Annotated in this window: 821 protein-coding genes, 15 tRNA genes, 1 other RNA gene, 5 pseudogenes and 3 riboswitches (2 of these 845 only partly in view); of the genes and pseudogenes, 313 read left to right on the top strand and 529 right to left on the bottom strand. The window is 74.6% G+C overall.

What is annotated here, in order from left to right; all coding sequences use genetic code 11:
- The 5 genes from HKK73_RS07255 to HKK73_RS07235 all read right to left on the bottom strand — a co-directional run.
- Positions 1-520, bottom strand: partial view of a phosphotransferase family protein gene (locus tag HKK73_RS07255; RefSeq protein WP_034650493.1) — the 5' portion only. Its footprint begins 434 nt before the window's first position; the window shows 520 of its 954 coding nt (coding positions 1-520); it begins with the start codon at positions 518-520; its stop codon lies off the left edge, out of view.
- A gap of 267 nt (positions 521-787) precedes the next feature.
- Complete coding sequence (gene ettA, locus HKK73_RS07250) at positions 788-2470, bottom strand: energy-dependent translational throttle protein EttA (protein WP_076406694.1); 1683 nt, start codon at positions 2468-2470, stop codon at positions 788-790.
- 135 nt (positions 2471-2605) lie between these two features.
- The gene (locus HKK73_RS07245) at positions 2606-3286 is read right to left on the bottom strand and encodes a single-stranded DNA-binding protein (RefSeq protein ID WP_171467727.1); all 681 of its coding nucleotides are present in this window, start codon (positions 3284-3286) and stop codon (positions 2606-2608) included.
- A 44-nt stretch (positions 3287-3330) separates the two neighbouring features.
- Complete coding sequence (locus tag HKK73_RS07240) at positions 3331-4917, bottom strand: ABC transporter (RefSeq protein ID WP_194522433.1); 1587 nt, start codon at positions 4915-4917, stop codon at positions 3331-3333.
- On the bottom strand, positions 4914-6596 hold the full coding sequence (locus HKK73_RS07235; protein ID WP_085388167.1) for a GTPase: 1683 nt from the start codon (positions 6594-6596) through the stop codon (positions 4914-4916). The genes HKK73_RS07240 and HKK73_RS07235 overlap by 4 nt, the downstream gene beginning before the upstream one ends.
- Before the next feature lie 132 nt (positions 6597-6728).
- Between HKK73_RS07235 and HKK73_RS07230 the strand changes: the two genes are divergently transcribed.
- From HKK73_RS07230 to HKK73_RS07170, 13 genes are all read left to right on the top strand, one after another.
- Positions 6729-6804 (top strand) — tRNA-Arg (locus HKK73_RS07230).
- A gap of 227 nt (positions 6805-7031) precedes the next feature.
- A complete protein-coding gene (locus HKK73_RS07225; protein WP_043659524.1) occupies positions 7032-7421 on the top strand; it encodes a hypothetical protein in 390 nt (129 codons plus the stop codon).
- A gap of 752 nt (positions 7422-8173) precedes the next feature.
- Positions 8174-8656: a hypothetical protein gene (locus HKK73_RS07220; protein WP_144680216.1), complete on the top strand. Its 483-nt coding sequence runs from the start codon at positions 8174-8176 to the stop codon at positions 8654-8656.
- A 275-nt stretch (positions 8657-8931) separates the two neighbouring features.
- Positions 8932-10149 carry a toxic anion resistance protein gene (locus tag HKK73_RS07215; RefSeq protein WP_021482025.1) on the top strand — a complete coding sequence of 406 codons (1218 nt, stop codon included), beginning with the start codon at positions 8932-8934 and terminating at the stop codon, positions 10147-10149.
- Positions 10150-10202: 53 nt separating this feature from the next.
- Positions 10203-10769, top strand: a complete 567-nt coding sequence (locus HKK73_RS07210) for a hypothetical protein (RefSeq protein ID WP_171467726.1) — start codon at positions 10203-10205, stop codon at positions 10767-10769.
- Positions 10766-12454 carry an AAA family ATPase gene (locus HKK73_RS07205; RefSeq protein WP_171467725.1) on the top strand — a complete coding sequence of 563 codons (1689 nt, stop codon included), beginning with the start codon at positions 10766-10768 and terminating at the stop codon, positions 12452-12454. Before HKK73_RS07210 ends, HKK73_RS07205 begins: the two co-directional genes overlap by 4 nt.
- The gene (locus HKK73_RS07200; RefSeq protein ID WP_171467724.1) at positions 12451-13809 is read left to right on the top strand and encodes a hypothetical protein; all 1359 of its coding nucleotides are present in this window, start codon (positions 12451-12453) and stop codon (positions 13807-13809) included. The genes HKK73_RS07205 and HKK73_RS07200 overlap by 4 nt, the downstream gene beginning before the upstream one ends.
- Positions 13806-14846, top strand: coding sequence for a glutamate ABC transporter substrate-binding protein (locus tag HKK73_RS07195; RefSeq protein ID WP_232423049.1), 1041 nt, complete (start codon positions 13806-13808; stop codon positions 14844-14846). The genes HKK73_RS07200 and HKK73_RS07195 overlap by 4 nt, the downstream gene beginning before the upstream one ends.
- Entirely contained in the window at positions 14843-15949 is a 1107-nt protein-coding gene (locus HKK73_RS07190) for a hypothetical protein (protein WP_144680220.1), read from the top strand. Before HKK73_RS07195 ends, HKK73_RS07190 begins: the two co-directional genes overlap by 4 nt.
- Positions 15946-18297 (top strand): serine/threonine-protein kinase, encoded by a 2352-nt coding sequence (locus HKK73_RS07185; protein WP_171467723.1) that lies wholly within the window; start codon positions 15946-15948, stop codon positions 18295-18297. Before HKK73_RS07190 ends, HKK73_RS07185 begins: the two co-directional genes overlap by 4 nt.
- Entirely contained in the window at positions 18294-19592 is a 1299-nt protein-coding gene (locus HKK73_RS07180; protein WP_171467722.1) for a PP2C family serine/threonine-protein phosphatase, read from the top strand. Before HKK73_RS07185 ends, HKK73_RS07180 begins: the two co-directional genes overlap by 4 nt.
- Before the next feature lie 70 nt (positions 19593-19662).
- Entirely contained in the window at positions 19663-20946 is a 1284-nt protein-coding gene (locus HKK73_RS07175) for a VWA domain-containing protein (protein WP_085388175.1), read from the top strand.
- On the top strand, positions 20943-21902 hold the full coding sequence (locus HKK73_RS07170; protein ID WP_171467721.1) for an FHA domain-containing protein: 960 nt from the start codon (positions 20943-20945) through the stop codon (positions 21900-21902). The genes HKK73_RS07175 and HKK73_RS07170 overlap by 4 nt, the downstream gene beginning before the upstream one ends.
- A 7-nt stretch (positions 21903-21909) precedes the next feature.
- Here the strand turns inward: HKK73_RS07170 and HKK73_RS07165 are convergent, their stop codons facing one another.
- Entirely contained in the window at positions 21910-22395 is a 486-nt protein-coding gene (locus tag HKK73_RS07165) for an Hsp20/alpha crystallin family protein (RefSeq protein ID WP_371810594.1), read from the bottom strand.
- A 338-nt stretch (positions 22396-22733) separates the two neighbouring features.
- Between HKK73_RS07165 and HKK73_RS07160 the strand changes: the two genes are divergently transcribed.
- The 5 genes from HKK73_RS07160 to HKK73_RS07140 all read left to right on the top strand — a co-directional run bounded on the left by HKK73_RS07160 (position 22734) and on the right by HKK73_RS07140 (position 27454).
- Entirely contained in the window at positions 22734-23447 is a 714-nt protein-coding gene (locus tag HKK73_RS07160) for a biotin transporter BioY (RefSeq protein WP_137280255.1), read from the top strand.
- Between the two features lie 20 nt (positions 23448-23467).
- Entirely contained in the window at positions 23468-24865 is a 1398-nt protein-coding gene (locus HKK73_RS07155; RefSeq protein ID WP_171467720.1) for a class I adenylate-forming enzyme family protein, read from the top strand.
- Entirely contained in the window at positions 24862-26073 is a 1212-nt protein-coding gene (locus HKK73_RS07150; RefSeq protein ID WP_171467719.1) for a thiolase family protein, read from the top strand. Before HKK73_RS07155 ends, HKK73_RS07150 begins: the two co-directional genes overlap by 4 nt.
- Before the next feature lie 104 nt (positions 26074-26177).
- Positions 26178-26858: an energy-coupling factor ABC transporter ATP-binding protein gene (locus HKK73_RS07145; RefSeq protein WP_061268581.1), complete on the top strand. Its 681-nt coding sequence runs from the start codon at positions 26178-26180 to the stop codon at positions 26856-26858.
- Positions 26859-26887: 29 nt separating this feature from the next.
- A complete protein-coding gene (locus tag HKK73_RS07140; protein WP_253705836.1) occupies positions 26888-27454 on the top strand; it encodes an energy-coupling factor transporter transmembrane protein EcfT in 567 nt (188 codons plus the stop codon).
- Positions 27455-27551: 97 nt separating this feature from the next.
- On the opposite strand, the gene HKK73_RS07135 is transcribed toward HKK73_RS07140, so the two are convergent.
- Genes HKK73_RS07135 through HKK73_RS07125 form a run of 3 tightly spaced genes read right to left on the bottom strand, consistent with a single transcriptional unit; the run spans position 27552 to position 30297 of the window.
- Positions 27552-28892: an MFS transporter gene (locus HKK73_RS07135; protein ID WP_171467717.1), complete on the bottom strand. Its 1341-nt coding sequence runs from the start codon at positions 28890-28892 to the stop codon at positions 27552-27554.
- On the bottom strand, positions 28889-29512 hold the full coding sequence (locus HKK73_RS07130; RefSeq protein ID WP_171467716.1) for a helix-turn-helix transcriptional regulator: 624 nt from the start codon (positions 29510-29512) through the stop codon (positions 28889-28891). Before HKK73_RS07130 ends, HKK73_RS07135 begins: the two co-directional genes overlap by 4 nt.
- Positions 29513-29559: 47 nt before the next feature.
- Entirely contained in the window at positions 29560-30297 is a 738-nt protein-coding gene (locus HKK73_RS07125; protein ID WP_051028090.1) for a phosphatase PAP2 family protein, read from the bottom strand.
- 226 nt (positions 30298-30523) lie between these two features.
- Here HKK73_RS07125 and HKK73_RS07120 point away from each other — a divergent pair, with 226 nt between their 5' ends.
- The 3 genes from HKK73_RS07120 (at position 30524) to HKK73_RS07110 (ending at position 31689) form a co-directional block, all read left to right on the top strand.
- Entirely contained in the window at positions 30524-30673 is a 150-nt protein-coding gene (locus HKK73_RS07120) for a hypothetical protein (protein WP_157837954.1), read from the top strand.
- Between the two features lie 134 nt (positions 30674-30807).
- Positions 30808-31521: an oligoribonuclease gene (orn, locus tag HKK73_RS07115; RefSeq protein WP_171467715.1), complete on the top strand. Its 714-nt coding sequence runs from the start codon at positions 30808-30810 to the stop codon at positions 31519-31521.
- 92 nt (positions 31522-31613) lie between these two features.
- Positions 31614-31689, top strand: a tRNA-His gene (locus HKK73_RS07110).
- An 86-nt stretch (positions 31690-31775) separates the two neighbouring features.
- Here HKK73_RS07110 and HKK73_RS07105 read toward each other — a convergent pair.
- Positions 31776-32417 (bottom strand): LysE family translocator, encoded by a 642-nt coding sequence (locus HKK73_RS07105; RefSeq protein WP_171467714.1) that lies wholly within the window; start codon positions 32415-32417, stop codon positions 31776-31778.
- Between the two features lie 230 nt (positions 32418-32647).
- On the opposite strand from HKK73_RS07105, the gene HKK73_RS07100 reads away from it, so the two are divergent.
- The 4 genes from HKK73_RS07100 (at position 32648) to HKK73_RS07085 (ending at position 35849) form a co-directional block, all read left to right on the top strand.
- Positions 32648-33481 (top strand): ABC transporter ATP-binding protein, encoded by an 834-nt coding sequence (locus tag HKK73_RS07100; RefSeq protein ID WP_086151437.1) that lies wholly within the window; start codon positions 32648-32650, stop codon positions 33479-33481.
- Complete coding sequence (locus HKK73_RS07095) at positions 33478-34119, top strand: ABC transporter permease (protein ID WP_021482821.1); 642 nt, start codon at positions 33478-33480, stop codon at positions 34117-34119. The genes HKK73_RS07100 and HKK73_RS07095 overlap by 4 nt, the downstream gene beginning before the upstream one ends.
- Positions 34116-34847 (top strand): ABC transporter permease, encoded by a 732-nt coding sequence (locus HKK73_RS07090; protein ID WP_114552913.1) that lies wholly within the window; start codon positions 34116-34118, stop codon positions 34845-34847. Before HKK73_RS07095 ends, HKK73_RS07090 begins: the two co-directional genes overlap by 4 nt.
- A gap of 78 nt (positions 34848-34925) precedes the next feature.
- The gene (locus tag HKK73_RS07085; protein WP_061268544.1) at positions 34926-35849 is read left to right on the top strand and encodes an ABC transporter substrate-binding protein; all 924 of its coding nucleotides are present in this window, start codon (positions 34926-34928) and stop codon (positions 35847-35849) included.
- 63 nt (positions 35850-35912) lie between these two features.
- Here the strand turns inward: HKK73_RS07085 and HKK73_RS07080 are convergent, their stop codons facing one another.
- The 7 genes from HKK73_RS07080 to HKK73_RS07050 all read right to left on the bottom strand — a co-directional run bounded on the left by HKK73_RS07080 (position 35913) and on the right by HKK73_RS07050 (position 43563).
- Positions 35913-36839 (bottom strand): RimK family alpha-L-glutamate ligase, encoded by a 927-nt coding sequence (locus HKK73_RS07080; RefSeq protein ID WP_171467713.1) that lies wholly within the window; start codon positions 36837-36839, stop codon positions 35913-35915.
- 59 nt (positions 36840-36898) lie between these two features.
- Positions 36899-38458 carry an NAD(P)/FAD-dependent oxidoreductase gene (locus HKK73_RS07075; RefSeq protein WP_171467712.1) on the bottom strand — a complete coding sequence of 520 codons (1560 nt, stop codon included), beginning with the start codon at positions 38456-38458 and terminating at the stop codon, positions 36899-36901.
- Positions 38459-38510: 52 nt separating this feature from the next.
- Positions 38511-39071 (bottom strand): AAA family ATPase, encoded by a 561-nt coding sequence (locus HKK73_RS07070; RefSeq protein ID WP_253705834.1) that lies wholly within the window; start codon positions 39069-39071, stop codon positions 38511-38513.
- Positions 39072-39183: 112 nt separating this feature from the next.
- Positions 39184-40830, bottom strand: coding sequence for a cation acetate symporter (locus tag HKK73_RS07065; protein WP_021482756.1), 1647 nt, complete (start codon positions 40828-40830; stop codon positions 39184-39186).
- Complete coding sequence (locus HKK73_RS07060; protein WP_171467711.1) at positions 40827-41177, bottom strand: DUF485 domain-containing protein; 351 nt, start codon at positions 41175-41177, stop codon at positions 40827-40829. Before HKK73_RS07060 ends, HKK73_RS07065 begins: the two co-directional genes overlap by 4 nt.
- 195 nt (positions 41178-41372) lie before the next feature.
- Positions 41373-42188 carry a tRNA (guanosine(46)-N7)-methyltransferase TrmB gene (trmB, locus tag HKK73_RS07055; RefSeq protein ID WP_076406646.1) on the bottom strand — a complete coding sequence of 272 codons (816 nt, stop codon included), beginning with the start codon at positions 42186-42188 and terminating at the stop codon, positions 41373-41375.
- A gap of 55 nt (positions 42189-42243) precedes the next feature.
- A complete protein-coding gene (locus HKK73_RS07050) occupies positions 42244-43563 on the bottom strand; it encodes a TrpB-like pyridoxal phosphate-dependent enzyme (RefSeq protein ID WP_085388190.1) in 1320 nt (439 codons plus the stop codon).
- 294 nt (positions 43564-43857) lie between these two features.
- Between HKK73_RS07050 and HKK73_RS07045 the strand changes: the two genes are divergently transcribed.
- Positions 43858-44619, top strand: coding sequence for an SDR family NAD(P)-dependent oxidoreductase (locus HKK73_RS07045; protein ID WP_171467710.1), 762 nt, complete (start codon positions 43858-43860; stop codon positions 44617-44619).
- Between the two features lie 118 nt (positions 44620-44737).
- On the opposite strand, the gene HKK73_RS07040 is transcribed toward HKK73_RS07045, so the two are convergent.
- The 4 genes from HKK73_RS07040 to HKK73_RS07025 form a co-directional block, all read right to left on the bottom strand.
- The gene (locus tag HKK73_RS07040; protein ID WP_171467709.1) at positions 44738-48478 is read right to left on the bottom strand and encodes a metallophosphoesterase; all 3741 of its coding nucleotides are present in this window, start codon (positions 48476-48478) and stop codon (positions 44738-44740) included.
- Between the two features lie 351 nt (positions 48479-48829).
- Positions 48830-48902: transfer RNA gene (locus tag HKK73_RS07035), tRNA-Lys, on the bottom strand.
- 124 nt (positions 48903-49026) lie between these two features.
- Positions 49027-49102: transfer RNA gene (locus HKK73_RS07030), tRNA-Lys, on the bottom strand.
- A gap of 105 nt (positions 49103-49207) precedes the next feature.
- A complete protein-coding gene (locus HKK73_RS07025; protein ID WP_043652550.1) occupies positions 49208-49588 on the bottom strand; it encodes a co-chaperone GroES in 381 nt (126 codons plus the stop codon).
- 73 nt (positions 49589-49661) lie between these two features.
- Between HKK73_RS07025 and bcp the strand changes: the two genes are divergently transcribed.
- Together bcp and HKK73_RS07015 are read left to right on the top strand one after the other, a co-directional pair.
- Positions 49662-50138, top strand: a complete 477-nt coding sequence (bcp, locus tag HKK73_RS07020; protein WP_021482400.1) for a thioredoxin-dependent thiol peroxidase — start codon at positions 49662-49664, stop codon at positions 50136-50138.
- A gap of 95 nt (positions 50139-50233) precedes the next feature.
- Positions 50234-50315 (top strand) — tRNA-Leu (locus tag HKK73_RS07015).
- A gap of 261 nt (positions 50316-50576) precedes the next feature.
- Here the strand turns inward: HKK73_RS07015 and trxA are convergent.
- Positions 50577-50960, bottom strand: coding sequence for a thioredoxin (gene trxA / locus HKK73_RS07010; protein WP_043652553.1), 384 nt, complete (start codon positions 50958-50960; stop codon positions 50577-50579).
- A 112-nt stretch (positions 50961-51072) separates the two neighbouring features.
- Here trxA and HKK73_RS07005 point away from each other — a divergent pair, with 112 nt between their 5' ends.
- The 5 genes from HKK73_RS07005 to HKK73_RS06985 all read left to right on the top strand — a co-directional run bounded on the left by HKK73_RS07005 (position 51073) and on the right by HKK73_RS06985 (position 56139).
- Complete coding sequence (locus HKK73_RS07005; RefSeq protein WP_171467708.1) at positions 51073-52557, top strand: MFS transporter; 1485 nt, start codon at positions 51073-51075, stop codon at positions 52555-52557.
- Positions 52523-54151 (top strand): aspartate aminotransferase family protein, encoded by a 1629-nt coding sequence (locus tag HKK73_RS07000; protein WP_371810593.1) that lies wholly within the window; start codon positions 52523-52525, stop codon positions 54149-54151. The genes HKK73_RS07005 and HKK73_RS07000 overlap by 35 nt, the downstream gene beginning before the upstream one ends.
- 71 nt (positions 54152-54222) lie before the next feature.
- A complete protein-coding gene (locus HKK73_RS06995) occupies positions 54223-54792 on the top strand; it encodes an NUDIX hydrolase family protein (RefSeq protein ID WP_009863909.1) in 570 nt (189 codons plus the stop codon).
- The gene (locus HKK73_RS06990; RefSeq protein ID WP_253705833.1) at positions 54789-55451 is read left to right on the top strand and encodes a Pr6Pr family membrane protein; all 663 of its coding nucleotides are present in this window, start codon (positions 54789-54791) and stop codon (positions 55449-55451) included. Before HKK73_RS06995 ends, HKK73_RS06990 begins: the two co-directional genes overlap by 4 nt.
- 145 nt (positions 55452-55596) lie before the next feature.
- Positions 55597-56139 (top strand): flavodoxin domain-containing protein, encoded by a 543-nt coding sequence (locus tag HKK73_RS06985; protein ID WP_034655787.1) that lies wholly within the window; start codon positions 55597-55599, stop codon positions 56137-56139.
- Positions 56140-56205: 66 nt separating this feature from the next.
- Here the strand turns inward: HKK73_RS06985 and HKK73_RS06980 are convergent, their stop codons facing one another.
- A complete protein-coding gene (locus HKK73_RS06980; protein ID WP_171467707.1) occupies positions 56206-57837 on the bottom strand; it encodes an ABC-F family ATP-binding cassette domain-containing protein in 1632 nt (543 codons plus the stop codon).
- Between the two features lie 111 nt (positions 57838-57948).
- On the opposite strand from HKK73_RS06980, the gene HKK73_RS06975 reads away from it, so the two are divergent.
- Positions 57949-58398 carry a DUF3054 domain-containing protein gene (locus HKK73_RS06975; RefSeq protein WP_171467706.1) on the top strand — a complete coding sequence of 150 codons (450 nt, stop codon included), beginning with the start codon at positions 57949-57951 and terminating at the stop codon, positions 58396-58398.
- Here the strand turns inward: HKK73_RS06975 and rdgB are convergent.
- From rdgB to clpS, 6 genes are all read right to left on the bottom strand, one after another.
- Complete coding sequence (gene rdgB, locus HKK73_RS06970; protein WP_171467705.1) at positions 58387-59073, bottom strand: RdgB/HAM1 family non-canonical purine NTP pyrophosphatase; 687 nt, start codon at positions 59071-59073, stop codon at positions 58387-58389. The two genes, HKK73_RS06975 and rdgB, sit on opposite strands and share 12 nt — an antisense overlap.
- On the bottom strand, positions 59070-59840 hold the full coding sequence (rph, locus tag HKK73_RS06965) for a ribonuclease PH (protein WP_043652567.1): 771 nt from the start codon (positions 59838-59840) through the stop codon (positions 59070-59072). Before rph ends, rdgB begins: the two co-directional genes overlap by 4 nt.
- 92 nt (positions 59841-59932) lie before the next feature.
- On the bottom strand, positions 59933-60763 hold the full coding sequence (locus HKK73_RS06960) for an MBL fold metallo-hydrolase (RefSeq protein ID WP_034655785.1): 831 nt from the start codon (positions 60761-60763) through the stop codon (positions 59933-59935).
- Positions 60763-61566 carry a glutamate racemase gene (murI, locus tag HKK73_RS06955; RefSeq protein WP_031316087.1) on the bottom strand — a complete coding sequence of 268 codons (804 nt, stop codon included), beginning with the start codon at positions 61564-61566 and terminating at the stop codon, positions 60763-60765. Before murI ends, HKK73_RS06960 begins: the two co-directional genes overlap by 1 nt.
- Before the next feature lie 88 nt (positions 61567-61654).
- Positions 61655-62338: a DUF2017 family protein gene (locus HKK73_RS06950; RefSeq protein WP_171467704.1), complete on the bottom strand. Its 684-nt coding sequence runs from the start codon at positions 62336-62338 to the stop codon at positions 61655-61657.
- Positions 62335-62622 carry an ATP-dependent Clp protease adapter ClpS gene (gene clpS / locus HKK73_RS18920; protein ID WP_051027713.1) on the bottom strand — a complete coding sequence of 96 codons (288 nt, stop codon included), beginning with the start codon at positions 62620-62622 and terminating at the stop codon, positions 62335-62337. The genes HKK73_RS06950 and clpS overlap by 4 nt, the downstream gene beginning before the upstream one ends.
- A 113-nt stretch (positions 62623-62735) precedes the next feature.
- On the opposite strand from clpS, the gene HKK73_RS06940 reads away from it, so the two are divergent.
- Positions 62736-64166 carry a nicotinate phosphoribosyltransferase gene (locus HKK73_RS06940; RefSeq protein WP_171467703.1) on the top strand — a complete coding sequence of 477 codons (1431 nt, stop codon included), beginning with the start codon at positions 62736-62738 and terminating at the stop codon, positions 64164-64166.
- Positions 64167-64229: 63 nt separating this feature from the next.
- On the opposite strand, the gene HKK73_RS06935 is transcribed toward HKK73_RS06940, so the two are convergent.
- The 9 genes from HKK73_RS06935 to HKK73_RS06895 form a co-directional block, all read right to left on the bottom strand.
- Entirely contained in the window at positions 64230-66083 is a 1854-nt protein-coding gene (locus HKK73_RS06935; protein ID WP_043652576.1) for a DEAD/DEAH box helicase, read from the bottom strand.
- Positions 66080-66415: a DUF3039 domain-containing protein gene (locus HKK73_RS06930; protein ID WP_021482851.1), complete on the bottom strand. Its 336-nt coding sequence runs from the start codon at positions 66413-66415 to the stop codon at positions 66080-66082. The genes HKK73_RS06935 and HKK73_RS06930 overlap by 4 nt, the downstream gene beginning before the upstream one ends.
- A 209-nt stretch (positions 66416-66624) precedes the next feature.
- On the bottom strand, positions 66625-67407 hold the full coding sequence (gene nagB, locus HKK73_RS06925; protein WP_144681217.1) for a glucosamine-6-phosphate deaminase: 783 nt from the start codon (positions 67405-67407) through the stop codon (positions 66625-66627).
- Positions 67407-68435, bottom strand: coding sequence for an ROK family protein (locus tag HKK73_RS06920; RefSeq protein WP_232322591.1), 1029 nt, complete (start codon positions 68433-68435; stop codon positions 67407-67409). Before HKK73_RS06920 ends, nagB begins: the two co-directional genes overlap by 1 nt.
- A gap of 1 nt (position 68436) precedes the next feature.
- Positions 68437-69369 carry a carbohydrate ABC transporter permease gene (locus tag HKK73_RS06915; RefSeq protein ID WP_034652152.1) on the bottom strand — a complete coding sequence of 311 codons (933 nt, stop codon included), beginning with the start codon at positions 69367-69369 and terminating at the stop codon, positions 68437-68439.
- The gene (locus tag HKK73_RS06910; protein WP_171467702.1) at positions 69366-70322 is read right to left on the bottom strand and encodes a carbohydrate ABC transporter permease; all 957 of its coding nucleotides are present in this window, start codon (positions 70320-70322) and stop codon (positions 69366-69368) included. The genes HKK73_RS06915 and HKK73_RS06910 overlap by 4 nt, the downstream gene beginning before the upstream one ends.
- A 147-nt stretch (positions 70323-70469) precedes the next feature.
- On the bottom strand, positions 70470-71762 hold the full coding sequence (locus HKK73_RS06905; protein ID WP_085388198.1) for an extracellular solute-binding protein: 1293 nt from the start codon (positions 71760-71762) through the stop codon (positions 70470-70472).
- Positions 71763-71972: 210 nt separating this feature from the next.
- Positions 71973-73133, bottom strand: a complete 1161-nt coding sequence (locus HKK73_RS06900) for an ROK family transcriptional regulator (RefSeq protein ID WP_171467701.1) — start codon at positions 73131-73133, stop codon at positions 71973-71975.
- Positions 73134-73246: 113 nt separating this feature from the next.
- The gene (locus HKK73_RS06895; protein ID WP_256380372.1) at positions 73247-74131 is read right to left on the bottom strand and encodes a PfkB family carbohydrate kinase; all 885 of its coding nucleotides are present in this window, start codon (positions 74129-74131) and stop codon (positions 73247-73249) included.
- A gap of 139 nt (positions 74132-74270) precedes the next feature.
- Here HKK73_RS06895 and HKK73_RS06890 point away from each other — a divergent pair, with 139 nt between their 5' ends.
- Both HKK73_RS06890 and HKK73_RS06885 read left to right on the top strand, forming a co-directional pair.
- A complete protein-coding gene (locus tag HKK73_RS06890) occupies positions 74271-75248 on the top strand; it encodes a DUF4349 domain-containing protein (RefSeq protein WP_137280241.1) in 978 nt (325 codons plus the stop codon).
- The gene (locus HKK73_RS06885) at positions 75241-75588 is read left to right on the top strand and encodes a hypothetical protein (RefSeq protein WP_171467699.1); all 348 of its coding nucleotides are present in this window, start codon (positions 75241-75243) and stop codon (positions 75586-75588) included. The genes HKK73_RS06890 and HKK73_RS06885 overlap by 8 nt, the downstream gene beginning before the upstream one ends.
- Positions 75589-75651: 63 nt before the next feature.
- Here the strand turns inward: HKK73_RS06885 and ssrA are convergent.
- The 16 genes and pseudogenes from ssrA to HKK73_RS06805 all read right to left on the bottom strand — a co-directional run.
- Positions 75652-76018, bottom strand: a transfer-messenger RNA (tmRNA) gene (gene ssrA / locus HKK73_RS06880).
- 147 nt (positions 76019-76165) lie between these two features.
- Positions 76166-76579: a hypothetical protein gene (locus HKK73_RS06875; protein ID WP_021482408.1), complete on the bottom strand. Its 414-nt coding sequence runs from the start codon at positions 76577-76579 to the stop codon at positions 76166-76168.
- 119 nt (positions 76580-76698) lie between these two features.
- On the bottom strand, positions 76699-77169 hold the full coding sequence (smpB, locus tag HKK73_RS06870) for an SsrA-binding protein SmpB (protein ID WP_021482407.1): 471 nt from the start codon (positions 77167-77169) through the stop codon (positions 76699-76701).
- A gap of 202 nt (positions 77170-77371) precedes the next feature.
- A complete protein-coding gene (locus HKK73_RS06865; RefSeq protein WP_171467698.1) occupies positions 77372-78775 on the bottom strand; it encodes a M23 family metallopeptidase in 1404 nt (467 codons plus the stop codon).
- A gap of 1 nt (position 78776) precedes the next feature.
- A complete protein-coding gene (gene ftsX / locus HKK73_RS06860) occupies positions 78777-79688 on the bottom strand; it encodes a permease-like cell division protein FtsX (RefSeq protein WP_021483124.1) in 912 nt (303 codons plus the stop codon).
- 5 nt (positions 79689-79693) lie between these two features.
- Positions 79694-80623, bottom strand: coding sequence for a cell division ATP-binding protein FtsE (ftsE, locus tag HKK73_RS06855; RefSeq protein ID WP_081599836.1), 930 nt, complete (start codon positions 80621-80623; stop codon positions 79694-79696).
- A 162-nt stretch (positions 80624-80785) separates the two neighbouring features.
- Positions 80786-81898 carry a peptide chain release factor 2 gene (prfB, locus tag HKK73_RS06850; protein ID WP_031316541.1) on the bottom strand — a complete coding sequence of 371 codons (1113 nt, stop codon included), beginning with the start codon at positions 81896-81898 and terminating at the stop codon, positions 80786-80788.
- 177 nt (positions 81899-82075) lie between these two features.
- Positions 82076-83299: a WxL protein peptidoglycan domain-containing protein gene (locus tag HKK73_RS06845; RefSeq protein WP_212715457.1), complete on the bottom strand. Its 1224-nt coding sequence runs from the start codon at positions 83297-83299 to the stop codon at positions 82076-82078.
- 132 nt (positions 83300-83431) lie between these two features.
- On the bottom strand, positions 83432-84043 hold the full coding sequence (locus HKK73_RS06840; RefSeq protein ID WP_034653958.1) for a hypothetical protein: 612 nt from the start codon (positions 84041-84043) through the stop codon (positions 83432-83434).
- 189 nt (positions 84044-84232) lie between these two features.
- Positions 84233-84727 (bottom strand): hypothetical protein, encoded by a 495-nt coding sequence (locus tag HKK73_RS06835; RefSeq protein ID WP_171467697.1) that lies wholly within the window; start codon positions 84725-84727, stop codon positions 84233-84235.
- Positions 84728-84966: 239 nt separating this feature from the next.
- Complete coding sequence (locus HKK73_RS06830; RefSeq protein ID WP_253705830.1) at positions 84967-85440, bottom strand: TadE/TadG family type IV pilus assembly protein; 474 nt, start codon at positions 85438-85440, stop codon at positions 84967-84969.
- Positions 85437-85841: a TadE/TadG family type IV pilus assembly protein gene (locus tag HKK73_RS06825; RefSeq protein WP_034653964.1), complete on the bottom strand. Its 405-nt coding sequence runs from the start codon at positions 85839-85841 to the stop codon at positions 85437-85439. Before HKK73_RS06825 ends, HKK73_RS06830 begins: the two co-directional genes overlap by 4 nt.
- Before the next feature lie 4 nt (positions 85842-85845).
- Positions 85846-86061 (bottom strand): hypothetical protein, encoded by a 216-nt coding sequence (locus tag HKK73_RS06820; protein ID WP_021483743.1) that lies wholly within the window; start codon positions 86059-86061, stop codon positions 85846-85848.
- 68 nt (positions 86062-86129) lie between these two features.
- Positions 86130-87071, bottom strand: coding sequence for a type II secretion system F family protein (locus tag HKK73_RS06815; RefSeq protein WP_043651332.1), 942 nt, complete (start codon positions 87069-87071; stop codon positions 86130-86132).
- Positions 87068-87928, bottom strand: coding sequence for a type II secretion system F family protein (locus tag HKK73_RS06810; RefSeq protein WP_043651331.1), 861 nt, complete (start codon positions 87926-87928; stop codon positions 87068-87070). Before HKK73_RS06810 ends, HKK73_RS06815 begins: the two co-directional genes overlap by 4 nt.
- 2 nt (positions 87929-87930) lie before the next feature.
- Positions 87931-88505 (bottom strand): annotated as a pseudogene (locus HKK73_RS06805) (ATPase, T2SS/T4P/T4SS family); the annotation flags it as partial.
- A 451-nt stretch (positions 88506-88956) separates the two neighbouring features.
- On the opposite strand from HKK73_RS06805, the gene HKK73_RS06800 reads away from it, so the two are divergent.
- Positions 88957-89268 carry a hypothetical protein gene (locus tag HKK73_RS06800; protein ID WP_171467696.1) on the top strand — a complete coding sequence of 104 codons (312 nt, stop codon included), beginning with the start codon at positions 88957-88959 and terminating at the stop codon, positions 89266-89268.
- On the top strand, positions 89265-89720 hold the full coding sequence (locus tag HKK73_RS06795; protein ID WP_171467695.1) for a hypothetical protein: 456 nt from the start codon (positions 89265-89267) through the stop codon (positions 89718-89720). Before HKK73_RS06800 ends, HKK73_RS06795 begins: the two co-directional genes overlap by 4 nt.
- Before the next feature lie 412 nt (positions 89721-90132).
- On the opposite strand, the gene HKK73_RS06790 is transcribed toward HKK73_RS06795, so the two are convergent.
- The 3 genes from HKK73_RS06790 to HKK73_RS06780 all read right to left on the bottom strand — a co-directional run bounded on the left by HKK73_RS06790 (position 90133) and on the right by HKK73_RS06780 (position 91906).
- Positions 90133-90612 carry a hypothetical protein gene (locus HKK73_RS06790; RefSeq protein WP_171467694.1) on the bottom strand — a complete coding sequence of 160 codons (480 nt, stop codon included), beginning with the start codon at positions 90610-90612 and terminating at the stop codon, positions 90133-90135.
- Between the two features lie 190 nt (positions 90613-90802).
- On the bottom strand, positions 90803-91528 hold the full coding sequence (locus HKK73_RS06785; RefSeq protein ID WP_171467693.1) for a DUF3800 domain-containing protein: 726 nt from the start codon (positions 91526-91528) through the stop codon (positions 90803-90805).
- Positions 91529-91552: 24 nt separating this feature from the next.
- Positions 91553-91906 carry a hypothetical protein gene (locus HKK73_RS06780; protein ID WP_253705828.1) on the bottom strand — a complete coding sequence of 118 codons (354 nt, stop codon included), beginning with the start codon at positions 91904-91906 and terminating at the stop codon, positions 91553-91555.
- 53 nt (positions 91907-91959) lie between these two features.
- Here HKK73_RS06780 and HKK73_RS06775 point away from each other — a divergent pair, with 53 nt between their 5' ends.
- Entirely contained in the window at positions 91960-92358 is a 399-nt protein-coding gene (locus HKK73_RS06775) for a RusA family crossover junction endodeoxyribonuclease (RefSeq protein ID WP_171467692.1), read from the top strand.
- Here the strand turns inward: HKK73_RS06775 and HKK73_RS06770 are convergent.
- From HKK73_RS06770 to HKK73_RS19415, 14 genes and pseudogenes are all read right to left on the bottom strand, one after another.
- Entirely contained in the window at positions 92333-92761 is a 429-nt protein-coding gene (locus HKK73_RS06770; RefSeq protein ID WP_171467691.1) for a hypothetical protein, read from the bottom strand. The two genes, HKK73_RS06775 and HKK73_RS06770, sit on opposite strands and share 26 nt — an antisense overlap.
- Positions 92762-92782: 21 nt before the next feature.
- Complete coding sequence (locus tag HKK73_RS06765) at positions 92783-93325, bottom strand: hypothetical protein (protein WP_171467690.1); 543 nt, start codon at positions 93323-93325, stop codon at positions 92783-92785.
- Positions 93326-93366: 41 nt separating this feature from the next.
- A complete protein-coding gene (locus tag HKK73_RS06760) occupies positions 93367-93801 on the bottom strand; it encodes a hypothetical protein (RefSeq protein WP_171467689.1) in 435 nt (144 codons plus the stop codon).
- Positions 93802-94418: 617 nt separating this feature from the next.
- Positions 94419-95516, bottom strand: coding sequence for a hypothetical protein (locus HKK73_RS06755; RefSeq protein WP_171467688.1), 1098 nt, complete (start codon positions 95514-95516; stop codon positions 94419-94421).
- A gap of 48 nt (positions 95517-95564) precedes the next feature.
- Positions 95565-96745, bottom strand: a protein-coding gene (locus tag HKK73_RS06750; RefSeq protein WP_253705691.1) for an IS3 family transposase whose coding sequence is annotated in 2 segments (ribosomal slippage) — positions 95565-96458 and positions 96461-96745 — 1179 coding nt in all. Because the reading frame shifts where the segments join, the coding sequence is not laid out codon by codon here.
- Positions 96673-98502, bottom strand: a complete 1830-nt coding sequence (locus HKK73_RS06745) for a tape measure protein (RefSeq protein ID WP_171467687.1) — start codon at positions 98500-98502, stop codon at positions 96673-96675. Before HKK73_RS06745 ends, HKK73_RS06750 begins: the two co-directional genes overlap by 73 nt.
- Before the next feature lie 51 nt (positions 98503-98553).
- Positions 98554-98784, bottom strand: coding sequence for a hypothetical protein (locus tag HKK73_RS06740; RefSeq protein WP_171467686.1), 231 nt, complete (start codon positions 98782-98784; stop codon positions 98554-98556).
- 114 nt (positions 98785-98898) lie between these two features.
- Complete coding sequence (locus tag HKK73_RS06735) at positions 98899-99480, bottom strand: hypothetical protein (protein WP_171467685.1); 582 nt, start codon at positions 99478-99480, stop codon at positions 98899-98901.
- 10 nt (positions 99481-99490) lie between these two features.
- Positions 99491-99898, bottom strand: a complete 408-nt coding sequence (locus HKK73_RS06730) for a helix-turn-helix domain-containing protein (RefSeq protein ID WP_171467684.1) — start codon at positions 99896-99898, stop codon at positions 99491-99493.
- A gap of 422 nt (positions 99899-100320) precedes the next feature.
- Positions 100321-101259: an AAA family ATPase gene (locus HKK73_RS06725; protein WP_171467683.1), complete on the bottom strand. Its 939-nt coding sequence runs from the start codon at positions 101257-101259 to the stop codon at positions 100321-100323.
- Entirely contained in the window at positions 101256-101600 is a 345-nt protein-coding gene (locus HKK73_RS06720) for a hypothetical protein (RefSeq protein WP_171467682.1), read from the bottom strand. Before HKK73_RS06720 ends, HKK73_RS06725 begins: the two co-directional genes overlap by 4 nt.
- Before the next feature lie 308 nt (positions 101601-101908).
- Positions 101909-102475, bottom strand: a complete 567-nt coding sequence (locus HKK73_RS06715) for a hypothetical protein (protein WP_171467681.1) — start codon at positions 102473-102475, stop codon at positions 101909-101911.
- Positions 102472-103845, bottom strand: coding sequence for a recombinase family protein (locus HKK73_RS19420; RefSeq protein WP_171467680.1), 1374 nt, complete (start codon positions 103843-103845; stop codon positions 102472-102474). Before HKK73_RS19420 ends, HKK73_RS06715 begins: the two co-directional genes overlap by 4 nt.
- A gap of 8 nt (positions 103846-103853) precedes the next feature.
- A pseudogene (locus tag HKK73_RS19415) lies at positions 103854-104579 on the bottom strand (CpaF family protein); the annotation flags it as partial.
- 199 nt (positions 104580-104778) lie between these two features.
- On the opposite strand from HKK73_RS19415, the gene HKK73_RS06705 reads away from it, so the two are divergent.
- Positions 104779-106002: a pyridoxal phosphate-dependent aminotransferase gene (locus tag HKK73_RS06705; RefSeq protein ID WP_114553392.1), complete on the top strand. Its 1224-nt coding sequence runs from the start codon at positions 104779-104781 to the stop codon at positions 106000-106002.
- A 6-nt stretch (positions 106003-106008) separates the two neighbouring features.
- On the opposite strand, the gene HKK73_RS06700 is transcribed toward HKK73_RS06705, so the two are convergent.
- Together HKK73_RS06700 and HKK73_RS06695 are read right to left on the bottom strand one after the other, a co-directional pair.
- Complete coding sequence (locus HKK73_RS06700) at positions 106009-107376, bottom strand: LCP family protein (RefSeq protein WP_253705826.1); 1368 nt, start codon at positions 107374-107376, stop codon at positions 106009-106011.
- Between the two features lie 79 nt (positions 107377-107455).
- Positions 107456-108691 (bottom strand): multidrug effflux MFS transporter, encoded by a 1236-nt coding sequence (locus tag HKK73_RS06695; protein WP_171467679.1) that lies wholly within the window; start codon positions 108689-108691, stop codon positions 107456-107458.
- 164 nt (positions 108692-108855) lie between these two features.
- Between HKK73_RS06695 and HKK73_RS06690 the strand changes: the two genes are divergently transcribed.
- Positions 108856-109623 (top strand): SOS response-associated peptidase, encoded by a 768-nt coding sequence (locus tag HKK73_RS06690; RefSeq protein WP_043651325.1) that lies wholly within the window; start codon positions 108856-108858, stop codon positions 109621-109623.
- Positions 109624-109677: 54 nt separating this feature from the next.
- On the opposite strand, the gene HKK73_RS06685 is transcribed toward HKK73_RS06690, so the two are convergent.
- Together HKK73_RS06685 and HKK73_RS06680 are read right to left on the bottom strand one after the other, a co-directional pair.
- Positions 109678-110760, bottom strand: a complete 1083-nt coding sequence (locus HKK73_RS06685; RefSeq protein WP_369824877.1) for an adenylate/guanylate cyclase domain-containing protein — start codon at positions 110758-110760, stop codon at positions 109678-109680.
- 133 nt (positions 110761-110893) lie between these two features.
- A complete protein-coding gene (locus tag HKK73_RS06680) occupies positions 110894-111769 on the bottom strand; it encodes a biotin--[acetyl-CoA-carboxylase] ligase (protein WP_051027487.1) in 876 nt (291 codons plus the stop codon).
- A 154-nt stretch (positions 111770-111923) separates the two neighbouring features.
- Between HKK73_RS06680 and HKK73_RS06675 the strand changes: the two genes are divergently transcribed.
- From HKK73_RS06675 to HKK73_RS06640, 8 genes are all read left to right on the top strand, one after another.
- Positions 111924-113555, top strand: coding sequence for an acyl-CoA carboxylase subunit beta (locus HKK73_RS06675; protein ID WP_043651320.1), 1632 nt, complete (start codon positions 111924-111926; stop codon positions 113553-113555).
- 61 nt (positions 113556-113616) lie between these two features.
- Positions 113617-114126 (top strand): hypothetical protein, encoded by a 510-nt coding sequence (locus tag HKK73_RS06670; RefSeq protein ID WP_085388243.1) that lies wholly within the window; start codon positions 113617-113619, stop codon positions 114124-114126.
- Positions 114123-114389 (top strand): acyl-CoA carboxylase epsilon subunit, encoded by a 267-nt coding sequence (locus HKK73_RS06665; RefSeq protein WP_232322594.1) that lies wholly within the window; start codon positions 114123-114125, stop codon positions 114387-114389. Before HKK73_RS06670 ends, HKK73_RS06665 begins: the two co-directional genes overlap by 4 nt.
- Positions 114386-115099, top strand: a complete 714-nt coding sequence (locus HKK73_RS06660; protein ID WP_085388244.1) for a hypothetical protein — start codon at positions 114386-114388, stop codon at positions 115097-115099. Before HKK73_RS06665 ends, HKK73_RS06660 begins: the two co-directional genes overlap by 4 nt.
- Positions 115100-115109: 10 nt before the next feature.
- Positions 115110-116852 carry a DUF885 domain-containing protein gene (locus HKK73_RS06655; protein WP_171467678.1) on the top strand — a complete coding sequence of 581 codons (1743 nt, stop codon included), beginning with the start codon at positions 115110-115112 and terminating at the stop codon, positions 116850-116852.
- A gap of 71 nt (positions 116853-116923) precedes the next feature.
- A complete protein-coding gene (locus HKK73_RS06650) occupies positions 116924-117844 on the top strand; it encodes an AEC family transporter (RefSeq protein WP_171467677.1) in 921 nt (306 codons plus the stop codon).
- A gap of 35 nt (positions 117845-117879) precedes the next feature.
- Positions 117880-118539 carry a nucleoside triphosphate pyrophosphatase gene (locus HKK73_RS06645; RefSeq protein ID WP_043651310.1) on the top strand — a complete coding sequence of 220 codons (660 nt, stop codon included), beginning with the start codon at positions 117880-117882 and terminating at the stop codon, positions 118537-118539.
- Between the two features lie 181 nt (positions 118540-118720).
- Entirely contained in the window at positions 118721-120520 is a 1800-nt protein-coding gene (locus tag HKK73_RS06640) for a biotin carboxylase N-terminal domain-containing protein (RefSeq protein WP_232322595.1), read from the top strand.
- Positions 120521-120668: 148 nt separating this feature from the next.
- Here the strand turns inward: HKK73_RS06640 and HKK73_RS06635 are convergent, their stop codons facing one another.
- On the bottom strand, positions 120669-121967 hold the full coding sequence (locus HKK73_RS06635; RefSeq protein WP_043651307.1) for an MFS transporter: 1299 nt from the start codon (positions 121965-121967) through the stop codon (positions 120669-120671).
- 108 nt (positions 121968-122075) lie between these two features.
- On the opposite strand from HKK73_RS06635, the gene HKK73_RS06630 reads away from it, so the two are divergent.
- From HKK73_RS06630 to HKK73_RS06615, 4 genes are all read left to right on the top strand, one after another.
- Entirely contained in the window at positions 122076-122612 is a 537-nt protein-coding gene (locus tag HKK73_RS06630; RefSeq protein WP_371810621.1) for an NUDIX domain-containing protein, read from the top strand.
- A gap of 91 nt (positions 122613-122703) precedes the next feature.
- Positions 122704-124719: an endonuclease/exonuclease/phosphatase family protein gene (locus tag HKK73_RS06625; RefSeq protein WP_171467675.1), complete on the top strand. Its 2016-nt coding sequence runs from the start codon at positions 122704-122706 to the stop codon at positions 124717-124719.
- Between the two features lie 81 nt (positions 124720-124800).
- Positions 124801-125274 carry a hypothetical protein gene (locus tag HKK73_RS06620; RefSeq protein ID WP_171467674.1) on the top strand — a complete coding sequence of 158 codons (474 nt, stop codon included), beginning with the start codon at positions 124801-124803 and terminating at the stop codon, positions 125272-125274.
- Between the two features lies 1 nt (position 125275).
- Positions 125276-125857, top strand: a complete 582-nt coding sequence (locus HKK73_RS06615) for a shikimate kinase (RefSeq protein ID WP_171467673.1) — start codon at positions 125276-125278, stop codon at positions 125855-125857.
- A gap of 33 nt (positions 125858-125890) precedes the next feature.
- On the opposite strand, the gene HKK73_RS06610 is transcribed toward HKK73_RS06615, so the two are convergent.
- Positions 125891-127354: an NAD(P)H-quinone dehydrogenase gene (locus HKK73_RS06610; RefSeq protein ID WP_061267658.1), complete on the bottom strand. Its 1464-nt coding sequence runs from the start codon at positions 127352-127354 to the stop codon at positions 125891-125893.
- Positions 127355-127475: 121 nt separating this feature from the next.
- Between HKK73_RS06610 and HKK73_RS06605 the strand changes: the two genes are divergently transcribed.
- Together HKK73_RS06605 and HKK73_RS06600 are read left to right on the top strand one after the other, a co-directional pair.
- Positions 127476-128327, top strand: coding sequence for a purine-nucleoside phosphorylase (locus HKK73_RS06605; protein WP_043651298.1), 852 nt, complete (start codon positions 127476-127478; stop codon positions 128325-128327).
- A gap of 1 nt (position 128328) precedes the next feature.
- Positions 128329-130173: a phospho-sugar mutase gene (locus HKK73_RS06600; protein WP_171467672.1), complete on the top strand. Its 1845-nt coding sequence runs from the start codon at positions 128329-128331 to the stop codon at positions 130171-130173.
- 102 nt (positions 130174-130275) lie between these two features.
- Here the strand turns inward: HKK73_RS06600 and deoC are convergent, their stop codons facing one another.
- The 14 genes from deoC to HKK73_RS06530 all read right to left on the bottom strand — a co-directional run bounded on the left by deoC (position 130276) and on the right by HKK73_RS06530 (position 144154).
- On the bottom strand, positions 130276-130992 hold the full coding sequence (deoC, locus tag HKK73_RS06595) for a deoxyribose-phosphate aldolase (protein ID WP_371810619.1): 717 nt from the start codon (positions 130990-130992) through the stop codon (positions 130276-130278).
- A 5-nt stretch (positions 130993-130997) separates the two neighbouring features.
- A complete protein-coding gene (locus HKK73_RS06590; protein WP_137280229.1) occupies positions 130998-132128 on the bottom strand; it encodes an adenosine deaminase in 1131 nt (376 codons plus the stop codon).
- 63 nt (positions 132129-132191) lie between these two features.
- The gene (locus tag HKK73_RS06585) at positions 132192-132431 is read right to left on the bottom strand and encodes a hypothetical protein (RefSeq protein ID WP_009863298.1); all 240 of its coding nucleotides are present in this window, start codon (positions 132429-132431) and stop codon (positions 132192-132194) included.
- Between the two features lie 28 nt (positions 132432-132459).
- Complete coding sequence (locus HKK73_RS06580; protein ID WP_171467670.1) at positions 132460-133419, bottom strand: hypothetical protein; 960 nt, start codon at positions 133417-133419, stop codon at positions 132460-132462.
- Complete coding sequence (locus HKK73_RS06575; protein ID WP_253705824.1) at positions 133416-133766, bottom strand: DUF202 domain-containing protein; 351 nt, start codon at positions 133764-133766, stop codon at positions 133416-133418. Before HKK73_RS06575 ends, HKK73_RS06580 begins: the two co-directional genes overlap by 4 nt.
- A complete protein-coding gene (locus HKK73_RS06570) occupies positions 133763-134170 on the bottom strand; it encodes a YidH family protein (protein ID WP_034651145.1) in 408 nt (135 codons plus the stop codon). Before HKK73_RS06570 ends, HKK73_RS06575 begins: the two co-directional genes overlap by 4 nt.
- A gap of 2 nt (positions 134171-134172) precedes the next feature.
- Positions 134173-135507, bottom strand: coding sequence for a thymidine phosphorylase (locus tag HKK73_RS06565; RefSeq protein WP_085388819.1), 1335 nt, complete (start codon positions 135505-135507; stop codon positions 134173-134175).
- Between the two features lie 29 nt (positions 135508-135536).
- The gene (locus tag HKK73_RS06560) at positions 135537-136001 is read right to left on the bottom strand and encodes a cytidine deaminase (protein WP_021482587.1); all 465 of its coding nucleotides are present in this window, start codon (positions 135999-136001) and stop codon (positions 135537-135539) included.
- A gap of 7 nt (positions 136002-136008) precedes the next feature.
- Positions 136009-137304, bottom strand: coding sequence for an ABC transporter permease (locus tag HKK73_RS06555; protein WP_034651148.1), 1296 nt, complete (start codon positions 137302-137304; stop codon positions 136009-136011).
- Positions 137301-138617 (bottom strand): ABC transporter permease, encoded by a 1317-nt coding sequence (locus HKK73_RS06550; RefSeq protein WP_371810589.1) that lies wholly within the window; start codon positions 138615-138617, stop codon positions 137301-137303. The genes HKK73_RS06555 and HKK73_RS06550 overlap by 4 nt, the downstream gene beginning before the upstream one ends.
- Positions 138614-140236 (bottom strand): ABC transporter ATP-binding protein, encoded by a 1623-nt coding sequence (locus HKK73_RS06545; protein WP_051027470.1) that lies wholly within the window; start codon positions 140234-140236, stop codon positions 138614-138616. The genes HKK73_RS06550 and HKK73_RS06545 overlap by 4 nt, the downstream gene beginning before the upstream one ends.
- A gap of 204 nt (positions 140237-140440) precedes the next feature.
- Entirely contained in the window at positions 140441-141553 is a 1113-nt protein-coding gene (locus tag HKK73_RS06540; RefSeq protein WP_171467667.1) for a BMP family protein, read from the bottom strand.
- Between the two features lie 226 nt (positions 141554-141779).
- The gene (locus HKK73_RS06535) at positions 141780-143009 is read right to left on the bottom strand and encodes an amidohydrolase (RefSeq protein WP_114552697.1); all 1230 of its coding nucleotides are present in this window, start codon (positions 143007-143009) and stop codon (positions 141780-141782) included.
- The gene (locus HKK73_RS06530; RefSeq protein WP_061267646.1) at positions 143006-144154 is read right to left on the bottom strand and encodes a mannose-1-phosphate guanylyltransferase; all 1149 of its coding nucleotides are present in this window, start codon (positions 144152-144154) and stop codon (positions 143006-143008) included. The genes HKK73_RS06535 and HKK73_RS06530 overlap by 4 nt, the downstream gene beginning before the upstream one ends.
- A gap of 234 nt (positions 144155-144388) precedes the next feature.
- Between HKK73_RS06530 and sdhC the strand changes: the two genes are divergently transcribed.
- From sdhC to HKK73_RS06510, 4 genes are all read left to right on the top strand, one after another.
- Positions 144389-144772, top strand: coding sequence for a succinate dehydrogenase, cytochrome b556 subunit (gene sdhC, locus HKK73_RS06525; RefSeq protein WP_021481379.1), 384 nt, complete (start codon positions 144389-144391; stop codon positions 144770-144772).
- Positions 144772-145230, top strand: a complete 459-nt coding sequence (locus HKK73_RS06520) for a succinate dehydrogenase hydrophobic membrane anchor subunit (RefSeq protein ID WP_021481378.1) — start codon at positions 144772-144774, stop codon at positions 145228-145230. Before sdhC ends, HKK73_RS06520 begins: the two co-directional genes overlap by 1 nt.
- Positions 145231-145301: 71 nt before the next feature.
- Positions 145302-147134 (top strand): succinate dehydrogenase flavoprotein subunit, encoded by a 1833-nt coding sequence (gene sdhA, locus HKK73_RS06515; RefSeq protein ID WP_021481377.1) that lies wholly within the window; start codon positions 145302-145304, stop codon positions 147132-147134.
- Entirely contained in the window at positions 147134-147901 is a 768-nt protein-coding gene (locus HKK73_RS06510) for a succinate dehydrogenase iron-sulfur subunit (protein ID WP_021481376.1), read from the top strand. The genes sdhA and HKK73_RS06510 overlap by 1 nt, the downstream gene beginning before the upstream one ends.
- 251 nt (positions 147902-148152) lie before the next feature.
- On the opposite strand, the gene HKK73_RS06505 is transcribed toward HKK73_RS06510, so the two are convergent.
- From HKK73_RS06505 to sigE, 7 genes are all read right to left on the bottom strand, one after another.
- The gene (locus HKK73_RS06505) at positions 148153-149298 is read right to left on the bottom strand and encodes a YihY/virulence factor BrkB family protein (RefSeq protein WP_171467666.1); all 1146 of its coding nucleotides are present in this window, start codon (positions 149296-149298) and stop codon (positions 148153-148155) included.
- Positions 149299-149308: 10 nt separating this feature from the next.
- Positions 149309-149872 carry a 2'-5' RNA ligase family protein gene (locus HKK73_RS06500; RefSeq protein WP_034651171.1) on the bottom strand — a complete coding sequence of 188 codons (564 nt, stop codon included), beginning with the start codon at positions 149870-149872 and terminating at the stop codon, positions 149309-149311.
- Entirely contained in the window at positions 149869-150960 is a 1092-nt protein-coding gene (trpS, locus tag HKK73_RS06495; protein WP_171467665.1) for a tryptophan--tRNA ligase, read from the bottom strand. Before trpS (HKK73_RS06495) ends, HKK73_RS06500 begins: the two co-directional genes overlap by 4 nt.
- 67 nt (positions 150961-151027) lie before the next feature.
- Positions 151028-151369: a twin-arginine translocase TatA/TatE family subunit gene (locus tag HKK73_RS06490; protein WP_034651176.1), complete on the bottom strand. Its 342-nt coding sequence runs from the start codon at positions 151367-151369 to the stop codon at positions 151028-151030.
- Positions 151370-151378: 9 nt separating this feature from the next.
- Positions 151379-152818 (bottom strand): S1C family serine protease, encoded by a 1440-nt coding sequence (locus HKK73_RS06485; protein ID WP_171467664.1) that lies wholly within the window; start codon positions 152816-152818, stop codon positions 151379-151381.
- The gene (locus HKK73_RS06480; RefSeq protein WP_171467663.1) at positions 152815-153783 is read right to left on the bottom strand and encodes a zf-HC2 domain-containing protein; all 969 of its coding nucleotides are present in this window, start codon (positions 153781-153783) and stop codon (positions 152815-152817) included. Before HKK73_RS06480 ends, HKK73_RS06485 begins: the two co-directional genes overlap by 4 nt.
- The gene (sigE, locus tag HKK73_RS06475) at positions 153780-154397 is read right to left on the bottom strand and encodes an RNA polymerase sigma factor SigE (protein ID WP_241005622.1); all 618 of its coding nucleotides are present in this window, start codon (positions 154395-154397) and stop codon (positions 153780-153782) included. The genes HKK73_RS06480 and sigE overlap by 4 nt, the downstream gene beginning before the upstream one ends.
- A 195-nt stretch (positions 154398-154592) precedes the next feature.
- Between sigE and HKK73_RS06470 the strand changes: the two genes are divergently transcribed.
- Positions 154593-155246: an O-methyltransferase gene (locus HKK73_RS06470; RefSeq protein ID WP_061267694.1), complete on the top strand. Its 654-nt coding sequence runs from the start codon at positions 154593-154595 to the stop codon at positions 155244-155246.
- Positions 155247-155255: 9 nt separating this feature from the next.
- Here the strand turns inward: HKK73_RS06470 and HKK73_RS06465 are convergent, their stop codons facing one another.
- The 6 genes from HKK73_RS06465 to dapE all read right to left on the bottom strand — a co-directional run bounded on the left by HKK73_RS06465 (position 155256) and on the right by dapE (position 161324).
- Positions 155256-156803 (bottom strand): M17 family metallopeptidase, encoded by a 1548-nt coding sequence (locus HKK73_RS06465; protein ID WP_232322598.1) that lies wholly within the window; start codon positions 156801-156803, stop codon positions 155256-155258.
- A gap of 78 nt (positions 156804-156881) precedes the next feature.
- Positions 156882-157049, bottom strand: coding sequence for a DUF3117 domain-containing protein (locus HKK73_RS06460; protein ID WP_064506638.1), 168 nt, complete (start codon positions 157047-157049; stop codon positions 156882-156884).
- Between the two features lie 122 nt (positions 157050-157171).
- A complete protein-coding gene (locus HKK73_RS06455; RefSeq protein ID WP_171467662.1) occupies positions 157172-158389 on the bottom strand; it encodes a hypothetical protein in 1218 nt (405 codons plus the stop codon).
- On the bottom strand, positions 158386-159333 hold the full coding sequence (gene folP / locus HKK73_RS06450) for a dihydropteroate synthase (protein WP_171467661.1): 948 nt from the start codon (positions 159331-159333) through the stop codon (positions 158386-158388). Before folP ends, HKK73_RS06455 begins: the two co-directional genes overlap by 4 nt.
- Before the next feature lie 13 nt (positions 159334-159346).
- Positions 159347-160186, bottom strand: coding sequence for a TIGR00730 family Rossman fold protein (locus HKK73_RS06445; protein ID WP_061267638.1), 840 nt, complete (start codon positions 160184-160186; stop codon positions 159347-159349).
- A 10-nt stretch (positions 160187-160196) separates the two neighbouring features.
- Positions 160197-161324 (bottom strand): succinyl-diaminopimelate desuccinylase, encoded by a 1128-nt coding sequence (gene dapE, locus HKK73_RS06440; RefSeq protein ID WP_253705822.1) that lies wholly within the window; start codon positions 161322-161324, stop codon positions 160197-160199.
- Positions 161325-161359: 35 nt separating this feature from the next.
- Here dapE and dapD point away from each other — a divergent pair, with 35 nt between their 5' ends.
- Together dapD and HKK73_RS06430 are read left to right on the top strand one after the other, a co-directional pair.
- Positions 161360-162352, top strand: coding sequence for a 2,3,4,5-tetrahydropyridine-2,6-dicarboxylate N-succinyltransferase (gene dapD / locus HKK73_RS06435; protein WP_051876515.1), 993 nt, complete (start codon positions 161360-161362; stop codon positions 162350-162352).
- A 32-nt stretch (positions 162353-162384) separates the two neighbouring features.
- Positions 162385-163362 carry a hypothetical protein gene (locus HKK73_RS06430; RefSeq protein WP_185981320.1) on the top strand — a complete coding sequence of 326 codons (978 nt, stop codon included), beginning with the start codon at positions 162385-162387 and terminating at the stop codon, positions 163360-163362.
- A 191-nt stretch (positions 163363-163553) separates the two neighbouring features.
- Here the strand turns inward: HKK73_RS06430 and HKK73_RS06425 are convergent, their stop codons facing one another.
- From HKK73_RS06425 to fdxA, 3 genes are all read right to left on the bottom strand, one after another.
- Entirely contained in the window at positions 163554-164852 is a 1299-nt protein-coding gene (locus HKK73_RS06425; RefSeq protein WP_021482791.1) for a citrate synthase, read from the bottom strand.
- A 115-nt stretch (positions 164853-164967) separates the two neighbouring features.
- Entirely contained in the window at positions 164968-166110 is a 1143-nt protein-coding gene (gene dapC / locus HKK73_RS06420; RefSeq protein ID WP_171467660.1) for a succinyldiaminopimelate transaminase, read from the bottom strand.
- Between the two features lie 19 nt (positions 166111-166129).
- On the bottom strand, positions 166130-166447 hold the full coding sequence (gene fdxA, locus HKK73_RS06415; protein ID WP_024841122.1) for a ferredoxin: 318 nt from the start codon (positions 166445-166447) through the stop codon (positions 166130-166132).
- A gap of 154 nt (positions 166448-166601) precedes the next feature.
- Between fdxA and HKK73_RS06410 the strand changes: the two genes are divergently transcribed.
- The gene (locus HKK73_RS06410; RefSeq protein WP_034651460.1) at positions 166602-166904 is read left to right on the top strand and encodes a hypothetical protein; all 303 of its coding nucleotides are present in this window, start codon (positions 166602-166604) and stop codon (positions 166902-166904) included.
- 97 nt (positions 166905-167001) lie between these two features.
- Here the strand turns inward: HKK73_RS06410 and HKK73_RS06405 are convergent, their stop codons facing one another.
- The 9 genes from HKK73_RS06405 to HKK73_RS06365 all read right to left on the bottom strand — a co-directional run bounded on the left by HKK73_RS06405 (position 167002) and on the right by HKK73_RS06365 (position 180749).
- On the bottom strand, positions 167002-168003 hold the full coding sequence (locus tag HKK73_RS06405; RefSeq protein ID WP_171468696.1) for a prephenate dehydrogenase/arogenate dehydrogenase family protein: 1002 nt from the start codon (positions 168001-168003) through the stop codon (positions 167002-167004).
- Positions 168000-168947, bottom strand: coding sequence for a prephenate dehydratase domain-containing protein (locus tag HKK73_RS06400; RefSeq protein ID WP_253705820.1), 948 nt, complete (start codon positions 168945-168947; stop codon positions 168000-168002). Before HKK73_RS06400 ends, HKK73_RS06405 begins: the two co-directional genes overlap by 4 nt.
- Positions 168944-169843 carry a hypothetical protein gene (locus HKK73_RS06395; RefSeq protein ID WP_171467659.1) on the bottom strand — a complete coding sequence of 300 codons (900 nt, stop codon included), beginning with the start codon at positions 169841-169843 and terminating at the stop codon, positions 168944-168946. Before HKK73_RS06395 ends, HKK73_RS06400 begins: the two co-directional genes overlap by 4 nt.
- A gap of 31 nt (positions 169844-169874) precedes the next feature.
- A complete protein-coding gene (locus HKK73_RS19090) occupies positions 169875-173213 on the bottom strand; it encodes a VanW family protein (RefSeq protein WP_253705818.1) in 3339 nt (1112 codons plus the stop codon).
- 76 nt (positions 173214-173289) lie between these two features.
- Entirely contained in the window at positions 173290-173739 is a 450-nt protein-coding gene (locus HKK73_RS06385; protein ID WP_185981318.1) for a hypothetical protein, read from the bottom strand.
- A gap of 10 nt (positions 173740-173749) precedes the next feature.
- Positions 173750-174760, bottom strand: a complete 1011-nt coding sequence (locus tag HKK73_RS06380) for a PIG-L family deacetylase (RefSeq protein WP_253705816.1) — start codon at positions 174758-174760, stop codon at positions 173750-173752.
- A 13-nt stretch (positions 174761-174773) separates the two neighbouring features.
- Positions 174774-176684, bottom strand: coding sequence for a translational GTPase TypA (typA, locus tag HKK73_RS06375; protein WP_021479795.1), 1911 nt, complete (start codon positions 176682-176684; stop codon positions 174774-174776).
- A gap of 182 nt (positions 176685-176866) precedes the next feature.
- Positions 176867-178759, bottom strand: coding sequence for a BCCT family transporter (locus tag HKK73_RS06370; RefSeq protein WP_114552833.1), 1893 nt, complete (start codon positions 178757-178759; stop codon positions 176867-176869).
- A gap of 157 nt (positions 178760-178916) precedes the next feature.
- The gene (locus HKK73_RS06365; protein ID WP_228485270.1) at positions 178917-180749 is read right to left on the bottom strand and encodes an ABC transporter ATP-binding protein; all 1833 of its coding nucleotides are present in this window, start codon (positions 180747-180749) and stop codon (positions 178917-178919) included.
- Between the two features lie 65 nt (positions 180750-180814).
- On the opposite strand from HKK73_RS06365, the gene HKK73_RS06360 reads away from it, so the two are divergent.
- Entirely contained in the window at positions 180815-181393 is a 579-nt protein-coding gene (locus tag HKK73_RS06360; protein WP_081599989.1) for a PH domain-containing protein, read from the top strand.
- A 65-nt stretch (positions 181394-181458) separates the two neighbouring features.
- Here HKK73_RS06360 and HKK73_RS06355 read toward each other — a convergent pair whose 3' ends face one another.
- From HKK73_RS06355 to HKK73_RS06330, 6 genes are all read right to left on the bottom strand, one after another.
- On the bottom strand, positions 181459-182496 hold the full coding sequence (locus HKK73_RS06355; RefSeq protein ID WP_085388268.1) for an ABC transporter permease: 1038 nt from the start codon (positions 182494-182496) through the stop codon (positions 181459-181461).
- Entirely contained in the window at positions 182493-184022 is a 1530-nt protein-coding gene (locus HKK73_RS06350) for an ABC transporter permease (protein ID WP_021482266.1), read from the bottom strand. The genes HKK73_RS06355 and HKK73_RS06350 overlap by 4 nt, the downstream gene beginning before the upstream one ends.
- Positions 184023-184260: 238 nt before the next feature.
- Entirely contained in the window at positions 184261-186117 is a 1857-nt protein-coding gene (locus tag HKK73_RS06345; RefSeq protein WP_085388269.1) for an ABC transporter family substrate-binding protein, read from the bottom strand.
- Positions 186118-186443: 326 nt separating this feature from the next.
- Positions 186444-187529 (bottom strand): redox-regulated ATPase YchF, encoded by a 1086-nt coding sequence (ychF, locus tag HKK73_RS06340; RefSeq protein ID WP_034651448.1) that lies wholly within the window; start codon positions 187527-187529, stop codon positions 186444-186446.
- A 51-nt stretch (positions 187530-187580) separates the two neighbouring features.
- A complete protein-coding gene (locus HKK73_RS06335) occupies positions 187581-189131 on the bottom strand; it encodes a hypothetical protein (protein ID WP_253705814.1) in 1551 nt (516 codons plus the stop codon).
- A gap of 17 nt (positions 189132-189148) precedes the next feature.
- Positions 189149-190027 carry an ABC transporter ATP-binding protein gene (locus HKK73_RS06330; RefSeq protein WP_137280212.1) on the bottom strand — a complete coding sequence of 293 codons (879 nt, stop codon included), beginning with the start codon at positions 190025-190027 and terminating at the stop codon, positions 189149-189151.
- 119 nt (positions 190028-190146) lie between these two features.
- Here HKK73_RS06330 and rmuC point away from each other — a divergent pair, with 119 nt between their 5' ends.
- A complete protein-coding gene (rmuC, locus tag HKK73_RS06325) occupies positions 190147-191655 on the top strand; it encodes a DNA recombination protein RmuC (protein ID WP_081600197.1) in 1509 nt (502 codons plus the stop codon).
- A gap of 45 nt (positions 191656-191700) precedes the next feature.
- Here the strand turns inward: rmuC and HKK73_RS06320 are convergent, their stop codons facing one another.
- A complete protein-coding gene (locus tag HKK73_RS06320) occupies positions 191701-192780 on the bottom strand; it encodes a 4-hydroxy-3-methylbut-2-enyl diphosphate reductase (RefSeq protein WP_051028399.1) in 1080 nt (359 codons plus the stop codon).
- 197 nt (positions 192781-192977) lie between these two features.
- Between HKK73_RS06320 and HKK73_RS06315 the strand changes: the two genes are divergently transcribed.
- The 4 genes from HKK73_RS06315 to HKK73_RS06300 all read left to right on the top strand — a co-directional run bounded on the left by HKK73_RS06315 (position 192978) and on the right by HKK73_RS06300 (position 197106).
- A complete protein-coding gene (locus HKK73_RS06315) occupies positions 192978-194384 on the top strand; it encodes a polysaccharide deacetylase family protein (RefSeq protein ID WP_157446661.1) in 1407 nt (468 codons plus the stop codon).
- An 82-nt stretch (positions 194385-194466) separates the two neighbouring features.
- On the top strand, positions 194467-195795 hold the full coding sequence (gene xseA, locus HKK73_RS06310; RefSeq protein WP_144722445.1) for an exodeoxyribonuclease VII large subunit: 1329 nt from the start codon (positions 194467-194469) through the stop codon (positions 195793-195795).
- A gap of 58 nt (positions 195796-195853) precedes the next feature.
- Positions 195854-196147: an exodeoxyribonuclease VII small subunit gene (locus tag HKK73_RS06305; RefSeq protein ID WP_051028398.1), complete on the top strand. Its 294-nt coding sequence runs from the start codon at positions 195854-195856 to the stop codon at positions 196145-196147.
- Positions 196144-197106 carry a carbohydrate kinase gene (locus tag HKK73_RS06300; RefSeq protein ID WP_171467658.1) on the top strand — a complete coding sequence of 321 codons (963 nt, stop codon included), beginning with the start codon at positions 196144-196146 and terminating at the stop codon, positions 197104-197106. The genes HKK73_RS06305 and HKK73_RS06300 overlap by 4 nt, the downstream gene beginning before the upstream one ends.
- A 108-nt stretch (positions 197107-197214) precedes the next feature.
- On the opposite strand, the gene HKK73_RS06295 is transcribed toward HKK73_RS06300, so the two are convergent.
- The 4 genes from HKK73_RS06295 to HKK73_RS06280 all read right to left on the bottom strand — a co-directional run bounded on the left by HKK73_RS06295 (position 197215) and on the right by HKK73_RS06280 (position 201746).
- Positions 197215-198468, bottom strand: coding sequence for an ABC transporter ATP-binding protein (locus tag HKK73_RS06295; RefSeq protein WP_021482413.1), 1254 nt, complete (start codon positions 198466-198468; stop codon positions 197215-197217).
- Positions 198469-198559: 91 nt separating this feature from the next.
- Positions 198560-199411 (bottom strand): carbohydrate ABC transporter permease, encoded by an 852-nt coding sequence (locus HKK73_RS06290; RefSeq protein ID WP_034651432.1) that lies wholly within the window; start codon positions 199409-199411, stop codon positions 198560-198562.
- Positions 199411-200457: a carbohydrate ABC transporter permease gene (locus HKK73_RS06285; RefSeq protein WP_085388276.1), complete on the bottom strand. Its 1047-nt coding sequence runs from the start codon at positions 200455-200457 to the stop codon at positions 199411-199413. The genes HKK73_RS06290 and HKK73_RS06285 overlap by 1 nt, the downstream gene beginning before the upstream one ends.
- Entirely contained in the window at positions 200454-201746 is a 1293-nt protein-coding gene (locus tag HKK73_RS06280) for an extracellular solute-binding protein (RefSeq protein WP_043659768.1), read from the bottom strand. Before HKK73_RS06280 ends, HKK73_RS06285 begins: the two co-directional genes overlap by 4 nt.
- Before the next feature lie 129 nt (positions 201747-201875).
- Between HKK73_RS06280 and HKK73_RS06275 the strand changes: the two genes are divergently transcribed.
- Together HKK73_RS06275 and HKK73_RS06270 are read left to right on the top strand one after the other, a co-directional pair.
- Entirely contained in the window at positions 201876-202553 is a 678-nt protein-coding gene (locus HKK73_RS06275) for a carbonic anhydrase (protein WP_043659766.1), read from the top strand.
- Positions 202554-202698: 145 nt separating this feature from the next.
- Positions 202699-204144, top strand: coding sequence for a class II fumarate hydratase (locus HKK73_RS06270; protein WP_171467657.1), 1446 nt, complete (start codon positions 202699-202701; stop codon positions 204142-204144).
- A gap of 90 nt (positions 204145-204234) precedes the next feature.
- On the opposite strand, the gene HKK73_RS06265 is transcribed toward HKK73_RS06270, so the two are convergent.
- On the bottom strand, positions 204235-204723 hold the full coding sequence (locus HKK73_RS06265; protein WP_061267618.1) for a MarR family winged helix-turn-helix transcriptional regulator: 489 nt from the start codon (positions 204721-204723) through the stop codon (positions 204235-204237).
- A gap of 75 nt (positions 204724-204798) precedes the next feature.
- Between HKK73_RS06265 and HKK73_RS06260 the strand changes: the two genes are divergently transcribed.
- Positions 204799-206142 (top strand): FUSC family protein, encoded by a 1344-nt coding sequence (locus tag HKK73_RS06260; protein ID WP_171467656.1) that lies wholly within the window; start codon positions 204799-204801, stop codon positions 206140-206142.
- Positions 206143-206201: 59 nt separating this feature from the next.
- On the opposite strand, the gene HKK73_RS06255 is transcribed toward HKK73_RS06260, so the two are convergent.
- The 3 genes from HKK73_RS06255 to HKK73_RS06245 all read right to left on the bottom strand — a co-directional run bounded on the left by HKK73_RS06255 (position 206202) and on the right by HKK73_RS06245 (position 210178).
- Positions 206202-207578 carry a PhoH family protein gene (locus HKK73_RS06255; RefSeq protein ID WP_085388281.1) on the bottom strand — a complete coding sequence of 459 codons (1377 nt, stop codon included), beginning with the start codon at positions 207576-207578 and terminating at the stop codon, positions 206202-206204.
- Between the two features lie 342 nt (positions 207579-207920).
- Positions 207921-209561, bottom strand: a complete 1641-nt coding sequence (locus HKK73_RS06250; protein ID WP_171467655.1) for a DHA2 family efflux MFS transporter permease subunit — start codon at positions 209559-209561, stop codon at positions 207921-207923.
- Positions 209558-210178, bottom strand: a complete 621-nt coding sequence (locus HKK73_RS06245; RefSeq protein WP_051028208.1) for a PadR family transcriptional regulator — start codon at positions 210176-210178, stop codon at positions 209558-209560. Before HKK73_RS06245 ends, HKK73_RS06250 begins: the two co-directional genes overlap by 4 nt.
- A 227-nt stretch (positions 210179-210405) precedes the next feature.
- Between HKK73_RS06245 and HKK73_RS06240 the strand changes: the two genes are divergently transcribed.
- From HKK73_RS06240 to nhaA (HKK73_RS06230), 3 genes are all read left to right on the top strand, one after another.
- Positions 210406-211860 (top strand): amidase, encoded by a 1455-nt coding sequence (locus HKK73_RS06240; RefSeq protein WP_171467654.1) that lies wholly within the window; start codon positions 210406-210408, stop codon positions 211858-211860.
- Positions 211857-212411 (top strand): DUF1697 domain-containing protein, encoded by a 555-nt coding sequence (locus tag HKK73_RS06235; RefSeq protein ID WP_043655497.1) that lies wholly within the window; start codon positions 211857-211859, stop codon positions 212409-212411. The genes HKK73_RS06240 and HKK73_RS06235 overlap by 4 nt, the downstream gene beginning before the upstream one ends.
- Positions 212412-212572: 161 nt before the next feature.
- Positions 212573-213889, top strand: coding sequence for a Na+/H+ antiporter NhaA (gene nhaA / locus HKK73_RS06230; RefSeq protein ID WP_137280203.1), 1317 nt, complete (start codon positions 212573-212575; stop codon positions 213887-213889).
- 20 nt (positions 213890-213909) lie between these two features.
- On the opposite strand, the gene HKK73_RS06225 is transcribed toward nhaA (HKK73_RS06230), so the two are convergent.
- Entirely contained in the window at positions 213910-215397 is a 1488-nt protein-coding gene (locus tag HKK73_RS06225; RefSeq protein ID WP_171467653.1) for a PHB depolymerase family esterase, read from the bottom strand.
- Between the two features lie 277 nt (positions 215398-215674).
- Here HKK73_RS06225 and HKK73_RS06220 point away from each other — a divergent pair, with 277 nt between their 5' ends.
- The 14 genes from HKK73_RS06220 (at position 215675) to HKK73_RS06155 (ending at position 230364) form a co-directional block, all read left to right on the top strand.
- Positions 215675-216889, top strand: a complete 1215-nt coding sequence (locus HKK73_RS06220; RefSeq protein WP_144722439.1) for a substrate-binding domain-containing protein — start codon at positions 215675-215677, stop codon at positions 216887-216889.
- Position 216890: 1 nt separating this feature from the next.
- Positions 216891-217667: an ABC transporter ATP-binding protein gene (locus HKK73_RS06215; protein ID WP_074809191.1), complete on the top strand. Its 777-nt coding sequence runs from the start codon at positions 216891-216893 to the stop codon at positions 217665-217667.
- Positions 217664-218443: an ABC transporter ATP-binding protein gene (locus tag HKK73_RS06210; RefSeq protein WP_076405208.1), complete on the top strand. Its 780-nt coding sequence runs from the start codon at positions 217664-217666 to the stop codon at positions 218441-218443. The genes HKK73_RS06215 and HKK73_RS06210 overlap by 4 nt, the downstream gene beginning before the upstream one ends.
- Positions 218440-219315 (top strand): branched-chain amino acid ABC transporter permease, encoded by an 876-nt coding sequence (locus tag HKK73_RS06205; RefSeq protein ID WP_144722437.1) that lies wholly within the window; start codon positions 218440-218442, stop codon positions 219313-219315. The genes HKK73_RS06210 and HKK73_RS06205 overlap by 4 nt, the downstream gene beginning before the upstream one ends.
- Complete coding sequence (locus HKK73_RS06200) at positions 219312-220469, top strand: branched-chain amino acid ABC transporter permease (protein ID WP_144722436.1); 1158 nt, start codon at positions 219312-219314, stop codon at positions 220467-220469. The genes HKK73_RS06205 and HKK73_RS06200 overlap by 4 nt, the downstream gene beginning before the upstream one ends.
- Entirely contained in the window at positions 220466-222055 is a 1590-nt protein-coding gene (locus HKK73_RS06195; protein WP_171467652.1) for a class I adenylate-forming enzyme family protein, read from the top strand. The genes HKK73_RS06200 and HKK73_RS06195 overlap by 4 nt, the downstream gene beginning before the upstream one ends.
- Positions 222052-222747: a TetR/AcrR family transcriptional regulator gene (locus HKK73_RS06190; RefSeq protein WP_051028213.1), complete on the top strand. Its 696-nt coding sequence runs from the start codon at positions 222052-222054 to the stop codon at positions 222745-222747. The genes HKK73_RS06195 and HKK73_RS06190 overlap by 4 nt, the downstream gene beginning before the upstream one ends.
- Positions 222744-223520: a 3-hydroxybutyrate dehydrogenase gene (locus tag HKK73_RS06185; protein ID WP_144722434.1), complete on the top strand. Its 777-nt coding sequence runs from the start codon at positions 222744-222746 to the stop codon at positions 223518-223520. Before HKK73_RS06190 ends, HKK73_RS06185 begins: the two co-directional genes overlap by 4 nt.
- Complete coding sequence (locus tag HKK73_RS06180; protein WP_171467651.1) at positions 223517-224578, top strand: alpha/beta hydrolase; 1062 nt, start codon at positions 223517-223519, stop codon at positions 224576-224578. Before HKK73_RS06185 ends, HKK73_RS06180 begins: the two co-directional genes overlap by 4 nt.
- The gene (locus HKK73_RS06175) at positions 224575-225459 is read left to right on the top strand and encodes a CoA transferase subunit A (protein WP_171467650.1); all 885 of its coding nucleotides are present in this window, start codon (positions 224575-224577) and stop codon (positions 225457-225459) included. The genes HKK73_RS06180 and HKK73_RS06175 overlap by 4 nt, the downstream gene beginning before the upstream one ends.
- 3 nt (positions 225460-225462) lie before the next feature.
- On the top strand, positions 225463-226167 hold the full coding sequence (locus HKK73_RS06170; protein ID WP_051028158.1) for a CoA transferase subunit B: 705 nt from the start codon (positions 225463-225465) through the stop codon (positions 226165-226167).
- Complete coding sequence (locus tag HKK73_RS06165; RefSeq protein ID WP_144722432.1) at positions 226164-227321, top strand: alpha/beta fold hydrolase; 1158 nt, start codon at positions 226164-226166, stop codon at positions 227319-227321. Before HKK73_RS06170 ends, HKK73_RS06165 begins: the two co-directional genes overlap by 4 nt.
- Complete coding sequence (locus HKK73_RS06160) at positions 227318-228523, top strand: acetyl-CoA C-acetyltransferase (protein WP_171467649.1); 1206 nt, start codon at positions 227318-227320, stop codon at positions 228521-228523. The genes HKK73_RS06165 and HKK73_RS06160 overlap by 4 nt, the downstream gene beginning before the upstream one ends.
- An 80-nt stretch (positions 228524-228603) precedes the next feature.
- A complete protein-coding gene (locus HKK73_RS06155; protein ID WP_216608056.1) occupies positions 228604-230364 on the top strand; it encodes an alpha/beta-hydrolase family protein in 1761 nt (586 codons plus the stop codon).
- Positions 230365-230439: 75 nt separating this feature from the next.
- On the opposite strand, the gene HKK73_RS06150 is transcribed toward HKK73_RS06155, so the two are convergent.
- The gene (locus HKK73_RS06150; protein ID WP_051028156.1) at positions 230440-231933 is read right to left on the bottom strand and encodes a helix-turn-helix transcriptional regulator; all 1494 of its coding nucleotides are present in this window, start codon (positions 231931-231933) and stop codon (positions 230440-230442) included.
- 180 nt (positions 231934-232113) lie between these two features.
- Here HKK73_RS06150 and aceA point away from each other — a divergent pair, with 180 nt between their 5' ends.
- The 3 genes from aceA (at position 232114) to HKK73_RS06135 (ending at position 236446) form a co-directional block, all read left to right on the top strand.
- Entirely contained in the window at positions 232114-233556 is a 1443-nt protein-coding gene (aceA, locus tag HKK73_RS06145; protein ID WP_232322602.1) for an isocitrate lyase, read from the top strand.
- 133 nt (positions 233557-233689) lie between these two features.
- On the top strand, positions 233690-235405 hold the full coding sequence (gene aceB, locus HKK73_RS06140; RefSeq protein ID WP_034653672.1) for a malate synthase A: 1716 nt from the start codon (positions 233690-233692) through the stop codon (positions 235403-235405).
- 177 nt (positions 235406-235582) lie between these two features.
- Positions 235583-236446: a hypothetical protein gene (locus tag HKK73_RS06135; protein ID WP_137280196.1), complete on the top strand. Its 864-nt coding sequence runs from the start codon at positions 235583-235585 to the stop codon at positions 236444-236446.
- 48 nt (positions 236447-236494) lie between these two features.
- Here HKK73_RS06135 and HKK73_RS06130 read toward each other — a convergent pair whose 3' ends face one another.
- Positions 236495-236932: a helix-turn-helix domain-containing protein gene (locus HKK73_RS06130; RefSeq protein WP_171467648.1), complete on the bottom strand. Its 438-nt coding sequence runs from the start codon at positions 236930-236932 to the stop codon at positions 236495-236497.
- 154 nt (positions 236933-237086) lie between these two features.
- Here HKK73_RS06130 and HKK73_RS06125 point away from each other — a divergent pair, with 154 nt between their 5' ends.
- Positions 237087-237452 carry a DoxX family protein gene (locus HKK73_RS06125; RefSeq protein WP_043654820.1) on the top strand — a complete coding sequence of 122 codons (366 nt, stop codon included), beginning with the start codon at positions 237087-237089 and terminating at the stop codon, positions 237450-237452.
- Positions 237453-237595: 143 nt separating this feature from the next.
- Here the strand turns inward: HKK73_RS06125 and HKK73_RS06120 are convergent, their stop codons facing one another.
- The 6 genes from HKK73_RS06120 to HKK73_RS06095 form a co-directional block, all read right to left on the bottom strand.
- Positions 237596-238387 (bottom strand): membrane protein insertase YidC, encoded by a 792-nt coding sequence (locus HKK73_RS06120; RefSeq protein WP_043654817.1) that lies wholly within the window; start codon positions 238385-238387, stop codon positions 237596-237598.
- 114 nt (positions 238388-238501) lie between these two features.
- Complete coding sequence (locus HKK73_RS06115; RefSeq protein ID WP_034653680.1) at positions 238502-238786, bottom strand: DUF6412 domain-containing protein; 285 nt, start codon at positions 238784-238786, stop codon at positions 238502-238504.
- A gap of 81 nt (positions 238787-238867) precedes the next feature.
- Positions 238868-239341, bottom strand: coding sequence for a DUF779 domain-containing protein (locus tag HKK73_RS06110; protein WP_137280195.1), 474 nt, complete (start codon positions 239339-239341; stop codon positions 238868-238870).
- A gap of 158 nt (positions 239342-239499) precedes the next feature.
- Entirely contained in the window at positions 239500-241023 is a 1524-nt protein-coding gene (locus tag HKK73_RS06105; protein ID WP_034653685.1) for an aldehyde dehydrogenase family protein, read from the bottom strand.
- 180 nt (positions 241024-241203) lie between these two features.
- On the bottom strand, positions 241204-242517 hold the full coding sequence (locus HKK73_RS06100) for a GAF domain-containing protein (RefSeq protein WP_171467647.1): 1314 nt from the start codon (positions 242515-242517) through the stop codon (positions 241204-241206).
- Positions 242518-242585: 68 nt separating this feature from the next.
- Positions 242586-243506 carry a LysR family transcriptional regulator gene (locus HKK73_RS06095; protein WP_171467646.1) on the bottom strand — a complete coding sequence of 307 codons (921 nt, stop codon included), beginning with the start codon at positions 243504-243506 and terminating at the stop codon, positions 242586-242588.
- Positions 243507-243596: 90 nt separating this feature from the next.
- Between HKK73_RS06095 and HKK73_RS06090 the strand changes: the two genes are divergently transcribed.
- Positions 243597-244991 (top strand): aspartate aminotransferase family protein, encoded by a 1395-nt coding sequence (locus tag HKK73_RS06090; RefSeq protein ID WP_171467645.1) that lies wholly within the window; start codon positions 243597-243599, stop codon positions 244989-244991.
- 7 nt (positions 244992-244998) lie between these two features.
- Here the strand turns inward: HKK73_RS06090 and HKK73_RS06085 are convergent, their stop codons facing one another.
- Positions 244999-245529, bottom strand: a complete 531-nt coding sequence (locus HKK73_RS06085) for a cyclopropane-fatty-acyl-phospholipid synthase family protein (protein ID WP_171467644.1) — start codon at positions 245527-245529, stop codon at positions 244999-245001.
- Positions 245530-245665: 136 nt separating this feature from the next.
- On the opposite strand from HKK73_RS06085, the gene HKK73_RS06080 reads away from it, so the two are divergent.
- Positions 245666-246577, top strand: coding sequence for a sulfurtransferase (locus HKK73_RS06080; RefSeq protein ID WP_021483735.1), 912 nt, complete (start codon positions 245666-245668; stop codon positions 246575-246577).
- Positions 246578-246735: 158 nt separating this feature from the next.
- Positions 246736-247197: a SufE family protein gene (locus HKK73_RS06075; protein ID WP_021482841.1), complete on the top strand. Its 462-nt coding sequence runs from the start codon at positions 246736-246738 to the stop codon at positions 247195-247197.
- 99 nt (positions 247198-247296) lie between these two features.
- Here the strand turns inward: HKK73_RS06075 and HKK73_RS06070 are convergent, their stop codons facing one another.
- From HKK73_RS06070 to eda, 6 genes are all read right to left on the bottom strand, one after another.
- A complete protein-coding gene (locus HKK73_RS06070) occupies positions 247297-248274 on the bottom strand; it encodes a bile acid:sodium symporter family protein (RefSeq protein ID WP_085388303.1) in 978 nt (325 codons plus the stop codon).
- A 48-nt stretch (positions 248275-248322) separates the two neighbouring features.
- Positions 248323-249093 (bottom strand): SDR family NAD(P)-dependent oxidoreductase, encoded by a 771-nt coding sequence (locus HKK73_RS06065; protein ID WP_085388304.1) that lies wholly within the window; start codon positions 249091-249093, stop codon positions 248323-248325.
- Between the two features lie 25 nt (positions 249094-249118).
- Entirely contained in the window at positions 249119-249583 is a 465-nt protein-coding gene (locus HKK73_RS06060; RefSeq protein WP_171467643.1) for a zf-TFIIB domain-containing protein, read from the bottom strand.
- A 112-nt stretch (positions 249584-249695) separates the two neighbouring features.
- The gene (locus HKK73_RS06055) at positions 249696-250091 is read right to left on the bottom strand and encodes a hypothetical protein (protein ID WP_143031191.1); all 396 of its coding nucleotides are present in this window, start codon (positions 250089-250091) and stop codon (positions 249696-249698) included.
- An 88-nt stretch (positions 250092-250179) separates the two neighbouring features.
- The gene (locus tag HKK73_RS06050) at positions 250180-251301 is read right to left on the bottom strand and encodes a sugar kinase (RefSeq protein WP_021483692.1); all 1122 of its coding nucleotides are present in this window, start codon (positions 251299-251301) and stop codon (positions 250180-250182) included.
- A gap of 3 nt (positions 251302-251304) precedes the next feature.
- Positions 251305-251964 carry a bifunctional 4-hydroxy-2-oxoglutarate aldolase/2-dehydro-3-deoxy-phosphogluconate aldolase gene (eda, locus tag HKK73_RS06045; RefSeq protein WP_043658443.1) on the bottom strand — a complete coding sequence of 220 codons (660 nt, stop codon included), beginning with the start codon at positions 251962-251964 and terminating at the stop codon, positions 251305-251307.
- Between the two features lie 70 nt (positions 251965-252034).
- Here eda and HKK73_RS06040 point away from each other — a divergent pair, with 70 nt between their 5' ends.
- Both HKK73_RS06040 and HKK73_RS06035 read left to right on the top strand, forming a co-directional pair.
- A complete protein-coding gene (locus HKK73_RS06040; protein WP_171467642.1) occupies positions 252035-252892 on the top strand; it encodes an IclR family transcriptional regulator in 858 nt (285 codons plus the stop codon).
- Between the two features lie 45 nt (positions 252893-252937).
- Positions 252938-253321: a universal stress protein gene (locus HKK73_RS06035; RefSeq protein WP_034653722.1), complete on the top strand. Its 384-nt coding sequence runs from the start codon at positions 252938-252940 to the stop codon at positions 253319-253321.
- Between the two features lie 51 nt (positions 253322-253372).
- On the opposite strand, the gene HKK73_RS06030 is transcribed toward HKK73_RS06035, so the two are convergent.
- On the bottom strand, positions 253373-254251 hold the full coding sequence (locus tag HKK73_RS06030; RefSeq protein ID WP_171467641.1) for an NAD(P)H-binding protein: 879 nt from the start codon (positions 254249-254251) through the stop codon (positions 253373-253375).
- Between the two features lie 143 nt (positions 254252-254394).
- Here HKK73_RS06030 and HKK73_RS06025 point away from each other — a divergent pair, with 143 nt between their 5' ends.
- Positions 254395-254802, top strand: a complete 408-nt coding sequence (locus HKK73_RS06025; protein ID WP_031316645.1) for a helix-turn-helix domain-containing protein — start codon at positions 254395-254397, stop codon at positions 254800-254802.
- A 5-nt stretch (positions 254803-254807) separates the two neighbouring features.
- On the opposite strand, the gene HKK73_RS06020 is transcribed toward HKK73_RS06025, so the two are convergent.
- A complete protein-coding gene (locus HKK73_RS06020; protein WP_171467640.1) occupies positions 254808-255884 on the bottom strand; it encodes a hypothetical protein in 1077 nt (358 codons plus the stop codon).
- Between the two features lie 2 nt (positions 255885-255886).
- Entirely contained in the window at positions 255887-257038 is a 1152-nt protein-coding gene (locus HKK73_RS06015) for an SPFH domain-containing protein (RefSeq protein WP_171467639.1), read from the bottom strand.
- A 246-nt stretch (positions 257039-257284) separates the two neighbouring features.
- Between HKK73_RS06015 and HKK73_RS06010 the strand changes: the two genes are divergently transcribed.
- The gene (locus HKK73_RS06010) at positions 257285-257950 is read left to right on the top strand and encodes an NTP transferase domain-containing protein (protein WP_171467638.1); all 666 of its coding nucleotides are present in this window, start codon (positions 257285-257287) and stop codon (positions 257948-257950) included.
- Positions 257951-258001: 51 nt separating this feature from the next.
- Here HKK73_RS06010 and HKK73_RS06005 read toward each other — a convergent pair whose 3' ends face one another.
- The 3 genes from HKK73_RS06005 to HKK73_RS05995 are packed head-to-tail and all read right to left on the bottom strand — an operon-like array spanning position 258002 to position 263192.
- Complete coding sequence (locus HKK73_RS06005) at positions 258002-261061, bottom strand: molybdopterin-dependent oxidoreductase (RefSeq protein WP_171467637.1); 3060 nt, start codon at positions 261059-261061, stop codon at positions 258002-258004.
- Positions 261058-261927, bottom strand: coding sequence for a xanthine dehydrogenase family protein subunit M (locus HKK73_RS06000; RefSeq protein WP_171467636.1), 870 nt, complete (start codon positions 261925-261927; stop codon positions 261058-261060). The genes HKK73_RS06005 and HKK73_RS06000 overlap by 4 nt, the downstream gene beginning before the upstream one ends.
- On the bottom strand, positions 261927-263192 hold the full coding sequence (locus tag HKK73_RS05995; RefSeq protein ID WP_171467635.1) for an XdhC family protein: 1266 nt from the start codon (positions 263190-263192) through the stop codon (positions 261927-261929). The genes HKK73_RS06000 and HKK73_RS05995 overlap by 1 nt, the downstream gene beginning before the upstream one ends.
- A gap of 256 nt (positions 263193-263448) precedes the next feature.
- Between HKK73_RS05995 and moaA the strand changes: the two genes are divergently transcribed.
- Both moaA and HKK73_RS05985 read left to right on the top strand, forming a co-directional pair.
- Entirely contained in the window at positions 263449-264555 is a 1107-nt protein-coding gene (moaA, locus tag HKK73_RS05990; RefSeq protein WP_144722415.1) for a GTP 3',8-cyclase MoaA, read from the top strand.
- A gap of 98 nt (positions 264556-264653) precedes the next feature.
- Positions 264654-264926, top strand: coding sequence for a hypothetical protein (locus tag HKK73_RS05985; protein WP_043660040.1), 273 nt, complete (start codon positions 264654-264656; stop codon positions 264924-264926).
- A gap of 167 nt (positions 264927-265093) precedes the next feature.
- Here HKK73_RS05985 and HKK73_RS05980 read toward each other — a convergent pair whose 3' ends face one another.
- The 4 genes from HKK73_RS05980 to HKK73_RS05965 form a co-directional block, all read right to left on the bottom strand.
- Entirely contained in the window at positions 265094-265543 is a 450-nt protein-coding gene (locus HKK73_RS05980; protein WP_171467634.1) for a molybdenum cofactor biosynthesis protein MoaE, read from the bottom strand.
- Entirely contained in the window at positions 265540-266841 is a 1302-nt protein-coding gene (gene glp / locus HKK73_RS05975; protein WP_253705812.1) for a gephyrin-like molybdotransferase Glp, read from the bottom strand. The genes HKK73_RS05980 and glp overlap by 4 nt, the downstream gene beginning before the upstream one ends.
- A 101-nt stretch (positions 266842-266942) precedes the next feature.
- The gene (locus tag HKK73_RS05970) at positions 266943-268418 is read right to left on the bottom strand and encodes an NCS2 family permease (RefSeq protein ID WP_171467632.1); all 1476 of its coding nucleotides are present in this window, start codon (positions 268416-268418) and stop codon (positions 266943-266945) included.
- A gap of 59 nt (positions 268419-268477) precedes the next feature.
- Positions 268478-268957, bottom strand: a complete 480-nt coding sequence (locus HKK73_RS05965; RefSeq protein WP_021482997.1) for a nucleoside deaminase — start codon at positions 268955-268957, stop codon at positions 268478-268480.
- 395 nt (positions 268958-269352) lie between these two features.
- On the opposite strand from HKK73_RS05965, the gene nhaA (HKK73_RS05960) reads away from it, so the two are divergent.
- Positions 269353-270768: a Na+/H+ antiporter NhaA gene (gene nhaA / locus HKK73_RS05960; protein WP_051876943.1), complete on the top strand. Its 1416-nt coding sequence runs from the start codon at positions 269353-269355 to the stop codon at positions 270766-270768.
- Between the two features lie 79 nt (positions 270769-270847).
- On the opposite strand, the gene HKK73_RS05955 is transcribed toward nhaA (HKK73_RS05960), so the two are convergent.
- On the bottom strand, positions 270848-271393 hold the full coding sequence (locus tag HKK73_RS05955) for a DsbA family protein (RefSeq protein WP_228485261.1): 546 nt from the start codon (positions 271391-271393) through the stop codon (positions 270848-270850).
- A gap of 34 nt (positions 271394-271427) precedes the next feature.
- On the bottom strand, positions 271428-272558 hold the full coding sequence (locus tag HKK73_RS05950; protein WP_163184545.1) for a DUF2235 domain-containing protein: 1131 nt from the start codon (positions 272556-272558) through the stop codon (positions 271428-271430).
- A 193-nt stretch (positions 272559-272751) separates the two neighbouring features.
- Between HKK73_RS05950 and HKK73_RS05945 the strand changes: the two genes are divergently transcribed.
- Positions 272752-273873, top strand: a complete 1122-nt coding sequence (locus HKK73_RS05945; protein WP_171467630.1) for a M15 family metallopeptidase — start codon at positions 272752-272754, stop codon at positions 273871-273873.
- Between the two features lie 48 nt (positions 273874-273921).
- Here HKK73_RS05945 and HKK73_RS05940 read toward each other — a convergent pair whose 3' ends face one another.
- The 3 genes from HKK73_RS05940 to HKK73_RS05930 form a co-directional block, all read right to left on the bottom strand.
- The gene (locus HKK73_RS05940; protein ID WP_144680514.1) at positions 273922-274203 is read right to left on the bottom strand and encodes an acylphosphatase; all 282 of its coding nucleotides are present in this window, start codon (positions 274201-274203) and stop codon (positions 273922-273924) included.
- Positions 274200-274676, bottom strand: a complete 477-nt coding sequence (locus tag HKK73_RS05935; RefSeq protein WP_171467629.1) for a dsRBD fold-containing protein — start codon at positions 274674-274676, stop codon at positions 274200-274202. The genes HKK73_RS05940 and HKK73_RS05935 overlap by 4 nt, the downstream gene beginning before the upstream one ends.
- A 66-nt stretch (positions 274677-274742) precedes the next feature.
- A complete protein-coding gene (locus HKK73_RS05930) occupies positions 274743-276746 on the bottom strand; it encodes a thioredoxin domain-containing protein (protein WP_171467628.1) in 2004 nt (667 codons plus the stop codon).
- 95 nt (positions 276747-276841) lie between these two features.
- On the opposite strand from HKK73_RS05930, the gene HKK73_RS05925 reads away from it, so the two are divergent.
- A complete protein-coding gene (locus HKK73_RS05925; protein ID WP_171467627.1) occupies positions 276842-279055 on the top strand; it encodes a serine/threonine-protein kinase in 2214 nt (737 codons plus the stop codon).
- A 52-nt stretch (positions 279056-279107) separates the two neighbouring features.
- Here the strand turns inward: HKK73_RS05925 and HKK73_RS05920 are convergent, their stop codons facing one another.
- The 6 genes from HKK73_RS05920 to HKK73_RS05895 form a co-directional block, all read right to left on the bottom strand.
- Complete coding sequence (locus HKK73_RS05920; protein WP_171467626.1) at positions 279108-279902, bottom strand: amino acid ABC transporter ATP-binding protein; 795 nt, start codon at positions 279900-279902, stop codon at positions 279108-279110.
- A complete protein-coding gene (locus tag HKK73_RS05915; protein ID WP_085388326.1) occupies positions 279899-280828 on the bottom strand; it encodes an amino acid ABC transporter permease in 930 nt (309 codons plus the stop codon). The genes HKK73_RS05920 and HKK73_RS05915 overlap by 4 nt, the downstream gene beginning before the upstream one ends.
- Before the next feature lie 7 nt (positions 280829-280835).
- Positions 280836-281711, bottom strand: a complete 876-nt coding sequence (locus HKK73_RS05910) for an ABC transporter substrate-binding protein (RefSeq protein ID WP_171467625.1) — start codon at positions 281709-281711, stop codon at positions 280836-280838.
- A 199-nt stretch (positions 281712-281910) separates the two neighbouring features.
- A tRNA-Met gene (locus HKK73_RS05905) sits at positions 281911-281984 on the bottom strand.
- A gap of 62 nt (positions 281985-282046) precedes the next feature.
- Entirely contained in the window at positions 282047-283099 is a 1053-nt protein-coding gene (locus tag HKK73_RS05900) for an aldose 1-epimerase (protein ID WP_171467624.1), read from the bottom strand.
- A 132-nt stretch (positions 283100-283231) separates the two neighbouring features.
- Positions 283232-286291, bottom strand: a complete 3060-nt coding sequence (locus HKK73_RS05895; protein ID WP_034652842.1) for a UPF0182 family protein — start codon at positions 286289-286291, stop codon at positions 283232-283234.
- 162 nt (positions 286292-286453) lie between these two features.
- Between HKK73_RS05895 and HKK73_RS05890 the strand changes: the two genes are divergently transcribed.
- Positions 286454-287083 carry a PPA1309 family protein gene (locus HKK73_RS05890; RefSeq protein WP_253705810.1) on the top strand — a complete coding sequence of 210 codons (630 nt, stop codon included), beginning with the start codon at positions 286454-286456 and terminating at the stop codon, positions 287081-287083.
- Between the two features lie 15 nt (positions 287084-287098).
- Here HKK73_RS05890 and HKK73_RS05885 read toward each other — a convergent pair whose 3' ends face one another.
- On the bottom strand, positions 287099-288208 hold the full coding sequence (locus HKK73_RS05885) for a PDZ domain-containing protein (protein WP_171467623.1): 1110 nt from the start codon (positions 288206-288208) through the stop codon (positions 287099-287101).
- Positions 288209-288276: 68 nt separating this feature from the next.
- On the bottom strand, positions 288277-289293 hold the full coding sequence (locus HKK73_RS05880) for an NAD-dependent epimerase/dehydratase family protein (RefSeq protein ID WP_171467622.1): 1017 nt from the start codon (positions 289291-289293) through the stop codon (positions 288277-288279).
- Between the two features lie 165 nt (positions 289294-289458).
- On the opposite strand from HKK73_RS05880, the gene HKK73_RS05875 reads away from it, so the two are divergent.
- Positions 289459-291051 (top strand): zinc-dependent metalloprotease, encoded by a 1593-nt coding sequence (locus HKK73_RS05875; protein ID WP_171467621.1) that lies wholly within the window; start codon positions 289459-289461, stop codon positions 291049-291051.
- Between the two features lie 10 nt (positions 291052-291061).
- Here the strand turns inward: HKK73_RS05875 and HKK73_RS05870 are convergent, their stop codons facing one another.
- A complete protein-coding gene (locus HKK73_RS05870; protein WP_253705808.1) occupies positions 291062-291661 on the bottom strand; it encodes a YgjP-like metallopeptidase domain-containing protein in 600 nt (199 codons plus the stop codon).
- A gap of 236 nt (positions 291662-291897) precedes the next feature.
- Here HKK73_RS05870 and HKK73_RS05865 point away from each other — a divergent pair, with 236 nt between their 5' ends.
- Positions 291898-292998: a ThiF family adenylyltransferase gene (locus HKK73_RS05865; protein ID WP_171467620.1), complete on the top strand. Its 1101-nt coding sequence runs from the start codon at positions 291898-291900 to the stop codon at positions 292996-292998.
- A gap of 45 nt (positions 292999-293043) precedes the next feature.
- Here HKK73_RS05865 and HKK73_RS05860 read toward each other — a convergent pair.
- The 3 genes and pseudogenes from HKK73_RS05860 to HKK73_RS05850 form a co-directional block, all read right to left on the bottom strand.
- Positions 293044-293331: pseudogene (locus HKK73_RS05860) on the bottom strand (WhiB family transcriptional regulator); the annotation flags it as partial.
- Positions 293332-293581: 250 nt separating this feature from the next.
- Positions 293582-293737, bottom strand: coding sequence for a hypothetical protein (locus HKK73_RS05855; protein ID WP_157446666.1), 156 nt, complete (start codon positions 293735-293737; stop codon positions 293582-293584).
- A 166-nt stretch (positions 293738-293903) separates the two neighbouring features.
- Entirely contained in the window at positions 293904-295958 is a 2055-nt protein-coding gene (locus HKK73_RS05850) for an ATP-dependent helicase (RefSeq protein WP_085388332.1), read from the bottom strand.
- 126 nt (positions 295959-296084) lie between these two features.
- On the opposite strand from HKK73_RS05850, the gene HKK73_RS05845 reads away from it, so the two are divergent.
- Entirely contained in the window at positions 296085-296351 is a 267-nt protein-coding gene (locus tag HKK73_RS05845) for a mycoredoxin (protein WP_085388333.1), read from the top strand.
- Positions 296352-296481: 130 nt separating this feature from the next.
- On the opposite strand, the gene nudC is transcribed toward HKK73_RS05845, so the two are convergent.
- Positions 296482-297609: an NAD(+) diphosphatase gene (nudC, locus tag HKK73_RS05840; RefSeq protein WP_232322608.1), complete on the bottom strand. Its 1128-nt coding sequence runs from the start codon at positions 297607-297609 to the stop codon at positions 296482-296484.
- A 120-nt stretch (positions 297610-297729) separates the two neighbouring features.
- Between nudC and HKK73_RS05835 the strand changes: the two genes are divergently transcribed.
- Positions 297730-298650, top strand: coding sequence for a phosphotransferase (locus HKK73_RS05835; protein WP_085388334.1), 921 nt, complete (start codon positions 297730-297732; stop codon positions 298648-298650).
- 12 nt (positions 298651-298662) lie between these two features.
- Here the strand turns inward: HKK73_RS05835 and HKK73_RS05830 are convergent, their stop codons facing one another.
- The 3 genes from HKK73_RS05830 to HKK73_RS05820 all read right to left on the bottom strand — a co-directional run bounded on the left by HKK73_RS05830 (position 298663) and on the right by HKK73_RS05820 (position 306745).
- Entirely contained in the window at positions 298663-302265 is a 3603-nt protein-coding gene (locus tag HKK73_RS05830) for a UvrD-helicase domain-containing protein (RefSeq protein ID WP_371810587.1), read from the bottom strand.
- Entirely contained in the window at positions 302262-305708 is a 3447-nt protein-coding gene (locus HKK73_RS05825; RefSeq protein WP_171467619.1) for a UrvD/REP family ATP-dependent DNA helicase, read from the bottom strand. Before HKK73_RS05825 ends, HKK73_RS05830 begins: the two co-directional genes overlap by 4 nt.
- A 62-nt stretch (positions 305709-305770) precedes the next feature.
- Positions 305771-306745: a DUF3152 domain-containing protein gene (locus HKK73_RS05820; protein ID WP_085388336.1), complete on the bottom strand. Its 975-nt coding sequence runs from the start codon at positions 306743-306745 to the stop codon at positions 305771-305773.
- Between the two features lie 66 nt (positions 306746-306811).
- On the opposite strand from HKK73_RS05820, the gene HKK73_RS05815 reads away from it, so the two are divergent.
- Positions 306812-307549, top strand: coding sequence for a TetR/AcrR family transcriptional regulator (locus tag HKK73_RS05815; RefSeq protein ID WP_085388337.1), 738 nt, complete (start codon positions 306812-306814; stop codon positions 307547-307549).
- Positions 307550-307643: 94 nt separating this feature from the next.
- On the top strand, positions 307644-307868 hold the full coding sequence (locus tag HKK73_RS05810; RefSeq protein WP_034654117.1) for a DUF3107 domain-containing protein: 225 nt from the start codon (positions 307644-307646) through the stop codon (positions 307866-307868).
- Positions 307869-307955: 87 nt separating this feature from the next.
- On the opposite strand, the gene HKK73_RS05805 is transcribed toward HKK73_RS05810, so the two are convergent.
- A complete protein-coding gene (locus tag HKK73_RS05805; protein WP_171467618.1) occupies positions 307956-308669 on the bottom strand; it encodes a ferritin-like fold-containing protein in 714 nt (237 codons plus the stop codon).
- Between the two features lie 242 nt (positions 308670-308911).
- Between HKK73_RS05805 and HKK73_RS05800 the strand changes: the two genes are divergently transcribed.
- On the top strand, positions 308912-310579 hold the full coding sequence (locus HKK73_RS05800) for a DEAD/DEAH box helicase (RefSeq protein WP_085388338.1): 1668 nt from the start codon (positions 308912-308914) through the stop codon (positions 310577-310579).
- 97 nt (positions 310580-310676) lie between these two features.
- On the opposite strand, the gene HKK73_RS05795 is transcribed toward HKK73_RS05800, so the two are convergent.
- Entirely contained in the window at positions 310677-311867 is a 1191-nt protein-coding gene (locus tag HKK73_RS05795; protein WP_171467617.1) for an MFS transporter, read from the bottom strand.
- Positions 311864-312589 carry a FadR/GntR family transcriptional regulator gene (locus HKK73_RS05790; protein ID WP_085388340.1) on the bottom strand — a complete coding sequence of 242 codons (726 nt, stop codon included), beginning with the start codon at positions 312587-312589 and terminating at the stop codon, positions 311864-311866. The genes HKK73_RS05795 and HKK73_RS05790 overlap by 4 nt, the downstream gene beginning before the upstream one ends.
- Before the next feature lie 138 nt (positions 312590-312727).
- Between HKK73_RS05790 and HKK73_RS05785 the strand changes: the two genes are divergently transcribed.
- Positions 312728-314557 (top strand): chitinase, encoded by a 1830-nt coding sequence (locus HKK73_RS05785; RefSeq protein WP_085388341.1) that lies wholly within the window; start codon positions 312728-312730, stop codon positions 314555-314557.
- 81 nt (positions 314558-314638) lie between these two features.
- Here HKK73_RS05785 and HKK73_RS05780 read toward each other — a convergent pair whose 3' ends face one another.
- Together HKK73_RS05780 and HKK73_RS05775 are read right to left on the bottom strand one after the other, a co-directional pair.
- Positions 314639-315271: a MarC family protein gene (locus HKK73_RS05780; protein WP_021482981.1), complete on the bottom strand. Its 633-nt coding sequence runs from the start codon at positions 315269-315271 to the stop codon at positions 314639-314641.
- Between the two features lie 7 nt (positions 315272-315278).
- Positions 315279-316118 (bottom strand): PHP domain-containing protein, encoded by an 840-nt coding sequence (locus tag HKK73_RS05775; RefSeq protein ID WP_085388342.1) that lies wholly within the window; start codon positions 316116-316118, stop codon positions 315279-315281.
- 117 nt (positions 316119-316235) lie between these two features.
- Between HKK73_RS05775 and HKK73_RS05770 the strand changes: the two genes are divergently transcribed.
- Entirely contained in the window at positions 316236-317132 is an 897-nt protein-coding gene (locus tag HKK73_RS05770; protein WP_085388343.1) for an alpha/beta fold hydrolase, read from the top strand.
- The gene (locus HKK73_RS05765) at positions 317129-318775 is read left to right on the top strand and encodes an aminopeptidase P family protein (protein WP_171467616.1); all 1647 of its coding nucleotides are present in this window, start codon (positions 317129-317131) and stop codon (positions 318773-318775) included. The genes HKK73_RS05770 and HKK73_RS05765 overlap by 4 nt, the downstream gene beginning before the upstream one ends.
- 315 nt (positions 318776-319090) lie before the next feature.
- Here the strand turns inward: HKK73_RS05765 and HKK73_RS05760 are convergent, their stop codons facing one another.
- Positions 319091-319873, bottom strand: a complete 783-nt coding sequence (locus HKK73_RS05760; protein ID WP_171467615.1) for a general stress protein — start codon at positions 319871-319873, stop codon at positions 319091-319093.
- Positions 319874-320028: 155 nt separating this feature from the next.
- Here HKK73_RS05760 and HKK73_RS05755 point away from each other — a divergent pair, with 155 nt between their 5' ends.
- Together HKK73_RS05755 and HKK73_RS05750 are read left to right on the top strand one after the other, a co-directional pair.
- Complete coding sequence (locus HKK73_RS05755; RefSeq protein ID WP_108048568.1) at positions 320029-321369, top strand: magnesium transporter MgtE N-terminal domain-containing protein; 1341 nt, start codon at positions 320029-320031, stop codon at positions 321367-321369.
- Entirely contained in the window at positions 321362-321871 is a 510-nt protein-coding gene (locus tag HKK73_RS05750; protein ID WP_171467614.1) for a DUF1003 domain-containing protein, read from the top strand. Before HKK73_RS05755 ends, HKK73_RS05750 begins: the two co-directional genes overlap by 8 nt.
- Before the next feature lie 10 nt (positions 321872-321881).
- Here the strand turns inward: HKK73_RS05750 and HKK73_RS05745 are convergent, their stop codons facing one another.
- On the bottom strand, positions 321882-322679 hold the full coding sequence (locus HKK73_RS05745; RefSeq protein ID WP_171467613.1) for a maleylpyruvate isomerase N-terminal domain-containing protein: 798 nt from the start codon (positions 322677-322679) through the stop codon (positions 321882-321884).
- 109 nt (positions 322680-322788) lie between these two features.
- On the opposite strand from HKK73_RS05745, the gene HKK73_RS05740 reads away from it, so the two are divergent.
- From HKK73_RS05740 to galK, 7 genes and pseudogenes are all read left to right on the top strand, one after another.
- Positions 322789-323937 carry an Mrp/NBP35 family ATP-binding protein gene (locus tag HKK73_RS05740; protein WP_171467612.1) on the top strand — a complete coding sequence of 383 codons (1149 nt, stop codon included), beginning with the start codon at positions 322789-322791 and terminating at the stop codon, positions 323935-323937.
- A 433-nt stretch (positions 323938-324370) separates the two neighbouring features.
- On the top strand, positions 324371-325399 hold the full coding sequence (locus HKK73_RS05735; RefSeq protein WP_144722393.1) for an efflux RND transporter periplasmic adaptor subunit: 1029 nt from the start codon (positions 324371-324373) through the stop codon (positions 325397-325399).
- Entirely contained in the window at positions 325399-326292 is an 894-nt protein-coding gene (locus tag HKK73_RS05730; RefSeq protein WP_171467611.1) for an ABC transporter ATP-binding protein, read from the top strand. Before HKK73_RS05735 ends, HKK73_RS05730 begins: the two co-directional genes overlap by 1 nt.
- On the top strand, positions 326289-327500 hold the full coding sequence (locus tag HKK73_RS05725) for an ABC transporter permease (RefSeq protein ID WP_171467610.1): 1212 nt from the start codon (positions 326289-326291) through the stop codon (positions 327498-327500). Before HKK73_RS05730 ends, HKK73_RS05725 begins: the two co-directional genes overlap by 4 nt.
- 92 nt (positions 327501-327592) lie before the next feature.
- Positions 327593-328366 carry a DeoR/GlpR family DNA-binding transcription regulator gene (locus HKK73_RS05720; RefSeq protein WP_171467609.1) on the top strand — a complete coding sequence of 258 codons (774 nt, stop codon included), beginning with the start codon at positions 327593-327595 and terminating at the stop codon, positions 328364-328366.
- Positions 328367-328428: 62 nt separating this feature from the next.
- A pseudogene (gene galT / locus HKK73_RS19085) lies at positions 328429-329631 on the top strand (galactose-1-phosphate uridylyltransferase); the annotation flags it as partial.
- Positions 329632-329655: 24 nt separating this feature from the next.
- A complete protein-coding gene (gene galK / locus HKK73_RS18910; RefSeq protein ID WP_371810618.1) occupies positions 329656-330918 on the top strand; it encodes a galactokinase in 1263 nt (420 codons plus the stop codon).
- A gap of 10 nt (positions 330919-330928) precedes the next feature.
- Here the strand turns inward: galK and HKK73_RS05710 are convergent, their stop codons facing one another.
- The 5 genes from HKK73_RS05710 to HKK73_RS05690 form a co-directional block, all read right to left on the bottom strand.
- Positions 330929-331732, bottom strand: coding sequence for an exodeoxyribonuclease III (locus HKK73_RS05710; RefSeq protein WP_253705806.1), 804 nt, complete (start codon positions 331730-331732; stop codon positions 330929-330931).
- 45 nt (positions 331733-331777) lie between these two features.
- Positions 331778-333106 carry an MFS transporter gene (locus HKK73_RS05705; RefSeq protein ID WP_171467606.1) on the bottom strand — a complete coding sequence of 443 codons (1329 nt, stop codon included), beginning with the start codon at positions 333104-333106 and terminating at the stop codon, positions 331778-331780.
- An 85-nt stretch (positions 333107-333191) separates the two neighbouring features.
- On the bottom strand, positions 333192-334073 hold the full coding sequence (locus HKK73_RS05700; protein WP_043652770.1) for a bifunctional methylenetetrahydrofolate dehydrogenase/methenyltetrahydrofolate cyclohydrolase: 882 nt from the start codon (positions 334071-334073) through the stop codon (positions 333192-333194).
- Positions 334070-335359 carry a serine hydroxymethyltransferase gene (gene glyA, locus HKK73_RS05695; protein ID WP_043652773.1) on the bottom strand — a complete coding sequence of 430 codons (1290 nt, stop codon included), beginning with the start codon at positions 335357-335359 and terminating at the stop codon, positions 334070-334072. Before glyA ends, HKK73_RS05700 begins: the two co-directional genes overlap by 4 nt.
- Before the next feature lie 81 nt (positions 335360-335440).
- A riboswitch (ZMP/ZTP riboswitch) is annotated at positions 335441-335551 on the bottom strand.
- Positions 335552-335582: 31 nt separating this feature from the next.
- Positions 335583-336101 (bottom strand): GNAT family N-acetyltransferase, encoded by a 519-nt coding sequence (locus tag HKK73_RS05690; RefSeq protein ID WP_043652776.1) that lies wholly within the window; start codon positions 336099-336101, stop codon positions 335583-335585.
- A gap of 231 nt (positions 336102-336332) precedes the next feature.
- On the opposite strand from HKK73_RS05690, the gene purU reads away from it, so the two are divergent.
- On the top strand, positions 336333-337130 hold the full coding sequence (purU, locus tag HKK73_RS05685; protein ID WP_241770101.1) for a formyltetrahydrofolate deformylase: 798 nt from the start codon (positions 336333-336335) through the stop codon (positions 337128-337130).
- Between the two features lie 151 nt (positions 337131-337281).
- Here the strand turns inward: purU and HKK73_RS05680 are convergent, their stop codons facing one another.
- The 8 genes from HKK73_RS05680 to HKK73_RS05645 all read right to left on the bottom strand — a co-directional run bounded on the left by HKK73_RS05680 (position 337282) and on the right by HKK73_RS05645 (position 355003).
- The gene (locus HKK73_RS05680; protein ID WP_043652781.1) at positions 337282-338394 is read right to left on the bottom strand and encodes a sugar-binding protein; all 1113 of its coding nucleotides are present in this window, start codon (positions 338392-338394) and stop codon (positions 337282-337284) included.
- Between the two features lie 71 nt (positions 338395-338465).
- Positions 338466-339755 (bottom strand): multiple monosaccharide ABC transporter permease, encoded by a 1290-nt coding sequence (gene mmsB, locus HKK73_RS05675; RefSeq protein ID WP_051027756.1) that lies wholly within the window; start codon positions 339753-339755, stop codon positions 338466-338468.
- Between the two features lie 54 nt (positions 339756-339809).
- Entirely contained in the window at positions 339810-341366 is a 1557-nt protein-coding gene (mmsA, locus tag HKK73_RS05670) for a multiple monosaccharide ABC transporter ATP-binding protein (RefSeq protein ID WP_043652783.1), read from the bottom strand.
- Between the two features lie 348 nt (positions 341367-341714).
- Positions 341715-342206, bottom strand: coding sequence for a GNAT family N-acetyltransferase (locus tag HKK73_RS05665; protein WP_051027759.1), 492 nt, complete (start codon positions 342204-342206; stop codon positions 341715-341717).
- 142 nt (positions 342207-342348) lie between these two features.
- Positions 342349-348540 (bottom strand): pullulanase-type alpha-1,6-glucosidase, encoded by a 6192-nt coding sequence (pulA, locus tag HKK73_RS05660; protein WP_171467605.1) that lies wholly within the window; start codon positions 348538-348540, stop codon positions 342349-342351.
- Positions 348541-348818: 278 nt separating this feature from the next.
- A complete protein-coding gene (locus HKK73_RS05655) occupies positions 348819-352475 on the bottom strand; it encodes an ABC transporter ATP-binding protein (protein WP_171467604.1) in 3657 nt (1218 codons plus the stop codon).
- A 174-nt stretch (positions 352476-352649) separates the two neighbouring features.
- Positions 352650-353636, bottom strand: a complete 987-nt coding sequence (locus HKK73_RS05650; protein ID WP_171467603.1) for a malate dehydrogenase — start codon at positions 353634-353636, stop codon at positions 352650-352652.
- Positions 353637-353785: 149 nt separating this feature from the next.
- Positions 353786-355003, bottom strand: a complete 1218-nt coding sequence (locus HKK73_RS05645; protein WP_021482263.1) for an NADP-dependent isocitrate dehydrogenase — start codon at positions 355001-355003, stop codon at positions 353786-353788.
- A gap of 373 nt (positions 355004-355376) precedes the next feature.
- Between HKK73_RS05645 and HKK73_RS05640 the strand changes: the two genes are divergently transcribed.
- Complete coding sequence (locus HKK73_RS05640) at positions 355377-356435, top strand: MIP/aquaporin family protein (protein WP_253705804.1); 1059 nt, start codon at positions 355377-355379, stop codon at positions 356433-356435.
- A gap of 142 nt (positions 356436-356577) precedes the next feature.
- Here the strand turns inward: HKK73_RS05640 and HKK73_RS05635 are convergent, their stop codons facing one another.
- Positions 356578-357009, bottom strand: a complete 432-nt coding sequence (locus tag HKK73_RS05635; RefSeq protein ID WP_171467601.1) for a DUF3017 domain-containing protein — start codon at positions 357007-357009, stop codon at positions 356578-356580.
- A 54-nt stretch (positions 357010-357063) separates the two neighbouring features.
- On the opposite strand from HKK73_RS05635, the gene HKK73_RS05630 reads away from it, so the two are divergent.
- Complete coding sequence (locus HKK73_RS05630) at positions 357064-358467, top strand: FAD-dependent oxidoreductase (RefSeq protein ID WP_171467600.1); 1404 nt, start codon at positions 357064-357066, stop codon at positions 358465-358467.
- A gap of 81 nt (positions 358468-358548) precedes the next feature.
- Here HKK73_RS05630 and purH read toward each other — a convergent pair whose 3' ends face one another.
- Together purH and HKK73_RS05620 are read right to left on the bottom strand one after the other, a co-directional pair.
- A complete protein-coding gene (gene purH, locus HKK73_RS05625; protein WP_171467599.1) occupies positions 358549-360243 on the bottom strand; it encodes a bifunctional phosphoribosylaminoimidazolecarboxamide formyltransferase/IMP cyclohydrolase in 1695 nt (564 codons plus the stop codon).
- Positions 360244-360303: 60 nt separating this feature from the next.
- Positions 360304-360392: riboswitch (ZMP/ZTP riboswitch) on the bottom strand.
- Between the two features lie 4 nt (positions 360393-360396).
- Positions 360397-361779: an MFS transporter gene (locus HKK73_RS05620; protein ID WP_171467598.1), complete on the bottom strand. Its 1383-nt coding sequence runs from the start codon at positions 361777-361779 to the stop codon at positions 360397-360399.
- A gap of 104 nt (positions 361780-361883) precedes the next feature.
- On the opposite strand from HKK73_RS05620, the gene HKK73_RS05615 reads away from it, so the two are divergent.
- On the top strand, positions 361884-362504 hold the full coding sequence (locus HKK73_RS05615; protein ID WP_249355843.1) for a helix-turn-helix transcriptional regulator: 621 nt from the start codon (positions 361884-361886) through the stop codon (positions 362502-362504).
- Here HKK73_RS05615 and purN read toward each other — a convergent pair.
- Positions 362501-363142 carry a phosphoribosylglycinamide formyltransferase gene (gene purN, locus HKK73_RS05610; protein ID WP_043659503.1) on the bottom strand — a complete coding sequence of 214 codons (642 nt, stop codon included), beginning with the start codon at positions 363140-363142 and terminating at the stop codon, positions 362501-362503. The genes HKK73_RS05615 and purN overlap by 4 nt on opposite strands.
- Before the next feature lie 138 nt (positions 363143-363280).
- Between purN and HKK73_RS19355 the strand changes: the two genes are divergently transcribed.
- Positions 363281-363892 carry a hypothetical protein gene (locus HKK73_RS19355; RefSeq protein WP_061266880.1) on the top strand — a complete coding sequence of 204 codons (612 nt, stop codon included), beginning with the start codon at positions 363281-363283 and terminating at the stop codon, positions 363890-363892.
- A gap of 52 nt (positions 363893-363944) precedes the next feature.
- Entirely contained in the window at positions 363945-364538 is a 594-nt protein-coding gene (locus tag HKK73_RS05600) for a hypothetical protein (RefSeq protein WP_171467597.1), read from the top strand.
- 65 nt (positions 364539-364603) lie between these two features.
- On the opposite strand, the gene HKK73_RS05595 is transcribed toward HKK73_RS05600, so the two are convergent.
- The 3 genes from HKK73_RS05595 to sucC all read right to left on the bottom strand — a co-directional run bounded on the left by HKK73_RS05595 (position 364604) and on the right by sucC (position 368118).
- Positions 364604-365854: a DUF6350 family protein gene (locus HKK73_RS05595; RefSeq protein ID WP_171467596.1), complete on the bottom strand. Its 1251-nt coding sequence runs from the start codon at positions 365852-365854 to the stop codon at positions 364604-364606.
- A gap of 166 nt (positions 365855-366020) precedes the next feature.
- On the bottom strand, positions 366021-366911 hold the full coding sequence (gene sucD / locus HKK73_RS05590) for a succinate--CoA ligase subunit alpha (protein ID WP_171467595.1): 891 nt from the start codon (positions 366909-366911) through the stop codon (positions 366021-366023).
- A 37-nt stretch (positions 366912-366948) separates the two neighbouring features.
- Positions 366949-368118, bottom strand: coding sequence for an ADP-forming succinate--CoA ligase subunit beta (gene sucC / locus HKK73_RS05585; protein ID WP_021482339.1), 1170 nt, complete (start codon positions 368116-368118; stop codon positions 366949-366951).
- Between the two features lie 209 nt (positions 368119-368327).
- Here sucC and HKK73_RS05580 point away from each other — a divergent pair, with 209 nt between their 5' ends.
- From HKK73_RS05580 to HKK73_RS05570, 3 genes are all read left to right on the top strand, one after another.
- A complete protein-coding gene (locus HKK73_RS05580) occupies positions 368328-368549 on the top strand; it encodes a helix-turn-helix domain-containing protein (RefSeq protein WP_031316040.1) in 222 nt (73 codons plus the stop codon).
- A gap of 1 nt (position 368550) precedes the next feature.
- Positions 368551-369126: a Clp protease N-terminal domain-containing protein gene (locus HKK73_RS05575; RefSeq protein ID WP_171467594.1), complete on the top strand. Its 576-nt coding sequence runs from the start codon at positions 368551-368553 to the stop codon at positions 369124-369126.
- Between the two features lie 172 nt (positions 369127-369298).
- The gene (locus tag HKK73_RS05570; protein WP_253705801.1) at positions 369299-370012 is read left to right on the top strand and encodes a DUF6518 family protein; all 714 of its coding nucleotides are present in this window, start codon (positions 369299-369301) and stop codon (positions 370010-370012) included.
- 90 nt (positions 370013-370102) lie between these two features.
- On the opposite strand, the gene pcrA is transcribed toward HKK73_RS05570, so the two are convergent.
- The 5 genes from pcrA to HKK73_RS05545 form a co-directional block, all read right to left on the bottom strand.
- Positions 370103-372856, bottom strand: a complete 2754-nt coding sequence (gene pcrA, locus HKK73_RS05565; RefSeq protein WP_171467593.1) for a DNA helicase PcrA — start codon at positions 372854-372856, stop codon at positions 370103-370105.
- 68 nt (positions 372857-372924) lie between these two features.
- Entirely contained in the window at positions 372925-373407 is a 483-nt protein-coding gene (locus HKK73_RS05560; RefSeq protein ID WP_034653344.1) for a DUF456 domain-containing protein, read from the bottom strand.
- A gap of 27 nt (positions 373408-373434) precedes the next feature.
- On the bottom strand, positions 373435-374193 hold the full coding sequence (locus tag HKK73_RS05555; RefSeq protein ID WP_085388365.1) for an alpha/beta fold hydrolase: 759 nt from the start codon (positions 374191-374193) through the stop codon (positions 373435-373437).
- Positions 374190-374750, bottom strand: coding sequence for a PadR family transcriptional regulator (locus HKK73_RS05550; protein ID WP_034653349.1), 561 nt, complete (start codon positions 374748-374750; stop codon positions 374190-374192). Before HKK73_RS05550 ends, HKK73_RS05555 begins: the two co-directional genes overlap by 4 nt.
- Before the next feature lie 100 nt (positions 374751-374850).
- Positions 374851-375216 (bottom strand): hypothetical protein, encoded by a 366-nt coding sequence (locus HKK73_RS05545; protein ID WP_034653351.1) that lies wholly within the window; start codon positions 375214-375216, stop codon positions 374851-374853.
- Between the two features lie 411 nt (positions 375217-375627).
- Between HKK73_RS05545 and HKK73_RS05540 the strand changes: the two genes are divergently transcribed.
- Genes HKK73_RS05540 through cobA form a run of 5 tightly spaced genes read left to right on the top strand, consistent with a single transcriptional unit; the run spans position 375628 to position 382091 of the window.
- Complete coding sequence (locus HKK73_RS05540; protein WP_171467592.1) at positions 375628-377397, top strand: nitrite/sulfite reductase; 1770 nt, start codon at positions 375628-375630, stop codon at positions 377395-377397.
- Positions 377394-378281, top strand: a complete 888-nt coding sequence (locus HKK73_RS05535) for a phosphoadenylyl-sulfate reductase (RefSeq protein WP_051028205.1) — start codon at positions 377394-377396, stop codon at positions 378279-378281. The genes HKK73_RS05540 and HKK73_RS05535 overlap by 4 nt, the downstream gene beginning before the upstream one ends.
- A gap of 8 nt (positions 378282-378289) precedes the next feature.
- The gene (gene cysD / locus HKK73_RS05530; protein ID WP_043655371.1) at positions 378290-379285 is read left to right on the top strand and encodes a sulfate adenylyltransferase subunit CysD; all 996 of its coding nucleotides are present in this window, start codon (positions 378290-378292) and stop codon (positions 379283-379285) included.
- Positions 379285-380673, top strand: coding sequence for a sulfate adenylyltransferase subunit 1 (locus HKK73_RS05525; RefSeq protein ID WP_081600048.1), 1389 nt, complete (start codon positions 379285-379287; stop codon positions 380671-380673). The genes cysD and HKK73_RS05525 overlap by 1 nt, the downstream gene beginning before the upstream one ends.
- A 20-nt stretch (positions 380674-380693) precedes the next feature.
- A complete protein-coding gene (gene cobA, locus HKK73_RS05520; RefSeq protein WP_171467591.1) occupies positions 380694-382091 on the top strand; it encodes a uroporphyrinogen-III C-methyltransferase in 1398 nt (465 codons plus the stop codon).
- Between the two features lie 17 nt (positions 382092-382108).
- Here cobA and HKK73_RS05515 read toward each other — a convergent pair whose 3' ends face one another.
- Positions 382109-382807: a response regulator transcription factor gene (locus tag HKK73_RS05515; protein ID WP_021483838.1), complete on the bottom strand. Its 699-nt coding sequence runs from the start codon at positions 382805-382807 to the stop codon at positions 382109-382111.
- The gene (locus HKK73_RS05510) at positions 382804-384165 is read right to left on the bottom strand and encodes an ATP-binding protein (RefSeq protein WP_085388371.1); all 1362 of its coding nucleotides are present in this window, start codon (positions 384163-384165) and stop codon (positions 382804-382806) included. The genes HKK73_RS05515 and HKK73_RS05510 overlap by 4 nt, the downstream gene beginning before the upstream one ends.
- A gap of 136 nt (positions 384166-384301) precedes the next feature.
- On the opposite strand from HKK73_RS05510, the gene HKK73_RS19350 reads away from it, so the two are divergent.
- Positions 384302-386041 carry a PspC domain-containing protein gene (locus HKK73_RS19350; RefSeq protein WP_171467590.1) on the top strand — a complete coding sequence of 580 codons (1740 nt, stop codon included), beginning with the start codon at positions 384302-384304 and terminating at the stop codon, positions 386039-386041.
- A complete protein-coding gene (locus tag HKK73_RS05500) occupies positions 386041-386643 on the top strand; it encodes a hypothetical protein (protein ID WP_171467589.1) in 603 nt (200 codons plus the stop codon). The genes HKK73_RS19350 and HKK73_RS05500 overlap by 1 nt, the downstream gene beginning before the upstream one ends.
- A gap of 147 nt (positions 386644-386790) precedes the next feature.
- Here the strand turns inward: HKK73_RS05500 and HKK73_RS19410 are convergent, their stop codons facing one another.
- Positions 386791-387597, bottom strand: a complete 807-nt coding sequence (locus HKK73_RS19410) for a hypothetical protein (RefSeq protein WP_338074490.1) — start codon at positions 387595-387597, stop codon at positions 386791-386793.
- A 207-nt stretch (positions 387598-387804) separates the two neighbouring features.
- Here HKK73_RS19410 and HKK73_RS05490 point away from each other — a divergent pair, with 207 nt between their 5' ends.
- Positions 387805-388965 (top strand): glycosyltransferase family 4 protein, encoded by a 1161-nt coding sequence (locus HKK73_RS05490; RefSeq protein WP_171467588.1) that lies wholly within the window; start codon positions 387805-387807, stop codon positions 388963-388965.
- Between the two features lie 4 nt (positions 388966-388969).
- On the opposite strand, the gene guaA is transcribed toward HKK73_RS05490, so the two are convergent.
- The gene (gene guaA, locus HKK73_RS05485; RefSeq protein WP_061268633.1) at positions 388970-390583 is read right to left on the bottom strand and encodes a glutamine-hydrolyzing GMP synthase; all 1614 of its coding nucleotides are present in this window, start codon (positions 390581-390583) and stop codon (positions 388970-388972) included.
- Between the two features lie 42 nt (positions 390584-390625).
- Positions 390626-391339: a thiamine phosphate synthase gene (thiE, locus tag HKK73_RS05480; protein WP_137280128.1), complete on the bottom strand. Its 714-nt coding sequence runs from the start codon at positions 391337-391339 to the stop codon at positions 390626-390628.
- Between the two features lie 44 nt (positions 391340-391383).
- A riboswitch (TPP riboswitch) is annotated at positions 391384-391486 on the top strand.
- Between thiE and thiO the strand changes: the two genes are divergently transcribed.
- The 3 genes from thiO to HKK73_RS05465 all read left to right on the top strand — a co-directional run bounded on the left by thiO (position 391476) and on the right by HKK73_RS05465 (position 393841).
- Entirely contained in the window at positions 391476-392750 is a 1275-nt protein-coding gene (gene thiO, locus HKK73_RS05475; RefSeq protein WP_171467587.1) for a glycine oxidase ThiO, read from the top strand. (Overlaps the previous riboswitch by 11 nt.)
- 5 nt (positions 392751-392755) lie before the next feature.
- Positions 392756-392989, top strand: coding sequence for a sulfur carrier protein ThiS (gene thiS, locus HKK73_RS05470; RefSeq protein WP_076405108.1), 234 nt, complete (start codon positions 392756-392758; stop codon positions 392987-392989).
- Between the two features lie 9 nt (positions 392990-392998).
- Entirely contained in the window at positions 392999-393841 is an 843-nt protein-coding gene (locus HKK73_RS05465; RefSeq protein WP_171467586.1) for a thiazole synthase, read from the top strand.
- Between the two features lie 97 nt (positions 393842-393938).
- Here HKK73_RS05465 and HKK73_RS05460 read toward each other — a convergent pair whose 3' ends face one another.
- Both HKK73_RS05460 and HKK73_RS05455 read right to left on the bottom strand, forming a co-directional pair.
- Entirely contained in the window at positions 393939-395255 is a 1317-nt protein-coding gene (locus tag HKK73_RS05460; protein WP_171467585.1) for a ThiF family adenylyltransferase, read from the bottom strand.
- The gene (locus tag HKK73_RS05455) at positions 395252-395698 is read right to left on the bottom strand and encodes a DUF3817 domain-containing protein (protein ID WP_081600117.1); all 447 of its coding nucleotides are present in this window, start codon (positions 395696-395698) and stop codon (positions 395252-395254) included. The genes HKK73_RS05460 and HKK73_RS05455 overlap by 4 nt, the downstream gene beginning before the upstream one ends.
- 121 nt (positions 395699-395819) lie before the next feature.
- On the opposite strand from HKK73_RS05455, the gene HKK73_RS05450 reads away from it, so the two are divergent.
- Genes HKK73_RS05450 through HKK73_RS05440 form a run of 3 tightly spaced genes read left to right on the top strand, consistent with a single transcriptional unit; the run spans position 395820 to position 400410 of the window.
- A complete protein-coding gene (locus tag HKK73_RS05450) occupies positions 395820-397616 on the top strand; it encodes an ABC transporter ATP-binding protein (protein WP_043656321.1) in 1797 nt (598 codons plus the stop codon).
- Entirely contained in the window at positions 397613-399346 is a 1734-nt protein-coding gene (locus HKK73_RS05445) for an ABC transporter ATP-binding protein (protein WP_144722367.1), read from the top strand. Before HKK73_RS05450 ends, HKK73_RS05445 begins: the two co-directional genes overlap by 4 nt.
- 26 nt (positions 399347-399372) lie before the next feature.
- The gene (locus tag HKK73_RS05440) at positions 399373-400410 is read left to right on the top strand and encodes a GNAT family N-acetyltransferase (protein ID WP_216608055.1); all 1038 of its coding nucleotides are present in this window, start codon (positions 399373-399375) and stop codon (positions 400408-400410) included.
- Positions 400411-400547: 137 nt separating this feature from the next.
- On the opposite strand, the gene HKK73_RS05435 is transcribed toward HKK73_RS05440, so the two are convergent.
- Complete coding sequence (locus HKK73_RS05435; RefSeq protein ID WP_034654148.1) at positions 400548-400841, bottom strand: hypothetical protein; 294 nt, start codon at positions 400839-400841, stop codon at positions 400548-400550.
- Between the two features lie 207 nt (positions 400842-401048).
- Positions 401049-401942 carry an SURF1 family protein gene (locus tag HKK73_RS05430; RefSeq protein ID WP_051028280.1) on the bottom strand — a complete coding sequence of 298 codons (894 nt, stop codon included), beginning with the start codon at positions 401940-401942 and terminating at the stop codon, positions 401049-401051.
- Positions 401943-402202: 260 nt separating this feature from the next.
- Between HKK73_RS05430 and HKK73_RS05425 the strand changes: the two genes are divergently transcribed.
- The 5 genes from HKK73_RS05425 (at position 402203) to HKK73_RS05405 (ending at position 410135) form a co-directional block, all read left to right on the top strand.
- The gene (locus tag HKK73_RS05425; RefSeq protein WP_021482342.1) at positions 402203-404704 is read left to right on the top strand and encodes a phosphoketolase; all 2502 of its coding nucleotides are present in this window, start codon (positions 402203-402205) and stop codon (positions 404702-404704) included.
- Positions 404701-406890 (top strand): phosphate acetyltransferase, encoded by a 2190-nt coding sequence (gene pta / locus HKK73_RS05420; protein WP_043656331.1) that lies wholly within the window; start codon positions 404701-404703, stop codon positions 406888-406890. Before HKK73_RS05425 ends, pta begins: the two co-directional genes overlap by 4 nt.
- Entirely contained in the window at positions 406887-408146 is a 1260-nt protein-coding gene (locus tag HKK73_RS05415) for an acetate/propionate family kinase (protein WP_043656335.1), read from the top strand. Before pta ends, HKK73_RS05415 begins: the two co-directional genes overlap by 4 nt.
- A 110-nt stretch (positions 408147-408256) precedes the next feature.
- Positions 408257-409312, top strand: coding sequence for a DUF4031 domain-containing protein (locus HKK73_RS05410; RefSeq protein ID WP_171467583.1), 1056 nt, complete (start codon positions 408257-408259; stop codon positions 409310-409312).
- A 277-nt stretch (positions 409313-409589) separates the two neighbouring features.
- The gene (locus HKK73_RS05405) at positions 409590-410135 is read left to right on the top strand and encodes a vancomycin high temperature exclusion protein (RefSeq protein WP_253705799.1); all 546 of its coding nucleotides are present in this window, start codon (positions 409590-409592) and stop codon (positions 410133-410135) included.
- A gap of 11 nt (positions 410136-410146) precedes the next feature.
- On the opposite strand, the gene HKK73_RS05400 is transcribed toward HKK73_RS05405, so the two are convergent.
- The 4 genes from HKK73_RS05400 to HKK73_RS05385 are packed head-to-tail and all read right to left on the bottom strand — an operon-like array spanning position 410147 to position 414609.
- A complete protein-coding gene (locus HKK73_RS05400; RefSeq protein WP_082774668.1) occupies positions 410147-411790 on the bottom strand; it encodes a succinic semialdehyde dehydrogenase in 1644 nt (547 codons plus the stop codon).
- Complete coding sequence (locus HKK73_RS05395; protein WP_144722365.1) at positions 411787-412842, bottom strand: GNAT family N-acetyltransferase; 1056 nt, start codon at positions 412840-412842, stop codon at positions 411787-411789. The genes HKK73_RS05400 and HKK73_RS05395 overlap by 4 nt, the downstream gene beginning before the upstream one ends.
- On the bottom strand, positions 412839-413477 hold the full coding sequence (locus HKK73_RS05390; RefSeq protein WP_370512489.1) for a GNAT family N-acetyltransferase: 639 nt from the start codon (positions 413475-413477) through the stop codon (positions 412839-412841). Before HKK73_RS05390 ends, HKK73_RS05395 begins: the two co-directional genes overlap by 4 nt.
- A gap of 7 nt (positions 413478-413484) precedes the next feature.
- Positions 413485-414609 carry a GuaB3 family IMP dehydrogenase-related protein gene (locus HKK73_RS05385; RefSeq protein WP_043655795.1) on the bottom strand — a complete coding sequence of 375 codons (1125 nt, stop codon included), beginning with the start codon at positions 414607-414609 and terminating at the stop codon, positions 413485-413487.
- A 148-nt stretch (positions 414610-414757) separates the two neighbouring features.
- On the opposite strand from HKK73_RS05385, the gene HKK73_RS05380 reads away from it, so the two are divergent.
- Complete coding sequence (locus HKK73_RS05380; RefSeq protein WP_114553188.1) at positions 414758-415459, top strand: exonuclease domain-containing protein; 702 nt, start codon at positions 414758-414760, stop codon at positions 415457-415459.
- A gap of 137 nt (positions 415460-415596) precedes the next feature.
- The gene (locus tag HKK73_RS05375; RefSeq protein ID WP_171467582.1) at positions 415597-417132 is read left to right on the top strand and encodes a UDP-N-acetylglucosamine 1-carboxyvinyltransferase; all 1536 of its coding nucleotides are present in this window, start codon (positions 415597-415599) and stop codon (positions 417130-417132) included.
- A 92-nt stretch (positions 417133-417224) separates the two neighbouring features.
- Here the strand turns inward: HKK73_RS05375 and HKK73_RS05370 are convergent, their stop codons facing one another.
- Positions 417225-417863 (bottom strand): Rid family hydrolase, encoded by a 639-nt coding sequence (locus HKK73_RS05370; protein ID WP_171467581.1) that lies wholly within the window; start codon positions 417861-417863, stop codon positions 417225-417227.
- A 358-nt stretch (positions 417864-418221) separates the two neighbouring features.
- On the opposite strand from HKK73_RS05370, the gene HKK73_RS05365 reads away from it, so the two are divergent.
- The gene (locus HKK73_RS05365; RefSeq protein ID WP_085388386.1) at positions 418222-419835 is read left to right on the top strand and encodes an FAD-dependent oxidoreductase; all 1614 of its coding nucleotides are present in this window, start codon (positions 418222-418224) and stop codon (positions 419833-419835) included.
- Positions 419836-419925: 90 nt separating this feature from the next.
- On the opposite strand, the gene guaB is transcribed toward HKK73_RS05365, so the two are convergent.
- Both guaB and HKK73_RS05355 read right to left on the bottom strand, forming a co-directional pair.
- Complete coding sequence (gene guaB / locus HKK73_RS05360; RefSeq protein WP_021479849.1) at positions 419926-421455, bottom strand: IMP dehydrogenase; 1530 nt, start codon at positions 421453-421455, stop codon at positions 419926-419928.
- A 138-nt stretch (positions 421456-421593) separates the two neighbouring features.
- Positions 421594-422679 carry a MerR family transcriptional regulator gene (locus HKK73_RS05355; protein ID WP_253705797.1) on the bottom strand — a complete coding sequence of 362 codons (1086 nt, stop codon included), beginning with the start codon at positions 422677-422679 and terminating at the stop codon, positions 421594-421596.
- 305 nt (positions 422680-422984) lie between these two features.
- Between HKK73_RS05355 and HKK73_RS05350 the strand changes: the two genes are divergently transcribed.
- Positions 422985-423275 carry a WhiB family transcriptional regulator gene (locus HKK73_RS05350; protein WP_031316449.1) on the top strand — a complete coding sequence of 97 codons (291 nt, stop codon included), beginning with the start codon at positions 422985-422987 and terminating at the stop codon, positions 423273-423275.
- A gap of 189 nt (positions 423276-423464) precedes the next feature.
- Here HKK73_RS05350 and groES read toward each other — a convergent pair whose 3' ends face one another.
- Positions 423465-423761, bottom strand: coding sequence for a co-chaperone GroES (groES, locus tag HKK73_RS05345; protein WP_021482870.1), 297 nt, complete (start codon positions 423759-423761; stop codon positions 423465-423467).
- Between the two features lie 239 nt (positions 423762-424000).
- Between groES and HKK73_RS05340 the strand changes: the two genes are divergently transcribed.
- Both HKK73_RS05340 and HKK73_RS05335 read left to right on the top strand, forming a co-directional pair.
- Complete coding sequence (locus HKK73_RS05340; protein WP_043655812.1) at positions 424001-425278, top strand: hypothetical protein; 1278 nt, start codon at positions 424001-424003, stop codon at positions 425276-425278.
- Positions 425275-426432 carry a glutamate--cysteine ligase gene (locus HKK73_RS05335; protein WP_253705794.1) on the top strand — a complete coding sequence of 386 codons (1158 nt, stop codon included), beginning with the start codon at positions 425275-425277 and terminating at the stop codon, positions 426430-426432. The genes HKK73_RS05340 and HKK73_RS05335 overlap by 4 nt, the downstream gene beginning before the upstream one ends.
- A gap of 13 nt (positions 426433-426445) precedes the next feature.
- Here the strand turns inward: HKK73_RS05335 and tsaD are convergent, their stop codons facing one another.
- Positions 426446-427513 (bottom strand): tRNA (adenosine(37)-N6)-threonylcarbamoyltransferase complex transferase subunit TsaD, encoded by a 1068-nt coding sequence (gene tsaD, locus HKK73_RS05330; RefSeq protein ID WP_043655819.1) that lies wholly within the window; start codon positions 427511-427513, stop codon positions 426446-426448.
- A 101-nt stretch (positions 427514-427614) separates the two neighbouring features.
- Between tsaD and HKK73_RS05325 the strand changes: the two genes are divergently transcribed.
- Positions 427615-428262, top strand: coding sequence for a malonic semialdehyde reductase (locus HKK73_RS05325; RefSeq protein ID WP_021482305.1), 648 nt, complete (start codon positions 427615-427617; stop codon positions 428260-428262).
- Between the two features lie 102 nt (positions 428263-428364).
- On the opposite strand, the gene HKK73_RS05320 is transcribed toward HKK73_RS05325, so the two are convergent.
- The 7 genes from HKK73_RS05320 to HKK73_RS05290 all read right to left on the bottom strand — a co-directional run bounded on the left by HKK73_RS05320 (position 428365) and on the right by HKK73_RS05290 (position 435529).
- On the bottom strand, positions 428365-429258 hold the full coding sequence (locus HKK73_RS05320) for a sulfurtransferase (protein WP_171467580.1): 894 nt from the start codon (positions 429256-429258) through the stop codon (positions 428365-428367).
- Positions 429255-429794 (bottom strand): ribosomal protein S18-alanine N-acetyltransferase, encoded by a 540-nt coding sequence (gene rimI, locus HKK73_RS05315; protein ID WP_171467579.1) that lies wholly within the window; start codon positions 429792-429794, stop codon positions 429255-429257. Before rimI ends, HKK73_RS05320 begins: the two co-directional genes overlap by 4 nt.
- Positions 429791-430510, bottom strand: coding sequence for a tRNA (adenosine(37)-N6)-threonylcarbamoyltransferase complex dimerization subunit type 1 TsaB (tsaB, locus tag HKK73_RS05310; protein ID WP_171467578.1), 720 nt, complete (start codon positions 430508-430510; stop codon positions 429791-429793). Before tsaB ends, rimI begins: the two co-directional genes overlap by 4 nt.
- Positions 430511-430556: 46 nt before the next feature.
- Positions 430557-431054 carry a tRNA (adenosine(37)-N6)-threonylcarbamoyltransferase complex ATPase subunit type 1 TsaE gene (gene tsaE, locus HKK73_RS05305; RefSeq protein WP_171468685.1) on the bottom strand — a complete coding sequence of 166 codons (498 nt, stop codon included), beginning with the start codon at positions 431052-431054 and terminating at the stop codon, positions 430557-430559.
- Positions 431055-431131: 77 nt separating this feature from the next.
- On the bottom strand, positions 431132-432376 hold the full coding sequence (gene alr, locus HKK73_RS05300; RefSeq protein WP_216608072.1) for an alanine racemase: 1245 nt from the start codon (positions 432374-432376) through the stop codon (positions 431132-431134).
- A gap of 205 nt (positions 432377-432581) precedes the next feature.
- The gene (locus HKK73_RS05295; protein WP_031315756.1) at positions 432582-433490 is read right to left on the bottom strand and encodes a pseudouridine synthase; all 909 of its coding nucleotides are present in this window, start codon (positions 433488-433490) and stop codon (positions 432582-432584) included.
- Positions 433491-433675: 185 nt separating this feature from the next.
- Entirely contained in the window at positions 433676-435529 is a 1854-nt protein-coding gene (locus HKK73_RS05290; protein WP_171467576.1) for a bifunctional ADP-dependent NAD(P)H-hydrate dehydratase/NAD(P)H-hydrate epimerase, read from the bottom strand.
- Between the two features lie 146 nt (positions 435530-435675).
- Between HKK73_RS05290 and HKK73_RS05285 the strand changes: the two genes are divergently transcribed.
- The gene (locus HKK73_RS05285; RefSeq protein WP_144722360.1) at positions 435676-436725 is read left to right on the top strand and encodes a TIGR03560 family F420-dependent LLM class oxidoreductase; all 1050 of its coding nucleotides are present in this window, start codon (positions 435676-435678) and stop codon (positions 436723-436725) included.
- A 207-nt stretch (positions 436726-436932) separates the two neighbouring features.
- Positions 436933-437859, top strand: a complete 927-nt coding sequence (locus tag HKK73_RS05280; RefSeq protein WP_171467575.1) for a type IV toxin-antitoxin system AbiEi family antitoxin domain-containing protein — start codon at positions 436933-436935, stop codon at positions 437857-437859.
- A gap of 211 nt (positions 437860-438070) precedes the next feature.
- On the opposite strand, the gene HKK73_RS05275 is transcribed toward HKK73_RS05280, so the two are convergent.
- Positions 438071-438421 carry a holo-ACP synthase gene (locus tag HKK73_RS05275; protein ID WP_021482029.1) on the bottom strand — a complete coding sequence of 117 codons (351 nt, stop codon included), beginning with the start codon at positions 438419-438421 and terminating at the stop codon, positions 438071-438073.
- A gap of 125 nt (positions 438422-438546) precedes the next feature.
- A complete protein-coding gene (gene glmS, locus HKK73_RS05270) occupies positions 438547-440424 on the bottom strand; it encodes a glutamine--fructose-6-phosphate transaminase (isomerizing) (protein WP_061268657.1) in 1878 nt (625 codons plus the stop codon).
- A gap of 188 nt (positions 440425-440612) precedes the next feature.
- Here glmS and HKK73_RS05265 point away from each other — a divergent pair, with 188 nt between their 5' ends.
- Together HKK73_RS05265 and coaA are read left to right on the top strand one after the other, a co-directional pair.
- The gene (locus HKK73_RS05265; RefSeq protein WP_171467574.1) at positions 440613-441509 is read left to right on the top strand and encodes a DUF72 domain-containing protein; all 897 of its coding nucleotides are present in this window, start codon (positions 440613-440615) and stop codon (positions 441507-441509) included.
- 94 nt (positions 441510-441603) lie between these two features.
- On the top strand, positions 441604-442593 hold the full coding sequence (gene coaA / locus HKK73_RS05260) for a type I pantothenate kinase (RefSeq protein WP_044144243.1): 990 nt from the start codon (positions 441604-441606) through the stop codon (positions 442591-442593).
- A 29-nt stretch (positions 442594-442622) separates the two neighbouring features.
- Here coaA and HKK73_RS05255 read toward each other — a convergent pair whose 3' ends face one another.
- The 8 genes from HKK73_RS05255 to HKK73_RS05220 all read right to left on the bottom strand — a co-directional run bounded on the left by HKK73_RS05255 (position 442623) and on the right by HKK73_RS05220 (position 450472).
- A complete protein-coding gene (locus HKK73_RS05255) occupies positions 442623-443492 on the bottom strand; it encodes a DedA family protein (protein WP_171467573.1) in 870 nt (289 codons plus the stop codon).
- Positions 443493-443757: 265 nt separating this feature from the next.
- Positions 443758-444402: a peptide deformylase gene (locus HKK73_RS05250; RefSeq protein ID WP_371810585.1), complete on the bottom strand. Its 645-nt coding sequence runs from the start codon at positions 444400-444402 to the stop codon at positions 443758-443760.
- Positions 444399-445760 carry a phosphoglucosamine mutase gene (glmM, locus tag HKK73_RS05245; protein WP_043658749.1) on the bottom strand — a complete coding sequence of 454 codons (1362 nt, stop codon included), beginning with the start codon at positions 445758-445760 and terminating at the stop codon, positions 444399-444401. The genes HKK73_RS05250 and glmM overlap by 4 nt, the downstream gene beginning before the upstream one ends.
- A 149-nt stretch (positions 445761-445909) precedes the next feature.
- Positions 445910-446398: a 30S ribosomal protein S9 gene (gene rpsI / locus HKK73_RS05240; protein WP_021479846.1), complete on the bottom strand. Its 489-nt coding sequence runs from the start codon at positions 446396-446398 to the stop codon at positions 445910-445912.
- Between the two features lie 45 nt (positions 446399-446443).
- The gene (rplM, locus tag HKK73_RS05235; RefSeq protein ID WP_021479847.1) at positions 446444-446887 is read right to left on the bottom strand and encodes a 50S ribosomal protein L13; all 444 of its coding nucleotides are present in this window, start codon (positions 446885-446887) and stop codon (positions 446444-446446) included.
- Between the two features lie 170 nt (positions 446888-447057).
- Positions 447058-447978 (bottom strand): rhodanese-related sulfurtransferase, encoded by a 921-nt coding sequence (locus tag HKK73_RS05230; RefSeq protein ID WP_137280105.1) that lies wholly within the window; start codon positions 447976-447978, stop codon positions 447058-447060.
- 20 nt (positions 447979-447998) lie between these two features.
- A complete protein-coding gene (locus tag HKK73_RS05225) occupies positions 447999-449693 on the bottom strand; it encodes an ABC-F family ATP-binding cassette domain-containing protein (RefSeq protein ID WP_043658747.1) in 1695 nt (564 codons plus the stop codon).
- Positions 449694-449842: 149 nt separating this feature from the next.
- Positions 449843-450472 (bottom strand): DUF937 domain-containing protein, encoded by a 630-nt coding sequence (locus HKK73_RS05220; protein WP_171467572.1) that lies wholly within the window; start codon positions 450470-450472, stop codon positions 449843-449845.
- 142 nt (positions 450473-450614) lie between these two features.
- Between HKK73_RS05220 and HKK73_RS05215 the strand changes: the two genes are divergently transcribed.
- Positions 450615-451016 (top strand): DUF5709 domain-containing protein, encoded by a 402-nt coding sequence (locus HKK73_RS05215; protein WP_034654904.1) that lies wholly within the window; start codon positions 450615-450617, stop codon positions 451014-451016.
- A gap of 46 nt (positions 451017-451062) precedes the next feature.
- Here HKK73_RS05215 and truA read toward each other — a convergent pair whose 3' ends face one another.
- A complete protein-coding gene (truA, locus tag HKK73_RS05210; RefSeq protein WP_144722488.1) occupies positions 451063-451956 on the bottom strand; it encodes a tRNA pseudouridine(38-40) synthase TruA in 894 nt (297 codons plus the stop codon).
- A gap of 116 nt (positions 451957-452072) precedes the next feature.
- Here truA and HKK73_RS05205 point away from each other — a divergent pair, with 116 nt between their 5' ends.
- Positions 452073-452843 (top strand): ROK family protein, encoded by a 771-nt coding sequence (locus tag HKK73_RS05205; protein WP_171467571.1) that lies wholly within the window; start codon positions 452073-452075, stop codon positions 452841-452843.
- Positions 452844-452847: 4 nt separating this feature from the next.
- Here HKK73_RS05205 and HKK73_RS05200 read toward each other — a convergent pair whose 3' ends face one another.
- The 43 genes from HKK73_RS05200 to HKK73_RS04990 all read right to left on the bottom strand — a co-directional run bounded on the left by HKK73_RS05200 (position 452848) and on the right by HKK73_RS04990 (position 490953).
- Entirely contained in the window at positions 452848-453735 is an 888-nt protein-coding gene (locus HKK73_RS05200) for an alpha/beta fold hydrolase (RefSeq protein WP_253705791.1), read from the bottom strand.
- 154 nt (positions 453736-453889) lie between these two features.
- Positions 453890-454447 carry a 50S ribosomal protein L17 gene (gene rplQ / locus HKK73_RS05195; RefSeq protein ID WP_021479761.1) on the bottom strand — a complete coding sequence of 186 codons (558 nt, stop codon included), beginning with the start codon at positions 454445-454447 and terminating at the stop codon, positions 453890-453892.
- A 74-nt stretch (positions 454448-454521) separates the two neighbouring features.
- A complete protein-coding gene (locus HKK73_RS05190) occupies positions 454522-455541 on the bottom strand; it encodes a DNA-directed RNA polymerase subunit alpha (protein WP_171467570.1) in 1020 nt (339 codons plus the stop codon).
- Between the two features lie 217 nt (positions 455542-455758).
- The gene (gene rpsK, locus HKK73_RS05185) at positions 455759-456163 is read right to left on the bottom strand and encodes a 30S ribosomal protein S11 (protein ID WP_171467569.1); all 405 of its coding nucleotides are present in this window, start codon (positions 456161-456163) and stop codon (positions 455759-455761) included.
- A gap of 113 nt (positions 456164-456276) precedes the next feature.
- Positions 456277-456651, bottom strand: coding sequence for a 30S ribosomal protein S13 (gene rpsM, locus HKK73_RS05180; RefSeq protein ID WP_021479758.1), 375 nt, complete (start codon positions 456649-456651; stop codon positions 456277-456279).
- A gap of 237 nt (positions 456652-456888) precedes the next feature.
- The gene (rpmJ, locus tag HKK73_RS05175; RefSeq protein ID WP_009740505.1) at positions 456889-457002 is read right to left on the bottom strand and encodes a 50S ribosomal protein L36; all 114 of its coding nucleotides are present in this window, start codon (positions 457000-457002) and stop codon (positions 456889-456891) included.
- A 96-nt stretch (positions 457003-457098) separates the two neighbouring features.
- Positions 457099-457320: a translation initiation factor IF-1 gene (gene infA, locus HKK73_RS05170; RefSeq protein ID WP_012867920.1), complete on the bottom strand. Its 222-nt coding sequence runs from the start codon at positions 457318-457320 to the stop codon at positions 457099-457101.
- 302 nt (positions 457321-457622) lie between these two features.
- Positions 457623-458459 carry a type I methionyl aminopeptidase gene (gene map / locus HKK73_RS05165; RefSeq protein WP_043651996.1) on the bottom strand — a complete coding sequence of 279 codons (837 nt, stop codon included), beginning with the start codon at positions 458457-458459 and terminating at the stop codon, positions 457623-457625.
- Positions 458460-458499: 40 nt separating this feature from the next.
- On the bottom strand, positions 458500-459057 hold the full coding sequence (locus HKK73_RS05160) for an adenylate kinase (protein WP_031315308.1): 558 nt from the start codon (positions 459055-459057) through the stop codon (positions 458500-458502).
- Positions 459058-459107: 50 nt separating this feature from the next.
- Positions 459108-460406, bottom strand: a complete 1299-nt coding sequence (secY, locus tag HKK73_RS05155) for a preprotein translocase subunit SecY (RefSeq protein ID WP_171467568.1) — start codon at positions 460404-460406, stop codon at positions 459108-459110.
- A 310-nt stretch (positions 460407-460716) separates the two neighbouring features.
- Entirely contained in the window at positions 460717-461271 is a 555-nt protein-coding gene (gene rplO / locus HKK73_RS05150; RefSeq protein WP_074808895.1) for a 50S ribosomal protein L15, read from the bottom strand.
- Between the two features lie 2 nt (positions 461272-461273).
- Positions 461274-461456, bottom strand: coding sequence for a 50S ribosomal protein L30 (rpmD, locus tag HKK73_RS05145; protein WP_021480439.1), 183 nt, complete (start codon positions 461454-461456; stop codon positions 461274-461276).
- Entirely contained in the window at positions 461456-462112 is a 657-nt protein-coding gene (rpsE, locus tag HKK73_RS05140) for a 30S ribosomal protein S5 (protein ID WP_021480438.1), read from the bottom strand. The genes rpmD and rpsE overlap by 1 nt, the downstream gene beginning before the upstream one ends.
- A 40-nt stretch (positions 462113-462152) precedes the next feature.
- The gene (rplR, locus tag HKK73_RS05135; RefSeq protein ID WP_021480437.1) at positions 462153-462524 is read right to left on the bottom strand and encodes a 50S ribosomal protein L18; all 372 of its coding nucleotides are present in this window, start codon (positions 462522-462524) and stop codon (positions 462153-462155) included.
- Between the two features lie 2 nt (positions 462525-462526).
- Entirely contained in the window at positions 462527-463063 is a 537-nt protein-coding gene (gene rplF / locus HKK73_RS05130) for a 50S ribosomal protein L6 (RefSeq protein ID WP_021480436.1), read from the bottom strand.
- 19 nt (positions 463064-463082) lie between these two features.
- Positions 463083-463481, bottom strand: coding sequence for a 30S ribosomal protein S8 (gene rpsH / locus HKK73_RS05125; RefSeq protein WP_021480435.1), 399 nt, complete (start codon positions 463479-463481; stop codon positions 463083-463085).
- Positions 463482-463562: 81 nt separating this feature from the next.
- The gene (locus HKK73_RS05120) at positions 463563-463748 is read right to left on the bottom strand and encodes a type Z 30S ribosomal protein S14 (protein ID WP_021480434.1); all 186 of its coding nucleotides are present in this window, start codon (positions 463746-463748) and stop codon (positions 463563-463565) included.
- Position 463749: 1 nt separating this feature from the next.
- Positions 463750-464319, bottom strand: coding sequence for a 50S ribosomal protein L5 (gene rplE, locus HKK73_RS05115; protein ID WP_021480433.1), 570 nt, complete (start codon positions 464317-464319; stop codon positions 463750-463752).
- Complete coding sequence (rplX, locus tag HKK73_RS05110) at positions 464319-464660, bottom strand: 50S ribosomal protein L24 (RefSeq protein ID WP_021480432.1); 342 nt, start codon at positions 464658-464660, stop codon at positions 464319-464321. The genes rplE and rplX overlap by 1 nt, the downstream gene beginning before the upstream one ends.
- A gap of 2 nt (positions 464661-464662) precedes the next feature.
- Complete coding sequence (gene rplN / locus HKK73_RS05105; protein WP_021480431.1) at positions 464663-465031, bottom strand: 50S ribosomal protein L14; 369 nt, start codon at positions 465029-465031, stop codon at positions 464663-464665.
- Positions 465032-465237: 206 nt separating this feature from the next.
- Positions 465238-465528: a 30S ribosomal protein S17 gene (gene rpsQ, locus HKK73_RS05100; RefSeq protein ID WP_021480430.1), complete on the bottom strand. Its 291-nt coding sequence runs from the start codon at positions 465526-465528 to the stop codon at positions 465238-465240.
- A gap of 11 nt (positions 465529-465539) precedes the next feature.
- Positions 465540-465776, bottom strand: a complete 237-nt coding sequence (gene rpmC / locus HKK73_RS05095; RefSeq protein WP_021480429.1) for a 50S ribosomal protein L29 — start codon at positions 465774-465776, stop codon at positions 465540-465542.
- Positions 465776-466195 (bottom strand): 50S ribosomal protein L16, encoded by a 420-nt coding sequence (gene rplP, locus HKK73_RS05090; RefSeq protein WP_021480428.1) that lies wholly within the window; start codon positions 466193-466195, stop codon positions 465776-465778. The genes rpmC and rplP overlap by 1 nt, the downstream gene beginning before the upstream one ends.
- A gap of 3 nt (positions 466196-466198) precedes the next feature.
- A complete protein-coding gene (rpsC, locus tag HKK73_RS05085; protein ID WP_034654910.1) occupies positions 466199-467044 on the bottom strand; it encodes a 30S ribosomal protein S3 in 846 nt (281 codons plus the stop codon).
- A complete protein-coding gene (gene rplV, locus HKK73_RS05080) occupies positions 467044-467415 on the bottom strand; it encodes a 50S ribosomal protein L22 (RefSeq protein WP_021479879.1) in 372 nt (123 codons plus the stop codon). The genes rpsC and rplV overlap by 1 nt, the downstream gene beginning before the upstream one ends.
- A 58-nt stretch (positions 467416-467473) precedes the next feature.
- Positions 467474-467755, bottom strand: coding sequence for a 30S ribosomal protein S19 (gene rpsS, locus HKK73_RS05075; protein WP_021479878.1), 282 nt, complete (start codon positions 467753-467755; stop codon positions 467474-467476).
- A 15-nt stretch (positions 467756-467770) separates the two neighbouring features.
- Positions 467771-468607 (bottom strand): 50S ribosomal protein L2, encoded by an 837-nt coding sequence (gene rplB, locus HKK73_RS05070; RefSeq protein WP_021479877.1) that lies wholly within the window; start codon positions 468605-468607, stop codon positions 467771-467773.
- Positions 468608-468638: 31 nt separating this feature from the next.
- Positions 468639-468929: a 50S ribosomal protein L23 gene (gene rplW, locus HKK73_RS05065; RefSeq protein WP_021479876.1), complete on the bottom strand. Its 291-nt coding sequence runs from the start codon at positions 468927-468929 to the stop codon at positions 468639-468641.
- Positions 468926-469630, bottom strand: coding sequence for a 50S ribosomal protein L4 (rplD, locus tag HKK73_RS05060; RefSeq protein ID WP_034654917.1), 705 nt, complete (start codon positions 469628-469630; stop codon positions 468926-468928). Before rplD ends, rplW begins: the two co-directional genes overlap by 4 nt.
- Before the next feature lie 5 nt (positions 469631-469635).
- On the bottom strand, positions 469636-470298 hold the full coding sequence (rplC, locus tag HKK73_RS05055) for a 50S ribosomal protein L3 (RefSeq protein ID WP_034654911.1): 663 nt from the start codon (positions 470296-470298) through the stop codon (positions 469636-469638).
- A gap of 14 nt (positions 470299-470312) precedes the next feature.
- On the bottom strand, positions 470313-470621 hold the full coding sequence (gene rpsJ / locus HKK73_RS05050; RefSeq protein WP_012867945.1) for a 30S ribosomal protein S10: 309 nt from the start codon (positions 470619-470621) through the stop codon (positions 470313-470315).
- A gap of 479 nt (positions 470622-471100) precedes the next feature.
- Positions 471101-472297 (bottom strand): elongation factor Tu, encoded by a 1197-nt coding sequence (gene tuf / locus HKK73_RS05045; protein WP_021479872.1) that lies wholly within the window; start codon positions 472295-472297, stop codon positions 471101-471103.
- A gap of 127 nt (positions 472298-472424) precedes the next feature.
- A complete protein-coding gene (gene fusA, locus HKK73_RS05040; protein WP_021479871.1) occupies positions 472425-474527 on the bottom strand; it encodes an elongation factor G in 2103 nt (700 codons plus the stop codon).
- 117 nt (positions 474528-474644) lie between these two features.
- Complete coding sequence (rpsG, locus tag HKK73_RS05035; protein ID WP_021479870.1) at positions 474645-475115, bottom strand: 30S ribosomal protein S7; 471 nt, start codon at positions 475113-475115, stop codon at positions 474645-474647.
- A complete protein-coding gene (rpsL, locus tag HKK73_RS05030; protein WP_021479869.1) occupies positions 475115-475489 on the bottom strand; it encodes a 30S ribosomal protein S12 in 375 nt (124 codons plus the stop codon). The genes rpsG and rpsL overlap by 1 nt, the downstream gene beginning before the upstream one ends.
- Positions 475490-475945: 456 nt before the next feature.
- Entirely contained in the window at positions 475946-479827 is a 3882-nt protein-coding gene (locus tag HKK73_RS05025; protein WP_021479868.1) for a DNA-directed RNA polymerase subunit beta', read from the bottom strand.
- A gap of 116 nt (positions 479828-479943) precedes the next feature.
- Positions 479944-483456, bottom strand: a complete 3513-nt coding sequence (gene rpoB / locus HKK73_RS05020) for a DNA-directed RNA polymerase subunit beta (protein ID WP_021479867.1) — start codon at positions 483454-483456, stop codon at positions 479944-479946.
- Between the two features lie 547 nt (positions 483457-484003).
- Positions 484004-484396: a 50S ribosomal protein L7/L12 gene (gene rplL, locus HKK73_RS05015; protein ID WP_024840305.1), complete on the bottom strand. Its 393-nt coding sequence runs from the start codon at positions 484394-484396 to the stop codon at positions 484004-484006.
- Between the two features lie 113 nt (positions 484397-484509).
- Positions 484510-485040, bottom strand: coding sequence for a 50S ribosomal protein L10 (gene rplJ, locus HKK73_RS05010; RefSeq protein ID WP_024840304.1), 531 nt, complete (start codon positions 485038-485040; stop codon positions 484510-484512).
- Between the two features lie 268 nt (positions 485041-485308).
- Complete coding sequence (locus HKK73_RS05005) at positions 485309-487879, bottom strand: CHAT domain-containing protein (protein ID WP_085388397.1); 2571 nt, start codon at positions 487877-487879, stop codon at positions 485309-485311.
- 11 nt (positions 487880-487890) lie between these two features.
- Positions 487891-489678, bottom strand: a complete 1788-nt coding sequence (locus HKK73_RS05000; protein WP_157446670.1) for a S8 family serine peptidase — start codon at positions 489676-489678, stop codon at positions 487891-487893.
- Between the two features lie 145 nt (positions 489679-489823).
- Positions 489824-490321, bottom strand: coding sequence for a hypothetical protein (locus HKK73_RS04995; protein WP_034653625.1), 498 nt, complete (start codon positions 490319-490321; stop codon positions 489824-489826).
- Complete coding sequence (locus HKK73_RS04990) at positions 490318-490953, bottom strand: RNA polymerase sigma factor (protein ID WP_085388399.1); 636 nt, start codon at positions 490951-490953, stop codon at positions 490318-490320. The genes HKK73_RS04995 and HKK73_RS04990 overlap by 4 nt, the downstream gene beginning before the upstream one ends.
- Positions 490954-491307: 354 nt before the next feature.
- Here HKK73_RS04990 and HKK73_RS04985 point away from each other — a divergent pair, with 354 nt between their 5' ends.
- The 3 genes from HKK73_RS04985 (at position 491308) to HKK73_RS04975 (ending at position 493772) form a co-directional block, all read left to right on the top strand.
- On the top strand, positions 491308-491715 hold the full coding sequence (locus tag HKK73_RS04985) for a DUF4383 domain-containing protein (RefSeq protein ID WP_021483202.1): 408 nt from the start codon (positions 491308-491310) through the stop codon (positions 491713-491715).
- The gene (locus HKK73_RS04980; RefSeq protein ID WP_085388400.1) at positions 491712-492266 is read left to right on the top strand and encodes a hypothetical protein; all 555 of its coding nucleotides are present in this window, start codon (positions 491712-491714) and stop codon (positions 492264-492266) included. The genes HKK73_RS04985 and HKK73_RS04980 overlap by 4 nt, the downstream gene beginning before the upstream one ends.
- A 210-nt stretch (positions 492267-492476) precedes the next feature.
- The gene (locus tag HKK73_RS04975) at positions 492477-493772 is read left to right on the top strand and encodes a glycosyl hydrolase family 18 protein (RefSeq protein WP_085388401.1); all 1296 of its coding nucleotides are present in this window, start codon (positions 492477-492479) and stop codon (positions 493770-493772) included.
- Between the two features lie 116 nt (positions 493773-493888).
- Here the strand turns inward: HKK73_RS04975 and rplA are convergent, their stop codons facing one another.
- The 5 genes from rplA to HKK73_RS04950 form a co-directional block, all read right to left on the bottom strand.
- A complete protein-coding gene (rplA, locus tag HKK73_RS04970) occupies positions 493889-494605 on the bottom strand; it encodes a 50S ribosomal protein L1 (protein ID WP_034653773.1) in 717 nt (238 codons plus the stop codon).
- Between the two features lie 184 nt (positions 494606-494789).
- Positions 494790-495221 carry a 50S ribosomal protein L11 gene (gene rplK, locus HKK73_RS04965; RefSeq protein WP_021482529.1) on the bottom strand — a complete coding sequence of 144 codons (432 nt, stop codon included), beginning with the start codon at positions 495219-495221 and terminating at the stop codon, positions 494790-494792.
- A 96-nt stretch (positions 495222-495317) separates the two neighbouring features.
- On the bottom strand, positions 495318-496175 hold the full coding sequence (nusG, locus tag HKK73_RS04960; protein ID WP_085388402.1) for a transcription termination/antitermination protein NusG: 858 nt from the start codon (positions 496173-496175) through the stop codon (positions 495318-495320).
- Positions 496176-496289: 114 nt separating this feature from the next.
- The gene (gene secE, locus HKK73_RS04955) at positions 496290-496571 is read right to left on the bottom strand and encodes a preprotein translocase subunit SecE (RefSeq protein ID WP_031316181.1); all 282 of its coding nucleotides are present in this window, start codon (positions 496569-496571) and stop codon (positions 496290-496292) included.
- Between the two features lie 106 nt (positions 496572-496677).
- Positions 496678-496750: transfer RNA gene (locus HKK73_RS04950), tRNA-Trp, on the bottom strand.
- A 205-nt stretch (positions 496751-496955) separates the two neighbouring features.
- Between HKK73_RS04950 and HKK73_RS04945 the strand changes: the two genes are divergently transcribed.
- The 5 genes from HKK73_RS04945 to HKK73_RS04925 all read left to right on the top strand — a co-directional run bounded on the left by HKK73_RS04945 (position 496956) and on the right by HKK73_RS04925 (position 501918).
- On the top strand, positions 496956-497972 hold the full coding sequence (locus HKK73_RS04945) for an ABC transporter ATP-binding protein (protein WP_085388403.1): 1017 nt from the start codon (positions 496956-496958) through the stop codon (positions 497970-497972).
- Positions 497969-498826, top strand: coding sequence for an ABC transporter permease (locus tag HKK73_RS04940; protein ID WP_043656145.1), 858 nt, complete (start codon positions 497969-497971; stop codon positions 498824-498826). Before HKK73_RS04945 ends, HKK73_RS04940 begins: the two co-directional genes overlap by 4 nt.
- Positions 498813-500135 carry a sensor histidine kinase gene (locus tag HKK73_RS04935; protein WP_085388404.1) on the top strand — a complete coding sequence of 441 codons (1323 nt, stop codon included), beginning with the start codon at positions 498813-498815 and terminating at the stop codon, positions 500133-500135. The genes HKK73_RS04940 and HKK73_RS04935 overlap by 14 nt, the downstream gene beginning before the upstream one ends.
- Positions 500132-500797 carry a response regulator transcription factor gene (locus HKK73_RS04930; RefSeq protein ID WP_256380366.1) on the top strand — a complete coding sequence of 222 codons (666 nt, stop codon included), beginning with the start codon at positions 500132-500134 and terminating at the stop codon, positions 500795-500797. Before HKK73_RS04935 ends, HKK73_RS04930 begins: the two co-directional genes overlap by 4 nt.
- A 101-nt stretch (positions 500798-500898) precedes the next feature.
- Complete coding sequence (locus HKK73_RS04925; protein WP_171467567.1) at positions 500899-501918, top strand: adenosine deaminase; 1020 nt, start codon at positions 500899-500901, stop codon at positions 501916-501918.
- 49 nt (positions 501919-501967) lie between these two features.
- Here the strand turns inward: HKK73_RS04925 and HKK73_RS04920 are convergent, their stop codons facing one another.
- Entirely contained in the window at positions 501968-502738 is a 771-nt protein-coding gene (locus tag HKK73_RS04920; RefSeq protein WP_171467566.1) for a methyltransferase domain-containing protein, read from the bottom strand.
- A 122-nt stretch (positions 502739-502860) separates the two neighbouring features.
- Here HKK73_RS04920 and HKK73_RS04915 point away from each other — a divergent pair, with 122 nt between their 5' ends.
- The 3 genes from HKK73_RS04915 to HKK73_RS04905 are packed head-to-tail and all read left to right on the top strand — an operon-like array spanning position 502861 to position 505531.
- Entirely contained in the window at positions 502861-503214 is a 354-nt protein-coding gene (locus HKK73_RS04915; protein ID WP_171467565.1) for a hypothetical protein, read from the top strand.
- Positions 503215-503255: 41 nt separating this feature from the next.
- A complete protein-coding gene (locus tag HKK73_RS04910) occupies positions 503256-504860 on the top strand; it encodes a cell wall metabolism sensor histidine kinase WalK (protein WP_171468682.1) in 1605 nt (534 codons plus the stop codon).
- Positions 504857-505531, top strand: a complete 675-nt coding sequence (locus HKK73_RS04905; RefSeq protein WP_034654727.1) for a response regulator transcription factor — start codon at positions 504857-504859, stop codon at positions 505529-505531. Before HKK73_RS04910 ends, HKK73_RS04905 begins: the two co-directional genes overlap by 4 nt.
- 72 nt (positions 505532-505603) lie before the next feature.
- On the opposite strand, the gene HKK73_RS04900 is transcribed toward HKK73_RS04905, so the two are convergent.
- Together HKK73_RS04900 and HKK73_RS04895 are read right to left on the bottom strand one after the other, a co-directional pair.
- Positions 505604-506005 (bottom strand): hypothetical protein, encoded by a 402-nt coding sequence (locus tag HKK73_RS04900; protein WP_171467564.1) that lies wholly within the window; start codon positions 506003-506005, stop codon positions 505604-505606.
- Between the two features lie 64 nt (positions 506006-506069).
- Positions 506070-507398 (bottom strand): hypothetical protein, encoded by a 1329-nt coding sequence (locus HKK73_RS04895; RefSeq protein ID WP_085388408.1) that lies wholly within the window; start codon positions 507396-507398, stop codon positions 506070-506072.
- Between the two features lie 124 nt (positions 507399-507522).
- Between HKK73_RS04895 and HKK73_RS04890 the strand changes: the two genes are divergently transcribed.
- The 3 genes from HKK73_RS04890 (at position 507523) to HKK73_RS04880 (ending at position 509985) form a co-directional block, all read left to right on the top strand.
- Positions 507523-508491, top strand: coding sequence for a hypothetical protein (locus tag HKK73_RS04890; RefSeq protein ID WP_171467563.1), 969 nt, complete (start codon positions 507523-507525; stop codon positions 508489-508491).
- On the top strand, positions 508484-508879 hold the full coding sequence (locus tag HKK73_RS04885) for a GntR family transcriptional regulator (protein ID WP_114554408.1): 396 nt from the start codon (positions 508484-508486) through the stop codon (positions 508877-508879). The genes HKK73_RS04890 and HKK73_RS04885 overlap by 8 nt, the downstream gene beginning before the upstream one ends.
- A 131-nt stretch (positions 508880-509010) precedes the next feature.
- Complete coding sequence (locus tag HKK73_RS04880) at positions 509011-509985, top strand: L,D-transpeptidase family protein (RefSeq protein WP_253705789.1); 975 nt, start codon at positions 509011-509013, stop codon at positions 509983-509985.
- 19 nt (positions 509986-510004) lie between these two features.
- Here the strand turns inward: HKK73_RS04880 and HKK73_RS04875 are convergent, their stop codons facing one another.
- From HKK73_RS04875 to HKK73_RS04865, 3 genes are all read right to left on the bottom strand, one after another.
- Positions 510005-511222, bottom strand: coding sequence for a UDP-N-acetylmuramate dehydrogenase (locus tag HKK73_RS04875; protein WP_051028616.1), 1218 nt, complete (start codon positions 511220-511222; stop codon positions 510005-510007).
- Between the two features lie 62 nt (positions 511223-511284).
- Positions 511285-512598, bottom strand: a complete 1314-nt coding sequence (locus HKK73_RS04870; RefSeq protein ID WP_171467562.1) for an MFS transporter — start codon at positions 512596-512598, stop codon at positions 511285-511287.
- On the bottom strand, positions 512595-514199 hold the full coding sequence (locus HKK73_RS04865) for an MFS transporter (RefSeq protein ID WP_171467561.1): 1605 nt from the start codon (positions 514197-514199) through the stop codon (positions 512595-512597). Before HKK73_RS04865 ends, HKK73_RS04870 begins: the two co-directional genes overlap by 4 nt.
- A 72-nt stretch (positions 514200-514271) precedes the next feature.
- On the opposite strand from HKK73_RS04865, the gene HKK73_RS04860 reads away from it, so the two are divergent.
- Positions 514272-515414 carry a LacI family DNA-binding transcriptional regulator gene (locus HKK73_RS04860; protein WP_171467560.1) on the top strand — a complete coding sequence of 381 codons (1143 nt, stop codon included), beginning with the start codon at positions 514272-514274 and terminating at the stop codon, positions 515412-515414.
- 9 nt (positions 515415-515423) lie between these two features.
- Here the strand turns inward: HKK73_RS04860 and HKK73_RS04855 are convergent, their stop codons facing one another.
- From HKK73_RS04855 to HKK73_RS04825, 7 genes are all read right to left on the bottom strand, one after another.
- The gene (locus tag HKK73_RS04855) at positions 515424-516953 is read right to left on the bottom strand and encodes a Tat pathway signal sequence domain protein (protein WP_171467559.1); all 1530 of its coding nucleotides are present in this window, start codon (positions 516951-516953) and stop codon (positions 515424-515426) included.
- A 256-nt stretch (positions 516954-517209) separates the two neighbouring features.
- Positions 517210-517644, bottom strand: a complete 435-nt coding sequence (locus HKK73_RS04850) for a MaoC family dehydratase (RefSeq protein WP_171467558.1) — start codon at positions 517642-517644, stop codon at positions 517210-517212.
- Positions 517641-518099, bottom strand: coding sequence for a MaoC family dehydratase N-terminal domain-containing protein (locus tag HKK73_RS04845; RefSeq protein WP_076405063.1), 459 nt, complete (start codon positions 518097-518099; stop codon positions 517641-517643). Before HKK73_RS04845 ends, HKK73_RS04850 begins: the two co-directional genes overlap by 4 nt.
- 28 nt (positions 518100-518127) lie before the next feature.
- A complete protein-coding gene (gene rpmG, locus HKK73_RS04840) occupies positions 518128-518298 on the bottom strand; it encodes a 50S ribosomal protein L33 (protein ID WP_021482899.1) in 171 nt (56 codons plus the stop codon).
- Between the two features lie 86 nt (positions 518299-518384).
- Positions 518385-518461 (bottom strand) — tRNA-Met (locus tag HKK73_RS04835).
- 61 nt (positions 518462-518522) lie between these two features.
- Positions 518523-518595: transfer RNA gene (locus tag HKK73_RS04830), tRNA-Thr, on the bottom strand.
- Positions 518596-518760: 165 nt separating this feature from the next.
- A tRNA-Tyr gene (locus HKK73_RS04825) sits at positions 518761-518842 on the bottom strand.
- Between the two features lie 130 nt (positions 518843-518972).
- On the opposite strand from HKK73_RS04825, the gene rarD reads away from it, so the two are divergent.
- From rarD to HKK73_RS04810, 3 genes are read left to right on the top strand one after another with little or no spacing between them, the layout of a single operon-like run.
- Positions 518973-520010, top strand: a complete 1038-nt coding sequence (gene rarD / locus HKK73_RS04820) for an EamA family transporter RarD (protein WP_081599951.1) — start codon at positions 518973-518975, stop codon at positions 520008-520010.
- Positions 520011-520066: 56 nt separating this feature from the next.
- The gene (locus HKK73_RS04815) at positions 520067-520561 is read left to right on the top strand and encodes a YajQ family cyclic di-GMP-binding protein (protein WP_144680650.1); all 495 of its coding nucleotides are present in this window, start codon (positions 520067-520069) and stop codon (positions 520559-520561) included.
- A 6-nt stretch (positions 520562-520567) separates the two neighbouring features.
- Complete coding sequence (locus HKK73_RS04810) at positions 520568-521563, top strand: HAD family hydrolase (RefSeq protein ID WP_171467557.1); 996 nt, start codon at positions 520568-520570, stop codon at positions 521561-521563.
- A gap of 44 nt (positions 521564-521607) precedes the next feature.
- On the opposite strand, the gene htpX is transcribed toward HKK73_RS04810, so the two are convergent.
- The 31 genes from htpX to HKK73_RS04655 all read right to left on the bottom strand — a co-directional run bounded on the left by htpX (position 521608) and on the right by HKK73_RS04655 (position 568446).
- Positions 521608-522492: a zinc metalloprotease HtpX gene (gene htpX, locus HKK73_RS04805; protein WP_021483666.1), complete on the bottom strand. Its 885-nt coding sequence runs from the start codon at positions 522490-522492 to the stop codon at positions 521608-521610.
- A 232-nt stretch (positions 522493-522724) separates the two neighbouring features.
- Positions 522725-524137: an FAD-dependent oxidoreductase gene (locus HKK73_RS04800; protein ID WP_085388419.1), complete on the bottom strand. Its 1413-nt coding sequence runs from the start codon at positions 524135-524137 to the stop codon at positions 522725-522727.
- 217 nt (positions 524138-524354) lie between these two features.
- Positions 524355-524828: an LpqN/LpqT family lipoprotein gene (locus HKK73_RS04795; protein WP_085388420.1), complete on the bottom strand. Its 474-nt coding sequence runs from the start codon at positions 524826-524828 to the stop codon at positions 524355-524357.
- 131 nt (positions 524829-524959) lie between these two features.
- Positions 524960-525232 carry a WXG100 family type VII secretion target gene (locus HKK73_RS04790; protein WP_021482523.1) on the bottom strand — a complete coding sequence of 91 codons (273 nt, stop codon included), beginning with the start codon at positions 525230-525232 and terminating at the stop codon, positions 524960-524962.
- A 135-nt stretch (positions 525233-525367) separates the two neighbouring features.
- On the bottom strand, positions 525368-529846 hold the full coding sequence (locus HKK73_RS04785; protein ID WP_085388421.1) for an FtsK/SpoIIIE domain-containing protein: 4479 nt from the start codon (positions 529844-529846) through the stop codon (positions 525368-525370).
- A gap of 103 nt (positions 529847-529949) precedes the next feature.
- Entirely contained in the window at positions 529950-530651 is a 702-nt protein-coding gene (locus HKK73_RS04780) for a hypothetical protein (protein ID WP_043654136.1), read from the bottom strand.
- Positions 530648-532441 carry a serine/threonine-protein kinase gene (locus HKK73_RS04775; protein WP_171467556.1) on the bottom strand — a complete coding sequence of 598 codons (1794 nt, stop codon included), beginning with the start codon at positions 532439-532441 and terminating at the stop codon, positions 530648-530650. Before HKK73_RS04775 ends, HKK73_RS04780 begins: the two co-directional genes overlap by 4 nt.
- Entirely contained in the window at positions 532438-534144 is a 1707-nt protein-coding gene (locus HKK73_RS04770) for an FHA domain-containing protein (protein ID WP_171467555.1), read from the bottom strand. The genes HKK73_RS04775 and HKK73_RS04770 overlap by 4 nt, the downstream gene beginning before the upstream one ends.
- Positions 534141-534998, bottom strand: coding sequence for a PP2C family serine/threonine-protein phosphatase (locus HKK73_RS04765; protein ID WP_043660484.1), 858 nt, complete (start codon positions 534996-534998; stop codon positions 534141-534143). The genes HKK73_RS04770 and HKK73_RS04765 overlap by 4 nt, the downstream gene beginning before the upstream one ends.
- Complete coding sequence (locus HKK73_RS04760) at positions 534995-536635, bottom strand: RDD family protein (protein ID WP_171467554.1); 1641 nt, start codon at positions 536633-536635, stop codon at positions 534995-534997. The genes HKK73_RS04765 and HKK73_RS04760 overlap by 4 nt, the downstream gene beginning before the upstream one ends.
- Complete coding sequence (locus tag HKK73_RS04755; RefSeq protein WP_171467553.1) at positions 536632-539133, bottom strand: transglutaminase family protein; 2502 nt, start codon at positions 539131-539133, stop codon at positions 536632-536634. The genes HKK73_RS04760 and HKK73_RS04755 overlap by 4 nt, the downstream gene beginning before the upstream one ends.
- Positions 539133-540476: a DUF58 domain-containing protein gene (locus HKK73_RS04750; RefSeq protein ID WP_253705787.1), complete on the bottom strand. Its 1344-nt coding sequence runs from the start codon at positions 540474-540476 to the stop codon at positions 539133-539135. The genes HKK73_RS04755 and HKK73_RS04750 overlap by 1 nt, the downstream gene beginning before the upstream one ends.
- 82 nt (positions 540477-540558) lie before the next feature.
- Positions 540559-541533 carry a MoxR family ATPase gene (locus HKK73_RS04745; RefSeq protein ID WP_171467552.1) on the bottom strand — a complete coding sequence of 325 codons (975 nt, stop codon included), beginning with the start codon at positions 541531-541533 and terminating at the stop codon, positions 540559-540561.
- Between the two features lie 47 nt (positions 541534-541580).
- Complete coding sequence (locus HKK73_RS04740; RefSeq protein WP_253705785.1) at positions 541581-547595, bottom strand: Ig-like domain-containing protein; 6015 nt, start codon at positions 547593-547595, stop codon at positions 541581-541583.
- 354 nt (positions 547596-547949) lie between these two features.
- The gene (locus HKK73_RS04735) at positions 547950-548954 is read right to left on the bottom strand and encodes a polyprenyl synthetase family protein (protein ID WP_034652106.1); all 1005 of its coding nucleotides are present in this window, start codon (positions 548952-548954) and stop codon (positions 547950-547952) included.
- Positions 548955-549019: 65 nt separating this feature from the next.
- Positions 549020-550801: an NADH-quinone oxidoreductase subunit NuoN gene (nuoN, locus tag HKK73_RS04730; RefSeq protein WP_171467551.1), complete on the bottom strand. Its 1782-nt coding sequence runs from the start codon at positions 550799-550801 to the stop codon at positions 549020-549022.
- Positions 550798-552468: an NADH-quinone oxidoreductase subunit M gene (locus tag HKK73_RS04725; RefSeq protein ID WP_171467550.1), complete on the bottom strand. Its 1671-nt coding sequence runs from the start codon at positions 552466-552468 to the stop codon at positions 550798-550800. The genes nuoN and HKK73_RS04725 overlap by 4 nt, the downstream gene beginning before the upstream one ends.
- Positions 552469-552481: 13 nt before the next feature.
- On the bottom strand, positions 552482-554512 hold the full coding sequence (gene nuoL / locus HKK73_RS04720) for an NADH-quinone oxidoreductase subunit L (RefSeq protein ID WP_228485244.1): 2031 nt from the start codon (positions 554510-554512) through the stop codon (positions 552482-552484).
- A 13-nt stretch (positions 554513-554525) separates the two neighbouring features.
- Complete coding sequence (nuoK, locus tag HKK73_RS04715; protein WP_021482715.1) at positions 554526-554825, bottom strand: NADH-quinone oxidoreductase subunit NuoK; 300 nt, start codon at positions 554823-554825, stop codon at positions 554526-554528.
- Positions 554825-555703, bottom strand: coding sequence for an NADH-quinone oxidoreductase subunit J (locus HKK73_RS04710; protein ID WP_081895801.1), 879 nt, complete (start codon positions 555701-555703; stop codon positions 554825-554827). The genes nuoK and HKK73_RS04710 overlap by 1 nt, the downstream gene beginning before the upstream one ends.
- Positions 555704-555750: 47 nt before the next feature.
- A complete protein-coding gene (gene nuoI / locus HKK73_RS04705) occupies positions 555751-556482 on the bottom strand; it encodes an NADH-quinone oxidoreductase subunit NuoI (RefSeq protein WP_216608054.1) in 732 nt (243 codons plus the stop codon).
- A complete protein-coding gene (gene nuoH, locus HKK73_RS04700; RefSeq protein WP_085388429.1) occupies positions 556475-557887 on the bottom strand; it encodes an NADH-quinone oxidoreductase subunit NuoH in 1413 nt (470 codons plus the stop codon). Before nuoH ends, nuoI begins: the two co-directional genes overlap by 8 nt.
- Positions 557884-560568 (bottom strand): NADH-quinone oxidoreductase subunit G, encoded by a 2685-nt coding sequence (locus HKK73_RS04695; protein ID WP_171467548.1) that lies wholly within the window; start codon positions 560566-560568, stop codon positions 557884-557886. Before HKK73_RS04695 ends, nuoH begins: the two co-directional genes overlap by 4 nt.
- A complete protein-coding gene (nuoF, locus tag HKK73_RS04690) occupies positions 560568-561935 on the bottom strand; it encodes an NADH-quinone oxidoreductase subunit NuoF (RefSeq protein ID WP_171467547.1) in 1368 nt (455 codons plus the stop codon). The genes HKK73_RS04695 and nuoF overlap by 1 nt, the downstream gene beginning before the upstream one ends.
- Entirely contained in the window at positions 561932-562816 is an 885-nt protein-coding gene (nuoE, locus tag HKK73_RS04685) for an NADH-quinone oxidoreductase subunit NuoE (RefSeq protein ID WP_171467546.1), read from the bottom strand. Before nuoE ends, nuoF begins: the two co-directional genes overlap by 4 nt.
- Positions 562813-564192 (bottom strand): NADH-quinone oxidoreductase subunit D, encoded by a 1380-nt coding sequence (locus HKK73_RS04680; RefSeq protein ID WP_021481792.1) that lies wholly within the window; start codon positions 564190-564192, stop codon positions 562813-562815. The genes nuoE and HKK73_RS04680 overlap by 4 nt, the downstream gene beginning before the upstream one ends.
- Complete coding sequence (locus HKK73_RS04675; protein WP_114553223.1) at positions 564189-564965, bottom strand: NADH-quinone oxidoreductase subunit C; 777 nt, start codon at positions 564963-564965, stop codon at positions 564189-564191. Before HKK73_RS04675 ends, HKK73_RS04680 begins: the two co-directional genes overlap by 4 nt.
- Positions 564962-565513 (bottom strand): NADH-quinone oxidoreductase subunit B family protein, encoded by a 552-nt coding sequence (locus HKK73_RS04670; protein WP_021481794.1) that lies wholly within the window; start codon positions 565511-565513, stop codon positions 564962-564964. Before HKK73_RS04670 ends, HKK73_RS04675 begins: the two co-directional genes overlap by 4 nt.
- 57 nt (positions 565514-565570) lie before the next feature.
- The gene (locus HKK73_RS04665) at positions 565571-565933 is read right to left on the bottom strand and encodes an NADH-quinone oxidoreductase subunit A (protein ID WP_021481795.1); all 363 of its coding nucleotides are present in this window, start codon (positions 565931-565933) and stop codon (positions 565571-565573) included.
- A 121-nt stretch (positions 565934-566054) separates the two neighbouring features.
- On the bottom strand, positions 566055-567356 hold the full coding sequence (locus tag HKK73_RS04660) for a geranylgeranyl reductase family protein (protein WP_253705783.1): 1302 nt from the start codon (positions 567354-567356) through the stop codon (positions 566055-566057).
- Between the two features lie 394 nt (positions 567357-567750).
- A complete protein-coding gene (locus HKK73_RS04655) occupies positions 567751-568446 on the bottom strand; it encodes a demethylmenaquinone methyltransferase (RefSeq protein WP_171467545.1) in 696 nt (231 codons plus the stop codon).
- A gap of 63 nt (positions 568447-568509) precedes the next feature.
- Here HKK73_RS04655 and HKK73_RS04650 point away from each other — a divergent pair, with 63 nt between their 5' ends.
- Positions 568510-569871, top strand: coding sequence for an isochorismate synthase MenF (locus HKK73_RS04650; protein WP_171467544.1), 1362 nt, complete (start codon positions 568510-568512; stop codon positions 569869-569871).
- A 177-nt stretch (positions 569872-570048) separates the two neighbouring features.
- Here the strand turns inward: HKK73_RS04650 and HKK73_RS04645 are convergent, their stop codons facing one another.
- From HKK73_RS04645 to HKK73_RS04620, 6 genes are all read right to left on the bottom strand, one after another.
- On the bottom strand, positions 570049-571689 hold the full coding sequence (locus tag HKK73_RS04645; protein ID WP_171467543.1) for a trypsin-like peptidase domain-containing protein: 1641 nt from the start codon (positions 571687-571689) through the stop codon (positions 570049-570051).
- Positions 571690-571784: 95 nt separating this feature from the next.
- Positions 571785-573671, bottom strand: a complete 1887-nt coding sequence (gene menD, locus HKK73_RS04640; protein ID WP_171467542.1) for a 2-succinyl-5-enolpyruvyl-6-hydroxy-3-cyclohexene-1-carboxylic-acid synthase — start codon at positions 573669-573671, stop codon at positions 571785-571787.
- Positions 573668-574666: an o-succinylbenzoate synthase gene (locus tag HKK73_RS04635; RefSeq protein ID WP_043659790.1), complete on the bottom strand. Its 999-nt coding sequence runs from the start codon at positions 574664-574666 to the stop codon at positions 573668-573670. Before HKK73_RS04635 ends, menD begins: the two co-directional genes overlap by 4 nt.
- Positions 574667-574737: 71 nt before the next feature.
- Positions 574738-575457: a DUF1345 domain-containing protein gene (locus HKK73_RS04630; protein WP_171467541.1), complete on the bottom strand. Its 720-nt coding sequence runs from the start codon at positions 575455-575457 to the stop codon at positions 574738-574740.
- A 34-nt stretch (positions 575458-575491) separates the two neighbouring features.
- The gene (locus tag HKK73_RS04625; RefSeq protein WP_171467540.1) at positions 575492-576103 is read right to left on the bottom strand and encodes a TetR/AcrR family transcriptional regulator; all 612 of its coding nucleotides are present in this window, start codon (positions 576101-576103) and stop codon (positions 575492-575494) included.
- Between the two features lie 32 nt (positions 576104-576135).
- Entirely contained in the window at positions 576136-577611 is a 1476-nt protein-coding gene (locus tag HKK73_RS04620) for a PLP-dependent aminotransferase family protein (protein WP_171467539.1), read from the bottom strand.
- Between the two features lie 66 nt (positions 577612-577677).
- Between HKK73_RS04620 and HKK73_RS04615 the strand changes: the two genes are divergently transcribed.
- Together HKK73_RS04615 and HKK73_RS04610 are read left to right on the top strand one after the other, a co-directional pair.
- Positions 577678-578607: a DMT family transporter gene (locus HKK73_RS04615; protein ID WP_171467538.1), complete on the top strand. Its 930-nt coding sequence runs from the start codon at positions 577678-577680 to the stop codon at positions 578605-578607.
- Positions 578608-578630: 23 nt separating this feature from the next.
- The gene (locus HKK73_RS04610) at positions 578631-579638 is read left to right on the top strand and encodes a 1,4-dihydroxy-2-naphthoyl-CoA synthase (RefSeq protein WP_171468677.1); all 1008 of its coding nucleotides are present in this window, start codon (positions 578631-578633) and stop codon (positions 579636-579638) included.
- A gap of 10 nt (positions 579639-579648) precedes the next feature.
- Here the strand turns inward: HKK73_RS04610 and HKK73_RS04605 are convergent, their stop codons facing one another.
- The gene (locus tag HKK73_RS04605; RefSeq protein ID WP_043659595.1) at positions 579649-579906 is read right to left on the bottom strand and encodes a hypothetical protein; all 258 of its coding nucleotides are present in this window, start codon (positions 579904-579906) and stop codon (positions 579649-579651) included.
- Between the two features lie 131 nt (positions 579907-580037).
- A complete protein-coding gene (locus HKK73_RS04600) occupies positions 580038-581108 on the bottom strand; it encodes a DUF3048 domain-containing protein (protein WP_253705781.1) in 1071 nt (356 codons plus the stop codon).
- 95 nt (positions 581109-581203) lie between these two features.
- On the opposite strand from HKK73_RS04600, the gene HKK73_RS04595 reads away from it, so the two are divergent.
- Entirely contained in the window at positions 581204-582517 is a 1314-nt protein-coding gene (locus HKK73_RS04595; protein ID WP_171467537.1) for an AMP-binding protein, read from the top strand.
- Between the two features lie 82 nt (positions 582518-582599).
- Complete coding sequence (locus HKK73_RS04590; RefSeq protein WP_043660717.1) at positions 582600-583469, top strand: 1,4-dihydroxy-2-naphthoate polyprenyltransferase; 870 nt, start codon at positions 582600-582602, stop codon at positions 583467-583469.
- Positions 583470-583554: 85 nt separating this feature from the next.
- Here HKK73_RS04590 and HKK73_RS04585 read toward each other — a convergent pair whose 3' ends face one another.
- Positions 583555-583935 carry a DUF4229 domain-containing protein gene (locus tag HKK73_RS04585; RefSeq protein WP_085388440.1) on the bottom strand — a complete coding sequence of 127 codons (381 nt, stop codon included), beginning with the start codon at positions 583933-583935 and terminating at the stop codon, positions 583555-583557.
- Positions 583936-583966: 31 nt separating this feature from the next.
- On the opposite strand from HKK73_RS04585, the gene HKK73_RS04580 reads away from it, so the two are divergent.
- Entirely contained in the window at positions 583967-584431 is a 465-nt protein-coding gene (locus tag HKK73_RS04580; RefSeq protein WP_085388441.1) for a PLD nuclease N-terminal domain-containing protein, read from the top strand.
- Between the two features lie 235 nt (positions 584432-584666).
- Here HKK73_RS04580 and ccsB read toward each other — a convergent pair whose 3' ends face one another.
- From ccsB to HKK73_RS04550, 6 genes are all read right to left on the bottom strand, one after another.
- Positions 584667-585698, bottom strand: a complete 1032-nt coding sequence (ccsB, locus tag HKK73_RS04575; RefSeq protein WP_171467536.1) for a c-type cytochrome biogenesis protein CcsB — start codon at positions 585696-585698, stop codon at positions 584667-584669.
- A complete protein-coding gene (locus tag HKK73_RS04570; protein WP_171467535.1) occupies positions 585695-587626 on the bottom strand; it encodes a cytochrome c biogenesis protein ResB in 1932 nt (643 codons plus the stop codon). The genes ccsB and HKK73_RS04570 overlap by 4 nt, the downstream gene beginning before the upstream one ends.
- A gap of 1 nt (position 587627) precedes the next feature.
- Positions 587628-588422 (bottom strand): cytochrome c biogenesis CcdA family protein, encoded by a 795-nt coding sequence (locus HKK73_RS04565; protein WP_061269149.1) that lies wholly within the window; start codon positions 588420-588422, stop codon positions 587628-587630.
- A 56-nt stretch (positions 588423-588478) separates the two neighbouring features.
- On the bottom strand, positions 588479-589054 hold the full coding sequence (locus HKK73_RS04560; protein ID WP_171468675.1) for a TlpA disulfide reductase family protein: 576 nt from the start codon (positions 589052-589054) through the stop codon (positions 588479-588481).
- Between the two features lie 211 nt (positions 589055-589265).
- On the bottom strand, positions 589266-589937 hold the full coding sequence (locus HKK73_RS04555) for a histidine phosphatase family protein (protein WP_043655743.1): 672 nt from the start codon (positions 589935-589937) through the stop codon (positions 589266-589268).
- Between the two features lie 71 nt (positions 589938-590008).
- Positions 590009-590536 (bottom strand): MarR family winged helix-turn-helix transcriptional regulator, encoded by a 528-nt coding sequence (locus HKK73_RS04550; RefSeq protein ID WP_171467534.1) that lies wholly within the window; start codon positions 590534-590536, stop codon positions 590009-590011.
- A 163-nt stretch (positions 590537-590699) separates the two neighbouring features.
- Here HKK73_RS04550 and HKK73_RS04545 point away from each other — a divergent pair, with 163 nt between their 5' ends.
- On the top strand, positions 590700-591251 hold the full coding sequence (locus HKK73_RS04545; RefSeq protein ID WP_009862579.1) for a YceI family protein: 552 nt from the start codon (positions 590700-590702) through the stop codon (positions 591249-591251).
- A gap of 120 nt (positions 591252-591371) precedes the next feature.
- On the opposite strand, the gene HKK73_RS04540 is transcribed toward HKK73_RS04545, so the two are convergent.
- Together HKK73_RS04540 and HKK73_RS04535 are read right to left on the bottom strand one after the other, a co-directional pair.
- The gene (locus HKK73_RS04540; RefSeq protein ID WP_021482510.1) at positions 591372-592046 is read right to left on the bottom strand and encodes a redox-sensing transcriptional repressor Rex; all 675 of its coding nucleotides are present in this window, start codon (positions 592044-592046) and stop codon (positions 591372-591374) included.
- Between the two features lie 56 nt (positions 592047-592102).
- Entirely contained in the window at positions 592103-592393 is a 291-nt protein-coding gene (locus HKK73_RS04535) for a glutaredoxin family protein (RefSeq protein WP_043655753.1), read from the bottom strand.
- Positions 592394-592442: 49 nt separating this feature from the next.
- On the opposite strand from HKK73_RS04535, the gene HKK73_RS04530 reads away from it, so the two are divergent.
- Positions 592443-593315 (top strand): HAD family phosphatase, encoded by an 873-nt coding sequence (locus HKK73_RS04530; protein WP_081600076.1) that lies wholly within the window; start codon positions 592443-592445, stop codon positions 593313-593315.
- Positions 593316-593409: 94 nt separating this feature from the next.
- On the opposite strand, the gene HKK73_RS04525 is transcribed toward HKK73_RS04530, so the two are convergent.
- Both HKK73_RS04525 and HKK73_RS04520 read right to left on the bottom strand, forming a co-directional pair.
- Positions 593410-593508: a 30S ribosomal protein bS22 gene (locus HKK73_RS04525; protein ID WP_003792170.1), complete on the bottom strand. Its 99-nt coding sequence runs from the start codon at positions 593506-593508 to the stop codon at positions 593410-593412.
- 185 nt (positions 593509-593693) lie between these two features.
- A complete protein-coding gene (locus tag HKK73_RS04520; protein ID WP_171467533.1) occupies positions 593694-594920 on the bottom strand; it encodes an acetoin utilization protein AcuC in 1227 nt (408 codons plus the stop codon).
- A gap of 211 nt (positions 594921-595131) precedes the next feature.
- Between HKK73_RS04520 and HKK73_RS04515 the strand changes: the two genes are divergently transcribed.
- Entirely contained in the window at positions 595132-596508 is a 1377-nt protein-coding gene (locus HKK73_RS04515) for a TrkH family potassium uptake protein (protein WP_021483424.1), read from the top strand.
- 168 nt (positions 596509-596676) lie between these two features.
- Positions 596677-597381 carry a TrkA family potassium uptake protein gene (locus HKK73_RS04510; protein WP_061269154.1) on the top strand — a complete coding sequence of 235 codons (705 nt, stop codon included), beginning with the start codon at positions 596677-596679 and terminating at the stop codon, positions 597379-597381.
- 427 nt (positions 597382-597808) lie between these two features.
- Here HKK73_RS04510 and HKK73_RS04505 read toward each other — a convergent pair whose 3' ends face one another.
- Positions 597809-598411, bottom strand: a complete 603-nt coding sequence (locus HKK73_RS04505; protein WP_171467532.1) for a transcriptional regulator — start codon at positions 598409-598411, stop codon at positions 597809-597811.
- A 77-nt stretch (positions 598412-598488) separates the two neighbouring features.
- On the opposite strand from HKK73_RS04505, the gene HKK73_RS04500 reads away from it, so the two are divergent.
- Positions 598489-599814: an MFS transporter gene (locus HKK73_RS04500; RefSeq protein ID WP_171467531.1), complete on the top strand. Its 1326-nt coding sequence runs from the start codon at positions 598489-598491 to the stop codon at positions 599812-599814.
- A gap of 45 nt (positions 599815-599859) precedes the next feature.
- Here HKK73_RS04500 and HKK73_RS04495 read toward each other — a convergent pair whose 3' ends face one another.
- From HKK73_RS04495 to HKK73_RS04410, 18 genes are all read right to left on the bottom strand, one after another.
- Positions 599860-600555, bottom strand: a complete 696-nt coding sequence (locus HKK73_RS04495; RefSeq protein ID WP_171467530.1) for a hypothetical protein — start codon at positions 600553-600555, stop codon at positions 599860-599862.
- A 281-nt stretch (positions 600556-600836) separates the two neighbouring features.
- Positions 600837-603413, bottom strand: a complete 2577-nt coding sequence (locus HKK73_RS04490; protein WP_171467529.1) for an immunoglobulin-like domain-containing protein — start codon at positions 603411-603413, stop codon at positions 600837-600839.
- A 122-nt stretch (positions 603414-603535) separates the two neighbouring features.
- Positions 603536-608473, bottom strand: coding sequence for a family 43 glycosylhydrolase (locus tag HKK73_RS19060; RefSeq protein ID WP_171467528.1), 4938 nt, complete (start codon positions 608471-608473; stop codon positions 603536-603538).
- Positions 608474-608702: 229 nt separating this feature from the next.
- On the bottom strand, positions 608703-611117 hold the full coding sequence (locus HKK73_RS04480) for a family 43 glycosylhydrolase (RefSeq protein WP_171467527.1): 2415 nt from the start codon (positions 611115-611117) through the stop codon (positions 608703-608705).
- A gap of 151 nt (positions 611118-611268) precedes the next feature.
- Positions 611269-614166, bottom strand: coding sequence for a family 43 glycosylhydrolase (locus tag HKK73_RS04475; RefSeq protein ID WP_171467526.1), 2898 nt, complete (start codon positions 614164-614166; stop codon positions 611269-611271).
- 155 nt (positions 614167-614321) lie between these two features.
- Positions 614322-618455, bottom strand: coding sequence for a beta-L-arabinofuranosidase domain-containing protein (locus HKK73_RS04470; protein WP_171467525.1), 4134 nt, complete (start codon positions 618453-618455; stop codon positions 614322-614324).
- 268 nt (positions 618456-618723) lie between these two features.
- The gene (locus tag HKK73_RS04465; protein ID WP_171467524.1) at positions 618724-622605 is read right to left on the bottom strand and encodes an alpha-L-arabinofuranosidase C-terminal domain-containing protein; all 3882 of its coding nucleotides are present in this window, start codon (positions 622603-622605) and stop codon (positions 618724-618726) included.
- A 264-nt stretch (positions 622606-622869) separates the two neighbouring features.
- Positions 622870-623847 carry a galactofuranose ABC transporter, permease protein YjfF gene (gene yjfF / locus HKK73_RS04460; RefSeq protein ID WP_021482614.1) on the bottom strand — a complete coding sequence of 326 codons (978 nt, stop codon included), beginning with the start codon at positions 623845-623847 and terminating at the stop codon, positions 622870-622872.
- Positions 623848-623930: 83 nt separating this feature from the next.
- Positions 623931-624989, bottom strand: coding sequence for an ABC transporter permease (locus HKK73_RS04455; protein WP_043655183.1), 1059 nt, complete (start codon positions 624987-624989; stop codon positions 623931-623933).
- Positions 624986-626524 (bottom strand): sugar ABC transporter ATP-binding protein, encoded by a 1539-nt coding sequence (locus HKK73_RS04450; RefSeq protein ID WP_085388451.1) that lies wholly within the window; start codon positions 626522-626524, stop codon positions 624986-624988. Before HKK73_RS04450 ends, HKK73_RS04455 begins: the two co-directional genes overlap by 4 nt.
- Positions 626525-626759: 235 nt before the next feature.
- Positions 626760-627779, bottom strand: coding sequence for an ABC transporter substrate-binding protein (locus tag HKK73_RS04445; protein WP_031315144.1), 1020 nt, complete (start codon positions 627777-627779; stop codon positions 626760-626762).
- A 381-nt stretch (positions 627780-628160) separates the two neighbouring features.
- Positions 628161-629669, bottom strand: coding sequence for an L-arabinose isomerase (gene araA, locus HKK73_RS04440; RefSeq protein WP_144721701.1), 1509 nt, complete (start codon positions 629667-629669; stop codon positions 628161-628163).
- Positions 629670-629794: 125 nt separating this feature from the next.
- The gene (locus tag HKK73_RS04435; protein ID WP_085388453.1) at positions 629795-630553 is read right to left on the bottom strand and encodes an L-ribulose-5-phosphate 4-epimerase; all 759 of its coding nucleotides are present in this window, start codon (positions 630551-630553) and stop codon (positions 629795-629797) included.
- Entirely contained in the window at positions 630550-632211 is a 1662-nt protein-coding gene (locus HKK73_RS04430) for a xylulokinase (protein WP_171467523.1), read from the bottom strand. Before HKK73_RS04430 ends, HKK73_RS04435 begins: the two co-directional genes overlap by 4 nt.
- Positions 632212-632324: 113 nt before the next feature.
- Positions 632325-633377: a LacI family DNA-binding transcriptional regulator gene (locus HKK73_RS04425; RefSeq protein WP_034655503.1), complete on the bottom strand. Its 1053-nt coding sequence runs from the start codon at positions 633375-633377 to the stop codon at positions 632325-632327.
- A gap of 35 nt (positions 633378-633412) precedes the next feature.
- A complete protein-coding gene (proC, locus tag HKK73_RS04420) occupies positions 633413-634288 on the bottom strand; it encodes a pyrroline-5-carboxylate reductase (protein WP_171467522.1) in 876 nt (291 codons plus the stop codon).
- A 79-nt stretch (positions 634289-634367) separates the two neighbouring features.
- The gene (locus HKK73_RS04415; protein WP_171467521.1) at positions 634368-635099 is read right to left on the bottom strand and encodes a hypothetical protein; all 732 of its coding nucleotides are present in this window, start codon (positions 635097-635099) and stop codon (positions 634368-634370) included.
- Positions 635100-635328: 229 nt separating this feature from the next.
- On the bottom strand, positions 635329-635865 hold the full coding sequence (locus HKK73_RS04410; protein ID WP_085388456.1) for a potassium channel family protein: 537 nt from the start codon (positions 635863-635865) through the stop codon (positions 635329-635331).
- Between the two features lie 84 nt (positions 635866-635949).
- Here HKK73_RS04410 and HKK73_RS04405 point away from each other — a divergent pair, with 84 nt between their 5' ends.
- The 3 genes from HKK73_RS04405 to HKK73_RS04395 all read left to right on the top strand — a co-directional run bounded on the left by HKK73_RS04405 (position 635950) and on the right by HKK73_RS04395 (position 639433).
- Positions 635950-637413: a DNA repair protein RadA gene (locus HKK73_RS04405; RefSeq protein ID WP_171467520.1), complete on the top strand. Its 1464-nt coding sequence runs from the start codon at positions 635950-635952 to the stop codon at positions 637411-637413.
- A gap of 174 nt (positions 637414-637587) precedes the next feature.
- A complete protein-coding gene (gene disA, locus HKK73_RS04400) occupies positions 637588-638673 on the top strand; it encodes a DNA integrity scanning diadenylate cyclase DisA (RefSeq protein ID WP_034654928.1) in 1086 nt (361 codons plus the stop codon).
- Positions 638674-638710: 37 nt separating this feature from the next.
- Positions 638711-639433, top strand: coding sequence for a class I SAM-dependent methyltransferase (locus HKK73_RS04395; RefSeq protein WP_171467519.1), 723 nt, complete (start codon positions 638711-638713; stop codon positions 639431-639433).
- Positions 639434-639509: 76 nt separating this feature from the next.
- On the opposite strand, the gene HKK73_RS04390 is transcribed toward HKK73_RS04395, so the two are convergent.
- The gene (locus tag HKK73_RS04390; protein ID WP_171467518.1) at positions 639510-640352 is read right to left on the bottom strand and encodes a hypothetical protein; all 843 of its coding nucleotides are present in this window, start codon (positions 640350-640352) and stop codon (positions 639510-639512) included.
- 141 nt (positions 640353-640493) lie between these two features.
- Here HKK73_RS04390 and HKK73_RS04385 point away from each other — a divergent pair, with 141 nt between their 5' ends.
- Positions 640494-641465, top strand: a complete 972-nt coding sequence (locus HKK73_RS04385; protein ID WP_371810584.1) for an A/G-specific adenine glycosylase — start codon at positions 640494-640496, stop codon at positions 641463-641465.
- 16 nt (positions 641466-641481) lie between these two features.
- On the opposite strand, the gene HKK73_RS04380 is transcribed toward HKK73_RS04385, so the two are convergent.
- Together HKK73_RS04380 and HKK73_RS04375 are read right to left on the bottom strand one after the other, a co-directional pair.
- Positions 641482-642135 (bottom strand): amino-acid N-acetyltransferase, encoded by a 654-nt coding sequence (locus tag HKK73_RS04380; RefSeq protein ID WP_051876880.1) that lies wholly within the window; start codon positions 642133-642135, stop codon positions 641482-641484.
- A gap of 25 nt (positions 642136-642160) precedes the next feature.
- The gene (locus tag HKK73_RS04375; protein ID WP_034655252.1) at positions 642161-643111 is read right to left on the bottom strand and encodes a sugar-binding transcriptional regulator; all 951 of its coding nucleotides are present in this window, start codon (positions 643109-643111) and stop codon (positions 642161-642163) included.
- Positions 643112-643341: 230 nt separating this feature from the next.
- Here HKK73_RS04375 and HKK73_RS04370 point away from each other — a divergent pair, with 230 nt between their 5' ends.
- The 5 genes from HKK73_RS04370 (at position 643342) to HKK73_RS04350 (ending at position 649702) form a co-directional block, all read left to right on the top strand.
- Positions 643342-645090 (top strand): glycerol-3-phosphate dehydrogenase/oxidase, encoded by a 1749-nt coding sequence (locus HKK73_RS04370; protein WP_137281564.1) that lies wholly within the window; start codon positions 643342-643344, stop codon positions 645088-645090.
- A gap of 174 nt (positions 645091-645264) precedes the next feature.
- Positions 645265-646026 carry an MIP/aquaporin family protein gene (locus HKK73_RS04365; RefSeq protein WP_085388461.1) on the top strand — a complete coding sequence of 254 codons (762 nt, stop codon included), beginning with the start codon at positions 645265-645267 and terminating at the stop codon, positions 646024-646026.
- A gap of 136 nt (positions 646027-646162) precedes the next feature.
- Positions 646163-647680 (top strand): glycerol kinase GlpK, encoded by a 1518-nt coding sequence (glpK, locus tag HKK73_RS04360; protein ID WP_171467517.1) that lies wholly within the window; start codon positions 646163-646165, stop codon positions 647678-647680.
- Between the two features lie 151 nt (positions 647681-647831).
- Complete coding sequence (locus HKK73_RS04355; protein ID WP_086149037.1) at positions 647832-648341, top strand: pyridoxamine 5'-phosphate oxidase family protein; 510 nt, start codon at positions 647832-647834, stop codon at positions 648339-648341.
- Positions 648342-648394: 53 nt separating this feature from the next.
- A complete protein-coding gene (locus HKK73_RS04350; RefSeq protein WP_216608052.1) occupies positions 648395-649702 on the top strand; it encodes an alpha/beta fold hydrolase in 1308 nt (435 codons plus the stop codon).
- Between the two features lie 65 nt (positions 649703-649767).
- On the opposite strand, the gene HKK73_RS04345 is transcribed toward HKK73_RS04350, so the two are convergent.
- Positions 649768-651321: a hypothetical protein gene (locus HKK73_RS04345; protein WP_171467516.1), complete on the bottom strand. Its 1554-nt coding sequence runs from the start codon at positions 651319-651321 to the stop codon at positions 649768-649770.
- A 298-nt stretch (positions 651322-651619) separates the two neighbouring features.
- On the opposite strand from HKK73_RS04345, the gene HKK73_RS04340 reads away from it, so the two are divergent.
- Positions 651620-654247 (top strand): LuxR C-terminal-related transcriptional regulator, encoded by a 2628-nt coding sequence (locus HKK73_RS04340; RefSeq protein WP_171467515.1) that lies wholly within the window; start codon positions 651620-651622, stop codon positions 654245-654247.
- Between the two features lie 12 nt (positions 654248-654259).
- On the opposite strand, the gene HKK73_RS04335 is transcribed toward HKK73_RS04340, so the two are convergent.
- Positions 654260-654874 carry a hypothetical protein gene (locus tag HKK73_RS04335; protein WP_021483189.1) on the bottom strand — a complete coding sequence of 205 codons (615 nt, stop codon included), beginning with the start codon at positions 654872-654874 and terminating at the stop codon, positions 654260-654262.
- A 283-nt stretch (positions 654875-655157) separates the two neighbouring features.
- Between HKK73_RS04335 and HKK73_RS04330 the strand changes: the two genes are divergently transcribed.
- On the top strand, positions 655158-656108 hold the full coding sequence (locus tag HKK73_RS04330; protein ID WP_171467514.1) for a hypothetical protein: 951 nt from the start codon (positions 655158-655160) through the stop codon (positions 656106-656108).
- 138 nt (positions 656109-656246) lie between these two features.
- The gene (locus tag HKK73_RS04325) at positions 656247-657629 is read left to right on the top strand and encodes a hypothetical protein (protein ID WP_171467513.1); all 1383 of its coding nucleotides are present in this window, start codon (positions 656247-656249) and stop codon (positions 657627-657629) included.
- A gap of 83 nt (positions 657630-657712) precedes the next feature.
- Here HKK73_RS04325 and csrA read toward each other — a convergent pair whose 3' ends face one another.
- The 32 genes from csrA to HKK73_RS04165 form a co-directional block, all read right to left on the bottom strand.
- Positions 657713-657952 (bottom strand): carbon storage regulator CsrA, encoded by a 240-nt coding sequence (gene csrA, locus HKK73_RS04320; RefSeq protein WP_144721664.1) that lies wholly within the window; start codon positions 657950-657952, stop codon positions 657713-657715.
- Between the two features lie 69 nt (positions 657953-658021).
- Positions 658022-658873 (bottom strand): hypothetical protein, encoded by an 852-nt coding sequence (locus HKK73_RS04315; protein WP_171467512.1) that lies wholly within the window; start codon positions 658871-658873, stop codon positions 658022-658024.
- A complete protein-coding gene (locus tag HKK73_RS04310) occupies positions 658845-660890 on the bottom strand; it encodes a flagellar biosynthesis protein FlhA (protein WP_253705897.1) in 2046 nt (681 codons plus the stop codon). Before HKK73_RS04310 ends, HKK73_RS04315 begins: the two co-directional genes overlap by 29 nt.
- Positions 660891-661017: 127 nt before the next feature.
- Positions 661018-662151: a flagellar biosynthesis protein FlhB gene (locus HKK73_RS04305; RefSeq protein ID WP_171467510.1), complete on the bottom strand. Its 1134-nt coding sequence runs from the start codon at positions 662149-662151 to the stop codon at positions 661018-661020.
- The gene (locus HKK73_RS04300; RefSeq protein WP_171467509.1) at positions 662151-662903 is read right to left on the bottom strand and encodes a flagellar biosynthetic protein FliR; all 753 of its coding nucleotides are present in this window, start codon (positions 662901-662903) and stop codon (positions 662151-662153) included. Before HKK73_RS04300 ends, HKK73_RS04305 begins: the two co-directional genes overlap by 1 nt.
- Before the next feature lie 6 nt (positions 662904-662909).
- On the bottom strand, positions 662910-663185 hold the full coding sequence (gene fliQ / locus HKK73_RS04295; protein ID WP_021482560.1) for a flagellar biosynthesis protein FliQ: 276 nt from the start codon (positions 663183-663185) through the stop codon (positions 662910-662912).
- Between the two features lie 2 nt (positions 663186-663187).
- A complete protein-coding gene (gene fliP, locus HKK73_RS04290) occupies positions 663188-664030 on the bottom strand; it encodes a flagellar type III secretion system pore protein FliP (protein ID WP_076403290.1) in 843 nt (280 codons plus the stop codon).
- The gene (locus HKK73_RS04285; RefSeq protein ID WP_171467508.1) at positions 664027-664629 is read right to left on the bottom strand and encodes a flagellar biosynthetic protein FliO; all 603 of its coding nucleotides are present in this window, start codon (positions 664627-664629) and stop codon (positions 664027-664029) included. Before HKK73_RS04285 ends, fliP begins: the two co-directional genes overlap by 4 nt.
- 5 nt (positions 664630-664634) lie before the next feature.
- Positions 664635-665339 carry a flagellar motor switch protein FliN gene (gene fliN, locus HKK73_RS04280; RefSeq protein ID WP_034652790.1) on the bottom strand — a complete coding sequence of 235 codons (705 nt, stop codon included), beginning with the start codon at positions 665337-665339 and terminating at the stop codon, positions 664635-664637.
- 3 nt (positions 665340-665342) lie between these two features.
- On the bottom strand, positions 665343-666242 hold the full coding sequence (locus HKK73_RS04275) for a flagellar motor switch protein FliM (RefSeq protein ID WP_034652792.1): 900 nt from the start codon (positions 666240-666242) through the stop codon (positions 665343-665345).
- 66 nt (positions 666243-666308) lie between these two features.
- Positions 666309-667202: a flagellar motor protein MotB gene (locus HKK73_RS04270; RefSeq protein ID WP_144680708.1), complete on the bottom strand. Its 894-nt coding sequence runs from the start codon at positions 667200-667202 to the stop codon at positions 666309-666311.
- Positions 667202-667975: a motility protein A gene (locus tag HKK73_RS04265; RefSeq protein ID WP_021483317.1), complete on the bottom strand. Its 774-nt coding sequence runs from the start codon at positions 667973-667975 to the stop codon at positions 667202-667204. The genes HKK73_RS04270 and HKK73_RS04265 overlap by 1 nt, the downstream gene beginning before the upstream one ends.
- Positions 667976-667978: 3 nt before the next feature.
- Positions 667979-668290: a flagellar FlbD family protein gene (locus HKK73_RS04260; protein ID WP_034652796.1), complete on the bottom strand. Its 312-nt coding sequence runs from the start codon at positions 668288-668290 to the stop codon at positions 667979-667981.
- A gap of 145 nt (positions 668291-668435) precedes the next feature.
- Positions 668436-669617, bottom strand: a complete 1182-nt coding sequence (locus tag HKK73_RS04255; protein ID WP_086149048.1) for a flagellar hook protein FlgE — start codon at positions 669615-669617, stop codon at positions 668436-668438.
- Positions 669618-669632: 15 nt separating this feature from the next.
- Positions 669633-670121 carry a flagellar hook capping FlgD N-terminal domain-containing protein gene (locus HKK73_RS04250; protein ID WP_233139604.1) on the bottom strand — a complete coding sequence of 163 codons (489 nt, stop codon included), beginning with the start codon at positions 670119-670121 and terminating at the stop codon, positions 669633-669635.
- Positions 670122-670134: 13 nt separating this feature from the next.
- Positions 670135-671700, bottom strand: a complete 1566-nt coding sequence (locus tag HKK73_RS04245; RefSeq protein WP_171467507.1) for a flagellar hook-length control protein FliK — start codon at positions 671698-671700, stop codon at positions 670135-670137.
- A gap of 11 nt (positions 671701-671711) precedes the next feature.
- Positions 671712-672440, bottom strand: coding sequence for a C40 family peptidase (locus HKK73_RS04240; protein WP_171467506.1), 729 nt, complete (start codon positions 672438-672440; stop codon positions 671712-671714).
- A gap of 2 nt (positions 672441-672442) precedes the next feature.
- Entirely contained in the window at positions 672443-672877 is a 435-nt protein-coding gene (locus HKK73_RS04235) for a flagellar FliJ family protein (protein ID WP_043660553.1), read from the bottom strand.
- A complete protein-coding gene (locus HKK73_RS04230; RefSeq protein ID WP_253705895.1) occupies positions 672877-674160 on the bottom strand; it encodes a FliI/YscN family ATPase in 1284 nt (427 codons plus the stop codon). The genes HKK73_RS04235 and HKK73_RS04230 overlap by 1 nt, the downstream gene beginning before the upstream one ends.
- A 95-nt stretch (positions 674161-674255) precedes the next feature.
- Complete coding sequence (locus HKK73_RS04225) at positions 674256-674906, bottom strand: FliH/SctL family protein (protein ID WP_144680714.1); 651 nt, start codon at positions 674904-674906, stop codon at positions 674256-674258.
- Positions 674896-676017, bottom strand: coding sequence for a flagellar motor switch protein FliG (gene fliG, locus HKK73_RS04220; protein ID WP_081600280.1), 1122 nt, complete (start codon positions 676015-676017; stop codon positions 674896-674898). The genes HKK73_RS04225 and fliG overlap by 11 nt, the downstream gene beginning before the upstream one ends.
- Entirely contained in the window at positions 676014-677642 is a 1629-nt protein-coding gene (fliF, locus tag HKK73_RS04215; protein ID WP_144721647.1) for a flagellar basal-body MS-ring/collar protein FliF, read from the bottom strand. Before fliF ends, fliG begins: the two co-directional genes overlap by 4 nt.
- Positions 677643-677644: 2 nt before the next feature.
- A complete protein-coding gene (gene fliE / locus HKK73_RS04210; protein WP_043658833.1) occupies positions 677645-677974 on the bottom strand; it encodes a flagellar hook-basal body complex protein FliE in 330 nt (109 codons plus the stop codon).
- A gap of 5 nt (positions 677975-677979) precedes the next feature.
- Positions 677980-678372, bottom strand: a complete 393-nt coding sequence (locus HKK73_RS04205) for a flagellar basal body rod protein FlgC (protein ID WP_021482578.1) — start codon at positions 678370-678372, stop codon at positions 677980-677982.
- A gap of 1 nt (position 678373) precedes the next feature.
- Complete coding sequence (locus tag HKK73_RS04200; protein ID WP_021482579.1) at positions 678374-678718, bottom strand: flagellar basal body protein; 345 nt, start codon at positions 678716-678718, stop codon at positions 678374-678376.
- A gap of 232 nt (positions 678719-678950) precedes the next feature.
- Positions 678951-679268, bottom strand: a complete 318-nt coding sequence (locus tag HKK73_RS04195; protein WP_171467504.1) for a hypothetical protein — start codon at positions 679266-679268, stop codon at positions 678951-678953.
- The gene (gene fliS, locus HKK73_RS04190; protein WP_021483132.1) at positions 679258-679680 is read right to left on the bottom strand and encodes a flagellar export chaperone FliS; all 423 of its coding nucleotides are present in this window, start codon (positions 679678-679680) and stop codon (positions 679258-679260) included. The genes HKK73_RS04195 and fliS overlap by 11 nt, the downstream gene beginning before the upstream one ends.
- Positions 679681-679706: 26 nt before the next feature.
- Positions 679707-681083 (bottom strand): flagellar filament capping protein FliD, encoded by a 1377-nt coding sequence (gene fliD / locus HKK73_RS04185; RefSeq protein WP_043658829.1) that lies wholly within the window; start codon positions 681081-681083, stop codon positions 679707-679709.
- A gap of 111 nt (positions 681084-681194) precedes the next feature.
- Complete coding sequence (locus HKK73_RS04180; RefSeq protein WP_086149055.1) at positions 681195-682049, bottom strand: flagellin; 855 nt, start codon at positions 682047-682049, stop codon at positions 681195-681197.
- A 230-nt stretch (positions 682050-682279) separates the two neighbouring features.
- Positions 682280-683137 carry a flagellin gene (locus tag HKK73_RS04175; protein WP_171467503.1) on the bottom strand — a complete coding sequence of 286 codons (858 nt, stop codon included), beginning with the start codon at positions 683135-683137 and terminating at the stop codon, positions 682280-682282.
- A 131-nt stretch (positions 683138-683268) separates the two neighbouring features.
- Positions 683269-684132, bottom strand: a complete 864-nt coding sequence (locus HKK73_RS04170) for a flagellin (protein ID WP_085388480.1) — start codon at positions 684130-684132, stop codon at positions 683269-683271.
- A 152-nt stretch (positions 684133-684284) separates the two neighbouring features.
- Positions 684285-685085, bottom strand: coding sequence for a sigma-70 family RNA polymerase sigma factor (locus HKK73_RS04165; RefSeq protein WP_043658103.1), 801 nt, complete (start codon positions 685083-685085; stop codon positions 684285-684287).
- Between the two features lie 205 nt (positions 685086-685290).
- Here HKK73_RS04165 and HKK73_RS04160 point away from each other — a divergent pair, with 205 nt between their 5' ends.
- The 4 genes from HKK73_RS04160 to fliW are packed head-to-tail and all read left to right on the top strand — an operon-like array spanning position 685291 to position 688480.
- Positions 685291-685779 (top strand): flagellar protein FlgN, encoded by a 489-nt coding sequence (locus HKK73_RS04160; protein WP_021483253.1) that lies wholly within the window; start codon positions 685291-685293, stop codon positions 685777-685779.
- Positions 685780-685791: 12 nt separating this feature from the next.
- Positions 685792-687213 carry a flagellar hook-associated protein FlgK gene (gene flgK, locus HKK73_RS04155; protein WP_043658108.1) on the top strand — a complete coding sequence of 474 codons (1422 nt, stop codon included), beginning with the start codon at positions 685792-685794 and terminating at the stop codon, positions 687211-687213.
- Between the two features lie 29 nt (positions 687214-687242).
- On the top strand, positions 687243-688115 hold the full coding sequence (flgL, locus tag HKK73_RS04150) for a flagellar hook-associated protein FlgL (RefSeq protein WP_021483277.1): 873 nt from the start codon (positions 687243-687245) through the stop codon (positions 688113-688115).
- Complete coding sequence (gene fliW / locus HKK73_RS04145) at positions 688115-688480, top strand: flagellar assembly protein FliW (RefSeq protein WP_021483278.1); 366 nt, start codon at positions 688115-688117, stop codon at positions 688478-688480. Before flgL ends, fliW begins: the two co-directional genes overlap by 1 nt.
- Before the next feature lie 188 nt (positions 688481-688668).
- On the opposite strand, the gene HKK73_RS04140 is transcribed toward fliW, so the two are convergent.
- The 12 genes from HKK73_RS04140 to HKK73_RS04085 form a co-directional block, all read right to left on the bottom strand.
- A complete protein-coding gene (locus HKK73_RS04140; RefSeq protein WP_021482434.1) occupies positions 688669-689157 on the bottom strand; it encodes a hypothetical protein in 489 nt (162 codons plus the stop codon).
- Between the two features lie 31 nt (positions 689158-689188).
- Positions 689189-689551 (bottom strand): response regulator, encoded by a 363-nt coding sequence (locus HKK73_RS04135; RefSeq protein WP_043658110.1) that lies wholly within the window; start codon positions 689549-689551, stop codon positions 689189-689191.
- Entirely contained in the window at positions 689548-690018 is a 471-nt protein-coding gene (locus HKK73_RS04130; RefSeq protein ID WP_085388482.1) for a chemotaxis protein CheX, read from the bottom strand. Before HKK73_RS04130 ends, HKK73_RS04135 begins: the two co-directional genes overlap by 4 nt.
- Positions 690015-690398 carry a response regulator gene (locus HKK73_RS04125; RefSeq protein ID WP_021482437.1) on the bottom strand — a complete coding sequence of 128 codons (384 nt, stop codon included), beginning with the start codon at positions 690396-690398 and terminating at the stop codon, positions 690015-690017. Before HKK73_RS04125 ends, HKK73_RS04130 begins: the two co-directional genes overlap by 4 nt.
- On the bottom strand, positions 690395-691207 hold the full coding sequence (locus tag HKK73_RS04120; RefSeq protein WP_043658116.1) for a protein-glutamate O-methyltransferase CheR: 813 nt from the start codon (positions 691205-691207) through the stop codon (positions 690395-690397). The genes HKK73_RS04125 and HKK73_RS04120 overlap by 4 nt, the downstream gene beginning before the upstream one ends.
- Complete coding sequence (locus HKK73_RS04115; protein WP_085388483.1) at positions 691204-692256, bottom strand: chemotaxis response regulator protein-glutamate methylesterase; 1053 nt, start codon at positions 692254-692256, stop codon at positions 691204-691206. The genes HKK73_RS04120 and HKK73_RS04115 overlap by 4 nt, the downstream gene beginning before the upstream one ends.
- A 63-nt stretch (positions 692257-692319) precedes the next feature.
- The gene (locus HKK73_RS04110; protein WP_171467502.1) at positions 692320-693927 is read right to left on the bottom strand and encodes a methyl-accepting chemotaxis protein; all 1608 of its coding nucleotides are present in this window, start codon (positions 693925-693927) and stop codon (positions 692320-692322) included.
- A 56-nt stretch (positions 693928-693983) separates the two neighbouring features.
- Positions 693984-695597, bottom strand: a complete 1614-nt coding sequence (locus HKK73_RS04105) for a methyl-accepting chemotaxis protein (RefSeq protein ID WP_171467501.1) — start codon at positions 695595-695597, stop codon at positions 693984-693986.
- A gap of 55 nt (positions 695598-695652) precedes the next feature.
- Complete coding sequence (locus HKK73_RS04100) at positions 695653-696066, bottom strand: chemotaxis protein CheW (RefSeq protein WP_137279636.1); 414 nt, start codon at positions 696064-696066, stop codon at positions 695653-695655.
- Positions 696063-698408, bottom strand: coding sequence for a chemotaxis protein CheA (locus HKK73_RS04095; protein ID WP_171468672.1), 2346 nt, complete (start codon positions 698406-698408; stop codon positions 696063-696065). Before HKK73_RS04095 ends, HKK73_RS04100 begins: the two co-directional genes overlap by 4 nt.
- A 181-nt stretch (positions 698409-698589) precedes the next feature.
- Entirely contained in the window at positions 698590-698805 is a 216-nt protein-coding gene (locus HKK73_RS04090) for a hypothetical protein (RefSeq protein ID WP_043653789.1), read from the bottom strand.
- A gap of 52 nt (positions 698806-698857) precedes the next feature.
- Positions 698858-700114, bottom strand: coding sequence for a hypothetical protein (locus HKK73_RS04085; RefSeq protein ID WP_171467500.1), 1257 nt, complete (start codon positions 700112-700114; stop codon positions 698858-698860).
- 162 nt (positions 700115-700276) lie between these two features.
- Between HKK73_RS04085 and HKK73_RS04080 the strand changes: the two genes are divergently transcribed.
- Positions 700277-701347 (top strand): hypothetical protein, encoded by a 1071-nt coding sequence (locus tag HKK73_RS04080; RefSeq protein WP_043653783.1) that lies wholly within the window; start codon positions 700277-700279, stop codon positions 701345-701347.
- 22 nt (positions 701348-701369) lie between these two features.
- On the opposite strand, the gene HKK73_RS04075 is transcribed toward HKK73_RS04080, so the two are convergent.
- Positions 701370-702866 carry an XRE family transcriptional regulator gene (locus HKK73_RS04075; RefSeq protein ID WP_085388488.1) on the bottom strand — a complete coding sequence of 499 codons (1497 nt, stop codon included), beginning with the start codon at positions 702864-702866 and terminating at the stop codon, positions 701370-701372.
- A gap of 116 nt (positions 702867-702982) precedes the next feature.
- Between HKK73_RS04075 and HKK73_RS04070 the strand changes: the two genes are divergently transcribed.
- The 3 genes from HKK73_RS04070 (at position 702983) to HKK73_RS04060 (ending at position 706362) form a co-directional block, all read left to right on the top strand.
- On the top strand, positions 702983-704923 hold the full coding sequence (locus HKK73_RS04070) for a phosphoenolpyruvate carboxykinase (GTP) (RefSeq protein ID WP_171467499.1): 1941 nt from the start codon (positions 702983-702985) through the stop codon (positions 704921-704923).
- Between the two features lie 126 nt (positions 704924-705049).
- Complete coding sequence (locus HKK73_RS04065) at positions 705050-705694, top strand: PRC-barrel domain-containing protein (RefSeq protein WP_171467498.1); 645 nt, start codon at positions 705050-705052, stop codon at positions 705692-705694.
- Positions 705691-706362 (top strand): hypothetical protein, encoded by a 672-nt coding sequence (locus HKK73_RS04060; RefSeq protein WP_021481605.1) that lies wholly within the window; start codon positions 705691-705693, stop codon positions 706360-706362. Before HKK73_RS04065 ends, HKK73_RS04060 begins: the two co-directional genes overlap by 4 nt.
- Before the next feature lie 4 nt (positions 706363-706366).
- Here HKK73_RS04060 and trpS (HKK73_RS04055) read toward each other — a convergent pair whose 3' ends face one another.
- Positions 706367-707482 (bottom strand): tryptophan--tRNA ligase, encoded by a 1116-nt coding sequence (trpS, locus tag HKK73_RS04055; RefSeq protein ID WP_171467497.1) that lies wholly within the window; start codon positions 707480-707482, stop codon positions 706367-706369.
- A gap of 208 nt (positions 707483-707690) precedes the next feature.
- Here trpS (HKK73_RS04055) and HKK73_RS04050 point away from each other — a divergent pair, with 208 nt between their 5' ends.
- Positions 707691-708563: an SMP-30/gluconolactonase/LRE family protein gene (locus HKK73_RS04050; protein WP_170982039.1), complete on the top strand. Its 873-nt coding sequence runs from the start codon at positions 707691-707693 to the stop codon at positions 708561-708563.
- Positions 708564-708579: 16 nt separating this feature from the next.
- Here the strand turns inward: HKK73_RS04050 and HKK73_RS04045 are convergent, their stop codons facing one another.
- Both HKK73_RS04045 and HKK73_RS04040 read right to left on the bottom strand, forming a co-directional pair.
- Positions 708580-709434 (bottom strand): fumarylacetoacetate hydrolase family protein, encoded by an 855-nt coding sequence (locus tag HKK73_RS04045; protein ID WP_137279643.1) that lies wholly within the window; start codon positions 709432-709434, stop codon positions 708580-708582.
- A 38-nt stretch (positions 709435-709472) separates the two neighbouring features.
- On the bottom strand, positions 709473-710477 hold the full coding sequence (locus HKK73_RS04040) for a C-terminal binding protein (RefSeq protein ID WP_137279644.1): 1005 nt from the start codon (positions 710475-710477) through the stop codon (positions 709473-709475).
- Between the two features lie 70 nt (positions 710478-710547).
- On the opposite strand from HKK73_RS04040, the gene HKK73_RS04035 reads away from it, so the two are divergent.
- Both HKK73_RS04035 and HKK73_RS04030 read left to right on the top strand, forming a co-directional pair.
- Entirely contained in the window at positions 710548-711360 is an 813-nt protein-coding gene (locus tag HKK73_RS04035; protein ID WP_171467496.1) for an SDR family NAD(P)-dependent oxidoreductase, read from the top strand.
- A 48-nt stretch (positions 711361-711408) separates the two neighbouring features.
- Positions 711409-711741 carry a nuclear transport factor 2 family protein gene (locus HKK73_RS04030; RefSeq protein ID WP_171467495.1) on the top strand — a complete coding sequence of 111 codons (333 nt, stop codon included), beginning with the start codon at positions 711409-711411 and terminating at the stop codon, positions 711739-711741.
- Between the two features lie 9 nt (positions 711742-711750).
- On the opposite strand, the gene HKK73_RS04025 is transcribed toward HKK73_RS04030, so the two are convergent.
- The 7 genes from HKK73_RS04025 to HKK73_RS03995 all read right to left on the bottom strand — a co-directional run bounded on the left by HKK73_RS04025 (position 711751) and on the right by HKK73_RS03995 (position 718469).
- Entirely contained in the window at positions 711751-712257 is a 507-nt protein-coding gene (locus tag HKK73_RS04025; protein ID WP_043653773.1) for a hypothetical protein, read from the bottom strand.
- Positions 712254-712814: a signal peptidase I gene (locus HKK73_RS04020; protein WP_198163096.1), complete on the bottom strand. Its 561-nt coding sequence runs from the start codon at positions 712812-712814 to the stop codon at positions 712254-712256. The genes HKK73_RS04025 and HKK73_RS04020 overlap by 4 nt, the downstream gene beginning before the upstream one ends.
- Positions 712815-712901: 87 nt before the next feature.
- Entirely contained in the window at positions 712902-713444 is a 543-nt protein-coding gene (locus HKK73_RS04015) for a DUF4232 domain-containing protein (protein WP_051028004.1), read from the bottom strand.
- 435 nt (positions 713445-713879) lie between these two features.
- A complete protein-coding gene (locus HKK73_RS04010) occupies positions 713880-714719 on the bottom strand; it encodes an SDR family NAD(P)-dependent oxidoreductase (protein ID WP_171467494.1) in 840 nt (279 codons plus the stop codon).
- Complete coding sequence (locus HKK73_RS04005) at positions 714716-716029, bottom strand: enolase C-terminal domain-like protein (protein WP_253705777.1); 1314 nt, start codon at positions 716027-716029, stop codon at positions 714716-714718. The genes HKK73_RS04010 and HKK73_RS04005 overlap by 4 nt, the downstream gene beginning before the upstream one ends.
- A complete protein-coding gene (locus tag HKK73_RS04000; RefSeq protein WP_171467493.1) occupies positions 716026-716823 on the bottom strand; it encodes an SDR family NAD(P)-dependent oxidoreductase in 798 nt (265 codons plus the stop codon). The genes HKK73_RS04005 and HKK73_RS04000 overlap by 4 nt, the downstream gene beginning before the upstream one ends.
- On the bottom strand, positions 716820-718469 hold the full coding sequence (locus HKK73_RS03995) for a hypothetical protein (protein WP_171467492.1): 1650 nt from the start codon (positions 718467-718469) through the stop codon (positions 716820-716822). Before HKK73_RS03995 ends, HKK73_RS04000 begins: the two co-directional genes overlap by 4 nt.
- 148 nt (positions 718470-718617) lie before the next feature.
- On the opposite strand from HKK73_RS03995, the gene HKK73_RS03990 reads away from it, so the two are divergent.
- The 13 genes from HKK73_RS03990 (at position 718618) to HKK73_RS03930 (ending at position 735313) form a co-directional block, all read left to right on the top strand.
- Positions 718618-719304, top strand: a complete 687-nt coding sequence (locus tag HKK73_RS03990) for a GntR family transcriptional regulator (protein ID WP_085388497.1) — start codon at positions 718618-718620, stop codon at positions 719302-719304.
- A 71-nt stretch (positions 719305-719375) separates the two neighbouring features.
- Positions 719376-719978, top strand: a complete 603-nt coding sequence (locus tag HKK73_RS03985) for a HEAT repeat domain-containing protein (protein ID WP_034656415.1) — start codon at positions 719376-719378, stop codon at positions 719976-719978.
- 166 nt (positions 719979-720144) lie between these two features.
- Complete coding sequence (locus tag HKK73_RS03980; RefSeq protein ID WP_171467491.1) at positions 720145-721209, top strand: GNAT family N-acetyltransferase; 1065 nt, start codon at positions 720145-720147, stop codon at positions 721207-721209.
- A gap of 470 nt (positions 721210-721679) precedes the next feature.
- Positions 721680-723950 carry a peptidase C14 gene (locus HKK73_RS03975; RefSeq protein WP_216608050.1) on the top strand — a complete coding sequence of 757 codons (2271 nt, stop codon included), beginning with the start codon at positions 721680-721682 and terminating at the stop codon, positions 723948-723950.
- An 86-nt stretch (positions 723951-724036) separates the two neighbouring features.
- Positions 724037-726256, top strand: coding sequence for a peptidase C14 (locus tag HKK73_RS03970; protein ID WP_216608049.1), 2220 nt, complete (start codon positions 724037-724039; stop codon positions 726254-726256).
- Positions 726257-726638: 382 nt separating this feature from the next.
- The gene (locus HKK73_RS03965) at positions 726639-728060 is read left to right on the top strand and encodes a Gfo/Idh/MocA family protein (protein ID WP_137279651.1); all 1422 of its coding nucleotides are present in this window, start codon (positions 726639-726641) and stop codon (positions 728058-728060) included.
- 103 nt (positions 728061-728163) lie between these two features.
- A complete protein-coding gene (locus HKK73_RS03960; protein WP_171467490.1) occupies positions 728164-729438 on the top strand; it encodes a sugar ABC transporter substrate-binding protein in 1275 nt (424 codons plus the stop codon).
- A gap of 73 nt (positions 729439-729511) precedes the next feature.
- Positions 729512-730465, top strand: coding sequence for a carbohydrate ABC transporter permease (locus tag HKK73_RS03955; RefSeq protein ID WP_171467489.1), 954 nt, complete (start codon positions 729512-729514; stop codon positions 730463-730465).
- The gene (locus HKK73_RS03950) at positions 730462-731382 is read left to right on the top strand and encodes a carbohydrate ABC transporter permease (protein WP_232422954.1); all 921 of its coding nucleotides are present in this window, start codon (positions 730462-730464) and stop codon (positions 731380-731382) included. The genes HKK73_RS03955 and HKK73_RS03950 overlap by 4 nt, the downstream gene beginning before the upstream one ends.
- A gap of 8 nt (positions 731383-731390) precedes the next feature.
- Positions 731391-732449: an NAD(P)-dependent oxidoreductase gene (locus tag HKK73_RS03945; protein ID WP_043654290.1), complete on the top strand. Its 1059-nt coding sequence runs from the start codon at positions 731391-731393 to the stop codon at positions 732447-732449.
- Positions 732449-733636: a dihydrodipicolinate synthase family protein gene (locus HKK73_RS03940; RefSeq protein WP_043654292.1), complete on the top strand. Its 1188-nt coding sequence runs from the start codon at positions 732449-732451 to the stop codon at positions 733634-733636. The genes HKK73_RS03945 and HKK73_RS03940 overlap by 1 nt, the downstream gene beginning before the upstream one ends.
- Positions 733633-734697, top strand: coding sequence for a hydroxyacid dehydrogenase (locus HKK73_RS03935; protein ID WP_051028114.1), 1065 nt, complete (start codon positions 733633-733635; stop codon positions 734695-734697). The genes HKK73_RS03940 and HKK73_RS03935 overlap by 4 nt, the downstream gene beginning before the upstream one ends.
- Positions 734698-734851: 154 nt before the next feature.
- Positions 734852-735313, top strand: a complete 462-nt coding sequence (locus tag HKK73_RS03930; RefSeq protein ID WP_085388869.1) for a tRNA (cytidine(34)-2'-O)-methyltransferase — start codon at positions 734852-734854, stop codon at positions 735311-735313.
- A 104-nt stretch (positions 735314-735417) separates the two neighbouring features.
- On the opposite strand, the gene HKK73_RS03925 is transcribed toward HKK73_RS03930, so the two are convergent.
- Complete coding sequence (locus HKK73_RS03925; RefSeq protein ID WP_253705775.1) at positions 735418-737013, bottom strand: xylulokinase; 1596 nt, start codon at positions 737011-737013, stop codon at positions 735418-735420.
- Between the two features lies 1 nt (position 737014).
- Entirely contained in the window at positions 737015-738196 is a 1182-nt protein-coding gene (gene xylA / locus HKK73_RS03920) for a xylose isomerase (protein ID WP_171467488.1), read from the bottom strand.
- Positions 738197-738297: 101 nt separating this feature from the next.
- Here xylA and HKK73_RS03915 point away from each other — a divergent pair, with 101 nt between their 5' ends.
- Entirely contained in the window at positions 738298-739527 is a 1230-nt protein-coding gene (locus HKK73_RS03915) for an ROK family transcriptional regulator (RefSeq protein WP_171467487.1), read from the top strand.
- Positions 739528-739568: 41 nt separating this feature from the next.
- On the opposite strand, the gene HKK73_RS03910 is transcribed toward HKK73_RS03915, so the two are convergent.
- Entirely contained in the window at positions 739569-741092 is a 1524-nt protein-coding gene (locus tag HKK73_RS03910) for an alpha-N-arabinofuranosidase (RefSeq protein WP_171467486.1), read from the bottom strand.
- Positions 741093-741157: 65 nt separating this feature from the next.
- A complete protein-coding gene (locus HKK73_RS03905; RefSeq protein WP_043654319.1) occupies positions 741158-742159 on the bottom strand; it encodes a LacI family DNA-binding transcriptional regulator in 1002 nt (333 codons plus the stop codon).
- Between the two features lie 308 nt (positions 742160-742467).
- Here HKK73_RS03905 and HKK73_RS03900 point away from each other — a divergent pair, with 308 nt between their 5' ends.
- From HKK73_RS03900 to HKK73_RS03870, 7 genes are all read left to right on the top strand, one after another.
- Positions 742468-743409, top strand: a complete 942-nt coding sequence (locus HKK73_RS03900; RefSeq protein ID WP_043654297.1) for a carbohydrate ABC transporter permease — start codon at positions 742468-742470, stop codon at positions 743407-743409.
- Between the two features lie 4 nt (positions 743410-743413).
- Positions 743414-744352: a carbohydrate ABC transporter permease gene (locus HKK73_RS03895; RefSeq protein WP_043654299.1), complete on the top strand. Its 939-nt coding sequence runs from the start codon at positions 743414-743416 to the stop codon at positions 744350-744352.
- A gap of 110 nt (positions 744353-744462) precedes the next feature.
- Positions 744463-745794: an ABC transporter substrate-binding protein gene (locus HKK73_RS03890; protein WP_043654300.1), complete on the top strand. Its 1332-nt coding sequence runs from the start codon at positions 744463-744465 to the stop codon at positions 745792-745794.
- Between the two features lie 138 nt (positions 745795-745932).
- A complete protein-coding gene (locus tag HKK73_RS03885) occupies positions 745933-748116 on the top strand; it encodes a beta-galactosidase (RefSeq protein WP_171467485.1) in 2184 nt (727 codons plus the stop codon).
- A gap of 194 nt (positions 748117-748310) precedes the next feature.
- Entirely contained in the window at positions 748311-751910 is a 3600-nt protein-coding gene (locus tag HKK73_RS03880; protein ID WP_171467484.1) for an Ig-like domain-containing protein, read from the top strand.
- A gap of 227 nt (positions 751911-752137) precedes the next feature.
- Complete coding sequence (locus HKK73_RS03875; protein WP_228485224.1) at positions 752138-752473, top strand: STAS domain-containing protein; 336 nt, start codon at positions 752138-752140, stop codon at positions 752471-752473.
- Positions 752470-752943, top strand: a complete 474-nt coding sequence (locus HKK73_RS03870; RefSeq protein WP_051027734.1) for an ATP-binding protein — start codon at positions 752470-752472, stop codon at positions 752941-752943. Before HKK73_RS03875 ends, HKK73_RS03870 begins: the two co-directional genes overlap by 4 nt.
- Positions 752944-753012: 69 nt before the next feature.
- Here the strand turns inward: HKK73_RS03870 and HKK73_RS03865 are convergent, their stop codons facing one another.
- On the bottom strand, positions 753013-755289 hold the full coding sequence (locus tag HKK73_RS03865; protein ID WP_171467483.1) for a SpoIIE family protein phosphatase: 2277 nt from the start codon (positions 755287-755289) through the stop codon (positions 753013-753015).
- 258 nt (positions 755290-755547) lie between these two features.
- Between HKK73_RS03865 and HKK73_RS03860 the strand changes: the two genes are divergently transcribed.
- From HKK73_RS03860 to HKK73_RS03850, 3 genes are all read left to right on the top strand, one after another.
- Positions 755548-756345: an ABC transporter ATP-binding protein gene (locus HKK73_RS03860; RefSeq protein ID WP_171467482.1), complete on the top strand. Its 798-nt coding sequence runs from the start codon at positions 755548-755550 to the stop codon at positions 756343-756345.
- Between the two features lie 118 nt (positions 756346-756463).
- A complete protein-coding gene (locus HKK73_RS03855) occupies positions 756464-756901 on the top strand; it encodes a YciI family protein (protein ID WP_171467481.1) in 438 nt (145 codons plus the stop codon).
- Between the two features lie 25 nt (positions 756902-756926).
- Positions 756927-758276 carry an RNA polymerase sigma factor gene (locus HKK73_RS03850; protein WP_171467480.1) on the top strand — a complete coding sequence of 450 codons (1350 nt, stop codon included), beginning with the start codon at positions 756927-756929 and terminating at the stop codon, positions 758274-758276.
- A gap of 63 nt (positions 758277-758339) precedes the next feature.
- On the opposite strand, the gene mgrA is transcribed toward HKK73_RS03850, so the two are convergent.
- Positions 758340-759389 carry an L-glyceraldehyde 3-phosphate reductase gene (gene mgrA / locus HKK73_RS03845; RefSeq protein WP_171467479.1) on the bottom strand — a complete coding sequence of 350 codons (1050 nt, stop codon included), beginning with the start codon at positions 759387-759389 and terminating at the stop codon, positions 758340-758342.
- 107 nt (positions 759390-759496) lie between these two features.
- On the opposite strand from mgrA, the gene HKK73_RS03840 reads away from it, so the two are divergent.
- On the top strand, positions 759497-760033 hold the full coding sequence (locus HKK73_RS03840; protein WP_034656293.1) for a DUF488 family protein: 537 nt from the start codon (positions 759497-759499) through the stop codon (positions 760031-760033).
- Positions 760034-760056: 23 nt separating this feature from the next.
- Here the strand turns inward: HKK73_RS03840 and HKK73_RS03835 are convergent, their stop codons facing one another.
- A complete protein-coding gene (locus tag HKK73_RS03835) occupies positions 760057-761082 on the bottom strand; it encodes a beta-ketoacyl-ACP synthase III (RefSeq protein WP_034656309.1) in 1026 nt (341 codons plus the stop codon).
- Positions 761083-761206: 124 nt separating this feature from the next.
- Here HKK73_RS03835 and HKK73_RS03830 point away from each other — a divergent pair, with 124 nt between their 5' ends.
- The 4 genes from HKK73_RS03830 (at position 761207) to HKK73_RS03815 (ending at position 763566) form a co-directional block, all read left to right on the top strand.
- Complete coding sequence (locus HKK73_RS03830; protein ID WP_171467478.1) at positions 761207-761620, top strand: TIGR03618 family F420-dependent PPOX class oxidoreductase; 414 nt, start codon at positions 761207-761209, stop codon at positions 761618-761620.
- An 83-nt stretch (positions 761621-761703) separates the two neighbouring features.
- Positions 761704-761877 carry a hypothetical protein gene (locus tag HKK73_RS03825; RefSeq protein WP_157838011.1) on the top strand — a complete coding sequence of 58 codons (174 nt, stop codon included), beginning with the start codon at positions 761704-761706 and terminating at the stop codon, positions 761875-761877.
- Positions 761877-762233, top strand: coding sequence for a YciI family protein (locus tag HKK73_RS03820; RefSeq protein ID WP_009862891.1), 357 nt, complete (start codon positions 761877-761879; stop codon positions 762231-762233). The genes HKK73_RS03825 and HKK73_RS03820 overlap by 1 nt, the downstream gene beginning before the upstream one ends.
- A 1-nt stretch (position 762234) precedes the next feature.
- Entirely contained in the window at positions 762235-763566 is a 1332-nt protein-coding gene (locus HKK73_RS03815) for an RNA polymerase sigma factor (RefSeq protein WP_171468666.1), read from the top strand.
- A gap of 40 nt (positions 763567-763606) precedes the next feature.
- Here HKK73_RS03815 and HKK73_RS03810 read toward each other — a convergent pair whose 3' ends face one another.
- Positions 763607-764311, bottom strand: a complete 705-nt coding sequence (locus tag HKK73_RS03810; protein WP_171467477.1) for a FadR/GntR family transcriptional regulator — start codon at positions 764309-764311, stop codon at positions 763607-763609.
- Positions 764312-764485: 174 nt separating this feature from the next.
- Here HKK73_RS03810 and HKK73_RS03805 point away from each other — a divergent pair, with 174 nt between their 5' ends.
- The 3 genes from HKK73_RS03805 to HKK73_RS03795 are packed head-to-tail and all read left to right on the top strand — an operon-like array spanning position 764486 to position 767549.
- Positions 764486-765280, top strand: coding sequence for a (Fe-S)-binding protein (locus HKK73_RS03805; protein ID WP_137279663.1), 795 nt, complete (start codon positions 764486-764488; stop codon positions 765278-765280).
- Complete coding sequence (locus HKK73_RS03800; RefSeq protein WP_171467476.1) at positions 765277-766887, top strand: LutB/LldF family L-lactate oxidation iron-sulfur protein; 1611 nt, start codon at positions 765277-765279, stop codon at positions 766885-766887. Before HKK73_RS03805 ends, HKK73_RS03800 begins: the two co-directional genes overlap by 4 nt.
- A complete protein-coding gene (locus tag HKK73_RS03795; protein WP_085388518.1) occupies positions 766884-767549 on the top strand; it encodes an LUD domain-containing protein in 666 nt (221 codons plus the stop codon). Before HKK73_RS03800 ends, HKK73_RS03795 begins: the two co-directional genes overlap by 4 nt.
- 85 nt (positions 767550-767634) lie before the next feature.
- On the opposite strand, the gene HKK73_RS03790 is transcribed toward HKK73_RS03795, so the two are convergent.
- Complete coding sequence (locus HKK73_RS03790; RefSeq protein WP_171467475.1) at positions 767635-768324, bottom strand: NUDIX hydrolase; 690 nt, start codon at positions 768322-768324, stop codon at positions 767635-767637.
- A gap of 72 nt (positions 768325-768396) precedes the next feature.
- Between HKK73_RS03790 and HKK73_RS03785 the strand changes: the two genes are divergently transcribed.
- Complete coding sequence (locus tag HKK73_RS03785) at positions 768397-769113, top strand: uridine kinase (RefSeq protein ID WP_338074485.1); 717 nt, start codon at positions 768397-768399, stop codon at positions 769111-769113.
- A gap of 3 nt (positions 769114-769116) precedes the next feature.
- Here the strand turns inward: HKK73_RS03785 and HKK73_RS03780 are convergent, their stop codons facing one another.
- The 8 genes and pseudogenes from HKK73_RS03780 to HKK73_RS03745 all read right to left on the bottom strand — a co-directional run bounded on the left by HKK73_RS03780 (position 769117) and on the right by HKK73_RS03745 (position 779132).
- Positions 769117-769659 (bottom strand): hypothetical protein, encoded by a 543-nt coding sequence (locus tag HKK73_RS03780; RefSeq protein WP_171467474.1) that lies wholly within the window; start codon positions 769657-769659, stop codon positions 769117-769119.
- A gap of 155 nt (positions 769660-769814) precedes the next feature.
- Positions 769815-770687 carry a methyltransferase gene (locus HKK73_RS03775; RefSeq protein WP_043652692.1) on the bottom strand — a complete coding sequence of 291 codons (873 nt, stop codon included), beginning with the start codon at positions 770685-770687 and terminating at the stop codon, positions 769815-769817.
- A 104-nt stretch (positions 770688-770791) separates the two neighbouring features.
- Positions 770792-771868, bottom strand: coding sequence for an LLM class flavin-dependent oxidoreductase (locus HKK73_RS03770; protein WP_171467473.1), 1077 nt, complete (start codon positions 771866-771868; stop codon positions 770792-770794).
- Positions 771865-773274 (bottom strand): annotated as a pseudogene (locus tag HKK73_RS03765) (LLM class flavin-dependent oxidoreductase). The gene HKK73_RS03770 and the pseudogene HKK73_RS03765 overlap by 4 nt, the downstream one beginning before the upstream one ends.
- A complete protein-coding gene (locus tag HKK73_RS03760; RefSeq protein WP_163185776.1) occupies positions 773271-774089 on the bottom strand; it encodes an ABC transporter ATP-binding protein in 819 nt (272 codons plus the stop codon). The pseudogene HKK73_RS03765 and the gene HKK73_RS03760 overlap by 4 nt, the downstream one beginning before the upstream one ends.
- A complete protein-coding gene (locus HKK73_RS03755; RefSeq protein WP_171467472.1) occupies positions 774065-774928 on the bottom strand; it encodes an ABC transporter permease in 864 nt (287 codons plus the stop codon). Before HKK73_RS03755 ends, HKK73_RS03760 begins: the two co-directional genes overlap by 25 nt.
- Positions 774925-776043, bottom strand: coding sequence for an ABC transporter substrate-binding protein (locus HKK73_RS03750; RefSeq protein WP_171467471.1), 1119 nt, complete (start codon positions 776041-776043; stop codon positions 774925-774927). The genes HKK73_RS03755 and HKK73_RS03750 overlap by 4 nt, the downstream gene beginning before the upstream one ends.
- 521 nt (positions 776044-776564) lie before the next feature.
- On the bottom strand, positions 776565-779132 hold the full coding sequence (locus HKK73_RS03745; protein WP_031315080.1) for an ATP-dependent Clp protease ATP-binding subunit: 2568 nt from the start codon (positions 779130-779132) through the stop codon (positions 776565-776567).
- A 280-nt stretch (positions 779133-779412) separates the two neighbouring features.
- Here HKK73_RS03745 and HKK73_RS03740 point away from each other — a divergent pair, with 280 nt between their 5' ends.
- The 4 genes from HKK73_RS03740 to HKK73_RS03725 all read left to right on the top strand — a co-directional run bounded on the left by HKK73_RS03740 (position 779413) and on the right by HKK73_RS03725 (position 782292).
- Entirely contained in the window at positions 779413-780060 is a 648-nt protein-coding gene (locus HKK73_RS03740) for a hypothetical protein (RefSeq protein WP_021479757.1), read from the top strand.
- A 170-nt stretch (positions 780061-780230) separates the two neighbouring features.
- Positions 780231-781184, top strand: a complete 954-nt coding sequence (locus HKK73_RS03735; RefSeq protein ID WP_171467470.1) for a universal stress protein — start codon at positions 780231-780233, stop codon at positions 781182-781184.
- A 76-nt stretch (positions 781185-781260) separates the two neighbouring features.
- Positions 781261-781593, top strand: coding sequence for a cupin (locus tag HKK73_RS03730; protein WP_043652704.1), 333 nt, complete (start codon positions 781261-781263; stop codon positions 781591-781593).
- A gap of 183 nt (positions 781594-781776) precedes the next feature.
- Positions 781777-782292 (top strand): hypothetical protein, encoded by a 516-nt coding sequence (locus HKK73_RS03725; RefSeq protein ID WP_171467469.1) that lies wholly within the window; start codon positions 781777-781779, stop codon positions 782290-782292.
- A 261-nt stretch (positions 782293-782553) separates the two neighbouring features.
- On the opposite strand, the gene HKK73_RS03720 is transcribed toward HKK73_RS03725, so the two are convergent.
- On the bottom strand, positions 782554-783048 hold the full coding sequence (locus HKK73_RS03720) for a hypothetical protein (protein WP_171467468.1): 495 nt from the start codon (positions 783046-783048) through the stop codon (positions 782554-782556).
- 357 nt (positions 783049-783405) lie between these two features.
- On the opposite strand from HKK73_RS03720, the gene HKK73_RS03715 reads away from it, so the two are divergent.
- The 3 genes from HKK73_RS03715 to HKK73_RS03705 all read left to right on the top strand — a co-directional run bounded on the left by HKK73_RS03715 (position 783406) and on the right by HKK73_RS03705 (position 787365).
- Entirely contained in the window at positions 783406-785754 is a 2349-nt protein-coding gene (locus HKK73_RS03715; protein ID WP_253705774.1) for a heavy metal translocating P-type ATPase, read from the top strand.
- A gap of 151 nt (positions 785755-785905) precedes the next feature.
- Positions 785906-786505, top strand: coding sequence for an alpha/beta family hydrolase (locus tag HKK73_RS03710; RefSeq protein ID WP_171467467.1), 600 nt, complete (start codon positions 785906-785908; stop codon positions 786503-786505).
- Between the two features lie 92 nt (positions 786506-786597).
- Entirely contained in the window at positions 786598-787365 is a 768-nt protein-coding gene (locus HKK73_RS03705; protein WP_171467466.1) for a hypothetical protein, read from the top strand.
- A gap of 4 nt (positions 787366-787369) precedes the next feature.
- On the opposite strand, the gene HKK73_RS03700 is transcribed toward HKK73_RS03705, so the two are convergent.
- The 4 genes from HKK73_RS03700 to HKK73_RS03685 all read right to left on the bottom strand — a co-directional run bounded on the left by HKK73_RS03700 (position 787370) and on the right by HKK73_RS03685 (position 790210).
- Complete coding sequence (locus HKK73_RS03700; RefSeq protein ID WP_171467465.1) at positions 787370-787579, bottom strand: hypothetical protein; 210 nt, start codon at positions 787577-787579, stop codon at positions 787370-787372.
- Positions 787580-787771: 192 nt separating this feature from the next.
- Positions 787772-787847 (bottom strand) — tRNA-Thr (locus tag HKK73_RS03695).
- Between the two features lie 112 nt (positions 787848-787959).
- Positions 787960-789513, bottom strand: coding sequence for an alpha/beta hydrolase (locus HKK73_RS03690; RefSeq protein ID WP_171467464.1), 1554 nt, complete (start codon positions 789511-789513; stop codon positions 787960-787962).
- Between the two features lie 88 nt (positions 789514-789601).
- The gene (locus tag HKK73_RS03685) at positions 789602-790210 is read right to left on the bottom strand and encodes a hypothetical protein (RefSeq protein ID WP_171467463.1); all 609 of its coding nucleotides are present in this window, start codon (positions 790208-790210) and stop codon (positions 789602-789604) included.
- Between the two features lie 126 nt (positions 790211-790336).
- Between HKK73_RS03685 and HKK73_RS03680 the strand changes: the two genes are divergently transcribed.
- The 3 genes from HKK73_RS03680 to HKK73_RS03670 all read left to right on the top strand — a co-directional run bounded on the left by HKK73_RS03680 (position 790337) and on the right by HKK73_RS03670 (position 793211).
- A complete protein-coding gene (locus HKK73_RS03680; RefSeq protein ID WP_216608048.1) occupies positions 790337-791662 on the top strand; it encodes a low temperature requirement protein A in 1326 nt (441 codons plus the stop codon).
- A gap of 108 nt (positions 791663-791770) precedes the next feature.
- On the top strand, positions 791771-792151 hold the full coding sequence (locus tag HKK73_RS03675; RefSeq protein WP_108051002.1) for an SHOCT domain-containing protein: 381 nt from the start codon (positions 791771-791773) through the stop codon (positions 792149-792151).
- A 70-nt stretch (positions 792152-792221) separates the two neighbouring features.
- On the top strand, positions 792222-793211 hold the full coding sequence (locus HKK73_RS03670) for a TIGR03557 family F420-dependent LLM class oxidoreductase (RefSeq protein ID WP_171467462.1): 990 nt from the start codon (positions 792222-792224) through the stop codon (positions 793209-793211).
- Positions 793212-793217: 6 nt separating this feature from the next.
- On the opposite strand, the gene HKK73_RS03665 is transcribed toward HKK73_RS03670, so the two are convergent.
- Entirely contained in the window at positions 793218-794354 is a 1137-nt protein-coding gene (locus tag HKK73_RS03665; protein ID WP_085386527.1) for a DNA polymerase III subunit delta', read from the bottom strand.
- On the bottom strand, positions 794351-795115 hold the full coding sequence (tmk, locus tag HKK73_RS03660; RefSeq protein WP_371810580.1) for a dTMP kinase: 765 nt from the start codon (positions 795113-795115) through the stop codon (positions 794351-794353). The genes HKK73_RS03665 and tmk overlap by 4 nt, the downstream gene beginning before the upstream one ends.
- A gap of 100 nt (positions 795116-795215) precedes the next feature.
- Here tmk and HKK73_RS03655 point away from each other — a divergent pair, with 100 nt between their 5' ends.
- Entirely contained in the window at positions 795216-795944 is a 729-nt protein-coding gene (locus HKK73_RS03655) for an HAD-IA family hydrolase (protein ID WP_114553234.1), read from the top strand.
- 87 nt (positions 795945-796031) lie between these two features.
- On the opposite strand, the gene HKK73_RS03650 is transcribed toward HKK73_RS03655, so the two are convergent.
- The gene (locus HKK73_RS03650; protein WP_171467460.1) at positions 796032-796535 is read right to left on the bottom strand and encodes a MarR family winged helix-turn-helix transcriptional regulator; all 504 of its coding nucleotides are present in this window, start codon (positions 796533-796535) and stop codon (positions 796032-796034) included.
- 122 nt (positions 796536-796657) lie between these two features.
- On the opposite strand from HKK73_RS03650, the gene HKK73_RS03645 reads away from it, so the two are divergent.
- The gene (locus HKK73_RS03645) at positions 796658-796867 is read left to right on the top strand and encodes a hypothetical protein (RefSeq protein WP_021482922.1); all 210 of its coding nucleotides are present in this window, start codon (positions 796658-796660) and stop codon (positions 796865-796867) included.
- 21 nt (positions 796868-796888) lie between these two features.
- Here the strand turns inward: HKK73_RS03645 and HKK73_RS03640 are convergent, their stop codons facing one another.
- On the bottom strand, positions 796889-797983 hold the full coding sequence (locus HKK73_RS03640) for a Gfo/Idh/MocA family protein (protein ID WP_171467459.1): 1095 nt from the start codon (positions 797981-797983) through the stop codon (positions 796889-796891).
- A gap of 127 nt (positions 797984-798110) precedes the next feature.
- On the opposite strand from HKK73_RS03640, the gene HKK73_RS03635 reads away from it, so the two are divergent.
- Both HKK73_RS03635 and HKK73_RS03630 read left to right on the top strand, forming a co-directional pair.
- The gene (locus tag HKK73_RS03635; protein ID WP_061266601.1) at positions 798111-798896 is read left to right on the top strand and encodes an ABC transporter ATP-binding protein; all 786 of its coding nucleotides are present in this window, start codon (positions 798111-798113) and stop codon (positions 798894-798896) included.
- Entirely contained in the window at positions 798893-801547 is a 2655-nt protein-coding gene (locus HKK73_RS03630) for an ABC transporter permease (RefSeq protein WP_171467458.1), read from the top strand. The genes HKK73_RS03635 and HKK73_RS03630 overlap by 4 nt, the downstream gene beginning before the upstream one ends.
- A 66-nt stretch (positions 801548-801613) precedes the next feature.
- On the opposite strand, the gene HKK73_RS03625 is transcribed toward HKK73_RS03630, so the two are convergent.
- Complete coding sequence (locus tag HKK73_RS03625; RefSeq protein ID WP_171467457.1) at positions 801614-802897, bottom strand: MFS transporter; 1284 nt, start codon at positions 802895-802897, stop codon at positions 801614-801616.
- A gap of 1 nt (position 802898) precedes the next feature.
- The gene (locus HKK73_RS03620; RefSeq protein ID WP_171467456.1) at positions 802899-803405 is read right to left on the bottom strand and encodes a MarR family winged helix-turn-helix transcriptional regulator; all 507 of its coding nucleotides are present in this window, start codon (positions 803403-803405) and stop codon (positions 802899-802901) included.
- 93 nt (positions 803406-803498) lie between these two features.
- On the opposite strand from HKK73_RS03620, the gene HKK73_RS03615 reads away from it, so the two are divergent.
- The 3 genes from HKK73_RS03615 to HKK73_RS03605 all read left to right on the top strand — a co-directional run bounded on the left by HKK73_RS03615 (position 803499) and on the right by HKK73_RS03605 (position 805941).
- Positions 803499-803915, top strand: coding sequence for a PadR family transcriptional regulator (locus tag HKK73_RS03615; RefSeq protein ID WP_171467455.1), 417 nt, complete (start codon positions 803499-803501; stop codon positions 803913-803915).
- Positions 803912-804649, top strand: a complete 738-nt coding sequence (locus tag HKK73_RS03610) for a hypothetical protein (RefSeq protein WP_034654862.1) — start codon at positions 803912-803914, stop codon at positions 804647-804649. The genes HKK73_RS03615 and HKK73_RS03610 overlap by 4 nt, the downstream gene beginning before the upstream one ends.
- Positions 804650-804795: 146 nt before the next feature.
- Positions 804796-805941 carry a glycerol dehydrogenase gene (locus tag HKK73_RS03605; protein WP_043658558.1) on the top strand — a complete coding sequence of 382 codons (1146 nt, stop codon included), beginning with the start codon at positions 804796-804798 and terminating at the stop codon, positions 805939-805941.
- A 187-nt stretch (positions 805942-806128) separates the two neighbouring features.
- Here HKK73_RS03605 and topA read toward each other — a convergent pair whose 3' ends face one another.
- Together topA and HKK73_RS03595 are read right to left on the bottom strand one after the other, a co-directional pair.
- Positions 806129-808906 (bottom strand): type I DNA topoisomerase, encoded by a 2778-nt coding sequence (topA, locus tag HKK73_RS03600; RefSeq protein WP_171467454.1) that lies wholly within the window; start codon positions 808904-808906, stop codon positions 806129-806131.
- A gap of 155 nt (positions 808907-809061) precedes the next feature.
- A complete protein-coding gene (locus HKK73_RS03595) occupies positions 809062-810195 on the bottom strand; it encodes a phosphatase PAP2 family protein (RefSeq protein ID WP_253705772.1) in 1134 nt (377 codons plus the stop codon).
- Positions 810196-810307: 112 nt separating this feature from the next.
- On the opposite strand from HKK73_RS03595, the gene HKK73_RS03590 reads away from it, so the two are divergent.
- On the top strand, positions 810308-811045 hold the full coding sequence (locus HKK73_RS03590; RefSeq protein ID WP_171467453.1) for a TetR/AcrR family transcriptional regulator: 738 nt from the start codon (positions 810308-810310) through the stop codon (positions 811043-811045).
- A gap of 4 nt (positions 811046-811049) precedes the next feature.
- On the opposite strand, the gene HKK73_RS03585 is transcribed toward HKK73_RS03590, so the two are convergent.
- The 3 genes from HKK73_RS03585 to HKK73_RS03575 are packed head-to-tail and all read right to left on the bottom strand — an operon-like array spanning position 811050 to position 817140.
- On the bottom strand, positions 811050-814715 hold the full coding sequence (locus HKK73_RS03585) for an ATP-binding protein (protein WP_171467452.1): 3666 nt from the start codon (positions 814713-814715) through the stop codon (positions 811050-811052).
- Positions 814715-815467, bottom strand: coding sequence for a DUF4194 domain-containing protein (locus HKK73_RS03580; RefSeq protein WP_216608047.1), 753 nt, complete (start codon positions 815465-815467; stop codon positions 814715-814717). The genes HKK73_RS03585 and HKK73_RS03580 overlap by 1 nt, the downstream gene beginning before the upstream one ends.
- Entirely contained in the window at positions 815464-817140 is a 1677-nt protein-coding gene (locus HKK73_RS03575) for a DUF3375 domain-containing protein (RefSeq protein ID WP_085386538.1), read from the bottom strand. The genes HKK73_RS03580 and HKK73_RS03575 overlap by 4 nt, the downstream gene beginning before the upstream one ends.
- A gap of 342 nt (positions 817141-817482) precedes the next feature.
- Between HKK73_RS03575 and HKK73_RS03570 the strand changes: the two genes are divergently transcribed.
- Entirely contained in the window at positions 817483-818181 is a 699-nt protein-coding gene (locus HKK73_RS03570; protein WP_232322624.1) for a vitamin K epoxide reductase family protein, read from the top strand.
- Between the two features lie 84 nt (positions 818182-818265).
- Here the strand turns inward: HKK73_RS03570 and HKK73_RS03565 are convergent, their stop codons facing one another.
- The 6 genes from HKK73_RS03565 to HKK73_RS03540 form a co-directional block, all read right to left on the bottom strand.
- Positions 818266-819762, bottom strand: a complete 1497-nt coding sequence (locus HKK73_RS03565) for a S1 family peptidase (protein WP_034652773.1) — start codon at positions 819760-819762, stop codon at positions 818266-818268.
- A gap of 117 nt (positions 819763-819879) precedes the next feature.
- Complete coding sequence (locus HKK73_RS03560) at positions 819880-820851, bottom strand: LysR family transcriptional regulator (RefSeq protein ID WP_171467451.1); 972 nt, start codon at positions 820849-820851, stop codon at positions 819880-819882.
- A gap of 42 nt (positions 820852-820893) precedes the next feature.
- Positions 820894-822585 (bottom strand): methyltransferase, encoded by a 1692-nt coding sequence (locus tag HKK73_RS03555; protein WP_171467450.1) that lies wholly within the window; start codon positions 822583-822585, stop codon positions 820894-820896.
- A gap of 110 nt (positions 822586-822695) precedes the next feature.
- Positions 822696-823226 (bottom strand): hypothetical protein, encoded by a 531-nt coding sequence (locus HKK73_RS03550; RefSeq protein WP_170963638.1) that lies wholly within the window; start codon positions 823224-823226, stop codon positions 822696-822698.
- 108 nt (positions 823227-823334) lie between these two features.
- Positions 823335-823952, bottom strand: a complete 618-nt coding sequence (locus tag HKK73_RS03545) for a hypothetical protein (RefSeq protein ID WP_171467449.1) — start codon at positions 823950-823952, stop codon at positions 823335-823337.
- An 83-nt stretch (positions 823953-824035) separates the two neighbouring features.
- Entirely contained in the window at positions 824036-824746 is a 711-nt protein-coding gene (locus HKK73_RS03540) for a DUF981 family protein (protein WP_021482095.1), read from the bottom strand.
- Positions 824747-824841: 95 nt separating this feature from the next.
- Here HKK73_RS03540 and HKK73_RS03535 point away from each other — a divergent pair, with 95 nt between their 5' ends.
- Together HKK73_RS03535 and HKK73_RS03530 are read left to right on the top strand one after the other, a co-directional pair.
- Positions 824842-825477 carry a TetR/AcrR family transcriptional regulator gene (locus HKK73_RS03535; protein ID WP_137279695.1) on the top strand — a complete coding sequence of 212 codons (636 nt, stop codon included), beginning with the start codon at positions 824842-824844 and terminating at the stop codon, positions 825475-825477.
- Between the two features lie 120 nt (positions 825478-825597).
- Positions 825598-827895 carry a glycoside hydrolase family 3 N-terminal domain-containing protein gene (locus tag HKK73_RS03530; RefSeq protein WP_253705770.1) on the top strand — a complete coding sequence of 766 codons (2298 nt, stop codon included), beginning with the start codon at positions 825598-825600 and terminating at the stop codon, positions 827893-827895.
- Positions 827896-827961: 66 nt separating this feature from the next.
- Here the strand turns inward: HKK73_RS03530 and HKK73_RS03525 are convergent, their stop codons facing one another.
- Together HKK73_RS03525 and HKK73_RS18885 are read right to left on the bottom strand one after the other, a co-directional pair.
- A complete protein-coding gene (locus HKK73_RS03525; RefSeq protein WP_171467448.1) occupies positions 827962-830277 on the bottom strand; it encodes a sodium-translocating pyrophosphatase in 2316 nt (771 codons plus the stop codon).
- Between the two features lie 142 nt (positions 830278-830419).
- The gene (locus HKK73_RS18885; protein ID WP_216608046.1) at positions 830420-831217 is read right to left on the bottom strand and encodes an alpha/beta fold hydrolase; all 798 of its coding nucleotides are present in this window, start codon (positions 831215-831217) and stop codon (positions 830420-830422) included.
- Positions 831218-831286: 69 nt separating this feature from the next.
- On the opposite strand from HKK73_RS18885, the gene HKK73_RS03515 reads away from it, so the two are divergent.
- On the top strand, positions 831287-832684 hold the full coding sequence (locus HKK73_RS03515) for a M18 family aminopeptidase (protein WP_253705769.1): 1398 nt from the start codon (positions 831287-831289) through the stop codon (positions 832682-832684).
- 124 nt (positions 832685-832808) lie between these two features.
- Here HKK73_RS03515 and HKK73_RS03510 read toward each other — a convergent pair whose 3' ends face one another.
- Positions 832809-833456, bottom strand: coding sequence for a hypothetical protein (locus tag HKK73_RS03510; protein WP_144721553.1), 648 nt, complete (start codon positions 833454-833456; stop codon positions 832809-832811).
- A gap of 103 nt (positions 833457-833559) precedes the next feature.
- Here HKK73_RS03510 and HKK73_RS03505 point away from each other — a divergent pair, with 103 nt between their 5' ends.
- Positions 833560-836139, top strand: a complete 2580-nt coding sequence (locus tag HKK73_RS03505) for a DEAD/DEAH box helicase (RefSeq protein ID WP_253705767.1) — start codon at positions 833560-833562, stop codon at positions 836137-836139.
- 134 nt (positions 836140-836273) lie between these two features.
- On the opposite strand, the gene HKK73_RS03500 is transcribed toward HKK73_RS03505, so the two are convergent.
- The 8 genes from HKK73_RS03500 to ssd all read right to left on the bottom strand — a co-directional run bounded on the left by HKK73_RS03500 (position 836274) and on the right by ssd (position 842002).
- On the bottom strand, positions 836274-836642 hold the full coding sequence (locus tag HKK73_RS03500) for an Rv3654c family TadE-like protein (protein WP_137279700.1): 369 nt from the start codon (positions 836640-836642) through the stop codon (positions 836274-836276).
- A 149-nt stretch (positions 836643-836791) separates the two neighbouring features.
- Positions 836792-837181 carry a TadE family type IV pilus minor pilin gene (locus HKK73_RS03495; RefSeq protein ID WP_043655698.1) on the bottom strand — a complete coding sequence of 130 codons (390 nt, stop codon included), beginning with the start codon at positions 837179-837181 and terminating at the stop codon, positions 836792-836794.
- A gap of 4 nt (positions 837182-837185) precedes the next feature.
- Positions 837186-837392, bottom strand: coding sequence for a DUF4244 domain-containing protein (locus HKK73_RS03490; RefSeq protein ID WP_043655695.1), 207 nt, complete (start codon positions 837390-837392; stop codon positions 837186-837188).
- A gap of 236 nt (positions 837393-837628) precedes the next feature.
- On the bottom strand, positions 837629-838432 hold the full coding sequence (locus HKK73_RS03485) for an aminoglycoside 3'-phosphotransferase (RefSeq protein ID WP_171467446.1): 804 nt from the start codon (positions 838430-838432) through the stop codon (positions 837629-837631).
- 92 nt (positions 838433-838524) lie between these two features.
- Positions 838525-839124: a type II secretion system F family protein gene (locus HKK73_RS03480; RefSeq protein ID WP_171467445.1), complete on the bottom strand. Its 600-nt coding sequence runs from the start codon at positions 839122-839124 to the stop codon at positions 838525-838527.
- 43 nt (positions 839125-839167) lie between these two features.
- The gene (locus tag HKK73_RS03475) at positions 839168-839818 is read right to left on the bottom strand and encodes a hypothetical protein (RefSeq protein ID WP_171467444.1); all 651 of its coding nucleotides are present in this window, start codon (positions 839816-839818) and stop codon (positions 839168-839170) included.
- A 67-nt stretch (positions 839819-839885) separates the two neighbouring features.
- Positions 839886-841145, bottom strand: coding sequence for a TadA family conjugal transfer-associated ATPase (locus HKK73_RS03470; RefSeq protein ID WP_249355827.1), 1260 nt, complete (start codon positions 841143-841145; stop codon positions 839886-839888).
- 140 nt (positions 841146-841285) lie between these two features.
- The gene (gene ssd, locus HKK73_RS03465) at positions 841286-842002 is read right to left on the bottom strand and encodes a septum site-determining protein Ssd (RefSeq protein WP_086149155.1); all 717 of its coding nucleotides are present in this window, start codon (positions 842000-842002) and stop codon (positions 841286-841288) included.
- A 141-nt stretch (positions 842003-842143) separates the two neighbouring features.
- On the opposite strand from ssd, the gene HKK73_RS03460 reads away from it, so the two are divergent.
- The 3 genes from HKK73_RS03460 (at position 842144) to HKK73_RS03450 (ending at position 845675) form a co-directional block, all read left to right on the top strand.
- The gene (locus tag HKK73_RS03460) at positions 842144-842965 is read left to right on the top strand and encodes an HAD family phosphatase (protein ID WP_171467443.1); all 822 of its coding nucleotides are present in this window, start codon (positions 842144-842146) and stop codon (positions 842963-842965) included.
- A 413-nt stretch (positions 842966-843378) separates the two neighbouring features.
- Positions 843379-844851 carry an NAD-dependent malic enzyme gene (locus HKK73_RS03455; protein ID WP_171467442.1) on the top strand — a complete coding sequence of 491 codons (1473 nt, stop codon included), beginning with the start codon at positions 843379-843381 and terminating at the stop codon, positions 844849-844851.
- A 2-nt stretch (positions 844852-844853) separates the two neighbouring features.
- Positions 844854-845675 (top strand): TrmH family RNA methyltransferase, encoded by an 822-nt coding sequence (locus tag HKK73_RS03450; protein WP_319946708.1) that lies wholly within the window; start codon positions 844854-844856, stop codon positions 845673-845675.
- Positions 845676-845756: 81 nt separating this feature from the next.
- Here HKK73_RS03450 and HKK73_RS03445 read toward each other — a convergent pair whose 3' ends face one another.
- The 3 genes from HKK73_RS03445 to HKK73_RS19345 form a co-directional block, all read right to left on the bottom strand.
- On the bottom strand, positions 845757-846473 hold the full coding sequence (locus tag HKK73_RS03445) for a hypothetical protein (RefSeq protein ID WP_021483279.1): 717 nt from the start codon (positions 846471-846473) through the stop codon (positions 845757-845759).
- A gap of 67 nt (positions 846474-846540) precedes the next feature.
- On the bottom strand, positions 846541-847014 hold the full coding sequence (locus tag HKK73_RS03440; RefSeq protein ID WP_137279705.1) for a hypothetical protein: 474 nt from the start codon (positions 847012-847014) through the stop codon (positions 846541-846543).
- A gap of 125 nt (positions 847015-847139) precedes the next feature.
- Entirely contained in the window at positions 847140-847814 is a 675-nt protein-coding gene (locus HKK73_RS19345; RefSeq protein ID WP_171467441.1) for a response regulator transcription factor, read from the bottom strand.
- A gap of 344 nt (positions 847815-848158) precedes the next feature.
- Between HKK73_RS19345 and acs the strand changes: the two genes are divergently transcribed.
- Complete coding sequence (gene acs / locus HKK73_RS03430) at positions 848159-850189, top strand: acetate--CoA ligase (RefSeq protein ID WP_171467440.1); 2031 nt, start codon at positions 848159-848161, stop codon at positions 850187-850189.
- A gap of 142 nt (positions 850190-850331) precedes the next feature.
- Entirely contained in the window at positions 850332-851303 is a 972-nt protein-coding gene (locus HKK73_RS03425) for a pentapeptide repeat-containing protein (RefSeq protein ID WP_085386552.1), read from the top strand.
- Positions 851304-851405: 102 nt separating this feature from the next.
- On the opposite strand, the gene HKK73_RS03420 is transcribed toward HKK73_RS03425, so the two are convergent.
- The 4 genes from HKK73_RS03420 to HKK73_RS18875 all read right to left on the bottom strand — a co-directional run bounded on the left by HKK73_RS03420 (position 851406) and on the right by HKK73_RS18875 (position 855563).
- Entirely contained in the window at positions 851406-852857 is a 1452-nt protein-coding gene (locus tag HKK73_RS03420; RefSeq protein ID WP_171467439.1) for an MFS transporter, read from the bottom strand.
- A 40-nt stretch (positions 852858-852897) separates the two neighbouring features.
- Positions 852898-854106 carry an FAD-dependent oxidoreductase gene (locus HKK73_RS03415; protein WP_371810579.1) on the bottom strand — a complete coding sequence of 403 codons (1209 nt, stop codon included), beginning with the start codon at positions 854104-854106 and terminating at the stop codon, positions 852898-852900.
- 162 nt (positions 854107-854268) lie between these two features.
- On the bottom strand, positions 854269-854970 hold the full coding sequence (locus HKK73_RS18880; protein WP_216608045.1) for a hypothetical protein: 702 nt from the start codon (positions 854968-854970) through the stop codon (positions 854269-854271).
- Positions 854970-855563: an MFS transporter gene (locus HKK73_RS18875; protein WP_216608044.1), complete on the bottom strand. Its 594-nt coding sequence runs from the start codon at positions 855561-855563 to the stop codon at positions 854970-854972. The genes HKK73_RS18880 and HKK73_RS18875 overlap by 1 nt, the downstream gene beginning before the upstream one ends.
- Positions 855564-855782: 219 nt before the next feature.
- Here HKK73_RS18875 and mshD point away from each other — a divergent pair, with 219 nt between their 5' ends.
- The 3 genes from mshD to HKK73_RS03395 all read left to right on the top strand — a co-directional run bounded on the left by mshD (position 855783) and on the right by HKK73_RS03395 (position 860189).
- Entirely contained in the window at positions 855783-856817 is a 1035-nt protein-coding gene (mshD, locus tag HKK73_RS03405; protein ID WP_194522001.1) for a mycothiol synthase, read from the top strand.
- 66 nt (positions 856818-856883) lie between these two features.
- Positions 856884-859148 (top strand): RNA degradosome polyphosphate kinase, encoded by a 2265-nt coding sequence (locus tag HKK73_RS03400; RefSeq protein ID WP_137279710.1) that lies wholly within the window; start codon positions 856884-856886, stop codon positions 859146-859148.
- A 3-nt stretch (positions 859149-859151) separates the two neighbouring features.
- Positions 859152-860189, top strand: a complete 1038-nt coding sequence (locus HKK73_RS03395; RefSeq protein ID WP_081600034.1) for an NUDIX domain-containing protein — start codon at positions 859152-859154, stop codon at positions 860187-860189.
- Between the two features lie 124 nt (positions 860190-860313).
- Here the strand turns inward: HKK73_RS03395 and HKK73_RS03390 are convergent, their stop codons facing one another.
- From HKK73_RS03390 to HKK73_RS03380, 3 genes are all read right to left on the bottom strand, one after another.
- Positions 860314-861315 (bottom strand): inorganic phosphate transporter, encoded by a 1002-nt coding sequence (locus HKK73_RS03390; RefSeq protein WP_021482998.1) that lies wholly within the window; start codon positions 861313-861315, stop codon positions 860314-860316.
- Positions 861316-861320: 5 nt separating this feature from the next.
- Positions 861321-861941, bottom strand: coding sequence for a DUF47 domain-containing protein (locus tag HKK73_RS03385; RefSeq protein ID WP_021482999.1), 621 nt, complete (start codon positions 861939-861941; stop codon positions 861321-861323).
- A gap of 630 nt (positions 861942-862571) precedes the next feature.
- Positions 862572-863171 (bottom strand): hypothetical protein, encoded by a 600-nt coding sequence (locus HKK73_RS03380; RefSeq protein WP_043655142.1) that lies wholly within the window; start codon positions 863169-863171, stop codon positions 862572-862574.
- Positions 863172-863410: 239 nt separating this feature from the next.
- Here HKK73_RS03380 and HKK73_RS03375 point away from each other — a divergent pair, with 239 nt between their 5' ends.
- Entirely contained in the window at positions 863411-864865 is a 1455-nt protein-coding gene (locus tag HKK73_RS03375) for a sugar porter family MFS transporter (RefSeq protein WP_144721533.1), read from the top strand.
- 82 nt (positions 864866-864947) lie between these two features.
- Here HKK73_RS03375 and HKK73_RS03370 read toward each other — a convergent pair whose 3' ends face one another.
- Entirely contained in the window at positions 864948-865289 is a 342-nt protein-coding gene (locus tag HKK73_RS03370; RefSeq protein WP_144721531.1) for a hypothetical protein, read from the bottom strand.
- Positions 865290-865455: 166 nt separating this feature from the next.
- Between HKK73_RS03370 and HKK73_RS03365 the strand changes: the two genes are divergently transcribed.
- The 4 genes from HKK73_RS03365 to HKK73_RS03350 all read left to right on the top strand — a co-directional run bounded on the left by HKK73_RS03365 (position 865456) and on the right by HKK73_RS03350 (position 868962).
- Positions 865456-865956 (top strand): MarR family winged helix-turn-helix transcriptional regulator, encoded by a 501-nt coding sequence (locus HKK73_RS03365; protein WP_051028182.1) that lies wholly within the window; start codon positions 865456-865458, stop codon positions 865954-865956.
- A 141-nt stretch (positions 865957-866097) separates the two neighbouring features.
- Positions 866098-867813, top strand: a complete 1716-nt coding sequence (locus HKK73_RS03360) for an MDR family MFS transporter (protein ID WP_171467437.1) — start codon at positions 866098-866100, stop codon at positions 867811-867813.
- A 170-nt stretch (positions 867814-867983) separates the two neighbouring features.
- A complete protein-coding gene (locus HKK73_RS03355) occupies positions 867984-868481 on the top strand; it encodes a MarR family winged helix-turn-helix transcriptional regulator (protein ID WP_034652516.1) in 498 nt (165 codons plus the stop codon).
- Positions 868482-868554: 73 nt separating this feature from the next.
- A complete protein-coding gene (locus HKK73_RS03350; RefSeq protein WP_114553452.1) occupies positions 868555-868962 on the top strand; it encodes a DUF2809 domain-containing protein in 408 nt (135 codons plus the stop codon).
- Here the strand turns inward: HKK73_RS03350 and msrB are convergent.
- Both msrB and HKK73_RS03340 read right to left on the bottom strand, forming a co-directional pair.
- Positions 868931-869359, bottom strand: coding sequence for a peptide-methionine (R)-S-oxide reductase MsrB (msrB, locus tag HKK73_RS03345; protein ID WP_034652513.1), 429 nt, complete (start codon positions 869357-869359; stop codon positions 868931-868933). The two genes, HKK73_RS03350 and msrB, sit on opposite strands and share 32 nt — an antisense overlap.
- 132 nt (positions 869360-869491) lie before the next feature.
- Complete coding sequence (locus HKK73_RS03340) at positions 869492-871012, bottom strand: DEAD/DEAH box helicase (protein WP_137279713.1); 1521 nt, start codon at positions 871010-871012, stop codon at positions 869492-869494.
- A gap of 294 nt (positions 871013-871306) precedes the next feature.
- Between HKK73_RS03340 and HKK73_RS03335 the strand changes: the two genes are divergently transcribed.
- Entirely contained in the window at positions 871307-872023 is a 717-nt protein-coding gene (locus HKK73_RS03335; RefSeq protein WP_253705889.1) for a M50 family metallopeptidase, read from the top strand.
- Between the two features lie 166 nt (positions 872024-872189).
- On the opposite strand, the gene HKK73_RS03330 is transcribed toward HKK73_RS03335, so the two are convergent.
- The gene (locus HKK73_RS03330; RefSeq protein WP_061266560.1) at positions 872190-872471 is read right to left on the bottom strand and encodes an iron-sulfur cluster assembly accessory protein; all 282 of its coding nucleotides are present in this window, start codon (positions 872469-872471) and stop codon (positions 872190-872192) included.
- Positions 872472-872857: 386 nt separating this feature from the next.
- Between HKK73_RS03330 and HKK73_RS03325 the strand changes: the two genes are divergently transcribed.
- Positions 872858-872930: transfer RNA gene (locus HKK73_RS03325), tRNA-Lys, on the top strand.
- Between the two features lie 29 nt (positions 872931-872959).
- On the opposite strand, the gene HKK73_RS03320 is transcribed toward HKK73_RS03325, so the two are convergent.
- Both HKK73_RS03320 and HKK73_RS03315 read right to left on the bottom strand, forming a co-directional pair.
- Positions 872960-873145: a hypothetical protein gene (locus HKK73_RS03320; RefSeq protein ID WP_137279715.1), complete on the bottom strand. Its 186-nt coding sequence runs from the start codon at positions 873143-873145 to the stop codon at positions 872960-872962.
- A 96-nt stretch (positions 873146-873241) separates the two neighbouring features.
- The gene (locus HKK73_RS03315; RefSeq protein WP_171467435.1) at positions 873242-873703 is read right to left on the bottom strand and encodes an ATP-binding protein; all 462 of its coding nucleotides are present in this window, start codon (positions 873701-873703) and stop codon (positions 873242-873244) included.
- A 196-nt stretch (positions 873704-873899) separates the two neighbouring features.
- Here HKK73_RS03315 and HKK73_RS03310 point away from each other — a divergent pair, with 196 nt between their 5' ends.
- On the top strand, positions 873900-874139 hold the full coding sequence (locus HKK73_RS03310; RefSeq protein ID WP_114553135.1) for a three-helix bundle dimerization domain-containing protein: 240 nt from the start codon (positions 873900-873902) through the stop codon (positions 874137-874139).
- 71 nt (positions 874140-874210) lie between these two features.
- Complete coding sequence (locus tag HKK73_RS03305; RefSeq protein ID WP_114553136.1) at positions 874211-874498, top strand: DUF4287 domain-containing protein; 288 nt, start codon at positions 874211-874213, stop codon at positions 874496-874498.
- Positions 874499-874604: 106 nt separating this feature from the next.
- On the opposite strand, the gene HKK73_RS03300 is transcribed toward HKK73_RS03305, so the two are convergent.
- Positions 874605-876251 (bottom strand): glucan endo-1,3-beta-glucosidase, encoded by a 1647-nt coding sequence (locus HKK73_RS03300; RefSeq protein ID WP_114553137.1) that lies wholly within the window; start codon positions 876249-876251, stop codon positions 874605-874607.
- Between the two features lie 235 nt (positions 876252-876486).
- Between HKK73_RS03300 and rlmC the strand changes: the two genes are divergently transcribed.
- Entirely contained in the window at positions 876487-877611 is a 1125-nt protein-coding gene (gene rlmC / locus HKK73_RS03295; RefSeq protein ID WP_034651278.1) for a 23S rRNA (uracil(747)-C(5))-methyltransferase RlmC, read from the top strand.
- A gap of 31 nt (positions 877612-877642) precedes the next feature.
- Here the strand turns inward: rlmC and HKK73_RS03290 are convergent, their stop codons facing one another.
- Positions 877643-878257, bottom strand: a complete 615-nt coding sequence (locus HKK73_RS03290) for a DinB family protein (protein WP_043655055.1) — start codon at positions 878255-878257, stop codon at positions 877643-877645.
- A 48-nt stretch (positions 878258-878305) separates the two neighbouring features.
- On the opposite strand from HKK73_RS03290, the gene HKK73_RS03285 reads away from it, so the two are divergent.
- A complete protein-coding gene (locus tag HKK73_RS03285; protein WP_137279718.1) occupies positions 878306-878908 on the top strand; it encodes a pyridoxamine 5'-phosphate oxidase family protein in 603 nt (200 codons plus the stop codon).
- Between the two features lie 310 nt (positions 878909-879218).
- On the opposite strand, the gene HKK73_RS03280 is transcribed toward HKK73_RS03285, so the two are convergent.
- Positions 879219-879824, bottom strand: a complete 606-nt coding sequence (locus tag HKK73_RS03280; RefSeq protein ID WP_085386564.1) for a hypothetical protein — start codon at positions 879822-879824, stop codon at positions 879219-879221.
- 217 nt (positions 879825-880041) lie between these two features.
- Positions 880042-881676, bottom strand: a complete 1635-nt coding sequence (locus HKK73_RS03275; protein WP_216608043.1) for a class I SAM-dependent methyltransferase — start codon at positions 881674-881676, stop codon at positions 880042-880044.
- 264 nt (positions 881677-881940) lie between these two features.
- Between HKK73_RS03275 and HKK73_RS03270 the strand changes: the two genes are divergently transcribed.
- Positions 881941-882123, top strand: coding sequence for a hypothetical protein (locus HKK73_RS03270; protein ID WP_043655062.1), 183 nt, complete (start codon positions 881941-881943; stop codon positions 882121-882123).
- Here the strand turns inward: HKK73_RS03270 and HKK73_RS03265 are convergent.
- Complete coding sequence (locus HKK73_RS03265) at positions 882110-883255, bottom strand: VanZ family protein (protein WP_043655066.1); 1146 nt, start codon at positions 883253-883255, stop codon at positions 882110-882112. The genes HKK73_RS03270 and HKK73_RS03265 overlap by 14 nt on opposite strands.
- Positions 883256-883523: 268 nt before the next feature.
- Here HKK73_RS03265 and HKK73_RS03260 point away from each other — a divergent pair, with 268 nt between their 5' ends.
- From HKK73_RS03260 to surE, 5 genes are all read left to right on the top strand, one after another.
- Positions 883524-884582: a 2,3-butanediol dehydrogenase gene (locus HKK73_RS03260; RefSeq protein ID WP_171468660.1), complete on the top strand. Its 1059-nt coding sequence runs from the start codon at positions 883524-883526 to the stop codon at positions 884580-884582.
- Between the two features lie 121 nt (positions 884583-884703).
- Positions 884704-885267: a TIGR03086 family metal-binding protein gene (locus tag HKK73_RS03255; RefSeq protein ID WP_034651293.1), complete on the top strand. Its 564-nt coding sequence runs from the start codon at positions 884704-884706 to the stop codon at positions 885265-885267.
- Positions 885268-885364: 97 nt separating this feature from the next.
- A complete protein-coding gene (locus HKK73_RS03250; RefSeq protein ID WP_081895755.1) occupies positions 885365-886252 on the top strand; it encodes a glycerophosphodiester phosphodiesterase family protein in 888 nt (295 codons plus the stop codon).
- Positions 886253-886261: 9 nt separating this feature from the next.
- Positions 886262-887272: a 1-phosphofructokinase family hexose kinase gene (locus HKK73_RS03245; RefSeq protein ID WP_085386567.1), complete on the top strand. Its 1011-nt coding sequence runs from the start codon at positions 886262-886264 to the stop codon at positions 887270-887272.
- Between the two features lie 61 nt (positions 887273-887333).
- Positions 887334-888116 (top strand): 5'/3'-nucleotidase SurE, encoded by a 783-nt coding sequence (surE, locus tag HKK73_RS03240; RefSeq protein WP_171467434.1) that lies wholly within the window; start codon positions 887334-887336, stop codon positions 888114-888116.
- 54 nt (positions 888117-888170) lie between these two features.
- On the opposite strand, the gene HKK73_RS03235 is transcribed toward surE, so the two are convergent.
- Together HKK73_RS03235 and HKK73_RS03230 are read right to left on the bottom strand one after the other, a co-directional pair.
- Complete coding sequence (locus tag HKK73_RS03235) at positions 888171-889778, bottom strand: mechanosensitive ion channel domain-containing protein (protein ID WP_085386569.1); 1608 nt, start codon at positions 889776-889778, stop codon at positions 888171-888173.
- A 29-nt stretch (positions 889779-889807) separates the two neighbouring features.
- Positions 889808-890530 carry an antibiotic biosynthesis monooxygenase gene (locus HKK73_RS03230; RefSeq protein WP_171467433.1) on the bottom strand — a complete coding sequence of 241 codons (723 nt, stop codon included), beginning with the start codon at positions 890528-890530 and terminating at the stop codon, positions 889808-889810.
- A gap of 124 nt (positions 890531-890654) precedes the next feature.
- Between HKK73_RS03230 and HKK73_RS03225 the strand changes: the two genes are divergently transcribed.
- The 3 genes from HKK73_RS03225 to HKK73_RS03215 all read left to right on the top strand — a co-directional run bounded on the left by HKK73_RS03225 (position 890655) and on the right by HKK73_RS03215 (position 894210).
- The gene (locus tag HKK73_RS03225; protein ID WP_171467432.1) at positions 890655-891071 is read left to right on the top strand and encodes a hypothetical protein; all 417 of its coding nucleotides are present in this window, start codon (positions 890655-890657) and stop codon (positions 891069-891071) included.
- Between the two features lie 62 nt (positions 891072-891133).
- The gene (locus HKK73_RS03220) at positions 891134-892405 is read left to right on the top strand and encodes a threonine/serine exporter ThrE family protein (RefSeq protein ID WP_171467431.1); all 1272 of its coding nucleotides are present in this window, start codon (positions 891134-891136) and stop codon (positions 892403-892405) included.
- A gap of 347 nt (positions 892406-892752) precedes the next feature.
- Positions 892753-894210 (top strand): D-alanyl-D-alanine carboxypeptidase family protein, encoded by a 1458-nt coding sequence (locus tag HKK73_RS03215; RefSeq protein WP_137279725.1) that lies wholly within the window; start codon positions 892753-892755, stop codon positions 894208-894210.
- Positions 894211-894301: 91 nt separating this feature from the next.
- On the opposite strand, the gene HKK73_RS03210 is transcribed toward HKK73_RS03215, so the two are convergent.
- The 9 genes from HKK73_RS03210 to HKK73_RS03170 form a co-directional block, all read right to left on the bottom strand.
- Positions 894302-895171, bottom strand: a complete 870-nt coding sequence (locus HKK73_RS03210; RefSeq protein WP_114552788.1) for a prenyltransferase — start codon at positions 895169-895171, stop codon at positions 894302-894304.
- Complete coding sequence (locus HKK73_RS03205; RefSeq protein ID WP_081895887.1) at positions 895168-895530, bottom strand: lycopene cyclase domain-containing protein; 363 nt, start codon at positions 895528-895530, stop codon at positions 895168-895170. The genes HKK73_RS03210 and HKK73_RS03205 overlap by 4 nt, the downstream gene beginning before the upstream one ends.
- Entirely contained in the window at positions 895527-895865 is a 339-nt protein-coding gene (locus tag HKK73_RS03200) for a lycopene cyclase domain-containing protein (RefSeq protein ID WP_031317163.1), read from the bottom strand. The genes HKK73_RS03205 and HKK73_RS03200 overlap by 4 nt, the downstream gene beginning before the upstream one ends.
- Positions 895862-897532 (bottom strand): phytoene desaturase family protein, encoded by a 1671-nt coding sequence (gene crtI / locus HKK73_RS03195; protein ID WP_144681908.1) that lies wholly within the window; start codon positions 897530-897532, stop codon positions 895862-895864. The genes HKK73_RS03200 and crtI overlap by 4 nt, the downstream gene beginning before the upstream one ends.
- Entirely contained in the window at positions 897529-898443 is a 915-nt protein-coding gene (locus tag HKK73_RS03190) for a squalene/phytoene synthase family protein (protein WP_085386576.1), read from the bottom strand. The genes crtI and HKK73_RS03190 overlap by 4 nt, the downstream gene beginning before the upstream one ends.
- Positions 898444-898531: 88 nt before the next feature.
- Positions 898532-899539 (bottom strand): UDP-glucose 4-epimerase GalE, encoded by a 1008-nt coding sequence (gene galE / locus HKK73_RS03185; RefSeq protein ID WP_085386577.1) that lies wholly within the window; start codon positions 899537-899539, stop codon positions 898532-898534.
- A gap of 88 nt (positions 899540-899627) precedes the next feature.
- Positions 899628-900554 carry a cation diffusion facilitator family transporter gene (locus tag HKK73_RS03180; protein WP_171467430.1) on the bottom strand — a complete coding sequence of 309 codons (927 nt, stop codon included), beginning with the start codon at positions 900552-900554 and terminating at the stop codon, positions 899628-899630.
- A gap of 92 nt (positions 900555-900646) precedes the next feature.
- Positions 900647-900964: a metalloregulator ArsR/SmtB family transcription factor gene (locus HKK73_RS03175; RefSeq protein WP_021481595.1), complete on the bottom strand. Its 318-nt coding sequence runs from the start codon at positions 900962-900964 to the stop codon at positions 900647-900649.
- Positions 900965-901004: 40 nt separating this feature from the next.
- A complete protein-coding gene (locus HKK73_RS03170) occupies positions 901005-901349 on the bottom strand; it encodes a metallopeptidase family protein (RefSeq protein ID WP_081895889.1) in 345 nt (114 codons plus the stop codon).
- A 90-nt stretch (positions 901350-901439) separates the two neighbouring features.
- Between HKK73_RS03170 and HKK73_RS03165 the strand changes: the two genes are divergently transcribed.
- The 5 genes from HKK73_RS03165 (at position 901440) to HKK73_RS03145 (ending at position 902773) form a co-directional block, all read left to right on the top strand.
- Positions 901440-901512 (top strand) — tRNA-Glu (locus HKK73_RS03165).
- A 163-nt stretch (positions 901513-901675) separates the two neighbouring features.
- Positions 901676-901749: transfer RNA gene (locus HKK73_RS03160), tRNA-Asp, on the top strand.
- A gap of 50 nt (positions 901750-901799) precedes the next feature.
- Positions 901800-901872, top strand: a tRNA-Phe gene (locus HKK73_RS03155).
- A 173-nt stretch (positions 901873-902045) separates the two neighbouring features.
- A complete protein-coding gene (locus HKK73_RS03150) occupies positions 902046-902468 on the top strand; it encodes a phage holin family protein (protein WP_021481597.1) in 423 nt (140 codons plus the stop codon).
- A complete protein-coding gene (locus tag HKK73_RS03145) occupies positions 902465-902773 on the top strand; it encodes a DUF3618 domain-containing protein (protein WP_021481598.1) in 309 nt (102 codons plus the stop codon). The genes HKK73_RS03150 and HKK73_RS03145 overlap by 4 nt, the downstream gene beginning before the upstream one ends.
- Positions 902774-903060: 287 nt before the next feature.
- Here the strand turns inward: HKK73_RS03145 and HKK73_RS03140 are convergent, their stop codons facing one another.
- Positions 903061-903273, bottom strand: coding sequence for a BldC family transcriptional regulator (locus tag HKK73_RS03140; protein WP_021482113.1), 213 nt, complete (start codon positions 903271-903273; stop codon positions 903061-903063).
- A gap of 409 nt (positions 903274-903682) precedes the next feature.
- Here HKK73_RS03140 and HKK73_RS03135 point away from each other — a divergent pair, with 409 nt between their 5' ends.
- Positions 903683-903889, top strand: coding sequence for a DUF3073 domain-containing protein (locus HKK73_RS03135; RefSeq protein WP_021482112.1), 207 nt, complete (start codon positions 903683-903685; stop codon positions 903887-903889).
- A 222-nt stretch (positions 903890-904111) separates the two neighbouring features.
- Here the strand turns inward: HKK73_RS03135 and purM are convergent, their stop codons facing one another.
- The gene (gene purM, locus HKK73_RS03130) at positions 904112-905245 is read right to left on the bottom strand and encodes a phosphoribosylformylglycinamidine cyclo-ligase (protein ID WP_171467429.1); all 1134 of its coding nucleotides are present in this window, start codon (positions 905243-905245) and stop codon (positions 904112-904114) included.
- A gap of 57 nt (positions 905246-905302) precedes the next feature.
- Positions 905303-906850 carry an amidophosphoribosyltransferase gene (gene purF, locus HKK73_RS03125; protein ID WP_171467428.1) on the bottom strand — a complete coding sequence of 516 codons (1548 nt, stop codon included), beginning with the start codon at positions 906848-906850 and terminating at the stop codon, positions 905303-905305.
- 238 nt (positions 906851-907088) lie between these two features.
- Between purF and HKK73_RS03120 the strand changes: the two genes are divergently transcribed.
- Genes HKK73_RS03120 through HKK73_RS03105 form a run of 4 tightly spaced genes read left to right on the top strand, consistent with a single transcriptional unit; the run spans position 907089 to position 910964 of the window.
- A complete protein-coding gene (locus tag HKK73_RS03120; protein ID WP_114552785.1) occupies positions 907089-908147 on the top strand; it encodes a sulfate ABC transporter substrate-binding protein in 1059 nt (352 codons plus the stop codon).
- Positions 908148-908150: 3 nt separating this feature from the next.
- Complete coding sequence (cysT, locus tag HKK73_RS03115; protein ID WP_171467427.1) at positions 908151-909041, top strand: sulfate ABC transporter permease subunit CysT; 891 nt, start codon at positions 908151-908153, stop codon at positions 909039-909041.
- Positions 909034-909909, top strand: a complete 876-nt coding sequence (locus tag HKK73_RS03110; RefSeq protein ID WP_171467426.1) for a sulfate ABC transporter permease — start codon at positions 909034-909036, stop codon at positions 909907-909909. Before cysT ends, HKK73_RS03110 begins: the two co-directional genes overlap by 8 nt.
- Positions 909906-910964, top strand: a complete 1059-nt coding sequence (locus HKK73_RS03105) for a sulfate/molybdate ABC transporter ATP-binding protein (protein ID WP_171467425.1) — start codon at positions 909906-909908, stop codon at positions 910962-910964. The genes HKK73_RS03110 and HKK73_RS03105 overlap by 4 nt, the downstream gene beginning before the upstream one ends.
- A 4-nt stretch (positions 910965-910968) precedes the next feature.
- On the opposite strand, the gene HKK73_RS03100 is transcribed toward HKK73_RS03105, so the two are convergent.
- The 8 genes from HKK73_RS03100 to HKK73_RS03065 form a co-directional block, all read right to left on the bottom strand.
- Positions 910969-911448, bottom strand: a complete 480-nt coding sequence (locus HKK73_RS03100; RefSeq protein WP_171467424.1) for a hypothetical protein — start codon at positions 911446-911448, stop codon at positions 910969-910971.
- 143 nt (positions 911449-911591) lie between these two features.
- Positions 911592-916352 carry an ExeM/NucH family extracellular endonuclease gene (locus HKK73_RS03095; protein ID WP_253705765.1) on the bottom strand — a complete coding sequence of 1587 codons (4761 nt, stop codon included), beginning with the start codon at positions 916350-916352 and terminating at the stop codon, positions 911592-911594.
- A 321-nt stretch (positions 916353-916673) separates the two neighbouring features.
- On the bottom strand, positions 916674-917045 hold the full coding sequence (locus HKK73_RS03090) for a sterol carrier family protein (RefSeq protein WP_171467423.1): 372 nt from the start codon (positions 917043-917045) through the stop codon (positions 916674-916676).
- A gap of 30 nt (positions 917046-917075) precedes the next feature.
- Entirely contained in the window at positions 917076-918638 is a 1563-nt protein-coding gene (locus tag HKK73_RS03085; protein WP_371810578.1) for an RNB domain-containing ribonuclease, read from the bottom strand.
- A gap of 188 nt (positions 918639-918826) precedes the next feature.
- Complete coding sequence (locus HKK73_RS03080) at positions 918827-919711, bottom strand: ABC transporter ATP-binding protein (RefSeq protein ID WP_171467422.1); 885 nt, start codon at positions 919709-919711, stop codon at positions 918827-918829.
- Entirely contained in the window at positions 919711-920628 is a 918-nt protein-coding gene (locus tag HKK73_RS03075; RefSeq protein WP_171467421.1) for an ABC transporter ATP-binding protein, read from the bottom strand. The genes HKK73_RS03080 and HKK73_RS03075 overlap by 1 nt, the downstream gene beginning before the upstream one ends.
- Complete coding sequence (locus HKK73_RS03070) at positions 920625-921788, bottom strand: ABC transporter permease (RefSeq protein ID WP_114553520.1); 1164 nt, start codon at positions 921786-921788, stop codon at positions 920625-920627. Before HKK73_RS03070 ends, HKK73_RS03075 begins: the two co-directional genes overlap by 4 nt.
- Positions 921781-922746: the 3' portion of an ABC transporter permease gene (locus HKK73_RS03065; protein ID WP_085386588.1), read on the bottom strand. The gene runs 30 nt beyond the window's last position; only the last 966 of its 996 coding nucleotides appear in the window; its start codon lies beyond the right edge, outside the window — the gene reads right to left on this strand; the stop codon is at positions 921781-921783. The genes HKK73_RS03070 and HKK73_RS03065 overlap by 8 nt, the downstream gene beginning before the upstream one ends.

The following is a 922746-nucleotide window of genomic DNA, read 5'->3' as shown; positions in this document are numbered from 1 at the left end:
CCAGGCCCGCCGGACGACGGTCCGCGAGGTCCTCCCACTCGCGCCACTCCACCGTGTCCGCGAAGCGCGGGAGCGGGGAGTCGGCGGGCACCTCGACCTCGCCGATGCGGCGGGCGAGGTCCGCGACCGCCGCGAGCTCGTCGTCGCGCCACGGCGTGGCGACGGCCCGGCCGGGTACGGCGTCGAACGCCAGCGCGACCCAGGTCCCCGCACCGTCGAGGTCGTCGTCGAGCACCCAGCGGAGCGCGGGCGCCGGCGTCCCGGCGGGCAGGGCCCGCGCGGTCCGCGCCTCGAGCCGGTACAGGTCGGCGGTGAAGGGGTGCTCGGGCCCGACCGCCTTGACGAACACGTCGCCCGCGTCGGTCCGGAGCGTCGACGCGAGCCCCTGCGAGTAGCCGCCGTCGTGGCTCGTGCAGCCCGAGACGCCGGCACCCAGCCGGGTCTCGACGGCGGCGCGGACCGCCGCCGGGAGGTCGGGCCAGGAGGGGCGCACGCGCGAGGGGGCGAGGTCGAGGGTCATGCCGAGGGATCCTCGCGACCTCCGACGGGCGGCGTCAACGCCTTTCCGCGTCGCCGATCCGCCACGGACGGCGGGGACGGTCCGTCCCGCTGAACCGCCGAGGCCTGACGGCGGGGCGCCTGGAGGTCTGGACGGGCCGACGGCTCGCGAGCCCGACGGCACAACCTTCCCGCCGGCTCGGCCGGCCAGGACGGGCCCGGACGCGCCGACGCCGGGCGGGAACGGGTCCCGCCCGGCGTCGTGGCCGATCCGTGCGACGACGGTCGCTCAGTCGCGCGTGAGCTTGCGGTACGTCACGCGGTGCGGGCGGGCCGCCTCCGCGCCGAGACGCTCCACCTTGTTCTCCTCGTAGGAGGCGAAGTTGCCCTCGAACCAGTACCAGCTCGCCGGGTTCTCCTCGGTGCCCTCGTACGCGAGGATGTGGGTCGCCACGCGGTCGAGGAACCACCGGTCGTGGGACACCACGACGGCGCAGCCGGGGAACTCCAGCAGCGCGTTCTCGAGCGAGCCCAGGGTCTCGACGTCGAGGTCGTTCGTCGGCTCGTCGAGCAGCAGGAGGTTGCCGCCCTGCTTGAGCGTCAGCGCGAGGTTGAGACGGTTGCGCTCACCACCCGACAGGACGCCCGCGGGCTTCTGCTGGTCCGGGCCCTTGAACCCGAACGACGCGACGTACGCGCGCGACGGGATCTCGACGTTGCCGACCTTGATGAAGTCGAGGCCGTCGGACACGACCTCCCACAGCGTCTTCTTGGGGTCGATGCCGCCGCGCGACTGGTCGACGTAGGAGATCGACACCGTCTCGCCGACCTTGAGCTCGCCGCCGTCCAGGGGCTCGAGCCCGACGATCGTCTTGAACAGCGTCGTCTTGCCGACGCCGTTCGGGCCGATGACGCCGACGATGCCGTTGCGCGGCAGGGTGAAGCTCAGGCCGTCGATGAGCTGGCGGCCGTCGAAACCCTTCTGGAGGTTCGTCGCCTCGAGGACCAGGTTGCCCAGGCGCGGGCCCGGCGGGATCTGGATCTCCTCGAAGTCCAGCTTCCTCGTGCGCTCGGCCTCGGCAGCCATCTCCTCGTAGCGGGCGAGACGCGCCTTCGACTTGGTCTGGCGGCCCTTCGCGTTCGAGCGGACCCACTCGAGCTCGTCCTTCAGGCGCTTGGCGAGCTTGGCGTCCTTCTTGCCCTGGACCTGCAGACGCTCCTGCTTCTTCTCCAGGTACGTCGAGTAGTTGCCCTCGTACGGGTAGAGGCGCCCGCGGTCGACCTCGCAGATCCACTCCGCGACGTGGTCGAGGAAGTAGCGGTCGTGCGTGACGGCGAGGATCGCGCCCGGGTACGTCGCGAGGTGCTGCTCGAGCCAGAGCACGGACTCGGCGTCCAGGTGGTTCGTGGGCTCGTCGAGCAGCAGCAGGTCGGGCTTCTCGAGCAGGAGCTTGCACAGCGCGACGCGGCGTCGCTCACCACCGGAGAGCACCGACACGTCGGCGTCCGGCGGCGGGCAGCGCAGCGCGTCCATGGCCTGCTCGAGCTGCGAGTCGAGGTCCCACGCGTCGGCGGCGTCGATCGCCTCCTGGAGCGTGCCCATCTCGGCGAGGAGCGCGTCGAAGTCCGCGTCGGGCTCCGCCATGAGCGCGGAGATCTCGTCGAAGCGCTGCTTCTTGGCGAGGATGTCGGCCACGGCCTCCTGGACGTTGCCGAGCACCGTCTTCTCCTCGTTGAGCGGCGGCTCCTGGAGCAGGATGCCGACGCTGTACCCCGGGGAGAGGCGCGCCTCACCGTTCGAGGGCGTGTCCAGGCCGGCCATGATCTTGAGGATCGTGGACTTCCCGGCGCCGTTGGGGCCCACGACGCCGATCTTGGCGCCGGGCAGGAAGTTCAGGGAGACGTCGTCGAGGATGACCTTGTCTCCGTGCGCCTTGCGCGCCTTGTACATGGAGTAGATGAACTCAGCCACAGCCTGTCGTTCCACCGTTTCGGTCGGGAGAGGTACGGGATTCGTCGACCACTCAGCCTACGCGGTCGGGCCGCCGGGACGCGCCCGACGGCGCCGCGACCGGTCGAAGGTCACGACGCCGCCCCGTCCCACGGCTCAGGCAGCCGCCGTCGCGCTCCCCTTCCGGGCGGTGCGAGCACGCGGCGCGCGAGCACCCGACGCGTCGGGCTCCCCGCCCAGCGCCGCGGCGACGTCCGCCGCCGCCCACGGGTCGTCGGCGGGAGGCTCGTCGAGCGCGGGCTCGCCGGGGACGGGCTCACCGCGGCCGTCGCCCGGGCCCCCGCCCGCGTCGCCCCCGCCTGCGGCGTCAGGCCCGCCGGTCGGGTCGAGCGTGCCGGCCGGGGCGGGCGGGTCGCCGTCGGCCACGTCGGAGGGGCCGCTCTCGGTGCGGCGCGTGGCGTCGTCGTCGCGGCGGTGCACCGTGCGCGTGAACCGCGCCTCGCCGAGCGTGAGGTCCGGGCCGAGCGCCGTCGCCTCGACGACGAGGCTCGTGCGCGGGCCGTCCGGGCCGTCCCACTCGTCGAGCGAGAGCCGGCCCGTGACGACGACCGGGTCGCCCTTGTGGAGCGAGAGCGCGACGTTGCGCGCGGTGTTCTTCCACGCCTTGACCGTGAACCACAGCGTGCGGCCGTCGACCCACTCGCCGCGCTCGCGGTCGAGGTAGCGCCGGGTCTGGGCGATCCGGAAGCTCGTGAAGTCGTTGCCCGACTGCGAGCGGAACAGCGTGGGCGTGGTCGCGACGAAGCCGGACAGCGTGACCGTGACGTCACCGGGCATGGTTCCTCCTGAGGTCGACGGCCGGGCTGGTCCCGGCCACCGCCTCAGGGTGCGGTGGGAGCGGCGGGGGCGTCCGGCGTCGGGCCCTCGCCTGTGGACGAGCCTGCGCCGTCCATGCCTGGGGGTAGCCGTAGCGCCCCGGTGAGCGGCGCGGCGGGCGTCTTGTCCCGCGCGGACTGCGCCAGCTCGCGCACCTGCCGGTGCAGGTCGAGGAGCTCCTGGGTGGGCCGGCCCATCGCGTCCTGCACGACGCGCTCGATCGCACCGCGCCCCGAGGCGAGGACCTGCTGCTCCCGGCGTCGGGCGAGCGTGCGCCGCACCTGGAGCGCGACGAGGAACGCGACCACGGCGCCCAGGACGGCGACCGCCGCCACGACCGCGCACACCGTGACGAGCGTGCGCCCGAGGTCGAGCACGCGCAGCGACCCGAGCACCGCCAGGACCCCCGCCACGACCCCGACCGCGAGCGCCGACCAGGCCGCGCGCCGCGTGGGGCGCGAGGACGACGGCCCGCGCGTGTCGAGGGGGATCTTCGCGAGCGCGGACCGCGTCGCCTCGGCGACGCGCGGAGACGGCGCGACGGCCTCGTCGAGGGCCTTCTGCCAGCCGGACCGCAGCGAGCGCCCCGCGCGCGCGAGCCAGCGCGAGCGCGACAGGGCGACGGCGTCGGGCTGCGGCGGCGAGAACTCGGGCCGCCCGTACCCGTTGCGCACGGCCGCGCCGACCTGGCCCGCGACCGCGGCGAGGCCCGTCGCGTCGGCGAGCGCGTCGACCTCCTCCTCGACGGCCGTGCTCATCGTCCACGGGACGTCGCCCGGGAGCTGCTCCAGCAGGAGCGCCCCGGCGCGGTCGAGCTCGCCCGCGACGCGGCTCGCGGCGACGCTGCGTCGCGCGACCGCCTGCTCGAGCAGCGACCGCAGCTCGTCCAGACCCTCGCCGGTGCGCGCGGAGACGGTGGTGACGTAGACGCCGTCGAGCCCGTCCTCCTGCAGGAGGCGGTCCATGTCCTCGACGAGCGACGCGCGGCGCGCCTCGGGGACGGTGTCGATCTGGTTGAGCGCGACGACCATGGAGCCCTCGAGCCCCGTCGACTTCTGCAGGTAGCCCGAGTGCAGCGCGTCGTCGGCGTACTTCTGCGGGTCGACGACCCACACGAGCAGGTCGACGAGCGGCAGCACCCGGTCGACGACCGCGCGGTGGGCGGGCTCGATCGAGTCGTGGTCCGGGAGGTCGAGCAGGACGAGGCCGCCGAGCGCCGACTCGTCCTCGGCGTCGAGCTCGCCGTCGCGCGTGATGCGACGCTCGGGGTCGACGTCGAGCCAGTCGAGCAGCGCTGTCGCGGCGTCGCTCCACGAGCACGCCGTGACCCGGGCCGTCGTGGGCCGCTTGACGCCGACGTCCGCGAAGTCGAGGCGCGACACCCGGTTGAAGAGGCTCGACTTGCCCGACCCGGTGCCGCCCGCGAGCGCGACGACGGTGTGGTCGACGCCGAGCGCGAGGCGTTCGCGCACGCCGCCGATCGCGTCGCGCACCTGGGCCGCGACGGCGGGGTCGAGGCGGTCGCCCGCGAGGTCCACCGCGCGCGCGAGGTCGTCGACCCGGGCGCGCAGCTGGGCGTCGTGGGACGTCACATGAGCCTCCTCAGCTCGGCGAGTCGTAGGCGCAGGCCGACGGCGGCGTCCGCGGCGAGCGCGGGGTCGGCGAGCGTCGTGAGGACGGGCTCCGCCTCCCGCTCGACCATGGTCGCGGCCCGGTCGGCAATGTCGTCGCGCAGCGCGGCGACCGCCTCGTCGCCCTCGTCGGCGAGCACGGTCCGCACGAGCCGGGCGGCGTCGTCGTTCCCTGCCGCGCCGGCGAGGAGCAGCGCCGCGACGCCCGTCTCCCCGAACGCCTTCACCGCGGCACGGCCCGCCTCCGACGCCGACGGCGCCCCGAGCGCGGCCACCACGTGCTCGGCGCGCGTCGCCCACTGCTGCACCTGGGTCGTCGCGGACGCCTCACGGCGCGCGGCGGCGGCGTCCTCGGCGGGCAGGACGTCGGCCCCGCCGGGCAGCGGGCGGTCGCCGTCGAGCGCCGCCCGCAGCGCCTCGTACGCGAGGACGCCGTCCGCGGCGAGCGTGCGCCGCGCCGCGTCGCGCGTCTCGTCGAGCAGCGGGGCGAGCACCAGGTCGCGCGCGCGGCCCCGGCGGCGCGACGACCGCACGACGCCGCCCCGCACCTTGACGCGGTCGACGCGCCCGGCGCCCGTCACCTGGGCCCAGCGCGCCTCGAGCGACCCGTGCGCGACGGCGCCGTCCAGCGCGGTGCGGCGCACGGCGTCCTGCACCGGCGGCAGCGCCCGCTCGACGGCGGAACGCAGGTCCGCCGCGGCCTCGACCTGCTCCTCCACCGCGTCCGAGACGCCGGTGACCCAGTCGGGCAGGGCCGCGAGCGACCCCTTGAGCGTCCGCACGATCACCGCGCGGGAGCGGTCCGGGCCCGCGAGCATCGTCAGCCAGCGCGCGACCGGCGCGACGACCGAGCGGTCGAGCAGACCCTCGTGCGGGCCGACGTCGGGCACGACGAACAGCGGCACGCCGTCCATGCCGTGGTCGCGCAGCCGCTGGAGCAGGTCGCCGCGGATCGTCGTGAGCGTCTCGCGCGGGACGCGGTTGAGGACCATCGCGACGCTCGCCCCGCGCTCCTTCGCGCGCGACAGCGCCTGCCACGGCAGCGCGTCGCCGTAGCGCGACGCCGTCGTGACGAACAGCCACAGGTCCGCCGCCTCGAGGAGCAGGCTGGCCGTGTCGCGGTTCTCCGACAGCAGCGAGTCGAGGTCCGGGGCGTCGAGCAGGCCCGTGCCGCGCGGCACGCCGTCGTGGTCGATCACGCGCGCCACGCGGGTTACCGGACCCTCGACGATGACGTCCGCGTCGAGCGGGTTGAACGCGAGCACCGGCTCGCGCGTGGTGGGCCGCAGCACGCCGGCCTGCGACACCTCCTCGCCGAGCAGCGAGTTGTACAGCGTCGACTTGCCCGCCCCCGTCGACCCCGCGATGACCACGATCGCGGGCGACGACAGCTCCCGCAGCCGCGGCAGCAGGTGCTCGTCGAGCTGGGTGAGGAGACGGCGGCGCGAGGCGTCGGCCTCGGTCGCGCCGTCGATCGCGAGCGGGAGGCGCACGTCCGCCACGTCGCGGCGCAGGTCGCGCGCGACGTCGAAGACCGTGACACCGAGCTCCTCGGTCGCCTGAGCGGGACGCCACGAGCCCGGCGACCGGCCGGCCGAGGTGGCGCTCGCGTCGCTCGTGGCGGCGTCTGGGGTTCTCACTGGTTCATAGTGACCGCTGTCGAGGGCCCCGCCAAACGCACGCGCCGGACGACGCACGACCACCCGACCTGCGGCTCCACCACCGCGGCCCCACCTCCCGAGCACGCCCGGCTCCCACTACGATGGGCGCGCGCCTCGATAGCTCAATGGATAGAGCAACGGCCTTCTAATCCGTAGGTTGCAGGTTCGAGTCCTGCTCGGGGCACCACGCGGAACCGTCGGAATCCCAGCAGTTCGAGGGCTCGAGCACCGAACCACTGAGGCACGCAGGAGTGCCCGCTGCTGGCGATCTGCTACGTCGAACGGCGAGGAGTGCACCGAGGTCTAGCCGTGCTCGTGCGGACGGACGGACGGACGGACGGACCACGATCGTGTTCGGCAGACCCGCTAGGACCTTCTGCAACGTGCGAGTTTGATGTGGTGAGGAGGTCGTCGGTGGTCGTCGTCCAGGCCGTTGCCGTGACAGGGCTGACGCTCTGCGGACTCGGCTTCTTCGGGGTGGGAAGCTACTGGGTCAAGTCGCTTCGCGGGCCACGTTCCGTCGCTGCCATGTACGTGGTCGGGGCGCTCTTCATCCTCGTAGGCCTTGGAGGATGGCTCGTCGGCTTCGCCGTCCTGCTGGGATCCCCACTCGGGCGCGGCTTCGCCTGGGCCTCTTGCGGCGCGTTCGCCGTGCTTGTGCTCGTCACTGAGCTCCTCGAGAGAAGGAGCAGATCGGGTCGGCGAAACGTGGCGTCGGCGACCGGAGAGGCCTTCGAGCGATGGGCCGTTCTCGGGGCCGGCACATGCGGTGCGGTGTGTGCGGCACTCATCGCACTCATCTAGCCGCCCTTGGACGGACGGACCAATGCCGCGAAGGGGCCGCCGATCGGGGTCGTGTGGGACTGCTATCGGCCGATGTCGGCGCACCCCGCCGCGGCGGTCGCCCCGCACCCGGGACACTCCCAGAGCCTGCGCCAGCTCGTCCTGGCTGTCCCGGCCACGACCGTCGGCTCGACCGCGAGCGCCGATCTGCCCGCGACCGTCCCGTCCCCCGCTTCGCCGCCTACTCCCCCGTGACGCCCGGGACGTCGTGCGTGCCCGACGACGTCGCGGGAGTCGTCAACGCGATCGCGTGGGAGGAGATCGAGCGGCTCTGGACACGCGGGCTGCCGGTGTGCGACACGCGGTGGCGGTTCGTCCCGCACGGCGTCGGGTGGTGGGGCTCTCCGACGCGACCGTGCGGCCCGGGGAGGCGCTGCGGGTCTGGATCGTCGAGGACGTCGCCGCCTACGGACGACGGCGACACCGTCGACGGAGAGATGCTCGAGCAGCACGTTCGCACCACGGTGCGGCACTAGCTCGGCCACGTGCTCGACGGGGAAGGCCGCACCTGGTTCTACGACGGGCACGTGCCCCAGGAGAACGTGCGCGCGGCGGAGCTCGTGATCGGGGCCTTCACGAGCCCGCAGCGACAGGACTCACCCTCGGCCGGCGAGGCGGAGAATGCGGTCACCGACGCCGAACGGACGACGGGACACGGGACACGGGACCCGGTCATGGTCGGCGACGGCGCGAGGCGCAGGACGGAGAGGGACGTGAGCACGCTCGGGGATCTGATCGCCGCGGTCGGCCGGATCGAGGCGGGCCAGCCTGGCCCCGACCCGGTCACGCTCGCGCTCGAGCCGTTCCCGGGCGGCGTGCGCGTCCGGACCGTGCAGGGCGGGAGCGTGGACCTGCTCGTGGCGCAGGACTCGCGGGCCGTCCGGGCCGCGCTCGCGGCCGGCGTCCCCGGGCTACGCCCGACCGCCCCGGGAGTGGGGGCGAGCGGTTTCACGCCCTGGTCGCGGCGCCTCGGATGGGCCGCCTACCTGGTCGATCTGGGGACCTGGGAGGACCTGCTCCGCGACTTCGGGCAGCCGCTGGCCTACGCGCGGATCCGCTGGCACGAGGACACGCTCCACGTGACGATCACCGACGGCGCCCGCGCCCAGGAGCTCACGCGACCGCTGGACGGCACCGGGTTCACCGGCGCCACCCCCGCAGAGCTCGCCGCGGACTTCCTTCGGCCGCCCGGCTGAGGACGTGCGCACGCTCTCGCCGAGCACCCCGACGCACCGACGCACGAGCCGAGGGGCGGAACTCGCGGACGGCCCGAACGTTGGTCTGACATGGGGAGTTCTCACCCTCCCGATCCCCGGAAAGGGTAAAGATCCGGCCACCGGTCGTAGATATACTCGCCCGACCGGCGCAGGCCGGTTCCACCCGGTTCGCCCGGGTCGAGGGGGGAGCCCGCGAGGGCGTCCTCCACCCGCCACCGACGGCGTCCGACGGCACGCACGAGCGAAGGACCGACATGACCGAGGCAGCACCGCTCCAGCCCCCCGCCCCGACGGAGACGCTCACGCTCAGCGCCCCGGAGCCCGTCAAGCCCGTCGCGGCGACCCAGGCACCGGCGCTCGCGCCGCGCATCGACGAGGCGGCCATCCCGGGTCTCGAGTCGAAGGTGTCGTCCTACCTCGACCAGCTCCTGACCACGGACACCCGCTCCCCCGAGTTCGGCGCGAAGGCGGACGACGTCCGCAAGATGGGCGACAAGGACATCCGCGCCGCGGCCGACGTCTCCAACCGCATGCTGGAGATGCCGGTCAAGGAGCTGCGCGAGGGCGGTGTGTCCGACAGCTCGAAGGTGAGCAAGTCGCTGCTCGAGCTGCGCCGCACCGTGGAGGACCTCGACCCGAGCGAGGCGAGCGTCGGCAAGAAGTTCCTGGGCCTCATCCCGTTCGGCGGGAAGCTCCAGGACTACTTCCGCCGCTACGAGAGCTCGCAGAAGCAGCTCAACGCGATCGTCCAGTCGCTGTACAACGGCCAGGACGAGCTCCGCAAGGACAACGCGGCGCTCAACCTGGAGAAGCAGAACCTCTGGGACACGATGGCGCGGCTCAACCAGTACATCTTCATCGCCGAGCGCCTCGACACCGAGCTGTCCACGAAGATCGCGGAGATCGAGGCGAGCGACCCGGAGCGGGCCCAGGCGCTGCGCGAGGACGTGCTGTTCTACGTGCGCCAGAAGCACCAGGACCTGCTCACGCAGCTCGCGGTGTCCATCCAGGGCTACCTCGCGATGGACATTATCATGAAGAACAACCTCGAGCTCATCAAGGGCGTCGACCGCGCGACGACCACGACGATCTCGGCGCTGCGCACCGCCGTCATCGTGGCGCAGGCACTCGCGAACCAGAAGCTCGTGCTCGACCAGATCACGGCGCTCAACACGACGACGTCGAACATGATCGCGTCGACCTCGAAGATGCTGGCGGACCAGTCGGCGAGCATCCAGCAGCAGGCCGCGAGCGCGACCGTCGGGCTCCCGCAGCTCCAGCAGGCGTTCGCGAACATCTACGCCACGCTCGACTCGATCTCGACGTTCAAGACGCAGGCGCTCGACTCCATGGCCCAGACCATCGGCGTCCTGGAGACCGAGACGACCAAGGCGAACGAGTACCTGGACCGCGCGCGCCGTTCCGACCAGTCGCAGGCGGGCAGCGGCTCGCTCGACATCGGCCGGCTGTGACGCGCCGTCCCCCGACCACCCCTCCCCGCACCACAGATCGGACCCCGAGCTAGATGGGCTGGTTCTCCGACGTGATCGGCCGCCTCGGCGGCCGGTCCTCCGCGCCCGAGCCCGAGCACGAGCTGCCGGCCCCGCCCACGTCGACCGACATCATCGCGTCGGTCGAGCGGGTCGAGCAGCAGATCGAGGGGCGCGTGCCGCCCGCCGTGACGGCGCGCGTGCACCGCATCACCGGCACGGTCGAGGAGATGGTCCCGCGCCTCGACCGCCTCGGTGGCGGGTCGCAGCAGGCGCACACGGTCGTCGCGACGGCGACGAGCTACCTGCCCGAGGCCGTCGGCGCCTACCTGCGCCTGCCGCGCGACTTCGCCGACCGGCGGGTCGTCGCGCAGGGCAAGACGTCGCTCATGCTGCTGTGCGACCAGCTCGACCTGCTCGGCGTGACGCTCGACAAGATCTCCGACGCCGTCTCCCGGGCCGACGCCGCGGCCCTCGTCGCGCACGGCGCGTTCCTCGCGGAGAAGTTCCGCGACTCGTCGATCGCGCTCGACCCCGGCGCGGGCCGGGGCACGCCGCAGCCGGGTCCGCCGTCGGAGCCCGGACGACTGGAGGCACCGTGACCACCCCGGACACCCCGACCCTCGCGGCAGCGCTCGACGCGCTGGACGCCGCCGCGCGCGCCGCGGGCGTCGACGAGGAGGCCGCCCGCGACGAGGGCGCGCGCCTCGCCGCGGCCGTCGCCGAGTCCTCCCCCGGCGCCCCGGCGGCGTGGCTCGCCGCGCTCGGCCACGACCCGGCGGCCACGGGCGCGTTCTTCACCGCGGCGTCGAGCGCCCGGCGCTGGCGCACGTCCCCGACCGACGTCCTCGCCGCCCTCGGGGCGGCGCGCTCGAAGCACGCGACCGCGTACGGGCAGGCGCTCGCCGACGTCGCCCGCGCGGCCGCGCGCCTCGGCTCCCCCGGCCCGCACGTCGCCGGGGCCGCCGCCGCGACGGCCGCCGTCCAGCAGGCCGGAGCCGGCCCGGTGGCCGCCCCCGCTGCGACCCACGCGCCATCAGGCCCGACGCCCGCCGCGGGCGGCCCGCTCGCCGCGCCCCGCACGACGGGCGGGGCAGATCCGTTCGACCTCGGCGACCTGCTCGCCGCGCAGGGCTCGCTCGACGCGCTGCGCCGCCCGGCCCCCGAAGTGCCGTCCGTCGCGTCGATCCTCGACGCGCTCGGGGCGCGCGGGAGCGGGCCCGGGAGCGCGCCGTCCGGCACGACGCACGCCCCGGCGTCGGGCACGACGGCGGACGCGACCGCCGGGAGCGCGGAGACGGCCACCGAGACCGCCGGCGAGGCGGCGGTCGCGGAGGAGCCCGCGCGCTCGATCGAGGAGCTGCTCTCCGAGCTCGACGCGCTCACGGGCCTCACGCGCGTCAAGGACGAGATCCACCGCCAGACCGAGCTGCTGCGCGTCGAGAAGCTGCGCACCGAGGCGGGCCTGACCCGCCCGACGCTCACGCGCCATCTCGTGTTCCTCGGCAACCCGGGCACGGGCAAGACGACGGTCGCGCGGCTCGTCGCGGGCATCTACCGCGCGCTCGGGCTGCTCGAGAAGGGCCACCTCGTCGAGGTGGACCGCTCGGAGCTCGTCGCGGGCTACCTCGGGCAGACGGCCGTGAAGACGTCGGAGGTGGTCGCGACCGCGCTCGGCGGCGTCCTGTTCGTCGACGAGGCGTACGGGCTCGCGGAGGACCAGTACGGCGCCGAGGCGATCAACACCCTCGTCAAGGACATGGAGGACCACCGCGACGAGCTCGTGGTCATCGTCGCCGGCTACCCCGGCCCGATGGCCGACTTCCTCGCGACGAACCCCGGCCTCGAGTCGCGGTTCTCCACGACCATCACGTTCGAGGACTACGCCGACGCCGAGCTGCGCGACATCTTCGCGAGCATGGCCTCCCGGGCGGACTTCGAGCCGACCCCCGAGGCGCTCGACGTCTTCGCCCGGCTCGCCGCGGCGCAGCCGCGCACCGAGGGGTTCGGCAACGCGCGCTGGGCCCGCAACGTGCTCGACGCCGCGATCGCGCGCCACGCGTGGCGGCTCAAGGACGTCGACGCCCCGACGATCGACGAGCTGCGCCTGCTCCTGCCCGTCGACCTCGTGGACGGCGAGGGCGCTCCCGCGCTCCTCGCGACGCTCGAGCCGCCCGCACCCGAGGACGCGCCGGCCGAGCCCTCTGCCACCGAGACCATCGACGGCACCGACGGCACCGACGACGCACCAGACACCGCACCCTCCAGCGCCGAGGAGAACGCATGACGACCACCCCGGTCCGCCCGGCGGGCCAGCAGATCGTCCCGGCCGGCGGACCCGCGCCGGGCGGTGCCCTGACCGCCCCGGGCGGGGGCGCCGTCGTCCCGCAGGGGTCGCAGAGCGCCGCCGTGTCCCGCGCGCGCGGCGCGCTGCGACGGACGCCCGGCAAGCTGCGCCTCGTCATGGCGCTGTGCGTGGTCGCCGCGCTCGCGCTCGGCGTCCTCGGGTTCCAGGCCGGCAACCTCCAGTCGCGCGCGCTCGCCGCGGCGAGCGAGGACGCGGCCCAGCTCGTCGGGGTCCAGGAGGTCCGCAACGCGCTCGTCGCCGCGGACGCGACCGCGACCGGGGCGTTCCTCGTCGGGGGCCTCGAGCCCGCCGACCAGCGCGCGCGGTACGACGAGCTCGTCGACCAGGCCGCGAACCGCCTCGCCACGCTCTCGGGCAGCAACGAGGCGGACGCGGCGCTGCTGGGCCAGGTGGCCGCCGACCTCACGGTCTACACGGGCCTCGTCGAGCAGGCGCGCGCCACCAACCGGCAGGGCTTCCCCGTCGGGTCCGCGTACCTCGACCAGGCCTCGACGATCCTGCGCGAGCAGATGCTCCCCGCGCTCGACGAGGTCGTGCTCGACGACGCCGACCGCGTCGCCGCGGACTTCTCGGGCGTGCGCAACGCGCTGTGGGTGCTCGCGGCCGGCCTGCTGGCCCTCGTCGTCCTTCTCGCGAGCCAGGTCTGGCTCGCGCGGCGCACGCACCGCGTGCTCAACGTGGGGCTCGCCGTCGCCACGGCCGTGCTGCTCGTCGTGGGCGTCGTCTCGACGGTCCTGCTCTCCCAGGCGAGCGCCCGCGCGCACGACGTGCGGACCGGCCCGTACGCCGCGACGCTCGCCGCGTCGCAGGCGTACTCGCTCGCGAACGACGCGAAGTCCATGGAGGCGTTCACGCTCATCAAGCGCGGCTCGGGCCAGACGTACGAGGAGTCGTTCGTCGCGGCCACGGACGACGCGGCGGCACGCCTCGACACCGCGGCGGCCGAGGGCAACCTCGACGGGACGACGGCGCAGGCGCTGGACGCCTGGGTCGCGCGGCACGCCGAGATCCGCGCGCTCGACGACGCGGGCCAGTGGGACGACGCGGTCGCCCTCGCGACCGCGACCGACCCCGAGAGCCCCAACGCCGCGTTCGACGCGTTCTCGGCCGCGGCGCGCGACGACATCGAGACCCACGCCGCCGCCACGAGCGACCGCCTCGACGGCGCGGCGACGACGGCCACCGTCGCGGGCTGGCTGCTGCTCGCGGCAGGGCTCGTCGCGGCGCTGCTCGCGTGGCGCGGCGTGACGGCACGACTGGAGGAGTACCGGTGACCACGACGCCCGCCCCCCACGCCCGGCCCGCCGGGACCCGCCGCACCGGCACGCGCGCGCGCCGCGCCGGCGTCGTCACGACCGGGCTGGCCTCGGCGCTCGTCGCGCTGCTGACGCTCGGCGCGTGCTCCGGGCCGTCCGGCGCGGAGGACCTGCGCCTGACGACCACCCCGCAGGACGAGTCGGCCGCGGAGTCCCCCGCGGCGCCCGCCGCACCCGCCGAGTGCACCGACCCGCTCGCCTCGTACGCGCCCGAGGGCGCGCTGCCCGGCCCGGACGCCCTGCCCGGCGGCAGCACCATGGCCGCGATCCGCGACCGCGGCACGCTCGTCGTCGGCGTCTCGGCGGACACGCTGCTCATGGGCGCGCGGAACCCGCTGTCCGGCCAGATCGAGGGCTTCGACATCGACGTGCTGCACGAGGTGTCGCGCGCGATCTTCGGCGACCCCGACCGGCTGCAGTTCCGCGTCATCACGTCGGGGCAGCGGCTCGAGGTGCTCGAGAACGGCGAGGTCGACCTCGTCGCGCGCGCGTTCACCATCAACTGCGAGCGCTGGGAGTCCATCGCGTTCTCCGCGGAGTACTACCACGCGGGGCAGAAGGTGCTCGTCACGCGCGACTCGACCGCGAACGGGATCGCGGACCTCGAGGGACAGCGCGTGTGCGCGCCCGAGGGCACGACGACGCTCACGCGCCTCGAGCAGTTCTCCGGCATCGAGCCCGTCCCGGCGACCACGCACACGCAGTGCCTCGTGCTGTTCCAGCAGGGCAAGGTCGACGCGATCACGGGTGACGACACGATCCTCGCGGGCTTCGCGGCCCAGGACCCGTACGCGAAGGTCGTCGGCGAGGCGATCAGCGACGAGCCCTACGGCATCGGCATCCCGGCGCAGAACGTCGACATGGTGCGGTTCGTCAACGGCGTGCTGGAGCAGATGAAGGCCGACGGGCGCTGGGCCGCGATCTACGGCGAGTGGCTCGGCGGCCTCGGCCCGGCCCCGACCCCGCCGGCCGCGGTGTACGGCCGCACGCCGTGACGCGCTCCCCCGCACCCGAGGCGCCGGGACGGCTCGGCGAGGCGATCCCCGCCGCCGACCTCCTGGCGTACCTCGGCGCGCTCGAGACCTGGCTCGACGAGCGCCGCACCGAGCTCGACCGGCTCGACGCCGCCGCGCAGGCCGCCGCGACGCCCGACGCCTACACCGCCGACCTCGTGCTCGCGCTGTCGCTGTGGCAGGCGATCCGCTCGCGCGCCGACGAGATCCGGCCCGTGTGGGACTCGGGCCGGGCCGACGCCGTCGCGCGCGAGAAGATCTCCCAGCTCCTGTGGGGCCGGCTCGACTCGGGCTCGGGCGCCGCGCTCGTCTCGCTCGTCGAGGCGGTCAAGCTGTGCGACGCGCTCGTCGTGCAGCTGCGCACGCGTCTGTCCTTCGACCCGCACACGGCCGACCAGGTGGCGCGGCTGCGCGGCGTGCGCGCCGAGCTCGTGCGCTGCGAGGACCTCGCCGGCGCGGACGCCGACGCGCGCGGGCGCGTCGAGACCCTCCGCGGGCGCCTCGACCATCTCGTCGCGCAGGCCGCGCGCGGCGCCGACGTGTCGGGCCCGCTGGCGGAGCTCGAGACCGAGGTCGCGCGCGCCGAGCGCGACCTCATCGTCGCGTCCGCGCAGCGTCGCGAGCTGCGCCGCGACCGCGCCCGCACCGAGGAGCAGCGCGCCGCGCTCGAGGCGCGCGAGCCCGCGCTGCGCGAGCTCGTCGCGCGCTGCCGCCGCGAGATCGCGCACCCGCCGCGGCTCGCCGTCCCCGACGTCTCGCGCCTCGGCCCCGTGCCCGACTCGCGGTTCGAGCTCGACGCCTACGCGGCCCGGCTCGCGACCGTGGCCCGCGCCGTCGAGACCGTCGAGGACGCCTACACCCGTCCCCTGCGTGCCCGCGCCGAGCTGCGGTACAGCCTGGAGCGGCTCGCCGCGCGGGCCGACGCGAACGGCCGCTCGGCGTCCCCCACGGTGCGCTCGGGCCTCGCCGAGGCGCGCGAGGCCGTCGAGACGACGCCGTGCGACGTGACGCTCGCGCGGTTCCTCGTCGAGCAGTACCAGTTCCTCACCCGCGACCTGCCCACCCCGGAAGGAGCGTCGTCGTGACGACCACCGCGACCGTCCCGTGCTCGGAGCCCGGCTGCCCGGGCACCATCGAGGACGGCTACTGCAACGTCTGCGGCGCGCCCGCGGGCGGCTCCGGCACCACGCCGACGCCCGCCGCGAGCGGCACCACCGGCGTGCCCGCGCCCGGGAGCGCGGCCGCCGCCTCGCCGTCCGCCATGCTCGGCACCGGGTTCGTGCAGGGCCGCCCGGGCACCGCCGGGGCGGGCGACCCCGACGCCGAGCGCTCCACGCGCACCGGCCGCACGAGCTCGAGCCGCCTCGCGTCGACCGCGCTCGGCTCCGCGCGCACCGCCGCGACCGGCTCCAAGGCGACCCGCCGCGTCGGGACGTCCTCGACGCGCCTGCGCGGCCGTGGCCTCGGCGCGGGCCTCACGACGGTCCCGTCGGTGCCCGTCCGGGACCCGCTGCAGTCCGTCATGGCCGTGCCCGAGGTCGCCGAGCGCAAGCGCTTCTGCCCCGCGTGCGGCGAGAAGGTGGGCCGCGGGCGCGACGGGCAGCCCGGCCGCACCTCCGGGTTCTGCCCCCACTGCGGCAACCGCTTCGACTTCACGCCGCAGCTGAAGCCGGGCGACCTCGTGGGCGGGCAGTACGAGGTCGTGGGCTGCCTCGCTCACGGAGGCCTCGGCTGGATCTACCTCGCGCGCGACCAGAACGTGTCCGGCCGGTGGGTCGTGCTCAAGGGCCTGCTCAACTCCGGCGACCCCGACGCCTACGCGGCGGCGATCTCGGAGCGCCAGTTCCTCGCGGAGGTCGAGCACCCGCTCATCGTCGAGATCTACAACTTCGCGATGCACGACGGCGCCGGCTACACCGTCATGGAGTACGTCGGCGGCGAGTCGCTCAAGGAGATCCTCCAGCAGCGCCGGGAGGACAACAACGGCGTCATCGACCCGATGCCCGTGGACCAGGCCCTCGCCTACGTACTAGCGATCCTGCCCGCGTTCGCGTACCTGCACGACCACAACCTGCTGTTCTGCGACTTCAAGCCGGAGAACGTCATCCAGCAGGGCGACGGCGTGAAGCTCATCGACCTCGGCGGCGTGCGCCGCACCGACGACCTCACGTCCGCGATCTTCGGCACCGTCGGCTACCAGGCGCCCGAGGTCGCGGAGGTCGGGCCGTCGGTCGCGTCCGACATCTACACGATCGGCCGCACCCTCGCGACGCTCGTCCTCGACTTCCGCGGGAACACGACGACGTACGTCGCGTCGCTCCCGCCCGTCGCGGACACCCCGGTGTTCCAGCAGTACGACTCGTTCTACCGCCTCCTCGCCAAGGCGTGCGCGCTCGACCCGGCCGACCGGTTCGCGACCGCGGACGAGATGCGCACCCAGCTCCTCGGCGTCCTGCGCGAGGTCGTGGCGGCGGACGCCGGCCCGGGCAACCCGGCGCTGCACTCCGCGGCCTCGGTCCTGTTCGAGGCGCCGGTCGCGGACGTCGCGTCCCGCCCGCTCGCCTGGGACGAGCTGCCGACGCTGCGGCGCGACGACCACGACCCCATGGCGAGCTGGCTCGCCGGGGTCAACGTCGTGGACCCGGACGCGCGCCTCGCCGCGCTCGCCGACGCGCCCGAGGACACGGTCGAGGTGCGCCTCGCCCGGGCGCGCGCCGCGATCGAGGCGGAGCGGTTCGACGTGCTGCGCGACACGATCGCGACCATCCTCGCGGACGACCCGTGGGAGTGGCGCGCCGCGTGGATCGGCGGCCTCGGCGAGCTCGCGCAGGGCGACCCGGTCGCGGCGCGCGCGTCGTTCAACGCCGTGTACGGGCAGGTGCCGGGCGAGCTCGCGCCCAAGCTCGCGCTCGCCGCGGCCTGCGAGCTGAGCGGCGAGCCCGACATCGCCGAGTCGCTCTACGTGATCTGCGCGCGCACCGACGCGAACTACACCGCGCCGGCCGCGTTCGGGCTCATGCGCGTGCGCGAGGCGCGCGGCGACCTCGACGGCGCGCTGCACGCGCTCGACCTCGTCGGCCCGACGCGCGGGTCGTACGTCGAGTCCCGCACGCTCCGAGCGCACCTGCTCGCCGCCTCGGGCCGCGGGCTGCCCGCGCTCGCCGACGCCATGGCGAGCGTCTCGACCGTCGCGATCGCGCCGCGCGAGCGGGCCGAGCTCGCGGTGGGCGTCCTGCGCTCCGCGCTCGACACCGTGACCACCTCCGGCCCGGAGCCGACCACGCGCATCGCGGGCGTGCCCGCCGACGAGCCCGCGCTGCGCGACGCGCTCGAGGGCGCGTACCGCGAGCTCGCGTCGCTCACCGACTCGCGGGACGAGCGCATCACGCTCGTGGACCACGCGAACGAGGTGCGCCGGTGGACGATCCGATGAGCGACTCCCCGGCGCCCGCGCCCGCACCGGTGCCCGGCGGCACGGTCGCGGAGCCGAGCGGCGTGCTCGCGTGCCCGGCGTGCGGGGAGCCGTCGCCCGAGGGCGCCCGGTTCTGCGAGGCGTGCGGCACCCCGCTCGCCCCGCTCCCGACGGCGACGGGCCCGGACGCCGGGACCGGAGCTGCCGCGGACCTCGCGACCGACGCCGCGACGGACCCCGCAGCAGCCGGGACCGGGGACGGCGGGCCCGGGTCCGACGACGGGACCGCCGCCGGGACCACCGAGCCGACCGGCGGAGCCTTCGCCGAGACCGACGGCGACGGCACCGAGAGCGGCGCGCGCCCCTGCGTGCGCTGCGGCGGCCGGGTCGCCGAGGACGGGTACTGCACCGAGTGCGGCGAGCCCGCGGCGTCGGAGCGCGACCACTGGGCCGAGCGGCCCGCGAGCTGGGTCGCGGGCGTGTGCGACCGCGGCGTGCGGCACTCGCGCAACGAGGACGCGATGGCCCTGGCGGCGAGTCCGTCCGCGACCGCCGAGCGGGCGTTCGCGGCGCTCGTCGTGTGCGACGGCGTGTCCTCCGCCCCCGACTCGGACGTCGCGAGCCTCGCCGCGGCGCGCGCCGCGCGCGACGTGCTCGCGGCGGGCGCGCCCGACGGGCCCGACCCCGTGACCGGCGAGGCCTCGGCGCGCATGGGCGCGTGGTCCGCGCTCCTCGGCGACGCGTCGCGCGCGGCGCAGGACGCGATCCTCGCGACCGTGGGCACGATGGCCGACCGCGAGAACCCGCCGTCGTGCACGTTCGTCGCGGCCGTCGTCGACGGGCCGCTCGTCGTGGCGGGCTGGGTCGGCGACTCGCGCGCCTACTGGATCCCGGACGACGGCGACGCGCACCAGCTCAGCGTGGACGACTCGTGGGCGCAGGAGATGATCGCGCAGGGCGTGCCGCGCGCCCAGGCGGAGACGTCGCCGCAGGCGCACGCGATCACGCGCTGGCTCGGCCCCGACGCCCCCGACCCGGTGGCCCGCACGGCCGCGACCCTGCCCGACCGCGACGGCTGGCTGCTCGTGTGCTCGGACGGCCTGTGGAACTACTGCTCCCCCGCGGCCGACCTGGCGGCCCTCGTGCGCAGCACGCAGGACCGCGTCGGCGACGACCCGCAGGTGCTCGCGGGCGCGCTCGTCGACTGGGCGAACGCCCAGGGCGGCCGGGACAACATCACGGCGACGCTCGCCCGGTTCTCCCGGGCGTCGTCCGCGACCCCGCCGCCGCCCCCGGCGGACCCCGCCACGGCCTGACGCGCACCGCGCGTCGGGCCCCGACGACCCGATAGCCTGCACGAACACCCGCACCACCGAAGGAGCCCCCATGGCCGAGTTCGCCGCCGAGGTCTACCAGAACGAGTTCCTGTCCGAGGGCGCGACGGACGTCCACGCGATCGTCACCGTGACGTGCCGCGGCGCCGGGAGCGCGGGGAGCGCCGGCGGCGCGGGCGGGGTGGCCGAGATCATCATGGTCGACACGTCGGGGTCGATGTCGGGGCGCAACATCGAGGCCGCGAAGCACGCGGCCCAGGTCGCGGTCGACCAGATCCTCGACGGCACGTGGTTCGCGATCGTCGGCGGCAGCCACGTCGCGAACCGTGCGTTCCCCTACCCGAACGCCCGCATGGCCATGGTGCAGATGGAGCCGGGCGCGCGCGCCGAGGCGAAGCGCGCGATCTCGATGCTCACGCCCGGCGGCGGCACGGCGATGAGCACGTGGCTGCGTCTCGCGGACCAGCTCTTCGCGACGGTGCCGCAGGCGACGCAGCGGCACGCGATCCTGCTCACCGACGGCAAGAACGAGTCCGAGCCCCGCGCCAACCTCTCAGCCGCGGTGCGGGACGTCACGGGCCACTTCCAGTGCGACGCGCGCGGCGTCGGCTCGCGCTGGCAGGTCGACGAACTGCGCGAGATCTCGACCGCGCTGCTCGGCACGGTGGACCTCATCGCGGACCCGAACGAGATCGCCGCCGACTTCGAGAAGCTCATGCAGACGTCGATGGCGCGCGGCGTCGCCGCGGCCGACCTGCGCGTGTGGGCCCCGCAGGGCTCGCAGGTGCTGTTCGTGCGCCAGGTCGCCCCGACCGTCGAGGACCTCACGCACCGCCGGGCCGAGGTCAACCCGCTCACGGGCGCCTACCCCACCGGGTCGTGGGGCGACGAGTCGCGCGACTACCACGTCGCGGTGCGCGTGGCCTCGAAGCCCGTCGGCTCCGAGCAGCTCGCGGCGCGCGTCCAGCTCGCCGTGAACGGCGAGGTCGTGTCCTCGGGCCTGGTCAAGGCGAAGTGGTCCGACGACGAGTCGCTCACCACGCGCATCAACCCCGAGGTCGCGCACTACACCGGCCAGACCGAGCTCGCCGCGGCGATCCAGGAGGGCCTCGCGGCCAAGGCGTCGGGCGACGAGGCGACGGCGACCGTCAAGCTCGGCCGCGCCGTCCAGCTCGCGCAGCAGACCGGGAACGAGGAGGCGACGTCGCGGCTGCGCAAGGTCGTCGAGATCGACGACGAGGAGCACGGCACCGTGCGGCTCAAGCGCAACACCTCGACGCTCGACGAGATGGCGCTCGACACCGCCTCGACGAAGACGACGCGGGTGCGTCGGTGAGCGCCGTCGTCTGCCCCAACGGGCACCCCTCGGAGTCGACCGACTACTGCGACGTGTGCGGCGAGCCCATCGCCGCGGCGTCGGCACCCGCGACGCTCGCGACGGGCGCGTCGTCCCCTGCTCCGGGCGCGGCCTCCGCACCGGCGCAGGCGCTCGAGTGCCCGAACTGCGGCTCGCCGGCTCCGGCCGGTGCGCTGTTCTGCGAGAACTGCGGCTACGACTTCACCACCGGCGCCCTGCCCGACCCGGTGGAGCCTGCGTCGGCGCTCTCGCTCGACCCGCCGTCGCGCCCCACGCCGGCCACCCCGGCCGCACCCGCCGCTGCCCCGGCCGCACCGCAGGCGGGCCTCGCGTCGGGCGCGACGCCGCCCCCGCTCCCCGCTCCGGCCGCGTCGCCGGCGTCCGCGGCCACCCCGCCGCCGGGCGCCTCCGCACCGCTCGAGGCTCCGGCGTCGACGCCGGCCGCCGGGACCGCCGCGGGTGCGCAGCCCGACGATCCGGCCGGCCCCGCGCCGTCGGGCGCGCACCTGCCGACGCCGCCCGTGCCCGGGCCGGACCAGTGGGTCGTCGAGATCTGGATCGACCCGGACTGGTACGCGGCCCAGCAGCCCGAGGACCCCATGCCGTCGGCGGGCCTGCCGGGGCTCGTCGTGCTGCGCGAGCGCAGCGTGCTCGTGGGGCGCCCCTCGGTCTCGCGCGGCATCCACCCGCAGGTCGACTGCGGCGCGGACACCGGCGTCTCGCGACGGCACTGCCAGCTCAGCGCGGACGGCCAGCGCTGGTGGGTCGAGGACCTGCAGTCCTCGAACGGCACCTACGTGAGCCCCGCGGGCGAACCGCTCCCGACGGACCCGATCCCCGCCGGCCAGCGACGCGAGCTGGCCGACGGGGACCGCGTGTACCTCGGGGCGTGGACGCGCCTCGTCGTCCGCAAGGCGCTCCCGGGCGAGGCGTGAGCCCGGCTCAGCCCTCCGACGTCTGAGGCTCGGCCTCGGCCGTGATCTGGGTCGCCGCGCCGCCCGCGCGGTGCGCAACCTCGATCCGGCGGGGCCGGGCCTCCTCGGCCACCGGGATCGTCAGCGTCAGCACGCCGTCCTCGTACGACGCCGTGATCTTGTCGAGCGCCAGGCCGCGCCCCACCGTGAGCTGGCGCGCGTACGTGCCGGACGGCCGCTCGCGGGCGAGCCACTGGACGTCCGGGTCGGTCCGCGGGCTGCGCTCGGCGCGGATGGTCAGCGTGCGGTCCTCGACGGACACGTCGATCGTGCCCGGGTCGACGCCCGGGAGGTCCATCGTCAGCACGTAGTGGTCCCCGGCGCGGAACAGGTCGAGCGGCATGCCGCCCGAGGCCGCCGAGGCCGCGGTCGCGCGGGCGCCGGACGCGAGCTGGCCGACCAGACGGTCCATCGCGTCGAAGGTGCTCGTGAAGGGGTCGATCATCGCAGCCACACCTCTCACCTCCTCGTCGCTCGGTCCCGGACGGTCCGGGACCGGTCGGTGCTCCCGCGAGGCAGGCACCCCGCGGGCGGCTACAGCTCCTGTTTTAGCACTCTCCCCCCGCGAGTGCCAAGAGGTGCGACGCGCCGTGTCGCCCGGCCGGACAGGCCGGGTTGTGCGGCTCCCACACCGACCCCGCGCCCGCGCCCCGGCGCGGTTGGAGGATCCCTCCAACGCCTTGTGCGATCCGTGCACGGCGGGCCGCGGAGGTGGTCGCGAGCGCCGTCGCCCGACGACCGCCGTCCCGGCCAGAGTGGACACGCCCGACCACCGACAGCAGGGAGCCCGCGATGACCGACGCCCGCACGGAGACGCCCGCCGCCACCCCGCCCGCCACGGCGCCCACCGCCCCGGAGGTGCTGCGCGCCGCACCGCGGGACGTGCCCGACCGTCGCCGCGGCCGGTTCGCGCTCGACGCCGGCGACGCCGCGCGGGTCGCGACGTTCGCCGCGCTCCTGGCCGCGCTCGGTCTGCCCGGCTCGATCGCGCTGTTCGGCAACGCGGTGCCCGTGACGCTCCAGACGCTCGGCGTCATGCTCGCGGGGGCGATCCTCGGCGCGTGGAGCGGCTCGCTCGCCGTGGCGACGTTCCTCGCGCTCGCCGCGGCCGGGCTCCCCGTCCTCGCGGGCGGGCGCGGCGGGCTCGGGGCGTTCGTCGGGCCGTCCGCGGGCTACCTCGTCGGGTTCCTCGCCGGCGCGGCCGTCGTCGGCCTGCTCGTCGACCGGCTCCGGCGCGTCACGTTCGCGCCCGTGCTCGTCGCGTGCGTCGTCGGCGGGATCGCGGTCGTCTACGCCGTCGGCATCCCGGTGCAGGCGCTCGTCACGGGCGTGCCGCTGCCCACGACCGCGCAGCTCTCGCTCGCGTTCCTGCCCGGCGACCTGCTCAAGGCGCTCGCCGCCGCCGCGATCACGGTGGGCGTCGTGCGGGCCTACCCCGCGGCCCGTCCGGTCGGGCGCACCGGCCGCGGCGACCGTGCCGCGGCCGACGGCCGCCCCGTCTCCTGAACACCTGCGAGAGTGTCCGCGTGCCCGTCGCCCACCAGGTCCTGACGCACGCCGCCGACCCGGCGGCGCGCGACCGTCCCGCCCTGCGCACGCCCGAGCGGTCGCGCACCTACGCCGCGCTCGCCGCGGACGTGCGCGTGGGCGCGACGCACCTGCGCGCGTCGGGCACGCGACCGGGCGACCTCGTCGCCGTGTCGCTGCCGGACCCGCTCGACCTGCTCACGGCGGTGCTGGCCGTCGACCACCTGGGCGCGACGCCGCTCGTGTGCGACGCCGCCTGGCCGCGCGCCCACCGCGCCGAGGTGCTGCGCACGCTCGCGCCGCGCACGTTCGTCGAGGTGCCGCTGCCGCGCGGGACCGGCACCGCCGACGGCGCGGAGCCGACGCCACCGCACGTCCCCGGTCCCGACGACCTCGCGTGGGCCGGGTTCTCGTCCGGGAGCACCGGCCGCCCGCGCGCGGTCGTGCGCACGCGCGCGTCGTGGGCGGGGTCGTTCGACGCGGTCACGCGGCTCCTCGGGCTGCGAGCCACGGACACCGTCCTCGTCCCCGGCCCGCTCGCGTCGTCGCTGTACTGCTTCGCCGCCGTGCACGCACTCGCCGTCGGGGCGTGCGCCGTCCTCACGCGCACCCCGGCCGCGACGACGGCGGCGCTCGCGACGAGCGACGTCGTGCACCTCGTGCCGCAGGTCCTCGACGACGTGCTCGACGCCGTCGCCGCGGGCGCGCCGTCCCGACTGCGGCACGCGGTCGTCGGCGGGGCGTCGCTCGCGCCCGGGGCGCGGGAGCGGGCGCGGGGCCTCGGCGTCGACGTGCTCGCGTACTACGGCGCCGTCGAGCTGTCGTTCGTCGCCTACGACCCCGACGGGTCGGGGCTGCGCGCGTTCCCCGGCGTGGACCTGGCGGTGCGCCCCCTGCCGTCGGCGAGCGTCGGCGAGGTGTGGGTCCGCTCGCCGTGGGTGTCGCGCGGCTACCTCGCGCGCGCCACGGGGCCGCTGCGGCGCGACGGCGCGTGGCACACCGTCGGGGACCTCGCCGACCCGGGCCCGGAGCCGCTCGTGCTGCGCGGCCGGGGCGACGGCGCGATCCTCTCGGGCGGCTCGACGGTCGTGCCCGAGGACGTCGAGGTCGTGCTGCGGGCCGTGCCCGGGGTGCGCGACGTCGTCGTGCTCGGCACGGCGCACCGGCGCCTCGGGGCCGTCGTGACCGCCGTCGTGGAGTGCGACGACCGGTCGGGGCTGCGTGCGCACCTCGAGCGGGTCGCCCGCGCGGCGCTCGCGCCGGCCCAGCGACCGCGGCGCTGGTACGGCACGCGCGCGCTGCCACGGACGCCGTCGGGCAAGCCCGCGCGCGGCGCGGTGAGCGAGGCCCTCGGCGGGACGGACCTCGCGCGGTCGGGCCTGGAGCCGCTGCGGTGACCCGGCACCCGAGCACGTCGACGCACGGCACGACGGACGCGACACCCGTCCTGGTCGCCGCGCGCCGCACGTGGATCGGCACCGCGGGCCACGGGCACCGGGAGCTCACCGAGGTGGACCTCGCGGCCGCGGCGCTGCGCGCGACCCTCGACGACGCGCGGGCGCACGGCGTCGACGGCGGCGTCGCGGACGTCGTGCTCGGGTGCTGCACGGGCCCCGGCGGGGACGTCGCGCGCGTCGCGGCGCTCGCCGCGGGAGCGGGCGTCGGCGTGCCGGGGCTCACCGTCGACCGGCAGTGCGCGTCGGGCCTCGCGGCCGTGCTCGTCGCGGCGCAGCAGGTCCGCGCGGGCGAGGCGGCGCTCGTCCTCGCGGGCGGCACCGAGAGCGCGACGCGCTCCCCCGCGCGGGCCCACCGCACGCCGTGGGGCGACGTCCCTTACGCGCGCGCGGCGTTCGCGCCCGTGCCGTGGGCGGACCCGGGGATGGGCGCCGCCGCCGACGAGCTCGCGCGGCGCCGCGGCGTGACCCGCGAGCGCCAGGAGGCGTACGCGGTGCGCAGCCACGCGCGCGCCCGTGCAGCGCACGACGTCGGCCGGTTCGCCGCCGAGACCGTGCGCGTCGGCCCGCTGGGCCGTGCCCTGGAGCGCGACGAGCGCGCGCGCCGCCTCGACCCGGCCGTCGTCGCGCGCCTCTCCCCCGCGTTCACCCCCGGCGGGACGGTCACGGCGGCGACGTCGAGCCCGGTGAGCGACGGCGCCGCGGTCGTGGCGGTCGTCCCCGAGGCGGTGCGCCGCGACCGGGGGCTCGCGGGGCTGCGGGTCGTCGCGTCGGCCACCGTGGGCTGCGACCCGGCGCTGCCCGGGTGGGGCCCGGTGCCCGCGGTGCGCGCGGTGCTCGACCGCGCCGGCGCGCGGCTCGACGACGTCGCGGCGGTCGAGGTCGTCGAGGCGTTCGCGGCCCAGGTGCTCGCGGTCACCGACGCGCTCGGCCTCGACCCGCTGGGCGACCCGGCGGACGACGCGCGCGTGTGCGCCGACGGCGGCGCGCTCGCGCTGGGCCACCCCTGGGGCGCGAGCGGCGCGGTGTCCGTGGTCCGGCTGTTCTCCCGGCTCGTGCGCGGGGGCGCGCGGGCCGGGACGCTCGGGCTCGCGACGGCGGCCGTCGGCGGCGGCCAGGGCGTCGCGGTGCTCGTGGAGGTGGCGCGGTGATCGCGTGGGCGGCGCGCGCCGTGCGGGGGCGACGCCGGGACCGCCCGGCCGAGGCCGCGGCACCCGCGCCCGAGCTCCCGCCGCAGGACGGTGCGGCGGGCTGCGTGGTGCGGCTCGAGGACGTGCACGTGCGGCTCGGCGAGCGCGACGTCCTGCGCGGCGTGAGCCTCGAGCTGCGCGAGCGCCGGGTCGGCGTGGTCGGGGCGAACGGCTCGGGCAAGAGCACCCTGGCCCGCCTGCTCAACGGGCTCGTCGTGCCCACCGCAGGGCGCGTGCTCGTCGACGGTCTCGACACGCGCCGCCAGGGCGCGGCGGTGCGGCGGCGGGTGGGGTTCGTCTTCACCGACCCGGACGCGCAGATCGTCATGCCGACCGTGGCGGAGGACGTCGCGTACTCGTTGCGCGGCGTCCCCGCGGACGAGCGCGCCGCGGTCGTGCGGCGCGCCCTCGCCGCACGCGGCCTGGCCGAGCACGCGGACCATCCCGCGCACCTGCTCTCGGGCGGCCAGAAGCAGCTCCTCGCGCTCACCTCCGTGCTCGCGGCGGGACCGCGCCTCGTCGTGGCCGACGAGCCAACCACGCTCCTCGACCTGCGCAACACGCGCCGCGTCGCCGCCGAGCTCGCGTCCCTCCCCCAGCAGGTCGTGCTCGTCTCGCACGACCTCGCGCTCATGGACGCGATGGACCGCGTGCTCGTGGTCGACGGCGGGCGGGTCGTCGCGGACGACGCGCCGGGCCCGGCCGTCGCGCACTACCGCCGCCTGGTCGACGCGGGGCCGGGGTGACGGCGGGCGGCTACCGGCCGGGGACCTCGGTGCTGCACCGCCTCCCGGCCGGGGCGAAGCTCGTCGGTCTCGCGGCGGCGTCGGGCGCGGTGCTGCTCGTGTCGTCGCCGGTCGCGGTGGGGGTCGTGGTCGTCGTGGTCGCGGCGCTCTACGCGGTAGCGGGCGTGGGCGCCCGCGCGGCGTGGGAGCAGGTCCGGCCGCTGCGGCTCGTCGTGCCGGTGCTCCTGGCGGTGCAGTGGTTCGCGCTCGGTCCCGCCGCCGCGGCGGTCCTCACGACCCGCCTCGTGGCGCTCGTCGCGCTCGCGGGCCTCGTGCTGCTCACGACCCGCACGGCCGCGGTGCTCGCGGCGATCGAGCGCGGGCTGCGCCCGCTCGGTCGGGTAGGGGTCGACGTCGGCCGGGTCGCACTCGTCCTCTCGCTCGCCGTGCGCTCCGTCCCGGTGGTCGCGGCGCTCGCGCAGCGCGTGCGGGACGCGTGCCGCGCGCGCGGGCGGGAGCACGACGTCCGGGCCTTCGCCGTCCCGCTCGTCGTGGGCGCCCTGCGCCAGGCGGACGCGCTCGGCGACGCGCTGCGCGCCCGCGGCCTCGACGACTGAGGCCGTCCGCCTGTCATCTCGCCGGTAGGACCGGTGCCGTGCCCTGCCGACGTGCCCCGCCGCTGTGCCCCGCCGCTGTGCCCGCCGGTCCGCAGCGCTAGCGTGCGCCGACGACGGCGCGGGGCCCGCGCAGGGCGAGCGCCGCGGCGACAGCGATGCCCGCGACGGTCACGACGAGCAGCGCCCGGTAGTCCACGACCCCGACGAGCGCGGCCCCCACCACGGTGAGCAGGAGCTGGGGCACGTTGAGCAGCATGGTGCTCGCCGCGGCCACCCGGCCCTGGAGCGCGGGCGGCGTGCGGAGCTGGCGCTCGGTGACGAACCCGACGATCGCCCACGTGACGCCGAGGCCGACGCCGCCGAGCCCGACGACGACCGCCACCACGCTCGTGCCGGTCGCCGGGACGATGCCGAGCGCGAGCACGACCAGGCCCAGCGCGACGAGGCGCTGCGCCCCCCACCGGGCCACGAGCCGGGCGGCGGTGAGGCCGGCCACGATCGCGGTCACGGCCTGGACGGACGACACCGGCCCGAGGAGCGCGGCCGGGAGCCCGAGGCCGTCCTCGACGATCGCGAGGCTCACCGCGTTGAGCAGCCCCACCGCGCCGAACGCGACGACGAGCGCGACCGTGAGCACGCCGAGCGGCGCCGTCCCCGCGAGGTGCCGGAAGCCCGCGGTCACCTCGGCGAGGTACGGCTCGCGCTCGTCGGCCGGCGGGGTCTCGCGCACCCGCACGCGCGCGACCACCCCGGCCGCGACGACGAACGCACCCGACGCGGTCAGGACGAGCGGCCACACGCCCGCGAGGGAGTACGCACCCGCGCCCACGACGGGCATGAGCAGCCGGAACACCTGGTCGATCGTCGTGAGGCGGCCGTTCGCGGCGGCGAGCGCGTCGTCGGGCAGCATGTCGCGCACGAGCCCGGACTGCGCCGCGGACGTCGCGAACCCGACCCCCGAGTACACGACGGTGACGAGGAGCACGAGCCACACCTGCCCCGGCCCGCGGACGAGGAGGAGGGCGAGGAGGACGACCGCGCCGACGAGGTACGTCGCGACGAGCATCCGGCGGCGGGACACCCGGTCGGCGAGCTGGCCGAGGAACGGCGACGCGAGGGCGGGCAGGCCCAGCGCGGCGAACACGAGCCCGGCCGCATCGTTCGATCCCGTGAGGTCCTTGACCCACACGGCGAGGATGATCGCGAGCACCGAGTCCGCGAAGTTGGTGAAGCCCCACGCGACGGAGAGCAGGCGGAAGGGGCGCCCGCGGAGCGCCGCGCGTGCGTCGGCTCCCGGCGTCGTGCTCTCGCGCCGCGGCGCGGACGCCGCGGTAGCCGCCCCCGCGGTCGCCGTCGGCGCGGCGGTCGACGTCGGCGCTGCGGTCGACATCGGTGCCGCGGCCTGGTCCGTGGCCGCCGGCTCGGACGGCGCAGTCACCGGGGGTCCGGGGGCGGGTCGGCGTTGACGACGGCGAACAGCCGCGCCGGTCGCGCGCCCTCGGGGCGCAGCGCCGGGTCCTCCCAGCGCCCGGCGAAGCGGTCGGTGAGCGCCTCGACCTCGCGCGCGAGCGCGTCGAGCTCCTCGCGCGTCGCGTAGAACGACGACGAGCTGAGCGTGGAGGCGAGCAGCCACCGCGGGTCCTCCGCCGCGGCACCGGCGAGCCACGCCCGCACGCGCGCCGCCTCCTGGCCGAGCACGAGGTCCGCCACGGCGCTCGCCGCGGGCAGCGACTCGGGCACGTCGGGGTCGAACCGGGTCTGGCGGCCGCGCCCGACCGTCCGCCAGGGGCGCTCCTTGCCGCGCCGCTCGGCGGCCTCGACGTAGCCGTACTTCGCGAGCATGCGCAGGTGGAACGAGCAGCTCGCGACGGACTCGCCCGTGACCTCGGCGCAGCGCGTCGCCGTGACCTCGCCCTCGTCGTCGAGCAGCGAGAGGATCCGCAGGCGCAGAGGGTGCGCGAGGGCGCGGATGCTCGCCGGGTCGGTCGCGACGACCGGCTCCGGCGGGGTCGTGCTCTCGGAGGCACCCGGTCCAGGGCGGTCGGCAGCGGTCGTCATGGCGACGACGCTACGTCACGAAAGCTATCTTGCGCAAGAGTTCTTTTCTAAGCATCGTCGGGTGCCGCCTCGACGGGTCGCGGCGGTGTCTCCGGCCGTGCCCAGAGGTCGTGCACCCGGCTGACCGCGACCACGACGCCGAGCACGGCCACGGCCAGGCAGAGCCCGGCGAGGACGTCCGTGAGGAAGTGGTACCCGAGGTAGAGGCGGCTCAGCGCCACGGTCCCGACGACGAGCACCGACGCCACGACCCAGACCGTGAGCACGCGCGCGTCGCGGTGGCGGTGCCACACGAGGTAGCCCCCGACGAGCACGAGCGTCGCCGCGCCGATCGTGTGGCCCGACGGGAACGAGAACGACCGCTCCACCCCGGCCACGACCATCGAGACGTCCGGGGGGCGCGGGCGCGCGATCACGGCCTTGAGCACGCTCGAGACGAGGGTCGCGAGCACCATCGCCCCGGCGAGCAGACCGGGCTCCCACCACGTCCCCGAGCGCCGGGCCCACACGATGCACCCCACCGCCACGAGGACGGGCAGCACGAACGGGCCGAACACGTTCGTCACGACCGTCAGCACCCCCGTCGCGACGGGAGTCCGGTGCGCGACCATCCAGGCCAGCAGCGGCTCGTCGAACCGCCAGAGGTCGTCCCGCTCCCGGACCGAGTCCAGCAGTCCGGCGAAGCCCAGGACGCCGACCAGGACCAGGAGCACCCCCGGCCAGACGCTCACGAGCACCGCCCGCGGCGACGTGCCCTCCTTCGACCCGCTCGTCGTCGCTCCCATCCCCGGAGGCTACGGAACGCGGGCCGACGACGCAGGGCGGCGCGGTCCCGGAGGACCCCGACGGACCCCCGGGTGGTCCCCCCGGCGGTCCCCGACGAAAAACCCGTGCATCTCCGGAGGCCTCCGTGGTCGTATGAGCACACACCGCGGTGGCGTCCGTCCGGTCCGTACCGGGCGGTGGAGGGTCCGGCCAGACCCACGAACCCAGCGTCACGAGGACAGCACCATGCATCCCTTGATCACGTACGACGTGGCGGCCCTCAGCCGTCGCGAGCAGCTGCAGGAGCAGACCCTGCGCCGGTCGCAGCTGCGCCGCACCACGACCCGCGTCCCGGCGCACACCCGGCAGGCCCGCCTGTCGCGCCGCACCGCATGACGCGCACCGAGCGCTCGTCACGCCGGGGGCACACCCCGCCGGGCGAGAGCGCGACCCGTCGAAGGCCTCGGCCGTCCGGACCCTCCGTGGACCGGACCGCCGGGGCCTTCGTCGTGCGCGACTAGGCTGTGGGCGTGAGCCCTGTGAACGCGAACGAACGCATCGTCTGGATCGACTGCGAGATGACCGGGCTCGACCTGGGCGCCGACGCCCTCGTCGAGGTCGCCGCGGTCGTCACCGACTCCGAGCTCAACGTGCTCGGTGACGGCGTCGACGTCCTGGTCCGCCCGCCGGCCGAGGCGCTCGAGCAGATGGGCGACTTCGTGCGCCAGATGCACACGACCTCCGGTCTCCTCGACGAGCTCGACGAGGGCCTGACGCTGGCCGAGGCCGAGCAGCGCGTCCTGGACTACGTCCGCACCTGGGTGCCGGAGCCCGGGAAGGCGCCCCTCGCCGGGAACTCCGTCGGGACCGACAAGGCGTTCCTCGACCGCGACATGCCGGCCCTCATGAGCCACCTGCACTACCGGATCGTCGACGTCTCCTCCGTCAAGGAGCTCTCCCGCCGCTGGTACCCGCGCGCGTACTTCTCCTCGCCCGAGAAGCACGGCGGGCACCGCGCGCTCGCCGACATCCTCGAGAGCATCGACGAGCTGCGCTACTACCGCGCCGCCGTCTTCGTCCCTGCGCCGGGCCCGGACTCGGCGACCGCCCGCAAGATCGCGGAGCAGGTCGTCGCGACGAGCGTGACCCGGGGACGCACGCGGCCGCACGAGCCCGGCGAGAGCGCCGCCACGACCGCCGACGACGCCGCCGTGGCGACCGTCACAGGGGCCACGGAGGCCTGACGCGAGAAAGGCGTCCGGGAGCACCCCGCAGACCGGGTACACTTTTCGACGGCCGGTGCTCCAGGCGCCGGTCCGTGAGCACGGCTCACATGGTGGGTATAGCTCAGCTGGTAGAGCACCTGGTTGTGGTCCAGGGGGTCGCGGGTTCAAGTCCCGTTACTCACCCCAGACGGCGAGGGCCGGCCTCCTGACGGAGACCGGCCCTCGTCGCGTCCCGGGCCCGACGAGCCCTCCGTCGGCGCGCTCCGGGCCGCTCAGGGCGCGCGGTGCGACGCGACGGCGAGGACGCCGCCGAGGCCGACCATCATCCCGCCGCCCGCGGCCCGCACCGCGCCGAGCTGTCGGGGCGACGACGCGAACCACGAGCGGGCCGCGCCCGCCGCCAGCGCCCAGACGCTGTCGCACACGAACGCGATGACGGTGAAGACGAGTCCGAGCACCATCATCTGCGCGGGCACGCGGCCCGCGTGGAAGTCGGTGAACTGCGGCAGCACCGCGACGAAGAACACGATCGTCTTGGGGTTGGTCACCCCGACGACGTAGCCCTGCCGCACCACGCGCCACCAGGGCTCGCGGACGGGGGCGGCGCCGACGGTGACGGCCCCGTCGCGCCGGTGACGGATCGCCTGGACGCCGAGCCACACGAGGTAGGCGGCCCCGACGAGCTTGACGACCGTGAAGATCGCGACCGACGTCGCGACGACCGTCCCGACCCCGAGCGCCACCGCGACCACGAGCGTGAGCGCGCCCAGCTCGTTGCCGAGCACGCTGAGCACGCCGCCGCGGTGGCCCAGCGTGAGCGAGCGGCCGACGACGAAGAGCACGCTCGGGCCCGGGATCGCGACGAGCACGAGGGAGGCGAGCGCGAAGGCGAGGAGGGCGTCGAGGTGCGGCACACCGCCACGATAGGACGCGGCGTGACGCACGTCACGGACGAATCCGCGCGGCCCGCCGGACGCACCGCGGCGGCCGCCGCACCCGTGCGGAGGCCGCCCGCGCGGTCCGGGTGCGGCGTGTCGGTGGTTCGTCGTACGGTCTGGGAGACGCGCGGCATCGCGCTTGACGAGCCGAACCGCGGTCGTGGTTGGGTGGAGGCCGTTCACCGACTGTCGGGAGGCAGCGCCCCATGATCGAGTTCCGATCGGTCACGAAGACGTACCCCGACGGCACGGCGGCGGTCGCCGACTTCGACCTCGTCATCCCGCCGCACCGCACGACGGTGCTCGTCGGCTCGTCCGGGAGCGGCAAGACGACGCTCCTGCGCATGATCAACCGGATGGTCGAGCCCACGTCGGGCACGATCGAGATCGACGGCAGCTCCGTCCTCGACCGCGACCCGGTGAAGCTGCGGCGCAGCATCGGGTACGTCCTGCAGAACGGCGGGCTGCTCCCCCACTACAAGGTCGTCGACAACGTGACGACGGTCCTGCGCCTGGAGGGCACTCCCCGGAGGCAGGCGCGCGAGCGCGCCCTCGAGCTCCTCGACACGGTCGGCCTCGACCGGGGGCTTGCGGACCGCTACCCGAGCCAGCTCTCGGGGGGCCAGCAGCAGCGCGTGGGCGTCGCTCGCGCGCTCGCCGCGGACCCGAACATCCTGCTCATGGACGAGCCGTTCGGCGCGGTGGACCCGATCGTGCGGGCCGAGCTCCAGACGGAGACCATCCGGCTGCAGCGGGAGCTGGAGAAGACGGTCGTCTTCGTCACGCACGACGTCGACGAGGCCTTCCTGCTCGGCGACCAGGTCGTGATCCTCGAGAAGGGGGCGCAGATCGCGCAGATCGGGTCCCCGAGCGAGATCCTCGAGAACCCCGCGAGCGAGTTCGTCGCGAGCTTCATCGGTGCCGAGCGCGGCCGTCGTGCGCTGCGCACGAAGCGGACGGACCACGGCACGGTCCTCGTCGACGGCGCGGGACGGACCCAGGGCGTGCTCGTCGGCGACGCCCCCGAGGACGGCGCATGACCTGGGTCCTGGACAACCTCGACCTCATCGGCCGACTGACCGTCGAGCACCTGCGCCAGTGCGTCGTGCCGATCGTGCTGGGGTTCGTCGTCTCGATCCCGCTGGGCTGGCTCGCGTTCCGGTTCCGCCTCACGCGGGGCCTCGTGCTCACGCTCGTCGGCCTGCTCTACACGATCCCGTCGCTCGCGCTCTTCGCGCTGCTCCCGCCGCTCCTCGGCATCAGCTTCCTGTCCGAGGTCAACCTGGTCGTCGCGCTGACGATCTACGCGGTGGCGATCATGACGCGGTTCGTCGCCGACGCCCTGGCGTCGGTCGACCCGACGGTCCGGCAGGCGGCCCTCGCGGTCGGGTACGGGCCGTGGCGGCGCTTCTGGCAGGTGGACCTCCCGCTCGCCGGCCCGGTCGTGCTCGCCGGGCTGCGCGTCACGGCCGTCTCGACCATCTCGCTCGCGACGGTCGGCATCCTCATCGGGATCGACAACCTCGGCTATCTCTTCACCAACGGCTACCAGCGACAGATCGTCCCCGAGATCCTTGCCGGCGTCGTCGCGGTCGTCGTCATCGCCCTGCTCGTCGACCTGCTGCTCGTGCTCGCCGGACGAGCGGTCATGCCCTGGTCCCGGAAGGTGCGCGCATGAACGTCTTCTCCGACGCGGTCGCCTGGATCTTCTCCCCCGACCGGCTCACGGGCGCGCTCCCGCTGCCCGAGGCGATCTGGACCCACCTCGCGTTCACGTTCGTGGCGGTCCTGATCGCCGCGGCGATCGCGATCCCCGCGGGCTGGGCGATCGGCCACACCGGGCGCGGGCGGGAGGTCGCGGTCGCCCTCTCGGGCGCGGCGCGCGCCGTGCCCTCGTTCGGGCTCGTCCTGCTGCTCGTGCTCGTGCTCGGGGTGACGCACAAGGTCGCCGCGTCGGTCACGGCGTTCGTGCTCCTCGCGATCCCGCCCATCCTCGCGGGGGCGTACGCCGGTATCGAGGCCGTCGAGCGGCGCGTGGTCGACGGCGCCCGGTCCGTCGGTATGACCGGTCGCCAGGTGCTGTTCCAGGCCGAGGTGCCGCTCGGGCTCCCGCTGCTCATCGGCGGGCTGCGGTCCGCGACGCTCCAGGTCGTCGCCACCGTGACGCTCGCCGGCTACGTCGGCAACTGGGGACTCGGCTTCTACATCGTGCAGGGCATCCAGATCCGCGACTTCTCCCAGATCCTCGGTGCGGCCCTCGTCATCGTGGTGCTGGCCGTCGTGCTCGACGCGCTGTTCGCGATCCTCCAACGGCTCGTCGTGCCGCGCGGCGTCACGGCGGGCCGGTCCGCGGAGGACTCCCCGTCCCGGCGGCGCCGCCGCGCCCCCGAACCCACCACCGCCTGACGCGGACGGCGCTCCCCCGCCGCACGCGTCGAACCGATCCCTCCCGGTCCTCGGGACGGCCCTCAGAAAGGCAGACACATGCGCACCACCCGACGCACCGCCGCCCTCGTCGCCACCGCGGCGACTGCCGTCCTCGCCCTCACCGCCTGCGGCGGCGGGTCCGACCCGCTCGCCGAGGACACCACGAGCTCCGACGGCGGCGGCAGCGCCTCGTCCGACACGATCGTCGTCGGCTCGCAGGCCTACTACTCGAACGAGATCATCGCGGAGATCTACGCGCAGGCGCTCGAAGCGGAGGGCTTCACGGTCGAGCGCAACTTCTCGATCGGCCAGCGCGACGCGTACATGCCGGCGCTGGAGAGCGGCGAGGTGCAGCTCTTCCCGGAGTACACGGGCAACCTGCTGCAGTTCTTCGACCCGGAGACCACGGCGACGTCGCCCGACGACGTGTACGCGGCGCTCCAGGAGGCCCTGCCCGACGGCCTCACGGTCCTCGACCAGTCGACCGCCACGGACCAGGACTCCTACAACGTCACCGAGGCGTTCGCCACGGAGAACGACCTCACGAGCCTGTCCGACCTCGCCGGCCTCGACGTGCCGCTCACGCTCGGCGGCCCTGCGGAGCTCGAGCAGCGCCCCTACGGCCCGCAGGGGCTCAAGGACGTCTACGGGGTCGACGTGTCGTTCGTCGCGACGGGCGACACGACCGTCCAGGACCTCGTCGCCGGGACCGTGAACATCGCCAACGTGTTCAGCGCGGACCCGCGCATCCAGACGGAGAAGCTCGTCACGCTCGAGGACCCGGAGGGCCTGTTCCTCGCCTCGAACGTCGTGCCGCTGGTCAACGCGGACATCGCCGACGAGATCGCGGACGTCATCAACCCGGTGAGCGAGGCGCTCACCCCCGAGGGCCTCGTCGCCCTCAACGTGGAGTCCACGGTCGACCAGCGTTCGCCCGAGGACATCGCCGCGGACTGGCTGTCGGAGAACGGCCTCGCCTGACCGCACGACAACGGCGGCCCGTCCCGGGATCGCGCGCCGTCGTCGTGGGCGAGCCCGCTCGGGTCAGCGCGCGACGCGCGCCGCGATCGCGTCCGCGAACCGGTCGAGCGACCCCGGGGCGAGCGCGAGGAACAGCGACGGCTCGGTGAGCTCGAGCTCGATGACGACGACGCCGCCGTCGTCGTTGCCCGTCACGACGTCCACGCGCGCGTAGAGGAAGCTCGCCGGGTCCCCGCCGCCGACGGCGTCGGCCGCCACGGCCAGGGCGCGGCGTGCGACGTCGAGCTGCTCGTCCGACGCGGTGAACGGGCTCATCTCCTCCTGCTGGTAGAGGCCGCGCGTCGGGCGGTGCGGGCCGGTGAGCAGGGCGTTCTTGCGCACGGCGTGCGAGAACTCGCCGTCGACGAAGACGAGGCCCGTCTCCCCCGCGGTGTCGACGCTCGTCACGTAGGGCTGCACCATGACCTCGCGCCCGGAGACGAGCAGGTTCTTGGCGTGCTGGATCGCGAGCCCGCGCGAGTGCGCCTCGCCCGCCTGGTACCGGCCCGTGTCCTTCGCGCCCGCGCTGACCACGGGCTTGATGACGAAGTCGCCCTGGGCGGGCAGGCGCGTGTGGATCGCGCGCGAGGAGAGGTTGCGCGCCGGGTCGAGCCACAGCGTCGGGATGACGGGGATGCCCGCGCCCTCGAGCTCGCGCAGGTAGCCCTTGTCGGTGTTCCAGCGCAGCACCTGCTCCGCGTTGAGGATGCGGGGGACCCGGTTCGCCCACGCGACAAACTCGTCGCGCCGGGCCGAGTAGTCCCACGTGGAGCGCACGACGACGGCGTCGAACGCGGCCCAGTCCACGTCGGGGTCGTCCCAGACGGCGGGCTGCGCCGCGACGCCCCGGGCGTCGAGCGCCCGCACGAGCGGCGCGTCGTCGGGGTCGAGCTGCGGGAGGACGGAGCACGTCGCGAGGGCGACGCGCGGGGCGGTGGTCTCGGTCGTCACGTCCCCGAGCCTAGGCGACCGGGCCGCGGCGCGGGCGCCGGGCCCGCGCCGGACGGTCCCTACAGCCCGTACTCCTCGAGCAGGCGCAGCCAGACCTCGCTCACGGTCGGGTACGACGGCACGGCGTGCCACAGCCTGCGCATCGGGACCTCCCCCACGACGGCGATCGTCGCGGCGTGCAGCATCTCCGCCGCGTCGGGGCCCACGAACGTGGCGCCGACGACGACCTCGCGCGCGGCGTCGACCACGAGCTGCGCGCTGCCCGCGTAGTCGGTGGAACGCACCGAGGAGCCGGCGACGTTCGCGAGGTCGTAGCGCACGACGCGCACGTCGAGGCCCGCGTCGCGAGCGGACGCCTCGGTGTGCCCGACGGCCGCCACCTCGGGACGGGTGAACACCACCTGGGGGGAGGCCACGGCGTCGGCCGTCGCGGCGAACCGCGACCACGGCTCGGGGTCGGCGCCGACGGCGGGCGGTCGCTCGCCCGCGGTCGGGGCGTCCTCAGCGTCGGGGTCGCCGAAGCGCGCGGCGACGACGTCGCCCGCGACGCGGCCCTGGTACTTGCCCTGGTGGGTGGTCGCGACGCGACCGGTGACGTCGCCCGCCGCGTACAGCCACCCGGTGCCGGCCTGCGACCCGAGCCCTTGGACGAGCATCGTGTCGTCGACCTCCAGCGCGCGGCCGGGCGCGAGCCCGACGGAGTCGACCCCGAGGTCCTGGGTGCGCGGCACGCGGCCCGTCGCGACGAGCACGCGCTCGGCCGTGACGGGCGCCAGCTCGGGCGCGTCCCCGCCGTCCGCGGGACCGGCGGCCGCGAGGACGAGCCGCACGCCGCCGTCGGGCAGGGGCTCGACGGCCTCCGTCGACACGCCGAGCCGCACGTCGACCCCCAGCTCCCGCAGCGACGCGGCGACCGCCTGGCCCGCCCAGGGCTCGGTGCGCCCGAGCAGGCCGCCGCGCGACAGCACGGTCACGCGTGCCCCGAGGTCGGCGAACGCGACCGCCATCTCGGTGGCGACCACTCCCCCGCCGACGATCGCGAGCGATTCGGGCACGTCCTCGACCGCGGTCGCCTCGCGGCTCGTCCACGGGTTCGCGTCCGCGAGCCCGGGGACGTCGGGCAGGACGGGCACGCTGCCGGTCGCCACGATCACCGCGTGGCGGGCCGCGAGCCGGCGGGTGCGCGGGAGGTCGTCCGGGTCGGCGTCGGGCTCCTCGGCGACGACCTCCACGAGGCGCGGGCCGACGATCCGCCCGAGCCCGCGCACGAGCGTGAGGCCCGCACCCTCGACCCAGGAGACCTGACCGGAGTCGTCCCAGTCGGAGACCATCTGGTCGCGGCGCGCGAGGACGGCGGCGACGTCGAGGTCGTCCCCGACGGCGACGCCCGGGACACCTCGGGCTTCCGCCCGCACGGCCCCCGGTCGGAGGAGCGTCTTGGACGGCATGCACGCCCAGTACGAGCACTCGCCGCCCACGAGCTCGGCCTCGACGAGCGCCACGCTCAGGCCGGTGCGCGACGCGCGGTCGGCGGCGTTCTCGCCGACGGGCCCGCCGCCGATCACGATCACGTCGTACGTCTCGTCAGGGGTGGTCTCGGGCTGCGCGTCGGACGTCATGGGCCCATCCTCGCGCGACGGCCCGGTCGCCGCCCGGCGGTGCGGCGGCGGGTCAGGCGACGCGGGCCTCGTCGAGCCGGTCGAGCACGCGCCGGACGGTCTGCGCGACCGTCCACCCGGTCGTGTCGACGTGCAGGCCGCCGGGCGTCGCGCGGGCCGCGGCGGCGAACTCCTCCGGGGTCCAGGCGCCGTACGCCTGCTTGTGGCGGCCGGCGTCGCGCGCGGCGAGCGTGGCGGCGTCCGGCGTCAGCACGACGGCGTAGCAGGGCCGGGTGCGCACGCGCGCCGTGAACCGCGCGAGGTCGGGGCCGAGCAGGATGTCCTGGACCACGGCCGTGACGCCTGCGGCCGCGTACGTGTCGGCCGCCTGCGCCGCGAGCGCCTGCCGCAGGTCGAGCTGGGCCCGGGCCGCGGCGGACAGGGGCGGCGCCGTCGACGCCTGGCCGCTGACCACGAACCGCCGGAACTGGTCCCCGCGCACGTGCGCGGCGAGCGGGAACGTGCGGGCGAGCGCGTCGGCGACCGTGGACTTCCCCGAGGCCATCGCCCCGGTGACGACGAGGACCGGCGTCTCCTCGCCCGGGACGACGGGGGCCGGGGTAGCGGAGGTCACGGCGCGACCGTACGGCGTCGTCGGCGTGCCGCGCGACGGAATTGCCGCGCGCGCGGACGCCCCCGGTCGGGACCGGGGGCGTCCTGCACGGGCCGCGGGGGTCGCCGTCGGGCTAGTGCACCGTCGCCTTCTCGGCGCCCGCCCCCGTGAGCGAGCGCACCTCCATCTCGGCGAACTTCTCGGGGTGCGGCTTCTCCCTGCTGAGGAGCGTCCCGACGATCCCGAGGAGGAACGCGAGCGGGATCGACACGATCCCGGGGTTGCTCAGGGGGAAGATCGCGAAGTCGATGTCCGTGTTCTTGATCATCGACAGGCTCGCGCCCGTCACCGGGTCGACCTTCCCGGACACGACGGGAGAGAACGCGATGAGCACGACGCACGAGATCAGGCCGCCGTACATGCTCCACAGCGCGCCCGCGGTGTTGAACCGCTTCCAGAACAGCGAGTAGAGGATCGTCGGGAGATTCGCGCTCGCCGCGACGGCGAACGCGAGCGCCACGAGGAACGCGACGTTCTGGCCCTGCGCGAAGATGCCGCCGAGGATCGCGAGGATCCCGATGACGACGACGGTGATGCGCGCGACCTTGACCTCGCCGTCGGGCTTGACCTCGCCGCGCTTGATGACGTTGGCGTAGATGTCGTGCGCGAAGCTCGCCGCCGCGGTGATGGTGAGACCGGCGACGACGGCGAGGATGGTCGCGAACGCGACGGCGGAGATGAAGCCGAGGAGGATCTCGCCGCCGAGCGCGAACGCGAGCAGGGGTGCCGCGGAGTTCACGCCCCCTGGAGCGGAGCTGATCGTCTCCGGCCCCACGAGCGCGCCCGCCCCGTACCCGAGCACGAGGGTGAACAGGTAGAAGATGCCGATGAGCCAGATCGCCCACACGACCGACCGGCGGGCCTCCTTGGCGGAGGGCACGGTGTAGAAGCGCATGAGGACGTGTGGCAGGCCGGCGGTGCCGAGCACGAGCGCGAGGGCGAGCGACAGGAAGTCGAGCTTCGTGGTGCCGGTGGCGCCGTACTGCTTGCCGGGCTCGATGAGCGCCTCGCCGCCCGGGCCCGCCTTGTCGATCGCGCCCTGGAGCAGGTCGGACAGGTTGAAGCCGAACTTCGCGAGGACCCACACGGTCATGACGGCGGCGCCCGCGATGAGCAGCACGGCCTTGATGATCTGGACCCAGGTGGTGCCCTTCATCCCACCGACCAGCACGTAGAGGATCATCAGCGCGCCGACGACCGCGACGACGACGCTCTGGCCCGCCGTGGAGTCCACGCCGAGCAGCAGCGCCACGAGCCCGCCGGCCCCGGCCATCTGCGCGAGCAGGTAGAAGAACACGACGGCGAGGGTCGCGAGCGCGGCCGCCATGCGCACGGGCCGCTGCTTGAGCCGGAAGGACAGCACGTCGGCCATCGTGAACTTGCCGGTGTTGCGCAGGAGCTCGGCGACGAGCAGCAGCGCGACCAGCCACGCGACGAGGAAGCCGATCGAGTAGAGGAACCCGTCGTAGCCGTTGATCGCGATGGCGCCGCAGATCCCGAGGAAGCTCGCGGCGGACAGGTAGTCGCCCGCGATGGCGGTCCCGTTCTGCGGCCCGGTGAACGACCGTCCGCCCGCGTAGTAGTCCGCGGCGGACTTGTTCTGCCGGGACGCGCGCAGCACGATGACGAGGGTCACCGCGACGAACACGGCGAAGATCGCGACGTTGACGACGGGGTTCCCGACGTCCGTGGCCTCGGCGGCCAGGAGGTGCGCGCTCACAGCTCGTCCTCCTCGATCTCCCGGCGGAGCTCGTCCGCCTGGGCGTCGAAGCGCTTGTTGGCCCAGTGCGCGTAGATCATGGTGATCGCGAACGTGGACACGAACTGGCCGAGCCCGAGGAGCAGCCCGACGGTGACGTTCCCCCACACCCGGACGCTCATGAGGTCGTGCGCGTAGTTCGCCAGCAGCACGTAGACGAAGTACCACACGAGGAACAGCGCGGTCATCGGGAACACGAAGCTCCGGAAGCGTCGGCGCAGGTCCTGGAACTCGGGCGAGCGTTGCACCCGCTGGTAGTCGGTCTCTTCGGCGGGCCCCGGTCCGGGGGCGGCCGTCACGTCGGTCATGACGCCTCCGTTGGCTCATTCCGTGGACAGACAGAGAGCCCGCACCCCGCGGACGGTCGCCTGTCGACGCGACCGCACGCGACGCTGCGTGCCCGGGGCGACCTTCCACCCCCGGCACAATGTGCCGTAGATCACTGTTGTCCGCAAGGACCGCGCGCGGCCGGTCGCGAGGCCGGTCGCGAGCCGTGCCGCGGGTCAGACGCGCACGTACTCCAGGTCCGTGATGACGCGCCCCGCGGCCTCGCCCTTGCGCTCGAACCCCGTGAGCACCCGGCCCTCGAAGCGCGGCGCGGCGTTCCCCGGGCCGTGCACGTTGCGCAGCCCCGGCGCGGCGTCCAGCACCTCGAGCATCTGCTCCGCGTACTCGGCCCAGTCGGTCGCGAGCCGCAGCGTCCCGCCGGGGCGGCCGTCGTCGCCCTCCCCCGGCGCGCGCAGGACGCGCTCGGCGAGCGCCGCGAACGACGGCGTCACGAGGCGGCGCTTGTGGTGGCGGGACTTGTGCCAGGGGTCGGGGAAGAACACCCAGAGCTCGTCGACGCTCCCCGCGGGCAGCGTGGTGGCGAGGACCTCGGCCGCGTTCGCCTGGACGAGCCGCACGTTCGTCAGGTCGCGCTGCGACGCGCGCAGCACGGTCTGCGCCAGGCCGGGCGCGTACACCTCGACGGCGAGGAAGTCCGTGCCCGGCTCGCGCTCGGCGGCGGCGACGACGGCCTCGCCCTGGCCCGAGCCGATCTCGACGACGAGGCGCGCGTCGCGCCCGAAGGTGGCCGCGACGTCGAGCACGTGGTCCGGGTCCACGGACGTCCGCGCGACGTCGCGCGGCACGTCGACCAGGTAGCGGTCGCGGTACGCGTCCCACGCGCGCTGCTGGCGCGGCGCGAGGCGGCCGCTGCGCCGCACGAACGACACGGGCTGGGTGCGGTAGCGCGGTCGGGCGTCGCCGGTCCCCGGGGTCGCGGAGGGGGCGCCGGTCACGGGCTCGTCGAGGGTCTCGGGGGTCGGTTCGGGCACCGCACCAGGGTACGGGCGCCTCGCGGGGGTCGTGCCGCGCGAGGCGCCCGGCCCGTCAGACGTACGCCGCGTACGCGGGCAGGTCGAGCACCCCGTTGCCCGACAGCCCGAGGACGATCACCTCGGGCTCCGTCGCCGCGCGCGCGTGCGCGACCGCCGCCGCCACGGCGTGCGTCGACTCCGGCGCGGGGATGATGCCCTCGCTGCGCGCGAACAGCGTCCCGGCCGTGAACGCCTCGTCCTGGTCGACGGCGACGGCGTCCATGAGCCCGAGGTGCACCGCGTGCGACACCATCGGCGACATGCCGTGGTACCGCAGGCCGCCCGCGTGGATCGCCGGCGGGACGAAGTCCTTGCCGAGGGTGTGCATCTTGAGCAGCGGCGTGAGGCCCGCGACGTCGCCGAAGTCGTAGCGGTACTCGCCCTGCGTGAGCGACGGGCACGCGGCCGGCTCGCACGCGACGAGCCGCGTCGTCGTGCCCTCGCGCAGGTTGCGGCCGAGGAACGGGAACGTCAGGCCCGCGAGGTTCGACCCGCCGCCCGCGCAGCCGAACACGACGTCCGGCGCGCCCTCGCCCGCCTCGTCGAGCTGGACGAGCGCCTCCTGGCCGATGACGCTCTGGTGCAGCATCACGTGGTTGAGCACGCTGCCCAGCGCGTAGTGCGCCGCGGGGTCCTTCGCGGCCGTCTCGACCGCCTCGCTGATCGCCATGCCCAGCGAGCCGGTCGTCTCGGGGTCCGCGGCGAGCATCGCGCGCCCCGCCTCCGTGAGGTCCGACGGCGACGGGTGGCAGATCCCGCCGTAGACCTCCATCTGCGCGCGCCGGTACGGCTTGGCGTCGTACGACGCGCGCACCTGCCACACCTCGACGTCGAGCCCGAGCAGCGCGCCCGCGAACGACAGCGAGGCGCCCCACTGGCCCGCGCCGGTCTCGGTCGTCAGCCTTGTGGTGCCCTCGAGCGCGTTGTAGTACGCCTGCGCGACGGCGGTGTTCGGCTTGTGCGAGCCGACCGGGCTCACGCCCTCGTACTTGTAGTAGATGCGGGCCGGCGTGCCCAGGGCCCGCTCGAGGCGTCGCGCGCGCACGAGCGGCGACGGCCGCCACAGCGCGTAGATCTCGCGGATCGTCTGCGGGATCTCGACGTAGCGCTCCGTCGTCACCTCCTGCTGGACGAGCGCGAGCGGGAACAACGGCGCGAGGTCGTCGGGCGTGAGGGGCTCGCGCGTGCCCGGGTGCAGGTGCGGGGGCACCGGCTCGGGGAGGTCGGCCGCGAGGTTGTACCAGTGCGTCGGGACGGTCGAGGGCACCTCGGCGCCCGTCGGCTCGAGGGACCGGACGGGCAGGGCCGTCGGCGGGGTCTGCGGTGTCGTCATGCTCGGCTCCAGCTCAGGGGGACGGCCGCTGGGCCGACGACGCGCGCACCGGGTTCACCGAGGCCGCCCACGTCGTCGGGGCACGGCCGGATGAGGTCACCGGCCGTCAGGCGGCCGGCCACCAGGGGGTCACGGACGGGTGCGTCACGAGGGCGACCCTACCCCCGCCCGCACGCTCGGGACCACCGGCGCCCGGGCGAGGACGATGGGCTCTCGCGCGCGCGGGCGCGCGGGCGCTGGGATGGGAGCAGACGCCGGTCGACGGCAGTGCCGGCGCGGACGGAAGGAGCCGTCATGGTCAGCAACCACGTCCCGGGCAGGTTCGAGGGCCGCACGGCGATCGTCACCGGCGCGGGCGCCGGCATCGGCCGCGCGACGGTCGAGCGGCTGCTCGCGGAGGGCGCGCGCGTCGTCGCCACCGACGTGCGGGAGGACCGCCTCGACAAGCTCGTCGCCGACGTCGGCACGGACGCTCTCGTCACCGTGGCGGGCGACGTGAGCGCGCAGACCACGGTCGACGCGGTGGTCGCCGCCGCGGGCGGCCGGGTGGACGCCCTCGCCAACGTCGCCGGGATCATGGACGGCTTCCTGCCGACCGCCGAGATCGACGACGTGACGTGGGACCTCGTCATGACCGTCAACGTCACCGCGGTCATGCGCCTCACGCGTGCGGTCCTGCCCCTCATGCTCGAGGCGGGGAAGGGCTCGATCGTCAACGTCGGCTCGGAGGCGGGCTCGCGCGCGTCGGCGTCGGGCACCGCGTACGCGACGTCGAAGCACGCGATCGTCGGTTTCACGAAGAGCACGGCGTTCTTCTACACGCCCCGGGGCGTGCGGGCGAACGTCGTCGCCCCCGGGGCCGTCGCGACGAGCATCGAGGCGCCCTTCCGCTCGCCGTACGCGGGCGAGCGGCTCGGCCCGGTCATGGCGACGACGGTCCCGCCGGCCGCGAGCGCCGAGGAGCTGGCCGCGGCGATCACGTGGCTCCTGTCGGACGACTCGGCCAACGTCTCGGGCGCCGTCCTGCACAGCGACGGCGGGTGGGCCGCCGTCTGACCGTCCCGCTCCCCGACCGGGCGGGCGACGCAGCGGCCCCCGGACCGTCCGGTCCGGGGGCCGCCGTCGTGCCGTCGGCGCCGCGTCAGCGGCGCGACGCCGGCGGATCAGCGCGGTGTCAGCCGCACGCGAGCGCGTCGTACGGGACGTCGGCGGCGGACGACCGGCCGTCCCCGCTCGCGGCGACGTGCGCGGCGCCCGCCGCGACGTCTGCCGCCCGGACGGAGAACGCCTGGTACGCCGACGCGCCGGGTCGCACGCCCGTGACGGTGCGCTCGCCGAACGGCGTGCTGAGCGTGACGTCGACCGGGACGGTGTCCGCGTTGCGGGCCCGGACGGCGACGTAGGCCGTGCCGCCGAGGCACTGCGTGCGCGCCGTCGTCTCGACGACGAGGCCGTCCTCGGCGGGCGCGGTGGTGAACGTGCTCACCGGCGAGACGGCGGTGCCGCCGCCCGCGCTGGTGGCCGTGACGGTCCACGCGTGCGCGGCGCCCGGCTCGAGCTCGTCCCACGTGACGGTCGCGACCTCGCCCGACGGGACGGTCACGCTGCCGACCTCCTCGCCCGAGGCGTAGAGCGACACGGCGTCGGTCGACAGGCTCGTGACGCGCGAGGTGAGGTCGACGGGGACGGTGAAGTCGTCCTCGCGGCCGTCGTAGCGCTGCTCGTCGTCATACTCGGTGGCGCCGAAGTTCTCGAGCCACGGCGAGTAGGTGTCGACGATCATCTCGGAGCGGTCGACGTCGAACTGGAGCAGGCGCAGGAAGCTCGCGCCGAGCCGCAGGCCCTCGTCGGGCGCGTAGCCGCCGATCTCGGTGAGGCCCGCCTCCTCGGCCGTGACCTCGTAGAACTGGTAGTCGGCCAGCAGCTCGACGACGCCGCTGCCCGGCGTGCCGACGTCCTGGCGCACGTTGATGCCCACGCCGTGCCGGTGCCCCGCGAGGACGAGGAAGACGTTCGGGTTGGGCTCGACGACCTTGGCGTGGACGAGGCGGCCGTCGGGCGTCGAGATCTCGGAGTCCCGACCGTCGGGGTTCGAGCTCGGGACGAGGTAGTCGTGCGTGAGCACGACCGCGTTGCGGTCGGGGAACTGCTTGAGGACGCCGTCCGCCCACGCGGCCTCCTCGTCCGTCACCCCGTACGACAGGTAGACAGCGACGAAGTCGAGCCCGCCCGCGCTGAACAGGTCGTAGTGGTTCTGGTTGTCGCCCTCGCGCCACGGGCCACCGTAGGAGGCGTTCTCCCACCCCGCGGACAGGGCCTCGTAGCGCTCGGGGCCGTAGAACTCGTTGAACAGCGCCCCGGGCCCGTTGTCCTGGCCCGTGAGGTTGTCGTGGTTGCCGGCGAGGACTCCGTTCGGGATGTTCGCGTCGTCGAGGATCTGCTGCGCGGACGAGGAGAACGCGTACTCGCCCCGGATCTGGGCGGCCATCGCGTCGTCGGCGGGCAGGCGCGTGTAGTTCTCGTTCACGTCGCCCGTGTGGCCGACGTACGCGATCCCGCGCTCCTCGGCGTTGTCCACGACCCACTGCGTGAGGTCCGTGTAGGCCTGCGCCCACACCGCGCGCTCCTCGGCAGTCTCCTGCTCGACCGCGCCCTCGGTGAGGTACTGCGTGTCGGTCAGGTGGACCAGGGAGAAGTCGTAGTCCTCGCGGGGCGCGAAGTCGGTCTCGTCGCGCGACCCGCCCGCGGCGATGTCGTCGGCGAAGGGGTCGGTGCCCGTCACGAGGACGTGCACGGTCCCGTCGGTGGCGGCGCCGTCGCGGAGCACGGTGCTCAGGGACGTCGTGCCCTCGACCGCGCCGCGCGCGGACGCGAGCGGCTCCCACCGCTCCCCGTCCCACACGTGCAGCGTCGCGAGCCGCTGCGGGTCGACGACGCCCTCCCAGCGCACGACCTGGTCGGCGGTCGAGCCCTCGGCGGGCAGCTCGAAGCGCTGGTAGGTGACGTCGCGGCTCTGGGGCGAGTCGAGCGTCAGGTCGTCGCCCGGTGCGAGTGCGTCCGCCGCGGCGGGCTGCTCGCCCTCGACCGGGAGCGTCGTCGGGACCTCGGCCGACTCGCCCTGCGCGACGAGCGCCGGGGCGGTGACGTCGGCGCGGGAGAACGTCGCGGTGACGTCGCCGCCGCCGGGCGCCGCGACGCGCGCGGACAGGTCGACGCTCCCCGCGACGTCGCGCGTGCCGTGCGCGGGCGCGAGGTCGGTCGGGACGTCGGGCACGCCGAGGCTCGTGAACGCGATCTCGTGCGTGCTCGCGTTCCCGAGCACGTCGGTCGCGGTGACGACGAGCGTGTGCGCACCCGGGGCGAGCCCAGGGCCGACGGGCGCGCCGAGCTCGAGCGGCTCGCCGTCGAGCGTGACGTCGGGGCCGGACAGGACGCCGGACGCGTCCGCGAGCTCGACCGCGAGGCTCGTCGCGCTCGCGAGCTCCGCGCCCGCCGCCGGCGTGCTGGACACGATCGCGGGACCGGTGTTGTCGGTGGTCACCGTCCGGCGCGCGGCCGCACCCGCGGCGGTCGCCGCCGTGATCGTGTGCTCGCCGTCGGCGAGCGTCGTCGTGTCGACGTCGGCCCGCAGGCCGGTCGCGGGCGCGTCGGCGTCGCGCGTCACGTCGAACGCGAGGTCGACCTCGCGCGGCTTCGTCGTGCTCGTGCCGCAGTCGCCGTCGCCCATCGAGTACGACGGCGCGATGCCCACGCCGGTCGCCGTGCCGTCGGTCACGTCGAGCGCGATCCCGGAGATCGCGAAGTCGTCGCGGTTGTCGCCGCACGCCGTCGGGTACGTGCCCGTGACGAAGCGCACGACGTTGCGGCCCGGGGACAGGAAGGCGTTCGGGACGTCGATCCGCACCGTCTCGCTCACGTAGTCGCGGTCCACGAGGTCGATGCGCTGCCCGTTGACGAGCAGGTGGTTGGTGTAGCGGGCCTCGATCGAGTTCGAGCCCACGGTGAAGACGAACCGGGACGAGCCGGTGCCGAGCGTCGCGACGGTGGTCAGCGGGGCGCCGTCCAGCTCGATGCCGACGGGCGCCTCGCCCCCGGCGGGCGGCGTGGCGAGCACGGTCTGCGGGCCGTGCAGCAGCGCGCCGTCCGCAGGGAGGATCACGGGCGCCCCCGGGGCGCCGTTGTTCACGGTGACCGCGCTCGTCGCGGTCGCGCCCGACGCGGTCGTCGCGGTGAGCGTGTGGGCGCCGTTCTCGAGCGTCGTGGTGTCGAGCTCCGCGGCGAGGCCGGTCGTGGCGGCCGGGTCCTGGTCGAGGTCGAACGTGAGGTCCGCCGAGAGGACGCGCGACGTGTTGGTGCCGCACGAGCCGTCGCCGAACGCGTAGGAGAAGCTGTTGGCGGAGCCGTCGGCCGTCTCGCCCAGGAGCTCGAGCGAGACGTCCGTGAGGTCGTAGTCGTCGTAGTTCGTGCCGCACGACGTCGTGACCGCGCCGACGACGAACCGCACCCGGTTCTCGCCCGGCACGAGCCACTGCGCAGGCACGTCGAGCGCGACGCGCTCGGACACCATGTCCCGGTCGAGCTCGAGGCGCTCGCCGTTGACGAGCACGTGGCTGCCGTACCGCTTCTCGATCGAGTTGCTGCCGACGTCGAACAGCAGGCGCGCCGTCGCGGGCGTCGCGGAGGCGTCGAGGGCGGTGCCGTCGACCGCGAGCGCCGTGACGGCGTCGCCCGCGCGGACGGGGTCGGCCGCGACGCGCACCGTGCCGTCGAGGAACGTGCCGGTCGTCGGGCTCAGCACCGGCCGCGTCTCCGGGGCGGCCCCGGTGAACCGGGCGGCCGTCCGGTCGAGGGTCGGGGAGGCTCCCGGGGCGGTCGCGGCGGCGGCGGCGGGCGCGAGCAGGCCGGCGACCAGCACCGCTCCGAGCGCCCCGGCGACCGCGGCGCGGCGCCGCGCCCCGCCGTCGGTCCGTCTCTGGGTGCGTCTCTCGGTGCGTCCCGAAGTCCTGTGCGTGGGCACGGACGTGTCCATCGTGGTTCCCTTCCGTGGCGAACGGGTCGACGGGCGACGCTGCCGAGCGGCGACGACGCCCGCACCGGACCCTTCCCGGCGGGGGTGAACGCGAGGTCGGTGCCGGGCGAACTCCGGCGAAACGGACGGCGACGGTTGCGGCGGGCGACCGGCACGGGTGGAGCGGGAGCGCGGATCGCCCGGGTGGCGGACGACGAAGGCCGCCCACCCGGAGGTGGACGGCCTGGTCAGGAAGGGTGCGCCATCAGGGACTCGAACCCCGAACCCGCTGATTAAGAGTCAGCTGCTCTGCCAATTGAGCTAATGGCGCGCGAGAGGGAACACTACCAGCGGCCGGGACCGTCGAGCTCCGCGAGGAGACCGGGCCAGCCCGCCGCGCCGGCTCTCGACCGGCACGGCTCGGGCCGCCCGCATGCGGACGGCCCGATCGGTGGTGGTGCGCCATCAGGGACTCGAACCCCGAACCCGCTGATTAAGAGTCAGCTGCTCTGCCAATTGAGCTAATGGCGCGCGAGAGAAAACACTAGCAGCCGCGGGCGCGCCGGGAAAATCCGTTCCGCCCGCCCTCGTGTGACGTCGGCGACACGGCCCGGCGAGCCCGCGCGGCGGCCTCGGCTAGAGGTACAGCCCCGTCGGGCCGTCCTCCTCGACCTCCTGCGACACGGCGTGCACGTCACGCTCGCGCAGCAGCACGAGGTCCTTGCCGCCGAGCTCGACCTCGGCGCGCTCGTCCGGGTCGAACAGCACGCGGTCCCCCACCGCGACCTGTCGCACGTGCTCACCGGCCGCGACGACGACGGCCCACGCGAGCCGCTTCGGGCCCACGGCCGTCGCGGGGATGACGAGCCCCGCCGAGCTCTGCCGCTCGCTCGCGTCGACCTCCGGGTCCACGAGCAGGCGGTCGTGCAGCATCCGGATCGGGAGGTCGCGGGCGGCAGGCCGGGACGGCGACGGGCGGGACGAGGCGGTGGCGGGGGCGGACGTCGTCTTGCTCACAGCGACAACGCTACCGGTGCCGCCCACCCTCACCTACGCTCGAACCACACCTTGGCCGGACCGAAGGAGATCCATGTCCACGCGCCTCACCGTCGGCGACACCGCTCCCGACTTCTCCCTGCCCGCCGCCGACGGCAGCACCGTCACGCTCTCCGACCTGCGCGGCAAGCACGTCGTCGTCTACTTCTACCCCGCCGCCGGCACGCCCGGCTGCACGACGGAGGCCTGCGACTTCCGCGACAACCTGGCCTCGCTCCAGGGCGCGGGATACTCGGTCGTCGGCGTCTCCCCCGACCCGGTCGACAAGATCGCCGCGTTCGTCGAGGCCGAGCACCTGACCTTCCCGCTCGTGTCGGACGAGGACAGGTCCGTCCTCGAGGCGTACGGCGCGTGGGGCGAGAAGAAGCTCTACGGCAAGACCGTCGTGGGCGTCATCCGCTCGACGGTCGTCGTCGACCCGGAGGGCAAGGTCGAGCTCGCGCAGTACAACGTCAAGGCCACGGGCCACGTCGCGAAGCTCCGTCGCGACCTCGGCATCGACCCGAAGTAGCGCACCCGGGCGGCGCGGTCCTGGCCCGGTGCGCGTCGAGCGACGCGCACCCGGCCGCCGGGGCCGCGCCGCCCGCGCCGTAGACTGACCACCGCGCGCGAGTGGCGTAACTGGCAGCCGCGCCAGGTTTAGGTCCTGGTGTCCTCGGACGTGCGGGTTCGAGTCCCGCCTCGCGCACCCTCCCCGGCCCTGCCGGAGTCCCCCCGTCGTGACGGCGCGGCAGCGTGCGCCGGATTCACCCGCACCCCATCTGGACGACCGTCCAGTTCGGTGTCTACCGTGGTGGCAGAGCCGGTGCCCGCACCACTTGCCCCCTGCCGGTACGGGCACCGGCTCCACACCCGCCACGCAGCGCCCGCGCGCGTGACGGCCTGCGACAGCGACGACGACGGCCCGGCACCCTCGGAGGGTGCCGGGCCGTCGTGGTGTCGTGCGGGCTCAGGCGTCCTGCGCCGGGGAGCCGTCGCTCGCCTCGGCGATCTGACGACGCACGTCCTCCATGTCGAGGCCCTTCACGGCGTCGACGACCTGCTTGAGCGCCGGGGCCGGGAGCGCGCCGGGCTGGGAGAACACGAGGATGCCCTCGCGGAACGCCATGAGCGTCGGGATCGACGTGATGTTGGCGGCGGCGGCCAGGCCGCGCTCGGCCTCGGTGTCGATCTTGCCGTGCACGACGTCCGGGTTCTCCTCCGAGGACGCCTCGAAGACGGGCGCGAACATCTTGCACGGTCCGCACCAGTCGGCCCAGAAGTCGACCAGGACGATGTCGTTCTCCTTGATCGTCTGCTCGAACGTGGACTCGGTGAGCGTCTGCGTGGCCATGGATGTTCCTCCTGGGGGCTTGGGGTCTGCTAGGTAGAGCACACACCCTGCCCGGAGTATTCCCCGCGCACGACCGCGCAGGCCCGACCCGCGCACCCTCTACGCTGCCCCTGTGACGCACGACACCTCCGCGCACCGGCTCTCGCGCACCACGATCGCGGGCTACGCCGCCGGGTCCGTCGGCACCGGCGGGTTCGGCACCCTCCCCGGCCTGGTCCTGCTCGTGTACCTCACCGACGCGCTCGCGGTGCCGGCGGCGGTCGCCGGGCTCATCGTCACGGGCGCCAAGGTGTGGGACGTCGTCGTCGACCCGTTCATCGGCTACGGGTCGGACCGCGACCTGGCCCGCACCGGGTCGCGCCGTCGCTTCATGTCCGTGGGCGCCCTCACCCTGCCCGTGCTCTTCGCGCTGACGTTCGCCGTCCCGGCGGCCGCGGGGCCGACCGCCGCCGCGATCTGGGTGCTCGTCGCGTTCCTGCTCGCCGCGACGGCGTTCTCGCTCTTCCAGGTGCCGTACATCGCGCTGCCCGCGGAGCTCGATCCCACGTACGACGGCCGCACCCGGCTGCTCGCGTGGCGCGTCGCGACGCTCGCGTTCGCGATCCTCCTGTTCGGCGCGGGCGGACCGGCGCTGCGCGGGGGCGGGGACTCGACGTCGGGGTACCTCGTCATGGGCATCGTGTCGGGCGTCGTCATCGGCGCCGGGATGCTCGTCGCCGCGCGGGTCGCCCCTCGCGCACCCAGCGGCGCCGGCACGCCCGCTCCCCCGGCCGGCGCGGCCACCGCCTCGGCCGGAGCGACCACCGCCGCGGCCGATCCCGCCACGGGCTCGGCGTCACCCGCGTCGGCGTCGCGCGCCTGGACCCTCGCCGTGCGCGAGGCGGTCGACGCCCTGCGCCGCTCGCGCCCGTTCCGCACCCTGCTCGCCGCGTTCGTGCTCCAGGCCGTCGCGACGGGGCTCATGCTCGCCGGGGCGGCGTACGTCGCGCGGTACGTGCTGCGCGACGAGGCGGCCGTCAGCTACCTCTTCGCGGCGCTCGTCGCGCCCGCGCTGCTCTGCATGCCGCTGTGGACCCGGCTCGCGCGCCGCGACGGCAAGGAGCGCGGGTTCGTCGTCGCGACGGTGCTCTTCGCGGTCGCCGCGCTCGGGATGGTCCCGCTCGTGTGGGCACCCGGTGCGTGGGTCTACGTCCCCACCGCGCTCGCCGGCATCGCGTACGCGGGCATGCAGGCGCTGCCGCTCGCGATGCTCCCCGACGCCATCGCGCACGACGCGCGGACGCACGGCGAGGGCCGCGGCGGCGCCTTCGGCGGCGTGTGGACGGCGGGCGAGACGACGGGCATGGCGCTCGGCGCCGCGGTGCTCTCGCTCGTCCTCGGGATCACCGGGTACGTGTCCACGCGGGCGGGCGAGACGGTCGCCCAGCCGGCCGCCGCGGTGGACGGGATCGCGCTCTCCTTCTCGGTCGTGCCCGCCGCGCTCGTCCTGCTGAGCCTCGTCCCGCTCGTGCGATACGGTCTGCGCAGGGGGGACATCGACGACACAGCACCGGAGCTGCCGCGTGACCACGCCCCGACCGACCGAGCCCGTGACTGACGCGGGATCGACCGCCCCCGGCGCCCTGCCGCGGCCCGCCGACGAGGTGCCGCTGCGCACCGACGGGATCCTCGACCGGCTCGCCGCGCTCCGCGCGGCCGACGCCCCGACGCACGGCGGACGCGTCCTGTCCTACGTCTACGACCCCGGTCTCGCCGAGCTCGACGAGCTCGCCGCCGCCGCCGCGCGGGCCGTCCAGCCGGTCAACGGGCTCGACCCCACGACGTTCACGTCGGTCGCCGTCATGGAGGGCGAGCTCCTCGGGTTCGCGCGCACGATGCTGCACGGAGCGGCCGACGGGCCCGACGCCGTCGTGGGCTCGGTGACGTCCGGCGGGACGGAGAGCTGCCTGCTCGCGGTGAAGATCGCGCGCGAGGCGTTCCGCGCCGAGCACCCGGACGTGCGCCCCCGCGTCGTGGCCCCCGTGAGCGTGCACGCCGCGTTCCGCAAGGCCGCTCAGCACCTCGACGTGGACCTCACGCTCGTCCCCGTCGACCCGGCGACGGGGACGCCCGCCGCCGCCGACCTCGTCGCGGCGCTCGACGCCGACGACGTCGCGCTCGTCGTCGTGTCCGCGCCGTCGTACCCGCACGGCGTCGTCGACCCGGTCGCCGAGGTCGCCGAGGCCGCCGCGGCGCGCGGCGTGCCCGTGCACGTGGACGCGTGCGTCGGCGGCTGGGTGCTGCCGTTCTGGGCCGCGGCCGGGGGCGAGGAGGTGCCGCCGTTCGACTTCTCCGTGCCGGGCGTGACGAGCATCTCCGCGGACGTGCACAAGTACGGCTACGCGCCCAAGGGCGCGTCCGTCCTGCTCGTGCGCGGGCGCGACCGCCAGCGCCGGCAGTTCTTCGCGACGACGGGCTGGCCGGGGTACCCGGTCGTCAACCCGACGCTGTCCGGGTCGCGATCCGCCGCGCCGCTCGCCGCGGCGTGGGCCGTGAGCCAGGCCCTCGGCACCGCGGGGTACACGGCCCTCACCGCGCGGTGCGTGCGCGCGACCTACGCCCTGCGCGCGGCGGTGGACGCGATCGACGGGCTCCGCGTCGTCGGCCGCCCCACCGGCCCGCTCGTCGCCGTGGCGACCGACGAGTCCGTGCCGCCCGAGCGGCGCGTCGACCCGCACCTGTGGGCCGACGCCGTCCGGTCCCTCGGGTGGGTGCTCCAGCCGCAGCCGGGGCTCGTGCAGGACGACGGCACGCGCCTGCCGCACACGACCCACCTCACCATCACGCCCGTCACCGAGGCCGGTCTCGACGGCCTCGTCGCCGCGCTCGGCGCGGGCGCCGACGACGTCCGCGGCGCCGGGCGCCCCGACGTGAGCGGGGTGCTCGCCGCGCTCGCCGGTGAGTTCGCACCGAGGGCCGACGCCCCCACCGCCGACGAGATGTGGGGCGCACTCGTCGGGGTGCTCGCCGCGGACGACGGCGGGCCCGAGGGCGACGACGACCGGGGGCCGCGCGCGTCGGTCCTGCCCGACCGCCTCGCCCCGCTCATGGCCCTCATGGAGGTGCTGCCCGCACCGGTCGCGGAGCAGGCGCTCGTCGAGATCGTGGCGCGCGTCTCCGAGCCGCACGCCGAGGCGCCCGGCACGGCGTGACGGCCGCACGACCGGGCAGTGGCGCCCGGGGCGGACTCGCCCCGCCGCACCGCTCGGGGTAGAACAGTCGCGTGACCGACACCGCCGACTTCCCGCCCGACGACTTCTCCCACGACAACCCGCGCCCCGCGGGCTGGCTCAGCGCCGAGGAGATCGCGGTCGCGCGCGCCCAGCTCCCGCTCGTCTACGTCGACGCCGTCCCCGTCCGGGTCGACGACTCGGGCGACGTGGTCGCGGTCGGGCTCCTGCTGCGCGTGACGCCCGAGGGCATGATGACGCGGGCCCTCGTCTCCGGGCGGGTCATGTTCCACGAGCGCATCCGCGACGCGCTGCTGCGCCACATCGAGAAGGACCTCGGCCCGGTCGCGCTGCCGCAGGTGCCCGCGTCCCCGCAGCCCTTCACGGTCGCCGAGTACTTCCCGACGCCGGGCATCACGTCCTATCACGACCCCCGCCAGCACGCGGTCTCGCTCGCGTACGTCGTGCCGGTGACGGGCGACTGCCGGCCGCAGCAGAACGCCCTCGAGCTCGCGTGGCTCACGCCCGAGCAGGCGTGCAGCGACGAGGTCCAGCTCGAGATGCGCGGCGGCCAGGGGGTGCTGCTGCGCCAGGCGATGGCGTACGTCGGCCGCCTGCCGTGACCGACGCGCCAGGCGTCCGGGTCGACGCGGGCCGGCACGTCGTGGCCCGCACCCTGCACACGCTCGTCGCCGTCGCGGCGCTCACGGGCGTCGTCCTGGAGGTCGCGATCGCGCTCGTCGACGGTCCCGGCACGGCCCCGAGCCAGGCCGAGCGCCTCGTGCGCCTGTTCTCCTACTTCACGATCCAGTCGAACCTGCTCGTCGGGGTCGTCTCCGTCCTGCTCGCGGCGCGACCCGCGCGCGACGGGACCGTCTTCCGCGTCGCGCGCCTCGACGCGCTGCTGTGCATCGCGGTGACCGGGATCGTCTACAACACCGTGCTGCGCGGTCTGCAGGACCTGACGAGCGCCGGCCAGGTCTCGAACCTCCTGCTGCACCTCGTCGCGCCGCTGCTCGCGGTGGCCGCGTGGGGACTCGTGGGCCCGCGCCCGCGGGTCGACGCCGCGACGGTCTGGTGGTCCGTCGCGTACCCGCTCGCGTGGATCGCGTACACGTTCGTCCGGGGCGCCGTCGTCGGCTGGTACCCCTACCCGTTCCTCGACGTGGGCGAGCTCGGCCTCGGCCGGGCGCTCGTCAACACCGCCGTCGTGGCGGTCGTCTTCCTCGCCCTCGCGTGGGTCGTGCGTCTCGTCGACTCCCGCCTGCGCCCCGCGCCCTGACCCTCTCGCGCCCCGGCAGTGCGCCCGGGACCAAGGGCCCGCACGCTCGTTCCCGTCGGCCCTGGGCCTCGCGCCCTCGGAGCCGGACGCTGGAGGGAGGGGACCCGTCCGGTCCGGACGGGCGGTCGACGAAGGGGTGAGCGCGATGGACGCCGCAGTGGTCTACGAGTCGATGTACGGCAACAGCGAACGCGTCGCGCAGGCCATCGCGGAGGGGCTGTGCGAGACGGTGCGCGTCGAGGTCGTCGACGTGACCGACCCGGCCGCCCACCCGGACGCCCTGCGCCACGTGCAGCTGGTGGTCGCCGGCGGCCCGACGCACGCCCTGGGCATGACGCGCCCCGCGACCCGCGCCGAGGCGGTGCAGCGCGCGACGGGCCCGGTCTCCGACCGGGCCACCGGGCTGCGCGAATGGGTGGAGTCCCTCCCGCCACAGGAGGAGGGGCGGCTCGCCGCGACGTTCGACACGCGCGCGACGAAGGTCCGCTCGCTCCCGGGCTCGGCAGCCCGCGGCGCCGCCAGGGCGATGCGCCGCGCGGGGTTCCGGCTCGTCGTCCCGTCCGCGTCGTTCTACGTCGGCGACGTCGAGGGACCCCTGGACGACGGCGAGCTCGACCGGGCGCGCGCGTGGGGTCGCGCGCTGGGCAAGGTGCTCGTCCCGGCGGAGAGCCCGGCCGAGGGCCGCTGACCAGCCGGGCCCGCCCGCCCCCTGGCCACGACGCTCCGGCCGGTGCGGCGCTGAGGGCGCTGCGGGTCAGCCGAGCTCGAGCCGGGGCCAGTCGTCGAGGTCCTCGCGCATGCGGCGGTCGTGCGTCGCCACGACGACCGCCGCGGGCGTGACGCGCAGCGCCTGGGTGAGCTCGTCGACGAGGTCGATCGACAGGTGGTTGGTCGGCTCGTCGAGCACCAGCACGTGCGGCGCCGCGAGGAGCGCGCGGGCGAGGTCGAACCGCCGGCGCTGCCCCGCGGACAGCTCGCGCAGCGGCCGCTCCAGGTCCTCCTCCGTGAGCAGGCCCAGGAACGCGACGGGGACGAGGTGCTCGGGGTCGAGGCGGCCCGCGTCGAGCAGGTCGAGCGCCTCGCGCGCGTACTCGTCGAACCCGGTGCGGTCCTCCGCCTCCGGGGGCAGCGCCGGGCCCTCCTGCGCGACGACGCCCAGCCGCGCGCCGTCGACGACGGACCGGGTGCCGCGGTCGAGCGGCACCAGGCCCGCGAGCGCGGCGAGGAACGTCGACTTGCCGCTGCCGTTCGGCCCGGTCACGAGCAGACGCCCCGAGGGAGGGAGCGCGACCCGGGTCCCGGGCAGGTCGAGGCGCGCGCCGCCGTCGGGCCCGACGCGCGGGCTGCGCAGCTCGAGCACCGGGTCGCCCGGCTCCCAGCCCGGCGACATCGCGGGGAGCTCGGGGAACACGAGCTGGAGCGGCGGCACGGGCACCTCGACGGCCTCCGCCTCGAACTGCTGGAGGCGCCGGTCCGCGGCCTTGACGTGGATCCGGGCGCGCGTCGCGCGGCGGTGCTTCTGGCTGCCCTTGGGCGGGCGCCACTCGTCGGACAACCCTTCGTACGACGCGTCGAGGACCGCCGCGAGCTTCTCCGCGCGCTTCTGCTCCGCCCGGAACCGCTGCCGCCAGCGGTGCAGCGCCTGGTTCTTCGCGAACCGGTAGGAGAGGTACCCCGGCTGCCCGTAGAGCACCGGCTTCCCGTCCATCGCCGGGTCGAGGTCGAGGATCTCGGTCGCGACGTCGTCGAGCAGCTGGCGGTCGTGCGTGACCATCACCACGCCGCCGCGCCACGCGACGAGCTCGCCGGTGAGAAAGTCGATCCCGCCGGTGTCGAGGTGGTTGGTCGGCTCGTCGAGGAGGAGCAGGTCGGCGCGCTCGGCCAGCCGGCACGCGAGCCGCACGCGGTAGCGCTCGCCGACGGACAGGGTCGCGAGCTCGCGGTCCCGGTCGCGGCATGCGCCGAGGCGCGAGAGCGCGACGTCGACCCGGCGGTCCGCGTCCCACACGGCGAGGTGCTCGGCGCGGGCGAGGATCTCCGTGAGCTCGGCGAGGTCGCCCGCCTCGTGGTCGAAGTCCCGGGCCGCCGCATCGAGCTCGGCGGCGACCGCCCGCAGCCCGCTCAGCGTCGCGGCGACGAGCGTGCCGACCGTCTGGCCCGGCGCGATGGCGAGCTCCTGCTCGACGAGCGCGAGCGAGCCCGCGCGGCGCACCTCCCCACGGGCGGGTGCGAGGTCGCCGGAGAGCACGTGCAGGAGCGTCGACTTGCCCGTGCCGTTCTCCCCCACGACCCCGAGCCGCGTCCCCGCGGCGACGCGCAGCCCGACCCCGTCGAGGACGGGGCGTCCGGGGTAGGCGAAGGCGAGGTCGTCGGCGGCGAGGTGCACGGGGACCACCCTATGTTCCAGGGGATCGACCCTCTGCGTCCCGGGATCGACCCGCCAGGGCCGGTCCGGGCCGTGCGGGGACGGTCCCGCGGGCGGGGTACCGTCGGGAGCATGACCGACCTCGCGCCCACCGGACCGCGCCCTCGTCGCCCCGGGCTCGTCGTGCTCGCCGTGCTGGCCGACGTCGCGTGCGTCCTCGCGCTCGCGACCGGCGGCCTCGCGACGCACTCCGCCGACGAGGGTCTGACCCGGCTGCTCGTCGTGGCGTGGCCGTTCGCCGCGGGCGCCGCGCTGGGCTGGCTCGTCACGCGCGCGTGGCGCCGCCCGTGGGCCCTGTGGCCGACGGGCGTCGTGGTCTGGGGCTGCACGTGGGCGCTGGGCGTCCTGCTGCGCGTGCTCACCAACCAGGGCGTGGCCCCGGCGTTCCAGCTCGTGTCGTTCGGGTTCCTCGCGATGACGATGCTCGGCTGGCGCGGCGTGGTCGCGCTCGTCGGCGTGCTGCGGCCGGGCGACCGCCGACGCCGCGAGCGCGAGCTCGCCGGCCGCCCCCTACCGCGCTGAGAGCGCCGCGACGACGTCCGGCGCCAGAGCGCGGAACGCCTTGCCGCGGTGGCTGATCGCGTTCTTCTCCGCCGGGCTCAGCTCGGCCGCGGAGCGGGCCGTCCCCGCACCGGGCTGCTCGTCCGGGAGGAGGATCGGGTCGTAGCCGAACCCGTTCGCGCCGCGCGGCGCGGTGAGCAGGGTCCCGCGCATCTCCCCCGTCCGCACGACCTCGGTGCCGTCGGGCGTGACGAGCGCCGCCGCGCACACGAAACCGGCCGCGCGGTGCTCGGCACGCACGTCGCCGAGCTGCGCGAGCAGGAGCTCGAGGTTCGCGACGTCGTCGCCGTGCCGCCCCGCCCAGCGCGCCGAGAAGATGCCCGGCGCGCCGCCCAGCACGTCGACGGCGAGGCCGGAGTCGTCCGCGACGGCCGGCAGCCCGGTGGCCGCGACGAGGGCGCGCGCCTTGATGAGCGCGTTCTCGGCGAACGTCACGCCGTCCTCGACCGGCTCGGGCGCGCCGACGTCGCCCGCGCCGACGATCGCCTCGGGCGCGAGCTCGAGCCCCGGGTGCGCGTCGAGCTCGGCCGCGAGGATGGCGCGCAGCTCGGCGATCTTGCCCGGGTTGTGCGTCGCGAGGACGAGTCGCGCGCCGTCGGGCACGACGACGCCTGCCGTCTCGGGCGTGCCGCTCATCGAGGGTCCGCCGCGAGCGCCGCGCGCTGGATCGCCGTGAGGTCGGCGGTGCCGGCCACCGCGAGGTCGAGCAGCGCGTCGAGCTCGGCGCGGTCGAACGGGGCGTGCTCCGCGGTGCCCTGCACCTCGACGAACGTCCCGGAGCCCGTGACGACGACGTTCATGTCCGTCTCGGCGCGGACGTCCTCGACGTACGGGAGGTCGAGCATGGGCGTGCCGTCGATGATCCCGACGCTCACGGCCGCGACGGAGTCGGTCAGCACGGGCTTGCCGCCCTTGATGTGGCCGTGCCGCTGGCCCCACGCGACGGCGTCGGCGAGCGCGACGTAGGCGCCGGTGATCGCGGCGGTGCGCGTGCCGCCGTCGGCCTGGAGGACGTCGCAGTCGAGCACGATCGTGTTCTCGCCGAGCGCGGAGACGTCGATGATCGCGCGCAGGGACCGGCCGATGAGGCGCGAGATCTCGTGCGTGCGCCCCCCGATCTTGCCCTTGACCGACTCGCGCTGGCTGCGCTCGTTCGTCGCGCGCGGCAGCATCGCGTACTCGGCGGTGACCCAGCCCTCGCCCGACCCCTTGCGCCAGCGCGGCACGCCCTCGGTGAACGACGCCGCGCACAGCACGCGCGTGCGGCCGAACTCGACGAGCACGCTGCCCTCGGCCTGGTCGAGCCAGTGGCGGGTGATGGTCACGGGGCGGAGCTGGTCGGGCGTGCGGCCGTCGGCGCGGAGGGGCGCGGCCGTGCCCGGAGACGAGGAGGGGATGGTCATGCCGCCACCCTACCGACCCCCGGCCCACCGCTGAGCGCGGTGGATGGTCACGTCTTCCGGAGCCGACGGCGGCTCGTCCCCGCGCTCAGCGGTCAGAGGTCGAAGACCGCGCCCGTCGTGGCGACGTCGACCGGGCCGGTGTACGTCTCGCGCGCCTCGGCGCGCGAGCGCTCGGGGTCGTTCCACGCGGGCAGGTGCGTGAGCACGAGCCGGCGCGCGCGGGCCGCGGTGGCAACCTCGCCCGCGCGTCGCCCCGTGAGGTGGATGCCCCGCTCGACGCCGTCGTCGCGGCCCTCGTGGAACGCCGCCTCCGAAAGGAGCAGGTCGGCGTCGCGCGCGAGCTCGACCACGCCGTCGCACGCGTCCGTGTCCCCCGTGTACGCGAGGACGGCGCTCTCCCCCGGGCGCAGCGTCGACGGCCCGGTGACGCGCACCCCGTACGCCTCGACGGGGTGGAACACGCGGTACGGCTCGAGGACGAGCGGGCCGACCCGGACCGGCGCGCCCGGCTCCCACGCGCGCACGTCGAGCTCCTCCGTCACGCCGTCGCCCGGCTCCGCGCCGTACGCCGCCTCGATGCGGGCGGCCGTGCCCGCCGGGCCCAGCACGGTGAGCCGGCTCGGCACGCCCGTGCGGGTCGAGCCGCGGACCGGGTGGTAGCGCAGGTACACGTACAGGCCGCACACGTCGACGAAGTGGTCGGGGTGGAGGTGGGACAGGCCCACCGCGTCGACGTCGAGCGGGTCGACGAACCGCTGCAGCGCGCCCAGCGACCCGTTGCCCAGGTCCAGCACGACGTTCCAGTCGCGCGCCTCGAGCCCCGCGGCCGCGGCCTCCGCGGCCGGCACCTGGACGAGGTACGACGACGCGGGCGACGCCGGGCCGGCGAACGACCCCGAGCACCCGACCGTGACGAGACGCATCAGGCCGCCTCCACGCTCAGCACCTCGGGACCGAGGAACCGGCGCGCGAGGTGCTCGAACGGCTCCGCGCTCCCCGTCGCGAGGAACCGGTGCCGCGGCGGCCCGGCGTCGCGCGAGCGCTCGAGGTCGTGCGCGACGAGCGTGCGGTACACGTCCTTCGCGGTCTCCTCCGCGCTAGACACGAGCGTGACCTCGTCGCCCATCACGTACGAGATCGCGCCCGTCAGCAGCGGGTAGTGCGTGCACCCGAGCACGAGCGTGTCCACGCCCGCGGCCTTCACCGGGTCCAGGTAGCGGTGCGCGACCTCCAGCACCTCGGGGCCCGACGTCACGCCCTGCTCGACCAGCGGCACGAACTCGGGGCACGCCTGCGTCGTCAGGGTCAGGCCCGGGGTCACGGCGAACGCGTCCTCGTACGAGCGCGACGTGATCGTGGCCCGCGTCCCGATGACGCCGATGCGGCCCGACCGCGTCGCGGCCACGGCCCGACGTGCCGCCGGGAGGATCACCTCGACGACCGGGAGCCCGTGGCGCTGCGTGTACCGCTCGCGCGCGTCGCGCAGCACCGCGGACGACGCGGAGTTGCACGCGATGACGAGCATCTTCACGCCGTCGTCGACGAGCTGGTCCATGATCGCCAGCGCCATCGCCCGGACCGCCGCGAGCGGCTTCGGCCCGTACGGGCTGTTCGCGGTGTCCCCGATGTAGAGGAGGGCCTCGTTCGGGAGCTGGTCGAGGATCGAGCGTGCCACGGTCAGGCCACCCACGCCCGAGTCGAAGATCCCGATGGGAGCGTCGTTCACCCGGCCGAGCCTACTGTCGCCGCCCCGCGCGAGGCGCCTCGAACCACGCGCACGCCGCTGTGGCAGCGCCCACAGGTCCGCGGCACGCTCAGCCCTGCGGCTCGGGGCGCGGACCGCCCCGCCCCGCCCGCAGGTCCGCGAGCATGCCGTCGACGAGCGACTCCTGGAGCAGCCCCGTGAGGAGGAACACGCTCACGAGGAAGCGGCGCGGCGCACCTCCCACCTCGCCGTCGTCCGGGCCGTCGTCGCCCTCCCGGTCCAGCTCGTCGTACAGGCCCTCGACCTGCTCGTCGGTGCGCAGGTCCAGGCGCTCGGCCAGGACGAGGCGCACGTCGGTCAGGGCGCCCGCGACGTCCTGCGCTTCCTGGCGCCCGACGACGAACGGCGCCGCCTCGGCCGGCTCGGAGTCCACGAGCATCCGGCCGAGCAGCACCAGCCGGCCCACCTTGCGCGCCGCGAGGTCGTCCTGCGTGAAGCGCCGGAACTCGCGCGCCACCTCGACGTCGTCCGACGCGTCCGGGAGCAGACGGCGCACGGCCGGGTCCGGGGGCGGCGTCGCGTCCGACCCGCCGCCACCGGGCGTCGGGCCCGTCCATCCCGGGGGCGACCACGCGTCGTCGGGCCCGGACCGGCCCGGCGCGTCCGACGCCCGCCCGGGGACGCCCTCCTGGAGCATCTGCGCGACGTCGCCCGCGAGCTGCGCCAGCACGATCCGCTCCGACGGCTCGAGCTCGGCGACGTACCCGTGCGCCTCCGCGCGGAACGGCCTCACTGCTCGCCGTCCTTCTGGAGCGTCGCCCACAGCCCGAACGAGTGCATCGCCTGCACGTCGACCTCCATCCGCTCGCGGTCGCCCGTCGACACGACGGCCCGGCCCTCCTGGTGCACCTGCATCATCAGCTCGTGGGCGCGCGCGGTGGAGTACCCGAAGTACGACTCGAACACGTACGCGACGTAGCTCATGAGGTTGACCGGGTCGTTCCACACGAGGGTGACCCACGGGCTGTCGAGCCGGGTCCCCTCCTCGGTGCGGACCGCCTCCTCGGGCACGGTCAGGGACGCCTGCGCGGCAGCGGGGCGGGTGAAGATCGGGTGGGGTCTCACGTCACCACTCTATTCGCGGGCCTGTCGGCGCCCACTGCGGCGGTCGCTGCCCTACGGTATTCCGCATGAGCCTCGCCGACCCGGGCAGCGTCGCCCTCCCCGCGACCGACAGCGCTGCCCCCTCCGCCTCGCCGACGCAGCGGGTGTCGGACCAGCCGACGTACCAGCCCGGCGCGTCGACCGCGCTCCTCACCGACCGCTACGAGCTGACGATGCTCCAGGCGGCGCTCGCCGACGGCACCGCGGGCCGGCACTGCCTGTTCGAGGTCTTCACGCGCCGCCTCCCGCCGGGTCGGCGGTACGGCGTCCTCGCCGGGACCGGGCGGGTCCTGGAGGCGCTGTCGTCGTTCCGCTTCTCCGCGGCCGAGCTCGACTGGCTGCACGCGCAGTCGGTCGTCGACGACCGCACCCTCGAGTTCCTCGCCGGCTACCGCTTCACCGGCACGATCACCGGGTACCCCGAGGGCGAGGTCTTCTTCCCCCAGTCGCCGGTGATGACGGTCGAGGGCACGTTCGCCGAGGCGGTGCTGCTCGAGACCCTCGTCCTGTCGATCCTCAACTACGACTCGGCCGTCGCGTCCGCCGCGTCCCGCATGACGAGCGCCGCCGTCGAGCGCCCGTGCCTCGAGATGGGCGCGCGGCGCGCGCACGAGCAAGCGGCCGTCGCCGCGGCGCGGGCCGCCGTCGTCGGCGGCTTCGCCGGGACGTCGAACCTCGAGGCGGGCCGCCGGTACGGCCTCGAGACCATCGGCACCGCCGCGCACGCGTTCACGCTCCTGCACGACGACGAGAGGTCCGCCTTCGCGTCGCAGGTCGCGTCCCTCGGCCCCGGCACCACGCTGCTCGTCGACACCTACGACGTGCGCCGCGGCGTCGAGAACGCCGTCGAGGCGGCCGGCGGCCACCTCGGTGCCGTGCGCCTCGACTCCGGCGACCTCGGCGTCCTCGCCGTCGAGGTGCGCCGCCAACTCGACGCCCTCGGCGCGCACGACACGAAGATCACCGTGACCTCCGACCTCGACGAGTACGCCATCGCGTCGCTCGCCGCCGCGCCCGTCGACTCCTACGGCGTCGGCACGTCCCTGGTCACCGGCTCCGGCGCCCCCACGTGCGGCATGGTCTACAAGCTCGTCGCCCGCGCCGACTCCAGCGGCGTGCTCCAGCCCGTCGCCAAGGCGTCGACCGCCAAGACGAGCACGGGCGGACGCAAGTGCGCCGCCCGCCGCTACGACGCCGACGGGCGCGCGGTCGAGGAGGTCGTCGTCACGGGTGCCGACCTCGCCGTGCAGGAGTGGGAGCCCGACGACGTCGACCTGCGCCGGCTCCAGGTGCCCCTCGTCGTCGACGGCGCCGTCGACTCGCGCTGGGTCGGGTCGTACGGCGTCGAGAACGCCGCGCACCGCCACCGCGAGGCCCGCGCCGAGCTGCCCCGCGGCGCGCGCCGCCTCTCCGCCGGCGACCCGGCGATCCCGACGGTCGTGCACACGCTGTCCTGACTCTCCCCGGGCCGCGACCCGGTCGCGGCCGGGCGTGCGCGCCCGGCCGCCGGGGCGCGCGGGCTACCGCTTCCCGACGAACCAGCCGCGCACCGTCGCGACCCGGGCGTCGAGCTGCTCGACCGTCGCGAGCGGGACCTCGGGCCCGCCGCAACGGCGCCGGAGCTCGGTGTGCACCGACCCGTGCGGCTGCCCGCTGCGTCGCGACCACGCCGAGACGAGCTGCTGGAGCTCCTTGCGAAGCTCCGCGGCGCGCCGGTGGTCCATCTCGGCCCGCTCGCGCTCCGCGGACTGCGTGGTGCGCGAGCGCGCGCTCATCTGGTCGGCCTGCCGCTGACGCAGGAGGGTCGTGACCTGGTCCGCGTCGAGCAGACCGGGCAGCCCGAGGAAGTCGAGCTCCTCGTCGGAGCCGACGTCCGCGCCCGTGCCGAACTCGCCGCCGTCGAACAGCACGCGGTCGAACGACGCCTGGGCCTCGAGCGCCTCGAACGAGCCCTGGACGAGCTCGCCCGACGCCTTGTCCTCGCGGTTCGCCTCGGCGAGCAGCGCGTCCTCGGGGTTGAACCCCTCCCCCTGCTCCTCCGCCGTGAGCGGCCGGTCCAGCGCGTGGTCGCGCTCGATCTCGAGCCCGTTCGCGAGCTCGAGCAGGTGCGGCACGCTGGGCAGGAACACCGACGCCGTCTCGCCGCGCTTGCGGGCACGCACGAACCGTCCGACGGCCTGCGCGAAGAACAGCGGCGTCGCGGTCGAGGTCGCGTACACGCCCACCGCGAGCCGCGGGACGTCGACGCCCTCCGACACCATGCGGACGGCGACCATCCAGCGCGCGTCGCCGTCGGAGAACTCCTCGATGCGGCTGCTCGCGCCGTCGTCGTCCGAGAGGACGACCGTCGGCGACTTCCCGGTGATGCGCGCGAGGTGGCCCGCGTACGCGCGCGCGTCCGTCTGGTCGGTCGCGATGACGAGGCCGCCCGCGTCGGGGATCGCCCGCCGGACCTCGGTCAGCCGCTTGTCCGCGGCCGCGAGGACCGACGGGATCCACTCGCCGTTCGGGTCCAGCGCGGTGCGCCACGCCTGGCCCGTCATGTCCTTGGTGAGCGCCTCGCCGAGACGCGCGCTCACCTCGTCGCCGGCCTTCGTGCGCCAGCGCATGTTGCCCGAGTAGGACAGGAACAGCACCGGACGCACGACGTGGTCGCGCAGCGCGTCGCCGTACCCGTAGGTGTAGTCGGCGCGCGATCGTCGGATGCCGTCGGGACCGCGCTCGTACTCGACGAACGGGATGGCCGCGGTGTCCGAGCGGAAGGGCGTGCCCGTGAGCGCGAGGCGCCGGGTCGCGTCCTCGAACGCCTCGCGCACCGCGTCGCCCCACGACAGCGCGTCGCCGCCGTGGTGCACCTCGTCGAGGATGACGAGCGTGCGGTCGGCCGTCGTGCGCGCCGCGTGCAGCGCCGGCTTCGCGGCGATCTGCGCGTACGTGAGCGCGACGCCGTCGTAGTGCGCGCCGTGCCGGCCCTGGCTGTTGCGGAAGTTCGGGTCGATCCGGATGCCGACGCGCGCCGCCGCGTCGGCCCACTGGTGCTTGAGGTGCTCGGTCGGGGCGACGACCGTCACGCGCCGCACCACGCCCTGCTCCAGGAGCTCGGTCGCGACACGCAGCGCGAACGTCGTCTTGCCCGCGCCGGGCGTCGCGACGGCGAGGAAGTCGCGCGGCGCGCGCGTGCGGTACAGCTCGAGCGCCTCGGCCTGCCAGGCGCGCAGCTTGGACGCCGAGCCCCACGGGGCGCGCCGCGGGAACGCGGGCGAGAGGTGCGACGCCGCCGCGGAGGACGGGCTCTGGGGTGCCGGCGGCGAGGTCCTGCTACGGGAGTCGGGGGCGGAGTGACCGGTGGACGTCGTGTGGTGCTCCGCGCTCACTTGCCGGAGTCACCCTCGCCGTCCTGCGGGTCTCGCAGTCCCTCGTAGATCTCCTTGCACGTGGGGCACACGGGGAACTTGTTCGGGTCGCGGCCGGGCACCCAGACCTTGCCGCACAGCGCGATCACCGGCTTGCCGGAGAGCGCCGACTGCATGATCTTCTCCTTGCGCACGTAGTGCGCGAAGCGTTCGTGGTCGCCGGGCTCGGTCTGCTCGCGCGTCTCCTCGCGCTCGAGCACCCCGGTCGACGTGCCGGTCGTCGGCTCGGTCGCAGGAGTCCGGAACGGGTCCTCGGGACCCCCGGGTGGCGTGCTCGCGCGGAGTTCGATCATGGAGTGAAGTCTACGTCGCGACGCCCACACGTCGGGCGGCCGTCGCCGCGGCAGGTCCGCGCGCCGTGCGACACCCGCCGCGCGGACCACGGGCCGCGGGGACGGGAGACGACGAAGCCCGCCGACACACGGTCCAGGGGCGTGGACCGCGCGCCGACGGGCGGCTCGGTGTCGCGGGAGCTCCCGCGAGGTGTCGTCGACCCGTCGGGTCAGAGGCCCTGCCAGTCGGGCTTGGACGCGTACGTCTGGCGGTAGTAGTCGCCCAGCTGCAGGCGCGAGGCCGCCGCGTCGTCGACCAGGACCGTGGCGTGCGGGTGCATCTGCATGATCGTCGCGGGCCACATCGCGCTCACCGGGCCCTCCACCAGCTGGTGCACCGCCTCCGCCTTGCCCTTGCCCGTGGCCAGCAGCACCAGGTGCCGCGCCGACATGATCGTCGCCAGACCCTGCGTCAGACAGTGCCGCGGCACCCGCTCCACGTCGTCACCGAAGAACCGCGCGTTGTCCTCGCGCGTCTGCGCCGTCAACGTCTTGATCCGCGTCCGCGACGCCAGGCTCGACCCCGGCTCGTTGAACGCGATGTGCCCGTCCGTCCCGATCCCCAGGATCTGCAGGTCCACACCCCCCGCCCCCGCGATCGACTCCTCGTACGCCGCGCACGCCGCCACCAGGTCCTGCGCGTTGCCGTCCGGACCCTGCACCGCACCCGGAGCGAAGTCCACCCGCGAGGCGATCTCCGTCTCGATCACGTTGCGGTACCGCTGCGGATGATCGACCGGCAACCCCACGTACTCGTCCAGCATGAACGCCCGCACCCCCGCGAACGACAACCCCTCCTGCACATGACGCCGCACCAGCTCGTCGTACACCTTCAACGGCGACGACCCCGTCGCCAACCCCAGCACCGCCCCCGGCCCCGACCGCACCACCGCCTCCACGGCATCCGCAGCCAGCACCGCCAACCGCTCCGCCGGAGCGATCACGACCTCCATCACAACACCTTTCGACGGCCGACGAGAGCAGCGCCCACGGCGGCGACCGGGACGTCCGGCGGCGCGAGGGAGACCCGCTCCGACAGACGCAACGAGGACAGGAAGGGGGACGTGCTCGACTGCGCGTCGAGCGCGTCGCGGACCGCGTCCAGCAGCGGCTGGCCCAGCGCGGACACGCCGCCGCCGAGCACCACGTGGCGCACGTCCACCGTCAGCTCGAGGATCCGCACGGCGGAGGCGACGGCGGACGCGAACTCGTCCTTGATCCGGATCGCGTCCGGGTCGCCCGCGGCCGCGGCCTCGAAGAGCTCGGCAGGGGCCGGCCGACCGTGGCGCGACGGCCAGCGCGCCGACACGGCGGAGCCCGACGCGTAGACCTCCACGCACCCGCGCTGCCCGCACGCGCACTCGGGCCCGCGCGGGTCGATCGGGATGTGCCCGATCTCCCCCGCCGCGCCGCTCACGCCCCGGCGGAGCTCGCCGCCGAGCACGATGCCGGCCGCGAGCCCGGTGCCGAGCGCGAGGAACGCGAGGTCCTCCCCCTCCGCGCCCCGCAGGTGCGAGGCACCGAGGGCGGCCACGTTGAGGTCGTTGTCGACCTGGACCGGGACGCCGCCGAGCTCCGCGGACAGCGCCTCGGCGAGGGCGAAGCGTCCGCCCTCGATGCCGAGGTTCACCGCGTGCACGACGGAACCGTCGGCGGGGTCCACCAGCCCGGGGACCCCGACGCCGACGCCGTCGACGTCCGCGAGGTCACCGCAGGCGCGCCGGACCACCTCGCGGACCGCGCGCGCCGCGCTGGACACGACGCCCTCCGGTCCGCGCACCGTCGGCAGGCGCAGGGTCTCGCGCGCGACCCCGTCGGAGCCGAGGAAGGCCGCGAGCACCTTGGTGCCGCCGATGTCGAGGCCCACCGCGCTGCCCGGGCCCCCGGGACCGCGTCGTGACGCGGTCCCGGGGCCGGGGCGTCCGGCCAGGGCTGCGGCCGCCTCGCCGTCGAGCGAGGCAGCCGTGCTCAGGTCGCTCACGTCAGCCCTTCACCGCACCCGAGACGAGGCCACCGGTCATCCTGCCCTGGACGATGACGAAGAAGATGACCACCGGGATCGCCACGATGACCGAGCCGGCCATCAGCGCTCCCCAGTTCGTCGCCATCGTCGCCTGCTGGAACGTGCGCAACCAGACCGGCAGCGTCATGGACTCCGGCCGGGACATGATGATCAGCGCCATGAGGAACTCGTTCCACGCCTGGATGAACGCGAAGACACCGGTGGCGACGAGGCCGGGCGCGAGCAGCGGGAACGTCACCTTCCAGAACGCCTTCGGTCGCGAGCACCCGTCGATCATGGCCGCTTCCTCCAGCTCCGCGGGCACGCCTTGGACGAAGCCTCGCAGGGTCCAGATCGTGAACGGCAGCACCGCGGAGATGTAGACGAACGCCAGCCCGGTGATCGTGTTGAGCATCTGCCAGCCGTCGATGATCCGGAAGATCGAGATCATCATGGCCTCGCCCGGGATCATCTGGATCACGAGGAGCGCGACGATGAACGACTTGCGGCCCTTGAACGAGAAGCGCGTGATCGCGAGCGAGGCGAGGAAGCCCAGGATCATCGAGACGACCAGCGTGATGAGCGTGACGGTGATCGAGTTGACCATCGCGGGCGGCAGCGGCGCACGACGGTCGTCGGTCCACACGTTCACGTAGTTGTTCAGCGTGAAGACGTCGGGGGTCGGGAAGAAGTGCAGGTCCGTCCCACGGATGAGGTTCGTCGGCAGGAACGACGTGTTGATCATCCAGTAGACGGGGAACGCCGACGCGACGAAGACGACGATCGCGATGATCGAGTAGACGACGTTCGCCGCGCGCTTCTTGCTCTGTCCCTCGCGCCGCGTCTTCCGGCCACCGCGGTCGGGGACCGCGGCGCGGGAGACGGGGATCGTCGGGGTGGAGATGGTGCTCACAGTTCTTCCTCCCGGACGGTCCGGCGCACGTAGTAGAACGAGATGCCGAGCATGATGAAGACGAAGATGACGGCGATCGCGCCGGCGACACCGTAGTGCCCCTGGGCCATGCCCATCTGGTAGATGTACACGCCGATCGTGTTCGTCTTCTCACGGTCGCCGCCGATGCCCTGCAGGGCGTAGACCTGCGTGAAGACGCGCAGGTCCCAGATGATCGACAGCACGATCAGCACCGTGTAGATGCTCCGCACGTAGGGGACCATGATGAGCCGGAACCGCTGGAACGGCGTCGCGCCGTCGAGCTGCGCGGCCTCGAGGACCTCGCCCGGCACCTGGGTCAGGCCCGCGTAGAGCGTGAACGCCACGAACGGGATCGCGCCCCACACGATGATGAGCGTCAGGATGAGGAAGAACTGCATCGGGTCGAGGAGCCACGAGTGGCCCATCCAGTTGTCCCCGGTGATCTTCGTGAGGAAGTTGTTGACGACGCCGTACTCGGTGTCGAAGAGCCAGCCCCAGACGATGGTGCCGGCGAGGGGCGGCATCGCCCACGCGAGCAGCAGCCCGATGGACACGAGGAGGCGGAAGCCCTTGTTGAGACGCATCATGAGCAGCGCCACGAGCGTGCCGAACAGTATCGTCAGCGCGACCCAGACGACCATCAGGACGAAGCTGCGGAGCAGGACCGTCCAGAACCCGTCGACGTCGGTGAGGACCTGTACGTAGTTGTCGAAGCCCACCCACTCGGCCGGCACGCCCATGAGCTGGGCGCGCTCGTACTCCTGGAAGGACATGACGAACAGCTGGACCAGCGGGTAGCCGACCATGATGCCCAGCAGGATGAGCGTGGGGACCAGCAGCGACCACGGCAGGACCGGTGGACGCCGCTTCTTGGGGGGCCGCACGGACGCGCGCGGGGGCGCTGTCCGGGGCTCGAGAGTGGTAGAGCTCATTTCCTCACTCCGTCGGATGGTGCGCGGTGGTGCGCAGTGATGACGTGCGGGACGCGTCGTGCGAAGGGTGGGGACCCCGGAGAGATCCCCACCCCTGACGAGCGTCCGGTGCCGTCCCGGGCGGACCCGGGGCGGCACCGGGCCGGCTCAGCTGTTGAGGATCTGCTCGATCTTCGCGTCGAGCTCCTCGGCGACGGTCTTCACGTCGTCGCCGTTGGCGATGCGCGTGAAGGCCGTCTGGAGGACGTTCTGCGCCTCGACGTCAGCCCACTTCGGCGACACCGGCGTGACCTGCGTGTTCATCGCGGCATCCACACCGGCCTGGGCGATCGGGTTGTCCGTCGGCACCTTCTCGGCGAGCGAGGTCTTGGCCGGGATCAGGCCGTTCTCGGCGAGGATCGTCTGGTACTCGTCGCTCATCATGATGGCGTAGGCCTTCACGGCGAGCTCGGGGTTGTTCGACTTCGACGCGACCGCGAGGTTCGAGCCACCGCCGAAGACCGTCGCGGTGCCGCCGTCCTTGCCGGGCAGCGGGAGCGCGGTGAGGTCGGAGCCGTAGGTCGACTCGCAGCCCGGCGTCTCCGCGTCCTCCGGAGCCTTGATGGACCACTGGATCCACGTCGGGGCGGAGAGGTACGCGACCTTGCCCTCGCAGAACGGCACCTGGAGGTCGGTCTCCTGGCCGTCCTTCGGGGCGTGCGAGGCGTTGGCCATCAGGTCGGCGACCTGCTCCATGCCCTTGAGGCCACCCTCCGAGGAGAAGCCCGCCTCCCAGGTGCCGTCCTCGCCCTGCTCGGCGATGAAGCCGCCGTTCTCCCAGATGAAGGGGAGAGCGTTGTACCAGTCCTGGCCAGGCCAGTAGAGGCCGGACACGTCCGGGGTCGTGAGGGCCTTGGCGCTCGCGACGTACTCGTCGAGCGTGGTCGGCACCGCGGCGCCGCCCGTGACCTGGGGCGAGTAGAACACCACGCGGGAGCCCGCGTAGTACGGCAGCGCGTAGTGCTTGTCCTCCCACGTGCCGGCCTCGACGAAGGCGGGCAGGAGGTCGTCGCCACCGTAGGACTCGAACTCGTCGGCGGTGATCTCGCGGAAGTAGCCCGCGGAGGTGAACGCGGCGGACTGCGTGTTGCCGACCTCGACGACGTCAGGGCTGTCGGAGCCCGAGAGCGAGGTCGTCAGCTTGTCGACGAGGCCCGTCCAGGACTGCTCCTCGATCGTGAGAGTGCTGCCCGGGTTCTCCTCCTCGAACGTCGTCTTGAGGTAGTCGCGGGCCGCGTCGGGGGTGTCGGAGCCCACGAGCCAGACGCGGATGTCGCCGGAGGCGGCCTCGCCGTCGCCGGAGCCGTTGTTCTCGTTCCCGCCGGTGCTGCAGGCGGTCAGCGCGAGCGCCAGGGTGATCGTCGACGCCACGGAGGCGGCGACGAGACGGTTCCTCTTCACTGGGTGCTTCCTCTCGGTGATTCTTGGTGGTGGCGGCGATGCCCCCACCGGAGGTGTGGCAGGAGTCCTGCGTAATCGAGCGTGTGCAGGGGTGCTGCTGTGTTACTGCGTTCCTGGGGGTGCTGCACTGGGGGTCCCAGGAGGTCGTGAGGGGCGGGTCGTGGCCCGCGCCCCGGTCGGGCAGAGCGGGTCAGGCGGAGCGTCGTCGGCTCACGAGACCCCCAGCTGTCCGGAGAGGACGAGGACGGCGGCCCCAGCGAGGACGACGTCTTCGTCGAGCGTGGCCATCCGCACCTGCAGCCCGCTGCCGATGACCGGCATGGTGCGGGAGCGGATGGTCTCGAACGCCGACTCGCGCAGGGGGCCGTCGAGCAGGTCCGCAGGACCGCTCACGAGCACCTCCGCGAGGTTGAGCGCACTGACGACAGGGGCCAGGGCGATGCCCAGCGTCCTGCCCACCGACGCCAGCACGGCGTCGGAAGCCTCGGTGTCGAGCCCGTCCACCGCGCGGCGCAGCGCCGGCACGGACAGGACGGTCTCGAGGCAGCCGCGGCGCCCGCAGGCGCACGGCTCGCCGTCCTCGACCACGGTCACGTGGCCGAGCTCGCCGGCGGCGTCGGCGTGCCCGTGCACGCGCGCGCCGTCGACCATGATGCCGGCGCCCACGCCCTCGCCCACCGTGAGGACGAGCAGGCCGTCCCCGGCCGCTCCCCCGAACGTGAACTCGCCGAGCGCGGCGATGTTGGCGTCGTTGGCGACGTGGACCGCGAGCCCGAGCCGCTCCGTGAGCTGGGCGGCGAGCGGGACGTCGTACCAGCGGCGGTTCGGCGCCTCGATGACGCGGCCCTCGGCGTCGACGACGCCGGGCGACCCGATCCCGACGCCGATGACCGGCTGGGTCGCGGACGCGATGAGGCCGCGGCAGAAGCGCATGAGCAGGTCGACGAGCTCGGTGCCGGTGCGGCCGTCCACCGCGAGGCTCTGCCGGACGACGAAGTCGCCCGTGAGCGTGACGACGGCGCCGCGCAGGACCTCGTCGTCGGTGAGGTCGACGGAGACGATCTGGTAAGCGCTCGTGCGCATGCCGACGAGGATCGCGGGCTTGCCCACGCGCTGCCCCGGGCGGACGCCGAGCTCCTCGACCAGGCCCTCGGCGATGAGCACGGAGACGAGGTCGGAGATGGTCACGCGGGTGAGGGACGTGGCGCGCGCGAGGTCGGCGCGCGACGTGGGGCCCTCGTGGAACAGGTGCTGCAGCACGAGCGACCGGTTGTGGGCCCGAGCGTGCTCGGGGAGCACCTTGGAGGTCGGCCTGAGCCCTGTGCTCAGTCGCCTCCTCGGTGCGCCGGCGCCGGTGACTGCCGTTGTCATGTTTGTTAGTAGACTGCCTTTACTAAGTGGCTGTCAACTCTCTCCCGGCTTCGTGACCGAAATGTAGCCGAGGAGGCCGCGACCCGGGACCTTGGTCCCACGGCCCGCGCGCGTCACGGCGTCGCGGCGATCCAGCCCCGCGCGCCGGCGTGCTCGACGGAGCGGGACGCGACCAGCACGGCGTCCTCCAGCGCCGCGCGCCACGACGACCCACGCGCCGCCGCCGCGGCGAACGCGCCGTGGACCACGTCGCCCGCACCCAGGGTGTCGACCACGCGGCCCGGCCGCGGGACCGCGACCTCGTACCTCTCCCCCTTGTCGAGCACCTCGACGGGCCGCGGACCGCGGGTCCGCGCGACGAACCGCGGTCCGAGCGCGGCGACGGCGTCGAGCACGTCGCCCGTCGCGACGCCGGGCGGCCGGAAGTCCGCCGACACGACGACGGCGTCGCACAGCCCGATCATCGCGGGCGCGTCGCGCTTCCAGGAGCCCCCGTCCAGCACGACGGCGCACCCGCGCTCCCGCGCGCGGCGCGCGACCCGGAGCGCGAGCCCCGGGTGGTGACCGTCGAGCAGCAGCACGTCCCCGGGGCCGAGCTCGTCCAGCAGGTCCGCCGTGCGACCCGGCGCGACGAGCCGCGCATCGGTGAGGTCGCCGAAGCCGGACGCGTTGGTGCTCACGACCGCACGCTCGCCGGTCGCGCGCGTGACCAGCACCGTCGAGACCGCGGGCTGCACCGCCCCGGCGACGCCGTCCGCCGCGTCGACGAGCGCGACGCCGGAGGACTCGAGCTCGGACCGCACGACCGCGGCGAGGGGCCCGTGGCCCACGGCGGTCACGAGGGTCGGCGGGACGCCGAGCGCGACGGCGGTGGCCGCGGCGTTCGCGGCCGGGCCTCCGAACGTCGCGGCGAGGGACCGCGCGACGACCTTCTCGTCGGGTCCGGGCAGGGCGTCGACGACCTGGACGACGTCGAGGGTCACGAGTCCGCAGCACACGAGCACGCACCCATCCTCGCGCGGGGACCGGCGCGCCCGCACGGCGCCGGGCGACGGTCGGATCACGGACAGTTCACAAGACGGTCACGATGTGGGTGCGACTGTCCGGTTCGCGCGGTTGGCCCCCTACCCTCGCAGCATGCGGACCACTCGCCCTCTCGCCGTCGTCGCCGCGCTGGTGCTCGGCGGCGCGCTCCTGGCCGGCTGCTCCGCGACGCCGGGCGCCGGCGACGCCGCCCTCGACTCCGGCGCGGGGTCCGAGGCGGCGGTGGTCGACGGCACCGACACCTCGTCCGGCGCCCCGGCCGGGATCACGACGGGCGACGAGGACGCCGTGGTCGAGGCGGACCGCGAGATCGTCACGACCGGCTCGGTGACCGTCGTCGCGAAGGACCCGTCGGCTGCCGCCGAGCAGGTCGCCGAGCTCGCGGAGAGCGCGGGCGGGCGGGTCGAGAGCCGGCGGCAGTCCGAGCCCGAGGGCGACGCGCGGCCCACGGCCGAGCTGACGGTGCGCGTGCCGGCGGCCCAGACGACCGCGACCGTGGACGCGCTCGGTCAGGTCGGCGAGGTGCGCGACCTCGCGATCGAGGCGGTCGACGTGACCGGCACCGCGCGCGACCTCGACGCCCGCGTCGCGGCGCTCACCACGTCGGTCGAGCGCCTGCGGACACTCATGGGCGACGCGGCGACGACCGCGGACCTGCTCGCCGCCGAGCAGGAGCTCACGACGCGCCAGGCGGAGCTCGAGTCGCTCCAGTCGCAGCGCGCCGCGCTCACGGACCAGGTCTCGATGTCCACGCTGCACGTCACCGTCGTGCAGGTGGTGCCGACGGAGCAGCTCGCCCCCGGCGGATTTCTCGGCGGGCTGCAGAACGGCTGGAACGCTCTGCTGACCACGCTCAACGGCCTGGTCGTCGTCCTCGGCGCGCTGCTCCCGTGGCTCGTCGTGGTCGGCCTCGTCCTGCTCGTCGTGCGCTGGGTGCTGCGCCGGGTGCGCCGTCGCGCGCAGGACGGCGGTGCTCCCCCGGCCGACGACGGCGGCACGGGGCCGGACGACGACCCGCAGGCGCCGTCGTCGGGACGGGCTCCGCTCGTCGGGGCGTCCGCCCGTGACTGAGCCCGTCACCCCCGAGGGCACCGGTCGCGTCGCGCGCCTGTGGGCCGACGACGAGGGCACGGCCCGGCTCGCCGGCCACCTCGTGACGCGCGTGTGCACGCACTGGGACACGGTCGGGCCGCAGACGTTCCCCCGGCACGTCAACCCGGAGCCGCGCGTGCAGTGGCGGGCTCACCTCGACGGCACGGCCGGCGACGAGGACCTGTACAGCGACGATCCCGGCGCGCCCCCGCTTCCCCGTGACGACGACGCCCGGCTCGAGGTGCGGGGGCGGCGGCTGCGGCTCGAGTGGCTCGAGGGCGACGAGGCGGCGACGGCCTGGGAGCGCCACGGCTGGTGACGCGAACGAGCGCCGGGACGACGACGGCCCGCACCCCGAGAGGGGTGCGGGCCGTCGCCGCAGGGGTGGAGGTGCGGGGAATCGAACCCCGGTCCGGTGACGCCGATCGAGGACTTCTCCGGGCGCAGTCTGCTGTCGTTTTTCTCGGCCCCCGCACTCACGCAGACAAGATGCGGACGGGCTCAGTCACCTGAAAGTCCCCGCAGCCCCGGTGACGAGGACTGCGAGCAGTGGCTCTCTAGATGACGCCAGGATCCGAGTCGAGAGCTAGCTCGGGCTGACGGACTTCGGGGCTCGCTCAGGCGGCGAGGGCGAAGTCGGTGCGCTTGTTATCGGCACCTGTGTTTTGCAGACATCGTTTACGAGATAAGCCTGCATCCTCGGCCCGCTTCTCCTCGAAGCACGACCACCGTCGAAACCGATCACCCCCTGTGTAGTTGTCAAGCACTGCGCGGCGCCCGGGCGGACCCGGACCTCGTGCAGCAGGTCCAGCCTACGCGATCAACGCCGTGCCCCGCACGGATATTTCCGCGGGCCGGGTACCGGCGGTCGCGCACCGCCGGTACCCGCGTCGCGGCTACTTCTTCCGGCTCAGCGAGTCGACGAGCAGCCCGCCGGCGATCCCGAGGAGGAACACGTCCTTCGCGAGCCCGGTCCCCTGCTCGGTGGGTCGCACCCCGTCCTCGCGCGTCATGCCCGGCGTCTTGAGGTACATGCCGACGAGGCCGGCCGAGAAGACGCCGAGCCCGACGGCGACGAGCCCGGTCGGGACGAAGGGCGCCACGAGGGCCGCGCCGAGCGCGATCTCGGCGGTCGACAGGGTCTTGGTGAACTGCTTCGGCTCGACGTCCCCGAGGAACGAGTACGTGCCGGCGGCCATCCCGTGCAGTCCCTGCGCGGTCTCCTCGTCGGCACCGCGCTTGCTCAGGCCGGAGTTGAGGATGTACGCCCCCGCCGCGAGGCGCGGGATGTACTGGCGGAGCTTGACCATGGGGCCTCCTGGTTCGCGGTCGTCGTCTCGCCCTCGACCGTACGTCGAGGGCGACGGCGTCACCAGCGGGTGGGGCCGGCGTCGGGCATAGGACCGCGTGCGGGACGCCCCGCGCGGCGTCAGCGCAGCTCGCGCTGCCGCATGGCGCGCTGCGCCTCGCGGTTGTCCTGCTTCTCGCGGAGCGCCTGGCGCTTGTCGTACTCCTTCTTGCCGCGCGCGAGCGCGATCTCGACCTTGGCGCGGCCGTCGAGGAAGTACAGCGCGAGGGGCACGATCGTGTGCCCCTTCTCGCGCGTCTTGGACTCCAGGCGCAGGATCTCCTCCTTGTGCAGGAGCAGCTTGCGCTTGCGGCGCGGGGCGTGGTTGTTCCACGTGCCCTCGGTGTACTCGGGGATGTGGACGTTCTCGAGCCAGGCCTCGCCGCGGTCGACCGCGACGTAGCCGTCGACGAGCGACGCCCTGCCCATCCGCAGCGCCTTGACCTCGGTCCCGGACAGGACGATCCCCGCCTCGTACACGTCCTCGATCACGTAGTCGTGGCGTGCCTTGCGGTTGCTGGCGACGACCTTGCGGCCGCTGTCCTTCGCCATCCGTGTCCTACCGTCCTTCTCTGCTGTCGGTGCTGTCGCCCGGGTGCTCGTCCGGGGCACCGTCCGTGCGCCGGCCCCGAGCCGTGCGGGCGCCCCAGCGTACGGGTGCCCGACGGCGCCCGGTACCGATTATCCCCCGGGTGCGGTCGCGCGGGGGCCGGGGGCGGGTGGGGCGCGACTCCCGGAGCGCGACCCGGCTCGGTCAGCGCAGCACGGACATCGGGTCGATCGTCGACCCGTTGACGTACACCTCGAAGTGCAGGTGGCACGCCCCCGAGAGGCCGGTGTTGCCCGAGTAGCCGATGACGTCGCCCTTGTTGACGGTCCGGCCGGACGACACCGCGAAGCGCGTGAGGTGGTTGTAGCTCGTCATGAGGTTCTTGCCGCCCACCGTGCCGTGGTTGACGAGCACCTGGTTGCCGAAGCCGTTGCGCCACTGGGCGTGGACGACCGTCCCGGGCCCGGCCGCCATGATCGGCGTGCCGCAGTAGGCGCGCAGGTCCGTCCCCGCGTGCAGGCGGTAATAGCCGAGGATGGGGTGCAGGCGCATCCCGTAGCTCGAGGTCACGTAGGGCACCGCCGTCGGGTACGACAGGAAGCTCGAGATGCTGCCGCGGTCGCCGCCGGAGGACGAACCGCCACCTCCGCCGCCGCCCCCGCCGGAGGACGACCCGCCACCGCCACCGCCTGCACCGCCGCCGCCACCACCGGACTGCTGGCTCTGCTGCTGGCGGCGCGCCTCCTCCTCGGCGGCCTTGCGGTCGCGCTCGGCCTGCTCCGCGATGATGCCCTTGATCTCGCTCTGCAGGGACTGCTGCGCGGCCTCGTTCTCGGCGACCTTGGCCTCGGCCGCGGACTTGCGCTCCTCGATCGTCGCCTTCTTGGCCTGCTGGTCGACGATCAGCTGCTCGACCTCGGCCTTGCGGTCGGCCGCGGCCGTGCGCGCCGCCTCGGCGGCGACGAGGTTCTCGTCCGCCTGCTGCTTGAGGTCCGTGACCGTCTCGCGCACCGCCTGGAGGCGCGCCTCGCGGTTGCGCGACACCGACTCGGCCTCGAGCAGCTCCTGGAGCGAGCGGGACTGGCTGCGCGCCGCCGTCGAGGAGACCGCGTACTCCGCGATGAACTCCTCGGTGCTCTGCGCACCCGTGACGATGCCGAGGCTCGAGACGTCGCCCTGGCCGCGGTACGCCTGGCGCGCCATCTCGGCGATGCTCGACTTGGCGTCGGCCACCTCGGTCGCGCCGCGCTCGATCTCGGCGCTGATCGCGGCCTCCTGGCCCAGCGCGTCCTCGAGCCGCTGCGCGAGCAGCTCCGCCTCGCGCTGCGTCCGCTCGACCTCGGCCTGGGCCGCGTCGAGCTCGGCCTGCGCGACGGGCAGCCGTGCCTCGATGGCCTGGAGGTCGACGACGGCCTGCGCGAGCGCCGCGTCCGTGTCCTCGAGCTCGGACTGGAGCTGCTCGCGGTTGCCGAGGATCTCGGACTGGCGACGCTCCGCCGCGGCACGGCGGTCGTCGATGTCGTCGGCGGACGCCGAGGCGACACCGCCCACGAGGAGCAGGGTCGTGGCGATCAGAGCCGCTGTCGCGCGGCGGAGGTCCCGGGTCATCTCACACCCTCGTGTGGCGGTTGAGCGTGACGACCGAGGACACGGCCGCCAGCAGGAAAGCGATCCCGACGAGCACGGGTGCGATGCGCAGCACGTCCGCCTCGTCGACGTAGGCCACCCACGTCACGGACTGGGACAGCCAGTCCGTGACGAGGTACTTCACGCCGACCCAGAGCCCGCCGACCGCCAGGACCGCGCCGAGCACGGCGGCGATCGCGCCCTCGAGGAGGAACGGGAGCTGGATGAACAGGTTCGACGCCCCGACGAGCCGCATGATGCCCGTCTCGCGCCGTCGGCTCAGCGCGGAGAGGCGGATCGTCGTGGTGATGAGCAATACGGCCGCGAGCAGCATGACCGCCGCGAGACCGGCCGCGAGCAGGGACGCGCGGTTGAGCGCGAGGAACAGCGAGTCGAAGATGCGGCGCTGGTCCTCGACCACCTCGACGCCCGGCCGCCCCGTCACGACGTCGTTGACGACCTCGTAGTTCTCCGGGTTGGTGAGCTTGAGGCGGAAGGACGCCTGCATGTCGTCCACCGTGAGCTGCGTGCCCAGGTACCCGTCGGGGTAGCGCTCGGTGAACGCCGCGAACGCGTCGTCCTTGGACTCGAAGTAGACCGTCTGGATCTCGTCGCCGAGCTCGGTGTCGAACAGGTCCTCGATCGCCGCGATCTGGTCGGGCGTGGCCTCGCCGGCCGCGCACGTGGGCGACGGCGACCCGGCCGGGCAGAGGAAGACGGACACCTCGACCTTGTCGTACCAGTCGTCCTTGAGCTTGCCGATCTGCGCCTGGAGCAGCAGCGACGACCCGACGAACGTGAGCGAGACGAAGGTGACCAGCACGACGGAGACGGCCATGGAGACGTTGCGCCGCAGGCCCTGGCCGAGCTCCGCGAGGATGAACTGGAGTCGCACGCCGCTCACTCCCCCGCCGTCGCGTCGACGTGGCGACGCGTCGAGCGTCGCCGGGGCAGCGGGGGCCGGCTCGACGCGTCGACCGCGGGCGTCGCGCCGGTCGCCGTCGTCCGGTCCGGCGCCTCGGCCGGGTCCTGCGTCGAGGACGGCGCCGGGTCGGGCGCCGCGGACGGGCGCGCGGTCCGGCGCACGACGGCGGTCGGCGCCGACTCGGGCGCCGGGCCGGTCGTCGGGTCGGGGATGACCTGGCCGCGCGCGCCGTACGAGCCGTGCGCCTGGTCGCGCACGAGCGTGCCGGTGTCGAGCTCGACGACGCGGCGGCGCATCTGGTTGACGATCTCCTCGTCGTGCGTCGCCATGACGACGGTCGTGCCGGTGCGGTTGATGCGGTCGAGCAGGCGCATGATCCCGAGGGACGTCGTGGGGTCGAGGTTCCCGGTCGGCTCGTCGGCGAGCAGGATCGGCGGGCGGTTGACCATGGCGCGCGCGATGGCGACGCGCTGCTGCTCACCGCCGGAGAGCTCGTGCGGGCGACGCTTCTCCTTGCCCGCGAGGCCCACCATCTCGAGCGTCTCGGGCACGGTGATCGCGATGGTGTGACGCGGCTTGCCGATCACCTGGAGCGCGAACGCGACGTTCTCGAACACGGTCTTGTTGGGCAGCAGGCGGAAGTCCTGGAAGACCACCCCGATCTGGCGGCGCAGCTTGGGGACGTTCCAGCTCGACATCGACCCGAGGTCGCGGCCCGCGACGAAGACCTTGCCCTTCGTCGGGCGCTCCTCGCGCAGGACGAGGTGCAGGCACGTCGACTTGCCGGAGCCGGACGCGCCGACGAGGAAGACGAACTCGCCGCGCCGGACCTCCAACGACACGTCGTCGACGGCCGGCCTCGCGCCGCGCGCGTAGACCTTGGTGACGTTCTCGAAGCGGATCACAGCGGCACGTTCCTCGGGTCGGGGGTCGATCCGTGGACGAACAGGGTTCGTCGCACGATCCCGAGGGTAGGCATGCGTCTGCGGCCCGGCGGGGCGGACACGCCGCGCCCGGGTGCATCGATCCGTTGCTCGGATCAATCGGCCCGGGGCGGCCGCGGAGGGTCAGGCCTCCTTCTGCACCCCGCGGCGCCAGCGGATCCCGGCCTCGATGAAGTCGTCGATGTCGCCGTCGAACACCGCCGAGGGGTTGCCCACCTCGTGCTCGGTGCGCAGGTCCTTGACCATCTGGTACGGCTGCAGCACGTAGGAGCGCATCTGGTCGCCCCAGCTCGCCTTGATGTCGCCCGCGAGCTCCTTCTTCTTCGCGTTCTCCTCCTCCTGGCGCACGAGCAGCAGGCGGGACTGGAGCACGCGGAGAGCGGCGGCGCGGTTCTGGATCTGCGACTTCTCGTTCTGCATCGAGACGACGATGCCCGTCGGGATGTGCGTCATGCGCACCGCGGAGTCCGTCGTGTTGACCGACTGCCCGCCCGGGCCCGAGGACCGGAACACGTCGACCTTGATCTCCGACTCCGGGATCTCGATCGAGTCCGTCTGCTCGATGAGCGGGATCACCTCGACCGCCGCGAACGACGTCTGGCGGCGGCCCTGGTTGTCGAACGGTGAGATTCGCACGAGGCGGTGGGTGCCCGCCTCGACCGACAGGTGGCCGAACGCGTACGGCGCCTTCACCTCGAACGTCGCGGACTTGAGCCCCGCCTCCTCGGCGTACGACGTGTCGAGGACCGTCGTCGGGTAGCCGTGGCGCTCCGCCCAGCGCAGGTACATGCGCAGCAGCATCTCGGCGAAGTCGGCCGCGTCCACGCCACCGGCGCCCGCGCGGATCGTCACGACGGCCTCGCGCGCGTCGTACTCGCCTGCGAGGAGGGTGCGAACCTCGAGCTGGTCGAGGTCCTTGCGGATGGCGGCGACCTCGTTCTCGGCCTCGACGAGGGTGTCCTCGTCCTCCATCTCCTGGCCCATCTCGACCAGGGTCTCGACGTCGGCGATGCGCTGCCCGAGCTTCTTCACCCGGTCCAGCTCCGACTGCGCGGCGGAGAGCGCCGACGTCACCTTCTGCGCCGCGTCGGGGTCGTCCCACAGGTCGGGCGCCGACGCCTTCTCCGAGAGGTTCGCGATCGTCGCGCGCAGCTCCTCCGGGTCGCTCACGCTCTCGATGGACTCGAGCGTGCTCCGCAGCGCCTTGATCTCGGACGGGAAGTCGATGGTGGCCACGAGGTTCAAGGTTACGCGACCCCGCGCGCGGTCGGCGCCGTCGCGCGAGGTCACCGCGAGGGATCAGCGCGGGGTCTCCTCGCGGGGTCCGCGCGCGGGCCGCCGCGGGCGACGGCGCGGGGGTCGGCGCGGGGGTTCGGCGCCGCCGGGCGAGGGCCGCCCGACGGCGCGTCGCCGTCAGTCCTTCGTGCCGCCCTGCGGGGCGGAGCCGCCCGCGGTCGACGGCGCCGGCTCGGCGGTCGTCGCCTGCTGGCGGCCCTCGTCGCGCGCCTTCGCGAGCATCGCCTCGAGGCGCTGGCGCCGGCGTCGGCGGTCGTCCCGGACGCCCACGATCACGACCACGACGATCGCGAGGAGCAGGAGCTGCGGCCACGGGACCGCCCACGTGGTGACGGTGACCGTGACCGGCTCGAGCGGCGCGTCCACCTGGTCGTCGCCGACGACGGTCGGCGTCACGGTGATCGTCGTGCTGACCGGCCCGAGCGGCCAGACGTCGGCGAACGCGACCTTGCTCCGCAGGGATCCGCCCGGCAGGACCTCCCCGAGCGGCTCCGCCGTCGCCTCGTCCGTCACGGCGCCGAAGAGGGCGGACGTCGCGACCTGGCCCTCGGCGCCGAGGCGCACGTTGCCGTCGTTGGCGACGTCGTAGGAGACGCTGAGGTCGCCCGCGGCGAACGGGTTCCACGACGGCGCGTAGGAGGCCTTGACGTCCTCGATGGCGAGCGCGGGCTGGATCTCGCCGGTGACGCGCGTCGTGACGCGGAACCCGACACGGCTCTCGACGCCGACGCTCGTACCGCCCTCGCCGCCGCCCGTGCTCGTGACCGACGCGGCGATGCCCGCCGGGTGGTCGCCCGGGGTCGCGTTCTCGGGGACCGTGATCGTGTACGGGACGACCACGGTCTCCTTCGGGCCCACCTCGACGCTCTCCTGGACGGTGAACCACGTCCCCGCGTCGGTGGACTCCTGGTCCGAGGAGAGCATGTTGAAGCGCCCGTTGGCGGTGAGATAGCCGTCCGCGGCCTTGAGCGCGAACGTGGCCGGCACGTCGCTGAAGTTCGAAACGGCGATGTGCTCCTCGACCGTCGTGCCCGGGTCGGCGACGAGGTCGACGCCGCGACGCCCGTCGGGACCGTTCGCGTCCGCGGGCTTGGCGCCCCACGTGATGCGTTCCTCGGTGTCGAGGGGCATCACCGTCGGCAGAGCGCTCACGACGTCGGCCTGCGCGCTCGCGGCGCCGGCGTGCGCGCTCGTGGCGGCGGTCGTCGCGGACGCGGCGACGGCGAGCGGGGTCGCGGGCAGGAGGCCGACGGCGAGGGCGGTCGCGGCGAGGACGAGACGACGCCCGCGACCGCGGGACGGGGACCCGGTGCGGGCGGGGTGCGTTGGTGCGGGGATCACGCAGGGGCTTCTCTCCGTACGACGACGGGTCGCCCGCCCGGCACGACCGTGGTCGTGCGGGACGGTGCGACCCGTCGTGTGACTACTCGGTCGGTGCCCGGCCGGAACCGGTCACCGGGACGTCGGGACGGCTCAGTCCTCGAACAGGGACAGCGTGATGGTCGAGTTGTACGCGCCCGGCGCGACGTCCTCGCCCGTGCGCAGCGTGAGGTTGGCGCCGGCGGTCCAGGAACCGGGGTTGACCTCGGTCGAGTCGAACGTCGAGACCAGGAGCTCCTGGTCGACGAGACCCGGGCCGTCCTCGAGGGAGGGCTCGACCGGCTCGCCCTCGGAGACCAGCCCGGTGTCGCCACCGTCGACGAGGGTCGGGGCCCAGCCGAGGTTGTCGGCACCGATCTCGCCCGCGTCGCCCGTGAAGGCCGACGCGCTGCCCAGCACGTACCAGTAGGCGCCCTCGGGCACCTCGGTCCGCGTGTCGGTGACGGTGACCTCCGGCAGCGCACCGTTGAACTCGCGCGTGCCCTCGACCGACGACTCGTCGGCCTCGGTCAGCTCGGTCGAGTTCGAGGCGACGCTGAGAGCGAGGTTGCCCGGCTCCACGTTGGACTCGATCTCCACGGAGACGTCGACGTCGGTGCCGTCCACCGGGTCGGCGGAGGCGGCGGACGCGAGGGCGACCGTGCCGATGAGCATCGCACCGAGGGCACCCCCGGCGACGAGCTTCTTCGTTGCTCGTGCGTTCATGTTGTAGCTCTCCATCGTTGGAGTTGTTGTCGGACCGGATCACCATAGCGGCGAACCTGGGGTTTTGACAGGGCCGAACCAGAAGTGGCCATCCAAAGTTAAGAAAGTGAACAAAGGCGCGCGAGCGCGCTCACGCGACGTTGCGGTATTCCTTTCCCTGGACGTTCTTCGTCGAACAGCAACAGGTGCTCACCACGCTCTGGCACGTGACTCTGCACGCACGATGATGCCATCACTCCACGCCCCGGTCACCCAGCTGATCATCGCGGGTCGCGCCCGCGCGGCAAGGCCGACCGACGCCGTGCGCCCGTCGCCGGTCGACGCGTCGGTCACCACGACCTCGCTCAGACCGGCGAGCGCCGCGGGGTTCCGGGCGAGATAGTCGTCGACGTCCGCGCGGATCCCGGCGTCGGTCAGCGTGAGGACGGCGCCCTCGACCGGCGGCGCGGCGCCGCCGGAGTAGAACGTCTCAGGGGTCGTCGAGTCGGCCGCCGTGAGAGCGAGCGCATCCGCGAGCGCGTAGAGCCGCTTGCGTTCGAGGTGCACCTCCGTGGCGCTCACCACGACCGTCACGAGGAGCAGCGCGAACGCGACGAACGCGCTCGTGAGCAGCAGGATGCGGCCGTCCTCCTCCCGCTCGTCCGAGCCCCGGAGCCGCGCGACGAGCGCCGTCGACCCGCGCACGACCGCGCCGGACCGCCGCTCGGGAGCGCGTCCGGGTGCGCCCCCGGATGTCGGGGTGCCCCGAGGTGCCGCCGTGCTCGGAGGTGTCGAGGTGCCCGCGGGGGTCAGGGCGCCTACGGGTGCCGGCGTGCCGACGGGTACCGGCGTGCCTCCGCGTGTCGTTGCGCCCAGGGGCGACGGGGTGCTCATGGGTGTCGGGGCGCTCATGGGCGACGCGGCGCTCGCGGGCGACGGGGCGCTCACGGCCGCCGCGCCGCGTACGCGTCGACGGACGCGACGTGCCGCGCCTCCACGGGGACCGCGAGAGGGACGACCCCCCGCACGAACTCGGGCACGAGCGGGAGCGGCACGTCGAGCCGGACGTGCGCCGTCACCTCGCCGCCCGGCTCCAGGCAGACCTGTGACGAGCAGGCGATCGTCAGACCACCCGCGCCCGGGGCGAACCCCTGGTCGCCGAGCGCCAGGGCCACGGCCGCCGAGGCGAGCCGGGCGCCGTCGTCGCTCGACGGTGCCGTGACGAACGCGCGCGCCGCCTCGCGGGAGGCGCCCTCCACGGCGAACGTCGCGGCCTGCACCCGACCCACCGTGAGCACGAGGTAGAGGACCGGCAGGAGGAGGACGAGCGCGACGCCGAGGAACTCGACGACCGCGCTCCCCCGGTCCGAGCGCTGCCCCGTCAGCCTCGCGCAGAGCCGAGCGAGCAGGCGCGTCACGGGGCCTCCTCCAGCGCGTGACCGCGGACGGTGAGTGCTCCGGCCGGGCCGAGCAGCCCGACGACCGGGAGCGGCGCGGTCACCGTGACCTCGACGACGGGCAGACCGTCCACGACGGTCTGGCGCGCGACGACGTCCTGCGCGTACCGCGCCGAGAGCGCGGACACGACGAGGTCGCGCGTGCGGGCCACGCCGTCGTGGGGGCCGCGGTCGGCACGACCTGCGACGCGGGCGCCCTCCGCCGCGCAGTCCACCAGCGTCGCGCGCACGTGGACGGCGAGCGCGACCTGGACGACCCCGAGGAACAGCACGAGGACGAGGACGGAGACGAGGGTGAACTCGACGACGGCGGAGCCCCGCTCCGGGTCCTCGACGCCGACTTCCGCGCCACCGCGACGCACCACCTCAGGGGGCGCCGACGCTCGAGATGGCGTTGCTGAAGGCCTGCGTCAGCGCCGGCCCGGCGACGGCCCACAGGGCGATCACCAGCCCCGCCGTCATCAAGGTGATGAGCACCCATCCCGGTACGTCACCGCGTTCCGGGTCCTGACCGGTCAGCCGCCCGAGCGCGCCACGCGCTGCGGCGCGCACGGCCTGGTTCCCTCGACTCCACCCCTGCATGCTTCTCCTTCGTCGTCGTTTCGATCGGTCGTGCCGGACGGTCGTGCCGGACGTCTTGTGGCTGCTGCTCAGAAGCCGAGCCGCAGGGTCGCGAGCGACGGGAAGACGGCGTAGACCACCGTCACGGGAAGGATGAGGAAGACGACGGGGACCATCATCACGACCTCTTTCCTCCCGCCCGCCTCCATGAGCGCGCGGCGTCCCGACTCGCGCACGTCCTGCGCCTGCGCCCGCAGCACGTCGGCGAGCGGGGTCCCCCGTTCGACGGCCACCGCGACCCCCTCCGCGAATCGGGTGAGGCTCGGCAGCCCGGTGCGGTCGGCGAGCTGCTCGAGCGCCCGGGCGAGCGGGGTCCCGGCACGCACGGTCGCGAGGGTCGTGCGCAGCTCGCCGGAGAGCTCGCCGTGCGCGGTGGTCGCGACGCGCTCGAGCGCGGCGACCGGCCCCTCGCCCGCGTTCACCGCGAGCGCAAGCAGCTCGGCGACCGTGGGGAACTCGGCGAGCATGCGCTCCTCCCGACGTCGCACGGCGCGGGTCAGCGCGTGGTCGCACGCGAGCACCCCGCCGACGCCGCACAGCAGCACGAGGATCACCAGGGCGGCGACGGACGACCCCCGCGTCGCCGCGAGCAGCACGGCGAGCGCCGTCCCGCCGCCGAGCCCGACGACGCCCCACACGAGCTGCCGTGCGCGGAACTGCTCGACGCTGCGTCCGCGGCCGGCACGGTCGAGGCGGCGCCGGACGTCGGACGCCGTCGAGCCGAACCGTTCCAGCGCACGGCCGGCGTCGGCGAGCAGCGGCGCGAGGAGTCGTTCGAGGGTCGGGAAGGGCGATCGCACGGGGTGGTCGCGCAGCAGGACGGACGTGCGGTCGTGGGTGCGCAGGTAGGGCGCGAGCCGCTCGTCGAGGCGGATCGACCGCCCCCGGAGCCCGGCGACCACGAGGAGGACACCGAGCCCGCCGAGCGCGCCGAGCGCGGCACCGGTCCAGGACACGTCGACGGCGCTCATCGCAGCACCCGCTCTTCCTCGGGCAGCCGCCCGATCCGCAGCATGAGCTGGTACGCCGCCGCGGAGCAGGCCGCGCCGGCGGCCAGGACGACCGCCCCCGTCATCGAGTTGTACGCGGCCGCCGTCTCCGGGCGCGTCGCGAGGAAGCCGAGCACGACCCACGGGCCGGCGACCGCGAGCCGTGCCCCGTTCACGGTCCACGACTGGCGGGCCTCGAGCTCACCGCGCGTGCGGGCGTCCTCGCGCAGGAAGGTCGACAGGGTGCGCAGGAGGCGCCCCAGGTCGGTGCCGCCGACGTCCCGCGTGATCCGGAGCGCCTCGACGATGCGGTCGGCGACCGGGTCCGCGAGCCGGTCCTTGAGCAGGTCGAGGCACTCCCCGAACCGGCCGGACGCGCGGTGGTCCCGCGCGAACTGGGTGAAAGGCTCGCGCAGCTCGACCGGACCGCGCTCGCCGAGCTGGCCGACGGCCTCGGGCAGCGACAGCCCCGCGCGCACGCCCGAGGACAGGTGGTCCAGCACCTCGGGCCAGACCTCCCGCAGCCGTGCACGCCGCCGCCGGGCGCGGGACCGCACGAGGAGGGAGGGCGCACCCGCGGCGATCACGGCGAAGCAGGCCGCGATGGTCCACGAGCGCGCGAGGACCGTCCCGACCACGAGGACGACGAGCCCGACGCCGACGCTCGCGACCACCAGGGCACCGGGCGTCACCGCCGGTGCACCGGCCTGGACGAGCAGGTCCTGCGTACGCGCCGCCCACCCGTCGGCACGGCGCACGCGCGGCGGCCCGGGCGCCCAGAACGACCACCAGACGCAGAACAGCCCCGCGCCGAGGAGGAGGCCCACCGCCACGCCCACGGTCAGCCCACCCTCGTCGGCGCGGCGCCGTCGAGCACGTCGGCACTGGCCGGGCCCGGCCGCAGGACCGCTGCCAGGTCGATGCCCGCGTGTGCGAAGCGCTCGGCACGCGGCGGGAAGCCCCCGCCCGCACCAGCCGGTCGCCCGAACGCACGAAGATCTCCGCGGCCTCCACGACGCCCTGCTCGACGCGCCCCGTCACACCGAGGATCTCGCGCACGCCGCGGCGCCCGTCGGCGTCGACGCCCAGGTGCACGACGAGGTCGATCGCGGACGCGACCGTCGGCACCACGAAGCGGTCCGAGACGTTCTCGCCCGCGAGCAGGGGCAGCGTGCACATCTTGGTGATCGCCTCCCGGGCGGAGTTCGCGTGGATCGTGCACATCCCCGGAACTCCGGCGTTCAGCGCGACGAGCAGGTCGAGGCTCTCCGCCTCGCGGACCTCGCCGATGACGATGCGGTCCGGGCGCATGCGCAGCGCCTCCTTCACCAGGCGCCGCAGGGGGATCTCCCCCGTGCCCTCGAGGCTCGGCTGCCGGCACTGAAGCGACACGACGTCGCGCACGGCGAAGCGCAGCAAGCGCCACACTGGCAGACACACAAGAGGCCCGCCCGGTGCTGGAACACCGAACGGGCCAGGCCGTCACCTGTAGGGAGGATCAGGCCATGCCGAACTCTACCGATCCCCGGTGCTCGTGTGGAGCGCCCGCGGACGGGACGCTCATCCTCAGTTCGCCGGCGCTCGGTCTCGTGATCGAGCCGTCGTGCATGTCGTGCGGCACTGACGCTCTCGGCACTGCCCGGTGCGACGTGCGGTGGACGCCCGGGATCACGCCCGTCGTGACGACGCGCCTGACGTACCCGGAGCGAGTCCAGTGAGCGCGGCGAACAGTCAGGATCCTGACTGTTCGCTACCGATCGCCACACCTAGTACGGGATCCCGTACTAGCCCCATCCCGATGACGTCCGCAGAACGGACGTCACCGATGACCTCAGCAGTACTGAGCCCGTCTGAGAGGAGCATCATCATGCCTGACAGGACGAACACCATTCCGAAGCCTCCCGCCGAGTGCACCGTTGGCTGGTGTGCGGAAGGCGAGAGCTGCACCTGGGAGCCGGACGGCCCGCATGGCTGGACACGTCACCACGAGGCGCGGATCGACGACGTCGTCTCAATCTTCACCGTCGAGTACCGCTATGGCAGGGAGGACGACGGGCTGCAGGACATCCGCGTCGACGTCCTCGACGACGACCTGACCACCCTCGCGGAAATCCGCACGCTGTCGGACGCGCTCGAGGTGGCCGCCGGGATCGTCAGCGGCCACAGAGGCGAGCGATGAGCGTCGTCTGGAACTTTGTGGCGACCAAGCCATCGCTTTCAACGCAGGAGGCCTACGCTCTCGCCGCTCGCACCGGGCTCCGCATGGTCGATCACGACGTCCCCTGCCGCTCGTTCGGCGACAAGTTCGGAGAGGGAGAGTTTCGCGTGATCGGGTCGATGACCTGGAACGTCGCGAGGCAGCGGCTCTCGCTCTTCCTACGGAGCGACGCGACTCGGGATGAGCTCGTGACAGCGATCGCCTACGCCGCCAACTACCGGCTGCGCATGGCAGACACACCAGACCTCGCGCATCGTGCCTGGCGCTTCCGCCCGAACATGGCAGCGGGCCAGCCGTATTACTCCGCACGGATCTGTCGTCCGCTCGCCGACTACGGCGAGGACCTGCAGCTCATCGCACGCATCCCAGATGTCGTCCCTACGGAGCTCTCGTCAGGAGTTCCGTCCGTCTGACGGATCGATCTCGACCTCTGAGCCTCGCCAAGGGTGTGCACACTCTGCACCCCCTTGGCGGGCCTGAGCGGTCGATGGGGTGAGCACTACTCACCCCACAGGGGTACGCCGAACGCGCGTACCCCTGACGGGTACCCGCTGAGCGGGCACCCCTTCTGCTCGACGCAACGGCGCTCCTGCCCCTCAGCCGTGAACCGATGGGGTCCGGTGGCACAGTCCGCGGAACCGGCCGCGGCACCCTCGCCTCGTAGTGCACGACGTCGCCAGGGTCCACGCGAAGCTCGCTCCCGACACCGGGGCGGGCTACTGGTCGTGGCCGGTTCCGAGTCCGGGCGTTGGATCGGGGGTTGCTTGGGGAGGGGTTCCGCTCCGGGGAGAGAACCGCCCGCAGGGGCGCCCGACGTCGGCGAGGTCACCCGTCCTCATCCCTCGTCAACTCCTGCACGGCGTGAATGAACGCGATGGACGCGTTGTCTCGACGTTGCGAGAACTCCCGTGCCTTCTCGAACTCGAACCGCGCCGAAGCGTCGCGCAGGTCGGTAGCAAGGTCCACGACCGAAGGCGCGACGATCCGGAATGTCATCAGCGCGAGACGCGAGCGGCGCTCCGGCTCCCGGCGCTCTTCTAGCGCGGCGAGACGCTCGTCGTGGTGATGCTGACGGACGTCGTTGGGCGTGTGCTCGTTCTCGCGCACCATCCCGAGTGTCGCCATGTCTAGACGCGAGGCGGCGGCCCACATCGCGTCGACGTCGCTGAGGAACTCGGCCGTCAGATCCAATAGCTCCCTGCGCCGCCGCTCACGCCGTTCAGCTCGTCGGCCAGAACGTGCGACGAGCCAGTTCAAAAGGACGCCGAGCGCGACACCGAGCAAGGCGAAGAGGCCTTCGGTCATGGCGCGAGACTAGCCGTCGAGAAGTCCCTCTACTCGCTGGCCGTAGCAACCTCCTGCCACCGAAGCTCCGGCGCGTGTCCCTGACCGGACAGCGCCGGGGACCTCTGATACGGTGCAGTTGCCGGTCGCGCCTCGGCGCCGCCCGCAACCGCCGACAACCCCCCTCGAGGGGGTTGTTGTGCTTCTGCCCTCAGGGTGTCCACACGCCGCAGTTGTACGCCACGCCCTGGGCGCGCACGTTCTGCGCGATGCGTTGCGCGACGGCCTCGGCGCGTGCATCATTCTCGCTCGGCACCTCCAGACGTCGCCGATAGAAGTACGCGAAGTGGTCCGCCGCCTGCAGCATCCGGGAGTGATGACTGGGCGCGAAGTGCAACGTGTCGAGAATGTGGTTGAAGTTCGTCCGCCAGTAGTCACCCGGGGTTCCGGTCACCCGGTGCAGTGCGAGGTTTGCTCTGTGGCTCTCACGGTCGTCCCGTTCGTCTGCGATCACAAGTGCGTGGGACCGGTTTGCCGAGGCGAACGCGTCGATCCGTTGCAGGAGGTGCTTGAAGGACTCCTGCTCGACGGTGAAGTTCACGGGGTAGTGCTCTCGCGCTTGACGGCGCTTGAGAGCGGGGCCGTCGACGCCACGAGCGCAGAGTCTCACGCCGCTCTTGGCGATCCGTTCGATCACCTGCTCGCTGATCCAGGCACGCACGCCCGGCGGAACGTTCTTCCAGGGACCCTTGCCGCCGCAGATTTCCTTCGAGTGCAGCTCCGTTCGCCAGGAGACTCGGTGATCGGTCCACACTTGCCACATCAGGTCGTCGAGGCTCTCCGTCAGAGCTGCTGACTGTTCCGCGGTCGCGATGACGGCTCCGAACACGTAGACGCCACGGCGCGTCTCCGATTCGTCGATGTAGGCGAGATACACGATATGGATCGTGCCATGTTCGGCCTAGCGCCGCGGGATCGTTCGGAACACGTCCTCGACGCGGAGCCAGACGATGAGTTCGTGCTGGTTGTATGGCGGCGTGAGCGCCTTGATGACGACCATGACGTGAGTGTCGGTCCAGCGGATCGCGCGCGCCGGCAGGAGCTCCTCGTGCGTCTCCCAGAGCAGGCGCACGATCACGGGCAAGTCGCCAGACGGCCGGACAGGTGAGCGCGGCGGGTGCTCGTAGTTCAGGGGCTTCCGCGCCGACCAGGGGCGGTCCTCGAGCTGGTCCGGACGCGGAGCTGACGCAGCGATGCCGGGCCGGTCGTCGCGCTTGCGACGGATCAGCCGCCGTCCCTCGTCCTGCTCGCCCACGGCACGAGGGTACGCCGCGTTCGAACACCTGTACGAACCGCTACGCTGGCTTGATGGCACGAAGGTCGTGGACTCCGCTGGTGACGGTCGACATCGAGGGGTTCCCGGCGACGTTCGCGACCGCGCGCGAGCGTGACTGGAAGACGGCGGTCTCCGCGGTGCTCGCTGCCTGGCGGGCCGAGCACCCTGAGCACGAGCCGGCCGCGCACCGCTACAGCGTTGAGCTCGAGTTCCGCCTCGGGCCCGCCCGACACCGCGGCGAGGTGTGGGACATCGACAACCTCGCCAAGCCGACGCTCGACGCGATGGCGGCCGTGCTCGGTCAGCGGGACTGGGCCGGGCGTCCGCAGCCTGCCGACGATCGCGTCGACCGGCTCCTCGCGACGAAGCGCCAGCCCCTCACCGGCGAGCAGCCCGGGGTGAGGATCACCGTGGAGACGTCGCCGGCATAGCCCCACGTCGGCACGTGCGGCAGCGACGCCGGCCGTCGTACACGATCGTGTTCTCCTCGTCGTAGGGGTGCCCGTTCGGGCAGTGCGTCTTCGCCCGCTGGTGGTCCGCGCCATCGCGCCGCTCGGTCGAGCCGTGCCGGTCCCACCGGTTGTAGTGCATGACGCACAGGCCGCGACCCTTGAGCGTCCGGTCGCAGCCGTCGACCGTGCAGACGGTGGGACGTGCGGCGCGCGCCTCAGCGGTCGCGGTGAAGTGCGCGCGCACCCGGGCTGCGAGGTCGTCGTCGATTAACCACGGACCTGTCTCGCCGCCCCGGTCGACCTCGTCGCGCAGCCACTGCCGAACGGCCGACGCGGAGACGCCGAGCTCGGCGGCGAGGGCTTTGGGAGTCCACAAGGGCACGCTCGAGATGGTAGCGACGACTCAGTCGTCGATGTCGTCCAGCGTGAACGCTGGGATGCCATCAAGCGTCGACGGCGTCGTCTCCTCAAGCGCACCACCAGAGTGTCGGACCCACCACACCCCTGCATCGTCGACAAACACCAGACGGTAGGGCCAGTTTCGCGTGTTGTGCCAGAGGAGGATCGCGTCGTGCTCGCCTGATCCCGATACGCCCCAGTTCGCGGTCACACGCTCGACGGCCTCACCGCCCGACTTGAGGGTAGAGACGAGCGCGGCCTTCTGGACTGGGAGATCTGAGACGTTGCTGAGCACCGCGTAGTGATGGACGAAGTGCCTGGCCATAAGACCGCTGCCACCATCGCTCTCCCACTTGAAGGAGACGCTGACTCGTTGCGCCTGTTCCTTGCGCGCCCGCTCGGCTTCGTGGGCTCGGAGAGCCTTCGCCTCGGCCTGCGCGGCGATCCGTTCCCGTCGCTCGATCAGGTAGAGCATGAGCGGAACGCCCGCACCGATGATGGCGCCTACGCCGCCGACCCACTCGCCGACAGTTCCCCACTGGATCACGGGCAGGACTGTCTCATGTGCCTCTGACAGGGCCCGTACGGCTACTTGACCGCCGTGAAGATCATCGAGAACTCCGAGCCGGCACCGGACTCCTCTTCAAAGTGCCAGCCGTCCCACTCCTCGCCGTCCGTGAGCTGATCACTGGACCCCGGGTAGCCAGTCTCCTCAACGAGGCAGTCGGACGCCATGATCACAGCGAATGAGACACCGAGCCCCGATACGCTTTCGGAGTCGATCTCTTCGCCGGCCAGCATTGCGTCGGTCTCGTCCTCCGTGCCGGCGAACGCTCTGGCGTTCTCGCCAGCAACGGAGATCACCACCTGGTTCCCGTCCTGCTCAAGAACCTGGATCTTCGCGTCCGGGTCGGCACAGGCCTCGTATGCCGCAGCCGCGGCATCCTCTCCCGCCGATGAGCCGCAACCCGCTAGGACAAGAGCGAGTGCCGCAGCGGACGCGAGTGCCAGGGTGCGCTTCATGGCGCGATCGTCCCGCAGCCCGATCAGGAAGCGCCACTTTCGCCCGGGTGAAGTCGCACATCTATCGATCACTTCACCCGCGCCCCCTCCTGACTGTCATCCGCTCGAGCCCTAGCCTCGCCTCAAGCCCCCTGGGGGATCGTTCGCGGCAAAGGAGCCGACGATGGCGAAGGTGTACCCGTACTACTCGACGAACCCGTCCGACCCGGACGTCCACCACGACCACGACGACTGCCCGCCGGGGAGCCAAATCCCGGCGCACAACCGTGCGTCGGGTACCGGTGGGTACCCGCGGTGTCAGAAGTGTGTGGGCATGGACTGACGCAATTGAGCGCACGCCGACGGCTGCGGTGCCGACAGGCGACACCGCAGCCGTTGTCGTCAGGCGTTGAAGATATCCCGCACAGTCCGCGGCCACGTCGGGAGCTCTCCCGCGTCCGACCTTTCGCGCAGCAGCCTGACGGCCGGAGCCGCCTTGCTTCCACCGTCGACGAGTTGTCTCACGAGTTCGCGAGGTGCACCTGCGTCGATGAGGGCTTCGACGTCTCTGGCCCACGCCTCGGCCTGGTCCGCACCACGCTCGAGCTTGGCAAGCCAGGCCTCCAGCGAGAAGGACATCAGCGGGCCGCCCTTCGCGCCTGAGACGTCCGGATCGCCGACGCCGCTTGCGACCGTGCGACTGTCGACATCTCAGCCAGCAGGTACTCGCCCGTGAAGGGGTTCTGCACGTAGATCAGAGGCTGCACGGGCTGCTGCGTGGAGGCCGCGGAGGCCGGAGCGTTCAGCACCGGCATCGGGACGCCACCGCCCGCGTAGCCGGACAGCACTTCACGAGGGACCCGGCGAGAGTTGATCGCCGACATGATCCGGTCGCCGTAATAGTCCGACGCCTCCTCGGTGTGGATCCACTCGCGAGACCGGACCAGCAGCGGCCTGCCCCGCTCGGTGACCGCGAGCACGTTGTCCCGCGTCGGATCCGCAGGCGGCGTACCAGGCACGCGCCCACCAGAAGGAGAACCGCCACCCGCGAACCCCGCGATCGCGCCGATCTTGCCGCCGGTGTAGCCGCCGTTCAGGCCCGCGATCACACGCTGAGCCGACCCGATCGCCGCATCCACACCAACCGTGATGCGCGTGTACGACAGCGACGCGATCGCAGCCTGCGCAGGGTTGGTGTTCGCGAACACGTTCACGCTCGTCGAGCGCTTCGTGTTCACGAACGCGTTGGCAGTCCCACGCGCAGACCGGTCGTCCGCCCGCAGGTTGAACGGGTCCGGCTGCTGCGCCTCGATCCACGACTGCAGAGCCGACGTCTGGCCCTCAGCTGGCTTCTTGTTGATGTGCGCAGCCCACGGGCTCAGGTCGGCACCCGTCTGGGTGTAGAAGCCCGCGAACTCAAGAACGTTGGTCGTGGCGGGCGACGCGTCGACCTCGAGCAGGTACTTCTCCGCGAGCTGCGCCTGCAACTCCTCCAGGGACTGCGTGGGGCCGGCGAATGCAGCCTCAGCACGCACCATGTCCGCCTCGGTCCCGCTCGCGAGCGCACTAACCGCCTGGGCCGCCGCCGGACCTTCCTCGATGAGCGCTTGCAGAAGTTGCCGAGACGCACCGCGCGCCGCGATTGCAGCGATGTTGTCTGACCATGCCGAGACGGCCGCCGCGTTCTCCTCCAACTTGGTCAGCCACCCGTCGAGCGAGAACTCCGCGTCGCCCAAGTCGTCGGAGAAGTCCAGGGGGCTGCTGCATGATTCCGTGACAGTTGGTTAGGCAGCTTGGTCGGCGGCCTGGCTCATGATGATCTCGAACTCGATCGGGGTCAATCGTGCGAGTCTGGCCTGGCGTCGGCGACGGTGGTAGGTCCGTTCGATCCAGGTCACGATCGCGATCCGCAGCTCCTCTCGGGTGGTCCATCTCTGCCGGTCCAGGACGTTGCGCTGAAGCAGGCTGAAGAAGCTCTCCATGGCGGCGTTGTCACCGGCTGATCCGACCTGGCCCATGGATCCGCGCATCTGGTGGCGCCAGAGGGAGTGCTGCAGCTTTCGGCTTCGAAACTGGCCGCCGCGGTCCGAGTGCAGGGTGCAGTCGGCCACGCGCACCCCGCGGCGCGAGACCGCCGATTCCAGGGCGTCGACGGCCAGCTGGGACGTCATGCGGTCGGCGATGGAGTACCCCACGATCCGGTTCGACCACACGTCCTTGACCGCACACAGGTAGACCTTGCCTTCGCCGGTGGGATGCTCGGTGATGTCCGTCAACCACAGCCGGTTCGGGCCAGGAGCGGTGAATTCGCGACGCACCAGGTCATCGTGCGCGGGCGCGCCGGGCCGCCCATTCTTCCCGCGGCGCTTCTTGCCGAACACGCACCACCACTGGTTCGCCGAGCAGATCTTCCACACCGTGCGCTCACTGACCTTGTGCCCGGCCGCGTTCACCTCGTCGAACAGCAGCCGGTAGCCGAACTCGGGGTCCTCACGGTGGGCATCGAAGACCGCGTTCGCGAGATACGCCTCCTCGAGCTCGCCGCCGGTGACCGGCTGGGCGAGCCAGGCGTAGTAGTGCTGGCGGTGGAGCTTGAGCACCCGGCACGCCACCGCGACCGGCACCCTGATCGGGGCACCGGCCGCGGCGAGCTCTCTCACGAGCGGGTAGAGCCTTTTCCCGGCAGCTGAGCCTGGGACAGGTACGCCGCCGCCCGCCGCAGGACCTCGTTCTCCTGCTCCAGCAACCGAATCCGACGTCGAGCCTCACGCAACTCCCGTGCGTGCTCCGAGGCGACGCCGAGCTTCACGCCGTCCTCGACATCGGCGGCACGCAACCACTTCGTGATCGTCATCTCATGGACCCCGAAGTCCTGGGCGATCTGTGCCAGCGTCACACCGGGACCACGGTTCCGGGCGACCCGCACGACGTCCTCACGAAACTCACGGGGATAGGGCCTGGGCACAGCAACATCCTTCCAGCCTGCTCGGCGAGCAAGCGATCTGAGATGTCACAGATCCGTGCAGCAGCCCCCAGGAACGCGCTGCCAGCGTTGCTCGTGGAGTCCACCAGGGCCGCGAACGCATCGGCGTTCGCCTTCGCTGCCGGATCCATGGACGCCATCTGCTCCGCGAGGCGCTGCTGCCAACCGGCGAGGGTCGAGGTCGACGCGGCGGTCTTCTCCGTCTCGGCCGTGACGCCAACGAGGGCGTCAGTCGTCTGGGGGAGAAGCGTCGCCAGATCTTCCGCCGAGTAGCCAGCCTCGCGGAACATGTCCATGAGCGCCTGGACCGTGTCAGCATCGCCGGCGTCTGCCATCGCCGAGAGAGCGGCATCGACCCCAGAGACGCGCTCTTCCAGCTTCTCCATGTAGCCCGTGACGCCTGGGATCCCGTCAAAGAACCCTGAGATCCGGTCCGTTACAGACGGGTTGAGCATCTGGTCGAACGCTTCGGTTAGGGAGCCGGCTTCGACACGAGCCATGCCGAGGAACGTGCCCGTGTTGCTGAGGGCGACGTCCAACCCGGACAGTCCCTTCCCGGCATCCACTGTCTCCCGGATGGCCTTCTGCAGGCTGTTGTTCCCCACAGCTTGCTCGCCGCGCGTGAACGCATCCACGAGCGCGCCAGTCGACGCCGCCACCGCGTAAATCGCGGTCGCGACACCAGCGGCCTTGCCCAGCCCCGAAAGAACGTCCCGTGCGCGACTACCAGCGGGCGCGAACTTTTGGAAGCCCTCCACCGTGTCGGCGACACGCGGGACCAGGAGCAGAAGACCGCCAGCCGCGAGGGCAGAGACGCCAGCGATCCCCGACATGGCGGTGATCGCACCCTTCACCGGCTCGGGCAGCTTCGAGAAGTTCCGCATCGCATCGGCGACGCCGTTGAGGAAGTCGACCAGAGCGCCGCCACCCTGAGGATCGACGAGCGGGGTCGCGAGCTCAGCCGCGAAGTCGCGCCAGGCAGCCTTCACGCGGTCGGTCGCGCCGGCGAACGTGTTCTTGACGTTGTCGGCCGCGCCTGCGAACTTCTGCGACATCCCCGCGGCGAGCGCGTCGAGCGCCTCCTCGGCGCCGAGCGACCCGTTTGTGATCGACTCACGGATCTGCGCGCCGGTGTAGCCCATCTGCTCGCCGATCAGCGTCGCGGCGTCGACACCACGGCCACCGAACTCGTTCAGGTCCTCAGCCGTGATCTTCGCTGACGACTGGATCTTCGACATCGTCGCGACGATCTCCGCGATGTCCTGGTTCGAACCGCCCGCCGCAGCCACCGCGTTCTGCACTGCGTCGAGGTACGGGATGACCTTCTGCGTCTCGATGCCGAACGCCAGCATCTGCTGCTGCGCCTGGATGAACGTCGCCTTCGAGAACGGAGACGTCTTCGCGAACGCGTCGAGCTTGTCCATCTGCTCGTTCGCCGCGCGCGCCGAACCTAGGAGCGACGTCAGCGCTGCACGCGACGTCTGCTGCAGGGTGTTGTACTCGATGCCCGTCTTGAGTGCGGCAACACCGAACGCCGTCACCGCACCACCAGCCGCAACCAGCGTCGTACCGACCGTCGACCACGCCTCACGGTTCTGCTGCGCCGACTGCATCATGCGCGACAGGGCACCGTCAGCCTTCTTCGACGTGCCCTCAGCAGACGTGCCGACCTTCTCGGTGGCCTTCGCCGCGTCGTCCATCGACCGCTTGTACTGGTCGACCTCGGCACGGAGCTTCACGCTGATAGACCGGTCAGCCATCGCTGGCCCCCCTCTTGTAAGGGTTCACGTTCAGATCGTCGTGGCGTCGAACCGCCGTTCCACGACTCGAAGCGACCGCGGCTGCTCTTCGACCTCGACCATCGAACGCACCTCGGCGTCCAGATCCCGCACCCGCTTCGACAGCGCCACGAGGGCGTACGGCGGCGTCTCCGGAGCGTCCATCACGGTGGCCAGGCGATACCTCAGGGAGCGCAGCAGATCGAGCCGAGAGCCCGACTCGGCTGCTTCGGTGATGTCCACGGTTCCTCCCTGAGACCCCGTTTTTTCGCGGAGAGAGATCGGCGCTATGCCCCGGCGGTCGCCTTCGCACCCCCTGGTGGGGGACCTCCCCCTGGCCGGTCGTTGTGGGCGCGTTCATCGGATCGTCGGGGGCTTGAGCGCGCTGAGCTGCACCGTCCACTGAAGGCGGTTGACGCCCCGTCGCTGGGCATTCCAGATGTCCTCGACGATCGAGTCCAGCGCTGGCCGCGTCTCGACGAACTCGTGCAGTGGCTTGTCGTATCGAAGCTCCATCGCCCGTTGGGCGGCAGCCCGGGCGAGCACCTCGTCCCCGTTGCGTGTTGCCCGGCGGACGAGGTCGACGAGTCCGTCGCTCGACTCTTCCTTCGCCGCCCGGTCCTGCGCGTCACGCATCGAGATGGCCAGCGAGGCCGGATCTCCGGCGAGTCCAGCAATACCGAAGGCGCGCGCCACGTCCGCCCGGTCGTCGTACCCGACCCGGGAGGCGAGGGACGTGAGCTCCTGGTCCAGGGCCTGCCGGCGCCCCTGGTACACCTCCTCCATGCGCCGACGTCGGGCGTCGGGGGTGTAGTCGGTGTCGCTCTTGATGCGGTCGTAGGAAGCCTTGGCGGCGCGGCCTGCCCGCTCGATGAGCTCGCGCGCTTCCTGCCCCTTGCCTGCCCTGACGATCGCGGTGATCGCGTCGAGGGTTTCCATCTGTCCTCCTTCACGCCGCCCGTGCGGCCCGGTAGTGCTCGAAGTTCGGGCGGCTGATCCGGTACCGGCCGGCGACCTGTTCGGCGTCGAGTCGTCCCTCGCGGATCGCGAGTCGGACGGCCCGGTCAGTGATGCCCAGCAGTTCGGCGGCTTGTCCTGTGCTCAACCACTGACTCGACTCTCGTGGCACTTCCGGTTCGGGCTCGACCTCGCTTCCGGTGGCGGAAGTCCGCCACGCCAAGCCCGCCATCCGGAGTGCAAAGAGAACCGCGTCGACTTCGGGATCCGTGCCCCGCGCTTTCGCCCGAACGGAGGACAGGCCTGCTCGCACCTCGAGCCAGGCGGCTACTCTCGCCGGGACCATGACGGCGGGGCCTTGAGTGCCGACGAGGTAGCCCTTGACCGCGTTACCGTCCATCCGAGCCCCCAGCCCGCGCGAGGCGCACCGCACCACACTCGGAGCAACGGCAGATGTGCCACCCACGCAGCGGCGAGGGCTCGCTGGTCCAGCCTGGGATGCGGCAGCCGTACCGGTGGCGGGTGCCGTGCTGGTCGACGGTCTCGGGTCGGTTCGTCGTCATGCTCATGAGGCCGTCTCCTCGCTGAAGTCGGTGCAGTGGCACTGCCCGTCGGTGGGGTTCCACGCGCGGCAGTTGTCGTCGGGGATCCATGAGCGGCCGTGGATGCGGAGCACGTGGCCGCAGGTACATGGGCTGTTCGGGGTGACGGTGTCGGTCTCGTTATCGGTCCTGTCGGACTTCCCATTTCCCCGCCTACAGGCGGGGGGAATGGTGGGAAGTTCCCGGACGGGCTGGGGCTGAGTGGGAACGTGGGAAGTTCTCATGCCGCCGCCTTCTGGTACGCGGGCCGCTGCTCAGTCCCGATGTTGACGATCTCGCCGCATCGCACCAGGTCAGACACGACGCGGTAGACCGTGGACTTGGGCACTCCGGACGTGTCGACGAGCTGCTGACGGGTGAACGCCACGCCCTCGTAGTGGGAAGAGATGTGGGAAAGGAGGCCCTCCGCGGCTTGGGAAATTCCCACGGGTGCTCGACGCTCCACGATGCCCGATCCCGTGCCCTCGACGGACGAGAACCGCAGCTCGAGGACGTCGTCGAGCGGGCCATCCTTGCGCTTCGTCCGCTTCAACGTCATGGCCTCTGCGGACCCCTCGGTCGCGTACACGGTGTCGACGCCGGCCTCGAGTGCGGACGAGCCGCGGACTGTGGACCGGTCCTTGCCCGTGTGGTGGGCCGCGAGGACGGTGCCGGTCCTGGTCGAGTCCTGGATGCGGTAGAGCGCCTGGACGGCTGCGGACATGTCCTTGGCGCTGTTCTCGTCGGCGCCGGCGATCGCCTTGCTCAGCGTGTCGACGATCACGAGGTCGTACTCGTCGAGCTCCACGACGCCGCAGAGTTCGAGGAGGTCCGTCGGGTTGAGTAGGGCAACGGGAGACGGGAGCAGGGAGAACATGTCCGCCGGGATCTTGGTGCGCCAGCCGGTCTGCCAGGCACGCAGCCGCTTGTTGATGCCGTGCGCGCCCTCTCCAGCGATGTACAGCACCCGCCGCTGTTCGACCTTGCGAGACTGCCACGGCTTGCCGGTCGCGACGCATGCAGCCCAGTCGAGCAGGACGAACGACTTGAGCGTCTGGGGTGCGCCAGCGAGTACGCCCACGGTGCCGAGGTCGAGGGTGTCAGCAATGAGCGGTGTCGGGTCCGGGAGGTGATCGAGATCGGCGACCGACAGGATCCTGTCGCGCAGGGGTGAGTTCATCCGAGCACCCCCCGCGCTTGCAGGATGCGACGCTGGTGCTCGGCTCGGCGTTCCTCGCCGCGGCGTCGGCACAGCTCCTCAAACGGAACTGTCTCCGCGACCATCCGTGCGACGCGAGCCGCGGTCTCGTGGGACTCGCGGTTCTCCTGCTCGACTTGGCGACGGCCGAGCTCGATGCCGGCTTCGACGCCGCTCTGGTAGAGCGCGAGTTCGGACGGGGTCAGCACCACGCCGTCCAGGACCGCGACCGAGTGGGAGGCCGTCGCTAGAATGGGTGCAGACCCGCCGCCACGCAGGTTCTCGGGAGCCGCCTCTGCCAGGCGGCTTTCGTTTGCGCTCACGCGGCCGACCCCCCACCGACGGAGGGGCGAAGCAGCGCCGCGATGCGGTCTCGCTGCTCGACCGTCAGCTGCGGGGCCTCTGCGACGACCCGAGCGACGTAGTCCTCTAGCTTGGCGGCCTTGAGGTCTCGCCGAGCGGCAACAACGTCAGGGTCGTCTGGCTGACGAGAGCGGGAGAGGGCGGCAACACGGCCGCGGTGATGCAGTGCCTGAGACACTTCGACCTCCGAGCATGGCTGTCAAGCCTCTGCTGGGAGGTCGTCTGTCAGGGCCCGATACGGTGCCCGACGCAAGAGACGTTAGCAGCATCAACGCGTAGCACGCCGGTCGACACGCCGCGCCAGCGTCTCAAGAGAGATCTCGCGAACGCCTGCCCGCCAAAAGATCGACATCACCGTCTGAACACTCTCGGAGCGGAAGGTGCGAGCAAGCGAGCAATGCCCGCACCGCAACTGGATCCGCGCCCGAAGCTCCGAGTCGCCCCGTGCCATCTCTGCCGATGCTCGCTTGAATTGCTCACTCTCGATTCCGTGCTGCTCGAGCGCGCGCATCGCGCGCGCCGTTGTGGCCTTCTTGTCGAAGGGGGCGTCATCGAGAATGCTCTGCGTCGGGGTGACGCCGGACTGGCGGCCGAGCGGAATCAAGTAGCCGTCACCTGTCGCGTAGTCGCGACGCCACCCCCAGTGGATCTCGTCACGCTCCTCGAGTACCGCGTCACTCACATGGAAGGATCCGAGCAACCAGGGCTGGGGCGTATGCGGGCAGTAGACACCCACGGTGGGCCAATCCAAGTCGGTGGATACGAGCGGGCTCGCGTACTGCTCCCACGGCGACCCGCGCAAGGCGGGCACGACGTAGTCCCAGGTACCGCTCATGCGGTCCTCCACTCAAACCGGATGCTCTCTGGCCGGAACCTCTTCGCACCCTGCGGCACGGGGTCGAGCACGATGCGGGAGAAGAGAACCTTCACGATCGCGCGCTGCTGCATGATGTCGATCCCCGCCCATGCCGCTGCGACATCTTCGGCGCCGATCACGCTGGCGAGGGCGTTCCCCTGACCGGCCGCCGCGAGCTCCTGCTCGACGGACTCGAGCCGCGCCTCGACGTCGCGCGTGATGGTGGCGAGCTGCGTTGCGCGGATCTGCCCGGACGCGAACAACGCCGCGGCCTCGTCGAGCTGCACGCGCAGAACCTGCGCCTGGGCCCTCAGCGCGTCGATGTCCTGCTCCGGGTCCGGATGGATGAGGTCGATCGCGTCAGGGCGTGAGAGGCGCGCCTGGACGATCTGCTCGACGTACGACTCGATGGGCGCAGCCTCGCGCGCAAGGTTCCCCTTCTCGCGGCACTTGTAGGTCCGCTTCCCGCGGCTCGTGCGCGCGGTCGAGACCTTCGTCCCGTCGTCGCACCGTCCGCATTCGGCGATGTTCGTGAGGAGGAACTTGATGGAACGGTCCTTGACGGTGGAGCGGCTCGGGTCGTCGAAGACGTGCATCGCTGCTCGGTACGTCTCCTCGTCGACGATCGGCTCCCACTCCCCCGCGCCGATGGTCTCGCCGCGGTGGGCGCGCAGCCCCGCGTTCCGCGGGTTCTGCAGCACGCGCCGCACGTTGGTGGAGTCCCAAGTATTGCCCTTGGAGGTGGTGATGCCGCTCGTGTTCCAGTCGCGAGCCACGGATCGCAGGGAGCCACCCGCGAGGACGGTCTGGTAGCCGCTGCGGACGAGGTCGGCCTCGGCGGTACGGACGGTCATACCGCCGTCGTCGAAGCCGAACGGGCGCGGCCCGATGGCAGGCTTGCCCGCCTGCGCGCGCTGGTCGTTGGCGCGACGCTGCCTGTCACCTTTGGTCTCGATCTCGGCGCGGGCGACGGATGCGAGGACGTCAGCGACGAGCCTGCCGGACGGGGTGGTCATGTCGATGTCGGATCCACGGACGAGAGCGACGACGGCCTTGGCGTCCTGGCAGGTTTCGATGAGCCGGACGGTGTCACGTCGGTTGCGGGTCAGGCGGTCGAGCGCCCAGGCGATGACGCCGTCTGCGGTGCCGGTGCGGACGTCCTCGAGCACCTGCTCGAACCCGGGCCGCTTTTTCGAGCCGGCCGCGGAGGTGTCGTTGTCGGACCTCTCCGCGACGATGGTCCAACCGCGGCGGGCCGCGAGCTCCCGGGCGTCCTCGAGTTGGCGTGACACTGCCAGGCCTTCTCCGGACCGATCGAGGGACGCTCGGGTGTAGACAACGGCTCGCATGTGTGTAGTCTACTGACTACCGCCAGCTCGAACACCTCCTCGCACGTGACGACGCGCTGCGCGGGCGGGACCGACCCGGCGAGGGCGTTGAGCATCGTCGTCTTGCCCGCCTGCGTGGCTCCCGCGACGAGGATGTTCAGCCCGGCCCGCACGGACGCGTCGAGGAACGCGGCGGCCTGGGGCGGGAGTGCGCCGAGCCGGACCAGGTCGTCCAGGTGCGACGCCCGGACGACGTGCTTGCGGATGTTCACCGCCCACTCGCTGCGCGTGACGTCGGGGATGACGACGTGCAGCCGCTCCCCGCCCGGGAGGCACGCGTCGACGAACGGGCTCGACAGGTCGAGCCGCCGCCCGGACGACCGCAGCATCTGCTCCACGAGGTCGCGCACCTGCTGCGCCGTGAGGATCGTCGTCGTCAGCTCCGACGAGCCGCCGCGCGCCACGAACACCTGGGAGGGCGCGTTGATCCAGATCTCCTCGATCTCGGGGTCGTCGAGGTACGGCTGGAGCGGCCCGAGCCCGGCGACGGCGTCGACGACCGCGCGGCCGGCGGCGGCCGGGTCGGCGAGCGGCGCGACGACCCCGAGCGCGCTGCGCGTCTCGTAGTCCGCGACGACGTCGCGCACGAGCTGGTCGACGGCCGCGCGGTCGCGCGCGGGGTCCACCCCGCGCCGTCGGACGAGCTCGCGCACCTCGCCCTCGAGCACGCCGACGGCGTGCGTGTCCGTAGACATGTCGAGCATTCCCCCTGCTCCGTCGGCCGGCTGCCCCGCCGGTCGTCAACGATCTGCGCCAGAGAGTAGGGCATGGACGCGCCCCCGTGAACCGCCCCTGTGGACAAGGTCGCGGGCGCCCCGGAATCCCGCGCCGTCGAGGGGGGACCTCCCTCCCGGCGTCCCACATCGTGGTCGTCGCGACGGCTAGGGTCGGGCCATGACGGACCTCCCGCCCGGCCGCTGGCAGGCCGCCGCGCGCGCCACGGGCCTCCTGGGCGCCGACGGCGCGGTCGCGGCGACGATCTTCGCCGAGATGACGGCGCTCGCGCAGCGCACCGGGGCGATCAACCTCGGGCAGGGCTTCCCGGACGTCGACGGCCCGGCCGCGGTGAAGCACGCCGCGGTGCGCGCGATCGAGGACGGCCACAACCAGTACCCGCCGGGCCCGGGCATCCTCGAGCTGCGCAACGCCGTCGCGAGCCACCAGCTCCGCCACTACGGCCTCGACCCGGACCCGGAGACCGAGGTGCTCGTGACGACGGGCGCCACCGAGGCGCTCGCGGCGACGATCCTCGCGCTCGCCGGGCCGGGCGACGACGTCGTGACGCTGGAGCCGTTCTACGACTCCCACGCCGCGTGCATCGCGCTCGCCGGCGCGCGGCACGTCACGGTCCCCCTGCTCCCCGGCCCCGACCGCTTCCGGCTCGACGTGGACGCGCTGCGCGCCGCCGTCACCGACCGGACGCGCCTGATCGTCGTGAACTCGCCGCACAACCCGACGGGCACGGTCCTCGACCTCGACGAGCTCGACGCGATCGCCGCCGTCGCGCGCCGGCACGACGTCGTGGTCGTCACGGACGAGGTGTACGAGCACCTGACGTTCGACGACGCCCGGCACGTGCCGATCGCGACGCTGCCGGGGATGCGGCAGCGGACGATCACGATCTCCTCGGCGGGCAAGACGTTCTCGTTCACGGGGTGGAAGGTGGGGTGGCTGCACGGCCCCGAGCCGCTCGTGACGGCGGTCCGCACGGTGAAGCAGTTCCTCACCTACACGTCGGGCGCGCCGTTCCAGCCCGCGATCGCCGACGCGCTCGCGGACGACGAGACCCCGCGCGCGCTCGCCGACTCGCTCGCCGCGCGCCGGAACCTGCTGTGCGAGGGCTTGGTCCGCGCGGGCTTCGACGTCGTCGTGCCACAGGGCACGTACTTCGTCATCGCCGACGGCGCCGCGCTCGGATTCGAGGACGGCACCGCGCTGTGCCGCGAGCTGCCCGCCCTCGCGGGCGTCGTGGCCGTCCCCGTGAGCGCGTTCTGCACCCCGGGGTCGACGACGGCGCGCGCGCTCGCATCGCGCGTCCGGTTCACGTTCGTCAAGCGCGAGGACGTCCTGCACGAGGCCGTGCGACGCCTGGCCGCGCTCGGCGCGTCGCGGCCCTGAGCGAGGTCAGGCGCACACGCCGTCGCGTGGCGCTTCCGTCGCGCCAGCTCCCGGGTCGGTCCCGGCACCGGGGTCCGTCGCGCCCGTGCCGGGGTCGACGGCTCCGGTCCCGGGGTCGGTGGTGCCCGGGTCCGTCCCCGCTCCGGGGTCGGTCGCGCCGTCCGCGGGGGCCGTGGCGTCGTCGCGCGGGTCCGTGACGGGCTCGTGGCCGGGCGGGGGCGTGTCGTCGATCAGCCGCTGCCAGATCGCGTCGGCCTCCGCCGTCCACTCGACGCGGTTGCGGTCGCTCGCCGCGTCCACGACGGGGACCTGGGTGAAGACGACCTCGGAGGGCTTGATGGCCCGCAGGCTGAACGCGAGCCCGGCGAGCGCCGTCGGGTCCGCGATCGTCGGGTCCGCGCTGATGGAGCCGAGCACGGCCTCGATGACCCCGTAGAGCTGGGGCGAGTTGGTGATGATGTTCTGCGAGAGCAGCTCGCGCACCGCCGAGTCGATGAACGCCTGCTGCCGGGCGATGCGCGTGAGGTCGGAGCCCATCTCAAGGCCCATCCCCGTGCCGTGACGCGCACGCAGGAAGCCGATCGCCTCGTGGCCGTCGAGCGTGTGCTCGCCGGCGGGCAGGTCGAGGGTGCCGTACCGGGGATTCTCCTTGATCGGCTCCGGGAAGCACATCGTCACGCCGTCGATCGCGTCGACCACGCCGATGACCCCGGTCATCTTGACCACGACGTGGTTGGTGACGGGCACGCCCGTGAGGCTGTAGACCGACGAGATCGTGCAGCCGGCGGCCGCCTCCATGTCGTCGACGCCGCCCGACCCGATCTGGAACGCCTCGTTGAACATGGTGTTGCGCCGCGGCGAGGACATCGACCCGTCGGGCAGCTTGCACGCGGGCAGGTCGACGAGCGAGTCGCGCGGGATCGACACGACCTCCATGCGCGTGCGGTCGCCGGACACGTGCACGATGAACGTGGTGTCGGACCGCATGCCCTCCTCCTCGCCCGCGAGCGCGGCGTTCTCGGCGTCGCGGTAGTCCGTGCCCATGACGAGGATGTTGAGCGCCTTGCCCGCGAACGGGTCGGAGGGGTCCTTGGGCGGCGCCTCGGTCGGCATGCCGACCACGTACTCGGACACGTCGCTCACGGTGATCTTCGACTTGAGGTCGAGGTACACGGCTCCCGCGCCGACGGCGACGAAGACGAGCGCGCCGGTGAGGACGAGCCCGATCGCCCTCGCGACGCGGTGCGAACGCAGCGCGCGGGCGTGGTGCGGGCCCCCTGTGGGCTTGTCCGTCCCGCCCTCCCGAGAACGCGTCTCCTGCGTCGCGCGGGACCTCGCGCGTGCGGGCGGCGAGGCGGGGGCGGTCTTCGGCACGGTCCGAGAGTAGAGGGTCGCGCGCGGAAACGTGCGCCGGACCGGCAGGAGGACGTGTGAAAGGGCGGCGAAGAACGGGTCAGACGGGCGTGTGCCAGCCCCCGCGGCGGAACGCGGGCGTGGCGAGCGCGAGCACGAGGATCGACGCGACGACCGCCCCGAGCATGACGGTGGACATCGCGACGGCGTCGCCGCCGAGGACGCCGACGAGCGGGCTCACGAGCCCGGCGACGCCGGCCTGGAACGCGCCGATGACCGCGGCGGCGGTGCCGGCGATCTCGCCGTGCCGCGTGAGCGCGAGCGCGGAGGCGTTCGCCGGGATGAGGCCCTGCATCGACAGGACGAGGAACAGCGCGGCGACGATCCCGACGATGCCGCCCGCCCCCGTCAGGGCGACCACGAGGAGGCCGACGGCGAACACGCCCTGCACCACGAGCGCCGTCCGGAGCAGCCGCACGGGCGCGACGCGGCGGACGAGCGCGGCGTTCGCCTGCGCCGACAGCACGAGCCCGATGCCGTTCACGGCGAACAGGAGCGCGAACTGCCCGTGGCTGAGCCCGTACCCCTCCTGCAGGACGAAGGGTGAGCCGACGACGTAGCTCATGAGCACGGCCTGCCCGAGACCGGGGAGCACGGCGAGCGCGACGAAGTGCCGGTCGCGCAGGAGGCCCGCGTACCCGCGCAGGACGGTGCGCGCCCCGGCGGGGCGACGACGCTCGAGCGGCAGGGACTCGGGCATGAAGAACAGGACGATCGCGCCGAGCACGACGCCGCCGAGCGCGAGGACCCAGAAGACCGCCCGCCAGGTGGCGTGCGCACCGATGAACGAGCCGATGGAGGGCGCGAGGAGCGGCGCGAGCCCGATGACGAGCATGAGCCGCGACAGGACGCGCGCGGCCTCGGACCCGGTGAACCGGTCGCGGATGGCGGCGATCGCGACGACGGACGCGGACGCGTTGAAGAACCCCTGGAGCACGCGCAGGCCGACGAGGATGCCGATGTTGGGCGCGAACGCGCACAGGAGCGACGTGACGACGTGCAGCGAGAGCCCGACGAGCACGGGCAGACGACGGCCGTAGCGGTCGGAGAGCGGCCCGATGACGAGCTGCCCGACGGCGCCGCCGAGGAGCATGCCGGACAGCGTGAGCTGCGCGAGGGAGTCGGGCGCACCGAGCTCGGCGCCCACCTCGGGCAGGAGCGGGAGGTACATGTCCACCGTGAGCGCGGGCAGCGTGGCGAGCGCGCCGAGGAGCAGGACCCAGCGGGCGGACGATCTCGGTCGGGGCACGGCGGGGTCGACCGAGGAGGGTGGCATGACTCCCATCGTAACGATTCGATCGCGTGCGGACCGGGCTCACGGGCGTGACCCTGCTCTCCCCCGGCGCAGGCCCGGCGTCACGCGCACAGCCCGGCGGCCCTCCCCGGGCGCCCGCCTACCGGCCCGACGCGAGCGTGGGTGGCGTGCGACACCCTGGAGGCATGTGCGGACGCTATGCCTCCTTCCGGGACGCCCAGGACCTCGCGGACGAGTTCGCGATCGCCGACGTGGCCGACGACGCGCGCCTCCTCCCGCCGTCGTGGAACCTCGCGCCGACGGACCCGGTGCGGATCGTCGTCGAGCGCGCCGCGAAGGACACAGGCGAGGTGCGCCGCTCGCTGCGGCTCGCACGCTGGGGCCTCGTCCCGTCGTGGTCGAAGGACCCGAAGGGCGGCGCGCGCATGATCAACGCGCGCGCGGAGTCGATCCTCGACAAGCCGGCGTTCGCCAAGCCATTCGGCGTGCGCCGGTGCCTCGTGCCCGCCGACGGCTACTACGAGTGGCGCGTCCTGCCCGACGGCGCGTCCCCCGCCGGGTCGGCGGGCGCGCCGGCGCGCCGGGGCAAGGTCCTCAAGCAGCCGTACTGGATCGCGCCCGGCGACGGGCGCAGCGCCGCGTTCGCGGGGCTCTACGAGTTCTGGCGCGACCGCACCAAGGCGGACGACGACCCGGACCGCTGGCTCGTCTCGACGACCATCATCACGACCGACGCGGCGCCCTACCTCGCCGAGATCCACGACCGCATGCCGCTCGCCCTGCCGTCCGACGCCTGGGACGCGTGGCTCGACCCGGCGGTCGACGCGCGGGGCGCCGCCGACCTCCTCGGGCTCGGCGGCCCGCACGACGACGTCCCCATGGTCGCGCGCGAGATCTCGACCCTGGTCAACTCGGTGACGAACGACGGCCCGGGGCTCCTCGAGGCCGTCTGACCGGCACGGGTCCTGCCGCGCGGACGTCGGCGGCCGCGCGCCCGGCGCAGCCGGTCAGCCGCGGTAGGCCCACTGGAGGCGCACGGGCTCGATCGTCCCGAGGCCCTGCACCTCCGTCTCGGGCTGCGCCGTGAGCGCGAACCGCTGGTCGCCGGCGAGCAGGCCCGCGGTCTCGCGGTCGACGAGCACCGTCGTCGGGTCGGCGATGTCGACGAGGCGCGCCGCGAGGTTGACGCTCGGGCCGAACACGTCGCCGAACCGGGACAGCACGCGGCCCCACACGAGGCTCACGCGCACGGGCGGCACGTCGACGTCCTCCTCGCGGCCGCCCGCCGCGGCCAGGCCGAGCGCGACGCGCGCACCGGTCGCGACGTCGTCGGCCACGTAGAGCACCGCGTCGCCGATCGTCTTGACGACGCGACCGCCCGCCGCGGTGATGACGTCTCGCGCGCTCGTCTCGAAGAGCTGCACGAACTCGGCGAGCTCGCTCGAGCCGAGGCCGCGCGTGCGCTGCGTGAAGGACACGATGTCCGCGAACCCGACCGCGCGCGGCAGCGGGAGCTCGTGCTCGTCGACCGCCGTCGCGCGGGCGTCGGAGAACTCGACCGCGAACCTGCCGGCGACGGCCGCGAGCTGGCGCCGCCACGCGTGCAGGAGCTGTTCCTCGAGGACGGGCGCGAGCTCGGGCAGCCGGTCGAGCACGAGCAGGCGCGCGCTCGTGTCGTCGAGGTCGAACCGCCGCGTGAGGTGCTCGACGAGCGCTTCGACCTGCCACAGCACGAGGCGCTCGGTCGTGTGCCCCGTCGAGCGGATGAGCGTCGTGAGCGCGCGCTGGTCGAGCTGCTCCTGCTCGGCGAACGCGAACACGTCCGCGAGCGCCTGCGCGTCGCGCTCGGTGAAGGCGTGCTCCTCGCCCTCGGTGAGCGGGAGGCCGAGCGCCTGCCAGTAGGCGCGGACGCGGTCCTCGTCGACGCCGGCCCGCTCGGCGAGCCGTTCGACGGTCAGGGTGCGGGGTCCGCCGAGGAGCGCCTCGTCGAGCACCGCCTCGGTCGCCTCGGCCTCGGTGGTCGGCGCGCCATCCTCCGCGGTCGTCGCGGACGGTGCGGGGGCGAGCTCGTTCTCCGGGTCCACTGGCACCCGGCGATCCTATTCCTCGGCCGGGCTCGTCGACGTCGGCGGGCGCACGCGAGATCGGCACGCACGACCGCCGATCCGGCCGCGGACCGCCGATCTCGAGGGGCCGCCCGGGGGCGGGTCAGGCGTGGGCCGGTCAGTCGTGGGGGCGCAGGTGGTGCACGTCGCCGCTGTGGTGGACGGTCGTCGTGCCGTCGTCGAGGCGGACCTCGAGGCCGCCGTCGGGGGCGAGCCCGATCGCGAGCCCGACGACGTCCCCGCCCGCGACGCGCTCGACGCGCACGCGCGTGCCGAGCGTGGCGCTGACCTCGGCGCAGTCGGCGTCGAGCCCGGCGGCGTGCGCGTCGCCCCCGGCGTCCTGCCAGCGCGCGAGAACCTCGCCGAAGGCCTCGTGCAGCGCGACGAGCACGACCTCCCGGTCGGTGGTCGCGGCTCCGGCGAGGGCGAGCGACGTGGCGGTCGGGACGGGCAGCTCGTCGCGCCGCTGTGCGACGTTGAGGCCGACGCCGACGACGACCCCGCCGTCGGGCAGCACCTCGGCGAGGATGCCGGCGACCTTGCGCAGCGGTGCGGGCTCGCCCGCGCCGGGGTCGGGGACGAGGACGTCGTTGGGCCACTTGACGACGGCCTCGACGCCGGCGGTGGCGCGCAGCGCGCGGGCGGTCGCGAGCCCGGCGAGCAGCGGGAGCCAGCTGAGGGCCTCGCGCGGCACGTCGGGCCGCAGCAGGAGGGAGCCGAGCAGGGCGGTGCGGGGCGGCGTCGTCCACGAGCGGCCGAGCCGGCCGCGGCCCCCGGGCTGGTGCTCGGCGACGAGGAGCGCGGGAGCGGGCCACGCCGCCGGGTCGCGGACGACGGCGGCCGCGAGCTCCGCGTTGGTGGACGCCGACTCGGGGACGACCTCGAGCCGGGCGAGCGGACCGGCGGGCGCCACGAGCAGCTCGCGCAGGAAGTCGGCCCGCAGCGGGGGTCGCTCGTCGCCGGACGGGGTCTCGGGGTCGTGCGCGGTCGCCATGCCCGCCATCCTCGCGCACGGCGCGGGCGCCGCACGAGGCGGGGACCGGCCGACCTGCGAGCGGCCGAGTTGTGGGGACCCACCAACCCGGGCCCCCGCGGTGCTGGCGGCGGCCGCATCGAGTGGGTGCGATCCTCCAACTAGGCTCGGGTGCGTGACGGACTCTGCGACGACCTCGCCCGCGACGACCGAGAGCGCCGACGCGCCCCGCCTCACCGGGACCGCGGCGAAGCTCGCCGACCTCGACCGCCGTCGCGCGGAGGCGGTCGCGCTGCCCGAGGAGGCGGCGCGGACCAAGCAGCACGCGCGCGGCAAGAAGACGGCCCGCGAGCGCATCGACGCGCTCCTCGACGAGGGGAGCTTCGTCGAGCTCGACGCGTTCGCGAAGCACCGCTCCCACAACTTCGGCCTGGAGAAGAAGCGGCTGGCGGGCGACGGCGTCGTCGTCGGGCACGGCACGATCGACGGCCGCCAGGTGTGCGTGTACTCGCAGGACTTCACGGTGTTCGGCGGCAGCCTCGGCGAGGTCCACGGGCAGAAGATCACCAAGGTGCAGGACCTCGCGCTGCGCACCGGGGTGCCGCTCATCGGCATCTCCGACGGCGGCGGGGCGCGCATCCAGGAGGGCGTCGCTGCGCTCACGCAGTTCGCGGAGATCTTCCGCCGCAACGTCGCGTCGTCGGGCGTGATCCCGCAGATCTCGCTCATCCTCGGTCCGAGCGCGGGCGGCGCGGTGTACTCCCCCGCCCTCACGGACTTCATCGTCATGGCCGACAAGACGTCGAACATGTTCATCACCGGGCCCGACGTGATCCGCGCCGTGACGGGCGAGGACGTGGGCTTCGAGGAGCTCGGCGGCGGCCTGACGCACAACGAGAAGTCCGGGGTCGCGCACTACCTGGGCAGCGACGAGGACGACGCGATCGACTACGTCCGCCACCTCGTGTCGTACCTGCCGCAGAACAACCTGTCGGACGCGCCGTCGTTCCTGCCCGACGACGTCGAGCTCGCGGTCACGGAGGAGGACGAGGAGCTGGACGCGCTCGTCCCGGACTCGGACTCGCAGCCGTACGACATGCGCACGGTGATCGAGCACGTGCTCGACGAGGGCGCGTTCCTCGAGGTGCAGCCGCTGTTCGCGAAGAACGTGCTGGTCGGGTTCGGGCACGTGGAGGGCCAGTCGGTCGGCGTCGTCGCGAACCAGCCGCTCGCGATGGCGGGCACGCTCGACATCGACGCGGCCGAGAAGGCGGCGCGGTTCGTGCGCACGTGCGACGCGTTCAACATCCCCGTGCTCACGCTCGTGGACGTCCCGGGCTTCCTGCCGGGCGTCGACCAGGAGCACCAGGGCATCATCCGCCGCGGCGCGAAGCTCATCTACGCCTACGCGGAGGCCACGGTCCCGCTCGTCACGGTGATCACGCGCAAGGCGTACGGCGGCGCCTACATCGTCATGGGATCGAAGCAGCTCGGCGCGGACGTCAACCTCGCGTGGCCGACGGCGCAGGTCGCGGTCATGGGCGCGGGCGGCGCGGTGAACATCCTGCAGCGCGCGGCGCTCAAGCGGACGGCCGACGCGGGCGACGACGTCGAGGCGGAGCGCGCTCGCCTCGTCGCCGAGTACGAGGACGCGATCGTCAACCCGTGGGACGCCGCGGAGCGCGGCTACGTGGACGCGGTGATCCGCCCGTCCGAGACGCGCGTGCAGGTGGTGCGCGCGCTGCGGGCCCTGCGGACCAAGCGCGCGAGCCTGCCGCCCAAGAAGCACGGCAACATCCCCCTGTGAGCGCCGCGGACCGCACGCACCCGACGACCCGCCGCACGAGCGGCCCGAGAGAAGGACGGTCATGAGCCACGAGGACGCCACGCACGGCCCTGCGCCGCTCGGCGCGGTCGACCCGGCACCGATGCACGCCGCGGTCGACGCGCTCGCCGCGGCGCTGCACGAGTACGTCGGCACCGCCGTGGGGGTGCGCGCCGAGTTCGGGGCGTCGGAGGCGGACGAGGACCCGCGCGTCCTCGCGCTCGAGGCGCGCGTCGGCGCGCTCAACGCCCAGCTCTTCGACGTGCTGCACGAGGCGCTCGGCATCCACCCCGACCTCACGTCGTCCGTGTGGGAGCCGACCGAGGGCGAGGAGGCCGACGACGCGGACGCCTCCCCCGCGGACCTGGAGGACGACACGTTCACCCTGGAGTACGTCGTCGTCTCGCGCCCCGGCGGGCCGGACCTGGACGACGTCGTCGGGCTGCTGGACTCGTGGGGCCACGAGGCGCAGGCGCGCCTCACCGAGGCGGGCTACGACGTCCCGGAGTGGGGCGTGGGCCGCGGCACGGACGAGCACGAGGACGACGCGTGAGCGAGCAGCAGCAGGTGGGCACCACCCCGAGCGTGCGCGTCGTGCGCGGCGCCCCGGACGAGCTCGAGGTCGCCGCGCTCGTGGCCGGGCTCGCGGCGGCGGCCGCGGCCGGTGACGAGCCCGACGACGTCGCGCCCGTGGACGAGTGGACCAACCGCGCGCGCGTGCTGCGCGGGACGGGCGACGGCGCGACGGCGAAGAGCTTCGGCGGGCGCGCGGGCCGGCACAACGCCGACTCCTGGCGCTGGAGCCTGCGCTCGTGACGACGGCCGGCCCCTCCCCGCGCGTGCGGCGGCTGCCCGAGCGGGCGGTGCTCGTGGAGCAGGCTCCGACGGCCGACGCCGTCGAGGCCGACCCGACGGCGCTGCCGCCGGTCGCGCCCGTCGCCGCGTGGCGACGCTGGGCCTGGGCGGTCGCCTTCGTGCCGACGGTCGCGCTCCTCGTCTACCAGCGCGCGGGCGCGGCGCGCGGCTGGCCCGTGCCGGAGGCGCTCGTCGTCGTCGCCACCCTCGGCCTGCTGCTGACGGCCGTGCTCGCGCTCGTGCGCTACCTGGACGACCGCGCCGCCGCGCGCCTCGCGCGCGGTCGCGACGCGCTGCTCGCCGCCCCCGTCCGGGCCACGGGCACGCTCACCGTGCCTGCGCCGGCCACCGACGCCCCGCAGCCCGGTGCGCACGACGTGCGCGGGACGCTCGTCGTCACGACGGGATCGGGCGTGGCGACGGCACGGCCGGTGCGCGTCGTCGTGCCCGCGGGCACGGCGGCCCCGCGCCCGGGTGACCCGGTCGCCGTCTGGCACGCGGCCGACGACGAGGACGCGACCGGCGTGCTGCTCGTCCGCTACCAGCGCGACTGGGCCGACGACCTGCTCGCCGCGCTGCGCGGGGGCGTCCCGGCCGCGGACGACGGGGCACACCCGGGCTGGCCGGACGAGCCGGAAGATCGCACGGAGCCCCCGCCCCGCGCCGAGTAGTCTCGTCCGGGTGAGCGACACCACCACTACCCCCGCCGGCGCCTCCGCCGGGACCCCCGACCGCACCCCCACGCCGATCGACGCCGTCGCCGAGGCGTACGTCACGCGGGTCGCCGAGCTCGACCCGCTGGCCGCCACCTCGATGGGCCTGTCCGGCTACGACCACCTCGTCACCGACCTGTCCCCCGCCGGGCACGAGGCGCGCGCCGAGGCCGACCGCGCGGTGCTGCGCGAGCTCGACGGCCTCGAGCCGGTCGACGACGTCGACCGCGTCACCCTCGCGGCGATGCGCGAGCGCATCGGCCTGCAGCTCGAGCTGCACGAGGCGGGCGAGCCGCTCGCGAGCCTCAACAACATCGCGTCGCCCGTGCAGGAGCTGCGCGACGTCTTCGACATCATGCCAACGGGCACCGTCGAGGCGTGGGAGAACATCGCGGCCCGCCTCGACGGCCTTCCCGGCGCGATCGACGGCTACATGGCGTCGCTCGCGGAGGCGGCCTCGCGCGGCAACGTCGCCGCGATCCGCCAGGTGCGGATCGGCGTGGCGCAGTCGCGCGAGCTCGCCGACCCGCAGGGCTCCTTCTTCACGACCTTCGTCTCGGGCCCCGAGGCCGACGCCGTCCTCGACGACTCCTCGGCGTGCTCGCTCGTGCGCAAGGAGCTCGAGCACGGCGCCGCCGCCGCGCGCGAGGCGTACGGCCGGCTCGCGGACTTCCTCGAGACGACCCTCGCCCCGCAGGCCCGCGCCGAGGACGCCGTCGGCCGCGAGCGGTACGCCCTCTTCTCGCGCACGTTCCTCGGTGCCGAGGTCGACCTCGACGAGACGTACGCGTGGGGTCTGGAGGAGCTCGCGCGCGTCGTCGCGGAGCAGGAGGAGATCGCGCGCCGCATCGCCGGTCCCGGCGCGAGCGTCGAGGACGCGGTCGCGGCGCTGGACGCCGACCCGAGCCGCAAGCTGCTCGGCAAGGACGCCCTCAAGGCCTGGATGCAGGAGACGTCGGACGCCGCGGTCACCGCGCTGAACGGCGTCCACTTCGACATCCCCGCACCGGTGCTCGACCTCGAGTGCATGATCGCGCCGACGCAGACCGGCGGGATCTACTACACCCCGCCGAGCGACGACTTCTCCCGCCCGGGCCGCATGTGGTGGTCCGTCCCCGCGGACGTCACCGAGTTCAACACGTGGCGCGAGAAGACGACCGTCTACCACGAGGGCGTCCCCGGCCACCACCTGCAGTGCGGCCAGGCCGTCTACGCGCGCGCGACGCTCAACACGTGGCGCCGCCTCGCGTGCTGGGTCTCGGGCCACGGCGAGGGCTGGGCCCTGTACGCGGAGCGCCTCATGGCGGACCTCGGGTTCCTCGACGACGACGGCGACCGCCTCGGCATGCTCGACGCGCAGCGCATGCGTGCCGCGCGCGTCGTGCTCGACATCGGCGTGCACCTCGGGCTCCCCGCGCCGCAGGAGTGGGGCGGCGGCACGTGGGACGCCGACAAGGCGCTCGCGTTCCTGCGCGCCAACGTCAACATGCCCGACTCGTTCGTGCGGTTCGAGCTCGACCGCTACCTCGGCTGGCCGGGGCAGGCGCCGTCGTACAAGGTCGGGCAGCGTCTGTGGGAGGCCACGCGCGACGACGCGCGCGCCGCGGCGCAGTCGCGCGGCGAGCAGTTCGACGCGAAGGCGTTCCACGAGCGTGCGCTCAACCTCGGCTCGGTGGGCCTCGACGTGCTGCGCGCCGCGCTCTCGTCGTGACCCCCGCGCACGACCGGCCCGGGACGGCGGCGCGCCGTCCCGGGCCGGCCGGCGTCCGGGCGTCCTGACCCGTGGGCGCCGTCCTCACCGGCTTCGCCGTCATCGCCGTCGTCGTGGCCGCCGGGTACGTCACCGCGCGCCTGGGCATCGGGGGCCCCGACGCGCGGACGGCGCTCAACCGTGTCGGGTTCTTCGTCGCGAGCCCGGCGCTGCTGTTCACCGTCCTCGCCCGGGCCGACGTCGGCGCGCTGTTCCAGGCGCCCCTCGCGGTGGCCGCGACGTCCGCCGTCGTCACGGCCGGCGTGTTCGTCGTCGTCGACCGGCTCTGGCTGCGGCTGCCCGCCCCCGAGGCGACGGTCGGCGCCGTCGGCTCCGGCTACGTGAACGCGAACAACATCGGCCTGCCCGTCGCGGTCTACGTGCTGGGCGACGCGACGGCCGTCGTGCCGGTGATCCTGCTCCAGCTCCTCGTGCTCGCGCCCGTCACGCTGCTCGTGCTCGACGTGACGACGAGCGGACGGGCGTCGTGGCGGCTCGTCCTCGCCCAGCCCGTGCGCAACCCGATCATCCTCGGGTCGCTCGCGGGCGCCGTCGTCTCCGTGAGCGGCTGGACGCCGCCGGTCGCGGTCATGGCCCCGCTCGACATCCTCGGCGGGGCCGCGATCCCCATGATCCTGCTCGCGTTCGGCATGTCGCTGCACGGCACGCGCCCGCTGCGGCGCGGAGAGCCGCGCGCGACCGTGGGCGTCGCGAGCGCCGCCAAGCTCGTCGTCATGCCGGTGGTCGCGTTCGTCGTCGCCCGGCTCGTGCTCGGGCTCGACGACGCGGCCGTCGCCTCGGCGGTGACGCTCGCCGCGCTGCCCACCGCGCAGAACGTCTACAACTACGCGGCGCGGTTCGGGCGCGGCGAGATCCTCGCGCGCGACACGATCCTCGTCACGACGGTCGGCTCGCCCGTCGTGCTCCTCGTCGCCGCGCTGCTCCTCGCGTAGCCGGGGCAGCGAGGCGCGCCGGGTAGTCTGCGCGGGTGCTCCGACTGCTCCTCGCCTCCCGCTCCCCCGCCCGCCTCGCGACGCTCCGCGCGGCCGGCGTCGACCCGCTCGTGCGCGTGTCCGGGGTCGACGAGGACGCCGTGCTGCGCGACGCCGCCGCGGAGCGCGGCGGGCTCGCGCCCGTCGAGGCCGTGCTGGTGCTCGCGCGCGCCAAGGCGGAGGAGGTCGTGCGCACGCTCGACCCGGCCGCCGCAGGGACGCCGGAGGACGACGCCGCGCTGCTCGTCGGGTGCGACTCGATGCTCGAGCTCGACGGCGAGGTGCTCGGCAAGCCCGCCGACGCGGACGACGCGCGCGCCCGCTGGCGCGCCATGCGCGGCCGCGCCGGCGTCCTGCACACCGGGCACTGGCTCGTGGACCTGCGCCCGGCCGACGCCGGGGGGACGGGCGCCGCCGTCGGCGCGACGAGCTCGACCGTCGTGCACTTCGCCGACCTCGCCGACGACGAGATCGACGCGTACGTCGCCACCGGCGAGCCGCTCCACGTGGCCGGCGCCTTCACGGTCGACGGCCTCGGCGGCCCGTACGTCGAGCGGATCGAGGGCGACCACCACGGCGTCGTCGGGATCAGCCTGCCGCTCGTGCGGTCGCTCCTGCGCGAGGTCGGCGTGGCCTGGCACGCGCTGCGCGCCTGACGCGCTGCGCGGCGCCCGTTGTCGAGGCCGGACAACGCCGCGCACCTCTCGGAGCCCAGGGACGGGCCGCTATGGAGGTTTCCGACAACCGCCCTCGGCGCGGCTTGGTTTGTTCTCCAATCTTGTCCGGTACCGCGCGCAGGAGCGTGAACCGCGCCGTGCGCACGCGTTACCGTGAGCCGTGCCCGCGAACCCCACCCGCCCCCTGAGCAAGGTCCTCGTCGCCAACCGTGGCGAGATCGCCGTCCGGATCGTGCGCGCGTGCGCCGACGCCGGCATCGCGTCCGTCGCGGTCTACGCCGACCCCGACCGCCAGGCCCTGCACGTGCACCTCGCCGACGAGGCGTTCGCGCTCGGCGGCACGCGCGCGGCCGAGACCTACCTCGACATCGCGAAGCTCCTCGACGTCGCGCGCCGCTCCGGCGCCGACGCCGTGCACCCCGGGTACGGCTTCCTCGCCGAGAACGCCGAGTTCGCGCAGGCCGTGCTCGACGCCGGGCTCGTCTGGATCGGCCCGCCGCCCGCCGCGATCGACGCGCTCGGCGACAAGGTCAGCGCCCGCCACATCGCGCACCGTGCGGGCGCCCCCCTCGTGCCCGGCACGCCCGACCCGGTCGCCGACGCGAGCGAGGTCCACGCGTTCGCGGCCGAGCACGGGCTGCCCATCGCGATCAAGGCGGCGTTCGGCGGCGGCGGCCGCGGCCTCAAGGTCGCACGCACCACCGACGAGATCGACGAGCTCTACGAGTCCGCCGTCCGCGAGGCGACCGCGGCGTTCGGGCGCGGCGAGTGCTTCGTCGAGCGGTACCTCGACACCCCCCGGCACGTCGAGACCCAGTGCCTGGCCGACGAGCACGGCACGGTCGTCGTCGTGTCCACGCGCGACTGCTCGCTCCAGCGTCGCCACCAGAAGCTCGTCGAGGAGGCGCCCGCGCCGTTCCTCAGCGCCGCGCAGGAGGCCGAGCTGTACAAGGCGTCCGAGTCCATCCTCCGGGAGGCCGGGTACGTGGGCGCCGGGACGTGCGAGTTCCTCGTCGGCGCCGACGGCACCATCTCCTTCCTCGAGGTCAACACCCGCCTGCAGGTCGAGCACCCCGTCTCCGAGGAGGTCACCGGCATCGACCTCGTGCGCGAGCAGCTGCGCATCGCCGCCGGGGAGCCGCTCGGGTACACCTCCACGCAGGTGCGCGGCCACTCGATCGAGTTCCGCATCAACGGCGAGGACCCGGCGGCCAACTTCCTCCCCGCCCCGGGGCGCATCACGCGCCTGCGCTTCCCGTCCGGACCGGGCGTGCGCGTCGACTCCGGCGTCGTCGAGGGCGACACCATCTCCGGCGCGTTCGACTCGATGATCGCCAAGCTCGTCGTCACCGGCGCCACGCGCGAGCAGGCCGTCCAGCGCGCCCGCCGCGCCCTGCGCGAGCTCGAGGTCGAGGGCATCCCGACCGTCGTCCCGTTCCACCGGGCCGTGCTCGACGCCGAGGCGTTCGTCCCCACCGACGACGAGCCGTTCCGCGTGCACACCCGGTGGATCGAGACCGAGTTCGCCGACCGGCTCGCCACGCTCGCGCCCGCTCCCGCGGCGCCCGCGGACGAGGACGACGAGCCGCTCGCGACCGAGCGCGTCGTCGTCGAGGTCGGCGGCAAGCGGCTCGAGGTCGTGCTGCCCGCCGGGCTCGGCATGGCCGCCGGGCGTGCCCGCACCGCCAACGCCGCCCGACGCCCCGCGCGTCGCAGCGCCGCGAAGTCCAACGGCGGCGGCTCGGGCACGACGCTCGCCTCGCCCATGCAGGGCACCATCGTCAAGGTCGCCGTGGCCGACGGCACCCAGGTCGCCGAGGGCGACCTCGTCGTCGTGCTCGAGGCGATGAAGATGGAGCAGCCCCTCCTCGCCCACCGCGCCGGCACCGTCCGTTCGCTCTCGGCGACCGCGGGCGCGAGCGTCAGCTCGGGCACCGCCATCTGCGAGATCGTCGACTGACCTGCGCGTCCCACCCCGGCGACCGGCCGGGGTCGGCACGAGCGTCCCGAGATCGGCACCTCCGACCGAGCTCGGCACCCGAGGTCGAGATCGGTAGCACCGACTGCCGTTCCCGACCGCGGGTGCCGAGCTCGCCGTCTGCCTGCCGTCAGCCGGGCTGGGCGGCGGCGCGCATCGCCCGCCGTCCCGAGGGCAGCGCGACGGCGACGGTCACGACGACGAACATGAGGACGCCGGAGACCACGAGCAGCGACTCGACGGAGAAGCGGTCCGCGAGCGGGCCGAACACGACCATGCCGAGCGGCATCGAGACGGCCATGACGATGCCGACGAACCCGAACACCCGGCCCTGGCGCTCCGGCTCGACGGTCTCCTGGAGCACGGTCATCGACGTCGTGGAGAAGGGCGGCACGGAGAGCCCGAGCAGGAACATGAAGGCGAAGAACACCCACATGTTCGTCGAGACGCCCATCGCGACCGACAGCAGGCCGAAGACGAACGTCGAGCCGACGATCATCGCGATCCGGTTCTTGAGGCCGCCCCACGTCGCGAGCAGCACGCCCCCGAGGAGCATCCCGACGGAGAACGCGACCTCGTTGACAGTGAGCTTCCAGACCTCCTCGCCGAAGGTGCGCGCGACCATGAGCGGCGTGAGGTACGACGGCGCGACGATGAGCAGGAACACGACGGCGTAGAGGCCCAGCACCCACCGGACGAACGGGTGCGACCCGAGGTAGCGGAACCCTTCGACGAGGTCGTCGAAGTACCCCGCACGCTCGCCCGCGGCGGCGCGCGCGAGGGTCGGGACGGGCACGAGCAGGAGGAGCCCGATCCCGACCACGGCGGTGACGACGTCGACGAAGAACACGGCGACCAGGGACAGGCTCGCGTACAGGGCGGCGGCGACCGCGGGCGCGAGGAGCATCATCGCGGATTGGATCGACTGGTTGATGCCGTTGACCCGCAGGAGCCTGCTCGTGGGCACGATCTGCGGGAGCAGCGCCGCGACGGCCGGGGTCTGGACGCCGGCGCCCGTCGAGCGGACCGCGAGCGCGGCGTAGATGAGCCAGAGGTCGTCGGCCCCGCCGAGCATGAGGAGCGCGAGCGCCAGCGTCGTCACGGCGATCGTGGCGTCGGCGGCGATGACGAGCACCTTGCGGTTCACCCGGTCCGCCCACACGCCTCCGAAGATCGAGACGACGGCCTGCGGCAGGAACCCGAACAGCGTGCTCAGCGCGAGCACCGAGCCGGACTTGGTCTCGATCGTCAGGTGCCACATGACGGCGTACTGGACGAGCATCGAGCCGAACAGGGACACCGTCTGCCCCGACAGGAACACCGCCGTGTCCCGGCGCCACCGGGGCCGGGCGAGCGCGTCGTCCTCGACGGGACGGTCGACAGCGTCCGCGGGCGCGGCGTCGGTGTTCTCGTACGGCGTATGGCTCACCCGGACATCGTGCCGGGCGCCACCCACACGGTCCACGGAATTCGCCGACGGCGCACCGCCGCGCGCGGCGGGGCACGGCACCGGGCTGGCAGCATGGGGCTCGTGACGATCCCGACCGCCCCCCGCGACCCCGACGAGCCGCCGACCCGGCTCCCCCGCCACCTCCAGCCCGGCGACGGCTGGGTCGAGTGCGCGTGCGGACGCCGGCACTGGGGGCTGTTCGGGGCGGCCGGGCTGCTGCTCGCCCGGCGCGACGGCGCCGGGCGGCCGACCGACGTCGTGCTCCAGCACCGGGCCCCGTGGTCCGACCAGGGCGGGACGTGGGGCGTGCCGGGGGGCGCCGTCGGGCCGGACGAGACCGCCGCGCAGGGAGCCCTGCGCGAGGCGGAGGAGGAGGCCGGGATCGACCCCGCGGCCGTGCGCGTCGTGGGCGAGCGCGTGCTCGACCACGGCCCGTGGCGGTACACGACGGTCCTCGCCGAGGTCGTGGACGGCACGCCGGTCGAGCCGCACGCGACCGACGCCGAGAGCATCGAGGTCCGGTGGGTCCCCGTCGACGACGTCGCGGGCCTCGACCTCCTCCCGGCCTTCGCGGACGCCTGGCCGGGGCTGCGCGCCCTGCTGGAGGGCCCGCCCGAGGATTGAGGGCCCGGGCGCCGTCCCGAGCACCGACCCCGCCCGCCCGGACGCCGGCCGCCCTGTGCCGCGCGCGCCCGGGGCGGTAGCGTCACACCTCGTGAACCCCGCGCCGGCCCCCGTCGTCCCGCGCGACCGCGCCGACCTCGCCCTCCTGCTCCTCGTCGTCACCGTCACGGCGACGGTGGTCGAGCTCGTGCGGTCGAGCGGCCCGCTGCTCGACCACGCGTTCTCCGCGGGGGTCGTCACCGTGGCCCTGACGGCCCTCGCGACGTACGCGGCGCCGGGGCTGCTCGTCGCGATGATCGCCGCGCGGCTCGAGCTCACCGGCCGCGTCGTGCTGCTCGCCGTCTCCGCGCTCGTCGTGGCGCGGCTCGTGCTCCAGGGGCTCGGCACGGCGATCGCCTCGGGCGTGGACCTCGGGCTCGTCCGGTACGGCGTGGGCCTGGCGACCGTCGCGCTCGGGATCGGCGTGCTCGTCCTCGTGGCGGGGTTCGCGAGCGGCACCCGCGCGGGTGCGGCCGACGGCCTCGCGCGGGGCCGCCTCGTGGCCCTGGGCGTCGTGCTCGGCGCGCTCCTCGCCGCGGCGCTGAGCGCGCTCCTGGGGACGTGGGACGCCTACTGGCGGGTCGACGTCGGCGCGTGGGTCGTGACGGTCGGCGTCACGGGGGCGGCGCTCGCCTGCGCGTGGGTGCTGCGCAGGCGCGACGCCCTGCCGGGGTCGCGCGGGCTGTGGGTGCTCGGCCCGTTCGTCGCGCTCGCCGTGCAGGTGCTGGTCAACCCGGCGTTCGCGGCGGCGCAGACGGGGGTCGCGCTCCCGTTCGCGGTCGCCGAGCTCGCCGTCGCCGCGCTGCTCACGGCCTGGGCCGTCCCGCACCCCGCGCGGTCCGGTCCCGGTGCGGTGTGGCTCCCGCCCGCGGTGCTCGTGGTGGGCGTCGCCGTCGTCCTGCTCGCGGTCCCCCGCCTCGACGGGCCGGGCGCGTGGGGCTGGGTGCTGCTCGCCCTGCTCGTGCTGCTGGTCCCGGTCGCGGCGCGCACGCTCGCCCTCGCGCTGACCCGCCCGGCCCTGCCGCTCACGTGGCTCCGGCTCACCGGCGCCGCGAGCGCCGCGGGTCTCGGCGTCGCCGTCCCGCTGCTGGGCTACCAGCTCGAGTACGACGTGCCGCTGCCGTTCCCCCACACCCTGCTGCCCGTCGCGGCCGCGCTCGCGGTGGCCGTCCCCGCCGTGGTCGAGGGAGGGCGTGCGCACCGCGCCGCGCCGACCCGGGACGACGAGCGGCCCGCCCGTCGGGAGCGCGGGCCGTTCGCGCTCGCCCTCGGGGGCGCGGTCGCGCTGCTCGCGCTCGTCGGCGTCACCCAGGTCCACGTGCCGACGACGGCGGCCGCCGTCGCGGACTACCCGGTGGGCGACCTGCGGCTGCTGGACTGGAACCTGCACTACGGCGTGAGCGCCGACCCGTCGGTCCGGCTCGACGAGATGGCGGCGACGATCGCGGAGTCCGGGGCCGACGTCGTGACCCTCCAGGAGGTGTCCCGCGGCTGGGTGCTCGGCGGCGGCGCCGACATGGCGACGTACCTCGCGCGCGCCACGGGCATGCGGGTCGTCTTCGCGCCCGCGGCCGACCGCCAGTTCGGCAACGCGATCCTCTGGGACCCGCTGCGGGGCGAGCTCACCGACGTCGTGCGCCACTCACTCCCCTACGGCGCCGGTCCCCAGGAGCGCTCGGCCGTCTCCGCCACGGTCGACGCCGCGGGCGTCCCGGTGCGCGTCACGTCGGTGCACGTGCAGCACCGGGAGGAGAACACCCCGACCCGCCTCGACCAGCTCGACGCTCTCCTCGCCGCCGAGCCGGTCGAGGACGCGTACGTCCTGGCGGGCGACCTCAACGCGGAGCCCGGCTGGGACGAGATCGCCCTCCTCGAGGACGCCGGTCTCGAGAGCGGGCAGGACGTCGCGGGCGATCCCGCGGCGCTCACGTCGCCCGCCGAGGCTCCGGCGCACCGCATCGACTGGGTCCTCGGCTCCCCCGCGGTGACGTTCCGGTCGGTCGAGGTCCTCGACGTCACGACGTCCGACCACCGCCCGCTGCTCGCCGAGCTCCGCGCGCAGGACTGAGACCCGTCCCGGCCACCTCGGCCCGGGATCCCGGCGCCCGCGGCCCGACCCGAGCGCGGGGCGGCGGGTTAGGGTCGACGGGTGCGCATCGAGCTGACCGTGACCGAAGCCGTCGAGATCGCCCGTGCGACGAGCGGCCTGCCGCCGTACGTGCGGTCGGTCGCGAGCGAGGGCGACGACGTGCGGGTCGTCGTCGACCTGCGCGAGGTGCCCGACCCGCCGTCGGCCCTCCGGCTCGCGGCCCGGCTCGTCCCGGTCGTCCGCGCGACGCTGCGCGTGGAGTCCGTCGTCGCGGGCACCGCGGTGCTCGCGGTCGAGGCGAGCGCGGCCGGCCTGCCCGCCCACAAGCTTCTCGGCTTCGTCGAGGCGCCGCTGCAGGGCGCGCTGCGCTCGCACGGACGGCCGCCGGAGGCCGTGCGCGTGCTGCCCGAGGCGCGCGTCGCGGTCGACGTGCAGGCGCTCCTGGGCGGCGTGCTCGAGCACACGTTCCCCGGCTTCCAGCTCACCGAGCTCGCCTGGTCGGACGGGAGCCTGCGTCTCGACGGACGGCTCTGACGTGCCAGGTGCTCGTCCCCCGGCGCCCGTCCTCGTCCTGCTCGGTCCCGCGGCGACCGGCAAGTCGACGCTCGGCGCGCTCGGCGCGCAGCGGCTCGGGGTGCCGTTCGTCGACCTCGACGCCGTGGCCGACCGGTACTACCCCGAGGTCGGCTGGAGCGTCGAGCGCCTCGTCGAGCGCGTCGGCGTCGTGGGCCGCGTGGCGGCCGAGCGCGAGTGGGAGCCGGCCCGCGCGCACGCGACGGAGCGCGCGGTCGCGGAGCACCCGGGCTCGGTGCTGGCGCTCGGCGCGGGGCACGCGTCGTACACCGACCCCGCGCAGCTCGCCCGCGTCCGCGCCGCGCTCGCGTCCGTCCCGCACGTCGTCCTCGTGCTGCCGAGCACCGACCGCGAGCACGCGCTCGGCGTGCTGCGCGCCCGTTCCCTCGCCGCCAAGGGCACCGACTGGCGACCCGCGGGGCACGACTTCCTCGCCGAGTGGTTCGACGACCCGGGGACGCGGAGCCTCGCGCACCGCACGCTCGTCACGGGCACCGAGGACCCCGCCGCGAGCGCCCGCCGGCTGGCCGCCGCGCTCGGCTGAGGCGCCGCGCCCGCCGGGACCGCCTGCGGGTGCTCAGTCCTCCCGGTGGTGCAGCATGCGCGCCACCTCGGCGATCGAGCCGCTGAGCGACGGGTAGACGGTGAAGGCCGACGCGACGTCGTCGACCGTGAGGCGGTGCGAGACCGCGAGGGTGATGGGGAACACGAGCTCGCTCGCGCGCGGCGCGACGACCACGCCGCCCAGCACGACCCCCGCCTCCGGGTGGGCGAACAGCTTGACGAAGCCGTCGCGCATGCCGAGCATCTTGGCGCGCGGGTTGCGCGCGAGCGGCAGGACGGTCGTGACGTACTTGCTGCTCTGCGCCTTGAGCTGCTCCTCGCTGTACCCCACGGTCGCGATCTCGGGCGCGGTGAAGATGTTCGCCGCGACGGTGCGCAGCTTGATCGGCACGACGGCGTCGCCGAGCGCGTGCGACATGGCGACGCGGCCCTGCATCGCCGCGACGGATGCGAGGGGCAGCACGCCGGTGCAGTCGCCCGCGGCGTAGATCCCCCGCACCGACGTGCGCGACACCTTGTCGACCTCGACGTGCCCGCTGGGCGTGAGCCGGACCCCGGCCTCCTCGAGGCCGATGCCGCTCGTCGAGGGGATCGCGCCGACGGCGATGAGCACGTGCGAGCCCTCGACGACGCGGCCGTCGGAGAGCGTGACGCGCACGCCGTCCTCGGTGCGCTCGGCGGACTCGGCGCGCGAGCGGGACATGACCGTCATGCCGCGCGAGCGGAACACGCCCTCGAGCAGCTCGGCGGCGTCGGCGTCCTCGCCGGGGAGCACGCGGTCGCGGCTCGACACGAGCACGACGTCCGAGCCCAGCGCGTTGTACGCGCCCGCGAACTCGGCGCCGGTGACGCCCGACCCCACGACGACGAGCCGCTCCGGGAGCTCGGAGAGGTTGTAGAGCTGCGTCCACGTGAGGATGCGCTCGCCGTCGGGCTGCGCGGTCGGGAGCACGCGCGGCGTCGCGCCGAGCGCGAGCAGGATGACGTCCGCGTCGAGCACGAGCGGGCCGTCGGTGCCGTCGGGCGCGTCGACCACGACGCGCTCGGGGCCGTCGAGCCGGCCCTCGCCGATGACGACGCGCACACCCTCGCGCTCGAGCCGCGCGTGGATGTCGGCGGACTGCGCCGCCGCGAGCGCCATGACGCGCGTGTTGACGGCCTCGAGGTCGACGATGTGCCGCCGCATCGCGGGGTGCTGCGCCTTGGCCGTGTCGACGGGGAGGCGGATGCCGAGCTCGGCGGCGCGCTCGGCGATCGTCATCCAGTCGGCGGTGGCGATGAGCGTCTTCGAGGGGACGACGTCCGTCAGGACGGCCGCGCCGCCGAGCCCGTGGCGCTCGACGACGGTGACGTCGGCGCCGAGGCGACGGGCGACGAGGGCGGCCTCGTAGCCGCCGGGCCCACCCCCCACGACGACGATGCGGGTGCTGTCCGGGGCGGTCGAGGAGTCCATGCTCACGTGCGTCACGCCGGACATTCTGTCAGGCCGTCGCGTCCCTCGGTGTCAGCATGCGAGACGTCGCGGCAGGTCCGGCGCGCCGCACGGGACGGCGGTGCTCGTCAGGTCGCGGGCCCGGGGACGGACTAGCCTTGCGACCATGACGACGACGCCTCCGAGCACACCCCCGCTCGACGATCCCGCGACCGACCCCTTCCTCGTGGCCCGGGCCGCGGCCGACCACATCGCGCAGGCCACCGGGGTCGAGGGCCACGACATGGCCCTCGTGCTCGGGTCGGGCTGGGGCGGCGCCGCGGAGCTGCTCGGCGAGGTCGTCGCCGAGGTCCCGACGCACGAGATCCCCGGCTTCTCCGCACCCGCGGTCGCGGGGCACCTCTCGGTGACACGGTCCATCCGGGTCGAGCGCGCCGACGGCTCCGTGCGGCACGCCCTCGTGCTCGGCTCGCGCACGCACCTGTACGAGGGCAAGGGAGTGCGCGCCGTCGTGCACGGCGTGCGCACGGCCGCCGCGACCGGCGCGGAGACGCTCATCCTCACGAACGGCTGCGGCGGGCTCAACCAGGAGTGGGGCGCGGGCACGCCCGTCCTCCTCTCCGACCACATCAACCTCACGGCCCGCAGCCCGCTGGAGGGGCCGACGTTCGTCGACCTCACCGACGTGTACTCGCCGCGCCTGCGCGAGCTCGCGCACCGCGTCGACCCGACGCTGCCCGAGGGCGTGTACGCCCAGTTCCCCGGGCCGCACTACGAGACGCCCGCCGAGGTGCGGATGGCCGGGGTCCTCGGTGCCGACCTCGTCGGCATGTCCACGACGCTCGAGGCCATCGCGGCCCGGCACTGCGGCCTGGAGGTGCTCGGCGTCTCGCTCGTGACGAACCTCGCCGCCGGGATCAGCCCGACGCCGCTCTCCCACGCCGAGGTCATCGAGGCCGGCCAGGCCGCGGGACCCCGGATCAGCGCCCTCCTGGCCGACATCGCGAAGCTGGTGTGACATGACGGACCGCACTGCGGGGCACCGGGCCGACCCGGCCGACGACCCGACCTTCGACCCGGGGACCGACCACGCGGCGTTCCTCGCGCGCGTCACGGCGTGGATCGACGACGACGTCGACGCGAGCGACCAGGACGAGCTGCGCCGTCTGCTCGAGCTCGTCGACTCCCCCGACCCGCGCAAGCACGACGTGCGCGCGCGGGCGCTCGCCGACCTGCAGGACCGGTTCTCCGGCCCGCTCGAGTTCGGCACGGCGGGCCTGCGCGGGCGCATGGAGGCGGGGCCGCACCGCATGAACCGCGCGGTCGTGATCCGGGCGGCCGCGGGCCTGGGCGCCTACCTGCTCGACACCCTGGGCCCGGCGGGCGCGGGCGGCGCGGCGCGACCGCGCGTCGTCGTCGGGTTCGACGCGCGGCACCGCTCCCGCACGTTCGCGGTGGACAGCGCGGCCGTGCTCACCGCGGCGGGCCTCGACGTGCTCGTCCTGCCGTCGGCCCTGCCGACGCCCGTCCTCGCCTTCGCGGTGCGCCACCTCGGCGCCGACGCGGGTGTCATGGTGACCGCGAGCCACAACCCGCCTGCCGACAACGGGTACAAGGTCTACCTCGGCGGCCGCGTCGTCACCGACTCGGGCCAGGGCGCCCAGATCGTCCCGCCCTACGACGCGCGCATCGCCGCCGCGATAGCGGCCGTCGGGCCGGCGCGGTCCGTCCCGCGCGCGTCGTCCGGGTGGACCGTGCTGGACCGCGAGGTCGTCGTCGCCTACGAGCGGTCGGTCCTCGCGCTGTCCGACGGCGCACGGCGCGAGCTCAAGGTCGTCACCACGGCGCTGCACGGCGTGGGCGGCGAGACGGTCGCGCACGTCCTGCGCGACGCGGGCTTCACGACGGTCGTGCCGGTCGAGGAGCAGCTCGACCCGAACCCCGACTTCCCGTCCGTCGCGTTCCCCAACCCGGAGGAGCCGGGCGCGATGGACCTCGCGCTCGCCGTCGCGCAGGACGCGGCGGCCGACGTCGTGCTCGCCAATGACCCCGACGCCGACCGGTGCGCCGTCGCGGTGCTCGACCCGCGCGTCGGGACCTACCAGGGCGCGGAGACGGCCCGGTCGAACGGCTGGCGCATGCTGCACGGCGACGAGGTCGGCGCGCTCCTGGGCGACGACGTCGCGCGCCGCGTCGCCGCGTCGGGCGCCCCGGGAGGCGTGCTCGCCTGCTCGATCGTGTCGTCGCGGCTGCTGGGCAAGATCGCGGCCGCGCACGGGCTCGGCTTCGCGACGACGCTCACCGGGTTCAAGTGGATCTCGCGCGTCGACGGCCTCGTGTTCGGCTACGAGGAGGCGCTCGGCTACTGCGTCGACCCGGCCCACGTGCGGGACAAGGACGGCATCAGCGCGGCGCTGCTCGTCGCGCAGCTCGCGAACCGCCTCAAGGCCGAGGGGCGCTCGATCGTCGACGCGCTCGACGACCTGGCGCGCGCCCACGGCCTGCACGTGAGCGACCAGCTCTCCGCCCGGTTCGAGGACCTGGACCGCATCGGCGAGACGATGGCCCACCTGCGGGCAGCTCCCCCGCGCACCCTCGCGGGGGCCGGCGTCTCCGACGTCACCGACCTCTCCGCGGGCCTGGACGGGCTCCCGCCGACGGACGGCGTGCGGATCCTCACCGCGGACGGCACGCGCGTCATCGTGCGCCCGAGCGGCACCGAGCCGAAGGTCAAGTGCTACCTGGAGGTCGTGGTCCCGGTCGCCCCGGACGCCTCGCACGACGACCTCACCGCGGCCCGCGCCTTCGCCCGCGACCGCATCGACCGCGTCAAGGCCGACATGACGCGCGCGCTCGGCCTCTGAGCCACCACGAGCCGGGGTCCCCGGTCGCCGGAACGTTCCGGTGACCGGGGACCCCGGCTCGTCACACCTGCGCGACGACGGTCACCGCCGCCGTCACGACGCTCAGTAGCCCGCGTCCCCGGCGGAGGGGGCGTCCGCGCCGTCGAACCCCGCGAGGACGGCGGCGGTGCCGGACAGCCCGAGGCGCGTGGCGCCGTGCTCGATCATCGCAAGGGCGTCGGCGAGCGTGCGGACGCCGCCGGATGCCTTGACGCCCAGGCGACCGCCGACGGTCTCGGCCATGATCGAGACGGCGTGCGTCGACGCACCGCCCGCGGGGTGGAACCCGGTCGAGGTCTTGACGAAGTCCGCGCCCGCCGCCTCGGACGCGCGGCACGCCTCGACGATCTCGTGGTCCGTGAGCGCGGCGGACTCGATGATGACCTTGAGGACCCTGTCGGCAGGGACGGCGGCGCGGACGGCCGCGACGTCGTCGCGCACCGCGTCCCACGCGCCGGCCTTGGCCGCGCCGACATCGATGACCATGTCGACCTCGTCGGCGCCGTCGCGGACGGACCGGGCCGCCTCGAACGCCTTGACGTCGCTGTGGTGCTTGCCCGACGGGAAGCCGCACACCGTCGCGACGAGCAGCCCGCGCTCGCGCGTGGTCGCCGGGTCCAGGGGCAGCATCGACGGGGAGACGCACACGGAGTAGACGCCCAGGCGGACGCCCTCCTCGACGAGCGCCGCGACGTCCGCGGGGGTGGCCTCGGGCTTGAGCAGCGTGTGGTCGACGAAGCGGGCCAGGCCCGCCGCGTCCAGGGGCTGCGTACCGGTCACGTCGCTCACAGCTGCGCTCCTTCGATCTGCTGGTAGCCGGGGAGGATCACGTCGTCGACGAGCGCACGACGCTCGTCGTGGTGCACGAACGCGCTCCACGCGGCGGTCATCGTGACGTCCGCGAGGTCGTCGATGGTCCAGCCGGCGTGCTCGACGAGGAGCGCCATCTCCTGGGTCATCGTCGTGCGCGACATGAGCCGGTTGTCGGTGTTGAGCGTGACCGCGAAGTCGAGCTCCTTGAGGCGGGTGATCGGGTGGTCGGCGATCGACGTCGCCGCCCCGGTCTGCACGTTCGACGACGGGCACAGCTCGAGCGGGATCTGGTGGTCGCGCACCCAGTGCGCGAGGAGGCCGAGCGCGGCCGTCCCGGGCTCGCCCTCGGCGCTGTGCGGGAACTCCGGGTCGAACGCGATGTCCTCGACGATGCGGACGCCGTGGCCGATGCGGCTCGCCTGGCCGAGGTGCACGGCCTCGGCGATCGACTGCGGGCCCGCCGCCTCGCCCGCGTGGATCGTCACGGGGAAGTTCTGCTCGGCCAGGTAGCGCCAGATCTCGCCGTGGCGCGAGGGCGGGAAGCCGTCCTCCGCGCCCGCGATGTCGAACCCGACGACGCCGTTCCCGCGGTTCGCGACCGCGAGCTCCGCGATCTCCGACCAGCGGTCGGCGTGCCGCATCGCGGTGACGAGCTGCCCGACGCGGATGGTCCGCCCCTCCGCGGCCGCCTCGGCGACGCCCTGCTCGATGCCGGACTGGACGGCGTCGACCGTCTCCTGGAGGGTGAGGCCGCGCTGGAGGTGCTGCTCGGGCGCCCAGCGCTGCTCGGCGTACACGACGCCGTCGCGCGCGAGGTCGAGCACCGCCTCGCGGGCCACGCGGGCGAGGGCGTCGCGCGTCTGCATGACGGCGATCGTGTGGTCGAACGTCTCGAGGTAGCGCACGAGCGACCCGGAGTCCGCGGACTCCGCGAACCAGGCGCCGAGCGCCTCGGCGTCGTCCGCGGGGAGCTGGTGCCCCACGTCGGCGGCGAGCTCGAGGATCGTGGCGGGGCGGAGCCCGCCGTCGAGGTGGTCGTGCAGCACGACCTTGGGCAGCGCGCGGATGACGTCGACCGTCAGCGGGGCGTTCTCGGTGGTCATGCGCTCACGGTACCGGCCGGTACGCCCCGCCTCGCGCCGAGCGCACCGGCCGGGTGCGGACGGTCAGGCGTAGTCGTCGTCGCTGCCGGGCACGGCGGACGCCTGCTCGACGACGTCGGCCTCGGCGGCCTCGCCCTCCAGGTCGGGGCGCGGGGTCCGCGGCTGGTACTCGTCGACCTCGTGCACGGGGTCCTCGACCCCGGGGTCGTCGTCCTCGACCTCTTCCACCAGGCTGACGGCGTCCTCGCCCTGCTCGTCCAGACCGGCGTCCCGCCATGCGTCGTTCCCGGGCACGGTGCTCATCGCGACTCCTCCTCGACGATCGGCGTGCTCACCACGGTCGTGGCGGCTGCGCCCATCCTGCCGCCGGGCGCACGGCCTCGCCAGCGCGGCCGTCGGGCAGGAGCGCCCAGCACACGTGCGGCCAGCCCCCGAGCGCGTGGCGCACGGCGGGCACCCGGGCACCGTCGAGGAGCGCACCCGCCGCGACGGTGCGGAGCGTGCCCGACGACGGCTCGTAGACCCGGCACCACCTCGCCCCGGCGTCGGCGTCGGTGAGGAGCACGACGTGGCGCGGGACGGCGGTCGCGAGCCCGAGCGCGAGGTCTCCGCCGGTGAAGAGCGGCACGGGCACGCCGCGCGCCGCCGCGGCGAGCGCGGCGCGCACGACGCGCTCCGCGCCCGGCCCCGCGACGACCCGGTCCACGAACCGCACGTCCGCGTGGCGTGCGGTCCGGGCGGCGCCCCAGGGCGGCGTCCCGAGCGCCGCGGGCCACGGCAGCGGTCCCAGCGCGCGCCGGTTCGTGCGGCGCTTGAGCGCCTGCTGGAGCGTCCGGAACCGCTCGACGCCGCCCCGTGCGCGAGCGTCCTCCGGGTCGTGGCGCGCGGCGTCCCCCGGACGCAGCCCGGTGGCGAGCCACAGGGCGAGCACCGGGTCGCCCGCCGCGGCGAGGAGGCCCAGCACGGCCGAGCCGCACGTCGTGCCGTCGGTCTGGCGCGCGGGCGCGCCCGCGATCTCGAGCGGCCGGACCGCGGGCCCCTCGTCGGGCCGGTCGAGCCGGCGCAGCGGGTCGACGACGGCACGCCGGTCCGCGGGCCGCAGCCCGTCGAGGGTCGTCGCGAGCGCGCGTACGCGGTGCTCGGGGTGCCCCGCGCGGCGCGCGAGGTCGAGCACGTGGGAGGTCGCGGCGTCGGGCGCGCAGGCGCCGGGCGGCGGGGACGGCGGCAGGGTGCGCGCCGGGAGGAGGCGCGCGACGTCGGTCGCCCGCAGCGCCCCCGGACCGCGCCTCACGCGGCACCGCCGAGGACCCGGCCGAACGCCCAGGCCGCGCCCACGAGGGCGAGCACGACGACGAGGCCGCCGACGCGCACGAGGAACGACCACGAGTGCAGCCGCCCGTCGCGCGGGAGCCCGCCGATCGGCGGGCGCAGCACCGCGGGGACGAGCGCGAGCACCGCCACCGCGACCGCCGCGCACACCGTGACCACGGAGCCGGAGCGCAGCCCGGCGGCGGCGAGCACGAGCGCCCCCACCACGACGCCGAGCACCGTGCGCTGCCACGCGAGCGCCGTGCGCTCGGGCTGCAGGCCCTCGTCCCGCGGCGGCACGGCGCCGGGCTCCCCCGACGGCACGCTCACCCTCCGGTCGCCGCCCCGACGGCGTAGCCCGCGAGCAGCAGGGCCAGCACGACGACGCCGACCACGAGCACCGGCAGGCCGCTCGGCGCCGGGAGGCGCCACCGCAGCCGCAGCGCCCGCTCGTTGCGGCGCCACGACACGAGCGCGTAGCCCGCGAACCCGGCGCCGGCGAGGCACGCGACCCCCGCGACGACGTCGAGCAGGCCCGCCATGCCCGCGAACGTCGCGAACGACGTCAGCGCGACGCCGCCCGCGACCAGGCCCAGCCCGGTGCGCACCCACGCGAGGGCGGTGCGCTCGTTGGCGAGGCTGAACCGCGCGTCGGGCTCGGTCCCCACGCCGTAGACCGACCGCGGCCGACGCGTGTCGGCCGGCTCGGGCGGGGCCTGCTCGTCGCCCGTCACGCTCAGTCGACGCGGTCCAGGACGACCGAGCCGCGCTCGACCACGGTGCCGGGCTCCGCGACGGACCACGCGCCGTCGAGGGCCTGCACCGCGCGCTCGAAGCGCTCCGGGGTGTCGGTGTGCAGGGTCATGAGGTGCTGGCCCTTGCGGACGGTGTCGCCGGGCTTGGCGAAGAGCTCGACGCCCGCGCCCGCCTGCACCGGGTCCTCCTTGCGGGCCCGGCCCGCCCCGAGACGCCACGCGGCGACCCCGACGGCGTACGCGTCGAGCCGTTCGAGCACCCCGTCGCGGTCGGCCACGACGTGCTCGCGCTCGCGCGCGACGGGCAGCGGGGCGCGCGAGTCGCCGCCCTGCTCCGCGATCATCTCGCGCCACTTGTCGAGCGCGCGCCCGCCCAGGAGCGCGTGGCGCACGTCGTCCTCGTCCTGCGGGCGGCCCGCCCCGGCGAGCATCTCGAGCGCGAGCGCGACCGTGAGGTCGACGACGTCCTGCGGCCCCTCGCCCTTCATCACCTCGACGGACTCGCGCACCTCGAGCGCGTTGCCCGCCGTGAGGCCGAGCGGGGTCGACATGTCGGTGAGCAGCGCGACCGTGCGCACGCCGGCGTCGGTCCCGAGGTCGACCATCGTGCGCGCGAGCTCGCGCGCCGAGCCGAGCTCCTTCATGAACGCGCCCGAGCCGACCTTCACGTCGAGCACGAGCGCGCCCGTGCCCTCCGCGATCTTCTTGCTCATGATCGAGCTCGCGATGAGCGGGATCGACTCGACCGTGCCCGTGACGTCGCGCAGCGCGTACAGGAGGCGGTCGGCGGGCGCGAGGCCCGAGCCCGCCTGGCAGATCACGGCGCCGACGTGCTCGAGCGCGTTCATCATCTGCGCGTTGGTCAGCGCCGCTCGCCACCCCGGGATCGCCTCGAGCTTGTCGAGCGTGCCGCCCGTGTGGCCCAGGCCGCGGCCGGAGAGCTGCGGCACCGCGACGCCGTACACCGCGACGAGCGGCGCGAGGGGCAGCGTGATCTTGTCGCCGACTCCCCCGGTCGAGTGCTTGTCCGCCGTCGGGCGCGAGAGCCCCGAGAAGTCCATGCGCTCGCCCGACGCGATCATCGCCTGCGTCCAGCGGCCGATCTCGGCGCGGTCCATGCCGTTGAGGTAGATCGCCATCGCGAGGGCGGCCATCTGCTCCTCGGCCACGACGCCGCGCGTGTACGCGTCGATCACCCAGTCGATCTGCTCGGGCGCGAGCCGCGCCCCGTCGCGCTTGGTCCGGATGACGTCGACCGCGTCGAACGCCTCCGGGGCCGGCCCCTCGGTGGCGCGGTCCTCGCCGTCGTCCTCGATGCCGTCCTGCGTGGCCACGTCGTCGCTGGTCACGAGCGCTCCTCCAGATCCTCGGGCCCGAAGGCGTCGGGCAGCACGTCCCTCATCGTCTTGATACCACGCACCGTCTCGACCAGCAGGTCGGGCCCTCCGTGCTCCCACAGGAGCTGGCGGCACCGGCCGCACGGCATGAGCGGCGCGCCGTGCCGGTCGACGCACGCGAACGCCACGAGGCGGCCGCCGCCCGAGCCGACGAGCGAGCTCACGAGCGAGCACTCCGCGCACAGCGTCACGCCGTACGCGGCGTTCTCCACGTTGCAGCCGACGACGACGCGGCCGTCGTCCACGAGCGCGGCCGCACCCACGGGGAAGCCCGAGTACGGCGCGTAGGCGCGGGTCATGATGTCGCGCGCCGCGGTGCGCAGCGCGTCCCAGTCGACGGCCGGCCCGGCGGCGGACCCGTCCGGGTCCGTCCCCCCGCCCGGCCGGGTACCGCCGTCGTGCACGTCCGTCATGCCGTCCTCACTTGACGTAGGGGATGCCCTCGGCGGCCGGCGGGCGCACGCGCCCGACGAGGCCGGCGACGGCGAAGATCGTCACGACGTACGGCGTCATGAGCATGATCTGGCTCGGGATCGGCGTCCCGACGATGCCGAGCACCGTCTGGAGGTTGTCCGAGAACCCGAACAGGAGCGCCGCGACGAGCGCGCCGACGGGGTTCCAGCGCCCGAGGATCATCGCGGCGAGCGCGATGAAGCCCTTGCCGCCCGTCATCTCCTTGCCGAAGGCGAGCCCCGCGGCGACGGTGAAGAACGCGCCGCCGAGGCCGGCGACCGCGCCGCCGAGGATCGTGTTGCGCACGCGCGTCGCGTTGACCTTGATGCCGACGGTGTCGGCGGCCTTCGGGTGCTCGCCGACCGCGCGCAGGCGCAGGCCCCAGCGGCTGCGGAACAGGAAGACCTGCAGCAGGATCACGACCACGTACATGAGGTACACGAGGAGGGTCTGGCGGAACAGCACCGGCCCGACGACCGGGATCTGCGACAGCACCGGGATCTCGATGACGGGCAGCGGGTTGCGCGAGTTCCACGTCGCCGGGTCCGCGCTGAGGACCGTCGAGTAGAGGTAGCTCGTCACGCCGACGACCAGCACGTTGAGCACGACGCCGACGATGATCTGGTTCACCCAGTACTTCACCGAGAAGATCACGAGCAGCACGCCCACGAGCGCGCCCGCGATCGGCGCGGCGATGAGGCCGGCGTACGCCGACGACGTGAGCGAGGCGACGACCGCGGCGAGGAAGGCCCCCGCGAGGAGCTGGCCCTCGATCGCGATGTTGATGATGCCGACGCGCTCGCACAGCACGCCGGAGAGCGCGCCGAACACGAGCGGGACCGCGAGGAAGAGCGAGCCCTGGAGCAGGCCCGTCAGCGGGATCGCCGACTTCCCGGCCCCGGCCCAGGAGAGGAACGCGAAGACGACCGCGACGCCGTACACGATCGGCAGCCACACGCCGACCTTGCGCCGGTCGCGCGCGGCCCAGAACGACAGGCCGGCGAGCAGCAGCGCGAGGATCGACAGGAACAGCGCAGCCCCGGTGGAGCTCACCGTGATCGGCTCGATCTGGAAGAAGTCCTTCGCCGTCGAGAGGCGGAACGTCGTCTGCTGGCCGCCCGCGGGGAGGAGCGCGAAGAAGACGAGGGCCAGCAGCCCGATGACCCCGTACGCGACCGGGGCCTTCCAGCTGATGGGCGGCAGCGGCTTGGCCGCGCGCTCCGGCGCGGCGGCCGGTGCCGGGGTGGTGGTCGCGGTGCTCATGCTCCGGCCTCCTGGGTGGTCGTCGTGGTCGGGACGGCCTTCGCGCGGCGGCGGGCTGCCTGCCGTTCGGCGCGCGTCGGGCCGCCCGGGGTCGGGAGGCGGAAGATCGCCCGCACGAGCGGCGGCGCGGCGATGAAGAGCACGATCAGCGACTGCACGACGAGGACGATGTCGATCGGCGTGCCCGTGCGGGCCTGCATGACGAACCCGCCCGCGCGCAGCGCGCCGAACAGCAGGCCGGCGAGCACCGTCCCGAGCGGACGGGACCGCCCGAGCAGCGCCACCGTGATCGCGTCGAATCCGAAGCTCGCCGCGACGCCGGCCGTGAGGACGTGCTCCGTGCCGAGCACCTGCGCGCTGCCCGCGAGACCCGCGAGCGCGCCCGCGATGGCCATGACCCACACCGTCGTCCACGGGACCGACATGCCTGCCGTCCGGGCCGCGTGCGGGTTCTCGCCGACGGCGCGGAAGCGGAAGCCGAGCGTCGAGCGCTCCATGAGCCACCACACGCCGACCGCGACGAGCAGCGCGAGGACGAACCCCGCGTGGAGGCGGAAGCCCTCGCCCAGCAGCAGCGGGAACTGCGCGTTCCCCGGGATGCGCGGGCTGATCGGGTTGGAGCTGCCCGGCGCCTGGAACGGCTTCGTCGTGAGCAGGTACGCGACGAGGTAGATCGCGATGTTGTTGAGCATGATCGTGACGATCACCTCGTGGGCGCCCGTGCGGGCCTTGAGCACGCCCGCGATGCTCGCCCACAGGGCCCCGCCGAGCGCGGCGCCCAGCACGGCGAGCAGGAGGTGCAGCCCCGGCGGGAGCGCGAACGTCCAGCCGACGAACCCGGCGAAGATGCCGCCGAGGATGATCTGGCCCTGCGCACCGATGTTGAACAGACCCGCGCGGAAGCCGATGCCGAGCCCGAGGCCCGCGAGGATGAGCGGCGTCGCGACCGTCATGGTCTCGGTGAGGGGGCGCAGCGCCCGCGAGACGTCGGGCGCGTCGACGTTGAGGACCGCCCCCTGGAAGAGCGCGGCGTACGCGCCGAACACCGCGTCCCAGACGGCCTGGAAGAAGTCCGACGGGCGCGCGAAGAAGTAGGACGCCGCCTCCTGGACCGCGGGGTCGGCGGCCGCGATGAGGACGCCGCCCAGGATCAGCGCGGCGACGATCGCGAGCAGCGAGACGAGCCAGCTGCTCTCGAGCATCTCGCGCAGGACGCCCTGCCCGGCCGGCGTCTCCGGCTTCTGGGGGTCGCTCGGGGGTGCCGCCGTCGGCGGGAGCGCCGACGCGTCGTCGGGCGTGGCCTGCTGGGTCACTGGATCTCCTCCTCGCGGGCGGCGGCCGCGTCCTGCGCGGCGCCCGACGGCGCGTCCTCGGCGACGGCGTCCGCCTCGCCGAGGGTCGTGTGGTGCTCGGCGGCCTGCACGACGGCCTCCTCGAGCGGGACCCCGGCCATCATGAGGCCGAGGACGTCGCGGTCGGTGTCGCCGGGCACGACCCCGACGACGCGGCCGCGGTACATCACAGCGATCCGGTCGGCGAGCGCGAGCACCTCGTCGAGCTCGGTCGAGACGATGATCACGGGCGTGCCGTTGTCGCGCTCCTGCACGATGCGCCGGTGCACGAACTCGATCGAGCCGACGTCGAGGCCGCGCGTCGGCTGCGACGCGATGAACAGGCGCAGCGGGCGCGACATCTCGCGCGCGAGGACGACCTTCTGCTGGTTGCCGCCGGAGAGCGTGCCCGCCGGGGTCTCGACCGACTGGGTGCGCACGTCGAACTCACCGATGCGCTGCTCGGCGTTCGCGCGGATCGTGCCGCGCGCGAGCGCGCCGCCGCGCGAGTAGGGCGCGGACGTCACGAGGTCGAGCACGAGGTTCTCCTCGACGGAGAACGTCCCGATGATCCCGTCGGTGCTGCGGTCCTCGGGCACGTAGCCCACGCCCGCCTCGAGCACCTGGGACACGCTGCGCCCCACGAGCTCCTTGCCGTCGAGCAGGATCGAGCCCGCGACCGGCTTGCGCAGCCCGACGATCGTCTCCGTGAGCTCGGTCTGGCCGTTGCCCTGGACCCCGGCGACGACGAGGATCTCGCCGCGCGCGACCTCCAGGCTCACGCGGTCGACGACGGCCGTGCCGGCGTCGTCCATGACCGTCAGCTCGTCGACGTGGAACGTGGTGTCACCGTTCTCCGCAGGCGCCTTGTCGACCCCGAGGGAGACGGAGCGCCCGACCATGAGGGACGCGAGCTCGGTCTCGCTCGCGCTCGGGTCGGCGGTGCCGACGACCTTGCCGCGGCGGATGACCGTGATGCGGTCGGCGACGGCGCGCACCTCGCGCAGCTTGTGCGTGATGAAGACGATCGACGTCCCCGCCGCCTTGAGCTCGCGCATGATCGCGATGAGCTCGTCCGTCTCCTGCGGCGTGAGGACGGCGGTCGGCTCGTCGAGGATGAGCACGCGCGCGTCGCGCGACAGGGCCTTGATGATCTCGACGCGCTGCTGCACGCCGACGGGGATGTCCTCGACCATCGCGTCCGGGTTCACCTCGAACCCGAACCGGTCCGAGATCTCCTGGACGAGGCGGCGCGCGCGCCGCGCGTCGATGAGACCCGCGCCCTTCACGGGCTCGTGCCCCAGCGCGACGTTCTCGGCGACCGTGAACACCGGGACCAGCATGAAGTGCTGGTGCACCATGCCGATGCCGGCGGCCATCGCGTCGCCCGGGCCCGCGAACTGCACGGGCACGTCGTCGACGAGGATCTGCCCGTCGTCCGGGTCGTACAGCCCGTACAGCACGTTCATGAGCGTGCTCTTGCCCGCCCCGTTCTCCCCGAGCAGGGCATGGATCTCGCCGGGCTCGATGACCAGGTCGATGTGGTCGTTGGCGACCAGGGACCCGAAGACCTTCGTGATCCCTCGCAGCTCCAGCTTCACCGGTCTGCCTCTCCTCGTGCTTCGCAGTCGTACCGCGGTGTCGACCTCGATCCCGTCGAGGTACTCCATCGAACCGCACCCGCGGGAGCGCGGCGCGTCGTCGCGGCCCCGACGACACCGTCGTCGTCATGACGGTGGCCCGGGCGCTGGGCCCGGGCCACCGGTGCCGGTCGCCCGTGGGCGGCCGGCGGGTTCAGCGTCGCGTCACGGCGCGTTCGGCGACTCGACGACGAGGTCGCCCGCGATGATCTGCTCCTGGTACTGGGCGAGCTGGTCCTGCAGCTCGGCCGGGACCGCGTCCTCGAAGTCGTGGAACGGCGCCAGGCCGACGCCCTCGTTCTCGAGCGTGCCGACGTACGGCTCGCTCGTGAAGTTGCCGTCCGCCGACTCGCTCACGGTGTCGAAGACCGCCGGGCCGATCTGCTTCATCACGGACGTGAGGATGATGCTCCCGTAGTCCGTCGTGAGGAAGCCGTCCGAGTCGACCCAGATGATCTTCGCGCCGCCGCTCTCGGCCGCCGCGGCGGCACCGAGGCCGACCGGGCCGGCGACGGGCATGATGATGTCCGCGCCCTGGTCGATGAAGCCCTGCGTGACGTTCTGGCCGTTCGCCTGGTTGTCGAAGTCGCCCGTGAACGTGCCGGTCTGCGCTTCCTTGTCCCAGCCGAGGACCTTGACGTCGGTGCCGTTGTCCTCGTTGTACTTCGCGACGCCGTCGACGTAGCCGTCCATGAAGATGGCGACCGACGGGATCTGGATGCCGCCGAACGTGGCGACCGTGCCCGTCTCGGTCATGCCCGCCGCGAGGTAGCCGGCGAGGAACGCCGCCTCCGCGGTGTTGAACAGGATCGGCTTCGCGTTGTCGATCTCGACCGACTCCGGCGGGTCGTCCGCCGTGGCGCCCGGGTTGCTGAACGCCGAGTCGATGAGGGCGAAGTGCACGTCCGTGTTGGCCTCGGCCGCCGACTGGATCGGGTCCTCGAGGAGGAAGCCGACGCCGATGATGAGGTTGCAGCCCTGCTGGACGAGGCTGTCGATGTTCGGGCCGTAGTCGGTGTCCGCCTGGGACTCGACCTCGTGCGTCGTGATGCCGAGCTCCGTCTTGGCCTTTTCGAGGCCCTCGTAGCCCGACTGGTTGAAGGACTGGTCGTCGAACCCGCCGGCGTCGGAGACCATGCACGCGGAGAAGTCGGAGTTGCCGCCCGCGGTGCTGTCGCCGCCGCCGCTCGTCTCGTCGTCCTCGGGCGCGGCGCCGCACGCGGCCAGCGCGAGCGCGGCGACCGCCGCGAGGGCGGTGACCTGAGTCGCTCTCTTCACCTGATAGCTCCTGTCGTTCTCGTAGCAGTGCCGCGCAGGGAAGGACCCCTGGGCCCTCCCGAGCACCGTTGCACGGGAGGACCGGTCCGTCGGCCTCTATAGGACCGAAGACTAATCAGCCCGAGGGGTCCAGCACGTTACTTGCCGGTAACGCGGGCGCTTCGTTATGCAAGCGTCACTTTGCGTCTGAGGCGTGACACACCCCTGTCCACGGGTCGGGACCGGTTCACCCGTCCTGGCCCGCGGCGACGCGCGCGAGGAGCCGCATGCCCAGGCCGATCGCGCGCTCGTCCACCTGGAGGTCGCCCTGGTGGATGTCGTAGCTGCGCCCGCCCGGCGTCCGCGTGCCGAGGCGGGCCATCGCCCCGGGCACCTTCGTCAGGTACCAGGCGAAGTCCTCGCCCCCGAGCGACTGCTCGGTGAGCACCACGCTGTCCGGGCCCAGGACGTCGCGCGCGGCGGCCTCGAGCAGGCCGGTGCAGCGCTCGTCGTTCTCGACGGGCGGGACGCCCCGCGTGTGGTGCACGGTCACCTCGACCTCGTACGGCGCGACGACCTGCTCCACCGCGTCGTGCAGCACCTGCCCCGCGAACTCCCACGCGCGCACGTCGAGGCAGCGCAGGGTGCCGCGGACCGTGCCGGTGCTCGGGATGGCGTTGTGCGCGGAGCCCGCGTGGACGGCGCCCCACGTGAGGTTGACGCCCGAGCGCGGGTCCAGCCGACGGCCGAGCACCGCGGGGACCTGCGTGATGACCTGGCCCAGCGCGTACACCACGTCGCCGGTCAGGTGCGGTCGCGACGTGTGGCCGCCCGGGGAGGCGATCGTCACGGAGACCTCGTCGGACGCCGACGTGATCGGGCCGATCCGCGTGCCGATGCGACCCACGTCGACCTTCGGGTCGCAGTGCACGGCGTAGATCTCGTCGACCCCGTCCATCGCCCCGGCCGCGAGGACGTCGAGCGACCCGCCCGGCTGGACCTCCTCGGCGGGCTGGAGCACGAGCCGCACGCCGCGGCGCAGCTCGCCCTGCGCGTGCAGGTCCGCGAGCACGAGCCCGGCACCGAGCACGACGGCCGTGTGCACGTCGTGGCCGCAGGCGTGCGCGACGCCCGGCACGGTCGACGCCCACGGGAGGTCGCAGCGGTCCTGCAGCGGCAGCGCGTCGATGTCCGCGCGCAGTGCGACGCGGCCCTCCGGGACGGCCGCGCCGTCGGGCACGCCCGCGGCGGTCGTGCCCGGCTCCGGGCCGACGTCGCACACGAGCCCCGTGCCCGGCAGGAGCCGTGGCTCGAGGCCCGCCGCGCGCAGGCGGTCGGCGAGCAGCGCCGTGGTGCGCGTCTCGGCGCGCGAGACCTCGGGGTGGGCGTGGATGTCGCGGCGGATCGCCACGACCTCGTCCACGTGGCGCGCGACGGCGGCCCCGATGCGGGCGGCGAGGGTCACGTCGGCGCTCACAGGAGCTCGTCCATCCCGAGCTCGCGCACCGTGTCGACCATCGACTTCACCTGCTGCGCGCGCGCCCGCGTCGTGACGAGGAGCGCGTCGGGGGTGTCGACCACGACGACGTCGTCGAGACCGAGGACCGTCACGACCCGGTCGCTCGCGGGCACGACGACCGAGCCCGCGCTCTCGCGGCGCACGACGCGCCCCGTGTCGCCGAGCACCTTGGAGCCGGCACCGTCGACGGACGGGAGGAGCGCGGCGAGGGAGTTGAAGTCGCCCACGTCGTCCCACCCGAACGTGCCGGGGACGACGGCGACGCCCCCGACCGCGGCGACCGGCTCGGCCACCGCGTGGTCGATCGCGATCCGCTCGAGCGCGGGCCACCGCTCCGCGAGCACGCGGTCGCGGTCGGGGCCGTCCCACGCGGCCGCGATCGCGCGCAGGCCGTCGTGGAGCTCGGGACGCTGGTCCGCGAGGTGCCCGAGGAGCACGGACGAGCGCACGATGAACATGCCGGCGTTCCACCGGTACTCCCCGGACGCGAGGTAGCGCTGCGCGGTCGCGGCGTCCGGCTTCTCCGTGAAGCCGCGCACGTGCTGCGCGCTCGGCGCGCCCGCGACGCCGAGCGGGGCGCCGCTGTGCACGTACCCGAACGCCGTCGACGGCCGCGACGCCGCGATGCCGATCGTCACGACGTACCCGGCGCGCGCCGCCTCCACCGCCTCGCGCACCGAGGACTCGAAGGCGGCACGACCCGTGATCACCTGGTCCGCGGCGAACGACCCGACGACGACGTCGCCGTGCCGCTCCTCGAGCACCGCCGCGGCGAGCCCGATGGCCGCCATCGAGTCCCGGGGCGACGGCTCCGCGAGCACGTTCTCGGCCGGCAGGCCCGGGAGCTGCGTGCGCGCCGACGCGACGTGCCGGTCGCCCGTGACGAGCACGACGCCCTCCTCCCCCGCGAGCGGGACGAGCCGGTCGACCGTCGCCTGGAGCAGGGAGCGCCCCGAGCCGGTGAGGTCGAGCAGGAACTTCGGGGAGCCCGCCCGCGAGAGCGGCCACAGCCGGGTGCCGGCGCCTCCCGCGGGGACGACGGCGAAGAAGCCGGGGATCGGCGACCCGGACGGGCCGGAGGAGTCGTGCGGCGAAGAGGCCATGAGGGCCAGCATAGTGAGGGCCGCAGTTCCCCCGCGGGCTGTGGGATCAGTCACAAACCCACGGCACGGGGCCGTTCCGCCGCACCCGGCGGTCCGCATCATGACGTCGATGTCACTATGGTGGAAGCCCTGAGACCGATGCCGACGACGGTCCCGGGGTCCGGACTGAGGGAGTTCCGGACCACGGCCGGAACGTGACATCTCCCCCTGATCTCGCCACAGGAGGCCCCCAAAGTGCCCAGTGCACCAGCCGGCACGCTCTACCGCGGCCGCGAAGGCATGTGGTCGTGGGTCGCGCACCGCGTGACCGGCGTGCTCATCTTCTTCTTCCTGCTCGTGCACGTGCTCGACACGGCGCTCGTGCGGGTCTCGCCCGAGGCGTACAACGCCGTCATCGGGACGTACCAGACGCCGATCATGGGCATCGGTGAGGCGGGCCTGGTCGCGGCCATCGTCTTCCACGCCTTCAACGGCATCCGCATCATCCTGGTCGACTTCTGGTCCAAGGGCCCGCGGTACCAGCGCACGATGCTCTGGGTCGTCGTCGGCCTCTTCGTCGTGACGATGGCCGGGTTCCTGCCGCGCCACCTGATGAACGTCTTCGGAGGGGGGCACTGATGGCCGCCGCACCCACGGTCGAGGTCGCGAGCCCGCGCGACCCGTACAAGCGCCGCAAGGCCACGCGCAGCAACTACGAGCTGTACAGCTGGATCTTCATGCGCGCCTCCGGCGTCGTGCTGATCGTCCTCATCTTCGGGCACCTCTTCGTCAACCTCATGGTCGGCGAGGGCGTGCACGCGATCGACTTCGGCTTCGTCGCCGGCAAGTGGGCCTCGCCGTTCTGGCAGATCTGGGACCTGCTCATGCTGTGGCTCGCCATGTTCCACGGCACCAACGGCGTCCGCACGATCATCAACGACTACGCCGAGCGTGACGGCACTCGCCTCGTCCTCAAGCTCGCGCTGTACCTCGCCTTCACGATCGTCACGGTCCTGGGCACGCTCGTGATCTTCACGTTCGAGCCCTGCCCCGCGAACGCCCCGGCCGAGCTCCTCGCGTCGTTCTGCACGGCCTGAGCACCGCACCACCGCACGCCCCCGTCTTCCTCTCGCTCCACCCGGCTCTCTCCCAGGAGGCATCGACCCCGATGCAAACCCATCAGTACGACGTCGTCATCGTCGGCGCAGGCGGCGCCGGGATGCGCGCGGCGCTGGAGTCGTCCGGCAAGGTCCGGACGGCCGTCATCTCCAAGCTCTACCCCACGCGCTCGCACACGGGCGCCGCGCAGGGCGGCATGTGCGCCGCGCTCGCGAACGTGGAGGAGGACAACTGGGAGTGGCACACGTTCGACACGGTCAAGGGCGGCGACTACCTCGTCGACCAGGACGCCGCGGAGATCATGGCCAAGGAGGCCATCGACGCCGTCCTCGACCTCGAGCGCATGGGCCTGCCGTTCAACCGCACGCCCGAGGGCCGCATCGACCAGCGCCGGTTCGGCGGGCACACCCGCAACCACGGCGAGGCCGCGGTGCGCCGCTCGTGCTACGCCGCGGACCGCACCGGTCACATGATCCTCCAGACGCTCTACCAGCAGTGCGTCAAGCAGGACGTCGAGTTCTTCAACGAGTTCTACGTCCTCGACCTCATCACCGACCACGACCTCTCCGCGGGCGAGATCCCCGACGACGAGACGGTCACCGCGACCGGCGTCGTCGCCTACGACCTCGCGTCCGGCGAGATCCACGTCTTCCAGGCGAAGGCGATCATCTTCGCCACCGGTGGCGCGGGCAAGATCTTCAAGACGACGTCCAACGCGCACACGCTCACGGGCGACGGCATGGCCCTGGCCTACCGCCGCGGCCTGCCGCTCGAGGACATGGAGTTCTTCCAGTTCCACCCGACCGGCCTCGCGGGCCTCGGCATCCTCCTGTCGGAGGCCGCCCGCGGCGAGGGCGGCATCCTGCGCAACGCGGACGGCGAGCGCTTCATGGAGCGCTACGCCCCCACCATCAAGGACCTCGCGCCGCGCGACATCGTCGCCCGGTCCATGGCGAACGAGGTCCGCGAGGGCCGCGGCGCCGGGCCGAACAAGGACTACGTCCTGCTCGACCTCACGCACCTCGAGCCGGCGCACATCGACGCCAAGCTCCCCGACATCACCGAGTTCGCCCGGACCTACCTCGGGATCGAGCCGTACACCGAGCCCGTGCCCGTGTACCCCACGGCGCACTACGCGATGGGCGGCATCCCGACGAACGTCGACGCCGAGGTGCTGCGCGACAGCCACAACGTCGTCAAGGGTCTCTACGCCGCCGGCGAGGTCGCGTGCGTCAGCGTGCACGGCTCCAACCGTCTCGGCACCAACTCGCTGCTCGACATCAACGTCTTCGGCAAGCGCGCCGGCCGCACGGCCGCCGCCTACGCCGCGACCGCGTCGTACAGCGAGCTCCCGGAGAACCCCGCCGCGGCCGTCGTCGCGCAGCTCGAGGAGATGCGCAACCGTCCCGACGGCGAGCGCGTCGCCGACGTCCGCAAGGCGCTCCAGGAGACCATGGACGCCAACGCCCAGGTGTTCCGCACGGGCGAGTCGCTCAACCAGGCCCTCGCGGACATCCGCGACCTGCAGAAGCGCTACAAGAACGTGTCCGTGCAGGACAAGGGCCGCCTGTTCAACACCGACCTCCTCGAGGCGATCGAGCTCGGTTTCCTCCTCGACATCGCCGAGGTCACCGTGGTCGCGGCGATCAACCGCAAGGAGTCCCGCGGTGGCCACTACCGCGAGGACTTCCCGGACCGCGACGACGCCAACTACATGCTGCACACGATGGCCTACCGCCGTCCGACGTCCGCCAGCGACGTCGCCGACGGACACGTCGCGGGCTACTTCGACCACGTCGAGCAGTTCGACGGCTACAAGGTCGCCCTGGGCTCCAAGCCCGTCACCCAGACCCGGTACGAGCCCATGGAGCGGAAGTACTGATGACTGCCACACTCGAGAGCCCGGCCACCGAGCCCAAGGCCGGGGAGATCCCCTCGTTCGAGGTCACGCTCCGCGTCCGCCGCTACTCCCCCGAGTCGGAGCACGGCGAGGAGGCGTACTGGGACGAGTTCACCGTCCAGGCGCACGGCACCGACCGCGTGCTCGACGCCCTGCACAAGATCAAGTGGGAGCACGACGGCTCCCTGACGTTCCGCCGCTCGTGCGCGCACGGCGTGTGCGGCTCGGACGCGATGCGCATCAACGGCCGCAACCGGCTCGCGTGCAAGACGCTCCTCAAGGACGTCAACCCCGACAAGCCGATCACGGTCGAGCCCATCAAGGGCCTGCCCGTGGTCAAGGACCTCGTCGTGGACATGGAGCCGTTCTTCGCGTCCTACCGCGAGATCATGCCGTTCCTCATCACGTCCGGTAACGAGCCGAGCAAGGAGCGCCTCCAGTCCGCCGCGCAGCGCGAGCGCTTCGACGACACCACCAAGTGCATCCTGTGCGCCGCGTGCACGTCGTCCTGCCCGGTGTTCTGGACCGACGGCCAGTACTTCGGCCCCGCCGCCATCGTCAACGCGCACCGGTTCATCTTCGACAGCCGCGACGAGGGCGCCACGCAGCGCCTGGAGATCCTCAACGACAAGGAGGGCGTGTGGCGCTGCCGCACGACCTTCAACTGCACCGAGGCCTGCCCGCGCGGCATCGAGGTCACGAAGGCGATCCAGGAGGTCAAGCGCGCGATGATCACCCGCGCGTTCTGACACCCCCCGCACCGCCCCGAAGGGCGCCGACCGGACGGTCGGCGCCCTTCGTCGTCCCCCGGTCACGCCGCGGCCTCCTCGACGAACGCCTCCGTGACCGACCACCACGACCGCGATCGGCGTTCGCGACCGAGATCGGCGTCTGGGGCTGAGATCGGTAGCCGCCCGTGCCGATCTCGGCAGCGCGTGCCGATCTCGGCAGCGGTCTCGACAGCGCGTGCCGATCTCGCCCCGCCGCCCGAGCGCTGCGGTCACGTCCCCCGCGGCAGACGGGCCCGGCGGACACCGCGGACCACGGGGCTCCACGGGCGGTGCGATCCGTGGCCGGCGCGGACGTGCTCCTCGGTGGACGGCTCGACGTCGTCGCGCGGGCTCTCGACGGAGTGGCGGGGCGCCCGGAGGTGGCGGCCGTCGGCCGGGGGGTCGCCGTCGAGCACGGGCAGCTCGGGACGGCCGTCGCGCGCGTGCCGGGCGCCGTCGGGCACCGGGTCGGGCGGGCGCGGCGGGTTCGCCATCCACGCGCACACGGCCAGGAGGATGCGCGCGGTGAAGTTGACGAGGAGCAGCAGCGTCACGAGGACGGCGAACGACGCCAGGAGGGCGTTCCGCGTGGCGCTGCTCTCGACGAACGACGACCCGAGGTAGCGGAGCACGCCGAACCCGACGGCGGCGGTGAGCGAGCCGACGAGGAGGTCGCGGCGTCGGACCCGCACCCCCGCGAGGAGCCGCACGACGACGACCACGACGAGCGCGTCCAGCAGGACGCTCACGACGAGGCCCGCACCGGTGACGAGGACGGCGGGCCCGCCGGAGAGCCCGATCGCTTCGAGGATCTGGTTGCCGAGGGACGTGACGGCGATGCCGGCGACGGCGGAGACGAGGAGGAACAGCGCGAGGAGGAAGAACCCGAGCAGGGCGCGCGCCCGGGCGAGCACGGGGCTCTGGCCGACGTCGCTCACGCCGAACATGGTCCGCACGGCGCCACGCAGGTGGTACATGAACGACACGACGGAGAAGAGCAGCACCACGCCCGCGACGACGCTCGTGACGCTGAGCCCGGAGTCCAGCAGGAGCTGGTCGGGCCGGATGGCACCCGGTTGGCCGTCGAGGGCGATGAGGCCGGGCACGAGCTCGTTGATCTCGCCGAAGACGACGTCCATGAGCTCCTGGCGGCCGCCCAGGACCCGCATGAAGACGGTGTAGCCGATCGTCAGCGCGGCGAACAGCGAGAACAGCGCGGAGTACGCGATGCCGCCGCACAGGAGCGCGCCGCGCGCGTACAGGTAGCGGTAGGTCGCGCGGCCGGGCCGGCTGTCCTTCCAGCGCTCGACGAGGGCGTCCACCCGCGCGCGCGTGCGGGTGACGGCGCGCGGGGCGGCAGGGCGAGGCGACGTCACGCCCCGAACCCTACGAGGCGGTCGCTCCCGCGGCATCCGCGCCGAGGGGGAACACCTGCTCCGGGCGCCAGACGCCGTCGTCCCCGTGCTCGTAGAGCGAGAAGCCGGCGACGTCGAACTGCGCGTCGTAGGTCGCCATCTGGTCGAACGCCGCGTCGAGCGCGGCCTCGGGCACCTCGTGCGCGACGGTCACGTGCGGGTGGTAGTTGAACCGCAGGTCCTGGGCGAGCGGGCCGGTGCGGATCGCGCTCTCGAGGTGCTCGCACTCCGCGATGCCCTCGACCACCTGGACGAACACCACGGGCGAGACGGGACGGAACGTCGCGCTCCCCCGCAGGTGGAGGCGGAACGGCGCCGCCGTCGACGCGACCTCGGTCAGGTGCGCGCGCGCTGTGTCGAGCGCGGTGCGGTCCAGGACCGTCGGGCCGAGGAGCGTCACGTGCGGCGGGATCGACCGCGCGAGCGGGTCGCCGAACCGTGCGCGCGCGTCCTGGAGCTGCGTCGCGAACGGCTCGGGCACCTCGATCGCGATGCCGATCCGCACCTGGTGGGGCTCGCGCTCCGGGAGGTTCACGCGGTCGTCCCGCCCACGGGCAGCAGGCCGACGCGGTCGTAGATGCGGGCGAGCGTGCCGGCCGCGATCTCGCGGGCCTTCTGCGCGCCGCGCGCGAGCACCGCGTCGAGCTCGGCCGGGTCGGCCAGGTAGGTGTTCGCGCGCTCCTGGAACGGCACGAGGAAGTCGACGACGACGTCCGCCAGGTCCACCTTGAGGCGCCCGTAGCCCTGGCCGTCGTACTCGACGGCGATGGCCTCGACGTCCCGCCCCGTGAGCGCCGAGTAGATGGTCAGCAGGTTCGACACGCCGGGCTTGGCGACCGGGTCGTAGCGGATCTCCGTGCCGGAGTCGGTCGCAGCCGACCGGATCCGCTTGGCGGCGACCTTCGGGTCGTCGAGCAGCCAGATGACGCCCTTGCCGTTGGACGAGGACTTGCTCATCTTCGCCGTCGGCTCCTGGAGGTCGTAGATCTTCGCGACCGACCGGACGATGTGGGCCTCCGGCACGACGGCGGTCCCGTCGCCGAAGCGGGCGTTGAGCCGCTCCGCGAGGTCGCGGGTGAGCTCGAGGTGCTGACGCTGGTCCTCGCCGACCGGCACGAGCGCCGCGTCGTAGAGCAGGATGTCGGCCGCCATGAGCACGGGGTACGTGAACAGCCCCACGGTCGTGCCGTCGGCGCCCTGCTTCGCGGACTTGTCCTTGAACTGGGTCATGCGGCCCGCCTCGCCGAAGCCCGTCTGGCACGACAGCACCCACGACAGCTCGGCGTGCTGCGGCACGTGCGACTGGACGAACAGCGCCGAGCGGTCCGGGTCCACGCCGCCGGCGAGGTACTGGGCGGCCGTGCGGCGGGTGCGCTCGCGGAGCCGCTCCGGGTCCGGGTTGACCGTCAGCGCGTGGAGGTCGACGACGCAGTACAGGGCGTCGTACGCGTCCTGGAGGGAGACCCACTGGCGCAGCGCACCGATGTAGTTCCCGAGCTGCAGCGAGTCCTCGGTGGGCTGCATGCCCGAGAGGATCCGTGGCCGGGTGCCCGTCGGGCTCCCGGGCTCCTGCGTGGTCTCCGGGACCGGTGCCGGACCGATGTGCGTCGCCTCGATGGACATTGCCCCATTCTGACAGGTGCTCGGGCGCCGGAACGAATCGCCGTCGTACCGCGGTCGGACGACGGGGTCAGGTGGCCTCGTCGTCGAACGGGGCGGGCCCCGTCGGCGCGACGGGAGCGGCCGGGCGGGGCGGGGAGACGCGCTCGGGCAGGGGGTCGTCGTCCAGGAGTGCCTCGCGGACGATCCGGCGCGGGTCGTACTGGCGCGGGTCGAGCTTGGCCCAGTCGACGTCCGACAGCTCCTCGCCGAGCTCCGCGTCCACGCGCGACTTCGCGTCGCGCAGGTAGCCCCGCGCCGACCGCACGAACGCCCCGAGCTGCTCCGCGTAGCGCGGCAGGCGCTCGGGACCGATGACGACGACCGCCACGATGAGGAGCACGACGAACTCGGCTCCGTTGATCCCGAACACGCCGACAGACTACTCGCTCGTGGCCTCGTCGAGGACGACGCGCACGTCGCGCTCCTGGTCGCCGGTCCGCACGCGCAGGGTCACCGCGTCCCCCGGCGCCTTCGCCCGGATCGCGACGATGAGCTCGTCCGACTCCGTGACGGGCCGGCCGTCGATGGACAGGATCACGTCTCCCGGCCGGATCCCGGCGGCGTCCGCCGGGCCGTCGGGCGTCACCGCGGGCGTCCCGGACTGCGCGTCGGTCGAGACCTGGACGCCCTCGCCCTGGTAGCGCTGGTCGAGGAGCACGCCGATCACGGGGTACGTCGCGACGCCGTCGGCGATGAGCTGCTCGGCGGTGCGGCGGGCCTGGTTCGACGGGATGGCGAACCCGAGCCCGATGCTGCCCGTGGCCTCGCCGCTCCCCGGCGGCTGCGCGATGGCCGAGTTGATGCCGACCACCTGGCCGCGGCCGTCGACGAGCGGGCCGCCGGAGTTGCCGGGGTTGATCGCGGCGTCCGTCTGGATCGCGTTGATGAACGCCGTCTCCGCCGCGGCGCCCGCCTGGACCGGGCGGTTGAGCGCGCTGATGATCCCCGTGGTCACGGTCCCGTTGAGCCCGAGCGGCGCACCGATGGCCACCACCGGGTCCCCGACGACCACCTCGTCGGAGTCACCGAGCGCGAGCGGCGTGAGGCCGGAGTCCTCCACCTTGACGACCGCGAGGTCGTAGTCGACCGTCCGCCCGACGAGCTCGGCCGGGCTCTCGTGCCCGTCGGAGAAGAGCACGACGATGTCGCCACCGTCGGCGGCCGACGCGACGACGTGGTTGTTCGTGAGGATGAAGCCGTCCTCCCGCAGCACGAAGCCCGAGCCGGTCGCGACGCCGTCGGCCCCGCGGACCTGGAGCGAGACGACGCTGGGCAGCACGGTCGCCGCGATGTCCGCCACCGAGCCGTCGGGGCGGTCCGCGCCGGGCTCGACGCTCGCGGGCGGCAGCGCCGAGACGGACGAGCCGGAGGGCTGCGGGTCGGCGAGGCGGTCGGCCGCGACGCCGCCGACGGCGCCCGCGACGAGCGCGAGCACCGCGACGCCCGCGACGGCGGCCGGGCGCAGGCCGCGTCGCGGGGCGGTGCCGACCGCTCCGCGGGGCACGCCCACGAGGGTCGGGTCGACGGACCCGCCCGGGCGCGTCGGCGCCTCGGGCTGGCCGAACGCGCTCAGCCGCTCCCAGGGGTCCGTGGGCCCCGCGCTCGAGGGTTGCGCAGGCGCGGGCACCGCGGGCGGCGGCGGGACCGGTCCCGGACCGTACGCGGGCACGGCGTGGCCCGACGCAGCTCCCTCGGCGGGCCGTGGCGCCTCGGCGGACGGCGGGACGGGCACGCTGCGGTAGGCCGACGGCGGCGCGAACGGGTTCGGCGCGGCGTCGCGCGGACCGGGCTGCTCCGGTCCGGTCTGGGGGTCGGTCATGAGGTGCCGAGCGCTCCTGTCATGGTCGTCCAGCCCCGGGAGATGCGCGCCGGGACCCCGGCATCGTAGTCACGGGCCGGGAACGCCGCCACGAGGGCGGCGACCGTCTCCTGCTCGGTGTCGGCGACGACGTCGATCACCGTGTCGCCCGACTGCCACACGACGTGCCACGGCTCCTGCGACAGCACGTGCACGCGGCGACCGTCGACGTCCCACGTCTCGCCGCCCGCGAGCGCCGACGTGTCCAGCAGGCCGGTCTGCTCGCGCACGACCGCCTCCCCGCCCGGCGCCTCGAGGTCGATCTCCAGCACGCCGCGCCGCGCGTCGTCCCGCACGTCGGCCACGCGGAAGCCCTCGGGGAGCGGCGTCGGGCAGGTCCAGCCCTGCGCGGCGAGCGCCGCGAGGGCGGACGCGCCGCCGTCGGCGACCGTCCCCCCGCCCGACCCGCCGTCCAGGCCGTCGGTCCGTGCGCCGCCGACGACGAGCGCTCCCGTGGCCCGGGGGGCGGCCTGCGCGAGCACGGTGAGCGGGTCGCTGCGGTGCAGGTCCGGCGTGACGAGCGGGCTCTCCCCCAGCGCGAAGAGGCCGACCGCCGCGACGCCGAACCCGCCGACGACGAGGCCCACCACGCGCCGCCGGAGCGAGCCGCGGCGCACCTCGCCGCTCCACGCGCCGCGCGGGAGCGTCGCGGGAACGGCCCAGGGGTCGCTCGGCGCGGGCGCCGCGCGCAGCGGGTCACCGTCCGTCGGCGGGATCTGGGCGGACAGCGCGAGCAGGCGCGCGGCGAGGTCCGGCGCCGGCTCCACCGGTCCGGCCGCGCTCAGGGCGCGCCGGGCCGCCCGGGCCGCGGAGAGCTCCGCCGCACACCGCGGGCAGCAGGCCACGTGCTCCAGGGCGCGCTCCGCCTCCGCGGGCGACAGCTGCCCGTCGACGAGCGCGGAGAGCCGCGAGCCGAGATGGGTCACGCCGCCCCCCGGGCGCCCACGGCGGTCGGAGCGTCGTCCGACGCCGGACGCTCGGCGGGGTCGCGGTGCGGCAGGGCGGCGCGGAGCTGAGAGCGCGCGCGGTGGATCCGCGAGCGGACCGTGCCGAGCTTGATGCCGAGCGTGACGGCGATCTCCTCGTAGGAGAGGCCCTCGATGTCGCACAGCACGACGGCGGCCCGGTACTCGGGCGAGAGCGCGTCGAGCGCGCGCTGCACGTCGTGGTCAAGGTTCGCGTGCTCGAACCCGCGCTCCGGCTGGGCCTCGGCGCGCGCCGGGTAGTGCCCGTCGTCGTCGCCCATGGCCTCCATCCGGATGCGCTGCTTGCGCCGGACCTGGTCGAGGAACAGGTTCGTCGTGATCCGGTGGAGCCAGCCCTCGAACGTGCCCGGGGTGTAGCTCGACAGCGAGCGGAACACCCGGACGAACGTCTCCTGCGTGAGGTCCTCCGCGTCCTGGCGGTTGCCCGTCAGGCGGTAGGCGAGCCGGTAGACCCGCGCCGAGTGCTCGCGCACGATCGAGTCCCACGACGGCGGCACCCACGTGCCCGCGTCCTGCTGGCCGTGCGTGCTGGTCCTCGGTCGTGCGTCGTCCACGTGGTCCATCGTCCCAGAAGAACGTCCCGCCCTCGGCGCGTGTTCCCCGGCTCGCGCGGGACGTGCGCGCGACGTCCACGGCCCGTGCACACGCACGCGGCGCGGGAACGGGCCGGCGTGGGAGGGGGCGGGTACGATCCGAGACAGTGCCGGCCCGGCCCCAAGGGCCGGACGACGGACCACCAGGAGGACCTGATCACCAGCGACGTCGGCACCCACCGCAGCGCCAAGGCGGCGAGCTGGGTGTACAGCGAGGAGTTCGTCCCCGAGGACGAGGTCCTCCTGCGGGCGCGCGACCGCGCGGCCGAGCTCGGCTGCCCCGCGGTCCTCCCGGGCGTCGGGGCGGTGCTCCAGGTCCTCGCCGCGTCCCTCGCGGCCCGCGCGGTCGTCGAGATCGGCACCGGCACGGGCGTCGCCTCGATCTGGCTCCTGCGCGGCATGCCCGCCGACGGCGTGCTGACGACCATCGACGTCGAGGTCGAGCACCAGCGCGCGGCGAAGGCGGCGTTCGCGGAGGAGGGCGTGCCCGCGTCCCGCACGCGCACGATCCCGGGCCGCGCGAGCGACGTGCTCCCCCGCCTCACCGACGGCGCGTACGACCTCGTCCTCGTCGGGGCCGACAAGCACAGCTACCCCGAGTACGTGGAGCAGGGGCTGCGCCTCCTACGTCCGGGCGGCGTGCTGGCGGTCGACGGCGCGCTCTCGCACGACCGCGTCGCCGACCCCGCGCGGCGCGACGAGGTCACGACGATCGTGCGCGAGGTCGGCCGGTCGCTCCGGTCCGACGAGCGCGTGCTGCCGGCGCTGCTGCCCAGCGGCGACGGCCTCCTGCTCGCCGTCCGCCGCTGACCGGCCAGGTCAGAGCCGGTCGAGCGCCTCGAGCAGCAGCCGGGCACCGAAGCCCGTCGCCCCGGCCACGACCTCGTGCCGGTCGGCCGTCGCGCGCGCCGGTCCCGCGACGTCGAGGTGGGCCCAGGGCACGTCGCCCACGAACTCCCGGAGGAACAGCGCGGCCGTGATGGCCCCGCCACCGGGGCTCTCGACCGGGACGTGCCGCAGGTCGGCGACGTCGGAGCGGAGGGCACCCGCGTAGTCCTCGACGAGCGGCATGCGCCACACCCGCTCGCCCGTCGTGCGGGCGGCGTCCTCGAGCGCGTCGGCGACAGCGTCGTCGGTCGCGAACAACGCGCCGTGACCACGACCCAGGCCCATGCTGGCCGCGCCGGTGAGCGTCGCGACGTCGACGAGCACGTCCGGGGCGAGCTCCTGCACGGCGTACCCGACGGCGTCGGCGAGGACGAGGCGGCCCTCGGCGTCCGTGTTCGCAACCTCGACCGTGCGCCCCGACCACGTGCGCAGCACGTCACCGGGACGGTAGGACGCCGCGCCGACGTGGTTCTCCGCGAGCGGCAGCACGGCGGTGACGCGCCGGTCCGAGCGCGCGCGGGCGGCCCCGAGCACGACGGCGAGCGCGACGGCGGCACCCGCCATGTCGGTCTTCATGGGCACCATCGCCTCGCGCGGCTTGATGGACAGGCCGCCCGTGTCGTAGGTGATGCCCTTGCCGACGACGACCACGTGCCGCGGCGCGGAGCGGTCCGTCGCCGGGGTCACGCCGTGGTCCGCGGGGTCGTACGTGACGGTGACGAGCCGGGGCCCGCGCGCCGAGCCGGCGCCCACGGCGAGGAGGGCGCCGAAGCCCTCCTCGGCGAGCTCGGCGGGGCCGCGGACGGTGGTGTCGAGGCCGAGCGCGTCGGCCAGCCTGAGAGCGCGGTCGGCGAACCAGGCCGGGTCCTTGACGTCGGACGGCGTGTTCGCGAGGTCGCGCACGAGCCACGTCGCGGCGGCCGCGCGGGTCGCCGCCTCGATCGGTGCCGCCACATCGGGACGGTCGGGCGGCGTGAGCAGCACGAGCTGCGCGGCGGCGTCCTGCGCGCCGGCGGGCGCGTCGCCGCGGCGCGGCTGGGCGTACGCGGCGAGCAGGTAGCCCTCGACGTAGGCGCGGACCTCGGCCGCCCCGGCGTCCGCGGTCACGGCGCTCACGACCCGCTCGAGGCCGCGGGACGCACGAGCCAGCGCGGCCCCGGCGCGGCGCAGGTCCGTCGCGGTGCCGGCGCCCACGCCGAGCAGCAGGAGGCGGGGCGGCAGGCCCGCCCACGGCAGCCGGGTCGTGGACCCGACGTGCGCGCGCGGCAGGTCCACGCGCACGACCTCGCCGGCCGCGCCGCGGAAGCCCGGGCCACCCGCGCGCTCGGCCAGCTCGGCGAGGTCGACCCCGTACCGCAGGGTCGCGTCGACCGTGCCGGCGCGCGGCTGCAGCCCGTCCTCCGCCTCGCGCGGCGGCGCGACGGCGACCACGACCGCGTCGGCCTGTGCCTCGTCGACGAGCGGGGCGTCGCTGAGCACGCCCCGTGCACCGACCACCTCCGGCAGCGCGCGCGGGATCTCCGAGGTTCCGGAGACCCGGCGCTCACGTGCGGGCAATCAGCCCACCACGGCCTGGAGCGCCTCACCCAGCTCGCTGGCCTCGGTCGCGTTGAGCTCGACCACCAGACGCCCGCCACCCTCGAGCGGGACCCGCATGACGATGCCTCGCCCTTCCTTGGTGACCTCCAGCGGTCCGTCACCCGTCCGCGGCTTCATCGCAGCCATCGATGGCACTCCATTTCCGTTTGTCCCGAGTCCACCCCGCACGCGCGAGGAGGGGCGTCCGACCTCGGACGACGCCCGGGGGACAGTCTAGTTCACGCGTGCCGACATCCCGGGCGTCCCGGTCACGGCGGCCAGCCCGACGGCGGGACCAGCCGCCACAGCGACCAGACCCACCACACCTGACCCACGACGCACGCGACGGTCACCGCCGCGAGCCACGCGCGCGACCGCGTCCACCCGACCGTCACCGCGCCGAGCGGGAACGCGAGCAGGAGGAAGCGCACGAGCGACGTGCCCGGCTGGACGGTCGCCACGAGGTACGCCAGGTACGCCCCGGACCACGCGTGCATCTCCGGGCCGAGACGCGCCGCCACCGGGTTGAGCACGAGCGCGGCGGCCACCACGAGCACGAGCGCGAGGAGCCACGGGCCGGCGTCGCCCGCGAGCCACCGCGAGACGTCCACCCACGGCACGAACGGCACGACCTCCGCGCCGCCGCGCCAGGCCTCCTGGGTGCGGAAGTACGCCTGGTGCACGCCCGTGACCGCGCCGCACAGCCAGGGCCACACGAGCCCGCTCGCGAGGGCGACGACGAGCAGCCCGCCCAGCCGGGCGGCGTCGGGCCCGCGCAGGTCACCGCGGCGCCACCGCACGAAGCCGTGCCACAGCACGACCGCCGCCATCGGCAGCGCGACCGCGCGGCAGAAGCCGAGGAGCGCGACGAGGAGCGCCGCCCCGGCGTAGCGGCGCCGCGCGAGCAGGAGCAGCGCACCGGCCACGAGGAGCAGGGCGAGCGACTCGGTGTACGCGACCTGGAGGACCGGGCTGGAGGGGAAGACGCTGACGAGCAGCACCGTCGCGAGCGGCAGGCCCGGGCGCCGCTCGACGGCGGCCGCCCCGGCCGTCGCGACGAGCCGATGGACGACGAGCGCCGCGCCCGCCCCGCACGCGAGCGCGAGCGTCGGTGCGAGCACCTCCCAGCCGAGCCCCGTGACGGCGTCGAGCGCGCGGACGAGCGCGGGGAAGAGCGGGAAGAAGGCCCACACGTTCTGCTGCACGGCGCCGTCGGGGCCCACGGGGAGCGTGTCCGGGTAGCCGGAGGAGTAGATCTGCTCGTACCAGCTCGCGTCCCACATCCGACCGACGTAGGCGAGGTACGAGGGCGCGGCGTCGGTCCACAGGTTCTGCTCCTGGGACCGCGCGGCGACGAGCAGCACGACGGCGCTCACCGCCCGAGCCAGGGCGTAGACCACGAGCACCTGCACCCACCACCGCCAGGTGGCGGGCCGCAGCAGCCGCGCCCGCGCCGCGGGAAGGGCGGCCGTGCGCGGCGTCGTCACGCCAGGCCCCGCAGGGCCGCTGCCGGGGCCGTCTCGTCGCGGACGGCGGAGACCAGGTCGAGGACGCGGCGCGTCGCCGCCACGTCGTGCGCGCGGAAGACGCGCGCGCCGAGCCACGCGGCGACCGCCGTCGCCGCGAGCGTGCCCTCGAGGCGCTCGTCGGCCGGGAGGTCGAGCGTCTCCCCCACGAAGTCCTTGCGCGACAGGGCCATGAGGAGCGGGAAGCCGAGCCCCGCGAGCACCTCGGTGCGGCGGAGCAGGTGCAGCGAGTGCCACGTGTTCTTGCCGAAGTCGTGGGTCGGGTCGACGAGCACCGACGCGCGCGGGACGCCGCACGACACCGCCCGCTCGGCCGCGGCCCGCAGCGTCGTCACGACGTCCTGCACGACGCCGTCGCGCGGGTCGGCCGCTCCGGGGCGGGCCGGGTAGGCGACGCGGACGGGGTCCGTGCGCGGCCGCGCTCCCCCGGTGTGGGAGCACACCACCCCGATCCCGTGCTGCCCGGCCACCTCGACGAGCCGCGGGTCGTGCCCGGCCCACGTGTCGTTGACGAGGTCCGCGCCCGCGAGCGCCGCCTCGTGCGCGACGTCCGCCCGCCACGTGTCCACGCTGACGAGGAGGTCCGGGAACTCCGACCGCACGCGGGCGACGAACGGGACGACGCGGCGGATCTCCTCCGCCGGGGTGACCTCCGGGCCGACCCCGGCGCGCACGCCGCCCACGTCGAGGATCTCGGCGCCCTCGCGGACCGCGCGCTCGACGGCGGCGAGCGCCTGGCGGTCGTCGAGCTGGCGCGCCCCGGCGTAGAAGGAGTCGTCGGTGCGGTTGACGATTGCCATCACGGCGGGCCGGTCGAGCTCGCGCCCGCGCAGCACGAGCGACGTGCCGCGCGGCGGCACCCCGAGCGGCGGCAGCGGGACGGGCGCGCCGGGACCTGCGGTCATCGCGCCGCGCCCGTCAGCTCGCGTCGCCGGCCTGCGCCCGGACGAGCTCCTCCGTCGCCTCGCGCTCCTCCGCGCGCAGCTCGGCGCCGCGGTCGCACACGTACTCGACGGCCTCGGCCGGGTCGTCGCACAGGTGGACCAGGTCGAGGTCGTGCTCGCTGATCATCCCGCGCCCCACGACGGCGGTCCGCGCCCAGTCGAGCAGGCCGGTCCAGTAGTCCGTCCCGACGAGCGCGACGGGGAACTCGGTGATCTTGTGAGTCTGGACGAGCGTGAGCGCCTCGAACAGCTCGTCGAACGTGCCGAACCCGCCCGGCAGCACCACGAAGCCCTGCGCGTACTTGACGAACATCGTCTTGCGGGCGAAGAAGTAGCGGAAGTTCACGCCGAGGTTGACGTAGCGGTTCATGCCCTGCTCGAACGGCAGCTCGATCCCGAGCCCGATCGACAGGCCGCCCGCCTCCGACGCCCCCTTGTTGGCCGCCTCCATGATGCCGGGGCCGCCGCCCGTGATGACCGCGAAGCCCTCGTCGACCAGGAGGCGACCGACGTCCTCGGCGAGCGCGTAGTCGGCGTGGTCCGGCTTGGTCCGCGCCGAGCCGAACACGGAGACGGCCGGGCCGACCTCCGCGAGCGCGCCGAAACCCTCGACGAACTCGCTCTGGATGCGCATCACGCGCCACGGGTCGGAGTGCACCCAATCCGCGTTGCCGCGCGAGTCGAGGAGGCGCTGGTCCGTCGTCTGGCCGGGGATCTGGTCGCCGCGGAGCAGCACCGGCCCCTTGCGGTACCCGGTGCCCGTCTGGGGCACGCCGTCGTCGGAACCCTGCTGGTCACGCACCGTGTCGCTCATGGTCACGAGCCTATGCCGCAGGGGTGGCCGTCAGCCACGCACGGAGCGCGTCGCGGCACAGCGCGAGCTGCCCGACGGGGCACCGCTCGTCGTCCTTGTGCGCGAGCAGCGGGTCCCCGGGGCCGAAGTTCACCGCCGGGACGCCGAGCTCGGCGAAGCGCGCGACGTCGGTCCAGCCGTACTTCGGGGCCGGTGCCCCGCCGGTCACGCCGAGGACGGCCGCCGCGAAGTCCGCCGCGAGCGGGTCGTCGAGACCGGGCCGCGCACCGGGCGCGGCGTCGGTGAGGGTGACCGCGAACCCGGTGAAGAGGTCGCGGACGTGCTGCTCGGCCTCGGCCACGCTGCGGGAGGGGGCGAACCGGAAGTTCACCGTGACGACGCACTCGTCGGGCACGACGTTGCCCGCGATGCCCCCCGTGATGCCGACAGCGTTCATCCCCTCCCGGTACACGAGGCCGTCGACCTCGATCTCCTGGGGGACGTACGCGGCCAGGCGGTCCAGCACCTCGTGCGCGGCGTGGATCGCGTTGGTCCCCGTCCAGGAGCGCGCGGAGTGGGCCGCGACGCCCGGCACGCGCACCTCGGCGCGCAGCGTCCCGTTGCACCCGCCCTCGAGGCCGGCCGACGTGGGCTCCCCGAGCACCGCGAAGTCCGCCTCCAGCAGGTCCGGGCGGTTGCGCGCGAGGCGCCCGAGCCCGTTGAGGTCCGCGGCGACCTCCTCGTTGTCGTAGAAGACCCACGTGACGTCCTGCGCCGGGGCGTCGAGCTCCGCCGCGAGCGCGAGCGCGACGGCGACGCCGCCCTTCATGTCGACCGTGCCGCGGCCCCAGACCTCGGCGTGCGCGCCCTCGCCGACGACGCGCGTCGGCAGGTTCGGCGGGACCGTGAGCGGCACCGTGTCGAGGTGGCCCGCGACGACGACGCGCCGCTCCCGGCCGAGCGCCGTGCGCGCGACGACCGTGTCGCCGTCGCGGACGACCTCCAGGTGCGCGACCGTGCTCAGCGCGGCCTCGACCGCGTCCGCGAGCGCGCGCTCGTCCCCGCTCACGGACGGCACGTCGCACACCGCGCGGAACAGGGCGACGAGGTCGCCGCGGAGGTCGAGCACGGGTCCGGTACCAGGGGTGGGAGACGTCACGCCAGCACCCTACCGGTGCCGGATAGGGTGGGCGCATGACTTCTGCGACCCCCGCGCCCGCCCCCTCGGCGGGCGCGTCCGAGCCGCGTACGGCGTGGGGCTACGGCCTGGCGACCGTCACCGACGACGGCACGACCCTCGACGTCTGGTACCCCGCGCCGGAGCTCGGCGCCGCCCCGGCGGACGCCGCCGTCCCCGCGTCCCTCGACGCGCTCGCCGAGCGCGACGAGCTGCGCGGCGTGGACGTCGTCGTGGTGCGGACCGAGATCGACCTCGACGCCGCCCCCGCCGACACCGCCGACGCCTACCTGCGCCTGCACCTGCTCTCCCACCGTCTCGTCGTGCCGCACGGCCTGAACCTCGACGGCCTCTTCGGCGTGCTGACGAACGTCGTGTGGACGAACCACGGCCCGTGCGCCGTCGACGGCTTCGAGGAGACGCGCCTGCGCCTGCGCGCGACCGGCCAGCCCGTGACCGTGCTCGGCGTCGACAAGTTCCCCCGCATGGTGGACTACGTCGTCCCGTCGGGCGTCCGCATCGCCGACGCGGACCGCGTGCGCCTCGGGGCCCACCTCGCGGCCGGCACGACCGTGATGCACGAGGGCTTCGTGAACTTCAACGCGGGCACGCTCGGCACGTCGATGGTCGAGGGTCGCATCTCGGCGGGCGTCGTCGTGGGCGACGGCTCCGACGTGGGCGGCGGCGCGTCGATCATGGGCACGCTGTCCGGCGGCGGCCGCGAGGTCATCTCGGTCGGGCAGCGTTCCCTGCTCGGCGCGAACGCGGGCCTCGGCATCCCGCTCGGCGACGACTGCGTCGTGGAGTCCGGCCTGTACGTCACCGCCGGGACCAAGGTGACGGTCGTCGGGCAGCAGGACGCCTCGGGCGAGCCGCTCGTCGTCAAGGCGCGCGACCTCGCCGGCCGGTCCGGCATCCTCTTCCGGCGCAACTCGCTGACCGGCGGGGTCGAGGCGGTCTCGCGGACCGGCGCGGGCGTCGAGCTCAACGCCGCGCTGCACGCGAACTGACCGGCCCCTGCCGAGCACGCCCCGCCTCGACGATGACGACGACGCAGCCCCCGCGCTCCCCGAACGCCCCGGCGCCGGGGCGCGTCCGGTCGCGCCGACGCCCCCTGCGCACCGCGGTCACCCTCGTCACGGTGGCCGCGGTGGGGGTCGGCGCGGTCGTGGTCGCGCTCAACCGGCTCGACGACGCGACGCCCGTCGCGGAGCGCTGCGCCGCGACCGCCGACGGCCGCACGTGGTACCTCTCCGTGACGCAGGCCGACAACGCGGCACTGATCACCGGGGCCACCGTGCGGCGCGGGCTGCCCGCCCGCGCCGCCACCATCGGGCTCGCGACCGCGCTGCAGGAGTCGCGGCTCGTCAACATCGACTACGGCGACCGCGACTCCGTCGGCCTCTTCCAGCAGCGCCCCTCGCAGGGGTGGGGCACCGTCGCGGAGATCATGGACCCGGTCTACTCGACCAACACGTTCTACGACGCGCTCGAGACGGTCGAGGGCTACGAGGGCATGGAGGTCACCGTCGCCGCGCAGACCGTCCAGCGGTCCGCGTTCCCCGACGCGTACGCGCAGCACGAGCCCCGCTCGCGCGCGTGGGCCTCCGCGCTGACCGGCTGGTCGCCCGCGTCGCTCACGTGCGACCTCGCGGCGGTCCCGGCGGAGGAGGTCCCGGCCGACGGCGACCCGGCCGAGCCGTTCCGGGAGCGCGTCACGCGCGACCTCGGGGACGCCGTCCGCGTCGCCCCGTCGGACGGCGGGGACGGGGGCCTGGTCGTGGTCGACGCGTCCGCGCTCCCCGGCGCCGCGGACGACGGCGGCGTCGAGCGGTCGGCGTGGGCCGTCGCCCAGTGGGCCGTGGCGACGGCGGACGCCACGAACGTCGTCGCGGTCGAGGTCGGCGACCGCCGCTGGTCGCGCGACGGCGCGACGTGGACGACCCCCGACCCGGCCGACCTCGCCCCGCTCGACCCGGGCGTCCTGCGCGTCCACGTCGCCGTCCCCGACGCGTCCTGACCGACCGCCGTCGGCCCGCGCCGGCGCGGTGTCGCGGACGGTGCCTCGCCGAGACGGGAGAAGTGGCCCCTCACGCACCCCGCGTCGGGGCCACGTCTCGCGTCTCGTCCCGGGGGTAGCCGCCGGGCGGACGACGAGACGCCGCGTCGCTCACCGTGGGGTGAGCGGCGCGGCGTCTCGGTGGACGGGCGTCAGCGGTCGGAGACGGCGACGTAGTCGCGCTCGGTCTCGCCGACGTAGACCTGGCGCGGGCGGCCGATCTTGGTCTGCGGGTCCTTCATCATCTCGCGCCACTGCGCGATCCAGCCGGGCATGCGGCCCAGCGCGAAGAGCGGCGTGAACATGGCGGGCGAGAAGCCCATGGCCTTGTAGATGAGGCCCGTGTAGAAGTCCACGTTGGGGTAGAGCTTGCGCTCGATGAAGTAGTCGTCGTTGAGCGCGATCTCCTCGAGGCCCATGGCGATGTCGAGGAGCTGGTCCTTCTTGCCGAGGGTGGAGAGCACGGCGTCGGCCGACTTCTTGACGATCGCCGCGCGCGGGTCGTAGTTCTTGTAGACCCGGTGGCCGAAGCCCATGAGGCGGACGCCGTCCTCCTTGTTCTTCACCTTCTTCATGAAGGTGTCGACGTCGTACTCCGCGCCCGCGATCTTGTCGAGCATGGTGAGCACCGACTCGTTCGCGCCGCCGTGCAGCGGGCCCGAGAGCGCGTTGACCCCGGCCGCGACGGACGCGTAGAGGTTCGCGTGCGAGGACCCGACGACGCGGACCGTCGAGGTCGAGCAGTTCTGCTCGTGGTCGGCGTGCAGGATGAGCAGCTTGTCGAGCGCGTCGACCACGACCGGGTCGGCCTCGTACTGCTGGTACGGCGTCGCGAACGTCATGCGCAGGAAGTCGTCGACGTACCCGCGCGAGTAGTCCGGGTAGAGCAGCGGCTCGCCGACGCGGCGGCGGTGCAGGTACGACGTGATGGTGCGCGACTTCGCGAGGAGCAGGACCGTCGCGAGCTCGACCGTCTCGTCGTCGAACGGGTCGAGCGACTCGGGGTAGAACGTGGACAGCGCGTTGATCGCGGACGACAGCACCGCCATGGGGTGCGCGTTGCGCGGGAACGTGCCCATGAACGTGCGGAAGTCCTCGTGCACGAGCGTGTGCCGGTTGACGCGCTCGACGAAGGCGTCGAGCGTCGCGGCGTCGGGGAGCTCGCCGTGGATGAGGAGGTAGGCGACCTCGAGGAAGCTCGACCGCTCGGCGAGCTGCTCGATCGGGTAGCCGCGGTACCGGAGGATGCCGGCCTCGCCGTCGATGTACGTGATGCTCGACTCGCACGACGCGGTGTTCATGAAGCCGGGGTCGACGGTCACGAGGCCGGTCGACTTGAGCAAGGAGGACACGACGATGCCGTCGTTGCCCTCGGTCGCCGCGACCACGGGCAGGTCCTGCGCCTGGTCGTCGACGAGGAGGCGGACCTTCGCCTGCTGAGTGGTGGTCATGGTTCCCTTCCTGCTGCTGCTCGCGCCGTTGCCGCGCGGTCGACCGTACCCCGCCCCACCCGCACGTGACCAATCAGGAACCGTCACGAGAACACCACACCCGCTGTGATCCAGGTCACGCCAGCGGGAGGCCTCCGGAGAGTCGAGCCGCGGCCTCGTGGACCCGCTCGTCGGTCGCGGTGAGGGCGACGCGCACGTGCCCCGCACCCTCGGTCCCGTAGAACGCCCCGGGCCCGACGAGGATGCCCCGGTCTGCGAGGGCGGAGACCGTCCGCCAGCAGTCGCCGGCCGCCTCGTCGACGGGCCGCGTCCACAGGTAGAGGCCCGCCTCGGAGTGGTCGATCGCGAGGCCCGCGCCGGTGAGGGCGTCGACGAGCACCTCGCGGCGGCGCGCGTAGACGTCCCGCTGCGCGGCGACGTGCGCGTCGTCGGACAGGGCCGCGACCATCGCGGCCTGGACCGGTGCGGGGACGATCATGCCGAGGTGCTTGCGCGTCGCGAGCAGGTCCGCGACGAGCGCCGCGTCCCCGGCCACGAACGCCGCGCGGTAGCCCGCCATGCTCGACTGCTTGGAGAGCGAGTAGGTGACGAGCAGGCCGTCGTGCGACCCGCCGCACACCGCCGGGTCGAGCAGGCTCGGGACACCGGTCGTCGTGAAGGGCTCGGTCCACGCGAGCTCCGCGTAGCACTCGTCGCTCGCGACGACCGCGCCGATCTCGCGGGCCGCGGCGACGACGCGCGCGAGGTGCGCGGCATCGAGCACGCGGCCCGTCGGGTTGCTCGGCGAGTTGACCCAGACCAGGCGCACGTCGTCGCGCCCGGCCCACGCGTCGACGTCGTCCGTCGCAAGGGGCGTCGCGCCCGCGAGGCGCGCGCCGACGTCGTAGGTGGGGTACGCCGTCCGCGGGTGCACGACGACGTCGCCCGGCCCGAGCCGCAGGAGCGAGGGCAGCAGCCCGACGAGCTCCTTGCTCCCGACGGTGGGGAGCACGGCGTCGGGGTCGAGGCCGGGGACGCCGCGACGGCGGGCGAACCACGCGGAGACCGCCTCGCGGAGGGCGGGCGTCCCGTGCGTCGTCGGGTAGCCGTGCGCGTCGGACGCGGCGGCGAGCGCGTCGCGCACCACGGCGGGGGTCGGGTCCACCGGCGTGCCGATGGAGAGGTCGACCACGCCGCGGGGGTGCGCTCGCGCGCGCTCCGCGTACGGGGTCAGCGTGTCCCAGGGATAGGCGAGACCGGAGAGGTCGGCGAGTCCCACGAGCGCCGGCGCCGGAGGCTCAGGCCTGCGGCGGCAGGGCGGCGATCATCGGGTCGTCCTTCTCGATGAGACCCATCTTCGCGGCGCCGCCGGGCGAGCCGAGGTCGTCGAAGAACTCGACGTTGGCGCGGTAGTAGTCGCTCCACTCCGTCGGCACGTCGTCCTCGTAGTAGATCGCCTCGACGGGGCAGACCGGCTCGCACGCGCCGCAGTCGACGCACTCGTCCGGGTGGATGTAGAGCGACCGCTTGCCCTCGTAGATGCAGTCGACAGGACATTCCTCGATGCACGCCTTGTCCTTGACGTCCACGCACGGCTGGGCGATCACGTAAGTCACGACCGAGTACCTTTCTGGGTTCGTCCGGACCCGGCCCGGCGAGGGGCGAGGTCATGACAGGGACATGCACGACTAGTATCGCTCAGGTCGGGCGGTGCCCGACCCTCTCTGACCAGCCCGTGGACGAACGTCACACGACCCGAGGAGCCGCCGCGTGCCCGACTCGCCCTGGACGACGTGGGCGCCGGGGACGCGGGTCGTCGTCCGCCGCAGGCTCTCGCCCGACGACGCGGCCGCCGCGGGCAAGCCCCTCACCGACGTGATCGGGGTGGTCGTGGAGACCACCGCGACCACGCTCGTGCTGCGCGAGGACGCGGGCGGCAGCGCCCCGCCGCACCGCGGCCACGGCCCGCGCGACGACGCCCCTCCCCTGGTCTCCGTGCCGCTCGACGCGATCGTGGCCGGCAAGCCGGTCCCGCCGCGGCCACCGCGACGGCCCGCGTCGCGCCCGGACTGACGACCGGGCCCGACGGACGACCGGTCGACGGGGCCTCGCGACGGGGCCCGGCGACGACGTGACCCGCCCCGGGCGACGCCGGGACCGCGGTCGCACCTCAGGCGACGACGACCGCCCGGTCCTCGACGTCCACGACGACGGCGCCGCGGGCCCCCGCGGCGGTGAGCGTCTCGCGCCAGGTGCCCCCGTCGTCGAGGTCGACGCGCACGGGCTCGCCGGTGCCGCCCGTGGCGGCGCGCACCGGGTCGGGCCGGTCGAAGAACTCGCCCACGGGCGCATTGGTCTCCAGCGCGCGCACGAGCTGCTCGAGGTCGCGCACGACGACGCGCAGCGCGGACGCGACCCATGCGGCGTTGTCCGTGACCATGGCCTCGGTCCGGCGCGGGTCGGTGCGCCCCACGCGCGTCGCGTCGCGGAAGCTGCCCGCGGCGAGGCCCAGCGCGACGTCGCGCACGGGCGCGTCGGCGACGACGCCCAGGAGCTCGGTGGCCAGGACGTGCGGGACGTGGCTGACCAGCGCGGTGGACTCGTCGTGGACGTCGTCGGTGAGCACGTGCACCGTGCCGCCGAGCGGACCCGTGACGAGCCGCAGCACGGTCGTGAACGCGTCCGGTCGCGTGGTCGCGTCCACCGTCAGGGCCCAGCGCGCGCCCGCGAGCATCGCGGGGTCCGACGCCTCGAAGCCCGAGTGCTCGGTCCCGGCCATGGGGTGCGCCCCGACGTACCGGGCGTCGAGCCCGGCGGACCGGACGGCGTCGCGCACCGCGCCCTTGACGCTCCCGACGTCCGTCACGACCGTCGCGCCCCGCACGTGCCGGGCGACGTCGGCCGCCACCGCCCGCATGGCTCGCAGCGGCACGGCGAGCACGAGGACGTCCGGCTCGTCGGCGCAGACCTCCGCGACGTCGCCGACCACGCGCAGGCCGGCGGCGCGCGCCGCCGCGCGCGTGGTCGCCGTGGCGTCGTAGCCGGTCACCTCGACGCCGCGGTCGTGCAGGAGCCGGGCGACCGAGCCCCCGACGAGACCGAGGCCGACGACGCCGACCCGGACCGCCGCGCGGGGCGCGCCCGGCTCCGGCGCGGCGCCCGCGGCGGTCACCACAGCAGCCCCGTCGCGAGGCCCGCCGCGCCGGTCGACGCGTCGACGCTCCCGACCGGCACGTGCGCGGCGTCGACGTCGGCCCGCGCCGACTCGTCGAGCTCGCCGCGCGCCGGGACGACCCCGAGCGTCTTGAGCGCGTCCCCGGCCCGGACGAGGTCCTCCAGGACCGCACGCACCGGCGCGTCCCAGGGCGCGCCGTCGACCACGAGGACGAACGCGTAGGTGCCCGCGACGGCCTTGAGCGGTCGGGTGATGAGGCTCGACAGGTTGACGCGCCGTGCGCCGAAGGATTGCGTGATGCGGGCGAGCACCCCGGGGCCCGTGACGACGGGCGTGACCGCGAGCATCGTGCGCCACGTCGTCTCGCCGCTGCTGCGCGCGCGGCCGAGCGCCGCGGCGGCCTCCGCACGCGGTGCCAGCACGAGGAACCGCGTGCGCGCGCCCGCGAAGTCCTCGACCGCGCGCTCGACCGTCTCCAGGCCGTAGAGCTCACCGCAGATCGTCGGGCCGAGGGCGACCTGGTGCGGCCCGGCGTCGCGGCACGCCGCGGCGTTCGACGACGCCGCGACCGGGACGAGGCCCGTCCGGCGCACGAAGCCCTGGCACTGCGCGAGGCCGTGCGGGTGCGCCGTGACCTCGGTGAGGTCGCCGTGGCCCGGGCGCGCGAACGCGTCGAACGAGATGTCGAGCACGACCTCGTCGACCGCGACGACGCTCGCGCTCCCGACGATCGCGTCGAGCGAGGGCACGACGTACCCCTCGACCGTGTTCTCGATCGCGACGACGCCCCGCTCGTGCTCGCCCGCAGCCACGCCCGCGAAGACGTCCGCGACGGTCTCGCGGGCCGCGAGCCCGGCACCCACCGGGCCGTGCTCGGCCGACCACGCGGCCGCCGCCTGGTGCGTGAACGACCCCTCGGGGCCGAGGTACCCGACGCTCACGCGTGGACGGGGTCGGGGGCGGTCGCCCAGCGCGGCTCGAGCGCGTCCGGGCCGGGCACGAACTCCTGCCCGGGCAGGACCGCGAGCACCCGGTGCGCGACGCCCCGCTCCCCGAACCCCGTGACGAGGGCGTCGAGCGTCGTCGCGTCGGGGCACGAGAACGCGCAGAAGAAGATGTGCGGGCCCGCCTGCGAGCGGTGGCTGCGCAGGTGCTGGAGGTCGATCCCGGCGGCGGCGACGAGCGCGAGCGTCTCCTGGAGCGAGCCGCGGTGGTCGTCCCGGGGCCCGAACGCGAGCCACACCTGGGCGACGCCCTCCGCCCGCGGCGCCGCGTCGCGGCTCTCCAGCAGCCCGTACCAGACGGGCGCGCCCTCGCCGAGGAGCTCGCTCCCCGGGAGCTCGGCGTAGCCGAGCAAGGCGAGCGGCCCGTGGGCCACCGAGCGCTCCACGACGAGGCTGCCGTCGGCGCCGGCGAGCGCGACCCGCTCCTCCAGCGTGGTGCGGGTCGGGACGAGCGACGGGCTGACGCCCATCGTGCGCAGCACGTGGCGCCGGTCGCGCATGCCCGCCTCGTCGACCACCACGTGCCCCGTCAGGTCGCGGGCCGCCGTCGACCGGCCGACCCAGACCCATTGCGACGGCACCGCCGACGCGCCGGTCAGCACGAGCGACGGCGGCGCCGCGAGCAGCGCGCGCTCGAGCTCGTGCGACGGCTGTGCCGGGTGGCCCAGGTGCACGACGGCGGCCAGCGCGTCGATGCTCGCGACGGTCGACAGCGTCGCCGTCGTCGACCCGAGGTCGAGCAGCGCCTCCGTCGGGTCGCCGTCGACCCATCCCGCCGCCGTGGCCGCGAGCAGCGCCTGCGCTCCCGACTCCCGTTCGCTGCGTCCGAGCATGGGACCTCCGTGGTGTGTGGGTGGACCGGGTCTACTCGCAGACGACCGCGTTGTCCGGCTTGTAGGTCCACCGGTAGGACTCGTCCTTGACGAGCTCGCCCTCGCGGTAGACCTTGCGGTAGTTCGTGATGGAGAAGCCGGGGCTGCCCGCGGGCGTCGGGGCGCAGTCGGCGCCCGAGTGCGTGACGGTCGTCGGCTGGACCACGTTCGACTTGCCGCTCGACGACGTCTCGACGTCGTAGTACTTGGTGCTCCAGACCGCGACGTGCAGCTGTCCGCCGCCGACCCAGGACTGCATGAGGACGCCGTACGGGGTGTCGTTCTTGAACTTCATGTCGATCGAGCCCACGAAGATCGTCGCCTCGCGGCCCGCGGGGTAGCGCTCGAACCAGTAGCTGTGCGGGCGGTGCTCGACGTCCTCGAGCCCTGCGAAGAAGCCCGCGTTGTACGTGGTCGTGGCCATCTGCGACAGGCCGCCGCCGACGCCCTCGGTGTGGCGCCCGCTCTCGACGATGCCGGCCGCGTAGTAGCCGCCCTCGAGCGTGATGGGCGAGAGCGTGTCGACGAGCGAGAAGGTCTCCCCCGGCTTGACGAGCGTCCCGTTCACCTTCTCCGCCCCGCGCTTCAGGTTCGCGGTGCGGACGGGGACGTTGGGGACGGGCGTCGAGAACTCCGACACCTTCTCCTTGATCCCCAGCGCCTCGAGCGCCGCGACCGACTGCTCCGGGTCCGACTCGACGAGCTCGACCGTCGCCGTGCGCTCGTCGCCCGAGGCGGCCGTCGTGACGGCCGTCGCGATGGCCGCCGGGTCGATCGTCGTGCCGGGCTGGCCGCCCTCGATCACCGGCGCGCCGTCCCGGAACACGAAGTGCGCGTCGTCGGCCGCGGTGAGCAGGTCGTTCGTCCGGTCGACCACGGACTGCACGAGCGCCGGGCCGTCGAAGGTCAGCGTGAGGACGCCGTCCGTCGCCGCGAAGGAGGCGGCAGCGGCGAGCGCCTCGGGGGGCAGCTCCGGCGACTGGCCGCCGACGGAGACGACGACGGGCGCGGACACGACCTTCTCCGCCAGGGCGAGCGCGGCGTCCGTCTCGTCCTGCGTGATCGTGGGCTCGACGGGCTCGGTGGGCAGCTCGACCGGCCCGTCGGTGACGAGCCAGCTCTCCGTGATGGTCGCGGGCACCTCGTCCGTGACGAGCGCCGAGCCGTCCGCGGCCGGCGTGCTCGTGGGCGCGCCGTCGACGAACTGCACGGCCCCGTCTACGGGCTCGATCTCGAGGCTGCCGCGCAGCGCCTCGACCTGCGCGTCGAGGGCCGCGTCGTCGACCGTGACCAGCGGCTCCGCGTCCTTGCCGCCGAACAGGTGCTGCCACAGCCGCGCCGGGTTCATCGAGAACGACGTGAGCTCCTCGGCCGTCCCCGCGGCGTCGAAGGTCAGGCCCGCCGTCGCCGGGTCGAGCGTCGTGCTCGCCTCACCCGCGGCGAGCGTGATCGGCTCGGCCGCGCGCGGCCCGAGCTCCGACTCGAGCCGGTCCTCGGCCGCCGTCCGGGACAGGCCACCGACGTCGACGCCGGCGACGCTCGTCCCGCTCGGGACCTTGTCGGAGTAGAACCACTGGGCGCCGGTGTACAGGCCGCCCAGGACCAGGACGGCGATCCCCGTCCACAGCAGCCCGCGGGCCCAGCCGCGCCGCGGCTCGTCCTCGTCGAAGCCCTCGAAGGGCGAGGCCTCGCGCGAGTCGTCCGGCGGGACCGGCGTGAACGCGCTGGGTGCGGCGGTCCCCGCGGCAGTCGCCGACGCCGTCGCACCGGAGCCCTCGGCCGGGGCCCCTGCGGTGGCCTCCGCCGGAGCGGTCGCGCCGACGGCGTCCGGCGCCGGGCTCGCCGGCTCGCCGGGGGACGCGGGCGACAGGATCGACGTGCGCACGACGGGCGCGGGCCGCGACCACGGGTCGACGGGCGGGATCACCTGCGTCGCGTCGGGCGCGGCGTCGCTCCCCTCGCCCGCGGGACGAGCCGGGCCGTCCGCCGGCGTCGGCACCACGGGCACGACGGCGGTCCGCTCGGCCGCGCGCTCGTCGGCCGGGTCTCCCCCGGCCGCGTCGGCGGACCGGTCGGCCGACGTCGCGTCGTCCGGTGTCGCGCTGCTCGCGGACGAGGCGTCCGCGGCCGTCGCGACGGAGGCCGTGTCGTCCGAGGCCGTGTCGTCCGAGGCCGTGTCGTCCGAGGGCGTGGTGTCCGGGGCGACCGAGGTGTGGGCGACGGGTGCCGGGGCCTCCCGGTCGGCGGTGCCCGCGGCCGGGGCGGCCGGGGAGTCGGCCTGTGCGCCCGGTGCGGGGACGAGAACCGCGGGGACGTCCGGGTCGAACGCGAACACGCGCGGGACGTACGGCTCCTCGTCGGCCTCGTCCGCACCGCTGCCGCCGGGAGCGCCCACCGTCCGCGGGCTGCTCTCGGCCGTGGTGCCGCCGTCCGCGTGGCCGACAGTGGCCGGGCTCTCGGCAGCGCCGGCGACCGGCGCGTGGGGGGTGGTCGACGTCGGCTCGCCGCTCGCCTCGGTCGGGTCGGCCGTCGACCCGCCCGGCGCGGACGCGTCCGCGCCGGGCGACTCCGCGACGGACGCGTCGGGACCGCGCTCGACCCGGGTGCCCTGGGCGTCGGGCTCCACGGCGGCGCTCACCGGAGCGCCGGCGTGCGCGTCCGTGCCGGTCGTCACCTGGGTCTCGGTGGGCGCCTCGTCCGCCGCGGCTGCGGGCGCCGCGTGGGTGGCCGGGCTCGCATCCACAGCGTCTGACGACGCGGCGGGTGCCGGGCTCGCGTCGTCCGGCACCGCGGAGCCCTGCTCCGAGACGGCGGTGGGCTGCGCGGCCGTCCGCTCGGGGGCCGCGGCCGTCTGCTCGGGGACCGCGACCGGCTCCGCAGCGGCGACCGGCTCCGAGGAGGCGACCTCCGGGCGGCTCTCCGCGGCGGGAGAGCCAGCCGCGGACGCGTCGGCGGTGGCTGCGCCGGTGGCCGGCGCGTCGACCGCCGACGGCTCCACGGACGTCGGCGCGTCGTCCGCCGGGGTCGCTCCGGGTGCGGAGCCAGGCTCGGCCGGGCCGGCACCCGCGGGACCGGGGTCCGCAGGCGCGGCGGGGGCGGGACCGTCCGGGGCGGTGTCCGTCGGCGCGCTCGTCGGCTCGTCCGTCGGCGCGCTCGTGGGCTCGTCCGTCGGCGTGGGAGCGCCCGGGGCGACGTCGCCGGTAGCGTCGGTACGCTGCGCGTCGAGGCCGGACGCCGTCTCGGGAGCCGCGGGCTCGACCGTCTCGGCGGGCTCCGGCACGGCGTCCTGAGGGGAGTCGAGATCGGCGTCTCGGTCGGTCGGCTGACCCATCCACTGTCTCCGTGACGAAAGGCGCGCGGCGGTCCGCGCGACGACGAGGGGTGTGCGGGGATCCGCACGGCGAATACTAGCGGGACGCGAGGGGGTTCTCGGGTCCGTCGTGCCTGGTGGGACGCCCGTGCTGGGCCGTGCGGACCGGGCGGTCGCTGAACCACGACCGGGGCAGGAAGGCCGCCGCGGCGACCACGAGCATGCCGCCGTAGATCCAGACGTACCCGACGGGCTCGCTCGGGACGAGCACGTCGCCTCCCGGCCCCTCGAGCGAGAGGAGCTGCACGACGACGACCCACCCGATGCCGAAGCCCAGGAGACCCGCCATCCCGCCCCAGGCGCGGGCCAGGGTGGCCGCCGCGAGGACGGTGAGCAGGGCGAGCACGATGCCGAGCCCGGCCCCGCCCGGGAGGTCGACGCCCAGGAGGTGCGCCCGGTGCGCGACCGTGCCGACGAGCCCGACGAGCGCGCCCACGAGCGCGCACGCCACCCCGCGGCCCACGAGCCGCCCCGTACCGGTCTCCACGGGCCCCAGGCTAACGCGTGGGTCCGGGCGGGACCTGGTCGCCCGGGAGAGCAGGGCCGGAGGGAGCGTAGAACTCGTGTGAAGGGACGGGCGCCAGCACGTCGTTGCTCAGGGCGTACCACCCGAGCAGCACCGGCTCGCCCCCCGCGGCGGCCGTCACGTGCTGGACCTGCGTCGCGTGCGCGCGCATCGCGCCGAGCACGTCGTCGAGCACGGGCCCCACCGGCACGCTCACGAGCGCGGGCAGCGACGCGTCCGGACGCGCGAGCGGGGGCAGCGCCTCGTCCGGGTCCGGGAGCGTGAGCCGCGCGTCGGCCGCGAGCAGCTCGCGCGCGCCGGGGTGCTCGGCGAGGGCGCGGCGTGCCGCGCGCACCGTGGTCTCGGGGGCGACGACCTGCCACAGCGCGGGCAGCGGCTCGCCGTCCGCGGCGAGGAGCTCGAGCGCGCGGACCGTGACGTCGTGGGCCCGGACGTGGTCGGGGTGGCCGTAGCCGCCGCCCGCCTCGTACGTCGCCACGACGGCGGGACGCCGGTCCCGGACCACCGCCGCCAGGCGGGCGGCGGCCTCGTCGAGCGGGACGCCGACGAACGCGCGCGGCGGGAGCTGCTCGGTCGCGACCCCGCCGGCCACGCCCGGCGCGACCCAGGCCATGCCCGAGTCCTCGAACCGCACGGTCGCGCTGCCGTCCGACGGCTCGACCGGGCTCGTGGCGGTGTCGAGGAAGACGTGGTCCCGCACACCCAGCGCGGCGAGCGCGCGGGCGAGCTCGGTCTCGCGGAACGCCGCGAGCGCGGGCCCGTCGCCCTCGAGGTGCCCGACGCCCGTCGGGTGCGCGGGCGTGTCGATCACCTCGCCCCGCTCTCCCCGCGTGCACGTCACGACGGTGACCGGCTCCCCCGCGCGAGCCCAGGTCGCGAGCAGCGCGCCCGTCGCCAGGGTCTCGTCGTCGGGGTGGGCGTGGACGGCCAGCAGGCCGCCGTCGGGCACGACGGCGGCCTGCTGCCTCTGCGGGACGGTCACCCCGGGGGTGGCGTCAGGCGCGCTTCGCGCGCGAGACCGCGCGGGCGCGCTCGGTCTGGTCGAGGACGACCTTGCGGATGCGGACGACCTCGGGCGTGACCTCGACGCACTCGTCCTCGCGCGCGAACTCCAGCGACTCCTCGAGCGTGAGGTGGCGCGGCGGCACGAGGTTCTCGAAGTTGTCGGCCGTCGAGGACCGCATGTTCGTGAGCTTCTTCTCCTTGGTGATGTTCACGTCCATGTCCTCGTTGCGCGAGTTCTCGCCGACGATCATGCCCTCGTAGACCTCCTGCGTGGGGTCGACGAAGAACGAGCCGCGCTCCTGGAGGTTGATCATCGCGAACGGCGTCACCTTGCCCGCACGGTCGGCGACGAGCGAGCCCGTGGTGCGGGTCTCGATCGCGCCGGCCCACGGCTCGTAGCCCTCGGAGATCGACGACGCGATGCCGGTGCCGCGCGTCTCGGTGAGGAACCGCGTGCGGAACCCGATGAGGCCGCGCGCCGGGACCATGAACTCCATGCGGATCCAGCCCGTGCCGTGGTTCGACATGGTCTCCATGCGGCCCTTGCGCTGGGCGAGGAGCTGGGTGACCGCGCCGAGGTACTCCTCGGGGACGTCGATCGTCATGCGCTCCATCGGCTCGTGCGTCTTGCCGTCGATCGTGCGCGTGACGACCTGCGGCTTGCCGACCGTGAGCTCGAAGCCCTCGCGGCGCATCTGCTCGACGAGGATCGCCAGCGCGAGCTCGCCGCGACCCTGGACCTCCCACGCGTCGGGGCGGTCGGTCGGGAGCACGCGCAGCGACACGTTGCCGACGAGCTCGGCGTCGAGGCGGTCCTTGACCTGGCGGGCCGTGACCTTGTGGCCCTTGCCGCCCTTGCCCGCGAGCGGCGAGGTGTTGATGCCGATGGTCATCGAGATGGCCGGGTCGTCGACCGTGATGAGCGGCAGCGGGCGCGGGTCGTCGGGGTCGGTGAGCGTCTCGCCGATCGTGATGTCCGCGATGCCCGCGACGGCGACGATGTCGCCGGGCCGGGCCTTGTCCGTGGGGACGCGGTCGAGCGCCTTCGTCTCCAGCAGCTCGGTGATCTTCACGCTCTGGAGCGTGCCGTCGTGGCGCGCCCACGCGACGACCTGGCCCTTGCGGAGCTCGCCGTTGAAGATGCGCAGCAGCGCGAGGCGCCCGAGGAACGGCGAGGCGTCGAGGTTGGTCACGTGCGCCTGGAGCGGCGCGCCCTCGTCGTACGTCGGCGCGGGGATCTTCTCGAGGATCGTCGTGAACAGGGGCTCGAGGTCCTCGTTCGAGGGGAGCTGGCCGTCCAGCGGCTGGTCGAGCGACGCGCGGCCGGCCTTCGCGGACGCGTAGACGACCGGGACGTCGAGGATCGCGTCGAGGTCGAGGTCCGGCACGTCGTCCGCGAGGTCGGACGCGAGGCCCAGCAGCAGGTCGGTCGCCTCGGCGACGACCTCGGTGATGCGGGAGTCGGGCCGGTCGACCTTGTTGACGACGATGATCACCGGGAGCTTCGCCGCGAGCGCCTTGCGGAGCACGAACCGGGTCTGCGGGAGCGGGCCCTCGCTCGCGTCCACGAGCAGCACGACGCCGTCGACCATGGACAGGCCGCGCTCGACCTCGCCGCCGAAGTCGGCGTGGCCCGGGGTGTCGATGACGTTGATCGTGATGCCGTCGGGCTCGCCCACCGCGGCGGCCGCCGGGCCGGCGTACCGCACCGCGGTGTTCTTCGCGAGGATGGTGATGCCCTTCTCGCGCTCGAGGTCACCGGAGTCCATGACGCGCTCGTCCACGTGCTGGTGCGCGGAGAAGGCGCCGGACTGGCGCAGCATCGCGTCGACGAGCGTGGTCTTGCCGTGGTCGACGTGGGCGACGATCGCCACGTTGCGCAGGTCGGAGCGCACAGACATCTACGGTTCTCATTTCGTGGGGTACGAGGGGCGACGACGGCCGGCCACCTCAGCGCGCACGACGGCGGGCTCGGCCCGCCGCAGCATCACGGAGCACGGGCCGTCACCCGGGCCCGGCTATCCTACCGGGTCCGCGCTCGGGACACCATGCCCGCCGTCGTGCACCGTTCGGAGGTGCCTCCTCAGGAGGTGCCTCCTCCGGAGGGCGTCTTGCGCCGCGGCCGACGCACGAGCGCGCGCCACCGGTCCGGGCGGTCGGGGTAGAGCTCCTCCCACTGCTCGGAGATCGACTCCGAGACGCGCGTCGTCACGTGCTCGGTGAGGGCGGCGCGCGCCGCGCGCCGCTCGGCGCGCAGGATCGCGGCGTGCTCGACCCGGAGCGCACGCACCGTGGACACCGCCATCCCGATCATCACCACGGAGAACGGCAGCGCGATGAGGATCGCCGCCGTCTGCAGCGCCTGGAGACCGCCCGCGAGCAGGAGCGCGATGGCCAGCAGGCCGGAAGTACCCGCCCAGAAGATGCGGCTCCAGGTGGGCGGGTTCGGGTTACCCCCGCTCGCGAGCATGTCGACGACGAGCGAGCCGGAGTCCGACGACGTCACGAAGAAGACGACGATGAGCACGATCCCCACCACGGCGAGGACGTTCCCGAGAGGCAGGCCGTCGAACAGCTGGAAGAGCGCGGTGTCCGTGTCGACCTCGCCGTCGACGAGCATGCTGCCGGGCTCCATGAGCTCGCGGTACAGCGCCGACCCGCCGAACACGGAGAACCAGAGCGTCGTGACGATCGTCGGGACGAGGAGGGTGCCGAGGACGAACTCGCGGACCGTGCGACCGCGCGAGATCCGGGCGATGAACACCCCGACGAAGGGGGCCCAGGAGATCCACCAGCCCCAGTAGAAGATCGTCCACTGCGACTGCCACTCGAGGCCGGCCTGGCCCTGGAAGGCGGTGGTGTCGAACGTGAGGCGCACGACGTTCTGCAGGTAGTAGCCGAGCGACTGGACCCACTCGCGCAGGAGGAACAGCGTCGGGCCGAGAACCAGCACGAGCGCCAGCACGACGCCGGCGAGGACCATGTTGCCGTTCGACAGCCACTTGATGCCCTTGCCCAGGCCCGAGACGACGGAGAGCGTGGCGAGGGCCGTGATCGCGGCGATGAGCCCGATCTCGAGCGCGGTGCTCGGTTCGACGACGTCGAGGTACCCGAGTCCGGCCGCGATCTGGAGGACCCCGAAACCGAGCGACGTCGCGACGCCGAAGACGGTCCCGATGATCGCGACGACGTCGATGACGTCGCCGAGGCGCCCCTTCACGCGGTCGCCGAACAACGGCTCGAGGGCCCAGCGGATCGAGACGGGGCGGCCCTTGCGGTGGATCGCGTACGCGAGCGCGAGGCCCGCGACGACGTAGATCGCCCACGCGTGGATGCCCCAGTGCAGGTAGCTCTGCCCCATCGCGGCCTGCGCGAGCGACGCGTCGCTCCCCTCGACGCCGGGCTTCGGGTTCACGTAGTGCGAGAGCGGCTCGGCGACGCCCCAGTAGACGAGGCCGATACCCATCCCGGTGGCGAACAGCATCGCGAACCACACGGGCAGGCGGAAGAGCGGGGTCTCCTCGTCCTTGCCGAGCACGATGTCGCCGAACCGGCTCAGACCCATCCACAGCGAGAAGACCACGAAGCCGGCGACGACGATGACGTAGTACCACCCGAAGGCGCCGATCACGTCCGACTGCAGGGTCTCCATGACGGACGTGACGGTGTCCGTGAACAGCACCGTGAGCAGGACGAAGACCAGGATGATGCCCGCCGCCGGGTAGAAGACGCGCGGGTCCGGCCGACCCGTCCGCGGGGCGTCGGGATCGTGCGAGGACACGACCGGCGCGGAGCCGGTGCCCGGCCCGACGGCGTCCGTCGCCACGGCATCGGCCGTCGCGGCGTCGGTCGTCGCGGCGCCGGTCGTCGCGGCGCCCTCGTCGCGGGGCGCGTCGGCCCCTCCCCCGTCGGGCGCCGGCGCGGCCTCCTCGTCACGTGCTGGCTCGCGGGGCGTCTCGTGGTGCGGGGCGTTCATGGTCTCAAGGCTTGTCGGACGCGCGGGCCCCGGCAACCGGAACGCCCGCCGCGGCAGCGGCAGCGCCGGTCCTGGCAGCGGGAACGCCCCGGGGGCGGCCGCGTGCGCGGCCGCCCCCGGGGCGTCGTGACGGCTCAGCGAGCCGTGGAGCGTGCGGTCAGAAGCCGGCGCCCGCGGTGGGCGGGGCGCTGCGCTCGTGGTCCACGTCCTCGCGCGCCGCTGCGAGCGCGCGCTCCTCGTCCGCCAGCGAGGACACCTCGTCGTTCGCGATGTCGCGGGCGGCGGCCTCGAGGAGGGCGTCGCGCGCGGCACGGCGCTCGCGCTGCGCGGCCGGGTCCGGGACGGGGACGGCGGCGAGCAGGCGCTGCGTGTACGCGTGCTTCGGCTCGTGCACGATCTGCGACGTGTCGCCCACCTCGACGAGCTTGCCCTTGTGCATCACGGCGATGCGGTCGGACAGCAGCTCCACGACCGCGAGGTCGTGCGAGATGAACAGGCACGCGAACCCGTGCTCGCGCTGCAGGTCGGTGAACAGGTCGAGGACCCTCGCCTGGACCGACACGTCGAGGGCCGACGTCGGCTCGTCCGCGACGAGCAGCTTCGGCTCGAGCGAGAGCGCCCGCGCGATGCCGACGCGCTGGCGCTGACCGCCCGAGAGCTCGTGCGGGTAGCGGTTGCGCATCGCCCGGGGAAGCTCGACCTGGTCGAGCAGGCGCTCGACCTCACGACTGAGCTCCTTGCCCTTGACGCCCTTGTGCAGCATGAGCGGCTCACCGATCGACTCGCCGATGGGCAGGCGCGGGTTGAGCGACGACCCCGGGTCCTGGAACACGATGCCGACCTCGGTGCGCAGCGGCCTGAGGTCCTTGGGCCGGGCGCCCACCATGTCCGTCCCGACGATCTTCAGCGAGCCGCCCGTGACGGGCAGCAGACCCACGGCCGCGCGGCCGATCGTCGTCTTGCCGGAGCCGGACTCGCCGACCAGGCCGACGACCTCGCCCTGGTGGATCTGGAGCGAGACCTCGTCGACCGCCCGGAACGCCGCCTGCCGGCCGCGGCCCGGGTACTCGATGACCATGTCCTGCGCGTCGAGCACGAGCGGCCGCTCCGGGACCGGGGCGCCCGCGGGCACGCGGTCCGTGGCGGTCGTCGTGCCGCGCTTGGAGCCGAGGTGCGGCACGGCCTCGAGGAGGCGCACCGTGTACGGGTGCTGCGGGTTGCCGAAGATCTCGGCCGACGTGCCGCGCTCGACGACCTGGCCGTCCTTCATGACCATGATCGAGTCCGCCATGTCGGCGACCACGCCCATGTCGTGCGTGATGAGGATGATCGCCGCGTCGACGCGGTAGCGCAGGTCGCGCAGGAGCTTGAGGATCTCCGCCTGGACCGTGACGTCGAGCGCCGTGGTGGGCTCGTCGGCGACGAGGAGCTTCGGGTCGCACGCGAGGGCCTGCGCGATCATCGCGCGCTGGCGCTGACCGCCGGAGAGCTGGTGCGGGTACGCGTCGAACCGGCGCTCGGGCTCGGGGATCTCGACGAGCCGCAGGAGCTCGATCGCGCGCTTCTTCGCGTCCGCGGGACCGACGTTGAAGTGCGTCCGGATGGTCTCGACGATCTGGAAGCCCACCGTGTAGACGGGGTTCAGCGCCGTCATCGGCTCCTGGAAGATCATGGAGATCTCCTTGCCGCGGACGTGCCGCAGCGAGCCGTGCGACATGCCGATGAGCTCGCGGTCGCCGAGCTTGGCCGAGCCGCTGGCGCGGCCGTTCGGCGGGAGCAGGCCCAGCAGCGCGAGCGACGACTGGGACTTGCCCGAGCCGGACTCGCCGACGATCGCGAGGACCTCACCGGAGTGGAGGTCGTAGCTCACGTCCGCGGCCGCGGGGTACCAGGCCTTGTCGACGTAGAAGTCCACGCCGAGGTTGCGCACGGTCAGCACGGGGCTGCCCTGGCGCGCGGCCGGGGCCGCGGGAGACGTCTCGATGGCCACGCTGATCAGTGTCCTTCCTGCTGGAGCCGGCGCTCGTGGCGCCGCGACTCTGCGAGCATGGGCGCATGGGTCCCACGCTGGTCTTCCGTTCGACGTACGGCCGAGTTCTCACGGTGGCGACGGGCGTCGTCGCCGTCGCCCTGGGCGTGAGCACGGCCCTGACGGGGGACGTCGGCGCGGTCGTCGGCGCACTGGTGCCCGCCGCGCTCGTGACGTACCTCGTCTGGATGCTGTTCTGGCGTCCCGCCGTCGAGGTGTCCGACGGCGGGGTCGAGGTCCGCAACGTCACGCGCACCGTGCACGTGCCGTGGACGGCGTACGAGGGCGTCGACACCCGCTACTCGCTCGAGGTGCGCTACGCCGGCGGACGCGTGACCGCGTGGTCCGCGCCCCGCTCGAGCGGCACGGCCCGCTGGCTGCGCAGCTCGCGACGGCGCGCCGTCGGCCAGGAGCAGGTGGTCACCGGCGCGAGCGCCGAGGCCGTGGCCGACGCCGTGACGCAGCGCCACGCGATGCTCACGGCGGCCGGCCACCTCGACCGGGCGGTCCAGGGCGCCCCCGGCGCCCGCACGACGTGGCACGTCGTGCAGCTCGCCGTGCTGGGCGCGCTCGCGGTGGGGACGGTCGTGGCGCTCACCGCCTGACCGCGGCGCGCCGCGCCGCCCGAGAGGTCCACGACCTCCCGGGCGGGCGGCGACGACGGCGGTCATCAGCTGGCCCCGGCCTCGCCGGTCGCGCTCGGCGCCGTGGCGGCCGTCGGGCGGGCGACGCGCTTCGCACGGGCCATCTTGCGCTCCGAGGGGATGCGCTTCTGACGGGGGTCGAACGCGTCGCGCAGGCCGTCACCGATGAAGTTGACGCACAGCGCGATGGCGACGATGAACAGACCCGGCCACCAGAACAGCCACGGACGCGTCGCGAACGCCTCCTGGTAGTCGCTGATGAGCTTGCCGAGCGAGGTCGCCGGCGCCTGGATGCCGACGCCGAGGTAGCTCAGCGCGGTCTCCAGCAGGATCGCCGAGCTCATGAGCAGCGTGACGTTGACGATGATCACGCCGACCGCGTTCGGCAGCATGTGCTTGAAGATGATCCGCCGGTCGCTCGCGCCCGCGACCCGGGCGGCGTCGACGAACTCGCGCTCGCGCAGCGAGAGGAACTCGCCGCGCACGAGGCGCGCGAGCGGCGGCCACAGCACGAGCCCGAGGAACGCCCCGAGGATGAGCGCGTTGCTGCCGCCCGAGAGCAGGGCCAGCACCGCACCGATGACGATGACCGGCATCGTGATGATGAGGTCCGTGAACCGCATCAGCCACGAGTCGGTACGACCGCGGTAGTACCCGGAGAGCGCCCCGACGAGGACGCCCGCGATCGTCGCGATGACGCCGACGGAGAGCACGACGAGCAACGAGGTCTGGGTGCCCTGCATGACGCGGGCGAACACGTCACGACCTGCCTCGTCCTGGCCGAAGATGTGCGCCTCGGACGGTGCACCGCCGTTGACCAGGGGGTACGTGGACCCCTGCCCGGAGGGCTTGTAGGCGTACCAGCCCTGCCAGCCGCCGATGCCGATCGAGGTGATCGCGAGCGCGACGATGCCGATCAGCACGACGAGCGCGACCACGGCGCCCTTGTGGTGGAAGAAGCGACGGCGGACGATCTGGCCCTGGGACAGGCCCTCGACCTCGCGCAGCTCGATCTGGTTCTCGACCGCGCCGCTCTGCGACGCGTCGTTCGGTGTGTTGGTCATGCGTTCACCCGGATCCGCGGGTCGAGGGCTGCGTAGATGAGGTCAGCCACGATGTTGGCGATGATGGCGAGGGCCGCGACGATGACGAGGTACGCCATGACGGGGTCGATCTCGCCGCGTTGCAGCGCGTTGAGGAAGAGCAGGCCCATGCCGGGCCGGGCGAACACCTTCTCGGTGATGATCGCGCCGCCCAGGAGCGTGATGACGTCGATCGGGACGATCGTCGCGAGCGGGATCAGCGTGTTGCGGAACCCGTGGCGCATGACGACGGTCCGCTCCGGCAGACCCTTCGCCCGCGCCGTGCGGATGTAATCCTGGCTCATCACCTCGAGCATGCTCGCGCGCGAGTAGCGGGTGTACCCGGCGAACTGGATGAGCACGAGCGCGATCGTCGGGAGCAGCAGGTGGGTGTACTGGTCGAGGACCTGCACCCAGAAGTTGCCGCCGAGGTTCGGCGTGCTGTTGCCGATCGTCGGGATGGGCCGGCCGTTGATCGCCGGTGCGCCGAAGTACGCGGGCCAGACCGACATCACCTTGTCGACGAAGACCATGGACCCGACGAGGAACGCGGTGATGGCCGCAGCACGCGCGGACACGCCCTTGTCGGGACCGCCCCACGCGTACCCGACCCCGATGCCGACGCCGACGGTGACCACGGCGAGCACCAGCACGATCCACCAGTTGTCGACCTGCTTGAGGACCGACTGGATCGGGAAGTAGACGACGACCCCGATCAGGACCGTGGTGAGCGACGCGTACAGGGCGCGGCGGTTCTTCAGGCCCGAGACGAGCGCGGTGATGGCGAAGGCCAGCGCGGCGCCCGTGACGACGATGATGACCGGCCCGAGGTTCGGCTTCTCCCACCAGCCGGAGAGCTGCAGGTAGAGCAGCGCGAGCGCGCTCGCCGCGAAGCCCAGGCCGAAGACCGTGAGCCGCCGCCGCGCGGTCCCGCCGAAGGCGAGGGACCACAGCAGGCCGGAGATCGCGCCGATGCCCACGATCACGAGGATCGAGAGGTTCGGGTCGCGGAGGAAGTCGTTGAAGCCGATCGCGCCCCACTGCTTGAGCAGGACGGCGACCCAGAAGGCCGGGAGCGAGTAGAGCACGAACGAGACGAAGATCGTCAGGTAGTCGAAGGTGCTGTACTGCCGCAGCGCGCTGACGATGCCGACCATGACGCCGAAGACCACGGCAAGGACGGTCGCGGCGGCGACGAGCTGGATCGTCGAGATGACCGCGCCCTGGAGCAGGGTCGAGACGGACTGGCCACTCTGCCAGGCCGTGCCGAGGTCACCGGTCACGAAGTCGCCGAGCCACTTGAAGTAGCGGATCACCGACGGGGTGTCGAGATCGAGGTCGGCGGTGCGCTGGGCGATCAGCTGGGCCTTGTTGGGCTTCGTGCTCGACTCGAGATCCGCGAAGATGTACGGCCGGATCGCGGCGTCGACGAGCAGGTACATCGCGAACGTGGACACGAGGAGGGTCGCCAACCCTGCCAGCACACGCCGCGAGATGAAGGAGAACATCGGAGGTCTTACCTCGCTGGTCGGTAGGGACCCCGGGTCAGGGGCCGGTCGATTCTACGCGCGGGTCTCGCGTGGTCGTGAACCGAGGGCCCGGGACGCCGCGGGTCTGGGCGTCGGGGCGGGTGCACGCGAGGACCGGGGGCCCCGGGCGGAAAGCCGCCGGGACCCCCGGTCTCACACCTGGACGACCCTGCCGCCGCACGGGGCGGCGGCAGGGCGCGTCACGGACTCAGGGCACTCAGCCCTCGAACGTCCAGTTCCAGAACCCGTGGAAGATCGTCGGGCTGATCGTGATCGACTCGACGCCCTTCAGGTTCTCGTCCCAGCCCTGGATGGCGGGGAACTGGAAGATCGTCACGCCGAAGCCGTCGGCCCAGAGGTTCTTCTCGACCTCGAGCTGGAGCTGGAACTGCTCCTCCGGGTCCGTCGAGACCTGGAGCTTGTCGAGCGCGGCGTCCACGGCGGGGTTGTCGTACTTGCCGTAGTTGTTGACGCCCGGGTTCGGCGCCCAGCGGAAGTTCGCGTCCGACTCGGTGACCGCGGTCGAGGTCGACTGCCAGCCGAAGAGCGACGCGTCGTACTGGTCCTGGCCGGTGGCGAGGAGCGTGCCCCACTCGGCGGCCGGGCGGCCCGTGTCGACGATCTCGAAGCCGGCCTGCGCCGCGGTGTCGGTGATGAGCGCGAGCTCGTTCACGCGACGCGTGTTCTCGTTGTTGTACGCGAAGCGCACCTTGACCGGGGTGGCGACGCCGGCGTCGGCGAGCAGCTGCTTCGCCTTCTCGATGTCACCCGCCGGCGGGTAGAAGTCGGAGCCGTTCTCGGCGACCATCTGGTCGTAGTTCGGCGACCCCGGGAGCAGGATGTTCGAGTTGCGCACCTCGGCGTCCGGGTTCAGCGGCTTGATGAGGTTGTCGACGATCGTCTGGCGCGGGATCGTCAGCAGGAACGCCTGGCGCACGGCCTTGGCCTTCTCGGCGTCGCCACCGTAGGTGTTGGCGTCGAACGGACCACCGTTCTGGAAGACCAGGTCGACGTGCTCGTACGTGCCCTCGATGCCCGAGTGGGTCTCGACGCCGTCGAGGCCCTCGAGCGCCGTGCGGACGTCCGCGGAGGCCTGCGGGCCGATCAGGTCGACCTCACCGTTCTCGAGCGCCTGGACCTGGGCCATCGGGTCGTCGATGTACCGGACCGTGATCGTCTCGACCGAGCCCTTGTTCTTGCCCTTGAAGTCCGGGTTCGCCTTGAGCGTGAGGTACTGGTTCTCCTTGTACTCCTCCAGCGTGTAGGCGCCGTTGGAGACGTAGAGCGACGGGTCGTCCGGCAGCGAGGTGAACTCGAAGCCCTCGTTCCAGAACTTCGAGATCTTCGCCAGCGCCGCGGTGTCGTTGTTGAGGATCGCGTCGCGGACGGCGGCCTTGGCCTCCTCCGGGTCCTCGATCTCGAGCGCCTTCTGGCCCACGACGTGCGCCGGGACGAACTCGTTCGTCCAGCTGAGCTCCCAGTCACCGAACGGCTTGTCGTACACGACGGTGATCGACTTGTTGTCGTCCGAGATCTCGGGGTTCTGCGAGATGAGCGCGACGCCCGGGTCCGAGCCGTCGAAGTAGACACCGGCGTCCACCTCGGCCTGGTTCGTGACGTTGCCCTCTTCGTCCGTCTGGGCCTCGACCGTGTTGAACTTGCCGGACTGACCGGCCCAGTCCAGCAGGATCTCCGTCGCGTCGACCGGCGTGCCGTCCGACCACTTGGTGTCGTCACCGAACGTGTACTTCACCGTCAGCGGGTCGTCCGAGAGCTTCTCGTACGTGCCGAACGACTCGTCCTTGACGATGTTCAGGTCGGCGTCGTAGTAGCTGAAGCCCGAGTTGAGCATGTAGTTGATGACGGCGTTCTGCGTCGCGTTGCCGTTCTGGGAGCTCAGGTTGAGCTCGTTGAGCGGAGCCTCCCACGCGACGGTGACGGCGGTCGCGGTGTTGATGCCCGCGTCGTCGCCGCCGTCGGTCTCGCCCTCACCCGACGTGCCGCTGCACGCCGAGAACAGCAGCGCCCCCGTGACCGTCACGGCCAGGGCGGCACTCGTGCGCCTGATCTTCAATGTTCCTCCTCCAAGGGATGGTGGGCGCGGACGAGCGGGCGTCGATCGCCCCTCGGCCGCCCCGTCGCTCGCGCGCTCGCCCGGGGGTCGGCGCGCGTGGACGGGCATGCCCACCACGGTTTGAGGCCACGCTACCTAGCAAGTTGCGAAGGATCTCCCCCTTGCCCGGTTGCGGCAGGTGATCGTTACCGAGTTGATACTGGCCGGTACGGGCGCGTTTCCGGGCCGCGACGGCGGGGAAACACGCGCGAAACGTCCGGGCCCGGACGCACGGGCGCCCGCCGCGTCTCACGATGCGGCGGGCGCCCAGGGCTGTGACCTGCGTCTCAGACGTTGAAGCGGAACTCCACCACGTCGCCGTCGGCCATGACGTAGTCCTTGCCCTCGACGCGCGCCTTGCCCGCGGCACGCGCCGCAGCGACGGAGCCGGTCTCGACGAGGTCCTCGAACGAGACGACCTCCGCCTTGATGAAGCCGCGCTCGAAGTCGGTGTGGATGACCCCGGCCGCCTGGGGCGCCGTCCACCCCTTGCGGATGGTCCACGCGCGGGCCTCCTTGGGCCCGGCGGTGAGGTACGTCTGCAGACCGAGCGTGTCGAAGCCGACGCGCGCGAGCTGGTCGAGGCCGGCCTCGGTCTGGCCCGACTCCGCGAGCATCTCCTTCGCCTCGTCGGGCTCGAGCTCGACGAGCTCGGACTCGAACTTGGCGTCGAGGAAGATCGCCTGGGCGGGCGCGACGAGCGCGCGCAGGCGCGCCTGGAGGTCCTCGTCGGCGAGGCCCGCGTCGTCGGTGTTGAAGACGTAGATGAACGGCTTCGCCGTGAGGAGCTGCAGGCTCGCGACATCCGCGAGGTCGAGACCCGCGGCGGCCGCGCCCTGGAAGAGGGTCGTGCCGGCCTCGAGGACCGCCTGGGCCTTCTGGGCCGCGTCGAGGAGGGCGGCGTCGCCCTTCTTGATCCGGACCTCCTTCTCGAGGCGCGGGACCGTCTTCTCGAGCGTCTGGAGGTCGGCGAGGATCAGCTCGGTGCTGATGGTCTCGATGTCGCCCTCGGCGTCCGTCGAGCCCTCGACGCGGACGACGTCGGGGTCGGAGAACGCGCGCGTCACCTGGCAGATGGCGTCGGCCTCGCGGATGTTCGCGAGGAACTTGTTGCCGAGCCCCTCCCCCTCGCTCGCGCCCTTGACGATGCCCGCGATGTCGACGAACGACACCGTGGCGGGCAGGACGCGCTGGCTGCCGAAGATCTCGGCGAGCTTGTCGAGGCGCGGGTCCGGGAGGGACACGACGCCGACGTTCGGGTCGATCGTCGCGAACGGGTAGTTCGCGGCGAGGACCTGGTTGCGCGTCAGGGCGTTGAAGAGGGTGGACTTGCCGACGTTGGGCAGGCCGACGATGCCGATAGTGAGTGCCACGTCGGCCGAGTCTACGGGCCGGGACCGCGGCGCGCGGTCCCGGCCCGCGCGTCAGGCGTACGACAGCACGCGCTGGAGCAGCTCGGGTGCCCGGCGGTCGTACGTGCGGGCACCCCACCGCACCCCGAGCACGAGCACCACGGCACCCACGACCACGCCCACCGCGAGGGTGACCCACCCGAGCACGGGCAGGTCGGCGACGATCGCGATGACGCCCGGGACGAGGAACGGGAGGGACAGCGCCAGGACGAGGAGCATCGCGACCGTCTGGGCGACGAGGGTCGCCATCGCGGCGCCCTGCGGCTGCTTGAACGGGCTGTCGCCCGGCTTGGGCACCGGGTAGAGCAGGCGCGCCGACGTCGCGCTGGAGATGCCGGTCGAGGTGAGCAGCACGCCCGCGGTGAGGCCGAGCAGCGCGGGCAGCGCGTCCCAGCGCCCGGCCACCGCGACGGAGACCACCGCGAACAGCAAGGACACGGCGCCGCCGGCGACGAGCACGGGGAGCGCCCGGCCCCAGCGGTCCGCCCGTCCCGGGACGCCCGACGACACGTGGAGCGCGAACGCGGTGTGGTCGTAGGCGATGTCCGCCGAGATGGAGAACCCGAGGATCCACGCCGTGAAGGGCGCGAGCGCGAGGAAGATCTCCGAGCCGGTGCCGCCGCCGACGACGAGCAGCACGACGGGGATGAGCGGCACGACCGCGATCGACCCGGAGTAGCGCGGGTCGCGCAGCCAGTAGGTGGCCGTGCGTGCGGCGACGGCGCCCGTGGGCGTCGCCGGGAAGCGCGAGAAGAAGCCGAGACCCTTCGCGCGGCCGCCCCCGCCGGAGGTGGGCGGCGTGACGAGGGCGCGCGCGAGCGCCTTGTCCCACACGACCCACGCGACCGCGAGGGTCGCCAGCGCGACGACGAGCCGCGCGAGCGCGAGGCCCCACGCGCCGTCGTGCACCGCGGCGCCGAGGCCCCACGGCGCGCCGAACGGCGTCCAGGCCGCGACGTCGGCGAGGCGCGTCACCATGCCGCGCACCGCGTCGCCGTCGACGGGGCCCCCGCCCAGCTGGGACCCCAGCCACGCGAACGCGGGCCCGATGAGGACGAGCGGCACGAACGCGGCGATCGTCACGACCTCGCGGTAGCGCCGCGACTCGAGCAGGGGCGCGAGCGCCGTCGTCGTCGCGCGCGAGCCGACGACGCACAGCGCGACCGCGACGACGGCGCCCACGAGCGCGGCGAGGACCGCGAGGGGCGTGCGCCACCACGCGAACGACGCGCCGAGCGCCGCGAGGGCCGTGACGATGCCCGGGATCGAGACGACGCCCGCCACGGCGAGGCCGGCGAGCAGCCGGCGCTGCGGGATGCCGAACAGCACGAAGCGCTGCGGGTCGAGGGTCGCGTCCACACCGAACGCGAAGAGCGGGATCACCCACCACCCGAGGACGGCGAGCGCCCCGGCGAGGATCGTGATCGAGCCCGCGAGCGCGGCGTCCTCGGTGCCGAGGACGACCATCCCGACGACGAGCATCCCGACGACGAACAGCCCGTAGAGGACCCCGACGACGAAGCCGATGGTCTGCCACACGCTCCGGCGGAACGAGTTCCCCATGAGCGTGAGCTTGAGCCTTACGAACTGCGCAACCACGCGAGGCCCTCCGTGCTCTGCCGACCGCCCACGAGCTCGACGAACCGGTCCTCGAGGCTCTGGTCGCCGCGCACCGCGTCCACGGTGCCGGCCGCGAGGACGTGCCCGCCCGCGACCACCGCCACGTGGTCGCACATGCGCTGGACGAGGTCCATGACGTGCGACGACACCACGACCGTCCCGCCGCTGGCGACGTAGCCGGCGAGGATGTCGCGGATGTTGGCCGCGGAGACCGGGTCGACGGCCTCGAACGGCTCGTCGAGCACGAGCGTGCGCGGCGCGTGGATGAGCGCGGTCGCGAGCGCGATCTTCTTCGTCATGCCCGCGGAGTAGTCGACGACGAACGTGTTGGCGTCCTTCGCGAGGTCGAGGGCCGCGAGCAGCTCCGTGGTGCGCTCCGCCACCGTGTCGCGGTCCATGCCGCGCAGCAGGCCCGCGTAGGTCACGAGCTGGGCGCCGGTGAGGCGGTCGAAGAGGCGGACGCCGTCGGGCAGGACGCCGAGCTGGCGCTTGCCCGCGACCGGGTCGGCCCACAGGTCCGTCCCGTGGACGTGCGCGGAGCCGGCGTCGGGCCGCAGGAGGCCCGTCGCCATGGAGAGCGTCGTCGTCTTGCCCGCGCCGTTGGGGCCCACGAGCCCGTAGAACGAGCCCGCCGGCACGTCCAGGTCGATGCCGGCGACCGCGATCTTCTCCCCGAAGCGCTTCCACAGGGCGCGCAGGGACAGCGCGGCGGTGGGGTCCGGGGGCGCGGGCTGTCCCGGCGGAGCCGTGGGCCGGGGGTCGGGCGCGGCGCCCGGCACGCTGCCGGGGGCGGGCGCGCCGGCGGGCGCGACAGGTGGGGCGGGGTGGGGATCGACCATGGCGCCAAGGTAGCCGAGCCCTCAGCCGCGGGGCGGTGCCTTTTGTCACGACCTGCGCGACGACGCCCGCCCGCGCGCCGACCGGCCGTGCTGTCGGTGCCCCGTGGGAGGGTGCGGCCATGGACTCCTCGGGATGGTTGCTCTTCGCCGTCGGACTCGTGCTGGGGCTGGTGGTCGGCGCCGCGCTCGTGCTCGCGGTGCGGCGCGCCTCGCCCGACGCCGCGGGCGCGGAGGTCCGCCGTCTCACCCAGCTCCTGGGCCAGGCGCAGCAGGACGCCGCGCGCGGCGCGGGCCTCGCCGAACGGCTCGAGGCGGAGCGCGAGGGCTTCGCGCGCCAGCTCGGCGCGGCCCAGCGCAGCGCGGACGAGCGGCTCGACCTCGCCCGGGCCACCCACGAGCAGCAGCTCGCGGAGCTGCGGGCCGCGGCCGAGCGCCGCGTCGCGGAGATCCAGGGCGACCACCGGCGGCTCGAGGCCCAGTTCGAGGCGCTCTCGCGCAAGGTGCTCGCCGCGGGCACGGAGCAGTTCCTCGTGCAGGCGGAGGAGCGCATGCGGCGCAGCCAGGAGCAGGGGGCGGCCGAGCTCGCGCGCCGCGAGGAGGCCGTGCGCCACCTGGTCGAGCCGCTCGCCGGGGCGCTGGAGAAGGTGCGCGCGGAGGTCGCCGAGGCCGAGCGGGCCCGCCTCGCCGCGCACGGGAGCCTCGCGGAGCAGGTGCGCGGGGTGCGCGACGCGTCCGAGCTGCTGCGCGCCGAGACGTCGCAGCTCGTGACGGCCCTGCGCTCGTCGCAGGTGCGGGGCGCGTGGGGCGAGCTCCAGCTCCGCCGCGTCGTCGAGGCGGCGGGCATGCTCCCCCACGTCGACTTCGTCGAGCAGGACCAGGTCGCGACCGACGACGGCGCGCTGCGCCCGGACATGGTCGTGCGGCTCGCGGGCGGCAAGCAGGTCGTGGTCGACGCGAAGGTCGCGTTCCTCGGCTACCTCGACGCGCAGGGCGCCACCGATCCGGCCGTGCGCGCGGACCGCCTGGCCGCCCACGCCCGCCACATGCGCAAGCACGTCGACGACCTCGGCGCCAAGCGCTACTGGGACCAGTTCGGCCCGGCACCGGAGTTCGTCGTCATGTTCGTCCCGGCGGAGTCGTTCCTCTCGGCCGCGGTCGAGCAGGACCCGTCGCTCCTCGAGCACGCGGTGTCCAAGAACGTCGTCATCGCGACGCCCATGACGATGGTCGCGATGCTGCGGACGATCGCCTACGCGTGGCGGCAGGACGCCCTGGCCACGAACGCGCAGCAGGTCCTCACGCTCGGCAAGGAGCTCCACGGGCGGCTCGCGGTCATGGGGTCGCACCTGGCGAAGCTCGGGCGCCAGCTCCAGAGCGCCGCGGACTCCTACAACCGGACGGTCGGCTCGCTCGAGACGCGCGTGCTCGTCAGCGCGCGCCGGTTCGCGGACCTGCACGTGGTCGACGACGAGCTGACGACGCCCCCGACGGTGAACCCGCAGCTCAGCGCGGTGAGTGCGCCCGAGCTGCTCGCGTCCGTCAACGAGTCCGTGGTCGCGATCGACGAGCGCCCCGACGACCGCGACGAGCCTCGGCGGGAGCCGTCGGCCGGCGGGGCGAGCGCCTGAACGCTCCCCCGGGGCCGACGGCCGCGGAAGGCTCCGGCGCGGGCGTCAGACGGGCTGGACGGAGAGCGAGGTGCGGCCGCCGCGGGTGGGGCGCCCGCCGTCGGCCGTCGAGCCCTTGAGGTCGGCGCGCAGCTCGCGCGGCAGCGAGAACATGAGGTCCTCCGTCGCCGTGCGGACCTCCTCGACCGCGCCGAACCCGCGCTCCGCGAGGTAGGCGAGCACGTCGTCCACGAGGATCTCCGGCACGGACGCGCCCGAGGTCACGCCCACGGTCGTCGCGCCGTCGAGCCAGGCCGGGTCGATCTCCTTCGCGTGGTCGACGCGGTACGACGCCCCGGCCCCCGCCTGGAGCGCGACCTCGACGAGGCGCACGGAGTTGGACGAGTTCGCCGAGCCGACCACGATGACCACGTCCGCGTCGGGAGCAAGCTTCTTGACCGCGACCTGGCGGTTCTGCGTCGCGTAGCAGATGTCGTCGCTCGGCGGGTCCTGGAGGGTCGGGAACTTCTCCCGCAGCCTGCGGACCGTCTCCATCGTCTCGTCGACGGAGAGCGTCGTCTGGGAGATCCACACGACCTTGTCCGGGTCGCGGACCACGACGTCGTCCACGTGGTCGGGCGAGTCGACGACCTGCACGTGGTCGGGGGCCTCCCCCGCGGTGCCCTCGACCTCCTCGTGGCCCGTGTGGCCGATGAGCAGGATGTCGTAGTCGTCCTTCGCGAAGCGCACGGCCTCCTTGTGCACCTTCGTCACGAGCGGGCACGTGGCGTCGATCGTGTCGAGGTTGCGCGCGGCCGCGGCCGCCTTCACGGCGGGTGACACGCCGTGGGCGGAGAACACGACGCGCGCGCCCTCGGGCACCTCGTCGGTCTCGTCGACGAAGATCGCGCCGCGCTCGCTGAGCGTCTCGACGACGAACTTGTTGTGCACGATCTCCTTGCGCACGTAGACCGGCGCGCCGTAGTGCTCGAGCGCCTTCTCGACCGCGACGACGGCGCGGTCGACGCCCGCGCAGTAGCCGCGCGGCGCCGCCAGCAGGACGCGCTTGCGGGTCCCGTCGACGGCAGGGGTCGCGACGGGGCGGTCGGTCGGGGACGCGGACGAGCCGGCGGGGAGGACGCTCACGCTCCCGAGTCTAGGCGAGCGGCGGTCGCCCGACCCCGGTGAGCCCGCTCACCCACGGCCCGGCCCCGACGTCGTCACGTCCCGCGCGCGAGGCGCACACAGACCCTCCGCAGGCGCGGCGTGCGGCACGCGTGTCGCACCCGCCCGCCGGGCGCGCCGGGTCGACGTCCGTCCCGCCGCCCCCCAAGATCGAGGGCATGAGCGACGACCCGGGCGGCACGACGTCACCCGTGCCCGACGCGCACCGACGACGCCGCCGCGTGTGGTGGTGGCTCGTCCCGCTGCTGCTCGTCGTCGTCGCGGCGGCGGTCGTGGTCGTCGGGACGCTGGAGCACCGCGCGTGGGTCGCCGCCGTCGAGCGCTACGACGCCGAGGTCGCGCGCGTGACGCAGGACGCGACGGACGGGCGCGCGCGGGCCGAGGCGGCGTACCTCACGCGGCTCGTCCCGACGACCGCGGCGGAGGTCGCGAGCGCGGCGCTGCTCGCCGCGAGCGAGGGCCAGGTGGACGACCCGGCGGTCCGCGAGCCCCTGGCCGCCGCGCTCCAGGAGGCCACCACGCTCCGCACGACCCCGGTGACCTACCCGGAGGAGGACCGCACCGTGGACGCCCTGTCCCGCCCGAACCCGCTGCACCCGGGCTCGCGCCCCGCCGTCCACGTCGAGGTCGTGACCGGCTCCGAGCCCGCGGCGGACGCCCTGGACGAGGCCGCCACCGCCGTCGTCGAGGCGGCGGAGCCCGTCGCGACCGCGCAGCGGCAGTGGGCGTACGACGGTCTCGAGGCGGCGGCGACCGAGGGCCGGCCCGTCCTCACGGAGTCGGCCGGCCTCGTCACGGACGAGGGCACGCGCACGACGCTCGACGGGCTGCTGACGCAGGCGACGACGACGCTGGACGCCGGCCCGGGCGGCGCCCCGGTCGCCGAGACCGTGGCGCTGCGCGACGCGGTGCTCGCGGCGACGGAGGCCGTCTGGTCGGACCGGCTGGCGCTCCAGCTCGCCCAGCGGCGCGACCAGGCGCGGGCGACGGGCGTGGACTGCGCGGTCGAGCGGTGCGTGGCGCTCACGTTCGACGACGGGCCCGGGCCCGACACCGAGCGGCTCCTGCAGGTGCTCGCGGAGAAGCACGTCTCGGCCACGTTCTTCCTCGTCGGGAGCAACGTGGAGAAGCGGCCCGACGTCGTGCGCGACACGGCGGCCGCCGGCCACCTGCTCGCGAACCACACCTGGGACCACCCGCAGCTCACGACGCTCGACGACGACGCCGTCCGCGACGAGCTCGCGCGCACCCAGGCGGCGATCGAGAGCGCCGCGGGGGTCACCCCGACGCTCCTGCGGCCCCCGTACGGGGACGTCGACGACCGCGTGCGGTCGGTCGCGCTCCGCTCCGGGCTCCAGGTGGTGCTGTGGAACCTCGACACGCTCGACTGGAAGACGCGCGACGCCGCGGAGACGCGACGCCGCGCGGTGGAGGGCGCGCAACCGGGCAGCGTGGTGCTCATGCACGACATCCACGCCTCGACCGTCGACGCCGTGCCCGGGATCGTCGACGACCTGCGCGCGCAGGGCTACCGCCTCGTCACCGTCGACCTGCTCGCGCCCTGAGCGCTCGACCGGCGCGCCGGCCGGCGCGCTCGGTACCGCGGTGCGTTGGGTGGGCGTGGGTGGGGTGCGGCAGGCTGGTCCCGTGACCGCCTCCCTCCCGCTGCCCGACGACGCCCCGCGTCCGGGTGCCGCGCCCGCCGGTCCGGCGGCCCGCGGCCCCCTGCCGGCGCGCGCGCTCGAGACGAGCGCGGAGCACCCGTGGCCGGTCCGGCTCCTGTCGCGCAAGATCGAGCAGTACGTCGAGCGGATGGCGCCGGTCTGGGTCGAGGGCCAGGTCGTCCAGCTCAACCGGCGCCCGGGCACGTCGACGGCGTTCCTCACGCTGCGCGACACGGACCTCGACATGTCGCTCCCGGTGTCGGCCGCGTCCCGCGTGCTCCAGGGCACGCCGGTGGAGGAGGGCGCGCACGTCGTCGTGCACGCGAAGCCGGTGTTCTGGACGCGGCGCGGCACGCTCCAGCTCCAGGCGCGCGAGATCCGTCCCGTCGGCGTGGGCGAGCTGCTCGCGCGGATCGAGCACCTCAAGCGCGTGCTCGCGGCGGAGGGCCTGTTCGACGCCGACCGCAAGCGGCCGCTGCCGTTCCTCCCGGCCGTCGTCGGGCTGGTGTGCGGGCGCGAGTCCAAGGCGGAGCACGACGTCGTGGTCAACGCGCGCGCCCGCTGGCCCCAGGTCCGGTTCGAGATCCGCGAGGTGGCCGTCCAGGGCGCCCACGCGGTGCAGCAGGTGGGTGACGCGATCCGTGCGCTCGACGCCGACCCGGAGGTGGAGGTCATCGTCGTCGCGCGCGGCGGGGGCGCCGTCGAGGACCTCCTGCCCTTCTCGAACGAGGCGCTGGTGCGCGTCGCGGCGGCATGCCGCACGCCGCTCGTGAGCGCGATCGGCCACGAGACCGACTGCCCGCTGCTCGACCTGGTCGCGGACTACCGCGCCTCGACCCCGACGGCGGCGGCCAAGCGGGTGGTGCCCGACGTGACGGAGGAGCGCGCCCGCGTCGCGCAGGGCCGTCAGCGCCTGCGCAGCGCGATCGCGGGGCGCGTGTCCCGCGAGCAGGCAGGGCTCGACGCGCTGCGGTCCCGGCCCGTGCTCGCCGACCCCGGGCGGATGCTCACCGACCGGCAGGAGCGGGTCGGGGCGCTGCGGGACCGGGCACGCCGGGCGCTCGACGCGCGGCTCGTGCGCGCGGCGGGCGAGGTCGGCCGGCTCGAGGCTCAGGTGCGGGCCCTGTCCCCGGCCTCGACGCTCGAGCGGGGGTACGCCGTCGTGCAGCGGGCCGACGGGCACGTGGTCCGCTCCCCCGCCGACGTCGCGACGGGCGACGCGGTGCGCGTGCGTCTCGCGCGCGGCGCGCTGGACGTGGCGGTCACCGGCACGCACGACGACGGACCCGCTCCCGGCCGGGAGGCGTCGTGACGCGCCCGCGCCGGTTCTGGACCGCCCGCCGGACGACCGGTCGGGCCACGACGCACAGATGGGGTTGAATACTGCCGTGACTTCCTTTGACAACGCTGTCACGTCCGACGTGTCGACGCTCTCCTACGAGCAGGCGCGCGACGAGCTCGTGCAGGTCGTCGCCCGGCTGGAGGCCGGGGGCGAGCCGCTCGAGGACTCGCTCGCGCTCTGGGAGCGCGGCGAGGCGCTCGCCGCGCGCTGCCAGGAGTGGCTCGACGGCGCGCGCGCCCGCCTCGACGCCGCGCGCTCGCAGGACGACGCGACGGCACGCGGCACGACCGACCCCGACGACCCGACCGGAGACGACGCATGAGCACGAGCACGGACCCCGCCCAGCCCGCCGCCGCGGCGCCCACCGAGCACGTCCTCGTCGTCGGCGAGGCGCTCGTCGACGTCGTGCACCGCGCGGACGGCAGCGTCGCGGAGCACCCCGGGGGCAGCCTCGCGAACGTCGCGCTCACGCTCGGGCGGCTCGGGCGGGACGCCCGGCTCGCCACGTGGCTCGGGCAGGACGCGCACGGCGAGGCGGTGCGGGCATGGCTCGACGACTCCGCCGTGACCCTCACGCCCGGCAGCACCGACGCCCCCACGACGAGCGTCGCCACCGCGCACCTCGACGCGCACGGGGCGGCCACGTACGAGTTCGACCTGGAGTGGTGCGTCCCCGCGGGCACGGCTCCCGACGCCGGCACGCTCGCCGTGCACACGGGCTCCATCGCCGCCGTGCTGGAGCCCGGCGCGTCCGACGTCCGCGCGCTCGTCGCCGCGGCGCGCGACACCGCGACGATCACCTACGACCCCAACGCCCGGCCCGCCCTCATGGGCGACCCCGCCGACGCGCGCACCCGCATCGAGGCGCTCGTCGCGCTCGCCGACGTGGTCAAGGTGAGCGACGAGGACGTGGCGTGGCTCGTGCCGGGCGCGAACCCGGTCGCCGTCGCGCGCAAGTGGCTCGCGCTCGGGCCGGCGCTCGTCGTCGTGACGTTCGGCGGCGAGGGCGCGGTCGCCGTCACCGCGACGGGCGAGCAGCGCGTCACGGCCCCACGCGTCGAGGTCGTCGACACCGTCGGCGCGGGCGACTCGTTCATGGGCGCGCTCCTCGACGGGCTGTGGGAGGCCGGCCTGCTCGGCGCGGACCGGCGCGAGGCGCTGCGTGCGATCGACGCCACCGTGCTCGGCGACGTGCTGCGCCGCTGCGTCGCGGTCGCCGCCGTCACCGTCTCGCGCGCCGGGGCCAACCCGCCGCGACGCGCGGAGCTCGCCCTCGGCTGAGCCCGACCACGGCTCCGAGGCCGCGCCCACGAGCCCGCCCAGAGCCCGGCCACGGGCCTGAGCACAAGTCGGCCGCCCGGGCACGAGCCCGGGCGGCCGAGACCTGCGTCAGACCTGCGCGTCCTGCTTCTGCGCCCGCTCCAGGGAGCGCTTGCGGTCCTCGACGTTCTCCTGCTCGATGCGCTCGGCCTCCGCGGTGTCGCGCGTGAGGTTCTCGCTCGTCTCCGGGTCGAAGATCATCATCTTCGTCGGGTCGAACCACAGGTCGGTCACGTCGCCGTCGCGCGCACGCGACGCCGAGTCGAGCGCCACGACGAACTGCGTGCGCACGCCCTCGCCGTCGAGCTCGCGGTCCAGCTCGTCGAGCTGCCCCTTCACGGACTCGTGCATCTCGAACGGGACGTAGGCGTAGAGCTCCGCGCCGAGCCACTCGGTGACGTCGATCTGCGCCTCGAACGTGTGGCCCCGGTCCTTCTTCGCCGGGTCGACGAGCCGCGCGTCCTCGAAGTGCTCGGGCCGCAGGCCGACGATCACCAGGCCCCGGTCGCCGACGGCCGTCGCGATGCTCTCCGGCATGTCGAACTCGCCGAACGGCAGCGTGATCTTCCCGCCCGAGACCTCGCCGGGCAGGAAGTTCATGGGCGGCGTGCCGATGAAGCCCGCGACGAACAGGTTGACCGGCTGCTCGTAGAGGCCGCGCGGGCTCGCGACCTGCTGGAGCACGCCGCGGCGCAGGACGGCGACGCGGTCACCGAGCGTCATGGCCTCGGTCTGGTCGTGGGTGACGTAGACGGTCGTCGTGCCGAGCCGGCGCTGCAGGCGCGCGATCTCGGTGCGGGTCTGCCCGCGCAGCTTGGCGTCGAGGTTCGACAGCGGCTCGTCGAACAGGAACGCCTTCGCGTCGCGCACGATCGCCCGGCCCATCGCGACGCGCTGCCGCTGACCGCCCGAGAGGTTCGCGGGCTTGCGGTCGAGGTGCTCGCGCAGGTCGAGCATGTCGGCCGCGCGCTCGACCTTCTCCCGGATCTCCTCCTCGCTGTGCTTGCCCTTCGCGAGGCGCAGCGGGAACGCGATGTTCTCCGCGACCGTGAGGTGCGGGTAGAGCGCGTAGTTCTGGAACACCATCGCGAGGTCGCGCTCGCGCGGCGCCTTCTCGTTGACGCGCACGCCGTCGATCTCGAGCTCGCCCGCCGTGATGTCCTCGAGCCCCACGATCATGCGCAGGACCGTCGACTTCCCCGAGCCGGACGGCCCGACGAGGATGACGAACTCGCCGTCCGCGATGTCGAGGTTGACGTTGTCCACGGCGAGGAAGCCGTCGCCGTAGCGCTTGACGATGTCCTTGAGGGTGATCGACGCCATCAGCTCTCTCCTCGGGTTCGGCGTGCGGCACGGTGCCCGGCGGACCGGGAGGGCGTGCGGTGGTGGACGGGGCGGGCCGGGGACGCGGTGCTCATCCCTTCACCGCCCCCTGGGTCAGGCCCGAGACGATCTGGCGCTGGAACAGCACGACGAGGATGACCACGGGGATGGTCACGACGACCGCGGCCGCGGAGATCGCGCCCGTCGGCTCCTCGAAGTACGACGCCCCGGTGAAGAACGCGAGCGCCGCCGGGACCGGTCGGGCCGCGCTCGTCGACGTGAGCGAGATGCCGTAGACGAAGTCGTTCCACGCGATGAAGAACGCGATGAGCGCGGTGGTGAACACGCCCGGCGCGGCGAGCGGGACGATCGCCTTGCGGAACGCCTGCCACGGCGTCGCGCCGTCGACCTGCGCGGCCTGCTCGAGCTCCCACGGGATCTGGCGGAAGAACGCCGCGAGCGTCCAGATGGAGATCGGGAGGGTGAGCGACAGGTACGGGATGATCAGGCCGAGCCAGGTGTCGTAGAGGCCGATGTTGCGCCAGAGGTTGAACAGCGGCGTGACGATCGACACGACGGGGAAGATCGACACGCCGAGCGCCGTGGTGAGGATGAGGCGCTTGCCCGGGAAGTCGAGGCGCGCGATCGCGTAGGCGCAGAGCGTGGCGAGCACGACGGCGATGACCGTCGCGATGAGCGAGATGCCGATCGAGTTGCGCAGCGCGGACAGGAACAGCTCCTGCGCGGACCCGCCGGACGCGAGGATCTGCTCGTAGTTGGCGGTGCTCCACTGCGGCGGCAGGAACGTCCCGGAGTTGATGTCGCTAGGCCCCTTGAAGCTCGTCATGAAGATCGACAGCACGGGGAACAGCGCCCCGACGAGCACGACGACCGTGATGACGGCCCACCAGATCTTGGCCTTGGTGCTGAGGACGCTGCCCATCACTTCTCCCCCCTCGCGCCGGCGAGATCCACCTTGAAGAGCTTGATCGCGATGAAGCAGATGAGCACGACGCACAGGAAGAGCAGCACCGAGATCGCCGAGCCCATGCCGATCTGGAGCTGGCCGATCGACGTGCGGTAGGCCAGCAGCGACAGCACCTCGGTGCCGTTCGCGCCGTTCGTCATGATGAAGACGTTGTCGAAGATGCGGAACGCGTCGAGCGCGCGGAACAGGACGGCCACCATGATCGCGGCCTTCATGTTCGGCACGATGACGCGGGTGAACCGCTGCCACGCGGTCGCGCCGTCGACCTTCGCGGCCTCCTCCAGGTCGCCCGGCACCTGCGCGAGGCCGGCGAGGAGCAGGAGCGAGATGAACGGGGTCGTCTTCCAGACCTCGGACGCGATGATGACGAACAGGCTCGTGCCCTGCTGCGCGAACCAGTTGAGGTCGGGCCCGACGCCCGGCACCCAGTCGAACCAGTGGTTGACGTACCCGGACGTGATGTCGAACGCGTAGAACCACGCGAACGCCGAGACGACCGTGATGATGCCGTAGGGCACGAGGATCGCGGTGCGCAGGAGCCCGCGCAGGCGCTTGATCGCGCGGTGCATGACGAGCGCGAGGGCGAAGCCCAGGATCAGCTCGATCACGACCGTGACGACCGTGATGAAGAGCGTGACCCCGAGGTCCCGCCACCACACGGAGTCCGTGAGGATCACGACGTAGTTGTTGAGCCCGACGAACGACCGGTCGTCCGGCGCGGTGAGCTTGTAGTTGAAGAGCGAGTCGTAGACGGCCTGGAGGATCGGGTACAGCGTCACGGCGAGCATGACGACGAACGCCGGCCCGGCGAGGTACCAGCCGAGGCGGGCCTCGGCCCGCGAGCGGTCGCTGCGTGCGGCCTTGGCGGCGGCGTCCGGCGCGCCGCGCGACCCCGACCGGGGAGCGGCCGCGCCGCGCGGCGGGGCGTCGTCGGTCGCCGTCGACGGCGTGGTGGCGTGCCGGCCGCGGGGTGCGGGCTCGGTCGGGGGTCCGGCGTTCACAGGAGTCGCTCCCCTCGCAGGACGGCGGTGATGAACTCGGTGGACTCCTGCGGCGTCGTGTCGGGGTCGACCGACGCGGGCGGGTACCACGTCTGCTGGAGGCCCGTGGAGACCTCGTTGTAGAACGGCGTCTGGGGCCGCGGCGCCGCCTGGTCGAGCGAGTCGCGGATGACGTCGTACATCGGGAACGCCTTCTGGACGTCCGGGTCGTCGTAGGCCTTGATGCTCGCGGCCGGGTTGCCGTTGGTGACGAAGTACTCGGCCTGGTTCTCGGGGCTCACGATGCACTGGGCCGCCTCGTAGGCGAGGTCGGTGTGCTTGCCGAACGCGCCGATGCCGAGCGAGATGCCGCCGTAGGGCGGACGGGCGTCCTCGCCCTCCGTCGTGCGCGGGTACAGCGCCCAGCCGATGTCGTCGAGGAGCGCCTGGTCGAGCGACCCGGCCTCGACGGCGCTCTGGGTGGACGACCAGACGAACGGCCAGTTCACCATGAACGACCCGCGGTCCCCCTGGAACTTGGTGAGCGACGCCGGCTCGTCCTCGCTCGGCAGGCCCGGCCCACCGACGCCCGAGGTGCCGATGCCCCCGATGATCTCTGCGGCGGCCTTGCCCGCGTCCGTGTCGAGGCCGAGCTTCACCTCGTCGGCCGGGGCCTCGGGGTTGTCGATGATGTGGCCGCCCGCGCCCTCGACGAGCGCGTTGATCCACACCGTGAGCGACTCGGCCTTGGCGCCCTGGACGGCCAGGAGCTTGTCCTGGTCCTGGGCCGCCTGCATGATCTGCTCCCACGTGACGGGCTGCGACATGTCGAGCCCGGCGGCCTCGGCCACGGACTTGCGGTACCAGAGGAGCTGCGTGTTCGCCCAGAACGGGATGGCGACCAGCTCGTCCTTCCACGTCGAGGCGTCGATCGCGCCCTGCACCACGTCCTGCGTCGTCGCCTGCGCGACGTCGTCGGGCACGGGCGCCAGGAAGTCCGCCTCGGCGAACTCGGCGATGAACACCGGGTCGAGGCTCATGATGTCGATCGACGAGTCCTTCGCCGCGAGGCGGCGGGCGAGCTGCTCGCGCTGCGACGCGGCGTCGCGCGGCAGCAGCTCGGTCGTGATGCGGTACGCGCCCCCGGCGGCCTCGGTGCAGGCCGCCGCGATGTCGGCCTGGCCCCCGTTGTCCGGGTTGATGTACCACGTGAGCTCCGGCGTCCCGTCGTCGCCCGGGCCGCACGCGGCGAGCGGCGCCACGAGCCCCGCGGCGACCAGGACGGCGAGCGCTCGGGTGCGTCGGCGCACGTCAGCTCCCCTCGGTCGCGCTTCCCCGAGTACCGGGGGTGTCACCCTCCATGGATACCGCCCCCCGGCGCGGCCCGCCATGCGAACGGGCACGCGGAGCACGCCCCGACCTGCGCGATGATGGGAGCCATGACCTCTCCCGCCCCCGCACAGCCGGTCCGTTCGCTCACCCCCGCCGAGGCGTGGGCGACGCTGCGGACCGGGAACGACCGCTTCGTCGCCGACGCCCCGCTGCACCCGTCGCAGGGCGCGGACCGACGACGCGAGACGTCGGCCGCGCAGCACCCGCACACGGTCCTGTTCGGCTGCTCCGACTCCCGCGTCGCGGCGGAGATCATCTTCGACCAGGGCCTGGGCGACATGTTCGTCGTCCGCACGGCGGGGCACGTGGTGGACACCACGGTGCTCGGCTCGATCGAGTACGGCGTCGAGGTGCTGTCCGCGCCGCTCGTCGTGGTGCTCGGGCACGACTCGTGCGGTGCCGTGGGCGCGGCGGTCGAGACCCTGCGGACGGGCGCGCAGGCGAACGGGTTCGTCCGGGCCGTCGTCGACCGCGTCATCCCCTCCGTGGCGAAGATCACGGGCGCCGGGAACGGCACGCTGGAGAACCTCGACCCCGCCGTGCTGCGCCGCGAGCACGTGCGCAACACGGTCGACATGCTGCACTCCTACTCGGCCGGCCTCGCCGCGGCCGTCGCCGAGGGCCGCTGCGCGATCGTCGGCGTCGAGTACGACTTCGCCGAGGGCCGCGCGCACCTGGTCGACGTCGTGGGCGACGTCGGCGAGCAGCCCCGCGCCGACGCCTGACCCCACGGCCCGGGCTGCGCGGCTGCCCCGGCGCGCTCGTCGCCGGGGCAGCGCCCGCCGACCCGTGCACGACCCTCCCCGCAGCCCGCGTGACCTCGCTCACGCGGGTTGCGGGGGCCGGCGCGCGGTGCGGCAGGATGGCCCCATGACTGCATCTCCCGAGGCTCCCGGCGCCGCCGCCGGGACGGCCGCACCGACGACCGAGTACCGCATCGAGCACGACACCATGGGCGAGGTGCGCGTGCCCGCGCAGGCCCTCTACCGCGCGCAGACGCAGCGCGCGGTGGAGAACTTCCCCATCTCCGGCACCCCCCTCGAGCGCGGCCACATCGAGGCGCTCGCCCGCGTGAAGAAGGCCGCGGCCCGCGCGAACGCGGAGCTCGGCGTGCTCGACGAGGACGTCGCCGCCGCCATCGTCGCCGCGGCCGACGAGGTCGCGTCGGGCGCGCACGACGCGCACTTCCCGGTGGACGTCTACCAGACGGGGTCCGGGACGTCGTCGAACATGAACACGAACGAGGTCCTCGCGACGCTCGCGACGCGCTCGCTCGGGCGCGACGTGCACCCGAACGACCACGTCAACGCGTCGCAGTCCTCGAACGACGTGTTCCCCACGTCGGTCCACGTCGCCGCGACGGCCGGGGTCGTGCGCGACCTGGTCCCCGCGCTGGGCCACCTCGCCGAGGCACTCGAGGCGAAGTCCGCCGCGTTCGCGACGGTCGTGAAGTCGGGCCGCACGCACCTCATGGACGCCACGCCCGTGACGCTCGGCCAGGAGTTCGGCGGGTACGCCGCCGCGATCCGCTACGGCGTCGAGCGCCTGGAGTCGGCGCTCCCCCGCGCCGCCGAGGTCCCGCTCGGCGGCACCGCCGTCGGCACCGGCATCAACACGCCCGCCGGGTTCCCCCAGCGCGTCATCGCGCTGCTGGTCGAGGACACGGGCCTGCCCCTCACGGAGGCGCGCGACCACTTCGAGGCGCAGTCCTCGCGCGACGGCCTCGTCGAGCTCTCGGGCGCGCTGCGCACGATCGCCGTCTCGCTCACCAAGATCTGCAACGACCTGCGCTGGATGGGCTCGGGCCCGAACACGGGTCTCGGCGAGATCTTCATCCCGGACCTGCAGCCGGGCAGCTCGATCATGCCGGGCAAGGTCAACCCCGTCGTGCCCGAGGCCGTGCTCATGGTCGCCGCGCGCGTGATCGGCAACGACGCGACCGTCGCGTGGGCCGGCGCGTCGGGCTCGTTCGAGCTCAACGTGCAGATCCCCGTGATCGCGCAGGGCGTCCTCGAGTCGATCCGCCTCCTCGCGAACGCGTCGCGCGTCCTCGCGGACAAGACCGTCGCGGGCATCACGGCGAACGTCGAGCGCGCCCTCGCGCTGGCCGAGTCGTCGCCGTCGATCGTCACGCCGCTCAACCGCGTCATCGGCTACGAGGCGGCGGCGAAGGTCGCGAAGCACTCCGTCAAGGAAGGCCTCACGGTCCGCCAGGCCGTGATCGACCTGGGCTTCGTCGAGCGCGGCGAGGTCACCGAGGCGCAGCTCGACGAGGCGCTCGACGTCCTGTCGATGACGCGCCCGCCGCAGGCCTGAGCGTCCGCGACCCGGGTCCACGGAGGCCGGGCGGAGCGGGACGACCCGCTCCGCCCGGCCTTCGTCGTCCCCGGGTCGTGTGGGAGGACGTCAGTAGTCGACGGGGTCGAGGCGGCGCAGCACGACGGCGAGCAGGCGCGCGAGCTCGGCGCGCTCGGCCTCGTCGAGGTCGACGAGCGCCGCGCGCTCGCGGTCGAGCTGCTGCGGGAAGACCTCGTCGACGAGCGCCGTCCCGGCGTCGGTGAGCGCGACGAGGACGCCGCGCCGGTCGCGCTCCGCGACGGTGCGCTCGACGAGTCCGGCGCGCTCGAGCCGGTCGAGGCGCTTGGTGATCGACGCGCCGGGGGCGCCGGTCATCGTCGTGACCTCGCCCGCCCGCAGCGGCCGCCCGGCGCGGCGCAGCGCCGCGAGCACGTCGAACTCCGCGCGCGAGACGTCGTGCCGTGCCGCGGAGCGCTCCAGCGCCGCCTCGAGCAGCGCCGCGACGCGACGCAGCCGCGCCCCGACCGCCGACGTCGCGGTGTCGAGGTCCGGCCGCTGCTCAGCCCACTCCGCGCGCACGCGGTCGACGTAGTCCACGGACCCAGGATAGGGCGGGCCTCACACTCTTTCACTGGTGAAACACCGAGGAATCACCGCTAGGCTGGTTCGTCGATGCCCCTCTCCTCCCCCGCCCGCCCGGCACTCGCGCCCGTGCGCGCCGCCGCCCAGGACGTCCTCGACCCCGCCCACCTCCGCGACGCCCTGCGCGTGAGCCCCGCCGACGCGACGGTCGCCGCCGCGCTGCGCTGCGGCGCCGCGGTCGCGCTCGCGATCGCCGTCCCGGGCCTGCTCGGGCGCCCCGACCTCACGGCGTTCGCGTCGCTCGGCGCGCTCACGTCGCTCTACGGGCGGTACGACCCGTACCGGCGTCGGGCCACGCTCCTCGCGACCGTCGGCACGCTCATGACCGGTACGATCGCGGCCTTCACGCTCCTCGCCGCGACGGGCACGCCCGCGCTCGTCACGACCGCCGCCGTCGCGCTCCTCGCCGCCGGGGCCACGGCCTTCTGCCTCCTCGTCCGCACGGGCCCGCCCGGCGCGACGATCGTCGTCTTCGCCGCGGGCGCGGGCCTCGCGGGCGCGCCGACGCTCGCCGACGTCGCCCCGCGCGCGCTCGCGGCCGCGTTCGGCGCGCTCCTCGCGGGGCTCGTGTGCACGGCCGGCGTGCTCGTCCGCCCGACGGCGCCCGCGCGCCTCGCCGTCCGCCGCGCCGCCGACGCCGTGCGCGCCACCGAACGACCCGGGGCCCCGCAGAGCGCCGCGCTGGCCGCCCGGGGCGCCGTCGCCCGGGCGCGCGACGTCCTCGCGGACGACGCGTCCTGGTGGCGGACGCGGCCCGCCGTCCCCGCGCTCGCCGCGGAGCTCGACGCCGTCGAGGAGGCGCTCGACGCGACCGGCGTGCCGCGCGGCGACAACGGCCCGGCGGTCCGCACGACCCTGCGCGCCCAGGCACGGTCCCGGGCCGCAGGACCCTGGCGGCTCCCGACCGTGCGCGTCGGCGTCGCCGGGCTCGTCGCCGGTGCGGTCGCCGCCGTCGCCGGCCTCGGGCACGCGGCGTGGGCGACCATGGGCTCGACCGCGGTGCTCCAGGGCGAGTCGACGCGCCACGCCGTCGTGCGGGCGCTGCAGCGCGGGGCCGGCACGGTCGCGGGCGCGCTCCTCGCCTGGCCGCTGCTCGCCGCGCCGCTCGGGTTCTGGGGGACGGCCGCCGTCGTCGTCGTGCTCCAGACCGTCACCGAGACGATCGTGGGGCGCCACTACGGGCTCGCGATGCTCACCATCACGCCCATGGCGCTGCTCATGACCTCGCTCGCGCACCCCGCCGACCCGTCGGCGCTCGCGCTCGACCGCGCGCTCGACACGGTCCTGGGCGCCGTCGTCGGCGTCCTCGCGGTGGTCCTCGTCCACCCGCGGACCCGCCTCCGCGCGAGCGAGACCCCCGGTCCGCCGAGGTAGAGGCCTGGCACCGCGAGGTAGAGGCCTGGTCATGACCAGACCTCTACCTCGGCGGCGGGTCAGACCTCGATCGACTCCAGCATCTCCGTGACGAGCGCCGCCACGGGCGACCGCTCGGAGCGCGTGAGCGTGACGTGCGCGAACAGCGGGTGGCCCTTGAGCGCCTCGATGACCGCGGCGACGCCGTCGTGCCGGCCCACGCGCAGGTTGTCGCGCTGCGCGACGTCGTGTGTGAGGACGACACGCGACGACTGCCCGATGCGGGACAGCACCGTGAGCAGGACGTTGCGCTCGAGCGACTGCGCCTCGTCGACGATGACGAACGCGTCGTGCAGCGAGCGCCCGCGGATGTGCGTGAGCGGGAGCACCTCGAGCATCTCGCGGTCGATGACCTCGTCGAGCACCTGCGGCGAGACGAGCGCCCCGAGGGTGTCGTAGACGGCCTGCGCCCACGGGTTCATCTTCTCGGCCTCGGAGCCGGGCAGGTAGCCGAGCTCCTGGCCCCCGACGGCGTAGAGCGGCCGGAACACCATGACCTTGCGGTGCTGCCGGCGCTCCATAACGGCCTCCAGCCCCGCGCACAGCGCGAGCGCCGACTTGCCCGTCCCGGCCCGCCCGCCGAGCGAGACGATCCCGACGCTCTCGTCGAGCAGCAGGTCGATCGCGACGCGCTGCTCCGCGGAGCGCCCGTGCAGCCCGAACACCTCCCGGTCGCCCCGCACGAGCTGGACGTGCTTGTCCGCGGTGACGCGCCCGAGGGCGGACCCTCGCGGCGAGTGCACGACGAGACCGGTGTGGCAGTGCAGGGGGCCGGCCGCCTCCACGACCTCCGGGTCCAGGCTCGTGAGCTCGACCGACTCGTGCTCCCAGAGCGCCGCCGCCTCCGCGTCGGTGAACGAGATCTCGCCCATCCCCGTCCAGCCCGAGTCCACGGCGAGCTCGTGCCGGTACTCCTCGGCGCGCAGGCCCACGGCCGACGCCTTGACCCGCATCGGCAGGTCCTTGGACACCACCGTGACGTCGTGGCCCTCCGCCGCGAGGTTCGCGGCGACGGAGAGGATCCGGGTGTCGTTGTCCCCCAGCCGGAACCCGGCCGGCAGCACGCCCGGGTCGGTGTGGTTGAGCTCCACGCGCAGCGTCCCGCCGCCGTCGCCGACCGGGATCGGGGCGTCGAGCCGGCCGTGCTTGACCCGCAGGTCGTCGAGCATGCGCAGCGCGCTGCGCGCGAAGTACCCGAGCTCGGCGTGGTGGCGCTTGGCCTCCAGCTCGGTGATGACGACGACCGGGAGGACCACGTCGTGCTCGGCGAACCGCCCGATGGCGCGCGGGTCGCTCAGCAGGACCGACGTGTCGACGACGAACGTGCGGCGCGCGCCGTCCGGTGCGTCGTCCTGCGGTGTGGGTGAGGTACCGGGGGTGGGTGAGGAATGGACCACGAGGGCTCCCCTCCGGCGCACGCGCGCCGTTCTCTCTCTGGGCGAGGCGGGCGACCGGCCGTCGGGCCGTGGGTGCCACGGCTCAGCAGCGCCGGTGCCGGCCCTCCTGAGCGGAGCGTGAACCCCATCGGCTGGCCTCCCGGAGGACGGCGAAGGTGCCGTCCGTCTCCTCGAAACTACGCCCGTGTGATTCGGGTCACCACCCCCGACACGCCTCCGCGCGAGGTTTAACCCACCGTTCACGCGGAGGCCGCACCCGCGGGCCGCGCGAGATCGACCCGAGCGTCCGAGACCGGCCCTCCGGGGGCCGGCGTCGTGACGGTCGGGTCGATCCCGGACAGGTCAGTGCTCGACGTGCTTCGGCGCCATCGCGATCGCGGCGACGAACCCGAGCACGAGCACCACGGCCGTGACCGCGAGCGTCTGCCCGACGGCGGTCGCGAAGCCCTGGTGGAACGCGGTGGTCGCGGCGTCCGTGACCTGGCGCGCGACGTCGTCGGGCACGCCCGGCGGGAGGTCGAACGACCCGCCCTGGCCCCCCTGGAGCGACCCCGCGTTCGCGAACCCGTCGACGAACTGCTGGCGGAACTGCTCGGGGAGCGAGGCCGCCGCGTCCCGCGCGGCCGCCGGGAGGGTCACCGCGAGGCGCGCGGTGAGCGTCGCGACGATCGCGGCCGACCCGATCACGCCGCCCACCTGGCGCGTCGTGTTGAAGGCGCCCGCGCCCGCCCCGGCGGTGCGGTGGTCGAGGCCCGACGTCGCGAGGTTCGCGAGCGGCGAGAAGACGCACCCGGTGCCGATGCCGAACAGCGTCATGGGGAGCACGATCGTCACCACCGACACGCCCGGCCCGACGACCGCCGCGAGCCAGCCGATCGCGACCGCGAGGACGCCGAACCCCGTCGCGACGACCCACTTCGCGGGCACGCGGTCGGACAGGCGGCCGGCGAGCGGCGCGACGATCCCCGACACGAGCGAGCCCGGCAGGTTCACGAGCGCGGCGTGCAGGGGCGACAGCCCGAGGATCGACTGGAGGAAGATCGTCAGCGGGAAGAAGATGCCGATCATCGCGAACGACACGGACATGCCCGCGACGTTCGCGAGCGAGAAGTTGCGCGAGCGGAAGAGCCGCAGCGGCAGCAGCGCGTCGTCGCCGAGCCGGCGCTGCCACAGCACGAACGCGGCCAGCACGAGCAGGCCGACGCCGATCACGCCCCACACCGTGACCGGCCCGGTGATCGTGCCCCAGTCGTACGTCTGGCCCTCCTGGAGCCCGAAGACGACCGCGAAGAGCCCGACGACGGACAGCACGATGCCGACCACGTCGAACGAGCGCTTGTTCGTCGCGAGCCGCGGGAGCCGCACCAGGGCGAGCCAGAGCGCGACGACCCCGACCGGGACGTTGACGAAGAAGATCCACTCCCAGCCCCACGACTCGACGAACAGCCCGCCGAGCAGCGGGCCGGCGATCGTCGCGACGCCCGCCGTCGCGCCCCACAGGCCCATGGCCGCTCCGCGCTGCCGCGGCGGGAACACGCGCGTGATCATGGCCATCGTCTGCGGGGTCATGAGCGCCGCGCCGACGCCCTGGACCACGCGAGCGGCGATGAGCATCCCGATCGAGCCCGAGAGCCCGCACCACGCGGACGCGAGCGTGAACACCGCCAGGCCGACGACGAACACCGGCTTGGGCCCGTACCGGTCGCCCAGGCGACCCGCGAGCAGGAGCAGCACCGCGTACGAGAGCAGGTAGGCGCTGTTGACCCAGCCGACCGCGACCAGCGACGCGTCGAGCTCACGCTGGAGCGTGGGGACCGCGATGTTCACGATCGTGGTGTCGACCATGATCATGAAGAAGCCGAGGATGAGCGGCGGCAGGATGCTCCAGGCGCTGCGGCCGTGGAGGTCGACGAGGGGCACGACGCGCGCGCCGGCCTCGGCGGGTGCCGGGGCCGGGCCGGTGCCCGGGGCGGGAGTGGTCACGAGGACTCCTGAGGTGAGGTCGTGCGGGAGTGGCGGAACGCGGGTCCGGGCTCCTCGGTCCAGCTCAGCGCGCCGGACGTGACGTCCGCGACGGTCGCGTCGAGCCAGGCGATCTCGGCCCGGGTCTGGTGGAGCTCGAAGTGGGCGTCGAGCAGGTAGCGGCGGGGCAGGCCGCGGGCGACCACGTCGTCGAGGCGCTCGCGCACCCCGTCGATCGCGGCCGCGAGCGCCGCGCGACGCTCGCGGAGCAGCGCGAGGGCGTCCTCGCGCGGGAGGTCGTGCACGAGCGCGAGCCCGACCGGGAAGGCGGGGTACTCGCGCGGCGTCTCGCGGACGAGGTCGCGCGTGCGGGCGTCGTGCGCGGCGACGCCGGCCGGGGTGATGGCATAGAGCGTCCGCTCGGGCCGGTTGCCGTCCCGGTCGACGCCCGCGCGCTCGACGAGGCCGTCCCGCTCGAGGCGGTCCACCGCGTGGTAGACGGCGCCGGGGTTGAGCCGCACGAGGCGGTCGTCGCGCCGCTTGCGCAGGCGCACGAGCATCTCGTACGGGTGCATGGGCTGCTCGAGCAGCACGGCGAGCACGAGGGTCGCCGTGGGGCTGAGGCGCGGGGAGGTCACGGTGGTCTCCGGGACGGGGTGGCGGGGTAGCAGGCCGGCGGGTGGGGAGCTCGCCCCCGGCTGGAATATTCCGGTTGGAATATACGCCTCCCGCTCGACCGGTGTCGACCGCCGGGCTCCATGCGGGCGGAGGTCACGCGCGCGGAGATCGCGCGCGCGGAGATCGCGCGCGCGGGTCGCGGGCGCGCGGTCGCGCGGGTGCGACGGCGCGCGTAGGTTCACGAGCCATGAGCGCCCCCGAGCTCCTCGATCTCGACGCCACCGCGCTCGCCGGTGCCCTGCGCGCCGGCGACGTCTCTCCCGTCGAGGTCCTCGACGCGACGCTCGACGCCGCCGCCGGGGTCGGTGCCGCCGTCGGCGCCTTCACCGTGCTGACCCCGGACCTGGCGCGCACGCAGGCCCTCGCCGCGCAGGACGCGCTCGTGGCGGCGCGGCGCGACGGCCGGGCCGGTCCCCACGACGGCCTCCCGCCGTTCCTCGGCGTCCCCTGCCCCGTCAAGGACCTCACGATGGTCGAGGGCGTGCCGATGCGCGCAGGCTCGGCCGCGATCGACCCGTTCCCCGCCCCGTACGACGACGGCGTCGTGACGCTCCTGCGGCGCACCGGCACGGTGATGGTCGGCAAGACCTCGACCCCGGAGCTCGGCCTCCCCTGCTACACGGAGCCCGACGTCGGCCCGACAGCCCGCACCCCGTGGGACCTCGCGCGGTCGGCGGGCGGGTCGAGCGGGGGCGCGGCCGCTGCGGTCGCGGCGCGCGTCGTCCCCGTCGCGCACGGGAGCGACGGCGGCGGCTCGCTGCGCATCCCCGCGAGCGCGTGCGGGCTCGTCGGGCTCAAGCCGTCGCGCGGGCTCGTGAGCCCGGGCCCGTACGGGGTCGACGGCGCGGGGCTCGCGACGCACGGCGTCCTCACCCGGTCGGTCCGCGACACCGCCGCGTTCCTCGACGTGCTCGCGCGCCCCTGGCCCGGCGACACCTTCACCGCGCGGCTCGGCGCCCCGCCGGACGGGCGGCGGCTCCGCGTCGGGCTGCTGCTGGAGCCCGTGATCGCCGCCGGCGCCCCCGTGCACCCTGCGTGCGCCGACGCCGCCCGCGCGGCGGCGGAGCTCCTCGTCCGGCTCGGGCACGACGTCGTCGAGATCCCGCCCCCGTTCGGGGCCGAGCGCTGGGACGCGTTCGCGGCGCTGTGGTCCGTCGGGGCGCTCCAGGCACCCGTCCCGCCGGAGCGCGAGCACCTGCTCGTGCCGCTCACGCGGTGGCTGCGCGAGCGCGGGCGCGCGGTGAGCGGGCTCGCGTACGCGACGGCGCTCGCGGGGGTGCAGCAGCTCACGCGCGAGGTCGCCGCCGCGTGGTCGGGCGTCGACGTCGTGCTCTCCCCCACGCTCGCGCAGCCGCCCGCGCTCGTCGGCAGCCAGCGCGTCGACGACGACCCGGCCGCCGACTTCGCGGCGCAGACGGCGTTCACGCCCTGGACGAGCCTCTGGAACCTCACGGGGCGGCCCGCGGTCTCCCTCCCGCTCGGCGAGGCGCGCGTCACCGACCCCGACGGGTCTGCGGCGACCGTCCCCGTCGGGGTCATGCTCGGCGCGGACCACGGGGACGACGCCCTGCTGCTGGCCCTCGCGGCGCGCCTCGAGGAGGCCGCGCCGTGGTCCCACCGTCGCCCGGGGACGTCGTCGTGACGGCGTACGCCTGCCTGCTCTTCGCCGTGAACGTGGGCGGGCGGAAGGTCCCGTCGACCGCGCTGCGGGACCTCGCGGGCGAGCTCGGCCTCGCGCACGCCCGCACGGTCGTGAACAGCGGGAACCTCGTCGTCGGGCCGGGGTCGTCCGGTGCGTCGTCGCCCGCGGACGTCGCGCGCCTCCTGCACGACGGCGTCGCCGAGCGGTTCGGCGTCGACGCCGCCGTGGCCGTGCTCACGACCGAGCGCCTCCGGAAGATCGTGCGCGGGAACCCGCTGCCCGACGACGCCGCCGACCGCCCGGCCGGGCTGCTGGTCCACGTGGGCGAGGAGCCGGTCGACCCGGACGCCGCCGCCGCGCTCGGGCCGCGCCTGACGACCGAGCGCGCCGTCGTCGCGAACGGCGTCCTCTACGTCGCCTACCCCGACGGCGTCGGTCGGTCGAGGCTGACGGCGGCCGTCCTCGCGAAGGCGGCCGGGACCCCGGTGACGGGCCGGAACTGGAGAACGACGACGCGTCTCCTCGCGCTCGCCGAGGACACCCCGCCCTGACGCGCGCGGCGGGACGAGCGCCAGGAGACTGGACCGCGAGCCGGACACGTCGACCGCGAGGGGTGCGCCGCCCCGTAGAATCGTGGGCGGTGTGCCGGGAAGTCTGGTCGGCCACGGTCCGCGACGCGGCCGTGCGACACGACAGCGACCCCGGGAGCACGATGACCCACCCCGCCCTGCCCTCCGGCCCCTCGGCCACCCCGCCGACCGACCGCCCCTCCCCCGGTGCACGCCTGCGCCGCTGGGTCGGGCGCGAGACGACGGGCGGCGCCCTGCTCATCGGCGCGGCGCTGCTCGCGCTGGTCTGGGCCAACTCGCCCTGGCGCGAGTCCTACCTCACGCTGTCGAGCACCGTCGTCGGCCCGTCCTCCCCGCTGCACCTCGACCTGACGCTGTCGACGTGGGCGGCCGACGGCCTGCTCGCGATCTTCTTCTTCGTGGTCGGCGTCGAGCTCAAGCAGGAGTTCGTCGCGGGCAGCCTGCGCAACCCGAGGCAAGCGGGCGTCCCGGTGCTCGCGGCGATGGGCGGCATGGCGGTGCCGGCCCTGATCTTCGTCGCCGTCCTGCTGACCACGGGCGACCCGGGCGCGCTGCACGGGTGGGCGATCCCCACGGCGACGGACATCGCGTTCGCGCTCGGCGTGCTCGCCGTCTTCGGCCGCGGGCTCCCCGTCGCGATCCGCACGTTCCTGCTCACGCTCGCGGTCGTCGACGACCTGCTCGCGATCGTCGTCATCGCGATCTTCTACACGGCGGAGCTGCAGTGGGGCTACCTCGGCCTCGCGCTGCTCGCCGTCGCGCTCTACGCCGTCCTCGTGCGCGCTCGCCGCACCCGCTGGTGGCTCCTGCTGCCCGTCGCGGTGGTCGCCTGGGCGTTCATGCACGAGTCGGGCGTCCACGCCACGATCGCCGGCGTCCTGCTCGGCTTCACCGTCCCCGCGCTCGCGGTGCACGGGGAGCGGGAGCCGCGCACGCAGCGCTTCGAGCACACGGTGCGCCCGCTCTCGCAGGGCGTCGCGCTGCCGGTGTTCGCGTTCTTCGCGGCCGGCGTCTCGATCGTGGGCGGCGAGACGCCCGTCGGGGAGGTGCTGACGCAGCCCGTCGTGCTCGCCATCGTCCTCGGGCTCGTCGTCGGCAAGCTCGTGGGCGTGCTCGGGGTCACGGCGCTCGTCACGCGCTTCACGCCGCTGCGGCTCGCGGCCGGCATCGGGGTGCGCGACCTCCTGCCCGTCGGGTTCCTCGCGGGCATCGGCTTCACCGTCTCGCTCCTCATCGCGGAGCTGTCGTTCCCCGACGCCGAGCACACCGACGGCGCGAAGATCGCGATCCTCGCGGCGTCCACGATCGCGGCGGTGCTGGCCGCGCTCGCGCTGCGCTGGGACGCCCGCCGGGCCCGCTCGAACGACATGAACCGCGACGACCTCCCGGACGACGTCACCGACTTCATCGGTGACCCGAAGGACCGCCTGGAGCACTAGCCCGAGCGGGCCCGCCCTGCTCAGCAGGCGGCGGCGACCTCGAACCGGCCGGGCGCGGCCTCGCGCAGCGTCGTGACCGTCGCGTCGCCCTGGCCGAGGTACGCGAGCGAGCCGACCGCGTAGTACGGGTTGTAGGGGTTCACGCCGTAGGAGATCGCGCGCCCCGCGGTCCGGTGCTGCGCGTTCGTCGCGGTGCCGCACCACGGCCCGGTCGGCGCCTGCACCGTCACCGCGACCTGCGCGGTCGACGCGTTCCCCGCCGCGTCGACCGCGCGGGCCGTGAGCACGTGCGAGCCGGGCGCGAGCGCCGTCGTGTCCCAGTCGAACCCGTACGGGGCGGTGCGCAGCGTCACGAGCATCGCGCCGTCGACGCTCAGCTCGACGCGGTCGACCGCGCGGTCGTCGGACGCCGCGACCTCCACGCGGACCGTCCCCGAGACGGCGGCGCCCGCGGCGGGCGCGGTGATCGCGACCGTCGGCGCCGTGACGTCCGGGTCGGGGCCCGGGTCGCGGTCGACGCGCCGGTTGTTCGCGAACAGGAAGTCGGTGAGGTAGGCCGGGTAGTCGATGCTGTTCGTCGACACGTAGGACCCTCCGGGGCCGCCGCCCGCGGGCCACGCGTGCGCGAGCCCGGTGTTCTGGACCAGCGAGACGCGCGGGCCGGCGGCGTCGGACCACAGCGACCCGGTGCCCGCGCGGTTCGTGCCCGCGAGCCCGGCGAGCGAGAACGACGACGTGGTCCCGGCTCCGTAGAGGTCGGCCATGACCTGGGCGTTGAGCGTCCCGTACCCGGTCGCGACCGTCGTGTCGGCGCTGCCGAAGACGACGGACGTCACCTGCGAGCCGAAGCCCGCCGCGTGCGTCCCCGCGAAGGTCCGGCACGTCGAGCGCGCCTGCGCGAGCGTCGTCGCGACGCTCCCGATCTGGCCCGACGTCGTCCCGACCGTCGGCCCCGCCGCGATCCCCACGCCCGCGAACACGTCGGGCGCGAGGCAGCCCATGACCATCGCCTGGCCGCCGCCGGACGACAGGCCGCTGGCGTAGACCTGGTCCGGGTCGATGCCGAGCGAGGCGTCTGCCAGCAGGGTCGAGACGAGGTCGAGCAGGTCGTCGTCGTGCCGCGCGGGGTTCGTGCGGCTGTGGTTCGTGTCGTAGTAGTCCCAGCAGCCGAGCAGGACACCGCCGTTCGGCGCGGCGGGGACCGCGACGACCATGCCGTGCTCGTCGGCGGTCGCGGTCCAGTTGCCGCCGTTCTTGAGCACCTGCGACGTCTGGACGCACCCGTGCAGGGAGACCATGAGCGCCCGACCGCCGGGGAGCGCGGGCGCCGTCGACGGCCGGTAGAGCTCGACCGTCATCCCGCCGGCGGTGCGCTGGGACCACGACCCGGCGGCCGTGGCCGGTGCGGTGACGAGCGGGGCGAGCACGACCGCGAGCGCCGCGCCGAGGGCGAGCGCGACGGCGCTCCGGCGGGCGCGGGCGCGCTGTCTGAGGGAGTGCCTGACCATCTGAACCTCCACGTCGAGGTCGGGTCGTCGTCGGCGCTTCGCGCACCGTGGCGCGCACCGTCGCGCGCCGGACCCGGGCGAGCCGGACGTTACGTGTGACCTGAATCACCTGTCAATATCAGAGCACCCCCGACGGGCTCGCAGCACCGCGCGCGACTGTCCCGCCCGACGCGGGTTGACACCGCGCCGCCCGGGGATCCATGATTCCCGCAACCTGAATCGCCTCTCATGTTCGAGCGGCGCTCCCCCTCAGGACCACCCAACGAAGGGCGAAGTCATGCGGACGAAGAAGTCCCAGCGGTCGGCGCTCGCCGTCGCCGCGCTCGCGGCCGCGAGCCTCGCGCTCGCCGCCTGCGCGCCGACCGACGCGAGCGGCGGCGGCAGCACCGGAGGCGAGAGCAGCACGAGCGCCGACCCGGTCGACGTCGGCATCATCTACTCCAAGACCGGGCCGCTCGCGGCCTACGGCGAGGCCTACTACGAGGGCTTCCAGGCCGGTCTCGACTACGCGACCGACGGCACGGGCGAGGTCGACGGCCGCCCGGTGAACGTGACGTTCCACGACGACGGCGGCGACCCGGACAAGGCGGTCGGGCAGGCCAAGGACCTCATCGGCAAGGGCTACCAGATCCTCGGCGGCACGGTCGTGTCCGGCGTGGCGCTCAAGCTCGCCGAGCAGGCCGAGCAGAACAAGGTGCTCTACATCTCCGGGCCCGCCGCGGTCGACGCGCTCACGGGCATCAACGACTACACGTTCCGCTCGGGGCGCCAGTCGCTCCAGGACGTGGCGACCGCCGGCACGTTCGTGGACCCGGACGGTGCGAAGGTCGTCGTGTTCGCCCAGGACAACGCGTTCGGCCAGGGCAACCTCGCCGCGGTCGAGGCCGTCCTCGGCGCGCAGGGCGCCGAGGTGACGAGCGTGCTCGTGCCGGAGGACGCGACGGAGTTCACGCCGTTCGCGCACCAGATCGTCGACGCCGCGCCCGACCTCGTGTTCGTCGCGTGGGCCGGGGCGACGTCGGGCGCGATGTGGCAGGGCCTCGACCAGCAGGGCGTCCTCGACGCGACCACGGTCGTCACCGGGCTCGGCGACGTCGCGACCTACGGCGCGTACGGCGCCGCGGCGAGCAAGGTCGACTTCCTCAACCACTACTTCCCCGGCGCCGCGGGCACCGAGGTCGAGGCCGCGATGCTCGCGTCCGTCGAGGAGGCCGGGAAGCAGGCCGACCTCTTCACGCCCGACGGCTTCGTCGCCGCGCAGATGATCGTCCACGCGATCGCCGAGGGCGGCGACGACGTCGACGCCATGGTCGACGCGCTCGAGGGCTGGAGCTTCGACGGCCCCAAGGGCACGACGACGGTCCGCGCGTCCGACCACGCGCTCGTCCAGCCGATGTACCAGGTGAAGCTCGTGGCCGAGGGCGACGGCTGGGCTCCCGAGCTCGTCGCCGAGGTGCCGGGCGACGACGTCGCGCCGGCCGAGGCGGGCTGACGTGGGCGAGCCGCACACCCTCCCCGCGCTCGAGGTCCGCGACCTCGGGCTCCAGATCGGCGGCGCGCGGATCCTGCGGGGCGTGAGCCTCGCCGTCGGGCAGGGCGAGATGCTCGGCGTGATCGGGCCGAACGGCGCGGGCAAGACGACGCTCTTCAACCTGGTCTCCGGGATCCACCGCCCGACGAGCGGGTCGGTGCTCCTCGAGGGCGCGGACGTGACGACCACCTCGGTGGCCGCGCGCGCCCGCGCGGGCCTGGGCCGCACGTTCCAGACGTCGAGCCTGTTCCCGCGCCTGAGCGTCCGGGAGAACGTGCGGCTCGCCGCGCAGGGGCGCCTCGGCGGCGCCCTGTCGGTGCTGCGCTTCCCGCGTCGCGGCGACGCCGCGACGCGGGAGGCGGACCGGCACCTGGAGACCGTCGGGCTCGTGCGCCGCGCCGAGGTCGCCGCGGGCGACCTGTCGCACGGCGACAAGCGCAAGCTCGAGATCGCGGTGCTCCTCGCGACCGAGCCGCGCGTCGTGCTGCTCGACGAGCCCATGGCGGGCGTGTCGTCGGCCGACGTGCCCGGCCTCGTCGAGGTCATCCGCGACCTGCACGCGACCGGCTGCACGGTGCTCATGGTCGAGCACCACATGGACGTCGTGCTGGGGCTCGTGGACCGCGTCGCCGTCATGCACCACGGCGAGCTGCTCGCGTGCGACACCCCCGACGCCGTCATGGCGGACCCGACGGTGCAGAGCGCCTACCTCGGCGTCACGGCAGGAGAGGCAGCATGAGCGGCAGCAGCAGGAGCACCGCCCAGCCCGCGGTCAGGAGCGACGTGCCCGTCCTCGAGGTGCGCGGGCTCTCCGCGCGCATCGCGGGCCAGCAGGTCGTCGAGGACGTGACGTTCTCCGTCCCGGCCACGGGCGTCACCGCGGTGCTGGGCCGCAACGGCGTCGGCAAGACGTCGACCCTCAAGGCCGTGCTCGGCCTGATCGAGCGCCGGGGCGAGGTGCTGCTCGCGGGCGAGCGCGTCGACGGCGAGCGCACGGACCGGATCGTGCGGCGCGGCGTCGGGTACGTGCCCGAGGACCGGGAGGTGTTCGCCGGGCTCACGGTCGCGGAGAACCTGCGGCTCGCGGAGCGCGACGCCCACCCGCGACGCGAGCTCGTCGCGGAGCTGTTCCCGGACCTGGTGCAGCGCGCCGCCCAGCGCGCGGGCACCCTCTCGGGCGGGCAGCAGCAGATGGTGTCGCTCGCGCGCGCCCTGCTCAACGCCAACCGCCTGCTCCTCGTCGACGAGCCCACCAAGGGCCTCGCGCCCCGGATCGTCGGCGAGGTGTCGGACGCGCTCGCGGAGGCGGCCCGCACGGTCCCGATCCTGCTCGTCGAGCAGAACCTCGAGGTCATCGAGCGGCTCGCCGAGCGCGTCGTCGTGATCGACGCGGGCCGCGTCGTGCACACCGGTCCCGCGCGCGAGCTCCTCGACGACCCCGACCGCGTCCAGCAGCTCCTCGGCGTGCACGCCGAGGTCGACCACCACGGAACCGAAGGGGCGGTGGCCCGGTGAGCACGATCGTCCTCCTCCTCGTCACGGGGCTCGGCCTCGGGGCGCTGTACTTCCTCGTCGCGTCGGGCCTGTCGCTCATCTACGGGCTCATGGGCGTCCTCAACTTCGCGCACGGGTCGTTCCTCACGCTCGGCGCGTTCGGCGGCTGGTTCGTCGCACGCTCCCTCGGCGCGGACTCGTGGGGCGTCTTCGCGCTCTCGCTGCTCGCCGGGGCCGTCGTCGGGGCGGGGGCCGCGGCGCTCACCGAGCTCCTGCTCATCCGCCCCCTCTACGAGCGGCACATCGAGCAGGTGCTCGTCACCGTCGGGCTCTCGCTCGCGTCCGTCGCGCTGTTCGAGGGCATGTGGGGATCGGACCCCGAGTTCATCTCCGGCCCGGCGTGGCTCAAGGGCACGACCGACCTGGCCGGCGCGCCGGTGCCCAACGACCGGTTCGTCGCGATCGGCGCCGCGGCGCTCGTGCTCGGCGCGATCGTGCTGTTCCTCCAGCGCACCCGCTACGGGCTCATCATCCGCGCGGGCGTCGAGAACCGGTCCATGGTCACCGCGCTCGGCATCGACGTGCGCAAGGCGTTCACGCTCGTCTTCGCGGTCGGCGGCGCCGCCGCGGGGCTCGGCGGGGTCCTCGCCTCGCAGTACTTCGGGTACGTCTCCCCGCACCTCGGCGGGTCGCTGCTCATCTTCGCGTTCATCGTCACCGTCATCGGGGGGCTCGGCTCCCTGACCGGCGCGGCAGTCGCGTCCGTGCTCGTCGCGGTCCTGCAGCAGTTCGCGAACTACTACCTCGGCTACGGCGACCTCCTCGTCGTGCTCCTCCTCGCGCTCGTGCTCCTCGTCCGTCCCACCGGCCTCCTCGGGAGGACAGCCGCATGACCACCCAGACCGCTCCCCCGGCCCCGGCCGCCCCCGCCGACGACGCGCCGCGCGCCGACCGACGCGCCCGCCGGGCGCCGTCGGGCACGCTGGTCCGCACGCTCGCGGGCGTCGCGCTCGTCTCGGTGCTCGCGTGCCTCCCGCTGCTCGCGCTTCACGTGCCGGGCGTCCTGCCCGGCCCGACGTACACGCCCGGCGCGCTCCAGATGATGGCGATGTGCTGGCTCATCGGCGCCCTCGCGCTGAGCTACCACCTGCTTTTCGGGGTCGCGGGGCTGCTGAGCTTCGGCCACGCGCTGTACTTCGCAGCGGGGCTGTACGGGCTCGCGATCGTGCTCGACACGACCGAGATCCCGCTCCTGCCCGCCGCGGCGCTCGTGCTCGTCGGCGGGATCGTCCTCGCGCACGTCGTCGGGGCCGTCTCGCTGCGGGTCACGGGCATCTCGTTCGCCATGGTCACCCTCGCGTTCGCCCAGGCGGGCAACGTGCTCGTGCGCCGCAACCCCGGCGGCACGACCGGCGGCGAGGAGGGCCTCGCGCTCGCGACCCGGAACGTCCCCGACGCGTTCGTGGGGGTGCTCAACACGCGCAACCTCTACTGGCTCGCCCTCGCCGTGCTCGTCGTCGTCTACCTCGTGGTGCTGTGGGTCGAGCGGTCGCGCGCGGGGCACGTCGCGGCGGCGACGCGCGAGAACGAGATGCGCGTGCGCGTCATCGGCGGGCGCCCCTACCTCGTCAAGCTCCTCGTGTTCGTCCTCGCGGCGACGCTCGCGACCGTCGTCGGCATGGCGTACCTGCTGCTCCAGTCCGGGGCCGTGCCGCGGGCGACGTCCGCCGACTTCACGCTCACGCTGCTCGTCATGGTCGTGCTCGGCGGCGTCGGGTCCCGGTGGGGAGCGATCGTCGGCGGCGTGCTCTACACGATCCTCGACCAGCGGCTCGGGACGCTCGCGGGCTCCGCGGCCGTCGCGGACCTCCCGGCCGTGCTGCGCGTGCCGCTCAGCGAGCCGCTGTTCCTGCTCGGCACCCTCTTCATCCTCGTCGTGATGTTCCTGCCAGGCGGCATCGCGGGCGCCGCGTCGCGCCTCGCCGCGCGCCGCCGCCCGCGGGAGGATCGGGAGGAGGCCCGCGAGCGCCTGGAGGAGGTGGCATGACGACGCAGCACCAGGACGCCCAGGACGGCCTGCACACCCTCGGGCGCTGGACGCGCGACCGCGCGCTCGCGACGCCCGACCGCGTCGCCGTCGACGACCGCGGCGTGACCCTGCGCTACCGCGACCTGCACGAGCGCGCGAGCGCCCTGGCGGCCGAGTTCCGGGAGGCGGGCTACGGCGTCGGGGACCGCGTCGCGACCGTCACGGGCAACAGCGCCGACCAGGTCGTGCTGTTCTTCGCGTGCGCGCAGGCCGGGCTCGTCCTCGCGCCGCTGTCGTGGCGGCTGTCGCCCGGCGAGCTCGCCGCCCAGGTCGAGCAGGCCGACCCCGCGCTGGTGCTCGTGGAGCAGGAGTTCTCCGGCCTCGCGGACTCGGCGTTCGACCGGCTCGACCCGCTGCGCCGGCTCGACGGGGAGCGGCCCGGCCGCCCGCCCCGGCGGGCGGAGCTCGGGCGCAGCGGTGTCGAGGCGCACGTCCCGCCGCCGTCACGGCGGGGTCCCGCGCCGGAGCGCCGGCCCGTGCGCGACGACGACCCGCTCCTCCTCGTGTTCACGTCCGGCACGCAGGGCACGCCCAAGGGCGCGCTGCTCACGCACGCGAACTGCTTCTGGACGAACCTGTCGCTCTCGCGCACGGTCGAGCTGACGAGCCACGACGTCGTGCTGAGCGTGCTGCCGCAGTTCCACGCGGGCGGGTGGAACATCCAGCCGCTGCTCGCGTGGTGGACCGGCGCGACCGTCGTCCTGGAGCGCACGTTCGAGCCCGAGCGCGTGCTCCAGCTCGTCGCCGAGCGGCGCGTCACGACGATGATGGGCGTCCCGACGAACTACCTGCTCCTCGCGGAGCACCCCGGCTTCGCGGACGCCGACCTGTCGTCGCTGCGGCACGCCGTCGTGGGCGGCGCGCCCATGCCGGAGCCGCTGCTGCGCACGTGGCACCGCCGCGGCGTCGCCCTCTCGCAGGGCTACGGGCTCACGGAGGCGGGCCCCAACGTGCTGTGCCTGCCCGACGACCAGGCCCGCGAGCGCAGCGGCTCGGCCGGCACGCCGTACCCGCACGTCGAGGTCGCCGTCGCCGACCCGGTGACCGGCCGTCACCTCGACGGGCCCGCGGCGGGCGAGCTGCTGGTCCGCGGGCCGGGGGTGTTCGCCGGGTACTTCCGCGACGAGGCCGCCACGGCCGCGGTCCTGCGCGACGGCTGGCTGCGCACCGGCGACCTCGTCGAGCGCGACGCCGACGGGTGCTACCGCGTGGTCGACCGCCTCAAGGACGTCTTCATCGTCGGCGGCGAGAACGTCACGCCGTCCGAGGTGGAGGCCGTGCTCCGCCGCCACCCCGCGGTGGCGGACGTCGCGGTGGTGGGCGTTCCCGACGACCGGTGGGGCGAGGTCGGGGCCGCGTTCGTCGTCCCGCGCGCAGGCCACCCCACCGACGCCGAGGAGCTGGAGGCGTTCTGCCGCCGCGAGCTCGCGCACTTCAAGGTCCCGCGCCACTTCGACCTCGTCCCGTCCCTGCCCCGCACGTCGTTGCACAAGGTGTCGCGCCGCTCGCTCGCCGAGCGCGTGACCGTCCCGGAGGACTCATGAGCACCCAGCCCCGCACCGCCCGCGGCAACCGCACCCGGGCGAAGATCCTCGCCGCGGCCGAGCAGGTGTTCGCCGAGGTCGGGTACCACGACGCGTCGATCGTGAAGATCACCGAGTCCGCGGGCGTCGGGCAGGGCACGTTCTACCTGTACTTCGAGTCGAAGATCGACGTGTTCGACGAGCTCGTCGACGACCTCAACCGCCGCGTGCGGCACGCGATGATCGAGGCGAGCTCGCAGGCGACGACGCGCCTGGCCGCCGAGCGCGCGGGCTTCGAGGCGTTCTTCCGCTTCACCGCCGAGCACCCGGCGCTCTACCGGATCGTGCGGCAGGCCGAGTTCGTCTCGCCCGGGGCGCTGCGCCGCCACTACGCGCGCATCGTCGAGGGCTACATGACCGGGCTCGACAAGGCGCGCGCCAACGGCGAGGTCGGCCACGACGTCGACCCGGAGGTCGCCGCGTGGGCGCTCATGGGCATCGGCGAGATCGTCGGGATGCGCTGGGTCCTGTGGGGCGGGCGCTGGGACGAGGGCGCAGAGCCGCCGTCGTACGACACCGCGGCCGCCGAGGTCCCCCCGCACGTGTTCGAGCAGACCATGCAGTTCATCGAGCGCGCGCTCGCCGCGCCGCGGACCGCACCGACCGCGACCGGGCCCGCCACCTCGACCGACACCGAAGGAGACGCGCGATGACCGTCCCCGCCACCGTCCCCGGCACCGCCCCGACCCTCGCCGGGCGGCGCGCGCTCGTCACGGGCGGCGCGAGCGGCATCGGCGCCGCGTGCGCGCGCGAGCTCGCCGCGCGCGGCGCGCACGTGACCGTCGCCGACGTCAACCCCGACGGCGCCAAGCGCCTCGCGGACGAGCTCGGCGGCGAGGCGTGGGTCGTCGACCTCGCCGACACGCGCGCGCTCGACGACCTCACGCTCGACGTCGACGTCCTCGTCAACAACGCGGGCGTCCAGCGCGTGAGCCCCATCGAGGACTTCCGCCCCGACGACTTCCGCCTGCTGCACGCGATCATGCTCGAGGCGCCGTTCCTGCTGGTCCGGGCCGCGCTCCCCGGGATGTACGCGCGTGGGTTCGGGCGCGTCGTCAACGTGTCGTCCGTGCACGGCCTCGTGGCGTCGCCGTTCAAGTCGGCGTACGTGTCCGCGAAGCACGGTCTGGAGGGCCTGTCCAAGGTGACCGCGCTCGAGGGCGGTCCGCACGGCGTGACGAGCGTGTGCGTCAACCCCGGGTACGTCCGCACGCCGCTCGTCGAGAAGCAGATCGCGGACCAGGCGCGCGTGCACGGTGTCCCCGAGTCCGAGGTGCTCGCGACCGTGCTCCTCGCGGAGTCCGCGGTGAAGCGGCTCGTGGAGCCGGAGGAGGTCGCGTCGCTCGTCGGCTGGCTGACCGGCCCGGACGCGTCGATGGTCTCGGGCGCGTCGTGGACGATCGACGGCGGCTGGAGCGCCCGGTGACCGCGGCGACGACCGCGCCGGACGACGTCACCGCCGCGACCCACACCTACGCGACGCTCGACGTCCCCGTCGCGGGCGGGCGCCTGCGCGTCGGCGTGTGGGACCCGGTCGGCCCGCCCGCACCCGAGCCGGGCGCCCGGCCCGACGGCGGCGCGCCCCCCGCGCACGACGCCGTCCCGACCGTCCTCGCCGTGCACGGCATCACGGCGTCGCACCGCGCGTGGCCGGCCGTCGTCGCGGCGCTGCCGGGCGTGCGCGTCGTCGCGCCCGACCTGCGGGGGCGCGGACGCAGCAACGGCCTGCCGGGCCCGTACGGCATGGGGGCGCACGCGGACGACCTTGCGACGGTCCTCGACGCGCTGGGGATCGACCGCGTCGTCGCGCTCGGGCACTCCATGGGCGCGTTCGTGTCCGTCGTGCTCGCGCACCGCCACCCCGGCCGCGTCTCCCGGCTCGTGCTCGTCGACGGCGGCATCCCGCTCCCGCCGCCGACCGGGCTCGCGCCCGACGCGACGCACGACGAGGTCCTGCGCGCCCTGCTCGGCCCGGCCGTCGAGCGCCTCGAGCGCACGTTCGCCGACCACGAGGAGTACCGCGGCTTCTGGCGCGCGCACCCCGCCTTCGCGAGCGCGTGGGACGAGCCGTGGGCCGACGTCGTCGCGGGGTACGTCGACTACGACCTCGTCGGCGAGGCGCCCGCGCTGCGTCCGGCGTCGTCGGGCGCGGCGGTCTCCGCCGACTCGCTCGAGCTCTACGAGGGCGGGCCGCTCGCGGACGCGCTCGCGGGCGACCACCCGCTCGACGTGCCCCTCGTGCTGCTGCGCGCGCCCCGCGGCCTGCTCGACGAGCCCGAGGCCCTCTACTCCCCTGAGCACCTCTCCGCGTGGCGCGCGCGGCTGCCGGGGCTGCGCACCCGCGACGTAGCGGGTATCAATCACTACACGATCATCATGAGCCCGCCCGGCGTCGAGGCCGTCGCGGGCGAGACCCTGCGGGCCCTGGCCGCCGTCACGAGCGACGGACCCGGACCGGCGAGTGACGAGGAGGTCACGGCATGAGCCCCACGATCGCGTCCCCACGAGGGACCGGGCTGGACAAGGTGGTCGCGTCCGCGGCCGAGGCCGTCGCGGACGTGCCCGACGGCGCGTCGCTCGCCGTCGGCGGGTTCGGCCTGTGCGGCAACCCCATCGCGCTCATCGAGGCGCTGCTCGCCCAGGGCACGCGCGACCTGTGGGTCGTGAGCAACAACTGCGGCGTCGACGACTGGGGCCTCGGGGTCCTGCTCGGCGCCGGCCGCATCCGGAAGATGACGAGCTCGTACGTCGGGGAGAACAAGGAGTTCGAGCGCCAGTTCCTCTCGGGCGAGCTCGAGCTCGAGCTCACCCCGCAGGGCACGCTCGCCGAGAAGCTGCGCGCCGGCGGCGCGGGCATCGCCGGGTTCTGGACGCGCACGGGCGTCGGCACGCAGGTCGCCGAGGGCGGCCTCCCCCAGCGGTACGACGGCGCGGGCGGCGTCGCGCAGGCCAGCGCGCCCAAGGAGGTGCGCCCGTTCGGCGTCGGGCCGCGCGGTCGCGACGGTGCGTTCGCCGACGAGGCAGAGTTCGTGCTCGAGGACGCGATCACCACGGACTTCGCGCTCGTGCACGCGCTGCGCGGCGACCGGCACGGCAACCTCGTGTTCCACCGGTCGGCCCGCAACTTCTCCCCGCTGGCCGCGATGGCGGGCCGCGTGTGCGTCGCGCAGGTCGAGGAGCTCGTCGAGCCCGGCGAGATCGACCCCGACGCCGTGCACCTGCCCGGCGTGTTCGTGCACCGCGTCGTCGAGGTGGGCCCGGACGTGCCCAAGCGCATCGAGCGCCGCACCGTGCGCTCGGCCGCCCCGACCGACCAGCCCGCGCCCGCGCCGTCGGGCACCGCGACCACCGTGAAGGAGGGCTGAGCCGTGCCGCTCACCCGCGACGAGATGGCCGCGCGCGCCGCGCGCGAGCTCCAGGACGGCTGGTACGTCAACCTCGGCATCGGCCTGCCGACGCTCGTGCCCAACTACGTGCCCGCGGACAAGCACCTCGTGCTCCAGTCGGAGAACGGGATCCTCGGCGTCGGGCCGTACCCGACCGAGGACGCCGTCGACCCCGACCTCATCAACGCCGGCAAGGAGACCGTCACCGTCCTGCCGGGCGCCGCGTTCTTCGACTCCGCGCTGAGCTTCGGCATGATCCGCGGCGGCAAGATCGACGCCGCGATCCTCGGCGGCATGCAGGTCTCCGAGACGGGCGACCTCGCCAACTGGATGATCCCCGGCAAGATGGTCAAGGGCCCCGGCGGCGCGATGGACCTCGTGCACGGGGCGGGCCGCGTGATCGTGCTCATGGAGCACGTGGCGCGCGACGGGTCGCCCAAGATCCTGCGCTCGTGCTCGCTGCCCCTCACGGGACGCGGGGTCGTGCACCGGGTCATCACCGACCTCGCGGTGATCGACGTGACGCCCGACGGGCTCGTGCTGCGCGAGACCGCGCCCGGCGTGAGCGTCGACGACGTGCGGGCCGCGACCGAGCCCGACCTCGCCGTCGCGCTCGACGACGCCCCGCTCGACGTCGCCGACGCCGGCCCGGGACCGTCCACGCAGGCCGCGGGGACGCCGTCGTGACGCGCGACGTGCTGCGTCGCGACGTCCCGACCCCGCGCGGGCGCGAGCACGTGCGCGAGGTCGTGGCCGACGGCGACGCGCGGGCCACGGTCCTGCTCGTGCACGGCAACTGCTCGTCGTCGGCGTTCTTCGACCCGCTGCTGCGCGCGCTCCCCGCCGACGTGCGCGGCGTCGCCGTCGACCTGCGGGGGTACGGCGACGCCGAGCCCCGGCCCGTCGACGCGACCCGGGGCGTGCGGGACTTCGCCGACGACGTCGCGGGCGTCCTCGACGCGCTCGACCTCACGCGCCCGCTCGTCGCCGTCGCGCACTCCGCGGGGGCGGGCGTCGTGCTGCAGCTCGCAACCGACCGGCCCGACCTGTTCGACGGCATCCTGCTCGAGGCGCCCATGTCGCCGTACGGGTTCGGCGGCACGCGCGACGTCGACGGGACGCCGCTCTCCCCCGACTTCGCGGGATCGGGCGGCGGGACGGCGAACCCCGCGTTCGTCGCGGCGCTCGCCGCCGGCGACCGCAGCGAGGACGCCGGGTCGCCCCGCGACGTGCTGCGCCGGTTCTACGTCGCCGACCCGGCGGCGCTCGGCGAGCCGCTCGGCGCGCTCGAGGAGCTCCTGCTCGACTCCGTGCTCTCCACGCGCACGGGCGACGACAGCTACCCGGGCGACCGGACGGCGTCGCGCACGTGGCCCGGCGTGGCGCCCGGGACGCGCGGCATGAACAACGCGATCAGCGCGAAGTACTGCGACCTGTCCGGCTTCGCGACGTCCGGCGCCACCGCGCCCGTCCTGTGGGTGCGCGGCGACGCCGACGCGATCGTCTCGGACACGTCGCTGTTCGACCTCGCGCAGCTCGGCGCGCTCGGCGCCGTCCCCGGCTGGCCCGGGGCCGAGACGCACCCGCCGCAGCCGATGGTCGCCCAGACCCGGGCCGTCCTCGACGCCTACGCGGCCGCGGGCGGGCGGTACCGTGAGGAGGTGCGGCCCGGCGTCGGGCACAGCCCCCACCTCGAGGAGCCGGACGTGTTCCTCGGGCTCCTGCTCGGGCTGGTCGACACTGCCGTTGCCGACGTCGACGCCGCCGCCGCACGAGCGGACGCCACACCCCCGGCGCCCGCGCAGACACCGCCGTCCGCACCCCTGGAGGTCCAGCCGTGAGCACCACCACCCCGCACTCCCCCGACGACGTCGTGGTCGTCGCCGCCGCCCGCACGCCCCAGGGCCGTCTCAAGGGCTCGCTCGCCGCGCTGACGGCGGTCGAGCTCGGCGCCGTCGCCGCGCGCGCCGCCATCGAGCGCTCGGGCCTCGGCGCGGACGCCGTCGACGCCGTCGTGCTCGGCCAGGTGCTCCAGGCCGGGGCGGGCCAGAACCCCGCGCGCCAGACGGCCGCCGCCGCGGGCGTGGGCTGGGACGTGCCCGCCGTGACGGTGAACAAGGTGTGCCTCTCGGGGCTCACCGCCGTCATCGACGGCACGCGGATGATCCGCTCCGGCGAGGCGGAGGTCGTGCTCGTCGGCGGCCAGGAGTCCATGACCAACGCGCCGCACCTGCTCCCCGGGTCGCGCGCCGGGTTCGCGTTCGGGGACGCGACGCTCGTCGACGCCGTCGCGCGCGACGGGCTCACCGACGCGTTCGACCACGCCTCCATGGGCGTCTCGACCGAGCGCACCAACGTGGGCGACGTGTTCGTCTCCCGCGAGGAGCAGGACGCCGTCGCGGCGGCCTCGCACCAGCGCGCCGCGGCCGCGGCGAAGGACGGCCTGTTCGACGCCGAGCTCGCCCCCGTGAGCGTCCCGCAGCGCCGGGGCGAGCCGGTCGACGTGCGCGACGACGAGGGGGTGCGCCCCGACACGACCGTCGAAGGCCTCGCGCGCCTGCGGCCCGCGTTCGACCCCGAGGGCACCATCACCGCGGGCAACGCGTCGCAGATCTCCGACGGCGCCGCCGCGCTCGTGCTCACGACCCGCGCCCGGGCCGAGTCCGCGGGCACGCCGGTGCTCGCGACCGTGCGGACGTGGGGCCAGGTCGCCGGTCCCGACACGTCGCTGCACTCCCAGCCCGCCCGCGCGATCCGGCAGGCCCTCGACCGGGCCGGGTGGACGGTCGACGACCTCGACCTCGTCGAGATCAACGAGGCCTTCGCGACCGTCGTCGCGGTGTCCACGCGCGTGCTCGGCGTCTCGCCCGACGTCGTCAACGTGCACGGCGGCGGCATCTCGCTCGGGCACCCGATCGGCGCGTCCGGCGCCCGCCTCGCCGTGCACGCGGCGCACGAGCTCGCGCGCCGCGGGGGCGGGCGCGTCGCCGTCGGGCTGTGCGGCGGCGGAGGCCAGGGCGAGGCGCTGCTGCTCGAGGCGTAGGGCTCGCCCGGGTCCGGTGGACCGACGGCGCCCCGGCCGTTCGAGGGGACGGCTCGGGGCGCCGCGCCTACGATCGCGGGGTGCAGCCCACCGCGACGGAGACCCGCGCCCCCGAGCCCGTCGACGAGGAGCGCCCCCGGCACGGCGCGTGGGGGCGGTGGCTCCGGCGGTTCTCCGCGACCGGGCTCGTGGTTGCGCTCGCCTGGTTCTGCCTGTCGTTCACGCCGTCGCTCATCCCGCGCGCCTGGTACTACCAGGCCGTGATCTCGGGCGTGAGCGCCGTCGGCGGGTACGCCGTCGGCGCGCTCGTCGAGTGGTTCGCTGTGAAGGTCGGGCTGCGGATCCGGTGGACCGCGCGCGCGAGCCGGATCGCGTGGTGGGTGCTCGCCGGGGCGACCGTCGTGCTCGTGCCGCTGGCGCTGATCCTCGGGGCGCGGCGCCAGATCGAGCTGCGGCACCTGTTCGGCATGTCGGAGGATGTCCCCGGACGCGAGGTCGTCACGCTGCTCGCGGCGCTCGCCGTCGCGCTGCTCGTGCTCCAGGCGGGCCGCGGCCTGCGCCGCGTCGCCCGATGGCTGAGCGTCCTCGTCGGCAAGGTCGTGCCTGCCCCCGTGGCGCGGTTCGTCAGCGGCGTCGCGGTCGCCGTCGTCGTGGTCCTGCTGTTCAACGGCGTCATCTGGTCAGGCACGCTCAGCGCGCTGAACTCGGTCTACGCGGCGGCGAACGCCGAGATCAGCCCTCGGCTCACGCCCCCGACGCTCCCCGAACGGTCCGGCTCCCCCGACTCCCTCGAGCCCTGGGACTCGCTCGGCGCGGAGGGGCGCAAGTTCGTCGTCTCCGGCCCGACCCTCGACGAGCTGCGCGCGTTCGCCGCGGCGGGCGACGTCGTCGACCCCGCGGACGTGCGCGAGCCGATCCACGCGTACGCGGGCCTCGACCCCGAGGGCGACCTCGACGCCACGGCGGCCCGCGTCGTCGACGAGCTCGACCGGACGGACGCGTGGGACCGGTCCGTCCTCGTCGTCGCGACCACGACCGGGACCGGCTGGGTGGACCCCGCCATGGTCGAGGCGCTCGAGCTCATGCACGGCGGCGACACCGCGATCGCCAGCATGCAGTACTCCTACCTGCCGAGCTGGATCAGCTTCGTCGGCGACCGCTCGACCCCGCCCGCCGCGGGCAAGGCGCTGTTCGAGGCGGTGTGGGCGCGGTGGTCGGACCTGCCCGAGGGCGACCGCCCGCGCCTGCTCGCGTTCGGCATCTCGCTCGGGTCGTTCGGGATGCAGGGCGCGTTCAGCGGCGTGCAGGACGTCGAGGCTCGCTCCGACGGCGCGATGTTCACCGGGACGCCCGGGTTCACGCCGATGTGGCGCGAGCTCACCGACGCGCGGGACCCCGGGTCGCTCGAGTACGCACCCGTGGTGGACGACGGCCGCCAGGTCCGCTGGGGCGACCCGGTCGCGACCGGCGTCGCCGACCTCTGGGGCCCCGGCCCGCGCTGGGACGAGCCGCGCGTCGTGTACCTCCAGCACGCGTCCGACGGCGTCACCTGGTGGGGCCCGGAGACCCTGTGGTCCGAGCCCGACTGGCTCCGCGAGCCACGCGGGCCCGACGTGCTCGGCGACGTGCGCTGGTACCCGTTCGTCACGTTCTGGCAGCTCACGGGCGACCTCTTCGTCGCGGCCGCGTCCGACATCCCGCCCGGCCACGGGCACGTCTACCAGCTCGAGTACGCCGACGGCTTCGCCGCGCTGCACGCACCCGACGGCTGGACCGACGCCGACACCGCGCGCCTCAAGGACGCGATGGTCGCTCCCGTCGAGGGCGGCTCGATCGGCTGACGGCCGACCGGCGTCCGCCGACCCGGCTCGCACGGACGGCGCGCACCGGGCGGAGCGCGCGCAGGCACGGGCCGGCTAACCCGGCGCGTGGGCCTCGAGGAACGAGAAGACCTCGGTCTGGTCGACGCCGGGGAACGCGCCGGTCGGCATCGCCGCGAGCATCGACGCGTGCGGGCGGGCGCTCGGCCAGGCGTGGCCGGCCCAGCGGTCGGCGAGGTCGTCGGGCGGGCGGCGGCAGCACGCGCCGTCGGGGCAGCGGGACACGAGCCGCTCGGTCGTGTCGCGCCCGAGGAACCACTTGACGTGCGCGAACGGGACGCCGACGCTCACGGAGAACTCGCCGTCGGCCGACGCCTGCACGCGCGACGTGCACCAGTAGGTGCCGCTCGGGGTGTCCGTGTACTGGCTGAACGGGCTGAGCCGGTCCTCGACGGCGAACACGGTGCGCGCGGTCCAGCTCCGGCACACGTACTGCCCCTCGACCGCGCCGAGCGGGTCGGCAGGGAAGCGCACGCCGTCGTTCTCGTAGGCCTTGTGGATCACCCCGGACTCGTGCACCTTCATGAAGTGCACCGGGATGCCGAGGTGCTTCGTCGCGAGGTTGGTGAACCGGTGCGCGGCGGTCTCGTACGACACCGCGAACGCGTCCCGGAGGTCCTCGATGGAGATCTCGCGCGCGTCCTTCGCGGCGCGCAGTGCCTTGACCGCGTGCCGCTCCGGAAGCAGGAGCGCCGCGGCGAGGTAGTTGGCCTCGACGCGCTGGCGGAGGAACTCGCGGTAGTCGCGCGGCTCCGCGTGCCCGAGCACGTGCGGCGCGAGCGCCTGGAGCAGCGCCGACGTCGCGTTGGACCGCCCGCGCATCCCGTTGCTCGGCAGGTACACGCGGCGGTGGCGCAGGTCGAGCACGGACCGGGTGGAGTGCGGCAGGTCGCCGACGTAGTGCAGCGTGAAGCCGAGGTGGGCGGCGAGGTCGGCCGCGACGCGCTGGGGCATCGGCCCGCCCGCGTGCCCGACGCCGTCGAGCAGCCCGGCCGCCGCGTCCTCGAGCTCGGGGAAGTAGTTGTCCTGCGCGCGCATGGTCGCGCGGAGCTCCGCGTTCGCGCGGCGCGCCTCCTCGGGCGTCGCAGCGCGCTCGGTGTGCAGGCGCTGGAGCTCGCGCTCGAGCGCGACGATGGTCTCGAGCGCGTCGGTGGGCAGCGACTTGCCCACCCGCACGGGCCGCAGCCCGAGCGCGTCGAAGAGCGGGCCGCGCTGGGCGCGCTCCAGCTCGATCTCGAGCGCGTCCCGGCGCGACGGCGGCTCCGGCGAGAGCAGGTCGTCGAGGCTCGCGCCGAGCGCGCGCGCCACCGCCTGGAGCTGGCCGAACTTCGGCTCGCGCTTGCCGTTCTCGAGGAGCGACACCTGCGACGGCGCGCGGCCGATCGCGGCGCCGAGCTCGTCGAGGGTCATGCCGCGCGCGGTGCGCAGGTGCCGGATCCTGCGGCCGATCGTCAGGGCGTCGGGCTCGCTCTCGAGCGGGATTTCCGCATGTTCCGCGATTCCGGCCGGTCGCGTCGTCGGGATAGCCATGACTGAGAGTGACACGCGCCACTCCTTGCGCACAAGAGAAGAACCGCGTTTCTTTCGTCCGATCTGGCTTGAGAAGGGCTTGCAGGCGGGAGGAAGGTCGAAGCACGGACCTCGCCGAGGTCCACCGACCGGCCCGGCCGGCCCGCACCACGCGGGCCGGCGCACCACCAGGAGGCACCCGTGAACAGGCCCACCATCGTCAGCCGCCGCTCCCCGTCCGAGTACGCGGGCGGCGCCCGCCCGCTCGGCGCCGTCGCGACGACGGCGACGGTCACCGGCCCCGGCTCCGCCCCGACCCCGGGCGACGCCTCGCGCCCGTCCGCCCGTCCGGGCGACCAGACGCAGAGCGCCGCCGAGCTCGCCGAGCAGTGGGCGACCGACCCGCGCTGGGCCGGCCTGCAGCGCGACTACACCGCCGAGGACGTGGTCGCGCTGCGTGGCTCCGTGCGCGAGGAGCACACGCTCGCCCGCCGCGGCGCCGAGACGCTGTGGGACCTCATCCACACCGAGGAGTGGGTCGCCGCGCTCGGCGCGTTCACCGGCAACCAGGCCGTGCAGCAGGTGCGGGCGGGCCTCAAGGCGATCTACCTGTCCGGGTGGCAGGTCGCGGCCGACGCCAACCTGTCCGGACAGACGTACCCCGACCAGTCGCTCTACCCCGCCAACTCCGTGCCCGCCGTCGTGCGCCGCATCAACAACGCGCTCCTGCGCGCCGACCAGATCGAGACGGCGGAGCGCGCGGCGTCGGACGGGCAGGCGCCCGACCGCGACTGGCTCGCCCCGATCGTCGCCGACGCCGAGGCCGGGTTCGGCGGCCCGCTCAACGCCTACGAGCTCATGCACTCGATGATCGCCGCGGGCGCGGCGGGCGTGCACTGGGAGGACCAGCTCGCGTCCGAGAAGAAGTGCGGCCACCTCGGCGGCAAGGTGCTCGTGCCCACGAGCCAGCACATCCGCACGCTCAACGCCGCGCGTCTCGCGGCCGACGTCGCGGGCGTGCCGTCGATCGTCATCGCCCGCACGGACGCGCTCGCCGCGGACCTCCTCACGTCCGACGTCGACGAGCGCGACCAGCCGTTCCTCACCGGCGAGCGCACGTCCGAGGGCTTCTACCGGGTGCGCCCCGGCTTCGACGCGGTCGTCGCGCGCGGCCTCGCGTACGCGCCGTACTCCGACCTCATCTGGGTCGAGACGGGCGAGCCCGACCTCGAGCTCGCGCGGACGTTCGCCGAGGCGGTCCACGCGCAGCACCCGGGCAAGAAGCTCGCCTACAACTGCTCGCCGTCGTTCAACTGGAAGAAGCACCTCGACGACGCCCAGATCGCGAGCTTCCAGAAGGAGCTCGCCGCGATGGGCTACGCGTTCCAGTTCATCACGCTGGCCGGCTTCCACGCCGTCTCGCACTCCATGTTCGAGCTCGCGCGCGGCTACAACGAGCGCGCGATGTCCGCCTACGTCGAGCTGCAGGAGGCCGAGTTCGCCTCCGAGGCCGACGGCTACACCGCCACCCGCCACCAGCGGGAGGTCGGCACCGGCTACTTCGACCGGGTCGCCACGGCTCTCAACCCCGACGCCGCCACCCTCGCGCTCGCCGGGTCCACCGAGACCGCCCAGTTCCACTAAGCCCTTCGCGAGGTAGAGGAGCGGTCCCGCGAGGTAGAGGCCTGGTCATGACCACGCCTCTACCTCGCGGGACCCAGGCCCTACCTCGGCCTGCCAGAGCTCTACCTCGCGACATCGACCTTCGGAGCACGCCATGACCACGCTGACCACGACCACCTCTCCCCCGTCGTCCCCTGCCCCCGCGAGCAGCCCGCGGGTCACCGGGACCCTGCGCGTCACCGGCACGCTGGGCGAGCGCTACCGCGAGATCCTCACGCCCGAGGCGCTCGACTTCCTCACGCTGCTGCACGACCGGTTCGTGGCGCGCCGCCACGAGCTGCTCATGGACCGCCAGCAGCGCCGCCAGGACGTCGCGGACGGCATCGACCCCGACTTCCGCGCCTCGACGCGGCCCGTGCGCGACGACCCGTCGTGGCGCGTCGCGGGCTCGGCCGGCGCGCCGGGACTCGAGGACCGCCGCGTCGAGATCACCGGCCCGACCGACCCCAAGATGACGATCAACGCCCTCAACTCCGGCGCCAAGGTCTGGCTCGCAGACGCCGAGGACGCGTCGAGCCCCACGTGGCGCAACGTGATCGAGGGCCAGCTCGCGCTGCACGACGCGATCCGCGGGACGCTGACGCACACGACCGGCTCGGGCGAGCACCGCAAGGAGTACCGCCTGCGCTCGACGACGCTCACCGACCTCCCGACGATCGTGTTCCGCCCGCGCGGGTGGCACCTCATCGAGAAGCACATGCGGTACGTCGACCGGGCGGGCGTGAGCGTCTCGGCGTCGGCGTCGCTCGTCGACTTCGGGCTGTACCTGTTCCACAACGCGCACGAGCTCGTGGCGCGCGGGCGAGGCCCGTACTTCTACCTGCCCAAGCTCGAGGGGCACCGCGAGGCCCGGCTGTGGAACGACGTGTTCGTGCTCGCCCAGGACTACCTCGGCCTGCCGCAGGGCACGATCCGCGCCACGGTGCTCATCGAGACGCTGCCCGCGGCGTTCGAGATGGAGGAGATCCTCCACGAGCTGCGCGACCACTGCGCCGGGCTGAACGCCGGGCGCTGGGACTACCTGTTCTCCGTGATCAAGGCGTTCCGCACGCGCGGCGACTCGTACGTGCTGCCCGACCGCGCGCAGGTCACCATGACCGCGCCCTTCATGCGCGCGTACACCGAGCTGCTCGTGCAGACGTGCCACCGGCGCGGCGCGCACGCGATCGGCGGCATGAGCGCGTTCATCCCGGACCGCCGTCGGCCGGACGTCACCGAGCGCGCGTTCGAGCAGGTGCGCGCGGACAAGCGCCGGGAGGCGACGGACGGGTTCGACGGCACGTGGGTCGCGCACCCCGACCTCATCGAGGTCGCGCGCACCGAGTTCGATGCGGTGCTGGGGGACGCGCCGAACCAGGTCTCGCGGCAGCGCGACGACGTCCGGGTGGGCCAGCACGAGCTGCTCGACATCGGGTCGGCCCGCCGGGCCGGGGCCACCGTCACCGCTGCGGGGCTGCGCTCGAACGTCTCCGTCGGGGTGCGGTACCTCGAGTCGTGGCTGCGCGGCGTCGGGGCCGCCGCGATCGACCACCTCATGGAGGACGCCGCGACGGCCGAGATCTCGCGGTCGCAGGTGTGGCAGTGGATCGCGTCCGGCACGCGCACCGAGAACGGCGTGCCGATCACGCGCGAGCGCGTCGAGGCGCTGCTCGCGGAGATCGTCGACGACCTGCCGCGCACCCCGGGGAACCGGATCGACGACGCCGCGCACGTGTTCCGCGCCGTCGCGCTCGCCGAGGACTTCCCGACGTTCCTCACCATCGGGGCGTACTCGCAGTTCCTCGTGGGTTCCGAGGTGGACCAGCCGTAGCGCGGTCTCCCGCCCTCCACGGCCCCGGTGCCGTCGCCCCACCCGGCGGCGGCACCGAGGCCGTGCTCACGGGCGCGTGCCATCGCCCTCGACGGCGGAGACCGCAGTGTGGGAGCATCCGGCCACGCACGGTGGCACCTGTCGTCCGGGCGCCCGCCCGCACGACACCGGAGCACCATGAGCACCCCTGTGACGCCGCCGTCCTCGCCGACGCCCCCTCCCGGCCCGCCGCCCTCCTCCCCCGGCCCGGCCGCGCACCCGAACCCGTACGCGGCGCCGCCGTCCGCAGCGCACCCCGGCCCTCCGTACGCGGGCGCCCCGCAGCCCCTCGCACCGCACCCGGGACCGCCGCACCCCCACGTCCCGCAGCCGGCCCCGCCGCGCGCGGCACCGGGGCGTGGCGGTCTGTCTCGGACGGCCGTCGGGCTGCTCGTCGGGGTCGTGTGCCTCGTGGTCGGGGGCGGGACGGGGTACGCCGCGGGCGTCGCGACCGACGCCGGCGCCCGGATCGCCGCGTGGGTCACGGCCCCGACCGACGACGCGTACGGCGACGAGTGGCCGGGCGACGGCTGGTCGGACGAGGACTGGCCCGAGGGCGACTGGGAGGGCACGGGCACCCGCGACGACCCGTGGCTGTTCGACGGGTACACGATCGGCGGCGAGGAGTGGGAGGTCCTCCTCGAGGAGCCGTACGAGGCGACCGCGGACGTGCTCGCGCACGACGACGTCAACGCCCCGCCGCCCGACGGCGTCGAGTACTGGATCGTGCCCGTCACCGCCACCTACACCGGGTCCAGCTCGCAGGTGACCGCGTGGGGCGCGGTCGACGTCGGGTTCGTCGGCGACGACGGCGTCCACGCCGAGAGCGGGTGCGGCGCGGTGCCGCACGCGCTCGTGAGCACGGGCCTCATCGGCTCGGGCGACACCGTGACCGGCAACGTGTGCCTCGCGGTGCCGGCGGGCGCCCCCGGCCTCTGGACGCTCTCGCTGGAGCGGTACGAGCCCTGGTACCTGCGCGCGGCCGACCCGCTCGCGGGCTGACCGCCCTGCGTCCGACCCGCTCGGTCCCCCGCGGGTAGGACGGCCCCGTCAGCCCGCGGGGCGCCGCGCGTCGAACACGTCTCGGTTCTCGCGGATGGTGCGCGTGTGGGCGAGCGCCCATTCGACCAGCGCGAGCACGGGCGGCAGCAGCGTCTCGCCGAGCCCTGTGAGCGCGTAGTCGACGCGCGGCGGCACGACGGCGTGCACGGTGCGGCTCACGAGGCCGTCCCGCTCGAGCTGGCGCAGGTTGAGGGTGAGCATGCGCTGGGAGATCCCGTCGATCCCGTGGAGCAGCTCGGTGAAGCGCTGCGGGCCGGCGCAGAGCATCCCCAGGATGAGGACGCTCCACTTGTCGCCCACCCGGTCGAGGACCGAGCGCACCTCGCTCGTCGCCTCCGCCGCGGCGCAGCCGCGGTCGACCGGGATGCCGTGGCGCTCGGCGAGCTCGCGCACCACCGGCACGTCCGTGCTGGGCGTCGTCGTCATGGGTGTCTCCGTCTTCTCCGGGTGCTGCTCCGTGTGCCTCACGCACACCGGTGTGCCTTGTGTACCGGTGCTCATGGTTACCCATCATGTGCCCAGGCACAAAGAGTGACCGGCCATCCTGGGCCGTCGCCGCCTCCTCTCGAAGGACTCACGCATGAACGTCGCCCTGTGGATCGCCTCCGGTCTGCTCGCCGCCGCCTTCCTCGGCGCCGGGCTCATGAAGGCGCTGCGCCCGATCCCCGTGCTCCAGGAGCAGATGCGGTGGGTCACGCCCGAGCGCGCGGCGGGCGTGCGCGCCATCGGGTGGCTCGAGGTGGCCGGCGCCGTCGGAGTGATCCTGCCCTGGGCGCTCGGCGTCGCGCCGGTGCTCACCCCCGTCGCCGCGGTCGGGCTCGCGCTCACGCAGGTCGGCGCGATCCCCCTGCACCTGCGCCTCGGCGAGGCGAAGGCCGTCCCGGCGAACGTGGTGCTGCTCGCCCTCGCGGTGTTCGTCGCCGTCGGCCGGTTCGCGGCGCTGTGACCCGCGGGCGGGCCGCGGCCCGCCCCCAGGCCGCCCCGGGGCTGCGGGGAGCGCGCTGACGGCCTCGCGCAAGGGCGACAGGTCGGCCCTACCCCGACACTCTCGCGCGGCCGACGGTCCGCTGGACAGCCCCGCGGCCTCCGCTACGCCGTCGCGACGAGCGGGTACCGGCGGCGCAGGACGAGGCGCTGCCCGAGGGTCCACGTCACCGTCACCAGCAGGTACAGGCCCGCGGCGAGGGGCACGAAGCAGGCGATCACGGCGGTGACGAACTGCAGGGCACCGAGCGCGTTCTGCAGGCCCGGGCCGGAGAGCACCGCCGCACCGGACATGCTCGGCCCGGTGTCGGCACCGGGCGTCGTCCGGGGCAGCGCGAGCCGACCGCCGGGCAGGGAGGCGCGGCGCGTGAGCTCGCCGACGAGGGCGATCGCGAGCACGACCACGCCGGCCACGACCACGGTCGGCACACCACCCGCCCCGAGCCCGCCGACGAGGCTCGAGCCCAGGGGCGCGCCGAACAGGGTGTGGCCGAGCAGCGCGTTGCTGTGGCCGGCGATCTCCGCGTGCAGGAACAGCGCGTAGACCACCCCGACCACGGGCGCCTGGGCCAGCATCGGGAGGCACCCCGCGAGCGGCGTCGTGCCCTCGCGGGTGTAGAGCTCCACGGTTGCGCGCCGCAGCCGCTCGGGGTCGTTCCGGTGCCGACGCTGGAGCTCGGCGAGCCGCGGTGCGAGGCGCGCACGGTCGCGCTCCGCCTTCGCCTGCGACACGCCGACGGGGACGAGCAGGGCGCGAACGGCGAGCGTCAGCAGGACGACGGCCGCTGCGGCCGCGGCGCCGCCCGCGAGGGGTTCGAGCAGGTCGGACAGGCCCATCAGCGCGCGGTACGCGGCGTCGAGCACGGTGGAGACGAGCGGGAGGTCGAGCAGGTTCATGGTGGTGTCCTCGGTCGAACGTGCGGGGTACGCGTTCGCCGATCACCCTGCGGTGGGCAGGCAGCAGCACGCCGCGCAGCGACGCGGGTGCGGTGGGGTCCCTCGGCCGGGTGATCAGCCGAGGAGTCGGCCGGGAGCACGGGGCCGGGCACGACCCGGGGCGTCCGGGTCGCTCTGCGTCACGGCGGGACCGACGTCGACCGTGTCGCGCAGGCGGCCCGCGGGGCGAGCCGCCACACCGAGCGCGAGGGGTGCGCCCCAGCGCGCGGCCACGGCGGCCACGGCCGCGACGAGGGCGGTGGCGCCGAGGAGGAAGAGCGTGGCCGTGAGGGTCGACGTGCCGAGCAGGAGCGTGAGCGCGGAGGCGAGGTCGCGCGCCACGACGAGCAGGTCGTTCATCGCGCTGCCTCCTCTCCGGGCCGTCGGGGCCCCGTGGGGCCCGCCGTCGGGCCCGTCGTGGAGCCCGTCGGTGAGGTCAGCCTAGGCTATGTCGAGCGCCGCCCACTCGTCGTCGGTGAGCAGGCGCGACCGGATGATGAAACGCACGCACTCGGGCGCCTCGACGCTGAACCCCGCGCCGCGACCGGGCACGACGTCGATCGTCAGGTGGGTGTGCTTCCAGTACTCGAACTGCGCGCGGCTCATCCACACGGGCACGACGAACCGGCCCGCCGCGCCGTCCGCCCCGGCGGGGCCGTCCGCGCCGGGACCGTCCGTGCGACCGGGCGCGTCGACGACGAGGTCACCGAGGTGCACGTCGGCGTCGCCGAGCAGGAATTCGCCCTGCGGGTAGCACATGGGCGACGACCCGTCGCAGCACCCGCCGGACTGGTGGAACATGAGCTCGCCGTGGACCGTCCGCAGCCGCGCGAGCAGCGCCGCGGCGTCGTCGGTGAGCGCGACGCGCGCGGGTGTCGCGCCAACCGGGCGGACCGAGGAAACGTCGTCGACCACGAAACTCTCCAGGTGTCGGCCGACCAGGCGATCCCGGCGCCGCGAGCAGGTGGTCGTGGTCCGTCCGGACGGCCGGACGAGCCAAGACCACCTGCTCGGCGGCCCCGGGGGGAGCCGAGCCCGTGGTCGGTAGGGCGGGCAGGGCGGGTGGGGTTGGGCTAGAAGAAGCCGAGCTTCTGGGCCGAGTAGGAGACGAGGAGGTTCTTCGTCTGCTGGTAGTGGTCGAGCATCATCTTGTGGTTCTCGCGGCCGACGCCGGAGCCCTTGTAGCCGCCGAACGCGGCGGCGGCGGGGTACGCGTGGTAGCAGTTCGTCCACACGCGCCCGGCCTCGATGGTGCGGCCCGCGCGGTAGGCGGTGTTGCCCGACCGCGACCAGACGCCGGCCCCGAGCCCGTACAGGGTGTCGTTGGCGATCGTCATGGCGTCGTCGAAGTCGGAGAAGTCGGTCACCGCGACGACGGGCCCGAAGATCTCCTCCTGGAAGATCCGCATCGAGTTCTTGCCCTCGAAGATCGTGGGCGTCACGTAGTACCCGCCCGCGAGGTCGCCGCCGAGCTCGGCGCGCGACCCGCCCGTGAGCACCTTCGCGCCCTCGGCCTTGCCGATCTCGATGTACGACAGGATCTTCTCGAGCTGGTCGTTCGACGCCTGCGCGCCGATCATCGTCTCGGTGTCGAGCGGGTTGCCCTGCCGCACCGCCTTCGTGCGCTCGATCGCGTCGCCGAGGAACGTGTCGTAGATGGACGACTGGATGAGGGCGCGCGACGGGCACGTGCACACCTCGCCCTGGTTGAGGGCGAACATCGTGAACCCCTCGAGGGCCTTGTCGTAGAAGTCGTCGCGCGCGTCGGCGACGTCGGAGAAGAAGATGTTCGGCGACTTGCCGCCGAGCTCGAGCGTGACCGGGATGATGTTCTGGCTCGCGTACTGCATGATCAGGCGGCCGGTCGTCGTCTCGCCGGTGAACGCGATCTTGCGGATGCGCGGGCTGGACGCGAGCGGCTTGCCCGCCTCGACGCCGAACCCGTTGACGACGTTCACCACCCCGGGCGGCAGCAGGTCCCCGATGATGTCCATGAGGAAGAGGATCGACGCGGGGGTCTGCTCGGCGGGCTTGAGCACGACGCAGTTGCCCGCCGCGAGCGCCGGGGCGAGCTTCCACACGGCCATGAGGATCGGGAAGTTCCACGGGATGATCTGGCCGACGACGCCGAGCGGCTCGTGGAAGTGGTACGCGATGGTGTCCTCGTCGATCTCGGAGATCGACCCCTCCTGCGCACGGATCGCGCCCGCGAAGTAGCGGAAGTGGTCGATCGCGAGCGGGATGTCGGCGGCGAGCGTCTCGCGGACGGGCTTGCCGTTCTCCCACGACTCGGCGACGGCGATCCGCTCGAGGTTCTCCTCCATGCGGTCGGCGATCTTGTTGAGGACGTTGGCGCGCTCGGTCGCGCTCGTGCGGCCCCACGACCGGGCGGCGCCGTGCGCGGCGTCGAGCGCGCGCTCGATGTCGTCGGCGGTGCCGCGCGCGACCTCGGTGAAGGTCCGGCCCGTCACGGGGCTCGGGTTCTCGAAGTACTGCCCGCCGGCCGGCGCGACGTACTCGCCGCCGATCCAGTGGTCGTACCGGGCCTTGTACTCGGCGATCGCCCCGTCCGTGCCGGGGGCTGCGTAGACCGTCATCGTCTGCCTCCTCGCAGTGCTGACTCGCAGTGCTGGTCCTCGCCGCGCCCTGGGGGAGGTCGCCGTCGGGCGGGGAGCGTCCGACGGCGGTGCGCGGCCCGGCGCCTCGTCGCGCCGTGCGGCCGACGCTAGGCGGCGCAGGGTTGCAGGACCGTTGCAGCGGGCGGCTCCCGCCGGACCTCAGGCGAGCTCGTCGTCGAGCAGGTCGAGGTGGGCGCGGGCGCGCAGCCACAGCGGGCTGCCGTGGTCCGCGACGCGCTGCAGCCGCGTCCACGCGGCGTGGTCCTCGGCGCCGTCGTCGGTGCGCGTCCACGCGTCGAGCACGTCGGCGCCGCCCGCGGCCACGACGGCGGTGCGCAGCTCGGCCCCGAGCTCGGCCCGCAGGTGCTCGACGGCGGGCGCACCCGAGCGCGGCAGGAGCGGCGCGCGGTAGGCGGCGACGGCGCTGCGGACGTCGCCCACCGCGAGGTGGTCGCGCACGACGTCGGCGTCGGTCCGCAGGGGTCGCGCGAGCCGGTAGGGGCGCGACCCCGCGAGGAGCGCGCCCGCGACGCGCCGCAGGCGCGACACCTCGGCGCGGACGGTCACGTCGGAGAGCTCGCCGGGGTGCAGCAGGACGGCGAGCTCGTCGGCGGACAGCCCGCGGGGGTGCGTCGCGAGGAGCACGAGGATCTCGGCGTGCCGCAGCGAGAGGCGGTGGTCGAGACCGTCCGGCGAGCGCAGCACGGGCGCCGTGCCGAGCACGAGCAGCTCGGGCGCGCCGTCGCGGGGAGGTCCCGGGAGCCGGCCCGGGCCGTCGTCGGGACCCGTCGCCGCAGCGCGCTGGGCGAGCTCGCGCTCGAGGCTCAGCACCGTCGCGCGCACGAGCGACAGCACGACGCCCGACGCGGCGGACTGGCGCCCGGTGACGTCGAGGACCCCGAGGACGCGCCCGCTCGCGGGATCGTGGACGGGCACGGCCGTGCAGCTGAACGCCTGCACGGGCCGGGAGAAGTGCTCGGCGCCGAGGACCTGGACGGGGCTGCGCGTCGCGAGCGCGGTGCCGGGCGCGTTCGTCCCGACCCGTTCCTCGCGCCAGACCGACCCCTCGACGAACCCGACGCGGTCGACGGCGTCGCGCAGCGCCCGGTCGCCCTCGACCCACAGGAGGCGGCCCGCGTCGTCGGACACGGCGACGACGAGGCCGTCGTCGGCGGCGGCGTCCACGACGAGCTCGCGCACGACCGGCATGACGCCCGCGAGCGGGTGCGCCTCGCGGTAGGCGACGAGGTCGTCGTGGGCGAGGCCCGAGTCGGTGCGGGGCGCCTCCGGGTCGACGCCGCTGTGCACGGACCGGCGCCACGAGTCGGCGACGAGCGGGTGGACGCCGCGCGGGAGGACGCCGTGGTCGAGGAACGAGCGGTAGGCGGCGCGGACGGAGCGCGGGTCGCGGCGCGCGTCGGGGCGGCGCGGGTGCTCCTCGGAGCGGGGCGGCGGTGCGGGAGTGCGCGGCACGGGACCTCCACGTCGTCGTGCGGTGCTGGGGCCAGTGTAGGTCGGGCGGGGTCCGGCGCGAGCGCGCGTCAGCCGGTGCCGGGCGGCGCGGGACCGGCGACCTCGCGCGCGACGCGGCGCAGGGCGCCGAGCACGACGGTCGTCGCGGCGGTCGGCGGGGCCCCGCGGCGCACGGCCGCGTACACCGGGCGGGTCCGGGGCGCGCGGAGCGGGCGCGCGTCGACGGCGTACCGCGGGTCGACGGCGAGGCCCGGCAGCAGCGCGACGGACAGCCCGGCCTCGACGTGCGCGAGCAACAGCTCGTAGCTGGGCAGCCGGGCGACGACGCGCGGCTCGAAGCCGGCCTCGCGGCACGCGCTCTCGACGAGCGTGGACAGGTAGCGCCCGGGAAGGTCGGCCGCCCACGGCGCGTCGGCGAGGCGCGCGAGGTCGGCCGGTTCACCCCGTGCCTGGTCGCCGCGCGCCGTGACGAGCACGACCGGGTCCTCGAGCAGCGGGACGGTCGCGACGTCGGGCCCGGCGAGCAGCGCGCCGTCGAGCAGGTCGGCGGTCACCGCGACGTCGACGTCCGCGCGCCGGAGCGCGGGCCCGCTCTCGCGCGGGTCCAGCTCGTCGACCTCCACCTCGACGCGCGGGTGCTCGACGGCGAGCCGCGTCGCGAGCGGGATGACGAGCGCGCGCACCGCGCTCGAGAACGCGGCGACGCGCACGACGCCGGCCGGCTCGCCGTCGGGATGGGCGAGCTCGGCCTCGGCGAGCGCCATCTGGTCGAGGATGACGCGCGCGTGCCGGGCGAGCGTGCGGCCCGCGGGCGTGAGGCGGACACGTCGGCCCGTGCGCTCCAGGAGGCGCGCGCCGGTCTCGGCCTCGAGCGCGGCGAGCTGCGCGGAGACGGCGGACGGGCTCAGGTGGAGCGAGGCCCCGACGGCGCGCACGGTCCCGAGGCTCTCGAGCCGCGCGAGGATCTGCAGCCGGGCCGCATTGAGCACGTGCAGGCTCCTGTCTGTGCGGGTTCTCCGCACAGACTGTACGCAGACTCGCGCTGTACGCGCACAGCGGCGCGTCCCTACGCTCCGAGGATGACGTTCCCGCCCTCCCCCGCGCCCACCTCGCCGTCCGCCCCGTCCCCCGGTGGGGGCCGGGCCGCCGCGGACGACGCCGCGCGGTTCTGGGCCGACGCCGACCGCCACCTCGTGCGGTACGGCGGGCCGTTCACGCCGGAGATCGTCGAGAGTGCGGCGGGCAGCTTCGTCACGACGGCGGACGGGCCCCGGGTCCTCGACTTCACGTCCGGGCAGATGAGCGCGATCCTCGGGCACAGTCACCCGGCGATCGTCGAGACGGTGCGCCGCCAGGTCGGGACGCTCGACCACCTGTTCTCCGGGATGCTGTCGCGCCCGGTCGTCGACCTCGCGCGCCGGCTCGCGGACACGCTGCCCGACCCGCTCGAGAAGGTGCTACTGCTGACCACCGGGGCCGAGTCGAACGAGGCCGCGATCCGGATGGCGAAGCTCGTCACGGGGCGGCACGAGGTCGTCTCGCTCGCCGGGTCGTGGCACGGCATGACGCACGCCGCGGCCGCCGCGACGTACAGCGCGGGCCGCCGCGGCTACGGCCCGACGGCGCCCGGCAACCTCGTCATCCCCGTCCCCAACGCCTACCGGCCCGACCACCTCGCGCCCGACGGCACGCACGACTGGCGCCGCCAGCTCGACCTCGCGTTCGACCTCGTCGACGTGCAGTCGACGGGCAGCCTCGCGGCGTGCCTCGTCGAGCCGATCCTCAGCTCGGGCGGGATCGTCGAGCTCCCACCGGGCTACCTCGCGGCGCTGCGCGACAAGTGCCACGAGCGCGGGATGCTCCTGATCCTCGACGAGGCGCAGACGGCGCTGTGCCGCACGGGTTCCTGGTACGCGTTCGAAGGGCGCGACGGCGAGGAGCCCGTGGTGCCGGACATCCTCACCCTCTCCAAGACCCTCGGCGCCGGGCTCCCGCTCGCCGCCGTCGTCACGAGCGCCGAGATCGAGGCGCGCGCGCACGAGCGCGGCTTCCTCTTCTTCACGACGCACGTCTCGGACCCGCTCGTCGCGGCGGTCGGCACCACCGTGCTCGACGTGCTCCAGGCCGAGCGGATGGACGCGCGCGTCCGGGTGCTCGGCGACCGCCTGCGCGCCGGGCTGCTCGACCTCCAGGACCGCCACGCGACGATCGGCGACGTCCGCGGGCGCGGGCTGCTCCAGGGCATCGAGCTCGTCCTCGACCGCGAGACGAAGGAGGGCGCCGACGCCCTCGGCGCGCTCGTCACCCGGCGGGCGCTCGAGCTCGGGCTCCACATAAACGTCGTGCAGCTCCGCGGCATGGGCGGCGTGTTCCGCATCGCGCCCCCGCTCACGGTGAGCGAGGACGAGCTCGACCTCGGTCTCGGGCTGCTCGACCAGGCGCTCGGCGACGCGACGCGCGAGCTCTTGGGCTGACCGCCCGTCATCCGGGCGGATCGGCCACCCGGCGCGCGCCGACGGCGAGCACCCCGTCACGCACGACCGTCACCGGGCCCAGCGCGGGGACGTCGAGCGACGCGCGGACGCCGTCGCGGACCCGGTCGTCGGCGCCGTCGGGCGTCTGATGGACAAGCCAGAGCGCTCCGCCCGGGACGAGCAGCGCGGCGAGGGCGCTCGCCTCGGCGTGGGCCACCCGCGTCCAGAAGACGTTGACGTCCACCGCGAACGCGACGTCGAACGGGCCGCCGGGGACGTCCGGACCGCCGGTCGCCGCGAGCTCCCCGCGCCGCACGACGAGGCGGCCGTCGTCGACAGCGACCCGGTTGCGCGCCGTCGTGCGGGCGACCGCCGTGGCGGACCGGTCGAGCGCGACGTACCGCACGCCGGAGTGGGTGGCGAGCACGAGCTCGGCGGCCGCCCCGGGACCAGGGCCGATCTCGAGCACGGCCTCGTCGCCGCGGAGGTCGAGCAGCGCCACGGCCCGCCGCACGCGCTCCGGGACGGTGGCGGTCACGCGTCCAGTGTGGCCACCGGAGCGAGCGTCCGCAGCGTGCGTTTACACCGTCTCAGCATGCGTCGTCCGCCTTCCGTGATGCGGACGGCCGACCTAGCCTGACGAGCGAACGCCCACCACGCGCCCGGAGGACACCATGCCCGCACCGCTCGACACCAGCGAGAAGATCACGCAGTACGCCCACCCCGACCGCCTCGTGAGCACCGACTGGCTCGCCGAGCACCTGGGCGAGCCGGGCGTCGTCGTCGTCGAGTCCGACGAGGACGTGCTGCTCTACGAGACCGGGCACATCCCCGGCGCGGTGAAGATCGACTGGCACACCGACCTCAACGACCCGGACACGCGCGACTACATCGACGGCAAGGGCTTCGCCCAGCTCCTCGGCAGCAAGGGCATCGCGCGCGACACGACGATCGTCGTCTACGGCGACAAGAACAACTGGTGGGCGGCCTACGCGGCGTGGGTCTTCACGCTGTTCGGCCACGAGGACGTGCGCCTGCTCGACGGCGGCCGCGGCAAGTGGATCGCCGAGGGCCGCGAGGTCACGACGGACGTCCCCGAGCCGGTCGCGGTCGAGTACCCGGTCGTCGAGCGCGACGACGTGACGATCCGCGCGTTCAAGGAGGACGTCCTCGCCCACATCGGCAACGGGCCGCTCGTCGACATCCGCTCCCCGCAGGAGTACACGGGCGAGCGCCTGCACATCCCGGACTACCCGGAGGAGGGCGTGCTGCGCGGCGGCCACATCCCGACGGCGCGCAACGTGCCGTGGGCGACGGCGGTCGCGGAGGACGGCACCTACAAGTCGCGCGAGCAGCTCGAGGCGATCTACCAGGAGGGCGGCCTCGGCCTCGCGACGGACGACGAGGTCGTCACGTACTGCCGCATCGGCGAGCGGTCGAGCCACACGTGGTTCGCGCTCACGTACCTGCTCGGCTTCGACAAGGTCCGCAACTACGACGGCTCGTGGACCGAGTGGGGCAACGCCGTGCGCGTGCCGATCGTCAAGGGCGAGGAGCCCGGCGAGGCCCCGGCGTCGCTCAACTGACCCGCGTCCCGCGCGAGCGTGCCCGACGGCGCGTGGCCCGTCCTCCACGACGGGCCGCGCGCCGTCGGCGTGCCGCGGGCATACGACGCGTCCGCGGAGCGTTCCGCACGGTGGGACTGCCGTCCCGCCGCCCCGGCCCCGATGCGAGGATCGCCCCCATGAGCTCCCCCTCCGACGCTTCGCCCGACCTGCCCGCGACGCTCGCGGAGATCCGCGAGGACTTCCTCGCGATGCCGGAGCGCGAGCGCCTCCAGCTGCTGCTCGAGTTCGCGAACGAGCTGCCCGACCTCCCCGAGCGCTACGCGAGCGCGCCCGGTCTGCTGGAGCGGATCGAGGAGTGCCAGTCGCCGGTGCGGGCCTTCGCGGAGGTCGACGACGCGGGCGTCGTGCACTTCTACGCGACCGCCCCGGCCGAGGCCCCGACGACGCGCGGCTTCGCGTCGATCCTCGCGCAGGGTCTCTCGGGCCTGACGGTGCAGGAGGTGCTCGACGTGCCCGACGACTTCCCGATGTCGATCGGCCTGACGCGCGCGGTGAGCCCGCTGCGCATCGGCGGGATGAACGGCATGCTCACGCGCGCCAAGCGCCAGGTCCGCGAGCAGGTCGCGGCCCGCGGCTGACGGGAGACCCGCCCAAACCCGCCGAGCATGCGGTCGTCGCCCGCCCGGCCGCCACGACGGGACGCCTCCGCATGGTCGGCGTCAGTCGGTTCGGGCGCGTCAGTCTCGGAGGGCCAGGCGTCGCGCCAGGACGGCGCAGATGACGAGCTGGAGCTGGTGGAAGACGATCACCGGCACGGCGACGACGCCGGCGACCGCGACGGGGAACAGGACGCTCGCCATGGGCAGGCCCGTCGCGAGCGACTTCTTCGACCCGCACATGAGCAGGGCGACCCGGTCCTCGGTCGAGAGCCCCAGCGCCGCGCCGCCCCACCACGTGGCCGCGAGCATCACGGCGAGGACGATCGCGCTCACGACGAGCAGCGCGACGATCGACCACCCGGACACGCTCGACCACACGCCCGCCGACGACGCCGCCGCGACCGCGCCGAACACCACGACGAGGATCGTGCCGCGGTCGACGCCGAGCGTCAGCCAGCGCCGCGCCCGGACCCAGTCCCCCGCCCACGGCTGGAGGAGCTGCCCGACGACGAACGGCAGCAGCAGCTGGAGCAGCACGGTGCGCAGGCCGCCGAGCCCGCCCGTGGGCCCGTCGGCTCCCCCGCCGGTCCCCGTCATGAGCCACAGCACGAGCAGCGGGGTGATCACCATGCCCGCGACGTTCGACACCGTCGCGCCGCAGATCGCCCCGGCGACGTTGCCGCGCGCGACGGACGTGAACGCCACGGACGACTGCACGGTCGACGGGAGCAGCGACAGGTAGAGCATGCCGGCCGCGAGCGGCGCCCCGACGAGCGGCTCGATCGCCCACGCGGTAACGAGCCCCAGCACCGGGAAGACGACGTACGTCGCGGCGAGGATCCCGCCCTGCAGGCGCCAGTTGCGCAGCCCGGCCCAGACCTCCCGCGTGGACAGGCGCATGCCGTAGACGAGGAAGAGGACGGTGACCGCGACGTCCGCGGCGGCGTCGACCACGCGCTGCGCGCCCGGCCCCACGGGCACGACGAGCCCGAGCACGAGCACCACGAGCAGCGTCACGACGAAGGGGTCGACCCACCTGCTCAGGACTGCACGCACGGGGACCGAGCCTAGCCCGGCGCACGACCCGGGACGGCACCCGCCCGGTCAGAAGAGCGTGTAGCCGCCGTCGACCGTGACGACGGCGCCCGTCATGAAGCTCGACGCCGCGCTCGCGAGGAAGACGACGGGCGGCCCGATCTCCTCCGGCTCCGCCCAGCGCTGCATCGCGGCGGGCGCGACGCAGTCGTCGTGGTACTCCGGCCGGTCCACCGGCGACGCCTCGGTGCGCACGTACCCGGGCGCCACCGCGTTCACGCGGATGCCGTGCGGCGCCCACTCGGCGGCGAGGCCCTTGGTGAGCTGGTGCACCGCCGCCTTGGACGCGAGGTACGCGGGCTGCCAGCGGGGCCGGTTGACGATCGACGCGGACATGGAGCCGACGTTGACGATCGTCCCTGGCCGACCCTGCGCGACGAGCTCCCGGGCGACGGCGCGCGAGCAGTACCAGACGCCGTCGAGGTTGGTGGCGAGCGTGCGATGCCACACGTCGTCGCCGATCTCGAGGGCCGCGCCGCCGATCGACACGCCCGCGTTGTTGACGAGCAGGTCGACCGTGCCGAGGTCGGCGGCGGCACGCGCGACGACGTCGTCCACCTGCTCGCGGTCGGTGACGTCGAGCACGTAGCCGCGGGCGTCGGTCCCGGCGTCCCGGAGCGCGGCGGCGGCCTCGTCGGCCGCCGCCGCGGTGGTCGCCGTGACCGCGACGCGGGCCCCCGCCTCGCCGAGCGCGCGGGCGACGGCGCGCCCGATGCCGCGGCTGCCGCCGGTGAGCAGGGCCGTGCGGCCGACGAGCGAGAACGAGTCGAGGACGGTCACGCGGGACAGTCGACCACGGGGCGTGTCAGAAGTCGAAGAGGTCCTCGAGCCAGGACTCCTTCTTCTTGCGCTTGCGGAAGCGGGGGTCGTAGCCGTCGCGGCCGTCGTACCGGCGGTCCCGGTCGTCGCGGTACCGGTCGTCGCGGGAGCGCTCGTCGTAGCGGTCGTCGCGGTACCGGTCGTCGCGGTAGCGGTCGCGGTCGTCGTCGCGGCGGTCGCCGTACCGCTCCCCGGAGCGCGGGGCGGGGCTGCCGTAGTCCACGGCGGCGGCCGGCGGGTACGACGTCGGGGCGGGCGCGGCAGGGGCGGGCGGCGCGGCGGCGGCCGGGCCCGCGGCCTCGGCGGCGATCTCGCTCTCCACCGAGCGGTCGATGATCTTGTCCAGCTCGCCGCGGTCGAGCCACACGCCGCGGCACGTGGGGCAGTAGTCGATCTCCACGCCCTTGCGCTCGGTCATGACGAGCACGGTCTGGTCGGTGGGGCACAGCATGTCTGCCTCCTCGCGGGATGGGCCGGGCGCGGTCGGCGCCCGCACCGGTACTGCGCAGTCCAACGCGGCTCCCACGCGAGCGGTTCCCGGCCGGGCACGCTGCCGGTGCGGCTCAGCCCGTGCGGCGCTCGCTCGCGAGGCGGTCGCGCAGCTCGTCGGCGAGGTGCACCTCGTCGTCGAGGGCGGCGAGCGCATCGGCCACGCGCGGGAGGAAGTCGGCCCCGGCGCGGAACCACTCCACGCCCTCGAGGAACCGTGCGGCGGCCGCGTCGTCGTGCAGGGCGAGCGCGAGGTCGGCACGGAGCACCAGGGCGCGGAACCGGACGCGCTCGGCGACGGTGCGCGTCCGCACGCCCTCGGCGGCGAAGGCCCGGTCCAGGACCTGGGCGGCACCGGCCGGGTCTCCCGCCGCGCGGAGGATGCGCGCGTGCTCCAGGGCTCGGCCCAGGTCCGGCGGTTCCTCGGCGCCGCGGCGGGGCAGCCCGGGCACGAAGGCCCCACCAGCCACGCCGTACCTCCCGCCTCCCGCCGACAGCGCGCCCACACTAACCCTGGACGTGCGGCCCGGCACGGCGGGAGACGGGGAGGTCGACGGTTCAGCGCTGCACGCGCGCGCTGCCGCCCGACGCGAGCTTGCGGACCTCGGCGAGCGACGCCGTCGACGTGTCGCCGGGGGTCGTCATCGCGAGCGCCCCGTGCGCCGCGCCGTACTCGACGGCCTCCTGGATCGACCCGAGCTCCATGAGCCCGTACGCGAGGCCCGACGCGAACGAGTCGCCGCCGCCCACGCGGTCGAGGATCTCCAGGCCGGGGCGGTGCGTCGCCTCCGCGAAGCCCTGCACGCGCGACCACGCGATCGCGCCCCAGTCGTTGACCGTCGCGGTCCGCACCCCGCGCAGCGTCGTCGCGACGACCTGGAAGTTGGGGTACTCCTCGGCCGCGCGCGTGATCATCGCGCGGAACGCGGACGTGTCGAGGTCGGTGAGGTTCTCGTCGACGCCCTCGACCTCGAACCCGAGCGACGCGGTGAAGTCCTCCTCGTTGCCGATCATCACGTCGACGTACCGCGCCAGGCGGCGGTTCACCTCCTGCGCGCGCTCGACGCCGCCGATGCCCTTCCACAGCGAGGGGCGGTAGTTGAGGTCGTAGGAGACGACCGTGCCGTGACGGCGGGCGGCTGCCATCGCCGCCTCCGCGACGTCGGCGGACGACTCCGACAGCGCGGCGAAGATCCCGCCGGTGTGGAACCACCGGACGCCGCTGCCGAACACGGCGTCCCAGTCGACGTCGTCGGGCCGGAGCTGGGCGATCGCGGTGTTGCCGCGGTCGGAGACGCCGACCGCGCCGCGCACCCCGAAGCCGCGCTCGGTGAAGTTGAGCCCGTTGCGCACCGTGCGGCCGATGCCGTCGTCCTCGCGCCACCGGACCCAGCGCGTGTCGAGGCCGCCCGTGAGCATGAGGTCCTCGACGAGGCGCCCGACCTCGTTGTCCGCGAGCGCGGTGACGATCGCGCCGCGCAGTCCGAACGCACGACGCAGGCCGCGCGCGACGTTGTACTCGCCGCCGCCCTCCCACACGTCGAAGCTGCGCGCCGTCTTGATGCGGCGCTCCCCCGGGTCGAGGCGCAGCATGACCTCGCCGAGCGCGACGACGTCGTAGGCACAGTCGGCCGCGGGGCGGACGGCGAGCGGGGCGCGGGCGGTGGTCGTGTCGGTCATGGGTCAGGCTCCTTCGGCGGGGTGGGGGGCGGTCGCGGCGAGCGCGACGGCCTCGCGCGTGCGTCGGGTGATCTCGGCGGTGTCGCCCGCGCGCACGAGCGCGGCGTCGACCATCCAGGAGCCGCCGCCGGCGAGCACGGCGGGCAGGGCGAGGTAGTCGAGCAGGTTGGCGGCGCTCACGCCGCCGGTCGGCACGAACCGCAGGCCGGGGAACGGCGCGGAGAACGCCTTGACCGCGGCCGGCCCGCCGACGACGTTCGCGGGGAACAGCTTGACGACGTCGAGACCGAGGTCGAGCGCGGCGATGACGTCCGACGGCGTCGCGACGCCCGGGACGACGGGCACGCCGAGCTCCTGGGCGCGACGCACGACCGCGGCGGAGAGGCCGGGCGAGACGAGGAACCGCGCCCCGGCGTCGACGGCCTCGTCGACCTGGGCGGCCGTGACGACGGTGCCCGCCCCGACCAGCACGTCGGGCACCTCGCGCGCGATCGCCTCGATCGCCGCGCGCGCCCCGGCGGTCCGGAACGTGACCTCGGCGACGGGCAGGCCGCCGTCGCGCAGCGCGCTCGCGACGAGGACGCCCTGCGCCGCGTCGTCGACCACGACGACCGGCACGACACGGGCACGGGCGATCCCCTCCAGGGGTCCCAGGGGTGACATCCAGGCTCCGTTTCGCTATGGTGAACACCTGTTGTTCACTACGGAACGCACTCTAGGCGAAGGAGTCACCATGGCGGAAGCCGGCCGTGCGCCGTCGGGCACCCCGGGGTCGGCCGAGAGCCCGCTCGGCAGCGTCGACAAGGCCCTCGTCGCGCTCGAGGCGCTCGCCGCGGCCGGCCCCGAGGGCGTCGCGCTCGGGGACCTCGCGCGCTCGCTCGGGCTGCACAAGGCGTCGCTGCACCGCACGCTCGCGGCCCTGCGGTTCCGCGGGTACGCCGAGCAGGACGCGACGACCGGCGACTACCGCCTCGGCCCCGCGGCGACGGCGCTCGCGACGGTCTACCTCGGCGAGGAGAACCTCCCCGCGCTCCTGCACCCGGTGCTCGTCGCGGTGTGCCGCGCCACCGACGAGCTCGTGCACCTCGGCACCCTCGCCGGGACCGAGATCGTCTACCTCGACAAGGTCGAGCCTGCGCGCGCCGTCCGCGTCTGGTCGGCCGTCGGGCGGCGCCGCCCGGCGGCGACCACCGCGCTCGGGCGCGCGCTGCTCTCCCAGCGGACCCTCGACGACGGCGCGCTCGCCTGGTACGCCGCCGCTGCGCCCGAGGACCACCCCGTCACGCCCGCCGCGCTGCGCGCGACGTGCGAGGCCACGCGCGCGACGGGGTTCGCCACGGAGACGGAGGAGAACGAGCCGGGCATCAGCTGCGTCGCCGTCCCGGTCCTGCGCGCCGGGCAGCCGGTCGCCGCCGTGAGCGTCACGGCGCCCGCCGAGCGGCTCGGCCCGCGACGACAGCGGGAGATCGAGGCGGTCCTGCGGGAGGTCGTGCCGCCCCTCCTGCCCCCGACCCTGGCGGTGCCCGACGCCGCGCTCCGCGGCTCCGCCGACGGGGCGGCCCGCCGACCGGCGACGGACGCCGCGCTGTGAGAGAGTTCAACCGCAGCACGACGGAATGACGGAAGGGCCCGCGCGATGACCGTCCTCGTGGCGTACAACGACTCCCCGCAGGGCGAGACCGCATTCCGGGCGGCCGTCGCCGAGGCGGTCCACCGCTCGACCGCGCTCGCGGTCCTCGTGCTCACACCGCAGGACGCCGACGCGGGCGTCCCCGCGAGCCTCGCGCACCTGCTCGACACGCTCCCCGCCCAGGTCGCGCGCCCCGAGGTGTCGTACCGCCCCGAGCACCGCGACCCGGCCGAGGCGATCATCGACGAGGCCGAGCGCACGACCCCCGACCTCGTCGTCGTGGGGGCGCGCAAGCGCTCACCCGTCGGCAAGTTCCTGCTCGGCAGCACCACGCAGCGCGTCCTGCTGGACTCGCCCGTCCCCGTGCTCGTCGTCAAGGCGTCCCACTGACGGACGCCGTCGCGCGGCCGCCCGGTCGCCCGGACGACCGCGCCGCCCGGCTCAGCCCTGCGCGACGGCGGCCCGCAGGCCGTCGACGAGCGGCGTCGTCGAGCGGCCCAGGAGCCGGCGCAGGTCCTCGGTGACCTCGGCGAGGAGGCCGTCGCGGGTGTTGCCGTCCAGCGCGACGACGAACCCCGCCGTCCCCTCGTCCAGGCCTGCGCCCAGCAGGAGCGCGCGGTGCTCGTCGGGCGACACGCGCCGGTAGACGACGGGGCGCCCGAGCACCTCGGCCGCCGCGGCAGCCAGGTCGTCGTACGTCCACGCGACGTCGCCGCTCAGCTCGTACACGGCGCCCGCGTGCGCGGACGCGTCCTCGTGCGCGGCGAGCGCGACGACGGCCGCCGCCTCGGCGAAGTCCGCGCGGCTCGCGCTCGCGACGCGGCCGTCGCCCACGCTCGCGACGATCTCGCCGGACTCGCGCGCGCCGAGCACGTCGCCGACGTAGTTCTCGGTGTACCAGTTGTTGCGCAGGACCGTCGTGGCGAGGCCCGAGGCGGCGAGGAGCTCCTCGGTCGCCTTGTGCTCGGGCGCGAGCACGAGCGCGGACGTCGTCGCGTGCGGCGCGCTCGTGTAGACGACGCGCGCGACCCCGGCGGCCCGCGCGGCGTCGACGACGTTGCGGTGCTGCTCGACGCGCTGCCCCACCTCGGAGCCGGAGACGAGCACGAGGACGTCCACCCCGGCGAGCGCCGGGCCGAGCGTCTCGGGCCGTGCGTAGTCGGCCTCGCGGACCTCGACGCCGCGGTCGGCGAGGTCCGCGACCTTGGCGGCCGTGCGCGCGAGCGCGACGACCTGGGACGCGTCGGCCCCGCGGGCGAGGAGGGACTCGACGACGAGGCGGCCGAGGTGGCCGCTGGCTCCGGTGACGGCGATGGACATGCGCGGGCTCCTTCGAGTGCGGGGTACGCGGCCGGTCGGCCGCACGACCACCAGCATGCGCTTACTTTTCGTAAGTGCATACCAGTAGAGAGTGCGTTCTATCTCACAGCGCTTTCCGCGCGAGCGCGCCGTATCCTGGGGCGATGACGACCGACGCCCGCCCCGCGGAGGACACCGGACCCACCGACGCGATGGTGGCCGACGTCTTCCAGCGCGGCTGCACCTCGCGCCACGTGCTCGAGGCGGTGACCGGGCGCTGGGGCGTGCTCACGGTCGCCGGCCTGCGCGACGGCGCGGTGCGCTTCAACGCGCTCCGCCGCCGCATCGACGGGGTCAGCGAGAAGATGCTCGCGCAGACCCTCCAGTCCCTCGAGCGCGACGGCATCGTCGTGCGCGAGGTGCGGGCGAGCATCCCGCCCCACGTCGAGTACTCCCTCACCGACCTCGGGCGCCGCGTCGCGGACAGCCTCTCGGGTCTCATCGACGTCCTCGAGGGCGCGGTCGACGAGGTGTCGGCGTCCCAGCGCGCGTACGACGCGCGCCGGGACTGACCAGCTCACGTCTGCGAGCGCAGGTACCACCAGACGAGCGCGGCGACCACGAGCAGGCCCGCGACCACCGCGAGCACGATCTTGCCGACGCTGTAGGGGCGCCGCCCGACCACCTGTCCCGTGTTCGCGTTGACCATCACCTGCCACTGCCTGCCCGCGTAGACGTACGTCGCGACCCACAACGGCAGGAGCACGAGCTTGAACATCACGTCGGCGTACGCGGTGCGGACCGACGCCACCCGCTGCTCGTCGCCACCGATGTCGCGCTCGACGTCCCGCCGGATCACCGGCGCCATCTGCTGCTGCGCCCGCTCGAGCCCGACGGGCGGCTCGACCTCGTAGCGGGCCGCCGCGAAGCCCGCGAGGTACTCGGCGCGGAAGGGCACGGCCTGCGCGAGCGGCCACGGCCCGAGCCGCGCGAGGTCGCGCTCGGCAACCTGGGACGACGCGGGCACGAGCACGTCGTCGAAGTCGCGCTCGACGTGCCCCGCGACGTGCGTCCAGCTCACGCGCCGCTCCTGGCGCTCCTCGTCCCCCTGCTTCACGGTGACGTAGTACGCGTCGCCGCGCTGGCCCGTGTACGCGGACGACGTGCGCGCGTCGAACGTCCAGTGCGGCACGTACGAGCCGTGCAGGGACTCGGTGTCGCCCACCTTCTTCAGCTCGCCCGGCGCGAACCAGCGCGAGCGCACCCACCGCCGGAACGCCTCGCGCGCCTGCGCCTGCTCGACGCCGAACGGCACGACCGCCTCCGGCTGCACGAGCCCGTCGGCCTCCGCCGCGACGACGAGGTGGCCCCCGCAGAAGCGGCACGCGACGGACAGGTCCGTGCCCTGCGTCGTCGCGCCGCAGCCGTCGCACACGAGCGTGCGCGCGTCGAGGAGACCGGCGCGCACGCCGCCCTGGGCCGCGGCCCACGCGTCGAACGAGTGCTCGTCGACGGCGTCGCCCGCGGCGTGCACGATGTCGACCGTGCCTCCGCACGCGACGCAGCGCAGGTGCTGCGTGCCCGGCGCGTACGCGAGCTGCGACCCGCATGCGTCGCAGCGCGTGCGGACCAGCTCGCCGGGGATGTCGCTCACCGTCAGCCCGCCGCCGGGTCGCCGGAGGTGCCCGTCGGGGGCAGCGGCGGCGGGGTCGCGGCGAACAGCGGCGCGAGCGCCGGGACCTGCCCGGCGGGCGTCCACGCGTCCATGCCCTGCTGCCAGACGAGCGAACCGCGCGTCAGGGCCCCGGACCGGACGTGGCCCGCGAGGTCCGCCGTCGTGCCGGGACCGGCCTGCGCGCCGTCCACGGCCCAGTACCAGGGCGACTCCGCGGCGGGCAGCGGCGGCGGGCCGGCGGGCGCCGCCGGGGTCTGCGGGGCCGACGGCGTCCCGAGGGACTGCGCGAGCTGCTGCCCCATGGCAGCCCCGAGGCCCATGCCCGCACCGAGGCCCAGGCCGTCGCCCGCTCCGCCGGGGTTCCCCGCCGCGGTCTCGATCGCGTTCGCCGCCTGGAACCTCGTGTACTGGTCGAGGTTCCCGACGACCGCCATCTGGGTGCGCTTGTCGAGCGCCGCCTCGACCTCGGGCGGGAAAGAGACGTTCTCGAGGACGAAGCGCCGGACGGCGATGCCGTACTCCGACAGGTCCTCCGAGAGCTGGCCCGCGAGGCGCGTGGCGATCTGGCCCTGGTTCGCGGCGAGGTCGACCGCCGCGACGCCGGCCTCCGCGAGCGCCGGCCCGAGCTGGCCGACCACGAGGCGGCGGAAGTAGTCGCCGATCTCGTCGGTGCGGAACTGCGGGTCGGTGCCCACGAGCTGGCGCAGCAGCGCCGCCGGGTCGACGACCTGCAGGGCGTACGTGCCGAACGCGCGCAGCCGGACCGCGCCGAGCTCCGGGTCGCGCAGGATCACCGGGTTCTGCGTGCCCCACGTGAGGTCGGTGAGCTGGCGCGTCGTGACGAAGTAGACCTCCGCCTTGAACGGCGAATTGAACCCGTGCTTCCAGCCCTGCAGCGTCGACAGGATCGGCAGGTTCTTGGTCTCGAGCGTGTACGTGCCCGGCCCGAACACGTCGGCGAGCCGGCCCTCGCTGACGAAGACGGCGCTCTGCCCCTCGCGCACGACGAGCTTCGCCTGGTTCTTGATCTCGTTGCCCTGGCGCGGGAAGCGCCAGACGATCGTGTCCCGGCTCTCGTCGAGGAACTCGACGATGTCGATCAGCTGGCCGCGCAGCTTCTCCATGAAGCTCATCCGGACTCCTTCGCTCGTCGTGCGGGACGGCCGCGGGCGGCCTGGTCGACGGGCGCGCGGCCCGCCGCGGTCGCCCCCGGCGCGCCGAGCATAGCGGCATCCCAGCCTGCCGATGAAACCGCCAAGGGTTGGTAAAACCGACTGGTCGCCGCGCGGTCGCGTGCGGCCCGACGGACCGCGGTGGCTCCCCACGCACGAGGCCGCCCGAGGAGCGACCCCGGGCTCGGCGGCACCTATCCTGGCCGGGTGCCGACCCCGCCGACGAACGCGCCCGCGACGCCCACCGTCGCCGTCCTCCTCGCGGCCGGGGCCGGGACGCGCCTCGGCCACGGGCCCAAGGCGCTGCTCCCCCACCGTGGCGGCACGCTCGTCGAGCACGCGACGGCGACCCTGCTCGCGGGCGGGTGCGACGCCGTCGTCGTGGTGCTCGGTGCCGAGGCCGCGCGCGTGCGGGCCGGGTCGTCGCTCGACGGGCCCGGGGTGCGCGTCGTCGACAACCCCGACTGGGCCACCGGGATGGCGTCGTCCCTGCGCGTCGGCGTCGCCGCCGCTCTCGGCCGCGCCCCCGCCCGGGTCGTCGTCGCGCACGTGGACCAGCCCGGCGTCGGGCCCGACGACGTCGCGCGCCTCCTCGCCGCGCACCGCCCCGGGCGCGTGACCGCGTCGCGGTGGCTCGCCGGGGGCGCCGCGGAGGACGCTGCGGGGGCGGACCGCCCTCGGTGGGCGCACCCGCTCGTCCTCGACGCCACGCTCGCGGCGCCCGCCGCCGCGAGCGCCCGCGGCGACCACGGAGCACGTGACTTCCTGCGCACCCACGCCGACCTGGTCGACGTCGTCGACCACCCCGGCGACGGCCGCGACCTCGACACCGCGGCCGACCTCGACCTCCTGGACGACCCCACGCCCCGCTGAGTGCGGGAAGCAGTCGCGCCGACCGGCGTCGGACGGGACTGCTTCCCGCACTCAGCGGGTGGAGGCGGCGGCCTTGATGCCCAGGTAGACGCGGTCGCGCGCGAGCGGGAGCTCGGTGAACCGCACGCCCGTCGCGGCGCGGATCGCGTTGGCGAGCGCGGGTGCGACGGGGTTGAACGGGCTCTCGCTCATCGACTTCGCGCCCATCGGGCCGACCGTGTCCGACGTCCGCGCGAAGTAGACCTCGCTGCGCGGGGTGTCCGCGAACGTGGGCAGGTGGTACTGGCGGAAAATGTCCGTCGTCACGCGGCCCGTCTCGTCGACCACCACGTTCTCGTAGAGCGCCGCGCCGAGGGCCTGGGCGATGCCGCCCTCGACCTGGCCGCGGCACTGGCGGGGGTTGACGACCTCCCCGGCGTCGGCGGCCTGGACGGACTGGAGGATGCGGATCTCCCCCGTCCCGCGGTGCACCGCGACGCGGAAGCCGTGGACGTTGAACGCGACCGAGCGCGGGGTGCCGCCCCAGCGGCCCTCGGCGACGAGCGCGATCCCGGCGTCGTCGGCGGCGCGCGCGACGTCGGCCAGCGGCAGCACCGTCCCGGCGCAGTCGACGCCGCCGGGCACGAGCCGGCAGTCGCCGGGCGCGGCGCCCGCGACCCCGGCCGCGACCTTGAGCACCGCCTCGGCCAGGTCCTGCGCGGCGGCGAGCGACGCCTTGCCCGCGACGACCGTGCCGGTGGACCCGAACGCCCCGGTGTCGTGCTCGACGAGGTCGGTGTCGGACTGCCGCACGACGACGTCGGCGGCGTCCTGCCCGAGCGCGCTCGCGACGAGCTGGGCGTGGACGGTCGTCGTGCCGTTGCCGAACTCGGCGGTCCCGACCTCGGCCTCGACGACCCCGTCCGGCCGCAGCCGCACGCGCGCGTGCGAGTAGTGCCCGCGGGGCGGGACGGTGTCGATCATGGACAGCGCCGTCCCCTCCCCGACGCCCCACTCCGGGCCGAGGTCCGGGAGCACGTCCGGACCCGACCCGGCGCCCGCGCCGTACGCGGCGACGTCGCGCGCCCGGCCGCGCGCGAGCGCGTCGGCGGCCAGGTCGAGGCACTGGTCGAGCCCGTAGCTGCCGTAGAGCACGTCCTCCTCGGGCGTCGGGTGCGTGGAGAGCATGGGGTCGCCGTCGCGCACGACGTTGCGGCGCCGCAGCTCGACCGGGTCCATCCCGAGCTGCCGCGCGAGCTCGTCGACCGCGGACTCGATCGCGAAGATCATCTGCGACAGCCCGTACCCGCGGAACGCGCCCGCGGGCATGGTGTTCGTGTAGACGCAGTGGGCGTCGACCTTCTTGTTGTCGCACCGGTAGACGGCGAGGGACTCGCCGCACCCGTGGAACATGACGCCCGGGCCGTGGTTCCCGTACGCCCCGGTGTTGCTGAGGACGTCGAGGTGCAGCGCCGTGAGGGTGCCGTCGCGGCGTGCGCCCGCGCGCACGCGGATGCGGAACGGGTGGCGCGTCGTCGTGCCGACGAACTGCTCGCGGCGCGTGAGCTCGAGCTGCACGGGCCGGCCGAGCCGCAGGGTCGCGAGCGCGACGACGTCCTCCGTGAGCACCTCCTGCTTGCCGCCGAACCCGCCGCCCACGCGCTCGCAGTGCACGCGCACGCGCTCCGGGTCGAGGTCGAGGACGCGCGCCAGGTGGCGGCGCGCGAGGAACGGGACCTGCGTGGACGACCGCACGACGAGCCGCCCGTCGTCGTCGAGCGACGCGACGGCGCAGTGCGTCTCGAGCGCGGCGTGCTGCACGCGGTGGGTGCGGTACGTGGCCTCGTGCACGACGTCGGCCTCCGCGAGCCCGCGCTCGACGTCGCCGAGCTCGCTGTGCACCTCGGCGACGACGTTCGCCTCCGGCCGCGAGACGCGCGCGGCGGCGGCGTCGAGCTCGGGGTGCACGAGCGGCGCCCCCGCGGCCATGGCCTCCTCCGGGTCGACGACGGCGGGCAGCGGCGCGTACTCGACGCGGACCCGACGCACCCCCTCCTCGGCGGCGGCGACGGTCTCGGCGACGACGGCCGCGACCCGCTGGCCGACGTGCCGCACGACGTCGTCGAGGATCCGCGTGTCGTCGGGGTCGTCGGTGAACAGCTCGTGCTGCGCGGTCGAGAACCGCGTCGCGGGCGCGTCCTCGTGCGTGAGGACGGCGTGCACGCCGGGCACCGCGAGCGCGTCCGTCGTGTCGATCGCGACGACGCGCGCGTGCGCGTGCGGCGACCGCACGAGCTTGAGGTGGAGCAGGCCCGGGTAGTCGGCCGGGTCCACGTCGAGCGTGTACCGCACCGTCCCGGTGACGATCCCCCGGCCCGCGGGCGCGGGCACGTCGCGCCCGAACGCCCGGCCCGCCGAGGTAGAGCCCTGGTCCCCCGAGGTAGAGCCGTGGTCCGGCGAGGTAGAGGCCCGGTCCGGCGAGGTAGAGGCCCGGTCCGCCGAGGTAGAGCCCCGGTCCGCCGAGGTAGAGCCGTGGTCCGGCGAGGTAGAGGCCCGGTCGCCGCCCGACGGCGCACGCTCGCCCGTGCCCGGCGCGGTCCCGGTCGTGTCGCCGCGCCCCAGGACCGCGTCCTCGATCGCGCGGTACCCCGTGCAGCGGCACAGGTTGCCCTTGAGGTTGCGCGGCAGGTTCTCGCGCTGCGCGTCGTCGAACGTCGCGGCGGTCATGATCATCCCGGCGGTGCAGAACCCGCACTGGAAGCCCTGCGCGTCGAGGAACTGCTGCTGCACCGGGTGCAGCGCGTCCTGCGGGCCGTGGGGGTCGTGGTCGCACGCGCCCGCCGCCTCGTCCCCGGCACCGCCCGGGCACGACGTCGCCGCGAGCCCCTCGATCGTCGTCACCTCGTGGCCCGCCGCGCGCCGCGCGGGGTAGACGCACGAGTGCACCGGGACGCCGTCGACGTGCACGGTGCACGCGCCGCAGTCGCCGCCGTCGCACCCCTTCTTCACGCCGAGCGCGCCCTGCTCGCGCAGGTACGTGCGCAGGCACTGGCCCGCGCGGGGCTCGTTGCGGGCGGTGCGGCCGTCGATCGTCACCGGCGGGGCCGGGAGCGGGGCGGGCGTCGTCGTCATCGGAGGCCTCCGTCCGAGGTCGTGCCGTCGACGAGCTCCGCGCGGATCTGCTCGCCGAGGCGGTAGGTCATGTCCCGGCGCCACTCGGGCAGCCCGTGGATGTCGTCGTGGTAGAGGTCGGCGGGGATCGCGGCGTCGAGCGTGGCGACGAGGTCGGCGGCGGTGGGCAGCGCGTCCGCCGCGAAGCGGAGCTGCACGGGCCGGCGCGTCGAGGCGGTGACCGTGAGGACGAAGGCGCCCCCGGCGTCGGGCGGGTCGACCCGCCCCACGAGCAGCACGCCGGAGCGCCCGAGGTTCGACAGGGACAGGCGGCGGAACGCCGTGCGCGAGCGCAGCGCGTGGTCCGGCAGACGGATCGCGCGCAGGAGCTCCCCGGGCCCGAGCGTGTTGCGCAGCTCGCCCGTGACGAGGTCGACGACGGGCTGCTCCCGCCGGGTCCCGCCCGGCCCCCAGACCTCCGCGACGCCGTCGAGCGCCGCGGTGAGCGAGATCATCGGCCCGGCCGGCAGGGAGGTGCAGACGTTGCCCCCGACGGTCGACGTGTTCCAGATCTTGAACGACGCGACGAAGCTGTCGCAGCACGGCCGCACGAGGTCCAGCGCGCGCCACCGGTCGCGCACGGGCTCGGCCTGCGCGCTCTCCTCGAACGCCCACAGCTCGGCGACGGTGCACGTCGCGGCGATCTCGAGACCCTCGTCGGTGACGGTCAGCGCGGGCCACCCCGCGCTCGTCAGGTCGAGCAGGCGCCGGAGCGTCTCGCTGCCGTAGGAGAACAGGACGGTCCCGCCCGCGAGCCACGCGTCGCCCTCGCGCCAGTCGGCGGGGTCGGCGGTCGGGACGAGGTCGGTGACGGTGCCCAGGTCCATCAGGGGGCCTCCTCGGGGTGGGGGCGGTGCGTCGGTGCACCGTCCGGTCGTGCTGCGGGCTCCGCGTGGAGCGGGCCCGAGCTGCTGCTGAGCGGGACGACGGCGGAGCGCCCGTGCCGGGTGGCGACGAGCTCCGCGGTGATGGAGACGGCGACCTCCTCCGGCGTGACGGCGCCGAGGTCGAGCCCGATGGGCGACCGCAGGCGCGCGAGAGCGGCCACGCCCACGCCCTCGGCCCGCAGCGCGGCGACGCGCTGGGCGTGCGAGCGGCGCGAGCCCATCGCGCCGACGTACGCGAGCGGCAGGTCCAGCGCGAGCCGCAGGAGCGGCACGTCGAACTTCGCGTCGTGGGTGAGGACGGCGACGGCGGTCCGTGCGTCGAGCCGGCCCGCGGCGGCCTCGGCGGCGAGGTAGCGGTCGGGCCACTCGACGACGACCTCCGCCTCGGGGAAGCGGCGCGGGTCGGCGAACACCTCGCGCGCGTCGACGAGCGTCACGCGGTAGCCGAGGAGCCGGACGTGCCGCACGAGCGCGCCCGCGAAGTCGTTGGCCCCGCACACGAGGAAGCGCGGCGCGGGCAGCCGCGTCTCGACGAGCAGCGTGACGGGCTCGGCCGCGTCGCACGCGTCGCCGGCGGCTCCTCCTGCCGGGGCCGGTGCGGCGGCGCGCCCCGCCGACGGCGACGCGCCCGGGCCGCCGTGCGCCGCGTGCACGGTCGCCGTGCCGCCCGCGCGCAGCACCGCCACGACCTGCGCCGCGGCGGCGGCCAGGCTGTCGGGCCCGACGAGACCGCGCAGCGCCCGGGCGACCGCTGCCTCGTCGGCGGCGCCCGGGTCGTCCACGACGACGGCCGTGCGCGCGCCGCCGTCGATGCGGCGGACGAGCGCCACGGGCGGGGCGGGCTCGGCTCGCGCCGCGAGCGCGTGCAGGGCGCGCGTCGCGTCGTCGTCGGGGAGCACGGGCTGGACGTGGACGTCGAGCGTCCCGCCGCAGCTCAGCCCGACGGCGAACGCGTCGTCGTCGCTGTACCCGAACGTCTCGCGGTGGCTCGTGCCGGACGCGATCGCGTCGAGCGCTGCGGCGTGGACAGCGCCCTCGACGCACCCGCCGGACAGGCTGCCGAGCACGGCGCCGTCGGCGCGGACCGCCATCGCGGTGCCGACCGGGCGCGGCACGGACCCCGACGCGGCGACCACCGTCGCCACGGCGAAGGGCGGCTGCCCCGGACCGAGCCAGGGGGCGAGCCGGTCGACGATGTGGAGCATCGTGGCCTCGCTTCCGCAGGGTGCCGGCGTACCGGCGTCCTTCCAGTGAACCCTTGCGGTGAGTCCCCTGCGTGTCCTGGCCCGCGTCCGCTGTGACGCGCCCGAAACACAGGGCTTGAATCCGCCGTGGACCCCCTCCGACTCACGGAGAGAAGTTCCGTCTGATGGAATTGCAGTTCCATTCAACGGACTCCACGCTAGCACGCGGTGAGGCGCAGGTCACCGTCCTGGCGGGAGGGACGACTACGATCGGCCCATGACCGCCGTCTCGCTCGGGATGCCCAGGGTGCGGCCCGCCGTGCCCTCCGGCGCCCCGGACGACCTGGACCCGGCCCGCCCGGCGACCGACGCGCTCGTCGACCGGTACGGCCGCGTGGCGCGCGACCTGCGCATCTCCATCACCGAGAAGTGCTCGCTGCGGTGCACGTACTGCATGCCCGCCGAAGGGCTGCCCGCGATCCCCCGCGAGGACCTGCTCACGCCCGACGAGATCGGCCGGGTCGTGCGGGTCGCGGTGGAGCGGCTCGGCATCACCGACGTCCGGTTCACCGGCGGCGAGCCGCTCCTGCGGAACGACCTCGCCGACATCCTGCGCGCCGCGCGCGCCGCCGCGCCGGACGTGTCCCTCTCGCTGACGACCAACGCGATCGGCCTCGACAAGCGCGTCCGCGGGCTCGTCGACGCCGGGCTCGACCGCGTGAACATCTCCCTCGACTCGGTCGACCGCGCGCACTTCGCGCGCCTCACGCGGCGCGACCGCCTCCCCGACGTGCTCGCCGGGATCCGCGCCGCGCTCGACGCCGGCCTCGCCCCGGTGAAGCTCAACGCGGTCCTCATGCCCGAGACGCTGGCGGGCGCGGCCGACCTCCTCGCGTGGGCCGTCGAGCACGGCTGCCACCTGCGGTTCATCGAGCAGATGCCGCTCGACGCCGACGGGCGCTGGACGCGCGACGACCTCGTGTCGGCGACGGACCTCCTGGCCGTGCTGGGCACCCGCTTCGACCTGCACGAGGTCGGGCGCGACGACCCGTCGGCGCCCGCCGAGGAGTGGCTCGTGGACGGCGGGCCCCAGACGGTCGGCGTCATCGCCTCCGTCACGCGCTCGTTCTGCGGCGCGTGCGACCGTACCCGGCTCACCGCCGAGGGCACCGTGCGCTCGTGCCTGTTCGGCGACGACGAGACCGACCTGCGCGCGATCCTGCGCTCGGCGGACCTCGCCGAGGACGAGCGCGACGACGCCCTCGCCCGCGCGTGGCAGGGCGCGATGTGGCGCAAGCCGCTCGCGCACGGCAGCGACGCCCCGACCCTCGCCGCCGACGCCTTCGCGGCGACGACCCGCAGCATGGGCGCGATCGGCGGCTGAGGCGGGCGCCCGGCGGTGGCGCAGATCATAGGGTGAAGCCGGTCACCTCGGGGCATCAGCCCAGGTCAGAGCCGCCGTCTCTTCCTACCATGGATGTCGTGACGACGATCTCTCCTGCACCCACCAACCGCCCCTCCTCCTCGATCTCCGGCGCGTCCTCGACGACCCCGGACAACAGCGCGTCCGCGCTCCCGATCTACCGCACCGACGAGCGGTCCGCCGCCTGGAAGGCCGGCACCAAGAGCGTCCTGGGCGCGGCCGTCGGCGCCGTCGTCGGGGTCGTCGTGCTCAGCTGGTTCGGCCTCGTCCTCGGCACCGCCGTCGGCCTCGGCATCGGCATGCTGCTCGACAACCGCCCCGCCGAGCGCTGACCCGACCCACTCCCCTCCCGGCCAGCACGGCCGGCTCCCCGCCCGACATCGTCGTCGCCCGGCGGATCAGAAGGAACTCACGAGAGGCGAGAAGTGGCCCCTCCCCGGCTCCGGCCGGGGGCCACTTCTCGCCTCTCGTCGTCTCGCGGGCGGTCCACGGACGCGTCCTACAGCCCGACCCACTCCGAGACGCCGTCGTCGAAGTGCTGGCGCTTCCAGATCGGCACCTCGGCCTTGATGCGCTCGACGAGCAGCGAGCAGGCCTCGAACGCCTCCCGGCGGTGGCCCGCGGCGGCCGCCGCGACGAGCGCGACGTCGCCGATCCCCAGGCTGCCGTACCGGTGGACCGCGGCGACCCGCAGCCCCGTCTCGGCCGCCACGTCCGCGACGCAGCGCCGGATCACGGCCGTGGCGTCGGGGTGCGCCTCGTAGTCGAGCCGCGTCACGCCCCGGCCGCCGTCGACGTCGCGGACCACGCCGCGGAACGTCACGACGGCCCCGCACTCGGGGCCCCCGACGGCGTCCTCGACCGCGCGCGACACGGCGTCGTCGAGCACGTCCGTCGTCACGCGGCTGGGGTCCGTGGGCGGCGCGCCGTCGTCCGTCGTCTGCGTCACAGCTCCCGCACCTCCACCTCGGTCCCGGCGGCCCACTCTGTCACGTCTGCCGGGACGTCCACGAGCACGTCCGCGCGCGCCATCGACGCGACCAGGTGGGAGCCCGCTCCCCCGACGACGCGCACCGTGCCCCCGGGGCCGGTCGCGCCTCGCAGGAGCTGCCGCTTGCCCGCGGGCGACGTCAGCGGCTCGGCGAGCACCGCCGTGCGCACGCGCTCGACGCCGGGCAGCCCCGCGGCCCGCTCGAGCGGCTCGCGCAGGAACATCGCGAACGACACCTGCGCGCTCACCGGGTTGCCCGGGAACGTGAGCACGGGCGTCCCGTGCACGGTGCCGAACCCCTGCGGCCCGCCCGGCTGCATCGCGACGGAGCGGAACGTCACGTCCGACGACGCACCGCCGCCGAGGACGTCCTTGACCACCTCGTACGCGCCCTGCGACACGCCTCCCGACGTCACGACGAGGTCCGCGACCGCAGCGGCCTCGGCGAGCACGGCGGCGAACCGCTCGGCGTCGTCGCCGCACCGGGCCGTGAGCACCACGTCGCCGCCCGCGCGCCGCACGGCGGCGCCGAGCGCGTCGGCGTTGGCGTCGAAGACCTGGCCGGCCCCCGGGGTCTCCCCCGGGCCGACGAGCTCCGACCCCGTCGACAGGACCGCGACCCGCGGCCGCGCGACGACCCGGACGCGCCCGACCCCGCACGCCGCGGCGGCCGCGAGGTGGTGCGGCGCGAGGACGGTCCCGTCGGTCAGCAGGACGTCGCCCGGGCGGACGTCGGAGCCCGCCTCGCGCACGAAGTCGCCCGCCGCCCGCGGCACCCGGACCTCGACGGCCCCCGGGTCGGCCGGCGCCGTGGAGGCCTGTCCGGCCGCCGGGTCGTTGGCGCCCTCCTGCGCAGGGCCCGCGGGCGGGCGGGCGAACGTCCCGGTCGCGGTGTCCTCGACGGGCACGACGGCGTCCGCCCCCTCGGGCACGGGCGCGCCCGTCATGATGCGGGCCGCCGTACCCGGCGCGAGCCGGGGCGGGGCGCCCGGCGCCGCCGCGATCTCGGCGACCACGGCCAGCCGGACGGGGGCCTCCGTCCGCGCGCCGGCGACGTCCGCGGCGCGGACGGCGTACCCGTCCATCTGCGCGTTGCGGAACAGCGGGACGGCGACGGGCGCGACGAGGTCCCCCGCGAGAACCCGGCCGAGCGCGTCGGCGAGGTCGACGTCCTGGGTGCGGGCGCGGCGTCGGGCCGCGTCCACGAGGGGGGCGAGGAGGGCCGCGACGTCCGCGCGGTGCTCGTCGACGCTCACCCGTGCTGTTCTTGCCATGCCTCGCCCTTCCCGCTCCCCGCACGCCGACGGGCCACCCCCAGGAGCGGGCGACCCGTCGGCCGTGCGGTCGATGTCGAGGCTCAGCCTCCCACGGCCGCGGTGAGCGGACCGCGCACGAAGTACACGACGAACCCGGCCGCGACCACCCACAGCAGCGGGTGGACGTCGCGCGCCCTCCCGCACGCGGTCCGCAGCAGGACCCACGTGACGAACCCGATGCCGATGCCGTTCGCGATCGAGTACGTGAGCGGCATCGTCACGATCGTGAGGAACACCGGCAGCGTCACCGTGAAGTCGGTGAGGTCGATCTCCTTGATCTGGCCCATCATCATCGCGCCCACGACGACGAGCACCGCGCTCGCGACCTCGATCGGCACCACCGCCGTGAGCGGCGTGAGGAACATCGCGACGAGGAAGAGCCCGCCCGTGACGACCGAGGCGAGGCCCGTCCGCGCCCCCTCGCCCACGCCCGCCGCCGAGTCGACGAACACCGTGTTCGACGACGACGACGTGGCGCCGCCCACGACCGCCCCCACGCCCTCGACGACGAGCGCCGACTTGATGCGCGGGAAGTTGCCGTCCGCGTCGGCGAGGCCGCCCTGCTTGGCGAGCCCCGTCATCGTGCCCATCGCGTCGAAGAAGTTCGTGAAGAACAGCGTGAACACGAGCATCGTCGCCGCGAGCGCCCCGATCCGGTCGAACGCGCCGAACGAGAGCTGCCCGAACAGGCTGAGGTCGGGCACCGAGACGAGCGAGCTCGGCAGGGCGGGCACGGTGAGGTGCCAGCCGCCGGGGTTCGTCTCCGACGCCCGGCCGAGGTGCAGCACGGACTCGGCGACGATCGCGACGACGGTCGTCGCGACGAGCCCGATGAGCAGCCCGCCCTTGACCTTGCGCGCCACGAGGACGCCCATGGTGAGCAGCCCGACGACGAACACGAGCGTCGGGACCGAGGTGATCGACCCGCCGTCGCCGAGCTGGACCGGCGGCCCGCCCGGGGTGCGCGTGACGAACCCGGCGTCGACGAACCCGATGAACGCGATGAACAGGCCGATGCCGACCGTGATCGCGGCCTTGAGCTGGCGCGGGACGGCGTTGAAGATCGCCGACCGCGCGCCCGTCACGGCGAGCAGCACGATGAGCAGGCCGTTGACGAGCACGAGCCCCATCGCCTCGGGCCACGTCACGTCGCCGATGACGGCGACGGCGAGGAACGAGTTGATGCCCAGCCCGGCCGCGAGCGCGAACGGGAGGTTCGCGACGAGCCCGAACAGGATGGTCAGACCACCGGCGGCGAGGCCGGTCATCGCGCCGACCTGCGCCGTCTGGAGCCACCCGCCCGCGACGTCGACGGGCGCGTTCTCGGCGCTCGTCCCGCCGAGGATGAGGGGGTTGAGGATGACGATGTACGCCATCGCGAAGAAGGTCACCAGCCCGCCGCGGAGCTCGCGCCCGGTGGTCGAGCCGCGCTCGGTGATCCGGAAGAAGCGGTCGAGCCGGCCGGGGGCCCGTCCGGTGCCGCGTGCGTCGTCGTTCCCGGCGGTCTCCCGCCGCATGCCGAGGAGAGTCACGTCCTTGTGCCCTTTCCTGAGGTACCGACCTGCCGCGCGGCCGGTCAGTACTCGACCCGGGACTCGAGGGCGCGCCAGGCGTCGAACGGCGCGGTGGCGGTGGCCGTGCGCTCGTGCACGACCTGCATGACCCGGTCGGCCGGGTCCGCGTCGAAGAAGTCGTAGAAGGCGGCGTCGTCGAAGCCGGCGCGCGCGGCGTCGTACCGGTCGGCGGCGTAGTGGACGGCGTGCACGCGCGCCCAGAGGGCGGACGCGAGGCACATGGGGCACGGCTCGCAGCTCGAGTAGAGCGTCGCGCCCGTGAGGTCGAAGGTGCCGAGCGCGGCGCACGCGCGCCGGATCGCGGTGACCTCGGCGTGCGCGGTCGGGTCGTTGTCCTGCGTGACCCGGTTGTTGCCCTCGAACACCTGCCCGTCGGCGGTGACGACGACGGCGCCGAAGGGTCCTCCGGCGTGCGCGACGCTGTCGACCGCGAGGGCGACGGCTCGGTCCAGGTGTGCGGTGTCCACGACAAGAGTGTCCATGGTGAGTCTCCACGGTTCGGGCAGCGACGCCGGGTGCTCCGCCTCCGGCGTCCGGGCTCGTCGGTGAGCCGGGAGGAGGCGGCCGGCGGGCCGCTGCAGGCGAGTTGTCACGTCCGCCTGGTAGGTAGCTGCCGGTGTCGGATCGAACGTGTCGACCACCGAGCGTGTCGCTCGGCCCGGGCCCGCCGTTGGCACGCTCGACGCTAGCAGCGCGTGACGGACGCCACAAGAGTTTCGGAAGAACTTTTCCACCATGTGGACGGGGATGCTCGCGGCTTCGCGCCCACGGCGCTCCTGCGAGGCCTGTTGCGGAAGGATCTGCCGCCCGGAAGAGTTGTCCCAGCGCAGGTCCGACGCCCGGGGCGTCGCCCCGTCCCGACCCACCCGGAGGCCCAGTGACCGAGCCCGCTCCGCCGTCGTCCCTCCCCGTCGTCCGCGTCCCCGCCCGGCCGGGCCCGCCGCTGCGCTTCCAGCTCCGCCCCGTGGCGCCGTCGCTGCGCTCGTTCCTCGCGACGGAGGCGGGCGGCGCCGTCCTGCTCCTCGCCGCGACGGTCGTCGCGCTCGTGTGGGCGAACTCCGCGTGGTCGGGCGCCTACGACGCGCTCTGGTCCACGGAGGCGGGCTGGCGCGTCGGGCCGTGGGCGTTCGAGATGGACCTGCACCACTGGGTCAACGACGCCGCGATGGCCGTGTTCTTCCTCGTCATCGGCCTGGAGATCAACCGCGAGGTCACGAGCGGCGAGCTCCGCAACCGCCGCACCGTCGCCGTCCCGGCGCTGGGCGCGCTGGGCGGCCTCGCGGTCCCCGCGCTCATCTACGTCGCGTTCAACGCCGGGTCTCCCGCGGAGCACGGGTGGGGCATCGTCATGTCGACGGACACCGCGTTCCTCGTGGGCATCCTCGCCCTGTTCGGGCCGCGCTGCCCCGACCAGCTCCGGCTCTTCCTCCTCACGCTCGCCGTCGTCGACGACATCGGCGCCATCACCGTCATGGCGCTCTTCTACACCGACGACCTCTGGCTCCCGGGCCTCCTCGTCGCCGCCGTGCTCGTCGTCGTGATCCTCGTGCTGCGCTGGCTCGGCGTCTGGCGCCTCGCGCCGTACGCGCTCGCCGGGATCGCGCTGTGGGGCGCGGTCTACGCGTCGGGCGTGCACGCGACGCTCGCGGGGGTGCTCGTGGGCCTGCTCGTGCCGTCGCGCTCGTCGCGGCCCGTGGACGTCGCCGTCGTGCCGAAGTACGCCAAGCGGCTCGCGCAGGAGACGACGGCGGAGCGCGAGCACCTCACCGAGCTCGCGGCGCGCGCGGCCGTGCCCACGAGCGAGCGCCTCCAGCGCGTGCTGCACCCGTGGAGCGCGTACGTCGTCGTGCCCGTCTTCGGCCTCGCGAACGCGGGCGTGCAGCTCGACGGCGAGTCGCTGCGCGCGGCGGCCACGTCGCCCGTGACGATCGGCGTCGCCGTCGCGCTCGTCGTGGGCAACGCCGTCGGCATCTTCGGGGCCGCGACCTTAGCCCTGCGCCTCGGCCTCGGCGACCTCCCGGGGCGGGTGCGGTACTCCCACCTGCTCGGCGGGGCGATCCTCGCCGGCATCGGGTTCACCATCTCGCTCTTCATCGCCGAGCTCGCGTTCGATGACGAGGCGCTCGTCGAGCAGGCCAAGATCGGCATCCTCGCGGGCTCGCTCGTCGCCGCCGTGCTCGGCTCCGTGGCGCTCCGGCTGTTCGGCGAGCGCTGGCCTCTGTGCTCGCCTGGCGCGGACGGCCCGCCGCCCGAGCTCCCGCCGCTCCCCTGGCACCCGCCCGCGACCACGTGACCGCGCGCCCGAGCGCACGACACGGCACCCCACGGGTACGAGTGTGGGCGACGCCCGGGCGCCCCGACCCGCGAGCGCCCTACGGCCGCGCGGCGGCGGCGACGGCGGCCCGCAGGCCCTCCGCGGTGACGCGCCCGCGGTAGCGGACGCCGTCGACGAAGAGCGTCGGCGTGCCCTGCACGCCGACCGCGAGCGCGTCGGCGTAGTCGCGCTGCACCGGCGCGGCGTACCGCTGGGCCGCGTCCCCGACGACCGACGCGCCGTCGAGGCCGAGCTCCTCGGCCCGCTCGGCGAGCCCGGCCTCGCCGAGCTGGTCCTGGTGCGCGAACAGCGCGGCCTGCATCTCCCAGAACCGACCCTGCGCGGCGGCCGCCTCGACGGCGAGCGCGGCCGACAGCGCGTGCGGGTGGATCTCGAACAGCGGGAAGTGGCGGAACACGAGACGCACCCGGCCGCCGGAGGACTCGACGACCTGCCGCAGCACCGGGGCGGCGGCGGCGCAGTACGGGCACTCGAGGTCGCCGAACTCGACGATGGTGACGGGCGCGGCCGGGTCCCCGAGGACGTGCGCGTCGGCGGGGACGAGCTGCTCGGCCGGGACGCGGTCGGGGGTCTGCTCGCTCACGCTGCCCAGCATGGCACGCGGCCGGCACCCGTGGTCAGGCGAGGGCGAGCGGCCGGGTCTCCTGGGCCGCGCCCGGCACCGGCTCGACGAGGCGTGCGAGGTCCGGGCCCGCGCTGTCGCGCCACCAGGCAAGGTTCCGCGCGTGGCGCGCGTAGACCGACGCGGGGTCGGCGCTGAGCGTCACCGCCGTCTCGGCGAGGTAGACGGCGTCGACGGTCTCGGGCGGGGTGGGCACGCCCGCGAGGACGCGCAGCGCGCCGCGGAAGCGCGGGCGGTGGTGCAGGCGCTTGACGAGGTTGAGCGCGCCGAACAGCAGCCCGGGGCGGACGCGGCAGACGAGCTCGTCGTCCCGGTGGAGCTGCGCGCGCAGGCGCTCCTCGTCGACGACGAGACCGCGCCCGACGGCCTCGCCGAGCATCCACAGCAGCGCGGTGTCCGACAGGGCGCGTGCCCGTGCGCCGCCGCCGACGTCGCTGTGCCCGCCGGGGAACCAGACCTGCTTCACCCGGGGCGCCATGGCCACGGGCACGTCCCACAGGCACGGCTCGAAGGTGATGCGGCGGTCGTCGATGGCGAGCGCCTGGCGGGCGCACCGGACGTCGGTCGACAGGCGCAGGTCGTGGAACCGGCTCCGGCGGCGCGACAGGCCGGGCACGCCGAGCGCGCCGACCGTGTCGAACACCCCGAGGAACGCGACCGGCACGTGGTCGTGGCAGTACGCGGCGCGGAACGTGCGAGCACGCTCGGCGCGGCGGGCGGGGTCGCGGTCGCGGTAGACCTCCTCCGCCTCGCACAGGTGGTCGCGCGCGAGCGCGTCCTGGGTGAGCAGGCCGACGGTCGCGACCATGCCGACCACGCTGCGCGCGGTGTACGCCCCGCGGCTGAACCCGAAAACGTAGATCTCGTCGCCGGGCTCGTAGTTGAGCGCGAGGTGGCGGTACCCCGCGACGACGTTGCGCGTCAGGCCGTAGCCGAACGCCCCGCCGAGGAGCCGGTCGACGAGGTAGCCCTGCGCCCCGACGCCCTCGACGGAGAACACCATCTGCTGGACGCCGTCCGGTCCGATCCCGGTGCGGACGGAGCGCGCGATCTTCTCGATGTTCGACACGCTCGCGTTCACCGGCGAGTTCCACGTGCCGTCGCAGCACAGCACCAGCCGCTTCATGGTCCCTCCCCGATCCGCCCCCGGCGGCGCGTCGGGGACACCATCTGGGGAGGGTCGTCCCGCCCCGGCTGATGCACGACGGCGCCCGCCGACGCACGGACCGGTCGGGGTTCGTGAGCAAGCCGTGAGCGTGTCCGTGCGCACCCCCGGATCCGTCCGGGAGGGCCGCCGTCGTGCCGTAGGTTCTGGCGGTGTGACCGCCACGAGCACCGCCCCGCCCGCCGGCCCCGCGGACCACCCGCCGGGCGGCCGGGAGCGTCGGCACGCGCGCGAGCCGCGCCGGCACCGGGCCGCGTGGATCGCGGCCGTCGTGGCGCTCGTGCTCGTGCTGGGCGGGGGCGGCGGGGCGTTCGCCTGGTACCGGGACACCGAGTACGACGCGCTGGCCGACCGCGCCGCGACCGCCGAGGACCTGCTCGCGGCGTCGGACGGGAAGGTCGCGGACCCGGCGGTGCGGACCGCGCTGACGAGCGAGGTGGACGACGCCCGCGCCCTGCTCACGGCGCCGTTCCTCGACCGGATGACGACCGGGACCGAGGCGGCGGACCGTTCGCTCGTGTCGGCCTCGGACGCCGTGCACGCCTCGATGCTCGACCACGCGCGGAACGAGGTGACGACGGCGCGCGCGAGCCTCGCGACCGCCAGCGAGCTGGGCGAGAAGATCTACGCCGCGACGGAAGGGCTCGGCGCCGACGAGGCGGTCCGCGCCCGGCTGCGCGACGCGCTGGACACCGCGGCCGCGGCCGACGCCGCCGCCGACGCGGGGCTCGCGGGCGACGACCTCGTGACGCTCGAGCAGGCGGTGCTCGACCTGGGCGCGGGCCTCGGGGTCGTGAGCACGTCGACCGAGGAGACGTCGGTCGCGCAGGACGCCGTCTCGTGCCCGGCGCCGGACCAGGTGTGGGACCCCGACAGCGGCCGCGTGCCCGACTCCGCCCTCGCGCCGATCCCGTGGTCCCCCACCGACCGGGTGCGCGCCGACGTGCTGGACGGGCTCGTCGCCCTCGACGCCGCGTACGTCGAGCGGTTCGGCGTGCACCTGACGATCAACTCCTCCTACCGGACGTTCGAGGAGCAGCAGGGCCTGTACGACCCGTCGTCGCCCATCGCGGCGCCGCCCGGGTGCTCGAACCACGGGCTGGGGTTCGCCGTCGACCTGGGCGGCGGCGTCCAGGCGTTCGGCACCCCGCAGTACGAGTGGCTCAAGCAGCACGCCGAGACCTACGGCTGGACCCACCCCGACTTCGCCGAGCCCGACGGGCGCGTGCCCGAGCCCTGGCACTGGGAGTCCGTGCTGGCACGCGCGGACGGCTGAGCCCGCCGCCGGTCGCGCCGGGGACCCCGGGAGCGCCGGGGCGCGTCCTCAGGAGGCGTGCGCCCGCTCGACGTCGACGTGCGTGACGTCGCCCGGGGTCGGGCCGTCGCGCAGCCAGGCGACGAGGCGGTCGACGGCGTCCGGCGCCCCGGACGCGACGACCTCGACGGTGCCGTCGGGCCGGTTGGTCGCGGTGCCGTCGAGGCCGAGCGCGGCGAGCCGCTCGCGCGTCGCCCAGCGGAAGCCGACGCCCTGCACGCGCCCGTGCACGAGCGCCCGCACGGCGGCGTCCGCGGCACCGCGCGCCACGCCCTCGCCCGGCCGCGTCACTGGTGCACGTGCGCCGGGGCGCCCGTCGACGACGCGATGTCCGACTCGGCGTCGTCCAGCAGCCGGTCCGCGAGCCGGCGCAGCGCCCGCCCGACGGCGATCTCGTCGCCGATGAGCGGGACGTCGCGGTCGTGCGGGTCGCGCCGCGCCCGCCCGACGGTCCGCACGTGATCGGGCGTCTCCGCGACGAGGACCGCCTCCGCCGTCGTCCGGCCCTCCGACTCGACGACGCTCACCTGCACGCGCCACACCTTCGTGGTGTCCGTGCCGTCGCCCGTCTCCGCTCCCGGGACGTGCTCGACGTAGCTGTCCGACCCCGGGTAGACGAGCGTCCGCTCGCCCGTGTCCGTCCACTCGACGAGGTACGGCGGCGAGCCGTCCTCGTGCCGCAGCTCGACCACGACCCCGTCGCGCACCGCCCCGCCGACGACGCCCGAGGCGGTCACGATCCTGTCCCCGACCGATGCCCTCATGGCTCCTCCTCGTGCCGCACCGTCCTTCCATCATGCGACCGCCGGGAGTGCGCTGCACCCCCGGTCTCAGGGTGTCCGGGCGCCGAGCTGGTCCCGCAGCGCCGCGGGGTCGTGCACCGGGAGCCGGCACACGAAGTCCGTGCAGAGGTAGGCGCCCGGGCCGCGGTCGGCGAGCAGGGCGACGCCGTCGGCGGCAAGGGTCGCGGCGTCGTCGGGCGTCGCCGCGAGCAGCAGCGCGCCCGGGTGGTACCAGTCGCGCGCGGCGGCGAGGAACCCCTCGCGCCGGTCGGCGTCGGCGACGACCACGAGCTGGTGGGGCGGCTCCGCGAGCCCGACGGCGACGCGCAGCACCCCCGCCGCGCCCAGCGGGTGCTCGCTCGCAGCGGCGGCAGCGGCGGCGTGCGCGAGCGCCGCGTCCCGGTACTGCGGCTCGCCCGTCGCGAGGTGGGCGAGCAGCGCGGCCCGGGCGGCCGCCGTCGTGCCCGAGGGCACCGCGCCCTCCGAGGGGTCGGCCGCCGCCCCGGCCGCCAGCCCGAGGTCGGTGAGCACCGGGTCCGTGCCCTGCGGGGGCGTGAGGTCGCCGTCCGGGCCGACCGTCGCGTCGACGAGGCGCAGGCCCTCGCGCACGTACCGCGCCTCGCCGGTGAGGCCCCCGAGCACGAGGAGCGCCGTCGCGAGCGCGCCGTGGTCCTCCAGCGTCGCGACGGCGTCCGAGGCGACGCCGCCCTCCGACGCGCGCACGAGCGACCCGTCGGCCCGGACGTGGGTCGCGAGCAGCCGGTCGGCGGCCGCGCGCGCGGCGTCCGTGAGGTCGGGCAGGCCGAGGTGGTGCCCGGCGCGGGCGAGCGCCTCGATCGCGAGCCCGTTCCACCCTGTGAGCACCTTCGTGTCCAGCGGCGGCGGCTCGTGGTGCGCGCGCTCGCCCGGCGGGAGCAGGTAGTACCCGCCCTCGACCCGCTCGCCGTCCACGACGGACTCCGAGTCCTGCGCGCTCGCGAACGCGCCGTCGGCCAGACGCAGCACGCGCAGGAGGAAGCGCCCGACGTCGCCCGCCACCTCGGCGGTGTCCTCGCCCGGGTCGGGCGTGCCGGGCGCCTCGGCGGGCGTGCGCAGGGGTCCGTCCAGGGGCCCCGTCCGGCGCAGCACCGCGAGCGTCGTCGCGGCCGAGAGCAGCTGCGCGTTGTCGTAGAGCATCCGCTCGTAGTGCGGCTCCGTCCAGTCCGGCCGGGTCGCGTACCGGAAGAAGCCGCCGTCGACGTCGCGCAGCGGGCTCGCCGCCATCGCGTCGACCGTGCGTCCCGCCAGGACGAGCGCGCGCCGCGCGACCTCCGGGTCGACGACGGACGACGCCGCGACGTCGAGCAGGAGCTCGAGCGTCGGGGCGACGGGGAACTTGGGGGCGCCCCCGAAGCCGCCGTGCACGCGATCCTCCGCCGCCTCCAGCCGCTCGACGACCCGGCGGGCGTGCTCGGCCGGGTCGGCGACCGGCCCGGCGTCCGCGCCGCCCGACGCCCCCGAGCCGTCGACCGCCGTCGCCGCCGCGCGCGGCACGCCCGTCCGGCGGCCCGCCGCCGCGTCGCGCAGCGCCGCGCGGATCGCGTCCCCCGTCTCGACCGCCTGGTCGCGCCGCTGCTCCCAGGCCTGCGCGACGGCGTCGAGCACGTCCCGGAACGCGGGGCGTCCGGCCACGGGGACGGGCGGCCAGTACGTGCCCGCGTAGAACGGGGCGCCGTCGGGCGTCGTGAACACCGTGAGCGGCCACCCCAGGTCCGGGGTGAACGCGCTCGCCGCGGCGAGGAGGCTCGCGTCGACGTCGGGGTGCTCCTCGCGGTCGACCTTCACCGCGACGAACCCGCGCGCGAGGAGCGCGCCGATGTCCGGGTCCGAGAAGCTCTCGCGCGCCATGACGTGGCACCAGTGGCACGTGGCGTACCCGACCGAGATCATGACCGGCACGTCCCGGCGGCGCGCCTCCGCGAACGCCTCGGCGCCCCACGGGTACCAGTCGACCGGGTTGCCGGCGTGCTGGCGCAGGTACGGGCTCACGGCGGCGGCGAGGCGGTTGACCATGACGTCCAGCCTCCCAGGTCGACGCGCCGCTCGCGGCCCGGGCCGTCGGAGTTGTCTGCTCCGTCCCGGAGCGGCGCGCTTGTAACGTTGCGCCCATGCCCGGCCCCGAGCAGCCCGCCCTCGCGGTGGCGACCGACGTCTCCGTCCGACCTGCTGTCGCTCCGGACGCCTCCCCGGACGCCGGGCGGGGCCCCACGCCGCTGCCCCGCCGGCCCGTCCGCCAGGTGCCGGCGAGCGGTGACCGCAAGGGCCCGTTCACCCTCGGCGACGTGCTCGGGCACGGCGGGTTCGCGCACGTCTACCGCGCGACGGACGCGGACGGCGCGGAGGTCGCCGTGAAGGTGCTCACGGGTCTCCAGGAGGGTTCCCGCGAGCGCTTCGCGCAGGAGGCGAGGCTGCTGGAGGCCGTGGGCGGGCGCGGCTTCCCCGCGTTCGTGCGCTCGGGCCTGGACGACGACCAGCCGTGGTTCGCCATGGAGCTGGTCCCCGGCACCACGCTGCGCGAGCAGGTCCGCGCATCGGGCCCGCTGGACGGACGGCAGGCGCTGCGGCTGGCGTCGCACGTCGCGGAGGCCCTGCTCGTGCTGCAGGAGCAGCACTGCGTGCACCGCGACCTGAAGCCCGCCAACATCATGGTCGACGGCGACCGGGCGGTCCTCATCGACCTCGGCATCGCCAAGCTGTTCGACACGGCGACGTCCACCCAGCCCGTCGGGACGCTCGCGTACATGGCGCCGGAGCTGTTCGCCCGCCGCGTGCACCCCCGCTCGGACGTGTACGCGCTCGGCCTGCTCCTGATCTTCGCCACCACGGGGGTCGTGCCGGCGGACCTCAACTTCCTCGGCCGCGACCTCGAGGCCGACGACCTCGTGCGGGAGGTCCCGGACGACCTGGTCGGGGTGCCGGCCGGGACGGAGCCGGCCCCGTCCCCGGCCGAGCCGCCCGAGATCGACCCCCACCTGCAGGACCTCATCCTGTCGACGACCCGCTACCAGCCGAACCACCGGCCCGCGCTCGAGAGCGTCGTCGGGGTGCTGCGCGCCCGGCTCGCCGGGGAGGCCCCCGACGACACCCTGCTCCTCACGTCACGGATCGTGGCCGACGGCGCCACCGCGGCCGAGCGCGCGCTGGGTCCCGTCGCCGGGCTGGCCGCCGCCACCGGCGCACCCGTCCGGGCCGAACGGGCGGAGGAGGTCACGCCGGTCGGCAGGGCGGCCGACGCGGCCCGTGTCCGGGAGCCGTGGCACGCCCTGGTCTACGACGCGACGCTGATGAGCGTGCTGGCCGAGGTGCACGGCGACGGGTTCGACGGCGCGGCCGCCGAGGTCATCGCGGACCACGTCGCGAGCATCGGCGCGCACGTGGCCGACGGCCGGACCCCGGCGGAGCTCAAGGACTGGCTCTGGCAGGCGATGCGGTGGCAGGCCGCGGCACCGCCCGCCGGCCACCCCGACACCCTGCGCGGGTGGCGCGAGTATCGTCGCCCGACGCACCCGATGCTCCCCGTGCCGGGCTCCGGCGCCGAGCCCGTGGCCCGGGCCGCGCGGTCGCGGACGGCCGGCCCCGTCCCGGTGCCGGAGTCCGGCTCCCCGGACCCGCGTCCCTGGCCGGTGCCTGTGCAGCGGGTCTCCACGCTGGGTCGTGGTCCGTCGGGGCGGCCCCGGCCGGAGCCGGTCCCGCCTGCGGTCGGACGGACCCGCGTCATGGACTCCCCCGACCTCGTCGCCACGCAGGTCGGCCGGCCGGTCCCGCCGTCGGTCCCGCCGCGCCGGAGCCCCGTCCGGCACCTCGGCCCGACGCCGTCGTCGCCCGCCGTGCGTCCGGAGTCCGTCCGGCCGCGGATCACCGGTGCGGCGGTCGCGAGCGCCCCGGCCCCGCGCGCCGCCGGCACGTCCGCGGCCACGCCGGGGCCGCGCCAGGAGGCGGCCCCGGCGTCCGCCGCACGGTCCGCACGTCCCGTCCGACCCGCCGCGTCGTCGTCCTGGGACCGTTCTCGGGTCGGAGGCGCGCTCCTGCGCGCCCTGCCGCGCGTCCTCGCGGTCCTGGCGGTGCTGCGCACGCTGTGGCTCGTGCCCGACGGCGCGGCCCGCCAGAGCCAGCCGTTCGTCCCCCTGCCGCCACCGCTCCTGGAGACCCTGCGCGTCTCGGTCGACCTGGCCCCGCTCGTCGACGGTCCCGTGCTCGCCCTGGCCGCGCTCGCGGTGGCCGTGGTGCTGCGTGTCGCCGGGCAGCGCACGTGGACGTGGCCGTACGTCCTCGGCACCTGCGCGTCGGTCGCTGCGACGGTCGTGCTCGTGCTGCGAGGCTGATCGAGGTTCGGGCCGGGTCGGGCGGTGCTCGGCGCGGTCCCGAGGGGCGGGGTCAGGCGTGGAGGCGGCGGAGGAACGCGCGGGTCCGCTCGCGCTGCGGGTCACCGAGCACCTGCTCGGGAGCGCCGCGCTCGTGGACGCGGCCCTCGTGCAGGAAGCACACCTCGTCGGCGACGCGGCGCGCGAACCCCATCTCGTGCGTCGCGACGAGCATCGTGCGGCCCTCCGCGCGCAGCTCGGCGAGCAGGTCGAGCACCTCGCCCACGAGCTCGGGGTCGAGCGCGGACGTCACCTCGTCGAGCAGGAGCAGCTCGGGGCCGTTGACGAGGGCGCGCGCGATCGCCGCGCGCTGCTGCTCGCCGCCCGAGAGCTGGTCGGGATAGGACGTCACCTTGTGCCCGAGCCCGACGCGACCCAGCATCTCGACCGCCGCCGCCTCGGCCTCGTCGCGCGAGCGCCGGTGCACGAGCCGGGGTGCGAGGGTCACGTTGTCGAGCACCGTGAGGTGCGGGAAGAGGTTGTACGCCTGGAAGACCATGCCCATGCGCGCCCGCACGCGGTTCGCGTCGAGGCGCGGGTCGGCGACGTCCTCGCCGTCGAGCAGGATCTGGCCGTCGTCGACCTCGTCGAGCAGGTTGACGACGCGCAGCAGCGTCGACTTGCCCGATCCGGACGACCCGACGAGCACGACGCACCGGTGGGCGTCGACGTCGAGGTCGATGCCGTCGAGAACGACCCGTCGCCCGCCCGGGGCGCCCGCAGCCGGGTACGTCTTGCGCACGCCGCGCAGGGACAGCAGGTGACGCGCGTCCTGGGGGATCGCGCCGGACGTCGCAGACGCGCTCATCGGATGTCCCCCGCCCCGCTCACCGTCGCGAGCGACCGGCCCCAGCCGCGGCGCGCCTGGTACGCGTCGACCGCGCGCGTCAGCGGGAACGACACGAGGAAGAACAGGATCCCCGCGACGACGTAGGGCGTGAAGTTGTAGCTGCCCGTCGTCGCGATCTGCGCGGCACGGATCGCGTCGACGGCGCCGAGGACGGAGATGAGGCCCGAGTCCTTCTGCAGCGAGACGAGGTTGTTCGCGAGCGGCGCGGTGACGTTGCGCACCGCCTGCGGCAGCACGACGCGCCGCGTCGTCTGCGCGCGCGTGAGGCCGAGCGAGCGCGCCGCCGCGACCTGCGACGGGTGCACCGACTCGATGCCCGCGCGGAACACCTCCGCGAGGTACGCGGTGTACGTGAGGACGATCGCGAGCGCGCCGAGGAACGCGCCCGACGTCGGCAGCCACTCCAGCCGCAACGCCGGCAGCCCGAACCCGACGAGCAGCAGCACGAGCAGGAGCGGCACGCCGCGGAACAGGTCGACGTACACCGTCGCGAACGCGCGCAGCGGGAACAGCGCCGGGATACGGCTCGTGCGCGCGACCGCGAGGCCGAGCCCGAGCACCGTGCCGACGACGCCCGCGACGACCCACACGCGCAGGTTGAGCCACAGGCCCTCGAGGATCGCGGGCAGCGACTCCCACGCCATCGCCGGGTCGAAGAACGCGGTCCGCGCGCGCTCCCAGCCCGGTGCGTTCACGACGACGAGCACGACCGCCGCGACGACGAGCACCGTGCTCACGAGCGCGACCAGGAGCGAGCGCCGCCGCTGCGCACGCCGGAACGCAGCCCGGTCGAGCGCGAGCGGCGACGGCGACCACGCGGCGGCCGGAACGGCGTCGGGCGACCCGACGCCTCCGGGCGGGCGCGCGTCGTCGGGCACGGTCATGGCCGGGTCACTGGAGGACGGGGATGTCGTCCGACTTGAGCCACGTCGTGCGCAGCTCGGCGAGCGTGCCGTCCGCCTCCAGGTCGTCGACGGCCTGCGACACGCAGTCCGTGAGCTCCGAGCCGAGGTCCAGCACGAGGCCGTACTGCTCGACGACGCCCTCGTCCGGCAGGGTGCCGATGACGACGGAGTCCGGGAAGTACTCGGTCGAGGCGGCGACCCCCTGGTCGACGTCCATGACCATCGCGTCGATCGTTCCGGACTGCAGCGCCTGCATGCCGTCGCCCGCAGCGCTGTACGGCGAGATGTCGGCGTCCTCGCCCCACGCGGCCTCCGCGAGCGTGAGGCTGGTCTGGGCGGCGGTGACCCCGATGCGCGCGCCGTCGAGCTCGGCCAGCGTCGTCGCGCCCGCGTACGGGCCGTCCTCCATGACGATGACGCCCTGGCGCGTCGTGAGGTACGGGCTCGAGAAGTCGACGGCCTGCTTGCGCTCGTCCGTGATCGACGTCTGGTACGCCGCCACGTCGAACGGCTTCACGGCCGGGCTGATGATCTGCTCGAACGTCACCGTCTCCCACACCACGTCGTCGGCCGCGTAGCCCAGGCGGTCCGCGACGGCGTAGATCAGGGCCGACTCGAAGCCCTCGCCCGAGTCCTGCTCCCCCACGTACCACGGGGAGTACGGCTCGCCCGCACCGACGGTCAGCACGCCGTCGGTGAGCGTCGGGAGCGCACCGGGCTCGCACTGCGCGTCTCCCGACGCGCTCTCGCTCGGGCTCGCGGCGTCGCCGCCGTCGCCTCCCGACGAGCAGGCCGCCAGCGTGAGCGCGGCGACCGCCGTGACGGCGGTCAGGACGGCGGGACGGGGACGCAGACGGCGCATGGTGACCTTCCGGGTGTCGGGCGCCCGCGGGAGTGGTGGGCACCGGCCACTGACGATAACGCCGGGCCGTGGGCCGTGGCTTCCCCCGCCCGCGCCTCGGCCGGGTGGGGCGCGTCACAGCACGAGGACACCGCCCGCGCACGGGACAAAGCGAAAGGCCCTCGGTCAGCATTTCTGCTGACCGAGGGCCTCTCAGGAGTAGCGGGGGCAGGATTTGAACCTGCGACCTCTGGGTTATGAGCCCAGCGAGCTACCGAGCTGCTCCACCCCGCGTCGGTGATCACTACTCTACGTGAGGTTCCGGACCAGGCCAAATCGGGTGGACGAGACGTGGGTCACGCCAGGACCTCGACCCCGAAGCCGAACTCGCGGACAGCCCCCGGCTCGAGCCGCACGTCGGCGGCGCAGTCGGGACGGTTGAACGCGTCGGTCAGGGTCTCCACCGGCTCGACCGCGATGGCGGCGCGGCCCCGCCGCGCCAGACCGTCGCCCGTGTAGACGTGCACGAGGCCACGCTCCTGCCAGACGGCGAGCCCCTGCCCCGTGGCGGGGTCGCGCACGACCGTGCGCGCGCGGCCGTCGGCGTCGGCCCGGAGGTCGGCGAACGCGTGGTCGAGGCTCGTGCCCGCGAGCGGGAGCGGACCGACGCCGTCGATCGCCCCGAACGCGGCCTCCCCCGCGAGCGGGAGCATCCCGCCGTCGGTCACGACGGCGCGACGGGCCGGCACCGTGAGCTCCAACGCGTCGACCGTGCCGTGCCCGGGGACCCGGAGGTAGGGGTGCCAGCCGAGCGAGACGGGGGCCGCCGTCGTCCCGACGTTGCGGGCGCACAGCGTGACGTCGAGGGAGCCGGCGCCGAGGACGTACCGGACCTCCAGCACGAGCGCGAACGGGTAGCCCGCGTGCGCGTCGGCGTGGACGACCGTCCGGAGCGTCACGGACTCCCGCTCCGCCCCGTCGGCGGCCGCCGTGTCGCGCGCGGCGACCCCGCCCTCCCCCGCGTCCTCGACGACCGTCCAGTCGAGCGTGCGCGCGAACCCGTGCATGGTGAGCGGCTCCCAGGGGAGCACCGGGGGCACGTGGTGCCGGACGCCGTCGAACACGTACTCCCCGCCCGCGAGGCGGTTGACGAACGGCGCCATGAGCGCCGACCGCGCGGCGTCGTGCGCGGCGACCTCCGCCTCGTCGGCGTACCCGTCGACGAGGTCCTCGACGCGCTCGACGCCGTCGGCGCCGCGCCAGGGGGCGCGCCACGCGAGGACGGCGGCGCCACGCAGCGTGACCACGAGCTCGGCGCCGGAGGTGTGGTGCAGCCGCACCGCCGGCACGGTCGTGGTCTCGTCGCCCGCCGCGCTGAAAGCGTTGCTGCAAACCGTTGCAGAAGTCACGAGGAGCGATCCTCCCGCCCGGCGCGGGAAATGACAACTCCGTCCCGGTCGGCCGCAGACGACGGACGGGCGGGGACACTCGCTGGTGTCCCCGCCCGCCCGTGGCGCTGCGTCGCTCGCGCGACCGGTGAGTCAGCCCGCCGACGACTCGGTGTCGAGCGCCTGCTCGGCCGCGAGGGCCGACTCGAGCGCCTGCTGGAGGCGGTCCTGCGCCTCGCCGTAGGCCGCGAAGTCGCCCTCGGCGAGCGCCGCCTGGCCGTCCTCGATGGCCTGCTGCGCCTGGCGCAGCGCCTGGTCGAGCTCGGCGCGCGCGCCGCCGTCGACCGTGCCGCCGTCGGCCGGCGGGGCCGGCTCCTCGGTGGCCGGGGGCTCGGTGCCGGGGTCGGTCGTGTCCGGGTCGGTCGTGCCCGCGTCCGGCGACTCGCCGTCGGCCGGCTGGTCCGGGACCTCGGTCTCGACGCCGCCGTCCGCGTCGCCGGCGTTCGCGCCCGAGTCGCCGCCGAACACCTGGTCCAGCGCCTCGTCGAGCGTGTCGGCGAAGCCGATCTCGTCGCCGAAGGAGACGAGCACCTTGCGCAGCAGCGGGAACCGCGTGCCCTCGGTCGACTGGACGTACACCGGCTGGACGTAGAGCAGGCCGCCACCGACCGGCAGCGTCAGCAGGTTGCCGTTGATGACCGTCGAGTCACCGCGGCGCAGCGCCAGCAGGCCGTCGGCCGCCGTCGGGTCGGTGTTGAAGTTGTTCTGCACCTGACCCGGTCCGGGCACCGTCGCGTTGCGCGGCAGCTCGAGGAGCCGCAGCGTGCCGTAGTCCTCCGACCGCACGCCCGCCTCGCTGCCCGGTTCCGCGTCGACCGCGAGGAACCCGGTGAGGATGTTGCGGTCCGAGCCACCGCCCGGGATGTACGTCGACATGAGCGAGAAGGTCGGCGCCTCCTGGCTCGGCATCTGCAGCGTGAGGTAGTACGGCGGCTGGAGCGGCTTGACGTTCCCGCTCGCCGTCGGGTCCTCCGGGCTGCGCCAGAAGTCCTGGCCCGAGAAGAACTCGTTCGCGTCGTCCACGTGGTAGCTCGCGAGGAGCGTGCGCTGCACCTTGAACAGGTCCTCGGGGTAGCGCAGGTGGCTCATGAGGTCGCCCGAGATCTCGGACAGCGGCTGCACGGAGCTCGGGAAGACGTTCGACCACGCCTGGAGGACCGGGTCCTCCGTGTCCCACGCGTACAGGTCGACCGAGCCGTCGTACGCGTCGACGGTCGCCTTGACCGAGTTGCGGATGTAGTTCACCTGCTGCGGGGCGAGCGCCTCGACCGAGTTGGCCGCGACGAGCGAGTCGCGCGTCGAGTCCTCGAGCGACTCCGACGTGGAGTACGGGTAGGCGTTCGACGTGGTGTAGCCGTCCACGATCCACTTCACGCGGCCGTCGACGACCGCCGGGTACACGCGCCCGTCGAGCGTGAGGTACGGCGCGACCTTCGCGACGCGGTCGCGCGGGCTGCGGTCGTAGAGGATCTGCGACTCGTCCGTGACACGGTCGGAGAACAGGATCTGCTCGGACCCGAACTTCAGGGCGTAGAGCACCTTGTTGACGAACGACCCGACGCTCGGCCCGGCCTCGATCTCGTCCGTGGGGAACGTGTTGTTGACCTGGCCGCCCGCGTCGTCCACCGGGTAGTCGAGCTCCCAGGGCTCACGACCCTCGGGCGCGCCGACGATCGAGTACTCGGGCGCCTCGGGCGAGAAGTAGATGCGCGGCTCGTAGCCGCCCGCGTCCGTGAACGCGCCCGTCGACGGGATCGAGCCCTCGTAGAACGCGGGCCGGCCGTCGGGGCCGATCTGGTTGCCGTACGCCGCCACGACGCCGAAGCCGTGCGTGTAGACCGTGTGGTCGTTGACCCAGTTGCGCTGGTCGGCACCGAGGCCGTCCTGGTTGAGCTCGCGCACGGCGATGACGGTGTCGCGGCTCTCGTCGTCGATCGTGTAGCGGTCCACCGACAGCGAGCTCGAGAACTGGTAGTACTGCTTGTTCTGCTGGAGCTGGCTGAACGACGGGCTGACGATCTCCGGGTCCAGGAGGCGGATCGACGCCGTCGTGTCCGCGTCCTCGCGCAGCGCGCCGGCCTCGGCCTCGGTCTTGGCGTTGTACTGCTCGGTCTCGACATCGTCGATGCCGTAGGCGGCCTTCGTCGCGTCGATGTTGCGCTGGATGTACTCCTCCTCGAAGTCCTGCGCGTTCGGCGTGACCTGGAAGCGCTGGACGACGGCCGGGTAGATCCCGCCGATCGCGATGGCGGAGACCACCATGAGGCCCACGCCGATGGCGGGCAGGCGCCAGTTGCCGCGCACCGCGGTCACCACGAACAGGGCCGCGACGAAGAGCGCGACGACCGTGAGGATCGCCTTGGACGGGATCACCGCGTGCACGTCCGCGTACGACGCGCCGTCGAACTTCGCGCCGCCCGACGTGAGGATCGAGTACCGGTCGAGCCAGTAGTTCGCGCCGATGAGGACGAGCAGCAGCGCCGCGATCACCGAGAGCTGGACGCGCGCGGCGGTCGTCGTGCGCGGGCCCGCGTCGGAGCCGCCACCGATCCGCAGGCCGCCGTAGAGGTAGTGCGTCGCGACCGCGGCGATGCCCGCGATGATGACGACCGCCATGAGGAAGCTCACGACGAACCGGAGGGCGGGCAGCGTGAAGACGTAGAAGGACAGGTCGATGCCCCACTGCGGGTCCGTCGTGCCGAACGGGACCGAGTTCAGCGCGAGGAGGACCGTCTGCCACTGCGAGGACGCCGCCGCGCCGGCGAAGAAGCCGACGAGCGCCGGGGCCACGATCATGACGACCTTGCGCAGCGGCTCGATCGCCTCGCGGTACTGGTCGAGGGTCGCCTGCTCCGGGGTGGACGGCGCGTAGATGGGCCGCGACCGGTACGCGAGCGAGAACGACAGGAAGACGAGCCCGCCCATGACGAGGAAGCCCGCGACGAACAGGGCGATGCGCGTGCCCCACTGGGTCCACAGGACGTTCGCGAAGTCGAGCTGCTGGAACCACAGCACCTCGGTCCAGAACTGGGCGAGCAGGAGCAGGAGGACGACGAGGGCGCCGACGACGGCGATCGCGATCCCGATCGGGCTCCGGCGCCGGGCGGGCCGCCCCCCGGAGGACGGCCGGCGGGGCGCTGCGGCGAATGACACGGTGGGTATACCTCTTCGGTCGTGGCTCGGGCGTGCACCGGGGTCAACGCCCGGTCCTCCCCCAAGGTTCCCACGGTCCGGCGCCTCGTGGGGGACGGCCGGCACCCGGCCCACGGCGGTGCCGGGCGGCGCGGGGCGGCGCCGATGAGGGACGATGGGGTCATGCCCCAGCCTGACGACGCCGCCCCCGGTCCCGACGCCACCACCCCCGTGCCCGGACCCGACGCCGGTCCCGACCCGGTCGCGCCCGGCGGCCCCACCCCGCAGCACGCGCTCGCGCTCGCGGTGCACGAGATCGAGTCGCACGCGGCCGACGCGGGCTGGGACGTCCCTCCCCGGCTCTTCGCGCTCGTCGGGACGGCGGGCGCCCTCGGCGCCGACCCGACGCTCGCCGACCGGCTCCCGCCCGACGTCGTGGCCGCGGCCGAGGCGGACCCGCACCACCTGCTGTCGATCGAGCAGGAGGGCTTCGCCGTGGACGGCGACCTCGAGGACGGGCTCGCCCGCGTCGCGTGGCCGGCGACGGTCGACGGCGCCGCGCTCGTCGTCGAGCGGATCGTGCTGCCGCCGGCCGCCGAGGAGGGCGTCCCCGACGACCCGGACGCCGCGCTCGACTACCTCACGAACCACCCGGACCGGCAGGACGTGCGCCTCGCCGTCGGCGTGCTGCGCGACGGCACCACGTGGTGCGCCGTCCGGTCGCGCGCCCACGACTCGGCGACGGACGTCGCGGGCGGACCGGACCTCGTGCCGGGGCTGGTCGAGGCGCTGCGCGCGACGCTCGAGGACTGACGGCCCGCGGCGTCGTCAGCCGCGCGCCTCGCACGTGGGCAGCGAGTCGCCCTCGCCGGCGCCGATCGCCTCCATCGCCGCGCGCGCGTCGGCGAGCGTGGAGACCGCCGCCACGTGCAGGCCGTCGGGCACGTTCCCCACGACCTCGGGGCAGTTGGCCTGCGGGGCGAGGAACCACGTCGCGCCGTCGCGCAGCGCGCCGTAGAGCTTCTGCTGGATGCCGCCGATCGGTCCCACGTCGCCCTCGACGCTCATGGTGCCCGTGCCCGCGATGACGACGCCGTTCGCCTCGTCCTCGGGCGTGAGCTGGTCGACGATCCCGAGCGCGAACATGGTGCCCGCGCTCGGGCCGCCGATGTCCTCGATCTGGATCTCGACGTCGACCGGGAAGTCGAACGCGGGGTCGATGAACACGCCGAGCAGCGCGGTGTCGCCGCCGTCGGTCGTCGCGACCGTGAGGTCCGTCTCCGCGCCGTCGCGCTGCACGCGCAGCGTCACGTCGTCGCCCGGGTCGACCGCCGCCAGACTGTCGATGAGGTCCTGGTACGTCCGCACGGGCGTGCCGTCGAGCGCGACGATGACGTCGCCCGGCTCGACGACGCCGTCGGACCCGCTGTCCGGCACCGTCCCCTCGACCGTGAGCGCCGCAGGCACGTCGTACCCCAGCTCGGTGAGCGCGGCGACCGTCGCGTTCTCCTGCGAGCTGATCATCTCGGCCTGCCCCTGCTGCTCGGTCTCCTCCTTGGTGCGGCCCGTCGGGAAGACCTCCTCGACCGGGCGCACGCTGCGCGAGCGGTCGAACCAGCCCTGCACCACCTGGCCGAGGTTCACCGGGTAGCCCGGGCCGCCGGCGACGGACACGGTCGTCAGGAGCAGCTCGCCCGTCGAGTCGTACGTCTCGGCGCCCGTGATCGAGATGAGGGGCGTGCCGTCCTGCTGGCCGAGCGTGTCCTCCGTCGGGCCCGGCGACCGCACCGCGTAGGGCGCGGGCAGGATCGCGAGGCCCGCGACGAGCAGCGTCGTCGCGAGCAGGGAGATGCCGAACGTCAGCGACCGCCGGGTCACGGGCGGCGGGTCGTGCTCGTCCTCGGTGAGGAGGGCGTCGAAGGAGGGGGCGTCGCTCACCGGGACATCATCCCCGAGGTTGCTGGGATCTCCCTGCCGACGGCGTGGACGCCGCCCGGGAGCCGCCCCTACGGACGGCGCGAGCGGGCTTGCCGCCAGACGGCGGCCGTGCCCAGGACCGCGACGGCCGCCCCGGCCGCGCCGAGCGCCGCGGCGTCCCGGCCGCCGAACCGGCGACCCCCGACGCCCGTGCGGCCGCGCACCTCGGCCAGGAGCACCTCGAGCGCCGCGGCGCCCGACCACTCCGGGCGCCACCCGGCGTCGTGCAGGCGCCGCGCCGAGACCGACCACGGGTGCACGACGAACGCGAGGTCGTTCGCCGGGGACGGGAGCGCGCCGACCCGGTGCAGCCGCTCGGCGGTGCCGAACGCCGTCGCGGGCGGGAGCTGCACCGTGCGCATCCCGGCCGCCGCGGCCACCGTCTCCGAGTCGAGCGCGTCGGGCTCGCCGTCGCGCACCGGCCCGGCCGTCAGACCGCCGACGAGACCCTGGTCCAATGCGACGCGCACCGCGCCCACCACGTCGTCGACGTGCACGAGCTGCCACGTGCGGCCGCCGCCGCGCACCGTGAGCAGGCGCGGGGCCTCGAAGTGCCGCGTGAGCACGGTGTCCACGCCCGGCCCGACGACGACCGCCGGCCGCACGAGCGCGAGCGGCACCCCGTCGAGCGCGTCACGCAGCGCGTCCTCGAACGCGACGAGGTCGCCCGCGAAGCCGGGCCCGTCGTCGGCGGCCACGGGGTCGTCGTCGTCGATGACGCCCCGCTCGGGCGACGCGCCGTGCACCGCGGCCGACGACACGGCGACGACGTGCTCGATCCCCGCCGCGACCGCCGCCTCCCCCGCACGCCGGCCCAGGAGCGCGAGGCGCGCGCGCTGCTCCGCGTCCGTCCGGGCGCGCGGCGTCCCGAACTCCCCCGCGGGAGCGACCACGACGAGCCGTCGCGCACCGGCGGGCCAGACGAGCGCGTCCACGGGCGACGCCTCGGCGGCGCCCAGGCCCGCGCGCACCGCGTCCGCGACCTGCCCGACGCCGACGACCACCACCGGGTCGGGGTCGGCGACCTCGTCCGCCGGGGCGGTCACCGTGCTCGCCGTGGGGTCCTCCCCCGGACCGGCCGGGGGCTCGCCCGCCGCGGGGAGCGCCTCGCTGCGCCGTGAGCGAACCCGGCCCTCGGACATGGCCCAGCCCCCGTTCTCGGCGCTCGATCGTGGTTACGGTGATCACCGACGCTACCGTGAGGAGTCGCCATGAGCAGCCTTCCCCCCGACCGCACGCCCGGACCGGACGACGACACGCCCTTCGACCCGCGGTTCGAGGAGCTGCTCCGCTCGATGCTCGGGCCCGACGCCGACGAGGCGCTGCGCGAGCTGCGCGCCCGCGGGCTCGACCCGCAGGCGCTCGCCGCGGGCGGCGCGGCCGACCCGCAGCTCTTCCAGCACGTCCTCGCGCAGGTGCAGCGCATGCTCTCGACGCCGAGCGACGGCCCGGTCAACACCGACGTCTCGCACGACGTCGCGCGCCAGGTCGCCGTCGCCGAGGGCGACCCGTCGATCTCGCCGGCGCAGCAGCGCGCGGTCACCGAGGCGCTGTCCGTCGCCGAGCTCTGGCTCGACGCCGTCACCGACCTGCCGCCGTCGGGCGGGAAGAGCCAGGCGTGGAGCCGGTCCGAGTGGGTCGAGCACACGCTCCCCGCGTGGAACGAGCTCGTCGCCCCGGTCGCCGCGTCCGTCGCGGACGCGCTCGCCACGGTCCTGCGCGACCAGCTCCCCGAGGGCATGGGGGACGACACCTCCGCCCTGCCGGGCGTCGGGTTCACGCTGCCCGGTCTGCCGGCCGGTGCGCTCGGGCTGCCCGCGGGCGACCCGGCCGCGCTCATGCGGCGCCTCGGCTCCGCGGTGTTCGGCATGCAGGTGGGTCAAGCCGCCGGGACGCTCTCGCGCGAGGTCTTCGGCGCGACCGACGTCGGGCTGCCGCTGCTCGACCGCCCCGCGACGGTCCTCCTGCCCACGAACGTCGCGGCGTTCGCCGAGGGCCTGGACGCCCCCGCCGAGGAGGTCCGCCTCTTCCTCGCCCTGCGCGAGGCCGCCCACGCGCGCTTGTTCACGCACGTGTCGTGGCTGCGCGGGCACCTGCGCGGGCTCGTCGACGCCTACGCGCGCGGCATCACCATCGACCTCTCCGCGCTCGAGTCGCAGCTCGCCGACGTCGACCTCGCGGACACCGACGCGCTCCAGCGCGCGCTGTCGGGCGGCGTCTTCGGCCCGCAGAACACGCCCGAGCAGCAGGCGACCCTGCTGCGCCTCGAGACGACGCTCGCGCTCGTCGAGGGCTGGGTGGACGAGGTGACCGCCGTCGCCGCGCTCCCCCACCTGCCCCACGCGGTCCCGCTGCGGGAGATGCTGCGCCGTCGTCGGGCGGCGGGCGGGCCCGCGGAGCACACGTTCGCGACGCTCGTCGGCCTCGAGCTGCGCCCGCGCCGCTCGCGCGACGCGGCCGCCCTGTGGGCGCTCATCGCGGCGCAGTCCGGCGCCGGTGCGCGCGACGCCGTGTGGGACCACCCCGACCTGCTGCCCGACGGGACCGACCTCGACGACCCGTCCGGCTACGAGGGCCGGCGCGCCGCGACCCGCGCCGAGGAGGCCGACGTCGACCGCGCGCTCGAGGAGATCTTCCGCGCCGCGGAGGGTTCACCCACCACCGAGTCGGGGCCGGCGACGGCCGACGGCTCGGACGACGACGCCCCGGCGGACGACGCGCCCGCGGACGACCCGGACGCGGCAGGACCGACGGACGACGGCGGGACGGGCGAGGCGACCGGCCCGGGCGGCGCGCCGCGCTGACCTGACCGGGTCAGTCCTCGGCGCCCGCGGGCGGTGCCGCGGTTCCCGCGGCGCCGTCCCCCGGCTCGACGTCGTCCGGCTCGACGTCCGCGTCGTCCGGCTCGAGGTCCGCGTCGCGCGAGAACGACACGCCCTCCAGGAACCCCCGCGCCCGCTCCGTGCGCGGGTAGGCGTCGAGCAGCTTCCAGAACCCCGGGCCGTGGCCGGCGTGGAGCAGGTGCGCGAGCTCGTGCAGGAGCACGTAGTCGAGCACCCAGGACGGCATCCCCCGGACGCGCGTCGAGATGCGGATCGTGCCGTCGATGAGCGTGCACGAGCCCCACCGGCGGTCCTGGTTCCCCGCCCACCGCACGCTCGTGGGCCGCGCGCGGCCGTCCAGGTACTTGTCGGACAGCTCGAGGGCGCGGCGCTCCAGCTCCGAGTCCGACGGCCGCCGCCGCCGCTCGGAGTCGGCGAGGCGGTCGAGCATGCGCTGGACCCACTCGCGCTCCTGCGCGCGCGTGAACCGCGCCGGGATCGCGACGATCGTGCGCTCGCCGTCGCGGTAGGCGCTCACCGTGCTCTTGCGTCGGCGGCTGCGCCGAACCTCCACGATCGTCTCCCGGACCACGCCTCAGACCGTAGTGGTTCTCGCCACGAAATGGCAGGGGCGCGCGCGGAGTGGCGCGCTCTCCCGCGGAGTTCGGTCGAGCGGACGACGTGGAGACCTGTGGCGACGGCAAAGAGATCCTCCCCGCCCGACCATCGGCACGGAGCCTGTGGACAACCGTCGGCGCGCCTCGGGGCCGTGCCAGGCTGACGGCGGGCGGCCGGCCGGGCGCCCGGACGACGACGGACGGAGGAGCCGTGCAGCGACGACGCGTGCTGCGACCGGAGGCGCCGCTCCTGCGGCGGGGACCCGGCGAGGTGCAGGTCGGCTCCGACCCCCGGTGGTCGGTGCGGCTCACCGGGCTCGACGCCGACGAGGAGCGCTGGCTGCGGGCGCTCGCCGGGCCCGCGCGGCGCGGCGACACGCCCGACGTCCCGGGCTCCCCCGCGCAGCGCACGCGCCGCGCCGCGCTCGTCCGCCTGCTCGACGAGGCGCACCTCCTCGTGGCGGCGCGCCGGCGCCGGCCGGCGTCGCCCGCCCCGGGCCACGGCGCGGCGGACCTCGCGGTGCTGTCGGCCCTGCTGCCCGACGGCGCGGGGCACCGCGTCCTCGCGGCGCGCGCCCGGGCGACGGTCGGGGTCGTCGGGCTCGGCCGGGTGGGTGCCGCGCTCGCCGTCCATCTCGCGACGGCGGGGGTGGGCGCGCTCGTGCTCGACGACCCGGGCACGGTGCTCACCACGGACGTCGGGGGCGGGGCCTACCGGCTGCGGGACGTCGGGTCGCCGCGCGAGGGCGCGGTGCGGCGCATCGTCGAGGAGGTCGCTCCGGGCGTCGTGACGACCTCGACCCCGGTCACGCCGGAGGAGGCGCGGGCCCCCGCGCCCGACGTCGTCGTCGTGGTCGAGCACGGAGCCGCGGACCCGGTCCGGGTCCGGAGGTTGGTGGGTGCGGGGGTCGCGCACCTGTCAGTCGTGGTGCGCGAGGCCGACGTCGTGGTCGGGCCGTTCGTCCGGCCGGGGCTCGACCCGTGCCTGACGTGCGCGGACCTGCACCGCGCGGACGTGGACCCCTGCTGGCCGCAGGTCGCTCGACAGCTGCGCGAGGCGTCCGCGCACCGGAGCGAGGAGACGCTGCTCGCGGCGTCGGCCGCGGCCGTCGCGCTCGGTCAGGTCCTGGCAGCCCTGGACGGGCTGGTGCCCCGCGCAGCCACGGCCTGCATCGAGATTCCTGCTCCCGATGCCGTGCCGCGGCTGCGCGGGTCGAGCCGCCACCCGCGCTGCGGGTGCGGCGAGCTGGCGCGCACGCCCCCGGACGGGGCGCCGCTGCCCATGTCAGGCCGCCGTCGAGGCGCCGACTGACGCCTCGGTCCGTGCGGCCTCCTGGGCCTGGCGCTCGGCCTCGCGGGCGAGCACCTCGGCCTTGCTCGGACGGCCGCGGCCGCGCTTGCGCGCGACCACGACGCCGTCCACGAAGACCTCGCCGCCCCAGACGCCCCAGGGCTCGCGACGCTCGACCGCACCGGCGAGGCAGCCCTCGACGAGCGGGCAGGTGCGGCACAGGGCCTTGGCCTCCTCGACCTCGGCGGTGCGCTCGGCGAACCAGAGCTCCGGGTCGTTGGTGCGGCAGGGCAGCAGGCCCGCGAGAAGGCGGTCGAACTCCGCGGAGTCGTTCTCGCCGAGCGGCGTGGCCAGCGGTTGGTGAGGGACCCAGGGGCCGGATCCCCCCTGAGCGGTGATGTTGTCGAGCAGCGCGGTGAGCCGCACGATGTCCTCCAGTGATGTCCTGTCGTGGGTGTGAACGTCGTCGTCACAGGACCCTGAGGACAGCGGCCCCGTCTCGTGGAGACGGGTGGGGCCGGTGATCCTCATCGGCGGACGTGCTCGGAGAACACGAAGGCCGCGGGTCCTAGAGGGACTCCGCGGCCTGGAAGGTTCCGGTCGGTCAGACCGGGTTCGTCCTGGGGGCGGAGTCGGGAGCGGGGCGGGCGATGAAGGTGCCGCCGCGGTGCGCGATGGCACGCGGACGGAGCTCTCCTGGCGTGCCCGTGTACGCGGACGCGTGATCCAGCAGGTTCGCCATGGCGATCTGGTTGTTCATCAGCTCTCCCACCCCCTCTCTCCATCAGGCGCCCGCCTCTCGGCGCGCCCCTTCCCAACAGGACTCGTCGACCATATGCCGCCCCTCACAGGAGGCACAACTTATTTACGAGAAATTCTTCGACGAGTTCACCCGGCCCTCGTCGAGAGGCACGGACGGGGGCTCGTCAGCCCTCCGCGCGGCGCACGATCTCGAGGATCGTGGCCCCGTACCGCTCGATCTTCGCGGGCCCCAGACCGTTGATGCGTGCGAGGTCGGCCTGGCTCGTCGGCCGCGTCTCGGCGACGGCCGCGAGCGCCGAGTCCACGAGCACGGTGAACGCCGGCTTGTCCGTCTCCTGCGCGACCTGGCGACGCCACTCGCGCAGTTCCTCGAACAGCGCCTGGTCGTACTCCCCCGTGAGCCGGACCTTGGACTGCCCCGCGCGCGCACGTCGCGTCCCGCGCACGCCCGGCTCGTCGGGCCAGAGCCCGTCGAGGAACCGCGTGCGCCGGCGCGTCGCCCGGCCGCCGGGGTTGCGCGAGCGCGCGAACGAGAGCTCGAGGTGCTCGCGTGCCCGCGTGATGCCGACGTAGAGCAGCCGGCGCTCCTCCGCGACCGCCTCGTCTGTCTCCGCGAGGGAGATCGGCATGAGCCCCTCGCTCATCCCGGCGAGGAAGACGGCGTCCCACTCCAGGCCCTTCGCCGCGTGCAGCGACGCCAGGGTCACTCCCTCGACCGTCGGGGCGTGCTGGGCCGCGGCGCGCTCGTCGAGCTCGGCGACGAAGGTCGCGACGGTCGGGGCCGGGGCGTCGGACGCGGCGGCGAGCCCCGCCACGTCGTCGGCGAGCGCGACGAGCGCCTGCGTGGACTCCCAGCGCTCGCGCGCCGCGCCGCGCGCCGCCGGCGGCGCCGGGGCCCAGCCCGCGGCGGCCAGGACGTCGCGCACCGTCTCGGGCATGGGGACGTCCGGGTCGGCGGAGCGCGCCGCGCCGCGCAGGAGGACGATCGCGTCGCGCACCTCCTTGCGCTGGAAGAAGCGCTCCCCGCCCCGCACGAGGTAGCCGATGCCCGCGTCGGCGAGCGCCGACTCGAAGGCCTCGGACTGCGCGTTGGTCCGGTAGAGCACCGCGATCTCGCTCGCGCGCGTGCCCGCGGCGAGGAGCCGCCCGATCCGCTGCGCGATCCCGCTCGCCTCGGCCTCGTCGTCGTCGTACGCGGTGAAGGCGACGGGCGGCCCGGCCGGCCGCTGGGCGACGAGCTCGAGCGCCTGGTGGGCGCCGCCCGCGCGGCCCGCGCGCGCGAGGAGCTGGTTCGCGAGGTTCACCACCTGCGGCGTCGAGCGGTAGTCGCGCACCAGGCGGATCACCTGGGCCTTGGGGTGCGTGCGCGAGAACGTGAGGAGGTGGTGCGGCGTCGCGCCGGTGAACGAGTAGATCGTCTGCGACGGGTCGCCGACGACGCACAGCTCGTCGCGCCCCCCGAGCCACTGGTCGAGCACGAACTGCTGCAGGGGCGAGACGTCCTGGTACTCGTCGACGACGAAGTGGCGGTACTGGCGCCGCACCTCGTCGGCCACCGTGCCCTGCGTCGCGAGCATGTCGCCGAGCATGAGGAGCACGTCCTCGAAGTCGATGACCGACCGCTCGGTCTTCACGTCCTCGTAGGCCGTGAGGAGGCGCGCGACGGTCTGGTGGTCGTAGCCGGCCGGGGGCTCGCGGTCGATCGCCTCGCACGCCCGGACGTAGTCGTCGGCGGTGACGAGCGAGACCTTGGCCCACTCGATCTCGGACGACAGGTCCCGCACCGCGACGCGGTCCACCCCGACGCCGAGCCGCCGCGCCGACTCCGCGACGACGGGCGCCTTGTGCTCGAGGATGCGCGGCGGCGCCCCGCCGACGACCTTGGGCCAGAAGTAGCCGAGCTGGCGCAGCGCGGCCGCGTGGAACGTGCGCGCCTGGACGCCCGTCGCGCCGAGCTCGCGCAGCCGCGTGCGCATCTCGCCCGCCGCGCGAGCCGTGAACGTCACGGCGAGCACGCTCGTCGGCACGTACACGCCCGTGCGGACCCCGTACGCGATGCGGTGCGTGATCGCGCGCGTCTTGCCCGTCCCCGCGCCGGCGAGCACGCACACGGGTCCGCGCAGCGCGACCGCGACGTCGCGCTGGTCGGGGTCGAGCGCGTCGAGGATCTCGTCGGCGGAGCGGTGGGCGAGCGGGCGTGAGACCGGTGGCGTGGACATCACCCGCGATTCTCGCAGCCCCCGGTGACACGCGGGCGGGGAACAGCCCGCGCTCCCTCGGTGTTACCGTCGCGACCCGACCGCCCGCGGCACGCGCCGCCCGGAACCGCAGCAGGAGAGCCCTCGATGAGCACCGCCCCGACCCTTCCCGACGCCGGTTCGATCGTCATGTACTCGACGACCTGGTGCGGGTACTGCCGCCGCCTCAAGACGCAGCTCGACGCCGAGGGCATCGGGTACACCGAGGTCAACATCGAGGAGACGCCCGGCACCGCTGAGTTCGTGGAGTCCGTCAACGACGGCAACCGCACCGTGCCGACCGTCGTCTTCCCGGACGGCTCCGCCGCGACGAACCCGTCCCTCGCGGAGGTCAAGAAGCGCCTCGCCGCCTGACGCGGTCGTGGGAGGGCCCGGTCCGGACGTCCGGACCGGGCCCTTCCGCGTCCCCGAGCAGGGGTCGTCCGACGGCGGTGCGTCGCGCCGCCCCTCGCCGCCCGCCGCTCTGAGCGGCCCTGAGCCGCTGTCAGTCGTCGGCGAGGCGCGCGCCGAACCAGTCCTCGACGAGCGCCCGCGCGATCGACGACCGGCCCGGCAGCAGCACCTCGCCCGACCGGACGGCGTCGGCGAGCTCGGCCCGCGTGAACCAGCGCGCGTCGGTGAGCTCGACGCCGTCCACGTGCAGCTCGGTCGTCAGCGCGCGCGCCGAGAACCCGAGCATGAGCGAGGCGGGGAACGGCCACGGCTGGCTCCCCCGGTAGGCCACGTCGCCGACGACGACGCCCGCCTCCTCCGCGACCTCCCGCCGCACCGCGTTCTCGAGCGACTCCCCGGGCTCGACGTAGCCCGCGAGGGTCGAGAACCGCCGCTCCGGCCAGTGCGCCGCGTGCCCCAGCAGCAGGCGCTCGTCGGACCCCTCGCCGTGCACGACCGTCATGATGACCGCCGGGTCCGTGCGCGGGTACAGCTCGACGCCCTGGGCCACGCAGCGGCGCGTCCAGCCGCCCTTCTCGACGGTCGTCCGGCCGCCGCAGCGCGGGCACCGCGGGTGGTTCGCGTGCCACGCCGCGAGCGCGACGGCCTCCGTCGCGAGCCCCGCGACGGGCGCCGCGACCTCGCCGACGAGGTCCCGCAGCCCCGACCACGTCCGCTCGCGCGCGAGCACGGCGAACGGCTCGGAGGCGTCCACGCCCTCGATGTCGACCTCCTCGGCGTCGGCGTCGTCGGGCAGGACGAGCGCGAGGTACGCCGTGCCGTCGCCCTCGCCGAGGAAGAGCCAGCGGCCCTGGTCGTCGTCGGTCGCCGGGTCGACGTCGCGCAGCTCGGCCGGGTCCAGGAGGGCGACGCCGTCCGCCGCGCCCGGGCCGCCGAGCGCGAGCCGGCCGCGGTGGACCAGCAGGACGCGCGTCGTCGGCTGCGACCGCAGCGTGCGCACGAGGTCCGGCTCCGCGCGGCGGTGCTCCGCGCGGTCGACGAACGCGCCGTCGAGCGGCAGCGGGAGGTGGTCCAGCGGGGTGCGCGGCAGGGCGCCCGGCCCGGGGACCGTGCCGGTCCCGGTGTCGGTCGGGGTGCCGGTCGACGTGGTCGTGGGTCGGTCCGGGGCCGCGGCGGGGTCGCTCGTGCCCGACGACGGCCGGGCGGCAGGGGTGCTCACCCCCCGACCGTAGGCCACCCCCGGCCGGGCCACCCGCCTGCGCGGGCGCCGCCGGGCGGGGTGCGGCGTCGGACGGCGTGGGTCGACCGGGCGCGTGCGGGGACCGACTACCGTGGTCGCGTGCCTCGCTCTCCGTTGACCCTCGCCGCGCTCGCGACCGCCGCCGTGCCCGGCCTGGACGCCCGCAGCGCGCGACCCGTCGAGGACCCGGGCGACTACGACACCGCCGTCGTCACCGACGCCGACGGCGCCCGCTGGACCGTGCGCGCACCCCGCAGCCTCCAGGCCGGCGCCGCGCTCGAGGCCGAGGCGGAGCTGCTGGGCTCGTTGCAGCACTACGCCGAGTCGGGGGTGCTGTCGTTCGCCGTGCCGCGCGTCAGCGGCACCGCGCTCCTGCCCGAGGGCGGGCGGGCCGTCGTGCACCCGGCGCTCGAGGGCGAGCCGCTCGACGTCGACAGCCTGCGGCCCGGACCGGGCCTCGCGGCCGACCTGGGCCGCGTGCTCGCGTCGGTCCACGAGCTGCCGCGCACGATCGTCGACGACGCCGGCCTGCCGGGCTACGAGGTCGAGGAGTACCGCGCGCGCCGCATGGCGGAGCTCGACGAGGCCGCGGCCACGGGCAAGGTCCCGCCGACGCTCCTGCGCCGCTGGGAGACCGCGCTCGAGGACGTCTCGCTGTGGCGGTTCCAGCCGGTCGTCGTGCACGGCGACCTGGGCCCGGAGCAGGTGCTCGTTGCCCGCGGACGCGTCGTCGCTGTGACGGACTGGGCGAGCGCGCGCGTCGCGGACCCCGCCGACGACCTCGCGTGGCTGCTCGTCTCGGCACCGCCCGAGGCCGTCGACTCGATCATGGAGGCGTACCAGCTGCGCCGCACCGAGCTCACCGACAAGCACCTGCTGGACCGTGCGCTCCTCGTCGGCGAGCTCGCGCTCGCGCGCTGGCTCCTGCACGGCGTGCGCAACGGGCTCGACGACGTGGTCGCCGACGCCCTCGACATGCTGGCCGACCTCGACGAGGCGACGCAGGACGCCGACGACTGAGGCGTCGCCGGCTCAGTCGGCGACCAGCAGCGCCTCGATCTCGGCCTCGCTCAGCAGGCGGCGCGGACGCACGGTCTCGTCGGACGCGACGTAGTAGAACGCGGCGTTCACCTGCTCCAGCGGCACCCCCGTCCAGCGCGACCACGCGAGCCGGTAGACCGCGAGCTGCACCTCGCGCACGCTGCGCGCCTCCGGGTCGGACGGCGCACGCCCCGTCTTCCAGTCGACGACCACGACGGCGTCGTGGGCGCCGCCCGCGTGCTCCGGGAGCTCGGGGAACACCGCGTCGATGCGCGACCGCAGGACCGTCGACCCGACGGGCGTCTCGACGTCGACCTCGACCGCGACCGGCGTGCGCGTAGCCCACTCCGAGGCCAGGAACGTCCGCTGGAGCGTCTCGAGGTCGGCGTCGGGGTCGAGGTCGTCGTCGTCCGCCCCGGGGAGGTCCTCGACGTCGAGCAAGGACGACGTCGTGAAGTACCGCTCGGCCCACAGGTGGAACCGGGTGCCCCGGCGCGCGTGGACCGTGGGCTCGACCGGGACCGGGCGGCGCAGGTGGAGCGCGTACTCGTCGCGGTCCGCCGCGAGCCGCACGAGGCTCGACGCCGAGACGTGCGCCGGCAGCTCGACCTCCCGGCCCGAACGCTCGGCGCGCTCCGCGAGCAGGACGCGCGCGAGCGCGACGAGGTCACGCCCCTCGGCGTCGACGAGGACCCCGGAGGGCGCCGTGAGCCCGGCGGGGCCGCCCGTGCCGTCCACGCCCCCCTGCCCGGGCAGGGCGTCGACCGTCCCGGCCCCGGCGGGCGCGACACGGTCCGCCGCGCCGCGTCCCGCCGCGTCACGTCCCGCCGCGTCACGCTCGGCTGCCGCACGCTCGGCCGCCGCACGCTCGACGGCCGCCGCGGTGTCCCGCAGGACGGACCGCGCAGACCCGCCGGGAGCGTCGTCGGGCACGGGCCACGTCCCGGTCACCTCGACGTCCTCGAGCGGGTTGGAGTCGTCGGGGCCGGGAGGTGCCGACCACCCGTCGGCCGTCACGACCCCCGCCTCGACGAGCTCGACGAGGAACGGCGACAGCGCGCGCGGGCGCGACCCCGTCTGCCACCAGGACGCCGTGAGGTACAGCTCGCGCCGCGCGCGCGTGAAGGCCACGTAGGCGAGCCGTCGCTCCTCGGCGAGCTGGTGCTCCCCGCTCGCCGCGCGGAACTCGTCGCGCCGCGCCACGAGCTCCTTCGTGTCCGCGGCGAGGTCGAAGCGGAACTCCGGTAGGTCGGCGGCGTCGCCGCGCAGCGGGTACGGGAGCTGGCTCACGTCGGTGAGCCAGCCGCTGTCCGCGCGCACCCCCGACGACGACTGCGCAGTGGTCGGGAACACGCCGTCCACGAGCCCAGGCACGACGACGACGTCCCACTCGAGGCCCTTCGCGGCGTGCGCGGTGATGACCTGCACCGCGTCCGGGTCGGGCTCGCGCACGGGCAGGTCGAGCCCGTTCTCCCGGGTCGAGGCGACCCCGAGCCAGGCGAGGAACGCCCCGAGCGTCACGACGTCCGCCGTCTGCGTGAACGTCGCGGCGACGTCGCGGAACGCGTCGAGGTGCTCGCGGGCCCGGTCGCTCACCGCCTCCGGGTCGACGAGCCGCCGCGACGCGAGCAGCGCCTCGTTCGTCACGGCCTCGACGTCGAGGCCCAGGGCGCGCTCCGCCTCGACGACGAGCTCCGGGAGCGACAGGTAGGTGAGGCCGCGCAGCGCGCGCAGGGTCCGGGAGAGCGCCGAGAGCCGCGCGTGGCCCTCCGCGGAGAGCGTGCGCCCGTCCGCCGCCGGCTCGCCCGGGTCCGGGAGGTCGTCGAGCGCGTCGACGATCGAGCGGTGGTCAGCCACGTCGCCCTCGACGACCACGAGCCCCGACTCGGCGTCCTCCGCGGCGGGCGCACGACGGCGCGAGCCGAGCGCGCCCTCGAGCCGCGCGAGGTCCGCCGCGCGGCTCCCGAGCGCGTGCAGGTCGGCGGCGCCGAGGTTGAGCCGGGGCCCGGTGAGGAGACGCACGAGCGCGTCGCCGCGCGAGGGGTCGTGCACGGCCTCGAGCAGCGCGACGACGTCGACGACCTCGGGCGTCGTGAGCAGCCCGCCGAGGCCGACGACCTCCACGGGGAGCCCGCGCCGCCGCAGCGCGACCTCGACCGCCGCGAACTGGCTGCGCTTGCGGCACAGCACGGCCGCGGTGACGCGCCCGCCCGGCGCGCTCGCCGGGCGCCAACGCGCGGCGACGCGCTCGGCCACGGCCGCGGCCTCCTCCTCGGCGGTCGCCGCCACGTGCGCGGCCACCGCGCCCGGGCCCGCGCCGGGACGCAGCGCGAGCGGCGGCACCTCGACCCGGTCGCCCCGGCCACCGGCGACGGCACCGCGCAGCGGACCGGCCGTGACGTTCGCCGCCGCGAGGACGGCGGCGTCGTTGCGCCACGACGTCGAGAGGAAGCGCACGGCCGAGCGGTCGCCGCCCGCGCGCGGGAAGCGGTCGGGGAACCGCGCGAGGCCGCCCGCGCTCGCGCCGCGCCACCCGTAGATCGACTGGTGCGGGTCGCCCACGGCCGTCACGGGGTGCCCGCCGCCGAACAGCCCCGCGAGGAGCTCGACCTGCGCGTGCGACGTGTCCTGGTACTCGTCCAGGAGGACGACGCGGAAGCGGGCGCGCTCGGTCTCCCCCACCACGGGCACCTCGCGCGCGAGCCGCGCCGCGAGCGCGACCTGGTCGCCGAAGTCGAGGGAGTCGGTCGCGCGCTTGCGGCGGCGGTACTCCGCGACGACGTCGAGCAGCCGGACCCGTTCCGCGACGTCGCCGACGAGCTTCTCGACCTCCTTGGTGCGGGCCTTCTGCCGCGGCCCGAGCGGGAGCGCGTCGAGCTGCTCGACGATCTCGGCCAGGCGGTCCCGTGCCTCGGCGGGGTCGAGGAGGTGCTCGCCGAGCGCGCCGGAGAGGCCGAGCACCGCCGCGACGACCGTGCTCAGCGCGCGGTCGGTGCCCAGGTCGTCGTCCCAGGACTCCACGACCTCGGACGCGAGCTGCCACTGCTGCGCCTCCCCGAGGAGGCGGGCCCCAGGCTCGACGCCGACGCGCAGCCCGTGGTCGCCGACGAGCGACGCGGCGTACGCGTTGTACGTCGCGACGGTCGGCCGGTCGAGCAGCGAGAGCGCCGACGCCGCCCCGCCCCGGGCGCGCGCGAGCTGGGCGAGCCGCACCTGGACGCGCTCCGCGAGCTCGCCCGCCGCCTTGCGCGTGAACGTGAGGCCCAGCACCGCGTCCGGCGGGACGAGCTCGTTCGCGATGAGCCAGACGACGCGCGCCGCCATCGTCTCCGTCTTGCCCGAGCCGGCCCCGGCGACGACGAGCGTCGGCTCGAGCGGCGCCTCGATCACCTCGACCTGCTCCGGGGTCGGGCGAGGACGTCCGAGGAGGTCGGCGATCCGCGTCGCGGAGAGCGTCGGCTTCGGCGGCTCCGCCGCCCGGTGCCCGTCGCCCGGGGTGTCGGCGCTCTCGACCGGGAGGCCGTCGGCCGCGACGAGACGGACCGTCGGCCCGCTCGCGCCCGCCTCCGGGAGCTCGAACAGCTCGCTGCTCACGCCACGACCCTCCTGCCCTCGGGCTGCACCGGGCACGCCCGGCGCACGGGGCACATCTCGCACAGCCCGTTCTGGCGGGCCGTGAACGTCGCCGCCGACATGGTGCCGGCGGCCTCCTCCACGAGGTCGCGCGCCCAGCTCGACCCGTCGGGCTCCGGCTCCAGCGCGGGCTGGGCCACGACGGCCGGGCCCACGTGGGTGCTCCCGACGTAGACGAGCTGCGCGCCCGCGCTGCGCGTGCCCTCCGGCACGTCCAGCGCGCCCGACTCGACCGCGAGCTGGTAGGCACCGAGCTGGGGGTGCTCCGCGCCCTCCGCCTTCGTGGCGGTGCGCCGACCGGTCTTGAGGTCGACGACGCGGACCTTGCCCTCCCCCGCCGCCTCGACCCGGTCGATCGTGCCGCGCAGCCGGGCACGACCGACGGTGACGTCGAACGACGGCTCGACGAGGAGCGGCTCGCCCGCCTGCGCGACGTAGGCCGCGAGCTTCTCGACCATGCGCTCGGCCCGGCGCCGGAGCTGGCGCGCGGGCCAGCCGTCGGGCAGCGCGAGCTCCGCCCACCGGCGGTCGAGCTCCGTGCGCAGCTCGGCGAGCGACCCGGAGGGGTGGGTCTCGGCGATCGAGTGGACGAGCGTGCCGAGGCTCTGGTGCGTCGCGTCGGGCGCCGTCCCGCCGGCCGCCTCGAGCGACCACCGCAGCGGGCACGTCGAGACCGTCTCGACCTTCGAGGGCGACACCGTGACGGTCTCCTCCGCACCGCGCAGCGGCGCCGTGCTCGACACGCCCGCCACGCCGTACCACGTCTCCGGACGGGCCTCCGCGACGCCGAGCGCGCCGAGGTCCGCCAGGAGCGTCGCCGCCGCGACGGCGCGCTCGTCCGGCTCGGGCGTCCCGGCGCCGCCGGCCTCGCGCGCCGCGGCCTCGACGAGGACGCCGCGGGCCGCGGCGACCAGCCCGCGCAGGTCGAGAGGCGCCCCGACGCGCACGTGCCGCCGCTCAGCGGGCTCGGCCGGCTCGACCTGCCCGCCCCCGACGTCCGCGGACCCCGGGCCGACGGGTGCGCGGCCGACAGGTGCGGGGCCGACGGGTGCGGGACCGGCACCCGCCGCGGGGGCGTCCGGGCCGTCCTGGGGACCACGCCCGTCGGGACCGTCCGTGCCGTCGGGGCCCTCGGGCGCCGACGGCGGCACGACGAGGTCGCAGAACACCGACGGCGCCTCCTCGGCGTCCTGCACGGCCGTCACGACCAGGCGACGCGTCGCACGCGACGTCGCGACGACGAAGGCCCGCAGCTCGTCGGCGAGCACCTGGGCGCGCGCCTGCGAGCCGACCCCGTGCGCGTCCTGGGCGCGGCCGGCGAGGAGCTCGACGAGCGCCTGCGAGCCGAGCAGCGAGTCGCGCAGCCGGAGGTCGGGCCACACGCCGTCCTGGACGCCCGCCACCACGACGACGTCCCACTCGCGCCCGGCCGCACCGGCCGGGGTGAGCGCCGCGACGGCGTCGGCCCCGCTCGCGCTCGCCGCGAGCGAGTCGGCGGGCAGGTCCTGCGAGGCGAGGTAGTCGACGAACGCCCCGGCGGGCGCGCCCGGCATGCGGTCGACGAACGTCTCCGCGGCGCGGAACAGCGCGAGCACCGCGTCGAGGTCACGGTCCGCGCGCGCCCCGGCGGGGCCGCCGTCGAGCGCCGCCGAGCGCCAGCGCTCCGCGAGACCGGTCGCGGCCCACACCGCCCACAGGACCGTCTGCGCCGTCGCGCCGGGCTCCGCCGCCGCAGCCCGCCCCGCCGCGAGCGCCCGGGCGACCGCGACCGGCCCGCGACGCACCGTGGGCGGGAGCGTCGCGGCGCGCGCCGGGTCGAGGAGCAGCTCGACGATCAGCGCGTCGGACGAGCGCCCACCCCCGCCCTCGAGCTCCTCGGCCCGCAGCGCCCGGCGCAGACGGCGCAGCGCGACGACGTCGAGCGCGCCCACGGGCGACGTGAGCAGCGCCGCCGCGGTGAACGGGTCGAGAGCCTCGGGGTCCTCCGCGTCGGCGACGCACACGCGGACGGCCGCGAGGAGCGGCGCGACCGCCGGCTCGTCGCGCAGCGGGACGTCGGAGCCGAGCAGCGTCACGGGCACCGAGGCGGCTACGAGCTCGCGGCGCAGCGCCGCGAGCCGCGTCCCCGTGCGCGCGACGACGGCCATCCGGTGCCAGGGGGTGCCGTGCAGCAGGTGCTCCGCGCGCAGCTCCCGGGCGACGAACGCGGCCTCCTGCGCGACGGCCGAGAGCACCGCGACCTGCACGGGCGGGACGCCGGGGCCGACGTCGGCCGCCTCGCCCGGACGCCCGTCGACGTCCCGCGGCGCGGCGCCACGGTGCACCGCCCCGGCGACGGTGCCGACCTGCGCGGTCACGCGGCGCGTCACCTCGCGCAGCGGCGCGCTCTGGCGCCAGGCGGTGCCCAGCACGGCGACGCGCGCGCCCAGCTCGCCCCGGCGAGCGCCGTCCCGCCGGGCCGGGGCGGACGCCCGGCCCACGAGCCCCGGGCTCGCGCCGCGGAACGTCTGCACCGCCGCGTCGGGGTCGCCGAGCAGCACGAGGCGCGCGCCGTCGTCGTGCAGCACGTGCAGGAGGCGCGCGGTCGCGACCGTCGCCTCCTGGTAGTCGTCGACGACGACGAGGTCCCAGCGCGGCCGGGCGGCGTCGGGCACCTCGTCGTCCCAGGCGAGCAGCGCCTCCGCGGCCTCGTCGACGACGATCGCCGGGTCGAACCGCGACCCGGCGTCGGGCGTGCCCGTGCGCAGGGCGGTGACGTCGAGGTACTCCGCGAAGAGCTGCGCGCCGAGCGACCACTCCGGGCGGTCGTAGCGCTCGCCGAGGGCGGCGAGGTCGGCCGGGGTCAGGCCGCGCTCCGCCGCGCGCATGAGGAGGTCGCGGAGCTCCTGGCGCAGCCCCCGGAGGCCGAGCGCCTCCTCGGGCAGGCCCGCGGGCAGCGCGAGCGGGGTGCCGAGGTGCGCGAGGCCGCCGTCGAGATGGCCCTCCAGGAGCTCGGCGAGCACGAGGTCCTGCTCCGGGCCGGAGATCAGCGTGGGGACGGGCTCGCCCAGCGCGGCCGCGCGCTCCCGCAGGACGGCGAAGGCCGCGGACGCGGCGGTGCGCACCAGAGGCGCGCCGACCGTGCGGCGCGCGCGGGCCGAAAGCCGGTCACGGAGCGCGGCGGCGGCGCGGCGCGACGCCGCGAGGAGGAGCACCCGCTCGGGCGCCACGCCGTCGCGCAGGGCCGCGAGCACGACCTCCTGCGCGACGAGGGTCTTGCCCGTCCCGGGTGCGCCCACCACGAGGGTGGCCCCGGGGCCGGCCGCGGCGGCGAGCGCCGCGCGCTGGGAGTCGTCGAGCACCGCGTCGGCCTCGAGCTCGCGAGGCCGCGCGACGAGGCGGGGGGCGGTCGTCGTCCGGGGCACGGACCTGATCCCATCACGCGCCACCCACACCGCCGCGCGGGCGCGCGCCGTGGGGCCGGGGGTTACGGGACGGGCCAGCCGTTGGTCAGGCAGCCCTGGGCCGAGATGGACTGCTGGACCATGACCGGGGCGACGGCGCCCGGCGCGGGGCAGTCCTCGTGGCCGTGGCCGAGCACGTGCCCGACCTCGTGGTTGACGAGGTACTGCCGGTACGTGGCGAGGTCGTCGCCGAAGTCGGGCGCCCCGAGCACCCACCGCTCGAAGTTCAGCACGGCGGCGCCCGTCACCGAGTTGCCGCACGAGTAGCGGCTCTCGGTCGCCAGCGGGGCGCACAGGCGGTCGGTCGTGGCGGGGCTCGCGAGCACGACCCGGATGGACGCGTCGTCGGCCGCCGTCCGCGAGAACGTCACGCCGTCGGGGACCGACCAGCCGCGCGGGTCGTTGAGCGTCGCGAGCACCGCGGCGGCGAACACCTCGCCGTCGACGGGCAGCCCGGCCTCGACCTCGACCCGGACGGAGCGGACGGTGCCCGTCCCGGGCGCGGGGCTCTCCCCCGGCACGACGACGAGCGAACCGCCGAGGTCCGGCGCGACGACGACCGTCCCGACCAGACCGGAGCCGGGCTCCGCGACCGGGGCCTCGGGCGTCTCGACGGGTGCCGGCTCCGCGAGGGGCTCGGGCGTCGTCGTCGTGGGGGCGGGGGTGGGCTCGGGCGCGGTGATCGCGTCCGGGCGCGGCGCGATCGGGCCGAGGAGGCCCGGGCCCTGCTCGACGGCGCCCGCGCGCTCGACGGACGACCGGCTCACGGCCGCCGACTCGTCGCGCTCCGGGGCCGGCGGCTCCGCGCGGACGTCTGTGGCGGGAACAGCCGCGGTGCCCGCCGCCCGGCCCAGGTCCCAGACCTCCGCCGTCGCCGCACCGCCGCCGAGGCCGACGACGAGGCACGCGGCGACCGCGGCGCCGTGCCGCAGACCCGTCGTGCGACCCCCGGCACGGGCGGTCGAGAGGCGGTTCGGGGGGGTATGTCTGTCGGGCACCCGCCCATCGTCCCACTCCTCGCGACGCGAGGTCGACACGAACCGCGGTTTCCGTATCCTCCCCCCATGGGAGCCACCGAGGGACGCACGCGCGGCGCGGCCGCCGCTCCCCCGGGCCTGCGCACCCGGATGCCGCGCGACGAGCGCCGCGCGCAGCTCCTCACGATCGCCGAGGAGCTCTTCGCCTCTCACGGCTACCACCACATCTCGATGGACGACATCGCCGACCGCGCCGGGGTCGGCAAGCCCGTGCTGTACCGGCACTTCCCGTCGAAGCTCGACCTCTACCTCGCGATCGTCGACGACCAGGGCGAACGCCTCGTGGGAGCCGTGCACGCGACGCTGGACCCGTTCCGCGAGCCCGCGCCGGGGAACCCCGCGGGCGACCTCGACGCCCTCGCGGTCGACGGCCTCGCCGTGATCGAGGGCATCGTGCGGGCCTACGTCGCGTACGCGCGCGCGGCGGGCCGCTCGGCCGCGCTGCTCTTCGAGTCCGACGTCATGCGGGACCCGGTCGTCCGGGCGCGCGTGCTCGCGCCGGACACGACGATCGCCGGCGCGTTCGCCGACGTGCTCGTGCGCATCACGGACCTCGACGCCGACGAGGCGCTCGTCGTCGCGCGGACGTGCACCGCCGTCGGGCGGGCCGCCGCGACGGAGGTCGTGCGCCCCGACGGCGGCGCGACGGCCGACGACGTCACCCGCCTCGTGCCGCGCCTCGTGTGGCGCGGGGTGCGCGGCATGCTGCGGCGGCCGCCGTCGGGCTCCCTCAGCGCGCCCGACGGGTCGGCGACGGGAATCTGACTACTATCGATCGCGTTGTCGCCGGTGGGACGCCCACCGGCGGCCCGAGGCCCGTCGTCGCTGCGCCTGGCGCAGCCGCTGTGAGGAGAGCTGAGTGGAAGTCACGATCGGTGTGCAGAACCTGGCCCGTGAGATCGTCGTCGACACGGACCTGACCGCCGAGGCCGTGGCCACCGCGGTCGCCGACGCGCTCGGCGGCGCCCCCGCCCTCGAGCTCACCGACTCGCGCGGTCGCCGCGTGATCGTCCCGACGGCGTCGCTCGGCTACGTCGAGATCGGCACCGAGGAGCAGCGCCGGGTCGGTTTCGGCTCCCTCTGAGCCTGAAGGTCTGAACGTCGGGCCCCGAGCGTCGGGACCCAAGCGTCACGTGCCGCCGTCGCGCCCCCGGGCGCGGCGGCGGCTTCGTCATGCCGCGAGGCCCAGGCGGTCCATCCGCCGGGAGTGCTCCGCCGTGAGGCGCGCGAAGACCCAGGACTGCGTCGCGGGCGCGGGCCCGCTCCCGCCGTCGGCGGCGACCGGCTCGGCCCCCGCCGCCACGAGCCGGGCGAGCGCGGGACGCCTGGACAGCACGTCGCCGACGACGCCGAGCGCCTCCCCGACGAGGCGCCGACCCCACAGCGCGAGGCGCGACGCGAGCACCGGGTCCTCCGCGGCGACCTCGGCGATGACCGGGGCGTAGCGCTGCGACGGGGTGTCGTGCGTGAGCGCCTCCACGACGACGTCGCGCGAGCGCTCGTCGAGACCTTGGGCCGCGAGGAGGCAGAAGTCGTCCGCGACGCCCTGGCCCACGTAGCCCTTGAGGATGCCCTCCCACCACGTGCTGGGCTTGGTGCGCGCGTCGAAGTCGTCGAACAGGCCGTCGAACGGGGTCATGCAGTCCGCCGGGTCACCGCCCAGCTCCTCGACGCGCACGAGCACGCGCTCCTGCCGGTCGAGCATCGCGGCCGCGAGACGGGACAGGGCCTGGCGCTGGCGCAGCGTGGGGGCGTGCGCGGCGTCGCCCGCGAGGCGCCCGAAGCTCGCGAGCTCGGTGTACGCGACGAGGCCGAGCAGCTCCACCGCGTCGGTGTGGTCCGCCGGGGGCAGGGTCGTGGGGCTCGCGTGCTCGGCGTCGCTCATCGGGCCAGGATAGTTCTCCGATATCATGGCCGACGTACATCGGTTGCCCGGTCGTCCAGACCTCACGCTCGTCACGCGTACGACGACGGCACGGCACGGTCCGCAGCGCGGGCCTGGCCACGACATCCCACGATCGGCTGCCGGCCACGAGGTGCGCACGACCGCGACCGGGAACCTCCCCGGCTCCGGGCCCCGACGGGCCCGCCGACGGTCGCGCGTGCCCGAACGAGACAGAGGCACCAGTGACCACCACAGACGCCACCACCACCGACGCGACGCCGGACGTGAGCGCGGACGCGACGTCCGTCGCCGCCAGCGTGCACGCGGACAACACGACCTTCGCGGACTTCGGCGTCCGCCAGGAGATCGTCGACGCGCTCTCCGACGCGGGCATCGTCCAGCCCTTCCCCATCCAGGCGATGACGCTCCCCGTCGCCATGTCCGGCCACGACATCATCGGCCAGGCCAAGACGGGCACCGGCAAAACCCTCGGGTTCGGCGTGCCGCTCCTGCACCGCGTCGTCGCCCCGGGCGAGCCCGGCTTCGACGAGCTGCCCTCCCCCGGCAAGCCGCAGGCGCTCGTCGTCGTCCCGACGCGCGAGCTCGCCGTCCAGGTCGCGAACGACCTCACCACGGCCTCGAAGCGCCGCTCGGTGCGCATCGTCCAGCTCTACGGCGGTCGCGCCTACGAGCCGCAGGTCGAGGCGCTGACGCGCGGCGTCGAGGTCGTCGTCGGCACGCCCGGCCGCATGATCGACCTGATGAACCAGGGCCACCTCAACCTCACGCGCGCCGCGACCGTGGTCCTCGACGAGGCGGACGAGATGCTCGACCTCGGGTTCCTCCCGGACGTCGAGAAGATCTTGGCTCGCACGCCCGCGCAGCGCCACACGATGCTCTTCTCGGCGACCATGCCGGGCGCCGTCGTCTCTATGGCGCGCCGCTACATGAAGCAGCCGACGCACATCCGCGCGAACGACCCCGACGACGGCGGCCAGACGGTCAAGAACATCGAGCAGGTCGTCTACCGCGCGCACGCGCTGGACAAGGTCGAGATGCTGGCACGCATCCTCCAGGCCGAGGGCCGCGGGCGCACCATCGTGTTCGCCCGGACCAAGCGGACCGCCGCGAAGGTTGCGGACGAGCTCGTCGACCGCGGGTTCGCCGCCGGCTCGATCCACGGCGACCTCGGGCAGGGCGCGCGCGAGCAGGCGCTGCGCGCGTTCCGCAACGGCAAGATCGACGTGCTCGTCGCGACCGACGTCGCGGCACGCGGCATCGACGTCGAGGACGTCACGCACGTCGTGAACTACCAGTGCCCCGAGGACGAGAAGACGTATCTGCACCGCACCGGCCGCACCGGCCGCGCGGGCAACAAGGGCACCGCCGTGACGTTCGTCGACTGGGACGACATCCCCCGCTGGTCGCTCATCGACAAGGCCCTCGACCTCGGCATCCCCGAGCCGGTCGAGACGTACTCGAGCTCGCCGCACCTGTACACCGACCTGCACATCCCCGAGGGCACGAAGGGCCGCCTCCCCAAGGAGCGGCGCACGCTCGCCGGGCTCGAGGCGGAGGAGATCGAGGACCTCGGCGAGACCGGCAAGCGGCACACGCCCGCGGGCGGGTCGCGCGGGCGCCAGGGCGGCCGGTCCGACGGCGGCCGCGGCCGTCCCGAGGGCGACCGGGGCCGGTCCGGCGGCCAGGGCCGCTCCGGCGGGCGTCGCGGCGAGACCGAGCGCACGGGCGCGCGTGCCGAGGGTGAGCGCACCGAGGCGACCGAGGGCGCCCCGGCGACCGAGGGCGGCGAGCGCCGCCGTCGGTCCCGCAGCCGCCGCCGCACGCGCGGCGGCCGCCCGGTCGAGCAGCAGGGCGGTGCCGCCGAGGCGACCGCCCAGCCCGCGGAGTAGCCGCTCCCGGCGGTTCCCGAGCCCGACGACGAACCCCGGGTCGCGTCCCACGGTCACCAGGCCGCGGGGACGCGGCCCGGGGTTCGTCGCGTCCGGGTCAGTGCACGTGCGCGTCGCGCCCGGCGAACCACACCGCGACGCCCTGGACGGCCGCCGCGGCGACGAGGAGCAGGAGCGGGACCGTCCATGTGCCCGTGACGTCGTGCGCGAGCCCGAGGCCGAGCGGGCCGGTCGCGGCGAGCAGGTAGCCGGCGCTCTGCGCCATGCCGGAGAGCTCGGACGTGTGCGCGGCGTCGCGCGCCCGCAGCGCCATGAGGGTGAGCGCGAGGCTGATCCCGCCGCCCTGCCCGAGGCCGACGAGCACGATCCAGAGCGCCGCGCCGCCGGGGGCGGCGGCGAGCCCGAGCAGCCCCGAGCCGACGAGCACCACGAGCACGAGGCCGATGCCGCGCTGGCGCGGCATGCGCCCGGCGAGGACCGGGGTGACGAACGAGCCGACGATCCCCGCGAGGTTGCACAGCGCCAGGAGCCAGCCGCCCACCTCCGGCGTCCGGCCGAGCGCGACCATGATCTCGGGCAGCCAGGCGTTGACCGCGTAGAACGACAGCGACTGCATGCCCATGACGACGGTGACAGCCCAGGCGAGCGGGCTGCGCCACACCGCCGACCGCGCGGCGGCCGGCCCCGCGCCGGGTCCGAACGCCACCGTGCCGGCGGGGTCGGGCCGCAGCGCGCGCGGCACCCACACGAGCGCCCCGAGCACGGCGAGGACGCCCCAGGTCGCGAGCGCGCCGCGCCAGTCGAGACCGGCCGCCGACGCGACCGGCAGGGTCAGGCCCGCCGCGAGCGCCGCCCCGCCGGAGAGCGCCATGGAGTACAGGCCGGTCATGAGACCGATGCGGTCGGCGAAGTCGCGCTTGATGAGCGCGGGCAGCAGCACGTTCCCGAGCCCGATCGCGCACCCGGCGACGACCGTCCCGGCGAACAGCCCGGCGGTCGAGGGCACGAGGCGCAGCGCGAAGCCGACGCACAGCAGGACGAGGCTCACGAAGAGCGCGCGCTCGAGCCCCCAGCGCCGCGCGAGCACGGGCGCGAGCGGCGCGAGGAGCCCGAAGCAGAGGACAGGAAGCGTCGTGAGCACGCCCGCCGCCGTCGCGCTGAGGCCCAGGTCCGTGCGGATCTCGCCGAGCACGGGCGAGATCGCGACGACGGCCGGCCGGAGGTTGAGCGCCGCGAGGACGATCGCGACGACGGCGGCCAGCCCCAGCGGACGGCGCAGCCCGCTCACGCCTCGACCTCGTCGGCGTCGGCGTCGGCGCGACCAGGACGGTCCGCGGCGGCCTCGACGAGCTGCGCCCGCACGGCGTCGATCGTCGCGACGACGGCGGCCTCGGCCGCGTCGGCGTCGGCCGCCCGGATCGCCGCGACGACCTCCTCGTGACCGGGGACGTCGCGGTGGTGCCGACGCTGCCCGCCGGACGGGAGCGTACGGACGAGCGCGTGGTCGAGGCCTCCGTAGAGGTCGGCGAGCAGGGGGTTGCCCCCGGCGCGCACGACCTCGCCGTGGAAGGCGACGTCGGCGGCCTGGAAGGCCTGCTCGTCCCCGTCGCGTGCCGCGACCTGGGCGGCGAGGGCCGCGTCGAGGCGGCGGAGGGCGACGGCGTCGGCCCGCCCGGCAGCGGCGCGCGCCGCACCGCGCTCGAGGATCTCGCGCACCTCGAGCACGTGGAGCGCGTCCGTGGTCCGGGCCCGCCGGGTCAGTGCGGCGTCGAGCCCGTCGGCCGCGCGCACGTAGGTGCCGTCGCCGCGGCGCGGCTCGAGGATCCCGGCGTGCTCGAGCGCGCGCACGGCCTCGCGCACCGTGTTGCGCCCGACGCCGAGCTCGGCGACGAGCTCGGGCTCGGGCGGGATGCGGGTGCCGACGGGCCACTCCCCGCGCTCGACGCGCTGCATGAGCCGTTCGACGACGAGCTCCGACACCTTGCGGGGAGGACTGATCGGCTGGTTCACCGAAAGAACCTAACATCCCCTGTTTGGCTCGGTGGTGAGACGGGCGTACGGGGTCCCGCGTACGGGGGTTGACCAGCGCGCGCAACCGCGAGGACCTTGCGACAGGACCGCTCCTTCGACGACGAAAGCGAGACCACCATGGACCCCACCCCGTCACGACGCCGACGACGACTGCGCAGCCTCCTCGCCCTGGTCGCCTCCGCCACGCTCGTCGGGACACTCCTCACCGGCACGACGACCGCCGCGGCCGCGGACACCGAGCTCGCCGTCAACGGCGGGTTCGAGTCCGGACTGTCCGGGTGGACGTGCTCCGGCTCCACGGGGCAGCAGGTCACGAGCCCGGTCCGCACCGGCAGCGGGGCGCTCCGGGGCACGCCCGCCGGGACCGACACCGCGCGCTGCTCGCAGACCGTCGCCGTTCGACCCTCGTCGACCTACACGCTCAGCGCGTGGGTCCAGGGCTCCTACGCGTACCTCGGGGCGAGCGGCGCGACGGCGCAGGACGTCACCACCTGGACGCCCTCGGCCGCGACCTGGCAGCGGCTCAGCGTGACCTTCACGACGACCGCGACGGCGACGTCCGCGACCGTCTTCGTGCACGGCTGGTACGGCCAGCCGGCCTACGTCGTCGACGACGTCAGTCTCGTGGGCCCGGGCGGCGGCACGGCGCAGCCGCCCGCGACCCCCACCGGCCTCACCGCCGGGACGCCCACCGCCACCAGCGTGCCCCTCACCTGGGGCGCCGTCGCCGGCGCCACCGGCTACGCCGTCTACCGCGACGGCACCCGCGTCGCCACGACCACGGCCCCGTCCACCACCGTCTCCGGGCTCACCGCCGCCACCGCCTACTCCTTCCAGGTCACCGCGACCAACGGCGCGGGCGAGTCGCCCCGCTCCGCCGCCGTCGCCGTCACCACGGCGACCGGCGGCACCGGGGGCGGACCCGGCGCCGGGCTGCCGGCGCACGCGCTCGTCGGCTACCTGCACACGTCGTTCGCCAACGGCTCGGGCTACGTCCGGATGGCGGACGTCCCGGACTCGTGGGACGTCATCAACCTCGCGTTCGGCGAGCCGACGAGCGTCACGTCCGGCGACATCCGGTTCAGCCTCTGCCCGCGGGCAGAGTGCCCGAACGTGGAGTCGGTCGCGGAGTTCAAGGCCGCCGTCGCCGCCAAGCGCGCGGCCGGGAAGAAGGTGCTCCTGTCGATTGGCGGGCAGAACGGTCAGGTCCAGCTCACGACGACCGCCGCGCGGGACGCGTTCGTCGCCTCCGTGAGCTCGATCATCGACACCTACGGGCTGGACGGGGTCGACATCGACTTCGAGGGGCACTCGCTGTACCTGAACCCGGGAGACACGGACTTCCGCTCCCCGACCACCCCCGTGATCGTCAACCTCATCTCCGCGCTCAAGACGCTCACGGCGCGGTACGGCGACGACTTCGTGCTGACGATGGCGCCGGAGACCTTCTTCGTCCAGAACGGCTACCAGTTCTACGGCTCCGGCCCGTGGGGCGGCCAGGACCCGCGCTGCGGCGCCTACCTGCCGGTGATCCACGCCCTGCGCGACGACCTGACGCTGCTCCACGTCCAGCACTACAACTCGGGGCCGATCATGGGGCTCGACGACCAGTACCACTCGATGGGCGGCGCGGACTTCCACGTCGCGCTGACGGACATGCTGCTCACCGGCTTCCCGGTCGCGCGCGACACGACGCGGATGTTCCCCCCGCTGCGCCCCGAGCAGGTCGCGATCGGCCTCCCGGCCAGCACGCAGGCGGGCAACGGCCACACCCCGCCCGCGCAGGTCGCCCAGGCCCTGGACTGCCTCACGAAGGGCACGGGCTGCGGGTCGTACCGGACCCACGGGCGCTGGCCGGGGCTGCGCGGCCTCATGACGTGGTCGATCAACTGGGACCGCTTCAACGGCGGGGAGTTCTCCCGGAGCTTCGACGCGTACTGGCCCTGACGAGCGGGTCACGGTCGCGCACGCGACCGGCGTCCGGGAACCCGCCCCCGGACGCCGGTCGCCTCCGACGGCGGGACGCGGTCAGGCGGTCTGGACGAACTCGATCACGGCGTCGGCGACGAGCTGCACGGCGATCGCCGCGAGCAGCAGACCGGCGATCCGGGTCACGAGGATCGTGCCCGAGTCGCCGAGGACGCGGTTGATGACGTTCGCGAAGCGCATCGAGAGCCACAGGCACACGTGCACCGCGACGACGCCCGCCGCGATGGCGACCCACTCGGCGACGCCCCCGCCGCGCTCCCCCGCGCGCTGCACGAAGACCATCGTCGCGACGATCGCGCCCGGGCCGGCGAGCAGCGGCGTCCCGAGCGGCACGAGCGCGACGTTGACGCCCTTGTTGCCCGACGGCTGCGGCTCCTCCATCTTCCCGGTGAGCAGCTCCATCGCCACGAGGAGCAGCAGCAGGCCGCCCGCCGTCTGGAGCGCGGGCAGCGAGATGTGCATGTAGCTGAGGATCTGCTGGCCGAACACCGCGAACGCGACGATCACGCCGAACGCCACGAGGATCGCGGTGCGCGCCGCCTGGTTGCGCTGCTTGGCGCCCATCGCGCTCGTCAGGCCCAGGAACACCGGCACCGTGCCGGGCGGGTCCATGATGACGAACAGGGTGACGAAGACCTCCGTGAAGAGCCGGACGTCGAAGAACTCGCTCATCGTCCGATCATCGGATCACGTCCAACTGTCCCAGCTCCTCGATCTGCTCCAGCACGGTCGGTGCTGTCGTGTTCTCCCCGAGCCGGTTCGGTTTGCCGGCCCCGTGGTAGTCGCTCGACCCGGTGACGAACAGGCCCAGGGTCCGGGCCAGGTCCTCGAGCCGTGCACGCTGACGCTCGTCGTGGTCGCGGTGGAACACCTCGAGCCCGGCGAGCCCCGCCTCGGCCATCTCCTCGATCACGGCGTCGGCCACGACGCGGCCGCGACCGTCCGCGCCCGGGTGGGCGAAGACGGGCACGCCGCCCGCGGCGCGGATCCCGCGCACGGCCACGACGGCGTCGGGCGCGTAGTGGGGCACGTAGTACGGGGTGTCCGTGGCGAGGATGGTCGCGAACGCGGCGGAGCGGTCGGGCGCGAGCCCGGCCGCGACGAGCGCGTCGGCGATGTGCGGTCGCCCGATCGTCGTCCCCGCGACGGTCTGGGCGAGCACATCCTCCCACGTGATCGGGTAGTCCTCGGCGATGAGGTCGACCATCCGCCGGGCCCGGCTCGTGCGCGCGTCGCGCGTGCGGTCCAGCTCGGCGAGGAGGGCGGCGTGCGCCGGGTCGTGCAGGTAGGACAGCACGTGCACGCTGATGCCGCCGGAGCGGGCCGAGATCTCCGCGCCGCGCACGAGCGCGACCCCGTGCGCGAGCGCCGCGTCCGTCGCCTGCGCCCAGCCCGCCGTCGTGTCATGGTCGGTCAGCGCGACGACGTCGAGCCCGGCCGCGGCGGCCGCCTCGACGACCTCCCCCGGGGCGTCCGTGCCGTCGGACGCGGTCGAGTGGGTGTGGAGGTCGATGCGCACGGGACCAGGATAGTGACGACGCACCGAGGCGGCGGCACGGGACCCCCACACGATGTCCACACGGGGCGCGGCCCCTCCCCACGGTCGTCCCAGGCTGGGGTGCCAGAGTCGGGAGCGATGACCCTCACGACGCCCCCCACGGCAGCCCTCGCGACGACCTCCCCCTCGACCCCCTCGACGCCGGCGTCCCCCGACCCCACGCAGGCCCCGCCCGCGGTGGTCTTCGTCCACGGCATGCGCACCTCGGGCGCGATCTGGGACCACCAGGTCGAGCACGTGCGCGCCCTCGGCCACGACGCCGTCGCGGTCGACCTGCCCGCGCACGGCGCCCGCGCGCACGAGCGCTTCACGCTCGACCGCTCCTTCGAGGTGCTCGACGAGGCGGCCGCGTCGTTCGGCCCCGACCGCCGGGTCGCGCTCGTCGGCCTCTCGCTCGGCGGCTACACGTCGATCGCCTGGGCGGCCCGACGTCCCGCGAACCTCGCGGGCGTGGTGGCCGCGGCCTGCACGTCCGACCCCAAGGGCAAGCCCGTCGCGCTGTACCGCGACGTCGCGCGCCTCGTCGTCGCCGGGGGCGGCGCCGTCGGACGCGGCGCGCGCTGGGCCGCGCGCACGACCGCGACCGCGTGGGGCACGATCGCCCGCGGCGGCCGCGGCCTGCCGGGCGGTGCCGCGTCGTCGTACGCGCTGGCCGGGCCGGCCGACGCCGGGCCCCCGACGCCGGTCGCGCCCGGCTGGCACGTCGTCACCGACGCGCTCACCCAGCTCGCGGGCCGCTCGTGGCTCGCCCACGTGCGCGACGTCGACGTCCCGGTGTGGCTCGTCAACGGCGCGCGCGACCACATGCGCCTCGACGAGCAGCGCTACCTCGCGGCGGCCGCGGACGCAGCGCTCGTCGTCGTGCCGCGCGCCGGCCACGACGTCAACAGCGAGGCCCCCGAGGCCTTCAACCGCGTGCTCGGGCGCGCGCTCGCGGACTTCGGCCGCGTGCGCGGTGCGAGACTGGGGGCATGACCGACGCCACCCCCGTCACGCCCGCGCCCCCGTCCGAGACGCCCGACCAGACCACCGAGCACGCCGGTCCCGGCGAGACCCAGGACCTGGCCGCGCGCGGGAGCAACCGCTCCCAGCGCCCGGACTCCGACGCGTTCAAGGCCTTCATCACGAGCGGCTGGGCGCCGCGCGCCGCGCTCGACGTCGAGCCGCTGCCGGCCGCCCCGTTCACCGTCGCGCGCCGCGCAGCGCTGTCGGCCCGGTTCCCGGGCGCGCGCCTCGTCGTGCCCGCCGGCCCCCTCAAGACGCGGTCGAACGACACGGACTACCGCTTCCGCCCGCACTCGGCGTTCGCGCACCTCACCGGCTACGGCACGGACCAGGAGCCCGACGCGGTGCTCGTGCTGCACCCCGTGGAGCCGGGCACCGGGGACGCCGGGTCCGACCACCACGCCGTGCTCTACGTCCGCCCGCTCGCGGCGCGCGACACCGAGGAGTTCTACGCGGACGCGCGGTACGGCGAGTTCTGGGTCGGCGCGCGTCCGTCGCTCGACGACGTCACGACCGCGACCGGCGTGGAGGCGCGGCACGTCGACGAGCTGCGCGACGCGCTCGCGAAGGACGTCGGCGACGGCGGGGTGACGCTCCTCGTCGTCGCGGGCGCGGACGAGGCCGTGGAGGCGCTCGTCGAGGCGATCCGCGCGGAGGCGGGCGTCGACGAGGCCGCCGGGTCCGCCGAGGACCAGCAGCTCAGCGAGGCCGAGTGGCTCGCGCGCGCCGAGGCCGCGTACCGCCGCACGGACGCCGCGCTCGTCGAGGCGGTCTCCGAGCTGCGCCTGGTCAAGGACGCGCACGAGGTCGAGCAGATGCGCGAGGCCGTCGCGGCGACGATCGCGGGCTTCGAGGAGGTCGTGCGGAGCCTGCCGCGCGCCGTCGGGCACCGTCGCGGCGAGCGCGTCATCGAGACGACGTTCGACGCCCACGCGCGCCTCGAGGGCAACACGGTCGGCTACGAGACGATCGCCGCGGCCGGCGAGCACGCGACGACGCTGCACTGGATCCGCAACGACGGCGTCGTGCGGACCGGCGAGCTCGTGCTGCTCGACGCGGGCGTCGAGGTCGACTCGCTCTACACGGCCGACGTGACGCGCACGCTGCCCGTCGACGGCGAGTTCACCGACGTCCAGCGCCGCGTGTACCAGGCCGTGCTCGACGCCGCGGACGCCGCGTTCGCCGTCGCGGTGCCGGGCGCGCGCTTCCGCGACGTGCACGCCGCCGCGATGGAGGTTATCGCCGCGCGTCTGGAGGAGTGGGGCCTGCTCCCGGTGAGCGCCGCCGAGTCGCTCTCGCCCGAGGGCCAGCAGCATCGCCGCTGGATGGTGCACGGCACGAGCCACCACCTCGGCCTCGACGTGCACGACTGCGCGCAGGCGCGCCGCGAGCTCTACCTCGACGGGGTGCTCGAGCCGGGCATGGTCTTCACGATCGAGCCGGGGCTGTACTTCAAGGCGGACGACCTGGCCGTCCCGGCGGAGTACCGCGGGATCGGCGTCCGCATCGAGGACGACGTCCTCGTCACCGCCGACGGCAACGAGAACCTGTCGGCCGCGCTCCCCCGTCGGCCCGAGGAAGTCGAGGCCTGGATGGCGCGGCTGCGCGGCTGAGCGGGCCCGGCTCACCGGCGGAGGAACTGGGCTATGGTGGCCCGTTCATCCACCGGTGAGGGGAGGTGAACTCACGTGGCGAAGAGCATCAAGAAGGAAGCGTCGATGTCCATCAAGGAGAAGCGCGCCCAGAAGCGCGAGAGGGCTGCCGAGACCGCAGTGAAGTCGCGGAAGCGCTAGCGGCGCTTCCGCCGAGGGCCGGCCGACGGACGACGACGTCCGACGGTCGGCCTTCGTCGTCCTCCAGGTCCGGGGACGCCTGAGCCCGACCGGAGCGCGGTCGGGCTCGGGCGCTCGATCACGCAGGGCGCTCGGTCAGGCAGGGCGCTCGGGCTGGTCCGGGTGCGCGCCGGGGGCGGGCGCCGACCCTGGGCCCGCGTCGGGTGCCGGCGCGTCGGTCGGCTGGTCCGACGACGGGCGCATGGCGCCGTAGCGCGGCTCGCCGGACGGCGTCGTCCAGCGCGGGTCGGGCGTGCGGGCCGGGGGCGCGGCCGGAGGGGCCGGCGCGGGGACGCCCGCCGAGGGCTCCGGGGCCGGGGCAGGCGGCGCGGCGGGGGGCGTGGCGCCGGGGGTGCCCCAGCCGGGGTTGGCCGGCGCGGCGGGCCCGCGGACGCCGCCCGCGCCCTCGGGCATGCGGCCCAGGAGCTGGCGTGCCTCGCCCGCGCGCTCGGGCGCGCAGAGGATGCCGTAGGACGAGGCGACGATCTGGCTCTGCGACGTGAAGTCGCGCTTGCCCTGCGTCAGCGCGTACGACAGCACCGAGAAGAGCAGGCCGAATCCGGCGCCGATCCCGACGGCGGTGAGCACGAACCCGCCCTGGCCGGAGAACATGAAGAGCAGCAGGCCGACGAAGAGGCCGAACCACGCGCCCGACGCGGCACCCGCGATCGCGACGCGACCGTAGGTGAGGCGGCCCGTCACGCGCTCGACCATCTTGAGGTCGGTGCCGACGATCGTCACGAGCTCGACCGCGAACTTGTTGTCCGAGAGGAAGTCGACCGCCTTCTGCGCCTCGAGGTAGGTCGCGTACGACGCGACCTGCTCGCCGCGCGGCGGGGTGGGGACACGGGGGACGGCACCCGGGCGTGACATGCTCATTCGCCCAGTCTGTCCTACCCGGGCGGAGCGCGCGAGGGCCGCTCCCCGGCCCGACCGGCCGACGACCTCGGGGAGACGGCCGGGAGACGGCTCGGGACGCCCGCCACCTGCCGGGACGGAGCGCGGCGACCGGGGCGCGTGCGTAGGCTGGCGGCGTGAGTGCAGCCACCACCGTCTTCGTCGCGCGCCTGGCCGGGACCAGCGTGTTCGACCCCATCGGCGACCAGGTCGGGCGGGTGCGGGACGTCGTCGTGCTCATCAGGCCCAAGGGGGCGCCGCGCGCGGTGGGCCTCGTGGTCGAGGTGCCCGGCCGGCGCCGCGTCTTCCTGCCCCTGACGCGCGTGACGAGCATCGACGCGGGCCAGGTCATCTCCACCGGGCTCGTCAACATGCGGCGGTTCGAGCAGCGCGCCATGGAGACGCTGGCCGTGAGCGAGCTCCTGGAGCGCACGGTGCAGTTCGTCGACGGGTCGGGCTCGGCGACGGTCGAGGACCTCGCGATCGAGCGCCAGCGCACCGGCGACTGGCTGGTCACCAAGCTGTACGTGCGCCGGCAGGCGCAGCACAAGGGCACGCTCGGGCTGCGCCGACGGGGCGACGCGCTCGTCGTCGACGTCGACGCCGTGACCGGGCTCGCCGGGAGCACGGAGGCGCAGGGCGCCGCGATGCTCCTCGCCGCGTACGACGACCTCAAGCCCGCCGACCTCGCCGACGTCATCCACGACCTCGGCGACACGCGCCGGCTCGAGGTCGCGGGCGCGCTCGACAACGAGCGGCTCGCCGACGTGCTGGAGGAGCTGCCCGAGGACGACCAGGTCGCGATCCTCTCCGGGCTCGACACCGACCGCGCCGCCGACGTCCTGGAGGCGATGCAGCCCGACGACGCGGCCGACCTCCTGCACGAGCTCCCCGAGGCCCAGGCCGCCCAGCTCCTCGAGCTCATGGAGCCCGACGAGGCGCGCGACGTGCGCCGCCTCCTCTCCTACGCGGAGGACACCGCGGGCGGGCTCATGACGTCCGACCCGGTCGTGCTCGGCCCGGAGACCACCATCGCGACCGCGCTCGCGCAGATCCGCCGCAAGGACCTCGCGCCCGCGCTCGCGTCGATGGTGTTCGTCGCGCGCCCGCCGCTCGAGACGCCCACGGGCCGGTTCCTCGGCGTCGCGCACTTCCAGCGCCTGCTGCGCGAGCCCCCGCACGCGGCCGTCGGCTCGGTGCTCGACTCCGACGTCGAGGGCGTCACGCCCGACGCGCCGCTCGGGCGCGTGACCCGCATCCTCGCGACCTACGACCTGCTGTGCGTGCCCGTGCTCGACGCGGAGAAACGCCTGCTCGGCGCGATCAGCGTGGACGACGTGCTCGACCACATGCTGCCCGACGACTGGCGCGAGACCGACGACGAGGACACCGAGGCCGCGCGCCGGGCCGTCGCGAGCGGGCGCGCGCGCACCGCCGTGCCCGGCCGACCGGGCACCGCGGGGGTGGCCCGTGGCTGACCGCCTCGACACGCCGAAGACCGCGCGCCGCAGCTTCCTCCCGCGCGTCAGGGTCGACCAGGACGCCGTCGGCCGCTCGACCGAGGGCATCGCACGCTTCCTCGGCACGCCGCGGTTCCTCGTCTACCTCACCGTATTCTGCGCGCTGTGGATCGCGTGGAACTCGTGGGGCCCGGAGGGGCTGCGGTTCGACTCCGCCGAGTTCGGGTTCACCGCGCTCACGCTCATGCTCTCGCTCCAGGCGTCGTACGCCGCGCCGCTCATCCTGCTCGCCCAGAACCGGCAGGACGACCGCGACCGCGTCACCGCGGAGCAGGACCGCCAGCGCGCGGAGCGCAACCTCGCGGACACCGAGTACCTCGCGCGCGAGATGGCCGCGCTGCGCATCGCGCTGAGCGAGGTCGCCACGCGCGACTTCGTGCGGTCCGAGATCCGCAACCTGCTCGAGGAGCTGGAGGAGAAGGCGGCCCGTCAGCCCGACGACGAGGTCGCCGACCGCTGACCTCGGGGCCCTACTGCGTGCCCTCCGCCGCGACCCGGCGCAGGCGCTCGGCGAGGGCGGGGTCGCCCGTGACGACGAGCCCGTCCGCGGGGGCGCGCCCCCAGAGCCACAGGTCGAGCGCCCAGGCCGGGCCGGAGACCTGCGTCGTCGTCGAGCCGGGCAGGTCGACGAGCTGGGCGACGTCGAGGTCGTACGCCGTCCCCGACTCCGGACCGGTCCCCGTGAAGCGGCCGAACGCGAGCTCCCAGCTCCGCGGCCGCTCCCCCGGCCCGTCGACGACGACGGAGACCGTCGCGCCGTCGGGCGTGAAGACGCCCCACCCGGGCACCCCGTCCACCATGACGGACAGCACCTCGTCGACGCCGTCCGCCGCGACGCCCGGGTCGGCGGGCGTGACGTCGCGCCCGGCCGTGAGCTCCGCGTCGGCGCGGTGGACGAGCGCCTCGTGCGCCTGGCGTCGCAGCACCCAGCCGACGTGCCGGCCGTCGTCGTGCCACGACCAGCACGGCTCGTCGGGGTCGCGACCGGTGAGCGCCGCGACGAGCCGGCTCGTCGAGCGCTGGAGCAGCGCGGGCAGCTCGGCGTCGGACGCCGGCCGCGCGAGCGGCTCGACCTCGTCGCCGTCCATCCCCTCCCCGGGAGCCGGGCCGACGACGCGCGCCCAAAAGTCCTGCACCTCGGCGAGGTGGTAGAGCAGGTCGGCGCCCGTCCACTCGGGGCACGCGGGCACGCGCGCGTCGGGCGGGGCGCTGCGCACGGCGTCGCCGAACAGCTCGCTGTCCCGCGCGAGGGAGGCCAGGGCGTCCATCCGTGCACGGTAGCGCCGATCCGCGGCGCTCGTCGTGCGACGGGGCTCACGTCCGGTCCGGGACCTCCGACCCGGCCGACCGGGCTCCGGCCGCGCCTACGATGGGGGCATGCCCGACCCCGCCGCAGACCCGCTCGAGCACGCCGTCCGGCAGGCCCTCACCACGGTCCTGGACCCCGAGATCCGCCGCCCCGTCACGGACCTCGGCATGATCCGCTCGGTCGCCGTCGAGCCCGGCGCGCCGGGCGCCGTCGTGACGGTGGGGGTCGACCTCACGGTCGCCACGTGCCCGATGCGCGACACGCTAGCGCGCGACGTCGACGCCGCGGTGCGCGCGGTCGACGGCGTGGCGGACGTCCGGGTCGACCTCGGCGTCATGACCGCGGAGCAGCGCGCCGAGCTGCGCACGATGCTGCGCGGCGGCGTGGGCGAGCCCGAGATCCCCTTCGCCAAGCCGGGGTCGCTGACGAAGGTGTACGCGATCGCGTCGGGCAAGGGCGGGGTGGGCAAGTCGTCGGTCACGGCGAACCTCGCGGTCGCGCTCGCCGCGCAGGGCCTCGAGGTCGGCGTCGTCGACGCGGACATCTACGGGTTCTCGATCCCGCGCATGCTGGGCGTCGACCGGCAGCCCACGCGCGTCGACAACATGCTCCTGCCGCCGATCGCGCACGGCGTGAAGGTCGTCTCGATCGGCATGTTCGTGCCCCCGGGCCAGCCCGTCGTGTGGCGGGGACCGATGCTGCACCGCGCCCTCCAGCAGTTCCTCGCGGACGTGTTCTGGGGCGACCTCGACGTGCTGCTCCTCGACCTGCCGCCCGGCACGGGCGACATCGCCATCTCGGTCGCGCAGCTCCTGCCCGGCAGCGAGATCGTCGTCGTCACGACGCCGCAGGTCGCCGCCGCGGAGGTCGCGGAGCGGGCCGGGTCGGTCGCGACGCAGACCCAGCAGGGCGTCGTCGGCGTGGTCGAGAACATGTCGTGGCTCGAGCAGCCCGACGGGTCGCGCCTCGAGGTGTTCGGGGCGGGTGGCGGCGAGCGCGTCGCGGCGAACCTGTCGCGCACGACGGGGACCACGGTCCCCCTCCTCGGCCAGGTGCCTCTCGACGTGTCGCTGCGCGAGGCGGGCGACGGCGGCACCCCGGTCGTGCTCTCCGACCCCGGCTCCCCCGCCGCGGCCGCGCTGCGCGACGTCGCGACCGGCCTCGCGCGCCGGCCGCGCGGGCTCGCGGGGCGGTCGCTCGGGGTCACGGTCGTCTGACGCGAACCCCGCCCCGGACGTCGGCCCTGTCTTTTCTGCGTGCCACGGTATAGTCTCGCCCGCATCTCGTCCGGGGGGACGGCCGTGGGGCCGGTGAGGGGGATCGTGCCGTGGCACCGTCGCTGCTCCGCCGTGCCCGCTCCTCGCTCTCGAGCCTGTTGACCTGCGACACCGTCGCCTCCGGCCGCCAGGGCGTCCCTGTCCCGCCCGCCTCGCCCGCCCGCCGCGCGCGGTCACGTCGACGTGACCGGCCGGTGACCCACCGGTGACGAAGCCGCGACAGAACTCCTCCCCAGGGATGACGACGCCGTCCGTGTCCCCGCCCTAGCCTCGGGCCGGGCCGTCGTCGGCCCCACCAGCAGCGTCCGCTCGTCGTCCCGTCACCGTCGTCCCGCCACCGTCGTCCCGCCACCGTCGTCCCAGGAGCCCGCACGTGGGTATCACCCGCCGGATCATCTTCCCCGCCCTCCGCATCGTGATCTGGGCGGCGATCGCCGCCCTGCTCGCCGTGATCGCCTTCCGCTCGGCGCCCGAGCCACCGGTCGACCCGGCGTTCCCCACGGCGCAGATCGTCGAGCCGCGCGTCGCGGTGACCACCGGGGACGTCACGAACACCGTGGTGCTGACCGGTCAGGTCGTCGCCGACCCGGCCGCACCCCAGAAGGTCACGCAGCGCGGCGTCGTGACCGCGGTCCACGCCAAGCCCGGCGACGTCGTCGAGGCGGGCGCCCCCCTTCTCGAGGTCACCCTCGAGGAGCCTCGCGAGCCCCTCACCGAGACCGACCCCGAGACGGGCGAGGTCACGGTCACCGAGCGTCGGCCGAAGGTCACGCGAGAGACCGTCGAGGCCACCATCGGCGGGACGGTCGCCACGTTCACGGCGCTCAAGGACCAGGAGGTCGCCGTCGGCGAGGACTTCGCGACCGTCTCGCCCGGCACGCTCTCGGTCACGGGCAGCATGGTCGCCGAGCAGCAGTTCCGGCTCCTCCAGATCCCCGGCGAGGCGACCGTCACGGTCACCGGCGGCCCCGCGCCGTTCGTGTGCACGAACCTCCGCATGGGCGCCGCCGCCGCTCCCGCGGGCACGCCCGAGGAGGGCGCACCCGACCCGGCCGCCGGCGCGTCGTCCGCGAGCGTGACGTGCGCCGTCCCGGGCGACGTCACCGTCTTCGCCGGGCTCGCCGCCGAGCTGGAGATCACGGCGGGCTCCGTCGAGGGTGCCCTCGTGGTCCCCGTGACGGCGGTCCTCGGCCGTGTCGAGCAGGGCAAGGTGTGGGTCGTCGGCGCGGAGGGCGAGCCCGAGGAGCGCGCCGTGACGCTCGGTCTCACCGACGGCTCGGTCGTCCAGGTGACCGAGGGCCTCGCCGAGGGCGACGAGGTCCTCGAGTTCGTGCCGGGCCAGGACGTCATGCCGGTCATGGACGACATGATGATGACGGACGACAGCGAGGCCTCGTACTGATGAGCCTCCTGGAGCTCAGCGGGGTCACCCGCTCGGTGCTGCTCCCCGACGACCGCGAGCTCGAGATCCTGCGTGGCATCGACCTCACGGTCGGCGCCGGCGAGCACGTCTCGATCGTGGGGCGCTCGGGAACGGGCAAGTCGACCCTGCTCAACATCCTCGGCCTCCTCGACAGCCCGACGAGCGGGGACTACCTGCTCGACGGCGTCCCGATCGGCCGGCTCTCGGGCCGCGCCCGGGCGAGGCGCCGCGGCACGGACTTCGGGTTCGTGTTCCAGCAGTTCAACCTGCTGCAGGGCCGCACCGCCCTCGAGAACGTCGTCGCCCCGCTGCTCTACGCGCGCGGGCGGCAGTTCTGGCAGCGGCGCACGCTGGCCGCCCAGATGCTCGAGCGGGTCGGCCTCGGCGACCGGCTCGACACGACCCCGGAGAAGCTCTCGGGCGGCGAGCAGCAGCGCGTCGCGATCGCCCGCGCCCTGGTGCGCGTCCCGCGCGTCATCCTCGCGGACGAGCCCACGGGAGCGCTCGACGTCGACACGGGCAGCGAGGTCATGGACCTGCTCGACACCATCGCCGGCGAGAACGGGTCCGCGCTCATCGCGATCACGCACGACCTCGCCGTCGCGTCGCGCGCCGCCCGCCAGTTCCGGCTCGCGGACGGCGTGCTCACCCCGATCTCGATCAGCGCACGCAGCGCCGGGTCGCTCGGGGCGCTCGGCGCGCCGGGCACCGACCACGATCCCGAGACCGACCCCGGGACGAGCCATGACCACCAGGCCGAGCACGTGGCCCGGCCGCTCGTCGGGGTCGCTCCCGCGCTCTCCGCTCGCACGCCCGCCGCCACCGCGGCCGGGACCTCGGACACCGCGCGCGACACGGGGGCCACGGCATGACCGGCGTCGTCGGCGCCCTCCTCGAGGCGTGGGACGAGCTGCGGGTCCACAAGGTGCGGGTGCTGCTCGCGCTCGTCGGCGTCGCCGTCGCGGTCTGCGCGATCACCACGATCTCGGCGGCCGGGGAGATGCTGCGCCAGGTCTCGGCCGAGCAGAACGAACGCTGGGGCGGTCGCCCCGCGACGCTCCAGGTCTCGGCATGGCCCACGGGCGACGGCGGGAGCGTCATGCCCACGGCGGAGGAGTACGAGCGGGTGTTCGACGAGATCGTCGACCGCTACGGCATCGGCTACTCCTCGATGCTGCGCGACGCGCCCGCACCGGTGCGGTTCCCCGGCGGCACGCGCGAGATCACCACCACGGGGGTGGAGCCCGACTGGGCCACGATGCACCGCTTCGAGGTGACGTCGGGCCGCTGGTTCACCGAGGCGGACGCGGACCGCCTCGCGCCCGCGCTCGTCGTCAACCAGGCGTTCCTCGACGCGCTCGGCGGAACGACCGTGGCCGAGCACCCGACGGTGACGATCGGCGGGGACAACCCGGTCGTCGCGACCGTGGTCGGGGCCTTCCCCGACGACTGGCCGGACATGGACCCGGTCGCGTACGCGCTGGTCGACGCCCAGTCGACGTGGGTCACGCCCGAGTCGATGGAGATGATGGGGCCGCCCCGGCTCGAGCTGTGGGTGCCCGACGACCTGTCGGACGCGCTCGTCGAGACGGTGCGCCGCGACGTCGCGGGCGCGCTCGAGGGTGTCCAGGCCGACGTCTACCGGTCCGACTCGCCGTCGGCGTCGGTCGTCGACGGCGCCATCCGGTGGGTCGTGCTCGGCGTGAGCGCGATCGCGCTGCTGCTCGGCGGGCTCGGGCTCGTGAACATCGCGCTCGTCACGGTGCGGTACCGGATCCGCGAGATCGGGATCCGCCGCAGCTTCGGCGCGAGCTCCGGGCGCGTGTTCTTCTCCGTGATGATGGAGAGCGTCGTGGCGACCACCGTCGCGGGGCTGCTGGGCGTGACGGTCGCGATCGTCGTCCTGCACAACGTCCCGCTCGACGTGCTCATGGGGTCGGCCGTCCAGGACGCGCCCGGGTTCCCGTTCTCCGCCGCGGTGACCGGCATGCTCGCCGCCGTCGGGATCGGCGCGCTGGCGGGGCTCCTTCCGGCGCTCGTCGCCGTGCGCGTCAAGGTGATCGACGCGATCCGGTACTGACCCGCTCGGCCCGGCCCCGTCGCCGGGCCGAGCGATGTTGGTTCCTGTTCGGTCATGTTGGATTTCTCGGCGATGTGGACAATACTGTCGGCATGCTCGCCTCACAGCGCCAGGAGCGCATCCTCGCGGAGATCCGCGACCACGGCGCGGTCCGGATCGGCGACCTGACGCGGGAGCTCGGCGTCTCGGACATGACGATCCGGCGCGACCTCGTGGAGCTCGCCGACCAGGGCCTCGTCCGGAAGGTCCACGGGGGTGCCGTCGCCCCGCACACGACCGCGCACGAGCCCGGCTTCGCCGCGAAGAGCTCGCGCGAGGCCGCGGAGAAGGAGGCCATCGCGACGGCCGCCGCCCGCCTCATCAGCGCGAACGCGTCGGTCGCGCTGAGCGCCGGCACGACGACCCACCTGCTCGCCGCCCGCATCGCCGCGGACCCCGCGCTACGCCCCCTGACGGTCGTGACGAACTCCCTCCCGGTCGCCGAGATCCTGCACCGCGCCAACGACCCACGGCTCGAGACGATCCTCACCGGCGGCAGCCGCACGCCGTCCGACGCACTCGTCGGCCCGCTCGCCGAGGCCGCGCTGTCGGGGCTGCGCGTCGACCTCGCGTTCGTCGGGGCGCACGGCGTCGACCCGGAGATCGGGCTCACGACGCCGAACCTCGACGAGGCCGCGACGAACCGTGCGCTCATCGAGTCCGCCGGGCGCACCGTCGTCCTCGCGGACCACACGAAGTGGCACACGACGGGCCTGCGCGTCTTCGCGACGTTCGCCGACGTGGACGTCCTCGTCACCGACGCCGGGCTCGCCGAGGACGAGCGCGCGCGCGTCCAGGACCTCGTCGAGCAGCTCGTCGTCGCCTGACCGGCGACAGCCGCGCCGGCTCCCCGCCTCCCCCACCGCACCGCGATCGGAACACCGCACGCATGAACCCGCACCTGCGCCGCACCTCGACCCGGCTCGCCGACGGCCGCGAGCTCGTCTACTTCGACGACTCCCCCGCGTACGTCTCGGGCGAGCGCACGCGACGGCTCGACGACCCGCGCCCGCTGCCCGACCGCTTCGCCCCGGTGCCGGGCCCCGACGGGACCCCGCACCCGTACGTGGGCCCGGAGATGCGCCGGGACCCGCTCACCGGCGACTGGGTCCCGCTCGCCGCGCACCGGATGAACCGCACGTTCCTGCCCGCCGCGGACTCGTGCCCGCTGTGCCCCGCACGGCCCGGCAGCGCGTACTCGGACGGAGAGGTGCCCGACACGGACTACGACGTGGTCGTCTTCGAGAACCGCTTCCCGTCGCTCCAGCGCGTGCCGGGCGTCCCGGACGCCGTGGTCGAGGACGCGCCGCTCCAGCACCACGCCCCGGCGGCGGGCCGGTGCGAGGTCGTGTGCTTCTCGAGCGACCACCGCACGTCCTTCGGCGCGCTCCCGCCGCAGCGGGTGCGCACGATCATCGACGCGTGGGCGGACCGCACCGCCGCGCTCGGCGCCGAGCCCGGGGTCGAGCAGGTCTTCTGCTTCGAGAACCGCGGCCAGGAGATCGGCGTCACCCTGCACCACCCGCACGGCCAGATCTACGGCTACCCGTACGTGACGCCGCGCACGCGCACGCTGCTCGACCAGGCGCGCGAGCACCACCGCCGCACCGGCCGCAGCCTGCTGCGCGACGTGCTCGAGTCCGAGCTCGCGGACGGCCGCCGCGTGGTCCTCGAGACGGAGCACTGGGTCGCCTACGTGCCCTACGCGGCGCGCTGGCCCGTCGAGGTCCACCTCGCGCCGCGGCGCGACGTGCCCGACCTGCCCGCGCTCACGGACGCCGAGCGCGACGACCTGGCCACCGCCTACCTCGAGCTGCTGCGCCGCCTCGACCGGTTCTTCGAGACCGCCGACGGCGAGCCCATCCCCCTGCCGTACATCGCCGCGTGGCACCAGGCCCCGGCCCGCGAGGGCCGCTCGGTCGCCGACGGCGGCACCGACGACGTCACCCTCGCTCGGCTGCACCTGCAGGTGTTCTCCGTCCTCCGCGCGCTGGGCAAGCTCAAGTACCTCGCGGGCTCGGAGTCCGGCATGGGGGCGTGGATCAGCGACACGACGCCCGAGCGCATCGCCGCACGCCTCCAGGAGCTCGCCCCGACGAGCGCCGCCCGGGGCTGGGTGCCCGCGCTGGCGGACGACGACGGCGCCGCGCGCGCCCGTGCCGTGCTCGCCGAGGCGTTCGGCGCGGACGAGCCCGGCGAGGAGGTCCGCGTGTGGGCCGCGCCCGGGCGCGTCAACCTCATCGGGGAGCACACCGACTACAACGCGGGCCTGTGCCTGCCGGTCGCGCTGCCCCACCGCACGTACGTGGCGCTGCGGCCGCGCACCGACTCGCTCGTCCGCCTCGCGTCCGCGCAGGCGCCCGGCGAGACGTGGACGGCCCGCCTCGAGGACGTCGGCCCGGGCGAGGTCGCGGGCTGGGGCTCGTACGTCGCGGGCGTCGCGTGGGCGCTGCGCGAGCACCTCGTCGCCCAGGGCGCGGACCCCGCCGCCGTCCCCGGGTTCGACGCGGCCGTCGACTCGAGCGTCCCGTTCGGCGCCGGGCTCTCGTCGTCCGCGGCCCTCGAGTGCGCGGTCGCCGTCGCGCTCGACGACGTCGCCGGGCTCGGCCTCGCGGCGACCGACGCGGGCCGCGCCGTCCTCGCCACCGCGAGCGTCCGCGCCGAGAACGAGATCGCGGGCGCACCCACGGGCGGCATGGACCAGTCGGCGGCGCTGCGCGCGCAGGCCGGTCACGCGCTCCTCCTCGACTGCCGCCCCGGGCTCGACCCGGTCGAGTCCGCCACGCAGGTGCCGTTCGACCTCGACGCCGCGGGCCTCGCCCTGCTCGTCGTGGACACCCGTGCGGAGCACCAGCTCGTCGACGGCCAGTACGCGCAGCGCCGCGCCACGTGCGAGGACGCCGCCCGCACGCTCGGGATCGGCTCGCTGCGCGAGCTCGCCGACGCGGTGGACGCGAGCGACGACCCAGCGGCCGCGCTCGCCCGCGCGCTCGACGCGCTGCCCGACGACGTCGCGCGCCGCCGCGTGCGCCACGTCGTCACCGAGATCGGCCGCGTCCGCGCGCTCGTGGCGCTCCTGCGCGAGGGCCGGCCGGACGCCGTCGGGCCGCTGATGAACGCGTCGCACGCGTCGCTGCGCGACGACTACGAGGTCTCGAGCGTCGAGCTCGACGTCGCGGTCGACGCGGCGCGCGTCGCGGGCGCCCTCGGTGCGCGGATGACCGGCGGCGGGTTCGGCGGCTCCGCCATCGCGCTCGTGCGCGCGGACCAGGTCGAGACCGTCGCCGACGCCGTGCGCGCCGCGTTCGAGCGCGAAGGGCTCGGCGCCCCGGGCTTCCTGCTCGCGACGCCGTCCGCGCCCGCCGAGCGCGTCGCCTGACCGTTCCCGCTCAGACGTCGTAGGTGACGACGAGGGGCGCGTGGTCGCTCCAGCGCTCCTCGTGCGACGGCGCGCGGTCGACCTCGACCTTGACCGCGCGCTCCGCGAGGGAAGGCGTCGCGAGCTGGTAGTCGATGCGCCAGCCCGAGTCGTTGTCGAACGCGCGCCCGCGCCACGACCACCAGGTGAACGGGCCCGGGCCCTCGCCGCCGTGGACGCGGCCCAGGTCCACGAGCCCGACCTGGTCCAGCCACACGTCGACGTAGGCGCGCTCCTCGGGGAGGAACCCCGCGCTCTTGAGGTTGCCCTTCCAGTTCTTGATGTCGACGTTGTGGTGCGCGATGTTGAGGTCGCCCGCCAGGACGACCTTCTCGCCCGTGGCCGCGAGCTCGCGCAGCCGCGCGGTCACCTTCTCCAGGTAGGCGTACTTCGCGACCATCGTCTCCGGCTGGCTCACGGTGCCCGAGTGGATGTACGCCGAGACCACGGTGAGACGGCCGCCGTCGGGCAGCTCCAGGTCGGCCTCGACCCAGCGACCGGTGTCGACCGGCGGCTCGGGCTCGCCGGCCCCGAGGCCGACGCGGACCGCGGACACCGGCAGGCGTGACGCGACCGCGACCCCGGCGCGGCCCTTGATGTCGCACGCCTGGTGGGCGACGTGCCAGCCCTCCAGCAGGTCGTTGACGACCGAGTCGGGGGCGCGCACCTCCTGGAGCAGCAGGACGTCGGGCGTCCGGGACGCGATCCAGGCGTCCATCCCCCGGCGGTAGGCGGCGCGGATTCCGTTGACGTTGGCGGTGGCGAGGGTCAGCACGCGGGCCATCCCATCACACGCCACCGACAACGACGGGCCCCGGCGTCAGGCGGGCGGCGTGGCCTCGCTCACGGGCGCCGCGACGACGCGGGCCGGCCGGAATGCGCTCGCGAGGACCGCCGAGACGGCGGCGAGCACGGCCAGCACCACGAAGCCGACCCGGAGGTGGTGGGCGGTCGCGAAGACGCCGGTGAGGACGCCGCCGAGCACGGCGCCCGCGTAGGTGAAGACGTTGAGCCGCGCGACCGCACGGTCGGTGACCGTCGCCACGACCCCGGCGGCGGGCTCCCCCGCCGCTCCCGCCCGGCCCGACGCGACCGCCTCCCGGGCCCGGTCCCCGACCGCCGAGAACGCGAGCGGGGCGACGACGCCGAGCCCGAGGCCGGTCACGGCGAGGCCCAGCACGGCGACGGGCCACGCCGGGGCGGCCGCCACCGCGACGAACCCCAGGGCGCCGAGCGTGCCGCCCAGCCGCACGACCCGGACCCGGCCGAGGCGCTCGACGAGACCGTCCCCGACGAGCCGCGACACGATGAGCGCCGCCTGGTACGCCGCGTACCCGAGCGGGGCGGCGGCCGCGCTCGCCGCGAGGACGTCGCGCAGGAACGTCGCGCTCCAGCTCGACACCGCGGAGTCGGCGACGGGGAACGCGAGCATCCCTGCACCGAGCAGCGCGATCGTGCCCGCCGCGACCCACGTCACCGGTCCGGGCGCCGCCACGGCGCCCGGACCGGCCGGGGCGTCCCGCACGCCGGCATCCCCGACCACGGCATCCCTGACCTGGGCATCCCTGACCACGGCGTCCGGGGCGACGGCACCCGGGGCCGGGCGACCGCCGTCGGGCAGGCGCAGGGCGAGCCAGGCCGCGCCCACGGCGACGAGCAGCGCCACGAGCGGGAGCGCGAGCGGCTGGCCGAGACCGGCCAGCGCGCCGCCCGAGACCGCGAGCGCACCGAGCACTCCCCCGGCCGCGTTCGCGGCGTAGAACGACGCGAGCAGGCTGCGTCCGTGCGCGCGCTCGACGTCGATCCCGAGCATGTTCATCGCGGCGTCCACGGCGCCGAGCGCGAGCCCGTAGAGGCCGATCGCCCCGAAGAAGAGGGGCCACGACGGCGCGAGACCGATCCCCGCCACCGCCGTCGCGGCGAGCAGCAGGCCCCCGACGACCACGGTGCGCGCGCCGCGGACGGCCGCCACGACGCCCGACAGCGCGCTGCCCAGGCCGGCGAGGACGCACACGCCCAGCACGACGAGCGTCACGACGTCGTCGCCCATGCCGAGCCGGTCCTTGTAGCCGGGGATGCTCGTGAGCACCACCGCGAACCCGAAGCCCTGCACGGCGTACGCCGCCGTCGTCGCGATGCGCTCCGTCACCCGCGCAGACTAGCGCTCGCGCGCCGTCCCGGGAACGCCGCAGGGCGCGGCCGCGGGTGACCCGCGACCGCGCCCTGCGTCGGGCTCAGGCGGAGGCACGCTCCGCCGCGTCGACGACGTTCGCGAGGAGCATCGCGCGCGTCATCGGGCCGACCCCGCCGGGGTTCGGCGAGATCCAGCCCGCCACCTCGGCGACGTCGGGCGCGGCGTCCCCGACGACGCGGCTCTTGCCGGTCTCCGGGTCGACCTCGCGCGAGACGCCGACGTCGATCACGACGGCGCCGGGCTTGACCATGTCGCGCGTGACGATCCCGCGGACGCCCGCGGCCGCGACGACGACGTCGGCGCGGCGCACGAGCGCGGGGAGGTCCGTCGTGCCGGTGTGCGTCAGCGTCACGGTCGCGTTGACCGCGCGCCGCGTGAGCAGCAGGCCGATCGAGCGGCCGACGGTGACGCCGCGCCCCACGACCACGACCTCCTTGCCCGCGAGGGAGATCCCGTGCCGCTCGACGAGCTCGATGATCCCGCGCGGCGTGCACGGGAGCGGCGACGTGACCTCCTCGTTGACGCGCAGCACGAGCCGGCCGAGGTTGGTCGGGTGCAGCCCGTCCGCGTCCTTGGCCGGGTCGATGAGCTCGAGCACCCGGTTGGTGTCGATGCCCCGCGGCAGCGGGAGCTGCACGATGTACCCCGTGCAGGCCGGGTCGTCGTTGAGGCGCCGGACGGCGGCCTCGATCTCCTCCTGCGTCGCGTCGCCCGGGAGGTCCTCCCGGATCGACGCGAGCCCGACCTCCGCGCAGTCGCGGTGCTTGCCCGCGACGTACCACTGCGAGCCCGGGTCGTCGCCGACGAGGAGCGTGCCCAGACCGGGCACGACGCCCTTCCCCGCGAGGACCGCGAGGCGGTCCTTGAGCTCCGCCTTGATCGCGGCGGCGGTGGCCTTGCCGTCGAGGATCCGGGCGGTCACTGCTGGAGGCCCGGGTACAGCGGGAAGTCGGCCGTGAGCTTCTGCACGCGGGCGCGCAGCGCCTCGGCGTCGGTCGCGGCGCCCTCGCGCAGCGCGGTCGCGATGATCTCGGCGACCTCCGTGAACTCGGCGTCGCCGAAGCCGCGGGTCGCGAGCGCCGGCGTGCCGATGCGCAGGCCGGACGTGACGCGCGGCGGGCGCGGGTCGAACGGCACGGCGTTGCGGTTCACGGTGATGCCGACCTCGTGCAGGAGGTCCTCGGCCTGCTGGCCGTCGAGCGCCGAGTGGCGCAGGTCGACGAGGACGAGGTGGACGTCGGTGCCGCCCGTGAGGACGGAGACGCCGGCCGCGGCGACGTCGGCCTGGGTCAGCCGGTCCGCGATGATGCTCGCGCCGCGCAGCGTGCGCTCCTGGCGGTCGCGGAAGCCGTCCGTCGCAGCGACCTTGAACGACACGGCCTTGGCCGCGACGACGTGCATGAGCGGGCCGCCCTGCTGGCCCGGGAACACGGCGGAGTCGATCTTCTTGGCGTACTCCTCCTTGCTGAGGATGAAGCCGGAGCGGGGGCCGCCGATGGTCTTGTGGACCGTGGAGGACACGACGTCCGCGTACGGCACCGGGGACGGGTGCAGGCCCGCGGCCACGAGGCCCGCGAAGTGCGCCATGTCCACCCACAGCTTCGCGCCGGCCTCGTCCGCGATCTCGCGGAACGCCGCGAAGTCGAGGTGGCGCGGGTACGCGGACCAGCCGGCGATGATGACGTCGGGGCGGGTTTCGAGGGCCTGCTTGCGGACCTCGTCCATCTCCACGCGGTACGACTGCGGGTCCACGCCGTACGCGGAGACGTCGTAGAGCTTGCCCGAGAAGTTGATCTTCATGCCGTGCGTGAGGTGGCCGCCGTGCGCCAGCTCGAGGCCGAGGATCCGGTCGCCCTTGTTGATGAGCGCGTGCAGGACGGCGGCGTTCGCCTGGGCGCCCGAGTGCGGCTGCACGTTGACGTGCTCCGCGCCGAACAGCGACTTGGCGCGGGCGATCGCGAGGTTCTCCGCGATGTCGACCTGCTCGCAGCCGCCGTAGTACCGGCGGCCCGGGTAGCCCTCGGCGTACTTGTTGGTGAGCACGGAGCCCTGCGCCTGCAGGACGGCGCGCGGGACGAAGTTCTCGGACGCGATCATCTCGAGGGTGTCGCGCTGGCGCGCGAGCTCCCCGTCGAGGACGGCCGCGATCTCGGGGTCGAGCTCGGCGAGCGGGGTGTCGAGGACGTTGTCGGCTGGCTGGGCGCTCATGGCGTCTCCTCCGCGGGTGTCTGGCAGTTCGTCGTCGGTGGTCACGTTCCCGGCTCGCCGGGTACGCCCCACCACGGGGTGACCCGGGGCCCAGGCGAACGACCCGTCGTCTGCACAGCGTGCCGCTCCCCGGTGGTGATCCACCCTGCCCGGGCGGAGTTCCACCGGGCGGCGCCAGTCGCGACGCGTCGATCCTAGCGCACGGCCCGTGGGCGGTCCCGGGCTACTCCTGCCCGACGGCGCCCGACTCGTTGCGCGCCTCGGCCTCGCCGAGGATGCGGCGGAGGTAGGTGTAGGTGAGGTCGCCCGCCGCCTTGTCGTACTGCTCCTCGTAGCCGTGCTTGGTGTACATGGCGAGGTTCTGCTTCGAGTCCTTGCCCGTGAACACCCAGATCTCCGTCGTCTGCTCGGGCAGGTACGGCAGCACCTCGAAGAGCATCTGGGTCCCGATGCCGCGGCCCTGCATGTCCGGCGCGACGGCGAGGCGGCCGAGCGTCGCCTTGCTGTCCTCGATCTCCACCCGCACGGAGCCGACCAGGCGCGGGCCGAGCCACGCGCCGATCGTCACGACGTCCTCGCGCGCGAGGTCCTCGCGCAGCTCGTGCAGCGTCTGGGTCAGCGGCGGGATGTTCGGGTCCTGGTAGAGCTGCGCCTCGGTGACGAACGCCGCCCGGCGCAGGGTCAGGAGCTCACCGGCCTCGGCGTCGGTGACGAGGCGGGTCGTGATCTGCGCGTCGTTCATGAGGACATCGTGTCAGACATCGCGCGCCGCGACCGTGCACGTCCGGGTCGGTGTCCGCGGGCGGGACCCGTGCGTCCTCCCGCCCGGCGCGCGGCTACCCTCTGAGGGGTGTCCACGACAGATCCCCGCGGCGCCGACGTCACCGACGTCACGGCGACCCGCACCGCGCAGTCCCCCACCGGCGAACCCACGCACTGGGTCCTCACGCTCTCGTGCCCGGACGGGCCGGGGATCGTGCACGCCGTGGCCGGGGCGCTCGCGCGGCTGGGCGGCAACATCACCGAGTCGCAGCAGTTCGGCGACCCGCTCTCGGGGCTCTTCTTCATGCGCGTCCAGGTCGAGGCCGCGGCGGAGCGCGCCGAGCTCGAGCGGGCCGTCGAGCAGGTCGCGGCACGGTTCGCCATGACGTGGCGGCTCGACGTGGTCGGGCGGCGCGTGCGCACCCTGCTCATGGTCTCGAAGGCCCCGCACTGCCTCGTCGACCTCCTGTACCGCGAGCGCTCGCAGGGCATGCCGATCGAGGTCGTCGGCGTCGTCGGCAACCACCGCGACCTCGAGGACATCGCGTCGTTCTACGGCAAGCCCTTCCACCACGTGCCCGTCACGCGGGACACGAAGGCCGCCGCCGAGGCGCGCCTGCGCGAGCTCGTCGAGGAGCTCGACGTCGAGCTCGTCGTGCTCGCCCGGTACATGCAGATCCTCTCGGACGAGCTGTGCCGCGAGATGCCGGGACGCATCATCAACATCCACCACTCGTTCCTGCCGAGCTTCAAGGGCGCGCGCCCGTACGCCCAGGCGCACGACCGCGGCGTCAAGCTCATCGGCGCGACGTCCCACTACGTGACGGGCGACCTCGACGAGGGCCCGATCATCGAGCAGGACGTCGAGCGCGTCGACCACTCGCGCCGCGTCGAGGACCTCGTGGCGATCGGCGAGGACGTCGAGCGCCAGACGCTCGCGCGCGCCGTCCGCTGGCACGCGGAGCACCGCGTGCTCCTCGACGGGCACCGCACCGTCGTCTTCCGCTGAGCAGCCGCCGCGCGCGCCCGGCACCCCCGTCGCGCGCCCGCCGCTCTCTCGCGCACGACGGCGGCCCCCGCCACGTCTCGGACGTGACGGGGGCCGTCGTGCGGCGGCGTGCCGGTTCGCCGCCGCCTCCCGGTCGCTCAGCGCGAACGGGTCACTTGGTGAGCTCCTCCAGGGTGGGATCGCCCGCGTAGACCTCGGCGGCGTTCTCCTGCGTGACGATGACGGGCTCGAGCAGGAAGGCCGGGACGACCTTCACGCCGTTGTCGTACGACTCGGTGTCGTTGATCTCCGGCTCGTCGCCCGCCTGGAGCGCCGTGACCGCGTTGATCGACTCCTCGACGAGCTTGCGCGTGTCCTTGTAGATCGTCGAGTACTGCTCGCCCGCGACGATCGACTTCACGGACTCGACCTCGGAGTCCTGGCCGGTGATGACCGGGGTCTCCTTGCCGGCCTGCTTCGCCGAGGTGAGGGCGGCGCGCGCCAGGGTGTCGTTCGGCGACAGGACGCCGTCGATCTCCTTGTCGGAGTAGCTGCCCGAGAGCACCGTGTCCATGCGCTTCTGGGCGTTCTCGGCCTTCCAGCCCTGCGTCGCGACCTGCTCGAACGACGTCTGGCCCGACGGGATGACGAGCGTGCCGTCGTCGATCTTCGGCTGGAGGACGCTCATGGCGCCCTCGAAGAACGGCGTCGAGTTCGCGTCGTCGGGCGAGCCGGCGATGAGCTCGACGTTGTACGGCGCCTCGCCCTTGCGCTCCTCGAGGCCCTGGAGCAGGGCCTGGCCCTGGAGCTCGCCGACCTTGAAGTTGTCGAACGCGATGTACTCGTCCACGGCGTCCGTGTTCTTCACGAGACGGTCGTAGGCGATGACGGTCGCGCCGTTGTCCTTGGCGTTCTTGAGCTGGGTGCCGAGCTGCGACCCGTCGATCGCGCCGACGATGATCACCTTCGCGCCCTGCTCGACCATCGCGTCGATCTGGCTCTGCTGCTCGGAGACGCCGCCGTTGGCGAACTGGACGATCGGCTTGAAGCCGGCCTCCTCGAGACCGTCGTTGAACAGGCTCTCGGCGAGGACCCAGTTCTCCGACGTCTTCTGCGGCAGCGCGACACCGATCGTCGCGCCCTCCTCGAAGCCGGCCGCCGCGGACTCGCCGCCGCCGGACGTCTCGCCGCCACCGCTGTCGCCCCCGCGCTCGGAGGAGCAGCCGCTGAGCACGAGCGCGCTCGCGGCGGTGAGCGCCAGGAGCGTCGTGGTGAGCTTCTTCATGGGTACCACTTTCTGTCGGGCATCCGTCGTCGGATGCGGTCCGGGGGTCGTGCGGGAAGGTTCGGGAGGGCTCAGCCCTTGGCGGCCGTGGCGCCGGCCTCGACCGGGACCTCGGGCTGCGGGTCGTCGGCGCCGGTGACGGCACCGGTGCCCTTGTCGCGTCGCGAGGGGAAGATCAGCCCGATGATCGACGGGCGGCCCTGCACCTTGTTGTAGACGTCGAACGCGACCGCGATGAGGAGCACGAGGCCCTTGATGATCTGGGTGCGGTCCGAGCCGATGCCCATGAGCTGCAGGCCGTTGTTGAGCACGGCCATGACGAGCCCGCCGATGACGGAGCCGACGACCGTGCCGACGCCGCCCGAGACGGCGGCGCCGCCGATGAAGACGGCCGCGATCGCGTCGAGCTCCCACATGTTGCCGTCGAAGGGGCCGGACGCGGTCGAGCGGCCGATGAAGATCATGCCCGCGAGCGCCGCGAGGACCGACATGTTCATCATGACGAAGAAGTTCGTGCGCTTGATGTCGACGCCGGACAGCGCCGCGGCGGCCCGGTTGCCGCCGACCGCGTACACGTGGCGGCCGCCGACGGTCCGCTGCGCGACGAACTGGTAGACGATGACGAGCAGGATGAGGATGACCGCGGGCACGGGGATCGAGGTCCCGACGCGGCCCGAGCCGTAGAGGTACGTGAGGTAGGCGATGACGGCGCTGAAGAGGACGACGCGCGTCACGGCGACCGACGTCGGGACCGGGTCGGCGCCGAGCTTGCGGGCGCTGGCCCGGCGGCGGAGCTCCGACCACACGACCGCCGCGATCGCGAGGACGCCGAGCAGGAGCGTCGAGTTGTTGAGACCGGTGCCCGGTCCCCACTCGGGCAGGTAGCCGCCGCCGATCCACTGGATCTCGGTCGGGACGGGGACGGTGTTGGACTTGCCGATGTACTGGTTGAGGCCGCGGAAGATCATCATCCCGGCGAGGGTCGTGATGAAGCCCGGGATGCCGACGTACGCGACCCAGAAGCCCTGCCACGCGCCGATGACCGCGCCGACGCACAGCCCCAGGAGGATGCCGAGCCACCACGGGATCCCCCAGTCCCGGATCGCGAGGGCGACGATGATGCCGGTCACCGCCGCGACCGACCCGACGGACAGGTCGATGTGGCCCGCGATGATCACGAGCACCATGCCGATCGCGAGGATGAGGATGTAGGAGTTGCCGTTGAGCAGGTTCTGCGCGTTGCTCGGGGTGAGGACGCGCCCCCCGGTCGCGATCTGGAAGAAGATGATCAGGGCGAGGAGCGCGAAGAGCATGCCGAACTGGCGCGCTCCGCCGCTCAGCAGCTGCTTGATGGACGACATCGTCGGTGGTTCCTTCTCGGTCGAGACGGGGTGGCTGGGGGTGGGGCGGCCGGGTCAGGCCGCGTCGGCGGGCGCGTCGCTCTGCGTCCCGGTCATGAGCCGCATGAGCCCCTCCTGGGTCGCGTCGGCCCGGGAGACCTCACCGGTGATGCGCCCCTCGAAGACGGTGTAGATGCGGTCGCACAGCCCGAGCAGCTCGGGCAGCTCCGACGAGATGACGACCACGCCGCGGCCCGCGTCCGCGAGCTTCTGGACGAGCCCGTAGATCTCGTACTTGGCGCCGACGTCGATCCCGCGCGTCGGCTCGTCGAGGATGAGGAGCTCCGGCTCGGTGTACATCCACTTGGCGAGCAGCACCTTCTGCTGGTTGCCGCCGGAGAGCTTCGCGACGCCCTCGTGCACGCTCGGCGCCTTGATGGAGAACGCCTTGCGGTAGCCCTCCGCCGCGACGAACGCCGCGTCGCGGTCGATGACGCCGGCCTTCGCGATGCGCGGCAGGTTCGCCGACTGGATCGTGCCCAGGATCGTGTCGAGCAGGTTGAGGCCGAGGGACTTGCGGTCCTCGGGGACGTACGCGATGCGGTTCTCGATCGCCGAGAGCACCGTGGGCATGGAGACCTCGCGCCCGTCGATGCGGACGACGCCCGAGAGGTAGCGCCCGTAGGTGCGCCCGAAGATCGAGCGCGCGAGCTCGGTGCGCCCCGCGCCCATGATCCCGGCGAAGCCGACGATCTCACCGCGTCGCACGTGGAAGGTCGACCCCTTGCACACGAGGCGGCCGGGCACCTCGGGGTGCTCGACGGTCCACCCCTCGACCTCGAAGAAGGTCTCGCCGATCGACGGGGTGTGGTCGGGGAAGCGCGACTCGAGCGACCGGCCAACCATGCCGCGGATGATGCGGTCCTCGTCGACGGCGTCGTGCTTCACGTCGAGCGTCTCGATCGAGCGGCCGTCGCGGATGATCGTGATCGAGTCCGCGATGGCCTCGATCTCGTTGAGCTTGTGGGAGATGATGATGCTCGTCATGCCGCGGGAGCGCAGGCCGCGCAGCAGGTCGAGCAGGTGCTCCGAGTCCTCCTCGTTGAGCGCGGACGTCGGCTCGTCGAGGATGAGTAGGCGCACGTCCTTCGCCAGCGCGCGGGCGATCTCCACGAGCTGCTGCTTGCCGACACCGATGTTCTTGATCTGGGCGTCGGGCGACTCCTGGAGCCCGACGCGGGCCATGAGCTCCTCCGCCCGGCGCCGCGCCACGCCCCAGTCGATGCCGAACGACCCCTTGACCTCGTTGCCGAGGAAGATGTTCTCGGTGATCGAGAGCTCCGGGATGAGCGCGAGCTCCTGGTGGATGATGACGATGCCCGCCTGCTCGCTCGAGCGGATGTCCTTGAACCGGACCTCGGCACCCTCGTAGTAGATGTCGCCCGTGTACGTGCCGTGCGGGTACACGCCCGAGAGCACCTTCATGAGCGTCGACTTGCCGGCGCCGTTCTCCCCGCAGATCGCGTGGATCTCCCCTGCGCGGACGCGCAGGTTGACGTCGTCGAGGGCGCGCACGCCCGGGAACTCCTTGGTGATGCCCCGCATCTCGAGGATCACGCGCTCGTCCGTCATCGGACCTCCTCCTGCCGAGGACAGCGCGCGGGGCACCTGTGCCCCGCGGACCCGGACACCCTCAGCGCCGTCCGAGCGGGCCCGACGCTATGCCCGTCGCGATCTTGGCGTCAACTCCTGAACGCAAGGCCGGGGCGAACTGTGATCGAATAGCGACCTTGGTCCTATGACAGCGCAGACATATGCCCCGGATGTGAGCGCGAACACCTGCGGTCTGGCCCCAGCGATCAGGACGTGAATGCTTGAGAGCGCTTTCAGGCGAGAGCGCACAGCGCTGCCGACAGGCGTGGTGCACCGAGGCGGCCGCGGCGGTGCCGGCCGTCCGGGCCTCGCGAGGTGGGAGCGGGCCTAGCGAGGTGGGAGCGGGCGCTTGAAGCCCTCGTGCGACTGCTCGTAACCGAGCGACCGGTAGAACCGGTGGGCGTCCGTGCGTCGCTTGTCGGACGTCAGCTGGGCGAGCGCGCAGCCACGCGCGACACCCCACGCGTGCGCCCAGGCCATCATGGCGCGGCCGACGCCCTGCCCTCGCAGCCGCCGGTCGACCCGGACGGCCTCGACCAGCAGCCGCGACGCACCGCCGCGCGAGATCCCCGGGACGACCGTGACCTGCATGGTGCCCACGACCTCGCCGCCGCGCTCCACGACCACCAGGGCGTTGTTCGGGTCCGCGTCGATCGCGGCGAACGCCGCCTCGTGCTCGGGGCCGACCTCGCCGGTGCGGGCGCGCGCGATCGCGTCGTCGGCGATGAGCTCGACCACCCGGGGCAGGTCGGCGGCGACGGCCGGACGGAAGACGAGACCCGCCGTCGGGCGGACGGCGGGCGAGGGCGAGGTGGTCACGGCTCGCGACGCTAGCACCAGCCCCCCGGGAGACAACGACGCCGACCGGGGTGCGCCGAGGTAGACCCCGGGTAGGCCGAGGGAGAGCCCTGGTGATGACCAGGGCTCTCCCTCGGCGGGTCGTCCTACCTCGGCGGTCGGCTCAGGAGCAGGTGGCCCCCTCGTGCTCGACGGTGAAGGTCGAGGTGACCTCCTCGCCGTCGACCACCGCGGTGGCGGTCACCGTGGCCTCGCCGGCCGCGACCGCCTTCTGGCGCGTCGCGAACGACTGGTAGGCGTTCTTGCCGGGCGCGACGTCCGCGACCGCCTTCTGCCCGAACGGCGTGGCGAGCCGGACGTCGACCGGCACGGCGCCGTCGTTCGTCGCCCGGACCGCGACGTACGCCTTGCCCGCGAGGCAGCGTGTCCGCACGTCGACGGACACGGGCAGCTCCGCCCCGGCCTGCGGCTCCACGAGGACGGCGACGGACCGGCCGGGGACGGTCACCGTGCCGGTGTCCGCGTCCCACGCGGTGCCGCGCACGACGTCGTCGCTCCCCTCCTGCTGCACGGGCGAGAGCACGTACTCGCGGCCCGCGAGCGCGGACAGCGGGACGGTGACCTCGTCCGGGGAGGCGTTGAAGACGGCGAGCAGACCGTCGAGCGCGGGGTCGACGTCGGTGCCGACGGTGTCGTCCACCGCCATCGCCACGACGCCCGGAACCTGGTCCGGCCCGGCACCCGGGAAGGTGACCTTCTCCTGGATGAGCTCCGGGTCGCCGAGCCGGAACAGCTCGGTCGAGTGCCGCAGCCGCAGGAGGTCCTGCGCCTGCGCCGACGCGGTGGCGATGTCGTCGGGCGACGGCTTGAGCGCCGGGTCCGCGAGGAGCGGGGCCATGAGCGGCCACTTGTCCTCGTTGTCGGCCGCCATCGGCAGGCCCTTGCCGAACCCGTTGTCCTGACCGGTCCAGTCGATCGCGTTGAACCAGTCGCCCGAGTCGTAGCTGTTGCGGTCGAGCGACTTCGACCGCAGCAGGTCCGTGCCCGCGTGCCAGAACGACGGCGTCTGGGAGAGCGCCGCGGTCGCGAGCGAGACCGTGTTCATGCGCACGCGCTCGTCCATCGGCGTGTCGGCCGGGAGCTTGAGCGCGAGCAGGTCGAACAGCGTCTCGTTGTCGTGCGCGTCGACGTAGGTCACGACCTCCTCGGGCGAGTCGGCGTAGCCGGCCGGCGCCCCGCGGTAGTCGATCTCGTCGCCGCGCTTCTCCTCGCCCGTCGACGTGACGAGCGTGTAGTCGCGCAGGTTGCCCGCGAGGCCGAGACGCACGAGGTCGGTCTGGTGACCGAGGTCGGCGAGCTCGTCCGCGGACCCGTCGTTCACGGTCCCCGGCTCCCCCGCCCGGGCGGGCTGCCCGTTCGGGTCGGTCGCGAGGCCCGTGCCGAAGCCCTGCGTGAACGTCGTGGCGCCGTCGACGGGCGAGCCGCCGTGCACGGCGTCGCGCAGCCGGTCGGAGAAGGTGCCGATGCCCGTGCCGCCGAGCTGGCCCTGCGTGGCCTGCTCGAACAGCGCGTTGCCCGCGACCTCGCCGAAGTCCCAGCCCTCGCCGTACAGGTAGACGGACTTCCCGTCGACGCCGTCCTCGGCGAGCGTGAGCTCGTCGAGCGCGGCCCGGACGTCGAGCATGTTCTGCTTCGAGTGGTGGCCCATGAGGTCGAAGCGGAACCCGTCGACGCGGTAGTCCTTCGCCCACGTGACGACCGAGTCGACCATGAGCTTGCCCGCCATCGCGTGCTCGGTCGCGACGTTCTGGCAGCACGTGCTCGTCTCGACGGAGCCGGTGGTCGGGTTCTGCCGGTGGTAGTAGCCCGGCACGACCTTGTCGAGGACGGACTTCGCGTCCTGCCCGCTCGCGGCGGTGTGGTTGAACACCTGGTCGAGCACGACCTGCAGCCCGGCACCGTGGAGCGAGCCGACCATGGTGCGGAACTCGGCCACGCGCGCGCCGCCGTCCGCGTCGACCGCGTACGACCCCTCGGGTGTGCTGAAGTGCCACGGGTCGTAACCCCAGTTGAAACCGTCCTGCGCCTGTACCGCCGCGACCGCGGCCTGCTGCTCGGGCGAGTCGGGCGCGAACCCGGAGAGGTCGCCGGTCGTGGCCTGGGCCGCGCGGTCCTCGGGGATCGACGCGATGTCGAACGTCGGGAGCAGGTGCACCGTGGTGACGCCCGCGTCCGCGAGCTCGCGCAGGTGCGTCATGCCGGCCGAGTCCTTCTCCGCGAACGCGAGGTACGTGCCGCGCCGCTCCGCCGGGACCGTCTCGTCGGAGATCGAGAAGTCCCGGACGTGGAGCTCGTAGATCGTCTGGTCGACCGACCGCTCGACGACCGGGGCGGGCGTGCCCTCCCAGGCGCTCGGGCGGAACGCGGGGTCGTCGAGGTCGACGGCGACCGAGTGCGTGGAGTCGAGCGTGAGACCCACCGAGTAGGGGTCGGTGACGACGTTCGTCTCGACCTTGCCCGTGCTCGGGACGTAGACCTGCACCTCGTAGAGGTAGCGCGCGCCCTTCCAGCCGACGGCCGCGCCGCCGAGCTTCTTGTCGGCAGCCTTCCCGTCGAGGGTCCACGTGCCGTCGGCCTGGCGGGCGGCCTCGAACCGGCGCGGGTCGTCGTCGAGCGACGCCCCCGCGGGCCACGCGAGCACCGAGACGGCCTTCGCCGTCGGCGCCCACAGCGCGAACGACGCCCACTTGCCGTTGGCGTGCCACGAGACGCCGAGCTCGCGCTCGGCGGCGTCCTCGGCGAACAGGTCGTCGACGACGCCCGGCACCTGGACCCCGGTCGCGGCCGTGAGCACGCCGTCGTCGGCCCGGGTGACGAGGAGCTGGCCCGTGAGCGCTGCCTCGACCTCCGCGCGGTCGAGCGGCTCGCCGTCGTCGAGCACGCGCAGCGCGGTGTGCCCGGCGAGCGCCGGGAACTCGGCGGCGACGTCGTCGGGCAGGCCCGACGGGTCGACCTGGAGCGTGTACGACGCCGTGCCCTCCGGGGCCTGCACCTCGCCGTCGGCGCCGCCCGGGGTGACCGAGAGCCCGCCCTCGGGGGCGGACCACAGGGTCCACTCGTCGCCCGTGCCGAGGTCGCCCGGCCAGGCGACGACGCCCTCGCGCACCCAGTGCGCGGCCTGCTGGCCGGTGCCGGGGAGCGGCGGGTTCGCGACGTCGATCGTCAGGACGTGGGACGCGAGGTCGTAGGAGAACGTGACCAGCTCGCCGTCGCCGACGGAGAACTGGTAGTTCGCCCCGTCGCGCGCGCCGCCGACGCCGTAGTTCTCGGCCCAGCTCAGGCCGTGCGCGACCTTGCCCTCGTACGCGCCGGCCGCGAGGCGGTCGGTCGACCAGGTGTAGACGCCGTCGCCGTCCGGGTCCTTGAGCCAGGACGCCAGGCAGTCGGGCGCCCACGAGCCGGGGCAGCCGACCTGGTCCTGGAACGAGCCCGCGAGCGTGACGATGGGTCCCTGCGCGGTGCTCGAGAAGTCCTTGCTCACCGGGTCCCAGTAGAACGTCACCGGGCCGCCGGCCGTCGTGTACGTCGCGTTGGTGCCGTCCTGCACACCGCCGACGCCGTAGTTTACGGTCCACGACCCGTTGATCGCGACCTTGTACTCGTACGTCCCGGCGGGGACGTCGAACGTGCCCGCGTAGACGCCGTCCGCGCGCTTCGTGAGCTTCGCGGCCTCGCAGCCCGGGGCCCAGTCGCCCGCGCAGCCCATGGCCGCGTTGTGGCTGCCGGGCACGGTGACGAGGTCGATCTCGGGCTCGGGCTCCTCGCCCACGACCCCGCTGACGTCGACCCCGACGCTCGCGAACGTGGACGCGGCGGCGCGGTCGCCGTCGGCGTCGGTCGTCACGGCGCGGTACTCGACGAGCGTGCCGTCGGCGAGGCCCGCGACGTCGTGGAAGACGCGCGGCGCCGTGTCCTCCGCGGTGCCGAGCGGGTGCCACTCGGCGCTCCCGACCTCGCGCCACGCGAACGACGTCTCGGCCCACGCGTCCGCGTCGACCGTGGCCGTCACGGGCGCGACGCCCGTGACCGCTCCCCCGGCCTGCGGCACGGTGAGGGCGATGTCGCCCGACGAGTCCGCGCCGACCTCGCGGTCGGCCCGGAGCACGACCGTGCCCGTCGCCGGGACGGTCAGCGTGACGACGCCGTCCGCGTCGGCGGTGACGGGGGCGGCCTGCTCGCCGTAGAGCACCTCGTACGAGGCGCCGGGCGTGAGGGTCGTGAACGTCGCCGTCCGCTCCTGCGCCGCGTTGTTCAGCGCGACCAGGTGCTCGACCTTCTCCGTGCGGTCGACGCGGCTGAACGCGTACACGCCCGCGCCGTTCTCGACGTAGCGCTCCACCTGGGCGCCGTCGGCCAGCGCCGGGTGCGCCTCGCGCAGCGCGGCGAGCTCGGCGATGTGCGCGTACAGCGGCGCGTCGGTGCCGAAGCGGTCGACGCTGCCCGCCTGCTCGCCGGTGACGAGCGGCTGGTCGGCGTACTCGTCGACCTGGGTCGCGAACAGGGTCTGGCGCGCGTCCTTGTCGCCGCCCTTCCCCGCGAAGCCCTGCTCGTCGCCGTAGTACACGACCGGCTGCCCGCGGGTCAGGTACATGAGGTCGTGCGCGAGCTCGTCGCGCGCGAGCGGGTCGTCGGTGCTCGCGAGCATGTACCCGACGCGGCCCATGTCGTGGTTGCCGAGGAACGTCGGCAGCGCCTGCGCGTTCGTCGTGGGCGTCGTGTACATGTCGTCGCTCGCGAAGAGCGACGCCAGGCCCTTGGCGCTGTTCCCGCTCGCGAAGCTCGTCGCGGCGGACTGGAACGTGAAGTCCAGCGTCGAGCTCATGTCCGTCTTGCGCACGTAGGGCGAGAGCTTCGCCGCGTCGGCGTCGTACACCTCGCCGAACATGAAGAAGTCGTCCTTGCCCTGCGCGTGCGCGTAGTCGAGGACCTCGGTGGTCCACGTCTCCCAGAACTCGAAGTTCACGTGCTTGACGGTGTCGATGCGGAAGCCGTCGATGCCGAGGTCGATCCAGTCCTGGTAGACGTCGACGAACCCGTCGACGACCGTCGGGTGCTCGGTCATGAGGTCGTCGAGGCCGTCGAAGTCCCCGTACGTCACGGACTCCCCGGTCCACGTCGAGTTGCCGCGGTTGTGGTAGAGCGTCGGGTCGTTGAGCCAGGCCGGGACCTTGAGGTCCTCCTTGCCCGCCGGGACGACCGGCGTGTACGGGAACGACGTCGCGGCGTCCAGCGCCGGGAAGTCGCCGGTGCCCGCGTGGTCCGCCGGGTCGAACACGGTGCCCTCGGCGTCGCGGTACGGCGACGTGGCCTGGTCGACGTACGAGTACTGCTTCTCCTCGTAGTCGATCACGTCGGCCGTGTGGTTCGTGATGATGTCGAAGTAGACCTTGATCCCGCGGTCGTGCGCCTCGTCGATGAGCGCCTCGAGCTCGGCGTTGGTGCCGAGGTGCGGGTCGATCTGCGTGAAGTCGGTGATCCAGTAGCCGTGGTAGCCCGCCGACGCGTCGGCGCCCGTGCCCTGGACCGGCTGGTTCTTGAACGACGGCGTGAGCCAGATCGCCGTCGTGCCGAGGCCCTCGACGTAGTCGAGGTTCTGCCGCAGGCCCGCGATGTCGCCGCCCTGGTAGAAGCCCTTGTTCGTCGGGTCGAACCCGGAGACGAGCGGGTCGTCGCCGAGCCCCGCCGTGTCGTTCGACGGGTCGCCGTTCGCGAACCGGTCGGTCATGACGAAGTAGAAGCGCTCGTCCGACCCGGGCTGGCGCACGGGGGGCACCACGAGGTCGGCGTCCTGCGCCTCGTCGTAGCCGCCCGCGAGCCCGAGCGGCGTGAGCGCGATGCGGTGGGTCGACTCGTCGAACGTGACGCGCACGGTCGCGTCGCCGCCGAGCACGAGGGGCGCGTTGTCCTGGCTGCCCTCGCGCCCGTACGCCTCGTCCCACGCGTCGTCGTAGGCGACCTTGTACTCGTAGGTGCCCGCGGGCACCTCGAAGTCGGCGGACCAGACGCCGGCGGCGTCGGTGGGCGCGAGCTCGGTCGCCGCGCACGCGGGGTCCCAGTCGGCGGGGCAGCCGAGCTCGGACTGGAGGTCGCCCACGAGGGCGAGCGTGCGCTCGTCGGCCCCCGCGGCGGGGGCGGCGAACGCGGCGAGCGTGACGCCCGCCAGGCCGGAGGTGGCGAGCGCGACGGCGGTGACCGACGCCGTCGTGCGGGCCCCGCGCGCGCGGCGGGGCGTGGTGTCGGATGGGTGGGGCGACGGTGTGCGCGGGACGCGGCGACGTCGCGGCGTGGAGGTCATGAGGACTCCCTCGTCCGGTGGCTGGTGCGGGACCGCAGGCGTGAGCAGGCAGGTGCCGGCAAGGACGCGGACGACGGGACCAGCAGCGGGCGACGTCGACCGCGGCTTTCTCAGCGTACGGCTGAGCCGAACTGTACTGGTTGCAGAAAGTTGCAGCAAGGTTCGGCAAAGGGCGGGCGCGCGTCGTGCCGCGCCGCTGCCCGGACACGACGAACCCGGGGTCGCCCCGCTCAGGAGGTCCTGACGGGGGCGGCCCCGGGTCCGGGAGGTCGCGGTGGTCAGCCCGCGAGATGGCCCCAGCGCGGGGCGAGCTCGGACCACCGCCCGACGGCGGCGACCCGGCCCTCGTCGAGCACGACCACGCGGTCGGCCCGGGCGAGCGCGGCGCGCTTGGACGTCGCGCCGACGACCGTGGTCCCCCGCTCGCGCAGCGACTCCCACAGCTCGATCTCCGTCGCCGCGTCGAGCGCGCTGGAGACGTCGTCGGCGAGCAGGAGCTCGGCGTCGGTCGCGAGCGCCCGAGCCAGGGCGAGCCGCTGGACCTGGCCGCCCGAGAGCCGGACGCCGCGGTGCCCGACGAGGGCCTCGTGCCCGCCCGCCTCGACGACGTCCCGCTCGAGCCGCGCGGCCGCGACGGGCCCGTGGACGTCGCGCTCGTGGCCGAGCCGCACGTTGTCCGCGAACGTCCCCGACAGCACGCGCGGCACCTGCGCGACGTGCGCGACCTGGCCCGGCCGCAGGAACGTCTGGGCGTCGACGACGTCCGTGCCGTTCCAGCGGATGCGGCCCGTGTGCTCCATGAGGCCCGCGAGCGCCGAGAGCAGGCTCGACTTGCCCGCGCCGACCTGCCCGAGCAGCAGGACGAGCTCGCCGCGGCCGACGGACAGGTCGACGTCCTGGACACCGATCGTGCCGTCGTCGTGCAGCGCCGTCACGCCGTCCAGGTCGATCCGCTCGAGCGGCCGCCGGGGGCCCGGGTCGGGCGTGGGGGCGGCGCCGGTGAGGAGGTCGACGCCGGGCGGCAGGTCCATGAGGTCCGTCCCGGCGGCGAACCGGCTCGTCGCGCGCTGCCACGAGCGCGTGCCGGGCGCCTCGGTCACGACGGCGCCCGCGACGACCCCGAACCAGCCGAAGCCGGTCACGGCGTTGGCGACGAGGAGCGCCGTCGCGAGGTCCCACGTCCCGGTGAGCAGCCCGGCCCACGCCGCGACGACGCCGAGCTGGATCATCACGAGCGGGACGCCGTCGAGCGCGGCCTGCACGCGGTGCTCGAAGACCGCGGCGCGCACGCGCCCGGCGTCCACCTCGCGCAGGTGCGCGTGCACCTGCGGCGTGCGGGCGGCGAGCTTCACCGTCCGCGCGGAGTCGAGCGCCGAGACGAGCGCGCGGCCGAACCGGGCGCGCGCGGCCGACGACCGCGTCGCCGACCGCCCGGCGATCGGCCGCCCGAGCGCCGACGCCGCCGCCGACACGACCATGACGGCGAGGAGCACCGCGCCGGCGAGCCACGACCGGCTGAGCAGCGCGGTGACGCCCGCGATGACGAGGCCGTTGACGAAGTCGACCCAGCGGTCGGCATACCGGACGAACCGGTCGGCGTCCATGGCACGGGCGACGACCTCGCCGGGCGGCGTGGCCGTGAGCCGGTGCTGACGCGTCTGGCCCGCCATGACCGCCATGCGCACGCGCAGCAGCACCTCGACCCACCAGCGCGGGTAGACGTACAGCGCCCACGCGAGGCACAGGGGCGCGACCACGAGCAGCACGGCGAGCGGCACGAGCTGCCGCGCCGGGAAGCCGGAGTCGAGGTCCTGGACCGCCTGGCCCCAGAGGAAGCCGGTGACGGCGCCCTGGGCCGAGACGAGGCTCGTGACGAGGAACAGGACCGCGCCCACCACGCCCCACGCCGGGCGGACGAACAGGGCGTGCGCGACGCCGCGCGCGAGGCTCGGCCCGTCGCCCGGGTCGTCGAGGACCGGCGGCTCGCCGCGCCGTCGGCGTCCGCCGACCGCGTCGGAGGCGCGGGCCGCGGGCGTCTCGCCCTCGGCGCCCGCGTCGTCCTGCGCGACCGCGTGGTCCTGCACGGCCGCGGCCGCCGCGGGCGCGGCCGCGGGCGCCGGGGCGCCGGGGGCGAGGTCGTCGACGTCGTCGCCGCGCGGGCCGCCGTCCTGCGCGACGCTCGCGACGAGCAGGTCGCGGTAGGGACCGGGGGCGTGGGCGAGCGCGGCGCGCTCGCCCTGCTGCACGACCCGGCCGTGGGCGAGGACGGCCAGCAGACCGGCCCGCTCGATCGTCGTGAGCCGGTGCGCCACGAGCACGCCCGTGCGCCCCGCGAGCAGCCGCTCCGACGCGGCGACGACGCGCGCCTCCGTGAGCGGGTCCATGCGCGCCGTCGCCTCGTCGAGCACGACGACCTGCACGTCGCGCACCAGCAGGCGCGCGAACGCGACGAGCTGCTCCTCCCCCGCCGAGAGCGACGTCCCGCCGGGACCGAGCAGGGTGTCCAGGCCGTCGGGCAGGCCCGCGACCCAGTCGTCGAGCCGCAGCTCGCGCACGGCCGCCTCGACGTCGGACCGCGGGACGTCCGCGAACAGCGCGACGTTCTCCGCGAGCGTGCCCGCGAGGATCTCGGTGCGCTGCGTGACGACGCCCACCGCCGCGCGCAGCGCCTGGAGGTCGAGGTCGCGCACGTCCACGCCGCCGACGAGCACGGCGCCGCGCGGCGGCTCGACCGCGCGCGAGAGCAGCGACGCGAGGGTCGACTTGCCCGAGCCGGTGCGCCCGACGAGCGCGACCGTCTCCCCCGCGGGCACGTGCAGGTCCACCCCGTCGAGCGCGAACGTGCCCTCGGCGTAGGAGAAGTGCAGGTCGCGCACCTCGATCCCGACCGGCCCGGCGGGCAGCGTGCGCCCGCCCGTCGGCTCGGGCTCGACGGCGAGCATCTGCCGGATGCGCGTGAGCGCGCCCAGCCCTTCCTGGATGTCCGGGAGGTGGTGGACCAGGTTGTCGACCTGCCCGACGAAGAGCGCGGTCACGAGGAACAGGGTGACGAGCCGGTCGACGCCCAGGTCGCCGTCCGCGGCGAGCGCGGCGCCCGCCACGGCCACGCCCGCGAGCAGCGAGGCGAGCACGAGACCGGCGCGGCGGAGCATGCGCGCCTCGACGACGAGCACGGCCTCGAACTTGCGGTGCACCTGGGCGGACCGCTCGGCGAGGCGCCGGATCGCGAACGACTGCCCGAGGCTCGTGCGCAGGTCGTCCCGCGCGGCGACGGACTCCTCGAACGCCGCGGCGTGGTCCGTCCACGCCATCTCCTCGATGACCTTGCGGCGCGCGATCTCGCCCAGCATCGGGCGCACGATGAACCACGCGACCGCCCCCAGCACCGGGAAGAGGACCCACGCCGGCCACCAGGTGAGGCCGGCGACGACCCACATGGGCAGCACGCCGACGACGGTGCGGCCCGCGCCCCAGAGCTGACGGCGCACGAGCGTGCCGACGGCGTGCGTGTCGTCGTCGACGCGGTCGAGCACCTCGCCGACCGCCTGCTCCGTGAGCGTGGCGAGCGGCTGGTGCAGCGCCGCGGTGAGGAGGTCGCCGCGCAGGCGGCCCTCGGCGCGGTCGACCACGCCCGCCCACACGACCTGGCCGACGGTGTCGAGCAGCGCCGCGCCGACGACGCACGCGGCGAGGAGCTGGAGCGTCGCCGTCGTCGGGTCCTCGGCGAGCCACCCGGCGATGACGGTGCCCAGCGCGGCGCCGACCGCCCCCACGGTGAGCGCGAGCAGCGCGACGACGGCCTGCGGCCCGCGCAGGCGGCGCCAGTCCAGGCGCCGGGCCGGGTCGGGCGACCGCGGGGCGGCGGCCGACGGCGCGGCGTGCGGGTCGGACGGGGGGTTCGTGGGCTGCTCGGTCGGCAGGGAGGCGTCGATCATGGCCCCACGACCCTACGGCGACCCACCCCCGCCGACGCAGGGATTTTCGCCGCCCGCAGCCCCTGCCCGGCCCGGTCGGCGCGGGGCCGAGCCGGGCCGGCTCGCGTCGGCTCGGGTCGGCCCCGGACGCAGCGCGGCCCGGGTCCCGAAGGACCCGGGCCGCGGCGGTACGGCTCAGACCAGGCCGAGCTCCTCGACGGCCTGACGCTCCTCCTGGAGCTCCGCGACCGACGCGTCGACGCGCCCGCGCGAGAACTCCGAGAGCTCCAGACCCGGGACGATCTCCCACGACCCGCCGCGCGAGACCACCGGGAACGACGAGATGAGGCCGGTCGGGACGCCGTACGACCCGTCCGACACGACGCCCGCGCTCGTCCAGTCGCCCTCGGGCGTGCCGAGGACCCAGTCGTGCACGTGGTCGATCGCGGCGTTCGCCGCCGACGCCGCCGACGACGCGCCGCGCGCGTCGATGATCGCCGCGCCGCGCTTCGCGACCGTCGGGATGAACGTGCTCTCCAGCCACTCGCGGTCCTCGGCGAGCCGCGCGCCCGGCGTGCCCGCGACGTCCGCGTGGAAGAGGTCGGGGTACTGCGTGGCCGAGTGGTTGCCCCAGATGGTCACCTTGCGCACCTCGGACACCGGGACGCCCGCACGCTTCGCGACCTGCGTGAGCGCGCGGTTGTGGTCCAGGCGCGTCATCGCGGTGAACCGGTCCTTCGGGACGTCGGGCGCGTTCGACGCCGCGATGAGCGCGTTCGTGTTCGCGGGGTTGCCGACGACGAGGACGCGGACGTCGTCCGCCGCACCCGCGTTGATCGCCTGGCCCTGCGGCTTGAAGATGCCGCCGTTCGCCTCGAGCAGGTCGCCGCGCTCCATGCCCGGGCCGCGCGGGCGGGCGCCCACGAGGAGCGCGACGTTCGTGCCCTCGAACGCGGGCGTCGGGTCGTCGAAGATGTCGATGCCGGCGAGCAGCGGGAACGCGCAGTCGTCCAGCTCCATGGCCGTGCCCTCGGCGGCCTTCACGCCCTGCGGGATCTCGAGGAGGCGCAGGCGCACGGGGGTGTCGGGGCCGAGCATCTGGCCCGACGCGATGCGGAACAGCAGCGCGTAACCGATCTGACCGGCCGCGCCGGTCACCGTCACGTTCACGGGGGAAGTCATGCGCTCACTCTCCCACAACGCGACCCGCCCGGACGCGCGGGGCGGCGCGCCCGCCGGTGCCGACTCCCGCCTCTGCGGCCCCCGGGCACGACGACGGCGGCGCCCCCTGCGCAGGGGACGCCGCCGTCGGGCGTGCGGTGCGGGCCGGGTCAGCCCAGGCGCGCCTTGAGGTTCTCGTCGAGCGCGGCGAGGAACTCCTCCGTGGTCAGCCACTCCTGGTCCGGGCCGATGAGGAGCGCGAGGTCCTTCGTCATCTTGCCGGACTCGACCGTCTTGATGACGACGTCCTCGAGCGTCTGCGCGAACTCGGTGACCTCGGGCGTGCCGTCGAGCTTGCCGCGGTGCATGAGGCCACGCGTCCAGGCGAAGATCGACGCGATCGGGTTCGTCGACGTCGGCTTGCCCTGCTGGTGCTGGCGGTAGTGGCGCGTCACCGTGCCGTGCGCGGCCTCGGCCTCGACGGTCTGGCCGTCCGGGGTCATGAGGACCGACGTCATGAGGCCGAGCGAGCCGAAGCCCTGCGCGACGGTGTCGGACTGGACGTCGCCGTCGTAGTTCTTGCAGGCCCAGACGTAGCCGCCCTCCCACTTCATGGCCGAGGCGACCATGTCGTCGATGAGGCGGTGCTCGTAGGTGAGGCCCTTGGCGGCGAACGCCTCGGCGAACTCGGCGTCGAACACCTCCTGGAAGATGTCCTTGAAGGCGCCGTCGTAGGCCTTGAGGATCGTGTTCTTCGTCGAGAGGTACACGGGGTACTCGCGCTGGAGGCCGTACGCGAACGAGGCGCGCGCGAAGTCGCGGATCGACTCGTTGAAGTTGTACATGCCCATCGCGACGCCGCCCTCCTCGGGCATGGTCACGACCTCGAACTTCTGCGCCTCGGAGCCGTCGGCCGGCTCGAACGTCATCGTGATCTTGCCCGGGCCGGGGACCTTGAAGTTCGTCGACTTGTACTGGTCGCCGTGGGCGTGACGGCCGATGATGATCGGCTTGTTCCAGCCCGGCACGAGGCGCGGGATGTTGGAGATGATGATCGGCTCGCGGAAGACGACGCCACCGAGGATGTTGCGGATCGTGCCGTTCGGCGAGACCCACATCTTCTTCAGGCCGAACTCCTCGACGCGCGCCTCGTCGGGCGTGATCGTCGCGCACTTGACGCCGACGTTGTACTGCTTGATCGCGTGCGCGGCGTCGATCGTGACCTGGTCGTCGGTCGCGTCGCGGTTCTGGATCGACAGGTCGTAGTACTTGAGGTCCACGTCGAGGTACGGGTGGATGAGGCGGTCCTTGATGAACTGCCAGATGATGCGCGTCATCTCGTCGCCGTCGAGCTCGACGACCGGGTTGACGACCTTGATCTTGCCCATGCGCAGATCGCTCCAACTGTCGGGGACTGGAGCCCCCGGGTGTCGGACGGCGACCGTGCGGCCCGTGGGCCCGGTCCGTCGCACACGAGGGCGTTGCTGACCGCGGTCCAGGGTACTCGACTTCTCGACGTCAAGATACTTTGGCGACGCCCGGGGGACCGTTCGGATCGTGAGACCCGGTGTCCGTTCTCAGGTGCGGCACCACAGATTTCCACGCATCTCCCGGGTGGTGGTGGCAAGATGCCCCCAGATGCCGGAATGGCCGGGCACTCGGTCAGGCATCGTGCCGTCGTCCCGACGGCCCGCCGGTGCCGCACCGTGGCACACCGGGCCGGGACTGCCCGAAGTTCCCACCGAACCAGACAGGATCATCATGTCCCAGGACACCACCGCTCCCGGCGCACCGGAGGGCTACGTCGACGACGCGCGCCCCGCGCAGACCGAGGCCGTCGCTGTCGTCCAGCCCAGCCTCCTCGCGCGCCTCGGCGCCGAGGTCTTCGGCACGTTCTTCCTCGTCCTCGCGATCATCGGTGTGGCGCTGTACACCTTCGTCAGCCAGCAGAACGCCCTCGCGGTCGCTCTCGCGGGCGGCCTCGCGCTGCTCGCCGGCGCCGCCGCCGTCGGCAACGTCTCCGGCGGCCACTTCAACCCGGCGGTGACGCTCGGCGCCGCCATCGGCGGTCGCACCGCGTGGCGCGACGTGCTGCCCTACTGGGTCGCGCAGCTCGTCGGCGCGCTCCTCGCGGGCCTCGTCCTGCTCGCCACCGTCCCGAGCTCGCTGCCCGCGCTCGTCGGGCAGGAGGACCGCGGCGGCCTGTTCGTCTCGACCGCGAACGGCTACGGCGACTTCTCGTCCCTCTCCACGGCGTCGCAGGGCGGCACCGAGTTCGGGCTGCTCGCCGCGCTGCTCATCGAGACCATCGCGACCGCGGTGTTCGTCGGCGTGATCCTCGGCGTGACCGACAAGCGCGCGACCGTGCAGTACGCGCCGGTCGTCATCGGCCTCACCCTCACCGCCCTGATCCTCGTCGCGGTGCCCGTCACGAACGCGTCGCTCAACCCGGCCCGCTCCATGGCGTCGGCCGTCTTCGCGGGCGACGGGGACCTGTGGAAGCAGCAGTGGGTCTTCTGGGTCGCGCCGCTCCTCGGCGCCGCGATCGCGGGCCTCTTCTACCGGGCGTTCGCGTTCGCCCCGAAGCAGGACGACCTGCTCGGCGAGGACCACGTCGTCACGCTGACCGAGGCCGAGGTCGCCGGTGGCGCCGCCGCCGGTGCGGGCGCGGCCGTCGTCGGCGCCGGTGCGGGCACCGTCGTCGAGGAGGCGGTCGTCGTCACGGACGAGAACGGTGACGTGGTCGCGGTCGAGGAGATCGTCGAGACGGACGACCCCGACGCCCCGGCCCCCGGTGAGGGCACGGCCCCGCGGGCCTGACCCTTTCTCGCACGCCCGACGGGCCCGGACCGCGCACGCGGTCCGGGCCCGTCGTCGTTCGGGGCGCACCTCGTGCGGGTCGCTCGGCGTGCGGGGCGCTCGTCGCGCGGATCGCACGTCGGCCGCGCTCCGCGCGGGGACGTCAGAGCTCGCCCTGGTCCAGGCTCAGCGCGAGGAACGCCATGACCGCGGCGGGGGCGAGGAAGAAGAAGACGTCGAGCCCGCGCGACCGGACGGTGATGCCGACCGGACCGGGGCCCGGGATCGCCGCGCGGCACACGCCCGCGACGGCGAGCAGCCCGGAGAGCGCGAAGCAGCCCGCCCGCGCACCGGCGAGGACGGCCACGACCGTGGCGACGGCGACACCCGCGAGGACCAGCCACATCGCGGGCTGGCGGGACGGCGCGAGGCTCGCGGGCGGCTCGGGCACCGGGGGCGGGGTCGCGTCGTCGGGCGCCGGGGCACCCGCGGGAGCCGTCCCGTCGCCGGTCTCGTCGTCCACGTGGTGCCACACCGGCACGAGCGTCGCGCGTGGCCGGTGCCGCGTCCCCCCGTCCGCGGTGACGTCGCTCACGCTGCTGCACCTTCCACGCCCGGAAGCCTACCGTCGTGCCCTAGCGTGACGTGCATGCCGTCCGTCGTGCCGCCGGTCCCGTCCGCTCCCCCCGCCACCTCGACCGACCCCGCGACCGGCCCTGCGGCCGACGCCGCGACCGGCCCGGCGACCACGCGCCACGACAGCGGGCCGCCGTCGTCCGTGGTCGTCGTCGGCGCCGGGCTCGCGGGCGCCCAGACCCTCGCCGCGCTCCGCCGCCGCGGCTACACCGGGCGCGTCACGCTGCTCGGCACGGAGGGCGTGCCGCCGTACGACCGCCCGCCCCTGTCGAAGGAGCTCCTCAGCCGGCCCTCCCCCGCGTGGCTCGCCGACGACCTCGGGGTGGACGTCGACGCGCTCGCCGACGACGTCCGCCTCGCCGACCCGGCCGTGCGCCTCGAGCGGGTCGGGACCGCCGACGCTCCCGGCTGGTCCGTCGAGACGCGGTCGGGCGACCGCCTCGTCGCCCACGCCGTCGTGCTCGCGGTCGGCTCCGTGCCTGTGCGGCCGCGCGGCTGGGAGCACGCGCGCGTGCTCCACACCGCGGCCGACGCCGACGCCCTGCGCGCGGCGCTCCGGCCGGGCCTGCGCCTCGTCCTCGTCGGGGCCGGGTGGATCGGCGCGGAGCTCGCCGGGGTCGCGGCGGGCGCCGGTGCGCACGTCACCGTCGTCGAGGCCGCGGGCGTGCCGCTGCACCGCCAGCTCGGCCCGGACGTCGGGGCGCACCTCGCGCCCTGGTACGCGGCCGCGGGCGCCGAGCTCGTCACCGGCGCCACCGTCGCGGAGGTCCGGCCCGACGGCGTCCGGCTCGCCGACGGCCGCGAGCTGCCAGCCGACGTCGTGCTCGCCGCCGTGGGCGCCCGGCCCGCCACCGACTGGCTCGACGGCGTCGTGCCCCGCGACGCGCGCGGCGGCGTCCCCGTGGACGCGGACGGCGCCGTGCCGGGGCTGCCCGGGCTCTGGGCGGTCGGCGACTGCGCGAACCGCGACCACCCCGTGCTCGGTCCCGTCCCGGGCGGGCACTGGTCGGCAGCGCTCCACGACCCCGACGCGACCGTCGCGGCGCTGCTCGGCGACGACGGCGAGCGGGCCGCGCACGCGCCGTACGTGTTCTCCCAGCAGCTCGGGCACGACCTCGCGCTGTTCGGGGTGCCCGCCGAGGGCGACGAGGTCGTGCTGCGCGGCGACCCGGCGGGCGGCGCGACCGGCCACGAGGGCTGGGCCGCGTTCTACCTCGCGCCCGCGGCGCGCTCCGGACCCGGCGCCCCCGCCGCCGACCCGGCCGCCCGGGTCACCGACGTCCGGGCCGTGCTCCTGGTCGACTCGCCGCGCGACGTCGGCCCCGTGCGCAAGGCGATGAACCGGACGGGCAGCCTGCGCGTCGACCTCGACGTCGCGCTCGACCCGGCCCGGCGCCTGCGCGACGCCCTCGCCTGAGGTCCTCGCCTCACCCCTCGCCGCGACCCCGAGCGCGACGGCCCGCCGGTCCGAGGACCGGCGGGCCGTCTCGCAGCCGGGTCAGTGCGCGAAGTGACGCGTTCCCGTGAAGTACATCGTCACGCCCGCGGCCCGGGCGGCCTCGATCACCTCGGCGTCGCGGATCGACCCACCCGGCGCGACGACGGCGCGCACGCCCGCGTCGAGCAGGATCTGCAGGCCGTCCGCGAACGGGAAGAACGCGTCGGACGCCGCGACGGCGCCGCGGGCCCGCTCCTCGCCGTCCGCGAGCGTGTTGGCGCGCTCGACCGCGAGGCGGCACGAGTCGACGCGGTTGACCTGCCCCATCCCGACCCCGACGGCGGCCCCGTCGCGCGCGAGGAGGATCGCGTTCGACTTCGCCGCGCGGATCGCGCGCCACGCGAACGCGAGGTCGGCGAGCGTCGCGCCGTCGGCGGCCTCGCCCGTGACGAGCGTCCAGTGCTCGGGCGCGTCGCCGCCGGTGACGTTCCCCTCGGCGTCGGTCACGACGGCGTCGACCCGGTCGGTGCTCTGCACGAGCAGCCCGCCGCTGACCGGGCGGGTCTCGACGGTCGTCGTCGGCGGGGCGTCGACGACGAGGAGGCGCAGGTTCTTCTTCGCCCGGAGCACCTCGAGCGCGTCCGGCTCGAACCCGGGCGCCACGACCACCTCGGTGAAGACGGGCGCGATCTGCTCGGCGGCCGCCTTCGTCACGACGCGGTTCGCGGCGATGACGCCGCCGTAGGCCGACACGGGGTCGGTCGCGTGGGCGCGGGCGTGCGCCTCGGCGACGTCCGTCCCGACCGCGATGCCGCACGGGTTGGCGTGCTTGATGATCGCGACGGCCGGCTCGGCGTGGTCGTGCGCGGCACGCCACGCGGCGTCGGCGTCGACGTAGTTGTTGTAGCTCATCGCCTTGCCGTGGAGCTGCGTCGCCTGGGCGAGCCCCGTCGCACCGTGGCCGACCGTGTAGAGCGCGGCGCGCTGGTGCGGGTTCTCCCCGTACCGCAGCACGTCGGCGCGGTCCCACGTGGCGCCGATCCACGCCGGGAAGCCCGTGCTCACCGTCTCGCCCTCGGCGCCGCCCTCGACCGGGACGGCGTCCGTCGGTGCGACGACGTTGCCCATCCAGGACGCGACGGCGACGTCGTAGGTCGCGGTGTGCACGAACGCCGCGGCGGCGAGCGCCTTGCGCTGCGCGTAGGTGAAGCCGCCCGCCTGCACGGCCGCGACGACGTCGTCGTACCGGGCCGGGTCCACGACGACCGCGACGCTCGGGTGGTTCTTCGCCGCCGCGCGGACCATCGACGGGCCGCCGATGTCGATCTGCTCGACGACCTCGTCCGGCCCCGCGCCCGACGCCACGGTCGCGGCGAACGGGTAGAGGTTGACGACGACGAGCTCGAACGGCGCGATGCCGAGCTCGTCGAGCTGCGCGAGGTGGTCGGCCTTGCGCGAGTCCGCGAGGATGCCGGCGTGCACGCGCGGGTGGAGCGTCTTGACGCGGCCCTCGAGGCACTCGGGGAACCCGGTGAGGTCCTCGACCTTCGTCACCGGGACGCCCGCGGCCGCGACGGTCGACGCCGTCGAGCCGGTGGAGACGAGCTCGACGCCCGCGGCGTGCAGCGCCGTGGCGAGCTCGACGAGGCCCGTCTTGTCGTAGACGCTCAGGAGCGCGCGGCGCACGGGGCGCCGCGAGTCGTCGGTGAGCTGGACGTCGGGGGCGGAGGGCACGTGCGGGGCCGGGTGGGACATGACGAGGGGCTCCTCTGGGTCGCGGTCGCCGCGCCGACGGAGCCGACGCGAGTGGCAGAACCCAGGCGCCCAGGCGGTCGACGCTCCAGCAGGTAGATCCGGCCGCTCCCCGGTGGTCGTTCCCACCCTCGCCAGTCGCGGCCGTCGTCCAGTCTAGCGGCCCGACGGCGGCGTCCCCGGCTCTACCGGGACCGCACCCGGCACGACCCCCGACGCCGCGAGGGCGGCCGCGTCGTCGGCCCACGTGTCCGGGGTGCCGACCCGCCAGAGCGACCGGACCGTGCTGAGGACCGCGACCGTGACGACGAGCAGCCCCGCGAGCACCGCGAGCGCGGTCCCGAGCCCGAACCGCTCGAGGAGCCCGCTGCCGACGAGCGGGACGAGCGGGCCCGCCGCGAGGCCGGTGAGCCCGAGCACGGACGCGAGCCGGCCCTGGAGCGGCGGCGGGGTGACGGCCGCGGCGTACCCCGACAGGCCCGCGTTCACGGCCGGGACGAGCAGGAGGGCGAACGGCAGCACCGCCAGGTAGGCCGCGTACGACTCCAGCACGGCCATGACGACGGACCCCGCGGCGAGCACGCCGAGGGCCGCGACGACGAGCGCCCCCGCGCGGACCCGCGCGACGAGCCGGGGCGCGAGCACCGCGCCGACGAGCACGCCCACGCCGACCGCGAGGTCGACCAGGCCGATGAGGAGCGGCGCGGTGCCCGTGCGCACCAGCTCGAGGTTGATGCCGACCATGAGGCTGCCGAACGCGACGTTGATGACGACGAACAGGCCGAGCAGCGCGCGGAACAGCGGCACGGACCACACGAAGCGCAGGCCCTCGCGCAGCGCCGCGAGGGGCCGGGTCGCGCGCGCCGCCTCGACGTCGCCGTTGAGCGGCTCACGCACGAGCCACGTGCACACCGCGGTCGCCGCGTGCCCGATCGCGGCCCCCGCGAGCGGCACGGCGTGCGCGACGGCGTAGAGCGCCCCGCCGAGCGGGCCCGCGAGCAGGCTCGCCACCGCGTCCCGGCCCTGAGCGGCCGCGAGCGCCGTCGGGAGCTGCGGCACCGGCACGACCGAGCGGAACGCGCCGCTCGTCGCCGGGTCGACGAGCGCGCCGACGACCGAGGCTCCGAACAGGACGGCGGCGAGGTGCCACGCGGAGAGCGACCCGGTGCCGGCGGCCACCGCGACGGTCGTCCAGAGCAGCGCCCCGACGGTCGCCGCGGCCACGACGAGGCGCCGGCGGTCCACGCGATCGGCGACGACGCCCGCGGGCAGCGTCGCCAGGAGCGCCCCGACCTGCCCGACGGCGGCCACCACCCCCGCCTGCACGACGGACCCGGTGAGCCCGTACGCCACGAGCGGCACCGCGAAGAGCGCCACCCCGGCACCGAGCGACTCGGCGGTCAGGCCGGTCATGAGCAGCAGGTACGAGCGGTTGCGCAGGAGCGACGGCGGCGCGTCCGGCGCGAGGCCGACCGTGGCACCGGGGTCGGACGACGGAGCGGTGCGGGGTCCCGGGGGCGCGGGGGGCGGGTTCGACATGGCTGAGAACTTACGTGCGCAACGACAGTTGCGCAATAGTCATTGCGCACTTTGTGGTGAGCACTCCCCCGTGCGGACCACTCGGGCGTTGCTAGCCTCGGCCTGTGCTCGAGACCTTCCACGTCCAGGACCCCGCGGCGCTGCGCGCGATCGCGCACCCGCTGCGCCAGCGGATCCTCATGGAGCTCGCCGTCCTCGGGCACGCGCGCGCGGCGGACCTCGCCCGGGCCACCGGAGAGCCGGCCAACTCCGTGAGCTTCCACCTCCGCGTCCTCGCCCGGGCGGGCATGATCGTCGAGGCGCCCGAGCACGCCCGGGACCGCCGGGACCGCGTCTGGAAGAACGTCGCGGAGAGCTACGCGGTGGAGCCCGGGACGCCGGACGCGGTGCGCCACGTCGTCCGCCCGGCGCTCGCCTGGGCCGAGGAGACGTTCCGCCGCGGGAGCGCGATGGGCGCGCGCGAGGACCGGATCCTCGCACTGAGCACGCTCGTGCTCAGCCCCGAACAGGCGACGACGATGTCGCGCGAGCTCCAGGAGCTCGTCGAGCGCTGGAACACGCGCGCGCTCGACGAGGGGCGCGCGGACCCCGAGGCGCGCCGCGAGACCTACCAGGTCCTCGCGGTGCTCGCCCCGCGCGACCTGCCCCCGGCGGACGACGACGACCCCGCGCCCCCGCCGGGAGAGGACGCCTCCGGCCGACGAACCGAAGCGCCCGCCGACTAGCCCAGCACGACCCGGCGGCCGTCGACGCGCAAGCCCTCGCGCGCGACGCGCCCCACGGTCTCGACGAGCAGCGCCCGCTCGGCCACCTTGATGCGCTCGTGCAGCGACGACTCGTCGTCGCCGTCCTCGACCGGCACCGCGACCTGGGCGACGATCGGGCCGGTGTCGACGCCGTCGTCGACCACGTGGACCGTGCAGCCCGTGACGCGGACGCCGTAGGCGAGCGCGTCGCGCACGCCGTGCGCGCCGGGGAAGGACGGCAGGAGCGCGGGGTGGGTGTTGAGCGTGCGGCCCGCGAAGCGGCCCACGAACGCGGGGCCGAGGATGCGCATGAACCCGGCGAGGACCACGAGGTCGGGCCGGAACACGTCGACCGCCTGAGCGACGGCCTCGTTCCACGCGGCCCGGTCCGCGAAGTCGCCGGGGGCCACGACGACGGCGGCGACGCCCGCCTCGCGGGCGAGGTCCAGCCCGCCGGCGTCCGCCTTGTCGGAGACGACGCCCACGACGCGCGCACCGTACGCGACGTCGTCGTGCGCGGCGAGGAGCGCCGCGAGGTTGCTGCCCGCCCCCGACACCAGCACGACGACGCGGGCGGCGGAGGTGGACTCGACGGGGTGGCCGGACGGCGTCTGCACGGTGCTCCTGCGGGGTTTCGAGGGGTCGCGGGTCACGGAGCGCGACCGCGGCGGCGGGCCGGTGGGACACCCGTCGGGGCACGCAGCCTCCGATGGGAGAATGTACCGCGAGCCGCCCGACCGACCGAGGAGCTGCCCGTGGGCAACCCGTACGCACCGCCCCGTCCCGACGCGCCGCAGCAGCCTCGACCCGAGCCCGCGCAGCCGGAGGACGGAGCGCGTCCGGACGCGCCGGCGCCCGCACCGGGCCCCGCCCCCGCGCCGATCCCCCCGGCCCCCGCGCGCCCGGACCAGCAGGCCGGGCCGGGTCACCGGCGCCCCGCGCCGCCCGAGCCCGCGGAGCCCGACCCGGAGCTCGCCCGGCAGGCGACGCGACGCACCCTGCACTTCGGCCTGCTCCTGCTCGCCGTCATCGTCGTGAGCACCATGCCGTTCCCGTGGCAGGCCGTGAGCCTCGCGCTCGCGCTCGGCGCGATCGTCGTGGGCATCCGGGCGCTGCTGGCCGTCTGGCGGGCCCGCGTGCGCGGCGCGCTCGTCCCGGCCCTCGGGATCGGCGTCGGGCTCTCGGCCATGCTCGCGCTCCAGATGGTCTCGACGCTCGTCACGTGGGACGTCGCGCTCGCGCACCAGCAGTGCCTCGACGGCGCGATCACCGTCTCGGCCGAGAAGCGCTGCGACGTCGAGCGCACGCACGCGCTCGAGGAGAAGTTCGCCCGCTGGTTCCCGACCCCCGCCCCCGCGTCCTCCTGACGCGTCGAGGCTCCGTCACGGGTTCGTGACGTCGCACCCCTAGGGTGAGCGCGTGACCGCGCCGACGACGCCGCCCGAGGCTCCCCCGCCGCTCCCGCCCGTGCCGCGGGAAGGGCTGCGTCGCGCGGGGTCGCGCTGGTGGTGGCTCGCCGTCCCCGTCGCGGTCGTCGCCCTGGTGGCGGGCGTCGTCGCGGTGGTCGTGCCGTTCGCGGCGCACGACGCGCCCGAGCTCGTCGAGGACGACCGGGTCCTGACCGTGGCGGCAGATCCCTGCGCGCGCGTCCAGGAGGCCGGCGCGACGCTCGCCGCAGCGACGTCTCCCGAGGGACGCGCCGCCGCCGCGTTCGACGTCGCCCAGGCTGCCCGTGCGCTCGCCGCCGCCGTCGGCGCGCTGCCCGCGGACGTCCTCGACGCCGACCGGCCGGCACGGTCCTGGGCCGAGGACTGGTCGGCCCTCGCGGACGGGCTCGAGGCCTGGGCGGCGAGCACCGCGGCCGGCGAGGACGCCCCGTTCGAGCTCCCGCTCACCGAGGACGGCTGGTCGGCGGTGACGAGGATGGACCTCGCCGCGTCTCCCGGGTGCGCGGTCCCGGCGTCCGTCGTCGGGCTCGACGCGACCCCGCCGCGCACCCCGCCCGCGAGCTGACCGCCGCAGAGGCCGCCGTCCGGCCGGACCCGGCCCCGGCCGACCCGCCGTGTCGCCTCCGTGGGTCAGCCGGCGTCGCCGTGCCGCCGACCCAGGACCTCGAGCCGGGACCACAGGACGGCGAGCGCGGCGCCGCCGCCGATCTCGGCCGCGGCGAGCGCGCCGACGACGAGCGCGTCCGCGCCCACGACCTCGAGCCGGCCGGGGCCCACCGCTCCCCCCGCGAGCCAGCTCACGAGCCCGACGAGCAGGCCGGACGCGAGCGCGACGCCGGCGAGCGCGAGGACGACGGCGGACCAGGGGACGACGTCGTCCGGGTGGGTGCCCGTCACGTCGCGCAGGCGCCGCCAGACGAACACGCCCGCGACGACGCCGAGCGCGACGACGCCGGCCGGCACCCAGGGCGTGAGGGCGTTGGTCCAGTCGTCGCCGGGCAGCGCCCCGAGGAGCGGGATCGCGGGCAGCGCACCCGGCTCCGACCCGGCGGGCGCGAACGTGCTCCCCTCGCCCACGGCGAACCCGGGGCCGACGAGCCACGCCCCGGCCCACGCTACGAGGTTGGGCAGCACGGCGAGCTGGCCGAGCGCGAGGACGATCCCCCCGACGGTCCCTGGCACGAGCCCGGCGACGATGTCGCCCGACGTCGCGCGGCCCGCGACGAGCCACGCGCCGACGACCACGGCGGACGCCCCGGCGAGCAGGCTCGTGCCGAGCAGACCGCCCCGCAGCCCGAGCCGCACCGTCGGCGGCACGACCCGGTCGAGGCGCCCGGCGAGGTCGGCGACGAACGGCGCGTCCGGGCGCGCGAGGATCCCGCCGCCGAGCCCGAGCCCTCCGACGACCGCTCCCCCGACGACGGCGATGCCCAGCCCCCAGGGCGGCGTCGAGCCGGCGAGCAGCGCGACGCCGAGCGTCGCGAGCGCGTACGTGACGGTGCCGGCCACCCAGGCGGAGGTCGCGGTGTGCGCCGAGCGGCGTGCCGACGCGAAGCAGCAGAAGAGCGCGAGGGCGGTGAGACCGAGCGGGACGAGCGTGACCGTCGTGCCGCTCGCGACGAGCGGGACGCCGTGGCCGAGGAGCCAGAAGCCCGCCGCGACGGTGACCGACTGTCCCCAGCCCGTCCCCTCGGACACCCCGGTCGAGGACGCCAGGAACGCGACGACGCCCGGGAGCACGACGACGGCGAGCGACAGGGTGAGCGCCTGGAGCGCGGCGAGCACGCCGGACGGTGCACGGCGCACCCCGACGGGTGCGGGTGCCGGGCTGCCTTCCACGGTGCGCGTGCGCGCACCGCGAGTCGTGCTGGTGGTGCTCATGGTGCCCATCGTCGTCGATCGAGAGGTCGGTTCGGGGCATTCGCCCCGGCGCGCCAGACTACCGGCGCCACCGGCCCCGGGGACGACGACGCCCCGCGACCGGCGGACCGGTCGCGGGGCGTCGTACGGCGTGGCAGCGGGCCGTGCGGCCCGACGGAGCCAGGGGTCAGGCGAGGACCTCGCGCAGGAGCGCGGCGGTCTCGGACGGCGTCTTGCCGACCTTGACGCCGACGGCCTCCAGGGCCTCCTTCTTCGCCTGGGCGGTGCCCGCGGAGCCGGAGACGATGGCGCCGGCGTGGCCCATCGTCTTGCCCTCGGGTGCGGTGAAGCCCGCGACGTAGCCGACGACCGGCTTCGTCACGTGCTCCTTGATGTACGCCGCGGCGCGCTCCTCGGCGTCGCCGCCGATCTCGCCGATCATGACGATCGCCTTGGTCTCGGGGTCGTTCTCGAACGCCTCGAGCGCGTCGATGTGCGTGGTGCCGACGATCGGGTCGCCGCCGATACCGATGGCGGTCGAGAAGCCGAGGTCCTTGAGCTCGTACATCATCTGGTAGGTCAGCGTGCCCGACTTCGACACGAGACCGACCGGGCCCTTGCCCGTGATGGTGTGCGGGGTGATGCCGGCGAGCGACTCGCCCGGCGTGATGATGCCGGGGCAGTTCGGGCCGATCATGCGCGTGCCCTTGCCCTGCAGGTAGGCCCAGACCTCGGCCGTGTCCTGGACGGGCACGCCCTCGGTGATGACGACGATGAGCGGCATCTCGGCGTCGATCGCCTCGATCGCGGCGTCCTTGGTGAACGCCGGCGGGACGAACAGGACGGACACGTTCGCGCCCGTCTCGGCCATCGCCTCGGCGACGGTGCCGAACACCGGCAGCGTGACGTCGTTGCCCTCGTGGTCCTTGTGCGTGACGGTCGTGCCGGCCTTGCGGGCGTTGACGCCGCCGACGATCTGCGCGCCCGAGTCGAGCATGAGGGCGGTGTGCTTGGCACCCATCCCGCCGGTGATGCCCTGGACGATGATCTTGCAGTCGGAGTTCAGGTAGATCGACATGGTGTTCTCTGTCTCAGCTTTCCGCGTCTACGGGCGATCAGGCGTTGGCCAGCTCGGCCGCCTTGGCGGCACCGCCGTCCATGGTCTCGGCGAGGGTCACGAGCGGGTGGTTCGCCTCGCGCAGGATCGCGCGGCCGAGCTCCACGTTGTTGCCGTCGAGGCGCACGACGAGCGGCTTGGTCGCCTCGTCGCCGAGGATCTCGAGCGCGCCCACGATGCCCTTCGCGACCTCGTCGCACGCGGTGATGCCACCGAAGACGTTGACGAAGACCGACTTGACCTGCGGGTCGTTGAGGATCACGTCGAGACCGTTCGCCATGACCTGCGCGTTCGCGCCGCCGCCGATGTCGAGGAAGTTGGCCGGCTTGACGCCGCCGTGCTCCTCGCCCGCGTACGCGACGACGTCGAGCGTGCTCATGACGAGCCCGGCACCGTTGCCGATGATGCCGACCTCGCCGTCGAGCTTGACGTAGTTGAGGCCGTTCTCCTTGGCCTTGGCCTCGAGCGGGTCGGTCGACTCCTTGTCCTCCAGCGCCTCGTGGTCCGGGTGACGGACCTCCGACGCGTTGTCGTCCAGCGTGACCTTCCCGTCGAGCGCGATGATCGAGCCGTCCTCCGTGCGGACGAGCGGGTTCACCTCGACGAGCGTCGCGTCCTCGGCCGTGAACACGGTCCACAGCGAGCGGATGACGTCGGCGACCGGCGCCTTGAGCTCCTCGGCGAAGCCCGCGGCGTCGACGATCTCGCGCGCCTTCGCCTCGTCGATGCCCACGATCGGGTCGACGGCGACCTTGGCGAGCGCCTCGGGGCGCTCGACGGCGAGCTGCTCGATCTCCATGCCGCCCTCGACGGAGCACATGGCGAGGTAGTTGCGGTTCGAGCGGTCCAGCAGCACCGAGAAGTAGAACTCCTCGGCGATCTTGGCACCCTGCGCCACCATCACGCGGTGGACGGTGTGGCCCTTGATGTCCATGCCGAGGATCTCGGACGCCTTCTCGGCGGCCTCCTCGGGCGAGTGGGCGAGCTTCACGCCGCCGGCCTTGCCGCGGCCGCCGGTCTTCACCTGGGCCTTGACGACCACGGTGCCCCCGCCGAGCTTCTCGGCTCCCGCGCGGGCCTCCTCGGGCGTCGTCGCGACGACCCCGCCCAGCACGGGCACGCCGTGCTTCTCGAAGATGTCACGCGCCTGGTATTCGAACAGGTCCACCCTGCTGCGTCCTTCCGTCTGATGCGCCGTGTGCGGCATGACCGATGTCTCGACATCAAGACATCCCCGTACAGGGTAGCCCCCGCTCCGGGGCGCGCCTATCCGGGGCCGCTGCGGCGGCTCGCGGACCGGTGTTCCCTTCGTCACCCCGTACGGCGGGCGTCAACCACTGTTGACATCACGGCGAGCGTCAACCTAGATTGACACGCATGGAACCCGTCGACATGGACGCCGCGAGCAGCACCGACCCGGACGTCGGGCTGCGGGCCGTGCGGTCGCTGCGCGTGCTGGCCGAGCGCCTCGAGGCGCTCCAGGTCGAGCACGCCCGGTCGCTCGGCTGGTCCTGGCAGGAGATCGCCGACCGGCTCGGCGTCACGCGTCAGGCCGTGCACAAGAAGTACGGCGCGTCCCGCACCACGAGGAGGTCGTGACATGTTCGAACGCTTCGCCGCCGACGCCCGGGAGACCGTGGTCGGCGCCCAGGAGGTCGCGCGGGAGCGCGGCGACGACACCATCGACGGGGTGCACCTGCTCCTGTCGCTCGCCCGGCAGGAGGGCGGCGCCGGGGCGGCCGCGCTCGGCGCGGTCGGCGTGAGTCCGGCCGACCTCGAGCGCGAGGTCGACGCGGCCGGCGGGCTCGACCCGCTCGACGGCCCCGCGCTCGCGGCGCTCGGGATCGACCTGGACCAGGTCCGGGCCCGCACGGACGCCGCGTTCGGCCCTGGCGCGCTCGACCGGGCAGCGGACGACGCGCGGGGCCGCGGGCGCCGCCGAGGCCGCGCGCACATCCCGTTCACCCCCGATGCGAAGAAGGTGCTCGAGCTCTCGCTCCGCGAGGCCGTGCACGACGCTTCGCGCGTGATCGACTCGGGCCACGTCCTCGCGGCCGTCGCGCGCAGCACGGGCTCGACGGCGCACCGGGCGCTCACCGGCGCGCTCACGGCCGCCGGGTCGGACGACGCCGGCCTGCGCGTCGCGCTCTCGACCCGGCACCGCGCGGCGTCCTGACCGGCACGCCGCGCCGCACGTCGCGGTCGGGCCAGGGGCGGGCGAGCGGCCGACGGCAGCGTCACGGCAGGCTCCTCGGGCGCGGTCGTCCTGCCACGGGAGGACCGGGCGCGCGCCCGTGCCCGACGACGGGCTGACGCCCCGCGGCGCCCGGCGCACCTACCGTCGGGGTGTGCCCGACCAGACTGCGCTCCCCCACCGCTCGGACTCCCGCTCCGACGCCTCCGCCCTCCGCACGCGCTCCACGCCGGGCCGCCACGCCGGCGCCCCGGTGCCCGGTGGACAGCCCTGGGCGCGGGGCGCCGTCGTGCTCGCCGCGAGCTTCCTGCTCGGCGGCCTCACGTCCTTCGCCCAGGGCTTCCTGCCCGACGCCGCGGCCCCCTTCGCGAACTCGGCGAGCGGCTGGACCCTGCTCACCGCGCTCCTCGTCGCCTGGGCCGCGCGCGACGCGCGGACGCGGACCTGGCACGCCGCCGTGCTGGGCGCGGCGAGCTTCGTGCTGCTCACCCTCGGGTACACGGTCGCCGCCGACCTGCGCGGGTTCTTCTACGACCCGACGCTGTTCGGGGTGGTCGGCCTCGTCGTCGGCCCGTTCGTCGGGGTCGCGGCGGCGTGGCTGTGGCGCGCGGGCGTGCGCGCGGCTCTCGGCACGGCGGTGCTCGCGGGCATCGGCCTCGGCGAGTCGGTGTACGGGCTCACCACGGTCGTCGAGACGACGGGTGCCACGTACTGGGTGGTGATCGGGCTCGCGTCGCTCGTCCTGCTCGCCGCGATGCTGACCCGTCGCCTGCGCGGCCCCGTCCCGGTGGCCGTCGCCGCAGGGGGCACCGCCGTCGTCGCCACGGCGTTCGTCCTCGCCTACCGCGCGCTCGGCACGATCGGCTGACGCGGCGGACGTCCCGCGCGCACGCAGAGCGCTCGACCGGCCGGTCGAGCGCCCTGCGTGTCGGCGCGTGGTGCGTCGGAGCGTGGTGCGTCAGAGCTTGGTGACGGGCGAGTACCGCAGCAGCAGCCGCTTGGTGCCGTCCGCTCCGAAGTCGATCTTCGCGACGGCGTTCGGCCCCGCGCCCTCGAGCGAGACGACCGTCCCGAGCCCGTACGCGTCGTGCGTGACCTTGTCGCCGACGGCGAGGTTCGGCACGTCCCCGTCGGCCCGCGGCGTCGCCGAACCGAACTTCGCCCCGCCGGAAGGCGAGCCGAACGCGGCGCGGGCAGGGGCCGACGACGACGGGTCGTGGCGGGTCTGGCGGGAGCGGCCCGAGGAACGAGGGCCGCGGATGGTAGACCCGTCGTCGTCGGCGCCTGTCCGCGCCCCCGACCCGAATCCGGAACGCGAACCGGACCACGAGCCCGACCCGCGGCCCCAGACGGACCCGCCCGCGCGCAGCGTCGCCATCGACGACTCCCGCCGCCGCCAGTCCCACAGCTCCTCGGGGATCTCCTCGAGGAACCGGCTCGGCGGGAACTCGTTCGCCATGCCCCACGCGGAGCGCACCGCGGACCGCGACACGTAGAGCCGCTCGCGCGCGCGCGTGATGCCCACGTAGGCGAGGCGGCGCTCCTCGGCGAGCTCGGCGTCGTCGTGCAGGGACCGCATGTGCGGGAACGTGCCGTCCTCCATGCCGGTGAGGAAGACGACGGGGAACTCGAGGCCCTTCGCGGTGTGCAGGGTCATGAGCGTGACGACGCCCGGGTCCTCCTTCTCCTCGCCCTCGCCCTCCTCGTCGGCGCCGTCGTCCGCGGGGATCTGGTCGGCGTCGGCGACGAGCGAGACGCGCTCGAGGAAGTCGGACAGCGTGCCCTCGGGGTCGAGCTCGCTGAACTCCGTCGCGACGGCGTGCAGCTCGGCGAGGTTCTCGACGCGCGTCGCGTCCTGCGGGTCGTCGCTCGCGCGCAGCTCGGCGAGGTAGCCCGTGCGGTCGAGGACGGCGCCGAGGATCTCGGACGGGCTCGCGCCGGAGTCCGCGAGCTCGCGCAGCCCCGTCATGAGCTCCGCGAAGGCGCGCAGCGGGTTGAGCGTGCGGTTCGTCAGGCCGGGGATCTCGTCGATGCGGGCGAGCGCCGCGCCGAACGAGATGCGCTCGCGGTCCGCGAGCGCCGCGACGGCGCCCTCGGCGCGGTCGCCGAGACCGCGCTTGGGCACGTTGAGGACGCGGCGCAGGTTGACGTCGTCGTCGAGGTTGTCGATCGCGCGCAGGTACGCCACGGCGTCCTTGACCTCGCGCCGCTCGTAGAAGCGCGTGCCCCCGACGACCTTGTACGGCAGGCCGACGCGGATGAGCACCTCCTCCAGCGCCCGGGACTGCGCGTTCGTGCGGTAGAAGACCGCGACGTCGCCGGGGCGCACGCCCTCGGTGTCGCCGAGGCGGTCGATCTCCTCCGCGACGAACCGCGCCTCCTCGTGCTCGTTGTCCGCGACGTAGCCGATGACCTTCGCGCCCGCGCCGGAGTCCGTCCACAGGCGCTTGGGCTTGCGGTCGGGGTTGCGCGAGATGACGGCGTTGGCGGCCGAGAGGATGTTCTGGGTCGAGCGGTAGTTCTGCTCGAGCAGGATGGTCCGGGCGTCCGGGTAGTCGGCCTCGAACTCGAGGATGTTGCGGATCGTCGCGCCGCGGAACGCGTAGATCGACTGGTCGGCGTCGCCGACGACCGTGAGCTCGGCCGGGTCGAGCGCCGGGACCTGCGCCTCGCCCGTGCCGCTCGTCGCCGGGTCGGTCGCCGCGGAGTCCTCCCCCACGCCCGCGAGCTCGCGCACGAGCACGTACTGCGCGTGGTTGGTGTCCTGGTACTCGTCGACGAGCACGTGGCGGAACCGGCGGCGGTAGTGCTCGGCGACCGCGGGGAACGCCTGGAGCAGGTTCACCGTGGTCATGATGATGTCGTCGAAGTCGAGCGCGCTGGCCGCGACGAGACGGGCCTGGTAGCGCGTGTAGACGTCGGCGAGCACCTGGTCGAACTCGGGCACGTTCGCGCCGTGCTGGCCGGCCCGCGCCGCGAGGCCGTCGTCCGTCGCGTGGGCGCCGGAGTCTCGCGCGTAGGTCTCGGGGTCGATGAGCTCGTTCTTGAGGTCCGAGATCTTGTTGGCGAGCGACCGGGCCGGGTACTTCTTCGGGTCCAGGTCGAGCTCGCGCGTGACGAGGGTGATGAGCCGCTGGGAGTCCGCGGCGTCGTAGATCGAGAAGCTCGACCGCAGGCCGAGCGTCTTCGCCTCGCGCCGCAGGATGCGCACGCACGCCGAGTGGAACGTGGAGACCCACATGTTCCGCGCCGACGGCCCGACGAGCGCCTCGACGCGCTCGCGCATCTCGGCCGCGGCCTTGTTGGTGAACGTGATCGCGAGGATCTGGCCCGCGCGCGCCCGGCCCGTGGCGAGCAGGTGCGCGATGCGGTGCGTCAGCACGCGCGTCTTGCCCGACCCGGCGCCCGCGACGATGAGCAGCGGCCCGCCCGCGTGCACGACGGCCTCGCGCTGCTGCGGGTTGAGCCCGTCGAGCAGCGCGTCGGGGTCGAGGTGGGCGTACCGGCCGCGGCGCTCGCCCGACGGCGCACCGCCGGTCGTCCCCGGCGCGCCGTCCGCAGCGGGCGACCCCGCGCCGTCGGGCACGGCCGGGTCGTCGGTCCAGCGCGGGGCGGTCCGCGGGAGGCGGGACTCGCCGCCGTGGTCGACGCGCGGGCCGTCGAACAGCGTGTCGAGGCCGGGCAGCGGGAGGTTCTCGAAGAGCGAAGCCATAGCCCCTCCAGCCTAGGCGCCCGCGCCCACACCCGGCACCGCCCGGCCGCCGCGTCCACCGGCAGGCGTCAGGTGAACGTGAGCCCGATGCCCCACGTCGCGGCGGCGAGCAGCCCGCCGAGGAGCTGGACGAGGATCGTGATGCCGGTCGCCTGCATCGCGGCGACCGTCGCGCGCCAGGCGGCGCGCCGGTCGCGACGGCGCACGAGCTCGGCGAGGAACACGGCGAGCACGAACCCGATGAAGAGCCCGACCACCGGGATGACGAAGAACCCGACGACGCCCGCGATGCCGCCCCACACGAGCGTCGACCACGGGACGTCCGCCCGGCGCATATGCCGACCCGCGAGCACGTACTGGGAGACCTCGGCGGCGACGACGAGCACGGCCGCGACCGCGAAGACGACCCAGGCGGCCGTGCCGCCCGTGACGATCGCCCACACGAGGATCGCCCCGAGCACGAGCACGTTCCCGGGCAGGATCTGCACGACGATCCCGATCAGCCCGACCAGGATCGCCAGCCCGACGAGGACCTCTCCACCGACGCTCACGGGGGAAACCCTCGCACGTCCGGCGCGCTACGCACGCCCCGCGGGCGGGACCAGCCGGGGGTGCGCGACGCCGTCGACCACCCACGAGCGGATCATCGCGCTGAACAGGTCGGGGTCCTCCGCGCTCCACTGGTGGTGCATGCCGGGCGCCAGGCGGACGACGGCGTCCGGCACCCGGCGGGCGATCGTCGCGAGCGCGGAGCGCGCGGCGCGCACGTCGCGCGAGCCCGCGACGGCGAGGACGCGCGCGCCCGACGCCTCGAGGCCCGTCGGCCAGCAGCCGCCGTAGACGTCGCGCAGCGTGCGGGCCATGTTGTCGCGGCGGATCGCGAGGCCGGACCGGACGAAGAGGTCGCGCGCGTCGGCAGGGAGGCGGAAGGCTCGCGCCTGCGCCTCCCAGTACCAGCGCCGGTCCCACACCCTGAGCTGCGCGCGCCCGACGGCGCCGGCGAGCCCGGGCACGCCGTCGACCGCCGCGCCGGACGCGAGGACGGAGCGCACGAGCCCGGGGTGCCGTGCCGCGACCCGGAGGGCGACGATCCCGCCGTACGACAGCCCGACGAGGTGCACGGCCCGGTCCGCGGGCAGCGCAGCGACGAGGGCAGCCACGTCGTCGGCGGTGGCGTCGAGCGACACGACGTCCTCGGCCGCGCGGGACCCGAAGCCGGGCAGGTCCGGCGTCCGGACGTCGAGGTCGGCGAGGTGCTCGACCTGCGGCTCCCACATCCACGACGCGACGTTGCCGCCGTGCAGCAGGACGACGGTGACGGCGTCCGGCGCGCTCACGCGAGCACCTCGCGCTCGGTCTCGTCGAGCCAGGCGAGCTCGGTCCGGGCGTGCGCGAGGCCGTGGCGGAGCGTGGCGAGGCGCAGCGCGAGCCCGCGAGTGCCGCGGACGCGGTCGGCGTCGGGACCGCCGTCGGCGAGGACGGCGGCGACGCGCTCCTGCTCGGCGGTGAGCGCCGCGACCGCCTCCTCCGCCTGCGCGCGGCGGGACGCGAGGAGCTCCCGGACGCCTGCGTCGTCGAGCTGGTCGGCGAAGAACAACCGCCCGAGGAAGGGCTCGCGCGCGTCCTCCGGCTCGAGCGGCGCGGCGAGCCAGTCGCGGAGCGCCGCGCGGCCCGCGGCGGTGATCGTGTGGACCTTGCGGTCGGGGTAGCTCTCCTGCGGCACGACCTCCACCTCGGCGAGGCCCGCGTCGACGAGGGCCGCGAGCGTGCGGTAGAGCTGCGAGCGGTCCGCAGCCCAGAAATGGTGCACGGAGGTGTCGAACGCGCGCTTGAGGTCGTAGCCGGTCATGGGCCGGACCGTGAGGAGCCCGAGCACGAGGTATCGAAGGACCATGCGACTAGTGGACCATGCACCTAGATCCCGGTCAACGCTTCCCGAGACGACGACGGCCCGCCGACGCGGAGCGTCGACGGGCCCGGTGCCGGTGGTGCGGTCAGTTCCAGAACACGGCGACGAGGATGTTGACGAGGGTCAGCCCGCCGATGGCGTGCTTGAGGCCCGGCGCCACGGCGCCGTCGGAGGACTTGGCCCCCTGGCGCTTGGCGACGAACGCGAGGACGGCGATGACGAGGGCAATGACCAGCTTGACGCCGATCTTGGCCATGTCCGGGCCACCGTCGCCCCAGACCGAGGCCTCACCGATCCCGACCATGGCGATCCCCGCGACGAGCGCGGTGAGCGCCCCGTGGAAGACGCCCTTGTACAGGCCCGGCGAGCGCAGGGACGCGAGGTAGCCACCGAGCACGATGGCCCACCCGATGAAGTGCAGCGCGACGAAGACGTTGTAGAGGAACTCCATGGGCCCATGGTATTTGCTGACGACCCTGTCGTGAAACTTTGCACAAGGTGAGATGCGCCCGGTGATCCACGACGCTCGACAAAGCAGACTGAATCGGTCTACTATTTCCGGTTTCCCACCATGCGGACCGGGGCTGTCCACGCGTCCGGACCGCGGCTACTGTTCTCGGCATGACCACGGCTGCCCGCACCCTCCTCGTGACCTCCGGTCACGGGACGCCGGCGTGCGCGCACACGTGTCTGAGCTGTTGTCGCTGAACCGCGCCCGACTCAGCGCGAGCCATCGCTCGCCTCTCTTCCCGAGAACCCCTGAGAACCGGCGCGCGCCGTCGGTCCTCAGCCACTCGCAGCACCCTCGCTGAGCGCTCGCCGTCGCGCGTCCCCGCCCCCCACGAGGACACGAGGAACCCCGATGACGCAGGCACCGACTGCGCCCGAGGCCACGGACGGCAGCACTCCTCCCGCCCGTCCGCCGCGCACCGCCGAGCGCCCGGCCCGGACGCCGGGAGACCGCCCCGCGCGCGCCGCACGACCGAACGGGCAGTGGAAGGTCGACGGCACCGAGCCGCTCAACGCGAACGAGAAGTGGAAGCAGGAGGACGGCGGCCTGTCCGTCCGCGAGCGCATCGAGACGATCTACGCGCGCGACGGCTTCGACTCCATCCCCGGCGACGACCTCCACGGACGCTTCCGCTGGTGGGGCCTGTACACGCAGCGCAAGCCCGGGATCGACGGCGGCCGGACCGCGACGCTCGAGCCGCACGAGCTCGAGGACCGGTACTTCATGCTCCGGGTCCGCATCGACGGCGGGGCGCTCACGACCGAGCAGCTCCGCGTCGTCGCGGGCATCTCGACGGAGTTCGCCCGCGACAGCGCGGACATCACCGACCGCCAGAACATCCAGCTCCACTGGGTCGAGGTCGAGGACGTCCCCGAGATCTGGCGCCGCCTGGAGTCCGTCGCGCTGCAGACGACCGAGGCGTGCGGCGACGTCCCGCGCGTCGTGCTCGGCAGCCCGGTCGCGGGCATCGCCGCCGACGAGCTCATCGACATCGGCCCGGCCGTCGCAGGGATCACCGAGAAGTACATCGGCGTCCCCGAGCTCGCGAACCTGCCGCGCAAGTTCAAGACGGCGCTCACCGGCCACCCGAGCCAGGACGTCGTCCACGAGATCAACGACGTCGCGTTCGTCGCGCACCGCCACCCCGAGCTGGGCGTCGGGTTCGACCTGTGGGTCGGCGGCGGGCTGTCCGCGAACCCGCGTCTCGGGGAGCGCCTGGGGGCGTTCGTCACCGAGGAGCAGGTGCCCGACGTGTGGCACGGCGTCGTGCAGATCTTCCGCGACTACGGCTACCGCCGGCTGCGCAACAAGGCACGCCTGAAGTTCCTGCTCGCCGACTGGGGTCCGGAGAGGTTCCGCGAGGTCCTCGAGACCGAGTACCTCGGGTACGCGCTGCCCGACGGCCCCCCGGCGCCCAAGCCGTCCGTCCCCGGCGACCACGTGGGCGTGCACAAGCAGAAGGACGGGCTCAACTACGTCGGGGCCGCGCCGTACGTCGGACGCGTGTCCGGCACGATCCTCGCGAACGTCGCCGACCTCGCGGAGTCGGTCGGGTCGCACCGCGTGCGCCTCACCCCGCACCAGAAGCTCCTCGTCCTCGACGTGCCGGACGAGCACGTCGAGCACGTCGTGTCGACGCTCAAGGAGAACGGCCTCGACGCCCGGCCGAGCCCGTTCCGGCGCAGCACGATCGCGTGCACCGGCATCGAGTACTGCAAGCTCGCGATCGTCGACACGAAGGACACCGCGACCGCGACGATCGACGAGCTCGAGCAGCGGCTCGGGGACCTGTCCCAGATGAAGCCGCTCTCCCTGCACGTCAACGGCTGCCCCAACTCGTGCGCGCGCATCCAGACGGCGGACATCGGCCTCAAGGGCCAGCTCGTCATGGACGACGACGGCCAGCAGGTCCCCGGCTTCCAGGTCCACCTGGGCGGCGGGCTGGCCTCCGACGACCGCGAGGTCGCGGGCATGGGCCGGACCGTCCGCGGGCTGAAGGTGACCGCGGACGACCTCACCGACTACGTCGAGCGCGTCGTCCGGCGCTACGAGAGCGACAAGGACGGCTCCGAGACGTTCGCCGAGTGGGCGCACCGCGCGGACGAGGAGGCGCTCCGATGACCGCGGACCTGACCGGAGTGCCCGGTGCTCCTGCGGGCACCGACCCGCTCGCGGCGCTGCGCGCCGCAGCGCGGGCCCGGACGGAGCAGCGCGAGAGCGCGAAGGCCGCGCACCACGCGGAGCGTGCGCGGCAGGCCGCGCAGGGCCGGGAGAAGCGCTCGACCGACGAGCTGCGCGAGATCGCGCGGCGCGGCGCCGAGCTGCTGCACGGCGTGGGCACGCCCGGCGTCGAGGGCGCCACGCGCCCGGAGGCGACCGCCGACGAGGTCGTCGCCTGGGCGGCGCGCGAGTTCGGGACGTCCGTCGCGGTCGCGTGCTCCATGGCCGACGCGGTGCTCCCCCACGTCGTCGCGGCGCAGATCCCCTGGGTCGACGTGCTCTTCCTCGACACGGGCTACCACTTCGCCGAGACCGTCGGGACGCGCGACGCCGTCGAGCAGCAGCTGGACGTGACGATCGTCGACGTCAGGCCCGAGCTCACGGTCGCCCAGCAGGACGCGGCGCACGGCAAGGACCTGTTCGGTCGCGACCCGGCGCTGTGCTGCCAGCTGCGCAAGGTCGAGCCGCTGCACCGCACGCTCGCGGGCTACGAGGTGTGGGTCACGGGCGTGCGCCGCGACGAGGCGCCGACGCGGACCGGCACGCCGCTCGTCACGTTCGACGAGAAGAACGGGCTCGTGAAGATCAACCCGCTCGCGGCGTGGTCCTTCGACGACCTGCTCGCGTACGCGGCGCGGCACCAGGTGGTGCTCAACCCCCTGCTCCACGACGGCTACCCGTCGATCGGCTGCCAGCCGTGCACCCGGCGCGTCGCGCCGGGCGAGGACCCGAGGGCCGGCCGCTGGGCGGGGCTCGACAAGACAGAGTGCGGACTCCACGTATGAGGACGGGCATGACGACCATCGACCTGACGACCGACGCGCCGGGCTCCCCCGGCGCCTCCGCCGCCGCGGGCACGACCCCCGCCGCGGCGCTTCCCGGCGGGCGCCGCCTCGCCCAGCTCGACGCGCTCGAGAGCGAGGGCATCCACATCGTGCGGGAGGTCGTCGCCGAGTTCGAGCGACCGGTCCTGCTGTTCAGCGGCGGCAAGGACTCCGTGGTGATGCTGCACCTCGCGGTCAAGGCGTTCGCGCCCGGCCCGGTGCCGTTCCCCGTGCTGCACGTCGACACCGGGCACAACTTCCCCGAGGTCCTGGCCTACCGCGACGCCACGGCCGAGCGCCTCGGCCTGCGGCTCGAGGTGGCCCGCGTGCAGGACTACATCGACGACGGCCGGCTGCGCGAGCGCGCCGACGGCACGCGCAACCCGCTCCAGACGCAGCCGCTCCTCGACGCCATCTCGGGGCACCGGTTCGACGCCGTGTTCGGCGGGGGTCGTCGCGACGAGGAGAAGGCGCGCGCCAAGGAGCGCGTGTTCTCCCTGCGCGACGAGTTCGGCCAGTGGGACCCGCGCAACCAGCGCCCGGAGCTGTGGAACCTCTACAACGGGCGGCACCGCCCGGGCGAGCACGTCCGCGTGTTCCCGCTGTCGAACTGGACCGAGCTCGACGTGTGGCGCTACATCGCGCGCGAGCGCATCGAGCTCCCCGGGCTCTACTACGCGCACGAGCGCGAGGTGTTCGACCGCGACGGGATGCTCCTCGCCGTCGGGCCGTACTCCGCGCCCCGCACGGACGCCGAGACCGCGTCGCTGCGGACGGAGACCGTGCGCTACCGGACGGTCGGCGACATGTCGTGCACCGGCGCCGTGCGCTCGGACGCGGCGGGCGTCGACGACGTCATCGCCGAGGTCGCCGCGACGCGCATCACCGAGCGTGGCGCGACCCGCGCCGACGACCGCCTCTCCGAGGCCGCCATGGAGGACCGCAAGAAGGAGGGGTACTTCTGATGGGCACCCAGACCACCACCGGCACCGTCACCGCCGACGCGGCGCCCCCGCTCGACGACGCGCGCCGCGGCACGCTCCTGCGCCTCGCGACCGCGGGCTCCGTCGACGACGGCAAGTCCACGCTCGTGGGCCGCCTGCTGTTCGACTCGAAGTCCGTGCTCGCCGACCAGCTCGACGCGGTCGAGCGCGTCTCGCGCGACCGCGGGCTGGAGACCGCCGACCTCGCGCTGCTCACCGACGGCCTGCGGGCCGAGCGCGAGCAGGGCATCACGATCGACGTCGCGTACCGGTACTTCGCGACCGCGCGCCGGTCGTTCATCCTCGCCGACTGCCCCGGGCACGTGCAGTACACGCGCAACACCGTGACGGGGGCGTCGACGGCGGACGTCGTCGTGCTGCTCATCGACGCGCGCAAGGGTCTGCTGGAGCAGACGCGCCGCCACCTCGCGGTCGCGAGCCTGCTGCGCGTGCCGCACGTCGTCGTCGCGGTGAACAAGATCGACCTCGTCGACTACAGCGAGGCGCGCTACGAGGAGCTCGCGGCGGACATCCGCGCGGCCGCGACGTCGCTCGGCGTCGGCGACGTGCACACGATCCCCGTCTCGGCGCTCGTCGGCGACAACGTCGTGGACCGGGCGAGCGCGCGCACGCCCTGGTACGACGGCCCGAGCCTGCTCGAGCTGCTCGAGGAGCTCCCGACCGGCGACGACCCGGAGGCCGAGGCGTTCCGCTTCCCCGTCCAGGTCGTCATCCGCCCGCAGGCCGCGGCGGACGAGCGCTACCGCGACTACCGCGGGTACGCCGGGCAGGTCGCGTCGGGCGTCGTGACGGTCGGCGACGAGGTCGTGGTGCTGCCGTCCGGGCGTCGCACGACGGTCGTCGGGATCGACACCGCCGACTCCCTCGCGAGCGGCGCGGAGCTCACCGAGGCGTTCGCCCCGCAGTCGGTGACGATCCGCCTCGCCGACGACGTGGACGTCGCGCGCGGCGACCTCCTCGCGTCCGCGGCCGAGGCCCCCGACGTCACGCAGGACGTCGAGGGCACGGTCGCGTGGCTGGGCGACCGTCCGCTCCTGCCCGGCGCGCGCGTGCTGCTCAAGCACACGACCCGCACCGTGCAGGCCGTGGTGCGCGACGTCGTCGGGCGCCTCGACCTGGACACGGCCGAGCTCGAGCCCGCCGAGCGCCTGGAGCTCAACGACATCGGCCGCGTGACGCTGCGGCTCGCGTCGCCCGTCGCGGCGGAGGAGTACGTCGTGGCGCGCCGCACGGGCGCGTTCCTGCTCGTCGACGCTCAGGACGGCGGCACGCTCGCCGCCGGCATGGTCGGCGACGCGCTCGCCGCCGCCCGCCGCCCGGCGGAACGCCCCGGCTCCTACGCGATCTAGACGACACCTAGGCTGGCACCGTGACCGCACCCATCCACGAGACGTACCCCCTCGGCCTGCGTCTCGACGGCCGCCGCGTCGTCGTCGTCGGCGGCGGCCCCGTCGCCGCACGCCGCACGCGGGGCCTCCTCGACGCGGGCGCGGTCGTGACCGTCGTCGCGCCGTACGTGTGCGAGGACCTCGCCGAGCTGCTCGCGGCCCACGGCCCGGGGACAGCCGGTCACGCGGCGCACGCCCCGGCGGCCGTCCCGGCGCGGGACGCCCGGCTCTCCTGGGTGCGGCGCGACTACCTCACGGGCGACCTCGACGGCGCGTGGCTCGTCCACACCGCGACGGGCGACGCCCGCGTCGACGCCGAGGTCGCGGCCGACGCCGAGGCGGACCGCGTCTTCTGCGTCACCGCGGGCGACGCCGAGCGCGCGACCGCGTGGGTCCCGGCCGTCGCGCGCACGCTCGTGCCGGGCGCCGCGCCCGGGGCCAGGGAGGCCGAGGTCACGGTGGCCGTCAACGCCGGTCGCGACCCGCGGCGCGCCCAGCGCGTGCGCGACGCCGTCGCGGTGCTCCTCGAGACGGGCGAGCTGCCGCTGCGGGCGGTGCGGCCGGCCCGCGCCGTCGTCGCGGGGTCCGGCGACGCCGGCCACGAGGCCGCTGCCGCGGGGGCCGTCACGGCCCCGCTCGTGCGGCCCGTGGGCTCCGTCGCCCTCGTCGGCGGGGGGCCGGGCGACGAGGGCCTGATCTCCGTGCGCGGGCGCCGGGTGCTCGCGGAGGCCGACGTCGTCGTGGTCGACCGGCTCGCGCCGCGCGCGCTGCTCGCCGAGCTCGGCGACGACGTCGTGGTGGTGGACGTCGGCAAGACGTCGGGCAACCACCCCGTGCCGCAGGACGAGATCAACGGGATCCTCGTGCACCACGCGCTCGTGGGGAAGCGGGTCGTCCGGCTCAAGGGCGGCGACCCGTACGTGTTCGGGCGGGGTGGCGAGGAGCTCGACGCGTGCCGCGCCCACGGCGTCCCGGTGGAGGTCGTGCCCGGCGTGACGAGCGCCGTCTCCGTGCCCGCCGCCGCGGGCATCCCGGTGACGCACCGGGGCCTGTCGCGCGGGTTCACCGTGCTCACGGGGCACGAGGACGTCGGGAAGGTCCCCGCCGCGAGCGACCACACGGTCGTCCTGCTCATGGGTGTCTCGCGTCTCGCGGAGACGGCCGCGGCGCTCGTCGCGCAGGGCCGCTCGCCCGAGACGCCGGTCGCGGTCGTCGAGGACGGCTACGGCCCGCGCCAGCGGACGACGGTCGGGACGCTCGCGACCATCGCCGAGCGGGCGCGCGAGGCCGGCGTCCGGCCCCCGGCCGTGACCGTCGTCGGCGACGTGGTGACCCTCTCCCCCGCCTGGCCGCCCCGCACCCCGCCCGCCCCGCGCTGAGCGCGGGGGGCGGGGGCTCAGAGGAGGCGGCGCTGGGCCGCCCAGCGGGTGAGCTCGTGACGGGACGACAGCTGGAGCTTGCGCAGGACCGCGGAGACGTGGGTCTCGACGGTCTTGATCGAGATGAACAGCTCCGACGCGACCTCGCGGTACGTGTACCCGCGCGCGATGAGGCGCATGACCTCCTGCTCGCGCGCGGAGAGCCGGTCGAGCTCGTCGTCGTGCACGGCGACGTCGCCCGCGCCCGTGCCGAACGCGTCGAGCACGAAGCCCGCGAGCCGCGGCGAGAACACCGCGTCGCCGCCCGCGACCTGCCCGACGGCGGCCGACAGGTCGGGCCCCGAGATCGCCTTCGTCACGTACCCGCGCGCGCCGGCGCGGATGACCGCGACGACGTCCTCCGCGGCGTCCGACACGGACAGCGCGAGGAACCGCACGTCGCCCAGCACGTCGGCGCAGCGCTGGATGACCTCCGCGCCCCCGCCGCCGTTCCCGCCGGGCAGGTGCACGTCGAGCAGCACGACCGGGGGCCGCAACTCGTGCACGCGCGCGACCGCCGACCCCACGTCGTCCGCCTCGCCCACGACCGTGACGAGCGCCGGGTCGAGGCTTGCGCGCACACCGGCCCGGAACATGTGGTGGTCGTCGACGAGCACCACGGGCACCGGCCCGGTGGCGGGTGCGCCGTCGGGCGTCGCGCTGGGGATGGTCGTCACGGGGTCTCCTCGCTCGGTGCGGTCCGCGCCGGGCCGGGGTCCGTCGGCACGTCCGTCGACACGGCCCGCGGCACGCGCAACCGTACCTCGGTGCCCCACCCCGGCCGGCTGATGATCTCGGCCTTGCCCCCGCGGCGCTGCACGCGCCCGAGGATCGACTCGCGCACCCCGAACCGGTCGGGGGCGACGTCGTCCATGTCGAAGCCCTCGCCCCGGTCGCGGACGAACACCTCGACCGCGGCGTCGCTCACCTCGAGGTAGACGGAGTACGGCGGCCCGCCGTGCGCGACGGCGTTGACGAGCGCCTCGCGTGTCGCCTGGAGGAGCGCCGCCGTCTCCTGCGTCGGGGTGCAGTCCCCCACCACGACGACGTCCACGACGACCGGCCCCGGCTCGGGCGCACCGGGCGCCGCGCCGATCGGCTCGGCGCGGCGGCCCACGCGCCCGTCCTCGACCTCCGCGACGAGCGCGCGCAGCTCGGCGGCGAGCGACGTCCCCGGCGAGGGGCGGTCGTCGTAGAGCCACTCGCGCAGCTCGCGCTCCTGGGCGCGCGCGAGGCGCGCGACCGTGTCGGCGTCGGAGGACCGGGCGCGGATGAGGGCGAGCGTCTGGAGCACGGAGTCGTGCAGGTGCGCAGCGATGTCGGCCCGCTCGGCCTCGCGCGCCCGGGCGGCGCGCTCGTCGCCGAGCTCGCGCATCAGCCGCAGCCACCACGGGGCGAGGACGATCGCGACGCCCGCGAGCACCGCGACCGCGGCCACGGCGGCCCGGACGACCTGGGTGGGCCGCGCGTCCTGCCCCACGAGCAGCACGATGCCGACGAGCACGAGCACGACGCCGCCCGCGATGCGCACGACCCCGGCGGGCGTGCGCCCGCCCGCCCGCGTGAGCAGCCGGCCCCGCTCGACGGCGTCGAGCTGGCTCCACGCGAGCGCCGCGCCCGCGAGCGCGATGAGCACCGGGATCACCCAGGAGACCTCGACGTCGACACCCGTGCGCAGAGCCACGAGCAGCGCCGCGCCGCCCAGCAGGACGACGCCGATCGCGACGTCGCGCACGGGCAGGCGCCGCACGCTCCCCTGGAGACGCGGCGCGAGCCGGGACAGGGAGGCGGGGCGCTGCTCGTCGCGCGCGGCCAGCGGGTCGCCGGTCGGCACGGTGAGCCACCAGAACACGTACAGCGCGACGCCCGCGCCGCCCGCGAGCGCGAGGAGCGCCATGACGAGGCGCACGACCCCGACGCCGACGCCGAGGTGCGCCGCGAGGCCCGCGCACACGCCACCGACCCACCGGCCGCGCTCGGGGCGGCGCAGCGGCAGGTCGCGCGGTCGGGCGCCGGGCCGGGCTGCTGTCGTCACCCCCCGATCGTCACACGGCGCGGACGCCCCGAGCGCCCCCGGGCGGGGAAACCAGGGTCGGGCCCCGGGCGGTTCAGGGTCGGGTCAGGGTGGCACCCGATACCGGCGGCGCGCCCCGCGCACCAGCATGGTGGTCATGAGCACTCCCGACCTCCCCGGACCCGGCGCCCAGCCCGGGAGCTCCGGCGGCGACACCGAGACGCCCGGCGCGCAGCCGGGCACCGTCCCCCCGGGGCCGAGCGGCCCCGACCACGGCGGCGGACCGGGCTGGGCCGGCCCCGCCGGCCCGCCCCCGGGCGCACCGGGCGAGGCACCCCGGCGTCCGAGCGGCACCGACGGCTTCTTCGACGCGGTGCGCCGCGTCGGCATCTACCGCTCGGACGACCGCTGGATCGGCGGCGTCGCGTCCGGCGTGGCGGAGCGGTTCGGGATCGACCCGCTGGTCGTGCGCGGCCTGCTGTTCGTGACGTTCTTCCTCTCCGGCGCCGGGCTCGTCCTGTACGGCGCGGCGTGGGCGCTGCTGCCCGAGCGTCGCGACGGACGCATCCACCTCCAGGAGGCGTTCCGCGGCAACGTCGACGTCGCGTTGCTCGGCGCCGCGGCGTTCGTCGTGGTCGGGTTCTCGTGGGGCGGCGGATGGTGGTCGTGGTGGGACGCGCTCCACCTGGGCTGGCTGACCGGCCTGTTCTGGGTCGCGGCCTTCGTCACCGTCGCGGTCGTCGCGGTCTCGGCGCTCACGCAGCGCGGCCCCCGCGGTGGCCAGGGCACGCCTCCGCAGGCTCCGCCGTGGCCGGGCGGTCCGGGCCACGGCCCGGGGGGTCCGGGTCACGGCCCGGGTGCCGGTCCGGCGCAGGGCCCGCACGCCCCGGGTTACGGCCCGACGGCGACCCCCGGCGCCCCCGCGGGCGGCGCACCCTCGGACGCTCCGTGGGGCAGCCCCGGCCCGACGTACCCGGGCGGCCCGGCGTACCCGGGCGGCCCGGCGACGTCCGGCACCCCCGGCGGGTCGCCCGCGGGCGGCGCGCCGACGGGGACGCAGGACGACGCGGTCTGGTCCGCGGAGGCGAGCCCGTACGCGGCCGCCGCGCCCGGCGTGACCGCGCCCCTCCCCCCGCACGCGCCGTACGCCCCGTCTCCGCAGGGCGCACCGCAGCCGCCGCTCCCGCCGCAGCCCGCGCGGGCCCCGCGCCCGCCGAAGCCCCCGCGCCCGCGCGGCCCGGGCGCGACGACGACCGGCATCGTCGTCGGGCTGAGCCTCCTGCTGGGGGCGCTGCTCCTCGTGGTCGACCGCCAGGGCGAGCTGCCCTGGCCGGTGTTCCTGACCTGGGCGGGCCTCAGCGGGATCCTCGCGGGCCTCGCCATCGTGGTGAGCGGGCTCCGCGGGCGGACGAGCGGCGGCCTCGGCTGGCTCGCGGTGGTCCTGCTCGTCGTCGCGCTCCCCGCCTCGGCGTGGCGCACGACCCCGTTCACCGTGTTCGTCGACGACTCCGTGCGGACCGTCACCGACGGCACGCACCGCATCACCGACCCCGACGTCGCCGAGCAGGGGTTCGGCGTGTCGTTCGGCGACCCGCGCATCGACCTGTCCGACCTGGACCTGTCGGACGCGACCACCGGCTCGCCCGTCGAGGTCCCCGTCCGGCTCGGCGCGGGCGACGCGACGGTCGTCGTGCCGGACGGTGTCCCCGTCCGCGCCGAGGTGCAGGTGCTCGCGGGCAACGCGCGCTGGCACGTCGACGGCGACCGGCAGGAGATCGGCGGGGTCAGCACGCAGCCGGTGACGTTCGACAACGACGAGGTCCAGGCGGGCGACGACCCGCTGCTCGTGCTGCAGGTCGAAGTCGGCGCCGGCCAGGTCACGATCGAGGAGGACTGATGAACGACGAGAACCACCGCGACGACAAGACGCGGCCGCTCGGGGACGAGCTGTTCGACCCCGCCCGCACGGAGCACCCGGCGTCCGCGGCGGACCCGACGGTCCCGCTCCCGGCCGTGTCGTCCGCGGCCGACAGCCGTGCGACGACCCCGCTCCCGGCCGCGACGCCGCTCGCCGACGTCGGGGCCACCACGCCGCTGCCCACCGCGCCGTCGGTCGACCCGCTGTCGGTCGACGGACCGTCGGTCGACGCGCGGTCCGGGGGCGCCCCGTCTGCCGGTGCACCGCCCGTCGGTGCGCCGCCCCTCGGGGCGTCGTCCCACGGCGCGCCCCCGACGACGTCGGGCGCCGGCCCGTCGTCGGCGGCCGGGCAGACCGGTCCCGGCGGGACCGTGGACCCCGGCCCGCTCCCGCGGCGCGGCCCGCGCGTCGCCACGATCGTGTGGGGCTTCGTCATCGTCGCCTTCGCCGTCGTGGTGCTGGCGGCCGCGCTCGGCGCCCGCGTCGACCTCGGGCTCGCGACGATCGTCGTGCTCGCCGCGGCGGGCGTCACGCTCGTCGTCGGGTCGATCGTCTCCGGGGCACGACGCCGCCGGGGCTGAGCCGCACCGGGACCTCCGGACGCGCCGAGGGCCGTGGCACGTCGTGCCACGGCCCTCGGTGTGCCCGAGCGACGCCGCCCCGCACGCTCTCCCCGGTGCGACCCGGTGGGAGCGGGTCCTCGGCGCCCGGACGGGCTGCCGGGACGGTCAGGGGGTCGGCTCGTCGCCCCGCCGCGTCGGGCCGTCGGCCCGGTGCTCGGGCGTGGTCGGCCCGGTCGTCGTCGTCGGGGTGTCGGGCGAGGCCGCGGGCGAGGAGCCCGGTGCGCTCGGCGTGCCCGTGCCGGCGGCACCGGTCGGCTCGACGGGCGTCGCCGTCGTGCCGGGAGCGGCCGCGCGGGCCTCGGCGCCGGGGGTCGAGAGCGCAGAGGGGCGGCCCGGGGAGGTCGGCTCGGGACGCACCGGAGGCGCCGTCGGCGACGGCTCGACGTGCCCCGGCGCGGCGTGCGCGGGTGCGGCGTGCCGACCGGCGTCCGACAGGTCGCCCGACGACGAGTAGCCGCCCGGGGTCTCGACGGCGACGCTCGGCCCGCCCGCGAGCCGCCGGAGCGCGATGCCGACGAGGATGAACAGGATGCCCAGCCCGATGACGAGCGCGCACACCCCGAACGCGACGACGGAGGTGAACAACGACGCGCGCAGGAACGAGGCCGTCATGACGGTCTGGCGCGTCGGATCGTCCTGACCGAGCTCGGCGTAGGTCTTGCCGCCGCTCGCCTCGAGCGCGTGCTTGTTGATGACCTCGGCCTGCGCGTACGCGGTGAGCGGCCCGTTGACGTGGCGCCCCGCGAGGAACGACGCGTCGTCGGAGACGGTGATCTCCTCGGCGGACAGCTGGTTCGACACGACGATCCATGTGCCGATGCCCGCGAGGAGAAGGATGATGCCCGCGATGATCGACACGAGACCGATGCCCCGTGCCCCCTTCGTCGGTGTGACGGTGACGGTGCTCGACATGGCGCGTTCTCCCCTTCGTCAGGACCCACCTGCAACCGCCCGCACGAGACCGCCCGCGGGTGCGGGCCGGTCACGGGACGGTCGAACCACCCATACGGGGCCCACGGTAGCGACGGGAGCGGAGCACCGCGCGGCGAACGCGCACCTCAGGGCGGGCGCGGCGGCGACCGCGCGGCCCGCCGGGGCCGGGATGGGAGGATGCGGTCCGTGCGCATCACCCACCTGACCGACTGCTACCTGCCGCTGCTCGGCGGCATCGAGACCCAGGTCGCGCGGCTCGCGCAGCAGCAGGCGGCCGCCGGTCACGACGTCGCGGTCGTCTGCACGACGCCCGCGCGCCCCGGCGCGCACGGCGTGTCGACCGAGCGGGACGGTGCCGTCACGGTGCACCGGCTCGCCGCGCGCGTCCCGGGCGGGTACCCCGTGCACCCGCGCGCGCCGCACCACGTGGCGCAGGTCCTGCGCGCCGACCGGCCCGACGTCGTGCACCTGCACATGGGCGTGCTGACGCCCTCCACCCAGGCGTCGCTGCGGACGGTCGTGCGCGCGGGGCTGCCCGCGGTGCTCACCGTGCACAGCGTCTGGGGCGGCGCGGAGCGCGCGTTCGCCGGGCTCGACCGCGTGGTCCGCTGGTCCCGCTGGCCCGTGCTGTGGTCGGCCGTGAGCGAGCTGACCGCCGCTCCCCTGCGCCGCATCGTCGGCGACCACGGCGAGGTCGTGGTGCTGCACAACGGCCTCGACCTCGACGCGTGGCGCATCCCGCGCACCGAGCGCGCCGACCGCATGGAGGGCTCGGCCGTCCACGTCGTGGCCGCGACGCGGTTCGCGCCGCGCAAGCGCGTGCTGCCGTTCCTCGAGGTCGTGCGCGACGCCGTCGCGCGCCTCCCCGAGGGGGCGCTGCACGTGACGCTCGCCGGGGACGGACCCGAGCTGGCCGACGCGCGGCGCTTCGTCACCGAGCACGGGCTGGGGTCGGTCGTGTCGCTCCCCGGCCGCCTCGACGCGACGGGCCTCCAGCGGCTCTACGCGCGCGCCGACGTGTTCGCCGCGCCCGCCGTCGAGGAGGCGTTCGGCATCGCCGCGCTCGAGGGCCAGGCCGCCGGGCTGGCGGTGCTCACGCGCTCGCAGTCGGGCGTCGCGGAGCGCCTCACCGACGGCGTCGATGCGCTCGTGGCGGACGACGACGCCGGCCTCGCCGACGCGCTCGTACGCCTCGCGACCGAGGACGGCCTGCTCGACCGGATCGTCGCCCACAACCGGGACGTGCCGTCGTCGGCGGGCTGGCCGCGCGTGCTCGCCGACGTGGAGCGGGCATACGAACGGGCCGCGACGATCGCCGTGGATCGTCGGGCCCGTCCGTCCCGCTAGGGGGTCACTCCCACTCGATGGTGCCCGGGGGCTTGCTCGTCACGTCGAGCACGACGCGGTTGACCTCGGAGACCTCGTTGGTGATGCGCGTCGAGATGACGGACAGCACGTCGTAGGGCAGGCGCGTCCAGTCGGCCGTCATCGCGTCCTCGGACGAGACGGGGCGCAGCACGATCGGGTGGCCGTAGGTGCGGCCGTCGCCCTGGACGCCGACCGAGCGGACGTCGGCGAGCAGCACGACCGGGCACTGCCAGATCTCCTGGTCGAGGCCGGCCTTCGTGAGCTCCTCGCGCGCGATCGCGTCGGCGGCGCGCAGCGTCTCGAGGCGGTCCGCCGTGACCTCGCCGACGATGCGGATGCCGAGCCCGGGGCCCGGGAACGGCTGCCGCGCGACGATCTCCTCGGGCACGCCGAGCTCGCGACCGACCGCGCGGACCTCGTCCTTGAACAGGGTGCGCAGCGGCTCGACGAGCGAGAACTGCAGGTCGTCGGGCAGGCCGCCGACGTTGTGGTGGCTCTTGATGTTCGCCGCGCCCTCGCCGCCGCCGGACTCGACGACGTCCGGGTAGAGCGTGCCCTGCACGAGGAACTTCACCTCGGCGCCGTGCTCGCCCGCGTCCTCGACGATCTGGCGCGCCGCGTCCTCGAACACGCGGATGAACTCGCGGCCGATGATCTTGCGCTTGGTCTCCGGGTCGCTGTGCCCGGCGAGCGCGGTGAGGAACCGCTCCTTCTCGTCGCGGATCACGAGGTTGACGCCCGTCGCCGCGACGAAGTCGCGCTCGATCTGCTCGACCTCGCCCGCGCGCATCAGCCCGTGGTCGACGTGCACGCACGTGAGCTGGTCGCCCACCGCACGCTGCACGAGCGCCGCGGCGACGGCGGAGTCCACGCCGCCCGAGAGGGCGCAGATGACGCGCGCGTCGCCGACTTGGGCGCGGATCGCAGCGACCTGGTCCGCGATGACGTTGCCGGGCGTCCAGTCCGGTGCGAGGCCCGCGCCGTCGTACAGGAAGTGCTCCAGCACGGTCTGGCCGTGGGCGGAGTGCTTGACCTCCGGGTGCCACTGCACGCCGTAGAGGCGACGCTCGCGGTCCTCGAACGCGGCGACCGGCGAGCCCGACGACGTCGCGAGGACCTCGAAGCCCTCGGGCGCGCGGTGCACGGCGTCGCCGTGGCTCATCCATGTGGTCTGGTTCTGCGGCGTGCCGTCGAGCAGCACGCCCGCGGCGCACACCTCGACCTCGGTGCCGCCGTACTCGCGCAGACCCGTCTGGGCGACCTCGCCGCCGAGCGCCTTCGCCATGGCCTGGAAGCCGTAGCAGATGCCCATGACGGGCACGCCGGCCTCGAACAGCGCCGGGTCGACGAACGGGGCACCCGTCGCGTACACGGACGAGGGACCGCCCGAGAGGATGATCGCGGCCGGGTCCTTGGCGAGCATCTGCTCGACCGTGAAGGTGTGCGGCACGATCTCGGAGTAGACCTTGGCCTCGCGCACGCGGCGCGCGATGAGCTGCGCGTACTGGGCGCCGAAGTCGACGACGAGCACGGGCCGCGGGGTCGAGGCCACCTCGGCGGTGGTGGGGGTGTCGGGAGCGGTGGCGGGTGACGTCACCCGTCCAGGATAGTCGCCGTGCGGCGGGGCTCGTCCCGCGTCTCAGGCGTCGGTGCGCACCTCGGCGCGCGCCGCGACGCGCTCGCGCAGGGCGCGGGCGGCCGCCTCCGGGTTGCTCGCCGCCGTGATCGCGCGCACCACCACGATCCGGGTCGCGCCCGCGTCGAGGACCGCGTCGAGCCGGTCCGCGTCGATCCCGCCGATCGCGAACCAGGGCGTCGCGGGCCGGGTCGCCGCGACGTCGCGCAGCAGGTCCAGGCCGACGGCGGCCCGCCCCGGCTTCGTCGGGGTCGCCCACAGCGGACCCACGCAGAAGTAGTCCACCGCCGGGTCGGCCTCTGCCGCGGCCGCCTGCGCGGCCGAGTGCGTGGACCGGCCGAGCGCGGGCCCCGCGCCGAGCAGCGCCCGCACGGCCGGGACCGGCAGGTCGCCCTGGCCCATGTGCACGACCGGCGCGCCCGTGACCGACGCCACGTCCGCCCGGTCGTTCACGGCCCACAGCGCGCCGTGCTCCGTCGCTACGCGCGCGACGAGCTCCTGGAGCTCGAGCTCGCGCGCGACGTCGAGCGTCTTGTCGCGGAGCTGCACGACGTCCACCCCGCCCGCGAGCGCCGCCCGCAGGAAGTCCTCGAGGTCGCCGCGCTCCTCGCGCGCGTCCGTGCAGAGGTAGAGCCGCGCGTCGGCGAGCCGGGCGCGTGCGGCGTCCCCTGCCGACGGGGCGGGAGTGGCCGGGGTGGTGGAGGTCTCGGAGCTCACCCGCGGGAGCCTAGCCTCGGCGGGCCCACGGCAGGAGGTACTGTGGCCGACAGCACGGGAGCCCCGCACGGGGCTGAGAGGGCGTCGCCGCCGACCGTCGAACCTGATCTGGGTCATGCCAGCGAAGGGAGCGCACATGAGCCTGTCCGTCCACCCGTCCGCGGGTGGCTCCGTCGTGCCCGACGGCGCGCGCGACGTCGTCGTCGTGGGGGGCGGGATCGTGGGTCTCGCCGTCGCGTGGCGCGCCGCGCGCGCGGGCCTGACCGTCACGGTGCTCGACCCGGCGCCGGGCGCGGGCGCGACGCACGCCGCAGCGGGGATGCTCGCGCCGGTGACCGAGGCCGACTTCGGGGAGGAGGCCGCCCTGCGGCTCCACCTCGCGGCCGCCGCGGCGTGGCCGGCGTTCGCCGCGGACCTGCGCGCGGCGACGGGGGCGGACGTCGGGCTGCGGACCGCCGGGACGCTCACCCTCGCCTACGACGCGGACGACCTCGCGCTGCTCCGCCGCGTCCTCGCCCTGCACGCCGCGCACGGTCTCGCGTCGCACGAGCTCACCGTCGCCGACGCGCGCCGACGCGAGCCGTACCTGGGCCCGCGCGTCGCCGGGGCGGCGTGGGCCCCCGCGGACCACGCCGTCGACCCGCGCGCGACGCACGCCGCGCTGCTCGCGGCGGTCGTCGGACGCGACACCGCGGGCGCGGGCTCGGCCGCCGGGACCCGCGTCGTCCGCGCGGCCGCGACCCGGCTCGCGCTCGATGCCGGGCGCGTGGTCGGCGTGCACGACGACGCCGGCCGGCTCCACCGCGCGGGTGCGGTCGTCGTCGCGGCGGGCTGGCAGTCGGGCGCCCTCCTCGCGGACGTGCCGGGCGTCGTCGTGCCCACGCGCCCGGTGAAGGGTCAGACGCTGCGGCTCGACGCGGGCCCGGACCTCGCGCTGGAGCACGTCGTGCGCGGGCTCGTGCAGGGCCGGCCGGTGTACGTCGTGCCGCGCGACGCCGAGCCGGCGGGGCCGCGCGCGGGTCACCGGGAGGTCGTCGTCGGGGCCACCACCGAGGAGAACCCGGACGACCGCCGCGCCACCGCCGGCGGGGTCTTCGCGCTCCTGCGGGACGCGCGCGCCCTCCTGCCGGGGATCGACGAGGCCGCGCTGGTCGAGGTGACGCCGCGGGGGCGTCCCGCGACCCCGGACAACCTCCCGCTCGTCGGGCCGACGGACGTCCCGGGGCTGCACCTCGCGACGGGCCACGGCCGCAACGGCATCCTGCTCGCCCCGCTCACGGCCGACGCCGTCGTCGCCGGGCTCGGCGGGCTCCCCGCGCTCGGCGGGACGGAGCCCGGCGACGACGTCGCGACCGCCCTCGCCACCGCCCGGACCGACCGCTTCGCCCGCACCGCCACGACACCGAGGTGAGACCCGTGACCGCACCCGCACCCACCGCGCTCGTCAACGGCGAGCCGTACCCGCTCGACGGCGACGTCGACCTGGAGCGGCTCGTCGCCGCGCTCGTCCCCGCCTACGTCGCCGACGGCACGCCGCAGGGCGTCGCGGTGGCCGTCGGGGACGCCGTCGTGCCGCGCGGCGCCTGGGCGACGACCGTCGTCGCGCCCGGGGACCGCATCGAGATCGTCACCGCCGTCCAGGGCGGCTGAGGAGGAGCCATGACCACGACCGACGTCTCCCCCGCCACCGCGAGCGGCCCGGCCGGCGCCGACGACCCGCTCGTCGTCGCCGGCACCCCGATCGGGTCGCGCCTCGTCATGGGCACCGGCGGGGCCGCGAACCTGCTCACGCTCGAGGACGCGCTCGTCGCGTCGGGCACCGCCCTGACGACCGTCGCGATGCGACGCGTCGCCGTCCGCGCCGGCGGGGACGCGAGCCCCGACGCCGGGATCTGGGCGCTGCTCGCCCGTCTCGGCATCCGCGCGCTGCCCAACACCGCCGGGTGCTTCTCGGTGCGGGAGGCCGTCCTCACCGCGCACCTCGCGCGCGAGGCGTGCGGCACCGAGTGGGTCAAGCTCGAGGTGATCGCCGACGACGTGACCCTCCTGCCCGACCCGGTCGGCCTCGTCGAGGCGGCGGACCAGCTCGTGCGCGACGGGTTCGTCGTGCTGCCCTACACGAACGACGACCCGATCCTCGCGCGCCGGCTGGAGGACGTCGGCTGCGCGGCCGTCATGCCCCTCGGGGCACCGATCGGCACGGGGCTCGGCATCCTCAACCCGCGCAACGTCGAGGCGATCGCCGCCGCGGCCCGGGTGCCCGTGATCCTCGACGCGGGGATCGGCACGGCGTCCGACGCCGCGCTCGCGATGGAGCTCGGCTGCGACGGCGTGCTCCTCGCGACGGCCGTCACGCGCGCCGCCGACCCGGTCCGCATGGCCCGCGCGATGCGCCTCGCCGTCGAGTCGGGCCGGCTCGCCGCGGGCGCCGGGCGCATCCCCCGCCGCGAGGGCGCCCTGGCGAGCTCGTCCCCGCAGGGCCGCCTCGACCTCGCCCTCTGACCCCGTCGACCAGGCGGTCCCTGCGCGCCGAGCAGGCCATCCCGGCTCGTCCGCCGACCAGGACGCGCCACGACCACCTGGTCGACGTGCAGGGGGGCTAGGGGGTGGGGGTCTTCAGGGCGTCGAGGAGGGCCGGGACGCCGCCGACGACGGAGCGTGCGTCGAGGCCCGCCGCGCGGGCGGCGTCGGCGACGCGGGCGGAGCGGCCGCCGACCGCGCACACCACGAGCACCGGGCGGTCGGCGGGCAGGTCCGCGATCGCCGCGGCGGCACCGGGGTCCTGCGCGCCGCCGAGGAACTCGCCGCTCGGGACGAGCGTCGACCCGGGGAGCGGGCGCACCTGCGCCTCCCAGTCCTCGCGGACGTCGAGCAGGAAGGGTGCGGCGTCGTCGGCCCGCAGCAGGGCGGCCGCGTCAGGGGCGGACACGTCGCGCGGCGCGGGCCCCGGTGCCCCGGTCGGCCCCGCCCCGCCACCGGGCACCGCCACGACCGACGCCGCGGGCCGGAGCCCGCAGAACGCGGCGTAGGCGTCGTCGCCCGGCAGGAGCGCGGTGACGGGCTCGCGCGTCGGGTCGGCGCGCACGGTGAGCTGGCGCCACGAGAGGTCGAGGGCGTCGTAGACGGCGAGGCGGCCCAGCAGCGTCGTGCCGGCGCCGGTGACGAGCTTGATCGCCTCGGTCGCCATGACCGAGCCGACGGTGCCGCACATCGCGCCGAACACGCCGCCGGTCGCGCAGTCGGGTGCCGCGCCCGGGGGCGGCGGGACGGGGAACACGTCGCGGTAGGTGACCCCGCGCGGGCCCTGCTCCCCCGACCCCGCCGCAGGGTCAGGACCCGCGGCGTCCGGGTGCGGGGCGTCGTCGGGCACGGCGAACCGGGGCGCGGCCCAGAAGACGCTGACCTGTCCCTGGAAGCGGTAGATCGAGCCCCAGACGACGGGCAGGCCGAGGACCTCGGCCGCGTCGGAGACGAGGTAGCGGGTCGGGAAGTTGTCGGCGCCGTCGAGCACGACGTCGTAGCCGCGCAGCACGTCGAGCGCGTTGTCCGCGTCGAGCCGCAGCGCGTGCTCGACGACGTGGACGTGCGGGTTGACGTCCGCGATGCTCTCGTGCGCGGAGTCGACCTTGCGGCGCCCGACGTCCGACCCGCCGTGGATGACCTGGCGCTGGAGGTTGGACGTGTCGACGGCGTCGTCGTCGACGATGCCGATCGTGCCGACGCCCGCGGCGGCGAGGTAGAGCAGCGCGGGGCTGCCGAGGCCGCCCGCGCCGACGACGAGCACGCGCGCGGCCGCGAGCCGCCGCTGGCCCTCGGTGCCGACGCCCGGCAGCGCGAGGTGGCGCGCGTAGCGCTCGAGCTCCGGCGTCGAGAGCTCGTGACCGGGCGCGACGAGGGGCGCGAGCGGCGTCGTCATGCCGCGTACTGCTCCTCCAGCGCGACGAGCTTCGCGTCGGCCTCGGCGTGCACCTTCTTCTCGAGGATGAACGACATGACCGGCACGACGCCCGCGAACACCATCGTCGCGAGGCGGCCCCAGCCCCAGCGCATCTTGGTCCACAGGTCGAGCACGGTGACGAGGTACACGACGTAGATCCACCCGTGGGCGAAGGGGATCCAGGACACGTAGCGCATGATCCCGTCGACGTCGACGAACGCACCGACCCCGTACTTGACGAGCATCTCGACGCACAGGATCAGCAGCATCACACCGGTGATGATCGCGAGGACCCGGTAGCGCGCGAGCGCGCCGCGCGCCTTGCGGATCGCGGTGCGCGCGGCCTCCGCGCTGGGGGCCGCCGCGTCGGCGGGGGCGACGACGGGCGCGTCGGTGGGGGTGGCCGGGTCCTGCGTGGTCATGGGAGAGGTCCTCGTTCCGGGCGAGACGGCCGCGGCGGTCTCCGCCGCGTGCGGTGGCGTGACGCGGTCGCCGCGTTAAACCGTCGCCGCGTGTCGGACGCCGAACCTAGGGTAGAACACCGTGCGACCCCTCCCTCTCCCCGACCCGGGGACTCCCGACCTGCGCGGCCCGTCCCGCTACCTCCTCTGGATCGCCCGGCGCCAGTGGACGGTGCTCACGGTGTCCGTGCTGCTCGGCCTCGTGAACTTCGCGTGCCAGGCGTTCCAGCCGTACATGCTCGGCCGCGCGCTCGACGAGGGGCTCACCGCCGGGTTCGGTGCCGAGCTGTGGCGCTGGGCGGGCCTCCTGCTCGCGCTGGGCCTGGGCATCGTCGTCACGGGCGTGACGCAGCACCGGTTCGACATCGCGAACTGGCTGCGCTCGGCGCTCACGACGTCGCAGCTCGTGGGCGACGTCACGGCCCGCTCGGGCGACGCGATCACCGAGGAGCTCCCGACGGGCGAGGTCGTGTCCACCGTCGCGAGCGACGCGATGCGCGTCGGCCAGCTCTTCTCGATGATGGGCCAGTTCCTCGGCGCGCTCGGCGCGTACGTCGTCGTGGCGGTCATCATGCTCTCGACGTCGCTGCAGCTCGGTCTCGTCGTCGTGCTGGGCCTGCCGGTCGTCGCCGCGGTGCTCGCGCTGCTCGTCAAGCCGCTCCAGCAGCGCCAGGCCGCGCAGCGCGAGGCGCAGGGCCGCCTGACGACGCTCGGCGCGGACACGGTGTCGGGCCTGCGCATCCTGCGCGGGATCGGCGGCGAGGGCGTGTTCGTGGGCCGCTACGCGCAGCAGTCGCAGAAGGTCCGCGAGGCCGGCGTGAAGGTCGCGCACACGCAGGCCACGCTCGACGCGCTCCAGGTGCTCCTGCCCGGTCTCCTCGTCGTGCTCGTCGTCTACCTCGGCGCGACGGCGGCCCTGCGCGGCGAGATCACGCCCGGGCAGCTCGTCGCGTTCTACGGGTACACAGCGTTCCTCGGCTGGCCGCTGCAGGTCGCGACGCAGATGCTCAACATCGCGACGCGCGCCCACGTCGCCGCGCGCAAGATCGTGCGCGTCCTCGCGGTCGAGCCGGCAGCGGGCGCGAGCCCGGCCACCGCGCCCATGCCGCCCGAGGGCAGCCCCCTCGTCGACGAGACGAGCGGCCTGGTGCTCGAGCCGGGACGCGTCGTCGCGCTCGTCTCGGCGGACCCGGAGGCGTCGGCGGCCGTCGCGACCCGGCTGGGCCGGTTCGACGACGCCGCGGAGGCGGCCACGCCCGTGCGGCTCGGCGGCACACCGCTCGCCGCGCTCGACAAGCACACGCTCCGGCGCCGCGTCGTCGTCGCCGAGGCGACGCCGCAGCTCTTCTCGGGCGCGCTACGCGACGAGCTCGACGCGCGCGGCACCGCGACGGAGGCCGAGGTGCTCGCCGCGGTGAGCACGGCCGACGCGCACGACGTGCTCGACTCCGTGCCCGACGGCCTCGCGGGCGAGCTGCCCGAGAAGGGGCGGTCGCTCTCGGGCGGCCAGCGCCAGCGCGTCGCGCTCGCCCGGGCGCTCCTCACGGACCCGGAGATCCTCGTCCTCGTCGAGCCGACGAGCGCCGTCGACGCGCACACCGAGGCGCGGATCGCCGCGAGCCTCGCGCAGGCCCGTCGCGGGCGCACGACCCTCGTCGTCACGGCGTCGCCGCTCGTGCTCGAGCACGTCGACGAGGTGCTGCTCCTCGAGGACGGCCGGGTCACGGCGCGCGGCACGCACCGCGACCTCGTCGACCGCGCCCACTCCCCCGCGACAGCACCGGACGACGACGCGGCCCGGTACCTGCGCGTCGTCGGGCGCTCGCTCGACGACACCCCCGCCCTCGCCCGCACCGCACCCGAAGGAGGCCAGGCATGAGGCTCCCCGTCGCCGACGGCCCCGCCGTCCGCGCCGCCGCCGGACGCCTGTTCGCCCGGCACCGCGGCACGTTCGTGCTCATCGCCGTCCTCCACACCCTGGCCGCGGTCGCGGGTCTCGTGGGGCCGTGGCTCCTCGGCCGGCTCGTCGACGCCGTCACCGAGGGCACCACGTCGTCGTACGTGACGACCGTCGTCGCCGTGGGCGCGGGCGCGGTCCTCGCGCAGGCCGTCCTGCGCCGGTACGCGCAGCGCCTGTCCATGGTCTTCGGCGAGACCGTGTTCGCCGAGCTCCGCGAGGACCTCGTCGAGACGGTGACGTCGCTGCCGCTGTCCACGGTCGAGCGCGCGGGGACGGGCGACCTCGTGGCGCGCACGACGAACGACGTCGACCGCATCCAGCACGCCGTGCGGTTCGGCGTGCCGCAGCTCCTCGTCGCGGTCGTCACGCTCGTGCTCACGGCGGTCGCGGCCGTCGTCGTCGCGCCGCTCGTGGCGCTCGCGCTGTTCGTGGGCGTGCCGCTGCTCGTCGTCGTGTCGCGGTGGTACCTCAAGCGCGCGTCGGCCGGCTACCAGCGCGAGGCCGCCGCCTACGCGACGCTCAACGGCACCATCACCGAGAGCGTCGAGGGCGCGCGCACGGTCGACGCGCTCTCGCTCACCGAGCGCCGCCAGGCGCGCGTGCGCGCCGACCTCACCGAGGCGTTCGAGGCGGAGCGGTACACCCTCGGGCTGCGCACCGTGCTGTTCCCGGGCATCGACCTGGCCATCGCGATCGCGCCCGTCGCGGCGCTCGTGTGGGGCGCGTGGCTGCTCTCGCAGGGCCAGACGACGCTCGGCGCCGTGGCCACGGTGACGACCTACGCGTTCCAGCTCGCCGGGCCGGTGTGGAACCTCATCTTCTGGCTCGACGAGATCCAGGTGGCCGCGGCGTCGTACGCCCGCATCGTCGGCGTCGCGCAGGTGCCCGGCGACCGCACCCCGACGGGCGACGTGCCCGACGGCGACCGCCTCGTCGCGCGCGACGTCGAGTACGCCTACCGCGAGGGCCACCCCGTGCTGCACGGCGTCTCGCTCGACCTCGAGCCGGGCGAGCGGCTCGCCGTCGTCGGGCCGTCGGGCGCGGGCAAGTCGACCCTGGGCCGCATGCTCGCGGGCATCCACCCCCCGACGGCGGGCTCCGTCCGCTCCGGCGGCGTGCGGCTCGTCGACCTGCCGCTCGAGGACCTGCGGCGCGAGGTCGCGCTCGTCACGCAGGAGCACCACGTGTTCGTCGGCACGCTCGCGGACAACCTGCGCCTCGCGAAGGTCGACGCGGACGAGGCCGAGCTGCTCGACGCGCTCGACGCCGTCGACGCGCGCGGGTGGGCCGAGTCGCTGCCCGAGGGCCTCGCCACGGCCGTGGGGTCGGGCGGGCACGTGCTCACCCCGGCGCAGGCGCAGCAGCTCGCGCTCGCGCGCCTCGTGCTGCTCGACCCGCACACGCTCGTGCTCGACGAGGCGACGTCGCTCCTCGACCCCCGGGCGGCCCGCCACCTCGAGCGCTCGCTCGACGCCGTGCTGGCCGGCCGGACGGTCGTCGCGATCGCGCACCGCCTGCACACCGCGCACGACGCCGACCGCGTCGCCGTGGTCGACGGCGGCCGCATCAGCGAGATCGGCCCGCACGACGAGCTCGTCGCCGCGGGCGGCGACTACGCGCGGCTCTGGCACTCCTGGCAGCAGGAGTAGCGCCGGTCGGTGCCAAGATGGTGCCGATGCCTGGAACCACGAGCGCCACCCCGCACGACCTCCCGACCCTCCCGAGCCCCTGGCGGGCCCGGGTCCCCGGCTACGCCGACATCGACGCGCTCGTCCGGCTGCGGCGCCTGGACGAGCTCCAGGGCACGGGCTCGACGCACGTCGACCCCGCCGGGATCGAGTCCGAGGTCGCAGGGCTGGCCTCCTGGACGCGGCGCCAGCTGGTCGCCGTCGGGCCCGACGACGTCCCGCGCGCCTGGGTGACCGTGCACGACCGTGCCGCCGGGCGGGCCACCGTCTGGGGCTACTTCGACCGCGACGTGGCCGAGGTCGACGCGATCGCGGACGCGTTCTACCGCTGGGCGGAGCGCACCGCGGTCGCGATGGCGCGCCTGCGCGGCGTGACGGCGACGCGCCTCGACGAGAGCCCGTTCGCCGACGACACGCGCCAGGCGCAGTGGCTGACCCGGGCCGGGTACGCGCGGCGGCGCAGCTGGTTGCACATGACGCGCCCCGTCGTCCCGGACGATGCCGCGCTCGCCCCGCGCGCCGGGGTCATGGTCCGCCCGGTCGAGCGGCACGAGAACGGGATGCCTGTCGCGGCCGACCTCCAGGTCGTGCACCAGATGCTGGAGACGTCCTTCCAGGACCACTTCAACTCCTACCGGGAGAGCTTCTCGGAGTTCGTGCAGCGGCTCCGCGAGGACCCGGGCCACAGCTGGGACCACTGGTGGCTCGCGTACGTGGAGACCGACGACGGCCACCGGGTCCCCGCGGGCACGGTCGTGTGCTCGTCGATCGCCGCGGGCGAGAGCGGCGCGCGGGGCACCTACGTCGAGTACATCGGGGTGACGCGCGCCGCCCGCGGCCGCGGCGTGGCGAAGTCGCTGCTCGCGACGGTGATCGCGGACGCCGCCCGGGACGGTCGCGACCGCGTGGCGCTCGAGGTCGACGCCGACTCCCCCACGAAGGCCGACCAGCTCTACCGCTCGCTCGGCTGGGAGACGGACTACGTCACCGAGTCGTGGTTCAAGGACCTCGACCTCGACGGCTGACCGCGGGCGGCCGGGACGCGCAGCCGGTCGCGGGCCCGGACGCGCCGGTGCCCGGCCGTCGCGGACGACGACCGGGCACCGGGTGACGCGGCCTCGGGTGGCCTGGCGGAGTCAGACGACCCGATGGGACGAGCGCGTCAGAAGCACGAGACGTGGATCGCCACCGACGCGTCGGTCGACGTCGCGTAGGCGGTGCCCTGGCCGTCGTAGTCGTACATCGTCACCGCCGCGCCCGCGCTGTTGCGCGCGCTGTTGGTCGTCCCGTTGACCCGGAGCGACACGTTCGTCGGCGCGCTCGCCGTGATCTTCGCGTCGCGCGTGCCGCAGTTGTACGGCGTGGTCCTGCTCGCCGCGCTCGCGCTCGCCGCCGGGGCGAGGACCAGACCGATCGTGACCGCTGCCACCGCGAACGGTGCAAGACGCTTCTTCATGGAGTACCCCCGTGTCTCTCCGACCGCCGGGCGACGTCGACCGGCGGACCGCCCGGACGCTCTGTCCGGGCGGGATAAGACTGAGGTCCGTACATATGTCCGGCAAGCGGTGTGTCACGTGGTGAGACGGTGGTCCGTCCGCTCCCGCCCCGGGACGCGGCGCGTGCGCTCCCGACCCGCTCTCAGGGGTCGTTCGCGGGCCCGTCCTCAGGGGGTCGTTCGCGGGCCCGTCGCGCCGGCGTCGGCCGGGCCGGGGAGGCCGGCGATCCCCGCGTCCTCCCCGCGCGCGCGGCGCTTGCCGCCCGCCGCCTCGTCACGCACGAGCCGGACCCACAGCAGCACGGCGAACCCGCCGAACACCCACCACTGGAGCGCGTAGAACAGGTTCTGCAGGTTGAGCCCCGTGCCGCCCTCGATCGTCGGGCGCGGGAGCTGGGCCGGGCCGCCGTCGGCCGCCGACGGCTGCGCCGGGTCCGAGGACAGCAGCACGAGGTAGCCCGAGTACATCGGCCCGCCCCACGCGTTGACCAGCTCGCCCGTGGAGATCGCGTCGGTGCGGCCGGGGGCGGAGCCGCCCTGCCCGGCGGCCTCGGAGGCCTGGAGGTAGCCGGTCAGACGCACGACGCCGTCCGGCGGGTCGAGCGCGGCGCTCTCCTCGGGCGACTCGACCCAGCCCCGCACGACGGGCAGGACCGGGGCGCCCGAGAGGTCGGCCCACGACGCGCCCTGGGTGCCGTCGTCGGTCACGTGGAGCGGGGTGAGCACGAGGTAGCCGGTGCGGCCGTCGAGCGCGCGGCCCTCGACGAGGAGCTGCCCCTCCGCGTCGTACTCGCCCTCGACCCAGGCCTGCCGCCCGACGAGCTCGCCGGGGAACGTGGACTGCGGCGGGAGCAGCACGCCGACGCCCTCGGGGCCGGCGGCCTCAAGCTCGGCGGCCTCGTGCTGCGCCGCGAGCTCGGCACGCTGCTGGGCGCGGTCGAGCTGCCAGACGCCGAGCCGCGCGCACACGGCCGCGGCGACGAGGAGGAGCACGAGCAGCCCGACGACCCGGGGCTGGCGGGCGACCGCCCAGAACGAGCGGGGCGCGGTGGGCTCGGGCACGACCCCACGGTATCCGGGGCGCGGGCGGGTCCCCGCATCCGGACCGCCTGGCGGGCGAACGTCACACGCCGCCCACCGGCCCTCGAGGCCGGGGACAACGTCCTCGGCCGTGGTTCCCGGGCGCGGGACCTTGGACCTTTTGTGCCGTCGCGGGCGCAGGTCACACCGCCGGGCGCCAGGAGGAATAGTGCAGGCCCCCGGTCGATGGGGTTGTATGAAGCCGTAGTCGTTCACGGACCCTTCCCCCGCAGGAGCGTGAGATGAGCACGACCACCGTCACCGAGTCCACCGCCTGGCAGCCCGCCGAGATCGCACCGCTCGACGACGACACCCTGCGTCGGGTCGACGCCTGGTGGCGCGCGGCGAACTACCTCTCGGTCGGCCAGATCTACCTGCTCGACAACCCGCTGCTGCGCACGCCGCTGGACCGCGAGGACGTCAAGCCGCGCCTCCTGGGCCACTGGGGCACCACGCCGGGCCTCAACTTCCTCTACGCGCACCTCAACCGCGCGATCGCGCAGCGCCGCCAGTCGACGATCTACGTCGCCGGCCCCGGCCACGGCGGCCCCGGCCTCGTCGCGAACGCGTACCTCGAGGGGACGTACTCCGAGACCTACTCGGACGTCACCCAGGACACCGAGGGCCTGCGCCGGCTGTTCCGCCAGTTCTCCTTCCCGGGCGGCATCCCGAGCCACGTCGCGCCGGAGACGCCCGGGTCGATCCACGAGGGCGGTGAGCTGGGCTACGCGCTCTCCCACGCGTACGGCGCCGCGTTCGACAACCCCGACCTGCTCGTCGCCGCGGTCGTCGGCGACGGCGAGGCGGAGACGGGCCCGCTCGCGACGAGCTGGCACTCGAACAAGTTCGTGAACGCGCGCAACGACGGCGTCGTCCTGCCGATCCTGCACCTCAACGGCTACAAGATCGCCAACCCGACGGTGCTCGCGCGCATCAGCGACGACGAGCTGCGCGACCTCATGATCGGCTACGGCCACACGCCCTACTTCTTCACGGGCGGGTTCGACGGCGAGGACCACTTCGAGGTGCACCGCCGCTTCGCGCAGCTCCTCGACGAGGTGCTCAACCACATCGCGCAGATCAAGGCCGACGCCGCGGCGGGGAACGACGAGCGTCCCGCGTGGCCGATGATCGTGTTCCGCACGCCGAAGGGCTGGACGTGCCCGCCGGTCATCGACGGCAAGAAGACCGAGGACTCGTGGCGCGCGCACCAGGTGCCGCTCGCGAGCGCCCGGGACACGCCGGAGCACCTCGAGGTGCTGCGCGGCTGGCTCGAGTCCTACCGGGCCGACGAGCTGTTCGACGAGGACGGCCGCCTGGTCGACGACGTCGCCGCGCTCGCCCCCGAGGGCACGCTCCGCATGAGCGACAACCCGCACGCGAACGGCGGCCTCCTGCTCAAGGACCTCCGCCTGCCGGACTTCCGCGACTACGCCGTGGACGTCACCGGGCCGGGCAGCAGCATCGCCGAGTCGACGCGCGTCCTCGGGCAGTGGCTCACCGACGTCGTGCGGAAGAACCCGGACAACTTCCGGATCTTCGGCCCCGACGAGACGGCGTCGAACCGCCTCCAGGCCGTGTACGAGGTCACGGACAAGCAGTGGAACGCCGACTTCTTCGGGCCCGACGTCGACGAGCACCTCGCGCGCGCCGGCCGCGTCATGGAGATGCTGTCGGAGCACCAGTGCCAGGGCTGGCTCGAGGGCTACCTGCTCACCGGGCGGCACGGCCTGTTCACGAGCTACGAGGCCTTCATCCACATCGTCGACTCGATGTTCAACCAGCACGCGAAGTGGCTCAAGGTCACGAACCATATCCCGTGGCGGCGCCCGGTCGCGAGCCTCAACTACCTGCTGTCGAGCCACGTGTGGCGCCAGGACCACAACGGCTTCAGCCACCAGGACCCGGGCTTCATCGACCACGTCGTGAACAAGAAGGCCGAGATCGTCCGCGTCTACCTGCCGCCGGACGCGAACACGCTGCTCTCGACGTACGACCACTGCCTGCGCTCGCGCCAGTACGTGAACGTCGTCGTGGCGGGCAAGCAGCCGGCGCCGCAGTTCCTGTCGATGGACCAGGCGATCGCGCACTGCTCGCGCGGCCTCGGCATCTGGGACTGGGCCGGCACCGAGGTCGAGGGCGAGGACCCGGACGTCGTGCTCGGCGCCGCGGGCGACGTGCCCACGCTCGAGGTGCTCGCCGCGGCGGACATCCTGCGCCGGCGCATCCCCGACCTCAAGGTCCGGGTCGTCAACGTCGTGGACCTCATGCGGCTCCAGGACGAGAAGGAGCACCCGCACGGCCTGTCGGACAAGGACTTCGACACGCTCTTCACGACGGACCGGCCGGTCATCTTCAACTACCACGGCTACCCGTGGCTCATCCACCGCCTCACGTACCGCCGCACGAACCACGCGAACATCCACGTGCGCGGCTACAAGGAGGAGGGCACCACCACCACCCCGTTCGACATGGCCATGCTCAACGACATCGACCGCTACCACCTGGTGATCGACGTCATCGACCGTGTGCCGTCCCTGCGCTCGACCTACGCGGGCCTGCGCCAGGAGATGGTCGACGCGCGGCTGGCGGCCCGCCAGTACACCCGCGAGCACGGGGAGGACATCCCCGAGGTGCGCGACTGGGTGTGGCCGGACGTCGGCGAGACGGCGACCGAGGAGGGTGGCCCGCAGTACAACGGCGCGAGCGCCGCCGTGCAGGACACCGGAGGAGACAACGAGTGAGCGACACCGCTCGCAGCATCTACATCACCTCGCCCGAGGGCGAGACGGGCAAGTCCACGATCGCGCTGGGGGTCCTCGACCTGCTGGTCCGCAAGGTCCAGCGGGTCGGGGTCTTCCGGCCGGTCACCCGGGCCGCCGGCCCGGACGTGCAGGACTACGTGCTCGAGCTCCTGCTCGCGCACGACGGCGTGGACGTCACCGCCGAGCAGGCGATCGGCGTCACGTACGAGGACGTCCACGCCGACCAGGAGGCCGCGCTCTCGCGGATCGTGGCCCGGTACCACGAGGTCGCGAGCCAGTGCGACTTCGTGGTCGTCGTGGGCACGGACTACACCGACGTCGCCGGGCCGACCGAGCTGTCGTTCAACGCGCGCGTCGCGGCGAACCTCGGCGCACCGGTCCTCCTCGTCGTCTCCGGCAAGGGCCGCACGCCCGACGCCGTGGGCAACCTCATCGAGGTGAGCGTCGCCGAGCTGCGCTCGCAGCACGCGCAGCCCATCGGCGTCGTCGCGAACCGCGTGCAGCCGGACGACCTCGACGCGGTGCGCGCGCTGCTCGGGTCGCTGGGACCGGACGGCGAGCCGCTCGCGGGCGGCACGTCGTCGGGCCCGACGGCGCAGCCCGCCCCGGGCACGCGGCTGCCGGGCTGGGCGGTGCCCGAGGACCCGTTCCTCGACGCGCCGACCGTGCGGATCCTCATGGAGGCCGTGGGCGGGACGCTCGCGTTCGGCGAGGAGGAGCTCCTCGCGCGCGAGGCGACCGACCTGCTCGTCGGTGCGATGTCGTTCGAGCACCTGCTCGACCGGCTCACCGACGGCGCCGTCGTCATCACGCCCGGCGACCGGGTGGACATCCTCATCGGGCTGCTCGCCGCCCACTCGGCGTCGGGCTTCCCGTCGCTCGCGGGCGTCATCCTCAACGGCGGGTTCTTCCCGCCCGAGTCGACGGCGCGCCTCGTCGCGGACCTCGACCCGAGCCTGCCGATCATCCGCACCGACCTCGGGACGTTCCGCTCGGCGAGCGCCGCCGCGAGCGCCCGGGGCCGCGTGACCAAGGAGTCGCAGCGCAAGGTCGACACGGCGCTCGCGCTGTTCGAGCAGAGCGTCGACGGCGCGGCGCTCCTCGCGGGGCTCGACGTGCCCCGGCCCGAGGTCGTCACGCCGCTGATGTTCGAGTACGAGCTGCTGTCGCGCGCCCGTGCGGACCGCAAGCACGTCGTGCTGCCCGAGGGCGACGACGACCGCATCCTGCGCGCCGCGTCCACGCTGCTCGGCCGTCAGGTCGCGGAGCTGACGATCCTCGGCGAGGAGCAGAAGGTCCGCGCCCGCGCGGCGGAGCTCGGCCTCGACATCGACGCCGCGCACGTCGTCAGCCCGCACGACCCCGAGCTCGTGGAGCGGTTCGCCGCGGAGTACCAGCGGCTGCGCGCGCACAAGGGCATGACGCTCGAGGAGGCGCGCGAGCGCGTCCAGGACGTCTCCTACTTCGGCACGATGATGGTCCACCTCGGGCTCGCGGACGGCATGGTGTCGGGCGCGAAGCACACGACGGCGCACACCATCAAGCCGTCGTTCGAGATCATCAAGACCCAGCCGGGCGTGTCCGTCGTCTCGTCCGTGTTCCTCATGTGCCTGCAGGACCGCGTGCTCGTCTACGGCGACTGCGCGGTCATCCCCGACCCGACGGCCGAGCAGCTCGCGGACATCGCGATCTCCTCGGCGGCGACGGCGCAGCAGTTCGGCGTCGACCAGCGGGTCGCGATGCTGTCGTACTCGACCGGCGAGTCCGGCTCGGGGGCCGACGTCGACAAGGTGCGCCGGGGCACGGCGCTCGTGCGCGAGCGCCGCCCCGACCTGTTCGTCGAGGGCCCGATCCAGTACGACGCGGCCGTGGACGCGTCCGTCGCGGCGTCGAAGATGCCGGGCTCGGACGTCGCGGGGCGCGCGACCGTGTTCATCTTCCCGGACCTCAACACGGGCAACAACACCTACAAGGCGGTCCAGCGCTCGGCGGGCGCCGTCGCGGTGGGCCCGGTCCTCCAGGGCCTCAACAAGCCGGTGAACGACCTCTCGCGCGGCGCGCTCGTGCAGGACATCGTCAACACCGTCGCGATCACCGCGATCCAGGCGCAGGCCCCGGCCGACGCCGTCGACCCCACCTCTGACTCCCAGGGAGCCACGTCATGACGATCCTGCCCGAGGGCGAGCGCCCCAACCCCTACAGCGCGTACGGCGCGCACGGGTCCGTGCTCGTCATGAACTCGGGGTCGTCCTCGCTCAAGTACCAGCTCGTCAACCCCGTCGGCGGCGAGGCGATCGCCGCGGGCACGATCGAGCGCATCGGCGAGGAGTCCGGGATCATCAAGCACCGGTTCGCCGGGAACACGACGACGCGCGAGGAGCCCGTCGCGGACCACGGGCACGCGCTGCGCATCGCGCTGAGCATGTTCGACGAGGTCGGCCCGACGCTCTCGGACGCCGACGTGTACGCGGTGGGGCACCGCGTCGTGCAGGGCGGCTCGCTGTTCGCCGACCCGGTCCTCGTCGACGACGGCGTGCTCGAGCGGATCCGCTCGCTGTCCCCGCTCGCGCCGCTGCACAACCCGGCGAACGTCAAGGGCATCGAGGTCGCGCGGTCGCTGCTCGGCGACGTGCCGCACGTCGCGGTGTTCGACACCGCGTTCTTCCAGCGGCTGCCGCAGCACGTCGCGACGTACGCCCTGGACGCCGAGGTCGCCGAGAAGTACGCGATCCGGCGCTACGGCGCCCACGGCACGAGCCACCAGTACGTGTCCGGGAAGGTCGCGCGCGTCCTCGGGCGCCGGATCGAGGGTCTCAACACGATCGTCCTGCACCTCGGCAACGGCGCCTCGGCGTCGGCCGTCAAGGGCGGCGTGCCGGTCGAGACCTCGATGGGCCTGACCCCGCTGGAGGGCCTCGTCATGGGCACGCGCACGGGCGACATCGACCCCGCCGTCGTGTTCCACCTCGCGCGCAACGCGGGCATGAGCATCGACGAGATCGACGACCTGTTCAACAAGCGCTCGGGCGTCAAGGGCCTGTCCGGCGTGAACGACTTCCGCGAGCTGCACCGGCTCATGGAGGCCGGCCACGAGGGTGCCCGACTCGCGTTCGACGTGTACATCCACCGGCTGCGCAAGTACGTCGGCGCGTACGCCGCCGTGCTCGGCCGCGTGGACGTCGTCGCCTTCACCGCGGGCGTCGGCGAGCACGACGCCGAGGTGCGCGCCGCCGTCGTCGAGGGGCTCGAGCCGCTCGGCCTCGCCGTCGACCCGGACCGCAACGCCGTCGACTCCGGCGAGCCGCGCGTCATCTCGCCGGACTGGACGAGCACGCTCGTCATGGTGGTCCCGACGATGGAGGAGCTCGCCATCGCGCGCCAGTCGGTCGAGGTCGTCGAGGCGGCCTCGCGCGCCGGCTGATCCCCGCACGCCCGGACTCGTCCGGGTGACACCTGCGCGGCTCAGGCCGCTCCCCGGCCGGTGAGCCGACGCCCGCGCGTCGGCTCGCCGGTCGGTGGCATGCTCGGGCGGTGACCGTTCTCATCGACCCGCCCACGTGGCCCGCGCACGGGACGCTGTTCAGCCATCTGGTGTCCGACGCGTCGCTCGCGGAGCTGCACGCGTTCGCGGCGTCGATCGGCGTGAGCCCGCGGGCGTTCGACCTCGACCACTACGACGTCGCCGCCGAGCGGTACGACGTCGCGGTCGCCGCGGGCGCGGTGCCCGTCGGGGGTCGCGAGCTCGCGCGGCGCCTCGGCGCCTCCGGCCTGCGCGTCCCCGGCCGGGCGCGGCGCGCGGCGAAGGCCGACGCGCTCCTCGCGCGCTGGGACGTGCTCCTCCCGGGCGCGCGTGACGTCGGCGTCGAGCTCGTCGAGCGCTGGCACGAGCCGCACCGCGTCTACCACGGACCCGAGCACCTCGTGCACGCGCTCGACTCGCTCGCGCTCCTGGAAGGACGCCCGCCCGGCGTGCCCGACGCCGCCCGGCCATCCGCCCGCGGAGGTGCCGCCGCGGCGTCGGGCGGCGCGGCGTCGGGCGGAGCGGTATCGGGCGGAGCGGTATCGGGCGGAGCGGTATCGGGCGGAGCGGTATCGGGCGGAGCGGTATCGGGCGGAGCGGCGTCGGGCACGGGCCCGATGCCGGCGGTGACGCAGCTCGCGCTGTGGTTCCACGACGCCGTGCACGACGGCGAGGCGGGCCGCGACGAGGAGCGGTCGGCCGAGCTCGCGGACGCCCGGCTGGCGGGCCACCTCGGTGCCCGCGAGGTCGAGGAGGTCGTGCGGCTCGTGCTCGTGACGACCGACCACGCCCCGGCGCCGGGCGACGGGCCCGGGGCGCTCGTCTCGGACGCCGACCTCGCCGTCCTCGGGTCCGCGCCGGACCGGTACGCGCGCTACGCCCGCCAGGTGCGCGCCGAGTACGCCCACGTGCCCGACGACGCCTTCCGCACCGGGCGGGCCGCCGTCCTGCGCGCGCTGCTCGGAGGCGGCACGCTGTTCCGCACCCCGCAGGCCGCCGCGCTCTGGGAGGACCGCGCCCGCGCCAACCTCACCGCCGAGCTCACGACCCTCACCTCCCCCGCCTGACCCTCTTCCCTTCCTCTCCACCCCAATCCGCCGAACAGGCGGTCTTGGTCCGTCCCGGGCGGCGGACGGACCAGGACCACCTGCTCGGCCAGCCAGGAGCGCCTGGTCGACGCGGCGGCGAGGTTAGGGTCGGGACGTGACCGACGATCCGGCGTCGCCGCCCGCCACCACGGCGTCAGCAGCAGGCCCAACAGCACCGTCGTCCGACAGGTCCTCGTCGGGGCGTCCGCGCCGGTCCCGACGGCGGCGCCTGACCCTGGGGACGGCCGCCGGGCTCGTGGTGCTCGTGCTGGCGCCGTTCGTCGTCGTGCAGGCGGTGGGGCGCGCGCACGTCGCCGACCCCGCGCACGTGCCGCCGAGCGACGCGATCGTCGTCCCGGGTGCGGGCCTGCGGCCGGACGGGACGCCGTCCACGTACCTGCGCCGTCGGCTCGACGCGGCGGCCGAGCTTTACGACCGGGGCGTCGCGCCCGTCGTGCTCGTGAGCGGCGACGCGCACGACGACTACGACGAGCCCGGCTCGATGCGCGCGTGGCTGCTGGGCCGCGGCGTGCCCGACGACGCGATCCTGCTCGACCGCGAGGGCTTCGACACCCACGCGACGTGCACGCGCGCGGCGTCGGAGTTCGGCGTCGGCACGGCGGTGGTCGTCACGCAGGGGTACCACCTGCCGCGCACGCTGTTCTCGTGCCGCGTCGCCGGTCTCGACGCCGTGGGGGTCGGCGTCAGCGCGGCGAGCGTGGAGCCCTGGAAGGCCGTGCTCTACCGCGCCCGCGAGGTCCCCGCGGCCACGAAGGCCGTGCTCGACGCCGTGCTCCGCTGAGCGACGCTCCGTCAGGGCAGGCGCAGGCGGCGCATGACGTCGAGCGCCGACGTGAGGACCTTGCTCGGCAGCTCCCCGCCGAGCTGGTAGAGCGTGTCGAGCGTGAGGCCCTGGTTCGCGCCGCGCTGCACGGAGATCGTCTGCGCCTCGGTGAGCGCCTCGATCCCCTCGCGCCCGTGGCGGCGACCGAGGCCCGACGCCTTGAACCCGCCCATCGGGGCCCCGACGGACCCCCACGTCGCGGAGTAGCCGTCGTTGACGTTGACCGTCCCGGCCTCGACGCGGGCCGCGATCCGGCGGCCCCGGGCGGCGTCGCGCGTCCACACGCTCGCGTTGAGCCCGTACTCGGTGTCGTTCATGACCTCGACGGCCTCGTCGTCGCTCGCGACCCGGCGCACGGAGACGACCGGGCCGAACGTCTCCTCGCGCGCGCACGCCGCGTCGTCGGGCACGTCGTCGAGGACGGTGGGCGCGTAGAACCACGGGCCGATGTCCGCCCGGTGCACGCCGCCCGCGAGGACGCGCGCGCCGCGCGCGATGGCGTCCTCGACGTGGGCGACCACGCGGTCGAGCTGCGCCTGCGACGTGAGCGACCCCATGTCCGCCGAGTAGTCGAGCCCGGCGCCGAGACGCATCTCACGCACGAGGGGCACGAACTCGTCGAGGAACGCGTCCGCCACGTCCTCGTGCAGCACGAGCCGCTCGATCGACACGCAGAGCTGGCCGGAGTTGGAGAAGCACGCGCGCACGGCGCCGCGCGCGGCGGCGCGCACGTCGGCGTCGGCCGCGACGTAGAGCGGGTTCTTGCCGCCCAGCTCGAGCGTCGCGCCGATGAGGCGCTCCCCCGCGCGCGCCGCGACCTTGCGGCCGGTGGCCGTCGAGCCCGTGAACGCGATGTGGTCCACGTGGTCGGTCACCGCGGCGCCGACGTCTCCCCCGCCCGCGACGACGAGGAACAGGTCGGCGGGCAGCCCCGCCTCCTCGAGCAGCTCCGCGCCCCACAGCGCGGTGAGCGTCGTCTGCGGGTCCGGCTTGAGCACGACGGCGTTCCCCGCCACGAGCGCGGGCACGGCCTCGGCGAACGCGAGCGTCAGCGGGTAGTTCCACGGCGCGATGACGCCGACGACGCCGACGGGACGGCGGTGCACGCGCGTGCCGGTGAGCACGGGCAGCATCCCCGGCGCCCGCCGGTCGGCGAGGTAGCGCGGGCCGCGCTGGGCGTAGTGGCGCGTGAGGATCGCGACGTCCGCGACCTCCTCGAACGCGCTGCGCCGCGACTTGCCGGACTCCATCTGGATGAGGTCGAGGCCGTCGGACTGGCGCGCGAGCACGAGCTCGCCGAAGCGCCGCAGCACCGCCGCGCGCTCGCGCACGGAGCGGGCGGCCCAGGCCGGCTGCGCGGCCCGCGCGCGTGCCACGGCACGGGCGACGTCCTCGACGGACGAGACGGGGACCGCGGCGAGCGGGGCTCCCGTGGACGGCAGGACGGAGCGGTGCATGCCCGCCTCGTTGCTCGTGACGACGCGCTGCGCGAGGGGGGCCACGACCTCCGGCTCGAGGACGTAGGTCGCGGCCGGGTTCTCGGGGTCGATCAGGCCGTCCAGCGCGGCGCCGTCGCCGCGCCCGGAGCCGGGTGTGCCGGATGAGCTCGTCATGGGGACAGGCTACGTCGTGGCGCTGACAGCGCGTCGACGGGCTGCTCCCACGTGGTGAGCGCGGGACGGAACCCCTGCCGCGCCCAGAAGGGCGCGGACAGCGGGTTGAGCACGCCGTGGTGCAGCACGACGACGGCGCCCGGCCCGGCCTGCTCGTGCACGCGCGCGAGCGCCGCGTCGACGAGCGCCCCGCCGACCCCGGTACCGCGCGCGCTGCCCGTCACGTGCAGCAGGACGAGGTAGGCGACCGGCCCCGTCGTGACGGTCCCGGCCACGGCCCCGGAGCGCTCCGGCGGCTCGACCGCGACGACACCCACGACCTCGCCCGTCCGCTCCCCCGGCCCCTGGCGGCGCGCCACGAGGACCGTGGTGCGCGGGTGCTCGACGGCGGCGGCGACCTGGGCGGCGAGGTGCTCGGCCGCGAGCGGCCGGACGCGGGCCGCGCCCACGAGCTCGTCGTACGCGAGCTCGGCGCGCTGGTGCTCGACGACGGCGGCCACGTCGTCCGGGCCGGCGTCGGTCAGCACGATCCCGGGGAGGTCGGTGCGGGGCCGGGCCGGCGGGGCGCCGCGACGGGCAGCGAGGTGCACGGTCGGGCGCAGGCCGCTCGCCGCGAGGGCGCCCACGGCCTCGACGTCGCGGCTCGGCCACAGGAGCGCCAGGCCGTGGTCGCGGGGTGCGGGGCCCCGCTCGGGCAGCCCGTCGCCCGCCGGTGCGCTGCCCGGGTCGCGCGCGACGCGCGCCGTCCAGGCCGCGACGAGCGCGCGGACCGCGCCGCCCACGTCCGGTCCCGCCGCGCGCGCCCGCAGCCGGTGCTCGCGCAGCGCGCGGAACCCTGCCGCCGCGGAGCCGGGTCCGACGTCCCCGACGCCGAGGAGCCCCGCGGCCCGGGAGCCGTCCGGGAGCCGCACGGCGAGGAGACGCTCGTCGCCCGCGGTGGCGCCGAGAGCGGGGACCGCCACGAGCGGGTCGAGCGCGGCGACGCGCGCGCCGTGCTCGGCCTCGAGAGCGGCGAGCTCGTCGTCGTCCGGCCGCCAGGCGGCGGGGGTCATCGTCCGGCGTCGCGCGCGTCCGGGGCGCCGAGCGGGCGGCCGAGCACGACGCACTCCTGGTCCGCGTACCCCAGGCGCTCGTAGAAGCCGCGCACCGCGTCGTTCGTGGCGCGCACCATGAGGCGCACGGCCCGCGCGCCCTGCGCGGCGAGCCACGCCTCCGCCGTGACGACCGTCGCACGACCCGCGCCGCGCCCCTGGACGCGTGGGTCGACCGCCACGTAGTAGAGCCAGCCACGGTGCCCGTCGACGCCGGCCATCGCCGTCGCGACGAGCTCCCCGGCCGCGACCCCGGGCGTCTCGGGAGCACCGTCCGGGGCCACCGTGGGCAGGTCGCGCGTCGCACGGCCCACGAGCACCGTCGAGGTCTCGCCCAGGCGGGCGTCGGCGAGGTCGCGGTACGGGTCGTTCCAGGGCCGGGTGAGCCCGCACTCCCGCCACAGCGCGACGACCGCCTCGACGTCGGCGTCCTCGACCTCGGTGAAGACCAGGTCGGTGGAGGCCTCCGTCGAGACCGCGTCCGCGACGTCCGTCTCCGGGCGGCCCGCGCCCGCGGCGGGCACGGAGCCGTTGCCGCCCGGCGCGCCGTCGCCGGCGTGCGTCAGGCGCGGACCGTCGGCGATGCGTCCGGCCACGGCGGGCTCAGCGGGGCTGGTACGGGGAGACGACGACCTCGACGCGCTGGAACTCCTTGAGGTCCGAGTACCCGGTCGTCGCCATGGCCCGGCGGAGCGCGCCGACGAGGTTGAGCGTGCCGTCCGCCTGGCGGCCCGGCCCGAAGAGGATCTCCTCGAGCGTGCCGGCCGTGCCGACACGCACGCGCTCGCCGCGCGGGAGCTGGGCGTGGTGCGCCTCCGAGCCCCAGTGCCAGCCCTTGCCCGGCGCCTCCTCGGCCCGCGCGAGCGCCGCGCCGAGCATGACCGCGTCGGCGCCGCACGCGACCGCCTTGACGAGGTCGCCCGACCGGCCGACGCCGCCGTCCGCGATGACGTGCACGTAGCGGCCGCCCGACTCGTCGAGGTAGTCGCGGCGGGCCGCCGCGACGTCCGCGACCGCGGTCGCCATGGGCGCGTGGATGCCGAGCGAGACCCGCGTGGTGTGGGCGGCGCCGCCGCCGAAGCCGACGAGGACGCCCGCGGCGCCCGTGCGCATGAGGTGCAGCGCCGCGGTGTACGTGGACGCGCCGCCCACGACGACCGGGACGTCGAGCTCGTAGATGAAGCGCTTGAGGTTGAGCGGCTCCGCGACGCCGGACACGTGCTCGGCGGAGACCGTCGTGCCGCGGATGACGAACAGGTCGACGCCGGCGTCGACCACCGTCTGGTAGTGCTCCTGGGTGCGCTGCGGCGACAGGGCCGCGGCGACGGTGACGCCCGCCGCACGGATCTCCTTGAGGCGCTGCGTGATGAGGTCGGCCTTGATGGGCTCGGCGTAGATCTCCTGCATGCGGCGCGTCGCCTCGAGCGGCTCGAGCGCGGCGATCTCCTCGAGGAGCGCGGTCGGGTCGTCGTAGCGGGTCCACAGGCCCTCGAGGTCGAGGACGCCGAGGCCGCCGTGGTTGCCGAGCGCGACGGCGGTCGCCGGGCTCATGACCGAGTCCATGGGCGCCGCGAGGATCGGCAGGTCGAAGTGGTAGGCGTCGATCTGCCAGCCGACCGACACCTCCTCCGGGTCGCGCGTGCGCCGCGAGGGCACGACGGCGACGTCGTCGAAGGAGAACGCGCGCCGACCGCGCTTGCCACGTCCGATCTCGATCTCGTTGCTCACCGGGTCAGCCTACCGGCGGGCCGTGCCCGTCACCTGCACCGACCACCGTGTGGGTGGGCGCTGGCAGGGTGACGCTCGTCGCCGGGACGTCCGGCGACGACGGGAGCGCCGGGCGCCCCGGGCCCCGACCGGACGGCAGAGGTGGACCATGACGACGACGCCCTGGACGGCGGGACCGCTGCTCGGTCTCGACACCGAGACCACGGGCCTCGACGTCGACGTCGACCGCGTCGTCACCGCCGCGCTCGTGCTCCGCGAGCCGGGCGCCACGCACGTGCGCACGTGGCTCCTCGACCCGGGTGTCGAGATCCCGGCGGAGGCCACGGGGATCCACGGCATCACGACCGCGCACGCCGCGGCGCACGGGTCGGCCCCCGCCGTCGCGCTCGAGGAGATCGCGGCGCTCGTCGTCGACGCCCAGCGCGACGGCGTCCCCCTCGTCGCCTACAACGCCGCGTTCGACCTCGCGATCCTCGACACCGAGCTCGTGCGGCACGGGCTGCCGACGCTCGCCGCGCGCCTGGGGCGGCCCGTGCGGCCGGTGCTCGACCCGCTCGTGCTCGACCGGGCGTGGGACCCGGCGCGCGAGGGCAAGCGCCGGCTCGTCGACCTGTGCGCGCGCTACGAGGTGCTCGACGTCGGGCCCCTGCACACGGCGGACGGGGACGTGCTCGCGACGCTCGACCTGCTCGACGCGCTCGCGCGCGCGTACCCGGACCTGGCCGGGCTCGGGCCAGTCACGCTGCACGACCTGCAGGTCGTCGCGCACCGGCGGTGGGTCGACTCCCTGGACCCGGACCGCGACCAGCCCTACGTCGGCGCCGGCGCGGACGGGCGCTGGCCGGGCTGACCCGGGCACACACACGCAGCGCCACCTGCAGGCATATCTCATGATGCGGGTGAAGGTCGTGTGATGAAGGCATGGTCGCGGGCCTGAGGGCGCCCGCCGCCGCGTCGATATCTCATCCATGAGTTATCGTCGCTCTCATGACAGCGATCGACGACGCACCTCTCACGCAGGTCGGCGCGCTCATCCGCGGCGCCCGCCAGAACCGGGGTCTCACCCAGACCCAGCTCGCGGAGCGGCTCGGGACGAGCCAGAGCGCCGTGCACCGCATCGAGCAGGGCTCGCAGAACCTCAGCCTGGAGATGCTCAACCGCATCGGGCTCGCGCTCGACTCCGAGATCATCAGCCTCGGCGGCCCCAAGCACGCGCACCTGCGCGTCCAGGGCGGCCACACCCTCTCCGGCCGCATCGAGGTGAACTCCTCCAAGAACGGCGCGGTCGCGCTGCTGTGCGCCTCGCTCCTCAACCGCGGCCGCACCACCCTGCGCGGCGTGGCCCGCATCGTCGAGGTCGACCGCATCGTCGACGTGCTGCGCTCCATCGGCGTGCGGGCCACGTGGACGACGGGCGGCCGGGACCTCGAGATCGTCGTGCCGGAGCGCCTCGACCTGGCCGCGATCGACGTGGACGCCGCGCGCCGCACGCGCTCGATCATCATGTTCCTCGGGCCGCTGCTCGGGCTGCGGGACACGTTCGAGCTCCCGTACGCGGGCGGCTGCGACCTCGGGACCCGCACCGTCGAGCCCCACATGATCGCCCTGCGGCCCTTCGGCCTGGCCGTCACCGCGACGGGCGGGAACTACCACGCGACCGTCGCCCCGGCGTCGGGCACGGACCTGTCGGTCGTCCTCACCGAGCGCGGCGACACCGTCACCGAGAACGCGCTCATGGCCGCGGCCCGCCGCGACGGCGTGACGACGATCCGCAACGCCAGCTCCAACTACATGGTGCAGGACCTGTGCTTCTACCTCGAGCTGCTCGGCGTGCAGGTCGAGGGCATCGGCACGACGACCCTGCGCGTGCACGGCCGCACCGACATCGACGTGGACGTGGAGTACGCCGTCTCGGAGGACCCGGTCGAGGCGATGAGCCTGCTCACCGCGGGCATCGTCACGGGCTCGGAGATCACCGTGGCCCGCGTCCCGATCGAGTTCATGGAGATCGAGCTCGCGACGCTCGCCGAGATGGGCCTGCGGTACACGCTGAGCGCCGAGTACGTGGCGCGCAACGGCCGTTCGCGCCTGGTCGACGTCACGGTGCACTCCAGCGAGCTGCACGCGCCGATCGACAAGATCCACCCCATGCCGTTCCCCGGCCTCAACATCGACAACCTGCCGTTCTTCGCGGTCATCGCCGCGAACGCGCAGGGCACGACGCTCATCCACGACTGGGTCTACGAGGGCCGCGCCATCCACCTCACCGACCTCACGCGGCTCGGCGCCGACGTGCGGCTCCTGGACGCCCACCGGCTCCAGGTGACGGGCCCGACGCGCTGGTCGGGCGCCGAGGTGAGCTGCCCGCCCGCCCTGCGCCCCGCCGTCGTCATCCTGCTCGCGATGCTCGCCGCGAAGGGCACCTCCGTCCTGCGCGGCGTCGACATCATCGCGCGCGGCTACGAGGGCCTCACCGAGCGCCTGCGCGAGCTTGGCGCGAACATCGAGACGTTCCGGGACTGACCCCTCGGCACCCTTGGGGCCGTCAGTTCGCTCGGACCGCGCCGGCACGACCATGACGGGCCGCCCTCCTGCGGGAGGGCGGCCCGTCGTCGTCACTTCGGGTAGACGGCGTCGACCTCCACCTCGACGAGCCAGCCGTCGACCGGCAGGTTCTGGATCTCGAGCGCGAAGCGCGACGGCCGGGCCGCGTTGACCACCATGGGCGCCGTCCGGGCCGAGCCGAGCTGGACCTCGAGCGTCGCGCCGGTCGCGAGGTTCGTGTTCGCGAAGAACTGGCGGTAGGCGCGGTTCCAGCCGGCGAAGTCCATCTTCTCCTGGCCGGCGGGGTTCTGGAGGAACACCCGCATGGAGACGACGTCGTCGTAGGAGAGCCCGGCCCGCTCGAGGTTCTCCCCGATCCGCATGAGGACGTTGATGCCCTGCGCCTCCGTGATCGTCACGCCGGCCGGCAGGACGCCGCCGGGGAAGATGTCGGTCGGGACGTAGCGCTGCTCGGCCGTCGCGCCGGGCGTCGTGTTCATCGCGGCGGGACCGAGGCCGGACGACTTGTACCAGGCGACGTTCTTCCCGATCGCGACGCCGTCGGCGATGGACGGGGTGTCGCCGGTGACGAAGGAGTGGGCCTCGGTCGGCCTCGGCTCGAAGAGCTTCCCGGCGGCGACGGCGGTGCCGGGGACGGCGACGGCGGCGGTGAGGGCGACGGCGACGACGACCTTGGTGCGGTTCTTCATGCAGGCCTCCCAGGGGGACGACGGGCGCCACCCTGGCGCCCGGGCTCCGGCCGGTCGCGAGGACCGCCGGGGCCGCGACGCTAGCCAGCCTCCGTTTCCGCGCCGTGACGGCAACGTGTCGGGTCGTCGCCGGTCTCGCCGCGTGCCCGACGCCGCGGCGCGCCGCCCCGCGGGCGCGGCCGAGGGCCGCGACACGAGACGTTTACGAGAGCCGCGATCCGTTGACCGACGCGAAACGCGCCGGACCCGCACTCGCGACGACGCGTCCCTAGCGTCAGCCCCGGTGCTGACGGCGGCACCCGGCATCGTGGGCCGGGCTCCCCGCCCGTCAGGCCGTGGACGAGAGGGCTCCAGCCACATGGTCACTGACGAGAAGACGACCGGCGTCTCGCGCCGCAACTTCCTCCAGGCCGTCGGGGTCGGCTCCAGCGCCGGCGTCATGTTCGCGACGATGGGCGCGGTGGGCCTCGCCCCGACGGCCGCCGCCCAGCCGCGGAACGAGTCGTGGACACCGCCGCGGGGCAGCGACTTCAGCCTCACGGGCCGCTCCGCGAAGAAGGTCGTCGTCGTCGGCGCCGGGCCGGCGGGCCTCGCCACGGCGTACGAGCTGCAGAAGGCCGGCTACCGCGTCACGGTGCTCGAGGCGCGGCACCGCGTCGGCGGCCGGACGCTGACGATACGCGGCGGCGACGCGGAGACGGACGTCAACGGCGTCACGCAGAAGGCGCGGTTCGCCGACGGCGTCTACATGAACGCGGGCGCGGGGCGCATCGCCCAGTGGATGGTCACCATGGACTACCTGCGCGAGCTCGGCGTCCCCTACGAGGTGTTCACCAACGCCAACGCGGACGCCTACCTCTACAACGAGCGCTCCGGCGCGACCCCCGGCAACCCGGTCCGGTACCGCACCGCGAAGGCCGACGTGTTCGGCTACACGTCCGAGCTGCTCGGCTACGCGACCGACCAGGGCGCGCTGGACCAGAAGCTCACCGCCGCGGACAAGGAGAACCTGCGCGCGTTCCTCCGGTCGTGGGGCTCGCTCCAGGCCGACGGGAGCTACAAGGGCGGCAGCAACCGCGGGTACGCGGTCTACCCGTCCGCGTGGAACGAGCACGGCACGCCCCTGCCCGGCCCGGGCTCGGTCTCGGAGGTGCTCGCCTCGAAGGTCGGGCAGTACTTCCCGTTCGAGATCAACTGGGAGCAGTCGATGCTCATGTTCCAGCCCAAGGGCGGGATGGACACGACCTACGACTACTTCGTCAGGGCGATCGGCAAGCAGAACGTCCAGCTCAGCTCGCCCGTCACCGCGGTGAAGAACACGCCGCGCGGCGTCTCGGTCACGTACACCGCCCACAACGGCAAGGCGCGGCAGATCGACGCCGACTTCGCCGTCGTCTCGGCGCCCGCGGGGCTCATGCGCCGCTGGGACACGAACTGGGGGCCCGACGTCGACGCCGCGCTCGGCGAGTTCGCCGTCGGCTCGCCCGCGGGCAAGATCGGGCTCCAGTACCGGTCGCGGTTCTGGGAGGACGACCACCGGATCTACGGCGGCATCACCGAGACCGACATGGACCTCGCCCACGTCTGGTACCCGTCCTACGGGTACGGGGAGCGCCGCGGGCTCGTCGTGGGCTACTACAACACCGGCGCGAACGCGCGCGCCTACGCGGACATGACGCCGCGGCAGCGGGAGATGCGCGCCGTCGAGCAGGGCGTGAAGATCCACGGCGAGAAGTACCGGACGGAGCTCGAGAGCTCGTTCTCCATCGCGTGGCACAAGGTGCCCTACATCGAGGGCGCGTGGGCGTACCCGAACACGCAGTCGTCCCGGTTCAAGCTCCTGCAGCAGGGCGCCGGGAACGTGTACTTCGCGGGCGACTGGATGTCCGAGATCTCGGCCTGGCAGCACGGGGCGTTCTGGGCCGCGCGCTACGCCGTCCAGGCGCTGCACGCGCGAGTCATGGCGTCGTGACCGCCCACCGCACGCAGCGCTGACGGGACGACGACGGCCCGGCGCCACCCGCGAGGGCGGTGCCGGGCCGTCGGTCGTGGTGCTGCACGCTCAGAAGCCCGTGTAGTTGGGGGCCTCGACCGTCATCTGCACGTCGTGCGGGTGGCTCTCCTTGAGCGACGCCGATGTGATGCGGATGAAGCGCCCCTTCTCCTGGAGCTCGGGCACGGTGCGGGCGCCGACGTAGAACATCGTCTGGTGCAGGCCGCCGACGAGCTGGTGCGCCACGGTGCCGAGCGACCCCTTGTAGGGCACCTGGCCCTCGACGCCCTCGGGGACGATCATGTCGTCGCTCGTGACCTCGGCCTGGAAGTAGCGGTCCTTCGAGTACGACTTCTTGCCGCGCGAGGACATGGCGCCCATGGAACCCATCCCTCGGTACGCCTTGTACTGCTTGCCCTTGACGAGGATCGTCTCGCCCGGGGACTCCTCGGTGCCCGCGAGCATCGAGCCGAGCATCACCGTCTCCGCGCCCGCGACTATCGCCTTCCCGATCTCGCCCGAGTGGCGCATGCCGCCGTCGGCGATGACCGGGACCCCGGCCGGGCGCGCGGCGAGCGACGCCTCGTAGACGGCGGTCACCTGCGGGACGCCGACGCCCGTGACGATGCGCGTGGTGCAGATCGAGCCCGGTCCGACGCCGACCTTGACCGCGTCCGCGCCCGCGTCGACGAACGCCTGCGCGCCCTCGCGCGTCGCGACGTTGCCGCCGATCACCTGGACGTCGCGCGTCGCCGGGTCGGACTTGAGGCGCGCGACCATCTCGATGAGCATCCGGACGTTGCCGTGCGCCGTGTCCGCGACCAGCACGTCGACGCCCGCGTCGATGAGCGTCGTGGCGCGCTGCCACGCGTCGCCGAAGTAGCCGATCGCGGCGCCGACGAGCAGGCGGCCCTGGCCGTCCTTCGACGCGTTGGGGAACTGCTCGGACTTGACGAAGTCCTTGACCGTGATGAGCCCGGTGAGACGGCCGTCCGCGTCGACGAGCGGCAGGCGCTCGAGCTTGTGCTTGCGCAGGAGCGCGGTCGCCTCCTCGCGGGAGATGCCCGCCGGGCCCGTGATGAGCGGCTGGGGCGTCATGACCTCGTCGACCTTCGTCGTCGCCCACTCGGCGACGGGCGTGAAGCGCAGGTCGCGGTTGGTCACCATGCCGATGAGGCGGCGCTCGGCGTCGAGGACCGGGAAGCCGGAGATCCGGTACTCGCCCGCGGTCTTGTCGAGCTCCTCGAGCGTCGCGTCCGGGCCGATGGTCACCGGGTTGTCGATGATGCCCGTCTGCGTGCGCTTCACCAGGTCCACCTGGAGCGCCTGGTCCTCGATCGAGAGGTTGCGGTGCAGCACGCCGATGCCGCCCTGGCGCGCCATCGCGATGGCCATGCGCGACTCGGTGACGGTGTCCATGGCCGCCGAGACGAGCGGCACGCGGATCGAGATCTCGCGCGTCAGGCGCGTCGTGGTGTCGATGTCCGACGGCGCCAGGTCCGAGTAGCCGGGCTGCAGCAGGACGTCGTCGTAGGTGAGACCCAGGAATCCGAAGGGGTCACGGTCGGGGACGGCGGCGGGGACGGGCGAGGCGGTCACACCAGGATTCTACGCCGGGGGCCCTCGCCGTATTCCCGCTCGGTCCCTGCCCGCCCGGGCCCGGGAGGCACGGACGGGCGGGAGGTACGTGGACGCGTGGGCGCGCGCCCCGCCCGGCCGGGCGGTCCCGCGGACGGCTCAGCGCACGACGGCGAGGAGCTCGTGCAGGAGGCCCGTGAAGCTGCGCACCCGGTGGACGGTCGCGGCGAGCGGGAGCTCCTCCGCGGCCTGGTCGCTCGGGAGCCCGACGAAGAACGGCAGGCTCGGGTTCGCGTCGTGCGCGGCGTGCACGATGCCCAGGTCGGGGCGCGCCTGCGTGGTGACCATGGCGACGGCGGACGGCCGCACCATCGTCACGATCTCGAGCGTGCGGTGCACGTTCGCGGGGCCGGTGACGATGCGCGCCATCGCGCCGTGCGAGGCGAGCGACGCGGCGAGCGCGTGCGCGGCGAGCGGGAGCGGCTCGTCGGGCGCCGCGAACACGAGCACGATCCGCCGCATGCGGCTCGGGTGGTTCCGGGGCGGCCCCCCGGCGGCCACGATCGCGTCCTCGCTCGCCTGCGTGTACTCGCGCAGCGCGACGAGCGTCGCGTTGGCGAGCACGACCTCGGGCACCTCGCCGGGGCCGGCGAGCACGGTGCGCTCGGCCAGGCGCTCGAGCGCGGGCTCGACGAGGTCGGACCACCACGCGGCCGGGTCGCCGCCCGTCGGGATGCGCAGCAGCCGGTCGCACGCACGCTGGTCGTAGGCGATCGCGGCGTCGACGACGTCGGAGACGCGCGTGGGCCGCGGCCCCTCGCGGACGCCGACCGGACGGGGCCCCGCGGTGCGTGCGGGCTCGCCCCCGGGGACGGCGCGCAGGAACGGGCGCGACGGCGGCGGCTCGGGCGCCTCGTCGTCGGCCTCGGGCTCGTCGGCGTCGAGGTCGCCCGCGCCGTCGGCGCCGCGGTCGTCGAAGGAGATCGCGCCGCGGTTCGCGGCGAGCTCCTCCTCGTCGGCGGCGAGCGCGGCGCGGGCCGCGTCGGCGGGCGCGACGCCGTCGAGCGTGAGGCGGCGCATCACGACGAGGCGAGCGACGTCGTCGTCCGTGTAGCGCCGGTGGGAGCCGGCCCGGTGCTGCGAGGGGCCGAGGCCGTAGCGACGGTCCCAGGTGCGCAGGGTCGCGGGCGCGACGCCGAGCCGGCGCGCGACGGCGGCGACGGCGAGGCCGGGAGACGAGGTCATGCTCGGTCGGGCTCCCTCGGGGTCGGGGGCGGACCGGACTGAGGTCATGGATCGATTCTGCCGAGCGGGCACCCGTCTCGCCACCTCGTAGAGGTCACAGTCGTGCACCCTTCGCGCCACACCCGCGCCGTATTTGTTCGCTGCACGCGCAAACGCGCCGGGCGCCGCCGATCGCGTCAGCGCGCCGGGAGCAGCCGACGCGGTTGACCCCCCTCGCACCGCTCCACGAGCGGTTCAACCTGCTCGTTCACTTTTTCCTCACAGGGGGCTTGAACAAGTCTTGCAACGCTTGTAGGTTGTTCGGCATGGCAGAGATCTCGAGGCTCCCCGGGCCCGTCATGGAGCTGTGGGAATGGCAGTACCAGGGTTCGTGCCGCGACGCGGACGACACGTTGTTCTTCCACCCCGAGGGTGAGCGCGGCTCGACGCGACGACGGCGAGCGGAGGCCGCGAAGGCGATCTGCCACTCGTGCCCCGTGATGATGCAGTGCCGCGAGCAGTCGCTCCGCGTGCGCGAGCCGTACGGGGTGTGGGGCGGCCTGAGCGAGGACGAGCGCGCCGCCATCCTCGCGGGCGGCGCCCGCCGCACCGGCTGACGCACCCTCTCCCCGGGCACCACCGCGGTGCCTTCGCGCCACCAGCAGACCTGCACGGCCCCGGTCCGACGTCGTACCGGGCGCACGTGCGCACGACCCGTGGGACCACCGGTGGGGCGACCGGCCACGGAACGCAGCAGGGCCCCACGACCGTCGGTCGCGGGGCCCTGCTGCTGAACCGGGTCGGCGTCAGCCGACCACCACGGCGAGGATGTCGCGCGCGGACAGGACGAGGTAGTCCTCGCCGCCGTACTTGACCTCGGTGCCGCCGTACTTGCTGTAGATGACCTTGTCGCCGACGGTCACGTCGAGCGGGACGCGGTTGCCGTTGTCGTCGACACGGCCCGGACCGACGGCCAGGACCTCGCCCTCCTGGGGCTTCTCCTTGGCGGTGTCCGGGATGACCAGGCCGGATGCGGTCGTGGTCTCGGCCTCGAGGGCCTTCACGACGATCCGGTCCTCGAGCGGCTTGATGGGGACCGACACGTCGGACCTCCCCTTTCGCGGTGAGAACTGCAACGGATGGGTCGAGCGCACCGGCTGGCCGTCGTCGCGGGTGCCGGACAGCCTGGTCGCACGTGGTGCCGCCTCCGCGAGCGGTGGCGGCACGTCTCAAATCTAGGTCCCGGTTAGCACTCGGTCAAGGCGAGTGCCAACGTCCGTCCTGCGGACGATCCGGGCTCCGGCTGCGCGTGGTCCCCGGCCCCCGTGGAAGGATCGACGCCATGGACGCCGCCACGCTCACCAAGCTGCTCAGCCCCGAGGGCTGGGCCCTGCTCGGCGCGCTCCCGCCGTACGACGAGCAGCAGGCGCTCGTGCTCGCGGCAGGGCTGCGCGCGAAGGGCGTCGACCCGGACCTGGCCGCCGCGGCCCTCACCCAGTCCCGGCTGCGCGCCGCGGCGCACGGCAAGCTCGGCGCGTTCGCCGACGGCATGCTCTTCACGCAGGCGGGGCTGGAGCAGGCGAGCCGGCTCGTCGTCGCGGGCCTGCACGCCCGGCGGTACCAGGAGGCGGGGATCCGGCGCGTCGCGGACCTCACGAGCGGGATCGGCGTCGACGCGCTCGCGTTCGCCGCCGCGGAGCTCGAGGTGCTCGCGACCGACGTCGACGAGCTCACCGCGGCGATCGCGACCGTCAACCTGCGCCACTTCCCCGAGGCCGAGGTGCGCCACGGCGACGGGCTCGCGCTCGACCTGGAGGGCGAGCGGATCGAGGGCGTGTACGCCGACCCCGCGCGCCGCACCCGCGCCGGCACGCGCGTGTTCGACCCGAAGGCCTACGCCCCGCCGCTCGACGCGGTGTGGGCGCTGCGCGAGCGTGTGCCCGCGGTCGGGATCAAGGTCGGCCCGGGCATCCCGCACGCCGGCCTGCCCGAGGACGCCGAGACCGAGTGGGTGTCGGTCGACGGGGACGTCGTGGAGGCCGGGCTCTGGTTCGGCCCGCTCGCGCCCGAGGGACCGGGCCGGTCGGCGCTCGTCCTGTCGTCGTGGACCGGGCCCGACGGGACCGCGCGCACCACGACCCGACGGATCGCCCACCGCCCGGGCGACGCGGACGTGGTGCCCGAGGTGGGCGCCGTCGGGCAGTACCTCTACGAGCCCGACGGCGCCGTGATCCGGGCGGGGCTCGTCGCCCACGCGGCGCGCGGGCTGGGCGGCCGCCTGCTCGACCGGACCATCGCGTACGTGACCACCGACTCCCCCGCGCCGCTCGACGCGACGGGGCTCGCGGACGGGCTCGCGCGCGGCTACCGCGTGCTCGACACCATGCCGTTCGGCCTCAAGCGGCTGCGCTCGTACCTGCGCGAGCGCGGCGTCGGTCGTCTGACGATCAAGAAGCGGGGCACCGCCGTCACGCCGGAGCAGCTCCGGCGGCAGCTCGCCCTCACGGGCGACGCGACGGCCACGATCGTCCTCACGCGCGTCGGCGGCTCCCAGCAGGTGCTCGTCGTCGAGCCGCTCTCCACTCCCCCGGCCGGCGCCGGGCAGGACGGGCCCCGGTGAGCGCCCTGCCGCGCCGCACGGCGATCCCCTTCGCGCGCTCGGAGCGCTCGACCGTCGGGCTCGAGTGGGAGCTCGCGCTCGTCGACGCCGACTCGGGCGACCTGCGGCAGGTCGCGCAGACCGTGCTCGACGCCGTGCGCCCGGCCGACGGCGGCCCGCACCCGTCGATCAAGCAGGAGCTCCTGCTCAACACGGTCGAGGTCGTGAGCGGCGTGTGCCGCACGGTGGGCGAGGCCGGCCGCGACCTGCAGCGCTCGGTCGAGGAGCTGCGCGCCGTGACGGACCAGCTGCGCGTCGAGCTCATGAGCGCGGGCACGCACCCGTTCGCGCGCTGGGCGCAGCAGAAGGTCACCGACAAGCAGCGCTACACCACGCTCATCGACCGCACCCAGTGGTGGGGGCGGCAGATGCTCATCTACGGCGTGCACGTGCACGTCGGCATCGAGGACCGCGCCAAGGTGCTGCCGATCCAGCGCGCGATGCTCACGACGTTCGCCCACCTCCAGTCGCTCTCGGCGAGCTCGCCGTTCTGGGGCGGCAAGGACACCGGCTACGCGTCGAACCGCGCGCTGATGTTCCAGCAGCTGCCGACCGCGGGCCTGCCGTTCCAGTTCGGGACGTGGGAGGAGCTCGAGGGCTACGTCGCCGACATGCTGCACACCGGCGTCATCGACGCGTTCGACGAGGTGCGGTGGGACCTGCGGCCCGCGCCGCAGTTCGGCACGCTCGAGACACGCATCTGCGACGGCGTCACGAACATCTCCGAGCTCCTGGCGCTGGCCGCGCTCACGCACTGCCTCGTCGAGCACTTCTCGACGATGCTCGACGAGGGGCGCGAGCTGCCGAGCATCCCGCCGTGGTACGCGCAGGAGAACAAGTGGCGCTCGGCGCGCTACGGCATGGACGCGATCATCATCCTCGACCGCGAGGGCAACGAGGAGCTCGTGACCGACGCCGTGGGGCGGCTGCTCGTCGAGCTCGAGCCCGTCGCGGCGCGCCTCGGGTGCCTCGACGAGCTCGACGGCGTGCGCACCATCGTGCGGCGCGGCGCGTCCTACCAGCGGCAGCGCGCGGTGGCGCGGCGCCACGGGGGCGAGCTGGACGCCGTCGTGCGCTCGCTCGTCGCCGAGATGCGGGCCGGCCGGCCCCTGTGACCCGGCCGGGCCGTCACACGTGCGTGACGGTGAGCGGCATCGACGAGTCGACGCCGATGTCCAGGCTCGACGGCGCGACGCCCGCCCGCACGACGGCCGAGCCGAGCGCGGCGATCATCGCCCCGTTGTCGGTGCAGTAGCGGATCGGCGGGATGCGCAGCTCGATGCCCGCCTCCGCGCAGCGCTCCGCGGCCATGTCGCGCAGCTGGGAGTTCGCGCTGAACCCGCCGCCGACGACGAGCGTCGAGACGCCGTGCCGCTCGCACGCGGCGATGGTCTTCGCGGTGAGCACGTCGGCGACGGACTCCGCGAAGGAGGCGGCGACGTCGTGCACGGGGATCTCCTCCCCCGCGTCCTGGCGGGCCTCGACCCAGCGCGCGACGGCCGTCTTGAGGCCGGAGAAGGAGAAGTCGTACGCGTGCTTCTCCTGGTCCTTGCGTGCGGTGAGGCCCCGCGGGAACCGGATCGCCGTGGGGTCGCCCTCGCGCGCGAGGCGGTCGATGTGCGGGCCGCCGGGGTACGGCAGGCCGAGCAGGCGCCCGACCTTGTCGAACGCCTCGCCCGCGGCGTCGTCGAGCGTCGAGCCGAGCTCGGTGACGGACGTCGCGACGTCGTCCACGAGCAGGAGCGAGCTGTGCCCGCCGGACACGACGAGCGCCATGACGCGCTCGGGGAACGCGCCGTGCACGAGCTCGTCGACGGCCGCGTGGCCGATGACGTGGTTCACGCCGTAGAGCGGCTTGCCGAGCGCGAGCGCGAGGGCCTTCGCGGCGGAGGCGCCGATGGTCAGCGGGCCGACGAGGCCCGGCCCGGCGGTCACGGCGATCGCGTCGACCTCGGAGAGGTCGACGTCGGCCGTGCCGAGCGTGCGCTCAAGCGTGGGGATCATCGCCTCGAGGTGGGCGCGCGACGCGACCTCGGGGATGATCCCGCCGTAGCGCGCGTGCTCGTCCATGGAGCTCGCGACCGTGTCGACGAGCAGCTCGCGACCGCGGACGAGCGCCACGCCCGTCTCGTCGCAGGACGTCTCGATGCCGAGCACCAGGGGCTCGCCGGAGCTCGCGGGAGCAGTGGGGACCATGGCGTCCAGGGTAGTCGCGCGCGGGGGCCGGACCGTCCGTGTCGCGCACGTCACACCGTCTGTTCGGAAGATGATCAAGGGTTCAACTGTTTGTCCCAGTCATGAGCACCGACACCCTCATCGAGTCCTCTGCCGCGCCGAGCGAGCAGGCCGACCAGCTCGCGATCGACGCGCAGGCCGCGGACCGCCTGTTCCGCGCGGCGCACACCACGCACGCGTTCTCGGACGAGCCCGTCACCGACGCGCAGATCCAGGCCGCCTGGGACCTCGTCCGCTGGGCGCCCACCGCGATGAACACCCTCCCGCTGCGGCTGCTCGTCGTCCGCACGCCCGAGGCGAAGCAGCGCCTCGGCGCGCACATGGCGGACTTCAACCGCGACAAGACGCTCGCCGCGCCGGTGACGATCGTCGCCGCCGCCGACCCGTCGTTCCACCAGCACCTCGGCACGCTCGCGCCGTTCCGCGAGGGCATCGCCGAGCAGCTCGACCCGCAGGCCGACCTGCGCGAGGGCATGGCCCGCACCAACGCCCTCATCCAGATCGGCTACCTCATCGTCGGGCTGCGCGCCGCCGGCCTGTCCGTGGGCCCCATGACGGGCTTCGACGCCGCCGGGATCGACGCCGAGTTCTTCGGCGAGTCCGGCTGGCGCACGCTCGTCGCGATCAACGTGGGCTACCCGGCCGACGAGGGCGCGCACTTCCCGCGCCAGGCGCGCCTCGACTTCCACCAGGTCGCCGAGGTCCTCTGAGCCCGTCCCGCACCGTCCGAGCCGAGGCGGCACCCCACCGGGGTGCCGCCTCGTCGCGTCCGGGGCTGCGCGCGCTCCTCGGTCCGGGAGGCGCGGCGTGCGTCAGGTCGCGACGGGGCGGTCGGGGTCGTTCGACCACTGCGACCACGACCCCGCGTAGAGCGCCGCGTCGACGCCGAGCGTCGCGAGCGCGGCGACCTCGTGCGCGGCGGTGACGCCCGAGCCGCAGTACACCCCGACGGGGCGCGACGCCGCGTCCTCCCCGGCGGCGCCCTCGGTCGAGCCCCCGGTCCCCGCGGCCACCCCGAGCGCGACGAAGCGCGCGCGGAGCGCCTCCGGGTCGAGGAACGTCCCGTCGGCGGCGAGGTTGTCCGTCGTCGGAGCGCTCACCGCGCCGGGGACGTGGCCGGGCCGCGGGTCGACGGGCTCGACCTCCCCGCGGTACCGCTCGCCCGCGCGCGCGTCGAGCAGGACGCCCGACGCCGCGAGCCGGGCCGCGTCGTCGGCGTCGAGCACCGGCATCCCGCCCGGGGAGACGACGACGTCCCCCGGCTCGGGCCGCACGTCGCCCTGCTCGGTCGGGTACCCCGCCGCGCGCCACGCGGGCAGGCCGCCGTCGAGGAGGCGGACGTCGTCGTGGCCGGCCCACCGCAGCAGCCACCACGCGCGCGCGGCCGACGTGCCGCCCACGGCGTCGTACACGACGACGCCCCGGTCGGCGCGGACGCCCCAGCGCCGGGCAGCCGCCTGGAGGTCGCCCGGCTCCGGCAGCGGGTGGCGGCCGGCGGCGGGCGACGGCGGCGCCGCGAGCTCGGTCTCCAGGTCCACGTACACCGCGCCCGGCACGTGCGCGGCGCGGTGCTGCTCGCGCCCGTCCGTGACGCCCAGCGCCCACCGCACGTCGAGCACGACGGGCGGGCGGTCGCCCGCGAGCGCCGCGGCGAGGCCCCGCGCGTCGACGAGCACGCGGTCGCGCCGCGCGAGGTCGCCCGTCACGCGACCACGTCGGCGGACGCCGTCCCGTAGTCCGGCTCGTCGCGCGGCGGCGGGGAGCCCAGCTCGAGCCGCATCGTGTACGCGTCCACGTCCTCGGGCTGGTAGTACCGCTTGCGGATGCCGAGCTGCTCGAACCCGTGCTTCGCGTAGAGCCCGAGCGCCGCGTCGTTGTCGACGCGCACCTCGAGCAGCACCGCACTCGCCCCGAGCTCGCGCGACCGCTCGACCAGCGCCTCCAGGAGCACCGAGCCCACGCCCTGGTGCTGGAACGCCGGGTCGACGCCGATGGTCATGACCTGGGTGACGTCGCCGTCGAACCACAGGCCCGCGTAGCCGACGAGCGGCTGCGGCCCCGCCGCGTAGAGCCGGACGGGCTCGGCGGCGACGTACCACCGCCCGAACCCGGCGAGCTCGTCGGCGAGCATCCCGTAGGTCCACGCGCCGCGCCCGAACAGCTCGCGCTCGAGCTCGACCACCCGGTCGAGGTCGGCGGCCTTGAGGGGCCGCAGCCGGATCTCGTACGACCGCGTGCTCATCGCGACCGCTCCGGCGACGCGTCGCTCACGCGCTTGCGCGCCGCGGCCTCCTGGACGTCGGGGCGGCGCAGGTACAGCGGCTCGGTCGGCTGCTCGACCCCGGCGGCCCGGCGCGCGATCGCGAGCCGCGCGAGCACGGCGGCGTCGGGGACCTGCGGCGCGTCCTGCGCGACGTCGAGCGCGTCCGGGTAGAGCTCGGCGCCCTCCCCGACCACGACGGCGCCCGCGGCGCGCGTCGCGACGTCGGCGGCGGGGCCGACGTCGGGCCCCGCGACGGTCTCGAGCACGGGCACCGCGTGCGGCCCCTCGTGCGCGACGACGCGGTACCGCGCCCAGTACACCTCGCGGCGACGTGCGTCGGTCGCGACGAGGAGCTCGTCGTCGGGCACGAGGCCGAGGTCGCTCACGGCCTGCGCGGCGACGGCGTCCAGGCTCGGGACGCCCAGCACCGGGACGCCGAGCGCGAAGCCCAGGGCGCGGGCGGTGACGAGCCCGACCCGCAGGCCGGTGAACGGCGCCGGGCCCGTCCCGACGGCGACCGCCGTGAGGTCGCGGCGGTCGACGCCCGCCTCGGCGAGCGCCTCCTCGACGAGCGGGGCGAGCGCCTCGGCGTGCCGGCGACGCTCGGGCGCGTCGCGGCGGGCGAGACGAGCGCCGTCGTCGGAGACGACGGCGACGGTGACGGAGGCGGAGGTGTCGAGCGCGAGAACAGCCACGGCTCCAGCCTACGGCCGAGAGCGGGGCCGTCCCCGTCGTAGGGCGCTACCGGGTCAGCGCGGCGACGTCGAGACCGGCCCAGCGCGCCCCGACGCCGCGCACCGTCACGCGTCGCTCGCCCGCCTCGGGTGCGTCGTCGTCCTGCTCCTGCGACGTGCCCACCCCGCCGCGCGGGCGCTCGAGCACGATCTCCAGGCGGTCGCCCGCGAGCGCCTCGACGAGGCCGCTGCCCCACTCGACGACCGTCACCGACTCGTCCAGGCTCGAGTCGAGGTCGAGCGCGTCGACCTCGTCGAGCGACCCCAGGCGGTACGCGTCCACGTGCACGAGGGCCGGGCCCCCGACGACGGACGGGTGCTCGCGCGCGACGATGAACGTCGGGGACGCGACCTGGCCGCGCACGCCGAGCCCCGCCCCGATCCCCTGCGTGAGCGTCGTCTTCCCCGCCCCGAGGTCGCCCGTGAGGATCACCAGGTCCCCCGCGCGCAGCACCGCGGCGAGGGCGCGGCCGAACGCGCGGGTCGCCTCGGCGTCGGGCAGCACGACGACGCCGCCCGGGGCGTCGTCGGCCGCGGTCCCCCCGGCGGCGGGCGCCGGGGTCGAGTGGTTCGGGTCGTCGCTCACGCGCGGACCGTCCTTTCCGTGCTGTCGTGCGGGCTCGGGTCGCGCGCCAGGAGCGCCCGCGCGCCGTCGTCGAGCACGTGCGTCCCCACGTGCTCGCGCGGCACGCGCGCACCGAGGCGCGTCGTGATCTCGTAGCTGATGGTGCCCGCGGCCTGCGCCCAGTCCTCGGCCGTGGGGACCCCGCCGCGCGCCACGCCGTCGCCCGCGCCGAACAGCGTGACGACGTCGCCCGCGCGCTCGGTCGCGTCCGGGCCGAGGTCGAGCACGAGCTGGTCCATGCAGACCCGGCCCGCGACGCGCACGACGCGCCCGCCGGGCTCTCCGGGCCGGGCGCCGACGAGCACCGGCCCGCCCGGCGCGCCCGCGGGCCCGCCGCCCGACGCGTGGCGCGGGATCCCGTCGCCGTAGCCGAGCGGCACGACGCCGAGCGTCGTGTCCTGCGGCGTCGTGTAGTGGTGCGAGTAGGAGACGCCGTGACCGCCGGGCACGCGCTTGACCGTCGCGAGGCGCGCCTCGAGCGTCATCGCGGGGCGCAGGCCGAACCGCGACGGGGGCCCGAGCTGCGGCACGGGCGTCATCCCGTACGCGGCCAGGCCCGGGCGCACGAGGTCGTAGTGGGTGCGGGGGGCGGTGAGCGTCGCGGCGGAGTTCGCGAGGTGGCGCAGCTCCGGCACGACGCCCGCCCGCGCGGCCTCGCGCACGGCCTCGTCGAAGACGTCGGCCTGCGCGACGACGGTCGGGTGGCCGGGCTCGTCCGCGAACGCCAGGTGCGACCACATGCCGACGACGCGCACGGCACCCTCCGCCTCGGCGCGCGCCACGGCGTCGAGCACGTCCGGCAGGTCCGCCGGCATGATCCCGTTGCGGCCCAGGCCCGTGTCGACCGCGAGGTGCACCCGCGCGGTCCGGCCCGCGGCCCGCGCCGCGGCGACGACCTCGTCCACGGCCCAGCGCGCCGCGAGCGACACGTCGACGTCCGCCTCCACGAGGTCGCGCAGCGGCGCGCCCGGCGGGTACAGCCACGTGAGCACGCGCGCCCGGTCCGGGCCGACGCCCGCCGCCCGCAGCGCGAGCGCCTCGCCCGGCTGCGCCGTCCCGAGCCACGTCGCACCGCCCGCGAGCGCCCCGAGCGCGCTCGCGACGAGCCCGTGCCCGTACGCGTCCGCCTTGACCACGGCCATCACCTCGGACGCCGGCGCGAGGTCCGCGAGCGCGCGCACGTTGTCGCGCACCGCCGCCAGGTCGACGACGGCGCGGGCCGGGTAGGCTCGGGGGTCCGGGCCGTCGGGGCCGCTCGTGCGGGACGTCGGGGCGGGTCCCGCGAGGGAGCCCGCCCGGGCGCCGGTCGGGACGGTGCCGGGTGTGCCGGTGGGTGTGCCGGCGGGTGTGCCGGGAGAGGTCGTGCGCTGGGTGTCGCTCACGGTCGTCGATTCTCTCACCCGCGCGTCACCACGCGGAGAGCGCGCGGTCCGTCGCGAAGCGGCGCTCGCGGCCGGTGAACGGGTCCGTGAACGCGAGCGACCGCGACACGAGCTGGAGCGGGCGCGAGTAGTCCTCGGGCGAGACGTCGTACGGCTCGGGGTAGAAGTTGTCGTGCACGATCGGCACGCCGAGCCGCGCCATGTGCAGGCGGAGCTGGTGCGTCCTGCCGCTGTGCGGCTCGAGCCGGTACCGCGCGAGCCCGCGCGCCGGGTCGGTCTCGACGACGTCGACGCGGCTCTCGGCGTTGGGCTCGCCGTCCACCTCCTCGGCCCGCATGACGCCGCGACGCTTGACGATGCGGCTGCGCACGGTCGCGGGGAGGTCGAGCGACGCGTCCCACGGCGCGACCGCCTCGTAGGTCTTGCGCACCTCGCGGCGCGCGAAGAGCTCCTGGTATGCCCCGCGCACCTGCGGGCGCAGCGTGAGCAGCAGGACGCCCGCGGTCACGCGGTCGAGGCGGTGCGCCGGGCTGAGCTCGGGCAGGTCGAGGTCGCGGCGCAGCCGCACCAGCACCGACCGCGCGACGTACGCCCCGCGCGGGATGGTCGCGAGGAAGTGCGGCTTGTCGACGACCAGCAGGTCCCGGTCGCGGTGCAGCACGCGGACCTCGAACGGCACGTCCGGCTCGACGGGCGGGTCGCGGTAGAGGAACACGAACCCGCGCGGCTCGTACGGCGTGCGCGCGTCCACCGGGCGCCCGCGGCCGTCGACGACCTCGCCCGCCGCGACCTTCTCCGCGAGGCGCGCGGCGTCGTCGGGAAAGCGGTGGCGCACGTAGTCGAGGGTGCGCGGGTACCGCGCGACGCTCTCGGCGTCGTGCGGCAGCACGAGGCGCGTCGGGTTGAGGCCGTCGCGCACGGGGAGGGGGACCACGCCCTCCACGGTACCGGCGGCGTGCCCGCGGTCGGTGCGGGTCGCGCGTGGGTGCGGTGGGGTGCGCAGGCGGTGCGGTCGCGTGGGCGCGACCGGCGTGGTCGTCGCGTGGGCGCGACCGGCGTGGTCGACGCGCGGGCGCGACCGGCGTGGTCGGCGCGCGGTGGGGCACGCCGTCTGCGCGGTCAGCGCGCGGCGAGCAGCTCCGCGACGACCCCCGGGACCGCGTCCGCGACGTCGAGCGCCGCGACGGGACCGCCCGGGTTCGCGCGCTCCGCGGCGAGACCGTGCACGACGGCGGCCGCCGCGGCCAGCCGCGCGGCGAGGCCCGGCTCCCGCACGACGCGCTCCGCGTGCGCCGCGAGCAGCGTGCCGAGGATGCCGGCGAGGACGTCGCCCGCCCCGGCGGTCGCGAGCCATGCGGGCGCGTCCGCCTGCGACCACGCGCCCTCCGGCCCGACGACGACCGTCGCCGACCCCTTGAGCAGCACCGTCGCGCCGGTGACCTCGTGCGCGCGGCGCGCCCACCGCAGCGGCTCGGCCTCGACGTCGGTCCGCGTCACGTCGTCGCCACGCGCCCGCAGGAGCGTCGCGAGCTCCCCGGCGTGCGGGGTGAGCACGACCGACGGCGGGCAGCGGTCGGGCAGCAGGGACAGAGCGCCCGCGTCGACGACCGCGGGCACGCGCTCCGGCGTCGCGTCGGTGGTCGTCGCGTCGGTCGCCGTCGCGTCGGCGAGCGCCGCCCGCGCGCGCTCGTGCTGCCCGCCGTCGTCGACCGGGCCGTCGCCCGGGCCGGGGACCGCCGGGACGCCCGGGCCCAGCACCCAGGACTGGACGCGGCCCGCGGCGGGCACCACCTCGGGGCGGGCCGCGAGGACGGCGCGCGTGGCGTCGTCGGGCCCGCCGTAGCGCACCATGCCCGGACCCGTGCGGACGGCCGCGGTCGTGACGAGCACCGCCGCGCCCGGGAAGGTCGGCGTGCCCGCCACGACGCCGACGACGCCGCGCGTGTACTTGTGGTCGGTCGCGCCGGGCACGGACCAGAGGGCCGCGACGTCCGCCGGCTCGAGCCGACGCACGACCGGCGTCATGGTCCCCCGGTCCGGGGCGGGCGCGTCGGGGCCGGGTACGCCGGGGGCGGGCGCACCCGGGGCCGGTGCGCCAAGGCCGGGTGCGCCAAGGCCGGGTGCGCCAAGGCCGGGTGCGCCAAGGCCGGGCGCGCCAGGGCCGGCTGCGTCAGCGCCGGGTGCATGGGGGCCGGGTGCGCCCAGGCGCAGCCCGATGTCGACGACCGCGCCGTGCCCCGCGAGGTGCGTCGCGGGCGGCAGGAGCAGCCCCGGCTTGGCGGCACCGAACGTCACCGTGCGGTCGGCGCGCAGCACCGGGCCCGGCACCGTGCCGTCGTCGACACCGATGCCGCTCGGCGCGTCCACCGCGACGACCCACGGCCGACCGAGGCCTTCGGGACCGTGCGCGGGGCCGCAGTCGAGCACCGCGGTCAGCCGCTCCACGAGGTCCGCCGCGACCCCGCGCAGCGCCCCGCGGGCGCCGATCCCGACGAGACCGTCGAGCACGACGTCGGCGCGCGCCGCCTGGGCGGCGACGCGGTCGGCGACGTGCGGGTCGAGGTGGTCGTGGTGGCGGTCGTCGTGACCGTCGCCGTGCGCCGCGCCGTCGGGGCTGCCGACGAGCACCTCGACGCGCCCGCCCGCGTCCCGGAGCGCCGCGAGACCGCCGGCGTGCGCGTGCTCGCCCGTGAGCACAGCCAGCACCTCGACGCCGCGGCGCGCGAGGTACGCGCCCGCGTGCAGCGTGTCCCCGCCGTTGTTGCCCGAGCCGACGAGCAGGACCGCCCGGGCGCCGGTGACGCGCCCGTCGCGACGGCCGCCGTCGGGCAGGGCGATCGACCGGCGCCGGGCGAGGTCGCGCGCGACGACGGTGGCGAGCGCGAACGACGCCCGCTCCATGAGCGGGACGCCTGCGGTGAGCAGGGGCTTCTCGGCGGCGCGGACGTCGGCGACGGACCAGGCTTCGATCATGACCTCATCCTGCCCACCGGGCGCCGGGGCCGCCTGCGCGGCGCCCGCGCCGGGCCGGCCGGGGCGACGACCGCCGGACGGCCGAGGGCTGAGACGGTCCCCGCGGGCGCGCTGCGGGCCGCGCGGACCCGCATAGGGTGACGAGCATGCGATTCGGACTCTTCATCCCGCAGGGCTGGCGCTACGACCTCGTCGACGTCGCGCCCGAGGACCACTGGAAGACCATGCTCTCCCTGCTCCACTACGCCGACAACGCGGCGGCGGGCGAGCCCCTGCCCGGCGGCGAGTTCGCGTGGGACGGCGTCTGGGTCTACGACCACTTCCACACGACCCCGACCCCGAGCACCGAGGCGACCCACGAGGCGTGGACGCTCATGGCGGCGTTCGCCGCGGCGTCGCAGCGCGTGCGCCTGGGCCAGATGTGCACGTGCATGGCGTACCGCGAGCCGACCTACCTCGCGAAGGTCGCCGCGACGGTCGACCACGTCTCGGGCGGCCGTCTCGAGATGGGCATCGGCGCGGGCTGGTACGAGCACGAGTGGCGCGCCTACGGGTACGGCTTCCCCAGCGCGGGCGAGCGCCTGCGCGCGCTCGACGAGGGCGTGCAGATCATGGCCCGCATGTGGCGCACGGGGTCGTCGGGCACGTTCGAGGGCCGGCGCTACCAGGTGGACGGCGCGCTGTGCTACCCGCAGCCGCTGCAGTGCGTGGCGGTCGACGGCGAGGGTGCCGTGCCGAGCATCCCCCTGTGGATCGCGGGCGGCGGCGAGAAGAAGACGCTGCGCATCGCGGCGCAGCACGCCCAGTACACGAACTTCGACGGCTCGCCGGAGGGCTTCGCCCACAAGTCCGCCGTGCTCGAGCAGCACTGCCGCGACCTGGGCCGCGACTTCGGGGAGATCACGCGGTCGGCCAACTACAACGTCGTCATCGGCGAGACCGAGCGGGACGTCGCGGACCGCCTTGCCCGGGTCGAGGAGCACGCGCGCCGGTACTTCCCCGAGAAGGCGGACGACAGCATCGCGTCGTGGCGGAACGGCCCCCTCGTGGGAACACCGGAGCAGATCGTCGAGACCCTCACGGCGCTGCGCGCCCAGGGCCTCGGCTACGCGATCGGCTACTTCCCCTTCGCCGCGACCGACCGCGACCAGCTCGAGCTCTTCCAGCGCCAGGTCATCCCGGCCCTCCAGCGCTGACTCTCTCCCCCTCCCCCCTTCCGCCCCCCTCCCCGCGCGAGCAGGTGGTCTTGGTTCGTCCCGTCGACGGGACGAACCAAGACCACCTGTTCGTCGGTCGCGGATCGCCTGGTCGACGCCGACCACAGGGCAGGCGGCGTGGGGTGTCGTCCACAGGTCGCGACGACGAGGCTGCGGTGGCGGCACGCGACCCGCTGAGATCGCGTCATGCACGCACGCACCGCCGTCCCCGCCGAGCTCCTCCGGATCGCGTCCCGGCAGGCGGGGCTGGTCACGACCGCGCAGGCCGGTGCGGCAGGACTGTCGCGAGGCGCGGTCCGCGGGCTCGTCGACCGGCGAGAGTGGCGCCGCGCCGCGATGAACGTCTACGAGCTCCGGTCGTCTGCCGTGACGAGCCTCGACGACCGACGACGTCGCGCAGCGCTCCTCGGACTGCTCGCCTACGGCGCGGACGCCGTCGCCGTCGGCGCCTGCGCCCTGGTGCTGCACGGCGTGGAGGGTCTGCCGCACCGGCTCACTCCCCAGGTCGCCCTCGACGAGGCGTCGCGCCGGCGGCATCGTAACGGTGTCCGCCTGCGCCAGTTCGACGACGGGATGCGCACGACGACGATCGACGGGTTCCGGGTCGCGACGCTCGACTGGGCGCTCGCCCAGGCCGTCCCGGAGCTTCCCCGCCCTCACGGGCTCGCCGTCCTCGACGCGGTCCAGCGCCTCCGGCTCCTGGCGCCCGACGAGCTCGCCCGCGCGCACGACCTCGCTCGCGGACGGCGAGGCATCGCCACCCGGCACGACCTCTGGGAGCTGTCGGACGGCCGAGCGGAGTCCCCGCTGGAGTCGTTCGCCCGCCTGGAGTGCATCGAGGAGGAGGAGCCACCGGACACCCTGCAGCTCCCCGTGCGGGACGAGACGGGCGCCGTGGTCGCTCGAGGTGACATGGGCTGGCGGCGTCGCGGCGGTCGCTGGCTCGTCGCCGAGCTCGACGGCCGGGAGCACCACGACACCCCCGTCGCGGTCTTCGCGGACCGTCGTCGCCAGAACCTCCTCACCGGCTCGGGCACCGTGGACCTCCTGCGCTTCACGTCACGGGACCTCGGCCGTGTCGCCGCGACCGTGCGCCGGCACCTCGCCGTCTGACGGGCACCTCACCGCCCGACGGCGGCACGCCACGGTCGACCACACCTCGCGCGGGACTGCTCGCGCGTCGAGCAGGCGATCCCTGTCGGCCGAACAGGTGGTCCTGGCGCGTCCGCGTCGCAGGACCAGCCAACACCACCTGCTCGGCGGCGGCGGGGGCGGGGCGGCAGCGGGCGGGGGGCGGGGCGGGAGGGGGGTGGGGGGTGGGGGGTCAGCCTTCCGCGACGACCATCGCCGAGGCGATGCCGGCGTCGTGCGAGATGCTCAGGTGCCAGGCCGTGATGCCGAGCGCGTCCGCACGTGCCGCGACCGTGCCGGTGATCTCGACCTCCGGCGGGCCGCCGACGACGCGGTGCACCGTCGCGTCGTGCCAACGCATGCCCGCGGGAGCGCCCAGCGCCTTGGCGATGGCTTCCTTCGCCGCGAACCGCGCGGCGAGCGACGCGGGCGGCAGGTCCCGCTCGGCCTCGGTGAACAGCTTCTCGCGGAGCCGGGGCGTGCGCTCTAGGGTCTCCATGAACCGCGCGACGTCCACGACGTCGATCCCCACGCCCTTGATCATGCGTCCACCCTACGGTGGCGACCAGGCCTCCCCGCCTCCACGAGCAGGTGGTCCTGGTTCGTCCGGGAGACCGGACGAACCAGGACCACCTGGTCGGCGCGTGGGCGGGGCCGGGGCCGGGAGGGCTACTCGACCGTGACCGACTTCGCGAGGTTGCGGGGCTGGTCGACGTCGAGTCCCTTCGCCGTCGCGAGCGCCATCGCGAAGATCTGCAGCGGCACGACGGCCAGCAGCGGCGAGAGCAGCGTCGGGGACTCGGGGATCCAGAAGATCTCGTCCGCGTAGGGACGCACGGCGTCGTCCCCGTCCTCGGCGATGACGAGCGTGCGTGCGCCGCGCGCCCGGATCTCCTGGATGTTCGAGATGACCTTGGAGTGCAGGCCCTCACGGCCCTTGGGCGACGGCACGACGACGAACACCGGCTGGCCCTCGTCGATCAGCGCGATCGGGCCGTGCTTGAGCTCGCCGGCCGCGAAGCCCTCCGCGTGGATGTACGCCAGCTCCTTGAGCTTGAGCGCGCCCTCGAGCGCGACGGGGAACCCGACGTGGCGCCCGAGGAACAGCACGGACGAGGCGTCCTTCATCGACCGGGCGGTCGCGCGCACGTACTCGCCGCGCTCGATGACGGTCTGGATCTTGCGCGGCATCTCGCGCAGGTCCTCGAGGATCGCCGCGATCTCGTCGGGGAACTTGTTCCCGCGCAGCTGCGCGAGGTAGAGGCCCAGGAGGTACGCGGCGGTGATCTGCGACAGGAAGGCCTTCGTCGAGGCGACGGCGATCTCCGGGCCGGCGTGCGTGTAGAGCACGGCGTCGGACTCGCGCGGGATCGTCGACCCGTGCGTGTTGACGATCGAGATGACCTTCGCGCCCTGCTCGCGCGCGTGGCGCACGGCCATGAGCGTGTCCATGGTCTCGCCGGACTGGGTCACGGCGACGACGAGCGTCTTCTCGTCGACGATCGGGTCGCGGTAGCGGAACTCGTGCGCGAGCTCGACCTCGACCGGGATGCGGCACCAGTGCTCGATCGCGTACTTCGCGACGTGGCCCGAGTAGGCCGCCGTGCCGCACGCGACGACGATGATCTTGTCGACCGAGCGCAGCACGGCCTCGTCGATGCGCAGGTCGTCGAGCACGAGCTTGCCCGACGGGTCGGTGCGGCCGAGCAGGGTGTCGGCGACGGCGTGCGGCTGGTCGTGGATCTCCTTGTCCATGAAGGACGAGAAGCCGCCCTTCTCGGCGGCGGCCGCGTCCCAGTCGACCGTGTAGCGCTTCGCCTCGGCGGGGTTGCCGTCGAAGTCGGTCACCTCGACCGACGTCGGGGTGATCGTGACGATCTGGTCCTGCCCGAGCTCGAGCGCCTCCTTGGTGTGGGAGATGAACGCCGCCACGTCGGAGCCGAGGAAGTTCTCGCCCTCGCCCAGGCCGACGACGAGCGGCGAGTCGTGCCGCGCGCCCACGACCGTGTCGGGGGCGTCGGCGTGCACGGCGAGGAGCGTGAAGGTGCCCTCGAGCCGCCGCGCCACCTGCCCCATCGCGAGCGTGAGGTCCTTCGTGTCGCGGTACGCCCGCGCGAGGAGCTGCGCCGCGACCTCGGTGTCGGTCTCGGACCGGAACGTCACGCCCTCGGCGAGGAGCTCGGCCTTGAGGGTCGCGAAGTTCTCGACGATGCCGTTGTGGATCACGGCGAGGCGGTCGTCGTCCGCGAGGTGGGGGTGCGCGTTGGTGTCCGTCGGGCCGCCGTGCGTCGCCCACCGCGTGTGCCCGATCGACGCGGTCGCCGCGGGCAGCGGGTGCGTCTCGATCTCCTGCACGAGGTTCGCGAGCTTGCCGGACTTCTTCGCGAACGCGACGGCGTCGACGCCGGGCGCGACGAGCGCGACCCCGGCCGAGTCGTAGCCGCGGTACTCGAGCCGTCCGAGTCCTTCGAGAGCGACGTCGAGGGGTCGCCCCGAGGCCTCTCCGACCATGGTTCCAGGGCCTACGTAGCCCACGATTCCGCACATGGTGATCGAGTCTAGCCACGGACCCGCGCCGCTTCGGGGCCGCGCGATCCCGCGGTTCTTCGTGAGGTCCGCTGCCAAATCGGGGCCCCGCGGCGCGCGAGCCGTCCTCGCGCCCGCGGCCTCGTCGTGTCCCGGTCCGTGGCGCGTTCGCCGGGCGTGGGACGCGCGGCACCGCGAGGCTGGTGCTCGTGCCCACCGTCCGGATCGGTCTCTCGGGGTGGCGGTACGCGGACTGGCGCGGACCGTTCTACCCCGCGGGGCTCCCCCAGCGTCGCGAGCTCGAGCACGTCGCCTCGCTCTTCCCCGCCGTCGAGCTCAACGGGTCGTTCTACTCGTTGCAACGACCGTCGTCGTTCGTCGCGTGGCGCGACCAGACCCCCGAGGGCTTCACGTTCGCGGTCAAGGGACCGCGCTTCGTCACCCACATGAAGCGGCTCCGGGACGTGCGGACGCCGGTCGCCAACTTCGTCGCGAGCGGCGTCCTCGCGCTCGGCAGCAGGCTCGGGCCCGTCCTGTGGCAGCTCCCCGCGCGGACCGCCTTCGACCACGACCTGCTCGACGCGTTCCTCACGCTCCTGCCGCGCACCACCGGCGAGGCGGCGAGGCTCGCGCACGAGCACGACGACCGCCTGCGCGCGCCCGCCTGGACGGAGACCGACGCGGACCGCCCGATCGTGCACGCGCTCGAGCCGCGGCACGCGTCGTTCGCCACGCCGGAGGCGCTCGACCTCCTGCGCCGGCACGGGGTGGCGTTCGCCGTGTCGGACGGCGCGGGCCGGTGGCCGCTCGTCGAGGCGGTCACGAGCCCGCTCGTGTACGTGCGCCTGCACGGGGACCAGGAGCTCTACCGCAGCGGCTACCGGCCGCACGTGCTCGACGCGTGGGCCGAGCGCGTGCGCGCCTGGCACGCCGCGGGCCACGACGTCGAGGTCTACTTCGACAACGACGTGGACGCCCACGCCCCGGCCGACGCGCTCGCCCTCATGGCCCGCCTGCCCGACCTCGCGCTCCCCGGCCCGGGGGCCGCCGTCGAGCCGGCGCCGCGCCGCCGTCGGGCCGCGCACGGGGCCGACGACGCCCGCTGAGACGACCCGCGCAGGGCGGTCCCGCGGTGCCCTCGTCGGGGCGCGGGGCGGCCCCGTGCACCGGCACGGGCGTGCATCCGGCAGAATCGGGCGGGTGTCCTCCCCCGCCGACGACCCGTCCGACCTCCTGCGGGCCCACCTGGCCGCGCCGTCGTCCTCGCCCTACGTCGATCTCGACCGGGCCGTGTGGAGCCGGCTGTCGGAGTCGACGCCGCTGCCGCTGACCGACGACGACGTCGCGCGCCTGCGCGGCCTCGGTGACCCGATCGACCTCGCCGAGGTCGACGCCGTCTACCGGCCGCTCTCGCGCCTGCTCAACCTCTACGTCACCGCGACGTCCGGCCTGCACGAGGCGACGTCGACGTTCCTGCGCGAGGAGACCGGCAACACGCCGTACGTCATCGGCGTGGCCGGCTCCGTGGCCGTCGGGAAGTCGACGACGGCGCGCGTGCTGCGCGAGATGCTGGCCCGCTGGCCGGAGACGCCGCGCGTCGAGCTCATCACGACCGACGGCTTCCTCTACCCCAACGCGGAGCTCGCGCGCCGCGGCCTCATGGACCGCAAGGGCTTCCCCGAGTCCTACGACCGTCGCGCGCTCATCCGGTTCCTGTCCAAGGTCAAGGCGGGGCACGCCGAGGTGCGGGCCCCCGTCTACGACCACCTCACGTACGACATCGTGCCGGGGGCCGAGGCCGTCGTCCGCAAGCCCGACGTCCTCGTCGTCGAGGGCCTCAACGTGCTCCAGCCGGCGCGCCCGAGCGCGCACGACGAGTCGACCGTCGCCGTGTCGGACTTCTTCGACTTCTCGATCTACGTGGACGCCCGCACGCGCAACATCCGCCAGTGGTACGTCGACCGGTTCCTCGCGCTGCGCCGCACCGCGTTCGCGCGCCCCGAGTCGTACTTCCGCCGCTACGCAGACCTCACGGACGAGCAGGCGGTGGAGCGGGCGAAGTCGATCTGGGACGCGATCAACGCGCCGAACCTCGAGCAGAACATCCTGCCGACGCGCGGCCGCGCGACCCTCGTCCTCACGAAAGGCTCGGACCACTCGGTCCAGCGCGTCCGCCTGCGCAAGCTCTGAGGCGGCCCGCTCAGCCCACGGGCGGAAGGTCAGGTCGCGCGGGGCGGGGTGCCCGACGACGTCGCCCCCGACGATCCGGGCGGCACCGTCCCGGAGGCGTCCGCCGCGCGCGGACCGGGCACGGGCTCGCCGGTCACCGGGCCGGTCACCGTGCGCCCGTCGGCCGTCGCGCCCCCGCCGGGCGAGGTCGCGGCCGGCGTCCCGCCGGTCGTCGGCGCGGTCCCGGCCGGGTCGGTCGCACCCTCCGCGGCCGGCGCCTGCGGCGTCGGCGGCAGCTCGCCGCGCTGGCGCGCCCGCATCATGAGCACGCGGTCGATGACGAACCCGCTCCCGACGCCCAGCACGATGCCCACGACCATCGCGAGCAGCGGCTCGTGGCCCAGCCACCGGGCGGCGACGAGCCCGATGAGCACCGAGTAGACGGCCCACGTCACCGCCGCGACGGCGGAGAACGCCATGAAGCGGCGCCGCGGGTACCCGACGGCGCCGGCCGTCATGTTCACCGCGACGCGGCCCACGGGGATGTAGCGCGCCGCGAGGATGAACGACGCGCCGCGGTGCGCGAGGGCGCGCTCTGCCCACCCCACGGCGCGACGCCCGCGGGGCGTGCGCAGGATGCGCAGGCGCTCCGTGCCGACGGCACGACCGATGGCGAACGCGATCTGGTCCCCGGTCCAGGCGCCCAGGGCCGCGACGAGGAGCACGAGGACGAGGTTGGGCTCGCCGGTCGCGTGCGCGGAGACCGCGAGCGTGATGACGACCGACTCGCTGGGGACCGGCGGGAAGAACCCGTCGATCGTCGCGAAGCCGAACAGGGCGGGATAGATCCACGCGGACGCCGCGAGGGCGAGAATCCAGTGCTCGAGATTCTCCAGGAAGATCGACACGGCGTCGGGCAACGGCGTCCTCGTTCGTCTGCTGGCGGGGAGGCCAGGCGGGCGGTGGCGGCAGGTCGGTCGTCCTGCACCAGGACAAGCCTACGGAGCGCGAGGACGACGACCATCAGGGAGACCCCCGGTTCACCCCTGAGGACCCCGGGCGCGACGGCGCCGCGCCCGTGACGATTCTGCCGTGCCCGCCGCGGCAGTTCGTCATCCCGGCGGACGACTTCCCGCGGCGGGCCCGTACGTCGTGAGGACCAGGGGCCCGCGGACGCCCGGTGAGCTAGCTCCCGGCGCCCGGGAGCCGCGCGACCCCGAGGGTCGAGGACAGCGTGCGCAGGTCGGCGGCGTCGAGGTAGAGCTCGCCCCGCAGGTGGTCCGTCTCGTGCTGGACGATGCGCGCGGGCCACCCGGTCAGCACGTCGTCGAACGGCTCGCCGGCCTCGTCCTGGCCCGTGAGCCGGACGGCGTGGGCGCGCGTCCGCTCGGCCTGCCAGCCGTGCACGGAGAGGCAGCCCTCGAAGAACGTGCGGGTCTCCCCGCCGACGACCTCGTAGCGCGGGTTCACGAGCACCCGGTACTCCAGGGGGCTCCGCTCCCGGTCGTCGCCGACGTCCGGTGCACCCGGGTCCTCGACCACGGCCACCGCGAGGCCGATGCCGACCTGCGGCGCGGCGAGCCCCACGCCGGGCGCCGCGCGCATGGTCGTGCGCATCGCGTCGAGGAAGCGCGGCAGCGCGTCGCCGAGCTGGCCCGCGTACGGCACGGCCGGCGTGCGCAGCACGGGGTGGCCGGCCTGCACGATCGGCAGGACACCGTCCGGGTACGCGGCGAGGAGCGCGAGCACGTGCTCGCGCAGCGCCTCGTCGACCCCCTGCCGCACGCTCGTGCCCGCCTCGCGTCCCGTCGGCCGTCCGGACGCGCTCACAGGGCGAGCCGCTCGCGCACGACGCCGGCGAGCTGCCCGGCGACCGCGTCGGCCTGCTGCTGCGTCGCCGCCTCGACCATGACCCGGACGAGCGGCTCGGTGCCCGACGGCCGCAGGAGCACCCGCCCCGTCTCGCCGAGCGAGCGCTCCGCACCGGCGACCGCGGCCAGCAGCGCCTCGTCGGTCGACGCGCGCGCCTTGTCCACGCCGGGGACGTTGAGGAGGGTCTGCGGGAGCCGCTGCACGACGCCCGCGAGGTCCGCGAGCTTCTGGCCGGTGGCGCGCACCCGCGCCGCGAGCTGGAGGGCCGTGAGCACGCCGTCGCCCGTCGTCGCGTAGCGCGACATGACGATGTGGCCGGACTGCTCGCCGCCCAGGCCGTAGCCGTGGGCGCGCATCTCCTCGAGCACGTACCGGTCGCCGACGGCCGTCTGGACGGTGCTGATCCCCGCCGCGCGCATCGCGAGCAGCAGCCCGAGGTTGCTCATGACCGTGACGACGAGCGTGTCGTGCGGGAGCGCGCCCTCGTCCTTGAGCGCGAGGGCGAGGACGCCCATGATCTGGTCGCCGTCGACGACGGTGCCCCCGTGGTCGACCGCGATGCAGCGGTCCGCGTCGCCGTCGAACGCGACGCCGAAGTCGGCCTCGGACGCGACGACGACGGCCTGGAGCTGCTCCGGGTGGTTCGAGCCGCACGCCGCGTTGATGTTGCGGCCGTCGGGGCTCGCGTTGATGACGACGACGTCCGCCCCGGCCGCACGCAGCGCCGCGGGCCCGACGTCGCTCGCCGCGCCGTTCGCGCAGTCGACCGCGATCCGCAGGCCGGCCAGCGGCTTGTGATCCTCGTCGGCGCCGATGCTCGACATGAGGTGCTCGACGTACGCGCCGCCCGCGCGACCCGAGTCCGGGGAGATGCGGCCGACGACGCCGTGCGTCGGGCGCTCCCACTCCTGGCCCAGCAGGCTCTCGATGCGGTCCTCGACCGCGTCGTCGAGCTTCACGCCGCCGCGCGCGAGGAACTTGATCCCGTTGTCCTGCATCGGGTTGTGCGACGCCGAGATGACGACGCCGAAGTCGACGTCCATGGTGCTCGTCAGGTAGGCGACGGCCGGGGTCGGCAGGACCCCGACGTCCTTCACGTCGACGCCCGCGCTCGCGAGCCCCGCGATGAGCGCCGCGCCAAGGAACTCCCCGGACACGCGCGTGTCGCGCCCGACGACCGCGCGCGGGCGGTGCCCCTCCTCCTGACCGCTCGCGAGCACACGGGCCGCGGCGACGCCGAGGTCCAGCGCGAGCTCCGCCGTCACGTTGCCGTTCGCGAGACCGCGCACCCCGTCGGTGCCGAAAAGCCGTCCCATGGAAGTCCTTCCCCTCGTACCGGCCGTACGCCGACCGTACGACCGTCAGCCGCTGCCCGCCGTCGACGGGTCTTGGTCACCGCTCCTCACAAACGCCGTCGGCCCCGGTGGACCAGGTCCACCGGGGCCGACGAGCGCACAGCGCAGGATCAGCGCTTGGAGTACTGCGGTGCCTTGCGGGCCTTCTTGAGACCGGCCTTCTTGCGCTCGACGACGCGGGCGTCGCGAGTGAGGAAGCCGGCCTTCTTCAGCGCGGGGCGGTTGTGCTCGGCGTCGATCGCGTTGAGCGCGCGCGCGATCGCCAGGCGCAGCGCGCCGGCCTGGCCCGAGGAGCCGCCGCCCGTGATGCGGGCGACGACGTCGAAGCGACCCTCGACGTCGACCAGCTTCAGCGGGGAGTTGACGAGCTGCTGGTGGACCTTGTTCGGGAAGTAGTCCTCGAGCGTGCGCCCGTTGACCTTCCAGGTGCCGGTGCCGGGGACGAGGCGCACGCGCGCCACGGCCTCCTTGCGGCGGCCCAGGGCCTGGCCGGGGGCGGTGATGCTCTGGCCGCGGCCCGTGGGGGCGGCGGACTCGGAGGTGTAGGTGCTGGGCGTCTCGTCGCCCAGGGTGTCGGTGTCGACGGTGGTCTCGGCCACGGGTGGTGTCCTCGCGTCTCTCTGTGCGCTACGCCTGGGCGGCGATTACTGCGCGACCTGGGTGATCTCGAACGGCTTCGGCTGCTGAGCGGCGTGCGGGTGCTCGGCACCCGCGTAGACCTTCAGCTTGCCGAACTGGGCGCGACCGAGGGTCGTCTTGGGGAGCATGCCCCGGACGGCCTTCTCGACGGCACGCTCGGGGTGCTTGTCGAGCAGGTCGCCGTAGGCGACGGCACGCAGACCACCCGGGTAACCGGAGTGGTTGTAGGCCATCTTCTGCTCGCGCTTGTTGCCGCTCAGGGCGACCTTGCCGGCGTTGATGACGATGACGAAGTCACCGCCGTCGACGTGCGGAGCGAAGGTCGGCTTGTGCTTGCCGCGCAGCAGGGTGGCCACGTGGGTGGCCAGGCGGCCCAGGACGACGTCGGTCGCGTCGATGACGTACCAGTCGCGCTGGACGTCGCCGGGCTTCGGGGTGTACGTACGCACGGTCGTAGCCTTCGTTTCTGTCTCAGGATGTCTTCTTCGACCGCTGAAGCGTGCGGCCGAGAGGGCAGGTCGTTGCGCGGCGGGCTCGGTCGACACCCGCTCCTTGGCCGGCAGCGAGTGGGCGCGCTAGCGACACGGGTGTCGTGAGATGAGCACAACGACTCACCAGACTACCCGCGAGGCAGGCCGCCGGTCAAAGCGGCCGGGCGCTCCCGGACGCACGTCTCGCAGCGCGTCGAGCGGGCCTCGTGGACGCAGCCGGGGCAGTACAGGCGCAGGGTCCGGCAGCTCGGGTCGGCGCAGTTCTCGTACTTCGCCGTCGGCGCCCCGCACGCCGTGCACGCGCCGAGCGGCGTCGAGCCCGGGCCGAGCTCGACGTGCATGCGCTCGTCGAACACGTAGAGCGACCCCTCCCACAGCCCCTGCGAGCCGAACACCTCGCCGTAGCGCACGACGCCGCCGTCGAGCTGGTAGACCTCCTCGAACCCGCGGGCGCGCAGCAGCGCCGACAGCACCTCGCACCGCACGCCCCCCGTGCAGTACGTGACGACGGGCCGGCCCTTGAGGTCGTCGTAGCGGCCCGAGTCGATCTCGGCGACGAAGTCCCTCGTGGTCGCGACGTCGGGCACGACGGCCCCGCGGAAGCGGCCGATCGCCGCCTCGAACGCGTTGCGGCCGTCGAGCATCACGACGTCGTCGCCGCGCTCCTCGACGAGGTCGTGCAGGGCCTGCGGGCTCAGCCGCTCCCCGCCGCCGACGACGCCGCGCTCGTCGACCCGGACCTCGTCCGGCACGCCGAACGCGACGAGCTCGGGGCGCACCTTGACGGACAGGCGCGGGAAGTCGCGGCCCGTGCCGTCGGACCACTTGACGTCGACGCCCTCGAAGCCCGGGTACCGGCGGGTGGTCTTCACGTACTGCTTGAGGTCCTCGACCGTCCCGCCGAGGGTCGCGTTGATCCCGTGCTCCGACACGATCACGCGACCCGTGAGGTGCCACCGCTCCCCCAGCGCCTGCTGCCAGAGCTGCACGGCACGCGGGTCCGGCAGCGGCGTGAAGGCGTAGAAGAGCACGATCTTGTGGACGGCCATGCCCACCAGGATAGGGAGGGCTAGCGCGCCCGACGGACGCGCTCGACGTCCCAGACCGGCTCCGGCGCCTCGACGACCTCGCCGTCCTCGCGGAACACGAGGAACCGGTCGAATCCGCGCGCGAACCACCGGTCGTGCGTCACCGCGAGCACGGTGCCCTGGAAGGCCGCGAGCCCCGCCTCGAGCGCCTCCGCCGAGTGCAGGTCGAGGTTGTCCGTCGGCTCGTCGAGCAGGAGGAGCGTCGCGCCGTCGAGCTCGAGGAGCAGGATCTGGAAGCGCGCCTGCTGGCCACCGGAGAGCGTCTCGAAGCGCTGCTCGGCCTGGCCCACGAGCTCGTACCGGTCGAGCGCCCGGCTCGCGCCCTCGCGCCCCATGCCCGCCCGGTGCCCCTCGCCGCGGTGGAGGATCTCCAGCAGCGTGCGCCCGCGCAGCTCCGGGTGGTCGTGGTTCTGCGCGAACCAGCCCGGCCGCACCCGCGACCCGAGCACGGCCCGGCCCGTGTGCGCCACGGGAGCGGGTGCCGCCGGGCCGCCGGCCACGTCGTCGGGCACGGTGCCCGGCTCGGGGTCGCTCCCGCCCGCGGCGAGGAGGCGCAGGAAGTGCGACTTCCCGGAGCCGTTCGAGCCGAGCACCGCGACGCGCTCGCCGAAGAACACCTCGACGTCGAACGGCTTCATGAGCCCCGTGAGCTCGAGCCGCTCGCACGTCACCGCGCGCTTGGCCGTCCGCCCGCCCGTGAGCCGCACGGTCACGTTCTGGTCGCGAGCGACCACCTCGGGGCGCCCCGCCTCCTCGAACTTGCGCAGGCGCGTGCGCGCGGCCTGGTACCGGCTCGCGAGGCCGTCGTTGAACGCGGCCTTCGTCTTGAGCGTCCGCACGAGCTCCTGGAGCTTGGCGTGCTCCTCGTCCCAGCGGCGCGCGAGCTCGGCGAGCCGCTCGCGGCGGTCCGCGCGGGCCTGGGCGTACGTCGCGAAGCCGCCGCCGTGCACCCACACCGTGCCGCCGCCCGGCGTCGGCTCGAGCGTCGCCACCTGGGTCGCGGTGCGCGACAGCAGCTCGCGGTCGTGGGACACGAAGAGGACCGTCTTGGACGACGCGACGAGCCGCTCCTCGAGCCAGCGCTTCGTCGGCACGTCGAGGTGGTTGTCCGGCTCGTCGAGCAGCAGGACCTCCTCCGGCCCGCGGAGCAGCGCCGTGAGCGCGAGCCGCTTCTGCTCGCCCCCGGACAGCGACCGCACGTCGCGCCACTGCGCCTTCTCGAACGGGACCGACAGCACCTCGTCGGTCACCTCGTCCCAGCCGGCCTCGGCGTCGTAGCCGCCCACGTCGGCCCAGTCCACGAGGGCCTGGGCGTAGCGGAGCTGGGCGGGCTCGTCGTCGACCGTCATGATGTCGTGCTCGGCGGCCGCGAGCTCGAGCGCCGCCTCGCGGACGGCGGTCGGCGCGAGCCCGACGAGCAGGTCGCGCACCGTGCGGTCGTCGTCGATGCGGCCGACGTCCTGGCGCATGACCCCGAGCCCGCCGCTGCGCACGACGGCGCCCCCGTGCGGCGCGACCTCGCCGGTGACGATGCGCAGCAGCGTCGACTTCCCGACGCCGTTGGGCCCCACGAGCGCGACGCGCGCGCCGTCCGCGACCCGCAGGTCGACGCCGTCGAGCAGGGTGCGCCCGTCGGGCAGGTGATACGTGACGTCGCTGAGGTCGAGGTGTCCCACCCCGTCATGGTCCCCGACGTCGGCCGCGCGGTCACGCGCTTTCCGGACCCCGGCGTCCGGCACCTCGGCCGGGCCGGCGCCACCCGCCGGGTGGCGGGATGGCGGATGGCGGGTGGCGGGACGGCGGGATGGCGGGACGGCGGGACGACTCAGCGCCGGCCGCCGCCGAGGAGGCCGCCCAGCCCGCCCAGGAGGTCGCCGAGACCGCCGCCGGAGCCCGACCCGCCGCCCAGGAGCCCGCCGAGGACGTCGCCCAGGCCGCCCCCGCCGGTCTGCGAGGTGCCCGGCCGCTCGCCCGCGCCCTTCCCCGCCGCGGTGCCGCCCGAAGTGCCGCCCGCCGTGCCGCCCGAGGTGCCGGTCGTGGCGCCGCCCGACGACCCGGCGCCGCCGAGCTGCTTCGCGAGGAAGGCCAGCGCGATCGGCGCGAGCGCGGGCAGCACCTTCGCGAGCAGGTCCTTGCCGGTGCCCGTCGACCGGGCGAGCTGCGCGACGACCGCCTGCTCGTTCTGCCCGAACACGTGCCCGACGATCTTGCGGCCGTCGTCGGTGTCGACGTCGTCGAGGTCGACGCCGCCCTCCACGAGCGCCGGGTCGTGCTGCGCGAGGGCCTCGCCGAGCGACGCCGCGCCCGCCGGGTCCTGCGCGTTGGCGCGCAGCCCGCCCAGCAGCGCGGGCAGCGCCGCGCCCACCGCGCGCTGCGCCGTCGCCTCATCGACGCCGAGCCGACCGGCGAGCTGGTCGAGCGGGACGGTGGACAGGATGTCGTCGATGCCGGCCATGGGGTCGTCCTCCGGTTCAGGGGTGCTCCAGCGGGTGCGCACCGGGGCGCGGTGCGGCCCCACCGTAGTCCCGGCCGGGCGTCCTCGCAGGCACTCGCGTCCGGGGCTGCGTCCGGCCCTGCGAGGTGCCAGGGTGGGACGCATGAGCGAAGACACCACCGCCACGAGCCCCGACCCGGAGACGGGCGCCGAGGGCGACACCGACCAGCTCCAGCCCGAGGAGACGCTCCTCGACCGCGGCGTGGACGACGTGCTCGACGAGGGCTACTCCCCGCCCGAGCGCCCCCGCTCGAACCACTTCGGCGAGACGCCGTGGGAAGAGGTGCACGGCGAGACGCTCGACCAGCGCCTGGCCGAGGAGGAGCCGGAGGAGTGGGAGCGCGACCCGTCCGAGCGGCCCGACGAGACCCGCGCGGGCCGCCTCGTCGCGGACCCCGACGCCCTCGACGGGCGCCAGAACGACACGTACGCCGACGACGAGGGGATCTCCGGGGGCGCCGCGGGCGCCGAGGAGGCCGCCGTCCACGTCGTCGAGGAGCCCTGAGAAGCCCTGAGGAAGCCCTGAGGACGAGCGCCCGCCCGCGGCCGGCTCAGGCCGGCTCGCGGGGCGGCGCGTCCTCCCAGACGTCCTCCTCGTTCCGCACGGCGCGGATGCGGTCGGCACGCGCCGCGAGCTCCGCGTCGGGCGGGTAGGTGACCTCCTCGAGCACGAGCCCGTGCGCCGGCACGACGCCCGCCCCCGCGTCCCGGCGCCGGCTCGCGAGGAGCCCCGCGGGCCACCCGACGTCGCGGCGCCCCTCCCCCACGGCGAGCGACGCGCCGACGAGCGCGCGCACCATGTTGTGGCAGAACGCGTCCGCGCGGACGTGCGCGACCACGAGCCCCGCGTCGGGCCCGTCCGCCGGGCGCGACCACGACAGGTGCTGCAGCTCCCGGATGGTCGTCGCGCCGGGTCGCGGCTTGCAGAACGCCGCGAAGTCCCGCACCCCGAGCAGGGGCCGCACGGCGGCGTCCATCGCCGCGACGTCGAGCGGCCGCCGGTTCCACAGCACCCACTCCCGGCGCAGCGGGTCGCGCTGCGCCGGGTCGTCCGCGACGCGGTAGGTGTACGCGCGGTGCAGCGCGGAGAAGCGGGCGTCGAACCCGGCCGGCGCCTGCGCCGCACGGTGCACGACGACGTCCCCCGGCAGCACGCCGCCCAGCCGCGCGACGAGCGCGTCCCCCGGCGCGCGGTCGGACCGGCCGGGCAGCGCCTCCCACTGCGCCCGCGCGAGGTCGACGTGCGCGACCTGCCCCCGCGCGTGCACGCCCGCGTCCGTGCGCCCCGCCACCGTGAGCCGCGGCGCCGCGCCCCGCAGGATCGTCGCGAGCCCGTCCTCGAGCGTGCCCTGCACCGTGCGCAGCGTCGGCTGCCGGGCCCAGCCGGCGAACGCCGTCCCCTGGTAGGCGAGGTCCAGGCGCACGCGCACGACGTCGTCCGGCACCTCGGGTCGCGGGGCGTCGGGGTCCGGGAGGGCGGGGAGCGGGACGGCTGTCACGGGAGTTCACCGTAGTCGCCCGCCCGTGCGCCGCGCGCGCCGCCGTGCCTACGCTGCCGCCCATGACCGGCGACCCGCACGACGTCCGCACCCTCGCCGTCGACTGCGGCGGGGGCGGCATCAAGGCGAACGTGCTCGACGCGTCGGGCACCGCGCACGCCGCGGCCGTGCGCGTCCCCACGCCCTACCCCCTCCCGCCCGACCTCCTCGTCGAGACCGTCGCGGGCATCGCGGCCTCGCTGCCTCCCGCCGACCGCGTCACGGTGGGCATGCCCGGGATGATCCGGCGCGGCGTCGTCGTGCACACGCCCCACTACGTGACGCGCAGCGGGCCCCGGTCGCGCGTGGACCCCGCGCTCGTCGAGGCCTGGACGAGCTTCGACGTCCGCGCGGCCGTCGAGCGCCGGCTCGGCGTCCCGGCGCTCGTGCTCAACGACGCCGAGGTGCACGGCGCGGGCGTCGTCGCGGCGTCCGGGCTCGAGCTGGTGCTGACCCTGGGGACGGGGCTCGGCTCCGCGCTGTTCCACGGGGGCCGGCTCGCGCCGCACCTCGAGTGGTCGCGCGCCCCGGTGCGGCGCGGCACCACGTACGACGAGTACGTCGGCGAGCCCGAGCGCCGCCGCCTCGGAGACGGGCTCTGGTCGCGCCGCGTCCTCGCGGTCGTCGAGGGGCTGCGGCCCGTGTTCTGGTGGGACCGCCTCTACCTGGGCGGTGGCAACTCGCGGCGCATCACCCCGAGCGTCCTCGACCGGCTCGGCGACGACGTGGTCGTGGTGCCGAACTCGGCGGCCCTCGTCGGGGGCGCCCGCGCGTGGGACCTCCCGCCGGCCTGACGCCTCAGCGACCGGCCGTGCCGCGGTCCGGCTCCCCGTCCGCGGTGCGCTGCCTGGGCGCGGCCGCGGCGGGCTCGAGGAGGCCCGGCGTCGCGCCCTCGTCCCCGCCTCCCGGAGGCACGCCCGCGGCGAGCGCGCCGTGCGCGTCGAGCAGGACGCGGTTGAACGCCACGGGCGCGTCCAGGCTCACCAGGTGCCGCGCGCCCGGGACGACGACGAGCCGGGCCGGGGCCCCGCCCGCGCGCGCCGCGGCGAGGAACCCGCGCTCCCCGAGCCGGAAGTGGTCCCAGCGCCCGTTGACGAGCCAGACCGGCGAGTCCGCCGCCGCGAGGGCCCGGACCGGGTCGACCGACCCCACCTCGCGCAGGATCGCGCTCATGACGTCGAGGGCGAACCCGCCGGCCGCGAGGTCGGCGGCGGCCTGGGCCGTCATCGCCCGGTCGACGAGCGCCTGGTTCAGCCCGGCTCCCCCGTCCGGGAGCCGCTCGATGCCGCGCGCGAGGACGAGCCAGCCGCCGCGCAGGCGCGTCGACGGCGGCGTCGAGCACGCGGCGGCGACGAGCCCCACGACGCGCTCGGGGTGCCGCGCGCGCGTCTCGATCGCCACGTAGCCCCCGAGCGACAGCCCGACGACGAGCGCGCGTCCGCCGACCGCGTCGATCCCTGCCGCGACCGCCCCGACCGCGCCGTCGAGCGTGAACGCCTCGCCGCGCCGCACCCCGTGGCCCGGCAGGTCGACCGCGACGGCCCGCACTCCGGCGCGGCCCAGCGCCGCGAGCTGGTCGCGCCACATCGAGCGCGACGTGCGCGACCCGTGCACGAGGACGACGGGTGGCCACGTCCCGGCCCCGGTCCCGGTCCCGGTCCCGGGCGACGCGTCGGTGGAGGTCACGTCTCGACCGTAGGGCCTGCTCCACGCGAGATCGACCCGGGGGAACACGACAGGGCCGGAGGCTCGCCAGGCCGGGGACGCCGCAGGGCCCGGGACCGTACGGTCCCGGGCCCTGCACGACGAGCCCCGGAGGGCTCGGGCGGGAAGAGGAGGCTCAGGCCTCCTTCTTCTCCTCCGTGGCGTCCTCGACGGGCGCGTCCTGGACGTCCTCGGCGGGAGCGTCCTCGACGGCGGCGTCCTCGACGGGCGCGTCCTCGACCTTGTCGGCCTTCTTGGACGGCTTGTCGGCCTTCTTCTTGCTCGCCTTCTCGGCAGCCTTCTCCGCCTCGCGGACGACGGCCTGCTTCGGGCTGACGGGCTCGGTCACGAGCTCGATCACCGCGAGGGGCGCGTTGTCGCCCTTGCGCGTGCCGACCTTCGTGATGCGCGTGTAGCCACCCTCACGCTCCGCCATCTGCGGGGCGATCTCGGTGAACAGCGTGTGCACCACGGACTTGTCGCGGACGACGCGCAGGACGCGACGGCGCGCGTGCAGGTCGCCGCGCTTGGCGAACGTGATGAGGCGCTCGGCCACCGGGCGCAGGCGCTTCGCCTTGGTCTCGGTGGTCGTGATGCGGCCGTGCTCGAAGAGCTGGGTGGACAGGTTCGCGAGCATCAGGCGCTCGTGAGCCGGTCCGCTGCCGAGCCGGGGGCCCTTGGCGGGGGTAGGCATGGGATGTGCTCCTTGGGAAGTGATCGCGCCGCAGGTGCGGACCCGGACGCGCTGAGGTGTCTAGAGCCGCAGGCTCAGTACTGCTGCTCGGTGTCCGAGAACGTCGCCTCGTCGTCGTCGCCGTCGTAGTACGCGGCGGCCGACGGGTCGAAGTCGAGCGGCGAGTCCTTGAGGGACAGGCCGAGCTCGGCGAGCTTCTCCTTCACCTCGTTGATGGACTTCGCACCGAAGTTGCGGATGTCCAGCAGGTCCGCCTCGCTGCGTGCGACGAGCTCGCCCACCTGGTGGATGCCCTCGCGCTTGAGGCAGTTGTACGAGCGGATCGTGAGGTTGAGCTCCTCGATCGGCAGCGCCAGGTCCGCGGCCAGGGCCGCGTCCGTCGGCGACGGACCGATCTCGATGCCCTCGGCCTCGACGTTGAGCTCGCGGGCGAGGCCGAAGAGCTCCACCAGCGTCTTGCCGGCCGACGCGAGCGCGTCGCGCGGCGAGATCGCCGGCTTCGTCTCGACGTCCACGACCAGCTTGTCGAAGTCCGTGCGCTGCTCGACACGCGTCGCCTCGACCTTGTAGGTCACCTTGAGGACCGGCGAGTAGATCGAGTCGACCGGGATCCGGCCGATCTCGGCGTCGAACGACTTGTTCTGCGAGGCCGAGACGTAGCCACGGCCGCGCTCGACGGTCAGCTCGATCTCGAGCTTGCCCTTGTCGTTGAGCGTGGCGATGTGCAGCTCGGGGTTGTGGACCTCCACACCCGCGGGCGGGACGATGTCCGCCGCGGTGACCGCACCAGTACCCTGCTTGCGCAGGTACATCACGACGGGCTCGTCGTTCTCCGAGGAGACGACGAGGTTCTTGATGTTGAGGATGACCTCGGTCACGTCCTCCTTCACACCCGGCACGGTGGTGAACTCGTGGAGCACACCGTCGATGCGGATGGAGGTGACCGCCGCGCCCGGGATGGACGACAGCAGCGTGCGACGCAGCGAGTTGCCGAGCGTGTAGCCGAAGCCGGGCTCCAGCGGCTCGATGGAGAAGCGCGAACGGTTCTCCGAGATGACCTCTTCGGTCAAGGTGGGGCGCTGTGCGATCAGCACTGGTGGTTTCCTTTCGGTGAGCGTCCGCCATATGACGCTGCACGGTTCAAGGCGAGGTGCGTGCCTGCGGCACGCGGCCCCGGCCGGGACTCTGTCCACCCGGCCGGGAAGGGTGCGTCGACCCCGTCAGGAGGCGGCTGCCCCGTGACGGGCGCCGTCGACGGGCTCGGCCGGTCGGTGACCGGGCGGCCCGGCGACGGCACGCCGACGACGAGGGTCAGACGCGACGACGCTTGGGCGGCCGGCACCCGTTGTGCGCCTGCGGCGTCACGTCCTGGATCGAGCCGACCTCGAGGCCGGCCGACTGCAGCGAGCGGATCGCAGTCTCGCGACCCGAGCCCGGGCCCTTGACGAAGACGTCGACCTTCTTCATGCCTTGCTCCTGCGCCTTGCGGGCAGCGGCCTCGGCCGCGAGGCCGGCGGCGAAGGGGGTCGACTTGCGGGAGCCCTTGAAGCCGACGTCGCCGCCGGAGGCCCACGCGATCACGGCGCCCGACGGGTCCGTGATCGACACGATCGTGTTGTTGAACGTGCTCTTGATGTGCGCCTGGCCGGCGGGGACGTTCTTCTTGTCCTTGCGACGAGGCTTGCGCCCAGCGGCGGCGCGAGTCTTGGGAGGCATGTCCTTCTTCTCTCCTGGTCTGAGGTGGTCTGACCGCGGGGATCTCCACCCGGCACGGGACGGACCGTGAGGTCCGCGTCAGTGCGCGAGCAGGGCCCGCCCTGCGGACTGGCTCAGCGGGCCTTCTTCTTGCCGGCCACGGTGCGCTTCGGTCCCTTGCGCGTACGCGCGTTGGTCTTCGTGCGCTGGCCGCGCACAGGCAGGCCGCGGCGGTGACGCAGGCCCTGGTAGGTGCCGATCTCGACCTTGCGGCGGATGTCGGCGGCCACCTCACGACGGAGGTCACCCTCGAGCTTGTAGTTGCCCTCGAGGTAGTCGCGGAGCGCGACGAGCTCGGCGTCGCCGAGGTCCTTCACGCGGGCGTCCGGGCTGATGCCGGTGGCGGCCAGCGTCTGCTGGGCGCGGGTACGGCCGACGCCGTAGATGTAGGTGAGCGCGACCTCGAGCCGCTTGTCGCGGGGGAGGTCGACGCCGATGAGACGTGCCATGTGCCTTTCGGCTCCTCGTGCTTCGTCGGAGGTCTGTCGCACCGCCCTCCCACGGGGAGCTCCGTGGGCCCCGGCCTCCGAGCCGGGGGTTCCCCTGCCTGTGGCGTTCTCCTCCCGGACTCGCGTCCGGGGTGCCGAGCAGGTTCGTGGTGGTGCGCTGGTGGCCGGCCGTCGTCGTGACGGGCGGCCTGGTGACCGCGGTCCCGGAGGACCGTCACCCGTGGCGCAGGTGAGGGCTCAGCCCTGGCGCTGCTTGTGCCGCAGGTTCTCGCAGATCACCATGACGCGACCGTGCCGGCGGATCACCTTGCACTTGTCGCAGATCTTCTTGACGCTGGGCTTGACCTTCATCTTCGTTCCCTCAGTGGTGCCCCGCTCCGGGCGCGACCGACGAGCGGCCCCGGTGGTCCCGGGTGCGAGGCGGGTGAGTGGGTGGACGCGTGACGACTACTTGTAGCGGTAGACGATCCGGCCGCGGGACAGGTCGTACGGGCTCAGCTCGACCACGACCCGGTCCTCGGGGAGGATCCGGATGTAGTGCTGGCGCATCTTGCCCGAGATGTGCGCGAGAACCTTGTGCCCGTTGGCCAGCTCCACGCGGAACATCGCGTTCGGCAGGGCCTCGACCACGCTGCCCTCGATCTCGATGACACCGTCCTTCTTTGCCATGTCCTCCGCTAACTCTCGTCTGAACTGCTAGGACTCCCGCGCACGCCCGACCCGAGGGTCGTCCGATCGTGGGAGGTGCGTGGAGCCGCGTGCGGTGGTCGGTCGCCCGGGTCCCGAGGGACGGGGGCCGGATGAACGACGTGCACGGACTACACCCGACGGACCATCCTACGGCATCCGGCAAGGGACGGGAAACCGTGGTGGGCGTGCGCGCGGTGCGACGTGTCACTCCCCCGTCGTGCCGGGTGCCGTCGGGCGCTGCCGGACGGGGGCGAGGCGGCCCGCGACGGGCCGGTGCGCGGTCAGGCCGCGAGCGGTGCGACGCGCACGCCGAGCTCCGCGAGCTCCGCGGCGCCGCCGTCGGGCGCGGTGAGGACCCAGATGCCCTCGTCGAGGATCGCGACGCTGTGCTCCCAGTGCGCGGCACGGGTGCCGTCGTCGGTCACGACCGTCCAGTCGTCCTCGCACACCTCGGTGAACCGCTCGCCCCGCGTGAGCATCGGCTCGATCGCGAGGCACATGCCCGGGCGCAGCCGCGGGCCCTTCTCACGCGTGCGGTAGTTCGGGACGTCCGGGGGCTGGTGCATCGCGGACCCGATCCCGTGGCCGACGTAGTCCTCGACGATGCCGTAGGTCACGCCGTCCGACTCCCCCGAGACACGCACCGAGTCCTCGATGGCGGCCCCGACGTCGCACAGCCGCTCGCTCGTCGCGAGGGCGGCGATCCCGGCCCACATGGCGCGGCGCGTCGCCTCGACGAGCGCCTCGTCCTGCGGGTCGCCCTCGCCGAGCACGAACGAGACCGCCGAGTCGCCGTGCCAGCCGTCGACGACGGCCCCGCAGTCGACGGAGACGACGTCGCCCGGGCGCAGCTCGCGCGGCCCGGGGATGCCGTGGACGACCTCGTCGTTCACCGACACGCAGAGCGACGCCGGGTAGCCCTCGTACCCGAGGAACGACGGCGTCGCCCCGGCGTCCGCGATGACCGCGGCGGCGAGCGCGTCGAGGTCGGCGGTCGTCATGCCCGGTCGGACGGCGTCGCGCACCGTCCCGAGCGCGCGCGCCACGACGAGGCCGGCGCTGCGCATGGACCGGACCTGGTCGTGCGTCTTGTACTCGATGCGCTCGCGACCGAACACCCTGCTGCTCCTCAGAACCGACGGAAAGACGTGCGGGCGCTCAGCCGACGAGCGCGGTCAGCGCCGACACGATGCGGCCGGTGACCTCGTCGATGTCGCCGATCCCGTCGACGCGCACCAGCAGGCCGCGGTCCGCGTAGGCGGAGGTGAGCGGCGCCGTCTGCTCCGCGTAGATGTCGAGGCGGCGCGCGATGGCCTCCTCCGTGTCGTCCTCGCGGCCCTCGATCTCCGCGCGCTTCGCGAGGCGCGCGAGCAGCTCGTCACGGTCGGCGGTGAGCTCCACGACGCCGTCCAGCGCGACCCCCAGGTCGGCGAGGATCGCGTCGAGCTCGACGACCTGGGCCGCGTTGCGCGGGTAGCCGTCGAGGATGAACCCCTGCGCGGCGTCGTCCTGCGCGAGACGGTCGCGGACCATCGCGTTCGTCACCGAGTCGGGGACGAGGTCGCCCTTCGCGGTGTACTCCTGCGCGAGGCGGCCGAGCTCCGTGCCGCCCTTGATGTTCGCCCGGAAGATGTCGCCGGTCGAGATCGCCGGGATGGACAGCTGCTCGGCGAGCCGGGCGGCCTGCGTCCCCTTGCCCGCGCCCTGCGGGCCCATGATGACGAGGCGCGCGGGGCGCGCGGCGGACTGGCCGTCGGTGGCGTTGCTCAACGGAGGAACCCTTCGTAGTGGCGCTGCTGCAGCTGGGAGTTGATCTGCTTGACCGTCTCCAGGCCGACGCCGACGACGATGATGATCGAGGAGCCACCGAACGGGATGTTCGTGCTCACGCCGAGCCCGATGAGGACCAGCGTCGGCAGCAGTGCGACGAGCGCGAGGTAGATGGCACCCGCGGAGGTGATGCGGGTGATGACGTAGTCGAGGTACTCGGCGGTGGGCCGGCCGGCACGGATGCCCGGGATGAAGCCGCCGTACTTCTTCATGTTGTCCGCGACCTCGTCCGGGTTGAACGTGATCGACGTGTAGAAGAAGCAGAAGAACAGGATCATCAGCACGTACAGCAGGATGTGCAGCGGCGCGGACGGGTCGGCCAGGTTGGTGCTGATCCAGATCACCCAGTCGGCGCTCTGGTCGCCGAACTGCGCGATGAGGCCCGGGACCGCGAGCAGCGAGGCCGCGAAGATCACCGGGATGACGCCCGCCATGTTGATCTTGATCGGGATGTAGGTGCTCGAGCCGCCGTACATCCGGCGACCGACCATGCGCTTGGCGTACTGCACCGGCACGCGGCGCTGCGACTGCTCGACGAACACGACCAGCCCGATGACGAGCACGATGACCGCGATCATGATGATGAAGTTCGTCGCGCCGTTCGCGCCGCCGGCGATCGACCACAGGGCGGTCGGGAAGCTCGCGGCGATGGACGTGAAGATGAGCAGCGACATGCCGTTGCCGACGCCGCGCTCCGTGATGAGCTCGCCGAGCCACATGATGAGGCCGGTGCCCGCTGTCATCGTGATGACCATGAGGGCCATCGTGACGAAGCTGGCGTCCGGGATGACGTCGACGGAGCAGCCCTGGAAGAGCAGGCCGTTGCGCGCCGTCGTGATGACGGTCGTCGACTGGAGGATGGCGAGCGCGATCGTCAGGTAGCGCGTGTACTGCGTGAGCTTCGCCTGGCCCGACTGGCCCTCCTTGTGGAGCGCCTCGAAGCGAGGGATCACGACGCGCAGCAGCTGGACGATGATGCTCGCGGTGATGTACGGCATGATGCCGAGCGCGAAGATCGACAGCTGGAGCAGCGCGCCGCCGCTGAAGAGGTTGACCAGGCTGAGCAGGTCGTTGCCGTCGGCGGTCTCCTCGATGCACTGCTGCACGTTGGGGTAGTCCACGCCGGGCGTGGGGATGAACGACCCCACCCGGAAGATCGCCATGATCGCGATCGTGAACAGCAGCTTGCGCCGCAGGTCGGGCGTCCGGAAAGCCCGGGCGAATGCGCTGAGCACCTATCCTCCTGGCCCGCCGAGGCGGGATGTCGTGTCGCCGGGAGGCCCGGCGAGGTGTGACGCACGGCACGGGCGCCAAGAGGCACCCTAGCCGTAGCGCCGCGTCGAACGGCAAGTCGGTCCCGATCACCGGACGGGCCGGCCGTGGACCTGGGAGTGACGGCGGTCACCCCCGGGGTGCGGGGAGACAGCCGTCGGAGAGTCTAGACCGTGGTCCGCTGCCGGACGGACCACGGGTCGTGCAGGGAGGCGCCCTCAGACGCGGACAGGGCCGACGGCGCGTACGCGCCACCGGCCCTGTCCAGGTGTGTCAGTCCTCCGAGACCGAACCGCCGGCCGCGAGGATCTTCTCGCGAGCCGCGCCCGAGAGGGCGTCGACCGCGACCTCGAGCTTGACGGTGATCTCACCCGTGCCGAGCACCTTGACGAGCTGGCCCTTGCGGACCGCGCCCTTCGCGACGAGGTCCTCGACGGTGACCTGGCCACCCTCGGGGTACAGCGCCGCGAGCTTGTCCAGGTTCACGACCTGGTACTCGGTGCGGAACGGGTTCTTGAAGCCGCGCAGCTTCGGGAGGCGCATGTGCAGAGGCATCTGCCCGCCCTCGAAGCGCTCGGGAACCTGGTAACGAGCCTTCGTACCCTTGGTACCACGGCCCGCCGTCTTACCCTTCGACGCCTCACCACGACCCACGCGGGTCTTGGCCTTCTTGGCGCCGGGAGCCGGACGCAGGTGGTGGACCTTGAGCGTGCCGCCGGCACCCTCGGTCTGCGCGGGGGTCTGCTCGGCCTTCGCCGGAGCCGACGCCTTCGCAGCGGTCTTCTTCTTCGGAGCCTCGGCGGTCTCCTTGGTGGCCTTCTCAGCCATGGTCACTCGACCTCCTCAACGGTGACGAGGTGCGCCACCGTCGCGACCATGCCGCGGATCTCCGGGCGGTCCTCCTTCACGGCGGTGTCGCCGATCCGCTTGAGGCCCAGAGTGCGCAGCGTGTCGCGCTGGTTCTGCTTGCCGCCGATGGCGGACTTCGTCTGGGTCACCTTGAGCCTGGCCATCAGGCGTTCACCCCCGCAGCACGGGCACGCAGGAGCGCGGCCGGGGCCACGTCCTCGAGCGGGAGACCACGGCGCGCGGCGACAGCCTCAGGCTGCTCCAGGTTGCGCAGGGCCTCGACGGTCGCGTGCACGATGTTGATCGCGTTGGACGAGCCGAGCGACTTGCTCAGCACGTCGTGGATGCCCGCGCACTCCAGCACGGCGCGCACCGGACCGCCGGCGATCACACCGGTACCCGGAGCGGCCGGACGGAGGAACACGACGCCGGCGGCGGCCTCACCCTGGATGGGGTGCGGGATGGTGCCCTGGATGCGCGGGACCTTGAAGAAGTTCTTCTTGGCCTCCTCGACACCCTTGGCGATCGCCGCGGGCACCTCCTTCGCCTTGCCGTAGCCGACGCCGACGGTGCCGTCGCCGTCGCCCACCACGACGAGCGCGGTGAAGCTGAAGCGGCGGCCGCCCTTGACGACCTTGGAGACGCGGTTGATGGTGACGACGCGCTCGACGAAGGCGTTCTTCTCGGCTGCGTCGCCACGGCGACCGTCGCGACGGTCACCGCGACGGTCGTCGCGGCGCCCCCCGCGCGCGTTCTGGTCGCTCGACTCGTTGGCGGCACCCGTGGGGGCGCCGGTGTTGCTGCGCTGCCCTGCAGCCATCAGAGAATCCTTTGCTTCCGTGTGGGGATGGTCGGCGTCGTCACAGGGACAGACCGCCCTCGCGAGCGCCGTCGGCGACCGCAGCGACCCGACCGTGGTACTTGTTGCCACCACGGTCGAAGACGACGGAGTCGACGCCCTTGGCCTTCGCACGCTCGGCGACGAGCTCGCCGACCTTGCGGGCCTTGGCGCTCTTGTCGCCGTCGAGCGCACGCAGGTCCGCCTCGAGCGACGAGGCCGACGCGAGCGTCTGACCGATCGTGTCGTCCACGACCTGAGCCGTGATGTGACGCGTGGAACGCGTCACCACGAGGCGCGGACGACCGGCGGTCCCCTTGATCTTCTTGCGCAGGCGCAGGTGCCGGCGCTGACGCGCGACGGCCTTGCCCTTGCCGAGAACCTTCAGAGCCATCGTTACTTACCAGCCTTTCCAGCCTTGCGGCGGACGACCTCGCCGGCGTAACGCACACCCTTGCCCTTGTACGGCTCGGGCTTGCGGATCTTGCGGATGTTCGCTGCGATCTCGCCGACCTGCTGCTTGTCGATGCCGGAGACCGAGAACTTCGTCGGGCTCTCGACCGCGAACGTGATGCCCGCGGGCGGGGTCACGACGACCGGGTGGCTGAAGCCGAGGGCGAACTCGAGGTCCGAGCCCTTGGCCGTCACGCGGTAACCGGTGCCGACGATCTCGAGCTTCTTCTCGTAGCCCTGCGTCACGCCCTGGACGAGGTTCGCCAGGAGGGTGCGGGTCAGGCCGTGCAGCGCGCGGGACTCGCGCTCGTCGTTCGGGCGCGACACCACGAGGGTGCCGTCCTCCTGAGCGACCTGGATGGGGGCGGGCACGTGGTGCTCGAGCGAGCCCTTGGGGCCCTTCACGGTCACGAGCGCGCCGCTGATGGTGACGTCCACTCCGGCGGGAACCGGAACGGGGATCTTGCCGATTCGAGACATGGCGTATCTCCTTTCCGGGTTACCAGACGTAGGCGAGGACTTCGCCGCCCACGCCCTTCGTGGCGGCCTGCTTGTCGGTGAGCAGACCGGAGGACGTGGACAGGATCGCCACGCCCAGGCCGCCGAGAACCTTCGGCAGCTCGGTGGACTTGACGTACTTGCGCAGGCCGGGCTTCGACACGCGGCGCACGCCGGCGAGGCTGCGCTCACGGTTCGGGCCGAACTTGAGCTGGATGGTGAGGTTCTTGCCCACCGTCGCGTCCTCGACGCTCCAGCCGGAGATGTAGCCCTCGGCCTGGAGGATCTCGGCAATGTGCGACTTCAGCTTCGAGTACGGCATGGTCACCGTCTCGTGGTAAGCCGAGTTCGCGTTCCGCAGACGCGTCAGCATGTCTGCGATCGGGTCGGTCATCGTCATCGGGCTCTAGCCCTTCCTCGACGTGGTATCCGGGCGGGGCGCGTCGAGCGACGCGCTCCGCCAGGACCTACGACGTAGTTGTTACCAGCTGCTCTTGGTGACGCCCGGAAGCTCACCACGGTGGGCCATCTCGCGCACGCAGATGCGGCACAGGCCGAACTTGCGGTACACCGAGTGCGGGCGACCGCACTTCTGGCACCGGGTGTAGGCGCGGACCGCGAACTTCGGCTTGGCGGCCGCCTTGTTGATCAGGGCCTTCTTCGCCATGTCAGTTCTCCTTGAAGGGGAAGCCGAGACGGCGCAGCAGGGAGCGGCCCTCGTCATCGGTCGTCGCCGTGGTCACGATCGTGATGTCCATACCGCGGACACGGTCGATCTTGTCCTGGTCGATCTCGTGGAACATCGACTGCTCCGTGAGGCCGAACGTGTAGTTGCCGTTCCCGTCGAACTGCTTGGGCGACAGGCCGCGGAAGTCGCGGATGCGCGGCAGGGCGATCGACAGCAGGCGGTCCAGGAACTCCCACATGCGGTCGCCGCGCAGCGTGACGTGCGCGCCGATCGGCATGCCCTCGCGCAGCTTGAACTGCGCGATGGACTTGCGGGCCTTGGTCACCTGCGGCTTCTGGCCGGTGATCGCGGACAGGTCGCGGATGGCGCCCTCGATGAGCTTCGAGTCCTTGGCGGCGTCACCGACACCCATGTTCACGACGATCTTCGTGACGCGGGCGACCTGGTTGACGTTCTCGTGCCCGAACTCCTCGCGCAGACCGGCGACGATCTCCTCGCGGTAGCGCTGCTTCAGGCGGGGCACCTCGGGGGCGACGATCTCGGTGCTCATCAGATGTCCTTCCCGGAGCGCTTGGCGACACGCACGCGCACGGTGCGCTTGCGGCCGTCACGCTCGACCTCTTCGGTGCGGTACCCGACGCGGGTGCCCTTCTTGGTCTCCGGGTCGACGACCATCACGTTGCTGATGTGGATCGGGGCCTCGACGGTCTCGATCCCACCGGTCCGCGTGCCGCGCTGCGACTGGCCGACCTTGGTGTGCTTGGTGACGCGCTGGACGCCCTCGACGATGACGCGGTCACGGTCGGTGAGCACCTCGAGGACGCGCCCCTGCTTGCCCTTGTCCTTGCCCGCGATGACGACGACGAGGTCGCCCTTCTTGATCTTGGCCATGGTCAGAGCACCTCCGGAGCCAGCGAGATGATCTTCATGAACCGCTTGTCGCGCAGCTCGCGCCCGACCGGGCCGAAGATGCGCGTCCCGCGCGGCTCGCCGTCGTTCTTGAGGATCACGGCGGCGTTCTCGTCGAACTTGATGTAGGAACCGTCCGGACGACGGCGCTCCTTGGCGGTGCGGACGACGACGGCCTTGACCACGTCGCCCTTCTTCACGTTGCCGCCCGGGATCGCGTCCTTGACGGTTGCGACGATGACGTCGCCGATTCCGGCGTAGCGACGGCCCGAGCCACCGAGAACACGGATGCAGAGAATCTCCTTGGCACCCGTGTTGTCGGCGACACGAAGTCGCGACTCCTGCTGGATCATGTAATGAACTCCTGTCGTCGAGCCGGTTCTCGCCGTGGGCGAGCCTTGCCGAACGGATAGCTGTCAGTGCCGGGTCCCTCGCGGGTGAACCGGCCAGGACCGGGCGGTGGACCCGCCCGACCTGTCCTCACTGGTTGCCGCACCGCGGTGCGGCACGAGAGCGGTCGTGACGAGCGAGCCGGGGCCCGCCCGTCACGACCGGTGGATCACTTGGCCTTCTCGAGGATCTCCGCGAGGCGCCACCGCTTGGTCGCGGACAGCGGGCGGGTCTCCATGATGAGCACCAGGTCGCCCACGCCGGCAGAGTTCTGCTCGTCGTGCGCCTTGACCTTGCTCGTGCGGCGGATGACCTTGCCGTAGAGCGGGTGCTTGACCCGGTCCTCGACCTCGACCACCACGGTCTTGTCCATCTTGTCGCTCACGACGTAGCCGCGGCGCGTCTTGCGGTGCGCGCGCTCCTCGGCCGCCTCGGGCGCGTTCGTTGCGTTCTCGCTCATTCCAGCCTCACTCACTCGGCGCTCGGCGCGGTTCGGATGCCGAGCTCGCGCTCACGCAGGATCGTGTAGATCCGCGCGATGTCGCGGCGGACGGCCTTGAGGCGCCCGTGGCTCTCCAGCTGGCCGGTGGCCGACTGGAAGCGGAGGTTGAAGAGCTCCTCCTTGACCTTCTTGAGCTCGGCGACGAGCGTCTCGTCGTCCATGGCGTCGAGGTCGACGGGGGCGAGCCCCTTCGTTCCGATTGCCATCAGTTGCCACCACCCTCGCGCACCACGAAACGGCACTTCATCGGGAGCTTGTGGATCGCGCGGCGCATGGCCTCGCGAGCCAGGTCCTCCGGGACACCCGCCAGCTCGAAGACGATCCGGCCGGGCTTGACATTGGCGACCCACCACTCGGGCGAACCCTTACCGGAACCCATGCGGGTCTCGGCAGGCTTCTTGGTCAGGGGACGGTCCGGGTAGATGTTGATCCAGACCTTGCCGCCACGCTTGATGTGGCGGGTCATCGCGATACGAGCAGCCTCGATCTGGCGGTTCGTCACGTACGCCGGCTCGAGAGCCTGGATGCCGTACTCGCCGAACGAGATCTGGGTGCCACCCTTCGCCGCACCGGAGCGCGACGGGTGGTGCTGCTTGCGGTGCTTGAGCCTGCGCGGGATCAGCATGACTCAGGCCTCCGTTCCGGTCTCAGGGGCCTTCGCCTCTGCGGCGGGAGCAGCCTGCTCGGGCGCCGCCGGCGACTCGGACGCGGGGGTCCGCTCGGCCGAACGCTCGGGACGACGGCCGCCACCACGACGGTCGCCGCCGCGCTCACCGCGCGGGCCGCCACGGCCCTGGCGCGGAGCGGCCGTGGCCTGCTGCGCGGCGAACTCCTTCTCGGTGACGTCGCCCTTGTAGATCCACACCTTCACGCCGATGCGGCCGAACGTGGTGCGGGCCTCGAAGAAGCCGTAGTCGATGTACGCGCGCAGCGTGTGCAGCGGCACACGACCCTCGCGGTAGAACTCCGACCGGCTCATCTCCGCGCCACCGAGGCGGCCGGAGACCTGCACGCGGATGCCCTTCGCGCCGGCGCGCTGCGCGGACTGGATGCCCTTGCGCATGGCACGACGGAACGAGACGCGGCTCGCGAGCTGCTCGGCGATGCCCTGCGCGACGAGCTGCGCGTCCGTCTCGGCGTTCTTCACCTCGAGGATGTTGAGCTGCACCTGCTTGCCGGTGAGCTTCTCGAGCTCGCCGCGGATGCGGTCGGCCTCGGCGCCGCGGCGGCCGATGACGATGCCCGGGCGCGCCGTGTGGATGTCCACGCGGACGCGGTCACGGGTGCGCTCGATCTCGACCTTGGAGATGCCGGCGCGCTCGAGACCCGTGCTCATGAGCTTGCGGATCTGGACGTCCTCGCGGACGTAGTCGCGGTACCGCTGGCCGGGCTTGGTGCTGTCGGCGAACCAGCGCGACCGGTGGTCGGTGGTGATGCCGAGGCGGTACCCGTGCGGGTGAACCTTCTGTCCCACTATCGGGCACTTCCCTTCGTGTTCTCACGCGGAGCGACGACCACGGTGATGTGGCTGGTGCGCTTGAGGATGCGGTTCGCACGGCCCTGGGCCCGGGGGCGGAAACGCTTGAGGGTCGGGCCCTCGTCGACGAACGCCTCACGCACGACGAGCTCCTGCTCCTCGAACGCTTCGCTCGCGCGGTCCGCCTTCACCCGGGCGTTGGCGATGGCGCTCTCCACGACCTTGCGGACGGGCTCGCTCGCCGCCTGCGGTGCGAACTTCAGCACCGCGACGGCCTCGGAGGCCTGCTTGCCACGGATGAGGTCCACGACGCGCCGGGCCTTCTGGGGCGTGACACGGACGAACCGCGCCTGCGCCTTGGCTTCCATTGCTGTCCTGCCTTCTTGTCTCTTGACCGTCCAGGTCGTCACCAGACTGACCCGGGGGTCAGCGGCGACGACCCTTCTTGTCGTCCTTCACGTGGCCGCGGAAGGTCCGCGTGGGAGCGAACTCGCCGAGCTTGTGGCCGACCATCGACTCGGTGACGAACACCGGCGTGTGCTTGCGACCGTCGTGCACGGCGAACGTGTGACCGAGGAAGTCGGGCGTGATGACCGACCGACGGGACCAGGTCTTGATGACGTTCTTGGTCCCCTTCTCGTTCTGAGCGTCCACCTTCTTCTGCAGGTGGTCGTCGACGAAGGGGCCCTTCTTCAGGCTACGAGGCATGTCTCCAGGCTCCTATCAGCGCTTCTTGCCGGTACGGCGACGACGCACGATCAGCTTGTCGCTCGGCTTGTTGGGACGGCGGGTACGACCCTCCGGCTGGCCCCAGGGGCTCACCGGGTGGCGACCACCGGAGGTCTTGCCCTCACCACCACCGTGCGGGTGGTCGATCGGGTTCATGGCGACACCGCGGACGGTCGGGCGCTTGCCCTTCCAGCGCATGCGGCCGGCCTTGCCCCAGTTGATGTTCGACTGCTCGGCGTTGCCGACCTCGCCGACCGTCGCGCGGCAGCGCAGGTCGACGTTGCGGATCTCGCCGGAGGGCATGCGCAGCTGCGCGTACGGCCCGTCCTTGGCGACGAGCTGCACGGACGCACCGGCCGAGCGGGCGATCTTCGCGCCGCCACCGGGCTTGAGCTCGATGGCGTGGATGACCGTACCGGTCGGGATGTTGCGCAGCGGCAGGTTGTTGCCGGGCTTGATGTCCGCGCCCGCGCCCGCCTCGACGACGTCGCCCTGCTTGAGCTTGGCCGGCGCGACGATGTAGCGCTTCTCGCCGTCCGCGTAGTGCAGGAGCGCGATGCGCGCGGTGCGGTTGGGGTCGTACTCGATGTGCGCGACCTTCGCCGGCACGCCGTCCTTGTCGTGACGACGGAAGTCGATCACGCGGTACGCACGCTTGTGGCCACCACCCTTGTGACGGGTGGTGATACGACCGGAGCTGTTGCGGCCGCCGCTCTTGGAGAGCGGGCGGACCAGAGACTTCTCCGGCTGCGAGCGCGTGATCTCGGCGAAGTCGGCGACGCTCGAGCCGCGGCGGCCGGGCGTCGTCGGCTTGTACTTACGGATTCCCATGGGGATCTGTCCTCAATCTGCTCTCGTCGGCTCAGCCGAAGATGTCGATCGTGCCCTCGCGGAGGGTGACGATCGCACGCTTGGTGTCCTTGCGCTTGCCCAGGCCGAAACGCGTGCGACGCGTCTTGCCCTTGCGGTTGATCGTGTTCACCGAGGCGACCTTGACCGAGAAGATCTGCTCGACGGCGATCTTGATCTCGGTCTTGTTGGCCCGCGGGTCGACGACGAACGTGTACTTGCCCTCGTCGAGCAGGCCGTAGCTCTTCTCGGAGACGACCGGCGCGAGGATCACGTCACGGGGGTCCTTGGTCACGGTGGTCACTTCGCGGCCTCCTCGGCAGCAGTCTCGTCCGCCTCGGTGGAGGTGGCGACGGCCTTCGCGGAGCGACCCGTGGCCGGGCCCGTCAGGAACGCGTCGAGCGCGCCCTGCGTGAAGACGACGTCGTCGGAGACGAGCACGTCGTAGGTGTTGAGCTGGTCGGCCACCAGGAGGTGAACCTGCTCGACGTTCCGCAGCGACTTGATCGTCAGCTCGTCGCCACGCTCGGTGACGACGAGGACGTGCTTGCGCCCGGAGAGCTTGGCGAGCGTCGTGACGGCGGTCTTGGTCGACGGCACGCCGTCGACGCCGAAGCCGGTCACCACGTGGACGCGGCCGTTGCGGGCGCGGTCCGAGAGGGCACCGCGGAGCGCGGCGGCCTTCATCTTCTTGGGCGTCCGCTGGTCGTACGAGCGCGGCGTCGGGCCGTGGACGACGCCACCGCCGGCGAACTGCGGCGCACGGGTCGAACCCTGGCGGGCGCGGCCGGTGCCCTTCTGCTTGTACGGCTTGCGACCACCACCGCGGACCTCGCCGCGGGACTTGGTGTCGTGGGTGCCCTGGCGTGCGGCAGCACGCTGGGCGACGACGACCTGGTGGATCAGCGGGACGTTGAGCTCGACGTCGAACACCTCGGCGGGGAGCTCGGCGGTGCCGGCCTTCTTGCCCTTGGGGTCCAGCACGTCAACGGTCAGAGCGGACATGGGGTTCACGCTCCCTTCGCGGCGCTGCGCACGAGGACGACGCCGCCCTTGGGGCCGGGAACCGCGCCCTTGACGAGCAGCAGACCCTTCTCGGCGTCGACCGCGTGGACGGTCAGGTTCTGGGTGGTCTGACGGACGTTGCCCATCCGACCGGCCATGCGCAGGCCCTTGAAGACTCGCGACGGGGTCGAGGCCCCACCGATCGAGCCGGGCTTGCGGTGGTTGCGGTGCGAGCCGTGGGAGGCACCCACGCCGGAGAAGCCGTGACGCTTCATGACACCGGCGGTGCCCTTGCCCTTGGTCGTGCCCACGACGTCGACCACGGCGCCGGCCTCGAAGGCCTCCGCGGTGATCTCCTGGCCGAGCGAGTACTCGGTGGCGTCGGCGGTGCGGACCTCGGCGACGTGGCGGCGCGGCGTGACGCCGGCCTTCTCGAAGTGGCCCTTGAGCGGCTTCGTGACCTTGCGCGGGTCGATCTGGCCGTAGGCGAGCTGCACGGCGGCGTAGCCGTCGGCGTCCGACGTGCGCACCTGCGTCACGACGTTCGTGCCGACCGCGACGACGGTGACGGGCACGAGGCGCCCGGCCTCGTCCCAGAGCTGCGTCATCCCGAGCTTCGTGCCGAGCACCGCGGTGACCGGGCGCGCGTTCTGCTGGGGGGTAGTCATGATGTCCTCCAGCCTCAGAGCTTGATCTCGATGTTCACGTCAGCCGGCAGGTCGAGACGCATGAGCGAGTCGACCGCCTTCGGCGTGGGATCGATGATGTCGATCAGCCGCTTGTGCGTGCGCATCTCGAAGTGCTCGCGGCTGTCCTTGTACTTGTGAGGCGACCGGATGACGCAGAAGACGTTCTTCTCCGTCGGCAGCGGCACCGGACCCACGACCGTTGCACCAGCGCGCGTCACCGTGTCGACGATCTTGCGCGCCGAGCTGTCGATGACCTCGTGGTCGTAGGACTTGAGCCGGATGCGGATCTTCTGTCCCGCCATGGCGTCGTCTGACTCTCTCTCTCGAACCGCTAGCTGTCCGACCCCCGCGCTCGGGCGTGTCGCGTAGTCGCGACGCACCTGGGCGCACACGCCAAGAGGCGCAGGGCCGTTGGATATGTGGACTCCCGCCGGGCTCCGTGCTGACGCACGGCTCCGCGAACCGGACCACAACGTTTGTGCGAGCCTGTCGGAACGTGTGTTCCGCGGGGTACTCGATCCATGGCGACACAGAGAGCTCAACCCGCAGACCCGGGAGAAGTCCCGGGGTCCTGGCCCTCGGCGAGAGGACCGGTTCAACACACTGTTCGACACGTGAAAGAGCGCACCCGTAACAGGCAACCTGAACAGTCTGCCACACGAAGCCGCCGTCGTCCAAGTCGGGACGACGCGACGCCGGTGTGACGGTGACCGCAGGCCGAAGGCCCGGCCCCGCGGACGGGACCGGGCCTTCGACGAGGTGCTGCAGAGGCAGCGTCAGATCACTTGAGGATCTTGGTGACGCGGCCCGAGCCGACGGTGCGGCCACCCTCACGGATGGCGAAGCCGAGGCCCTCCTCCATGGCGATCGGCTGGATCAGCTCGACCGTCATCTCGGTGTTGTCGCCGGGCATGACCATCTCGGTGCCCTCGGGCAGCGTGATGACGCCGGTGACGTCCGTCGTGCGGAAGTAGAACTGCGGACGGTAGTTCGAGTAGAACGGGTTGTGACGGCCGCCCTCGTCCTTGCCCAGGATGTAGACCTGCGCCTCGAACTGCGTGTGCGGGGTGATCGAGCCCGGCTTCACGACGACCTGGCCGCGCTCGACGTCCTCGCGCTTGATGCCGCGCAGGAGCAGACCGGTGTTGTCGCCGGCCTGAGCCTGGTCCATCTGCTTGTGGAACGTCTCGATGCCCGTGACCGTGGTCTTCTGGGGCGAGCGGATGCCGACGATCTCGACGTCCGAGTTGAGGTCGAGCGTGCCACGCTCCACCTTGCCGGTGACGACGGTGCCACGACCGGTGATCGTGAAGACGTCCTCGACGGGCATGAGGAACGGCTTGTCGAGCTCGCGGACGGGCTCGGGCACGTTCTCGTCCACGGCCTCCATGAGCTCGAGGATCTTCGCGGTCCACTCGGGGTCGCCCTCGAGCGCCTTGAGACCGGAGACGCGCACGACCGGCGCGTTGTCACCGTCGAACTCCTGCGAGGAGAGGAGCTCGCGCACCTCCATCTCGACGAGCTCGAGGATCTCCTCGTCGTCGACCATGTCGGACTTGTTGAGCGCCACGAGCAGGTACGGCACGCCGACCTGGCGGGCGAGCAGGACGTGCTCGCGCGTCTGGGCCATCGGGCCGTCGGTCGCGGCGACCACCAGGATCGCGCCGTCCATCTGGGCGGCACCGGTGATCATGTTCTTGATGTAGTCGGCGTGACCCGGGGCGTCGACGTGCGCGTAGTGGCGCTTCGGCGTCTCGTACTCGATGTGCGCGATGTTGATCGTGATACCGCGCTGCTTCTCCTCGGGAGCCGCGTCGATCTCGTCGAAGTTGCGCTGCGTGTTCGCCGGCAGGTCCGGGTACGTGTCCGCGAGCGTCTTCGAGATCGCTGCCGTCAGCGTCGTCTTACCGTGGTCGACGTGACCGATGGTGCCGACGTTGACGTGCGGCTTGGTCCGCTCGAACTTGGCCTTAGCCACTGGGGTCCTCCTGGGACTTGGGTAGATGTGCCGAACGTTGCGAATGTCGACCGAGAGATCCTACATCCGCGGGGCGTTGCGGTTTCCTACAGGTTGATGGTTGTGCGGGTCTTCGACCTGTGGGGACTCACTCGCCCCGGGTCTTCTTGATGATCTCTTCGGCAACGTTCCGAGGAACCTCGGCGTAGTTGTCGAACTGCATCGAGTACACCGCACGACCCTGGGTCTTGGACCGGAGGTCACCGATGTACCCGAACATCTCTGACAACGGTACGTGGGCCCGGACGACCTTCACACCCGTCGCGTCCTCCATGGACTGGATCATTCCACGACGTGAGTTCAGGTCGCCGATGACGTCGCCCATGTACTCCTCGGGCGTACGCACCTCGACCGCCATCACCGGCTCCAGCAGAACCGGGTCCGCCCGCTTGACGCCCTCCTTGAGGACCATCGAGCCGGCGATCTTGAACGCCATCTCCGAGGAGTCGACCTCGTGGTAGGCGCCGTCGAGCAGGATCGCCTTCACCCCGACCAGCGGGAAGCCGGCGAGCACGCCGAGCTCCATCGCGGACTGGATGCCGGCGTCGACGCTGGGGATGTACTCGCGCGGGATGCGACCACCGGTGACCGCGTTGGAGAACTCGTAGAGCTCGCCCTCGGACGTGTCGAGCGGCTCGAAGGTCACCTGGACCTTCGCGAACTGCCCGGACCCACCGGTCTGCTTCTTGTGCGTGTACTCGATCTTCTCGGCCTTGCGGCGGATCGTCTCGCGGTATGCGACCTGCGGCTTGCCGACGTTCGCCTCGACCTTGAACTCGCGACGCATGCGGTCGACGAGGATGTCGAGGTGGAGCTCGCCCATGCCGCCGATGACGGTCTGGCCGGTCTCGTCGTCCAGCTTGACGCGGAAGGTCGGGTCCTCCTCGGCGAGCTTCTGGATCGCCGTGGAGAGCTTCTCCTGGTCGGCCTTCGTCTTCGGCTCGATCGCCACGTCGATGACGGGCTCGGGGAAGCTCATCGACTCGAGGATGACCGGGTTCGCCATGTCGCTCAGCGTGTCACCGGTCGTGGTGTCCTTGAGGCCGATGACCGCGTAGATGTGACCGGCGCTCGCCTCGTCGACCGGGTTCTCCTTGTTGGAGTGCATCTGGAAGATCTTGCCGACGCGCTCCTTCTTGCCCTTGGTCGAGTTGGCGACCTGCTGGCCGGGCTCGACACGACCGGAGTACACGCGCACGTAGGTGAGCTTGCCGAAGAACGGGTGCGCCGCGACCTTGAAGGCGAGCGCGGAGAACGGCTCCGAGGCGTCGGGGTGACGCTGGATGACCTTCTCCTCGTCCTTCGGGTCGTGACCGTCGATGGCCGGCACGTCGAGGGGCGACGGCAGGTAGTCGATGACCGCGTCGAGCATGGGCTGGACGCCCTTGTTCTTGAACGCGGAGCCGCACAGGACCGGGAACGCCTCGCCCGCGATGACGAGCTTGCGGATGCCGGCCTTGAGCTCGGCGATCGTCAGCTCCTCGCCACCGAGGTACTTCTCGAGCAGCTCCTCGTCGGCCTCGGCGACGGCCTCGACGAGCTCGCTGCGGTACTGCTGGGCCTTCTCGACCAGGTCCGCGGGGATCTCCTCGGTGTCGTACGCCTCGCCGAGCTGGGTCTCCCCGTGCCAGACGAGCGCCTTCATCTCGAGCAGGTCCACGACACCGGTGAAGTCGCTCTCGGCCCCGATCGGGAGCTGGATGACCAGCGGCTTCGCCTTGAGGCGGTTGATGATCGTGTCGACGGTGAAGTAGAAGTCCGCGCCGAGCTTGTCCATCTTGTTGACGAAGCAGATGCGGGGGACGTTGTACTTGTCCGCCTGGCGCCACACCGTCTCCGACTGCGGCTCGACACCTTCCTTGCCGTCGAAGACGGCGACGGCGCCGTCGAGCACGCGCAGGGAGCGCTCGACCTCGACCGTGAAGTCGACGTGGCCGGGCGTGTCGATGATGTTGATCTGGTTCTTGTTCCAGTAGCACGAGACGGCGGCGGACGTGATCGTGATGCCGCGCTCCTTCTCCTGCTCCATCCAGTCGGTCGTGGACGCGCCGTCGTGCGTCTCGCCGAGCTTGTAGTTCACACCCGTGTAGAACAGGATGCGCTCGGTGGTCGTGGTCTTCCCGGCATCGATGTGGGCCATGATGCCGATGTTGCGGACCTTGCTCAGGTCGGTCAGCACGTCAAGTGCCACGGTCTGCTTCCCTCGTTAGATGGGTTGAGTCGGGGGCGCTGCTCGGACCGGGGTGACCGGCCTCGACCCGCCGACGGCCCCGGGGACCGTTCCGGTCCCCGGGGCCCGTCGTGCGGACTACCAGCGGTAGTGGGCGAAGGCCTTGTTGGACTCCGCCATCTTGTGCATGTCCTCACGGCGCTTGACCGCGGCGCCGAGGCCGTTGCTCGCGTCGAGGATCTCGTTCATGAGGCGCTCCGTCATGGTCTTCTCGCGACGGGCGCGCGAGTAGTCCGTGAGCCAGCGCAGCGCGAGGGTCGTCGCACGCGCCGGGCGCACCTCGACCGGGACCTGGTAGGTCGCACCACCGACGCGGCGCGAGCGGACCTCGAGCGCCGGGCGGACGTTCTCGAGCGCGCGCTTGAGCACGACGACCGGGTCGCCGTCCGTCTTCGCCCGGACGCCCTCGAGGGCGCCGTAGACGATCGACTCGGCGGTGGACTTCTTGCCGTCGAGCAGCACCTTGTTGATGAGCTGCGTGACGACGGGAGACCCGTAGACCGGGTCGACGATGAGCGGCCGCTTCGGGGCCGGGCCCTTGCGAGGCATCAGCTCTTCTCCTTCTTGGCGCCGTAGCGGCTGCGGGCCTGCTTGCGGTTCTTCACGCCCTGCGTGTCGAGCGCGCCGCGCACGATCTTGTAGCGCACACCCGGGAGGTCCTTCACACGACCGCCGCGCACGAGCACGATGGAGTGCTCCTGGAGGTTGTGGCCGACGCCGGGGATGTAGGCCGTGACCTCGACCTGGGAGGAGAGCTTCACGCGAGCGACCTTGCGCAGCGCGGAGTTCGGCTTCTTCGGGGTGGTGGTGTACACGCGCGTGCACACACCGCGCCGCTGCGGGGAGCCCTTGAGGGCGGGAGTCTTGGACTTCCCCACCTTCGAGGTCCGCCCCTTGCGGACGAGCTGCTGGATCGTAGGCACTACGTCTCCGTGTCTTCTCGAGCTACCGGGGCTATCCCCGATGGTGGTCGTGCGGGCTGCTGGAGCCGATCGCACGAGGCACCCGCAGCGCGAGAGACGCTGCAGCAGCCACCTACCACCGGCTCGATGGTCCGGCTCCGGGCCGTGGGCGCGAGCGCGCCACCAGGACCGGGATCCGGAGTGCCCGGGCACTCACATCGGCCCGTCCGGAGACCGCCACGCGGCGGTGTGCGACGATCGCTCGCCCGCACCGTCCCGCCAGGGACATCACGGAGGGCCCGACGGCGCGGGCACGGTTTACCAGGTTACCTGCCACCCGGCAAGGAGTCAAAGGAGCAGGTCGCGAGCGCGGCCGCTCCCCCGGGCTCGTCGTCGTCCCGCAGGAGGGACGACGACGGGTGCCCGCCGGCCACCGCGCACGAGGCGCGGCAGCCGACGGGCACCCGTCGTGGGACGTCAGCGGTAGTCGCCGAAGTCCAGGTCCTCGAGCGGGATCGCCTCGCCGGATCCCATGCCGAGCGCCGGGAAGTCGATCTCGTCGTAGCCGAAGCTCGGGTAGAGCTCCGTCTTGGCCTGCTCGGTCGGCTCGACCTGAACCTTGGTGTACCGGGGAAGACCGGTACCGGCCGGGATGAGCTTACCGATGATGACGTTCTCCTTGAGGCCGAGGAGCGGGTCGCGACGACCGCTCATCGACGCCTCGGTGAGCACGCGAGTCGTCTCCTGGAACGACGCGGCCGAGAGCCACGAGTCCGTCGCGAGCGACGCCTTCGTGATGCCCATCAGCTCCGGACGGCCGGAGGCCGGCTGGCCACCCTCCGCCACCGCGCGACGGTTCGCGTCCTCGAAGCGGCCGCGCTCGGCGAGCTCGCCCGGCAGGAGGTGCGAGTCGCCCGAGTCGAGCACGGTCACGCGACGCAGCATCTGCCGCACGATGACCTCGATGTGCTTGTCGTGGATGTCCACGCCCTGCGAGCGGTAGACCTCCTGGACCTCGTCCACCAGGTGCTTCTGCGTGGCGCGCGGGCCGAGGATGCGCAGGACCTTCTTCGGGTCCACCGCACCCTGGACGAGCTGCGTGCCGACGTTCACGTGGTCGCCGTCCTGCACGAGCAGGCGGGCACGCTTCGTCACCGGGTAGGCGATCTCCTCCGAGCCGTCGTCCGGCGTGAGCACCAGACGGCGCGAGCGCTCCGAGTCGTCGATCGCGATCCGGCCCGAGAACTCCGCGATGGGCGCCTCACCCTTGGGGGTACGGGCCTCGAAGAGCTCCGTGACACGCGGCAGACCCTGCGTGATGTCGTCCGCGGAGGCGACACCACCGGTGTGGAAGGTACGCATCGTCAGCTGCGTGCCCGGCTCACCGATCGACTGGGCGGCGATGATGCCGACCGCCTCGCCGATGTCGACGAGCTTGCCCGTGGCGAGCGAGCGCCCGTAGCACTTGGCGCACGTGCCGACGCGCGACTCGCACGTGAGGACCGAGCGGACCTTGGCCTCGCGGACACCCGCGGTGACCGCGGCGTCGATGAGGACGTCGCCCGCGTCGTCGCCGGCCTTGCCGACGACGTTCCCGTCGGGGTCGACCAGGTCGGCCGCGAGGGTGCGCGAGTAGACGCTCGTCTCCACCTTGGGGTGGCGCACGAGCTTGCCCGCGAGCTCCTCGGCGATCGGCAGGGTCAGGCCGCGCTCGGTGCCGCAGTCCTCCTCGCGGACGATGACGTCCTGCGACACGTCCACGAGACGACGCGTGAGGTAGCCCGAGTCGGCGGTCCGCAGCGCGGTGTCCGCCAGACCCTTGCGAGCACCGTGCGTCGCGATGAAGTACTCGAGGACGGACAGGCCCTCGCGGTAGTTGGACTTGATCGGGCGCGGGATGATCTCGCCCTTCGGGTTCGCCACGAGACCGCGCATACCGGCGATCTGACGGACCTGCATCCAGTTACCACGCGCACCCGAACCGACCATGCGGTACACGGTGTTGCGGTCGTTCGCCTCGAGGTTCTCGCGCATGACCGACGCGACCTTGTCCGTCGCCTGGGTCCAGATCTCGATGAGCTCCTGACGGCGCTCGTCGTCCGTGATGAGACCACGGTCGTACTGCTGCTGGACCTTGAGCGCGCGCTCCTCGTGCTGCTCGAGGATGACGGCCTTCTCCTTGGGCGTCGCCACGTCGGAGATCGCGATCGTGACGCCCGAGCGGGTCGCCCAGCGGAAGCCGGCGGCCTTCAGCGCGTCGAGCGACGCCGCGACCTCGACCTTCGGGTAGCGCTCCGCGAGCTCGTTGACGATCGCCGAGAGGCGCTTCTTGTCGACGACCGAGTTCACGTACGGGTAGTCGACGGGGAGCGTCTCGTTGAACAGCGCGCGACCGAGCGTGGTGTCGAAGAGGATCGGCTGACCCTCCTCCCAGCCCTCGGGAGCCTCGAAGCCGGAGACCGGCGGGACGAGGTCCGTCGTGCGGATCTTCACCCGGGCGTTGAGGTCCAGGGTGCCCTGGTCGAACGCCATGATCGCCTCGGCCACCGAGCCGAACGCACGACCCTCGCCCTCGGCGCCCTCGCGGTCGCTCGTCAGGTGGTACAGACCGATGATCATGTCCTGCGAGGGCATGGTCACCGGACGGCCGTCCGACGGCTTGAGGATGTTGTTGCTCGAGAGCATGAGGATGCGGGCCTCGGCCTGCGCCTCGGCGCTCAGGGGCAGGTGGACGGCCATCTGGTCACCGTCGAAGTCCGCGTTGAACGCGGCGCAGACGAGCGGGTGCAGGTGGATCGCCTTGCCCTCGACGAGCTGCGGCTCGAACGCCTGGATGCCCAGGCGGTGCAGCGTCGGTGCACGGTTGAGCAGCACGGGGTGCTCCGTGATGACCTCTTCGAGCACGTCCCACACGACCGGGCGGGCACGCTCGACCATGCGCTTCGCGCTCTTGATGTTCTGCGCGTGGTTGAGGTCCACGAGGCGCTTCATGACGAACGGCTTGAACAGCTCGAGCGCCATCTGCTTCGGCAGGCCGCACTGGTGCAGCTTGAGCTGCGGGCCGACGACGATGACCGAACGGCCCGAGTAGTCGACGCGCTTGCCGAGCAGGTTCTGACGGAAACGACCCTGCTTGCCCTTGAGCATGTCCGAGATGGACTTGAGCGGGCGGTTGCCCGGGCCGGTGACCGGACGACCACGGCGGCCGTTGTCGAACAGCGAGTCCACGGCCTCCTGGAGCATCCGCTTCTCGTTGTTGACGATGATCTCCGGCGCACCCAGGTCGAGGAGACGCTTGAGGCGGTTGTTCCGGTTGATCACGCGGCGGTACAGGTCGTTGAGGTCGCTCGTCGCGAAGCGGCCACCGTCGAGCTGCACCATCGGGCGCAGGTCCGGCGGGATGACCGGGACGGCGTCGAGCACCATGCCCGTGGGCGAGTTCGTCGTGGTGAGGAACGCGTTGACGACCTTGAGGCGCTTGAGGGCACGCGTCTTGCGCTGGCCCTTGCCCGAGCGGATGGTCTCGCGCAGGGACTCGGCCTCCGCCTCCAGGTCGAAGTCCTGGAGACGCTTCTGGATCGCCGCGGCGCCCATCGAGCCCTCGAAGTAGGTGCCGTAGCGGTCCTGGAGGGCGCGGTACAGCATCTCGTCGCCCTCGAGGTCGGCGACCTTGAGGTTCTTGAAGCGGTCCCACACCTGCTCGAGACGGTCGAGCTGGGCGTCGGCGCGCTTGCGGATCTGCGCCATCTCGCGCTCGGCCGAGTCGCGGACCTTGCGGCGCGCGTCGGCCTTGGCACCCTCGGCCTCGAGCTCGGCCAGGTCGGCCTCGAGCTTCTGGGCGCGGGAGTTGATGTCGTTGTCGCGGGCGTCCGCGATCTCCTTCTTCTCCAGGTCGATCTCGTTCTGGAGGTTCGGGAGGTCCTCCTGGCGGCCCTCCTCGTCTACCGAGGTGATCATGTACGCCGCGAAGTAGATGACCTTCTCGAGGTCCTTCGGGGCGAGGTCGAGCAGGTAGCCGAGGCGCGAGGGCACGCCCTTGAAGAACCAGATGTGCGTGACCGGCGCGGCGAGCTCGATGTGGCCCATGCGCTCACGACGCACCTTCGAGCGCGTCACCTCGACGCCGCAGCGCTCGCAGATGATGCCCTTGAAGCGCACGCGCTTGTACTTGCCGCAGTAGCACTCCCAGTCCCGGGTGGGGCCGAAGATCTTCTCGCAGAAGAGTCCGTCCTTCTCGGGCTTGAGGGTGCGGTAGTTGATGGTCTCGGGCTTCTTCACCTCACCGTGCGACCACGCACGGATGTCGTCGGCCGTGGCCAGGCCGATACGCAGCTCGTCGAAGACGTTGACGTCGAGCAAGTTGTCCTACTTCCTTCGCCTGCCGGGACCGGCCGTGGCCGGCCCCGACGCCAAAAAGACGGTTGGTGTGGGGGTCGTCGGTGGGAGCGGGGTGACCCGCTCCCACCTGCCCGAGATCAGATCTCGTCGACGCTGGACGCCGCGTTGGGGCGGCGCGACAGGTCGATGCCGAGCTCTTCGGCTGCGCGGTACACGTCGTCGTCCGACTCCCGCATCTCGATGGACACGCCGTCGCTCGAGAGCACCTCGACGTTCAGGCACAGCGACTGCATCTCCTTGAGGAGGACCTTGAAGGACTCCGGGATGCCCGAGTCGGGGATGTTCTCGCCCTTGACGATCGCCTCGTAGACCTTGACGCGACCGGGCACGTCGTCCGACTTGATCGTGAGGAGCTCCTGGAGCGTGTAGGCCGCGCCGTACGCCTCGAGGGCCCACACCTCCATCTCGCCGAAGCGCTGACCGCCGAACTGCGCCTTACCACCGAGCGGCTGCTGGGTGATCATCGAGTACGGGCCGGTCGAGCGCGCGTGGATCTTGTCGTCGACCAGGTGGTGGAGCTTGAGGATGTACATGTAGCCCACCGACACGGCCTCGGGGAACGGCTCGCCGGAGCGGCCGTCGAAGAGACGCGCCTTGCCGTCGGCGCCGACCATGCGGTCGCCGTCGCGGTTCGGGATGGTCGTCGAGAGCAGGCCCGTGAGCGCGTCCTCGTGGACGCCGTCGAACACCGGGGTGGCGACGGGACGGCCCGGCTCGGACGTCGCGGCGATCTCGGGGACGTTCTCCCGCCAGGAGAGGTCCTTGCCGTCGGCGAGCGAGATGTCCCAGCCCTGCTTCGCGACCCACCCGAGGTGGGTCTCGAGGACCTGGCCCACGTTCATACGACCGGGGACGCCCAGCGGGTTGAGGACGACGTCGACCGGCGTCCCGTCCTCGAGGAACGGCATGTCCTCGACGGGCAGGATCTTGGAGATGACGCCCTTGTTGCCGTGACGGCCGGCGAGCTTGTCGCCGTCCGTGATCTTGCGGCGCTGCGCGATGTAGACGCGCACGAGCTGGTTCACGCCCGCGGGCAGCTCGTCGCCGTCCTCGCGGTTGAACTCGCGCACGCCGATGACCGTGCCGGACTCGCCGTGGGGCACCTTGAGGGACGTGTCGCGCACCTCGCGCGCCTTCTCGCCGAAGATCGCGCGCAGCAGGCGCTCCTCCGGGGTCAGCTCGGTCTCGCCCTTCGGCGTGACCTTGCCGACCAGGACGTCGCCCGCGCCGACCTCGGCACCGATGCGGATGATGCCGCGCTCGTCGAGGTCCGCCAGGACGTCCTCGGAGACGTTCGGGATGTCCCGCGTGATCTCCTCGGGGCCGAGCTTGGTGTCGCGCGCGTCGACCTCGTGCTCCTCGATGTGGATCGAGGAGAGCACGTCGTCCTGCACGAGACGCTGGCTGAGGATGATCGCGTCCTCGTAGTTGTGGCCCTCCCACGACATGAACGCCACGAGGAGGTTGCGGCCGAGCGCGAGCTCGCCCTCGTCGGTCGCCGGGCCGTCCGCGAGGACGGAGCCGGGCTCGACGCGCTGGCCCTCGTCGACGAGCACGCGCTGGTTGTAGCTCGTGCCCTGGTTCGAGCGGCGGAACTTCGCGATCCGGTAGCTGCCGGTCGTGCCGTCGTCGTTCGCGACGAGCACGAGGTCGGCCGAGACCTCGGTGACGACACCGGGCTTCGTCGCGACGACGACGTCGCCCGCGTCGACGGCCGCGCGCCACTCCATGCCGGTCCCGACGAGCGGGGCCTCGGAGCGGACCAGCGGCACGGCCTGGCGCTGCATGTTCGCACCCATGAGGGCGCGGTTCGCGTCGTCGTGCTCGAGGAACGGGATGAGCGCCGTGGCGACCGAGACCATCTGGCGCGGCGAGACGTCCATGTAGTCGACCTGCGCGCCGGGGACGATCTCGACCTCGCCGCCCTTGGTGCGCACGAGCACGCGCTCGTCCGCGAAGGAGCCGTCGGCGTTGAGCGTCTGGTTCGCCTGCGCGATGACGTGGCGGTCCTCGTCGTCGGCCGTGAGGTAGACGACCTCGTCGGTCACCTTGCCCGCGGTCACCTTGCGGTACGGCGTCTCGATGAAGCCGAACGGGTTGATGCGCCCGTACGACGCGAGCGAGCCGATCAGACCGATGTTCGGACCCTCAGGAGTCTCGATCGGGCACATGCGGCCGTAGTGCGACGGGTGGACGTCACGGACCTCCATGCCGGCGCGGTCGCGCGAGAGACCACCCGGGCCGAGGGCCGAGAGACGACGCTTGTGCGTCAGGCCCGCGAGCGGGTTGTTCTGGTCCATGAACTGCGAGAGCTGCGACGTGCCGAAGAACTCGCGGATGGACGCCACGACCGGGCGGATGTTGATGAGCGTCTGCGGCGTGATCGCCTCAACGTCCTGCGTCGTCATGCGCTCGCGCACGACGCGCTCCATCCGGGACAGGCCCGTGCGGACCTGGTTCTGGATGAGCTCGCCGACGGCGCGGATGCGGCGGTTGCCGAAGTGGTCGATGTCGTCCGTCTCGACGCGCACCTCGACGGCCTCGCCGTTGCGCGTGCCCGGGATGCTCGCGTGGTCCGCGTGCAGCGCCGCGAGGTACTTGATCGTCGCGACGACGTCCGAGACCGACAGCGTGGAGTCGCTGAGCGGCGCGTCGATGCCGAGCTTCTTGTTCGCCTTGTAGCGACCGACCTTCGCGAGGTCGTAGCGCTTCGGGTTGAAGTAGAAGTTCTCGAGGAGCGCGCGGCCGGCCTCGACCGTCGGCGGCTCGCCCGGGCGGATCTTGCGGTAGAGGTCGACGAGCGCCTCGTCCTGCGTGTGGACGTGGTCCTTCTCGAGCGTGTCGAGCACGGACGGGAAGTCCGCGAACTGCTCGCGGATCTCGGACTCCGTGAGGCCGAGCGCCTTGAGCAGCACGGTCACGGACTGCTTGCGCTTGCGGTCGACGCGCACGCCGACGGCGTCGCGCTTGTCGATCTCGAACTCGAGCCAGGCACCGCGCGACGGGATGATCTTCGCGGAGAAGATGTCCTTGTCGCTCGTCTTGTCGGCGGCGCGCTCGAAGTAGACGCCGGGCGAGCGGACGAGCTGCGAGACGACGACGCGCTCGGTGCCGTTGATGATGAACGTGCCGCGCTCGGTCATGAGCGGGAAGTCGCCCATGAAGACCGTCTGGCTCTTGATCTCACCGGTGTTGTAGTTGACGAACTCCGCGGTGACGAACAGCGGCGCGGCGTACGTGAAGTCCTTCTCCTTGCACTCGTCGGCCGTGTACTTCGGCGGCTCGAAGCGGTGGTTGGAGAACGACAGCGACATCGAGGACCCGAAGTCCTCGATCGGGGAGATCTCCTCGAAGATCTCCTCGAGACCCGACGTCGAGGGCACGTCCTGGCGCCCGGCCTCGGCCGCGGCGGCGACGCGCGCCTGCCACGCCTCGTTGCCGAGCAGCCAGTCGAAGCTCTCGGTCTGGAGGCCCAGCAGGTCGGGGACCTCGAGCGGCTCGAAGATCTTGGCGAAGGAGAGGCGACGCGATGCGGTGCGGTTCGCGATGGCGTCGGCGGACGGAGCAGAAGGGGTGCGCGAGGCAGCCAAGAGGGGTCCTTCCCTGCAGATCGAAAGAACGCTGCACCGGCCGGGCTGGACACGATCACCGCCGCCACGACACCTCGCGGACGCGCACGTACGTCGTCGAGGGGGTCGGGGGTATATGAGATCGGGGGCACAGGACAGCGCAAAGCGTGAGCATACCCCAAGAAGGCGTCGCCACACAACCTCGGGGCGCACTCCCCCGCCCGGCCCCGGGCGCTGCGCGCCTCGCCGGTACTCGCACGAGCCTCGTCGCCCGTCCTCCGGCCCGCCGTGCGGGCCCTGAACCTGCTGCTGTCGACCTCGCTGTCCTGCGTCGTCGACCCGCACATGGTGGCACACTCGTGGCCGTTCCGTGAAGCCGGTGCGCCGACGCCGTCGGATCCCGGTCGCCCCAGGACGCCGCGCGACGCCGCGCGACGCCGCGGGCTCGCCCTCCGGGCGCTCCTGGCCGCCCGGCGCCGCCCCCGGGAAACGACGAGGCCCGCACCCCGGGCGGGGTGCGGGCCTCGTGCGGCGTGCGACCGGTCCCGTCAGGACGGGACCGGTGGGATCACTTGAGGGTGACCGTGGCGCCGGCGCCCTCGAGGGCAGCCTTGGCCTTCTCGGCCGTCTCCTTGTTCGCGCCCTCCAGGACCGGCTTCGGGGCACCGTCCACGAGGTCCTTGGCCTCCTTCAGGCCGAGGGACGTGAGCGCGCGCACCTCCTTGATGACCTGGATCTTCTTGTCGCCGGCAGCCTCGAGGATGACGTCGAACTCGTCCTTCTCCTCCTCGGCCGGGGCGTCGCCACCGGCGCCACCCGCGGGGGCGGCGACCGCGACGGCGGCGGGGGCGGCGGCGGTGACCTCGAAGGTCTCCTCGAAGGCCTTCACGAACTCGTTGAGCTCGATGAGGGTGAGGCCCTTGAACTGCTCGATGAGCTCGTCGGTGCTGAGCTTCGCCATGATGGCGTTCCTTTCGGTCGGTGCTCGGCAGCGGCCCGGGGCGGGCCTGCCAGAAGCGGGGTGTTGTGCTTGCGCTGCGTCGATCGCGGGACCGGGCGAGCCCGGTCACGGGATCAGGCGGCAGCGCCCTCCGATTCCTGCTTCTGACGCAGGGCATCGATGACGCGGGCGGCCTGGGCGGTGTTCGCGGTGAAGACGTAGGCAGCCTGGAAGAGCTTGGCCTTCATCGCGCCGGCCGCCTTGGCCAGCAGGACCTCGCGGGACTCGAGGTCCGCGAGCTTCGTGACCTCCGCGGCGGTCAGGGGGCGCCCGTCGAGGACACCGCCCTTGATGACCAGCGCGGGGTTCGCCTTGGCGAAGTCACGCAGACCCTTGGCTGCCTCGACCGGGTCCCCGGTGACGAAGGCGATGGCCGAAGGACCCTGCAGGTCGGCGTCGAGTCCCTCGACACCGGCCTCCTTGGCCGCGATGGCGGTCAGCGTGTTCTTCACCACGGCGTAGGTTGCGTTGCCGCTGAGCGACCGACGCAGCTGCTTGAGCTGCGCGACGGTGAGCCCGCGGTACTCGGTCAGCACGGCAGCGTTCGAGTCGCGGAACTTCTCCGAGATCTCGGCGACTGCGGCTGCCTTGTCCGGCCTCGCCATGGCAATCCTTCCGGTGGTGGTACCACCGGCGTCCGTCCCGGAACGAGAAAGAGCCCCGCGCAGGCGCGGGGCTCGCAGTCGCACGCGCGGCGGGACCGGGCGGACGTCGTCGATTCGCTACCTACGCTGGCCTCCGCCTCGTGGGCGGGACTTCGGTCCGTCACGTCCTGCAGACGGAGTCTGCGGGCAGCGTCGGACGACCGGCGGTCTTGGGTACACGCTCATCGTACGGGACGACGGCGCGTGCTCCAAACCGCGGCCCGTGCCGTCAGAGCACCAGCGGGCCGAAGCAGACCAGCGGTACCGGCTCGGGCTCGTCGGCGACCGCCCGGGCGAGCGCCGTCCCCGGCATGGCGCCGTCGCGCAGCTCGGCGTGGAGCGACGGCATGACGCGCGCCGCGACGTCGTCGCGCAGCGGGGCCACGCTCGCGATCACCGCGCGGGCGCCGAGCCGCAGCAGGACGCTCGTCAGGCCGAGCGACTCGCCGCCGATGCGCGGCGTCGAGAGCCCCACCTCGCACGCCGACAGCACGACGACCACGCCGTGCAGGTCGGTCCCGTCGAGCTCGTGCGCGAACAGCGGGCCGTCGGCGAGCCGCAGCGACGAGAACAACGGGTTGTCGGTCTCGTGCGTGCCGTGCGCGGCCAGGTGCACGACCCCCGCGGTGCGCAGCCCGTCGACGACGGCCTCGCACGTCGCCTCCTCCCCCGCGAGCGCCTCGGCTCCCTCCCAGACGGACGCGACGAGCTTCGCCTCGGCGCCCGAGAAGCGCAGGCCCGGTCCGGCGACGACGAGCGCCTCGTCCGCCCGGCGCACCGGCTCGCCGACGCGCAGGTCCACCCACGAGTTCGCCCACGTGCGGAGCCCGCGCCGCGAGGGCAGCGAGGCCCACGGCAGCGCGAGCAGCAGGTCGCGCGCGGCGACGTGGAGGTCGCCGCCCGCCTCGAGCGGGACGACGAGCGCGTCGTCGAGCGCGGCCAGCGTCCGGGACAGCGAGCCGACCGCGGCCTCGCGCATGGGGACCGGGATGAGCACGTTCGACAGGACCGCGAAGTCCGCGCGCGCACGGCGCACCTGCTCGGCGACCGCCGCGCGCGACGCGAGGCGCACGAGCCGGGAGCCCCGGGCGCTGACGCGGACGGCGAGCACGTCGTCGCCGTCGAGCATGAGGTCGGCCACGACCGCGTCGGACCCGGCGTCGGCCAGCGTGGCGCGCAGCCGCCGCTCGGACGCGGGGACCGGGGCGGCGGCCCCTCCCCCGTGCTGCCAGGAGCGTCGTCGTGCGTCGTCCTGGAGGCGCCGCGCCGCCTGGAGGTGGTCCTGCCGGCGCGCGAGGCTGGCCGCGTCCGAGGGCGCCCCCAGCGCGCGGGCCGCCTCGACCTCGCGCCGGGCGGCGGCGAGGAGGTCCGCGAGGACCGGGTCCGCGGGCGGGCGCACGCGGCCCGTCCCGGCGAACGCCGCCCGGCCACGCTCGACGGCGTCGAAGATCGTCCCGGGGCGCCGGGTGCGCAGCGCCGCCTCGACGTCGACGTTGCCGAGCCGCACGCCGTGCACCGCGGACGCCGTCACCGCGTCCACGGACCCCAGCCGCGCGCGGTGGTCCGCGAGCGCCGCCTGGCCCCGCCGCACGGCGCGCACGCCGGCACGCCGGTCGCCCGCCACGAACGCGAGCTGCGCGAGGACCGCCTCGTGCTGGAGCCGGACGGGGAGCGGCGCGCGGCCGAGCCGCGGGGGCACGGCCCGCAGGACCTCCTGCGCCCCGCGCACGTCGCCCGCGGACACGAGCCACTCGACGGCGAGGAGCTGCGCGGGGACCTTGATCCCGAGGCCCGAGACGCTGCCCAGGGTCTCGCCGTCGCGCGCGAGGTCGAGCGCCCAGGTCGCGTGCCGGCGGGCGCGCGCCGGGCCCACGGGTGTCGCGCGGTGCTCCGTGAGCGCCGCCTGGAGCTCCGCGACGCGGGCGCGCAGCACCCACGGCCTGTTGCCGAGGCGGTCGAACCGGCGCGACGCCGAGCGGGCGAGGCGCCGCGCCTCGGCGTACCGCCGCAGGCCGAGCACGACGCGCGACCGGACCAGCTCGACCTCCGCGAGGTCGCGCAGCATGCGGTAGCGGGAGAGGTGCTCGCGCGCCTCGCTCAGCGCCTCGTCCGCCTCCGTGAGCAGGCCGGCGTCGAGCAGCACCTGCGCGCGGTCGATGAGCCCGACGGCGGCGTGCCGGTCCGGCGCCTGCGCCGCGGCCTCGTCCATGGCGCGCAGGGCGACCGGCAGGTCGCCGCGCAGGTACTCCGCGTACCCGAGGTTGTGCCGGGCCTTGGACACCAGGAGCTGGTCCCCGAGCGCGGTGGCCCGGTGGACGGCGTCGTCGAGGTCGCGGCTCGCCCCCTCGGCGTCTCCGAGCTCGAGGCGCAGGGAGCCGAGGTTGAGCAGCAGGACGGCCGCGTCGAGGGGGCGCGCGTCGTCGATGACCTCGGCCGCCGTCTCCATCTCGTCCAGCGCGGCGGCGACGTCGCCGGTCCGCAGCCGCAGGAGCCCGCGCTGCGACCGTACGACGAGAGCCAGGTCGCGCCTGGCCAGCGCGGCGCCGCGCGCCTCGACCTCGGCGAGCCGTTCGTAGGCGCCGTCGACGTCGCCCGTCAGCTCGAACTCGGCGAGCGCGAGCCCCAGCAGGGCGCGCGCGGCCAGGTAGGCGTCGTCCCGGCTCGCGCCCTCGCCCACGGCGTCGACGTCCTGGACGATCTGCGCGAACGCGCGGCTCGCGCGCCGGTGCTGGCCGCGCGCGTTCACGGCCTGCGCAGCGGCCAGCCGGGCCTCGAGCACCTCCCGGCCGCTGCGCACCACCGCTCATCACCTCATGCGTCGTCACCCGGGGTCGGGACCAGACCCGTCGCCAGGGTAATGGACGGCCACAGCCAGGCGCAGCGGTCCGGCGCGCCCTGGCCGGGCTGCAGGACGCCCGGGTCCGTCGGGTCGTCGGCGATCCGCTCGAGCAGGGACGCCGCGAGCTCGCCCGCGAGGACGGGCGCCGCGAACGACGTCCCGCTCCACGTCGCGAACCCGCCCTGGAACCCCTCGGGGTCGATCGTGGCGCGGTATCCCGGGCCCCACAGCTCCTGCACGTGGCGCGAGGGCGCGACGGCGCCGTCGATCGTGCGCGGGATCGTGGACACGAGGGCCGCGCCCGGGCGGGTGCACGTGATCCAGGGGCCGTCGTTGCTGAAGAGCGACACCGTCCCGTCGGGGTTCTCCGCACCGACCGTGAGGACCGGCGGCTCGTCGAGGAGCAGCGTCACTCCCTCGAGCGGGACGGGCGGCTCCGCCTTCCTGTTGATCCGCGGGGCGAATGCCGCCGGGTAGGTCGGGCGGGTCTGGCCGTCGTTGCCCGACGACACGACGACGATGACCCCGTACCGGCGCAGCGCGCGGATGAGCGCTCCGAACGGGGCGTCGAAGTCCGCGTCCTCCGGGCGCTCGTGGTAGTACCCGAGAGAGAGCACGAGGACGTCGATCGGCGCGTAGCCGTCGCGACCGGCCAGGCCGAGCACGTGCCACAGGAGCACGCGGCGCAGCGTCCGCAGCAGGTCGCGCTCGGGCACGATGCCCGACCCGCCGTAGAGGCGCGGGGCGAGGATGACGGCGTCCGGGCAGAGCTGGTGCACGAGGCCCGCGATGAACGTCCCGTGGCCCGCGACCGGGTCGAGCGGACCGGTCAGGGGCGAGACGGACACGCCGCCGATCTCCGGGTCCTCGTACGGGTACTCCGTCGGCGGGAGGGTCGACAGCGGCTGACCGAGCAGCTCGGGGTCGCGCACGACGATCGTGCCGCGCGTCTCGAGGTCGTCGTCGAACCACGGGTGCTCGCCGACGCCGGTGTCGAGCACGGCGACGACGGGGCGACGGACGCCGTCGCCCGCGACCCACGGCGTGTCCCCCGCGGGCAGCGCACGGCGCGGCACGGGCCCGATCCAGCTCACGGGCGTGCGGCCGCCCGAGCCCGGCAGGGAGTACTCCGCGGTGCCCGCGAAGGGGTGCGGCTGCGTGTAGGGATGGGGCTGGGTGTACGGGTGCGGCTGCGTGTAGGGATGGGGCTGGGTGTACGGGTGCGGCTGCGTGTACGGGAACGGCTGGGTGTACGGCTGGCCGCCGATGAACGGGGTCGGCGCGACCATGTGGTCGAGCGCGAGCCGCGGGCTGTGCCGGTCGTCCGGGCACAGTCGTCCGCTCAGCTCCTCGACGAGGCGCCAGGCGTCGGGGAGCTCCCCCTGCGTGTCGTCGCGGTAGCGCAGACGCACGGAGTAGCCGAACGTGCGGAGCAGGTCGGTCGTCGTCTCCGGGTCGAGGTCGGCCTCGCGCACGAGCTCGGCGTCGTCGATGCTCTCCTGCTGCACCTCCACGCGAAGGCGGAGGCGCTCGGCCGCGCGCTCGAGCCACCGCAGGGAGCGGTTCCCCTCGCGGTCGAACGGCGACTCGGGGATGAGGATCCGGTCGCCCACGTACCAGGTCGGGTGCGGGGACTGCTGCCCGGCGCGACGCTGCGCGGCGACCGGGTCGATCGTGCGGGTGCGCCACTGGAGCCGGCTCGGCCGGTCACCGAAGAAGCCGGGGTCCGCCGCGGCGGGGGGTTCAGGGGTCTCGCTCACGTGCTCCTCCTCGGGAGATGACGTTCGTCCGGTGCCGCGCGCGTCGTCGTCGACGGGCGGCCGCCCGCGCACCGCTGCGCGGGGAAGGGTTGCTGGTGGTCCTGCGGTCGGTGGGCCGCGGGCGTCGCCCGCGGCCCACCGGGTGCTAGAGCTCGACGACCGGCGTGCTCACGGCACCGCCGGCGCCGTCGGCGCGGCGGACCACGAGGCTCGCCGGGCCGCGGTCGACGGCCTCGAAGACGAAGCGGCCGTCGTCGTCGCTCGTCGTCTCGCTCACCACGCCGGGGCGGTGCAGCTCGACGCGCAGCGCCGTCGCGGGGGCGGCCCAGCCGTCGATGCGGATGCGACCGTCGTCCGTCGGGGACAGCGAGATCATCACCGTGACGGACTCGGACGTGAACGTGATCGTGCGCGCCTCGACCGGCGGCGCGTCGCCGCGCACGGACGTCGCGGGGGCCTGGACGTACTCCAGCTCCATGACCTCGGCCTCGAGCCCGGCGAGCGTGATCGCGAAGAGCGACCGCTCGACGAGGCCGTCCGGGACGGGGTCGATCTCCTCGGCGATCCGCGCGAGGTCGGCCAGGAGGGCGAGGTCGACGGCGTCGAGCGGCTCGTCGGGGCTGTGCGTCGGCTCGGTGCTCATGATACTTCCCACGGTTCCCCCTGGTCGTCGATGATGTCGCGCAGCTTGGCGAGGCAGCGGCCCCGCGTGGAGCCGATGCTCCCGACGGGCATGCCGATGGCGGCCGAGATGGCCTTGTAGTCCGGACGGTCGGCGAGCGACACGAGGTGCAGGAGCTGGCGGCAGCGTTCCGGCAGCCGGTCGAGCGCGGCCCAGAGGGAGCGGTCGCGCTCGTTGCGGAGCACCTCGACGTCCGGCGTCGGGTCGCCCGACGGGAGCTCGGGGACGCCCTCGTCGGTGTCGTCCGGGAGCTCGGTGCGCCGTCGGGCCTCGTCGCGGTGCTTGCGCACGGCCTCCCAGGCTGCGCGCTTGGCCGTGATGAGCAGCCACTTGAGGACGGCGTGCGGCTCCTTGATGGTCATCGCGTTGCGCACGAGCGCGACCCACACCGTCTGGACGAGGTCGTCGGCCTGCTCGCGCTCGACGCCCTGCGCGCGCACCGTGTGCCACAGGAGGGGGGACGCCTCGCGGACGAAGTCCCCGAGCGCCTCCGGGCGGCCGTCGCGGTACTCCAGGAGCGCGAACGCGCCCCGGTCCCCCAGGCTGAGGCCCGGTTCGCCGGTGTCGGCCACCTCGTCGGTCGTTCTGGTCATGGGGCGCACTGTCCTCGGCACGCTCGTCCGGTCAGGCATCAGCGGGGGGTCCCCGGAAGCGCCTGATTCTACGGCCGGGCCGGTGGGGTCGACAACCATCGTCACTGGTCACACCCCTCCCGGCTCGTGCGGTTGCGTCGCATCTCGTCCCTCCGGCACACGGGCGGGAGCGTCTGGTCGGCGCTCCTCCACCCGGACGAGAGGGGCGGACCGCCCGTCTGATACATCGCGGTCGGTTCCGTCCGGACCGGTCCCGGTCCGGGACCCGCACCGGCGGACCCGTCCGGATCGCGCACCGCTCCGAACCCGGGGCGACGCGCGGAGAGGCCGCGCGACCACCGAGCGGAGACCACCATGACCTCGTCCCCGAACCGCCTGCTCGCAGCCGTCTTCGGCACCGTCTACCTGCTGGTCGGCCTCGCCGGCTTCGTCGTGACGTCGGGGGTCGGCTTCGCCGCCACCGAGGGCCGCAACCTCCTGCTGTTCGAGGTGAACCCCCTGCACAACATCGTCCACCTCGGCATCGGGGCGGCGCTGCTGCTCGCGTCGCGCAGCGTCCGGGCCGCGCGCGGCACGAACGTCGCGATCGGCGCGGTGTACCTCCTCGTCGGCGTGGTGGGGCTGTTCCTCGTCGACACCGGCGCCAACATCATCGCGCTCAACGGCGCCGACAACGTGCTGCACCTCGCCAGCGCGCTGCTGCTCCTCGGCGTCGGGCTCGCCGCGGACCGCGAGGACGCGGGCCGCGCCGTCACGGCATGACGACGCCCGTCCCGACCCGCCGCGTCGGCGCCGCGCTCGCGCTGCTCGGCGCCGGGATCGTCGACCTCGGGCTCGTCCGGGGCGCGTTCCCGGCGCCGTCCGGCCTGCTCGCGCTGGCCACCGGGGCCGGGGAGCTCGTCGTCGCGCTCGTGCTCCTCGCCCGCGGACCGCGGCCCGGGCGCCCGACGGCGGTCCCGCGCCTCGGGATCGCCCTGCTCCTCGTCGCGACCGTCGCCGGGGTGGCCGTGCCCGTCGTGTCCGGCGTGCCGCTCTCCGCGGGTGCGGCCGCCGCGGCCGCCCTGCGGGTCGCGTCGGCGTGCGTCCTCGCCCGACCGGCGCGCGTCCCCGCCGACGGCCCGCCGCCGCGCGCCGGGGCGCGGCTCGTCGCGCTCTTCTCGGTGTCCGTCGTGGTCGCCGCCGTCGCGACGTTCGGTCTCGGCGGGACCGACGCCGCGCGGCACGCCGTCCCGCACGGGTCCCACCTGCCCGCCCTGGGGCACCTGCCGGGTCACGGCCAGGCCCACGACGGCGGCCCCGGCACCGCGCCGTGAGGGCCCGACGGCGGCTGCGCCCGGAGCGGCGCCACGCCTCCCGGAGGGTACGAGTTCTCCCGTAACCGCGGGGCCCGAAGTTCCGGGGAATCCCTCATGCCGCGCGGCGGGCACCGGGCCTAGCGTCGGGAGCGACCCCTGCACCCACACCGCGGGTGCGGACCGGCGAGGCGCGACGACGCGCCCCGCACGAGCACGAGGAGCACCTCCGTGAGAACAGTCCTCCCCGGCCGCACGCGCGGCCTCACCGGGCGCGCGCTGCGCGCCCTCGCCTCCGTCGTCGCCGCGGCGACCGTCGTCGCGGGCGGCGCGCTCGCCGCCGCGCCCGCGACCGCCGCGGCGCCGTCCGCCGCCCCCGCCGCTCCCGTGAGCGCCGCCGCGCCGTCGGGCAGCACGCAGTGGCTCACCGGCTACTGGCACAACTTCGACAACGGCTCCGTGACGATGCGCCTGTCCGAGGTCCCCCAGGCGTACAACCTCGTGGCGATCGCGTTCGCGGACAACCTCGCCGGGACCCCCGGCGGCATCACGTTCAACCTCGCGAGCGCGGAGCTCGGCGGCTACACCGAGGCCCAGTTCAAGGCAGACGTCGCGGCCATCCGGGCCCAGGGCCGCAAGGTCGTCATCTCCGTGGGCGGCGAGAAGGGGAACGTCATCGTCTCGAACGCGACCGAGGCGAAGAACTTCGCCGACACCACGTACGCGCTCATGCAGAAGTACGGGTTCGACGGCGTCGACATCGACCTCGAGCACGGCATCAACGCCACGTACATGTCGAGCGCCCTCCACCAGCTCGCGGCGAAGGTCGGTCCGAGCCTGATCCTCACCATGGCGCCGCAGACGATCGACTACCAGGCGACGAGCATGGGGTACTACCAGCTCACGCTCGCGATCAAGGACATCCTCACGATCGTCAACACCCAGTACTACAACTCCGGCTCGATGATGGGCTGCAACCAGCAGGTCTACTCGCAGGGCACGGTCGACTTCCTCACCGCGCTGACCTGCATCCAGCTCGAGATGGGCCTGCGCCCCGACCAGGTGGGCATCGGCGTCCCGGCCGTGCCGCGCGCCGCGGGCGGCGGCTACCAGCCGCTCGCGAACGTCGTCAAGGCCGTCGACTGCCTCGAGGTCGGCACCGGCTGCGGCGCCTTCGAGCCCGCGAAGCCGTACGGCAAGATCGGCGGCGTCATGACCTGGTCGATCAACTGGGACAAGACCAACGGCTACCAGGTCGCGTCCGTGATCGGCGGCCGCCTCGCGAGCGGTCCGACCACGCCCACGGAGCCGACCAACCCCACCGAGCCGACCAACCCCACCAACCCGACGAACCCCACCAACCCCGGGACCTGCACCGCGACCGCGTGGTCGGCCTCCGCCGTCTACACCGGTGGCGCCCGCGTCTCCCACCAGGGCCGCACCTACGAGGCCAAGTGGTGGACCACCAACGAGAACCCCGCGCAGAGCGGGCAGTGGGGCGTCTGGAAGGACCTCGGCGCCTGCTGACCCGGCCGGCGCACCCTCGGGCGACCTGCTGAGACGACGACGGCGCGGCACCCTGGTCGGGTGCCGCGCCGTCGTGCGTGGTGCGGACGGAGGACCGTCCGCGGGGAGGACTGCCGTCAGGCGGCGTCGTCCTCGAGCAGCTTCGTCGTCTTGGACTGGTCCAGCGGGATGCCGGGGCCCATCGTCGTCGTCAGCGTGGCCTTGGTGATGTACCGGCCCTTCGAGGACGACGGCTTGAGACGCAGGACCTCTTCGAGAGCCGCCGCGTAGTTCTCCACGAGCGCCTTCTCGTCGAACGAGACCTTGCCGATGATGAAGTGCAGGTTGCCGTGCTTGTCGACACGGAACTCGATCTTGCCGCCCTTGATGTCCGACACGGCCTTCGCCACGTCCATCGTCACGGTGCCGGTCTTCGGGTTCGGCATGAGACCACGGGGGCCCAGCACCTTGCCCAGACGACCGACCTTGCCCATGAGGTCCGGCGTCGCCACGGCGGCGTCGAAGTCGGTGTACCCACCGGCGACCTTCTCGATCAGGTCGTCGCCGCCGACCTCGTCGGCACCGGCCGCACGGGCCTCCTCCGCCTTCGCCGCGTTCGCGAAGACGATGACGCGGGCGGTCTTGCCCGTGCCGTGGGGGAGGTTGACCGTGCCACGGACCATCTGGTCCGCCTTGCGCGGGTCGACACCGAGGCGGAACGCGACCTCGACGGTCGCGTCGTACTTCACGGTCGACGTCTCCTTGGCGAGACGGATCGCCTCGAGCGGCGCGTAGAGACGCTCGCGGTCGATCTTCTCCTCGGCGTTGCGGTACGCCTTGCTGCGCGTTGCCATCTGCTTCTCCTTCTGCAGTCGTGGTCAGCGGGTCCGCGCGGACCCTGCCACTGCCGCCCACGGTCGTGGACGGACACTTCCGATGTTGCCACGCTCGGCCCGACGCATCGTCTGCTCGGGCCGAGCGCCGCTCACGCTCCGGCAGGACTCGCTGGCGCTCGTCCTACCTCCGCGCTCGCTCTGCTCAGCCCTCGACAGTGATGCCCATCGAGCGGGCCGTGCCGGCGATGATCTTCGACGCGGCGTCGAGGTCGTTCGCGTTGAGGTCCTCGAGCTTGGTCTGGGCGATCTCGCGCACCTGGTCCGCGGTGATCTTCGCGACCTTGGTGGTGTGCGGCGTCGCCGAGCCCTTCTGCACGCCCGCGGCCTTCTTGATGAGCTCCGCCGCCGGCGGGGTCTTCGTCACGAAGGTGAACGAGCGGTCCTCGTAGACCGTGATCTCGACGGGGATGACGTTGCCGCGCTGCGACTCGGTCGCCGCGTTGTAGGCCTTGCAGAACTCCATGATGTTCACACCGTGCTGACCGAGCGCGGGGCCGATCGGCGGCGCGGGCGTCGCCGCACCGGCCTGGATCTGGAGCTTGATGAGGCCGGAGACCTTCTTCTTGGGAGGCATGACTCTTCCCTGGCTTTCTTCTCGTGGGCCGACGCCGTGGGCGATGACCCGGTTGCAGTACTGCGCTCACGCGGGGCGGCTCGGGCCGCCCGCGCGTCAGATCTTGGCGACCTGGTTGAACGACAGCTCGACCGGGGTCTCCCGGCCGAAGATGGAGACGAGGACCTTGAGCTTCTGGTTCTCGACGTTGATCTCGGAGATCGTGGCGGGCAGCGTGTCGAACGGGCCGTCCGTGACGGTGACCGACTCGCCGACCGTGAAGTCGACCTCGACGGGAGCCTTCGCCGCGGCCTGCGCGGGCTTGCCGGCCTCCGGGGCGGGGGTGAGCATCGGCGCGAGCATCGAGAAGACCTCGTCGAGCGTCAGCGGCACCGGCTGGTGGGTGTGCCCGACGAAGCCGGTGACACCGGGCGTGTGGCGTACGGCGCCCCACGACTCGTCGGTGAGGTCCATGCGCACGAGGACGTAGCCGGGGATGCGCACGCGTCGGACGATCTTCTTCTGCGCGTTCTTGATCTCGGCCACCTCCTCCATGGGGACCTCGATCTGGAAGATGTAGTCCTCCATGTTCAGGCTCTGGATACGGTTCTCCAGGTTGGCCTTCACACGGTTCTCGTAGCCCGCGTAGGAGTGGATGACGTACCAGTCGCCCGGCTGCGAGCGCAGCGTGCGCTTGAACTCCGCGACCGGGTCCTCGATGACGTCGCCGTCCTCGTCGGCCGGGCGGACCTCGTCGGCCTCGTCGTCGTCCGACGGCTCGTCGTCGTCCGACGCGTCGTCGGTCTCGTCAGCGGCGTCGTCCGTCGCGTCGTCGTCGGCCTCGTCAGCGGCGTCGAGGGCCTCGTCGGCTCCGTCGACCGCCGGGACGTCCGTGGTCTCGTCGACGTCGTCCTGGGCACCCTCGGGCTGCGTCGGGTCGACGTTCTCCGTCTGGTCCAGCGACTCCTGGGACACGAACGAACCTGCTTTCTCAACGAACTGCTCGAAGACTTCTTCTGGAAGCGCCGACGGCGCCCCGAGAGGCGCCGGCTGCCGTGCTGACCCGGCCTGGCCGGGGAAGGTCGTGCGCTAGCCGAAGACCCACCGGACGGCCTGGCCGATCCCCAGGTCGAGGACGGTCACGAACGCCATGACCACGACCACGAAGACGAGGACCACCGTCGTGTAGGTGATGAGCTCGGACCGCGTCGGCGTGACGACCTTGCGGAGCTCGGCGACCACCTGGCGCACGAACAGGGCGATGCGCGCGAAGACGTTAGGCTTCTTGTCCGCGGACGGACCGCCCTTCTTCTTCACCTCGTCGGCGCGTGCACCGCCTGCGCCCACGGCCTCTGACGGCGATTCGCTCACTCGATCTTCCCCATCGCTCACGTACGGGACCTGCTCGAACCCTCGGTGCGACCCGGTGTCGGGCCGCGCGCGGATCCCGGGAAGGTCCCGCGAGAGCCACGCCGTGCAGGGTAGACAGGACTCGAACCTGCAACCTGCGGTTTTGGAGACCGCTGCGCTACCAATTGCGCCACTACCCTTCGTGCCGACGGCGCCTCGCACGGCCTCGCTCCCCGGACGAAAGTCGTCTCACGGGCGCGGACCAGCGTGGCGGGCGTCAACCACCGAGGGATCACTGTACGCGACGCGGCGCCCCTGGTCGAACCACCGTCCACCGATCGGTGGACACGAGGTCCGGACGAACGGGCGTCGCGGGCCGGGGCCCCGCGCCGACACGCTGGTCCCATGACGACGACACCCCTCCCCGCCGGCCCCCGCGGCGCCGGCTCCGGCCCCGGCGCCGGCGCCGGGCAGAGCGGACCGGCCGTGGACGTGCGCGGCCTGCGCAAGCGCTACGGCCCCAAGCAGGCCGTGGACGGCATCGACCTGCGCGTCGAGCGCGGCGAGATCTTCGCGGTCCTCGGCCCCAACGGCGCCGGGAAGACCACCACGGTCGAGATCCTCGAGGGCTTCCGCCGCCGGGACGCGGGCGAGGTCCGCGTGCTCGGTGAGGACCCCCAGTCCGCGGGCCGCGCCTGGCGCTCGCGCCTCGGCGTCGTCCTCCAGGACTCGCGCGACCAGGCCGAGCTCACGGTCGCCGAGCTCGTCCGGCACTTCGCGACGTTCTACCCGACGCCGCGGGACCCCGACGAGGTGATCGACGCCGTCGGGCTGCGGGAGAAGGCCCGCACGCGCACGCGCCAGCTCTCCGGCGGGCAGCGCCGACGGCTCGACGTCGCGCTGGGGATCGTCGGCCGGCCGGAGCTGCTGTTCCTCGACGAGCCCACGACGGGGTTCGACCCCCAGGCCCGCCGCGCGTTCTGGGCGCTCGTCCGGTCGCTGCGCGAGGACGGCACGACGATCCTGCTCACCACGCACTACCTCGACGAGGCGGCCTACCTGGCCGACCGCGCGGCCGTCGTGCGGTCGGGGCGGGTCGTCGCGCTCGACGCGCCCGACCGTCTCGGGGGCGCGGAGGCGCGCCGCCCCGTCGTGCGGTGGCTCGACGGCGGCACCCGGCGCTCCGAGCGCACGGACTCCCCCACGGCGGTCGTCGCGGCGCTCGCCGCGCGGTACCCCGACGGCGAGGTCCCCGGGCTCGAGGTGACACGCCCGAGCCTCGAGGACGTCTACCTCGAGCTCATCGGCGAGCCGGCCGCGTCGAGCGACCCGGCGCCCGCCCCCGACCGGCCCGGCGCACCCGCCGCGGCCCGCACGCCCGACGACGCGACCGTCGTCGTCCCCGAGGAGGCCCGACCGTGACCGTCGCCCCGACCACGCGCGCACCGCGCGCCGCCCTGCCCGGGCCCGCCCGCCTCGGCGTCGAGCGCACGCGCGCCGAGCTGCGCGGGTTCTTCCGCGAGCGCGACGCGGTCGTCTTCATCTTCACGTACCCGCTCATCATGCTCGCGATCTTCGCGACCGTGTTCGACGGGCAGGACCAGGGCGACGCGGGCTACTCCGTGCCCTTCGCGCAGTACTTCCTGCCGGGGATGATCGCGACGGGCGTCATGCTCACGAGCTTCCAGTCGCTCGCGATCTCGATCGCGGTCGAGCGCGACGACGGCGCGCTCAAGCGCCTGCGCGCGACCCCGCTGCCCGCGTCGGCGTACTTCTACGGCAAGGTGGGCCTGGTCCTCGCGACCTCGATCGTGCAGACGGCGCTCCTGCTGCTCCTCGCGGCCGTCGTGTACGACGTCCCGATGCCCTGGGACATGCCCGACGCCGCGACCCGGCTCACGACGTTCGCGTGGGTGTTCGTGCTCGGGTGCGCCGCGGGCGCCGTGTGCGGGGTCGCGTTCTCGTCGCTGCCGCGCTCGGGCCGGTCCGCGACGGCGGTCGTCACGCCCGTCGTGCTCGTGCTGCAGTTCATCTCCGGGGTCTTCTTCGCGTTCTTCGCGCTGCCCGCGTGGATGCAGACCGTCGCCTCGGTGTTCCCGCTCAAGTGGATGGCGCAGGGCATGCGCTCGGTCTTCCTCCCCGAGCAGGCCGCGGCGCTCGAGCCGTCCGGGTCGTGGCAGCACGGCGCGACCGCTGCTGTACTGGTCGCATGGCTGGTCCTGGGGCTCGTGGTGGGCGCGCGGTCGTTCCGGTGGCGGCGCCGTGACGACGGCTGACCCGCCGTCGCCCGCGGGCGGGCTCCCGGCAGCCGGGGACCGGGCCGGGGGCGAGGACGGGGCCGGGGACGGTGCGGCCACGGCCCAGCTCGACGGCACGTGGGCGCGCGACGTGCGCTGGTGGGACGTGGCGTTCTACGTCATCGTCGTGCTCAGCGCGCTCGCGCTGCTCACCGCGGGCGTCGCCGGCACGGCCCTGCTCGTGTCGCTCGCCGCGCTCGGGACGATCCTCCTGGCCTACCTCGCGTGGGGGCGGCGCGCGGCCCGCACGCGCGCCCAGGTGCCGGCGCACCTCTACCTCGTCGTCGCGATCGCCGGGACGCTCGTCGTCGTCGGGCAGGACGCGCTCGGCACGCTGCTGCTGTTCGCCGTCTTCACGCAGATCTGGATGCTCTCGGAGCACCTCTGGGCGCAGGTCGTGCTGTGCGTCGTGCTCGCGGCGGGCACCGCGCTCGCGCTCGCGTTCGACCCGGCGACGGGGCGCGTCGAGCCCGACGAGCTCGCGAGCGCCGCGCCGCAGATGGGCGTCGCGCTCGCGTTCGCGCTGAGCCTCGGGCTGTGGACGGCGCACACGATGCGGCAGTCGGAGCGGCACGCGCGCCTCGTCGACGCGCTGCGCGCGACGCAGGCCGAGCTCGCGCGCTCGCACCACGAGGCGGGCGTGCTCGCGGAGCGCGAGCGGGTCGCCCAGGAGATCCACGACACGCTCGCCCAGGGGTTCACGAGCGTCGTCATGCTGGCGCAGGCCGCGGGCGCCGACCTGGACCGGGGCGCCCCGGACGCGGCGCGCGAGCGCCTCGCGCTCGTCGAGTCGACGGCGCGCGACAACCTCGCCGAGGCCCGCGCGTTGGTCGCGGCCTCCGCGCCGGCCCCGCTGCAGGGCAGCACGCTCGGGGAGGCGCTGCGCCGCCTCGCGACGCGCTTCACCGAGGAGACGGGGACGCGCACGGAGCTCGCGGCCGACGACGTCCCGGGGCTGTCGAGCGCCGAGGAGGTGGTCCTGCTGCGCTCGGCCCAGGAGGCGCTGACGAACGTGCGGCGCCACGCCGGGGCGGGCGCGGTGCGGGTCGTGCTGCGCCGCGACGCGGACGGGACCCTCCTGGAGGTGTGCGACGACGGTCGCGGGCTGCCCGCCGACGCGGCCGAGGGCTACGGTCTGCGAGGCATGCGCGAGCGCGTCGCCGCGGAGGGCGGCAGCCTCGAGGTCGGGCCCGCGCCGGGCGGGGGCACGCGCGTCGCGGTGCGGCTGCCCGCGACGGGCGTGGGCACGGGCCGGACGGCCCCGACGAGGCGAGGAGCGGTGCGGTGACGAGGACGACGGGCCGGGACGGCGCGGTGCGGGTGCTCGTGGTCGACGACCACCCGGTCGTGCGCTCGGGCATCGTGGGGATGCTGGCCGCCGAGCCCGACCTCGCGGTGGTCGGGGAGGCGGGCGACGGCGCGCAGGCGGTGGAGCTCGCGCGCGAGCTGGCGCCCGACGTCGTGCTCATGGACCTGCGGATGCCCGTGCTCGACGGCGTGGGCGCGACCGCGGCGATCCTCGGCGCACCGGGCCGCGGGCGCGGGGCGGCGGGGCCGCGCGTCGTCGTGCTCACGACGTACGAGACGGACGCCGACATCCTGCGGGCCGTCGAGGCGGGCGCCACCGGCTACCTGCTCAAGGACACGCCGCGCGAGGAGCTCGTCGCGGGCGTGCGCGCCGCGGCGCGGGGGCAGACGGTGCTGGCGCCGAGCGTCGCGACGCGGCTCGTGACGTCGGTGCGCGGGACGGAGCGGCTCACGGACCGGGAGGTCGAGGTACTGAGGCTCGTGGCCCGCGGGCTGTCGAACGCGGCCGTCGGGCGCGAGCTGTTCATCGCCGAGGCGACCGTGAAGACGCACCTCCTGCGGGCCTTCGCCAAGCTCGGCGTGGACGACCGCACCGCCGCCGTGACGGTCGCGATGCAGCGCGGGTTCCTCCCCGGGGCGTGACGCGCGCGGGCGGTGTCGGCACCCCGACCTGCGGCGGGACCTGCGCCGCGGTCGGCCCGCGTCCGACGGCGGGCGCCCGGCGCCCGTGACAGACTCCCGCTGTGCGAGACCTGGCGACGCTCCCGAAGGCCCACCTGCACCTGCACTTCACGGGGTCCATGCGGCCCGACACGTTGCGCGACCTCGCCGCGCAGTACGGCGTGCGGCTCCCCCACGCGCTCGTCGACGGCGACCCGCTGCGCCTGCCGCCCACCGAGCGCGGCTGGTTCCGGTTCCAGCGCCTGTACGACGCGGCGCGCGCGTGCGTGCGGTCCGAGGCCGACATGCGGCGCATCGTGCTCGAGGCGGCGCAGGACGACGCCGCGGAGGGGTCGGGGCGGCTCGAGATCCAGGTGGACCCGACGTCGTACGCGCCGTTCGTCGGGGGCATCACCCCGGCCGTGGAGATCGTGCTCGACGCCGCCCGGTCCGCGAGCGCCGCGACGGGGACGGAGGTCGCGGTGGTCGTCGCGGCGTCGCGCACGCGGCACCCGCTCGACGCGCGGACCCTCGCGCGGCTCGCGGCGCAGTACGCGGGCGAGGGCGCGGGCGAGGTCGTGGGGTTCGGCCTGAGCAACGACGAGCGACGCGGCGACACGGCCGAGTTTGCGCGCGCGTTCGCGATCGCGCGACGGGCGGGGCTCGCGTCGGTGCCCCACGGCGGCGAGCTCCTGGGCCCCGGCCACGTGCACGAGGTCGTGCGCGAGCTGGTCCCGGAGCGCCTGGGCCACGGGGTGCGGTCGGCGGAGGACCGGCGCGTCCTCGACGACGTCGTGGACCGGGGGATCGCGCTCGAGGTGTGCCCGGCGTCGAACGTCTCGCTCGGCGTCTACGAGGAGGCGGGGCAGGTCCCGCTCGGCGCGCTCGTCGACGCGGGCGCGCAGGTCGCGCTCGGCGCGGACGACCCGCTGCTGTTCGGGTCCCGGCTCGTCGGGCAGTACGAGACGGCGCGGCGCGAGCACGGGTTCTCCGACGCGGAGCTCGCCGACCTCGCGCGGTCGTCGATCCGGGCGAGCCGCGCGTCGTCGGGCACCAAGCGACGGCTGCTCGCAGGCGTGGACGACTGGCTCGCGGCGGGCTGACGCCCGCGTGCGTGCGGGCCGCCGGGGATCGGCGGGCTGACGCGAGCGGTCACGCGCGCGTCGCGACGACGAAGACGCGACGGAACGGCAGGAGCGTGCCTGCGCCGCGCTCCGGGTACGCGTCCCGCAGCGCGGCGGCGTACTGCGCGACGAACGCGTCGCGCAGGTCGTCGGGGAGGGCCTGGAGCACCGGACGGGCGCCCGTCGCGGAGACCCAGCGCAGCACGGGGTCCGGGCCGTGGAGCACGTGGAGGTACGTCGTCTCCCAGGCGTCGACGGTCCAGCCGAGCGTGGTGAGCGCGTCGAGGTAGACCTCGGGATCGTGCGCCGCGGGGCGCTCGACGCCCGCGGCGTGCGCCGCGTACGGGGGTCGGGCGGCGAGCTCGCGCAGGAGCCGGTGGCTCGGCGCGTCGTGGTTGCCGGGGACGGAGAACGCGAGCGCGCCGTCCGGGGCGACGTGGTCGGCGAGCCGGGGAAGCAGGTCGAGGTGACCGGGCACCCACTGGAGCGTCGCGTTGCTCACGAGGACGTCGGCGGGCGCGGGCGGCGCCCACGAGCGCACGTCCGCGAGCTCGTACCGCACCCAGGGGGCGGACGCGTCACGCCGGGCGGTGGCCACCATGGCCGGCGACGCGTCGATGCCGGTGATCGCGGCGTCGGGCCAGCGCGCGTGCAGGAGCGGGGTCAGGTGGCCGGGGCCGGACCCCAGGTCGACGACCGTGCGCGCGTCGACGGGGACGCGTGCCACGAGGTCGGCCATCGGGCGCGTGCGCTCGTCGGCGTGGCGGAGGTAGAGGGCAGGGTCCCAGTCGCGTGGCATGACGGCTCCGTCCTGTCGCAGTATCTAGACGTCAACAATCTTGACATCAAGATACACACGTCCTCCCGGCTCGTCGCGCGGACTCTCATGTGCGTCTCATCCGGCTCTCCGATACTGGGTCCATGACTCGCCGGACCGTCGCGTGGCTCGTGGGGGCGCTCGTGCTCGTCCTCGCCGGCGCCGCCGCGGCGGGCGCGCTCGCCGCGCGGCCGCAGGACCGCGACGTCGGCGTGGCCGTCGTCGTGACGCCCGCTCCCCCGGCCGCGACCCCGACGACGCCGGCCCCGACGCCCAGCCCGACCGACGACGACGGTGACGGCGACGACACGGACGACGACCGCGTCACGCCCGCCCCGCCGTCGAGCGACGACGACCGGGACGACGACTCGGACGACGACTCGGGGGACGACTCCGACGACGACGCGACCGACGACCAGGACGACGACCGTGACGGCCCCGACCGGGGCGACGGGTGAGGCGCCGGGCGCGCGGCGCGGGGCTCACGGTCCGCACCCGGATGCTCGCGGCGTTCCTCGGCCTGTCCGCCCTCGCGCTCCTCCTCGCGGGCGGCGCGGCGTGGTTCCTGCAGCGCGGACAGCTCGACGCGCGCATCGACGAGAGCCTCGTGCGGAGCGCGAACGAGCTCCGGCGGATCGCGGGCTCCGGCGTGAACCCCGTGACGGGCGAGCCGTTCCGGTCCGCCGAGGACGTCGTCGTCGCGTCGATCCAGCTCACCGTGCCCGCCCAGAACGAGGGCGTGCTCGGGCTGCGCGAGGGTCGCACGCCGCTCGTGTCGCAGCAGGACGTGCGCCTGCGCCTCGAGGCGGACGCCGAGCTCGTCACCGCGCTGTCGCCGCTCGTGGCGGGCGACCACGTGGTGCTGCGCTCGGTCGGGACGGCGACCGCGGACTACCGCGCGCTCGTCGCACCCGTGCGCGCGACCGGGGCGGACGGCGCCGGGCCGCCCGCGGCGCTCGTCCTCGCCTACGACCGCTCGGCGGAGCACGCCGAGTTCGCCCAGGTCTTCCGCACGTACGCCGTCGTCGCGCTCGGCGCGCTCGTGCTCATCGGCGTCGTCGGCTGGGTCGTGGCCGGCCGGCTCCTGCTCCCGATCCGCACGCTCTCGCGCACCGCGCAGCGCATCGGCGAGACCGACCTCTCCGCACGGATCCCGGTCACCGGCAACGACGACCTCTCCGACCTGTCCCGCACCGTGAACGGCATGCTCGACCGGCTCGAGGGCGCGTTCGACTCGCAGCGCCGGCTCATCGACGACGTCGGGCACGAGCTGCGCACGCCCCTCACCGTGGTGCGGGGTCACCTCGAGCTCATGGACCCGCACGACGCGACCGACGCGACCGAGACCCGCGACCTCGCGCTCGACGAGCTCGACCGCATGAACCGCCTCGTGGACGACCTCGTGACGCTCGCGACCGCCGGGCGCCCGGACTTCGTGCGTCCCCTCGACACGGACCTCGGGCGCCTGCTCGACGACGTCCACGACAAGGTCCGCACGCTCGGCGACCGGCGGTGGCTCGTCGACGCGCGCGCGGACGTCGCGGTGCGGGCCGACGCGCAGCGCCTCACGCAGGCGCTCCTCCAGCTCGCGGCCAACGCGGTGAAGTTCTCGGCGCCCGGGTCGGCCGTCGCGCTCGGCTCGGCCGTGTCCGACGACGGCGCGCGCGTGCGCGTCTGGGTCCGCGACGAGGGCGTCGGGATCGCCCCCGAGCAGCAGGAACGGATCTTCGAGCGGTTCGCGCAGGCCACCACGCCCGGCGCGGCGCACCCCGAGGGCGCCGGGCTGGGGCTCGCGATCGTCGCGGCGATCGCCGACGGGCACGGCGGTCGCGTGCACGTCGCCTCGACGCCCGGCGTCGGGTCGACGTTCACGCTCGACCTGCCGCTCGTGCCGGTCCCAGGGGCCGCCCCCGCGACGGCCGACGCCACGACCCCGTACGGGGCGACCGCGCCGACCGCACCCACGGCGCCGTCCGCCGCGACCCCCGAGCTGCCGCCGGACACCCCGGGCGCGCCGCCGACCAGCCCGGGGGCGGGCTCCGAGACCCGCACCCAGAGCAGCACCGAGACCGACACCGACCCCGACGGAAGGACCACCCGGTGAGCCAGATCCTCGTCGCCGAGGACGAGACCCGCATCGCGTCGTTCGTGGCCAAGGGGCTGCGCGCCGCGGGCTACGCGAGCACCACGGTCGCGACGGGCCGCGAGGCGTTCGACCTCGCGAGCAGCGGCGACTTCGCGCTCCTCGTGCTCGACCTCGGCCTGCCGGACCAGGACGGCTTCACCGTGCTGCGCCGGCTGCGGGAGACCGGGAACGCGATCCCCGTCATCATCCTCACGGCGCGCACGTCCGTCACGGACACCGTCGCCGGGCTCGAGGGCGGCGCCGACGACTACATGGCCAAGCCGTTCCGCTTCGAGGAGCTCCTCGCGCGCATCCGGCTCCGGCTGCGCAGCGAGCCCGCGGGCGAGGTCACGGTGCTCACGCACGGCGCGCTGAGCCTGGACCTGCGCACGCGGCGGGCCCGGACGTCCGACCGCGAGGTCGACCTCTCCGCGCGCGAGTTCGCGCTCGCCGAGGCGTTCCTGCGCAACCCCGGGCAGGTCCTCAGCCGCGAGCAGCTCCTGTCGCGCGTGTGGGGGTACGACTTCGACCCCGGCTCCAACGTCGTCGACGTGTACGTGCGGTACCTGCGCAACAAGCTCGGCGCGGAGCACTTCGTCACCGTGCGCGGGATGGGCTACCGCCTCGCGGACGCGCCACGGCGCTCCTGAACCGACGACGACGCCCGCCCCGGAGGCCGGGGCGGGCGTCGTGCGGGCGCAGGCGGCGAGGCCCGGGCCCGGTCAGGTCGCGGACTGCGGCGACGGCGGGGTCACCGGGCTGGCCGGCGTGCTCGCCGTCTGCGCGGTGTCCGCCGTGTCGGCCGTCGGGGCGGTGCTCGCGGTGTTCGCCGTCTGGCTCGTCACGGCGGAGGCCGCCGTCGTGGGCGACGCGGACGTGTTCGCGGAGCCCGCGGTGACCGTCGTGATCGACGTCCCGTTCTGGACGTCCGTCGGGCTCGGGGTGGCCGACGCGGTCGCCCCGGCCGTCGCGGCCGTCGCGGCGTCGGACGTCGTCACCTCGACCGACGGGGAGACGACCGCCTCGTCGGGGGCGTCGAGCGCGCCCTGGGCGGCGGCCATCGTGGCCCCGAGACCGACCGCGCCGAGCGCCCCGGTGACGATCCATGCGCTGCGTGCCTTCATGGTGCTTCTCCTTCGTCCGATGGTGCGCACGACCCCTCGGCCGTGCAGGTCTCGAGCCTCCCGCTCACGCGTGAGAGGCCGAGGAGGTCGTCATGAGAGTGCTCTCAGGAACCGGCAGCAGCCCGTCGGCGACCGCGAGCCAGGCCTCCGCGAGCTCGCGCGAGCCCGCGCCCGGCACGAGGGACAGCACGACGCCCGCGGCCCGGGCGCGCAGGCCCGCCGGGTCGACGGCGGTCCCGAACACCGCGAGGCACCGCTCGACGAGCCCGCCCACGCCCCCGTACACGGTCGGCGCGAGCGCGGGCAGGACGGCGAGGTGCCCGACCAGGCACGCGAGGTCGTCCACGCGGTGGCCCGGCCCGAGCGTGTCCACGTCGAGCAGCGCGGCCACGCGCGGCCGGGCCGTCGCCCCCGGGACGTCGACGGCGTCCGCGCCCGCGGCGAGCAGGACGTTCGCCTCGTAGAAGTCGCCGTGCGTCGCGACGACGGGGCCCGGGTCGCGCGTCGCGACCGCGTCCCCGACCGCGCGCGCCACGCGCCGCACCCGCCCGGCGTCGAGCCCGTGGACCGCGAGCGCCGACGTCGCGTAGTGCTCCACGCGCTCCGCCCACGCGGGTCGACGGCGCAGCGTCGTCGCGCGCTCCGGCAGCGCGTCGAGCGCACGGAGCAGCTCGCGCGGGTCGATCGCGTCGGGCTGCGCGGCCGGCCCCGACGCCGCGAGGTGCTGCGCGAGCGACGGGCCGCGCGCCTCCTCGAGGACCACGAGGCCGTCGTCGTCCCGGGCGAGGCACCGCGGGGCGCGCACGGCCCCGTCCTGGAGGAGGTCGTGGCGGCGCGCGAGCGCGCGCGCCCGGCCGGGCCGGACGACCTTGACGTAGAGCGTGCGGGAGGGCGTCCGGACGCGGAGCACCGCGCGCCGCAGCGGCCGGTAGGCGACCATCGCCACGGACTCGACGGACTCGCCCGGGGCGAGCACGCCCGCGTCGTCCAGGCGGCGCGTGAGCCCGGGTGCGTCGCACGCCGCGGCGAGCGCGGGAAGCGCCGGGTCGGCCGGGTGCCGCCACACGTGCACGACGCGCGGCCCGTCCTCCAGGCGCGCGACACCCGGCCCGACGGCGTCGGGCGGCAGGGGCGCCGTCGTGGCGAGCAGGTACGCGGTCGCGTCGACGGTCGCCACCGCCCCGCCGGGCCGCGCCGGGAGCGTGCGGCGCGCGACGACGTCGTACCCGACGGTGACCTCCGCGCCGGGGCGCGCGTGCACCTGGTGCACGCGCCACGTGCCGAGCGCGGCGCCGTCGGCCCCGAGCGCCGCGTCGAGGAGGCCGCCCGCGTCGGGACCGGTGAGCAGGTCGAGCCAGGCGCGCTGGTCGGGGACGGCGGGGGCGATCGTCATGCGCCCAGGGCACCGTGCGCGCGTGGAACGGGGGTGAGAGCGCGATGAGAGTCCTCTCATCGAGTCCGCACCAGGCCGCCCGGCCACCCTTGACCCGCGGGCGGGTCCGTGGGAATGTATCGATGTGTTGATACAAAGTGTCTCCGAGGAGCCGGACGGGGTCGATCTGTTCTTCCCCGCCGCGTACGACCTGCTGTGGAGCGTCGTCGCCCTCGCCGCGCTCGCGGGCGTCGGCGCCCTCGTCGTGCTCGCCGTGCGTGCGCTGACGCGCGAGCCGGCGCCCGCCCTGCACGGGCTCGCGGACGGCGACCCGGTGCGGCGCGCCGCCCGACGGCACGCGACGACCGTCAGCGTCGCCGCGGCGACCGCCGCCGCGCTCGTGGGCGCCGTCCTCGTGCAGGCCGTGACGACCGCCGTCGGCGGCCTCGCGGAGGGCGTGCTCGTGGGGCTCTCCCCCGCGCTCGTCGGCCTGGCGTTCCTCGGGGCGCACGCCGTCGGCGAGCGCACCTGGCCGCGCCAGCGCACGGCGGTCCGGGCGGCCACGCTGCGCCCGCGCACGGTGTCCGACGTCGCGCCGCGCGGCCTGCGCCGCCTCACCTGGGCCCTCGGCGCCCTCGTGCTCGTGCTCACCGTCGTCGGTGGCCTCACCGCCGGGGCGGACGGGCGGTCCGTGACGCGCGTGCTGGGCGACGTCACGTCCACGGCCGGCCCCTACCCCGGGTGGTTCTACGGCGCGTGGCTCGCCGCCGGTGGGGTGCTGCTCGTGGCCGGCGCGGAGGGCGTGCTCCGGCTGGTCGCGCGCCGCCCCGCCGTCCCGCGCGTCGAGCCCGGGTGGGACCTCGCGCTGCGTCGCGCGTCCGCGCACCGCGTCCTGCGCGGCACCCAGCTCGCGCTCGGGCTCACCGCGGCCGGCACGCTCGCCTACGGCGCGAGCGCCGCCGCCCGGGCGGGCTACCCCGGGGCGGTCGTGCTCGTGGTCGTCGCCGTCGGGATCGCCCTCGTGGCGGTCGCCGTCGGCGTGCGTCCCGCCCCCGACCCCGACGCGGAGGTCGCCGCCCCGGCGTCCGCGTTGCACGGGCGTCGCGATGGGTGAGCTGCGCGTCGAGATCGACCTGCGCACCGGCCTCGCCCCGTACGAGCAGATCCGGAGCCAGGTCGTCGCGCACGTCGCGGCCGGGCGGCTGCGCGTCGGGGACCGCCTCCCCACGATCCGTGCGCTCGCGACCGACCTGGGTCTCGCCCCCGGGACGGTGGCCCGCGCGTACCGGGAGCTCGAGGCGGCCGGAGTCGTCACGACGCGTCGTCGGGCCGGGACGGTCGTCGCCGACGGCGTCTCCCCCACGGACGTCGCCGCGCGCCACGCCGCGCACGAGCTCGTGCGCACCGGCCGCGAGGCCGGGCTGTCGGACGACGCGATCGTCGACGTCCTGCGCGGCGCGCTGCTCGGCGCGCACCGCACGGACCGGGGCGCGCCGCACTGACCACCGGCACAGACCGTGCGTCACGACCGGGTCACGATCCGCCGAGAACCGGCGCCGTCGTCCGACCGGGCGCGGCGGACGGCGCATGATGGACCATCGCGGCGACGCCGCGGCAGACGAAGGGGGACCAGGTGGAGCAGGGAACCGTCCGCTCGACCGTGACCGCACCCGCGGCCGGCGCGCGACCGACGGCGGCACCGCGCCGCCACGGGCCCGTCCGGCGGGCGGTCGCGCGCGCCGTCGTGCCTGCGCTCGCCGCCGCGCTGGCCCTCGCGGGCTGCCAGGCGGGCCTGCCGGACATGGAGCCCGGGCGGACGCCGTCGGCCTCCGAGAGCCCGGCCTCGCCGGAGCCGACGAGCCCGAGCCCGTCCGCGCCCACCACGACCCCGGAGCCCACCCCCACCGAGACGCCCGAGCCCGAGCCGACGCCCACCGAGACGCCTGAGCCCAGCACCCCGCCGCCCGCCGCCGAGCCCACGCCGACGCCCGAGGCCCCGCCCGAGCCGGTCGAGCTCGCGCGCGGGGCGACCGGCGAGCGGGTGGTCGCCCTCCAGCAGCGCCTCGCCGACCTCGGCTACTTCATCGGCGCGCCCGACGGCGACTTCGGCGGCGGCACCCAGCAGGCCGTGTGGGCCCTGCAGAAGGCGGCGGGCCTCTCGCGCGACGGCGTCGTCGGACCGGCGACCCAGGCCGCGCTCGACGAGGGTGTCACGCCGCAGCCGCGCAGCGGGTCGGGCAAGGTCGTCGAGATCGACCTCGACCGTCAGCTCCTGCTCGCCGTCGAGGACGGTCGCGTCGTCACGGTGGTCAACGCGTCGTCCGGGAACGGCGAGTCGTACGAGGCGAAGGGGCGCACCTACCGCGCGAGCACGCCGCGCGGCACGTTCCAGGTGGGCCGGCAGGTCGACGGGAACCACTCGTCCAGCCTCGAGCTCGGCGACATGTGGCGCCCCAAGTTCTTCACCGGCGGGATCGCGGTGCACGGCTCGGGGTCGATCCCGCCGTGGCCCGCGTCGCACGGGTGCGTCCGCGTCGCGAACTCGGCGATGAACTGGCTCTGGGACACCTGGCGCGCCGACCCCGGCACCACGGTCCTCGTCTACTGAGCCCCGCGCGTCGGGCGGGTCAGAGCGCGACGCCGACGAGCACCGGCTCCGGCACGAGCTCGACGCCGAACGCCTCGACGACGCCGTCGCGCACCGCGCGCGCGAGCTCGACGACGTCCTCCGCGCTCGCCCCGCCGCGGTTCGTCAGCGCGAGCGTGTGCTTCGTCGACAGCCGCGCGAGGCTCGACGGGCCGTGCACGCCGAACCCCTTGGTGAAGCCCGCGTGCTCGATGAGCCACGCGGCCGACGTCTTCACGAGCGTCGGGTCGATCTCGCCGAGGCTCGGGCCGGTCGTCCGGGTCGGCGTCGCCGTGCGGACCGGGTACCGCGGGGCCTCGGCCGGGAGCAGGTCCGCCTGCTCGGCCGGGACGACGGGGTTCGTGAAGAACGACCCGGCGCTCCAACGGTCGTGGTCGGGCCCCGCCGCGGGGTCGACGTCGGGGCCGACGCCGTCGAGCAGCATGCCCTTGCGCGCGCGCAGAGCGAGCACCGCGGCGCGCACGTCCGCGCTCGGCGCGCGGTCCCCGACCTGGACGCCGAGCGTGCGTGCCAGCTCGGGGTACGCGACCGGCGCCGACAACGACCCGAGCCGCGCCTGGAAGCCCACGTCGAGCACGACGTAGCGGGGCGACGGGTACCAGGGGCCGTCGTCGTCGGACCCGGCGCCGGCGTCCACGTGCATGCTGCGCTTGAGCAGCGACGTCCGGTAGCCGAACGCGAGCTCGCCCAGGGCGAGCGTGCGCACCCGCGAGCGCGCGCGGTCCCAGACCCGCACGGTCGAGACCACGCCCGCGACGTCCTGCCCGTACGCGCCGATGTTCTGGACCGGCGCCGCGCCTACGGTGCCCGGGATGCCCGACAGCGCCTCGACCCCGACCCACTCCTCCGCGACCGCGCGCGCCACGAGCTCGTCCCAGTCCTGGCCCGCCGGGGCGTGGAAGCTCGCGCCCCCGCACGAGTCCTCCGCGTCGACGGTGATCCCGCGCCGCAGGTCGCGCACGACGACGCCGCCGAACCCCTCGTCGCCCACGAGCAGGTTGGAGCCTCCGCCGACCACGAGGAGCGGCTCCCCCGCCTCGTCGGCGGCCCGGACGATCTCCAGCAGCTCGGCCTCGCTGTGCGCCTCGACGTACCGGTCCGCCGGCCCGCCCACGCGCAGCGTCGTCAGCTCGGCGAGCGACGGCGTCCCGACGGCCTCGGGACGCAGCCCCGGGGCGGTCCCGACGATCTCGGGCAGGTCACGGTCCACGGGGGCGGCAGGTTCGCAGGTCACGCGTCCAGCGTAGTTCGGGTTCCCCGTCAGTCGGCGCGCCCCGCGCGGTCCGTGCCCTGGGCGGCCTGCTGGCCCGCGGCACCGGCGGCCGTGGGGAGCGGTCGCGTCGCGCCGACGACCAGCAGGCCGACGACGACGGGCACGGCGATCACGAGGAGCGCCCCGCGGTAGCCGACGTGCTCGGCGAGGAAGCCGATGAGCGGCGGCCCCATGAAGAACGCGGAGTACCCGATCGTCGCGACGACGCTCACGCGCACGGCGGCGCGCGCCGGGTCGTCGGACGCGGCGCTCATCCCCACGGGGAACCCGAGCGCCGCACCCATGCCCCACGCGACGACGCCGACGAGCGCGACCCAGAGGTTCGGGGACAGCGTGAACACGAGCAGACCGAGCAGCGCGAGCGCGGCGCCCAGGCGCAGGACGGCGACGCGGCCGTAGCGGTCGAGCAGGCCCGTCCCGAGCAGGCGCATCCCGGTCATGGCGGTGAGGAACACGGCGAGTCCGACGGCGCCCATCGCGTCGGACGTGCCGAACCCGTCGACGACGGCGAGGCTCACCCAGTCGTTCGCGGCGCCCTCGGTGAGCGCGGCTGCGAGCACGACGAGGCCGATGAGGAGGGTGCGCGGCTCGGTCCACGCGCTGAGGGCCCCGCGCGCGTCCTTGCCCGTCCCGTGCGACGCGCCGCTCCCGGCCGCGGCGGCGGGGTCGGCACCGGCGGCGTCCTCGACGGCGTCGGCGACCGCGTGGTCCACCTGGCCCGCGGGGAGGAAGAACCGCACGGACCACAGGACGCCGACGAGGCTCAGCACGACGGCGGCCGTGAGGTGCGCCTGGACCGGCACGTGGAGCGCGGCCATGAGCGCACCGACGCCGGCGCCGGCCATGGTGCCGAACGAGAACCCGGCGTGGAAGCGCGGCATGATCGCCTTGCCGAGCCGCTGCTCGACGGCGGCGCCCTCGAGGTTCATCGCGGCGTCCCACACGCCGGTGCCGATCCCGGCGAGGAACAGCCCGACGCGCACGACGACGTCCTCCCCCGTCGCGACGCCCGTGACCGCGGTGACGAGACCGACGACGTTGGTCACGGCGAAGACCGTCACGGCCTTCGAGGCACCGAGCCGCTGGACGACCATCCCGGACAGCGGCAGCGCGAGCAGCGACCCGACCGCCATGAAGAGCAGCAGGAGGCCCATCTGCGCCTCGGTGAAGCCGAGCGAGTCCCGCACCGCGGGCAGGCGGGAGGCCCACGTCGCGAAGTTGAACCCGTTGAGGAAGAAGACCGCGAAGACGGACCAGGTGGCGAGGGCGACGACGCGGCGGTCGGGGCGGGCGGTGGTCATGCGGAGGTCTCCTCGCGGCGGTGCGACGGGCGGGTGCGGGGGCGGCGGGACGCGGCCCGGTGGGCGGTGGCGGAGGACCCCGCGCGGACGCTGCGCCACGGGCGGCGACGACGGGCGCCGTCGGCCGGGGCAGGGCCGCCCACGGCGTCCGGGGCGTGCGCGCCGGGGGTCAGGACGTCCACCGGACCATCCTGCACCGCGACGGGTGCGGCGTCGTCGGTGACGAGCGCCGGGCGCGCCGCACGGGCGGCGGCGGTGCCCAGGGGTGCGACCTGGCGCGCGAGGAGGACGCTGAGGACCATCGCGGCGACGATGAGGACGAGCGCGTGGCGCGCGCCCATCGCCTCGGCGGCGAGGCCGAGGAGCGGCGGTGCGGCGAGCGACGCCATCGAGGAGAACGCCGACACGACCGAGACGCGGCTCGCGGCCCGCAGGGGCTCGTCGGACGCCGCGGCGATCCCGACGGGCACCGCGAGCGCGGCGCCGAAGCCCCACAGGACGACCCCGACGGCCGCGAGCGGGAGCGTCGGCGCGAACCCGAACAGCACGAGACCGGCGATCGACGCGACGCCCGACGCGCGGAGCACGGTGACGCGGCCGAACCGGTCGATGAGGCGCGTGCCCGCGAGGCGCATCACGGTCATGGCGGCGACGAACGTGCCGAAGACGACCGCGCCGACGGCCTCGGTCTGGGCGAACCCGTCCACGACGGCGAGAGACAGCCAGTCGTTGGCGGAGCCCTCGGAGAGCGCGGCCGAGAGGATGACGAGCCCGATGAGCAGCGTGCGCGGCTCGCGCCATGCCGACAGCGCGGCGCCGAGCCGGGCACCGCGCCGGGCGAGGCGCGCGCGCAGGCCCGCCGTCTCGACGTCGACGACGGCGTCGCCGAGCGCGTCGACCGGGGCCGGCGCCGCTGTGCCGGGCGCGGGGGTCCGCGTCGGGAGGGTGTCGTGGACCGTGGCGGGGATCGCGGCGAGCCGCCACACGGTGGCCACGACCCCGGTCGCGACGAACTGCACGACGACGGGCACCTCGGCGTGCGCGCACGCCGCGCCGACCAGCGAGCCCACGACGGCGCCGACGGAGAACGCGGCGTGGAACTGGGGCAGGATCGTGCGCCCGACGCGCCGCTCGATGCCCGCGCTCTCCACGTTCATCGGCACGTTGCCGAGCGAGAACGCCATGCCGTTGACGAAGATGCCCGCGGCGAGGAGCGCGACCGACCCGGTCGCAGGGCCGAGCCCGAGCAGGAGGAACGCGACGCCGAACAGGCCCGCCGAGACGGCGAACGCGACCCGGCCGCCGAACCGCGTGACGAAAGGTCCGGCCGCGGTGACCGTGAGGAGCGCCCCGACGGCGCCCGCGAGGAGCACGACGCCCAGGTCTGCGGGGCCGAGGCCGAGTGCGTCGCGCACGGAGGGGAGGCGCGCGAGCCAGCTCGACATCATGACGCCGTTGAGCGCGAACACCCCGAGGAGCACCCAGCGGGCCCTGGCCAGGGCGCGGGCGTCGGACTCGGGGCCGGACGGGAACTGCGCAGCACCTCCTCGAATCGATTCGATCCGACGGACGAGAGTGCGCTTCGAATCGATTCGAGGCATGGTCACCAGTGTGCGGGTACGCTGGCCGCGCGTCAATCGAGAATCCCGCGCCCGCGGGAGGCAGGGAGCGTGATGAGCGACACCCCCGGGAACCGGGAGCCCGCGGCGCCCGCCGCGCCGGCTCACCGGCCCACGCTCGCCAAGGTCGCCGAGCTCGCGGGGGTCTCCGTCTCGACGGCCTCCCTCGCGTTTTCCGGCGCCGGGCCGATCACCCCGGAGACCCGCGCGCGCGTGCTCGACGCCGCGAAGGAGCTCGGGTACACCGGACCGAACCCGCTGGGCCGCCAGCTCCGCTCGGGCCGGTCGGGCGTCGTCGGGGTCGTCGTCGGCGACCAGCTGCGCCGCGCGTTCCGCGACCCCGTCGCCGTCCAGGTGCTCGACGGCCTCGTCTCGACCCTGGGCGAGAACGGCCTCGGCGTGCTGCTCATCCCCGGCATCCCGTCCGACGACCCCGCACGCGCCGTCGACCCGCTCGTCGAGAGCGCGGCCATGGACGTCGCGGTGCTCGTGTGGGGCGTCGGCACGGACGACGCGACGCTCGCCGCGCTCCAGCGGCGCGGCGTGCCCGTCGTCGTCGGCGAGGGCCGCCCCGTCGAGGGCGCCCCGCTCGTCCTCATCCACGACCGCGCGGGCACCGCGGACGCCGTGCGGCACCTGGTCGAGCTCGGGCACACGCGCATCGCCGAGGTCTCGCTCCCCCTCGACACGTCCGACCGCAGCGGACCGCTCGACGCCGCGCGGCTCGCGCAGGTGGACCGGACCCCGACGGCCAACCGCCTCGCGGGCGTGCGCGACGTCGTCGAGCCGGTCGCGAGCTGGGAAACCGAGGCCTCGCTCGTCGAGCACGGCCGCTCCGCCACGCTCGCCCTGCTCGGCCGCCCCGCGGCCGACGGGACGACCGAGCCGGCCGACCCCGCGACCCGGCCGACCGCCGTCATCGCCCACTCCGACCTCCTCGCGGCGGGCGCGCTGCTCGCCGCGCGCGAGCTCGGGCTGCGCGTGCCCGACGACGTCTCGGTCGCGGGGTTCGACGGGCTCGACCTCCCGTGGCTGGCCCCCGACGTGCTGACGAGCGTGCACCAGCCGCTCGCGCGCAAGGGCGCCGAGCTCGGGCTGGCCGTCATCCGTCAGCTCGCGGGCGAGGCGCCCACCACGGTCGAGCTCGACGTCGAGCTCGTGGTGGGGACGACGACGGGCGCCGCCCCCACCACCTGAGCGCCCACGTCAGCCCAGCCGGCCCGGCTGGAGCGGGTTCGCGCGCGCCGCGGCGAGCAGGTACCACGACGTCGCGCCGACGTGCTGGACCTGGAAGTACCCGAACCCGAACCCCGAGTCGAGCAGGCTCGACGCCGCGACGACGCCCGCGCGCTCGGGCAGCGGCGCGCCCCCGATCGTCTGACCGGCGCCGACGCCCTCCTGCACGCCCTGGACCTCCCGCAGCAGGCCCTCGGCGCGGACCCGGTCGTCGTCCCGCTCGCAGCCCCGGCGTCCCCGCCGCCGGTCGTGACGACTCCCCCGCCCGCGTGCCCCGCGGTCCGCGAGCGCCGACGCGAGCTGCGCCGTCCCCTCCAGCCACACGCCCTGCGGGTGCACCGGCAGGTCGTTGTACGAGGCCGTCGACGTGAGGCTCGCGCTCGAGAACGTCACGCCCTCGACGACCGTGCCCGCGGGGAGCTGCGACACCCCCTCGCCCGCGACGTCGCGCGCGGCCAGCGCGTCGTCCGCCCAGTCCAGGGCACGGGCGTAGCGCCGCTCGCGCAGCGCGAGCCAGCCCCACGTCTGCGGGTCGAGCGGGAGCGGGTCCCGGTTGATCTCGGTGCCGTCGTTCGTGCCGGTGTAGAGGTAGCCGCCGTCGGGCTCCCACATGCGGTCGACGAACGCGCGCGCGTGCTCGGCGGCACGGCTCCAGCGCCGGTCGCGCGTCACGGACCCGAGCTGGCGGAAGAACGCGACGCAGTCGACGTTGTGCTCGGTCGAGCCGTTCGGGATCGGGGCGTTGCCGCCGTCCACGCCGAACGAGAACCCGCCGAGGGGCGCCTGCGACCACGTGTGCGCGACGATCCACTCGCCGATCCGCCGGGCGGCGTCGAGGTAGCGTCGCTCGCGCGTCACGGCGTGCAGGTGCAGCAGGGCGATGCCCGGCCACGCCATGTCCCCGACCGCCGTCCCGAGGAAGCCGAACTGCCACCCGACGTTCGCCGTCCCGTCGGGGAGCACGAGCCCGTGCTCCTGCGGCGTGCCGTCGTAGAACGTGTAGGGCCCGACGTTGTACGCCTGCCGGAGCCGGCCGTCGTCGTGGTCGGGGTCGTGCTCGAGCGCGAAGACGAGCCCGTCGCCGAGCGCCCGCGCGCGGTCGAGGTGGCGCTGCCCGGCGGTGAGCGTCGCGAGGATCGCGAGGGCGTTGTCGTAGACGAACGCGGTGGAGAACAGCCCGAGCTGGTCCGCGTAGGACTGCGCGAGCCGCGGGCCGGGGTTCACCTCCGGGTAGGCGTCGGTCGCCGCGGCGAGGAAGCCGTGGGCCCGCTGGACCGACGCCGCGCGGCCCCGCGCCGGGACGCCGGGCGCACCCCGCCCGAGATCGCCTGCGGCGGGCAGCGGACCGGTGCTCGTCGCCGCGGCCGGGGCGGCCGTCAGCCCCGCGAGCGCGAGCGCGCCGCCGAGGGCGAGGACGGTGCGTCGGTCGACGCCGCGAGCGGGACCGGGGTCGTGCGCGGTGAGGTCGGGCCGTGCGGAGCGGCCGTCGTGCTGGGTCATGAGCGTCTCCTTCGACGTCGTGAGTGGCGCGACCCACCATAGTGGGAGCGCTCTCACGACGAAAGGGGTCGCGCGCGAGTCGGGAGCGGGCGCCAGTCCTGCGTCCCTGGCTGCGGTTCATGCCGGGACGAGAGGTGGTCGATGTGGTTCGCCCGGTGCAGGTGGGGACGCGGAACGACGACGAGGGCGCCGCACCCGGCCGGGTGCGGCGCCCTCGTGGCGTCAGGGGCGCGTGGTCGCCCAGGGCGACCGCGGGTCAGAGGCGGACGACGGCCTGCGTCTTGCCGAGCACACGCGCACCCTCGAACGTGACCGTGAGGTCGACGCGGACGGTGCCCGCCTCGGCGTCGATCGCGCCGACGGTGCCCGTCACCTCGAGCGTCGCGACGCCCGGGTTCGGCACGGGCACAGGGCGCGTGAACCGGGTCTGGTAGTCGACGACCGCGCCCGGGTCGCCGGCCCAGTCCTCCACCAGCGCGACGGCGGCACCCATGGTGAACATGCCGTGCGCGATGACGCCCGGCAGGCCGACCTCGGCCGCGAACGCGTCGTTCCAGTGGATGGGGTTGAAGTCGCCGCTCGCACCGGCGTACCGCACGAGGCGGGCGCGGTCGACCTCGACCGTGCGCGTGCCGATCACGTCGCCGACGGCGAGGTCGGCGAGGACGGGACGGGAGACGTCGGTGCTCATGCGCCCTCCCCGCGGACGGCGAGGGTCGAGGTGACGGTCGCGACGGGCTCGGCGCCGGCGTCGGACAGGGCCGCGATCTCGCAGCGCGTGGTGACCATCGCGAGGCCGGCTCGCTCGACGATCGAGTCCACGTGCAGCACGGTCACGAGCTCGTCGCCCGCGACGATCGGCCGGTGGTGCGTGAAGCGCTCGTCCGCGTGGACGACGCGCGAGAAGTCGATGCCCGCCTCCGGGTCCTCGATGAGCTGCCCCTCCGCCCGCTGGGCGACGACGACCGCGAAGGTCGGAGGTGCGACGAGGTCCGGATAGCCAGCACCCCGCGCCGCCACGAGGTCGTGGTGCACGGGGTGGGTGGCGCCGACGGCGCCCGCGAACTCGCGCAGCTTCTCGCGCCCCACCGAGTACGGCGCGTTGGCGGGGTACTCGCGGCCAACGTAGGCCAGGTTGACGCTCACTGCGGGTCGCGGGTGCGGAGCCGGAGGCTCAGCGGGTCTCGCGGTGCGCGGTGTGCTTGCCGCAGCGCGGGCAGAACTTCGCGAGCTCCAGGCGGTCCGGGTCGTTGCGACGGTTCTTCTTCGTGATGTAGTTGCGCTCCTTGCAGTCCACGCAGGCCAGCGTGATCTTGGGGCGAACGTCAGCGCTCTTGCTTGCCACGGTAGTGAGCCACCTCTCGCGCCTCCGGAGGGCGCATGTGCTGTGCAGGTCGCACGACGCCGGCCGCCGTACGAGGTTGTCGAAAGTGGTAGCGGAGGCGGGGATCGAACCCGCGACCTCACGATTATGAGTCGTGCGCTCTAACCATCTGAGCTACCCCGCCGCGTGACTGAACGCGAGGTCGCCTTGCAGTATTCCAGCAAGACGACCCCGCGTCACCACAGAGCCCCGAAAGGGAATCGAACCCTTGACCTTCTCCTTACCATGGAGACGCTCTGCCGACTGAGCTATCGGGGCAGCGCGGAAAACTCTACACGGAACATGGCGCCGAGAGAAATCGGCGTCGTTCCGCCGTTTCCGGGCCGTCGGACCGTGCCCGGGACGCGCTCGCGGGGCACGCCCCACGCACCGGACCGGCACGACGACGGGGCGCCACCCGTGGGTGACGCCCCGTCGCTCCGGTGGCAGGTGAGGGATTCGAACCCCCGAAGGCTGAGCCGTCTGATTTACAGTCAGATCCCTTTGGCCGCTCGGGCAACCTGCCGTGTGGAGTTGTCGCTCGCCGGTGGTCGCTGCACCAGGTGCAGCCCCTGCCGTGCGGGCGAGCCAACGATACAGCCCGAGCGGACCAGGTGCGAAATCCGCGTGTGGGCGCCCCTCCGTACAGTGGTGCGGTGACCCACCCCTCCCCCGCGCCGGACCACCTCCCCGGCACCGGGACGCCCGCGCCCCCCGACGCCCCGTCCGTCCCCGCCGCACCGTCCGACGCCTCGGCACCCGCGCCGTCGGGCACGGGCCGCGGCGCACCCGCCCCGACGGACCGCTGGGGCCTGCTGCTCGGTGCCGGCGCGTTCTTCCTCTGGGGCGCGATGCCCCTGTACTTCCCGCTCCTGGAGCCGGCCGCACCGCTCGAGATCATCGCCCACCGCGTCGTGTGGAGCCTGCTCTTCTGCCTCGTGCTGCTCGCCGCGACGCGCCAGCTCGGGGGCTTCGTCGCCGCCCTCCGGTCGCCCCGCACGCTCGGGACGCTCGCCGTCGCCGCCGTCCTCATCGTGACGAACTGGACGGTCTACGTGTACGGCGTCCTCTCCGGCCACGTGCTGGACGCCGCGCTCGGGTACTTCATCAACCCGCTCGTCACCGTGCTCCTCGCTGTGGCCGTCCTGCGCGAACGGCTGCGGCCCGCGCAGTGGGTCGCGGTCGGCGTCGGCGCGGCCGCCGTCGTCGTCATCAGCACCGGTGCCGGCGGCCTGCCGTGGATCGCGCTCGTCCTCGCCGGCTCGTTCGGCCTCTACGGCCTGGTGAAGAACCGGGTGGGCCGCACCGTCGAGGCGCTCCCGGGGCTCGCCGTCGAGACGGCGGTGCTCACGCCCGTCGCGCTCGTCTACCTCGGGTGGCTGGGCGCCACGGGCGCCGGCACGTTCGGCACCGAGGGCGTCGGGCACGCGCTGCTGCTCGCCTCCGCCGGGATCGTCACGGCCCTGCCGCTGCTGCTGTTCAGCGCGGCCGCCCGGCGGCTGCCGCTGAGCGTCGTCGGCCTCCTGCAGTACCTGGGCCCGGCGCTGCAGTTCCTGTTCGGCCTGCTCGTGTTCCACGAGCCCATGTCGCCCACGCGGTGGGCGGGCTTCGGGCTCGTCTGGCTCGCGCTCGTCGTGCTGTCGGTCGACGGTCTGCGCACCGCCCGGGCGACGCGCCTCGCGGCCCGTCGCTGAGCACGCTCGACTACGGTGGGACCCAGCACCGTTCCCGGCCCGAGAGAGGACCACCCATGGCCGACTCGTCGTTCGACATCGTCAGCAAGGTCGACCGCCAGGAGGTCGACAACGCGCTGAACCAGGCCGCCAAGGAGGTCTCGCAGCGCTACGACTTCCGCAACGTCGGCGCGTCCATCGCCTGGAGCGGCGAGACGATCGTCATGGTCGCCAACTCGGCCGAGCGCGTGCTCGCGATCCTCGACGTGTTCGAGACCAAGCTCATCAAGCGCGGCATCTCGCTCAAGTCCCTCGACACGGGCGACAAGGAGCCCAAGGCGTCGGGCAAGGAGTACCGCCTCGTCGCGACCCTCAAGGAGGGCCTGTCGAGCGAGAACGCGAAGAAGATCACCAAGATCATCCGCGACGAGGGCCCCAAGGCCGTGAAGACCCAGATCACGGGCGACGAGGTGCGCGTGACGAGCAAGTCGCGCGACGACCTCCAGACCGTCATCGCGCTGCTCAAGGGCGCCGACCTCGACGTCGCGCTGCAGTTCGTCAACTACCGGTAGCTCGCCATGACCCTGCCCGACGGCGGCCCGCGCCCGGTCGCGCCGGGCCGTCCCGCCGCGTCGTCGAGCGGGCTCCCGCGCGTCGTCGCGACGGACCTCGACGGCACGCTCCTGCGTTCCGACGGCACCGTCTCGGAGCGCACCCGCTCCGCCCTGCGCGCGGCCGAGCACGCGGGCGTCGAGGTGGTGTTCGTCACCGCCCGGCCGCCGCGCTGGCTCGGCGCGCTGGCCGACGTCGTGGGCGGGCACGGGCACGTCATCTGCCTCGGCGGGGCCGCCGTCTGGGACCTCGCGACCGCGAGCCCGCTCGACGTGGTCGGGTTCGCGGACGGCCACGCGGCAGCGCTCGTCGCGGACCTGCGCACCGCCGTCCCGGGTATCGCCCTCGCGTTCGAGCGCGTCGACGGCCCCACGTTCGACCCGGGCTTCCGCTCAACGCCGGACGACGATGCCGACGTCGTCGCCGTGGTCGAGTCGACGCTCGACCCCGGCGCCGCGCCGGGCGGCTCGACGCGGCAGCCGGGCGGCGCGACGCGGCAGCCGGTCGGCAAGATCCTCGCGCGCGACCCCGCCGTGCCCGTCGAGGACTCCCCCGCGACGCAGCCGGTCGTCGTCGCGGACGGGCAGACGACGGCGCAGGAGACGTTCTTCGCGCGCGTGCGCGCCGCCGTCGGGGACCGCGCCCACCTCGCCTACTCCGGCGCGGCGGGGCTCGCCGAGCTGCTCGCCCCCACGGTCACCAAGGACGCCGCGCTCGCGCGCTGGTGCGCGCGCCTGGGCGTCGATCCGCGCGACGTCTGGGCGTTCGGCGACATGCCCAACGACCTGCCCATGCTGCGCTGGGCGGGGCGCTCGTTCGCCGTCGCGAACGCGCACCCCGACGTGCTCGCGGCGGCGACCGACCGCACGGGCTCGAACGACGACGACGGCGTCGCGCGCGTCCTGCTCGACGCCGTCGAGGCCCTGCGCCGCGCGCCGAGGAGGACGTCGACGGCCCGCTGAGCACGGCCACCGGGCTCCAGGCCCCGCACTCCGGTGCGCGCCGGTCAGTGGTAGGTGATGCCGCCGTAGCCCGGGCCGTGGCCGGCCATCGCCTCGAGGCGCTTGATGCGCTCCGCCATCGGCGGGTGGGTCGCGAACATCTTGCCGACGCCCGCGCCGCGGAACGGGTTGGCGATCATGAGGTGCGAGACGTCGACGAGGTCGCGGTTCTGGGGCAGCGGGGCGCGCTGCGTCCCGGCGTCGAGCTTGCGCAGCGCGGACGCGAGCGCGAGGGGGTCGCCGGTGAGCTTCGCGCCGTCCTCGTCCGCGTCGTACTCGCGCGTGCGCGAGATCGCGAGCTGCACGAGCATCGCCGCGATCGGCGCCAGGACCACCATGGCGATCGCCGCGAGCGGGTTGCCGCCGCGGTCGCGGTCGCCGCCGAAGATCAGCAGGAACTGCGCGAGCGACGTGATGACCCCGGCGAGAGCGCCCGCGACCGACGACGTGAGGATGTCGCGGTTGTACACGTGCATGAGCTCGTGCCCGAGGACACCGCGCAGCTCGCGCTCGTCGAGGAGGCGCAGGATGCCCTCGGTGCAGCACACGGCCGCGTTCTTCGGGTTGCGACCCGTCGCGAACGCGTTGGGCGCCTGGGTGGGCGAGACGTACAGGCGCGGCATCGGCTGGCGCGCCTCGGTCGAGAGCTCGCGCACGATGCGGTACATGGCGGGCTGCTCGAGCTCGCTCACCGGGCGCGCGTGCATCGCGCGGATGGCGATCTTGTCGGAGTTCCAGTAGCCGTAGAACGTCGTGACGAGGCCGATGCCGACGAACACCCACAGCAGGTTCGCGCGCGCGCCGAACAGGGCCCACAGGCCCAGGACGATGGCCCACATGACGCCGAACAGGCCTGCCGTCTTGAGACCGTTGAAGTGCTGACGCCCCACGCTGTGCTCCCTTCCGCGCCCCGGGCCCGCCCGCGCGGTGTGCCGGGCGCCCGACGGGCGCCGACCCTGCCGACGCCCACCTGGATGAACGCCCGAGGCGACCGTCCCGTTCCCGGGCGGGGCGACGGCGTCGGACACCGGGGCGACGGCGACCCCTGGAGGGCCCAGGGACGACGACGGCGCCCCACCCGGGTGCGGGTGGGGCGCCGTCGGGCGTGCGGCCGGGGCCGGGTCAGCCGGCCTGCGACTGTCCGCGCGCGACACGGATCATGTCCTCGCGCGGCACGACCTTGATGCGCTCGCGCCCGTGCGGCTCGCCGAGCGAGCGCTCGTAGGCGTCCAGGAGCTCCCAGCCCGACCACTCGATCGGGTCGACGCCGCGCTCGCGCAGGAAGTCCAGGACGGCCTCGGGCTCGCCGAGCGGCGCGACGCGGCCCGCCGTGAGGTCGGCCGCCGCGACGTCGCCGCCGTCACCCGCGCCCGTGACGTCCTCGACGAGGTGCCGGACGGTCTCGGACGCGTCGGACTTCGTGTGCCCGATGAGGCCCACGGGGCCGCGCTTGATCCATCCCGTCGCGTAGACGCCGGGGAGGTGCTCGCCGTCGATGTCGACGACGCGGCCCTCGCGGTTGGGGATGACGCCCTTGAGCTCGTCGAAGGGGATCTCCGGGAGCGGCGAGCCGAAGTAGCCGACCGCGCGGTACACGGCCTGGACGGGCCACTCGTGGAACTCGCCGGTCCCGGAGACCGTGCCGTCGCCGTTGAGGCGCGTGCGCTCGGTCCGCAGCGCCTCGACCTTGCCGTCGCCGAGGACGGCCGACGGCGCGTGGAGGAAGTGCAGGTGCAGACGGCGCGACGCCGTGTTCTCGCTCGGGTCCTTGAGCGTCCAGTCGGTGAGGGTCTTGACGACCTGCTTCGTCTGGTTCGAGGAGCTGATGGCGGCCATCGAGCCCTCGTCGAACTCGAAGTCCTCGGGGTAGACGATGACGTCGACGTCCGGGACGTGGCCCAGCTCGCGCAGCTCGAGCGGCGAGAACTTGGCCTGCGCCGGGCCGCGGCGGGCGAAGACGTGCACGTCGGTGACCGGCGACGCCTTGAGCGCCTCGTAGACGTTCTGCGGGACCTCGGTCGGCAGCAGGTCGTCCGCGTGCTTCGCGAGCACGCGGGCGACGTCGAGCGCGACGTTACCAGCACCGAGGACCGCGACCTGCTCGGCCTCGAGCGGCCACGTGCGCGGGACGTCGGGGTGGCCGTCGTACCAGGACACGAAGTCCGCCGCGCCGTAGGAGCCCGGGAGGTCGATGCCCTCGATCGGGAGCGCCGCGTCGCGGATCGAGCCGGTCGAGAAGATCACCGCGTCGTAGTACTGGCGCAGGTCGTCCAGCTTGAGGTCGACGCCGTAGTCCACGTTCGCGAGCAGGCGGATGTCGCCGCGGCTCAGCACCTTGTGGAGCGCGACGATGATCTGCTTGATGCGCGGGTGGTCCGGCGCGACGCCGTAGCGCACGAGGCCGAACGGCGCGGGCAGGCGCTCGAACAGGTCGATGCTCACGTCGAGGTCGGTCTTGGACAGGATGTCCGCGGCGTAGATCCCGGCGGGACCAGCGCCGACGATCGCGACGCGCAGTGGACGGATGCTGCTCACAGGACAGGGCGCCTTCCGGTCGAGGACGGGGGTCTCTCCCGCGCGGCCGACGGGCCGTTCCGCGTCGACCGGTGGGTACCGGCCGCAGGAGACCTCTCGATTGTACGACTGGGGTGAGGGTTGCCTCACTCGGGCCCTCTCCTCCGTGACCAGCCTGACACCGGTCTCGCCTGCTGGATACCCCGTCTTGCGGTCCGGGCGAATGTAACGCCGGGGGTCAGCGGTCGACGCGGAGGCTCTCCTGGACCGCGCGGATCTCCGCCGCGGCCCACGGGTGCTGGGTCAGCGTGCACGTCCCGGTCGTCTGCACGAGGTCGGCCACGGGGCCGCGCGGGACCACGACCGTGCGCACCGCCTGCACGAGGACAATGCCCCCGCCCCCCTTGAACGACGCCTCCAACCAGCGCCCCGGCAGGCCGTCGACGTCCACCTCGCCGCCGTCGAGCTCGCGCAGGCGCGGCATCGGCCGGAGCTTGCGGAGCACCTCGGCGTGCGCGTCGTCGAGCGTCTGCTCCGCCCGGATCCGCGACACCGTGACGATGACGTTCGGGTTGAACTCCCCCGGGTCGACCTCGCGGCCGAGCGCGAGCGGCAGGCCCACGTGCGGGAGCGGGACCCACCTCTCCGGCGCGACCACGCGCACCCCTACGGGCGCGGGGAAGTCGTCGCTCGGGTAGCGCAGCTCGGTCATGCGTCAGGTCCTCTCGTCGGGGGCGGGCGCCACGGGGCGCGTCAGCAGTCTCGCACCCGACGCCGGACGCGTGTACGCCGAGGGCGCGGGACCCTCTCGGGGTCCCGCGCCCTCGGCGGAGCTCAGCCGGATCAGCTGTTCGAAGCCTGCTCCTGCTGCTGCGCGTTCTGCGTGGCCTTCTGGCCCGCGTCCGTCAGCGTCTGCGCGACGTTGTTCAGCTGCGTCTGCGCGGCCGGCCAGTCGCTGCCCTTGAACTGCTGGGCGTCGGGGCCCTCCCACGGCACGCTCTGGATCTGGGAGTTCAGGTTCTGCATCGTCGTCCGGATCTCGTCCGCCTTCTGCTGCAGCGTCTGACCGAGCCCACGGAGCTCCTCGACGTTCGCGCCCCACATGCCACCAGCCATGGTGTTCTCCTTCTGTGTCTCGACCCCCACCCTGCGTGGACGTCGTCCCGTTGTCGATGGCAGTACTCAACCATCGGCCCACGAGCGCCGTCGATGGGGAGGTGTCCCCATGAGGTGCCCGTGGTCGTCACGTCGCTACCGCGGGAGCGCGACGTGCAGCTTGCGCGCCCTGCCCGAGACCACGAGGAAACCGCGTCCCGGCGGGAAGTCCGCGCGGCGGATGCGGCCGAGCCCCGTCCCGAGCAGCGTGTCGCCGTCGAGGTCGCCGGGCGTCAGGAGCAGACCGGTGCGGCCCGCCTTGAACGGCTGCGCGATCGCCCACGCCTGGCCCCACGTCGAGGACTCCGCCTCGCCCACGACGAGCTGCTCGGCTCGCGTGGCGGCCCGCACGAACGCGACGAGCGGCTGCTCGGCCGGGGTGCCGGTGAACTCGGTCACCGACTCGACCAGCACCGTGAGCGTGCCAGGACGCAGCGACCCGCCCTCGATCGCCTGGGTGAGCGTCTCGAGGAGCGTCACGACCTCCTCGGGCGACGTCGCGACGGTGTCCCACGCGTCGAGCGCCGAGATGCTCGTGCGGCGCGGCGAGAGGTACACGACCCGGCCCGCGCGCGCCCGGCGCACGGCCTGCGCGATGGTGACGAGCGCCGTCGTGCGGCCGCCCCCGGGAGGGCCGGAGAGCATGAACGTACCGCGCGCGGGGAGCCCCACGGGCGCGATGTCGAGGTCGTCGAGGCCGATCGTCGGGCGCCCGCCCGTGACCTCCGGCAGCGCCTCGAGCGCGAAGCCGTCCGGCAGCCGCTCGACGCCCGGCGCCTGCGCGATGCCGAGCCGCGTCATCGCGTCGCGGAGCTTGCCGAGCTCGCGCGCCTGGAGCGCGACGTTCGGGTCTCCGCCGAGCACCGCGACCTGGACCTCGTTCTCGTCGAGGACGCCGCGCCCGGGCGGGGACGTCAGCGACAGCACGTCCTTCGGGACGCCGAGCGTCAGGTAGTCGTCCTCGCTCGCGAGGCGCAGCACGAGCCGCTTCTGGATCGTCGAGCCGAGCGACGTCGGGACCGACGCCGCGCGGTCGCCCGCGACGACGACGTGGACGCCGACCTGGCGCCCGTCGGTCGCGACGGCCGTGAACGCGCCCCACACGGGGAACGCGTGCGCGGGCCGGAACTCGTACGACTCGCGGAACGCGCCGATGCCGTCGACCAGCAGCAGGATGCGCGGCTCGTCGGGCGCGCCCGCGAGCCGGCGGTACTCGTCGAGGCTGCCCGCGCGGACGGCGGCGTAGCGGGCGGACCGCTCGTCCACGAGGTCGCGCAGGGTGCGCAGCAGGCGCTGGACGCGCTCCTCGTCGTCGCCCGAGATGACGGCGCCGACGTGCGGCAGGTCCTCGAGCATCCGCAGGCCGCTCGCGCCCGCGTCGATCGCGTACACCTGGACGGGGCCGCCGCGCGCGGTGATGGCGGCCGAGACCGCGATCGTCCGCAGCGTCGCGCTCTTGCCCGACCCGCCCGTGCCGTAGATCGCCATGTTGCCGTCGCGGTCGGGCTCGTAGAACACCGTCGGCTGGGCCTGGGACTTCGGGTCGTCCTCGACGCCGAGCAGCAGCATCGTGTCCGTGCGCGGGTTCGGCAGGCGCGCGAGGTCGTACGTCGGCGCGAGCTCGGCGAGCCACGGCTTGCGCGGCATCGGGACGGCGGCCTCGGTCGCGGCCCGCGAGATGGTCGCGACGACGCGCGCGATGTCGTTGGGGCCCGGGTCGGTGACCTCCTCGACCTCGGGCTCCGGGAGCTCCCAGCGCACGCCGGTGCCGAACGACATCTCCTGGACGTCGATCCGGGGGCGCTCGGGGCGCGACGTCGTCCAGCCGCCGGCGTAGCCGGTCTGGAACGGGGTGATCCGGCCGGGGCCGGTCTTCACGGCGCCGCGGCCCGGGATCGACGGGTCGAAGTGCGCGGCCATGGGGATGCCGAGGATGTCCGTCGAGTCGTCCTCGTCGGCCATGCGCAGCGCGACGCGCAGGTTCGTGTTGGCGCGCAGGTTGTCCTTGATGACGCCCGCGGGACGCTGCGTGGCGAGGATGAGGTGCAGCCCGAGGGACCGGCCGCGCTGGGCGACGTCCACGACGCCGTCCACGAACTCGGGGACCTCGTTGACCAGGGCCGCGAACTCGTCGACGACGATGAGCAGGCTCGGCGGCGCGTCCGGGTCGCCCGTGCGCTCGAGGGACGCGAGGTCCTTGGCCTTCTTCCGGTTGAGCAGGTGCTCGCGGTAGCGCAGCTCGGCCCGCAGCGACGTGAGCGCGCGGCGCACGAGGTGGGGCGAGAGGTCCGTGACGAGCCCGACGGTGTGCGGCAGGTTCACGCAGTCCGCGAACGCGGCGCCGCCCTTGTAGTCGACGAAGAGGAACGTCACGCGGTCCGGGCTGTGCGCCGCGGCCATGCCGAGCACCCAGGACTGGAGGAACTCGGACTTGCCCGCGCCCGTCGTCCCGCCCACGAGCGCGTGCGGGCCCTGCGTGCGCAGGTCCAGGTAGAGCGGCTCGGTGCCCGAGTGGCCGACGAGCCCGCGCAGGTTGGTCGGCGCCGAGCGCCGCACCGGCGGGGAGCCGTCGCGCGGCGTGAGCGACCCGTTCTCGCGCCAGGCGTCGATGAGCCGGCTCGGGTCCTCCGCGAGCGCCGTGCCCGCGAGCGCGAGGTAGGAGACCGAGCGCGGGAGGTCGGAGTCGTCGTCGACGGGCGCGCCGACGTCGACCACCGGGGCCAGGATGCGCGCGACTTCGTGCGCCGTCGCGAGGTCCACCGTCTCGCACGCGACGGGGAAGGTCAGGCGCCCGACGCGGACCTCGCCGCTCGTCGCGCCGGCGGAGCCGCCCGGGGTGTCGGCGGTGTCGACGGTGTCCACGAGCACGAACGTGCGGCACGCGGCCGGGAGCTGCTCGACGGACGGCGCGACCCACACGACGTGCACGCCGGCGTCCGCGCCGCGCTCGACGAGGCGCGTGAGACGCGAGCGGTCGACCGGGGCGTCGTCCTCGACGAGCACGACGACGGTCGGCAGGACCGGCTTCGGGGTGTCCTCCCCCTCCTCGGGGTCGATCGGCCCGCGCAGCTCGGCGTGCGTGCCGAGGTCGGCGCCGCGCAGCTCGACGAGGTCCTCGAGCCGGGACAGGAGCGACTGCGCGGCCCCCGGGTTGTCGGCGAGGTGCTCGCCGCCCAGCGGGCTGTGGGCCGACCCGGTGTGCGGGAGCCACTCGAGCCACTCCCAGTCCGCGCGCGAGCGCTGCGACGTCACGGCGGCGAGCACGAGCTCCGACGGCGAGTGCAGGCCCGCGAGCTGGACCAGCACGCCGCGCGCGACGGCGTCGACCGCGGCGCCCGCCCCCGCGACGCCGAGCGCGCCGTCGGTCCGCAGGCGCGCGACGACCGGGACGCCGGAGATCGTGGCGCACTGCGCGTGCAGCTTCTCGAGCTCGTTCCAGTACTCCGGCAGCGTGTTGTTCTCGTTCGGCTGCTCGAGCTGCGTGCGCGCGGGCGCGGAGCCGAGACCGATCCGGACGGAGAGGAACGCGTCGTGCTCCGGGCGGTGCGTCCACAGCAGGCCGCCGAGGCGCCGCACCGCGTCGACCGTGTCGGCCACCGAGGGCGCCTCGGACAGCCGCACCGCGCGCTCGACCGCGTGCGTGCGGTCGATCGTGTCGCGCATCGCGACGACGGCGGCCTCGAACTGCTCGCGCTGCGCCTTGAGCTTGCGCCGCGCCTGCACCTTCTGGTCGAGGTAGTTGCCGAGCATGAGGATCGGGCTGAGCCCGATGAAGACGATCGACAGGACGTTGCGCGTGACGGAGTAGAGGATCACGCCCATGAGGAGCGGCGCGACCATCGCGAGGTAGGGGAACCGCTGCGGCTCGGGCGGCTGCGGCGGCTTGGGCGCGCGCAGCTTGCGCTCGCCGAAGCGGGCCACGACGCGCGGGGACCGGTTGAACTCCACGACCGGGCTCGTCGGCGCGAGGCTCGTCGTGCGGTGCAGCGCGACGACCGAGACCACGGTCGTGCCGATCGTCACCGTGTCCGCGGACGTGAGCGTCGAGCGCAGCATGCGCTGACCGCCCATGACCAGGCCGTTCGCGGAGTTCGTGTCCGTGATCTCGATCGTCTCGCCGACCGTGATGCGCGCGTGCCGCTTCGACACCTGCGGGTCGCTCAGACGGATGTCCATGTTGCGGTCGCGCCCGAGGTAGCTCGTGCCCACCGGCAGCGAGAACTCGCGCCCCGCGTCGGGGCCCTCCAGCACGCGCAGCACGGCGACCGCGGCCCCGCGGTCCTGCCCGGGCGAGTCGAACTGCTCGGAGACCCGCACGATCGAGACGGTCGACCCCGAGCGCAGGCCCGCCTCGACGAGGTCGCTCGTCGGCGACAGCACGCGGCCCTGGCCGCTGCCCGACGGCGACGTCCCGACCTGCAGCGTGAGCCGGTCCGGGACGGCGGTGCCCGCGCGCGTCGGGTCGCCCGCGAACAGCGCCTCGGCGACGTCGCGCACCGACGCCGTCGCGTCGGCCGTGACGGCGACGTTCGTCGTGCTGGCGTCGGGGCGGTGCAGCGTGAGCTTGATTCGCACGGGAGTTCCTCGTTCGGGTCCGGGTGGTCAGCGGCGGACGGCGAGCGGTCGACGGGCGCGACCGACCGGAACGCGCGGCGCGCGCTCGCAGGAGCGGGCGGGCTCAGCCGTCGTCGGTCAGGTCGAGCAGGGGCAGGTCGGCCGCCGTCACGAGGCGCGACGCCACGGCGTACTCGACGAGCCGCGCCCGGCGGTTCGTCGCGAGCGCGCCGGGCCCGCCGCGCAGGCCCTTGACGCCGATCCGGTCGAGCTTGTCGCACACGTTGTCGAGCTTGCGGTTGAAGCGCGTCGTCGCCCAGCCGAGCCGGGCCGCCGCCGCGGCGGACGACGGGATCTCCGACAGGCCCGTGCCGTCGCGCCGCAGCATCGGCTCGGCGAGCGCCACGATGAGCTGCTTCTGGCTCGTCGTGAACGTGATCATGCCGATCGTCGTCGCGCCGCCCGCCTCCGGGTCCTCCGAGCGGATCTCCTGGTAGGGCGCGCCGCGCAGCTGCGCGGTGATCTCGTACGTCGTCGGCCCCGCGGTGAACACGATCGACGTCGTCGGGAAGACGATGGGCAGGCGGTTGCCCGGCGAGAGCCACGACTGGACGCCGCCGCCCGAGTCGCACACCGTCGCGGAGATGAGCGACCCCACGTTGGCGAGCCACCAGATGCCGCCCTCGTGCGCGATGCGCAGGAAGCGCCGGTGCAGGTACGGGTTGTCCTCGATCGCAAGGTCCCCGTCGCGCCCGATGTCGAACGGGTCGCCGTCGGTGGACGGGCGGAACCACTCGCCGCAGAACTCGACCGCCAGCTCGCTCATGCGGCCTCCCCCGTGACGCACGTCTTCTGCGGCGCGGCCGAGACCTTGCCGTCCCGGTCGACGATGACCTCGATGCACACCTGCTCGCCGGGCTTGGCCCGGAGCTCGACCGACGTCTTGTCGAAGTTCTCCTTGAACGGCGTCTCCTCGATCGGGTCGATCTTGCGCCACCAGAAGGAGTCGTCCTCGAGCGCCTTGTCCGAGTCGTAGGCCCACGTGAACGTCGCGACCTCGCGCGCCGGGTCGTAGGTGCCGACGAGGTCGTTCACCGGGGGCACGAGGTCGCCGAGGTTGTCCGACGGGACGAAGTCGTCGTCGGGCGCGGTCGAGCTCTCGCCGCCCGCGGTGGTCTCCGTGTCGTCCGGCGTCGCGTCGGGCCGCAGGAGGAAGAACCCCCCGACGGCGACCGCGACGCCGACGACGCCCGCGACCGTCGCCCAGAGCGCGCCGCGGCCGGAGCGCTGCTCCTGCGGGGACGCGTCGTCGGGCGCCTGGTCCGGTCCGGCCGTCCGGTGCACGGTGTCCTCGACGGGCGGGGTGCCCCAACCACCGGGACGCCGCGGGCCGGGGTACAGCCGTGAGGGGTCCGTGAGCTCCGCGACGGGCGCGCCGCCCTGCCCGACGGCGGTCGTCGGCACCGTGCCGGACGTCCCCGCCGAGGGCCCCTGGTCCCACGCGGCGGGCGCGTACGGCACCTGGGGGCGGTACGGCGCCGGCTGCCCGGGCGCGGTGCCCGGGGCGACGGTCTGCCCGGGCCACGCACCGGGCGGGGCGGTGTGCAGCGGCGTGGTCGGCTGCGTCGGACGGCCCGGCGCCACGGGCCCCGCGGACGTTCCGGTCCCGGACGGGTCGATCGAGACGACCTGGCGCAGGCGCGTCCCGGCGTCGTCGTCCGGCTCCTCCTCCTGGACGTGGCCCGAGTCGTCGAGCAGGTCGATCGGCGTCACCGCGTACGACAGCTCGTTCTGCACCTGCTGGAGGGCGCGCGCGAACGCGAGGACCGTCGGGTAGCGCGACGCCGGGCTCTTCGCCATCGCCGTCGCGAGCACGCGCTCGAGCGAGGCGGGGACGTCGGTGCGGCCCGTCGGGGGCAGCGGCGAGCCCTCGATGCGCGAGATGAGGTTCGCGCTCGAGTTCGACCCCCCGGGCACCTCGAACGGGGTGCGCCCGGCGAGCAGCGTGTACGTCGTCGCGGCGAGCGCCCAGACGTCCGTCGCGATGCCGCTGCGCGGGGGCTCCGCGAACGACTCCGGCGGTGACCACGGGATCGACATGCCCTCGGCGCGTGCCGCGTCGTCGACCGTGGACGAGATGCCGAAGTCCGTGAGCGCGGGGTGCCCGTACTCGGTGACGAGGATGTTCGCGGGCTTGATGTCGCGGTGCAGGATCCCGGCGCGGTGCGCCGTCTCGACGGCACCGGCGATCTGGACGGCCGTGCGCAGCGCCTCCGCGACGGGGAGCCGCTCGGTGCGGTAGCGCGCGCCGAGGTTGGGCCGCGAGCAGTACTCCATCGCGAGGTACGGGCGGCCGTCGTCCGCGATGTCCGCCTCGTACATCGTGACGATCGACGGGTGGGTCGAGAGCGTCGCCATGAGGTCGGCCTCGGCGTCGAACGCCGCGCGCTGCGAGTGGCTCGACCACTCGTGCAGCAGCACCTTCACCGCGACGCGGCGGCGCGGGCGCTGCTGCTGGTACAGGAAGACGTCCGAGAACCCGCCCGAGCCGATGAGCGAGACGTACTCGAAGCCGCGGATCTCCGGTGGTGGGGACGGTGCGCGCTTGCTGCTCACCGGATCCCCTCGAACCGCAGGGTCACGCCGTCGCCCAGGTCGGCGACGTCGCCGTCGACGACCAGGACCGGCTCGGACGGGTGCAGGCGCCGCGGCGGCTGGCCGGCGCGCAGGAGCGTGGTCCCGTTCGTCGTCGCCATGTCGCTGACGAGCACGTGCCAGCCCTCGAGCGTGATCTCCAGGTGCGAGCGCGAGATGTCCTGCTGCGGGCTCGGCACCGTGACGAGACGCGGGAGCTCCGCGGCCTGCGTGCGCGGCGAGCGCGGGCGACGGCCCACGACGATCGGCCGGTCGAGATCGAGCGTCTGGCCCGTCGAGACCACGACCCGGCCCAGCGGCGGGCGCACGGCGAGCTCGGCGTCGCCGTCGAGCGGCGCGTCGCACACGGCGCACGTGTCGCGCGACGGCGGGTTCGCGTGCCCCTCGGGGCACGTGCGCGCGAGGATCTGCTGCTGCCCCGGTGCGGGCGGCGGGCTGAAGGACGGGACCGGGGGCGGCACGGGCGCGTCCTCGACCGCCGGCTCCTGGGCCGCCGCGCGCAGGTCCGCGATCGCCGACGACAGCACGGTGTGGCCGTCGTGGTCGAGCCCGGCGACGGGCGCGGGCTCGTCGTCGGGCGTGACGGTCGCCGCCCGGTGCGCGGCGGCGGGCGTGGCGCCCGTCCACTCGCGCGGGACGCCCGCGATGAGGCCGTCCGGTGCGGGCGGCGGGGCGGGCACGGGCGCCTCGTCCGTCGGCGGGACGGGGACGGCCGGGACGGGCGGCGCGGGCGGCACCGTGGCCGACGGGGCGGGCTCGTCGGCCTCGTCCGTCTCCTCGTCCTCCGCGGAGCGGACCGCGGCGTCCTCGACGGTCCGCAGGATGGTGGAGCCCCACAGGTGGGCGTAGTCGTCGTCCTCCTCCGGGGGCGCCTCGGAGACCGGCGCGGCCGGCTCCACGACGGGCGGCGGCTCGACGGCGTCGGGCTGCGGCGCGATCGTCTCCTCCGGGAGCCGGAGCGTCGCCCCGAGACCGCCGAGGACCGTCGTCGCCGACGGCACCGCGGACGCCTCGGCGAGCGTCGCGGTCTCCGCGGCGGCGTGGCTCGCACCCGGACCGGGCTGCGAGGCCTGGTCCTCGCGGGCGCTCGCCTCCGAGGTGACGAGCCGGTCGTCGTCCGGCCCGGGGTCGGAGCCGAGGTCCTCGCCGCCCGCGACGGGCAGCTCGGGGCGCTCGGGGCGCTCGACGAGCGGCCACGCGACCGCGGACGCGAGCACCACGCCCGACTCGAGCGGCACGGAGAGCGCATCCCCGAGGAGCGGCCCGCCGGGCGGTGCGGGCTCGACGGGCACCACGCCCGCGTCGGCCCGGACGAGCAGCTCGACGACGTCGTCGAGGACCCGCTCCGACCAGGTGGTGACGCCCTCGCCCTCGACCTGGACGCGGTCGCCGCCGTCGAGCTCGAGCGTGACGGAGAGGCGGCCGCGCGCGGCCACGTGGACGCGACGGCCGGTGACGACCGCGACGACGAACGGCGGCACCGTGCGCAGGCTCGAGCCGAACGCGCCCGTGAGGACCTGGAGGACCTCGACGACGCCCGCGTCGGTGCCGAGCTGGTCCCACACCTGCTCGACGAGCGAGGGCTCCACCGGTGCGGGCAGCACGACGACCGCGCCGCCGCGCACCACGGTGCGTGCCGTTCCGGTGACGTAGCGCAGCGTCACGTCAGACCCCCGATCTGCAGACGAACATCCCTGGGCAGCGTGTCCTCGTCGACGACCGGACCCGGCGCCGCCACCTGGTCCCGCGGCGTCGTGCTCCCGCCGCTCGTGTCGTCGGACACGCCCGTCGCGTCGACGACGACGACTGTGATGTTATCCCGGCCACCGGCCGCGATGGCCTCGTGGACCAGCCGCTCGGCGGCGCCCTGCGGGTCCGGCGTGGCGAGCAGGACCTCGGCGATCCGCTCGTCGGACAGCTCGCCGGTGAGGCCGTCGGAGCAGACGAGCACGCGGTCGTGCCGCTCGATGGGCAGGTACCAGAAGTCGGCCTGCGGGGCGTTGCGCGAGCCGAGCGCGCGCGTGACGACGTGGCGCCGCGGGTGCGTGAGCGCCTCGGTCGGGGTGAGGAGACCGGCGTCGACCATCTCCTGCACCTCGGAGTGGTCGACGCTCACCTGCTCCAGGCGGCCGCCCGCCAGGTGGTAGGTGCGCGAGTCGCCGACGTTGACGACGAGCCAGTACGGGTTGCCGTCCTGCTCGGAGACGACGACGCCCGTGACGGTCGTGCCGGCGCCGCGCCCCGGCTCGGTGACGATCGCCTGCACGTTCTCCTGCGCGACCGCGATCCGGGTCCGCACCTCCTCGGGCGTGACGACCTCGAGGTCGGCGAGCGGGCGCAGGGCCTCGACGGCCGTCGCGCTCGCGACCTCCCCCGCCTCGTGCCCGCCCATGCCGTCGGCGACGAAGAAGACGGAGCGCGCGGCGAGGAAGCGGTCCTCGTTGAGGAGGCGGCGGGCGCCGCGGTGCGACGCCGCGCCCCAGGCCAGGTGCACCTCGGCGGGCTGGTCGGTGGTCACGAGACTCCCGGGTGGACGACGAGGCGACGGTCGCCCACGTGGATGGTCGCGCCGACGGGGACGCGCACGCGCGTCCCCGGCTCGGCGACGCGGGGCGGGGATCCGGGCACCGAGACGACGGTGCCGTTCGTCGAGCCGCGGTCGGTGAGCCACAGGCCGCTCGGGTCGACGCGCAGCTCGGCGTGCGTCTTGGAGACGGAGCGCGTCGGGTCGTCGAGGGCGACGAGGGTCCACGGGCCGTCGTCGGGCGCCTGGGGGTTGCGGCCCACGAGGGTCGGGCGGTCGACGGTGCGCCGCTCCCCCGACTCGAGCTCGAGGACGACGGCCACGTCGGGCGCGGGGTCCATCGCGCGCACGTCGCGCGCGGACATCCGGGTGCTGTCCCACTCGGGCTCGGCGGCCTCGGGACCCGCCGGCGGGGCGGCGGACCGCGCAGCAGCCGGGGCGGGCGTCGGCACGGGCGCGGGCGTCGGCACGGGCGCGGGCGCCGGCACCGCGGCCGGCGAGGGCGCGGCGGGCGCCGGGGCGGACGTTCCGCTCCCGACGCCGGGGACGCCCGTGATGAGACCGCCCTCGGTGGGCGCGGGCGCGGGCGTGGACGGGAAGGCCCACGGGTCCGGCACCGGCGCGGCCGGCACCGCGCCGGACGCCTCGCCCGGGCGGGCCGGCGAGGCGGGAGACGGCGGCGGCGCGAACGACGCGGCGGGGGTCGCGGCCGACGGCGCGGACGGGCGCCCGGCGTCGGGCGCCGGGTACGACGCCGGGTGGCCGCCCGGGGCGGCGGGGTACGCGCCGGGGGCGGCCGGGGCGCCGTACGCCCCGGCGGGGCCGCCCGCCACGAGCGAGGCGACGCCGTCGTACCCCGAGGACGTGGGGGCGACGCCGCGCACGTCGAGCACGAGCGACCGGCCCGCCTTGTCGTGCCAGCCCTGCGACCGGCCGGAGGAGTCGAAGCGCGGGCTGAGCAGCACGACGAGGATCCCGCCCAGCGGCACGACGCCCACGATGATCCAGCGCAGCGCCGCGCGCCCGAACCCGACCGGCCCGCGAGTGCGCGCGTCCACCGTGCGGATGCCGGTCGCGAGGTTGCCGAGCGTCTTGCCCGTCGATCCCTCCCAGAACCAGACGCCGACCCACCACGCGAGCGCGAGCACCGCGGCCACGACGTAGACCACGAGGATCTTGCCGAGCAGCGCGGCGGCCTCGTCCTGGGTCACCGTCTGCACGCTGCCGAGCGGCGCACCCACGACCGCGAGACCCGCCACGAGGACGACGAGCGCGACGACGGCCGGCACGGCCGCGTCGACGAGGTACGCGAGGAACCGGCGGCCGGTCCCGGCGAAGGGCGCGGCGGCGAGGGACGACGGCGACGCCCCGGCCGAGACCGGGACGAAGGCCTTCTGCGTCGCCGCGTAGACCTCGGGCTCGGTCGTCGTGTCCGGCGCCGAGTGCGCGACGGCGGCGTACGGCAGGTCCGGCCCACCGCGGCCCGCGACGGCCTGGACGCCGCCGACCGGCCCGGCCGACGGCGCGGCGACGGGCCGGCCCGTCCGCGGGAACGGCTGACCGCACACCGCGCAGAACGCGGCCCCCGGGGACTGCGCGGACCCGCAGGCGGGGCACGTCACGTCGCTCATGACTCGTCTCCCTGTCGACTCGACGGCCCCGACGACGACCCTGCCGCCGGGGGCACGGCTCCACCCCGCGCACCGGCGCGGCGGCCGGGCAGCCACCGGCGCAGGCCCGCGGAACCGGCGCCCGCACGCACGGACCGCAGCGAGAGCGCGGCGCGCACCCGCGCGCGACGGTTCACGGAGGAGCGTAGCCCTCCGACGACGGAGTCGACGTCCGCCCAGAACGCCTCGATCTCCTGCTCGGTCGGCTCCCCGGTGCCGAACACGGTCGCGTCGGCGCGGTGCGCGAGCGGGATGGTCGCCGTCGCGCCGTACGCCTGCGCGAGCACCCCCGCGCCCTCGCGGCGCGTCGAGCCGGCGGGGACGGGCGTCCCGAGGTCGGTCGCGGCGTCGAGCACCTCGCGCCAGCCACCGCTCACGCGGTCGACGGGCCGTTCCGCGGTGCGGCGCCGCGCCCGGCGTCGCGCCTTGTACGCGAGCACGAGCACGACGGGGAGCGCGAGCAGCGCGAGCGGCACGACCACGGCGACGCCGATGAGGACGGCCTGCCCCCAGTCGAACCCGTCGCTGTCGGCCTTCTCCTTCTCCTCGTCGTCGATCTTCCCGGCCTCGGCCTCGGCCGGCTCCTCCGGCGGCTCCGGGTCCTCGAGGATCGGGGGCTTGGGCACCTGGAGGCTCTTCGGCTCGGGCTGGATCTTGTTGTCCTCGTCCGGGATCGCCGTGATCGGCACCCAGCCGTGCCCGACGAACGGCACCTCGGCCCACGCGTGCACGTCGGTCCCGGTCGCGGTGTACGGCTCGCCCGGCTCGAGCGGGTTCTTGTCCAGGTCGGGGTAGAAGCCCATGACGACGCGCGCCGGGATGCCGGCCTGGTTGGCCATGAGCGCGAGCGCGACGGCGAACTGCTCGTCGTCGCCCACCATCTCCTCGTCGGCGAGCAGCGTGTCGATGCGCTCCGCCGAGTGGCCCGGTCGCGACGGCGGCTGCGTGTCCAGCCCGCTCGAGAAGATGCCGCTCGCGACGAGGCCGTCGCGCAGCGCGTAGAGCTGGTCGACGGGCTCGGTCTCCTCGCCCATGAACTGCGCGGCCTTGCCCGCGAGCGACGCGGGCAGCACGCCCTTCGGCGGCGTGGGGACCTGCACCGACTGGTCGATCGCCCCGGCGCGCAGGTCGTCCTCGGTGGGCTCGGCCGTGACGAGCGCGTCGAGCGTGTAGGTGTCGCCCGGGCGCAGCCTGGCGGTCGACAGCGCCGTGCCGGTCGTGCCGTTGTAGTACGTCGTGTCGGCGAGCTCGCGCGCCCGCTCGCCGGTGTAGGTGATGCCCGCGAGCTGGCCGACGTCCGGCACCCACACCCCGGTGTAGTCGCCGACCTGGACGTCGAGGCGCGTCGGCGTGCCGGGCGCGACCGTCGCGATCTCCTGGCCCGCGCGCGTGTAGACGCCCGAGCCGGGCAGCCCGCTCGAGACGTCGTAGACGACGCCGTTGTAGGTGTCGAGCGCGGCGAGGCGGACCTTCGCGCCCGGGGGCAGGCCCCGGACGGTGAACAGCTCGTCCTCGCGCATGTCCTTCGCGTACTTGCGGAACGCCGTGAGCGGGCTGACGTACTGGTGCAGGTCGAGCGGCGGGACGACCGTCTCGCGCAGGACGGTGCGCGGGTCGTCGGGCAGGAGCGCGGGGGCCGCGAACGCCGCCGCGACGCCCCCGACGACGAGCATCGCGGCGCCCGTGCGCACGCGGTGCCACCACAGGCGCCGGGTCGCGGCGCGGCTCGCCTCCGTCGTGATCTGGTGCGCGCCGAGCCGCGCGGCGGTGACGCGCCACCCCGCCCAGAGCAGGCCGACGCCGCCGAGCACGAGGCCCTGTGCGACCGGGTACGCCGCGATGACGGTCCCGAGCAGGATGACCGCCACGAACGCGCCGGCCACCGGCACGAGCGCCCACGCGGCACGACGCGCGCGCCACGCGATCGTGCCCGCGAGGAGACCCGTGACGAGCATGAGCAGGTAGGGGACGACCGCGAGGTGCGGGAACGAGTGCAGCGGCGGGACCGTCGTGACGAACTCCTTCCAGCCCGTCACCGCCCCCCGCGCGAGGTCGGCGATCGTCGTGAGCGACGGGAGCACGCCGCCGATCGCGTCGGCGGGCAGGGCGAGCAGACCGCCCAGGAGGAGGTACGCGAGGACCGCGACCGGGAGCACGGTGTAGGCCGCCCAGCGCCGCCAGGCGCCGAGCCACGCGACCGCGAGACCGACGAGGGCGCCCCCCGCCGCGGGGAGCAGGTAGCCCGAGGAGCCCCAGACGGGACCGAACCCGACGACCGTGGCACCGAGGACGAGGACGAGCGCGAGCGCGTCGACGGCGCCGAGCGCCGTGAGGGCGCGCGGCGTGTCGGCGCCGCGCAGCCGGGTCGTGTTCCGCTGCGACGTGCCGGACGAGGGCGCCGGCGTGCCGACCGGCGTGGCGCGGCGCGAGCCGCGCGTCGTGGTGCTGGGAGCGCTCATCAGTCGTTCAGCCTCCGCAGGGCGAGGGGGAGCTCGCCGAGCTCGCCGATGGTGAGGACGACGAGCTCCGCGATCGCGTGCCGGCTGAGGGACGCGCCGGGCACGCACTGGATCGCCATGACGCGCACGTCCTGCGGCAGGCGCGCCGACGCCGCACGGAGCTCCGTCGGGGTGACCCGGCTCCCGACGATGAACGCCACGACGGACGCGTCGGTGATCGTCAGGCCCGCGACGCGCGCGACGTCGACGAGGGACGTGCGCTGCGACTGCGTCTCCACGCGCGCGAGGTCGTCGAGGAGGCGCGTGCGGTGGTCGCCGCGCAGGTTGCCGTCGTTGACGAGGACCGTGACGCCGCGGTCCTCCTTGATCGCCTGGAGCCCGAGGGACCCGCACGCGCTCACGGCGAGCTCGAACTCGTCGTCGTGCGCGTAGTCCTCCGCGCGCGTCGAGAGCAGCACCGCGAGGTGCGAGCGCCGCGTCTCCTCGAACTGGCGCACCATGAGCTGGCCCGTGCGGGCCGTCGTCTTCCAGTGGATGTGGCGGCGGTCGTCGCCGGGCACGTAGTCGCGCAGCGCGTGGAACGACACGTCGGAGTTCGAGATGTCGGTGGTCACGCGGCCCTCGAGGTCCTTGAGGAACCCGGTCGACGAGCCGGACAGGTTCTTGACCCGCGGGTGGACGAAGAGCTCCTCGGGCTCGGTCCACACGACCTCGCGCCGCAGGAGCCCGAGCGGGTCGGCCCGCACGGAGCGCACCGGGCCGACGGAGATGACCGACCGCCGGTGGGTCGGCACGGTGAAGATCTCCTCGTGGCTCCCCTGCGGGCGCAGGCGAGGCACGGGAAACGTCGCCATGCCCTGCCCCACGGGCAGCTCCATGACCGACGGGAGCAGCGGTCGGGCGGAGTCGTTGCGGACGTCGAGCCGGCCCACCGCGCGGTCCCCCACCGTCACGCGCTGCTGCGCGAGATCGAGCACGACGGCGTACCGGAAGCGCCCGAGGACGAACGCGACGGCCGCGAGCAGCGCGACCGTGAGCAGGACCGCCACGACGAGCAGCTCCAGCCACGACAGCGCGAGCCCGGCCCACCAGGCCGCGACCGTGACGACGAGCGCGGCCCAACCGAACGGGCTGACCGCGGACGTCACGGGCCGGACCGTCCGCGCGGCGGGCGCGAGCGCACGCCCGACCGGCGCGGTGACCCGCGCGAGGGGTGCGGCCAGGGGGCGGAGCAGCCCGGCGAGGGCGGACCCCGCGCGGGGTGCGCCCGGGCGGCCGCCGCTGGCGGTGCGGCCGGAGCGGGCGCTGGGGAACCCGCTCGTCGGGCCGGGGGTGGCGTTCATGGCATGGGCTCTCGGTCGGTGCGGGCCGTCGGTCCGCCGGCGGCGGGACGGCGTGCGGCCGGCGTGCGGGACGCCGGTCGCGTCAGGCGCTGCGGCGCTCCTGCGGCGCCGCGACGTCGGCGAGCAGGCGGCCGAGCACGGCCTCGTTCGTCGCGCCCGCGAACTCGGCCTCGGGGTCGAGCACGAGGCGGTGCGCCCACGTCGGCTGCGCCAGCTCCTTGACGTCGTCCGGCAGGACGTAGTTGCGCCCGTGCGCGGCGGCCCACACCTTCGCGCAGCGCACGAGGGCGAGCGCACCACGGACGGAGACGCCGACGCGCACCTCGGGCGCGTTGCGCGTCTCCTCGGCGAGCCGGGAGACGTACTCGAGCACCGCGCCGTCGACGTGCACGCGCGCACCGAGCTCGGCCATCTCCGTGACGGCCTGCGTCGTGATGAGCGGCTGGAGCGTCTTGCTCCGGTCGCGGACGGACGCGCCCGAGAGGATCTCGACCGTCGAGGCGTGGTCCGGGTAGCCGATCGACGCCTTCATGAGGAAGCGGTCGAGCTGCGCCTCGGGCAGGCGGTACGTCCCGGCCTGCTCGATGGGGTTCTGCGTCGCGATGACCATGAACGGGCGGCCGACGTCGTGGCCGACGCCGTCGACCGTGACCCGGCCCTCCTCCATGACCTCGAGGAGCGCGGACTGCGTCTTGGGCGAGGCGCGGTTGATCTCGTCCGCGAGGACGATGGACGCGAAGATCGGGCCCTGGTGGAACTCGAACTTCCCCGTCTTCTGGTCGTAGATCGTCACGCCCGTGACGTCGGACGGCAGGAGGTCCGGGGTGAACTGGATGCGGTTGTTCGTGCCCTGGACGCTCGCGGCGAGGGCGCGCGCGAGCGAGGTCTTGCCGGTGCCGGGCGCGTCCTCGAGGAGGATGTGGCCCTCGGAGAGCATGCACGTCAGGGTCAGGCGCACCACGTGCGCCTTGCCCAGGACGGCCTGGGCCACGTTGCCGACGAGGCGGTCGAAGGTCTGAGCGAACCAGGTGGCCTGCTCGGGGGTCATGGTGGTCATTCGTCGCTTCCGTTCGCTGTGCTGTCCGAGGTGGGGCGCGGTCCGCGCTAGTACCACGTCATGGTGTTCGTGCTCCCGATGGTCGTCTCGATCCGCGCCGAGCCGCCCGGCTGGCCGTAGACGCACTGCTGGCCGCCGGAGTAGTTCCCGTTGCCGTCGGTCCGCAGGGCGCGGCCCTGGGCGTCGCGGCTGTAGTTGCCGGAGCCGATCTGCGACCCGCCGCCGTAGCACGTCACCCGGAACGCGGTGTTGGCGGGGCCGTCCTTGATGGTGAGGTAGAGCTCGGCGCACGACGAGTGGCTGCAGTACCCCGGCCAGTTGCCGTCAGGGAGCTTGTGGTTGCTCCCCTTGCTCACCGTGAGGACGGGCTCGGGCTTCTTGTCGGACGTCGCCGACCTGCACGTCTCCTTCGCGGCGCCCTCCGTCGGGATGACCCGGACGCAGATCTCGCGCGTCTCGGAGTAGCCGACCGAGAGGCTCCCGGAGCCTTCCTTCTGGGTGGACTGGACCGCGCCGCGCACCTGCACGGAGTACCCGCGCCCGTTGCCCGCGGTCGACCAGCTGTACGTGATCGAGCGGTCGCCGCCGTTCATCGACACGACCGGCGCCGGGATGGGCCCGTAGGGCGACTCCTCGTTCGCCGTCGCCGCAGCGCCCGGCTCGCGCGCGCCGTCGACACCCGCGACCGCGCGCACCTTGATCGAGTACGGCTTGCCGTTCGACAGCCCGCCGACGACCTTGTTCGCGCCGAGCGGCTGCCAGCCGCCGCCGGCGTCGTACTGGTAGGTGATCTCGTCGGCCCGCACGCCGTTGCCCGACGCGGCGCCGAACGACAGCTGGATCTGACCGTCCGTGCCGTTGGCGTCGGCGCTGAGGTTCGACACCGCGCCCGGCTTCGCGAACGCGCGCACCGGGTCGGACGCGGGCGAGAACTCGGCGTCGCCGAGCTTGTCCGTCGCCTTGTTGTGCGCACGGACGCGGAATGCGTACCCGGTCGTGTCCGCCGGGACGCCGATCGTGGTGGATGTCGCGCCGCCGTCGGCGGTCGCGGTCTGCACGACGCTCCCGCCCCGCAGCGCCTCGATCGTGTACCGCGTGATCGGGGCGCCGTTGCCGTCCGGGGCGCCCCACGAGACCTGCATCTGCGACGTGTCGCCGATCGACGTGCGCTGCACCGCCGGCTTCGCGGGCGCCGCCGGCTTGCCCGCGGGCGTCTCGGCCGCCGAGTAGTCGCCCCAGTCCGAGGGGTCGGGGGCGAGGTTCACGGCCTGGGCACGCACCTTGTAGGCGACGCCGTTCTGCAGGCCGTCCCACGTCACCGACGTCCCGGTCAGGGCCGTCTTCTGCACGGAGCCGCCCGGCGGCGCGGGCGAGATCTCGAGGTTGACGGCCTGGATCGGGGAGCGGTCGGTGTAGGTCTTGTTGGTCCAGGTGACCGTGAGGGACTTGTCGCCGAACTCGAGGGTGGGTGCGGCGGGCGGGTCGGGCTTCTCGTCCGGTCGGGCGACGGCGGAGGCCGGGGAGGCGGGTCCGTCGCCGACGGCGTTGGTCGCGTAGACGGTGAAGGTGTACTCGACGTTGTTGGTCAGGCCGTCCAGGGTGCAGGTGGTGGTGCCGCAGGCCTTCTCGTAGCCGTTCTGGGAGCGCACGGTGTAGCCGGTGATGTCGGCGCCGTTGTTGTTCGGCGGGTCCCAGGTGAGCACGACCGTCTTGGAGCGGACCTCGACGACCTGCGGGGTCGCGGGCGCCTCGGGCTTGCCCAGCACCTTGAGCTGGACGCGGCCCTCGACCTCGCGGTCGGGGTCCTTCGTCGCGTCCTGGATCCGGTACCGGACCACCATGACCCCGACGAAGTCGTCGCGCGGCGTGACCGAGACCTGGTCGCCCGCGACGGAGGCGGTGCCCTGCCCCGTCTCCACCACGGCGTCGACGAGGGTCAGCGGCCGGTCGGGGAACGGGTTGGAGTCGTTGGCCAGCACGGGGACGGTGGTGGCCTTGCCCTGGTGGGCGTCGTCGACGGTGTCGGGGTTGGCGCGCGCCAGGGGCCGGGTCGAGGCCACGACGGTCAGGGTCGCGGTGCCCTCGACCGGGGGGTGCTCGCCGTCGGTGACGGTGATCGGGACCTGCACGACCGAGCCCTTGGGCACGTCCGGGGTCGCCTGGGCGCGCAGCGTGGTGCCCTCGACGGTCACGGTCACGCCCTGGGCCTGGCCGGTGGCCTTGAAGGTCAGGGGGTCGCCGTCGGGGTCGGTCGCGAAGCGCGCGAGGTCGATCGAGGCCTCCTCGCCCGCTGCGACGTCGAGCGTCGGGGTCGACAGCTCCGGCGGCAGGTTCTCCGGCGGGAGCACCTGGACGGGGATCGTCAGGACGTTCGTCCGGCCCTCCGGGTCGTCCGGGCCCGACCCGTCCGTCACCTCGAACGACACCGACGCCGGGCCGGTGTAGTCCGCGTCCGGCGTGTAGACGATCTCGGTCACGGACGGGACCTGCCGGTCCCCCTCGGTGACCTTGACCTTGTCCTCGGTGGTCAGGCGCGGGGAGCGGCCCTCCACGACGAGCACGTGCTCGGTGAGGTCGATCGGCAGCGACTCCCCCGCCAGCACCTCGAGCTGCGTGCCCGGCCGCAGCGTGGGCTTCTGGTCGGTGAGGCCGGGGACCTTGACGAAGGCCTTGGCGGTCAGGCCGTCGATGTCGGTCGCGGTGTAGGTGATGACCTGGCGGCCCTCGGTGAGGGTGACGGTGAGCTCGCCGTCGGGGGTGACGCTCGCGGTGGTCGCGTCGGTGGTGACGGTGAGGTCGCTCGCGGCGCCGTCGGGGTCCTCGTCGTTGTCCAGGACGGGGACGGTGACCTCGGTCTTGCCCAGGATGTCCTCCACGGGCACGGTGTCGTCGCGCGCGACCGGGGGCAGCAGGGGCGCGTTCGCCGAGACGTTCACGGTGACCGCGCCGGTCGCGCGGGCGCCGTAGGTGTCCTGGATCTGGTAGTAGAACGTGTACGAGCCGTCCTGGTCGGGCGAGGTCAGCACGATGCGGTCGGCCACGACCTCGGCGTCCAGGTCGTGGGTGTCCTCGATCCCGCCCGGGACCAGCCCGACCTGGTCGCCGTCGGGGTCGGTGTCGTTGGCCAGCGCCGCGACCGAGACCGTGCGCCCCGGGCGCACCGTCACCTCGTCGTCCACCGCGACCGGCGACTGGTTGCTCTCGCCCGGCCGCGCGATCCCCACCCGCACGGTCCCGGTCGCCGTCGCCCCGCGGGCGTCCAGGACCGTGTACGTGAAGGTGTCGAGGCCCGTCGCGTTCTTGGAGGCCGCGTACTCGAGGAAGCCCTCGACGACGCTCGCCGAGCCCTTCGCGGGCGGCGCCGCCACCCCCGTCACCTGGACGGAGTCGCCGTCGGGGTCGATGCCGTCCAGCGGGACCGCGATGCGCACGCTGGACCCGGACAGCACCCGGGCCTCGATCTCGCGCGGCTGCGGCGGGGCGTTGTCCTCGCCGTCGCGGATCCGGATCGTGACCTGGGCCGAGTCCTCCTGCCCGTTGACGTCCCGCACCCGGTAGATCGCGTACGCCGTGCCCGCCTCCGAGCCCGCCTTGAACCGCAGCGTGTCCTCCGAGACGAACGCCTCGCCCAGCGCCGGGTCCACGTCCTGCTCCAGCTCGGGCTGCAGGAACAGCTCCAACCCGTCCGGGTGCGTGTCGTTCTTCAGCACCGGGACCGTCACCACGTCCCCCGCGTGCACCGTCACCTCGTCCGCCACCGCGTTCGGCGGCTGCAGCCGCGTCGGCGCCGGCACCGGCACCACCCGCACCTCGCCCACGGCCGACTCCGTGCCGTTCGACACGGTGTAGGCGATGCTGACGGGGCCGTCGAGCCGCCGCAGCTCCGTGACGCGGAGCATCTGGTGCCCGAGGACGGCCACGGAGACGCCTGCGTCCGCCGGGACCGAGACCGACTGGACCACCAGGACGCCGCCCGCCGGATCGGTGTCGTTGACGAGCACGTCGACCAGGGTCGAGCCGCCGGTGGGCAGCAGGGCCGTGTCGGTGACGACGATCGGGGCGCCCTCGGCCGCGGACGGGGGCAGGACGTCCACCCGCACCAGGCCCGTGGTCGCGTTCGGGCCGTCGGTCACCTGGTACGTCAGGTCGTAGGAGCGCGGCTCCATCGAGAGGAACGTGAACGTGCCCGCGTCGTAGTTCGGCGTGATCTGCGCCGGAGCGGACTCCGAGACCGACGCCAGGCGCAGCTCGTCCCCGTTCGGGTCGGTGTCGTTGCGCAACGGCTCCACCGTCACCGGCTGCCCCGCCGGGACCACCACGTGGTCGCTCACCGCGACCGGCGGCTGCGGACCCGGCACCACGTCGACCAGCAGCTTGCCCTCGAACACGCCGCCCTGGCCGTCCGCCACGGTGACCGCGACGATCTTCCGGCCCGTCGAGCCGCCGCCGTCGCGCAGCTCGACCGTGCCGTCGGGGCGCGAGCGCACGTCGTCGCCCGCGACCGTCGCGGCCGCCGACGCGAGATAGAGGTCGTCGCCGTCCGGATCCTTGAAGTACGGCAGCACCTTGATCGACGCCGTCCCGCCCTGCTCCACCCGGACCACGGGGTCGCCCGTCTGCTCCGGCGGGGCGTTCTCCCCCCACGGCGAGACGCGCAGCGACACCGAGGCCTCCGCGGTCCCCCCGCGGCCGTCGGAGACCGAGTACCGGAACGACCCGGTGCCCTCAGCGTCCTCGGGGACCACGGCCTGGAGCGCGGCGCCGCCCATGATGGTCTGCACGGTCGCGTTCGACGGCGAGTCCCCGACGAGCGACGCCGTCATCACGTCCCCGTCCGGGTCCACGTCGTTGCCCAGCACCGGCAGGATCGTCGTGCGCCCCGGACGCACCCCGAACGTGTCGTCCTTCGGCTGCGGCGGCCGGTTCGGCTGGGACCGGTCCGCGATGAACTGGTCCACCTGCTCGGGGTTCGTCAGCTCCGCGTCGGCCTCCTCGCCCTCGGCCTCCTCGGGCATCTGGACGTCCCAGTCGTCGACCTTCTGGTACTCGTCCGCCGCCATCCACAACGTCCCCGCCGACAGGTCGTTGAGCACGATGACCTGCCGGTTCACCCGGTACTCCAGGCGAGCCTGCGGGTCGATCCCCTCCAGGCGGGTGTCCAGGTCGCGGTCGGTGCCCTCGCAGTCGCGGATCACCTGGCCGGTCGAGGCCCACGCCCCGTACGTGCACGACCCGAGCTGCACGGGCGCCGCCGGGCGGCCCTCGGCCGCGCGGCGGACCGCGTCGCCGCCGGCGAGCGGCTGCGTGACGAGACCGCGCGACGTCGCGACCACCACGTCGTCGGACGCCGCCGAGGGCTGCTGCAACCGCGCCTCCGCGCCGTCCTCGAGCGCCACCGTGCGTCCGCCGGGCAGCACGAGCTGCGACGCGGAGCGGTCCAGCACGACCGGCTCGTCGCCGACCGCGGTCACCTCGACCTCGGCACCCGACCCCACGGGCAGCGTGGTGGACGCGGGCTCCCCCGAGACCGCGCCGCGCGCCGTCGTGCGGACCGTCCAGAGCGTCCCGGTCGACGGGACCGCGACGAACACCGTGCCGTCCTGCGCGACGACGACGTCCCCGTCGCCCTCGACCTCGACCGTCGGGTCGAGCTCCTCGGCGTCGAACGAGGTGGCGCCGTCGAACGGCAGGACCCACAACAGGCCCTCCTCGCCGTCGAGGATCGCGGTCGTCGCGCCGCCGGAGGCGACCTGCGCCCCGGCCGGCAGCCGCACCTGGCCGTCGAGCTTGAGGTGGGCGACGTCCACGGGCGAGGCGGTCCCGGTGCCCGCGTCCTCGAGGAGGACGCGGCCCGCGTCCTGCTGCACGTCGAACGACGCACTGCCCGCGTTGAGCGTGCCGTCCATCGCCTGGGACTCGTAGTTGAACCGCCCCACCAGGCCGGCCGACGTCTTCGTCACCCACACGCCCGAGTCGTTGAGGTCCACGTCCGCGGTGGCCTCGCCCTCGGTGAACAGCGCGAGTCCCACCAGCGCCGTGGAGAACACCGACACGGTGCTCACCGACGCGACGGTACGGCGGTGCTCACGCAGGCGCGCCAGGAAACCCACAAGTCCTCCGAGGTGCCGGATCGGGAGGCGACCGGTCCCCTTCGCCGGCCCCCTCGATCTCGCACTTGCCGGGCGGCCCCACCGATCGCGCAACCGAGGATAACGGGACGGCGAGTGAGATCCGACACCCGTCCCATGGGGAGAACTCCCCTCTCAGGCCGCGCGCCCCGGGGCCACCGGCGCGGACCGCTGTCGGGCGTGCCGCTCCTGGCCGGGCCGGACGGGTGTCCCGGGCAACCGGCGCGGGCACCGGGACGGCCCCGTGCGCACGGCACCGGCGACCGGGAATTTCACCCCGTCGGCGGGTCAGGCGGCGCGGTCCGCCAGGGCCTCCGCGAAGGAGCGCAGCGCGTCGCTCACCGGCCCGGGGGGCAGCGTGTCGAGCTCGTCCACGGCGGAGCGGGCCCACCGGACGGCGAGGGCGCGCGTCTCGGCGAGCACCTCGTGGCGGCGCAGCGCCGCGACGGCCGCCGCGAGCGCGGCGTCGTCGGTCAGGTCGGAGTCGAGGAGCTCGACGAGCGCCGCGTCGTCCTCCGTCGCCGTCCCCTGCGCGATACGCGCGCGCAGCAGGAGGACCGGCATCGTGGGGACCTTCTCGCGGAGGTCGGTGCCGGGCGTCTTGCCCGACTCGTCGCCCGAGGACGCGAGGTCCAGGACGTCGTCGGCGAGCTGGAAGGCGACCCCCAGCCGCTCGCCGTACGCCGCGACCGTCTCGACGACGTCGGCCGGGCAGCCGGCGAACATCGCGCCGAGCCGTGCGGACGTCGACAGGAGCGACGCCGTCTTGTCCGCGAGGACCTCGAGGTAGTGCTCGACGGGGTCGTCGCCCTCGCCCGGCCCCGTGGTCTCGTGGAGCTGGCCGAGGCAGAGCCGCTCGAACGTGCGTGCCTGGATGAGCACGGCCTCCGGGCCGAGCGCCGCCACGGTCGACGCGGCGCGCGCGAAGAGCAGGTCGCCGACCATGATCGCGACGGAGTTGCCCCACACCGCGTGCGCGGACGGCGCCCCGCGCCGCACGGGCGCGGAGTCCATGACGTCGTCGTGGTAGAGCGACGCGAGGTGCGTGAGCTCGACGACGACGGCCGCCTCCGCGACCTCGGGCCGCGTCCCGTCCCCGAGCTCGGCCGCGAGCAGCGTGAGCAGGGGGCGCAGACGCTTGCCCCCGGCGTTCACGAGGTGCCGCGACGCCGAGTCCGCGAGCGGGTCGGCGTGCGCGACGGCGGCCCGGAGCCGGGTCTCGACCTCCGCCAGGCGCTCGGTGAGGGCGGCCGCGAGCTCGGGGTCCGAGATCGGGATCGCGGTGGTCGTCACGGGAGCGGTCCGCTCGCGCGGGCCGCGGGGCCCGGCGGGCGCGGAGGGGACGGGAGGCACGGAGGTCACGGGACGAACTTAACCGCCTCGGCCGCCAGATCGAGAACCGGGGAGGGGAACACACCGAGGAGGAGCACCCCGATCGCGCACACGGCGATCGCCACGGTCGTCGGTCCGGTCGACCGCACGACGGTCACGCCGGTGCCCTCGGAGGCCTCCGCGCCGCCGTCCGCGCCGTCGCCCACGCCGCCGGACGGCGCCGTGAAGAACATCAGCACGATGAGGCGGACGTAGAAGAACACCGCCACGGCCGAGGCGAGCACACCGACCACCGCGAGCACCCACGTGGAGCCGCCGCCCTGGCCGTCGGGGCCGGCGATCGCCGCGCCGAACGCGGTGAACTTCGCCACGAACCCGGCGGTCAGCGGGATGCCCGCCATGGAGAGCAGGAAGAGCGAGAAGACGCCGGCGAGCCACGGGCTGCGGCGCCCCAGACCTGCCCACTGGGCGAGGTGCGTGGCCTCGCCGAGCACGGCGACGGGCTCCCGGGACGAGTCGTCCGTGACGTTGTCCGCCGCGTCCGAGCCGTCGGCTCCCCCGGCGCCCGCCCCGACGGTCGCGGGCACCCGTTCGCGGACGGGGGCCGTCTCGCGGACGAGCGTGACGACCGCGAAGGCGCCGACGGTCGCGAGGCCGTAGACGAGGAGGTAGAACACCGTCGCCCGCAGCGAGAGCTGGGAGAAGCCGAGGACGCCGACGAGGATGAAGCCCGCGTGGGCGATCGACGAGTACGCGAGGAGCCGCTTGACGTCGGTCTGCACGGCACCGACGACGGTCCCGACGACCATGGTGAGCAGCGTGACGATCCACAGCGCGACGAACAGGTCCTCGCGCGTGGCCGGCGACGACTGCGCGAGGCCGAGGCTCACGACGTACAGCACGCGCAGGAGCGCGCCGAACGCCGCGGCCTTGGTGCACGCCGCCATGAAGCCGGTGATCGGCGTCGGGGCCCCCTGGTAGACGTCGGGGGTCCACGAGTGGAACGGGGCGGCACCGATCTTGAACAGCAGCCCCGCGAGGACGAGCAGGGCACCGACGACGACCAGCCCGGGCATGCTCGCGAGCGGGCCCTCGGGCGTCGCGAGCGACCGGTACACCTCGACGAGGTCCACCGAGCCGGCGAACCCGTAGACGAGGGCGACGCCGAACACGAACAGCGCGGACGCGAACGCGCCGAGCAGGAAGTACTTGAACGACGCCTCCTGCGACAGCAGGCGGCGGCGCCGGGACATCGCGGACAGCACGTACAGCGGGAGCGAGAGCACCTCGAGCGCGACGAACATCACGAGCAGGTTCCCCGTGGCGGGGAAGATCATCATGCCGCCGACGGCGAACAGCACGAGCGGGTAGACCTCGGTCTGCTCCAGCCCCTTGCGCCGAGTGAGGTCCTCGTACGGCGAGCCGGGGACCGCGGCCGCGGACGGCGCGAACGCGTCCTGGCCGGTCGACGTCCGGTCGGCGATCACGAGGATCGCCAGGAACGCGAGCAGCACGACGATCCCCTGGATCGCGAGCCCGAAGGGGTCGATGACCATCGACCCGCCGAGCACCCGCACGCCGTAGGCGGCGCCGTCGGTGCCCTGGACGGCGGGGTCGCGCCACAGCACGACGACGAGCGCGAGCGCCGCGGCGGTCGCGAGCAGGGCCAGCACGACCTGCACCGTGCGCCGGACGCGCGCCGGGACGAACGCCTCGACGAGCACGCCGACGACGCCGGCACCGAGCACGACGAGGACCGGGGCGAGGTACAGCCAGTCGACCGTGGGGGCCACGAAGGAGTCGTTCACGACTCGCTCCCTTCGTCGGAGCTAGGAGTGACGGACGTGCCCTGGCTCGAGGAGGCGACCTGCTCGGTCCCCGCGGCGAACGGGTCGGAGCGCGGCGGGTCCTCGACGCCCGCGACCGCGAGGTCGGAGAGCGTCACCTCGGCGGGCTCGCGCACGAGGTCGAGCGCGGGCGCCGGGTAGAACCCGAGGACGAGGAGGGCGACGATCAGCGGCGCGACGACCCACTTCTCGCGCGCGCCCAGGTCGGGGAGCCGGTCGAGCCCCTCGCGCGTGCCGCCCGTGAAGATCCGCTGGTAGGTCAGCAGCACGTAGAGCGCGGCGAGCACGACGCCGAGCACCGCGACGAGCGCGGCCCACGGGCTGCGCGCGAACGTCCCGACGAGGACCATGATCTCGCTGACGAACGTCGACAGGCCGGGCAGCGACAGCGCGGACAGGCCCGCCACGAGGAACGTGCCCGCGAGCACCGGGACGACCTTCTGCAGGCCGCCGTAGTCCGCGATGCGCTGCGAGCGCTCCGGGTGCCGCGCGACGAGGAAGCCCGCGATGAGGAATAGGGCCCCGGTCGAGATCCCGTGGTTGACCATGTAGAGCGACGAGCCGGACACGCTGAGCGACGTGAACGCGAAGATGCCGAGCACGATGAACCCGAAGTGCGACACCGACGTGTAGGCGATGAGCCGCATGAGGTCGCTCTGCCCGATCGCCATGAGCGCGCCGTACAGGATCGACACGACGGCGAGCACGACGACGACGGGCGCCGCCCACCTGCTCGCGTTCGGGAACAGCGGCAGGCACAGCGTGAGCATCCCGAACGTGCCCACCTTGTCCAGGACGCCGACGAGCAGCGTGGACGTCCCGGCCGGCGCGTGCTGCGCGGCGTCGGGCAGCCAGGTGTGCACGGGGAAGAGCGGCGCCTTGATGGCGAACGCGAGGAAGAAGCCGAGGAACAGCAGCCGCTCGATCGTGACCGGCATCGGGTTCTCCGCGAAGTACCCCACGAGGTTCGTCGTGAGGAACGCGTCCTCGGGCCGCGCGCCCGTGGCCGGGTCGATCGGCACCTGGACGTAGAGCGCGATGACGGCCGCGAGCATGATGAGGCCGCCCGCGAGCGAGAACAGCAGGAACTTCACCGCGGCGTAGCGCCGCCGCGCCCCGACGCCGAACCCGCCGATCATGAAGTAGACCGGGATGAGCATGGCCTCGAACAGCACGTAGAAGAGGAACACGTCGCGCGCGACGAACACCGCGACCATGAACGCCTCGAGCAGCAGCACGAGCGCGAGGTAGTGGCGCAGGCGGCGGACGTCGCCGTCCTGCTCCTTCCACGCGGCGAGCACGACGAGCGGGACCAGCAGCACCGACAGCGCGACGAGCGCGAGCGCGACGCCGTCGGCGCCGACCGCGTAGCTCGCCCCGATCTGCGGGATCCAGCGATAGGTCTCGGCGAGCTGGTGGGTACCGGCCGCGGACGTGTCGAACGCGGTGAACGCGCCGACGAGCAGGCCGAGCTCGACGAGCGCCGCGCCGAGCGCGATGCCGCGCACGGCACGCAGCGCGCCCGGGCCGACGCCGCGTGTGCGGGCCGCGGCCGTGAGCCACACCGCCGCGGCACCCACCAGGGGCCAGGCGATGAGCAGGGACAACCAGGGGACGGAGGTGGTCATGGGTGTCTCCCTCTCAGCTCGCGGAGCCGGTGGTCAGGGCGAGGACGACGGCGACGACGACCACGAGGCCGCCGAGCATCGTCGCGCCGTACGAGCGCACGTAGCCGTTCTGCCACCCGCGGAGCCACTCCCCCACCTTGCCGACGAGGCCCGCCAGGCCCATCCAGCCGCCGTCGACCATCTCCTTGTCGGCGTAGACGAGCGAGCGCGTGAGGTACTGGCCGGGACGCATGAACACGGTCTCGTTGACGTCGTCCTGGTACAGGTCGCGGCGGGCCGCGCGCGTGAGCACGGAGCCGCGCGGGGCGCGGACCGGGACGCTCGACATCGCGTACTGGCGCCACGCGAGGGCGGCGCCCGCGAGGACGAGCAGGAGCGTCAGCGCGATGAGCGACCAGACGGGCAGCACGGGCTCGTGGTGCTCGGCGTGCCCCGTGACGGGCTCGAGCCACGTGACGAAGCGCGAGCCCGCGGCGAGGATGCCGCCCAGGGCCACCGACCCGACGGCGAGGACGATCATCGGCCACGTCATGAGGCGCGGGGACTCGTGCGGGTGCTGGACCGGACCGTCCTGCGGGCCGAGGCCGTCCACGGAGCCGCTGCCGTCGTTCCAGCGGCGGCGACCGGAGAACGTCATGAAGAACAGGCGTGACATGTAGAACGCCGTGATGCCCGCGCCGAGCAGCGCCACGCCGCCGAAGACCCACGCCCGCCACGGCTCGCCGTCGACGGGGACGAACGCGGCCTCGATGATCTTGTCCTTGCTCCAGAAGCCCGAGAACGGCGGGATCCCGAGGATCGCGAGCCAGCCCATCATGAAGGTGATCCACGTGACCTTCATGTACCGCGCGAGGCCGCCAAACCGGCGCATGTCGACCTGGTCGTCCATGCCGTGCATGACGGACCCCGCGCCGAGGAACATCCCGGCCTTGAAGAAGCCGTGCGTCACGAGGTGGAAGATCGCGAACGCGTAACCGATCGGGCCGAGCCCGGCGGCGAGGATCATGTAGCCGATCTGCGACATGGTCGACGCGGCGAGCGCCTTCTTGATGTCGTCCTTCGCGCAGCCGACGATCGCCCCGAAGAGCAGCGTCACCGCACCCACGATCACCACGACGAGCTGCGCCGTCGGCGCGCCCTCGAAGATCGGCGCGGACCGCACGACGAGGTAGACGCCCGCCGTGACCATGGTCGCGGCGTGGATGAGCGCGGAGACCGGCGTCGGGCCGGCCATCGCGTCCCCGAGCCACGCCTGGAGCGGGAACTGCGCCGACTTGCCGCACGCCGCGAGCAGGAGCGCGAGGCCCGTCGCCGTGAGCAGCGCGGTCGAGGCCTCCGGCACGCGGGCGAACACCGTGCTGAAGTCGAGCGCGCCGAACGTCGCGAACATGAGCATCATCGCGACGATGAGGCCGATGTCGCCCACGCGGTTCATGACGAACGCCTTCTTCGCCGCGACCGCGTACGCCCGGTTGTGGTTCCAGAACCCGATGAGCAGGTACGACGCGAGTCCCACGCCCTCCCAGCCGACGAACAGCAGGAGGAACGAGTCGGCGAGGACGAGGACGAGCATCGCCGCGATGAACAGGTTGAGGTACGCGAAGAACCGGCGCCGGTCGCGGTCGTGCGCCATGTAGGCGACCGCGTACACGTGGATGAGCGTCCCGACGAACGTCACGAGGAGCACGAACGTCAGGGACAGCGGGTCGATCCGCAGCCCGACGGCGAGGTCGAGCCCGCCGGACGCGATCCAGTCGAACAGGCGGTAGTCCACGACGCGCTCGTCGACCGGGAGGCCGAGCATCGACACGAAGAGGACCAGGCCCACGACGAACGCCGCGGCGGACATCAGCACGCCGAACCAGGCGCCCCAGCGATCGCTGCGGCGGCCCGCGAGCAGCAGGACCGCCGCCCCGACGAGCGGGAGCAGCACGAGCAGCGGTGCGGCGAGGAACGCGCCCGGGACCGTCTCGGTCGCGGGCACGACGTCGGTCGCGGTCAGCAGTCCGCCCGCCGACGGCAGGGCGGGAAGGAGCATCGTCATCGGTGCCGGCCCCTCAGCTCTTGAGCAGGTTGACGTCGTCGACCGAGGCGGACCGACGGGTGCGGAAGATGGACACGATGATCGCGAGGCCGACGACGACCTCCGCCGCCGCGACCACCATGACGAAGAACGCGAGGACCTGGCCGGTCACGTCGCCGTGGATGCGGGCGAACGTGACGAACGCGAGGTTGGTCGCGTTGAGCATGAGCTCGATGCCCATGAACACGATGATCGCGTTGCGGCGCAGCAGGACCGTCGCCGCGCCGATCGCGAAGAGGATCGCGGCCAGCACGAGGTAGTGGGTGAGCTCCATCAGTCCTCTCCTCCCGGGGTCGCGCCGGGCACGCGGGACCGGCCCGGGTCGTCGGGACCCCCGACGTCGCCGGCGGGCGGCTCGCCCTCGGGCTGCTCGGCCGTCGCGGCCTGCACCACGCGCTCGTTCGCGTCCTGGGCCCGCAGCGCGGGCAGGGCACGGTGCGGCTCGTGCTCGACGAGCACGTCGCGCTCGGCCTCGAGGATCGTGCCGGCCGAGCGCTCCTGGCCACGGATCCGCAGGATGCGGGACACCGACTCCTCGATGGGCCGCCCCTGCGGGTCGAGGGCCGGCGTGTCCATCGCGTTGTTCTGCGCGTACACGCCGGGCGCGGCGAGCGGCGTGAGCCGGCCGCCCGAGGGCAGGGCCGCGACCTTCGCGTCCGCCTGCTCGCGCTGGCCGACCTTCGGGGTGAGCCGGCGCCGGTGCGTGAGCACGAGCGCCGAGACCGCGGCGGTGATGAGCAGGACGCCCACGACCTCCATCGCGAACACGTAGTCCGCGAAGAGCACGCGCGCGAGCGCCGTCGGGTTCGTCACCGCGTTCGCGGCCTCGAGACCGACCGCGGGCGGGAACGCCGCCTGCGAGACGACGCCGACCAGCACGGCCCCGAGCCCGAGTCCGAGCAGCACGCCGATCCAGCGCTGACCGCGGATCGTCTCGACGAGCGAGTCCGACGCGTCGACGCCGACGAGCATGAGCACGAAGAGGAACAGCATCATCACGGCGCCCGTGTAGACGACCACCTGGACGACGCCGAGGAACGGCGCCTCCTGCGCGATGTACAGGATCGCGAGGTCGACCATGACGAACATGACCGCGATGGCGGCGTGCACCGCCTTGCGCGCGAAGAGCAGCGAGAGCGCCGCGAGCACCATGAGGGGGGCGAGGACCCAGAAGAGGACCGCCTCGCCGCCGCCCCCGATCACCGCGCGCCCTTCCGGGCCGACGGACGGGCGGACCGCCCGGACGGCTGCGTGACCCGCCGGACCTCCGGCTCGCGGCCCGCCGGCTCCGGCGGGAGCGTCGGGTCGTCCGGCCGGTGCTCGCGCACCCACTCCACCTGCTCGGCCACCGGTCCGCTCACCTCTCCGCGGTAGTACTCGGTGTCCGACGTCCCGGGCACCATCGGGTGCGGCGCGGAGAGCATGCCCTCGCGCAGCGGCGCGAGGAGGTCCTGCTTCTCCCAGATCATGCCCTCACGCGTCGGGCCGGCGAGCTCGTACTCGTTGGTCATCGTCAGCGCGCGCGTCGGGCACGCCTCGATGCACAGCCCGCAGAAGATGCAGCGCAGGTAGTTGATCTGGTAGACGCGGCCGTACCGCTCGCCGGGCGACATGTGGCCGCCGTCGGGCAGGTCGGCGTTGTCCGCACCCTCGACGTAGATCGCGTCCGCGGGGCACGCCCACGCGCACAGCTCGCACCCGATGCACTTCTCGAGCCCGTCGGGGTACCGGTTGAGCTGGTGCCGGCCGTGGTAGCGCGGCTTGGGCGGCACCTTCTGGCGCGGGTACTGCTCCGTCACGGTCGGCCGGAACATCGAGGAGAAGGTCACGCCGAACCCGGCGACGGGCGCGACGAGCCCGCGCAGGCCCTTCGCCTGCGGGCGGCGGACCTCGTACTCGCCCGGCCGGTCCGGCTTCTGGTCGTCAGCCACGGTCGACCTCCTTGTCGTGCGGTGTGTCGCGGGGAGCACCGGCACCCGGTGCGGACGTCCGGGCCGCGCCCGCGTCGTCGGGCACGAGGGCCCGACGGCGCGGCGAGGGCGGGAGCGACTGGCCGGGCAGCGGCGGCACGGGGAAGCCGCCGGCGAACGCGTCGAACGGCTCGGGCGCGGCTCCCGCGGCGCGCGGAGCGGCGCCGGGTGGCGCCTTCTTCTCGGGCCAGAACCAGACGACGACCACGACGACGAGGGCTATCGCGACCGCGATCCCGATGAACACGCGCAGGTCCACGTCGAGGAACTGGCGCACGGCCTGGGCGACGGCGAGCAGCACGAGCCACGCGAGGGCGAAGGGGATGAGGACCTTCCAGCCGAAGCGCATGAACTGGTCGTAGCGCAGGCGCAGCAGCGTGCCGCGCACCCACACGAAGAAGAACATGACGGCCCAGACCTTGACGAGGAACCAGAGGATGGGCCACCAGCCCTCGTTGAACATCCCGTCGTTGATCGCCGAGAGCGGCCACGGGGCCCGCCACCCGCCGAGGAACAGCGTCGTCGCGACCGCGGAGACGTTGAGCATGTTGATGTACTCCGCGAGGAAGAACCACGCGAACTTCATCGACGAGTACTCGGTCATGTACCCCGACACGAGCTCGCCCTCGGCCTCGGGGAGGTCGAACGGCAGGCGGTTCGTCTCGCCGACCATGGAGATCACGTAGATGACGAACGCCGGCAGGAGCGGGAGGAACCACCACAGCTGCGTCTGCGAGTCGACGATGCGCGAGGTCGACATCGACCCCGCCATGAGGAAGACGGAGACGAGCGAGAGGCCCATCGCGAGCTCGTAGCTGATGACCTGCGCCGTCGAGCGGACCGACCCGAGCAGCGGGTACGTCGAGCCGGACGACCAGCCGCCGAGCACGATCCCGTACACGCCGAGCGACGCGCACGCCAGGATGTAGAGCGTCGCGACCGGGAAGTCGGTGAGCTGGGCGGGCGTCACGTAGTCCGTGAAGGGGATCTGCACCTCGGGCCCGAACGGGATCACCGCGAACACGAGGAGCGCGCAGAACACGGAGATCATCGGCGCGAGCAGGTAGACGAACTTGTCGGCCGCCTTGACGGTGATGTCCTCCTTGAGCAGGAGCTTCATCGCGTCGGCGAGCGACTGCAGCAGGCCGAACGGGCCGTGCCAGTTCGGGCCGGGCCGCACCTGCATGCGGGCGACGACCTTGCGCTCGAACCAGATCGCGAAGAGCACGCTCGTCAGCAGGAAGACGAGGATGAGGACGGCCTTGACGAGGTACGTCCAGCCGTTGTCCTGCGAGAAGTTCGCCGTGATGCCGGGCACCGCCGGCGTCTCGGTGGCCAGCGCGTGGAGCGCGTGCAGGCCGCTCATGCGCCCTCCCCTCCGTCGGTGGTCCCCGGCTCGAGCCGGACGAGGTCGCCCGGCACCGCGCCGAGCGTGGCGTGCACGGACGACCCCGGCGAGCGCAGCGGCAGCCACACCACGTGGTCGACCATGTCGGTCACCACCACGGGGAGCGTGACCGCGCCCCGGTCGGTGACGACCCGCACGAGCTCGCCGTCGAACACGTCGACCGCGGCGGCCGTGGCCGCCGACAGGCGGGCCACGGGGCGCTTGGCCGTGCCGGCGAGGTACCGCTCGCCGTCCTGGCCGCGCGCGTCGTCGAGCAGGAGGCGCCAGCTCGCGAGGACCGCGGTCCCCGGCGCGACGGCGGGCGGCTCGGTCGCGTCGACCGTGGGCGCCGCGGCGCGCGCGCCGTCCCAGGCGCCGTCGCCCACGAGCTGCTCGAGCTCGGCGCGCACGGCCTCGAGCGTCGACAGGCCGAGCGGGGCGCCGGCGGCGTCCGCGAGCGCGTCGAGCACGCGGTGGTCGGGCATCGCGGTCGAGGCGAGCGCGGCCGGGAACGGGCGCACGCGCCCCTCCCAGCTGACGAACGCCCCGGCCCGCTCCACGGGCGGCGCGACCGGGAGCACGACGTCGGCGTACTCCGTCACCGCCGAGCGCCGCACCTCGAGCGAGACGACGACGTCCGCCGCCTCGAGCGCGCGGCGCGCGTGCGCCGGGTCGGGCAGGTCGTCGAGCTCGAGCCCGCCCACGAGGACGCCCGCGAGCTGGCCGACCGAGAGCGCGTCGAGCATCTCCCCCAGGTCGCGGCCCGGGGCCGTGGGCAGCCCCGCGGGGTGGTCCTCGGTCGTCGCCGCGCCCCAAACGGTCGCGACGTCCACGCGGGCCGCGGCGTCGGAGACCGGGCGTCCGCCCGGCAGGAGGTTGGGCAGCGTGCCCGCCTCGACGCCGCCCCGCTCGCCCGCTCGGCGCGGCACCCAGGCGAGGCGTGCGCCCGTCGCGGCGACCGCGCGCAGCAGCGCGCTGTACCCGCCGGGCGTCGCGGCGAGCCGCTCGCCCACGAGGACGACCGCCCCCGGCTGGCGGAGCGCGTCGCTCGCCTCGGCGAGGACGTCGTCGGTGCCGCTCGCCTCGTCGAGCGTGCGGACCCGGTCGCCCGCGGCGATGCCGTCGAGCCACTCGGCCTCGGTGCCCGGGGCGGCGGGGAGCAGCGTGCCGTGCATGCGCTGCACGCCGCGCGACGCGAACGGCGCCACGGAGAACACGCGGACCCGGTGCCGCAGCGCGCCCTTGCGCAGGCGCAGGAACGCGACGCCCGCCTCCTCCTCGGCCTCGAGGCCGACGAGCAGGACCGCGGGGGCCTTCTCGAGGTCGGGGAAGGTCACGCCGAGACCCGTGCCGGCCACGGCGTGCGCGAGGAAGTCCGCCTCCTCCGCGCTGTGCGCGCGGGCCCGGTGGTCGACGTCGTTCGTGCGCAGCCACGTGCGCGCGAGCTTGGCGTACGCGTACGCGTCCTCGACCGTGAGCCGCCCGCCCGGCAGGACGCCGACCCCGCCCGCGTCGCGGGCCCGGGTCAGGGCGTCGGCCGCGACCTCGAGCGCCTCGGCCCACGAGGCCGGGCGCAGCTCGCCGCGCGTGACGGTCCCGTCGGGCGCGACCTCGCGGTCGCGCACGAGCGGGTGCGTGAGGCGGTCCGGCGCGGACTGCCACGTGAAGGCGAAGCGGTCCCGGTCGGTGATCCACTCCTCGTTGACCAGCGGGTCCTCCCCCGCGAGGCGGCGCAGCACGACGCCCCGGCGGTGGTCGACGCGGATCGCCGACCCGGACGAGTCGTGCTCGGCGACCGACGGCGTCGAGACCAGGTCGAACGGGCGCGACCGGAAGCGGTACGCCGCCCCCGTGAGCGCGCCGACCGGGCAGATCTGCACGGTGTTGCCGGAGAAGTACGACGCGAACGGGAGGCCCGCCTCGTCCTCCAGGGCCAGGCCCACCGGGCGGTCGCCGGGCGCCTCGCCCGCGGGCGGCGCGAAGTCGAGCACGGCCTCGTCGAAGCGCCCGATCTGCTGCGCGGCGCCGCGCTTCTGCAGGTCGATGAACGCGTCGCCCGCGATCTCCTGGGAGAAGCGCGTGCACCGCTGGCACAGGACGCAGCGCTCGCGGTCGAGCAGGATCGTCGTCGAGACGGCGATCGGCTTGGGGAACGTGCGCTTGACGTCGACGAACCGGCTCGTCGCGCGCCCGTTGCTCATCGCCTGGTTCTGCAGGGGGCACTCGCCGCCCTTGTCGCACACCGGGCAGTCGAGCGGGTGGTTGATGAGCAGCAGCTCCATGATCCCGTGCTGCGCCTTGTCGGCGACCGGGCTCGTGCGCTGGGTCTTCACCACCATGCCCGGCGTCGCCTCGAGCGTGCACGACGCCTGCGGCTTCGGCATGGGCCGCACGTTGCCCTCGCGGTCGGGCGCCGCGACCTCGACGAGGCACTGGCGGCACGCCCCGGCGGGCTCGAGCAGCGGGTGGTCGCAGAACCGCGGGATCTGGATCCCGATCTGCTCGGCCGCACGGATCACGAGCGTGCCCTTGGGCACCGACATCTCGATGTCGTCGATCGTGAACGTCACCTGGTCCGCGGGGGCCGGGGTCTTGGCCGCGCCGCCCGAGGGCGCGACGGCCGAGGAGCCGGTGCCCGGGGCGGGGGTCGTGGTCGTCATCAGTGCACTCCTGCCGTCAGGACGCGGGCCGGGCGGGGCGTGTAGTCGAAGAGCGCCGAGGCCGCCGGGTCGAACGGGCAGCGGTGCTCCGTGATGTGCGCCTCGTACTCGTCGCGGAACAGCGCGATGCTGCTCGTGACGGGCGACGTCGCACCGTCGCCGAGCGCGCAGAACGCGCGGCCCAGGATGTTGTCGCACGTGTCGAGGAGCAGGTCGAGGTCGGCCTCCGTGCCCTGGCCCGCCTCGATGCGCGCCAGCACCTGCTTCATCCAGTACGTGCCCTCGCGGCACGGCGTGCACTTGCCGCACGACTCGTGCGCGTAGAAGTCGGTCCACCGGCTCACGGCCCGCACGACGCACGTCGTCTCGTCGAAGAGCTGGAGCGCGCGCGTGCCGAGCATCGAGCCCGCCGCGGCAACTGACTCGTAGTCGAGCGGGGTGTCGAGGTGCGCGTCGGTGAACAGCGGCGTCGACGAGCCGCCCGGCGTCCAGAACTTCAGCGCCTTGCCCCCGCGCATCCCGCCCGCGAGGTCGAGCAGCTCGCGCAGCGTCGTGCCGAGCGGGGCCTCGTACTGCCCCGGCCGCGTCACGTGCCCGGAGAGCGAGAACAGGCCGACGCCGGCCGAGCGCTCCGTGCCCATCGAGGTGAACCAGTCCGCACCGCGCGCGACGATCGACGGCACGCTCGCGATCGACTCGACGTTGTTGACGACCGTCGGGCGCGCGTACAGGCCCGCGACCGCGGGGAACGGCGGCTTGAGCCGCGGCTGCCCGCGGCGGCCCTCGAGCGAGTCGAGCAGCGCCGTCTCCTCGCCGCAGATGTACGCGCCGGCCCCGGCGTGGACGGTGACGTCGAGGTCGAAGCCCGACCCGAGCACGTCCGTGCCGAGGTAGCCCGCCTCGTACGCCTCCTCGACCGCGCGCAGCAGGCGGCGGTACACGTGCAGCACCTCGCCGCGCACGTAGATGAAGGCGTGCCGGCACCCGATCGCGTACGACGTGATCGCGACGCCCTCGACGAGCGCCTGCGGGCTCGCGAGCATGAGCGGGATGTCCTTGCACGTGCCCGGCTCGGACTCGTCCGCGTTGACGACGAGGTAGCGCGGGCCGCCGTCGGGCGCGGGCAGGAAGCCCCACTTCATGCCCGTGGGGAACCCGGCGCCGCCACGGCCGCGCAGGCCGGACGCCTTGACCGTCGCGACGACGTCGCCCGGGTCCTGCCCGAGCGCGGCGCGCAGGCCCGCGTAGCCGCCGCGGTCCAGGTAGGACGCGAGCGTCCAGGACCGGTCCGCGTCCCACGTGTCCGACAGGACCGGGGTCAGCGGGTCCGGCGCCGGGCGCGTCTCGGTGCTCTGCTGCTCGCTCATGCGTCCGCTCCCTTCGACGGGTCGGGCTTCGTGCCGGGCGACTCGGCCTTGCCGCCGGGGTCGACGTCGGCGTCGGTCGTCGGCTTCCGCTCGGCGCTCGACTGCGCCTCGCCGGCGTCGGGCGCACCGCCGGCAGGGGCGCCGCCGTCGGGGGCCGCCTCCGCGTCCGTGTCGCCGGCCGGGGCGGTCCAGCCGTGCTCGCGCGCGAGCCGCAGGCCGGCGAGAGTGGGCTGGCCCGCGCCGACGCCCTCGTCGGCGCGGCCGTCCGGGAAGCCGGCGAGCACGCGGCTCATCTGCTTGAACGTGCACACGCTCGCCGCGCCGCGCGTCGGGGCGACGGGCTCGCCGGCGCGGAGCCGGTCCACGACGTCCGTCGCGCTGCCGGGGGTCTGGTTGTCGAAGAACTCCCAGTTGACCATCATCACGGGTGCGTAGTCGCAGGCCGCGTTGCACTCCACGCGCTCGAGCGTGATCGCGCCGTCCTCGGTGGTCTCGTCGTGCCCGACGCCGAGGTGGTCCGACAGCTCGTCGAAGATCGCGTCGCCGCCCATGATCGCGCACAGCGTGTTCGTGCAGACGCCCACGGTGTAGGTGCCGTTGGGGTGGCGCTTGTACTGCGTGTAGAACGTCGCGACGGCGGAGACCTCCGCCGCGGTGAGCCCGAGCTGCTCCGCGCAGAACAGGATGCCGTCGCGCGAGACGTACCCGTCCTCGGACTGCACGAGGTGCAGCATCGGCAGGAGCGCGGAGCGGGACTCCGGGTAGCGCGCGACGATCTGCGCGGCGTCGGCGGCGAGGCGCGCCGTCGTCTCCGCGTCGTACCCGGGGCGGGCACGCCCGGCGGGCGTCCCGTCCGTCGCAGGTCCGGCGTCGATGGTCATCGGTCCACCCCTCCCAGCACCGGGTCCAGGGACGCGACCGCGACCACGACGTCGGCCACCTGGCCGCCCTCGCACATCGCCGCCACGGCCTGGAGGTTGTTGAACGACGGGTCGCGGAAGTGCGCCCGGTAGGGGCGCGTGCCGCCGTCGGACACGAGGTGCACCCCGAGCTCGCCGCGCGGGTGCTCCACGGTCTGCCACGCCTGCCCCACGGGGACCCGGAAGCCCTCGGTGACGAGCTTGAAGTGGTGGATCAGGGCCTCCATCGAGGAGCCCATGATCTCCTTGATGTGCTCGAGCGAGTTGCCCTGGCCGTCGCTCCCGATCGCGAGCTGCGCGGGCCACGCGATCTTGCGGTCGCCGACCATGACGGGCTGGCCCGCCGTCGCCTCGAGGCGGTCCAGGCACTGCGCGACGATGTGCAGCGACTGGTAGCACTCCTCGAGCCGCAGCACGACGCGGTCGTAGCAGTCGGCGCCCGTCGCGGTCGGGACGTCGAAGTCGTACGTCTCGTAGCCGCAGTACGGGTCGGCCTTGCGCACGTCGTACGGGTGGCCCGTCGAGCGCAGCACCGGTCCGGTGACGCCGAGCGCCATGCAGCCCGCGAGGTTGAGGTGCCCGACCCCGACGAGGCGCCCCTTGAAGATGGGGTTGGCGAGCATGAGGTCGCCGAGCTGGCCGAGGTAGCGGCGCACGAGCGGGTCCGCCCGGCGCACCTGCTCGACGAGGTCCGGCGGCACGTCCTGCGCGACACCGCCCGGACGGACGTACGCGTGGTTCATGCGCAGCCCCGTGACCGCCTCGAAGATCCGCAGGATCTCCTCGCGCGCGGTGAACGCGATGGTCATGACGGTCGTCGCGCCCATCTCGTTGCCGCCCGTGCCGAGGCACACGAGGTGGGACGCGATGCGGTTGAGCTCCATCATCAGCACGCGGATGACGCTGGCCCGCTCGGGCACGTCGTCCGTGATGCCGAGGAGCTTCTCGACCGCGAGGCAGTACGCCGTCTCCTGGAACAGCGGCGCGAGGTAGTCCATGCGGGTGCAGAACGTGACGCCCTGCGTCCACGTCCGGAACTCCATGTTCTTCTCGATGCCGGTGTGCAGGTAGCCGATGCCGCAGCGCGCCTCGGTGACCGTCTCGCCGTCGATCTCGAGCATGAGGCGCAGCACGCCGTGCGTCGACGGGTGCTGCGGACCCATGTTGACGACGATGCGCTCCTCGCCGAGCGCGGCGGCCGCGACGGCGCTCTCCGCGATCTCGGCCCAGTCGCCGCCGGACGCCTCGAAGCTCGGGACGCCGGGATCGAAGTCGCCGACGGGCGGACGGGTGGCGTGCGGGGCGCCGCCGGGGGCGCCGGTGGTGTGCGTGCTCACGAGTACGACCTCCTCGTGTCGGGCGGGGGCACGGTCGCGCCCTTGTACTCGACGGGGATCCCGCCGAGCGGGTAGTCCTTGCGCTGCGGGTGGCCCGGCCAGTCGTCGGGCATCTCGATGCGCGCGAGCGACGGGTGGCCGTCGAAGACGATGCCGAAGAAGTCCCACGTCTCGCGCTCGTGCCAGTCGTTCGTCGGGTAGACGGACGTCGTGGTCGGCACGTGCGGGTCCGCGTCGGGCACCGACACCTCGAGCCGCAGCCGCCGGCCGTGGGTGATCGAGGTCAGGTGGTAGACGGCGTGCAGCTCGCGGCCGACCTCGTGCGGGAAGTGCACGCCGCTCACGCCCAGGCTCAGCTCGAAGCGCAGGTCCTGGTCGTCGCGCAGCGCCCGGCACACCTCGACGAGGTGGTCGCGGTGCACGTGCAGCGTCAGCTCGGCGTGCGCGCCGGGCGGGTCGACGACGACGCGCTCGACCGCGGCGTCGAACCGGACGCCGGACGCCTCGAGCACCTCCGTGAGGACGTCCACGACCTCGTCGAACCAGCCGCCGTAGGGGCGGGCGCTCGCGCCCGGCATCGCGACGGGCTGCACCAGGCCGCCGTAGCCGGACGTGTCGCCCGAGCCGTGGACGCCGAACATGCCCTCGCGGACCTCGACGACCTCGAGCGTGCGGGGCGCCCCGGCACCGGTCACGAGGTCGGCCGACCGGGGGCCGTTCACCTCCTCCGGCTGCGGCACCGGCGTGCCGGCGCCGCTCTTCTCGTCCGTCACCGCAGCAGCCCCTTCATCTGGAACGTGGGCGTCGCCTCGAGCGCCGCCGCCTCTGCGGCGCGCGCCGCCTCCTTGCGGTTCACGCCGAGCGGCTCGTGCTGGATCTGGTCGTGCAGCGCGAGGATCGCGTTGATGAGCATCTCCGGCCGCGGCGGGCAGCCGGGCAGGTAGATGTCCACCGGGACGACGTGGTCGACGCCCTGGACGATCGCGTAGTTGTTGAACATGCCGCCGCTCGACGCGCACACGCCCATGGACAGGACCCACTTGGGCTCGCTCATCTGGTCGTAGACCTGCCGCACGACCGGCGCCATCTTCTGGCTCACGCGCCCGGCCACGATCATGAGGTCCGCCTGGCGCGGCGACGCGCGGAAGACCTCCATGCCGAAGCGCGACAGGTCGAACCGCGACGCGCCCGCCGCCATCATCTCGATGGCGCAGCACGCGAGGCCGAAGGTCACGGGCCACAGCGACGCCTTGCGCAGGTACCCCGCGAGGTCCTCGATCGTGGTGAGCAAGAAGCCCGAGGGAGCTTCCTCGATCCCCATGGTGTCTCTCCTAGTTCTCTCGCCGGTGCCCGCCGGGGCCCCCGCTGGGTGCCACCGTCAGTCCCACTCGAGGCCGCCGCGGCGCCACTCGTAGACGAACGGGACGGTGATGAGCGCGAGGAACGCGAGCATCGCCACCAGACCGAACGTCGCGAGCGTCGCGAAGTCGACGGCCCACGGGTAGAGGAAGACGACCTCGATGTCGAAGACGATGAACGTCATCGCGACGAGGTAGTACTTGATCGGGAAGCGCCCGCCGCCGACGGCGTGGGGCGTGGGCTCGATGCCGCACTCGTAGGCGTCGAGCTTGGCGCGGTTGTAACGCTTGGGGCCGATGACCGCGCTCGCGGCGACGCCGCCGAGCGCCAGCACGGCGGCCACGCCCATGAGGACGAGCAGCGGGACGTACGGGTTGGTCATCGTCGACTCCTCGAGTGGGGGCTCGGGACGGGTCTCCCCGGACGACGTCGTCCGGGTCCGCGGTCAGGTGGTGCGAGTGCCGGCGCTGCGTGGTGCGCGGGTGCCGGCCCACCTCGTGGGCTCATGACGATGGCACCACCCTGGTCAGCCCGGCGATGACGCGGTCGACCCAGTCGCCGCCGCGGGGCTCGTAGCAGTCCGACAGGAGCTTGAGGACGAACCGCATGACGACCGGGCGCGGGAGCCCGTAGCGCGTGCAGATCCGCATGATCTCGGGGTGCTCGATGAGCTTCACGAAGTACCGGCCGAGCGTGTAGTAGCCGCCGAGCTCGCGCCGCATGAGGCGCGGGTACGTCTGCAGCGCGCGCTCGCGACCGCCGTCGGTGAGCCGCGCGCGCGACTGGGCGACGACGTCGGCCGCCGCCCGCCCGGCCTGCATCGCGTAGGCGATGCCCTCGCCGTTGAAGGGGCTGACCATGCCGCCCGAGTCCCCGACGAGCAGCACGCCGCGCGTGTACAGCGGCGTGCGGTTGAAGCCCATGGGCAGCGCCGCGCCGCGCACCGGGGCGAGCCGGTTCTCCTCCGTGAACTCCCACTCGGCGGGCGCGTTGCGCATCCAGGTGGCGAACAGGTCCTTGTAGTCGACGTTCGCCGCGGACTGCCGCGCGGGCGTCGAGCTCACCGAGCCGAGGCCGACGTTCGCCGTGCCGTCGCCGAGCGAGAAGATCCAGCCGTACCCCGGCAGGAGGTTCGACTCGCGGGGCGTGCCGTCCCACAGCTCGAGGTGGGACTCCATCCACGGGTCGTCGTGGCGGGGCGTGCGGAAGTAGGTGCGGACGGCGACGCCGATCGGGCGGTCCTCGCGCCGCGCGAGGCCGAGGGCGAGCGCGAAGCGGGACGAGACGCCGTCGGCCGCGATGACGACGGGCGCGCGGTAGGTGACCCCGTCGCCGGCGCGCCGGCCCTTCTCGTCCACGGGGCGCGCCGTGACGCCGACGACGCGGCCCGTGCGCTCGTCGAGGACGGGGCCGGTGACGGCGGTGCGCTCGAGCAGCTTGGCGCCGGTGCGCTGCGCGTGCTCGGCGAGCGTGCGGTCGAACGAGTGGCGCGCGCGGGCCATGCCGTAGCTGGGGTACGACGCGAGGTCCGGCCACGCGAGCTCCCAGGAGCGGCCGCTCGCGACGACGCGCAGGCCGCGGTTGCGGATCCAGCCGTCCTCGGCGCGCGTGGGGACGCCCATGCGCACGAGCTCGGCGACCGCGCGCGGCGTCAGGCCGTCGCCGCAGATCTTGTCGCGCGGGAACGCCGACTTCTCGAGGAGGAGGACGCTCAGGCCCGCGGCGGCGCAGTAGTGGGCGGCCGCGGAACCGGCCGGGCCGGCGCCCACGACGATCACGTCGGCGTCGTCGAGCCTCGCGCCCACCGTGCTCACCTCGCCGTCCCGTCGTCTCGGTCCTCGTGCGGTGCTCCACCGTGACCCGGCTCGGGACACGATGCACCCACAGCCCTTGTGAAGTCGGTCACAATGGACACCGCCACTCTAGTCACTCCGGACGGGAGATGTGTAGCAAGGCGACCCTTCCCTGGGAGATCCTGTGACGAAGGTCCCGGCACCTGCCGACGCCCGACCCTGGGGACGAGGACTCGCGGGCAAGGGGGCCGGCGCCGCGATGGCCTAGCCTCCCGCGCGTCCGCGCCCGCCCGGGGCACCGTCGTCCCAGGTCAGCGCCGCGCACGCGTGCCGACGCGACCGCGCGCCGCCGGGGTCGCCGAGAAGGCCCCGCGCGGCACGCGCGGGGCCTCGTCCTGGTGTGGCGTCAGGCCGGGCGCACGCCCCGGTGCAGCGCGACGATCCCGCCGGAGAGGTTGCGGTAGGCGACCTTCTCCCAGCCCGCGCGCAGCAGGAGACGACCCAGGCCCTGCTGGTCCGGCCACGCGGCGATCGACTCGGCGAGGTACTCGTACGACCCGCCCTCGCGCGTCACCGCCGAGGCGATGCGCGGCAGCGCCTGGACCAGGTACTCCTGGTACAGGACGCGGAACGGCGCCCACGTGGGGGTCGAGAACTCGCAGATCACCACGCGCCCGCCCGGCCGCACGACGCGCAGCATCTCGCGCAGCGCCCCCTCGGTGTCGACGACGTTGCGCAGCCCGAACGAGATGGTCACCGCGTCGAACGTGCCGTCCGCGAACGGGAGCCGCGTCGCGTCCCCGGCGACGAACGGGAGGTCCGGGCGGCGCTCCTTGCCGACCTGGAGCATGCCGATGGAGAAGTCGCACGGGACGACGCGCACGCCGTCGTCGGCGAACGGCTCCGAGGACGTGCCCGTCCCGGCCGCCAGGTCCAGGACCTTCTCGCCCGGCAGCGCGCCGACCGCGCGGACCGTCGCCCGGCGCCACGCGCGGTCCTGCCCGAGCGACAGGACGTCGTTGGTCAGGTCGTACCGGGAGGCGATCCCGTCGAACATCGACGCGACCTCGGAGGGCTTCTTGTCCAGGTTGGCACGGGGCATGGCGCCCATGCTTCCACGTCCCCGCGCCCGCGGTCGCACCGCCGCGGCTTACGCTGGGAGGCGATGAGCGCAGAACCGTCGGCCACGGCCGCACAGCCCCACCCGCTGGTCGTGAGGACCACCCGGATCCCCGACCTGCCCGGCGGCCTCGACGCCCTCGTCGACCTCCTGCCGGACACGCGGCCCCTCGCGTGGGTGCGCCGCGGCGACGGGATCGTCGGCTGGGGCGAGGCGCTGCGGCTCGAGACGTGGGGGCCGGGCCGGTTCGCCGACGCCGAGGCCGCGTGGCACGAGACGCTCGCGCGCGCGGTCGTGCGCGACGAGGTAGGCCTGCCCGGCACGGGCCCCGTCGCGTTCGGCTCGTTCGCGTTCGACGACTCCGCGCCGGGCGACGACGCGCACGACCCGGTCCGGGCCGGCGGGGTGCTCGTCGTGCCGCGCGTCGTCGTCGGGCGGCGTGACGGCCACGCGTGGCTCACGACGGTGGACACCGCCGGATCGCTGTCCTCCTCCCCCACGGACGCCCTGCGCCGCACGCCGCGCGAGCCCGTGCGCGCGCCGGGCGAGGTGGCCTGGCACGACGGCGCGCTCGGCGCCGACGACTGGGCCGCCGTCGTCGCGGAGGGCGTCGAGCGCATCCGCTCGGGCGCGCTGGAGAAGGTGGTGCTCGCGCGCGACGTCGTCGCCCACACGAGCGAGCCCGTGGACCCGCGCTGGCTGCTCGCGCGCCTCGCCTCCGCCTACGAGGCGTGCTGGACGTTCTCCGTCGACGGGCTGGTCGGCGCGACCCCCGAGCTGCTCGTCCGCAGCGAGAAGGGCCTCGTGACGTCCCGCGTGCTCGCGGGCACGATCCGGCGCGGCGGCCTGTCCGACGACGAGGCGCTCCTGCGGGCCGCGCAGCTCGCCCGGTCGTCGAAGGACCTGGAGGAGCACGAGTACGCCGTCCGGTCCGTCGCGCAGGCGCTCGCCCCGTTCTGCTCGTCGATGAACGTCCCCGACTCGCCGTTCGTGCTGCACCTGCCGAACGTCATGCACCTCGCGTCCGACGTGACGGCCGTCCTCGCGCGCGGCGCGAGCGCGCCCGGGGCGTCGGGCGCCGGGGCCGGGCCGACGAGCCTGGCGCTCGCGGCCGCGCTGCACCCCTCCGCGGCGGTGTGCGGCACGCCGACGGTCGTCGCGCGCGACCTCATCCGCGAGATCGAGGGCATGGACCGCGGCCGGTACGCCGGGCCCGTCGGGTGGCTGGGCGCCGACGGCGACGGCGAGTGGGGCATCGCGCTGCGCTCGGCCGAGCTGTCGGGCACCGACCCGCGCTCCGTGCGGCTCTTCGCCGGGTGCGGGATCGTCGCGGCGTCCGACCCGGCGGCCGAGGTCGCCGAGTCCGAGGCGAAGCTCGAGCCGATGCGCTACGCGCTCGGCGCCTGACGCGCCGGTCCCGCACGACCGGCCCCGCACGGCAACGCCCCAGGACGACGACGAGCGGCCGGCACGGAGATCCGTGCCGGCCGCTCGGTGCGGTGGGCCGCCGGGGCGGGGACGTCCCCGACGGCCCACCGTCCCGCCACGGTCAGAGGAGGTGGCGGGACGGGGTGCGGCGCCGGGTCAGCCCTGGCCGCCGAAGAACCAGTCGAACGGGTTCGGGACGTTGCCCGGGTCGGTCGGGTCGCCCTGCTGACCCTGGTCGCCCTGCTGGCCGCCCTGGTCACCCTGGTCGCCCTGGCCGGGGAGCTGCCCCTGGCCGTCCTGGCCCGGCGTCTGCCCCTGGCCGGTGGTCTCGTCGTCCGCCGGGCGCGTCGCGAGGGTGACGTCGAGCTCGAGCGTCTTGCCGTCGCGCACGACGGTGAGCTTCGACTCGGCGCCCGCGGCGCGCTCACGCACGAACGCCGTGAGCGACTCCGCCCCGCCGACCGGGTGGCCGTCGATGGCGACGATGACGTCGCCCGAGCGGATGCCCGCGTCGGCGGCCGGCGAGCCGTCGGTGACCTCCTGGACCTCGGCGCCGCGGCGCGTGACGCCGTCGGCCGTCGCGGTCGCGTCGGCGAGCGTCACGCCGAGGAACGCGTGCTCCGCGGTCCCGTTGTCGACGAGCTGCTGACCGATCGTCTTGGCGAGGTTCACCGGGATGGCGAACCCGAGGCCGATCGAGCCGGACTGGCCACCGCCGCTCGACAGCGTCGCGATCGACGACGTGATGCCGATGACACGGCCCTGCGCGTCGAACAGCGGGCCGCCGGAGTTGCCCGGGTTGATCGCGGCGTCGATCTGGATCGCGTTGGTGACGACGGACGTGCCGCCGCCCTCGCCGGACGCGGACACCGGGCGGTCGACGGCCGAGACGATGCCGGTCGTGGCCGTGTTCGCGAGGCCGAGCGGGTTGCCGACCGCGAGGACCGACTCGCCGACGGTCACGTCGTCGGAGTCGCCGAGCGTCGCGGGCTGGAGGTCGTCGGGGGCGTCGACGAGCTGCACGACGGCGAGGTCCGTCGCCGGGTCGAGCCCGACGATCTTCGCGTCGAACAGGCGGCCGTCGCTGAGCGTGACCTGGACGGTGTCGTTCTCGGCGCCGGACACCACGTGGTTGTTCGTCACCACGTGGCCCTTGTCGTCGATGATGACGCCGGAGCCCTCGGCCCCGCCCTGCGGGGTCTGGACCTGGATCGCCACGACCGACGGCGCGACGGCCTTGGTCACGGCCTCCCAGTCGGGGTTCTGCGACGACGAGTCGGCGACGGGCGCGGCCGACGTCTCGTGCTGCTGGCCGACGTCGGCGAGCGACGTGGAGTCCTGGTCGGCGCCGAACGCGCCGGTGAGGCCGGCGGTGCCGACGCTCGCGAGGAGCGCCGCGGCGGCCGCGGCGCTGACGACCGGCACCCAGGTGCGGCGGCGCTGCGGGGCGCCGCTCTCCCCGGCGGCGGCCGGGGCCGGCGGTGCGGGCGGCGGGCCGAAGCTGCCGGACGGCGTGTGCGCGCCGGGGGCGGGCGCGCCCTGCGCGGGTCGCGCGTACGGGTTCGCCGGCGCAGCGGTGGGCGTGTGCCCCGCGGGTGCGGTGGCGTGGCCCGTCGGGGCGGGCTGCGGCGTCGTGAGGTGCTGCACGGGGTGCGGCGGGAGCGGCTGCGTCGGGTGGTCGGTCGAGTGCGCCGACGGCTGGGCCGGTGCCTGCTCGCCCGCGGTCGCGGCCGGCAGCGGCTGCGTGGCGTCGGGCGTCGGGACGGGGGTGGGCTCGGTGCCCGGGGTGTTCGTCATGGTGGGCCTCCTTCTTCTGCCCACTACTTCACACCGCCGCGCTTGAACGACGCTTGAACGAACCTGGGAGTCTGCTGCGAGTTTTTCCGCGCCCCTCAGCCGCCCGAGGACAGAACCGCGCGCACCGCCGCCCGGACGTCGTCCGCCAGGACCAGGCCGTCGCGACGGCGGTCCGCACGCCCGACACGCACCTCGAGGACCTGGACGCCGTGGCTCGGCGCCGCGAGCGCGTGCCGCAGCGAGGGGACGTCCTGGACGAGCTGGTGGTCCACCCCGTACCCCGCGCACAGCGGCGCAAGGTGCGCCCCGTGCGGCGTCGCGAAGACGCGCTCGAACGTGCGGCGCGCGCCCTCGGACGACTCCCCCAGCGCCCCGGGCTCGAGCCCCGCGAAGATCGCGCCGCCGTCGTCGTTCACGACGACGAGCTGGAGGTCCGCGTGCGGCTCGGCGGGTCCGCGCAGCAGCCCGCCGACGTCGTGGAGGAAGGTGAGGTCGCCGAGCAGCGCGCGGGTGCGCCGGTGGCCACGACCCGTCACGAGGGCCGCGCCGAGCGCCGTCGACACGGTCCCGTCGATGCCCGCGAGCCCGCGGTTGGCGAGCACGCGCGGGCCGGGCCCGTCGAGGCCGAGCACGATGCCCAGGTCGCGCACGGGGCTCGATGAGCCGACCACGAGCAGGTCGTCCGGGCCGCCCGCCGCGGCGACCGCGCGCGCGACGCTCGGCCCGTCGGTCCGGGCCCCGTCGGTCGCCGCCGCGACGACGGCCGCCGCCGCGGCCGACGCCGCCTGCCAGCGCTCGGCCCAGCCCGTGGCGGACGCGGGCTCGAGCCACCCCGCGGGCACCACGGGGAGCACGGTCGAGGCGTTGCGCGCGGCGTCGGGCCAGGGGCGCGAGCCCGGAGCCACGACGGTCACCGCGACGTCCCCGCGCCCGAGGAGCCGCTGCACCGGCCGCGAGAGCGTGGGCCGCCCCAGCACGACGACGTGCTCCACGTCGTCCACGAGCGCGTCGACCCCGAGCACGAGCGGGTGCGCGACGACGAGACGCCGACCGCCCGCCGCCCCGGACGACGGCTCGGCGAGCAGCGGCCAACCGCGCGCCTCGGCGAGGTCGCGCGCGACGGGGCCCGCGCCGTCGCCCGCGACGACGACCGTCCGCTCGCCGGGCACCGGCAGCGCGACGGGGGCGACCGGCGTGCCGAGCGGCTCCGTGACGTCGCCCGGCGCGACGGCGGTCGGCACGGCCGCGGGGGCGGCCGGCACGACGACGACCGGGCGGACACCCGGGAGGTCCGGATCGAGGGCGGCGGGGGCGGTGGGCCCAGCGAGCGCGGCAGCGGGAGGAGTGCCGGGCAGGCCGACGGGCACGAGCGGCTCGCGGTAGGCGAGGTCGAGGTGCACAGGACCGGGGTGCCCCGAGCGTGCGCCCACGGCCTCGGCGAGCGCGCGCGCCGCGACGGCGAGGAGGTCGCGGACCTCGCCCGGGCGGCCGTCGGGCGCCGGGACGTCCGCGGCGAACCGCGTCGCGGGGCCGAAGATCCCGGCCTGGTGGGTCGTCTGGTTCGCGCCCGTGCCGCGCAGCTCGTGCGGCCGGTCGGCGGTGAGGAGCACGAGCGGGACGCCCGTGTGGTGCGCCTCGAGCACCGCGGGGTGCAGGTTAGCGACGGCCGTCCCGGACGTCGTGACGACCGCGACGGGACGGGGCAGCGCGACGCCGCCGCGCACGAGCGGGCCCGCGCCGCGCGAGAGCCCGACGGCGAGGAACCCGGCCGCTCGCTCGTCGACGCGCACGTGCAGCGTGAGGTGGCCGAGGTCGGCCGCCGCCGCGAGCGCGTACGCGAGCGGAGCGCTGCGCGACCCGGGGGCGAGCACGACGTCCGCGACTCCCTCGAGCGCGAGGCGGTGCACGAGCGCGAACGCGGTGCGCACCGCGGGCGGCTGCGCGTCCAGGCCGTCCAGAAGCGGGTCGAGGGCGGCGCTCATCGCACGCTCCCGGCGGCCACGAGGCCGGCGACGCGGTCGAGCCGCGCGCGCCACCGCCGGTCGGTGCCCGGGTCGGGCGCGGTCGCGGCGAGCGCCTCCGCGCTCGGTGCGGGACGCGTCACGGGCAGGGCCCCGTCGACGGGCACGAGCGGCGCGGCCACGACGTCGGCGGCGAACAGGTTCACGGTCGCGAGGCCACACGCGTACGGCAGCGCGGGGAGCGCGGCGGCGAGCGCGACGCCCGCGGCGATGCCCACCGACGACTCGAGCGCCGACGACACGACGACGGGCAGCCGCACTTGCTCGGCGAGGTCGAGGCACGCACGCACGCCGCCGAGCGGCTGCACCTTGAGCACCACGACGTCGGCCGCGTCCGCGCGCACGACGGCGAGCGGGTCCTCGGCGCGCCGGATCGACTCGTCCGCGGCGACGGGCACGGCGGTGTCGCCGCGCTGGCCGCGCCGCACGGCCGCGAGACCGGCCACGTCGGGGCACGGCTGCTCGACGTACTCGAGGCCGCCCGCCGCGCGGTCGAGGTGCGGGAGGCGGCGCAGCGCCTCCTCGGGGTCCCAGGCGCCGTTCGCGTCGACGCGCACCCGACCGCCCGGGCCGAGCGCGTCGCGCACGGCCTCGAGGCGCGCGACCTCGGCGTCGAGGGGTTCGAGCGTGCCGTCGGGCCCGCGCTGCGCGACCTTGACCTTGGCGGTGCGGCACCCGCCGGACGCGGCGACGAGCTCCCGGGCGCGGTCGGGCCCGACCGCGGGGACGGTGACGTTCACGGGGACCCGGTCGCGGACGGGGGCGGGCCAGCCGTCGTCGGCCGCCTCGTGCGCGGCGCGCAGCCAGGAGGCGGACTCGGCGTCGTCGTAGTCCCAGAAGGGCGAGAACTCGCCCCAGCCGGCGTCTCCGCGCAGGAGGACGCCGTCGCGCGCGTCGAGCCCGCGGAACCGGGTGGTGAGTCGGGTGCGGTAGACGACGGCGCGGGAGTCGGGCACGCGCCCAGGCTATGCCACGCGTCGTCGTCGGCCCGCGGCACCGACGCGGGCACGGCCGCAGCGCGCGGCCCTCACGCGTTGACGAGCACCACGACGACGAGCGCGACGATCACGGCGTTGAACGCGAACGCGACGACGGCGTGGGTCGTGACCATCCGGCGCGTGACGGAGTCGAGCACCGTGACGTCGGCGGTCGAGAAGGTCGTGCTCACGCCCGCCGCGAGGTACACGTAGTCGGCGTAGGCGCGCGGTCCCTCGCCGGGGAACGCGAACCCGAGGCCGTCGCCGGCCGCGACGTCGCGGCGGGCGTAGTGCACGCTGTGGGACACGAGGACCGCGACCCACGACACGACGATGACCGCGACGCCGAGCACGGTCAGCGCGGGGGCCGCGGCCCATGCGACGCCCTGGGCCAGCGCGAACCCGACGAGCAGCGCCATGATCGCGAACTGGACGGACCACGCCGTCGACCCGCCGCCGAGGAGCAGCGTGCGGACGCGGCCGCGCCCGTCGGGGTGCGCGCGCAGCAGGGCCCGCTCGAGCTCGGGGCCGCGGCGCCCGGCGAACGCGACGCACGTCAGCGTGCAGGAGAGCCCCGCGAGCACGACCCACACGAGGAGGCCCGCCGCCACGGGGACCGTCCGGTCGTCGAGGCCGAGCGGGCCCTCCGCGAGGAGCACGACGACCGGGCCGGTCACGAGCGCGACGACGGTCGAGACGAGGGTCCGCGTGGTCTCGGGGACGAGGCGGTCGCGCAGGGCGGGTCGGGCGGTGGACGGGCGTCGGGTCATGGGCCGGGAGGCTACCCGGCGGCGGCGCCCGTCCTCAGCGCGGTCCGGGTGCCACGAGCTCGCCGACGAGGCGGACCGCGAGCGCCCGCACGTCACGTCCCTCGCTCAGCGCGCTCACGGCGGCGCCGTCGACGACCGCGACGAGGAGCGACGCCGCGACGTGGCCGAGGCCCCGCACGGCGAGGAGCTGCGCGACGGCGTCGTCCAGACCCTGCCGACCCATCCCGTAGGCCCGGGCGAGCGCCGGGTAGCGGCCGGCGCCGACGAGGTGCTCGTAGAAGCCCCGCAGCTCGCTCTCCCCGCCGGGCGGCAGGACGGCGTCCACGAGGACGCGCGCGTCCTCCCGGGCCCGGTCCCCGCCCTGTGCCGCGCGCTCGGCGGCGCCGTGCGCGTGCTCCGCCCACCCGGTGACGATGAGCTCGCCGGCCGCCTCCATGAGGTCGTCGAGGCCGGTGAAGTAGTAGGTGGTGGCGGCGAGCGGGACGTCGGCGCGCGTCGCGACGGCGCGGTGGGTCACCGCCGCGGGGCCGTCCTGGAGGATGAGGTCCGCGGCGGCGCGGACGATCGCGTCCCGGCGCGCGACACCGCGCGCCTGGCGCCGCGGTGCGGGTCGTCGGTCGGCGGTCTCGGTCGGCGTCGTCCCCACCCGCACACCGTAGGGCACCGGCCGCGCGCTCGTCAGGCGGGCAGGCGTCCCGCGCCCGCCGCCCGCAGCGCGTCGACGATGCGCGCGACGTCGGGCTCGCGCACGCGCGCCGTGCCGACGACCACGCCGTGCTCGGTCGGCTCGGCGCGCTCGACGCCCGTCCCGCTCAGCGGCTCGACGGGGACGCCGGCCGCGCGCAGCCCGTCGACCGCCGCGTCCTCGGCCGCCGGGCCGGGGAGCGGGACGACAAGGTGGAGACCCGCCGCGACGCCCCCGACCGTGACGCCGGGCAGGGCCTCGCCGAGCGCGGCGAGCAGCGCGCGGCGCCGCCGCTGGTAGACGACCCGGGCCCGGCGCAGGTGCCGCTGGTACGCGCCCGAGCCGAGGAGCGCCGCGAGCGCCGCCTGCTCGGGGACGGACGTGCCGAGGTCGGCGTGGCGCTTGGCCTCGACGAGCGGCCCGACGACGCGCGGTGGCGCGACGACCCAGCCGAGCCGCAGCGCGGGCGACAGGAGCTTGGAGACGGACCCGAGGAGCACGACCCGCTCGGGGGCCAGGGGCTGCACCGACGCCACGGGCCGACGGTCGTAGCGCAGCTCGGCGTCGTAGTCGTCCTCGAGCACGAGGCGGTCCCCCGCGGCGGCCCACGCGAGCAGCGCACGACGGCGCGCCGGGGCGAGCACGACGCCGAGCGGGAACTGGTGCGCGGGCGTCACGAGCGCGGCGCGCGCGTCCTCGGGGAGCAGGTCGGTCCGCAGCCCGTCGGCGTCGACGGGCACGCCTGCGGGCCGGGTCCCCGCGTCGCGCAGGAGCTCGAGCGCGCCCCGCGACGACGGGTCCTCGACGGCGACCGTGACGGGCCCTGCCCCTGCCCCTGGCCCTGACCCCGGCCCGGGCGCCACCCGGCCCGCGGCGAGCAGCCGTGCGAGCAGCGCGAGCGCCTGGGCGACGCCGCTCACCACGACGACGTCGTGCGCGGTCACGTGCGCGCCGCGGCTGCGGCGCAGGTGCTCCGCGAGCGCCTCGCGCAGCGCGGGCAGGCCCTGGGGGTCCGGGTAGCCGAGGTCGGCGTCCGCGAGCCCGCGGACGCCGTCGCGGACCGCGCGCGCCCACGCCGCCCGTGGGAACAGCGCCGGGTCCGGGGTCCCGACGCTCACGGGCCGGGGGCCCGCCGTGCCGTGCCGGGTGCTCCCGGTCCCCGGGCCCCGTGCGGGCGGTGCCCCTCGGGGGGACGGCGCCGCGGGGAGCGCCGCGACGACGACGCCCGACCGCGGCCGGGACACGAGCAGCCCCTCGCCCACGAGCACGTCGACCGCCGTCGTCACCGTGCCGCGCGAGAGCCCGAGCGCGACGGCGGCGTCCCGGCCCGACGGCAGGACCGTGCCCGCCGCGACCCGCCCCTCGACGACCGCCGCGCGCAGGCCGTCCTGCAGCCAGCGGCCGACGTCGCGCGCGGGGCGCGGGCCGAGCACGAGCAGGAGGGCCTCGGGCGCGAGCCGGGTCGTCATCTGGCCCAGTGAACCAGGCACGACCTGGCCCTGCACCCTGGTCCACGACGCTCCTACCGTCGAGGCATGACACCCGCACCCGAGCGTCCCGGCAGCCCGCGGACCGGCGACCTGCGCTGCGCCGCGGGCATGGCGATCGTCGGCTCGTCGTTCGTCGCGTCCGCCGCCCTCGCCGGGTTCCCGGTGCTGGGCGGCCAGGCCGCGCGCTACGCCGTCGCCGCGCTCGTCCTGCTCGCCGTCCTCGCCGTGCGCCGGGTCACCTGGGTGCTCCCCTCGCCCCGCGCGCTCGGGCGCCTGACCGCGCTCGCCGCCACGGGGCTCGTCGGCTTCAGCGTCCTCGTCGTCGAGAGCGCGGGCCGCGCCGACCCGTCGCTCGTCGGGGCCGTCGTGGGCGCCTCGCCCGTCGTCCTCGCGGCCGCGGGGGCGCTACGGGCCCGGCGGCTCGCGGTCCGCACCCTCGCGGCCGCCGTCGTGGTGACCGCCGGGGTCGTGGTCGTCGAGGGCGGCGGCGCGGGCGACCCCGTCGGCGTCGCGCTCGCGCTCGGCGCGCTCGCGTGCGAGGTGTGCTTCTCGCTCCTCGCCGTCCCCCTCCTGCCGACGCTCGGCGCGCTGCGCGTGTCCGCCTACGCGTGCGTCCTCGCCGTGCCGCAGCTCGCCGTGCTCGGGCTCGTGCGGCAGCAGGTGTCGGGGAGCCCGTTCCTCGCGGTGCCCGACGGCGCCGAGCTCGCCGCGCTCGCGTACCTCGCCGTCGTCGTCACGGCCGTCGCGTTCCTCCTCTGGTACTCCGGCCTCGCGACGATCGGGCCTGCGCGCGCCGGGCTGTTCGCGGGCCTGCTGCCCGTGGCGGCGCTCGTCGCTTCGGTCGTGCTCGGGTTCGAGGAGCCGACCGCGCGGTCTGTCGTCGGGACGCTCGTCGTCGGGGCGGGGCTCGTGCTCGGCCTCGCCCCGGCGCGCGCACGCCGCCCGCTCGCGCACCGGCTACCGTGGCGGGCGTGAGCAGCACCGACCCCACCCCCGCCGTGCCCGACGACGCGAGCCGCGCCCCCGCCCGCCGGGAGCACGCGCTCCCCCGCCAGGTCTCCGAGACGTTCGACCCCCGCGCCTGGCGCGAGGTCGACGGCTTCGAGGCGCTCACCGACCTCACCTACCACCGCGGCGTCGAGCGCGACGCCGACGGCGCCGTCGTGCGGGACCTGCCCGTGGTCCGCGTCGCGTTCGACCGGCCCGAGGTGCGCAACGCGTTCCGGCCCCACACCGTGGACGAGCTGTACCGCGTCCTCGACCACGCGCGCATGACGTCCGACGTCGGGAGCGTGCTCCTCACCGGCAACGGGCCCTCGCCCAAGGACGGCGGGTGGGCGTTCTGCTCGGGCGGCGACCAGCGCATCCGCGGGCGCTCCGGGTACCAGTACACGACCGCGCCCGACGGCGGCGGGGACGTGCACACGCGCGACGCCGTCGACCCGGGCCGCGCGGGGCGCCTGCACATCCTCGAGGTGCAGCGGCTCATCCGGACGATGCCGAAGGTCGTGGTCGCGGTCGTCAACGGCTGGGCCGCGGGCGGCGGGCACTCGCTGCACGTCGTCGCGGACCTGTCGATCGCGAGCCGAGAGCACGCGCGGTTCAAGCAGACCGACGCGAACGTCGGGTCGTTCGACGGGGGCTACGGCTCGGCGTACCTCGCGCGGCAGGTGGGCCAGAAGCGCGCGCGGGAGATCTTCTTCCTCGCGCGGGAGTACTCCGCGCAGGACGCGTACGAGTGGGGCGCGGTCAACGAGGTCGCGGACCACGCGGACCTGGAGGCGCTCGCGATCGAGTACGCGCGCGTGATCGCGACGAAGTCGCCGCAGGCGATCCGGATGCTGAAGTTCGCGTTCAACCTCGCGGACGACGGGCTCATGGGACAGCAGGTCTTCGCGGGCGAGGCGACGCGGCTGGCGTACATGACGGACGAGGCCGTCGAGGGGCGCGACGCGTTCCTCGAGCGTCGCGACCCGGACTGGGGACGCTTCGGCTACGCGTTCTGACGGCCGCGGCTCAGGAGCCGCCGACGAGGCTCGTCAGCATCTCGAGGAGGCCGCGACCGACGAACGCCGCCGCGACGGCGAGGCCGAACAGGAGCCCGACCGAGACGACGACCGGGACGGCCGAGCGGGCGGCGCCGGGCTCGTCGTCGCGCGACGTGCGCGGCGCGTACGACGGCGGGAGCGACGTCGGGGCCGGACGCTGCGGGGCGCCCTCCGACGGGGTGCGGGGCTGGGACGGGTGGACGGGGTGCGGGACGACGGTTGCCATGACTCCACGGTGCCGCCCGGGACCCCTGCCGCGCGTCGGCCCCGCGGCTCGACCTGCGCGGCGGACGGTCCCCCTCGGGGCGGAGCGGTCGTACGCCGTGGGGAGGACGCCGTCCGCCCGACGGCGGAGGGTCAGCCCACCGTCCAGCTCCCGGACCCCGTGGGCACGAGCTCGATCCACGACGTGCCCGGCTCGAGCTCGACGGGTGCCCCGTCGGCGCCGCTGAGCACGAGCGGGGCCTCGACGCCCTCCTTGGACCACGTCACCGCGACCTGCTTGCCGCCGCTCGCGACGACACCCTTGCCCGTCCCGACGAGCTGCGTCTCGGGGACGGCCACCCCCGCCGGGTCCTTGAACCGCGTGTCCACCATCGTCGCGGCGAGCAGCACGACGTTCGTCGCCGACAGCCGCACCTCGTCCGCGGAGACGGCCGGGCGGTCGCCCTCGCTGCGCACGTAGCGGCCCTCGCCGCCGTCCCACTCCCACACCGCGCGGCTCGCGTGCGTGAGACGCACGTCGAGCCGGGTCGCCGCGTCGCCCGCGACCGTCGCGGTCGCCGTCCCGGGCTCGCGGGCGAACACGAGCTGCGCGGGCGGCGGGGACGTGCGGTCGCCGTCGGCCTGGGCCCAGAACGCCTCCGGGCTGCCGTACACGTTGTGCGGGGCGCGCCGCGCGCGCGTGGTCGTGAAGCCGTCGTCGCCCTCGTCCATGACGACCGACTGGACGCCCGCGGCACCCACGGCGTCGATGAACGGCTGCTGCCCGCCGGTGTACGCGAGGACGCCGTGCAGCGGCGCGACGATCGCCGGGTCCATGGGCCGCACCGAGCGGACGGGGCCCACGCTCTCGGGCACCTGCGAGTGATAGACGGCGACGAAGCGCGTGATGCCGCCCTCGACGACCTCCTCCCACACGACGTCGGCCTGCTCGAGCCCCGTCTGCGGGCGCGCCTGGGGCGCGTTCTCGATCTTCACCGCGAGCGCCGGCCGGTCCGCGACCTCGTCGGCCGCGACGCCCGTGAGCGGCCACACGAGGGGGACGTCCGGCGTCGGGGGCACCTCCTTGGTGCCCGACACGTCGGGCTCGACCGTCGTGGTGCTCGGCGCCGTCGGCTCGCCCGCGCACCCGGCGAGCGCGACCACCGCCGCCACCACGACCGCGGCGAGCGCGCTCCCCCGGACTCCTCGTCCCGTCCTCGTCACCCTCGACCTCCCGACGGCCCGGGGCCCCTGCCCGTGCCGGCACCACGACGGACCTGTGTCCTCGGCCACGGTACGACCCGACCTAGGCTGATCCGGTGAACCGCGCCGTCGTCCCCGCCGATCTGGACGCCCTCGTCGCGGCGGTCGGGGCCGCGCTCGACGGCGACGGCCCGCCCGTCGCGCCCGTCCCGCTGCTCCCCCGCCCCCAGGGCTCCGGGCCGACCTCGGGCGACGTGCCCGCGGGCACCGCGCTCGTGCTGCGCACGTCGGGCTCGACGGGCGCGCCCCGGGAGGTGCTGCTCGGCGCCGACGCCCTGCGCGCGTCGGGCGCCGCGACGCACGAGCGGCTGGGCGGCCCGGGACACTGGCTCCTCACGCTGCCCCCGACGCACGTCGCGGGGGTGCAGGTCGTCGCGCGGGCCCACGCCGCGGGACGGGGCCTCACGGTCGCGCCCGCGGGCGAGCCCTTCACCCCCGGCGGGTTCGCGGCGCTCGTCGCGCGCGCCCCGCGCGGCGAGCGGCGGTACGTCTCGCTCGTCCCGACCCAGCTCCATCGCCTCGTCGAGGCGGCCGACGCCGGGTCCGCCGACGGCACCGCGGGCCTCGACGCGCTCCGCTCGCTCGACGCCGTGCTCCTCGGCGGTGCCGCGACGCCGCCCGCGCTGCTGCGCCGCGCGCGGTCCGCGGGAGCGCGCGTCGTCACCACGTACGGCATGACGGAGACGTGCGGCGGCTGCGTGTACGACGGCGTCCCCCTCCCGGGCGCGCGCGTCCGGCTGGTCCCGGCGGGCGACGCCGAGGGCGAGGGGGCGGGCGTCGTCGAGCTCTCCGGCCCGTTCCTCGCGCACGGCTACCTCGGGGAGCCGGCCGCGACCGCGGCCGCGTTCCGCACCGACGACGACGGCACGCGCTGGTTCCGCACGAGCGACCTCGGGCGGCTCGACGGCCCCGCGGACGCGCCGGTGCTCACCGTCCTCGGCCGCGCGGACGACGTGATCGTCTCGGGCGGCGTGAACGTCGCCCCGGCGGCTGTCGAGGCCGTGGTCGGCGAGGTCGCGGGCGTCGGGGAGGCGTGCGTCGTGGGCGTGCCGCACCCGGAGTGGGGCCAGGAGGTCGTCGCGGTCGTCACGCTGGCGGGCGCGCAGCGCGACGACGGTGCCGCGTCGGGCACGGCGGGCACGGCGGGCACGGCGGGCACGGCGGGCACGGCGGGCGCCGGGGGCGTGACGAGCGCCCCGCCCGAGCTCGTCGCCGCCGTGCGGGGCCGCGTCGCGGATAGGCTGGAGCGGGCGGCCGCACCCCGCCGCGTGCTCGTCGTCCCGGACCTCCCCCGGCGCGGGCCCGGCAAGGTGGACCGCGCCGCGGTGGCCCGGATCGCCGTCGGGCACGGGCGCACCCTGCCCGGCTGAGCCGGCCGCCGGACCACCCCGGCACGACCGAGCAGCACGACCCGAGACGCACGACCGAGACGCACGACCGAGACGGAGCACCATGGCCAGCACCACCCAGTGGGTCGCGGGCGCACGCCCGCGCACCCTCCCTGCCGCCGCGACGCCCGTCATCGTGGGTTCCGGCGCCGCGGCCCAGGTGGACGGGTTCGCGTTCTGGCCCGCGCTGCTCGCCCTCGGGGTCGCGCTCGCGCTCCAGGTCGGCGTGAACTACGCCAACGACTACTCGGACGGCGTGCGCGGCACCGACCTCGACCGCGTCGGCCCGCTGCGGCTCACCGCGTCCGGGCTCGCGCGGCCCGCGCAGGTGCGCGCCGCGGCGTTCGCCGCGTTCGGTGTCGCGGGCGTCCTGGGGCTCGTCCTCTGCGCGGTCACGGGCCACTGGTGGCTCCTGGCGGTCGGCGCCGTCGCGATCCTCGCCGCCTGGTACTACACGGGCGGGCGCAACCCCTACGGCTACCGCGGCCTCGGCGAGGTCGGGGTGTTCGTGTTCTTCGGCCTCGTCGCGACGCTCGGCACCACGTACACGCAGGCCGGGGTCGTCACGTGGCCGTCCGCGGTCGGCGCGGTCGCCGTGGGGCTGCTCGCGTGCGCGATCCTCATGGTCAACAACATCCGCGACATCCCGACCGACGTCGTCGCGGGCAAGCGCACGCTCGCGGTGCGGCTCGGCGACTTCCGGGCGCGCCGCGCCTACGTCGCGATGATCTGGGTGCCGCTCCTGCTGGCGGTGGTGTGCGCGTTCGCGTCGCCGTGGGCGCTCGGCACGCTCGTGCTCCTGCTGCCCGCCGCGCTCCTCACCGTCCCGGTGGTCGCGGGCGCGCGCGGTCCGCTGCTCGTCCCGGTGCTCGCGGGCACCGGCCTGTTCGAGCTCGGCTACGGCGTCCTGCTGGGGGTCGGGCTGGCGCTCTGAGCGTGGGCCCGCTCGGGGCCGGCGGGCTCCGGGCGGGCCGGCTCTGGGCGGGCGGGATCGGCCGGACCGGCTCCGGCGTCCCCGGTCAGCGCGCCGGGGAGGCTCCCGGGCGGCCGGTCGCGTCGGCTTCTGCCTCGGCCTCGGGGCGGGACGTCCCGTCCGCTGCGGCGGGGTCCGTGGACCCGGCGGCAGCCGCGGCGTCGTCGACGGCCGCGTCCTCGGCAGCCGCGTCGTCCTCGATCTCCCGGGAGAACCGCTCGCCCGTGCGGGCGCGGTGCTCGGCCCGGGCGGCGAGGTAGCGCGAGGCCGCCTCGCGGGGCTTGCTCAGCGTCAGGTACGACAGCATGAGCGCGACGGCGGCCGCGACGAGCACGAGCAGCCAGCCGCGCAGGCCGGCGAACCAGAGGGCGCCGAGCGCCACCGCGAAGAGGAGCAGACGCAGGACGGAGTAGACGACGACAGGCACGACTCCAGGGTACGGCCCGTAGGCTGGAGCCATGCTCCGCGTCCTGCTCCCGCTGCTCGCCGTCGGTCTCGCCGTCTACGCGCTCGTCGACCTCGCCTCGAGCGACGAGGACGAACGCGGCGGCATCCCCAAGGGGCTGTGGGTCGTGCTCATCATCCTCCTGCCGTTCCTCGGCCCCATCGCGTGGATCCTCGTCAAGCGCTCGGCGTCGCGGTCCGGGACGCGCTCCCGCCCCGCCGGCCGCCCCGGCCCCGGCTCGGCCCCCGGGGGCACGCGGCGTCGGCGCAACGCGCCCGTCGCGCCCGACGACGACCCCGAGTTCCTCTGGCGGCTCGAGCAGCAGCAGCGCCGCCAGGCACGCGACGACTCCCCGGCACCCGCCGACGACGCTCCGGCCACGGACGCGACGCCCGGGGACGAGCGCACCGACGACGGCGACGCGCGCCGCCCCGGCGCGAGCAACCCCTCGGAGGACGGCGACGACGCGACGCGCTGAGGCGCCCGGCGCGACTTGAGGCTCCCGCGACGACGAGGCTCGCACCGCCGAGTCCGCGACACCACGACGCTCGCACCGCCCAGCCCGCAGCACCACGAGGCTCGCACCACCCAGCCCGCAGCACCACGAGGCTCGCGCCACCCAGCCCGCAGCATGACGAAGGGGGCCGCCGTCCGATCGGACGGCGGCCCCCTTCGTCGTGCCGCGCCGCGTCGTGGTGCTGCGCAGCGGTGGGTCAGTCGCCCGGGTTGAGGCCCGAGTACGAGTGCTTGCCGTTGAACAGCAGGTTGACGCCGGTGAAGTTGAAGAGCACGCACGCGTAGCCGACGATCACGAAGTACGCCGCGCGGCGGCCGGACCACCCGCGGGTCGTGCGCGCGTGCAGGTAGGCCGCGTAGACGATCCAGACGACGAAGCTCCAGACCTCCTTGGGGTCCCAGCCCCAGTAGCGGCCCCACGCGTGCTCGGCCCAGATCGCCCCGCCGATGATCGTGAACGTCCACAGCACGAACGCCACCGCGTTGAGCCGGAAGCTCAGGGCCTCGAGCTGGAGAGCGCCCGGCGTCGAGTCGAGCCAGCGCCACCCGCGGGCCCCGACAAACGCGTTGCCCGAGTCGCGCGAGTCGCGCAGGAGCTGGAGCACCGAGGTGACGAACGCGACGGTGAAGATGCCCGTCGCGATGATCGCGACCCCGACGTGGATGACGAGCCAGTAGGACTGGAGCGCCGGCTGCACGCCCGTCGCGACGACGAAGAACGCGTTCTGGGCGAGCACGAGGAACAGGACCGACAGCCCCGTGACGAACGAGCCCAGGAAGCGCACGTCGCGCTTGAGGGAGACGGCGAGGAACGCCGCGAGCGCGACGAACGTGCCCACGAGCGTGAACTCGTACATGTTGGCCCAGGGGGTGCGCCCGGCCGCGACCCCGCGCGTGACGATCGCGACGAGCAGCAGCGCGGTACCGAGCCACGTCAGCGAGACGCCGATGTTCGCGGCCTTGCGCGACGGCGGCGCGGCGTCCGACGGGTCCGCGTCGGCGGCGTCCGTCGTGCCGGGCCCGTACGGAGAGGCCGACGAGGCGCCCGCAGCGGTGAGCACCTCGGCGCGGTCCCCGGAGCGCTCGCGCGCGCCGGCCCGGGCGTCGGCCCGTTCGAGGTCCGCGCGGCCCGCGAGGCGCGCGAGGTCGATCGCGAACGCGACGAGCGCGACGGTCAGCGCGGTCGCTGCGGCCCAGACGAGGTCCTGGCTCAGCTCGGCGAGGGTCATCGGTCAGCCTTTCGTGCGCGGTCGCGCGAGGTCGGGTCCTGTGCGGGACGCCCGGTGGGGCGGGTGCCGTCCGCCGGGGCACGCCCCGGCGACGAGGTGAGGTCGCCCTCGTCCGATGGTGCCACGCCCGGGAGCGCGGCGAGAAGCGAGTCGACCTCGCCCTGCAGCCCGGCGTCGTCGCCCCGGGCGAGCCCCGCGACGGCGACGACGGTCCGCTCGCGCGGGGCGTCGTCGTCGCCCGTGCCGGGCACCTCCTCGCGCCACGCGCGCACCCAGACGCGGCGGCGGGGCGTGAACAGGGAGACGGCGAGGCCCAGCAGGGCGCCGAGCGAGAAGACGAGCACCCACGTGAGCGACGGGTCGTGCCGCAGGTCGAGGGCCACGTAGCGCGGCAGGGAGTCGAACGTGATGGTGCCGAGCCCGTCGGGGAGGTCGACGGTCTCGCCGGGCGCGACGAGGATCTTCACCCGCTCGCCGTCTTCGTCGACCGACGGCGTGAGGTCGTCGGTGTCGAGGCGGTAGACGTTCTGGGGCAGGCCCTCGTCGAGGCCCAGGTCGCCCCGGTACACCTCGAGCACGAGGAGCGGGTTGATGGGCTGCGGGTAGATCGAGGCCGCCGTCTCGCCGTCCTCGCTGATCTCGGCAGTCGGCAGGAAGTACCCGACGAGGCCGATCTGGTCGAGGCCGTCCGACACGTCGGGCACCTTGATGACGCCGCGCGACGTGTACATCGTGTCCTCCGGCAGGAACGGCACGCGGCCCGAGAACGCGGTCTCGCCGTCGGCGTCGCGCACCGTCACCTCGGGCGCGAACCCGTTGCCCTGGAGGTAGATCTTCGCGCCGCCCGCGGTGAGCGGGTGGTTGACCTTGATGGTCTCCTCGTGGCGGGCGCCGTCGGGGTCGCGCACCGTGACGAACGCCGTGAAGTCGCGCGACTGGGCGAACGCGGCGGCGTCGGCCGCGAACTCCGACTCGAACGCGTCGAGCGTCATGGAGAACGGGACGAGCGACGACGGGCGGAACCAGGCGCCGTTCTCGAACGTGTCGTAGTCGACGACCGCGTTCGCGAAGCCGCGGCCCTCGGTGACGATGGCCTGGCCGCGGTAGTGCAGGAGCTGGCCGGTCGCGACCGCGACGAGCAGCCCGACGAGGGACAGGTGGAACAGCAGGTTCCCGGTCTCGCGCAGGTACCCGCGCTCCGCGGACACCGTCCGCGCGGCGGGCCGGGCGGCGGCGCGCCCGCGGGCGGGCGTCGCGTCCTCGGCGCCGGTGTCGACGCGGAAGGTCGGGAGCCAGGACAGACGGCCGCGCAGGTGCGTGCTCGCCGCCTCGACGACCTCGTCGGGCGTCGCGTCCGTGACAGCGCGGCCCTGCGCGGGGAACCGGTCGAAGCGGCGGGGCGTGCGGGGCGGGCGGGAGCGCAGCGCCTGGAGGTGCGCCTTGGTGCGCGGCAGGATGCACCCGACGAGCGACACGAACAGCAGGATGTAGATCGCCGAGAACCACACCGACGCGTAGACGTCGAAGAAGCCGAGCCGGTCGAGCCACTCCCCCGTCGTGGGGTTCTCCTGGAGGTAGCGCAGCACCGCCGCTGGGTCCTGCGGGCGCTGCGGCAGGACCGACCCGGGCACCGCCGCGACCGCGAGCAGCATGAGGAGCATGAGCGCGACGCGCATGCTCGTGAGCTGGCGCCACGTCCAGCGCAGCGCACCGCGCCACCCGAGCGACGGGAGCGTCGGGCCGCCGTCGCCCCCCGCGCCGCCCTTCCCGCCCGACGGCGTCCGCTCCCCCGGGCCGTCGCCCGCGGAGAACGCGTCGTCGATGCCCTCGGGGCGGTAGCCCGTCCGCACGGTCGTGCCGGCCTTCTCGGCCTTCTCGACCTGCTCGGCCTGCTCGCTGTTCCCGGGCTCCCCGGTCCGCCGGCTCATCTCACACCACCGTCACGTATCCGCCGATCCAGCCCTGCAGCGACGTCGTCCACGTCGTCCACAGGCCCGTGACCAGCGCCAGACCGATGAGCACCAGCAGCCCGCCGCCGATCCGCATGATCGCGAGACGGTGCCGGCGCAGGAACCCGAGCATGCGCTGCGAGCTCTGCAGCCCCAGCGCGATGAGGAGGAAGGGCACGCCCAGCCCGAGGCAGTACGCGACGCCGAGGATCGCGCCGCGCCCCGCCGACGCCTCGCTGAGCGACAGCGCCTGGACGGCGACGAGCGTCGGGCCGAGGCACGGGGTCCAGCCGAGCCCGAACACGATGCCGAGCAGCGGCGCCCCCCACAGCCCGGCCTGCGGGCTCACGTGCAGGCGCCGCTCGCGCTGGAGGAAGGGCAGCGCGCCGAGGAACGCGAAGCCCATGAGGATGACGACCACGCCGAGCACGCGCGTGATGACGTCCTCCCAGCGGACCAGGTGCACGCCGATCGCGCCCGCCGCGAACATGAGCGCCACGAACACGAGCGTGAACCCGGCGACGAACAGCCCGACCCCCGCGAGCACGCGGCCCCGGCTCGGTGCCGCGACCCGGGTGGCCGTCGTCGTGCCCCCGGACGCCTTGCCCCCGTCGCCGGTGGTGGCGGCGGCCATGCCCGAGACGTAGCCGACGTACCCCGGCACGAGCGGCAGCACGCACGGCGACGCGAACGAGACGAGGCCCGCGATGACCGCGACGGGCACCGCGAGCAGCATCGAGCCGCTCCACACGGTCGTCGCGAAGGTGTCGCCGATGCTCGACGCGGCGCCCGCGGGGACCGCGGCGGCGAGGGGCGTGAGGACGGGCACGGTCAGCTCTCGGCGAGGACGTCGTCGACCAGGGCGGTGAGCGTCGAGCCCTCGACGAGCCCGATGACGCGCGCCGCGACGCGGCCCTCGCGGTCGAGCACGACGGTGGACGGCACGGCCTGGAGCGGGACGGTGCCCGAGAGCGCCGCGACGACCTCGCCGGACCGGTCGTCGATCGACGGGTAGGGGACGTCGAACCGACGCTGGAACGCCTGGGCGGCGCCCGCCTCGTCGGTCGTGTTGATCCCCAGCACCTGCACGCCGTCGTCGGCGCGGTCGTTGGCGAGCGCCACGAGGTCGGGCGCCTCGGCCCGGCAGGGTGCGCACGCCGCGTACCAGGTGTTGAGCACGACGACGTCCCCGAGCCACGCGCTCGTGTCGACCTGCTCGCCCTCGTAGTCCGTGCCCGTGAGCGCGACGACGTCGCCGCGCTCGTCGGCGTCCCACGTGCGGACCGACCCGTCGCCCGAGACGAAGCCCTGCCCCACGACGTCGGTCGTGGCGCCGGAGTCCTGGGCGCACGCCGCGAGACCGAGGGTCGCGGCGAGCACGACGGCGCCCGTCAGCGCACGGCGCACGGGTCGCCGACGCGACGGCAGGGCAGCGGCCCGCGCCTCGACGGAGAGGGGGCGCGCGGCACGCGCGCGCGAGTCGGCGGTCACGACGGCATCACGGGACGCACCCTGCCCGCGCTTCCTGAACGGGACCTGAGAGACGTGACCTCCGCCACGCCCGAACCGTGCAGTTCGGACGCGACGGCCGTGGCGACAGCGCTGGACATGACCGACGTCACGCCCCGGAGACGGTCGCCGCGCCCGGGAGGAGGTCCGCGACCGGCTCGGTGTAGTGGAGGCCGACCAGGCGGTCGTCCTCGAAGTGCAGCGACGTGAGCGACGCGAGCGAGCACTCGCGCTTGCGCGGGTCGTGCCAGAGCCGGCGGTTCTCGAAGCTCAGGCGCGTGAGCCACACCGGGAGCTGGTGGCTGACGAGCAGCGCCTCGTGCCCGGCCGCCTTGTCCCGCGCGTCGGCGACGGCGGCCCGCATGCGCGCGACCTGCTCCACGTACGGCTCGCCCCACGAGGGGCGGAACGGGTTCCACAGGTAGGGCCAGTGCTGCGGGTGCCGCAGCGAGCCGTCCCCGACGCCGAAGGTCTTGCCCTCGAAGTGGTTCGCGGCCTCGATGAGCCGCTCGTCCGTGCCCAGCTCGAGCCCGAACGCCTCGGCGGCAGGCGTCGCGGTCTCCTGCGCGCGCTGCAGCGGCGAGGCCACGACGACCGTGAGGTCGGCGCGGGGGCGCGACGTGCCGTCGGGCCCGGGCTCGCCCGCGAGGTGCGCGGCGACGCGGCGGGCCATCTCGTGGCCGCGCTCGGAGAGGTGGTAGCCGGGGATCCGGCCGTAGAGGACGCCGTCGGGGTTGTGGACCTCGCCGTGGCGCAGGAGGTGGACGATGGTGGAGACCATGCCCACCAGTGTCCCGCACTCGGGGCGAGCGCACGCCACCGCGGGTCGGCGCGACGGGCCGGGAGAGGCGGTCAGGCGTCCCGGTCGGCCTTGCACGCCTCCGCGACGGCCGCCATCGCCTCGCCCAGCGCCCGGAACTGCTCCGGCGTGAGCACGTCGACCAGGTACCGGCGCACGGCCGCCACGTGGGCGGGCGCCGACGCGACGAGCACGCGGTAGCCCTCGCTCGTCATCGCGCAGTTCACGCCGCGGCGGTCGCCCGAGCTCGCGGAGCGCCGGACCAGGCCGCGCGCCTCCATGCGCGCGACGGTGTGCGTCACGCGGCTGCGCGAGCGGGCGAGCCCGTCCGCGAGCGCCGACATGCGCAGCGTGTGGTCGGGGCTCTCGGAGAGCCGCACGAGCAGCTCGTACTCGTTGAGCGAGACCTCGGACCGTTCCTCGTGGTCCCGGCCGAGCGCCTCGATGAAGCGCACGGTCCCGTCGAGGTACGCGCGCCACAGGCGCTGCTGCTCCGCGTCGAGCCAGCGCGGCTCGACGGCGGGGACTGCGGGGGTGCGGACGGTGCTCGCCGTCGGGGTGTCGACGTCGTTGCGGGTCATGGGTCCTCGGCGGTGCGGGAGGGGCTGGGGGCGTGGGGGCGTCGGAACATTGTTCCACCCCACGGGAATAGACGGACCGAGGGGTGCTGTTGATACGCTCGTTCCGAAGTTGAACGTTCAACCACTTGGTCCGCCCGGACCCCGACCACCCGCAGGAGCACCCATGGCCTCGTCGCTGCCCGCCGGCCTCACCGCCGGTACCTACGCCCTCGACGCGTCGCACTCGCAGGCGTCGTTCACCGTCCGCCACGCCGGGATCTCGAAGGTCCGCGGCACCCTCGCGATCACCGACGGCACGATCACCGTCGGCGACGACCTCGAGTCGACGTCCGTGACCGCCCAGCTCGACGCCGCGTCCGTGAGCACGGGCGACGAGAACCGCGACAACCACCTGCGCAGCGCCGACTTCTGGGACGCGGAGAACAAGCCGACGTGGACGTTCACGTCGACGCGCATCACGGGCGACGGCGACGACTACGTCGTGGCCGGCGACCTGACGATCAACGGCGTCACCAAGCCGGTCGAGCTCGAGACGGAGTTCGCGGGCACCGCGACCGACCCGTTCGGCAACCCGCGCGCGGGCTTCGAGGCGACCACGGAGATCTCGCGCAAGGAGTTCGGCCTCACCTGGAACGCCGCGCTCGAGACCGGCGGCGTGCTCGTCGGCGACAAGATCAAGATCGCGCTCGACGTCTCGGCCATCAAGCAGGCCTGACCGTCGTCCCGGGCACGTCCCGGGCGAGACCGGCGCCCTCCGGCAGGGGTGCCGCCCCGAGGGGCCGCGTGCACCGGCACGCGGCCCTTCGTCGTCCCCGGGTCCGGGCGCCGGGGCGGCTCAGCGCTCCTGCGACGCCGCGAGGGCGCGGGCCTGCGAGTGGAACGCGAGGATCTGCAGCTCGCTGCCGACGTCGACGCCGCGCACGTCGACGTCCGCCGGGACCTGGAGCGCGCGCGGCGCGAAGTTGAGGATCTCGCGCACCCCCGCCGCGACCACGCGGTCCGCGACCGCCTGCGCGTGCGCCGCGGGCGTCGCGAGGACGACGATCGACACCTTCTCGCGCTCCACGACCTCCTCGAGCGCGTCGACGTGCTCGACGACGAGGCCCGCGGCCCGCGTCCCGACGACGTCCGGCGACGCGTCGAGGAGCGCCGCCACGTGGAAGCCGCGCTGCTCGTAGCCCGAGTAGTTCGCGAGCGCGTGCCCCAGGTTGCCGATCCCGACGATCGCGATGCGGTGCTCGTCGACGAGGCCCAGGGCCTCGGTGATGTACTGCGCGAGCGAGTCGACGTCGTAGCCCACGCCGCGCGTGCCGAACGAGCCGAGGAACGACAGGTCCTTGCGCAGCTGGGCCGGGCCCACGCCGGACAGCTCCGCGAGCTCGACCGACGACGTCGTCCCGACGCCCCGCGCCACGAGGTCCCGCAGCGCGCGCAGGTAGGACGGGAGCCGCGCCACCGTCGCGCTCGGGATCCCCGGCGCCGTCACCTCACCGACTACCTGCTCAGCCACCGTCACTCCGTCGTCCAGGGACCGTCCTCGTCGACGGTCACGCTCCACGGGAGGAATCATCCCAGGTCCGCGCGCGGCGCCGAAATCCGGGCCACCGCACGCGCCAGCCGGCGCGCGTCCACGCGCCAGAACCCCTGCTGCACCCCGCCGACCGTGACGACCGGCACGTACTCGCCGTACTGCTCGCGCAGCGCCGGGTCGGTGCCCGGCGCGTCCAGGTCGACCTCCGCCCACGCGACGCCCGCCTCGGCGCACACGTCCTCGACGACCGTCCGCGCGTCGTCGCACAGGTGACAGCCCGCGCGGCCGAACAGCAGGACGGGGGCGGGGGCGTCGGAGGTGCTCACGCCTCCCAGGGTACGAGGCCCCGGCGGCCCGACCGCCTAGAGTGGAGGCATGGCGACGTCTCCCGGCCCGGGCCCCGACCCGACCTCCCGGCCGACGCTCCCCGAGGAGGCGCCCGCGCGCGCCCCCGGTCCGCCGCACCGCACCGCCGCGTTCTTCGACGTCGACAACACGATCATCCGCGGCGCCTCGTCGTTCCACCTCGCGCGCGCCCTGTACCAGCGCGAATTCTTCTCGACGCTCGACATCGTGCGCTTCGCCGTGCACCAGGCCCGGTACCTCGCGTTCGGCGAGAACAAGCAGCAGATCGACCGCATCCGGTCGCGCGCGCTCGCGCTCATCGCCGGGCGCTCCGTCGCCGAGGTCACCGCGATCGGCGAGGAGGTCTACGACACCGTCCTGTCGCTGCGCATCTACCCCGGCACGCGCCGCCTCCTCGACGAGCACCTCGCGGCCGGCCACCAGGTGTGGCTCGTCTCCGCGACCCCCGTCGAGATCGGCGAGCTCATCGCGCGCCGGCTCGGCACGACGGGCGCGCTCGGCACCGTCGCCGAGCACGAGGACGGCTTCTACACGGGACGGCTGGTCGGCGACATGATGCACGGCCGCGCCAAGGCCGCCGGGGTGCGAGCGCTCGCCGAGCGCGAGGGCATCGACCTCGAGGCGTCGTACGCGTACGGAGACTCGCTCAACGACGTGACGATGATGGAGGCCGTGGGGCACCCGTGCCCCATCAACCCCGACGCCCGCCTGCGCCGCCACGCGCAGGACGTCGGCTGGCCCATCCGCGAGTTCCGCGGGCGTCGCCGCCGCGTCGCGCGCAGCAGCGTCCGCACCGCGAGCTGGGCCGGCGCCGCCTGGGCCGCCGCGCTCGTCCTGCGCTCGGTGCGCCGCGCCGTCGACCGGCGCATCGCCCGCCTCTGACCCCGCCCGGGCCGCGCCCGGAGACGCGTCGAGCCCGGTCCCTCGGGAGGGGCCGGGCTCGGCGACGGGTCGGCGCGTCAGGACGCGCGCGACGTCACTTCTTGTTGCGACGCTGGTGACGCGTCTTGCGAAGCAGCTTGCGGTGCTTCTTCTTGGCCATGCGCTTGCGGCGCTTCTTGATGACGGAGCCCATACGGTCCTCGCAATGCTCGAGCGGCGTGTCGGTCGGCGACCGGTCGACCGGCCGCGGGTGGTCCACGGTTGATCGGGGCCCCGGCGACCACGAGGGCGCCGCAAGCCGACCAACACGAGAGAAATCCGCCCCCTAGCCTACCCGCTCGCGCCCGTGCCCCGGTACGCGACCGGTCGCGGGGCGCCTCAGTCGAAGTGCGCGTCGAGGCCCAGCAGCGGGAAGACGGCCCGGCGCGTGGCCGCGACGGCGCGGTCGACGTCGTCGTCCGGGTCGTACCCGCTGCTCCACCGCCGGACCTCGACCTCGGGCCCGAACGCGAGCGGTGCGTCGAACCCGGCGACCTCCGCGACGCGCTCGCGCCACTCCGCGGGCAGGGGCACGCCCGCGGTGACGGGCCGGTGCACGACCTCCCCCACGACGGCCGACCACACGAGCGGCACGACGCGCGCGATCGCGTACCCGCCCCCGCCGAGCGCGAGCCACCGCCCGTCGGTCAGCTCGTGCGCGAGCCCGTGCATCCAGGTGGCGGCCGTGCGCTGCGCGTCGACGGACACGTCGAGGTCGGACAACGGGTCCTCGCCGTGCGCGTCGCACCCGTGCTGGGTGACGAGCACCTCGGGGCGGAACGCGCGGAGCACGGGCGGCACGACGGCGTCGACCGCGCGCAGCCAGCGGGCGCCGTCGGTGCGGCGCGGGAGCGCGACGTTGACCGCCGTCCCCTCGGCGCCGGGGCCCCCGAGGTCGGTCGGGTGGCCCGTCCCGGGGAAGAGCGTCGCGCCGCTCTGGTGGACGGAGACGGTGAGGACGCGCGGGTCGCCCCAGAACGCCTCCTCGACGCCGTCGCCGTGGTGGGCGTCGAGGTCGACGTACGCGACGCGCTCGACCCCGTCGTCGAGCAGGCGCCGGATCGCGACGGCCGCGTCGTTGTAGACGCAGAAGCCCGACGCCGCGCCCGCCTTCGCGTGGTGCATGCCGCCCGCGACGTTCACCGCGTGCTGGGTACGGCCCGCCGCGATCTCGCCCGCCGCCTCGTACGAGCCCGCGACGATCCGCGCGGCGGCCTCGTGCATCCCGCGGAAGACCGGGTCGTCCTCGGTGCCGAGGCCGCGGGCCGGGTCGGGCGTGCCGTGCTCCGACGCCGCGCGCACCGCCGCGACGTACGCGGGCTCGTGCACGAGCTCGAGCACGTCGTCGGGCGCGGGCTCGGGCCGCACGACCCGCAGGTCCGCGTCGTCGTCGAGCAGGCCGAGGGCGCGCACGAGCCCCATCGTCAGGTCGAGCCGGGCCGGCGCCATCGGGTGGCCGGGACCGAAGTCGTAGCCGAGGAGCTCGGGGCTCCACACGACGCAGGCTCCGGGCGCCGCAGCCGCCCCGGTCGGGGCGGGCGACGACGTCGGGTCGGTCGTGGGCATGGCTCACGGTAACGCCCGACGGCGCGCCCCCGCCCCACCGACCGCGCGCCGGACCGCGCGGGGCCGCCGGTCCGGGCCTCCGCCGGGTCTCCGCGAGCCCCCCGGTGCGGCGTCCGGGCCCGCGAGCGGGCATGATGTCCCGGCGCCGGAGCGGCGACATGACGGGCCACCGGGCCCGTGGCAGAGTGGCGCGAGTGGTGAGGGAGGCTCCATGCCGACGAGCATGACCGGGCGCCTGTTCAGGGGGCGGGAGATCGTCGACCGCCTCGCCCGACAGTCCCCCGCCCGCCTCGCCGTCACCGTGTTCGCCGCCGTCATCGCCGTCTTCACCGCGCTGCTCATGGCGCCCTGGGCGACGGCGAGCGGCCGGTCCGCGCCGTTCGTCGACGCGTTCTTCACCGCCACGTCCGCCGTGTGCGTCACCGGTCTCGTCGTGGTCCCCACGGGGACCTACTGGTCGGGGTACGGGCAGGTCGTCATCCTGCTCGGCATCAAGATCGGCGGCCTCGGCGTCATGACGCTCGCGTCGATCCTCGGCATGGCCGTGTCCCGGCGCATCGGCCTCACGCAGAAGCTCCTCACCGCGTCGGAGACGAAGACGACGCGGCTCGGCGAGGTCGGCTCGCTCGTGCGGGTCGTCATCATCACGTCAACCTCGCTCGAGCTCCTCATCGCGCTGCTCCTGCTGCCGCGGTTCGTCGTGCTGGAGGAGACGTTCGGCGAGGCCGCGTGGCACGGCATCTTCTACGGCATCTCCGCCTTCAACAACGCGGGGTTCATCCCGACGGAGCACGGTCTCGCGCCGTACGTCGGCGACTGGATGCTGTGCCTGCCGATCATCCTCGGCGTGTTCATCGGCTCCCTCGGCTTCCCCGTCATCCTCAACGTCATGCGCAACCGCCGCCGGGCCTCCAAGTGGAGCCTGCACACCAAGCTCACGCTCACGACGAGCGCGGCGCTCGTCGTCGTGGGCACGGTGCTCTTCGCGGCCGTCGAGTGGGGGAACCAGCGGACCCTCGGGCCCCTCGACCTCGGCGAGAAGCTCCTCGCGTCGCTCTTCGCGGGCGTCATGCCGCGCTCCGGCGGCTTCTCGACCGTGGACACCGGCGGCATGCACGAGGCGAGCTGGCTCATCACCGACGCGCTGATGTTCGTCGGTGGCGGCTCCGCGTCGACCGCGGGCGGCATCAAGGTCACGACGCTCGCCGTCATGCTCATCGCCATCGTGTCCGAGGCGCGCGGCGACCGGGACATGGAGGCGTTCGGGCGACGCATCCCGCGCGACACCCTCCGGCTCGCGGTCGCGGTGTCGTTCGTCGGTGCGACGGCGGTGCTCCTGTCGAGCCTGCTCCTGCTGGAGATCACCGGCGAGACGCTCGACGTCATCCTCTTCGAGACCATCTCGGCGTTCGCGACCGTCGGCCTGTCGACCGGCATCACGCCCGACCTGCCCGACGCCGGGAAGTACGTCCTCATCGCGCTCATGTTCGTCGGGCGCACAGGCACCATGACGTTCGCCGCCGCGCTCGCGCTGCGCGACCGCCGCCGGATCGTGCGCTACCCCGAGGAGCGCCCCATCATCGGGTGAGCAGGCCCGCCCGGCGGCGCGACCGCCGGACGCGACCGCCGCACGAGACCTCACCGACACGCCAGACACCGCACCACCGGACCGACGAAAGGCCCCACCGTGACCGACCCGTTCACCCGCGCCGCCGACGGGAAGGACGGCGCGTCCGCGGACCCCGTCGCCCAGCGCATCGTCGAGCGCGGCCGCGCGGAGCGCGCGCGCCGGGACGAGGCGAAGGCCCCGCGCAAGGACGCGGGCGTCCTCGTCATCGGCCTCGGCCGCTTCGGCACGGCGATCGCCGCGACGCTGGACCGCCTCGGCCAGGACGTGCTCGCCGTCGAGCGCGACCCCGACCTCGTCGCCCAGTGGAGCGGACAGCTCCCGCTCGTCGAGGCCGACGCCTCCAACCCGGTCGCGCTCGAACAGCTCGGCGCGCGCGACTTCCCCGTCGCGGTCGTGGGGGTGGGCACGTCGCTCGAGGCGAGCGTGCTCATCACCGGCAACCTCGTCGACATGGGCACGCCCCAGATCTGGGCCAAGGCGATCTCGGCGGAGCACGGGCGCATCCTCCAGCGCATCGGCGCGCACCACGTCGTGTTCCCCGAGGCCGACGCCGGCTCGCGCGTCGCGCACCTCGTCTCCGGGAAGCTGCTCGACTACATCGAGGTCGAGGACGGGTTCACGATCGTCAAGATGCGGCCGCCCCGCGAGGTGCAGGGGTTCACGCTCGCGCAGTCGAAGGTGCGCGAGCGGTACGGCGTCACCGTGATCGGCGTGAAGTCACCCGGCGAGGAGTTCCTCTACGCGACCCCCGAGACCCGGATCAGCGCGAACGACCTGCTCATCGTGTCGGGTCACGCCGACCTCCTGGAGCGGTTCGCCGCTCGGCCGTGAGGGTCGGGTTCGATCGGGTTCACAGCCCGCGGGTCGGGCCCGCGGTGGGGTCGGACCGTGCGCTCGGACTGGCGCACCGTCGCCCTGGTCCTCCGGGCGGGGGTCGGAGGAGTGCGCCTTGACGTCCTTCGCGCACGGTCCGACCCCACCGCTCGTCCCGTCCTGGCCGTCGCGCTGGTCCTCCGGGCAGAGGTCGAAGAAGTGCGCCCCGGCGTCCTTCGCGCACGGTCCGACCCCACCGCTCGTCCTGGCCGTCGCCCTCCGTCCCGTGGTCCGGGTCCGGGTCCGGTGGTCGCGCGCGGTCGGCCTGGCGCTGTCGTGCCACGCGGGTCCCGACGTTCGCGCCACGGAAGCCCAGGGCTGTCGTGCCGCGGGGCCGCACCGTACGGTCCTCCCGCGCGGTCTCACCGACCTCGGCCGGTCGGGGTCAGGAGGGTGGGCGGTGCAGGACGAAGAGGCCTCGGTGCAGGGGGCGGTCGTGGCGGTCGGCGTCGGTCGCGACGTACTCGTCGAGGACGGCGAGGATGCGGCGGTCGAGTTCGGCGACGTCGTCGTCGGAGAGGTGCAGGTAGAACGCCGCGGAGGTGGTGACGGCGTCCGGACCGGCGGCGAGGGCGTCGTCGAGCGCCGCGGCGACGGGGCCGAACCGCGCGCCGGGCGCGGCGTCGCGCAGCGGGTCGTCGAGCCACCACGTGGCACCCGTGGCGCGGTAGGGCCGCTCGAGCGCCCCGCCGGTCCCCGTGCGGACCTCCGCGGGCTCGAGCAGCCCGGCGCGCACGAGGAGCCGGACGTGGTGCAGCGCCGTGCCCGGCGGGACGCCGAGGTGGTCGGCGAGCTCCTTGTTCGTCATCTCGCGCGTGCCGCACTGCCGCACGATGCGCTGGCGCAGCGGGTGCGCGAGCGCCTTCGCCTCGAGGGCGGTGGGCGGACGGCGGCCCGGGACGCCGGGGGCGCCCGGCCTGGGGGCGGGCCCGGCGGTGGGATCCGGGATCGACTCCAAGGTCGACTCCGGGGTGGGCTCGGGGGTCATGGGCTCATCGTACGGACCCTCGATCGAGAGCGCTCGATCGATTGGGGTTTCTCGATCACTGTGCCATGCTGGGCGACATGGCCTCTCGACCCGGGCGCCGTCGCCCCGCCGCCGCACCGCTCGGCGCGCCGTTCCGGCGCCTGTGGGCCGCGTCCACGGTGTCGAACCTCGCCGACGGGGTGCTCAAGGTCGCGCTCCCGCTCGTCGCGGTCCGGTACACCGACTCGCCGGCGCTGGTCGCGGGGCTGACGTTCGCCCTCACGCTCCCGTGGCTGCTCTTCGCGCTGCCCGCGGGCGCGCTCGCCGACCGTCTGGACCGGCGGCTCGCGATGGTCGGCGCCAACGTGGCGCGCGCGGTCCTCGTGGTCGCGCTCGCGGCCGTCGCGCTCGTGCCCGACGCCGGGAGCATCGCCGTGCTGTACTTCGTCGCCTTCGCCGTCGGCGCCACCGAGACGCTGTACGACACCTCGGCGCAGTCGATCCTCCCGCAGGTCGTGCCGCGCACCGCGCTCCCCCGCGCCAACGGGCGCCTCTACGCGGCGGAGCTCACCGCGAACCAGTTCGTGGGGCCACCTCTGGGCGGGCTGCTCGTGGCCGCGGGCGCCGCCGTCGCGTTCGGCGTCCCCGGAGCGCTCTGGGCGCTCGCCGTGGTGCTGCTGCTCGGGCTCCCGGGCACGTACCGGACGGTGCGCGCGACCCGCACGACGCTGCGCGCGGACGTCGCCGAGGGCCTGCGGTTCCTGTGGCACGACCGCATCCTGCGCACGCTCGCGATGATGGTCGGCGGCATCAACTTCGCGAGCAACGCCGCGTTCGCGGTCTTCGTGCTCTACGCCGTCGGCCCCGACTCGCCCCTCGGCCTGTCCGAGCCGGCGTACGGCGTGCTCCTCACCGCGACGGCGGTCGGGGCGTTCGCGGGGTCGTTCGTCGCCGAGCGTGTCGTCGGGACGATCGGGCGCGCGCGCTCCCTCGCGCTGACGATCCTCGGCACGGTCGCCCTCGTCGGCGTCCCCGCGGTGACGACGAACGCGTGGGTGATCGGCGCCGTCTCCGCCGTCGGCGGTGCCGGGATCGCCGTGTGGAACGTCGTGACGCTGTCGCTGCGCCAGCGCATCACGCCCGACGCCCTGCTGGGCCGGCTCAACGCGTGCTACCGGCTCCTCGCCTGGGGGACGCTGCCCCTCGGCGCCGCGGTGGGCGGCCTGCTCGGTGAGCTCTTCGGGCTGCGCACGGTCTTCGTGGTCATGGCGGCAGTGTCCGGCGCGACGCTCCTGGGGATGCTCGTCGTCGACGACCGGGCGATGGACGCCGCGGAGGCGGCGGCGGACGCACGCGACACCGACGCGCGTCTGGCCGACGCCGCGCGGCCTGGCGCCGAGGCGGAGCCGCAGCCGGAGAGCTGACCCTGCGGGCGTGCCGACGGGGTGCGCCCGGAGTGGTGCGCGGGCTCAGGCCGCGCCGCCCCTGCCTGCTTGACGGCGCAGCGCCGCCCCGGCCAGGACCGCCGCCCCGGCCAGCGCCGCGACGAGGCCCAGGCCCGCGCCCGTCGTCGCCAGGCCCGGCCGCGAGGAGCCCGGCCCGCCGCCCGCCGCCGCCCCACCCGACCCGCCCGCTCCCCCGGACCCGGCGGACGGCGTCGTCCCGGGCTCGTGCGGCTCGCCGGGGGCGGCGAGCACGAGGAACGGCTCGGACACCACGTCGGCGCCGCCCGCCGTCGGCACGAGGCGCACGTGGTGCTCGCCCGGCGTCGTCCCCGCGGGGATCGTCGCGACGAAGAGGAACGCCCCGTCGGCGTCCGTCGTGCCGGTGCCCAGGAGCACGGGATCGCTCTCGAGCCAGACCTCGTGGACGGCGTGCGGCGCGAGGCCGGTCCCGCGCAGCTCGAGCCTGCCGCCGACGACGAACGGCCCGGAGCCGACGACGGCCACGCGCGGCGCCGTCGGCACCGCGCGCTCGGCGATCTCGACGCTGACGCGCACGCCGTCGGCGGGGTCCGTGACCGAGATCGCGACCGGGGTGCCGGCCGGGGCGGCGGCCGCTGCAGGGATGGTGGTCGGCGTCGCCGCGCCCGCCGTGCCCGCGGGCACGACGAGCGAGCCGGTGAGCACGAGCGCGGCGAGCAGCCTGCGGGTGGTCGTCGTCACGCGGGGAACCTCTTCGTCCGGCCCGGGGCGGGCACCGCTGGGTCGCCCCCGAACCCGACTGGACGGGCGTCCAGTTCACGGACATCCTGCCATCCTGGACGCCCGAACTGAACACCCGTCCAGTTTGTTCACCCACGCGTCGCACCCCCGTCGACAGGCGGGCACGGCTCGGCCCCCGCCGCTCCGCGGAGCGACGGGGGCCGAGCCGGACCCGGGCGGTGCCGGCACACCACCCGGGGGTCCGGCACCCCCGGCCCGGCCGAGGCCGGACCGGGGGACGGTCAGGCGCAGTCGAGCGCGTCGACCGCCGCCTCGCGCGTGGCCGTCACCTCCCGGCCGTCGAGGGTCGCGACGCCGGTCACCGTGACCGTGCCCGCCGGGACCGCCGTCGTGCGGGCGGCGAACGACTGGTACGCGTTCTTCCCCGGCGCGACGTCGGCGACCGTCTTCTCGCCGTACGGCGTCGTGAGCGTCAGCGTGACGGGGACGTCCTCCCCGTTCGTCGCGCGGACCGCGACGTACGCCTTGCCCGCGAGGCAGCGCGGCGTGACCTCGACCGCGAGGTCGAGCTCGGGCGCCGGCGGCTGCTCGCCGTACGCCGCGAGGAGCGCGGCGTGCTCGGCGGCCGTGATCGGCAGCACGGTGCCGTGGCGTGGGCTGCTCGGCAGGTGGGCGTCGACCGACGTCCACACGCCCGAGTCGAGGTCGGTGGACTCGAGCGGCAGGTACCCCTGGCCGCCGTGGTAGCTCGGCTGGTCGACGAAGAGGTACCACTTCTCCTCGGTGTTCGACTTGAAGACGGTCGGGCCCTCGCCCGCGGTGAGCGTGCCGCCCCACGGGTTGGGCTGGCCGTAGCCGATCTTCTCGGCGACGAGGTCCCAGTCGGTCGAGCGCAGGTCCGTCGACTTCTCGAGGCGCGGGATCATGTACGCCTCGTCCTTGGTGAACCGGTAGTAGGTGCCCTCGTGCTCGACGATCGACGAGTCGATCATCCCCAGCCCGTTGCCGCGCTTCTCGTCGATCCACACCTGCGGCTCGGAGAACGTCACGAAGTCGCGCGTCGTGGCGTACATCATGCGCTGGTAGGAGTCGGCGATGCGGCGGCCGTCGGTCGACGTCGTCGGGTAGAGCGCCGAGGCCCAGTAGACGATGTACTCGCCGCGCTGCGCGTCCCAGAACGCCTCGGGCGCCCACGTGTTGCCGGCGTACGCGCTCGACACCGTGACCATGCGCTGGTCGGACCAGTGCACGAGGTCGGTCGACTCCCAGATCATCAGCGCGCGCGACCCGCGCTCCTGCGCGTTGCCGAAGTTGTTGCCGCCGTAGATGCGCAGGTCGGTCGCGAGGAGGAAGAACCGGTCGCCCTCGGGCGAGCGGATGATGAACGGGTCGCGCAGGCCCTTCTCGCCGAGCGTCGACGTGAGCACGGGCTCGCCGTCGTTGAGCTCGACCCAGTCGAGCGGGTCGTTCCCGTTGCTCGCGCTGAAGTACACCGACTCGCCGTCCGCGGTGCTCTCCCCCTCGAAGTACGGGAAGAAGTAGCCCTCGTAGTCGGCCGCGGCCGGCAGCGGGCGGACCGTCGCGTCGTAGGTGTGCGTCGCGGTCGCGCCGTCCTTGGTCGCCGTGACGGTGAGCCGCACGACGGCGGCCGGCTCGCCGTGGGCGGGCCGGGTCACCTCGCCCGTGGCCGAGACGGTCGCGGGGTCGGAGCTCTCCCACGTAAGGGCGGAGCCGTTGGCCCCCTCGGCCGGCAGCGTGAGGTTGCCGCGCACGTCGTCGAGGTGCGGCACGACGACGTGGCTCGCGTCCCACGCCACGGCCTCGGCGGGCGCGAGGTGGGCGAGGACGGTGACGTCGAACTGCGCGGTGCGCGCGACCGCGCCGCGCGTGACGAGGGCCGTGAGCGTCACGGTCGCGTCGTCCTCGCCCGCGGCGGGCCGGGTGACCTTCCCCGTGGCGCCGACGACGCCCGCGTCCGACGACGTCCACGTGACGATCGAGCCCTGCGCGCCCGTGGTGGGCAGCACGAGGTCCGCGGTGACGGCGCTCGTGTCGCCGAGGTCGAGCGCGGCGAGGTCGGCGTCCGCGGCGGCCGTGGAGGTCCGGGCCGCGAGCTCGGCCGCCTCGGCCGGGCTCAGCGCACGGTCGTAGAGGCGGAAGTCGCGCACCTGGCCCTTGAGGTAGCGGTCGCCGGAGTAGAGCGAGCGGCCGACATAGTTCGCGGTCGTCTGCCCGCCGCCGATCTGGCCCGGGTCGGTCGTGACGTTCGTGGCCTGCTTGACCTGCACGCCGTCCTCGTAGAGCGTCGCCGTCGTGCCGGAGAGCGTGTACGTGAGGGTCTTCCAGACGCCGCGCTGGAGGTTCGCGCCCTTGGTGACGGTCTGCTCGGTGGTCCAGCTCCCGGTCGCGATCGACGTGCGGTACGCGTTGCCGGTCGTGAACAGGTAACCGTTGCCGTTCGACCCGCTCGTGTTGCCGAGCCCGTAGACGAAGTACGGCGTGCCCTGGTCCTGGCTCACGAGCACGTCGAGGCTCACGGTGGCGTCCGTGAGGCCCGCGAGCAGGTGGTCGGGCAGGTCGACGTAGTCGTCGGTCCCGTCGAGCGTCGTGCCGTTGGCCGTCGCCGTGCCGCCCACCACCGTGGCCGGGCCGAACGTCGAGCCCTCGGCGCGGTTCGCCGTCGTGCCGCCGGTCGTGCTCGCGGCGTCGAGCGGGTACCACGCGACGAGCCCGTCGTCGGTGGGTCCGCCGACGTCTGCGGCCGCGGGTGCGGCGACCGCGGCGGCGAGCGTGGAGACGGCGAGCGCCCCCACCAGCCCGGCGGCGAGCGCCGAGCGTGCTCGGTGTATGGAAATCATGTCGTCCTCTCCTCGTCGAGATGCAGGTCGTGTCGCGAGGTAGAGCCCCGGTCCCGCGAGGTAGAGGCGTGGTCGTGACCACGCCTCTACCTCGGCTCACCGGGGCTCTACCTCGGGGGGCGTCAGCCGCAGGGGTGGGCGTCGTAGGCGACGTCGTAGGGCGTGGTGACCGGGGTGCCGTCGAGCACGGCCGTGCCGGTGACCGTCACGGTGCCGGCCGGGACCGACGTCGCCCTCGTCGCGAACGACTGGTAGGCGTTGGCGCCCGGGGTGACGCCCGCGAACGTCCTCGTGCCGTACGGGGTCGTGAGGGTGACGTCGGCGGGCACGTCGCCCGCGTTCGTCGCCCGTACCGCGACGTAGACCTTGCCCGCGAGGCACCGCGGGGTGGCCTCGACGGTCAGCTCGACCCGGGGCGCGGGGGCGACGTCGACCGGGTCCACGCTCTCGAGCGTCGGCACGACCTTCTGGATGAGGCCGTCCTCGCCGAACGTGAGGCGGTCGATCGTCGTCTCGCGGTGGGTCCCGTCGCCGCCGGGGATGGCGAACCGGTGGTAGGCGATGTACCAGTCGTCCGTGCCCTCGACGTTGAGGATCGAGCTGTGCCCGGTCCCGAGGATGCCCTGCGAGGCGTCCTTCTCGAGGATCACGCCGCGGTACGTCCACGGGCCGTCGATGCTGTCCGACGTCGCGTAGCCGACGCGGTAGCTCTCCGAGCCCGTGTCGTCGATCGAGTACGTGAGGTGGTAGACGCCGTCCCGGTAGTTGAGGAACAGGCCCTCGCGGAAGTCGGTCAGGCCGGGGATGCGCCGCAGCGTGTCCTGCTTGATCGACGTCATGTCGTCGCCCAGCTCCGCCATGACCGGGCCGTTCGACGGCCCGCCGTTGCCCCACAGCAGCCAGTGCTTCCCGGTCTCCGGGTCGCGGAACGCGGCCGGGTCGATGGCCTGGCCGGACGTGACCGCCTCGCCGTTCGTGATCATCGCCGTCGGCTGCGCGGTGAACGGCCCCTCGGGGCTGTCGGCCACCGCGACGCCGATCGTCTTGCGGTCGTACGTCGGGTTGTGGCCGGAGAAGTAGAACCAGTACTTCCCGTCCCGCTCGATGATGGTGGGCGCCCACGCGTTGCCGGTCGCCCACGGGACGTTCCCGTTCGCACCGTCGAGCGTGAGGAACGGCTGCTCCGAGCGCTCCCAGGTCACGAGGTCGGTGGACTTCCAGACGTAGAAGTCCTTGCCGCCCCAGCCCGGGGTGCCGTCGGTCGTGGCGTAGAGGTAGAACGTGTCGCCGAACTGCGCGATGTTCGGGTCGGCGTACGTCCCCGGGAGCACGGGGCTGCCCATCTGCTTCGCATGGACCGTCCACGTGCGCGACGACCCGTCCGGCCCGCTCACCGTGTACTCCACGGGCTGCGTGAGGTCCTGCACCGAGCCGTTCCCGGGCGTGACGGTCGCACGCGGCGAGACCGTGAGGACCGGCGCGAGCGCGGAGACGTCCGTGCCCGGCTCGACGGCGAGCGTCACGGTCGAGCTCGCCCCGTCGACGATCGCGGGGACCTTGAGCGCGTCGAGCTCGGCGCCCGTGACGGCCGTGTGGTCCGCCCCGACCTGGTAGACCTCGTCCGCCGTGAGCGCGCGGTCGTAGATCCGGAAGTCGCGCACCGAGCCCTTGAGGTACCGGTCGCCCGAGTACAGCGAGCGGCCGATGTAGTTGGCGAGCGTCGACCCGTTCCCGATGTCCTTTGGGTCGATGGTGACGCCGGTCTGGCGACCCACCTCGACGCCGTCCTCGTAGAGCACGGCCGTCGTGCCGGACAGCGCGTACGTGAGGTGCTTCCACACCCCGCGCTGGAGGTTCGCGTTCTTGGTGACGGTCTGCTCGGTGGTCCAGTTCCCCGTCGCGATCGACGTGCGGTACGCGTTGCCCGTGGTGAACAGGTACCCGTTGCCCGCCGTGCCGCTCGTGTTGCCGAGGCCGTAGACGAAGTACGGCGTCGCCTGGTCCGTCGCGACCTTGACGTCGAGCGCGACCGTGACGTCGGTGAGCCCGGCGAGCAGGTGGTCGGGCAGGTCGACGTAGTCGTCCGTCCCGTCGAGCCGGACGCCCTCACCGGTACCGGAGAAGGCCGCGCCGTTGGTCAGCGTCGCCGGGCCGAACGACGACCCGGGCGCGGTGTTCGCCGCCGCCGTGCCGCTCGTCTCGTCGAACGCGTACCGCACGACGAGCCCCGGCACGTCGGCCGTCACCTCGACCGCCACGTACGCGGTGCGCGACCCGTCGGCCGTGGTCGCCGTGACGAGCGCGTGGCCCTCGCCGACACCGGTGACGACGCCGTCGGCCGAGACCGTGGCGACGTCCGCGTCGCCCGACGCCCACGTGATCGCGCGCGCCGTCGCGTTCGCGGGCGTGACGGTCGCCGTGAGCTGCCGCGTGCCGCCGACGCCCACCTCGAGGGACTCGGGGGTGACGCTCAGGCCCTCGACGGGGACGACGTCGTCGGTCACGGTGACGACCGCGCGGGCGCGGACGCTCACCCCGCCGCCGAGCGTGCCCAGCACCTCGAACGAGCCCGCCTGCGCGTACGACGCCGGGTCGACCGCGTCCCACGTGACGTCCGCCGAGCCCGTGGAGCCGTCGGCGAAGCGTGCGGTGACGGTCGCGGGCAGCACCGGCGCGGAGCCGGTCTGGACGGTCACGGCGACGTCGTCGACGGACTCGACGAACGCGTCGGGCTGGTACGTCCGCAGCAGGCGGTCGTACTCGGCCTGCGTCACGGGGAGCACCGTGCCGTGGCGCGGGCGCGACGGCATCTCGTAGTCGGTGGACATGGTCCACTCGGCCGCGTCGAGCGAGGTCGACTCGAACGGCACGTAGCCGCGGCCGCCGAACTCGTCGATGAAGAGGTACCACTTCTCCTCGGTGTTCGACTTGAAGATCGTCGGGCCCTCGCCCTGGTTGATCCCGCCGCCCAGCGAGTTCGCCTTGCCGATGCAGTCGGTGATGAAGTCGTAGTCCGTCGAGCGCAGCTCGGCCGCCTTCTCCGCGAGGATGAACTTGGAGCACGGCGTGGACGACGTGTTGTTCCGCTCGTCCTTGGTGAACCGGTAGTACTGGCCGTCGTGCTGCGTCACGGTCGAGTCGATGACCGAGTAGCCCGGGTCGACCCACACCTGCGCCTCGCTGAACGTCACGAAGTCGCGCGTCGTGGCGTACATCATCCGGTTGTAGGTGTTGCCGGTGTGGCCCGGGTCGTCCTCCGCGTAGAGCTTCGAGGCCCAGAACACGACGTACGCGCCGATCGTCTCGTCGTAGTACGCCTCCGGCGCCCACGTGTTGCCCGCGGTGTCGGGCGAGACCTGCACGAGACGCTGGTCGGTCCAGTTCACGAGGTCCGTGGACTCCCAGACCATGATCGACTTCGAGCCCGTGCGCTGGGACGCGTCCCAGTTCCCGTTGCCGTAGATCTTGAGGTCGGTGGCGATCTGGTAGAACTTGTCGCCCTCGGGCGAGCGGATGATGAACGGGTCCCGCAGGCCCTTCTCCCCCAGCTCCGACGTGAGGACGGGCTGGTTGTCGTTGAGGTTCTGGTACCTCAGCGGGTCGTTGCCCTGGCTGAGCCCGAAGTAGACCTGCTCGCCCGTGGCGGTGCCCTCGCCCACGAAGTAGGAGAACAGGTAGCCCGCGAGGTCCTCCTGCTCGGGCAGCGGCGGCACGTGCGCCGCGAGCTCGCGCGTGGCGGTGGCCGCGCCGACCGCCACCGTCGCGGTGAGCGTCACGGTCTCGGCGTCCTCGCCGTGCGCCGGGCGCGTCACCTCGCCCGTCGGGGCGATCGTGTCCGACGACGACTCCCACGTCACGCTCGCGCCGTGCAGCCCCGTGGTGGGCAGCGTGAGGTTGCCGCGCACGTCGTCGAGGTTCGTCACCTCGAGCGCGGCGGCCGCGGCGTCGGCCTTCGCCTGGTCGCCGTCGCCCGGCAGGACCGTGACGTCGAACGTGCGGGTCGCGGTCGCGCCGCGGAGCGTCACCGTGGCGGTGAGCGTCGCGGTCGCGGACTCGTCGCCCGCGGGGCGCGTCACCGCGCCGCTCGCCGAGACGACGCCCGCGTCGGAGCTCGACCACGCGACGGCGGAGCCGCCGACGCCCTTCGCCGGGAGCGCGAGGTCCGTGGCGACGGCGCTCGTGTCGCCCAGGTCGAGCGCGGCGGCGTCGGCCGCGACGGCGTCCTGCGCGGCGTCCGACGCGAGGTCGGCGACCTCCTGCGCGGTGAGCGCGCGGTCGTAGAGCCGGAAGTCCTTCATGCGCCCCTTGAAGAGGTTGTCGGCGGCGTAGGCCGACTTCCCGAGCGCGTTCGCGGTCGTGGTGCCGCCGCCGATCGCGCCGGGCGTGATCGTCACCGCGGTGTTCTGCCCGACCTGGGTGCCGTCCTCGTACAGCCGCGCCGTGCCGCCCGCGAGCGTGTAGGTGACGGTCTTCCACACGCCGCGCTGGAGGGCGCCGGCGGGGGTCTTGGCCGTGTTCTGCTCGCGGCCCCACGCGAGGTCGGAGATCGTCGCGCGGTAGTTCGCGTTGCCCGTCGAGAACAGGTAGCCGTTCCCGGACTGCGGGGTCCCGACCGCCGGGTTGCCCAGGGTGTAGAAGAAGTAGTTGCCGCTCAGCGACGTGTCGACCCACACGTCCGCGCTCACCGTCACGGCGTCGTAGCCGGCCAGGAGGTCGTCGGGCAGGTCCACGTGGTTCGCGCCGCCGAACGTGAGCCCCTGTCCTGCGCGCCACCCGCCGCCCGAGCCGACGAGCGCGGCGTCGAGGCCGTGACCCGACGCGTCGTGCGCGACGGCGCCCTCGGTCTCGTCGAGCGGGAGCCAGAGCCGCAGACCGTCCGTGGTCGGCTCGGCCGCGGCGGGGACCGGTGCGGGCGCCGCGGGCATCGGGCCGGCGGCCGCCGCGCCCACGGGCGCGAGCGGGGCGACGAGCGCGAGGCCGAGCAGCGCCGCGAGCGAGCGGCGTCGGCGTCGGGCGCGGGGCTCCGCGGGCGTCGGGGGTGGTTCGTGGCGTGAGGTCATCGGTGACTCCTCGTCGTCGTGCCCGGCGTCGGCGCCGGTCGCGGGTCCGCCGTCGGACGCGCGTGTGAACGCTAACATGTGAACGCAAACATGCCTAGGGACCCCGGGACCGACAACGATGTCGAAAAGCGCGTGAGGACTCCCGGGCGCACCCGGACGCCGACGCCGACGGCGGCCCGCACCCCGGGTGGGGTGCGGGCCGCCGTCGGGCAGTGCTGGTCGTCCGGTGTCAGCCGCAGGACAGGTCGCCGTAGGCGGCCTCGTGCGCCGTCTCGACCGTGGCGCCGTCGAGCACCGCGGTGCCCGTGGCGGTCGCGACCCCGGCCGCGAGCGACGCGGACCGCGTGGCGAACGACTGGTACGCGTTCGCCCCCGGTGCCACGTCACGCACGACCCGCGTGCCGAACGGGGTGACGAGCTCGACGTCGGCCGCGACGTCGGCGAGGTTGGTCGCGCGCACCGCCACGTAGGCCTTGCCTGCGAGGCAGCGTGCGGAGGCGGTCACGTCGAGCTCGACGGCCGGGCCCGCGGCGTCGGCCGCGAACTCCCACGTGTCCACCTCGACGAGGTCGACGCCCGCGGGGCCGGCGAACGTGAAGTACACGTCGTGGACGCCGCTCACGCCCTCGAGGGCGGCGGTCACGTCCGCCCACTCGCCCACGGGGGTGTCGAGGCCGAGCGTGCCGACGACGGCACCCTCGCGGTCGTCGAGGCGCACCTCGACGGTGGCGCCCTCGACGAGCGGCTTGACGCGCGCCGTGACGCTCGCGGCACCGTCGCCGAAGTCGACCGACGACAGCGCCGACCAGTCGCCGGCGTCGACGTCGCGGACGACGAGGTTCGGCGCCTGGTCGCCGAACTGTGCCGAGCCGCCGTCGACCTTCGCGGTGGTGAGGCCCTGCTGCCACGCGAACGTCTCCGCCTCGAGCACCTGGAACGGGTCGAGGTCCTTGACCTGGTCCACGCCCGCGTAGTCGCCGACGACCTGCTGGACCGTGCCGTCCGCGTTGAACGTCAGCTCCTGGATGTGCGGGCTGCGGTAGCCCTGCGTGGTGCTGCCGTTGATGCGCTTGTTGAGCGTGGGCGCGTGGTACGTGAAGTAGTACTTGCCGTCCAGCTCGAACACCGACTGGTGGTTGTTGCCGCCCGTGCCCGCGCCGAAGAACTGCGACTGGTTCGGGAACATCACGCCGGCGTACGTCTCCTTGGGGAACGACATCGGGTCGTCGGAGATCATGTAGCCGATCTGCCCGCCGCCCGGGTACCCCGGGAGCGTGGCCTGGTTGCCGCCGAAGTCGTTGCCGCCGAAGTGCGACGAGTAGGACAGGTAGTACTTCCCGTCGCGCTCGAAGACCTGCGCCGCCTCGAACGCCACGGGCGCGTCCACGACGGCCGCCGTGCCCTGCGTGGAGACCATGTCGTCGCCGAGCTCGATGACGCGGATGTTCTTCGGGTTGTTGAAGCGCTCCGCCGCGGGCATCGACGTCGACGCCGGGCCGCCGCCGAAGTAGAGGTACGCGCCGTCGTCGGTCACGAGCGGCGCCGGGTCGAACTTCCAGGCCACGGCCTCGGCGCCCGGGGTGCGCCCGTCGATGAGCGTGCTGTCGCGCTCGCTCGTCCACGGCCCGAGCGGCGAGGCGCCCGTGATGACGTTCGACGACCCGCCGCCGTTGGCGTAGTAGAGGAAGTACTTGTCGACGCCGTCGACCGTCTTCTTCGCCATGCCCGGCGCCCACGAGTTGTTCGTGAAGGGCGCGACGCCCTGCGGCCCCGCGACCTGGATCTCGCCGTGGTCCGTCCAGTTCACGAGGTCCTCGGACGAGATGAGCGTGATCTGGTTGATGCTGCCGTAGTTGATCTGCGGCGAGACGCCCGTCACCGGGTCGGGCGCGTAGCCCTGGGTGTCGTTCGTCATGTACATGTACACGCGCCCGTCCTCGACGAACCCGAACCCGTCGGCCCCGAACTTGTGGGAGATGAGCGGGTTGTGCTCGCCGGGAAGCTTGCCGAGCACCTCGATCGTCTTCGACGGCGGTCCGGGCGGGGCCGCGCCGACGACGGAGACGTCGTCGAGCACGAAGTCCATGAGGTGCGTCGCCGGGTCGGCGGACGGGTTGCTCGTCCACGGCGTCTCGAAGAACAGCCGCGCGGTGCCGACGTTCTGGTCGGCCGGGATCGTGAACCGGCCGTCGAGCGTCGCCCACTGGCCCTTCGTCGCGGTGACGCTCACCAGGTTCGTGTACGACCCGCCGCCGTAGTGCATCGTGGCGAAGAACTGCTTCGTGGCCGGCGCCGCGGCGGCGTCGTACCGGATCTTCGCGGTGAGCTCGTACGTCTCGCCCGCGCGGACCTTGCCGCTGAGGTCCTGCATCGGACCGGAGCCGGTCGTCGCGCGCTCGGTGGTCAGGGCCGCGGCCTCGCCCGCGAACGCCTGGTCGGTGGTCGACAGCACGGCCTTGTCGGTCGCGTTGCCGTTGTTGACGAACCAGCCGGTCGTGCCGTCCTCGAAGCCGCCGTTGACGACCAGCTCCTCGTCCGCGGCGTACGACGGCAGCGCGGCGAGCGACGCGGAGAGCAGCGTCACGAGCGCGGCCCCGGCGACGGCGCCGCGCAGGCGACGTCGTCTGCGGTGGTGCGTGTCCATGGATCCTCCTCGATCGATGTGGGTGTCCTGCGCGTCCGCGCGCCTCGCGCGGACGGTCGTGCCCGACGGCGGTCCCCCGCCGTCGTCCTGCGTCCTCCTCCTCTCGCGCCGACCCGGCGCGGCCTGCGCGGCCCGCCGGGCCGGGCGCGGGTCAGCGGCCGAACGGCACGGTGCGGGTCGTCGTCGCGGCGTCGGTCGAGCGCGTGACGGTGACGGTGGCCTCGCCGGCCGGCGCCTGCGACCGTCTCGTCGGGAACGCCTGGTAGGCGCTCGCCCCCGGTCGGACGTCGGCGAACGTGCGGCTGCCGTACGGCGTGGTGACCACCACGTCCACCGGGACGTCCTCCTCGTTCACGACGCGCACGGCGACGTAGTCGGTGCCGGCGAGCGCGCGCAGGCCTGCCTCCGCCGCGAACGCGACGTCCGGGGACGTCGTCGGCTCCAGCGACGCGACGGCGAGCGCGAGCGCCCGCGCGGGGGCGTCGGCCTGGTTCTGCGTCGACGGCGCGGTCGTCGACCGCGCCCAGGCGAGGGCCTGCTCGACGGCGGCCCACGACTCGGCCGTGTGGTCCTCCGGGTCGAGCCCTTCCGCCTCGGCGACGACGGCGTCGAGCGCCGTCCGGTCGGCGCCGCCGTCGGCGTCGAGCACGTCGCTGAGGAGGAAGTGGTCGAAGTCGACGTGCCCGCCGGTCCGCTCCTTGGCGTAGGAGAAGAGGCCGAACCGGTAGCCCATGAAGTGGGACAGGCTCCAGTCCATGACGAGCGGCCCCTGGCGCGGCCCGAGCGGCTGCCACGTGCGCCCGTCGAGGCTGTAGGAGTACTGCACCCAGAGCTGGCCATTCGGCGAGGCGAAGTCCGCGTCCGCCTTGAGGTGCACGTCCGTGCGCTCCCCGAGCGGGACCTGCGACCCGGGGACGAACGACTCGACCGCCTCGCGGTCGATCGTGTCGGTGAACGGCTGGAGCCGCGTGACGAGGCCGAGCGTGCGCTCGCCGTCGACCTGCTGGACGCCCGCGTACGCGAAGCTGCGGCCGTAGACGGCCAGGCCGGCGACGTCGCCGTCGAGCATCCCCGACACGTCGACGCGGGTCTCCGCGGAGGCCGTCGGCCCGAAGGTGCGCTGGCCGAGCGTGTTGCGCGCCTCCTCGAGGTAGGTGAGGTCGCGCCCGGGCGCCTTGGTGTACTCCGCCTCGCCGGTCACGACGTGCCCGTTGGTCAGGCGCAGCCAGCCCTCGCGCTCGGTGAGGGACCAGTACCGGTTGTCCGGCGCGTGGTTCCACTGCCAGGCGAGGTCGAGGTCCGAGCCGTTGTACGACACCTCCTCGAGCGTGGGCGTCTCGACGGCCGGCGCGCGGCCGACCACGGAGACGTCGTCGAGCAGGTACTCGACGCTCGACGACGGCGGCTGCGGGTTGCCCCACGGCGTCTCGACCGCGAGCTTGAAGGTCCGGACGTCCGCGTCCTGCGGGACGGTGTAGGTGCCCCGCACGGTCGTCCACTCCCCCGGCGTGGCGTTCGCCCACGCGAGCGTGGTGACGCCCGCGCCCCAGTCCCCGACGAGGTTGAAGCGGACCTGCGCCGGCCCGGAGGCGTAGCGGACCCGGGCCGAGACCTCGTAGGTCACGCCCGCCTGGATCTTCCCGCCGAGCTGCTGGTTCGGCCCGGAGCCGTTGAGCGTCCGGCCCGCGACGCGCAGCGCGCCCGTGCCCGACGCCGCGCCGCTCGTCTCGCGCGACAGCGTCGCCCCGAACTGCGCGGCCCACGGCGCGGTCCCGGCGTCCTCGAACCCGGGGTTGGCGACGAGCTCGACGCCGAGCAGGGACTCGTCGTACGTGGGCGCGTCGGGGACCTCCCAGACGGTGTCGCTGAAGGCGCGGTGCTCGGCGTCGTTCGCGAAGTCGTCGGAGGCGACGATGCTCTTCAGCCGCTCCCGGCGCTCCGTCGCCGGGTCCAGCACGATCGGCTTGGCGAACGTGTCGCCGACGCGGACGACGCCGTCGTCGCCGAACGTGGGCCAGCCGTCCTCCCACGTCGCGGGGATGAGCGCGGGGATGCGGCCGAGAGGGTAGGTGTCGCGGAAGAACATGCCCCACCACTCGTAGCCGCCCGCGCCGTCGGGCACCTCGACCAGCCCACCCTGCGCGAAGCCGTCCGAGTTCAGCGCGCTGCGCGCCTCGTACGGGTTCGACCCGTCGGCGGTCTCGTAGCGGCCCAGCAGGTGCGGGGAGCGGAACAGCACCTCCTGCCGGTTCTGGCCGCTGGGCCACGTGATGATCGCGACGTAGTACTCGCCGTCGATGTAGTGCACCTGCGCGCCCTCGAACAGCCCGCCGACGAACGGCTCGCCCGCGTAGTCCGCGGCACGGAAGATGTTCGGGAAGTCCGCCTCGATCGCGGTGAGGTCGTCGTTCAGCCGGACGGCGCTCGTCGCGCCCGAGCCGTAGAAGATGTAGGGCGTCCCCCCGTCGGCCTCGTCGAAGAACAGCGACGGGTCGTGGAACCCCCGGCCGAGCGCGGTGCGCTCCCACGCGCCGTGCTCGACGTCGTCCGTGCGGAAGAGGTACGACCCCCCGAGGTCGTTGGTGTTGAACACCACGTAGAACGTGCCGTCGCGGTAGCGCAGCGAGGACGCCCACTGCCCGTTGCCGTAGCCGTTCTTCCCGTTGCGCAGCGACGACACGTCGCCGACGCCGAGCCGGTCGTAGACGTAGCCGACGATCTCCCAGCTCACGAGGTCGTACGACTTCATGATCGGGGCGCCGGGCGCGAGGTGCATCGTCGTGCTGATCATGTAGTACAGGTCGCGGCCCTCGTCGTTCTCGGCCGCGGGGACGCGCGTGACGCTGATGTCGGGGACGTCGCTGCGCAGGAGCGGGACGTCGTACGTCCCGTCGCCGCGGTCCGTCGTGGTCAGCCCGGTGAGGGCGGTCGCCGCCGGGGGCTCGTCGTCGGCCGTCGCGGTGGCGTGCGCCGCGGGCAGGCCGGCCCCGAGCGCCAGCACCCCCGCCACGATCGTCGCCGCGGCTCGTCGTCTCCGGTGCCTGCTCATGTCGTTCCTCCTCGTCGAGGTCTGCTGCTGTCGTGGGTTCATGCCGGGGATATCGATGTCGGTACCGATATCGACTGACGCCGCGTCGCCGCGCTGCGGCGTCCTCGCGGCCCGTCGGACCGACCGCGAGGACGCCGGTGCGGCGCGCGGGTCGCTCAGCCGCAGGTGCGCGGCTCGATGTCGACGTCGTGGGTCGTGGTGACCGGGGCGCCGTCGAGCACCGCCGTCGCGGTGACCGTCGCGGTGCCGGCGGGGACCGCCGTCGCGCGGGACGCGAACGACTGGTACGCGTTCGCGCCCGGGGCGACGCCCGTGGACGACCTCTCCCCGTACGGTGTCGCCAGGGTGACGTCCACCGGCGTGGCGCCCGTGTTCGTCGCCCGGACCGCCACGTAGGCCCTGCCGGCGAGGCAGCGCGACGAGACCTCGACGTCGAGCGGGACGACGGCCGTCGCCCCCGGCACGATCTCGACCCGGTAGGTCGTGGCGGTCTCGTGGTCCTGCGCGACGCCGACGACCTCCACGGTCCGAGCGCTCCCGTCCGCCGGGAGCGGCACGACGCGACCCTGCGTGTCGTCGATCAGCACGCCGTCGACGCGGACCAGGCCGCTCGGCACGTGCGGGTCGGCGTCGAGCACGACGCCCGTCGTGCCCGCGGGGACGGTGAGGGTGTAGTCCGTCACCGCCGGGTCGAACGCAGGGGCGAGCGACCCGGTGTCGAACGCGAGCGCCGCGAGCCCGGGCGTCGCGTCGTACGACGCCGCGCGGTCGACCCGGACGCCGAACACGCCTCCGGCCCAGCCGCCCGTCGCCTGGAAGCGGACGGTGACCACGGGGATGCGCTCGCCGTCCTCGTCGAGCACGTACTCCCCCGCGCTGTCGACCTTCCAGCGCGTGCCCTCGCCGATCTCGAGGTACTTCGCCGGGAGCTGCGTCGTGTCGACGTAGAACCCCTGCTCGTCCTTGGTCGGGGCGTTCGCGACCGTGGTGATCGTCTTCAGCTTCTCGTCGTTCACGTACACGTCGAACACGCGGCCCTGGTCGCCCGAGTAGAGCGTGACGCCCAGGTGGTTCGACGCCGAGGCCGGGTCGACCATGAGGTCGTAGCTGAACCAGCCCGTGCCGTTCGCGTGGCGGAACTGACGGCCGGAGAACGTCCCGACCGACGACCCGCTCTGCTGGAGGTTCTTCGCGTTCTCGAAGTTGTTGTCGTCGAAGCTCGTCAGGCTGTCGACGGTGCGGTCGGCGTCGCGCAGCTCCTGCTTGGCGCGCAGGATGCGATCCTGCGACGCGGCCGAGTCCGGCTCGTCGAGGTGGAGGTGGAGCCCGTACGTCACGTCCCAGTTGGTGTGGTGGGGCGTGAAGACGAGGTCGCCGCCGTCGGCGGTGTTCCGCAGCTCGAGCTGGACCCGACCCTCGGCGTCGTCCTCGACGCGGACGAGGTTCTCCGCGATCCGCTCCTTCCACTCGTCGGCGCCCATGTTCGCGGCCGTGATCGTCGTCTGGGCGTCGGCGTCGCGCGTGGACGAGCGGACGAGGATGCCCGTGCCCTGCCACGCCGGCTCGGGGACCTCGCCGAGGTTCGCGGAGAGGACGACGGGCCCGTACCGGAAGGCCACGAAGTACGGGTTGTCCGGGGTGTCGACGACGGACGCCGCCATCGGCATCGTGTACCGGACCACGTCGCCCGCGGCGACGGGCAGCACGACGTACCCGCGCGACACGTGCGGCTCGACGGCGGCGCCGTTCACCTCGACCGCGGGCTCGCCCGCGATCCACGACGGCACGCGCAGGCGCAGCGTCGCGTCCTCGGCGACCGCACCGCCGTCGAGCGCGTCGACGCGGAAGGTCACGGTGTCCTCGTTCGGCAGGTTCGCCTCCTGCGTGAGCCGCAGGTTCTGCTCCGCGTGCTCGACCGTCGAGGAGAAGAACATGTTGACCCACACCGAGCCCTGGCCGGTGAAGTAGATCGAGTCGCCGAGCTTGGAGAAACTCTCCATGCCCGTCCCGGTGCAGCACCAGAACTCGGTGAACGGCAGGTTGTAGACGCGGTGGTAGCCCGACGCCATGGGGTTGAAGTACGTCGTCGTCCCGGTCTCCGGGTTCTGCGACGCGAGGATCGTGTTGATGAACGCGTTCTCGTAGTAGTCCGCGTACCGCACGTCCTTGCTCAGGGTGAAGAGCTCGCGCGCGAGCTTGAGCATGTTGTACTCGTTGCACGTCTCGGCCGTCTCGGCGTTGCGCGCGGTGCCCTGCTCGTCCGCGCGCTCGTGCAGCGACCCGGGCGCGTGGAAGTGCTCCGCCTGGCTGTTCGCGCCGGTGACGTAGGTGTGGTCGCGCACCACGATGTCGAAGAAGTTCTCCGCCGCCGCGAGGTACATCGGCAGCTCGTCCTTCTCGGCGGGCGTGAGCAGGTCGTAGTAGGCGGGGTTCTGCGTGAACACCTGGTAGCGCTTGAGCGCGCCGAGCAGCTTGGGGATCTGCGTGTTGGCGTGCTTGCCCGGCAGCACGTCCTGGCCCGCGGCGAGCTGACGGAAGAACGTCACCTCGTCGAACGCCTCGGCCGCCTCCTTGATCCGGACGTCGCCCGTGAGGTCGAACAGCTCGTACAGCGCCTCGTTCATGCCGCCGTACTCGGTGCGGAGCATGACGTCGGTGCTCGGCAGCTTCGCCACGCGCCCCTGGACGTAGAGCCCGAAGTCGGTCGCGACGGCGAGCGCCTGGTCGCCGACCGGGCCGTCGACGTGCTCGGCGACGTCGAGCAGCCCGGCGAGCACCTTGTGCAGGTTGTACCAGGGCACGATGACGTTCTCGTCCGACGTCCCGGTGCCCTGCACCTGGTCGAGGATCGACTCGCGGAACGCGGAGACGTACCCGGCCGAGCCGGGGTGCGCGGCGGCGTACGCGTCCTGCACGCGCGCGAGCCCGCCCACGCCCTCCTCGATCTCGGTGAACAGCGCGTCCTTCGTCGCCTCGTCCTGCGTCGAGGACCACGACATCGCGAGCGCCGAGAGGTAGTGGCCGAACGCGTGGCCGCGGAAGTTCACGGCGTTGCTGCGCTCCCAGCCGCCGTACCCGGCGGCCGTGGTCGGGGTCAGCCCGCCGACCTTGTAGAACTCGTAGAGGAACGTCTCGGAGTCCAGGCTCAGCAGGTACTCGTGCTCCTTCGCGGCAGCGTTCTGGAGGAAGTCGTCGGAGAGCAGCACCGACGGCAGCGCGGTCTCCTCGAGCGGCGTCTCGTCGACGATCGCGGGCACGACGACCTCGAGGTCGCGCGTCACCGGCTCGCCGTCGAGGTAGCGCACCGTCGCGGTCAGCGTGACGTGCGCGTCGTCCTCCCCGATCGCGGGCCGGACCACGGTCCCGTCGGTCGCGACCACCTCGGGGTGCGACGACCGCCACGTCACGGTCGACCCGCGCGAGCCGGTCGCCGGGAGCACGAGCGCGACCGTCGCGCGCTCCGGCAGGGACAGCGCGTCGGCGTCGTCCTGCGCGATCGCGTCGCGGTCCACCGTGCGCCCGCTCTCCTCGTACAGCCCGACGACGTCGCCCAGGTCCGCCACCGCGTCGTACAGGCGGTAGTCGTCCAGCGCGGCCTTGAGGTAGGCGCCGTTGTACTGGGGCCCGTTGAACCCGATCGTCTTCGGCAGCGCCGGGTCGGAGCCCAGGACCCCCGTCGCGTCGCCGGCGACCGCGCTGGCCACCGTCGACGGGACCTGCTCGCCGTTGCGGTAGAACGCGACGGCCTTCGTCGCGTGGTCGTACGTGACGACGACGTGCGTCCACTCGTCCGCGGGGAAGAACGCCGCGCGGTCGGAGCTCGCGACCCGCACCTTGTACGGCTGGCCCGACGCCGGCCCCACCGACAGCGCGAGCGGCACCGTGTCCGACTCGGACGACAGGTACCAGCCGTCGGAGTTGTAGGCCCGCTTGTTCCACGTGATGACGTGCTCCCCGGACAGCTTCCCGCTGGGCTCCACCCAGAACGAGAGGGTCAGGTCCTCGGGCTGGAGCGCCGTCGACGACCCGAGGTCGAGGTACGTGCTGCCGCTCAGGCGCAGGGCCTGCCCCGCCCCGTCGACGCCGTCGACGTAGGAGAAGCCGGTCGGCGCGGAGCCCGTGTGGCCGCGCAGGGCCACGGGGTGCGCGAGGGGGCTCGCGTCGGCGACGTCGCCGTCGAACGCGAGGTCGAGGACGGGCGCGGGCAGGGCGTCGGCCGCGACGGCGGACGGTGCCCACGCGGTCACGGCGAGCGCGGCGGCGGCCGCCACGGCCGCCAGCCGGGCCACGCCGCCGGGTCGACAGCGGACGCCGTCGGTCGGTCGGGGGTGCATCGGTGCTCCTCTGGTCGGCGCGGGCGTCGTCGCCCGCGCGTCGAGACGTGCGGTGTCGTGCGGTGTCGTGCGGTGGCGGCCCGCGCGGGGAGCGCGGGCCGCGCCCTCGTGGCCCGCCGGACCGGCCACGAGGGAAGCGTGCTCTCGCGAGGTAGAGCCAGCGGTCGCGAGGTAGAGCCCGGGGGCTTCTACCTCGCGACCTGCGGTTCTACCTCGGCATGGTTCAGCCGCAGTCGAGCGCGTCGTAGGCGACGTCGACGGTCGAGGTGACCTGCTCGCCGTCGAGCGTCGCCGTGCCCGTCACCGTCGCGGTGCCGGCCGGGGCCGACGTCGCGCGCGCCGCGAACGACTGGTACGCGTTCTTGCCGGGCGCCACGTCCGCGAACGCCTTCTGCCCGAACGGCGTCGCGAGCGTCAGCGCGACGGGGACGTCCTCGCCGTTCGTCGCGCGCACGGCGACGTACGCCTTGCCCGCGAGGCAGCGCGGCGTGACCTCGACCGCGAGGTCGAGCTCGGGCTCCGTGTCGGACGCGTGCAGCCGGACGAACGTGATCGAGTGCGCGGGGAACTCGTAGGAGAACTCCTCCCCCACGCCCGTCAGGGTCCGCTCCACCGGGACGACCCGCTCGGGGTCGGCCTTGGTGTTGGTGTCCGACGGCGCGCCCACCATCTCCGTGACCGTCGCCTGGTCCGCGATTCCCTCAGAGCCCTCGACGTGCACCTGCGTGCGCGCGGCGGTGGCGGTGGGGTTGACGACCTTGACGACGACGTCACCTGTCTCGTCGTCGCGCGTGACGACCTGGTAGAGCGACTTGGTCGACGGCTGCTCGTAGGACATCTGGAGCTCGCCGTCGAGGTAGAGCTCGATCGTCGAGCCCTCGACGACGACCTTGACGTGGTACGGCTGCCCGGCCTCGATGCTGTGGTTCTCGACGGCCTGCACCTCGTTGGCGCTCCCGCCCGACGCGCGCTGGAGGGCCTGGCGCGTGTTGTTCCACCCGCCGAGGTTCCACCAGTAGTAGTCGTTCGGGCCGCCCGCGGCGAACCCGACGAGGAAGCCCTCCGCGCCCGACGTCTTGCGCGCGTCGAGCTCGAGCGTGTAGCTCGACCAGTCCTTCGCGTACGCGCCGGCGACGATCGACCGGGCGTCGGTGACGTTCGTCGCCGACTGGACGTAGGCGCCGTCCTGCGCCGCCCACGTGCCCGACTGCGGCTCCCACTGCGAGGCGCCGGACTCGAAGTCGTCCGCGAAGAGCACGTCGCCGCTCGCGTTGTCGGTGACGCGCACGTTGTCGTACTGCGCGGCCGTGTTCCACGTGGAGAGGAAGACGCCGCCGTCGAGCGTCGCGTCGGCGGGCGCCGGGCCGGAGTGCGTGCTGGGCACGACCTCGTCGCCCGCGTTCGCGGAGAACAGCTGCTGGACGTAGTAGTTCACCGAGCCCCAGGACTCGTCGTTGTCGAACCAGATCGCGTCGGGCGACCACTGGACGTACGACTCGTTCGCGAGCAGCGGCGCGTACGACGCGAGCCGCACGACGTCGGAGTTGCGCTCGAGGCCCGTCATGAAGGCGGCCTCGGACAGCGCGTTGGCGAACGTGTTGCCGCGTGACGCGTACTCGCCGAGGAAGACGTGCGGCCCCTCGCGGTCGTAGGAGTCGTAGCGCTCGTCGTTCTCGAGGAACCACTGCGGGTCGTTGTAGTAGTGCTCGTCGACGAGGTCGACGTCCTGCTCGCGGTTGAACTCCCACAGCTCGTCGAAGCGCTGGCCCGTGTCGTCCGGCCCGGAGTTCGAGATGATCTGGACGTCCGGGTAGGCGGCCGCGATCGCGTCGCGGAACGCCGGGAAGTTGGCCTCGAACGTCTTCGTGTTCTCCTCGTTGCCGAGCCCGACGTACTTCAGGCCGAACGGCTCGGGGTGGCCCAGCTCGGCCCGCACGGCGCCCCACTCGGTCGTCACGTCGCCGTTGGCGAACTCGATCAGGTCGACCGTGTCGTCCACCCACCGCTGGATCTGCGCGGGGTCGGTCATCTCGGGGATGGTGCTGCCGCAGCCGTTGGCGCCGACCGACACCACGGGCAGCGGCGTCGCGCCGAGGTCCTCGGCGAGGAGGAAGTACTCGAGGTACCCGATGCCGTAGGACTGGTTGTAGCCCCAGAAGTTCCAGTTGGTCGCGCGCTCCTCGACCGGGCCGATCGTCTCCTTCCACTGGTACGTGCGGCGACGGTCGGTGAAGCCCGACTCCTCGTACGTGCGGAACGTGCCGACGTTCGTCACGCAGCCGCCGGGGAAGCGCAGGAACTGCGGGTCGAGCGCGTCGATCTTCTCGGCGAGGTCCTTGCGGAGCACGGACTTCCCGTTGACCGGGCCGACCCACGTGTCCTGCGGGAAGAGCGACACCTGGTCGAGCGCGAGCGTGCCCGCCGCGCCGGAGAGCAGCGCGAGCCGCCCGGCGTTCGTCGTGCCCGTCGCGGTGAGCGTGACGTCGTACCTCTTCCACGCGTTCGAGCCGTCGACGGCGACCTGGCCGGTCGCGTACGCCGTGGTCCCGGCGGCATCCTCGACGCGCACGGTGACGTTCTGCGCCGTCGCCGACCGCGCCCAGACGGAGAAGTCGTAGGACTCCCCCTCCTCGACGAACAGCCCCGTGTTGTACCCGGCGTTGCGCACCCCGGCGCCCGCGCCGGTCGTCGTCAGGTTGAGGTAGTTGCGGTTCGTCGCGTTGAGCCGCCCGGCGTCGTTCACGACCTGGGTCGTCGCCGTCGCGCCGCCGCGGTTCGCGGCGCTCCACGCGGTGAGGCCGGTGAACGACCCGTTGTCCTGGTTGCTGAACTCGAACGACCGGTTGCGCACGAGCTCGGCGTACAGGCCGCCGTCGGCCGCGTAGTTGATGTCCTCGTAGAAGATGCCGTACAGCTCGTCGCTCATCTGGGTGCGCTCGCCCGCGAGGTCCACGGTGATCTCGTGGTCCGCGCTCGTGGCGGGCGTGATCGTGAGCTTCGTGGCCGCGTCGCGCGGACCGAGGACGAGCGCGCCGTCGGAAGCGCGCACCCCGGCGTACCGCTCGGGGTCGGCCGCGCTGCGCAGCCAGACCGTGCCGCCGCCCGCGTCGGTGAGCCGCAGCGCCGTCGCGTCCGCGCCCGCGGGCCCGAGGGAGAGCCGGGACGCGCCGGAGACGACCACGGGCCGGTCGCCGACGGCGAGCGTCACCGGGGACGTGCCCTCGGCGCCGTCGACCGCCGTCGCGGCGAGCGCGACGGTCGTCGCGGGGCGCTCGTCGTCGAGGGCGAGGCCGTCGTCGGTCGCCACGAGGTACCGGGCGTCGCCCGGGCCCGCGAGCGTGAACGTGCCGTCGGGCACCTGGTCCGCGCCCTCGGCGGCCTGGACCGCGACGTAGTCGAACGCCGCGGTGTGCGCCGCGCCGCTCTGCGCGGCGAGCGCGTAGAGGCCGACGTGCGTCGTCGGGAAGTCGACGGTCACGGAGCCCGCGGGCTGCCACGCGGTGCCGTCCCAGAAGCTCGTCGCGATCGTGTCGCCGGTGCGCTGCATGCGCAGCGTCTCCCCGGTGGAGCCCGGGCGGTCGGTGAAGGCCGCCGCGCTGAAGACGCCGCCGGTCTCGACGTCGTTCTCGATCGCGCGGCCCGACGGCGAGAGGTCACCCACGAAGGTCAGGCCCGACCGGACGTAGTTGTCCATGTCCTGCCACGCGACGAGGCCGGCGCCCTGGTAGACGGAGGCGACGGGCGCCTCCAGCCGGGTGACGACGGTGAAGTCGCCCGCCGGCACGTCGAGCAGCACGACGTTCTTCGCGCTGTTCGCATCCTGGTAGGTGTCGCCCGGCTGCGAGGTCAGCGTGAGCTTCCCCCCGCCGACGGACAGCGCCTCGGGCACGGGGTTGACGACGGTCCAGTCCGGGCCGAGCGCGGCGCCGTCGAACGTGTCGACCCACGCGCCGTCGGGCAGGTCGGGCTCCGCGGCGGCGGCCGGCAGCGACGTCGCGAGCGCGACCGTGCCGACCATGCCCGCCACGAGGGCGACCGCGACGGACGGGCGGCGCGCCGGTCTGCGCCGGGACGCGGGGAGGGACGGGTGAACAGACGTTTCCATAGGGCTTCCTCTCATCGTCGAGAGACACGCACCGTTGCGTGTGAGCGTTCACAAGTTCGGGCCCGAGCCTAGTGTGAGCGCTCACATTCCACAAGGGCGGCGTCATGACACCGCCGGTCGGGCGTACGCCCGAACGACCCAGGGGTGCCGGCCCCCGTCCTGCTCCGGTGACCCCGGGCCGTCGGCCCGGGCAGACGGCCGCGGCACCGGCCCCGCGCCGCGGACGTCACGAGGACGCCCGGGGCGGAGGCCGGTGCCGCCGGCTCACCTCCGCCTGACGACGAGGACGCGCTGCAGGATCACGAAGACCAGCAGCAGCACGCCGATGACGATCTTCGTCCACCACGAGCTCAGGGTGCCCTCGAACGTGATGATCGTCTGGATGAGGCCCAGCACGAGCACGCCGAGCACGGACCCGAGCACGAAGCCCGTCCCGCCCGTGAGGAGCGTGCCGCCGATGACGACCGCCGCGATCGCGTCGAGCTCCATGCCGACGCCCGTGAGCGAGTAGCCGGACCGCGAGAACATCGCGAACAGCAGGCCGCCGATGCCGGCGCACGTGCCGCTCACCACGTAGACGAGCACCTTGGTGCGCGCGACGGGCAGGCCCATGAGCATCGCCGACTGCTCGCCGCCGCCGATCGCGTAGACCGTGCGGCCGAACTGCGTGTAGTGCAGCACGTAGAACGCGATCGCCACGACGACGAGCGCGATGATGACCGCGGTCGTCAGGCGCCAGCCGTCGCCGATCTCCTGGCTCCAGCCCGCGAGCGCCACGAACGACTCGTTCGTGATCGGGATGGACTGGAGGCTGATGACGTAGCACAGGCCGCGCGCGAGGAACATCGCGGCGAGCGTCGCGATGAACGGCTGGATGTCGAACACGTGGACCATGAGCCCGACGGCGAGCCCCAGCACGGTGCCGATGAGGACCGCGATGACGAGCACCACCGCGACCGGCCACCCGCTCTGGAGGAGCGACGCCGTCGTGATGCCGGACAGCGCCACCACGGCGCCCACGGAGAGGTCGATGCCGCCGGTGAGGATGACGAACGTCATCCCGACCGCGAGCACGATGAGGAACGAGTTGTTGATGAACAGGTTCGAGACGACGCGGGCCGAGAGGAAGTTCTCGTACCGGCTCCCGCCCACGACGAGCATGAGCGCGAGCACCGCGAACGTGCCGAGGACCGGGAGGTAGCGCCGGTCGAGGCGCACGCGGCTCGTGAGTCGCTCGGTCATGGTCGGTCGGCCTCCGGGGGCGGCGGTCTCGGCGCCCCGGGGGTCGGGCGGCGAGGTCGGGGCAGGGGTCTGCACGGCGGACATCAGGCGCTCACCTCCGCGGCCGCGGCGGCCGTCGGGGCCGCGCGACGTCGTCGGGCGGCGACCAGGTCGCGCACCTTCGGGGACTGCGCGAGGCAGACCGCGATGACGACGATCGCCTTGAACAGGGGCGTGACGGACGGCGAGATGCCGAGCATGGTCACCGTGAGGGTGAGCGTCTGGATGATGAGGACGCCGACCAGGGTGCCGGAGAGCGAGAACTTCCCGCCCGCGAGCGACGTGCCGCCGATCACGACGGCGAGGATCGCGTCGAGCTCGATGAAGAGCCCGGCGTTGTTGGCGTCGGCCGCCATGGTGCTCGACGAGATCATGAGGCCGGCGAGGCCCGCGAAGAGCGCGCAGACCGCGTAGACGGTCCAGATGATGCTGCGCGCCTTGACGCCCGCGAGGCGGCTCGCCTCGGGGTTGATGCCGACCGACTCGATGAGCATGCCGAGCGCGGTGCGCCGCGTGAGCAGCGCGACGGCCGCGAAGACGATGCCGGCCAGCACGACCGCGACGGGGATCCCGAACCAGAACCCGGACCCGATCGACTTGAACGGTGCGCTGTTGACCGTCGTGATCTGGCCGCCCGTGATGAGCATCGCGACGCCACGGCCCGCGGTCATGAGCACGAGCGTCGCGATGATGGGCTGGATCCCGAGGACGGAGACGAGGAACCCGTTCCACACGCCGAGGACGAAGGACAGCGCGAGCGCGATCCCCACGGCGACGAGGACGGTCGTCAGGCTGTCCGGCGTGGGCGACGACGCGATGAAGCTCAGCGCGACGGCCCCGGAGATCGCGACCACCGCGCCGACCGACAGGTCGATGCCGCGCGTCGCGATGACGAGGGTCATGCCGAGCGCGACGAGCAGCAGCGGTGCGCCGTTCTTCAGCAGGTTGACGAGCGACCCGAAGAGGTGGCCGTCCTGCAGCCTGATGGACAGGAAGCTCGGCCGGTTGACCGTGTTGACCGCCAGCAGCACGACCAGCGCGACGATCGGCCAGAAGAGCCGGTGCTGGACGGCGCGCTGCCAGGCGGGTGCCGTGGTGCTCATGACTCCTGCCCTCCGCTCGCGATGAGCTCGACGACGTCCTCGACCGTGACGTCCTCGTCGTTGGTGATCTCCGCGACCTTGACGCGGTCGCGCATGACGGCGATGCGGTGGCTGAGCCGCAGCACCTCCTCGAGCTCGGCCGAGATGAACACGACCGACATGCCCTCGCCCGAGAGCTGGGCGACGAGCTTCTGGATCTCGGCCTTCGCCCCGACGTCGATGCCGCGCGTCGGCTCGTCCAGGATGAGCAGCTTGGGGGCCGTCGCGAGCCAGCGCGCGAGGAGCACCTTCTGCTGGTTGCCGCCCGAGAGGTTCTTGATGAGCGCGTCCGGGTTGGCGGGGCGGATCGCGAGCGCGCTGATGTACTTCTCGACGATCTCGTCGACCTGCTTGCGCGGCAGGCGCCGCGCCCACCCGCGCTCGGCCTGGAGCCCGAGCACGATGTTCTCGCGGATGGTCAGGTCGCCCACGATGCCCTCGGCCTTGCGGTGCTCCGAGGAGAACGCGATCTTGCGCTGCATCGCGCTGCGCGGCGTGCGCAGCCGGGCGAGCGCGCCGCCGACGCGGACCTGGCCGCTGTCCGCGCGGTCCGCGCCCGCGAGCAGCCGGGCGAGCTCGGTGCGGCCCGAGCCGAGGAGGCCCGCGAGCCCGACGACCTCGCCCGGGTAGACGTCGAGGTCGAACGGCTGCACCGAGCCCTTGCGGCCGACGCCGAGCGCCTGGACGAACGGCGTCGCCTCGCGGTCGGCGACCGAGCGCTTGGGCGCCTCCTCGAGCTCCTCGAGCACCTCGAGCGAGGTGCCGATCATCTTGGAGACGAGCTCGAGGCGCGGGAGCTCGGCGGTGACGTACTCGCCGACGAGCTTGCCGTTGCGCAGCACGGTCATGCGGTCGGAGATCTCGTACACCTGCTCGAGGAAGTGCGAGACGAAGAGGATCGCGACGCCCTCGTCGCGCAGGCGCCGCACGACGGCGAAGAGCTGCGCGACCTCGTCCGCGTCGAGGCTGGACGTCGGCTCGTCGAGGATGAGCACCTTGCACTCGACGACGAGCGCGCGACAGATCGCCACGAGCTGCTGCACGGCGAGGGAGTGGCTCGAGAGCGAGGACGCCGGGTCGATGTCGAGGTTGAGGCGCGCGAGCATCTCCCCCGCCCGACGGCGCGTGGCCCGCCAGTCGATCGCGCCCAGGCGGCGCGGCTCGTGGCCGAGCATGATGTTCTCGGCGACCGAGAGGTTCTCGCAGAGGTTGACCTCCTGGTACACCGGCGAGACACCGGCGGCCTGGGCCTCGCCCGGGCCGGAGAACGTGTGCTCGGCGCCGTCGACGAGGATGCGACCGGAGTCGATCGAGTAGACGCCGGTGAGCGCCTTGATGAGCGTCGACTTGCCGGCGCCGTTCTCGCCCATGAGGGCGTGGACCTCTCCGGGCCGGAGCGTGAGGTCGACTCCGTCGAGCGCCTTGACGCCCGGGAACTCGATCGAGATCCCGGTCATCTCGACGACGGGCCGACCGTCGGGGACGGCGGTAGTCATGGGTGACCTTCCGTGCAGCGGTGGCGGCGGGGCTGCCGGGCCCCGGGGCGCCTCAGGACGCCGGCGGGGTCGGCATGCCGGCGGTGGTGCGTCGGCCGCGCGCCGGGGAGCCGTGCTCTCCCGGCGCGCGACCCGTCCGTGGTGGCGGGGCCCGTCGGCGTCGACCGGCCCCGCCGGGGCGGTGCGGAGCGGGTGCCCGGAGGTCCGGGGCGCCCGCTCGGCGCGCGCGGTGCGCTCAGTACTCGCGCGTCGGGAGCGCCTCGATCGCCTGCTCCTGCGTGAAGGACTCGTCCTTGACGACGATGCGCTTCTCGACCTCCTCGCCCGCGACGACCTTCTTGATGATGTCGGCCAGGTCCGGGCCGAGGAGCGGGTTGCACTCGACGATGAAGTTGATCTTGCCGTCGGCGAGAGCCTGCATGCCGTCCTTGACCGCGTCGACGGTGACGATCTTGATGTCCTCGCCCGGGACGAGACCGGCGGCCTCGATGGCCTCGATGGCGCCGAGGCCCATGTCGTCGTTGTGCGCGTACACGAGGTCGATGTCGTCGTGCGCCTGGAGGAAGCCCTCCATGACCGTCTTGCCCTCGGCACGCGTGAAGTTGCCGGTCTGCGAGTCGATGATCGTCACGTTGGGGTTGTCCGCCGTGGCGTTCTCGAAACCGGTCTTGCGGTCGATCGCGGGCGCGGCGCCCGTGGTGCCCTGAAGCTCGACGACGTTGATGGGCTCGGTCGCGAGGTTCTCGGAGACCCAGTCGCCGGCCATCTCGCCCTCGAGGACGAAGTCGGAGCCGATGAACGACTCGTAGAGGGTGTCGTCCTCGGAGTCGACCGCGCGGTCGGTGAGGATCACGGGGATGCCGGCCTGCTTGGCCTCCTCGAGCACCGCGTCCCAGCCGGACTCGACGACCGGGGAGAACGCGATGACGTCGACGCCCTGCGCGATGTAGGAGCGGATCGCCTGGATCTGGTTCTCCTGCTTCTGCTGCGCGTCGGAGAACTTGAGGTCGAAGCCGTTCTCGGCCGTGAGCGTGTCCTGGATGGACTTGGTGTTCGCCGCGCGCCAGCCGGACTCGGCGCCGACCTGCGAGAAGCCGACGGAGATCGTGTCGCCGCCACCGCCGCCGTCGCCGCCCGCGTCGTTGCTGCTGCCGTCCGTGCTGCCGCCCCCGCTGCTGCACGCCGCGAGCGCGAGGACCGCCACGCCGGCGAGGACACCCGTCAGACGCGTGCGCGCCTTGGTCGTGCTGAACATGCTCTCCTCCTTGAGATGCGACCTCGGCGCCGTGCCGAGGACCGTCGGGTCGTGCCAGCCCCTCATCGGACTGTTGACTCTTGTTGATACATGTTTGCTTGTGTCAATGTCTAGCGGTGTCAGGGCCGCTCCCGCAAGCCCCCACTCGGCATTCCGCATCACCGTTCGGTAACCATTCCGGTCACCGCTCGGCACTGCGACGTGCTCGAGCTGCGGAGCCAGGCGAGGGGCAGGACCCCGGGCCCGCGGATGTGATCGCTCACAGCCTCCCGAGAGACGATGTTAGCGCTCACACGGCTCCAGGGGAAGCCGCCGCCCCGTCACGGTTCGGTCACGGCCGGTGGCCGTGACGGGACCGTGCACGGACGGCTCCCCCAGGCGTCAGAGGCCCTGCGCGAGGCGGTAGTAGACCTGGTTCCACCGCACCTGGTCGCGGAAGCCCCGCCGCGTCGTGCTCTCGTCGATGACCAGGAGCTCCGTGCGCGCGATGTCCGCGAAGACCTCGAACGCGTCGATCCCCGCAGCCGTGGAGAGCACCGTGTGGTGCGCGCCGCCCGCCGTCAGCCAGGCCTCGGCGGACGTCGCGAAGTCCGGCCGCGGCTCCCACACCGCACGTGCCACCGGCAGGTGCGGCAGCGGCGCGCTCGGCGGGACGACGTCCACGACGTTCGCCGTGAGCCGGAAGCGGTCGCGCATGTCCGCGAGGGACACGACGACGCCGACGCCCGGGTCGGCGTCGAACACCATGCGGACCGGGTCCTCCTTGCCGCCGATGCCGAGCGGGTGGATCTCGACGCGGGGCGTCGAGGTCGTGAGCGACGGGCAGATCTCCAGCATGTGCGCGCCGAGGATCTTCTCGCTGCCCGGGGTCAGGTCGTAGGTGTAGTCCTCCATGAGCGACGCACCGCCGGGCAGCCCCTCGCCCATGACCTTCGCGGCGCGCACGAGCACGGCCGTCTTCCAGTCGCCCTCGGCCCCGAACCCGTAGCCCTTGGCCATGAGGCGCTGGACGGCGATGCCGGGGAGCTGGCGCAGGTCGCCCAGGTCCTCGAAGTTCGTCGTGAACGCCTTGGCGCCCACGGACTCGAGGAACGTCTCGAGCGCGATCTCCTGCCGGGCCGCGTACCGCAGCGAGGCGTGCCGGTCGCCGTCCTTGCGCAGCTCGGGGACCACGTCGTAGAGGTCCTCGTACTCGGCGACGAGCGCGTCGACGTCGGCCTCGGAGACCTCGTCGACCGCGCGCACGAGGTCGTTCACGCCCCACGTGTTCACGCTCACACCGAACCGGAGCTCGGCCTCGGTCTTGTCGCCCTCGGTCACCGCGACGTTGCGCATGTTGTCGCCGAAGCGGGCCAGGCGCAGCTCGTGCGTCGCCGCCCAGCCGGCGGCGCCGCGCACCCACGAGCCGACGCGCGCGGTGACCGCCGGGTTCGAGACGTGCCCGACGACCGTCGTGCGCGCCACCCCGAGCCGCGTCGCGACGTACGCGTACTCCCGGTCGCCGTGCGCGGCCTGGTTGAGGTTCATGAAGTCGAAGTCGATCGTGTCCCACGGCAGCTCGACGTTCGCCTGCGTGTGCAGGTGCAGGAGCGGCTTGCGGAGCTGGTCGAGGCCGCCGATCCACATTTTCGCGGGGCTGAACGTGTGCATCCACGTCACGACGCCGAGCACGCGGTCGTCGGCGTTGGCGTCGAGCATCGCGCGGCGGATCGCGCCGGCGTCCTTGAGGACGGGCTTCCAGACGACGGACGCCGGGACGTCCGGCGACGCGTCGAGGGCGCGCGCGACCTCCTGCGACTGCTCGGCGACCTGCCGCAGCGTCTCCTCTCCGTACAGGTCCTGGCTGCCGGTGAGGAACCAGATCTCGCGGTCCGCGTAGGGCTTGCTCATGTCGGTCCATCTCTCGTGTCGTGGGCGAGGGCCGCACCGCTGCGGTCCCGTCCCGGTGGTCGTGCTGCGTGTCGTGCCGGTGCGCCGCCGGGCCCCGGGGGAACCGGGTCGGAGCGGCCCGCCGGTCAGCGCGCGGGCTGCTGCCCGTAGACGTGCTGGTAGCGCGCGTAGAGCGCGTCGACGTCGTCCTGCGCGATGCGCGTGGGCTCGCCGAGCTGGCGGCTGACGTGCACGGTGCGGGCGACCTCCTCGCACATCACGGCCGCCTTGACCGCCGCGCGCGCGTCCTTGCCGATGGTGAACGGCCCGTGGTTGCGCATGAGGACCGCGGGGCTGCGCGACCCGCGCAGCGTCTCCACGATGCCGCGCCCGATCGAGTCGTCCCCGATGAGCGCGAACGGTCCGACGGGGATGTCGCCCCCGAACTCGTCGGCCATCATCGTCAGGACGCACGGCACCGGCTCGCCGCGCGCGGCCCACGCCGTCGCGTAGGTCGAGTGCGTGTGCACCACGCCGCCCACCTCGGGCAGGTGGCGGTACACGTACGCGTGCGCCGCCGTGTCCGACGACGGCGACCGGTCGCCCTCGACGAGGGCCCCGTCGAGGTCGCACACGACCATCGCGCCGGGGGTGATGTCGTCGTACGCGACGCCCGACGGCTTGATGACGAGCAGGTCGCCCGCGCCGTCGGGCCGCGTGGTGTCCCGGACGCGCTCGGACACGTTGCCCGCGGTCCACACCACGAGCTCCCAGCGGGGCAGCTCGGCGTGCAGCGCGGCGACGCGCTCCTTGGCGGCGTCGACGGCGTCGCGCAGGTGCGCGGGCACCGCCGGGACGGCGGGTCGCGCGGCCGTCGCGTCCGCGGACGGGGTGGGCGTGCTCATGCGGGGTCCTCTCCTCCGGTGCGGGTGGGCAGCGCTGTCACGGCGGCACGCTCGACGGCGAGCCCGGCCGCGTACCGCTCGAGGTACGCGGCGAAGCCGGCGACGTCCGCGGGGTCGGGCTCGACCGTCACGGTCTCGGCCGCCGCGAAGACGTGGTCGCGCAGGTAGTCGCCCAGGTCCGCACCCACGTCGGCGCCCGGTGCGCGCTCCCCGGCGCAGGCGCGCGCGAAGGCCGCGAGCACCGCGATGCCCCAGGCCCCGCCCTCGCCCGCCGTGCGCCCCACGCTGACGGGCGCGCCGATCGCCGCCGCGAGGAGCCGCTGCGCGACGCCCGCGGTGCGGAACATCCCGCCGTGGGCGAGCATCCCGTCGATCCGGACGCCCTCCCGCGCGAGCACGCGCATGCCGAGCGCGAGGGTCCCGAACGCGCCGTACACCTGCGTCCGCGCGAAGTTGGCGAGCGTCAGGCGGCTGCCGGGCGTGCGGACGACCAGGGGGCGCCCCTCGTCGAGCCCGGTGATCGGCTCCCCCGCGAGGTAGTTGTAGGCGAGCAGCCCGCCGCCGTCGGCGTCGCCGTCGAGCGCGGCGCGGAACAGCGCGCCGAAGACGTCGTCCGGGCCCGCGTCGCTGCCGACGGCCGCGGCGAGCTCGCCGAGCAGGCCGGCCCACGCCTCGAGCTCGCTCGCGCCGTTGTTGCAGTGGACCATCGCGACGAGGTCGCCCGCCGGCGTCGTGACGAGGTCGAGCTCGTGGTGCACGGCGGCGAGCGGACCTTCGAGCACGACCATCGCGAAGATGCTCGTGCCCGCGCTGACGTTGCCCGTGCGCGGCGCGACGGCGTTCGTCGCGACCATGCCCGTGCCCGCGTCGCCCTCGGGCGGGCACAGCAGGACGCCGGGCTCCAGCGACCCGGTGGGGTCGAGCCAGGCCGCGCCCGCAGCGGTCAGGCGCCCGGCGTCCTCCCCCGCGACGAGCACGTCGGGCAGCAGCTCGGCGAGCTTCGGCCCGGCTCGGTGGGTGGCGGCGCGCTCGTCGACGAGCGCGAGGAGCGCGTGGTCGTAGTCGCGCGTCGCCGGGTCGACCGGGAACATGCCGGACGCGTCGCCGACGCCGAGCACGTGGCGGCCCGTGAGCCGCCGGTGGACGTACCCGGCGAGCGTCGTGAGCGACGCGACGCTCGCCGCGTGCGGCTCGGCGTCGAGGATCGCCTGGTACCAGTGCGCGACCGACCAGCGCAGCGGGACGTTGTACCCCAGCAGCTCGGTGAGCTCGGCGGCGGCCGGGCCGGTCGAGGTGTTGCGCCACGTGCGGAACGGGACGAGGAGCTCGCCGTCGGCGTCGAACGCGAGGTAGCCGTGCATCATCGCGGAGACGCCGAGCGCCCCGTACGTCGTGGGTCGCACGCCGTACCGCTCCTCGACGTCGGCCACGAGGCGCGCGTAGCACTCGCGCAGCCCCGCCTCCACGGCGTCGAGCGGGTACGTCCAAACGCCGTCCTCGAACCGGTTCTCCCAGGCGTGGCTCCCGCTCGCGAGCGGCGTGCCGTCGCCGTCCACGAGGCACGCCTTGATCCGCGTCGACCCGAGCTCGATCCCGAGCGCGGTGTCCCCCGCCACGACGGCCGCCCGACGGCGCCCGACCTCGTCCTGCTGCACCATTGCTGCTTCTCCTCGTCGCGGCGTCGCGCCTCGGTCGTTGAGTGTCCTTCGAATGTTAGCGCTCACAACCGGCGAGGCCAACTCCCTCCGCGCTCGCCCGTGCGAGCGCGCGGTCAGTCGCGCGGCGTGCCCGTGCTCTCGCGCACCATGAGCTCGGGCGGGATCGAGACGGGACGGACCGTCGCGCCCGCCAGCGCGTCGATCATCATCCCCATGCACCGGCGACCCAGGGACCCGAACGGCTGGCGCACCGTCGTCAGCGGCGGGATGAAGTGCCCGGCGCCCGCGACGTCGTCGAACCCGACCACCGAGACGTCCGCCGGCACCCGCACGCCCTGCTCCCAGAACGCGCGCAGCAGGCCGAGCGCGAGCTGGTCGTTGCCCGCGAACACCGCCGTCGGGCCGTCGCCCGCGCGGACCGCGGCCGCGAGCTCGCGCCCGACGGCGTACCCGCGGTCCGACGACCAGTCGCCCCGCACCGGCTCGGGCACCGGGGCGCCGTGCTCCTCGAGCGCGGCGCGCCAGCCCGTCTCGCGCTCGCGCGCGTCGAACCAGTCGAGCGGCCCGGACAGGTGGAGCACCGTGCGGTGGCCCAGGCCGAGCAGGTGCTCCGTCGCGACGCGCGCACCCAGGCGCTGGTCCACGGCGATGGACAGGATCGCCCCCGGCGCGCCGAGCGCACCGGGCGCGGGGCGCACGACGTCGGTCGCCTCGCCGTCCGCGGGGAGGTCGCGCGCGGCGATCATGATGACGGGGACGGGTGCGCGGAACGAGTCGACCGCCGCCGCGACGTCCGTCTGCGGCGCGATGACGACGATGCCCTCGACGCCCTGGTCCATGAAGTGCTCGAGCACGCGGTGCATCGTGTCGGCGTCGTAGCGCCGGATCGTCGCGACGCTCACGAAGTAGCCCTGCTCGCGGGCGGCCTCCTCGACCGCGATGAGGGTCGACGTCGGCCCGTACAGCGCGGAGCCGGTGGTCACCACGCCGATCGTGCCCGAGCGCATCGTCACGAGGGCGCGCGCCGCGCTGTTGCGGCGGTAGCCGAGCGTCGCGATCGCGTCGAGGACGCGGTCGCGGGTCTCGGGCCGCACGCTCGGGTGGTCGTTGAGCACGCGGGACACGGTCTGGTGCGAGACGCCGGCGAGCCGTGCGACGTCCGACATCGCGGGCGGGCGCGTGCGGGGCGACGGCCCGTCGCTCACGACCCCGCCCCCTCGGTCCCCGCGCGCGGCGCCGGGGCGTCCGCGAGCGCCGCCGCGAGCTCGGCCGAGCGGTCGCGCGCGGCCTCGAGCGCGTCGAGGAACGCGGCGCGCACCCCGCCGGCGTCGAGACGGCGCAGGGCCGCGACCGTCGTGCCGCCCGGCGAGGAGACGCGCTCGCGCGCGATCGCCGGGTGCTCGCCCGTCTCGCGCAGCATCGTGGCCGCGCCGTGCACGGTCGCGGTCGCGAGCTCGAGCGCCGTCGCGCGCGTCAGGCCGAGCAGCACGCCCGCCTCGGCGAGCGCGTCGATGACGTAGAAGACGTACGCGGGCCCGGAGCCGGAGAGCGCGCCGACGGCGTCCTGGTCCTTCTCCGCGACGCGCACGACGAGGCCCGTCGAGGTGAGGAGCCGCTCGACGAGCGCGACGTCGTCGTCGTCCGCCGCGCTCCCGCCGCTCACGGCGCTCACGCCCGCGCCCACGACGGACGGCGTGTTCGGCATGACCCGCACGACGGCGGTGCCCGCGGGCAGCCGCTCCTCGTAGAAGGCGGTCGGGAGGCCGACGACGACGCTCACGACGACCGTGCCCTCGCCCACCGCGTCGTGGACCTCGGCGAGCAGCGCGGCCACGTCCTTCGGCTTCACCGCGACGACGACGACCCCGGCGCCGCGCACGGCCTCGACGTTGTCGCGCGTGGTCCGGACGCCGTGGCGCGCGGCGAGCTCGTCGGCGCGCTCGGGCCGGCGGACCGTCGCGACGACGTCGTCGGGTCGCCACCCCGACGCGAGCGCACCCGCGAGGACGGTCTCGCCCATGACGCCCGTGCCGAGGACGGCGAGCCGGGGCGCGGAGGGGGTGGGCAGGTCGGTCATGGGCGATCAGCTCCCGGGAGTCGGTGAAGGGCATTCTTGCGCACCCGGAGAGTCCGGGCCGCCGCGAGGGCCCCGGTGCTCAGAGCGGGAAGGCGGCGTAGACGTCGGCCACCACGTCGGCGGGCCCCGTCGCCTGGAGGACGGCCGTGTCGTTGCGCCACGTGACGGTGGCCCGGCCGTCGCCCGCGTCGGTCACGGCGTACCGGCCCGCGACCTCCCCGGCGACCTCGACGTCGCCCTCCTCCGTGGGCGTGCCCGCCGCGGCGACGAGGTCGTCCGCCGCGGCCTCCGCCTCCGCGGACGTCGGCCACTGGCCCGCGACGACGGTGACCCGGGTCGCGTCGTCCCCCTCGCCGTCGGCGTACTCGAGCTGGTACGCCTCCAGGGCGCGCGCGGCGGTCCACGCGTCCGTCGCCGAGTCGCTGCGGAGCACGAGGTCGAGCACGGTGTCCGGGAGCGCCCGCGCGAACGCGGTCGTGCCGGTGCGTGCCACGGGCTCGAGCGTCGGCGTGGGCGGGTCGGCGGTGACGGTGACCGTCGGCTCGGGCTCGGCCGCGGCGTCCGAGCGGGCGAACCCCGGCCACACCCAGGCGAGGAGCGCCAGCACGAGACCGACGACGACCAAGAGACCGACCAGCACGACGAGCCGGCGACGCCGGTACACCGCCGCCGACGGGGGGCGGGAGTGCCTCCGGTCCCGCGCGCCCGTCGCGTCGGCGGGACGGCGGGGACCCGACGCGCCCGCCGTCGCCCCAGGGCGCGCCGGGGTGGCGGCCCGTCCTGGCGTGCCCCCGCCGGGCGGCTGGCTCATCGCGCGCACCTCTCTGCTCCCGGCCGTCCTCGTGGGCCGCCGATCCTCCGGGGCGTGGCCCCGCGGCCCAGCGTAGGACGCGCGCGGGCCCGACCCCCTGCGGTGACGCGGGGTGTCGTCCGGGCGGAGCGGGTTCACCCGGTCGTCGTGCCCCGGCGTCCGCCTCGGGGACCGCCCGCCGGGAACCGCCCGCCCGGGACCGTGGGCCACGGGCCGCCGGCCGGCGACGTCAGTCGGGGCGTCGCTCGGTGCGCACCGCGCGCTCGCGGTGCTCCGCCCGGGCCCGCGCGCGCGACGTGGCGATCGACACCAGGACGCCGACGACGACGAGGTCCAGCACGATCTGGACCATCGCCACCATCTTGGCGGCCTCGCCCGTCGGGTGGACGTCGCCGTAGCCGACCGTCCCGAGCGTCACGACGGCGAAGTACAGGGCGTCGGTCCGGTTCTCGATCCCCACGAACTGGTCCGCGAGGAGGTAGTAGACGAGGGCGAAGAACGTCACGACCGGCAGCAGCAGGCCCATGACGGACTGGACCCGCACGCTCGGCGTCTCCCACGCGCGGAGCTGGCGCCGCACCTGGACCACGAGGAGCCCGCACAGCAGCGCCAGCCCGACGCCGAAGGAGACGAGCTGGACCACCTCGGGCGCGTCGTCGTCGGGCAGCGGCACGCCGTAGTAGACCGTGAGGCACGCGGCCGTCGAGGTCACCGTGAGGATCGGCGTCCACCACGGGCTGTCGTGCGGGAGGCCGCGCTTGCGCATGGGCCCAGCATCCCGCGCCGACGCCCGCTCGTCGCGGCGTGCGGCGGCGTGCCGGTGTCAGGGGTGCTGGCTAGGTTGGGGCGCGTGACGTCGCCGACCACCGCGGCCCGCTCCGCGGCCGCCAAGCGAGCCCGCCCCGCCTACCGCTGCAGCGAGTGCGGGTGGACCACCGCGAAGTGGGTGGGCCGGTGCGGCGAGTGCCAGGAGTGGGGCACGGTGACGGAGGACGCCCCGGCCGCCTCGGGCCCCCGCACCACGGCCGTGTCCCCCACGCGCTCCCCCGCGCGCCCCATCGGCGAGATCAGCGTCGAGGCCGCGCGCGCCACGCCCACCGGCGTGTCCGAGTTCGACCGCGTGCTCGGCGGCGGCATCGTGCCGGGCGCCGTCGTGCTCCTCGCCGGGGAGCCGGGCGTCGGCAAGTCGACGCTCCTGCTCGCCGTGGCGAGCAACGTCGCCGCGGGCGGCTCCGACCTGCCGACGGTCCGGCCCGCCGGAGAGCGTGCGCCCGCGGAGCCTGCGCGCCCCGCGCCCGTCCCGCGGCGCGTCCTCTACGTCACGGGCGAGGAGTCGGCCGGGCAGGTGCGCCTGCGCGCCGAGCGCGTCGGCGCCCTCGCGCCCGGGCTGCTGCTCGCGGCCGAGACGGACCTCGCGACCGTCCTCGGGCACATCGAGGCCACGGAGCCCGACCTGCTGGTCGTCGACTCCGTGCAGACCGTCGCGTCCGCGCAGGTCGAGGGCGCGCCCGGTGGCGTGAGCCAGGTGCGCGAGGTCGCGGCGTCGCTCATCGCCGCGGCGAAGGCCCGCGACCTGCCCGTGATCCTCGTCGGTCACGTCACGAAGGACGGCTCGGTCGCCGGCCCGCGCACGCTCGAGCACCTCGTCGACGTCGTGTGCCAGTTCGAGGGCGACCGGCACTCGCGCCTGCGCCTCGTCCGCGCGGTGAAGAACCGCTACGGGCCCACGGACGAGGTCGGTTGCTTCGACCTCACCGAGAACGGGATCGTGGGGCTCGCCGACCCGAGCGGCCTCTTCCTCTCGCACACCGGCGCGGGCGTACCGGGCACGTGCGTCACCGTGACGCTCGAGGGCCGCCGGCCGCTCGCGCTCGAGATCCAGTCGCTCGTCGTGCCGAGCTCGCTGACGAACCCGCGCCGCACCACGAGCGGCGTCGACTCGAGCCGCCTCGCGATGATCCTCGCCGTCATGCACCGCCACGCGGGCGTGCGGCTCGTCGACCAGGACGTCTACGCGTCGACCGTGGGTGGCGCCAAGGTGACCGAGCCGGCCGCCGACCTCTCGATCGCGCTCGCCGTCCTGTCCGCGCGGGAGGACGAGGCCCTCCCGCAGGGCACCGTCGCGTTCGGCGAGGTCGGCCTCGCCGGGGACATCCGACCGGTCGCCGGCCTCGACCGCAGGCTGGCCGAGGCCGCGCGGCTCGGCTTCACGCGCGCCGTCGTGCCGCGGGGGTCGTTCCCGCGCCCCGTCGAGGGCATGACGATCCACCCGGCGCGGCACCTCGGCGAGGCGGTCGAGCTCGCGCGGAGCTAGGCGGACCACGACCCGGTCCCCGGCGAGCCGGGGCCGGTCAGGTGCCCGGCGCGCCGCCGACGCTCACCGCGGCCCGGCCGAGCCGTACGCGCCGAGACCGGATCGTGACCGCTTTGTGGCGTGGCGCCGGGGTTTTCCGGAGGTGCGGAGGGGCTCGCAGCGTAGGATTCCCCCGTGGCCAACTCCCCCGCGCACCCCGACGAGCTGCTCCGGGAGACCCTCGCCGCCGTGGCACCGGGCACCGAGCTCCGTGACGGTCTCGAGCGCATCCTGCGCGGCCGGACCGGCGCGCTCATCGTGCTGGGCCTGGACAAGGTCGTCGAGGAGATGTGCTCGGGAGGCTTCCAGCTCGACGTCGGGTTCTCCGCGACGCGGCTGCGCGAGCTGTCGAAGATGGACGGCGCCGTCGTGCTCGACCGCGACGCCAACCGCATCCTGCGCGCGGCCGTCCAGCTCCTGCCTGACCCGACGATCGAGACCACCGAGTCCGGGACGCGGCACCGCACCGCCGAGCGCGTGGCCAAGCAGAGCGGTTTCCCCGTCATCTCGGTGAGCCAGTCGATGCGGATCGTCGCGCTGTACGTTGGCGGGCAGCGCCACGTCCTGGAGGACTCCGACACGATCCTGTCGCGCGCCAACCAGGCGCTCGCGACGCTCGAGCGCTACCGCGCGCGCCTCGACGAGGTGTCCGGCACGCTGTCCGCGCTCGAGATCGAGGACCTGGTCACGGTGCGCGACGTCTGCGCCGTCGTGCAGCGCCTCGAGATGGTCGCGCGCATCTCCGAGGAGATCGCCGGCTACGTCATCGAGCTCGGCACCGACGGCCGCCTCCTCGCGCTCCAGCTCGACGAGCTCATCGGCGGCATCGGCTCGGACCGCGAGTTCGTCATCCGGGACTACGTCGACCTGGGCCGCAAGGACCGTTCGCTCGCGGAGGTGCAGAAGGCCCTCGGGGGCCTCGACTCCACGCAGCTCCTCGACCTCGGCCAGATCGGGCGCGTGCTCGACCTGCCGGGCGGCGGCGACGCGCTCGACGCGGCGGTCGCCCCGCACGGGTACCGCCTCCTGTCGAAGGTGCCGCGCCTGCCCGCGACGATCATCGACCGGCTCGTGGCGCACTTCGGCGGCCTGCAGAAGCTCCTCGCGGCGAGCATCGACGACCTCATGACCGTCGACGGCGTCGGCGAGCAGCGGGCCCGCGCGGTGCGCGAGGGCCTGTCCCGGCTCGCGGAGTCGAGCATCCTCGAGCGCTACGTCTGACGCTCCGACCGTCCGCACGACGCACACGGAGGGGACCGTGGACCACGTCGACGAGTGGTCGGCACTGGCCGACGCCTGGGCGCGCTGGTGGGCGCCCGCCGCCGAGCCCGCGCAGCGGGCGATCCTCGACGCCGCGGGCGTCGGGCCGGGCTCCCGCGTGCTCGACGTCGGGTGCGGCACGGGCGAGCTCGTCGCCCTGGCCGTGGCCCGCGGGGCCGAGGCGGCCGGGTGCGACGCCGCCGCCGGGATGGTCGACGTCGCCCGGCGCCGCAGCCCGGGCGCGGACCTGCGCGTCGCGCAGGCGGAGCGACTCCCCTGGCCGGACGACTCCTTCGACCTCGTGACGCTCGTCAACGCGCTCGCCTTCACCGACGTCGCGAGGACGCTCGTCGAGTGCCGCCGCGTCGGTGGGCTGGTCGCCGTCGCGACGTGGGCCGAGGACGCGCTCAACGACCTCACCGTGCTCGAGCGCGCGGTCGCGGGCGAGGACCACGAGCCGAGCGACGAGAGCCGCGAGGAGGGGCACCTCGGCGCGCTCCTCGCGGAGCACGGCTTCACGCCGGTGACGGAGGGCGTCGCGGACGCGCCGATGGTGCTCGCCGACGCGGACGACGTCGTCGCCGCGATCATGTTCGGCGAGTCGGACGAGCTGCGCGCCGAGCTCCGCCCCGACGTGCTCCGCGCCGCGCGACCGTTCCGTCGTCCCGACGGGTCCTACCTGCTGCGCAACGCCTTCCGCTGGGCCCTCGCCCGCCGCTGACGCCCGCGCCCGGGAGCGTCCGAAAGGCCCCTCCCAGAGGCGGGTCAGCGCCCCGGGCGGGGGCGGCGCCGCCGGTCTACGCGCCGCCGGCCGGAGGATCGGACGGGGCAGGCGGCTCGGCGCCCTCGGCGGGCGCCGTCCCCTCGGCCGGCGGCGTCCCGTCCGCCGGGGCCGTCCCGTCGGCGGGAGCGGTCCCGTCCGCCGGGGCGCCCTCCGGCGGGGTGGTCCCGTCCGCCGGGGCGGTGGGCTCGGCCGGGTCCGGCGTGGGCGCGGGCGGGGCGAGCAGGGTGAAGGTCACGGGCTCGCTCGTCGCGCCGTCGACGCCGGCGATGCTCACCACCGCCGTGTACGTGCCGGGCGCGACCTCGGGCTGGTCGGGCGCGCAGCCCTCGACCGAGCGGTGCCGGTCCCACCGCACGAGCCGCGACGGGTCCTCGTCGCCCGTGCTCATGAGCAGCAGGCGCTCGGTGGACCCGCAGTGGGCCGACGACCACACGAGCTCGTCGCCCGAGTAGACGAGCACCTGGCGGCCCGCGTCGGAGCCGTCGACGAGGCACGGCCGCCCGCCGGAGTGCCGGACGGTCACGTCGAGCTGCACGGCGCGACCGGGCTCGTACTCGGCGGCGTTCGTCGTCACGGCGAGCTCGAGCGACGCCGCCGTGCAGTCGCGGGGCGGCCCCGCCGCCTCGGGCGTGGGGGGCGGGGACTTGCCCTCCTGCGCGCTCGCGTCGCCGCTCAGCAGCGGCCCGACGGCGCGGACGGCCACCTGGCCGAGCAGCACGAGGCCGACGACGAGCGCCACGAGCAGGAGGAGCGCGACGAGCCGACGCCGCACCAGGGCGGCGCGCGTGGGAGCGCCCGGCCCGGTGCTGGGGCGGGTGCTCGGCCTCGGGGTGCGGTCGGTCCGCGGCGTGCTCACGGGTCCTCCGTCGTGCTCGTGCTGGTCGGGACCACGCTAGCCGCGGCGCCGCCCCGCGGGGCCGGTGCCGCGCCGACGGCGGCCCAGGTCGGGGCACAATGTGTGCGGCCCGACCCCGACCCTCCCGAGGACCCACCACCCGTGCCCGCCCCCACCCCCCGCCCGGCGCGCGCCGACGACCCCGTCCGCACGGCGCCCTCGACCGCGCTCTCGACCGCGCCCTCAGACCCGCACGCGGGGCTGAGGGGCGCCGTCGGGCGCTGGTTCGGCGCGACGGCCCGCGACCTGCCGTGGCGGGCCGCGGACCGCACCGCGTGGGGCGTGCTGGTGAGCGAGGTCATGCTGCAGCAGACGCCGGTCGTGCGGGTCGAGCCGGCGTGGCGGGCGTGGATGGAGCGCTGGCCCGAGCCGGCCGACCTCGCCGCCGCACCGACCGCCGACGTGCTGCGCGCGTGGGGCCGGCTGGGCTACCCGCGGCGCGCGCTGCGCCTGCAGGAGTGCGCGCGGGCGATCGTCGAGCGGCACGACGGCGAGGTGCCCCGCGGCGAGGAGGCGCTGCGCGCGCTGCCGGGGGTCGGCGAGTACACCGCCGCGGCGGTCACCGCGTTCGCGCACGGGCGCCGCGCGGTCGTCGTCGACACGAACGTGCGCCGTGTCCTGGCGCGCGCGGTCGGGGGCGTCGCGCTGCCCGCGCCGTCGTACACGGCCGTGGAGCGCGCGACCGCCGCCGCGGTCGCCCCGCCCGACGACGACGACGCGGTGCTGTGGGCCGCCGCGTCGATGGAGCTCGGCGCGCTCGTCTGCACGGCGCGCGCGCCCCGGTGCGGCGTCTGCCCCGTCCGCGACGCGTGCGCGTGGCGCCTGGCCGGCCGTCCCGGCGACGAGCACGCGGCCCGACGCCGCACGCAGGCCTGGGCCGGCACCGACCGGCAGGCGCGGGGCCGGGTCATGGCGGCGCTGCGCGACGCGCCGGGCCCGGTGCCGCGCGGCGTCGTGGCCGAGGTGTGGCACGACGCCGCGCAGCTCGACCGGTGCGTCGCGAGCCTCGTGGAGGACGGTCTCGTCGAGCAGGAGGACGGGCCGGGCGGGGTGCTCTACCGGCTCCCCGTCTGACGCGGCGGGCGGGCCGTCAGCCGCGCGCGACGTCCGCAGCCCGGTCGCGGTCGAGGTCGGCGGGGCCGCCGGGGACGGCAGGGCCGTCGAGGTCGAGCAGCATCCGCGTGTTGCCGAGCGTGTTGGGCTTCACGCGCGCGAGGTCGAGGAACTCCGCGACGCCGTCGTCGTGCGAGCGCAGGAGCTCGGCGTACACCTCGGGGGACACGGGCGTCCCCTCGATGGTGCGGAAGCCGTGCGCGCGGAAGAAGTCGACCTCGAACGTCAGGCAGAACACGCGCCGCAGGCCGAGGGCGCGAGCGCGGGCGACGAGCTCGACGACGAGCGCGTGCCCCACGCGGTGGCCGCGCCACGCCGGGTCCACCGCGAGCGTGCGGATCTCCGCGAGGTCGTCCCACATGACGTGCAGCGCCCCGCACCCGACGACGCGCCGCGCGTCCGCGCCGTCCGCCGCGTCCGGGTCCGGCACCTCGGCGACGACGAACTCCTGGACCGCCTCGTAGTACCCGACCATCTCCTTGGCCAGGAGGATGCGGTCCTCGGCGTAGGGCTGCACGAGCGCACGCACCGTCCGCACGTCCGCGGGCAGGGCGGGACGGACACGGACGGCGGAGGTCGTGGGCACCGCGACACTGTACGCGCGCGGAGCACCCGCTGCATAGTCATGCATCGGAACGCATATGTGCACTGGGTGCTCAGGAGCCCCCGACGAGGTGGGCCGCCGTGATCTCGTCGACGACGAGGTCGGTCACCACGCCCGCGCGCAGGGCTGCGCGCAGGGGCGCCACCTTGTTGTCGCCCGCGACGGCGCACACCCGCCGCGGCACGCGCCGCAGCTCCTCGGGGGCCGGCCCCGTCGCGCGCTCGTTGAGCGCGATGTCGCGGTAGGTCCCGTCGGCGCGGAGGAACACGGTGCAGACGTCGCCGACGACGCCCTCGGCGTCGAGGACCGCGATGTCGTCGGGGTCGAGGTACCCCGCGGAGTACACGTGCGACGGCACACCGCCCGCGACGGCCCCGACGGAGAAGAGCGCGATGTCGGCCCGGTGCTGCACGTCGAGCACGCGGCGCACGGACCGCTCGCGCCACATCGCGCGCTTCGTCTCCGCGTAGTCGAAGAACGCGGGCACTGGGAAATGGTGCACGTGGGCGTCGAACGCGCTGCCGAAGCCGGCGATGAGGTCGCCCGCGTAGTGCACGCCCGACGTCCGCGTGTTCGCCGCCCCGTTGAGCTGCACGACGGCGCTCCCCCGGGTCGGCTTGCGCGGCAGGTGCCGGGACACGGCCGAGAGCGTCGTGCCCCACGCGATCCCGAGGATCATGTCGGAGTCGAACCACGTCGACAGCAGGCGCGCGGTCGTCAGCGCGACCTGCTCGAGCCGCTCGACCTGCGGCGCCTGGTCGGGCACGGGGACCACGTAGGCGTCGATCCCCCACGTGCTCGCCAGGTGCTGCCCGAGCCCCGGCCCGCGGCTGCGCGCGGGGCGCAGCGAGATCTCGACCAGGCCCGTGTCGCGCGCCCGCTTCACCAGCCGCGACACGGTGGACCGCGACGTGTGCAGGTGCTTGGCGATCGCCTCCATCTTCATGTCCTGGAGGTAGTACATCGACGCCGCGCGCAGGACGTCCTGCTCCCGATCGACCATCGCGGTCTCCTTCCCGTCAGCCCCATTCTGCACGTTCGTGCACCACGGTTGCGCGGGCGTTCGCCGCGTGGTGGTCTGGACCGTGTGCCTCCGCGCCGGAGACCCCGGTGCACGCACGGCGGTTCCCGCTCGCGCACCCTGGTCGGGCGTGGGACCGTCGCTGTGAGCGCACCGTGGGCGCGATCGTCCCGCGGCGTGCCGCAGCACCGAGGGACGAGAGAGGAAGACGGATGGCATCCACGAGACTCACCGCGGACTCCCGGCGGCAGGCGCTCGCCGCGCTCGAGGCCAGCACCAGCGCGGACGCCGAGCTCGACGTCCTCGTGATCGGCGGCGGGGTCACCGGCGCTGGGATCGCGCTCGACGCGGTCACGCGCGGGCTCTCCACCGCGATCGTCGAGGCGCAGGACTGGTCGGCAGGGACGTCGAGCCGGTCGAGCAAGCTCGTGCACGGCGGCCTGCGCTACCTGCAGATGCTCGACTTCCACCTGGTCAAGGAGGCGCTCACCGAGCGCGACCTCCTGCTCAAGGAGATCGCGCCGCACCTCGTGCGCCCCGTCCCCTTCCTGTACCCGCTCGAGCACCGCGTGTGGGAGCGTGCCTACGTCGGCGCCGGCATCGCGCTCTACGACACGCTGGCGAGCGTCGCGCCCGGTCGCCGCGCGATGCCGCTGCACCGGCACCTGTCGCGCAGCCGCATGGAGAAGAAGTTCCCCGACCTCGCGCACGACGCGGCCGTCGGCGCCGTCCAGTACTGGGACGCGTCGGTCGACGACTCCCGACTCGTCTCGACGCTCGTGCGCACCGCGGCGTCGTACGGCGCGCACGCGGCCTCCCGCACGCAGGTCGTCTCGCTCACCAAGGGCTCGACGGGCGCCGTGAACGGTGCCGTGCTCCAGGACCTCGAGACGGGCCGCGAGATCACCGTCCGGGCACGCGCCGTCATCAACGCGACCGGCGTCTGGACGGAGGACACCGAGGCGCTCGCCGGCAGCGAGGGCGGGCTGCGGGTCCTCGCGTCCAAGGGCATCCACATCGTCGTGCCGCGCGAGCGCATCAAGGGCCAGGTCGGGCTGATCCTGCAGACCGAGAAGTCGGTCCTGTTCGTCATCCCGTGGTCCCGGTACTGGGTGATCGGCACGACCGACACCCCGTGGGAGCAGGAGCTCCAGCACCCCGTCGCGACCGCGGCCGACATCGACTACGTGCTCGAGCACGCGAACGCCGTGCTCGCCCACCCCCTGACGCGCGACGACATCATCGGCACGTGGGCGGGCCTGCGGCCGCTGCTCCAGCCGGGCACCAAGGAGGGCACCAGCTCCGCGAAGGTCTCGCGCGAGCACACGGTCGCCTCCCCGACCCCGGGCCTCACGGTCATCGCCGGCGGCAAGCTCACCACCTACCGCGTCATGGCGAAGGACGCGGTGGACTTCGCGATCGGCCAGCGCGCGAGCGCCCTGCCGTCGATCACGCACAAGATCCCGCTGCTCGGCGCCGTCGGCCTCGACGCCGTGCGTCGCCAGGCGCGGCCCTGGGCGTCCCGGTACGGCTGGACCCCGGCCATGGTCGACCACCTCCTGCACCGGTACGGGTCGAACCTGCGCGAGCTCGTCGAGCTGTGCGAGGCGCAGCCCGACCTCGCCCGCCCGCTCGAGCACGCGCCGGCCTACCTGCGCGCGGAGGTCGCGTACGGCGTCTCCCACGAGGGGGCGCTGCACCTCGAGGACCTGCTGCTGCACCGCACGCGGCTCAACTACGAGGTGCCCGACCGGGGCCTCGCCGCGCTGCCCGAGATCGCGGCCGTCGCCGCCGAGATCCTCGGGTGGGACGACGCGACGCGCGACGCCGAGATCGCGAGCTACACCGCCCGCGCGGAGGCCGAGGCGGCCGCCGAGCAGGCGCCCGACGACGCGTCCGCCGAGCGCACCCGGCTGGAGGCGCCCGACGTGTCACCGCTCCAGCCGCTCCGCACGACCTGACAGCTGCACATCGCCGCGAGCGAGCCCCGGGGGCTGACCGACGGGTCGGCCCCCGGGGCCCCGCACACCGACCCCACGGGGCGCACGCCGACGGGCGGACCGACCCGAGGACCCGACGCTCAGGTGCGTCGGGACGGTTGAGACAGAGAAGTCCACCACGAAAGAGAGAGCACGATGGATCAACTCCTCATGAACGCCTTCTGGTCCGAGATACTCGGCACGGCGACACTGATCCTCCTCGGCGCGGGCGTCGTCGCGAACGTCGTCCTCCCGAGGACCAAGGGCTTCAACGGCGGCTGGCTCCTCATCAACTTCGGATGGGGCCTCGCGGTCTTCGCCGGCGTCTACGTGGCCTACAAGTCGGGTGCGCACCTCAACCCGGCCGTGACCATCGGCCTCTTCACCGCCCAGGAGCCGTTCTTCTCCGCGACCGGCCCCGAGGGGCTCGTGACGGCGACCATCGAGCCGACGGTCGGCAACATGTTCCTGTACTTCGGGGCCCAGATGATCGGTGCCTTCGTCGGCGCCGTGCTGGCGTTCCTGGCGTACAAGAAGCACTTCGACGAGGACGCGCCCGGCGCGACCAAGCTCGCGGTGTTCTCCACCGGCCCGGAGATCCGCTCCTACGCGTGGAACTTCGTCACGGAGGTCATCGCGACGTTCGTGCTCGTGTTCTTCGTCGTGGCGTCCGGCAAGACCCCGTCGGGCCTGGGGCCGCTCGCGGTCGCGCTCATCGTGGTCGGTATCGGCGCGAGCCTCGGTGGTCCCACCGGCTACGCCATCAACCCTGCCCGTGACCTCGGTCCCCGCATCGCGCACGCGGTGCTGCCGATCCGGGGCAAGGGCTCGAGCGACTGGGCCTACGCCTGGGTCCCGGTCGCCGGTCCGCTGGTCGGCGGCGTCCTCGCCGGCCTGCTCGGGGCCGCCTGGGTCTGACCGACCCGGACGACCGGACCTCTCCCCCGCGTGACCGGGGAGCCGGGGGCCTCCCCGGTCACGCGACCCGCGCCGTCGGGCGCCGGGCACCTACGCCGCAACCACACCCACACCGACGTGAAGGACTGAACGCACCATGGCCGACTACGTTCTCGCCATCGACCAGGGGACCACGAGCTCCCGGGCCATCGTCTTCAACCACTCCGGGGAGATCTACTCCACCGGGCAGCTCGAGCACGACCAGATCTTCCCGCGCGCGGGGTGGGTCGAGCACAACCCCGAGCAGATCTGGAACAACGTGCGCGAGGTCGTCGGTCTCGCCCTCACCCGAGGCAACCTCACGCACGAGGACATCGCGGCCGTCGGCATCACGAACCAGCGCGAGACGGCCGTCGTCTGGGACAAGACCACGGGCAAGCCCGTCTACAACGCCATCGTCTGGCAGGACACGCGCACCCAGAAGATCGTCGACGAGCTCGGCGGCGACGAGGGTGCCGAGAAGTACAAGTCGGTCGTCGGCCTGCCGCTCGCCACCTACTTCTCCGGCCCGAAGATCAAGTGGATCCTCGACAACGTCGAGGGCGCGCGCGAGAAGGCCGAGAAGGGCGACCTGCTGTTCGGCAACACCGACACCTGGGTGCTGTGGAACATGACGGGCGGGACCGAGGGCGGCGTGCACGTCACCGACGTGACGAACGCGTCGCGCACGATGCTCATGGACCTCGACACGCTCTCCTGGCGCGAGGACATCGCCGCGGACATGGGCATCCCGCTGTCGATGCTCCCCGAGATCCGGTCGTCGTCCGAGGTGTACGGACACGGCCGTCCCCGCGGCCTCGTCCCCGGCGTCCCGATCGCCGGCATCCTCGGCGACCAGCAGGCGGCCACGTTCGGCCAGGCGTGCTTCGAGGTCGGCCAGGCCAAGAACACGTACGGCACCGGCAACTTCCTGCTGCTCAACACGGGCACGGAGAAGGTCATGAGCAAGAACGGCCTGCTCACGACGGTCTGCTACAAGATCGGCGACGCGCCCGCCGTGTACGCGCTCGAGGGCTCGATCGCCGTGACCGGCTCGCTCGTGCAGTGGCTGCGCGACAACCTGGGCATGTTCGAGGACGCGCCCGACGTCGAGTGGCTCGCGGGCAAGGTCCAGGACAACGGCGGCGCCTACTTCGTGCCGGCGTTCTCCGGCCTGTTCGCGCCCTACTGGCGGCCCGACGCGCGCGGCGCGCTCGTGGGCCTCACGCGGTACGTCAACCGCAACCACATCGCGCGCGCCGCGCTCGAGGCGACGGCGTTCCAGAGCCGCGAGGTCGTCGACGCGATGAACGCCGACTCGGGCGTCGACCTCACCGAGCTGCGCGTCGACGGCGGCATGGTCGCCAACGAGCTCCTCATGCAGTTCCAGGCCGACCAGCTCGGCGTCGACGTCGTGCGCCCCAAGGTCGCGGAGACGACGGCGCTCGGTGCCGCGTACGCCGCGGGCATCGCCGTCGGCTTCTGGAAGGGCGAGCAGGACGTCATCGACAACTGGGCCGAGGACAAGCGCTGGAGCCCGTCGATGGAGTCCGGCGAGCGCGAGCGCCTGTACCGGAACTGGAAGAAGGCCGTGACGAAGACCATGGAGTGGGTCGACGAGGACGTGGAGCAGTAGCCCGTCCCGGGACCACCCGCCGAGGGGGTGGGGTGCACGGCGCCGCGGCGTCGCGCACCCCACCCCCTCGTCGTGCTCCCACGGGGCGAGTCGCGCGCGTCGTGCCTAGCGTCGAGGTGCCGCGCCCCGCGGCCCGACGACGGGAGACGACATGACCGGCACGCACCACGAGCAGCCCCACGCGAGCTCCGACGAGGTCGCCACGGTCCGCGAGCTCATCAAGGACGAGAAGATCGCCATGCTGACCACCGTCGCGACCGACGGGAGCCTGGTGAGCCGGCCGATGGGTGTCCAGGCCGTCGACTTCGACGGCGACCTGTGGTTCTTCGCCGCCGCCGACTCGCACAAGGTCGCCGAGATCGCGCGGGACTCGGCGGCGAACGCGGCCTTCTCGGGCTCGACGTCCTGGGTCTCGGTGTCCGGGCGCGCCGCGGTCGTCCGCGACCGCGAGAAGATCCGCGAGCTGTGGAACACGGTCGCCGACGCCTGGTTCCCCGACGGCCCGGACACGCCCGGCGTGGTGCTCGTCCGGCTGCACGCCGACTCCGCGGAGTACTGGGACTCCCCCGGCGGCCGCGTCGCCACGCTGTTCAGCCTGGTCAAGGCGAAGGTCACCGGCTCGCGCTACGACGGCGGGGAGAACGAGACCGTCGAGCTGTGACCCGTGCCGCCGGCCGCCCGGAGCGCCGCGCGCGGCGCGGCTAGGGTGGCCGGGTGAGCGTCGCCCGCGAGACCGCGTACACCCTGCCCGGCATCCACGTCACCGACCGCGAGCTCGAGGTGCCGCTCGTGTGGGACGACGACACGGACCCCCGCCGCCTCACGCTGTTCGTGCGCGAGCTCGTCGACCCGGTCCGGCGTCACGACGACCTGCCGCTGCTCGTGTTCCTCCAGGGCGGCCCGGGCGGCAAGGGGCCCCGGCCCACGGGGCCGGACGGCTGGGTCGGCACCGCGCTCGCGACGCACCGGGTGGTGCTGCTCGACCAGCGCGGCACCGGCCGGTCCTCGGCCGTGCGCGGGGCGGCGCTCGCCGCGCGCGGCCCGGGGGCCGCACAGGCGGAGTACCTCTCCCACTTCCGGGCGGACGCGATCGTCGCCGACGCCGAGCACGTGCGCCGGACGGTGTACGGCGGGCGGCGGTGGACGTCGCTCGGCCAGTCCTACGGCGGCTTCCTCACGATGACGTACCTGTCGCGGGCGCCCGAGGCGCTCGCCGCGTGCTACGTCACGGGCGGGCTGCCGGGCCTGACGGCGGACGCGCGCGAGGTGTACCGCCGCACCCAGCCGCGCGTCGTCGCGAAGAACGCCGCCTACCGGGAGCGGTACCCGGACGACGCGGCCCGCCTCGCGCGCGTCGCGGACCTCCTCGCGGCCGACGACGTGCGCCTGCCCGACGGCGACCGGCTCACCGTGCGCCGGCTCCAGTCGCACGGCACGGACCTCGGGATGAAGCCCGGCCCGGAGCGCATCCACTGGCTCGTGGACGAGGCGTTCGACGCGGACGCGCCGGACACCCTCACGGACACGTTCCTCGCGGAGGTCGCGGCGGCGACGTCGTTCCGCACCAACCCGCTCTACGCCGTGCTCCACGAGTCGATCTACGCGCAGTCGGGCACCGGCCCGACAGCGTGGGCCGCCGAGGCGGTCCGCGCCGAGGAGCCGGCCTTCGACCCGGCGGCGCGACCGCTGCTCCTCACCGGCGAGATGATCTACCCCTGGATGCTCGAGGAGATCGCCGCGCTCCGGCCGTTCCGCGCGGCGGCGGAGGCGCTCGCCGCGCGCGAGGAGTGGCCCGACCTGTACGACCTCGACGTCCTCGCGCGCAACGAGGTGCCCGTCGAGGCGGCGGTGTACGTCGACGACATGTTCGTCGACGCCGGGCTCTCGCTCGAGACGGCGGCGCGCGTGGGCAACGTCCGCACGTGGGTGACGAACGAGTTCGAGCACGACGGCCTGCGCACGGGCGACGTCCTCGCGCGCCTGGTCGAGCGGCTCGGCGCCCGCGGCGGCCCGCGCACCTGAGGCGTGCCGCGCCCGGCCCGCTGGACGGGCTGCGGCGTCAGGCTCCCTGACCCCGGTGGGCGGCGTCAGGCCGTCTGGTCGCGGCGCGCGCGCAGCACCCACGCCCCGGACACGAGCGCCCCGCCCAGCACCAGTGTGAGCAGGTCGAACCCGGCGTCGCCGCGCGGCGGGGCCGGTGGCACCGCGGCGGGCGCCCCGCCCGCGGCCACGACGACGGCGCCCGACGGGTCCGCCGTGCCGACCACCGGCGCCAGGTCGAGCGCGGGCCCGTCCGCCGTCGTCGGCGCGGACGCGTCCGGTGTCGCAGCGGGCGCCGGGGCGGCCGGAGCAGGCGACGCGGGCGGGGCGGCGGGCGCCTCGGGGACGGCCGGCCCGTCGAGCACGAGCTCCCACGACGTCTCGCCGACGAGGACGTAGCCGTCGAGCGCGCGCGCCGTCACGGTCACCGTGCCCCGGGCAGGATGGCGGCCCGGGGCGAGGACCCGCTCGTCGAGGACGAACTCCACGCCGTCGGCCCGCGGCACCTCGACCTCGGCCGCCGCGCCCGGGCGCGCGGCGACGACCACGGGCGCCGGCGCCCGGACCTCGGTGAGGCCGGAGAACACGAGCTCGACGGCGCGCGACCCGTCCGACCCCGGGAGCACCGGCTCCGCCTCGCCCTGCGCCGCGAGCCGCAGGCCCGCGGCCGGGGAGAGCGTCAGGACGACGCGCGCCACGTGGTCGAGGTACCCCTCGACGGCGTGCGTGCTGCCGGGCGGGAGCACCGCACCGGTCGCGTCGCGGACGACGAGGCCCTCGGCGTCGGGCACGGTGTACGTGTCCGCCTCGCCCGGGCCGTCCTGCGCGGCGGGGAGCACCGCCGTGACGACGGGGAGCAGCTCCGTGACCGCCTCGGCGGCGGTCCGCCCGTCCGGGAGCTGCAGCACGTGGCCGTCCTCCGCCACGGCCGTCGCCCGCAGGACGCCGCCGTCCCGCGGCGCCTCGACGGTCCGGTACCCGTCGACCAGGACCACGGTGCACGTCATCGGCTCGCCGCCCAGGGACCAGCGCACGCCCTCGACCACCGGCACCAGGTATACCGCGTCCCCGGCCGCCGCACGGACGAGGACCGGCGGCAGCACGACCACGCGGGGCGCGGGCTCGCCGTCGGGCACGGTGGGGTCGGGGCCGGGGGGCGTCTCGCCCTCCTCCGGGGCCGCCGGGTCGGGAGCGGGGACGGAGGGAGACGCGCCCTCCTCCGGAGCGGCCGACCCGGGCGCGGGAGGCTCCGGTCCGTCCGGCACGGGAGCACCGGGCACGGCAGGCACGACGGGCCCGACGCCCACGGTGCCGGCGCCCGCGCCGGCACCGGAGTCCATGCCCGCGCCGGGGTCCGTGCCCGATGCCGCGTCGGGGCCCGTGCCGTCGGCCGCAGCGGTGGACGCCGCCGCACCCGCGGCACCGGGCCGGCCGTCCTCCACGACCCGCACGAGGGTCTCCGTCGCCACGGGCGCGACGCCCGGGTCTGCCGCGGCGCGGGCGACCGGGACGGCGTGGGCCGTCGTGGACGCGCCGACCAGGACGGCGCCCACCAGCACCGCGGCGAGCGCGGTCCGCGGGCGGGCCCGGTGCACAGACATGGGCGTGCGGCTCCTCTCCGGTCGCGTCCGCGGGTGGGCGCGCCCGAGGCCCCTATGCACGCGACGGGCCACGCTGTCCGCATCGTCCCCGCGCGTCCCGTTTCGTCCGGGCTGGAGGGAGCCGCGGGCGACCCGGTTCGAGCGCTTCACCCGCCTTCCCCGAGAACCGGCGCACCTCCTCGCCTAGGGTGAGAGCGGATCACGGCGCGGTGCCGGCTCTCGGGGCGGAGCCGTGGCCGGACGCGGTTCGCCGCCGTCCGTCCGCCCGCCCGTGGAGCGGGGGAAGCACGGAGGCAGCATGTCGGTGACGGACACGACGACGTTCCGTCTGTACGGGGCGCCACGCCCCCCGCACACCGAGCTCGTCCGCGAGCGCCTGCTCGACCGGCTCGAGGTGGACGCCGCGCTCCGCGTGGTCCGCGGCCCGGCGGGTGCGGGCAAGACCTCCCTCCTCGCCGAGTGGTCCCGACGCCGGGCCACGCCGGGACTCTGGCTGTCCGTCATCCCGGAGATGTCCCGGACGGACCTCTGGCGCGCGGTCGCGCGACGTGCCGCGCGGGCCGGGCTCGAGGCGTTCGAGGCCGCGCTGGGCCCGGCGGAGCTCGCCCCCGAGGACGTGCCCGGCCGCCTGGCCGACGCGTTCCTCGCGGTGCCCGGGGAGGTCGTGGTCGTCATCGACGACTACCAGGACGTCACGGACGCCGCGGTCCACGACGACGTCCTCGCCCTGCTGCGCCTGTGCCCGAACCTCTCCGTGGCCGTGGCCACGAGCACGGTCTCCCCCCTGGAGGCCGCCTCGGTCGGGCTCGAGCTCGACCGGACCGTCATCACGGCGGACCAGCTGCCGCTGACCCGGGACGAGACGGCCCGCATGCTGCGCCAGGCGGGCGTGGACCTCGACCCCGCGGAGGCGCACGTCCTCACCGGCGGCCAGCCGCTGTACCTGCGGGTCGCGATGCTCGCCGCGGAGATGGCCGGTTCCCACGGGACCCCGGCGCACGTCCAGGTCGCCGACGAGCTGCTGCGGGCCGCGCTCGAGAAGCAGCTCGAGGGCGCCGAGCGCCCTCGGCTCGAGCAGGTCCTGCGGCGGTGCGCGGTCGCGGACGTCCTCACCGCCGACCTCGCCGTGGCGCTGACCCGGGAGCCCGCGGCGCCGCAGCTGCTGTGGATGCTCGAGGAGCGCGGGCTGGGCGCGTGGGAGCGACGTCCCGCGGGCCGGGTCTTCGTCCTGTTCCCCGTGGTGCGGACGTTCGTGGCGGAGCGCGTCCGCGAAGAGCACCCCGACGAGTGGGGAGGTGCCCAGCTCGCCGCCGCGCGCTGGTACCTGACGAACGGGTATCCCGTCGAGGCGTTGCGGCACGCGGTCGGCGCGGGCGACCTCGCGCTCGCGTCCTCGGCCGTCTCGCGGTACTGGGGCGAGCTGCTCGAGCCGCAGGCGCTGGCCCGCCTCGACGTCCTCAAGAGCCTCCCGCAGACGGACCTGCGGCGCTGGCCGCTGCTCGCCGGGGCCCTCGCGATCCACCACGACAGCGTCCCCGGGGAGCGCACCGAGGCGATCGAGACGTACCAGCTGACGCTGGCCGCCCTGCGCCCCCGGGCGAGGACGACCTCGACGACGGAACGCGTCGTCCTCGACGTGCTCGAGAGCGTCGCGCTGCGCTCGACGAACGCGACGCAGCGCGCGCTCGAGCCGGCGCGCCGGGCTCGGCAGACGCTCGACGAGCTGGGTGTGGACGAGCGCCGGGTGCTCGTCCGCGAGCTGCCCCGGCTCCGCGCCGAGGTCGCGATGTCGTTCGCGCGGGCGGGCGCGGACGACGAGGCGCTCGCCACGCTCGAGGACCTCGGCGGCTCCCCCGCCGTCGACCCGCGCACGCTCTACGGCCTGTCGCTGCGTGCGCTCGTGCTCGCGCTCCGCGGGGACCTGCCGGAGGCCGTGCGCGACCTCGAGGTCATCGAGGCGTCGCCCCACGCCGAGGTCCGCGCGGGGCGCGACGACCACCTGTACCGCATCGCTCGCGCGATCGTGTGCCTCGAACGCTTCGACGCCCGCGGCGCCCAGGCCCACCTCGACGTGCTGCGACCGCACCTCGCGACGCTCGAGACCCGCCCGGTCGTCGCCACGGTTCAGGCGTACGTCGACCTGGTGTCCTTCGAGCCGGCCCTGGGCATCGAGCGGCTGCGCCGCTACATCGAGTCCGAGCGCGGCCGCCGACGCATCTCCGCGCGCGACATCGACCACCTCGACTACGTGAGCGGCCTGCTCGGGCTCGCGCGCGGCCAGGTCGGCGCGGTGCACTCCTGGCTCAAGGTCGCCCCGGCGACGTCGTCGCTCACCTGGCTGCTGCGGGCCCACGCGGCGCTGCTCACCGGCCGGTGGAGCACCGCGCGCGACGTGCTCGTCGCGCACACGCCGCCGCGGACCGCCGCGCCGCGCCTGCGGGCCGCGCACGCCGTCCTGCTCGCCGCCGCGCTCACCCACGCCGAGGAGGAGACGCAGGCGCGCGACGCCCTGGACAAGCTGGCCGGCGTGGCCGAGGACCGGCGGCTGCGGTTCGCCCTCGCGCTCCCCGCCCGGCACGACCTCCTCACGCTGGTCGAGCTCGCGGGACGGAGCAAGGACCAGACGGCGCAGCGCCTGATCGGGGACGCGGAACCCGTGCCGGAGCTCTTCGCCGCGACGGCCGACCTCCCCCAGCCCCTGTCCGACCGCGAGGTCGTCGTCCTCGACACCCTCATGCGCCACGCGACCGCGGTCGACATCTCCCGGAGCCTCACCGTGTCCGTGAACACGGTCAAGAGCCAGCTCCGCTCGATCTACCGGAAGCTCGGCGTGCGCCGGCGCGAGGACGCCCTCGCCCGCGGGATCGAGCTGGGACTGCTCCCGGCCCAGCGTCCGCTGCCCGCGAGCGGCACGGACGGGCGCTGAGGCCCGAGCCGGTCAGACGAGGTCGTCGACGATCTTGGCGGACGCGCGCATCTCGGCGCGCGCGAGGTCGTCGTCGATCTCGCGTCCCGCAGCGATGAGCGCCGCGCGCGGCAGCCACGAGAAGACCACGAGCACGGGGTAGCTGTCCTCGCCCACGTACACGCGGCGACGCCAGGCGGCCCACGCCACGGCGCGCGTGAGCGTGCGCACCGGGTCCTCGAGCTCGTTCGCCGCGTGCGCGGCGTTCTCCCACCCGTGCTGCGCCTCGCTCATGACCCGCGCCCCGCCGTGCCCGAGCGGCCGGGCGAGCGCCGCGAGGCCGATGTCCTCGGCGATCACGACGGCCTCCGACGGGACCAGGTCCAGGCCGTCCCGGTACGTGCCGAACGTCGCGGGGTCCAGGTGGCGCCACGGGTCGTCGTCGGGCAACGAGTCCAGGAGGTCGGTGAGGGCGCCGGCGAGGAGCGTCACGGCACGCAGCGGGTGCGCCTTCGCCTGCGCGCGCATCGCGGCCATGGTCGCGAGCCGGTCGTCGGGGTCGATGAGCGGCTCCACGAGGCCCACGGCCCAGATGGCCCAGGTCGTGTCGTCCCATGGCGCGCCGGCGCCGTCCTCCTCCGGGGTCACCGCGACACCACCCCGCCCGGGGCGTCGGCGGCCCGGCACGGCGACGCCGTCGAAGCGCAGGACGCTGCGTGCACCCGGTCCACCTCCTAATCTCGTCCTGCCCTGTCCAGCCGGCGAGCCCGTCGCCGAGGACAGCATCCCACCGTGGCGACGTCCGCGAAACACCCACGGCGGGCGAAGCGTGCGGAGATCACCCGCTGCCCGGGGCACCTGAGGGTGAAGTCCGGTGTGAAAGACGGTGTCCCGCGCGCCAGGAGCCCCTCCGGGTCCGCATGCTTGGACCGTGACCGACCGGACCCTGCTCGACCCGCGCCCGCAGCGGGCGCGCGACGCGCGTCCCGTGCGCGCCGTCGACGAGGGCCCGCGGGAGGACGACGACCCCGGGGCGCTCCGGGACGAGGTCGCCCGCGTCGTCGCGATCGAGGACGACGACCGGTACCGCGCCGAGGTCTCGGCCCTCCTCGCCGCCCACGCGACGCAGTGGCGCCGGATCGCGGCGCGCCTGTGCCGCACCAACTCGGTGCCCGCGGCGCAGCACCTCGACGACGTCGCGGCGATCGTCGTGGAGACCGCCTGGGAGATGCTCGAGCGGTCCCGGCGCGACCCGGCGTACCTGCGCAGCATGCGCTCGTTCCTCGCCATCGTCGTCTACACGGCACGACCCCGCGTCCGTTCGTTCCTCGACCACGCGACCGCGCCGGCGTCGGGCATGGTGGCCGCGCAGCGTCGCCGTCGCGAGCTCGCGCGCACGCGGTCGGAGCTCGCCGCGCTGCGCGGCGCGGCACCCTCGGTCGAGGAGGCGGTCCGCGCCACGAACGAGCGCCTCGGCGCCCACCGGGCCGACGTCGTCCGGCAGGGCATGGTCGTGACGGAGGCCGACGAGCTCGTGCTGCGCGGCGCGCTGTCGTTCGACGAGGCCCTCGACTCCGCGCGCACGTCGGACGCGCACGCGGACTGCGTGCTGCACGCGGTCGAGGTGCCGGCGCTCGTCCGCTCCGTCGTCGACGCGGCGCACGCGGAGGACCCGGTCCGCGGACGGGTCGCGGCGCTCTGGATGGCCGAGGCGTACGGGGGCGGTGGGCCGCTCCCGGGCCACGACACGGTCGTGTGGATCGCCCGGACGCTGGGTCTGCCCCGGCACCGGACCGTCGCCCACATCGACCGGGTCCGGGTGCTGGCGGCGCAGCACCTCCGGGAGGTCGGCATCGTCCTCGACGCCGTGGACAGCGTGTGAGCGCGAGCGTCGCTCCACGACCCGCACCTGCCGGGAGGTCCGCGGCGTACCGCGGCGAGCAGGAGAACCGCACCGTGGCGCGCACGGGGACCAGGGGGCGGCCGCAGGGCGGGCGCAGGAGCACGGGGGCAGCAGGACATGTCTGACGAGGGACCCGGATCTCGACGCTCGGTCGTCGAGGACGCACGCGTCGTCGCCGCGACGGTGCCGGAGGGCGAGCGCGAGCGCGCGGTGGCCGGCCTCGTCGCCGCGCACGCCGTCGGGCTCGCGCGCGACGCCCGGCGGCACGTCCGCGCCGCGGGGGTCTCGGGGACGGACCAGGTCGCCGCGCTACGGGCGGTGACCGACGCCCAGCGCGCCGTGCTCGACGACCTCGTCGCCGGCCGTCGTCCGCTCGAGGACCGCGCCTGGTCGCCCACCGTGCGCTTCGAGGCCCTGCGCGCCGTGCGCGCGCTGGCCGCGGAGGGCGCGGTCGCCGTCCCGCCGTACCGCCACCGCCTCGCGGCCGACCGCGCCGCCCTGCTGCTGCTCCGGGAGACCGCCGCGGTCGTGGACCGTCCTGCCCCGCGGGAGGTCGTCCGCACGGGTGCCGTGGCGGCGGGGCTCCCGCCCACGCCGCAACCGCTGGACGAGGCCACCGCCACGCGCTCGCTCCCGACGTCCCGGTCGGCAGCGACGGTCTCGTCGGCGCACGCCCCCGCACGCCCGGAGCGTCGCCGTGCGCTCGGGGTACGGGGCCGCGCGCGCTCCAGCGGCCCGGGTCGTCCCGTGCGCTGGGGCGCCGCCGCGGTGCTCTCGGCGGCGACGCTCGCGTTCGGGGTCGTCGTCGCGCCCGCGCAGGACGAGGTCGGTGGTGGCCCGGGCGTCTCGGCACGGCCCGAGCAGGTGCTCCTGGGTACGACCCCGGGGACCGGCTCGACCGCGTGGGCGCCGCTCGACGGCGCCGACGCCGCGTCCGTCCGCCTCGACCTGTCTTCCCCGGTGCTGACGGGCCTGGCGCCGTCGACGGCACCCGCCGTCGAGCTCGTCGACGAGCCGGCGGACGAGCCGGTCGGTCCGCGGGTGGACGACGCCGTCGACGTGCCCGCCGACGAGCCCGGCGGCGAGCCCGTGGTCGAGCCGCTGCCCGTGGTCGTGCCGGCCGCACCGGGCCCGGCCGTCCCGGAGACGCCCGCACCGGCTCCCGCCCCCGCCTCGGGAGCGGCGCCGGCACCGGCTGCTCCGCCCCAGCCCGCGCCGCCGGCTGCGGCGAAGCCGTCGCCGAAGCCGACGCCGAAGCCGAAGCCCGCGCCGGCCGTCCGGCCCGCACCGACGCCCGTGCCCGCGCGACCGGGGCCGCCCGTCACGCGCCCGGCTCAGCCGAAGCCCGACCGTCCCGCACCGCGGTCCGACGAGGCGCGCGGCTCGTCCCGGCCGGGGACGGCGAAGCCGCAGCCGCAGACCCGCGACGACCGGCGCACCGACAAGGACGCGGGCCGGCAGGACCGCGGCCACGGTGGCGGCCGCGGCGGACGCGGGTAGCGCTCGGCGGGCCTCCCGACGGGAGGGGCACCCCCGACGGCGGCTCTCCGCCGCCGAGGACCCCGCACGTCCCGTGCGGCGCGTCAGGAGGGCGCGTCGAGCCCCAGCAGCGCGCGGGCGCGCGCCTCGCCCCCGGGTGCCCCGAGCGCGGCGGCCCGGTTGTCCGCGGCGACCTGGTCGACGATCTCGGCCCGGTGGACCCGCACCTCGCGGGGCGCGTCGATCCCGACGCGCACCCCGTCCCGACCCACCGACACGACCGTGACCACGACGTCGTCGCCGACGAGGATCCGTTCTCCCACCTTGCGTCCCAGCACCAGCATCGCCACGTCCTCCTGACGTCCCGCGTGTCATCCTGACCGTTCGGAGGACCTATGCGGGCGCGGCCCGGGTCAGCCTGCGGGCCGCAGCTCCGGGAGCCCGAGCGCGAGCACGGAGTCGGGCGTCGTCGTCAGCTCGCGCCCGACCACGACCATGGCGCGGACCAGCACGAGCCGCTGCACCTCGGCGACCCAGCGCTCGGTGTCCGCGGGCTTGCGCGAGGCGTCGACCACGACCGCGACCTGCTCGGCGTCCAGCTCGTCGAGGACCCGCGCCACCCCGGCCGCGTCCACGCGCACCCCGACGGCCACGACCGTGGCGCGGGCCGCGCGGACCCCGCGGGCGCGCGCCTCGGTCGCCGCGCGCCGGTCGTCGACGCGCACCGTGTCGCCGTCGGTCGCGCTGCCCGCGCAGGCCGTGAGCAGGCCCTCCCGCTGCGCCAGCGCGCGGGCCGCCGGGACGACGTCCGCGGCCAGCCCGACGAGCGCCACGAGGTCGCCCGGCGCCGCGCGCGGCAGCGGCGACACGGGCGCGGGCGGGGCGGTGACGGCCGCGGGCGGCGGCTCCGCCGTCTCGGCCACGAGCTCGTCGAGCAGCGCCGCGAAGTCGTCGCCGCGGGTCGAGACCTCGACCGCGGCCGACGGCGCCGGGCGCAGCGCGTCGCCCTCGTCGGCGTCGTCGAGCAACGCTGCGATGCCCGCCCGGCGGGCGGCGGGGAACCGGACCGGCCCGACGGCGGTCCGGGGCGGCGCGTCGCCCACCTCGACGACCGCCTCGTAGTGCTGCCGCCCGAAGAGCCCCTTGAAGCCGCCCGTGATGACCCGCTCGGCGGAGACGATCCGCGCGTCCGGGCCGTGCAGGCGCCGTGCCTGGGCGAGCACGGCGTCGAGGGACTCACCCTCGAGCCGCAATCGCCGGGGCATCGTTCACCACCCCGACCGTCTCGATGAGCGCGTTGCCCGCCGTCACCTCGGTGTACGACAGCACGGCGAGGTCGGGCACCTGCGTCGCGACGAGACGCCGGACCGCCGCGCGCAGCGACGGCGCGCACACGAGGACGACGTCCTCGCCGGTGGCCCGGGCCGCCTGCACGCGCTCGCCCACGGACGAGCGGAACGCGTCGAGGCGCGCCGGGTCCACGACGATCGCGGTGCCCTGGTCGCCGCCGGGCTGGCGGCCCGCGAGCATCGCCTGCTCCAGGGCCGGGGCGATCGTCACGACCCGGATCGTGCCCGCGACCGTGTGCCGGGCCGGGATCGCCGGTCCGAGCGCCGCGCGCGCCGCCTCGACGAGGTGCTCGGGGTCGGTCGAGCGCTTCGCGGCGAGCGCGAGCGCCTCGTAGATCCGGGGCAGGTCGTTGACGGCGACCTGCTCCTCGAGCAGCCCCTGCAGGACGCGCTGGACCTCCGCGAGCGACAGCAGGACCGGCGTGAGCTCGTCGACGGCCGACGGGTTGGTCCGCTTGACCTCGTCGGTGAGCACGCGCACGTCCTCGCGGGACAGCAGCCGCGCCGCGTTCGCGGCGATGAGGGCGGACAGGTGCGTGACGAGCACGGAGACCCGGTCGATCACCGTGGCGCCCGCCATCTCGGCGCTGTGCCGCATCTCCACCGGGACCCACTTGCCGTCCATGCCGAACACCGGGTCGACCGTCGCCAGCCCGGGCAGGGCGGCGAGGTCGTCGCCGAGCGCGAGGACCTTGCCGGCCGGCGCCTGGCCGCGACCGGCCTCGACGCCGGCGATCCGCACCGCGTAGGTCGACGCCGGGAGCTCCAGGGAGTCGCGCGTGCGGACGGGGGGCACGACGACCCCGAGGTCGGTCGCGATCTTGCGCCGCAGGGCGCGGACCCGTCCGAGCAGGTCGTCGTGCGCGCCGGTGACCAGGTCGACGAGGTCGGGCGCGAGCAGGATCTCGAGCGCGTGCACGCGCATCTGCTCGAGGAGGTCCTCGGTGCCGTCGCTGCGCGTGGTCTCCTTCTCGATCTGCTCGGCCGCGGCGCGCGCCACCTCGGCCCGCCGCTGGCTCGCCTTGATCTGCTGGGCCGCGATGATCAGGCCCACCCCGAGCACGAGGAACGGCAGCTTGGGCATGCCCTCGATGAGCGCCATGGCGAACGCCGCGACGCCCGCGATGGCGAGCGCCTGCCGCGACTGCACGAGCTGGCTCGACGCCTGCGAGCCGACGTCGCCCTCGCCGGAGTTCGAGCGCGTGACGATCATGCCCGTGGCGACCGCCATGAGCAGCGCGGGGACCTGGGTGACCAGCCCGTCGCCCACCGTGAGGATGGAGTACGTGTCGACGGCCTCCATGGCCGGCATGCCGTGCATGACGACGCCGATCACGATGCCGCCCAGCAGGTTGATGAGCGTGATGACGATGCCCGCGATGGCGTCGCCCTTGACGAACTTCGACGCGCCGTCCATCGCCCCGTAGAAGTCGGACTCCGCGGAGATCTCGGCGCGGCGGGCCCGCGCGTCCTGCTCGCTGATGAGCCCCGCGTTGAGGTCGGCGTCGATCGCCATCTGCTTGCCGGGCATCGCGTCGAGCGTGAAGCGCGCCCCGACCTCGGCCACGCGCTCCGCGCCCTTGGTGATCACGAGGAACTGGATGACGACGAGGATGAGGAACACGACCATGCCGATGACGAGGTTCCCGTCGACGACGATGTGGCCGAACGCGCCGATGACCTCGCCCGCGTAGCCGTCCCCGAGCACGAGCCGCGTCGAGGCGACGTTGAGGCCCAGCCGGAACAGCGTCGCGACGAGCAGCAGCGACGGGAACACCGAGAAGTCGAGCGGCTTCTTGACGAACATCGACGTCAGCAGGATCACGAGCGACAGCAGGATGTTGACGATGATGAGCACGTCGAGCAGGGCCGCGGGGATCGGCACGACGAGCAGCAGGACGATGCCGACGACGCCGAGCGGCACGGCGATCATGGCGAGGGATCGGTTCTTCACGCGGAACGCTGGTCCTTCCGGGTCCGGGGCGTCGGCGGCTGCTGACGCGACGTCCTATGCAGGTCGTGGCCGCCGCAGCGCGCGCCGACGGCTGCGCCGGGCGGGGTCATGCGGCCCGCGCGTCGTCGGTGGCGGGCCACTCGCCGGGCGCGATCGCCGGGCGAGCCATGCGGTGCGGGACGGACGAGGCCGCCGCGCCGCGGCGCGTGAGCGCCATGACGAACGCGAGGACGCGCGCGACGGCCATGTAGAGCTCGACGGGCACCTCCTGCCCGACGTCGCACGCCCGGTGCAGGGCGCGCGCGAGCGGGACGTCGCGGACCATCGGCACCCGCGACTCCTCGGCCTTCTCGCGGATGCGGGCGGCGACGTGGTCGGCGCCCTTCGCGACGACGCGCGGCGCGGAGCGCCCGGGCTCGTACCGCAGCGCGACGGCGACGTGGGTCGGGTTGACGACGACGACGTCCGCGTCGGCCACGGCGGCGAGCATGCGGTTGCGCGTCATCGAGCGCGCCATCGACCGGCGCTGCGACTTCACGAGCGGGTCGCCGTCGGTGCTCTTGTTCTCGTCCTTGAGCTCCTTCTTGGTCATGCGCGTCTTCTTGCGGTTGCGTCGTGCCACGACGAGCACGTCGAACAGCGCGAGGGTGAGGCCCGCCGCCGTCGCCCAGACCAGGAGCGAGCGCACGCCGGAGCCCGCCGCCTCGAGCAGCGACGCGATCGGCAGGCCGCCCGCGGCCAGGAGGACCGGCATGAGGGACTGGACGACCGCGTAGAGCACGACGCCGACGACCGTCGTCTTGAGCAGGGCCTTGGCGCCGTTCCACAGCGCCTGCGCCCCGAACATCCGCTTGAGCCCGCTCATCGGGTTGAACTGGTCGGCCTCGGGCCTCAGCCGCTTCAGGTGCAGGCCGCCCTGCGCGACCGACGCGAGCAGCACGGCGACGGCGATCGCCCCGAGCAGCGGCAGCATGGTCGGCACCACGGAACCGAGCGCGTCCTGCGCGAGCTGGAGCGCGACCGCGGGCTCGGGGTTCTCGATCACGGTGCGCAGCGACAGCACTTGGTCGGTCGCGGCCCGTGCCGCGGCGCTCACGGTCAGCGGGATCACCGCGCCGGCGATCCCGACCCCGACCCAGGCCGTGAGGTCCTGCGACTTGCCGAGCTGGCCCTTGGACCGGACCTCCTTCATCTTCCGGTCGGAGGCCTGCTCGGTCTTCTCCTCGGTGGAGTCGGCCATCAGCCCACCCCGCCCATGCGCTCGACGGCCTCGGCCGTGAGCACCGAGACGACGTGCGGCAGCGCGACGAGCACGGTCCCGACGAGCGCGAGCGTGAGGAAGATCTTCAGCGGGAAGCCCATCGCGAACGCGTTGAGCGCGGGGGCGACCCGGTTGACCAGGCCGAGCCCGGCGTCGGCCAGGAAGAGCACGACGACGATCGGCCCGGCGATCTGCAGCCCCGCCACGAACGACCCGGTGAGGGCCTCGACGAACGACGCCGCCGGGACGCTGGCCAGGCCGCCCACCGGGACGGCCTCGTAGGAGCGGGCGAGGCCGAGCACCATCAGCTGGTACGCGTCGGAGACGAACATGAGCACGACCGCGAGGAGCGCGAAGAGGCGCGTGAACTGCGACCCGTTGACGTTCGTCTGGGGGTCGTACGCCATGCCGAGCGAGAACCCGCCGAACAGGTCGAGGTGGGCGCCGGCGGCGGTGATCGCCGAGAAGACGACAATGACGAGCGTCCCGAGCATCGCCCCCGTGACCGCCTCGGCGACGAGGTGCGCGAGGAACGTCGCGGTGCCGGTCGCCTCGTACCCGGGGGCGGCACGACCGGAGACCACGAGCCCGAGCGACACCGCGAGGATCGCGCGGACCTGGCGCGGGATGGCGTGGTGCGAGAACGGCGGCGCGATGGTCATGAACGCGGCCATGCGGACGCCCGCGAGCATCGTCGCCTGGAGCCACGCGAGGTCGATCTCGAGCTGCACGGGACGTCAGCCCCCGTTCAGCAGCGACGGGATGAGGTCGAACATCTCGTGCGTGAACGTCACCATCTCGCCGATCATCCAGTTGCCGCACACGACGAGCGCGACGGCGACCGCGAGCGCCTTGGGGACGAACGAGAGCGTGATCTCCTGGATCTGCGTGACGGACTGCACGATCGAGATGGCGAGCCCCACGACGAGCGACGTGACGAGCACGGGGGCCGCGAGCTTGGCGGCGAGGACGAGCGCCTGCGTGGCGACGTCGAGGACGGCGGCGGTCTCCACGGTCAACCCATCCCGTACGAGCCGATGAGCGAGGTCGTGATGAGACCCCACCCGTCGACGAGGACGAAGAGCAGCAGCTTGAATGGCAGCGAGATCATCGTGGGCGGCAGCATCATCATGCCCATGCTCATGAGGGCCGCGGCGACGACGAGGTCGATGACGAGGAACGGCACGAAGACGACGAACCCGATGATGAACGCGGCGCGGAGCTCCGAGATGACGAACGCGGGGACGAGCGTCGTGAGCGGGACGTCGACGGGGGTCGCCGGGTTCTCGAGGTCGGCGGCGCGCGTCATGAGCGCGAGGTCCTCCTCGCGCGTGTGGGCGAGCATGAACTCCCGCAGCGGCACGGCGCCCGCGTCGAGCGCCTGGCTGAAGGTCGTGGTGCCGTCGAGGTAGGGCTGGACCGCGGCGTCGTTGATCTCGCCGAACACCGGCCACATGACGAACAGCGAGAGGAACAGCGCGAGCCCGGCGAGGACCATGTTGGGCGGCACCGTGGCGGTGCCCAGCGCGTTCCGGGTCAGGGCGAGGACGACGAAGATCTTGGTGAACGACGTCATCATGAGCAGCAGCGTCGGCGCGAGCGACAGCAGCGTGATGCCGACCAGCGTCACGAGGGACGACGACGGCTCGCCGTTCGGCCCGTTGATCTCCACCGAGAGCGTCGACCCGCCGTCCTGCGGGTCGACCGGCTGGGTGGGCGGGGCCGGGTCGGTCGGGTCGACGACCGCGGCGCCCGCGTGGGGCGCGAGCAGGACGGTCGCGACCGCGACGAGGAGCAGGACCGCCCCGACGAGCACCGCGACGCGCAGCGCGCGGCGCGACGGGAGGGCGCGGGTCACCGGGCACCTCCTCGCACGACCCGCGCGGCCTTGCGCCACGTGTCGGGCGCGAGGAAGGTGCGCAGGGCGCTCGTCGGCACGGGCGGCGCGACGACGACGGCGGTCCCGGGGGTCCCGACCCGAGGCCCCGAGACGGCCGGGGGCGCGGCGGCGGGCACGTCGGCGCGCACGTCGGCGGGAACCGAGCCGGGCTCGCCGTTCCACGCCGGGGCGTCCCCGTTCGCGGGCGGCTGCGCGAGCCACAGTCGTGCCGCGGTGACGGCGTCGTCGAACGACGGCTCGTCCGAGGTCGGAGCACCTGGCGTCGCGTCCGCTGCGGGGACCGCGGTGGGCGGGACGTCGGACGGGACGGGTGTCGGGCCGTCGATGACGGTCACGGACGACTCCGTCACGCCGAGGAGGTACCGCCGGCCCCCGGCCTCGAGCAGGACCGCGGCGCTCTTCTGCGACAGCCCCTGGCGCGCGACCACGGTCAGCTGCTCCTGGCGCCCGCGCGGCGCGGAGCGCGAGGTCTTGCTCGCGACGCGGTACGAGACCCACAGGAGCCCGAGCACGACCGCCAGCGAGAAGGCGACGCGCAGCACGGTGGTGACGTCCATGCCGGTCAGTCGTCCGCGTCGAGGATCTTGGTGATGCGCACCCCGTAGTCGCCGCCGTCGACGACCACGACCTCGCCCTTGGCGATCGTGCGGCCGTTGAGCTGCACGTCCGCCGGCGCCCCGGCGGACCGGTCGAGCTCGACGACGGCGCCCGGCTCGAGGCTGAGCACGTCCCGCACCGGCATCCGGGTGCGGCCCACGATCACGGAGAGGCGCATCTCGACGTTGGAGATGCGCGCGAGCCGCGCGCCGGTCACGGCCTCGTCGGGCAGGCTCTGGAGCGCGCGGCGCGTGCGCACGACGAACCAGCCCGCCGTCGGGCCGTCGTCCGTGGAGAGCTCGAACACGACGGACTCCGGGTCCTCGAAGAGCGCGGTCGCGTCGGCGACGCGCACCTCCCCGAGCACGCCGACGCCGGTGGTCGCCCCCGCGGCCTCCAGGGCGGGGCGCAGGACGTCGGTGACGTCGAGCGCCGCCTCCTGGGAGGCGTCGGCGAGCGCGTCCTGGTCGATGAGTGCGAGCGCGAGGTCGGTGCCGGAGTCCCCCACGTACGAGGCGACGACCGCCCGCGCGGCCTGCGGGCCGACGGGGGCGCCGCCGCGCAGGGCCGCGCGCAGCGGGGTGCTGGTCGGGACGAGCTCGACGAGCGCGTGGGCGGCGGCCGACGCGGCCTCGACGACGGACTGCTCGACCGGGGTGGCGGTGCTCATGGGTCAGTTCTCCTCGGTGGTGACGATGCGGCAGGCGAGGCGGGAGCCGGACGAGCCGACGGCGCCGCGGGCCAGGACGTGGCCGTCGACGATGACGTCGAGCGGGCGGGACTGGGCGTGGGGGACGTGCACGACGTCGCCGACGGCGAGGTCCAGCACCTCGGTCGGCGTCATGGACGCGCCGGTGAGCTCGACGGTGACGTCGACGAGCGAGCGCGCGACGTGCTGGCGCGTGCGCCGGGTGGCGTCGGCGGGGTCGTCCGCCGGGTTGGCCTCGCCGAGGTGCGGCAGCAGCGCGACCGACGGCACGGCGAGGGTCGCCCGGCACGCGCGCTCGCCGACGCGGAGGTCGAACTCGGCGACGATCATGAGCTCGGCGGTCGGGGCGGCCTGGGCGAACTGCGAGTTGTGCTGGATCGACGAGATCCGCAGCGGGTTCTCGAGGAGCCGGCCCATCGAGTGGCGCAGGTCGCGCAGCGTCTCGGTGAGCAGCGACGTCACGAGCGTGCGCTCGACGTCGGTGAACTTGCGGTCGACGACCGGGATGCTCGGTCCGGCGCCGAGCATGTGGGCGATCCACGTGAGGGCGTCCGTGTGCGGGAACTGCAGGACGGCGCGCGGGCCGATCCCCTCGAGCTCGCACACGACGAACGTCGTCGTCACGGGCAGCTCGGCGACGTAGTCGTCGTAGGTGCGCATCGCGACCGCGGCGAGGTTGACCTGGCTCACGACCCGCACGCGGGCCGTGAGCTGCGTGCCCCACTGGCGCGCGAAGCTCTCGAACGCCATCTCGAGGATGCGGTGGTGCTCGCGGACGAGCGTCGTCGGGCGGCGGAAGTCGTAGACCTCGACCTTGCGGCTCGGTGCGGGCTGCTGGACCCGCTCGGGTGTCGTCGTGCTCACGACCGCTCCTATGCGGGCGCGCACGACGCGAGCCTGCGCGACGCCGCGCAGGCTCGACGGACCCCGTCACTCCCCCGGTGCGCCCGCCTCTCCCGCCGTCTCGGCGGCCCGCGCGAGAGCCCGCGCGTCCGCCTCCGCGGCCGGGACGTCCGCCGCGCTGAGCTGCCCCGAGAGCACCTGCGGGATGAGCGCGCGCACGGCCTCCGGCGCGGACGAGAGCACCATGATGTCGACGCGGCGGTTCGTCGCGAGCGCCTCGGGGCTCGTGCCCTCGGCGAGCGGGCGCGCCGAGCCGAAGCCCACCGCGGCGATCCGGTGCTCGGCGAGGCCGTCCTGCTCGACGAGGTGGCGCAGCACGGCGGTGGCGCGCGACGACGACAGCTCCCAGTTCGACGGGAAGACCGACGTCACGGTCGAGGTGTAGTCGGCGTTGCCCTCGATGCGGATCTCGTGCGCGGTCGGCGCGAGCGCCGGGCCCACGACGTCGAGCACCGCCCGCGCCTCCTGCGTGAGGTCCGCGCTCCCGGGCGAGAAGAACGTGTCCGCGGACACGAGCCGCACGGTCAGCCCGCGCTCGTCGATGTCGAACCGGACCGTGTCGGCGCGCCCGTGCGCGGCGAGGTCGCGGGCCATCGCGTCGCGCAGCGCCGAGAGGTCCGACACCTCGTCGAGCGCGCGCTCGAGGTCCGTCTCGACGTCGACCGGCTCCTCGGCCGGGTTCTCGACGACCTCCTCGACGACCGCGGCGTCCTCGACGTTGCCGAAGCCCTCCGCGAGGGAGGACTTCAGCTCCTGGTACTTGCCCTGGTCGACCGAGCTGATGGCGAACAGGACGATGAACAGGCACATGAGGACGGTCACCATGTCCATGTACGACACCATCCAGCGGCCGGAGCCGCCCGTGTCGTGCCCGCCACCGCCGCCCCCGCCGCCGTGGCCGCCCCTGCGACGCCGCGCCATCAGGCGGCCTTGTCCTCGGGCAACGACCACTCGGGGACCATCGTCTTGAGCCGCTCGTCGATGACCCGGGCGCGCGAGCCCGCCTGGATCGACATGTAGCCCTCGAGGAGGACGTGGAGCCGCTCGATCTCGAGGTCGGACAGGCGCTTGAGCTTCGCGCCGATGGGCAGCCAGATGAAGTTGGCGGAGAGGATGCCCCACAGGGTCGCGATGAACGCCGCGGCGATCATGTGCCCGAGCTTCTCGGGCTCGGACAGGTTCTCCAGCACGTGGGTCAGCGAGACGACGGTGCCGACGATGCCGATCGTGGGGGCGTAGCCACCGATCGCGTTGAAGAAGTCGTACGCGACGGCGTCCTCGCGGGCCTTGGTCTCGATCCGCTCCTCGAGCAGGGTGCGCAGCTGCTCGGCGTCCGAGCCGTCGGCGAGCGACTGCAGCGCGCTGCGCTGGAACGGATCGTCGGTCTTCTGGGACTCGGCCTCGAGGGCGAGCAGGCCGCCGTCGTTCTGGACGATCTCCGCGGCCCGGACGACCTCCTCGATGGCCTCCGCGGGACGGGGCGCCTTGCCCGTGAACGCGCGCGGCAGCGTCTTGAAGGCCCGGACCGAGTCCTTGAGCGTCCCCGACGCGACGGCGGCGAAGATGCTCGCCCCGAAGACGAGGATGATCGGTGCCGGGAGCAGGATCGAGGTGATCTGCGACCCCTCGAGGTACACCATCGCGATGAGCGAGCCGAACGCGACGAGGATGCCGATGATGGTTGCGGGGTCCATGGCCTACTTCGTCCTCGTGTCGGGCAGGGGTGCGAGGGCGACCGGGCGGTCGCCGGGGGCGGGGGCGTCGTCGGGCGCGGACCGGACGACCTCGAGCGGCGCGCGCTCGGCGGGGGCGGGCAGGGAGCGCGCGAGCGCGAGCACGCGCGCCTTGTGCTCCTCGACGAGGCGGATCACGACCTCCATGGGCTCGGTCACGATGTAGCGCGAGCCGTCGATGAGCGTCACGCGCGTGTCCGGGTTGGTCTCGACGCGGGCCACCAGGTCCGCGTTGATCGCGATGCGCTCGGAGCTGAAGCGCGTGAGGACGATCACGGCTCTCCCTTCGGGTGGGACGGGTCCGGGTCAGGTGCGGACGGGTTCGGGACGGAGGTGCGGGTCGGAAGGCGGTGCGGGGTCCAGCGCGGGGTTCGGTGGGGTGCCTCCCGGTCGGGCCGGGAGGCACCCCACCGCGCCCGGGTCAGCGCTTGAGGTTGACGAGCTCGGTGAGCACCTCGTCGGACGTCGTGATCACGCGCGAGTTCGCCTGGAACCCGCGCTGCGACACGATGAGGTTGGTGAACTCCTGCGAGAGGTCGACGTTCGACATCTCGAGAGCGCCCGCGGTGATCGAGCCGAGGCCCGGGTCGCCCGCGGCGCCGACCAGCAGGTCGCCCGAGTACTGCGTCGCCGCGAAGAGCGAGTCGCCCGCCTTCTCGAGCCCGCCGGCGTTGGTGAACGTCGCGAGCGCGACCTGGCCGAGGACCTCGGTCCGGCCGTTCGAGTAGCGGCCGACGATCGAGCCGTCGCCGGAGACGGAGTACGACGTGAGCGACCCGGCGGCCCCGCCGTCCTTGCTCGCGACGGCGACGTTGGACAGCCCCGCGTACGAGGTGAGCCCGTCGAGGCCGACCGTCACGCCGCCGACGGCGAGGGACCCGCCGCCGGTCAGGGCGCCGCCGGTGAACGTCAGGGCCTGCGGGCCGGCGAGCGTGGCGCCGGTCGCGCCGTCCCGGGCGCTCACGGACCAGCCGCCGCCTGCGGCCGTGAAGACGAGCGAGAGCTTGCTGGCCCGGCCCGCCGCGTCGAAGACCTCGACGTCGCGCACGAGCTCGGTGCCGTCCGCCGCGTCCGAGGGCAGGTTGCCCCCGAACGTCACGCCCGTGGTCGCGCGGGGCGGGATGACGTCCCCGACGGGGATCGTGAGGTTGCCGAGCGGGCTGCTCGTGTTCACCACGCCGTCGGTGGCGGTCCAGCCCTGGACGAGGTCGCCGCTCGCGTTGACGAGCCGGCCCGCGCCGTCGAACGTGAACCCACCGTTGCGCGTGTAGTACGCCTGGCCGCCCCGCTCGACGACGAAGAACCCGTCGCCGTCGATCATGAGGTCGGTCGGCACGCCCGTGGTCTGCGCGGCGCCCTGGGTGAACTGCGTCGTGATGGCGGCCGTCGTGACGCCGAGACCGATCTGCGCGGGGTTCGCGCCGCCGACCTGCTGGTCCGGCGCGACACCCGCCGCGACGAGCTGGGACAGTGTGTCCTGGAACTGGGTGCGCGAGGACTTGAAGCCCGTCGTGTTGACGTTCGCGATGTTGTTGCCCGTGACGTCCAGCATGTTCTGGTGGGCGCGCAGGCCGGAGATTCCGGTGTTGAGGGAGCGGAGCACGAGAGTCCTTTCGGGTCAGGCGGCGGAGCTGCCGTGGTCGTCGGTGGCGCCGTCCGTGGCTGCCGGGGTCCCGGTGGCATCCGTGCTGACCGAGGAGGTGACGGCGGAGACGTGGTCGAGGTCGACCGTCACCCCGCCGATCGTCACGGTGGGTACCGCGTCGCGGTACGACACCGCGGTGGCGGTGCCCGTGTGCTCGACGCCGTCGGCGTCGAGGTAGGAGACCTTGTTGCCCAGGAGGTCGGCGGCCGACTGGCGCATCTGGAGCGCGAACGACTCCTCGACGAGCCCGGTCATCCGCGTGAGCGCCTCCATCATGGCGAGCGACGTCGTCTGCGAGACGATCTCGCCGGTGTCCATGGAGCTGGACGGGTCCTGGTTGCGCAGCTGGGTCACGAGGAGCCCGAGGAAGAGCTCGCTGTCGTACTCCTGCTTGGGCGCGCGCACGCTCTTCGTGGCATACATCGATGCCGGCGCCGGCGCGCTCACGGGTTCGACGGGCACGTGGTTCCTCTCCTCAGACGAGGACGTCGAGGCGCCGGGCGGCGCCGTACGTCCTGCCGACCACTGTCGGCTCGGTCTCGGGCTCGGTGGCCCCTCGGTGCGGACGGCCCGGGCCGCGGTCGTGCGCGCCGGGCTCCTGCGGGTCGCGACGCGCCCCGGACCCGTCGGCGGTGGCACCGCGGCCGTCCCGACCGTCCCGACCATCCACAGCCGCGCCCGGTGCTCCCGCGTCCGCGACGGTGACCGACGACGCCCCGCCCGCGATGCCCGCGAGGTCGCGCCGCAGGTCGGCGACGATGGCGCGCAGCGCCTCGCGGCCCGTGTCGTGCGGCGCGTAGAGCTCGATGCGCAGGTCACCGCCCGCGACGTGCGCGCGGACCGTCACGGGCCCGAGGTTCTCGGGCGTCACGGAGAGCGTGAGCACGTGGTCGCCGTCGCCCGCCTCGGCGAGCCGGACGACGGGCCCGGCGACCTGCGCGTGCAGCGGCTGTGCCGGGTGCGACGCCGCCGCCGGGGCGGTCACCGCGGGCGTGCCCGCGGCCTGCGGGGCGGCGGGGGCCGCGACGGGCGCGGCGGCGAGGAGCTCCGCGGAGGCCCGCGGCGCGGCGTCCGGCGCGAGGGCCGTGCCCTCCGGGCCGGTCGGGGCTGGGGCCGTCGCGCCGTCCGCCTCCCCCGGCGCCGGGGCGACGGCGACGCCCCCGGGGCCGGTCGGCGCACCCGGCGCGGCGGGGACCGGCGCCCCCGGCGTGGCGGGGACCGGACCCGGCGGCGGGGTCGTGCTCGTCCCGGCCCCGGGCCCGGCGCTCGCCGGAGGTCCGGCCGTGGCGACGGCCTCTCCGGCAGCACCGCTCGCCCCCGTCGCGGCGGGCACGGTCGCCGGGCCGTCCGCCGTCGCCGTCGCGTCGGACGACCACGGCGCACCGGTCGGCGTCCGGGCCTCGCCCGGCCCGGCCGAGGCGGTGCCGACCGCCGGGGCTGTGCCGGGTACCGAGGTTGTGCCGGGTGCGCCCGGGCGGTCGGCCGTGGTCGGGGCGGGCGCACCCGGCGCCGCCGTGGCGTCGTCCGACGGCGCCGCGTCCACCGGACCGTGCGCGTCGCCGGGCGCCGCGTCGTCCCCGACGGCGGCAGCTGCCGCGCCGTCCGGCGTGGCGGTGCCGGCGAGCGCGCCGTCGAGACCGACGGGCGTCGCGTCGGGGAGCACCGGCAGGCCCGGCAGGCCGACGGGCACGGGCGGCCCGGCGGGCTGGTCGTCCGCGGCGGTCGCGCCGTCCGCCGAGGAGTCGGCGCCGGGGGTCCCGATGGTCGCCGGCCCGTCGGTCGAGGACCCGTCGGTCGAGAGCTCGGCGGTCGAGGTGCTGGCGGTCGAGGACCCGGCGGCGGTCGTGCCGTCGTCGACGGCCCGGTCGCCAGGGGTGCCGCCGGGAAGCCGCGCGGGCTCGGGGCGGCTGCGGGCCGCCTCGCCGAGCGCGGCGTCGAAGCTGCGGCCGAACGCGTCGGCCGACGCTCCGGACGCCGCCCGGGGTCGCGCCGTCGTGGCCGGTGCCGGGGCCGCGACCAGGGCGTTCGTGGTCAGGGTCATCGTGGTCCTCCTCAGCCGATCACGCGGCGGACGGTCGTCACGGAGGCGTCGGTGACGTCCGTGATCTCGACGGTGCGGCCGGGCTTGGGCGCGTGGATCATCTGCCCGTCACCCACGTAGATGCCGATGTGCTTGCCCCCGCGCTGCACCACGAGGTCGCCGGGGCGCGCCTCGGCGAGCGAGCCGACCTCGGTCCCCTGGCGCATCTGGTCGCGCGCGACGCGCGGCAGGTCGACGCCGTGCGCGGAGTACACGAGCTGGACGAGGCCCGAGCAGTCGAGGCCGCCCTCGCCGAGGCTCTCGCCGCCCCACACGTAGGGCACGCCGAGGTACTGGCGCGCCGTCTCGACGACCGACCGTCCCGCCACGCCGTCGGTCGCGCCGTCGGGCGCGCCGTCGGGCGCGGTCGCCGGGCCGGCGGGCGCCGCGGGCGCCGCGGGCACGACGGCCGCCCCCGCCGCGGAGCCCGGCGACGCCCCCGCCCCGAACAGCGCGCTGCGCGCGAGCTCGTCGGCGCCCGTCGCCCCGGACAGCGTGCCGAGCAGGCGCCCGACCACGTCCGAGCCGGTGCCCGCCGCGCCCGTCGTCGGCAGCGCCGCGAGCGCCGAGAGCGCCGACGCGAAGTCGGTCGCGCTCGTGGACGACGACGCCGGAGTCGACCGGCCGGGGGCGGTCACGACGTCGTGCAGCGCCACGATCTCCGTGCGGATCTCGCCCACGCGGGCGAGCGCCTGGGTCATGCTCACGTCGTCGACCCCCCGGCCGTCGTGCGCCGCGCGGCCGAGGCGATCTCGTCGAGCGCGGCCTGGTCGGCGCGCCCTTCCGCGCGGGCCGTCTCGGCGTCGTGCCGCTCCTCGAGCTTCTCGAGGCCCAGCGCGGCGGCGCGGGCGCGCGCGAGCTCCGCGCGCGCCTCGTCCACGGCGTGCGCGCGCACCCGCTCCTCGGACTCGAGCACGGAGAACAGCGCGCTCGCCGCGGCGCGCGAGGCCGCGAGCCCGGACAGCGCCGCGCTCGTCGTCGGGCGCTCGGGCGAGGCGTCGAGGTAGGCGGCGAGACCGCCCGCCTCCTCCACGGTGCGCGCGAGGTCCGCGTGCGCTCCCGCGAGCGCCGCCTTGGCGCCGTCCTCCTCGAGGCGGCGCAGGCGCAGCACGCCCGCGAGCCGGAACTTCCCCGCCATCAGTCCTCCCCTCCGGCCAGCACCTGGGTGAGCCGCGTGAGGCGCGCCCACGACTCCTCGGCCGGCGTCCTGTCGGTCATGACCTGCTGCAGGAAGGCGTCGATCGCCCCCTGGTGCTCGAGGCTCGCGTCGACGAGGGGGTCGGTGCCCTTCTTGTACGCCCCGATGTCGAGGATGTCCTGCGCCTTGCGGCGCGCCGCGAGGACCCGGCGCAGCGTCAGCGCGACGGACCGCTGCTCGGGCGTGGTCACGCGCGACGCGACGCGCGAGACCGACGCGAGCGCGTCGACCGCCGGGTAGTGGCCCGAGACGGCGATGGACCGGTCGAGCACGACGTGCCCGTCGAGGATCGAGCGCGCCTGGTCGGCGATCGGCTCGTTGTGGTCGTCGCCGTCGACGAGGACGGTGTAGATCCCGGTGACGGAGCCCGTCGCCGCGGTGCCCGCGCGCTCGAGCAGGTTCCCCATGAGGGAGAACGTCGACGGGGGGTAGCCGCGGGTCGCGGGGGGCTCCCCCACGGACAGCCCGATCTCGCGCTGCGCCATGGACACGCGCGTGAGGGAGTCCATCATGAGGACGACGTGCGACCCGGCCTCCCGGAACGACTCGGCGATCCGGGTCGCCGTGAAGGCTGCGCGCCGGCGCATCATCGCGGGCTCGTCGGACGTCGCGACGACGACGACCGACCGGGCCAGGCCCTCGGGGCCGAGGTCGTCCTCGAGGAACTCGCGCACCTCGCGCCCGCGCTCGCCGACGAGCGCGATGACCGACACCTCGGCGTCGGTCCCGCGCGCGACCATCGACAGCAGCGAGGACTTGCCGACGCCGGAGCCGGCGAACAGCCCGATGCGCTGCCCCCGGCCGAGCGTGGTGAGCGTGTCGAGGACCCGCACGCCGGTCTGGAGCGGCGTGTCGATGCGCGCCCGCTCCATCGCGGCGGGCGCGTCCGCGTCCACGGGCACGCGGGGCGCGCGCCCGAGCGGGCCGCGCCCGTCCACGGGGCGGCCGAGCGCGTCGACCACGCGGCCGAACAGCCCGCGCCCGGTCGGGACGAGGACCCCGGTGCCGCGCGTGCGCACCGGGTCGCCCGCGCGGATACCGGAGAGCCGGCCGAGCGGCATGCAGCGCGTCCTGCCCTCGGCGGTCGCGACGACCTCCGCGTCGAGGGGGTGCGGGCCGTCGCCGACGTGGACGAGGTCGCCGATGCCGCAGCTCAGGCCCGCGACCTCGAGGCTCAGCCCGACGGCCGACGTCACGACGCCGACCCGCTCGGGCCGCGCCACCGCGACGAGGGACTCGAGCGCGGGCGGGCGGGAGTGCGGGCGGGACGCGCCCGCCGCGGTGCGCGTGCTCGGGGCGGCCGAGCCGACCGGGGCCGTCACGACGACCCTCCGGACGCGCCGGGCCCGGCGTCGGGCGTGAGGTCGGGCCCGACGTCGAGCAGCGCCAGCTCGGCCCGCGCCCGGTCGACGGCGGCGCGCACGCGCGCGTCGAGGAAACCGTGCTCGAGCTCCGCGACGGCGTCGCCGCGGTCGAGCGACGCGTCCGCGACGAGGCGGACGTCGTCGACCCCGGCCTCGGTCAGCAGGCTCACGTCGTCGGGGTGCAGCCGGACGGCGACGACCGCGCCGTCGGCCACGGCCGTCGCGCGCGCGAGGGCCGCGCGGGCGGCCCCCGGCCGGTCGGTGAGCTCGTACCCGAGGACCGACCCCGCGAGGTCGAGCGCGCCCCGGACCGTGGCGTCCTGCGCCGCGGCGACGACGGGGACCGTCCGCTCGCCGAGCGCCCGGGCGGCCTCGCGCAGGACGGCGACCGCGCGCGCGGTCCGCTCGTCGCGCTCGGCGGTGCGCCGCGCGTGGTCCGCCTCGAGCGCGGCGCGCAGGCGCTCCGCCTCGTCGCGGGCCGCGCGGGCCCCGGCCGCGTAGCCGGCGGCGTACCCGCGGGCCGACGCCGCCGCCTCGACCTCCGCGACGCGGTCGCTGCGCAGGACCGGCACGGCCCGCGGAACGAAGTAGGCGTCAGTAGACAAGCTCGTCCCCGTCCGTGCGGTGGATCGTGATCTTCTCGTCGGCCTCGAGGTTGCGGACGACGCGGACGATCTCCGCGCGCGCCTCCTCGACCTGGCTGATGCGCACCCCGCCGAGCCCGGCGACCTCCTCCTCCAGCAGCGCCCGGTTGCGCTCGGAGATGTTCTTCGTGATCGTCTCGACGACCTTGGCGGTCGTGCCCTTCATGGCGAGCGCGAGCACCGACATCTCGACGCCGCGCAGGATGATCTGCACGTCGCGCGCCTCGAACGAGGCGATGTCCTCGAAGGTCAGCATGCGCGAGCGGACCTCCTCGGCGAGCTGCGGGTCGCGGGCCTCGAGCCCTTCGAGGACCGCCTTCTCGGTGGCGCCGTCGGAGCGGTTGATGATGTCGACGAGCGGCTGGACGCCGCCGAGGATCTCGACCGGCTGGCGCGGGGTGATGCTCGCGCCCATGCGGGTGCGGAACTGCTCCGACACGATCTTCACCGCGTCGGGCGACGCGGTGCCCATGGTCGCGAGCGCCTGCGCGACGTCGGTGCGGTAGTCGTCGGCCAGCTTGGCGAGCACCGCGGACGCGACGCCCGAGCTGAGGTGCGCGAGGACGAGCGCGACGGTCTGCGGGTGCTCGCCGTCGAGCAGGGACACGATCTGTCCCGGCTCGGTGCCGTCGAGGTACTCGAACGCCTTGCCCTGCATGCTCGCGACGAGGCGCTCGACGACGTCGGCCGCCCGGTCGGCGCCCATCGACGCCTCGAGCAGCCCGACGGCGAAGTCCTTGCCCCCGCGCGGGCGCGGCGTGCCGGACAGCGCCATGTCGTAGAACTCGTCGAGGGCCGCGACCGCCAGCTCCTCGTCCACCACCTGGGTGCGCATGATCTCGGCGGCGACCTCGGAGGCCTCCTCCTCGGAGAGCAGCGACAGGACCGTCGCCGCCCGCTCCTGGCTGAGCTGCATGAGCACCAGGGCGACCTTCTGCACCCCGCTCATCGCGGCGACCTTGCGCGCGGCCTCGGTCGCGAGCGCCGCGGCGGCGGGGTCGAGGGCGGCCGCCAGGCCGGCGGCGCCGGTGCCCGCGGGCGCCGTCTCCGGCGGTGCCGTCGTGACGCTCATCGCTGCGCCCCCGCCCGGTCCTCGGCGAGCAGCACCCGCAGGTACTCGGCCGTCTTGTCGGGGTCGGTCGCCGCGAGCGCGTCGATCTCGGCCCGACGCTGGTCGAGGCTCGTGAACCGCGGGGTCGGCGGCTGGATCTCCGGCCGCTCGGGCACGGGCTCGAGCTCGCCCTGGCCGCCGCCGGACAGGAGCGCCGGGTGCTCGTCGTCGCGGTCGAGCTCGTGCAGGGTCGTCATACGGAGGTCCTCGAGGTCGACCGTCTCGCGCCGCTCGCGGCGACGACGGGCGCGCCGCACGGCCACGAGCACGATCACCAGGGCGATGAGCACCCCGGCGACGACCGCCGCGGTGCGCAGCATCTGCGCCCGGCTCTCGGCGGCGGCCGCCTCCTCCGCCGCGGCGAGCGCGGCCTGGGCCGACTCCGCGGCGCCCGTGTCGAACGGCAGCACCGCGACCTCGACGGTGTCCCCGCGCTCGGCGTCGATGCCGGCGGCGGCGGAGACCATCGCGGTGATCGCGGCCGTGTCCATGCCCCGGGCCACCTCAGCGTCGAGCGCGACGGACACGGCCTGCCGGGTCAGCGCGCCGGCGGGCGTCGTCGTGGTCTCGGTGACCTTGTCGATCGCGTTGTTGCGCGTGGCGTCCTCCGACGTGTAGCTGCTGTCGGCGCCCGCGCCGCCGGGGACGGCGATGTTGTCCGGGCCGAGCACCCCGGCCTGGCCCCCGGCCCCGCCGGTGTACTCCTCGGTCGTCGTGGACTCGTTGAGGACGGGTCCGCCCTCCGGGGTGCGGAACGTCTCCTCGAGACGCTCGGAGCTCGCCACGTCCATCTGGGCGGTGACGGCGACGGTCGAGTTCCCGGCGCCGACGACACGGTCGAGCATCGCCTGCACCTGCCCGGAGACCTTCTCCTCGTACTGCCCGGCCTGCTCGCCCGACGACCGCGCCCCGACGCCGACCTCGGAGAGCACCTCGCCCTGCGCGTCGACGACTGCGACGTCGGTGGGCGCCATGCCGTCGATCGACGCCGAGACGAGGTGGACCATCGCCTCGACCTGCTCGGTCGTGAGCTTCTGGCCCCGGGCGGGAGCGACGAACACCGACGCGGTCGGGGTGCCCTGCTCGGCCGCGAAGACCGTCTCCTCGGGGATCGCGAGCTGGACGGTCGCCGTCTCGACGCCGTCCATCGCGGAGAGGGTGCGGGCGAGCTCGCCCTCGAGCGCGCGCTTGTACGTCACGTCCTGCTGGAACTCGCTCGACGTGACGCCCATCTCGTCGAGCAGCGAGTAGCCGCCCGTCGACTCGTCGGCGGGCAGGCCGGCCGTCGCGGCCGCGAGCCGCTGCTCGTAGACCCGTTCCTCGGGGACGAGCACCGTGCCGCCGCCGTCGGTCAGCTCGTAGGGCACGCCCTGCGACCGGAGCTGGTCGACGATCGCGGCGGCGTCCGCGCTCGACATGCCGGAGAACAGGGGCGTGTAGCTGGGGCGCGACGCCCACGACACGAGCGCGACGATCCCGACCACGAGGATCGCGAGGGCGAGCAGCGCGAGCGTGCGCTGGGCGATGGTGAAGTCGCGGACGGCGCCGAACGCGCGGCCGAACGTCGACCTGATCTTCTCGGGCATCGTCAGGCCTGCATCCTCATGATCTCGTTGAACGCGTCGACCGCCTTGTTGCGCACGGCGGCGACGAGCTCGAGGGTCGTCTGGGCACGGGTGGAGGCGATGGTCGCCTGGTGGACGCTCTCGAGGTCGCCCGTGACGGCGGCGATCGCCAGCTCGTTCGCGGCGCCCTGGAGCTGCTGCGTGCTGTCGACCGCGCCGCCCAGCACGTCGGCGAAGGCGCTCGCGCCCGCGGCACCGGTCGACCCGGTCGCGGCGGCGGCGGTCGCGGAGAGGCTCTCGACGCCGGTGAGGTACCCGGTGCCGGTCGTGGCCTCGACGGAGGGGATGGGCATGAGGATCACTTCCCGATCTGGAGTGCTGCTTCGTAGGCCGTCTTGGCGCGGTCGATCACGGCGGCGTTCGCCTGGTAGCCGCGCTGGGCGAGGATGAGGCTCCCCATCTGCTCGGACATGTCGATGTCCGGGTAGCGCACGTAGCCGTCCTCGTCCGCGAGCGGGTGGTCCGGCTCGTACGTGAGCCGACCCTCCGCGCTCCCCCACGCCGCCCCGGCGACGTACGCGCCGGGGTTCTTCTCGCCGCCCTCGGTGGCGAGGACGTAGCGGGCGCGGAACGCCGCGTCGTCGGTCGACGTGACGGTGTTGACGTTGGCGAGGTTGTCCGCGACGGCGTCGAGCCACTTGCGGTGCAGGGTGAGGCCGGTGCCGGCGATGCCGAGAGCGTCGTAGGTCATGTCAGGCCGTCCGCATCGCCGCGCGCAGGGCGGCGGCCTCGCCGCCGACGGCCTGGGTCGCGAACTGGTAGCGCAGGACGGTGTCGACGTTCGAGACGGTCTCGGTGTCGAGGTTGACGTTCGAGCCGTCGAGCCGGGTCGGCTCGAGCGAGCGGTCGACGGTGAAGGCGGTGCGCCGGGCGTCGCCGTCGGCGACGGAGGCCGCCAGCGCCTCCTCGAACTGCACCCGCTTCGCGGTGTAGCCCGGGGTGTTGATGTTGGCGACGTTCTCGGCGATGGCGCTCTGCCGGGCGGACAGCCCGTCCAGCGCGCTCTGGATCGCTACGGAGGTGACGGAGTCGAACACGGTCGCGGATTCCCCACGTCGTCGGTGTCGGCCGTCCGATGGCCTGCGGGGGGAGCGGTCCGTGCTCACCCTGAGCCGACGACGACCGAGGGGCCGCCGCCGTGCGTCGTGCACGCGCAGCGGGGACGCGTGCTGCGCGGTCGGTCGTGTGCTCACCCGACCCCTATGCAGGGTCGCGACGCGTGAGCCGTGCTCGCCCGGGAGCGCCGCCGGGCCGGAGGTGTCGCGAGGGTCAGGCGCTCACGTCGAGGTACGCCGCCGCCGTCGAGTCGTGGGCGCGCGGCACGCACGTCAGGGCACGGGAGTGCCGCCGGTTCTCCACGATGGCCGCGTGCAGGCGGTCCACCACGTCGGCCTGGCGGACCAGGACCTCGAGCGCGCGGTCCACGAGCTCGGCCGGGAGCCGCCCCAGCCCGGTCGGAGGGGTCCACGCGGCCAGGTGGGCGACGGCCGTCTCGCTGGCGTGCTCGCCCGCGACCGACGCCATCGCGTCGAGCTCGTCGAGGGCACGGGCCCAGGCCGTGAGCGTGCCCGCGCGGTCAGGCGACACCGGTCGCTCCGCCGCCGTGCGCCGCAGCGCTCCCGTGCCCGGCGGGCAGCACCTCCGCGGCCTGGCGCCACGTCTCCTGGAGCGGCACGACGATCTCGAGGACCTCGTGCGTGCGCCCGATGTCGCGGTGGACGTTCGCGGCGACCAAGGCTTCGTGGACGTAGACGTAGAGGGCCATGAGGTCCTCGGCACCGTCCCAGACCGTGGTGTCGAGCGAGCCCATGAGCTCGGCCACGATCGCCTGCGCGTGCAGGAGCTGCTCGGACGCGGCGGCCCACCGCTCCTCGCCCTGCGCGGCCTCGGCCCGGCGCAGGTCGAGCACGAGACGGTCGTAGAGCAGCGTCAGCAGGCGCGCGGGGGACGCTGTGAGGATGGCGTCGCGCCCGTAGGCGCTCCGGGCGAGGTGGGTCACGGCGGTTCCTTCGCGGGAGGTGCGGCTCAGCGCTTCGAGGACGAGGAGGGCATGAGGGTCGCGAGCTGGCCCGTCAGCCACTGCTGCTGCGAGTCGAGCTTGGCGAGCTGGACCTCCATGACGGTGTACTGCGCGGTGAGGCGCTTGAAGCGCTGCTCGAGCCGCTGGTCCCACCTGGCGATCTGGTCGTCCAGGCGGGTGGCCTGGGTCTCGCGGTTCTTGACGGACGTCGTGAGGAGGCCGTCGTACTTGTCGGAGAGCATCTCGGAGGCCTTCTGGACGCGCGTCGCGACCTGCGTGAACGTGCTCATCGTCGTGTCGGGGTCGGCGGCGAGGGCCGCCGAGAGCTTCTCGGCGTCGAACGTGACCTCGCCGTAGCGCGTGATCTCGATGCCGATCGACGACAGGGACGCCCCGTCCACCGGGTCCGTGACGGCCCCGAGCAGCGACTGGCGCGCGTTGCGCACGATGGACTCCCCGGCGAGCGTCGCGCCGGAGGTCGAGCCGTCCGACCCGATCGTCACCTTGGTCTGCGTCCCGATGCGCGCGAGGATCGCGCTCACGGCGTCGACGAGGCTGCGGACCTTGTTCGCACGCGCCTCGGGGTCCTCGCCGACGGTGACGGTCACGGGGTCGGCGGACGCCTTCGAGACGGTGACGTCGATGCCGGGGAGGAGGTCGGTGAACGTGCTCGACGCCGAGGTGACGGTCTGCTCGGCGGCGGTGCCGGCCCACAGGCGCACCACGGAGTCGGCGGCCGCCGTGACGGTGGCCGCGCCGGGAGCGGCGAGCAGGTTCGTCGCGGTGCCGGCGTCCACCTCGGCGGCGGTCCCGGCGTGGAACGAGAACGCGCCCGCGGCGCCCGTCGCGGCGCCCGTGAGCTGGAGGCGGTAGAGCTTCTCCCCCGTCGCGGCGTCGGTGCCCGCGCCGACCTTGACCGCGGTGACGCCCGCGTCGGCGCGGTTGATCGCCGCGACGACGTCGTCGAGCGACGTGGAGGCCGCGGTCAGCTCGGTGTGCTCGCCCGCGGCGTCCGTGAGGGTGAAGCGCGTGGTGGGAGCCGTCGTGAGGGTCGCGGTGACCGACTTCTGCGCGGTGGCGACGGCGTCGACGACGACGTCGATGCTCCCCGGAGAGGCGCCGGCGCGGGCGGCGACCGAGACCGCGTCGGACGAGCCCTTCGCGGTGAAGAGCGCGAGCGCGTCGCCGGCGGTGAGCTCCTTGGCGAGCTTCGCGAGCGCGGCCACGCGCGTGTTGAGGTCCTGGAGCGCGGTGATCTCGGAGCGCTCGGCCTTGACCTTGGCCTGGAGCTGCTGCTGCGGGATCGACTCGACGGCGATGAGCTGCTTGACGAGGTCTGCCGTGTTGAGACCGCTCGACAGCCCGGTGAAGGAGATGCCCACGCGGATCACCTCCAGGTGTGGGACGGGGGACGTGCTGGGGACGTGGTGCGGAGAAGACCCGGCGGACGGCGCGGAGGGCGGTCCGTGCCGCCCGCCGGGTGGCCGTCAGGGTCAGCCGAGGAGCTGGAGGACTCCCGAGCTGGCCTGGTTCGCCTGGGCCAGCATCGCGGTGCCGGCCTGGGACAGGATGTTGGTGCGCGAGTAGTTCATCATCTCCTTGGCCATGTCGACGTCGCGGATGCGCGACTCGGCGGAGGTCAGGTTCTCCGTCGCGACGTTGATGTTGGAGATCGCGTACTCCAGGCGGTTCTGCGTCGCACCCAGGCCCGAGCGAGCCGTCGACACGGCCTTGAGCGCCGTGTCGATCGTCTCGATCGCCGCCTGCGCGTTCGCCGCCGTGTTCACCGTGAGGGAGCTGCCGCCCGCGGCGGCGTACACGCCCGCCTCGATGACCGTCTGGAGGTCGTTGGTGGTGAGGTCGATGGTGATGGTGTTGCCGTCACCGGTGCCCTCGGCGCCGACCTGGACCGTGAGGTCGGTCGCGCTGGACTTGAGCAGGTCGATGCCGTTGAAGTTCGTCGAGTCGACGATCCGGTCGAGCTCGTCCGCGAGCTCGTCGAGCTCCGACTTGATGGCGGTGCGCGCGTCGGCGTTGTTCGTGTCGTTCGCCGCCTGCACCGACAGGTCGCGCATGCGCTGCAGGATCGACTGCGCCTCACCCAGCGCACCTTCCGCCGTCTGCACGACGCTGATGCCGTCCTGCGCGTTGCGCGCCGCGACGCTGTAACCGTTCACCTGGGCCTTGAGACCCTCGGCGATCGACAGACCCGCGGCGTCGTCCGCCGCACGGTTGATCCGCAGACCCGAGGACAGCTTCTCCAGCGACTTGCTCTGGCTGTTCTGGGTGCTCGTGAGGTTCCGGTACGTGTTGAGTGCCGAGACGTTCGTGTTGACGCTGAAGCCCATGATGAGTCCTCCGTGAGACGGGCGAGTGGATGATCCCCCAGCCCATCCATGGGCCGGTCACCGAGCACTCTCGGCACCCACCATCCCGTCGTGGGGGGCGACTTTCGACGAGTTCCCCGTCCCGTCGGGGGGCGCCCGCGGTGCGCAGCACGACGGCGCCGCACCGGGTGCTCCGGTGCGACGCCGTCGGTGGGGACGGCCGCGCGGGACCGGCCGCGCGGCCGTCAGGATCAGCCGAGGAGCTGGAGGACTCCCGAGCTGGCCTGGTTCGCCTGGGCCAGCATCGCGGTGCCGGCCTGGGACAGGATGTTGGTGCGCGAGTAGTTCATCATCTCCTTGGCCATGTCGACGTCGCGGATGCGCGACTCGGCGGAGGTCAGGTTCTCCGTCGCGACGTTGATGTTGGAGATGGCGTACTCCAGGCGGTTCTGCGTCGCACCCAGGCCCGAGCGAGCCGTCGACACGGCCTTGAGCGCCGTGTCGATCGTCTCGATCGCGGCCTGCGCACCGGCGGCGGTCGCGACGTTGAGCGACGTCCCGCCGTTGGCGGCGTCGTAGACGCCGGCCTCGATGATGCCCTGCAGGTCGTTGGTGGTGAGGTCGATCGAGATGGTGTTGCCACCGCCGGCACCCTCGGCGCCGACCTGGACCGTGAGGTCCGTCGCCGTCGACTTGAGCAGGTCGATGCCGTTGAAGTTCGTCGAGTCGACGATCCGGTCGAGCTCGTCCGCGAGCTCGCCCAGCTCCGAGCTGATGGCGGTGCGCGCGTCGGCGTTGTTCGTGTCGTTCGCCGCCTGCACCGACAGGTCGCGCATGCGCTGCAGGATCGACTGCGCCTCACCCAGCGCACCTTCCGCCGTCTGCACGACGCTGATGCCGTCCTGCGCGTTGCGCGCCGCGACGCTGTAACCGTTCACCTGGGCCTTGAGACCCTCGGCGATCGACAGACCCGCGGCGTCGTCCGCCGCACGGTTGATCCGCAGACCCGAGGACAGCTTCTCCAGCGACTTGCTCTGGCTGTTCTGGGTGCTCGTGAGGTTCCGGTACGTGTTGAGTGCCGAGACGTTCGTGTTGACGCTGAAGCCCATGATGAGTCCTCCGTGAGACGGGCGAGTGGATGATCCCCCAGCCCATCCGTGGGCCGGTCACCGAGCACTCTCGGCACCCACCGCCACGTCGTGGCCAGTGACCTGCGTCACTTTTCGGGAGCTCAGGAGCCTCAGCCCAGGAGCTGCAGCACCGACGACGGCGCCTGGTTGGCCTGGGCGAGCATCGCCGTCCCCGCCTGCGCGAGCACGTTCAGGCGCGCGCCGTCGCGCAGCTCCTGGGCGAGGTCGGCGTCCCGGATCCGCGACTCCGCCGCGCGCAGGTTCTCCCCCGTGCTGCCGGCGACGCGCGCCGCGTGGTCGAGCCGGTTGATCGTCGCGCCCATGCGCGAGCGCTCCTCCGAGACGCGCGAGATCGCGCGGTCGATCGCCTCGACCGCCGCACGCGAGGTCATGTGCGCGAGCTCGGGGTACCCCGCGCCGGTCAGGCTCACGCGCAGGTCGCCGTCGCCCGCGACGAGCACGGACGACACCGCCCACGTCACCCGCGGGAGCTGGACGGCGATCGTCGAGGCGGCGTCCCCCTCGGCACCGACCTGGAAGGTCACCGTCGGCTCGCTCGCGAGGAGGAGCTGGTCGGCGAAGGCCGACTCGTTGTGGGTCCGGCTCACCTCGCGCGCGAGCGCCGACAGCTCGTCCTCCATCGCGGCGCGCGCGTCCGGCCCGTTCGTGTCGTTCGCGGCCTGGAGCGCGAGCTCGCGCATGCGCTGGAGCATGCCCTGGATGCCGCCGAGCGCGCCGTCCGCCGTCTGGAGCATGGCGACCGCGTCCGCCGCGTTGCGCTGCGCGACGGCGCTGCCGTTCGCCTGGGCCCGCAGGCCCTCCGCCGTCGTCAGGCCCGCGGAGTCGTCCGCGGCGGTGGTGATCCGCAGGCCGGACGCGAGCCGCTCCGCCGACGCGCCCTGCTCGCGCTGCGTCGTCGCGAGGCGGCGGTACGTCGTCGTCGCCGCCACGTTCGTCACGATCGAGAGACCCATGCGTGCGCTCCTGTCCCGCGCGGCCCCGGGCGGGCCGGCTCGTCCGGTACCGGCCCGTCACCTCGACCGGCCTGCTCCTGGGGACTGTCGGACGCCGCGGCCCGACGGTGGCCGACGTCGACCGACGCCGGTCGACGCCGTCGCGCCCCGGGTCACGACGCCGCGGGCACCGCCCAGGCGGACCGCTGCGTGGCACCGCCCGCGACGCGCTCGCCCATCGCGGCGAGGTACTCCCGCCGGCGGGCCGTGAGCGGCGCGGCCGGGCCCTTCGCCTCGCGGCCCGAGTAGTGGGCCTCGAGCCCCTCGCGGAGCAGGCGGACCGCCTCGATCCGCGCGTGCGAGACGGTCGAGTGGCTGATCCCCAGCTCGGCGGCGAGGTCGCCGACGCTGCGCCCCGCGAAGTACACCTGCTCGACGACGTGCCGCAGCTGGTCCGGCAGCGCCGCCACCGCCTCGCGCACCACGTGCCGTTCCTCGACGGACAGGACCTGCTCCTCCGGGGTCGGCGCCTCGAGCGCGACGTGGTCGTAGGTGGTGTCCTCCATCGCCACGATCGAGCGGCCGGCGTCGTCCCGGGCCGCGCGCACGTCCGCGACCGCGACGCCCATCGCCTCGGCGACCTGCGCGTCGGTCGGCTCGCGACCGAGGGACGCGGTGAGCGACGCCGTCACGGCCGTCAGCGCCTTGATGCGGCGGCGCGCCGAGCGCGGGGCCCAGTCCTGCGAGCGCAGCTCGTCGGCGAGCGCCCCCACGATGCGGCGCCGCGCGTACGCGCCGAACGGGACGCCGCGGGTCGGGTCGAAGCTCGTGGCCGCCGTGGTGAGGGCGACGGCGCCGACCGACGCGAGATCCTCGCGCGAGAGGTGGTCGGCCCGCGCGCACAGGTCGGAGACGAGGAAGCCGACGAGGGCAAGGTTGTCGACGACGAGAGCGTTGCGCTCGGAGAGGTTCACGCCGAAGCACCTTTCTGCTGGGGCGGGCCCGGTACGGCACCGGGAGACGCGGGTGAGGCACGCGGTGGCACCGCGTCCTGACCTCTCCCATGCAGCGGGCGCGGGGATCAGCCGCCACATCCGCACCGCACGTGCCGACAGTGGGTCTCGAGCGGGCGCTGCCCGCCGCCCCGACCGACCACCGCGCACACAAGGGAGAGCCACGTTGGGCCCTCAGGAGCTGTCGACCCTGCTGTGGCGAGAGCGCGAGCTGCTCGAGATGCTGCTGTTCAAGCTCGAGGAGGAGCAGCTGCTCCTCACCGCCGGCCGCACCCGCTGGCTCGCCCACGCGAACCGCGAGGTCGAGACCGTGATGGAGAAGGTGCGCGAGGCGACCCTCGTGCGCACCGTCGCGTCCGAGACCGTCGCGGCCGAGTGGGGCCTGGCGCCCGACGCCACGCTGCGGGAGATCGCCGCGGCCGCCCCGGCCGCAGGCCCCTGGCGCGAGATCTTCGAGGGCCACCTCACGGGCCTCACGGAGCTGACGGTGCGGATCAAGACCGTCCGCGACACGAACACGCAGTTCGTCAACCACGCGTCGCGCTCCACGCAGGAGACGCTCGCGACGCTCGGCGGCGAGCCCCGCACCTACGACGCGACCGGTGCCACCACGGACCGGTCCGACGTCGCCCGCCTCTTCGACACGGTGCTGTAAGGAGTCCCGCCCATGAGCTCGTTCTCCATCCTCAACACCGCCTTCCGGGGCATGAGCGCCGCCCAGGCGGGCATCGACGTCACCGGTCAGAACGTGGCGAACGTCAACACGCCGGGCTACACGCGCCAGCGCGTGCAGCAGTCGGCCACGGCCCCGCTCACCGAGATGGGCCTGGGGCGGCTCTCGCAGTCCGCGCGGTCCGGCCAGGGCGTGACGATCGACGGCGTCGCCCGGCTCGGGAACCTCTTCCTCGAGTCGCGCGTGCGCCAGACGGCGTCCGCCGACGGGTACGCGAGCGTCCGCGCCGCGGCGTTCACGGCCGTCGAGGACATCCACGGCGAGCCCTCGGACACCGGGCTGTCCGCCGCGCTGCAGTCGTTCTGGGGCGCGTGGCAGGACGCCGCGAACTCCCCCGGCAAGGACGCCCAGGCCTGGGTCGTGGTCGAGGAGGCCGGCGCCGTCGTCGACCGGATCGTCGACGGCCGCGCCCGCGTGGAGGCCGCGTGGGGCCAGGCGCGCACGAGCGCGGGCTCGCTCGTGGCCGAGATCAACACGGTCGCCGACAAGATCGCCGCGCTCAACACGCGCATCCTCGACGCCTCGGGCCAGAACGGCTCCGCCAACGAGCTCGTCGACCAGCGCAACCAGCTCGCCGCCGACCTGGCGCGCCTCGCGGGCGCCCAGACGAGCACGAACCCCGACGGCACCGTCAACGTGCTCCTGGGCGGGAACCTCCTCGTCGACGGCCACCACGTGAACGAGGTCCGGCTCGTCGGGTCCTCGACGCTCGACGGCGCGGCCGACGACGCGGTGCGGCTCGAGTGGTCGCACCGCCCGGGCGCGGCCGTCGGGCTCGAGGGCGGCGAGCTCGCCGGGCACCTGTCGGCCCTCGCGCCGGTGTCGTCCGGCGGGATCTACGCCCAGGCCGCGGCGGGCTACGACGCGCTCGCGTCGGCGCTCGTCACGCAGGTCAACGCGCTGCACACGACGGGCCTGACGCCGTCGGGCACGCCGGGCGGCGCGTTCTTCGCGATCGAGCCCGGCAGGTCCGCGGGCGCCGGCCTGCGGGTCGCGGTGACCGCGCCCGGCCAGGTCGCGACCGCCGCCGTCGGGGCGGGGTCCCTCGACGGGTCCGTGGCCGACCGCATCGCCGCGCTCGGGACCGCCGGCGGCGGTCCCGACGCGGTGTGGTCGACGCACGTCACGCAGCTCGCCGTGAAGTCGAGCTCGGCCGGCTACGACGCGAAGCTCGCGACCACGGCGTCGACCGCGGCGTTCAGCGACCTGCTCTCGCACTCCGCCGTCTCGCTCGACGAGGAGACCGTGAACCTCATGCAGTACCAGCACGCCTACCAGGGCGCGGCCCGCGTGCTCACCGCCGTCGACGAGATGCTCGACCACCTCATCAACCGCACCGGCCGCGTCGGGCTGTAGCCCACGACCAGGTCCGCAAGGGGAGAACCGTGCGCATCACCAACCAGATGCAGGCCTCGTACGTCACGAGGAGCCTGCAGTCCAACCTCGCGAGGATCGCCGAGCTCCAGGAGCAGGGCACCTCGGGGCGCAAGCTCACGCGTGCCTCGAGCGACCCGTCGTCCGCGGCGGACGCCCTCGCGATCCGCGGCCGCCTCGCGGCCGAGCAGCAGTACGACCGCAACATCGCGAACGGCGAGGGCTGGCTCGCGACGCTCGACTCGACGCTCGGCACCGTGACCGACATCGTCCAGCGGGTGCGCGACCTCGTCCTCCAGGGCGCGTCGGACACGACGTCGACGGAGGGCCGGGAGGCCGTCGCCGCGGAGCTCGTGGAGCTCCGTGACGAGCTGCTGCGCCAGTCGAACTCCACGTACCTCGGGCGCACCGTCTTCGCCGGGACCTCGGACGAGGGGGTCGCGTTCCGCGACGACTACTCGTTCACGGGCGGCGGGGCGTCCGTCGAGCGCCGCATCGGCGTCGACTCGACGGTCCGCGTCGACATCGACGGCGCCGCCGTCTTCGGCACCGGGTCCGGCTCGGTGTTCGCCCTGCTGGACACCGTGGCGGCCGACCTGCGCGCCGGCAACGGCAGCGGCGGCCATCTCGCCGCCGTCGACGCGCGGCTCGACGCGGTCCTCACCCAGCACACGACCGTCGGCGCGCGCCAGAACCAGCTCGAGCGCGCCGCCGACACCAACCTCGGCAACCGCACCTCGCTCGAGACGCGCCGCGGCGCCATCGAGGACGTCGACCTCGCCGAGCTCGCGATCGACCTCCAGCTCAAGCAGGTCGCCTACCAGGCGACCCTGAGCATCGGCGCCACCCTCCTGCAGCCCTCCCTCCTGGACTACCTCCGCTGATGACCACGCTCACCTTCGTCACCCCGCCTCCCGGCCTCGCGGCCCGCCGGTTCGAGCTGCTCACCGAGCAGGGCGACGGCGTCTACACGCTGTCCGCGCTCGACACCCCGGGCGTCGAGATGCTCGTCCTCGACCCCGGCCGCTGGGTGCCCGGCTACTCCCCCGCGATCCCGTCGTCCGACCTCGCGCGCATCGGGGCCGAGGACACCGACCCGCTCGTGCTCGTCGTCGCGAGCGTGCGCGCCGGCGGCGTCCACGCGAACCTCATGGCGCCGGTGCTCGTGCACCCCGACACGGGCGCCGCGGTCCAGTCCGTCCTCGACGGCCAGGGGCTCGACCTGCGACGGACCCTCGTCACCGCCTGACCTCGCGGACGACCGCGTCCCCACCCCGACCACAGCCACCCCGGCGCCGCTCACGGCACCGGGGTGGCTGTCCGTCGTCGTGCCGTGCCGTGCGGTGCCGGACGAGCACCGAGCCGGGACGACGAGAGGCCGGGCCCGGGGCGTGCGCCCCCGGCCCGGCCTCCGCACGGGTCTCGGTCCCGTCGCCGTCAGGCGAGGACCACCGTCAGCGCCCCGCCGCCGTAGCCGGCGATCTCGATCTCCGCGTCGAGCCGGCGACCGGTGCTGCGCAGGAACGACACGGGCGCGCCGGGCAGCGGCCCGCGCGTCGAGTCGAACACCTCCGCGAGCTTGAGGTGCGGCGCGTCCTCCGCGTTGAAGAGGGCGGCGGTGACGTTGAGGACCTCGGACAGGTTCTCGAGCAGGACGTCGCTCAGCGTGCCCTCGGCCGCCGCGTCCTGGGCGGGACCGGGCGGCACGAGGCCGATCGAGGCGCCGAGGTGGGCACCGAGCGGGACGTCGACGGCGACGACCGCCTCGACCTGCGCCCGGTGGCTGACGTAGGTCGCGGCGATGACGCCCGGCCTCGTCTCGGGCGTCAGGAGCGCGCTCGCGCGCACGGCCGTGCACCCGCGGCCGACCAGTCCCGCGTACAGGTCGCGGATCTCCTTGAGCTCGGGCAGGGGGGTCGTGGTCACAGGGGGCTCCTCCGGGGGGACGTGCGTCGGGTCAACGGACGTGGGGACGCAGGACGTCCTCGAACGTGTCCGCGTCGAACGGCTTGGCGATGAGGAACAGGGCGCCCTCGGCGTCCGCGAGCTCGCGCATCTGCGGCGAGCCCTCCGACGTGACGAACCCGAACGGCACGCTCGACCCCGCGGTGCGCAGCGCGCGCAGGACGTCGATGCCGTTCATCTCCGGCATGTTCCAGTCGGACAGCACGAGGTCCGGCTGCTCCGCCAGGGTGAGGGCGAGCGCCTCGGCGCCGTCCCCCGCCTGCAGGATCTCCCAGTCCTTGAACCCCGCCTGGCGCAGGGTCCGGACGACGATCTGCCGCATCACGCGGCTGTCGTCCGCGACGACGACTCTCACAGCTGTTCTCCGTCCTTCGAGGTCCACAACGAGATGACGAGGGGTTCGCCGCGCCACAGCAGCGCCTGCGCGTGGTCGGCCGCTCGCGCGACCGCCGGGCCCGTGGTGTCGACCACCGGCAGGGTGAGCGAGGAGCCGCCGTCGAGCATGCCCTTGAGGTTCCCGCCGACGACGTTCGCGACCTCGCCGAGCGCGTCGCGCACGTCGTCGAGACCCACGGTCTCGTCGTCGTCCAGCTGGAGGAGCGCGCGCGCGATCCGGTCCGCGGTCGGGCGGGCGGTCACGACGAGCGTGCGCCACGAGGTCGGGCCGACGATGTCGACCCACGCGTGCACGGGGTCGGGGATCGGCGCCCCGAGGGCGTCGACGGGCTCGAGCAGGCCCGGCTCGCCGTCGACCATGGCGGCGAAGAGGTCCTGGGCGATGGGCAGGACGCTCCGGGCGAGCGTGTCCCGGGTGTCGATCATGCGAGCTCCTTGGTCGGCAGCAGCCCGAGCATGTCGAGCTTGCCCATGAGTGCGTCCGGCGTGAACGGCTTGATGAGGTACTCGTGGGCACCGGCGGCGAGCGCGCGCACGATGCGCGACTGCTCGGACTCCGTGGTGATCATCATGAGCGTGAGGTCGCGCCACTCGCGGCGCGCGCGGACGGCCTGCACGAACTGCAGCCCGTCCATCACCGGCATGTTCCAGTCGACGCACGCGAGGTCGAAGCGCTCGCCCGCCTCGAGCAGGTCGAGCGCCTGGCGTCCGTCACCCGCCTCGGCGGTCTCGAAGCCGAGATCCCTCAGCGTCGTGGCGACGATGCGGCGCATCACGCGGGCGTCGTCGATGATCAGCGCTCTCATGCGCTGCCTCCTCGGAGTCGGTAGATGGAGCCCTGCGTGACGTCGACCCGTTCCCACGCGGGATCGACGCCGACGGTGGTCTCGGCGGCCCCCAGCAGGAGGAAGCCGCCCGGTCGCACCCGGCTGCGGAGCCGGGCGAGGATCGACTGCTTGGTCGGCATGTCGAAGTAGATGAGCACGTTGCGCAGGAAGACGATGTCGAACATCCGCGGCCCGGGCGGCGCCGTGAGGAGGTTGTGCTGCTGGAACGTGAGGTTCTCCCGCAGCGCCGGGTCGACCTCCCACTCGGCGCCCACGCGCCGGAAGTTGCGCACGAGCATGGGCGCGGGCAGGCCGCGGTTGATCTCGAGCTGGCTGTACCGGCCCGTCCGGGCCCGCTCGACGACCTGCGCGTTGATGTCCGTCGCGAGGATCCGGTAGCTCCGCACCCGCTCCTCGCGCAGGACCATCGCGATGCTGTACGGCTCCTGGCCGGTCGAGCACGCCGCGGACCAGATGCTGAGGTCCGCGCCCGCGAGCTCCGGCAGGATCGCCCGGCGCAGGGCGGTGAACGGCGAGGTGTCGCGGAACCAGGACGTCTCGTTGGTCGTCATGGCCTCGACGACGCGCACGGTCTCCGTCGGGGAGCCGCCCCGCAGGTAGCGGCGGACGTAGCTGTCGACGGCGTCGGGACCCTGCAGGCCCTTCTCGCGCGCGAGCGGCCCGAGCCGGGCCTCGACGAGGTACTCCTTGCCCGGCGCGAGCTGGATCGCGCTGTGCTTGCGGACCAGGTCGCTCACGTAGGCGAACGACTGGGTCGAGACGGTCATGCGTGCGCTCCTTCGGCCGCACCGACGATGGCGCGGGCGACCTGGTCGAGGGGAAGGACCGCGTGGGCGTGCCCCGCGGTCGTGACGGCACCCGGCATGCCCCAGACGACCGAGCTCTGCTCGTCCTGGGCGAGCACGTGGCCGCCGGCGCGGGCGATCTCGCCCGCACCGTCGCGGCCGTCGGAGCCCATCCCCGTGAGGACGACGGCGAGCAGGTCGCCACCGAGCGTGCGGACCGCGGAGCGGAACAGGACGTCGACGGCGGGGCGTGTGAAGTTGACGGGGGGCCCGTCCGTGACGAGGGTCGTCAGGCCCGTGCCCTGGCGGCCGAGCTCGAGGTGCCGGCCGCCCGGCGCCAGGTAGGCGTGACCGGGACGGAGCACCTCGCCGCCGGCGGCCTCGACCACGGTCGTGGGTCCCGCGCGGTCCAGGCGCTCGGCCAGCTGCCGCGTGAACACCGGCGGCATGTGCTGGACCACGAGCATCGGGACGGGCAGCGGCGTGGTCAGGGACGACAGCACGGTCCGCAGCGCCTCCGGCCCGCCCGTGGAGGAGCCGACGACGACCGCGCGCACGGGTCGGGCCGGGGCGGGACGCCGGACCACGGCCGTCGCCCCGCCGGACCGCGCCGTCGGGGCGGCGGGCGCGCGCGGGACGAGCGCCTTGATCTTCGGCGTGAGCTCCAGGCCGACGCGCTCGAGCGCCGTCTGGACCGACCCGCTCCCGCTCGGCTTGGTGACGTAGTCCGTGGCTCCGGCCGTCAGGGCGTCGAGCGTCGCGGACGCCCCGCGCTCGGTGAGCGTCGAGAACATCACGACGGGCATGCGCCGGCCGGCCGCGCGGAGCGCCCGGACCGTCTCGATGCCGTCCATGACGGGCATCTCGATGTCGAGCGTGACGACGTCGGGATCGAGCTGCTCGACCTTCGCGAGGGCGAGGCGGCCGTCGGCCGCCGTGCCGACGACGGTGATCTCGGGGTCCCGGTCGAGCGTCTGCGCGACGAGGCGACGGATCACGACGGAGTCGTCGACGACGAGCACGCGGATCACGGTCGGCCTCCTCGGGCGCGGCGCGCGCCGGCCGCGCGGGGTGTGGGCGTCATGGTCGGCGTCTCAGAGCCGGAACCGGGAGACCTGGGCGTCGAGCTGCTCCGAGACGTGGGCGAGCTCGCCGACGGCGACGTTGAGCTGCTCCATCGACCGCGCGCTCTCCCGCGCGCCGGCGGCGATGCCGGTGATGTTGCCCGCGATCTCGCTCGACCCCGTCGCCGCCTCCTGCACCCCCCGCGACATCTCGTTCGTCGTCGCCGTCTGCTCCTCCACCGCCGACGCGATCGTCAGCTGGTAGTCGTTGATCCGCCCGATGATGTCCGCGATCTCCCCGATCGCCTCCACCGCCCCCACCGTGTCCCCCTGGATCGCCTCCACCCGACGCGCGATGTCCTCCGTCGCCTTCGCCGTCTCCTGCGCCAGCTCCTTCACCTCGCTGGCCACCACCGCGAACCCCTTGCCCGCCTCACCCGCACGAGCCGCCTCGATCGTCGCGTTCAACGCCAACAAGTTCGTCTGCTCCGCGATCGACGTGATCACCTTGATCACGTCACCGATCTCCTGCGACGACGTCCCCAGCTTCTGCACCGTCTCGTTCGTCGCCGCAGCCCGCTCCGTGGCCTTGTTCGCCACCTTCGCCGCCTCGTTCGAGTTCTGCGCGATCTCCCGGATCGAAGCCCCCATCTCCTCCGCACCCGCAGCCACCGTCTGCACGTTCTGCGACACCTGCTCCGCCGCCGACGCCACCACACCCGACTGCGCCGCCGTCTCGTCCGACGACGCCGAGAACTGCGCACCCGCCGCAGACAGCTGCTCCGTCGCCGCAGCCACCGCCTCCGACGTCCCCGCCACCTCCGCGATGATCCCCCGCAAGTTCTCCTGCGCACTCGTCAACGCCGCAGCCATCTGCCCCAGCTCGTCACGACCCACCACCTCGGCCCGCACGGTGAGGTCGCCGTCGCCCAGCGCGGTCAGGCTCCTCGACACGGCCCGGATCCGCAGGGCGATCCCGCGCGCCACGACGTAGGACAGCGCGGTCGCCGCGAGGGCGCCGAGCACCGCGACGAGGATCGTGGCGAGCAGCGCCCGCGCCGCGAGCGTGTCCGTCTCCTCGGCGAGCACCGCCGCCTCCTCGCCCTGCGACGCCGTCTCGACCTGCATCGCGTCCATGACGCCCGTGGTGAGGGGGCGGACGGTGCCGTCGAAGTACGCGGCGAAGCCCGCGGTGTCGCCCGCGTCCGCGAGCGGGAAGAGCTCGCCCTCGGCCGCCGCGTAGTACGCGTCCAGGGCGGCGACGAGCGCGTCGACGTCGCTCTGGCTCACCGCGTTCGGGCGGTACGCCTCGATCTGGGCGTCCAGGTCGACCTTGCGCTCCACCAGCTCGTCGAGGAGGCTCGCCCGGGTCTCCGCGTCCGCGATCCCGTACTGGATGACGCGGGCGCGGTCGCCCTGGAAGGCGCGCTGGATCTCCGTGAGCTGCTGCAGCGGCGTGACGTTGCTGCGGTACATCTCGTCGGCGTCCGAGCGCAGCTGGCGCATCGAGACGAGCGCGACGGCCGTGATGACGGCGGTCACCACCACCATCACGAGGACCGACGTGAGGATCTTGACGAGGACGGGGCGGTCCCCCCACAGGCGTCGGGGCGCGTCCTGCTGCTGGTTCGTGGTCATCGTGGTCGTCTCTCTGCGTGGGTGCGTGGGTGCGTGGGTGTCAGGGGGTCAGCAGGTCAGTAGGTGAACCGGGAGGCGCGGCCGCGCAGCTCGGCGGCCATGCGCGCGAGCTCGGCGATCGACCCGTTCATCTGCTCGACGGCCTGGGCCGTCGACGAGGCGCCGGCGGCGATGCCGGTGATGTTGCCCGCGATCTCGCTCGACCCCGTCGCCGCCTCCTGCACCCCCCGCGACATCTCGTTCGTCGTCGCCGTCTGCTCCTCCACCGCCGACGCGATCGTCAGCTGGTAGTCGTTGATCCGCCCGATGATGTCCGCGATCTCCCCGATCGCCTCCACCGCCCCCACCGTGTCCCCCTGGATCGCCTCCACCCGACGCGCGATGTCCTCCGTCGCCTTCGCCGTCTCCTGCGCCAGCTCCTTCACCTCGCTGGCCACCACCGCGAACCCCTTGCCCGCCTCACCCGCACGAGCCGCCTCGATCGTCGCGTTCAACGCCAACAAGTTCGTCTGCTCCGCGATCGACGTGATCACCTTGATCACGTCACCGATCTCCTGCGACGACGTCCCCAGCTTCTGCACCGTCTCGTTCGTCGCCGCAGCCCGCTCCGTGGCCTTGTTCGCCACCTTCGCCGCCTCGTTCGAGTTCTGCGCGATCTCCCGGATCGAAGCCCCCATCTCCTCCGCACCCGCAGCCACCGTCTGCACGTTCTGCGACACCTGCTCCGCCGCCGACGCCACCACACCCGACTGCGCCGCCGTCTCGTCCGACGACGCCGAGAACTGCGCACCCGCCGCAGACAGCTGCTCCGTCGCCGCAGCCACCGCCTCCGACGTCCCCGCCACCTCCGCGATGATCCCCCGCAAGTTCTCCTGCGCACTCGTCAACGCCGCAGCCATCTGCCCCAGCTCGTCACGACCCACCACCTCGGCCCGCACCGTCAGGTCACCGGAGGCGAGCGCGCCGAGCGCGTGCTGGACCGTGCCCGCGGACCGACGGATGCGGTTGGCGACCCGCACGCCCACGAGGACCGCGAGGAGGAGCCCGACGACCGCGACGACGATCATGAGGAGGAAGGCGCGCGCGGCCTTCGCCGCCGCGTCGTCCGCGACCGTGTCGAGGTAGGCGTAGACCGCGTCACCGGACGCCGACAGCGAGGCGCGGTACGTCGCGATGATCTCGTCGTTGGCCGCCTGGATCTCGGGCGTCACGGCCTTCGCCTCGACCGCCGGCATGAGCGTCGCGTCGCGGAAGGCGAGCCACTCGGCCCAGCTCGCCTTGAACGCGGTCCAGTTCGGCTCCTCCACCCCGTCGGCGGCGAGCACCGCGTCGATCAGGCCGATCTGCTCCTCGACGCGGGCGTCCGTCGCCGCCATCTGCTCCACGGTCTGCTCGCGAGCCTCGCCCTCGACGATGTCGTACTGGTAGGTGAGCCGCCACGCCTCCTGCGTGTCGTGGTCCACCTCCGCGTTGCTGCGCAGGAGCGAGCTCGCCACGCCCGCGACCGACGCCGTGTCGTCGGACGTCGACCGCAGGCTCTGCAGCGCGAAGGCCACGACGAGGACGAGCACGACGGCGAGCACGCCGAGCGCGGTGAGGATCTTCGTGCGGACGGAGAAGTCGGCGAAGCGACGCCGGCGCGTGGGCCGGGGGGTCTCGAGCGTGGACATCGGTGGCTCCTGGGGGGACGAGGGTCGAGAAGAGGGAAGGGCGAGCCCGGCGGGCTCAGGACGCCGCGGCGTCGACGTCGAGCGCGAGCAGCAGCCGGTCGGGGAGCTTGTACGCGCCGCGGATCACGGCACGCAGCTCCTCGGGGAGCGTCTGGGGCGGCGTCTCGAACTGGTCGGCGTCGACCTCGAGCACGTCGCCGATCGTGTCGACGAGCAGGCTCACGGTCTCGTCGCCGACGAAGACGACGACCATCATCTGGTCCGCGTCGTGGGCCGTCATGCCGAGGCGACGCCGCAGGTCGACGGAGAGCACGACCTGCCCGCGGAGGTTGACGAGGCCCCCGACGTCGTCGGGCGCGAGCGGAACGCGTGTCCGGGCGCGGCCCGGCAGGACCTCCTGGACGCGGTCGACGGGGATCCCGCAGAGCCGGTCGGCCAGCGTGAACGTCACGAGCTGCTGCGTGGTCATCGGGCACCTGCCAGCGACAGGTCGTTCTCGGCCGTCGCGTCGTCGAAGGGGTCGAGGTCGTCGTAGAAGCCGGGGTCCGCCGCCTGGACGGCGCTGCGGACGTCGAGCAGCTCCGTCACGCGGTCCTTGAGCACGGTCGACCCCGTGAGCCCGTGGCCGTCGATGTCGCTGCGCCGGCGCGCGTCGTCCTCGACGATGTCGAAGATCTCCGTGACCGCCATCGCGATGCTGCGCCCCGCGCGGGTGTACACGACGATGTCGAGCTCGTCCGCGGGCGGGCCGCCGGCGGCGCCCAGGAGCTGGTCGAGCCGCACGAGCGGCAGCAGCGCGCCGCGGTACTGGAGCACCTCGCGCGAGCCGACCTGCTCGATCGTGTCGGAGCGGATGCGTTCGAGCCGCGTCACCGCGGAGAGCGGGATCGCCACACGGCGGTCCCCCGCCCCGACGACGAGCATCTGCTCGACGGTCGCGGCGCTCTCCGTCGTGTCCTGCGCGTACGCGCGGGCCAGGTCCGCGGCGTCGGACGTGAGCACCTTGCGGGCGATCGCCTGGAGGTCGAGGATGAGCGCCACCCCGCCGTCGCCGAGCACCGTCGCCCCGGAGTACATGCCGATCTGCTTGAGCCGGTTCGCGAGCGCCTTGACGACGATCTCCTCCATGTTGAGGACGCGGTCGACGATCACGCCGAAGCGCTGGTCGTCCGCCTCGACGACCGCGATGACGCGACCCTCGGAGTCCGGGTCGAGCCCGAGCACCTCGGAGAGCGACAGCAGCGGGAGCAGCGTGCCCCGCAGCCGGAAGACGGGGGCGGTGCCGACGTGCTCGATCTCGCCGTGCTGGTCGCCGAGGGCGACGAGCTCGAGGAGGCTGACCTGCGGGATCGCGTAGACCGCGCCGCAGCACATCACCGTGAGGGCGGGCATGATCGCGAGCGTCAGCGGGATCCGCATGCGCCACGTCGTCCCGGTCCCGACCGTCGACTCGACGTCGACCGAGCCGCCGATGGCCTCGATGTTCGTGCGGACGACGTCCATCCCGACGCCGCGCCCGGACACGTTCGTGACCTTCGCCGCCGTCGAGAAGCCGGGCAGGAACAGCAGGTCGAGCAACTCGGACGGGGCCATCGCGGCGACGTCGCCCGCCGTCCGCAGCCCCTTGGCCACGGCGGTGCGGCCGACCTTCTCGGGGTCGATGCCCGCGCCGTCGTCCGTGATCTCCACGACGACCTGGCCGTTCGAGTGGTACGCGCGCAGCGTCACGAGCCCCTGGGGCCGCTTGCCGGCGCGGCGCCGGTCCTCGGGCGCCTCGATCCCGTGGTCGACGGCGTTGCGCACCAGGTGCGTCAGCGGGTCCTTGACCGCCTCGAGCAGGGAGCGGTCGAGCTCGGTGTCGCCGCCCGTCATCTCGATCCGGACGTCGCGACCCAGCATCTTCGCGAGGTCGCGCACGACGCGCGGCATCTTGGACCACACGTGCTCGATCGGCTGCATGCGCGTCTTCATGACGCCCTCCTGCAGCTCGGACGCGATGAGGCTGAGGCGCTGCGCGGACCGCTTGGTCTCCTGGTCCTCGCCGGCGCCGGCGATCCGGTCGATCTGGTTGCGCACCAGCACGAGCTCGCCGACCTGCCGCATGAGCGTGTCGAGGAGGTCGACGTCCACCCGGATCGAGCCGTCCGCGGCGTTGCGGGTGTGCGGCTCGGGCTCGGGTGCCGGCTCGGGCGCGGGCGCCGGTCCGACGGCGGGTGCGGGCGCCGGCTCGGCAGCGAGCACCGGGGCGGTCCGGGGCGTGGGAGCCGGCTCGGGTGCGGGAGCCGGCTCGGGTGCGGTGCCCGCCGCGGGCGTGGGCTCCGGCTCGGGAGCGGTCTCGGGGTCGGTCTCGGGGTCGGTCTCGGGCGCGGTGCCGGCCGCGGCGTCGGGCGAGGCACCGTCCGCGACGGCGGGCGCGACGTCCGGCTCCGGCGCCGCCGTGCCGTCCTGGACCGCGACGATGCGCGCGACCATCGGGTCGACGTCGAGGTCGTCCCCGGCACCGGACTCGACCTTCGCGAGGATGGCGCGCAGCGTGTCGACGAGCGCGAGCAGCACGTCCGCCGTCGGCTGGTCCATCGCCCGCTCGCCGTCGCGCAGCTCCGACAGGAGCGACTCGCCCACGTGGGACACGCGCTCGAGGTTGCCGAACCCGAGGAAGCCGCTCGTGCCCTTGATGGTGTGCACGGTGCGGAAGATGCTGCTCAGCAGCGCGCGCGACGACGGGTCGCTCTCGAGCGCCACGAGGTCCTGGTCGAGCTGGTCGAGGTTCTCGTAGGACTCGACCAGGAACTCGTGGACGATCTCGTCCATCTCGTCCACGTCCGTACCTCCCCGCCATGTCTGGCGTGTGTCTGTCTCGTCGCCGGTGTCCGGCGTGCGGCCCGGGTACCCCCGCGGGTGCCCGGGTGGCCGACCCGTTCGGCACGGGCGGTCACGGCGTACTCTCGGTACGCGCTGCCGCCTCGTGGGGTGCGGGTCGTCCGGGGTCGTGTCAGGCGGTGGCCTTCTGCGCGGCGCGGTTCACGAGTCCCGCGGCCTCCGGGCGCGTCATGCCCTGCAGGACGAGCTCCTCGACCAGCGAGGCGATGAGCTCGTGGACGTCGCGCGGGTTGAGCGGCGAGCCGGACCGGCGCCGGGCGAGCTCCTTGTTCAGCGGGGCGCAGCGTTCGGCGATGGTCGTGCGCGGGCGTGCCGGGACGGCGGCCATGGGGTCTCCTCTCGGTGCCTCGCGGGCGAGGCGCGTCGGTGGTCGTGAGGTCCTATGCGACGAGCGAGCGCTTCTGGCCACCCGTGCGGGCCGCGGCCACCAGGTCCGCCAGCGCGCGGCGCACGGCGAGCGGCGTCGCGCCCAGCGGGGCGCCGGGCAGCGCCGCGGCCGCCGTCAGGGCGGCGAGGTAGCGCGCCGCGTCGCGCGTCGTCTCGCCGGTCCCGCGGTCGGGGTCCCACGCGGAGCGCGCCTCGTGCTCGTGCTCGAGGAAGACGGCGGTGAGCTCCGCGACCCAGGCCGCGTCCACGCCGCAGCCCGCGACGGCCTGCTTGACGGCGACGCGGGTGCGGGAGACGGCGGGCCGGCCGGGGCGCGCGCGGTCGGCGAGCGCGTCGCGGACGAGCAGGTCCGCGATCCGCGCGCCGTACTCGTGGTCGGCGAGGGTCGAGAGCCGGTCGCGGTCGAACGCGGCCCAGAGGCGGCCGAGCAGGACCGCGCGGCGCTCGTCGGTGGTGGCGAGCAGCCCGACGACGGACCGCAGCGCGAGGTTCTCGTCCTCCTCGACCCACCCGAGCATCCGGGCGCGCACGTCCGGGTCGAGCGGGCGGTCGAGCTCGGGCAGGTCGAACGCCTCGCGGATCGCGCCCGCGTCGATCTGCGTGCGGAGCACGCCGCGCTGCCGCGCGGCCGCGCTCACGTGCGTCTCGTAGAGCTGCTCGAGCTGCGCGGAGCGCCCCGCGTCGACGACGTCGGTCGCGGGGTCGGGGACGACCGGCAGCTCGTGCAGGAGGCCCGCGAGCCGGCCCTCGTCGTCGACCGTGCCCTCCAGCAGGTCGGTCGACACGATCTGCCCCACCCGGCGCGCGCTGCGCACGGTGCGCAGGAGCGTGCGGTGCATGAGCGTGTAGTCGCCGAGCGCCTGGCGGATGGAGCCGGCCGCGCTCGCGCCGTCGGCGAACACCTCGAGGTCGAAGAACTTGGTGCCGTTGCGTCCCGTCGAGTCGCCGGTCGCGCCGTCGGCGCTCGGGAGGTCGAGGAGCTTGCGGGTGTAGAAGTCGACGGCCGCCTCGACCATGTCGTCGTGCAGGAACCGCGCGACGTCGTGCCGGTGGCAGTACCGCAGCGTCTCGGACGGGATGATCCCGGTCCGGAAAACGGCCTCGAAGACCGCCATGCGGGCCTCCCGCTCGGGGAGCGCGCCGGCGCGCACGCGCAGCGCGAGGTCGGTCGTGAGGCGGTCGAGCTCGTCGCTCGCGCGGTCGTGGGTGCGGGGGGCGGGGACGTCGGTGGTGACGGTCGAGGTGTGCATGACGAGGGTGTGTGCGGCGCCCGCGCGAAAATCGGCCGCTCGCAGCCCCGCAGCGTTGTGACGTCCGTCACACCATGGCGGGCGGCGCGCGAGGTGGCCCGCGCAGGTTGGCGCGCGCCCCCGCCGCATAGGCGTGGAGACCACCACGACGAGAGGACCCCTGTGGAGCACAGACGCCGGACGTTCGACGCCGGACCGGGAGCGGGCCTCCTGCTCCCCTCGTCCGCGATCGAGACGGTGGCCCGCCTGCACCGCTGGCAGGCGTTCGCCGGCCTGGCCGACGGCGAGGTGCTGCTCTCGCCCCTGTCCGCGTCACCGCTCCCCCTGCCGTGGACCGTGCCCGCGGGCCGGCGGCGGTGGGCCACCGTGCGCCCCGAGGCGATGTGGCACCCGCTCCTGTGGCTGCCCGAGCGCCTGAGCACGCCGCGGGTCCTGCGCGACCCGGTGACGGGCGAGACGTGGGGCGAGACGTACGACGAGTGGGCGCTGCGCGTCGTGCTCGAGCTCACGGAGGCGGGCCCGGTGACGCTCGACGGGCAGGAGTGGGTCCTGCTGCACGACCCGGCGCACGACCGGTTCGTGCGCCCCGCCGGGCCGGAGGACCACGACCTCGTCCCGCTGTTCGACGTGACGACCGGGACGTGGCTCGACGTGCTGTCGACCGTGGGGCTCGACGTCGACGACCCGGCGGACGTCGCCCGGGTCGAGGCGTGGCTCGCCGGCGCGGCCGACGCCGCGCTCGACGCGGTGGACCTCGACCGGCACCTGCAGGCCGAGGGGCGCGACCCGGCGTGGTCGCTCGACCGGGTGCACCGGCCCCTCGCCGGGCCGGGCGAGTCCCGGACCTACGTCGAGGACCTGCGCGACGCGTCGTCGGCGCTCGTGGCGCGCGAGCTCGGCGAGCGCGCCGCCCGCCTGGGGCGCGGCCGGGCGACCGCGCGCGAGCTCGGCCGGCAGGTCGGCACGCTCGCGCGCATCGCGTCGACGCTGCTCTCCCCGCGCGAGCTCGTCGCCGAGGACCTCGGGCTCGCGCTGTCGCTCGTGACCGCGAGCGCCGAGCGGGCGACGACGAGGCGGGCCGCGCTCGACGCCGTCGCGGACCTGCGCATGGTGCTCGGCCCGGTCGCGCAGGCGGCGGCCGTCGGGCTCGACCGCGTCGCGCTGCGGTCGGAGATCGAGACGACGCAGGTGCACCGGCAGGTCGCGGCGCTCTCGGGCCGGCCGGTCGCCTGAGGCGCGCTCGCCCGGCGCCCCGTCAGGCGTCCCGCGGGGCGTGCTTCGCGAGGAACGCGTAGACCTCCGTCGCGTCGACGCCGGGGAACGCGCCGCTCGGGAGCGCGGAGAGCACGTGCTGGTGCATGCGCGCGCTGGGCCACGACGCGTCCTCCCAGCGCGCGGCCGCGTCCGCGGCCGGGCGGCGGCAGCACGACTCGTCCGGGCACGACGACTGCCGCCGCACCGTCGTGTCCCGGCCGCGGAACCACTTCGCCGAGGCGAACGGCACCCCGACGGCGATGGAGAACTGGCCGGACGTCGTCGTGCCGGTCTGCGTGGAGCACCAGAACGTGCCCGCGGGCGTGTCGGTGTACTGGTACGACTCCTGCGCGCGGTCGCGGCGCGTGAACGCCTCGCGGGCGGCCCACTTGCGGCACACCATCTGGCCCTCGATCGAGCCCGTGACGTCGGCGGGCAGGGGCAGGCCGTCGTTCTCGTAGCCCCGGAACAGCGCGCCGTCGTCGCCGACGCGCAGGAAGTGCAGCGGGATGCCGAGGTGCACGGTCGCGAGGTTCGTGAAGCGTTGCGCGGCGGCCTCGTGGGTGACGCCGAACGCGTCGCGCAGGTCCTCCACGGCGAGGTCCTTCTCGCGCTTGCGGCGCTCCAGGAAGTCGACGGCCGCGCTCTGCGGGATGAGGCAGCACGCGGCGAAGTACGTGATCTCGACGCGCTGGCGCAGGAACTCCGCGTACGAGCGCGGCCGCTCGTGCCCGAGCACGCGGTGCGCGATGGCCTGGAGCGCGAGCGAGCGCAGCCCGTGGCCGCCGGGGATCGACGCGGGCGGCAGGTAGATGCGCCCGTTCTCCAGGTCGGTGACGGTGCGCGTCGAGTGCGGCAGGTCGTCGACGTGCCAGATGGTGAAGCCGAGCTGCTCGGCCATGCGCGCGACGGTGCGGTGGGTGAGCGCGCCGACCGTGTAGCCGGCCTTGCGCGTCATCTCCTCGGCGAGCGCCTCGATCTCCGGGTAGTAGTTGTCGCGCGCCTGGCGCTCGAGGCGCAGCTCGGTGTTGGCGCGGCGCGCCTCCTCGGGGGTCGCGACGGCCTCGGTCGCGCGGCGCTGGAGCTCGGCGTGCAGGCCCACGAGGTTCTCGAGCACCGGCAGGGGCAGCTTCTGGCTCGCCTTCACGGCGGGCAGCCCGAGGCCCGCGAACAGGGGGCCGCGCTGGGCGCGGTCGAGCGCGATCTCCAGCGCGGCGCGGCGCGACGGCGGCTCGTCCGTGAGCAGGTCCGTGACCGGCACGTCGAGCGCCTGGGCGAGCTGCTGGAGGAGCGACAGCCGCGGCTCGCGGCGCCCGTTCTCGATCATCGACAGCAGGCTGGGCGCGGTGCCCACGGCCTCGCCGAGCGCATCGAGGGTGAGGCCGCGCGCCGTGCGGAAGTGCCGCACGCGCCGGCCGAGCGTGATGAGGTCCGCCTGGGCCGCGGGCTGAGCCTCGGGACGGTCCCCGGGGCGGCTGGACGACGTCGTGCTGGCCATGTCTTGACAGTACGTCAAGATCGACCGATCTTCACAGCACTCTGAGGCGAAATCCACGCCGGTTCGGCGTGAGGCTGGAGATACAGCACCGCCCACCCGCCGAGCGAGGAGAACCCATGACCACCGCCGCAGGCCCCCGCCAGACCCGCCGTACCCGCCAGGCCGCGCTGCTCGACGACGTCGAGACCGACCTCGCCGGGCTGTCGACGGACCGGTCGCCGGGGCAGCGAGGCGGCTCGGCCGACCCTCGTCCGCGCGACGCGCGCGCCTGGGTGCGGGAGATCGCGACCCTCACCGAGCCGGACGCGATCGTCTGGTGCGACGGCTCCGCGGCGGAGAAGCAGCGCCTGACCGACCTCCTCGTCGACGCCGGGACGCTCCTGCCCCTCGACCCGGAGCTGCGCCCCGGGAGCTACCTCGCGCGCTCCGACCCGAGCGACGTCGCGCGCGTCGAGTCGCGCACGTTCATCTGCTCGCGCGAGGAGGTCGACGCCGGCCCGACCAACAACTGGCGCGAGCCGGACGCCATGCGCGCCGAGCTCCGCGGCGTGTTCGAGGGCTCGATGCGCGGCCGCACGATGTACGTCGTGCCGTTCTCGATGGGCCCGGTGGGCGGCCCCATCTCCCAGGTCGGCATCCAGGTCACCGACTCGCCGTACGTCGTCGTCAGCATGGGGATCATGACGCGCGTCGGGACGGCCGTCATGGACCTCATCGACGCCGGTGCCGCGTTCGTGCCCGCCGTGCACTCGGTGGGCGCGCCCCTCGTCGACGACACCGGGGCGGTCTCCGAGGACGTGCCGTGGCCGTGCAACGACACGAAGTACATCGTCCACTTCCCGGAGACGCGCGAGATCTGGTCGTACGGCTCCGGGTACGGCGGCAACGCCCTCCTCGGCAAGAAGTGCTTCGCGCTGCGCATCGCGTCCGCGATGGCGCGCGACGAGGGCTGGCTCGCCGAGCACATGCTGCTCATCCGCGCGACGTCGCCCGAGGGCCGGGCCTACCACCTCGCCGCGGCCTTCCCGTCCGCGTGCGGCAAGACCAACCTCGCGATGCTGCGACCAACGATCCCCGGCTGGACCGTCGAGACCATCGGCGACGACATCGCGTGGCTGCGCCCCGGCCCCGACGGCCGCCTGCGCGCGATCAACCCCGAGGCCGGCTTCTTCGGCGTCGCGCCCGGCACCGGCGTCGAGACCAACCCCGCGGCCGTCGAGACGTTCGCGCGCGACACGATCTTCACGAACGTCGCGCTCACCGACGACGGCGACGTCTGGTGGGAGGGCCTGACCTCCGAGCCGCCCGCGCACCTGATCGACTGGACCGGCCAGGACTGGACGCCCGACGCCGGCCGCCCCGCCGCGCACCCGAACTCGCGGTTCACCGTCTCCGCCGCGCAGTGCCCGACGATCGCCGACTCCTGGGAGGACCCCGACGGCGTCCCGATCGACGCGATCGTGTTCGGCGGGCGCCGCGCGACCAACGTCCCGCTCGTCGCGCAGGCGTACGGCTGGGAGCACGGCGTCTTCATGGGCGCCACCATCTCCTCCGAGCAGACCGCCGCCGCCGAGGGCACCGTCGGCGCGCTGCGCCGCGACCCGTTCGCGATGCTGCCCTTCTGCGGCTACAACATGGCCGACCACTGGGCGCACTGGCTCCGCGTCGGCGCCTCCCTCGACCCCGAGAAGCGCCCCAAGATCTTCCAGGTCAACTGGTTCCGCAAGGACGCCGACGGCCGGTTCCTCTGGCCCGGGTTCGGCGAGAACGCGCGCGTCGTCGCGTGGATCGCGGCACAGGTCGACCGCTCGCGCGGCGTCCGCACCGACAGCGGCGCCGTGAAGAGCCCCGTCGGCCTGCTCCCCGCGCCCGGCGCGCTCGAGCTCGGCGGCCTCGACCTGGACGACGCCGACCTCGACGCCCTGTTCGACGTCTCGCCCGAGCAGTGGCTCGCCGAGGCCGAGCTGACCGCCGAGTTCTTCGACACCTTCGGCAACCGCGTGCCCGACGAGCTCTGGGCGCAGCTCGCGCGCCTGCGGGACAGGCTGGGGGCCTGACGCCGAGCGCCGCCGCACGCACCCGACGTCCCCGGGTGCGTGCGGTGGCGCTCGCTCGCACCATGAAGTGGTCGGCTCCAGCAGACGGGCCCCCTCCCTGCTGCGGCTCCGACCGAAGGACTCCCCATGATCAGCACGGACCAGATCGAGCGACTGCTCGCCGGAGGAACCGTCGTCACGGAGGACGGCGAGAAGATCGGCAAGGTCGGCCAGGTGTTCGTCGACGACCGCACGGGCGAGCCCGACTGGGTCACGGTGAAGACCGGCCTGTTCGGCACCGGCGAGTCGTTCGTCCCGCTCGCCGAGGCCGACGTCCAGGGGGACGAGATCCGCGTCCCCTTCGACAAGGATCGCGTCAAGGGTGCTCCGCGGGTGGACGACGCAGGGGGCCATCTCTCCCACGAGGAGGAGGACGCGCTCTACCGCTACTACGGGCGCGACACCTCCGACGCGGCGCGCGGGGGCGGCGACCGGGACGACGAGCAGCCCGGCCCGGATGACCGGTCCGCGCAGGACGCCGGGACCAGGGACGACGGTCCGGACGATGGCGCCGCCGACGAGGGCGACGTCGTCGGCAGGCACGCCGCCGGGCCGGCGGACGACCTCGCTGCCTTCCCGGCGGATCCGGCCCCGACCGGCGAGCAGGCGCCCACGAGGATGCGGCTTCGCCGGTACGTCGTCACCGAGTACGTCGAGGAGACGGCGCCGGACGAGGAGACGGGGCCGGACGACGCCCGTCGCGAGACCTCCGGAGAGGACGGTCAGTCATGAGCACCAGCTACGGGTCGACCCGGCCCGAGAACGACCCTCCGGCACGCGAGCCCGGCGGGTCCGCCGACCGTGCTGCCGACCCCGCGACGGGCGGTGTCGCACCCGACCGGGAGGCCGTCGTCGCCCGGGAGAAGGAGGAGTACGGCGGCATCAAGATCGGTTCCGCCTTCTTCGGGTGGCTCACCGCCACCGGGACGGCCGTCCTGCTCACCGCGCTGGCCGCCGCCGCGGGAGCGGCCCTCGGCCTGTCCGGGACCACGGACGCGCAGGACGCCGTCGAGCAGGCGACCGAGAACGCGGAGACCATCGGCATCGTCGGCGGCATCGTGCTCGTCGTCGTCCTGTTCGTCGCCTACTACTGCGGTGGCTACGTCGCGGGCCGCATGGCGCGCTTCGACGGCGCCAAGCAAGGCCTCGCGGTGTGGCTCTGGGCGGTCGTCATCGCGATCGTGCTGGCGCTGCTGGGGCTGGTGGCGGGCAGCCAGTACAACGTGCTGTCGCAGCTCAACACGTTCCCGCAGATCCCGGTGAGCGCGAACGACCTCACGACCGGCGGCGTCATCGCGCTCGTCGCCGCCGCCGTCGTGAGCCTCGTGGGCGCCGTTCTCGGCGGTATCGCGGGGATGCGGTTCCACCGCAAGGTGGACCGCGCGGGCATGGGCGGATGACCGCTCAGTAGGCCGTGCCCATGAGCTCGCGGACCTCGGCGAGGGTGCGCTCGGCGGTTGCGTTCGCGCGGGCGTTGCCCTCGCGCAGCACGTCGAGCGGGTCGGGCCCGTCCCCCGCGGCGAGGGCACGACGGCGGGCCCGCAGGGGACGCAGATGCTCGACGAGCGCCTCGGTCACCACCTGCTTGAGCCGGCCCGCTCCGGCGGCACCGACCTCGTCGGCGAGCGCCTCGGGCGTCGTCCCGGCGGCGAACGCACCCAGCGTGAGGAGGTTCGCGACCTCGGGCCGGCGCTCGGGCTCGTACGTGACGTGCCGCTCGGAGTCGGTGCGGTGGCGGCGGACGAAGCGCGCGGTGGCGTCCTCGTCGTCGCGCAGCTCGAGCGCGTTGCCCGCGGACTTGCTCATCTTGCGCCCGTCGGTGCCGAGCACGGTGGGCGCGGGGGCGAGCAGGACGTCGGGCTCGGGGAAGTAGGGCTGCGCGGCGGCGTAGCGCTGGTTGAAGCGTCGCGCGACGGTGCGCGTGAGCTCGACGTGCGGGAGCTGGTCCTGCCCGCCGGGCACGAGGTTGCCGTGGCAGAACAGGATGTCGGCCGCCTGGTGCACCGGGTAGGTGAACAGCAGGCCGCTCATGGGACGGCCCTGCCGTGCGGCGGCCCCGACGGCCTCGGCCTTGACGGTCGGGTTCCGCTCGATCTCGGCGGTCGTGACGAGGCTGAGGAACGGCAGCAGGAGCTGGTTGAGCGCCGGGACCGCGGAGTGGGCGAAGACCGTCGTGCGGGCGGGGTCGATCCCGGCCGCGAGGTAGTCGAGGACGACCTCCCGCACGGTGGCGCGCAGGTCCCCGGCGTCGTCGCGGTCGGTGATGACCTGGTAGTCGGCGACGACGAGCACGACCTCGACGCCGTCGTCCTGCAGCCGGACGCGGTTCGCGAGGGTGCCGAGGTAGTGCCCGAGGTGCAGCGCGCCCGTCGGGCGGTCGCCGGTGAGGACGCGGAAGCCGGACGGGTCGGTCGCGAGCCGGGCCTCGATCTGCGCGGACCGCTCGCGGGCCGCCGCGACGGACGCGGTCGACGCTGCGGACGAGAGGGCCGACGGCGCGGGGTCGAGAATCGTGGTCATGGTGCTCTCCTTCGGTGGGGAGCCACGCACCACGCCCGGTCGAGGACCGGACCGGCCCGGACATGACGACGTCCCGGCTGCGGCGCGCAGCTCGGGACGTGGGCAGGACTGGTCACGGCTGCGGAGGCAGCCACCACCAGCTCTGCGTGATCATGCGTCCACCCTACGCCCGCCGCGCGGGCCGACGGCCCTCGGCGAGAATGGTCGGATGCCTGAGATCTCCGTCGAGAACGTCACCGGTCCCGTCGCCTACCACGCGGAGGGCCCGGTGTGGTGGCCGGGCTGGGGCGGCCTGCGGTACGTGGACATGCTCGCGGGCGACCTCCTCACGCTGCGGCCCGACGGCGGCGTCGACCGCCTCCACGTGGGCGACCACGCGGCCGTGGTGCGGCCGCGGACCGGGGGCGGGTTCGTCGTCGGGCTGGCGCGGTCGGTCGCGGTGGCGGACGGCGACGGCGCGCCGGTGCGCGCGCTGGCGTCGCTCGTCGACGACCCGACGGTCCGCCTCAACGAGGGGGCGGCGGCGCCCGACGGCGCGTTCTACGTGGGCGGCCAGGCCGAGGGCGAGCGGCCGAGCGCGCTGTACCGGGTGGAGGCCGACGGGTCGTCGCGCGTCGTGCTCGACGGCGTCGAGGTGTCGAACGGGCTCGGGTTCTCGCCGGACGGGTCGCGGGCCTACTACGTCGACTCGGCGACGCGACGGATCGACGTGCTCGACGTGGTCCCCGTCGCGGAGGACCCGCGCGGGCTCGTGCGGCGTCGCCCGTTCGTGGAGATCGACCCCGACGACGGCATGCCCGACGGCCTCACCGTCGACGCCGAGGGCGGCGTCTGGGTGGCGCTGTGGGGCGGCGGGGCCGTCCGGCGCTACTCCCCCGACGGCGCGCTCGACGCCGTCGTGCCGCTCCCCGTGTCGCAGGTGAGCGCGTGCACGTTCGGCGGCGACGACCTCGACCGGCTGTTCGTCACGACGTCGCGCCAGGGGCTGGACGACCCCGACGCGGACGAGGCCGCGTCGGGGTCGCTGTTCGTGGCGGACCCGGGGGTCCGGGGGCTGCCGGCACTGCCGTTCGCGGGCTGAGCGGCCCCGCGGGTCGTCAGCGGACGGCGTCGCGCACGCGCTGCTCGGCGCGGCCCAGGCCGTCGATCTCGAGCGCGACGACGTCGCCCGCGCGCAGGTAGGGGAAGCGCCCGGACAGGGCGACGCCCTGCGGGGTGCCGGTGTTGATGAGGTCGCCCGGCTCGAGGACCATGTACTGCGACAGGTGGTGCACGAGGTACGCGACGTCGAAGATCATGTCGGCCGTCGTCGAGTCCTGGCGGGGCTCGCCGTTGACCCAGGACCGGAGCCCGAGGTTCTGGACGTCCACCTCGTCGGCAGGGACGAGCCACGGGCCGAGCGGGTTGAACGTCTCGCAGCTCTTGCCCTTGGACCACTGCCCGCCGGAGACCTTCATCTGGTAGTCGCGCTCGGAGACGTCGTGCGACAGGACGTAGCCCGCGACGTGGTCGAGCGCCTCCTCCGGGGACGACAGGTAGCGCGCCCGGCGGCCGATCACGACGCCGAGCTCGACCTCCCAGTCGACCGTCGTCGCGCCGGGCGGCACGAGCACGTCGTCGTGCGGGCCGACGACCGTGTTCGAGTGCTTCCAGAAGACGATCGGGACGTCGGGCGGCGTCGAGCCGGACTCGGCGGCGTGCTCCGCGTAGTTCATCCCGATGCAGACGACGGCCGTCGGCCGGGCGACGGGCGCGCCGACGCGCAGCTCGTCGGCGCCGTCGAGCACGGGCAGCGCACCCGCGGCGAGCGCCGCGCGGACCCGGCCGACGCCGTCGGCCGCGAGGAACGCGCCGTCGATGTCGCGGGTGAGCGGGTCGAGGGAGTACACGACCCCGTCCTCGCGGACGGCGGGACGCTCCTGGCCGAGGGGGCCGAGTCGGACGAGCTGCACGGGTGGGTCTCCTAGGTCGGGGCGGGTGGCGCGGGTCCTCAGGCGAGGGCGCGCGCGTGGTCCGGGTTGACGATCGACGGCACGGGGCGGCCCGCGAGGAAGTCGACGGCGTTGCGCGCGGTGTGCACGGGGAGGTCCTGCATGGCCTCGGGCGAGAACCACGCGGCGTGCGGGGTGAGCAGCACGTTGTCCAGGGCGCGCAGGCGCGAGTCGGCGGGCAGCGGCTCGGTCGCGTAGACGTCGAGCGCGGCCGAGCCCACGTGGCCGGACGCGAGCGCGTCGGCGAGCGCGTCCTCGTCGATGAGCGGCCCGCGGCACGTGTTGACGACCCGCACGCCCGGCTTCGCGGCGGCGAGCGTGCGGGCGTCGAGCAGGTGGCGCGTCGACTCGGTGAGCGGCGCGTGCAGCGTGATGACGTCGGCGCGCGCGACGGCCTCGTCGATCCCCACGGCCTCGTGCCCGTCGGAAGCCACGGCCTGCGGGTCGACGAACGGGTCGTGCACGAGCACGCGGTAGCCGAGCGCGCGGGCGGAGCGCGCGACCTCGGAGCCGATCCGCCCGTACCCGATGACGGCGACGACGGTGCTGGACAGGCGCGCGGCGTGCTGCGCCGTCGGGGCCCACGTGCCGGCGCGCAGCGCGCGGTCGTAGGCGACGAGACCGCGGTCGAGGGTGAGGATCATCGCGACCGTGTGGCTCGCGACCTCCTCGATGCAGTAGGTCGGGGTGTTCGCGACGGCGACGCCGCGCTCGGTGGCGGCCGCGACGTCGACCATGTCGTAGCCGATGCCCATGCGCGAGACCATGCGCACCCCGCCCGGCCCGGCGACGGCGTCGAGCACGCGGGCCGTGATGGGGGCCCACTGCACGACGAGCGCAGAGGGCGCGGACCCGCTCGCGGCGGCCTCCTCGACGGCGGCGATCACCTCGTCCTCGGTGCGCGCGGCGGCGCGCACGGCCCGGAGCCCGGCGGCGGTCAGGGTGTCCTCGCACGCGGTCCCGGGCAGGTCGCAGTCGGTGATGACGACGGTGTCGGCTGTCATGCGAGGAATGCTATAGCAAATAGCACCCTCGACCAACCCTCGGGCCGGTCGGATGCTATAGCGTGGGCTCATGACCCATGCCCCGGACGGCGCCCGCCGCCGCCTCGCCCTCGTCACCGGCGCCAGCTCCGGCATCGGTGCCGCCACCGCCCTCCAGCTCGCGCGCGACGGGCACGACGTCTGGCTCACGTACACCGGCGGCGAGGCCGGTGCGCGCGCCACCGCGGCCCGCTGCGAGGAGGAAGGTGCCGCGACGCGCGTCTCGCGCCTCGACCTGCGCGACACCGCGTCCGTCGAGGCGCTCGTCGCCGAGGTCACCGACGACTGGGGACGCCTCGACGTGCTCGTCAACAACGGCGGCGTGTGCCCCTACCGCGCGCTCGACGACATCGAGCTCGACGAGTGGGACCTCGTCATGGAGACCAACGCGCGCGGCACGTTCGTGCTGTCGCGCGCCGCCCTCCCGCTGCTGCGCGCAGGCCGTCCGTCGCCCGCCGGGGCCACGGTCACGCCCGACGAGCGGACCGCGCGCGACCGCGCGATCGTCAACCTCTCGTCCATCGCGGGCGAGCAGGGTGCGCTCAAGACCGGCGTGCACTACGCCGCGAGCAAGGCCGCGATCCTCGCGATCACGCGCTCCTTCGCGCGCATCCTCGCGAGCGAGGGCATCCGCGTGAACGCCGTGACGCCCGGCCCCGTGACGAGCGCGATCACCGACCAGCTCGCCCCCGACGCCCGCGCCGGGCTCACCGCGTCCATCCCCCTCGGGGACTTCGGCACGCCCGACGACGTCGCCTGGGTCGTCGCGTCCCTCGCCTCCCCGCGCGCCGGGTTCGTCACGGGCGCGACGTACGACGTCAACGGCGGCGTCCGGATCGACTGACCGCCGGTCCGCCGCGACACTCGCCCACCACTGCCCGAGGAGGCACCCATGAGCACGTCCCCGTCCGCCGTCGTCACCGCCCAGGTCGACGCCTTCAACGTCCGCGACCTCGACGGCTTCTGCGCGACGTACGCGCCCGACGCCGTCGTCAGCGGCGTGACCCCCGAGCCGATCGTCGGCAGCGACGCCCTGCGCGCGTTCTACGCGAGCCGGTTCGAGGACACCGCGCTGCACTGCGTCATCGACGCGTCCGTGACGTTCGGCGACCGCTGGCTCGTCGCGCGCGAGCTCGTCACGACGTCGAACGGCACCGGCGAGACCATCGCGACGTTCGAGGTCCGCGACGGCCTCATCACCCGCGCGAGCATGGTCAAGGGCTGACGCCCCGGCCTAGGCGCCGACGGTGAACTGCCCCTGGAACGGTGAGGGGTGCCACTCGTGGGTGGTGAAGGTGACCAGCGGCGCATCCCACGAGTCGACGACGCCGTTGTACATGCGCACGGTGCCCTCGGCCCACGGCCACGACCGCGTCGTGCCGGTGACGCGCGAGAGGTCGACCGTGATGCGCGCGGAGGTCCCCTCCGCGCCCTGGTAGCCGTCGACGTCGACGGTGAACACCATCCCCCCGTTGAGGACGTCCCCGTCCGGGCCGGGGTCGCCCCACTCGTGGACGACGCTGACCGCCGACACCTCGCAGCTCCCGACCACCTCGCGCGAAGCGTCGCTGACGATCTCGCAGCTGTTCCCGGTCGACCAGTCGCGTGCGGTGGCCGTCGCGGAGAACGTGGCGCCGTCCGTCCAGGAGGCCGTCGTGGCGGGAGCGGTCACCTGCACGAGGAGCAGGCACACCAGGAGGGTGGCGGCGGCGCTCGCGAGCCGTCGGAGGGTCCGGGTCACGGCTCGCTCCCCGAGGGCTGAGGGCTGGGGCGCCGGTCGCGTGCGCGTTCGTGTCCGGTGCGCGAGGCGGGCATCCGGCTGAGCGCGAGGAGCGCGGCCAGGGCGACGAGCAGCGGCACGGCCGTGCTCGGGCGGGTCAGGCGGGTGATGAAGTCCCCGCCGCCGGGAACCCGCCACCGCGGGCTGAGGACGGTGTCGTCGGTGACGACGTAGGCGCCGCCGTCCTCGGTGTCGTTCGCGTCGCCCTGCATCCGGACGTGCCAGGTGCCGTCGTCCTGCGGGGCGATGTCGACCACGCGATGGGTGACCAGCACCCCGGTGGCCGGGTTCGGCAGGGACACGACGTCGCCGACCTCGACCTGCTCCACCGGCACGGGGGTGTCCAGGAGCAGGTCGCCGGTCATGATCGCCGGTTCCATCGAGCCTGACACCACGACGAGAGGCTGGACCAGGCCTGCCTGGCCGGCCGCCCACAGGGCGCCGCAGAGCACGCCGATCACGGCCAGCGTCCACACCAGGACGTCAGCGAGGGCTTTCAGCGCGCGCAAAAGGATCATCACCTCCAAACCACGGGGGACCGAGCGCGACGGCTGGGCAGATCCCGAGCCTCCCCAGCCGTCGCGCCCAGCGCAGGCGACCGACGCCTACGCCTGGCTGACGCCGGTGAACGACACCGTCAGGGCACCAGCCGCACCCTGGTACGACGGGTCCCAGTCCTCCGGGGTCGTGATCGTCAGGGTCGCGGTCGCGGTCTCCGCCGGGGACAACAGCACGTCGTCCGGCACGCTCACCGTCGCGCTGGCCGGATCGGACCCCTCGAACAGGGATCCGGTGGCGCTGACCTCTGCCTGCCCGCCGAGGCTGAGGTCGACCGACCCGGAGTTCTTGAGATGCAGCGTCACCTGCCGCGTCTCCCCCTGGTTCATGCGAGCGAACGCCGCCTCGTCGATCGCGACGGCCACCCCGTCGCCGACGGTGTCGGCGTCGACCCACGACGTGCCGTCGGTGCTCGCCTGCAGCTCGACCTGGGCGGCCCCGGCGCTGCCGGTGAACCACGCCTGGTCGGTCCACGAGGCGCTCGTCACCGCGGCTCCGATACCCAGGACTGCGACTGCGGCGAGCCCGAAGCGCAGGTAGGTCTTGCGATCGCGGCGCTCGGTCTCGACGGCGGTCTCGATGTTGGACACAGTGTGCTCCTCTCCCACATGAGCGCCCTGTCGGGCGGGACGGTCGCGTGCGTCATGCGGGAGCGTTCAGCGCTGGACGCCTCGCCGGGCACGGGCACAGGTGGACCGGGCACCGGTTGTGGCGCCCTCGCCCCGCGATGTCGTCACGCCGGGCCCTGGTGGCCCTGGCTGCGGTCGTGGCGCCTTCGCCCAGCGGTATCCGCACGCCGGAACAGCGCCCTGGACAGGTGTCCAGATGTCCAGTTGACCGATCACCATTATATGAACGTTCGGCGGGCATAAGAAAAGCGTTCGGCGGGCCGTGGGCAGTCCGCTCGGTCGTCGCCGCGACGACGGGACGAGAAGCGAGAAATGGCCCCTGTCGCCGGCCTGCCAGGGGCCACGACTCACTTCTCGCGCCCAACGCTGCGGGCTCGTCGGGTTCGTGTGCCCGGGTCAGGCGAGGCCGTAGCGCGCGTCGAGGTCGGGGTCGTGGGGCGGGTTGCCGAACGACGCGGTCCAGGCGCCGTCGGCCGCGATCGACTGGCCGGACACGTAGCCGGCCTCGTGGGACAGCAGGAACGCGACGAGGGCAGCGATCTCCGCAGACTCGGCGATGCGGCCGAGCGGCGGGCCCTCGGCGAGCGCGCGCTCCTCGGCGGCCGGGTCGGCCGCGCGGGCGATCTGCGCGTCGAGGTGCGGGGTGCGCACCCCGCCCGGCGCGACGGTGTTGGCGCGGATGCCGTACCGCCCGTACGTCACGGCGACGGAGCGCGCGAGCGCGTCGATGCCGCCCTTGGTCAGCTCGTAGGCGGCGTGGTCGGCGAACGCCGCGCGGCCATGGATCGAGCCGATGTTGACGATCGACCCGCCGCTCACCTGGTCGGTGAACGCCTCGACGGCGGCGGCGCAGCCCCAGAGGTAGCCGAGGCCGTTGATCTCGACGACGTCGCGCGCGTCCTGCTCGACCTGCGCCGCCCGCTCCGGGTCGGCGAGCGCGTGCAGCGGCGTGCGGACGGTGATGCCCGCGTTGTTCACCCATCCGGCGAGCGGCGCGAGGTCGCGCGCGGTCCGCGCGGCCTTGCGGTGGGCCTCGCGGTCGCGCGAGTCCCCCAGCACGACGGCGGCGCACACCCCCTCCTCGACCGTCCCCGAGCCCGGGGTGCGTTCCAGCCCGACGACGGTCCACCCGTCGGCGGTGAGGCGCGCGGCCACGGCGCGGCCGATGCCCTTGCCGCTGCCGGTGACGACGACGCTGCGGTGCTTGCTCGCAGGTCCGTCCGTGGGTCCGGTCACGGGTTCGCCTCCAGGTCGAAGCGGTCGGGGTCGAGCGTGAAGCCCAGGCCGGGCGCCTCGGGCGGGGTGGCGTGGCCGCCGTCGAGCACGGGACCGCCGCGCACGAGCAGCGGCGCGGGGTCGTAGGGGTTGCCCGCGGGCGAGCGGTCGAACGTCTCGACGCCGATGCCCGCCGCCCCGCCCAGGTGCACGCTCACCTCGGGGTACACGTGGCTCGACACGACCTTCCCCCGCGCCGCCCACGCGCGCACGAGCGGGTCGGCGGCCGTGATGCCGCCGATCGCGACGACGTCGACGCGCGGCACGTCGAGCGCGCCCAGCGCGTCGAGCCGGGCGAAGACCTCGGGTTCGGTGACCTCGTCGCCCACGGAGAGCGGCAGCCCGGACGCGTCGCGGACGCGCGCCGCGCCGACCGCGTCCTCGGGCAGCAGAGGGTCCTCGAGCCACGCGAGCGCGGGCGCGCTCTCCCCCGCCGCACCCGTGACGCCCCACGCGTCGAGGTCCGCGAGCGCCTCGTCGGCGTCGCGCCAGCCGAAGCCCACGTCGACCACGACGCCGCTGCGCCCCGCGACGGTCGGGCGACCCGTGACGTCGGGCAGCTCGGCGCGCAGGGTCGCGAGCAGGTCGCGCATGAGGGCGCGGTCGGGCGAGCGCGAGATCTTCAGCAGCGGCCACCCGGCGCGCGCGTGAGCGAGCACCTCGTCCGCGACGTCGCGCGCGGTGCGGCCGGGCGTCGGGTACGCCGCGACGAGGATCGCGGGGCGTGGCACTGCGACGGCCGCCCCGGACGAGACGTCGCGGGGACTCCCGGCGACGCCAACTGCCGGAACGCCCCTGTCGCCGCCGACACCCGGCTCCGCGGACCCCGCGAGGTCCGGGCCGTCGTCAAGCAGGGACCACACCGGACGCCCGGCGAGCCGCCCCGCGAGGTCCCACAGCGCGACGTCGACCAGGCCGACCGCGCGCCGCACGAGGCCCACGCGGCCGACGATCGCGGACCCGCGGAGGGCCGCGTCCCACGCGGCGCCGACGCTCTGGCGCGCGGCGACGCCGTCGGACGCCACGACCTCGCGACCCACCACGTGCGGGGCGACGAGCCGGTCCACGAGCTCGGCCATGGGCGCCTCGCGCGTGAGCGCGTACGACTCGCCCGCGACGGTGCGGCCGTCGTCCGTCTCGGCGACGACGCGCACGCCGACGTACTCCCGGCGCTCGACCGTCATCGCGCCGAGGCGCAGCGGCTGCGGCAGCGGGACGACCGTCGTCGCGGTGCGGACGGCGACGACGCGCGCGGCGGTCCCCACGCTCACTCCGGCTTCTTGGCGAGCGGCACGCCGTAGTCGACGAGGAACCCGCCGTCGACGTAGACGGTCTGCCCGACCATGTACGCGGCCTGGTCGGACACGAGCCAGCTCACCGCGTTGCCGATCTCCTCCGGCTGGGCGAGCCGGCGGGCGGGGATGCGCGCGAGGATCGTCTCCTGCGAGAGCGTGCCCTGGGCGACGCCCTGGCGGAAGACGCCCGTGTCGATGTACCCGGGCGCGACCGCGTTGACCCGGACGCCGCGCGCGGCCCACTCGGCGCCCGCGGTCGCGGTGAGCCCGATGACGGCGGCCTTGGTCGTGGAGTACGGGGCCCGGCCCGCGGAGCCGCGGGCCGAGACGGACGAGATGTTGACGACGGCGCCCCGGCCCGCCGCGAGCATGTGGCGGCCCGCGGCCTGGAGGCACGCGAAGACGCCGTGCAGGTTGACGTCCACGACGGCCGACCACTCGTCCCACGTGAGGTCCTCGAGCGCGCGGTGGCGCTGGATGCCCGCGTTGTTGACGAGCGCGTCGATCCCGCCGAACGCCGCGGCGAGGTCGTCGAACGCGGCGCGCACGGCGGCGTGGTCGGTGACGTCGAGCGGGGCCCACACGAGCCCGGGCGCGTCGGGGACGGCGCCGAGGTCGAGCGCGGGGAGGTCGTGCTGCACGACGTCCGCGCACACGACCCGGAGCCCGTCGGTCGCGAGACGCTCGGCGACGGCACGGCCGATGCCGGCCGCTCCCCCGGTGACGACGGCGAGCGGGACGCGCGGGGCGTCGGGGGCGGGGGTGGTCACTGGTCCTCCTCGGGGACGGGACGGGTCGGGGACGCGGCGGACGTCGGTGCGGCGGGTGCCGCGACGCCGGGGGGCCAGGCGGCGGCGCCGGCGAGCACGTCGTCGACGACGGCGCACGCGTACCGCTCCAGGCGTTCGAGCGAGCCCGGCGCGAGCGGCGACTGCCACGCCTGGTAGGCGCCGACGTCGTACGCCTCGCGGGTGGGCAGGTAGACGAAGCCGGGCCCGTTGGTGAGGTTCGCGACGACGACCGGCCGCGTCCCGGCGTGGGCACGGACCGTGCGCTGGAGGCGCGAGTACGCCTCGCCCGGGTGCGCGACGAGCAGCGCCTCGCCGACGCGCCACACCCACGTGGGGTGCTGGACGGTCGGACCGGTGACGTAGCCGTCGCGCAGGTTCCGCGCGCGGCGCAGGCGCTCCTCGCGCGAGCGCGGGTCGATGGCGGCCCACTCGGCCTCGAGCTCGTCCCACGTCGGGAGGTCGCGCAGGTCGAGGGCGACGGGCTCCGCCACGGCGGCGAGCGTCCGGGCGTCGGGCCGGGCATCGGTGCCGGTGCCGGCGCCGGGGAGCGCGGCCGACGGCGCGGGCTCCCAGACCGCGAGCGGCGCGCCGGACTCGACGACGTGGGTCAGCTCCAGCTCCGTGCCCGGCGGCGGGAGCTCGGCGAGCGCCGCGAGCACCGCGTGGCCGAGGGAGGTGCCGTGCCGGTCCGCGACGGCGGTGTCGCCCGTGTACTGCTCGCGCGGCGCGAGCTCGCCCGACGCGCCCTGGAGGAACGCGACGGGGGCGCCCGTCTCGCGCTCGACGAGGTCGCGCATCGCGCCCACGTAGTCGGGCGAGACGAGCCGGTTCTGCCAGGCGAGCGTCGTCGGGTGGCACGCGTAGTTGACGATCGTCGCGAGGGTGACGTCCTGGCCTGCGGGCGCGGCGCCGTCGGGCCGGGTCTCCCCGGCGGGCGCGAGGCGTGCGGTGAGGCGCCCGACGACGACCGTGTCGTCCGCGGGGTCGGCGCCGGGCGAGCGCGGGGTGCCGGCGTCGGGGTTGAAGCCGACGAGCGGCCGGGGCGGCGTGCTCGCCGCAACGGCTCCCGCGGTCGTGCCCGCGTGCCCGCCCGCGCAGCCGTCGAGCAGCGCCTCGCGGTTGGACGCGAGGCCGCAGCGGCCGGTCGTCCACTCGAGGGTCGCGGGCCGGAGGGACGCGATCGCCTCCACGGCGGCGTCGGCCGCTGCGCGCGCGAGGTCGTGCAGGTAGGCGACGCCGCGGTCGCCGCCCGCGAGGTCGGCGTCGCCCGAGCACAGGACCGGCCCGGCGTGCGTGTGCGAGAGCGAGACGAGCAGGCGCTCGACGGGCAGCCCGGTCGCGTCGAGGACGGTCGCGCGCAGGGTCGCCTCGTCGTCGACCCGGCGCCACCAGGTGCCGTCGATCGTGACGAGGACGAAGGGCTCGGCGACCCCGGGGCCGGAGCGCTCCTCCGCGAGCGCCACGGCGGTCAGCGTCATCGCGCGGTGGGCGCCCTCGGAGACGTCCCAGTCCGCCGGGCCCCAGTTGCGCGCCCGGATGCCGGGGGCGGGCGTGACGTCGCGGACGGCGACGCCGGCCAGGCCGACGAACGCGGGGACGGGGGCCCGCGTGTGCAGGGCGACCATCGCACCTCCTCTGGGCTCGGGAGTGCCGATGCTATAGCATGTAGTCCGGTCGGGACGCCCCCGGGACGGCACCGTGGCCGCTATCCTTCAGCGGCGCCCCACCCTCGACGATCCGAGCCCGCCGCCCCCACGACACCACGGAGAAACCATGGCGCTCAAGAGCGTGCCGGACCAGAACGTCGCCGACCGCGTCACGGTCGAGCTGCGCGAGGCGATCTTCAGCGGCGACCTCGCCCCGGGCGAGCGGCTCGTCGAGCGCAAGCTCGCCGAACGCCTCGGCACGAGCCACATCCCGGTGCGCGAGGCACTGACGCGACTGACCCAGGAAGGCCTCGTCGAGCGGCTCCCCCACCGCGGCGCACGCGTCGCCGCGCTCACGAGCCGCGACCTCGAGGAGATCTCCAGCCTGCGCACCCTGCTGGAGCAGTTCGCCGTCGTGCGGGTCCAGGACGCCTGGGACCCGGCGAAGGAGGCGAAGCTGCGCAAGACGGTCCAGCAGATGGTCCAGGCGGCGGAGAAGGGCAGCAACGCCCGCGTCTTCGAGCTCGACCGGCGCTTCCACGAGCAGCTCTGGGAGATGGCCGACCACCGCATGCTCATGACGCTCAACGCGCAGCTCCGCAGCCGCATCACCGGCTTCCTGCGCGCCGCGAACGCCGCGCTCGAGCCCGAGGCGCGCGTCGCGCACGCGCGCACCCACGACCTCATCGTCGACGCCATCGCGGGCGGCGACCCGGGCACGGCCCAGCGCGTCATGGCCGAGCACATCGGCGAGGCCGCCGCGCGCCTCGCGAGCCACACGGAGAACGAGGCGGAGCCCGCCGTCGGGGCCTGACCGTTCGCCTCGCACGTCCAGGCCTGCCAATGCTCTGGCCGGGACGAGCCCGATCCGCATACGGTCGCGCGATGGACATCGTGCGTGCCGCCGAGACGTTCGCGTCCTGGGCGCAGACGCATCCGCAGGACTTTGGCGAGTGGGAGACGGACTACGAGGAGTGGCCCGCGACGTACGCCTGCGCCCGGGACCTCGTCGGCGAACGCCCTTTCACGCGATGGAGCGACGCGGAGAAGGCCTCCTTCCTCTACCTCCTCGCGCGCGACAACGAGGTCGAGGACCTGGCCGACCTGCTCTCCGAGCACCCGGCGACGCTGGCCGGCGTCGCCGAGCACGTCTGCGCTGCGCCGGGGTGCGCAGAGCCCGACGCACGGTGGCAGATCGCGGCGTATCTTCCCGCCATCGGGCCTGACGCGACCCCGCTGCTCCTGACGCTCTTCGCCGACGACGACGAGTACGTCCGGCGTCGCGCGCTGCTCTCCCTCGGCGAGCTCGGCGTACCGGCTGCGGAGGGGTGTGCCGTCGCCGCCTGGGAGTCCGGCCTCGAGTACCAGCGGATCGCCTCGCTGCACGTCCTGCACCAGATCGGATCACTCGAGCTCGAGACGTACGCGAAGCGCGCGGCGGGCGACCCTCGCTCGTTCGTCCGCCAGGCAGCCCGGCGGCTCGCCTGATCTCCGGCGAGACCACAGTCCTGGGTGGCGGCAGCGCCGCCACCCAGGAGGGTCGCACGCGCCCAGCCCGGCCCGCGCGGTCCGTCGCGTCGCACGCCGACGGTCGTCCCGCGACCCTACTTTTGCTATAGCATCCCGTCAACACCGGCCCGGACCCTGGACTGCCATGCACCTGCGCACCGCCACGCCCGACGACGTCCCCGCGCTCTACGCCCTGTGGGGCCGAGCGTTCGACGCGCCGCACATGGTGCCGGTCTACGAGACGGACGACGGCCGGCTCGACCGCACGCACGTCGCCGTCGACCCGGGCGACGGGCGCGTCGTGGGCTCGGTGTACTGGACCCCGCGCGAGCTCGGCGGGCCGGGCGGCGGCACCCTGCGGGCGGGCGGGGTCGCGAACGTCGCGACCGCCCCCGAGGCGCGGGGCCGCGGCCTCGTGCGCGCGCTGCTCGCGCAGGCCGTCGAGCAGATGGAGCAGGACGGCACGGACGTCGCGCTCCTGTTCACCGGCACCCCGGACGTCTACCGGTCGAGCGGCTTCGAGACGTTCGACGTGCCGCTCCGGCGCGGCGCGCCGCGTCCGGTCGACGAGCCGGACCCCGGGCACGACGACCTCGACGACGACGGGCTCCCGACGGGCGCCGCGCCGTCGGACCTCATGGGCGACGCCCCCGTGCGGACCCGCACCGACCGCCTGCCCGGCGTCCCGTGGCCCGCGTGGTCGGTCGCGCTGCGGTGGGAGCAGCTCGCCGTGCTGCACGACGCGTTCGACACCGCGGCGGGCGGGCCGCGCCCCCTCGCCACCCGACGCACCGCCGAGCACTGGGAGCAGCGCATCCCGCTCTGGCACTCCGGCGCCGAGGTGTTCACCGCCCGGGCAGCCGACGGGGAGATCATCGGCTACCTCGTCCTCGAGCCCGAGCCGGACGTGCTGAAGGTCCGCGAGCTCGGCGTCGACCCGGCGTCGGACCGCGCGCACGACGTCGTCGACGCCCTCGCGCGCACCACGCTCCACCGCGCGCACCTGCACGGCTCCCCCACCGTCGAGGTGCGCCTCCCCGCGCACGCCCTGACCGACCGCTTCGCCGCCGCGGTGCTCGACGCGCCCGTCGTCGCGACCGACACGACCGGCATGCTCCGGCCCGTCCGCGCGGCGGCCGACGTCGTCGCGCACCTCCGCGACGCCGCCGCGGCCGGGGTGGGTTTCCACTGGCCCGGCGACTACCTCTGACCGACTGACCCACCCCACGAGGTAGAGCCCCGGTCCGCCGAGGTAGAGCCCTGGTCACGCCACCACGGCTCTACCTCGCGCGACCACGGCTCTACCTCGCGCGACCACGGCTCTACCTCGCGCGACCACGGCTCTACCTCGCGCGACCACGGCTCTACCTCGGCGACGTCGGCACGTGCGCTCCCGTGGGAAGGCGGTTGCTATGGCACTTTTCGAGGCGCCACAGCGACCTGACCTGCGCATATGCGCTCAGGCTTGCTCTTGACGATGCCATAGCATCCCGCTACTCTCCGAGTGTTCGGTTCACCGTCGCAACGACGCGCACGAACCCGCTGACCCCCGACCCAGCACCGGAACCGCACGACCCCCGCAGCACCGCTCCCCCGGAACACCCCGCAGCCCCGGGCCGCCGGAGCCACCGCGTCGCCCGCCCGCACGGCGTCCTCCCGACGTCACGAAGGGTGCCCCCGTTGTCCACTCCCCGATCCCAGACCCGCCCCGCGTCCGGCGACCCCGGCGCGACCGGCCCCACGACCACCGAGGCGGCGTCGTCGCCCTCGCGCCGCCACCTGCTGCGCGTCGCCGGCGTCGCGTCCCTCGCCGCGGGCGCCGTCGCGCTCGGCACCGGCAGCGCGCACGCGGCGCCCCTCGCCGGCACGCTCCCCGCGGGCAAGAACGACACGCCCGACGACGAGGTCCTCGTCGCCAACTCCGTCGCCCAGCTCACCGGCTGGAAGGCCAAGAAGCACGACGACGGCGCCGTCGCCCAGCTCCTCGGCCACGCGACCCCGGGCGACGGCGCGGCCCGCCTCGTCCGCTACGACGCAAGGTCCACCGCGACCCCGAACGGCGGCACCGTCCTCGCCCCCAGCGACGCCGGTGCCACCGGCCGCTGGCACACCCTCCACACCGGCACCGCGGACTTCCGCTGGTTCGGACTCTTCGGCCCCGAGAACCCCGCCGACGACGCCCTCGACGCCCTCGTGAACGACCCCAGCATCACCCGCATCGAGGCCCGCACGGACCTCAACTTCACCCGCCGCCACATCTACACCCGCTCGAACCTCGAGCTCGACTTCGGCGGGCGCACGGTCACGACGGAGGGCATCGAGCGCAACGCCCACGACAACCCGTTCGGCGCGGTCCTGTTCTTCCAGGGTCGCGTGACGGACGAGACGCAGCAGCGCACGCTCGCCGCGACGCTCCCCGACCTCACGGACGTCTTCGAGGTCGCGGACGCGGGCGCGTTCGCCGTCGGGCAGTGGTGGGCGCTGCGCTCGGACGAGCGCCCGGGCGGCGGCGGGGACGAGCGCGAGCTCCAGCGCCTCGTCCAGGTCACGCAGGTGCTCGACGCGACGCACGTGCGCGTCGACTACAAGAACGGCTGGGAGCTGCCCGCGGGGCGCGTGCTCACCTGGACGCGCGTCGAGCCCGTCGAGCAGGTGCACGTGCGCGCGATGACGTTCCACGGCTCCGGGCCCTTCGACGGCCCGGCGAACGGCGAGCTGCCCGACGACCGCGAGATGACCGGCTCGCACCCCGTCGCGTTCGAGTACGCGGTGCGCTGCGACGTCTCGGACGTGCACGGCCACCGCACGTGGTGGCCGGTGATCATGCGGCGCTGGAACACCCACTTCGTCACGGAGCGGTGCTCGGTCGCCAACCCGCCGACGGTGTTCTACGGCGGCGCCGGCTACCTCACGCAGCAGATCTACTGCCTGTACGGGCGGGTCTCCGACTGCACGAGCCACAACGCGCGGCACCTCAACGACCTCACGGCGTCGGCGTACTGCCTCGTGGAGAACTGCCACGGCGACGGGGACGACCAGGGCGGCAACCCCTTCACGACCCACGGCCAGTACGAGCACGACCTCGTGTTCGTCGGCAACAGCGGGCTCATGGACATCGCCAACTCGGGCGGGCAGTGGGGCACGGCGGCCAAGCGCATCACGGTCAAGCACCACACGTGCTCGTGGTTCGTCGCGGGCACCAAGATCACGGACCTCACGCTCGAGGACGTGCACGTCGTCGCGCGGTCGACGTTCGACCCGCAGGCGACGCTCACGATCAACGCCGACGGCGCGCAGGTGCGCGGCTGCACGGCCGGCTTCTTCGCCGTCGGGCAGCGGTCGTCGCTGTCGCGGCGCCCGACGGTCGTCGAGGACTGCGCGTTCGCGCTGCCCCCGGGGTCCGTGCTGCACCAGACGCCCGTGACGAACCCCGTGCACTTCGTGCGCACCCGCATCACCGGGGTGGACGGCACGATCCTGCGCGGCGCCGGCCCCGTGACGTTCACCGACTGCGAGCTCGTCGGCGGCACGGACGACACCCCGGCCGCGCCCGTCGACCTCGGCTCGGCGGACGTCACCGTCACGGGCGGGTCGTGGCAGGGCGTGGGCGTGCGGCTCAGCGGCGCGCGCGACCAGCGGCTCGTGCTCGACGGCGTCCGGGCCGCGGGCACGACGACGGCCGGGGCCCTCGTCTCGCGCGGCACCGGCGCGGGCGCCGTGGACGTCACGCTCCGCGGCGCCGACCTGCGGGCCGCCGACGGCACCGCGCACGTCGCGCTGCGACCCGGCGACCGCTACGCCGCGACCGGGTCGCGGTTCACGGGCGGTCGCCTCGACCTGCCCGACGGCGTGCGTGTCCTCCATGCCCGCAACGTCGAGACCGGCGTCGACCGCGCGGGGCTGCCGACCGCGGGCGACGGCGTGCTCGTCGACGCGAACCTCACCGTGTGACCCGCCCGGGCGACGCCCGGGCACCCTGTTCCCGCCTCCCCACCGACACCCGCGCCGTCGCGCCGGGCCGACGAAAGGACACCCCCATGACCCTCGAGACCACGACCGAGCCGACGACGGCCGCGCCGGGCGAGGCCGCCCAGCCGCCCTCGCGGCGCAACCTGCTGCGCGTCGCCGGCATCGCCTCCCTCGCGGCGGGCGCCGTCGCCCTCGGCAGCGGCAGCGCCCACGCGGCGCCCCTCGTCGGCGCGCCGCTCGCGGCGAAGAAGGACGACAAGCCCGACGCCGAGGTCCTCGTCGCCGCCACCGTCGCCGAGCTCACGGGCTGGAAGGCCAAGAAGCTCGACGACGGCATCGTCGCCCAGCTCCTCGGCCACGCGACCCCCGGCGACGGTGCCGCCCGGCTCCTGCGCTACGACGCGAGGTCCACCGCCGCCGCCAACGGTGGCACCGTCCTCGCCCCGCAGGACGCGGGAGCCAAGGGGCGTTGGCACACCCTGCACACCGGCACCGGAGACTTCCGCTGGTTCGGACTCTTCGGCCCCGAGAACCCCGCCGACGACGCGCTCGACGCCCTCGTGAACGACCCGAGCGTCACGCGCGTCGAGGCGCACACGGACCTCAACTTCACGCGGCGCCACACGTTCACGCGCTCGAACCTCGAGCTCGACTTCGGCAACCACCTCATGACGACCGAGGGCATCGAGGACGCCGGGCAGGACGACCCCTTCGCGGCCGTGCTGTTCTTCCGCGGGAAGGTCACGGACGACGTCCGGAAGAACACCCTCACGGCGACGATGCCGGAGCTGCGCGACGACTACGAGGTCGCGGACTCGTCGCAGTTCGAGGTGGGCCAGTGGTACGCGGTCGAGGTCAACGCGCTCGCCGGCCGGTGGGAGCGCGAGCTGCAGCGCCTCGTCCAGATCACGCAGATCGTCGACGCCACCCACGTGCGCGTCAACTACAAGGCGGGCTGGTCGCTCGCGAAGGGCCGCACGCTCACGTGGACGCGCGTGGAGCCCGTGGAGCAGGTACACGTGCGCAACCTCGCGTTCCGCGGCCGGCCCGACGGCGACCAGTACACCGGCTCGCACCCGATCGCCTACGAGTACGCGGTGCGCTGCGACGTGGAGAACGTGCACGGCGTCGCGACGTTCTGGCCGCTCGTCATGCGCCGCTGGAGCACGTTCTTCCGCACGGCGGGCTGCTCGCTCACCAACCCGGCGTCGGTCACGTGGGGCGGCGCGGGCTACCTGACGCAGCAGATCTACTGCAACTACGGGCACGTCGTGGACTGCCACACGACCAACGCGAGGCACCTCAACGACTGGACCGCGTCGTCGTACGGGCTTGTGGAGAACTGCCACGGCGACGGCGACGACCAGGGCCCGTTCGTCACGCACGGCCAGTACGAGCACGACCTCACGTACGTGGGGAACTCGGGGCTCATGACGTTCGCCAACTCGGGCGCGGCCTGGGGCGGCGCGGCCAAGCGCATCACCGTGACGCGGCACGTGTGCTCGTGGTTCGTCGCGCGCGTCAAGGTCACCGACCTCACGCTCGAGGACGTGCAGGTCATCCGCAAGGACGGCCTCGCGGGCTCGGGGATGCTGTGGGTCAACGCCGACGGCGTGCAGCTCCGCGGCTGCCAGGCCGACGACACCCTGATCATCTCCCAGGCCTCGGCGCTGTCGAAGCGGCCCAACGTCATCGAGGGGTCGCGCTTCGCGGTCCTGCCGGACACCGCGATCACCCAGGCGAACGTCACGAACCCGGTGCACCTCGTGCGCACGACCCTGAACGGGCTGAAGAACGCGTCGTTCGCCGGGAAGGGCCCCGTCGTGCTGGACACGTGCACGCTCGAGGCGGCCGAGGGCGAGGGCACGGTGACGGTGAGCGGCGACCTCACGGTGCGCGGCGGCGTCCTCCGCAACGTCGCGGTCGTCGCGGCGGGCGCGGCCGAGCAGACCGTCCGGCTCGACGGCGGCGCCCGGCTCGAGGGAAAGCCCGCGGGCGGGAGCTTCCTGCGCCGGGCGAAGGCGGACAAGCCGGTCACCTGGGCGCTGGACGGCGTCCGGAGCACCGCGCCGTCGGGCGACACTGGGCACGTGAACCTCGACGCCGGCATCAACACGTGGTCCGCCACGGGCTCGACCTTCGCGGGCGGCACCCTGGCGCTCGCACCGTCCGCCCTGGGCGGCGACTCGTTCGTCCTCCACAGCGGCAACGTCGAGCAGGGCGTCACCCGCACGGCGTTCCCCGACGACGGCGACCGCGTCGTCACGACAGGCAACCTCGTCGTCTGACGCGCCCGCTCCCACGCCGCTCTCCCCGCCGGGCGCACCCCGGCGCGGGAGCAGCGCGCGAGGTGGGACGACGAAGGGGCCGGGGGTGGTGAGTGCGGGTCGTGGCGGGCCTGGCGGGAGCGCCGCGAGGAACGAGCAGCGCGGATGGTAGACCCGCACTCACCACCCCCGGCCCCGGCCCACGACGACCACCGCGTCGGCAGCCCGCGCCGCGGCGCGAAAGGTCACAACTCCGCATCGCGTCGTGCGCGAGTTAACACGAGCGCCGATCTGGCGTAACATCGGCATGGCAGGCTTGCTATAGCAAATAGCAAACGAGGCCTGCCAGGGGCGGGAGACCCCCGCCCCGCAGGACCATCGCAACGGAGCAAGGACCGCACACGTGACCCCCACCCCCCAGCCTGTCACCGTCGCCCTCGTCGGCGCCGGGAACCGCGGACAGACGTACGCGCGCTGGATCGCCGAGCACCCGGAGCGCGCCCGTCTGGTCGCCGTCGCCGACCCTCGGGCGCACCAGCGCGGGCTCGTCGTCGACCAGGCCGTCGCGGCCCAGGCCGCCGCGGCTCAGGCCGGCGGCCCCGCCGACCCGGCCGTCACGCCCGCCGCCACCACCGCTGCCGCGCTCGCCGCCGACACGTCCGCGCCCGCCGTCGGCCTGGGCGCGGCGCTCCCGCAGGTCGCGGAGTTCGCCGGCTGGCAGGACCTCGTCGCCGCGGGCGACGCCGACCGGGCCGCGGGGGGCACGGGCCGGGTCGCGGACATGGTCATCGTCGCCACGCAGGACCGCGAGCACCGCGACCCCGTCGTCGCGCTCGCGCCGCAGGGGTACGCGGTCCTCGTCGAGAAGCCGCTCGCGCCGAGCCCGGAGGAGTGCCGGGACGTCGTCGACGCGGTCGAGGCGTCGGGCGTGCTCTTCGGCGTCTGCCACGTGATGCGCTACATGCCGTACACGGACCTCGTGAAGTCCGTCGTCGACTCGGGCGTCCTGGGCGAGATCGTCAACGTCCAGCACCTCGAGCCCGTCGGCTGGTGGCACGACGCCCACTCCTACGTGCGCGGCCCCTGGCGCTCGGAGAAGACGTCGAGCCCGATGCTGCTCGCGAAGTCGAGCCACGACCTCGACTGGATCCGCTACGTCACGGGCAAGCGGATCGCGACGGTCGCGAGCTTCGGCTCCCTGAAGCACTTCCGGCCCGAGGAGCGGCCCGCGGGCGCGGCGGACCGCTGCCTGGACTGCCCGCTCGAGCCGACGTGCCCGTACTCCGCCCCGCGCCTGTACCTGTCGACGCTGCGCGAGAAGGGCCCGATCTGGCCGGTCTCCGTCATCACGGACGCGACCGACGAGGCGGGCGTCGTCGAGGCGCTGCGCACGACCGACTACGGCCGCTGCGTCTACGCCTCGGACAACGACGTCGTCGACCACCAGGTCGTCGCCATGGAGCTCGAGGGCGGCGGCGCGGCGACGTTCACCATGACCGCGTTCTCCGAGCAGGACCACCGCAAGACCCAGATCTTCGGCACCCACGGGTGCCTCGACGGCGACGGGGAGAAGGTCCGCGTGACCGACTTCCGCGACGGCAGCGTCACCGTGCACGACGGCGGCCACCACGGTGCCACGAACGCCGCCGACGACCACGGCGGCGGCGACTCGGGGGTGATGGACGCGTTCGTGCGCGCCGTCGCGACGGGGGACCCGAGCCACGTCCGGTCGGGCGCCGTCGAGTCCTTGCAGAGCCACCTCGCCGTGTTCGCGGCCGAGGAGTCGCGCCACCGGCGCACCGTCGTCGACGTCCCGGCGCGCTGACGCGCCGGGCCCGACGACCGCACCACCACAGCACCACACCGCCCAGCAGCACCCCCACCCCCACCCGCCCACCCGGGCGGGACCTCACCAAGGAGACACGTCGATGACCCTGCGCACGACGAAGCGCCTCTGGACCGCCGCGCTCGCGGTCGGCACGCTCGGCGCGCTGAGCGCCTGCGCCGGCGGTGCCGGCGCCGGCAGCTCCACCCCCACGCCCGAGGACGGCGCCGCGTCCGGCTCCGTCACCATGTGGACGTACCCCGTCATCGCCGACGAGGCCGCCCACAAGGCCTTCTGGGACGAGCAGGTCGCCGCGTTCCAGGAGGAGAACCCCGACGTCGACGTCAAGGTCGAGATCTACCCGTGGGCCGGCCGCGACGAGACGCTCGCGACCGCGATCGCGGGCAACAAGGGCCCCGACGTCGTCTACCTCATCCCGGACCAGATCCCGAAGTACGGCAAGTCCCTCGCCGCCGTGGACAACTACGTCGCGGACCAGGTGGGCGACCTGCGCGAGAACGCGTCGAAGGCCGTCACGGTCGACGGCGCGATGCTCGGCTCGCCGCTGATCATGAACAGCAAGCCGCTCGTCTGCAACGCCGCGGCGTTCGAGGCCGTCGGCGAGGCGGGGAACTACCCCGAGACGTGGGACGACCTCATGGCGCTCGCGCCGACGTTCCAGGCCGCCGGCTACGACGTCACCAACTACTGGGGCTCGGTCGACGCGACGCTCAACGAGTCGTTCTACCCGCTGCTGTGGCAGGCGGGCGGGTCCGTCTTCTCCGAGGACGGCTCGTCGGTCGCGTTCGACTCCCCCGAGGGCGTCGAGGCGCTGCAGTTCGCGGTCGACCTCGCCGAGGGCGGGTACATCGAGAAGGACCTGCTGACGACCATCCCCGCGTTCGAGCAGACGAACACCGCCAAGGGCAAGATCGCGTGCACCTGGCAGCAGGGCCCGGCGGACGTCGCGGGCTTCTGGGGCGAGGAGAACGTCGTCGTCCTGCCGCCGCTCAAGGAGGCGGAGGCGGTCGCGTTCGGCACCGTCGGCTCGCTGTCCGTGCTCAAGACGGCCGACAGCCTCGACGCCGCGGGCAAGTGGGCCGCGTTCGCGACCTCGCCCGAGGTGAGCGCCGAGTACGCCCAGGCCGCCGGCTGGTTCTCGCCGTACGAGAGCGAGTCGGGCCTCTACGCCGACGACCCGGTGCTGTCCGCGCTCGAGGAGACGCTCCAGTACACGACGGCCGGCGAGGTCAACGAGAAGTCCCGTGAGGTCATGGGCGTGCTCGCCCCGGAGCTCCAGGCCGCGCTCATCGGCGAGAAGACGCCCGAGCAGGCCCTGAAGGACGCGGCCGCGGCGGCGAACCCGCTGCTCGGCTGACCGACGCCGCGGCGCGGGCAGCCGTCCCCCTGCTGCCCGCGCCGCGGTACCTCGCGGTACGAGAGGAGAACCCATGACCGCGACCGCCCCCACCTCGGACGGGCTGACCGCCGACGGGGCCGACCGGCGCCCGGCGCCGGAGCCCCCGCGCGGCACGACCCGCCGCGTCCTGGAGCGCCGAGAGGCGAGGATCGGCCTGCTGTTCGCCCTCCCCGCGTTCCTGCTGTTCCTGCTGTTCCGCTTCGGCCCGGCGATCGCCGGCGTCGCGCTGAGCTTCTTCGACTACACCATCGGCGTCGGCGCCGAGTGGACGGGCGTCGAGAACTTCCGGCGCATGGTCGACGACCCGATCTTCTGGTCGGCGCTGCGCGTCACGGTCGTGCTGAGCGTGCTCATCGTCCCCGTGTCGCTCGCGATCTCGACGTTCATGGCGCTCATGGTGCGCCGCTCGTTCCGCGGCTCCGGCTTCTACCGCTCGGTGTTCTTCCTGCCCGTGGTCACGAGCCTCGTGCTCGCGGCGACCGTGTTCACGTGGGTGTTCTCCACGAACGGCCCGTGGTCGAAGCTCATGGGGGCGCTCGGGTTCTCGACCGACTCCTGGCTGGGCGACACGCTGCTCGTGCTGCCCGCGCTCGCGATGGTCGCGATCTGGTCGCGCTTCGGCTACGGGATGCTCATCCTCCTCGCGCGCATGCAGGACCTGCCGCGCGAGCTCGAGGAGGCCGCCGCGATCGACGGCGCCGGGCCGTGGAAGAGGTTCTGGCACATCATCGCGCCGCAGCTCAAGCCGACCCTGTTCTTCCTCGCCGTCATCGAGACGACGGCGTCGTTCCAGATCTTCGACCTCGTCTACGTGATGACGGCGGGCGGGCCCGCCCGGGCGAGCTACAACCTCGTCTTCTACATCTACGACCAGGGCTTCAAGTACTTCGACCTCGGCTACGCGAGCGCGCTCGGCGTCGCGCTGTTCGTCGTCACGCTGGTCGTCGCCCTGATCCAGCGCTATGCCATCGGGAGGGACAAGTGACCGCCGTCGACCCCACCACCACCGGGCGGGTGCTCGAGGGCGCCGCGATGCCCGTGCGCCCCACCGCGACCCGCCGCCGGCGCGGCCGCAAGGGCGCGAGCGACCTGTCGCTGCGCGGCAAGGTGCTGCGCTACGTCGTGCTCTCGCTCGCCGCCGTCGTGACGATCTTCCCGTTCTACGCGATGGTCGTGCTGTCGCTGAAGCCGGCCGCCGCGATCGACTTCCCCGCGTCGCTCCTGCCGACGAACCTCACGACCGAGGCCTACGGCCGCGTGCTCGGCGCGGGCAACATCGGCACCTGGCTCGTCAACACGCTCGTGTACTCCGTCGTCTCCGTGGTCGCGGTGCTGCTGCTCGCGTCGATGGCCGGCTACGCGTTCGCGAAGAAGAAGTTCCCCGGGCGCGAGGCGATGTTCTGGTCGTTCCTCGCGATGGTCATGGTCCCGTACCACGTGACGCTCATCCCGACGTTCATCCTCATCGCGCAGGCGGGCGGGCTCGACACGTACTGGGGCCTGATCCTGCCGACGCTCGCGAACGCGCAGGCCGTGTTCCTCATGCGGCAGTTCATCCTCGACCTGCCCGACGAGCTGTTCGAGGCCGCGAAGCTCGACGGCGCCTCGGAGTGGCGCATCTTCCTGCGCATCGTGCTGCCGCTGTGCAAGCCGATCCTCGCGACGCTCGGCACGTTCGTCTTCCTGTGGCACTGGAACGACTTCCTGTGGCCGCTCATCATCGGCCAGGGCACCGACCACTGGACGCTGACCGTCGGCATCGCCTCGCTCCAGCAGCAGGACGTGCCGCTCAACATGGTGCTCGCGGGCGCCACCATCTCGTTCGTTCCGATCTTCGCCTCGTACCTCGTGGCCCAGCGCTTCTTCGTCGAGGGCGTCACCTCGTCCGGCATCAAGGGATGACTCACCACATGACCACGCAGACCAGCACCACCGCCCTCAAGGCCCCGACTTCCGTCGCGGAGCTCGAGGAGCTGCTCACGACGCCGTCGCCCGCCCTCGTGGAGGACCTGGCCGCCCGCTCGGGCGACCTCGTCATCCTCGGCGCGGGCGGCAAGATGGGCCCGAGCCTCACCGTCCTCGCCCGCCGGGCGCTCGACGCGGCCGGGCGCGCGGGCGACGCCGTGCACGCCGTCTCGCGGTGGTCCGACCCCGAGCAGGCCGACCGTCTGCGCGACGCCGGGGTGAACGTCGTCGCGGCCGACCTGCTCGCGCCCGACGCGGACCTCGCCGCGCTGCCCGACGGCGCCGACGTCGTCTACATGGTGGGCGCCAAGTTCGGCACGTCGTCCGCGCCGTCGCTCGCGTGGGCCGCGAACGCGGCCCTCGTGCACGACGTCGCACGCCGCTACGCCGACTCGACCATCGCCGCGTTCTCCACCGGGAACGTCTACCCGCTCGTGCCCGTCGAGTCGGGCGGGTGCTCCGAGGAGCACCCCGTCGGGCCGGTCGGCGAGTACGCGATGAGCTGCCTCGGCCGCGAGCGCGTGCTCCAGCACGCCGCGCTCTCGCGCGGCACGAAGGTCGTGACGATCCGCCTCAACTACGCCGTCGACCTGCGCTACGGCGTCCTGTTCGACGTCGCGTCGCCGATCCTCGCGGGCGAGCCCGTCGACCTCACCACCGGGCACGTCAACGTCGTGTGGCAGGGGTATGCGAACGAGGTCGCGCTGCGCTCGCTCGCGCTCGCGTCGTCGCCCGCGACGGCGATCAACCTCACCGGACCGGAGACGGCGTCGGTGCGGCGCCTCGCGGAGCTCCTCGGCCGCGGCCTCGACCGCGAGGTGTCGTTCACGGGCGAGCCCGCCCCGACGGCGCTGCTCAACGACGCGACGCGCTGCCACGAGCTGTTCGGCTACCCGCAGGTGCCGCTGCGCACGCTCGTGGACTGGCAGGCGCAGTGGCTCGCGGCCGGGCTGCCGACGAGCGGCAAGCCGACGAAGTTCGCCGTGCGCGACGGGGCGTTCTGATGACGGCCCCCACCACCCCCGCCGCGGCGTCGGCCACCCCGCGCCTCGCCGACGACGTCGCCGCGCTCCTGCGGGCGGGGACAGTCATCCCGGCGCAGCCCCTCGCGCTCGACGCGGACCGCCGCCTCGACGAGCGCCGCCAGCGCGCGCTCACGCGGTACTACCACGCGGCGGGCGCGGGCGGCGTCGCCGTCGGCGTCCACACGACGCAGTTCGAGATCCGCGAGCACGGGCTCCTGCGGCCCGTGCTCGAGCTCGCGGCCGAGGTGTCGCGCGCGACGGTCGCGGGCGACGCGCCCGCGGGCTCGCTGCACACCGGGCCCCGCCCGCTCGTCCAGGTCGCGGGCGCGGCCGGCGACGTGCGGCAGGCCGTCGCGGAGGCGGAGCTCGCGGCGTCGCTCGGTTACGACGCGGTGCTGCTCGCGCCGCGCGTGCCCGGTCTCGCCGGCTCGCGCGAGGAGGTCGAGCGCGTGCTGCTCGACCGCGCCCGCGCCGTCGGCGAGGTGCTGCCCGTCATCGGGTTCTACCTCCAGGAGGCGATCGGCGGCCCGCGCCTGTCCGTCGGCTTCTGGCGCGAGTACGCGTCGATCGAGGCGGTCGTCGCGATCAAGGCCGCGCCGTTCCACCGCTACCGAACGATCGACGTGCTGCGCGGCGTCGCCGCGTCGGGTCGCGGCGACGAGATCGCGCTGTACACGGGCAACGACGACGCGATCGTCGCCGACCTCACGCAGCGCCTCGACGTCCCGGTGACCGACGCCGAGGGCCGCGCCTCGACCTTCACGGCGCGGTTCGTGGGCGGCCTGCTCGGGCAGTGGGCGGTCTGGACCCGGGGGGCGGTCGAGACGCTGGCCCTCGCGCACGCCGCGCACGGCATCGGCCCCGACGGCGGGGCCACCGTGCCCGACGCCGCCGCCCTCGCGACCCTCACCGCGCGCGCGGCCGGCCTCACCGACGCGAACGCGGCCGTCTTCGACGCGGCGCACGACTTCGCGGGCGTCATCGCGGGCGTGCACGAGGTGCTGCGCCGCCAGGGCCTGCTCGACGGCATCTGGTGCCTCGACCCGGAGGAGACCCTCTCGCCCGGGCAGGCCGACGAGCTGACGCGCGTGACGGCGTCGTACCCGTGGCTCGCGGCCGCGGACGACGCGCTCGTCGCGGAGCACCTCGAGGACTGGCTGCGGTGACCGGCGCGCCCGGCACGAAGACCGTCGCGGGGCCCGGCCCGGGTACCGGGGCGGCCCGCGCGGTCGTCGCCGTCGCGCCGTGGCTGCGCACCGAGCTGTTCGCCCCCGACGTGTGGGAGCGCCTGGCGGGCGCGGGACCGTTCGACGTCGTCGACGACCCGCGCGCGCTCGGCGCCGCGCTCGACCGGCTGAGCCCCGCGGCGCGCGAGCGCGTCGACGCGCTCGTCATCTCGTGGGGCACCCCGCCCCTGGGCGCCGACCTCCTCGACCGGCTCCCCGGGCTGCGGCTCGTCGCGCACACGGGCGCCTCCGTCAAGCCGTTCGTCACGCCCGCGCTGTGGGAGCGCGGGGTCCGCGTGACGCAGGCGGGCCAGGCGATGGCACGCCCGGTAGCCGAGGTCTCGGTGACGTTCGCGCTCGCGCTGCTCCACCAGGTCCCCGCGTTCCACAACGCCCTGCACGACGGCGTCCCGTGGGCCGACGCGGAGGCCGCACCCCCGCGGTACGAGATCGCGGGCACGCGCGTCGGCGTCGTCGGGGCGTCGCGCACCGGGCGCGCGGCGATCGCGATGCTGCGCGCGCTCGGCGCGGAGGTCGTGGTCGCCGACCCGACCCTCTCCCCCGCCGACGGCGCCGCGCTCGGCGCGACCCTCGTCGGGCTCGACGAGCTGCTCGCGACGAGCCGCGTGACGATGCTGCACGCACCCGTGCTGCCCGAGACCCACCACCTGCTCGGCGCGCGCGAGCTCGCGCTCCTGCCCGACCACGCCGGGCTCGTCAACACCGCGCGGTCGTGGCTCACGGACGAGGACGCGCTCGTCCAGGAGCTCGCGAGCGGGCGGATCAGCGCCGCGCTCGACGTCTACGACGCCGAGCCGCTGCCCGAGGACCACCCGCTGCGCCGCCTGCGGAACGTGCTCCTCACGCCGCACCACGCCGCCGCGACGGTGCAGGGCCGGCTCGCGCAGGGCGCGATCGTCGTCGACGAGCTCGCCCGCTTCCGCGCGGGCGAGCCGCTCGCGCACGAGGTGCGCGCGGCCGACCTCGACCGCATGGGCTGAGCGTCCCGCGCCGCGCCACGACCGGGGCCGACGTCGAGGTGTACCGCGCCCCGCTCGGACCGCTGCGAGAATCGGGGGCGTGAGCGAGACCCCCGACCCCCGCACCGACTGGCGGCCGCACGTCGCCGACCCGGCTGCACGACCGCCGTCGACCCTGCCCCACGTGGTGTTCTTCGAGCCGCGCATCCCGGGGAACACGGGCAATGCGATCCGCCTCGCCGCGGTGACCGGGGCGCGTCTGCACCTGGTCGAGCCGCTGGGCTTCGACCTGGACGAGCCCAAGCTGCGCCGCGCGGGGCTCGACTACCACGACCTCGCGAGCGTCGAGGTGCACCCGGACCTCGACGCCGCGCTGGCGACCCTCCCGGGCCGGGTGTTCGCGTTCACGACCCGCGCGACGGCGTCGTTCACCGACGTGACGTACCGGCCCGACGACGTCCTGCTGTTCGGCCCGGAGCCCACCGGCCTGCCCGACGACGTGCTGGCTCACGAGCGGATCACGGACCAGCTGAAGATCCCCATGCTGCCCGGTCGCCGGTCGCTCAATCTCACCAACGCGGCGTCGATCGCCGTCTACGAGGCGTGGCGCCAGACGGGCTTCGCGGGCGGTTCCTGACCGTGGCACCCGACCGGCCCACCGCCCCGGCACCGTGAGTGCATGAAACAGTCGCGCCCGAAGGCCTCGGGCGCGACTGTTTCATGCACTCAGCGGGGGTGGGGTTAGACGAGGTCGCGGACCGCCGCGTACTGCTCGCGGATCGCCGGGACCGGGTCTGCCTCGACCACCGTGGCCGACGACGCGGCCCACGTGGGCGGGGCGACGTCCGCACCGGAGCCGCCCGCCTCGTGCGCGGCGAGGACCCACGCCGCCTGGCGCGCGGCGCCGTCGGCGACGTATTCGCCGGGCTCGGGGACCGTGACGGGCAGGCCGAGGACCTGCGGCGCGATGCGCCGGACCGCCTCGGACTGTGCGCCGCCGCCGATGAGCTGCACGCGCTCGACCCGGACGCCGAGCGCCCGCAGCGCGTCGAGCCCGTCCGCGAGGCCGCACAGCATGCCCTCGACGTACGCGCGCGCGAGGTGTTCCGGCGTCGACGTGCCGAGCCGGATCCCGTGCAGCGTGCCCGACGCGTCGGGGCGGTTGGGCATGCGCTCGCCCTCCAGGTACGGCACGAGCACGAGCCCGTCCGCGCCGGGAGGCGCCTGGAGCGCGAGCCGCGACAGCCCCGCGTGGTCGACGCCGAGCACCGCGCGCGCGGCGTCGAGCACCCGGCTCGCGTTGAGCGTCACCGCGAGCAGCAGGTACCGGCCCGTCGCGTCGGAGAACCCGTTGACGAGGCCGGAACCGTCCGCCGTGCGGTCGTCGGTCACGGCGGACACGACGCCCGACGTCCCGATCGACACCGCGACGTCGCCCGCGACCATGCCGAGGCCGAGCGCGGCACCAGCGTTGTCGCCCGCGCCGGGGCCGAGCAGCGTGCCGCCCTCGACCGCGCTCCCGGCGACCGAGGCGTGCGCGACGCCCGCCGTCGCCGACGGCCCGACGACGCGCGGCAGCACGACGTCGGTCCGTCCGAGCGCGAGCTCCAGCAGGTCGAGGCGGTACGCGCCCCGGCCGTCGGGCCCGTCGTCCCTCGTCGCGTCGTAGTAGCCGGTGCCCGACGCGTCGGACGCGTCGGTGACGAGCGTGTCAAGGTCCGGGCCCAGCGGCGCGGACTCGTCGCCCGCGGGGCCGTACCCCGCGATGCGCCACGTGAGCCAGTCGTGCGGCAGCGCGACGGCGGCGACGCGTGCCGCGTTCTCCGGCTCGGCGTCGCGCAGCCAGCGCAGCTTGGTCACGGTGAGCGACGCGACCGGCACGGAGCCGATCGCTTCGGCCCACGCCTGGGCGCCCGCCTCGGTCGCGGACTCGATCCGGTCGTGGGCGTCGGGGACGCCCTCGGCGAGGCGGGCCTCGCCGAGCTCCCGGATCAGGTCGCGCGCCGCGGGCGCCGAGCGCGTGTCGTTCCACAGGAGCGCGTCGCGCACGACGTTCCCGTCCGCGTCGAGCGCGACGAGACCGTGCTGCTGGCCGCCGACGGCGAGCGCCGCGACGTCGTCGAGCCCGCCCGCCGCGGACGCGGCCTCGCGGAACGCGTCCCACCACGCGTCGGGGTGGACCTCGGTGCCGTCGGGGTGCTTGGCCGACCCGGTGCGCACGAGGGCGCCCGTCGCGGCGTCGCGCACGACGACCTTGCAGGACTGCGTGGACGTGTCGACGCCGGCGACGAGCACGCGCTCGCCGCCGGCGTCGGACGTCCTGGCGTCGGTGGCCACCTCAGCCGATGAGGTGCTCGAGCGCGAGCTGGTTGAGGCGCACGAAGCCGAAGTCGCGGTTCGCCGCGGCGTCGACGTCGAACTCCTCGTACGCGCTGCGGTCCGCGAGCAGGTCGGCCACGGACTCGCCCTCGCCCAGCGTGGGCTGGCCGAGCTCGAACACGCCCGAGTGCGCGAACGCCTCCTGGACGCGGCTGTCGGCGCGGTACGCGGCGGCCTTGCGCGCGAGCAGGCGGTAGGTCTCCATGTTGGCGCGCGCGGAGTCCCACACGCCGACCTCGTTCTCGGTGCGCGACGGCTTGTAGTCGAAGTGGCGCGGGCCCGTGTACGTGGGGCCGCCGTTCGGGAAGCCGTTCTCGAGCAGGTCGACCGTGAAGAACGCGGAGAGCAGGTCGCCGTGGCCGAACACGAGGTCCTGGTCGAACTTGATCGAGCGCTGGCCGTTGAGGTCGATGTGGAAGAGCTTGCCCGCCCACAGCGCCTGCGCGAGGCCGTGCGTGTAGTTGAGGCCCGCCATCTGCTCGTGGCCCGTCTCCGGGTTGAGGCCCACGATGTCGCCGTTGTCGAGCTTCGCGATGAGGCCGAGCGCGTGGCCGATGGTCGGCAGGAAGATGTCGCCGCGGGGCTCGTTCGGCTTGGGCTCGAGCGCGATCTTGAGGTCGTAGCCCTTCTCCTTGATGTACGCCGCAGTGAGGTCGAGGCCCTCCGCGTAGCGCTCGTGCGCGGAGTGCAGGTCCTTGGCGCCGTCGTACTCGGTGCCCTCGCGGCCGCCCCACATGACGAACGTCTTGGCGCCGAGCTCGGCGGTGAGGTCGACGTTGCGCAGCACCTTGCGCAGCGCGTAGCGGCGCACGCCGCGGTCGTTCGACGTGAGGCCGCCGTCCTTGAAGACGGGGTGGCTGAACAGGTTGGTCGTCACCATCTCGATGACGAGGCCCGTGTCCTCGGCGGCCTGGCGCACCGCGTCGAGGCGCTTGGTGCGCTCGGCGTCGTCCGCGCCGAAGGGGACGACGTCGTCGTCGTGGAACGTGAAGCCCCACGCGCCGAGGTCGGCCAGACGACGCACCGACTCGGCCGGGTCGAGCGCCGGGCGGCTCGCGCTGCCGAACTGGTCCTGCGCGGTCCAGCCCACGGTCCACAGACCGAAGGAGAAGTTGATGTCCTGAGTGGTCTCGTCGGCCACGGTGGTCTCCTCGTCGAGAGGGCCGGAGCGACGTCGGTCGACCCCGGCCTATTTATGTCGTACGGCTGAACTTATCCGTCCGGGTCGGTAAGGTCAAGACCGTGAACCGCAGCGTCGCGACCCGGACGGGTCCCCCAGCAGCCCGCCAGGCCACGCTGCGCGAGCACAACCTCGCCCTGGTCGCGCGGGCGGTGTTCGAGGCGTCGCACCCGTGCTCGCGCGCCGACATCGCCGGCGCGAGCGGGCTCACGCGCGCCACCGTCTCGACGCTCGTCGACCGCCTCGTCGCCGCCGGCATCGTGGCCGAGCTGCCGCCCGCCACCCCGCAGCGCGCCGGGCGGCCCGCCGTGCCGCTCGCCCCCGCGCCGCGCACCCTCGTGGGTCTGGGGCTCGAGGTGAACGTCGACTACCTCGGCGGGCGCGTGCTCGACCTCACCGGCGCCGTCGTCGCCGAGCAGGTCGACCCCGACGACCTCCACGACAGCGACCCCACCGAGGTGCTGGCCCGCCTCGGGCGCATCGCGCACGACCTCCTCGCCCAGGTGCGCGCCGACGGCATGACCGTCGCGGGCGCGCGTCTCGCCCTGCCCGGCCTCGTCGACCCGCGCGCCGGCCGGCTCGAGGTCGCACCGAACCTCGGCTGGTCCCACCTCGACCCCGTCCGCCTCCTCGGGCTCGGCCCCGACGTCGCCGTCGAGATCGGGAACGAGGCCAAGCTCGCCGCGCTCGCCCAGGCGAGCCACGGCGTCGTGCCCGACGACGCGACCGGGCCCGCGCCCTCGACGTACCTCTACGTGTCGGGCGACGTGGGCATCGGGTCCGCGATCGTCGTCGACCGCCGCCTGTTCCACGGCCGCCACGGCTGGACGGGCGAGGTCGGGCACGTCGTCGTCGACCCGCACGGCCCCCGGTGCCGCTGCGGCGCGACGGGCTGCCTCGAGCAGTACGCGGGCAAGGACGCGCTCCTGCGCGGCGCGGGCCTGCCCGTCGACGCGCCCACCGGCACGCTCGTCGCCGCCCTCGACGCCGGCGAGCCGGACGCGCTCGCCGCGGTCGAGCGCGCCGGGACCGCGCTCGGCAGCGCGCTCGCCGACTACGTCAACCTCGTCGACATCGACACCGTCCTGCTCGGCGGCATCTACCCCGCGCTCCTGCCCTACCTGCGCCCCGCCGCCGAGGCCGAGCTCCGGGCCCGCGTCCTCGCCGCCCCCTGGACCGACGTCGTGCTGCTGCCCGCGCCCGTCGGCGACCACGCCGCGCTCACCGGCGGCGCGCGCGAGGTGCTGCGCGGCGTCGTCGAGGACCCGAGCGCCTGGGTCGCCGAGGACTGATCCCCGGGCGCGCGCCGGTGGTGCGCGCCCAGGGGCCCGCGTCAGGCCAGGTCGAGCCCGACCGCCGCCCACGAGAGCGCCGGGAGCGTCAGCCGCACCTCGCCGTCCTCGACGCGCGCGCCGAGCGGCACGGGGCGGACGGGCTGCGCGTCCCGCGTGTTGGTCACGAACCGGTCGTGCCCCTCGGGCACCGTCAGCACGACGGCGTCGCGCACCGCCCGCACCCCGCCCGCGGCGAGCGTGACCTCGACAGGGTGCTCCGGGTCACGGTTCACGCAGAACACCTCGACACGACCGTCGGCGGTCGTCGTCGCGGAGACGTCGACGACGGGCACGTCGCCGTACGCGGCGGTCGGGACGGTCGGGCAGTCCGCGGCGACGCGCAGCGCGGCGCCCCGCGCACGGGCGGCCGTGATCGCGAAGGGCCAGAAGATGGTCTGCCGCCACGCGTCGGCGTCGGGCTCGGTGCGGATCGGCGCGATGACGTTGACGAGCTGCGCCTGGTTCGCCATCGAGACCCGGTCCGCGTGCCGGACGAGCGAGTTGAGCAGGCTCCCGACGACGACGGCGTCCGCCACCGCGTACTCGTCCTCGATGATCCGCGGCGCGACGTTCCACGCGCCCGTCAGCAGCGGCTCCTTGTCCCGCTCGTTGAAGCGGTCGAGGTACCACACGTTCCACTCGTCGACGCTGATGCCGAGCCGCCGACCCTGCATCCGGTCGCCGAGCGCCGCCTCCTCCTCGTCGAGGATCCCCGCGACGGTCGCGATGTAGCGGTCGAGCCCGACGCCGGACGCGAGGAAGGAGGGCAGGTCGCCCGGGGTCTCCTCGTAGTAGGCGTGCAGCGACACGTGGTCGACGAGCCCGGCGGTCTGGCGGACCACCTCGCGCTCCCAGTCCCCGAACGTCGGCTGGTCGGCCGACGACGACCCCGCCGCGACGAGCTCGACCGTCGGGTCGACGAAGCGCATCAGCCGCGCGGTCTCGGCCGCGAGCCGGCCGTACTCGTGGGCCGTCTTGTGGCCGATCTGCCAGTCGCCGTCCATCTCGTTGCCGAGGCACCACAGGCGGAAGCCGAACGGGTCCGGCGCGCCGTTCGCCCGACGCTCGTCGGACAGCGCGGTACCGCCCGGGTGGTTGCAGTACTCGAGGAGCTGCGCCGCCTCGGCCGCGCCGCGCGTGCCGAGGTTGACCGCCATCATGACCTCGAGCCCCGCGCGCTCGGCCCACCCGGCGAACTCGTGCAGCCCGACCTGGTTGGTCTCGATGCTGTGCCAGGCGGCGTCCAGCCGGACCGGGCGCTGCTCGCGCGGGCCGACGGAGTCCTCCCACCGGAAACCGGAGACGAAGTTCCCGCCCGGGTAGCGCACGACCGTCGCACCCAGCTCGCGCACGAGCTCGAGCACGTCGCCGCGGAAGCCGTCGGCGTCGGCCGAGGGGTGCCCGGGGTCGTGGATCCCCCCGTACACGCAGCGCCCCATGTGCTCGACGAACGTGCCGAACAGCCGCGGAGAGACGGCGCCCACGGCGTCGTCCGGATCGATCTGGATGCGTGCGTGGGTCATGGTCCTCGTCTCGTGGGTCGGTGCCGACGGGTCGACGGCGGGGATCTGCGGTGCGCGGGCGACGCTCAGCGACGTGTGGCCGCGGCGGGCGGGGGTGCGGTGCTCGCGCGCTCGACGAGACGGGTGGGCACGAGCCGCGTCCCGGTCTCGGCGACGCCGTCGTGCACCTGGCGCAGGACCTGCTCGACGCACCGACGCCCCACCTCGGCGAAGTCCTGGTGGACGGTCGTCAGGGGCGGCAGGAACTCGCTCGACTCGGGCAGGTCGTCGAACCCGACGACGCTCACGTCCTGCGGCACGCGCCGGCCCGCGTCGTGCAGGGCGCGCACGAGCCCGAGCGCCATCTGGTCGTTCGCGACGAACACCGCAGTCACGTCGTCGTCCTCGGCGAGCCGCCGCCCGGCCTCGTAGCCCGACGCGGGCGACCAGTCGCCCCGCTCCGGCTCGGGCACCGGACGGCCGGCGCGCTCCAGCGTCTCGCGCCACGCGACGGCCCGGCGCTCGGCCGCGAAGGAGCTCTCCGGGCCGGCGAGGTGGTGGACGGTGCGGTGGCCGAGGTCGAGCAGGTGCTGCACCGCCTGGCGGGTGCCGTCCGCCTGGTCCGTGTCGACGACGGCGTACGCGTCACCGGCGTCGGAGTCGGCGACCACGACCTTCACCCCGGGCGGGAGGTTGACTCGCGCCACGTCGAGCAGGTGCACCTCCATGAGGAGGATGATCGCGTCGACGGCCAGCTCGCCGAGGCGCGTGAACGCGCCGTGCACGCCACCCTGGGTCGGCGCGGCGACGGGGATGACGGTGATCGCGTAGCCCTGGGCGGCCGCGGACGTCGCGATGGCCTCGAGCGTGCGGACGTTGCCCGTGGTCGCGAGCGAGAAGAGGATCACGCCGATGGTCCGGAACGTGCCGCTCTTGAGCGCGCGGGCCGCGCTGTTCGGCCGGTAGTCGAGCTCGGCCATCGCGGCGAGCACGCGGGTCCTCGTCTCCTCCACGACCCCGGGGTGCCCGTTGGCGACGCGCGACACGGTCTGCGCGGACACCCCGGCCATCCGGGCGACGTCGGCCATCGACACGCGGCGGACGTCGTGCGGCCGGCGGGCCCGGGCCGGCTCGACGGCGGGGACCGTCTCGGCGACCGGAGCGGTCCGCCGCTGCGGCGCCGTCGTCGTGACGGGGGCGTCGTCGTCGAGCCGGTTGGTCATCCGTCGTCCTCGCGGTCAGTGGCGGCACAGCTCCAGCGCTGGTTCGGCGCCGTCGCGCCGACGTCGACCACCCTAAGCGATGTTTGCGCAAACATCGAATGTCGTGCATGCTGATGTTTGCGTAAACAAGGGCGACGACCGGCGTCCCCTTCCCCCGACGACGAGGACACAGCATGACGACGACGTCCCCACCCGTGGCAGGAGCGTCCCTGCCATCGGTCGACGCACCTTCGTCCCCCCGCACCCGACGCCACCGGCGCTCGTGGGTCGGCTGGGGCTTCGTGGGTCCGTTCATGGCCGTGTTCGCCCTGGTGTTCCTCGCACCCATCGCGTACTCCCTGTACCTGAGCCTGTTCCGCACGCAGATGGTCGGCGGCACGCACTTCGTGGGCCTCGACAACTACGCCCGGGCGTTCTCGGACCCGCAGTTCTGGGAGGCGCTCGGGCGCGTCAGCCTCTTCCTCGTGGTCCAGGTGCCGATCATGCTCGGCCTCGCGCTGCTCGTCGCCCTCGCGATCGACAGCGGCCGGCTCTACGGCAGGTCGTTCTTCCGCATCTCGATCTTCCTGCCGTACGCCGTCCCGGCCGTCGTCGCGACGCTCATGTGGGGCTTCATGTACGGCACGCGGTTCGGGCTCGTCGGCAACATCAACGACGCGCTCGGCGTCTCGCTGCCCAACCCGCTCTCCCCCGACCTCGTGCTCGCCTCGATCGGCAACATCGTGACCTGGGAGTTCGTGGGCTACAACATGCTCATCTTCTACTCGGCGCTGCGGGTGATCCCCACGTCGCTGTACGAGGCCGCGGAGCTCGACGGGGCCAGCCAGTGGCGCATCATCTCGGCGATCAAGCTGCCCGCGATCCGCGGCGCGCTGGTCATCGCGACGATCTTCTCGATCATCGGCTCCTTCCAGCTCTTCAACGAGCCGAGCATCCTGCAGGCGCTCGCCCCGAACGCGATCACGACGTACTTCACCCCGAACCTGTACGCGTACTCGCTGTCCTTCTCCGGGCAGCAGTACAACTACTCGGCCACGGTCGCGATCATCATGGGCGTCGTCACGATGATCGTCGCCTACGTGGTCCAGCTCCGCGGCATGCGCAAGGAGGCCTGAGACCATGACCACCGCGACCCCCACGGCCTCCGCCGCGTCCCGCCCCGGACCGAAGCCCGTCCGCCTCCGCACGCCCCGGCGTGCCGCGTACTCCGCCGACAAGCCCCGCCGCAGCGTGCTGCTCACCGTCCTGACCGGGGTCGTGCTCGTGTACTCGCTCGTCCCGCTCGTCTGGCTCGTCGTCAACGCGACGAAGACCCAGCCCGACCTCTTCGACAGCTTCGGGCTGTGGTTCGGCAGCGAGTTCGCGCTGGTCGACAACGTCGTCCAGACGCTCACCTACGACGACGGCATCTTCGTCCGCTGGCTCGCCAACACCCTGCTCTACGTGGTCGTGGGCGCCGGCGGGGCCACGTTCCTCGCCGTGATGGGCGGGTACGCGCTCGCCAAGTTCGACTTCCCCGGCAAGCGAGGCGTGTTCGCGACCGTCATCGGCGCCGTCGCGGTGCCGGGCACGGCGCTCGCCGTGCCGACGTTCCTCATGTTCAGCCAGATGGGCCTGACGAACACTCCCTGGGCCGTGATCATCCCGTCGCTGATCTCCCCGTTCGGCCTCTACCTCATGTGGACCTACGCCGCCGAGTCGGTGCCCCAGGAGCTGCTGGAGGCCGCCCGCGTCGACGGCGCCAACGAGGCCCGCACGTTCTTCCAGGTGTCCCTGCCGCTGCTCGCGCCCGGCATCGTCACCGTCCTGCTCTTCACCATGGTCGCGACCTGGAACAACTACTTCCTGCCGCTGATCATGCTCAAGGACCCCGACTGGTACCCGCTGACCCTCGGGCTCAACGCGTGGAACGCCCAGGCGGCCACCGCGGGCGGGCAGGCGATCTTCAACCTCGTCATCACCGGCGCGGTCCTGACGATCCTGCCCCTCGTGATCGCGTTCCTGTTCCTGCAGCGCTACTGGCAGTCCGGCCTCGCGGCCGGCTCGGTCAAGGAGTGACGGTCCGACGCCGGACCGTCCACCCACCCGCCGGCACCCCGGCGCACACCCCCACCCGCACCACCCCACGCACCACCCGTCCGTCTGACGACGAAGTGAGAGGAACCCGCATGTCCCCCATCACCCGCAGGTCGCGCCGAGCGACCGCCGCCATCGCCGCCACCGGCGTCCTCGCCCTCGTGCTCACCGCCTGCAGCGGCGGGTCGGGCGGCGGGAGCTCCGACGACGCGGAGAGCGCCCTCGAGGAGGGCGGCACGATCACCGTGTGGGCCTGGGACCCCACGCTGGAGAGCGTCGCCGCCGACTTCGAGGAGGAGAACCCCGGGGTGACGGTCGACATCGTCAACGCCGGCACCGGCAACGACCAGTACACGGCCCTCCAGAACGCGATCGCCGCCGGCTCCGGCGTGCCCGACGTCGCGCAGATCGAGTTCTACGCCCTCCCGCAGTTCGCGCTCTCCGAGGCGCTCACCGACCTCTCGTCCTACGGGGCCGACGACCTCGACGGCACGTTCACGCCCGGCCCGTGGGACGCCGTGACGCAGGGCGACGGCGTCTACGCGCTGCCGACCGACTCCGGCCCGATGGCGCTCTTCTACAACAAGCGCGTGTTCGACGAGCACGGCATCGCGGTACCGACGACGTGGGACGAGTACGTCGAGGCCGCCCGGGCGCTGCACGCCGCCGACCCCGGCGCGTACCTCACCAACGACACGGGCGACGCCGGCTTCACGACCTCCATGATCTGGCAGGCCGGCGGGCGCCCCTACCAGGTCGACGGGACCGACGTCACCGTCGACTTCTCCGACGAGGGCACGCAGAAGTTCGCGACGACGTGGCAGCAGATGATCGACGAGGACCTCGTCGCGCCCGTCACGTCGTGGAGCGACGAGTGGTACCAGGGCCTCGCTGACGGGTCGATCGCGAGCCTCGTGATCGGCGCCTGGATGCGCGGCAACCTCGAGACCTCGGTCGAGTCCGCCTCGGGCGACTGGGCCGTCGCGCCCATGCCCCAGTGGGAGGCCGGCGCCGACGTCACCTCCGAGAACGGTGGCAGCTCGCTCGCCATCCCGGCGGCGAGCAAGAACCAGGACCTCGCGTGGGCGTTCCTCGAGTACGCGACGGTCGGTGACGGGATCGCGACCCGCGTCGCCGAGGGCGCGTTCCCCGCGACCGTCGCCGAGCTCGAGGCCGACGACTTCACGCAGCAGGAGTTCGAGTACTTCGGCGGCCAGAAGGTCAACGAGGTCCTCGCGGACTCCGCCGCGCACGTCGCCGAGGGCTGGGCGTACCTGCCGTTCCAGGTGTACGCGAACTCCGTCTTCAACGACACCGTCGGCAAGGCCTACGTCTCGGGCACCCCGCTCGCCGACGGGCTGACCGCGTGGCAGGACGCCACGGTCACCTACGGCAAGGACCAGGGCTTCACCGTCAACGAGTGACGCGCTGACACCGTCACCCCCGGTCGTCGGGCCGGCGCTCGCTCGCCGGCCCGACGACCTCCCCGAGGACGCCGTCGCGCGTCCTCCCGACCGGCCGGGCACCGCCCGTCGCCGCGCGCCGTCCCGCTAGGAGCACGCATGTCTTCCCCCACCCCGTTCCGCTGGCTGCGCCGTCCCGGGCCGCACACGCCGCCGGGCGAGCCCGGTGCGTACACGCCGTCGGGCCTGTCCTACGGCGCGGACTACAACCCGGACCAGTGGCCGCGCGAGGTCTGGGACGAGGACGTCCGCCTCATGCGCGAGGCCGGCGTGACGGTGGTCTCGCTCGCGATCTTCTCGTGGGCCCGCATCCAGCCGACCGAGGACACGTGGGACTTCGCGTGGCTCGACGACGCGATGGACCTGCTCCACGCGCACGGCATCACGGTCGACCTCGCGACGGCGACGGCCTCGCCGCCGCCGTGGCTGACGACGAAGCACCCGGAGATCCTGCCGCAGACCCGCACGGGCGAGACCCTGTGGCCGGGCGCGCGGCAGCAGTGGCGCCCGACGTCGCCGATCTTCCGGGAGCACGCGCTGCGCCTCGTGGAGCGCATGGCCGAGCGGTACGGCGACCACCCCGCGCTGGTCGCCTGGCACGTGTCGAACGAGCTCGGCTGCCACAACGTCTACGACTTCTCCGACGACGCGGCCGCTGCCTTCCGCGCGTGGCTGCGCGACCGCTACCCGACGCTCGACGCGCTCAACGCCGCGTGGGGCACCGCGTTCTGGTCGCAGCGCTACAGCGCGTGGGACCAGGTCCTCCCGCCGCGGCTCGCGGCCTCGCACCCGAACCCCACCCAGCAGCTCGACTTCAAGCGCTTCTCGTCCGACGCGCTCCGGCAGTACCTGCGCGCGGAGGCGGAGATCCTGCGCCGCGTCACGCCGGACGTGCCCGTGACGACGAACTTCATGGTCATGGGCGAGACGAAGGGCATGGACTACGCCGCGTGGGCGGACGAGCTCGACTTCGTCTCCAACGACCACTACGTGCTGCCCGGCCCGCAGGCGCTCGACGAGCTGTCGTTCTCCGCGAACCTCACGGGCGGCATCGCCCGGCACCGGCCGTGGTTCCTCATGGAGCACTCGACGAGCGCGGTGAACTGGCAGCCCGTGAACGTCGCGAAGAAGCCGGGCGAGCTCGCGCGCGACTCGCTCACCCACGTGGCCCACGGCGCCGACGCGGTCTGCTACTTCCAGTGGCGCCAGTCCGCGGCCGGCGCGGAGAAGTACCACTCGGGCATGGTCCCGCACGCGGGCGAGCGCTCGCGCCTGTTCCGTGACGTCGTCGCGCTCGGCGCGACCCTGCGCGACCTCGCGCCCGTCGCGGGCAGCACGCAGAAGCCCGCGCGCGCCGCGATCGTCTTCGACTGGGACTCGTGGTGGACGAGCGAGCTCGACTCCCACCCGACGGACCGGCTGCGCTACCGCCAGGAGGCGCTCGACTGGTACTCGGCGTTCCTCGCTCTCGGCGTGCGCGCGGACGTCGTGCCGTCCGCGACGGACCTCGCGACGTACGACGTCGTCGTGGCGCCGGTGCTGCACGTCGTCCCGGCCGGCCTGCGCGACCGCCTCACGGCGTTCGTCGAGGCGGGCGGCCACCTCGTCACGACCTACTTCTCGGGCGTCGTCGACCAGGACGACCACGCGTGGCTCGGCGGCTACCCGGGCGCGCTGCGCGACCTGCTCGGCATCCGGGTCGAGGAGTTCGCCCCGCTGCTGGACGGCGAGAGCGCGACGGTCGAGCTCGCGGGCGAGCAGCTCGAGGGCACGGTGTGGACCGAGCCGGTGGACGTCGTCGACCCGGACGTCGAGGTGCTGGGCTGGTACAAGACCGGCGAGCAGGCCGGCCGCGCCGCCGTGACGCGGCGGACGGTCCGCACCGGGGACGGTGCTGGCGCCCGCGAGGGCTCCGCCGCCTACGTCTCCACGCGCTTCGGCCGCCAGGGCCTCGTCCCCGTGCTCGCGCGCCTGCTCGACGACGCGGGCGTGCGCAGCGAGCTGCCCGCCGCCGTGCGCGGCGACGTCGAGCTCGCGGTGCGCACCGACGGCACGGACGACTTCTGGTTCCTCGTCAACCGCACGGCGCGCCCGGTCGAGGTGCCCGACGTCGCGGGCGACGTCCTCGCCGGGCGCCGCCTCACGGCGTCGGGCATGAGGGCCGTCACGACGGATGGCACGGCGGAAGGCACGGCGGAGGGCACGGCGGGAGGCGCGCTGCTGCTCGAGCCGCGCGGCGTCGCCGTCGTCCGCCGCCCGGCCGAGCCGACCCCGCCGAGGTAGAGCCCCGGTACCACGAGGTAGAGGCCTGGTAGGCCGAGGTAGAGGCGTGGTCACGACCAGGGCTCTACCTCGGCGGACCAGGGCTCTACCTCGGCGGACCAGGGCTCTACCTCGGCACGACAGACCCCCGCGGGAACGACCCGCACCCGGTGCACCCCGCCGGTTCGCAGCGACGCGAAGGAGGTGGCTCAGGGATGAGCCCGACCGAGACCGACACGACCACGCGGGGTGGACCACCCGGTCCTCGCCGCACGGGCCCGGGCGGCCCGGCCGCCCGCCGGACGGGGACCCGCGTCGTCGCGGGCCTCGGTGCCGGGGCGCTCGTCGCGGGCTGCGCGCTCGCGGCCCTGCCCGCGCAGGCCTCGCCCGCGGGCGCGGCCACCGCGACCGGCACGACGGCGGCCCCCGCCGACGTCGCGGGCGTCACCGTGACGCCCGACCCGTCGTACGCGGGCGCGCCGTTCGAGGGCTGGGGCACGAGCCTCGTGTGGTTCGCCAACGCCACGGGCGGCTACCCGGACGAGATCCGCGACCGGCTCGCGGACATGGTGTTCGGGGACGAGGGCCTCAACCTCAACATCGCGCGCTACAACGTCGGCGGCGGGAACGCTCCGGGCGTGCCGGACTACCTGCGCGCCGGCGGCGCCGTCGACGGCTGGTGGAAGGCGCCCGAGGGCACGACGCGCACCGACGTGGACTGGTGGGACCCCGAGAACCCGGACCACTGGGACGAGGACGCGGACGCGACGCAGCGCTGGTGGGTCGACCACATCAAGGACGACGTCACGCACTGGGAGACCTTCAGCAACTCGCCGCCGTGGTTCATGACCGTGAGCGGGTACGTCTCGGGCGGTTTCAGCTCGACCGCGGACCAGCTCAAGACGGACAGCGTCGACGACTTCGCGGCGTACCTGGTCGGCGTGACCGAGCGCCTCGAGGACGCGCACGGCATCGAGGTCGACACGATCGACCCGTTCAACGAGCCCAACACCAACTACTGGGGCACGCAGCTCGGCGCCGACGGCAACCCGACCGGGGGCCGTCAGGAGGGCGCCCACATGAGCCCCGCGCTCCAGGCGAAGGTCGTCCCGGCGCTCGCCGCGGCGCTCGAGGGCTCCTCGACCGACGCCGTGATCTCGGCGATGGACGAGACGAACCCCGGTACGTTCGCGGCCAACTGGAACGCGTACCCGCAGGCGGTCCGCGACCAGGTGTCGCAGCTCAACGTCCACACCTACGGCACGGGCCAGCGCACGACGGTCCGCGACATCGCCAAGGGCGAGGACAAGCCGCTGTGGATGAGCGAGGTCGGCGGGAACTGGAGCTCGACGGGCCAGGACTTCGAGACCATGGAGTCCGGCCTCGGCAGCGCGCAGCACATCGTCGACGACCTGCGCGAGCTCGAGCCGAGCGCGTGGGTGTTCTGGCAGCCGGTCGAGGACTACGCGAACATGGCGCCCGGCGGCGAGAGCGCGAACGGCATGAACTGGGGCGAGATCCAGATCCCGTTCGACTGCACCGCCGAGGACACGCTCGAGACGTGCCCGATCTACACGAACACGAAGTACTGGGCGACCCAGAACTTCACGCACTACATCGAGCCGGGCGACTCGCTGATCCGCTCGGACGACGCGAGCAGCACGGCCGCGGTGTCGGCCGACGGCACGTCCGCGACGGTCGTGCACGTCAACGCCACGAAGGCCGAGCGCGCCGTGACGCTCGACCTGTCGAAGTTCGGTGCGGTCGGGTCCGATGCGACCGTCACCCCCGTGGTCACGAGCACGGCCGGCTATCTCGTCGAGGGCGAGCCGGTGGCGGTCACGACGGGTGCGGACGGCCCCAGCGCGACGCTCGTCGTGCCGGCCGAGTCCGTGACGACGTTCGTCGTCGACGGCGTCTCCGGCGTCGCGGACGACGCCGCGCTCGTCCAGGACGGGCACGCCTACCGTCTCGACGGCGTGCAGGCGGACCGCTCGCTCGCGCCGTCGGCGTCGGGCACGGGCGTCGTGATCCGCACCGACGCTCCCGTCGCGGAGCAGGCGTGGGAGCTCACGGCGCTCGGCGCCCCCGAGGGCGCCGGCACGCACCGCACGCGCTACGCCGTGACGAACGCGGCCACGGGCCGCCAGCTCGCCGTCGCGGCCGACACGTCCGCCGTCCTCCAGGACGCGCCCGCCGACGTCGCGGACACCCCCCTCGCCGCGCAGTGGATCCTCTCGACGACCGGCGACGGCACCTTCACGCTCGTCAACGCGTCCTCGAAGACCCTCCTCGAGGTCGGCGGCCAGGCGACGGCGGACGGCTCGCCCGTGGGCACGTACCTCGCGAACTCCGGCGTGAACCAGCGCTGGCGCGTGGTCGACGAGACGGTCCTCGGCACCGAGCCCGTCCAGGCGTTCACGACGCCGGGCACCGCGCCCGAGCTCCCCGCGACCGTCACCCCGGTCTACCGCGACGGGGCGCGCGGCGCCCTCCCCGTGACGTGGGACGTGCCGGACGACGACGCGTGGGCCGAGCCCGGCACCGTCGAGGTGACCGGCACCGTGGCCACGCCGACCGGCGGCGAGGTCGCCGCGACGGCGACCGTCGTCGTCGACGAGCTCACGTCCACGCTCCCCGCGCGCGCCAAGGCGTACGCGGGCGGCACCCCTGCCCTGCCCGCGACCGTCACGGCGGTCGCCGCGGGCGGCGCGGAGGTCCAGCGCCCGGTGGTCTGGGACGACGCCCCCGCGGGCGCGTACGACGCCGTCGGGGTCGTCGAGCTCACCGGCACGGCCGACGCCGGGGCGGGCGACACGCTCCCGGCCACCGTCCGCGTCCAGGTGACCGAGGCGGCGTCCGCCAACGGCGCGCTCGCCGCGGGCACGACCGCGAGCGCGACGTTCACGGAGCCGGGCTACGCCGTCGGCGGCGTCGTGAACGGCAACCTCACCGACAAGGCGTGGTCGAACTGGGTGTCGGGCACCAAGCGGACGTCCGACACGCTCACCGTCACGCTCCCCGCCGACCGGGACGTCACGGGCGTCGTGACGCGGTTCTGGAAGGACGGGTCCAGCGCGAGCTGGGCGCAGTCCGTCCGGCTCCAGGCCCTCGTGGGCGGCACGTGGACCGACGTCGGCGCGCCCGTCACGGTGGACGCCTCGCCCGACGGCCCCGCGCCGGCGGTCGAGATCCCCGCGGACGTGCGGACGTCGTCCGTGCGCGTCGTCCTCACGGCCCGGGCGAACACCCACCTGGTGGTCTCCGAGATCGAGGTGCTCGCCAAGGTGCCCGGTACTGGGACCGACGCCGCGGCGTCGGGCATCACCGTGGCCGGCGAGCCCCTCGCCGGGTTCGACCCGGCCGTCACGGCGTACGACGTGAACGTCGCGGGCGGGGTGCCCGCCGTCGAGGCGGTCGCGCACGACCCCTGGGCGACGGTCGCGGTCGAGGCCGCCGACGCCGTCCCCGGCACGACGACGGTGCGCGTCACGGCCGAGGACGGCACGGAGCGGGCGTACGCCCTGCGCTGGACGGCCGACGCCGGCGCGGCGCCGGTGACGGTCACCGCCGAGACGCGGTGCCTGGCCGGCAAGGTGTACGTCGCGGTCCGCGCCACGAACGACGGCGACGCGCCGCTCGACGTGACCCTCGCGACGCCGTACGGCACGCGCACGGTCGCCGCGGTGGCGCCGGGCGCGAGCGCCTACCAGTCGTTCGCGTCGCGCGCGGCGTCCGTCCCGGGCGGGACGGCCGTCGTGACGGTCGACGGGTTCGCGCCGCTCGAGGTCGCGTTCGACGCGCGCTCCTGCTGAGCCGTCCGGCCGCCCGGCGGGCCGGGTCGGCGTCCTCCGCGACGCCGTCCCGGCCCGCCGTGCGGCCCTCGTCGTGGCTCCCCCGCGCCGCCCTGCGCGGCGCGGGAGAGGCACGTCACCCGATGATCGCGGCCACGCCGCGACACTGCCTCGCGTGCGTCGGCGGAGCCGCGTACCGTATCCCGGGTGCCCGGTACAGTGCCGGGACCGAGGAGGAGCCCACCACCGTGACCCCCACCACGAGCGGAGACGTCCTGACGACGGCCGGCGGCACGCGCTGGACCATGCGCGGCGAGATCGACGCCGCGGTCCAGGCCCGGCGCGAGGACGAGCTGCTGCGGCTCGCGCAGTCGGCCGACGGGCGCATCCACATCGACCTCGGCGCGGTCACCTTCATGGACTCGGGCGGCCTGCGCCTGCTCTACCACGCCGCCACGGCCGGCTCGGGGGCACCCGTGCTGGAGCGCGTCCCGCGCCGCGTCCGCGACCTGCTCGAGCTCAGCGGTGTCGCCGAGCTGTTCGAGCTCACCGACGACGCCGGACCTGCCGAGGACGAGGCGTGACCTTCGCCCACGCGGCGGTACCGCCCGGCTTCGTCGAGATCGGTGCCTGGCCGCTGCGCACGCTGGCGGACCTCGCCACCCTGCGGGAGGGCCTGCACCGCATGCTCACCGGCGCCCCGCTGCCCGCGGACCGCGCGCTCGAGGCCACGCCCGAGCGCGTCGTCCTCGTCGCGAGCGAGCTCGCGACGAACGCGCTGCGCCACGGCCTCCCCCCGACGCAGGTGCGCCTGCTCAGCGACGGGCGCGAGCTCGTCATCGACGTCGTTGACCACTCGCCGGACGTCCCCGTGATCGCGGGCCGGCGCTCGCCGGGCGCGGGCGGGTTCGGCCTCGTGCTCGCGCAGCGCGCCTCGACGGCCGTCGGCTGGTTCCGCGCCGGCACCGGCGAGAAGCACGTCTGGGCGCGCTTCGACGTCCCCGTCTTCCGCGGCGGTGCGGGCGTGCGCAGCGCGCTCCTCCCCGCCGGCTGACGCTCCGCCGCACCGCCCCGCCGCGACGCTCTACCCCCGCACGCACGCACGCACCCCGGCGCGCGCGCCTCAGGCGTCGCGCCGCACCAGGAGCAGGGTCGCGTCGTCCGCAGAGCGCGGGTCGCGCGCGGCGGCCACGACGCCGTCGACGTCGACCGTCCCCGGCTCCGCCGCGAAGAACGCCGCGAGCCGCCGCAGGCCGTCGAGGATCGACTCCTCGCGCCGCTCCACGAGCCCGTCGCTGTACAGCACGAGCGCGCCGCCGGGCGGCACCTGGACGTGCTGCGCGGGCGGCACGCGGTCCACGAGGCCGAGCGGCGGCACGATCGCGCTCTCCGTCCAGCTCGTGGTCCCGTCGGGCGCGACGACGAGCAGCGGCGGGTGCCCCAGGGACACGTGCTCGACGACGCCGGTCACCGGGTCCAGCACCGCGACGGCGATCGTCGCGACCTCGCCTGGGAGCGTCCAGCGCGCGACCTCCCCCAGCAGCGTCACCGCCTCGACCGCGGAGCCCGTGCTCACGAGCGCGGCCCGCAGCGTCGTCCCGAGCTGGCCCATCGTCGCCGCGGCCTGGAGCCCGTGGCCCGTCACGTCGCCCACGACGAGCGCGAGGCGCCCGGACGGCAGCACGAGCGCGTCGTACCAGTCGCCGCCCACGAGACCCGTGCCCGCCGACTCGTAGCGCGACTGCAGCGTCCACCCCGGGACGTCCGGCAGGAGCGCGGGCAGGAGGCTACGCTGGAGCTCCTCCGTCGCCCGCACCGCCTTGCGGCCGCGCAGGTAGAGGGCCTCGACCAGGTGGCCGCGCAGCGACGTCGCGACGTCCGTCTGGTCCGACGTCCAGGGCACGCTGTGCCCGCGCACGACCTCGCGCCACCGCTCGAACGACTTGCGCGGGCTGAGCCGCACCGAGTCGTCCTCGCCGCGCGCGATCTCCTTGTTGTATGGGTCGCCGCCCCAGTCCACGTGCCGCAGGACCTCGTCGCGCACCCACAGCACGACCTGACCCTCGGGCAGCACGATCCCGAGGACGCCCGCGACGTCGGGCACGAGCGCCGCGACGTCCGGCGCGTCCCGGTGCAGGGCGTCGGACATGACCAGGTCCTCGCCGTGCCCGAGGACCCACGCGACGAGCGCACGGCACCCGTCCTCGTCGGGCACGTTGCCGACCGCGATGAGGCCGCCCTCCGCGACGACGACCGCGCCGTCGGCCCGCACGAGGCGGCGCAGCCACCCCGAGCGCGTCAGGGCGATGCCGATGGGGACGCTCTCGTCGCGGCTGTCGGCAGCCAGGTGCGCGAGGACGCCTTCCGCGCGCCGCACCTCGGTCTCGCGCTCGTCCTCCGCCTGGGAGACGAGCCGGACGGAGAGCGCGGACCCGAGGAACTCCGCGGCGGTGCGGACCTCGAAGGGCGGCTCGTGCGGCCCCGAGTAGTGGTGGCACGCGACGAGACCCCACAGCCTGCCGTCGCGCAGGAGCGAGATCGACATCGACGCCCGCACGCCCATGTTGCGCAGGTACTCGAGGTGGATCGGCGAGACGCTGCGCAGCGTCGAGTACGTGAGGTCGAGCGGCGCACCCGTCGTGGGGAGCAGCGTCGGGACGATCGGCTGGGGCGCGTAGTCCACGTCCGCGATGAGCCGGATCCAGTTCTTCTCGTACAGCGCGCGCGCCTGCGGCGGGATGTCCGACGCCGGGTAGTGCAGCCCGAGGAACGCGTTGAGGTCGTCTCGGCGCGCCTCGGCGACGACCTCGCCGTTGTAGGCCGCGTCGAAGCGGTAGATCATCACGCGGTCGAAGCCCGTGAGCTCGCGCACGTGGCGGGCCGCGTCGTCGTACAGCTCGTCGAGCGTCGCGGCGCGCTCGAGGTCGCGCAGCGCCTGCCGGACGGCGAGGTAGGTGTTGGGGAACGTCAGCGGGCGCGCGCCCGACGCGGTCTCGATCTCGACGACGAGCACCGGCTCGGACCCCGGGCCCTCCTCCGGCAGCGGGGGCCGGTGGAGCACGGCGTCGACGTCGAGCGGCCGGTCGTCCCAGCGGTCGAGGTGCAGGGTCACGGGGTTGCGCGTCGCGAGGTCGGTCCCGTTCGCCGCGTGCGCGAGCAGGTCGCGCGCGGGCTCCTCGCCGAGCACGTCGGCGAGCGGTCGGCCCACGAGTTCCTCCGCGGGGACGCCGAGGTGCCGTTCCACGTTCGCCGACGCCTGGAGCAGCACGCCGTCGGCCTCGCGGACCACCAGCAGGACCCCGCGCGGCTGGATCATGCCGGGGACGTGGATGGGTTCGCGGGCGCAGTTGTCGAGGTCCACCGCCTCGCCGGGCGCGAGAAGCTCCGGCTCGTCGACCATCCTGGTCACGATCCTCCGTCCGGGCATCGCGTCCGGGGACGGTTGCCGTACTACGGTCGGCGGACCACCTTGGCTCGAGGATCCGGAGACGCGTGCCTCAGGCTACCGCGCCCCGACGCCCGTTCGTGCGCCGGACCTCCCGGGAGCTCGGCGGGCGAGCCCCGTGAGCGACGCCACGGAACTCCGCGGTAGCGTCGTTCGTCGGACGAGCGGGAGCCCGGACCGCCCGCCCGGACCCCGACGACCAGAAGGTGACCCATGAGCACGACGACGACCCCTCTCCTGCGCGCCAGCGGCCTCGCGGCCGGCTACGGAGGTTCCGACGTCGTGCACGGCATCGACCTCGACGTGACGCCCGGCACCGCGCCGGTCGGGATCGTCGGGGAGTCGGGCACCGGGAAGTCGACGATCGTGCGCGCGCTCGTCGGCCTCGTGCGCCCCACGGCGGGGCGAGTCACCTACGCCGAGCGGACGGTCGGCAAGCTCTCCCGCCGGGACAAGAAGCAGTTCACGGCGGACGTGCGCCGCGTCTCCCAGGACGGCCTCGCCGGCATCGGCATCGACCCCCGCTGGACGGTGGACCGCACGCTGTCCGCGGCGCTCAAGGACGCGCGGCGTGCCGGCCGCCCGAGCGGACGCTCCGTCGAGGACCTGCTCGGCGACGTCGCGCTCGAGCCCCGCTACGCGCCGCGGACCGTGCAGTCGCTCTCGGGCGGCGAGAAGCAGCGGGTCGCGCTCGCCGTCGCGCTCGCGACGCGCCCGCGCGCCCTCCTCCTCGACGAGCCGCTCACCGCCGTCGACCCGGCGATGCGCGGCGACGTCGTGCGGCACCTCGCCGGCGCGACCGCCGAGCTCGGCACCGCGGTGCTGCTCGTCTCGCACGACCTCGAGCTCGTCGAGCGGATGTGCCCCACCGTGCACGTGCTCGCCGACGGGACGTTCGTCGCCTCCGGCGCGCTGCGCGACGTCTTCGCGGGCACCGCCCCCGGCGCCGACCACCCGGCCGTGCGGGGTCTCGCGGAGGCCGCACCGCTCGCCGTCCAGCGCTTCCGCTGACACCCCGGGAAAACTCGTCGGCGGTGCGTGTCGAAAACCGGGGGACGCCGTCCGACGTCAGGGTGAAGGCGCCTTCACGACACTAGGGTCAAGGAGGCACTCACCGAGGAGGAACGTCATGCGAGTCATGGTCATGATCAAGGGCAGCGGGGCCGACGAGGACAAGATCGCCCCGACGCAGGAGATGCTCGCCCAGATGGGCGCGTACAACGAGGAGCTCGTCAAGGCGGGCATCATGCTCGACGGCCAGGGCCTGCAGCCCACGGCCAAGGCCGCGCGCGTCGTGTTCAGCGGGGGCGAGACGTCGGTCGTCGACGGGCCCTTCACCGAGTCCAAGGAGATCGTCGCCGGGTACTGGATCTGGCAGGTCTCCTCGCTCGAGGAGGCCGTCGAGTGGGCCCGCAAGTGCCCGAGCGACCCGAGCATGGGGCTCGAGGAGGTCCTCGAGATCCGGCCGATCTTCGAGGTCGAGGACTTCGGCGCCGAGTACACGCCCGAGCAGCGCGAGAAGGACGAGCGCCTCGCCGAGCAGATCCGCGCCCAGCAGGGCTCCTGAGCCCCGCCGGGACCCGGGTACGACGATGACCGACGTCTCCCGCACCGTCGAGGCCGTGTGGCGCATCGAGTCGCCTCGGCTCGTCGCGGGCCTCGCGCGGACCCTGCGGGACGTCGGCCTCGCCGAGGAGGTGGCCCAGGAGGCGTTCGTCGCCGCGCTCGAGCAGTGGCCCGAGCAGGGTGTCCCGGACAACCCCGGCGCCTGGCTGACGACCGTCGCGCGCCGCCGCGCCGTCGACCTGGTCCGCCGCGAGCGCACGCGCGACGAGAAGTACGCGCGGCTCGCGGCGGACCTCGCAGCACCGGGCCCGGGGACCGGTGCGGGCACGACGGCGGCCGCGCACCCAGGCGACGGCGGTGCGGTCCTCGTGGGGTCGGTCCCCGCACCCGACGCGATCGTCGAGGACCCCGTGGGCGACGACCTGCTCGCGCTCGTCCTCGTCGCGTGCCACCCCGTGCTGCCGCGTGAGTCCCGCGTCGCGCTCACGCTGCGACTCGTGGGGGGTCTGACGACCGACGAGGTCGCCCGCGCCTTCCTCGTCCCGTCCGCGACCGTCGGGCAGCGGATCTCGCGCGCGAAGCGGACGCTCGCCGAGGCGAACGTCCCGTTCGACGTCCCGCAGGCGGACGAGCTCGCGGCCCGCGTGCCCGCCGTGCTCGAGGTCGTGTACCTCGTGTTCTCCGAGGGGTACGCCGCGACGTCGGGCGACACGTGGGTGCGGCGCGAGCTCGCCGAGGACGCCATGCGGCTCGGCCGCGTGCTCGCCGGGCTGCTGCCGGGCGAGCCGGAGGTGCACGGGCTCGTCGCGCTCATGGAGCTCCAGGCGTCGCGGTTCGCGGCCCGCACCGGCCCCGACGGCGAGCCCGTGCTCCTCGAGGACCAGGACCGGTCGCGATGGGACCGGCTCCTCGTCCGGCACGGCCTCGCCGCGCTCGACCGCGCGCTCGCGCTCGGCACGCGCGCCGGGAAGGCGCTCGGCCCCTACTCGCTCCAGGCCGCGATCGCCGCGTGCCACGCGCGCGCCGCGACGTGGGCCGAGACCGACTGGGAGGCGATCGTCGCGCTCTACGACGCGCTCGCGTCCGTCGCGCCCTCCCCGGTGGTCGAGCTCAACCGCGCCGTCGCCGTGGGCTACGCGGACGGTCCCGGGGCGGCCCTCGTCGTGCTCGACGCCGTCGCCGACGACCCGCGCCTCGCCCGCCACCACCTGTATGGCGCAGTCCGCGGCGACCTGCTCACCCGGCTGGGCCGGCACGCCGAGGCGGCGGACGTCCTCGAACGCGCCGCGAGCCTCGCCCCGACCCGCCACGAGCGCCAGCTCCTGCTCGAGCGCGCCGCCGCCGCGTCGTCGTCCGCGGACGCGCACCCCGCCTGACCCGACCACCTGCGAGGTAGAGCCCTGGTAGCGACCAGGGCTCTACCTCGCGCGACCAGGGCTCTACCTCGCGAGGACGGACTCGATGGTGGCCGACTCCTCCGGGGTGAGCGGGGGCGCCGAGAGGGCCGCGACGTTGTTCTCGAGCTGGCGGACGCTGCTCGCCCCGACGAGGGCGGAGGTGACGCGGTCGTCGCGCAGCACCCAGGAGAGGGCGAGCTGCGCGAGAGTCTGGCCGCGGGCACCCGCGATCTCGTTCAGCGCCCGGGCACGCCCCAGGTACGTCTCGTCGAGGTTCTTCTCCGACAGGAACGGCGAGTCCGGGCGGGCCGCGCGCGACCCCTCGGGCGCCGACCCGGAGAGGTACCGGTCCGTGAGCAGGCCCTGCTGCAGCGGCGAGAACACGATGGTGCCGACGCCGAGGTCGCCGACGACGTCGAGCAGCGACTCGGTCTGCACGCCGTCGTACGCGTCCTCGTGCGCCGGGTCCTCGACGTGGCGGTTGAGCATCGAGTAGCTCGGCTGGTGGATGAGCAGCGGGGTGCCGAGGTCGGCGAGGATCGCCGCGGCCGCGCGCGTGCGCGCCGGCGAGTAGTTGGACACGCCCACGTACAGCGCCTTGCCCTGCTGGACCGCGTCGTGCAGCGCGCGCATGGACTCCTCGAGCGGCGTGCTCGGGTCCGGACGGTGGTGGTAGAAGACGTCGACGTAGTCGAGGCCCATCCGGCGGAGCGACTGGTCGAGCGAGGAGAGCAGGTACTTGCGCGAGCCGCCGTCGCCGTAGGGGCCCGGCCACATGTCGTAGCCGGCCTTCGACGAGATGACGAGCTCGTCACGGTACGCGCCGAGGTCCTGCGCGAGGTGCCGGCCGAAGTTCTCCTCCGCCGAGCCGTACGGCGGGCCGTAGTTGTTCGCCAGGTCGAAGTGCGTGATCCCGAGGTCGAACGCGCGGCGCAGCACCGCGCGCTGCGTCTCGAACGGGTTCACGTCACCGAAGTTATGCCACAGACCGAGCGAGATCGCGGGCAGGTCGAGGCCGCTGCGCCCCGTCCGCCGGTAGGTCATGGTGTCGTAGCGGTCGTCGGCGGCGAGGTAGCGCGGGGCGAGAGGCATGGGCCCATTCTGGCGCGCGCCGGCCGCGACGCCCACCCCGGTCCACGACCGCGCCGCCCGGGCCCGGTCCCCGTGCCGGCGACGGAGCGCCTTCCTAGAGTGGCCGGGTGAGCGTCGTGTACACGGTGGGGCACTCCACGCGTCCGGTCGAGGAGCTCCTCGCGCTCCTCCGGGCGAACGGCATCCGCCGCCTGGTCGACGTCCGGACCGTCCCGCGGTCGCGGCACAACCCCCAGTTCGGCCAGGACGCGCTCGCGCCCGTCCTGCGGTCCCACGGGATCACGTACCGCTGGGTGCGCGCGCTCGGCGGCCTGCGGCACGCCCGTCCCGACAGCCCGAACGGCGCGTGGCGCAACCTGTCGTTCCGCGGGTACGCGGACCACATGCAGACGCCGGAGTTCGGCGCCGCGGTCGACGACCTCGTGCGGCGCAGCGCCCACGACGACCTCGTGCTGATGTGCGCGGAGGCCGTCCCGTGGCGCTGCCACCGGTCGCTCGTCGGGGACGCGCTCGTCGTCCGCGGCGTCGAGGTGCGCGACATCGTCTCCGACGCCGCGCCACGGCCCCACACCCTGACGTCCTTCGCCCGCGTCGAGGGCACGCGCGTCTGGTACCCGCCGGAGCCGGACCACACGGCGGGCTGACGCAGCGGGCTCGTCGTCCCGCGTCAGCGGGTCGGGGTCTCCACGACCTGGCCCGCCCACGCGAACCCGCCGCCGAAGCCGAAGAGCAGGGCCGGGACGCCCGCGGGGATCTTGCCCGCGTGCCACCACTTGGAGAGCCCGAGCGGGATGGACGCCGCGGACGTGTTGCCGGACTCGACGATGTCCGTGACGACGACCTTCGACTCCATCCCGAGCGCCTTCGCGAGCGGCTCGATGATGCGCAGGTTGGCCTGGTGCGCGACGAGCACCTCGATCTCGTCGAGCGAGACGCCGGAGCGCTCCACGACCGTGCGCGCGCGCTCGGCGGCGCGCGTGATGGCCCACTTGAAGACGGCGCGGCCGTCCTGGGCGAACTTCTCCTGCGGCGCCTCGATGAGCACGGCCGGGGTGAGGTCGGGCTCGGAGCCCCAGGTCACCGGGCCGACGCCGGGCTCGTCCGTCGCGCGCAGCACGGCCGCGCCCGCGCCGTCCGCGGTGAGGATGCACGTGCTGCGGTCGGTCCAGTCGGTGAACGCGGTGAGCTTCTCCGCGCCGACCACGACGGCCGTGCGCGCCGAGCCGCCGCGGATCGCCTGGTCGGCGAGGCCGACGGAGTGGGCGAAGCCGGAGCACGCGACGTTCACGTCGAGCACCGCCGGCCCGACGACGCCTCGCAGGTCGAGCTCGGACGCCTCCTCGGGCGTCGACTGCCCGGGCATGACGCCGGTGCGCAGGTGGTACGCGACGCGTCCCGCCGTGTTGGGCGAGCGGTCCGTCGCGGTCGCCGTGGCGACGATGACGAGGTCGACCTCGGCCGGGTCGACGCCCGCGTCGTCGAGCGCGTGGCGGGCCGCCGCGGTCGCCATGTCGGCGACGGTCGTGTCGTCGTCCGCGACGTGCCGCGTGACGATGCCCGTCCGCGAGCGGATCCACTCGTCGTTGGTCTCGACGAGCTGCGCGATGTCGTCGTTCGTCAGCGTCTTCTCGGGCTGGAAGTGACCGAGGCCGACGATGCGCGACCCGGCCGCGCCGGTGGCGGGAGTGAGCATGAGGACGATCATGTCACGCGGCCGCTCGTCGTCAGAACGCTCCGGGCGGGGCTCCGGGAGGTCGTGCGCCACACCCGTGACGTACCGTCGGGAGGTCCGCCGTCGTGCCACCGAAGGAGCCGTCGTGTCCCGTCCGCCGCTGCCCTCCCGTCTCGTCGAGATGCTCCGCCGCCCGAACGCCGCCGTCATGGCGACGGTGCGCTCCGACGGCGCGCCCGTCACCGCCGCCACCTGGTACGTCTGGGAGGACGACGGCCGCGTGCTCGTCAACCTCGACGAGTCCCGCGTGCGGCTCAAGCACCTGCGCAACGACCCCCGGGTCTCGCTCACCGTGCTCGACGAGAACTGGTACACCCACGTGACGCTCATCGGTCGCGTCGTCGAGCTGCGCGCCGACGAGGGCCTGGCCGACATCGACCGCATCTCGCGCCACTACACCGGCCACGAGTACGCGAACCGGACCGACCCGCGCGTCAGCGCCTGGGTCGAGGTCGAGCGCTGGTACGGCTGGGGCGAGGCGAAGGCCGGCGACGCGTAGCGCGAGAAAGGTGTCGATCTCGGCGACCGGGCTTCGTCGTCCTCTCGTACGGCCGCACGGGCCGTGCGAGAGGAGGAGGCACGATGACGACGTTCCTGGAGACGATCCTCGCGGCGGACCGCGAGCACCCGCCGGACCGTGCGCGGTACCGTGACGGGCGACGCAGCGCCGGGGACGGGACGTCCGCCGCCGACGTCGCGTCCTCCGGGCCGACGGTGCTCCGCCGGCCCGCGGCGACGAGGGCGGAGGACCTCTGATGCGCTACCTCATGCTCGTGCTCGGCACCCCGGACGACCCGGGGCTGCCGCCCGAGGAGGCCGAGGCCGCGGCCCCGATCGGGGAGTGGGTCGGGCGGCACTACGGCAGCGGTGCCGCGGTGGTCGGCGACAGGCTGCGCCCCCCGGAGGACGCCGTGGGCGTGCGGGTCCGGGGCGGCAAGGTGCTCGTCACGGACGGGCCGTTCTCCGAGACGAAGGAGTCGATCGCGGGCTTCGACGTCCTCGAGGCGCCGGACCTGGACACCGCGATCGCCATCGCGTCCGAGCACCCCATGGCGTACGGCGGCGCGATCGAGCTGCACCCCGCGTGGCCGCTGGACCTCGACGGGTCCTGAGCTGACGCCCGCGACGGACCCCGTCGAGGACGCGTTCCGCACCGAGTGGGGACGCGTCCTCGGCGCCGTCGCGCGCAGCACGGGCGACCTCGACCTGGCCGAGGAGTCCGCGCAGGAGGCGTTCGCCGCGGCGCTGCGGACGTGGCGCCGCGACGGCGTGCCGGAGCGTCCCGGCGCGTGGCTGACGACGACCGCGCGCCGCCACGCGATCGACGTCCTGCGCCGTCGTCGGGTCGAGGCGGAGCGGGTCGCGGCCGCGGGCCGCCTGGGCGAGCGCGTCGACCCGGGTCCCCGGGGCGGGAGCCGAGCCGCGGACCCGGTCGTCGAGCAGGTAGCGCGCGGCCTCGACGACGACCCCTGGGACGCCGACGACCCGGACGGCGACCTCGTGCGCCTGCTCTTCACGTGCTGCCACCCGGCGCTGCCCGCCGAGGCGCGGGTCGCCCTCACCCTGCGGTCGCTGACCGGCATGACCACCGCCCAGGTCGCGCGCGCCTTCCTCGTACCCGAGGCGACGATGGCGCAGCGCCTGGTCCGGGCCAAGCGCCGTATCCGCGCCACCGGCATGACCTTCCGCGTGCCGCCGGCCGCGCTGCGGTCCGAGCGCGTCGAGGGCGTCCTCGCGGTGCTGTACGTGCTGTTCACCGAGGGGTACGACGCGTGGGCGGAGCCCGCCGACGCCGTCGAGGGCTCGGCCGAGCGGCGCGCGCTCGCCGACGTCGCCGTCCGGCTCGCGCGGCTCACCGCGCGCCTGCTCGACGACGAGCCCGAGGCCCGCGGGCTGCTCGCCCTGCTGCTGCTCCAGCACGCGCGCCGCGACGAGCGCGTGGGCCCCGACGGCGTCACGCGGACCCTGGCCGAGCAGGACCGCGCACGCTGGCGGCACGACGAGATCGCCGAGGGGCTGTCCGAGCTGGACGCGGCGCTCGCCGTCGGGCGGCCTGGGCCGTACCAGGTGCAGGCCGCCGTCACGGCGCTCCACGACGCGGCGACCGACGCGGCCGCGGCCGACTGGCCGCAGATCCTCGGCCTCTACGACGTGCTGCTCGACCTCACCGGCTCGCCCGTCGTCGCGCTCAACCGCGCGGTCGCGGTCGCGGAGGTGCACGGCGCCGACGCGGGGCTGGCCGCGGTCGACGCCGTCGCGGACGAACCGGCGCTCGCGGGCTACCACCTGCTGCCCGCCGTCCGCGCCGAGCTGCTCGTGCGGGCCGGACGGCCCGCGGACGCTGCCGTCGACCTGCGCCGCGCCCTCACGCTCGTGGACCGCGAGGGCGACCGCCGGCTCCTGGAGCGCCGCCTGGCCGGCCTGCCTCGCGCCAGATCGACCTAGCCGTCGCGAAACCCCTCACGGGACGCGCACGACGGTCCGCTCAGAGGCCCGTCTCGGCGTAGAAGCCCTCGATGTGGGCGCGCACCGCGCGGGCCGCGCGCTCGCCGTCGCCCTCCGCGACGGCGGAGAGCACGGCGCGGTGCTCGGCGCGCAGGCGTGCGGCGGTCCGCTCCCACGACGGCAGCGCGGCGCTGCCCGCGGCGACATACGACTCGATCGCGCCGCGCAGCCCGGTCATGACGGCCTCGACGAGCGCGTTGCCTGCGAGCCGCACGAGCAGCACGTGGAACGTCGCGTCGAGCTCGCGAAAGTCGGCCGCGGGCAGCGTCGGGTCGTCCATGCGGTCGAGCAGGGCGCCGGCCTCCGCGAGCGCCGCCGCGGCCTCGTCGTCTCCCGCGCCGCCCCGCTCCCCCGCGGCCCGGACCGCCCAGGTCTCGAGCAGCACGCGCGTCTCGACGACGTCGCGCACCGCGAGCGTCCCGGACGCGACGTGCAGGCGCACGGCCGCCCCCAGCCCGGCGGCGGGCCGGTCGACGACGGTGGCGCCGGCGTCGGGCCCGGAGCCCACGGCGGTGCGCACGATGCCCATGGCCTCGAGCACGCGAAGCGCCTCGCGCACGGAGGGCCGCGAGACGCCGAGCTCCTCGGCGAGCGCGCGCTCGGCCGGGAGGCGCTCGCCGAGCGCCCAGCGGCCCGCGGCGAGGTCCGCCTCGATGCGGGCGAGGACGCGTTCGTGGGTGCGCACCCGCTCAGGGTAGGCGACCCCGGCACGCTGTGGTCAGACCACGCCGACCGCGTGGTCTACAGTGGACGGACTGTGGTCAGACCACAGCCGCGGCGCCTCACCGCGGCGGTCTCGGCAGGCGGCACGGACGCGGCCCGGCGAGACTGGACCGACTCGCCCTCCCCCGGAGCAACGATGCGCATAGCCCTCACCGCGACCTGCATCGGCGACGTGATGTTCCCCCAGGCACCGCGCGCCACCGCCCTCCTCCTCGAGCGCCTCGGCCACGAGGTGTTCTTCCCCGAGCGCCAGGCCTGCTGCGGCCAGATGCACGTCAACACGGGGTACCTCGACGAGGCTGTCCCCGTGGTGCGCAACCACGTCGAGGCGTTCTCCCCCGTGCTCGACGGCGAGTGGGACGCGATCGTCGTCCCGTCCGGGTCGTGCACCGGGTCCGTGCGGCACCAGCAGGGCATGGTCTGCCGGCGCGCCGGTCTCGACGACCTCGCGCGCACCGCCGACGCCGTCGCCGCGAAGACGTACGAGCTGTCCGAGCTGCTCGTCGACGTGCTCGGCGTGACCGACGTCGGCGCCTACTTCCCGCACCGGGTCACCTACCACCCGACGTGCCACTCGCTGCGCATGCTCCACGTCGGCGACAAGCCGCTGCGGCTCCTGCGCGCGGTCGAGGGCATCGACCTCGTCGAGCTGCCCGCGGCGGAGGAGTGCTGCGGGTTCGGCGGCACCTTCGCGCTGAAGAACGCCGAGACCTCGACGGCGATGCTCGCCGACAAGATGACGCACGTGAAGGCGACGGGCGCCGAGGTCCTCACCGCAGGCGACGCGTCGTGCCTCATGCACATCGGCGGCGGCCTGTCGCGCATCCGCGCGGGCGTCCGCACGCTGCACCTCGCGGAGATCCTCGCGTCCACGAAGGACACGCCCGCCCCCGCCGGAGTCGGCCCGTCGACGCGCGGGGGTGCCCGGTGAGCCGCACGTTCCTCGGCCTGCCCGTCCGGCGCGGCGCGCGCACCCTGCCCGACGACGTCGCCCACCCGGGCGGGCACGGCACCTCGGCGGGTGCGGGGGCGGCGTCGGACGCGTTCGGCGACGTGCCGCACCCGGACGCCCCGCTGCGCTGGGGCGGGTCGTTCCCCGACGCGGCGCGCGAGGCGCTCCAGAACACGCAGCTGCGGCGCAACCTCGCGCACGCGACGTCGACCATCCGGGCCAAGCGCGCGGCCGTCGTCGGCGAGGTACCGGACTGGGAGGCGCTGCGCGACGCGGGCTCCGCGATCAAGACCGACGTCATGGCGCGCCTGCCCGAGCTCCTCGAGGAGCTGGAGCGCAACGTCGTGGCGCGCGGCGGCGTCGTGCACTGGGCGCGCGACGCGGACGAGGCGAACCGGATCGTCGCGGACCTCGTCAAGGCGAAGGGGGTCGACGAGGTCGTCAAGGTGAAGTCCATGGCGACGCAGGAGACCGGGCTCAACGAGGCGCTCGCCGCCGAGGGGATCGCGGCGTACGAGACGGACCTCGCGGAGCTCATCGTGCAGCTCGCCGACGACATGCCGTCGCACATCCTCGTGCCCGCGATCCACCGCAACCGCGCGGAGATCCGCGAGATCTTCCTCGCGCGCATGGGCGACGCCCCGCCGGACCTGTCGGACGTCCCGCGCGAGCTCGCGATGGCCGCGCGCGCCCACCTGCGCCGCAAGTTCCTCTCGGCGAAGGTCGCGATCGGCGGCGCGAACTTCGGCGTCGCGGACACGGGGACCCTGACCGTCGTCGAGTCCGAGGGCAACGGCCGCATGTGCCTCACGCTCCCCGAGACGCTCATCACCGTCATGGGGATCGAGAAGGTCGTTCCCACGTACACCGACCTGGAGGTGTTCCTCCAGCTCCTGCCGCGCTCGTCCACGGGCGAGCGCATGAACCCGTACACCTCCCTGTGGACGGGCGTCACGCCCGGCGACGGCCCGCAGGAGTTCCACCTCGTGCTGCTCGACAACGGACGCACCGACGTCCTCGCCGACGAGGTCGGGCGGGCCGCGCTGCACTGCATCCGCTGCTCCGCGTGCCTCAACGTGTGCCCGGTGTACGAGCGGGTGGGCGGCCACGCGTACGGGTCGGTCTACCCCGGCCCGATCGGCGCGATCCTCACGCCGCAGCTCACGAAGTCCTCCGGCGGGCTCTCCGGCCACCACGACCCGAACGCGTCGCTCCCCTACGCCTCGACGCTGTGCGGCGCGTGCTACGAGGTGTGCCCCGTTAAGATCGACATCCCGTCGATCCTCGTCGAGCTCCGGGCGCGCGAGGTCGACGCCGACCGCGGCCGCCCCACCGGGTGGGGCGCCGCGATGAAGGCGGCCTCGTTCGTCATGTCCGACGCGCGCCGGTTCGAGCTCGCGGAGAAGGCGGCGGGGGTCGGGCGCCTGGTCGCCGGTCCGAAGGGCCGCATCTCGACCCTCCCGCCGCCCGCGTCCGGGTGGACCCGCTCGCGCGACCTCCCGGCGCCCGCGAAGCAGACCTTCCGCGACTGGTGGCGCGACCGCCCGGCCGACGAGCCCCGCACCGAGGGAGGTGAGGACCGGTGAGCGCGCGCGACGACGTCCTCGCCCGCGTGCGCACCGCGCTCGGCGGATCGACGGCGGCGGGCGGCCCCGCGGCGTCGGGCAGCGTGCCGCGCGCCTACCGCGAGCACGGCGAGCTCGCCCCGGGCTCGCCCGAGGCCGTGGACGTGCTCGTCGACCGGCTCGTCGACTACCGGGCGCACGTGCACCGCGCCGAGACGGCGGCGGACGTGGCGACAGTCGTCGGTGACCTGCTCGCCGACGCGACGTCCGTCGTCGTGCCGGCCGGTCTCGACGAGGCGTGGCTCGCGGGCCTGGGCGCCGGGACCGCCGTCGTGCGGGACGCGCGCGACGACCCGCGCACGCCCGACGAGCTCGACCGCACGGACGCCGTCGTCACCGCGGCGCGCGTCGCGGTGGGCGACACCGGGACGATCGTGCTCGACGGCGAGCCCGACCAGGGCCGCCGGGCGATCACGCTCGTGCCCGACCTGCACGTGTGCGTCGTGCGCACGGACCAGGTGGTGCAGACCGTGCCCGAGGCCGTGCGCCTGCTCGCCGCGCACCCCGGGCGCCCGCAGACGTGGATCAGCGGCCCCAGCGCGACGAGCGACATCGAGCTCTCCCGCGTCGAGGGCGTGCACGGCCCCCGCACCCTCCACGTCGTCCTCGTCCCGCCGAGATAGAGCCCCGGTCCGCCGAGGTAGAGCCCTGGTCAGCCGAGGTAGAGCCCTGGTCGTGACCAGGGCTCTACCTCGCGCGACCGGGGCTCTACGTCGTGGGGAGTCCTGCCCGACGACGGTGGCGCACCTCCGCGAGGACCGTCGCCAGGCGGACGGGGAAGTCGTCGGGCGTGCCGGGCGGCAGCGCGTCCACCGGGAACCACGCGACGTCCTCGCTCTCGTCGCTGACGACCGTGCGCGCGTCCGGGTCGGCGAACGCGACGAACCCGACGTCCCAGTGCGTGCGGCAGGTGCCGAACGCCGCGGCGAGGTCGTGCCGGTGCACGTCCACCGGGGCGGACGGCGCGGCGCCCGCCCCGACCTCGGGCGCCACGCGCGGCTCGTGGCCCGCGTCGTGCGGGGCGCCCGGCTCGGGATCCGGGTCGAACGGGACGAGGTCCTCGATGCCGCTCTCCTCGCGCGCCTCGCGGTAGGCGGCACCCGCGAGCGTCGTGTCCTCCGGCTCGGTGTGGCCGCCCACCTGGACCCAGAACCGGCCCTTGCGGTGGAAGCACAGCAGCACGCGGTCGAGACCGGGGCTGAGCACGAAGCAGCTCGCCGTGAGGTGCTGCGGACCGCCGTCGCGCCGCATCGCCTCGGCGCGCGGGCCGGCGTCGCCGCGGACGAACGCGCGGTACTCCGCCGCGAGCGCCCCCTGACGGGGATCCACGGGCTCCCACCGGTCGAGGCGGTCGAGGGCGTCGCGGGCGAGCAGGGCGGCGGGGTCCGGAGCAGTCACCGGGGAAGGCTACGCGCCCCACCCGACGCCCCGCCTCGGGGCTCGCGCCGGACGCTGCGACAATGGTGTCCCGTGAGCGACCCTCAGCACGACGCCGACGGCGGCCCCACCGACGCCGCCACCCGGACCGACCCGGTGCCGACCGGACCCGCCGGGGACCCGGCGCTGTTCGACCTCCCGCCCGGGTCGCGCGAGGTCCCGACGCGGATCGTGCTGCTCACCGGGGCGTCGGGCTCGGGCAAGACGTCGCTCACCCGCCGGCTCGGGCTCCCGGTCGTCGCGCTCGACGACTTCTACCTCGACCACGACCACCCCGACCTGCCGCAGCGCTTCGGCATCGTGGACTGGGACGACCCCCGCTCGTGGGACGCCGAGGGTGCGGTCGCGGCGCTCGTCGACCTCGCGCGCGCGGGCCACGCCGACGTGCCGGTCTACGACATCCCGACGTCGCGCCGCACCGGCACGACCCACGTCGACGTCACGGGCTCGCGCGTCGTCCTGGCGGAGGGCATCTTCGCGGCGGAGATCGTCGCGGCCTGCCGCGCACAGGACGTGCTGGCCGACGCGATCTGCCTCTACCGACCACGACTCGTGACGTTCTGGTTCCGCCTGCTGCGCGACCTCGCCGAGATGCGCAAGCCGCCGCTCACCCTGTTCCGGCGCGGCTGGGCGCTGCTGCGCGCCGAGCCCGCGCTCGTGCGGCACTGGGAGTCGCTCGGCTGCCGCGCGCTCACGCCCGCGCAGGCCGAGAAGGAGATCCGCGCACTGCTGCGGCCCGCCTCGGCGTAGGCGTCACCCCGGCGGGGCGGCGATCTCGATCGTCGCGACCGACGGTCCGCCGCACTCCGAGTCGGCACCGTCCGCGCTCTCCCACGTCGGGTCGATCTCGCGCTCGACGACGACGTCGCCCGAGGCGACCTCGACGACACGGACGACGACCGTGCCGACCGGACCGTTCAGCGCCGACCCGGTCCACTCGCCGACGGAGGGCGCGTCCTGCGCCTCTCCGGTCGGCTCGGGCGAGGTCTCGACGGCCTGGGGCGGGACCGGGTCGACCGGGTCGACCGGGATCGTCGTGGGGGCCCGCTCGGGGCCGGGCCGGAGCGTACCGTCGCGCACGAGCGCGCAGGGGTCGGCGCCGACGCAGGCCACCGTGACGCCGTACGCGTCGCGGTCCGGCCAGGAGTCGTCGAGCCGGACCTCCAGGCGAGCCGAGTACCCGACCGCCGGGCACGCGGTGACCAGACCTCCCGGACCGCTGCACGCCGGGAGCACGGCGACGAGCAGCGCACCGACCAGGCCGTGCGCGCGTCGTCGCGCTCGTGCGATGCTCACCGACGTCCCCTCTCGCGGCCCGCCCGCCCGTCGGGCCCTCGTCCACTCTTTGTCACGGACGGCCCGCGCCTTGCACCACGGCGCACGTTCCCCCTCGCCGAGCCTGCCGAGACGTGAGAAGTGGCCCCTGACCCGCGCGTCGCGGGGACCACTTCTCACGTCTCGGCGGGGAGCGTCCCGACGACGATCGTCGCGCCGATGTCGTCGTCCCGGACGACGCGCGCGACCAGCCCGGCCCGGCCGAGCACCGCGACGGCGCCCGCTGCCTGACGCTCGCCGGACTCGGTGAGCAGGTGTCCGCCGGGGGCGAGCCAGGCGGACGCCTCGGTCGCGACGCGGCGCAGCACGTCCAGCCCGTCGCCGCCGCCGTCGAGGGCGACGTGCGCCTCGTGGTCGCGCGCCTCGCGCGGCAGCAGCGGGATCTCGCCCGACGGGACGTACGGCACGTTGGCGAGGAGGAGGTCGACCCGCCCGCGCAGACCGGCGGGCAGAGGGTCGAAGAGGTCGCCCTCGTACGCGGTCCCGCCGACGGCCGCGACGTTGCGCGCCGCGCACGCGACCGCGGCCGGGTCCACGTCGCTCGCGTGCAGCGCGGCGGTCTCGTCGCCGCCGAGGCCCACCGCGGTCGCGAGCCCCAGCGCCCCGGCACCGCAGCACAGGTCGACGACGACCGTCCGGCCGTCCGGGCCACCCTCCGGACGACGGCCGGGGCCGCTGCCCGGGCCGCCGTCGGGCAGCTGGGCCGGGCGCCCGGCCCGCCGCCCGAGCGCGACCGCCTCGTCGACGAGCAGCGTGGTGCGCTGGCGCGGCACGAACACCCCGGGGTCCACGGCGACCCGCAGCCCGTGGAAGTCGACGTACCCGAGGACGTGCTCGAGCGGCTCGCCCACGACCCGGCGCGCGACGAGCGCCTCGAGGTGCGCGTCGTCGTCGGCCCGCTCGGCGAGGAGCGTGGCCTCCTCCTCCGCGAAGACGCACCCGGCGGCGCGCAGGCGGGCGGTGAGGTCGTCGAGCCGGCTCTGGTCCACGCTCCGGACGGTACTCCGGGTATCGCCGCCCCGGGACCGCCGACCTATCCCGGCGACCGATCCCGGCGACCGATCCCGGCGACCGATCCCGGCGACGCTGACCGTCAGTCGCGCAGGAGCGGGAGGAGCCGGGTGCCCTGGCGCTCGATCTCGCGCAGGTACGGGGTGTCGGACAGGACGAAGTGCGTCACGCCGAGGTCCTCGTAGCGCCGCAGCGCCTTCGCGACGTCCTCCGCGGAACCGACGAGCCACGTCGTGCCCGCTCCCCCGCCGCCGAACCGGCCCGGGGCGGTCCACAGGTTGTCGTCGAGCACCTCGCCCCGCTCGGCCAGGTCGAGCAGGCGCTGCTGCCCGACGGCGGCGCTCCGCCCCCGGTCCCGGGCCGACCACGCCTCGCGCTCCGGCGAGCGGGCCGCGAGCTGCGCGACCTTCGCCTCGGCGTCGGCCCACGCCTCCTCGGTCGTGTCCCGCACGAACGTCGTGACGCGCAGCCCGAACTCGAGCGGTGCGTGCTCACGGCCGAGCTCGGCGCTCAGCCGCCTCAGCCGGTCGATGCGCTCCGCGATCCCGTCGAGCGGCTCGCCCCAGAAGAGCTGCACGTCGGCCTCGGTCGCCGCGACGCGCTCCGCCGCCTCCGAGGCGCCGCCGAAGTAGATCCGCGGGTGGGCGCGGTCGCCGCGGACGACGGGCCGCGGCCCCAGCGACGAGCGCGTCACCGAGAAGTGCTCGCCCGCGTACGTGACCTCCTCCTGCGTCCACAGGCGCCGCACGATCTGCAGGAACTCGCGCGTGCGGGCGTAGCGGTGCGCCGGGTCGGCCTCGCCGTCGCCGTACGCCTCCTGCCCGTCGGTGCCGGACACGATGTTGACGCGCAGCCGGCCGCCGCTGAGGTGGTCGAGGGTCGCGGCGGCGGACGCGAAGTGCGCGGGCCGCCAGAACCCGGGCCGGATCGCGACGAGCGGCTCGAACGTCGTGGTGCGGGCGGCGAGCGCCGTCGCGACCGTGAACGTGTCGGGACGCCCCCAGCTCGTCCCGAGCAGCGCGCCCGCGAACCCGTGGCGTTCCAGGGCGTGCGCGTGGCTCGTCAGGGTGTCGAGGCTGTTGTGGTCCTCGGTGGTGTCGTCGCCGCGGTGCCCCGGCCGCACCTGGTTCGGGATGTACCAGAGGTGCTCCGCGCTCATGCGAAGGCCCCCTCGACGACTCGTGCCCCGCCGTCGGACGACGTCCCGGCGGGGGCCGCGTCCGTGTAGCGGTTGGCCGGCCGTTCGAGCCCGTAGTGCTCGCGCAGCGTCCGGCCCTCGTACTCGGTGCGGAACAGGCCGCGCTCGCGCAGCACGGGCAGCACGTGCTCGACGAACTGCTCGAGCCCCGACGGCAGCACCGCGGGCATGATGTTGAACCCGTCGGCGGCCTCGGCGTCGTACCAGTCCTGGAGCGCGTCGGCGACCTGCTCGGGCGTCCCCGCGAACGTGCGGTGGCCCCGCCCGCCGCCGAGGCGCCCGATGAGCTGGCGCACCGTGAGCCGCTCGCGGCGCGCGAGCTCGACGATCAGCGTGTACCGGCTCTTGGCCCCCTCGATCTCGTCCTCGGTGGGCAGGCCGTCGGGCAGCTCGCGGTCGAGCGGCAGGTCCTCGGGCGCGAGGCGCAGCGTCTTCGCGAGCTGGGCGCGCGCGTACTCGGGGACGATGAGCTCGTCGAGCTCGCGCTCCCGCGCGAGCGCCTCCGCCTCCGTGGACCCGATGACGGGGACGATGCCGGGCAGGATCTTCACCGTGCCCGGGTCCCGCCCGACGGCGACCGCCCGGGCCTTGAGGTCGGAGTAGAACGCCTGGGCGTCGGCGAGCGTCTGGTGCGCGGTGAACACGGCCTCGGCCTAGCGCGCGGCGAGGTCCTTGCCGTCCTCGGACGACCCGGCCTGCACGATGAGCGGGCGCGCCTGCGGCGAGCGCGGCGTCGTGAGCGCGCCGTGCACGGAGAAGTGGGTGCCGACGTGCGCGGGCCCGTGGATCTTGGCCGGGTCCGCCCAGACGCCCGCGGCCTTGTCGGCGAGCACGGCGTCGTCCTCCCACGAGTCCCAGAGCCGGAACGCGACGTCGAGGAACTCGGCCGCGCGCTCGTACCGCACGGCGTGCGCCGGCTGGTCGTCGAGGCCGAAGTTCCGCGCGATCTCCGGCCCGGCCGTCGTGACGACGTTCCACCCGGCGCGGCCGCCCGAGACGTGGTCGATCGACGCGAAGCGCCGCGCGAGGTTGTAGGGCGAGTTGTACGTCGTCGACGCCGTCGCGATGAGGCCGATGTGCTCGGTCACGGTCGCGATCGCCGTCAGGACGATGAGCGGGTCGAGCGAGCCCGCCGGGCGGCGCCCGACGTCGGACCGCAGCCCGGGGCCGTCCGCGAAGAAGATCGAGTCGAGCTTCCCCGCCTCCGCGACCTGCGCGAGGCGCTGCAGGTGCGCGATGTTCGTCGAGGTCCACGACGGGTCGCTCTCGGGCAGGCGCCACGACGCCTCGTGGTGGCCCGTGCTCATGAGGAACGCGTTGAGGTGCAGGCGGCCGGGGCGGTGGCCCGAGGAGGCGTGGCGGGTCATGCGGCGGTGTCCTTCCGGTCAGGGGTGGTCGGGGCGTCGCGGACGACGCCGAGCGCGTCGAGCAGCTCGGTGCGGAGCCGGGCGAAGCGGGGGTCGGCGGGGTCGCGGGCCTCGGTGGGGCCGTAGCTCCGGTCGACGCGGCGCTCGGCCGCGATCCGCCCCTCGTCGAGCACGACGACGCGGTCCGCGAGCACGATCGCCTCGTCCACGTCGTGCGTGACGAGCAGGACCGCGGGGCGGTGCCGCGCGCACAGGTCGCGCAGCAGGGCGTGCATCCGGATGCGCGTCAGGGCGTCGAGCGCGCCGAACGGCTCGTCGGCGAGCAGGAGCCGCGGCGAGCGCACGAGCGAACGGGCGAGCGACACGCGCTGCTGCTCGCCGCCCGAGAGCTCGTTCGGCCACGCGCGCTCGCGCCCGGCCAGGCCGACCTCCGCGAGGCTCGCGCGGCCGGCGTCCCGCGCGGCGCTCCGCCCGCGCGCCCCGGCGTCGAGACCGAGCACCACGTTGTCCAGCACGCGCGCCCACGGGAGGAGCCGCGAGTCCTGGAAGACGACGGACACCTGGTCCGGCACGACGACCTCGCCCGAGCCCGCGACCCCGTGGTCGAGCGCGGCGAGCGCGCGCAGGAGCGTGCTCTTGCCCGAGCCGGACCGGCCCAGGATCGCGACGAACTCGCCGTCGTCCACGGTGAGGTCGAGGTGGTCGAGGATGCGCTGCTCCCCGTACGACCGGACGAGCGAGCGGACCCGCACGGCCGCGCCCGGCGTCGTCGGGCGGGCCTCCTGCGCGGTCAGTCCTCCAGCGTGCGCCGCCACGAGAGCACCCTCCTCTGCAGGAGACGGACGGCGAGGTCCGCGGAGTAGCCCAGCACGCCGTAGACCACGAGGCCGACGAGGATGATCTCCGTCTGCCCGTACGTCCGGGCGAGCTCCATCATGTAGCCGATCCCGGCCGTCGCGTTGACCTGCTCGACGACGACGAGCGCGAGCATCGAGCCCGTGACCGCGAACCGCAGGCCGAGGAAGAAACCGGGCAGCGCGCCGGGCAGGATGACGCGGCGCACGAACTGCCACCGCGAGAGCTGCACCGTCTCGGCGAGCTCGACGTAGCGGCTGTCGATCGCGCGCAGGCCGTTGTGCGTGTGCAGGTAGATGGGGATGAAGACGCCGAGCGCGATGGTGATGACCTTCATCTCCTCGCCGATGCCGAACCACAGGATGAGCAGCGGCAGGAGCGCGAGGTTGGGGATGGCGCGCTTGACCTGGATCGGGCCGTCGAGCACGGCGTCGCCCACCCGGCTCAGCCCGGCGGCCAGCGCGAGCACGACGCCCGCGACGATGCCGGCCGCGAGCCCGAGCGCGGCGCGCGTCAGGGACACGCCGAGGTGCGCCCCGAGCTTGCCGTTCGCGACGAGCTCCGCGCCCGTCGAGACGACCGTCCACGGCGCGGACAGCACGCGCGGGTCGACGAGCCCCGTCGCGGACCCCACCGACCAGACGACCGCGAGGAGCGTGACCCCGACGAGCGCCGCGAGCGGGACCGGCCGGCCGAGCCCGAGACGCGTGCCGCGCGGCCGCACGTCCCCCGGGGTGGACGGCGCGGCGTCGGCCCGCGGGACCGCGACGTCGACCCGGTCGACGACCGCGGCGCTCACTGCGCGCCCCCGTCCCGCGCGGCGGCGGCCGCCTCGCCCGCGACCGGGCCGAAGCGCACGTCGAACAGGTCCGCCGCGTCGAGCGGCTGCTCGTCGAGCTCCGTCGCGAGCAGGTCGACCGTCGCCTGCGTGCGCTCGATGCCCTCCGTGAGGTCGGACGGGACGTCCGGGACCGGCGCGTGGTCGACGAGGTACTGCGCGTCCTCCTCGCTGAGCCCCTGGTCCTCGATGTAGTACCCCTGCTTCCACTCCTCCGGGTGCTCCGCGACCCAGATCTTTGCCGCCGCCCACGCGGCGACGTACTCGCGCAGCGCCGCCGCCCTGGCCGGGTCGCGCACGACCTCGGTCGGGCCGTAGAGGTGCGACGCGTCGTCGCGCAGGTGGTGCTGGACCGACGTCGCGCCGTCGGCCTCGTACGTCGCGAGGTACCGGAAGAGCTGCGTGCCGCCGAGCGGCGCGACGTCGACCTCGCCCGCCGCGAGGGCCGTCGAGTAGACGTCGCCCGTGCTCGGGAGCTCGACGAGCTCGACGTCGTCCTGCGTGAGCCCGGCCTCCTGCAGCGCCTTGAGGACGATCGCCCCCTGCGCCTGGCCCGGGCTGAACGCGATGCGGTGACCGCGGAAGTCCTCGAGCGAGCCGAGCTCGACCCCCGGCGCCCCCGCGAACTCGTAGACCGGCGCGTCCTCCCAGTTCTCCCGGTAGACGGACGCGTAGACCTGCACGTCCAGGCCCGTCCACGTCGCGTGGATCGGCGGGATCTCCGCGACGGCGCCGACGTCGAGCGACCCGGCCCGGAACGCCTCCGTCGTCGCCGGGCCGCCCGAGATGTTGGCCCACTCGATCTCGAACGAGAAGTCGCTGTCCAGGTCGTCGCCCGCGAGCTCGAACGCCTTCTGCGTCGTCGGGTCGCCGACGCGCAGGACGGTGCCCTCCGGCACCTCGGTGGGCAGCTCGGCGTCCGGGGCGAGCGTGCCGCCGTCGGCCGGGTCACCGCCCCCGGACGCCTCGGCGGTGCTGCACGCACCGGCGGCGAGGAGCGCGACGAGACCGAGCGCGACGGCCGTCGCCCTCCGGCGGCCGGGTGGTGCGGACGGACGGAGCGGGGAAGCAGGCATGGCGGGTCCTCTCAGGGAGAGCGCACGGGGACGCACGAGGGCGCGCGGGTGCCGTGCGCGGGAGGGTGGTGGGACGGCCCGACGGCGGCCCGGGGCGGCCGTCGGTCAGTGCGTCGGGGTGCTCAGCGGCACGCGGTCGGACGACACGCGGCCCGACGGCGCAGGCGCGCACGCAGAGCGCGACGACACGCGAGTCCGGGCACGTGCCCGGCGTCGGTGGCGGGGAGGGCGACGAGGCCCCCCGGTGTCGTCGGCATGCGGGCGACTGTGCCAGCGTGCGCAGACCCCGCAAAGGGCCGTCGCCCCCCGTCCCACGACGAGAACGAACGTAACGCCGTGCAACGGCCCCTCGCCCGCCGACCAGGTGGTCCGTGTCGGCCGAGCAGGCGATGGTGGTGCGTCGGTCGCCCGGGACGCGCCACGACCACCTGCTCGTCGGGAGAGGGGGCGCCGGGACGACGACGGGCCCCGACCCTCCCGGAGGAGGATCGGGGCCCGTGTGTCAGGCGTTCAGGAGTGCGTCACTCCGCGCCGGCCTGCAGCTCGCCCGTCGGGGGCAGGTCGCGGACCGAGACGCCGGTCGGGGCGTCGAGCGCGGCGGCCGCGCCCACGCTCACCGGGCCGCGGTCGTGCTCGCCCTTCGAGACACCCCGGAAGGTGAACTCGCCGAGCAGGCCCTCGCCCTCGGCGTCGACCAGGACGATCTCGCCAGCCTTGAGCTCGCCGAACAGGATCTTCTCGGAGAGCACGTCCTCGATGTCGCGCTGGATCGCGCGGCGCAGCGGACGAGCACCCAGGACCGGGTCGTAGCCCTTCTCGGCGAGGAGCTGCTTCGCGGGCTGCGTGAGCTCGATGCCCATGTCCTTGTCCCGCAGGCGGGCGTCGAGACGGGCGATCATCAGGTCGACGATCTGGATGATCTCGGCCTGCGAGAGCTGCGGGAAGACCACCACGTCGTCGACGCGGTTGAGGAACTCCGGCCGGAAGTGCTGCTTGAGCTCGTCGTTGACCTTCGCCTTCATGCGCTCGTAGGACGTGACCAGGTCGCCGCCGGCGTTGAAGCCGGTCTGGACGCCCTTGGCGATGTCCCGCGTGCCGAGGTTGGTCGTCATGATGATGACGGTGTTCTTGAAGTCCACGACACGGCCCTGCGAGTCGGTCAGGCGACCGTCCTCGAGGATCTGCAGGAGCGAGTTGAAGATGTCCGCGTGGGCCTTCTCCACCTCGTCGAACAGGACGACCGAGAACGGCTTGCGCCGCACCTTCTCGGTGAGCTGGCCACCCTCGTCGTACCCGACGTAGCCGGGGGGCGAGCCGAACAGCCGCGAGACGGTGTGCTTCTCGGAGAACTCCGACATGTCGAGCTGGATGAGCGCGTCCTCGTCCCCGAAGAGGAACTCGGCGAGCGCCTTGGCCAGCTCCGTCTTCCCGACGCCCGTGGGGCCGGCGAAGATGAACGACCCACCGGGGCGCTTCGGGTCCTTGAGGCCCGCACGCGTCCGGCGGATGGCCTGCGACAGCGCCTTGATCGCGGCCTCCTGGCCGACGACGCGCTTGTGCAGCTCGTCCTCCATGTTGAGCAGGCGGCTGGACTCCTCCTCGGTGAGCTTGAAGACCGGGATGCCCGTGGCCATGGCCAGGACCTCGGCGATCAGCTCCTCGTCCACCTCCGCGACGGTGTCCAGGTCACCGGACTTCCACGCCTTCTCCTTGTCGGCGCGCTTCGCGGTGAGCTGCTTCTCCTTGTCGCGCAGGCCGGCGGCCTTCTCGAAGTCCTGCGCGTCGATCGCGGACTCCTTCTCGCGGCGCGCCTCGGCGATCTCCTCGTCGAGCTCCTTGAGCTCCGGCGGGGCCGTCATGCGGCGGATGCGCAGGCGCGCGCCCGCCTCGTCGATGAGGTCGATCGCCTTGTCCGGGAGGAACCGGTCGTTGATGTACCGGTCCGCGAGCGTGGCCGCGGAGACCAGCGCGGAGTCCGTGATGGACACGCGGTGGTGCGCCTCGTAGCGGTCGCGCAGGCCCTTGAGGATCTCGATGGCGTGCGGGAGCGACGGCTCGGCGACCTGGATGGGCTGGAAGCGACGCTCCAGGGCCGGGTCCTTCTCGACGTGCTTGCGGTACTCGTCGAGCGTCGTCGCGCCGATGGTCTGCAGCTCGCCGCGCGCGAGCATCGGCTTGAGGATGCTCGCGGCGTCGATCGCGCCCTCGGCGGCACCCGCCCCGACGAGGGTGTGGATCTCGTCGATGAACAGGATGATGTCGCCGCGCGTGCGGATCTCCTTGAGCACCTTCTTGAGGCGCTCCTCGAAGTCGCCGCGGTAGCGCGAGCCGGCCACGAGCGCGCCGAGGTCCAGCGTGTAGAGCTGCTTGTCCTTGAGCGTCTCGGGGACGTCGCCGCGCACGATGTCCTGGGCGAGGCCCTCGACGACGGCCGTCTTGCCGACGCCGGGCTCGCCGATGAGGACGGGGTTGTTCTTGGTGCGGCGGCTCAGCACCTGCATGACGCGCTCGATCTCGAGGCTGCGCCCGATGACCGGGTCGAGCTTGCCCTCGCGCGCGGCCTGGGTGAGGTTGCGCCCGAACTGGTCGAGCACGGCCGAGCCGGACGGCTGGCCCTCGGTGGGACCGCCGGCGGCGACCGGCTCCTTGCCCTGGTAGCCGGACAGGAGCTGGATGACCTGCTGGCGCACCTTGTTGAGGTCGGCGCCCATCTTCGTCAGGACCTGGGCGGCGACGCCCTCGCCCTCGCGGATGAGGCCGAGCAGGATGTGCTCGGTGCCGATGTAGTTGTGGCCGAGCTGGAGCGCCTCGCGCAGCGACAGCTCGAGCACCTTCTTGGCGCGCGGCGTGAACGGGATGTGCCCGCTCGGGGCCTGCTGGCCCTCGCCGATGATCTCGGTCACCTGGGTGCGGACGCCGTCGAGGGAGATCCCGAGGGACTCCAGCGCCTTGGCCGCGACACCCTCGCCCTCGTGGATGAGGCCGAGGAGGATGTGCTCGGTGCCGATGTAGTTGTGGTTGAGCATCCGCGCCTCTTCCTGGGCGAGGACGACGACCCGACGGGCTCGGTCTGTGAATCTCTCGAACATGTGCTGCTCCTCGTGAGCGGCGTACACCTGCCCGCCGGACGACGGGTACAAGCCTGACCGCATTGACTCTATGCGGTTCGAACGAGCCGCACCCCCTCCGTATGCCGTTGTTCGCCAGGGGCGTGAAAGAGGGGTCGCGCCGTGACCTGCCGGGCGGTCGCGGGTGCACGACGGCGGAGATCACCCGGCCCGACACGCGCCGGGGGCGTTGACCGCGGCCCGCGCCACGGGCAGGCTCGGGAGTGCGCCCCGCACGACGTCCAGAAGGGTGGCGAGAGCGATGCACCAACCGGACCAGCCGCCGGAGGACACCCCCGCACCGGACGCGGACGAGCGAGAGGCACGCCCCACGGGCTCGGCCGCGTCGTGGGAGCAGGTGGTCGCGCGGTTCCACGGCGCCGTCGCGGAGGTCGACGACCCGCTCACCTGGGGTCTCGACCTCGACGAGGAGACGCTCACGGGTGCCGGCCACGGCGCGCACGACCCGGCCGAGGAGCGCTTCCTGCGCTCCTACGTGTCGTTCACGGGCGAGACGCTCGACGTCGAGACGCTGCGGGTGCGGGCCGCGCACGACGAGCAGGCCGAGGACATCGCCCGCACCGCGCTCAGCGGGGCGCTCGCCGCGCCCCTGCACTCCGACACCCCCGGCGACGACGACTTCCTCGACTCCTACCAGGAGTACCGCGCCGCGATGCGCGCGATCGTCGAGGAGGTGGACGTCGCGCCCGTCGTGCGCACCACGTTCCGGGTCGACGGCGAGACCCGCCCCTGCCTGTACGTCACCGTGCGGGAGCACGCCGCGGCGTACGTGCCGGTCGGGGACCGGGCGCTCGTCGTCTCGGGCCCGGCGGACCTGCTCGCGCGGGTCGACGTCGTCACCCGCCCCCTGCGCAACATCCTCCAGGACGAGCCCGACCCGCGGTTCTGACCGGCTCCACGCGCCGCGCCCCGGGACTCTCGTCCACCACCTCGGGACGCCCGTCCCGGGCGCGGCGCGGCCCCGCGGCCTAGGGTCGAGTCAGCACCGGCGCCGCCGACGGCGTCGGGGACAGCACGCCGACGGCGCACGCGGTCGGCCGACCGGGCGGAGGTGGCGAGATGCGCGGCGTGATCGTCGGTGTCGACGGGTCGGAGGAGTCGGGCGGCGCGCTCGACTGGGCGATGCGCGAGGCGGCGGACCGGGCGGTGCCCCTGACGGCCGTGCTCGCGTTCGAGTCGCGGCAGGGGCCGGGCGACGGCCCCGACGCGGCGGCCGAGGAGAAGCGGGCGCTCGTCCAGGAGTGGCTCGACGCCGCGCGCGCCCGCACGGGGATCGGCCCGGACGCGGTCACCGCGACGGCCGTCGCCGAGCGCGGCAGCCCCGCGGCCGTCCTGCTCGCCCTCGCCCAGCCGCGCGTCGCGCAGGCCGCCCAGGACGACGTGCGGCCCGACGCCGCCGACGGCGACGACGCCGACCTGCTCGTCCTCGGCCGCTGCGGCCGGGGCCGCCTCGGCCGGATGGTCCTCGGGTCGGTGCCGACCGCCGTCGTGCAGCACGCGACCGTCCCCGTGACCGTGGTGCGCGGGACGCCCGACGTGCGCCACGACCACGCGCGGCCCGTCGTCGTCGGGGTCGACGGGTCGTCGACGTCGGTCCAGGCGCTGCGGCACGGCGCCGACGTCGCGCGGCGCACGGGCGCGACGCTCGAGGCCCTGTTCTGCTGGCAGATCGTCTCGCTCGCGCCCCTGCCCGACTCGTGGGGATGGACGCCGCCCATCGACGACTACGAGAAGTTCGCCGCCCAGAAGCTCGACGCCGCGCTCGAGGCGGCGGGGGTCGACCTGCCCGACGACCGCCTCGTGCGCAGCGTGCAGCACGTGCACGCCGCGAAGGGGGTCATCGAGGCGTCGTCGCGCGCGGAGCGGCTCGTGCTCGGCAACCGCGGCGTCGGCGGGTTCGACCGGCTGCTCCTGGGGTCCGTGAGCCGGCACGCGGTCGAGTACGCGCACTGCCCGGTCACGGTCGTGCGGCCCGCGGACGCGACGCACCCCTCGGGGGCGCACGACAACTGAGGCCTCGCCCGACGCGCGGGCGGCAGCGACGCCCGCCGCGCGGCATGATGGAGCTCCCCGACAGGCCGGAGCCCCGATGACGAACGTCGACCTCCTCACGGAAGCCCACCTCACGACCGCCCGCACCGCGGCGAACGGTCGCAGCGCCGAGGTCGTGCTGCACGACGGCCCGCTGCGCCAGACGATCCTCGCGCTGCGCGCGGGCGTCGAGCTCGGCGAGCACAACTCCCCGCCCGCGGCGTCGATCCAGGTGCTGCGCGGCCGGGTCCGGGTCACGGCGCTCGGCGAGGGCGACGTCGAGCTGGGCGAGGGCGAGCTGCGCGTGCTCACCCACGAGCGGCACGCGGTGAGCGCGATCGAGGACGCGGCGTTCCTCCTGACGACCGTGACGAGCGTCCCGGGCAGCTGAGCCCCGGCGCTCCCTGCCCCCCGCCCCTCTCTCCGCGAGCACGCGATCCGCGACCGGATCGCGTCGAGAGGGGTCGCGGACCCCGTGCTCGGCGGGTAGGGCCTGCCCGGCCGCGGCGCCCGGGGCTCGATGCACCGCGAGCTGCTCCTGCGAACCGCCCGCACGGCTGCCAGGGTGGTGCGGATGAGAGCCTCGACAACGACGACCGTCCTCGCCGCGAGCGCCCTGGTCCTCGCGGCCTGCACCGCGGCCCCCGGCGACGCGCCGAGCACCCCGGAGCCGTCGGCCCCGGCCCCCTCGACCTCTGCCGCGACCCCGGCACCCGGCGATCCCGCCGCGGCGCTCCCGACGGACGCGCCCGCCGACGTCCTCCTCCCCGCGGGCGCGTGGGGCGGCGAGGGAGGACGCGAGGAGGCGGAGGGGGTCGCGGACTGGCACCTCCCGGAGGCGTGCGCCGACGGCGGCCCCGCGGACGCCACGGCGATGCGCACCGCGACCGAGGGCGACGGCGCGGCCGAGGGCGTCGTGGGGGTCCACCAGGTCGCGGTGTTCGCCGACGCCGACGCCGCCACCGCGGAGGCCGCGCGGCTCGCGGACCTGCTCGCCGCGTGCGCGGCGCAGGGCGGCGCGGAGGGCACGACGTACACGGCCGAGCCGCTCGACGTCGGCGCCCAGGGCGGCGGCCTGGCCACCGACTAATACGGGTCGGGCGGGAGCGGGGACCTGGACACGGCGCTCGGCACCTACCTGGCGACGACGCGCCGCGGTGCCGCGGTCACGCTCGTCGCGCTCGACGGCGGGGAGAGCACCGTCGGCGCGGCCCGCGAGACGGTCGCGGAGCAGGCCCGCGCCGCGTGGGAGCGGCTGTGCCGCTACGAGCAGGCGGGCTGCTGACGGACGGCCCCTCCGCCCGGAAGACTCACTCCCGGGACGTCGTGCCCGGGTCGCCGTGGCGGGCGCTCAGCCCCGGACGGCCCAGGCGGCGAGGGTCAACGCCGTGACGTCCTCCGCGACGGCGCCGGGCCAGTCGGGCCGCTCGCCGACGGCGAGGCGTCGCCACGCCGCACCGCCCCACGTCCCGACGGCCCCGCCCGCGGCTCCCGCGACGGCGGCGAGGACCAGCCCGACCGGACCGGTCCGGTGCCGGGCGACGAGCACGCCGCCCACGGCGCCGCTCGCGACGCGGACGACGGGGCCGGGCGGCGCGAGCCGGCTCGGCGTCTGCGGCAGCTTGTCGCCGACCAGCTCGCCGACGACGCCCAGGAGCGCCGCGCCGCGCGCGAGCGGCCCGGGTCCGTGGTCCGACCGGCGCGACCCGCGGGGCCGCACGAGGCCGGCCAGCACCGGCGCCGCGACCCCGAGGCTGCTGCGCGAGCCCGCGGCGACGCCGAGCGCGAGGGCCCGGGCGAGCACCGCCGTCGTGCCGCGCGGCGCGGCTGCGTCCTGGGACGTCATGGGGTCCTCCTGCGGTGTGGTGGTGGCCCGGTCGACCGGGTTCTCCCGAACGTAGCCGCTCCCGGGGCGGCCCACCCGGCGGCGCGGCGCGCCGCCCGCCGGGTCCCGCGCCCGGGCCCACCCCCAGCGACGCCGAGGTCGGCGAGCAGGCGCTGCGCCTCGCGGTCGCCCAGGCGACGACGCACCCCGGCGCGTGGCGGTCCGGTGCCCGGTCGTGCTGCGGGAGCCCACCCCGCGCCCCTGCCGACGCCCCTCACGGACGGGTCGCGCTCGAACGGTTGACGGATCGGCACCACGGGGGCATGATCGGGAGGAGACGATACCCCCTAGGGGTATCAGCAGTTGAGAGGAGACACGGTGGACCACCGCACGGAGCACGGCCCCGGGCGTCGGACCGGCGCGGACGGCGAGCACGAGCACCACAAGGCGCACGGGCACCCCGAGGCGCACGGGCACCCCGGCGCGGCGGCGACCGCCGCCGTCGACCACGCGACGCACGACCCGGCCGCGCACCGCGGCCACGACACGGGGCACGAGGACCACCACGCGGGTCACGGCACCGCGGGTCACGGCACCGCCGGGCACGAGGGCCACGGCACGTCCGGGCACGAGAGTCACGACACGGCCGGTCACGGCACGGCGGGCCACGCCGGACACGACATGGCCGGGCACGGCGGGCACGGCGGGCACGGCGACCACGTCGGGCAGTTCCGCCGCCTGTTCTGGATCATGCTCGTCCTCGCGGTCCCCACGGTCGCGCTGAACGCCATGTTCGCGATGCTCCTGGGCTACGACCTGCCGGACGCCGCGTGGGTGCCCTGGGTGTCCCCCGTCCTCGGCACGGTGATCTACGCCTGGGGCGGGCGCCCGTTCCTCACCGGTGCGGTGAGCGAGCTGCGGAGCCGCAAGCCCGGGATGATGACGCTCATCTCGCTCGCCATCACGGTCGCGTTCGTGTCGTCGCTGGGAGCGAGCCTGGGCCTGCTCGCGCACGAGCTCGACGTCTGGTGGGAGCTCGCGCTCCTCGTCGTCATCATGCTGCTGGGCCACTGGCTCGAGATGCGCTCGCTCGCGCAGACGGCGTCCGCGCTCGACTCGCTCGCCGCGCTCCTCCCGGACGAGGCGGAGCGGGTCGCCGAGGACGGGACCGTGACGACCGTCGCGCCGACGGACCTGCGCGTGGGCGACCTGGTCGTCGTCCGGCCGGGCGGGCGCGTGCCCGCGGACGGCGAGGTCGCGTCCGGGTCCGCGGACGTCGACGAGTCGATGATCACCGGCGAGTCGCGCCCCGTGCGCCGCACCGTCGGGGACGCCGTGGTCGCCGGGACCGTCGCGACGGACGACGCGCTGCGCGTGCGGATCACGGCCGTCGGCGAGGACACCGCGCTCGCAGGCATCCAGCGGCTCGTCGCCGACGCGCAGGCGTCGTCGACGAAGACGCAGCGGCTCGCGGACCGCGCCGCCGGGTGGCTGTTCTGGTACGCGCTCGGCGCGGCGGCCCTGACGATCGGCCTGTGGCTCGTCTTCGGCACGCCGGAGCAGGCACTAATCCGGGCGATCACCGTCCTCGTCATCGCGTGCCCCCACGCGCTGGGCCTCGCGATCCCGCTCGTCGTCTCGCTGTCGACGGAGCGCGCCGCGAAGGCGGGCGTCCTCGTCAAGGACCGCCTGGCGCTCGAGCGCATGCGCACCGTGGACACCGTCCTGTTCGACAAGACCGGGACGCTGACCGAGGGCGAGCCCGTCGTCGTGCACCTCGCGACCGCGGGCAGCACGTCCGAGGCGGAGCTCCTCGCGCTCGCCGCGGCGGCCGAGGCGGACAGCCAGCACCCGCTCGCCCGGGCGATCGTGCGGGCGGCCGAGGAGCGGGGCGACGACGTCCCCCGCGCCACCGACTTCCGGTCGCTCACGGCCGTCGGCGTCGAGGCGACCGTCCCGACCCCCGACGGCGCCCGCCGCGTCGCGGTCGGCGGTCCCGCGCTCCTGCGCGAGCGCGGCCTCGACCCCCTGCCCGACGCCGCCACGTGGGCCGAGGACGGGTCGACCGTCCTGCACGTGGTCGTCGCGAGCGACGCCGGCACCGCGTCCGACTCGCGGTCCGGCGAGGTCGTGGGCGCGTTCGCCCTGGCGGACGCGATCCGTCCCGAGTCGCGCGAGGCCGTCGACGCGCTGCACCGGCGCGGCATCCGGGTCGTCATGATCACCGGCGACGCCGAGCCCGTCGCCCGCGCGGTCGGGCGCGAGCTCGGCATCGACCAGGTGTTCGCGGGCGTGCGCCCCGAGGACAAGGACGCGAAGGTCGCGGAGCTGCAGCACGGTGGGCGCGTCGTCGCGATGGTCGGCGACGGCGTCAACGACGCCCCGGCGCTCGCCCAGGCGGACGTCGGCACCGCGATCGGCGCCGGCACCGACGTCGCGATCGCCTCGGCCGGGGTCATCCTCGCGAGCTCCGACCCGCGCGCGGTGCTGTCGATCATCGAGCTGTCGCACGCGTCGTACCGCAAGATGCAGCAGAACCTGTGGTGGGCCGCGGGCTACAACATCGCGGCCGTGCCCCTCGCCGCGGGCGTGCTCGCGCCCGTCGGGTTCGTCATGCCGATGGCTGTGGGCGCGATCCTCATGTCCGCGTCGACCGTGATCGTCGCGCTCAACGCGCAGCTGCTGCGCCGCACGGACCTCGACCCGGCGCGGCTCGCGGCGCGCTGACCTGGGCCGCGCTGACCCGGGCCGCGAGGCCCGCCCCGACCACGAGGTTGCCGTCGTTCTCCTGCGGAGGACGACGGCAACCTCGTGGTCGCCCGCGCGGAGGGTCGTGCTCGACCGCGAGGAACGTCGTGCGCGCTGCGAGACTGGGACGGTGACCACGCCGACCCCCGACGACCGGCCCGTCGCCGGCGTCCTGCTCACGCCCGGAGCCGGAGCGAGCCGCGACCACGGCGCGCTCGTCGCGATCGACGAGGCGCTGGCCGCCCTCGACCCGCCCGTCCCCGTGCGCCGCGTCGACTTCCCCTACCGGATCGCCGGCAAGCGGATGCCCGACCGTCCGCCCGTCGCGATCGCGCACGTCCGCGCCGAGGCGGAGGCGTTCGCCGCCGAGCTCGGCACCACGACGGACCGCCTCGTGCTCGGCGGCCGCTCGTACGGCGGGCGCATGTGCTCGATGGTCGTCGCCGAAGGACTCCCGGCCGCAGGGCTGGCGCTCGTCAGCTACCCGCTGCACCCGCCGGGCAAGCCCGAGCGGCTGCGGACCGAGCACTTCCCGGACCTCCACGTGCCGGTCCTCCTCGTCTCCGGGCGCACCGACCCGTTCGCGACGCCGGACGAGCTCGCCGAGCACGCGGCCGCGATCCCCGGGCCCGTCACGCGCGTCGAGCTGCCCGGTGCCCACGACCTCAAGGGGCAGGACGCGGCCGTGTGCGAGGCCGTCGTCCGGTGGCTCGCGACGCTCGGGGCCTGACCCGCCCCAGGGCGCCGCCCCGACGTTCCGACCGGCCCGCACGACTGCGTACGATGTGCCGCGGACCGCTCCCGAACGACCCGGAGGTGTTGATGCGCGCCGCTGGCCGCCTGCTCGCCCTCGCACCCCTGGCGGTGCTCGTGGTGGCCGTCGCCGCCGCACCCGCGACCGCCGTCGGCCGGGACGGCGAGAGCGGGCTCGAGGTGAGCGTCGACGGTGTCTCGTTCGACCCGGAGCGCCTCTGGTCCGAGTGGGGCGCCGTCTCCTACGCCGTGAGCTCGCCGGACGGGAGCCGCGAGCGGTACTACTCCGACTCCTACGGCCCGCGCGACTCCGCGGACGGGTTCCTGGCCTTCTCGGTGCCGGCGCGCACGTTCCCCGACGGCTACTGCGTCACGTGGGCCCAGGTGTCCGGCCTGCGCGCGCAGCACGCGCGGTGGAACGGGGACGACCCCGTCTGCACGACGGCGCAGGCCGCGCCCTCCCCCACGACGGCGCCCCCGGCGCCGACCCCCGACGCCCCCGCGACCTCGGCCCCGACGGCCGAGGCGCCGCCGGTCGCGGCGGTCGTGGAGGCGCCCGTCGAGACGCCGGACGCGCCGGAGCCCGACGTGACGGAGGAGCCGACCGCCGAGCCGACGGAGGAACCGACCACGGCCGCCCCTGCCGAACCGACGCCGACCGCCGCGCCCACGACCGCGGGCCCCGAGCCGGCGCGCGTCCCGCTCGCGTCCGTCGACCGCACGGCGCCGCCCCCGCCCGCGGGCGAGACCTTCCCGACCTTCGCCGCGGTGGGTGTCGGCGGGCTCGTCGCCGCTGCGGCCGGCGGTGTGATCCTGCTCGTGCGCCGCGTGGGCTGAGCCCTCAGCGGCGGGCGGTGCCCGCCGTCGTCCGGCCGGAGCGGCGCTCCCAGCGCGCCAGCTCGTCGACGTCGCCGGCCGTGTAGTCGCTGTCGGACGGGTCCTCGGCCGCGACGGCGGGGACGCCGCACGTCGTGCGCGCCGTCGCGGCGGACGGCGCCCCACCGCCACGACGGCGGGCGGTCTCGCGGGCCGGGGCCAGGGTGTCGGCCATCGGGTGTCCTCTCCTCGTCGTCGGTCGTCACGACGAGAGAACTCTGTCCAGGCAGACGCCCGGTGACCACGGCCTGTACTCCGCGGGAACTCTGCCGGGCGGGACCGCCTGCGCCGCTCGGTCGAAACGGCGACGGGACACCCCACGACACAGAAAAGGCCGGGTCCGAAGACCCGGCCTGACCTGCCGTGATGGAGCCGCCTAAGGGAATCGAACCCTTGACCTATTCATTACGAGTGAATCGCTCTGCCGACTGAGCTAAGGCGGCGTGCTACGTCCCGGTCCGCTCGGCGAACCGGTGGCAACGAGCGCCTACTGTACCCAACGACCGGGCCAGATTCCAAAGCGGGCCCGCGGGCCGCCGTCGGGCACCCTCCGCGTCAGCAGCGGAGCCCGTCCTCGGGGACGGTCCCGTCCACGAGGTAGGCGTCCACGGCGTCGCTCAGGCAGTCGTTCGCGCGCCCGTACGCGGTGTGCCCCTCGCCCTCCCAGGTGACCAGGACGGCGGAGTCGAGCGTGTCGGCGAGGCCCTCGGCCCACACGTACGGGGTGGCCGGGTCGTTGGTCGTGCCGATGACGAGGATCGGCGCGGCGCCCTCCGCGGCGAGGTCGAACTCCTGGTCGACGACCGGGTACGCCCAGCCCTCGCACGTGAGCCCGCCGAACGCGAAGAAGTAGCCCATCGTCGGGGCCTCCTCCTCGAGCCGCTCGAGCTGGGCCTGCATCGCGGCCGGGTCGTCGTCCTGGCGCCCGTCGAGGCAGTTCACGGCCCGGAACGCCTCGGACGAGTTCGAGGAGTACGTGCCGTCGGCGTTCCGGTCGTTGTAGAAGTCGGCGAGGTAGAGCAGGCCGTTGCCGGTGCCCTCCTCGAACGCCTCGGTGAGCGCCTGCGTGAGCACGGGCCAGCTCTGGTCGTTGTACAGCGTGACGGCGACGCCGTAGAAACCGAGGGTCTGCGTGACGCTGCGACCCGAGTCCGTCGGGAGCGGGTTCGCCTTCGCGGCGTCGAGGAGCGAGCGGATCTGGCGCATCCCCGCGTCCGTGTCGCCCTTCAGCGGGCACCCGGCGCCGGCCTGGCAGTCCTCGACGTACGCGCGCAGGGCGTTCTCGAAGCCGACGGCCTGCTGCTCGGAGATCTCGTCCGGGTCGAGCGAGGTGTCGATCGCCCCGTCGAGCACCATGCGGCCGACCTTGTCCGGGAACAGCCCGGCGTACGTGGCCCCGAGCTGCGTGCCGTAGGAGTAGCCGAGGTACGCGAGCTTCTCGTCGCCGAGGACGGCGCGCAGCATGTCCATGTCGCGCGCGGCGCTCTGGGTGTCGACCTGGCCGAGCAGCTCGCCCGTGTTCTCGGCGCACGCGTCGGCCCACGCGCGACGGTCCTCCGCGAGCGCCTCGAGCCCCGCCTCGTCCGTGTCGAAGTCGCGCGACAGGGACTCGTCCTTGGCGGCGTCGTCGAGGCACACGACGGGCGACGACTGCCCGACGCCGCGGGGGTCGAAGCCCACGAGGTCGTAGGCCGCGGTGACGCTCTCGCCGACGGTCGGCGCGAGCGACTCGACGAAATCGACGCCCGACGCGCCGGGCCCGCCGGGGTTGGTGAGGAGCGAGCCGATGCGCTCGCCGGTCGCGGGCTGGCGCTTGACCGCGAGCTCGATCTCGCCCGCCGCCGGGTCCTGCCACGAGAGGGGCGCGCGCGCCGTCGTGCACTCCCAGCCGGCTCCGCAGTCCTCCCACGCGAGGGTCTGCCCGTAGAACTCCTCGAAGCCCTCCGGTCCCGTCTCGCCCGTGCCGGTCGACGACGCGGTCGGGACGTCCTCGACCGGGGTCTGCTGCTTCGGGGGCGCCGAGCACGCGCCCGCGACGAGGGCCAGCACAAGGGTCGCGGCGCAGGCCAGGGCGCGGCGAGCGGGGCGGGAGGAGGGGGACGTCGTCACCCGGACACGGTAGCCGCTCGCCCGTCGCGCGGGAGACGGCCCACCGGCGGCGGCCCGTCCTTTCACGCGCTCTTCACCGCGCGGGTCGTCACCCCGCGGTCCAGGCGAACTCGCCGGCCGCGCCCTCGGCCGGCGGCGGCACGACGACGGTCCCGCGGTCCCCGAGCACGACGCTCACGTCGGCGCTCGTGTCCACGTCGTCGGGCACCGCGACGACGGACGTCGCGGGGACGTAGTCCATGGTGCACGCGGTGTCGGCGGGGATGTCGACGAACGACACGACGATGTCGCTCCCCTCGACCGCGGCGTCGTCCTCGGCGAGCAGCGGGCACGTGCTGGACCCGAACGTCACGACGAGCAGGAGGCCCGGCTCGGCGCTCCACGCGGCGCCGGTGCCGCCCTCGGTCGGCGCGTCCGCGCCGGGCGGCAGGCCCTTGCCGTGCGCGCCCGCGACGACGTCCATCGTCGCGGCGTCGGGCAGGCCCTGCTGGTCGTCGGTGGCGTCGTCGGTCGGCTCCGTGGACGGGTCCGACGAGGGGCCGCCGTCGGGCTCCGTGGTCTCCTCGGTGGCGCTCGTGCCGTCACCACCCCCGTCGGTGTCGGACGCGCACGCCCCGAGCAGGGCGACCGTGGCCGTGAGCGCGAGCGCCGCGGTGAGGCGCGCGGTGCGGGCGGCGGGACGACGGGCGGGAACCATGGGGACTCCTCGGTCGGCGACGGGTGCGCGACCATCGTGGTCCGCGCCGGGACCTCGCGCGCGCCGAACCGCCGACGCGCCGCGGGATCGTGACCCGACGGTGACCCGGGGTGGGAGCATCCCCGCATGGACGCACCGCACCCGACCCGCGACACCGAGCGGCCCCCGCTGCGCTGGGGCCTGCGCACCGACCTCCTGCGGCACGGCGACGGCGGCGACTCGAGCCGCGTCGGGTACGTGGAGCTGTTCTTCGACCTGGTGTTCGTGTTCGCGGTCACCCAGCTCTCGCACGGGCTCATCGCGCACCCCGGCGTCGAGGCGCTCGGGCACACGCTCCTGCTCGGCGTCGCCGTCTGGTGGGTGTGGGTCGACACCATGTGGGTGACGAACTGGCTCGACCCCGAGCGCCTGCCGGTGCGGAGCCTGCTCGTGGTGCTCATGCTGCTGGGCCTCGTCCTCGCGAGCGCGATCCCGGAGGCGTTCGGCGACAAGGGCCTGCTGTTCGCCGTCATGCTCGTCGCGATGCAGGTGGGGCGCAGCCTCTTCACGATGGTCGCGATGGGCCGCGTCTGGCCCGAGAACGCGGTGAACTTCGTCCGCATCACGACGTGGCTCGCGGCCTCGGGCGTGCTCTGGATCGCGGGCGGTCTCGTCGAGGAGCACCGCCTGCCGCTGTGGGCGGTCGCGGCCGCGATCGACCTCGCCGGGCCGCGCGCGATGTTCTGGCTCCCCGGGATCGGGGCGTTGCGCGCGAGCACGTGGGTGGTCCGCGGGGAGCACATGGCCGAGCGCGTCAGCCTGTTCGTCATCATCTGCCTGGGCGAGTCGATCATCGTCACCGGCGCCGCGTTCGCCGAGCTCCCCCTCGACCTCACGACCGTCTCCGCGTTCTGCTCCGCGTTCGCGAGCACCGTGCTCATGTGGCTGCTGTTCTTCGACCGGTCCGAGCGGCGCGCGACCGAGTACTTCACGTCGCGCGCCGAGCGCGGGATGGTCGCCCAGACGGCGTACACGTACGTCCCGTTCGTCATCGTCGCCGGGATCGTGCTCACCGCCGTCGCCGACGAGCTCGTGCTCATGCACCCGCTCGGGCACGACGGCGGTCACGCCGACGCCTGGACCGCCGGCCTCGTGTGCGGGGCGGCGGCGACGTACCTCGTCGGGAACGCGCTGTTCCGGCGCGCGACGGGCGGGCGCTGGTCGCTCCCGCACGTGCTGGGCGCGGTCGCGGTCGGCGTGCTCTTCGCCCTCCACGCGTGGCTCTCGCCGCTCGCGCTCAACTGGGTGACGGACGGCGTCCTGCTGGCGGTCATCGTGGGCGACGTGGTCCGCGCGCGGCGGGTCCCGACCCCACCGTCGGCCGCGCCGTCGGACGGGCCGTCGGGTGCGCCGTCGGACGGGCCGGGCGCGCCGACGGGGCCACCCCCCGAGGCGCCGTCCGGGACCCCGTGAGCCGGGCACCGTGCGTCTCGCCGGGCGCGATCGTCGCGACGTCGCTACGTTCGCCCTGATGGCGCGGGGCAGCAGGCCGTCGCGTCGCGGGACCCGTCGAGAAAGGGCGTGACCGTGGACTTCTGGGACTTCTTCTGGCTCCTCGTGTGGAGCTTCTTCTTCATCGCGTACCTCATCGTGCTCTTCCAGATCATCGCGGACCTGTTCCGTGACCGGGAGCTCTCCGGGTGGTGGAAGGCGGTCTGGATCATCTTCCTCATCTTCCTGCCCGTGCTGACGTCGCTCGTCTACCTCATCGCGCGCGGGCGCGGCATGGCGGAGCGGCAGGCCGCGGCCGTCGTGCAGGCGAAGCACGACACGGACGCCTACATCCGCCAGGTCGCGACGACGTCGCCGGCCGAGCAGATCTCCCACGCCAAGGCGCTCCTCGACTCGGGCGCCATCACCCCCGAGGAGTTCGCGCAGCTCAAGGCGAAGGCGCTCGCCTGACGGACCCCTGCCTCCCCCGGGCCGGGCGTACCCGCGTGCGGGTGCGTCCGGCCCGTCCGACGATCGAGACATGACCCGCTTCGGCTACACCCTCATGACCGAGCAGTCCGGCCCTCGTGCGCTCGTGGAGCACGCGGTCGACGCGGAGCGCGTCGGCTTCGACTTCGAGGTGATGAGCGACCACTACTTCCCCTGGCTCGACGCCCAGGGCCACGCCCCGTACGCGTGGTCCGTGCTCGGGGCGGTCGCCCAGGCGACCGAGCGCGTCGGCCTCATGACGTACGTGACGTGCCCCCTCCTGCGGTACCACCCCGCGGTCGTGGCGCAGAAGGCCGCGACCGTGGCGCTCCTGTCCGACGACCGCTTCACCCTCGGGCTCGGCGCCGGGGAGAACCTCAACGAGCACGTGGCGGGCGAGCGCTGGCCCGCCGTCGGCGAGCGGCACGACATGCTCGAGGAGGCGGTGCAGATCATCCGCTCGCTGCTCGACGGCGAGCGCCTCACGTTCGAGGGCGTCCACTACCGCGTCGACTCCGCCAAGCTCTGGGACCTGCCCGACGAGACCGTCGAGATCGGCGTGGCCGTCTCCGGGCCGCAGTCGATCGAGCGGTTCGCCCCGCTGGCCGACCACCTCGTCACCACCGAGCCCGAGGCCGGTGTCGTGCAGCGGTGGTCCTCCGTCCGCGAGCGCGCCGAGCTCGCGCCGTCGCGCGTCGTCGGGCAGATGCCGATCTGCTGGGACCCGGACGAGGAGACCGCCGTGGCGCGCGCGCACGAGCAGTTCCGGTGGTTCGGCGGCGGCTGGCGCGTCAACGCGGACCTGCCGACGACCGAGGCGTTCGAGGCGGCGACGGCGTTCGTGCGGCCCGAGGACGTGGCCGCGTCCATCCCGTGCGGCCCCGACCTGGACGCGGTCGTCGAGGCGGCGTCCGCGTGGTGGGAGGCAGGATTCACCGACCTCGCGCTCGTCCAGGTGGGCGAGGTCGGGCAGCGCGAGTTCCTCGAGACCGCGGCCGGGCCGCTCCTGGAGAAGCTCCGCGCGGCAGCGCCGTCGAGCTAGCGGCCGTCAGCCCTGGGGGCGCAGCGCGACGACCATCGCCTCCACGGCCAGCAGCGGCGCGACGTTGCCCTCGAGCCGCTCGCGCGCGACGCCGATCGCGTCCATGCGCCGCACCGTCTGCTCGGGCGTCGAGTCCTGCGCGAGCGCAGCCACCGTCTCGGCGAGCTCGGTGTTGACGAGCTCGACCTGGGCCCCGAGCTGCACCACGAGCACGTCGCGGTACAGCGAGAGCAGGTCGACCATCGCGCGGTCGAGCACGTCGCGCTGGTGGCGCGTCGCGCGCCGCTTCTGGTCGGCCTCGAGGTCGCGGAGCTGGGAGCGCAGCCGCGGCGGGAGCGTCTCGCCGTCCGCGACGCCGAGCGCACGCAGGAGCTCGGCCTTCTCTGCGGCGTCGCGCTCCTCCGTCGCCGCCTTCGCCTCGGCCTGCGCGAGGTCCACGAGCTCCCCCGCGGCGAGCACGGCGTCGCCGACCCCGCGGACCCGCCGGGCGAGCGAGAGCACGGACGTGCGGCGCTCGCGCGCCCCCGCGTCCCGCGCGAGGCGCCGGGCGAGACCGATATGGCTCTGGGCCGCGCGCGCCGCGACGAGGGCGACGTGCTCGTCGACACCGTCGCGCTGCACGAGCAGGCCCGCGACGGCCTCGACCGGCGGCACCCGCAGCACGACCCCGCGGCAGCGTGAGCGGATCGTCACGAGCACGTCCTGCGGGCTCGGGGCGCAGAGGATCCACACCGTGTGCGGGGCGGGCTCCTCGATCGCCTTGAGGAGGACGTTCGTGGTGCGCTCCGCCATGCGGTCGGCGTCCTCGACGACGATGACCCGGCGCCGGCCCTGCGACGGGCTGCGGCTCGCGACCGTCACCAGGTCGCGCACGTCGTCGATCTTGATGGTCACGAGCTCGGTCGCGACGAGCGTCACGTCCGGGTGCGTCCCGGCGAGCGTCGTGCGGCACGCCTGGCAGCGCCCGCAGCCGCCCTGCTCGCACTGGAGCGCGGCCGCGAACGCGCGCGCGGCGTTCGAGCGGCCGGAGCCGGGCGGGCCGGTGAGCAGCCACGCGTGGGTCATCGCGGCAGGGTCGGTGGCCGCGGCGCGGAGCGTCGCGACGGCCTGCTCCTGCCCGACGACGTCGTCCCAGACGCTCATGCGTGCGCGTCCCCGGCAGGCCGCGCCGGGGCGCCCGGCAGGAGGTCCGTGCCCGGCGCGTAGCCGATCGCGCTGTCCGTGTCGTCGAAGCCGTCGTCGGGCAGCGCGGCGACCGTGTCCTCGGCCTCCTCGACGACGGGCGTGAGCTCGAGCCGCGCGGCGACGTCGACCCGGATCTGCGCCTGGAGGTCGTCGACCGAGCCCGCGGCGTCGAGCACGACCCAGCGCTCCGGGTCCGACGCCGCGCGCGTGAGGAACGCCTCGCGCGTGCGGCGGTGGAACTCCGCGCCCGCGCGCTCGAGGCGGTCCTGCTGGCGGCGGATGCGCCCGGCGGCGACCGCCGGGTCGAGGTCGAGCAGGATCGTCACGTCGGGCAGGAGGTCCTGCACGGCCCAGCGCGAGATGAGCTCGACCTCGTCCGCGCCGAGCTCGCGCCCGCCCGCCTGGTAGGCGACCGACGAGTCGAGGTAGCGGTCCGTGACGACGATCGCGCCGCGCTCGAGCGCGGGGCGCACGAGGCTCGCGACGTGGTGCGCGCGGTCCGCGGCGTAGATGAGCGCCTCCGTGCGGGGGTCCATGTCCTGCCCGTGGAGCACCGCGGCGCGCAGCTCCTTCCCGAGCTCCGTGCCGCCCGGCTCGCGCGTCAGCACGACCTCGCGCCCCGTGAGCTCGCCGAGCCACTGCCCGAGCAGGCGCGCCTGCGTCGACTTGCCGACGCCGTCGCCGCCCTCGAAGGAGATGAAGTACCCGGGTGCGCTCACGGCGACCACCCTAGTCGCGACGTCGGACACGGGCCGGTCCCCCGGGCGCCGGACGTGCGGGACAGCCGCGGGCGCCGGACGCGCGGGATAGCCTCGGGCCATGCCCGATCCCGTGACCGCCCCCGTGACGGACCCCCCGCCCGCTCCTCTGCCCACCCCCGGCGTCGCGTTCGCCGGCCGGACGTTCGACGCCGTGCTGTTCGACATGGACGGCACCCTCATCGACTCGGTCCCGGCGGTGGACCGGAACTGGCGTCGCTGGGCCGCGGAGCACGGGCTGCCCGACGCCGAGGACTTCCAGATCCAGCACGGCACCCCGGCGCGCACGCTCATCGCGACGCTCCTGCCGGCCGACCAGGTCGAGCCCGCGTACGACCGCATCCACGAGCTGGAGCTCGAAGACAACGAGGGCGTGACGATCCTGCCGGGGACGCGCGACGCGCTCGCCGCCCTGCCCCCGGAGCGGCAGGCGATCGTCACGTCGTGCACCCGCCCCCTCGCGGCGGCGCGCATGGCCGCGTCGGGCCTCGTCGCGCCGTCGGTGGTCGTCACCGCGGACGACGTCGCCCACGGCAAGCCCGACCCGGACCCGTTCCTCCTCGGCGCGGAGCGCCTGGGCGTGGACCCGGCGCGGTGCCTCGTCGTCGAGGACGCTCCGGCCGGGGTCGCGTCCGCCCGCGCCGCGGGGTGCGCCGTGCTCGTCGTGACGGGCACGCACACGGCCGACGAGCTCGCGTCCGCGTCCCCTGCACCCGACGCGCTGGCGGCGGGCCTGGCAGCGGTGCGCTTCGCCGCGGGCCCGGACGGCATCCGGATCACGGACGCCTGACCACCCCGCCGACCATGGGGTCGTCTCCCGTCCTCGTCCCCTGACGGGCCAGACCCCCATGCTCGGCAGGGTGCAGCGGGCTGATCCTCAGTAGACGGACGCTCGCTGGGCGGCCGCGACGACCTTCGACGCGGCGGCGTGGATCTCCGCCAGCTCGTCGAGGGTGAGGCCCGTCGCGGCGACGATGGCGGGCGGGATGCGCTCCGCGTCACGACGCCGCGCGCGCCCCTCGGGCGTGAGCGTCACGCGGACCTGGCGGCCGTCGTCGGGCGATCGGGACCGGCGCACGTAGCCGAGGGTCTCGAGCCGCTTGAGGAGCGGCGAGAGCGTCCCCGCGTCGAGGTGCAGCCGCGCGGCGAGGTCGCCGACGGTCGACGTCGTGCCCGCCGCGTCGTCCTGCCACAGCGCGAGCAGCACGAGGTACTGCGGGTGGGTGATGCCCAGGGGCTCGAGCAGCGGCCGGTACAAGGCGACCATGCCGCGCGCGCCCGCGGAGAGCGCGAAGCACACCTGCGCCTCGAGCGCGAGCGGGTCCGCGAACAGCGTCGGCGCGCCCGGTGCGGACGCCCCGCCGTTCTCCTCGCTCGTCATGGCGCCATGCTACCGAGGATCGCGCTATTCTTGGTACGCCAATCATTGGTGCACCAACCATCAGCGGACGAGCACCAGCCACCGGCCCCCCGGCCGGCGACGCGACACCAGCGGAGGACACCGTGGCGCGCAAGAACGACAAGCGCACGCTCGGCATGCGCATCACCGAGGGCTTCCTGCCGATCTTCGGCCCGGCACAGCTGGGGCGGCAGGAGGCCGACGGCCGCGGCGTGTCCGACGCCGAGCGCGAGCGCGACCAGGAGCTGCGCACCCGCTTCGAGCGGGTCACCGGCCCCGACGGCCGCAGCTACGTCGTCGAGCACACCGACTGACGCGGCGCCCGCCCGCGAGCGTCACTCCCCGGGGTAGACGACCCCGACCTGGCGGCGCACCTCGTCGAGCGTGCGCATGACCTCGAGCGTCGAGTCCCACGACATGCGCGGGCTCTGCGTCTCGCCCGCGGCGACGCGGCGCGCAACCTCGGCGGCCTGGTACTGCTTGCCCTCGCCGGAGAAGCCGTCGTAGAACCAGGACGCGCCGTCGTGCCGGACGACCCGGAACGACGTCGGCGCGTAGAACGTGCCCTCGACCTCGATGCGGCCCGCCGTGCCCGAGATCACCGCCGTGTTCGCGGTGCGCGACCACAGCGTCGTCGAGAGCGTCGCCTGCGTGTCGCCGTAGCCGAGCACGATGCTCACCTGCCCGTCCACGCCCGTCTCCGTGAGCGCACCGACGGCCGTCGCGGTCGACGGCGCGCCCAGCAGGTCGTGCGCGAACGACACCGGGTAGACGCCCAGGTCGAGCAGCGCGCCGCCCGCCAGCTCCGGCGCGTAGAGCCGGTGCTCGGGGTCGAACGGGAACCACTGGCCGTGGTCGGCGCTGAGGTTCACGACGTCGCCGATCTCGCCGCGCGCGATCACGCCGCGCAGCGCGGCGACGTGCGGCAGGAACCGCGTCCACATGGCCTCCATGACGAACACGCCCGCCTCGCGCGCGGCGTCGAGCACCTCGACCGCCTCGGCCTCGTTGCGCGTGAACGCCTTCTCGACGAGGACGTGCTTGCCCGCGCGGATCGCGAGCAGGGCGTGCTCGTGGTGGTGCGAGTGCGGCGTCGCGACGTACACGACGTCCACCTGCGGGTCCTCGACGAGCTCGTCGTAGCCGTGGTGCGTCGTGGGGACGCCGTGCGCGGTCGCGAAGCGCTCGGCGCGCACGCGGTCGCGCGAGCCCACCGAGGCGACGCGACCCTGCGTGTGCAGGCGCACCGCCTCCGCGAACGACGACGCGATGCCGCCCGCGCCGAGGATGCCCCAGCGGATCGGGGGCGCGCTGCGCGGATCGGGGACCGTGCCCGTCACCTCGGCGGACAGGTCGGGGAACGGGTGGACGCCGGAGGCGGCCGGGGTCTCGTCGGGGTGCGCGGCGGGCGGCGGGGCGACGGTGCTCATGCGGCCCACGCTATCGCCCTGCGCGGGCCCCGCCGACGCTCGTCCACAGGCCGCGCGTCGGGCCCGCGAGCAGCCCTCCCCCGCACGGGTGGTGCGCGCCGCCGCGCGGCGCGTCACGATGGGGGGCATGACGACCCCCGCGCCCCGGACCGGCACGCCGACCGACGCCGGACCCGAGCCCGAGGCACGGGCGAGCGCGCGCGACCTCGTCAAGGTCTACGGCTCCGGCCCGACGGCCGTCCGCGCGCTCGACGGCGTCGACGTCGACTTCGCCCGCGGCCGCCTCACCGCGATCATGGGGCCGTCCGGCTCCGGCAAGTCGACGCTCATGCACTGCCTCGCCGGCCTCGACTCCCCGACGTCCGGCAGCGTCGTGATCGACGGGCAGGAGATCAGCCGGATGTCGCAGCGGCGGCTCACGGCGCTGCGCCGCACGCGCGTCGGGTTCGTCTTCCAGGCGTACAACCTGGTCCCGACCCTCACGGCCGCGGAGAACATCACGCTCCCCCTCGACATCGCGCGCACCCGCGTGGACCGCGACTGGTTCGACGAGGTGACGACCGCCGTCGGGCTCACCGACCGCCTGCACCACCGCCCCTCCGAGCTGTCGGGCGGGCAGCAGCAGCGCGTCGCGTGCGCGCGGGCGCTCGTGTCGCGGCCCTCGATCGTGTTCGCCGACGAGCCGACCGGCAACCTCGACTCGCGCTCCGCGGGCGAGGTGCTCACGTTCCTGCGCCGCTCCGTCGACGAGCTCGACCAGACGGTCGTCATGGTCACGCACGACCCGCGCGCGGCGTCGTACGCGCACCGTGTCGTCTTCCTCGCGGACGGTCGCCTCGCGGGCGAGCTGCACGACCCCACGCAGCAGGACATCCTCGACGCGCTCGCGCTCGCCGCGGACGACGGCGCATGATCCGCGTCGCGCTGCGGGGCGTGCGCGCGCACGTCGTGCGGTTCGTCCTGTCGGTGCTCGCCGTGACGCTCGGCGTCGCGTTCGTCGTCGGCACGTTCGCGTTCCGCGGCATGCTCTCCTCCACGTTCGACGACATCATCGCGACGACGCTCACGGCCGACGTCTACGTGCGCGGCGCGCAGGAGGTCGAGAGCGACGCGTCCGGGCCCGGTGGCGGCGGCGCCGCCGGCGGGGGCGGGTTCGCGGGCGACCGCACGCTCGTCCTGGCCGACCTCACGACGGAGGTCGAGGGGGTCGACGGCGTCGAGCGGGCCGTGGCGGACGTGTCCGGACCCGTCGTGCTCGTCGCGGCCGACGGCACCGCCGTCGTGACCACGGGCCCGCCGAGCACGGCGTTCTCCGTCGACCCGGAGGACCCGAGCCTCACGCTGCTCGACGGCGCGTGGCCCGGCGCGGGCGAGATCGTCCTGGAGCAGAGCGCGGCCGAGACCGCTGACCTCGCCACGGGCGACGAGACCACGGTCGTGCTCGGCGGGGAGCCGCGCCCCGTGACCGTGTCCGGCGTGTTCGGCATCGAGGCCGCCGCCGCGGGTGCGGTCCTCGTCGGGATCGACGGCGACACGGCGCGCGAGGTCTACGCGCCCGACGGGCTGGTGCCCCAGATCGCGGTCTGGGCGGACGCGAGCGGTCCGGTGGACGAGGACGCGCTCGCGGACCGCGTCGCGTCGGTCCTGCCGTCCGGTGCGGAGGCCGTCACGGGCGAGCAGGCGCGCGCCGAGGCGAGCGAGGCGGTCGAGGAGGTGCTCGGGTTCGTCGAGACCTTCCTGCTCGTGTTCGCCGCCATCGCGCTGTTCGTCGGCGCGTTCATCATCGCGAACACGTTCGCGATGTCGGTGCGCGAGCGACTGCGCGAGCTCGCGCTCCTGCGCGCGCTCGGCGCGTCGCCGGGCCAGGTGTTCACGTCGGTCCTCGTCCAGGCGCTCGTCGTCGGGCTCGTGGGTGGCGGGTTCGGCGTGCTCGCGGGGGCCGGCCTCGTGCGGGTCATCCGGTGGGGGCTCGCGCTCGCCGGCTTCGAGTTCTCCGGCCGGGTCCCGCTCGGGACCTCGCAGGTCGTGGCCGCCGTCGCGCTCGGGGCCGTCGTCAGCGTCCTCGCGGCCGTGCTGCCCGCGCGCCGGGCCGCCGCGATCCCGCCCGTGCAGGCGATGCGCGACGACGTCGCGCCCGACCGCGGCACCGGGCTGCGGGCGGTGGGCGGGGTGGTCGTCGTCGCGGCGGGCGCCGGTGTGCTGTGGCTCGCCGCGTACCTGGGATCCTCCGTCGTGGACGCGCCGACCGGCTGGGCCTGGGTCGACGACCTGAGCCCCCGCCTGCTCCTCGGCGTCGGGGCCGGGCTCGTGCTCGTGGGCGTGCTCGTCGGGTCGCCGGCCGTCGCGCGCGGCGTGCTCGCGGTGCTCGCGTGGCCGCTCGTCGTCGCGCTGCGCCCGCTCGGCCGCCTCGCGCGCGGCAACGTCACGCGCAACCCCCGCCGCACCGCGAGCACCGCGGGAGCACTGCTCATCGGCATGGCGCTCGTGTCCGTCACGGGCGTCATCGCCGCCTCGACCCAGGCGTCGGTGCGGAGCATCGTCGAGAACGAGGTGCGGGCCGACCTGGTGGTCGACTCCGCGACGCTCGTCGTGCCCGAGGGCGCGGTCGAGGCCGTGACCGCGACGCCGGGCGCCGCCGTCGTGGACACGGTGCGGCTCGGGTCGGCGTCGGTCGCCACGGTCGGCGGCGGCTCCGGCGCGGACGGCAGCACGGCCGACGGCGCGCGCGGGACCGACGTCGCGGGCGTGCCCGCCGGGTTCTTCGACACCGCGCTCGAACCCGTGACGCTCGCCGGGGACCCGACGGCGACGCTCGAGGACGGGGACGTCGTCGTGCACCGGCGCACCGCGCGCGAGCGCGGCTGGGAGGTGGGCGACACGCTGCGGCTCGGCGAGGGCGACGCCGCCGTCGAGGCGCGCGTGGGCGCGGTGATCGACAGCCAGCTCGTGGGGACCGGCGTCCTGGTGCGCGACGACGTGTTCGACGCCGTCGTGCCGGCCGCCCAGGCGAGCGTGCGGATCGTCTACGTGTCGGCGGCCGACGGTGCGAGCCCGGCCGACGTCGAGGAGCTGCGCACCGCCCTGACGTCGGCGGTCGAGCCGTTCCTCGTCGTCACGGTGCTCGACCGGGAGCAGACCGCGTCCGCGTTCGCCGACCAGGTGAACCAGGTGCTCGTCATCCTCTACGCCCTGCTCGCGCTGTCGATCGTCATCGCGCTGCTCGGCATCGTCAACACGCTCGCGCTGTCGATCATCGAGCGCACGCGCGAGATCGGGCTGCTGCGCGCCGTCGGGCTGGGACGGCTCCAGCTCGCCGGGGTCATCGCGATCGAGTCGGTCCTCACGGCCGTGTACGGCACGGTGCTCGGCGTCGCGACGGGCATCGGCATCGGCGCCGCCCTCCCGGGCGTGCTCGCCGACGAGGGGCTGAGCACGCTCGCCGTGCCGTGGGGCCAGGTGCTCGCGATCCTCGGCGTCGCCGTCGTCATCGGTCTCGTCGCGAGCGTCTGGCCCGCGATCCGCGCCGCTCGCCTCCCGGTCCTCGACGCGGTGACCGTCGACTGACCCTCGTCCCGCCGAGTGCGTGAGCTCGTCGCGTCCCGGAGGCCCGGGCGCGACCGTCTCACGCACTCACGGGACGGGGAGGGGGTCCGGGGCCGGGGTGCGGTAGCGGCGCAGCGGGGCGTTGCGCCACGCGACGAGCCCGACGACGGCGCTCGCCACCAGCCCGCCCGCCACCAGCGCGACGGGCGCGGACGTCAGCGACGCGAGCACTCCCCCGCGGAAGTTCCCGACCTCCGGGCCGGCGACGCCCACCACGTGCTCGACCGAGGACACCCGTCCGCGGAACTCGTCGGGCGTCTCGAGCTGCACCAGCGCACCGCGCGTCACGACCGAGACGGTGTCCGCCGCACCGGCGACCGCCAGGCACGCGAGCGCGAGCCACAGCGGCCCCGCGAGCCCGAACCCGGCGAGCGCGACGCCCCACGTCGCCGCCGCGGCGAGCTGCAGCGCCCCCGAGCGCGGCGCCCGCGTCACGGCCCCCGACAGGAGGCCGGCGCCGATCCCTCCCACCGCGACCGCCGAGAGGAACAGGCCGAGGGTGCGGGGGTCGCCGTCGAACCGGATCTCGTTGACGAGCGGGAAGAGCGAGACGGGCATGGCGAGCACGGTCGCCGCGACGTCCGTCGCGAACGCGCCGCGCAGCGTCGGCCTGCGCCACACGATCGACCACCCGCCCGCGGCCGCCCGACGGCGGGGCGCGGGCTCGGGCGTCGCCGCGGCCGGGCCCGTCGTGGCCGAGGGGCCGCCGGGGAGCGGGGGCAGGGGCGGGAGGCGCACGAGCCCGAGCAGCGCGACGACGGCGGCAACCGCCTGCAGGCCGTACGCCGCGGGCAGGTCCCAGCGCGCCAGGACGAGGCCGGCGAGCGCGGGCCCGACGAGCATGGCCACCTGGAAGGCGAGGTTCTGCAGCGCGAGCCCCGCCGCCACCTGGTCGGGCGGCAGCAGCCGGGGCGGCACGGTCCGACGCGCGGGCGAGCCGAGCGCGTTGCACGCCGCGCCCGCCGCGACGAGGCCGAGCAGGAGCCACACCGACCGGTTCCCCGCGAGCGCCTGCGCGGCGAGGCCGGCCGCGGCGAGCACCTGCCCGACGGCGGCGAGACGCATGAGGGTGCGACGGTCGTGGACGTCGGCGAGGTGCCCGCCCACCAGCCCGAGCGTCAGGAGCGGGACCGCGGTCGCGAGCCCGATCGTGCCCGTCCACAGCGGGCTGTGGGTGAGCTCCCAGACCTGGAGCAGCACCGCGACGTTCGCGATCTGGAAGCCGAGGCCACCCACGGCCGACCCGGCCCACAGGTCGCGGTACGCGCGGCTCGCGCGCAGCGGCCGCAGGTCGAGGACGTGGTCGCGCACCTCAGCGCTCCCGCGGCGCGGGGTGGCCGGCCGCGTCGAGGCGCTCGACGAGCCGCTCGCGCAGCGACCTGCGGGCGAGCACGCGCTCCAGCTCGACGACGACCGCGCTCAGGGCGTGCGGCAGCTCGTCGTCGATCTCGGCGACGGACTCCTCGGTCGCCCGCCACTCCGCCTCGAGGAGCGGGACGAGCTCACGCGACCGGTCGGTGAGCGCGACGCGCCGCGTGCGCGCGTCCGCGCCGGGCTCGGTCTCGACGAGGCCCTCGCGCCGCATCGCGGTGACCGTCTGGCTCATCGCCGAGTGCGTCCGCCCGAGCGAGGCCGCGAGCTCCCGGATGGTCAGGGGGCCGGTGTGCGCGAGCCGGATGAGCGGGTAGACGAAGCGCGGGCGCACGCCCACGATCCCGCGGTCCGCGTAGACGGTCTCGATCTCGTCGTCGAGGCGTCGGAGCACCGCGTGCAGGGAGTCCCACCGGCCGGGGACGGTGGTCGGGTCCGGAGAAGTCATAGCACTGTTATAACAGCACTCATGCGATCGTCGGCTGCCTGCCCGAGGACGACTAGGTTGCCTCCCTAACTAGATAGCCGTACTGTCTAGCCCATGACGTTCGACGAGCGGCTCGACCGCGAGCTCCTGCGCGGCGTGCTGCCGCTGTGCGTGCTCGCGGTCGTCGCGACCCACGGCCCCACCTACGGCTACGCGATCACGCGGTCGCTCGCCGACGCGGGCCTCGGCACCGTGAAGGGCGGCACGCTCTACCCGCTGCTGCAGCGGCTGGAGGACGACGGCCTCGTCACGACCTCCTGGCACCAGGGCGAGCGCGGGCCGAGCCGTCGGTACTACGCCGTCACGGACCAGGGTCGCGTCGCGCTCACCGCCGCGATCTCCCGCTGGGACGCCGTGACGACGGCGGCGACCACCCTCGTCGCCGGCGCGTCCGGCGCGCCCTCGCCGGACGGCGCGATCCCGGCCGACGCACCCCCTCCCGATCCCACCCCGACAAGGACCCCCCGATGAGCGACACGACCCGCTACACGATCGAGCGCCGTCACGCGCCGCACGTCGACCCGCGATGGGCCGAGGCGCTCCTGCTGGAGCTGCGGCTCCAGGGCGTCGCCGGAGCGCGCATCGGCGCGGTGCTCGCGGAGGTGGATGCGCACGTCGTCGACTCCGGCGAGACCGCGCAGGAGGCGTTCGGCGACCCTGTGGCGTACGCGCGCTCGCTCGACCTGCCCGAGGACCCCGCGCAGTCGAGCTCCTCGATCGGGCGGACGGTCGCCGCCTCCGCCGTGCAGACGGTCGGGATGCTCGGCGTGCTGTGGTCGCTGCGGCCCGCGCTCGACGGCGGCGCCCTCGTGGTCCCGGCCGGGATGCTGCTCGTCCTCGTCGCCGCGCTCGCGGGCTTCGTCGGGCTGTGGCGCGCCGGCGACCGCGTGCTGCGCGCCGCGCTCGCCCACCCCGTGCTGACCGTCCTCGGGAACATGGTCGTGACGGCTGCCCTCGTGGCCGTCGCGGTCACGCTGCGCGCCCCGGTCGCGAGCCTCACTGCGGTCCCGGTCCTGGTCGCGGCCGCCGTCGCGCTCGTCGTGGGGACCGTCTGGGGCCTGCGCGAGCAGGGCTCGGGCGACCCCGTCGTCGACCCGCTCGACGACGCGCCGCACGCCCGCACCGACCGCACGGGGCGCTGGGGCGTGCTGCTCCTGCCCGCCGTGACGGTGGTGCTCGGGACGATCACGGTGCTCGTCCGCTGAGCCGGGAGGGGACCTAGGTCACGCGACCCGGCGTCCCGGTGGTGGTCCCCGGGGACGCGTGACACGGTGGGGAAGGCTGGCGGGCACCGGCCTCGCACGGCTGCGGCGCGCCCGACGGCGACCCACCGACTCCACAGGAGGCCACGATGTCCGAGGTTCCCGTCCGCACGCTCATCAGCCCGCTGCGCTACGTCCAGGCCCGCGGTGCGCTCACGCGGCTCGGCGAGTTCGTCCGACCGATCGGCACGAAGCCGCTGCTCGTCGCCGACGACGTCGTGTGGGGCATCGTCCAGGACACGGTCGCCGTGTCCTTCCAGGAGCAGGACCTCCCCCGCCACCGCACCGGGTTCGGCACCTACGCCACCGCCGCGGAGGTCGACCGGCTCGCGCGCGAGATCGACGAGCTCGGCGCCGACGTGATCGTCGGCATCGGCGGCGGCTCGACCATCGACGCGGTGAAGGCCGCGGGCCACCTGCGCGGCATCCGCTGGGTGTCCGTGCCGACCGTCGCGTCCACCGACGCCCCGTGCTCCGCCCTGTCCGTGATCTACACCGAGGACGGCGCGTTCGAGGAGTACCGGTTCTTCCCGCACAACCCGGACCTCGTGCTCGTCGACACGGGCCTCGTCGCGAACGCGCCCGTGAAGTTCCTCGTCGCCGGCGTCGGCGACGCGCTCGCGACGTGGATCGAGGCGCGCGCCGTCGCCGAGGCGAACGCGTCGACCATGGCCGGCGGCCTCCCCCTCGTCACGGGCACGGCGCTCGCGCAGCTCTCGTGGGACATCCTCTGGGAGAACGCGCTGCCCGCGATCGACGCGGTGAAGGACCACCTCGTGACGCCCGCGGTCGAGAAGGTCGTCGAGGCGAACACGCTGCTGTCCGGGCTGGGCTTCGAGTCCGGCGGCCTCGCCGCGGCGCACGCGATCCACAACGGCCTCACCGCCGCGCCCCAGACGCACGGCCTCACGCACGGCCAGAAGGTGAACATCGGCTCCGTCACGCAGCTCGTCCTGGAGGGTGCACCGACCGAGGAGATCGAGGAGTTCGTGCGCTTCACGACGCGCGTCGGTCTGCCGAACACGCTCACCGAGATCGGCCTGACCGCCGACGACGTGCACGACCTCACGCGCGTCGCGGAGGCCGCCACCGCGGAGGGCGAGACGATCCACGCCATGCCGTTCCCCGTGCGCGTGCCCGAGCTCGTCGACGCCCTGCGCTCGATCGAGGGCTTCTCCCGCCGCGTCCGCGCCGAGGCGGGCCTCCCCGAGCCGGTCAAGCACACCGCGCACTGACCGTTCCCACCGGGCCGGGCCCCGCCGTCGCCGGAGGGGCCCGGCCCGGGACGGGCCGACCAGGCGGTCCCGACCGGCCCACCAGGTGGATCTGGTGCGTCCAGCGGCCCGGACGCACCACGATCACCTGGTCGGCCGACGGCTGACGGCCGACGGCTGATGGCCGACGGGTGAGGGCTGACCGCGGCTACTTCTTCGCGGCCGTCTTCTTGGCGGGGGTCTTCTTCGCGGCTGGCTTGCGGGCCGTGGTGCGCTTCTTCGCCGGGCCCTGCGCGCGCTTCTCCGCGAGGAGCTCGATCGCCTGCTCGGGCGTGATCGACTCGGGCGTGACGTCGCGGGGCAGGGTGCGGTTCGTCTCGCCGTCGGTGACGTACGCGCCGAACCGGCCGTCCTTGACGACGACCGGCTTGCCGCTGTTCGGGTCGTCACCGAGCTCGCGCAGCGGCGGCGTCGCGGCACGCTGGCCGCGCCCGCGCTTGGGCTGCTTGTACAGCTCGAGCGCCTCGTCGAGGGTGACGGTGAACATCGACTCCTCGTCGGGCAGCGACCGGGAGTCGGTGCCCTTCTTGAGGTAGGGGCCGTAGCGGCCGTTCTGCGCCGTGATCTCCTCGCCCGACTCCGGGTCGGTCCCCACGACGCGCGGCAGCGACAGCAGGCGCAGCGCGTCGTCGATCGTGATCGTGTCGAGCGACTGCGTCTTGAGCAGCGATGCCGTGCGCGGCTTGGGCTGCGCGGCCTTCGCCCTCTTCTGCGCGGCGGCCGAGAGGCTCGCGTCGATCGGCGGGAGGTCGAGCACCTCGGTCACGTACGGGCCGTAGCGGCCCGCCTTCGCGATGATCTCGTTGCCGGACACCGGGTCGGTGCCGAGCACCTTGCCGTCGTCGGCGCCCGCGGCGAGCAGCTCGCGCGCCTTGGCGACCGTCAGCTCGTCGGGGGCGACGTCGTCGGGCACGGACGCGCGCGGCGGGTTCTCGCCCTCCTTGACGGGGACGGAGAGGTCCTCCACGTAGGGCCCGTAGCGCCCGACGCGGAGCTGGATGCCCTCGCCGATCGGCACCGAGTTGATGCCGCGCGCGTCGATGTCGCCGAGGTTCGCGACGAGGTCGCGCAGGCCCTCGGCGTCCTCGCCCTTCGCGGCGTCGCCGAAGTAGAACTCGGTGAGCCACGCGACGCGGTCGCGGCGACCGGCGGCGATCTCGTCGAGGTCGGCCTCCATGCGCGCGGTGAAGTCGTAGTCGACGAGCCGGTCGAAGTGCTCCTCGAGCAGCCGCACGACGGCGAACGCGAGCCAGCTCGGCACGAGCGCCTGCCCGCGCGAGAGCACGTACCCGCGGTCCTGGATCGTCGAGATCGTCGAGGCGTACGTCGACGGCCGCCCGATCCCGAGCTCCTCGAGCGCCTTGACGAGGCTGGCCTCGGTGTACCGGGGCGGCGCGGACGTGGAGTGCCCGTCGGCGGTGAGGTCGTCGGCGCGCAGGGCGTCGCCTTCGCTCATCTGCGGCAGGCGCGCCTCGTCGCCGCCCTTGGCCCCGACGACGGGCGCGTCCTCGGCGTAGCGGTCGACGTCCGAGCTCTCCTCGTACGCGGCGAGGAACCCGCGGAACGTGATGACGGTGCCCGACGCGGCGAACACCGCGTCGCGGCCCGCGACGTCGCCCGCGGCGGCCGAGAGGGTCGCGCCGAGGCGGACGGACGCCGTCGACCCCTTCGCGTCCGCCATCTGCGACGCGACGGTGCGCTTCCACACGAGCTCGTAGAGCTTGAACTGGTCGTCGCTCAGCTCGCGCTTGACCTGCGCGGGCGTGCGGAACGAGTCGCCCGCGGGGCGGATCGCCTCGTGCGCCTCCTGCGCGCCCTGGTTCTTCGCGGCGTAGACGCGCGGCTTCTCCGGGACGAACTCGGGGCCGTACAGCTCCGCCGCCTGGCGGCGGGCCGCCGTCGTGGCCTCCGCCGACAGCGACGGCGAGTCCGTACGCATGTAGGTGATGTAGCCGTTCTCGTACAGCGACTGCGCGGTGCGCATCGCCTGGCGCGACGACATGCGCAGCTTGCGGCTGGCCTCCTGCTGGAGGGTCGACGTCGTGAACGGCGCCGCGGGACGGCGCGTGTACGGCTTGGTCTCGAGCGAGCGCACCGCGAACGCCGCGTCCGCGAGGCCGGTCACGACGGCGCGCGCCGTCGTCTCGTCGAGGTGCGCGACGCCGTCGCGCGCCGCCGCCGGCTTGAGCTGCCCGCGGTCGTCGAAGTCGCGGCCCGAGGCGACGCGCGCGTCGCCGAGCTGCACGAGCCGGGCGCCGAAGGCCTTGCCCGCGTCCGGTGCCGACGCGTCGGCGTGCTCGAAGGTGCCCGTGACGTCCCAGTACTCGGCGGGGACGAACGCCATGCGCTCGCGCTCGCGCTCGACGACGAGGCGCGTCGCGACCGACTGCACGCGGCCGGCCGAGAGCCCCTGGGCGATCTTGCGCCACAGCACGGGCGAGACCTCGTAGCCGTAGAGGCGGTCGAGGATGCGGCGGGTCTCCTGCGCGTCGACGAGGTGCTCGTCGAGGTCGCGCGTGTTCTGCAGCGCCCGCTGGATGGCCTCGCGCGTGATCTCGTGGAAGACCATGCGCTTGACCGGGACCTTGGGCTTGAGCGCCTCGAGGAGGTGCCACGCGATGGCCTCGCCCTCGCGGTCCTCGTCGGTCGCGAGGTAGAGCTCGTCGGCGTCCTTGAGCGCGCGCTTGAGCTCGGCGACCTTCTTCTTCTTGTCCGCGTAGACCTCGTAGTACGGGTCGAAGCCGTGGTCGACGTCGACCGCGAACTTCCCGTACGGGCCCTTCTTCATGTCCGCGGGCAGCTCGGACGGCTGCGGCAGGTCGCGGATGTGCCCGACGCTCGCCTCGACCTCGTAGTCGTCGCCGAGGTAGCCCTGGATCTTGCGAGCCTTGGCGGGCGACTCGACGATCACGAGCTTGCGTGGCATCCGATCCTGCTTTCGTCCGTGCGTACGTGTCCGTGGCGGGCGCTCCCTGCCCGACGGCGGCGGGCCCCGCCGGGGCCCCGGCGACCCGGACGACCGTCCGGTCGCCCGCCGTGGCAGCCTACGACGTTACTCCCGTCGCGCCAGCCGCACGCACCCTACCCCCGAACGGGACGACGGTCGGGGCGGGCTGTGGACTGACGGACGAGGAGCAGCACCGCGAAGGCCGCGGCCGTCACCGCCAGCACGCCCGCGACGCCGCCCGCGTAGGCCGTCACCTCCTGCGCCGCCGTCGTGCCCCAGGTCGCGGGCGTCGCGCGCAGCGCGAGCGCCGCCGCGACCCCCGCCGCGGCCGCGCCGAGCAGGAGGAGCACCGCCGTCACGGTGGAGCCGGGCGTGGGCCCGGCGCCCGGGTCGAGCGACGACCTCGGCGTGAAGACGCACACGAGGGCGGCCCACGCGAGGACGACGAGGACGGCGGCGACGACGTCGCTCGGGCGGTGCCACTGGCCGACCAGGGTCGAGACCCCGGTGGCCGCGGTGTACGCGCCCCCGAGGACGGCGACGAGCGGCCGCGCCCCGCGCGGCACGACGAGCAGCAGCGCGGCCGCGACCGACCCCGCGACGGTGGTGTGGCCGCTGGGCAGCGAGTTCTCCCAGTGCCAGCCGCCGATGAGCTCCTCGCGGCCGAGGAGGGAGTGCTTGACGAGCTGCGTCGTGACGTTCGCGCCGACGACGAGGAACGCGACCTGCACCGCGAGCCCCCAGCGGCGGCGCAGGAGCGCGATGCCCATCGCGGCGCCCAGGCCGCCGACCACGAACGCGACCGAGACCGTGTCGAGCACGGGTTCGGCGACCGCCCAGAGCTCTCCCTGGCCGGTCACGGCGCCGTCGAACGCGGCCCGCTCGAGCATCTGCCCGGCGAACGTGTCGACGAAGAACCGCCACACGAGCCACGCCCCCGCGACCGCGAGCAGCGCGACGACGGCCGCGACCACGCGCGAGCCGGTGCTCGGTCCGTCGGGACCCGGGACGGCGTGCGCGTGCGGCGCCCGGCGCGGCGCCGGGGCGGAGGGACCGCCCGCGGCGGCCTGCGGGACGGGCGGGTACGGGGTCCCGGCGGGGGGCGCTGCGGCGGAGCCTGCGGGAGGCACTGCCGGGGGCGCTGCGGCGGGCGGCGGCGCGGCCGCCGGTCCGGGCGTGGGCGGCATCGGCTGCGTCGCCGGGAGCGGCCGCGTACCCGCCCCGCCGCTGGTCGGCAGCGGCCGGGTCGGGGCGTGGTCGGAAGGCATCCCACCACCGTAGAGGACGCGTGTGCGCATTCGGGGAAGACGGCGGGAAGAGCTGCGGGTCCGGGCCGAGTGGCCCGGGCACGGCGTCATGGGCCGCCAGTAGGGTGACGGCATGACCGACGCCTCCCCCGCGCCGAGCGCCCCCGGCGACGCCGACGCGAGCGACTCCGCGTCCTCCCGGGGCCCGCGCCCCCGGAGCCCGCGGCCCCGGCGCCCGCGCCCCGGGACCGCCGAGCGGCGGGAGGAGATCCTGCGCGCGGCGATGCGCGTCTTCGGGTCGCGGGGCTACCACCAGGGGTCGCTCGCCGAGGTCGCTGAGCAGGTGGGCATCACGCACGCCGGCGTGCTGCACCACTTCGGGTCCAAGGAGCGCCTGCTCACCGAGGTCCTCGCGTCCCGCGACCGCGACGGCGTCGCGCACCTCGAGGGGCAGCACATGCCGGGCGGGCTCGACCTGTTCCGGCACCTCGTCGCGACCGCCGCCGCGAACGCCGAGCGCCCCGGGATCGTGCAGACCTACACGGTCCTCGCCGGCGAGGCCGTCACGGACGACCACCCGGCGCGCGCGTGGGTCACCGCGCGCTTCGCCGGACTGCGCGCCGACGTCGCCGGTGCTCTCCGCGAGGTCGTCGAGGAGCGGCGGGCCGCGGGCGACGAGACGGCGGCCGTGCCGGACGACCGCGCGCTCGACCTCGCCGCCTCGACGATCATCGCCGCGATGGACGGCCTCCAGACCCAGTGGCTCCTCGACCCCGACGCCGTCGACCTCGCCGAGGCGACCGCGTTCGCGATCGAGGCCGTCCTCGCCGCGACCCTGGCGGGCGCCCGCCGCGCCCGCCCGCTCGCCTGACGCGCTACGTCGCCACGCTCTCCGGCACGGGCTCGGGCACCGGCTCGACCGCGGGCTCCGCACCGCCGTCCGACGGCGCGGCGTCGCCGTCCGACGGCGCGGCGTCGCCCTCCCGGCGGCCCTCGCGGTACGCGGCGATGGACAGCGTCCGCAGGCGCGACGACCGGCCGGTCGGGTTGTCGACGAACCCGACGGCCGAGATGTAGGGCTCGATGACGTGGATCTTCTGCAGCGGCGTGACGATGAGCAGCTGCAGCCCGAGGCGGCGGAACAGCTCGAGCGCGAAGCGCGTCGACTCGTCCGACCCCCGCCCGAACGCCTCGTCGATGACGACGAACCGGAACGCCGTCGACCGCACCGCGCCCCAGTCGAGCTTGAACTGGTAGGCGAGCGACGCCGCGAGCACGGTGTACGCGAGCTTCTCCTTCTGGCCGCCGGACTTGCCGCCGGAGTCGGAGTAGTGCTCGTGCTCGGAGTCGTCGGCGCGGGACCGCTCGGACGCGGAGAGCACGAACCAGTTGCGCACGTCGGTCACGCGGCGGCGCCACGCCTCGTCCAGGTCCGTCATGCCCTCGCGGCCGCGGAACCGCTCGACGAGCGCCTTGACCCGCAGGAACCGGTCCTCCGAGTACGACAGCGCGCCGTCGGCGAGCGACCCGTCGCCCTCGGCGAGCGCGCGGTCGTCCTCGGCGAGGATCCCGTCGCCGTCGGTGCACGCGCGCAGGTCCTGCTGGAACTCGCGCACCTCGAGGTTGGGCGTGCGCGACATCTCCAGACGGATGTACCGGCCCGGGTTGTAGTCGATCGCGCGGAGCGAGTCGTTGATCGTGTCGATCCGGTCGCGGATGACGTCGGCCTGCTTGGCGAGCTCGGCCGCGAAGCCCGCGATGTCGCGGATCGCGTTCGTGTTGAGGTACGCCTTGAAGTCGGCCTCGAACCGCGGGAGGTCGTCGCGCACGAGCCGGTCGTGGATCTCGCGGTAGCCGTCGGCCGACCGCACGTCCGCGTCGAGCTCCGCCGTCTCGACCGGGTACGCCGACCGGAACGAGGCCATCTGCCCCGCGATCCGCGTCCCGAGGTCCGCGCGCTCGCGCTGCGCCTGCTCGGCCTCGGCCGTGAGCCGCGAGCGCACCGCGTTCTCGACCGCGTCGAGGTCGGCCGCGCGCGTCGGGCCGTCGGCAGCGCCGCCCGGGCCCGCCGCGCCGAACCCGGCGAGCTCGCGGTCGAACTCCGCGGCGAGGGCCGCCGTCGTCTCCTCGTCGAGCGTCTCGCCCGCGCCGTCGAGCACGGCGCGCGCCCGCTCCCGCGCCGTCCGCGCCTCGTCGAGCGCGTGCCGGTCGGCGCCGAGCGTCGCGACGACGCGGTCGCGCTCCGCCTCGAGCTCCGCCTGGCGGCGCGCGTTGTCGTCGAGGAGCGCCGCGAGGCGGCCGAGCTCGTCGCTCGCCTGCTCGAGCCGCCGCTTCTCCTCGGCGAGCTCGGCGATGCGCGCCGTCTCGGCCCCGCGGTCGAGCTCGTCCCAGTCGCGGTAGACGTCGAGCCGCCCGAGCGCGGCGGAACGGGCCTGGAGGGCCTCGCGTGCGGCGGCCGCCTCGTCCCGACGCCGTGCGAGCTCGTCGCGACGCGCCGTGACCTCGGCCGCCTGCTCGAGCAGCGCGTCGATCTTCGCCTGCGTCGACCAGCCCAGCACGTAGCCCCGGCGGTCGTCGACCGCGCGCGTGTCGTTCTTCTCGTGGTGGTCCGGCGAGTGCTTGACCTGGCCGGCCCGCGTGATCGCGCGCGGGAGCCGGCGGAACGCGTCGAGGTCCGGCGCGCACGCGTGGTCGGCGCGGCGCTCGAGCTCGGCCTCGACCCACGCCGTGAGGGTCGGCGCGTCGTCGAGACGGCGCACGTCGAGCAGGTCGGCGAGGAGCGGGACGCCGTCCTCGCGCGGCGCCGGCCGGGCGGCGGGGACGCGCTCGGGCACCCGGTGGTAGACGAGCCGCAGCCCGAGGTGCTCACGGTCGACCCACGCGGACACCGCGTCGTAGTGCGCCGCCGGCACGAGGAGCGACAGCGCGAAGCCGCGCAGCACGCGCTCGGCCGCACCCTCCCAGTCGGCGTGCTCGGGGCGGACGGCGAGCAGCTCGCCCACGAAGGGGACGTCGCCCGGCGCGAGCCCGACGCCGTCGCACAGCCGGTCCCGGACCTCCAGGTGGGTGCGCGGCAGGTTGGACCGGCGGTCCGCGAGGCTCGCGAGCTCGGCCTTGACGTCGGCGGTCTCCTGCTCGACGGCGCGCACCTGCGCCGCGACCTCGCTCGCCTGCTCCTCCGCCCGGGCGACGTCGTCGCGCACGCGCACGGCGGCGTCGTCGGCCGCGCGACGGAGCGCCGCGAACGCCTCGGCGTCGACGAGCGCGGCGGCCACCGCGCCCGCGGTGGCGCCCTGCCCCGGCCCCGCCGGGACGGAGTCCCCCGCCGCGGCGTCGGCGCCGTCCGGGGCGCCGAGCGTCAGGCCGGCCGCCGCCGCGTACCCGGCGAGCTGGGCGACGCGACGCTCGCGCGCGGCGCGCTCGACCTCGCGGCGCGCGACCTCACTCTCGATCGCGGCGAGCCGGTCGCCGCCGTGGCCCGCGCGCTCCAGCTCGAGCCGCTGCCGCTCGGCCCCGAGCAGCCCGAGCTCGTCCACGACCCGGCGACGGCGGGCCTCGCCGTCGGCCACGCGCTCGTCGAGGGCGGCGGTGAGACCGTCGAGGTCCGCCACGCGGCGCGACGCGGTGAACGCGCGCAGGGCGTCGCGGCGGGCGACGAGCGCCTCGGCCCGCTCCCCGAGCGCGTCGTGCGCGTCGCAGTCCGCGAGCAGGGGCGCGAGCCGCTCGATCTGGGCGGTCGCCCGCACGACGGCGTCGTGCGCGCTCGTCAGGTCGTCGAAGTGCGCGACGAGCCGGTCCGTCCAGCGGTCGGCGTCGAACGGCTCGAGCATGTGCTCGCGCACGAACTCGCCGAGGTCGCCGACCGACTTCATCGACACCGTCTGGTGGAACAGGTCCATCGCCTGCTCCGACGGGATGCCGAGCAGGCGGCGGAAGTCGCGCCCGTAGTCGGGGAAGTGGTCGCGCACCTGCGCGCCGGACTCGCGCAGGCGGCGGCGCAGCGCCGCGACGTCGCCGCCGAAGCCCGCGAAGTCCTCGGTGATCGTCAGCGGGCGGTCCGCCGTGACGAAGAAGCGGTCCGGCTGGCCCGCCTGGCCCGGGGCGAGCCAGAACACCTGCGCGAGCGTGACCTCCTGGTCGAACCCGCGGTTCGAGAACCGCCCCAGCACGACCGAGTACGTGCCGCGCTCGCGCAGGCCCACGTGGCGCGTCGTGCCCGTCGCCTCGTCGCGCTCGGACTTGTAGTGCCCCGCGACGTACGACCGCAGCGACCGCTCGCGCGCGCCCGCCCCGGCGGCCTTGTTGTACGAGATCCGGTGCGACGGCACGAGCAGCGTCGTCACCGCGTCGACGATCGTCGACTTGCCCGAGCCGATGTCGCCGGTCAGCAGCGCGTTGCGGCCGTCGAGGTCGAACGCCCACACGCGCTGGTCGAACGTGCCCCAGTTGAGCACCTCGAGCCGTTCGAGCCGGAACCCGGCGCGCGCGTCGAGATCGGCCGCCGGGTCGTGCAGCTCGACCGCGCTGAACAGGCCCTCCATCACGCCACCGTCCTCGTCGTCGTCGCCGTACCCGTCGCCAGGCCAGTCCCCGCGCCCGCCGCTCCGGTGCGCGTCCCCGCCCCCGGGCCGCCGCCGTCGGCGGCGAGCTCCAGGTACTGCGCGAGGCGCGCGTCGAAGTCCGCGAGCCACTGGGCGTCGACGAACGCCTTGAGGATGCGGCGCACCTCGTACCGCCGGGCCTCCGCGTCGGCCGGGTCGCCGGGGTCCCCCGGCGCGGCGGCGTCGGGCCCGTCCGGGTCCGGACGCCCTGCCGGGCGCAGGAAGCCGAGCTCCACGACGCGCCGCACGAGCGCGTCCACCCGGTCCACGAGCCGTGCCTCGTTCGCCGCGGCGCCCGCGTCCTGGGTGAGGAAGACTCGCAGCAGGTCGACGATCTCCGAGCGCGTGAGGACGAGGCGCGTCTCGCCGCCCTCCGAGTCCGCCTGCGCGAGCCGCTTGCGCAGCAGGGCGAGCAGCAGGCTGACGTCGAACGGCAGCTCGCGGCGCGGGATCAGCCGCGGCACGCGCTCGTCGCGCTCGTGCTCGGGCTGGGAGCGCAGGTAGGCGTAGCCGTCGCCCTCGTCGACGACGACCTGCAGCCCGAGCATCGCGACGGCGTCGCGCACCTGCGCCTCGCGGGCAAGCAGGTCGCGCCACAGCGCCTCGCCGGACTCGCGGTAGACGACGCCCTTGAGCAGCGACGTCACGACGACGGACAGCTCCGGGTCGCGCGCGGTGCGGGTCGTGCTCACGGGGTCTCCTCCGGGCTCGGGTCGGGGGCGGCGTCGGGTCGTGCGTCGGGTCGCGCGGCAGGGGGCCCGCCGGGCGGGGAGCCGCTCGTCCGCCGCGCGTACGTGACGCGGGGCAGCCGCGCGACGCGCACCACCGGGTCCGGCGCGCCGTCCTCGGCGACGGGCCCCGCCGGGGCCTCGCCCTCCCAGCGCACCTCGTCGCTGCGCTCGTCGTCGTGCACGACGACGAACCGCGGGTCCTCGAGCGACAGGTACGTCACGAGCTCGGCCAGCCCGTGCTCGAGCGGCGCGTCGGCGAGCAGGTCCGCGAGCGCGACCTCCCCCGGGCCGCCGGGCCGCGAGAGCGTCGCGCGGACCGTGCGCGCGAGGCGCTCCGGGTCGACGTGCACCTGGTCGTAGAGCGCGTCGACCTCGAAGTCGTCGTCGCCGACCTCGACGTGGTCGGAGTCGAGGCGGGCCGTGGGCCGCGGCGTGAAGAGCGGCCGCTCCGTCGGCAGCACGACCTCGGGCGCGACGGCGTCCACCGGCATCCCCGGCGGCGCACCGGCGCGGCCTGCCGCGCGGGCGACGTCGCGCGCGGCGAGCGCCTTCGCCTCGACGCCGCGCAGGATGTCCATGACCCGTCGGTTCTCGAGCCACACCTGGTCGTCGAGGAAGCGGCGGAGCTGCTCGGAGAGGGTCCGCACGGTCGCCTGGGTGCGCTCGCCGGCGTCGAGCCAGTCGTAGTGGACGCGGCGCAGGCGGCGGTGCTCCTGCTCCCGGGCCGCGGCCTGCGCGGCGGCGTCCACGACCGGGCCCGGCGTCCCGGGGGCCGGCCGGACGACGTCGGGCGCGATCGCGTCGAGGGACTGCACGCGCTCGACGAGCGCGGTGAACTCCTCCTGGCGGCGCCGGTCGAGGAGGAAGTCGTAGAACGCGTGGAACGACCGCCCCTGGTCCGACTCCGCGATGGCCGTGCGCGACCGCACGACCTCCTCGAGCAGCTCGCCCTTCGCGCCGTCCCACCCCGTGATGCGCTCGCGCAGCTCCCGGTCGAGGGAGCGGAAGTTCGCCTCGACCTCGCGGAAGTCGGAGAGCAGGTCGGCCGCCGTCTGGGTGAGCTGCTGGTAGCGGTCGCGCTGCGCCGCCGCGTCGAGGACGGCGACGCGCCCGGCGCGGACCTGGGCGATCTCGTCGTCGATCGCGGCGCGGCGCTCCTCGAGCTCGCGCAGGCGCTCCGCCGGGTCGGTCTGCGTGCCGACGGCGAGCTGGCGCAGCAGCTCGAAGACGGTGTTGAGCCGCGACTCGGTGCCGACGAACCCGCGCCCGCGCAGGGACGCGACCCAGCGCACGGCCTGCTCGACGGCGGGCGTCGCGTCGTAGTGCGGCTCGGCCGAGCCGGGCGGGTACCAGGCGCGCAGCCAGCTCTGGTCCGGGTGCGTCCAGTGGTCGACGTACGCCTGCGGGGCCCGCGGGTACCGCGGCTCCGTGCCGGAGGCGCGCGCGGCCCGGCCGTCGACGGCCCACAGGTGGTCGTCGAGGCGCGCGACGAGCTCGCTCTCCGGGATGGCGCGCACGTTGTCCTCGACGAACAGGGTGCCGAGGAACGAGAGCACGAGCGGCGCCGTGTCCGCGCGCAGGAGCCGCCACGCCGCGCTCGACCGTCGCAGGGAGTCGACGTCGTCGTGCTGCACGCAGGTCCTCTCGGGCGGGGCGGGTCGGTGCCCGGCGCGGCGGCCAGGGCGCGCCACGCGAGGGGGCGCCCCCAGATCTTAGGGCGGACCGCCCGCACCGCCCCCACGACCCACCGCGAGGCCGCCCTCCCGCCGGGCTCGGTGGGCGTCCGACCGGTCGGCCCGGGACCGCCCGAGAAGCGCCCCGGATCCGGGACCATGGTCCCTGTCGGCCCCGCCGCGCACGTTCGTACGCTGGGTGCGGCGCCGGGCCGGCAGCGCGCCCACCCTGCCGGCCGGCGCCACCTTCTGCCCCGCCCGCCGGACCTCTCCGGCGGGGCCCCGCGGACCCGAGGACCGCCCGTGACCGGAACGACCACCGCGCTCGCGGACGACGCCCGCTCGCCCGGCCCGACGGCGTCGGGCCCCACGCCGGACGCGGGCTTCGACCCCTTCGCCCGGCCCACCGGCTGGACCCACTCCCGCGGCGTGCTGTTCGGCGAGATGCTGCTGTTCGGGCTGCTCAGCCTCACGGCGGCGTTCGTGCTGTCGTACGACGCCGTCCTCCTCGCCGGGGACCCCGGCGCGGTGCTGTCGTGCGACGTCAACACCGTGCTGTCGTGCGGGACGGTCGCGCAGTCGTGGCAGGCGCAGGTGTTCGGCTTCCCCAACGCGTTCCTCGGGCTCGTCGCGGAGCCGATCGTCATCACGACGGCGGTCGCGGCGCTCGGCGGGACCCGCTTCCCCCGGTGGTTCCTCTTCGCCGCGCAGTGCGTGTACCTGCTCGGGGTCGTGTTCGCGTACTGGCTCTTCTACCAGTCGATGTTCGTCATCGGGGCGCTGTGCCCGTGGTGCCTGCTCATCACGGTCTCCACGACGCTCGTGTTCGCGTCGCTCCTGCACTGGAACGTCCTGGAGGACAACCTCTACCTGCCGCGCGGCGCCCAGGCGCGCCTGCTCGGGTTCGTGCGGTCGGGGGCGTACGGCTACCTCGTCGCGGCGTGGCTCGTGGGCCTCGCCGCCCTCGTGCTGCTCAAGTACGGCCCGGCGCTGCTGGCCTGACGGCCCACGCGGCCGAGCACGAGGCTGCTCCCGGGAAGCGGACGGGAACGACGGCAACCTCGTGCTCGGCGCGCGGCGGGCGGGTCAGGGCGTCGTCGCCCCCAGCGTGTAGGCGCCCGAGCCGGAGTACGCCTGGACGACGAACCGGTAGTAGCCCGCGGCCCCCGAGTAGGAGACGGACTCGTTCGCGCCCGGGGAGGTCGACTGCGCGACCGTCGCCCACGTCGACCCGTTCCAGCGCTGGAGGTAGAGGTCGAAGTCGGCGCCGCTCGGACCGCTCACGCACGCGCGGTGCGTCCCGGCGGCCCCCGCCGTGTAGTACGACCCGTTGGGCTGGACGGCCGTCGTGCCCGCGGCGAGCGACCCGGTGTACGTGCGGGCGTAGCCGCTGCAGCCCGTCGGCGGCTGCGGCGTGCCGCCCCCGCCGTCGCTCGTGACGAGCGTCAGGCCGTACGCCGAGAGGATCTCGCCGACCGGCTGGAAGTACGTCGTCCCGCCGGAGCTGCAGTTCCCGGACCCGCCGGACGTGACGCCCTGCGCCTGGTTGCCCGCGAGGAGCGAGCCGCCGGAGTCACCGGGCTCGGCGCACACCGTCGTGCGGATGAGGCCCGTGACGGTCCCCTGCGGGTAGGTGACGGACGCGTTGTACGCCTGGACGGTGCCGCAGTGCCAGCCGGTGGTCGAGCCCGAGCGGCAGACGGAGGCTCCGACCGGCGCCTGCGTCGCGCCCGCGACCGCGACGCGGCCCCCGGCGTAGTTGTTCACCGCGCCGACGGGCGTGTTGCCCGCGTCGACCTGGACCCACGCGTAGTCGTTGCCCGGGAAGCTCGACCCGCGGAACGTGCCCGCCGGCCCGGACGTGCGCGCGCCGGTCGAGCCGCAGTGCCCGGCGGTGACGAACCCGCCCTGGACCGCGAACCCGACGGAGCACCGGCTGCCGCCGCCGATCGTGTACGCGTTGCCGCCCACGACGTCGATCAGCGGCCGCGGGGACTCCGTCGTCTCCTCGTACGCGACCGCGTCGGCGGGCACGCCCGCGGCGGCGACCTGGGCGGCGACGTCGGCCTGGCCGCCCTCGCGCACCGAGACGACGACGCGGTTGCGCGTCACGTCGACGTACCAGCCCGGCAGCGCCGCCGGGTCGTCGGCGAGCGCGCCGTCGAGCGTCGCGCGCCAGGTCTCGAGGTCGGCGAGCGTGTGGTCCACGTCGACCGCGGTGGCGCCCTCGGCGCGCACCGTGCGCGCGTCGGCGGCATCGGTGACGCCGACGTAGAGGACGTTCGCGGCGTCGTCGACCCACGCGCCCGCGTAGTCGGCGCCGAGGCGCCGCTCGAGCGCGGCCTCGGTGCCTGCCGCGTCGGACTGGAAGGCGAGGCGCGTCCGTGCGTCCCGCGCGCTGAGGCCCAGGTCGCGCTCCAGCGCGCGCTCCAGGCCGGGGGCCGTCTTGGGGACCGCGCGCACCGTCGCGCGCTGGTCGTCGGGTGCGGGCGTGGCGGCGACGGCGTGCGTCGCGGCCCCGCCCGCCAGGAGCGTCGCCGCGGCGGTGACCGCGGCGAGCCTCCTGCGGAGTGGTCGTGTCATGTCGTCCATTCCCTTCGCCGGGCCCGGGTGGCCCGGTCGAGGCCACGCTAAAGACACGTCCAGGGGGCGCCCAGATCACGATCAGGTCATACGCGGGCGCTATGTGGGGGCTCGCCCCTACGCAGTCTCCACCGGGTGCTCGGCGCGCCACCGCCGGTAGCGGGGCGAGCGCTGGACGGCGTCGCGGTGCGCACCCGTCGCGGCCCGCAGGACCGCGTCCACCGGGAGGCGGTCGACGGCGTCGCGCCGCCACCCCACGTGGTGCGTCCAGCGCAGCGGGGCGCCCTCGATCGCGACGGTCCGCACGCCGGGGGCGTCGAGGAGCACGGGCTGGACGAGCGCGACCGCGTGCCCGCCGCGCACCTGGTCGATGCACGACGTGCGGTCCGACTCCCCCATCGCGCGCGGCGTGAAGCCCGCCCGCGCGCACGCCCCGACGAAGCAGCGCTCGAAGCACCCGCTCCCGGGGGCCGTGAGCCACAGCGCGTCGGCGAGCTCGCCCAGCCCGACGGCGTCGCGCCCCGCGACGGGGTGGTACTCGTCGACGAGCACGAACACCGGGTCGGTGGACACCGCCGTCCACACCAGGCCCCCGGCCGCGGGCGGGGTCGCGTCGCCGCACATGCCGACGAGCGCGACGTCGAGCGTCCCGCTCGCGAGCCGGTCCGCGGTCTCCTCGACGGACCACGACGTCGCCGTCGTGACGAGCAGGTCGTCGACCCCCAGCGCGCCGAGCAGCGCGGTGTGCAGCCGGCTCGCGAACAGGCCGCCGATCGCGGAGCTCACCGTCCCCACGTGCACGCGGCCGACCGTGCCGTGCTCGCTCGTGAGCCGCCGGGCGTCGTCGACCAGCGCGGACATGGCGGGCAGCACGACGCGCGCGTGCCGCAGCACGAGCTCGCCGAGCTCCGTGGGCCGCGCGCCCTGGCGGTCGCGCGTGAACACGTACCCGCCGAGCGTGCGGTCGATCCGGTTGAGCTGAGCGGTGAGGGCGGGCTGCGCGAGGCCCAGCGACGCCGCCGCCTTGGTCACGCTGCCCGTCTCGGCCACCGTCACGATCATGCGCAGGTGCCGCACCTCGAGGTCCATGCCGCCCCAACGTATCGGTGCGGCCGGGGCGTGTCGCGCGCGTCAGCCCACGGGTGCGAGGAAGCCGTCGCGCACGAGCCCGCGCACGTCGGGCAGGAGCTCGCCCGCGAGGTCCTCGGCGGCGACCTCGAACAGCGCGGCGATCGCCCCCACGAGCTGCCCGACCGTCAGCTCGCCGTCGCTCGCGCCGACGAGCGCGGCGAGCCCCGTCGTCGCCCGCACGGCGCGGCCCAGACCGTCGCCCTGGCGCAGCAGGACGACCGTGGGGTCGGGCGCGCCAGGCGTGTGGAACCGCTCCTCCGTGACGTCGGGCGCGACGGCGAGCCGCTCGCCCGCGAGGGCCGCGTCGTCGCGCGCCGCGAGCCAGTCGTGCGCCGCGAGCGACGCCGCGAGGTGCGCGCCGAGCGGCTGGCGCACCGACCCGGTGTGCTCCTCGAGCCGCCGCAGCGTCGGGCGCGCGCCCGCGAGCGGACGACGCAGCGTGACGATGCCGAAGCCGACGGCCTCCACGTCGCGCGCGGCGAAGTCGTCGAGCCACGCGCCGTACGCCGCCGCCCACGCCGCGGGCTCGCGCTCGGGGGTCGTGCCGCCGTCGCGGATCCAGGTCTCCGCGTACTCCGCGGGGTCGAGCACCTCGCGCTGGACCACCCAGCCGTCGAGGCCGGCCTCGTCGAGCCACGCGCCGACGCGCTCGTCCCACGGGACGCCCCGGCGGTGCTCCCAGTTGCCGAGGAGCTGCGCCACGCCGCCGGGCTCGAGCACGGCGCCGACCCCGGTCACGAGGTCGCGCACGAGGTCGTCGCCCGACCGGCCGCCGTCGCGGTACTCGTAGTCCGGGAGCGCGCCCCCGCCGGCGCGCGGGGTGATGACGAACGGCGGGTTCGACACGACGAGGTCGAACCGCTCGCCCGCGACCGGCTCCAGCATCGAGCCCTCGCGCAGCTCGACCCGCCCGGCCGGTGCGGCGCCTCCGGGCCCGGCCGCCGAGGAGTCGCCGGAGTCCTCGTCGAACGCGGCGTTGAACGCAGCGTTGAACGCGGCGAAGCCGAGCGCCCGGCGCGAGATGTCCGTGCCGACGACCGCGCGCGCGTGCCGCGCGGCGTGCAGGGCCTGGATGCCGCAACCTGTCCCGAGGTCGAGCACGCGCCCGACCGGCGTCCGAACCGTCACCTGGGCGAGGGTCAGGGACGCGCCGCCCGCACCGAGCACGTGGTCCGGGGCGAGCCGGCGACCCGTCGCGAGCTCGCCCAGGTCCGACGACAGCCACCACGTGACGGGGCCCGCGGCGTCGGTCGCCGCGTACGGCCGCAGGTCGACGAGCGCGCGCACCGCGTCGTCGTCGCCCGCGCCCGCCGCCTCGACGAGACCCAGCCGCCGTGCGCCGTCGACCCCCGTGCGCCCGAGCGCCGCGTCGAGGGCGCGCCGGGGCACGTCGTCGCCGAGGAGGAAGAGGGCGGCGAGAGCGGCGGTGGGGTCGGCCCCCTCCCGACCGCGGTCGCGCAGCGCCCGCCGCGCCGGGACGGCCTGCTCGCGGTGCAGCGCGGCGGACGCGACGGGACCGAGCACGCGCTCGACGCCGTCGACCGTGAAGCACGCCGCCGCGAGGTCCTCGCGCAGCGTCGCCGCGGCGGCCGCGAGGTCGGCGGGGGCGAGGCCCGCGCCGGGCGGGACGGGACCGGGCCCGTCCGCGGCGGTGCGCGACGAGGGGCTCGGGGTGCTGGAGGCGGGAGGCATGGCTCCATCCTCACCGATCCGCGCGCGGCGGCCGAGGGCCCGCGCCGCCCCGGACGCGACGGACCCCCGGCGCGCCGAGGCGTGCCGGGGGTCCGTGGGGGACGACGTCGTCAGCAGTTCTGCGTGCCGTAGACCGCGACGTTCTGCGCCGAGGTCTGGAAGGTCTCGTCCGTCATGAGCGACATGATCGAGGAGGTGTCGGCGTTCGCCGGGTCGTCGACCGCGGTCTCGAGCGTGTCGGTGAGCTGGCGGAAGACGCCCGTGACGTTGTCCCAGTCGGTGCTGATCTCGGCCGGGGCCTCGGCGGCCTCGAGCGACGCCGTGAACGTCTCGAACTGCGTCACGGCGGCGGCCGGGTCGCTCGTGTCGATCGAGCTCAGGGTCGTCTGGGCGTCGAGCAGGGCGTCGTAGGCGGTGCAGAAGTCGCCCGACGCCTCGGTGTCGCCGGACTCCTCCTCGGCGGGCTCCTCGGACGGGGTGGTCTCCTCCTCGGCCGACGTGCTGGTCTCCTCCGCCGGCGTGGTCTCGGAGTCGGTGCTCGCGTCGTCGCCGGAGCCGCCGCAGGCGGCCAGGCCGAGCACGAGGAGGGCGCTCGTCGCGAGGGCGGTCGTGGTCTTGGTGATCGTCAGTCGGGTGCGCATGACGACCATGGTTTCCCACGGACGCGCGTCGCGCGCCCTCAAAGCCTCGAAGTGGGGACCGCTCCCCATGTGGCCATCGCCACGGGGTGAAGTTCCGGCGCGTGCCGGTCAGCGCGCGCAGCCGGCCCGGAAGTACTCGGTGACGGCCCGGGACGACGACGTGAGCGCCGCCGTGTCGATCCGGCGCCCCACGCGGTCGATCGCCCGCGACAGCTCGCCCGTGTCCCGCGTGCCCGTGGCCTCGACCTCGTCCGCGATCATCGTGAGGTAGGTCGTGACGACGGCCCAGTCGCGCGCGACCGCCGCGGGCGGGGTGGCCCCGGCGAGCGTGTCGCGGGCGGTGGTGAACCCCTCGACGAGGGCCTCGGGGTGGTCGACCGTGAGGTTCACCTGCGCCTTGGCCGCCGCGCCCCACGCGACCTCCGCCTCCCGGCACGCCGGGTCGACGGCGCCCGCCCCCGGGTCCGTGCCGTCGTCGGGTGCGGTGGTCGCGGCGAGGTCCGTCTCGGCAGGGTCCGTGCCGTCGGCGGGTGCCGCGCCGTCGTCCGCGTCGTCCCCGGCACCCGGGGACGACGCGGGTGCGGCGGGCGGGGGCGGTGCGGCGGCGGGTGCTGCGCCCGGGAGGGACACGACGTCGAACGCCCCGCTCGCGACGACGGCGAGGCACAGCCCGGCGACGACGGCGAGGACCGCGGCGTGGGCCACGGCGCGCACCGGTGATTGCATGGCCCCTATGATGACGCCTCCCGCGGGCGCGAAGAACCCCGCGGGCCTTGCCGGCCGGCGGGGTCCTCGGGGTCGCCGCGGCGTCAGCCCATCGTGTTGACGATGAGACCGATGTGGGTGAAGAAGTTCATCGCGCCGAACAGCAGGAACGCGACGCCGGACAGGCCCCAGGCCCACCCGATGACGACGCGCACGACGCGCCGCCCGGAGCGGACCGCGAACGGGAAGAGGATCGCGCCGACGCCCACGAGCGCGATGAGCCCGGACATGAAGATCGCCTCGACGAGCGGGTAGGCGGCGAACGCGCCGGAGATCGGCTCCTCCGGCGGCGCGGCGAAGAGCTGGTACGTCACGCCGGCGATCGCGATGGCGACGAGGCCGAGGCCCATGCCGAGCACGAACACCGAGACGGGGCGCGCGACGGCCTGCAGGTGCTCGGTGGCGTCGGCCCGCTCGAGCGCGGCGCGGCCGCGGGTCCAGAGGTAGAACGCGGCGGCGAGGAGCAGCACGCCGAACGCGAGGCTCGTCTCGCCGAAGATGATGTTGTCGAACGGGAAGCCGCCCGCGGCGAGCGGCCACGTGAGCGTCATGTGCAGCCCGGTCGCCGTGAGGATCGTGCCCAGCACGCCGAACGCGAGCGACCAGCCCTCCACGACGATCTTCCCGGGCGCCCGCAGCAGCTCACGGCCGAGCATGACCAGCAGGATCAGCCCGGCGCCGACGGCGACGGACATCACGGTGTTGTAGGTGGGCATCTGCGCCCAGTCGATGACGAGCCCCTCGGCGGCGACCATCCTTCTCCACTCCTCGTTCGTTCCACGGGCCGCGCTCGCGGTCCGAGGGCGATAACCATACGCGCGTATAGTTTATTCCTCACTACGATGGCCGCGTGGACGACGCTGCGGGTGCCCGGGACCGGTCGGCGACGAGCGGCGCGCGGGGCGCACGCACCACGGTGCAGGGGCGCAGCGCGGAGCGACAGCGTGCGATGGTCGACGCCGCCGCGCACCTGCTCATCGACCAGGGCTTCGCCGCCGTGACCCACCGGCAGGTCGCCCGCGCCGCGGGCGTGCCGCAGGGGTCGGCGTCGTACTACTTCCCGACGAGCGCCTCGCTCGTCGCCGCCGCCGTCGAGGCCGCGGAGGACGTGCGCGCGACGGCCGCGCAGGAGCACGCCGACGCCCTCGCCCACCGGCGCCGCTCGAGCACCGCGACGGCGCGCGAGCTCATCGAGACGCTGTACGCCCCGCACGTGGACGACTCGGTGGTCGACGTGCGCCTCGACCCCATGCTCACGGCCATGCGGGACCCCGCGTTGCGGCCGATCATGCGGGCGTCGCGCCCGCGCCTGCTGGCGGCTGCGCGGACGGTGCTCGACGCGTCGGGCCACGGGCGCGTGACGGACACCGACCTCGTCGCGCACGTCGTGGACGCGGCGCTGCTCTCGGGTGCCGCCGCGGAGGACGGTCACGTGCTCGACCACGCGACGCGGACCGTCGCCCGCTTCCTCGACCACTGGCGCTGAGTCAAACTTACTGACCAGTTACTTGGTTTCCGGTAGGGTGGCGGCGCCCGGTCCGCCGACGCCGTGCCCGCACCCGCGGCGCCGCCGGGCGCCGTCGCCGCCGCCGTGGAAGGACCGTCCGTGAGCACCCTGCCCTACCTCGACCCCGCCGTGCCCGTGGCCGACCGCGTCGAGGACCTCCTCGCCCGCATGACGCTGCCCGAGAAGGTCGGCCAGATGCTCCAGCTCGACGCGCGCGACGGCGTCGGCCCCGCGGTGCTCGAGAAGCACGCGGGCTCGCTGCTGCACACCTCGCCGGAGAACGTCCTCGCCGCGCACGAGCTCACCGGGCGGACGCGGCTGCGCATCCCCCTGCTGCTCGCCGAGGACTGCATCCACGGCCACTCGTTCTGGGTCGGCGCGACGATCTTCCCCACGCAGCTCGGCATGGCCGCGACGTGGGACCCCGCGCTCGTGGAGCAGGTCGCGCGCGCGACCGCGGTCGAGGTCGCCGCGACCGGCGTCCACTGGACCTTCTCCCCCGTGCTCTGCATCGCGCGCGACCTGCGCTGGGGCCGCGTCGACGAGACGTTCGGCGAGGACCCGTTCCTCATCGGCGAGCTCGCGTCCGCGATGGTCCGCGGCTACCAGGGCGACGGGCTGTCCGACCCGACGGGCATCCTTGCCACGGCGAAGCACTTCGCGGGCTACTCCGAGACGCAGGGCGGCCGCGACGCGAGCGAGGCCGACATCTCGCAGCGCAAGCTCCGGTCCTGGTTCCTGCCCCCGTTCGAGCGGGTCGCGCGCGAGGGCTGCGCCACGTTCATGCTCGGCTACCAGTCCATGGACGGCGTGCCCGTCACCGTGAACGGCTGGCTGCTCGACGACGTCCTGCGCGGCGAGTGGGGCTACACCGGCACGCTCGTCACGGACTGGGACAACGTGGGCCGCATGGTCTGGGAGCAGCACATCCAGCCCGACTACGTGCACGCGTCCGCCGCGGCCGTGCGCGCCGGCAACGACATGGTCATGACGACGCCGCGCTTCTTCGAGGGCGCGCTCGAGGCGGTGGACCGCGGCCTCGTCGACGAGGCGGCGATCGACGCCGCCGTCCGGCGCATCCTCACGCTCAAGTTCCGCCTCGGCCTGTTCGAGGACCCGCGGCGGCCCGACGTCGCGCGCCAGCAGGCGGTCATCGCGTCGGCCGAGCACTCCACGGTGAACCTCGAGGTCGCGCGCCGCTCCCTCGTGCTCCTCACCAACGACGGCACCCTCCCGTTCGCGGGCGGGCTCGACCGTGCCGCCGGCACGCCCGACGGCCGGGCCCTCGCCCCGGCCGGGGCGCCCGCCCGGACGATCGCCGTCGTCGGCCCGAACGCGGACGACGACCACACGCAGCTCGGCGACTGGGCGGGCGCGTCGGGGCAGGCCGACTGGCTGCCCGACGGCCACCCGCGCGAGATGACGACGACCGTGCTCGACGGCTTTCGCGCGCTCGCCCCGGAGGGCTGGGCCGTGACCCACGCGCGCGGCGCCGACATCCTCACGCTCGCGCCCGACCCGGAGGGCGAGCTGTTCCCCGACGGTCAGCCGCGGCCGCAGGTCGTCGTCCCGGCCGCGCCCGACGACGCGCTGATCGCCGAGGCCGTCGCCGCCGCGCGCGACGCCGACCTCGCCGTCGCCGTGGTGGGCGACCGCATCGAGCTCGTGGGCGAGGGCCGCTCGACCGCGACGCTCGAGCTCGTCGGCGGCCAGGTCGCGCTGCTCGACGCCCTCGTCGCCACCGGCACCCCCGTGGTCGTGGTCGTCGTCGCGTCGAAGCCGCTCGTCCTGCCGCCGTCGGCGCACGCGGCGGCGGCGGTCGTCTGGGCGGCCAACCCCGGGATGCGCGGCGGCCAGGCCGTCGCCGAGCTCGTGCTCGGGCTGATCGAGCCCGAGGGCCGGCTCCCGATCTCGTTCGCGCGCCACGCGGGCCAGCAGCCGACCTACTACAACGTGGTCCGCGGCCAGCACGGCGTCCGCTACGCCGACCTCACGCAGAGCCCCGCGTTCGCGTTCGGCGAGGGCCTGAGCTACACGACCGTCGAGTACGCCGACCTGCGCGTGCTCGGCACGGAGCACGGGCCCGACGACGTCGTGCGCGCCGAGGTCACGCTGACGAACACCGGGTCGCGCCCGGTGCGCGAGACCGTCCAGGTCTACGTGAGCGACACCGTCACGTCGGTGACGTGGGCCGAGAAGGAGCTCAAGGCCTACCGCAAGGTGGACCTCGCGCCGGGCGAGTCGGCGACCGTCGGCCTCGAGGTGCCCGTGGCGGACTGCACGCTCGTCGACGCGCGCGGGCGCCGCGTCGTCGAGCCGGGCGAGTTCGAGCTGCGCGTCGGGCCGTCGTCGCGCGAGGACGTGCTCCTGCGCGCGTCGTTCACCGTCGCGGGCTAGTCCCGCGCACGACGGAGGGCGCCCGGGTCGACCCGGGCGCCCTCCGTCGTCTGCGGTGGCCGGGCGTCAGGCGCCCGTCGCGACGCGCTCCCGCTCGACGGCGGACTCCTCGCGGTCGACGCGCGCCGCACGCAGCCGCGACATGATCACCGCGCCGAACGCGATGGCGGCCGCGACGACCGCGATCGCGATGCGCAGGACGTGGTTCGCGTCCTCGGGCACGCTCATGAGCACGACCGCGGGCGCGATGAGCACCGACACGAGGTTCATCACCTTGATGAGCGGGTTGATCGCCGGGCCGGCGGTGTCCTTGAACGGGTCGCCGACCGTGTCGCCGATGACGGTCGCGGCGTGCGCCTCCGAGCCCTTGCCCCCGTACGCGCCGTCCTCGACGATCTTCTTCGCGTTGTCCCACGCGCCGCCCGAGTTGGCGAGGAACACGGCCATGAGCACGCCCGCGCCGATCGCGCCCGCGAGGAAGCCGGCCAGCGGCCCGACGCCCAGGCCGAACCCGACGGCGATGGGCGCGAACGCGGCGAGCAGGCCGGGGGTCGCGAGCTCGCGCAGCGAGTCGCGCGTGCAGATGTCGACGACCCGGCCGTACTCGGGGCGCTCCTGGAACGTCATGATCCCGGGGTGCTCGCGGAACTGGCGACGCACCTCGAACACGATCGCGCCCGCGGCCCGGGTCACCGCGTCGATCGCGAGACCCGAGAAGAGGAACACGGTCGCAGCACCGAGGATCACGCCCACGAGCGTGATCGGCGAGATGATCTGGTAGTCGAGCATCGCCGTGACGAGACCGCTGCCGACGCCCTGCACGTCCGCGAGCGCGTGGCTCACGGCGTCGGCGTACGACCCGAACAGGGCGGTCGCCGCGAGGACGGCCGTCGTGATCGCGATGCCCTTGGTGATCGCCTTCGTCGTGTTGCCCACCGCGTCGAGGTCCGTGAGGATCTGCGCAGCCTCCTCATCGCCGTCGCCCGACTCGCCGACCGACATCTCGTAGATGCCCTGGGCGTTGTCCGAGACGGGGCCGAACGTGTCCATCGCGACGATGACGCCGACCGTCGTCAGCAGGCCGCACCCGGCGAGGGCGACGAGGAACAGCGCGAGCCACACCGACCCGCCCGCGAGGAGGAACAGACCGCAGATCGCCGCGGCGATCACGCCCGCTGTGTACACGGCCGACTCGAACCCGACCCCGATGCCCGACAGCACGACCGTCGCCGCGCCCGTGCGCGAGGTGGCCGCCACGTGCAGGGTGGGCTTCGACGTCGTGCCGGTGAAGTAGCCCGTGATCCACAGGATGATGCCCGCGAGGACGATCCCGATGACGACGGCGAGGCTCGCGACGACGCGCGGGTCGGCCGCGATCCCGGACAGGTCGCCGAGGTCGGCCGTGCCGTCGAGCGCGGCGAACGACGACGGCAGGTAGACGAACGCGGCGACGGCGGCGAGCACCGCGCCGATGAGCGCCGAGAGGTAGAACCCGCGGTAGATGGCCTTGAGGCCGTTCTCCTGGCCGCGCACGCGCGTGATGAACACGCCGAGCACCGCGACGAGCGCGCCCAGGGCCGTCACGACGAGCGGGAACACGAGGCCCTCCTCGCCCATCGCCGCCTTGCCGAGGATGAGCGCCGCGACGAGCGTCACCGCGTACGACTCGAACAGGTCGGCCGCCATGCCCGCGCAGTCGCCGACGTTGTCGCCCACGTTGTCCGCGATGGTCGCGGCGTTGCGCGGGTCGTCCTCGGGGATGCCCTGCTCGACCTTGCCGACGAGGTCCGCACCGACGTCCGCCGCCTTGGTGAAGATGCCGCCGCCGACGCGCATGAACATCGCGAGCAGCGCCGCGCCGAACCCGAAGCCCTCGAGCACCGCCGGGGCGTCGCCCTTGTAGACGAGCACGACGCCCGCGGCGCCGAGCAGGCCGAGGCCGACGACCGACATGCCGACGACGCCGCCCGTCCGGAACGCGATGCGCGCGCCCTCCGAGCGCCCGCCCGGCCGGGTCGCGGCCGACGCGACGCGCACGTTCGCGCGCACCGCGAGCCACATCCCGAGGTAGCCGATCGCGGCCGAGAACCCGGCGCCCACGAGGAACGCGACCGAGCGCCCCACGCGGATGCCGCCGTCGCCCGGCAGCAGGAACAGGAGGCCGAAGACGATCGCCGCGAACAGCGCGAGCGTGCGGAACTGGCGGCTCAGGTACGCGCCGGCGCCCTCCTGCACGGCCTGGGCGATGTCCTGCATCTTCGCCGTGCCCTCGTCCGCGGCGAGGACCTGTCTGCGCAGCACGACCGCGAAGGCGAGGGCCACGAGGGCGATCGCCGCGATGACCGCGACGATGGTGAGACTTTCCGTACCGAGCGTGAGCATCCGTCCTCCTTGACGAACCGCGCGACCGTCGCGCCGGTCCCCTGCCGGAGCGATGGGGGTGAGTCTACGCACGTGTGTCGTACGTCACGACCACTCGTGCAGGACGTCACGAGCGCACCCGGTGACGGCGCCCCGGGCCCTGTCAGCCCGGCGGTCGCGCGGTCGCTCCGCCGGCGTCCGGGGCGAGGTCCGTGGCGAGGCGCGCGACGGCGTCGGGCCGGGTGAGCGGGTAGAGGTGACCCTCCCCCGCGAGCCCGACGCGCGGGACCGCGAGCCGGTCCGACAGCTCGCGCTGCGCGCGCAGGAACCGGGCGCTCGCGCGCAGCCCGGTGACGAGCAGCGGCTCGGCGCCCGCGGGCAGGCGGTGGCCGTCGTCGAGCAGGGCGCGCACGCGCGGCGCCTGCTCCCAGCTCGCGAACCACTGGTGGGCGAGCAGGGTCCACGCGTCGCGCGACCCGTAGCGGGCGCGCGCGAGGTCGTGCGGGAGACGGTCCGGCGCACGCGTGACCACGCGCACGCCCGCGCGGCGCAGCGCCGGCCCGGTCACGGCGAGGCCCGCCGCGAGGGCGCCCGCCACCGCCGTGCCCGCCCGGGCCGCGACGGTACCCGTGTGCAGGGCCGGGAGATGGACCTCCCACGGGCTCGTCGGGTCGAGGAGCACGAGCCGCCGGACCTCGCCCGGGTGCAGCAGCGCCCACTCGATCGCCGTGAGCCCGCCCACGGAGTGCCCGACGAGGTCCACGGGCTCCGACCCGTCGACGCCGAGGCCCGCGCGCACCACGTCGACCGGTCCCGTCACGGGCACGCGCCACGCGTCGAGGACCCGGACGTCGTCGGTGCGGGCCGGGGCTCCGGGAGCGGACGCGGTCCCGAGGGCGCGCGCGAGCGGGGCGAAGTCCTCAGGGGTGAGCGCCAGGCCCGGCAGGACGACCCAGGTCATGCGGACTCCCTCTCTCGCGGTGCGCGACCACCCTACGGAGCGCTCCTGGGCGTGCGTAGGGTGGAGCCTGTGTCGACGCCCAGCACCCCCGTGACCGACCCGACCCCGCACGACCGCGCCCTCGCGCACGCGCACGACCTCGCGACGTTCGTCGAGGCGTCCCCGTCGTCGTACCACGCCGCCCACGAGGTCGCGCGCCGGCTCGAGGCCGTCGGCTTCGAGCGCCTGGACGAGACCGCGGCGTGGCCGTCGGCGACCGACGGCGAGGGCGGCGGGCCCGCGGGCGGACGGTACGTCGTCGTGCGCGACGGCGCGGTCATCGCCTGGGCCGTGCCCGCGGGCGCGACCGCGACGACGCCGTTCGCGATCCTCGGCGCCCACACAGACTCCCCCGGCTTCAAGCTCAAGCCGCGCCCGAGCGTCGGCCGCGAGGGCTGGTGGCAGGCGGGCGTGGAGGTCTACGGCGGCCCGCTGCTCAACTCGTGGCTCGACCGCGAGCTCGAGCTCGCCGGCCGGCTCGTCACCGCCGACGGCGAGGAGCACCTCGTGCGCACCGGTCCCCTCCTGCGCATCCCGCAGCTCGCGATCCACCTCGACCGCGCCGCGAACGACGGGCTCACGCTCGACAAGCAGCAGCACACGCAGCCCGTGTGGGGGCTCGCGTCGGCGTCGGGTCCGGCCGGGTCCGACGTCGCGGGCGCGCCGCACGGGACGAGCGGCGGGGACGTGCTCGCCCAGCTCGCGCACCACGCAGGCGTGCGGGCGAGCGAGGTCGCGGGGTACGACGTCGTGGTCGCCGACACCCAGGCACCCCGCGTGTTCGGCGCGCACGACGCGTTCCTCGCGTCCGGGCGGCTCGACAACCTGCTGTCGGTGCACGCCGGCCTCGTCGCGCTGCTCGAGGTCGCGGGCACGCCCGACCGGCCCGTCGAGGGCGCCACGATCCCCGTGCTCGCCGCGTTCGACCACGAGGAGATCGGGTCGGAGTCGCGCTCCGGCGCGTCGGGCCCGTTCCTCGCCGACGTGCTCGACCGGGTCGCGGCCGGCCTCGGCGCGACGGCCGAGGAGCGGCACCGCCAGCTCGCGGCGTCGCTGTGCGTGTCGAGCGACGTCGGCCACTCCGTCCACCCGAACTACCCCGAGCGGCACGACCCCGCCAACCGCCCCCTCGCGGGCGGCGGACCGATCCTCAAGATCAACGCGAACCAGCGCTACACGACCGACGCGCACGGTGCGGCGGCGTGGGCGCGCGCCTGCGCCCGGGCCGGGGTGCCGAGCCAGGAGTTCGTGTCGAAGAACACCGTGCCGTGCGGCTCGACCATCGGGCCGCTCACCGCGACCCGACTCGGCATCCGCACGGTCGACGTCGGCGTCCCCATCCTCTCGATGCACTCCGCGCGCGAGCTCACCGCCGTCGTGGACCCCTGGTACCTGTCCCGCGCGGTGCTCAAGATCTTCCAAGGCTGAGCCCCCACCCCCACCCCCACCCCCACCCCCTTCACCGGCCGAGCAGGCGGTCGTGGCCCGTCCCGGACACCGGACGGACCACGACCGCCTGGTCGGGCAGCCGCGATGGCCTGGTCGGGACCAGTCAGGGGCGTTCCGCGCGGGCGCGGACGCCGCGCAGCATCTTCTGCGTCATGAGGAAGCTCACCGGCTGCACGGCCTCGACGATCGCGCGGCCCGCCCCGCCCAGCGGCAGGTACCGCTCGCGGACGAGCAGACGTGACCGGAGCGTGCCGTCCGGCCCCGGCGGGAGCGGCCGCACGACGAACGCCCACGAGAACCGGAACGGCATCGTGTCCGGCTGCCCGGGCCCCGGCGCACCGAGCAGCACGAGGTGCGAACCGGGCTCGAGCGCCGCGACCCGCAGGACGGCCTCGTCGGCCAGGTGGACGTCGTCGCCCACGGCCAGGCCCTGCCAGCGCTCCTCGATCGCGTCCGCGCTGCGGATGCCCAGGCCGACGAGGTTCTCGAGCGCGTCGTAGGAGTAGAAGCCGCCGCGGCCATGACCGAGCTGGACGAGCCACGGCCAGACGGCGACCGGCGGCGCGTCGACCGTCACGGCCCGCGTCGCGACGACGGCCCGCGCGTCGGGCACGAGGTCGTCGCCCGGGAGCACGCACTCGTGCTCGCCCTCCCAGGTGCCCCACGTCTGGGTCATGCGCCGGGTGAGCAGGAGCGCCCCGACGGCGAGCGCCGTCGTCGTCACGACCCGGACCCCACGCCACGCTGCCATGCGTCGATCGTCGGCCGTGCGCCACGCCCCGCGCGAGGGCCGGAGGTCCCGAGCACGGCGGCCCTCGGCCGGACCGTGGGCCGGAGGTGGGAGACTCGGAGACGTGCTGCACGCCCCCACCACCTCCCCGCGACCGACGAGCGCGACGCTGCTCGACGTGCTGCGCGCGGGCGGGCGGCGCGACGAGCGGCTGCGGCACGTGCGCGAGCTCCCCGCACGCCCCGGCACGCAGGGCGAGTGGCCCGCATGGGCCGACGCGTCGCTCGTCGCCGGGTACCGCGCGCTCGGCGTGGAGCGACCCTGGGAGCACCAGGTGGAGGCCGCCGACGCCGCGTGGTCGGGCCGGCACGTCGCGCTCGCGACCTCCACGGGCTCCGGCAAGTCGCTCGCGTTCTGGCTCCCGGCGCTCACGGCCGTGCGCGCCGACGCCGCGGCGCGCGTGCTCGACCCCGGTCGCATCGAGTCGGTCGCGCGCCGTGGTGCCGTGCTCTACCTCTCGCCCACGAAGGCGCTCGCGGCCGACCAGCTCTCCGGCCTCCAGCGGCTCCTCGACGCCGCCGGGACGCGCGACGTGCGGGTCGCGACGTGCGACGGCGACACCGCGCAGGACGAGCGCCGGTGGGTGCGGGAGCACGCCGACGTCGTCCTCACGAACCCGGACTTCCTGCACTTCGCGCTCCTGCCGCACCACCGCGGCTGGACGCGGCTGCTGAGGGACCTGCGGTACGTCGTCGTGGACGAGGGGCACGCCTACCGCGGGGTGTTCGGCGCGCACGTCTCCCTCGTCCTGCGGCGCCTGCGGCGGCTCGCCGCGCACTACGCGCGGGAGGGCGACCCGCCTCCGACGTTCGTCGTCGCGTCGGCGACGACCGCCGACCCGGCCACGAGCGCGGCCCGGCTCGTCGGGGTCGAGCCCGACGACGTCGTGACCGTCGCGCGCGACACCTCCCCCGCGGGGCGCAAGACGTTCGCCCTGTGGGAGCCGCCCGTCGTGGTGGGCTTCGAGGCGTCCGCGGACGACGGTCCCGCCGAGGGCCACGACGACGACCCGGCGGTCGCGACGCCCGCCGAGGGGCCGGAGCACCCCCGCCGCAGCGCCACCGCCGAGACGGCCGACCTGCTCGCCGACCTCGTCATCGCGGGCGCCCGCACGCTCGCGTTCACGCGCTCGCGCCGCGGCGCGGAGTCCGTCGCGGTCCAGACGCAGGACAGCGTGCGCGTCGTCGACCCCCGGCTCGTGCGCCGCGTCGCCGCCTACCGCGGCGGCTACCTGCCCGAGGAGCGGCGCGAGCTCGAGGACGCGGTGCGCACCGGCGACGTGCTCGGCCTCGCGACGACCAACGCGCTCGAGCTGGGCGTCGACATCTCGGGGCTCGACGCCGTCCTCATCGCCGGCTGGCCCGGCACCCGCATGTCGGTGTGGCAGCAGGCGGGCCGCGCCGGGAGGGCGGGCGCCGACGGCCTCGTCGCGTTCGTGGCACGCGAGGACCCGCTCGACACGTTCCTCGTGCACCACCCCGAGGCGGTGTTCGACGTACCGCTCGAGGCGACCGTGTTCGACCCCGCGAACCCCTACGTCCTCGCGCCGCACCTGTGCGCCGCGGCGGCGGAGGTGCCCCTGCGGTCCGAGGACCTCGCCGCGTTCGGCACGCCCGACGTCGTGCGCGGCCTGCTCGACGTGCTCGTCGCGCGCGGCGCCCTGCGGCGCCGGGCCTCCGGCTGGTACTGGACGCACGCGCAGCCCGCGTCGGGCATGACCGACCTGCGCGGCTCCGGCGGCGCGCCCGTCCGGGTCGCCGAGGCGCGCACCGGCCGGCTGCTCGGGACCGTCGACGCCGCCTCCGCGGACGGCTCCGTGCACGACGGCGCCGTGTACGTCCACCAGGGCCGCACCTACGTGGTCGAGCACCTCGACCTCGCGGACCACGTCGCGCTCGTGCGTCGGCAGGACGTCGACCACGGCACGTGGTCCCGGTCGACCACGTCCATCACGATCGTCGACGAGCCCACCGATGGGGACGTCGCGACGGGCCGCGAGGTCGTCGAGCGCAGCTGGGGCCCGGTCGGCTGGGGCTACGGCCCGGTCGACGTGTGCTCCCAGGTGGTGAGCTTCCAACGCCGCCGCCTCCTCGACATGCAGGTCCTCGGCACGGAGACCCTCGACCTTCCCGAGCGCACGCTGCCGACGATGGCCGTCTGGTGGACCGTCCCCGCCTCCGTGATCGAGGAGGCGGGCGTCGACGCCGACGAGCTGCCCGGCGCGCTGCACGCCGCCGAGCACGCGTCGATCGGTCTGCTTCCCCTCCTCGCGACGTGCGACCGCTGGGACCTCGGCGGGGTGTCGACCGCGCTGCACGCCGACACCGGCGAGGCCACGGTGTTCGTCCACGACGCCTACCCCGGCGGGGCCGGCTTCGCCGAGCGCGGGTTCGAGCTCGGCGCGACCTGGCTCCGCGCGACGCGCGACGCCATCGCCCGCTGCCCGTGCCACGACGGCTGCCCGGCGTGCGTGCAGTCGCCCAAGTGCGGGTCGTACAACGCCCCGCTCGAGAAGGCCGCCGCCGTCCGGCTGCTCGACGCCGTGCTGGCGCACGCCCCGGCCGCCGCGACCGAGGCCGAGGCCGAGGCCGATGCCGATGCCGATGCCGATGCCGCGGAGCGGACCGCAGGTCTCCCGCGATAGGGCACGGCACGTCCACAGGGTCGAGGACGAGTACCGTCCGGTCGTTGACGGCACCCGTCCCACAAAGGATCGCGCCCGCCGGTCACAACGCTCGCGCCGCCCGACGGACCGCTGCCCCTGCCGGTGGCGGTCGCTCATCGCGCGCTCGCCGGGCCGGCGCGGGCGGCGGCGGTCGCGCGGCCGAACGTGACGCCGAGGAACGTCACGCCGGCGCTCGACTCGGCATCCACCCGGACGACCCCGGCGCCCTGCTCCGTGCACGCGACGACCACGGCCCGGTTGCGCGCAGCGGCCTCGCGCGCCCGGCCGCAGGGTTCCCACCCGTCGCGGACTGCCGTCGCCGCCGCGAGCGCCGCGAGGTCAGCTCCGGTCTGCGCGGTGCCACGCGCCGCCTGCGCCTGCGCGAGCCCGGCGAGCGCGAGCGCCAGGACGAGGACCGCCGCGACGACCCCGAGCACGAGCACCGTGCCTGCTCCGTGCTCGACGTCGAGGTGGACGGCCACCCCCGGCCTCGCACCTGGCCGGCCGTCGGTCTCGGTCCCGATCGCGGTCTCGATCCCGCTTCCGGCCCGAGTCTCGGCGCCAGACCTGGTCCCGGACCCGGTCTCGGTCTCGGTCTCGGTGCGCCGTCCCCGCGGAGGCCGCGCCGCGGTCACGGCTCCGCCCACGCGACGGCCGCGCCGCTCGCGCGCAACGGCGACCCGGCGAGCCACCCGCCCACGACGGGCGTCGTGACGCGCACCTCGACCCACGGGTCGCCGCGCAGCACGCCGACCGTCGCGCCGGCTCCGGCGACCCGGAGCGCGGTCGCGCGCACGGTCGCGTCGTCCTCACCGATGGCCACCGCCCGGGCGGCGGCCCTCGCCGCGTCGGCGGAGCGCATCTGGGCGCCCGCCGCCGCGGCGAGGGTGAGGACCACGACGAGCACCAGGACGACCGCGGGCAGGGCGACCGCGAGCTCGGCCGTGACCGCACCTCGCTCGCCGCCCTCACGGACCCGACCCCTCGGCCGGCGGCTCTCCGCCCCGGCGTCCCGTCGCACGGGCTCAGCCCAGCGAGAGCGCGCTGCGCACGATGCCGAGCAGCATCTCGCGCACCTCGCCGCTCTTCAGCACGACGATGAGCAGCCCGGCGAAGCCTGCCGCCGCGACCGTCGCGATGGCGTACTCAGCCGTCGCGAGACCCGCCTCGCCGTCCTGCCCCGTGCTCGTCCCCGTCAGGCGCGCGAACGCGCGTCGCGGCTGTCGTGTCATCTCCGGCTCCCCTCGTGTGGCCCGCGTCGTGCGGGCGGTCGGGGAGACCCTGCCGGGACCTGCACCCCTGCCGCACCCCACCGCGGGGCGTCGGTGGACGGGGCCCTCAAGACGACGACCTGTGCACGGCAGTGCGCGCTCCGCTCGCGTCGACGGGTCGAGCCACCAGCACTCCGTCGCGCGATCAGCACCCGGTCGACGGGTCGAGAGACCAGCCCCACCCAACCGGGGCGCGGTCAGCCCCAGGTGAGCGGGTCGAGCTCGAGGTGGAAGCGGAGCCTGCCCGGGTCGACCGGGGACCCGTAGCGCGGCGCGAGCGACTCCTCCAGGGCACGCGCGTGCTCCGGCCAGGTGTCCTGGGCGTTCGCCAGGAGGAGGGAGAGGTCGGCGTGCCGGTCGGCGACCCCGAGCCGCCCGACGTCGACGAACCCGCGGAGCTCCAGCGTCTCGGGGTCGAGCAGGACGTTGGGCAGGCACAGGTCGCCGTGGCAGACCACGAGGTCGGCCGCCTGCTGCTCCCGCCGCCACGGCAGCTCGGCGATGAGGTCGGCGAGGAGGTCTGCGGGATCCCGGGACTCCTGCTCCGGCCGCAGGAACTCCGGGTGCACGCGGCCGCCGTCGACCACGTCGCGGGCGAGGGCGACCATGGCGTCGAGGCTCCGGTCGAACGGGCAGTCGGCCACGGCGAGGTCGTGGAGGGCCCGCGCCGCCGCGAGGACGCTCGTCCAGGCGCGGTCGACCTGGTCGGGGCGGACCGTGTCGGCGGGCACGCCCGGCACCGTGCGCGTCACGAGGACGGCCTGCTCCCCCGTGTCCTCCCACGCCAGCACCTCGGGGACGACGATCCCGCGCTCAGCCGCCCAGAGCGCGCGGTCCCGCTCGTCCGCCAGGTCGGCCGCCTGGTCCGGGCCCACGACCTTGGCGTGCCGTGCGCCGTCCGCGCTGACGAGCACGCGGGCCGAGGACTCGCCGCTCCCGACGTCCCGCCAGGCGTCGTCCCGGAGCGCAGCAGGCACATCGGAGACAGGGGACGGGTCCATGCGGCCACCGTAGCGACCCGACACCGACCCCGGCCCCGGCCCCGGCCCGAAAACAACACCGAAGCCCGCCTCTGCCTCCAGACCTCCGACGCCTATCCGGGGAGCAGACCCGCCCCGAGGGAGACGAGGACCGGCAGCAACCCGACGAGCACGAACGCGGGCAGGAAGCACGCGCCCAGCGGGAGCACGAGGTGCACGGCGAGCCGTGCCGCGGCAGCCTTGGCCGCTCCGGTCCGGTCCTGGCGCGACGCCCCGGCCGCCGCCCGCAGCGACGACGCCGGAGCAGCGCCGTGCAGCCACGCGGGCCGCAGCGCGCGCTGCACGACCCCGAGCCTCGGCGGTGCACCCGCCCAGGCCCCGTCCCACGACGCCCCGAGGAGGAGCGCCGCGCCGGCGGCGCGCAGCCCCGCACCGTCGCGGCCCCCGACGCACGACCCGACGACGTCGAGCGCTCGCGGGATCGCCGCGCCCGACCCGACGGCGGCCGCGAGCAGCTCGAGGAGCACCCCGGTCTCGATGCCGGGTTCGCGGTCGTCGCCCCGGCGCCGTCGGCCGCCCGGGCCGTCGGCGGGATCGTCGGGCTCGGGCGCTGCCCGCCCGACGGCGACGGCGCGCCGTCCGGCCTCGGTGCGCGCGGACCACCACGGCGCCGCGCCCACCAGGACGCAGAGCGCCACGAGGACGAGGGTCACCGGCGCTCTCTTTCCCGGGCGGGCCGCTCCGCGCGCCGCGCGGTCACCGGTCGTCCCCCGCGGTGCGCGCCCGCTCGACGAGCCGCGCGGACCACGTGCGGCCCGCGACGAGCAGCAGGACCCCGAGGAGCACGCCCGCCGTCCCGAGGCCGCCGTCGGTCGCGGTGGCGAGCGGGTCGGCGCCCAGCACGTAGCCGAGCAGGACCCCGACGACCGGGAGCCAGAGCAGCACGCGGGCGGTCGCGCGCGGTCCGGCGAGCGCCGCCTCCCGCTCGGCCCGCGCCTCGGCGTCCGCGGCCACGGACACGGCGACCTCGTCGAGCACGGTCGCGAGCGGCGCACCGAGCTCCGCGGCCAGCCGGCACGCCGCGACGAGGGCACGCGCCGTCGCCGGGCCGCCGACGTGCGGTGCGAGATCCGCGACCCGCGGGACGCCCCCGCCGTCGACCCGGACCCCGACTGCACGACCCCACGCGACGCCCGGCGCGGCTCCGGACCGCAGGAGCGCCCCGACCTGCGTCACGACGACGCGCACGAGCTCGGGCACCGCCTGGGGTCGGGCCGGGCGGCGCAGGACCGACCACCGCACGGACCGCGACGCCGACCGACCGACGACCCGGCGCGCCGACCGCCCGCCCCGGGCCGTGGCGCACCAGACCGCGGCACCGACGAGGAGACCCACCAGGACCGTCATGGGCGCGCTCCCCTGCCGCGCACCGTCCGGGCCGCACCGGCGCGGAGGCTCCCGGCACGTCGTCGCGTCATGCGGACCACCGCCCCACGAGCTCGTCCCACGCCGGTCCCGCGACCGGCCCCGCCGCGCCCGGCGACCCGTCTCCCGTCGAACCGCCGCGCGGCGACCCGGCGCCCGGCGACCCGCCTGCCGTCGACCCGCCGCCCAGCGAGCCACCGCCCGGTGACCCACCGCCCGGCGGCACGACGGTCCCGTCCCACGACCCCGCGACGTCCACGCGCAGGGCGCCGCGCTCGTCCTGCCGCACGACGCCGAGCTGCGCGAGGACGCGCCGGGTCGTGCCCGCCGTGCGGACGCGGCGCAGGTGCAGCACGACGTCGAGCCCGCCCGCGGCCTGCGCGGCGACGGCGGCCCGGTCCATCCCCGCGAGCGCCGCGAGCGCCTCCAGCCGGGCGGGGACCACCTCGACGTCGTTGGCGTGGATCGTCGCGAGGCCGCCGTCGTGGCCGGTGTTGAGCGCCATGAGCACCTCGCGGACCTCCGGCCCACGGCACTCGCCCAGCACGATGCGGTCGGGCCGCATGCGTAGCGCGGCGCGCACGAGGTCGGCGAGGTCCACGCCGCCCGCGCCCTCGACGTTGGGACGCCTCGCCGTGAGCGGGACGACGTGGGGGTGGTCCGGGTCGAGCTCGCGCGCCTCCTCGACGCAGACGACCCGCTCGTCGGGCGGGACGAGCGCGAGGAGGGCGGCGAGGAGCGTCGTCTTGCCGGTGCCGGTGCCGCCGGAGACGAGGACGTTCGCGCGCCGCGCGACGAGGCCGCGCAGCACCGGCTCCCACGCGTGCGGGACGGTGCCGCCCGCGACGAGGTCGTCGAGCCGGAACGTCCGGGTCCGCAGGACGCGCAGCGAGACGACGGCCCCCGTCGCGCACACGGGCGCGACGACGGCGTGCAGGCGCGTCCCGTCCGGGAGGCGGGCGTCGACGACGGGCGACGCGTCGTCGAGCCGCTGCCCGCCCGCCGCGGCGAGGCGCACCGCGAGCGCCCGCACGGCCTCGGGGCCGCCGAGCGCGACCTCGACCCGTTCGAGGCCGGCGCCGCGGTCGACCCACACGTCGTCGGGCCCGTTGACGAGCACGTCCGTCACGCCGGGCTCGTCGAGGTACCGCTGGAGCGGCCCGGCCCCGAAGATCTCCGCGTGGGCCGTCCGGGTCAGCTCGCGCAGCGCGGTCGTGCCGAGCACCCGGCCCGACGCCCGCAGCGCGTCCGCGACGGCCGCGTCGCCGAGCACCTCGGTGGCGCCGCCTGGGTCGTCGCTCGACCGCACGAGGCGGTCCCGGACCCCGTCGAGCAGGGCGACCCGGCCGCGCTCGGCACGCGGCGGCTCCTCCCCGCGGCGCTGCGCCCCGTCCGCGACACCTCCGTCCCGACCACGCCCGCCGCGCGGCGCACGCGCCTCCCGCGCGCTCACCGGGCGGGCCCGAGGTAGCGCGCCGCGAGCTCGCGACCGGCCCGGACGACCGGCCCGCGCCCGACGCACGGCCCGTGCCCCCGCTCGACCGCCCCGGCGAGCGCGCGGTCCCACCCGGCGGTGGCGGCGACGTCCAGCCCGACGGCGGCGGCCACCTCGGGCGGCGAGAGCCGACCGGGCGCTGGGCCGCGCACGACGAGGGCGGCCCGGCCCGGCAGACGATCGCGCACCGCGGCGGCGCCCGCGACCCCGGCGACGTCGAGCGGGGTCACGAGGAGCACCTCGTCGCACGCCTCGAGCAGCGACGCCCCGGCCGCGCCCGCCCCGAGGGCCGCGCGGTCGGCGTCGAGCACGAGCACCCCGGACCTCGCCGCCGTGGCCTCGGCGAGCGCGGCGACGACGTCGGCGAGCGCCGCCTGCTCCGGGCCCCCGCCGCGCTCGGTGCTGACGACCGGCACGGTGCCCCAGCGGGGCAGGCGCGCGAGGAGGTCGTCGCCGTCGATCCGGCCCCGCGCGTCGGCGAGGTCCGGCCAGCGCACGCCCGGGTCCTGCTCGACGCCGAGCAGGACGTCGAGGCCCCCGCCCAGGAGGGAGAGGTCGACCAGGCACGTCGGCGCGCGCCGCCGCGCGACCGCCCGGGCCAACGACGCGGCGACGACGCTCGCCCCCGCCCCGCCGCGCGCACCGACCACCGCCACGACCGCTCCGTCCATCGCGCTCCCCCGCCCTCCGTCGACCGGGGACCACCGTGGCCCCTGGGCGCGGGCCGCCGTCGGCCCGTCACCCGCCCTGGGGACGGGCCGGTCGGCGAGCGCTCCTGGGGACGGCCACGTTCCGCCGCTAGGCTCGCGACCGTGACCCCGCTCCCGGACCCGACGGACCCGCCGCGCGCCGGCCGGGTCGCCGCGTTCTTCGACCTGGACAAGACGATCATCGCGACGTCGTCGGCCGCGGCGTTCTCGCGGCCGTTCTTCGCGGGCGGGCTCATCAACCGCGGCGACGTGCTGCGCAGCGCGTACGCGCACTTCCTGTTCATGGTGGGCGGGGCCGACGCGGACCAGACGGAGCGCATGCGCGCGCACCTGTCGAACCTCGTGACCGGCTGGGACGTCGCGACCGTCTCCCGCATCGTCGAGGAGACGCTCCACGAGCACATCGACCCGGTCGTGTACGCGGAGGCGGTCGAGTTCATCGAGTCGCACCACGAGCACGGGCACGACGTCGTCATCGTCTCCGCCTCGGGCAGCGAGGTGGTGGAGCCCATCGCCGCGGTGCTCGGCGCCGACCACGCCATCTCGTCCCGGATGGCCGTCGAGGGCGGGCGCTACACCGGCGCGATCGACTTCTACGCGTACGGCGAGAACAAGGCCGTGGCCCTGCGCGAGCTCGCGGAGCGCGAGGGCTACGACCTCGCGGCGAGCTACGCGTACTCGGACTCCGTGACCGACGCGCCGATGCTGAGCTCCGTCGGCCACGCGTTCGTCGTCAACCCCGACCGGACGCTGCGTCGTCTCGCCGCCGAGCACGGGTGGGGCGCGCTGACGTTCTCGCGGCCCGTCGCCCTGCGCTCGCAGCTCGCCGCGCCGACGCCGGTGCTCGCCACCGCGGGCCTCGTCGGGCTCGGCGTCGTCGGGTGGCTCGGGTGGCGGGCCTGGCGCCGCCGCTCGCGCGGCTGACCCTCTCCAGCGTCGCCGCCCGCGCGGCTGACCCGCGCGTCCGGCCCCCGCGGACGCCCGCCGAAGGGCCCGATCCGGACCTCCCGGACCAACCGCACCGGCGTGTTCGAACCCCGGTAGAACACGGTGTGGAAGAACCCCCGGAGCGCTTGCGCTCGCCGCCCCGGCGGGCTGTGATGGAGGGACAACAGCACCGCGGCGGTACCCACGCGCAGGGCAGTCCACCGAAGGACGCGCTGACCGGGGCGGACCAGGCCACGACGGCCCCGACCCGTTGCAGCGACTTGGAGCGAGCGCGCCTGTTCACCGCCGCCGCTGGCGACCACGGCGTCCGCGAGGGCGCCGTCGTCGTGTCAGGGCTCACGCGCCCCGTTCCCGCGTCGTGGCCCGCCGGCCGGGCGATACTGGGGCCCATGACGTCAGCGCCGAGTGTCTCCTCCTCCATCACCGCCCGCCTCCAGGTCGAGGCCCGCCCCACCGCCGTGAGCGAGCTGACGACGGCGATCGAGCACACCGGGGGCATCGTCACCGCCCTGGACGTGACGGCGTCGGGCCACGAGCGCATCACGGTCGACGTCACGGTCGCGACGCGCGGCGAGGAGCACGCCGGGCAGATCGTCGAGGCGCTGCGCGCGCTCCCGGGCGTCGTCGTGGACCGCGTCTCCGACCGCACGTTCCTGCTGCACCTGGGCGGCAAGCTGAAGATCGAGTCCAAGGTGCCGATCCGCAACCGCGACGACCTGTCGATGATCTACACGCCCGGCGTCGCGCGCGTGTGCGAGGCCATCGCCGCCAAGCCCGACGACGCCCGCCGCCTGACGATCAAGCGCAACACCATCGCGGTGGTCACCGACGGGTCGGCCGTGCTCGGGCTGGGCGACATCGGCCCCCTCGCGTCGCTGCCCGTCATGGAGGGCAAGGCCGCCCTGTTCAAGCGGTTCGCGGACATCGACGCGTTCCCCATCGCGCTCGACACGACCGACGTCGACGAGATCGTGCGGACGGTGAAGGCGATCGCGCCCGTGTTCGCGGGCATCAACCTCGAGGACATCGCGGCCCCCCGGTGCTTCGAGATCGAGGCGCGGCTGCGGGCCGAGCTCGACATCCCCGTGTTCCACGACGACCAGCACGGCACCGCCATCGTGGCGCTCGCCGCGCTGACCAACGCGCTCAAGGTCGTGGGCAAGCAGCTGCCCGACGTGCGCATCGTCCTCTCGGGCGCGGGCGCGGCCGGGACCGCGGTGCTCAAGCTGCTCCTCGCGGCGGGCGCGCACGACGTCGTCGTCGCGGACATCGAGGGCGTCGTGCACCCGGGCCGCCCGGGCCTGTCCCCGTCCCTCGCGTGGACCGCGGTCAACACGAACCCGCGGCGCGTCACCGGCACGCTGCGCGAGGCCGTCGTCGACGCGGACGTGTTCATCGGCGTCTCCGCGCCGGACGTCCTCACGGGCGACGACGTCGCGCGCATGGCCCCCGACGCCATCGTGTTCGCGATGGCGAACCCGCGGCCCGAGGTCGACCCGGTCGAGGCGGCGGAGCACGCGGCCATCGTCGGCACCGGGCGCTCCGACTTCGCGAACCAGATCAACAACGTGCTCGCGTTCCCGGGCGTGTTCCGCGGGCTGCTCGACGCGCGGTCGCACCGGATCACCGACGCGATGCTGCTCGCCGCCGCCCGCGCGCTCGCGTCCGCGATCCACGAGGACCAGCTCAACCCGACCTACATCATCCCGAGCGTGTTCAACCCCGAGGTGACGACGCTCGTCGCCGCGGCGGTCGAGCGCGCCGCGCGCGAGGACGGCGTCGCCGAGCCGCCCGCGCTGACCGGCGGCCTCCCGCGCGTCGCGACCACGACGTCCGCCCCGACCACCGCCTCGGAGGCCTGAGCGTGCAGCGCGTCACGACCCGCAACGCGGCGTTCCAGCAGTGGGAGGCCCTGCTCACCAACCGCACGAAGCGGCACCGGGCGGGCGAGATGGTCGTCCAGGGGGTCCGGCCCATCACGCTCGCCGTCGAGTCCGGGTGGACCGTGCGGACGTGGCTCGTCGACGCCGACCGGTCGCTGTCGTCGTGGGCCCACGCGATGCTCGACCGGGTCCGCGCGCAGCGGTTCGCCGTGTCGTCCGCGCTCCTGCGCGAGCTCGGCGGCAAGGAGGACGAGACGCCCGAGCTCCTCGCCGTCGTCGCGACGCCGCCCGACGACCTCGGCCGGATCGGCGGCGGCACGGTGGGCGCCGACTTCCTCGGCGTCGTGCTGGACCGGCCCACGAGCCCGGGCAACGTGGGGACGGTCGCGCGGTCGCTCGACGCGTTCGGCGGGGGCGGGCTCGTCGTCGCCGGGCACGCGGCCGACCCGTACGACCCGCGCGCCGTGCGCGCGAGCACCGGCTCGATCTTCTCCGTCCCGACGGTCCGCGTCCCCGCGGGGCGCGACGTCCTCGACTGGGTCGCCGCGCAGCGCTCCTCCGGGGTCCCGCTGACCCTGCTCGGGACCGACGAGCACGGCGACGTCGAGCTCGCCGACCACGACCTCACCGGCCCGACGCTCGTCGTCACGGGCAACGAGACCACCGGTCTCAGCGCGGGCTGGCGCGAGGCGTGCGACGTCATGGTGAGCATCCCCATGCTCGGCTCGGCGAGCTCGCTCAACGCCGCGAGCGCGACGACGGTCGTGCTGTACGAGGCCGTGCGCCAGCGCCGGGCACGCTGACGGCACGCACGGCGGCGGTCGGCGCACGCCCGACGGCGGGTGCGGCGTCCGAGGGGCGCCGCACCCGCCGTCGTCCCCGCGTCAGGACGAGCGCGGCGCCGTGCTGCCCGGAGCGCGGGTGATGTGGTGCACCGCCTGCGTGCGCAGGCCGGCCCCGTTGAACTCCTGGTAGATCTCCTTCGCCTCCTGGAGCGCCTGCTTGACCTGGTTCTTGTCGAGGTGAGCCGCGGTCAGCTGGTTCTGGTAGAGGTACAGGAACGTGTTGAAGTCGATCTTCGTCAGGTCCACCGTGGACTTGACCGCGACGAACGCGCTGATGCGCTCCATCTTCTCGTAGATGCCGCGGGCCGAGACGTTGAGGTACCACGCCTTGAGGTCCACCCGGACGATGGACAGGCCCTCGGTCACGACGTAGTACTCCTCCATCGTGCCCGTCGACGCCGACGCGCCGCCGAGGAACACGGTGAGGGCCTCGGAGATGAGGCCGCCCACCCCGTCGATGATGCTGTCCGCCGTCCCCGAGACGAACGACTTGAGCGACGACTTCACGGTGTCGGCGAGGTGCTCCGTCGACGTGGACGTGAAGGCGTGCACCTCCTTCTTGGACGCGAGGATGGACGTGATGGGCACGGTCGAGTTCGTGCCTCCCGCCCCGCGGAGCGACTCCTGGATCTTCGCCTCGAACAGCTCGGCCTTGGTCTCCCCGAGCCGGGCGAGCGACTCCACGACCTCGCGCTGCGTCTGCGCGAGCTCGTCGCTGTTGTCGAACTGCTTGACGATGTCTCTCACGAGCGACATGACTTCCTCCGATGACGTGTGGTGCGGTGTCGGAGCACGGCGACCGCCGCGCCCCCGTGGCGCGAGGTCAGAAGACGACCTGCGTGCCCTGCAGGTCGACCTGCCTGCTCAGCGCGTCCGGCCGCGGGTAGCCGGCGGTCGCCGGGACGGGCCGGTTGTAGCCGTAGACCCAGACGCCCTCGAGCGCCCGCTCCTCCTCGAGCGCGAGGGCGAGCCCCGCCGAGAAGTTGGAGACGTTCTCGGCACACGCGTGCACGAGCACCGGGCCGACCGGCCCGGGCACCCGGGCGAGGAGCCGTGCGACCTGCCGCCGGTTCCACCCCCAGTCGTCGGCGCCGTGCCCCTCGTCGCCGATCTCCTCGTCGTTGCCGTGCGCGGACAGGCAGACCGGGCCCCGCGCCGTCGCGAGCGCCGCGACGAGCGCCCGTTCCGCCGCGGCCCGTGAGCCCTTCGGAAGCAGGACGACCTCGCCCCACGCGTCCGCCCCCGAACCGTGCCTCTCGACGGCCTCGCGGATGTCGTCGTCCTGTGTGCAGACCACCAGCATGTCGTGCCCCCTCTCGTGCGTCGGCGGGGCTGCGTCGCCCCGCCGTCGGCCCGGTGCCTTCGTCCGGGTCCGTCGCCAGGATCCGCCGGGCGCCGACCGCCCCACATCGTCAGTTCTGACTATCTGCGGACGGGACGGCCGCCCCGCGCCCGCGCCAGGGAGGCGGAGGCCGCGAGCTGGGACGAGACGCCGAGCTTGCCGAGGATCGAGCGGACGTGGGCGCGCACGGTCGCGACCGACAGCACGAGCGCAGCAGCGATCTCGGCCACCGACCGTCCGCCCGCGAGGTGCTCCAGCACCTCGGTCTCCCGGCCCGTGAGCGACGCCACCGCCCGGCGGTCGCGCACGACCCCGACGAGCTGGTCCACCAGCAGCGCGTCGCCCGCGCGCACGTCCCCCGCGAGCATGCGGGCGACCGTCCGCACCTGGTCGCCGAACGGTCGCTCCGCGGCGACGACCAGGGCGCCGGCCCGCGCGGCGACGAGCAGCCGGTCCGCCGCCACCGCGCCGCCCACGACCACGACCGGGCCCGGGCGCCGCAGGACCGCGAGCAGCGGCGGGCCGGGGAGGGACCCGGCGTCGTCGGCCACGAGCACGAGCCCGCGGCGGCCGCCGGACCCCGGCCGGAGGGCGTCCTCGGGGACCGTGCGCGCCCCGCAACGGCCGACGGCGCGCAGCCCGGCCGCCACGGCGACGGCGAGCACGCGGTCCCGGGACGCGACGTCGACGCCGTCGTCCCGGCGTGCGGGCGCGGCAGGGCGCGACCGCGCGCCCCGCACCGCCGCGTACGCCAACCCGCCCCCTGTGCCTCGCCGTGAGGCCGTACGCTCCGCGAGGAACGTGAGCCCATGGTGGGGCACCACCCTCCGCGCGGCAACAGCGCGCCGGGGTGCCCGGCGGGCCGTCCGACGGCGTGATCCCCCGCCGTCCCAGGGCGCTCACCCGCTCCTTTGCGAGCACTCTCGCCGAATCCCGGACGGATGTGACCGCGCTCACCGCGGGAGGTCTACACTCGCCAGGTCGGGGCCCCGGTCGTGCGGCCGTCCGCCCCGTCGTACCGTCGTACCGTCACGCCGCCCCCGGGCGGCCGCCGCGGTCGGCGGGACCGCACCAGAGTCGATGCGCACCGGAGGTCAGCGTGCCAGAGAACGAGCCCGAGGCCGCAGCAGCGGCCACCACGTCCAGCCTGGAGAACCTCCTCCACGAGACCCGGAGCTTCCCCCCGAGCCCCGAGTTCGCCGCGCAGGCGAACGCGCAGCCCGAGCTGTACGAGGAGGCGCGGGCCGACCGGCTCGCGTTCTGGGCGCGGCAGGCGAACGACCTCGTCACGTGGCAGACCCCGTTCACCGAGACCCTCGACTGGTCGCAGGCGCCTGTCGCGCGCTGGTTCGCCGACGGCACGCTCAACGCCGCGTACAACGCGGTGGACCGTCACGTCGAGGCAGGTCTGGGCGACCGGGTCGCGATCCACTTCGAGGGCGAGCCGGGCGACGCCCGGACGGTCACGTACGCCGAGCTGCAGCGCGACGTCTCGCGCGCGGCCAACGCGCTCGCGGCCCTCGGCGTCGAGACGGGCGACCGCGTCGTCATCTACCTGCCGATGGTCGTCGAGGCCGTCGTGGCGATGCTCGCGTGCGCGCGCATCGGCGCCCCGCACTCGGTCGTGTTCGGCGGGTTCTCCGCCGACGCGCTGCGCAGCCGCATCGCCGACGCCGAGGCGAAGCTCGTCATCACGGCCGACGGCGGCTACCGCCGCGGCGCGGCCTCCGCGCTCAAGCCGGCGGTCGACGAGGCGCTCGCGCCGAAGGACGGCGCGGAGCCGACGACGGTCGAGCACGTCCTCGTCGTGCGCCGCACCGGCCAGGACACCGCGTGGACCGAGGGCCGCGACGTGTGGTGGCACGACGCGCTCGAGGCCGCCGACACGACGCACACCCCGGTGTGGGTCGAGGCGGAGCACCCGCTGTTCATCCTCTACACGTCGGGCACCACCGGGAAGCCCAAGGGCATCCTCCACACCACGGGCGGCTACCTCACGCAGGCCGCATACACGCACCGCAACGTGTTCGACCTCAAGGCCGACACCGACGTCTACTGGTGCACCGCCGACATCGGCTGGGTCACGGGCCACTCGTACGTCGTCTACGGCCCGCTCCTCAACGGCGCGACGCAGGTGATCTACGAGGGCACCCCGGACTCCCCGCACCAGGGCCGCTGGTGGGAGATCGTCGAGAAGTACCGGGTCTCGATCCTCTACACCGCGCCGACGGCGATCCGCGCGTGCATGAAGTGGGGCGAGGAGATCCCCGCGAAGTTCGACCTGTCGTCGCTGCGCGTGCTCGGGTCGGTGGGCGAGCCCATCAACCCCGAGGCCTGGATGTGGTACCGCCGCGTCATCGGCGGCGACCGCACGCCCATCGTCGACACGTGGTGGCAGACGGAGACGGGCGCGATCATGATCTCGCCGCTGCCGGGCGTCACGGCGGCCAAGCCGGGCTCCGCCCAGGTGCCCCTGCCGGGCATCGTGGCGGACGTCGTCGACGACGAGGCGCGCTCCGTACCGAACGGCGGCGGTGGGTACCTCGTGCTGTCCGAGCCGTGGCCGTCGATGCTTCGCGGCATCTGGGGCGACCTCGAGCGCTTCAAGGACACGTACTGGTCGCGCTTCCCGGGCATCTACTTCGCGGGCGACGGCGCCAAGAAGGACGAGGACGGCGACATCTGGCTGCTCGGCCGGGTCGACGACGTCATGAACGTCTCGGGGCACCGCCTGTCCACCACGGAGATCGAGTCGGCGCTGGTCTCCCACGAGATCGTCGCGGAGGCCGCGGTCGTCGGCGCGAGCGACGACCTCACGGGCCAGGCCGTCGTCGCGTTCGTCATCCTGCGCGGCGAGCACGCCGGCCGAGCGTCCGACGCCGACGGCGCGGCGGCCGTGCAGACCGAGCTGCGCAACCACGTCGCGAAGGAGATCGGCCCGATCGCCAAGCCGAAGCGCATCCTCGTCGTGCCCGAGCTCCCGAAGACGCGGTCCGGCAAGATCATGCGCCGCCTCCTGCGCGACGTCGCGGAGAACCGGACGGTGGGCGACGCCACGACCCTCGCGGACTCGTCGGTGATGGAGCTCATCTCGGCAGGTCTGCAGAAGCCGTCGTCCTCGGACGACTGACGCGCCGCTCGTCGACCACGGGGTCGGTGCCCTCATCCGCGCGATGACGGCACCGGCCCCGTTCTCGTGCGCCGACCGCCCGGCCGGTGCGCACCGCGATATGCCCGTGCCCGGCGTCCCCACGACGGCGTAGCGTCGAGGCGTGCCCCGCGTCCCCGCGGCCGACGGCCGCGCCCTCCTCGTCGAGCAGCTCGACCTGCGCAGCGACTGCTCCCGCTGCACGGGCCTGTGCTGCGTGGGGCTGCACCTCGTGCGATCCGCCGACTTCGCGATCGACAAGCCCGCCGGCACGCCCTGCCCCAACCTGCGCACCGACTTCGGCTGCGGCATCCACGCCCGGCTGCCCGAGTCCGGTTTTCCCGGCTGCGTCGCCTACGACTGCCTGGGCGCGGGCCAGCGCGTGACGGCCGCCGTCCGGGCGGCGCACGACGGCGCGACCTGGCGCGACGACCCCGCCGCCGCGCGCGACGCGTTCGCCGCCCTGCCCGTCGTCACGCAGCTCCAGGAGCTGCTCTGGTACCTCGCGGAGGTGCTCGCGCTCCCCGCGGCCGCCGCCGTGCACGACGACGCCCGGCAGGCGCTCGACCGCACCGCACCCCTGGCGGACCTCGCCGCGGCGGACCTGCTCGCGCTCGACGTCGGCGCCGTCCGTCGCACCGTCGGCCCGCTGGTCGACCGGGCGAGCGCGCTCGTGCGCGACGCGGCGCGCGGCGCGACGCGCGACACCTGGCAGGCGCGCGACCGCCGGCACCGGGACGGCCGCCGCGGCGCCGCGTCGCCGCACGGCACCGCCCGCGCAGCGGTCCCGCCCGATGCCCCGCCGGCACTCCGGGCTCCGGGCGCGGGGGTGCGACGTCGGCTGCGGCCGGGGGCGGACCTCGTCGGCGCGGACCTCCGCGGGCTGGACCTCACGGCGTCGGACCTGCGGGGCGCGCTGCTCCTCGGTGCCGACCTGCGCGGGGCCCGGCTCGACGCCGTCGACCTGCTCGGCGCCGACCTGCGGGGCGCGGACGCGCGCGGCACCGACCTCTCCCGGGCGCTGTTCCTCACCCCGGCGCAGGTCGGCGCCGTCCGCCGGGACGAGCGCACGGCGCTCCCGGCCGTGCTCGCCTGACCCTGCCCGCAGCCGCCCACCCCGCGACATCGGCACCCGCAGACCGGATCGGCGGTCGCGACCACCGATCCCACCCCCGGGTGCCGATCTCGGCGGCCGTCGTCAGCGGAGCGCAGCCCGCCGCGCGAGCGGAGCCGCCACGACCGCGCACACGACGACGAGCGCCGCCGCACCCCACGCGAGCGCGCCGTACGACGAGAACCCGATGATCGCGCCCGCGAGGATGCCGCCGACGGCGCCGCCCGTGTTCATCGCGAGGTCCGACAGGCCCTGCACGGCGGTGCGCGACGGCCCCGGCGTCGCGTCCACGAGCAGCGCCGACCCGGCGACGAGCCCGCACGACCACCCGAGCCCCAGCAGCACCAGGCCGACCGTGAGGCGCGCGGAGTCCTCGCCCGGCGCGCCCGCCACGACGACCGCCGCCGCGAGGAGCAGCGCGCCTCCGGCGTACAGCACGCGCGCGTGCCCGAGCCGGTCCGCGAGCCACCCGACGACCGGGCTCAGCGCGTACATGCCCGCGATGTGGGCGCTGATCACGAGACCCACGACCTGGAGCGTCGCGCCGCCGCGGTTCATGTGGACCGGGGTCATGGACATGAGGCCGACCATGACGAGGTGGCTCAGCACGATCGCGCCGAGCGCGAGGCGCGCCGTCGGGCTGGCCGCGACGACGGCCCAGCCGGCGCGCAGGCCGTCGCGCCACGACGCCGGGCCCGGCGCTCCGCCCGCGCCCGGCGCACCCCCGTCACCACCCGCCGCACCGGAGGCCGCCGCACCCGAACCCGTCGCGCCGGAACCCTCCGCGCCGGACCCCGCCGCGCCCGCCCCCGACGGCGCGCGCGACGCGAGCAGCGGGTCCGGGCGCAGCCACACCGCGACGACGGTCGCCGCGAGGGCGAACGCGAGCGTCGCGAGCACGAACGGGGCCGCGCTCGGCGCGGTGCTCCCCGCGGTGCTCCCGTGCTCGGCGTGCGCGTCCCCGAGGCGCAGGGCGGGCCCGGCGACCCGGTCGGCGACGCCCGCGAGCGTCGGCCCGACGACGGACCCGACGGTCGTCGCCCAGACCACCACGGACAGGTCGCGGGCCCGGCGCTGCGGCGTCGCGAGATCCGTCGCGGCGAAGCGGGAGGCGAGACCGGCGGCCGTGCCGGAGCCGAAGAGCAGCATCGCCACGACGAGCAGCGGCCACGAGCCCAGCAGGACGGCGACCGTCGCGAGGACGGCGCCGCCCGTCGCGAGGCCGAAGCCGAGCAGGAGCGAAGGCCGCCGACCGCGTCGGCCCGCGACCTGGGCGAGCGGCAGCGCGACGAGCGCCGCGCCGACGACGCCCGAGGTCGAGGTGAGCCCCGCGATGGCGTCGGACCCGGACAGCGCCGACGCCACGAGGGGTGCGACGGCGATGCCGCTCGCGACCCCGACGCCGGACAGCACCTGGGTCGCGGCGAGGGTCGTCAGGGTGCGGCGCTGCGTCGGGAGGGCGGGCGCGTCGACCACGGTCGGGGCGGGCTCGCGCGCGGGGTGCGGGTCGGGGGCCTGGGAGGACTCGGTGCTCACGGGTGCACGCTAGGGCTCCGCGGCGGGCGCTGACGAGCCCTCACACCGCCACCGGTCGCCGAGATCCTGCCGCGGGGCTGCTGCCGGGCTGTCGGCCGAGCGCCCGCAGCACGCCGCGCGCCGCCTCGCGCCCCGCCCGGTTGGCCCCGATCGTCGAGGCGCTCGGCCCGTAGCCGACGAGCTGGACGCGCGGGTCGCTCGACGCGGTCGTGCCGTCGAGCACGATCCCGCCGCCGGGCGCGCGCAGGCCGAGGGGTGCGAGGTGGTCGAGCGCGGCCCGGAACCCGGTGGCCCAGAGGATCACGTCGGCGGGCTGGTGCAGGAGCCCGTCGTCGTTCGCGCCGGGGGCCCACTCGACGCCGGTCGCCGTGACGCGCGCGAACATCGGCCGACGCCGCAGCACCCCGCTCGCGATCCCCGCGCGGTAGCGGGGCGTGAGCGGCAGGCCCGTGACCGAGACGACGCTCCCCGGCGGCAGGCCCGCGGCCGTCCGCTCCGCGACCCGCGCGACGGCGGCCCGGCCGAGCTCGGGCGAGAACTCCTCCTCGACCCACACGGGCTCGCGGCGCGTCACCCACGTCGTGCCCGACGCGTGCGGCGCGATCTGGAGCAGGAGCTGCGTCGCCGACGCCCCGCCGCCGACGACCACCACGTGCTGCCCCGCGAAGTCCTCGGCGGCGCGGAAGTCGTGCGTGTGGAGCTGGCGCCCGCGGAACGTCTCCATGCCCGGGTAGCGGGGCCAGAACGGGCGGGTCCACGTGCCGGTCGCGTTGACGAGCGTGCGCGTGCGGACGACGACGTCGCGCGCGTCCGGCCCGACGCCGACCGTGGCGCGGACCAGCAGGAGCGCGGGGTCGTCGTGGTCGTCGCGCACGTCGTGCACCGTGACGGGCCGCACCACGCGCAGGTCGTTCTCGCGCTCGTAGGCGGCGTAGTAGCGCGGGACGGCGACGTTGGCGCGCTCGCCGGGGTCGCCGACCGGGAGCGGGACGCCCGGGAGGTCGTGCACCGCGTGCGTCTCGGCCATGGTCAGCGAGTCCCAGCGGTCCTGCCACGCGCCGCCCGGGCCGCGACCGCCGTCGAGCACGAGCGGGTCGAGCCCGGCGCGCCGCAGGTGGTACGCCGCCGAGAGCCCGGCCTGGCCCGCACCGACGACCACGACGTCGTGCACGGCCCCGCCCGGGCCGAGCAGGTCCGCGCCCGCCGTGCCCGGTGCCGCCGTCTCTCGCCCGTGGGTCCGCTCGCTCACGCCGACCACAACGACCCGCCCGGACAGAACCTTCCCCGGCCCCGAGGTGAGGTGCCGAACACGGGGTTGCCGTCGTCATCGCGCTCTGAACGACCGCAACCCCGTGGTCGACGGCGAGCAACCCCGTGCTCGGCGACGCGCCGCCGCGCGTGCGGCGCGCGCTCAGGGGAGGTCCGGGACCCGCCGGAGCGTGCGGATCGGCCGGACGGCGAGGAGCGCCACGACCGTGAGCGTCCCCACGACCGCGCCCACCAGGAGCACCCGGTCCGTCCCGAACGCGGCGACGGCGGGACCCGCCAGCGCGGCCCCGATCGGGTACATCCCCACCGACCCCTCGACCTCGTAGGCGTGGACCCGGTTGAGCACGTCGCCGGGCACCTGCGTCTGGACGCTCGTCGCCCACATGACGCCCCACACCCCGACCCCGACGCCCACGAGCACCTGCGCGACGGCGAGCGCCCCGACCGGCCAGCCCAGCACGAGGCCGAGCGGGTAGAGCGGGTAGGCCACGAGCGCCACGGCGCCCGCGGCGAGCGGCCGCCGCGGCCGGTAGCGGATCGCGAGCAGCCCGCCGACCACGGTCCCGACCCCGAGCGCGCTGTTGAGCACGCCGAACGCGGTCGCCCCGTGCGTCGGCACGACGACGCTCGCCGCCAGGGGGAGCTGCGGCCCCCAGGCGAGCACCGCGTAGACCATCCAGATGACGACGACGCCCCACAGCCACGTGCGGGAGCGGAACTCCTGCCACCCGACGGCCAGGCTGCGCCACAGGCCCGCGCCCGCCGGGGGCGCCGGCACGACGCCGAGCCGGAGCGCGAGCAGGCACAGCGCGCTCGTCGCGTAGGCGACGGCGGAGAGGATCATCACCCCGCCGGTCGACCCGACCCGACGAGGACGCCCGCGAGCGCCGGGCCGCCGAGCCCGGTGATCGCCTCGGAGGTCCGCAGGACGCCGTTGGCCCCCTGGACGTCGCGCGCGACGAGCGGCACGGTCGACGCGGCGCCGGGCTGGAACAGCGCGTTGGCCGTGCCGGCGACGGCGAGGAGGGCGTAGAGGTGCCAGAGGTGGTCGATCCCCCGCACGAACAGGACCGCGAGGAGCACGTGCGCGGCGAGGTTCGCGAGGTCGGCGACGATCATCATCCGGCGCGCGGTGAACCGGTCGGCGAGCACGCCGCCGAAGAGCACGAGCCCCGCGAACGGGGCGACGAGGAACGCCATGGCGTACCCCGCGACCGCGAGCCCGTAGCCCGAGGCGAGCAGCCCGGCCGAGACCGCGACCGGGAGCATCGCCCAGCTGAGCAGCCCCGCGCTGCGCGCGGTGAAGTAGTACCGGAAGTCCCGCGACCAGACGGCCGGTCCCGTCGGTTCCCCGACCGGCCGGGCCGGGACCGTCACCGGGACCGGGACCCGCCCTGCTGCGGCCTCCGCCGCCTCTTCGACCGCGCACGCGCCCATGCCGCCTGCCTCTCAGCCCGTCGCCGTCGTCCGACCGGTCGGACGACGGCGGGGCGGGCAGGCCGACGCGGCCCTCCGGGTCCCGCGCCTCACGGCCGCTCGCTCACGGACGTGACAACCGTCACCCCGGCCCGAACCTTCCCGCGACGACGACGGCGTCCCGCGGGCGCGGGCGGCGCCCGTTCGGTCGTGCGCGGGCGCCGGGGGCAAGATGGACCGGTGGAGACCGCGATCCTCTGGCACACCGGGCCGCTCATCGACGACGTCGAGATCGCGCAGGTCCACGACCTCGCCGCGGCGGCGGAGCGGGAGGACGGCGTGGCTCCCCTCTCGGAGCAGCCGCTGCTCAACCTGCGCGAGGCGACCGACGACGTCGTGCACCTCCTCACGTGGCGCGGGGGCGAGCTCGCGGGCTACGCCCAGGTGGACAAGCGCGGGGACGCGCCGAGCGCGGAGCTCGTCGTGCGCCCGGCGCACCGCGGCCACGGCCTCGGGTTCCACCTCCTGGGGAGCGCCGCGGACCGCGCCGTCGAGCCGCGCCCGTCCGAGCGCACCGCGGACGAGCGCGCCACGGACGAGCACGGCCCGGTCGGGGCCGGCACGGACGGCGCGCCCTCCCCCGGCAGGGACGTCCCGCCGCTGCGCGTGTGGGCCCACGGCGACCTGCCCGCGGCGCAGGCCCTCGCCGCGCGGGCGGGGTACGGCGTCGTGCGGGAGCTGCTCGTGCTCGAGCGCCCGCTGGGCGGCCCGGCGGAGCACCCGCGCCCCGCCGTCCCGGCGGGTCTGCGGCTGCGCGCGTTCGTGCCCGGGGACGACGACGCGGCCTGGGTCCGGGCGAACGCGCTCGCGTTCGCGCACCACCCGGAGCAGGGGCGGCTCACGGTCGACGACCTGCGCGCGCGGATGCGCGAGGACTGGTTCGACGCCGCCGGTCTCCTGCTCCTCGAGCGCGACCCGGCGCCCGGCGACGGTGCGCCCGAGCTCGTCGGGTTCGTGTGGACCAAGATCCCGACGGGCCAGCCGGACGCCGCGCGCGAGGGCGAGATCTACGTCGTCGGCGTGGTCCCGTCCGCCCAGGGCGAGGGGCTCGGGCGGCTGCTGACCGCCGTCGGGCTCGCGCACCTCGCGGAGCGCGGGGCACGCACGGCGGTGCTGTACGTGGACGGCGACAACGTCCCCGCGGTGCGGACGTACGAGCGGGCGGGGTTCGTGCGGCGCGCCGTGCACGTGCAGTACGCCCGGCCCGCCCGCTGACCCCCGCACCGGCCGAACGGTGACCCGCGTCACGCACCGTTCATCAACTGGTGCCACCATGAACCCATGACCGACACGTCCACGCAGCGCACCCTCGACCCGGACCTCGCCGCGCACATCGCGGAGCACATCGCCGAGGAGCCCGAGATCGAACCGGTCGGTGCGGAGCTCGACCTCGGTCCGCTGCCCGACGACCGGTTCGCCGACCGCGAGCTGAGCTGGCTCGCGTTCAACCAGCGCGTGCTCGAGCTCGCGGAGGACCCGAGCCAGCCGCTCCTGGAGCGCGTGCGGTTCCTCGCGATCTTCGCGTCGAACCTGGACGAGTTCTTCATGGTCCGGGTCGCCGGCCTCAAGCGCCGCATGGCGACGGGCATCGCGGTCACGGCCGCCTCGGGGCTGTCGCCGCGCCAGGTGCTCGACGCGATCAGCGAGCGCGCGCACGAGCTCATGGACCGCCACGCGCGGGTCTTCGCCGACGACGTCCAGCCGGCGCTCGCCGCCGAGGGCATCACGCTCGTCCACTGGGACGAGCTGGAGACGCGCGAGCAGGAGCGCCTGCACAAGTTCTTCCGCAAGCAGATCTTCCCCGTGCTCACGCCGCTCGCCGTCGACCCGGCGCACCCGTTCCCCTACATCTCGGGGCTCTCGCTCAACCTCGCGGTCGTGGTGGCGAACCCGACGACCGGCAAGGAGCACTTCGCGCGCGTCAAGGTGCCGCCGCTGCTGCCCCGGTTCATCGCCGTGGACGCGCGCGGCCGCCCGAGCGCGCCGACGTCGCAGACGGCGTCGCCCGACCGCGGGCCGACGTCGTTCGTGCCGATCGAGGAGGTCATCGCGCAGCACCTTGACCACCTCTTCCCCGGCATGGAGGTGCGCGAGCACCACCTGTTCCGCGTCACGCGCAACGAGGACGTCGAGGTCGAGGAGGACGACGCGGAGAACCTGCTCCAGGCGATGGAGAAGGAGCTGCTGCGCCGCCGGTTCGGGCCGCCCGTGCGCCTCGAGCTCACGCCGGGCATCAGCCCGCGCATCCGCGCGCTGCTGGTGCGCGAGCTCGGCGTCGTCGAGGAGGAGGTGTACGAGATCCCGCTGCCGCTCGACCTCACGGGCCTCAACCTCATCGCCGACCTCGACCGTGCCGACCTGCACTTCCCGCCGTTCGTCCCGACGACGCACCGCCTCCTCGCCGAGGTGGAGAGCTCGTCCCCGACGGACGTGTTCGCCGCGATCCGCGAGCGCGACGTCCTGCTGCACCACCCGTACGACTCGTTCTCGACGTCGGTGCAGACGTTCCTCGAGCAGGCGGCGGCCGACCCGGCGGTGCTCGCGATCAAGCAGACGCTGTACCGGACGTCGGGCGACTCGCCGATCGTCGACGCGCTCATCGACGCGGCCGAGGCGGGCAAGCAGGTGCTCGCGCTCGTCGAGATCAAGGCCCGGTTCGACGAGCAGGCCAACATCTCGTGGGCGCGCAAGCTCGAGCAGGCGGGCGTGCACGTCGTGTACGGGATCGTCGGGCTCAAGACGCACTGCAAGCTCTCGCTCGTCGTGCGCCAGGAGTCGGACGGCCTGCGCCGCTACTGCCACGTCGGCACCGGGAACTACCACCCGAAGACGGCCCGCCTCTACACCGACCACGGCCTGCTCACGTGCGACCCCGACGTCGGGCAGGACCTCACGCGCCTGTTCAACCAGCTGTCCGGGTACGCGCCGCAGTCGCGGTTCCACCGCCTGCTCGTCGCACCCCGCACCGTCCGCTCCGGCCTCGTCGAGCGGATCGACCGTGAGGCGGTCGCCGCGCGCGACGGCCACGAGGCGTGGGTCAAGATCAAGGTCAACTCCGTCGTCGACGAGACGACGCTCGACGCGCTCTACCGGGCGTCGCAGGCGGGCGTGAAGGTCGACCTCGTGGTGCGCGGCATCTGCGCCGTCCGCCCGGGCGTGCCCGGGCTGAGCGAGAACATCCGCGTGCGCTCGATCCTCGGGCGCTTCCTCGAGCACTCGCGCATCTACGCGTTCGCCAACTCCGCCGGCCCCGCCATCGGCGAGGGCCCGGAGAGCGGCCCGGAGGTGTTCATCGGGTCGGCCGACCTCATGCACCGCAACCTCGATCGCCGCGTCGAGGCGCTCGTGCGGATCACCGACCCCGACCAGGTGATGGAGCTGCTCGACCTGCTCGACGCGTCGATGTCCGAGCGCACGGCGTCGTGGCACCTCGACGCCGACGGCACGTGGCACCGCCCCGACACCGCGCCCGACGGCTCGCCGCTCGTCGACCTCCAGGCCAGCCTCGTCCAGCGACAGCGCCGCCGGCTCGTCGGGAGGCGGTAGCGGATGGGAGTGCCGTCCTCCGCGCTCCGCGGCGGCGTGCCGCTCGTGGACACGCTCGGCCCGACGCACGTGTCGCACGCGCCCGTCATCGAGTCGGCCGGTGCCCTCGTGTGGCGCGTGCGCGACGACGAGCTGCAGGTGCGCCTCGTCCACCGGCCGCGCTACGACGACTGGTCGTGGCCCAAGGGCAAGCTCGACCCGGGCGAGACGTTCCAGGCGGCCGCGGCGCGCGAGGTCGCCGAGGAGACGGGCAAGCCGGTCGTGCTGGGCGTCCCGTTGCCCGGCCTGCAGTACCTCACGCCCGAGGGCCGCGTGAAGCGCGTGCACTACTGGGCCGCGCGCCGCGCGTCGGGCCGGTCCGACGCCGGCGCGCTCGCCGCGCGCGCCCCCGTCCCGCCGGTGTCGCCCCAGGAGATCGACCGCGCCGCGTGGCTCTCCGCGGACGACGCCGCGCGGCGCCTCACGCGGCAGGCCGACCGGGCGCCGCTCGAGGCGCTCGTGCGCGAGCGCGACGAGGGCCGCCTCGCGACGCACGTCGTCGTCATCGCACGCCACGGCAAGGCCGTGGCACGGTCGGCGTGGCACGGCGACGAGCAGGACCGTCCGCTCACGCCCGCGGGCCACGCCCAGGGGGTCGCGCTCGTGCCGGTGCTCGCGGCCTACGGCGTCGAGACGATCGTCACGAGCCGCTGGGACCGCTGCGCCCAGACGATCGCGCCCTACGCGACCGCCTCGGGGCTCGCCCCGGTCAGCATCGACCACCTCACCGAGGCGCAGCACGAGCGGTCCCCCGCGCGCGTCGCGCGGACGGTCCGGGAGCTGCTCGAGGCGGAGCGGTCGTCGGTGCTGTGCACGCACCGGCCCGTACTGCCCACGGTGCTCGACGTCCTCGGCCAGCACTCGCGGCGCCCGGTCGCGAACGCCCTGCCCGCGCACGACCCGTTCCTCGAGCCCGGCGAGATGATCGTGGCCCACGTGGCGCGCACGCCCAAGGGACCGCGCGTCGTCGCGGCGGAGAAGGTCGCCCCGCCGCTGCACTGAGACCCGCACCGGCGTCCCCGCGCCGCGACGTCCGGACGCACGACGACGCCCCGCCGGCAGCCGCGAGGCCGCCGACGGGGCGCCGTCGGCGTGCGAGGGGACCGGCGGTGCCGGTGCCCTGGGGTCAGAGCAGGATGGGGCTGAGGATCCAGTAGACGACGGCCGCGACGAGCGCGGCGGCAGGGATCGTCAGGACCCACGCGGCGCCGATGTTCTTGGCGACGCCCCAGCGCACCGCGGACAGGCGCTTGGTCGCGCCGACGCCCATGATCGCCGAGGTGATGGTGTGCGTCGTCGAGACGGGCGCGTGGAAGATGAACGCGTTGGCGTAGAGCACCACGGCGGACACCGACTCGGCGACGAAGCCGCGCGCCGGGTCGAGCTCGATGATCTTGCGGCCGAGCGTGCGCATGATGCGCCAGCCGCCCGCGTAGGTGCCGAGCGAGATCGCCGTCGCGGCCGACAGCTTGACCCACAGCGGGATCGTGTTGTCGTCCTGGAACCCGCCCGCCACGAGGGCGAGCACGATGACGCCCATCGTCTTCTGCGCGTCCTGCAGACCGTGGCCGAGCGCCATCGCGGCGGCGGAGGCCGTCTGCGCGATCCGGAACCGGCGGAACGCTCGCGCGGGCGCCGCGTTCCGGAACACCCAGAGCAGCAGGACCATGAGCGCGAACGCGAGGCCGAAGCCGATCAGCGGCGAGAAGATCATGGGGAGCACGACCTTGTCGAGGATCGCGTCCCAGTGCACCGTGATCCCGGACGCGAGGCCGACGCCCGCGAGGCCGCCGATGATCGCGTGCGTCGACGACGACGGCAGGCCCAGCCACCACGTGATGAGGTTCCACGTGATCGCGCCGACCAGCCCGCACAGGACGATGACGAGACCCTGGTGGGGTGGCACGTCGCCGACGGCGACGATGTCCTCCGCGATGGTCTGCGCCACGGCCGTGCCGAGCAGCGCGCCGATGAGGTTGAACACCGCCGCCATGAGGAGCGCCGCGCGCGGTGTGAGGGCCCGGGTCGACACCGAGGTCGCGATGGCGTTCGCGGCGTCGTGGAACCCGTTGGTGTAGTCGAACGCCAGGGCGAAGGCCACGACGACGACGACGAGCACTGCCTCCACGGGGCTCAGGACTCCTTGAGGGCGATGGTCTCGACCGTGTTGGCGACCTTCTCGAAGGCGTCGGCCGCCTGCTCGAGGACCTCCACGATCTCCTTGAGCTTCATGAGGAGGACCGGGTCGGACACGTCGTCGAAGAGCTCGGCGAGCAGCTTGCGGTGGACCTTGTCCGCCTGGTTCTCCAGGCGGTTGACCTCGACCCAGTACTCGGGGAGGTCGTCCATCGAGCGCAGCCGCGGCATCGCCTCGGCCGTCAGCTCCGACGCCCGCTGGAGCACCTGGACCTGCTCGGACACGCGGGCCGGGAGCTCGTCGACCTTGTAGAGGACGATGAGGTCGGCCGCCTCCTCCATGTAGTCCATGCAGTCGTCGAGCGCCGACGCGAGGGCGTAGATGTCGTCCCGGTCGAACGGCGTGACGAACGTCTGGTTGAGGCGTCGCATGATCGAGTGCGTCGCGTCGTCCGCGAGGTGCTCGGTCTCGCTCAGCTGCTTCGCGAGCTGCTTGCGCGTGGGGCGGTCCGCCCCCAGCAGCTCCGCGAGGAGCGTGGACCCTGTGACCAGGTGCTGCGCCGAGGCGGCGAGGAGGTCGAAGAACGAGGTGTCGCGCGGTGTCAGGCGCAGGCGCACGGGGGGCTCCGGAAGGGACGCGGGGTAGGGGTCTGAGCTGGCGTCGGCCGCGGGGGCCGCTCGACCGCCGGGGTGACCGGACGGCCGGGGTGGTCACGATCTCTGGTCGGATGATCTCTCGGTGAACGCACGTCGAACTCTCGTCAAATGTAGCCGACGCGCGGAGCGATGCTGGAATCGTCGGGCCCAAGGTCCCGGATGCTCAGGACGCCCACAGCCTGCGCCCGGCCTCGTCGCCGGTGCGGCCACCGCGCCCGCGCACCGCACGAGAGGCGGCGCGCGGTGGGCGCGAGGGGGAAGTAGTGACGCCGGACCGGGAGCGCCTCTCGGCGCGTGGCCGCTCGTAGCGGCTGAGTGTGGAGCCCGGGGCTACCGCGGCCCGGCGTCGAGATCCATCGTACGTGCCGCACCCCGCTCGGGGTACCCGTGTTCGCGCTCCGCGAGACCGCCCCCGCCCGCCGTGCGGGCGCGCCGCCGATCCCGCACCCTCGCGCCCGCGGGGTCCCGACGGGCCCGACCAGGTGGCTCCGGTCGGTCGAGCAGGCGGTCCGGGCGCGTCGGGTGGCACGGACGCGCCAGGTCCGCCTGCTCGGCGACGACCGGGGCTCCGCAGCGGGGAGGAGCGCGCGCTCAGTCGAGGCGGTCGGCGCGCCAGAGCTCGGCGGCGTGCTCGAGCTCTTGGGCGGTCCGCAGCAGCGAGCCCGCGCCGCGGGTCGTGCGGAGGGCGCCGTCGGGGTCGGCGACCTCTCGCGCGTCGGCGTCGAACGCGGCGCCGGTGGCGAGGATGCGGCAGAACGACCCGGCGCGCTCGAGCGCGACCGCGAGGTCGCCCGTGAAGACGCCGGACAGCACCGCGTCGGCGAGGTCGCGCACGTCCTGCGGGCCTGGCGGCCGGGGCACGCCCGCGATGGCCTCGTGGACGGGCGCCGCGTCGACGCCGAGCCGGTAGCGGAGGGTGACGGTCTGCGGGTCCCGGCGCACCCACTCGCGCAGCACGTAGAGCCGCCAGAGCGCCCCCGGCAGCGAGTTGGGCGCGGCGTCGGACCACAGGCCGGCCACGACGTCGAGGCCCTCGGTCTCGACGAGGTGGACGAGCCGCTCGACGACCTCCGGGTCCTCGGTGTCGCGGGCGCGGTGCACGATCGCGTGCGCGGTGGTGTGCGCGACCCGGTCGCGGAGCGCGGGGTCGAGCTCGCCGGGCAGCTCGTCGGCGTCGCGCGGGTCGAGCATGGCGGGGCGGCGGGGTCGCTGCGTGCGGTCGGACCGACCAGGGTCGGGCCGGGCTCCGGGGGTGGGGACGTCGTCTGGCACCCGCCCAGTCTCCACCCGGGCCCGCGACGCGCGCAGCCGCCCAGGGGGTGCTCGGGGCCGGACCTCGTTCACCGCGCCACGGTCCGCACCCCGCCCTACAGTGACGACAGAGGGACGACAGGAGCTGCCACCGGCTCCGGGACGGAGCGGAGGGCGAGATGTCGAGCAGCGGCGCAGCAGGTCAGAGGACCGTGAGCGAGCGGAGCGCCCACCGGAAGGCGATCGGTCTCGCCGTCGCCGCCGCGGTCGGCGGCTTCCTCTTCGGGTTCGACAGCTCGGTCATCAACGGCGCCGTCGCGGCGATCGAGGGCCAGTTCGACCTCGACTCCGCGGTGACGGGCCTCGTCGTCGCGATCGCTCTCCTCGGCTGCGCGCTCGGCGCGTGGTCGGGCGGCCGTCTCGCCGACCGGTGGGGCCGCACGCGCGTCATGGTGTTCGGCGCCGTCCTGTTCTTCGTCTCCTCGATCCTCTCGGCGATCGCGTGGTCGGCCTTCGACCTGGCCATCTGGCGGTTCATGGCGGGCGTCGGCATCGGTATCGCCTCGGTCATCGCGCCCGCGTACATCGCGGAGATCGCGCCGGCCCGCCTCCGCGGCCGCATGGGCTCGCTCCAGCAGCTCGCCATCACGATCGGCATCTTCGCGGCGCTGCTCTCCGACCAGCTCCTCGCGGAGACCGCGGGCGGGGCGTCCAACGAGCTGTGGCTCGGGTGGGAGGCGTGGCGCTGGATGTTCCTCGTCTGCGTCGTCCCCGCTGCGGTCTACGGCATCCTCGCCCTGCGCATCCCCGAGTCGCCCCGATACCTGGTGGCGAAGGGCCGGGACGACGAGGCGCGCGCCGTGCTCGAGTCCGTGCTCGGACCGGACGAGGACGTCGACGACCGCATCGCGCAGATCCACCGCTCGATCGCCGTCGACGAGAAGAACGCGCAGGAGGGCACGCTCCGGGGGTCGACGTTCGGCCTCAAGCCGATCGTGTGGGTCGGCATCCTGCTCTCGGTGTTCCAGCAGTTCGTCGGCATCAACGCGATCTTCTACTACTCCACGACGTTGTGGCAGACCGTCGGCTTCGACGAGAGCCAGTCGTTCCTGTTCTCCACGATCACCGCCGTGACCAACGTGGCGGTGACGTTCGTCGCCATCGTCCTGGTCGACAGGGTGGGCCGACGGCCGATCCTCCTCGTCGGCTCCGCGGGCATGACCGTCTCGCTCGCCGTGATGGCGTTCGCGTTCACCCAGTCGAGCGGCAGCGGCGACAACATCTCGCTGCCCGACCCCTGGGGACCCATCGCCCTGGTCGCGGCGAACGCCTTCGTCGTGTTCTTCGGCGCCTCCTGGGGGCCGCTGGTCTGGGTCCTGCTCGGCGAGATGTTCCCGAACCGCATCCGTGCCGCCGCGCTCGGCGTCGCGGCGATGGCTCAGTGGCTCGCCAACTTCACCGTCACGATCGCCTTCAAGCCCGCCCTCGACACGTTCGGCGCCTCCGTCCCGTACACCGCGTTCGCCGTCTTCGCGGCGCTGTCCTTCGTCTTCGTCCTCGCGAAGGTCCCCGAGACGAAGGGCGTCGAGCTGGAGGACATGGGAACCACGGCGGATCGCCGGGCGCCCCAGTAGTCGTCGCGCGGGCGGCCGCCCGGATAGGAGGGGCCGCCCGCGCGGGGCCGTCGCGTTCCTCGACGGCCCCGCACCGACTCGCTCAGCAGTTCGCTACGCCGCGGATGTAGGCGGGGTTGGCACTGTTCTTGACCCAGTACCAGCTGACCGTCTTCCCCGGGGCTACTGACTTGCAGCCGATGTCGATACCCCAGGCGATGTCGAGCCGCTTCTTCTGGGTCGAGGACGTGCAGTTCTTGTAGTACGACGTGTACGGCGTCTGTCGGTAGATCTTGTTGCTGGCGACGTAGGTCCACGAGGTGTGCTGAACCTTCGAGAACCCGCAGGGCGCTGCCTGGCTGCTGGGCGCCGTCGCCACCAGACCGCCGAACGCGAGCGCCGCCGTCGCAGCCGCCGACCAGAGTCTTCGACCTGTGCTCCTCATCTTCTCCCCCTTCTCCGATCCCCTCGCCGTCGAGGGGTGGTGGCCTCACCGTAGGGCGACGGAGCACCTCGCGCCCGTCGAGAGTGGACCCTCGATCCACCGATGGTTGCTACAAGCAACTTTGCAGAGTATGCTTGCCTGCAGCAACCAAGGAGTGCCTGTGCCTGTGACCGCCCTTCCCGCGACCGACGTCGCGCACCCCGGACTCACCCCCGACCCGTCCCCCGCGGCGGGACTCGTCCGCGCGCTCGACGACCTGGCGCGCGCCCAGCGGGAGTCCGCCGTCCGGATCGCCCGCGACCTCGACATGCCGCGGGCGTCGTTCGGCCTGCTCCGGATGCTCCAGCACTGCGGCCCCGTCCAGCTCGGGGACGTCGCGGCGAAGCTCCGGGTCGACCTCTCCGTCGCGAGCCGCCAGGTGAGCCACCTGGTCGACGCGGGCCTCGTGCGCCGCACGGTGGACGACGACGACCGGCGGGCCCGGACCGTCGAGCTCACCGAGGCGGGCCGCGCGCTCCTGGTGCGGGCGTACGAGCACATCGACGTCCTCGCCGCGACGACGTTCGCGGACTGGGGCGACGAGGAGATCGTCGAGGCCACGCGCCACATCGAGCGCGTCGCCGCGGCGGTCGTCGCGGTCCACGACTCCCCCCGCGCCGCCGGGTGACCGACGACGTCCGGCGGCCCTGCGCCGTCGGGCCCGCGCCCCGACCACCGGCCGCACCGCGGACCGGCCCCCGACCACCTGACACCGCCCCCCGACACGTGCGCCCCGCCCCGGCCTCGTGAGCAAGGAACCCAGCGCCTGATGACCAGCACCCCCGCAGAACGCACCGCACCGCCCGGCAGCGCCGGAGCCCCCGCACCGATGACCCGCCGCGAGGTCATGGAGTCCCTCTCCGGGATCCTCCTCGGCATGTTCGTCGCGATCCTCGCGAGCTCGATCGTCTCGAGCTCCCTCCCGAAGATCGTCAGCGACCTCGACGGCTCGCAGTCGTCGTACACGTGGGTCGTCACCTCGACCCTCCTCGCCATGACGATCTCGACCCCCATCTGGGGCAAGCTCGCCGACCTCACCAACCGCAAGGTCCTCATCCAGATCGCGCTCGTCGTCGCGGTCGTGTCCTCCGCGCTCGCGGGGCTCTCGCAGAACGTCGGCACCCTCATCGCGCTGCGCGCCTTCCAGGGCATCGGCGCCGGTGGCCTCATGGCGCTCGCCACGGTGCTCATCACCGACATCATCTCGCCGCGCGAGCGCGGCAAGTTCATGGGCCTCATGGGCGGCATCATGGCCGTCAGCCAGATCGGCGGGCCGCTCCTCGGCGGCGTCCTCACCGACGCCGTGAGCTGGCGCCTCAACTTCTTCGTCGGCCTGCCGTTCGCCATCGCCGCGATCGTCGTCCTCCAGCGCACGCTGCACCTGCCGAAGGTCGCGCGCCGCGTCGTCCGGATCGACTACTGGGGCGCGATCCTCATCAGCGCCGGCGTGTCCTCGCTCCTGCTGTGGGTGACGTTCGCCGGGCAGAACTTCGAGTGGCTCTCGTGGCAGACCTTCGCGATGGTCGGCGGCGCGGTCGTCGCGCTCGTCGGTGCCGTGCTCGTCGAGCGCGTCACGCCCGAGCCGCTCATCCCGCTGCACCTGTTCAAGAACCGCACGTTCGTCCTCGCGGTCGTCGCGTCCGTCGCGGTCGGCGTCGCGATGTTCGGGACCGCCGTGTTCCTCAGCCAGTACATGCAGGTCGCGCGGGGCAAGACGCCGACCGAGTCCGGCCTCCTCACGATCCCGATGATCGTCGGCACGTTCGTCGCGTCGACCCTCTTCGGCCAGCTCATCACGCGCTACGGCCGCTACAAGGCCTTCATGGTCACCGGTGGTGCGATCCTCGTCGCGTCGCTCTTCGCGCTGTCGACGATCGACTACCACACGAGCTTCACGCTGATCAGCGTCTACCTGTTCTTCCTCGGCGTGAGCATGGGCATGCTCATGCAGAACCTCGTGCTCGCCGTGCAGAACACGCTCGCCGTGGAGGAGATGGGCGCCGGGACCTCGACCGTCGCGTTCTTCCGCAGCCTCGGCGGCGCGATCGGCGTGTCCGTGCTCGGCGCGGTGCTCGCGAACAAGGTCACGACGTCGATCCAGGACGGCCTCACCCAGCTCGGCGTGCCGGCCGGCTCGATGGGCGGCGGCAACGCCGTGCCCGACGTCTCGACCCTGCCCGCGCCGATCAAGGACCTCGTCGAGAAGTCCTACGGCGACGGGATCGCCGAGATCTTCCTCGTCGCGGTGCCGCTCGCGCTCGTCGCGCTCATCGCCGTGTCGTTCCTCAAGGAGGTGCCGCTCGGCACCAAGACCGGCCTCCAGGAGCGCCTCGAGAAGGAGGCGGCCCTGCTCGGCGCGGACGCCCCCGTCGACGCGACCCCCGGTCGCGTGACCCTCGCGGAGGAGACGGAGTCCACGCTGCTCGGCGCCTACGAGCCCGCGGGCGTGGTCGACGACGAGGCGACCGCGCGCCGGTCGCGCTGACGTCGGCGTCCCCGCCGCACGGGGGCACCGCCGACACACCCCGAGGGGGTGGTCCCGGACCGTCCGGGACCACCCCCTCGGTCGTGCGCGGGGAGCTCCCGTCGCCCCGTGCGGGTGAGGTTCCGGGGAGGAAGGTGACCGGGCCGTGCCCTTCGCGCCATGATGGCCCTGTGCCCCCCGAGACCGCTCCGGCCCGCCCCGCTCCCGACACCGCGCACGTCGACGACGACGCGTACGTCGACCTCGAACGCGAGCTGCGGATCCTGCTGCGCCGCGCCGGCGCGGTCGCCACGGGCATGGCCCGCCGGATCCATCCCGACCTGGAGGCGAGCGCCTACCCGCTGCTCGCCCACATCGCCGACCACCCCGGCGTCCGCGGCTCGGAGCTCGCGGCGCAGTTCGGCGTGGGGCGCGCGACGATCTCCCGCCAGCTCAGCCGCCTGCACGACCTCGGCCTCGTCGCGCGCGAGGTCGACCCCGACGACTCGCGCGGGCAGCTCATCACCCTGACGCCCGACGGCGAGGCGCGGCTCCACGCGGCGCACAGCGGGCGGGTCACGTCGATCACCGAGGCGCTGGAGGGCTGGGACCAGCGCGACGTCGCGACGCTCGCGACGCTCCTGCACCGGTACTCCGAGGACGTCGTGCGCTGGGCCGCCAACCGGTGACCCTGGCCCCCGGCGCGGCATGACCGTGCCCGACGGCGCCCGCCCGCCCCACGTCGCCCCGCGCGGTCGCCAAGTGGCCCGGGTCCGACGGCGGCCCGTCGTCGCGCTCGTCCTCGCGCTCGTCGTGATGGTGGGCTTCGTCGTCGCGACGCGCGTCCCCGACCCGTGGGGCGACGTCGGCGGCGACGTGCTCTACGCCGTCGCGACCTTCGTCCTCGTGGTCCTCGTGGCGCCGCGCGTGCGCCCGCTCGTGGCGGGCGCCGTCGCGCTGGGGTGGTGCTGGGCGGTCGAGGCGCTCCAGGCGACGGGCGTCGCCGCCGCCGTGAACGACGCGGTCCCGCCCGCGGCGTGGCTGCTGGGCAGCACGTTCGCGGTGCGGGACCTGGTCTGCTATCTGGTGGGCGTGGCGCTCGCGTGCGTGGTCGACGCGGGCGTCGGCGCCCGGTCGGCTACTCCGCGCCGGCCTCGAACGTCAGGCTGACCGAGTTCATGCAGAACCGGTCGCCCGTCGGGGTCTGGGGCGCGTCGTCGAACACGTGGCCCAGGTGCGAGCCGCAGCGCGCGCAGCGCACCTCGGTGCGCACCATGCCGTGGCTGCGGTCGGTGAGCAGCTCGACGCGGTCGCCCGCGAGCGGGCTGAAGAAGCTCGGCCACCCGCAGTGCGAGTCGAACTTCGTGTCGGAGCGGAAGAGCTCGTTCCCGCACGCGCGACACGCGTAGACGCCGACGCGCTTCTCGTCGAGCAGCTCGCCCGTCCACGCGCGCTCGGTCCCGGCCTGCCGCAGCACGGCGTACTCCTGCGGGGACAGCTCGGCGCGCCACTCGTCGTCGGTCTTCACGACCTCGTAGGGCTGGTTCTCGTGGGTCTGGCTGGTCATGATCCACCTCCGACGGTCCCAACCACGCCGACCGCTCCCGTGTTCCCGCCCCGCCTCACCCGCTGAGCGCAGAAAAAGCCGCGGCCGAACCGGTTCGACCGCGACTCTTTCCTGCACTCAGCGTGGGGGGCGTCAGCGCGGGCTGGAGGTCGAGTAGACGGTGCTCGACCCGCCGGCGGGGCGCTGCGCACGGCCGCGGCCGCCACGGCGGCGGCCGCCGCCCTGGCCTGCTGCGCCGTTCCCGGCGCCCGAGGTGCCGCGGCCGTCCCGGGCGCCCTCGGGGCGACCCGCGCCCGTCGCGCGCTGCACGGGGCGCTGACCGCCCTGGCCGCGCGACGCCGTCGTGCCCTGGCCCGCGGGCTGCGCGGCCGGGCGTGCGCCGCCCTGGCCGCCACGGCCACGGCGCGACGCGCGCGACCCGCCGTTGGACGAGCCCGTGCCGCGCTTCGCCTGCGTCTGCGGCGGCGTGATGTCGGACGGGCGCACGTACTCCGCGACCTCGCCGACGAGCCCCTTGATCGTCGCGTCGCCGGGCGCGACCGGCTGCGGCTGCGCGGTGATCTTCGCCTTGCGCGTGAGGTCGCGCACGTCGCCGCGCTGCTCCGGGAGCATGACGGTGACGACGACGCCCTCCGACCCGGCGCGGGCGGTACGGCCCGAGCGGTGCAGGTACGCCTTGTGCTCCGCCGGCGGGTCGACGTGCACGACGAGCTCCACGTCGTCGACGTGGATGCCGCGCGCCGCGATGTCCGTGGCGACGAGCACCTTGACCGCGCCCGACGAGAACGCCTCGAGGTTGCGCTCGCGCGCGCCCTGGCCGAGGTTGCCGTGCAGGTCGACGGCGGGCACGCCCGCCGCGGTGAGCTGCTTCGCGAGCTTCTTCGCCTGGTGCTTGGTGCGCATGAACAGCACGCGACGGCCCGTGCCCGAGGCGAGCTCGTGCACGATCTGCTTCTTCGCGTCCGCGTCGCGCACCGCGAGGATGTGGTGCGTCATCTGCGGGGGCGCGGCCGCGGCGTCGTCCACCGAGTGGCGCACCGGGTTGCTGAGGTAGCGCTTGACCAGCTGGTCGACGCCGTTGTCCAGCGTCGCGGAGAACAGCATGCGCTGCCCCTGCTTCGGCGTCTTGTCCATGATGCGCTTCACGCCGGGCAGGAACCCGAGGTCGGCCATGTGGTCGGCCTCGTCGAGCACGGTGATCTCGATGCCGTCGAGCGTGAGCAGGCGCTGGTTGAGGAGGTCCTCCAGGCGGCCCGGGCACGCGATGACGATGTCGGCGCCCTTGTCGAGCGCGGCGACCTGGCGCGACTGCGCGACGCCGCCGAAGATCGTCGTCGTCACGAGCCCGAGCGCCTTGGCGACGGGCTCCATCGTGGCGTTGATCTGGTTGGCGAGCTCGCGCGTCGGGCACAGCACGAGCGCACGGGGCCGGCGCGGGTGGCGCGACGACTTCGCCCACGACAGGCGGGCGACGGTGGGCAGCGAGAACGCGAGCGTCTTGCCGGAGCCGGTGCGGCCGCGGCCGAGGACGTCACGGCCCTTCAGCGAGTCGGGCAGCGTGGCGGTCTGGATGGGGAACGGGGAGTCGATGCCCTGGCGCGAGAGCTCGCGCACGACAGGGGTGGGCAGGCCGAAGTCGGCAAAGGAAGTCACAGGTGATGGGCCTCTCGGGCTCAAGGTCGGGGTCCGCCGCACGCAATCCGGGGGGATCTCCACGACGCCGGGCGCGCGGGATCGCGCTGCCCTCGAACGTCCAGTGTCTCATGCCCGACGACGGGCGGCCGGGTGAGGTGCGTCTCGGCGCCCTCGCGTACAGGGCCCTGTGGTGGAATGTCGCGCGTGCACGCCCTGGCGAACGCCCTCACCCTCCTGCCCGCCCTCCCCCGCGGCGGGGTCGCGGGAGCGCCCGGCGACGCCTCCACCACGGGCGGTGACGTCGCCGCGTCCTTGGGGGACGTCGTCGGGCAGGTGTGGGAGGCCGCGACGACGCCCGTCCCTCCCCCGGCGGCCGCCGTGGTCGTCGCGATGGGCGTCCTCGCGCTCGTCGTCGTGCTCGTCACGCCCGTGTGGCGCGTGGCCCGGCACGTCGTGACCATCGCGCACGAGGCGTCGCACGCGATCGCGGCCCTGCTCACGGGCCGTCGGCTCGCGGGCATCCGCCTGCACTCCGACACGTCGGGGCTCACCGTCTCGTCCGGGCGCCCGCGCGGGTTCGGCATGGTCCTCACCGCGTTCATGGGGTACGTCGGCCCCGGCCTCATCGGCCTGGGGGCGGCCGCGCTGCTCCGCCAGGGGTATGCCGTCGGGCTGCTGTGGCTGCTCGTCGTGCTGCTCGCCCTCATGCTGCTGCAGATCCGCAACTGGTTCGGGCTCTGGTCCGTGCTCGTCACCGGCGCCGCGCTCGTCGGGGTGTCCTGGTGGGCGACGCCGCCCGTGCAGAGCGCCGTCGCCTACGCCGTGACATGGTTCCTGCTGCTGGGCGCCGTGCGGCCGGTACTGGAGCTGCAGTCCGAGCGGTCGCGCGGCCGGGCGAGCACCTCCGACGCCGACATCCTCGCGCGCCTCACCCGGATGCCCGGCCTGTTCTGGGTCGGGGTGTTCCTCGTCGTGACGCTCGGCGCCGCCGTGCTCGGCGGGTCGTGGATCGTCGGGCCCGCCGCCTGACCCTCGCGTACCGGTCGCACCCCGGTCGAGCGGGCCTCGCACGCCGGTCGAGACACGACGACGGGCCGCCCGCCGGAGCGAGCGGCCCGTCGTGGGACCGAGGACGCGCCTGGAGGAGGAGGACGCGTCGTCGAGATGGTCCGGCGCGAGCGCCGGGAACGTCCCGTCAGCCCTGCGGCGTCAGGACGAACGCCGGTCCCTGCGCGTTCGGGTCCGTGTCGAGCGTGAGGTTCGCGAGGGTCGGTGCCGTGGCGGACTCCACGAACACCTTCGCCTCGCCGTTCTCCACGACCGTGTCGTCGGGCTGCGGGGCGGGGACGAGCGCGAGCTCGAAGCTGCCCGCCTGGTCCGCCGACTCGGCGATCCGCAGACCGCCTCCCTCGGGGACGCCGGCCTGGGTCTGCAGGTCGTGGACAGCGGAACGGGCGTTGTCGGTCAGGGTAAGCACGAGAGCTCCTCTCGTCGCCGGGCGGAACCTGCGGGACACGTCCGTGCGGCCCACGCCTGGCCGGCGTGACCTGCCGTCGGTGCACCCTCCCGCGGGCTCCTCGGTCTTCTCCACCGAAACAAGAACCCGCGACCGTCGCAAGCGAAACGCCCGGTTCTCACCAAATTTCTCACGGAGCAAGACCGCGCGTGACACGTCGAGGAGCGCCGCATAGGGTGCGCGCCCGCCGGGGGTCGCGGTCTGAGATCGGCACCCGCTACCGGGGTCGGCACGTTCTGCCGCGTTCGGCAGTCGCACGTGCCGATCTGCGTCGGGACTGCCGAACTCGGTCGGGACTGCCGACGGCGGGGCGCGGGTAGCCTGTGCGTGGACGCCACCAGCGTCCAGGGCCTCTAGCTCAATCGGCAGAGCTGCGGACTTTTAATCCGTAGGTTGTGGGTTCGAACCCCACGGGGCCCACTGCTGACCTGTGGACGCCCCGGCACCCGTCAGGCGCCGTCGAGCGCCGCGACGACGAGCCCGAGGACCACCGCTACCAGTGCGAGGGGCCAGCCCCAGCCGGCGAGCGAACGACGCAGCCGCGGGTCCTGCGTCACCACGTAGGCCGAGCGCAGGAGCACTGCGGCCAGCAGCCCCGTGACCAGGGCGAGCAGCAGCAAGACGTCGACGAGCACGCGCGCACTCTCTCACGACGCGGCTCGGCGGACGGCCACACCCCCGTCGGCACCGGTCAGCGCCCGCGCGCAGGGTCGGGTCGGGTCAGCAGACGCTCAGGCCGTGAACGTCGCCCAGACGGTCTTGACGTCGTCGGTCCGGTACCAGCCGACGTCGAGCGAGAGCTGGCGGGCCATGTGCAGGCCGACGCCGCCTGCGCCGGGGATGCGGCGCCCGGCGTAGACGGGCTCGGTGGACACGTCGTGGTCGGCGACCTCGAGGAGGAAACGGTCGCCGCTGCGGGCGAGGCGCACGATCGTCGGGGGCAGGCCGTGGCGCAGCGCGTTGGTCGCGAGCTCCGAGGCGATGAGGACGAGCTTGTCCGGCGTGGACGAGAGCCGACCGGTCGACGGGACGCCCTGGCTCTCGAGCGTCGCCACGAGGCCGGCGCGCAGCGCGGAGAGCTCCTCCGTCGTGGAGAGCACCCACTCCTCCACGAGCTGGTACTCCTCGGGCGGCATCGACGTGATGAGGTCGGCGTCGTCGAGGGGGACGTCGATCAGGCTCTGGTCGTCCACGCGGGGGTACCTCCAGCGGCTTGAAGGAGCGGAGCGGCCACCCTGACACGCGAACCCCCGGCCCGCACCCCGTCCCGCCCGGCTCACCGGGAGCCCGCCGGCCCGGCCACCGGGACCGGACTGGTCAGCGGCCCGACGCCGTGCGTTCATCCCCCGTTGGTTGCGCGCGGGACGGGTGCGGCCGGACCGTCGGACCATGGCGATCGAGGACGAGGACCGCGAGATCGACGTCGTGGTGGAGCGGGTCAGCACGCGATTCCCGGACGTGCCGGTGGACGACGTCCGCGAGCAGGTGCTCGCGGAGCTGGGCCGGTACCAGGCCGCGCACGTGCGCGACTTCGTGCCGGTGCTGGTGGAGAACGCGGTGATGGACGTGCTGCGCTCGGGCGAGCGGGCGCACCGGCCGCCCCGCGGGAGCGTGCACCGCGACCGATGAGTCCGGGTGTGGGCGGCCGTCGGTACGTTCGCGGCGGGTCGATCGACCTGCCCCGACGACGAGGAGCTCGCATGTCCTTCCAGGCCTATCTCGACGCGGTCGAGGACAAGACCGGTCTGACCCCGCGCCAGCTGGTCGACCTCGCGCACGAGCGCGGGTTCGACGAGACGACGAAGGCGACCCCGATCCTCGAGTGGCTCCGGGACGACTACGGCCTGGGCCGCGGGCACGGCATGGCGATGGTCCACGTCATCACGAAGGGCCCGCAGATCTCGTCGAAGCACGTGGGGTCGGTCGGCTCGCACCGCGACGACTCCGACACGCTGTGGCTCGACGGCAAGGCGACCCGGCCGGCCTGACACCCGGCACGGCCGTCCCCCGGCCCGCACGCCGGTGCCCGACGACGTCCCGGGAGCGGGCGTCGTCGGGCACCGGGGCGCGGGGCGGCTCAGGCGACGGGCGCGGTCAGAGCGTCCAGCGCTGGGCGTCGGTCTGGTTGCAGGTCCAGAGCTGGACCTTCTGGCCGTCGCGCAGGGGTGCGCCGCCCTGGGCGTCGAGGCACTTGCCGGACTGCGGGTTGCGCAGCGCCTTGGTCGCAGAGTCGTACGTCCACTTCTGCGCGCCCGTGCCGTTGCACGTGTAGATCCACACGGCGGTGCCGTCGGCCGTCCCGCTGCGCGCGACGTCGAGGCACTTGCCGAGGGCGCGCACCGTCCCGTCGGTGCCGCGCGTCCACTGCTGCGCCGCGTTGCCGCTGCAGGTGGCGAGCTGGACCTGGTTGGTGTCGGTCGGGTCGGCCCACGGGACGTCGAGGCACAACGTGCTCCCGATGCGGAGCGCACCCGTCCCGGTGGGCAGACCGCCGGGGGTGCCCGGCTGCTCGGTGCTGCCGCCGTTCCCGATGGGTGTCGCCGTGCCGGTGAACGGGTCGAGCTTGATGTACGCCGCCTGGGGGTTGCCGTCGTGGACGAGCGACTCGTGCGCGCCGACGTCGTCGAACGCGAACGCGTACGCCTTGCCGTTCGCCATCTGCTGGTGCGCGAGCTTCGCGTAGACGTTGGTGCGGGCGTCCTGGTAGAAGCCGGCGCTGCTCGCGTCCGGCTGGTTCGGGTTGGTCAGTGCCGTGGTGCGGACGAGCGCGGCGCACAGGGTGCGGGCGATCGGCCCGACGACGTGGTCGTTGGGCGCCTGGAGGTCCTTGTGGCACCCGTACACGCTCGACGCGTCGGGCTTCTTGAAGGCGGCGACCTCCTGCCCGGACCCGTTCCTGAAGCGGAACCAGTCGCCGTCGACCCGGCCGCGGAACTGCGTGCCGGGCTCGTGGGAGAACGGCGTGACGACCATGTCGCGCGTGCGGTACGAGTTCCACACCTCGGTGACGTAGGAGTCGATCGAGGCCGACGAGATCTTCCCGACGTCGATCCCGTGCGACGGGTTGAGCGCGCGCAGGCGGCTCCCGTCGGGCGCGCGCTGCACGAGCCCGCCCCACCCCGCGCTCTCGAGGGCCGTGTAGAACGCCTCGTAGCCGTTCGGCTTGAGCATGCCCGTGCTGAGAACCTGCCCGTCGGCGCGCTGGACGCCCACCTGGTACGGCGCGGACCAGTGGTCCACCTGCGTGCTGTTGATCCACAGGCCGCCGTCGTTGAGCGTGTACTCGGTCCAGTTGAAGAGGATGTTCCGGTTGGGGTCGGAGTCGTTCTGGACGGCGGGCTGGACGAGCCGCCCGTCGAGCACGATCTGGAACGTCATCTTCTGGCCGTACGAGTAGTAGACGCGCCCGGACAGCTTCGGGAGCCGGATCGTCACGGACTGGCCGGGGCCGGGGCCCGCGATGGACGCGTCGGGTGCCGGGACGGGCACGGGCCCGACCCCGCCGGGCCACGGGTGGAACGTGCCGCCCGCGTCCGCCCAGCCGGCGACGCCGTCGCGCTCGCCGAGGACGTACAGGTAGATCGGCCCCCTGCCCGAGTCGTTGGTGATCGTCAGTGGGATGGTCGCGGGGACTGCGCTCGCGGGCGCCGCCACGCCGACCAGCGCCCCGCTCACCGCGAGGACCGCGGCGCACAGCGCGGCCCACGCTCGTCTGCTGCTGTTCTTCCTGTCGTGAGGCATACGGGATCTGCTCCTGTTCGGTTGCTCCGTCGAAACCGGTCGCCGGACCGTTCCGGCGACAGCGTTGCCACAGGAGGTGTGGAAGCGCTGCCACGACCGTAACGGACAGCGGCCCGCGACGCCAGGGAGCGCTCCCTCGGTCCGGTGCGGCGTGCTGGGGGCCATGGATCGACGCCGCGGCCCTCCCTCCGTGCGCGGCCCCGGGAGGCAGCCGGTCGCCCGTAGACTCGAACGAGTGCAGTGCCACCACTACGACGCCGGCCGGTGCCGGTCGTGCACCCTCCTCGACCTCGCGTACCCCGCGCAGGTCACCGGCAAGCAGGAGCACTGCGCCGAGCTCCTCACCCCGCTCGCGCCGGACCTCACCTGGCTGCCCACTGTCGAGTCCGCCGAGTCCGGCTTCCGCAACAAGGCGAAGATGGTCGTCACCGGCACCACCGACGCCCCGGTGCTCGGGATCCTCGCGGAGGGCGGCGGCGTCGACCTCACCGACTGCCCGCTCTACCCGCCCGCGCTCCAGGCGTCGTTCCCCGCGCTCGCGGCGTTCGTCACGCGCGCGCGGCTCGTCCCCTACGACGTCCGCACCCGGCGTGGCGAGCTCAAGTACGTCCTCGTCACCCTCTCCCCCGACGGCGACCTCATGGCGCGGTTCGTCCTGCGTTCCACCGAGTCCGTGCCACGGGTCCGCAAGCACCTGCCGGCCCTCCTCGACGCTCTCCCGTCGCTGCGCGTCGTGTCCGTGAACCTGCACCCCGAGCACAAGGCCGTCGTCGAGGGCGAGACCGAGATCGTGCTCACCGAGGCCGAGACGCTGCGCATGCACGTCAACGGGATCGACCTCCACCTGCGCCCGCAGAGCTTCTTCCAGACCAACACCGACGTCGCCGCGGCCCTCTACCGCCAGGGCCGGGCCTGGGTGGACGACGCCGCACCCGCCACGGTCTGGGACCTCTACTGCGGCGTGGGCGGGTTCGCGCTGCACGTCGCGGGGCCCGGTCGCGACGTCGTCGGCGTCGAGACGAGCGCCGAGGCCGTCGCGAGCGCACGGCTCACCGCGCGCGACGCCGGGCTCGACCGCACGACCTTCCTCGCCGAGGACGCGACCGCGTTCGCCCTCTCACGGCAGGACGTGCCTGACCTCGTCGTCGTGAACCCGCCGCGGCGCGGCATCGGGGAGTCGCTCAGCACCTGGCTGGAGCGGTCCGGCGTCGGGCACGTCGTCTACTCGAGCTGCAACGCGACGACGCTTGCCCGCGACCTGGCCCTCATGCCGTCGCTCCGACCGCGGGAGGCGCGCGTGCTCGACATGTTCCCGCAGACGTCGCACTACGAGGTCGCGGTCCTGCTCGAGCGCGCCTGACCGCGCCCGGCGTCCGCGAGCGCCGCGCGGCTCAGGGGCGCTCCCCCGCGCGTCGGGACGCCTCGACGGCCGCGGACTCGACGCGCGCGCGGTAGGCGACCCACTCGTCGTCGTCCAGCGCGGGCAGGTTGCCCCGCCCGTCGCCCGCCGCGCCGTCGACGAGCTCGCGCACGATGTCGGCGTGCCCGGCGTGGTGCGCCACCTCCGCGAGCACGTGCACGAGCACCTGGTGGAGCGTGACGTCCCGGTTCTCCGGGCGCCACCACGGCACGTGCCCGGGTGCGTCGAGGTCGAGCGACGCCACGGTCGCGTCGCACAGCTCCGACGACCGGCGGAAGAGCCTCAGGATCTCCTCCCGGCTCTCGTCCGCCGTGGCCCACATGTCGGCGTTCACCTCCGCGCCGTCGGCGAACCAGGGCAGGTCGAGGTCGTGCGTGCCGCCGAACGCCTCGTGCAGGTAGCCGAGCTGCACGCTGCCCACGTGCTTCACCAGGCCCAGGATGTTCGTGCCGGTGCGCGTGAGCGGACGGCGCACGTCGTACTCGCTCAGCCCCTCCGCCTTGGCGAGCAGCGCGTCGCGCTCCCGGCTCAGGTACCGCAGCAGCGTCGCCTTGGGGTCGTGGCCCGGTGCCGTCCTCGTGCTCATCCACCGGACGTTACCGACGCCCTCCCACGCCGGTGCCAGACTCCCCTCATGGCCACCGTGCACGCAGAGATCACCGACCGGCTGGCGACGTTCGTCCTCGCGCAGCCGGTGTTCTTCGTCGGCACCGCGCCGCTCGCGGCGGACGGTCACGTCAACGTCTCGCCCAAGGGCATGGCGGGGACGTTCGTCGTCCTCGACGCCCACCGGGTGGCCTACCTCGACTACACGGGCTCGGGCGCGGAGACGGCCGCGCACCTGCGCGAGAACGGGCGGATCGTCGTGATGTTCTGCGCGTTCGAGGGGCCGCCCAACATCGTCCGCTTCCACGGGAGCGGGCGGTACGTCGAGGCCGGCACCCCGGAGTTCGAGGCGCTGCGCCCCGCGTTCGCGAAGGAGCGCGAGCTCGGCCAGCGCGGGATCGTCGTCGTCGACGTCGAGCGCGTCTCCGACTCGTGCGGATTCTCCGTGCCGCACATGGACTTCGTCGCGGACCGGGACGTCCTGGACCGGTCGCACGAGCGCCGCTCGCCGGAGTACTTCGAGACGTACTGGCGCGAGCGCAACGCCGCGAGCCTCGACGGCCTCCCGGCGATCGGCGACGGCCCCCGCACCGTGGAGGCCACGACGCCACCGGAATCCCTCGGGCGCTGACGCCTCACGGCCGGCTCCTGGGTGCGTGCGTTTCCGAGAGCCCGAGAGCCCGCTGCGCGAGCATGGGCGCATCCCCCAGTCAGGCCCTACCGGGCCTCTACCTCGCCGAGGCAGGGCCCCGGTTCGTGAGAGAGCCCTGGCCCCACGAGGCAGAGGCGGGTTCTCGCGAGGTAGAGCCCGGGTCCGCGAGGTAGAGGCCTGGTCCCGCGGAGTAGAGGCCCGGTCCCGCGAGGTAGAGGCCTGGTCCCGCGGAGTAGAAGCCCGGTCCCGCGAGGTAGAGGCCTGGTCCCGCGAGGGAGGACGCTCGATCTCACGAGGAGGGCCGCTCGTCCGCCGTCGCGGCGAGGTAGGCCCTCCCGCGCGGCGAGAGGCGGTACCCGACGTCGAGGCTCTCGGTGAGGCCGAGCTCCTTGAGCCGACGCACGCGCACCTTGAAGTCGTCGCGGGCCATGCCGAGCCCGGCCGCGAGCTCGCGCGCGACGACGCCCTCGTGCGTGCCGATCAGCTCGAGGTACCGGCGCGTCCACGGCTCCGCGGCGGCCCGGTCCTTCCGCGCGAGCGCGGTGCGGAGCTGCTCGACGGCGTCCGCGTCGAGGTCCGCGTCCTCGCGCAGCGCGACGCGCGGGTCCGGGCCGGCGAGCCGCAGGCCCACGCGGTAGAGGTCGCCCTCGCGCCCGGCGCCCCGAGCGAGCACACGCTCGGGCGAGGTCATCCCGGCAAGGCGGGCCTCGTCGTCGGACACGACGGGCGCGCCGTCCGGACCGGCGGGCACGCGCTCGACCGACGTCACCTCGACGACGCCCACCCGGGTGCGCTGGAGCGTCCCGACGCGCACGCGCGGCGTCGTCCAGCGGCGGAACGCCAGCGTCACCGTCCCGTCCTGGAGGCCGCGCAGCGTGCGGGCGTCGAGGAGCACGCTCCGAGCCTACGACCACGCCGCCACGCCCTCCCGAGGGAGAGCCCGTCCGGTGAGGTAGAGCCGAGGTCACGACCAGGGCTCTACCTCGGCCCACCAGGGCTCTACCTCGCGCGACCAGGGCTCTACCTCGCGCGACCAGGGCTCTACCTCGGCCCACCGGGGCTCTACCTCGCGCGACCAGGGCTCTACCTCGCGAGCCCGCGCGACCGCGGCTCTACCTCGGCAGGGCAGGCAGGTCAGGCGAGCTCGGGCGGCGGGCGACGGTGAGGACGTGGGTGTCGGGCCAGTCGACGGGCTCGCCGGTCGTGGCGTCGTGCAGGGCGGCGACGGGCGCGAACGCGTGCTCGACGACCCACTCGTTGCGCCACGCCCCGCTCCCCGGCTCGAGCTCGAACCCGGCGGCGGTGAGGAGGTCGGCCCACCGGGGGCCGGTGAGGTCGCAGAAGCGCTCGTGGCTCTCGGACAGCCAGTTGTCGACGTAGTCCTTGCGCGTGAGGAACTCCATCGCCTCGCGCAGCGTGAGCCGCCACGACCCGGGGCGCACGCGCTCGGGCCGGAAGTCGGCCCCGGAGAGGCGCGGGAAGTCGTACGCGAACTGGACGAGCCGGGCGTCGGTCGAGAGCGCCCCGACCCACGCCGCGACGTCCTCGCGCGCGAGGTCGTCGAGGTCGGTGCGTGCGCCGCCGGGCCCGTCGCCGGTCGCGGGGGCGCCGTCGTCGGTCCGCAGCGTGAGCACGACGACCCGGTCCGGCTCCGCGGGGCCGCACACGTCCGAGTTGATCCACACGCCGCCGGGCCGCGTGTGCGCATGGACGCGGCGCGCGAACGTCTCGACGTCGCGCACGCCGTCCCCGTACGACGACACCTCGTGCGTGAGCGCGACGGTGAGGGTCGTGTCGACGGAGGCGTCGGGCATCACGAACCGGTCGAGGATGTTGGCCTGCACGAACCACACGTGCGGGTTCGCGAACACGCCCTGCGCCTTCTTGTGCTCGGCCTCCGCGACGAGGTGCCGCGCGACGTCGACGCCGAACAGGTCCGACTCGTGCAGGCGCGGCTCGCGCGCCACGTGCTCCAGGAGGCCGCCCGTCGCGCACCCGATGTCGACGATCCGACCGGGCCGCACGTGCGGGGCGACCTGGGCCCACTTGCGCGCCGACGCGTCCTCGAACGCGGCGGCGTACGTGCGGTAGTCGCGCGTCGAGGTGAGGTCGCCGTCGCCGGACACGACCGGGTCGGCGAAGATGCGCCGGACGTCCTCGACGAACCGGTAGCGCGCGAAGAACTCCGGCACGGCGGGGTGCGCGACGTCGCGCCAGCGCTCGTCCCCCGCGGCGATCTGCTCGACGACGTCCCACGGCCGCGCGGGGAGGTCGCCGCCCCGCTCGGCGGCGTCGAGCTCGACCCCCGCGACCCGGTAGCCGAGCGCGCGGTAGGCGTCGACGAGCGCGGGCGTCGAGCACGCGACGACGGTGTCGGCGGGGTCGGGCGCGACGCCGGTCGCGGTCGCGACGCTCGTCACGACGAGGTGGGCGAAGCGGTCGTCAGGCGCGACGTCGGGCACGGGCACGACGACGGACGCGAGGCCCTCCCGGGTCGTGACGTTCTCGACGAGCGCCTCGCGCCGGTGCCCGGGCAGCGGGTTGCGGCGGGTGCCCGCGTGGTTGGCGGACGTCACGACCCAGACGACCTCCACGTCGGGGGCGCAGCGCACGCGCCGACCGTCGAGGTCGTGCACGAGCCCGGCGCGCAGCGCCCGGAGGTAGTCGACCTGGTAGCGCGTGACGACGTGGTGGCGGCCGGGGAAGAGGATGCGGCGCACGGGCGGGCCGTCGGTGGGGAGGGGCACCCGCACACGGTGCGGCCAGGCGGCACCCGGGCGCAACCCGTCTCACGTCTCGGGCCGACAGCCGCAGTCCCGGGCGCCACCCGTCTCACGTCTCGGGCGGCCAGACGCAGCACCCGGCGGGCCGGCGGTCGGGACGCGGCCGCTCACGAGGCGCGGAACGGCGCGGTTCCGCGGGTCCGGGCACGCGTCCGCGCCGCGCGACACGCCTGGACTGGACGGCCGTCCACGATGCAGCTGGGCGCGCCGTATGCGACGGTATGGGCGATGTTCTGGATCGTGGCAGGGGCTGTGCTCGTCGTGTCCGGCCTCGCGATCGCCGCGACGGCCGTCCGTGGCGCGCGCCGCGCCGGGTCGACGGGTGCGAGCGGCATCGCGATCGCGGTCGGCGGCGGCCTCCTCGTGTGGGGCGCCGTGGCCCTGCTCGTCGGCCTGCTCACCGAGGGCTGACCGGCACCTCCCGCGCGTCCACGAGCTCCGCCCCGCTCACCGCGCCCGAGAGCCCGCGGCGCGAGCGGGTGAACGGGACCGCGACCACCGACACCACCGCGAACAGGGCCGCGAGCGGTGCCGCGACCGAGGCGGCCACCCCCACCGCCGCAGGGATCCCGGCCGGCAGGTCGCTCAGCAGGCCGAGCGCTCCCCACAGGGCGCCGCCCGCCGACGCGCGGGCGACCCGCTGCGCCGTCGTGCCGCGCCGCCCGGCCCAGCGCGGGGCGAGCCATACCGTCCGCTGGCCCCACGAGGCGCCGCTGCCGAGGAACGTCGGCACCACGAAGACGACCACGAACGGCACGAGCGTGCCGAGCAGCCACTGGGCCCAGTCCGCGCCGTCGGGCAGCGGGCGCCCGAGCGCGTAGAGCACCGTGCGGTAGGCGACCTGCAGCACGACGCCCAGCGCCGTGACGAGCAGCGCGTCGAGCAGCATCCCGAGCCATCGCCGCCAGACGGTCACCGGCCGGGCCTCCTCGCGGCGCGCCTCGAGCTCTCCCGCACGCGGCATCCAGCGCAGCAGGAGGGGCGCCGCGAGCGCCCCGAGGAGCGCGCCGAGCGTGTTGGTCAGCACGTCGTCGACGTCGGCGACCCGGTACGAGCACGGGATGATCCCGAAGATCCCGGTGTACTGCGTGGTCTCGACGAGGAGCGACACGAGCAGGCCGGACAGCGTCGTGACGAGCACCCCGCGGCCGAGGTAGCGCCGCACGAGCACGCCCCAGGGGACGAACAGGACGACGTTGAAGACCACCTGGAGCACGGCGGTGCTGCGCAGGGTCGCGCCGAGCCCGAGCCCGGCCGTGTCCCGCCGGACGTCCGCGAGCGAGTGGAACGGCACGAGCTCGGCGCCCGCGACGCCGTACTGCGCGCACCACCGCGCGAGGTCGCCGCTCGGGAGCGGCAGGAGCGTGTAGGCGACGAGCGCGACCCCGTAGACCGCGACGGCGGCCGCCCCGAGCAGACGTCGGCCGCTCAGGCGGCCGTACCGCCGGTACTGCCACGCGAGCGCGGGCACGAGGAAGGCGGCGAAGAGCAGGGCGCCCCCGAGCAGGCCGACGTACGCGGGCCACGTCCACCGGTCGGTCACGCGCAGGCTCCGCCCTGCGCGGGACGGCGCGCGGCGCGCGTCACGGTCGGGACCGGGGTCGGGTTCGGCGTCACGGGCCCCAGTATCGCGGCCGACGACGACCGGCCCCGCCCCGCGGGACCTTCGGCGCGCCCCGGGGCGGGAGCTCGGGCCTACCGTGGAGGTGCGGTCGGGAGTCACGGGTCGCCGCGGGTGCACCGAGGACCGGTCCGGCACCGCCCGCCGCGCACCGACCGGTGCGCGCGGCACGACGGACGAGGTGAGCACGATGAAGGCGGCGCGGTACCACGGCAAGGAAGACCTCCGGATCGAGGACGTCCCGGAGCCCGAGACCCGGCCGGGGACCGTGAAGATCCGGCCCGCGTGGACGGGGATCTGCGGCTCGGACCTGCACCTCTACCTCGAGGGCCCGTTCCCGCCGGCGCCGTCGGAGACGCAGCCGCACCCCCTGTCGGGCGAGACGCTGCCCGTCGTGTTCGGGCACGAGTTCTCCGGCGTGGTCGAGGAGCTCGGCGAGGGCGTCGAGGGCCTCGCGGTCGGGGATGCGGTCGTCGTCGAGCCGTTCATGGTGTGCGGCGAGTGCCCGCCGTGCCGCGACGGCCTCTACAACGCGTGCGTGAAGATGGGCTTCATCGGCATCTCCGGCCGGGGCGGCGGGCTGGCGGCGCACGTCGTGGTCGAGCGACGGTGGGTGCACCCGGTGGGCGACGTCCCGCTGGACCAGGCGGCACTCATCGAACCGCTGGCCGTCGCCTACCACGGCGTCCGCCTGTCGGGCGCGCAGGCGGGCGACACGGTCCTCGTCGGCGGCGCGGGCCCGATCGGCCTGCTCACGTGCGCGGTGCTGCACGCGATCGGGGCGCGCGCGATCGTCACCGAGGTGAGCGGGGCGCGCAAGGCCAAGGCGCTCGAGACCGGGGTAGCCGACGACGTCCTCGACCCGCGCGAGGTCGACGTCGCCGCGCGCGTCCTCGAGCTCACGGACGGCCGCGGCGCGGACGTCGCGATCGAGTGCTCGGGCGCGCAGCCCGTGCTCGACACGCTGACCCGCGCGCTCAAGGCGGGCGGCACGCTCCAGATCGTGGCGCTGTTCTCCGAGCCGCCGACGCTCGACGTCATGACGGTCCTGCTCCGCGAGCTGACCATCAAGGGCGCGATCGGGTACGCGGACGACCACCCGGCCGTGATCCGGCTCGTGCAGGAGGGCAAGGTCGACCTCGCCCCGTTCGTGACGAGCCGCATCGCCGTCGAGGACGTCGTGGAGAAGGGGTACCGAGAGCTCATCGACCACAAGGACGACCACGTGAAGATCGTCGTGTCGGTGTGAGACGGCGGCCCGCGGCCCCCACCGTCCCCGGGGGCCGCGGGCCGCGCTGCTCGACCTGCGGTGCGCGGCGGGGCGTGCCACGGTGGAAGAGCACCGCAGCACCCGGCCCCGGGAGGCCCGCATGGACGTCCTCGCCGCCCACGGCGACGCGATCGGCGCGTTCGACGCGCTCGTGCGCCCGCTGCCCGACGACCGCTGGCCGCTCCCCACGCCCGACGCGGACTGGACCGTGCGCGACCTCGTCAACCACGTCACGGCCGAGCAGCTCTGGGCCCCGGAGCTCCTCGCGGGCCGCTGGATCGAGGACGTCGGCGGCGTGTTCGACGGGGACGTGCTGGGCGACGACCCCGTCGACCGCTGGGTCGACGCGTCCGTCCAGGCGCGCGAGGCGTTCCTCGCGCCGGACGCCCTCGACCGTCGCGTGCACCTCTCGTACGGCGACGAGTCGGGCGCGGAGTACTGCGCGCAGATGACGTTCGACCTCGTGGTGCACGCGTGGGACCTGGCCCGGGCGACGGGCGGTGACGAGGAGGTCGACCCGGCGCTCGTCGCGTGGGCGCTCCGCTACGCCGAGGCGCGCTCGACGTTCCTCGAGCCCGGCCCGCTCTTCCGCGGTCCCCTCGACGTCGACGACGGCGCCGACGACCTCACGCGCCTCCTCGCGCTCACCGGCCGCGCGCGCTGACCGCCGCCGCACGACGACGGGGTGAACGTCGGCGGGACGTCCGGCGTGCGGCGTCCTGCGCAGGACGGCCGGGCGCGCCGCGCGCGAGACTGGCCCCATGCCGCTCGACCGCACCGCACCCCGGACGCCGGCGGAGCCGCCCGGCGCACCGGGTCGCGCCCGCCTCCTCGAACCGGCCGCCGACCGCGCGGGCCGGCCGCTCGTCGTCGGGCACCGGGGCAACTCGTCCGTCGCGCCGCAGAACACGCTCGCGGCGTTCGAGGCGGCGTGGCGCGCGGGCGCGGACGCGATCGAGCTCGACGTGCACCTCACGGCCGACCGGCACGTCGTGGTGCTGCACGACGACGTCGTGGACGAGACGACGGACGGCACCGGCCGCGTGGACGGACTGACGCTGGCGCAGGTCCGCGCGCTGGACGCCGGGTCGTCGTTCGCGCGGGCGTTCGCGGGCCAGCGCGTCCCCACGTTCGAGGAGGCGGCGCGGTTCGTCGCGGAGCGGCCGGGCCTGGAGCTGCTCGTCGAGCTCAAGGGCGTGTGGTCGACGGACGACGCGGCGCTCGTGACGGGGGTCGTGGACGCCGCCGGGATCGGGGAGCGGGTGGTCGTCCAGTCGTTCTGGCCGCCCACGGTCGCCGCGCTGCGCGACGCCGCGCCGCACCTCGACCGGGCGCTGCTGCTCGCGCTGCACCCGGACAGCCTGGGCGAGCTGGTCGCGGTGTGCGCGGACCTCGGGGTCGTGGGGTGCCACCCGGAGGTCGCGCTCCTCGCGCACGAGCCGGGCATCGTGGAGACTCTGCGCGACGCGGGCCTGCGCGTGCACGTCTGGACCGCGGACACGCCGGACGAGTGGGACGACCTCCTGGTCCAGGGCGTCGACGGCATCATGACCGACCGACCCGACCGTCTCGTCGGCTGGCTCGACGCGCGGCTCGGCCCCGCCGCGCACGCGGGCGCCCGAGAGGTGGACCTCGCCGCGTCGCCCTAGCCTCGACGGATGAGCGCGACGACCCCGCCGACGCCCCCGGGCGCGCACCCGCCCGGCACCGCGACGAGCCCTGCCGCGCCCGGCGGCGCGCCCCGGTCTCCTGCGGTGTGCGTGCTCGCCCTGACGCCGCTTCTCGCGATCGAGATCGAGCCCGCCGGGCCGACCGAGACGTCGCCCGAGGTGCACGTCCACCCGGGCGGGCAGGGCCTGTGGCTCGCGCGCATGGCCTACTCGCTCGGGGCGCACGTCGTGGTCTGCGGGCCGTTCGGCGGCGAGACGGGCAGCGTCGCGGCGCACCTCGCCCGCACCGAGAACCTCGAGCTGCGCACGGTCGGCACCGGCGGCAACGGGGCGTTCGTCCACGACCGGCGCAGCGGCCAGCGCACCGAGCTCGTGACGATGGACCCCTACCCCCTGAACCGGCACGAGGTCGACGACCTCTACAGCACCGTCCTGGTCAGCGCGCTCGACGCGGCCGTCACGATCCTCACGGGCTCGGAGACGGCCGTCGGGGTCCCCGCGTCGTTCTTCCGGCGCCTCGCCCACGACCTGCACGCCTCGGACCGCCAGGTCGTCGCGGACCTCTCCGCCGACCAGGCGCAGGCCGTCGCCGACGCGCCGGGGGTCGTGCTCAAGATGAGCCACGAGGAGCTCGTCGAGGGCGGCTTCAGCGACGACGAGTCCGAGGAGTCGCTCCTGCGGTCCGCGCGCGCCATGGTCGACGCCGGCCCGCGCGCGCTCGTCGTGTCCCGCGCGCACGACCCCTCGCTGCTCGTCACGCGCGAGCACACGTACCGGGTCACGACGCCCCGCGTCACGACCGTCGACCACCGCGGCGCGGGCGACTCGATGACGGCGGGGATCGCCGTCGGGCTGGGGCGCGGGCTCGAGCTGCCCGACGCCGTCCGGCTCGGCGCCGCGGCCGGGGCGCTCAACGTCACGCGGCGGGGCCTCGGGACGGGCCGCCGCGACCAGATCGAGCGCTTCGCGCGCAGCGTCACGGTCGAGGACGTGACCTGACGCCCGCCCGCGGAGCGTGACCGAACACCGAGACCCGGACCCGAACCCTCAGGAGGACCGCGTGCGCGCACTCGTGACCAACGACGACGGGATCGACTCCCCCGGCCTGGCGGTGCTCGCCGGGGCGGCGCTCGACGCCGGGTACGAGGTCGTCGTCGCGGCGCCCGCCCGGGAGTCGTCCGGGGCGAGCGCCGCGCTGCTGGGCGCCGAGCGCGACGGCCGGCTGGCCGTCGAGCCGCGTAGCGCGCCCGGCCTGCCCGACGGCGTCACCTCCTACGCCGTGCGCGCCGCCCCCGCGCTCATCGCGTTCGTCGCCGCCTACGGCGGGTTCGGCCCGCGGCCCGACCTCGTGCTCTCGGGCGCCAACAAGGGCGCGAACACGGGCAACGCGATCCTGCACTCGGGCACCGTCGGCGCGGCGCTGTCCGCGATGACGCACGGCATCCGGTCGCTCGCCGTCTCGGTCGACGCCGCCGAGCCGCGGCACTGGGACACCGCGCGGCTCGTCACCGACCACGTGCTCGCCTGGATGGACAGGAGCGCCGCCGACGTCCCGCTCGACCGGCGCACGCTCAACGTCAACGTGCCCGACGTCGCCCCCGACCGCCTGCGCGGGCTGCGGCAGGCGCCGCTCGCGTCGTTCGGCCTCGTCCAGGCGAACATCCACGAGGACGGCGACCGGCACCTCGTGCTCCAGTACTCGGGCACCGAGCGGCACTCCGAGCCCGACTCCGACACCGGCCTGCTCACGCGCGGCTGGGCCACCGCGACGCTCCTCGTCGCCCCCTACGCGGACGCCAGCCTGGAGCTCCCGCCCCTCCCGCCCCTCCCGCCCCTGGCTTGACGACCCCCGCCGTCGAGCACGGGGTCCGCGACCGCGTCGCGGCCGATCCGGTCGTCAACCCCGTGCTCGACCGTCGCCGGTGTCGTGATCGGGGGTCTCGTCGTCCGGCACCGTCTCGTGCTCGGCGGTGCGCTCGCGCTCCTCGATGACGTCCTGGCCGGGCCCGGCGAACGCCCGCGAGCGCTCCTCGCCCTCGGGCGTCCCGCTGAAGAAGGCGGACTCCGCGGCCTCGGGCAGGTCGTCGTCGTGCCCGACGGCGGGCAGCGGCCGGGTGCTGCCCGGCGCCTCGGCGTCGTCGACGCCCCCGTCCGCCGCGGTCGGCCCGGTGCGGCCCGGACGACCCGCGCCGTCGTCGGGGCCCGGCACCACCCCGACGAGCCGCGTCGGGTCCTCGCTCGGCGCGGCGCCCGCGCCCCGGCCCGCGCGCCGGATCGTGCCGAGGACGACGGGCGCGTCGGCACGACGCGCACCTCGCTCCGCGGGGAGCCGCGGCGGCCGCGCCGGGGCGACGGGACCGCCGTCGTCCGTGGCGTCGCGGCCGGGGCCACCGGACGCGTCGGACCTGTCCGGCGCGCCGAGCCCGTCGCGCTCGTCCGGCCCGTCGAGGTCCAGGGCGTCCACCGCGCGCTCGAGCCGCGTGCGCGGCAGGCCCTGGGGCGCGGCGCGCTGCAACCAGTCGACGAGTCCCTCGCGCACGAAGCACCGCAGGTCGAACAGCGTCGGGGCGTCGTGCGCGCTGACGAGCGCGCGCACGCGGACGAGGCCCCCGACGGCGTCGGTCACCTGGAGGATGCCGACGCGCTCGTCCCACAGGTCCGTGAGCCCGAGCAGCCGCCGCAGCTCGGCGCGCATGGGGCCGACCGGCACCTCGAAGTCGAGGTCGAGCTCGACCGTGCCCAGCAGGTCGGCCGCGCGCCGGGTCCAGTTCTGGAACGGCGTCGTCGTGAAGTACGTCGACGGCATGATGAGCCGGCGGTCGTCCCACAGGTGCACGACGACGTACGTCATCGTGATCTCCTCGATGCGCCCCCACTCGCCCTCGAGGACCACGACGTCGTCGACGCGGATCGCGTCGGTGAACGCGATCTGCATGCCCGCGAAGACGTTGGCGAGCGACGTCTGCGCCGCGAGCCCCGCGACGATCGAGATGAGCCCGGCCGACGCGAGCAGGCTCGCCCCCGCCGCGCGCGCGGCGGGGAACGTCAGCAGGATGCCCGCGACCGCGCACACGACGATCACCGCGACGGTGAGCCGCCGCAGCACCGTGATCTGCGTCCGGACGCGGCGCGCGTGCCGGTTGTCCGCGGTGTCCATGCGGTAGCGCTGGAGCGCGGAGTCCTCGAGCACGAACGCGATCGCGCCCACCCACCACGCCCCGACCACGATGAGCGCGATGAGCAGCAGGTGCTCGACGGCGGGCCGCCACGGCGTCCCGGCGTCGGTGGTGACGCGCACGGCGATCCAGACGGCGACGACGGTGAGGACCGCGCGGTCCGGCCGCCGGAGCCGTCGCGACAGGTCCCGGGCCAGCTCGCTGCGCCGCCCGGCCCGCCGCACGACGGCGGAGATCACCGTCCCCAGCACGAACGCCAGGACCACGCCCGCCGCGACCGCACCGAGGGTGAGCAGGACGTCGGTCGTGTTCTCGAGCTCGGTGTCCATCCCCCCAGGCTAGGCAGGGTGCGAGACCGTCACCTCCGGGCCGCGCGACGGACGCGGGGCGCCCGGGACCGCGGGGGGCGGGCCAGCCACGCGGCGAGCACCTGCGTCACGCGCGGCAGCACGAGGTAGGTCATCACGGGCGTGAGGACGAGCGTCGTGGCGAGCACGCGCGGGACGACCGGCACCGCGTCCCACGCGGGGACCAGGCTCCCGACGAGCAGGGTGAACGCGAGGTTCACGGGGAAGAACCCGAGCCAGATGCTCACGGACTGCTTCCAGCGGGGCGGCGCCGCGGCGACCGCCGCGCTCGACGACGCGCCCGACGGCGCGGGCGACGTCGGGTCGTCGAACCAGCCCTCGATGCCCGTGCGACGCTCGACCCGCGTCTCCTCCACGAGGTCGCGGCCCCGGGCGAGCCAGCCCACCCGGTCGGGCGAGGTCTCCCACGCGTCGAGCGTCGCGGCGTCCGCGAACCGGTAGAGCATGTGCCAGTCGTGCGACCCGGCGGACGCGCGCACCCAGCCGGAGCCGAGGAAGCCCGGGTAGCGGTTGGCGAGGTTGACCCCGTCCTGCACCCAGCGCGTGACGGCGGGGACGTTCTCGGGCCGGACGCGGCGCTCGATCGCGACGGTCACGGGACCGGCGCCGGTGCGGGCCGGGCCGGAGCGGGGTCGGGCGGGCGGGCTCGGGGGCAGGGCGCGGGCGGGGTCGCCGCCGGTCCGCCGCGCGTCCCCGGGGACGTCGTGGGTCATGGGACGAGTGAACGCGGCGGGTGTTTCCGGGTCGTGAACGCGCGCGGGCGCGGGACGGATCGTCCCGCGGGTCGGGACGCGGGCCGACGCGCGCGGCGGCCGGGCCGGGCCTACCGTGGCAGGCATGATCTCGTGGGAGCTCGCGCTCGCCCTGCGCGACGCGGGCGTGCGGTGGTCCCCCGCCTCGGGCGACCGCTTCCGCCTCCTCACCACCGGTGCCGACGGCGACGTCTTCACCGTGAGCGACATGACCATCGAGCCGCACGAGTTCGACACCGGCGTCGTGCTCGGCTTCAACGGCACGACGGAGTGGGCGCTCGACTCCGTCGCGCTCGAGGACGCGCTGTGGCACCCGCTGGAGGGCCAGCTCCGCGAGCTGCTCGGCGGCACGTTCCGCGCGCTCGAACGGACCCCCGACGGGTACGTCGTGCGCACCGAGGTCCTCGGCGAGGCGGCCGAGCACCGCGCCGCCGACGCGGCCGACGCCTACGCGGACGCCCTGCTCGCGCTCGTCGCCGTGAGCACGGAGGGCCCGCCCTGACCCGCCGCCGGCACGCGACCTGGCTCGACGACGTCCGGCGTGCCCCGGGCGTCGTGCGCCGGGTGCTGCGCGCGCTGGGCGACGAGCCGCCCCTCGCGGTCGAGCCCGAGCCGCCCGAGGTCTCGCCCGACCTCGTGCCTCTCCTGCGCGAGCTCGGGACGGCGCTCCTCGACTCCGGCCGCTCGGTCACCGACGTCGAGGACGACCTCGAGGCGGTCGCCCGGCGGTCGGGCGCCTCGACCGTCGGCACCCTCGTCCTGCCGACGGGCGTCTTCGTCCGGGTGAGCACCGAGAGCGGCGCGGTCGCGGACTTCTCGGCCGCCGAGGCGAGCGGTCTCAACCTCGACCAGATCGGGGCGCTCATGACGCTCGTGCGCCGCCTGCGCACGTCGGACGTCCCGCTCGCCGACGCGCGGGCGCAGCTGCGCGCGATCGTCGCCCGCCCGCCCCGGTTCGGGCCCGTGCTCACCGTCGTCGGGCACGGGCTGCTCACCGTCGGGTTCGGCCTCGTGCTCAACCCGACGGGCCCGCTCCTGCCCGTCTACCTCGCGCTCGGGCTGCTCGTCGGGGCGCTGCGCTGGCTCGGCACGCGGTGGCCCACGCTCGCGACCGCCCTGCCCGTCGTCGCGGCGTTCGTCGTCACGCTCCTCGCCGTGGACGTGGTGCACCCGTGGTTGGGCGACGACCCGCTGAGCGTGCTCGTCCCGCCGCTCGTGTCGTTCCTGCCCGGGTCGGTGCTCACCGTCGCGGCGATCGAGCTGACGAGCAACCAGATCGTCGCGGGGGCGAGCCGGCTCGTCTACGGCGTCGCGCAGCTCCTGCTCCTCGTGTTCGGCGTCGTCGCCGGCGCCGCCGTCGGGGGCCCGCTCGTCGCGGCACCGCAGGGCGACCGCCTCGGGTGGTGGGCGCCGTGGGTCGGGATCCTCGCCGTCGGGCTGGGGCAGATGCTCTTCGCGTCGTCCCCGCGCGGGTCGCTCCCCTGGGTCCTGCTCGTGCTGCTGGGCGCCTACGCGGCCCAGCTCCTGGGGTCGCTCGCCGCGGCGCCCCTCGCCGGGTTCTTCGGGGCGCTCGTCATCGCCCCGCTCGCCGCGCTCGTCGAGCGCTCGCGGCACGGGCCGCCGGCGGCCGTCACGACGCTGCCCGCGTTCTGGCTCCTCGTGCCCGGTGCCCTGAGCCTCCTGGGTCTCTCCGACCTCGTGAACGGGGGCCCGGAGGCCGCGCAGGAGATCGCGAACGCGGTCGTCGCCGTGTTCGGGATCGCGCTCGGGACGCTCGTCGGCTCGGCGGTCACGCGCGACGCAGGACGCGTGACACGTACCCTCTTCACGTCCTGAGCACACGGTCCCCACGCCATTCCCGGGGCTTCCCCTCGTGAGCCCACCCCTCTGGACGTCCGTCTAGTTGAAGATGGAACAGCCGACAGGCCTCCGCGGTCCACCCCGAGACCGTGCCTGTCGGCGTCGTGGTGAGAGGGCGCGCTCGCGTCCCGCCCGACCGCACGCCGTCGTGGTCACCCCGCGCTCCCCTGCGCAGGTGCCCAGGGACCGGAGCGCGCCGCGCTCGATGCCCGCGACCACGACCCGATGATCGGATCGTCCGCTTGACCACTGCACAGCACCTCACGTCCACCCCGACCGGCACCACCGGCGCGTACCCCGCCGTCCGCGGCGAGGCGCGCTAGATGGGCCGCCACACCGCGCGCCGGGCCTCGTTCCCCGCCGCACTCGTCTCCGCTGCCCGCCGTGGCACGCACAGGACCGGCTCTGCCGCGCCCCGGCGCCGCCGCACGCTCGGGACCGGCGCCGCCGTCGCGGCCGTCGCGCTCACCGCGAGCACCGCCGCGGCGGCCTTCGCCGACGGCGCGGTGCCGTCCGCGGCGACCGACGCGACCGAGGCGGCGCCCGCCGGCGCGCCGACCCCCGGCACCGCGGTCGCCCCCGTGTCCCTCGGGACGTCCGCCGCCCCGGCGACGGCCGACCCGGCGACCGTCGACGCCGCGGGCGACGTGCTCGTCCGGGCCCAGTTCCTCACCGGGGAGGGCGCCGCGGCGCTCACGCCCGAGCAGGTCGCCCAGATCGAGGACGCGCGCACGCGGCTCAGCGAGGCCGTGTCCGAGGCGTCCCCGTCCGAGGATGCCACCACGCTCCTCGGCTCCCCCGCGGGGTCCGGGCTCGCGAGCCCGGACGACGGCGCCACGGCGACCGCCGAGGCCACCGAGGAGCCCGCGACCGACGACACGCTCACCGCCGCCGAGACGCTCGGCGCGAGCGTGCCCGCGCTCGACGGCCGCGCCGACGACCGTGCGAGCCGGTCCTCGGCCCGCACGCCGCTCGACGAGCTCGAGGCCGCGGTCCCGACGCTCGGCACCGCGACGCCGGGCCTGGCCACGGCGCCCGACGACGCCCCGCCCGGGACGGACGCCGCCGCGCCGTCGGCCGGCGCTGACGCGGCGACCGAGTCGCCCGAGGAGGACGCGGCGGCCGCGGACACCGCGACCGACGCGCCCGACCTCACCACCGGTACGGGGAACGCGAACGCCGGTGCCCCGGCCGCAGACGCCGAGGCACCGGCGGACCCGGCGGCTCCCGCCGGCACGGAGGAGATCGCCGCGCTGACGGCGGAGCTCACGACCCTGCTCGACGCCGCCGGCTCGGGCGTGACCGTCCAGGTCGTGCCCGGACCGCCGTCGGCCGAGGAGGTCGCCGCCCAGCTCGACCAGTGGGCCACGTCCACCGCGGGCTACGGCAACGGCCAGATCCCGGCGAGCGCGCTGTGCGAGCTGTCGTTCGCGCCCGGCGAGCAGCTCCGCTGCGACGCCGCCCACCAGATCGAGGCCCTCAACGAGAAGTACCGCGAGGCGTTCGGCGCGAACCTGTCCGTGACGGACTCGTACCGCTCGTACGCGTCCCAGGTCGCCGTGAAGGCGTCCCGCGGCTACTTCGCGGCGCCGCCCGGCATGTCGAACCACGGCTGGGCGCTCGCGCTCGACCTCGGCGGCGGCATCCAGAGCTACGGCACCGCGCAGTACGAGTGGATGCGCGCCAACGCGCCGGCCTACGGGTGGGAGAACCCCGAGTGGGCCCGCGCCGGAGGCTCGAAGAACGAGCCCTGGCACTGGGAGTACGGCGACATCTCCTGACGAGCCGCTCCCCCACGACGACGGCCCCGGCACCGCGACGACCTCGCGGGACCGGGGCCTTCGTCGTCCGTGCGCGGCGACGCCGGGCGCGTCAGGTGAGGGCGTCCGCGAGGAGCAGCATCGTCACGAGGAACCCGGTGACGAGGTTGAGCCACAGGAACGCCCGCCACCCGGCGTTGGCGCGCTCGCAGTCGTCGTCGCGCACGTCGCGGAACCGCAGCACGTTGACGGCGTACGGCAGCGGGAGCAGCGCGGCGAGGACGCCGGGCCACGGGAGCACCGCGAGCACGACGGCCGCCCCGACGTACGCCGCCGCCGCGGCGAGCACGGTCGCGTGCGCGCCGATCGCCGTCGCGACGGACGCGATGCCGCCCTCGCGGTCCGCGCGCACGTCCTGCACCGCACCGAACGCGTGCGAGGCCATGCCCCAGAGCACGAAGCCGACGAGCACGGGCCAGACGGACCGCGCGGAGAGGTCCGCGTCGACGAGCACGAGCGCGTACAGCAGCGGCCCGGCGAAGTGCATGGCGGAGGTGAACGAGTCGAGGAACGGGCGCTCCTTGAACCGCAGCCGGGGCGCCGAGTAGGCGACGACGCCGAACACCACGAGCGCGAGGACCGCGCCCGCGAGCGGGTCGCCGACGAGCAGGAGCGCGACGAGGAACGGCACGTTGGTCGCGACGCACGCGCGCAGGATGCGCCGGTGCGTGACGCGCGCGGTCGCCGGGTCCGCCAGCGCGCCCTCGATGCCGCCCTTGCGCGGGTTCCGCAGGTCGCTCGCGTAGTCGAAGACGTCGTTCACGCCGTACATGAGCAGGTTGTACGGCACGAGGAAGTACAGCGTCCCGACGACGAGCGCGAGGTCGACGCGCCCGCCGGTCGCCACGAGGTACCCCGCGGCGAAGGGGTACGCGGTGTTGATCCAGGAGAAGGGCCGCGACGCGGCGAGGACGTCCTTCACCGGTCGTCCTCCGTGGCACGCGCGCGCCCGGACCCGCGCTCGGCGGTGCGGTCGCGACCGGCGGTGCGGTCGCGACCGCGGGCGCCGAGCACCGTCCACAGCACCGGCATCCCGAGCGCGGCGGCGAGCGCGTACGCGAAGTCCTCGAGCGGCGCCCCCCACAGGTAGACGCCGAGGATCTTGTCCGGGTGGTAGACGTACAGGTCGGCCGCGATCATCAGCGTGTCGAACACGAGGGTGAGCACGCACATCACGACGGCCGTCCACACGAGCGGCCCGGGTCGCAGCCGGCGCAGCACGCGCCACGACACCGCGACGAGCACCGCGAGGACGATGACGTTGAGCACGATGTTCGTCACGCGTCGTCCTCCCCGGCGCGCCGGGCCGCGAGCACGCGCTCGGCGCCCCGCCAGACGAGCAGCGCGTTGTAGCACAGGAGCGTCAGGAACACCGCCTCCTCGACGGGGAGGTCGGGCGCGAGCAGCAGCCCGGTCATCCAGGGGCTCTCCCCGCGCGCGAAGATCCCGAGCGCGAGTCCCGCGACGTCCCACGCGAGGAACCCGACGACGCCGAGCCCGACCGTGAGCGCGGCCCGCCGCGGGTCGGACCAGAACGCGAGCCGGAACCGGCGGTCGAGCACGGCCAGGCCGCCGAGCGAGACCGCGAGCGCACCGAGGTAGGCGAGGCCCGTCACCGGCGGACCGCCACCGGCCGGTCCGCCGGCCGGAGCCGTTCGGGCCGGCGGCTCGCGGCGAGGAAGCCCTCGCGCAGCGGCTCGGGCAGCGGGCGCGCGGACGTCTCGCCGAGCAGCCGCTTGGCGACGAGCTCGGCGCTGATCAGGCACATCGGCAGTCCCACGCCCGGGATCGTGCCACCTCCGGCGTGGTAGAGCCCGTCGACACGGCGGGACGCGTTGCCCGGGCGCCACAGCGCGGACTGCCGCAGGGTGTGCTCCATGCCGAGCGCGCCGCCGCGCCACGCCGAGAGCTCGGTCGCGAAGTGCGCCGGGCCGAGCACGCGTCGCGTGACGACGCGCCCCGGGAGGTCCTCGACGCCCGCCCAGCGTCCCACCTGGGCGAGGTAGCGGTCGGCCAGCCCTTCGAGCGTGCGCTGCGACGGCTCGTCGCCGCCGAGCGTCGGGTCGGCGGGGAACGGCACGAGGAGGAACAGGTTCTCGTGGCCGGGCGGCGCCGCGGGGGCGGCCGACGTCGGCCCGTCGGTCGCGCTCGTGCGCGACACGTACAGCGAGGCCGGCTCCGGCACGCGCAGGCCGCGGGGGTCGCTGCGACGGTCCGGGCCGAGCACCGCGTCGAAGTTGGCGGGCCAGTCCTTCGTGAAGAACAGCGAGTGGTGCGCGAGCTCGGGCAGCTCGCCGCGGACGCCCGCGAGCACGAGCAGCGCCGAGATGCCGGGGCCCTTGTCCTCCCACGCCGCGGCGGGGAGGTCGGCCCAGCGCGGATCGAGGAGCGCCGTCTCCGTGTGGTGCCGGTCGGCGGCCGACACGACGACGTCCGCCTCGACGAGCTCGCCCGACGCGAGGCGCACCCCGGCGACCCGGCCGCGGCGACCGCCGCCGGGCACGACCTCGATCCCGGCGACGTCGGCGCCGGTGCGCACCTCGGCGCCCGCGTCGCGCGCGAGCCGCTCGACGGCCTCGATGAGCGTGTACATGCCCCCGCGGGGGTACTGGACGCCGTCGACGAGGTCGAGGTGGCTCATGAGCGAGTAGAGCGCGGGCGCGCGGTAGGGGGACGACCCGAGGAACACGGCGTGGTACCCGAGGAGCTGCTGGAGCCGCGGGTCGTCCACGGCGCGCGCGGCCCGGTCGGCGAGCGACTCGCGCAGGAGCCCGGCCAGGCGCGGAAGCCGGCGCAGCACCGCGGGCGAGAGCGCCCGGTCGGGGCGCTCGAACGTCGTGTAGAGGAAGTGGTCGAGCGCGAGCCCGTACGCCTCGCTCGCGTCCTCGGCGTACGCGGCGACCCGGCCCCCGGCACCCGGCTCGATCGCGTCGAGCCGCGACCGGTTGACCCCGGGGTTGCCGGACAGCTCGAACGTCGACGCCGCGCCGTCCGCGCCCGGCTCGAAGAACACCCGGTACGCCGGGTCGAGCGGGACGAGGTCGAGGTGGTCCTCGACGCGCGCGCCGAGCAGCCCGAAGAAGTGCTCGAACACCTCGGGCATGAAGTACCAGGACGGGCCGGTGTCGAAGCGGAAGCCGTCCACCTCGAGCGTGCCCGCGCGACCGCCCACCTCGTCGTGCCGCTCGAGCAGGGTGACGCGGGCGCCACCGCGCGCGAGCAGGGCGGCGGTGGCGAGCCCGGCGATCCCCCCTCCGACGACGACGACGCGCGGAGCCCTCACGCGAGCACCTTCCGCGGGCGCGGGGAGCGGGCGGACGCCACCTGGCCGAGGAGCTGGCCGCCGGCGGCGCGCGCCGCGAGCGCGACCTTCATCGTGTCCGGGATGCGCACGCGCGCACGCAGGATGTCCTCCGGCGGCGTCGCGGCGAGCCGCGCGAGGAGCCGCTCGTAGACGGCGACGGTCGCGGCCACGGCGATGCGCGGGCGCACCGGGAGCCCGGGGAGCGCGGCGCGGGCGGCGGCGAGGTCGCCCTCCACCTCGCGGCAGAACGCCTCGACGTCCCGGCGGCGCAGCCGGCCGGGGACGACGCCCGGCAGGTAGGCGCGCCCGAGCTCGTCGTGGTCGGTGCGCAGGTCGCGCAGGAAGTTGATCTTCTGGAACGCCGCGCCGAGCGCGCGGGCGCCGCGGACCAGCACCGGGTCCGGGACGCGCAGCGGCTCTCCCGGGCGGCGCCGCGCGTTGAGGAACACCGCGAGGCACATGAGGCCGACGACCTCCGCCGAGCCGTACACGTACCGCTCGTAGCTCTCGCGGTCGTGCACGCGCACCGTGAGGTCGGTGCGCATCGAGGCGAAGAACGGGTCGACCTCGTCGTGCCCGAAGCCGCAGCGGCGCGCGGCACGGGCGAACGAGTGGACGACGAGGTTCGTCGACCAGCCCCGGTCGAGCGCCCGCGCCGTCTCCGCCTCGAGCTCGTCGAGGAGGTCTGCCGCGCCGTCGCCGCGGCGCGTGTCCACGACCTCGTCGGCGATCCGCACGAGCCCGTACACCGCGTCGATCCCGTCGCGGGTCGGCGTGTCGAGCAGGCGTGCGCCCAGCCCGAACGAGGTCGAGTACGCCGCCAGCACGACCCGGCTCGTGCGTGCGGCGGTCAGGTCGTACAGCCGTGCCGGGTCGCTCTCGTCGCCCACGTCGTCGTCCCGCCTTCCGTCGCCGGGGCACCTCCCCGGTCAATCCTCAGCATGCTGAGGGATGTAGGATCGCACGGGACGCCGGATTTCACACCTCGGAGGCGGCCTCGCGCGTCGTGTCGATGCGGCGGGGCCCGGACTGCCAGGCCTCCCACGCCGACGCGATGATCTCCGGCAGGCCGTTCGTGGCGCGCCAGCCGAAGAGCTCGTTGATGCGGCGGGGGTTCCCGACGAGCTGCGGCGGGTCGCCCGCGCGGCGCGGCAGGACCTCCGGCGTGACGTCGAGCCCGCTGACGCGCCCGATCTCGTCGATCACCTCGCGCACCGAGGAGCCCTCGCCCGTGCCGACGTTGAAGACGTCGAACGGACGCTCGTCCACGTCGAGGTACTCGAGCGCGGCGAGGTGGGCCTGCGCGAGGTCGAGGACGTGGATGTAGTCCCGGATGCACGTGCCGTCCGGCGTCGGGTAGTCGTCCCCGAAGATCTTGGGCCGCTCGCCGCGCTCGAGGCGGTCGAGGACCATGGGCACGAGGTTGAGCACCGCGGGGTCGCCCAGGTCCGGCCAGCCCGCACCGGCGACGTTGAAGTAGCGCAGGGCGACGAACCGCAGCCCCCACGCGCGGCTCGCGGCCCGACCGAGCCACTCCCCGACCAGCTTCGTCTCGCCGTAGGGGTTGATCGGCTCGGCGTGCAGCTTCTCCTCGACCAGGGACACCGACGGCATGCCGTACGTCGCCGCCGACGACGAGAAGACGAGGCGGTCGACGCCGGCCGCCTGCATCGCGGTGACGAGGTTCGTGAAGCCCCCGACGTTCTGCTGGTAGTACCAGGCCGGCTTCTCGACCGACTCCCCCACCTGCTTGCGCGCCGCGAAGTGGACGACCGCGCGCACGTCGTGCTCGGTCATGGCGCGCGTGAGCACGTCCACGGCCTCGGGCGACGCGACGTCGACCTCGACGAGCACCGCGTCACCCACCCGGTCCGCGCGGCCCGTGCTCAGGTCGTCGACCACGACCACCTTCTCGCCGCGCTCCTGCAGGAGGCGCACCACGTGCGCGCCGATGTACCCGGCTCCGCCGGTCACGAGGATCGTCATGGCACCACCCTAGTGCGCGCGCCCCGCGCGGCGACGGGTCGCCCCCAGGGCGTCCGGTCGCGCGCCGCGGGGAGGCCCGACGGCGCCCTCAGGCGTGGCCGTGCGCCTCGCGGTCGCGCAGGGCCGCCGTCTCGAGCTGGAAGGTCGAGTGCTCGACGGAGACCGGGAAGTGGTGGGCGACGCACGTGCGCACGCGCTCGACGATCTCCAGCGCGTGCCCGTCGCGGAAGCACGCGTCGTCCACGACGACGTGCGCCGAGATGGTCGGGAGCCCCGTCGCGACCGTGGAGGCGTGCAGGTCGTGGACGTCCTCGACGTGGTCGAGCGAGAGGATGTGCCGCCGGACGTCGTCGAGGTCCAGGCCCTCGGGCGTGAACTCCATGAGGACGGCCGTCGCCTCGCGCAGGAGGCGGAACGCGCGCGGCACGATGAGGACGGCGATGAGCAGGCCGGCGATCGCGTCGGCCCGCTGGTAGCCCGTCGTGGCGATCACGACGGCGGCCACGATGACCCCGACGGAGCCCAGCGCGTCGTTGACCACCTCGAGGAACGCGGCCCGCAGGTTGAGGTTCGCGCGCCGCCCGGACGCCAGGACCGCGATGGCGACGAGGTTCCCCACGAGGCCGACGATCCCGAACACGAGCAGCTCGGAGGAGGGCACCTCGGGCGGCTCGAGCAGGCGCCGGACGCCCTCGACGGCGGCGTACGCGCCGACGGCGAGGAGCAGCGCCGCCTGCGCGAGGGCCGCGAGCACCTCGACACGACGGAAGCCCCACGTGCGGTGCTTGGTCGCCGGGCGCAGCGCGAGCGACGCCGCGACCAGCGCGACGGCCAGCCCGATCGCGTCGGTGAGCATGTGCGCCGTGTCCGTGAGGAGCGCCAGGCTCCCTGTGAGCACCGCGCCGACGGCCTGGGCCGCGAGGATCGTCGCGGTGATGCCGAACGCGACGGCGAGCCGCCTGCGGTGGTCGGGCGCGCCGAGGTCACCTGCGCCGTGGTCGTGACCCGCTCCCATCGATCCTCCATTCATCGGTGTTTACCGATGATATCGATGAACACCGATGTTTTCTAGGCGGGATGCACCGTGACACGCGTCACGCGCAGGGGTCAGGGGGCGAGGGCGACGTGCTCCGCGTCGGCGAGGAGGTGCGCGACCTCCGGGCGCACGAGGCGGTACCAGGACGACCGGCCCTCCCGCCGCACCGCGACGACCCCCACCTCGCGCAGCGTGGTGAGGTGCTCCGAGACGGTCGACTGCGCCAGCCCGAGCTCGCGCGTGAGGTCGACGACCCGGCGCTCCGAGCCCGTGAGCAGGTGCACGATCGCGAGACGGCGCGGCTCGGCGAGCGCGTGGAGCAGGCGCGCGACCGCCTCGTGGTCGTGCGCGCCGTCGTGCCGGGGGTCGCTCGCGGCGCTCGTCGTCACCCGCCGATCCTAGCGATCGGCAGCCCCGGACCGCCCGGGCTCAGCCCCAGCCGAGCTCGTGCAGCCGGTCGTCGTCGATGCCGAAGTGGTGCGCGATCTCGTGGACGACGGTCACCGCCACCTCCTCGACCACGTCCTCGCGCGTCTCGCAGATGGCGAGCGTCGGGTTCCGGAAGATCGTGATGCGGTCGGGCAGCGCGCCCGCCGCCCACATGTGGTCGCGCTCCGTGAGCGGCACCCCCTCGTAGAGCCCGAGCAGCTCGGGGTCGTCGTCGGGCGCGTCGTCCTCGACGAGCACCACGACGTTGTCCATCTGCACCGCCAGCTCCTCGGGGACGAGGTCCAGCCCGTCGCGCACGGCGTCCTCGAAGTCGGCCCGCGTCATCTCCACCACCCGCCCATCCTCCCCCGCGCGGGCGGCGGATCCGACGAGGAGCCCCCGGCGGCGCCGCTGTACACTGGCCGACGTTCCTGAGCCCCCATCGTCTAGCGGCCTAGGACCCCGCCCTTTCACGGCGGTAGCACGGGTTCGAATCCCGTTGGGGGTACGCGAGATCGCGTCGGAACCGGTGGTCACCGGCGGATTTACGGATCGGCTCACCGGTACGGTACGATCCTCTCGGTTCGAATGCGGGCCACCACACCACCAGGATCGCTGGTGAAAATCACCGGGTTCCCTGGTGCTAAGGTGTGTCTCGCGAAGAACAGCAAGGCCCTGTAGCGCAGTTGGTTAGCGCGCCGCCCTGTCACGGCGGAGGTCGCGGGTTCAAGTCCCGTCAGGGTCGCGTGAGGCGAAGAGCCCGGTCGGCATCGGCCGGCCGGGCTCTTCCCCCATGGCTCTGTAGCTCAGTTGGTAGAGCGTTCGACTGAAAATCGAAAGGTCACCGGATCGACGCCGGTCGGAGCCACCGAGAGACCCCCGCCCGGGATTCCGGACGGGGGTCTTCTGCGTCCCGGGCCCGCGCGGTGTCCCTCGCGCGACCCTCCTCGCCCCCGGGCACCGCGCGCACCCCCGGGGAAGTTGCGCGCCGACCCCGGTGCCGGTTGAGTGGTGGGGGATCACCTGCGGAAAGGCTGAGAGATGAGCGACTGGATCGACGGGCGCATCCCGCCCGAGGAGCAGAAGCCGACAGTCGGACAGCTCGTGGAGCGCTTGTCCGAGCAGGCGACCCGGCTCGTCCGCTCGGAGATCGCCCTCGCGAAGGCCGAGCTGACGACGAAGGCGAAGCACGCCGGCATCGGCATCGGCCTGCTCGTCGTCGGCGGCGTGCTAGTGCTGTACGGCCTGGGCTTCCTGCTGCACTCCGCCATGGAGGGCCTCGCGACCGCCATGCCGCTGTGGCTCGCGGCGCTGATCGTCGGCGGCGTCCTCGTGCTGGTCGCCGGTACGCTCGCGTTCGTCGGCGTCAAGCAGCTCCAGCGGGGCGTGCCGCCGACGCCGACCGGTGCGGTCGAGAGCATCAAGGAAGACGTCGCGACCATCAAGGAAGGACTGCGCCCGTGAGCGGAACCGGCGAGACCCCCGACCCCCAGCTCTCCCCGTCCCAGCTCGAGGACGAGATCGCGCGCACCCGCAAGGAGCTCGCGGGGACGATCGACGAGCTCACGACGCGGCTCGACCCGCGCGTCCAGGCCAAGGCCGCCGCGCAGCAGGCGAAGCAGGCGGCGAGCGACACCGGGGCGTTCCTCTCCGGCAACGGGCTGCCCGAGGAGGACCCGGACCGGTCCCGCAACGTCAAGCTGCTGCTGGGCGCCGCCGTCGTCGGTGTCGCGCTGGTGGCCGCGGCGATCCTCCGCCGCCGCTCGTAGCGACCCCGTCGACGAACGCCGTCGACCCCGCGCCGGTGCTCCACCGGACGCGGGGTCGGCGGCGTTCCGGCGTGCGGGAGGGTTCGGCGACGTGCGGGATCTCCGGCACGCGGGGAGGGTTCGGGACGCGGGACGTCCGGCGTGCGGGAGCGTCGCACGCGCGCAGAGCTGGGTGGCAAGGCCGGCGCCGCCGTGGCCGACCGAGGGCGCGCGTCGAGCCGGCGCCCGTTCGGGTACGCGCCGCCACGTCGGCGTGCCGTGGGCCGTGGGCGGGGCGCGACCCCGGGTCAGGACTTGTCGGTGCCGTCCGCGGGCTCGCTGGCGGCGCCGAGCAGGGCCCGGACCTCGGACTCGCGGTAGCGCCGGTGGCCACCGAGGGTGCGGATCGACGACAGCTTGCCCGCCTTCGCCCAGCGGGTGACGGTCTTGGGGTCGACGCGGAAAAGGCTGGCGACCTCGGCGGGCGTGAGCAGAACCTCGGACTCCCCGTGCATGGACATCACGACACCTCCTCCTGGTACGCGCTGGTCCGGCAGATACCCCGGATCACGACGACAGCACGACGCCAGTACCTTCCATTGTCGCAGCATGCGGATTTCGGGCGACTTGACGGACGGGTGAATTAGGCGCTCTATGGTCGGATCGGCCGGATAGGCGCTCCTGCGGCATACGAGAGCGTTGCCGCAGGTGGTCCGCAGGGGCCCTCCGCACCACCGGACCCGGCCCGGGCGAGGCCGCGCGGTGGAGACTGTGTGACGGTAGGCACGTCCACGGCTCGACCAGGGTCTCTGAGTGGATGGAATAGGCCCTGAGCATGTACCGTTGGACCCTGAACAGACGAAACTACACCCCGGGGCCGCACGTCTGAGTACGTTGCCGCCCCGCTTCTACGTTGAGGGGGTCGGAGCCATGGGCCGCGGCCGTCAGAAGGCAAAGCAGACCAAGGTCGCTCGCGCGCTGAAGTACTACAGCCCCGAGACGAACTACAGTGCGCTCGAGCAGGAGCTCACGGGTCACAGCCGTACGGATGTCGTGACGGACTCGCGCTTCGGCGCCGAGCCGGACGACCTCGAGCGCTACGACCAGCGCTACAACGACTGGTCCGACGACCGCTGACGGTCGTCCGCCACACCCCCTCCGCCGTCTCGCACGGACGCACCTGACCTCGACGGCGCCGCCGCCTGCCCGCAGGCGGTGGCGCCGTCGTCGTGCGTCCGCGACGGATCAGCCCACCGCGATGTCCTCGGCGGATCGACCCACCGCGCCGTCGCGCCCGCGGGAGAGCAGCCCTGGCCGGGCCGACGCCGCGATCCGCGCGCCGACCCGACCGGGCGGTGATCAGGAGCGGTAGTCCCCGACGAGCCGCACCGCACCCGCCTGGACGCCCTTGGTGCCGGCGACCAGGTCGCCGTCGGCGAGGTCGCGGGCCGCGTCCGGGTCGAAGGCCTCGACCGTGCCGAGCACCCACGCGGGCACGCCGAGCGCGGCGCACCGCGCCAGGGCGGCGTCGACGCCGTCCGCGCCCACGACCGCGACCATCCCGACGCCGAGGTTGAGGGTGTTCTCGAGGTCGCCGCGCGGCACCCCGCCCAGCTCGCGCACGAGGCGGAAGACGGGCGGCACGTCCCAGCTCCCCCGGTCCACGACCCCGACGAGCCCGGCCGGGAGGACGCGCGCGAGGTTCGCGGCCAGGCCGCCGCCCGTGACGTGCGTGAACGCGTGGACCTGGGCCGCCTCGTCGGCGGCCAGGGCGAGGCAGTCGCTCGCGTAGACGCGCGTCGGGGTGAGCAGCTCCTCGCCGACGGTGCGGCCGAGCTCGTCGACGTGCCGCTCGAGGCCCCAGCCCGCGTGCTTCAGCACGGCGCGCACGAGCGAGTAGCCGTTCGAGTGGAGACCCGACGACGCCATGGCGACGAGCACGTCGCCCTCGCGCACGCGCTCCGGGCCGAGCAGGGCGTCCGCCTCGACGACGCCCGTGGCCGCGCCCGCGACGTCGTACTCGCCCTCGCCGAGCAGGCCCGGGTGCTCGGCCGTCTCGCCGCCGACGAGCGCGGTGCCGGCGACCTCGCAGGCCGCGGCGATGCCCCGCACGATGCCCGCGATGCGCTCGGGCACGACCTTGCCGCACGCGATGTAGTCGGTCATGAACAGCGGCTTGGCGCCCACCACCACGATGTCGTCGACGACCATGCCGACGAGGTCGAAGCCGATCGTGTCGTGCACGTCGAGCGCCTGGGCGATCGCGACCTTGGTGCCGACGCCGTCGGTCGACGTCGCGAGCAGCGGACGGCGGTACGTCGCGACCTCGGAGAAGTCGTACAGGCCGGCGAACCCGCCGACGCCACCGAGGACCTGCGGCCCGTGGGTGCGGCGCACGGCGTCCTTCATGAGCTCGACGGCCTTGTCACCGGCCTCGGTGTCGACCCCCGCGGCGGCGTAGGTGAGGCCCGTGCGGGGCGAGTCGGCAGTCATGGTGTCGGCTCCAAAGGTGTCTCGCGGCGCGCGCGCCGGTGGTGCGTAGGGTGCGGGTCAGGGGTGCTGGAGGGCGCCGGCGCCGCCGGCGGTCACAGAGAGGCTGCGCAGCCCGTCCTCGGGCGCCCCGAGCGGGAGCTCGGCCTGCTCGAGGAGGTGCTTGCCGAGCTGGTCGTCCGGCGGCAGCTCGATGGGGTACTTGCCCGTGAAGCACGCCGTGCAGAGCTGGGACGACGGCTGCTCGGTCGCCGAGATCATGCCCTCGGTCGAGATGTAGCCGAGGCTGTCGGCACCGAGCGACTGGCCGATCTCGTGCGGCGAGAGGCCGTTCGCGATGAGCTCGGCGCGCGACGCGAAGTCGATGCCGTAGAAGCACGGCCACTTCACGGGCGGCGAGCTGATGCGCACGTGCACCTCGGCCGCGCCGGCCTCGCGCAGCATCCGCACGAGCGCGCGCTGCGTGTTGCCGCGCACGATCGAGTCGTCGACCACGACGAGCCGCTTGCCGCGGATCACGTCGCGCAGCGGGTTGAGCTTGAGCCGGATGCCGAGCTGGCGCAGCGTGTCCGACGGCTGGATGAACGTGCGGCCCACGTAGGCGTTCTTCGTGAGCCCCTGGCCGAACGGGATGCCCGACTCGGCGGCGTAGCCCACCGCGGCGGGCGTGCCGGACTCGGGGACCGGGATGACGAGGTCCGCCTCGACGGGGTGCTCGCGGGCGAGCTGGCGGCCCATCTCGACGCGCGCCGCGTGCACCGAGCGGCCGTTGATGCTCGTGTCCGGGCGGGCCAGGTAGACGTACTCGAAGACGCAGCCCGCGCGCTCGATGGGCGCGAAGCGCTGCGAGCGCAGGCCCTCCGCGTCGATCGCGATGAGCTCGCCGGGCTCGACCTCGCGCACGAAGGACGCGCCCACGATGTCCAGAGCCGGCGTCTCGCTCGCGACGACCCAGCCGCGCTCGAGGCGGCCGAGCACGAGCGGGCGCACGCCCTGGGGGTCGCGCGCGGCGTACAGCGTGCGCTCGTCCATGAAGACGAGCGAGAACGCACCGCGCAGGCGCGGGAGCACCTCGAGCGCCGTCGCCTCGAGCGCATGGTCGGCGTCGCCCGCGAGCAGGGCGGTGACGAGCGCCGTGTCTGTCGTGTTGCCGCGCGCGAGCTCACCGCGGCGCTGGCTTCCGTAGCGCTCGGCGACGAGGTTGACGAGCTCGGCGGAGTTCGTGAGGTTGCCGTTGTGCCCGAGGGCCACGGTCCCGGACGCGGTGGCACCGAGCGTCGGCTGCGCGTTCTCCCACGTCACGCCGCCCGTGGTCGAGTACCGGCAGTGCCCGACGGCGATGTGCCCCGTCAGGGCGTTGAGGGCCGTCTCGTCGAAGACCTGGGAGACGAGGCCCATGTCCTTGTAGACGAGGATCTGCTCGCCGTTGCTCGTCGCGATGCCCGCCGACTCCTGGCCGCGGTGCTGCAGCGCGTAGAGCCCGAAGTAGGCGAGCTTGGCGACCTCCTCGCCGGGCGCCCAGACACCGAAGACGCCGCAGGCGTCCTGGGGGCCTTTCTCGCCGGGCATGAGGTCGTGGTTGAGAAGTCCATCTCCGCGGGGGGCCACGTACCTCAGTGTCCCACAGCGCGCGGGCGAGGACGGAAGCGGACGACCAGGCGGACGGCCGCCCGCCGTCGTTCACGGTGGCGTTACGTCGTCCCACCTGTCGGTCGGGGGTTTCGCTGCGTGGGAACGCCGCGCTTGAATCTCGACTTACCCGACCGCAGGGGTCCAGTATGGCCGCCGCGTCGGGCCCGTTCCACCACCGCTCCCGCTCCCCGGGACCCCGACGAAGGACGACACCATGCGACGCCTCCGGACGACGATCACCCTCGCGGCTGCCGCGGCAGCCACCGCCCTGGTCCTCACCGCCTGCGCGCCGACCGCCGTCGACGGGTCGGGCGGGGGCGACGCGAGCGGCGACGGTGGCTCCGACGTCGAGCCCACGACGCTCTCGCTCGTCGGCTTCGCCGTGCCGAAGGCGGGCAACGACGCGGCGCAGGAGCTGTGGGGCGAGACCGAGGACGGCCAGGGCGTGACGTGGGAGACGTCGTACGGCGCGTCCGGCGACCAGAGCCGCGCGGTCGCCGACGGGCTCGAGGCCGACTATGTGCACTTCTCGCTCGAGGGCGACGTGACGCGCCTCGTCGACGCGGGCCTCGTCGCCGAGGACTGGAACGCGGGCGAGAACCAGGGCATCGTCAGCCAGTCCGTCGTCGTGCTCGTGGTCCGCGAGGGCAACCCGAAGAACATCCAGAGCTGGGAGGACATCGTCCAGCCCGGGGTCGAGATCGTCACCCCGAACCCCGGTTCCTCGGGCTCGGCCCGCTGGAACATCCTCGCCGGGTGGGGCAGCGTCATCGCGAACGGCGGCTCCGAGGAGGACGCGACCGAGTACCTGCGGAAGTTCTTCACCAACGCGGTGGCGCTGCCCGGCAGCGGCCGCGACGCGACGACGGCGTTCACCTCCGGCACCGGCGACGTCCTGCTCTCCTACGAGAACGAGGCGATCCTCGCGCGGCAGAACGGCGAGACGTTCGACTACGTGGTCCCCGACCAGACGCTCCTCATCGAGAACCCCGCCGCGGTGACGGTCGACGCCGACCCCAAGGCGCAGAGCTACCTCGACTTCGTCCTCACGCCCGAGGGCCAGGAGGCGTTCGCGCACGTGGGCTTCCGCCCGCTCACCGGCGACGTCGACTTCGAGGTGGAGGGCGCCAATGACCCGAGCGACCCGTTCCCGGCCGTCCCCACCCTCCTCACCATCGCCGACGACTTCGGCGGCTGGTCCGCGACCAACGACAAGTTCTTCGGCGACGAGGGCCTCGTGACCAAGATCCAGGCCGAGACCGGGAAGCAGTGACCCGTGTCCGCGACCCTCGCTGAACGGCCGGGCCGGGCGGCGCGCGAGCGCCGCCCGGCCCCGGCCGCGCCTCCCGGCCGCACGCGCCGTCGGGCGCCCAACGGCCCCTACCGGCTCACGGCGACCTCGGGCCTCGGGCTCGGCGTCGCGCTCGTGTGGTTCTCGGCCCTCGCCCTCGTCCCGCTGATCGCGGTGCTCGTCGAGACGTCCGTCGGCGGCTGGCCGGCCTTCGTCGCCGCCGTGACGCAGCCGCAGACCGCCGCGGCGCTGACCCTCACGGTCACGCAGGCGCTCGCCGTGACCGCCGTCAACGTCGTCATGGGCACGCTCATCGCGTGGGTCCTCGTGCGCGACCGGTTCCCCGGCAAGCGGCTCCTCGAGGTGCTCATCGACATCCCGTTCGCGCTCCCCACGATCGTCGCCGGCCTCGTGCTGCTCGCGCTGTACGGGCCGTCGGGGCCGCTGGGGGTCGACGTCGCGAACACGCGCGCCGCCGTCTTCCTCGCGTTCCTGTTCGTCACGCTGCCCTTCGTGGTGCGCAGCGTGCAGCCCGTGCTCGCCGAGCTCGACCGCGACGTCGAGGAGGCCGCCGCGTCGCTCGGCGCGACGCGGGCCACGACCTTCCGCCGCGTCGTCCTCCCGGCCCTCGCGCCCGCGATCACCGCTGGCGCCGCGCTGTCGTTCGCGCGCGCGATCAGCGAGTACGGCGCGCTCGTGCTGCTCTCCGGGAACCTGCCGATGCGCACCGAGGTGGGCTCCGTGCGCATCCTCAGCTACCTGGAGAACGGCCAGCCGGAGCAGGCGGCGGCCGTCGCGTCGGTGCTCCTCCTCGTCTCGCTGCTCGTCATCGCGACGATCCAGCTCCTCCAGCGCAGGGTGGCCCGCCGTGGATAGCTCTCCCTGGGTGCGCCGCACGCTGCGCGCCGTCGTGGTCGTGTACCTCGTGCTGCTCGTCGGGTGGCCGGTCTCGCTCGTCGTGCGCGGCGCGTTCGCGGACGGGCTCGAGACGTCCCAGCGGGCTCTCGCCGACCCGTACGTCGTCTTCGCGCTCCAGCTCACCGCCGCCGTCGCGGTGCAGGTCGTGCTGATCAACACCGTGTTCGGCGTCGGCATCTCGATGCTCATCGTCCGGTACGACTTCCCGGGCAAGGCGCTCCTCAACGCCCTGCTCGACCTCCCGCTGTCCGTCTCCCCGATCGTCGTCGGGCTCTCGCTCGTCCTCGTGTACGGGAAGAACGGCTGGTTCGGCGGCGCCCTCGAGGACGCCGGGCTCCAGGTGATCTTCGCGCCGCCGGGCATCGTCCTCGCCACCGCGTTCGTGTGCCTCCCGCTCGTCATCCGCGAGGTCGTGCCGGTCCTCACCGAGCTCGGCACCGACGAGGAGCTCGCCGCCACGAGCCTCGGGGCGAGCCGCCTCCAGACGTTCCGGCGCATCACCCTGCCGGCGATCCGGTGGGCCGTCGTCTACGGGGTCGTGCTCACGCTCGCGCGCGCCCTCGGCGAGTTCGGCGCGGTCAAGGTCGTCTCCGGCAACTTCGAGGGCCGCACGCAGACGTCCACGCTGCTCGTCGAGCAGCGGTACCAGGACTTCGAGCAGGGCACCGCCTACGCCGTCGCGTTCCTCCTCGCGTCGGTGTCCGTCGCGTGCATCGTCGCCGTGACGTTCCTGCGCTCCGACGACGCCGCCGGCCCCCGCCCCCGCCGCTCCCCCCGCACCGTCAGGTCCACCCGCACCGCCGCCCCCACGGAGGCCCACGCATGAGCATCGAGATCCGCAACGTCCGCAAGACCTTCGGCGACTTCGTCGCGCTCGACGACGTCTCCGTCTCCGTGCCGACCGGCCGCCTCACGGCCCTGCTCGGCCCGAGCGGCGGCGGCAAGTCCACGCTGCTGCGCGTCGTCGCCGGGCTCGAGGTGCCGGACTCCGGCCAGGTCGAGATCGAGGGCCGCGACGCCACGAACCTGCCCGCGCGCCGCCGCAACGTGGGCTTCGTCTTCCAGCACTACGCGGCCTTCAAGCACCTGAGCGTCGCGCGGAACGTCGCGTTCGGGCTCGAGATCCGCCGCACGCCGAAGGCCGAGATCGCCGAGCGCGTCGACGAGCTGCTGCGGCTCGTGCACCTCGAGAGCTTCGCCCACCGGCTGCCCTCGCAGCTCTCCGGCGGGCAGCGCCAGCGCATGGCGCTCGCCCGCGCGCTCGCGATCCGCCCGAGCGTCCTCCTGCTCGACGAGCCGTTCGGCGCGCTCGACGCGAAGGTCCGCAAGGAGCTGCGCGACTGGCTGCGCCGCCTGCACGACGAGATCCCCGTGACCACGGTGTTCGTCACGCACGACCAGGAGGAGGCGCTCGAGGTCGCGGACGAGATCGTCGTCGTCAACGAGGGCCGCATCGAGCAGGTCGGCACGCCCGACGACCTCTACGACCGCCCCGCGAACGACTTCGTCATGGGCTTCCTCGGCCCGGTCACGCGCCTCGGCGGCGTCCTCGTGCGACCGCACGACGTCCACGTCGAGGTGCTGCCCGACGGCGGGGCGGGCCTCGACCCGTCGGCACACCGGGGCGTCGCGATCGGGGACACGGCGGACGCGGCGGGCGTGACCGGCGTCGTCACGCGCACGACGCGCGTGGGGTTCGAGGTGCGCGCGGAGGTGACCGCGGGCGACGAGGTGGTGTCCGTCGTCGTGACCCGCGCGGAGGCGCGGACGCTGGGCCTGGCGCCCGGCGTGGCGGTGCGGCTCTCCCCCGCCGCCGGCGCCCCGACCGGTACGGTGTCCGAGCCGGCGGACCGGCGCGTGGCCGAGCCGCTCGTCGGCTGAGCGGTCAGCGGCGCCCGCGCAGGCTGCGGCGGTCGGCGACGACGGCCCACACGCCCGCGACCGCGGCGCCGAGCGCCGCGCACGTCACGAGGATGACCGTGAAGTAGACGCCGGGCTTGAAGACCGGCGCCGCGGCGGGCGACTGGAGCCACGCGCCTCCGATGCCCAGGCCGAGGACCGTGCCCAGGAGGATGCCGACCGTGAAGAACGCGCGGTAGCGGGGGGCGCGGCGGACGGTCGCCGGGTCGACCACGGACTCGATCTCGACCTCCTCGCCACCGGCGGAGGCGGCGTCGCCGGGGGTCTCGTCCGACCTCGCCTCCTGCCCGACGGGCCCGGGCTCGGCGGCGGCTGGCTCGGCGGCCCCGGGCTCGGCGGCCTCGGACCCGGCCTCGGGGCGCGCGGCGTCGGGCACGACGGCGTCGGGCGCGGCGGACGGGTCGGGGGCCGTGCCGTCGGGCACGCGGGACTGCTCGGAGCTCACGAGCACGACCCTACCCGCGCTTCCTGGGACTCCCCGCAGAGTCCTCGCCCCGGACGCACCGCGACCCGGGCCCGTCGGACGGGACCCGGGTCGCGGGACGTGGCGTCGCCTCCTCGGCGGCGCCGCACGGCGTCAGGCAGACGTCAGCCGCAGGTCTGACCCTCGAAGGGGATCTCGTACTCCTGCGTCACGCCGTCGAGCGTCGCGGTCACGGTGACCGTCCCGCCCTCGACCGACGTGGCCCGGGTGTTGAACGACTGGTAGGCGTTCTTGCCCGGCTGGAGGTTCGGGAACCGCTTGGAGCCGTAGGGCGTCTCGAGGACGACCTCGACCGGCGCGTCCTCGCCGTTGGTGGCGCGGACCGCGAGGTGGACGAACTTGCCCGTGCAGCGCGCGGTGGCCTCGAGGTTCACGAGCTCCACCGTCGGGGCCGCGGCCTCGACCGTGACCGGGATGCGCGCCGTCGTGCCGCTCGGCGACGCGACGACCCACAGGTCGTACTCGCCCGCCGCGGCGTCGGCCGGGACCGTCGCCGTCAGGGTCGCCGCCCCGCCCGTCACCGTGGCGGTGCCCGCCGGGGTGCCCGGGGCCGCCGGGTCGAACGTGGCGTCCGCCGCGACGAGGTACCCGTCCACCGACGTGTTCGCCGGCGACCCGAGCGACGTGAGGTCGAGGCCCGAGAGCCCCACGCTCACGTCGGAGCCCGCCGTCACGGTGCCGGGCAGCTCGTCGACGACCACGCGCGACCGGTCGAACGACGGCGACACCGGCGAGCTCTGCTGCAGGTACGCGATCCACGCGTCCCGGTCGACCAGACCGGAGTCGCGCGGGTCGGTGCCGTCCGTGAACACGCGGAAGTTGTCGCCCCCGGTGGCCAGGAACGAGAACGTCGCGACGCGGTACTCGCCGTCGGGGTCGATCGGCTCGCCGTCGATCGTCACGGACGAGACGTTGCTCCCCGGCGCCGCGTTCGGGTCGGCGGTGCTCGCCGTCCACGACACGTTGTCCGAGAGGCCCAGGGCGAGGTACGGGCGCGACGGGCGGTTGCCGTTCGCGTCCGTCTGCCACTGCTGCTCGAGCATCTCGACGACCTGCTCGCCCGTGAGGGTCACGGTCCACAGGTTGTTGACGAACGGCAGGACCGCGTTGGCCTCGGCGTACGTGATGACGCCGTCGTCGCCGTGCAGGAGCTCGGCGCGCAGCCCGCCCGGGTTGACGACGCCGATGTCCGCGCCGCCGCGCGCCGGGTCGGAGAGCGTCGCGAGGAGCGAGTCCGCGACGAGGTTGCCGAGCGTCGACTCCGAGGCGCGGTCGTCACGCCCGGACGTCGGGTCCGGGCCGGGGCCCACGTACGTCCCGCCGGGACCCGTGTACGCGCCGCCCGCGAACGCGGTCGTAATGTCCGCGGTGACCTCGCCGATCGGGGTCGCGCCGATGATCTCGGCCTGCTGGAGCGCCGCGTCGACGATCGTCTTGACCTCCGCGACGCGCGGGTACGTCGCGACCAGGGTCGCGTCCTCCGCCTTCGTGCGGGCCACGTTCTGCGCCGTGTACGCCGTGACCTCGTGGGTCGCGGTGTCCACGGTGAGCGACACGTGCCCGATGAACTCGCCGTAGTTGCCGGTCTGGACGATCGGGCGGGTCTTGCCCGGGGCGCCCGGGACGGGCGCGTCCCACGCGTACTGCTTGTGGGTGTGGCCCGTGAAGATCGCCGCGACGCGCGCGTCGGTCTCGTCGACGATGTCCGCGAAGGCGCCGCCCGCGGCGACCTCCTCCTCGAGCGTCGCGCCGTCGGGCGTGCCCGCGGACGCGCCCTCGTGGACGAGGCCCACGACGACGTCCGCCTCGCCGTTCGCCGGGTCGCCGTCCTGGAGCTGGGCGGTGACGCGGTTGAGCGCCTCGACGGGATCGCCGAACTCGACGTCGGCGATGCCCGACGGCGTGACCAGCGTCGGGGTCTCCTCCGTCACGACGCCGACGAAGCCGACGTCGAGGCCGTCGATCTCGACGACCTGGTACTCCGGCAGCGCCGGGTTCGTCGTGCCCTTGTCGTAGACGTTCGCGCCCAGGTAGGCCCAGTCGGCCTCGTCGGTGACCCGACCCGTGAGGTCGTCCACGCCCTGGTCGAACTCGTGGTTGCCCACCGCGGACGCCGCGAGGTCGAGCGCGTTCAGCACGTCGATCGTCGGCTGGTCCTCCTGGAGCGCCGACGCGAACAGCGAGGCGCCGATGTTGTCGCCCGCCGAGACGAAAGCCGTCCCGTCGGGGTTCGCCGCGCGCAGCTGCTCGATCGTGCCCGCGAACTTCACCGTGTTGGCGTCGATGCGACCGTGGAAGTCGTTGATCGCCAGCAGGTCGAGCTGCGTGGTGCCGGGCTCGGTGGCGCCGAGCTGGAGGCCCACGAGGACGGGGTCGTGGTCGGACGACCGGAACGGCGTCGTGTCGTAGAGGATCGACGCGTTGTAGTTGTACCGGCTGTACTCGTTGGCGATCGGCTCGACCGAGTTGATGTTCCACACGTCGGTGCCGGTGACTGCGTCCGCCGCGGCCGACGACGCGAACACGTGGTCGAGCGACCCGACGTACCCGTCGAACAGGTAGGTGTGCTCGCCCGTCGACGCACCGAGGTCGGTGTAGCCGGCGTCCTTGAGCACCTGCAGCGGGTCCTCCTGCTCGTAGGAGTTGAAGTCGCCCGCGAGCAGGACCCTGTCCGTCCCGGCGTCGGCCGCGACGTCCTCGGCGAAGGCGACGAGCGCCGTCGCCTGGCCCACGCGCGCCTTGTTGTACGCGCCCTGGCCGTCGCCGGTGTCCTTCTGGTCGGCGGGCGCGGAGTCGCTGCCGCCCTTCGACTTGAGGTGGTTCGCGACGACGAGCACGTCGTCGCTCGCCGCGTCGTCACCCTCGGTGATCCCGCCCGCCGGCTGGAACACCTGGGCGAGCGGCTCGCGCGCGTTCGAGAACGCCGGGTCGTCGATCAGGATCACGGAGTCGCCGACCGGCTCGGCCTCGGCCACCTGGTAGATGTACGCGAGGCGGATGACGTCCTCGTCCGTCGGCACCGTGGCCGGGGACGGGACGAACGCCCACTCCTCGGCACCCGCGGCCGCGTTGAGCGCGCCCACGAGGTCCGACAGCGCCTGGTCGCGGTCCTTGCCGAACGGCTCGGAGTTCTCGATCTCCATGAGCGCGACGACGTCCGCGTCGAGGGCGTCGATCGCCGCGACGATCTTCGTCTGCTGCCGCTCGAGGTTCGCGGCGTCCGCCGCGCCGCGCGCGTCGCAGCCCGTGCGGACCGTGATCGGGTTCCCCGCGCGGTCCGTGTAGAACTGGCAGCCCGCGACCTGGTCGCCCGTGGTCGTGAAGTAGTTCAGCACGTTGAACGTCGCGACGGAGAGGTCGCCCCCGACCTCGGCCGGAGCGTCCTCCCGCGTGTTCTCGAACGTGACCGGCTGCACCGTGGCGGCGTTGCCGCCGTCGCCCGCGGTGAGCTGCGTGCGCGGCTGGAACGTCCAGGCGTCGAACCGGTAGTCGAGGATGACCGGCGTCGTGAACGACACGGCCGCACCCACGCGCGCCGGTGCCCCGCCCGTGAGGTACGGGAGCGGGACGCCCTTGTTCGCCGTGTTGTTGAAGTTCGTGGTGGCGCCGTCGTCGAGCACCACGGCCCGCGCCGCACGGTCCGCGACGGCGGCCGCCGCCTCCGCGCTGCCCGGCCGCCCGGCCGACGTCGGCTGGACGAACGGGTCCGTCCCCGCCGCGAGCACGAACGACCCGTAGTAGTTCGTGTCGTAGTTGTCCGCGACGACGTAGTCACCGGCGGGCTGCACGAGCATGCCCTCGAGGACCTCGCGCTCGGCGTCGGTCGCCGGGAACGCGACGTTCGCGGGCTTGACGTCCTGTGCCGCCTCGTCGAGCACGGTCCAGCCGCCCGCCGCGGGCGTGATCTGGGTGAGCGTGAAGTACTCGGACACCGCGCCCGTCACCTCGACGTGGTCGCCGACCGCCACCGCGGCCGCGCCCGCCTTCGAGTAGACGAAGATCGCGTCCGACGCCGTGTGCGACGCGTCGAGGTCGCCGCCTGTGCCCTCGGTCTGCAGGTAGAAGCCGTCGTAGCCGCCCGTGGGGTAGGTCGCGGTGACGACGCCGCGCGTGGTGACCGTCTGCCCGACGAGCGGGCTCGCCGCCCCCGTGCCCTGGATCTCCGCGATCGGGACGACCTCGCCCGGCTCGGGGCCCGGGCCGCCGCCGTCGTCGCCGCTGTTCTGCGGCGTCACGGTGCTGGAGAGCGTGAGGTCCTTGCTGTTGTCGTCCGTGTCGGCGTACCCGGTCCGGTTGATCGACGCGGGCACGTTGTTGGCCGACGGCGCGGGGCCCACGGCCGTCTCGAACGTGTTCGAGGTGCCGTACCCGATCAGGTCCACGACGTTCGCGGCGCCCGCGGCGTTCCCCGCCGGCAGCGTCACCGGAGAGGTCGACCGCACGAGCGCGAGGGTGCCCGTCGTGCCCGACGGGTTGAGACCGCCCGTCGCGTCGGGCGTGGGCAGCGCGGCGCCGTTCGAGCCGTTCGACCCGCCCTGCACCAGGTAGTAGCCCCCGGGGGCGACCGAGCCGGTCAGCGCGGTCACGCCCGTGAAGGCGCCCGTGCTCGTCGCCGAGCGGTACTGCAGCGACATCCCGGAGAGGTCGATCGCCGCCTGCGTGGGGTTGTACAGCTCGACGAACTTGTGGGTGTACGGGGCGTTGGCGCTGCCGCCGCTCAGGTAGGCCTCGTTGATGACGAGGCCCGACCCGTCGGGCGCCGCGCTCGCGGCGGTGGCCGCCGCGACGGAGAACGGCACGGCGAGGGCCACGGTCAACGTGCCCGCCACCACCCTCCGTCGCCGCAGGTGCTGGTGGTCGGTCACGCTGACTCCTTCATCTCGTGCGGACGGCCGGGCAGCAGCTCGCGCGTTCCCGTGGGTCGGGGACGAACCTCGGACGGGGCGACACCCTGCCTCCGCGGGACATCGCACCTCACCTGGATGAACGTGCGGTTGCTGCCGTGTCACCGCCACGAGAACGCCAGCGCACGTCGTCGTGCCGCGAGCGCCCGCGCGGACGGCGGCCGGTCATCCTGGGACGCTAGTCCCCCGCCCGGCGCTCCGCCAGACCTGACGCGGAGAACGTTACCCACCGGTAACACGCTCGCCGCCCGCGAGCAGGTGCCGAGGTCCCCGCCGGAGCGGTCAGCGTGGCCGGGCCGCCTGGAGCGGCAGCAGGAAGGAGATGTCGGAGCGCTCGCCCGACGCGCGGACCCGCCCGTCCGCGACGGCGTCGGCCCAGGTGACCGCCCCCGTCACGAGGCCCAGCCACGTCTGCGGGTCCGTCTCGACGACGTTCGGCGGCGTCCCGCGCGTGTGCCGCGGGCCCTCGACCGCCTGGACGGCCCCCGCGGGCGGCACGCGTACCTCGACCGTGTGCCCGGGCGCGACGTCGGCGAGCTCCTCGAGCGTGAACCGCACGGCCGTCGTCACGGCGCGGCGGTCGGTGGGGTCGTCGCGCCACGTCGCCAGGGCGAGGCGGCCGGCGGCGGGGTCGGTACGGCGTCGGGCAGGCACGAGGACCAGCCTAGGCCGCGCGGCCCGGCGTCAGCCGACGGTGAACCGGACACGGCGCTCGGGCACCGACGCCTCGCGCAGCGTGGCGCGGACCGGGTCGCCGAGCGGGAGGTCCGTCCCCTCGACGGGGGCGCGCACCGCGGGGTCGGCGAGGACCACCTGGCCGCGCCGTGCCCCGCCCGCCTCGTCGGCGTCCTCGCGCTCGAGGCGGCGGGCGCGCTCGCGGTCGTCCTCGACGTCGACCACGACGCCGTCGAACTCCTCGCCCTCGCGACCGGTGAGCAGCGCGGCCTCGACGACGTCGACGATCGCGCGCTCGTACGCGCTCGCGCGCTGGCCCGTGCGGGCCATCGTGCGCGGCAGGCCGGGCAGGGCGTCGAGCACCCACCGCGGCACGTCCTCCCCCGCGCACAGCGCGAGGCACACCTCGGTGCCGTAGCGGTCCACGAGCCGGCGCAGGGGCGCGGTGACGTGCGCGTACTCCGCGCCGATCGCGGCGTGCGCCGCATCGTCGGGCACGCCGGGCTCCTGGCCCGTGCCACCGAACGCCTCGTACGACGCGCCCCGGAACAGCGACGTCGCCTCGTTGAGGAACGCGGCGTGGCGCGAGACGCGCGAGTCGAGCGTCGGGACGAGCTCGGCGTACGGCGTCTCGCGCGGCCAGTCGATGCCGAGCGCGCGGGCCGTGCGGCGCAGGCGCGCGACGTCGCGCGGGTCGGCCTCCGGCAGCGCGCGGAAGACGCCGACGCCGCCCGCGCGCATGATCCGCGCCGCCGCGATGCCCGTGAGCAGCGACACCTGCGCGTTCCAGGCCTCCGACGGTAGGGTCGAGCGGAACTCGAGGCCGAACGAGCCGTCGTCGCGCGTGACGATCTCCTGCTCCGGGACCTCGAGCGACACACCGCCGCGCTCGCGCTCGCGCGCGAGCCGCAGCTCGCCCACCTCGCGGAGCAGGAGGAGCGCGTCCCCTGCGTCGTCCCCGGCGCTCCGAGTGTCGATCCGGGCCTGCGCCTCGTCGTAGGTGAGGCGCTGCGTCGAGCGCACGACGGCGCGCCGCACCGTCGCGTCGAGGATCTCGCCGCGGGCGTCGAGCACGACGCGCCACGCCGCGGCCGGGCGGTCCTCGCCCGGCAGGAGGCTCGCCGCGCCCTCGGACAGCACGGCCGGGTGCAGCGGGGTGCGACCGTCGGGCGCGTAGAGGGTCGTGCCGCGCTCGTGGACCTCGGCGTCGATCGCTCCGCCCGGCACGACGAACGCGCCGACGTCGGCGATCGCGTAGTGGACGACGAACGCGGCGCCCGCCGGGTCGTCCGGCGCTCCCCCGGCCCGCTCGAGGTGCAGCGCCTGGTCGAGGTCCATCGAGCCCGGCGGGTCGATCGTGACGAACGGGACGTCGCGCAGGTCGACGCGTCCCGGGCCGGGCGCCGCGCGGTCCTCGCGCACGGCCTCCTCGGCCTCGGCGAGCACCCCGTCCGGGAAGGTCTCCGGGACCTCCATCTCGCGGCGCAGCGCCGCGAGCGCGTCGGTGACGAGGGCGGTGGTGCTCAGGGCGGAGGGCTCGGGTCGCGCGAGGCGCAGGTGACGGGCGGGCACGAGCCCGACCCTACCCACCCGTCGCCGGGCACGTCCTGCGTGGCAGGACGGACGACGACGGACGGGGCGAGCGCGCGGGCCAGGGCGTCCGACTGACCTGGCCCGCGCGACGCGCACGCGTCACCACCGACGCGTGCCGCCGGGCAACCCCCGCTGCCCGGACGACGAGGGGACGGGCGACGCCCGTCTCACATGCCGCGCGTGCCGAAGCGGTCGCGGGCGACGGCGTCGCCCCCGCCCGCCGCGGCCGCGGCGAGCTCGCGGCGCACCTCCTCGCGGAGGCGGCCGTGGTTCTGCGGCTCCGGCGCGGCCCCGAGGAGCAGCTTCGTGTACTCGTGCTGCGGGTCGAGGATGACCTGGTCCGACGGCCCGCGCTCGACGACGTTCCCGCGGAACATCACGAGGATCTCGTCGCTGAAGTGCCGCGCCGTCGCGAGGTCGTGCGTGATGTAGAGGACGCCGAGGTTCTCCTCGCGCTGCAGGCGCGCCAGCAGGTTGAGCACCCCGAGCCGGATCGACACGTCGAGCATCGACACGGGCTCGTCCGCGACGAGGAACCGCGAGCCGGGCGCGAGCGCGCGGGCGATCGCGACGCGCTGGCGCTGGCCTCCGGACATCTCGTGCGGACGCTTCTCCGCGAACGTCCCCGGGGGCGTGAGGTTGACGCGCGTGAGGAGCTCGTCGACGGCCGCGTCGAGCTCGGCGGCCGTCTTCGCGAGCCCGTGGATCCGCAGCGGCCGCTCCAGGTGGTGGCGGATCGAGTGGAACGGGTTGAGCGACGCGAACGGGTCCTGGAACACCATCTGGACGTCGTGCCGGTACTCGGCCAGGCCACGGCCACGTCGGGCGGACGGGACGCCGTCGAGCAGGATGTCACCGGACGTCGGCGTCTCGAGCTTCGCGATCATCCGCGCGACGGTCGACTTCCCGGAGCCCGACTCACCGACGATGGCGATCGTCTTGCCCGGCTCGAGCGTCAACGACACGTCGTTCACCGCGCGCAGCCGCGACCGCTTCCACCCGTTGCGGATGACGAAGTCCTTGGTGAGGTTCCGGATCTCGAGCGTGCCCATCAGGCCACCCCTCCCGTGCTGTCGGCGGTGTCCTCGCCGGACCGGACGAACCCGCCCCGGTCGCCCGTCAGGCTCGGGAACGACCCGAGCAGGCGGCGCGTGTACTCGTGCGCGGGCGCGTTGTAGATCTCCTCGGCCGTGTTGAGCTCGACGATCTCGCCGCGGAGCATGACCGCGATCCGGTCGCTGATCTCCAGCAGCAGCGGCAGGTCGTGCGTTATGAAGACGACGGCGAAGTCGAACTGCTCGCGCAGCCGCATGATCTCGCGCAGGATGCCGCGCTGGACGACGACGTCGAGCGCCGTCGTCGGCTCGTCCATGATCATGACCTGCGGCTGGAGCGCGAGGGCCATCGCGATCATGACGCGCTGGCGCATGCCGCCGGAGAGCTCGTGCGCGTAGCTGTCGAGCCGGTTCGGGTCGACGCCGACGAGCTCCAGCAGCTCACGGCTGCGCTCGAGCTTGTCCTTCGCGGACATCCCCGGGCGGTGCGTCGCGAAGACGTCGAACAGCTGGGCCTTGATGCTGATCACGGGGTTGAGGGAGTTCATCGCCCCCTGGAAGACCATCGAGACCTTGTCCCAGCGGAAGGCGCGCAGCGCGTCCCCGGACAGGGCGGCGACGTCGATGTCGTCGCCGTCCTTGTCGTGGAGGACGATCTCCCCGCTGGTGCGCAGCGCCGGCGGCTTGAGCAGCTGGTTGAGCCCGTACGCGAGGGTCGTCTTGCCGCAGCCGGACTCGCCCGCGAGGCCGAGGATCTCGCCACGGTGCAGGGTCAGGGACACGTCCTTCACGGCCTGCACGACCGGGTTCACCTGGTACTCGATCGAGACGTTCCGCGCTGTGAGCACCGGGATCGCGCCGGACGGGGCCCCGAAGTCGCCCGCGGCCTTCGCGGTGAGGGTCGGTGTGCTCATGACTGGACCTTCTCGTCGTCTCGGGCCGGGGTGCTCGCCGGGCCGTCTGCCGTGGCGGCAGCGCCGGCGGCCGGCGCGGTCGCCGCCGCACGCTTCGCGCGCTGCTTGCGGGCGAGCCGGACGTTCTTGACCGCGGCGGGCGCCGTCCGGAGCCTCGGGTTGATGATCTCGTCGATGCTGAAGTTGATGAGCGCGAGCCCGCACCCGAACAGCGCGATGAGGAGGCCCGGCGGCACGAACCACCACCAGCGTCCGTAGGCCATCGCGTTCTGCGTGCTGGCCTCGTTGAGGATCGTGCCCCAGGTGACCGACCCCGACGGCCCGAGGCCGAGGTACGAGAGACCGGCCTCGCTGAGGATCGCGAGGAGCACGGCGCCCAGGAAGTTCGCCGTGAGGAGCGGCAGGAGGTTCGGCAGGATCTCGACGAGGATGATGCGCGGCGCCTTCTCGCCCGCGACCTTGGCCGCGTAGACGTAGTCGCGGCTCCGCAGCGACCGGGCCTGCGCCCGCAGCACGATCGCCGCGCCCGCCCAGCCGGTGATGCCGAGGATCAGGGCGACGAGGAAGAGCGAGCGGGACTCCAGGTAGGCCGAGATCACGATGATCAGGGGGAGCCCGGGGATCACGAGCATGATGTTCGTGACGAAGGACAGGATCTCGTTCGTCCAGCCCCCGACGTAGCCGGCGAGGATGCCGAACAGGAGCGAGAGGACCATCGCGATCACGCCCGCGAGGAGGCCGACCGTCAGCGAGCCGAGGCCTCCGTGCGCGACCTGGGCGAAGATGTCGACGCCGATGTTGTTCGTGCCGAGCAGGTGCTCGGTGCTCGGCGGCAGGTACGCCGGGTTCGACGTCGCCCGCGGGCTCTGGCTGAACAGCGGCGTCACGACGGAGAAGAGCACGATCCCGAGCGTCAGCACGAGGCCGACGACGAGCTTGCCCGAGCGGCGCGGGAGCATCGCCCGGATGCCGCGCTTCGGCGCGGAGCTCGTCGGGACGGGCTCGCCCGCGACGACGGCCTCGGGCGGGGCGATGGGCACGTCCGGCACGATGCCGGCGGTCCGGTTCTCGGGCGGCAGTCCGTCCACCACCACGGAGGCGGCGGGGGCGGCGTCCGCCGCAGGCGTCACGGTCTCGGCGTCACGGGTGGGGTCAGCCATTGTTCCGCGTCCTCGGGTCGATGATGCCGTTGATCAGGTCCATGAGGAAGTTCGCCGCGAGCACCACCACGGTGATCACGAGGAAGGCGCCCTGCATGAGCGCGTAGTCCTTCGCCTGGACCGCGGTGAAGAGCAGCTTGCCGATGCCGGGGTAGCTGAAGGCCTGCTCCATGACCACCGACCCGGCGACGACGAAGCCGAGCGCGATGCCGAAGCCCGTGACCGACGGCAGGACCGCGTTCCGCGTCGCGTACGTCAGCGCGACCCGGAAGGGGCGCAGGCCCTTGGCCTCGGCCGTCGTGACGTAGTCCTCGGCGATGGTCGAGACCATCATGTTGCGCATCCCGAGGAGCCAGCCGCCCATCGCCGACAGGATGATCGTCACGGCCGGGAGGGTGCCGTGGTAGATCACGCTGCCCACGAAGTCCCACGACCACTCTGGACCGCTGTCGAACTCGAAGATGTCGTACGCGCCCACGATGGGGAACCAGCCGAGCGACACCGAGAAGATCGAGATGAGCACCAGGGCGAGCCAGAAGTACGGCACTGCCTGGAGGAAGGTCGACGCGGGGATGATGTGGTCGACCCAGGTACCGCGCTTCCAGCCGACCCACGCGCCGAGGCCGACGCCGAGGAGGAACGCGATGATCGTCGCCAGCCCGACGAGGCCCACCGTCCAGGGGAGGGCCTCGCCGAGCAGCTGGCTCACGGGTGCCGGGAAGTACAGGACCGACGTACCCAGGTCACCCGTGAAGATGTTCTTCCAGTACGCGAGGTACTGCTCCCACAGGGTGGCGTCGTCACTGCCGAAGAGGACGTCGACGCTCTGGATGAGACCAGGGGTCAGCTCGCCGTTCTTCCGGAGCATTGTGTCGAGGTAGATCTGCTTGGGGTCACCAGGGATCGCCCGCGGCAGGAGGAAGTTGAGCGAGACGGCGGCCCAGAAGGTGACCACGTA

This window comes from Cellulosimicrobium sp. 72-3 (assembly GCF_013127315.1).
In the GTDB taxonomy this organism is placed as follows: Bacteria; Actinomycetota; Actinomycetes; order Actinomycetales; family Cellulomonadaceae; genus Cellulosimicrobium; species Cellulosimicrobium funkei.
This window is presented reverse-complemented; position numbering and strand designations above follow the sequence as displayed.

Excerpts from the sequence above, each read along its gene's own strand:
- yjfF (WP_021482614.1), bottom strand. The coding sequence starts at position 623,847 with ATGACCGAGCGACTCACGAGCCGCGTGCGCCTCGACCGGCGCTACCTC.
- HKK73_RS03550 (WP_170963638.1), bottom strand. The coding sequence starts at position 823,226 with ATGCGCACCCGACTGACGATCACCAAGACCACGACCGCCCTCGCGACG.
- HKK73_RS05160 (WP_031315308.1), bottom strand. The coding sequence starts at position 459,057 with ATGGGCCCGCAGGGCGCGGGCAAGGGGACGCAGGCCGCCCGGCTCGCC.
- HKK73_RS04170 (WP_085388480.1), bottom strand. The coding sequence starts at position 684,132 with ATGGGTCTCTCGATCGTGACGAACGTGGCGGCGACGACGACGTACCGC.
- HKK73_RS05215 (WP_034654904.1), top strand. The coding sequence starts at position 450,615 with ATGAGCGAAGACACCACCGCCACGAGCCCCGACCCGGAGACGGGCGCC.
- HKK73_RS04580 (WP_085388441.1), top strand. The coding sequence starts at position 583,967 with ATGCTCCGCGTCCTGCTCCCGCTGCTCGCCGTCGGTCTCGCCGTCTAC.
- rplA (WP_034653773.1), bottom strand. The coding sequence starts at position 494,605 with ATGGCAACGCGCAGCAAGGCGTACCGCAACGCCGAGGAGAAGATCGAC.
- HKK73_RS04995 (WP_034653625.1), bottom strand. The coding sequence starts at position 490,321 with ATGAGCACCGAGCCGACGCACAGCCCCGACGAGCCGCTCGACGCCGTC.
- HKK73_RS04070 (WP_171467499.1), top strand. The coding sequence starts at position 702,983 with ATGACCACCGCCGCAGGCCCCCGCCAGACCCGCCGTACCCGCCAGGCC.
- HKK73_RS03825 (WP_157838011.1), top strand. The coding sequence starts at position 761,704 with ATGACGACGTTCCTGGAGACGATCCTCGCGGCGGACCGCGAGCACCCG.
- HKK73_RS07200 (WP_171467724.1), top strand. The coding sequence starts at position 12,451 with ATGACGACCACCCCGGTCCGCCCGGCGGGCCAGCAGATCGTCCCGGCC.
- rpmD (WP_021480439.1), bottom strand. The coding sequence starts at position 461,456 with ATGGCCAGGCTCAAGGTGACCCAGACGAAGTCCGCCATCGGCGGCAAG.
- HKK73_RS04885 (WP_114554408.1), top strand. The coding sequence starts at position 508,484 with ATGGGTGAGCTGCGCGTCGAGATCGACCTGCGCACCGGCCTCGCCCCG.
- HKK73_RS06060 (WP_171467643.1), bottom strand. The coding sequence starts at position 249,583 with ATGCTGTGCCCCACCGACCAGACCGTGCTCGTCATGACCGAGCGCAAG.
- rpsH (WP_021480435.1), bottom strand. The coding sequence starts at position 463,481 with ATGACGATGACCGACCCGATCGCAGACATGCTGACGCGTCTGCGGAAC.
- HKK73_RS03970 (WP_216608049.1), top strand. The coding sequence starts at position 724,037 with ATGACCCTCGAGACCACGACCGAGCCGACGACGGCCGCGCCGGGCGAG.
- HKK73_RS04645 (WP_171467543.1), bottom strand. The coding sequence starts at position 571,689 with ATGACGAACACCCCGGGCACCGAGCCCACCCCCGTCCCGACGCCCGAC.
- HKK73_RS03640 (WP_171467459.1), bottom strand. The coding sequence starts at position 797,983 with ATGAGCACCGTCGCCCCGCCGCCCGCCGCGCACCCCGACGAGACCCCG.
- HKK73_RS04435 (WP_085388453.1), bottom strand. The coding sequence starts at position 630,553 with ATGAGCACGCCCACCCCGTCCGCGGACGCGACGGCCGCGCGACCCGCC.
- HKK73_RS05725 (WP_171467610.1), top strand. The coding sequence starts at position 326,289 with ATGACCGGCGTCGTCGGCGCCCTCCTCGAGGCGTGGGACGAGCTGCGG.
- HKK73_RS06330 (WP_137280212.1), bottom strand. The coding sequence starts at position 190,027 with ATGGTCGATCCCCACCCCGCCCCACCTGTCGCGCCCGCCGGCGCGCCC.
- HKK73_RS03945 (WP_043654290.1), top strand. The coding sequence starts at position 731,391 with ATGACCACGCAGACCAGCACCACCGCCCTCAAGGCCCCGACTTCCGTC.
- HKK73_RS03805 (WP_137279663.1), top strand. The coding sequence starts at position 764,486 with ATGCGCATAGCCCTCACCGCGACCTGCATCGGCGACGTGATGTTCCCC.
- HKK73_RS04310 (WP_253705897.1), bottom strand. The coding sequence starts at position 660,890 with ATGATCGCCGTGCCGCTCGGCGTCGTCGGCATCGTCCTGCTGCTCGTC.
- HKK73_RS03705 (WP_171467466.1), top strand. The coding sequence starts at position 786,598 with ATGCGCGCCGCTGGCCGCCTGCTCGCCCTCGCACCCCTGGCGGTGCTC.
- HKK73_RS04490 (WP_171467529.1), bottom strand. The coding sequence starts at position 603,413 with ATGATTTCCATACACCGAGCACGCTCGGCGCTCGCCGCCGGGCTGGTG.
- HKK73_RS04050 (WP_170982039.1), top strand. The coding sequence starts at position 707,691 with ATGCCTGAGATCTCCGTCGAGAACGTCACCGGTCCCGTCGCCTACCAC.
- HKK73_RS05380 (WP_114553188.1), top strand. The coding sequence starts at position 414,758 with ATGACGACGACGCCCTGGACGGCGGGACCGCTGCTCGGTCTCGACACC.
- rpmC (WP_021480429.1), bottom strand. The coding sequence starts at position 465,776 with ATGGCAATCGGAACGAAGGGGCTCGCCCCCGTCGACCTCGACGCCATG.
- purH (WP_171467599.1), bottom strand. The coding sequence starts at position 360,243 with ATGTCCCACCCGGCCCCGCACGTGCCCTCCGCCCCCGACGTCCAGCTC.
- HKK73_RS04075 (WP_085388488.1), bottom strand. The coding sequence starts at position 702,866 with ATGGCCAGCACGACGTCGTCCAGCCGCCCCGGGGACCGTCCCGAGGCT.
- HKK73_RS07180 (WP_171467722.1), top strand. The coding sequence starts at position 18,294 with ATGAGCGACTCCCCGGCGCCCGCGCCCGCACCGGTGCCCGGCGGCACG.
- HKK73_RS05655 (WP_171467604.1), bottom strand. The coding sequence starts at position 352,475 with ATGATCGACGCCTCCCTGCCGACCGAGCAGCCCACGAACCCCCCGTCC.
- HKK73_RS04020 (WP_198163096.1), bottom strand. The coding sequence starts at position 712,814 with ATGATCCTTTTGCGCGCGCTGAAAGCCCTCGCTGACGTCCTGGTGTGG.
- HKK73_RS06960 (WP_034655785.1), bottom strand. The coding sequence starts at position 60,763 with ATGCGTCTCGTCACGGTCGGGTGCTCGGGGTCGTTCGCCGGCCCGGCG.
- HKK73_RS03655 (WP_114553234.1), top strand. The coding sequence starts at position 795,216 with ATGCCCGATCCCGTGACCGCCCCCGTGACGGACCCCCCGCCCGCTCCT.
- HKK73_RS05465 (WP_171467586.1), top strand. The coding sequence starts at position 392,999 with ATGACCACGACCGACGTCTCCCCCGCCACCGCGAGCGGCCCGGCCGGC.
- HKK73_RS03545 (WP_171467449.1), bottom strand. The coding sequence starts at position 823,952 with ATGCAATCACCGGTGCGCGCCGTGGCCCACGCCGCGGTCCTCGCCGTC.
- HKK73_RS06585 (WP_009863298.1), bottom strand. The coding sequence starts at position 132,431 with ATGAGCACCGTGCCCGGGAACGACGCATGGCGGGACGCCGGTCTGGAC.
- cysD (WP_043655371.1), top strand. The coding sequence starts at position 378,290 with ATGACGACCATCGACCTGACGACCGACGCGCCGGGCTCCCCCGGCGCC.
- HKK73_RS03455 (WP_171467442.1), top strand. The coding sequence starts at position 843,379 with ATGACGTCAGCGCCGAGTGTCTCCTCCTCCATCACCGCCCGCCTCCAG.
- HKK73_RS06735 (WP_171467685.1), bottom strand. The coding sequence starts at position 99,480 with ATGGAAACCCTCGACGCGATCACCGCGATCGTCAGGGCAGGCAAGGGG.
- HKK73_RS03605 (WP_043658558.1), top strand. The coding sequence starts at position 804,796 with ATGTCCGAGGTTCCCGTCCGCACGCTCATCAGCCCGCTGCGCTACGTC.
- HKK73_RS07095 (WP_021482821.1), top strand. The coding sequence starts at position 33,478 with ATGACCTGGGTCCTGGACAACCTCGACCTCATCGGCCGACTGACCGTC.
- HKK73_RS07045 (WP_171467710.1), top strand. The coding sequence starts at position 43,858 with ATGGTCAGCAACCACGTCCCGGGCAGGTTCGAGGGCCGCACGGCGATC.
- rplR (WP_021480437.1), bottom strand. The coding sequence starts at position 462,524 with ATGGCTCTGAAGGTTCTCGGCAAGGGCAAGGCCGTCGCGCGTCAGCGC.
- mmsB (WP_051027756.1), bottom strand. The coding sequence starts at position 339,755 with ATGTCGTCCATCAAGCAGCTGCTGAGCGGCGGAGCGCGCCAGTTCGGC.
- HKK73_RS06725 (WP_171467683.1), bottom strand. The coding sequence starts at position 101,259 with ATGAACTCACCCCTGCGCGACAGGATCCTGTCGGTCGCCGATCTCGAT.
- HKK73_RS06270 (WP_171467657.1), top strand. The coding sequence starts at position 202,699 with ATGACTGCATCTCCCGAGGCTCCCGGCGCCGCCGCCGGGACGGCCGCA.
- HKK73_RS03620 (WP_171467456.1), bottom strand. The coding sequence starts at position 803,405 with ATGACTTCTCCGGACCCGACCACCGTCCCCGGCCGGTGGGACTCCCTG.
- sucD (WP_171467595.1), bottom strand. The coding sequence starts at position 366,911 with ATGTCGATCTACCTGAACTCCGACTGCAAGATCATCGTCCAGGGCATC.
- HKK73_RS05680 (WP_043652781.1), bottom strand. The coding sequence starts at position 338,394 with ATGAAGAAGCTCACCACGACGCTCCTGGCGCTCACCGCCGCGAGCGCG.
- HKK73_RS05630 (WP_171467600.1), top strand. The coding sequence starts at position 357,064 with ATGCCGTCCGTCGTGCCGCCGGTCCCGTCCGCTCCCCCCGCCACCTCG.
- HKK73_RS04520 (WP_171467533.1), bottom strand. The coding sequence starts at position 594,920 with ATGCCCACGACCGACCCGACGTCGTCGCCCGCCCCGACCGGGGCGGCT.
- HKK73_RS19350 (WP_171467590.1), top strand. The coding sequence starts at position 384,302 with ATGAGCACTCCCGACCTCCCCGGACCCGGCGCCCAGCCCGGGAGCTCC.
- HKK73_RS03565 (WP_034652773.1), bottom strand. The coding sequence starts at position 819,762 with ATGACACGACCACTCCGCAGGAGGCTCGCCGCGGTCACCGCCGCGGCG.
- HKK73_RS03880 (WP_171467484.1), top strand. The coding sequence starts at position 748,311 with ATGAGCCCGACCGAGACCGACACGACCACGCGGGGTGGACCACCCGGT.
- nagB (WP_144681217.1), bottom strand. The coding sequence starts at position 67,407 with ATGGAGGTCGTGATCGCTCCGGCGGAGCGGTTGGCGGTGCTGGCTGCG.
- HKK73_RS06485 (WP_171467664.1), bottom strand. The coding sequence starts at position 152,818 with ATGACCGACCCCCAGACCGGACCGGAGCAGCCCGGTCCGCGCGACGCC.
- HKK73_RS04340 (WP_171467515.1), top strand. The coding sequence starts at position 651,620 with ATGTCGGTGACGGACACGACGACGTTCCGTCTGTACGGGGCGCCACGC.
- HKK73_RS06680 (WP_051027487.1), bottom strand. The coding sequence starts at position 111,769 with ATGGCGACCGCGCACGACCCCGAGACCCCGTCCGGCGACGAGCGACCC.
- HKK73_RS07120 (WP_157837954.1), top strand. The coding sequence starts at position 30,524 with ATGCATCCCTTGATCACGTACGACGTGGCGGCCCTCAGCCGTCGCGAG.
- HKK73_RS03445 (WP_021483279.1), bottom strand. The coding sequence starts at position 846,473 with ATGTCGCTCGTGAGAGACATCGTCAAGCAGTTCGACAACAGCGACGAG.
- mmsA (WP_043652783.1), bottom strand. The coding sequence starts at position 341,366 with ATGACGGACGAGCGCGTGATCCTCGAGATGCGGGGCATCACCAAGGAG.
- HKK73_RS04100 (WP_137279636.1), bottom strand. The coding sequence starts at position 696,066 with ATGACCACGCAGCAGCTCGTGACGTTCACGCTGGCCGACCGGCTCTGC.
- proC (WP_171467522.1), bottom strand. The coding sequence starts at position 634,288 with ATGACCGACCTGCCCACCCCCTCCGCGCCCCGGCTCGCCGTCCTCGGC.
- HKK73_RS05120 (WP_021480434.1), bottom strand. The coding sequence starts at position 463,748 with ATGGCGAAGAAGGCCCTGATCAACAAGGCGGCCGCCAAGCCGAAGTTC.
- HKK73_RS04670 (WP_021481794.1), bottom strand. The coding sequence starts at position 565,513 with ATGGGGATCGAGGAAGCTCCCTCGGGCTTCTTGCTCACCACGATCGAG.
- HKK73_RS05925 (WP_171467627.1), top strand. The coding sequence starts at position 276,842 with ATGCCCGGCCCCGAGCAGCCCGCCCTCGCGGTGGCGACCGACGTCTCC.
- HKK73_RS06520 (WP_021481378.1), top strand. The coding sequence starts at position 144,772 with ATGGCCGCCGCACCCACGGTCGAGGTCGCGAGCCCGCGCGACCCGTAC.
- HKK73_RS03475 (WP_171467444.1), bottom strand. The coding sequence starts at position 839,818 with ATGACGGTCCTGGTGGGTCTCCTCGTCGGTGCCGCGGTCTGGTGCGCC.
- HKK73_RS06315 (WP_157446661.1), top strand. The coding sequence starts at position 192,978 with ATGAGCGACGACCCGGGCGGCACGACGTCACCCGTGCCCGACGCGCAC.
- trxA (WP_043652553.1), bottom strand. The coding sequence starts at position 50,960 with ATGGCCACGCAGACGCTCACCGAGTCCACGTTCGAGCAGACGATCAAG.
- HKK73_RS05375 (WP_171467582.1), top strand. The coding sequence starts at position 415,597 with ATGACAGCGATCGACGACGCACCTCTCACGCAGGTCGGCGCGCTCATC.
- rplN (WP_021480431.1), bottom strand. The coding sequence starts at position 465,031 with ATGATCCAGCAGGAGTCGCGACTTCGTGTCGCCGACAACACGGGTGCC.
- HKK73_RS03270 (WP_043655062.1), top strand. The coding sequence starts at position 881,941 with ATGTTCTGGATCGTGGCAGGGGCTGTGCTCGTCGTGTCCGGCCTCGCG.
- HKK73_RS03250 (WP_081895755.1), top strand. The coding sequence starts at position 885,365 with ATGCCGCTCGACCGCACCGCACCCCGGACGCCGGCGGAGCCGCCCGGC.
- HKK73_RS03230 (WP_171467433.1), bottom strand. The coding sequence starts at position 890,530 with ATGACCCACGACGTCCCCGGGGACGCGCGGCGGACCGGCGGCGACCCC.
- thiO (WP_171467587.1), top strand. The coding sequence starts at position 391,476 with ATGAGCCTGTCCGTCCACCCGTCCGCGGGTGGCTCCGTCGTGCCCGAC.
- HKK73_RS03180 (WP_171467430.1), bottom strand. The coding sequence starts at position 900,554 with ATGGGAGCGGGTCACGACCACGGCGCAGGTGACCTCGGCGCGCCCGAC.
- HKK73_RS03960 (WP_171467490.1), top strand. The coding sequence starts at position 728,164 with ATGACCCTGCGCACGACGAAGCGCCTCTGGACCGCCGCGCTCGCGGTC.
- nuoE (WP_171467546.1), bottom strand. The coding sequence starts at position 562,816 with ATGACCATCGACGCCGGACCTGCGACGGACGGGACGCCCGCCGGGCGT.
- HKK73_RS04530 (WP_081600076.1), top strand. The coding sequence starts at position 592,443 with ATGGCGACGTCTCCCGGCCCGGGCCCCGACCCGACCTCCCGGCCGACG.
- nuoL (WP_228485244.1), bottom strand. The coding sequence starts at position 554,512 with ATGACGATGCTCCTTCCCGCCCTGCCGTCGGCGGGCGGACTGCTGACC.
- eda (WP_043658443.1), bottom strand. The coding sequence starts at position 251,964 with ATGTCACCCCTGGGACCCCTGGAGGGGATCGCCCGTGCCCGTGTCGTG.
- rpsJ (WP_012867945.1), bottom strand. The coding sequence starts at position 470,621 with ATGGCGGGACAGAAGATCCGCATCCGGCTCAAGTCCTACGACCACGAG.
- HKK73_RS03895 (WP_043654299.1), top strand. The coding sequence starts at position 743,414 with ATGACCACCGCGACCCCCACGGCCTCCGCCGCGTCCCGCCCCGGACCG.
- HKK73_RS06075 (WP_021482841.1), top strand. The coding sequence starts at position 246,736 with ATGAGCTCCCCCTCCGACGCTTCGCCCGACCTGCCCGCGACGCTCGCG.
- HKK73_RS07210 (WP_171467726.1), top strand. The coding sequence starts at position 10,203 with ATGGGCTGGTTCTCCGACGTGATCGGCCGCCTCGGCGGCCGGTCCTCC.
- rpsS (WP_021479878.1), bottom strand. The coding sequence starts at position 467,755 with ATGCCTCGTAGCCTGAAGAAGGGCCCCTTCGTCGACGACCACCTGCAG.
- rplQ (WP_021479761.1), bottom strand. The coding sequence starts at position 454,447 with ATGCCTACCCCCGCCAAGGGCCCCCGGCTCGGCAGCGGACCGGCTCAC.
- HKK73_RS04180 (WP_086149055.1), bottom strand. The coding sequence starts at position 682,049 with ATGGGCTTCAGCGTCAACACGAACGTCTCGGCACTCAACACGTACCGG.
- HKK73_RS06015 (WP_171467639.1), bottom strand. The coding sequence starts at position 257,038 with ATGAGCTTCATGGAGAAGCTGCGCGGCCAGCTGATCGACATCGTCGAG.
- HKK73_RS03485 (WP_171467446.1), bottom strand. The coding sequence starts at position 838,432 with ATGGACCCGTCCCCTGTCTCCGATGTGCCTGCTGCGCTCCGGGACGAC.
- topA (WP_171467454.1), bottom strand. The coding sequence starts at position 808,906 with ATGCCACGCAAGCTCGTGATCGTCGAGTCGCCCGCCAAGGCTCGCAAG.
- rpsE (WP_021480438.1), bottom strand. The coding sequence starts at position 462,112 with ATGGCTGCAGGGCAGCGCAGCAACACCGGCGCCCCCACGGGTGCCGCC.
- HKK73_RS03135 (WP_021482112.1), top strand. The coding sequence starts at position 903,683 with ATGGGCCGCGGCCGTCAGAAGGCAAAGCAGACCAAGGTCGCTCGCGCG.
- HKK73_RS04985 (WP_021483202.1), top strand. The coding sequence starts at position 491,308 with ATGACCTCGTCCCCGAACCGCCTGCTCGCAGCCGTCTTCGGCACCGTC.
- HKK73_RS05355 (WP_253705797.1), bottom strand. The coding sequence starts at position 422,679 with ATGACCTCGTCTCCCGGCCTCGCCGTCGCCGCCGTCGCGCGCCGGCTC.
- HKK73_RS05875 (WP_171467621.1), top strand. The coding sequence starts at position 289,459 with ATGAGCAGCCTTCCCCCCGACCGCACGCCCGGACCGGACGACGACACG.
- HKK73_RS04980 (WP_085388400.1), top strand. The coding sequence starts at position 491,712 with ATGACGACGCCCGTCCCGACCCGCCGCGTCGGCGCCGCGCTCGCGCTG.
- HKK73_RS05350 (WP_031316449.1), top strand. The coding sequence starts at position 422,985 with ATGGCAGAGATCTCGAGGCTCCCCGGGCCCGTCATGGAGCTGTGGGAA.
- HKK73_RS04515 (WP_021483424.1), top strand. The coding sequence starts at position 595,132 with ATGCCGACGAGCATGACCGGGCGCCTGTTCAGGGGGCGGGAGATCGTC.
- HKK73_RS06705 (WP_114553392.1), top strand. The coding sequence starts at position 104,779 with ATGACGGACCTCCCGCCCGGCCGCTGGCAGGCCGCCGCGCGCGCCACG.
- HKK73_RS04085 (WP_171467500.1), bottom strand. The coding sequence starts at position 700,114 with ATGCACACCTCGACCGTCACCACCGACGTCCCCGCCCCCCGCACCCAC.
- HKK73_RS06200 (WP_144722436.1), top strand. The coding sequence starts at position 219,312 with ATGACCACCCAGACCGCTCCCCCGGCCCCGGCCGCCCCCGCCGACGAC.
- HKK73_RS06295 (WP_021482413.1), bottom strand. The coding sequence starts at position 198,468 with ATGGCGTCGATCACCCTCAAGGACATCGTCAAGCGCTACGGCGACGGC.
- HKK73_RS04095 (WP_171468672.1), bottom strand. The coding sequence starts at position 698,408 with ATGGACGAGATCGTCCACGAGTTCCTGGTCGAGTCCTACGAGAACCTC.
- mgrA (WP_171467479.1), bottom strand. The coding sequence starts at position 759,389 with ATGCCTCTCGCCCCGCGCTACCTCGCCGCCGACGACCGCTACGACACC.
- HKK73_RS03380 (WP_043655142.1), bottom strand. The coding sequence starts at position 863,171 with ATGCTCGACCCGCGCGACGCCGACGAGCTGCCCGGCGAGCTCGACCCC.
- HKK73_RS05550 (WP_034653349.1), bottom strand. The coding sequence starts at position 374,750 with ATGGTCCTTCGATACCTCGTGCTCGGGCTCCTCACGGTCCGGCCCATG.
- HKK73_RS04065 (WP_171467498.1), top strand. The coding sequence starts at position 705,050 with ATGATCAGCACGGACCAGATCGAGCGACTGCTCGCCGGAGGAACCGTC.
- HKK73_RS06225 (WP_171467653.1), bottom strand. The coding sequence starts at position 215,397 with ATGGTCAGGCACTCCCTCAGACAGCGCGCCCGCGCCCGCCGGAGCGCC.
- HKK73_RS04605 (WP_043659595.1), bottom strand. The coding sequence starts at position 579,906 with ATGGCAACCGTCGTCCCGCACCCCGTCCACCCGTCCCAGCCCCGCACC.
- HKK73_RS05500 (WP_171467589.1), top strand. The coding sequence starts at position 386,041 with ATGAACGACGAGAACCACCGCGACGACAAGACGCGGCCGCTCGGGGAC.
- HKK73_RS06350 (WP_021482266.1), bottom strand. The coding sequence starts at position 184,022 with ATGTTCTCCTTCATCTCGCGGCGTGTGCTGGCAGGGTTGGCGACCCTC.
- HKK73_RS04810 (WP_171467557.1), top strand. The coding sequence starts at position 520,568 with ATGACCCTGCCCGACGGCGGCCCGCGCCCGGTCGCGCCGGGCCGTCCC.
- HKK73_RS06025 (WP_031316645.1), top strand. The coding sequence starts at position 254,395 with ATGACGACCGACGCCCGCCCCGCGGAGGACACCGGACCCACCGACGCG.
- HKK73_RS07215 (WP_021482025.1), top strand. The coding sequence starts at position 8,932 with ATGACCGAGGCAGCACCGCTCCAGCCCCCCGCCCCGACGGAGACGCTC.
- HKK73_RS03510 (WP_144721553.1), bottom strand. The coding sequence starts at position 833,456 with ATGGCAGCGTGGCGTGGGGTCCGGGTCGTGACGACGACGGCGCTCGCC.
- HKK73_RS18875 (WP_216608044.1), bottom strand. The coding sequence starts at position 855,563 with ATGGGCGCGTGCGCGGTCGAAGAGGCGGCGGAGGCCGCAGCAGGGCGG.
- HKK73_RS05285 (WP_144722360.1), top strand. The coding sequence starts at position 435,676 with ATGCGATTCGGACTCTTCATCCCGCAGGGCTGGCGCTACGACCTCGTC.
- HKK73_RS05400 (WP_082774668.1), bottom strand. The coding sequence starts at position 411,790 with ATGACGAGCTCATCCGGCACACCCGGCTCCGGGCGCGGCGACGGCGCC.
- HKK73_RS03290 (WP_043655055.1), bottom strand. The coding sequence starts at position 878,257 with ATGAGCACGAGGACGGCACCGGGCCACGACCCCAAGGCGACGCTGCTG.
- HKK73_RS06305 (WP_051028398.1), top strand. The coding sequence starts at position 195,854 with ATGGGGTTGAATACTGCCGTGACTTCCTTTGACAACGCTGTCACGTCC.
- HKK73_RS03860 (WP_171467482.1), top strand. The coding sequence starts at position 755,548 with ATGAGCACGACGACGACCCCTCTCCTGCGCGCCAGCGGCCTCGCGGCC.
- HKK73_RS06890 (WP_137280241.1), top strand. The coding sequence starts at position 74,271 with ATGCGGACCACTCGCCCTCTCGCCGTCGTCGCCGCGCTGGTGCTCGGC.
- HKK73_RS06530 (WP_061267646.1), bottom strand. The coding sequence starts at position 144,154 with ATGGCCTCTTCGCCGCACGACTCCTCCGGCCCGTCCGGGTCGCCGATC.
- HKK73_RS06865 (WP_171467698.1), bottom strand. The coding sequence starts at position 78,775 with ATGACCCGGGACCTCCGCCGCGCGACAGCGGCTCTGATCGCCACGACC.
- HKK73_RS05650 (WP_171467603.1), bottom strand. The coding sequence starts at position 353,636 with ATGACTTCCCCCGTGAACGTGACGGTGACCGGCGCGGCCGGTCAGATC.
- HKK73_RS03070 (WP_114553520.1), bottom strand. The coding sequence starts at position 921,788 with ATGGCTGACCCCACCCGTGACGCCGAGACCGTGACGCCTGCGGCGGAC.
- HKK73_RS18880 (WP_216608045.1), bottom strand. The coding sequence starts at position 854,970 with ATGATCCTCTCCGCCGTCGCCTACGCGACGAGCGCGCTGTGCCTGCTC.
- HKK73_RS06670 (WP_085388243.1), top strand. The coding sequence starts at position 113,617 with ATGAGCCACGAGGACGCCACGCACGGCCCTGCGCCGCTCGGCGCGGTC.
- HKK73_RS03395 (WP_081600034.1), top strand. The coding sequence starts at position 859,152 with ATGGGAGTGCCGTCCTCCGCGCTCCGCGGCGGCGTGCCGCTCGTGGAC.
- HKK73_RS03560 (WP_171467451.1), bottom strand. The coding sequence starts at position 820,851 with ATGGACCTCGAGGTGCGGCACCTGCGCATGATCGTGACGGTGGCCGAG.
- HKK73_RS03735 (WP_171467470.1), top strand. The coding sequence starts at position 780,231 with ATGCGCGGCGTGATCGTCGGTGTCGACGGGTCGGAGGAGTCGGGCGGC.
- HKK73_RS05340 (WP_043655812.1), top strand. The coding sequence starts at position 424,001 with ATGGACGCCGCCACGCTCACCAAGCTGCTCAGCCCCGAGGGCTGGGCC.
- HKK73_RS04870 (WP_171467562.1), bottom strand. The coding sequence starts at position 512,598 with ATGACCACCGCCCGCCCCGACCGCCGCGTCGTCGCCCTCGCCACCTGG.
- HKK73_RS05765 (WP_171467616.1), top strand. The coding sequence starts at position 317,129 with ATGACCGACGCCACCCCCGTCACGCCCGCGCCCCCGTCCGAGACGCCC.
- HKK73_RS05995 (WP_171467635.1), bottom strand. The coding sequence starts at position 263,192 with ATGCTCCACATCGTCGACCGGCTCGCCCCCTGGCTCGGTCCGGGGCAG.
- HKK73_RS03360 (WP_171467437.1), top strand. The coding sequence starts at position 866,098 with ATGACCAGCACCCCCGCAGAACGCACCGCACCGCCCGGCAGCGCCGGA.
- HKK73_RS03105 (WP_171467425.1), top strand. The coding sequence starts at position 909,906 with ATGAGCATCGAGATCCGCAACGTCCGCAAGACCTTCGGCGACTTCGTC.
- trpS (WP_171467665.1), bottom strand. The coding sequence starts at position 150,960 with ATGTCCATCGAGGCGACGCACATCGGTCCGGCACCGGTCCCGGAGACC.
- HKK73_RS07100 (WP_086151437.1), top strand. The coding sequence starts at position 32,648 with ATGATCGAGTTCCGATCGGTCACGAAGACGTACCCCGACGGCACGGCG.
- HKK73_RS03150 (WP_021481597.1), top strand. The coding sequence starts at position 902,046 with ATGAGCGACTGGATCGACGGGCGCATCCCGCCCGAGGAGCAGAAGCCG.
- HKK73_RS05965 (WP_021482997.1), bottom strand. The coding sequence starts at position 268,957 with ATGGACACTCTTGTCGTGGACACCGCACACCTGGACCGAGCCGTCGCC.
- pcrA (WP_171467593.1), bottom strand. The coding sequence starts at position 372,856 with ATGGCTTCGCTCTTCGAGAACCTCCCGCTGCCCGGCCTCGACACGCTG.
- HKK73_RS03900 (WP_043654297.1), top strand. The coding sequence starts at position 742,468 with ATGACGACGACGTCCCCACCCGTGGCAGGAGCGTCCCTGCCATCGGTC.
- rph (WP_043652567.1), bottom strand. The coding sequence starts at position 59,840 with ATGACCATCCCCTCCTCGTCTCCGGGCACGGCCGCGCCCCTCCGCGCC.
- HKK73_RS05580 (WP_031316040.1), top strand. The coding sequence starts at position 368,328 with ATGGAACCCGTCGACATGGACGCCGCGAGCAGCACCGACCCGGACGTC.
- HKK73_RS03285 (WP_137279718.1), top strand. The coding sequence starts at position 878,306 with ATGGCCACCGTGCACGCAGAGATCACCGACCGGCTGGCGACGTTCGTC.
- HKK73_RS06940 (WP_171467703.1), top strand. The coding sequence starts at position 62,736 with ATGAGCCTCGCCGACCCGGGCAGCGTCGCCCTCCCCGCGACCGACAGC.
- fliE (WP_043658833.1), bottom strand. The coding sequence starts at position 677,974 with ATGCCCATCCCCTCCGTCGAGGCCACGACCGGCACCGGGTACCTCACC.
- HKK73_RS04790 (WP_021482523.1), bottom strand. The coding sequence starts at position 525,232 with ATGGCTGGTGGCATGTGGGGCGCGAACGTCGAGGAGCTCCGTGGGCTC.
- HKK73_RS03235 (WP_085386569.1), bottom strand. The coding sequence starts at position 889,778 with ATGGACACCGAGCTCGAGAACACGACCGACGTCCTGCTCACCCTCGGT.
- HKK73_RS05395 (WP_144722365.1), bottom strand. The coding sequence starts at position 412,842 with ATGACCCCCGCCGCCTGGCGGCCGGACGACGACGAGCTCGCCGCTCTC.
- HKK73_RS03300 (WP_114553137.1), bottom strand. The coding sequence starts at position 876,251 with ATGCCTCACGACAGGAAGAACAGCAGCAGACGAGCGTGGGCCGCGCTG.
- HKK73_RS04615 (WP_171467538.1), top strand. The coding sequence starts at position 577,678 with ATGACACCCGCACCCGAGCGTCCCGGCAGCCCGCGGACCGGCGACCTG.
- glmS (WP_061268657.1), bottom strand. The coding sequence starts at position 440,424 with ATGTGCGGAATCGTGGGCTACGTAGGCCCTGGAACCATGGTCGGAGAG.
- HKK73_RS04450 (WP_085388451.1), bottom strand. The coding sequence starts at position 626,524 with ATGACTACCGCCGTCCCCGACGGTCGGCCCGTCGTCGAGATGACCGGG.
- HKK73_RS19090 (WP_253705818.1), bottom strand. The coding sequence starts at position 173,213 with ATGGGTCAGCCGACCGACCGAGACGCCGATCTCGACTCCCCTCAGGAC.
- HKK73_RS04475 (WP_171467526.1), bottom strand. The coding sequence starts at position 614,166 with ATGAGCAGGCACCGGAGACGACGAGCCGCGGCGACGATCGTGGCGGGG.
- HKK73_RS04205 (WP_021482578.1), bottom strand. The coding sequence starts at position 678,372 with ATGACCTACGACGCTCTCGGCATCGCCGGCACCGGCCTCACCCTGCAC.
- HKK73_RS04990 (WP_085388399.1), bottom strand. The coding sequence starts at position 490,953 with ATGACCAGAACGACCGACGAGGTGGCCGACACCGGCGAACCGGGCCTC.
- HKK73_RS03140 (WP_021482113.1), bottom strand. The coding sequence starts at position 903,273 with ATGTCCATGCACGGGGAGTCCGAGGTTCTGCTCACGCCCGCCGAGGTC.
- HKK73_RS07060 (WP_171467711.1), bottom strand. The coding sequence starts at position 41,177 with ATGACCGACGTGACGGCCGCCCCCGGACCGGGGCCCGCCGAAGAGACC.
- araA (WP_144721701.1), bottom strand. The coding sequence starts at position 629,669 with ATGAGCAAGCCCTACGCGGACCGCGAGATCTGGTTCCTCACCGGCAGC.
- HKK73_RS05460 (WP_171467585.1), bottom strand. The coding sequence starts at position 395,255 with ATGACGACGCCGCTCGCGCCCCTCGTCGCGCCCGGTCACGAGCTCTCG.
- HKK73_RS03595 (WP_253705772.1), bottom strand. The coding sequence starts at position 810,195 with ATGCCTTCCGACCACGCCCCGACCCGGCCGCTGCCGACCAGCGGCGGG.
- flgK (WP_043658108.1), top strand. The coding sequence starts at position 685,792 with ATGAGCTCGTTCTCCATCCTCAACACCGCCTTCCGGGGCATGAGCGCC.
- HKK73_RS03730 (WP_043652704.1), top strand. The coding sequence starts at position 781,261 with ATGACGAACGTCGACCTCCTCACGGAAGCCCACCTCACGACCGCCCGC.
- HKK73_RS03525 (WP_171467448.1), bottom strand. The coding sequence starts at position 830,277 with ATGCTCACGCTCGGTACGGAAAGTCTCACCATCGTCGCGGTCATCGCG.
- HKK73_RS06820 (WP_021483743.1), bottom strand. The coding sequence starts at position 86,061 with ATGCAGGGGTGGAGTCGAGGGAACCAGGCCGTGCGCGCCGCAGCGCGT.
- HKK73_RS05815 (WP_085388337.1), top strand. The coding sequence starts at position 306,812 with ATGGGAGCCACCGAGGGACGCACGCGCGGCGCGGCCGCCGCTCCCCCG.
- HKK73_RS06335 (WP_253705814.1), bottom strand. The coding sequence starts at position 189,131 with ATGGGGAACTCGTTCCGCCGGAGCGTGTGGCAGACCATCGGCTTCGTC.
- rplE (WP_021480433.1), bottom strand. The coding sequence starts at position 464,319 with ATGAGCACCGAGATCGTCGCCCCCGAGGTGCCCCGCCTGAAGCAGCGC.
- HKK73_RS03720 (WP_171467468.1), bottom strand. The coding sequence starts at position 783,048 with ATGACGTCCCAGGACGCAGCCGCGCCGCGCGGCACGACGGCGGTGCTC.
- HKK73_RS05365 (WP_085388386.1), top strand. The coding sequence starts at position 418,222 with ATGGTCACTGACGAGAAGACGACCGGCGTCTCGCGCCGCAACTTCCTC.
- HKK73_RS03075 (WP_171467421.1), bottom strand. The coding sequence starts at position 920,628 with ATGAGCACACCGACCCTCACCGCGAAGGCCGCGGGCGACTTCGGGGCC.
- HKK73_RS06040 (WP_171467642.1), top strand. The coding sequence starts at position 252,035 with ATGGCGGAAGCCGGCCGTGCGCCGTCGGGCACCCCGGGGTCGGCCGAG.
- rmuC (WP_081600197.1), top strand. The coding sequence starts at position 190,147 with ATGGACTCCTCGGGATGGTTGCTCTTCGCCGTCGGACTCGTGCTGGGG.
- HKK73_RS05780 (WP_021482981.1), bottom strand. The coding sequence starts at position 315,271 with ATGAGCGAGTTCTTCGACGTCCGGCTCTTCACGGAGGTCTTCGTCACC.
- HKK73_RS06120 (WP_043654817.1), bottom strand. The coding sequence starts at position 238,387 with ATGAACCTGCTCGACCTCCCGCTCGTCTCCACCGTGCTCGACGCCGCG.
- HKK73_RS03670 (WP_171467462.1), top strand. The coding sequence starts at position 792,222 with ATGACCCGCTTCGGCTACACCCTCATGACCGAGCAGTCCGGCCCTCGT.
- moaA (WP_144722415.1), top strand. The coding sequence starts at position 263,449 with ATGACCGCCGTCTCGCTCGGGATGCCCAGGGTGCGGCCCGCCGTGCCC.
- HKK73_RS05205 (WP_171467571.1), top strand. The coding sequence starts at position 452,073 with ATGACCGGCGACCCGCACGACGTCCGCACCCTCGCCGTCGACTGCGGC.
- HKK73_RS03905 (WP_043654319.1), bottom strand. The coding sequence starts at position 742,159 with ATGGCCGACGTCGCCCGGATGGCCGGGGTGTCCGCGCAGACCGTGTCG.
- fliW (WP_021483278.1), top strand. The coding sequence starts at position 688,115 with ATGACCACGCTCACCTTCGTCACCCCGCCTCCCGGCCTCGCGGCCCGC.
- HKK73_RS04380 (WP_051876880.1), bottom strand. The coding sequence starts at position 642,135 with ATGCATGACTATGCAGCGGGTGCTCCGCGCGCGTACAGTGTCGCGGTG.
- HKK73_RS06125 (WP_043654820.1), top strand. The coding sequence starts at position 237,087 with ATGAACGTCGCCCTGTGGATCGCCTCCGGTCTGCTCGCCGCCGCCTTC.
- HKK73_RS06050 (WP_021483692.1), bottom strand. The coding sequence starts at position 251,301 with ATGACCGACACGACCACCGCCCGCGCCCCGCTCGCCGTCCGCCCCGCG.
- HKK73_RS04285 (WP_171467508.1), bottom strand. The coding sequence starts at position 664,629 with ATGGACGTCACCACCGTGCTGCGCGTCGCCTTCTCGCTGGCGGTCGTG.
- HKK73_RS06175 (WP_171467650.1), top strand. The coding sequence starts at position 224,575 with ATGAGCCCCACGATCGCGTCCCCACGAGGGACCGGGCTGGACAAGGTG.
- HKK73_RS03610 (WP_034654862.1), top strand. The coding sequence starts at position 803,912 with ATGAGCGACACGACCCGCTACACGATCGAGCGCCGTCACGCGCCGCAC.
- HKK73_RS03375 (WP_144721533.1), top strand. The coding sequence starts at position 863,411 with ATGTCGAGCAGCGGCGCAGCAGGTCAGAGGACCGTGAGCGAGCGGAGC.
- HKK73_RS05970 (WP_171467632.1), bottom strand. The coding sequence starts at position 268,418 with ATGCGGCGGGAGACCGCCGGGAACGACGACGCACGCGGCACCGGACGG.
- HKK73_RS05850 (WP_085388332.1), bottom strand. The coding sequence starts at position 295,958 with ATGTCCACGCCACCGGTCTCACGCCCGCTCGCCCACCGCTCCGCCGAC.
- HKK73_RS05425 (WP_021482342.1), top strand. The coding sequence starts at position 402,203 with ATGAGCACGACCACCGTCACCGAGTCCACCGCCTGGCAGCCCGCCGAG.
- HKK73_RS04900 (WP_171467564.1), bottom strand. The coding sequence starts at position 506,005 with ATGAAGGCACGCAGCGCATGGATCGTCACCGGGGCGCTCGGCGCGGTC.
- HKK73_RS04305 (WP_171467510.1), bottom strand. The coding sequence starts at position 662,151 with ATGGCCGACTCCACCGAGGAGAAGACCGAGCAGGCCTCCGACCGGAAG.
- HKK73_RS06030 (WP_171467641.1), bottom strand. The coding sequence starts at position 254,251 with ATGTCCATCGCCGTCACCGGAGCCAGCGGCCACCTCGGCCGCCTCGTC.
- nuoF (WP_171467547.1), bottom strand. The coding sequence starts at position 561,935 with ATGAGCGAGCAGCAGAGCACCGAGACGCGCCCGGCGCCGGACCCGCTG.
- HKK73_RS05690 (WP_043652776.1), bottom strand. The coding sequence starts at position 336,101 with ATGAACGACGCGCAGATCACGACCCGCCTCGTCACCGACGCCGAGGCC.
- HKK73_RS05760 (WP_171467615.1), bottom strand. The coding sequence starts at position 319,873 with ATGAGCATGTCACGCCCGGGTGCCGTCCCCCGTGTCCCCACCCCGCCG.
- HKK73_RS04445 (WP_031315144.1), bottom strand. The coding sequence starts at position 627,779 with ATGTTCAGCACGACCAAGGCGCGCACGCGTCTGACGGGTGTCCTCGCC.
- HKK73_RS05230 (WP_137280105.1), bottom strand. The coding sequence starts at position 447,978 with ATGGCCGTCCACAAGATCGTGCTCTTCTACGCCTTCACGCCGCTGCCG.
- HKK73_RS06300 (WP_171467658.1), top strand. The coding sequence starts at position 196,144 with ATGAGCACGAGCACGGACCCCGCCCAGCCCGCCGCCGCGGCGCCCACC.
- HKK73_RS04125 (WP_021482437.1), bottom strand. The coding sequence starts at position 690,398 with ATGAGAGCGCTGATCATCGACGACGCCCGCGTGATGCGCCGCATCGTC.
- HKK73_RS03990 (WP_085388497.1), top strand. The coding sequence starts at position 718,618 with ATGGCGCTCAAGAGCGTGCCGGACCAGAACGTCGCCGACCGCGTCACG.
- HKK73_RS04590 (WP_043660717.1), top strand. The coding sequence starts at position 582,600 with ATGGCCAGCACCACCCAGTGGGTCGCGGGCGCACGCCCGCGCACCCTC.
- HKK73_RS06760 (WP_171467689.1), bottom strand. The coding sequence starts at position 93,801 with ATGAAGCGCACCCTGGCACTCGCGTCCGCTGCGGCACTCGCTCTTGTC.
- tsaD (WP_043655819.1), bottom strand. The coding sequence starts at position 427,513 with ATGGTCCCCACTGCTCCCGCGAGCTCCGGCGAGCCCCTGGTGCTCGGC.
- HKK73_RS07245 (WP_171467727.1), bottom strand. The coding sequence starts at position 3,286 with ATGCCCGGTGACGTCACGGTCACGCTGTCCGGCTTCGTCGCGACCACG.
- HKK73_RS04030 (WP_171467495.1), top strand. The coding sequence starts at position 711,409 with ATGAGCACGTCCCCGTCCGCCGTCGTCACCGCCCAGGTCGACGCCTTC.
- HKK73_RS07050 (WP_085388190.1), bottom strand. The coding sequence starts at position 43,563 with ATGACGACACCGCAGACCCCGCCGACGGCCCTGCCCGTCCGGTCCCTC.
- HKK73_RS05910 (WP_171467625.1), bottom strand. The coding sequence starts at position 281,711 with ATGCGCCGTCTGCGTCCCCGTCCCGCCGTCCTGACCGCCGTCACGGCG.
- HKK73_RS05740 (WP_171467612.1), top strand. The coding sequence starts at position 322,789 with ATGCCCGACCCCGCCGCAGACCCGCTCGAGCACGCCGTCCGGCAGGCC.
- HKK73_RS05535 (WP_051028205.1), top strand. The coding sequence starts at position 377,394 with ATGACCGCGGACCTGACCGGAGTGCCCGGTGCTCCTGCGGGCACCGAC.
- HKK73_RS04910 (WP_171468682.1), top strand. The coding sequence starts at position 503,256 with ATGCTCGCGGCGTTCCTCGGCCTGTCCGCCCTCGCGCTCCTCCTCGCG.
- HKK73_RS06090 (WP_171467645.1), top strand. The coding sequence starts at position 243,597 with ATGACGTTCCCGCCCTCCCCCGCGCCCACCTCGCCGTCCGCCCCGTCC.
- HKK73_RS03665 (WP_085386527.1), bottom strand. The coding sequence starts at position 794,354 with ATGAGCGTCTGGGACGACGTCGTCGGGCAGGAGCAGGCCGTCGCGACG.
- HKK73_RS03120 (WP_114552785.1), top strand. The coding sequence starts at position 907,089 with ATGCGACGCCTCCGGACGACGATCACCCTCGCGGCTGCCGCGGCAGCC.
- typA (WP_021479795.1), bottom strand. The coding sequence starts at position 176,684 with ATGTCTGTGCGCTCCGACCTGCGCAACGTGGCGATCGTCGCCCACGTC.
- HKK73_RS04555 (WP_043655743.1), bottom strand. The coding sequence starts at position 589,937 with ATGGTCTCCACCATCGTCCACCTCCTGCGCCACGGCGAGGTCCACAAC.
- glmM (WP_043658749.1), bottom strand. The coding sequence starts at position 445,760 with ATGGGACGGCTTTTCGGCACCGACGGGGTGCGCGGTCTCGCGAACGGC.
- HKK73_RS04265 (WP_021483317.1), bottom strand. The coding sequence starts at position 667,975 with ATGGACCCCGCAACCATCATCGGCATCCTCGTCGCGTTCGGCTCGCTC.
- rpmJ (WP_009740505.1), bottom strand. The coding sequence starts at position 457,002 with ATGAAGGTCAAGCCCAGCGTCAAGAAGATCTGCGACAAGTGCAAGGTG.
- HKK73_RS03865 (WP_171467483.1), bottom strand. The coding sequence starts at position 755,289 with ATGGTCGACGAGCCGGAGCTTCTCGCGCCCGGCGAGGCGGTGGACCTC.
- HKK73_RS05435 (WP_034654148.1), bottom strand. The coding sequence starts at position 400,841 with ATGAAGAAGCGTCTTGCACCGTTCGCGGTGGCAGCGGTCACGATCGGT.
- HKK73_RS04035 (WP_171467496.1), top strand. The coding sequence starts at position 710,548 with ATGACCCATGCCCCGGACGGCGCCCGCCGCCGCCTCGCCCTCGTCACC.
- HKK73_RS06510 (WP_021481376.1), top strand. The coding sequence starts at position 147,134 with ATGACTGCCACACTCGAGAGCCCGGCCACCGAGCCCAAGGCCGGGGAG.
- HKK73_RS04620 (WP_171467539.1), bottom strand. The coding sequence starts at position 577,611 with ATGACGACCCGGCTCGCGCCCGAGGCCCTCCTGCTCGTGCTCGGCCCG.
- HKK73_RS04315 (WP_171467512.1), bottom strand. The coding sequence starts at position 658,873 with ATGCCCCGGCGATTGCGGCTCGAGGGTGAGTCCCTCGACGCCGTGCTC.
- HKK73_RS05415 (WP_043656335.1), top strand. The coding sequence starts at position 406,887 with ATGACGATCCTGCCCGAGGGCGAGCGCCCCAACCCCTACAGCGCGTAC.
- rpsM (WP_021479758.1), bottom strand. The coding sequence starts at position 456,651 with ATGGCACGTCTCATCGGCGTCGACCTCCCCCGCGACAAGCGGCTCGAG.
- HKK73_RS06555 (WP_034651148.1), bottom strand. The coding sequence starts at position 137,304 with ATGAGCACCGCGACCACCACCCCGGCACCGGCCGCCGCGCCGGAGCGC.
- HKK73_RS03910 (WP_171467486.1), bottom strand. The coding sequence starts at position 741,092 with ATGACCCACGCACGCATCCAGATCGATCCGGACGACGCCGTGGGCGCC.
- HKK73_RS04235 (WP_043660553.1), bottom strand. The coding sequence starts at position 672,877 with ATGGCGGGGAAGTTCCGGCTCGCGGGCGTGCTGCGCCTGCGCCGCCTC.
- HKK73_RS06080 (WP_021483735.1), top strand. The coding sequence starts at position 245,666 with ATGCCCGCACCGCTCGACACCAGCGAGAAGATCACGCAGTACGCCCAC.
- HKK73_RS03585 (WP_171467452.1), bottom strand. The coding sequence starts at position 814,715 with ATGGAGGGCCTGTTCAGCGCGGTCGAGCTGCACGACCCGGCGGCCGAT.
- rplO (WP_074808895.1), bottom strand. The coding sequence starts at position 461,271 with ATGGCTGAGAAGGCCACCAAGGAGACCGCCGAGGCTCCGAAGAAGAAG.
- HKK73_RS05440 (WP_216608055.1), top strand. The coding sequence starts at position 399,373 with ATGCCTGGAACCACGAGCGCCACCCCGCACGACCTCCCGACCCTCCCG.
- HKK73_RS06430 (WP_185981320.1), top strand. The coding sequence starts at position 162,385 with ATGACGACGACGCAGCCCCCGCGCTCCCCGAACGCCCCGGCGCCGGGG.
- HKK73_RS04695 (WP_171467548.1), bottom strand. The coding sequence starts at position 560,568 with ATGACGACCACGACCCCCGCCCCGGGCACCGGCTCCTCGGCCGTCGCG.
- HKK73_RS06730 (WP_171467684.1), bottom strand. The coding sequence starts at position 99,898 with ATGGACGGTAACGCGGTCAAGGGCTACCTCGTCGGCACTCAAGGCCCC.
- HKK73_RS03370 (WP_144721531.1), bottom strand. The coding sequence starts at position 865,289 with ATGAGGAGCACAGGTCGAAGACTCTGGTCGGCGGCTGCGACGGCGGCG.
- HKK73_RS07125 (WP_051028090.1), bottom strand. The coding sequence starts at position 30,297 with ATGGGAGCGACGACGAGCGGGTCGAAGGAGGGCACGTCGCCGCGGGCG.
- menD (WP_171467542.1), bottom strand. The coding sequence starts at position 573,671 with ATGAGCGCCGCCCTCGACCCGCTTCTGGACGGCCTGGACGCGCAGCCG.
- HKK73_RS06135 (WP_137280196.1), top strand. The coding sequence starts at position 235,583 with ATGAGCACCCCTGTGACGCCGCCGTCCTCGCCGACGCCCCCTCCCGGC.
- HKK73_RS04745 (WP_171467552.1), bottom strand. The coding sequence starts at position 541,533 with ATGACCACCATGACCCCCGAGCAGGCCACCTGGTTCGCTCAGACCTTC.
- HKK73_RS07130 (WP_171467716.1), bottom strand. The coding sequence starts at position 29,512 with ATGACGACCGCTGCCGACCGCCCTGGACCGGGTGCCTCCGAGAGCACG.
- rpsG (WP_021479870.1), bottom strand. The coding sequence starts at position 475,115 with ATGCCTCGCAAGGGCCCGGCCCCGAAGCGGCCGCTCATCGTCGACCCG.
- HKK73_RS04750 (WP_253705787.1), bottom strand. The coding sequence starts at position 540,476 with ATGAACGCCACCCCCGGCCCGACGAGCGGGTTCCCCAGCGCCCGCTCC.
- HKK73_RS05575 (WP_171467594.1), top strand. The coding sequence starts at position 368,551 with ATGTTCGAACGCTTCGCCGCCGACGCCCGGGAGACCGTGGTCGGCGCC.
- purM (WP_171467429.1), bottom strand. The coding sequence starts at position 905,245 with ATGACTGCCGACTCGCCCCGCACGGGCCTCACCTACGCCGCCGCGGGG.
- HKK73_RS06815 (WP_043651332.1), bottom strand. The coding sequence starts at position 87,071 with ATGAGCGCCGTCGACGTGTCCTGGACCGGTGCCGCGCTCGGCGCGCTC.
- HKK73_RS04480 (WP_171467527.1), bottom strand. The coding sequence starts at position 611,117 with ATGGACACGCACCACCGCAGACGACGTCGCCTGCGCGGCGCCGTCGCC.
- HKK73_RS04725 (WP_171467550.1), bottom strand. The coding sequence starts at position 552,468 with ATGACCACCTCCGTCCCCTGGTTGTCCCTGCTCATCGCCTGGCCCCTG.
- rplK (WP_021482529.1), bottom strand. The coding sequence starts at position 495,221 with ATGCCTCCCAAGAAGAAGGTCTCCGGCCTCATCAAGCTCCAGATCCAG.
- HKK73_RS05280 (WP_171467575.1), top strand. The coding sequence starts at position 436,933 with ATGCACGCACGCACCGCCGTCCCCGCCGAGCTCCTCCGGATCGCGTCC.
- HKK73_RS04060 (WP_021481605.1), top strand. The coding sequence starts at position 705,691 with ATGAGCACCAGCTACGGGTCGACCCGGCCCGAGAACGACCCTCCGGCA.
- HKK73_RS06360 (WP_081599989.1), top strand. The coding sequence starts at position 180,815 with ATGGGTCCCACGCTGGTCTTCCGTTCGACGTACGGCCGAGTTCTCACG.
- HKK73_RS07090 (WP_114552913.1), top strand. The coding sequence starts at position 34,116 with ATGAACGTCTTCTCCGACGCGGTCGCCTGGATCTTCTCCCCCGACCGG.
- trpS (WP_171467497.1), bottom strand. The coding sequence starts at position 707,482 with ATGACCACGATTCTCGACCCCGCGCCGTCGGCCCTCTCGTCCGCAGCG.
- rplX (WP_021480432.1), bottom strand. The coding sequence starts at position 464,660 with ATGGCCAAGATCAAGAAGGGCGACCTCGTCGTCGTCATCGCGGGCAAG.
- HKK73_RS04375 (WP_034655252.1), bottom strand. The coding sequence starts at position 643,111 with ATGGTCGATCGGGAGCAGGACGTCCTGCGCGCGGCGTCGATGTACTAC.
- HKK73_RS04895 (WP_085388408.1), bottom strand. The coding sequence starts at position 507,398 with ATGACGATCGCCCCCGCCGTCCCCGACCAGCGCGCCTGGCTCGACCTG.
- HKK73_RS04855 (WP_171467559.1), bottom strand. The coding sequence starts at position 516,953 with ATGACCCAGCACGACGGCCGCTCCGCACGGCCCGACCTCACCGCGCAC.
- HKK73_RS19060 (WP_171467528.1), bottom strand. The coding sequence starts at position 608,473 with ATGACCTCACGCCACGAACCACCCCCGACGCCCGCGGAGCCCCGCGCC.
- HKK73_RS03555 (WP_171467450.1), bottom strand. The coding sequence starts at position 822,585 with ATGCCTCCCGCCTCCAGCACCCCGAGCCCCTCGTCGCGCACCGCCGCG.
- HKK73_RS03170 (WP_081895889.1), bottom strand. The coding sequence starts at position 901,349 with ATGACGCGGGCCGACTTCGAGGACGCCGTGCGCGACGGGCTGGACCTC.
- HKK73_RS06800 (WP_171467696.1), top strand. The coding sequence starts at position 88,957 with ATGCCTGACAGGACGAACACCATTCCGAAGCCTCCCGCCGAGTGCACC.
- HKK73_RS05855 (WP_157446666.1), bottom strand. The coding sequence starts at position 293,737 with ATGAACAACCAGATCGCCATGGCGAACCTGCTGGATCACGCGTCCGCG.
- HKK73_RS05645 (WP_021482263.1), bottom strand. The coding sequence starts at position 355,003 with ATGGGCAAGATCAAGGTCGTCAACCCGGTCGTCGAGCTCGACGGCGAC.
- msrB (WP_034652513.1), bottom strand. The coding sequence starts at position 869,359 with ATGACCAGCCAGACCCACGAGAACCAGCCCTACGAGGTCGTGAAGACC.
- HKK73_RS06105 (WP_034653685.1), bottom strand. The coding sequence starts at position 241,023 with ATGACGGTCTACGCAGCCCCCGGCACGGACGGGGCGATCGCCGAGTAC.
- HKK73_RS05890 (WP_253705810.1), top strand. The coding sequence starts at position 286,454 with ATGCCCCAGCCTGACGACGCCGCCCCCGGTCCCGACGCCACCACCCCC.
- HKK73_RS03080 (WP_171467422.1), bottom strand. The coding sequence starts at position 919,711 with ATGGGCACGCTCGAGATCCGGAACCTCACCAAGGACTTCGTCATCCGC.
- HKK73_RS04915 (WP_171467565.1), top strand. The coding sequence starts at position 502,861 with ATGACTCGCCGGACCGTCGCGTGGCTCGTGGGGGCGCTCGTGCTCGTC.
- HKK73_RS05220 (WP_171467572.1), bottom strand. The coding sequence starts at position 450,472 with ATGGCCGGCATCGACGACATCCTGTCCACCGTCCCGCTCGACCAGCTC.
- HKK73_RS04345 (WP_171467516.1), bottom strand. The coding sequence starts at position 651,321 with ATGTCTGTGCACCGGGCCCGCCCGCGGACCGCGCTCGCCGCGGTGCTG.
- HKK73_RS03260 (WP_171468660.1), top strand. The coding sequence starts at position 883,524 with ATGAAGGCGGCGCGGTACCACGGCAAGGAAGACCTCCGGATCGAGGAC.
- rimI (WP_171467579.1), bottom strand. The coding sequence starts at position 429,794 with ATGAGCACGCGGTCGTACGAGATCCGGCTGCGGCCCCTCAAGGCCGCC.
- HKK73_RS07075 (WP_171467712.1), bottom strand. The coding sequence starts at position 38,458 with ATGACGTCCGACGCGCAGCCCGAGACCACCCCTGACGAGACGTACGAC.
- HKK73_RS04090 (WP_043653789.1), bottom strand. The coding sequence starts at position 698,805 with ATGGCCGCCGTCCCGGCACGCCCGCGCACGACCATCGCCGAACGCTGC.
- HKK73_RS05275 (WP_021482029.1), bottom strand. The coding sequence starts at position 438,421 with ATGATCAAGGGCGTGGGGATCGACGTCGTGGACGTCGCGCGGTTCATG.
- HKK73_RS07085 (WP_061268544.1), top strand. The coding sequence starts at position 34,926 with ATGCGCACCACCCGACGCACCGCCGCCCTCGTCGCCACCGCGGCGACT.
- HKK73_RS04860 (WP_171467560.1), top strand. The coding sequence starts at position 514,272 with ATGAGCGACACCCCCGGGAACCGGGAGCCCGCGGCGCCCGCCGCGCCG.
- HKK73_RS03680 (WP_216608048.1), top strand. The coding sequence starts at position 790,337 with ATGGACGCACCGCACCCGACCCGCGACACCGAGCGGCCCCCGCTGCGC.
- HKK73_RS06190 (WP_051028213.1), top strand. The coding sequence starts at position 222,052 with ATGAGCACCCAGCCCCGCACCGCCCGCGGCAACCGCACCCGGGCGAAG.
- HKK73_RS03310 (WP_114553135.1), top strand. The coding sequence starts at position 873,900 with ATGGCGATCGAGGACGAGGACCGCGAGATCGACGTCGTGGTGGAGCGG.
- HKK73_RS04130 (WP_085388482.1), bottom strand. The coding sequence starts at position 690,018 with ATGATCGACACCCGGGACACGCTCGCCCGGAGCGTCCTGCCCATCGCC.
- HKK73_RS03305 (WP_114553136.1), top strand. The coding sequence starts at position 874,211 with ATGTCCTTCCAGGCCTATCTCGACGCGGTCGAGGACAAGACCGGTCTG.
- HKK73_RS06185 (WP_144722434.1), top strand. The coding sequence starts at position 222,744 with ATGACCGTCCCCGCCACCGTCCCCGGCACCGCCCCGACCCTCGCCGGG.
- HKK73_RS05845 (WP_085388333.1), top strand. The coding sequence starts at position 296,085 with ATGAGCACCGCCCCGACCCTTCCCGACGCCGGTTCGATCGTCATGTAC.
- HKK73_RS06355 (WP_085388268.1), bottom strand. The coding sequence starts at position 182,496 with ATGACCAACACACCGAACGACGCGTCGCAGAGCGGCGCGGTCGAGAAC.
- HKK73_RS06220 (WP_144722439.1), top strand. The coding sequence starts at position 215,675 with ATGCGGACGAAGAAGTCCCAGCGGTCGGCGCTCGCCGTCGCCGCGCTC.
- folP (WP_171467661.1), bottom strand. The coding sequence starts at position 159,333 with ATGACCGCAGGTCCCGGCGCGCCCGTCCCGCTGCCGCCGCTCGGGGTG.
- HKK73_RS04850 (WP_171467558.1), bottom strand. The coding sequence starts at position 517,644 with ATGAGCACCGACGTCTCCCGTCCCGTCCTCGCCGACCTCGCCGTCGGC.
- HKK73_RS06600 (WP_171467672.1), top strand. The coding sequence starts at position 128,329 with ATGACGGACCGCACTGCGGGGCACCGGGCCGACCCGGCCGACGACCCG.
- HKK73_RS06445 (WP_061267638.1), bottom strand. The coding sequence starts at position 160,186 with ATGAGCGACACGGTGCGTGACCAGCAGGGTTCCGACGACGGCGTGCCC.
- HKK73_RS05290 (WP_171467576.1), bottom strand. The coding sequence starts at position 435,529 with ATGATCGAAGCCTGGTCCGTCGCCGACGTCCGCGCCGCCGAGAAGCCC.
- HKK73_RS04120 (WP_043658116.1), bottom strand. The coding sequence starts at position 691,207 with ATGACCGTCTCGACCCAGTCGTTCGCCTACGTGAGCGACCTGGTCCGC.
- HKK73_RS03400 (WP_137279710.1), top strand. The coding sequence starts at position 856,884 with ATGACCGACACGTCCACGCAGCGCACCCTCGACCCGGACCTCGCCGCG.
- HKK73_RS04365 (WP_085388461.1), top strand. The coding sequence starts at position 645,265 with ATGGATCAACTCCTCATGAACGCCTTCTGGTCCGAGATACTCGGCACG.
- HKK73_RS06460 (WP_064506638.1), bottom strand. The coding sequence starts at position 157,049 with ATGGCTGCGATGAAGCCGCGGACGGGTGACGGACCGCTGGAGGTCACC.
- ssd (WP_086149155.1), bottom strand. The coding sequence starts at position 842,002 with ATGGACGGAGCGGTCGTGGCGGTGGTCGGTGCGCGCGGCGGGGCGGGG.
- nhaA (WP_137280203.1), top strand. The coding sequence starts at position 212,573 with ATGACCCACCCCGCCCTGCCCTCCGGCCCCTCGGCCACCCCGCCGACC.
- HKK73_RS06590 (WP_137280229.1), bottom strand. The coding sequence starts at position 132,128 with ATGACCACCGAGAACGCCCCGCTGACGGTCGACGTCATCCGCGCGCTG.
- HKK73_RS04710 (WP_081895801.1), bottom strand. The coding sequence starts at position 555,703 with ATGGTGCTCGCGGCGCTCTCGCTGCTCTTCGCGCGCAAGGCGGTGCAC.
- HKK73_RS19420 (WP_171467680.1), bottom strand. The coding sequence starts at position 103,845 with ATGCGAGCCGTTGTCTACACCCGAGCGTCCCTCGATCGGTCCGGAGAA.
- HKK73_RS04570 (WP_171467535.1), bottom strand. The coding sequence starts at position 587,626 with ATGAGCCGGCGGACCGGGGAGCCCGGGAACAGCGAGCAGGCCGAGCAG.
- HKK73_RS06130 (WP_171467648.1), bottom strand. The coding sequence starts at position 236,932 with ATGACGACGACGCCCAGCACGGACGTGCCGGTGGTGCGCGAGCTCGCC.
- HKK73_RS05540 (WP_171467592.1), top strand. The coding sequence starts at position 375,628 with ATGACGCAGGCACCGACTGCGCCCGAGGCCACGGACGGCAGCACTCCT.
- HKK73_RS05730 (WP_171467611.1), top strand. The coding sequence starts at position 325,399 with ATGAGCCTCCTGGAGCTCAGCGGGGTCACCCGCTCGGTGCTGCTCCCC.
- HKK73_RS04815 (WP_144680650.1), top strand. The coding sequence starts at position 520,067 with ATGGCCGACTCGTCGTTCGACATCGTCAGCAAGGTCGACCGCCAGGAG.
- nuoH (WP_085388429.1), bottom strand. The coding sequence starts at position 557,887 with ATGAGCGGCCTGCACGCGCTCCACGCGCTGGCCACCGAGACGCCGGCG.
- HKK73_RS03635 (WP_061266601.1), top strand. The coding sequence starts at position 798,111 with ATGACGACCCCCGCGCCCCGGACCGGCACGCCGACCGACGCCGGACCC.
- HKK73_RS03855 (WP_171467481.1), top strand. The coding sequence starts at position 756,464 with ATGCGAGTCATGGTCATGATCAAGGGCAGCGGGGCCGACGAGGACAAG.
- HKK73_RS04425 (WP_034655503.1), bottom strand. The coding sequence starts at position 633,377 with ATGTCGGACGTCGCACGGCTCGCCGGCGTCTCGCACCAGACCGTGTCC.
- HKK73_RS04945 (WP_085388403.1), top strand. The coding sequence starts at position 496,956 with ATGACGACGACACCCCTCCCCGCCGGCCCCCGCGGCGCCGGCTCCGGC.
- HKK73_RS06000 (WP_171467636.1), bottom strand. The coding sequence starts at position 261,927 with ATGGACCTGGGCACCGTCACCGACCTCGTCCCGACCGCCGACCCCGCC.
- HKK73_RS06715 (WP_171467681.1), bottom strand. The coding sequence starts at position 102,475 with ATGAGCGGTACCTGGGACTACGTCGTGCCCGCCTTGCGCGGGTCGCCG.
- HKK73_RS03245 (WP_085386567.1), top strand. The coding sequence starts at position 886,262 with ATGAGCGCGACGACCCCGCCGACGCCCCCGGGCGCGCACCCGCCCGGC.
- rpsQ (WP_021480430.1), bottom strand. The coding sequence starts at position 465,528 with ATGAGCGAGAACGCAACGAACGCGCCCGAGGCGGCCGAGGAGCGCGCG.
- HKK73_RS06275 (WP_043659766.1), top strand. The coding sequence starts at position 201,876 with ATGACCTCTCCCGCCCCCGCACAGCCGGTCCGTTCGCTCACCCCCGCC.
- HKK73_RS05915 (WP_085388326.1), bottom strand. The coding sequence starts at position 280,828 with ATGACCGTGCCCGACGACGCGCGCCCGCCCGGAGGCGTCGGGTCGCCC.
- HKK73_RS04780 (WP_043654136.1), bottom strand. The coding sequence starts at position 530,651 with ATGAGCGAGCTGGCGGTCGAGTTCTGCGGCGAGTGGTTCCGCCCGTCC.
- HKK73_RS04105 (WP_171467501.1), bottom strand. The coding sequence starts at position 695,597 with ATGTCCACGCTCGAGACCCCCCGGCCCACGCGCCGGCGTCGCTTCGCC.
- HKK73_RS05325 (WP_021482305.1), top strand. The coding sequence starts at position 427,615 with ATGAGCACCGACACCCTCATCGAGTCCTCTGCCGCGCCGAGCGAGCAG.
- HKK73_RS05640 (WP_253705804.1), top strand. The coding sequence starts at position 355,377 with ATGTCCCAGGACACCACCGCTCCCGGCGCACCGGAGGGCTACGTCGAC.
- HKK73_RS06985 (WP_034655787.1), top strand. The coding sequence starts at position 55,597 with ATGGACGCCGCAGTGGTCTACGAGTCGATGTACGGCAACAGCGAACGC.
- HKK73_RS05455 (WP_081600117.1), bottom strand. The coding sequence starts at position 395,698 with ATGACCACGCAGGACCCGGCCACCCCCACCGACGCGCCCGTCGTCGCC.
- rdgB (WP_171467705.1), bottom strand. The coding sequence starts at position 59,073 with ATGAGCGGCACGCCCGAGACGGCAGGCGTCGTCGTGCCCGACGGCGCG.
- HKK73_RS04550 (WP_171467534.1), bottom strand. The coding sequence starts at position 590,536 with ATGACCCGCAACGACGTCGACACCCCGACGGCGAGCACCGTCCGCACC.
- infA (WP_012867920.1), bottom strand. The coding sequence starts at position 457,320 with ATGGCAAAGAAGGACGGTGTCATCGAGATCGAGGGCAGCGTGGTCGAG.
- HKK73_RS04325 (WP_171467513.1), top strand. The coding sequence starts at position 656,247 with ATGTCTGACGAGGGACCCGGATCTCGACGCTCGGTCGTCGAGGACGCA.
- HKK73_RS06975 (WP_171467706.1), top strand. The coding sequence starts at position 57,949 with ATGACCGACCTCGCGCCCACCGGACCGCGCCCTCGTCGCCCCGGGCTC.
- HKK73_RS03985 (WP_034656415.1), top strand. The coding sequence starts at position 719,376 with ATGGACATCGTGCGTGCCGCCGAGACGTTCGCGTCCTGGGCGCAGACG.
- smpB (WP_021482407.1), bottom strand. The coding sequence starts at position 77,169 with ATGGCGAAGGACAGCGGCCGCAAGGTCGTCGCCAGCAACCGCAAGGCA.
- rplC (WP_034654911.1), bottom strand. The coding sequence starts at position 470,298 with ATGACTACCCCCCAGCAGAACGCGCGCCCGGTCACCGCGGTGCTCGGC.
- HKK73_RS03850 (WP_171467480.1), top strand. The coding sequence starts at position 756,927 with ATGACCGACGTCTCCCGCACCGTCGAGGCCGTGTGGCGCATCGAGTCG.
- HKK73_RS04650 (WP_171467544.1), top strand. The coding sequence starts at position 568,510 with ATGAGCGCAGAACCGTCGGCCACGGCCGCACAGCCCCACCCGCTGGTC.
- HKK73_RS03225 (WP_171467432.1), top strand. The coding sequence starts at position 890,655 with ATGATCTCGTGGGAGCTCGCGCTCGCCCTGCGCGACGCGGGCGTGCGG.
- HKK73_RS03540 (WP_021482095.1), bottom strand. The coding sequence starts at position 824,746 with ATGGTCGCCGCCGAGGGGCTCGTCATCGACTGGGCGCAGATGCCCACC.
- HKK73_RS03955 (WP_171467489.1), top strand. The coding sequence starts at position 729,512 with ATGACCGCGACCGCCCCCACCTCGGACGGGCTGACCGCCGACGGGGCC.
- nuoK (WP_021482715.1), bottom strand. The coding sequence starts at position 554,825 with ATGGAGCTCACCCACTACCTCGTGCTGGCCGCGATCCTCTTCGCGATC.
- HKK73_RS03650 (WP_171467460.1), bottom strand. The coding sequence starts at position 796,535 with ATGACGAGCGAGGAGAACGGCGGGGCGTCCGCACCGGGCGCGCCGACG.
- HKK73_RS03615 (WP_171467455.1), top strand. The coding sequence starts at position 803,499 with ATGACGTTCGACGAGCGGCTCGACCGCGAGCTCCTGCGCGGCGTGCTG.
- HKK73_RS07175 (WP_085388175.1), top strand. The coding sequence starts at position 19,663 with ATGGCCGAGTTCGCCGCCGAGGTCTACCAGAACGAGTTCCTGTCCGAG.
- HKK73_RS06115 (WP_034653680.1), bottom strand. The coding sequence starts at position 238,786 with ATGAACGACCTGCTCGTCGTGGCGCGCGACCTCGCCTCCGCGCTCACG.
- HKK73_RS18885 (WP_216608046.1), bottom strand. The coding sequence starts at position 831,217 with ATGACCTGGGTCGTCCTGCCGGGCCTGGCGCTCACCCCTGAGGACTTC.
- HKK73_RS06425 (WP_021482791.1), bottom strand. The coding sequence starts at position 164,852 with ATGACCACCACTCAGCAGGCGAAGGTCCGCCTCCTCGTCGACGACCAG.
- HKK73_RS06795 (WP_171467695.1), top strand. The coding sequence starts at position 89,265 with ATGAGCGTCGTCTGGAACTTTGTGGCGACCAAGCCATCGCTTTCAACG.
- HKK73_RS06005 (WP_171467637.1), bottom strand. The coding sequence starts at position 261,061 with ATGACGACGACGCCCGCCCCGCTCCCGGCCCCGCCGGTGACGATCGAC.
- HKK73_RS04920 (WP_171467566.1), bottom strand. The coding sequence starts at position 502,738 with ATGCCACGCGACTGGGACCCTGCCCTCTACCTCCGCCACGCCGACGAG.
- HKK73_RS04655 (WP_171467545.1), bottom strand. The coding sequence starts at position 568,446 with ATGCCCCGTGCCAACCTGGACAAGAAGCCCTCCGAGGTCGCGTCGATG.
- galE (WP_085386577.1), bottom strand. The coding sequence starts at position 899,539 with ATGACGATCCTCGTGACCGGCGGAGCCGGGTACATCGGCGCGCACGTG.
- HKK73_RS03685 (WP_171467463.1), bottom strand. The coding sequence starts at position 790,210 with ATGGTTCCCGCCCGTCGTCCCGCCGCCCGCACCGCGCGCCTCACCGCG.
- rplB (WP_021479877.1), bottom strand. The coding sequence starts at position 468,607 with ATGGGAATCCGTAAGTACAAGCCGACGACGCCCGGCCGCCGCGGCTCG.
- HKK73_RS04370 (WP_137281564.1), top strand. The coding sequence starts at position 643,342 with ATGGCATCCACGAGACTCACCGCGGACTCCCGGCGGCAGGCGCTCGCC.
- HKK73_RS05595 (WP_171467596.1), bottom strand. The coding sequence starts at position 365,854 with ATGAGCACCACCAGCACGACTCGCGGTGCGCGCACGCGCACCGTGGAA.
- HKK73_RS04410 (WP_085388456.1), bottom strand. The coding sequence starts at position 635,865 with ATGCGCAAGCGCGGCCTCCCGCACGACAGCCCGTGGTGGACGCCGATC.
- HKK73_RS06840 (WP_034653958.1), bottom strand. The coding sequence starts at position 84,043 with ATGAACGCACGAGCAACGAAGAAGCTCGTCGCCGGGGGTGCCCTCGGT.
- HKK73_RS06695 (WP_171467679.1), bottom strand. The coding sequence starts at position 108,691 with ATGCCACCCTCCTCGGTCGACCCCGCCGTGCCCCGACCGAGATCGTCC.
- HKK73_RS05525 (WP_081600048.1), top strand. The coding sequence starts at position 379,285 with ATGGGCACCCAGACCACCACCGGCACCGTCACCGCCGACGCGGCGCCC.
- HKK73_RS03885 (WP_171467485.1), top strand. The coding sequence starts at position 745,933 with ATGTCTTCCCCCACCCCGTTCCGCTGGCTGCGCCGTCCCGGGCCGCAC.
- HKK73_RS04500 (WP_171467531.1), top strand. The coding sequence starts at position 598,489 with ATGGCCTCTCGACCCGGGCGCCGTCGCCCCGCCGCCGCACCGCTCGGC.
- HKK73_RS07160 (WP_137280255.1), top strand. The coding sequence starts at position 22,734 with ATGACCGACGCCCGCACGGAGACGCCCGCCGCCACCCCGCCCGCCACG.
- HKK73_RS04455 (WP_043655183.1), bottom strand. The coding sequence starts at position 624,989 with ATGAGCACCACGGCACCCGCCTGGCAGCGCGCCGTCCAGCACCGGCTC.
- HKK73_RS06930 (WP_021482851.1), bottom strand. The coding sequence starts at position 66,415 with ATGATCGAACTCCGCGCGAGCACGCCACCCGGGGGTCCCGAGGACCCG.
- HKK73_RS03820 (WP_009862891.1), top strand. The coding sequence starts at position 761,877 with ATGCGCTACCTCATGCTCGTGCTCGGCACCCCGGACGACCCGGGGCTG.
- HKK73_RS06290 (WP_034651432.1), bottom strand. The coding sequence starts at position 199,411 with ATGGGCAGCGTCCTCAGCACCAAGGCCAAGATCTGGTGGGCCGTCATC.
- HKK73_RS05770 (WP_085388343.1), top strand. The coding sequence starts at position 316,236 with ATGACCCTCACGACGCCCCCCACGGCAGCCCTCGCGACGACCTCCCCC.
- glyA (WP_043652773.1), bottom strand. The coding sequence starts at position 335,359 with ATGAGCGCCCAGCCAGCCGACAACGTCCTCGACACCCCGCTCGCCGAG.
- HKK73_RS03725 (WP_171467469.1), top strand. The coding sequence starts at position 781,777 with ATGAGAGCCTCGACAACGACGACCGTCCTCGCCGCGAGCGCCCTGGTC.
- HKK73_RS06690 (WP_043651325.1), top strand. The coding sequence starts at position 108,856 with ATGTGCGGACGCTATGCCTCCTTCCGGGACGCCCAGGACCTCGCGGAC.
- HKK73_RS03995 (WP_171467492.1), bottom strand. The coding sequence starts at position 718,469 with ATGGTCGCCCTGCACACGCGGGCCCCCGTCCCCGCGTTCGTCGGCCTG.
- HKK73_RS19410 (WP_338074490.1), bottom strand. The coding sequence starts at position 387,597 with ATGTCGAGCACCGTCACCGTCACACCGACGAAGGGGGCACGGGGCATC.
- HKK73_RS06790 (WP_171467694.1), bottom strand. The coding sequence starts at position 90,612 with ATGACCGAAGGCCTCTTCGCCTTGCTCGGTGTCGCGCTCGGCGTCCTT.
- rpsK (WP_171467569.1), bottom strand. The coding sequence starts at position 456,163 with ATGCCTCCCAAGACTCGCGCCGCCGCTGGGCGCAAGCCTCGTCGCAAG.
- HKK73_RS03490 (WP_043655695.1), bottom strand. The coding sequence starts at position 837,392 with ATGACACGACAGCCGCGACGCGCGTTCGCGCGCCTGACGGGGACGAGC.
- HKK73_RS06610 (WP_061267658.1), bottom strand. The coding sequence starts at position 127,354 with ATGTCCGGCGTGACGCACGTGAGCATGGACTCCTCGACCGCCCCGGAC.
- HKK73_RS04865 (WP_171467561.1), bottom strand. The coding sequence starts at position 514,199 with ATGCCTCGAATCGATTCGAAGCGCACTCTCGTCCGTCGGATCGAATCG.
- pulA (WP_171467605.1), bottom strand. The coding sequence starts at position 348,540 with ATGACCTCCACGCCGCGACGTCGCCGCGTCCCGCGCACACCGTCGCCC.
- rplP (WP_021480428.1), bottom strand. The coding sequence starts at position 466,195 with ATGCTGATCCCGCGCAGGCTCAAGCACCGCAAGCAGCACCACCCGTCG.
- HKK73_RS03890 (WP_043654300.1), top strand. The coding sequence starts at position 744,463 with ATGTCCCCCATCACCCGCAGGTCGCGCCGAGCGACCGCCGCCATCGCC.
- HKK73_RS06195 (WP_171467652.1), top strand. The coding sequence starts at position 220,466 with ATGACGACGCAGCACCAGGACGCCCAGGACGGCCTGCACACCCTCGGG.
- HKK73_RS06150 (WP_051028156.1), bottom strand. The coding sequence starts at position 231,933 with ATGGCTATCCCGACGACGCGACCGGCCGGAATCGCGGAACATGCGGAA.
- HKK73_RS04665 (WP_021481795.1), bottom strand. The coding sequence starts at position 565,933 with ATGACCAACCCGTACGTCCCGCTGCTCGTCCTCATGGGCGTGGCCGCC.
- rplV (WP_021479879.1), bottom strand. The coding sequence starts at position 467,415 with ATGGAAGCCAAGGCGCAGGCGCGGTTCGTCCGTGTCACGCCCCAGAAG.
- csrA (WP_144721664.1), bottom strand. The coding sequence starts at position 657,952 with ATGCTGGTGCTGGGACGCAAGGTGGGAGAACGGATCCTCGTCGGCGAC.
- HKK73_RS03835 (WP_034656309.1), bottom strand. The coding sequence starts at position 761,082 with ATGCTCACTCCCGCCACCGGCGCGGCCGGGTCGCGCATCGTCGGCCTC.
- fliF (WP_144721647.1), bottom strand. The coding sequence starts at position 677,642 with ATGCCCGAGAAGATCAGGTCGACGTTCGGCCGCGCGTTCGGCGCCGTC.
- ccsB (WP_171467536.1), bottom strand. The coding sequence starts at position 585,698 with ATGACCCTCGCCGAGCTGAGCCAGGACCTCGTCTGGGCCGCAGCGACC.
- HKK73_RS04240 (WP_171467506.1), bottom strand. The coding sequence starts at position 672,440 with ATGACCCAGGCGCTCGCCCGCGTGGGCGAGATCCGCACGGAGATCGTG.
- bcp (WP_021482400.1), top strand. The coding sequence starts at position 49,662 with ATGTCCACGCGCCTCACCGTCGGCGACACCGCTCCCGACTTCTCCCTG.
- rplD (WP_034654917.1), bottom strand. The coding sequence starts at position 469,630 with ATGTCCGCTCTGACCGTTGACGTGCTGGACCCCAAGGGCAAGAAGGCC.
- HKK73_RS03750 (WP_171467471.1), bottom strand. The coding sequence starts at position 776,043 with ATGCCTGCTTCCCCGCTCCGTCCGTCCGCACCACCCGGCCGCCGGAGG.
- HKK73_RS05920 (WP_171467626.1), bottom strand. The coding sequence starts at position 279,902 with ATGAGCGCGTCTGCGACGTCCGGCGCGATCCCCCAGGACGCGCGTCAC.
- HKK73_RS03940 (WP_043654292.1), top strand. The coding sequence starts at position 732,449 with ATGACGGCCCCCACCACCCCCGCCGCGGCGTCGGCCACCCCGCGCCTC.
- HKK73_RS04465 (WP_171467524.1), bottom strand. The coding sequence starts at position 622,605 with ATGGAAACGTCTGTTCACCCGTCCCTCCCCGCGTCCCGGCGCAGACCG.
- aceB (WP_034653672.1), top strand. The coding sequence starts at position 233,690 with ATGACCACGCTGACCACGACCACCTCTCCCCCGTCGTCCCCTGCCCCC.
- HKK73_RS04795 (WP_085388420.1), bottom strand. The coding sequence starts at position 524,828 with ATGACCGAGCTGCGCTACCCGAGCGACGACTTCCCCGCGCCCGTAGGG.
- HKK73_RS06035 (WP_034653722.1), top strand. The coding sequence starts at position 252,938 with ATGACCGTCCTCGTGGCGTACAACGACTCCCCGCAGGGCGAGACCGCA.
- HKK73_RS06395 (WP_171467659.1), bottom strand. The coding sequence starts at position 169,843 with ATGCTCGGACGCAGCGAACGGGAGTCGGGAGCGCAGGCGCTGCTCGCG.
- HKK73_RS05950 (WP_163184545.1), bottom strand. The coding sequence starts at position 272,558 with ATGAAGCGGCTGGTGCTGTGCTGCGACGGCACGTGGAACTCGCCGGTG.
- HKK73_RS06910 (WP_171467702.1), bottom strand. The coding sequence starts at position 70,322 with ATGAGCTCTACCACTCTCGAGCCCCGGACAGCGCCCCCGCGCGCGTCC.
- HKK73_RS05370 (WP_171467581.1), bottom strand. The coding sequence starts at position 417,863 with ATGAAGAACCGCACCAAGGTCGTCGTCGCCGTCGCCCTCACCGCCGCC.
- HKK73_RS03255 (WP_034651293.1), top strand. The coding sequence starts at position 884,704 with ATGGACGTCCTCGCCGCCCACGGCGACGCGATCGGCGCGTTCGACGCG.
- rplJ (WP_024840304.1), bottom strand. The coding sequence starts at position 485,040 with ATGGCGAGGCCGGACAAGGCAGCCGCAGTCGCCGAGATCTCGGAGAAG.
- fliG (WP_081600280.1), bottom strand. The coding sequence starts at position 676,017 with ATGAGCGTCACGACGGCACCGCCGGAGACGGCGCCCGCGGGCACCGGC.
- HKK73_RS04040 (WP_137279644.1), bottom strand. The coding sequence starts at position 710,477 with ATGACAGCCGACACCGTCGTCATCACCGACTGCGACCTGCCCGGGACC.
- rplF (WP_021480436.1), bottom strand. The coding sequence starts at position 463,063 with ATGTCTCGAATCGGCAAGATCCCCGTTCCGGTTCCCGCCGGAGTGGAC.
- HKK73_RS03630 (WP_171467458.1), top strand. The coding sequence starts at position 798,893 with ATGATCCGCGTCGCGCTGCGGGGCGTGCGCGCGCACGTCGTGCGGTTC.
- HKK73_RS06240 (WP_171467654.1), top strand. The coding sequence starts at position 210,406 with ATGAGCGCCCCCGAGCTCCTCGATCTCGACGCCACCGCGCTCGCCGGT.
- dapD (WP_051876515.1), top strand. The coding sequence starts at position 161,360 with ATGACTTCTGCGACCCCCGCGCCCGCCCCCTCGGCGGGCGCGTCCGAG.
- HKK73_RS04175 (WP_171467503.1), bottom strand. The coding sequence starts at position 683,137 with ATGGGCTTCAGCGTCAACACGAACGTCTCGGCACTCAACACGTACCGG.
- HKK73_RS05930 (WP_171467628.1), bottom strand. The coding sequence starts at position 276,746 with ATGGTCAACCGCCTCGCCGCCGCCGTGAGCCCGTACCTGCGCCAGCAC.
- HKK73_RS05805 (WP_171467618.1), bottom strand. The coding sequence starts at position 308,669 with ATGAGCGACGCCGAGCACGCGAGCCCCACGACCCTGCCCCCGGCGGAC.
- HKK73_RS05745 (WP_171467613.1), bottom strand. The coding sequence starts at position 322,679 with ATGGACGCCCTGGCCTCCCTCGCGCGGGACAGCGAGCTGTTCGGCGAC.
- HKK73_RS04110 (WP_171467502.1), bottom strand. The coding sequence starts at position 693,927 with ATGACCACGAACCAGCAGCAGGACGCGCCCCGACGCCTGTGGGGGGAC.
- HKK73_RS06210 (WP_076405208.1), top strand. The coding sequence starts at position 217,664 with ATGAGCGGCAGCAGCAGGAGCACCGCCCAGCCCGCGGTCAGGAGCGAC.
- HKK73_RS05935 (WP_171467629.1), bottom strand. The coding sequence starts at position 274,676 with ATGAGGGCATCGGTCGGGGACAGGATCGTGACCGCCTCGGGCGTCGTC.
- HKK73_RS04545 (WP_009862579.1), top strand. The coding sequence starts at position 590,700 with ATGGCCTCGTCGCTGCCCGCCGGCCTCACCGCCGGTACCTACGCCCTC.
- HKK73_RS05785 (WP_085388341.1), top strand. The coding sequence starts at position 312,728 with ATGGACCCCACCCCGTCACGACGCCGACGACGACTGCGCAGCCTCCTC.
- HKK73_RS04270 (WP_144680708.1), bottom strand. The coding sequence starts at position 667,202 with ATGGCGCGGCGTCGCAGGGGCGGCCACGGCGGCGGGGGCGGCGGTGGC.
- HKK73_RS06260 (WP_171467656.1), top strand. The coding sequence starts at position 204,799 with ATGCCCCTCTCCTCCCCCGCCCGCCCGGCACTCGCGCCCGTGCGCGCC.
- HKK73_RS06900 (WP_171467701.1), bottom strand. The coding sequence starts at position 73,133 with ATGACAACGGCAGTCACCGGCGCCGGCGCACCGAGGAGGCGACTGAGC.
- HKK73_RS05620 (WP_171467598.1), bottom strand. The coding sequence starts at position 361,779 with ATGTCGAACCCGCCCCCCGCGCCCCCGGGACCCCGCACCGCTCCGTCG.
- HKK73_RS05445 (WP_144722367.1), top strand. The coding sequence starts at position 397,613 with ATGAGGCTCCCCGTCGCCGACGGCCCCGCCGTCCGCGCCGCCGCCGGA.
- HKK73_RS04760 (WP_171467554.1), bottom strand. The coding sequence starts at position 536,635 with ATGAGCGACGTGACGTGCCCCGCCTGCGGGTCCGCGCAGTCCCCGGGG.
- HKK73_RS04355 (WP_086149037.1), top strand. The coding sequence starts at position 647,832 with ATGACCGGCACGCACCACGAGCAGCCCCACGCGAGCTCCGACGAGGTC.
- HKK73_RS06875 (WP_021482408.1), bottom strand. The coding sequence starts at position 76,579 with ATGGTCAAGCTCCGCCAGTACATCCCGCGCCTCGCGGCGGGGGCGTAC.
- HKK73_RS04415 (WP_171467521.1), bottom strand. The coding sequence starts at position 635,099 with ATGAGCCAGCCGCCCGGCGGGGGCACGCCAGGACGGGCCGCCACCCCG.
- sdhA (WP_021481377.1), top strand. The coding sequence starts at position 145,302 with ATGCAAACCCATCAGTACGACGTCGTCATCGTCGGCGCAGGCGGCGCC.
- HKK73_RS03590 (WP_171467453.1), top strand. The coding sequence starts at position 810,308 with ATGACCGACGCCTCCCCCGCGCCGAGCGCCCCCGGCGACGCCGACGCG.
- HKK73_RS05545 (WP_034653351.1), bottom strand. The coding sequence starts at position 375,216 with ATGGAGTTCCTCTACAACGTCTTCGTCGCGCTGCACTTCATCGGGTGG.
- HKK73_RS04245 (WP_171467507.1), bottom strand. The coding sequence starts at position 671,700 with ATGACCCTGACCACGAACGCCCTGGTCGCGGCCCCGGCACCGGCCACG.
- HKK73_RS04430 (WP_171467523.1), bottom strand. The coding sequence starts at position 632,211 with ATGGTGCAGCAGGACGAGGTCGGGCGCCGTCGGGCGGCCGTCGTGGCG.
- HKK73_RS03740 (WP_021479757.1), top strand. The coding sequence starts at position 779,413 with ATGCACCAACCGGACCAGCCGCCGGAGGACACCCCCGCACCGGACGCG.
- glpK (WP_171467517.1), top strand. The coding sequence starts at position 646,163 with ATGGCCGACTACGTTCTCGCCATCGACCAGGGGACCACGAGCTCCCGG.
- HKK73_RS06370 (WP_114552833.1), bottom strand. The coding sequence starts at position 178,759 with ATGAACGCCCCGCACCACGAGACGCCCCGCGAGCCAGCACGTGACGAG.
- HKK73_RS04755 (WP_171467553.1), bottom strand. The coding sequence starts at position 539,133 with ATGAGCGCTCCCAGCACCACGACGCGCGGCTCGCGCCGCGCCACGCCG.
- HKK73_RS06775 (WP_171467692.1), top strand. The coding sequence starts at position 91,960 with ATGGCACGAAGGTCGTGGACTCCGCTGGTGACGGTCGACATCGAGGGG.
- HKK73_RS03745 (WP_031315080.1), bottom strand. The coding sequence starts at position 779,132 with ATGTTCGAGAGATTCACAGACCGAGCCCGTCGGGTCGTCGTCCTCGCC.
- HKK73_RS03215 (WP_137279725.1), top strand. The coding sequence starts at position 892,753 with ATGGGCCGCCACACCGCGCGCCGGGCCTCGTTCCCCGCCGCACTCGTC.
- HKK73_RS06560 (WP_021482587.1), bottom strand. The coding sequence starts at position 136,001 with ATGACGGACGTGCACGACGGCGGTACCCGGCCGGGCGGGGGGACGGAC.
- HKK73_RS04630 (WP_171467541.1), bottom strand. The coding sequence starts at position 575,457 with ATGACCCGACGCCCGTCCACCGCCCGACCCGCCCTGCGCGACCGCCTC.
- HKK73_RS04525 (WP_003792170.1), bottom strand. The coding sequence starts at position 593,508 with ATGGGCTCCGTCATCAAGAAGCGCCGCAAGCGCATGGCCAAGAAGAAG.
- fliN (WP_034652790.1), bottom strand. The coding sequence starts at position 665,339 with ATGAGCACCGCCACCCCGGTCGAGCAGTCCGTCGTCGAGGCCGCGTCG.
- HKK73_RS05720 (WP_171467609.1), top strand. The coding sequence starts at position 327,593 with ATGCTCGCCTCACAGCGCCAGGAGCGCATCCTCGCGGAGATCCGCGAC.
- HKK73_RS03980 (WP_171467491.1), top strand. The coding sequence starts at position 720,145 with ATGCACCTGCGCACCGCCACGCCCGACGACGTCCCCGCGCTCTACGCC.
- rplL (WP_024840305.1), bottom strand. The coding sequence starts at position 484,396 with ATGGCGAAGCTCAGCACCGACGAGCTCATCGAGCAGTTCAAGGGCCTC.
- HKK73_RS06605 (WP_043651298.1), top strand. The coding sequence starts at position 127,476 with ATGACGACGACGCCTCCGAGCACACCCCCGCTCGACGATCCCGCGACC.
- HKK73_RS03770 (WP_171467473.1), bottom strand. The coding sequence starts at position 771,868 with ATGAGCGCGGAGCACCTCTGGTACATCCCGAACCAGGTGCGGCCGGGG.
- HKK73_RS04505 (WP_171467532.1), bottom strand. The coding sequence starts at position 598,411 with ATGACCCCCGAGCCCACCCCGGAGTCGACCTTGGAGTCGATCCCGGAT.
- HKK73_RS03700 (WP_171467465.1), bottom strand. The coding sequence starts at position 787,579 with ATGGCCGACACCCTGGCCCCGGCCCGCGAGACCGCCCGCCGTCGTGGC.